The following is a 680,827-nucleotide window of genomic DNA, read 5'->3' as shown; positions in this document are numbered from 1 at the left end:
TCCATTCTCAAAATTCGCGGGCAAACAAGCAAAGGAATGTTTGAACTTTTTGTAACTCTCGCTTTATCATTGATGCTGTTTCGTCAACATCACCGGTTGAGATTACACTTCCACCACAATACCATGAACCTGAACTAATTCTTTAGCAATTTAAATTTCTTTGAAGATTGTTTGAGAGTTTTAACAAACATGGCGGCGGCATAAATATTTGAGTGCACTTGTCATACAACGTCATTGATGCCAATGTTTTATCAACTCACTTTTTATCTTCATCGGTTAAATCAAAAATATTTGTTGATTTTGAAACCTTATTTTTAGAAATGTTTTATTCTCTTCTCTCAAAATGAATTTTTGCATCACTATTAATTGTTGGTAAAAATAAAACTAAGTAAATTGGAATACAATTAAACTTAAAAACCAAAAATTTGTTTTGGCAGATAAAACTATTCTTCATTAATTCTTTTCAAAACATTTAATAATTGTGTTATGAAGTTCCGCGTACTTTCCTAATTTACCATTTTCTCTTGGTTGATAAACACGATTAGTTAAAACACGACAAATAAATTACGTTCAGGATCAGCCCAAATAGAAGTGCCTGTAAAGCCTGTGTGACCAAAGGAATTTGAAGAAAAAGTAAAACTCTGATGATGAGCCAGTTTCAGATTTAGTATCCCAAACCAATTGCTCCTGAGCTTTCATTAGAATACTTTTTTGTAAAATACTCAACTGTGCTCTGCTGAATAAACTGTTTGTTACCCAACTTCTCTTTATTCATTAATACATCCATTAGTTTTGCAATATCATTAGCAGTTGAAAAATAACATCCCGTGGCCTGCTACTCCATTTAACATAGCCGAAGTTTCATCGTGAACTTCGCCCTGTAAAGTTTTCATTCTCCAATAATTAATTCATTTCGGTTGGCGCAGAATTTTTTACAGAATCAATTGGATTGTAAAATGTCGAGTTCATACTAAGCGGAATAAATATTTCATCTTTACAAAAAACATCTAAAGTTTTTTTCGGTTACTTTTTCAATAATTTTCCAAGTGTTATGATTCCTAAATCAGAATAAACTGTTTTTCTCCGAAGTTTTATATTCTTAACTCAGAGGAATAAATTTCCTTTAAAATCCTTCATTTGGAGTTAAATCTCTTTCGTAAAATTTTTCCACGCTGTTAATCCTGAATTATGAATCAGCAAATTTCCTATTGTTATATTTTCTTTTCCGTTAACGCCAAACTCAGGAATGTATTTTACAACCTTATCAATGAGCGAAACAGTTTCTATCACAACAAGGCATTGCCGCAGTTGCAGTGGCAACTACTTTTGAAAGCGAGGCTAAATCGTAAATTGTATTCTGCTGTAACCATTGGTGAAGTTTTTCATAAGTAAAATTTCCGAAAGGTTTTCATAAATAATCTTCCCATCTTTGTAAACTAATACAACTGCACTTCGGGAAAAGCTTTATCATCAATAGCTTTATTGATTACAGAGTCAACACCTTTAAATTAATATCGTTTTTTGTGGAAAATAGCTACTATTAGCCATTAATATTATCAAAATAATATTTTGTGGTAAACGTTTCATAAAATATTCCTAATGGTAAAAAGGCTGTTAAATTTAATTAAAAAGATTCACCGAAAAATCCAATGATTCCCTTGTTAAGCAAATTACTATATTTCGCATAAGAAAGAACAAGGTTTAGTATGAGTGAATTAGAAGAATATTTTTCACAATATCGAAAAACATCATCGGAATTTAAACATCATTTGAAACACCATTTGGCGCTAAAAAATTACACTTATGCCGATTGGGATTGCAAGCGGAAGATTGTATAAGCCTATTGAAGAAAAACTTTGCAAGACTTTTGGCCCACTTGTTGGCAACACACATTCTGGAGGCAAGTGTAACGGGCACAACAATGACTTTTGCATATCATGAAGCTCTTAAGTAAAATTATTAAAGAGCACGTTAATGCGTGACAAAGATGATATAATAATTGGAAGTTGGTTCCGGAATGACTACTGTTATTTGCAAATTCCAAAGGCTGCTTGGATTAAAAATTCCTGAACAACTAGGCGCGGATTATTTAAAACTTCCTGCAGAATTAAAAAGCCCGTTGTATCTATAACTTCATATGGAGCATCATTCAAATCAAACAAACATGGTTGGAGTACGATTGCGGATGTAATTGTAATCAATCCCAACGAAGCCGGTTTAGTTGATTTTAATGATTTTAAGAAAAAGTTAGATAAGTATAAAAACAGAATCTTAAAAATTGCGGCATTTACTTATCATTCAAACGTAACAGGAATAGAGCCTGGATTATTATCAACTGTCAAAAATGATTCATCAGTACGGTGGTTAATTCTTTTTATAGATTTTCATTGTTCTGCACCGTACGTTAAAATAGATATGCAATCCTTCTGATGTTGAAGCTAAACTTGATGCAGTTTATTTTTCACCTCATAAATTTTTAGGCGGACTGGGAACCTGAGCTCCAGTTTTTGATTCCAAACTTTATAAAAATAAAGTCCCTTGATTTACCTGGTGGCGGCACAGTTGATTGGACAAATCCCTGGGGACAACATAAATTTGTAGCAAACATAGAAGCCCGTGAAGACGGTGGGACCCTGCATTTCTTCAAACTATTAAAGCAGCACTTTGCATAAAGTTAAAAGAAAAATGGGTGTTGGATAAAATTAGAGCTAGGGAGGAAGAGTTCTGTAAAAGCTGTATTTAAAAGATTTAAAAAATTCCAACACTCCACATACTTGCTGAAAATATTGAACACAGACTTGGCGCAATTTCTTTATGTGGAAAATATCCACTACAACTTAATTGTAAAATTATTGAACGATCGTTTTGGTGTACAAGTTAGAGGCGGTTGTTCGTGCGCTGGAACCTATGGGCATTATTTACTTCACGTTGATCCAAATCATTCTAAAGTTATTACTGCCGATAAAATTGATCACGGTGATCTTTCCAGAAGCCCGAAAGGTAAGAATGTCGATTCATCCAACAAATGACTGATAAAGAACTAGATATTTTTTTTAGATGGTATGAAACAAATTGTTCATAATGCGGATGATTGGAGTAAAGATTATTTTATGATAAATCAAAGAATGAATATTTTCACAATCCATCAAACGGGTTAGAATTAGAAAGAATTAAAAGTTGGTTTAGTATTCAGCCATAAAAGGAAGCTTTACTTGATTGACTTTAATTAAAAAAATGTTAAACTATCAATGGAAACATTCTGCAAATAGTGCTTTAACTAAACAAATACTCGTTACCCAAAAAATAAAAGTGGAAGGACGGTGTATTATGTTAACAATAGGTTCTTACGAAAAATGTAAGCAATACATTAAGCCATTCCTCAGATTCTGAACTTAAAAAGAAATCTTTCCTTAGACATAATATCTCGCCAGACAGGTTCTGGCTCATACGAAGTTTCTGAAAAACTAATTAGTAGTTTTACAGCCAAGAACAAAGGATTCAGATAATCCATGGACGTATTTTTAATAAAGAACTGCTGAATAAAGTAATTGAAGAATTTCAACTACCAAAAGTTTTTGCCAACTATATTACCGTTGAAGACAAATACAGTCATATTTCTGATGCGGTAAATGAATTACTTGGTGTTAAACCTTCAGAATGGACGATCATTCATAAAACAATAGAAATAATTTTGCAACTTGCAAAATTTGGAAAGACAATAATAGTTGGTAGGGTAGTGCAATTATAATATCAAAATTCGCTGAACTGTTTTTTACATAAGATTGGTTGCTCCACTTGAACAACGGTTAAAACACGTTCAGGAAGTTTTTAATTATTCTAAGCCAAACGCGATGGAATATATTAAAAGAGAAAGAGATGAGAATAGAAAAAGTATTTTAAAGTCACATTTTTCCGTGAACCTGATGATGCCACAATTTATCATTTAGTATCATCAAGCAGTATGTTAAGTTATTTAGAGTGTTGCAGATGTAATTGCGCAAGCTGTGATCAAAAATATTCAGAAAGTTTTAATTAATTTCTAATTTTATTTGTAACTCTAAAATTTATTTTATGAATGGAGATAAAGCTGATAACAAATTCTTCTGGCTTTTCATACTGCAAAAAATGTCCGCAATCATTTAATAGTAAAAGTTTGTTGTCTTTATTTGTGATGATCCAATTAAAGCAATTTCCTCTGTCGTTGTTTGATGTATTGATTTACTTGGAATAAAGCAAATCATTTTTCCAAATAATACTAATGTGGGAATATTAATTTTATTTAAACGATCAAAAACAGGAGCATTTAATAATCCAAATACGAATTTGACACTACAGAACAGTGATTAAAAATTCTCATCATCTTTAATTGCTATTCTGTCTGAAATCATTTCTTCTGCTTCTCTACTGGCATCTAAAAAATTCATTTGATAATTTAATCTTTACCTGATTATCTGAAGTTTTGAATAACAAAATCTCAGGTGAAATGATCTTCTTTAATAATTCGATTTCATCACTATTAAAAGTTTCAAAAATCTCCGCCGGTGCAAACTACAGAATAAGCCTTTAATTTCCTTATCTTGGAAACGAAATAACATATGAAGCAAGCGATTTGCCCACCCATAGAATGACCGACAAGAGAAACATTTTTTAATCGGAGTTTTGAAATGAATTCTTTAAGCATTTCTGTGTAAAACTAATCCTTACCGGAATGAACTTGTTTACTCGATTTTCCATACCCAGGCAAATCCAAAGCAATACATCTGAAATGTTTTTTTAATTCAGAATATTTCTATCCCCACGCTTTAAATAACTACCGAGTCCGTGAATAAAAAGTAGAATATTTTCAGAATTACCTTCATCGATATAGGCGATTTCGTAATCTTTACTTTTATAAATTTTTCAGAGTAAGGATATTTGATTTGGATAGAATACAAAATTCATATCTGTAAGTATGCTTCCTTAATTCAAAGGTAGCTATCTGCAAATGTAAACTATTTCGTAGAAAATCTAAAACTGTCTTTGTTAAATTCATCAGGTTTTTCGATTTGTAACTATGACCTGCTTCATCTAACTCAACAAGTTTAACGTCTTTGATATCTTCAGCACCTTTTCAAAAACATCAGATGTAAAAACCGGGATTTAAATATGGATTAGGAATCAATCCATCATACTTTCCATAAATCACCAATGTTGGAGTCTTGATTAAACTAAGTTTATCGAATGTTGGTTCATCTAGCATTCCATTTTACACAACGTACAACGGGGGCAGAACTCATCAAAATCCGGGATGCTTTTCTTATTCGAACTCTTTCCTCTACCATCCACTCCCATTTGTCACCTCCCAACTGTAGAAACTTATTGATAAATTTTCTAATTCCTTTATTGGTTGTGATTTACACCTTAATTGCTCAATACTTCTTAACCAATCACTTTCGCCTCTCTGGAATTCTTCATTAACCCAGAGGTGATGCAAGAATTAATTTATCAGTAAAGTTGGATATTTTCTCGCAAGTTTAATTCCAATTTGCCCACCCATAGAATGACCAACATAAACAACATTTTTAAGTTTTAACTCATCAATGATTTTAATTTGATCTATAGAATGACATTTGAATAAGAATAATCTCCCTTTTCTGATTTTCCGTAACCTGGAAGATCTCCCAATTACTCTATAGTATTATGCAAGTTCAGGAATGTTATATCTCCAAAATCCTGCATTACTGCAAGTCCATGAACAAGTATAATAGTTTTACTCCATTGCCTTGATCGATGTAAGATATTTAGGATTATTTAATACAGTTTTTTATTTGATAACCGTAATCAATATCAGAAAACTCTAACGCTGGTTTATCCCAACAAGATATCCACCCGAGCATCCTACTAATAAAAGCATACTGAACATACTGATTGGATGCAAAGATTTTTTCATATACGCCTCCTCTTAAAAAACATTATCCAGCTAAGTTGCAAAACGCCACATCGATGTCTTTAGGGCGAGAATTTGAGTAAGTGTCTGAAGGTGCATTAAAAAATCACCAAGCGCACAGTAAATAGCACTAACACCAAGTGTTAAGAAAACTTTCTCGATGTATTTAAATTCAACATTAACCTCAGTACCTTATATGAATCACCACCCCCAGGGGTTACGGTTTGATAAAGCTGAGGCTATACCCAGTTTACCACGAATTTATTTTGGAATAAAGTTCTTATATAAATTTAAGAAAGCAGCTGTAACTCCAAGACCCATGTTAGAAATATCATGAACAACAGAATAATATCTATTAACAACTTGGGCATCAGGGAAAAGTATTAGCGCTCTATGAGAACTATATATATTTCCAACAGGTGAACCATATACATTTCCAGTTATTACACTTGTTATTTTCCCGTCGCTACACCGTCTATCATCTCCTGAGGGTGTATAAAAGCTTCGAGTGAAATTTTGTCGTTTGCAGTCTGTCCATACTTATAACTTGCACTAAAATTGGCGGTTACACCAAAACATCCGCAGCTTTATTAATTGATGTACCTACCGTATCAATTATACCAACATTAGCTATAACGAACGCATCAGCCCAAATTCTTCCGGCAAGAAAATCTCTGTTATAAGCAGCTCTGCCGCCAATCCATCCAAGATCAGCCTGATATTTTTGATTAGTTCCGGCAAATCTAATTTAGTAGCCCCATTATAATCTGCCAGTGCTTGTTAATCCCTGGCCAAGCACTGAAATACCGCCCGCATTTTTACCCCCTATCCCAAACGTACCATAAGCTGCCACCAACTTCTAACAAAGGCTGTACTCTTGATTCAACATCAAACATCCACAGAGTCACATCATCGTCTTTGCTTATTTCATTTTCCCACAATTGGAAATAACTAAATCTACTTTTTGTAACCGGCGATAGATCGTAAAACAAACTTGCACCAACTGCTTGAGTGCCCCAGAAGGAAAGTTTACATCCGCTGGTTTGCGCAGTTTGAAGTGTGTTTAACATTAGGATCACGAACGTTATCAAACAAACGCTGCATCCTTAAAACAACATTCCAATCAGAATTTTCAGGTCTTAAATCCACATTTGCAAGTAATGTTTGCAAGTTTACCTGGCCACCATTAATTGCACCGCCACGATTGTTTCCTACACCATAAGCCTGATCGCCCCAGGTATAATCAATCTTAAATAATCCCCTGAATGTAGCAAAACCATCTAATATAGAAGGTTTGTAAACAAAGTAAGGAACAAATCTTTGTTCTGCATAAACGGATGTTTGAGGAATTGTGTTGGTAGAATTTTGACCGAATAATCTTCCAATTACTTGTCCCTGCAAAATATCATTTGTGGGAGTAACATTTGAACCTGTTGCTCTTGTAAAGGAGTAGCCTATAAATTGAAATTCTTTTGGTGCAGGATCTTTTAGTCTATTATCATCCTGAGCAAAAAGACTTCCGATCAATAGAAATAACACAAACTGAAATAGTAAAATGTTTTCATTGGTTAACCTCCAATGATTAATAGTCATAAAAAAGACGGCGGAATAGTCCGCCGTCAGGTAAAAATTTTATTGATAAATAAATGTTTGGATCCACATTATTCTAATGGTGAACCATTGTACTTTGTACTTCCAAATCCCTCTGATGCTGTTGGAGCTGAAAATCCTGCTATAGCCGGATTGGTCTGGATTACTTCATATTTAAGATCATTCGTTGTAACACGGTAAATTCCTGTTGATGTTACAGAGGTAGGAACTGTTTGATTTAAAGTAATATTTCTTATTGAAGTATTTGAATTAGCAGTTGTAGAATATGTACCAGGTATGTAACGGTAGCGTTACTGCTGTCAGTTGCCACTACAGTATAAGTATTATTTGCATTAAATGTGGCAGTTATGTTTTTAGTCTTCAAAGTTAACTTGAGACCAAGAGCGACATTATTACCATCTGATAACCAGTTTCCTAATAATAGCTCAATAGTTGGATTAGTTGGTTCAAATCCCTGAATATAAGTCGCTCCTAATGGCGTGCCTAAATATTTGGTGCTTCCAAATCCTTCTGAAGCAACTGGGGCCGTAAAGCCTGTGATTGCGGGAGTAGTTTGGATAACCTCATACTTCATCATTCCCTTGGAATCAACTTGATAAATTCCTGTGATGTAACAGAAGTTGGAACTGTTTGATTTAAAGTAATTGAGCGAATAGTTGTCCCGGTATTTTCCGATACAGAATATGATCCTGAATAAGTTACTTGAGCACCAGTGCTATCTGTTGCTATGACAGTATATGTATTATTAAATTAAAAGTGGCTGTAATTTTTACGTCTTTAAAAAGTGTAACCAATCCAGGGGCAACACCAGCACCTTCTGATATCCAGGTATTAACAATTACATCATCAGCAGGTGGTGTAACGATAGGATTGTCTTCACTTTTACTGCAACCAAAGTATAAAAACGTTAGGCTAGCAAACAGGAATAAAACTAGTAAGTTTTTCATAAGAACTCCTTTTTTATTGAATTTAATTATTATTTAATGAATCTAAGTGTCTTTGAATTAATTTCTTTTTATCAATTTTTCCCGCTTCGGTTTTAGGAAGCTCATCAATAAACTCTATATGTTTTGGAATTTTATACTTTGCAAGATTTCCTTGCAGTATTCTAATATTTCATTTTGTGAAGCAGTACAATTTTCTTTTAGAACAACATAAGCTTTACCTACTTCACCCCATTTTTGATCTTCAACACCAATAACTGCAACTTCTTTTATTTTATCATTTGTATATAGATAGGGATTCAATCTCAGCCGGAAAAACATTTTCACCCCCGCTTATGTACATATTCTTTTTACGATCAACTACATAGAAATAATTTTCTGCGTCACGTTTTACTAAATCACCTGTATGAAACCAGCCATCTGTTATCGACTTATTTGTCTCTTTTTCATTTTTCCAGTAGCCCGGCGTAACAACTGGAGATTTTAACCATAGCTCGCCAACTTCGTTTTTAGTACATTCACCTCCATCTTCTTTTACAATTTTTGTCTCGATATAGAAATTTGGAAACCCGATTGATCCTTTTTTTCTAATTGCATCATCCTGATGAAGAGAAAAACAATTCGGGCCGACTTCTGTTAAACCAAAACCCTGTCTTATATAAATACCTTTTTTTATGCCATATGTTGATTAGTGGGATTGGCATTGGGGCTCCACCAACAATTGCATATCTAACTTTAGACAAATCAACTTTTTTAAAGTAAGGTGAATCAGACATCATTTGTAACATTGTTGGAACACCAAAGAGCAATGTTGTTTTTTCTTGTTCCATCAATTGTAAAATCAAATCAGCATCAAATTGTGTTAACAATGTATGCGATGCGCCGTGATGAAGAAAGGGGGTAAATAATACATTCCAACCGCCTGTGTGAAAAAAAGGTGCAAAACTCTGTGTGTGATCACTTGAGTGAAGATCAAGTCGTAATCCTGTATTGATGGAATTCCAGAATAACATTTTATGTGTTATAATAACACCTTTTGAAAGACCCGTTGTTCCAGCAGTGTAAAGAATCATCACTGAATCATTTTCAGTTAATATTTCTTTTGAGACAAAATCTGACTTAACATTATTTTCTAATAAAAATCTTGTGATTTCATTTAAAGAATGGACGACATTTATTTTTTTAAGTGAAGAAAGTTTCGGTATGTGATCTATAAACTCTTCATCGTAAAAAAATAATTTTGGTTTCATCGTTAATTAAAGAATCAAGTTCACGAGGTATCAATCTAAAATTTAATGGAACGAGCAATGCACCAATTTTAATGCAAGCTAGAAATAGAATTGCTATGCTCAGATTTATTCTTAGAATAAATTGCAATGCGATCACCCTTTTTAATTTTTGTATTGATCAAGTAAATATTCTGCTAATGCATTTGTTCTTAAGTTGAAATCAAGAAAATTCCATTGAACATCCCGTTGATGTTCACGAAGGAACATTTTATTTGGTGTGTACTTTGCCCAATTAGCAAGCCAGTCAATTTGAAAATTATTCATCAGTTTTTCTCCTGGTAAAGAAATAAACTAATCCTCCAACAAGTAGTGATGCAGAAATTGCCATTGCAGCAGAGACACCAGGATTTTGTCCCGTTGCAATGCTAAACGGAACCTTAATGTTTCCATAGAAAAAACTAAAATGAACAACAATTGCAACTAATGAGGCTGTAATAACTGCAGCCTTTGAAGTGTCTTTTAAAAACATCCCAAATAAAATTGGAACAAACGCCGCTGAGAAATAAGCGTATACACCATTCTGTGCAAAGATGCCAACACTTAAATTAGGATTAACTAATTGATCATATGAAAGAAATATTGAGATAATAGCAATAAATATAATTACAATTCTGTTTGTTAAAATAGTTGCGGCGGAGTTCTTCCTGTCATCATTTGGAAAATATTTTCCAAATAACGGTTTTATGATGTCAGCCGTAATGGAAGTTGAAACAGATTGAATCAGTCCTTCCAGAGTTGATATACCTGCAGAGATTAATCCCATCACAACTATTAAACCAATGTAAACAGGAAATTCTCTAACCACATAAGCCGATACAATACCGTCTAATTTTAATGGTGCTCCATTAATTATTAAATCCGGAAAATCAATCCTTGCATAAAGTCCCACAATCACAACCAGAAAGAATAGCATTTGTGTAATTATTCCTGTTGTTAAATATCTATTTACATCCTTATCAGTTTTTAATAGAAGTGATTTAGTAATTATATGAGGCTGACAAACAATTGCAACTCCAATTACAATTTGAGCGAAAATTATTTCGAAATAATCCCGAAATAAAAAACTACTTTCATTTGTAATTTGAACAAGTTTGGGATCAATGCTTGCAAGCTTATCTAAAAAACCATAGATGCCATTTGAAAAATGGTGATAACCTGACCCAAGCAATATAAACGCAACAATAATCATAATTACTGCTTGTACTGTGTTAGTGTACACCATTGAGTTCGCGCCACCAAACATCATGTAACCAAAGATGAAAACAACTAATCCTATTAGAATAGAAAGTTCACTTACATTTAAAGTTTTGGATAAAACTTTTGTTAATCCAACACATATCAAAACAATAAAAGTGATTAATAGAAGTGTAAGAAATGCAAAGAATAAGGAATAGCCTCTGCTCTTATATCTTGTTCCCATCCACTGAGCCATAGTTAGAGCTTTTACGCTACTGCCTATGTTTACGGAATCCTTTAGTAAGTAAAACCAATGATACCATTGCTGCAATAGGCATAACAATTGCGTAAGAAATAACTCCGCTAATTCCATAAAATGCAATGAACCCTGGATTTATTATAAATGTAGCAGCGCTCGTCATCGAAGCTGCCAAAGCTAGGCCTACAGCAATCGGGGAGAATGCAACATTGCCAACCGCATAATCACTTATGTTTTTTATTTTTAAGTGCACCGCGAATTACAAAAAATAAAATCACTGCGCTGTAAGCGATTACGAGAATCCAACCAGCAAATACAAGTTCTTTTTGAAGCGATATCCATAACTTATTATTTATTACATTTTAAAAATTGATAAAGCAAATACTAATCCGCCACCGGAACCAATGAACAAAACTAAATCTCCTTTTTTAATCAATCCTTTTTTATTAGCATCATCAAAAGCCATAGGTATGCAAGCAGAGCCAGTATACGCATACTTTTCCATAATAGTATGGCCTTTTTTCCTTTCAACTTCAAGATTATCAAGAGTTTCCCAAATAGAATTAATATTTATCTGAGTGATGAAGTAATGATCTATATCATCTGGTTTTATTTTTAGTTCATTACAGGCTTCTTTAATCATTCGTGTCCATGTAATTGGATTAGTTTCTTTCGGGAATTTTTTGACAAACTTTAGTAAATGATCTTTATTCTCTAAAACTTTTTGTGTGACAGGCTGATGTGTACCACCGGCGTAAATACCCATCCAATCACAATATTGTCCTTCAGTATAAAGTTTACTTGTAAGAAATCCTTCCTTTCCATTTTCAATTGATGTAAGTAGAACTCCTGCAGCTCCATCAGCGAAAAGAGTTACTGTTTTTTTATCCTGCAGATTTAAATATTTACTCATCGCATAAGCACCAATAACCAAAACTTTGTTATACTTTTTGTCCGATATAATATATTTTGAAGCTATATCAAGCGTGGTTACAAATCCAGCACAAGCGGTATTTACATCGAACGTTCCAGATTTAATAGCTCTAATCGATATTGTACAACAGAAGCAGTTGAAGGTGAAATATACTCAGGAGTATCCGTTGCAATAATAATTAAATCAAGTTCATCTGCTTTTATTTTTGCATTATCTAAAATTATTTTCGCGGCTTCAACACACAAATCAGCGGTAGATTGATTATCATTGCACCATCTTCGTTCCTTTATTGTAAGATTTTCACGAAGCCAGGTATCTACATCTTCACCCAGTAATTCATTAAAGAAAGAGTTTGGTAATACTCTGTCAGGCACATACATTCCGGATGAAACTATTTGAGCATTTCTTATCATAAAACCAATCCACCATCAACACTTAACACCGTACCGGTAATATATTTTGCTTCATCGCTTACTAAAAATAAATATGCATTCGCAATGTCCTCCGGATTACCAAGTTTACCAAGTGGAGTTTTTTCTTTCAACATATCAATAACTTTTTCAGGAACAGTCTCAACCATTTCTGTTGCTATAAATCCCGGTGCAACGGCGTTAACATTAATTCCTTTTCTGCCAAGCTCGCGAGCCCAAACTTTTGTCATCCCAATTATTCCTGATTTTGTTGCCACATAATTTGTCTGTCCAAAATTACCATATAAACCAACAACGGATGAAGTGTTAACAATTTTACCTGATTTATTTTCAACCATAATTGGTGCTACAGCCTTTGTACAATTAAAAACGCCGGTTAAGTTTACATCAATTACTTGCTTCCATTGGTCCGGAGTCATTTTAAAAGGGAAGCGTCACGGGTTATTCCCGCATTGTTAATTAGGATATCAATCTTTTATGTTTTGAAACTATTTCGTTTACCGCCGTGGTGACAGAATCCAAACTTGTAACATCAACTTTTTGGAATTCAATATTTTCACTTATTTCTTTTAATTCATTTATTGTGGAAAAAGCTTTTATTTCATTTACGTCCCAAATGATTATGATTGCACCTTCTTGGGCAAAACTTTTAACGGTAGCTTTCCCAATACCCTGAGCACCGCCGGTAATAATAGCAACTTTATTTTCTAATCTTTTCATTTTACTTTCCTTAGTTTTTAACGTTTGAAAATTTTCAAACGATGAATCTAAATATTTTTATTTCTACTTGTATATTTTTTTTTCTTTCTTTTGCCCATGCAGTAAGAAAGTTATTGTAATGCGTTTCCATTAGTAAATAAAACTTTCCATCTCTTCCATTCTTTTATCAACAGGAAGCAGGGAATTATTTTTGGCAGTTTTTACTTTCTCTTTTAACTGTTTGGCTATTCTTGTGTTGTTTTTGATCAACTCTAAATTATTTCTAAATGCATGTTCAAAGACTTCCGGTTCAACTTCGTAAAAATCTTTTCTGTTGTTACTTGGCATCCAAACTTTGCGGATTAGATGTTTATCTCTTAATCTTCTAACGATCTGGCTAATAGGTCCTTTGCTTCGTCCAAGTTGTTTTGTTATTTCATCAAGTGATAGTGGTTCAGGCGAGAAGAGCAGGAGAGCGATTATATGCCCCATTAGTTTACTTAAACCAAATGCTTTGTAAGCTTCACCGAAACGTTGGATAAGTTCTTTTTGATCTTTTCTTCAGTTGTCATTTAGATTTTAACTTTTGAAATATTTCAAACGTTAAAAACTTAAACCGAATTTTATTTAAAGTCAAGGAGTATTTTCTAATTAAGGAGATTTGAATAAAGTAAAATTAAAGCGTGGATTTTAATTTTGTTAATCCAGTTTTGCTTACAGGCAATTCTTTACCATTCTTTAAGACCAAGCGGTAAGATTCTGTATCGGTTTGTTCAAGATGTTGCAGAAAATCTAAATTAATAATGTATGATCTATGAATTCTTACAAATTGATTTTCATTAAGATGATTTTCAAAATATTTCATTGTCTTTTGTTTTAAAAATCTACCTTTTTCGGAATTTATCAAAACATAATCATCCTGTGCTTCAATCCATTTTACTTCTTCAACTGGAATAATAGTGATCTTTCCAGCATCTTTAATCACTACGCGTTCTAAAAACTCAATCTTTTCATCACGCTGTTTAATAATATTTTGGATTGCGGAATTTTGTTGAAATCTATCACCAAGTTGAGCGATTGCCTTTTGCAATGCACTTGTAAATCTCTCTTCCGAAAATGGTTTTAAGAGATAATCAACAGCGCTAACCTCAAAAGCTTTTATCGCAAAATGATCGTATGCAGTTGTAAAAATAATTATAGGTGGATCTTCAAGAAGTTCTAGCATTTCAAATCCGTTTAATTTCGGCATTTGAATATCAAGAAAAATAAGATCAGGTTTTAGCTCGTTAATTTTTTTTATAGCATCAAATCCGTTTGAGCACTCATCAAGAATCTCAACATCATCCCTGTTAGCTAAATAATTTTTGGTAATTTGTCTAGCAAGTGATTCATCATCAACGATAATTATCTTTATTTTATTTACCATAGTCCTAAACTAATTCTTTTTGTAAAGGTATATAGATATTCACTGTAAATTTACCATTCTCTTTTTTAATTTCCATAAGATTATCCTGTTGATAAATTAATGATAATCTTTCTTTAATATTCTTCAATCCAACACCAGCACCCTTTTTGTGGGATTCACCTTCAAAGTTATTGCAAAGTGTAATCTTTAAAAAATCATCTTGCTTTGTACAAGTTAGTTTAATTGTAACCGTATCAAGTGTTTCATAAACAGCGTGTTTAATGGCGTTTTCAAAAGCGGCTGCAGAATCATGCTGGGTATCTCTGTTTTACCGCATTCTTCCTGTAGTTCTTCAACGTAAATAAACTTATCATCAAATCTTATCTTTTCAATATCAAGATACAATTTAATATTTTTTAATTCTTCGTTAAGTGAGTTCTTTTGTCGATCATTGTTGGCAAGTGTGTATCGTAAAAAATCCGCGAGCTTAATTATCATTTGCTTTGCTTTTTTGGATCAATCTCAGTTAAAGCGCTAATTGAATTTAAACTATTAAAAATAAAGTGTGGATTGATCTGAAATTTTAATGACCGCAATTCTGCTTCGGTAACAAGATTTTTTAATTCAGTTTCTTTTAAAACTCTTTCTTGAAATCCAGAATAATAAATTACAATGTAATAAAATGCAGTTAATAGAAAATAATAAAGAATTCCAATAATAAATCTTGATTTAATTGTCTTTACAAAAAAATCGCCAAACATTTCTGTATCGTTAATTATACTTATGGTAGCAAAATATCCTAATGCAAGCCACACGATAGAAATAAGTAATCCACCACCAAAGTGGGTAAGTATAACTTTTGTTATTTGATTGTGTTCGATGGAAAGATAAACAGAAGAATACCAAAAGCTTAAACCTAGTGCTGCAATTAAAAGATTGAAGACAACTGCATCCACAACTGAGATAGTAAAAGTAATTTTGCCTTCAAACGTAATAAGATTTACATACAGAACTGCAATTGCTATAACAAACAACAAGTATAGTAGAATGCTTTTAGGATTTTTTAATATCGGGTTAATAGACATAATTGAAAATTACAAATATGTTTTCAATTCGCCGCCACCAAATACAACTAATCCTTTGACAATTAATGTTCTGCTCGTATCAACAATACGGCTTGGATCTTTTATACTTTTATTTGAAAAACCACCAAAGATCGAAGTTACATTCATAATAACATTCCAATCTGGAGGAACAACGATTGTAGTACCGCCAAAAACTGCAAGAATGTCAATTGAGCTTGTACCTTCAGCAAGTTTAGAACCCTTTAGGATTATTTCCGATCCGCCAAAAACCGCCGTAATATTACCACCGCGAAAACTATCCGAAGTAACTATTTTTGTTCCGCCTCCAAAGATTGCAACATCATCAATAACATCCTTTGTAATTTGCCCAAGTTCATTAGTCTCTTCAGACTTCTTTCTTTGGTTTAGAATTATATAACTACCAATTGCAATTAAAAATATTGCAAGTACAACTGATCCATCATAATCTATTGTAGGAAAAATTCTGGGAAGAATAAAAACAAATCCAAGCCCTGCAAGAATTCCGCCTAACATTTTTCTTGAAGTATTTAGCGTCAGATACATTCCGATCACGATAAAAAAGAAAGGCCAGGAAAAGATTACTCTGCCAAAATTAAAATTAAAAATGTCTAAAGAATTAAGAAAAAATAATCCACCTAATCCAATTAGTATGCTGCCTAGCAATACTCTTTTATCAACCGAGTTTTTATTTTCTTCCATTTTTCTACTCCTTAAAAAGATATACCGTTTTCTGGCGGAAAAGTAATACAAAGTTAACAATGCGGAAAGTAAAAATCGGCGAATTGATAATATTTATCGGTAAACGGCTATTATTAGCTTATTGATGATATAGTCCTAAATTTAATTGGTTAATGGATTAAGTGATTTCTAATTATAATAAAGAGAATTAGTAATAAAATACTTTTATTTTTCTGTTAAAATTATTAAAAATCTTATCCCAAAAGATCAACGAGAAAAATATTTTTTCATTAATTGTTGTGCTTTCTGGTTTCCTAAATCAGCGGCAATTTGAAAATCCACAATAGCCCCATCAATATTATCAATGGTTATTTCAGTTAAACCTAGATAATAATAACTATCTGCATAACTTTTATTAATTTTTATGGATTTTTGATAATCCTTTATTGCTCTATCGAATAGTTCTAATCCGTGATAAGCTCTTCCTCTGTAACAATAATATTCATAATTAAGCGGATCATCTTCTATTAAAATATTAAAGCATTTTATTGCCTGATTATATATTTCACAATCAAGATTCCTTATCCCAAGTTCATAAACTTCAGAAAGTGAAAGATCTTCTAATCTTGGTGGAGTGTCTATTATCGGGCCTAGAGGTGGATCAAATATTGGACGTTCAGGACCTGGATAATCAATAGTAGGATTTGGATTCCAGACTTCTACAATTTCTACGATAACGGGTTCCGGTGGTGGATAACATTGCGGTAGATTTTCTTTTTTCTCTTATCGGTTGTTCAATTGGCTGGCGCTTTTGTTCTGGATTACGGATTGGATTTTGAACTGGATTTCGATCATCTAGTCTATCAATTCTATCACCTGGTGGAGTTCTTTCATTACCTGGATTACGTTGAGCAATAGATTTAAAACTTATTATTAAGCTAATGGCAAGTAATATCAATAAGGTTTTCATGACTCTCTCTCCTGATATAATTAAAAATATGGGACCCATAATTATGCCAAAGAGTTAATAAAAAAGGGACTATCACAAAAGTACTATTCTGTTCGTTACGGCAAATTATTTTAGATTCTTAAAGCTCAATTTTGTAAAAATATATATGTTCTTGAAGCTATTTCAGATCTACATAATAATACTGTAAAAACAGTCGATTATTGTTTTTATATTATTACATTATCAGAGTACCAAATCATACCTTCAATTATTATTTAATATTGAGTATTTTAACGTCAAATAAAATCAAAATTAAATTTTTATAAACTTAAGAGAGTGAGAAATAATGGGATCCAAAATAATCTGGACAAAAATTGATGAAGCACCAGCTTTAGCAACTTACTGTTTACTTCCTATCGTAAAATCATTTGCCAAAGGAACAGGAATCGATATTGAATTAAAAGATATTTCTCTTGCGGGCAGAATTATTGCAAATTTTCCTGATAATCTAACTGATGAACAAAAAATTCCTGATTTTCTATATGAATTGGGTGAAGTTGCAAAAACTCCTGACGCAAACATTATAAAGCTTCCCAACATCAGCGCATCAATTCCACAGCTCCAATCGGCTATAAAAGAATTGCAGGATAAGGGATATAAAATTCCAGATTATCCCGAAGAACCAAAAAATGATGAAGAGAAAAAGTTAAAAGAAAGATTTGCAAAGGTTCTTGGCTCTGCTGTAAATCCGGTTTTAAGAGAGGGAAATTCTGATCGAAGAGCCGCAACATCGGTTAAAAAGTTTGCACAGAAACATCCTCACAAAATGATGAAACCCTGGCCGGAATCAGGATCAAAATCTCGTGTTGCGTTTATGTCTGAAAAAGATTTTTATGGTAATGAAAAATCACTAACACTAAATGCGGATGACGTTGTTAAAATTGAATATGTTGATACAAAAGGAGCCGTTACTGTTCTAAAAGAAAAACTAAATCTGCTTAAAGGTGAAGTGATCGACTCTACAGTTATGAATGTTAAAGAGTTGAGAAAATTCTATGCAGAACAAATAGAAGAAGCAAAAAAAGATAACGTACTTCTGTCGTTACATCTTAAAGCAACAATGATGAAAATTTCTGATCCAATAATGTTTGGACATGCTGTATCGATTTACTTTAAAGATGCTCTTGATAAACATTCTGACGCGCTTAGAGAGATCGGTGCTAATGTTAACAATGGTCTTATGAATGTACTTGAAAAATTAAAAAAACTTCCGGAAGCTAAAAGAACAGAAATAGAAGCTGATATAAATAAAGTATATGAATATCAGCCCCAGCTTGCAATGGTTGATTCAAGAATAGGAAAAACGAATCTGCATGTTCCAAATGATGTAATAGTTGATGCATCAATGCCAAATGTTGTACGTGATGGCGGCAGAATGTGGAATCGGAAGGATGAATTGCAAGACTGTATTGCTATGATTCCGGACCGTTCTTATGCAACGATTTACAATGAAATTATGGAAGATGCTAAGGTGAATGGTCAGTTCAATCCAGCAACAATGGGTGCGGTATCAAATGTTGGTTTGATGGCCCAGAAGGCAGAGGAATATGGCTCACACGATAAAACTTTTGAAGCAAAAGGAAATGGAATTGTTCGTGTTGTAAATTCTAATGGTACAACTCTACTGGATCAGAAAGTTGAATTAGGTGATATTTTTAGAATGTGCCAGGCTAAAGATGAGCCGATTAAAGATTGGATAAAACTGGCTGTAAAAAGAGCAAAAGCTTCTTCTTCTCCGGCAATTTTTTGGCTTGATAAAAACAGGGCGCACGATCGAGAAATAATAGCAAAGATTAATAAGTATCTGCCGGAACACGATACAAATGGACTTGAAATTAAAATCCTTAAACCGGTTGATGCAATGAAATATACTCTTGAAAGAGTAAGGAGAGGATTGAATACGATTTCGGTAACTGGTAATGTACTTCGTGATTATCTGACTGATTTATTCCCGATACTTGAGTTGGGCACAAGTGCAAGAATGCTTTCAATCGTTCCGTTATTAAATGGTGGCGGATTATTTGAAACGGGAGCGGGTGGTTCGGCACCAAAACATGTTGAACAGTTTTTAAAAGAAAATCATTTAAGATGGGATTCACTGGGTGAATATTGCGCACTTGTTCCTTCTTTAGAAATGATTGCTGATAAAACAGGAAATGCAAAGGCTGCACTTTTAGCGGAAACACTTGATGTTGCAATCGGAAAATATTTAGAGAACTCTCGTTACCCATCCAGAAAAGCCGGAGAGATTGATAACCGTGGAAGCTCATTCTATCTTGCATTTTATTGGGCAGAAGCATTAGCAGAACAAAATAAAGATGCTGAACTCAAAACTCGATTTGCTAAGATGGAAAAGGAAATCAAAACAAACGAAGAATCAATTGTAAAAGATTTGATTTCTGTACAAGGAAAACCTGTAGATGTTGGCGGATATTATTTCCCGGATGATAAGAAAGCTTCTGCAGCTATGCGCCCAAGCTTAACCTTTAATAAAATTGTTGATGAGATATAGTTTTAAATCATGATCATTAACACTGGTTTTATTAAAAAACGGTTAGAGATAATTTCTATATCCGTTTTTATTTTTAACTACTAATTAAATAAACTTTAGTTTAAAAAATATTTTACTTGTGATGACTGCAATAATTTATAAATTTATTTTAAGTATAAAATGAACTATAAAATAAATGATGATATTTTTACAGCTTTCCCAAAATTAGAAACTGAACGATTGTTTCTTACTGAATTTATGCTAAGTGATTCTGAGGAACTTTTTAAGATGCGTTCAGATAAAAAAATTTTAAAATATCTTGATAGGGAACCGCATAAATCAATCGAAGAATCAGAATTAATGATTTCTGAAATGATCAAAACATATAAGAATAAAGATGGTATCAACTGGATAATTAAAAAAAAAGACTCACTAAATGTTATTGGTTATATTGGTTATTGGAGGATGAGAAAAGGAGATGTGCGAGCAGAGATTGGATATGCAATGAAACCTGAATATTGGGGCAATGGCTTTATGAACGAAGCATTGGCTAAAGTAATTGATTTCGGGTTTAAGGTATTTTGTTTGCACAGCATTGAGGCTAATGTTAATCCTGCTAACTTAAGTTCAATAAAACTTCTTGAGAAATTCGGTTTTAAACGTGAAGCATTTTTTCACGAAGACTATTTTTTTAATGGAAAATTTTTTGATAGTGCAATTTATTGTTTATTAGAAGCCGATATTAATTAAAACAATTGTCCTTAGACATTTATTGTTAATAGGAGATTAAATCCTCGTTACATTTTGATTAAAAATATTTTGCACAACAAATAATTAAGATTAATTTTACTCTGGTTTCGAAAACGTTTTTTCAACATACGAAGGGTAATTCTGTGTTAAAATTAAAAACCAATCTCATCTTAATCTTCATTATTACCTTTTTATTTTCATCCTGCAAAGATGAAATAACCAATCAGTATTTATTAGAAACAGAAGGTGGCTCAGCACCTGATGTAAACGTAATATTTTCAAATTATTCATTGAATACTGTTCATTCGTATCATATGGATACCACAGCTTATCCTCAATACAATTATTCAATTGATTTAAATTTGAAGTTAGATAAACCCGATAACCGAAGCCAAATTAATAAATTGATTGTTGTAAATGAAGTAGGTTTTGGCTGGGAATATTTTGGTGATGAACTCGAAAGTTTTTACTCAGATACACTTGGAGGTTATGCGCTAAAAAATTTAGTTTATTATTCAGATGGGCAATACCCTCCACCCCAAACTACTTCCACTTATTACAGGGTTAAATTATTTTCCAAAACAAATAAAGCCTCTGAGGATTATGAATTATTTTTGATTCCCAACTTTATTAGTGCCGGATCAATTTCACATAATTGGTACACTCAAAGTACCTATCAGTTAAATTTTAATTATTCATCAAACTTTATATCAGGAGATGGTGAAGTGTTCTGGCTTAATTCGCAAAAGCAAATTATAAGTACAACTAATTTTACATATAATGATTTTGTTAGTGGATATTATTTGCGTTTAAATAACGTACCTCAAGAAGCTTATTATTTTTATTTTACCTATCAATGCACAAGAAATAATGTTAAAGTTTCATTAAAGTCTGCTCTTATGCAAATCGAGGGCAGATTCCCAGATAATATTCAGATACTGAACGAGTACATTTACGATTTTGATATTGTTAAGTATGTACCAGAAATTCAAAAAATACTTATTGTAGATGATTCATATAATTATTTAAATATAATTGATTATAGCACTTTCGATTTGACTTCTAAGATTACTTTTGCAAGTAGCCCCATCTCGGTTGTTTATTCCAATTATGACAACAAAATTTATGTTGGCTGTAAAAATGGTAAGTTATATTCTGTTGAAGTTACAGGGACAACTCCGAGTTTTGTACGTAATCTGGGAGGTGATTACATCTATGGATTGATAGCGATTGATAAATACATAGCTGCAAGTTGTTCAAATGGATATTTGAGAATTTTAAATCTTGAAACAAACACATTAGTTTCTGAAAACAGTTTTTATTACAATACTTCAAGAGACATGATTTTCAATAAAACAAATAATGTATTGTATGGATCTAACGGTAGTTATTTATTTAGGGTTGGTTTTAATCCAGTTACAGGTTTACTTTCAAATCCTAAATCAATATACTTCGGCGGTAGTTCAGGTTATACAACATTGCTTCTTTATCCTGATGACACAAAAATAGTTACCGGCTCTGGCTATATTTATAATTGTTCCAGTAATCAGCTAAATGATCTAAGCAGTTCTTATAATCTGGGTCAAAGTTTTAATTCATGTGCTTTTTCAAGTGATAGTATTGGTATAATAACATTTTATCCGGGATATTCTTATTCATACAATCAAGCTTTAACTGTATTTCATAAGAATAGTTATAGTACGCTCGGATATTTAGAAGAATTTTGGGGCAGTCCACTGTATTTAATAGCCAATGGTGACGAAATAAAAGTTTTGTCAAAATATAGTGCTGGATATAGTTCCGGAATAGCAGCTGAGATACTTAATTATAGCGATCTTATTTCTGTTCAAAAAAAATCATCTAAAATTGTTAAAGACAAATATTATCTCCCTCATAAGTTAATCTTTTAGTTAAATGCTTGGGACAGCTGTTTAAAAGCTGTCCCAAAGTATTTATTGATTCTTTACTTTTACTAATATGTGCATTCCAATGAATGTCATTAATCACTTCAATTAGAACTTCATCAGACTATATTTAAACAAGAAAATTTCAATAATCAAAAAGGGAAAAAGTGATGCAAAAAAGAATTCTTGGCAAAAATGCGCTCGAAGTTTCAGCAATCGGGCTTGGTTGTATGGGTATGTCTGAGTTTTACGGTCAAACAAATGATGATGAATCGATAAAAACAATTCATCGCACATTAGAGCTTGGTATAAATTTTTTAGATACAGCTGATATGTACGGTGTTGGTAAAAATGAAACTCTTGTTGGCAAAGCAATTAAAGGTAAACGCGATCAGTTTGTTATCGCAACAAAGTTTGGAAATATGCGTGGTGCGGATGGAAGTTTTCTTGGTGTTAATGGCAAACCGGAATATGTAAAACAAGCTTGTGATAAAAGTTTGAAACTTTTAGATATTGATGTAATTGATCTTTACTATCAACATAGGGTTGATCCAAATGTTCCGATTGAAGATACTGTTGGAGCAATGGCTGATCTTGTTAAAGAAGGTAAAGTAAGATATCTAGGACTTTCGGAAGCCGCACCTTCAACAATACGACGAGCAAATAAGGTTCATCAAATTACTGCATTACAAACTGAATATTCTTTGTGGACGAGAGACCCTGAAAAGGAAATTTTGGATGTTTGTAAAGAATTAGATATTAGTTTTGTTGCATACTCACCTTTGGGAAGAGGATTTTTAACAGGACAATTTAAACCCGATCAGGAAATTCCTGCTGATGATTATCGAAGGGTAAATCCGAGGTTTGTTAAAGAAAACATAGAACATAATTACAAACTTGTTCAGCAGCTTGAGCAAATTGCAAAAGAAAAAAATTGTACTGTTGCACAACTCACACTTGCATGGCTTCTGCATCAATGGGATAAGACTATTCCGATTCCTGGTACAAAGCGAGTAAAGTATCTTGAAGAAAATGCTGCCGCTGTTGAAATTAAACTAACAGAAAATGAACTAAAGAAAATTAGTGATGCTGCACCTATTGGCTTTACAAAAGGCACGCGTTATGCTGAACAAGCTATGAAAGCGGTTAATAGGTAGTTAATAGTACTTACCTTGCGCAATTTATAATTAGGAACAAATTATTTGGAAAAGACTCAGGTTACTGAGTCTTTTTTATAGTGATTTAATCAGTTATTTAAATTTGAGTGTCAATCCTTATATCAGTAATTTTAACATCAATTATTCAACTCATATTTTACTCTAATGGATGAATTTAAAGACGAATATCAAAAAGAAGAACAGCAAGCTCAACTTCTAAACATTGATAAAGAAAATGATCCGGATTACGATCCCGATGATGATCTAACTTATGAAATTTCCCCCGTTGCTGCTGCATTTATTGGTTTAGCTGGTGGATTTTTTCTTTATCAAATTGTTGGTTCTTTGCTTACTTTTTTAATATTTGGCATGGATCTCGAATCCATACCGGTGCACAGTTTACGTCTGATGACAATGGCAGGGCAAATTCTTTTTATACTTTTACCTGCTTTGCTTTTTCAAAATGGATTTACTCGGATGTTGGAAAAATAATTCGTATCCGCATACCTGATTTGAAAGAGTTAGGAATTTTTACGATTGGAATTGTAATTTTAACTCCACTACTTCAGAGTTTTTTATACATCCAAAATTATTATATAGAAATCTGGGCAAAAATATTTCATTCATAAATGCCATAAAAAACTTTTTTGATGAAATGAATAAGATGGTTGAAAAAACTTATGGCAATTTGCTTACTGCAACTAATATTTTTGAGTTAATATTTGTAGTTATAGTTGTTGCTGTTGTGCCTGCATTATCAGAAGAAGCTCTATTCCGTGGATTTATCCAACGAAGTTTTGAATTAAAGTATAAAAAATATCTTGCAGCAATAATTACAGCTTTATTTTTTAGCGCGTATCATTTTAATCCTTACGGATTTATTCCGCTTTTTATTTTAGGTGCTTTTTTTGGATTTGCAGCCTACAAAAGCAAAACACTTTTAATACCTATGTTTTTACATTTTCTAAATAACTTTTCTGCTGTAATGTTATATCACATTATAGGTGATGAGGAAATAATTAAATCAGATCCGGCGGTAAATCCAAATGAACTTTCATCGTATGTTACAATGTTTTTGGGATTATCGGTTCTTTTTGTTGGTTTGATTATATTCATAAACAAATATTATACTTCTAAAGAATTAATTAAGGAGAATTGAAATGCCATTTTGCCCAAATTGTACTTACGAATATGTTGAGGGGATTAAAAAATGTCCCGATTGCGGTGCTTCATTAGTTGATGAACTAATAGATCATGATTGGGTAGTCGTTTATACATCCGATCAAGAGTACGATATACAAATGATGAAAGACGCTTTAGAAAGTGCGGATATTGAAACAAATGTGTTATCACAAAAGGATAGTAATTTTCCTGTAACTGGTGATCTAGCCGTTATAAAACTTTTAGTAAAAAGTGACGATGTAGACTCTGCACAAAAGTTTATTGAAGAAATAAAAAACACTAGTACAGAAGACGAGCAATAATGGCACTCGGGAATACTGCTGTTCGGATTTTAGTTTCTGTGATTGCTATTCCAGCACTTGTATTGTTCTCTTATTTTGGCGGAGTTTATTTCTTGAGCTTCGTGCTAATCATTGCAGGAATTTCTTTTTATGAATTTTCTGTTTTGGCAAAGCAAAAAGGTGCAAATGTAAATGTTAATCTTGGTTTGCTTGCAATAATATTTTTAGTGATAAATCAGTATAGATTTTTATTCAGCCAGTATAACTTTTTAATTTCATTTTTTATTGTACTTTTGATTTTTGAACTTTTTAGAAACAATGGATCAGCAATACAGAATATTGGCTCAACTTTGCTCGGTGTTTTTTATTTGGGATTATTTGGAACCACACTTATTGGGATAAGAGAATTTTACCCAAACATAAATGGATTATACGAACACGGCGGATATTTAATTATCTCAATTTTTGCAACTATTTGGATTTGCGACTCCGCAGCTTTTTTTGGCGGAACTGCACTTGGCAAACATAAATTGTTTCCACGTGTAAGTCCAAAGAAAAGCTGGGAAGGTGCAATTTTTGATTTGTATTTGCAATTCTTGCAATGATATTAGCAAAGAATTTAGTACTAGATTTTCTATCTCTTAAAAATGCAATTGTAATTGGATTTATTATCGGAACGTTTGGACAAATTGGTGATCTTGCTGAATCATTGTTAAAACGTGATGCAGGAGTTAAAGATTCATCACATTTAATTCCAGGGCACGGTGGAATCTTTGATCGTTTTGATTCGCTGTTGTTTTCATCACCAATTATTTATTTATACTTAACTTATTTAGCATGATGATTTTGGAAATGATTTTATGAGTGGCAAAGTTTCAGTAATTACTCTTGGTTGTTCAAAAAACACGGTTGATTCTGAAAGGCTAATGAAACAAATTCAGCTTAATAAAATTGATTTAACTGACGATCCAAACAAAGCTGAAACTGTAATTATTAATACTTGTGGATTTATCGAAGCAGCTAAAGAAGAATCTGTAAATACAATTCTTGAAGCCGTTGCAATGAAAAACAGCGGTAAGATTAAAAAAAGTTATTGTTGCCGGATGTTTATCAGAAAGATATAAAGAAGATTTAATAAAAGATATTCCCGAAGTTGATATCTATTTTGGAACAGAAAATTACGAAGGCATAATAAAAGAGCTTGGCGGTAATCTAAAAAAAGAACTAATCGGCGAACGTTTATTAACAACTCCATCGCACACAGCCTATTTAAAAATTTCCGAAGGCTGCGATCATCCTTGTTCATTTTGTGCAATTCCACTTATGCGCGGATTGCATAAATCAAAACCAATGGATGAGTTGATTAAAGAAGCAGAATTTCTCGCTACAAACAACGCAAAAGAATTGGTACTGATAGCGCAGGACACAACTGATTATGGAAAAGATATTTACGGTAAGAATAATATTTCTGAGCTATTACGAAAATTAAGTGAGATTAACGGAATCGAATGGATAAGATTAATGTATGCTTATCCATCAAAATTTCCTGATGATCTAATTGAAGAGATAAAATCAAATCCAAAAGTTTGCAAGTATGTTGATATTCCGTTGCAGCACATTTCTGATGATGTTTTAAAATCAATGCGAAGGGGAGTTACTGCAGAGCGTACAAGAAAATTGTTACACAAACTACGTGCAGAAATTCCGGAAATAACAATTAGAACTACATTTATAGTTGGATATCCAAACGAAAAAGAAACGGACTTTGAAGAACTTTGTGATTTTATAAAAGAAATAAAGTTTGATAGAGTTGGAACTTTTACCTTTAGCGTTGAAGAAAATACATCAAGTTATATTCTTGGTGATCCTGTTTCTGAAGAAGAAAAGGAAAGAAGAAAAAATGTTTTGATGGAAATTCAAAAGAAATATCACTGCAAAAAAATGAATCTTTTATAAATAAAAAACTAAAAGTATTAGTTGAAAGTGTTGAAGGGGATTTTTACATTGGCAGATCATATCGTGATGCACCTGAAGTTGATGGGGAGATTTTAATAGATAAAAAAAATAACAAAGTTAAAATCGGCAATTTTTATGATGTTGAGATATTTGATTACGATGAGTATGATTTGTTTGGTAATGTTTTGACAAAAGAAAGGAAAGAATAATGAGAACTTTTTTGTGCAGCCTTATCTGTTTATTTGCAACATTTAATTCTTTGGCTCAGGAAAACACAAATAATGAAGTTAAGAAAAAGATAAGTGATGCTGTTTATTTTCAAGACTTAGTCAACATACAATCAGATAAACCTGGGCTTTCTTCCGTTGATATTTATATTCAAGTGCCATATAAAAATGTGCAGTTTCTAAAGTCAAACCTAGGATTTACTGCAAAATATTCAATTACAGCTTCCGTATTTGATAGCTCTAAAAAAAAATTAATTGTTGAAAAAACCTGGAATGAAATAATTAATGTTATTGATTTTGGAATGACTACAACTAAAGAAAATTATAAATTAAGCAAAAGAACTTTCGATCTTTTACCAGGGACCTATTCAATACGAACAATGCTTTCGGATAAGGATTCTAGGCAAGAAGCTATTGGTGAAAATATTTTTACAGTTAAAGAATATGTTGGTGATATGACCTTAAGCGACATATTAATGATTTCAAAATCGGATAACGCAACAGGTAAAAATGAACTCATTCCGAATATAAGCCGTAATATCCCAAGCTCTAAAAACAGGGTTCAATTTTATTATGAAGTTTATGTTAAGGATTCTGTTGATACAAAGAAATCTTTTGAATATTCTGTTCTTAATTCAGAAAAGAATCTAATCCATAAAGAAGTTGAGGATAGGGATTTAAAACCCGGGATAAACAAAGTATTTTATTCTCTTTCAGAATTCTCTTTTGATCTTGGCGTGTATTCATTAAGTGTTTCAATGCTTGATGAAAACTCAAAAGCGATTCAGACAGTTAATAAAGCTTTTTATTCACACTGGAAAGGCTTACCGGTTGTTATCACCGATATAGATAAAGCAATTTCTCAAACGGTTTATATTGCCACTCCAGAAGAACTTGATAATATGCAAGATGCCGAAACCACATCAGAAAAAACAAAAAGATTTTTGGAGTATTGGAAGAAAAAAGACCCTTCGCCAAACAATGATGAAAATGAAATATTTGACGAGTACTTCCGTAGAATCGAATATGCTAATGAAAATTTTTCAAACTATACCGAAGGCTGGCGCTCAGACAGGGGAATGGTCTATACTATACTTGGAGCACCAAATAATATTGATAGACATCCATTTGAATATGATTCTAAACCTTATGAAGTTTGGGAATACTATGATATTAATAGAAGTTTTGTTTTTCTTGATCAAACAGGTTTTGGAGATTATAGATTAATGACACCATTAACCGGCGATTTGTACCGTTACAGATATTAATATTTTACTTATTTGTTTTTTTGATCATGATTCTAATAATAACTCTCAATCCACTTTTAGAACGAATATTTACTTACGAGCAAGTAAAGTTTGGAACCGTAAATAGAAACTCCTTCACAAAATTATTTGCAGGCGGCAAAGGATTAAACGTTAGTCGCCAATTAAAAAAGTTTGGAGTAAAATCTTATAATTATTTTTTTTCTGGTGGAACAAATGGAAAGCTTTATCGCGATTTATTGAAAAGCGATGGAATTGATTTTACATTTGTTTCTACAAAATCAGAAACAAGACACGCTGCTGTAGTGTTATCAGAAAAAGATAAAATTGTTTCATCTTTCTTTTCAGAGGATCCAAAAATTTCGCAAACCGAAGTTGATGAGTTCAAATCAAAATTAGATAAAATGATTCAGAACAGTGAAATTGTTATTTTTTCAGGTAGTTCACCATCGATTGAAACTGATTCAATATTCGCTTTTGGAATTGAATTAGCAAACAGGTATGATAAAGTTTCAATTTGTGATACTTACGGCAATCACTTGCAAGACTGTATTGATGCTTCTCCAACAATTATTCACAATAATTATTCTGAAATAGTTAACGCATTGTCTGTTAATTTTGATGATGAAAAATCAGTAATTGAATTTCTAAATAGTCTTTACAAAAAAAACATTAAGCGTGTTTATTTAACGAATGGGAGTAATAATTTTTACGCTTCTAATTTCAATTACATTTATAAAATTAAGCCTTTGCAAATTCAGGAAGTTGATGCAACCGGAAGCGGCGATAGTTTTGTTGCTGGAATTGTAAACAGCTGGATTAATTCTGATTTATTTGAGGAATCCTTAAAATTTTCAACAGCTACTGCAGGATTGAATGCCAAAACTTTTGATATTTCTTCCGTTAGCAAAGAAGATGTAATTTTATTTAAAGATAAAGTAGAAATTTTACCGGTTGGAAAAAAACAAAGACAATCGATGACTCGCCTCGCGAAATTTAGTTTAGTAATTTTATTTTTCTTTTCTTCATTAATATCGGCCCAAAAGCTCTCTTCATTTGATGTGAAAGGCAATATTAATTTTGATGATTCCGAATATCTAAAATGGTCAGAACTTCGCTTAACACAACCTATTTTCAATGGAATAATTGATTCCGTAAAATCTAAAATCGTAAGAAACATTTTATTACAAGGGTATTATTTTTTTTACATCAATAACGTCGAACTGATTGTTTCAGATGATTCTGTATTGTTTGAAATTATCTTGGATATAGATGAAGGCAATCCTGTAATTGTAAAAAATATTTATTTTGAAGGAAGTGATACCGCTGCGGATATACGTATGCTCAGTCAGTTTGATTATTTAAAAAGACAAATATTTAGTAAGCAGGCAATTGAATTAAGTATTGAACAAATATTAACCCAATTTGAAAATTCAGGTCATCCTTTTGCTAAAGTTAAAATCAGTTCGGTATATGTTTATAAAGATTCTTTGAATGACGAAAATTTTGCAGATATTTATCTTAATATAATAAGCGGTAATGTAAACAAGATAGATAAGGTTGATGTTCGCGGTAATACATCGACTAAGGATTATGTAATAATCCGAGAGCTTCGATTAGAATCGGGTGAGCCATATATACAAAATAGAATTGAAGAATTTCCAAATAGGTTAAATCGATTAAGGTTTTTTGATCCTGTAGCTGTTCCGCAGTTTTATATCAATTCTAAAAATGAAGGTATTTTACTTGTAGAAGTAAAAGAAAAAAGTACAAATAACTTTGATGGAATTATAGGTTACATTCCACCAGGCAAAAATGAAAACTCTGGTTACATTACAGGACTTGTAAATATCTCATTAAGAAATTTATTTGGAACTGGCAGGTCAGCAGCAATCAGATGGAATAAGTATAATCGTGATTCCCAAGAATTGGAATTAAAGTATCTGGAGCCATGGTTACTAGATTTTCCAGTAAATATAAATCTTGGACTTTATCAAAGGGCTCAGGATACAACTTATGTGCAGCGAAAATATGAAGGGACAGTTGAATATTTAGCAACAGAAAATATCTCGGCATCATTGATTCTGGCTGCTGAGACGGTTGTGCCAACAGTTAGAACTATTCCTGTTTTTACTATATATAACTCTTCATACATTACAACTGGTGCTAATATAAGAATTGATACACGAGACGATCCTTATTCACCTACAAAAGGCTTTTTATTTGTTAACGCTTATTCCTTTAGTAGAAAAACAATTAATGGTCCTGTTGAATATATCACACCAGCTTTACAAACCTCCGTCGATCTTCAAAGATTTTCATCTAGCTTTTACATTTTCTATGAATTATTTGCGAGACAAATTATTGCTGCTGGGGTAAACGTAAAAGAGCTACGCGGTTCAACTTTTGAAAATAGTGACTTATTTAGACTTGGCGGCACAAATTCTTTACGTGGATATAGAGAGGAACAGTTTATAGGAGCGAGAATATTTTGGTCTAACTTAGAATATCGCGCTTTGTTAACTAGACGTTCTTACGGATTTATATTTTTTGATACAGGTTACTATTTGCGTCCTGAAGATATTGAAAAAAATATCATTAAGTCAGAAGAGTTTCTTTATGGTTTTGGACTAGGTTTAAATCTTGAAACCGCATTGGGTGTTTTAAGAGTAAGTTATGCACTCGGTGAAGGTGATACTTTTAGCGATGGAAAAATCCATTTTGGAATATTAAATGAATTTTAATTAATGGAACTAATTATATTTAATAAAGGTTAAGTATTTATGATTAATCAAAAAGAATACACGAATGGCGAAATTTCAGTTATTTGGAAACCGAATGTTTGCATACATTCAGGTAATTGTGTTCGGGGTTTAGGGAAAGTATTTAATCCTAAAGATCGCCCATGGATTAAAATACATTCGGCAAATACAGATGAAATAATAAACACGGTAAATTCGTGTCCATCAGGTGCGTTAACATATATAAGGAATAATGAAATGACAGATAAACCGGAAGCAACAAAACCTGCAAATTCAAGCGAAGTAATAACTAACATTAAAATAATTTCAGGTGGACCGATAATGTTCGAAGGGTCGTGCACTATTGTAGATAAAGAAGGAAATGAGACGTTAAAAGAGGGTAAAATATTTCTTTGCCGCTGCGGTGGCTCAAATAATAAACCTTACTGCGATGGAACTCATAAAAAAGTTGAGTTTGATAAATAAATAAAATTAAGTTTCTCTTTAAGTGCTGCTTCGATTATTTTGAGGCAGCATTTTTTTATTTAAAGATGAACATTTCAAAACATATCCTTGCATACATAAAAATTACACGCCCGCTAAATGTTATAGTAACATTTTTTGTAGTTGTAGTTGCAATCTATATATCTCAAAAAGAAAATTTAGATTTATCGTTTATGGTTTTAGCCTCATTAGCTGCGGCTTTAACGGCTGGATCAGGAAATATAATTAATGATATTTACGATATTGAGTCAGATAAAATATCACATCCACGAAGAGTTTTGGTAGTGAGCTCAATTTCTAAAAAACAAGCATGGTATTATTATTTATTTATTAATTGTGCTTCAGTTTTTATTGCAGCAAGTTTATCCTCAGTTCTTTTAACTATTGTTTTTGTTGTTACATTATTACTCTTTATATATTCAGCTTATTTGAAACGAATGCCATTGATCGGAAATGTAACGATAGCATTGATTACAGGTTTAGCCTTTATTTACGGTGGATACGCTGCTGATAATCCAATTGCCGCAATCGTTCCAGCCGTATTTGCTTTTTTGATTAACCTAATAAGAGAAATAGTAAAAGATATTCAGGATATTGAAGGCGATTCAAAATTAAAATATAGAACTTTCCCAATCATATTTGGAATTGATAAATCAAATAGAATTATTTCTCTAATAATAGTTTTATTACTTGGAGCCACATTTTATCCCTTTTAACTCATTTATATAAAATAGAATACTTTTTAATTGTAATGATATTTGTAAATCCACTGCTTGTATTGTGTATAAAATTTTTATTTGATAAGAAAAAAGGAAATAAATATTCCATCATAAGCAGCATCTTAAAATTAAATATGTTGATCGGCTTAATTGCAATTTGGTTTGGCAGGTGAAAAATTTTGATAAAAAATATTTAGTTGGTGATATTAAATATCTCGCCGGAACGGATGAAGCAGGACGAGGTCCATTAGCCGGACCGGTAGTTGCAGCAGCTGTAATTCTTCCAAATGATTTTTATGATTACCGAATTAATGATTCAAAAAACTATCTGCAAATCTTAGAGATGAACTTTTTGATGTGATACGAAAAAACGCACTTGCTTATGCATATACTGAAATATCGCATAAGAAAATTGATAAAATAAATATACTCCAAGCATCTCTGCTTGCAATGAAAACATCTGTAAAAAAATTAAAGATTCAACCACACGTTATTCTTGTTGATGGAAATAAATCATTCAGTTATTATGCTGATGTAATCCCAATAGTTAAAGGTGATTCTAAATCTTTATCGATAGCATCAGCTTCAATCATCGCAAAAGTCATACGTGATAGAATAATGATGAAATATTCAAAAAAGTTTCCGCTTTATGGCTGGGAAACAAATAAAGGTTATCCAACTACTGAACATATTAAAACCGTTTTGAAATATGGCGCCTGTCCGTTGCACAGAAAGACTTTTCTTAAAAAGATATTTGAACACGCAAATCAAACTGAGTTATCTTTTATCGAAAGTGATAACTAATGAGTGAAAAAAACAAAAGAGATCTCGGAAAAGAAGGAGAGGATATAGCGGTAAAATATCTTACGGAAAAAGGTTTTATAATTATTGAACGAAATTATCACTACAGCACAAAAGGTGAAATTGATGTAATTGCCAATGACAAAAATCAATTAGTTTTTGTAGAGGTTAAATCCAGAATTAATCTTGAGTATGGTGAGCCTGAGTATGCTATCAATCCAAAAAAAATCAAACAAATAAAAAAAATGGCGGAGCTTTATCTTTTTGATAAAGAAATTGATGAGGCCGACTGCAGGTTTGATGTTGTTGCAATTTTGCTTGGTGATGGTTCAAACCCAGTTATTAATCACTATGAAAATGCTTTTATGTGAAAAAAATCTTGATTTAATTCACAACAATTAAATACACTCAAAAACTTTGCGAAAAATTTCTTAGTTTGAATCTACGATTAAAAAAATAATTCAAAATATATTCCCAAAATGAAAAATTCTAAAAACTTAAATGTTAAACCGGGCAAAATGGAATTGCGTTTAACAGAATTTTTCATAATGCTGGCAGGACTCTGGCAGTTTCAAATTCAATTCTTTAAACAAATTTTTATTCCACCTTACGAAATTGACCAAATCCGAAAACACATGGATGAGCTTGGAATTAAAACTCTTCCTATTGTTAGTGTAACCGGATTTATTATCGGGCTTGTTATTACCATGCAAATGCATCCTGTTATGGTGCGGTTTGGTGCTGAAGCTTTTTACCCGGCTCCGTGGGAATATCGATTGTTAGAGAATTGGGACCTGTAATTACAGCTTTAATTTTTGCCGGAAGAGTTAGCTCTGGTATTGGTGCAGAACTTGGATCAATGCGAGTGACCGAACAAATTGATGCTATGGAAGTATCGGGTGTTAATCCCTTTAAATATCTAGTTATCACAAGAATATTTGCTTGTACTTTTATTCTTCCAATATTAACTGTGTATGTTATTTTTGTAGCTTTTGTTGGATCATATATAGCCGTGGTGCTTGTCCAAAATATGAACTATGCCTATTTCGTTGATTCAGTTGTTGCATCTGTAGAATTTGGAGATGCAATTCCAGGAATTCTAAAAACTTTTGTATTTGGTTTTATTGTGGGAATCGTTGGAACTTACAAAGGTTACACAGCAACAAACGGAACTGAAGGTGTTGGTAAAGCTGCAACTACGGCCGTTGTTGTTTCTTCACTTATGATTTTAATTTTTGATATGGTACTTGTAAAAATAACTCTTTGGTTGTGGCCAACTATATGACAGATGTTGTTGAAATATTAAATGTTTCAAAAGCTTTTGGTGATCACGTTGTACTTAAAAATGTTTCACTTAAAGTTGAAGAAAACGAAAATTTTGTTGTCTTTGGACAGAGTGGTACAGGTAAAAGTGTTTTGTTAAAATGTATAGTAGGATTATTAGAACCTGATTCGGGTGAAATTTATATCAAAGGAACTAATGTTCTTAATTTAAATCAGAAAGAATTAAATAAGGTTCGTAAAAATATTGGATTTTTATTTCAAGGAGCCGCGTTGTACGATTCGATGAGCGTGCGGGAAAACTTAGAATTTCCATTGATCAGAAATTTTAATTTCACGCCAAAAGAACGTGAAGAAAAAATCAAAACAGTTTTAGAAAATGTTTCTTTGGAAGAAGCTATTGATAAAATGCCATCAGAACTTTCCGGCGGAATGAAAAAACGAATCGGGCTTGCACGTTCAATTATTGCAGAGCCAAAACTTATGTTATATGATGAGCCGACTACGGGACTAGATCCGATAACATCAAAAGAAATAAGTTCTTTAATATTAGAATTGCAAAAATCTTTGAAGATGACATCTATAGTTGTTACACACGATTTACTTTGCGCAGAAATAATTGCGGACAGAGCAATAGTATTAAATGAAGGTATTGTACAATACGAGGGTACAATACCAGAACTAACTTCTTCACGAGATCCATTTTTAAGAAATTTCTTTAGTCATGAAATTATTGAAGAGCAGAACAGGAGCACTAATGAATAATACACTTGCAAATGCTAAACTTGGAATTTTTATTTTTTTGGGAAGTACAATATTGGTTGTTATAATTTTCCTTCTCGGAAATAAGGATCAATTATTTGCCTCAACATATACTATCAAAGCAAATTTTAAAAATACAGAGGGATTAAGAAATGGGGCTTCAGTAAGATTTGGAGGAATTGATGTCGGCGCCGTTAAAAGCATCCAAATTGTTAGTGATACGAGTGTAAGCGTTGAGGTTACGATGCGGGTAAAAGAGGAAATAAAAAGTTTTATAAAAAAAGATTCGAGAGCGAGTATAGAAACCGAAGGTTTAGTAGGTAATAAAGTTGTTATGTTAACAATGGGTTCACCGAATGCAGAAGTAATTTTAGATGGAGGCAGAATACTTTCTAAAGAACCATTAAGTTTTGCAGATATTATAGAAGAAACACAAGGGATAATGGCTTACACAAAAGATATGACTAAAAATATGGCGGAAATTGTTTACAAAGTAAATAAAGGTGAGGGTACTATCGGTAAAATATTGAATGATGATAAACTTTATACGGCAGCAACTAACCTTACAAATACAGCTGATAAAAACTTAAACTCGATTTCGGATGATATGAAAGATGTTATCGCATTATTTGATAATCTTGGTAATGGGGTAAGGGATGTCGTTGGAAATATAAATTTAATTGTTACAAAGATTGATACAGTGTTAGAAGGTGTTTCTGAAGGTAAGGGGTTGCTCGGTTCTTTGGTTTCGGATAAAGGAAAAGAAGGAAAATCCTTAAATCAAATTTTGGATAATTTAGTTGTTGTAACTGAAGATGCAAAAACTTCGGCATCACGACTATCAGAAAATATGGAAGCCTTAAAGCATAACTGGTTATTTAAAAGTTATTTTGAAGAACGAGGTTATTGGGATAAAGATGAGTTTGAAAATCAAATAGACTCAAAAATTATTGAGTTGAATGATAAAATTAAATTGTTGGATGAAAAGATTTTAGAATTAAAATCAATTGAGAAAAAATAAATTTACGCTTATATCGTGGACGTCTAACTTACGTCCACAATTTGAACAATTGTTAAAATTACTTTCCTGAAATTTCAATTCAAAAAATGGCTAAAGAAAAAAAAATAATCGTAAAAGGTGCACGCGAGCATAATCTTAAAAACTTAAGTTTTGAGATTCCGCGTAATAAGCTTATTGTATTTACAGGAGTTAGCGGCAGTGGAAAATCATCTTTAGTGTTTGATACCATTTATGCCGAAGGACAGCGAAGATATGTTGAAAGTCTTTCTTCTTATGCACGGCAATTTCTTGAGCGAATGAATAAGCCTGATGTGGATTTAATTCAAGGGATTTCTCCTGCCGTTGCAATCGAACAAAAGACGGGCTCTCGTAACTCCCGTTCAACAGTAGGGACAACAACCGAAGTTTATGATTACTTGCGATTATTGTTTGCTCGAATCGGAAAAACGATTTGTTTTCAATGCAGTAAGGTTGTTACTAAAGCTACCACAGGAACCGTTGCAGATTGGCTTGAAGAGCAAAAAGATGCAACAAGGTTCTATCTCACATTTCCGCTTCACGATCACGAAGGGCATACTGTAAAAGAAGAAATTGAGTTGTTAAAAAAACGTGGATTTTTTAGAATCTATTTTAATAAGAAATTTTACGATCTGAACGAGACTGATGTAAAATTACCTAAAAGCAAAAAAGCAGTTCGAGTAGTTGTCGATAGATTTAAAGTGACCAAAGGTGAGGTACGAGAAAAACTTTCTGATTCTATTGAGGTGACATTTAAAGAAGGTGAAAACAGAATTGTTCTAATCAATGCTGATACCAATGAACAGCATGAGTTTAACAAATTTTACGAATGCTGCGGTGTTCGTTACGAAGAACCAGAACCAAGATTCTTTTCTTTCAATAATCCTTTCGGTGCTTGCCCGGTTTGCCAAGGATTTAGTAAAATAATTGGCGTGGATATGAATCTAGTTATCCCAAATCCAAATCTTACAATCGCTGATGGAGCAATCGCACCATATCATGGTGCAAAATATAGTTCATATCTTCGTGATCTTATCCAGAATGCACGAGATTATAAATTTCCGATACACGTTCCATACAAACAGCTTACAGAAGAGCAAATTTCCCTTGTAAAAAAAGGTTTTGGAAAGTACAAAGGACTTGATCACTTTTTTTCTGAACTGGAAAGAAAGACTTATAAGATTCAAGCTCGCGTAATGCTTAGCCGATATCGTGGTTACACAATATGTCCGGCATGCAAAGGATCACGATTAAGAAGGGAAGCGCTTCAAGTAAAAATTGATAACAAATCTATTCACGAAATTGTACAAATGCCAATAGAGCACTCTTTACAGTTTTTTGAAGTATTAAAATTATCTGAATATGATTACACTGTTGCAGAAAGAATCCTTAAAGAGATTATAAAGCGCTTAACTTTTCTAAACAATGTTGGAATTGGTTATTTAACATTGGATCGCTACAGCAACACTCTTTCTGGCGGAGAAACACAAAGAATAAATCTTGCAACTTCCCTCGGTTCTGCATTAGTTGGTACACTTTACGTTTTAGATGAACCAAGCATTGGCTTGCATCCCCGTGATAATGCGAAACTTATAAATATTTTAAAAAATCTTAGAGATATTGGTAACTCGGTTTTAGTCGTCGAACACGATGCAGATATGATGCGCGAAGCTGATCTTATTTTTGATATGGGACCAAAAGCAGGAATTGAAGGCGGAGAAATTGTTGCAATTGGGGATTATGACGAGATATTAAAAAATAAAGTTTCTTTAACAGGCAAGTATCTTTCTGGTGAGTTATCGATACCGATACCTGAAAAACGCAATGAAAGAAAAGGTAAATCTGTTAAAATTATAGGAGCAAAAGAAAACAACCTTAAAAATCTAACTCTAGAAATTCCTTTAAATAAATTTGTAGTTGTAACGGGCGTTAGCGGTTCCGGCAAAAGCACACTTATACACGATATATTTTATGCAGGACTTGCAAAGTATCTTGGAAATGCACCATCGTTCATTGGTAAGTACGATGATATAAAAGGTGGCGAGTATATTGATGATGTTGTGATCGTTGATCAATCTCCAATTGGTAAGTCTCCAAGATCAAATCCAATTAGTTACATAAAAGCTTTTGAGTTGATTCGAGATTTATTTGCATCAACTCATCAAGCAAGAGCTCGGGGATACAAGCCTGGTTTCTTCTCATTTAATGTTCCGGGCGGAAGATGCGAAACCTGCCAGGGCGATGGTTATATCAAAGTTGAAATGCAGTTTCTTGCTGATCTTTATCTTGAATGCGATGACTGTAACGGCACTCGATACAAAAAAGAAATTCGTGAGATAACTTACAAAGGAAAAAACCTTGTTGATGTTCTTGATATGACGGTCGATGAATCATTATTGTTTTTTGAGGGCAATGATAGAATTATAAGATTATTACAGGTTCTTGCTGATGTAGGATTGGGCTATATTAAACTTGGTCAGCCATCCAATACTTTATCAGGTGGAGAAGCACAGCGAATAAAACTTGCTTCATATCTTACTTCACAAAGAGACAGAAGACATTTACTTTTTATTTTTGATGAACCGACTACAGGATTGCATTTTCATGATATTTCAAAACTGCTGAAATGTTTTCAACTTCTGCTAGAAAGAAATAATTCCGTTGTGATAATCGAACACAATTTAGATGTTATAAAATGTGCTGATTATATTATCGATCTTGGTCCTGAAGCCGGAGATAAAGGCGGGGAAGTTGTGGCAACCGGAACTCCTGAAGAGATTGTAGAAAATCAGAATTCTTGGACAGGTAAATATTTAAAAGATTATCTAAACTGAAATCAATTATTTTTTATCTCGCTTTACAGTAGGTTTAAAATCAGAAGGTCTTCCTAACTTTTCTAATCCTAAAATTTCTCTTGCGCGATCTAATGAATCATCAATGTTGCCTAAAATATTTTGTTCCCCGATAACTTTCAAAAATCCAGATTGATCCAATGTTATTAGTGGTTGTGTGTGAACGCCTGATAAAACTAATTGTGTGCCTTTTTTTAGTGATTCATGATAAACTTCTTCAAGTGCATGAATTCCGGTTCCATCTATTGCAGGAACATTTCTCATTCTTATAATCAATACTTTTGGTGGACTTTCAATAAATCGCATTGCATCTCTAAATTTTGAAACTGCTCCAAAGAAAAACGGCCCATTTATTTCAAAGACTTCAACTTCATCCGGAACTTTTTTGAATTTTATTGCATTCAAATCTATTGATTCTTCATTATCGTCCGTTAACTCACGCGTAATGATCCCAACATTCGTAACCATTGCCATAGAACGCATAAATAGAAATACTGCTAACACCATTCCAACTTGTATTGCTATAGTTAAATCAAATACAACGGTTAATCCAAAAGTTGTTAGTAAAACCGCAATATCACTCTTGGGACTTTTAAATATCTCAACAAAAGATCGCCACTCACTCATATTGTATGCAACGATAATAAGTATGGCTGCAAGTGTTCCCATCGGAATTAGTTTGGCATACTGAGCAAAAAAAAGTGTTATTAGTAAAAGAACAATTGCATGTACAATTCCAGCAATTGGTGTTCTTCCGCCATTTTTAATATTTGTAGCTGTGCGCGCAATTGCGCCTGTTGCAGGAATTCCACCAAATAATGGAGTTACAATATTCGCAATACCTTGAGCAACCAATTCCATATTAGAACGATGTCTTCCGCCAATCATTCCATCTGCAACAACCGCCGAAAGTAAAGACTCAATAGCTGCAAGTATCGCAATTGTAGTTGCTGGTCCAATTAAATTTTTAATCGTTGCAAAATCTATATGTGGAAGAACAGGTGAAGGAATTGCAGATGGAAGGTCACCAAACTTTGATCCAATAGTTTCAACTGGAAAATGAAAAATTTGAACAAGTGCTGTTGTAACCAAAAGTGCAACTATAGATCCTGGAATTTTATGAGTGATTTTGGGAAAAATTAAAATAATAAATAGTGCAAGCGCTGCCGTTCCAAATGCGTAATAATTTATTGTTGAAAAGTTAAACGAGTATTCAATCCATTTATCAAAAAATTCCGAAGGAACTTTATCCATTGCTAATCCAAAAAAATCTTTAATCTGAGTAGAAAAAATTAGCAGAGCAATACCGCTTGTAAATCCAACGACAACAGGATGTGGAATAAATTTAATTACGGATCCAAATCTTGCTAGACCCATAATTACAAGAATTACTCCCGCCATAATTGTTGCAATGATAAGTCCATTCATTCCATATTGCTGAACAATTCCATAAACAATAACGATAAATGCGCCTGTTGGTCCTCCAATTTGTACACGACTGCCGCCAAGAAATGAAATAATAAATCCGGCTATTATTGCAGTGATTAATCCTTTTTCAGGTGTTACTCCAGAAGCAATACCAAAAGCAATTGCGAGAGGAAGTGCAACAATTCCTACAATTGTTCCTGCTGATAAGTCGGCAAAAAATTGTTTTGATGTGTAATCTTTTAAGGTGGTGAATAATTTAGGTTTTAACATTAAATACTGTTTAGTTTATCAAAAAAAGACGGCGCAAGATAATAATTATCAAAATCAATCACGTTATTACCCAAGCAATGATTATAGTGCTAAAAATTGTTTTATATCTTGTGATTGGAGGCATCATTTTTGAACATGCTATTTACTCCAAAATGAATATCTTTAAGACAAAAATAAATTATTAATGATGATCAGAAAATTACTTTTTATATTTATCGTTATTGCCCAGATTTCATATTCACAAAATTATGGAAGCTTACGGTTTACAAATTATGCAGATGACAGGGAAAGTGCATTCAGTTTAACTTTTGATGATGGTCTTCTAACTCAAATTGAAAATGTCCGACCAATATTAAATCAATATGGATTTAAAGGAACTTTTTATGTACTTCCTCCATATTTAACTGAATCATTACCAGGAATTTGGAGATATGGAACTTGGCCTGGTTTTCAAGCAATGGCAAGTGAAGGTCATGAAATTGGTTCACACACATTGAACCACGATACTTTAACTATTCTACCTTGGGGAGATATCTTAACCGAAGGTACATTATTGTATGAACTTAATAAGTCAAAAGATTCCATAGATCAAAGGATTCCTAATTCCAAGTGTATTTCATTAAACTACCCTTATACACTTCATAATTCTCTTGTTGATTCTGCTGCAAGTTTGTTTTATGAAAATGGCAGAACACTTGGACAAGTTCCAAACGATTCATCATTAACTAAAGAGCAGTGGTTTGGATTGAATGCGAAAGTTGTTGAATTTAGTTTACCTAGGAATTCTGTTGATGATGATCTTGATGAACTTTATACTTTTTTAGATTGGACTCAAAACTCAATTGATAACCATAAATGGGGAATGATCATCATTCACGATGTTGTTCCGTTTACTCAACTTCAAGAATTAATAAATGCGGGAATATATCAACCGGTTACAACTGAATGGTTAACCTCATTGTGTGATTTTCTATGGGCAAGATCATCAAATAAAGAAGTGTGGGTAGAAACAGTTGGAAACATTACCCGATATATTAAAGAAAGAGATAATTCCAATTATCAAATCATTTCTTCGTCGAGTGGCTTAATAGAAATTAATGTGGAAAATAATTTAGATAACCTAATTTATAACTATCCTTTAAGTGCATACATAAAAATTCCGGATAATTGGAATTTTGTTCGATCAGAACAAAACGGAATTGTAGACACATTAACAACAATGGTAACAGATTCCGGAACCGTCGTTCTTTCCAAAGTAATTCCAAATAATGGAAATTTAAAACTTAAGCCCGTTGCACCAACAGGAATTGAAACTGGAAGTAATAGCGTTTCAGAATTTCAATTATTTCAAAACTATCCCAACCCTTTCAATCCAAACACAAGTATTAAGTACACAATAAGCAGTGCACAATTTGTTTCTCTAAAAGTATTTGATGTATTGGGTAATGAGGTTGCAACTCTAGTTGATGAATTTAAACCAGCAGGAGTTTACAATGCACAATTTTCAATTTACAATTACCAATTAAGTTCAGGTTTTTATTTCTATCAATTAAAGGCAGGAGATTATTTAGAAACAAAAAAAATGATTCTATTAAAATAATTTTTTAGAATTCAAACTTTTGTGTGCGTTTTGTTCGGGGGAATCTGCTTTTTAAGCCCTCAACAGTCATTACTGCTGTTCCCAGCATCCAGTTATTGTACTTAACCACATATTGACCAAGAGGAATTTCAACATCCTTAATTTTCCAACCAGTTAAATAGTTTAATAACTCATCATCATTTTTTAAATGGTAAATAAATTTTGTGATTTGTTTGTCTAAAACCTGTGCTGCCTGAGAATTAAATGTTATCCTGTCTTTTTTATCGAGCGTTCCAAGTTTCAATCCAATCCTATTAAATAATCCTATATTTTCTTCATCCCAATCACTAACAACAAAGAAAATATCTTTGCCTCTGAAAATGTATTTGTAATTATCTAACACTTTCCTATCAACACCAAAATGCTCTGAAATATAATTTATGTATTCTTGAATTTCTTTATGATTACTTTTTACAATCCTGTTTTCTGTCTCTCTAAGATTTTCTTTTTCGGGTGATTCAGTAACATCGACCTTTCTCATCTTTACCAAAAAGAAACCATCAGAATCAATTTCCCAAGGCAGAATGCGTATAGCTTTTTTCAATTCAGGATTTAGTTGTTTTTCTCCATACTCTGTAAACGCTTGTCGGGAAGGGATAGGTAAATTTATTTCTAACAATTCCACAGGATACTTTTCTAAAATCTTATCAATTACTAATTCGTTTTCTTCAACAGATAAGGTGCAGGTTGAGTAAACAATTTCCGCTCCTACTCTTGCCATTTTTATTGCCGCAATAAGTAATCGCGTTTGCAGATGTTGCAACCTGTCAACATGATCCAACGACCACCAATTACTTACTTCACCTTTTTTCTGAATGATTCCAAGTCCGCTGCATGGTGCATCCACAAGTACTTTTGTAAAGTGATCATCATAAACTTTGCTGAGTACTTCACCTTTTGAATGAATTACTGAAGAATTGATGATATTCATTCGTTCAAGATTAAATACTAAAGACTTGATTCTTTCATTATCCACCTCATTAATTAAAAGCGCACCACGATTGTTCATCATCTCTGCAATCTGCGTGGATTTAGATCCAGGGGCACCGCAAAGATCCAGTACAACATCATCACTTGTTGGATTTAAGATTAGCGGCGGCATCATTGAGGAAAGAGACTGAATGTAGTAAAACCCCATTACGTGCTCAAATGTTTTACCTATCCTTTCATTTCCTTCAATTATTTTTAATACTTTTTCAAAATGATTAATCGGTAAAGATTTTATTTGATATTTTTCAAAAAGTATTTTGGATAAATCATCTCTTGAAATTTTCGATGTATTTACTCGTATGTACTGAGCGCTATCCAGTTCGATAAATTGTAAATACTTATCCGCAGCTTCTTTTCCGTAAAGTGATGAAAAGTAGTCGTATATTTTTTGCGATACTTCTGTTGCCAAAATTAATACCTGATAAGATTTAACTTTTGAAAGATCTCATTTGAAACAGCATGCATATTTTTTCCATCATGAAAATTCTTTTTATAATCTTTTTTTATTCGATTAAGAAGATCATCTAAATAATTATTGTAAGAATCTAAAATTGATTTGATTACAGATTTATCTTTCGGAATGTATGCTTTACCGTTTCTTTCTTTAGAACTGTAAACAATAAATTTAGCTTCATCATAGCTAGTAGCTTGATAAACAGATTCACCATCAGTTGTTATTATTTCGTAAGCACCAAAAAACTCCCGCCCAATAACCAGCGTTTTAATGGGAATGGAAATAATATCGAGCTGGAGTTCAATTATAAAATGGAGTGGAAATTCTTTAATCCCAGAGGAAAGAACGTTACTTACCCAATTTTCGATAAAGCTTTTTCGTTCAATTGCCGCCATTAGTAACAATGAAATTTTTAACGATGCTAGTCAGATCATCAATGTTTGAATATTTTTTTACTTGCAGTTTCGGATCACCACAACCAGCAACCATTGAAGAAATTTGAGGAGCTTGTTCTTGATAAACTGCGAGCACTGGAATTTTTTTACAAGCAACGCATAAGCAACTTCAAATCCCACACCCAAACTTGGACCGGAAACCTCTGCAATCAGTAGTTTACTGCCGTCAATCCATTTTATATCACGAGTATATATCTGTTTTGCGCTTAATGGAATAGACGAACTAAATTTAGTACTTACTTCAGAAAGAGCGGTATGTCCTGTGGATTCAACAATACGTACAATTTCAGAATAATTTTCCTGATAAGTTGTGTTTCCTCTTATTGGTCCTGCACAATAAATAATCATTTTACTGTTCTAAAATATTTTTATAATGTTGTTCGTACATAGGGACTACAATTGATTTATCAAAATTTTGTAATGTTCTACTCCGAGCATTTTGAGAAAATATCTCATACTTCTTTTCATTGGTTAAAAGATCTAAAGTGTACTTAGCCATTCTTTCTACATCACCAATTTCTGCAATAAACCCGCATTCATTATGTTTAACTAACTCAGGTAATCCGCCAACACTTGAACTAACAACAGGCAATCCGCATGACATTGCCTCAAGAGCAGCTAACCCAAAACTTTCGGATTGTGATGGTATCAAAAATACATCTGAAGAACTTAATATTTCAACTAAGCCATCCTGCTTGCCAAGAAATTTAACACTATCTGTAAGATTCAACTCTCTTGTTAATCTCTCACATTCAGATCTGTCAGGTCCATCACCAACAAGTAAAAGTTTTGATGGAACTTCTTTTTGAACGATATCAAATACACGGATAGCATCCGAAACTCTTTTTATCGGACGAAAATTAGATGTATGAACTAATATTTTTTCACCATTTGGAGCGATATGTTTTCTAAATGCACAATCATTTATTGAGACTTTTTTAAACAGATCTGTATCAACAAAATTTGGAATAACACTTATTTCTTTTTCGATCGAATAATTAGTTAGTGTTTTTTCTTTTAAAAATCTTGAAACAGCTGTAATGCCATCACTTTGTTCAATACTAAATTTTACAAGCGGAAGAAATGATGGTTCCAAACCAACTAAAGTTATATCAGTGCCGTGAAGTGTGGTTGTGATTTTAAGTTTTTTATTCTTAACAATTTGTTTTGCAAGATATGCTGATGTTGCATGTGGAATTGCATAATGAACGTGAAGTAAATCTAATTTTTCAAACTCGGCAACCTCAATCATCTTACTTGCAAGGGCTAAACTGTATAGTGGAAATTCAAACAAAGGATATGTGCTTGTTTCAACTTCGTGAAAAAATATATTCTCAATATATTTTGTAAGTCTGAATGGGAGGGCATAACTGATAAAGTGAACTTCATGACCACGTAAAGCTAATTCTTTACCTAATTCAGTTGCAATTACACCACTGCCGCCATATGTAGGATAACAAGTTATTCCGATTTTCATAATAATTATTTTGTCAGATTTGTTCTCAAATATATATCATTTTGATTGAATAATGAACTTTGTTTAACACATATTTAGTGGATTTGATTTAGATAGTATTAAAATCAATAGTAATTTTGAGTAACAAAAGTTTATAATGATGAAATTACTTGTTATTGGACATTCGGTTTTGGATTTTATCAGATTAGATAAAATGGAAAGTATAAGTGCAGGTGGAATATATTATTCTGTCTCGGCTTTAAATCGTTTAAAGAAAAATGAAGATGAAATTTTTCTCTGCTCCCAAATTGATGATGAGACTTACAGTTACTTTAAACCTGAATTTGAAAAAGTTAATTCAGGCTTTCTTCAAAAAACGGATAGAATTCCAAGAGTTCATCTTAATCTTGAAAAAGACAGAGAAAGACACGAGAAATATGAAAATATCACAAATAATCTAACGCTTAACTTTTCAGATCTAAATTTTTTTGATGGCATTTTAATTAATATGATTACCGGTTTTGATATAACTCTTGAACAGTTAAAACAATTAAGAGATAATTATTCTGGTTTGATTTATATTGATATTCATACACTTTCGCGCGGGATTGGTGATGATTATAAAAGAGAATTTAGAATAATTTATGATTTTGAAAATTGGGCAAAGTGTTTAGATGTAATTCAGGTTAACCAAAATGAATTATTTACTTTATCTAGCAAGAAAACAGAACTGGAAATTGTTGAAGAACTGTTTATTCTTGGTGTAAAAGTTATTTGTGTTACAAAGGGTGAACTTGGAGCAAAAGTTTTCTATTCTCGACAAAACGAAATTTCATCGTACTTTATAGCCGCTAAGAAAATTATTAATCCAAATATTATTGGGTGTGGCGATGTTTTTGGGGCATCTTTCTTTTATAGTTATATTAGAAATAATAATGCTATCAATTCATTAAAAAATGCTGTTGAGAGTGCTGAGCAATTTGTTGCAAATAAATTAATTAAATAAATATGTTTTCTATTGATCTTATAAAAAGAAGAATACTTGTAGCTGGCGCTAACGGTATGCTTGGGCAACGTGTAGTTGAGTTCTACTCTTCTCTAAACGATGTGGAACTACTATCTACTTCTGTGGAAGAAAAATCTGTATTTGAAGAGCTTGATTATTTGCAGTGCGATATTTCAAACCGAAACGACATTAAAAAAATAATAAAAGACTTCTGTCCTGATTTTATAATAAATGCAGCTGCATTTACAAATGTGGATTTAAGCGAAACCGAACGAGAACTCGCTTGGAAAATAAATGTAAAGGGCGTAGAACATCTTTCCGAATCAGCAAGAGTTTTAGATTCACATTTAATTCATATCTCAACAGACTATATTTTTGACGGGAAAAACGGACCCTATTTGGAAAATGATATTCCAAATCCGCTTGGGTATTATGCTCGAACAAAATTAGCAAGTGAGAATGTTTTAAAGTTAAGTGGCATTAAATACACCATTTTAAGAACAAATGTTTTATATGGCACTGCAAAGTTTAGTCGTCCTGATTTTGTTAAGTGGGTAGTAGATTCTTTACTTACAAAAAAACCGATCAAAATTGTGGACGACCAAATAAACAATCCAACTTTTATTGACGATCTGGTACAGGGAATTAATAAAATTGTTGAGTTGCAAAAGGAAGGAATTTATAATATCGGCGGCAGTCAGTTTTTGTCTCGTTTTGATTTTACACTTATGATTGCTGATTATTTTAACCTTGATAAATCTTTAATAAGTAAAATTAAAACAGAAGATTTAAACCAACCTGCACGTAGACCTCTGAAATCAGGATTAATAACAATTAAGGCACAAAGTGAACTTGGCTATTGGCCTCATACAATTATACAGGCTCTAGAACTTATGAGAACTGAATTAGGATTATGAAACTAAAATATTTTATCGTCTTAACTATTCTAATCAACACAACTTTTGCGCAAAACAAACTGCCTGAGTGGGCAAAAGGTGTTGTGTGGTATCAAATATTTCCAGAAAGATTTGCAAACAGTGATTTATCAAATGATCCTGAAGCAGAAAAAGTTTTTATCAACGATAAATCTATTCCAAAGGATTGGAAGGTTACAAACTGGACATCTAACTGGTTTGAACAAAGTGACTGGGAACAAAAACTCGGCGGACAAGTAAGAAATCATCTTACCGATAGAAGATATGGCGGTGATATTCAAGGGATTATTAACAGGCTGGATTATCTAAAAGATATGGGAGTTGGTGCAATTTATCTCAATCCAGTGTTTGAAGCAGTTTCAATGCACAAGTATGATGGTTCAAGCTATCATCATATCGATGTAAACTTTGGACCTGATCCGGTTGGTGATAAAAAATTAATGTGTTCAGAAATTCCAGAAAATCCTGCTACATGGAAATGGACAGAAGCTGACAAATTATTTTTAAAGTTGGTTGATGAAGTTCATGAACGCGGAATGAAAATAATCATTGACGGAGTTTTTAATCATACTGGAGTGCAGTTCTGGGCCTTTCAGGATATTGTTAATTATCAGGAACAATCAAAGTATAAAGATTGGTTTATAATTGATTCATTTGATGATCCCGTAACAGCAACAAATGAATTTGACTACAAAGGCTGGTGGGGTCATAAATCACTCCCAGAATTTAATCGTACAATAGATGATTTAGTAGAAGGACCGAAGCAATATATTTATCATTCAACTCAAAAATGGATGGATCCAAATGGTGATGGTAATCCATCTGATGGAATTGATGGTTGGCGACTAGATGTTGCTCGCGAAGTTCCAATCGGATTTTGGAAACAATGGAGTAAACTTGTTAAATCAATTAATAATCAATCTATAATTGTTGGTGAGTTGTGGGAATTGTCTGCCGATTTTGTTTCTTCAAATGGACCATTTGATGCTTTAATGAATTACGATTTTGCATTTGCGGTTAATGATTTTTTTGTTGCAGATAAAAACAAAATATCAGTAGATGAGTTTATTGAAAGATTAAAAAGATTGATGAAACTTATGACTCTGAAAATTTATTTGTACTTCAAAATCTTTTGTCCAGCCATAGATACGGAAAGACTTTCGAGTTTAATTCAAAATCCTGATCGTAAATATGAACACGATGCAAACGAAGATAATCCTAATTATAATCCGGGGAAACCAGGCAAAGAAGTTTATGAAAAACAGAAGCTAATTGCTGCATTTCAAATCCTTTACCGAGGTGCATCAATGATTTATTATGGCGATGAAGTTGGGATGTGGGGCGCCGATGATCCACACGACCGTAAGCCTATGATTTGGGATGATATGAAATATGAGAATGAAGTTATTGATGAAACATCTGGCTTTAAGAAAGGATTTGGTTCATACACTGTTGAGCAAAACAAAGATCTATTAAATTATTATAAAGATATTATTGCAATAAAAAACGAATGCAAAGAATTAAAACTTGGAACAATTAAATTTATTTTCTCTGATAACGATAAAAAAGCATTTGCATTTGAGAGTGTACTTGGTGATAAAAAAACAATTTGCATTTTTAATCTTGGCGACGATAAACTTTCAATCAAGTTTGATTTCCCATTGCGTGAATTATATAGTGCAAATTCTGTATTTGATAAGTACCACAGAAATATTTATAAAACTAATCAACTAATATTAATTGAAACCAAATCATTTGGTGTTTTTAAAGCAAACTGAATTATGCTAAATAAATACAACACATTTATATTTGATTTGGATGGCACTGTTTATCGTGGTGAAAATATTATTCCTAATGCTGATAAAACTATAAATTACCTCAAAAAGCTTGGGAAGAAGATTCTTTTTATTTCAAACAAAACGACGGGAACCATTAAAGATTATTACCTTTTCTTAAAAGGGTTTGGATTAAATATTGAAGAAACTGAAATATTAAACTCAACAATTGTGTTAAAAAACTATTTAATCAGTAATCATCCAAAAAAACAATTTTATGCTATTGGCGAACAAATATTTATTGATGAACTAGTTGATTCCGGTTTAAATTATTCTGCAAATCCTAAAGAAATACAAATACTAATTGTAACGCTTGATCGAACCTTAAATTATGATAAACTAGAAATTGCAGCAAAGGCCCTAGAAAATGGAGCCAGATTTTTGCAGCAAACATTGATGATACTTGTCCAGTTGATGGCGGCGAAGTTCTTGATGCAGGTTCAACAATTTCAGCACTAGAAAAAAGAACTCATAAAAATTAGAATTGCATTTTGGCAAACCTTCAGATTTTATGATTGAGGAAATCAAGTCAAGACTAAATGGGGATTTATTTAATTCAATTTTAATTGGTGATAGATTAGAAACTGATATTTTGATGGGTAATAAATTAGGAATTGATACGGCGTTAGTTTCCACCGGAGTGAAACTCTATGAAAATGGTAACTCAGATATCAAACCAACTTACTACTTAAATTCTGTTGCGGATGTATTAAAGCAGTAGTACCCACGGCAGGAATCGAACCTGCGACCTGCGGTTTAGGAAACCGTCGCTCTATCCCCTGAGCTACGTGGGCTAAAATAATTGCGGTGTAAAATTAAGGATGATGCGCCAAAGAATCATTATTGCATAGCAGAATTAAATAATAAAAAAGAGCTCAGAAGAGCTCTTTTTTTCTATTGTCCGATAATTTCAGCTTTGGTTAGTTGTATTAAGCTGAAGACGGATGTGCCCAGTTAATTTTTTAAAAATGAGACATATTTTTTATCTGTCCCTAAAATATGAGACTTTAGCCAATCTGACATAAATGCAGAAACCTGCATTGGTAATACTTTGCCAGCCATGTATTTTGCTTTCATATCCTTTACTTCAGCAACCAGTTTGTCGTGCACCGCTTTGTGATTTACAAAATCGGGATAAGCCTTTTCTTCATCAGATCTTCTTCAGAATTAAAATGTTGAACAGTGTAATTAACAAGAAAGTTTAAAGTTGATTCTGCTTTTTCTTTCCTTTACCATCTTTCATAGCATCATCTTAGTGTGTTTATTGCTTCAACAAGTTTTTTATGCTGAGTATCAACTATAAAAATACCTGTTTCATATTTTGCTGACCAGGTGAAGAGTGCCATTGTATCCCTTTCTAAAAGTAGTAAATAGTTTTTAACTAATTATCGAATAATATTTAAAACTATTTAGGACAGATAATTGAAAAATGGCATATATAATTGATTTTAAGTCTATAGTTTGGAGAGAATAATTTATTGAATAGTGAAATATCTACGTAGTAATCGAACCAAGTTAGGGAAATCGCTAGAAGTTGGAGTTACATTATTTCTTAGGTAAATATAAAAGATCTACCCAAGAATCGATTCATTTACTTTCATTTATTTTACTGCCAATTAGTTGGATTGGCAGAAGTTTAGAACCAAATGTTTTCTCAAAAAGGCAAATCCAAATGAAATTAACTAAAGTAAATCGACTTTAAAATCTAACCAAGGCAATATTGTATATTTTTTAAGTTATTAGATTTACTATAAGTTTGAAAAACTAATTTAATAAAGTAAAGAATTGATGTGGTAATAAATGTTTCAAAGAAAAATCACAGATGAAGAATTTTTAAATTCCTTTCAAGCATTTGGATTTGCTGCTCGTCCAGCGATCAGCTATTTACTTTCTGAAAAGTTAAGAGATGATTTAAGTATTAAAGCAGATGATGTTAAAGCAATTTTATTGCAAACATTAGAAAACTATTATTTTCAAACTGAAATTGTTCTTATGCTCATAGAAGCATTTCATCAGAAAAAACTAAATACTACGAAAGCTCTTGTTGCAATTTATCACAAAGTGTTTATTAAGGAAGGTGAGAATGGAAATTATTCAGAAGAATTGCTTCACAAAATTCAAGGTTGGAATAATCAAGAATTCATAGATTATATTGGGCTGAAAGACCCGGTAGAATTGATTAAAAATCTCCCAGGTGAAAAAATTAAAGAATTAGAAATGACATTTGAAAGTGTTGATAGAGCAATTGCTCAAGGTTATAATGAAATTTACAATCTGAAAAATTCGCTCGAATCGATTGTCTTAAACAGAATTGGAATGAAAGAAGGAATAAAAATCCCTTTTTTTAAAATGCTAAATAAGTTAAAACATGGTTATCAAGTAGTGGAAGATGAAACAGAAAACGTTTTTTCAATCCTCATAGACTTAAAAGAATTCACTTCCAAGAATTCAACTTTTGAGGTCATAGAAATTCCCATTAAAAAGGATATAGCTTATTTTTACACCGATCAGATAAAAAACATGGCAATGTCAACAAGACATCTTTTACATTTTTACATGCTGTCAAACAATAACTGATCTCGCCCATAGGAAAATGGGATGAATAACTTTAAAACCTCTCCTTAACCAGCTCCATAATTTTAATTCCCGCAACTGGAATTTTTGTACCAGGACCAAAGATTGCTGAAGCACCATGTTCATAAAGAAAATCATAATCCTGTGCAGGAATAACTCCACCGCAAATAACAATTATATCTTCTCTGCCAAGTTTCTTAAGCTCTTCAATAAGTTGTGGCAAAAGAGTTTTATGTCCTGCTGCAAGTGAGCTCATTCCAACAACGTGAACATCATTTTCAACCGCCTGCTGTGCAGTTTCTTCCGGAGTCTGGAATAAAGGACCAACATCCACATCAAATCCCATATCAGCATATGCTGTTGCTACAACCTTTGCACCTCGATCATGTCCATCCTGTCCCATTTTTGCAATCATTATTCTTGGGCGGCGACCTTCGTGCTTTGCAAATTCATCTGTCATCTTGCGAACCTGTTCAAACAGTTCGTCATCTTTAGCGTATTCGCTGCTGTAAACTCCTGATATTGTTCTTGTCACGGCTTTGTACCTTCCGCTTACTTTTTCGGTTGCTGATGAGATTTCTCCAAGTGTTGCCCGTGCTCTTGCAGCAACAATTGAAAGCTCAAGTAAATTACCTTCACCTGTTTCTGCACATTTTGTAAGTGCATCAAGTGCTTGTTTAACATCCTCATTCTTTCTGTTTTTCTTCACTTCATTCAAACGTTTTATTTGTGACAATCTAACTGCAGTATTGTCAACTTCTAAAATTTCAATTGGATCTTCTTTTTCTAATCGGTATTTATTTACCCCAACTATCGTTTCTCTGCCAGAATCGATTCTTGCTTGTCTTCGTGCTGATGCTTCTTCAATGCGCATCTTTGGAATTCCTGCTTCAATAGCTTTAGTCATTCCACCATAAGATTCAACTTCAAGAATATGTTCCCAACCTTTTTAAGTAGAGCGTCAGTTAGGGCTTCAACATAATAAGATCCACCCCAGGGATCGATAACTTTTGTAATGTAAGTTTCATCCTGCAAGTAAAGCTGAGTATTACGTGCAATTCGCGCAGAAAAATCAGTAGGCAATGCAATCGCCTCATCTAAAGAATTTGTATGAAGTGATTGTGTGTGTCCAAGTGCTGCAGCCATTGCTTCAATGCAGGTTCGCACAACATTGTTGAACGGATCCTGCTCGGATAAACTCCAACCGGAAGTTTGGGAGTGAGTTCTAAGCGACATTGATTTTGGATTTTTAGGATTAAACTGTTTAATCATCTTTGCCCATATCAATCTTGCGGCACGCATTTTAGCAACTTCCATAAAATAATTCATTCCCTGCGCCCAGAAGAAAGAAAGACGCGGTGCAAATTCATCTATGTCCATTCCAGCTTTAATTCCAGTGCGAACATATTCCAAACCATCTGCAAGCGTGTAAGCCATTTCAAGATCGGCTGTAGCACCTGCTTCCTGCATATGATATCCTGAAATTGAAATGCTGTTAAACTTAGGCATGTTCTTAGCGGTAAACTTGAAAATATCTGCAATGATTCGCATAGAAACTTCTGGCGGATATATATAAGTGTTACGAACCATATATTCTTTTAGAATATCGTTCTGAATCGTTCCGGTCAGTTGTTCATGTTTAACCCCTTGTTCTTCTGCTGCAACAATATAAAAAGCAAGAACAGGAAGAACAGCACCATTCATCGTCATTGATACAGACATTTTGTCGAGTGGAATCTGATCAAACAGAATTTTCATATCAGCAATAGAATCAATTGCAACTCCGGCTTTTCCAACATCGCCAATAACTCTTGGATGATCAGAATCATAACCTCGATGAGTTGCAAGATCAAATGCTACGGATAAACCCATTTGGCCGGCAGCAAGATTTCTTCTGTAAAAGGCATTACTTTCTTCGGCAGTCGAAAAACCTGCATATTGTCTTACTGTCCATGGGCGCTGAACATACATCGTTGAATATGGTCCTCGTAAAAATGGTGGAACTCCGGAAAGGTAATTAACGTGATCGAGATTTTGTATATCATCTTTTGTGTAAAGTGGTTTTACGGGTATTTTTTCCATCGTTTCCCAGATAAAATCTTCAACAGATTTCCCAGTTTCTGTTTTAAACTTTTCTTCCCACTCTTTTTTAGAAATATTTTTTGGAGATAAATTAAGTTCAATATTTTTAAAATCGGGTTTCATATTACATTGCTCCCATTCTTTTCAATAAGTTGGATATTATAGAATAAGCATCAGCACCCATATAAATAAAATTATCAATCCCGGATTTTTTATGTTCTTCAATCTGATCTTTTGGATATCCTGCAAGTATAACTGCTACATCTTTTGATTTTTCTTTTATTCCTTTTACAATTGGAGGTACAAGTTCTGGATATGTATCATCAGTTGAGCAAATAACAGCAGCCTGAGCTTTTGAATCAATTGCTGATTTTATTGCTTCGTCTGTTGAGTTAAAACCATTTGGATAGACTATTTCAAATCCGCCAACTTCAAAAAAAACACGAGAGAAATCTGCTCTGCCTTTAAATTGCTTTAGCGGGCCCATTGTTGCTAAAAAAATTTTAGGTTTACTGCCGGTTTTCTTTTTAAAATTCTCTGATGAGATTCTCAATTCTTCAAACATTTCTGATAAGCGAAATTGCCTTATAGGTTCAACTGTTATTCCTTTTTCAGCAGAAGCACGAATGGATTTAGAAATTTCACCTAGTGATGCGCCTTCAAGAAATGCATCAACTGCATAGTCAATTAATTCATAGGATTTTGAATCAGCAATTTTCTGTAATTTTGCAAGAATACTAGAATGTTTTTTATTATCACCCGTAATTCTATATTTCTGAATATACTCAACCCTCTTTTTGTAAACTGCATCAAAATCAGTTTGTTTAATATCGATCATATCTTCTTTTGGATTTGCATACATATTAGTCCCAACCAAAATTGATTTACGTTTTGCAAAATCTTTTTTCTTAGAATCGGCCACTTTAATGATTTCGTTTAGTGCGAAACCGGATTGTACAGCGTTCAACATTCCATCTTTTTCTTCAATTGTTTGGAATAATTTCCAGGCAGCTTGTGCAATATCAGCAGTTAGCTTCTCGATAAAAAATGATCCGCCTGCAGGATCAACTACCTGATCAAGATGAGATTCTTCTTTTAAAATAATTTGTGTGTTACGCGCAAGTCGTATTGAGAAATCATCGGGAACATTAAACGATTCGTCGTAAGCATTTGTTTGGAGCGAATCTACTCCACCGACAATTGCTGAGAACGCTTCTGTTGTGGTACGAAGTGAATTAACAAATGGATCGAAAAGTGTTTGGTTGAATTGAGCAGTTTTACCGTGAATGAAGATTTTTCTACATTCCTCTTTAACTCCATAAGATTCAAGAATTTTATTCCACAATATTCTTGCTGCTCGTAGTTTTGCAACTTCCATAAAATAGAATGAACCAATTCCAAAAGTGAACTTAATTCTTTTTGAAACATCATCTACTTTTAATCCACGGGAAATCATTTCATTCAAATACTCCACAGCAGTTGCAAAGGCAAAGGCAAGTTCTTGAACAGCATTCGAACCTGAGTTGTTATATATAAATCCGCTGATTCCAATTGTTTTAATCGGAGAATTGGATTTGATCATCAACTCGGTAGATAATTTGATTTCATCAAAAATCTGGCTTAATGAAATTGGCAAATCACCATTAACCAATAAATATTCATAAGGATCTGATATGATTGATCCTTTTATATTCATTAAACTTCTGCGTGTTTCATTAGCATAAGCAGTAAAAAGAAGAGTGATTGGAAGTGCAGAAAATCCACAGTTAATGTTTACTGGTTGACTTGTTAAATCAATATCCTTAAACAAAATTTGCATTTTTCTTACACCAGAAATTGATAACCCATCTTTACCTACTTCACCTGCTTTAGATTGATCGGCATCAATCCCGAGTTGAGTTGGATTATCTAATACTATATTTATTGAATTCAATCCACGTTGAAGATCAGATCGTAATACCTCATTCAATTCTTCGGGAAGAGCCTGGTTGTATTCTTGTGCGATTTCCCAACTTTTAAAGTTATATCCAGAAACATTACTGCCGCGGAGATAATTATCAAAGCCTGGAAAATTATTTATTTGTGGAAGATCTTTAATATCGGTTGAGGTGTAAAGTGGTTGAAGATTTATTTCTTCGTAAGTTTTTGTAATGAGTTTTTTATCAAATGATTCACCCTTCAAATCTCTTTCAACTTGCTGTTTCCATTCTTCGTAAGATGTAGTTGAAAAATCTTTTTCCAATTCGGGTTTATCACCGAGTTTTACTTCTTGAGCCATTGTAACTCCTAAATTCTAAAAATGTACAGACCAAAACTACTAAAAATCAGAGCGAAAGTGAGAATGAAAATTCAAAAAACCAAATACCAAATCACAAAAAAATGCAATTTGGTATTTAAAATTTATCTTTTCTTTAGGCTGGCGGGTTCCAGGTTTCGTGGATTAATTTTTGATCTTTCTGAAGACTGTTTTTTACTTCTGTAACTCTGAATACTGTTCGATTAAAAACTCCCCAGATGTTATCCATATATAGGCGCATCGCTTCAATGTCATTTTCACCAGGTTTTTGATGAATTGCTTCCAGCATATCTGAGTAAATCAAGTCAAGATATTTGATCTCAATATCAAAATTAATATCAGGTTTTGTATGTTCTTTCATTTTTGTTAAGTGTTTAGTTTTTAAAAAGTGTTTTTATGTAATTCTTCAATGGAACTTAATACTGATTTTATCTTTTCAATTTTGATTCTGGGGTATTCTTCTCCAGGTTTTAATTCTAAAGCCTTTTCATAAAATGATTTTGCCTCAGCATATTTTTTTTCATTTAACAGTTCATCAGCTTTTTTAATGCTTTCGTTATATGCCACAGTTTGATCGGTTATAATTGTTTTCATTTTTAGAGCATCGCCTGATTCTTCAACTATCATTTTCTTAAACTCTTCAGGGTATCCAATATTTTTAGGTTTAAAAAATTCTGTTTTTGATAATCCATCCATATACTTTACTATTAAATGCTCTCCAAACTGCTTCCAGGTTTTATAAGTGTTTTCAGCAGATGCAATTGAATAATTAGTTAAGTAATCAATTGCTTCACCTTTAGAATTTTTAAGAAGTGATAAAGCTGTTAATTCAATATTTTCCTGTTGCGCAAAATATTTTCCTTCAATTTCATTTTGTGTTTTCTTTACATCATCAATAACAATTGAATATCGCGGGTAAGAAAAATTTGCAACAAAATTAAAAACCCAGAATGCTGAATCCCAGGTAAACTGAGATAAAGAACCAACGCCTTTAGAATAATTATAAGGAGTTCTACTCATTGATGAATACATAGGAGTGTAAACTGTAAAGTAAGTGTCATCAACACCAAACCAAAAAACACCGCCAACTTCTCTAGGTAAATGTGCACGAGCTTGAGATACAAATGAAAATCCAGTTTGGGGTGTTGAAATTGGACGCTCATGAAAATATTCTTCACCAGTATATTGCCACGTTAATGGTCTCCATCTGTAAGGCATTTGATAAGGACCGGCAGCAATTCCTTTTGTCATGTCTAGTTCAGTTCCTTCATAATGATCACGCATTAAACCCATTACATCGTGAACAGATAATTTTTCATCTGGTTTAATATACAACGGCATTCTGTTTAAAGATTCGCCTTTGATGTATGAAATATATTTATCCATTGTTGAGTTGCACCTTCTAAATAAAGACCAAACTCTTGCATCGCAAAATCTTATCGCTCCAAAATCCAAAGGAGCGTAGGCATCAGAAAAATTAAATTCAGAATCTTTACCCAAGAAATAACCATTGTCTTTTGCAAAGGAAATCACATCGGGAGCATACAAACAATTTTCGGGATCATTTAAGGGGAAAGTTGTTATACGTGATTGATTAGCATGACCAGATATATATCCATCAGGAATTTTTACAGCTACCCAAACTGCTCCTTTATTACCTTCACCTTTCCCAATAAGTTCAAGAATCCAGGCCTCATTCGCATCCCCAATAGAAAATGACTCACCGCTGCTGTAATAACCAAATTCATTTACAAGATCAGTCATTATTTTTATTGCTTCACGTGCAGTTTTGCTGCGTTGTAAAGCGATGTAAATCATACTTCCATAATCTAGAATTCCATTTGGTGTGCCAAGTTCTTCTCTCCCACCGAAAGTAGTTTCACCAATAACAACTTGATGTTCATTCATATTTCCGATTACATTATAAGTAACAGAAGCTTGCGGAATTTTTCCAAGAAACTTTCCTGTGTCCCACTCATATATTTCCAACCAGGCGCCGTTTTGGTAAACCGCAGCAGGATAATGATAAAGCTCGCCGTATGCCTCGTACGAATCAGCTGTATATGAGATCATAACTGATCCATCAACACTTGCTCCTTTGGTTACAATAAAGTTAGTGCAGGCTTGTAAGTTTGTGGAAGTTAAGATGATTAGAAAGCCAATGATTAAAAGAGATATTATTCTCATCATTACAAATCCTTGTTAAAAAATCTTAAAAAACGTTGCCGAAAAGATAAGGAATTAGATTTGATTTGGGAACGAAAAATAAACTACAGAAATAATTTTTATTTTAATTTAGTTAATTAATTTTTAAATTTATTTTAAAATATTACATATAAACATCAATAGAATAATTAACTCTAATTTAGGAGTAATAATATGAGATTATCTATCATATCTTTATTGGCTTTCACTTTAATTATTAATCTTCCTGCTCAACAAACAGACAAATCAAAACCACGTTATGATATTTTTTCATTTAATAAAGAAGTCATTCTTCCAGGAACACCAGTACAAATATTTGATGCTGCAACCGGAGATATAAGTGGCTGGTGGGATCATTCATTTTCCGATAATCCTAAAAAGTTTTTTATTGAGGCAAAACCCGGCGGCGGATTCTGGGAAATATTTGATGATGAAGGAAACGGAGTTTTACACGCAACAGTGATTTATTCAAAGCGTCCGGAGATGATTCGTTTTGATGGGCCGCTTGGATTATCCGGAAGAGCAGTTCAGATTGTAACAACTTATGAATTCTCTGAGGTAGATCAAGATTCTACATTATTGAAAGTTTCTGTTCATGGCTCAGGTGAAATGGAAGAAGGAATGTCTGCAATTGTAGAAAATGTTTGGGAACATTTTATTTTTGAAAGATTTAAACCCTATATTGAATCGGGAAAGCATTTGAAATAGTGACTTCAAACTGTTTTTAATCTCAAATATTCTTTGCAATTTCACATCAACAAAATTTTATAATTATGAATTGTCCTGCTTGCAAAAATTCAATGATCATATTAGAACTTAATCAAGTTGAAATTGATTATTGTTCTGCTTGTAAAGGTATCTGGTTAGATAATGGTGAATTAGAATTAGTATTTTCTAATTCAGATCGAAAAGAAATTGCTGAATCATTTTTTGTTAAATATGATTTTGATGAAGAGAAAAGAAGGTGTCCTAACTGTAAAAAGAAAATGGAAAAAGTTGAATTTGAGAACACAGGTATAATAATCGATAAATGTACTAACAATCATGGACTTTGGTTTGATAGCGGTGAGCTCAAGTTGCTTTTAAAATCTGCCGAGGAAAAAAAACAACAAAATGATTGAGTTGTTGAAAGAAGTGTTTGGGGAATAAATTAAAAATTGATATTGAACTTTTATATCTAATCATACATTAACGGAGGCATTATGGCTTTCTTCATTATTTTTATTGCGATAATAGTTGTTATCGGATTTTACTTTGTTTCCATTTACAATTCATTAGTTGGATTAAGAAACCGTGTTAAAAATGCATGGTCACAAATAGATGTGCAGTTAAAGAGAAGACACGATCTTATTCCTAATTTGCTTGAAGCTGTAAAAGGTTACATGAAACACGAACGCGAGATAATGGAAAACATTACTAAATATCGAAGCCAGGCAATGGATGCCAGCAGTGTTGGCGATAAAGCTGTTGCTGAAGGAATGCTAAGCGGTGCTCTTGGTCAGCTTCGTGTTCAGGTTGAAAATTATCCAGACTTAAAAGCAAATCAAAACTTTCTTGCATTGCAGGAAGAGTTAACATCAACTGAAAATAAAATTTCTTTTGCTCGCCAGGCTTATAACGATCAGGTTTTATTTTATAATAATAAAATTCAGATGTTTCCTTCCAACGTAGTAGCTGGAATGTTCAGTTTTAAAGAAGAAGAATTTTTTGAAATTGAAGACAAAGCTGAAAAAGAAGTTCCTAAAGTTAGTTTTTCTTAATACAGGATATTTTTCTTTATGATGTGGGAACTGATAGCAGCTAATAAAAGAAAATCAATTTTTATTTTTATCGGGATGGGATTACTTCTCATCCTGATTGGTTTTACTTTTGGAAGTTTTTATGAACCTGAAAACGGTGGCTTTTTTGGTATCTTCTTTGCGTTAATTCTCTGGGTAATTCTTTCAATGGTAAGTTACTTTGCCGGGAGCAAAATTTTACTTACTGTAAGTGGAGCAAAAGAAGTTACTCAAGATGTACATCCGCAGTTGTACAATGTTGTAGAGGAAATGAGAATTGCAGCAAACCTGCCGCACCAACCAAAAATTTATATAATTGCCGATGCTGCCCCAAATGCTTTTGCAACAGGAATCAAACCAGAAAATTCCGCAATAGCTGTAACTGCCGGATTGTTAGGTACTTTAAATCGAGATGAATTACAAGGCGTCGTTGCTCATGAAATGTCTCACATACTAAATCGTGATGTTTTAGTGATGACATTTGCAGGAATGATGCTTGGTGCAATCACTCTAATGGCCGAGGTTTTTACTAGAAGTTTATGGTTTGGTGGAGGTTCTAGATATAAATCTAAATCATCAGATAAAGGCGGACAGGCACAAATTATTATTTTAGTGCTTGCAATTGTATTGGCTATTCTCGGTCCGATTATGGCGCAACTTCTTTACTTTGCAATATCACGTAAACGCGAATATCTGGCTGATGCTTCCGCAGTTAGATTAACAAGATATCCTGATGGATTAGCCTCAGCACTTGAAAAGATTTCCAGCTCCAATCTCGATTTGAAAACTGCTAACAAGGTAACTGCTCCCATGTACATCATCAATCCTTTAAAGAAAAAGGGAATGCAAATTTCAAATTTGTCAAGTACACACCCACCGATAACAGAAAGAATTAATATTTTACGTTCAATGACCCACGGTGTTAACTTTGCAAATTATCAAACTGCATTTAATCAAATTAAAGGAAGACAATCTAATGTGATTCCTCAATCCGGGTTAACTGATAATTCCAAAATTGGATTAAGGAGTACTGAACTTTCCCAGACTTCATTTGAAACTGATAAACAAGTTAAAAGAGAAGTTGGTGATTTAATGATGAAGTTAAATAATTTCTTTTTCATTAATTGTACTTGTGGAATAAAATTAAAAGTACCACCGGATTATAGAAACAATTCTATCACTTGTCCTAAGTGTGGAAGAATACACAGCATTTCTAATTAATTCTTTTTTATTATTTTCTTTCCTCTAACAATTGTTAAAAGTTAAGATTAAGTAATTATAAAGAATTACCAACTAACAATTACTTCTCTATCATAGAAAATTATTATTTGTTGTTGTCAGCCTTGAGAATGGTTAACAAATAACAAATATCATTTATAATACTTCTCCAACTGCAATTCTTGATAAATCAAATATTTTCTAACATTTACTTTCTATTCATTTTTTAATCAAAATGGTATGATTTTCTATTATCAATAGTACTTGCTAACAAACAAAGAATAAAAATAATCGGAAACTAATTGAAAGGAGGGGAATATGTCTGGGAAAAGTCGACGAGATTTCCTCAAATCTACCGCTTTAATAGGTGCGGGTGTTACTGGGCTTTCCGCGACAGCAAAAGCTAGTCCTAAAAATATTTTATCCGAAGATAGAATGGGAGTTTTAGTTGATACAACCGTTTGTGTTGGATGCAGAAATTGTGAATGGGCATGTAAAGGGGCACATGATCTACTTGCAGGAAACTTAGAATCCTACGAAGATCGCAAAATATTAGAAACCAAAAGAAGACCTGATCATACAGCTTTAACAGTTGTAAATGAGTATTCGCCAGGCAAAAATTCAAATCTCCCTATAGATGTCAAAGTTCAATGCATGCATTGTGATAATCCTGCGTGCGTTTCGGCTTGTATCGTAGGTGCATTTTCAAAACATGAAAATGGCTCAGTTACCTGGGATACAGATATGTGTATTGGTTGTCGCTACTGTATGGCAGCCTGCCCATTTCAAGTACCAGCTTTTGAATACGATAAAGCATTAAATCCAAAAATTATGAAATGTGATTTTTGTTTTGATAGGACAAAAGAAGGCAAACTGCCCGCCTGTGTTAGTATTTGTCCCGTTGAAGCTCTTACCTATGGAAGCAGAACTGAACTTGTTAAAATTGCGCGTGATAGAATAAAGAAAAATCCAGATAGATATGTTGATCATATTTTTGGAGAATATGAAGTTGGCGGCACATCCTGGATGTATTTAGCAAATAAAGATTTTGCAGAGCTTGATTTTCCAAATCTTGGTAAAAATCCTGCACCTGGTGTTTCAGAATCAATACAACACGGAATCTTTGCATACTTTGTTCCACCGGTTTCCTTATATGCTTTGCTTGGGGGAATCATGTGGATATCAAAACGACGCAAAGAGTTAGATGAGGAGGTAAAATAATGAGTCACGAAGTTGTAAATCCTGTACCTATTAAACATAAATATTTTACTCCCGGTGTTTTTGTTTTAATAATTATTGCATTAAATGGTTTAGTTTTTTTGATGGGGAGGTTCTTTTTTGGAATTGGTGCTGTTACAAATTTAAATAATCAATATCCATGGGGATTGTGGATTGGTGTTGATGTTGCAGCAGGCGTTGCACTTGCAGCAGGTGGATTTACAACAGCTGCACTTGGTCATATAATGCACAAAGATGAATATCATGCTATTGTACGCCCAGCATTATTAACAGCCATGCTCGGATATACTTTTGTTGCGATGGGAGTTTTTGTTGATATCGGAAGATGGTATTTTATCTGGCATCCGCTTGTAATGTGGAACGGCAACTCAGCACTATTTGAAGTTGGTATATGTGTAATGATTTATTTGACAGTACTTTATATCGAATTTCTTCCTGTAGTTACTGAAAGATTTATTGGTAAAGTTAATTTGCCAGGGTTTCTTTCAGGTCTGAACAAGATTATAGATAAAATCTTACGTTTACTTGATCGAGGTCTTTCAAAAACAATGTTTGTTTTTATTATTGCTGGTGTTGTACTTTCATCACTACATCAATCATCCCTTGGAACATTAATGGTTATTGCGGGACCAAAAATGCATCCATTGTGGCAAACGCCAGTGCTTCCATTATTGTTTTTATTATCTGCAATTGCTGTTGGATTTCCTATGGTGATTTTTGAATCATTGATTGCTTCTCGCTCACTAGGTTTAAAACCAGAAATGCATATTCTTTCTAAATTAGGTTCGATGATTGCGCCACTACTGGGGATTTATCTTGCAGCAAAAATAGGAGATATGTTTATCAGAAAAACCTTTGTATATCTTGGTGAATTTAATACCGCAAGCATAATGTTTACAATTGAAATGTTGTTTGGTGTTATAATACCATTAAGAATGTTTTTATCGACAAAAGTTTTAAAATCTCCACCTCTACTTCTTACAGCATCAGCTTTGGTTGTGTTTGGAGTTTTGTTAAACAGAATTAATAATTTTGTTGTTGCATATAATCCGCCTTATTCCACAGAATCATATTTCCCTTCATTCGGAGAAATATCTGTAACTGTTGGGTTTGTAGCAATGCTTGTTCTTTTATACCGCTTTATTGTTCTTAATTTTCCAGTTATCAGTTTACCGGGTAAACAAACTGCTGCTCAATCTAAATACACAATAAGAGGAGGTAAATAATGAAAAAAATATTTTCAATCCTCTTCGTTATAATTTTTGCATTCGCAATTAATGCACAGCAAAGTCCGGGCAAAGACCACTCAAAACTTAATATAAGTTGCAAAACCTGTCACACTTGTGAGGTTCCAACTAAAAATGAACCGTGTCTAGTTATTTGTCCTCGAGAAAAAATAACTACTGTTTATCAAAAGCCAGAACAAACCCCTGAATTATTTATAATAGATGAGTTAAGTGATAGATACAGTCCTGTATATTTTTCACATAAGATTCATGCTCAGATGTCTAGTCTAGGTGGTGGATGCGAAGGATGTCATCATCACAATACAACTGGACCAATTTTAAAGTGTAATAGCTGTCACGAACCCACAAGAAAGCGCGAAGATGTCAGCTTACCTGATTTGAAAGGTGCATATCACAGGCAGTGTATGGATTGTCATCGTGAATGGAGTCATGAAACTGGTTGTAATACTTGCCATACACCCAAAAAAGATTTAAAGAACGGAAAGCAACAGGAAAGTATCCAGAAGAAGTATGCTGGCAAAGAACATCCAATAGTTCTTGAACCAACTAAATTAGTGTATGAAACTAAATCTGATAAAGGGAAGTTTGTAACATTTTATCATGATGATCACACTAAAAAATTTGGATTAAGTTGTGCAACTTGTCATAAACAGGAAAGTTGTACAAAATGCCACGATGTTAATAAAACTGATAAGAATAAAAATCAAAAAGTTGTAACTAAAAAGACATTTGAAGAGCAGCATAAGAATTGTATTAGCTGCCATAGTAAGGTTGATAATTGTAACAACTGTCATGACCAAAAAGTAACTGAACAATTTAATCACGGCAATAAAACGGGTTGGGCGTTAAATAAGTTTCATATAAATCTAACTTGTACAAAATGTCATGGTTCAGCACTGCCGTACAAAAAATTAAATAATAAATGTGAAAGTTGTCATCAAACCTGGAATAGCGAAAACTTTAAACATACCGTTACCGGTTTGCAGCTTGATGAAACACACTCAGACTTTGGTTGTGAAGATTGTCATTTAGAAAATAATTTTTCTGTAAAACCATCTTGTGTTAATTGTCATGATGATTACACTTATCCAAAACAGAAACCTGGAAAGTTAGTTAAGTAGAAATGTATGTTTAAGAAAATTGGATTCCGTTTAATATTTGTTGTTGCGTTCACATCATTAGTGATAATAGGTGTGTTTGCTTACTTCAATGTTAGATCGCAAAGCAGCAATTTAATATCAGAAGTTGAACGGCATGCAAACCAACTTGGTGAAACTGTTATTGCAAGCACAAGATTTGATATGATGTTGAATCAAAGAGACAGAATCCAACAAACAATAAATTCTATTGGAAGCCTTCCGCAGATTCGTGATGTAAGGATCATTAATAAATTTGGAGAAATAATTTACTCTTCAGATTCGACCAAAATTAATAAAATGGTGGATAAACGAGCGGAAAGCTGCTACGCCTGCCATGCTGAAGATAAACCTCTAGAACAGATCTCCATTACTGAAAGAACAAGAATATTTAGAGTATTTCAGGATTCAAATCGTGTACTCGGAATTATTACACCAATTTATAATGAAAAATCCTGCTGGCTGTCTGATTGTCACGCACATCCAAAAGACCAAAAAGTTCTAGGAGTGCTTGATGTTTCAATTTCGCTTGAAGAAGTTGATAAGGCCATCTTAAGTAGTGAATGGAAAATTGTTTTCTTTTCAATAATTGCAATTTTGGGTGTTGGATTAGTAATAGCATTTTTTATTCGCAGATGGGTTTCAAATCCTGTTAATGATTTACTGAACGGCACACTGCAGGTAAGTCAGGGCAATCTTAATTACACAATTAAAGAATTGGCAGATGATGAAATAGGAAAACTTGGCACTTCTTTTAACAATATGACCAAAAAGTTAGCTGAAGCAAGGATGCAGCTTTTCCAATCAGATAAAATGGCTTCACTTGGAAGACTGGCGGCAGGTGTTGCCCACGAAATTAATAATCCGCTTACGGGTGTTTTAACTTACAGCAGCTTTTTATTAAAGAGAACAAAGGATAATCCTGAGTTTCAGGAAGATCTAAAGGTAATTGTAAGGGAAACTTTAAGAAGCAGAGAAATAGTAAAAAGTCTGTTGGATTTTGCAAGACAATCTGTTCCAAAGAAAAGCAACGCCGACATTAACGAAATAATTGATAAAGCAATTAGTGTTATTGATAGTCAGTTATCTTTAAACAAAGTTAAAATTGTAAATGAATCTGAAAACAATCTAACAACTCTTACTGTTGACGCTAACCAAATACAGCAGGTAATAATTAATCTTCTTGTAAACGCTTCGGACGCAATTGGAAAAGACGGCGGAGTTATAACAATACATACCAAACAACTTTCATTAGCGCCTGTTGGAATAGCGCAAATCAAAAAAGCAGCCTGCCCTAAAAGACATAGTTTAATTGATAATGATTTTAGAATTGATGGATTGCCTGCTTTAAAAGTAAAAGTAATATCCGGCAGCAAAGAAGGTATTATTCATCTTGATCCTATTTATGGGAAACATAGAAACAACTTTGATCCTGGTTTTAAAATTGAAAAAGATGCAAAATTTGTTTGTCCCGATTGTAATAATTCAATTGTAGAGCAGGGTAAACTTTGTCCAATTTGCGGATCACCTATCTTATCTTTTGAAATAAGTGGGCAAGGAATTTATGAAGTTTGTTCATCAGAAAATAGTAATTGGGAAAAATGGGATTATGTTGATTCATTAGGTCTTAAAGAATTTATCGAAATCAGAATTACAGATACAGGCTCCGGTATTGCGAAAGAAGACCTATCAAAAATATTTGAGCCTTTCTTTTCAACCAAAGGACAAAAGGGAACTGGACTTGGCTTGGCTGTAATATGGGGTATAATTGATAATCATAACGGAACGATAAATGTTGACAGTGAACTTGGCAAGGGAACTACGTTTATTATCAGGCTTCCGTTGTCTCAGCAAAGATGAAATTGAAAAATGAATAAAGTAAAAGACATATTAGTAATTGATGATGAACAAGTAATATTAGATGCGGTAATAAAAATTTGTTCACTTGAAAACTATATAGTTGATTCAGCAACAAATTTTAAAGATGCAATAGATAAAATTTCAAAAAACTATTATCCGATTATCCTTTGCGATATTATGATGCCTGATGGAAATGGGTTTCAGATTTTGGATGAACTGCACAATAAAAAAATTGATAGCACAATTATTATGACAACAGGTTATTCAACCGTTGAAAATGCAGTTAACTCACTTTACAATGGCGCCGTAGATTTTATTCCCAAGCCATTTACGGTAGATGAATTACTTAGTTCACTTTATCGTGCAAACAAATATCAAAAATTAAGAGACAGACAAAAAATCTTATCTTTGCAAAAAAATACTGATGAAATACTTTATGTTAATTGTCCTCCAAAATATTTCAGATTGGGCTATTCATCTTGGATGGTGCAAGAACGTGAAGGCTCAGTTTTAGTTGGAGTATGTGATTTATTTATTAAAACTTTTGAATCAGTTAGAGAAATAGAATTACAAAATGTTGATGATGAAATAGCACAAGGAATTTGCTGTGTATCTTTTACATCCATAAAAGACAGAGTTCATAAATTATTAGCCCCAGTTTCCGGTAGGATCGTAGAGGTTAATAATAATTTAGCAGTAAATCCAAGTCTTGTAGAAAAAGATCCTTTTTTTGAAGGATGGATTTATCGTGTTATACCGACAAATATTGATTATGAAGTTAAGCACTTGATTCCTTGCAGTTCGGATAGATTGTAGGATATTTTGAAAATTTATTATTGATAAAAATTATTTTATTATAGGAGAAATATTATGCCACTTTTCATATTAGCAATAGTCATTTTCATCATTGCGGATATTCTAATCCGAATGGTTGGAAAAAGAATGACTGAACAAAAACAAAAGAAAGAACGTGAAGTTGTTCTAACAGAAAGTCTTAAGCTTGATTTTACAAATGAAGCAAAAACCTTAAAACGCGCTGAGGTCCCAAATCCAAAAGCAAAAATCCTTTGTGTTGATGATGAGGAAGTAATACTTGGCAGTTTTAGAAAAATTTTAGTACTTGATGGTTATTCTGTTGATACTGTAGAAACCGGACAAGAAGCACTTGGCTTAATTCAAAAACATCATTATGATTTTTTATTCACAGATTTAAAGATGCCGCTTATGGATGGTGTTGAGGTAACAAAATCAGTAAAACATCTTCGCCCTGATATAGACGTAATAATAATTACCGGTTATGCTTCAGTTGAAACTGCTGTTGAAACGATGCGATACGGCGCAATGGATTATGTTCAAAAACCATTTACTGAGGATGAACTAATTGCATTTGTGCAGAAAGCATTAATCAAACGACAGGATAAAATTCAGAAGCAATTAAAGCCAAAAGTTCACATAACTCACGTTCCCACGTCTGATGATTTTACACAAGGTGAATTTGCAATTCCAGGTGGAGTTTTTATTGCTAAGAATCATACTTGGGTGAACATGAATCAAGCAGGAATGGCAAAAATTGGTATTGATGATTTTGCAAAAAAATTAATTGGTCGTGTTTATTCAGTAGAACTTCCAAACCTTGGAATGAATGTTAATGCAGGTCAGCCACTTTTTACAATCAAACAGGGAAACAGAAGTATCACATTTAATTCACCGGTTAGCGGAAAAGTATCACAGATAAACACAATTCTCAAAGATAATATAGACGCACTTGATGTAACACCTTATGAGAGAAATTGGGTTTGCGCTTTAGATGCCGAAAATTTAGATAATGAGATTAAAGAAATGCACATAGGTAAATCAGCTGTTGCATTTTTCCAGGAAGAAATCGGAAAGTTCAAAAATATTTTTACCGATATAATGAAATCTGAGAAGAAAAGTGATGAATACATTGAAGAAGGATTATTCATCGGACAGTTAGAAAAATTAAACGATGTAAATTGGAATAAAATTATTGCAGAGTTTTTTGTAAGATAAATTTACTCTCTAAAAAATCTCTCCCGTTTTAAAGGGAGAGATTTTAAGAGCTTTAAACTAATGTTTGTGATTCATCATCTGTTTATTCACTATTTCTTTTGCTTCCACTTTTATCATAATTTTTCCTGCTTGCTTAAAATACAGAACAACATCACCAACAAAACCTTTTTTAATATCTTGTTTTAGTTTCATCAACATTACGTGATGAGCTCCAGGTTTAAGTTCAAAATTTGATTTAGCAGGAACTACAATTAGCCCAACTTCTCTCATTCCCATCATATCATCACCAGCATCGTAAGTTTCGTGTATTTGAACAAGTCCTGCTGGTTCAAATTCAACTTTGTACAAAGTATCTGCTTTATCAGAATTATTTTCAATTTTAAAAAATAATCCAGTTGCCTGTCCCTCAGCACCAACGCGCATCCATGGATCAACAATATTGATATTATCTGTTGGATTTGAAAAGATTAAAAAAAGTGCAAATAGTAGATTCATATTATTCTCCTAAATATTTTATGTCTTCAAGTATCATATTAAAATCGGCTGTACTGCCTTTGTAATTAGCTCTTAATTTTCCCTCTTGATCGATCAATGAAATTCGATCAGTGTGAATAACATTATAATTCAGTTCACCATTCGTATCATATGATGAATCTGCTGGAATAGCTTTTATTCCAAATTTTAACATAACTTCTTTCGTGTTTTTATCATCACCCGAAAGCAAATACCAATTATCAAAAGTTATATCCCTTATCTCAGCAAACTTCTTTAAAACATTTGGTGTATCACGATGCGGATCAAATGAGATTACAACAAACTTAACTTTATCTTTTAATTCGGCAGGCAGTCTTTGTTCAACAAGCTGCATGTTATGTGTTGTCATCGGACAAATATCCGGGCAATGAGTATATACCATTGCAAGTGCAGTAATTTTATTGTTAATGATTTCTGGAAACCGAACTTGAACACTATCTTGATCTAAAAAAGTGTTTTGAGTTCTGGTCAAATCCTGATCAAGCGGAAAGTGCTCATAACAACCCGTAAATTGAGATTGAATAATCGTGATGCTAAGAACAATTAAAATATTTTTTATGGTTATTTTATTCATTGTAAAAAATTTTGATTTGTTTAATTTAACTTATCAAAAAATGATTCTGTAAAAAAGTTAAAAATTTTTTATATGATTGATTGAATTGATTTTTGGTAAAACGCAAAAGTTTAAATATGAATACTATTCCATCTAACTTTAATAGGTATGAGTCTGTTAAAATAATCTATCAAACTGTTTCATTATCAAAAAAAAGAAAATGGATATGCAATACTAAAGTTCCATTTAACAATTCTGTTGATGAAATATTTAATGAGATAAATTTTGATTTGGCCAATTCTGATTTATTGTTTGATGGTTGTTCATCAGAAAATAAAAATTATTTAAAGTTACTTGGTTACAAATCACTATCATTCGGTAAAGAAGCTATAATTGATTTGTCAAAAAATCCGTTTCAAAAAAAATCTTTGATGGAGCTTGTAAAGCGTGGCAGCAGGCATGGGTGTTTTGAAGAAGTATCTTATTCATATGGAAGCAGACAGCAGTTGCAGGCATTTATTGCGAAAACCTCTCACGGCTCCAAACCACAGCTCCAAAATCTTTTTGCATTAAGTTTTCAATCGCATCACAGGTTATTTGTTCTTAAAAATAATGAAGACTGGATTTGTGCTATAACACTATCTTATAAAGATAAAAAAATTATGCAAACCGAATTGATACTTCGCTGCGCTGATGCACCAATTGGAGTAATGGAAAAACTAATTTTTGAAATCTTTAATAAACTGAAAATGGAAGAATTTGATTATTGGTCACTTGGTGCAGTGCCGTTTGTTGATTTTGATTCAAAATTATTTTCACTCTCCTGGTTTATCAATTTTGTTGGAAGAAAAATTAAATTTGCATACAACTATAAAGGTTTGTTTAACTTTAAAAATAAATTTAATCCAATTTGGGAGCCCTATTATATCTGTTATAAAAACAGGTTAGGATTTATACAAATATTTCAGCTGGCACAAAAATCAAATCTTAATAAACTTATTCTTTATAATATTTTTTCAAAATTACACTTGAATTATGGAAAATGAATTAAAAAATCTTGGCGATATGCCCGCAGATGAATTTCGTAAAAATGGATACCAACTTGTTGATTGGATTGCAGACTATTTAATTGATATTGAAAAGTATCCACCTTTAGCACAAGTTAATCCGGGAGATATTTTAAAAAAAATTTCACAAGCACCGCCAACAAATGGAGAAGACATCGAAAATGTTTTGGCCGATGTTGATAAAATTTTAATGGCTGGAATAACCCACTGGAATCATCCAGGTTTTATGGCTTACTTTAATTCAACATCAAGTGGACCAGGAATTTTAGCTGAGCTATTAACCGCTGGATTGGGTGTAAATGGAATGTTGTGGAAAACTTCTCCTGCTTTTACTGAACTTGAAAAATCTATGATGAACTGGTTCAGACAAATGATGGGCTTACCGGAAAATTATTGGGGAATTATTTATGATACCGCATCAACAAGTTCTATGCATGCAATTGCTTCTGCTCGAGAGCAGCTTGATTTAGGATTTAGAGAGAAAGGAATGGCTGGGAGAAGTGATGTTCCTAAGTTAAGACTATATTGTTCAGAACATGCACATAATTCAATCGATAAAGGGGCATTAACTCTTGGGATTGGATTGGAAGGAATCAAAAAGATTTCTGTAAATGAAAAATTTGAGCTGATCCCACATAAACTTGAAGATGCAATCAAAGATGATCTAGCAAAAGGGTACAAACCATTTTGTATTGTAGCAACAGTTGGGACAACTTCAACCACAAGCATAGATCCCGTTGAAGAAATCGCAATCATTGCAGAGAAATATAATTTGTGGTTACACATTGATTCCGCTTATGCAGGTGTTACTGCAATGATTCCAGAAATGAAATGGATTACAAAAGGATGGGATCGTGCCGACTCATTAGTTATTAATCCACATAAATGGATGTTTACGCCAATGGATTTAAGTGTTTTCTTCACTCGTAAACCTGACATTTTAAAACGAGCTTTTAGTTTATCTGCAGAATATCTAAAAACCAATAAGGATAATGAAGTTGAAAATTTAATGGATTATGGAATTCAGCTTGGAAGAAGATTTCGATCTCTTAAGCTCTGGTTTATTATCAAATATTTTGGTGTTAATGGTTTAGCAGAAAGAATTAAATATCATATAAACCTTGCAAATGAATTAAAAAGCTGGATTGAAGCAGAAAAAGAATTTGAGTTAATGGCTCCAGTTCCATTTTCAACTGTTTGTTTTCGATATAATCCGAAAAATAAAAGTGAAAATGAATTAAATGTTTTGAATGAAAAGTTATTAGAAAAGATTAATCAATCCGGAAGACTATTTTTATCGCACACAAAACTAAACGGAAATTTTGTTATTAGATTAACTATCGGAAGTATAAGACATGAAAAAAGACATGTTAAAAACGCGTGGGAATTAATTAAAAGTGTTCTTAAAGAATTATAAACTAATCGTCCCTATGTAATAAATTTGAAAATTATTTCTATTCTTAACTAATTAATTAAAATATTGTTTTAATCCGCCAATAGAAACAATTGCCCACTATCAAACAAATACAAACTAAAAACGAACTTTTCATATTAAAAATAGTGTAAACTAACTATTTAATCAGTCGATTCTAAAAACTAATTTTCACCTAGAAATTGTTCCCAGGGGTTATTCTAATCCAGGTCCCTGGGGGAGACCTCAGACAAAATAGAATAATATTAAAAACGCCTCTGTGTGAGGCGTTTTTAGTTTTTAGGCTGTTGCTTTTTATTTTGAATATATTTTTTGAAATTCGCGTGCTTTTCTATTTTTCCAATTACCTTTGTGATAAGCATAACCAACCACCAACGGCATTGCAACCGTAGCTTCTGCATAAACCATTTGCTCAAAAGATGTTGAAACTTTACCCCATGAACTTGCTTCTTTTAATGTTGATCCAGACAGTGCGCCATCTCTTTCATCAGCAACTGTAATTTGAATTGCATACTTGTGCATTTCTGCATCTTCCTGCAGTAGGTCTGCGGCAACAACAATATCTTGTGTAAAGTTTTTAGGAACGCCACCGCCAATCATTAATAAGCCAGTGTCTTTGCTATGCAATTTAATTTTTGTCAATTCAAGAAAATCTTTTCCGGAATCACACGATACATGAATATCTGGATTTTTATGCTGATGCATTACAAATCCAAATCCTGCTGAGCAATCAGAAAAAGCAGGAACAAATATTGGAACATTTTTTTTGTAAGCAGCATAAACAACAGAGTCATCTACTTTTGGTCCGCCGTTTACTTCAAGATATTTACCAAATTCCCATAAAAATTCTCTTGATGAGTATGGACCAGGCTTCATACTATCAAAAATTGCAGCGGTTGTATCATCACAAACTCTAAGTTCATCTTCATCAATAAAAGTGTCATAAATTCTATCAATATGTAAATCTCTCATTTCATTATCATCAACCCATTTTGTGCCTTTGTAGTGTTTAAAACCAAGCGCTTCAAAAAAATCTTGATCAACCATAATTGCGCCGGTTGAAACAATTGCATCAACCATGTTATTCATAACCATATCATAAACAACTTTTTTTAATCCAGCGCTAAATAAGCTGCCGGCTAAAGTTAAAATTACAGCACAGTCTTTGTCTTTAATCATTGTGTCTAAAATGTTGGCTGCGCGATTTAAATCTCGTGCGGTAAATGCCATATCTTCCATCGCATCCACAAACGGAACAACGTTGTGTTCTTTAATATCGATATGTTTAACAACTTCTTTTAGATAATCTTTTTTTGTTGCCATTATTACTCCTTAATTGTTTTATTTTCTTTTTGTATTAGCTGCAAAAAAATATGATTTACTTTATCACTTTCCAATTGATTAGAAAAAGATTTTTGCAAATCTTAATATTCCTTGTTTCCATGGTACGCGATGCGAAACACCATCTTTATTAATAAATTCGTTTCTGTGAGCAACATACCATTTGTAGTTTCTGATAAGTGCATCTTTATTCGAAAACTTGGGTTTGTAACCAAGAATTTTTTCAGCTTTTTCTATCGATACAAATGAATCTTTTGAAGCTGTTTCGTAAACCCATTTATAAAGAGGAGAAAGTTTTAAGGCTTCTAAAAACTTTAAAGTATAAATGATGGGCTTTTCGGGTAGTCCAATTATCTTTTTACCAAATCCAGCATAATCTAATACAGCCTGATAATCTTCTCTCATTGTAGTAAATTCTTTTGCGCCGATATTAAAAGTATCATTTGCAATTTTTTCATCAAGAGTTGTTGTTAGATAAATTACTTCACATAAATCTTCTACATCCAAAAGCTGATAACGATTTTTTCCATTCCCAATCATTGGAAACCCTTTTGCATCTTGCGCCCAATCAAAGAGTAAATCAAATACACCAAGTCTTTCCGGTCCGATAAAAGATTTTGGGCGGAGAATTGGAACGCACATTCCTTTTTTTCTATACTTTAAACATTCTTCTTCAGCAAGAATTTTCGCTTTGCCGTATGGTCCAACTCCATCAAGTTTATCATTTTCTAAAAGCGGATGATGATCGGGAATACCATAAACAGCGGTTGATGAGATATGAATGAACCTTTTTATTTTATTTTCTTCAGCTGCTTCAAGTAAATTTTTTGTACCCTCAATATCAGTTGAATAAATATCTTCTGGTTTATAAAGCGGCAGCGCTGCCGCAGTGTGAAAAACTATATCTTGTCCTGCAACAGCTTCTTTAACTTTTTGTTTATCTCTTATATCGCCGGTAATAATTTTTATTTTATCATTCATATCCGGATAATCAAATTCAACAATATCCAAAGAAGTAATTTCGTGACCTCTGGAATGCAGATATCTAACTAAATTTATTCCTAAAAATCCTGCGCCGCCTGTAATTAGGTACTTCATTTTACTTGATAATTTATTAATAATATCTAATCAAAATTAGTAATTTTGATCTATGCTTCAAACTAATGAATATAGCGAAGATGAATAAGCAAGAAATAGAAATAGAAAATGAAAATTTAAATCAAAGTAAATTGTGGATAAGAAATTATTCACTTTCGATAGTTTTACATTTAGTTATCATAATTGTTTTGTTCTATCTCCTTAGCCTTCAATCGGATCCATCAAGAATAAACTCAAGTTTTTTTACGATTGATACAAAGGAATATGTTGAACAAAAATCTGAATCAATAAGATCTGAAGTTGAAAAAGATGAAACTAAAAAACCTATTTTATCTGAAGATCAGAAACAAGCAAAGGCAGAAGCTCTAAAAGCATTAAGTTTTTCTGACATTGTTGCAGACACAACAAACTTAGATCAAGTATATTCCGAATCAACTTTAAATGTCTCAATAAAATATCCCAAAGGCTGGACTTTTATAGATCAAAATAAAAAGAAAAAATTGGATGGAGTAACATTTTGGGCCAATGATGGTCAATATAATCCACCACCGTACATCCATCTTGAAGTTGTAGATAAAGATATGTTTATCGATAAAAGATATGCGTTTAAAATAGATTTAGAAAAATCTCAAGCCTATTATAACGATCCCGAGGAAATGCAAGGTTACATTACTCAAATATTCTATATCAGAACAGAAGAAGAAGAAGATTTTAGATTAAAACTGATGATGCGAGGAGAGCTTGAATTTAAAGCCTTTCAACCAAGATTCTTGGCAATTCTCAAATCCTTTAACTTTGGAGATTCTCTATTTTAATATTATTCATTGAATAACAAAGAAAAACGAAATTTTGCAACCAAACAGCATTAATAAACTTTATATTTCTTGACTTTTCATCATCTTAGATATATTTTTCCTCTCTTTATTTGAAACGATTTAAGGTTTTCGGAGGAAAATTACGTGAAACAGGAAAAATTAACAAAATCAGTAAAAACTGAAGACGCTAACCATAAGTGGTTTTTAGTTGATGCTGAAGGACAAGTATTGGGAAGACTAGCTTCCAAAATTGCCATGATCATCAGAGGTAAGAATAAACCAATTTTTACCACAAATACTGATACTGGTGATTTTGTTGTTGTGATTAATGCCGAGAAAGTTAAACTTACAGGAAAAAGAGAAAATCTGAAAGAGTATAAAAGACATTCTGGTTATCCCGGTGGTCAAACAACAACCTCATTTCATGAAATGATTGCTAAAAAACCAACATTTGTTGTTGAAAATGCTGTTAGAGGAATGTTACCAAAAACCAAACTCGGAAATCAGTTAATAAAAAAATTAAAAGTGTATGCAGGTACAAATCATCCGCACGCAGCACAGCAACCCGAAGCAATTAGTTTAATGGAGAAATGATGGCAGATAAAATTTTTATTGGTAGAAGAAAAACTGCAGTTGCCCGCGTAATATTAAGAAGCGGAAATGGAAAAATTACAGTTAATAATAAAGAATTTGAACACTTCTTCCCTCAATTATTAAGTCGCGAAGATATCTTATTACCATTTAAAGCCACAGATACTTTAGGCAAGTTTGATGTGCATGCAAATGTTAATGGTGGTGGAACAACTGGACAAGCGCAGTCTATAAGATTAGGAATTGCTAGAGCATTATTAGAAATGAATCCTGAATATAGAGTTCAGTTAAAAGTTGATGGATTGTTAACCAGAGATCCAAGAATGGTTGAGCGTAAAAAATACGGACAGCCAAAAGCTAGAAAAAGATTTCAATTTTCTAAGAGATAATTTTAGAGTTAAATATCAAGTTCAGAATTATTTTCTGAACTTGATTATATATAATAAACATACTCTCCGATTTGCCCCCTGTGTCCCATAATAAAAGGGATGGAAGGCAAAGTTGAAGAGGGTAGAAGAAAAACAGGAGTAATATGAAAAAAGTTGATCTAACTCAGCTTATCGAAGCTGGTGCACATTTCGGGCATCTAACACGCCGATGGAACCCAAAAATGAAATCCTACATCTTTATGGAAAAGAATGGGATTCATATCATTGATTTGAAAAAAACACAAGCCCATTTAACTGAATCTGCTGAAGAATTATCAAAGTTAGTTGCTGACGGAAAAAAAGTCCTTTTTGTCGGTACAAAAAAACAGGCTAAAAATGTTATTGAAACTGAAGCTAGAAGATGCGGACAAAATTGGGTTAGCGAAAGATGGCTTGGTGGTATGCTGACAAACTTTGCTACAATAAGAAAAAGTGTAAAAAGATTGAGCAATATTGAAAAACAAGAAACTGATGGAACTTTTGATAAAATTACCAAGAAAGAAAGATTATTTCTTACAAGAGAAAAAGACAAATTGAAAAAAGTTCTTGAAGGTGTTGAAACTATGGGTAAACTTCCGGGAGCTTTGTTTATTGTTGATATTAAAAAGGAAGACATTGCCGTTCAAGAAGCACATAGATTAAACATTCCTGTATTTGCTATTGTTGATACAAATTGTGATCCTGATGTAGTTGATTATTTAATTCCGGCAAACGATGATGCAGTTAAAACTGTTGAAATTATTACTCAGCATATGGCTGATGCAGTAATTGAAGGTGATGCAAAACTAAAAGAAAAGAAAGCTGAAGAAGTAGCTGAAAAAGAACGCGTGAAAAAAGAAAAAGAGACTGAAAGAAAAGAAGAAGCTAAAAAGAAATCTGAAGCAAAAGCAAAAAAAGATGCTGAAGATGAAGCTAAATCAAACGAAAAAACTGAAGAATAATATTCTGATAAAAAAATTTGAAAGGAAGTGAATTAACTATGGCTATTACGGCTGCACAAGTTAATGAGTTAAGACAAAAAACCGGTGCCGGTATGATGGACTGTAAGAAAGCTCTTACAGAGGCTAACGGTGATTTTGAAAAAGCTATTGAATTATTGAGAAAAAAAGGTGCCGCAATTGCTTCTAAAAGAGCTGATAAATCCGCTAATGAAGGTATTGTTGTTGCAAAGGTTTCTGATGATCATAAAAAAGCTGCAATGATTGAAGTAAATTGCGAAACCGACTTTGTAGCGAAGAGCGATGACTTCATCAAACTTGCAAATGAGATTGTTGAAGTAACTTTCAAATCTGATTTATCAAATGCTCAACAATTACTTGAATCCAATAAAAGTTTAAGTGAAAAAGTTGTTGATGTGATGGGAAAAGTTGGAGAAAAGATTGAAGTATCTCGTGTGTTAACGGAAAAAGCTGATAATGGTTTATTAGTAGATTATATTCACATGGGATCAAAACTTGGTGTGCTTGTTAAGTTTGATAATGTTACCGTTCACGCAGATGAGTTAGTTGAGATTGGTAAAAATATTGCTATGCAGATTGCTGCAATGAATCCTATTTGTGTTTACAGAGAAGAAGTTCCTACTGCAACAATCGAAAAAGAAATTGATATCTACAAAGAGTTAGCTCGTAAAGAAGGTAAACCGGAAAATATTCTTGAAAAAATTGCAACCGGTAAATTGAATAAATTCTATTCTGAAAATTGTTTATTTGAACAGACATATATTAAGGATAGTACTAGCTCAAAAACAGTTGGTAATTTAATTGAAGATTACAATAAGAAGAATGCTTCTGAGGCTAAGATAAGTTTGTTCAAGCGATTTCATCTCGGTGACGAGAATAAATAATTTATATTAAAAGGTCTTAAGTTTATTAAGACCTTTTTTTATATTTATCAGTAAAGAATCCAAAAGGTTGTAATGAATTCAGTAAAATTTAAAAGAGTGCTGTTAAAGTTAAGCGGCGAATCTTTAATGGGTGTTCAGGGATTTGGAATTTCTTCGGAGGTTTTAGATTTTTTTGCTGATGAAGTTAAGAAAGTTCACGATGTTGGTGTTGAACTTGGAATAGTAATTGGCGGCGGTAATATCTATCGTGGTTTAAGCGCAAGTACGCAGGGTATAGATCGTGCAACAGGCGACCAAATGGGGATGCTAGCTACTATGATAAATTCACTTGCATTGCAAAACGCTGTTGAAAAAAAAGGAATTAAGACCAGATTAATGAGTGCAATTAAAATGGAAGAAATCGCTGAGCCTTATATCAGAAGAAGAGCAATGCGGCATCTTGAAAAAGGAAGAGTTGTAATCTTAGGTGCTGGAACTGGCCATCCTTACTTTACTACCGATACAGCTGCATCATTAAGAGCTGTTGAAATTGGTGCTGATATTATTGTAAAAGGCACTCGGGTTGATGGAGTTTATAACGCTGATCCGGAAAAAAATGTAAACGCAGTCCGGTTTAAACAAATATCTTATAAGGACATTTTAAAAAATGATTTGCGTGTTATGGATCTTACAGCAGTAAGTTTATGCCAGGAAAATAATTTACCAATGATGGTGTTTAATATGGATGTACCTGGAAACTTATTAAAATTAGTGATGGGTGAACCAATTGGCACCTTTATCAATAACGAAGTTTCAAAATAAAATTTTTAACAATTATCAGTGAGGTGTTATGCACCATATAATAAAAGATGCGAATAATCGAATGGATAAAACTTTAGAAGCTCTTAGATCAGAGCTCTCAAAAGTTAGAACTGGCAAAGCAACTACCACTTTGCTCGATGGTGTTAAAGTTGACTATTATGGCAGTTTAACTCCCATAAATCAGGTAGGAAATGTTACTGTACTCGATCCTCATACTTTATCTATTACTCCGTGGGATAAAGCAATGGTTCAGATAATTGATAGAGCAATTCTAGAAGCAAACCTTGGTTTTAATCCAATTAGTGATGGTACAAATCTTAAAATACCAATTCCTGCATTAACAGAAGAGAGAAGAAAAGATTTTGTAAAACTTACTAAAAAATTTGGAGAAGATTCTAAGGTTGCGATCAGAAATGTTAGAAGAGATGCGAACGATCATCTAAAAAAAGAACAAAAAGATAAAAAGATGTCTGAAGATGAATTGAAAGATGCTGAAGATGAAGTGCAAAAATTAACAGATCATCACATAAAACTGATAGATGATATTTTGAAACACAAAGAAAAAGAAATAATGGAAGTCTAATTTTAAGCTTTTTTATCAGCCCAACTTAATATGAGTTGGGTTTTTTTTTATCTTTGAATCAATTATGCTTTATTAAATTTAGTATTTTTGTCCAGTGTAATAAAAAAAATAGTCAATAATGAATCCCGAACCAGAGGAAAATACTAATAGTGTAATGTCAGTTTTAAGCAGCCCTTTGCTTAGAAATGTTATATTTACTATTGGCGCTATGGCACTTTTTGTATCTGGTGTTATAGTTTATGGTGTAATTTTGAATTTGAGAGAGATTCCACTTTCTGATGCCATGGCTGAAAAAGGATTTAGAAAATTAGATAATGTTAATCTTTTAATTGACAGAAAAACTTTTACGTTAAGCCTTTATGAAGATACCGTATTTATAAAATCATACCGGGTAAACTTTGGAAGAAATTTAAGTGATAAGAAAAAATTAAGTAATGATGGCGCAACACCTATTGGAACTTATAAAATTTGTAATATTAGTGAGGATCAGACTTATTATAAATTTTTAAAACTAAATTATCCTAATTTAGAAGATGCTGCTGAAGCTTTACGCAAGTCGATTATTACACAAAAGCAATTTAATCAGCTTAAGTTTGAATTTTATTACGAAGAATGTATTAGTTCCAATTCTGTGCTTGGTGGAAATATTGGCATTCATGGTATTGGAAGATTAAATCCTATTTTTAAAAATCTTCCATTTGTTTATAATTGGACAGACGGCTCTATCGCAATAAGTAACGAATCTCTTGATGAATTATTATCAGTTATTAATACAGGAACACAAGTTGTTATTAAATAGATTATTAAAACACATTTTATTTGTTGTCCTTTTACTCGGAATGATTTCTTGTGCAGATAAAAAAGAAAAAATTCCTGTTCTGGATTTTGAAAACAAAGCGCAGCTTTTGGAAGTAGTGAAGAATCACTACAACAAAGATGCTCAAATTGTACTAAGTGGAATGTTTGATGAAACCGGAAAACGATTTATTGTTGCAGGGTGGGAAATAAACAACTCTGATGAATGGGGTATTATGCTAGCATTTTTAGAACAAAATGGAGACGAGTTTATTTCTAAATACGAAACTGAAGTTCTCGAGGGTTCCATTAAAGAAGGTTTGATTGATAAAATTAAATTCTCATCAATTGATTATGATCTAGTTTACTCTAATTCTCAAAGTTTCTTTATGGGCAGTGGCGGCGGAGAAGTTTTCTCTTACATAATTGATTTTGAAAATAAACAAGTTTACTATTCTCATCTTGTTGTAGAGTCCGAAACAGAAATCTCTTTATTCATTTCTGATAATACAAAGAATAAAGAATTAATAAACTTTTTTACTGTTACTTTTAAAAAAGATTATCCTGTATTAAAAATTGTTGAAGATGATATTGTAGTTGAATGATAAATGATTTTACACAAACCACTTCCATAATTAAATTGAATCATCAAATTCAAGATTTTCTAATTCTTTTACTTACAAATGTTTAAACGAGTATTAATTTTTTCTGTTTTTATAATCCTTTGCCTCTCAAAGATTTCACACTCGCAATCCTATTACGATTTTGAAGTTGCCTCGATAAATTTTAGTGGAAATAGTTTTTTTTCATCTTCAGATTTAATAGCAAATATTGAAAGTAAAGAAACCCCTATGTGGGTATGGGTCTTCCTAGATTCATTTACACCTTTTGGTGATGAGCCCGTTTATTTTGATTCTTCAAAAATTTCTGTGGACAAGCTTGCGATAATTGATTTATATCGCTCAAATGGTTTTTTTGATGCAAAGGTAACGCATGATATTGTTGTGGATTCTGCAGACAAATCCATTGAAATAAATTATTATATAACAGAAAATACATATTTGAACTATGGCGATATAAATTTATTCGGGTTGGAAAAACTTAGTGACTATGATTATGAAAGAATGATTAACGAATCTTACACACTTGATTCGACCAAAAGATTTTCAGAATCAGAAGTTCAAAATAATATCTCTTTAATCAGAAGATTTTTAGCAAATAACGGCTACGTTTTTGGGGAATATGATAGTACAATTGTAATGATGGATACAATCAGGCAAAAAACTGACCTAAGTATCTATTTTCATTCAGGCGATAGATACACGGTTGGTGAATCCGTAATTAATAAAAATGGCAAATCAAGCGAGCAGATAAGTAATAAACTTATATCCGAAATTGTGGATATAAATCCTGGAGAAACTTATGATCAATCTAAGATTGATAGAAGCGAATTACGATTATTAAAAACAGAACTCTTTAACTCTTTAGATATCAGCCCAATAATAGAAGATACTACAAATTTTTCAATACCCATTGAGATAAATGCTTCTATTGGATCTTTAAATGAACTTTCTCCTGAAATAAAAGCTGATAATGAATTCAGCAGTTTTAATTTAGGTTTGGGAATTGGGTACACAAGAAAAAACTTTTTGGGTGATGCTCGAAGACTTACTCTTTCAAGTTCGTTTAGATTAATTGATATGATAACTCTTGCTGGTGATTTATTTAAATCTGGAGCAAATGGAGATTCAACTTACCAAGGGGTAATAGATTTAAACTTAAAAATGGAACAACCATTTTTATTTGGAAGCCCAATACTAACCACAACAGATCTATATTTAAGATCAAAAACATTAAAAGGTTTTATTGAAAATTCTTATGGCGGTGCGCAGCGGTTTGATTTTGAAATGCCTAGACACACCTTTATTACTTTATTACGCCCATTCCTTAGTTTTGATGTTGCTTCAGTAGAGTTGGATTTACAATCGGACAACTCAAGTGATCAATATACTCTTTCTGTAAATAGTTTTACTCCTGGTGTTGGTGTTGAACTGGGTTCAACAAAAACTGACGATATTTTATTCCCATCAAGAGGGAGTTATTTTTTCTTTACTCCTGAACTCTTTAATTCTAAAACTGATTTAAATCTGGTACAAAAAGTAACTGACGGCACACTAGCTCTTCCTGACTCTTCAATTGGCGGCACAATTTATTTTTACAGATTGCAAGCAGGGATTTCTAATTATATTTCGCTAACTAATGATCGATCTTTTGTATTTGCATCTAAATTTCGAGTAGGATACGCTCAACCTATCACGGGTTCCGAAAATCCATCAATAACATCGGAGCAACTAATTCCGCCAAACAAAACTTTTTATGCCGGCGGCAGTAACTCTGTTAGAGGATGGAAATCAAGAGAACTAGTTCCAAAAGATTCAATTTATTATTTCGGTATAACGACTGAGACCAACTCTCTTAGAGGTGGTTCATTTTGGTTGGAAGGATCATTTGAAATACGCCAAAAACTGAATCAGTATTTTGGTTATGCCGTTTTTGCGGATTACGGAAATACCTGGAATGGCTGGAAAGATGCAAAAATATCTGAAATCGCGGTTGCTGTTGGTCTGGGTATTAGAGTCTACACCCCAATTGCCCCTTTTAGGTTAGATTTTGGAACTAAATTTTACAATCCAGATGACCAAAAATTGATTTTTGAGAAGAATTTTTGGCAAAGCATAACGATTCATTTTGGAATTGGAGAAGCATTCTAATTTTTGCTAAGAGCCTTTAATTCGCTATCTTTCTTACCCTTTTATAAAAGAATAATATGATTTTAAGCATGACAGGTTACGGCAAAGGTACTGCCTCAAATGGTAAATGGCAGGCTGATGTTGAAGTTAAAAGTATTAATAGCAGATATCTGGAAGTTTTTCTAAAATATCCTCCAATTCTTGCAAATAAAGAATATGAGTTAAGAGAATTAATTAAATCTAAAATTAGAAGAGGCAAGCTTAATGTAAGTATTCAAATCAAAAAAAATGGATTTGAAGATGAAGCTGTTTCTTTGGATGAATCAAGATTAAAAAATTACATTGCTCTTATCAAGAAAATAAAAAAATCTGCAAAAATTACAGATAAGATTAAATTAGACCATATTCTTATGAGTAGAGATATTTTTTCAGCTTCCGTTGATGATATCAGCGAAAAAGATTTTGAGGTTTTAAAAAAATCTATTCTGCTTTCTTTAGACTCTCTAATGAAAATGAAAAAAGATGAAGGAAGTGAATTAGAAAAAGATTTAAAAAAGCGTGTAAAGTCTATCGAAAAATACCTTGACCAGATTGAAAAAGATGCGCAGCCAAGCGTTGGTGAACATTTTGCAAAGTATAAAGAAAAAGTAAAAAATCTTCTAGAAGATAACTCAAACATCAATAATGATAGGCTTGAGACAGAATTAGCAATGATGGCTGAACGCGCGGATATTACAGAAGAATGTGTACGATTAAGAAGCCATATAAAATTTTTATTAAGCAGTATTGATAAGGAAGAAGATCCGGGAAGAAAATTAAATTTTCTTTGTCAGGAAATGAACAGAGAAGCAAATACAATTTCTGCAAAAACTCTTTCGACGGCAATTACACATAACTCTGTTCACATTAAAGAAGAGATTGAAAGAATACGAGAACAAATTCAGAACATAGAATAAGTTGGAGAAAAAAGGAAAGATAATAGCAGTATCATCGCCCAGCGGCGGCGGGAAAACTTCTGTTGTTAAACGCATTTTAAAGGATTTTCCGGATATTGTTTTTTCTGTTTCTGTTACAACTAGACCAAAAAGATCCAACGAAGTAAATGGAGTTGATTACTTTTTTGTTAGTGATGAAGAGTTTGAACGTAAAATTAAAAATGATGAGTTTATTGAATGGGAGCGATTTTACGATTACTATTACGGTACATTAAAAAGTTTTGTTGATGACAAGATTAACGATGGTAAATCTGTAATTTTTGAAGTTGATGTAAAAGGTGCTTTATCATTAAAAAAAATTTATCCTGAAAGTGTTTTAATTTTTATTGATCCGCCTTCTTATGAAGAACTTGTGGTAAGATTAAAAAACAGAAATACTGAAAGTGAATCTGATCTGCAAAAAAGAATTGATAGAGCAAAAATGGAGTTGAGCTTTAAGAACGAATTTGATTATATTTTTGTTAACGATGAACTGCATAAAGTATATAAAAACGTAAAGAAATTAATTAATGAAAAAATAAATAAGGAGTGATAATAGTGAACATTACACCAGTTGATTTAAGAGAAATAGATAAACGAACCGAGAACGTTTATGAGGCAATTTGTGTTGCATCATTAAGAGCAAGACAGGTTAACGATGAGAACAAGATTGAGTTTAACGCTATGTTAAACACAATACCTTCCAGTGGTTCTGATGATGAAGCTGAAGATGTTACGAACCCAGTTCAACTAAAGATGGCTATTGATTTTGAAAAGAAGCCAAAGCCACATCTTCAAGCCTTAAACGAACTACTTGATGGACAGACAAAGTATAAGTACAAAAAGTAATATTTTTAAACTATAGTTTTACAGAATGTCATCCTGAGCAAAGACCAAGGGTGACATTTCTTTTTATACTGTTTTGAACTTAATAAACAATCATTCAATTTTTTAGTCTTGCAATTTTAAAAATAAAAAATGAAATCATCACCAAAAAATAAAATTATAGAAGCACTAAAAGATCAGCAAGCAATTTTTGGTGATGAGTTATTTGAAGAAAAGAGTGTGCTTGCAAAAAATAAATCTAAAAATGAAACGACAAAAAAATCCACGGTAGTAAAAGAACCACGTGTTGGTCCAATCTCATCTGCAAGAATTTTGAATAGAAATTGGGAAAAAGCTGAAACACTTGATGAACTAAACAAGATGATTTGTAATTGCACAAATTGTATTTTGCATAAAGGTAGAAACAGTTTTGTGTTTGGTTCAGGTAATCCAAATGCTGATGTGGTTGTTATAGGGGAAGGACCTGGCGCGGAAGAAGATAAGCAGGGTTTACCTTTTGTTGGCAGAGCAGGAAAACTTTTAACGGATATTCTTAAAGCAATAAAATTTGAACGAGAAGAAGTATTTATTTGCAATATTGTAAAATGCCGGCCGCCAGATAACCGCACACCTTTACCTGATGAAATGGATACTTGTATTACTTACTTAAAAAAACAAATAGAGTTAATTCAACCAAAACTTATTTTGTGTTTAGGGTTAACAGCCGCCAAAGGATTGTTAAAGAAAAAAGAAAGTTTAACAAGTTTGCGCGGACAAGTTTTTGAGTATGAAGGAATTAAAACGATGGTTACATTCCATCCCGCAGCACTTTTACGCAATCCCAACTGGAAAAAAGATTGCTGGGTTGATGTACAAAAGTTTAGAAAACTCTACGACGAGATGGCAGCTTAATTTACCTTTCTTATAGTTTCCAATTGACTCGATAATAAAAACTATTTAGTTTTGCATCAGATAGAATATAATTTCAGGAGAGAATATTTTTTTGACTCATCTTATTTAATCAAAATATCGTTCAATTATTTTAGGGGCTCTTATGAAACATTTCCTTTTAATCCTTTGCAGCATTCCTTTGCTTTTCGGTTGTGCTACTTCCTATTCTCCAATAGCAAATCTTCAGTCAATTGGTGATGCGGAAACTAGTAACTCAGACATAATAGTAACCCTCGGAATTCAACCACTTGGAGATAATAGTAGATTTAAGGATAAGGCAGAAGAAAATAAAATCACAATTCTCAAACTAACATTAGAAAATATTTCTAGCCAGCCCATTTTAGTGGACTCCAAAAACATCTATTTAAAAGGATTTAAAGATGGGGAACCTGTATCTCAAATGCTACCTCACGATGTTGCTGATAGAATGTCATTAGCTACAGGAACTTATTGGTTATGGGGTTTGTTGTGGCTGGGATATTATGAAAATAATAATGGAGAGGTATCAAGTTCTTGGTTTCCAATTGGATTGCCGATTGGCGCTATTAATTTCTTTAGGGCGAGAGGAACAAATAGTAATTTTGAAGAAGAAATTACTAAAAATGCTTTTCCTAGCGGAGATATTTCCGTAGGTGAGATAAAAAGTGGGTTGTTGTTTTTTAATAGAGCAGGTGGGATAAAGTACAATTTAGTTGTTAATTATCAAGATGAGTTGGGGAATGAAAAAGAAATAATTATTCCGTATAAGTTGTAGCTTAAATTCTACATTTTTCTTCAAATGTTTTATATCAAAGTGTTAAAAATTTGGGCAAATGTTGGTTTGCCCAATCATATATTTTTCATTCGCACACATATGTGATCTTATTTAAAACCTTAGATAAAATTATTAATATAGAAAAAATTTTATTTCAGGAGAGAAAATTTTTTAGTTCATCTTAATTAATCATTTTTCTTTAACTTTTTTTTGCAGGAGCTTTTATGCGTCGCATTATTTCTCTATTCGCTTCTGTTCTTGTTATTCTTCTTCCCATCATCTTTTTTAATTCTTGTGCTACAATCTTTAAAGGCTCTCATGAAGATGTGGAATTTGCTTCTGAGCCTTCAGGTGCAAAAGTATATATCAATGGTGATTACATGGGTAAAACACCTTTGGAGCTGCCATTATTCTCAGATTTAAATTATGAAATAGAATTAAAAAAATCCGGGTATAAGACTAAAAGGACATTCATCACTAGCAAAGTAGGAGCGGGTTGGGTAATTCTGGATTTTGTTGGCGGCCTGATACCAATACTTATAGATGCTGCAACGGGAGATTGGTATGGACTAAGCCAGGATAATGTTAACGCAATTTTGGAAAAGCAGCAATATAACAATCATCCATTTTAAGGGCGAAGTTTAGCTTCGCCCTTTTTTATTCCTCTTGCAAAATCAATCTAACTTTTACACACTGCATTAATTCATTAATTAAACAATTGAACCTTATTTTACTTAAAGCTAATTTGCAGATACAATGAAAGCATATGTCTTCAATATTCTTTAAGGAGGATAAAATGAAAAAAATATTATCACTCATATTTTTAACTTTAATAGTTTATTTACCGGGCTGTACTGATGATAATTCTGTTAATCCGGGCTATTATAATACCCCAGTCATATCAAAAACAACAGATGCCCTGGCGTATTCTTTGGTTGCGGATACTTATACCTCAACTGCCGGATACAATTTAACTTTTACGTCTGATTCACTTGCATACTCACTAATTATTACTAATTATTTTTCAGGTAATGGTTCATTAAGGATAAAAGATTCAAGTGGGTCAATTCTATACGAAGAAACTTTACAGGGCAATCGGGTAAATTCATTCGTAGAAACAGCTCCGGGAATTCCGCAAAAATTTGAAATAGATTTTGATCATTTTACGGGTACATTAAATTTTGCTTTGGCAAAAAGTAACTCTAATTAACATAAAAATAATTATTAATTTGTACTCTACATTATGTTAATAAATTGAATAACAAAGTATAATATTTTATGAAAAAAACTTGCCAGATTTGCAGACGGGATAATTCAAAAATTGAACTTCTTTCTTCGGTTATTGTAAGACCTGCTGTTGCAGAATTAATAAAATCATCTTTTCCTAATTGGGATCCCGAAGGATTTATTTGCAGAGAAGATTTGCGAAAATTTAGAAGTGAATATCTTGTTAAAATTATGGAAGATGAAAAAGGTGAGCTGACAACTTTAGAAAAAGATGTTATTGAAAAAATGACCGATTACGAAACCATTTCCAGCGATATCGAAAAAGAATTTGAGTCTGATTTTACTTTTGGTGAAAGAGTTTCTGATAAAATTGCAACATTTGGTGGAAGCTGGAAGTTTATTTTTATTTTCGCTTCTGTACTTTTTGTTTGGATCGCTATAAATAGTTACTTCCTCCTTTCCCGTCCATTTGATCCGTTTCCATTCATATTATTAAATCTAATTTTATCTTGTATCGCGGCAATTCAGGCGCCTGTAATAATGATGAGCCAGAACAGACAGGAAGATAGAGATCGTAAACGTGCGGAAGCTGATTATAAAATAAATCTAAAATCCGAATTGGAATTAAGGCAGCTTCACCAAAAAGTTGATCATTTACTCATCCAGCAATGGGAAAGAATGGTAGAAATACAGGAAGTACAATTAGAAGTTTTAGAAGAGTTGAGAAAAAATCCCAAATAGTATTAATTTATTAGTATTATTAGATAAATAGAACTAACTGACGGAACTTAAGTGAAAAAACATCTATTACTTATACTTGCAATTTTTTTTGTGCAGTGTACAACAACAAGAATTTCTGAATTGTATCAGGTTTATGATAAAGTTAATTACATATATTGGTCCGATTCAAAAAAACTTTCCTGGCAGGATTTTGAAGGCCAACCATTAGGCTCATCCAGCAATTATGCTTCCGAAATACATATTTATAATCCAGCCACCATAGAAAAAGCAAATCTTTTTAGCTCCCCAAAACTAACATCAATATGTGTATTTGATAAAAAACATTCCTGGGTTAATAAAAAAATTGCCAACGATGATATGTTATTGTACAATCAAATAATATTTAACATATACGAACTTTATACTAGAATGCTGAGAAAAGAATTTAAGAATACAGATTTTAGTATAGATGATTACATTAAGGAATTTCACTTAATTGCTGAAAAAAACAATTCAAATTTATCAGATAGAGTAGAGAAGTTTCGATCGGAAAGTGATATGGGTCAGCATAAAAAGGCATTGGAAAGATGGAATAAAATAATTGATAATGAATTAGCCTCTTTAGTTGAATACAAAATGGATGAAAAGTAAAAGCAAGTAGAAGTGAAAATATTAAAGACATATTTGTATGCTCACTTAGCCCATTTAGATATTGCAAAACTTGCCGATGAAGAGATAGAAACAATATTAAAAGATGAAAATATTGTTGCCATAGATCCTATCTACGCTCACGCTGTTGGCGGAATAAAAATATTAGTTAATGATGATGATTATGCGAAGGCTTTAAAAGTACTCGATGCAAATGAGTTCAATTATTTGAAAAATGTATTCCCTGATGAAACAATTAGCGAACAGATTATATGCAAAAATTGTGGAAGTATTAATGTATTCCAAAAAGGTTCGTGGATTGTTGGAATATTCTTCTTGATTCTGGCATTCATTCCATTTACTACAAAAAAATCAAATTATATCTGTTTGAATTGTTCCTACAAATGGAAAGAATAGCTAAAATTTGAAATTTTTATTATTGATTTTTTTTTGCTTCTGAATCATTTCTTGTAATTAAAACTTATCTAAGTTACTTTTACATCCCGATTTCATCGGTATATTATTAAAATATGGCAAAAACAAGCAAAACATATAACGAAACAAAACAGATAATCCCTGCCAGCGTACAACCGCCATCAGCGCCCGAAATAGAAGCCGCAGTTCTTGGTGCAATGCTCATCGAAAAAGAAGCTGTGCCCAAAGCAATTGAAATGCTTACAAAGGAAAGCTTTTATCTTCATCAGCATCAAATGATTTTTGAAGCAATGATTTCTTTATTTGAATCAAATGAGCCGATTGATACAGTAACGCTTTACGAAGAGTTAAAAAAACGGAATCAAGTTGAAGAAGTTGGCGGCGCAGTTTACTTAAGTAAGTTATCGCAAAATATTTCTTCCGCTGCTAATGTTGAATTCCACGCAAAGATCATTATAGAAAAACAAATCTTACGCGGATTGATTTCCTCATCACACCAAATTGCCCAGGCTGCCTATGAAGGTAATCTTGATGCATTTGAAATTTTGGATGATGCAGAAAGAAAAATATTTGAAATAACAGAATCACATCTTCAAAGATCTTTTCAAGGAATGGATCGTGCGGTGCGTGATGCTCTTGAATATATTGAAGCAATACACTCGCAGAAAGATAGAAAGTTTTCAGTTCCAACAGGATTTTATGAACTTGACGAGCTTCTTGGTGGATTCCAGAAATCTGATTTGATAATTGTTGCTGCTAGGCCTTCTATGGGAAAAACTGCATTCGCATTAACACTTGCACGCAACGCTGCAATTGATCACGGTGTTCCGATTGGAATATTTAGTCTTGAAATGGCAACGATGCAATTAATTATCCGTATGCTTTGTGCAGAAGGAAGATTGAATGCACATCTTGTAAGAACAGGAAAATTACCAAGTGAGGAGGGTGTTAAGCTTAGTAAGAATGCACACAAATTAATTAATGCGCCATTGTATGTTGATGATTCTCCATCACAAACAGTTTTGGAAATTCGTGCTAAAGCAAGACGATTGAAAGCAGAAAAAAATATTGGAATGATAATAATAGATTATCTCCAGTTGATGCAAGGTCCGCCAAAAGCTGAAAGTCGCGAAAGAGAAATTTCACATATCTCACGATCACTAAAAGCATTAGCAAAGGAATTAAACATTCCTGTAATTGCACTTGCACAGCTTAATCGTGCTGTTGAAGCAAGAACAGATAAACGCCCGCAGCTTTCAGATTTGCGTGAATCCGGTTCTATTGAACAAGATGCGGATGTTGTGATATTTTTAAATCGTCCTGAGTATTATGGGATTGATAAAGATGAAAACGGTCAGTCTAACGAAGGCGTAGCGGAAATAATTATCGGTAAGCAGCGTAACGGTCCAACCGGCACAGTTAAACTGGCATTCATAAAAGATTATGCACGATTTGAAAATCTTGCACACGCAAGGCAGATTGAAGAATATTCTTCAACTCCTGTTAATGAAGATATTATTTAAGGTGAAAAGTAAAATGTCAAAAGTAAAATGTAAAATTTTAGAAAGTCATTTCGACCAAAGGGAGATATCTGCTGGTCAAATGATTATAACCATTTTTATAATCGCCCTTTTTCTTTCCCCATCAAATATCAAATCACAAGTCTTTTCAGAAAAAGATGTAAAAGTTTGCAATTCAAAATTTTTACTTGCTGTTGATAAATCTTTAAGCGATAAACCAATTAACGAAGTTGTAATTGAAATCGGAAAAAGTTTTTTAGAGACTGAATATGTTGCCCACACTCTTGAAAAAGAAGGCGATGAGAGGCTTGTTATAAATTTAACCGGTCTTGATTGTACAACATTTTTAGAAAACGCTTTAACCCTTTCAAGGTGTATTAAGAAAAACAAGACATCTTTTGAAGATTATCAAAATGAATTGACATTTGTTAGATATCGTGATGGAAAAATTGATAAATATCCTTCACGATTGCATTACTTTTCAGATTGGATTGTTAACAATCAACAAAAAGGAATTGTTAAAGACATAACAAAAGAAATTGGTGGAAAGAAAATTAATTTTGCTGTGGATTTTATGTCTCAAAATCCAAAATATTACAAACAGTTAAAAGAAAACCCTGAGTTTATTCCGATAGTTAAAAAACAAGAAGTAGAAATTAATTCTCGCCAATATTATTACATTCCACAAAATGAAATTGAAAAAGTTGAATTAGATATTCAAACGGGGGATTTAATTGCTTTAACAACAAGTGATAAAGGATTAGATATCGGACACGTTGGAATAGCAATTAAATTGGATGACGGAAGAATCTATTTTATGCACGCCCCATTGGTTGGAAGTAAGGTCCAGATTACTGAAAAACCATTAAGTGACTATGTAAAGAAAATTAAAAAGCATACGGGAATTATTGTTCTTAGAGTGTTAGAACCGTAAAATAATTTTATACTATCTCTAAAATCATTTCTTCAATACTTTTTTGTTTGATCCCGAAAGCTTGAAGTTTAACTGTATTTATAGAGACATCTTTTACTTTTGGTAAACTTGGAACGTCATCCATTTTAATTTTTACTAATAAATTTTTATCAAAGCTTGTTACTTCACATAATTTTTCGCCAAACTCATATCGCGAAACCCTTTCAATTCCACCAAAGTTTATTATTTCTGATTTAATATCTTTACTCACAAGTTCATTAATTATTCTTGCAGATTCTTTTAGTGAAATTGGCGTTCTAAATTGATCTGCAAAAAGTTTTACTCGCTTACCTTGTTTCAAATCCATAAACATTTGATGGAAATGATTTTTGGAATGATTTAATCCAAGCCCAAATAATAATGCTGTTCTAAGAATTAAATAGTTATCAAACGTTTCCTGAATTTTAATTTCACCCATTAATTTTGTTTCAGCATAAAGAGAAACTGGATTTAGTTTCGCATCTTCCTTCAACATCGATCCTCGATAACCTGCATAAACTAAATCAGTAGAGGTATAAATGAGTTTTGATCTAAACTTATCGCAGAGTTGTGCAATGTTTTCTGTTGCTCCCACATTAATATCATAAACATTTTTTGAAGAAATACTAATAGGTAAGATTGGATGAGAAATTGCTGCAGTGTGAATCACAACATCGGGTTGACACTTAGTAAAAATAGATTGGAGTTTTTTGTCATTAAGTAAATCTATTTTTTGCGATTTAAATTTTCCGCAGTTGCCCAAATTTAAATTGAATAAAGTTAAAATTTCGTGCTTTTGCGATAGTACAACATTTAAATATTGCCCAAGTAATCCACTTCCGCCTGTAATTAATATTTTCATTTTCTATTGATTGAATTTTACACTATAAAAGTTAAAGAACTATCTTATTTTAACATGCTAACTATATAACATTTTTGAAAATCATACTTACTTTGGTAAATTTATCAAGAAATAATGAAAGAATTATGAAATATTTTATAACCTTATTTTTAGCTGTCTTACTTAACATTAACATGTTTGGTCAAACAGCAAAATACTTTGATGCTCCTTTCGGCGGTGGCGGCGGATTTGTTGCAGGATGGCACATCCCAAATGTTGACCCACTTAATCTAAAATTAAAAGAAATTGGTATTCCTGAGCTTTCAAAAAGCGGAATCTTTTCGACAGGCGGCGGCGGTTTCATTTATATTGGATTTGTTAAAAATTTACGCATCGGTGGTATAGGCTTTGGCGGGTCAGCTTCATCTTCAGCAAAAATCGGAACGGATAATCTGGAAGCCATTTATTCAATCGGTGGCGGAGCGCTAACTGTTGAATATACTTTGCCCTTTATAAAAAATATTGGTGTTTCTGTTGGTGCAAGTATTGGTGCTGGTAGTATGTCTGTGGAATTGTATCGTAACGATGGAAGTTTTAGTTGGGGAAATATTTTTACTGAAATTAATACCGGAACAACTTCAAATATTTCAAGAAAAATTATTAACAATTATTGGATGTTCACTCCAACTTTAAATGCTGAATTTCCGGTTTACAGATTTGTTGCTTTACGGTTGGGCCTAGGATATCAGTTAACATTCGCTGATGATTGGCAAGCAGAAAATGGTCAATCAATAAATGGTGTTCCAACAGATTTAAAGTCTGATGGATTTTTTATTCAAGCAGGCATTTTTGCTGGATTTTTCTCGTTTTAATTATGAAAAATATATTAGTAACAGGCGGCGCAGGATTTATCGGTAGTAATTTTATCAATTACATTTTAAAATCAAGAGATGATTATTTTATTGTAAATCTTGATAAACTGACTTATGCAGGCAATCTTGAAAACTTAAAAGAAATTGAGTCAGATAAGAATTATACCTTTATTAAAGGAGATATAACAAACTCCGAGTTAGTTAATTACATTTTTGAAAAGTATAAAATAAAATATGTGATAAACTTTGCTGCGGAATCTCATGTAGATAGAAGTATTTCAGGATCGGAAATATTTTTCAGAACAAATGTAATAGGCACAAATGTTTTATTAGAAGCGGCACGAAGATTTGAAGTTGAAAGATTTTTACAAATCTCAACTGATGAAGTTTATGGCAGCTTAGGCTCAACAGGATTGTTCACAGAACACACTCCAATAACACCAAACAGCCCGTATTCAGCCAGTAAAGCTGCTTCGGATATGATGGTTCAGGCTTTTCATCATACTTATGGATTGCCAATTGTAATAACAAGGTGCTCAAATAATTATGGCCCGCTTCAGTTTCCTGAAAAACTTATTCCATTAATTATTTTGAATGCTTTGCAAAATAAAAAGCTTCCGGTATACGGTGATGGAATGAACGTGCGTGATTGGATTTATGTAATTGATCATAACAAAGCTGTAGAATTAGTTTTTGAAAATGGAAAACTCGGCGAAGTTTATAACATAGGCGCTAGTAACGAAATGCCTAACTTAGAAATCATAAAACTGATTTTGGAAAATCTAAAAAAAGGTGAGGAGTTAATTGAATTTGTTAAAGATAGACCTGGACATGATAAACGTTATGCAATCGATTCAACAAAAATTCAAACCGAGTTGGGATGGAAACCAGAATTTAAATTTGATTCTGCAATACAGCATACAATAGAATGGTATCTAAAAAATAAAAACTGGTGGGAACGCATTATCTCTGGTGAATATCAAAAATATTACAATCTTCAGTACACAAATAGAATCTAAAGGATAAGATGAAAAATCTATTTTTAGTTTGGTTATTAATTGCTTCAGTAGTTTGCTCGCAATCTTCTACAAAAGAACAACAAAGTTTATTAAATTTTTCAGGAATAAGCGTAACGATTGGTGGTAGCTTCCCCTTAACAGGCTCTTTCCCAGCTTTGATGACAGAGAGAGTTGATCAGTTTATCACAAGAATTTATAATGAAGCAGTTGCACGATCTACTGCAAATGCTCAAGACGAAGCCTTACTTGATAAGCTAAAAAAAGATTTAACTATGTATTCTTTAAGAGGAATAACTTTAAAAAGATCTTCTGGTGAAGAAATAGTGATTGATCTTGAAAAGTTTAGACTTTACGGCGATTTTAAAAATAATCCCTATCTCAAAAATGATGATATAATAATTTTCCCTCCATACGATATTGATAGAAACTTTTTTAGTATAAATGGCGCTGTGAACATACCGGGAAAATATTTTTATGTTGAAGGTGATAAACTAAGTGATGCGATACAACTAGCGCGTGGATTAAATCCCGCATATGAAAAATTGAATAATGCTGAGATAAAGAGACTTAGTTATGATGGACAAAAACAGGAAACGATAACAGTCAAACTAGATCAAGATGTGACAATTCAACGCGGTGACCAGATTATAATAATGGCTAATGAAACTCAGAAAAAAGATTTTTATATCTTGATTTTAGGAGAAGTGAATCAGCCAGGATATATCCCTATTACTAAAGACAACACTAAACTTGGTGAAGTGATTAATTTGGTTAAAGGTTTTACAAAAAATGCTTCATTAAAAAGATCTAGAATTTTTAGAGGTAATAGTATAACACCACTTCTTGAACGACAATATGGGATTAAAATTGGGGATGAATTATTGAATAATAATTCAGATCTGGTTGCAAGGATTGTAAATTATGAACAAGCAATGATGTTTAGAATGTCAAACTTGGTTGAAGAAGATAAATACTATTTTGAAGTTGAAAACCAGTATAGAGTACTAAATGAAGGAAGTGCGATAGATTTTACTCAGGTAGAAAATGAATCTTCTGAAATATATAACTTCACTTTAGAAAGTGGTGACGTTATTGTTGTTCCACCACTTACAAAGACAGTTTATGTTTTTGGACAAGTATCAAACCCTGGTCATGTAAAATATTCTGAAAACAAAGACTATCGCTATTATATTGATCAAGCTGGTGGGTTAGGTGAATATGCAGAAGAAGAAATCATGATTATTAAAGGAGATTCGAGAAATTGGGTAAGCGCAACTCTAAAAGTCCAAATAGAAGATGGAGATTTTATTTTTATTCCCAAACAGAGGATCAGATCTTTCCAATCAACAGTTGCAGAATGGGGTGGTTATTTTTCGATAGTTGGCAGTATTGCCACAGTTTTATTATTAATTGTACAATTAACGAAGTAAAAACTTGACATTTAAACACATAACCTACATATTAGCGGGCTACTTTTTAATAAATTATTGTTCTTGAAAATTATTTTTTAAGTTTTTCAGATAGAAGATTAAGTTTACTTGACTTTAGTTTGAAGAGACTTTAAATTTGTAGCCCTTCTTAAAGAAGGCTTTGTTCTTTGAAAGAGTGAGAAAATAAGCCAGTTAATTCCATAGTTTAACTTGCGTCTAACGCCAAGATTACAAAAAAATTAAACTCTACAACGGAGAGTTTGATCCTGGCTCAGGACGAACGCTGGCGGCGTGCTTAACACATGCAAGTCTACGAGAACGAGGTAGCAATATCTCTATTAAAGTGGCGCACGGGTGCGTAACACGTAAGCAATCTACCTTTGGGTCTGGAATAACTTCGAGAAATCGAGGCTAATACCGGATAATGCAGCGGCACCGCATGGTGATGTTGTTAAAGTTTAAGTAACGCCTATAGATGAGCTTGCGTCTGATTAGCTAGTTGGTAGGGTAAAGGCCTACCAAGGCAACGATCAGTAGCTGGTCTGAGAGGATGATCAGCCACACTGGAACTGAGACACGGTCCAGACTCCTACGGGAGGCAGCAGTGAGGAATATTGGGCAATGCCCGCAAGGGTGACCCAGCAACGCCGCGTGGAGGATGAAGGCCGTAAGGTTGTAAACTCCTGTTAGAGGAGAAGAACAGTACCGATTGGATCGGTATTTGACTGTACCCTCAGAGAAAGCCCCGGCTAACTACGTGCCAGCAGCCGCGGTAATACGTAGGGGGCAAGCGTTGTCCGGATTTACTGGGTGTAAAGGGCGCGCAGGCGGGATAGCAAGTCAGAGGTGAAATCCTACAGCTTAACTGTAGAACTGCCTTTGATACTGTTATTCTTGAGTTCGGGAGAGAGAGACGGAATTCCAGGTGTAGTGGTGAAATACGTAGATATCTGGAAGAACACCAGTTGCGAAGGCGGTCTCTTGGTCCGATACTGACGCTGAGGCGCGAAAGCGTGGGGAGCAAACAGGATTAGATACCCTGGTAGTCCACGCTGTAAACGATGAATACTAGGTGTTGGGTTTTTAACTCAGTGCCGCAGCTAACGCATTAAGTATTCCACCTGGGAAGTACGATCGCAAGGTTGAAACTCAAAGGAATTGACGGGGGCCCGCACAAGCAGTGGAGCATGTGGTTTAATTCGATGCAACGCGAAGAACCTTACCTAGGCTTGAAAGGCAAGTGACAGGGTATGAAAGTACCCCTCCAGCAATGGCACTTGTACAGGTGCTGCATGGCTGTCGTCAGCTCGTGCCGTGAGGTGTTGGGTTAAGTCCCGCAACGAGCGCAACCCCTACTATTAGTTGCCACCAGGTTATGCTGAGCACTCTAATAGGACTGCCTACGCAAGTAGTGAGGAAGGTGGGGATGACGTCAAGTCCGCATGGCCCTTACGCCTAGGGCTACACACGTGCTACAATGGATGTTACAATGGGTTGCTAAGCCGCAAGGTGGAGCCAATCCTCTAAAGGCATCCTCAGTTCGGATTGGAGTCTGAAACTCGACTCCATGAAGTTGGAATTGCTAGTAATCGTGGATCAGCACGCCACGGTGAATACGTTCCCGGGCCTTGTACACACCGCCCGTCAAGCCATGGAAGCCGGGGGTACCCAAAGCCAGTATTCTAACCGCAAGGAGGAATCTGTTTAAGGTAAAACCGGTGACTGGGGCTAAGTCGTAACAAGGTAGCCGTACCGGAAGGTGCGGCTGGATCACCTCCTTTCTAAGAGTAATCTTAAGCTATGAGATTGCTGGTTTCTCACTCTTTTAATTTTTGTTCTTTATATTCTGATGCCCAGGCCAAATTATCATTTTCATATTGGAAATGATTTTTTGTTGTCTAAAATATTTATTTGGGCCTGTAGCTCAGATGGTTAGAGCGCACGCCTGATAAGCGTGAGGTCAGTAGTTCAACTCTACTCAGGCCCACTTTTTGGGTTGTGTGCAAGTAGATACTAAACCTAATCCCAATTACCCTAAGAAGTTTTTGGGGCTATAGCTCAATTGGGAGAGCGCCGCCCTTGCAAGGCGGAGGTTATCGGTTCGATCCCGATTAGCTCCACATTTTTATTTTGTTCTTTGAAAATTTGAAAGAGTAAAAACAATGATTCTTTGAATCAACGTTTTACTGAGCCTGAAATTAAATGATAGATAATGTATTATTTTTAAGAGAATACAAATCTATCTGTGTATAAAAATTTTGGATAAGTTATTAAGGGCATATGGCGGATGCCTTGGTACGAGAAGCCGATGAAGGACGCGACTACCTGCGAAATGCTACGGATAGGTGGAAATAACCTAAGACCCGTAGATCTCCGAATGGGGCAACCCGTCTCGAGTAATGTTGAGATATCCACAACTGAATAAATAGGTTGTGTGAAGGCAACCCAGGGAACTGAAACATCTAAGTACCTGGTGGAAAAGAAAACAATAGTTATTTCCTTAGTAGTGGCGAGCGAAAAGGAAACAGTCTAAACCATTTAACGTGTTAAAGGAAGCAACCGTTGCGTTATTGGTGTTGTGGGAATTGATCTGACTGAATTGCTAATAAGTCGAAGAGTAAAAAAATATATTACTAGCTGAATGTTCTGGAAAGTTCAACCATAGAAGGTGATAGTCCTTTAAGCGAAAGTTTTATGTCTCTTTGGATCAGCCTCCCAAGTACCACGGAATAAGTGGAAGTCTGTGGGAATCTGCCAGAACCATCTGGTAAGACTAAATACTCTCTCGTAACCGATAGCGCATAGTACCGTGAGGGAAAGGTGAAAAGAACTCCTATTAGGAGAGTGAAATAGTACCTGAAACCATATGCTTACAAGCAGTTGGAGTCTTGATTTATCAGGATGACAGCGTGCCTTTTGGATAATGAGCCTACGAGTTACTCGTACGTTGCAAGGTTAAGTTTCTAAGAAACGCAGCCGAAGCGAAAGCAAGTCCTAACCGGGCGATTTAAGTAACGTGCGGTAGACGCGAAACCGTGTGATCTACCCTCGTCCAGGATGAAGTGAGGGTAAAACCTCATGGAGGTCCGAACCAGTATGGGTTGAAAACCGTTTGGATGAGGTGAGGGTAGGGGTGAAAGGCCAATCAAACTCGGAAATAGCTCGTATTCCCCGAAATAGCTTTAGGGCTAGCCTCGGATAAAAGTGTAACGGAGGTAGAGCACTGATTGGGCTAGGGCCGTCACAACGGTACCAAACCCAGACAAACTCCGAATTCCGTATACATGTTTTCCGGGAGTCAGGCCACGAGGGATAAGCTTCGTGGCCAAAAGGGAAACAACCCAAACCATCAACTAAGGCCCCCAAATGATAGTTAACAGAGAAAGGATGTTGAGTTGCTCAGACAACTAGGATGTTGGCTTAGAAGCAGCCATTCATTTAAAGAGTGCGTAATAGCTCACTAGTCAAGCGACTCGGCGTCGACAATACTCGGGACTTAAACTATCTGCCGAAGTTATGGATTGCTGATTTATCAGCAGTGGTAGGGGAACATTCTATGGGCACTGAAGGTGTGGTGTGAACCATGCTGGAGCGCATAGAAAAGCAAATGTAGGCATAAGTAACGATAAGATCGATGAAAAATCGATCCACCGAAAATCTAAGGTTTCCTGAGCAATGTTAGTCATCTCAGGGTTAGTCGATCCCTAAGCCGAGGCTGAAAGGCGTAGGTGATGGAAAACAGGTTAATATTCCTGTACCTGGTAAAAATCGTTTGACTGTAAGGAGGGACGCAGAAGTGAAGATCAGCCACCTGTTGGATTAGGTGGTCTAAGCAAGTAGGCTGAAAGTGTAGGCAAATCCGCACTTTCTTAAGGCTGAGATGCGAACGGGAGTCCTTTGGACATAAACTGATCGTAATCATACTGCCGAGAAAAGCTTCGTACAGAAGAGTTTTATCAGATCGTACCGCAAACCGACACAGGTAGATGGGATGAGTATTCTAAGGTGCTCGAGTGAGCCGTGGTTAAGGAACTCGGCAAATTAACCCCGTAACTTCGGGAAAAGGGGTGCCCCTAGTAAGTGAAATTAATTCTAATTTAGCTGAAAGGGGCCGCAGTGAAATGGCCCAAGCGACTGTTTAACAAAAACATATGTCTCTGCGAAGTCAATCAAGACGATGTATAGGGACTGACACCTGCCCGGTGCTGGAAGGTTAAGAGGAGTGGTTAGCCGCAAGGCGAAGCTATGAATCGAAGCCCCAGTAAACGGCGGCCGTAACTATAACGGTCCTAAGGTAGCGAAATTCCTTGTCGGGTAAGTTCCGACCTGCACGAATGGTGTAACGATTTGGGCACTGTCTCAACCACGGGCTCGGTGAAATTGTGGTACCGGTGAAGACGCCGGTTACCCGCATATGGACGGAAAGACCCCGTGCACCTTTACTGCACCCTAGCATTGGGTTCGGGTAAAGCATGTGTAGGATAGGTGGGAGGCTTTGAAGCCGGGGCGCTAGCTTCGGTGGAGCCAACGGTGAAATACCACCCTTGTTTTATTTGGATTCTAACCTCGGCCCTTGAATCAGGGTCAGGAACAGTGTTAGGCGGGTAGTTTGACTGGGGCGGTCGCCTCCTAAATTGTAACGGAGGCTCTCAATGGTTCCCTCAGCATGGTTGGTAATCATGCGTCGAGTGCCAAAGGATAAAAGGTACGCCGGGGATAACAGGCTGATCTTACCCAAGAGTTCATATCGACGGTAAGGTTTGGCACCTCGATGTCGGCTCATCGCATCCTGGGGCTGAAGAAGGTCCCAAGGGTTTGGCTGTTCGCCAATTAAAGCGGTACGTGAGCTGGGTTCAGAACGTCGTGAGACAGTTCGGTCCCTATCCTATGCGGGCGCAGGATACTTGAGAAGGGTCGCTTCTAGTACGAGAGGACCGAAGTGAACGTATCTCTAGTGCACCAATTGTCACGCCAGTGGCATAGTTGGGTAGCTATATACGGTTGTGATAAGCGCTGAAAGCATCTAAGCGCGAAGCACGCTTCAAGATTAGGTATCCCTTACGTAAGTAACTAAAGACTCCTCGAAGATGACGAGGTTGATAGGCTATAGGTGTAAGTGCAGCAATGTATTCAGCCAAGTAGTACTAATAGGTCGTGAGGCTTATCCATTTAAATTTTTAAATACAGATTTGATTTTCTCTTACAGGCTCGCTCTTTCATTTTTTCATTTTATTTTTTATGCTGATTATTGGTCAGCACAAAGTTTAAATTTTGGTGGTTTTAGCCTGGGTGTTACACCTCTTCCCATTCCGAACAGAGAAGTTAAGCCCCAGCACGCCGATGGTACTGCATGCGCAGGTGTGTGGGAGAGTAGGTCGCTGCCAAATTTTATTTAAAACCCCAGTCTACTGATTGGGGTTTTTTATTTTATAGCTGTACTTCTGCTGTAGTTATAGATTCATCATTTCTTTATAAAATTTACACTGCTTTCCCTTATATTTCCATATAAAATTTTCAAACTATTTTAAATCCTCTTGGAAGATTGATGAAAGAACCTGAAGTAACTTTTGAGCTTGCCTTGGAGCATGGTTTAATTAAAGACGAATGGGAAAAGATTTTAAAAATTCTCGGTCGCACTCCGACTTTTACAGAGCTTGGGGTTTTTTCTGTAATGTGGAGCGAGCATTGTAGTTATAAAAATTCCATTGCACAATTAAAAACTTTACCTCGAAGCGGCGGTAGATTGTTAGTTGCTGCTGGTGAGGAAAATGCAGGACTTATCGATATTGGAGATGATTTAGCCGTAGCATTTAAGATTGAAAGTCACAATCATCCATCTGCAGTTGAGCCATATCAAGGTGCAGCAACCGGTGTTGGCGGAATTATGCGTGATATCTTTACAATGGGTGCACGTCCAATAGCTTCATTAAACTCACTTCGCTTCGGTTCATTAAAAGATGCACGCACAAGATTTCTATTTGATGGTGTTGTTCGCGGAATTGGTGATTATGGAAATAGTTTTGGCGTTCCTACAGTTGGGGGAGAAGTTTATTTTGATGAATCGTATCAAGGTAATCCACTTGTTAATGCAATGGCAGTTGGAATCGTAAATAAAAAACACTTTGCATCTGCTACATCAAAAGGTGTTGGTAATCCGATTATGATTGTGGGTTCTTCTACGGGAAGAGATGGAATACACGGCGCTACTTTTGCATCTGAAGAAATTTCTGAAAAATCTGAAGCAAAACGTCCATCGGTTCAGGTTGGAGATCCATTCACAGAAAAACTTTTGCTGGAAGCGACTTTAGAAATTATAAAAAATGATTGGCTGATTGGAATTCAGGATATGGGTGCGGCGGGAATTTCATGTTCCACTAGTGAGATGAGTGCAAAAGGTGAATCAGGAATGAAAATAAACTTAGATAAAGTTCCTTTGCGCGAAAAGGGTATGACTGCTTATGAGATTATGTTGAGTGAAAGTCAGGAAAGGATGTTGTGCTGTGTTAAAAAAGGTTATGAAGATCGTGTAAAAGAAGTTTTTGAAAAATGGGATTTACATTGTGAAATTATTGGCGAAGTGACTGGCGATGGAATGCTTCACATTGATTATCAAGGTGAACGCAAAGCAACAATGCCACCTTTTGATTTAGTACTTGGCGGTGGTGCTCCTGTTTATGTTCGCGATCAAAAAGAACCCGAATACTTAAAAGAAGCAAGAAAGTTTGATTCAAAAACTTTACCTGAGCCAAAAGATTTAAAAGAAACTTTTCTAAAAGTATTTTCATCTCCGAACATTGTATCAAAACAATGGGTTTATCATCAATATGATTCGATGGTAAGGACTAACACAGTTGTTGGACCAGGTTGTGATGCTGCCGTTATTTTAGTAAAAGGAACAAACAAAGCATTGGCAATGAAAACAGATTGCAACTCACGTTATGTTTATTTAAATCCAAAAGAGGGAACTAAGATTGCGGTTGCGGAATCAGCAAGGAATATTGTTTGTTCAGGCGGCGTTCCGCTTGGCGTTACAAATTGTTTAAACTTTGGTAACCCGTATAAACCTGAAGTTTATTGGCAGTTTGCACAAGCTATTGCAGGAATGGGAGAAGCATGCAGACATTTTGATACGCCGGTTACAGGCGGCAATGTAAGCTTTTATAATGAATCTCCAGAAACGGTAGTTTATCCAACACCAACAATTGGAATGGTTGGATTAGTGGAAGATTTAAAACACATTACAACCTCGTATTTCAAAGACGAAGGAGATGCAATTTATTTATTAGGTGAGGACAAAGAAGAACTTGGCGGAAGCGAATATGCAAAAGTTATTCATAACAAAGTCGCTGGTGAGTCACCAACAATAAATCTTGATGAAGAAAAGAAATTACAAGACACTTTATTAAATCTTATCAGAAAAGGGTTAATAAAATCTGCACATGATATTTCCGAAGGTGGAATCATTTCCGCACTTGCTGAATGCTGCATAATCAACCAGGAAAAACAACTTGGTTGTGAAGTTGATATCCCAATAAAATCCAGAAAAGATTTTTCTTTATTCTCAGAATCTCAATCAAGAATAATTATCTCTGTTTCAAAAGATAAAATTCTTGAAACTGAACTTAAACTCACAGGTGTTAAATTTACAAAGCTTGGAACAGTTAGTGCCCAATCACTTAAATTAAAAAATCTTTTTGATGTTAGCGTAGCCGAACTATCCGGTATCTATTATAATACAATTCCCGGAATAATGGCTGGTGAAGAATAAGTTAAAAGAAATATATAAAAATTCTATTTTCTTTAAATACTTTAGAAAATTAAGATATTTATATCATCTTAGACCCCATTGGCAAAATACTGGTAAATTTCTCAAACATTACTTTGGTGGGCTTTATGTTAGAATGGATCAACATCATCTTTTTCTTTTTTCGGGCGGACTAGCATTCTCACTTTTCACTTGCATTATTCCTTTAATACTAATTGTGTTTTGGATACTTGGAAATTTTCTTAGCTCAGAAGAAATGGAATTACAAATTATAACTTTTATTAATACAGTTATTCCATATAGCGAGTATGCAGATTTTGTAAAGCAAATAATTTTCAGTCGTGTTGAAGAAGTAATTGAGTTTAAAAACGTTGCTGGCCTTCTCGGTTTTGCGGGATTGTTTTTTGCGGCCAGCGGATTTTTTAGCAGTATGCGAACAGTGTTGAATAAAATCAACGGAGTTGATATTGAAGTAAATATTTTTATCGGCAAACTAAGAGATTTTTTAGTGATACTCGTTGCAATACTACTTTTCTTTGCTTCAATTTTGGCGTTGCCTTTGTTAGAATTGTTTAAATCAATTGCAGATTCAACTCCCTACTTGCAATTCTTTAACCATCCTATTTTTCAGCAGTTGTTTACCATTCTGGTCTCGATTTTTATAATGTTAGTGCTCATGTATTTGTTCTATAGTTTTATTCCAACTTCTAAAATAAAACATCGTTCCGCATTAGTGGGCGCTTTGTGGGCTTCATTATTTTGGGTGGGAATGAAAGTTTTATTTGGATATTATCTTGCAAACTTTCAAACCTGGGGCAGAATATACGGTGCTTATGCGTTGGTGATTGTAATCGCCTTTTGGATTTATTATACAGCCGCAGTTTTTATTCTTGGAGCAGAAATTGGAAAACTTTTTGATGAAAGATTAAAAGAAAAGATAGCTATGAAAAAAGACAAATTATCTAATATACCTCCAATCAAATAAAAATCATCACATTGTATTCTTTGGAATTCTTTAAGAATAAATTCTTTGAACGAATTATAAATGCTTGACGATTATTAAGAGTTTATAAACATTAATTAACAAAGTTTTTAATCTGCTTTAAATTAAAACAGGGAAGTACTAATTTTAAGTAAATCAAATTCTCGAATTCAGACGAATGGCCTAAAATATATCTTACCTTAACACCTCATTACAAGAAAGGATTATCTATGGAGAATAATGAAGTACAAAAGCGTGTAAAAAAAGTAATAGCACATGTTCTAAAAGCTAATGAAGAAAACATATCTAATGAAGCCAATTTTATTTTTGATCTCGGAGCCGATTCACTTCAAAGTGTAGAATTAGTTGCTGCATTCGAAGAAGAATTTCAAATAGAAATGGAAGAGGATAAAGCTCTTGAAATTCAAACAGTAGCCGATGCAGTAAAATTCATCTCACAGTATCTTAATTAAATCTATTTCGGAGTAATGATGAGTATTGACTTTTCTGAAAAATCAAAAAATATCCATAGAATATTTTATCCTCAATCAATCGCAGTGCTTGGTGCAAATAATGTTAAAGGTACTGTTCCCTGCGATATTCTTGTAAACATTTTAAAAGCCGAATATAAAGGAGTTGTTTATCCTGTTAATCCGCGCGAAAAACATATTGCATCTATTAAAACTTATAAATATGTAATTGATATTGACGACCCGGTGGATATTGCGGTTATAGTTTACCCTAGTTCTGTAATGCATATGGCGCTCGAGCAATGTGGGCAAAAAGGAATAAAAGGAGCTATAATTATTTCTGCAGGATTTAAGGAAGTCGGTGGACAAGGAATTGAAAGGGAAGATCAGATTAAAGAAATCGGACGCAAGTATGGAATGTCTTTCATTGGACCAAATTGTCTTGGTGTAATCAATACAGATCCAATAGTTATGCTTGATGCTTCGTTTGCACGTAAAATGCCCGAAGAAGGCAATATCGCATTCATTTCACAAAGCGGCGCACTTTGTACAGCAGTTCTTGATTATGCAAAGGCAAAACATATTGGATTTTCGAAATTCGTCAGCATTGGAAATAAAGCTGATATAAGTGAGATTGATCTTTTATACTATCTAAAGGATGACCCCAAAACAAAAGTAATACTACTTTATTTGGAAGAAATAAGTGATGGACATGGTTTGATGAAAGCTGCCAAAACAGTAATTGAGGAAACCGGAAAACCGGTCTTGGCAATTAAATCAGGCAGAACTGCTGCAGGTGCATCTGCTGCTGCATCTCATACTGGTTCATTGGCCGGAAGCGATGAAATATGTGATGCTGCATTTAAACAAGCTGGAATTATTCGTTGTGATGATATTGAAGAGATGTTTAATAAAGCTATTGCGTTTACTTATCAACCGATGCCTAAAAGCAACAGGATTGCTATTGTTACTAATGCAGGCGGACCAGGCGTTCTTACGACTGATGCTGCTATTAGGAATGGACTTGAATTGCCGAAGTTTAAACCTGATACAACTGAAATTTTAAAAAAGAGTCTTCCCAAAACTGCTAATATTAATAATCCTGTAGATGTAATTGGGGATGCGCGGGCAGACAGGTATAATGTTGCTGTGTCAAGCGTTTTAAAAGATGAAAATGTTGATGGAGTATTTGTAATTCTAACGCCACAATCGATGACCGAAATTGATAGTATTGCAGAGGAGATCAGTCGTTTATCAAGTCAGTTTGAAAAACCGATATATACTTCGTTTATGGGAGAAGCTGATGTTGCATCAGGAATAGATATTCTTCAGCGCAATAAAATTCCTCATTATATATTACCAGAATCAATGCCGATTGCCTTTTCTACTATTTATAAATTCAAGAAAATGCTGGAAGAGAAACAAGAACTTCCAGAATCATTTAAAGATGTTGATGTAACAAAGGCACATTTAATTCTTAACAATGCCCTTAGCGAAGGAAAAAAATATCTTCCTGAGGAAGAAGCTGCTAGAGTTCTTGAAGCCTATAATTTTCCATTACTTAAAAGTGGTTTAGCCAAATCTGCAGTGGAGGCAGGAAAAATATCCAATAACCTTGGTTATCCAGTGGTAATGAAAATTATATCAGATGATATTGTTCATAAATTTGATGTTGGAGGAGTGATTCTTGACATAAAATCAAAAGAGGAAGCTGAAGAAGCTTATAATAAAATAATTGAGAATATAAAAAAGTTTAAACCCGAAGCGAAGATAAAAGGCGTATTTGTAAGACAGATGATCCCACGAGGCGAAGAAATTATATTAGGTTTAAAACGTGATTTGACATTTGGACCTGTGGTCATGTTTGGTCTCGGTGGGATTTTTGTTGAGATATATAAAGATGTGAGTTTTAGAATCGCTCCGCTTGATAAAAAATCCGTAGATAAATTGATTACGGAAACAAAAGCATCGGCGATTCTATCCGGTGCAAGAGGACGCACTTTGAGAGATATAAGTTCATTAAAAGAATGTATAATGCGGCTTTCTCAACTTGCTGTAGAATGTCCTCAGATTAAAGAACTTGATATCAATCCTTTAATAGTTCTTGAAGAAGGGAAAGGAAGTTTTGTAGCTGATACTAAAATTATGCTTTAACAATTTTATTTAAACAGGAGAGTAATATGAGAATTTTAATTTATGATAACTACCAGTCACTTAGTAAATGGGTTGCTCACTATATTGCAAAAAAAATTATTACAGCAAAACCGACGAAGGATAAACCTTACATTTTAGGACTCCCAACCGGTTCTTCTCCAATTGGAACTTATGCAGAGTTAGTTTCCCTTTGTAATGAAGGAAAAGTTTCTTTTCAAAATGTAGTTACATTTAATATGGATGAGTATGTTGATATATCTGAAGAACATCCAGAAAGTTATCATTATTTTATGTGGCAGCATTTATTCAGCCATATTGATATTCCCAAGGAGAACATAAATATCTTAAATGGTAATGCAAAAGATCTTGAGAAAGAATGTCATTTATACGAGGAAAAAATAAAATCCTATGGTGGAATAGATTTCTTTTTGGGTGGTATTGGCGCGGATGGTCATATTGCTTTCAATGAACCTGCCTCATCTCTATCATCAAGAACGCGTATTAAAACTCTCACTTACGATACACGGCTCGCAAATGCTCGCTTCTTTGAAAATCAAGTAAACAAAGTTCCTAAAACTGCACTTACAGTTGGAGTTGGAACAGTTATGGATGCAAGGGAAGTTTTAATAATTGTAAGCGGTTACAGTAAAGCACGTGCACTGAAAATGGCAGTAGAGGAAGGTGTAAATCATATGTGGACGGTTTCGATGATGCAGCTTCATCCCCATGGAATTATTGCATGCGACGAGGAATCAACTTTAGAATTAAAAGTTGGTACAGTAAAATATTTTAAAGAGATTGAAAGCCATACATTGAGTGAATTACCTATTGTGTAATTTATTTCTTAAATCTAAAGGGCCATAAAATGAATTACAGAAAATTAATCAACCTTGAAATTGATCATCTTATAGCTAATGGTTGTTCAGCAGCGGATTGGAATAAAATTAATGTGTCCGAAAAATTTCAAATTGATTTAATTCAGAATGTGAATTTTGGTGGTGAAATTTTTATAGGTAATAGTTGCAGAATTCAGAATATTAAAAATCTGGCAAATTACAGAATTGAAGATAACGTACTGCTTGAAAACATTGCATCTCTAACTGTTGAAAATGAAACAACTTTTGGTAACGGGATAAAGATTAGTGTAGTAAATGAGGGTGGGGGAAGAGAGTTGATGATTTATGATAAACTTACTTCCCAAATTGCCTATTTGATGGTCACTTGCCGACACAACTCAATTCTTATTGGAAAACTTGAAGAAATTATTAAACATTATTCTGATTCACGAAAGTCATTAATAGGAAGAGTTGGTCACGGATCTTCAATAAAACATTCAGGGATATTGGAAAATGTTTGGATTGGTGATTCTGCAAAAATAGAAGGTGTTACAAGTTTAACTGAGGGTACGGTCGCAAGTAGTAAAAGTGATCCAGTTTTTATCGGCAGTGGAGTGATAGCTAAACATTTTATTATTCAGTCTGGCTCATCCATTACGGATTCTGCCCTAATAGATAATTGTTTCATTGGACAAGGTGTTAAAATTGGGAAACAGTATTCGGTAGAAAACTCGGCATTCTTCAGCAACTGCGAAGGATTTCACGGAGAAGCTGTAAGCATTTTTGCAGGACCGTTTACCGTAACACATCATAAATCGTCATTATTAATTGCTGCGATGTTTTCATTTTACAATGCCGGTAGTGGATCAAATCAAAGTAATCATATGTATAAACTTGGTCCATTGCATCAAGGCATTTTAGAACGAGGATCAAAAACGGGTTCATTTTCTTATATGCTCTGGCCCTCAAGAGTCGGGGCATTTAGTGTTGTGATTGGGAAGCACTATTCAAATTTTGATGCGAGCGAGTTTCCTTTTTCATATATCAATGAAGAAGATGGAAAAAGTATGCTTACTCCAGCTATGAATTTATTTACGGTTGGAACAAGACGTGATAGCCAGAAATGGCCAACTCGTGATAAAAGAAAAGATCCAATTAAATTTGATATTCTTCATTTTGATCTTTTGAATCCATATATCATAGGAAAAATGATTGAAGGTTCGAAAAGAATGAAAGAGCTTCTTGAGAAAGCAAACAGGGAGCAGGAATTTGTTTCTTACAAAGGATTGCATATCAAACGATTACTTTTAAAAACTTGTACTAAATATTATGAAATGGCAATAAAGATTTTTCTTGGGCAAGAATTGATTAAAAGGATATCTAATGAAATAAATAGTACAAATGATCTTAATAAAATATTAGAGTATGATAGTGAATTGTTTAGTGAAAAATGGATTGATGCTTCTGGGATGCTAATTCCACAAACTGATTATGAATTATTAATTGATAAAGTAAAGACGGGAATTTTATTTTCTGTTGATTCACTTTCTGATGAGTTTTCTAGTTTATCGGAAAGATATTCTGAGTCATCCTGGGTTTGGTGCGCAAAACTTATTGAGCAAAGATTTAATACTAAAGTAAAAGAATTAACAAAAGAACAATTAATTCAAATGATTACTGATTGGCGCGATAATAGTGTGAAACTTAATAATATGATACTTAAGGACGCAGAGAAAGAATTCGACCAGCTAAGTAAAATCGGATTTGGAATTGATGGAGATGAGCAAGTTCAGGATACAGATTTCAAAAATGTGAGAGGTACATTTGAAGAAAATAAGTTTGTAGTTGATTTAAGAAAAGAGTCTGAGGAAATTTCAGGTAAAGCAAAAGAAATAATGAATTATTTAAAATAAGCTTAATTAATTCATTTGTTCAAAAGTATTTCGTTGCAGTGTGGATTAATCACTCCAAAATATATACATAGCAAAAAATCATTTGATAATTTTAGTTTAATGAACTATCTTTAATCAGACAATTTTATCTGATTAAATTATGACAGTATTTTTTTCAAAAAAGTGTGAATACGGACTTCAGGCTATTCTTTTTATGGCAGCTCAAGAAAGTGATTGTGTTTGTCCTGCAGAAGAAATTTCAAAGCGATTATCAATTCCGAAAGAATTCATTTCTAAAATTTTACAAAGTCTAACTGAAAGTGAAATTATAGAATCAAAAAAGGGAAAGTCCGGTGGTTTTAAACTTGCAAAACATCCATCAAAAATAAAGCTAATAGACATAGTTGGTGCAATCGATGGACTGGAAAGTTTTAATTCCTGTGTGCTTGGTTTTCCAAATTGTTCACCAGAAAATCCTTGTCCAGTTCATGATCAATGGGGTGAATTGAGAACTAAAGCTTATGATATGCTTAGCTCTGAAACTATAGATAAGTTCAAAGAAAAAACTCTAAACAAAATTAATAATATTTGAAATTGACCTAGATATTTTATGACAACATTAGCTGGAAAAAGAGAAAAGAAAAAAATAATTCGAAATGATGAAAAGGGGATACAGAAAACCAGATTTATTATACAATCACTTTTTGCATTATTGTGTATCTGGATTGGAGTAGAATTTTATTTATTCAACCAATACTTAGCAACTAACGGAACCGCAGCATTTCATTCCCGTCCACCTGGAGTTGATGGATTTCTCCCGATCAGTTCATTTATGAGTTTTTATCTTTTCTTAACTACTGGAGAAATTCATTCCGCACATCCAGCAGGACTATTTATTTTTCTTGCCATCGTTTTGATGTCTTTAACATTTGGAAAATCATTCTGTAGTTGGTTTTGTCCAATTGGTTTTATATCAGAATTAGTTGGGGATTTTGGAGAAAAATTTTTCAAACGAAGATTGAAACTTCCAAAGTGGTTGGATTATCCGCTAAGAAGTTTAAAGTACTTATTGCTGGGATTTCTTGTTTACTCAGTTGTTTTTTTAATGAGTAATCTTGCACTTAAAGCATTTCTTGATAGTCCGTATAATCAGGTATCAGATGTAAAGATGTATTATTTCTTTGCAAACATTTCACAAACAGCTTTAATAGTGATTGGAGTTTTATTTGTTTTATCTATAGTGATTAGAAATTTCTGGTGCAGGTTTCTTTGTCCTTACGGTGCCTTGCTGGGAATTTTTTCTTTGCTCAGTCCTAATAAGATTCAAAGAAATGCAAAGAGCTGTATCGATTGCGGACTTTGTAATAAAGCTTGCCCATCTTTTATAAAAGTTGATAAAGTAAAAACTGTTATTTCAGATGAATGTTCTACCTGCATGAATTGTGTAGATGTTTGTCCTGTTAAAGATACACTCGAACTTAAGTCAATTTTCATAGAAAAGAAAAAAATCAGTAAAAAGTATGTGGTAATTGGAGTTGTATCTATTTTTATGATTATTACTGGAATTGCGATTATAACTGGACACTGGCAAAATAATATTACAAAAGAAGAGTATTTAAATCATTACAAGTATATGAACAGCTATGGTCATCCAACTGGTGTGAAGGAATTTAAAAAGCTAAATGAAGAAGTTGGCGCTAATAGTAAATTAGAAGGGAATAAATAGTAGCTTTATGAAACGACATCCAGCCCTAATTCCTCTTTCACAAGATCATCATCAAGGTTTACTGTTAGCTCAATTAATCAAAAAAGATGCTCCTAATTATAACGGCTTACCAAAAGATCTTATTGGTAAAATGAATTATGCTCAAGAAGTTTATACTGATGATCTTGTGCAGCACTTTAAAGATGAAGAAGAATTAGTTTTTCCTTTTCTAAAGGGGAAAAACGAAGAAGTTGATAAATTAATTTCTGAAATTCTAAATGAACATATTCTTTTGAAACAAAAAATTTTAGCTTTAGATAAAAATTCTGATTTGATTAATCAATTGGATGAAATAGGAAACTTGCTTGAGGGCCATATTAGAAAAGAAGAAAGAATATTATTTGAAAAAGCTCAATTATTATTGAATGAAGAAGAGTTAAAGATGATTGAAAAGAAATTTGATGAGAATAGACCAAACAAATCTTGCAAAAATAAAACTGAGTAATCTCTTTATATGAAAAAAGTTATAGATAAAATCAAACCACCACCACAATGGCGTTTTGGAGTTTTATTTAGTATGGGAGTATTTGTCGGTTTATTTTTTTTAGTGCTTCATTTAGGTCGTGCTACATCTTATTTGTCTGATAAACCTGAAACTTGTGTTAATTGTCATGTTATGAATTCATACTATGCAACCTGGCAGAATGGAAGCCACGTTAGAGTTACCGTTTGTAATGATTGTCATGTACCGCAAGATAATTTTATTAAAAAATATTTTTTCAAGGCTTCTGATGGTTTAAGGCATTCGTATGTTTACACATTCCGATTAGAACCTCAGGTAATTAGAATTAAAGAAGCGGGCAGAAATGCCGTGCAGCAAAATTGTATTCGATGTCATTCAAATGTGATTCATCCTATTTCCTTACGTTCAATTAGCAATCAAAAAATACAGGAGGATGGTGATGGATATTGCTGGGATTGTCATAGAGAAGTTCCTCACGGAAGAGTAAATAGTTTATCTTCAGCTCCGTTTGCAAAAGTACCTGGTTTATCCAAGCTTATTCCTGATTGGATTGAAAATATTTTAGAACAAAAAAAAATTAGATATTAATAATATTATTAGGATTTACAATGAAACCTGTAAGTGAAGTTATAAAAAATAAACCTTGGTTAGGATGGCTGTTATTTTTGGGCACGGCCGTAGTTGTTTTTTTAGTTGGTCTGTTTGCCTCATCTATTATTGAGCGAAGAGGCGAATCTTCAACTCTACAAATGGTAACTCCTATTAAAGATTGGGAACCAAGAAATGAGGTATGGGGAGAAAATTATCCACGCGAGTTTGAAACTTATTTAAAAACTCTTGACACAACTTTTGCAAGTAAACATGGCGGCTCAGTTAATAGAGATTATCTTGAAGAATATCCTGAACTTGTGATTATGTGGGCAGGTTACGCTTTTTCAAAAGAGTATAATCAAGGCAGAGGTCATGGCCATGCAATTGAAGATATTAGAAATATTTTACGAACAGGTGATAATGAAAACAGTCCAATGCCGGCAACTTGCTGGACATGTAAAAGCACAGATGTTCCAAGAGTTATGAATGAAATTGGGGTATCAAACTTCTACAAAAAGAAATGGACAGATCTTGGGAGTGAAATTGTAAATCCGATTGGCTGCCAGGACTGCCATGATCCTAAAACAATGAACTTAAGAATTACTCGCCCTGCTTTAATAGAAGCATTTCAGCGACAGGGAAAAGATATAAGCAGTTTTAGCAGGCAGGAAATGCGTTCGCTTGTTTGTGCACAGTGCCACGTTGAATATTACTTTAAGGGTAAGGAAGAAAAATATTTAACATTCCCCTGGGATAGGGGATTCAGTGCTGATTCAATGGAAGCTTATTATGATGCAATGGATTTTTCTGATTGGACTAATGGATTAAGTAGAACACCTATGTTAAAAGCTCAGCATCCAGATTATGAATTGTTTAAAACAGGAATTCATGCTATTCGTGGAGTTTCCTGTTCTGATTGTCATATGCCTTATAAAACTGAAGGTGGAGTCAAATTCACAGATCATCACATCCAATCACCATTAAATAATGTTGCAAATACCTGTCAGGTCTGCCATAGAGAAGAAACAGCTCGATTGGTTCAGGATGTTTATGACAGGCAGGATAGAATTGAGGAGTTGAGAAGAATAGCTGAGAAATCTCTCGCTGCAGCGCATATCGAAGCAAAAGTTGCATGGGATAACGGTGCAACTGAAGAGCAAATGAAACCTATTTTATTATTGATTCGTCATGCTCAATGGAGATGGGATTGGGTTGCCGCCGCAAATGCGTTAGGTTTCCATTCGCCAGTTGAAGCAATGAGGGTTCTTGGTACGTCTATAGATAAAGGCGGGGAAGCCCGCAGATTACTTGCTGCATTATTTATAAAACTTGGTGTTAAGTATCCGATTGATATGCCTGATATATCTACGAAAGAAAAGGCACAAAAATATATTGGGTTGGATATGGAAAAATTAAACAAAGCTAAACAGGAATTTCTGAGAACCACGACAGTTAAATGGGATGAAGAAGCTAAAAAACGTCAGGGATTTTTATACGATTACAAAATAAAAAATTAGTTTTACATAATTATAATTTTTAATTAGGGTGCAGAAATGCACCTCCTTTTTTTTCAAAAGACACTCAGGCTATTAATTTTCAAAAGTTTACAAAGAAATTTATTTCATAACCAATAATTTACTTGCTAACTGCTAACCATTCTAGCATAAATTAAATTGAGTTTGAAATAAAAATATGATAAGTTATTATATAGTTTTCAACTTAAACAGAGGGAGATTTATGAAAAACTTTTTTTTGCTTATCGTCTTCATCGCATTATTCAACCAATCATTTGCTCAGGATTCTTGTAAAACAAAAGACATGGATTTGAAACACGGAATTCAATTTCAGGTTACCAATATTTTTAATCTCACAAATTTTAATGGATATACTTTTTCTTATCGATATCTGATTAATAATAATTCAGGATTAAGAGTTGGTTTGTTAACTAATTTTAGCAATCAGGATGAAGATATAACGAAAAAGGTTGATACTCTCACCAATAATCCACCAACATATTCTAAATTTTATAATTTTAAAATTTCTGTTCAGTATCTTCATAGTATCTTAAGATATAATGATTTTGATTTAATTATTGGTGGTGGGCCATTCGTTTCTTTATACAACAGTGAAGGATATGATGAATATTTGGGTTCATCTTACCTGAGAAAATATACCAGTAAAATTAAAACCACAGGTTTTGGAATAGACATAATTGCAGGTGTAGAGTACAGGCTGACAACTAACATCGTATTTTCTGCGGAGTATGGATTAACATTTTCAAAAGAATCTTCCGAATTGGTGAATGAATTAAGTGAGGAATCGGGAACTACTATTCGTAATTCCAGCCAAAACGGTACTGTGGATCGAACTTTTATTCGAGGTACAAACGTAAGTCTGGGTATAACTATATTCTTTTAAAAGTAAAAAGGAATAAATCACTTGTGTTTTTAATAAAAAAGTCTATTTTAGAAGTAGAATTAATCAATTATACATATTTAGCAATTGAAAAACTTAGTCAAATATATTTTTACATCAATAGTTGTTATTATTTTACTTTTTAGCAGTTTTGGGTTTGATGTTTATAAGCATATTTGCATAGCTCATAATTTTAGTGCTGTTTCTATTTTAGGAATTCCAGAATGTGAAAAAGATCACTCTAATTCTAATGTTGTGGACGATTGCTGCAAAACAGAAGTTGAAGAAATTGTCGAGTCCGAGTGCTGTCAGTCTGTACCTATTGAAGAATCAGATCCAGTTTCTATTTCTTCAATGGATGTTAAGTGCTGTTTTACTTCATATACAAGTATAGAATTAAATGAAAATTTATTTCCACCTCTTGAAGAAAAATTAGCATCAATTGAATTTATTTCTCTAATTGTTCCTCTTGATAAAATTGAAAATCAAAAATCTGAACAGTTATTTTTTATCAACAACGATCTTCCTCCGCCATTATTTGGCAAAAAATTTCTACAATCCGTTCATCAACTTAAGTTAGAAAGACCTATCTGTTAGTTCTTCTTCTAAGGTTGTCATTCCGATAACACAACCAGAGCAATCTATAAAATTTAACAGACTCTTTTGCTCAATTAATCGATCTGAATGACTTTATATTAAATAATTTCTAACAAATTGGTATAACAATGAAATTAATTATTTATTCTCTTTTTATTCTTCTTTTCTCCTTTGCGGGAATTGCACAGAATTTAAAGGGAATTGTTTATGAACTTGATGATAAAAATGAAAAGGTTCCTCTAATCGGGACAAATGTTTTTTGGGAAGGAACACAAATTGGCACAACAACAAATTTAGATGGTGTTTTTAATTTAATGAAAATTAAATCCGATCACCTGCATCTTATTATAAGCTATATTGGGTACAAACAGGATACTCTGGAAATTCCAATTGATCAAGACAGTATAGAAATAGTGTTAGCTGTAAACAGAGAACTCAAAGAAGTTGTAGTAACCGGCACATCACTTTCAAAATTTATTGATCAATTTGATGCAAAGAATACTGAGGTGATAACATCAAAAGAACTACTGAAGGCAGCTTGTTGTAATCTTTCAGAAAGTTTTACAACTAACGCATCTGTTGATGTGCAATTTCAGGATGCGGTGACAGGTGCAAAACAAATTCAATTACTGGGTTTACCAGGATTGTATAATCAAATGTTGTTTGAAAATATTCCAACTTTAAAAGGCATTGGTGGAACATTTGGGCTGGGTTATATCCCTGGTCCGTGGATGACTTCAATCAGTGTTTCCAAGGGTGCAGCTTCGGTTGTTAATGGATATGAATCTATTACAGGGCAAATAAATCTTGAGTACAAAAAACCTGATGATCTTGAGCGATATTATTTTAATGCTTTTCAAAGTTCACATTATAAAACTGAGTTTAACGCAAACGCAGCTACTCATTTAAATGAAAACTTAAGCACTATGATTCTTGCCCACGCTGATTTTAATCTAAAAACTATTGATGATAATAATGATTCATTCAGAGATCAGCCAAATGTTAAACAGTTTAATTTTATAAATAGATGGAAGTATCAATCATTTAAAGGATATGAATCTCAATTGGGTGTGCAGTTTTTAAATGAAGAACGCAGAGGCGGACAGGTTTCTGATTTTAGTTCAAATAATTCTACAACTCCATACAACATAAATATCGATACTAAAAGATATGAAGTGTTTGCAAAAAATGGTTACGTATTTGATGATGAAGCTTACTCAAGTATCGGATTAATTTTAAATGCTCAATGGCACGATCAAAATTCATTGTTGGGATTAAGACGATACAATGGAAACCAAAAATCTTTTTATGCTAATTTACTTTTTGAAACTAAAAGTGCTGATGATATTCATTCAGTTACTATGGGCGGAAGTTTTGCTTACGATAATTATAGAGAATCATTTGATGGATTAAATTATACTCGAAATGAATCTCGACCGGGAGTTTTTGCGGAATATACTTTTGCACCATCAAATATAGTTTCTATTGTTCCGGGAATCAGATTTGATTTCCACAATCTTTATGGAACTTTCTTTACTCCAAGATTGCACGTAAAATATAATATAGACGAGAACACAATTCTAAGAGCTTCTGCCGGAAAAGGATTTAGATCAGTAAATCTTTTTGCGGAAAATTTAAATTATCTGGCAAGTTCACGTGAGTTTATTATCGTTAATATTCCATCATACGAAGAAGCTTGGAATTATGGATTGAATCTTACGAGATATATTTCTATTAATGATCGTGAATTAAGAGTTACTGCAGAATTTTACAGAACTGATTTTCTAAAGCAAACTTTGGTTGATGTTGATTCTGATATTAGACAAGTAAGATTTTATGATTTAAATGGAAAATCTTATTCCAATAATTATCAGATCGAACTAGCTTATCAGCCAATTGATAGATTTGATGTTTCTGCTGCTTTCAGATACACTGATGTAAAATCAAATTACGGAAATGAACTTTTAATTAAACCGTTATCAAGTAAATACAAAGGTTTACTAACTTTATCATATGCAGCAAAAGAAAATAGTTGGGTGTTTGATTCATCGTTTTTATTAAATGGTGATGGAAGAATTCCAAGTACAAAGCAAAATCCTGTTCAGTATCAAAGACAAGAAACGTTTCCCGCTTACTTAATTGTAAATGCTCAGATAACAAAAAAGATTGATATTGTGGATTTATATCTTGGAGTAGAAAATTTAACTAACTATAAGCAATCAAATCCTATCATTGCATCAAATGACCCTTTTGGAAATTATTTTGATGCATCAATGATTTGGGGTCCTATAGATGGAGCTAAATTTTATTTTGGATTAAGATTAAGTGTTCTTTAAATAAAAAGGAGATAAAAAATGTTAAAACAATTCATGTTCGTTTTTGCAGTTGTATTTTGTGTTAGCTTAGTAAGTTTCGCACAAGAAAAAACAGAAAAAAAATTAAAAGATCCACATCAAAAAGTGGAAGTAGATAAAGTTCAAAAACTTGATGACAATAAAGAAATGGTTTCTAAAGATCCATGGAATAAAGTCTGTCCCGTAAAAGGAAATGAAGTTGAAGCAGATTCTCCAACAGTTGAGTACAATGGAAAAGTCTACGCATTCTGTTGCCCCGGTTGCGATACAAAATTTGCAAAGAATCCTGAAATTTATGCAAAGAATTTAAGTGAAGATGGAAAGAAGTTTGTTGGTAGGAAATAGGGCATTGCTTTAATTAACAAAAGTCATCCTTAGCGAAGTGGAAGGATGACTTTTCATTAATCATTCGTCACCCTTCAGCTGCGCTCAGTGTGAGACTTATAATTTTATTTTATTATCTTTTCCCGTCATAAACATATCTTAAAAATTCTTCGCGTACATGGTGATTTAAAAATTTACCGTGATAACTAGAGGAAATTGTTGAACTGTTAACATCCTGCACACCGCGTGAGGCAACACATAAATGATCAGCTTCTATTACTACAGCAACATCTTCAGTTTTAAGCATATCCTTCAATTCGTTAGCAATTTGAACAGTTAATCTTTCCTGCACTTGCGGACGTTTAGCGAAGTACTGGACGGTTCTATTTATCTTTGATAAGCCAACAACTTTACCGCTGGAAAAATATGCAACATGTGCTTTGCCAATTATCGGAACAAAGTGGTGTTCGCAGTAAGAGTAAACAGAAATATGTTTTTCAACCAACATTTCTGTGAATTTATATTTGTTATCAAATAATGTAACGCTTGGTTTATTTTTGGGATTTAATCCGCTGAAAGTTTCTTTAACGTACATCTTTGCAACTCTTTTTGGTGTGTCTTTCAAACTATCATCTGTCAAATCTAGTCCAAGAACTTCCATAATTTCTTTAAACTTTTTCTCAATTAACTCAATCTTTAATTCATCATCTATTTCAAAAGCATCACTACGAATTGGAGTCTCAATCGAACTTAAAAAATGATTGTTATCATCATTTTCAAATTCCGCTAATCTTACCGGACCTTCTTTCATGATTTTCCTTTTAATTATTACATCAATAAAAACTAAAAAGACAAACAAATGGTTCCATTCAGGCAAATTATTTTTGGGGTAAAATATTTCAGTAAAAACTCGATAATAAAGAAACGATTTTATGATTATAATCACGCACTAAATTTCAAAATTGAATTTTTGGTATGAATTGTTTATTTATGCAAAAAGTTCAAAAAGAGTAATGAAATAAAATGGTCGATAAAGATAAAATAGAATTAGCTGTTGAGTATTTTAATAAAGCCTATCAGCTTCATATGATTGGCAATATTAAAGAGGCGATTGATGCTTACAAAAAATCAATTGATTACTATCCTACGCCTAAAGCGCATACTTTTTTAGGATGGGCATTCAGTCTAAATGGCAAGTTTGAAGAGGCAATTGACGAATGTAAAATAGCAATCGATCTAGATCCAAATTTTGGAAATCCATACAATGATATTGGATCTTATCTTATAAACCTCGAACAATTTGATGAAGCAATATATTGGTTAGAAAAAGCTATTGAAGCACCGGATTATGAGCCGCGTCATTTTCCATATTACAATCTTGGGAGAATTTATGAAAAACGCGGCGATTGGTATTCGGCGCTTAATTCTTATGCAGAATCTTTGAAGCAAAATCCAAATTATGAGCTTGCAAAGAATGCTTTCGTTCGATTAACAGCAATGATGAACTAATTATTTTATACTTCATTTGCACTTCTCATTGTAAAACTATCATTCCATTGGTAAATTGCCTTTTAGATAAAACGTATTATTTGATAACCTTATTAATTCAATTCGAGTTTAAATGAAAGTAAGTGAACTATTAAAACCAGAATTTATTATTTCTGATTTACAGGGTGAATCAAAAGAAGAGATTATTAATGAGCTGATTGATCTGTTTAAAAATGATCCCCGTGTAGAAGATATTGAAAAAGTAAGATCCGCTGTACTTGATCGTGAAAAAGTTATGTCAACAGGAGTTGGAAAAGGATTTGCGATTCCACATGGCAAAACAAATGCTGTTAAGGAAATAATTGGTGCTTTTGGAAAAATTAAAGATGGAATTGATTATGATGCACTTGATGGTAATCCTGTTCGACTAATTTTTCTGCTTGTTGGCAAGGATAATTTGATAAGCACGCACATAAAATTATTAAGCAGAATCTCACGCTTGATGAATAAAGATGATTTTAGACATAGGCTACTGGAAGCCAATAATGCCGATGAAATTGTTAAGCTATTCGGTGAAGAAGAAGAACACTTTTTAGAATTATAGTTCCGTTGTCATCCTGAGCGAAGAGGAAGGATGAACTTTCCTATTAATTATTAAATCCATCACACTTCGACTTCGCTCAGTGTGACAAACATTTAAAACATCTATGATTAAAGCAATAACCGGAACAAAAGATATTTTACCTTCTGATATTGTAAAATGGCAATATCTTGAAAAGCTACTTAGGGATACATTTCAATTATTTAACTATAAAGAAATTCGCACTCCAATATTTGAAGAGACTGCATTGTTTGCTCGCGGAATCGGGGAAGAAACTGATATTGTTAGCAAAGAGATGTACACTTTTAAAGATAGAAGTGAGACAAGTATAACTTTACGTCCGGAAAATACTGCGGGAGTTGTAAGATCATTTGTCGAGCAATCGCTAGGTGCTCAGCAATCTTTAAATAAATTGTATTATATCGGTCCGATGTTCAGACAGGAAAGACCACAAGCTGGAAGACTTAGACAATTTCATCAGTTTGGCGCTGAAGCATTGGGAAGTACGTCACCGTTACTTGATGCTGAAATGATCCAGGTTGCATATCATATCTTAAAAAATCTTGGATTAAAAAATTTAATTGTAAAAATTAATTCGCTTGGAATTCCTGAAGTAAGAGAAAATTATAAAAATGTTTTGCGTGATTATTTAAAAGATAAAAAAGATAAGTTATCAGAAGAGAGCAGAAAAAGATTTGAGACGAACATTTTAAGAATATTCGACAGCAAGATTGAAGTTGATCAGCAGATTATGAAAGATGCACCTTTATTAATCGATTATCTTGACGAACAGAGTAAAAATGATTTTGATGTCGTAAAAAAATATCTTGCTAAAGTTGGAATTTTATTTGAAATTGATCCAGCACTTGTACGCGGATTAGATTATTACACAAAAACTACTTTCGAAATTGTTAGCGGAAGTGTTGGTTCGCAAAGTGCTTTATGCGGCGGCGGAAGATACGACCTACTAGTTGAAGAACTTGGCGGCAAAGCAACTCCCGGCGTGGGTTTTGCAGCAGGAATGGAAAGAATTCTTTTAGCTTGTGAAAATGAAAAAGCATTAAATTTACAAAATGACTCTATTGATGTTTATTTAATAAGAATTGATGCAGAACTTGATCTTGAAGTCGCAAACATCGCCTCAAACTTACGAAGAGAAAAATTTAGCTGTGATTACGATTATTTAAACAGAAGTGTTAAAGCGCAAATGCGAGAAGCAAATAAATTCAATGCAAAGTTCGTTGTTTTTGTTGGCGGTGATGAATACAAACGCGGCGAATTAAATGTTAAAAATCTTTCTAATGGTGAACAACAATTAATTAAAATTGATGACCTTGATAAACTAAAATCATTACTTAAAAGTTAATGGCTCTAAAAAAACCAAAAGAAGTTCCACAAATTCCCAAAGCACGGGAAAAGAATATAGACAAACTTAAAAAAGCTACTCCCGCAAAAAAGAAAACCGAAATTGAGTTTAACTGTAAAATTTATTTTCATAAAGATGGTGTAAAGGGAAAACAACAATACAGATTTAAGTTCGAAACATTAAAGATATTCTCATTTCTCAATTATAAAATCACTGCACAAGCTCGCAAAGAAAAAAAAGTAATTGATATTAGTTTACTTGGCTTAACTGCATTGAACGATTATATGGCAAAAGTTCAACCAGCAAATGTAGAAATTGATTTTGAAGATTTGTTTGGTGAGTTTACAATTAATATTATTAAACAGGACGGAAGTATTAACAGCGCAATTGTAGATTTTAATATTTTCAAAAAAGAGATTTTGATTATAAAAGAATTTCTTCCCGATAAAAAGAATAATAGTAAATTCTGCACTTTCGAAGTTGATAAAGATAAATTCACATACTCAAAGGAATACAGCAAGTGAGTCTGATAATTGGAAGAAAACCGGTTTTAGAAGCACTTAATTCTGATGAAGAAGTTTCGCAAGTTTTTATTTTATTCGGGCAGGAAGGCGGAATAATCGAAGCGATTCGAGTTTCTGCTAAGAAAAAAGGAATAAAAGTAAACCAGGTTCCGTTTGAAAAATTCAGACAGATAACACAAAGTAAAATCGCACAAGGTGTTGCGGCATCAAAATCCGAACAAAAATATTATGATCTTTACGAGATTATTAATGAATCAAAAAAAGCTGCCTACCCGCTTCTATTAATATTAGATTCGATACAGGATACACACAATGTTGGTGCAATTTTGCGCAGTGCGGACTGCAGCGGTGTTGACGGTATTATAATTACAAAAAACAATTCGGCTCCGATAAATGAAACAGTTGTTAAAACATCTGCTGGTGCAAGCGAACATGTTAAGATTACACTAATAAATAATCTTGCGCAAACAATCGATGAACTAAAGAAAAAGGGATTCTGGATTGTTGGCTCTTATCTTGAAGGTGCTAAAGATTACACTAAAGTTGATTATAAAATTCCTATTGCTGTAATTGTTGGAAATGAAGAAAAAGGAATTAGAAAACTTACTGCAGATAAATGTGATCATCTTGTCCGCATTCCGATGAAAGGGAAAATCCAATCACTTAATGTTTCTGTTGCAACTGGTGTACTCCTTTTCGAAATACTAAGACAAAGAAATATTTAGTCTGTTACTTCTTTCCTTTCTATTAAACCATTTCTTAAGTTTAAAAGACTCTTTTGGGAGGTTTTATGAGAAAGTTAGTTCAAGTTCTTTTAGTTATTAGTTTAATCACTTCCATATTTCCGCAACAATTTCATTCCTTAGATGGAATTGAAAGCCCTGATGCACAAACTATTTTATTATATAGATTTGGTTCTGATCAATATATATACAATCCTGTTTATAAGTTTAATGTTCAGAGCAGTTATGAAAAACAGATAATTGATGCGCATTCAATTATCTATCCCGTTGGTGCTGATATTAAATCAGTTGCAGATTTTGAGTTTTTCCCTGGTGATACTTCAAACTTTATAAATGTTGGGGATCTAATTTATGTTGATTATGGATCATATATTGCGAGAATTGATTCTTTAGTTTTTGGATTTTATCAGTCCTTTTTATAGAATTGATATTTCAAAGCAAAATCCATTAAAAGTCTTTGTCTTTGATGGTGGTGGAGAAATAAGAAGCTGGGATGGAGGTTACACTTTTCCATTAGATTCAATTCCTGCTGTTGTGAACTTTATCCCGATTGCATTAGCAGATTTTGATGATGAAGTAATGTTTGGATTTGATGAAAATAGTAATTTTTGCAGGAATGGAGAATTATCAGATACAGCACTAGTTATCTTTGATCAATATTCAAAGTTATTATACGATGTCAATCAGTTCCATGTTTATAGAGTTAACAAAACTTATGGCGGCTATTCGTTCAATGTTTCAAACAATAAGGGTAGTTTTTTTACATGGACAAAAACATTTTACAGCCAAAATAAAATCTATATTGCAATCGATTCAACACAATCGGGAGTTGTTTACTTAGCCGATGGAAGAAGAATTTATAAATCACTTAACAACGGATATACTTTTACAGAATACAAAGCATTACCAAGTAAATTAATTGGTATATACAAAAAACCAAACTCTGAGATTATTTATGCTGCCTCTAGAACAGAATATTTAAAATTACTGTTGATTCGATTATAATTATTAAATCACTTCCATTTTCTAGAGAAGAATTTGGATGGTATCCTTTTGCCAGTGGTAAACATTGGGCTTATGATCAATCTGGTATGAATACTGGGGAGGAGTCGATTATTAATTTGCGGGTACTAGCTATATGGAAATAGTTAAAGATACTTTGATAAATAATAAAAAGTATTTTGTTGTTAATGAAAATGATATCAATTACTGGTTTTTCCTTCTAAAATGTTTTTACGTGTGGACTCTTTAACCGGTTTTATTTATCGCTACTGGGAAGAACTAAATGGTGAATATATCTTTCATAACTTAAATGCCGAAGTTGGTGATGCAATTTTTCATCCAACTTATCCGGAAAACCCTTTTTATACTCTTGAAGAGGAGTACCCAACTAATTATTTAGGCATTGATACATATGAGAGAATGTATTCGGAAAATTTACCTTGTAGTTGTTTTCACACATTAGTAAAAGGATTTGGATTATCAAGAACCTATTTTAATGAATTTGGGGGAAGTGAGAGCATACTTAAAGGCTGTGTTATAAATGGTATTCTTTATGGCGACACCACAAATGTTGTGGATGTAGATCCTGATCCAAATCCAATTCCCACTAAAGATATACTTGAACAAAACTATCCAAACCCATTTAACCCAAGTACAAAAATCTATTTTAGCATTCCTAACAATGCTAATGTAAGTTTAAAGGTATATGACATACTTGGGACCGAGGTTGCAAAGCTGATTTTTAATGAACAAAAAGCTGCGGGCAGATATGAAGTAAAATTTGATGCCTCAAGACTGGCAAGCGGAACATATATTTATAAACTCCAAGCTGGAGATTTTATTCAAACAAAGAAAATGATGTTGCTGAAGTAATTTTTGATTACTATTAAAATAAACCCCTGCTAACTAAATCTGGCAGGGGAATGTAAACTAAAATTTAAGCAGACAAATGCCACAACCAGAAATAATATAACTGACAGAACCAGATCTATTTTTACTGCACTTAAATTTTTCTCATCGTATTTTCTTTTCGTATGGTTCATCACATTTCTGTTTATTAATTATTTATAGTTAAAACATTTTATTCAAATTTTAGTTCCAATAGCTCCTCCTTTATCGTTAATAGCGCGAATTTATTTTTATTAAAGGCCTGTAATAATATTTATTGGCAAATAAAAATTCGAGCCATGTAATACAATTACTATCCTAAAAAATCCGATTAATTTTTTACTATTTATTGGAACTTTTGTGGTTGTGCTTCTGTTAAGACCTATAATCAATAACCAATAAAAGGAGATCAAAAATGAAAAAATTCTTTCTTACCATGTTAATTCTAGCTGGTTTTATATCAGCAAATGCTCAAACAGCACGATTACAAGTTATTCACAATGCCGCAGATCCTGCTGCTAATCAAGTAGATGTTTATTTAAATGGTAACTTGGCGCTTGATAATTTTGAATTTAGGACGGCAACACCATTTATTGATGTTCCCGCTAATGAGACTATTAACATTGGTATTGCACCTCCGAATAGCACTTCGGCAGCTGATACAATTAAAAATTTTGAAGTTACTTTTAGTCCAAACAAAACATACATAGCTGTTGCAAATGGAGTTTTAGATCCAACTCAATTTGCTGCTAATCCTGATAACAAGCCTATTTCATTTACATTATTTGCAAAAGATGGAATTAGAGAACAAGGTCTTGCTAATTGGTTAGTGGATTTTGTTACCGTTCACGGCGCAACTGATGCCCCAACAGTTGATATCTGGGTTAAGAATCCTTCGAATTCCCCATCATTAAATGTAAGTAACGCAAATCTATCAAATTCTGAAGAAGAAATAGAAGTTGATGGCGCTGACTTCTGGGGAAAAAGAAAACTGATCAATAATTTAACTTATTCTGAGATTTATAAATACAAAAGTTTAAGAGCTAAAGAATATACTTTAGAAGTAACACCAGGCAATAATGGTAATGTTGTAGTTGCTTCTTTTGATGTTAATTTAAATGGTCTTGGTGGTAAATCTGCTGTAGTATTTGCTTCCGGATTTTTAGATCCTTCATCAAATCAAAATGGCGCGCCATTCGGATTATTTGCAGCTCTTCCTAATGGAACAGTAGTTGAATTCCCGCAAATACTTCCTACTGCAAAACTTCAGGTTATTCATAACGCTGCAGATCCTTTGGCAAATGAAGTCGATGTATATGTAAATGGAGATCTTTTATTAGACAACTTTGCTTTTAGAACTGCAACGCCCTTTGTAACAGTTCCTGCAGAAGTTACGTTAAATATTGGAATTGCACCTGCAAATAGTACATCTGTAAGTGATACGATAAAAAATATTCCAGTTGTTTTGCAAAATGGTAAAACATATGTAGCAGTTGCTAATGGAGTTGTAGGTTCAGGATTCTTACCAAACCCAGACGGAAGAAGTATAGCTTTTACACTTTTTGCAAAAGATGGAATAAAAGAATCTGGTAAGTATAATAACAAAGTTGATTTTGTTGTCTTACATGGCTCAACAGACGCCCCTGCTGTGGATGTGATAGCAAGAAATGTTGGTAAACTTGTTGAGGACGCTGCTTATGGCGACTTTACAGATTACATCAGAGTTCCAGCTTCATCATATTTATTGGATATTACACCTGCAAATGATAATAACACAATAGTTGCAACATTCGAAGCAAACCTGACTGGTCTTGGTGGCGGTGCTGCAGTTGTATTTGCATCCGGATTCCTGGATCCTTCTGGAAATCAAAATGGTGCTCCATTTGGATTGTTTGCTGCATTACCAACGGGAGATGTTATCGAGCTACCACCTTACACAGCTCCTACTACAGCAAGATTGCAGATAATTCATAATGCTGCTGATCCAATCGCAAGTGAAGTAGATGTTTATGTTAATGGAGGTTTGTTACTTGATAATTTTGCTTTCAGAACTGCTACTCCATATGTTGATGTTCCTGCAGGAGTTTCGCTAAATATCGGGGTTGCACCCGGTAATAGTACTTCCGCTGCTGATACTATTAAAAACTTTGCTGTTACTTTTGAAGGCGGCAAGACATATGTGGCTTTAGCTAATGGCGTGGTAAATCCAAGCGGATTTGCCCCAAATCCAAATGGAAGAGATATATCATTTACTCTATTTGCAAAAGCTGACGCGCGTGAAGAAGCTAACAGTAATAGTAAAGTAGATTTGTTTGCTGTTCACGGTTCAACCGATGCCCCTGCTGTAAATATCCGTTCTTTATTCGGTTTAAGTCTTTCTAATATATCTTATGGTGACGTTAGTAATTATGTAAGCCTTCCTGCTAGTAGAAACTGGGTAATAATTTATACAACAAATCCTTTTCAGTTAGTAGGTGTTTATAATGCAGACCTAAGAACTCTTGGTGGAAATTCTGCTGTAGTTTTTGCATCAGGATTTTTAAATCCTTCTGCAAATCAAAACGGTGAACCATTCGGAATATTTGTAGCTTTGGCAAATGGTGCTGTCGTTCAGCTTCCAAAAATACTTGGTAAAGAAGCTGATGATTATATGAATAAAATTTTGGGTGAGACAGGTGAGATTGCTGAAGTTAGTGAATATAACTTGGATCAAAATTATCCTAATCCTTTCAATCCAAGTACAAGAATTGCTTTCAGCATTCCTAATAATGCAAATGTAACCTTAAAAGTTTATGATATACTTGGGACTGAGGTTGCAGAGCTGATTTCAAATGAACAAAGAGCCGCAGGAAAATATGAAATAAACTTTGATGCTTCCAGACTGGCAAGCGGAACATATATTTATAAACTACAGGCTGGTGATTTTGTTCAAACAAAGAAAATGATTCTATTGAAATAATTTGATTAACATTCCTTAATAAAAACCCTGATACCTTTGTATCAGGGTTTTTTCTTTGCATTTAAAGTAGAAAATAAATATTGAGATCAATCAGTTTTTGCAGGGATTCTATTAAACGATCACAAATAAATATTTTATTTTGACGCTGATACTGATCCAAGAAGTTCTTCAAGTTTTTTTAGTAGATCCTCACCTCGTAAATTGGAGGCGATAATCTTCTGATCCTTGTCTAGCAAAACGTTGGCTGGAATTGAATTTATTGCATAGAGTTTACCAGCTTCATTACCCCAGCCTTTTAGATCCGAAACTTGAGTCCATGTTAATTTATCATCCTTAATAGCCTTTAGCCACTTATCGCGATTGGTATCAAATGAAACACCAAGTACATCAAATCCTTTTTTATTATATGTCTTCCAAGCTTTAACAACATTTGGATTTTCTGCTCGGCAAGGCCCGCACCATGCTGCCCAGAAATCAACTAACAATATTTTACCTTTTAGTGATGAGAGAGAAACAGGATTTCCAGTGGAGTCGTTCAGCGTAAAATCTGGAGCAATTTGACCAATTGCTGTTGCACGTAGTAACCCAATTCGTTTTTCGATATCCTGATAATATGTGGAAGCTTTTAATTTAGTGTCGATCACGCTTATTAACTTCTGTAATTCGGGCAAATCAAACCGCCAAGAATTGCGAGTTATTAGATAAGGTGAAACTGATGTATTGTTGTTCGATTTTATAAAAGAGACTAGTTGATCCTTTGTTTCCTTATCGAGGTCTTCACTGATTGAATCATTTTTTTTCATCGCTGCAGTATCGCCTATTTCTTTTGCAGCTTTCCACGCATTATAAACATCTTCCATTTTTTTCATTATGGTATCATTCATATCCACATATTTCTTATAAATATCTTGTGAAGATGATCCAATTACTTTCGAATTATCAATACTGTCCGGATAAAGCTGAACATTAATATCGGAATTCTCTACGAAAAGAGGAAAGGATATTTTTTTATCGTCCATTGTTAAATACCACATCTCTGGCATAACGACTGATCCGGTGAAATTAAATTTACCGTTAAGCACTTTTGTCGAGTCGAGTTTTTCCCAACCATCGATTCCGCGTTTTTGAAGAAAAATCATAACAGAATCTTTGCTGTCAATAGTTCCTGTTATTGTGAACTGCTCTTTTTTAACATTACAGGATGCTAACAAAAGTCCTACAAATAAGAAGAATATTATTTTTTTCATGCACTTGATCTTTCATTTTTTATTTAAATAAAAATAAGCTTTCTGATCTAGAAAAAGAATACTATTTAATGCTAAACTTCGAAATGATATCCTAAATTATAAAAAATTTCTTTAGCACAGGAAAAACTATCTGGATGAAAATGATAGGTAGGACTTTTTTAATATTTAGTAATTAAAACACCTCTTTCTTAAATTTTAGATGTGAAAATAAAATCTATAAAAATAAAATATCCCAAGATCCTCATTTCAATTTCTACAATCGCATTACTATATCTTTTACTATTAATTCCTGTAGAGAATAATTCGATAATTCCTGAAGGAAATAAAAAACCGTTTATCTGGAATCAGGATAGTGTGTGGAATAAATTAGAAAGGACATTCATAAACGCCGCTTCTGAAGGTTGTGATAAAATAGAACCTCATATCGATTCATTATTTTTGAGTTCTGAAAAAATTCTAAATGAAATATCCGATAAAGATTTAAAACCATCAGATGAAAAATTTGCAGCACTTGAAAACTATATTTTTCAATCAGCCCCGCTTATTCCCGTTTGCAATCAATATTTTCCTGCCTACGTAAATTTTTATTCTCAATTAAGAAAGGTTGTAAAAGAACAATCCAGAAACTGGGATATGAATTCTACTGATGCTAGAAATACACTTTATCGTTTGCTTTATGGAAACAGAACTGCAATTGAAGAAATAATACTTCAGTTACCAAGCGGAGAAGTAGCACCTTTAGTCAAAGGAATTGATGAACCATCGATTACTCCCTCAGCCGCAATACTAGGTGAGGAAGTTCACAGCGGAGATATTTTAGTTTCTCGTGGTGGCGCTCCTACATCAGCATTGATTGCAAGAGGGAATGATTATCCGGGAAATTTTTCGCACATAGCATTAGTTCATATCGATGAAAAAACAAAAGCGATTTCAATAATTGAATCGCATATTGAAAGAGGAGTCGTAATTTCATCATTAGAGGAATATCTTAAAGACATAAAGCTTAGAATTATGGTTCTAAGATTGAGATCCGATTTAATAAAAACAGATCCAATGCTTCCACACAAAGCCGCAGAATTTGCATTAATAGAGGCTAAGCAGAAACATATTCCTTATGATTTTGAAATGAATACTAACGAATCAGAAAAACAATTTTGCTCAGAAGTTGCATCATCATCATATAAGAAATTTGGAATAACGCTATGGACTGGTCTATCAAACATTTCAACTAAAGGTGCAAGAAACTGGCTAGCCGCATTCGGTGTTAAGTATTTTGAAACAGAGGAGCCTTCAGATCTTGAGTATGATCCGAAACTTTCTGTTGTCGCTGAATGGAGAGATCCGGAAACTCTATATAAAGATCATTTGGATAATGCAGTTACGGATGTAATGTTGGAAGAAGCTGATAGCGGTAAGGTTTTATCATATGATTGGTATCTTTTACCAGTCGGCAGAGTGACAAAACTTTATAGTATGATATTAAATCTATTTGGCTCAGTCGGCCCTGTGCCAGAAGGTATGAGTGCTGAGGCAACATTAAAAAATGTAGAGTATTCCGAAACTCACGATAAAATAAAACTGAAATTAATAGATCTTGCTAATAAATTTAAAAATGAAAACGGATATACTCCTCCTTACTGGAATTTGGTAAATTTAGCAAGACAAGCCAGGGATGAAATTAAAAATTTACAAGGCGCTTTATGAAAACATTATTTAAAACTTTTCTTTTACTCATTTTTGCTATAACAATATATTCTCAAAACTTTCCTGATAGTCAAACTGATGGAAAATATTATGAAGTAAACGGAGCAAAAATCTGGACAGTTAGTTTTGGTAATGGAGACCCGTTATTTTTTATTGCCGGTGGTCCGGGTAATGCACATAGTTACCTTAGAGCTTTTGATTCATTATCAACAACCAACACATTAGTTTATTTTGATGCTTTTGGGCGAGGCAAATCTGATACAGCAAGAAACGTAACTGAGTATACTCTAGAAAGAGACGTTGAAGATTTGGAAGGATTGCGCAAGTCTTTGGGCTTCACTAAAATCAATATTTTAGGGCATTCTTATGGCGGCGTGGTTGCACAGGCTTACGCAATTAAATATCCGGAAAATGTGTCGCATCTGATACTAGCAAATACATTTCATTCTTATTTAATGTGGCAGGAAAACTGTGATAATTCAAATCACGAAATAAAAACAAATTATCCTGAAGTGTGGGAAGAATTGATGAAAGTAAGAAAACAAGGTGCCGTATCAAGCGATCAGATTCATCAGGATATTTATGGTCGAGTACCATATGGATTTTTGTATGCTTATAATCCAGAAAATTTTAATAGAGTTGGAAGAAAACCGTATCCAAATTCCAACAACACAAAATTGTATTATCAAATGGTTGGACGAGATGGAGATTTTCTAGTTAGTAGTGATATCGGAACATTTGATTTTAGAAAACAATTAAAAAGTTTAAATATGCCAATCTTGATATATGCCGGCAGATATGATCGCGTAGCTGTTCCCTGGATGGAAGCTGAGTACAAAGATTATTGTCCACAAGCTAAGTTTGTAATGTTTGAAAAAAGCGGACATAATCCCCAGGTAGAAGAACCTGAAAAATTATTTAAAGTAATTAGAAAATTTTTGAATAAATAATTTAAGGAGCTTCGGCTCCTTTTTTATTTTTTGTTTGAATGTAAATTACTATCTGCTAAATTTACATCAGTAATTAATCCAATCTAGTAGATGAAAAATAAAATTGAACTCACAGCAGAAATTAAGTACAAACTGCTTTGGTCTGAAAGACAAATTTTGTGAAAGCAAAACTAACTTATTTTAAGAGCACCCCCATCAATTAAGGCCTGCCTGTCGCTAAGTAGAGTGGTAGGAGTTTGTTGTTAATTGATTAATATTGCCAAATTTTAATAATATTTTTCTTGACATTGAAGATCTAAAGAGTTTTATTTAATAAGAAATTATTCCAACTGTTGACCACTGGACCTTTTAGGGTAACTAGTTGTTGTAATCGTATCTTTATTCATATCTCTTACCCCCTTAGGCGCAGCGATAAACTAAATGCTGTGCAGAAATTTATTGTCTTCCAATAAACAACACAAAGTTAAAAATTAGAGGATGAGATTATTCCGCTGAAGTTTTTTGAACCAGAATTAACTCAATCCACTTAAAGATAGAACAATCTCTCTAAAAATATTAGAGAATATTTATCAACCAACTAAAAGGAGTGTTGTTATGAAAACAACAAAAATTTTCTTTGCTATAATAGCTTTTATGGGCCTTGTATTTCTCGGTTGTTCAGAAAAATCCCAACTGCCAAATGAGCCAGTAAGTTCACTGGAAAAAGTAACAACAACCGACTATAACGCCAATATTACAATCCTTGGCCTTGTTGATCCCGGTACAGAAAAAATTGTAGGACAAAACCTTATTGTAAAAGATAGGGTTGCGCTAACCAGGTTCGAAGCCGACAATTCTTTAGTAAAAGGAAACTTATTGATAACCATAAATTTCAGATTTAACCTCAATACGGGGGAAGGACCTACGCACGGTAAATGGTCAATGGTACCGGACGATTATCCTGATGGCTTGTGGGAAGGCAGCTTTACCGGTTTTAGAACTAAGACAGGCGAATCAGAATGGACAGAAAACGTTTCCATCGTTGGCAAAGGAGAAGGTGATGTTATAGATGGGATGAAAAATTTTGCTGACGGATTAATATATTCCGATGATATATATGAGCGAACAGGATTTTTTGGCGAGGGAAGCGGAATTATAAAATCAAAATAATGATAGTCTTTAGCTAATCTGTTGCGGCAAATCGGTATAAAGATTTTGCTGAACTGATGTTTTTCAGAATACTAATTAACCTCGTGTTATTTCGGGGCTATTTTTTGTTTGAATGTAAATTACTATCAGCTAAATTTACATCAGTAATTAATCCAATCTAGTAGATGAAAAATAAAATTGAATTAACAGCAGAAATAAAGTATAAGCTGCTTCGTAATATATCTAATAAAATTCGGGGCACGCTGGATCTTGATAAAATACTTAATCTGCTTTTAGATATGCTGGCAAATGTAATTGATTATGATGCAGCAGGAATTTTTATTCTTAGCGAAGATATTAATCATCCGGGCTATCATCAAACCAGACAAAAAATTGCAAGTATGGTTCAGCGTGGATTTGGAAACTTACCATTAGAATCTGATGGTATGCTTATGGAAGGTAAAGGAATAGTTGGGCAGACAATCAAAATGGGAAAAAGTATTATTCTTAATGATGTAACAAAAGATGAACGTTACATACCCGGAAGAAAAGAAACCAGATCTGAAATAACTTCTCCCATTTTACGTGATGGAAAAACCATCGGTGCACTTAATGTTGAAAGTGATAAACTTGCGGCCTTTGATCCTGCTGATATTGAAGTCTTAAACTTTTTTGCTGAAGCTTCTGCAATATCTATTGAAAAAGCTTTACTTCATTATCAGATAATTGAAAAGAAAAAAATAGAAGAACAGCTCCAACTAGCTAAAGATGTGCAGCTAAGTTTGCTACCGAATTCTGAACCCGAAATTGAGGGTTATCATTTTGCGAGTGTTTGTATTCCGGCTTATGAAATTGGAGGGGATTACTTTGATTATATAGTTCTAGATGAAAATAGATTGGCAATTGTAATCGCTGATGTTTCGGGCGATGGTGTTCCGGCTGCTTTAATTATGGCAGCGTTTCGTGCACTGCTTCGTTACAATGCAAAACTTTTTTCCGAGCCACGTGAAATAATGAAACTTATGAATGAGCAAGTTTCTGAGTTTATGCGTAAGCGGGATTTTATTTCAGTTTTTTATGGCATACTAAATCACAGAACTCATACTTTTACTTATTGCAATTGCGGTCATAATCCTGCACTACTGTGGGATAATGATACAACAACTTTATTAGAAGGCGGCGGTCCATCTTTAAATCTTTTAAAAGATGCTGAGTTCAAAAGTTCTGAGATTACTTTAAATAAAAATGATCAGATACTTTTATACACAGATGGAGTTGTTGAGGTTTTTAGTAAAGATAAAAATCAATTCGGATTAGATAGATTGATTGAAATCTTTGAAATAAATACTACTCAATCACCTCAAAAAATGGTTGACGAGATAATATCCGCTACAAAATATTTCAGTACTTCCGATATTTACAATGATGATTTTACACTTCTTTTGTTAAAAAGAAATTATTAATTATTGTTGATTTTTATCAATCTATCTCAAATTCTTATCCCAATCATAAAAAATTTTGTTAAGTTTAATAAGTAAATCAAAAGAATATTTGGAGAAATATAATGCATTCAAAAATTATCCCAGCAGTTAGAACAAATAACATTACATATGCAGTTAGAGATATTGTTATACTTGCAAATCAAGTTGCTAAAACTGGAAAAGAAATGTTATACTTAAATATCGGCGACCCAAATCTTTATGATTTTGTTCCACCAAAACATCTAGTTGATGCAACATATCAGGCGATGTTAAAAAATCTTAATGGGTACGCACCTTCATCAGGAATTAAAGATGCTGTTGATGCAATTGAAAGAGAAGCAGAAAGAAAAGGGATTACAAATGTTCATGATATTTTTGTAACCACTGGCGCAAGTGAAGCTATTGATATCTGTTTAACTGCTCTCGTAAACGACGGTGAAAATGTACTTACACCAACTCCAGGATATCCGCTTTACACAGCAATCTCAAGCAAACTTCAGATGATGGAAAATCCATATTATCTGGATGAATCAAACGGCTGGTTACCAGATATTGAAGACATAAAATCAAAAATAAATGATAAGACTAAAGCTATTGTGCTTATCAATCCAAATAATCCAACAGGTTCTCTTTACACAAAAGAAAATTTACAGCAAATTGTTGATGTAGCACTTGAGCATAATCTTATAATCTTTGCTGATGAAATTTATGACAAACTTTTGTTCGATGGAAAAAAACATATTTCAATTGCATCATTAAATAAAGATGTTTCCTGTATTACATTTGGCGGGTTATCTAAAAATTATATGGTCCCAGGTTTTAGAATCGGATGGGGCATTGTAAGTGGAAGAAAAGAAGTTCTTGCTGACTACATTGAAGCAATAAATAAAATATTGCGCGCAAGATTATCTGCAAATCATCCTGAGCAATATGGAATAAAACCTTCGCTTGAAGGAAATCAGGAACACCTTGTTGAAGCAATGGCAAAGCTTACCAAACGAAGAGATTTAACTGTTGAAATGTTAAATGCAATTCCGGGAATTTCTTGCGTAAAACCTGAAGGTGCATTTTATGCATTCCCAAAATTAGAAATGAAACAACCGGATGCGCATTTTGTCTCAGAGTTGATTAAAGAAACAGGAGTTGTAGTAGTGCCTGGCAGTGGATTTGGACAGGTTCCGGGTACTAAACATTTTAGAGTTGTGTTTTTACCAAATGAACAAATTCTTGAAAAAGCATATAAAGCAATCGGCGATTTCTTTGTCAAGTATCAAGAAAAGTATCCTGATTTGGTTGAAGTTTAATTTTAGGTTTTCGTTTTAGTCATTTCGAACGAAGAGAGAAATCTAATTTGTAAATTATCTAAGATTTCTCACCGACAAAAGTCGGGTTCGAAATGACTATTATATTTAACAATTCCTCTTTTTCCTTTCTTGATTGACTTAACCTCTTTATCTATATTTGAACCTCATTTAATTCATTATTAATAGATAGAAATTGTGGATAATTGTAAAGTAACGACGCTTTCAAATGGTGTAAAAGTTGTATCGGAATTCATTCCTTATTTAAAATCTTTTTCGCTTGGATTTTGGTTTAATATCGGGGCTCGCGATGAAAATTTACGCAATAATGGAATTTCACATTTCATCGAGCATATGCTTTTTAAGGGAACAAAAACTCGTACCGCAAAACAAATTTCTGATGAGATTGAATCTTATGGTGGTTACTTAAACGCTTTCACCTCCAAAGAACAAACTTGTTATTACGGCAGAGGATTATCTGAAAATTTCAAGAAAACTTTTGCTGTACTTTCTGATATGGTTCAAAATCCTGTTTTTAAAAATTTTCATATCAAAAAAGAAGCAGGTGTTGTAATTGATGAGTTAAAAGATATTGATGACAATCCAGAAGAATTAATATTTGATAAGTTTGAAGAATCAATTTTTAATGGACACAGCCTTAGTTATCCGATAATCGGGACGGAAAAAAATATTCTTTCCTACAACTCAAATATTCTGCATCAATTTCATAAAGCAAATTATAGATTAGACAATTTAATGATTGCAGTTTCAGGTGCAATCGAACACGATGAAGCTGTTAAGCTTGCTGAAAAATATTTTAAAGGGAAGCGAACAACATCTAACCAAAAAAGAAAAAACTTTGTTAAGCCCACAACAAGTGAAGTAATAATTGATAAAGAAATTCAACAGGTTCACACCATAATTGGAAGAACAACTTATGGATTTAATGATTCGCGTAGACATAAATTAAAAGTTCTTTCTACCTTACTTGGTGATGGAAGTTCATCAAGACTTTTTCAAGCTGTTAGAGAAAAACTTGGAATGACTTATCAAATAAATACTTTTTTAAATTCTTATTTAGATGTTTCGGGCTTTGGGGTTTATTTCTCAACAAATGAAAAACAAGCAGACAAGGTAAACGAAATTGTTCATCGTGAGTTTAAAAAGTTGAGAAACATTGAAGTAAAACCAAAAGAATTAAAAAGAGTTAAAGAGTACATCAAAGGCAACACGCTTATGAGCCTTGAAAGTACGACTAATAGAATGATAAGATTAGCAAATTCAATTTTGCATTACGGTAAAATTATTCCGATTGAAGAAATACTTGTTAAAATAGATTCGGTTAATGCTGAGGATTTATTAAAACTTTCTAAAGAAGTTTTGGATGAAAATACTTTAAGTAGAATTGTTATTTGTTCAAAAGATAATTTAATTAAAAAAGCAGCTTAAAAATTCAGAGTAGATTATGTCCAAATTTAATATTGATGGAAAAGAAATAGAGTTCAAACCAGGTCAAACCATCATTGAAGCAGCAAGAGATAATGGAATTGAAATACCCCATTTCTGCTGGCATCCTGAATTATCTGTTTCAGGTAATTGCAGAATGTGTTTGGTTGAAGTTGAAAAAATGCCAAAGCTTGTAATTGCTTGTTCAACTGTAGCCGCAGAAGGAATGGTTGTGCATATGGAATCAGATAAAGCGATTTCTGCACGTAATGCCGTAATGGAATTTTTTCTTATCAATCATCCACTTGATTGCCCAATTTGTGATGAAGCAGGCGAGTGCAAACTTCAAGATTATTCATATCAGCACAGCACAGGCGAAAGTAGATTTGTAGAAACAAAAAATCATAAAGATAAACGTGTGGAGCTGGGTCCACATGTAATGTTTGATGGAGACAGATGTATTTCTTGCTCTCGCTGTATTCGATTTTGTGATGAGATTGCAAAAGATCCCGAGCTTACATTTGTTCAGCGCGGTGATAGAGTTACAATTACAACTTCTCCCGGTGAACAGCTTGATAATCCTTATTCGATTAATGTTGTTGATATTTGTCCGGTTGGTGCATTAACAAATCGTGATTTTAGATTTAAAGCTCGCGTTTGGGATATGGCACATACAAACTCTATTTGTAATGGATGTGCACGCGGTTGCAACATTGAAGTTTGGACAAGAAATAATGAAATTCTAAGATTAGTTCCAAAGTATAATGAAGAAGTAAACAGCTATTGGATGTGCGACCACGGAAGATTAAACACATTTAAATTTGTAAACTCAGATGATAGAGTTGACGGTCCGCATATTAGAGTTGAAGGTAGCTTGATCAAAGTTGGCTGGGATGAAGCTTTTGCAAAAGCAGCATCACAATTAAAATCTTTTAGTAAAGATGAAGTTGCTGTACTTGGCTCAGCTTTTGCAACTGTTGAAGATAATTTTGTTGCTGCTAAGTTTGCTAAATCTATTGTTGGAACGGGACATTTAGATTTTGTACGTCATATTAATCCATCTTTTGGTGATGATATTTTAAGGAATAAAGATGTTACTCCAAATACTAAAGGAGCAGAATTAGCTGGTGTTTCACCGTCTAAAAATGGTTTTAATTTTAATGGGATTGTTAAAGCAATCCGAGAAGGAAAAATAAAAGCACTTTATATTATAGAAGACGATATTTTAAATGATAGTCCCGAACTTGAAAACGTGTTAGCAAAATTAGATTTATTAATAATTAATGCAACAAACTTTAATAAAACTGCTGCACTTGCTGATATTGTTTTCCCGGCGGCGACTTACGCAGAGAAAAATGGAACATTTGTAAACTTTACCGGAAGAGCACAGCGAATTCGTCCCGCCGTTGCAACACTTGATGTTGATCGTGCGTTGGAAGGAATGTCGCTTAGTCGTTTAGATAAGTTTGGAACTAAGTTTGATCGTTGGGCACAAGGCAAACATTTTGATGCGAGATCAAGCTGGAAAATATTAGTTGGATTAGCTTCAGCAATGGGACAAAAATTAAAATATAATATAGCTGAAGAAGTGTTTATGGATGCTACAAATTCGATTGAATCATTTAAAGGTTCAAATTACGATGAACTCGGCGAACTCGGTGTGCAATTAAAATCAGTAGATTCAAAATCTGCTGTAAAAATTTAGGTTATAAGGAATATAATTTTAATGGATGCAATCTTAAATTTTTTGTGGTCAGTCATTAGCTTTTACAATTTTTTATTAATACGAATTGTAATTGTACTTGTGATGATGTTAATGACAGCAGCTTATCTTGTTTACTTTGAGAGAAAAATAAGTGCATGGGCACAAAACCGATTAGGACCAAATCGAGTTGGCTGGCATGGGGCCCTACAATCTTTTGCAGATGTATTTAAACTTTTATTTAAAGAAGATATTGTTCCCGATGTAGCAAATAAAAAAATCCACACACTTGCTCCGATGATTGCTTTGTTTGTTGCCTTTACAACTTATGCGGTTATTCCAATCGGACCAGGAATAACAATTGCGGGTTATCAAATTCCAATGGTTATAGCAGATGTAAATATCGGAATACTCTATATATTAGCTTTAACATCTATTGGAGTTTATGCAATAACTTTTGCTGGGTGGTCATCCGGCAGCAAATATTCACTTCTCGGCGGCGTGCGTTCATCCGCACAAATGATTTCATATGAAATCTCAATGGGATTTTCAGTTGGTGGAGTAATTCTTTTAGCAGAATCTTTAAGACCGATGGCAATTGTTGAATCACAAGGAGGCTATATTCTAGGCTTTATTCCATTGTGGAACGCAATAATTCAGCCAATTGGATTTATTACTTTTCTTGTTTCAGCATTTGCAGAAACAAATAGATTACCATTTGATTTACCTGAAGCTGAGCCGGAGCTTGTTGGCGGCTATCACACTGAATATAGCAGTATGAAATTTGCAGCTTTCTTTTTAGCTGAATATGCAAATATGCTTGTTGCTAGCACTTTAATCGTAACTTTGTATTTAGGTGGATGGCAATTCCCTTACATTGAAACCTTAGGATTGCCCTCAGGTTTAGTCCTTGCTTTACAAGTTTCTGGATTTTTTGTAAAAGTCGGGGCGCTATTATTTTTCTTCATCTGGGTAAGATGGAGTATTCCAAGATTTAGATACGATCAACTTATGAATTTAGGTTGGAAGGTAATGTTCCCGCTCTCATTATTTAATATACTTTGGGTTGCTATTTTAATAATGATCTTTAAATTATAATTTAATATTGTTTGTCTGTGAATAAAGAAAATATTAATAGGAGTTTTGATGTCAGGTAATAAAATACCCGAAAAGAAAAGAATTAAGGATTTAACTTTTATGGAAAAGATTTACATTCCTGAAATTGTAAAAGGAATGTCGCTTACTCTAAGAACTATGTTCAAACCAAAGTTTACAATGGAATATCCGGAAGAAAAATTTATTCCACCACAGTCCTATCGAGGCAGACCTGTACTCGTACAAGAAAAAAATGGGGATGAAAGATGTGTTGCTTGCGGATTGTGTTCAAGAGTTTGCCCAGCTCTTGCAATAGAAGTTCAGGCTGCTGAAACTGAAAAAGAAAAGGAAAGATATCCCGAACGATTTGAAATTAATATGTTGCGCTGCATCTTCTGTGGATTTTGTGAAGAAGTTTGTCCCGAAGAAGCAATTGTTATGAGTAAAGATTATGAGTTAGCTTTTTCAAACAGACAAGATGCGATATATGGAAAAGATAAATTATTAATTCCTGTTGATCAATTGCAGGATAGAATCGATTTCTTAAGAAATTATAAGTAAGGGTTATTTAATACAATATTTATTTTATATATAAGAGTAGTTAAAACTTGGGGTAAAATTTGCTTGCCTCATTTTTCAAAATAAAATCCAAAAATATTCTGGATTAATTTATGTTATCCAAAACACTAACTAGCGCAACTTACGGAATAGATGCTTATTTAGTTGAAGTTGAAACACATGTAGAAAAGCAAATTCCCGGTTTTATAATAGTTGGCTTACCCGATAATGCTGTGAGAGAAAGTCGCGAAAGAGTTATTGCGGCAATCAAAAATTCCGATATAAAATTTCCTCTTAAAAAATTTACAATCAATCTCGCCCCTGCCGATATCAAAAAAGAAGGTAGTTCATTTGATCTTGCAATCGCAATAGGAATCCTTGCTGCTGAAGAATTAGTATCTGATAAATTTTTAAGTGATTCAGTATTTCTTGGTGAGTTATCATTAGATGGAACGTTGCGTCATATCAAAGGCACACTTCCTATTGCGGTTGAATCAAAGAAAAAGGGAATCAAAAGAATTATCCTACCCAAAGAATCTGCAAATGAAGCTTCTATTGTTGATGGAATTGATGTTTATGGATTTGAGAGTTTAACAGAAGTAATCGCTTTTTTGAATGAGGAATCATCACCAGAAAAAACAGTAACAGATAAAAACGATTTATTTTCATCAATCAATTCTTATTTTCACGATTTTTCTGATGTTAAAGGACAGGAAAATGTTAAGCGTGCTTTAGAAGTTGCCGCAGCAGGTGCTCATAACATTTTAATGATCGGACCTCCGGGTTCCGGTAAAACAATGCTTGCAAAAAGATTACCATCCATTCTTCCACCACTTACATTTGATGAAGCATTGGAGACTACAAAGATTCATTCCATTGCGGGAATATTACCTAAACATAAAGCAATTATTACAGAGCGTCCATTTCGCAGCCCACACCACACAGTTAGTGATGCTGCATTAGTTGGCGGGGGATCATTTCCAAAACCTGGAGAAGTATCTTTTGCGCATTTTGGAGTTTTATTTTTGGATGAACTCCCTGAGTTCAAAAAAAATGTGCTGGAAGTTTTAAGACAGCCTTTAGAAGATGCAAGAGTAACCGTTAGTCGTTCAAAACTATCGTTGGAGTTTCCTGCTAACTTTATGTTAGCCGCTGCAATGAACCCTTGTCCTTGCGGATTTTATACAGATCCAAATAAAGAGTGCACATGCGCACCTCCGCAGATTCAAAGATACATGGCAAAAATTTCGGGACCTTTGCTAGATAGAATTGATATACATATTGAGGTCCCAGCCGTTAAGTATAAAGAGTTATCATCCAAATCTGTTGGAGAAAAATCTGAGAATATTAGAACTCGTGTTATCGCTGCACGTGATGTACAGTTGCAAAGATTTAAAGATCACAAAAATATTTTTAACAATGGAGATATGGGCTCCAAAGAAGTTAGAACTTTTTGTAAACTTGATGAGCAGGGGGAAGAGTTATTGAAAATGGCAATGACAAAATTAGGACTTTCTGCAAGGGCTTATGATAGAATTTTAAAAGTTAGTAGAACAATTGCGGATCTTGAATCTTCAGAAAATATTTTACCACAGCACATCAGCGAAGCAATCCAATATCGCAGTCTTGATAGAGAACTTTGGAAACATTAAATAAATGAAATTCACTTAAAGAGAAAGCCTCTTTTTTAACAGAAAGAGCAGAATAAATTACGATCTAATAGTATTTTTATCCGCCGCATTTGGCCCCTTTTTTGACAAATTCTTACTTTATAGTATAAATATTTACCTTTTTATGGGTATAAAAATTGCTAATTATCAACTATTATCAAAAAAGGAAATTGCTATGAAAGGATTATTGTTCATTTCGCTAATAATTTTGTCGATTTTTTTAATGACGAATTTAAAGTCAGAACCTGGTTTCAATGGAACAACTGCTGGATGTGGTGGCTCAGGATGTCACACCTCTCAGACCGGAATTGTAACAGCAACTGTTCTAAGCAATAACCAAGTACAAATTTCAGTAAGTGGTACAACAAGTAAGGTTGGTGGGGAACTTGTTAATTCATCTGGTACAGTGGTGGCTGTTAATAATTCAACTTCAAGCAATCCGTTTATTTTGACTGCTCCTTCAGCAGGAACTTATACTGTTAACGCAGGATATAAAAACCCATCTAGAAATTGGGGTTCAACATCCGCAGTTATTACTGTAACGGGTGTTGATGAGGAATTAATAGGATTAAAACCAGAAGCCTTCACATTATATTCGAATTACCCAAACCCATTTAACCCAAGCACAAAAATAAGATATGCAATTCCACAATCAGCGTTTACAACTTTAAAAGTTTATTCAATTCTTGGGCAGGAAGTTGCTACTTTAATTAATGAAGAAAAAACTCCGGGAGTTTATGAAGTTAATTTTGATGGATTAAATCTTGCAAGTGGAACTTATATTTATAAGTTACAGGCTGGTGATTTTGTAGAAACGAAGAAAATGGTGTTACTAAAATAAAATTCAATTCTAAATGCTAAATTTTAAATTCAGGCGATTCTTAGAGTCGCCTTTTTTATGAAATAACTTCTGGCTAAAAATAAATTGCAATAAAAATTCTATTGAATGTAATTACATTCTTGTTATAATTGAAACACAGTTTTTGAATTTAACGAGGAATGTTCAGTATGAAGTTATTTCAATTTATCATTTTAATTCTATCAACATTAATACTTATGGATCAATCATTACTTGCACAGAATATCGATTGGGCGGATCTAAATAGATACAAGCAAGACAATTTAAGAATCAGATTACCCGACGTGGATGAAAACCGAGTTGTGTTTATGGGTAACTCAATCACTGAAGGTTGGAAAGAACTTAATTCCTATTTCTTTAATAGTAATGGGTACATCAATAGAGGAATAAGCGGGCAGACTACTCCACAAATGTTAGTTAGATTTAGACCAGATGTTGTAAATCTTAAACCAAAAGTTGTTGTAATTTTAGCTGGTACTAACGACATTGCCGGCAATACAGGCCCATCTACCTTAGGAATGATTGAAGATAATATTGAATCTATGGTTGAGATTGCACAAGTAAACAATATAAAAGTTATTCTTTGTTCAGTGCTTCCAGTATTTGATTATCCCTGGAAACCAGGGCTAAATCCAGCACAAAAAATAATTAATCTGAATAAGTGGATAAAAGAGTATGCTAATAAAAACAATATTTGTTACGTGGATTATTTTACTCCAATGGCTGATGAACAGAATGGATTTAAAAAAGAATACTCTGAGGATGGTGTTCATCCCAACTTAGCGGGTTACAATTTAATGCAGCCTCTTGTAGAAAAAGCTATACAAGAAGCATTGAAATAATCAGCAATCTATAAACACAGTATCTACTTTAGTATAACTACAATTGAGTAATTGTATTCATTCAATTAAGATTTTCGAATAAAATCTTCTGTCCTAATCACAATTTACTTTAGGAACAGCATCTTTTTTGATTCTTCGAACGTATCAGTTTTTAATCTGTAAAAATAAACTCCGCTTGGTAAGTTAGAAGCGTCCCAAGTCAATATATAAGTACCTGCGGTTTTATACTCATCAACCAAAGTTGCAACTGAATTACCAAGTACATCATAAACTTTAAGTGACACAAATTGACTATTTGGTAGTGCATATTGAATATTTGTAATTGGGTTAAATGGGTTAGGATAATTCTGCGAGAGAATATATTGTGCAGGTATGATGTTATGTTCATCATTTATACTTACTAGACCGTCAACTTTTTTAACCGCTCTTAAATCATCAAAATAAATTGCACCTGAGATTGAACTTTCAGTTGTTTTAGTTAATTGATAACTATCAATTCTAAAATATTGACCTGTTAGATTTCCATCGCCAATCCAAATGCCTACACTATTAGGATCATTTAATTTCCATTCAACCAATTTCCATCCGTACCAATCTATTGTTACCCATTTTGATACTTCGTGATCACCCCAAGCTGTACCGGTATATTCATCAATACAAAATCTAAAACGTGTGTTACTTCCATCACCATAAATATAACTTTGTAAAACGTAACTTGTATCAAAGTAAACAGCCTGTGGTGTGCCGCCATTTAAATATTCACGAATTAAAAAGTCACTTGCATTTTCATCCCATAAATATGTAAGCTTTGCAGATTTTTTTGGTGATGTAGCAGGTAGATATACTAAACTGGTAAATTCAAAATGAGTTCCGGAAGCTAAAATTCCTTTTGTTGATCCGCTGTAATCCGGCTGCTTCCAATCGCCCGGAGCTGTAAAATTATCTATCATTTTAATTTCACTATATGATAACCCGGAGGTTGTAAAATTAATTTGTGATTGTGTTCCACTAATATTTCCTAAAGTATCAGCAATATCTCCACTAAATGTTAGGTTAAAATTTGTACTGCGACTAAATAAATTAAGCGGCTGAATGCAAATTATACTTTTACCATCTTCAGCATTAGTATGTTGAAAACTAAAATTAACAGGTGAACTTTGATTCATTAGCATTATATCTGCAGCAGAAAGTGTTTGTGCATCAACCTCTTCATCAAATGCAAGGGTTAAAATTGATCCAATATCAATACTTGTATCGCTGTCTGAAGGGTAGTTGTATATTATTTGTGGACCAATTATGTCTTCCTCATTGGTTTGATAATTAAGAACAAAAGGATCACCTTCTATCCCATTCGAATCACCATCAAGTTTTCTTCCATTAATATCATTTACTGTAGAATCAATTAATAAAGTATATGCTGTCTGAAACTGATGTCCTTCAGTTACAATTGAGAGAGTTTTATTGTTTTCATTCCAGATTAAGTTGTTTATTTGAACCGCTGGAGTAATTGTTATCGCATTTGAAAAGGAATTTACATCCATAGTTTTTGAAAATTTAATAACAATATTATCTGAAATATTTAACACTCCATTTTGAAATGGAATTGTTGATACGACAGTTGGTGCAAACGAAGGAACTGGTTCCGTTACCACGATGTTTGAAATTTCAGATTCATTCCAAAACCTATTTAACGTGGTTGCAAAGTAAGTGTATGTTCCATTAAAATTTTGTAACCCAGTGTATGTATCTATAAAGTTGTAATTAGAATTTCCAAAATGGACATCAACAATCACATCGTCATTTACATCTAGAATGTTATCTTCTGATCTGTATATGGCAAACCATTGATTATGAATAATAGATGGATCGGGAGTTACTAAAATATCATATTGAAGAGAATCAATTTGATTCAATGTTATAAATTGTGCAGCAGGTTGTGATATAAAATTTATATCTCTTACTTTTACTTTTTTATTAAAAAAGGTAGAACCGGCTTCATCCCAATAATCATAACTAGCCCAAGTTCCGTAACTAAAAAACTGAAATCCATCAACCCATTGTTTATCTCGCATTCTATTGACAATTCCTGGATGATTCGACCAAACATTATTTTCATCTAACCTATAAGACCCCGGGCCACAAGTATAGAGCCTGCTTGCTTGTATGCCTTGCTGAATATTTGGTTCCCAGTCTGAAGATATAGCAATAAATAGATCATTACCTGTTAGCCAATGGTAATGCATAGGTGTTAACTGGTCAATGTATCCCTCGTTAAACCATAAAGCAGCATCTTGATATACAACATAATAACCGTTCCAGCCGTTAACACCACCTGATTTATAGTTACCTAATGCTGCGGGTGATAAACGAACCCAAGGCTTTACGGTTTGTATCGAATCGTGTAAAGTTTTTACAAATTCTGTGACCGACCATCTCCACCAATCTTCCCAGGTGCTAAAACCAGAAGGCACACCGGCACTGAAAGGATGCTCAACATCATATAAAAAACGATTGGTGCTCTGCGTGGAAGTCAATTTATTTATTGTTTTATCCGAAAATGATCCATCAAGCTTGATTTCCTGTTCAAGTTGTGATGGAGCATCAGTCATATCATCTGTATTGTATTCATTCCATCTAACATAATCCAGATGCAAACCATCGATATCATAATTTCTTACAATTTCCATTGCAACATTAATTGTATAATCTCTAACAGCTTGCAATCCCGGTGATGCTGCCATATATGATGTCATCGGGTTTCCGTTTTGATCTCTGCAAATCCACTCAGGGTGCTCAACCGGAATTGTTCCAGCATGAGTTGATGAGACGCTAAATGAGTTAAACCATGCATGTAATTCAAGACCTCTTTTGTGTGCTTCTTCAATTGCGTATTGCAATGGATCGAAACCGGGATATGTATATCCTGCGTAATACCCCCACGGTTCGTAAGATGATTGATAATATGCTGTTCCGCTTTGTCGTATTTGAAAAAGTACGGAAGTCATATTTGCTTTTTTATGATTATCTAATATCTCTCTTATACGAGCTTTGTTAACTTCAACAGAACTTCCCGAGGAAATGTATTCCCAGGTGATTACCCAAGTTGCTCTAAATTCTCTATTGTCTTGTTGAGCATTTAGAAAATAAGGGAAAATTAAAAAAAGGATCGCAAAAAATTTTAGGTGTAGTCTTTTGTTCATACGAATTCAGTTAGAATATTAATAATTATTTGTTACTTGCAATCAAATTATTAAAAAATGTCTGATCTTTAAAGGAATAAGTACAGATGATTAGATTTAATTTCATATTTAGATGTTTGCGGATTTTTTGTTCTAAAACACACTAATGATAAACACTAAGATTTACCAATAAAAAGTGCTATAAAAGGGTTTGCTTTTTCTTAAGACTTACCCCAATTATTCTTAAATTGCATATCAAAACATCTATATTTAATTTTTCAATAGTAATTACTAAAGGAGAAATTTACGTTCAATGTTAAATCTGATAAAAAAAATATTTGGTGATAAACACGAAAAAGACCTTAAAGTAATTTGGCCAATAGTTGATGAAATTAATGGTCATTATGAAACTATTAAGAATCTGACAAACGATGAATTAAAAAATAAAACACTAGAATTCAAAGAAAAGATACAATCTCATACCGAAGAAACAAGGAAGCAAATCACTGAACTCAAAACCCGTTTACAGTCTGATGAAGAATTTGATCGCAACGCTTCTTATGATGAACTTGATGTGCTTGAAGATAAATTAAATGATGAATATGAGGAAATTCTGGACGAGCTTTTACCGGAAGCGTATGCCGTTGTAAAAGCAACTTGCCAAAAATTGGTTGGTACAAGCTGGACCGTTGCGGGTAATAAACTTAATTGGGATATGGTTCCTTATGATGTTCAGTTGATTGGCGGAATCGTTCTTCATCAGGGTAAGATTGCTGAAATGGGTACAGGTGAAGGAAAAACTCTTGTTGCAACTTTGCCAATGTATCTTAATTCTTTAACGGGCAGAGGTGTTCATCTTGTAACTGTTAACGATTACCTTGCGAAACGTGATAGTGAATGGATGGGTGAAATTTTTAGATTTCATGGTTTAACAGTCGGTGTAATACTAAATACGATGGATTCAGCACAACGCCAACAGCAATATGCTTGCGATATCACATACGGAACAAACAACGAATTCGGTTTTGATTATTTGCGCGATAATATGTCTGTTGAGCTATCTCAGCAAGTACAGCGTAAACATAATTTTGCAATTGTTGATGAAGTAGATTCCGTTTTGATTGATGAAGCAAGAACGCCGCTTATTATTTCAGGACCGGTAGATAGGGATGATCATCAATTTAATGATATGAAACCGAAAGTTGAAAAATTATATAGACTTCAAAAGAATTTAGTTGCCTCTCTTGTGCAACAAGCGGAAGAACTTTTGAATGGTGAAAAAAATGAAACCGAAGCAGGGGTTTTATTATTCCGTGCACAGCGCGGTTTACCAAAGAGTAATAAACTTGCTAAAGTTTTTTCAGAGCCATCTGCTAAAAGATTAGTACAAAGTACCGAGATGGAATACCTTAGAGAAAAAGGTAAAAACATGCACATCATTGATGAAGAGCTTTATTTTGTCATCGATGAAAAAAGTAACCAGATTGATCTTACTGAAAAGGGAAGAGAAGAACTTGCAAAGGGTAGCGGTTTTGAAAAGGAATACTTTGTCTTGCCTGATCTTGGGTTTGAAATAAGTAAGTTTGAAAATGATGATAAAATGTCACTTGAAGAAAAAGTAAAAAGAAAAGATGTGCTTTATAAAAAGTATTCTGAGGCAAGCGATAGAATTCACACTCTCAATCAATTGTTAAAAGCTTATACTCTATTTGAAAAAGATGATGAATATGTTGTAACTGATGAAGGAAAGATTGCAATCGTTGATGAATTTACCGGTCGTGTTTTACCCGGCAGACGGTATAGTGATGGTTTACATCAGGCAATTGAGGCTAAAGAAAATGTAAAAGTAGAAAGAGATTCTCAAACTCTAGCAACAATTACTCTTCAGAATTATTTTAGAATGTACAACAAGCTTGCCGGTATGACCGGAACCGCTGAAACTGAAGAAGGGGAGTTTTTTGAAATCTATAAATTAGAAGTTGTGGTTATCCCAACTAACAGGCCTATTGCAAGAGATGACCAGGATGATGCAGTTTATAAAACCAAGCGCGAAAAGTACAACGCGATAATTGAGCAAATTGAAACTCTAAAAAAAGAAGGTCGACCTGTTCTTGTTGGTACAACTTCCGTCGAAGTTTCGGAAACATTAAGCAGAATGCTTAAACGTAAAGGTGTTCAACACAATGTTCTTAATGCAAAGCAGCATCAGCGTGAAGCAGAGGTTGTTCAGCACGCGGGCGAATTAAGTGCTGTTACAATAGCTACAAATATGGCTGGTAGAGGTACAGATATTAAATTAGGCGCAGGTGTTGTTGATAAAGGCGGTCTTTATATCCTTGGAACTGAAAGACATGAATCAAGACGAATTGATAGACAGTTGAGAGGTCGAGCAGGAAGACAGGGAGATCCTGGAACTTCTAAGTTTTATCTTTCACTTGAAGATGATCTGATGAGATTATTTGGAAGTGATAGAATTTCTTCTGTGATGGAGCGAATTGGAATTAAAGAGGGCGAAGTAATTCAGCATCCTATGATTAGTAAATCTGTTGAACGTGCTCAGAAAAAAGTTGAAGAAAATAACTTTGCTATAAGAAAAAGATTATTGGAATACGATAACACTATGAACTCTCAGCGTGAAGTTATCTATTCCAGAAGAGAAAAAGCTTTGCAGGGCGATAGATTAAAGAGCGAACTTCTTGATCTCATGGACGAAATGGTTAGCGAAATTGTTGATAAAAATTTTGAAGATGTAAACGTTTCTGCTATTAAAGAACAGATTCTTCAAAGTTTACTTGTGGATATTAAACTTGATTCTGAAGAATTTGAAAATCTTGGAATTGAGGGTGTTAAAAATCGAGTTGTAGTTGCAGCACAGGATTTTTATAAACGAAAAGAAGAAATGCTTGGCTCCGAATTGATGGCGAGATTAGAAAGATATGCTGTACTTAGCGTGCTTGATCATAAATGGAAAGAGCATCTTCGTGAAATGGATGATCTAAAAGAGGGTATAGGATTAAGAGCATATGGACAAAAAGATCCCTTAATCGAATACAAAGGTGAAGCATTTAAATTATTTGTTGAACTTTTAACTCAAATAAGAAATGAATCAGTTTCTTTTGCATTTAAATTCTTTCCACAAGCGGCAGAAGAAGTTCAGAGAAGAAGAACTGCGCCGATCAGGATGATGGAGAGTAAACAAAGTACAGAAAACATTGGATTATCAAATCGACCGCCACAAACTAATGCTGAAGGTAAAGTTCAGACGATCAGAGTTGAAGAAAAAATCGGGCGCAATGATCCTTGCCCTTGTGGAAGCGGTAAAAAATATAAACAATGTCATGGCAAATCATAACGGAGCCAGCTATGAAAAAAATTGAAGCAATTATTCGTCCCTTTAAACTTGATGAAGTTAAAGAAGCATTAGTGGAAGAGGGCATAAAAGGGTTAACAATTTCTGAAGTTAGAGGATACGGAAGACAAAAAGGACATACCGAAACTTACCGAGGTAGTGAATACCAGATTGAATTTATTCCTAAAATAAAAATTGAAATTGTTGTAGATGACACTTTGCTTGATAAAGTTATCGATGCAATACTTCGAACGGCGAAAACAGGGCAGGTTGGGGATGGGAAAATATTTATTTCCGACGTTAAGGATGTAATAAGGATTAGAACCGAAGAATCCGGCAGCCAGGCTTTGTAGAAAAAAAATGCCTTTTTCTTTTTCCTAAGGTTTAATAGCTTAAACTATGATTTTTAGAGACAAAACCAGTAAACTTGCAGCTACAATATTTCTTCTGCTTTTTCTAAGTGGATGCTCAGTGTGGGATAATTTTACCACCTACTTTAATCTTTATTTTAACACGGCATCTCTTTTTGAAGAGGCAGAGAACGAAATCCTCTCACAAAAACGTGATCTTTTTTCAAACGAACCTTTGGTATTGCCTGGTAATGCAAGAACTACATTAGTTAAAGTTGTTGAAAAAAGTTCGAAACTTTTACAGTTTTATTCATCTTCTGCTTATGTTGATGAAGCATTGATGATGCTTGGCAAATCGTTCTATTATCAAGGTAATTATCAAAAATCTAAAAGAAAATTTGAAGAACTTCTAGCTACTGATGTTGATGATGATGAAACGATAACAGAAACTACACTTTGGATTGCAAAAAATTCTTTTGAGTTAAGAGATATTTCCCAAGCCCTTAAAATTATAGAAGAAATGCGCACTAAATCTATTGAAGAAGGTTATGATGATTTAGTAAAGGATTCATACATTCAAGAAATTAAATATAGACTTAGAGAAAAAGATTATTCAAGAGCTATATCGCTTGCAAATGAATTTGCTGAGGTTTATGACAATGATGTAATGCGGGCCCAAATATACTTTGAGTTAGGAAATCTATATACAACTATTGGTGAAAACGAGAATGCAATTTTAGCATATGAAAAGGTTTTTGATTACTCACCTGATTTTGATTTAGAGATTAGTGCAACAATTAAATATGCAGATGCTTTACGCGATGGCGGGCAAATACAAAAAGCACTAGAAGTATTTGAAGATATTCGAAATCAAGACAAATATCTTAACTCTTATAATGAGATTGACCTTGAGATAGGAAAAACATTAGTTCAACTCGGTGAATTTAATAGAGCAATGGATCAATTTAGAATGGTGGACACAACATATAAAAACACTCCATTTGCTTCCGCTTCAAATTTTGAAATGGGTGAACTATACAGAACAAAGTTTTTAAATTATGATAGTGCCGGATATTATTTTTCGAAGTCGGCAATTTCAAATCCACCAAAAGAGTATGTTGACCGAGCAAAAAGTAATAATCAACTGTTTACTAAATACACCAAGTTACGCAGTGAAATCAACAGCCTCGATAAGCAGCTTTATTATTCGCAAAACCTGGAAATATTTGCAAAGGATTCTTCCGAATATCTGGCAGACTCATTAAAGATTCTAGAAGATTTTCTTGCTCAAAAAGAAATTGAAGATCTTTGGAAAGGTAGTTCGGTTGATACCTCAGCATCCATAATTGATTCTTCTTTTATTAAAGATTCCATTTTTGTAAAAGATAGTGTTGCAAAAGTGGATAGTCTAGTACTAATTGGTGAAGTTTCATCTTTTGATACAACCGGGTTGATGAGCAGGCTGCTCGAATTTACAAATCAAAAAAGAATTGCTGCTACGAATGAGCAAAAGAATAAGGAAATATTAAATTTACGAAATCAAGGTCAATTAAGACTTGATACTCTCAAATTCAAGGGAAATCCTCCAAAACGATTATCAATACCGATAGATTCGGCAAAAACAATAATTGCAAAAAATAATCTGGAACTGGGAAATCTTTTTTTAACAGAGTTTTATGTGCCTGATTCAGCTTATAACCTATATAATAAAAACCTGGAAGAATATTTTAACACAAGATATTATCCAAATACATTGTACGCCATGGGCAGCTATTATTTGACTGTTAATAAAAAGCAAAGAGCAGATAGTTTATTCCAGATTATTTATGATAATTATAAGGATAAGAGTATCGTTAACGCTGCAGCTAACAAATTAGAGTTACCTTTAATTGATTTTAATTATGACCCTGCAAAAGATTCTTATGCCTCTGCAGAAGATCTAATGCTTGCCGGTGATTATGGAAAATCTGTAAATCAATTTTTTAATATTTATACTAAATATCCAAAATCAATTTTTGCTCCACAAGCATTATACGCTTCTGCATATATTTTGGAAAATGATTTGTATCTGCTTGATTCGGCGGCTACTGTTTATGATACTTTAATCGCAAAATATCCAACTACCGTATATATTAAAAAGATTTCACAAAAAGTTTCAACCTACAAACAAGAAAAGGCAAGAATACAAAAAGCATTGCAAGACAGTTTGAACGCTTTGATTAGTGTTAAGCCAGATTCAACTTTAATGGTATCCGATAGTACTGATCTTGAGAATGAATATCTGGTAAATGCAGTTTTTAATGAAACAGGAAAAATTGAGGAAGGGGATGATAATTTAGTTTTAGCTAACCAAAATGAATTACTAAAACCAACAAATCAAAATATTACGCAAACTAAAAAGAAATTAGAACCACTTTGGGATCCGCGTAAACACTTTAATTGATTTTTCTCCGATAATTTTGTGCTAATATGCGATATAGAGAACTTTTAGATTTGATTGAAGAAGGGGAGAATATTCAGTGTGAGTTTAAGAGAAAATTTTCAACTCACGATAAAATTGCAAGGGAGATGATAGCATTTGCAAATACAAAAGGGGGTTGTGTTTTGTTTGGGGTTGATGATGATAAAAAAATTGTGGGTGTTGAAAGCGAAAAAGAAACAACAGAACTTGTAAAAGATGCCGCTTTAAATTACTGCGAACCACCGCTTGATTATTCAATTGAATACAGAGAAATTGACAGCAAAGAAATTGTAATTGTTAATATTCCGGAATCCAATAATAAACCACATCGTATTCAGGATTATCAATCAGATCTTGATATTACAACAGCTGTAGTTCCCATTCGTGTTAATGATAAAAGTGTTCAAGCAAGCAAAGAAATGATTAGAATTTTGCGTGCTCAATCAAATCGAACTGCATTAAAAAAATATGTTCTTGGCCCAACTGAAAAAACTGTTTTTGAATATCTTTCTAAAGTTGAAAGGATTAACGTTAAAGAATTAAGTAAACTTGTAAACATTTCGGAAAGAAGAGCCTCACGAACATTAGTTAAAATGGTGCGCGCAAATTTACTTATGATTCACACTAAAGATAATGGGGAAGAGTTTTTTACTGCTGCGATGTAAATTCTATCTATTCTGATCAAAAATTTTTCTCAATTCAAAAATCGCAACCCCATAAGCTACTGCAACGTTTAAAGATTGTTTAATTCCGTATTGTGGAATTTCAATTGAGTAATCACATAAATCTAAAACTTCTTGGGAAACGCCGGTTATTTCATTTCCTACAACAATGCAAATTGGAAAATTATTTTTGGTTAGGCTATAATATGGTTTGCTATTTTCAGTTAATTCCAACGCGCAGATTTTTATTCCTTCAGATTTGATTTTTTTTACAGCTTCAACTGCGTTTTTTGTGTATTCCCATTTTACGCTTTGCGTAGATCCGAGCGCAGTTTTGAGTACATCTTTATTCCCTTTATTTTCTTCATCGATTGGCGGATGAGGAGTATAGCCGCAAAGAATAAGTTTCTCAATCATTGCTCCATCAGAAGTCCTGAATATCGAGCCAACATTATAAGAGCTTCTGATTGAATTTAATAAAACATAAACCGGAAGTTTTTTTACAGTATGAATTTTATCAAGTGAACTTCTGTTTGCAGAAATTTCATCGTGGGTAAGCTTACGCATCTAATGATTGTTTTTGTTCGAACTTATAGGCTAACTGACCGCAAGCTGCGGCAATATCATCACCTTGAGTATATCTTACCATAACTATTATGTCATTATTTCTAAGCGTATTTACGAAATCATCCACACGAAACTTTTGAGATGGCTCTAATTCATTGGCTAGTCCGGTGGGGTTCATGTGCGCAATTGAATTGAATGGAATAACATTAATTTTACTTGGAATTGATTTGCACAATCTTGTAAGTGCTTTAAGATCATCATCTCTATCATTAATATCTTTTAACATAACATATTCAAATGTTATGCTGGTATCAGTCTGTTTTGCATAATATCTAACTGCCTCAAGATTTTCAGCCAGAGAATATTTTTTATTGATTGGCATTATTTTATTTCGGGTTTCCTCGAACATTGAATGAAGTGAAAATGCTAATTTTACTTTTAATCCGCTATCGGCTAGTTCAATAATTTTTGGTGCAATACCGGCAGTTGAAACAGTAATTCGTCTTAAACTAATATCTTTAGTTTTTCCTTCGGCAAATATTTGAAGGGTTTTGAGAGTATTTGCATAATTTAAAAGAGGTTCGCCCATACCCATATAAACGATATTAGAAATTTTATTTTTGCCATAATCGGCAGAAGCCATAAGAAATTGATCGATTATTTCGCCCGATGAAAGATTTCTTTTATAACCCATCAAACCGGTAGCACAAAATTGACAATCAAGCGGGCACCCAACTTGGGTAGAAATACATAGCGTTATTCTTTTAGGTTCTGGAATGATTACGGATTCAATAATAAGATCATCGTGGGTTTTAAATAAATATTTTCTTGTACCGCTTTTTTGAGATTGAGTTGCAGAAACTAATGTAAGAGTATTTAGCTCGCAGTAAAGGTTAAGTTTTTTTCTAAGATAGTTTGGGATAGTGGACATCTCATCAAAACTTGCAGCCATGTGCCCATAAATCCATTCAAATACTTGATCACCTCTAAATCTCTTTTCATCCGCGACAGTAAAGAAGTCTTTTAATTCTTTAAGGGTTAAACCCTTAAGCATGGTTTTGCTAACCGAATCCTCAGTTGTACTTTGTTCAATCATTTTTGCACACTAGAAATAAGATTTGTCAAAAAAAAAATTTAATCAGCGTATTAACAATCATCTCCCGATTGATACATAAGGATTATTGCTTTATTTTTGATATAAAATAAACCCTCAAATCCACAGGGTTAAAATTAACAGGTTTTTATCAAAATTAAAAAAGGATTAATGATGAATTTCGATTTAAACGAAGATCATTTAATGATACAAGAATCCGCAAGAGATTTTGCGGTAAATGAAATTGCTCCTTCTGCTGTAAAACGGGATATCGCTGCAGAGTTTCCTTATGATATTGTAAAGAAGATGGGAGAACTTGGATTTATGGGAATGATGGTTTCGCCTGATTACGGTGGTGCCGGATTAGATACATTAAGTTATGTTTTAGCTATGATTGAAATTTCAAAAGTGGATGCTAGTCTTGGTGTAATAATGTCGGTTAACAACTCATTAGTGTGTTATGGATTAGAAAAATATGGATCGGATTTTATTAAACAAAAATATCTGGTTCCACTTGCAAAAGGTGAAAAACTTGGTGCATTTGCTCTATCAGAACCAGAAGCCGGTAGTGATGCAACAAAGCAAAGAACTATGGCAGATAAAGACGGAGGTCATTTTTCTTTAAATGGAATTAAGAATTGGATAACAAATGGAACAACTGCCGACTATTATTTAGTTATGGCAACAACAAACAAAGAACTTGCACACAAGGGAATATCAACCTTTCTTGTTGAAAAAGGAGCTCCAGGTTTTGAGCATGGTGTTAAAGAAGATAAACTTGGAATCAGAAGCTCTGATACTTGTTCACTTACTTTCCAGAATTGCAGAGTTCCAAAAGAAAATATTGTGTGGGAAGAGGGCAAAGGATTTAACTTTGCAATGAATACACTTAACGGTGGTAGAATTGGTATTGCATCACAAGCGGTTGGAATTGCTGAAGCATCTTTAGACGCTGCTATTAAATACGCAAAAGAAAGGAAAGCTTTCGGACAGACCATTTCAAATTTTCAGGCAATTCAATTTATGCTTTCTGATATGGCTGTGAAAGTTGATGCAGCAAAAATGCTAACATTTAAAGCTGCGGCACTTAAAGATGCCGGTAAACCTTACTTTAAAGAGGCTGCCATGGCAAAACTTTATGCTTCAAAAATTTCTGTACAAAATGCACTTGATGCAATTCAAATTCATGGTGGCTACGGTTATGTGCGTGAGTATCTGGTGGAAAGATATTTACGTGATTCCAAAATCACAGAAATTTATGAAGGAACCTCGGAAATTCAAAAAGTAGTAATTGCAAGAGCTTTACTTGATGATAAATAAAAAATATTTCTTTCTGATAATATTTTTATTTCAATTCAGTTATTATGCTCAAACAGATTGGGTTAGATGGGAAAAATCTAACCCAGCCTATCAAATCAAAGATTATTATTTAGAACGTGATTATGATCTTTCAATCAATTCAATTTCAGATGTGATTGTAAAGCCTATTATAAATGCATACTGGTTTTTTATCTCTGATGTTGACGGTGCTAACTGTCCGTTCCAACCATCCTGTTCAAGTTTTCTTGTTCGCTCTATTAATGAAACAAATATGTTACAGGGTGTTGTCATGTTCTTTGACAGGTTTACACGAGATACAAATATTTTTGAAAGACACAAACATTATCCGATTTTTAAGAAAAATCATTTTTATGATCCAATAACACTTTACACTTTGGATAAAGAAAAAATTAAGATAATTCCTGCTAACACTTTTGTAAATGAATGATTAATAAATTATTTCTCTCAATTATAATTATTTCCATTCAAATCTTTTCTCAACAAATTGATTTTCAATCACCACAAAACATAAAACTATTTGCTGATTTTTTATTTTGTGAAAAAGATTATTTGCGATCGATTGATGAGTATGAAAAATATCTTAAATCCTTTGATGACGATTCTACTAATTTCAAAATTGCACTTGGATACTCATTAATAAATGATCAGACGAATGCTGTTAGAAAATTCAGTTTAATTAAAGCAACATCCGAATTTTATGAAGCTAGTAAAATCGAAAAACTTAAATCACTATTTCTGATAAATATTGATTCGATTTTTTATAAATCTGTAGACTTGATAATAAATTCAAGTTCAATCTATTCCAATAATGCTTATATGTTAAAAAACACTTCACTATTACTAGTCAGAGATGAACTTATTGAAAAGGAAAAATTCTTAATTCCATTTGCTGATCAAGAAAAAGAAACACTATCCAATTTCTATGATTTGAAAAAATATCCACCGTACAAAAGCGAAGTATTGGCTGGAATTCTTTCGGCAATTGTTCCTGGTGCAGGTAAAATATATACAGAAAACTATAGCGACGGAATAACAGCTTTCATCTTGACAGGTTTATTCTCGTATTTGGCTTATACCAATTTTGAACATGATCATACAACAAGAGCTTGGATATTTACTATGCTTGGAGCTGGATTTTATTCTGGAAATGTTTACGGCTCAATTGCCTCAGCACAAATATTTAACGCAAGAGTTAATTTTGAGTTTGATAAAGGAGTAAAATTGTTCTTACAGGAAAAAAATTATTTTGCACCAGCTTATGATTTCTGTAAATAATAAAATATTTCTGATTGTTATTGTCTTGATTTCAAATGCGCTTGCGCAAAGTTCATTACAGCAGCAATTTGAATATGCAAATGATTTATTCAATCAAGAAAAATATTTTGATGCAGTAACAGAATTAAAACGTTTGCAGTTCTTTGATAGTGAAAATCTATTCTCATTCAAGTCAAATCTATTAATTGGCAAATCTTACAAGGCAGGATCTAAATTTGATGAGGCTGCAAAGTTCTTTACTCTTGCTGAAATAAATGCAGCTAATGATGATGAATATTTCATTGCAAATATTCTAAGTGCAAGAACAAATATATTACGCCGAACATCTAAACAAGCGGATAGAATCCTTACTGATTTATTAATAGATCCAAAATTCATTTCTAAAGAGAATGAAATCAAATATTGGGTTGGATGGAATTGTATCTTTTCTGATCAATGGGAAGATGCTTATCAAATCTTTAGTGAAAATAATCTTGATACTACCCTTGCTAAATTATGCAAATCTGTTGATGAGGATTTTTACAATAAAAATTTTGCTAAATACAGTTCATACATTATTCCCGGTTTTGGACAGTTTTATACGGGAGAATATATAAGCGGTGCATTATCACTTGGTTGGAACATTCTATTTGGATACCTAACTATTAACTCATTTGTTGAGGATAGAGTATTTGATGGAGTTATGGTGGGAAATTTTTTGTGGTTGAGATTTTATTCCGGTAATACCCAAAATGCTGAAAAATTTGCGGTTCAGAAAAATCTGCTAATATCTAATAAAGCTTTAAAATATTTGGAATCAGATTTTGCAGGTGAGCGACCATAAATAAAACTAAAATTAATACAAGTTTTTTCTTTGATTAAATATTATATTTTAATTGCTAATTAATTGAATCAATTAGGCAGTAAATCTCCACTTATTATTAGTTTAGGAGGGTTCATGAAAAACAAAAGTATGATGATTGGTTGCGCCGTTGGAGGAGTAGTTCTTCTTGGTATTGCGCTTCTCGTTTCCTGGGGAATTAGTTCTTACAATAATATGGTTTCTCTAGATCAGTCAGTTATACAACAATGGGCTCAGGTGGAAAATCAATATCAGCGTCGTGCCGATCTTATTCCAAATCTTGTAAATACTGTTAAAGGTTATGCCGATTTTGAAAAAGATGTATTAACAAAAGTAACAGAAGCACGCGCAAAGGTTAGCCAATTCAACATTACACCAGAAGTTCTAAACGATCCGCAAGCGTTTGCTAAATTTCAATCCTTACAAGGTGAATTAAGTGGTGCACTTTCTCGCTTACTTGTTACCGTTGAAAATTATCCACAATTAAAAGCCAATGAAAATTTCTTACAGCTTCAAGCTCAGTTAGAAGGAACAGAGAACAGGATTTCAGTAGAGCGCAAAAAGTTTAATGAAGTTGTTCAGCAATACAATACTACAATTAAAAGATTTCCAGCATCAATGTTAGCAGGAATGTTTGGCTTTGGTGAAAAACAATATTTTAAAGCAATTCAAGGTGCCGATACTCCACCCAAAGTAGAATTCTAAAAATGAAATTATACTTTGCGATTATTTTAGTCTTTGCAACAGCTGCATTTGGGCAGCCGGAAATACCAAAGCTTACAATGTGGGCAACTGATTTAACAAATACACTTAGTCAATCTGAAATAAGTGTTTTGAATATCAGGTTAAAATCTTATGCAGATACTACTTCAAACCAAGTAATCCTATTAATGATCCCATCTCTCGAAGGCTATCCTATAGAAATGCTCGCAGAGGAAACGGCTACTAAAAATAAAATCGGTACAAAAAAAAATGATAATGGAATTTTACTTCTTATTGCAAAAGACGATAGGCAATTAAGAATTGAAGTTGGTTATGGATTAGAAGGCGCTGTTCCCGATGCGATTGCCAGTTCAATTATCAGAAATGTTATTAGACCCCAGTTTAGGAATGATGATTATTATTCTGGAATTAATGATGGAATTAATGCAATTATTGCTGCAATTGGGGGCGAGTATGTAGCTGATGAAAGTGATGAAGATTCCGGGTTTCCATTTATAATTTTTGTGATCATTTTGATTGTCATTTTTATATTCATTAGAGGTGGCGGTCCGTTTGTTCCTGGTGGAGTTTATAGAACCGGTACTAATTCAGGCGGCTGGTCAAGTGGCAGCAGTAGTTGGGGGGGAAGTAGTGGCGGTTTCAGTGGCGGAGGTGGTTCTTTTGGTGGTGGTGGCGCAAGCGGAAGCTGGTAATTTTAAACGAAAATCAACTTTTTTAACTTGTACCTTGAAGAATAGCCCGATATTTTATAAACTGCATACACGTTTATAAAATTATTTACTCATATTGATATTTATTTAAGGAGAAAAATTATGGCAATAAAGATAACGGAAGAATGTATCAACTGTGGTGCTTGTGAGCCTGAATGTCCTAATACAGCTATTTATGAAGGCGGTGTTGATTGGGAATTAGCAGGAACTCATTATGGTAGTGGTGATGCTGCCCCCTCAGGAGCTACAACCTTTTATTCTTCTGATTTTTTCTACATTGTTCCAGATAAATGTACAGAATGTAAAGGATTCCACGATGAACCACAGTGTGCGGCAGTTTGTCCTGTTGATTGCTGTGTTCCCGATCCAGAACATGTTGAGGACGTTGATACTTTGTTAAAACGAAAAGATTATTTGGATGGAATAGGGAGATAGATTTTTTGCGGGCGGAATCATTATTCCGCCCATCTGTTATAGACCCTTTTTCAGCTTACACATTTCTTTTTTAACTTTCCACTTACATTTCAATAAGATAACAATTATGCAAATTGGAAAATATAAATTAAAAACAATCCTTTCCGGATTTATCGGACTGGATGGCGGTGCAATGTTTGGGATTATTCCCAAACCGCTCTGGGAAAAAACAAATCCAGCTGATGAACAAAATCGGGTTACGCTAGCAACACGAAATTTGTTATTAGTAAGCGATGATAAAAAAATTTTAATTGATACAGGTATGGGAAATAAATGGGATGAAAAGTCAAAAAATATTTATCGTATTGATCCCAAACTTAGCCTTGAAAAAGTTCTTGAACTTAATGGAGTAAAACCCGAAGACATTACTGACGTTTTATTAACTCATCTTCATTTCGATCACACAGGCGGATCAACTAAAATTGAAAACGGAAAACTTCTTCCTTCTTTTCCGAATGCAAAATATCGTGTGCAAAAGAAAAATTTTGAATGGGCGATGAATCCTTCTGATCGTGATAGAGGAAGCTATATCAAAGATAATTTTGAACCTCTAGTTAAAGAGGGAGTTCTAAATCTTGTGGATGGCGAAATAGATTTTGATGATAATATTTCTTTCAGAATAATAAACGGTCATACATTCGCCCAACAAATGATAAAAATTTCTGATTCCTTAAACACGATTTTATATTGCGCAGATTTAATGCCTTTCGTTTCTCAAATTAGGATTCCATATGTGATGGGTTATGATTTACAGCCGATGATTACAGTACAGGAAAAGAAAAAATATTTGCAATTAGCTGCTGATGAAAACTGGCAATTGTATTTTGATCATGATCCTGAATTTGCTTTAGCAACAGTTAAACATTCAGAAAAAGGAATTGTTCAAGATAAAGTTTTTAAGGATTTTGAATAAATGGAAGATGGATATACAAGAGTTTGTACGGTTTCGGAGTTAACAGAAAATAAAGGTAAAAGATTTTTAGTTAATGATGTTGATATTGCCGTCTTTAATGTGAATGGAGAAGTATTTATCCTAAATAACAATTGTCCACATCAGCATACTTCAGTTATTTATGATGGATTTATTGAGAGTGATTGTGTTGTATGTCCTGCACATGGTTGGATGTTTAATTTAAAAACAGGAAAACAGCCTACGGGGGCAATAGGATTGGATTCTTATCCAGTTAAAATTATTAATGATGTTGTGTATGCAATTATCAAGGCAAAAGAATTAAAGTGGTAGAATTATATTTCAAAGGATAAAGTTGATAAAGATTACATCTTTTAAAAGATATTATCTTTAATTTTAAAATAATTTTCCTATGCCCAAACTAACAAACCAAATAGTTTCGGAAAAAGCAAAACAACTTGGATTTGATCTTGTTGGTTTTGCTAAAACTGATTTATTAGAAGATGAAACTGAAAAACTGCAACAATGGTTGGATAAAGGTTATCAAGCTGGCATGAATTACATGGAAAAGAATTTTCATAAAAGAAAAGATGTAAAGCAAATTCTTCCAAATGCCAAAAGTGTTATCTCATTAGCTCTAAATTATTACACACCAGAGCAACATTCACATAAAAAACATAAAGGCAAGGTTTCTCGATATGCCTGGGGAAAAGATTATCATCTTATCATCTGGCAAAAACTTGATGAACTTGAAGCAATGCTAAAAGAAATTGATCCTAAATTTGAATCACTTTCTTACGTAGACACCGGTCCAGTAATGGATAAAGCTTGGGCTGTTCGTGCCGGACTTGGTTGGATGGGAAAACACACGAATATTATTAATCCTGAAATTGGCAGTTGGTTTTTCATCTCAAACATTATTACAAACTACGAGTTTGATTATTCTGAAATCATTATTGATCATTGTGGTACTTGTATTGCTTGTATCGATGCCTGCCCAACGGATGCAATTGTTCAAGAATATGTGGTTGATGCGAACAAATGTATTTCATTTCAAACAATTGAGAACAAAGAAGAAATTGCCATTGAGTTGAAAGGAAAATTTGAAAACTGGATTTTTGGCTGTGATATTTGTCAGGATGTTTGTCCATGGAATCACAAATTTTCCATTGTTACTTCTACAAATGAATTTTATCCGCAGAACAAGGAACTGACTTCTGATGAAGTTATTATTATGGATAGTCAAACATTTAAGGAACGATTTGCAGAAAGCCCTATAAAAAGAACGAAGTTAAAAGGATTGCAACGCAACGCTAAGTTTTTATTTGATTGATATTAAATCCCTTCTTGAATCTTCACTAACTTATCTGAATCTTACAGTTACAAATAATAAAAATTTTGCTAAATATTTAGTGTTGGAGAAAAAATGGCTGAACAATTAGACCAAAAAATCATTTTAAAGTTTTAATTATAGGATCTGGTCCAGCTGGATTAACAGCAGCAATTTATACAGGTCGTGCAAATCTTAATCCAGTTATTTTTGAAGGAATGCAGCCAGGTGGACAATTAACAATTACTACTGAAGTTGAAAACTATCCGGGATTTGAACACGGAATTGATGGCCCGGAATTGATGGATGTTATGCGTAAACAAGCTCAACGTTTTGGTGCGCAATCATTTTATAAAGAAATAACAGAAGTTGATTTTTCAGAGCGTCCATTTAAAGTAAAATCTTATGATGAAAATTACACCGCCGATTCTATTATAATTTCTACTGGAGCTTCAGCAAAATTACTTGGATTGGAAAGTGAAAATAAATATATGGGTTACGGTGTTTCTGCCTGCGCTACTTGCGATGGATTTTTCTTTAAAGGACTAAAAGTTATTGTTGTTGGCGGTGGTGATACAGCAATGGAGGAAGCAAACTTTTTGACAAAATTTGCAAGCGAAGTTACAGTTATTCACAGAAGAGATGAATTTCGAGCTTCAAAAATTATGACTGAGCGGGCCCAAAAAAATCCTAAGATAAAATTCTTAACAAACAAAACAATTAAAGAAGTTATTGGTGTTGAAGAAAATGGCAGAAAAAGTATGACAGGCGTTATACTTCAAGATACAAAAGATGGTTCAACTACTGAATTTAAAGCTGATGGATTATTTATCGGAATAGGTCATCAGCCAAATACAAAGTTATTTAAAGAAGTATTGGATATGGATGAAACAGGCTATCTAAAAGTTAAACCTGGATCAACTTACACAAATATTGAAGGTGTTTTTGCTGCTGGTGATGTTGCAGATCATATTTACCGCCAGGCAGTTACTGCTGCCGGTACAGGTTGTATGGCAGCTTTAGATGCAGAGCGATGGTTGGAAGCTCAAGAATAAAATTAAAAAACTAAAACCCCTTCCAATACGGAAGGGGTTTTTAACATTATTTTTTTAGTTTCATCTTTTCGCTTATTACATTAGCTAAAACAAAACCAATTCCAGTTCCAACAAATAATGAAAACGGAATCCAATATTCTTTTGTGGTTGCATCCTGAAGCATCATTCCAAATCCTAATCCTATACCAAAGAAAATTGAAATCACGCCAATTTTTATTAACCAGAGTCCATCCCGTTTTTCTTCAAAGAATTTCTTAATTTCTTCTGTCGAAAGTCCTTTTTCTATCAGCATTTGTTTTTCTTTGGACTTCAAGAAAAAATAAACAATTAGTATTGCTCCAACTACAAGAGTCATAATAATTGGGATAAATACTGCAATTACTTCTTCACGCATTTTATTATCTCCTTATGTTTCTAATCCTTTTGACAAAAGAATTTTTTTAAGGTTACAGATTTTAATTATTTATTGTACAATACATTTGACTGAAATAATATTATCAAGGTTACAGATTGATTATCAAAATAAATCAGTCTAACTTTAACCGTCTGTAATTATTTGTAACCTTTGATACATTGAAATAGTCTATAATGAAAATGAAAAACCTTACAGATGTTGAAATCATTGAATCCGTTAAGAAAGGTAACGCTGCGGATTATTCTGTTCTTATTGATAGATATAAGAATAAAGCTTTTTCTATGCTTAAACGAATGTTAAAGAATGATTTTGATGCTGAAGAGGTTTTGATGGATTGTTTTTTAAAAGCTTATAATAATCTCAACACATTTAAGAATGAGTCAAAGTTTTCAACATGGTTTTATCGCATAGTTTATAATACAGCATTAACAAAGTTATCTTCTGCAAAAAGAAAAATTGAAACTGAAATGAGCTCTATTGATGATTTGCATTTTCTTAAAAGCGATTACAATGCAGACACTTTAGTGAATGAAGATATTTCTGTATTGATGAAGAAAATTGTAAATGAACTTCCACCCAAAAATGCGGCTGTTATTACTATGTTTTATTTAGAAGAAATGAAAACAGAGGAAATTAGTGAAGTTTTAGAAATCTCAGTTGCAAACGTAAAAGTTATTTTGCATCGCTCTCGTAATTTGTTACGAGAGATTTTAGAAAAAAAGGAATTTATTGCAGGAAGTTTTATGAAAAACATTAATGATGAGTTACTGAATAAATATTTAGATGATGAATTAAGTCGCGAAGAAAAAGATACCTTAAAAATCGCGATTGAAAACTCACCTGATTTAAAAAGAAAATATGCGGCATTACTTAAAACACATGATCTGTTAAAAAATATTGAAGTGAATTTGCCAAGTATAGATTTTACAAAAATGGTTATGAATAAAGTAAACAGAAGTACCACAAATGCAAAACAGCAGAAATATTTCTTGTTTGCTATATTATCTGTTTTTGTTGCGTTAGCTCTTTGCATTACAGGATATGTTTTATTTCAAATGCTATCTGCATCGAAGGTAAGTGAAACAAGTGAAATAGTTACAACTTATTCTAAAAGTATCGGAGATTATTTTTCATCTCTTTTTGGCAAAAAAATCTTACAATATTTGGATCATTACTTTCATTCGTTATGCTTGTATCTGGTTACTTCTTAATTGAATTTCAGAAACGATCGAAAAAAGATTTGGTCACTAAACACACTTTCCCTTTATCCTGATTCGTATTGCTAATATTCTTCCTAATAATACTATCTCATTTCGTATATTTACACATCATAAAAAGAAAAGATAAGAATGAACACAAAAGCCGGTTACGCTGCTATTATCGGATTGCCAAATGTTGGTAAATCAACTTTAATGAATGCTTTGCTTGGACAAAAAATTTCAATTACAACGTCAAAGCCCCAAACTACACGTAAAAGAATACTTGGAATATTATCCGAAGAAAATTATCAAGTAATATTTCTTGATACTCCAGGAATATTAAAACCTGCGTATCTTCTTCAAGAAAAAATGATGGATGATATTGATCTTTCTGTTAAAGATGCAGACGTTTTCGTAATCATTTATGATGTAAGTTCTGAGCAATCATTCAAAGGCGCGGAAGAGAATGAATACATCCAAAAAGTAATTAAAGAAAAAACAAATCCCAAAATTCTTGTGCTTAATAAGATTGATACAATCTCACAGGAACAAGCACTTACACTTATTGAAAGATTTGAAAAACTAAATTTGTTTAAATCGGTCATTCCAGTTTCTGCAAATCTAAAATTTAATCTTGAAAGATTACTAAACGATATAGTTGAGTGTTTACCAGAAGGTGCTAAGTTCTATCCTGATGACATTGTTTCTGAAGAAACAGAAAGATTTTTTGTAACTGAGATAATTCGTGAAAAACTTTTTGAGCTGTATGAGGATGAAGTCCCTTATAGCTGCGAAGTATTAATAGCTGAATTTACTGAGCGAGAACACTCAAAAGACTTTATTAGTGCAGAAATTGTGGTTGAAAGAGAATCCCAAAAACCAATTATTATTGGAAAAGGCGGTACAGCAATTAAAAAACTTGGTGAAAAATCCAGAAATGCTATCGAAGAATTTCTGGATCGAGAAGTTTATCTTGAGTTGCGTGTAAAAGTCAGAGAAAAGTGGCGTTCAAATTTAAATATGCTAAAGTCGTTTGGTTATGTTCGGGTAAAGGACAAAGAATGATCCAGATTAGGCTTGGATTTAAGATCAAGTTAGATATTTAAAATCAATTGAATCTTCTAAGATGAAAAAATATTCTGGAGAAATTGCTCTTCTTTTTAATACTTTAATTTGGGGTGGAACGTTTGCGTTAATTAAAAATGCCTTTACTGATATTTCTCCCTTATTATTCCTCGGTTTAAGATTTACTATAGCCGCATTTATTTTTTTCCCTTTTGTTTATTCACATTTAAAAAAAACTAATAAGCAAACTCTTATTGCCGGATCAATTCTTGGTTTTTTTTACTTTGCAGGATTTACAGCTCAGACCATAGGGTTAAATCTTACCACAGCAACAAAATCAGGATTTATTACAGGAACATTTGTCGTTTTTATCCCCATTCTTCAGTTGATCATTGAGAATCGAAAACCAAAATGGTTTAATCTTTTTAGTGTGTTTTTAGTTTTGATTGGATTAATAATGTTATCCAGCAAAGGCGAAAATGTGCTTGATTTTATTAAGCAGCTGGGTTCTGATTTTAATTTTGGTGACTTACTTACACTCTTATGCGCGATACTATTTGCTTTTCAAGTTGTTTATGTTGATGTGTTTACAAAAAAATATGATTATTTGCCAATGGTCTTTGTGCAATTACTCATTACCGGTTTAGGTGGATTTATTTTGTCATTTGCTTTTTCTATTACTTCTTTAGAAACAATTAGAATTAGCTTGAATGCTTCTGTCGTTACAGCAATTCTTTACACTGCAATATTTGCTTCGATAATTGCAACAGTTATACAACTAAAATTTCAAAAAACTGTTTCGCCGACAAAAGCTGGAATAATTTTCTCCATTGAACCAATATTTGCAGCTGTGTTTGCTTACTTTTTACTCAGTGAAAAAATTTCTAATTTTGGCTTAATTGGATGTGTGCTTATTTTCACCGGGTTAATTATTTCAGAAGCATTTTCAATCAAAGATGAGTGAAATTAAAAGAGCAAAAATAATTGTTAATGGATTAGTTCAGGGTGTTGGGTTTAGATATTTTGTGATGAAACATGCTGAAAATTTAAATCTAAAAGGCTATACACAAAATCTCTTTACGGGCGAAGTTTTAACTGAAGTTGAGGGAGAGCAATTTTTAATTCAGGAATTAGTTGAACAACTGAAAAATGGACCATCAAAATCTCACGTTGCAAATTGTTTTGTTGAGTGGTCCGAAATTAAAAATGAGTTTACAAAATTTGAGGTTAGATATTGAAATTAAATTTTAGAACCGGTTTTGGTTTTGATGTTCATGCCTTTGCTGAGGGTAGAAAATTAATTATTGGTGGAATAGAAATTCCATTTGACAAAGGATTAGAAGGTCATTCCGATGCAGATGTTTTGCTTCATGCAATTTGTGATGCAATGCTTGGCGCACTTGCACTTGGTGATATTGGAAAACACTTTCCAAACACCGATGAAAGATGGAAAGATGCAGATAGTTCAAAACTTTTAAAACACGTTAACGAGCTCATTCTAAACAAAGGATATGAATTAGGAAATCTTGATTGTGTCCTTGCGATGGAAAATCCAAAAATATTTCCTTACGTTGAACAAATAAGAAATCGTATTTCCCAGATCCTTAAAGTTGATATTGATCAAATATCTATAAAAGCCACCACAACAGAAAAACTTGGGTTTGTGGGTAGAACAGAAGGTGTAGTTTCCTTCGCAACTGTTTTATTACAGAAGAAAGATTAGGATGTTTGAAACAATTCTAGCCCAGATATCTAATATGTCCCCGTTCTGGATTTATCTTACAATATTTTTCTTTGCATATATAGAAAATTTATTTCCACCTTCTCCCAGTGATATGGTAGTTGTAATTGGTGGTTCATTAGTTGCAACGGGTTCATTACATTTTATTCCATTATTTCTATTTGCAACTTCTGGAAGTCTATTAGGTTTCCTAACAGCATTTATAATAGGCTGGCAGTTTGATAAAAGATTAATTCACTCAGGCAAATTAAAATTCATTACTGTTCAATCGTTTGAGAAAGTTGAAAATTCTTTTCGCAAATACGGATATTATCTAATTGTTGCTAATAGATTTTTACCTGGTACACGAGCCGTAATTTCATTTTTTGCTGGAATGAGTAGACTAAATGTTAATAAAACCTCCATACTCAGTTTAATCAGTTCGGCAGTTTGGAACGCAATTCTAATTTATTTAGGTATTGCTTTTGGAAAAAATATCGATTTGATAGACAGTTATCTTAAAACCTACAGCAATATAATTTTAGTTGTTACCTTAATTGTAGTGCTGTTTTTTGTGGTTCGATATTTCATCAAAAAAAGAAAAACACAAATTTGAAATTACCTTTTAAGAAACTAGAATTATCTTTAGAACAGAAAAAAGAAATAAGAAAAAACAAACTGCTATTAATTTTATCAGGAATTCTTTTTGGAATTTCATTTACACCATTCCCATTTCCCTTTACACTATTTATTTTTGTTGCATTCGTCCCTTACTTTTTTGTGATAACAAAAAAACAAATGTTACTAAAAGTTAATTCAGCATCCTACTTAACTTTTTTTGTAATGAGCTTAATCACCGTTTTTTGGGTTGGAAGCTGGCAGAAAGAATCTGATCCATTTTTAATGTTAAGCGGAACAGTATTAGTTTTCTTTTTACCTTGCGTTATGCTGATCAACTCAACTTTGTATTTCTTATCAAAAAAAGTTTTTAAAAAAGATTTATCTCTCTATTTCTTCCCATTCTTTTGGGTTACAGGTGAATATCTACTTACGCTTACAGATTTAAAATTTCCTTGGTTAACCATTGGGCATGGGCTTGCAAAGTTTACAGCATTTATTCAATTAGCAGATATTATTGGTGCGTTTGGATTATCCTTTGTTGTTTTGTGGATTAATATTTTTATATACAAGGGATTAAAATCTTTTAAGGAAAATTTAAAGGTTTGGCTGATAAATCTTTCAATCGCAGGATTGATTTTTATCCTTGTGCTCATTTACGGTTATGCTAGAATTTCAACTTTAAATAATAATGAGAAAAAAGTACGTGTAGGTATTATTCAGCCGAATCTTGATCCCTGGAATAAATGGGAGCTTGGTGGTTTAAATGAAATATTAAATAATAATCTGCAGCTTTCTCAAAAATGTGTTGATGAAGGAGCGCAAATAATTCTTTGGCCAGAAACAGCTTTACCTATTTATCTTTTATCAGGCACGTATCAATCCGAGCTTGATACCATTTATTCTTTCCTAAACAAAAACAATATTCCACTCTTAACAGGAATGCCGGATTATCGTATTTATGAAAAAGAAGCTCCACGTAATTCAAAGTACAGCGAGACGGGTAAGTATCATTATGCAACTTACAATTCAATTTTAATGTTGCAACCAAATACTTTTGAAATTCAGCGGTACGGAAAAATGCAATTAGTACCACTCGGTGAGCATACACCTTTTGTTGATCAGATTCCGTTCCTTGGTGATTTATTAAAGTGGGGTGTTGGTATTAGCGGATGGAATGTTGGACAGGACACAACCGTATTCAAATTTGTATCTAGCAATGATACAATAAAAATTGGCGGATTAGTTTGTTATGAATCCGTATTTCCAACTTTCCCAAATTATTTTGTAGATCGTGGCGCACAATTTTTAACTGTACTTACAAACGATAGTTGGTATGGAAAACTTAGCGGACCGTATCAACACAAAGAATTTGCAAACTTACGTGCTGTTGAAAACAGGAGAGCGGTTGTTCGTTGTGCCAATGGCGGTATTAGTTGTTTGATAAATAAATTCGGTGTTACAGAAGTTGAAACAGAAATGTTTACCAGAACGCATTTAGTTGTTGATGTTCCTTTAAATAATGAAAAAACATTTTACACTAAAAATCCACTAATCATTCCAATATTATCTTCCGCATTTTCATTGTGGATATTTGGGATTAACATTTTAATTTGGATGAAGAAAAAATTTAAATTATAGAATAATATATGATTGACCTAAGAAGCGACACAGTTACACGCCCATCTGATGCAATGCGTAAAGCAATGTATAATGCTGAAGTTGGTGACGATGTATTTAAAGAAGATCCATCCGTAAATAAGCTTGAAGAATATGCAGCCGAGCTTTTAGGAAAAGAAGCTGCTTTATATGTTCCAAGCGGAGTGATGGGAAACCAGATTTGTTTAAATGTTTTAACAAATCCCGGTGATGAAGTTATATGTGAGCGCGATGCGCACATTTTTAATTATGAGTCAGGTTCGCCGGCAGCATTAAGTGGAATACAATTATTTCCGATTGAGGGTAAACACGGAATTATTACTCCGGAACAAGTTGAACCAATCATTCGACCCACATCTGCATATTATATGCCGCGAACAAAAGTTATAGAAGTTGAAAACACTCACAATCGTGGTGGCGGAACAATCTGGCCGATCGAAAATATTGTTTCATTGAAAAATCTTGCTAAAAAATACAATCTCTTTTACCATCTTGATGGTGCAAGAATTTGGAATGCATCTGTTGCAACAGGAATTACTGCAAAAGAATATGCATCACATTTTGATTCGATTTCTTGCTGCCTTTCAAAAGCTCTTGGCGCACCGGTTGGTTCTATAATTGCGGGATCAAGGGATTTTATTAATGAAGCATTTCGGGTTCGTAAAGCCTGGGGCGGGGGAATGAGGCAAGTTGGAATTCTTGCTGCTGCCGGTTTGTATGCAATTCAAAATAATATTGAGCGATTAAAGGAAGATCACGAAAAAGCTAAATATCTAGCTGAACGAATTAATGCAAATCCAAATCTAGAGATAGATATGGAAGCAGTTCAGACAAATATTTTATTGTTTAATCCAAAAACCATTTCTGTTGATGAAGGATTGAAGCGTTGTAAAGGAAAAGGTCTACTTGTTTCAGTAGGTAAGATTGATTTGATTCGTGCTATTACACATTTGGATGTTTCATTTGATGATATAAAAAAGGCTGCACAAATAATCGATGAGGTTTTTAGTTAATGGATGTAAAAGATTTTACGCATAAAACTACAGTTAAAGTCCGATTCCACGAAGTTGATATGTTAGGTGTATGCAATAACGCAGTTTATATAAATTATTTTGAACATGCCAGGTTAGAATATGTTAAAGAAGCAGGATTGATGCCTGAAGGTGGAATATTTTCTGACGGTAAATTATTTTTTATGGTAAGAAATGAAATAAATTACCTTGGGCATTCATTTTATGATGATGAATTGGATGTTTATTCGAGAGTTTCTTATATAAAAAATTCATCTTTTGGTTACGATCATTTGATTATTAGAAAGAAATCTGGAGAAATTATTGTGGATGGAAAAGGTGTTGTTGTTTTTGTTGATCCTAAAACAAGAAAATCAACACCACTTACTGAAGAGTTTATTGAAAAGATTAAAAAGTCTGAACCAGAGGTACAGATTATTACATAAAGAAGTTATTGCGAACAAGTCTTCGAGTGAAGTAATCTTTAATTCAAAATAAAAATATTATTGTTCATCATTATTGGGAGGTTAAAATGCGCAAACTAATTTTTGATATTGAAACTTGTTCTTATCCTTTTGAATCTCTTTCCGAAAGCCAACGTGAATATCTGCTAAAGTATGCAGATAAAGAAATTGATCCCGCCAAAAAAGAGTCTATGCGCGATGAAGCAATTCGTTACACATCGCTTTATCCTTTTACTGCAAAATGTATCGCAATTGGAATGTATGATGTAGAAAAAGAAAAATCCTATGTTTACTACGAATCTGAAAAGCCTGAAGAATGGAATTCTGAAAATACCAATGTGCAATACAAAGGTTTACCTGAAAAAGAAATGCTCGAATCCTTCTGGCGGCTTGCACATTACATTGATCAGTTTGTGACATTTAACGGAAGAAATTTTGATATTCCGTTTTTAATGATGCGTTCCGCTATGCTGGGTGTAAAGGTGACAAAAAATTTAATGGGCTACCGATACGGTGACATTCACATCGATCTTCTTGAGCAATTTACATTTTACAGCACTACAAGAAAGTTTAATCTGGATTTTTACTGCAATGCATTTGGAATCGAATCTCCAAAAGCAAAAGACATTTCCGGAATGGAAGTAAAAACTCTTTATGAAGCCGGGCGGATAAAAGACATAGCTGTATATTGTTCTAAAGATATTTATGCAACTTATCAGTTGTTTAAGATTTGGGAAGAGTTTTTGAGGTAAAAATCCTAAAATAGAAAACTGAGACAAAGTGGACGCCACTAATTTTACATAATCCAACTTCTTCGTTCTCTCGTTTGAGAAGAAATTCTTTTCGATAGTTTCAAATCATAGAACTCAATTATTTTTTTTGATTAGTTTTGATTGAAAAAAGTCTTTTTAAATAGTTTATATTTGGCACGTAATTTCAAGCAATTATTGTCCGATTAAGAATTTAAACTGTTTTACTACTTCGTTTTATGGCAACTGAATTAAAAACAAAAAATCAAATTATCTGCTATCATTGTGGAGATATTTGTAAGGATGAATCCATTGCGATTGAAGAAAAGTATTTTTGCTGCTCTGGTTGTAAAACTGTTTATGAAATTCTAAATCAAGGTGAACTTTGTATTTACTACAATTTTCAAGAAAATCCCGGAATTTCACCTAAGAATTTTGAATCTAAAAGGTTTGATTACTTAGATGACACATTAACCATTACTAAACTTTTAGATTTTAGTGATGAGAAAATTTCTAAAATCACTTTCTTCATTCCTCAAATGCATTGCAGTTCCTGTATATGGCTATTGGAGAATCTTTTTAAATTAAACCCCGCAATTACAAGTTCTACAGTAAACTTTGTTCGTAAAGAATTAAGTGTAAAATATTTACATGAAAAAATCTCTTTGAAAGAAGTTGTTGTTTTAATTTCTTCAATTGGATATGAACCGCAGATAAACCTTGATACGGCCGAAAAGAAAATAGAAACTAAATCCAATAAAAGTCTTTATTATAAAGTTGGTGTTGCTGGATTTTGTTTTGGCAATATTATGATGTTCAGCTTTCCTGAATATTTTTCAATCACTACCGCTGATAGTTTATTAAAATCATTTTTTAATTATTTAAATCTTATTCTATCACTACCCGTCTTTTTCTATTCTGCTTCTGATTATTTCGTGTCAGCATACAAAGGCTTGCGTAAAAAAATAATTAATATAGATGTTCCATTATCGTTGGGAATATTGGTTTTATTTCTTCGCAGTGTTTACGAGTTGCTTATTCTTAATCAAGCTGGATATTTTGATTCATTAGCCGGATTGGTATTTTTTCTCCTAATCGGAAAAATATTGCAGGAGAAAACTTATGATGCAATGAATTTTGAACGCGATTACAAAGCATATTTCCCACTCTCAGTTATAATCAAACAAAACGAAATTGAAAAATCGATTCCTGTTGCAAATTTGATGGTTGGGAATAGAATCATAATCAGACAAAATGAAATTGTTCCTGCAGATGCAATTTTAATGAATGGCGATGGATTAATTGATTATAGTTTTGTTTCTGGTGAGTCACATCCAATTGATAAAGTTAGCGGAGAAATGATTTACGCAGGCGGAAGACAAAAATCCGGATTGATAGAGCTTGAAGTTATTAAAGAAGTATCGCAAAGTTATTTAACACAACTCTGGAATAATGATACCTTCAATAAAAAAACTGAAAGCGAGTTTACAAATTTTTCAAACACAGTTAGTAAATATTTTACAATAGTTATTTTAATAATAGCGTTTGTGGCTGCTGCGTTCTGGTTATCTGTAAGTTCATTTACTGCAATAAACGTTTTTACTTCTGTTTTGATAGTTGCTTGTCCATGCGCTCTTGCATTATCAACTCCATTTACTCTTGGCAACACAATGAGGATTTTTGGGCGTAATAAATTTTATCTTAAAAATGCTTCCGTTGTTGAGATGATGGCAAAAATTAATTCTATTGTGTTTGATAAAACCGGAACTATTACAGAATCAGGAAAATCAGATATTATTTATACTGGCAGAATTTTAAATACTACAGAATTAAAATGTATAAAATCCTTAGTGCGAAGTTCCACACATCCATTAAGTAAAAAAATCTTTGATTCAATTGATGGATCAGATTTTTTTCCTGTTACAAAATTTAATGAACCGATAGGAAAAGGAATTGAAGGAGTCGTGTACGGAAATATTATCAAAATTGGTTCTTCAGATTTTGTTAATCTAAAAATAATTGAGACTGAAGTTGATGTTATTAGAACCAGAGTTTATGTTTCAATTAATTCTGAAGTTGTTGGCAATTTTACAATTTCAAATTCATATCGAATGGGAATTGATAAAGTTGTAAAGAATCTATCTTCTGAATATCAGCTATCATTACTTTCGGGTGATAACAATGGAGAAAAAGACAATCTATTAAAAATATTTAAATCAGAATCACAGCTTCATTTTAAACAATCACCTGAAGACAAATTAAATTTTATCAAACAACTGCAATCGGATAAAAGCAAAGTATTAATGGTGGGTGATGGCTTAAATGATGCCGGTGCATTAAGTCAGAGTGATGTTGGTATTTCAGTAACTGATGATGTTAGTAATTTTACTCCTGCTTGCGACGCAATAATTGATTCGGGGCAATTAAAGAATATTTCAACATTTTTAAAATTTTCTAAAACCAGTTTAAAAATTATACATCTAAACTTTTTAATATCATTTTTTTATAATTTAGTCGGGCTAAGTTTTGCAATTAATGGAATGTTATCTCCTTTAATTGCTGCACTGCTAATGCCTGTAAGTTCAATTAGTGTTGTACTAGTTGCAACTTTAGCCACGAATTTTTTTGCTAAAAAAAGAGGTTTGTTATCTCTGTAATCGTTGTATTAATTGGATTTAGTTTGTTTGTGGCTGTAGGATTTTTAATCGCGTTTTTGTGGAGTGTAAAAAGTGGGCAGTACTCTGATACTTATACTCCATCCGTTCGTGTGCTTTTCGAAGATGAAAAATCAAAAAAAGAAAAAGAAATAGTAAAAGAAACAAAAATTAAAGAAGAGAACAAACTTGATAATTAACTTACAACTTCAAATAAAGGAGCCCCTATGCAGTTAGAGAAGTTCAGTTACGATAATAAAATCGTAAGAGACTTTACTATAGCATCATTGGTTTTCGGTGTTGTGGGTATGTTGGTTGGTGTGCTTATTGCAAGCCAGCTTTTTGCCCCTGATCTGAATTTCAGTATTCCGTTTTTAACATTCGGAAGACTTCGTCCCTTGCATACCAATGCTGTTATTTTTGCTTTTGTTGGAAATGCGATTTTTGCAGGCATTTATTATTCGCTTCCACGCCTACTTAAAACCCCAATGTTCAGCACGCTGTTAAGTAGAATCCATTTCTGGGGATGGCAACTAATAATTGTAGCCGCTGCAATTTCACTTCCGCTTGGTCTTACTTCCAGCAAAGAATATGCTGAACTTGAGTGGCCTATTGATATTGCTATAACTCTTATTTGGGTGGTGTTCGGTATCAATATGATAGGAACATTAATCAAGAGAAGAGAGAAACATATTTATGTTGCAATTTGGTTTTATCTTGCTACCTGGGTTACCGTTGCTGTTTTACATATCGTAAACTCTTTTGAAATTCCCGTAAGTTTATTTAAAAGTTATTCATTGTACGCCGGTGTGCAGGATGCTTTAGTTCAATGGTGGTATGGTCATAATGCAGTTGCATTCTTTTTAACAACCCCTTATCTCGGTTTGATGTATTACTACTTGCCCAAAGCCGCAAACAGACCAATTTATTCATACAAACTTTCAATCATACACTTTTGGGCGTTGATATTTTTATATATCTGGGCTGGCCCACATCATCTACTTTACTCAGCTTTACCTGATTGGGCACAATCATTAGGAACAGTTTTTTCAATTATGTTAATTGCTCCATCCTGGGGAGGTATGATAAACGGACTTTTAACTTTACGAGGTGCCTGGGATAGAGTTAGAGAAGATCCAATATTAAAATTTATGGTTGTTGCTGTAACAGCCTACGGTATGTCCACATTTGAAGGTCCAATGCTTTCACTAAAAAATGTAAACGCATTTGCTCACTTTACAGATTGGATTATAGCTCACGTACATATTGGTGCTCTTGGATGGAACGGATTTTTAACAGCAGGAATGTTTTATTGGTTGGTTCCAAAAATATTTAAAACGGAACTCTACTCTAAAAAGATGGCTAACGTACATTTCTGGATTGGAACTCTTGGAATGGTTTTCTATGCTTCAGCAATGTATTGGTCTGGTGTTGCTCAATCATTAATGTGGAAACAATTTAATGATATGGGAATGTTGCAATATCCTAACTTTTTGGAAACAACACTTCAAATAATCCCAATGTATATTATTAGAGCTTTTGGTGGTACATTGTATTTAGTTGGAATGTTAATGATGGTTTACAATCTTTCAAAAACAATGTTGCAAGGCAAATTAGTTGCAAATGAAGAAGCCGAAGCTACACCAATGCACAAAGAAGGAAAAGAAAAAATTTCACATCGCTGGTTGGAGGGTAAACCTATTTACTTTTTGTTGGCGTCTTTAGTGGTGATATTAATTGGCGGAATTGTGGAATTTGTTCCAACTTTTTTAGTCAAATCTAATATCCCTACAATTGCATCAGTAAAACCTTATACACCACTTGAGCTGCAGGGCAGGGATATTTACATAAGGGAGGCTTGCAATAGTTGTCATTCACAGCTAGTTCGTCCTTTCAGATCCGAAACTGAAAGATACGGCGAATATTCAAAAGCTGGTGAGTTTGTTTATGATCATCCATTTTTATGGGGATCAAAACGTACCGGACCTGATTTACACAGAGAAGGAGGAAAGTATCCAAACTTGTGGCATTATCTGCACATGGAAAATCCACGCTCAATGTCACCGAGCTCAATTATGCCGCCCTATCCTTGGCTGATAGAAAACCAACTTGATATTTCGTTAACATCTAAAAAGATTGATGTGATGAGAACACTCGGTGTACCGTATCCGGAAGGTTATGAAAATCAGGCTAACGATGATTTGATGAAACAAGCAGAAACCATTGCGCTTGATTTGCAAAAAAATGGTGTACCTGCTGAGCCGGATAAAGAAATAATTGCATTAATTGCTTATCTGCAGAGATTAGGCACTGATATAAAAGCAAATCCAGTTGTGGAAAATAAATAGGAATAAAGATGTATAAAGAAATACTACAATCAATAGAAGGAGTTTCGATTTATCCGATTGTTTCTTTGATTGTATTCGTTTTGTTTTTTGCTCTCATCCTTATTTGGATGTTTAAGGTAGATGAAAATTATATAAAGATAATGGAAAACCTTCCTCTTGAAAAAGAGGAAGAAAATAATTTTAACAATACAGGTGATTTATATGAGAAAAAAGTTTAATCATTTCACCGTTTTGCTTGCAGCACTTATTTTGTTTTTTACTTCACCAATTTTTGCTGCAGGTGAATCAGATTTTCCTCCTTCGTATTATGATATTGTTGCGATGTTTCTTATCTCAATTATCATAATTAGCTTTATCGCAATTGTATATTATGAAGGTAGAAAAGGTGTTGCTGAGGAAGAAGTAGTTTTACAAAAACAGCCTTCTGCTTTTGCAAAGTTTAGAAGATACATTACAAAAACAACTCCTGTTGAAACCGAACATGAGTTGCTATTAGACCATGACTATGATGGAATTCGTGAACTTGATAGTAAAATTCCACCATGGTTTTTATGGCTATTTTATTTAACAATAACATTTTCAATTATTTATATGCTTGATTACCATGTGTTTAATTCAAGTCCGCTTCAAGATGAAGAATATGCAATTCAAGTTAAACAGGCAGAAGTTGAACGTGCAGCATTAATGAATTCAGGAGCATTTTTAAATGAAGAATCAGTAACACTTCTTTCTGATCCGGCAGCAATTAATGAGGGTAAACAAATTTACACTACAAATTGTGTTGCTTGTCATGCTGCTGATGGCGGTGGATTGGTTGGTCCGAATTTTACTGATGATAATTGGATTCATGGTGGCGGAATAAAAAATGTATTTAAAACAATTAAATACGGTGTAACTGCAAAGGGTATGATAGCGTGGCAGAGTCAGCTAAATCCAAAACAAATGCAAGAAGTAGCCAGTTATGTTATTTCATTGCACGGAACAAAACCTGCAAATCCAAAACAACCCGAAGGACCAATTTGGACAGAATCTGATTCAACTACTGCTGCATCTAAATGATGTTATTGAAATAATATTGAGAGTGAAATGGAAACTAATGAAACTAAAATTGCTGAAGATAAACAAGAATATAGAAACCAACTTGCAACAGTAACTGATGATGGAAAAAGAAAATGGGTTTACCCGAAGAAACCTTCGGGTAAATTTTATAACGCTAGAACAATTCTTAGTTTTTTTCTTTTAACGTTTTTAATTATAGTTCCATTTATAAAGGTAAACGGTCATCAATTTCTATTGTTTGATTTTTTAAACAGAAATTTTATTCTGTTTGGCATTCCTTTCGGCCCTCACGATTTTCATCTCTTTGTTCTTGCAATGATTTCAATAATTGTTTTTATCATTTTGTTTACTGTAGTGTTTGGAAGAATATTCTGCGGATGGGCATGTCCACAAACAGTATTTTTGGAAATGGTTTTCCGCAAGATTGAATACTGGATTGAAGGAGATGCAAGGGATCAGCGTAAACTTGATGCTGAAGAATGGAATAGCAAAAAACTTTTTAAAAAAGGATTGAAGAATATTATTTTCTTCATAATTGCTTTTTTTATTGCGCATATCTTTTTATCGTACATAATTAGTGTTGATAAGGTTATTTTAATTATTACACAGCCACCAAGCGCACACTTGAGTGGATTTATTGCAATCATTGCTTTCTCACTTATTTTTTATTGGGTGTTTGCTTTTTTCCGAGAACAAGCCTGCACTATTGTTTGCCCTTATGGAAGATTGCAAGGCGTTCTGCTTGATCAGGACTCAATTGTAATAGCCTACGATCATAAACGCGGTGAGCCACGTGGTAAACTAAAAAAAGGTGAAGAAGCATCACCAAAAGGTGATTGCATTGATTGTCATTTATGTGTTGATGTTTGCCCAACCGGAATTGATATTAGAAATGGAATTCAATTAGAATGCGTTAACTGCACAGCTTGTATTGATGAGTGCGATGCAGTTATGGAAAAAATCAATCGCCCTAAGAAATTAATTAGGTATGATTCATTAAACGGAATTGAAAATAAAACAAAGTTCAGAATCACTCCAAGAATGATGCTCTATTCAATAATTCTTGTTGTGTTAGTTGGTGTTCTCGGTTATCTGCTTTCCGTAAGAACCGACTACTCTATAAATGTTTTAAGAACACCGGGCATGTTGTTTCAAGAACAGCCTAATGGAAAAATTAGTAATGTTTATGATTTAAATATTGTTAACAAAACCTTTAATGAAACTCCGGTTCTGATTAAACTCGAAAATCCTGCTGATGGTGAATTAAAATTAGTTGGAAAAAATATTGTATTAAAATCTCAAGAGATTGTTGAAACAAAATTTCTTGTATTGATGGATAAAAGTAAGCTAAGTAAAATGAATACTCCGATTGAAATAGGTATTTACGATGGAAATAAATTGATTAAAAAAGTTAAGACCTCATTTTTAGGACCGGTGGAAATAAATGAAAAAAAGTAAATTTAATTGGGGTACTGGAATTCTCATTACAATTATTGTTTTCATGACGATTACAATTGGCACAGTAATTTTCTTAATGAGTCAGGATGTTGATTTGGTTGCGAGTGATTATTACAATAAAGGAATTCATCATCAAGAGCAGATTGATAGGATAAACAGAACCAATATAATGGGTAATGAAGTTAGCATAAATCCTGAAAATGGTTTTATTAGATTAGTTTTGCCCAACTCATTTGCTAAAAAAAGTCTTATTGGTACAATTCAGTTTTATCGTCCATCAAATTCTAAAAAAGATTTTGCAGTAGCTCTATCTATTGATACAATTGCACAGCAATTAATTTCAACACAAAATATGGATAAAGGTTATTGGAAAGTTAAACTTAACTTTTCACATGAGGCAGCTGAGTATTATAAAGAAAGTTCTTTTGTAATTAATTAAGTGATTGTGGATGAATTTTCAATTGAATGAAAAAATATAATCATTTCGACCGAAGGGAGAAATCTCGTTCCTTTGGTGATTCAGATTTCTCAGTCTCCCAAAGGGATGTCTATGGCAGAAGACTCCTTCGAAATGACCTTTCAGTGTTTAATTTATTTCAATTGCATTCTATTTAATAAAAATGTCACCAGAAATTTTAACAGCATTCTTCGTCGGGTTATTCGGAAGCTTTCATTGTATTGGTATGTGCGGGCCAATTGCAATTGCACTTCCGATTCCAAATTCAGGTAATCTTTCTTTTGTTACTGGAAGATTATTGTACAATCTTGGCAGAGTTGTAACTTATTCTTTTCTTGGTGCAGTTTTTGGGTTACTTGGTTCACGACTTGTAATTTCTGGTTTTCAGCAAAGCATTTCTATCGTACTCGGGATTGCAATTGTAATCGCAGTATTAATCCCACCAAAGTATAAAGCAAAAATAACTCAACATAGACTTATTCAAAAAATAACTACACCATTAAAGTCCGGAATAAGTGATTTATTTAAACGCGGAACTTTTTCCGCTATGTTTTTAATTGGGATTCTAAATGGTTTTTTGCCATGCGGATTAGTTTACGTGGCTTTAGCAGGTGCAATTGCAAGTGGCGATGCAATTTCCGGTTCAGCAGTTATGATTTTATTCGGATTAGGAACTGTTCCAACAATGTTTGCAGCAACAATTTTTGGAAAATTTATTAATCTTAACATTAGAAGAAAAATTACTAAAGCTGTCCCTGTTTTTGCATTAGTGCTTGGATTACTTTTTATTGTGCGCGGAATGGGACTAGGAATTCCATACATCTCACCAAAAATCTCAGCACAAGTTGTTGATGAATCCAATTTGGATTGCCATTAGTTCCAATTTGTAAATTAAAAAGTTAAACCAATCCCTCAAAAATAATTCTTATATTTGACCATCACATTACAATCAAACTTTATGCGCAAGTGGAAAAAAATATTAATTGGCTTGTCTTTAACATTTTTTGTTACATTTATAATAGCTGGCTGGATATTTTACAATATGCTTTCATCATCTCTTCCTCAATATTCAGGAGAGATTTCTTCTTCCAAAGTAATTTCTGATATAGAAGTTTACCGTGATAGCTTTGCTGTTCCATATATTGTTGCGCAATCCGATGAAGATGCCGCTTTTGCTTTAGGTTTTTTGCACGCACAAGAGCGTTTGTTTACAATGGATCTTATTCGAAGAGCTGGTGAAGGAAGATTAAGTGAAATACTTGGCGAGAAAGCAATTCCGTTTGATAGAATGTTTCGGACAGTTGGAATAAAAAGAAACATTGCAAAAAATTTCAATAAATATGATCCAACTGTAATGAAAATTTTGCAAGCATATTCTGATGGAGTGAACGAATATCTTAAAGACCGTAAAGGTGATTTAGCTATAGAATTTGATGTGCTCGGTTATGAACCGGAACATTGGAAACCCATACACAGTTTGATAGTAATAAAAATGATGGCCTGGGAATTAAACATTAGCTGGTGGACTGATCTTTCTTTTGCAGAACTTATACAGAAACTTGGTAAAGAAAAAGTATTAGAAATATTACCCGATTATCCCGAAAATGCCCCAACAATTATTACAGATAACTTTAAATATCTTCCAGCTATTAATTCTACATTTGCAGAAACCGATAAAGCTTTCCGACAAATGATGGGCTGGACTGGAACACACATCGGTTCAAACAATTGGGTTGTTAATGCAAACAAATCTGTATCCGGTAAACCAATTATTGCAAACGATCCTCATCTCGCGTTTAATGCACCGGGCAAATGGTACGCTGCGGTTATTAAAAGTAAAGATTGGAATGCTGCAGGTGTTACTCTACCGGGAGTTCCTGGAGTTGTTATTGGCAAAGGAGAAAATATTTCCTGGGTGCTTACCAATGTTATGAATGATGATGCAGATTTTTATATAGAAAAACTTGATTCATCAAAGACTAAATATTTTATTGATGGACAGTGGCAAAATCTAAAAATCATTAAAGACACGATAAAGGTTAAAGATGGTAAAGATCAGGTAATTACGATTAAGGAATCCCATCGTGGTCCAATAATATCAAACATTCATCCATTTGCATTTATTTATAATAAAGATGATAAAAAAATTCCGCCAATTAGTATGCGATGGTCTGGTAATGATTTTAGCGATGAGATGTTAGCGTTTTATAAAATTAATAAAGCAAAAAACTGGAATGAGTTTCGTGAAGCTGTAAAATATTTTGGAATTCCCGGTCAAAATTTTGTTTATGCTGATAAACAAGGAAATATCGGTTACATAATGGGTGCAAGAATTCCGCTTCGTAACAGTAACAATCCGACTTTGGTTTTTGATGGAACAACTTCGGACAATGATTGGAAAGGATTTGTTTCTACACAGGAAATCCCAATTGTATTAAATCCTACAGAAAATTTTATAGCCTCTGCTAACAATAAAACATTAAAGAACTTTAAATATCATATTTCAAATCTTTGGGAACCTTCATCACGTATTGATAGAATAAGGGAATTATTAACTTTTAAAAAAAAGCACTCCGTTAATGATTTTAAGAAATATCAGATGGATCAAATCTCTCCTTATGCAAGAACTATCGTTCCGTATCTATTAAAAGCTTTTGAGGGAATAAAAGTAAAAGACAAAAATTTGCATACATCTCTTGAGCTGTTGGGTAAATGGGATTATGAATTGAATAAGTACAGCCAGATTCCAGCTATATATTCGGTGTATTTAAAATATTTGCTAAAAAATATTTATTATGATGAAATGGGTGATGATCTTTACAACCGTTTTGTATTTCTTGCAAATGTACCTTACAGAAGTTTGCTGCAGATTTTAGAAAAACCAAACTCAATTTGGTTTGATGATGTAAAAACTAATAAGCGGGAAACTCGCGAAGAAGTTATCAGAAAAAGTTTAGCTGATGCGTTAAATTATCTTGAAGAAAATTACGGAAAAGATTTAGTTAACTGGCAGTGGGGCAGAATGCACAAAGTAACATTTAAACATGCTTTTAGCGGTAATTTTTCTCCTTTAGATAAATATATAAATATTGGTCCTTTTGAACTTGGAGGTGATGGAACAACAATAAATAATACTGAATATCCTTTTACGGAAAGTATCGAAGAGTTCTCGATGTTTCGTCACGGTGAGTTTGATAATGTACTTGGCCCATCAATGAGGTTTATTTATGATTTTGCAAATCCGGATGAGTTTTATTTAATACTTACAACAGGGCAATCCGGAAATGTAATGAGTGATAATTATAAAGATCAGAATCCTCTTTGGCTAACAGGTAGATATATGAAAATTAGAACTGATGAAGAATCGATAAGGAAGAATAAGAACTTTTTGAAGATTATTCGAGAATAGTCGTTGCAAATTCTAGGCAAAAGTGTTTTTCCGGATAGCCACTAACTTCACGAATTATAACGAATTAAGAAAGAATTATTATATTAGAAATGTATTCCTAATAAATTGAGATTGTATGAGAGTAATTGAACATTTAGAAAACGCAAAAAAACCATTAATTAGTTTTGAGCTGATTCCACCTAAGCGCGGCGGCGATATTAAAGGTTTATTATCTGTACTTGATGATATTACAAAATATAATCCGCCATTTATTGATATAACCTCACATGCGGCAGAAGTTATTTACGAAGAAACTTCAACCGGAATTCAGAAAAAAGTAAAAAGGAAAAGACCCGGTACACTTGGTATTTGCGCACTTATTCAAAATAAATATAATATTGACGCTGTACCGCACGTTTTGACAAAAGGTTTTACAAGAGAGGAAACAGAAGATTTTTTAATTGAGTTAGATTATCTGCAAATACAAAATGTTCTTGCTATTCGAGGTGATGATTCAGGTTATGAAAAACCGATTCCGGAAGGTAAAAGTAAAAACAGATTTGCTTCTGAATTAGTTAGTCAGATTATGAATATGAATAGCGGAAAATATTTAGAAGATAGTTTACTTGATGCTCGTCCAACGGATTTTTGTGTGGGTGTTAGCGGTTATCCGGAAAAACATTTTGAAGCACCAAATCTAAAAACAGATATAAAATTTGTTAAAGAAAAAGTTGATGCCGGTGCTGATTATGTTGTTACCCAAATGTTCTATGACAATAAATATTATTTCAAATTTGTTGAGTCGTGTAATGAAATTGGAATTAAAGCCCCAATAATTCCCGGATTAAAAATTTTAACTTCACGAGCGCACTTAACTTCAGTTCCCAAAAATTTCTATATCAATATCCCGGATCAACTTGCTGATGAAGTAATGGCAGCTAAGCCTGAGCATGTTACTGATATTGGGATAGAGTGGGCAGCAAAACAGGTTGAAGAACTTTTAAATAGAAATGTTCCAAGTGTGCATTTTTATATTATGCAAAATTCTAAACCCATCCTAAAATTAATGGAACGCTTAAAGCTTTAATAAAATGGTTGAAAAATTATACAAAGGTAAAAAAATTAAATGGGGCGTTGCCGGCTGCGGAAGATTTGCCGAAAATTCAATTTTACCGGCAGTTAGAATGACACGAAAAAGTTCAGTCATTTCTCTGTACAGCAGAGATATAAACCGGGCAAAATCTCTTGGAGAAAAATTTGGGATCCAAGGCTCATTTAATAATTTTGATGAATTTTTGAAATCGGATATTGACGCTGTTTTTGTTGCCAGTTCCAATGTTCATCACTATGAACAGGTTATCAGAGCGGCTAAGGCGGGCAAAAATATTTTTTGTGAAAAACCCCTTGCAATAACTTCACAGCAAGCTGAAGAAATGGTAAATGTTTGTAAAGAAAACAATGTTTTATTAGCTGTTAATTATGTGCATCGTTTTCATCCACTTGTTATTAAAGCAAAAGAACTTATCGTTAATCAAAAACTTGGTAAGCTTGTTTCAATAGATGTTCACTTTAATATTGATTCTCCACCTGATAATAATTTTAGATTTAAAAAAGAATTAAGCGGTGGCGGTGCACTGCGTGACATTGGAACCCACATGATCGATTTGCTTAGATATTTTGGCGGTGAGATTGAAACAATTGATGGTGTTGTTGGGAATCTAATTTACCAAAGTGAAGTTGATGATTTTGCTTTAGGCATTGTTAAATTTGCTAAAAGTGGATATGGAACTTTTAATGTATCTTTTAATAATAAAAAAGCTTTTAACAGAGTTGAAATTCTTTGCCACAAAGGTGCAATTGCAATTGATAATCTTATTGGGAGAAAATTACTTGCTCCAAAACTTACAATTCTTTTGGAAGATGAAACCAGAAAAAGTTTTCGTAAACGTGGAAACAAAATGGGTTATGTGATAAAATCAGTGCAAAAATCTTTTCTAAAAAATGATACTCCTCATGCAACCGGTGAAGATGGATTAATTAATTTAAAGCTGATGGAAGAATTAGAATTAAAATGTCTTCAAAGAAAAAGTTAGTTGAAATTTGTCATAAGGTTTATGCAAAAGGTTTTGTTGCCGCTTATGATGGAAACCTTTCTTGTAGAACAGCTTCGGGTACAGTGCTAATTACTCGTTCCGGTATTTGCAAAGGTGATGTAAAAGAAAAAGATATTGTTGAAATTGATTTGGGTGGAAAAGTTTTATCTGGTAAACAAAAAATATCGACAGAACATAAGATCCATCTCTATTCTTATCAAAAAAGAAAAGAAATTAATGCAGTTGTGCATTGTCATCCAACATATGCAACTGCTTTTGCCTTGATTGGTGAAGGCTTGAATAAACATTACTTACCTGAAGTATTTTTAACTTTTGGAAAAATACCTTTATGTAAATATGCAACACCTTCAACGGATAGTGTTCCAAAAAGTTTAGAACCACATATTAATTATGTATGGGCAATGCTATTGGAAAATCACGGTGCAGTGACTCTTGGTAAAAGTTTAGATGATGCTTATTACAAGATGGAAAAACTTGAGCACGCGGCTAAAATATTTTTGTTGGCAAGATTAATAGGAAAACCAAAAGAACTTTCTAAAAAGAATATTAGTGCAATATTAAAAATTGCAAAATCCACTTACGGAATTTCTGTAGATAATAGAAATGTATAACGAAATTATTTAAATATGGAAAAAAAACATAAAGTACTTTTACTGCTCGGCGGCACATCACCTGAACGCGAAGTTTCAAAATCAACAGGTAAATCTGTATACCAGGCATTGTTAAATCTTGGTTATGATGTCATTCCTCTTGATCCTGCATATGGGATAAATCAGCCAATTAATGTGGAAGATTATTTTGCGGATTCAGATTACGCTGAAATATCGAATGAAAATTATCTTGATGCTGTTAATCTTATTTCTGCTGAACAAATAAGTGTTGCATTTCTTGCATTGCACGGAAAGTATGGCGAAGATGGAACGATACAGTCTTTATTGGAATTAAAAGGCCTTAAGTTTACTGGTTCTAAGGTTTTATCAAGCGCAATTGCAATGGATAAAATTATGTCAAAAATTCTTTTTGAAGAATATCAAGTTGCAACACCTAAGTGGTTTCACTTTAAAAAGGGTGAACACACTTCAGAAGAGGTAAGAAAAAAAATTGAAAATCAATTTGGATTTCCTGCTGTTATAAAACCTAATGATCAGGGGTCCACAGTTGGATTAACAATTTGTAAATCATCAGATCAGCTTGATGAAGCTATGCATAAGGCATTTGAATATTCAGACAGAATTCTGGTGGAAGAATATATTCCTGGAAAAGAATTAACTGTGGCGGTTATAGATGATGTTGCATTGCCGGTTCTTGAAATCAAACCAAAGCACGGAATTTATGATTACGAGTGTAAATATACTTCCGGAATGAGCGAATACATTGTGCCAGCGGACGTTACAGAAGAAGTTGCAAAATCACTTCAAGAAATAGCGGTACAAGCATGTAAATCACTACGATGCGAAGTTTATGCCAGAGTTGATTTTCGCTTAAGCCCTGATAATAAAGTTTATACTTTAGAAGTTAACACTTTACCTGGAATGACATCATTAAGTCTTGTTCCTAAAATGGCTAAAGCAGTTGGAATAAGTTTCGAACAACTTGTTGAAAAAATTATTGCTTTAAGTTTGAAATGAAATTTTTAGAAAATAAAAAAACACGTTTCTATATTATTTCGGCTGTAGTCATTATTGGAACTTTATATCTTGTATTTAATAGTAATGGCGTTGTTAAATATGCAAAGGTTAAAAGTGAGTTAGAAGATTTGAATGCGCGAATATCTCAACTGGAAGAAGAGAATAGATCACTTGAAGTTGAAATCGATTCATTAAAAAGAAGTGTTCCTGCCAAGATTGAAAAGATTGCTCGAGAAAACTATGATATGATTAGACCAAATGAAAAAAGATTGAGTTTAAGCCAGAAGAATGAGAATGAATGTCATTGCTAATCCCTAAAAGATGAATCAGTCTTGAAAGTTAGTTACCACTTAAATATTATTTAACTTTTTAATTCAATGATTGCTTCACCGAAGACTCCTCTCAATGAATAACAAATAACAAATAATGAATAGCAAAATTACAATTCCTACCACACCGCTCGCAGAAAGAATCCGCCCACAAACTATAATCAATTTTTTTGGACAGCAGCATTTACTCAGTTCAGGAAAACCAATTCGTTTGATGATTGAGAATGATACTCCCTCATCATTTATATTGTGGGGACCGCCTGGGACAGGTAAAACAACTATCGCAAGAATTATTGCAAATCAAACTAAAGCAGAATTTTTTCAAATAAATGCAGTTTCTAGCGGGGTGAAAGATATTCGTTCCATTATAGATATCGCAACTCGAAATAAAGATTTAAATAAGCGTACTATTCTTTTTATTGATGAGATTCATCGCTTTAATAAAGCTCAGCAGGATGCATTGTTAAGTTCGATTGAATCAGGTGTTTTAATTTTAATTGGTGCTACCACGGAGAACCCATCTTTTGAAGTTATTCCGGCTTTACGTTCTCGTGCAAGAGTTTTCGTGCTGGAAGAATTATCCAAACTTGATTTGATTGATATTTTAAAATCCGCAATTGAAAAAGATGGGTTTCTAAATCAACTAAACGTTAAAGTTATTGATGAAGATTTTCTAATTTATCTTTCCGGCGGTGATGCAAGGATAATGTTAACAATATTTGAAGCTGCTGTAATTCAGGAAATTGATAAAAATGAAATTGTTCTGTCAAAAGAAATATTTGAAAATATCGTACAAAGAAAAAATATATTGTATGATAAAGATGGAGAAGAACATTACAACGTAATATCGGCTTTTATAAAAAGTATTCGCGGCAGTGATCCAGATGCCGGACTTTACTGGTTAGCCAGAATGTTAGAAGGTGGTGAAGACCCGTTATTTATAGCAAGAAGATTAATTATTCTTGCTTCTGAAGATATTGGGAACGCTTCTCCAAACGCGCTTGTACTTGCGGAAGCTGCATTTAGTGCCATCCATAAAATTGGAATGCCGGAAGCACGAATAATTCTTGCACAGTGTGTCACTTATCTTGCTTCATCGCCAAAAAGTAATGCGTCTTATCTCGGAATTGAAAGTGCATTGGGTGAAGTTAGAAAAAATCCTTTAAGTAAGGTCCCAAATCATTTACGTAATGCACCTACTAAATTGATGAAGGAAATTGGATACGGAAATAATTATAAATACGCTCACGATTTTGAAAATCATTTTGTGGAAGAAAATTATTTACCCGATGATTTGAAGAACAAACAATTTTATTTCCCTTCAGAAAATGGACAGGAAAAAAAACTTAATGATTGGCTCAAGTTTTTGTGGAAGTCTAAAAAGAAATATAAATAATGTCCGAGAATCAACTTACTTGTAAAATCTGTAATGGCATTTCAAAAAATAAAATTCTTAAAGTACGAGAAATGTATTTTGGAACCCGAGAAGTTTTTGATTACTTGGAGTGTTCAAACTGCGGATGCCTTCAACTACTAAATCCACCAAAAAATTATTCCGCTCATTACCCACAAGATTATTTCACGTATCAGCAAAAACATGAAAGTAAGTTTAAAGCCTTGCTCAATCGTTTGCGTGATAGAGCTGCATTGGGAGAAAAAACTTTAATTGGAAGTATTATATACAAAAAATTTGGTGAACCTACCTATATAACTCGATTAAAGATAGCTGGTGTCGGGTTAAATGATTCAATTCTTGATGTTGGCTGCGGTAAAGGAATTCTTTTGCATAAAATGAAAGAATCCGGTTTTAATAAAGTAATTGGTCTCGATCCTTTCCTAGATGAAACAATCACATATAAGAACGGATTAAAAATTATAAAACAGAACTTTGATGAATTTGCGGGTAAGTTTGATTTTATAATGTTCAATCATTCATTTGAACATATGGAAAAACCTGATGAAGTGATGAAGCAATCCAACAAACTTTTGAATAAGGGAAAATATTTGTTGATAAGAATTCCGGTTGCCGATTCTTATGCTTTTAAAAAATATAGAGAAAATTGGTGTTCTCTAGATGCACCGCGACACTTATTTTTACATACAACAAAATCTATTCAGATTTTAGCTCAAACTTGCGGTTTCGAAGTAAAGAAAATTAATTATGATTCCCGAAGCTGGCAATTGTGGGGAAGTGAACAATATTCTAAAAATATTTCTTTGATGGATAAACGATCATACTATGTTAATCCCAAAAATTCAATCTTCACCAAAAAAGAGATTGTTGAGTTTGAAAAGAGAGTATTAGAATTTAACAAAAATGGAGAAGGTGATCAGGCGGAATTTTATTTGCAGAAAATAAACTAACTCACATCAACATAAACATCTTTCCGGGTAATTGTTTTACAATCCCTTTAAATTCTAACGAAAGTAAATTAACAAGACAGTCTGAAGTCGACAATTCAGTTTTCTCAGCGAGTATATCTATGTGTAAAGGTTCATTTAGTAGACAATTATAAATTTTCTCTTCAAAGATTGTTAAATCTTTTTGCTGCTTAGGAATGTTTTTGCCAAGAATAGGCTTAAGTTTCAATTCAAGTTCAATTAAAATATCTTCTGCACATTTTATTAACTCTGCCTCGCCTCTCTGAATCAGCATATTCGTTCCTTCGGATTGCTTAACTCCAAGATTACCCGGAATAGCGAACACCTCACGGTTTTGGTCAAGCGCCAATCTTGCGGTTTGCATTGCACCGCCGGTTATTGCAGTTTCGATTACTAAAGTACCTAATGTTAAACCGGAAATGATTCTGTTACGCTTCGGAAAATTTTCTGCATTTGGAATCGTACCAAGACTGAATTCCGAAATGATGACACCTTTTTCTTTAATCTCATTAAACAGCTTTTTATTTTCTGCTGGATAAATTATATCCAATCCAGAACCGATTATAGCAATTGTTCTTCCATTATTTTTTAATGCTGATGAATGGGCAACAGAATCAATACCTCTTGCAAGGCCGCTTACGATCGTAATATTTTGTTCAACTAAATCGGTAACAATTTTTTCAGTTTGGATTTTACCGTAGTTAGTAGGCATTCGCGTACCAACAACCGCAAGTGAATATTTATCTTTCTCATCAAATTCACCAATTACATAAAGCACCAAAGGCGGGTCATAAATCTTTTTTAGTAGTTGTGGAAAATCCTCATCCCATACAGTAATTATTCTACCTCCGAGCTTTTCTAAAGCCGTTAATTCTTTTTTAAGAAATTTTTGTATGGAATCCTTTTGTGACGAGATTTTTCTAATGCGTGATGCTAGTTCTTTGCTAATACCTTCGGTTTCGATTAAATCGGATGAAGATGCGGAAAGGATGTTTGATAATTTTTTAAATTGTGCAAGTAAATTTCTAATCTTAGCGGGACCAATTCTATCTACTGAAAGCAGAAGAAATAAATCGGTTAGTTGTTCAAAAGTTAGTTTGCCCAATTTTTAAATGTGAATTGAATTAAAAAAAATTATATGTTAAGCTGAAATTGTTTCAGCTTCTTTTATATTAAATAGATTCCGGAATAATTCGCCGCGGCGAACGGAATGATTCACAAAAAAATTAGTTTTCTGATCTTGTGTACTCTTCAGTTTGAGTGATTTCTTTCTTACGATATAAAATCGAAGCAGGCATCACAACTACAAAACCAAGAAAAAGTAAAATAGGCGATACAACAAGTGATGATGAACTATTCCATTCACCTAGACTCATAAAATAAAAACCAAATATTATAAGTAAGGCGCCTAATCCAAACAAAAGGTAATTTGTTTTTTCCCAATAAATATTAAAAGGAGAAGGAAGAGATTTTGCACTGGTTTTTACATTTTTCTTTTTGTCTTTACTGCCATAAATACTCCGGGTTTAAAATAAGAACCCGGTGACGGGGAATCACCGGGCCTGACTCATTCATATCAAAGGGCAGGGGAGAACCCTTTGAAAGAGTCGATTGAAAAATAATTTGATAAATGTTATTTGTCAAGTATTATGTGATATAAATTATTTACTTATTTGATATACTATTTTTCTAATAGTATCAAACTGTAAATACGGATATTCAGCTCTAATTGCATCAATTGCATCACCGGCACTTAATTTTCCGGATCTAAGCTGTTTAAATTTTTTCCTAATCTGATAATCTCTTACAGCTTTATCATCGATTAAGCCGTGAGAATCAAGTAAATCAAAAATATCATCACTGATAAGTTCGGATAATGGATTATCGATTTTTGCTTTTATTTCTCTCATCACGCGTTCCTCCTAATAAGTTAGTGATTGCAGTTACCTAAAAGTGACGTATCAAATCGTATAAAAACACTCCATTATTAGTTTATGTAATGATAACAAAAAACCGACCAGAGAAATTCCCTAAATCGGTACATTTACTACTCTGGTTAATTTTCCAACAATTAAATATTTAGACGCACGAAAATTAAAACAGTAGCAAATCGGTTATAAATTTTTTCCTTTGATTATTTCTGATGCAAATATTGACAGAAAATTACATAATGTCAAGTAATTTTTAGATTCTAAATAAATCGATACTTCTAAATAATGGAAAGCATTCGTTGTTATTCCTTTCGCCTTGGCGAATTATTTTGGAATCTAATAATTTGATACTGAAATAAATTCAGGATGACGTTATAGTTTTAGTTTTCAATAGTCTTTCAACAAGTAATCCGTTTTATCAACTATTTAATCTTAAAAAGATATTGTAAATTTGAGAAGAATTAATTCATCACTTACAGATTAATTTCAAAAATAAATATGAAAACAGCATTGATAACCGGAATTACAGGACAAGACGGAGCTTATTTAAGTAAGTATCTTTTAGAAAAAGATTATAAAGTAATTGGAATAACCAGAAACCTGCAATCCGGAAATTCAAATGGATTAAGTTTTCTTGGAGTTGAAAACGATGTTCAATTAGTTGAAGCAAACGTTTTTGATCTCTCCAATATTATCCGCTTATTAGAAAAATATAAACCTGATGAATTCTACAATCTTGCTGCACAAAGTTCTGTCGGATTATCATTCGAACAGCCGATCGGCACACTTGAGTATAACATTATCTCTGTAGCAAATATTTTAGAAGCTATTCGTATTGTTGATAAGAATATAAAAATCTATCAATCATCCAGCAGTGAAATGTATGGTAATGTTGCTAAGGATAAACTTCCGATTGATGAAGATTTTATTATTCATCCTGCAAGTCCTTATGCAATTTCTAAAGCTGCTGCACACTGGACTTGCGTAAACTACCGCGAAGCTTACAATTTATTTATCTCAAGCGGTATTTTATTTAATCACGAATCCGTACTTAGAAGACAAAATTTTGTTACAAAAAAAATTATTTCATCTGCAATTAAAATTAAAAAGAACCTTCTTGATGTTCTAAGGGTAGGCAATACATCCATACAAAGAGATTGGGGCTATGCACCTGAATACATAAAAGTAATGTGGAAGATGCTAAACGTACCCAAACCAAATGATTACATAATCTGCACAGGCGAAGCGCACACTTTACAAGAGTTTATTAATAAAGTTTTTGTAAAACTCGGACTTGATCCTGAGAAACTAGTAAAATTTGATAAAGCGCTTTACCGTCCTGTTGAGCTTGAAGTAATTTACGGCAATCCTAAAAAGGCAAAAAAAGAATTAGATTGGAATTACTCTCTATCATTTGATGAACTGATTGATAAACTAATTGAAGATGAAATGAAATACCAGGAATGGTGGATAAGCAGGAATAAATAATTGCTTGCTCACAAATGAAAAATGCTCTTATTGTCTTTACTCTCATTATAATTCGGTTATTTTAGAATTAGTTCTTTCTGTTAAATTATTTTTATTTTTCATAGGGGCTCTTTATGAAAAAGTTAGTTTTGGTCTCGGTTCTACTAATTCAGTTTTATACGACTTCGAATATCATCGCACAGACAAACGCACTTTATGATATATTCCCATTAGCTAAATGGAATAAATATACTTACAACTATTTGTTTACTGATTCAACTTACTATGTTGGTTCATTCGAATCTTTTCAGCAGGATTCTGGAAGAATAAATTATACTATAATTGATTCTGTAAACTTTGTAAGTAGAATTGAATGGACTGTTGAGCAAGAAATCGATTTAACTGAAAGAATCATCACTCCACTAATAGACTCAACATTTAAGATTAATAAGAAATTTTATTTTGTATTAACTGAATTATTGGAAAATGATCACCCATTATCTGCAAGCCCTCAATCTGGGGATTCTGTTGATACTTGGGGAAGAATTGGCATATGGGATTTTCCAGTTTATGCACCAAATAATACGACTATTATAATCAATAGATTTAATTCAAATATTCAATTTGAAATTTGTAATAATTTCTCAGACTTTTTGGATTCACTATGGTTTGACAGCGAAAGAGGTTTATATAAGCGAATTTTTAAAACTACATATTTAGGTAATCATCAAATTTATACACAAACTAAAATTAATTTTGAGGGAGCAATTGTTAGTAATGATGATAGAACATTTATTTATCCCAATAAATACTTATTAAACCAAAACTACCCAAACCCATTTAACCCAAGTACAAATATAAGTTGGCAAACGCCAGTTAGTTGTTGGCAAACATTAAAAGTTTATGATGTTTTAGGAAATGAAGTTGCAACTTTAGTAAATGAGTACAGACCAGCAGGAAGTTATGAAATAGAATTTAATCCAGCATCAAGTATCAAGAATCCAGCATCTGGGATATACTTCTATCGCTTGCAAGCTGGTGAGTATTTTGAAACTAAAAAAATGATTTTGTTGAAGTAATGGAGAGAAAATGAAAAAAGTAATTAGACTATTCTTGATAATTTTCTTAGACATAATATTATTTAATGAACATATTTATTGCCAGGTTGATACACTTTGGACCAACCAAAGTTATATCGGCACTTTAGATGGATATAGTTCTGTGAAACAAACACTAGACGGTGGTTACATAGTTACCGGCTATGAGTATTGGGTTGTTCCTTTCTTTGTCGATATAGATTGTATTTTGGTTAAGTTTAATGTGCAAGGTATGATTGAATGGAAGAAAATATTTCACAATTTAACCTTTGATGCGAAAGGATATTGTGTTCTGGAAACCTCCGATAGTAATTATTTTATTACCGGGTATAAATTTGATTATTCAAATATTGAAGGTTCTTATGATCTTCAATTGATTAAAACAAATGATATTGGCACTATCCTTTGGGATAAGTCTATAGGAGGTTCTTCATGGGATGTTGGATACCAGGCAAAAGAAATTCCTGAAGGAGGATTTGTTGTCATTGGTGAGACAAGATCATATGGTGTTTCAGAAAAAAATATTTTTCTTATTGAAACAGATAGTATGGGCGATACATTATGGACCCGAGCATTTGGCGGAGCAGGTGATGATATTGGTTGTTCGATTGAACTAGCAAATGATGGAGGATATGTTTTAGCTGGTCATTCTAATTCTTATGGTGCTGGACCAAACGATGTTTTGTTGATTAAAACAAATAGCAATGGAGATTCGTTGTGGGCAAAAGTTTATGGTTATTCAGGTACTGACTGCAAAGCATATTCGATTAATTCAACGAGTGATGGAGGTTATATTATTGCTGGTCAAATATATGCAAGCAGTACAGGTAACTCTAATGTGTTATTAATAAAGACTGATGAATTTGGAGATACATTATGGACAAAAAGTATTGGAACTCAACTGAATGAATATGCATATTCAGCGCAGCAAACTGTTGATGGAGGGTATATTATTTCAGGAACTAATGGTGATGTTCTACTTATAAAAACAAATGAATTGGGAGAAGTTCTTTGGACAAAAAGCTGGGGTGGTCAATGGGATGAAGCAGGATTTTCAGTTCAGCAAACAAGTGATAATGGTTATGTTATCGCAGGTCATCGAGATATAGCTAATATGGTGTCGGACGGCTGGCTGTTAAAAACCAAACCAGATATAACTGTCATTGAGGAAGAAAATTCAAGTTTACCTGAAAAATTTATACTTCAACAAAACTACCCAAACCCTTTTAACCCAAGTACAAAAATAAGTTGGCAGGCACCAGTAAGTGGTTGGCAAACTTTAAAAGTTTATGATGTTTTAGGAAATGAAGTTGCAATTTTAGTTGATGACTATAGAAATGCAGGAAGTTATGCAGTTGAATTTAATGCAAGCAACTTACCAAGTGGAGTTTATTTCTACCAACTAAAAGCTGGTTATTATGTAGAAACTAAAAAAATGATTTTGTTGAAGTAAAAATAAATGAGGAGAGATTGAAAATTAAACTAGCATTAGTAGTATTGTTTTTATTTGGCTTAGCCGGGTTTTATTTAAGTCTAAACTATTCTAGTAGTTTTAACAATTTTGTGTTTTCAAATATTATAAATCCATATGATCCGCTCGAAGTGCAAAATTCAATGCCAGATAAAAAAGAATCTCAAGCTAATGAAGGTTGGGAAGATCCACGAGGGTTGTTTCCCATTTTTGGATATAATTTGCCCAGTAAATCAAAGGATCTCACCTCATCTTTCAAAATAATTGAAAAAGGTGGAATAAATATTATTATTAATGGTAATATGGGCTGGATGCCGGATCCATATAAAGTTAAAGATGCATTTGAAAAATTGGGGTATTCAAAATTAAAGTGGCTTGCAATCATGGAGAATGAATGCAAGGACGATTTTATATATAGAAATTCAAATGATGACACAAATAGTAAAATAAAACAATACCTAAAAAATTTTAATCAGAATTATATTTATGGTTGGAATATTTGGGATGAGCCCGGTACAAATAGAGAACTTTGTGTTCCACTTAATTTAGTACCTAATGACGATTATGCTGATATAGATAGAATGGTAGAACAGATTAGAACAGATTCCTCGTTCAATAAAAAACTGGATTTTGTAAATCTTTTTCCAAATTATTGGGATGGCACTCCAACAGCTGAAGATTATGAAAAATATATCGATGCTTTTATCACCTCTCAGAAATTTAAACCCAGAGTTTTGTGTTTTGATAACTACCCTTTACTTAAAACTGAATTTGGTGGTTTCAGAAATAACTATTATTCCAATCTAGATATCATAAGAAAAAAATCTCTTGAGTATAATATTCCATTTTGGATGGTTGTTCTTTCAAGCGAGCACCTTAGTTATAAAAAGCCAACATTTGAGGAAATTAGTTTTCAGGTTTATTCTGCATTAGCATATGGTGCAAAAGGTATTGGTTACTATCAATACTCAAAAGTTATGAGGACCAGGGTTATCGATCCTGGATATTGGAAGAGAATATTGATAATCCGAATGTTGCAGATTCTCTTCACGGTCCTCTATTTGTTCCCATTCAAAAGCTAAACGAGAACATTCAAACAATTGGAAAAATTTTAACGCACCTTAAATCAGTTAAAGTTATTCACACCTCAGATTATCCCAACAAGCAAAAAGAAATTGCTCAATCTTTATTTAAGAACAATCTATCTAATAGTTTGATAAAACAAATTACAAATAATGAGGAATCGAACATCGATCCTAAATTATTAATTGGGGTTTTTGAAGAAATGAATAACACCGCGTCAGGAGGTAACTATTTGATGATAGTTAATAAAGATGTTGGAAAAGGTTCAAATATTACTGTTGCGTTGAATAGTCCATATAGAATATTTAAGTTTGATAAAGATAATGGTGAAAGTATTCTGATTGCGTCCAGTGATAAAATTAGTTTACAAATTTCACCTGGTTCAGGTGAACTGCTTTATATAAGGTAGATTTGTTTAGGGAAAAATATGAAAAACACTTCAAATTGGGCTGCACTTACTTTTCTATTTTTTATTATTAATTCATTCTTGGTGTTTTCTCAATCAGGCTGGATACAACAAGTAAGTGGTACAGTTCAAAATTTAACCTCAATATTCTTTATCGATTCAAATAAAGGATTTATTATTGGCAACGCTGGCACACTCCTTAAAACAACTGATGGTGGAACAACTTGGAATTCACAATCTATCGGGACAACAGTCAATCTAAAAACCATTTCATTTTTAGATTCTGTTAATGGATATATTTTTGGAGGAGGTAATACTTTCTATAAAACCGCAGATGGTGGAATTAGTTGGTTAAATTTAAGTGATAGTATAAAATATTCATTTGCTGCTATATCATTCCTTGATTTGCAAAATGGAATTGCAATTCAATCAACTAATAGTGATACAGCAAATATATATAAGACAACAGATGGAGGATTAAGCTGGAGTTATTTATCAAAAGTAGATAATAATGGATATTTCATCCGTTTACTGGATATCTATTATTTGGATGAAAATAATATAGTTGCTGTTGGATATGGACCAGTTTTGCAATTATCTACCAATCAACTGATGGAGGGATAACCTGGTTTTTTAGACTAAGTGGTGGAGGTTCAAGTAGTTAGTTATGGATATAACAAGATGCAATTTATTAATTCCAACTACCGGTTTCCTTTTAGCTAATGGAGGAATGACTTCGCAGTATAGGGCTTACATTTACAAGACTTTAAATGGTGGTACAAGTTGGGTAAACGTAAATTCAACGCTTCCTTTATGTAGGAGTATTTTCATGCTTGATGAAAATAATGGGTATGCTGTCGGAAATGATCAATTTTATCTGGGTAATGCAAAACCTGGAGCAATTTATAGGACGAATAGTGGAGGAAATTATTGGGTAAAACAAATTAGTAATACAACTAAAAAATTAAATGACCTTTATTTTTTAGATTTAAATAATGGAATAGTTATAGGGGATAGTGGAATAATTCTTAAAACAACAAATGGTGGTGAATCTAATTTTTTTCAAAACCTATATATCCCACAAAAATTCAACTGAATTGTTTTTGCCGATTCAATTTAAAATGGAGTAGTGTTCCAAATTTATTGCGTTACGAATTACAAGTTTCTAAAGACATATCCTTTTAATCATTAGTTTTAAGCTTGAAAAATTTAACCGACACTCTATACCTATAATGTTCTCTTAAGAATGCTACAAAGTATTATTGGAGAGTAAAAACAGTACTTTCTTCGGGATATGAAAATTGGTCTTTAGCTTGGAATTTTACAACAATTGATTATCAGTATAATTTATTATCTCCACCTAACAATTCAACTGCATTGTTATTACCGATTGAATTTAAATGGAGCAGTGTTCCAAATGTTTTACGTTACGAATTACAAGTTTCTACAAACTCATCCTTTAGTGGTTCCACACAGTCGTTTACAAATTTAACTGACACATCATACAAAGCTAATTCGCTTAATTATGCTACACAGTATTTTTGGAGAGTAAAAAGCATCCTTTCCTCAGGTTACGAAAATTGGTCGCCAGTTTGGAAATTTACTACAACTGATTATCCTGACATTTTATTAGCACCGGAAAACAATTCAATAAATATTCCTACCACTGTAAAACTTTTATGGAAAAGAGCTACTAATGCTATATCATATTTAGTTCAAGTTTCACTCGATTCAACTTTTACAGACTCGTCATTTAGCTATAATGTTGAAGATACTCTAAAGGTTTTGGAAAATCTAAAAAGCTACCGAAAGTATTTTTGGAAAGTACAACCAACATTGTCAGATGGCAATGAAGGTTGGTCCGAAATATGGTCATTCACAACGTTGCCGCTACCAATAACATTTAAATTATATCAGAACCATCCAAATCCGTTTAATCCTAATACAACAATTAGCTATCAATTACCAATTGCTTGTAATGTAAGATTAAAAATTTATGATATTTTAGGAAATGAAGTTGCAACACTAGTTAATGAAGAAAAACCTTCAGGAAGTTATAATGTAGAATTTACAACTAATAATTTAAGCTCAGGTATTTACTTTTATCGTCTACAGGCCGGTAATTTTATTGAAACTAAAAAGATGATATTATTAAAATGAGTACTCAGTAGTCTTAACTAAGTAATTAATTATTTAATATCTTAATAAATATTTAATAAGCTAGAAATATTATTATTTATAACAATAGGTCACTTTAAAAACGTCAAGATTAAAAAACTAAAAGTGAAATCTCTTTGAAAATTTTAAAAATTAGTATTGTTCAGCTTCCAAAAAAAAATTATGTTAGAGCTAAGTCTTTATATTCTATTTTGAGAATTGTTTAAGAGTTAATAAAATTTGTTATTAAAAAAGTTCAGAAAAATAATTCAGCAAAAAGAAAAAAAGACTGTATTAGAGAACTTTTTATCTCTCACCTTTTTACAAATTGCAACTTACCTGCTCCCACTAATAACTTTACCTTATTTAGTTCGTGTTCTTGGCCCAGAAAATTTGGATTGATTGCATTTGCCCTGGCATTTATAAGATATTTTATGCTTATAACGGATTTTGGGTTTAACCTATCAGCAACTAGAGAAATCTCAATTTATAGAGATGATATAAAAAAGGTTTCTAAGATTTTTTATTCAGTTTTTATTATTAAGGCTTTACTCGCAATTATATCTTTGTTAATAATTGTTTTTGTGGTCAATTACTTTGATAAATTTAGTTCTGATAAAATGGTGTATTATTTAACATCATTATCAATACTTGGATGGATCATGTTTCCCCAATGGTTTTTTCAAGGTATTGAAAATATGAAGTTTGTTACATTGTTTAATGTTTTATCAAAGCTTTTCTTTACAATTTCTGTTTTTATTTTTATAAAAACTCAAGACGACTATCTTATTTTGCCACTCCTAACTTCTTTAGGATTGATATTTTCGGGTGTGTTTTCATTAATTGTTTCTCTACGTTTTTTTAATCTTAAATTTGAATTGCCAGCTTTTTCTGAAATAAAGCATCAGTTTATTGAGGGTTGGCATGTTTTTGTTTCAAATATTTCAATTAATTTATATACAACAAGTAACAGTGTATTACTTGGTTTCTTAACTAATAATCAGGTAGTTGGGTATTATTCAGCTGCGGAGAGAATTTTTATTGCTTTTCAACAGTTGGGGATGCCGCTTTTCCAAGCACTCTTCCCATATTTTTCAAAACTCATAATTGATAACCGTGAAAAGCCATTAGCTTATTCAATAGGCTCTTTAAAATTACTCTGCTTGTTACATTATTTATTTCTTTATTTTTATCAATTTTTTCTTCTATAATAACCAAAATATTACTTGGGCCGGATTACAATAAGAGCATAATAATCTTGAGTTTACTTTCCTGGGTCATTTTGTCAAGCTGGGGTAATTACATTCTTGGTATTCAAGGATTGGTAAACTTTGGTTACAAAGAAGTTTTTGCTAAGATAGTTTTAATTTGCGGTTTACTCCACATAGTTATTCTATTTTTTGCTATCAACTTTTTTGGATACATTGCTGTTCCAATAGTATGGTTTTTAACAGAAAGCGTTATTTTTATTATAGAATATATATACTTAAGAAAACTTAAAATATTAATTTAATTATCATCATGTTGTTCAATCTAAAAAAAACGATCAAACTTGCATTTTTTAAAATAAAATGGAGAAATAAAAATAAAATTAATAGAACCTCAGCAGGTAGCTTATTCCCTATTAATAAAGTTGAGGTCGGAAAATTTACTTATGGCCCATTAAATATACATTACTGGGGTGCAGAGAATGAGTTTCTAAAGATTGGTGATTTTGTATCTATTGCTGAAGGTGTCCAATTCATTCTTGGTGGGAATCATGGGTATAAATCATTAACTACATTTCCATTCAAAGTGGTCTTCAAGCATGAGAAGTTTGAAGCGACCAGTAAGGGACCAATTAAAATTCACAATGATGTATGGATTGGGATGAGTGCTATAATATTATCAGGGGTTACCATTAATCAGGGGGCAATTATTGCCGCGGGAAGTGTGGTTACGAAAGATGTACCCCCTTATGCAATCGTTGCCGGTAATCCAGCAAATGTCATAAAATATAGATTTGAAGAAAATATTATAAAAAAATTATTGAATCTAGACCTTTCCAAAATAAATCAATCTTTCATTATAGAGAATCTGGCTATGTTATATGGAAATATCAATGAAGATTTGATTGATGGGTTGTTTTCAAAATTAAAATAAACGATTTAAATATCATCGTTCTGAAGGATGTGGGAAGTACAACTTTTGTAATTCAAATCGATTAAAATTATAGGGTAAACTCATCTTATTCAATAAAGCCTTCTGAGTATCAAGATTAAATGGAAAGACTATATTATATCCATAAACAGTAACAAGATTTAGTTCCCAGATTTCGCATTGCAAAAAGCATATTAGGGTATTTTAGATTTTTATCGACCTCAGTTTATTTTTGTATTATTTAATAATATGCAGTATCCAATTCTAAAGGCATTGTCATATCTTAACTAAAAATATTAACTTTGTACTATTCTAAATTAAAATCAAATTAATGGATTAAAGATGGCTAATAACCCAGCTGAAGTAAAATCTAAAAAAATCGAAGATTTATTAATAATTCTTGTCAAATATCGGAAAATTATTTTTATTAATGTTTTAATAATAACCATTGCTGCAGTAATAATTAGTTTGATGATTCCAAATAGATATACTGCTACAGCCTCCTTCATTTCACCAAAGAAAAAGGGTGGGCTTTTTGGTGATATAGCAGGATTTTCAAGCACAATTAAGGATCTATCAAAGACTTTGGGCGGAAGGTTGGGAACTGTTTCAGATGAGGCTTATAACTATCTCGTCATTCTTCAGAGTAGAACAGCATCAGAAAAGGTAATCAAAAAATTTAATTTACGCGAAATATATGAAATTGATAATGATAAACCATATGAAGATGTAATAAAGGCATTAGAAAATAATGTTAGTTTTAATATAGAAGACGAGGGTAATATCGTAGTCTCGGTAACTGACGAATTACCTAAAAGGGCTGCCGAAATGGCGAACTTTTATGTTCAAATTTTAAATGAAATTAGTCTAGAGCTAAATGTTACAGAATCACGTAATAATCGTGAATTTATAGAAAAAAGATTTTTGCAGGTTCAAAGTGATATTGTAATCCTTGAAGACAGCTTGAAAAATTTTAGTAAGAAGTATAACGTATTGGAAATGAAAGAGCAGATGAAGGCTGCAATAACTGTAGCAGCTGAAATACAAGCCAAAGCAGAGGTGGCAAAGATTGAAAGAGACTTATTGAAAATGAATTTTGGAGATGATAATCCACTCGTGTTGCAAGCGGATCTTAAAGTAAAAGAAATAAATAAAAGATTAAGTAGTATGAAATTTGGAGAAAATGAAAATTTAAGATCATCGTTAAACTTATTTATTCCTTTTGAAAATGTTCCTGAGACCGGTATTCTTTATATTAGATTAATGAGAGATTATGAAATTCAGAATAAATTATTAGAATTTATTTACCCAATTTATGAGCAAGCTAAAATTGAAGAACAGAAAAATCTGCCAGTGGTTTTAGTTGTTGATAAAGCCATTTCTCCAGAGAAAAAATCTTCTCCCAAACGTTCTTTAATTGTCTTTGGTGCTTTTTTAATTTCATTTTTCTTTTCGTTGGGTTATGTTCTTATTAAGGAATCTTACAAATCAATTCAATCTGATGATGTGAGATTTAGAAAAATTAGGGCAGAAATTATTGACCCGCTAAAATTTACTTTTAAATCAAAGAAATCTTCTTAGATAAAAGAATAATGCTTCTTTCTGAATTATATAAGCTGAGGTATTTGCTACTTTTAGAATTATCTCTTTTGATAGTTTTTGCTATGTTGGAACTGATCCCTTTTTTAGCTTTGTTTTCTATTATCCTCTTATTCCCATTAATATATTTAATTTTCAAATTACCAATAATCGCAGTTCACATATTAATTTTTTCAATATTAGTAGATGCGATCATACCATTTAAAGATATGTCTAGGGGTCCCACCTTATTCATTGAAGAAATATTTTTAGGTCTTTTCTTAGCCCTTTTTACAATTAAGTTTTTACTAAACTTAAATAACGATATCAAGATTCCATTAATAATCTTAATTTGGATACCTTTTTTGTCTGGACACTGCCTATTGGGTTATTTGTAGTACTTGAGAAACTAAGAATTTTGGTCTTCTGGAAAAACTACTTTGCAGGATTTTTTAGCCTAGTATTAGTGTACTATTTGATACAGAATAAAACTCAATTAAAATCATTAATTATAGGTGTAATTATTTGGGGCTTAATATTAGCACTCATTGAGTTTAATATTTTAATGCAGTTAGGCGGCTTTTCATCGGGTGTTGTTGGTCTTTACTTTAAGAAAAATTTGTTTTCAGTTAGTTGGGGCAGATCAAATTATTTAGCTTCATTCTTTGTTTTGATAATACCGCTTACACTTGGATATTTGTTTTATACCAAATCTAAAAACTTAAAAATATTTTTGGCTGTTGCTCTTGTTTTTATGTTTTTCGCAATTATTATTACATTATCAAGAGGTGGGCTTTTAGCTTTATTCCTTGCATTAAGCTTGTTATTCGTTCGCACGCTTAAAGCAAGATCATTAATCCCTTTCATTACAGTTTTAATAATTATTGTGACAATTATTCTTCTTAACCCTCTTACTTATGTCATCGCAGAAGGAATGTCCAGTCTTGAAACTGCCGGTTCTGTGTACTCACGATTAAATTTTTATAAGGATACTTGGAATGCCTTTCTAAATAATCCAATTGCTGGAGTAGGTTTTGGGAATTTGAGTTTTTATGCAAAATTTATTTTAGCAAAAGATGCTTCATCATCTGCTCATAATATAATATTAGGTATGCTAGGTGAAACAGGATTGGTTGGTGGAATTTTCTTTTTTTCAATATTAGTGGTAGTTATTATAAAAGTCTTTAAAGAATACCGAAGCGAAGAAGATCATTCACTAAAATTATTGCGATGGGCTTTTTTTTCTGCCATAGCAGGGGGTTATTTCCACTCATTAGTAGAGCCAAATTTTGAAGGATTCCAATTCTCAATAATATTTTGGGCAATTGTAGGCACATCTTTCAATCTTAATTTGCTTAAAACTAATAAGGATAATGAAGCAGAAAATTATAAGTATTCTTTAGAATGATTAATGTTAATAATATAAATAATAAAGTAGCTCATATTGAAAACTTATTAATCGTTCAAACAGGCAATACCCAAAAGAGATATTTAAGGAGTGTAAATCTTAAAATATGAATTTAGACAGAAATAATATTAATGCTGATTTTCATTCCTTAGTTTTTATAATAATTATAAACTGGAATGGGTATAACGATACGAATGAATGTATAAATTCTATTCTTAAAATAAGTTATCCTAACTATGAAATTTTATTGGTAGACAATGGATCAGATAAAAATGAATACGAAAAAGTTATCTCGCTAAAATCTAAGGCCACTTTAATAAGAAGTGAAAAAAACTTGGGATTTTCCGGTGGGAATAACCTAGGAATTAAGTATGCTCTTGACTGTGGGGCAGATTATTTACTTTTATTAAATAACGATACTATAGTTGAACCAAATTTTTTGAATCCCTTATTAAAAGTATTTGAAGAAGAGATTAATGTTGGAATTGTTGCGCCTCAGATTAATTATTTTAATGAGCCCAAAAAAATATGGAGTGCTGGAGGCAAAATTAGTTGAATTCGAGGTTCCGGATTTGCATACTCTGATAAATATGACAGTGGTTCAGTGAACAAAGATATATCTGTGAGTTTTGTTTCTGGATGTTGTATGTTAATAAAAAAAGAAGTATTTGAAAACATTGGATTTTTTGATGATAATTTTTCTTATATGTAGAAGATGTTGATTTATGTTATAGGACAGCTAATGCTGGTTATAAAATTATCTTTTCAAGTAAATGCAAAATCTATCATAAAGTAAGTAACTCATCTAGGGAAAATTTAACTCAATTGCCACTGTATTATGTTACAAGAAATCGGTTGTATTTTGCAAAGAAAAATTTCAAATATTTTTTTATAATAACTTTTTTTTATATCACAATATCTATGCTATTTAAGAGTTTTGTTTGGGCAATGCAAAGAAAATTTAGCAATATTCGAGTAGTAACTATGGCGTATTATGATTTTTTCAAAGGTAATATGGGTGGAACCAATCCAAAAATCTTTTTAAAGATGGAAACTTAAATGTTAAAGATTCTTTTAGTTACACAAGATGATCCTTTTTATGTATCAATATTTTTCAAAGAACTTTTTAAACATAGTCTAACTGAAAAATTTGAATTAGTTGGTGTAATCATTCAGCCACCACTTGGAAAGAAATCCATGAAAAAGCTGATTAAACAAATGTTTAATTTTTATGGTTTCTGGAATTTTTTAAGTCTAGGTATTAAATATGTTGTCTATAAGATATTTAATCTAGTTTCAGTTAAATTGTTTAGTGGTAATTTCCCCGGTTTTTTTTCGGTGAAGCATATATTATTGAAGAAAAAAATTAAAATCTTTGAATTAAAAAACATCAATAGTAAAGAATCGTTAGATTTTTTAAGATCGTTTAATTTAGATATAATTTTTTCAATTGCCGCAAGCCAGATATTTAAAGATGATGTGTTAAATCTTCCTGAACTAGGCTGTTTTAATATTCATACTTCGAGACTTCCTAAAAATAGAGGGATGATGCCAAATTTCTGGTCATTACTTAATTTTGAGAATGATCCGATAAGTGCTGTCACGATTCATAAAATGAATAAAGAATTAGATGATGGTGAAATTCTATTCCAACAACATTTTGATCTTGATCCGAAAGAATCTTTAGATTCATTAATAAGAAGAACTAAAAAGCTAAGTGTTAATGTATTTCTAGAGGCTATAAAAATATTAAAAAATGGTGAGGTTAATTTTTTAGTTAATGATTCTAGATATGCAACATATAATACATTTCCAACAAAAGATGATGTTAAAAGATTTCGAACAAAAGGTTATCGACTAAGATGAATACTTTTTTAAGTGTTGATGTTGAGGATTGGTTTCAAGTTGATAATCTAAAACAGGCTATTAGTAGGGACTCTTGGGATGGTAGGTTATCAAGAGTTGAAAAAAATGTCGATGTCATTCTTGAATTGTTGAATAAAAATAATTCGTTTGCAACATTTTTTATTCTTGGCTGGATAGCAGAAAGATTTCCTCAGCTTGTTAAAAAAATTCATAAACAAGGCCACGAAGTGGCCTGCCATGGGTATAACCACGAATTAGTTTATTCTTTATCTCCTAAGAAATTCCAGGAAGATGTATTTAAAACTAAAAGTATTTTAGAGAATATTATTGGGGAGCAAATAATTGGATATAGAGCACCGAACTTTTCAATAACTGATTGGGCAATCGATGTTTTAATTTCCTTGGGATTTAAATATGATTCAAGTCTGTTTTTAACTGTTGCCCATAATCGTTATGGAAAACTAAAAGACTATGATGTTTCAAAAAAACCAATATTTGAATTAAAGAATGGCTTGTACGAAGTGATGTTATCCAATATAAATTTCGCAGGTAATAAATTACCTTGGTCTGGTGGATTTTACTTTAGGTTTATACCTTACATAGTCTTTAAAAGTGGAATTAATAAAATCTTAAAAGACAAAGGAATATATATTTTTTACATTCATCCATGGGAATTTGATCCGGATCAACCCAGAGTTAAAGATATAAGTTTACAATATAAGTTTAGACATTACACAAATTTAAATAAGACAGAATCTAAGTTTACTAAATTGTTAAAAGATTATAGTTTTTTACCTATTAGAAATCTTGTATCAGAGGTAAAGTAATTATTTTTATCCAAATACTGTTTAATAAGATTTTACATTTAATTTGATTTAAGAATTTATGGTCGATAAATGGAACAAGAAATAAAATGAATATAGGAATTGATGCACGATTGTTAAGCACACCGATAAGAGGAATTGCGAGTTATTTAGCAAATCTTATCAAATTCCTTCCAGAATATGATTTAGTAAATAAGTACTATGTCTTTCAGTACGAAGATATACCTCAAGAAAATAATTTCTACACATATATTTCAATAAAAAAAAATCGCATTCCACGGCAATTATTTGAACACTACTGGATAAATTTTACTCTTCCAAAATTAATTCACATGTACAACATTGATATTTTCTTTACTCCTTACATCTTTGTTCCTTTGGTAAAACGTGACTGGAAAAACGTAATAGTAGTTGCAGATTCTCTGACGAAAGTATGTAAAGAATATTATACATTCCATTATAGAAAATATTTAGATTATTTTGTGCCACCTTCTATCCGCAGGAGTGACGCAGTTATAACTATCTCTAAATCAGCACTGAATGATATTATCAAATATTATCATATAAATGCTGAGAAGATTCAAGTATTGTATTTGTGGGGTGATGATAAATACAAACCTTTAAGTATTTCTGAAAACTTGCAGAATGATATCTTAAAAAAATTTAATTTACCAGAAAAATTTGTTTTGTTTGTTAGTGTTCTCGAAGAAAGGAAGAATATACAAGCAATTATTAGAGTATCTGATATTTTAGAACTTAGAGGAGTTGATTTAAAGTTTGTCCTTGTAGGGCGCGAAGGTTTTGGATTTAATAAAATAATTTCTGAATTAGAAAAAAGAAAAAATCGAATTATACATTTAAAAAATATTAATGATACAGAGTTAGTGTTATTATATAATCTTTCAACGATATTCTTTTTCCCTACGCATTATGAAGGGTTTGGTTTGCCACCACTTGAGGCTATGAAATGCGGTATCCCGGTGGTTACATCAAATAATTCTTCCTTACCCGAAGTGGTTGGTGAAGGCGGAATTATGGGTGAGGCTACCGATTATGAATTCTTTGCGAATTCTATTGAGAAATTACTTGAGGATAAAAAATATTATTCTTCGATGAAATCAAAAGCAATTGAACAAGCAAAAAAATTTACTCCTGAAAATCATTTGAATAGGTTGATCAGCACTTTTAATAGTTTACAACAGGAAAACAAAAATTTGTAATTTTTATATGAAAATTGTTCAAACAAATAAAGCATATTATCCCAAAGTTGGTGGAATTGAGACAACTATTAGAACACTTTCTGAAGGCTTTGTGAAAGATTACGGAGCCAATGTTGATGTTCTTGCTTGCAATCATACTCGTTATTTTAAAAAAATTGATAAAACAATAAATGGTGTTAATGTCAGTTATATGGCCACCCTTGGATTTTTTTCATCACTTCCAATAAGTCCGGGTTATTTTCAAGCTTTACTAAAACTTAAAGGTGATATACTCCATATTCATCAACCATTTCCATTGGCTGATCTTACTTTAGAATTTTTTCCGCAACTTAAAAAAAATTTTTCCAAGATTATAACATCTTGGCACTGCGATATAACTCGACAAAAATGGGCACTCCCAATTTACGGGAAATATATTCATAGATTTCTAAAAAGTGTAGATAAAATAACAGTAAGCAATCCAAACCTAGTTGAAAACTCAGATTTTCTTCCTTCTTATAAAGATAAATGTGTTGTTATTCCTCACGGCATTAATTTGGGATGGGCTAATTCGGGCGTCGAGATAAATTACTTTTCAGAAAACCCAACTCTAAATTATAACAACAAAATAATATTATTTGTTGGCAGATTAGTAATATATAAAGGGGTTGAGTATTTAATAGAAGCAATGCAATATGTGAGCAACGCTTCACTTATAATTATCGGTTCTGGTCCATTAGAAAAAAATCTATTGAACAGGATTTCAATACTTAAATTAAATTCAAGAATAAGTATAATTCCTGAAGTGGATGATAAAACATTACAGCATTATTATAAATCTTGTGATTTATTTGTTCTCCCATCTATTAACAAAACAGAAGCTTATGGTCTTGTGCAAATTGAAGCGATGGCGTGTGGAAAACCTGTTATATGTACAAATCTTGCAACCGGTACTACATTCATTAATCAACATAGGAAAACCGGTTTAGTTGTTCCTCCTAAAAATTCAAAAGCATTGGCAGATTCGATCAATAAACTAATTAGTGATAAAAGTCTTAGAGATTCATTGGGCTCTAATGCAAAAAACCGTGCTATCTCTGAATTTACTTCTGAAAAAATGGTAAAGAGGACTTATGATTTGTACTTAGAGTTATTAAAAGATTCATTATAAATTTATCTATCATGTCCAAATCCAAAGAGAAAATATTACTCCTTCTCACAGATTTTCTGATGATTAATGCTGCATGGTTTGTTTACAGCTATGTGCGTTTACAGACAGGATGGTTTGATTTACTTATTGCACCCGAATTTTTTGTTCCGATGTTTGTTACTTATTCCTACTGGCTTATAATTTTTACCTTTGTTGGAATGTACCGCACTTGGTTTGCATCTTCACGTTTTGATGAAATATCATCTCTTTTTAAAGCTACTTTTTTTGGAATATTTTTACTTTTCTTTTTAATCTTTCTTGATGATTATCTGCATAGTGTTTCAAATGCAACGCGAATATTAATTTTTATTTATTGGGGATTATTTTTGTTCTTTGTTGGCTCAGGAAGAATATTGATACGAAGTGTACAACGTAATCTTTTAATTAAGGGTATCGGACGAAGATGCGGATTAGTAATCGGTTATAATGATAAAGGTAGAGAAGTATTAAATTCAATTAATAATGCACCGGCACTGGGAATTGATATTGAAGCTTTTGTTGCGGTCAAAAATGAAAACATAGGCAAGGATTATAATGGAATTAAAGTTGAAGGCACTATGGATCAACTAGTCGCGATTATAGAAAAGTATAATGCAAAAGAAATTATCATAGCACTTGAAAAAGAAGATCACGATGTTCTGGTTGATGTAATTTCAAAAACGGAGGGCAAAAATCTTAGTTTAAAAATTGTTCCGGATCTTTATGAGATACTAAGTGGGCAGGCTCGTACCAGCCAGATCTACGGAATGCCGCTTATCGATATTATGCCGGAACTTATGCCCGAGTGGGAAAAAAAATTAAAGCGGATAATGGATATTTTTATTTCATTGTTGATTTTAATTTTTAGTTCGCCAATTTTAATGTTAACGGCAATTGCTATTAAGATTGATAGCAAAGGTCCAATTTTATTTAAGCAGGAAAGATTAGGACAAAATGGAAAACCATTTAATGTATTAAAATTTCGTTCAATGATTGTGGATGCTGAAAAGCATTCGGGTCCTGTTTGGTCGCAAAAAGATGATCCACGTATTACACGAATGGGTAAGTTTGTTCGCAGAGTAAGAATTGATGAAATTCCACAAATGATTAATGTACTAAAAGGCGAAATGAGTTTAGTTGGACCAAGACCTGAACGTGCTTTTTTTGTCGATAAACTTTCTAAAGAAATTCCGTATTATAAAAGACGATTAAAAGTTCGTCCCGGTGTAACAGGATGGGCACAAATAAAACATAAATATGATGAAACAATTGAAGATGTAAAAATTAAACTTCAGTACGATTTATTTTATATAGAAAATATTTCGATCAGGATGGATCTAAAAATTTTATTGCGTACAGTTTATGTTGTACTTTTTGGTAAAGGGCATTATGATTAGCGCAAAGAGCAAAGCGCTCAGAGCTTAGAGTTAATTTTAATTGTATGGAAAGAGAAAAATTAGAATTCTATTTGAGAGCAAAATTTAGATTTCAAGATTTAGAAGTTTGGAAATTGGCAATTGAAATTGCGGATGAGTTATTTGATATTGCTGATGAATTAGAGCAAAAACATTTATACCGATTTGCTGAACAATTGCGAGGTGCAGCTATGAGCATTTCTAACAACATTGCCGAAGGATCTGGTTCAGAGTGGAAGAAAGAATTTAAGAATTTTCTTAACATCGCTAGAAGATCAGCTTTTGAAACTGCAAATATTTTAATATTACTGAATCATAAAAAATTATTAAATATTGATAAGCTTGAAAAACTGTTAGACAAACTTGATAAAGAATGCAGAATGATAACCAATTTCAAAAAAACTTTATAAAAAATTGAATAATGCTATGCGCTCTCCGCTATGCTCTTTGCAAATAGAATGTTTTATTTTATAAAATTCAAAAAATAACCGGCATAAATGAATAATTATAAATCATTAGTCATCATCCCGACATACAATGAGCTGGAAAATTTACCAAAGCTTATTCCTCAAGTTTTATCTCAGGATGAAAGCATTAACATATTAATTGTTGATGATGGCTCTCCTGATGGAACTGGAAAGTTTGTTGAAGATGAAATGAAAAAGAATGATCGAATACATCTTCTTAAAAGAGAAAAGAAAATGGGATTGGGAACAGCTTACATTGCTGGTTTTAAATATGCTTTGCAAAATAATTACGATTTTATTTTTGAAATGGATGCTGACTTTTCTCACGATCCAAATGAACTGAAGAATTTTTTAATAGCAATACAAGAAAATGATCTTGTACTCGGCAGCAGATATATTAACGGTGTGCGTGTACTTAATTGGCCAATGGCTCGATTGCTGTTAAGTTTTTTTGCAAGCATCTATACACGAATTATAACTGGAATGCCCATAAAGGATGCAACCGGCGGATTTAAATGCTTCCGTAGAAAAGTCTTGGAATCAATTGACTTTAATCGAGTTAAATCAAATGGCTATTCTTTTCAAATTGAAATGACATTTAAAGCATATGCAAAAGGATTTAAAATTAAAGAAATTCCAATAGTTTTTATTGATCGTGTTAAAGGCAAATCTAAGATGTCTAAAAAAATAGTTCGCGAAGCGGTTACTATGGTTTGGAAACTTAGGCTGCAACAAATGTTCGGCAAATTGTAAGGATCAAATATTTGGATCTTTCAATAATCATAGTAAACTACAACGTTAAAGAATTCCTACAGAATTTAATTCACTCAATTGAAAAAGCATCTCTCAATCTTAAAAAAGAAATTATTATAGTTGATAACGCTTCTGATGACGGCAGTGTTGAATTTATAAAAGAAAAATTTCCGCATGTAAAATTAATTGCAAATCAAAAAAATCTTGGATTTGGAAAAGCAAATAATATTGGTTTGAAACATGCAGGTGGCAAATTCATACTGCTTATAAATCCCGATACGCTTGTTGCAGAAGATACTTTTGAAAAAATGATCAAGTTTTTTGAAAACAATTTAGAAGCAGGATTAGCCGGATGTAAAATATTAAATCCTGATGGTACATTGCAACTTGCTTGCAGAAGAAGCTTTCCCGGTCCATGGACATCCTTTACAAAAGTAACAGGACTCAGCTCTCTGTTTCCTAACAATAAAATATTTGCTCGTTACAATCTGACTTATCTTGATGAAAATAAAACTTACGAAGTTGACGCAATTTCTGGTTCTTTTATGATGATGAGAAAAGAAGTTTATGAAAAAGTTGGCGGATTTGATGAACAGTTTTTTATGTATGGCGAAGACTTAGACTTATGTTATCGAATTCAAAAAGCCGGATTTAAAGTTTACTACATTCATTCAACTCAAATAATTCATTATAAAGGTGAAAGCACTAAACGCAGCAGTTTAGACGAGACAAAAGTATTTTATAATGCAATGCATTTATTTGTTAAAAAACATCTATCAAGTTCTTTGCTTATCGGATTTATTTTAAGAAGTGCAATTGCAGTGCGCAGTGTGTTTGCGTTTTTGGGCGTAAGAAAATTATTAATACTTTCTGTAGTTCTCGATTTTATTTTCTTTGATGTTTGTTTGTTCGCCGCTGAAAAAATATATCATCAAATGAGCAACTGGAGCGGATTTCCTGTTTTCGCAATTCCGATTGTTTACACTGTACCGGCATTAATTCAAGTTTTTGTTTCGTTTGTAATTGGTAATTATAAAAAGGATAAACTCTCCATTACAAAAACTATTTTTTCAATATTAATTAGTTTACCCATTCTAACTTCATTAACATTTTTCTTTAAAAATTTTGCATTCAGTCGTGCGATTGTTCTTATTACTTACTCGTTTTTATTTATTGCACTTGGTTTATGGCGTATTATCTTTAAAATTATTTTTAAAGCAAGTTTAGTTGATGAAGACTTAAAACAGAAAAAAACTTTGATTGTAGGTTTAGATAACAGTGCAATTCAGATTGGGAAAAAAATACGAAAGAAAAAAACAGATAGAAGAACTGTAATTGGATTGATTGGATTTTCAAATAAAAACATTGGTAAAAAACTTGAATCGTTTGAAGTTATTGGTACCGATCAAAATATAAAACGCATTATTAAAGAGAATAACATTAATGAAGTAATATTTTCATCCGGCGATTTGTCATACAACAAGATGATGGAAATTGTTTCTCGGTGCCGTGATGAAAATGTTGACTTTAAAATCGCTGGAAACAATCTGGATTTTATAGTTGGCAAAACTGCTGTCACTATGTTAGATGATATGCCTGTTATTGATTTAAATTATAACATTTCACAGCCGCAATTAAGATTAATAAAAAAGCTGTTTGATTATTCAATCACAATACCATCTTTGTTTTTGATTTATCCTTTCATATTTTTCAAGAGTAAACTGGCAAATACGCACTCAGATTTTACAAAATTTATTTTAGGGTTTCCAGAAGTTGTAAGCGGTAAAGTTAGTCTTGTTGGTCCAAATAAATCCGTCTCAAATGAGGATAATATTTTAGGTAAAACAGGTTTAACCGGATATTGGTATATTGAAAATGATAATTCGGAAGAGTTAGAAAAACTAAATTTTTATTACGCAAAAAATCAAAACATTTGGCTTGATTTGGAAATACTTGCTAAATCATTCAACAAAATGTGGAGCAATAAGTAGAGATGGCAAAAACAATCTTAGATTTTGAAAAACCAATTTATGAGTTAGAATCTAAATTAGATGAAATGAAAAAATTCTCCGATAACCTAGATATCGAACACGATGTTGTTAGACTCGAAGAGAAAGTAAGACAGTTGAAAGAACAACTATATAAAGATCTAACAAGATGGCAGAGAGTTCAACTAGCTCGGCATCCTGATAGACCTTACACGCTCGATTACATTTATGCTATGTCTGATTCGTTTGTTGAGTTGCATGGCGATAGAGCTTTTAAAGATGATAAAGCAATTGTCGGTGGACTCGCATCAATCGGAAATCATAAAGTTGTGATCATGGGTCAGCAAAAGGGGAGAGATACAAAATCCAACGTTTACAGAAATTTTGGAATGATGAATCCTGAAGGTTACCGCAAAGCTTTACGCTTGATGAAACTTGCTGAAAAGTTTAATCATCCTGTTATAACTTTGATTGATACTCCAGGTGCTTTTCCTGGACTGGAAGCAGAGGAACGCGGACAAGCAGAAGCGATTGCCAGAAATTTATTTGAGATGAGTAAACTTAAAGTTCCAATTGTAGTTGTGATAATTGGTGAAGGTGCGAGCGGCGGAGCTTTAGGCATTGGCGTTGGTGATAGAATTTTAATGTTGGAAAATTGCTGGTACTCTGTTATCAGTCCTGAATCTTGTTCTTCTATTTTATGGCGAAGCTGGGAATACAAAGAACAAGCTGCCGAAGCTCTAAAATTAACTGCTCCGGATTTATTAGAGCAGGGAATAATTGATAGAATAATAAGCGAACCTTTTGGCGGCGCTCATAAAAATCATTCGGAAGCAGCTGACAATTTAAAGGCTGCTATTATTGAAGAACTTGATAATCTTATAAAAGTAAAACCTGAAAAGCTTGTTGATAACAGAATCGAAAAATTTGGTAAGATGGGTGTTTTTACTGAGTAATTTGATATTGGAATATACTTTTATTTTAAAATCCCGAATGGCTCGGGATTTTTTTATTTTAACCAAACTTAAATATTAAATTTTAATAAAATGCTAAAACATTACACGGAAATTAGAATAAGATATGCAGATACTGATCAAATGAGATTTGCATACAACGGAAAATATTTTGAATACTTTGAAGTTGGCCGAACTGAAATGATGCGGGAAGTTGGATTACCGTACAATGAAATTGAGCAAAATGGATTTTTTATGCCTGTTATAGAAACAAAAATTCATTTTCTATCTCCTGCTTATTATGATGAAGTTTTACTAATTGAAACTCGCGTTGAAAATTTACCAGCAAGTAAAGTCCACATTGATCATATTATTAAAGCTAAAGAAAGAGATGTTGTGATTTGCGAAGGTTATGTTGAGTTAGCTTTTCTTGATGCAAAAACAAACAGGCCAACTCGCGCTCCCAAAGTTTTTATTGATGCAGTAAAAAAATATTATGAGTAGCAGATGAACAAATCGATTATTAAAATTATTAACAACGCTTTAAAGGAAGATGTAAAAACCGGAGATATCACAACTAAAGCTACTATTTCTAAATCAAAAAGAGCTGTTGGCAATTTTCTTGTAAAGGATGTTGGAATTATTGCAGGATTGGAAATTGCAAAAGCAGTCTTTAAAACAGTAGATTCAAAAATAAAATTTGAAATAAAAATTAATGATGGTTCGAAAGTAAAAAATGGTGATATTGCAGCAATCGTTACTGGTAAAGCGCAATCATTATTAACCGCAGAGCGTACTGCACTAAACTTTTTGCAAAGAATGAGCGGCATTGCAACTCTTGCAAATATTTTTTCTGAAAATATAAAGCACACTAAAGCCAAAATAATTGATACACGAAAAACGGTTCCTGGTTTGCGTGAACTTGATAAACTAGCTGTTAAACTTGGCGGTTGTGCAAATCATCGAATTGGCTTGTACGATATGTTTTTAATTAAAGATAATCATATTGAACTTGCTGGGTCCATTACTAAAGCGGTTGAGGCTTGTGTTAAGTACAACAAAAAACATCGCACAAAATTTAAAATTGAAGTTGAAACAAAAGGTCTAAAAGAAGTTCATGAAGCACTTAAAACCAAAGCAAATATAATAATGCTTGACAATTTTGAAATTGAAGAGATGAAAAAAGCTGTTGCTTTGATAAATGGCAAATGTAAAGTTGAAGCATCAGGTGGAGTAAACTTAAATACAGTAAAATCAATTGCTGAAACCGGTGTCGATTTTATTTCGGTCGGTGCTTTAACACATAGTGTAAAAGCGTTGGATATTTCACTCGAGCTTACGATTTAAAATGCTGATGAAAGAAAAACTAAAAGAGCTTACCAAAGACACCGCTATTTACGGCATCAGTACGATGCTTGGCAGATTTCTTAATTTTTTGCTCGTTCCATTTTTCACTAATGTCTTTTTACCCTCTGAATACGGCACTGTAAACATTCTTTATGCCTACATAGCCATTTTTAATATAATTTTTCTATATGGGATGGATTCTGCATTCTTAAAGTTTGCCGCATTTAAAGATATTGGTGATGAAAAAGAAAATTTTTCAACTCCTTATATAAGTGTATTTTTAACATCAATCGTATTTATTTTACTAATACTACTGCTCAAACATCCCATTGCAATATTTCTAGATGTTGATGGTGGTAAATCTTATTTGATTATTCTCTCAGCATTAATTTTATTTTTTGATGCAAATGTTGTAATCCCATTTTTAAAATTAAGACTTGAACGAAAAGCTAAATTGTTTTCTCTATTAAAGGTTGGCAATATTTTTATAAATATTATTCTAAATGTTTATTTAATTTTAAAATTAAAATGGGGAATAGAAGCCATATTTGTGAGTAATTTGGCAGCCTCAGTATTAACCTTATTTTTTATTCTTCCTACTATCATAAAAAATTTCCGATTCAGTTTTCATAATGAATTGTTTAAAAGATTATTAAAGTTTGGATTACCTTATCTACCAGCAGGAATTGCGGTAATGCTTGTCCAGGTAATTGACGTTCCAATCCTTCAAAAACTTACAGACCTAAAAACAGTTGGAGTTTATAAAGCCAATTACAAATTGGGAATTTTTATGATGCTTTTTGTAAATATGTTTCAGTACGCCTGGCAGCCATTTTTTCTTAATAACGCAAAAGAAGAAAACGCAAAAGAATTATTTTCAAAGGTATTAACTTATTTTACAATTGTTGGAAGTACATTGCTAGTGTTTCTTTCGCTCTTTATTGACGATATAGTAAAAATAAATTTTGGTGGATTTTCTTTAATCGGTTCAGACTATTGGGGTGGATTGTACATAATTCCTGTTATACTTCTTGCTTATCTGTTTAATGGATTTTACGTCGTGTTTTCTGCAGGAATTTATATTGAAGAAAAAAGTATTTATGCTCCTATTGTTGCAGGATTTGGTGCAATTACAAATGTTGCTGCAAACTATTTATTGATCCCACACTTTAACATTATGGGTGCAGCGTTTGCAACGCTTTTTAGTTATGTTGTGATGGCTTCGGGTTATTATATCGTTACTCAAAAGTATTACAAAATAAATTATGATTATATAAAATTATCCAAAGTTATAATGGCAACATTTTTTATTGGTATAGTTTATTATCTATTAATGTATGGTGGATTTTTAAATATTTATTACAAAATAATTCTCGCAATCATTTTTGTATCTTATGTATTACTAAATGTGATTGAAAAAAATGAAATGAATTTTATTAAAACTAAACTGTTACGGAGATAAATGACTGACGCGATTAAAATTAAAGTGAAAAGATTAAGTGAAGACTTTTCAGATGTTGCACTTCCGTACTACGCAACACCCGGAAGTGCCGGAATGGATATACGAGCAACGCTAAAAGAAGATATAACTTTAGAACCAGGTAAAGTTGAATTGGTATCTACAAATATTTCTGTTGAAATTCCTTTAGGATATGAAATACAAGTAAGACCAAGAAGCGGTTTGGCTGCAAATCATAGTATTGGAATTCTAAACTCTCCCGGAACAATTGATTCTGATTACCGTGGTGAAGTGAAAATAATTTTAATGAATTTTGGAAAAGAAAATTTTAAAATTTCCAATGGTGATAGAATTGCGCAATTGATTGTTTCAAAAGTTTATAATGCAAAAATGGTTGAAGTGCAGGATTTAAATTCTTCTAGTCGTGGTAAAGGTGGATTTGGACATACTGGGAAGAAATAACGATTAATCTTTAAAGATTAAAAAATTTAAAGATTGTTATTTTATGCAAATATGATAATGATTTAGGTGTCAAGTGTTTTTATAAATAAATTTTATTTTTCTCACTTAGATTTTCATTTCTGATTTCCTTAACTTGGAAGTAATACTTACAAAAGAACTTTTCAATATATTTTAATGTTTTGATATACGATGTCTGATTTTATTCATCTTCACAATCACACTCACTACAGCTTACAAGACGGCGCCTGTACAGTTGATGGACTAATTAACGCTGCTAAAAAACATAATATGAAATCCGTTGCAATAACGGATCACGGTGTTATGTACGGTGCTGCGGAATTTTATAACAAAGCAAAAAAAGCCGGAATCAAACCAATCATTGGCATGGAGGCTTATATTGTTGTTGATGGAACCCGTTTCGATCGAGGCAAAACCGATGAAATATCCAGCAAGAAAAAATCAAAACATTATAATCATCTAATACTGCTTGCAAAAAATAAACAAGGTTATGATAATCTTTCACGTCTTTCAACTCTTGGACACACAGAAGGATTTTACTATAAACCTAGAATTGATCTTGAATTATTGGAACAGTATCGCGAGGGTTTAATCTGCACAACTGCTTGTGCTGGCGGAGTTGTATCAACGCATCTTGTAAATGGCAATTATGAAAAAGCCCGCACAGTTGCAAAAAGGTTTAAAGATATATTTGACGATGATTTTTATTTAGAAATTCAAGACCATGGAATGGAAGTTGACAAACCGATTCTTGAAGGAATGCCGAAGCTTTCTAAGGAACTTGGAATCAAACTCGTTGCAACAAACGATTGTCATTACATCGAGCCGGAACACGCAATCGCTCATAATATTCTTTTGCTCCTATCAGATAAAAATGGTGCAGATTATACTCATTTAAGATACGGCACTGATCAGGTTTATTTTAAATCTTCCGATGAGATGACAAAACTTTTTAAGAAGTATAAAGGATCGGTTGAGAATACTCTTGAGATTGATGAAAAGATAGATTTAAAACTTGATTTTGAAGGACATCACTTTCCAAACTTTCCAATTCCAAAAGAATCAAAAGCAAAAAATCTTGATCAGTACATGGAATTGCTTGCTAGGCAGGGATTAGAGAAAAAGTTTAAAACCATTACACCGGAAATAGAAGACCGATTTAACTTTGAAATCAAAACGATAAATGAAATGGGTTTTCCTGGTTACTTCTTGGTGGTTGCCGATTTTATAAATGCAGCTAAAGATCGAAACATCCCGGTTGGCCCCGGAAGAGGAAGTGCTGCAGGAAGTATAGTGGCTTATGCTTTAGGAATCACAAACGTTGATCCGTTAAAATATGATTTATTGTTTGAAAGATTTTTAAATCCAGCAAGAAGATCGATGCCCGATATCGATGTCGATTTTGCTGATGATCAGCGTGGTGATGTGATAGATTATGTACGTGAAAAATACGGCGCCGAGTGCGTTAGCCAGATAATTACTTTTAATAGATTATCATCCAAAGCAGTGTTGCGTGATGTTGCACGTGTTTTAAAAATTCCTATTCCTGTCGTAAATAAAATTACAAAATTTATTCCTTCAAAATTTGGTAAGGTTTATACAATTGATCAGGCATTGGCAGAAGTGCCGGATTTGAAGTGGGTAAAAGAATCAAACGAAACGGATATACAAAATCTCATAAAGTATGCAAAAGTTTTGGAAGGCATGAATCGTAATGCCTCTAAGCACGCTGCAGGCGTTGTAATTACTCCGGATGAAGTAAGCAAATACGTTCCACTTGCAAACGCAGTTTCTCAGCAGGATATTGTAACACAATATACGATGAAGGATATTGAAAACGCCGGATTGCTGAAGATGGATTTTCTTGGTTTGCGTACGCTTACTATAATTCGCGATGCAATTGATATGATTAAGAAAAATCATAAAGTAGAAATTGATATCGATAATGTTCCACTTGATGATGAAAAAACTTTTTCACTATTTGCAAAAGGGCAAACAACAGGTGTGTTTCAGTTTGAATCTGGACCAATGAGGGAATATTTAAAACAGCTTCATCCAACAAGTCTAAATGATCTTGCAGCAATGAACGCTTTGTATCGTCCTGGTCCAATGGAATTTATTGATGACTTTATTGATAGAAAGTTTGGAAGAAAAGAAGTTAAATATTCACATCCAATTCTTGAGCCTATTTTAAAGGAAACTTATGGAATTATTGTTTATCAGGAACAGGTAATTCAGCTTGCAAATAAAGTAGGCGGAATGAGTTTAGCTGATGCAGACTTGCTGCGCAGAGCGATGGGTAAAAAAGATCTTAAAGTAATGGAAGATCAAAAAGTAGTTTTTGTTGATGGCGCAATTAAAAATGGTGTGGATAAAAAAAATGCCTTAGATATTTTTGAAACTATTTTCAAGTTTGCAAACTATGGATTTAATAAAAGTCATGCAGTTGCATATAGTTTTATAGCATATCAAACAGCTTACCTGAAAGCTTACTATCCGGCAGAGTTTCTGGCAGCCAACTTAAAAAATGAATTTGAAAATACAGACAAAGTAACAAAGTTTCTTGATGATTGCCGCAAGCTGAAAATAGAAGTACTGCCTCCTGATGTTAATAATCCATCGTTACACTTTGAAGCTGAAAATGGAAAAATAAAATTTGGAATGTCTGCAATTAAAAATGTTGGAGTTCCCGCAGTTAAAGAAATTATAAATGCTAAAAATAATCTTGGCAGAGATTTTATAAGCATTTATGATTTTTGCGCCAATACTGATAACCGAATTGTATCCAAGCGGGCATTGGAAGGATTAGTTCTTGCAGGTGCATTTCATTCAATTACAAAAAATCGTGCGCAGTTATTTGAGGTTGTTGAAAGCGCTTTAGATTATTCGCACAAAATTCAAAACTCAAAAATGCTTTCAAGTGATTCATTGTTTGGTGAATCATCAGAGATTTTACTTAAAGAACCGGAATTGCCAAATGTAAAACCCTGGACTGAAAAAGAATTTCTTGCGCAAGAAAGAAAAGTAATTGGTTTTTATCTTACTGATCATCCATTACGTAGATATGAACTGGAATTTAATTCTTTTGCATCGATTCATCTTGGCGAAACGGAAGACTTGATTGAGAAAAGTGATGTACGTGTTTGCGGCGTTGTTACAGAACTAAAAACTAAATTTGATAAAGCCGGTAGAACAATGGCTTTCTTTAAACTTGATGATTTAACAGGAAGCTGTGAATGTTTAATGTTCTCCAAAGCTTATGAAGAATTTGGAAAATTTATTGAAGACGAAGAAGCAGTATTTGCAATTGGAAATTTAGAAAGCAGCGGTGATGCTGTAAAGATGCAGGTTAATAAAGTCATCCCTATGAAAAAAATTGCAAATGAACTTACAGAAAGTTTCAAGTTGCAAATTAGTAAGGAAAAAATAACATCGGAAAAACTAATTGAGTTGAAAGATATTTTAAAAAATCATGAAGGCGGCATTCCGGTTTTTATTAATCTTATGCAGAACAGCAATGATAAAGGAAAACTATTTGCTCTTCAGGAAATTCGTGTAAAGATATCCTCCGATCTTTTGAAATCATTAACTTCGCTTCTTGGTGAAGAATCTGTTATGCTAAAACCAAAATAAATTTCAAGAATTATTTGTTGTTTCACTTTATCCGATTTTGTATTATTGTTCCGCTATAAACATTAAACTTATAGGAAAAATATTTAAATGAAGCGTAACGAAAAACAAGAATTTTGGGCTTTGATTTTAGGTGCCTCTTCCGGTTTTGGAGAAGCAACAGCTTTAAAATTGGCAAATGACGGCTATAACATTCTTGGAGTTCACTTAGATAGACAGGCAACTATGCCTAATGTTGAACGAATTATTAATGAAATAAAATCTTCTGGTGTTGAAGTAAAATTTTTTAATGCTAATGCTGCAGATGAATTTAAAAGAAATGAAATAATCAATGAGATCAAATCTTTATTAGACGGACGGCCATTAGTCAGAATTATAATGCACTCGCTTGCATTTGGAACTTTAAAACCATTTGTGCCAAATGAAAATGAACAAGCTATTACAAAAGCTCAAATGGAAATGACTCTCGATGTAATGGCTCACTCACTTGTTTATTGGGTGCAAGATATTGTAGTAAACAATTTACTTTCTTCTAAAGCAAGAATTTTTGCAATGACAAGTTCTGGTAGCCATTCTGCAATTCCATTTTATGGAGCAGTATCAGCGGCAAAATCAGCCTTAGAATCACACGTAAGACAATTAGCAGTTGAATTAGGCAGTAAGTTTGGTGCCTCAGTTAATTCAATTATGGCTGGCGTTACGGATACACCTGCACTACGCAAAATCCCAGGTAACTTAAACATGATTGAAATAGCGCAAAGAAAAAATCCACACGGCAGATTAACTACTCCGGAAGATGTTGCAAAAATAATTTCACTTCTTTGTAAAGAAGGTGGTGAATGGATTTCAGGCGGATTAATTCATGCTGATGGCGGCGAAGATGTTGTTAATTATGTTGGACAAGGAAAAAAATCTTAATCGACTTATTAAATTTTATTTTTAAATCTTTTTAAGGGAGAATAATGAAACCTATAACTTTTACAGATGATAATTTTGAAGCAGAAGTATTGCAATCGGACAAACCGGTACTGGTAGATTTTTGGGCTGTTTGGTGCGGACCATGCAAAATGATCGCACCGTTTGTTGAGGAACTTGCGAGTGAATTAGAAGGAAAAGCAAAAGTTGGAAAACTTGATGTTGATAACAATCAAGAAAGTGCTATTAAATATGGGGTTAGAAGTATACCAACCGTATTGATATTTAAAGGCGGAAAAGTAGTCGATACAATAATTGGTGCCGTACCTAAAATTCAGCTCAAACAAAAATTGGAAGCTGCATTTTAGCATTGCCTAAAATTGAAAAAGATCTTTTTAAGATTAACCAATTATTTTTGATAAAGTAAAAAACAAGTGCTTTAGTGGTCCAAATCTTAGATATACGGAAAATAGAGTCTCTTGACATTATAAACAAAAAATATTAATTCATAACAGCAAATAAAAAAAGTTTAATTTCTTGACTAAAATGGCAAACTATGTTAATTTGATAAAGAAATTTGAGATAAATAAACAATTAACCTTTTTGATTCAATTAAATTAACTAACTAAAAACACTTAACACAAAAGGAGATCGTTATGATCAAAAAACTTTCTGTTTTGTTCTTGGCTATGGCTTTTTTAAGTACAGCCTTTGCACAAGAAATCGTTAGGCAAAAAGCCCCATTAAAAATTGATGACGGCACTACTGCTTATAGAAATTTCGTTCCATTAAGTAATAATTCACCACTGACTGCTGCAAATTATGTTGCAATAGATACAATGGCTAACTCTTTTGGGCCTGCAAGTAACACACTAAATCCGCTTGCTTATGACCCGACCTCAAATGTTTTAGCTGTTGTTCATAGAGGAAGAACTACATACGCAGTTGGCAGCGGCGAAATGTGGTGGAACTACTCCACCAATATGGGTTCTACTTGGACAAGAAGTACAACTTCCGTACAAAATGGTACTCTATCACAAAATTCAGGTAGATATCCAAGTATGACTATCGCTAATTATACAAATTCTACTAATATGGCAGATTTGTTAGGCGCTTTTAGCTGGCCAGAATTAGATCCAGTTTCAGCAACATTTGGGTGGGTTGGATATGGAGTTTCAGAAGGATTAATGGAATCAGCTTTTGCTGATATCGATCAGGGTCCTCCTGCTTACAGTTCAAATGTTCCTACCTTTAGTGATGACTCATGGATTTATTGGTATTCTGATAATTCAGTTGATAATTCATTAAGATTATGGAGAACACAAGATTATTCGGTTGTAGAAGTTATTGATCCTCCTACTTGGGGAACAACTAGATGGTCAAATGGTAACATCCTTTTAGGCGGAGTTGCACATAATGGTGTTGTGTATGCTGGCGCTATTGGTTCCTATACTGAAGAAATTGGTGCTGGTGGCTGGGAAATTGGATATTCAAAATCAACAGATCACGGTGCTACATGGAGTGATTGGTTTGTGCCTGATTGGAGAACAATTCCTGGCTTAACAAACTTTACCGAATTGTGGGACTGGAAATTAGGTGATGCATTTGTTAGTTATTCAGGTGATATTCAAGTTGATGCAAGTGGAAATGTTCACCTTGTTACAGGTCTAACAGATTCAGTTACATTACAAAATGCGATAGTTGAAATTTATGAAACAGCTCCAAACGTTTGGGCAGGTAAAGTTATTACAGCTGCTCACGATAAATCAAAATATGGTTACGAAGCTAATACACCAGGTCTTGGTCAAACAGGTCCTTCAATTATGATTGCAACAAATCAGGCTCGTGATTTCTTTGCAGTTCAGTACACAATTGGTTCTCCTGCAACTCAGGATTCGCTTTGCGATCTTTATGTTCAGACAAGAGCATTATCTGATGCAAATTGGTCAGGTGCAACAAATCTAACTGAAACAAACACAATGAATGAAGATGGATGTCATCTTGCACCATATATAGCAACATCAGGTGGAAGTGATTATATCTTCTCAATGTTCTGGTATGAATCAGGCAATACTACACCTATAATCAATCAAAGTAATCCTTCTGTTTTGTATATAGCTCCTTACGCTGTAAGAACAGCAGGCGGCGATATTCCTGTAACATTCCAGGTTGATATGGGCGTTCAGGCATTTGAAGGAAACTTTAATGTTAGTACAGGTAGTGTAGTTGTTCGTGGTGCTTTCCAGATGGCTGCAGGTGACACTGCAAACTGGCAAGGAAATATGTTCCAGTTATCAGACACAGATGGTGACACTATTTATACTGGCACATTTAATATCCCAGCAAGCTTTGCAGGAACTACTTATGAATTTAAATATGTTATTGCTCCTGATGGTTGGGAATCATTACCTAATAATAGAACATTTACATTAACTGCTCCAGCAACTGTAACCCCTGTTGTATGGTTTAGTGACGATAATACATACACTGTATTAAATGAAGTTACTAATACATTAAACTTTACTGCTGATATTTCTGACATTCTTGGTGTTGGTGTTGGCGGTGCATTTGATCCTGCTCAGGATTCATTGTTAGTAATGGGATTAGACTGGGATGGTTTAGGTAAAGATGTAGTTGGCGATAGAAAAATGGTTAACAATAGTCTTAATGCTGGTATTTATACTGCTACATTAACATTTACATCAAGCAGTGCTTCTCCAAATGGAGTAGGCGATTCAACAAAATGGAAATTTAGAGCTTTCCCTGAAACTAGATTTGCTAACACTGGCTGGGAAACCGGTGCAGATAGATGGCACTATTATGTAGCTGATGGATCTGTAGTTGATTTACCTACAATTGTACCAAATATTTATCCACTTTTTGGTCCAACCACTGTAGATGTTCCAATGGAATGGAATGTTGATATGACAAATGCGGTTAACAGATGGAATGGATTACCAATTTCACCTACAGATCTTCAGTTTGTTGGTATTAAAGGTGCTGCACCATTCCTAGGTTCTTGGGGTGGAAGCTGGACCGTAGCTGATACTGTTGGCGGTTCTACAAGTACTTTAAAAGTACTTACAAATGTTGGTGGAAACATTTGGAGATATAGTTACACCGTTCCTGTTGGTACAAATTCAGGTGCTTATGAATATAAATATGCAGCAGTATATCCAGGTGCAGATACAATTAACGGTGGTTCAACACCTCTTGATAATGAAGGTGGATTTGGACAAAATCACTTATTTATTCTATCAGATCAACCAGCTGGTATTACACTAAATAATGTATTTGGTAATTTTACCGGTGTTGAAGCTATTGAGAATTTAGTTCCGATGGCTTATGAATTAGGCCAGAATTATCCTAATCCATTCAACCCATCAACAACAATCAGATTCAGTGTTCCTGAAGCTGGTTTAGTTACTCTAAAAGTATACAATTTGTTGGGTGAAGAAGTTGCTACATTGTTAAACAATGAACAAGCAGCTGGTGTTTACGAAGCAAATTTTGATGCTTCAAGACTTTCAAGTGGTATTTACTTCTATACACTTGAAGCTAAAAACTTTACATCTACAAAGAAGATGGTATTGTTGAAGTAATTATGTTTCTTTAATTCCTAAAAGCGGGTGGCTTTCTGTAAAGACCTTTTACAGTCCATCCGCTTTTTTTTTATGTTATGATTTAATAACTGAGATGACAGATCAAATCTCTAAAAATTATTTTAGTGGAGAAGCGATGAAAAATTTGATTACAAAATTTTTATTTTTGTTTATATTATCACTTACTTTGGTTCCAATGCTTTTTGCACAAACCGGAGTTGGTAAATTAAGCGGTAAAATAGTTGATGCTGCAACCGGAGAAGCCTTAATCGGTGCAAACGTAATATTAGTTGGTACCTCAACAGGTGCAGCTACTGATATAGATGGAAATTATTTTATTCTTAATATCACGCCTGGCACATACGAGCTTAAAGCTTCTTATGTTGGATACGCTCCAAAGACAATAGAAAATGTTCGTGTTGTAGCAGGTATTACTTATGATCTTAATATCGAAATGACAACTGATTTTACTCTTGATGAAATTGTAGTTGTTGATCGAAAGTTTTTTGAAGAAAAAGCAACAAATACAGTTAAAGTTATAGATTCAGATCAGATATCAAGATTACCTGTACGCGGCGTAACAAATATTGCCTCACTTCAATCTGGTGTTGTTATACAAGAAGGCAGCGGCGGACAAGAAGGAAACGCTACAATTAACGTAAGAGGTGGTCGTGGTAGCGAAGTTCTTTATATCGTAGACGGAGTACCTCAGAACAACTTATACAACAGATCTTCAGTTGCTTCTGTAAGTAACGTTGCTATTGAACAAATTTCTTTTCAGGTTGGTGGATATGAGGCTAAATACGGACAGGCTCAATCTGGAATTATAAACGTTACAACAAAATCAGGACAACCAACATATACAATACTTTCTGATATTGTTTCATCATCATTTACTGATGATTATGGTTACAACCTATATGCTGGAACTATAAGTGGTCCAATCATTCCTGGAATTCCAGAACATACAATATTTTTATCTGCTGAAAGAGGATGGTTCCAGAATGCGGATCCAACCGCCTTGGATATTTCATTTCCTTCGATTAATGAAACATACACCGGTTATAAAAATAATGCAGCAAGTGTTTGGAGATTTTCCGGAAAAACTAATCATCGTATGGGCAATTTTTCTGTAAACCTAAGCGCGTTATATAATGATAGAACTGCAAAAGTTATAGATTATCGTTATCAGAAAAATAATTCCAGGTTTAATGGGGAATTCTTTGAGAGAAATATTTCTTTAAACTCAAGACTATCCCAAACTTTAAGTAATACAACATTTTGGAATCTTAATTTAGGGTACAAAATGTTTAATTTTGAAAGATATAATCCATTCTTAAAGGATAATCTTGAACTATATGGTAATGCTGAATACTGGGAAACGAATCTTGGTGTTTATTTAGCCGGTGATGGATTAAATCCAGCCAGACTTGGTGATGATGGACTACCTATAGTGAACTCACAAGGTGATAGAATCCAAATGTCTGTGGATGATAACGGTGTTTTTAGACCATATGGCTATACTGGCGGTGGATTATATCAACAAAGAGAAGATAATGCGTTCTTTATTGATTTTGACATAACTTCACAAATTGATAACCATCTACTTGAATTTGGAACTGGCTTTTCACAACATACAGTAAGAGGTTACGGTGTATTTGCAAATGGTTATGCTCAACAACCAAACACACTTACAGAAACAGAAAAATTTGAAGCACTGCAGCCATTTGTATACGGTTACGATGTTACAGGAAAGAACAAAACCACAACGGATGATCCAAATCAATTTTTAAGACCATATAAACCGGATATCGGCTATGCATATTTACAAGATAGATTTGAATTGAAAGATATTGTCTTAAACATCGGTTTAAGAATGGACTACTATAATTTGAAGTCATACATTCTTAAAAATCCCGCACTGCCGTATGCAGGTGGAACGGACCCTGAAAACTTCGATCCAGGAGATTTTCAAGTTAGAGACGCTGAAGTTGAACTTTCTCCAAGAATTGGAATTGGATTTCCAGTAACTTCCGGAACTGTATTTCATGCACAGTATGGGAGATTTATTCAATTACCAGAGTTAAACGATGTTTATTTTGGACCTTACAGCTATAACGATTATTTAGTAATGGCTCCTCAAAGTGGATTTAATGGATCCTTAAGAGCCGAAGAAACTATTCAATATGAAGTTGGTTTCAGACAATTATTAAGTGATAACTCAGCATTAAATATTACCGCATTCTATAAGAATATTAGAGATCTTGTGAATGTTCAAAATCACAAATTCAGAAGAGTAGAGGGCGGTGAATTAATTGACGCAATATATCCAGAGAACTCGGATTTTGGAACTACCAAAGGAATCGCACTATCTTTAGATATTACTCACTTAAGTTATTTTAGTGTTTCGGCTCAATACACATTTTCCATTGCTGAAGGAACCGGCTCATCAACTTCATCTAGTTCAACTTCAGTATTTAGAAATAATGATAATGCAGCCCCTAAAGTTATTGCTCCTTTGAGTTTTGATCAAAGACATACTGGCGTTTTTAATATAGATTTCTATGTACCTAAAGGTGAAATGGGCTGGTTGGAAATGTTCAACGTGAATATGTTGTTTTCATTCAGCAGCGGTCGTCCTTACACACCGATGGATCAATGGAATCTATTGGGTGACAATGGCATCCTTTCTCAGACCAAGGGATACATCAATTCTGCATTTGCACCAGGCTCTTTTAGAATTGATTTGAAGATGGAAAAAAGTTTTGCAATTGGCGATATTTTCATTTCACCATATTTATGGATTGAGAATCTTTTAGATGCTGACAACATCACCACAGTTTATAGATCAACAGGTAGCCCATATACCACTGGGTTCTTAACAACACAAAGTGGAATAGCTGCTTCAGAATTAAATGGTGAAGGATATGTCCAAGATTATAAGAGTCTGGAAAATAATCCAGGTAATTTTGGAATACCAAGATTAATTAAACTTGGCTTTAAATTGAACTTCTCAAACATAAGCTTATAATTATTCAGAATTTTTTAAAGTTGAGAGGACATTAAAAATGAATATTAAAAATAGTTTGTACCGATTACGTTTCCTTATAATCCTACTGGTAATTGCACCTTTATTTTTAGGATTTTTGGGCGATGATAAAAAAGGTACTAAACCCTATAGTTCACAAACGATATATAAAGTTGGTGCAGCCACTGATGAAGGCGGTAAAAAGGGTGATGCATACAGATTATACATCAATAATATAAACCTGCCAATGAATAGAAAGGGAGTTATTGCCGCTGTTAATATTCCTGATCCAGTTTCAACTGTGTCTGGTGCAGGTGGAAAATTTGGTGGGCATATATTCTTATTCTCCAGTGGCTTTTTTCTAAGTGGTTATTCAAACGGTACGCTGTTTGCCAATGCTGTTGCTTCCGCTTCATTAGTTGAAGATTATATCCCTGGATTATCTGGAACAACAGGCGATTCGAGAGCACAATTATATGTAGTAAAAGCAACTGATCCTGCATTTGGTACTTCTTGGCAGGATTGGAAAGATGCTGTTGATTTAGGAGCTGATTTCTATGATGGTGATGGTGATGGGTTGTACACTCCAGCTGATAAAAATGGAAATGCTCAGTGGGATCTTGATGAAGATAAACCTGATATTCTTGGTGACGAGACAGTATGGACTGTTTATTGGGATGGAGTTCCGGCTCCTCAAAGAAGATATAACAACGTACCACCTCTTGGTATTGAAGTAAGACAATCAGTATTTGCTTTTGCATCCGGTGGAGCAATTGGAAATTTAATCTTTGTCCGCTATAGATTTAAATATGTTGGTTTAAACGATCCGAATGAGCCAGCACAATTAGATAGCGTACTTTTTGGAGTTTGGGCGGATGTTGATTTAGGTACTGCCACAGATGACTTGGTAGGAAGTGATGTTGAGCGAAATTCAGGTTATACATACAATAATGGGCCAGATGGGGAATATGGATCTAATCCACCCTGTTACATGATTGACTTTTTCTCCGGTCCTTTGGATTATATTGCCGGAGAGACTTACGTTGATAACAATGGTAATAATACTTTTGACGACGGGATAGATACCCCTTTAGATACTGCTTATAGTTATAGGGGTCAAACTATTGGAATAAAAACATTTCCCGGAGCAAGGAATTTGCCGATCGCCTCTTTTATAGAATATATTAATGGAGATCCATCGTTAAACGATCCTGATAACCGTGAAGCTGCAAGAAATTATATGCTTGGTAAAACAAGACAGGGTGATGATATAGATCCGTGCTCATTCCCATACGGTGCAGTTGTTGGTGGTGTTAATTGTGCCACGGTTGATCCACGATTCTGGTATTCAGGCGATCCTGTTACCAATGTTGGCTGGATAAATACCACTCAAGCTGATTCAAGACAAATGACGAATACAGGACCTTTTACTTTATTTAAAAATGAGGAGAAAGAGATTGTTGTAGCATATGTTGTAGGTCAGGGAACGGATCCGAAAAATTCAATTACTGTAGCTAGAAAAATTGATGATGGTGCGCAAACTATTTTTAACCTAAACTTTTTAGCACCTTCTCCACCTCCAGCACCAGAGGTAACTGCTAATGCCAGTGAGGATTTTATTGAACTTACCTGGCCAACAGAAAAACAGTTTACTTATTCAAATAAAACAAGTTCTTGGGATGTTCAGTATGGTGGTTATAATGTTTATGCATTTCAGACGTTCAGTACATCTGAAACCGTTAATAATCAACCTAATGTAAAGTTAATTCAAAGATATCAAGTTGCTGATTCTGTCAATAACCTATATTACAAAGATGGCAACAATGGTGGAACATTCCTTCTATATGCTGCTGCACCCGGGGAAAATGTTCTGGATTCAAATATTTATAAAGACCCTACAACAGGCAGAATTAGATATAGAATTACTAAAGATCCATTTACTGATGGACCTCTTGTAAAAGGGAAGCCATATTATTTTGCGGTTACCTCCTATGGTGTTAATCACGACGCATTGGTTAATAAATCTGGAGGTGATCCCGGCAGATATGGTGATTATTATTTAACTGACCAAACTTTTGTTCAGGCAGTTGAAAATAACAAGAATATTCAGACCGTTTTAATGGGTGAAGATTTATATCTTCCACCAGTAGAACTAATAAATGCTAATAAAATATCAGGTGCTTCTAATGGAATTGTTACTTATGATATTGTAAGTCAACCTGATTTAAAAGACAATGAATATCAAGTAACATTCTTCAAAAATGAAGCAACAGTTGCCTATAATATGTTCTGGAAGTTAACTAATACAACTACTGGTGCGGTATTGGTTGATTCAGCTGACTATTATCTGTACAATCAACCAGATAATGTTACCGTTCCGCTAACCGAAGGGTTTATTACTAAAATTGAAAATCAAACTGCTACATTAGGAACACCAACATATTCACCATCTTCATCTGTTTGGTTTGATGATCTTACAGGTAACAATGCATTGGCCGATGCTAACGGTGTGTTTTACGTTGGAAAAGATATTCCTGATGGCACAGGTGTTTTTGGTTTTAGAAATAGACAATCAGATTATATTACAGCAGATAAATTAAGAAAAGTTGAATTGCGATTTGGAACAACAGGAAAAGCTTACCGATATCTTAATAATTATCTTGGAACCTCGAACTTACAGCGCGTAAATGCTTACTCTTATGCTGGGGCAGTAACTGCTGCTGATACCGTTGGTAAAGGAACTGTCGGCAATTGGAATACAGTGGATGACAGAGCCAACGGGTTTGTTGATGTACCATTTACAGCATGGGTAGTAGATGAAAAGTTCCCTGGTGATACAAGACAATTAACTGTTGGTTTTGTAGAAAGAAGAAATGTTGCAACTTATCCAAACGGTACTCCCGATGGAATTTGGGATCCAACAGATTCTCTAAATCTATCAGGTGAAATTATTATGATTTTTGATGCACCTTATGATCCAAATGGCGCACAAGTTGAATATACCGGTGGCGTGTTTAATACACCAGGTGGTCCGGTTACGGTTTGGTCTGATTTGCTTAGATCTACTGGCGGGCTTCAACCAATACCTGCTGATGCTATTGGGATTACTGAAGAACAAAAATCAATATTTTTATCTCCAATGTTTAACGCTATGTATGTTGTTGGATTGCAGAGAAGAGATGCCTCTTCTTTCTATTCAAACGGAGATAAATTGACATTACCATTGGATATTTATCCATACACTTCAGATGATGTCTATAAATTTAATGTTGTAAAAGATATACTTTCGGAAGATCAGGCAAGAGGATTATTTGAGAAGGTAAATGTGTTTCCAAATCCACTATATGGATACAATCCTTACACGGCTTATAATAATCTTGCAGCAGATGATCCGTTTGTAACATTTACAAATCTGCCTAATGAAGAAATAACGGTCAAAATATATTCATTATCAGGTCAATTGTTAAGAACACTTGTTAAAGATCCAAACTCAACTTCACCTTTCTTAAACTGGAATTTGCAAAATGAATCTGGTTTAAGGGTTGCATCCGGGTTATATCTAGCAATTGTTCAATCGCCTAAATACGGAGATAAAGTGTTAAAGTTTTCGATAATTATGCCACAGAAACAATTGCCCAGATTTTAATGATTGTATTTGGGCAGGATAAGGATTCCTGCCCACGTTTATAAATTTATAACATATGTGGAGTTTCGAAATGAAAAAAATATTACTAATAATTTTTGCTGTTTTATTAACAGTATCAATTTACCCCGGCGATAAATCGCGTAGAGGTACAACTGGTGCTGATCAGTTGCTGGTGCCGGTTGGTGCTCGAAGCATTTCTACAGCTGGAGCATTTGTTGCAATAGTTGATGGAGTTGAATCCATTTACTATAATCCTGCCGGACTAGATATCTCTCCAAAGTCAGAGGTGATGTTTAGTTATATGAACTATATAGCGGACATCAATATGTCCTATTTAGCTGTAGGAACAAATCTTGGTGATTTTGGTTCTGTAGGATTGAGCCTAAAGTCTTTTGATGTTGGAGATATTCCTATTACGACAAATGAACTACCTGATGGAACAGGCAGTACTTATTCCCCTACATTCTTAACGATTGGTTTGACTTATTCAAAAACTTTAACTGATCGTGTGTCAATAGGTACAAATGTTAAATTTATTAATGAAACTATAGGCAATACATCGGCAAATGGATTTGCTATTGATGCAGGTGTACAATATAAATTTAACGATAACCTCTCAATTGGTGCGACCATAAATAATATTGGTCCAAATATGTCTTATGCCGGTCAAGATTTAAGAGTTCAAACTGGTGTTCCAGGTTCTGTTATTGGTGCACCAAATGGAACATATGAAGTTGTTGCTGAACCTTTCCAAATACCAAGTTATTTTCAGTTGAGTCTTGCTTATCAAGAAAACTTTGATGATCAGAATAGAATTAAACTTGCAAGTACGTTTGTTGCAAACAATTCTTTGGACGATGCTTTTAATTTTGGATTGGAATACAGTTACATCAATACTCTTTTTATAAGAGGTGGTTATAATCTGTACACTGAAAATTCTGATGAGTCAATCTATGGATTTACAGCAGGTGCAGGTGTAAATTATGAAATTGGCTCCGGAATGGCTGTAACGTTTGATTATGCATATAGAGATGTTAAAGAGTTCCCAACATCCAATCATATTTTTACCGTTAAATTAGCTTTCCAATAGTGAATGTTTATTTTGTTTTTAAGCGTCTATTTTAATTAATAGGCGCTTTTTTATTTAATTATTAAGAAACACTACAATGAAAAAATTTATTTTTATACTACTCGCCTTTAGTTTTCCAATATTTTCTCAAACCAACTTTGATTTTGAATTTGATTTCGCTCAATTCGGGTACGATTCAGCATCAAATTATGTTGAATTTTACTACTCGTTCAATCAATCATCATTAACTGTTGGAACAGAAAACTCCACTAATATTATTGAAGGTATTCTAAAAATATTTATTAAAGATGATATAAGTGGTGATACAATAGTTTTCAATCAATGGAAGTTAAAGCACGATATTCTTGATACAACTGCTGCAAACAGCCAAGTTTTAGTTGGTACACTTGGATTTATTATTCCGCAGGGTAGTTTTTCTTGTGATGTAACAGGTTCAGATGTTAATGATACGGAAAAAATAAGAGTGATCCATGAAAATTTTAATGTGATTCCATTTTTAAAAAACTCACTAAGCTTTAGTGATATTCAATTGGCTTCAAAAATGATTCAAGGAAGTTCAAACACGAATTCAATTTTTTATAAAAACTCTTATGAGGTTATTCCTATCCCGAATGTAGTATTTGGAAAATCTCAGCCAGCTTTGTTTTTTTACACAGAGATTTATAATCTTCAGGATACATTGTTGAAAAGTGATTTAATAAGAATGAACCAATTGCTTTATAACAGCAAAGGTAAACTTATTAAAGACAAATCTAAGTATCTTTCAAGAAATTCAAATACTCGTGTTGAAGTTGGTTCTCTAATTCTAACATCGTATCCAACGGACACATATACTCTTGTTTTAGCTTTGATTGATAGCGTTGGAAATACAGGCATATCGACCGCTAAAAAGTTTTATATTTATAATCCGGATGTAATCGTAATGGATACGTTTGAGGTTTCAACTACGGCAGTTTTAAGCTCAACTTTTGGCTCGATGTCTGAAGAAGAACTGGATGATCTTTTTGATAAATCAAAATATCTCGCTTCTAAAAATGATATTGATAAGTTTAAGAAATTATCAAAGATTGATGGTAAAAGAGAATTTATGTTTGAATTTTGGAAAAATAGAGATGCAGAATCTGGATTAAATGAAAATGAGTATTTCAGAAATTATATGCAGCGGGTTAATATTTCTAACGAACGATATTCTTCTATGGGTAAAAAAGGCTGGAAGACCGATAGGGGAAGAATTTTTCTTCTTTACGGAGAACCAACTGAGATTGAAAGATATCCAAATCAGCTAGATACAAGACCATACGAAATATGGCAATACACTGATGTTGAAGGTGGAGTCTTTTTTATTTTTGCTGATATTACCGGATTTTCTGATTATACATTAATTAATTCTACTAAGCGTGGCGAATTACGAGATGATAATTGGCAAAGGCGTATAGTAATTAATTAGCATTTAAAATATTTAGCCCCTTAACCGGGGCTTTTTTGTGATCATTTTTTGATTAAAAAATCCTATCATTTCACTATTTTTACGCATCAATTTATTATATGATTTGAAAAATTATTTAGAATATATACTGTTTTTACTCCTAAGCTATCTATGCCGATTTCTTGGACTAAATTTATCTAGGAAATTTTCATCTTTAATTTCTTTCTTTTTCTTTTATCTTTTACCAATCAGAAAAGATGTTGTTTTTAATAATCTTAAAAATGCTTTTCCAGAAAAACCCCCTGGTCAAATTAATAAAATAGCTTATGGTAGTTATAAAAGTTTTGCTATCACGTTAGTTGAGATTCTATTTTTACCGTGGACTTCAGATGAGCAGATAAAAAAGGTTGTTAATTTTAATAACTTTCATTTGATTGATAAAAAAGAACAAGAAAAAAATGGGGTTATTTTATTATCAGGGCATTTTGGTAATTGGGAGTATTGTGCTATTTCAGTCGGTGCACAGTTAAATAAAAAATTATCTGTTATAGTAAAACCACAACGCAATCCTTTAGTTAATGATTGGATGAACCGTGCACGTACTAAATGGACGAATGAAGTTGTTCCACTGGGTGCTTCGATTAGAAATGTTTACACTGTGCTTATGAAAAAAGGTATTGTGGCTATGGTTGCTGATCAGCGCGGTCCAGAGGATAGTATTAAGCTAGAATTTTTTGGGCGCAAAACAGCGGTATATACCGGCCCAGCTGTATTATCTCTTAAGATGAATGTTCCAATTCTTTACGGCATTACGATACGCCAGCCGGATCTTTCATATCATTCAGAAATTGTTGAAATAGATAGAGAAAAATTGCCAGATGATTATGATGAAAAAGTAAAAGTCTTATCAGAAAGAATGTTAAAGTATTTGGAAGATGTTATAAGAAAGCATCCCGAACAATGGTTATGGATGCACAGAAGATGGAAACATTGATGAGTACTGAAAAAATATTATTTATACAGACGGCTTTTCCTGGTGATGCGATTCTTACATTGCCTGCGCTAAAAAAGGTCAAAGATTTTTTTCCTAATTGTTCAATTGATATCCTTTGTATCCCTGCAACTAAAGAGATCTTTACTGCTTCGCCTTTTGTGGATAATGCAATTGTGATCGATAAAAAAGGAGAGCAAAAATCATTAAGAAAAACTTACCAGTTTATTAAGCAGTTAAAGCAAAATAATTATAACAAAGTTTATTCATTCCACAGATCTTTACGAACAGCTTTTATAGTGCTTTTATTGGAAGTGAGAGAAACTTATGGTTTTGATAGTTCAATGTTGATGCATGTTTATAAGAATCTGGTTAAGTATGATAATTCCAAGCACGAAGTTCAAAGAAACCTGGATTTAGTTGGATATCATTATGATGAAGAAAATTGGAAAATAATTCCGGAGATTAGAACTGATGAACAATCAATTGAAAAAGTAAAATCTTTTATAAATGAATATCAATTAGAAAATGGTTTTATTGCGATAGCGCCCAACAGTGTTTGGAATACTAAAATATATCCAGCTGAATATTTTGAAGCAATTATACAACACTTTATAGATAAGAAAAATAAAGTGGTATTAATTGGTGGCGAAAATGATAAGTCGAGTAATGAAAAAATAGCTTCTAAATTTTCTAGTGAAATTATAAATTCTGCTGGTATTTTATCTATTATTGAAAGTATTGAACTACTTAAGCGAGCAAAACTTTTAATATCTAATGATAGTGCGCCGACTCATATGGGCATGTGTGCTGATATTAAAGTTCTAACAATTTATTGTTCAACAGTACCAAATTTTGGATTTTATCCATATAATAAAAAAAGTGCTTCAATCAGTTTTGATGATTTAAAGTGTAAACCTTGTGGAATTCATGGACATCATAATTGTCCTATAAAAAAATTTGACTGCGGTATGAAGCTTTTGCCGCAAGAAATAATTTGGAAAGCAGAGGAATTGTTAAATGACTGACAATAAAATGTCTTTAATGGTTAGCATTGATGAGAATTTTGAAGAGAGTATAAATATTGCGCGAGAACTTTTTCTTAACGGCTCCATTTTTATTTATCCGACCGATACCATTTATGGATTTGGTGGCAATCCTTTTAATAAAAAAGCAATAAAAAAAATTAGTGACGTTAAAGGAAAAACTAATTGGCGGCGATATATTTTTCTTATTTCGGATATTGAAATGTTAAAAAGCTACGCTGATGTAAGCTCAGAAAGATATTTAGATTTTTTGCTAGCAATATGGCCCAATCCTGTTTCCGTAATTCTTAAGTTAAATAGTAAATATCAGGAATTACTTCAATCAGAAACGGGAGCCTTTAGAATTCCAAATCACAGATTTTGTAGTAAATTAGTTAGCGAACTAAAAATGCCGTTAGTATCTACTAGTGTGAACAGAACAGGCAGTGAACCAATGAATGATCCGTCAATAATTATTCAAGAGTTTGCTAATGATGTTGAAGCGATATTTTATTCTGAAAAAAAATCATTTTTTGAAGCTTCTACTCTAATTGATTTAAGCAAAGATGAACCTATTTTAATTCGTGAGGGTAAAATTAAATTTGTGGAATTAATGAAAAAGCTAGATTAACTTATTAGACGAAGCAAGAATTTAAAATTGAAACTTAAAAAAATTAAAAGATTCTCAATTATAGTTGTACCGGAAGAAACATCCAGCGAACCACACACTATGAAAATATCATCATTAAAGTTGATGACTTATATTTCAATTTATAGTGTAGTAATATTTTTACTCGGTTTTTACATAATAAGCTTCACTCCACTTAGTGAAGTTCTTTTTCCTTACTCACTCAGATTAACAGATTCTGATAAAAAGAAAGTGGAAATACTAAACGATAAGGTAAATTTTCTAGCAAATGAAATAGAATCTTTAAAATCTGTAAATAAGAGATTAAAATTTGCAATAATGTTAGGTGATTCAACTTTATTAAAAGAACCTTTACAGATAAAAGATTCTACAACTAAAAAAAATCTTCTGGATGGAAATATCTTAAATGTTTTTAAGGATTTTATTTACCAGATTACAAAGAATCAAAATCAGGAAATGTATTTTATCACACCCGCTGAAGGCTTTCTTAGCAGATCTTTTAATCCTACAAAAGGGCACAATGGCAATGACTATTCTATGAAGGAAAATAGTCCTATCTTTGCATCATCTGGCGGTTATGTGGTGTTTGCAGATTATGTTACAAATTATGGATATACAATTATTATAAATCATCCTGAAAACTATATAACTAAATATCTACATTGTTCATCACTGTTAAAAAAAGATGGTGACTTTGTTAGGCAAGGTGAATTGATTGCTTTGAGTGGAAATTCAGGTACGGAATCAACAGGTCCGCATCTTCATTTTGAAATTTGGAAAGATGGAAAACCCATCGATCCTGAAAAAGTGTTAATTAAATTTTAGGAGCTATTTTGAAAACTAAATCAATCGGGAGTTCTATGGAAGAAGTAACAATTATTAGCAGTGGTGTTGTTATAGATGGTAAAGTTACAAGCAACGGTAATATTCGTGTTGATGGAGTAGTTAAAGGCGATATTACGACACAAGGTAACTTAACTGTTGGAGAACACGGCAGCATTCAGGGACAGTTAACAGGTGAAACAGTTTCAATTGGTGGCAAAGTTGATGGAACCGTTAACGCTAAGGAAAAATTGGTTCTTGAATCGAAATCCGTGTTAAAAGGTGATTTATTAACAAAGATTTTAGTTGTTGAAGCGGGTGCAATTTTCGAAGGCAAAAGCTCAATGGGCTCTCAATCTACATTTAAACCCGTTCCCAAAGGAGAATAAAATGGCGCAAAAACCGGAATTTGATTCCGGGATTGCAAAATCGTTTCGTGATGTAGCCCCATATCTTGGGTTGGGTCTTCAATTAGCTGTTACCGTTGTTGCGATGGTACTTTTAGGAAGTTGGCTTGATGATAAGTTTAATCTCAACTATGTCTTAACCTTAGTTTTTGGTTTGCTGGGAATTTCAATTGGGATGTTTAACTTAATAAAAACTGTTAACGACCTTGAACGAAAAAGCAAGCTGCGTGATGAAAATAAATAAGTTATTTATTATTCTTAGCTTAATTCCAATCGTATTTTTGTTGTTTATCATTCAGAATTATTTTCATCAAAAGGATAGTTCTAACCTTTTTTTTAGCCTTTTTTATGGATATTTATTCCCAACATTCAATTTCGTTCTTGGTGTTTTAGCAATCCATTTTGGATTTGAAAAAAGCGATAAATTATTCCTGATTATTGTCTTTGGAGGGCTTGTAGCCCGCTTATTCTTAATGTTGGGTCTAATCCTGATGGCTCTCAAATTCTTGTTTGTTAGCCTCAATTCTTTTATCTTTACTACCTTTATTTTCTATTTCTACTATCTCTTAGTAGAGATTTTTTTTCTAACTAAAAAAGAATTTGTTAATAAACTCTAATCAATGATTGACTCAACTTCTACAATAGTTGATACTTTGAACACAACTAAGTCAGAATCTGGCAGTGATTGGATTCTCCATCACGTAATGGATGGAAATTATCTTGATTTTTCGCCAATTGGTAAAATATATTTACCTCATTTTGAACTTTTTGGGTTAGATTTATCAATCACACGACATGTTCTATTTATGTGGGTTGGTGCTTTGATTCTTTTTATTGTGATGACAAGAGTTGCCAGAGCTTACAAATCCTCAATGGTTCCAAAAGGATTTACTAATTTTTGGGAATTATTTATAGTTTTTGTGCGTGATGAAATTGCAAGTCCTACAATCGGAAAAGGGTTTGAGAAATTCCTTCCATATTTGTTAACAGCATTTTTCTTTATTCTTTTTGGAAATTTTTTAGGATTAATTCCTTTTTCAGCAACGTTTACAAGTAATATTGCTGTTACTGCAACATTAGCGATTTTCACATTCTTGGTAATTCAAATTGGTGGAATTAGAAGTAATGGATTTTTTGGATACTGGAAAGGATTAATTCCACACGGTGTCCCTTTATTTTTATTGCCAATTATGGCTGTGGTAGAACTTTTAGGATTGCTAGCAAAACCATTTGCATTAGCTATTCGTCTTTTTGCAAATATGACTGCAGGGCACATTGTTATATATGCTCTTATCAGTTTGATTTTTGTAATGCAAAACGTTGCTTGGGCTGGTTTGGCAATCCCTATGGCTTTGTTTATTTACGGACTTGAAGTTTTAGTTGCTTTATTACAAGCATATATTTTTACAATGCTATCTTCCTTATTTATAGGTATGGCAGTTCATCAGGATCATTAAAAATAACTTATAATATAAATTATAATTAAAGGAGAACGTTAATGGATTATGCATATTTAGCTGCCGGATTAGGTGCTGGATTAACAATCTTTGGTGGTGCTTTGGGTATAGGCAAATTAGCTGCCGCTGCAATGGATGCTAGCGGAAGACAGCCAGAAGCTGCCGGTGCAATAAGAACCTCTATGATTATCGCAGCTGCGCTGATTGAAGGTATTTCTCTATTTGCATTAGTTATCTGCTTTATTTTAGCTGGTAAATAATTAATTAAGTGGAGTGAAGTTTTAATCGCTCCAATCTTTACAAATTAATTTTAACAATTAGATTATGATTGCAAATACATTATTTGCTTTTATTGCTTTAGTTGTATCTGAATCAGAAGGCGGCGGCGGTGGATTGCTTTCCGTTAATGGTGGTTTAGCAATTTGGACCATTATTACATTTGCCTTACTTCTGTTTCTTCTTACAAAATTTGCATGGAAGCCGATTCTTTCGGCTTTAAAGCAAAGAGAAGATGCTATAAAAGATTCACTTGAGCAAGCTGAAAAAGCTAAAGATGAGGCTAAACAGATTCTCGCACAAAATCAGAACAATTTGGCAAAAGCCGAAGAGGAATCAAAAAAGATTATTGAGCAGAGCAGAGTTTTTGCTGAGAATTTGAAAGAGCAGATGATAAAAGACAGCAAAGAACAGGCTCAAAAACTTATTAGTGATGCAACTTCTGAAATTGATAGAAAGAAAAATGCTGCGTTTGATGAATTAAAAAATCAGATCGCGGATATTGCTGTTAATGCTGCAGAAAAGATTTTAAAAGCTAATCTTGATGCTGAGAAGAATAAAAAACTTGTTGATAAATACATTAGTGATATATCTAAAAATTAAGTATGGCTCTATCAAAAGTTGCAAATAGATATGCTCAATCTTTTCTTGATACTTCTATCGAGAAAAATATTCTTACCAAAGTTGCTGAGGATTTTGAGTTAGTTTATAATTCTATCAGCAAAAGTGATGAATTACTTAGAGCTATTAAGAGCCCTATAATTAAGGCTGAAACCAAAAAATTATTTCTAGCTGAGATTTTTGGAATGTCGATAGGTAAAGATTCTATGAGCTTTTTGGATTTTACAATCGTAAAAGGTAGAGAAGATATATTACTTGAGATTTTAGAAAGATTTGAATCAATAAAAGATGAATATACCGGTTTCGTAAAAATTGATGTTACAACCGCATTTGATTTTACATCTGAACAAAAAATACAATTGCAGCAAAAGTTTGAATCTTATCTAAAAAAGAGAGCAAGATTAACATTTAAAGTTGATGGAAATATTATTGGTGGCTTTATAGCCAAAGTTGGCGATACTGTTTATAACGCTTCAATGGCTCATCAACTTGGGCTTTTGAAAAAAACATTTTTACAAAGCAGCGTTACATTAAATTAATTCAAAGGAATTTAATAAAGGAAATTACAAATGGCAGAAGTTAGACCTGATGAAATATCTGCAATATTAAGAAAACAACTTTCTGGTTTTGAAAGCGAAATTGATATTTATGATGTAGGAACCGTTTTGCAAGTAGGTGATGGTATTGCACGTGTTTATGGCCTATCACAAGTTATGGCAAGTGAATTAGTTGAATTTCCAAACGATGTATTTGGAATGGTATTAAATCTTGAAGAAGACAGCGTTGGCTGCGTACTTTTTGGTGATACAACTTTAGTTAAAGAAGGCGATACAGTTAAGAGAACAAAACGTGTTGCTTCTATGCCTGTTGGCGATGCAATGCTTGGTCGTGTTATCACTCCGCTTGGTGTTCCGATGGATGGTAAAGGTCCGATCAATACAACACAATTTTTACCGATTGAAAGAAAAGCACTTGGTGTTGTACAAAGACAACCAGTAAAGGAACCACTTCAGACGGGTATTATAGCCGTTGATGCAATGATTCCAATTGGTCGTGGACAAAGAGAATTAATTATTGGCGATAGACAAACAGGTAAAACTGCCGTTGCCATTGACGCAATTATTAGTCAGAAACATACTCATACCGAAGAAGCAAAAGCTTTAGGTATAAATCCGGTTTATTGTGTCTATGTGGCAATTGGGCAAAAAGAATCTACAGTAGCTCAGGTTGTAGCAAAACTTCAAGAAAATGGAGCTATGGAGTATACTACGGTTATTTGTGCTGGGGCTTCTGATCCTGCGCCATTGCAATTTATTGCTCCTTATTCAGGCGCAACTCTTGGTGAATTTTTTAGAGATAATGGAAAACATGCTCTTTGTATTTATGATGATCTTTCAAAACAAGCTCAGGCTTATAGAGAATTATCTTTGCTTTTAAGAAGACCTCCTGGACGTGAAGCTTATCCTGGTGACGTGTTTTATCTTCACTCAAGATTATTAGAAAGAGCATCTAAGCTTAGTGATGCTGAAGGAGGTGGAAGTTTAACAGCTTTACCAATTATTGAAACACAACAGGGTGACGTTTCTGCATATATCCCAACGAATGTAATTTCAATTACTGATGGACAAATTTATCTTGAATCAAATTTATTTAATGCTGGTGTAAGACCTGCTATTAACGTAGGTATTTCAGTTTCCAGAGTTGGTGGCAATGCTCAAATTAAAGCCATGAAAAAAGTTGCTGGTAGTTTGAAACTTGATCTTGCCTCGTACCGTGAGTTAGAAGCATTTGCAAAATTTGGTTCCGATCTTGATAAATCAACTCAAGCCACTTTAGCCAAGGGTGCACGATTAGTTGAATTATTAAAGCAAGGACAATACGCTCCGGTTCCTATTGAAAAACAAGTTGTTAGTCTATACTACGGCACAAAAGGTTTTATGGAAACAGTTCCAGTTAAAGATATCAAAAGATTTGAAAAAGAAGTTTTAGAGTTTGTCGAAGTTAAATACAAACAAATTTTTGATTCGATTAAAAAGGATAAAGACATTAGTAAAGAAACTGAAGAATTAATTAAAAAGGCCGGACAAGAATTTTTAGCTTCCTTTAAGTAGAGAAACTTTTATTCTATTAAATATTAATGGCAACTTTAAGAGATATTAAACTTCGCATAAAGGGTGTTAAAAGCACTCAACAGATAACTAAAGCAATGAAAATGGTTGCAACGGCAAAATTACGCCGAGCAACAGAATCTATTTTAAATGCTCGTCCTTATGCTAAAAAAATATCTGTTCTACTTTCACATCTTGCAAATGATGATGACAAATTTTCTAATCCATTATTTGCCGAAAGAGAAATAAAAAACGTTGCAATTGTTGTTGTAACAGCGGATCGTGGGCTGTGCGGAGCTTTTAATACTAACATAATAAAAGAAGCAACTAATTATGTTGAACAAGAAATAAATCAAAAAGGTCTAAACTATCAGCTCTATTGTCTCGGTAAAAAAGGTTCGGATTATTTTGGCAGAAGAAATTACAACATTGCTAAAACATACCCGGGGATATTTTCTCATTTAGATTATACCACCGCTCAAGGTTTGGTTGATGAATTAATTCCAAAATATTTTGATGGGAGTATTGATAAAGTAATAATTATTTTCAATGAGTTTAAATCTATAATTCAGCAGAAAATAGTTGTTGAACAGTTTTTACCTATCGTTTCTGGTGATGAAAAAGAAAATCACAAGCATGAAACTGTAAATTATATTTATGAGCCTGATCAAAAAACAATTTTTAGTTATTTGATCCCTAAACATCTAAAGGGACAAATGTGGAGAGTTTTATTGGAATCTAATGCGTCTGAATTTGCAGCTCGTATGACAGCAATGGATAATGCAACTACAAACGCTAAAGAGTTGATAAGAACTCTTAGCCTTACTTACAATAGTAAACGACAAGCCGCAATTACCACAGAGATACTTGAAATTGTATCCGGTGCAAATGCTTTGAATGAAAGTTAGTTAGATTAGTAATGTTGATTTTTTGAAATTATGTTTGAAGAATTATCTCTAAAATTAGAATCCGCACTTAAAAAAGTTACCGGACAGGGGCGCTTAACTGAAAATAATATTTCAGATACATTGCGTGAAATTAGAAGAATTCTTCTTGATGCTGATGTAAATTATAAAGTTGCAAAAGACTTTATTGAAAACGTAAAAGTTAAAGCTCTTGGCAAAGAAGTAATCACTTCAATTTCTCCAGGGCAATTAATTACAAAAATTATTTACGATGAATTAACTGAACTGCTTGGCGGTGGGCATCAGGAACTACAGATTAATCCATCTGGAATTACAACTATACTAGTTGTAGGATTGCAGGGTTCAGGTAAAACAACTTTTTGCGGCAAACTTGCAAAAAAATTAACTGAACAAAAAAGAAAAGTATTATTGGTTGCTGCTGATATTTACAGACCTGCAGCTATAGAACAATTAAGATTACTGGGGAAGCAAATTGATATTGAGGTTTTTTCGATTAAGGAGAAGGATGCAAGAAAAGTTGCAACTGATTCATTAATCTACGCAAAAGAAAAAAGCTATAATACAGTAATATTTGATACTGCTGGAAGGCTTCATGTTGATGAACAGATGATGCTGGAAGTATCAGATATTAAAAGTATTGTTAGTCCAAATGAAAGTTTGTTTGTTGTTGATTCGATGACCGGGCAGGATGCAGTAAATTCTGCAAAAGCATTTAATGACACCGTTGACTTTGATGGTATTGTTCTTACTAAATTGGATGGTGATTCAAGAGGCGGTGCAGCTCTTTCAATCAGATCAGTTGTTGGTAAACCGATTAAATTTATCAGCAATGGTGAGAAATTGGAAAATCTGGAAATATTTTATCCTGATCGTTTAGCTTCCAGAATTTTAGGTAAAGGTGATGTTATATCCCTTGTAGAGAAGGCTCAAGCATCGTTTGAGGACTTTGAAAGTGAAGAATTAGAAGAAAAACTAAGAAAAAATAAATTTGATTTTGATGATTTTCTTAAGCAAATTAAAGTCATCAAGAAAATGGGTTCTTTATCTTCCTTGTTAGGAATGATTCCCGGGCTTGGTTCTAAGATTAAAAATGCCCCGATTGATGATAATGCTTTAGTTAAAGTTGAAGCAATTATCAATTCAATGACAAAGCAAGAAAGAAGTACGCCGAAAGTTTTAAACGGCAATCGACGTAAAAGAATAGCAAGAGGTAGCGGCACATCAATACAAGATGTAAACCGTTTAGTTAAGCAGTTTAGTGAAATGCAAAGAATGATGAGTAGTTTTTCTAAAAAAGGATTACCAAATTCAATGCGTAATTTTAAATTTAATTGATAAAAGAGATAATATCCGGAGGATAATAATTTGGCTGTAAAGTTAAGATTGAGAAGAATGGGAAAGAAAAAACAACCCATTTACAAAGTTGTTGCTGCTGATGCACGCTCTCCAAGAGATGGAAAATTTCTTGAAGCTGTTGGTATCTACAACCCACTTACAAATCCACATAAAATAGATTTGAAAGAAGACAGAATAAATTACTGGTTAGATAATGGCGCGCAGCCAACTGATACAGTAAAAAGTTTGTTTAATCAAACAGGTATAAACCTTAAGAGAGACATTGCAAAACGCAAACTTCCAGCGGAGAAAGCCGAAGCACTGTTAAAGAATTGGCAAGCATCTAAGGAAGCTGCTTCACAGAAAAAATCTGTAAAGAAAAAGAAAAAAGCTGATACACAGGAAGCTAAAACAGAGCAGCCTGCTTAATTGTTTTTTGTTCTAAATTATGGAATGGAGGTACATCAGAAGTTACGGGTGCCGCTTCTGAATTAGACTCTTGATAAATTAAAAATTTATCAAGACTGTACATAACAACTTATTGACCCGGGTTCATTATAGGAGGCTTCTATTATGAAAGAGTTCATTGAGTATATCGCAAAACAACTTGTTGATAATCCTGACGGCGTTGTTGTTGAAGAAAAACTAACTGAAGAAAAAAAGGTAGTTTTATCTTTAAAAGTTCAAGCTGATGATATTGGTAAAGTGATTGGCAAGCAAGGCAAAACTGCACAAGCTATGCGAACACTTTTAACCGCTGTTTCAGCTAAAGAAGGCAAGAGAGCAATTCTTGAGATTGAAGATTAAAATAGTTCAAGTGTTTTAATTGAATGAGTTTTATCTTATAGCAAAGATTCTTTCTGCCGGTAAAGATGGATTTGTTAAAATTCAATTGGTTCCAGGATTAAAAATAAACACTGAACCAATTAAATTTTTATATCTGGATTTTTGGGAAAAGAAAAAAAAGTTAGAGCTTGAAGAGATATTAAGTATTAAAAACTCTTTTTTTTTAAAATTTAAAAACTTTGATGATGAAAGAGAAGTATCTCTTTTTATTGGCAGAAATGTTTTTGTTACTTCAGGTGATTTTGAAATAGTTAAAAATGATAGTGTCCTTAAATCTGATTTAATTGGGTGTGAATTATTTAAGGGACAGGATTTTTTAGGAACAGTGATTGATTACTTTGAAACTCCTGCAAACCCTGTGATTGAAATAATTTTGGGAAATGAAAAGAAAATTCTTATCCCATTTGTTCATTCTATTTTTGAAAAAATTGATCCTGAAAATAATATTTTGATATTAAATTCTGATTTTGGTTTTGATGATGATGAAGATTGATATTATTTCTGCGGTGCCGGATTTGCTCTCCAGTCCGGTTAATACAAGTATTCTAAAAAGGGCACAGGATAAAAAGAAAGTTAAAATTGAAATACATAATCTTAGAGATTATGCATTTAACAAGCACAAACAAATTGATGATAAGCCTTTTGGCGGTGGTGCTGGAATGGTGCTTAAACCCGAACCGTTCTTTGAATGTATTGAAAAATTAAAAGCTGAAAGCAATTTTGATCATATAATTTTTACTACACCAAAGGGAAAAATATTTGATCAGAAATATGCAAACAGATTATCTCTTGCAAATAATATTTTAATTATTGCAGGACATTACAAAGAAATTGATGACAGAGTTAGAGAAAATTTTGCAACCGATGAAATCTCTATTGGGAATTATGTTTTAACAGGCGGAGAGCTTCCGGCTCTTATCATTACTGATGCGATTGTAAGATTAATTCCCGGAGTACTCAATGATAGTGAATCGGCTCTTGATGACTCATTTCAAGATGGTGAAGTTGTGGAAGCACCCTATTATACCAGACCTGCTGAATATAAGGGAATGAAGGTACCAGAAGTATTACTTTCTGGAAATGACAAAGAAATTAAAAAATGGAAACAAGAACAATCTAAAATCTTAACTGAAAAGTGGAGAAATTTTAATAATTAGTGGAGTATGAAATGATCGATCTAAATAAAATAGCACCAGACCAGATAAAAACCGACATGCCTGTTTTTAATCCAGGCGATCACGTTCGTGTACAAGTACGAGTAGTTGAAGGTGATAAAGAAAGATTGCAGTCTTTTGAAGGCGATGTAATAAGTATTCGAGGTTCAGGATTAAACAAAACCTTTATGGTTAGAAAAATGTCCAGCGGTGTTGGTGTTGAAAGAATTTTCCCTTTTAACTCGCCAAAAATTGCAAAAGTAGAAGTGCTAAAGTTGGGCGACGTTAGAAGAGCAAAACTTTTCTACTTAAGAAATCTTTCGGGTAAGGCTGCAAGAATTAAAAGTAAAAAATCTTAAATCTAAATATTTTGGGAAGCCGCTAAATTCAGCGGCTTTTTTATTTTATGAAATCTAAAATTTTCCTTCCGCAAAATGTTTTTTCCCAGATATTCCTTTCTGAACTAAATCTTGAAGGAAGTGTTTCTATTGAGTTTCATCCTGCTGCTTTAATTGCTAAAAAATTATCGATGGATGAAAATTCAATCGGGCTAATCCCAATATTAGATTTACTTGCTTTTAAAGATTTATTTGTCTCTTCCAAAATTGGTATCTCATTCAACGCACTTCTTTCAAATTCATACATTCATTTTAAAGAAGGTCAGGAAAAATTAGAACAAATATTTCTTAAAGGCGATGTAACAACTAATGAAATAATTCTAAGTAAAATTTTGTTTAAAGAATTTTATGATGTTGATGTTACACCTACATTAGTCAAGGATGAATCGTCACACATTGATGCTAACACACTTGTTGTTGGTGATGAAAATTATATGAAAGAATTGTTTCTAAACGGATTAAGTTTTGCAGAAGAAATAATTGAACTGATTGATGCCCCTTATGTTAACTTTATTCTTGCTTCCACATCAGAATTAGTTCTTAAGGAATTTGCTGAGAAACATAGAGATGATTTACTAAATGGTCATACAGAAGAATACGCATCCATTCTAAAAGGATTTACACAAACCTCCCTGGATTTTATTTCAGTAAACATTCAGCATATAGTTTTTGATCTCGAAGATCAGGATCTTGAAGGAATAAAGACGTTAATGCAGTTGCCTTATTTTCACGGAATTCTTAAGGATATGATAGATATTAAATTTGTTTAGAAAAAGAATTGAATATTTATTTTATTAATATCATCTTTTTCGATTCAACATATTCTCCAACTTTTAATTGATAGAAATAAACACCACTCGGTAAAGAAGCATCACTAAAAATTATTTCATAATCACCTGCCGGTCTTAATTCATCAACTAGAGTTGCGATTTTATTTCCTATGATGTTATAGATAATCAAGGATTGATGACTTCTGATAGAAGAATTCCAACTAATTTTTGTAGTCGGATTAAACGGATTAGGATAATTCTGATAAAGTTTAAAGTTAATTGCAATTTCATTCCCATTGTCTATAGTCGAAGCCGAATTCCAGCCTGCAAGTTTTGCCCACAACCACCAAGCGGCATAAGCCTTTAAATTGCCATTTAATGCTTGTGTATGCGCTGGTGAGCAGTCATACCAATCAATATTTATAGTGTGAGAGTTCTGCCAATCAATTGCCCAATTTTTGTCTAAGCTTCCATTTCCATCGCTGTCATAATCACAATTATCAGTTGCATTCTTGTCAAGATAATAATTCCCATTCGGATCATAGGATTCTATATCATTAAAATCATATAAAATTTTTCTGTTTGTTAAGCAATAATTTCTTATCTGTTCATTTCTTTGATTGAGGTTCCCGTTAATTCCACTTCCATCTAAGTGCCCTGTCATATAAACAAACTTTACATTTGGAAAATCATTTTCTAATTCATTCATTAAACTCAAATATGTGTCAATATTTTCCTGAGTCGCACTGCTAACTTGACCACACCATGACCAAATTACTACATTTACATCAATGTTTGCAGAATTATTTAGATAGGTTCTAGTTGCAGATTCCCACGCTACAAAGTCTGGGCTGCCTAAATCTGATGCACCACTGAAGGCATAATCATCAATATCTAAAGCTCCGTTGGTTCCGCCTTCATTAAAAGCATATTGCGAACCTTTCCAATTTTCTAATCCATCCATTCCGGTTATTAACTGGCTACCGTGAGATGTGTGACCATATGCAATGTGTAATTTTACTTTTGCTGAATCAATCCAATTACTTGGAGTGAGTGATAATTTAGCTATAGTATGATTTGCGATTATTGATTCTTGTGAAAAAATGCTGAGTGAATTCGTTACAACCATTATTAAAGCTAAGTAAAATATCTTCTTCATTTATTGCCTCTTAATTCGTTTTATCTGCTTAAATAAAAAATCAAACAAAATGCCACAGGGATTCGGAATAAATTCATTTAGAAGATCGATAGGGAAGCTAATTTGGTTAATAATCAGTCACCAAACCTTCTGATTTGTTAAATGTAAATATTTAGCACGTATTTATTACTGATATGAAGGTGGAAATATATTAGCATTGTTGGCTGGAAGCGAGTACTATTTGATTCAATTTTTAATCGATGGCAGCTTACTTGTTTTTAGATAATCCCGGAATTGATTTCTTGTTGATATGACTTCATTATGATTTAGATCAGTGTGAATAAATATCAATCGATTATTTTTTAAGTCATTAATTTTTAATTGCGATTCTTCAGTACTGAAATATTGAATTTCCCAGGCATCCAAATCGTCTATCAAACTTTCAGTTTCATTTTTTGTCCCACCAGCATCTGTATAAATATTAATAAATCTTCCATCAAAATATTCTATCCAGTGAGCAAATTTTTCTGTTTGTCCGTAAAGTGCATCAAATAAAATAACATCAGAAATGTTTTTTGTGTAACCACCGCGCATTAAGCAAAATGAAATAACACGATAAGCCCCACTATGTCCCGCTAAAATAATACCGTCAATTTTGCTCGATTTCAATTTCCCTTTTTCTTCCAAATACTTTATAACATCATCAATTAAATTTTTCAAACCATCATTCTCCTCCAACTTACCTCCATAGGAATCCGGCGAATCTTTTGGTCCTTCGGGAAAAACAAAAATTGCATTTTTATTGCTTTCACAAAATTGTTCTATAAGATTAAATTGAACACAGGCACTATCAATATTATTATTCCATCCGTGGAAATAAACCACAATATTTGTTTTTTCTGTTGGATTAAATCCTTTAGGAATAAAAATCGCGACACTGCTATCACAATAATGCTCTTGTTCAGAATAAGTTTTATCATTATAAGTATGCCCGTTCATTCGGTTGAGATGTGGAAAAGGTGCAGATGAGAATTGGGGAATGAACATTTTTCCAAGATGTGCATATCTTTCTGTAAGCATTTGGGAAAGTGTAAATTTGGAAGAAGTTACAATAAAAATTAAAATAACAGTAATATACTTTATCATAAAATTCATCTATTATTAAAAAAAAAGAGCGATTCATAGAATCGCCCTCAACAACAAAACTAAATCTCTACGTGACTTGAACTAATTACATTAGTATTTTCACTTATCTTCTTAAGCATATCTGCGGTTGCAGCAGTCTGTAATTTCATTGTGCAGCAAGCAGCGATACCACCTTCAAAAATTATATTTTCAATCTCTTCAATGTTAATGTTGCCGCTTCGTATAATTTCAAGTACACTTGCTAGCACACCGGGTTTATCATAATGTTTAACAACAAGTTGATAATGAGCATCTGTAATCTTTGCTCTGTTAACCCAATGTTCAATCACTCCGCTATGAACAAATTTCTTAATAATATTTATTGTTTCTTCAGCAACAGCATCTTGTGCCTGCTCAGTAGAAGCACCAATATGATGTGTTACATAAACATTAGGATTGTTTTGGAGCTTGGATAAAACCTCACCGGATTTACCTTCAGGTTCACCTTTAAATACATCACATGCATAACGGATGTTTTTTTCTTTTATTGCTTCAAGCAAGTCATCTTCAACAACTACATCCTGTCGAGATGTGTTAATTAGATAGGCGCCATCTTTCATATACTCAAACATTTGCTTGTTGAATAAACCTTTCGTTTGTGGGGTAGAAGGCAAATGGATTGTAACTATATCACACAAAGGTAGAAGTTGATCCATTTCACTGAAATCTTTTATTTGCACGCCTTCAATTCTTGTGATATCTTTTCCATAAACATTCATTTCAAACGCAAGTGCACGTTTAGCTACCTCTTTTCCAATATTTCCAACTCCGATAAGGCCAAGCGTTTTCCCTTTTAATCCTTTACCCTTGGAATACTTGTCCTTATTCCAAACGTTTTTATTGAAATCAGAAACATTGTCAGGAATAAATCGATCGAGTGAAATCATCAATCCAAGAGCAAGTTCGGCTACTGCAACAGCATTCATACCTGGGCAATTTGTAACATAGATGCCTTTTTTATTCGCTGCAGCAATGTTGATATTGTTTACACCTGAGCCGGCACGAATAATTAAATTAAGTTTTTTTCCGCTGCTGATAGTTTCTTCGTTTACTATTGTTGAACGCACAACTACTATATCCACATCTTTTGCAGCTTCTGGAAGATCTTTTTCTCCAAGTTTTGCATTGTAGATTACTTCAAGATCAAGGTCTTTCATTTGCTGGATATATTTATCCGGAAATTTGTCAGCTACTAATACTTTGAGTTTCATAAATACCTCTTTGTTTATGGTTTACCTGGAAATGATTCAACGAATTTAACTTTTATATCTGGAAACGAATCAACTATTTTGATTTTAATATCAGGAAATGAATCTACTATCTGCCACTCTCCGCAATCATCCGGAAACGAGTTAACTATTTTTACTTTAAGATCAGGAAATGATTCCACTATTTGAACAGTTATATCTGGAAAAGATTCTACAAATTTTATTTTTCCATTGAGTGGAAAATCTTTAAAAGTACAAGTTTCAAAATTTATTTTGCTTTTATCTTGTGAGAAAGATGTGCTAGCAAAGGAAAAACACAAAAAAATAATTAGTGTCATTTCGGCCGAAGGGAGAAATTTGTTTCCGGAACAAGAAGTAAAGTTTCTTATTCGAAGACTCCATCGAAATGATTTACTAACAATTTTCATAATAGAATTTCGGACTTTAATATAATTGCAAATCTTCATCTTCGTTCTGAGTAACAAAAATTATTTTAACATTGGAATTTTCACATTCCATTTTTTTGCATTGTCAATTGCTTGTTGATAACCTGCATCTGCGTGTCGCATTATTCCCATTCCAGGATCATAAGTAAGAACTCTTTCTAGTCGTTCTTCCGCTTCTTTAGTTCCGTCTGCAACCACAACCATTCCGGCGTGGATTGATTTACCTATTCCAACCCCGCCGCCATGGTGAACGGAAACCCAGCTTGCACCTCCGATAGCATTTAGGAGCGCATTTAGGATTGGCCAATCAGCAATTGCATCACTTCCATCAATCATTCCTTCTGTTTCTCTGTTTGGTGATGCTACAGAACCGCAATCAAGATGGTCTCTTCCGATTACAATTGGTGCTTTAACTTTTCCATCAGCAACAAGTTTGTTAAAAATCTTTCCCATCTTTGCACGTTCACCATAACCGAGCCAGCAAATTCGTGCGGGTAATCCTTGAAAGTGAACTTTCTTTTGTGCCATATCAATCCAGTTGAGAAGTTGTTTGTTTTCCGGAAAGGCTTCTCGTATAGCTTGATCAGTAACATAAATATCATTTGGATCACCGCTAAGTGCGGCCCAACGAAATGGTCCTTTGCCATCACAGAAAAGGGGGCGAATGAATTCCGGAACAAATCCCGGAATATCAAAAGCATTTGCCAATCCGTTTTCCTTAGCTTCACCGCGAATATTATTTCCATAATCAAAAACTATTGACCCTCGTTTTTTAAATTCCAACATTGCTTCAACATGCTTAATAACGGTTTTGCGGGAAAGAGAAATATATTTTTCTGGATCGGATTTTCTTAATTCAACTGCATCTTCAAAACTCATTTCCATTGGAACATAACCATTTAACATGTCATGTGCAGATGTTTGATCTGTTACGATATCTGGAACAATTCCCCGCTTAATAATTTCGTGATGAACTTCTCCGGCGTTACCAATCAACCCAACAGAAAGCGCTTCTCCTTTTTGTTTTGCATCGAGAACAATATTCAGTGCTTCATCAAGGTTATCTGTAATTACATCTGTGTAACCAGTATCAATTCTTTTTTGGATTCTTGCTCGATCAACATCAACACCAAGAAATGCAGCGCCATTAAACGTTGCTGCAAGGGGTTGAGCGCCACCCATACCGCCTAATCCAGCAGTTAAAACAAATCTGTTTTTAAGTGAGCCACCAAAATATTTTTTTGCTGCTTCTGCAAAAGTTTCATAAGTGCCTTGTAGGATTCCTTGAGTTCCAATGTAAATCCAACTGCCAGCTGTCATTTGTCCGTACATCGTTAGACCAAGCTGTTCTAATCTGCGGAACTCATCCCACGTTGCCCAATCAGGAACAAGCATGGAGTTTGAAATTATTACTCGTGGCGCGTTTGTATGTGTTTTAAATATTCCAACAGGTTTGCCTGATTGAACTAAAAGAGTTTCATCATTTTCTAAACTTTGCAGTGATGTTATTATTGCTTCATATGCTTCCCAATTGCGAGCAGCTTTTCCACTTCCGCCGTAAACAATTAATTCATTTGGATTTTCAGCAACATCGGGATGCAGATTATTCATCAGCATTCGCATTGCGGCTTCCTGAATCCAGCCCTTACAAGAAATTTCTGTGCCTGTGGGTGCTATAATATTTTTTGTATCTGTCAACATTATTAATCCTTAAAATGCTTTTCCAATAAACTATCGTATTGTTTGAATAAAGATTTGTAAATCCATTTTTTTATAAACCAGCTTTTTTTCATTTCCTTTTTCATAAAGTCAGAGTTTTGTTTAAGCTGATGAGTCAATCTTATCTTTTCATCTTTTGTAAATTTAACTACGTCTTCGCCCTGATTTAATTTTTCTATAATGGAATTAAATGCTTTTTCTTCAGCAAAAAATCTGCTATCGCCGGATACTTGTTTTAAAGCTTGTTTACAAAAATTTGTTAATAATTTTTTTTCATTCTTATCGAATTCAAAATTGTAATTAGTGAATAGTTTTTTCATTTTCTCCTTTAGCGTTATTAAACGATAATATTTTTTCTCGTATTTTTTGATAACCTGGTTTAATTATGTTGTAAATGTATTGCAATCTTTCTTTATAAGGAATGAATGCAGACTTCATTGAGTTGATTGTGATCTTTTCAAAATCTTCAAAGTTTAGATTGAAATATTCAATTGCAGTTAAGAATTCTTTTGTCATTGTAGTGTCGCTCATTAGCCTATCATCAGTATTTATTGTAACGCGGAATTTTTCTTTGTACAAAATTCCAAACGGATGATTTTCTAACTTATCAACTGCACCTGTATGAAGATTACTTAGAAGACAAATCTCAAGCGGAATTCTTTTATCCAAAACATATTGAGCAAGTTCTCCAAACTTTACAACATTGCCGTTTGCATCAAGAACAATATCTTCCAATAATCTTGTTGCGTGTCCGATTCTATGTGCGCCGCACCATTGTATTGCCTGCCAGATAGATTCTTTACCAAATGCTTCACCTGCATGAATTGTAATATTGAAATTAGCTCTTTGTATATGTTGAAAAGCTTCGATATGTTTTTTAGGTGGATAGCCGCCCTCTTCACCTGCAAGATCAAATCCAACAACTCCATCATTTCTAAAATTTACAGCTAGTTCTGCTATATCAACTGTGTCTTTCATATTACGCATTCCGCAAAGTATCAAACCATAACCAACTCCAAAATCTTTTTTCCCGCGTTCTAATCCTGCAAGCACTGCATTAACGGAATCTTCGTAATATAAACCTTTCATTCTGTGATAAACGGGAGCGAATCTTGTTTCAACATAAACAACACCATCGTTATGCATGTCTTCCATCATTTCGTAGGAAATACGTTCCAATCCTTCTTTAGTTTGCATAACTGCAGTTGTGTGTTCAAAGCCTTGAAGATATTCTACAAGATTTCCTTTATTTGCACCGCGATGAAACCACTCGGCAAGTTCGCTAGCATTTTTTGTGGGAAGTTTATTGTAGTTAAGTTCTTCAGCAAGATCAATAATAGTTTGGGGTCTAAGTCCACCATCAAGATGGTCGTGTAAAAGTACTTTTGGGATAGTTTTGATAATTTGTTCGGTGGTCACAATAAACCTCTTTTTTGTTACCAAAAAATATCCTTTTAAGCAAGTAAAATCAATTTAAATTGGTGTTTTAACACCTAAGAAATGGCTATATATTTTAAAAAATGTTTGTATCTTTGAGCTATAAAATTAGAAGAGTATGAATAAAGGAATTAATTTTTTACTTATAATCGGAGAGAAAATGAGACAAACAAAATTGTTCGTAGTTGCATTACTTATGTTAAGTATGCTTTTTGTGGGATATCAATGCGGATCCACAGAAATTACAAGTGCTAAATTATACATTCAGCAGAAAAACTACGATAAAGCTCTAGAAGTTTTACAGAAAGAAGTAACAAAAAATCCTAAAAGTGATGAAGGATTTTATTTATTAGGATTTGTTCATGGCGAACAAGGAAATTTTATGGAAATGGTTGATAGTTATGATAAATCACTAGCCATCAGCAAGAACTTTGAAAAGGATATCAATACTTCCAGAAAGTATTTTTGGGCACAGGCTTTTAATCGCGGTGTTGGCTATTATCAGAGAGGCATAAAATCAGCTGATCCAGATAGTGCAAAAATTTATTATGATAAATCAATTTCAGATTTTAATTCCGCACTTAGAATCGAACCAGATTCTGCAGATACATATAAAAATCTTGCGTTTGTTTATTTAAGTAAAGGTGAGAATGAAGCTGCTGTTGCTCCGTTAAAACAATTAATAGATCGTGAAAAATCTATTGATGGATATAAGTTCTTAGGTGAAATTTATTATGTAAATGGAACTAATCTAAAAAATGAAGGAAAAGTTGAAGAAGCGAAAGTTGAGTTTAATAAAAGCATTGATGTTTTAGAAGAAGGATTAAAAATTTATCCTAATGATCCGGAAATGCTTGTTACTTTATCAACCTCTTATATTGGTGCAGAAAGAAGCACTGAAGCTATTGATAAGTATAAGAATCTTGTTGAGGCAAAACCTGAAGATAAAAACATCAGATATAATTATGGTGTTCTTTTATTAGGTGCAGATGATTTTGCCGGTGCTGAAACTCAGTTCAAAAAAGCTATTGAAATTGATGCAGCTTACGACAATGCTATTTACAATCTTGGTGTAACCTATTTAAAGTGGGGAACCTTCTTAAATAAAAAATCTGATGAAACAGGAGTAGTTTCGGATGAATATAAAGCAAAGTATCAATCAGCATTACCTTTTTTAGAAAAAGCTGTTCAGATGAAAGATGCTAATGCACAAACTTGGGAACTTTTAGGAAAAGTTTATTCTGTGCTTGGAATGAACGATGATGCTAAACACGCTTTTGATGAAGCAGATAAAATAAGATAAATAATTATGGATAATAAACAACCACAAGGGCAGCAGTTAAACATTGAGCTTGGTGAAAAAGAAGCTGAAGGAATTTATTCTAATCTTGCAATTATTTCACATTCACCAGCAGAATTTATAATTGATTTTACTCGAATTGTGCCCGGTATTCCTAAAGCGAAAGTTTACAGCAGAATAATTACAACTCCGCAGCATGCAAAAATGTTAATGAAAGCTTTGATAGATAACATTGATAAGTTTGAAGCAAAGTTTGGCGAGATTAAAATTGACAATGCACCAAATCAGATGTTCGGTTTTGTTCCGCCAAAAAGTACTGAAAAAGTAAACTAATTATACTGCTCCGATCTTAATTGAAAGCCGGCTATTTAGCCGGCTTTTTTTGTAATTATTACTTTAGATTAGTCAGATTTTCCGCAATCAAATCCTACTCCTTTCAAAAATTCATTTTTAATCAAAACATTAATTGGAATAATTGTTGTCCCAAGCTTAACGTTATTGGATTCAACTGGTGGAGAATGAATCTGTTTTAAAATATAAATGATTCATGAATATAAAACTTACATATAAGCCTGTTTATTTCTATAGAATTAGATTTTCATTTCAAAACCATTCTATTAATTACATTCCTTTCGTTCGTATCAACTCATTCAAAATTTCAAATCAAGCTAGAAAAACATGAAAAATTATTGTTACATTTCACTTATTACAATATTATACACCATTGCAACTTTTGCACAATATGGATCAGCCGGCGTTACAGATGCACGAAGTTTAGGGTTGGGCAAAACTTATACGGCAACCTCTGAAGGTGTTTTTTCAATAGGAATAAACCCTGCTAATTTAATTTTTTCTAAAAAAGGATCGATAGATTTTTCTACTGCATTGCCTTTTCCATCTGCTGGAATTAGAAGTGGTACAGATTTTTTATCCTATGATGATTTTAAATATTATTTTGGCGGAATTGGTGGCACGGAAAAAGTATTAAATGAAGATGATAAAATTCGTATTAATCGTTTATTTGAAAATGGCGGGCAGTTTTATACACATGCTGGTATTGCGCTCTTATCATTTAGTATAAATCCGGGTTCTGAAATTGGTACTTTTGCATTTTCTGTAGGTGATTATGGTGGTGGCAGATTTAATTTTCCGCAAGCAATAAAAGACCTTTCTTACAACGAAGGAAAAGTATATGATTTTAGTGATGCATCCATAGATGCATGGTGGGTAAGAAGCTATTCACTTTCGTATGCAAGACAATTGGAATTCTTGAGCGAGGGAATTTTTGAGAAATTTGGTTTTGGAATGTCATTTAAACTATACCATGGATTTGGATACCTGGCAACAAAAGAAATAACAACTAATTTAACCACGAATGCAAATGGAACAATTTCCGGATCAGCAAATCTTTTAGCTTATTCCGCGTTGTCTGATGATTTTGGAATCGCTTATGACTTTGAAAATATTGAAAGAAAACAAAATTTAGGTTTGTTTCCTTCTCCAGTTGGAAAAGGTTTTGGATTTGATTTTGGTTTTTCAGGGATGATAAATAATTCCTGGAAATTTGCAATTGCAATAACTGATATTGGACAAATAACATGGAATAAAAATGCTGCAAGATTTGTGTCAGAAGGTGATATTATAGTAACAGATATTAGTAACAAATCACAGCGTGATTCTGTGTTTGATAAAATTTTTGGAACAGGGGAAGCTATTGATATGTTTGTTACAAAACTTGCTACTGCATTAAGAATTGGTACAGCGTGGCAAGTTTCAAAGGATCATGAAAATGGTTTTCCCGGAAAGTTTATGGTTGCTTTTGATTACAATCAAGGGTTTAACAATTTACCCGGTAATTCAACTAAACCAAGAGTTTCTTTTGGATTTGAATGGCAGCCTTGGGCAGCTTTTCCTTTCTTAAGATCTGGTTTTGAATTTGGAGGTGCTGAATCGACTAATTGGTCATATGGAATGGGCTATGATTTTGGATTCCTTGAAATTCATCTTGCAACAAATGCAATGCAAAATATGTTATTCCCCAAATCATCAGATATGTTATCTGCAGCATTTAGTTCAAGATGGAAAATTAATTAATCAAAATAGAAAAGTAGAATTAAAAAAATTACTGTCTTGCTCGCCAAAGATTTATTGCAGCGGCAATCATAAATACAAAATTTGCTATCCACGCTGTGATAATAGGGTTTAGCAATCCGTTTTTTCCGAAAGCCTGACTGACCTTCATAAAGACTAAATACAAAAAAGTTACAAGAATATTCAATCCAACTTGCGATGCAATGCCGCCTTTTCTTTTGTTGGCAGATATTGGTAAGCCAAACAAAACCACAATTACACTTGTCATTGCAAAGGCAATTCTGGAATGATATTCAATTAATGTAGAAGTAGGGTCGTTACCCGCATTCTCTTGAGATTTTATAAGATTGCTTAGTTCAGATAAATTCATCTCGGATGGTCGTGTTTGCTTTTGCAACAAATCGGAAGGTGTAAAATTTAAGTTTGGTATAGGATACTCTGTAAAATATTCCGCATTTTGTTTTTTTCCGTAAAAATCTCTTTTAATTCCGTTGTTAGCAACCCAAACATGTTTTAAAGTATCATAGACCATGCTTACGGCATCAATTCTGGATTGCATTTGTTTGAGATCTTTTGCATTAAAATCCTGAATGCTAACTCTATTTGCTCTGTTGGAGTTATTATCAAAAAAAGAAATGCTTACAATTCTTTGTTTTGAATCCTGAAAATAAATGTTGCTGCCGGAAAAGTTCAAATTCTTTTTTAGATATTCTTGTTCGATATTTAATTTAGTTTTATTGGCCATCGGAACAACGTAGCCGCTAAAATAGATTGAGAAAAAACTTATAAAAAAAGTTGTGATAATAAATGGAAGCATAAATCTAAATAGACTAACACCACTTGCTTTTATTGCAGTTAGCTCACTTAAATTTGCAACCTTACCCGCAGTAAACAAAGCGGCAAATAGAACGGCAACCGGTGTAATCAATCGAATAATTTCCGGAGAGAAAACAATGTAGTAATGAATTATTTTAAACGCAGGTACACTTTGATCAATAAAATCATCAAGGTTTTCCATCGCATCAATTACAATAAAAATAACTGTAAATCCGAGCAGTCCAAAAAATAGCGTTTGCAAAAACTGCTTGATTAAATATTTATCAATTATTTTCATCTATCACAGCTGTATCTTTTTGTCTTAACTTTTTTGGAATTAATTTTTTAATAAAATTGAATGTAATAGTTTTAACTTCTTTATTTGTTTTAATAGTTAAGATAATTCCAACAATGCCTAAAACTATATTAGCTGCCCACATTCCAATAAATGGGGAGAAGAACCCGCGCTCGGATAATTTTTCTCCGCCAATTAAAAACGCCCAATAGATAAGAAAGAAAAACAAACTAATACCTGCTGCAACGCCAAATCCACCTTTACGAACCATTACACCTAAAGGCGCACCTATCAACATAAATATTATGCACGCTCCGGGTAAAGCATACTTCTTGTAAATTTCAACTTCATACTTTTCAAGTTCGCGTTTTGTCCACTCAACTCTGTTGAAATTGGAGTTAATAATATTTTTAACAGTTCTTACTTTATCAACAGCTCGCAAATAAACTAGTTCAGGATTATTACCCAAATTATTTTCAGTTTTAGGAAATGCTTCTGAACTGTCTAAGAATAAATGTCTTTGTACTTCTTTTTTAAACAAAGTGAAGTTTTCATTTAAAACTATTTTAATGCTGTCAGTAATAATTTGCATATCATATACACTAAGTTCTCTTTCACCGCGTGATGTTGGTCCGGATTGTTGAAACGAAAATTGATCACCATCCATTGTAATAATATGTTTTTCAAACTCAAGCTTTCTGTACATCGTGGTATTTTGAATATCGGATTCGTGAATTTCTCCGTGGTACAAATCCATAAGCAACTTAGATTGATCTTTTGAAAAAAATATTTTACCGCTATCAGCAGTAACAACATTTACCTTTGCGCCATTAGTGTAATCATAAATAGTGATTTGATATAACCAGTTGGAGTTTTGATCAATTGATCGAACTAAAATTGCGTAGTTGTTAACTTCCTGCGAAAAAAAACCAGGCTCAAGTGAAAGCGTAGGTTTTGTTCGAGAAATATCACTCATTAATATTTTTGCCTGATGATTAGCATCTGGTAGAACATCATTATTAAATTGGAAAAGGAGAATTGCAACAACGATGCTTGCTAGAAAAGGAGGAAACATCATTTTGTAAAGACTTATGCCGGATGCTTTCATTATTGTTACTTCATTGTTCTGGCTAAGATTACCAAACGCCATTAATGTTGCAACTAATGATGCCATCGGCACAACAAGCACAACCATCCAAGAAAGATTGTATGCAATTAATTTAGTAATAACCCAGCCATCCAACCCTTTGCCAACTAATCTATCAGCAAATTTCATCATAAACTGCAGGAGAAAAATGAACATTAACGTTACTAATGAAAACACGAATGGGATAAAATGAGCCTTAAGTATGTATCGGAATAAAATCATTAATCAAAGATAGTTAACACACAAAAGTTTAACAAGAAGCTTATTTTTAAGGCGTGATAATGAGATAATGCTTATATTTGTATTGCAAAAGTTATTAATTTCTAATATCTATTTTTAAAAATGTTTCGATCATTGTTATTAATTATTGTTTTTACCTGTGGGGTTAATTTACTTGCTCAAGATGAAAATATTTTATTGAGTACAGATCAAAATTTTCCAAAGTGGTTAAAAACTAATCATTCCAGAACTGACCAGACATCCGGAATTGCTTTTATAAAAAGCGAATGTGGTAAAAAATATTTTCTTACTGCTGATGATATCGGCTTTATAAATCTTTTAACACTTGAAAGCGATACAATATTTGACATAGAAAACGTTTCATTTATAGATAGCGCTGAAAATTATTTTTCTAATTTTCCTAAAAAAGATTTTGAAGAAATAACTTATGATAAAGGATCCGGTGAAGTTTATTTATCAGTTGAAGGTAATGGTGATAACTACAATGACTATGTAGGAATTTATAAATTAATATTCAATAACAATGATGTCCTTTCAAAACAAATCACATCAGTAATAAAAATGAGTTATACACCTGCAAGTTTATTTTATAAATACACAAATTGGAATATCGGTTATGAAGGATTTGCACTTGATGATAATTATTTTTATTTGGGGTTAGAAGGATTCTACTCTAACAATCAATTTGCAGATAGCACTTTCATTTTTATTGCTAACAAATCTGATTTGAGTATTTTTAAAGAAATCAGCACAAAAAGTTTAGGCATTTCTACAGTTTGTGGATTATATTCTGATGAAGATTATTCACTCTGGGGGATTGACAGAAACAATCGAACTATATTCCATATATTTTTTGATGATGAATTTAACATAAAAGATTTTTCTAAATATAAAGGAGTTACATTTATTCCTGGTTATCACAATCTAAATTATTTACCTTCCTACGAAAGCATCACAATGGGTGAGCAAAATAATATTTATATTGTTGATGATCCTTGGAAAGAAGTGTATGTTCCTAAGCAGGAGATTTTAAATAAACTTGATAACGAAACAATTAATAATTTTAAAACATACGTTCCAACAATTTTTAAATTTAAAGTAACATATCCATAAGGAGAAACAAATTGAAAGAAGTAATTAATTATATTGATAATAATAAGGGCAGATATATTGACGAACTGAAGGATTTTTTAAAAATACCTAGTATCAGCACACTACCTGAAAATAAACCTGATATGCAAAATGCAGCAAACTTTGTTGCAGATAAATTAAGAATTGCAGGCTTAAATAAAGTTGAAATAATTCAAACTGAAGGTCATCCTCTAATTTATGGTGAATGGCTTGGCGCACCGGGCAAGCCTACCGTTTTAATTTATGGTCATTATGATGTTCAGCCTGTTGATCCAATTGAACTTTGGTCATCACAACCCTTTGAACCAACTATTGTTGGGGATAACATTTTTGCCCGCGGCGCTACTGATGATAAAGGACAAATGTATATGCACATCAAAAGTGTTGAAGCATATTTTAAAACACATGGTAGTCTTCCGTTAAACGTAAAATTTTTAATTGAAGGTGAAGAAGAGATTGGAAGCGAAAATTTATCTGTATTTCTAAAAAATAATACGGAACTATTAAAATGTGATTCAGTATTAATTTCTGATACGGCTTTATTTGCTCCTGGTGTTCCTACAATTACATACGGCTTACGCGGGTTGTGCTATATGGAAATTGAAGTTACAGGACCATCGCGCGATCTTCATTCAGGTACTTTTGGTGGCGGTGTTCCCAATCCGATAAATGTTCTTACAAAAATGATTTCGCAATTAATTGATAAAGATGGCAAAATTAAAATTGATGGTTTTTATGATGATGTTTTAAAACTATCCAAAAAAGAAAGAGAAAATTTTAGAGTACTTAAATTTTCTGAAAAGCAATGGGGAAAAGAAATTGGATTAAAACATCTTACAGGCGAAAAAGGTTACACAACATTAGAACGCATTTGGGCAAGACCAACTTTAGATTGTAACGGCATTTGGGGCGGCTTTACCGGTGAAGGAGCAAAAACTGTAATTCCTTCTAAAGCATCTGCAAAAATCAGTATGCGTCTTGTCCCTCATCAGGATCCAAAAAAGATTGAAAAACTATTTGAGAAATACGTTAAAAAAATTGCACCAAAAGAAGTCAGTGTTAAAGTTAAAGGGTTACATGGTGGACATCCTGTAATTACTCTTTTAGAAGCTAAAGCTACAATTGCAGGAGCAAAGGCAATGCAATTAGCATTTGGCAAGAAAACTGTTTTTATGAGGGAAGGCGGATCGATTCCGATTGTTGTTGAATTTGCGAACAGGTTAAAAGCTTCACCGGTTATGATGGGATTGGGATTGAACACAGAAAACCTTCATTCACCAAACGAACATTTTAATCTTAATCATTTCCAGTTGGGAATAAAAAGTTCAGCTTACTTTTTGGATGAGTTTGCAAAATAGTTGTTTTATTCTAAGACTTGTCTAAATTTTTATAGCCTCAGAGTTGATTTTTATAAAATTCTGAGGTTTTTTTTGTAAAAATTTTGGGGCACAAATATTGCCTTAATTGCGCATCTATGTTACGAAAAATTAAATTATCAGCACTTATTTATCCAATTATACTTCTTATTCTGTTGTTACTCCTTAGCTGTGAGCATAAAACTGAAACAGAGGATAATAAAGTAAACTATAACGAGCAAGCCGCCTATAATCAAAATAAAGATGCCGAGATTCAAAGATATAACCTTGAGCTAAAAAAAAAAGAATCTAAGAATCGATTCCCTTGTGACACAATTGCATTAATTGAATACATCTTTGATAATTATCCTGCCGGAACTTACATACTTGAATTTGATAGAACTACAACTTATGATGTTCCCAAACCAGCATTAATTTATTTTACAGATCAAAACGGCAGTAAATTTATTTTTACCATGATTGCTACTTCGAGAGCCGGTGAAAGGCTTATTGAACCTGCAAATCTTGTCGGGTATGATCAAAGCTTTATTGATCTAGATAGTACAAAACTTGGTACTCCATTTTTATATCTCGTACTGTTTGAGTGCAGTGGTGATAAGCTTATCAAGCAATGGGAAGCGCCAATTCCATCTCACGGCGGATTTAACAGTATCTCACTTAAAAAATGGAATTTTAAAGGGATCTATTTTGTGGAAAGTAATTTTCACTACGCGCAAGGTATTGGGCATATAAATTATAATTATTTTCTAATTGATGACATCAGAAATTTTCCTCACTTGTTAATGACATATGAAGGCACAAGTCTTAAACGATCACTAGCAAATATTAACAATGATAAGTTTCCTGACTATTATGAGTATGTAATCTACAATCTAAAAGATAAAGTGTATTCAACAGACTCGGTAGCTTTTAATTGGAGCCAAAAAGACTCACTTTACATCAATACAAACAACAAAAAACAAACTCGCCGTTATTAATTTTTTCCTTATCTTTCCCAGGGAAATTTTTTCAATTTCTTATCCGAAAAACAATAGAAATACAATGGAGTAATAATGTTCGAGTTGACTAATACAAATTCAGATATGATATCTTTTTTTGTTTCACTTGGTGCGAAAACTGAGTTAATTAACAGCGTTACACATATAAAAAATTATACTACTCTCGATGAAGAAATATACAGTCTTCATAATGGTGTAGCACTAAAGTATATGAATACTTCATCAATTATTGAGTTAAAGGGTACAGATTCACTGGATTTTTTGCATAGAATATCAACTAACTCGATGCGAGATATTAAAAAAGAAGAAGTAAAGAAAACAATTTTCACTTCGGAAAAAGGAAGAATAATTGGTGTTACTACAGTTTTAAATTTTGAAAGCTACATTCTATTAATTACGGGTATTCATACTAAACAAAAAGTTATGAGCTGGATAAACAAATACATTATAGGTGATGATGTTCAGTTAAGCGATGCAAGCCATAGATTTAATTTGTTTCAATTAGTTGGACCTCAATCTGAATCGTTTTTGTCTTTGTTTGTGGGTGATGCTTTAAATACAGTTACAGATAACTCATTTAAAGTAGTAAGCGCAGATGGTATTCTCTTTTTTCTTGCAAGAATAAAAGATGAAAATGGATTGCAGAAGTTTTGGATTTTCGCTGAACAGGAAAACGGCAAAAAATTAATTGCTAATATGGTTAGTAATAAAGGGCCATTTGATTTCAATCTTATTGGCGAAGATGCCTATGATACATTCAATATCGAACAGGGAATCCCTTCTGATCCCAATGAGTTAAATGATATTTATAATCCGCACGAAGCAAGAATTATTGATCTTGTGGATTTTAAAAAAGGATGTTACATCGGGCAGGAAGTTATTGCAAGGTTAGAAACTTACGATAAAGTTCAAAAGCATTTAGTTGGATTGTGTTTCCCTGATACAATCGAAACTAATGAACAGTTTTCATTGTTGGATGATCAGAAGAATGAAGTTGGAGTTGTAACTTCAATTGCCTATTCTCCTAAATTTAAAAAGAATATTGCTCTTGGCTATATCAAAAAACCTTTAGCTGTGCAGGGAACAAAAGTTACTGCAAAAAATGAAACTAAAATTATGGAGGTAACGATACATGAGTTACCTTTTAAAAGATAAAATTAAATGAAAATCTACACAAAGACCGGAGATACAGGGGAAACAGGGTTATTCGGTGGCACGCGTGTACTAAAAAATGATTTAAGATTAAATGCATACGGCAGTATAGATGAATTAAATTCTTTTGTGGGACTAACAATTTTAGAAGTTAATTGTGTTGAAATAAAAAATGTTCTAATGGATTTACAAAATAAATTGTTTGTGTTAGGATCAGATCTGGCAACGCCTGAAACTGAAAAAAATGTAAAACTTAATATTACCCGTTTACCTGATTCATATATTCTGGATACAGAAAAAACTATTGATGATTTTGAAGCTAATTTAGATGAACTAAAAAATTTCATTCTTCCCGGCGGAAGTAAAGGATCTGCACTTCTGCACATTTGCCGTACAATTTCACGCCGTGCGGAAAGAGAAGTTGTGGCATTAAAAAATACCGAACATATCGGTGAAAACATTGTTATATTTTTAAACAGATTATCTGATCTGTTTTTTGTTCTTTCACGTTTTGAGAATAAGTACTTAAATATTCCAGATACAAAATGGATTCCGTAATTTAGTTTGCAATTTGCTTAATGCTTTCACTAACTAATTATCGGGGGTGAATTTTGGTTTCGACGGGATTAACGAGACTTAGAACTGCATATCGTGTTCCCCGAATACACGTAAATGAATTGGGAAAAAACAATAAATGGCGAATCTAATTACGCCCTTGCTGCTTAATTAATAGTTAACAGCCGTTCAACTTATCCTCTTGTATCGGGCTAGGATTGAACGACGTTTAGATACAATAGCCGACTCTGTCTCTTGCGCAGGAAAGGTGAAATAACAGCAAGTAGGCTTTAAGTGATCTTTGTCTGTTTGGCAGCTTAAAGTCAAAAATGAAACAGACTATGTATGTAGATGTTCTTTGGATCATAATTTCGGACGCGGGTTCGACTCCCGCCACCTCCACACTTTTTACTTATTCTCATTATATTATTTTTCTTTAATTCAGTACATAACTGAATTTGAGTATCACTTACCGATAAAATTATACCACTCATCATCCTGAAATTGATTTGCTTTTAATTATTACTTATGTTTTAATCAACAATTTAGATTAAAGCAGTGATTGACATTACAACTTATATAAATTCAATTGAAAACAATAATCTTATAAAAAAGATTTTTAATTCAATTAGACTGTTTGGTTTTGAAGGTTTTATTTGGATTTCGACTCTTCTCTATTTAGGATTTTTTGTTAATCCCAACGCAGTGCATTTTACAATTTGTCCGCTTTCAAATCTTGGATTTGAGCATTGCCCCGGTTGTGGGCTTGGAAATTCGATCGCTTTGATATTTAGAGGACAATTCAGTCAATCATTTGATAATCATTTTTTAGGTATTCCGGCTTTGCTAATAATCCTTCATAGAATTTATACAATTATGTTCTTTAATCTTAAAAAATCTAACAACAATAAATAAGGAGAGGCTATGCCAAATATTTTTCAATTATTACCAAGTCTTGAGGGCGAAGAGATGGCTTACGTCCAAAGTCTCATTAACGATATGACTGATGCACAAGCTCAGCAATTTGCAATGGCTTACAGCGCGCGCCGAAAAGATCCAACAACAATATTAATTTTAGCTCTTGTTGGATTTGTAGGATTTGCGGGCTTACATAGGTTTATGCTTAACCAAATTGGAATGGGAATATTGTATTTTTTAACAGGTGGATTATGTGTTATTGGAACAATTATCGATTTAGTTAATCATAGAAAACTTGCTTTTGAATATAATTCCACTGTTGCACAGCAAGTTGCATTGATGACAAAACAAATTACTTAAGTTAAATCCTTTTTCGTGACCTGCAGATTAATAAAATCTGCAGGAATATTACTTATCCCCCTAATTCCTTTCTGATAAATATCTGATATTTAACAATAATTTTTATTGAAAAGCATAAAGCATTAAACTAAATTAGAAGTTAAATGCAAAAGATTTTTTTTAAAAAGATGAGTGGCGCCGGCAACGATTTTGTTTTTATAGATAAAAATCAAAACTCCGGTTTATCATTAACTCCGGAAAAAATAAAAAATATTTGCAACCGTCGAAACGGTATTGGGGCAGATGGTCTGATTACGATTGAGGATCTTTCTAATTATAATTACAAAATGATGTATTACAATGCCGATGGTTCAACCGGAAGCTTGTGTGCTAATGGAGCTCGTTGTTCTATTTGGTTCGCAGAAAAAACATCACGATTAATAAACCGAACTGCAAAATTTATTTCGAACAGTGCTGAATATTCCGGTGAAGTCTTAAGTGAAGAATTAATAAAATTTAATCTTAATCCGCCTAAGCAGATTAAATATAATTTTAAGATAAAGGCATATGGGCAGATGATAAGTGCAAATTATGCTGATACAGGTTCACCGCATGTCGTAATTAAAATTTCTGATGTTTTAAAAGATCATTTGAATCCTAAATCATCTTTTAATAACATTATGGATTTTCCGGTTTTTAATCTTGGAAAAGAAATTAGATATAGCGGAGATTTTAAACCAAACGGCACTAATGTAAATTTTATTGATGTTAAGGATAAAGTAATTCATATCAGAACTTATGAGCGTGGTGTTGAAGATGAAACGCTAGCCTGTGGAACAGGTTCTGTTGCTGTAGCCTTAATTTGTTATATAACAGATAATCTAAAACCACCAATAACTTTAAATACCTTTGGCGGTGATCAGCTTATCGTTAATTTTGAAATTGAAAATCAAAAGGTAAAAAATCTTTCTTTAACCGGACCTGCAAAAATTATTTTTGAAGGTTCTATTGACCAGAAATTATTTATTTAATCATTGGAGTGCAAATGTCAAAAGTCCTATTCTCAATTCAGTATGAAATTATTCCTGAAAAACGAGATGAATATTTAAGAGTTGTTAAAGAACTTAAAAATCTTTTAAAAGCAGAAGGCCTGGAGTCTTATGTTGTTTACGAAGTTAAAGGGAAAACGGTTAGTTTTCAAGAGCTTTATACTTTTAGCAATATTGAAGCTTACGAAGCCTTTGATGATATGAATGATGAGAGAATTAATATTCTTGTCGATAAAATTAGTGGTATGTCGGTCGAAAAATCCACAAAATATAACACGCTTGTACAACTTGCAGATGAATAAAATTATTGGGTCTCCGTTGGGGGACCCATATTATTTTTCTCATCTAGCTTCACTTTTTGTAATATCTTTACACATTATTATTTTTTACTATGAATAAAAAACTTCACATTATTTATGTTGGCAGTTTCTTTTTAGTTGGAACAGTAGTTTTGATATTGTTAGCAATTAACGGTTATCAATATTATTTGCTTCCAATTGAGGAACGATTTTTTGACCCATCTCATGCAACTCTAAAACCAAGCGGAAACTGGGGACATGGATTTGGAATTATTGGAACATTAATGATGATTTTTGGTGTGGCCATTTATATGTTTCGCAAAAGGTCTCGTAAACTTTTTACTTTTGGGTACTTAAAGCATTGGTTAGAGTTCCATATTTTTTTATGCACTGTTGGACCAATTTTAGTCCTGTATCATACATCGTTTAAGTTTGGTGGCATTGTTTCAGTTAGTTTTTGGAGTATGGTTCTTGTGGTTCTTAGTGGTGTTGTAGGTAGATTTATATATATTCAAATTCCCCGAACCGTTCAGGGTAGAGAAATAGACATGAAAGATTTAGCATCAATGAGAGAAGATCTTGCAGAAAAATTGAAAGCGGAAATGATGTTCGATGTAAGATTGCTGAATGAGCTTAATTACTTAGCTTCAATAGATAGATATAATTCTTTAGGTTTTCGAGATATAATATTATTTGGTGCTAAAGATTTTTTTAGAATTAGGTCATTCTATTCCAGGCTAAATAAAAATTTAGCGATTTCAGGGTTTTCTAAAATCATAATAAAAGAAATAAAGAATAAGGCACAAGCAGAAATTATATTATCGAGAAGAATTGGACGATTGCGCACAATGCAAAATCTTTTTAAATACTGGCACATTGCTCATTTACCTTTTGCTATTGCAATGTTTGTTATTATGGTAGTTCATGTAATTGTAACCTTAACTTTTGGATATAAATGGATTTTTTAGGAGAAACAAAATGAAATTCAAACCGATATATTTATATGGATTATTAGCTGTAGTAATAGTTGTAATACTTTTTGTTGTTGCACAAACCGGCAGTGAAGAAAAAACAAAGGTAGATATTACTAATAAACAAATGCCCGCAGACGAGGTACATAAAAATCTTAATAAAGGTATGATGGACAATCCAAGCGGTTCAAATGTGTCTGAAGAAGTAAAACATAAAATTGAAGTAATGAAAAAAGATGTTGAAGCGAATCCAACAGACACTTTAAAGATGCGAGAGTATGCTGATTTTCTTGCAGCCGCACATCGCCCGGAAGAAGCATTAGTTTATTATCAAAAGATTTTGGATAAAGATAAAAATAGAAAAGATATTTACTTTGCAACAACTTTTGTTTATTACAATCAGGGTAACTTAGTAAAAGCCGAAGAACTCACACTTCAGATGCTAAAATTATTCCCGAACGATCCAATGGTTAATTATAATGTTGGTGCGATTGAAGCAACAAAAGGTAACAAAGAAAAAGCTCGCGAAATTTGGACAAAACTTATTAATGATTTCCCGTCTGATCAAACGGCAGAATTAGCTAAAAACTCTATAAAAAAGCTGTAAATTCTTTCATTTCACTTTGGATTTTAGGTATGATTATTGAATATTTGTTAATCATCAACTAATAGTAAATGTGAACTAATCAAATTTGGAGCAACTTCTAGAAAATATTTTTGCGTACATGTTAGTTTTTTTTCTGCTTGGTGGAATATTTTACTTCTATCATCAGAAAAATAAGCTTACTAATCTGCGTACTCAAAGTAAAACGAGTAAAGCTAAAGAGCACGGATTTCACGAACCCGTTTCTTTACATCCGGTTGTTGATTTAGACATTTGTATAGGCAGTGGTGCTTGCATAAAAGCTTGTCCTGAGCATGATATTTTAGGAATACACAACGGAAAAGCTCAAACGATAAATGCTTCCAGGTGCGTTGGACATGGTGCCTGTTTTCACGCTTGTCCTGTTGAAGCAATAACTCTCTGCATAGGAACAGAAAAAAGAGGAGTTGAATTACCGCACATTTCTCAGGAGTTTGAAACCAATATTCCGGGAATATTTGTAGCTGGCGAGCTTGGTGGAATGGGTTTGATAAAAAATGCAGTTGAGCAAGGCAAACAAGCTGTTGAGTATTTCCTTCAAAAATCTCTTCCAAAATCAAATGCTAAATATGATTTAATAATTGTAGGTGCTGGTCCAGCTGGTATTTCAGCTTCATTAACAGCAGCTAAAAACAATCTTAAGTTTATAACTTTAGAACAAGATTCTCTCGGTGGAACGGTTTTTAATTTTCCACGAGCTAAAATTGTTATGACCTCTCCAATGGATTTACCACTTTGGGGAAAAGTGAAACTTGTTGAAACAAGTAAATCTGAACTACTTGATCTATGGAAAAATGTTTTAAATAAAAATAAAATTACAATTAATGAACAAGAGAAAGTTTTAGAGATTGTAAAACAAGACAATTTGTTTATTGTAAAATCTAATAATGAACATTACACAAGTAGAGGAATAATTCTTGCAATAGGAAGACGTGGTTCGCCCAGAAAACTTGGTGTGGTAGGCGAGGAAAAAGAAAAAGTTTTTTATAGATTGATTGAACCGGAATTAATTCACGATAAACATATTTTAGTTGTTGGAGGAGGAGATTCTGCAGTTGAATCTGCAATGCTGCTTGCCGATGAAAGAAATCGAGTTACACTCTCGTATCGCAGTGAATCATTTTCAAGATTAAAACCAAAAAATCTTGAGCGAATAAATGATTACATCAAAAAGAAAAAAATAAAAACACTATTCGATTCAAATGTTAAAGAAATAACAGATGATAGTGTGATATTTACTTTCACTAATTCTGCCGAAGAATTAAATATTAAAAATGATTTTGTTTACATCTTTGCAGGTGGAATTTTACCGACCAGTTTTCTTGAAGGAATTGGAATTAAAATCACTAAAAAATTTGGCGATGCAATTTTAAAACACTAGTAAATTATTGAAATACTTTTTATTAACATTATTTTTTTCCGCTCAAATTCTTGCGCAAATCTCTCCGGGCGATCTTACCAAAGCACATGCTGATTTGGAAGGGATTAGCAATTGTACAAAATGCCACGAAATTGGAAATAAAGTTACAAACTCAAAATGTTTGGATTGTCATAAGGAAGTTAAAAATCTTGTAAATGCAAATCGTGGTTACCACGCAAGCTCTGAAGTAAAAAATAAGGAATGTGCATCTTGCCATAACGAACATCACGGAAGAACCTTCAGAATTATTAATTTTAATCCGGATGATTTCGATCATAACAAAACAGGATTTAAGTTAACCGGCGCACACGCAAAAAAAGATTGCAAAGATTGTCATCAATCCAAATTTATTTCTGATAGCAAGTTTAAAAAGAAAAGTAAAACTCAATTAGGTTTAGATCAAAAATGTGTTAGTTGCCACGAAGATTTTCACCAGGAAACTTTGGGAACTGATTGTGCAAGTTGTCATTCCACAGAAAAGTTTAAACCTGCTGAAAGTTTTGATCACAATAAAGCAAAATTTAAGTTAGCCGGTGCTCACGAAAAAGTAGAATGTGCAAAATGTCATCCCACAGAAAAAAAGAATGGAAAGGATTTTGTAAAACTAAAAGGCTTAAGTTTTGGCAACTGCTCTTCCTGCCACACAGATGTTCACAACGGTGCGTTTGGTGCTGATTGTAAATCATGTCATTCGGTAAATGGATTTAATATAATAAATCAAAACTCATTTGATCACAATAAAACAAAATTTCCGTTAATTGGAAAACATCAAAAAGTAAAATGTAACGATTGTCATAAAGGTACAAACAAGAACAAACCTTTATTTGCAAAATGTACTGATTGTCATTCAGATTATCACCAAGGTGATTTTACATCAAAGGGCTTGATAAAAGATTGTAAAACTTGTCACTCAGAATCCGGATTTTCACCGGCAAACTTTTTCATTGAAGATCACAACAAAACAAAATTTATTATTGATGGGAGCCATTTAGCTGTGGCTTGCAGAAAATGTCATTATAAAGAGGAGCAATGGAAATTTAAAAAAATTGGTTTTAAGTGTCAGGATTGTCATAAAAATGTTCACGGAAATGAGATTAGTGAGAAATATTTGCCGGAAAATAAGTGCGAGTCCTGTCATCAAACGGCAAATTGGAGCACTATTACTTTCGATCATAATAGCACGAAATTTGCGTTACTTGGTAAACATCAATCAATTACTTGTGGCAATTGTCATTACCGTGAAGTAAATGGCGAAAAATCTTATAAGTTTTTGTCTTTGACCCTTGATTGCGAACAGTGTCATAAAGATATTCATTTCGGACAATTTAGATTTGATAACATTACTGATTGCTCACGCTGCCACGCATATAGTAATTGGAAGGCAGAAAAGTTTGATCACTCAAAAGCTAAGTTTAAAAATGATGGTGCACATCAAAAATTAGAATGTTCTAAATGTCATAAAACAATAACTGATAATGTAACTCCATTTGTGATGTATAAAATAAAAGAGTATAAATGCGCAGACTGTCATTCCAAATAATATTTTTTCTGCTAAGTATAAATGTCTTTGCACAATCACCGCACGGCGATGATTTCGATGTAGACTGTTCAAATTGCCATGTTTCAGATAATTGGAAAGTCAATATTTCAAAAGTAACTTTCGATCATTCAACCACAAAATTTAGTTTAGTTGGTCAGCATCAAAATGTTGATTGTAAATCATGTCACACCTCGCTTATTTTCTCATCCGCTGCAACAGATTGTTTTTCATGCCATAAAGATATTCATCAAGGCACTGTTGGATTTGATTGTGCAAGCTGTCACACACCAACAACCTGGATAATTAAAGATATTATTGGGTTGCATCAGAACGGTAGATTTCAATTGCTTGGCGCACACCAACTGGTGGACTGTGCACAATGTCACTCAGATTACGCTGAGCTGAAATTTAATGTTTTAAATGTTGATTGTTATGCGTGTCATTCACAAGATTATAATTCTGCCCAATCGCCAAATCACATAGCAGCAAAATTTTCAACAGATTGCCAGGAATGCCATAATGTTAATTCGTTAACCTGGAACACCACAAATGTAAATCATAGTTTCTTTCCTTTAACTGGCGGACATGCATTGCCAAGTTGTTTCTCTTGTCATCAACAAAATACTTTTTCTGGATTATCGCAGGATTGTTATTCTTGTCATCAACAAACTTACAATAGCACTACAAATCCAAATCATATTTCTTCTGGATTGCCAACCACCTGTGAGGTTTGCCATAATATTAACGGATGGAAACCTGCAAGTTTTAATCACAACATTACACAATTTCCATTAACAGGTAAACATATTCCGGTTGATTGTGCAGATTGCCATACTTCTGGTTACACGGGCACTCCTACAAATTGTTACGCATGTCATCAACAAGATTATCAATCAACAAACGACCCGAATCACGTTGTATCACAATTTCCAACTGATTGCAGTTTATGTCACACAACTGCAGGTTGGGATAATGCTACGATTGATCATAACTTAACACAGTTTCCTTTAACCGGAAGCCACATATCGGTAGATTGTGCAAGTTGTCATACGAGCGGATACACAGGCACTCCTACAAATTGTTACTCTTGTCATCAGCAGGATTATCAAACCGCGACTGATCCAAATCATGTTACTTCACAGTTTCCAACAGACTGTAGTTTATGCCATACAACAACAGGTTGGGATAATGCAACATTCGATCACAATCAAAGTAGTTTTCCTTTAACTGGAAGTCATATTCAGGTAGCTTGTGCAACTTGCCATACGAGTGGATACACGGGGACTCCAACCGATTGTTACTCTTGTCATCAACAAGATTTTAATGGTACAACAGATCCAAATCACTTAGCACAAAATTATCCCCACGATTGTACACTTTGCCACAATACAACAAATTGGAATGACGCAAATTTTGATCATAATATTACACAGTTTCCTTTAACCGGAAGTCATATTCAAGTAGCTTGTGCAACCTGCCATACTAGCGGATACACAGGAACACCAACGGATTGTTATTCGTGTCATCAACAGAATTTTAATAATACAACAGATCCAAATCACGTGGCTCAAAACTATCCACACGATTGTACACTTTGTCACAATACAACAAATTGGAGCGATGCAAACTTTGATCACAATTTGACACAATTTCCATTAACCGGAAGCCACGTACAAGTAGCTTGTGCAACTTGCCATACGAGCGGGTACACAGGCACACCAACGGATTGTTACTCTTGTCATCAACAGAATTTTAATAATACAACAGATCCAAATCACGTGGCTCAAAACTATCCACACGATTGTATGCTTTGCCATAATACAACAAATTGGAACGATGCAAACTTTGATCACAATTTGACACAATTTCCGTTAACCGGAAGCCACGTTCAAGTGGCTTGTGCAAGTTGTCATGCTTCGGGATATACAGGTACACCAACGGATTGTAACACATGTCATCAAACAAATTATAACAATACTACAAATCCAAATCATCAGGCGGCAGGATTTCCTGTAACTTGTGTTGATTGCCATTCCACTACAGCTTGGAGTCCTGCAACTTTCGATCATGATACACAGTATTTTCCAATCTATTCCGGTAAACATAATGGCGAATGGAACCAATGTTCAGATTGCCATACAATACCAAATAATTTTTCTACTTTTTCTTGCATTGATTGTCATGAGCATAACAGAAACGATACGGATGATCATCATCAAGGTGTTCAGGGTTATGTGTATAATAGTGCCGATTGTTTTGCATGTCATCCAACGGGACGAAAAGAAGGAGCATTTAATCATGCAACTTCAAATTTTGTTTTAGTTGGTGTGCATTTAACCTCTGATTGTATTCAATGTCATGAAAACGGATATGCAAACACTTCTACGCTTTGTTCTGATTGCCATATTGCTGCATACAATAGTGCTGCAAATCCAAATCATCAATCATTGAGTTTATCTACAGATTGCGCTGCTTGTCACACACCTACGGTTAATTGGCAGCCTGCATTGTTTCCACAACACAATCAAGTGTTCCAATTGATTGGCAGACATTTAGAAATTGCGAATGATTGCGCAAGTTGTCATTACGGCAACTACACAACAACTCCAAATCAATGCGTTGGTTGTCATCAATCTGCGTTTAATAATGCAGTTAATCCAAATCATTCTGCAGCGGGTATTCCTACAAGCTGCCAGGATTGTCACGGGTCATCAGCGTGGATTCCATCGAGTTTTAATCATGCTACAACAGGATTTGAATTAATTGGTTCGCATCAACCATTGCAATGTTCATCTTGTCATTTGGGAACAGTTACAGGTTTAGATAATCAGTGCGTTTCTTGTCACCAAGCGCAATATAACACAGCACCAAATCATATTGGGCAATCATATCCCACAAATTGTGAGCTTTGCCATAATTCTGTTGCATGGAATCAAACAAGTTTTGATCATCAAAATACGAACTTCCCATTAACTGGTGCGCATATAACAACAACTTGTCAGGATTGTCATTCAACAGGATATACAGGAACTCCAACGGAATGTTATTCTTGTCATCAATCGGATTATGAAAATACTAATGACCCTAACCATGTAACTCAGAATTATCCACACGATTGTACATTGTGTCATAATACTTCAGATTGGGGTGAAGCAAATTTTAATCATAGTACTACTCAATTTCCACTAACTGGAGCCCATATTCAGGTTAGCTGCGAGAATTGCCATGCAAATGGATATACAGGAACTCCAACAGATTGTTACTCTTGTCATCAGAATAATTATATGAGTACCACGGATCCTCCTCATGATTTGTTGAATTTCTCAAATGATTGTTTAACCTGTCATACCACAAATGGATGGACTCCGGCAACATTTGATCACAATTTCTATAGACTTAGAAATCAGCATGCTACGATGGATTGTAGTGAATGTCATTCAGAAACTAATTATCAGCCTCAATGTCTAAGTTGTCATATGGATGATTTTCTTGATGGGCATAATGTTGGTCATAGAACAGATTGCTGGAACTGTCATGGAACGAATAATTTTGATCTGGGATTAATTTTGCCACACTTGCAAGAGCATAAAGTTGATTAAACTCTTATACATAATAAGTGCAATTTTTCTGTTTACAAACATCATAAAAGCGCAGGAACAAACTAAAGAAGGTAAAGTTGGATACACCTCTTCTCAATTGGTTTATGTAAACTTTGATAATACAGATGGAATAAGTGAAGGTGATACCTTATTTATTAAATCTAAAAACAAGCAATCTCCAGCCCTCGTTGTTAAATATCTTTCATCTTCTTCGGCAGCCTGTGAAAAATTGAATAATGAAGATTTTAAATCCGGTTTAATTCTTTATGCTTTTATAAAAAAATTGGAGCAAAATGGTGATCCAAAAATTCCGATTGTTTTAGATACAAATCTAACTATTGTACAACCACTAGAAAAAATAAAGCAACCTGAGAATAATTCTAATTCTGTAAATACTACAAAATATAATGGAAGATATTCCTTACAATCATATTCTAATTTCAATAACATTGATAAGCGAGGTGAATATCAACGCTGGAGACACTCACTTAGATTTAGTTTGCAAAATATAGGCGGATCCGGCTTATCACTTTCTACTTATTCTATTTTCTCTTACAGAGCAGACCAGTGGAAAACAGTTTCATCAAGTTTAGGAAAAGCATTTAAAGTTTACGATTTAAATTTGAATTATCGATTTGATGAATCAACACAACTTTGGTTTGGCAGATATTTAAACAGAAAAATTTCTAACATCAGCATTGTGGATGGATTGCAATTTGAAAAAGCATTTGCTTTTTTAACTTTTGGATTAGTTGCTGGCTCCCGCCCAAATTTTACAGACTTTGGATTAAACACAAAATTATTGGAATATGGCGTATATCTTTCCAGATATGATACTCTAGGCAGTGGAATGATGGAAAACACCTTTTCAGTTTTTGAACAAACAAACAATTCTAAAACCGATAGACGATTTGCATATTTACAGCATAATAATACAATCATAACTAACATTAATCTTTTCGCTTCAGCAGAGGTCGATCTATATAAGCGGGAGTTGGGAATTGGTAAAAGTGATTTTAGTTTAACATCACTTTTTCTTTCTGCAAGATATGCACCTGTTAGAGAGTTTTCACTAAGTCTTTCCTATGATGCTAGAAAAAATGTTTACTACTACGAAACATTTAAATCTCTTTCAGATAGTGTTTTAGAAAATGAAACAAGACAAGGTTTTAGAGCAAGAACTATTATTAGACCATTGAATAACCTTATTATAGGCTTGCAATATGGTTATCGTTATAACAAAACTGATGTTAAGGCAAGCAAAAATTATGGCGGCAATATTTCTTACACGATGTTACCGTTAATTGAATCTTCTTTAGGATTTAACTTTAATAAACTTAATAGTAATTATGTTGATGGTCTTGTATATTCAATTAATCTTCAAAAATCGATTTCATCTATTCGTTCAGATTTTTCAATAGGCTTTAGAAAAACAGATTATACATTCCCAAATAACACACCAAAGTTTGAGGAGAAAGCGATTCTTTTTGATTTTTCCACAAGTGTGTTTAATCCATTTTCATTCTCATTTAGTTATGAAGGTGTTTTTGAATCAACACGAAGTTATGGAAGAATTCTTTTTGATCTAACAACAAGATTTTAAATTCTAACCTATAAATCTTCCTTTCCAAATAAACTAATTATATCTATTTTTGTCTCAAACATGAGATAAGGAATATGTACGAATACGTTGGCGCAGCACACATGCATTCAACTTTTTCAGATGGAACCGGCGAGGTTACTGATATAGCTAAATTTGCTGATGAAGTTGGATTGGATTTTATTTTACTTACCGATCACAACACCTTGCGTGCATTGCAAGAAGGTTTTGAAAAGTGGTATGGGAACGCTTTGTTACTTGTTGGCTGCGAAATAAATGATAAAGAAAATAAAAATCATTACTTAGCTTTTGGAATTAAAGAAGCTTTTACAACTCGAACTCCAGCAAAAAAATATGTTGCAAAAGTAAAAGAACTTGGAGGTATAGGATTTTTAGCCCACCCTCACGAAAAGCGACAACATAAAGAGCATCCCGCTTATCCCTGGACAGAATGGGACACAGAAGATTTTACTGGTATTGAAATCTGGAATCACATGTCTGAATGGGTTGAAAATCTTACAGAAGAAAATAAGTACAGATCTTTTTTGCATCCATTAAGAACTATCATTGCGCCACCTGATGAAACCTTAAAAGTTTGGGATGAATTAAATCAAAAAAGAAAAGTTGTTGGTATTGGCGGCATAGATGCGCACGCACATAAATATAATCTCGTCGGATTTTTGGAGGTTGAAATTTTTCCCTATAAAGTTTTATTTAAATCAATTCGTACTCACATTCTAGTAGATGAACCTATCAAAATAGGGAAGAGCGCAAAAGATATTGAGAAAGCAAAGTGGCAGGTTTATAATGCCTTAAGAGAGGGAAGATGCTTTGTTGCAAACGATTACGTTGCGGAATCGAAAGGGTTTAGATTTTATGCGGAGGCAAATCATACCAAATATCAAATGGGTAATACGATTCCTGATCATAAAAATATAACATTAAAAGTTTTGTTACCCGGAATAAATGCAGAAATAAGACTTATTCGTAACGGACAAGTTATAGAAACAAATAGTGGAATCGATGCTGAATTTATTGTAAATAAAAAAGGCGTTTACAGAATAGAAGTTTATTTTGAAAATCGTGCATGGATTTACTCAAATCATATTAGAGTAAATGTATAAGATATTTTGCAATTAAGCTTTAAGTCTTTATAAATCCTGTTTTAAAAGTGGCTAGAATTTTAGCTTTATCACATTCCAATTTATCTTTGAATCTTTTTATTTTAAGTTGAATCATACGGACAACAAAAAATAAAAGGATTATATAAATGTTAAATACAAATCTAACCCACGCTTCTTCAGAAAAAGAACATTCAGAACTAGTTAACAATAACGAAAACGTAATGATATGCTGCGGTAGAATGGGCCCAATGTGTATTCCCGTTTACGAAGTTATGGAAGAACTTGAAGATGAATATAAAAATGTAAAGTTTGTTGATATGGAATTTGATTCACCAGACGCAAAAGTTATTAGAAATTTACCTGAGTGCAGAAGTTTTCAAGGATTACCATTTGTTGTTTATTACAAAAATGGAAAAGTAGCAAAGGCAACAAGCAGCATTCAATCAAGAGAGCAAATAACCTCAGTTCTTGATGAACATTTTGGTAAATAAATTTTCGTATTAAGCATTCCCATCTGACCAAGATGGGAATTTTTTTAAGTATATATCAAAGAAAAAATTATGGAAAATCATTTTGATGTTATTGTTATTGGCGCTGGTGCCGCCGGTTTAACTTCTGGAATTTATCTATCACGTGCAAAAGTTAAAACCCTAATTCTAAATGAAGGGGCAGTAGGCGGGCAAATGGTTCTTACGCACGAAATTGCAAATTACCCCGGAGTTGAAAATATAAGTGGTTACGGACTTGCAAGAATTATGAAATCGCAGGCGCAAAAATTTGGCTGCGTTATTAAATCCAACTTAAAAATTACATCGTTAGAATTAAATAGTGATGTCAAAAAAGTTGTTGTTAATGATAAAGATATTTACAGCTCTGATGCGATTATAATTTCCACTGGTGGTAAATCCAGAATGATAGGTGCCTTGAATGAAGCTAAATTTAAAGGTAAAGGAATTTCTTACTGTGCAACTTGCGATGGCGATTTTTTTCAGGACAAAGAAATAATTGTAGTGGGTGGTGGTAACTCTGCTTTGGAAGAAGCAGTTTCACTAACTAAGTATGCATCTAAAGTTAAAGTAATTCATCAGTTTGATCATTTTCAGGCACTTGAACATTATGTTGATGAAGCTAAGAAAAATGAAAAGATAAATTTTATAATGGAATCCAAAATTGTTGAGTTTATTGGTGATGAAAAACTTGAATCAGTTAAGATTCAAAATCAATCTACTCAAGAAATTTCTGAAATTAAGATTGACGGTGTTTTTATTTTTATCGGGTATGTACCCAACACCGAATCGCTTGAAGGATTGATTGAATTGAATCAATGGAAAGAAATTGTTGTTGATAAGGATTTGAAAACTAATGTTACTGGAGTTTACGCAGCAGGCGATTCAATTCAGAAAAAATATCGCCAAGTTACAACAGCAGTTGCGGATGGAACGATTGCTGCTCTAAGTGCCGCGGATTATATTAGCAACTTGAAAAAAGAGTTAAGAGAACAGGAACTTATTCATTGATCAAAATTAATAATGACACAAAATAAAAATCATTGGTATGATGGATGGTTTTATGATAAGATAATTGCTCCAAATCAGGATAGAATGTTTGGTGAAATTAAGAATCTCATCGAGCCAAATTCAACAGTAGTAGATGTCGGATGCGGAACCGGCAGGTTTTCTTTTTCAATTGCGGATAAAGTTAATAAAGTTGTTGGTATTGATTTATCAAGCAAAAATATTTTAACGGCAACTAGAACACTTCAAAAAAATCCGAGCAATAAAATATCCTTTCTACATACAAACCTTGCAAATTTAATTTCACAAAATCATCACTATGATTATGCGGTAATGACTTATGTTATTCACGAAGTTAATCCTTCTGAGAGAATTAAATTGTTAAATGAAATGGCACTGATTGCAGATGAAATAGTTATTGGAGACTATCTAGTTCCCAGAAACAAAGGCTTTTGGAGTTTGTTAAATGAAGTTGTTGAATATGCCGCAGGGAAAGAACACTATACAAATTTTAAACATTTTGTTGCAAATAACGGGCTTTACGGATTATCACAACAAGCAGGATTAAAGATTGTTTCTGAAATAAAAAATAAACCATCAACAAGTCAATTATTAGTTTTGGCAAAATAGAAACAACATAGTAATTAAATGTAAATTTTATTGTCCAAATCCATCGGATTATAATTTTAGATTAGGCCTATTTCTTTATTACTATATCATACTTGCCCAGCAAACCAGAAATTCCCAGGATAGAAAACTTTGCTTTTGCTATTTTATTTTTTTCGGGATCAATTGAATAGTTGTAAGCAGTACTAAAATCACATTTAGATAAATTAGAACTATCAAAAAGCGCTTTGTTTAAATCACATTCAGAAAATTCCGAGTTAGTTAAATCTGTATTCCCAAAATCAACTTCCACCATTTCACATTTATAGAATTTAGTTTTATGAAGTTTCATTCCAAAGAATGAGGACAAAGTTAACCGGCAATTTATAAACTCGGCTGAAAATAATAATTGACTGCAAGAGTTAAATTGTAATCCGGACAAGTTGCTATTAACAAAATAAACATCACGAAAAACAGATGCAGAAATATTACTATTGGTTAAATCACAATTATTAAACTCACAATTGAGAAATACACATTCGTTCAATCGACCGTTTGAAAAAACACAATTCAAAAATTTACAATTCTCGTATTCACCAACTATAAATTTGATTTTGTTAAAATTGATGTTTGTATATTCTTTATCAGTATAATATCCTAACCGTCGCATTTATTTAGCCTAACAAAATTTCTAATTCAACCTCTCGGTTGTAATATACTTACCTCATCTTTTTAATAAATAAATATAATGAATTTTTTTTAGATGAAAATGAAAACTTTAAGTACAAAAAAATATTTTAAACCTTGAATAAAATTTGGGATATAAACTTTTCAGGTTTTAGATTAAGGGTTGTATATAACCAAAATTATTTATTCACTTAGGGAGGGAAACTATATTAAATAAAGGAATCTTTAATGAAAAGATCTTACAAGCAAAACCTTTCAAAACTCATACAAAATCTTAACAAATTAAAAGCTCAATCGTTGGAACGTGGAAGGCGGATCCCACAGGATATGGTAATTGCAGAAGCACGTTTAAAAGACTATCTAAAAGTCTTAAGCTGGCTTAGAGAAAAGGGATATCGAGTAAACATTGGTGGGGAAGTTGAAGAAATCAAAGATGGAGCTTAATTTCCGCAAAAATATAACTTTAACCATAAAACATCATTTAATTGATTTTAGAAATCTTTGGAAGATTGGACACTTTAGTGTTAAATTTGCTCCAGTTTTTTTTACGAATCAGAACAGGAATAAAGAATGTTAACCAAACAGAAGAAGCTTTCAAGAAAAGAAATTAAAGAAGATAAACTTGTTGAATATTACTACAAATCGATTTCTTTTTTTGAAGAAAATAAAAGTAAGATTTTTACTTATTTAGGTGCTCTTGCAGTCGTAGTATTTGCTGTGATTTTTTATATGAATTATAGAAGCGGACTAAATGAAGAGGCTGCAGGGCATTTATCAAAAGTTATGGAAATGTATGACGGTGGAGATTATCTTGGTGCTATCGAAGGTAAAAAAGATGTTAAGGTACTTGGTTTAAAAGATATTGTTGCTCAGTACGGTAGCACAGAAAATGGTGAAACAGCAAAAATTTATCTTGCCAACAGCTATGCAAATCTTGGTAAACCTGATGAAGCTTTTAAATACTATGATGATTACAGTGGTAATATAAATATTTATCAAGCCGCAGCTTTAGCAGGGCAAGCTGGATATCATTCTTCAAAAAATGAATTTGAAAAAGCAGCTGATCTTTATATGAAAGCCTCTAAAGTTTCAAAAACCGATGTGATGAATGCTGATTATATTTATCAGGCTGCGGTAAATTATTTTGAAGCAGGTGAAAAAGAGCCAGCTAAAAATCTTCTTCAAACTATTAAAGACGATTATAAAACAGCAGCAGTTTACTCACTAGTTGATAAATATCTATCTCAGCTAAATTAGGGGATTTTGATAGATTTTAAGTTAAAACCGTGAAGAAATTCACGGTTTTTTGTCATAAATCGTTAAAAACCTTTTCTTGACATTACAGACTTCTATCTCTATTTTTTTCAAGTCAATTATTAACAATTAAGTTAGAGTGTTATGGCAGATACTTCAGATTTCAGAAACGGTCTTATAATTCGATATAAAAATGATCCTTTTGTAATTACAGAATTCCAGCACGTTAAACCGGGCAAAGGCGGAGCTTTTGTTCGAAGTACACTAAAGAATCTTAAAACCGGTAAGGTTTTGGACAATACTTTTAGAAGTGGTGAATCAATTGAAATTATCCGAGTTGAAAGAAAAAAATACCAATATCTTTATCGCGAAGCAGATTTTCTCGTTTTAATGGATAACGATACTTACGAACAAATCAATGTTCCTGTTCCACTTTTTGGTGATTCAGTTGGATATCTTAAAGGAAGCGAAGAAATAGAAATTTTATTTAATGGTGATGATATAATAACAGTTGAACCTCCCATTTTTGTCTATCAAAAAGTTGCAGAAACAGAGCCTGGTTTTCGCGGCAACACAGCAACAAATGCGTTCAAACCAGCCAAGTTAGAATCAGGAGCAACTGTAAACGTTCCGTTATTTATAAATGTCGATGATCTTTTAAAGGTTGATACACGCACTGGGGAATACGTTGAACGAGTAAAATCCTAAATAAAGGGAAATAGCATGGACTTAAATATCATAAAAAAACTCATCAAAATTCTTGAAGCAAGCGAAGTTACCGATCTTGAATTTGAAGAAAACGGTACGCGGATAAAGCTTGCAAAAAAGGTTAGAGTTTCGCAGGCTGTTTCATATTCACAGACAGCAGTTCCTTTAGTTTCGCAGACTTCTGTTTCAGTTGCAAAAACTGATGAGAAAAAATCTGCTGACGAAAATACTGGATTGCATGAAATAAAATCCCCAATTGTTGGAACATTTTATAGAGCACCTGCCCCAGATGCTGATTCATATGTTCAAGTGGGTGATGATGTTTCACCGGGAACTGTTTTGTGTATTGTTGAAGCGATGAAATTAATGAATGAAATAGAGTCTGACGTTAGCGGTAAAATTGTTAAAATATTAGTGGAAAGCGGAAAACCGGTTGAGTATAATCAGCCATTGTTCTTGATACAGCAGAATTAATCAATAAAAATTGAGATATTGTGTTTAATAAAATTTTAATAGCAAATCGCGGTGAAATTGCTTTACGAATTATCAGAACCTGTAAAGAACTTGGTATAAAAACAGTTGCAGTTTATTCTGAAGCTGATCGCGAATCATTGCACGTTACTTTTGCTGATGAAGCAGTTTGTATCGGACCCGCCTTAGGAAAAGAAAGTTATCTAAAAATTCCGTCTATTATTTCTGCAGCTCAAATTACTGGTGCAGATGCTATTCATCCCGGATATGGATTTCTTGCAGAGAATGCTGATTTTTCTGAGATATGCAAAGAATCCAGTATCACTTTTATCGGTCCTTCACCGGAGATGATAAGAGCAATGGGCGATAAAGCATTTGCAAAGGACACTATGAAAAAAAGTGGTGTTCCTGTAATTCCCGGTAGTGATGGTATTGTAACTGATGTAAATGCAGCAATAAAAATTGCACACGAAGTTGGATTTCCGGTAATTGTCAAAGCATCTGCAGGCGGCGGTGGAAAAGGCATGCGTATTGTTTGGGAAGAAAAAGATTTTGAAAAAGCTTTTCAAACTGCTCAAACAGAGGCTGAAGCTGCATTTAGTAATTCTGATGTCTATGTTGAAAAGTATTTAGAAAATCCGCGCCATGTTGAGATTCAGGTTATGGGTGATAGTTTTGGAAATGCTTATCACTATGGTGAACGTGATTGCTCAGTTCAAAGACGACATCAGAAATTAATTGAAGAATCTCCATCACCGGCACTAGATGAAGTTTTAAGAGCCAAAATGGGTGATGTTGCAGTGCTCGCTGCAAAATCAGTTAATTATCTTGGTGCGGGTACAATTGAATTCTTGTTGGATAAGCACAAGAATTTTTATTTTATGGAAATGAATACTAGAATTCAGGTTGAACATCCTGTTACTGAAACTGTTTATCATACTGATCTGATCAGGCAACAGATATTGGTAGCAACAGGACAAAAAGCTGATATACCGCCACAAAAACCTTTTGGACACAGCATTGAATTTCGAATTAACGCTGAAGATCCTGAACATAATTTTAGACCGTCTCCCGGAAAAATCACATCACTTAATTTTCCTGGTGGATTTGGAGTTAGAGTTGATTCGCACATTTATCAATCCTACTCTATACCTCAACATTATGATTCTTTAGTAGCCAAATTGATTGTTTGGGGTAGAACACGTGAACGCGCAATTGCTAGAGGAAAACGTGCGCTTGGCGAATTTGTGATTGAAGGAATTAAAACAACAATTCCATTCCATCTAAAAGTTCTTGAAGATCCCCGTTTTATTAGCGGTAATTTTGATACTGGTTTTCTTGATAAGTTTAATGCAGATAATTAATTCTAAAAACGGATAAATTTTAAGAGGATAAAATGAGTACTCCAGATAATTTAAAATACACAAAAGAGCACGAATGGGTTCTTGTAGAAGGCAATATAGGCACAATCGGCGTTACCGAATATGCGCAGGGAGAATTAGGTGATGTTGTTTTTGTGGATATTGATCCGGCTCTAAGCGACGTTAAAAAAGGTGATTCAATCGGCACAATTGAAGCAGTAAAAACTGTAAGTGATATTTTTGCTCCTTATACTGGTAAAGTTGTTGAGATAAACGAAGCATTAAAAGATAGCCCGGAAGTTGTAAACTCAGATCCTTACGGAAAAGGATGGATGATTAAAGTTGAAATTAGCGATGCAGCGGAACTTGATGATTTACTTGATGCCTCTGATTATCAGGCTTTAATAGGTCAATAATAAATTTCTTTGAAAACTTTAAAACAAAATTCGGGCAGTCCGAATTTTGTTTTTTTATTTTAAACGTTAGTTTAGTTTAGTTTATGAAGCATACAGAAAAAATCTTAATAATAGATTTTGGTTCTCAGTTTACTCAGCTTATTACCCGTAGAGTAAGAGAAGCAAATGTTTACTCAGAAATTCACTCCCACAATTTTACAATTGATGAAATTAAGGAATTTAATCCAATCGGAATAATCTTATCTGGTGGTCCAATGAGCGTTTACGATACAGATGCGCCGGATATTGATAAGAGGATTCTTAATCTTAATATTCCAGTACTCGGCATTTGTTATGGACTTCAACTAATAAGCAAAAAACTTGGCGGAAAAGTTGAACCTGCGAAAGATAGAGAATACGGTCGAGCCATCTTAAATGTAGTTGAATCATCACCTTTGCTTAAAGAAGTAAGTAATGAATCAAAAGTCTGGATGAGCCATGGTGATTATTTAACAGAACTTCCAACAGGTTTTAAAATAATTGCAAAATCAGATCACTCACCAATTGCTGCAGTAGCTAACGAAGCAGAAAAAATTTATGGAGTTCAGTTTCATCCTGAAGTTGTTCACACTGTTGAAGGAAAAAAAATAATCCATAATTTTTTGTTTGATGTTTGTAAATGTACTGGAAGCTGGAATTCTCATAATTTTATTGAAAATAGTATAGCTGAAATAAAAGAAAAAGTTGGTAACTCTAAAGTTATTTGTGCATTAAGTGGCGGCGTTGATTCAACAGTAGCTGCTGTACTTGTTAAACAAGCTATTGGTGATAATTTAATTTGCATTCACATTGATACAGGTTTGATGCGAAAGAATGAGAGCTATGAAATTGGAAAAGTCTTTAATGAAAAACTGAATTTAAACCACATCCATATAGATGCTTCAGAAAAATTTATAAGTAAATTAAATGGTATTTCAGATCCAGAACAAAAAAGAAGAATTATTGGCAACACTTTTATTGAAGTGTTTGAAGAAGAAGCTAAAAAAATAAACGGTGCTGCGTTTCTGGTTCAAGGAACATTATATCCAGATGTTATTGAATCAGTTTCTGTAAAAGGTGCTTCAGTTACAATTAAAACTCATCATAATGTTGGCGGATTACCGGAAAAGATGAATCTTAAATTAATTGAACCTTTTCGTGCATTATTTAAAGATGAAGTAAGAAATGTTGGCAGGGAATTAAATATTCCTGAAGAATTTATTGAAAGACATCCATTTCCAGGTCCTGGTTTAGCAGTTAGAATTCTAGGTTCTGTTGATCAGGAAAAACTTGATATTTTAAAAGAAGCAGATGATATATACATTAGTGCAATTAAAAATGCTGGAATATACAATGAGATCTGGCAGGCGTTTGCCGTGCTTTTACCTGTGCAATCTGTTGGAGTAATGGGTGACAGTAGAACTTATGAATTTGTTCTAGCATTGCGTGCGGTTACTTCTGTTGATGGAATGACAGCAGATTGGTATAATTTTGAACATAATTTTTTGTCTGATGTTTCAAATGAAATTATTAATAAAGTTCGTGGTGTTAACAGAGTTGTTTACGATATTAGTTCTAAACCACCCGCAACAATCGAATGGGAATAAGTGGACGAAGATAGAATAAAATTTAAAGTTAAACTTGCCTCTGCTTTTATTTCTGAAGGAAAGAATCTTCATGCTTCTCAGATTTATAAAAAACTGATTGAAGAAACTGAGCGAGAAGAATTTTATTTTCAACTTGCAGAACTTTATGAAGATATGGGATTTGTGGAGGCCGGCAAAAATATCCTAGCTGAGTTAATGAATGTTAAAGAATCCACAAATGAAGTTGCCTTGTACTTCGGTCAATATCTCCTCAGAAATTCAAAATGGATCGAATCTATAGAAGTGCTTAATAATATTTCAGAATCAACTCCGGCAGCTTTATTCTTAATAGCTTATTCTTATATGATGCTTAACGAATTTGAACTTGCAAAAGAATATTTTGCAAGATTTATTTCTTCAGATGAAAAAAACGATTTAAAGCAGGAAGCAAATTTATATCTTGCAAAAATAGAATATGAGTTACGGAATTATAATTCCGCATTAAATTATGCCACAAACGCACAGTATCTTTATGCAGATTTTTGGGAATTAAATTTGATACTTGCAAAGGTGTATTATAGTCTTGATATGTTTACACACGCCGTTAATCCTATTCAAAAAGCACTTAAACTAAATCCGAAAGATGCATCTGTACAGGAATTTGCTGGAAAGATTTATTATTATTTAGAAGATTTTAAAAAGGCAGAAAGGTTTTTTTCTGAGTTTATAGAATTAAGTTCTGATGTTTCTGCAGAAATTTATACATTATTGGCAAAATCTTTTGTTAAGCAAAGAAAAATTGATGAAGCACATCTATTCTTTGAACTTGCATTACAGATTGATCCTGCGTATCAACCAGCAATTGTAGGAAAAGTTGATCTTAATAAATAAAAAACTATTATGAAAAAATTACTCTTCATTCTCCTCTTAACCGGTTCGGTTTTATTGCCACAAAATATTTCTGTTGATAATAATAAAGATTTTCAAAAGGCTCTTGGTTTTTATAATTCTAAAAAATATGATGATGCAATAAGTCTTTTTAAGAAGATTGAAACCCGAACAGTAAATAACACAAAAAATACTGCATCATCTTTTTTTGTTTCGAAAATTTTAGTTGAACAAAAAAAATACTCGGAAGCTGTAAAATCTATAAATACTTTTTTAACAGAATATCCGCAAAGCAAGTATGCTGATGAGGTTAAAAATCTTCTGATAAAAACCTATGTTGATAAATCTGATTATATAAGTGCATTCGAAGCCGCTTTAAAATTTATAGAAGCATCAAATTCAATAGTCTTTAAAAATGAGACAAAGCTTTTTGCAGAAAAGATAGCTTTAACTAATCTAAGTAGTAAGAAAGTTGAAAAACAGATAGATAAACATTCTTCGTTAAAATCTTTTCTATTACTTATAACTGGTAAGATTTTGTTAGCTGAAGGTGATAATTCTGAGGCAATCAATATTTTAAGTGAGATAATATCAAATCACACAGATTCTGATGAGTATGTTGAGGCACTTAATCTAAAGAAATCAGATAATATAACACAGACGAAAATTGAATATCCTGTTGTAGGTATTTTGCTTTCATTAACTGATATCAATGGAAGAGAAATAGAATCAGCTAAAGAAATTTTAGAAGGCATAAAATATGCTTTCCATGAGTATAACTCGGATCATAGTGAAAAAGTTGGAATTATAGTTACTGACATCCAAAGAGATAAAACTAAAGTATCTGATATCGCAAATAATTTTGTTGCAAATAATGATGTTCGATCCATCCTTGGTCCAATATTTAGTGATGATGTTAGAAATGCTCTAAATGCAATTGACGGAACAAATATCTGCTTAGTTTCTCCAACAGCTACTGATGATGATCTAGTTTCGCTGAGTGAAAATTTTTATCAAGCTAATCCATCATTAACCGCACGTGGAAAAATATTTGCGCAATATTTGTATTTTGTTGAAAATAAAAGAAGGTTAGCTATTCTTAATTCTATTGATGGATATTCACCACTGCTTGCTGCTAGTTTTGCTCAGGAATTTGAACGATTGGGTGGTAAAATTGTTGCTAAAGAAACATATAAAAGTAAGAGTTTTTCCTTGTCCGAGCAGATGACTAGAATATCGTCAATTGCAAAATCGATTGAAGGACTCTATGCTCCAATATCTGATGGAAGTGATGCTAATGCTATTCTATCCCAAATGGTGCAAAGTGGATTAAATATAGAAATTTATGGAAATCAAGATTGGTTTCTTGGAAAGGGTTTTGAATCATCATCTGAACTAAGTAATAAATTAACTTTTGATTCAGATTACTTTATTGATTTTAATGATGCCTCATTTAAACAATTTTCAAGTTCATTTAAGAGAACAACCGGAATGGAAATAAACCGAAATATTCTTTATGGTTATGACACTGCAAAATATTTATTAACTGTTATGAGAAATATTGACCCTACAAGAAAAAATATTAAGTATAAAATTGAATCAGGTATAAATGTAACAGGGTTCCATAATAATATTTCATTTGATTATGATCGAACAAATAAATTTATAAATGTTGTTCGGTTTAATGATGGCGTATTTGAGTTAGTTGATAAATTTCGGGCTGGTAAGCAGTAGAAAGGGGGAGAAATGTCTAAAGTAAAAGATCTTCCGATTGATGACCGACCTCGTGAAAAATTGTTATTACGAGGACCACAAAGTTTGACAGATGCTGAATTGATAGCAATTTTATTGCGAACGGGAACCAAAGGGAAATCAGTTATTTCAATGGCGCAAGAAATAATTGCAAAAGAAAACAATCTTGCTCAACTAGCATCTAAATCATCTGCAGACCTTAAAAAAACTTCCGGAATTGGAGGAGATAAGGCTGCAACCTTGTTAGCGGCTTTTGAAATTAGCAGAAGAATATTATCACAGACAAAATGGTTTTCTCAGAAAAAAATAACTTCTCCTGCTGATATTGCAGAAATATTTATTCCATTGCTTAGAGATGAATTGAAAGAGCAGTTTATTGTTGTGTGTCTTAGCTCTGCAAATAAAATTATTAAGTATGAAAGAATTTCTCAAGGAAATCTTAACTCAAGTGTAGTTCATCAGCGGGAAATTTTTAGGACAGCAATTGAAAATAATTCGGCAAGTATAATTCTTATTCATAATCATCCTAGTGAGAATCCAGACCCAAGTAACGAAGATATCTCAATAACCAAAAAAATTGTTGAAGCCGGTAAGATAATGGACATCCCTATTTTTGATCATATAATAATTGCAGGAAGTTCTTATACAAGTTTTGTGGAGAGACGGCTTATTTAAATTTATTTGAAAGGAGTGAGTTTTATTCACCCTAAAGATGTAGCCCGTTTTTCATCCCTTTGCCTGATTGAATTACATTCTTTGTCTTGATAACTTAGTTTAGAAGTTAGTACATAAAAAGGATGCAGAATGTCATTCTGAATTGTTTTAAGCGACTTTCCTGACATAAAAAAATAACATAAATGTTAAATACAAGTTTCCTTTATGCTTTTTTTTGTATAAATTGTACTTGTTCGAAACGTATTTTTATCGAAAATAAACTATTTTTCAAATATTTAATCACTAACCAATATATATTCGGAGGTATCGAATGAACATAACTAAATCATTGAGAACTGCCGTTCTCTTCGGTGGTATAGCACTTACTACTGCCTTCTTTAGCGGATGCGGCGGATTGAGTGATGCTCAAATTAAAGAATTGAGCGATCTTAAGAGTGAAGTATCTTCTCTGGAATCTGAAGCAAACTCATTAAGAGACGAAAGAGCTAAACTAGAAGCTCAGATGGAAGAGACAAACAGAAAATTGGCTGAATGCGAAAAGCAGAAAGAAGAAGCAAAAGCTAACCTAGAAAAACTACCTAAGTAGTAAATTAATTAATGATTATTAAAAATATTCAGAGGAAATAAATAATGAATCTTAAACTAAAATTATTAGGCATAGTTTCCCTGCTTTTCTTATTTACTGCTGTAAATTTTGCGCAGGAGATGACTACAGAGCAATGGGAATCTGAAATGGCTACTTACAAGAATAAGAAAGCAGCTTTAGAAACTGAAATCAATGCTCTTAAAAGTGATATTGATAATCTAAAAGCGATGAATCTTCAGGATCCTGAAGAATGTATCGACGAGTTATATCAAATCGTTGGTGCTACACGTAATGATGTTAACAACTATAGAAAAGCTGTTAATGAATTAGACGGTAAGATCAAAAGAAAAGAAGGACCAAAAGCTGACAGACAAACTGATCTTAACACTCTTAAAATGAATAAGATTTCTGCATTGCCAGAATTTTACAACAAAGTTCATAACCAAATGCAAAGAGATCTTGACAATTGGGTTGAGGCTCCAACAGATATAAATTATTCTGTTAAAAAAGGTGATTGTCTTTGGAATATCGCTAAGAAAAAAGAACATTATGGTAATGGCTTTGCTTGGCCAGTAATTTATAAGGCTAACAGAGATCAGATTAAGAATCCAGATTTGATTTTCCCAAATCAAACTTTCAAGATTCCTAATCTTACAGAAGAAGAAAAATCAAAATATGAAAAACTAAGAGTAAATTATAAACCAGCTCCGGTTCAATAATTGATTTTTGGTTTTCTTAAATCTTTTTTAAGCCCTTATCTTTATTGATGAGGGCTTTTTATATTTAACCGAGTGTATGACAACAGCAGAAAAAAAAATAACGCTAAATGGAATTGATATGCTTGCATTATTAGGCGTTAATGATACAAATCTTCAAATACTTGAAGATAGATTTAGCTCCACCATTAGTGTGCGCGGCGATGTCGTAAACATTAAAGGATTTCTTGAAGAAGTTGAGCTTGTTGAAAGAGTTATTAAGGAAATGTCTTATGTGCTTAATACAAGTGGTAGATTAAACAGAAATGATGTTGAGACGATTCTAAATCTAACTGTTGAAGGCAAAGAAATTATTAATGAAGAAGAATTTGATTCGATAGTTCTGTATACCAAAAACGATGTTGTAAAAGCTAAAACTTCTGGACAAAAAAAATATTTTCAAGTTGCTAATGCTAATGATATTTGTTTTGCTATTGGACCTGCTGGAACCGGGAAAACGTATCTTGCCGTAGCACTTGCCGTTTCAGCCCTTAAAAGAGGAATCGTAAAACGAATTGTGCTTGCCCGACCTGCTGTAGAAGCGGGGGAAAGTCTTGGATTTTTACCGGGCGATTTTCAAGAAAAGATCGATCCATACTTGCGTCCTTTGTATGATGCTCTTGATGATATGATGCCTTCTGAAAAACTAAAAGGTTATATAGAAAAAAGCATTGTTGAAATTGTACCATTAGCCTATATGCGCGGTAGAACATTGAATAATGCGTTCGTTATACTTGATGAAGCACAAAACGCTACAGACGTTCAGATGAAAATGTTTCTTACACGTCTTGGTGCAAATTCTAAGGCAATCATCACTGGTGATATAACTCAAATTGATTTGCCTTCAAAAACAAAAAGCGGACTGATTCAAGCTAAGGAAATTTTAAACGGAATTACTGGTGTTGGTTTCGTTTACTTTGATAGGGAAGATGTGGTAAGGCATAAGCTGGTAAAAGACATTATTGATGCCTATGATAAATTCAATGGCAATGAGAATAATAATGGAAAAAATTAATCAAAGCCATTTAATTTTTTACTTTCATTCCAATATTTATCCATCTCTTCAAGATTTGATTCATTAATCGCTTTGCCGGTTTCTTTTACTTTTTGCTGGACGTAATTAAATCTTTTTATAAATTTTTCATTGGTTCGGCGTAGTGCATCTTCAGGATTGATACCCAAGAATCGTGCATAATTAACCATTGCAAAAAAAACATCGCCGACTTCTTTTTCTAATTTGATATCTAAATCATCGGCAACTTTATCTGTTGGAGTCTGTAATTTAATCTTTTCAATTTCATGCATTTCTTCAATTTCTTCAATAACTTTTTTCCAAACATCTTCTTTCTTTTCCCAATCAAAACCAACCTTAGCTGCTTTTTCTTGCAATCGATGGGCGCGTTGCAAAGCCGGCAAATTGAATGGGACTCCATCAAGTACTGATTCTCTACCTTCGCTTAATTTTATTTCTTCCCAGTTTTTCTTTACTTCTTTGGAATCCATTACTTTAACTTCACCAAATACATGTGGATGCCTTCTTATTAATTTTTCCTGGATTGAATCAATAACATCATCTATTGTAAAGTGCTTTTCCTCTTCAGCAATTTGAGTATGGAATATTACATGAAGTAAAAGGTCACCCAATTCTTTTTTTAATTCATCAAAGTTATTATTATCAATTGCTTCAACAACTTCGTAAGCTTCTTCAATTGTATTTGCTTTAATTGAATCATTAGTTTGTTCTCTATCCCAAGGGCATTCTTGTCTTAATCGTTTAACTATCGATACAAATTCCGTAAATTTACTGCCAGTCATTAAAGTTCCTTTATAAAATATTTATTCGGCACAAATTTAAAGAAAAAATACATACACATTTGGAGTTATTATGATAGAAGAAAAAATTAGACAACTTGGTTTTGAAGTTCCTGAAGTTGCAAAACCTTTGGCTGCATACATACCAGCAAAGCAAGTCGGCAATCTTATAATGACTTCAGGCCAAGTGCCTTTAGTAAAAGGTATTATAAATTATGCTGGCAAAGTTGGCAAAGATTTAACAGAAGAAGAAGGACAGAAAGCTGCAGAAATTTGTGCATTAAATTGTCTTGCTGCAATAAAAGGGGTGATCGGTAATCTTGACAAGATTATTGAAGTTGTAAAGCTAACTGTTTTTGTTGCAAGTGCAGAAAACTTTACGTCTCAGCCAAAAGTTGCAAATGGTGCTTCAGAATTGATTGGAAAAATATTTGGTGATGCAGGAAAGCATGTTCGCAGTGCTGTTGGTGTTACAGCACTTCCACTTAACGCATCAGTTGAAATTGAAATGATTGTAAGAATAGATTAATTAAAAATCAATCTTATGTAGATTGCAGCCAATTTGAAATTAATTTTGTGCCATGCGGAGTTAGTATTGATTCTGGATGAAACTGAATTCCTTCGACTGAAAAAGTTTTATGACGGATTCCCATAATTATTCCATCATTGGTATACGCGGTAATTTCAATTTCATTTGATAAAGATTCTTTTTCAACAATAAGAGAGTGGTAACGCATTACATCAGTGTTTTGAGGAATATCTTTAAATAACTTTTTATTATCGTGTAAAATTTTAGAAGTTTTTCCGTGAGCAGGCTTATCAGCTTTTATAACTTTACCGCCAAAAACTAAAGCTATAGCTTGATGTCCAAGACAAACTCCAAGTATTGGAATTCTTTCACCAAATTCTTTAATTATTTCTAAAGAAATTTTAGAATCTTCTGGTTTCTTAGGTCCAGGTGAAATTAATATTTTATCCGGATTTCCTTTTAATATTTCTTTCAAAGATAATTCATCATTTCTTTTTACAATAACCTTGCAATTAAGCGCACCAAGTTGCTGAACAAGGTTAAAAGTAAAGGAATCATAATTATCCACTACTAATATTTTCATAGAATCAAAATAAATAAAAAATATTGATTGAAATAATCAGAATTAATGAGGAAATTAGCATAGTTGATCGTCTAAAGTATTGTTAGTTTCATTGACATTAACCCGATATTTCTATAAAATCGTTTAGAAAAATTTAAGAAAATTATGAAAAAGTATTTATTTGTATTTGTTGTGCTAATATCCATTTCCATCAATGCCCAGTTTAAAGATCCAGTATTTGAAACCGATAGGCCAAAAGATGGAATAATGAACAATTCATCTAATTCATTATTTGGATTTATTAATCCTGATAATTTTAGTATGCATCATTCTTTCGGATTATCTTACTCAACTTTTGCGGGGCAGGGAATGAGTTTGGCAACTTACACAAATAGTATGATGTATAAATTTTCAGACAAAATGAACTTACAGTTGGATGCAAGTTTTGTTACAAGTCCTTACAGTTCATTAGGCAAAGAATTTCAAAATTCGATTCAAGGAATTTATGTAAGTAAAGCCGCTTTCAATTTTCGTCCTTGGGATGATGTATCTATTTCTATTCAATACAGAAACATACCAAATTACTTCTATGATCCATTTAACAGGTATAATGGATTTTATGGTAATTCATTTAACGATGGATTTTTCGGCTCAGGTTATAATTCCTTTAGGTACTAATCGCAGGAATTATTTTGCAGGAAAAAGAGAATAAAGATAAAAGCATTTCAATAAATTCAGGCTCAGAAAAAAATACAAACCTTTTCTTTATAATTGCATCAGCAATCCTAACTTTGTTTGCAGTTTTCTTATTATACTCAGTTTTGGATAAAACAGGGCTAATTGCTTCAAAAGATAACCAAAATACAAAACCGCAGAATGTTCAACAGTTAATTCAAGTTGAAGTCTTAAACGGCTGCGGTGTAACGGGAGTTGGAGATGGCTTAACAAATATTCTTAGAGCCAAGGGCATTGATGTTGTTAAGACGGGTAATTATAGATCATTTGATATCGATAATACGTTTATAATTGATCGACTAGGAAAAACTGAAACTGCAAACCGAGTTGCAGATTCTTTAAATCTTGATAAGAGGTTTATTATTACTGAAAAAAATGCAAGCTATTTCTTAGATCTTACTATTGTAATTGGAAAAGACTATAAAAATTATTTTCAAAAAAGCGGGAGCTAATATTGGATTCAAAATTATTTGCTGAAAAAATTGCTGATCTTATTTTTAATAAAAAAGGCTATGATGTTAAAATTCTAGATTTACGCCACGTTGCTACATTTTCTGATTTTTTTGTTATTTGTTCTGCCGATTCAGATACGCAGGTTAAGGCAATCGCTGATGAAGTTGATAAAAGTTTAAGGGATGAAGGAATTAAATGTTGGCATAAAGAAGGTTACACTGCACTTACCTGGATTCTTCTTGATTATGTTGACGTGGTTGTTCATGTATTTAAGAAAGATGCACGCGAGTTTTATAACATTGAAAAACTCTGGGGTGATGCCCCGACTGTTGAAGTTGTTGATCCTGCTTTAAGAAAAAAAACTGTTAAGCCAAAGGCTAAAATAACAGCTAAATCAGCAACAAAGACACCTAAAAAAAAGACTACAAAATAATTTATCATTTAATATAAGTTAGTTTCATTTGAAAGAATATCTCTACTCCGCATTTAAAGAGGCTGAAAACAAAATCCCTCAACTGAAAGAAATCCCAATCTCATTTGATATTCCAAAATTAATAGAACATGGTGATTTGTCTAGCAACGTAGCGATGCTGCTTACCAAAACCCTTAAAAAAAATCCAAGAGCAATAGCCCAAGAGATTATTGATTCATTGGATATTGAAGAATCTATCATTGCAAAAACAGAAATTGCGGGACCAGGGTTTATTAATTTTTTCTTCACGCCAGCTTATGTTTCTAAAATTATTCGGGAAATTCTTGATAAAAAAGAAAATTTTGGAAAATCGACTAAGTACAAAGGTAAAAGGGCTAATGTTGAGTTTGTTTCTGCCAACCCTACAGGACCTTTAACTGTTGGGCACGGAAGAAATGCGGTAGTAGGCGATACCGTTGCAAATCTGCTTGAGTGGGTTGGTTATGATGTTGATAGAGAATATTATTTTAACAATGCTGGTAGGCAAATGCGGGTATTGGGTGATTCAGTAAAATTACGTTACCTTGAAGCATTAGGTAATAAAGTTAATTTTCCTGAAGATTACTATCAAGGAGATTACATTAAAGATATTGCTATGCAATTGTTTATTAAGCATGGTAATAGATTATCTGATGATGATCCTGAATCCATATTTAAAGATACTGCGGAGCAGGAAATCTTTTTTGATATTAAGAAATCTTTAACAAATCTTGGAATAAATCATAAAATATTTTTTAATGAAAATACTTTGTATGAAGACGGAAAGATTAATAAACTTTTAAGAACATTTAAAGAAAAAAATCTTTCTTACGAAAAGGATAATGCTGTTTGGTTAAAACTTTCTGAACTTGGACAAGCAGAAGATAAAGTAATTGTTAAAAATACTGGTGAGCCAACCTATCGTCTGCCTGATATTGCATACCATGCTGTTAAACTTGATCGTGGTTATGATTTATTGGTTGATCTTTTTGGGTCAGACCACAATGCAACATATCCAGATGTAATGGCAGGGTTAAATGCGATAGGTTATGACGCTTCAAAAATAAAAGTTTTAATTCATCAGTTTGTTACGATTATGGATGGCGGAGAAGTCGTAAAAATGTCCACAAGAAAAGCTAACTATATAACGTTGGATGAATTGAATGAAGAAGTTGGAAAAGACGTTGTTAGATACTTCTTTAATATGCGTAATGTAAATTCCCACATGATTTTTGATCTAGCGGTTGCTAAAAAACAATCTGATGAAAACCCGGTTTTCTATCTCCAGTATGCTCATGCACGTATAAGTTCAATTCTTAGAAGGGTAAAAGAAGAACATCTTGAAGTCTCGACTGGTAATTTAGATTTGCTAATACATGAAGATGAACAAGCGTTACTAAAAGTGCTTCACAATTTTAAAGAAGAAGTTTTTAACAGTGCAGAGAATTTAGAAACACATAAACTTTGTACATATTTGTACGATTTAGCAGGTGCTTACCACAAATTTAACCGGTCTTGTAGAATATTAGGGAGTGAAAGAAATCTGGCTGAAGCAAGATTAGCATTAGCATATGCAGCGATGATTGTTATAAAAAATGGATTAAGTATTCTTGGAGTTTCTGCACCTGAACAAATGTAAATCAATCAGCAATTGCAATTGATGCAGCATAAATTTTATTTGCGCCAGCTTCCAAAAGAATTCTGCCGCACTCAGAAATCGTTGCCCCCGTAGTAATTACATCATCTAACAATAAAATAGATTTTCCCACGACAGTATTTTTCTTATTTATTTTAAATGCGTTTGAAATATTTTCTTCGCGTTCATTTAGATTCATTTTTGTTTGGGATTCTGTGTACTTGATTCTTTTTACAATTTGATCTGATACTTTTGTAATGAGTATTTGGTTTACACCTTTTGCAATATAATAGGCTTGATTGTATCCGCGCTCTGCTTTTTTTAATTGATGCAATGGAATTGGAATAACTAATTCAATCTTTAAATCAGGTTTTGAAGTTTTGATTGCGTAGGCCAAAACTTTACCAAGAAAAATTCCAACTCGAAATTTCTTCTGATATTTTAATGAATGAATTGCGTGCTGAAGTTCTTTGTCTTTTTCAAAAACAAATGGTGCATAAAAATCAGAGATGATATTTTTGCCCGCAAATTTTCTATTAAACTCACGCTGTAATCTATCTTGGGTGGATCTTTGAATTTTAGCGAAGCAATCACTACACATTGTGTCTTGATCTAAGCCAAGTTTATTTCTACAGGAACAACAAAATCTTGGAAGTACAAAATCAACCAAGCTATTTGAAAAATATTTTGTTGCCCCCAAAAAACTCATAGCATTCCTGCTCGTTTGCGGATAAACCATTCAGTAGCAAAAAGCAGAATAACAATTATCAACAACCATTCATCAGACCAAAGTCTTATTTCTGAAGTTAATAACTTTTCTTTTGAAGCATTTGCATTTAGTGTACTAAGTGTATTTAAAAGTTCGGTAAATTTATTTGGACTAAAATATTTGCCGTTTGTTTGAGTAGCTAATAAATTTAAAAATTCAAAGTTCATTCTATTATCAATCATCTCAATATCTATCTCACCAACATTAAACGATCCTTTATCTTCACCTAAATACTTCCCATTAATTGAGGCACTTCCGGTAAAATAATAATCTCCATTAATTTCAGGTGAAAATTTTTGCTCATATAATCCACCGCCAATGGAGGATAGGTTTATAGATGTTTTAAAATCTTTGCTGTTGATTTGTAGTTTTACTTCAGCATCATTTACAGGATTAAAAGATTCATCGTAAACTTGTGCAGAAAATTCAACAATTTCACCGGATGAATAAATTTTCTTTGAAGTTTTTATTCTAACTTTTTTCTGATCATCAGGGGCATTTAACCATCGAGCTGAGCTTAAAACGAAATTATCAAACAGATTCAAGCTCTTTGAGGCAGTTTGTAATTTCCATTTCCAAATATCTTTTCCAATGATAGAAAATGATCTCTTCGAACCCAAGTTTCTGCTTACAATTAATGGATTGTTTCTAGGTTGATTATTTACCCGAACTTTAGACAGTAGCTTACTTTCTGGATTGAGAGAAATTGATATAATAGGTTGAGGAATTGGGGGCAGATTATTCCAGTCATTTACGGAGTTATTCTGTAAAACCGGATTGCTTAACTCATCAAGTTGCACATCTGGCTGAACTTGTAAATAATTTTTATCCATCATTTGAATAGAAAATGGCAGAAGACTACGAATGCGGTTCAACTTACTTAGATCAACTTCTCCTGAAAGCAAAAGAAAAAAAGGGGTGTTCTTATTTTCTAATTTATTCTTTAATTGTGTAACAAAATTATCGCTTGTTAGTCTTGTTGGAAATTCAATAAGATAAATTATATCCGCACTATCAAGTTTGGATTGAGGATTTTGTTCAAGAAAATTGCCTGCGACGATTTGAGTTAACGTATTAACTTGAAGATTTTCATCAGTATTAAGAGAATTTTTTATAAAGGTTAAATCAGCGGATGGACTTCCAGCAATGAGTAAAATGTTAATTTTATTACTTAAAACATTTATGTAAAAAACTTTTTTATTATTTAGATATGTTGACTCACCATCCTGATTACTCATTTTGAGTGTTAGTTTTTTTTCTCCGCTTTGCTTAGGTGTGTAATCAAGAGAGATTGAATTAACACCACTTGCGTCTAAAATTATATTCTTTTGTTGGTGCAATTGTGAATTTTCATAAAGTGAAACCTGTGATGTTTTGCCTGAAAAACCTTTATTCAAAATAGTTGCAAGAATTGTTGTGGGAGTTTCTGCATATATAAATTCATTATTAATTACATTTTTAACCTCAACATCATTCTTTCTTGCACTATCACCAATACCTACAGTGAAAACTGGTATCCCAAGTTTTTCGGCACTATAAATAGGAGTTGAACCTTCTGTTATGACTCCATCTGATATAATTGTAATAGAAGAAATATTGTTTTCAGTTTGATTAATGTTCGAGAAGATTTTTGAGAAATCAGAAGCTGTTTCTGAAAAATCTAGCTTAGATAAACTATCTGAAACAACTTGCTTCACAGATGATCCAAACGAGTAAAATTGTTTAGTGCCGTTTAATGAATATGAATTTGTTTGATCCATTAAACTTTTTATTTCTTCAATTCGATTTGTGCCATCCTTTATTCTAATTGATTTGCTGTTATCAAAAAAGAATAGATTTAATGGATTTAAAATATTTTTCTTTGTAAGTGTTAACACAGGTTCAAAGAAAATAAATAGTAAGAGTGCTAAAGCTAAAGAACGCAGTAACGTTAAAATTGCTCTTTTTAATTTTGAGACAGGCGGAAGTGTGAATCTGTAAATGTAAAAAGAATAAGCAGATAACAATATCAATGCGATAAAAAAGTAGACGGAATTAAATGAAAAACTTAAATCTATTTTTTCAAATCCAAACATTAAAAATTCAGCTTTCCTTTAATTACTGTAATTGCGTTTCCCGAAATAGTTAATTCATTTTTATTTGAATTAAAATTCACATCTACTCTTCCTTTTCTACCTAAAACATCTCCCTGTTCTATTGTCATCGGTGTATCATTTACATAATTATTTATTAAACCGAGTTTAATCAACACAAGCAATAATGGGCCGCAAGCTGAACCTGTGACTGGATCTTCATCGATTCCGTGATAAGGTGCAAAAAATCTTAAATGTGCCGAAGAATTATCTTCTATTGTTTCAGTTGTAAAAACTGCTATATCAAAAAACTCTTTTTTATTTTCGCTCAACTCCGTTAACAATTTAAAATCAGGTTTGATATGAAAAAGTGAATTTAAAGTATTAACAAAAATGAAAAGATAACCGTTATCAAGCAGAATAAAAGGTAAATCGGAAACATCAACTCTATTAATTCCAAGTGCATTTAAAATCTCTTCTTTGCAACCATCAAATTCAGTTAATTGCGGAGTCGGTATTTGCATAAAATACTTACCCTTTTCAACTGAACAATTAATTATTCCGGAAAGAGTTTCAAAAGTTACCTTTTGTTTATCAGAAAGAAGTCCTTTTTTTAAGAGATAATGAAGTGAAGCGATTGTGGCGTGTCCACACAAAGCAACCTCTTTGGTTGGTGTAAACCATTGAAGTTTATAATCCGCAATACTTGATTTGCTAATAAAAGCAGTTTCAGAAAGATTCATTTCTTTAGCAATCATCTGCTTTTCATTTTCAGAAAGATTGTTTGACAAAGTTACCCCGGCCGGATTACCCAGGAATGCTTTCTTAGTAAAAGCATCTATTTGAAAAATCTCAATCTCTTTTGCCATTAAGCAGATTCTCAATTTTCCATTCTTTCATTTTATCAAAAGTTTGATAATCAGAAAGATCAAAATGAATAGGTGATACAGAAACATAATTATTTTTTATGGCGGCTTGATCCAAATCTATTGATTTATCAACATCCATTAAATTTCCGGTAAGCCAATAATAATTTCTGCCATATGGGTCAATTCGCATTTCGTAAATATCATCCCACTTAGATTTTCCCTGCTTTGTTACTAACATACCCTTGATTTCTTTTTCCGGTAAGTTTGGAACGTTAACATTTAACATTGTTCCAATTGGTAAGCCGCGCTTGTAAACTTCTTCTGATAGAACTTTTGCAACATTAGACGCAAAAGAAAAATCTAAAACCTGATGACTAGCCACAGAAATTGCTATTGAAGGGACATCCATTATTGCCGCTTCACGTGCAGCGGAAACTGTTCCCGAATAAATTATATTTATTGCAGTGTTTGATCCATGATTGATTCCCGATACTACCAAATCAGGGGGAGAAGGCATTAAATTACGCATACCAATTTTTACACAATCAGCAGGAGTTCCATCAATTGCGTAACCAAAAAATTTACCATTTTTTTGATATTCAAAAACTCTCAATGGTGTTTGCATTGTTATTGCGTGACCAACCGCGCTTTGTTCTTTATGCGGTGCAACAACGGTTACATCTGCAATAGACTTCAAAGATTCTACTAAAGCAAAAATTCCTGCTGAATCAATTCCGTCATCATTTGATACTAAAATTTTCAATTAAAGGCTCCCTAATAATTTGTTTAACGAATAAAAATTTGTAGAATCTATTTATTTAGATTTCTGATCCTTGATAAACTCTGCGATCAATTTATGTCCATCCTCAGAAAAATGAATTCCATCTCCCCAAAGATAATATTTATTAGAGGTTTTAATATGATCTTTGAAAGCAAAAGCACAGTCGATTAATTCAACATCAATAGAATCCAAATTGGCTTTTATTAATTTTTGAGGTTCAAAGAATGCAGGTTTACCGAGATTTCTTATTTGATATTCATACGGAAGAAGTATAATTGAGATTGGAATATTTTTTGTCTGACATTTTAAGATTACCTCTCTCAGATCTTTCATAGCTGATATGAAAAAAGGATTGTCGCTTACATAAAATTGATTGTCATACTGGTAGTATGCTTTAGGCCTGTCGCTGAAAAGATTCTTAATAAAAATGTATGCTTTGGAATTTCTACTTAATTGATAGACTATATCAAATAAAAAATCTCCCGCTGAAAATGCTGGTGCATTTTTATCAGGGTAGTTGGAATAGATATCATTCAATGTCCAATATATCTGAACCGCATTAATTCTTAAGCCTGTCATATTATTGGATAAGAAAAAATCAGAAATAGTATAATAGTCTTCTGAAGAATATCCCATTAATGAAGGATTTAAATAATCAATTGTGTCTGATTCTGAATTTAAAATTCCTGTAAAAGTCGAATCATTACCTACACCAAGCCCCATTGTAACCGAATCCCCAAGAATCAATATTTTTCTTGAATCTTTCGAGACGCTCCTTTTATAATTCCAGCATCTAAACTTATTAGTCAACTTGAAAGCACCATTAGAAAAACCACTAGCATTCGGTTTCAAACCAGGTGAATTAGCATATACTGAATCAGTGTAGAGTGATGTAGAAGTTCCTGCTAGTTTAATTTCTGGAATTAAAATTCTTATACACAATTCTAAAAACAGAAAAAGTAGAGTAATAACAATTATATTAAAAAACAGAACCTTAAAATACTTGAATATTTGAAGCCGCATAAAACCTGTTCAAAAATAATAATTTATTAAACCTTATTCGAAATTAATTGATTGTACTAACACATCCCAATTATTTTAATGTAATTGATAACTTATCTTTCTGTAAATTTGTTTGTAATAAATGTACATACTTAAACCACACATATTTGAAAAATATCCGGAAATTATTTTTGGGTTTAGCACAAAAATTTCATCCGATTGTAAAGCGCCGTACTACTTTAATCTATCTTACTCTGTCGGAGATGATAAGGATACAGTTGATAAAAACAGAGGAGATTTTTTTAAATCGTTGGGACTATCTGTTGACAATGTTGGTTATCAAAGACAAATCCATTCCGATATTATTCAGGTTATTGGATGTGGCGGCGACAATGGCGCAAGTGATGCGTTAATTACTGATAAAAAAAATCTTGGAATTGCAATCGCCGTTGCAGACTGTACTCCAATATTTATTTATGATAAAAAGAATAAAGTGATTGCAGCGGTTCATTCCGGTTGGAAGGGTACAGAACAAAAAATATTATTAAAAACTCTCCTTAAACTTCACGATGAATTCAAATCTAATCCGGAAAATATGATTTGCTACATAGGTCCATCAATCTCAAAAGCAAATTATGAAGTTGGAAGTGAAGTTGCAGAATTGTTTGATAAGTCTTTTTCAAAACCAAACGGCAAAAAGTTTTTATTAGATGTTAGCGGAATTAATTATAATATTTTAAAGAATTTTGGTATACCAGAAAATCAAATACAAAAATCAAAGCTGTGTACTTTTGAATATGAAAATTTGCTGCATTCATATCGTAGAGATGGAAATCTTTCAGGAAGATCAATTGGAGTAATTGCAATTAAAGAATGAGATCAACACCACTTAAAATAATATTAGTTTATGTTTTGCTCTGCTTGATTTGGGGATCAACGTGGCTTGCGATAAAAGCAAGTTTGGAATCATTGACTCCATTTATCTCACTTGGTTCACGATTTACGTTTGCTTCGCTTTTCATTGTAATTTTAATGAAATTACGTGGAATCTCATTGCAGAAGGATAAAGAATCAATACGTCTTTATTTGTTGATGGGATTTATGTCATTTATAATTCCATTTGGTCTAGTTTATTGGGCAGAGCAATTTGTACCGTCAGGTTTAGCTTCTGTATTGTTTGCAGTTTATCCATTTTTTGTTGCTTTATTTTCTTTTTATCGGATGCCAGCAGAGACGATTGGTAAACTAAAAATATTTGGAATGAGTTTAGGATTTTTTGGAATCATTGTGATTTTTTCGGATTCATTTACGGCTGATTTTTCAAATCTGTTTCTGGGAATGATTGCTGTTGTGTTGAGCGGAATAATACAAGCTTGGATTGCTGTTACGCTAAAAAAATCCGGAAAGCATTTAAACCCACTTTCTATGAATTTTATTCCAATGCTGATTGCTGGATTTTCCGGTTTGCTTTTCGGGTTTTTAACTGAAGATTTATCAAAAATAAAAATTGATGATACAGCAATAATTTCTGTTCTTTATCTTGCATTCTTCGGTAGTGTAGTTACCTTTACTTCTTTTTACTGGTTGATGAAAAAAATAAATGTTGTTCTGCTTTCACTGATTGCTTTTATTACGCCCATTGTTGCACTTTTACTTGGTTGGATATTTTACAAAGAAGTTTTAACAACCGAGCACATAATTGGCAGCATTTTAGTTTTGATTGGATTATTATTTGCAAATCTTCAACCATTCATCTCCAAAAAACAGTTAAAATATAAGACAAACAATTAATTATTTAATGTTTAATTTTAAATAGAAAAAATAGGTTAGTTTGATGCAAAATATTATCAGAATAAAGCGCGCAACTTTTTACGGTTATCATGGCGTTATGAGCGAAGAGCAAAGTGTTGGTGGTAAGTTTGAAGCCGATGTTGACATCTATACAAACTTTATTGATGCTGCAAAAAAGGATTCGTTGAATCAGACAATCGATTACCATAAAGTTTATAAAGTATTGTATCATCTTGCACTTGAGCAAAAGTATTATTTGATTGAAGCTGTTGCAAATAAAATTGCTGATGAACTATTAATAAATTTTCTCGAAATCGAAAAAATTGCTGTTAGAGTTAGAAAAAATAATCCACCTTTAGGTGGAGTTGTAGATTGTGTTGAAGTTGAGATTATTAAAGAAAGAAAAGATATTTAAGAATTGAATAAGCAAGCATTTAATATCGCATTCATAGGTATTGGATCAAATGTTGGAAACAAAGCAAACAATATTAAATCAGCAATAAGATTAATAAATGTAATAGTGGAATCTAAGGTAGAAAAGGTTTCATCAATTTATAAAACGCTTCCGTTAGGAGACATTGAACAGGAAAATTATTTTAATGCCGTAGTAAAAATATCAACTAAATTAAATCCACACGAGTTATTTGCGGAATTAAAAAACATAGAACAAAAGCTCGGAAGAATAAAACGAGAAAAATGGGGCCCACGCGAAATTGATTTGGATATTTTATTCTATAATGATTTAATTATTTCCGATGAAATTATTACTTTACCACATAAAGGTATAATTTATAGGGATTTTGTACTAATTCCCTTATTTGAAATTGAACCCGATAAAGTTCATCCTGTTTTTAATAAAAAAATAGTTGATTTTGTTACAGATCTAAAGACAAAAAATATTATTAATAAAATAACTGAACCATTAACTACGGAAGAAAAATATCTTGGCATCGAATGAAGATATAAAGTTTATTGCAGTTGAAGGAGTAATTGGTGCTGGTAAAACTGCTCTTGCTAAAAAATTAAAAGCAAGATTAGAATCAAAATTGATTCTTGAGCAATTTGAGGCAAATCCATTTTTAGAAAATTTTTATAACGATAGAAAAAGATTTGCATTCCAAACTCAAATGTTTTTTCTGATTAACCGATTTAAGCAGCAGGAAGAACTAAATCAGGAAGATCTATTTACCAATTTTATTGTTTGTGACTACATCTTTGATAAAGATAAAATATTTGCATATTTAAATCTTTCCGCAGAGGAACTCAAGTTGTATGAAAATCTTTTTCCACTGCTATCTAGAAATTTAAGAAAGCCGGATTTAGTAATATATCTTCAATCCAGCCTTGATAGACTTATGTTTAATATTAAAAAACGCAGCAGATCAATAGAACGAAATCTTACTAGAAGTTATATTGAAGAATTAAGTAATGCCTATAATCATTTTTTCTTTAGATATAATTCTACTCCTCTTCTGATAGTTAATTCTACCGATATTGATTTTGTTAATAACGATGAAGACTTTGATGAATTATTCAGACAGATATTTAGAGAAGATCGTGGTGTATTTGAATACTTTAAACCTGAGAGTAAAAGTTTAAGTTAGAACTATGTTAAGGTTTATTTTATACTTCCTTTTGTTTATAATCTTATTTCGTACTGTTAGATCAGTTCTTGGTTATTTTTTTAAAAGTAGTACTGGTTCAACAACAAAAAATGAAGCACAAAAGAAAAAATCTAAATTTGAAAATGTTGAAGAAGCCAATTATATTGATATTAAACCTGAAGACGAAAAAAAGAATTAATTTATAATGGCTGGTAATTCATTCCAATCTAAGCTTCTGTACTCAATCCTACAAAAAATATTTGCAATAAAAGAAAATACTGACAAAAACCTTGGTGAAGTAAAAAGAATTCTAGTAATACGACAGCATAATCAGCTTGGCGATATGCTAGCAGGAATTTCTTTGTTTAGAGCACTAAAAGAAAAATATCCAAACTCGCATGTTACTCTCTTATCAAGTATCCAAAATTACCAGGGTGTTGTTAAAAGCAAATTTATTGATGAGTTGATCGTGTTTGATAAATCAAAACTTTTTAATCCAATTAATTTTATAGCTTTTCTAAAAAAAATTAGAAAACAATTTGATGTTGCGATTGTACCTGTAACGGTATCAATTTCTTTTACAAGTAATTTAGTTGCTCGCCTATCAAATAGTAAAATTAGAATCGGACCAAATTCGCTTGATGGAAGACCAAATAACAGTGCTTTCTTTTTTGATAGAAGAGTTAGTATAGATTGGCGAAAATTTCCTGATTCAAATGTTTCTGAACATATATTGGAAATTGTAAAACCATTTGGAATCGATACTAACAATTTAAATCCTGAAATTTATTTTGATAATTCTGATTTAAAAGAAGCTAGGCACTTTGTGTATGATATTGTAAAAGATTCTGAATCATTAATAATAGGCATACATGTGGGCGCAGGTAAGCCGGCTAACAGATGGTCACTTAAAAATTATTTAGAACTAATTGATAAGTTAAACAAAGAATACAGTTGTACATTTTATCTTACCGGATCTGATGCAGATAAAGATGAACTGGAATTTATTAACTTAAATACAAATAGTAAACTATATATGTTTGTTAATAAACAAATTCCTCTAGTTGCGGCTTTAATTTCAATATCAGATTTGTTTATAACTAATGATACAGGAATTATGCACGTTGCGGGTTCTACATCAACTCCGCAAATATCTTTGTTTGGACCAACCAATCCATTTAATTGGGCACCTTGCGGTAAAAATAAAATATTTCTGCGTAAATCAGATTTGATAGATGATGTTGAAGTAGAAGATGTATTTAATGTCTGTAAAGTTATCTTGAAAAAATAAAAATGATTATTCCTCCTAAAAGATTTGCTGCTATTGATATCGGAACTAACTCTTTTCATTTGATTATATCTGAATTAAATGATAGGGGAGAGTTAAAACTGTTGGACAAAGAAAGAGTGTTTTTAAGATTAGGGTCCGAGCTTGGTAAGGATCTTAGCCTTATCTCCGAGAAAGAAACCGATAAAGCCATCTCAGTTTTAAAAATTTTTTCAAGTCTCATTAAAAATTATAAAGCAAATGTAAGAGCGGTATCTACAAGTGCTGTAAGAGAAGCAAAAAATAAAGTTGAGTTTATTAAGACAATGTTTGATCAAACTGGAATAGAAATTGAAACTATCGAGGGAACAGATGAAGCAAATCTTATTTTTCTTGGGATGAAGAATGCTCTACCCATTGCCAATAAATCAGTTTTGGGAATTGATATTGGCGGAGGCAGTACAGAATTTATATACGGAGTAAATGGCTCTCCTATTTTTGCCGAGAGTGTAAAAGTTGGAGCGGTTAGATTGTCAAAAAAATTCTTTCCTGATTTTGTTATTACAGAATCAGCTATAACAGAGTGCAGTGAATATGTTGAGTGGCAAATAAGATCAAACCCTAAGATTAAAACGGATTTAGATTTTGATTTTGCGATCGGTTCATCGGGCACTGTTGATACAATTTGTTTGATAAAACAATCTAAAAATAAATCAAAGATCAAACCTAGATTAAATGGATATTCATTCGATAAATCAGAGTTTAATGAAATCTATTCATTTGTAATGGGTTTGAAAAAACCATCCGAAAGAATGAGCGTTCCTGGTATTGAAACTAAGCGTGCAGATATCATTCCCGCAGGTTTAATCATCTTAAAAAAAGCTTTTGAACTTTTTAATATAAAAAAAATACTTCTTTCAGAATATGCATTACGTGAAGGGGTTGTTTTTGATATGATTAACAAGGATAAATAGATGATTTACACTTTGTTTTAGCCACTATAGACAAATCTTTTTTAATACTAACTACCTAAGTATATTTGCACACTAATTATTAAGAGAATATGAATAACCTTCGAAATTTTTGCATTATTGCGCACATTGATCACGGTAAATCAACTATTGCCGATTGTTTACTTGAAACTACCGGCGTTGTATCTGCTCGAGAAGCTAAAGATCAAATTTTAGATGATCTTGAGCTGGAACGTGAACGCGGCATAACTATAAAATCCCACGCAATTCAAATGCACTATCGTGCAAAAGATAAACAGGAATATGTTTTAAATTTAATTGATACTCCTGGTCACGTTGATTTTACTTACGAAGTTTCACGATCACTTGCAGCCTGCGAAGGAGCAATTTTAGTTGTTGATGCTGCCCAAGGAGTTGAAGCTCAAACAATTAGCAATCTATATCTTGCCACTGATGCGGGATTAGAAATAATTCCGGTTATTAATAAAATTGATTTGCCAAGCGCTGAGATTGATAAAGTATCACACCAGATAATAGATTTAATTGGCTGCAACAAGGAAGATATAATTTTAGTCAGTGCAAAATCTAAAATCGGTATTGTTGAGTTGCTGGAAACTGTGATAGAAAGAATTCCACCTCCAAAGGGTGATCCAAATGCAGCCTTACAGGCTTTGATATTTGATTCGGTGTTTGATGCTTACCGCGGAGCGATTGCTTACGTTAGAATATTTCAAGGTACTTTAAAGACGAATGAAAAAATAAAATTCTTTAAGGTTCATAAAGAATCTGAAGCTGAAGAAATTGGAACTTTAGGATTAAAAAAAATTAAATCAAATGAACTATCTGCTGGTGATGTTGGATACTTGATTGCAGGTTTTAAAGATGTTCGCGATACTAAGGTAGGTGATACAATAACGCACGTTAGAAATGGTGCTATCGAACCGCTACCTGGTTACAAAGATGTAAAACCAATGGTTTACAGCGGGTTATATCCAACTGATTCTGATGATTTTGAAGATTTAAGAGACGCATTAGAGAAATTTTGCTTGAATGATTCTGCATTGATTTATCAACCTGAAACTTCTGCTGCTCTTGGTTTTGGATTTAGATGCGGATTTCTTGGTCTGCTTCATATGGAAATTGTTCAGGAAAGACTTTTGAGGGAACATGGTCAATCAATTATCACCACACTTCCAAACGTGGAATACGTAGTTTATACTAAAAAAGGTGAGAAGATTATTGTAGATAATCCAGCTGAAATGCCGCATGTTGGTAATATTGATCGAGTTGAAGAACCCTATATGAAGGCTCAAATTGTTACGCCGAGTGAATACGTTGGTAACATTATGAAAATTGCGATGGATAAACGAGGTACGTACATAAACACAACTTATTTAGATCCAACTCGTGCTGATCTTCAATTTGAATTTCCGCTTGCGGAAATAATTTTTGATTTTTACGATAAATTAAAATCATCAACTCGCGGCTATGCCTCCTTTGATTATGAATATATTGGCTATCGCGAATCTGATTTAGTCAAGCTGGATATACTATTAAATAGTGAGCCTGTGGATGCATTATCAATGATTGTACACAGAAGTAAATCTTTTGAGTGGGGAAGAAAAGTAAGTTCAAAACTTAAGGATTTAATTCCTCGACAGATGTTTGAAATAAATATTCAAGCGGCTATCGGTACAAAAGTAATTTCAAAATCGGTGGTAAAGGCATTAAGAAAAAATGTCCTTGCAAAATGTTACGGTGGCGATATTTCCCGAAAGAGAAAACTTTTGGAAAAGCAAAAAGAAGGTAAAAAACGTATGAAACAAGTTGGTAACGTTGAGATTCCTCAGGAAGCATTTTTAGCGGTATTACAAATAGATGAATAATATATAATAATCTAGAACTTTGTAAATGAAACGTTTATTAAAGATTCTTGTTTTAGTTTTAATTCTTGCGTTAGTTTTAAAAACATTTATAATAGATGCTTTTAAAATTCCAACCGGTTCTATGAAAAACACTTTATTGGTGGGTGATTTTTTACTAGTTAATAAAGCTGCCTACGCAATAGCTACACCACATCAGGTTCCTTTCACCGGTAATCGTTTGGCGAGAACAGAATTAATTTCCACTGGAAAACCAAAGTTTAATGAAGTCATAGCATTTGAAATTCCAGCTAATTATTATGATCCGGCTGATAGTGATTACTCTGTTTTGATTAAAAGGATTATTGGTTTGCCCGGCGACACAATAGAAATTAAAGACCAGATATTATACATCAATCATAAAATCTACCGCAATCCATCTTACATAAAATTAAATCTTGAAGAAAATCCAATAGAAAATGTTAACAAAAATCTTTTTCCTTATAACAATAAGTGGTCACTTGAAAACTACGGCCCGATTATTATTCCTAAAAAAGGAATGGAAGTAGACCTTGATCCCAAAAGCATATTACTATGGCAGAATGCTATCAATACAGATTATGGAAAAAAAGTTGTTAGTGTTGAAGGGACGGTTATTAATATTAATAATCAGCCAACCCGGGAATATGTATTTGCAAAAGATTATTATTTTGTATTAGGCGATAACCGAAAGAACAGCATAGACAGCCGCTATTTTGGATACATTCCAGAGGAATGGATAATTGGAAAAGCATTTATGATTTATTGGTCTCAAATGCCTGTTCAATCATCAGGTATATCTGATTATTTTGGTTCTATTAGATTTAGTCGATTGATGCAATCGATAGATTAAATATTTAGTTGGATAAATTTATAAGCTTGATATTGTTCCCTCGTTTTGTAGTTTTACGCAAAAAAAGATGCAATGAAGTACATACTAATACTTATTATAATATTATCAACTCAAGTTTTTACACAGCAGAAATACTTTATTTATTTTAACGATAAAGGAGCGGACAATCCCAAATCATTAAATAAAAATAGTGTTGCATATAGTCAAGCTTTACAGGATCTTTCACCCAAAGCTGTTGAACGAAGAATAAAAAATATGGGTGAAGATATTATTACCTACGACGATCTTCCAATAAACAAAAATTATATTGATGATATTGAAATTTATGGTGTTCACATAATTCGAAAACTTAATTGGTTTAATTCTGTTTCCGCATATTTAACATCCGGACAAATTGAATCTTTAAAATCACTCCCATTTGTAAAATCAATCGAACCAGTAAAAAAAATCTATTTTCAGAATGAAGTTTTTAATAATCCTGTACAGCAGTTATATAAAACATTAGATACAAATTATAGTTATGGTTCATCACTCAAACAGATGCAATTATCTGATGTCCCAAGCGTTCATTCAAAAAATATAAATGGTAAAAATGTTTTAATTGGAATTCTAGATTCCGGATTTGATTGGCAAAGGCATAATTCTTTAAAAGATAGAAATGTAATTGCAGAATATGATTTTATTTTTGATGATTCAGTTACCGCAAATCAATCCAGTGATATTACCGGTCAAGATAGTCATGGCACTTATGTGTTTTCAATTCTTGCTGGATTTGTAGATAGTATTTTAATTGGTCCAGCATTTAATTCATCGTTCATACTTGCAAAGACTGAAGATATACGGAGCGAAACCCACATTGAAGAAGATAATTATGCAGCAGCTTTAATTTGGATGGAATCCTTTGGTGTTGATATTACAACTAGCTCACTTGGATATAATACATTTGACTTAGGATATTCATATTCATACAATGATATGAATGGCAAAACTACCATTGTAACTAAAGCAGTTGAGTTAGCATTTGAACGAGGCGTTTCTACATTTGCTTCTGCAGGTAATGAAGGAAATGTTCCCTGGAAATACATTATTGCACCTGCTGATGGTTTCAACGTCATATCTGTCGGAGCAGTTGATGAATTTGGTAGTTTGGCGATTTTTAGCAGTCGTGGTCCAACATCCGATGGGAGGATAAAACCGGAAGTTGTTGCACATGGTGTTGATACTTATGGCGCGGTGTCTGGTACAAATAATGGTTACAAATTTGCTCGTGGAACTTCGGCAGCTGCTCCAATTGCCAGTGGTATTGGCGCTTTACTTTTATCTACACATCCACATTTAAAGAATACACAGATGAGAAATATTATTCTTGAGACTTCTTCAAATTCAATAAATCCAAATAATAATATTGGTTACGGAATTATATCTGCAAAGAATGCAATAGAATTTCCTAATCTTGAATTCAGAAATAATGGATTTATAATCCACAAAATAATCCTGGAAAATAATATAGACACTAATTCAGTAAGCGTAGTTTTTAAAATTGCTGATGATCTTTATCAACCATACCAAATGACTAAATCAGGAGATTATAATTTTACTTATTCTCTTCCCATAAGAAATATTGGCGACCATGTTGAATTTAATTTTATCTATACGGATAGTCTGAACATTAGTCATATATTTCCCCAATCCGGAAACTTCAAATTTAATTATGGCTCTAATATTATTTCGCTAAATTTAGATGTTCAAAGTTCATTAACTAATTCTGAAGTAAGCGATTTTTATCCTAACCCATTTATGCCTGCGGCAAATAAAACTACTAAGATAGATTTTGTATCACCGGGAAAAGAAATTTATAAAGTAATCTTAATTGATGGTTCAGGACAACAGGTAAAAGCAGTATCAGATATAACAGTACCCGGTATAAATTCGTTTAATTGGAACGGTTATTCTGATCGTGGTTACCTTTGTGCAAGCGGAGTTTATTATGCTTTAATTCAGGTTGGTAGCCAACATTTTGGAAAAAAACTTATCTTGCTTAAGTAGAAATTAAATTATTTAGAGAAATCAAATGACAAAAATATTATATCCTGCACAAAAAAAATATTTAGATACTTTTCGAAAGAAAGAAGATAAACTGATACACGAAATGGAAGAGTATGCAGAAGTGCATCGCGTACCAATTTTAGATTGGCATTCAATCGAGTTTATCGAAAAACTTATTTCAACTAATAAACCTGATAGAGTTTTAGAAATTGGTACGGCAATCGCATACTCCACTATTAGAATTGCACGATGTTTAACTAAAAATTCTACTATCCACACAATTGAAAAAAGTGTTGATAACATTAAAATTGCTTTAGAGAATATTGAAAAATCTGGTTTAACAAAAAAAATAAAATTAATTCAAGGTGATGCTCTAAGTATCATGCCGCAAATGAATAAAAAATATGATTTTATTTTTCTGGATGCCGATAAGGAAGACTATAAAAAACTATTTGATCTTTCGATGCTTTTTTTACGGAAAGAAGGAGTAATTGTAATTGACAACCTGCTATGGCACGGTTACGCCGCATCCACTAGTGTTCCTGAGAAGTATAAGAATTCAACAAAGCACATCAGAGATTTTAATAAATTATTTATCTTACAAAAAAATCTTGATTCAATGATTATTCCAATTGGTGACGGTTTAGGATTTGGTATAAAAAAATAGATATGAATAGTCTGCATCCAAATTTTCTGAATGAAGTCGAAAAATATTCGAATCAATTATTAAAGAAAAAGAAGATCTTATTGTAATCATAGATGTTTGTAACAATAATGGAATGATTGAGAATTTTGAAAAATTTTCTTTTACCGGAAAGTATGTGAACGGATTATTAAAAATTTTAAGGAATAGTGCAAAAATTCCTGAAGTTGAAAATGTAGATCACATCAAAAAAGATTTGTCTGAAAATATGGAGAAAGTAACTTCTTTATTAAAAGAAATTACTTTCAAAATGGATGATAAGAATAAAATGTTTATTGAAGAGAGTTACTTAAAGTTAAACCAAAATTCATTTCAAAACATCCAACTGCTTGTTGAAGATTTAGATATTATAAAAAAATATCTAAACAATCTTAAAAGAAATTAAAGTAACTCTATCTTTATTCCCACGAAGATAAGAATCTATTTTATATTATTCGTTTGAGATTCCCGTTTTCACGGGAATTACATTTCAAAGCGCTTTTTTAGACAACCCAATTACTTAACAATTTAAGTTTTAGCAATCCACTTTTCTAAAGCAGTTAACAAATGCGTCATCGCAGTAATTAACGGTTGATGTTGCTCAATTTCAATATCCTCAAGAATTTCTTTGTGAATTTCTATGTAAGCTTTGTTTAGTTGCTGAACAAGAAGCTGGCCTTTACGAGATAACGAAACACGCATGTTTCTTCTGTCATTAGGATCAATTTCTCTTAAGATATATTCTTTTTGAACTAGTCCATCAATGATTCTGGTTAATCTGCTAGGACTAAGATTCATTCTCTCAGCAATTGCTTTATTATTTATGCTCTCATCGGAACCAAATAATCTTAAGCATCTGAACTCTGCTTGAGTTAAGCTATGCACTTCTGCCAAACGAATTTCTTTTTCCTGGCAGTTTGCTAACAAACTAAAAGTTAAGTTTGCCAACATTTCAGCATTGTGATTTAATTCCATGGTAATTCCGGTTTAGTTTTTGATGAATTATTGTCTGTGACAAATATCGCCAATAAAAATTATTAAATCAAGTACAGATTTGAAAATTTTAAAAATATTTTATATCCGGATATAACTTAATCAAGATTTGCCCATTAGTAAGATTTGATAATTCAGCATTTATTTTATCAAAATCAGCGGGCTTAATCCAACAATTAAATTTTACATTGCTGGAATATTCGGAGTCGGCAATGATTGCAGAATAATGATTAATGATACGATGAACGTGACTTATAAAGTTAAACTCTACATCAATCACCAACCTCTGAAAAAGAGTTTGATCTTTAATTTCTGATATGTTCAAAACCTCAATAGATGCGTTGTAGTAAGCTTTTCCTAAAGGTCCAACACCAAGCTTGGTTCCGCCAAAATAACGCACTACAACTGCTAAAACATCGGTTAAATTAAAATGCTGAATTGCATTTAGGATTCTGATTCCAGCAGTTCCATTTGGTTCCCCATCATCAGAATATTTTTCCTCGCCATTTCTAAGTTTGTATGCATAACAATGATGTGTTGCATTATAATATTTTTTTCGGACCTCTCTTAAAAGATTTAGTGCAGATTCCTCATTATCAACAGGATAAACTATTGCTAAAAATTCCGAAGCTTTTTCTTTGAAGGAAATTGCTTGAAAATCTTTTATCGTTTTTATTTGTTCAGGTAACATATGCGTGCGAATGAATAATCCATGCTAAAATTATTTGTTTATCAATATCACTATTCCTAAAATAACTGTTTGAAAATTTAATTCTAATTTTTAAGATTTGACGGACATTGGAAAAAGAAACAATAATTATTAAAGGTGCACGTGAGCACAATCTAAAAAACATTGATGTAGAAATTCCACGCGAATCATTTACTGTGATAACAGGATTATCCGGCTCAGGAAAATCTTCACTCGCGTTTGATACCATTTATGCAGAAGGTCAGCGAAGATACATCGAATCACTTTCTGCTTACGCACGCCAGTTTTTGGATATGCTTGAAAAACCGGAAGTTGATTTGATTGAAGGATTAAGTCCGGCAATTTCGATCGAACAAAAATCAACTTCAGGAAATCCCCGTTCTACAGTTGGAACAGTTACAGAGATTTATGATTACTTAAGATTGCTTTACGCACGAATCGGAGTTCCGCATTGTTACAACTGTGGCAAACCGGTAACCAAACAAACTTCAGCACAGATTATTGATACAATAATTCAAAATCAATCCGGCAAAAAAGTAAACGTACTTGCTCCTATGATACGTGGAAGAAAAGGACATTACCGCGAACTATTTGAAGAAATTATTTCAGATGGATTTTTAAAAGTTCGTGTTGATGGTGAATATCATGAAATTGAAAAAGGGTTTCATGTTGATCGTTACAAAATCCACAACATAGAAATTGCAATTGATAAAGTGAATGCGAGTGAAAGATCGCGTGGCAGATTAACTGAATCCGTTGATGTTGCTCTTAATTATGGAAATGGAATTGTAATTATTGATGAAGATGGGAGTGATAAAATTTACAGTCGTCATCTAGCTTGTTTAGATTGTGGAATTTCTTATCGTGAACTTGCACCAAATTCATTTTCATTCAATTCACCTTATGGCTCCTGTAGCGATTGTGAGGGACTTGGGGAAATAAAACAGCTTGATCTTAATTTGATTATTCCCGACTGGAACAAATCAATAAATGAAGAGGGCATTGCCGCACTTGGCAAACCAAGATCAATCTGGTTCTTCAACCAGTTGGAAGGTGTTGGGCATAAATTTGGATTTGATTTTGACACTCCTCTTAAAAATCTAACAGAAGAACAAAAGGATTTATTACTTAATGGTAGTCCTGAAAAAATTTCCTTCACTTACAATTACGGTAAAGGAAAACCTGTAACTTATCTTCATAGATTTGCTGGTGTGATGAGTTATCTGAAAAACTATTATTCAACTACAACATCAAACCAGATAAGGGAATGGGTTGAAGCTTACATGAATTCCGCAACTTGCCAAACTTGCGGAGGTGGTAGATTAAAGAAAGAGTCTTTGTCAGTTAAGTTTCAGGAAAAAAATATAAGTGAAGTTACCAAGCTTTCAATCAATCGTGCAGCGGAATTTTTTGGTGATCTAAAATTAAAAGGTAGGGATGCAATTATTGCAAAACCTATTTTAAAAGAAATAACTGAAAGATTGCACTTTTTATTAAATGTTGGATTGGATTATCTAACTCTTGATAGATCAGCAAGAACTTTATCCGGCGGCGAATCACAAAGAATTCGATTAGCAACGCAAATAGGTTCTCAACTCGCTGGTGTGCTTTACGTTTTGGATGAACCATCAATCGGATTACATCAAAGTGATAATATTAAACTAATAAATTCATTAAAGAATTTACGCGATCTGGGAAATACTGTTATAGTTGTTGAACACGATAGGGAAACGATCGAAAGTTCGGACTATATGATTGATCTTGGCCCCGCAGCAGGTATACACGGTGGTGAAGTTTGCATAGCTGGTGTAACTTCGGAATTAACAAAATCCAAAAACGGATACGACTCGTTAACTCTTTCTTATCTAAATGATAAAAAGCGAATTGAAATTCCTGAAAAACATCGAGAGGGAATAGGTAAATCCTTAATGCTAAAAGGCGCTAGTGGTAACAATCTAAAAAATATTGATCTAAAAATTCCGCTGGGAACATTTACATTAATTACAGGAGTTAGTGGTTCAGGAAAATCTACAATTGTTAATGATACACTTGTAAAAATATTGATGAGAGAGATTTATAAGTCAAAAGTTGTTCCGCTGCCTTTCAAATCAGTTGAAGGATTGGAACACATTGATAAAGTGATAGAGATTGATCAATCACCAATTGGCAGAACGCCAAGATCAAATCCGGCAACATACACAGGATTGTTTACGCACATTCGTGATTTATTTGCACAGTTACCCGAATCTAAAATGCGAGGCTATGCAACCGGAAGATTTAGTTTTAATGTAGAAGGCGGAAGATGTGAAGAGTGCGGCGGTGATGGATTGAAAAAAATTGAAATGAATTTTTTACCCGATGTTTATGTCCTTTGTGATGTTTGTCAGGGAAAAAGATATAACCGGGAAACATTACAGGTACTTTATAAAACTAAATCAATTTCTGATGTTCTTGAAATGCGTGTTGATGAAGCATTAGATTTTTTTGAAGATCTTCCTAGAATAAACAGGAAAATAAAAGCTATACACGATGTTGGCCTGGGTTACATAAAACTTGGTCAGCAGGCAACAACACTTTCTGGTGGAGAAGCCCAGCGTGTTAAACTTGCAACAGAGTTAAGCAAAGTTAGCACCGGCAAAACTATGTATATACTTGATGAACCTACAACGGGTTTGCATTTTGAAGATGTTCGGGTTCTGTTAAATGTTCTTAACAAACTTGTTGATAAAGGGAATACAGTTGTTGTTGTTGAACACAATCTTGATGTTATTAAAACCGCCGATTGGATTATAGATCTTGGTCCGGGTGGGGGAGAATTTGGTGGAAAGATAATTGCAGAAGGAACTCCCGAGCAGATTATAAAAAATAAAAAAAGTGTAACAGGAAAGTATCTTGTTAAGGAATTGAAGAAATCTCGTTAGTTATTGCGTGCAATGTGAGTGGATCTGTTGTTTAATCGAGATTGCTTCCTCAATGGCTTTCCTCAAACGTACTCAAATTCAATCCGTTGTTGTCGGATCCCACGAAACTCTGAAGCCCTCATCTAAGTTATCTAATATTTTCATATCAGCTGCATCTAATTCAAAATCAAACACATTTGCATTTTCAATTATGCGCTCTTTACGTGCGGATTTTGGTATTACAACCAATTCGTGCTCAATTGCCCATCTAATTAAAACCTGGGCAACAGTTTTGCTATGCTTTTTAGCAATTGGTAAAACTTTTGGGTCATCCAATTTTTTCATTCTTGTAAGAGGAGAATAAGCTTCAAGAATAATTTTATTTTTATTGCAAACATCAAGCAAATCTTTTTGATAATTGTATGGACTGAATTCAACCTGGTTAATAACCGGGATGGTGTTTGCATAAGAAAACAATTCTTCAAGATGATTGATCATATAATTACTAACACCAATAGATTTGCAATACCCTGATTCGTAAATTTTTTCCAATGCTTTCCAGCTATCTTTCCTTTTTCCTTTAACAGGCCAGTGAATTAAATACAAATCAATGTAACCGGTGTTTAATGTTTTCAAACTTTTATCAAAAGCTTTCAATGCAGTATCATATCCGTGATCATCATTCCATAATTTTGTTGTAATAAATAATTCTTCTCTTTTTATATCTGAATTTCTTACAGCTTCGCCGACTTCCTTTTCATTACCATAAATTCTTGCAGTATCAATGTGTCTGTAACCTGATTCTAAAGCCCAAGATACTGCACCAACACATTCGGTTCCTGATTTTGTGAGATAAACACCTAATCCAAATTGCGGAATCTCAACTCCGTTATTCATTTTCATTTTGTAATTGATATCTGTTGTCATATTTCCTCTATTTTTTTTAGCCTGTGTGGAAAGTATAAATATTAGGGTGATGAAATAACTTGTTTATTAAAATAATATAAGTCTATTATTGTACAACAATTTATATTTCTTGGGTAATAATATGAAAAAATTTTTAGTTTTTTCAACCTTAGCAATTATTTTCAATGGATGTTTAAGATCATACTACCCGGTTGCTTATCAAAGTAGTGCCCCAGCCACTGCAATTCAAGTAAAAAACTCTGCACATAACTATTCCAATTATATTAATGCAAATGCTACAATTGGGAAAGGTGAATATGATCAGGAAAAATTTAATTTAATTAAACTGAGTTATGTTGTGGCAAAAACCGGTGATCATTACAATTTTAATTTGGAAGGTTTTGGGCAAGGTGGAACTTACAATGTTGTTGGAGTAGGTGAACTTTATGATGGCAATAAATCATTCTATGGATTGGGTGGTGATGTGAGTGCATTTTTAAATTTTAAAATTAATAATCTTAAGCTAGGAGCTGGAGGAATCATTGGGATAGGCGTAGAGCAAGGCGAATATTATGATTTCAGGAAATCGGCTACAAAAGATGAGGTAATTGATGGACAGGACAATTATGTGGTAGGTATGGCAAATGTTTTTCCTTTTATAAGTTATCAATTTTCAGAATCAACAATTCTTTCAACTCAGCTAAACGTTGGACTGCCGAATGGATTTTCACCAATAATTCAACTGAATAACGAACATTTTACCCTTTGGTTGAATTGGACACCGCAAAAACTAACTACAGATATTGTTACAACTCAAAGAATTACTATAGGGTTGATGATTGGTATAGGCGGATCAGATATAATGTTCTGATCATATAGTGGAAATTCGGAATAAGATATTTTAAAAAATATTTAAGAGTTTTAGTGCCATAATTAAAATTGCAATAATCAAAACAAACTTAATAAGTTTTTCACCTTTCTTGACTGAAAGTTTTGCGCCCCACCATCCGCCAAATACATTTCCTGCGGCTAATGTTAAACCATAGTACCAATTAATATTGTCTGTAATTATAAAAACTAGTAGCGCAGGAATTGTAAAAACAAAAACAACAAAAACCTTGTGCATGTTAACACGAATTAAATCAAGTTTCATCAAGTATTGAAAAGAAGCCATCAACAAAAAACCAACGCCAACCTGAATAAATGCTCCATAAAATCCAACTATTAACATTGAAAGAACAATTTTCCAATCTATTTTAAAATCTATATTTGTTTTATCTGTTTTCTTTTTGGGTAGCAGCATTGTGATGATAATCAATATCATTACCACACCAAGAATTTTTTCAAATAGCTCATTCCCAATTTTCACGGCTATAATTGCTCCCGCAATAGCACCTGGCAAAGTTAGAGCAGAAAGGATTAAACTATTCTTAAATTCATAAAATCTTTCCTGCTTGAAAGATTGAACTGCTGATATATTCTGAAAAAGAATTGCAACTCGATTTGTTCCATTTGCAACGGTGGGGTCTAAACCTAAAAAAATTAAAGCTGGCAAAGTAAGTGAAGAACCACCACCTGCATTTACGTTAATAAATGCAGCAACCGCACCTACTGCAAATAAAATTAGTATTCCAACTAAATCCGGCAAACCATTCCTGTAAATTTCTTTTTAACTATAACAAAAATAAACTATTTTATTTATGAAAAGAATTTGAAGTATTAATTTCTTAAGATAACAAGACTTAAAATTAGGAGACAAACTAATAGTCCTGTTTTTCTTGTCATTCCCGGGTAAACGGGAATCCAAAACTCATTAAATGTAGTAGATTTCCACCCCTGCCTACCGCAAGCAGGTTCGTGGGAATGACAATCCAGAAAATATTTAAGGTGTCTTATGATTATCAAAAAAATTACATTTCTACCTGTTATAATATTCTCATTATTAATAACACACTGCACTCAATCCCAACAAGCTTATGTAAAAGATAATTACGATAAAAAAGAATATATGATTGAAATGCGTGATGGCATTAAACTTTTTACTGCGGTCTATTCTCCTAAAGACAAATCAAGAGAATATCCAATAGTCTTAACTCGTACACCATATTCCTGTTCCCCTTATGGTGAGGATAAGTATGCAGGTTTTTTAGGTGCATCTAAAGAATTTGCTCAAGAGGGCTTTATTTTTGTTCTGCAGGATGTGCGAGGCAGATATATGTCCGAAGGTGAATTTGATAATATGCGTGCTTTCAATCCAAATAAAAAAAGTAAAAAGGATGTAGATGAGAGCAGCGATACATATGATACTATTGAATGGTTGATTAATAATATTGATAACAATAATAAAAAAGTTGGAATGTGGGGCAATTCATATCCGGGTTTTTATACAATTATGGGAACAATTGATGCACATCCAAATTTAGTTTGTGCCTCTCCTCAAGCACCAATTTCAGATTGGTTTGTTGGTGATGATATGCACCACAATGGCGCTTTTTCTGTGCTGATGTCATTTAACTTTTTTAAACAATTTGGAAAACCAAGACCTGAACCAGTTGAAAGTTATCCTCCTGCACCAGTGTATGATTCCCCGGATGCATATAATTTTTTCTTAGACCATACACCTATAAAAAAATTGAATGAAGAGATTTTAAAAAATGAAATTCCGTTTTGGGATACATTGTCAAAACACGGTAATTATGATTATTACTGGAAATCTAGAAGCAACTTACAGTATTTAAAAAATATTAAACCAGCTTTGCTTTTAGTTGGCGGATTTTATGATGCTGAAGATATGTACGGACCTTTACATATTTACAAAGCAATTGAGCAAAACGATAAACCGAATAACACAAGAATTATTATGGGTCCTTGGACACACGGCTCATGGATATTTGCCAAAGGTGATTCTCTTGGTGATTTTTATTTTGGTGGTAACACAGCTGATTATTATAGAAACGAAATTTTACTTCCTTTCTTTAAATATTATTTAAAGAGCGAAGGTGACTTAAAATTAAATGATGCCTACGTTTTTGATACTGGAAAAAATAAGTGGAGCAATTATCTTACCTGGCCGCCATCAAATTCTAACCAAATGAATTATTATTTTCAACCAAATGAAAAATTAAATCTACAGACACCAATGAGTGACGACTCATTTTCACAATATCTAAGTGACCCATTTAATCCAGTGCCGTACACGGCAACATTCCAGGATTCAAAAAACTTTTATAATCGCGTTCATTTAATTGAGGATCAAAGATATGTTTCAACCCGTCCTGATGTATTAACATTCGAATCTGAAGTACTAAATAGTGATATTACAATTGCAGGACCAATTATAGCTGACTTATTTGTATCAACCACTGGCACTGATGCAGATTTAGTTGTTAAAGTAATTGATGTTTATCCTGATGGCGAAATTGATCCTGATCCAAATCCTAATAAAGTTGAAATGGGCGGATATGAAAGACTAGTTAGAACCGAAATATTTAGAGGGAAGTTCAGAAGTAGTTACGAAAATCCAGAACCATTTAAACCAAATAAAGTTACTGAAGTTAAGATAAATTTGAATGATGCTTTTCATACATTTAAAGTCGCACATAAAATTATGATTCAGGTTTCTTCATCATATTTTCCATTCTTTGATGTAAACCCGAATACCTTTTGTGATATTTACCATGCGGATGCGGACAAATTTGTAAAAGCAAATATTAAAATTTATCATTCAAAAGATTATCCTTCTTCAGTTAAGTTTTTAATTTTGAAATAATAAAAGGAGTTATAAAAAATGAATCAGTTACGCAATCTTATTGTTTTAATAGTTCTGCTAATTTCAACTTCACTCTTTCCTCAATCAGTTTTTGGTGATGAACCGTTGGCTCATACTTTTTCAATTGTTGCACGTGATGCTGAAACCGGTGAAATGGGTGTTGCTGTTCAATCACATTGGTTTTCGGTTGGATCAATCGTTGCGTGGGGTGAAGCTGGAGTTGGTGTTGTTGCTACTCAATCGTTTGTAAATCCATCATTTGGTCAACGTGGATTGGAACTTCTTAAAAAAGGAATGACAGCGCAAGAAGTTGTTGATCTTTTAATCTCAACTGATGAGGGAAGAGATGTGAGACAGCTTGCAATTGTTGATTCAAAGGGAAATTCAGCAGGTTACACTGGCTCAAAATGTATTTCAGAAGCAGGAAATATAGCTGGAGATAATTATTCTGTACAAGCAAATATGATGCTGAACAGTACAGTTTGGGGTGCAATGTCAAAAGCATTTGAAAATTCAAAAGGACCACTTGCCGAAAGATTAATTTCTGCGTTAGAGGCTGCCCAAAATGAAGGTGGAGATATTCGTGGTAAACAATCAGCCTGCTTGCTTGTTGTCAAAGGAAAAGCAACTGGAAATCTTTGGGAGGACAGATTAATTGATTTACGAGTTGAAGATAATCCAAACCCAATTAGTGAACTTAAAAGACTATTAAATGTTCATCGCGCTTATGATCATATGAATGCAGGTGATCTTGCTGTAGAAAAGAATGATATGAATCTTGCGATGGATGAATATAATGCTGCTATGAAAATGTTTCCGGAAAATCTTGAAATGAAATATTGGACTGCAGTTAGTTTAGCTAACACAGGTGAAGTTGAAAAATCACTTCCAATGTTTAAAGAAATATTTGCCCTTGATGCAAACTGGATGGAACTTACTAAAAGATTAGTACCTGTTGGATTACTAACAGTTGAAAAAGCGATTTTGAGCAAAATATTAGAGCAGTAAATACTGATTAGTTATATTATCATCAATATTTGCCGTTTGTCAATAAAATCTATTTTAGAACGAAGTACTGCTTATTTTGTACAATCATTAATCCATTATTAGAGGCACATTATGTACAAATTTCACAAACTTGTTGTAATATTTATTGCGCTTTTTTCATTTCTTGTTCCAATATCTGCACAACAAAATTTAACTCTTCCACAGGCAAGTCAGCAAGCAATTGTATCTCAACGAGTCGGGCTTACTGATATTACCGTAAATTATCATCGTCCTGCAGTTAATGGTAGAGAAGTTTGGGGCGGACTTGTTCCTTTTGATCAAGTATGGCGTGCTGGTGCAAATGAAAACACTACGATTTCATTTTCAACAGAGGTTACGGTTGAAAATAATAAAATACCTGCCGGAATTTATGGACTGCACATAATCCCAACAAAAAATTCCTGGACAATAATATTTAATAAAGATAATGCAGCTTGGGGCAGCTTCTTTTACAACCAGGCAAATGATGTTGTAAGGTTTACAGTTAATCCAGTTCACAATGATTTTCAGGAATGGCTTTCTTATTCTTTTGATCAGCTTAGTGCAAACTCAACTACTTTAAATCTAAAATGGGAAAAACTTTTGATCCCAATTAGTATTGAAATTGATATTAATAAAACTGTTATCGCAAACATGGAAAAGGAGCTTACAAGCCTTCCCGGATTTTTCTGGCAGGGATGGAATCAGATTGCAACATATAATCTTACGAACAACTTTGATTTGGAGAAAGGTTTACAGCGAGTTGATAAATCAATTGGCATTAATAAAAATCTTACAAACTTGATGACTAAATCTCTAATCCTTGAGAGTTTGGGAAAATCGCAAGAAGCTGAAAAAATAAAGAAAGAAGCTTTTGCGTTACCCGGTATAGACGAAGCACAAATAAATGCACTTGGATATCAGCTATTGGGCATTGGGAAAACAGAAGATGCACTTAAAGTATTTGAAAAAAATACCGTCGATCATCCTGATTCATGGAATTCATGGGATAGTTTTGCTGAAGGTTTATTAAATATGGGTGACAAAGAAAAAGCTAAAAAGTTATATGAAAAAGCACTCAGTATGGCTCCTGATAATCAAAAAGATAGAATTAAAGGGATAATCTCGAATATCAAATAGCCAATAAAAGATAGTCTGTCAAGCTGAACTTGTTTCAACTTATTTAAATCATTATGGTTTAAAAAGAAGATCCCGAAACAAGTTCAGAATGACGTTCTGCGACAACCTCTCTTTTTCGTTAATCAAATGATTTTCTTAATACAATTTTTAATTTTATTTTTACGCATCATTGAACTACTAAAATTATTACTTGCAAAACACAAAAGAATTATTTCGCAAACTTATAATTCCTTTAACATTTCCCTTATTGTTATGGGTTATTTATTTGGTTACTTATTTATTAGATATTCCTGCATACAAACTCGGAATACTTCCAAGAAATATTAGTGGCCTTGTAGGAATATTCACTTCACCATTGATTCACGGCGGTTTTTCACATCTGATTTCTAATTCGGCACCATTAATTTTTATGGGACTCGGAATATTTTATTTCTATCCCAAAGTAGCTTACAAAGTTTTTACTATTATTTATTTGGGGACAGGAATATTAGTTTGGATTTTTGCACGCGAAGTATATCACATAGGTGCAAGTGGAATTATTTATGGATTTGTTTCGTTCTTATTTTTCAGCGGTATTTTTAGAAAAGATAATCGCTCTATTGCTTTAGCTCTTGTTGTTATTTTTTTGTACGGTGGATTGATCTGGGGTGTTCTTCCAGTTGAGAAAGGTGTTTCATGGGAATCACATCTATCCGGTGCAATTGTTGGAATAATAGCATCATTTATTTTTAGAAAAGTTGATCCTCCTAAGAAGTATGATTGGGAAGAGGAAGAATCTGGAATTCCTGCAAATAAGTTAGAAGTATCTTATGATGCTGATAAAAATGATTTTTAAAGGCAAAAAATCATTGTGATTAAGTCTTCGAACGAAGCAACCTGAATATTGGAATTATCACAATATCAAAGATTGCTTCACCCACTAAAGTGGTATTCGCAATGAAAATTGGTAAAGCAAACAAAAACCCCTAAAGCTTGTGGCTATTTAATATCAAAAAAAGATCTTAATAGGAAATAAAATGAAAAAAACTACAACTGAAACTCGTGCCTATCGTACAGAGATGAACGATAAAATATTAAATTCTGGTTTTAGAGATTTTAATAAATTCTTTGCACTCGATAATAAAGCATACATTGATGGAGCGCTCAGCGCAAAGACAAAAGAGTTATTAGGACTTTCTTCATCAATGGTTTTACGTTGTAACGATTGTATTTTTTATCATATCGATCGCGCAATACAAGAAGGCGCAACTCGCGAAGAGCTGATGGAAACATTTAATGTTGCATTGATTGTGGGCGGCTCAATTGTTATCCCGCATTTAAGATATGCTTTTGAAATAATGGACAATATTTTTGATGAAAAAGGGAAAGCTGAATAATGATTATTGTACCTAAAAATATTGTTACTTTAGATGGTAAAGATAGAATTCTAAAAAATCATTTTGTAGAAATTAAAAATGGAAGAATTGTTCGTATTGCAAAAAATAATGAGCAGCTTTTCAAAAAAAATATAAAATTAGTCCATCGATTTGAGAATTTAACTTTGATTCCCGGATTTGTGCAGACACACATTCATCTTTGTCAAACTTTATTTCGTGGATTAGCAGATGATCTTGAATTATTAGATTGGCTGCAATTAAAAATATTTCCTTTTGAAAATGCGCATAATAAGAATTCGCTTTTAGCTTCAACCAGATTAGGAATTAATGAGTTGTTATTGGGTGGAACTACAACTTTGCTTGATATGGGAACTCTGCGTCATCAAGAAGTGATCTTTGATGAGTTGCAAAACTCGGGTATGCGGGCAATTGCGGGCAAATGTTTGATTGATGAGAACGATTTATTTCCACAATTTAAATCATCAACAAAATCCGAACTTGAAGAGATTTATCAATTAGCAAAAACATATCATAACACTTCAAACGGAAAAGTAAAATACGGATTTGCACCTAGATTTGTTTTGTCGTGCACAGAAAAACTTCTTAAAGATTCCTTTGACATGAAAAAAGATTTTGAGGGAAGTTTATATCACACCCACTCATCTGAGAATAAAAATGAAATTGCTGAAGTTAAACGAAGACACAAAAAAGAAAATATTGAGTACTTTAATTCAATTGGAGTAATTGATGATCACTCGGTAATTGCTCACTGCATCCATGTTAATGATAAAGAAACTGAGCTGCTGAAAAAAAATAATGTTAGAGTGTCTCATTGCCCTTCTTCAAACTTAAAGCTTGGTTCAGGAATTGCAAATATTCCAAAGTATCTAAAAAAAGGAATCTCAGTTTCACTCGGTGCAGACGGAGCACCATGCAATAACAATCTTGGCATTTTTAATGAAATGAGATTGGCAGCATTGATTCAGAAGCCGATTCACGGTTCAACTGTTATGGATGCAAAAACTGTTTTTAAACTTGCAACTATCGAAGGGGCAAGAGCATTACATCTTCAAAATGAAATAGGAAGCCTTGAAGTTGGAAAGAAAGCCGATTTAGTTTTACTGGATTTAAATTCAAACACACATTCAATGTCTGAAAGTAATGAAGTAATTTATTCTGATCTAGTTTATTCATCTTCCAACGATTCAGTTCATTCAGTGATGGTTGAAGGTGAATGGAAAGTGTTGAATAAAAAATCTCTTGTATATGATAAGACAGAATTAAGTCAAAAATCTAAAGAAGAATTAAAAAAACTACTAAAGAGAGCGAATAAATAATGAAGCAAATTCTTCTCGCCACTACAAATAAAGGCAAGCTTAGAGACGTAAAAGAAATATTAAAAGATATTGATGTAGAAATTTTATCCTTTCTGAACTTTAAAGAATACCCTAATGTTGAAGAAACAGGAGCAACGTTTTTAGATAATGCTGAACTAAAAGTAAAAGCTGCCTTTGAAAAATATGGTATTCCAAGTATTGGTGATGATTCCGGTTTAGAGACTTTTCAATTAAACGGTGAGCCAGGAATTTATTCTGCAAGATACGCGGGTGAAGATGCGGACGATGAGAAAAATAATCAAAAACTTATTGCAAAACTATTTGCATATCCAGAGCCGCATGCTGGAAGATTTGTTTGTGCTGCAGTTTATTACGATGGAAAAGAATCTAAGTCAGCAGTTGGAGAAATAAGAGGAAACATTATAAAAAATCCAAGAGGTAAGAATGGATTTGGTTATGACCCTTTATTTATTCCAACCGGATACGATAATACAATGGCAGAACTTTCTCACGTGGAGAAAAATAAAATTAGTCACCGTTTGAACGCATTTAAACAATTAAAAAAGTTTTTGGAATAAATGAAAAAGAATTTATTATTTCTATTATTTGCAATAATATTATTATTAACAGCTTGCAAAGAATCTACAACCGAGCCTGGGATTGTAAGTATAAATGATCAGTACTATAAAATACAAAATGGTGCTTCATTAGTTTATGATCTTGAAATTAAAGATAGTACCGGGTTTACAGTTAATGGAAATCGCATTACAAATTTTAATGATAGTACAATTCTTGAAGGTACAACTTATTACATCCAAAGAGATTCTTTTCAAACATTTCTTCCGTTTGATACACTAACAAACTTTTCTACTTTATTTGTTCGTAAAAGTAACACTGGCGTTTTTTCTTATACGGATACAACAGGATTTACAGGGTTTATTCCCGATACCTTAAGACAATATTTAAGTGTTGATAAAGAATCAAGAATATTGTTTTATCCATTAACGATAAATCAAACATTTCCTGTTTATACTTTAACATTAAGCGTTTTAATTGTTGGGATTAATGTTATTGATATCGATGCGATTGTTGAATCGCAGGAGACAATAAACACAACCGTAAACAATTTGCCTGCACAGTTTAATACATTTAAAATTAAATATTCATTTGTAGTAAGAACAAGTTCTACAGGTCCTGAATCTGTTTACGTTGCTTATGGCTGGGTGGTTAAAGATTTAGGTTTTGTAAAATGGGATGGCGATGCTGAAGTGTTTAATTTTCTTTTAAATGAAAATATTTTTCCGCCCGAAACAAATGTGAAGATGGATTTAAATCAGTATAACATTCCATAATTACTTTGTTGCGATTACAACCTGTACAGTTTTAAAAGTAAAATTATATTTCTTGATTTCCCTAAACCCTGAATTTTTGAGAAGGGAAATCAAGTTTATTTTTTTATCAAATTCTTCAACAGAATCCGGAAGGTAAGTATAAGCTGCTTTATCACCGGAAATAATTCCACCTAAACAAGGTAAAATAATTTTAAAATAAAATCTGTAAATGCTTTTTACAATTTTGTTTGATGGCATTCTGAACTCTACTACAGTGGCTTTGCCATTTGGTTTTAATATTCTGTAGAAAGAATTAAATCCTTCCTGAATATCATAAAAATTTCTAACCCCGAATGCTACAGTAATGTTTGTAACGGATTCATCTTTAAATGGAATTTTTTCAGCAACCATTTGTACAAGCTTTCCATCAATCCATTCAGATTTTTTATCAAACAAGCTCAGCATATTATAAGAAAAATCTGCACCGTAAATATATTGAACACCCATTTTCTTCGCTTGAATTGCAACATCACCAGTACCACAAGCAACATCTAACAAAACTGAATTTGAATCTAAACCTGTAAGTTTTAAAGCTTTTTTTCTCCAGTAAAAATCCAAACCAAAGCTTAAAAAATGATTAAGAAAATCATATTTACCAGCAATGTTGTCAAACATTTTTTTTACTTGTGTTTTCTTCTCATTCATATCTACTAATGCTTTTCATATTCAAATATTTCTTTGCCAATTTTTTTGCGCCACCAGTTAAAAAAGATTTTTCCACTCCACATTGAAAAAATTGCAAACACTAATCCACCTACTAAATCAATAACATAATGATACCACAAATAAACAGTTGAAAAGATTAGTAAAGTTCCAATTGGTATAAAAAAATATCTACTTCTGCTTCTCAGTCTTACTGATAGATACATCACAATTAATGTTATCATTGTGTGCCCGCTCGGAAAAACATCTCGCTGAACAACCTCTGCAGGATTCAATGTTCCAAACGGAATTCCTTCACCGGTGTTTGTCATTTCTCGTAAATAATTTGTCAAATAAAGGCCAGGAAGAGATTGATTAATTGTGCTAAAATCGTGCAAGGTAAATCTTGGACCAATTCCCGGTAAAGAAAAATATCCTAAATAGGAAAGAAAAAATCCATAGATAACAGAGAACAATGCAAAGTCTAAAGCAATGTATCTATCTTTATTTAAAAGCGATAATCCCAGAATAATAGGGAGCAGATAAAACATCCCATATATTATTTGCAAAATTTCTGTAATTACCGGATGTGAGAATTGATGTAAAAACTGCGTAGGATTTGTACCAAACATCCATTTATCAAGCACTATAAACCAACTGTCATAATCATAAAGTCGAATTGGTTTTACCATAAAATATAATTGTCTGAAAGTAAGCAAAATTATTGGTGCGATATACCAGTAATGAATAATGCGCCAAACTTTTTGATCTGAGATTGCTTCAAGATATGAAATTACAAAAGCGATTGTTATCACAACAAGATTTATTAAAATCCAATTTAATGAATTATCAATTCTGTTGTAAAAAAGTATGTGAAGAGTAATTAAAAAAAAAGAAAAGCCGATAACAACTATATCAAATGCTTTTAATTTTATTATTAACGATTTTATTTTAGACATTAAATAGTATTAAATGAAACAATCGGTTTTATTTATTGATAATAAACTCAGTGAGTTTAATAAAGTCATCAATTGTAAGTTGTTCTGCGCGTAACGAAAGATCGATACCACACTCGCTAAAATCTACACCGGCAAATATACCATTGCTCAACGAATTTTTTAGTGTTTTTCTGCGATTTCCGAAAGAAGATTTTACAATTGATTTGAACATTGAATTAAATTCAGAATTATTTCGAATATTATTAAAATGTATGTGAACAACAGCAGAATGAACGTTTGGTTTTGGGTAGAAAACATTTGGTGATACTTTAAATGCCAATTTTGTCTTTCCAAAAAATTCCAATAGAACGGAAAGAATTCCATAATCCTTTGAACCAATTTTTGTTGTCATTCTTTTTGCAACTTCATATTGAACCATAAAAACGGCGTCTTCAATAATTGTGTTATTCTCAAATAGTTTAAATAAAATCGGTGATGTGATATTATATGGAATATTTCCAACCACTCTAATTTTATTCTTGGAAGAAGAAATAAAATTATTCAAATCTAATTGTAAAAAATCTTGTTGGATAAGATTAAGATTTGTAAAACGATTTTGTAAATCTTCAATTACTCTTTTATCAATTTCAATTGCAGTAAAATTCGCTTTACTCTCCGCCAAATATTGAGTTAGAGCTCCTTGTCCGGGACCAATTTCGATAATCAAATCATTTTCTTTCGGGTCAATTTCAGAAACTATCTTTTTAATTATATTCTGATCTTGCAGAAAATTCTGGCCGAATCTTTTTAGTGGTAAAACTTTATTCATAATTGTTATAAAAATCTTTGTCAAGATAGCAAATTTCAGATGTAAAAATTCGATTTGATTTGTATAAGAAAAAAATATCTTATACTTTTCTTAAGTAAACTTTCCAAATAAAAATCCAAGGAGATAACAAATGCAAGAGAAATTTATTGTTAGTGTGGATATGGGCGGAACTAAAATTCTTGCATCTGTTTTAAATTCTAAAAAGGGAATTATTGCTCGACAAAAAAGACCAACCAATTTTAGTAGTGGAACCAAAATTTATGTTAAAGATATTGCTGAACTTGTAAAAAAGGTTGTTACAATTTCTAAATTGAGCAAACAGAATATTGTTGCCGTTTGTCTTGGCGTGCCGGGTTCAGTTAATCCAAAAACAGGAGTTATCGGAATTGCCCCAAATCTTGGTATTAAAAATTATAAGATGAAAGCTGAACTTGAAAAACTTATTCCATACAAAGTACTTCTAGAAAATGATGTTAACCTGGGAGCACTTGGCATAAAAAATATCGGAGTAGGTAAAGATGCAACAAATATGCTGGCTGTTTTTGTGGGAACTGGAATTGGAGGCGGTGTTGTAATTAATAAAAAAATCTATAGAGGTTTTAATTTTGTAGCTGGTGAAATAGGGCATATGCTTGTTGAGAAAGATGGTCCAAAATGTGGATGTGGAAAAAAGGGATGCTTTGAAGCTCTTGCGAGCAGAACCGCCATTGTAAGTAACATTATATATGATGTAAAAAAATTGAAAAAGAAAAGTGTACTTGCAGATCTTATTAATTCTAATCAAAGAATTAAAAGCGGGGCCTTAAAAAATGCCATTGATAAAAAAGATAAAGTGGTTATCAGTAGAATTACTGAAGCATGTGCTGTAATTGGATCGGTTCTTGCAAGCGTTTGTAACTTAATGAACTTTGATAAAATTGTTCTTGGCGGCGGTGTTATAGAAGCGCTCGGCGATTTTATGCTTCCAATTATTAAACAAAATTTTCAGGACCATGTTTTTGATGCTGCTGCAAAAGGCGTTAAAATTGTTGCCTCAAAGCTTGGGGATGATGCAGCAATTTATGGCGGCTTGGCTTTAACTGAAGAGTTTTTGAATATAAAGGTTTAGTAAAGTGTATCTGTGCTTAGTACGGACTACTTGTTTATACAAATTGTGATTTAATATCTATTAGTTGTTCGTTAAGTGCTTCCCACTTTTTAAGTGTACTCTCAAGATCCATCTTAGCTTTGTTAAATTTATTAGTCGCTTCTTTTGCAAGAACGCCATCGTTATAAATATTTGGATCAGCTAATTTTTCTTCCAATTCTCTAATTTCTTTTTCATAAGAAGTTATCTTCTCTTCATGGCGTAAAATCTCTTTGGATAAATCTTTTGTGGCTTTATGTTTCTGTTGTCTTAGTTCGGCTTCAATTCTTTTTTGTTCTTTACGATTGATATTATCATTCTTTTCCTTTTTTATAGTTGTCGTTACATCTCTTTCAAGTGATGATAAATCTCTTTTTGAAAGGAAGTAATCAATACCACCTAAATATGTTTTTAGATTTCCCTTCCTGATATCAATCACTTTTGTAGCGAGTGGTCTTAAGAAATCTACATCGTGCGAAACAAGAATAAGCGTTCCTTTAAAATCCATTAGTGCTTTTTGCAAAATGAGTTTTGATGCGTAATCCAAGTGGTTTGTTGGCTCATCAAGTATTATTAAATTGGCTTTTGTTAGCAAGATTTTACACAGTGCAATTCTACTTTTTTCTCCGCCTGAAAGCACTCCAACTTTTTTAAATACATCATCACCAGAAAACAGAAACGAACCAAGTAAAGAACGAAGTTGCCCAACTGTTTTATCTTCAGCAATACCATCAACGGTTTCAATAATGTCTAAAGATGGATTAAGATTATCAGCAACATCCTGTGCATAGTAAGAAACAATTGTATTATGTCCTAAAATTCTTTCTCCGGAATTATAATCTATAACGCCTGCAATAATTTTTGCAAGTGTTGATTTTCCTGCTCCGTTTGGTCCAACAAAAGCGATCTTTTCACCCTTTTCAATCTCAAAATCAATTCCACTAAAAACTTTTTTATCCCCATAGGCCTTTTTAATTGAAATAAGTTTTATTGGTGTTCTTCCGCTTTGTGGTGGTTCAGGAAATCTGATGTTGATTTCACTCTTATCTTCAGGCAGTTCAATCAGTTCAACCTTATCAAGCTGCTTTATTCGGCTCTGTACCTGCCGCGATTTAGTCGCTTTGTATCGAAACCGCTCAATAAACTTTTGTGTTTCTTTTAACTTTTTTTGCTGCTGTTCAAATTGATGCACAGTTAATTCGTCTCTTTCAATTTTATACTGTATGTAAGAATCATAGTCGCCTTTAAAAGTATAAAACTTCCCAAGAAAAATCTCCAATGTTCGATTCGTGACCTGATTTATAAAATCTTTATCGTGTGATACAATTAACAATCCGCCTTTGTAAGCCTTGAGAAAATCTATCAGCCATTCAAGGGAATCAATATCAAGATGGTTTGTGGGTTCATCTAAAAGTAAAATATCATTTTGTGAGATAAGAATTTTAGCAAGCGCTATACGCATCTGCCATCCGCCAGAAAACTGATCTGTTAATCGAGTAAAATCTTCTTCTTCAAACCCAAGTCCAATTAAAATTTTTTCAACTTTAGATTCCGCTGAATATGAATCCAATCCATCCAGCTTATGATGAACTTCGCCAAGCTGATGAGCAAGATCCATTTGTTCATCTTCAGTGAGATTTGAATTTGAGAGCGCTTCCGATATAGACTTTTCTTTATTTTGAAGTTCAATAATATCTGTTAGCGCTGAAGATGCTTCTTCTAAGAGAGTTTTACCGATGTGAGTTACGTGATCTTGAGGAAGATATCCGATTGCGATACGTTTTTGTTTTAGCACATTTCCTGATTCCGGCTGAAGTGAGCCAGAAATGATTTTTAGGATGGAAGATTTGCCAGTTCCATTTGCACCGACCAATGATATTTTATCACCAGAAGAAATTTTATAATTAATATCTTTAAAAAGATATTTACCACCGAATTGTAAAGAAACATTTACTAGATCTATCATAAATAACTATTCTCTCAGCACGGCGATTTTACCGGTTTCAACGCTATTACCTTCTTGATCAAATGCGATAATTATGTAAATACCGCTGCTAACTAAATTACCATCTTCATCTCGTCCATTCCAAAATGCAGTGCGTCCGCCAGGCGAAGAAAACTCACGAACTAATTTTCCAGAAACCGTAACTATTTTAATATCGCTATTTCTTATCAATCCATCAATTGTAACTAAATTACTTCCATCTTTAATAACAATTGGGTTTGGATAAATATTCAGTCCATTAAAACTTTCAACAGGTAGTATGGATGGAGTATCAAATGATGTTAATCCACTCGCAGTTCCCACATAAACTCTACCAGTCGATTCATCAATAGCAAGACTCTCAATTTGATCCGAAAGTAAAGCACTGTTATTTGTATTAATTGTAGTAATTAATTGTGTGCCATCAGTGCTTAACAAAAACAAACCTTGATTTGAACCAATCCATTTTTGATTTAATGGATCAACAGCAAGTGCGTTAACAGTTTGTGACCTGATAGAAAAAGATGTTGTAATATTAAACTGTGGGTTTGAAGATGAAACCACAGAACTTAGATTAGAAATGATATTTACTCCTACACTTGTTCCAACCCAAAGATCACCTCTGCGATCAATATCTAAACTAAAGATTGCATTGCTTGATAATTTTGGCGTTGCTATAAATCCGTAAACATCATCGTTAGGATCATCGTAGGTTCCCTTTTCATTGTAGTAGAAAAGTCCATTACTTCCATCCCCGGACATTGAGTACCATTTGGTTCCGTATTGATCTATAACCAAATTATGAACTTCACTAAATCCAACATGCTGTTCTAATGGATTTCTGAAGGAATACCATAGGCTATCCGGGGTTAATAGATACAACGATTTTTTGTCTGCTGCATCTAAGTTTATTATCCACAAGTTATTTTTTGAATCTACTGCGAAACCTGTAATTACAACGAAATTCAAATCATCTGTTATGCCAACCATTGGAGTATTGCCTGAATGATACCTGGTAATATTTTCGTTTTTTATTTTTACAAATCCTTTTCCCCAATTACCCGCATAAATAGAATTATCAGGTGCAGCAAAAATTGAATAGTATGCGTTTGTAAATAAATCTGGATAATTCTGAGTGTTATAATTCTCCCATGTTGATTTATCAAATTTATAAATGCCTACACCTGTAACATCTTTTCCGCTTGCAGACCATAAATTTCCATCACTATCAACAGTCATATTAGGGAATTGATTTGCCGCAGGGCCATTTGGAAATTTGAAACTATTATTCACAAAGATTCCAGAATTTGTCGCAACTGTTAAGCCAGTGTTTTGATCATAACCTAATTTAGTAACCACTGAACCAGTTGACCACAATTCCAATAGAGATGTCCCATCGTAACTAAAAACCTTATCAGTACCAGAAGTATCGAGGATGTAAAGTGTATTGCCAATTGATAAAAGATCAATAATTTTGTTGCCGGCTAAACTTAAATAGGGTTGCCATGCATTTCCATCAAAGGAAAATAACCCCGTGTTTGTGCCAGCAAGTAGAGTGTTGTTATAAAATCTGATTACATTTGTTGGGCCAGCAGGAAGGCCATTTGTTTGATTATAAACGTTCCATGATTCCGGTGCAGATAGATTTGTTGCCCCAACTTTCTGTATTACAACACCAGCCTCTGTAGAAGCATAGATTAAATTAGAGTATAAGACATTATTAACTTTAATGTTAGATGTGAATGTTCCGAACTTAAAGTAGGTATCGTAAAAGATATAATTTTTAGAATCAATTAAAGTAATTCCAAAATCGGTTGCAACATATATTGAATCACCAGAAATGGAAATGTTATTTATTTTCTTTGTTGTTTTGTCTGAATTAAAGATATCAAGAATTGAATGAAATGAATTTGTCTGAGGGTCGAACACATCTATGAGACCATTTGCACTTCCAAACCAAACTTTATTGTAGGTATCAATGGCAATTGCCGTAGGTTCTGTCCCATTTAATCCAGCAGACTTGCTATAAGTTTTGAAGGTGTTATCAGAACTATTAAAAAAATATGCACCACCTTTAGCTGCAGCCCAAATACCATTTGATGTTGCGGCGATATCATTAGCTGATTTCAAATCAACATAATTTTGCCAGTTGGATTGTTGCTGTGGAAATAATGTGATTGAAAAAAATAATACAATACTGAGAGATATGATATTTTTCATTTGAAATCCTAAATAATTAATAGCTGTAAATATTATATCGATATCTTCTCAATTGTTGGGATAAAAATAGAATAAATTATTTATAATAAAAGTAGCAAAATTAGCCTATATCAATTTAAACAAATCTGCCATCTCGAGTGCAGTTAGAGCTGAATCCCATCCTTTATTACCTGCTTTTGTTCCTGATCTTTCTATAGCTTGTTCAATTGTGTCTGTGGTTAATACGCCAAAAATTACCGGTAAAGAGTATTTTAAAGACACTTGTGAAATTCCATTGCTGGCGGCTGAGGCTACAAAATCAAAATGTGGAGTAGCGCCTTTGATAATTACACCCAAACAGATTATTGCATCATATTTTTTTTTGGAAGCTAATCTATCAGCAGCTGCAGGTATTTCAAACGCTCCGGGTACTTTTATAATATCAATACCGTTTTCATTTACACCATGTTTTATTAAACAATCGCTTGCTGATTTGAGTAAACTCTCACCGATAAATTCATTAAACCGACTAAAGATAATTGCAAACTTTTTTCCATTACCTATTAGTTTTCCTTCAATCACTTTTGTCATTATGCTGTATTCCTTAATATTTGCTTTCTCATTGCTTCTATTTTAGAAAATGAAACTGAGTATTTGCCCAGATTAGTATAATCATTTCGTTCACCACCATGAAAATCGGATCCGCCGCTCTCAAGTAAAAAGTATTCATTCACAATTCCTCGGTAATGTTTTACTTGATGTGGTAAGTGAGAAGGATGAACTACTTCAATTCCATCTAATCCGGCTTCAATTAATTCAACCATTATTACATCAGGCAAGTGTCCCGGATGAGCAATAAAAGATAAACCGCCTGCATCGTTGATGATCTTAAAAGCGCTTCTTGGGGAAACGTGTACTTTTCGTTCATAAGCAGGGCATCCATTTCCAATATACTTACTGAAAGCCTCAAAATAATTTGAAACCAATCCTCTCTTTACTAAAACTTTAGCGATGTGAGGTCTTCCGACGGCTGAATTACGTGCAAGTTCCATCACTTCATCTAATTCAATAATTAGTCCCAATTCTTTAAGTTTTTCGATTATTGTGATAGCCCTCTTAATTCTTTCCGCTCTAAAAAATTTCAGATATTGTTCCAACTCTTTATTTAAAGGATTAAAGAAATAGGCAAGTAAATGAACTTCACGATCTCTAATATCAGAGCTTATTTCTAAACCAGGAATGACCTCAACACCATATTTTTTGCCAGCCTCAACAGCTTCAACAATTCCATCAACAGTATCGTGATCAGTAATTGAGATAATTTCAATTCCGGATTCTTTAGCTTTTATGATTAGTTCTTCAGGGGAATGCTGTCCATCCGAAAAATAAGTGTGTGTATGTAGATCAATTTTCCCATCCATAAATCAATTAAACATTTCTTTAAATTTTTCATAATCAGTTATTCTAAGTTTAGATCCATCTAACTCGACTAAACCTTTTTTTGCAAATGAATGCAAAGTACGAGAAATAGTTTCTCTGGAAGTTCCAGCCATATTAGCTAATTCCTGCTGGAAAGGTAAATGATCAATTTCAACAATTCCCTGGCGGATTTTTCCAACATCATCAGCAAGCTGAAGCAGTACAGTTGCTACTTTTCCTTCAGCATCTTTTAAGGATAGTGCTTTAATCTTCATTGTTGCACTTCTTAATCTTTTAGTTAGTTCTGTTAACAACGCAACAGAGACATCAGGAAATTTAGAGAGTAGATCTAAAAACTCAGTTCTTTGAATTATAAATAGTTTTGAGTCTTCAACAGCCGTTACCGTTGCAGATCTTGCCATACCATCAAGAAGTGACATCTCACCAAAGAAATCCGATTCAATTAAAATTGCAAGGATAACTTCTTTTTCATCGTTGCTTGATCGTGAAATTTTAACTTTTCCTTCAGTAATAACAAATAAAGCAGACCCTGTATCTTCCTCAGAAAGTATTACCGTGTTCTTTTTGTAGGATTGAACCACTCCTGATTTTGCAATTTTTTGTAATGTTTCGGAATCCAGATCAGAAAAAATGGGCACGTTCGCAAGGAACTCTGTATTGTTTAACAAAATATTACCTCTCTTTTAAAATAAAATCATCAAAAAATACCCTCATAGTGTCTCAAAGTCAACTTTGTTCATATTATAACTTTAAACTTTAATTAACAAATTAACCGTAAACCCTTGTTTGATGTTTATTATGAGGGTTTTTAATTGTTTTTTATAACTCAAGTATCTATTTTAAGCGTCTTAATTTTTCAAAGTTAATTAATACGGAGATATACATATTATGGCTATGATGGCCAAAATGAGGAGTTTAGCTCCTGCTTTTATCCTAACAGTTGGCGGTTTATTCGTACTGTTTATGGTAATTTCTGATTCTAATGTTTTAGAAGCACTCGGCGGCGGTAGAACTAATAATATCGGTGTCGTTAATGGTGAAAATATCACTTACCAAGAATTTCAAACTGCTTTAGATCAGCAAATCGAAAATCAAAAAAGACAAACTGGTAAAGATCTTGAAGAAGCTCAAATTGATCAGATTAGAGAGCAAGTTTGGGACGCGGTTGTTACTCAAAAATTATTTGCTCAGTTAATTAAAAAGTACGGAATAACAGTTCCTGATCAGGAAATTAAGGATATAATTTTAGGTAATAATCCACCAGATTTTCTGAAACAGAATTTTATTGATTCACTTGGCAATTTTAACAAGCAACTTTATGATCAAGCAATCTTTGATCCGCAAAATAAAGCTGCATTAGTGCAGGCAGAAGAGTTGGTAAGGCAATCAAGATTAACCCAAAAACTTCAGAGTATGATCTTAGCTTCTGTTACTGTGGGTGAAGATGAAGTTAAAAGGAAATTTAACGAACAGAATATGAAAATAGAGGCTGATTATACTTTAGTTGATATCAACCTTGTTAAAGATGCCGATGTTAAAGTAACTGATGAAGATTTAAAAGCTTATTATGATAAAAACATAAACAACTATAAAGTTCCTCCGCAGAGAAAACTAAAATTTGTAATGTTTTCAAATGTTGCTTCTGCAGAAGATTCACAAATGGTTTTTAATAATTTAGTTAATGTTAAAAAAACTTTGGCTAGTGATACATTGGGTTTTACACAACTTGTTGGCATCTATTCCGAATTCCCATATTCAAAAGACACTGTTTCTGTTTCTACCTTAACCGGAGAAGTTGTTAGTGCATTTAAAAATGCCTCTGTTGGTGATGTGGTTGGACCTTTTGCAACGCCACAAGGATATTCACTTTTTAGATATAATGGATCAGTGCCGACTGGTGAAGTATATGTTAAAGCTTCACATATTTTAATCAATCAATTTGGAAGTGAAGAAAAGAATTTAGAAGAAGCAAATAAACTTTATAACCAATTGGTTGCCGGTGCAAATTTTTCCGCTCTTGCAAAAGAGTTTTCTAAAGATCCCGGAAGTGCAGTAAAAGGAGGAGATTTAGGATATTTTGGTAAAGGAATGATGGTTAAAGAGTTTGAAGACGCATCGTTTAGTGGAAAAGTTGGAGAAGTTCAGAAACCTGTAAAAACTAATTATGGTTATCACATAATAAAGGTAACTGATAGATCAGACAGAAAATATATTGTTGAAAAAATTATAAATCAGGTTAAGCAATCCGCATCAAGCAGGGATAGAAATTTTACTGCGGCTGGTGATTTTGCTTTTCTTGCAAAGAAAAATGATTTTGAGTCTGAAGCAAAATTGGGAAACTATAATGTTCAAGAAACCCCATTGTTCCCTGAACAATCTGGTTCTGTTCCTTCAATTGGTGCAAATAAAAGATTAGTTAAATTTTCATTTGAAAATTCATTAAACACAGTTAGTGATCCTTTCAAAGTACCATCCGGTTATGTGGTGGTTAAGATTACTGAAGTAGATAACGAAAAATTTAGACCTTTTGAAGAATTAAAAGAACAACTAAAACCTGCAGTTATCAGAGAAAAGAAATTTGAAAAGATAAAAACCATTGCTGATAATCTTTACAAAAAAATAAATGGAGACTTAAGTAAAGCTTATTCCATCGATACAAATTTTACTGTAAAACAAACAGGAAGTTTTACACCTCAAGGTGCAATTCCAAATATTGGTAGAGATAATTCGTTCCTTAACACTGCAATGAATTCAGAATTAAATAAAGTTGCTGAACCGGTTAAAGGATTGAGAGGATATTATCTTATAAAAGTTACGAATAGAACGCCATTTGATCAGGCTCTTTATTCCTCACAAAATACAACATTACGCAGTACAATGCTGCAAGAAAAAAGAAGCCGGTTTTTAAATCAATGGGTAACTGAAATAAAAGAAACCGCTGACATAGTAGATAATAGATATATGTTTTTCGGTCAGTAATTTTATTCCAATTTTGATAACCCCCAATTACTCCGTAATAATGTAATTGGGGGTTTTCTTTTTTATACAATTCAGTTTTTCTCAATCAATTTCTTAAATTACTCACACAAATTTATTTCCTGATTAAAATGAATAAAAAAATAGTTTATCTAACCGGTTTTATGGCTTCAGGTAAAAGTACCATTGGGCCAATTCTTGCCAACACGCTTGGATGGAATTTTTTTGATCTGGATAAATTAGTAGAGAAAAAGACAGGAAAGTCAATTAAAAAAATTTTTGAAAATGAAGGAGAAGAGTATTTTAGAAACTTAGAAACAGAAATTCTTAGAAAAACAACTGAGTTGGAAAATTATATCATTGCTTTAGGTGGCGGAACAATTGCGAGTGACATAAATCTTAAGATAATTAAATCATCTGGATACTTAATATATCTGGAATCATCACTTGAAGAAACTTATAAAAGATTAAGATTTAAACGTGATAGGCCTGCTTTGCTTTTTGATGGGGACGAGGAACCAAACAAGGTTGAATTTTTAGAAAAAATAAATTCGCTCCTTCAAAATCGGATAAAATATTATAATCAGGCTGATGTTAAAATAAATACCGATAATTGCATGGTCGGAAGTACTGTTGACAAAATATCCCACATAATAAAAAAAGATTTTTATGGCAAAAACGATAAAAGTTAAATTGTCCAATAATAGTTATCCTGTACTTATTGGTAATGATTCTTTGGATAAAGTAATTGAAGTGATAAATAAATCACCAATTTCAAAGTGTTTGCTGATTATCGATAAGAATGTTTTAAAACATCATTCAATGCTTATCCGAAAAACTTTTGCCTTGATGAACAGTAAAGTTTTTAATTGTTCTTTCACAGCTAATGAAAAAAATAAAAGCTTACATCAAGTAGAAAATATATATAAACATTTAAATGTAAATTCCTTTGATAGAAATTCAATTATTGTTGCTATTGGGGGAGGAATTACTGGTGATGTTGCTGGTTATGCTGCAAGTACATACATGCGTGGAATTAAATTTATTCAAATTCCAACGACTTTGCTTTCAATGGTTGACAGCTCGATTGGTGGTAAAACAGGTGTTAATTTTAATCAAAAAAAAAACCTGATTGGTACTTTTTATCAACCTGAAATTGTAGCAATCTATCCGGAGTTCCTTAAAACTCTTCCCAAAAGAGAATTACTTTCCGGTGCAGGCGAAATATTTAAATACTCTTTTTTGGCAGATGATAAAAATTATAAATCATTAAAAAAAAGTTTACAAAAATTATTTTTGAATCAAGCATTCAATATTGAAAAATGCATTTTGGATTGCTTGAATATCAAAGCAAATGTGGTGGAAAATGATGAGACGGAAAAAACTGGATTACGTAAAATTTTAAATTTGGGACACACTTTTGCCCATGCTTTTGAGGTAGCGTCAAATTATAAATTAAAACATGGCGAGGCTGTTATTGGTGGAATTTATTGTGCTTTATTTCTTTCCGAAAGTGTAGGATATTTATCCACAGAAAAGTTGAAAAAAACTATTGATAATTTTTCGTTCATTAAACCAACAAAGAAATTACTGCCACTTAATTCTGATTTAATCATTAAATCTATGAGCAATGATAAAAAGAGTTTGTTTGGCAAAATCAATTTTGTTTTAATAGAAGATGTTGGCAAAATTGTCGTTGATGTGGTAACAGCAAAATCATTTGTTACTGAATCAATCGGACAAATGAAAGCGTTAATCTGAATTCAATTCCGCTTTAAAAGAGGAAAACTGTCAGGTTTTGAGGGCGAAACCTGACAGTTTGTGTGTCATTTTTGGAGGGATGCTATGCTTAAACTATTTCGGATAATACTTAGCAAGTTCAATGCCACGTGGATTTAGACTAAAAAGACAACATTGACATCATTTTTGACGGTAAAAAATGCGGTTTTGTAATAATTACATTCGGTAATTTTTAATAGGAATGGAGAATATTGTGCAAACGGATATTATTAGTAATCATGTCGATTTTAAGGCTGAGATTTTGAAGCTTAAAGAAAAGTTGAATGCTGTGATTCTTGCTCACTATTATCAAGAATCTGAAATACAAGATATTGCTGATTTTGTTGGGGATAGTTTAGAGTTAGCAAAGAAAGCAAAATCGACTAATGCGGATGTTATTGTTTTTGCAGGTGTTCATTTTATGGCTGAAACTGCAAAGATATTAAACCCTGAAAAATTAGTTTTATTACCAGATTTAGATGCAGGTTGTTCACTTGCGGAAGGTTGTCCGGCCGATGAATTTGGAGCCTTCAGAAAAAAACATCCCAATCATATTGCAATCACATATATTAATTGTTCCGCTGATGTTAAAGTTTTGAGTGATATAATTTGTACATCAAGCAGTGCAGAAAAAATTATTAATCAAATACCAAAAGATCAAAAAATACTTTTTTCACCCGATAGAAATCTTGGTAAATATCTTATCAAAAAAACAGGAAGGGAAATGCTTTTGTGGGATGGAAGCTGCATTGTTCACGAAACATTTAGTGAAAGAAAGATTTTAGATCTAAAAGTAAAATATCCAAAGGCAAAACTGATTTCACATCCTGAATGTGAAGAACCTATTTTAATGCACTCAGACTTTATTGGATCAACAAGTAAGTTATTAAATTTTGTGCAAGAAGATTCTGCAACTCAATTTATAGTTGCAACTGAAACGGGTATTATTCATCAGATGAAAAAAGCGGCGCCATTCAAGGAGTATATCCCAGCACCGCCGGAAGATGATAATTGTTCTTGTAATGATTGCCCGCACATGAAGCTTAATACTTTAGAAAAATTGTATTTGTGTATGAAGAACGGGTTTCCGGAAATTAAAATGGATGAAGAGATAAGAAAGAAAGCTTTATTTCCAATAGAAAAAATGTTAGCAATGAGCTAACATTTTTTTAATAAAATTTTAAATGTTGTCCCTTCATTTGGATCAGAATTTTTAACAAAAATTTTGCCGCCATGGTAACCTTCAATAATTCTTTTTGAAAGACTTAACCCCAAACCCCAGCCACGTTTTTTTGTACTGTAACCTGGTCTAAAGACATCTTTACGTCTTCGTAAATCAATACCTTTACCATTATCGGAAACTTCTATCTCAATATTTTTTTTACTTTCAACTATATCAATATTGATCTTTCCATTTTTACTCTCGATAGCATCCAGCGCGTTTTTAATTAAGTTTTCTAAAACCCATTCAAATAATTCGCCGTTCATTTGAGCGCAACAGGTTTGATTTCCGCTTACTGTAAGATCAACAGTTTTTCCGGTTTGCGGAAGTCTTCGGTTAAAATATTCAGTTACTTTTTTTACTTCTTCAAAAACGATTTGATTTTTTATTTCCGGTTTTGCGCCAATTTTTGAAAATCGATAAGTAATCTTGCTAAGTTTGTCGACATCACTTGAGATTTCTTCAGTGATATCGAGAATTGCATCTGGTTTTTGATAATTGATTTTCATCATTTCAATCCAACCCATCAAACTGGATATTGGAGTACCAAATTGATGCGCAGTTTCTTTAGCCATTCCTACCCAAATATTACTCTGCTCACTTCTTTTAATCTGGCTAAAACCAATGTATCCAATTATAATAAATAGTGCTGCGATGATAATTTGTAAATATGGATAAAATTTTAGCTGCTTGATTAGCTCTGAGTCTCCATAGTGAATCCGTGATAAAATAATCGTATCTGCATAAGTAACATTTATTGGTTGATGGATTTCATCCATTTCTTTAACCAGATTTTGTAGATATGATTTTTTTTGTTCTTTATTATATGTGGAATCAAACTTAACATTCTTAATATCTAAACTGTTTTCAGGGTTTATAGAATTTGTACTATCTGTTAGTATAATTGGGAAATCGATTGGTTTAATAATATTATCAAACAGAAAAGTCAAATCCACATCGGCTGAAGTTGAATTTGCAAGATATTCAATACCTTTAGCATAAAGCTCAACAATATTACGTTCACGTTCTTGAAGTTTATTAACTAAACTTTGAGTGTAGTATAAAGTTCCGCCCGCAATTGCAAGAGCAAAAAGAAGTAGAATAATTTTAAAATTAACTGAAGCTGGACCACCGGACATTTTCATACTTTATTCATTCAAATGTTTTTGTTGTGGTAAAGATTAAATAATCAGAAAGTAAAATCCAGCGTAAAATAAATCTCTCGTAAGTTATTCCACGTAAAAAGTTTGTTTACGTTTTGGGCCAACAGAAACGATATCGATTTTAATTCCGGATTCTCTTGATATAAAATCTAAATAATCTTTTGTCTTTCCAGGTAGATCATCATAATTCTCGCAAGAAGTAATGTCAACATTCCAACCATCAAGTGTTTCATAAATAGGTTTAACAAGGTTTAAATGATCAACATTTGTTGGAAAAGTTTTAAGCTTTTTACCATTTAATTCGTAACCAACGCACACTTTTATTTTTTCAAATCCACTTAAAACATCTAACTTGGTTAATGCAACGGAAGTTATTCCGTTAATCATTTTTGAGTATGCAACTAAGAAGGCATCATACCAACCGCAGCGTCTTGGTCTTCCTGTAGTTGCGCCGAACTCAGCGCCAATCTTTCTAAGTTTTTCACCTTCTTCATCAAGTAGCTCAGTTGGAAAAGGACCATTGCCAACTCTAGTTGTATAGGCTTTTACAATTCCAATTACACTTTCAATTCTTGTAGGCGGAATTCCACTGCCTGTACAAGCGCCACCGGAAGTTGGACTGCTTGAAGTAACATAAGGATATGTTCCGTGATCAATATCCAAAAAAGTACCTTGCGCACCTTCAAGTAAAACTGATTTACCTTCATCCATTGCACGATTTAAATAAGCGGGTGCATCTTTAATGTATTTATCAATTGTAAGATCAAACTCAAGATATTCTTTTACAATCGCATCTACATCTAATCCTTCGTGACTATGAATTTTTTGAAGGATCTCGTTTTTTTCTTTTAGGTTTTCGCGAATCTTTTTTTCTAGTTCAGTCCTGTTTAATAGATCAACAATTCTAATGCCTTTTCTTGCATATTTATCAATGTAACAAGGTCCAATTCCTCTACCTGTAGTACCAATTTTATTGTTACCGCTTTCGTTAATAGAATCCAGAAGTTTGTGATAAGGCATTATTAGATGAGCATTATGACTAATAAATAATCTGCCATCAACATCAATATTGTTTTGTTTTAATAGTTCGATCTCTTCGAGAAGTGCAGTAGGATCGATAACAACACCGTTTCCAATTACGCAAATAACATTTTCTCTTAAAATTCCTGATGGGATAAGATGAAGTATATATTTCTTATCGCCAATTTCTACAGTATGACCTGCATTTGCGCCGCCTTGATATCGAACAACTACTTCAAATTCTTTGCTAATAAGATCAACAATCTTACCTTTACCTTCATCACCCCACTGAGAACCAACTAGAACGGTTGCGCCCATCTGATCATCCTGATTTTTATTTTTATAAATTAAACAAAATAAAAACTCCGCATTAAAGTAATACGGAGTTTAATAAATACTAGAAAAAACTAGATATCAACCAAAGCTTTTTACAGCCTCGTCAACAGTTTCAAAAGATTCAAAAATTGTAATAAGCTTGGTTATAATTAATAAGCTTTCAATTTTTTCTGTTACGTGTGCAAGAATTAATCTTCCGTTCTCTCTTTTCATTGTGGTTAAACCACTTATGAGCATTCCGAGTCCGGAACTATTCATAAATTTAACTGCGGAAAGATCAACAATAACATTTTTCTTTCCTTCATCGATAAGTTTGTGCAAAAGTTCGTTAAATTCTTTAGTATCTTCGCCGCCCATAACATTGCCTTTTAGCTCTACAATAACGGCGTTATACTTCTCTAATAGTTTTGTTTTCATTAAAAATCTCCAAAAATTTCTTGGTCAATTTAAGTAAGCTTATGTATTCATGCAAGCATGATTTCCCAAGATTATTTATGTCTTTTTACCGGTTATCAATTTTAGTATTTGAAAAAACATAATAATAATTATTTTAGGAACTAAATTTATAGAATGACGTCTAAACTATGGATTACGAACAAAAAGAGAATATGCAACAACCAAAAATTCTAAGCCTTGATGACGATTTTTCACTAATTAAGCAGTTTATCGACGGCGAGGAAGTGGTTTTTAGTGAATTGGTAAAACGGCACAAAGATAAAGTCCGAAATATCATTTATTTGACTTTATCTAATACTGATAGCGTTGATGATATTGCACAGGAAGTTTTTATTACTGTTTATCGACATCTAAAGAATTTTAGGTTTGAATCACAGTTTACAACATGGCTTTATAGAATTACTATAAATAAATGTAAAGATCATTTAAGAAAAAAGAATATTAGAAGCATATTTTTGCCTTTAAGGGATGATGAACCAGTTTTTGATTCGATAAACGAAGACACTGATATAAAACATATTGTTGGTAACGCAATTGCAACTTTACCTGATAAACTGAGAGTTCCATTAGTGTTAAAAGATCTTGAAGGATTTAGTTATCAGGAAATTGCTGATACGATGGAGTGTGAAATTGGAACTGTAAAATCAAGAATATTTAGAGCTAGAGAAGCGTTAAAAAAAATATTAAAACCTCTTGAAAAAGAGTTGATGCTATGAAAAAGAATAATACAGATATAGAGTTACTTTCGGCTTATGTGGATGGTGAACTATCCCAGCAAGAAAAAAAATATATTGAAGAAAAGATTAAATCTTCGTTAGAATTACAAAAAGAATTAGCTGATTTAAAAAAACTTAAAGAACTAACCAGCAATTCGATTGATAGAATTTCAGAATCACCGTTTTTTGAAACAAGATTATTTGCAAGTCTGAATGCAAAAAATTCTGCACGATTCAATTTTAAAAAATGGGTACCAATCTCAGCACTGACTTTAGTTACACTGGCTCTTATGACTGTGTTAAAGTTTAATCCAACTCTAATTGATGATCTTGTCAAACAACAAAAATCAAATCTTGTAGGATTTTATAAAGAAAATTTGCAACCGCTACTTTATGCTGCCGATCTAACTAATGAAGACATATTTAATTTTGCTGTTTATCAAGAACTTCCGTTAGATAACACTAATAATCAAATTCTAAGACTTGGCAATGATGCGAAGGGTACAGAGTTTTTTGAAATTAAAAAGGCTAGTGAAGTAATTAGAGAAAATAATTTACAAAAATTTGTAGGTGCTTTAAATTTTGATAAGGATGAGATTAAAAAAATCGATTCGATTATTGGTTCATATTCAGATCAGATATCTGCTCTGGTTTTAGTTAATGATAAGAATGCTGTTGCAATCAATCCAAATATCTGGAATACAAGAAAATTAATACTTGCTGATATTCTTGCTTTTGCGGAAAAGCATGCCTCATCTGATTTTAATAAAATGATTCCTAAACAAGTAATGGAAATCGATAATCACTCTATTTCACAGTGGGTTAATGAAGCTAAATCGCTACAGGATGACCAATATATATTCTGTACTTCTGATTCAATCTTTAAAGAGGATTTTGTTTTTGATATGACTGAGTATAAAAACGATTTGAAAAAGATGACAGAGGAAATGGCAGAACTGAATAAACAAAAAACTGTTTTACGCGAATATCATTTTAGAATAGATTCAAATATTAATAAACAAAAAAAGAATTCTAATTGGGAAAATCAATTTTCTATTATGATTGATTCCAATCTGATTAAAGTAAGCTTACAAAATACTGTTATGGATTTTCCTGAAATTAATCTACCAAATTTTGATAGTATTGCAATAGTTTTTCACGAAGCAACACAAAATTTTAACACTGTTCGCCCACCTTCACCGCCAATGACCGTAGGAAGCAGGAATTATAATTACGACTACAAATCTGTAACACCTAAGAAAAAAGGAAGAACAGACGTTGACCTTGATTCTTTAATGCACATTAAGAATCTTGAGAATAATAAAAATCGTATAGAACAGAATGAACGAATTAATAAAGAGGCAAGCGATAACAGTATTCAATTTTTTAAAAAGGACAGTTTAATTCTTATGCAGAATAAAGAATTAAAAAAAGAAATGGATAAGCTAAGAAAAGAACTTCAAAAGTTTAGAGAAGATTTTAAGGATCCACAGACTGATAAAAAAGATACAATTAATAAAGACATCTCAAATGATGTTCATATAATTGAAATTTAATTCACTTTTACGTTTAATCGATTAAAATTAAACACCGCCAATCCATTTATTTTGCCGCACTTCAAACCATATCCCTTTCATAATTCTTTTCTTTAAATGTAGATTAATTTGATATATTTTTAAGGAGCCAAGCAATACATTTAATATAAATCGGAATATCTTGAACCTTAACAGCCTTAAAATAAATCTTAATCTTATTATTTGGATTATCTCCTCGCTGGTTGTTTCTGCTTTTATTTATCGCTTACTTTTTTTTAGTAGTAACTCAACCCTCTTTTTTATTGTAAATGATTTTATAGTTTTTCTGCTTTTAGTAGTTCTAATTTTATTTCTGATTAAATCTCTCGGTAAAAAAAATCCTCATCCATCAGCACTTGTTTTAAATATTGGAATTATTAGTGCTTTTGTTTTTCTGGTGATGATGTTTGCTGAAAATCTTTTAAATATTCAAATCAAAAACATCAGTTCAAATCTTGTGCACAAAGGAATTTTAGAGAATCTTTTACATACTTTTTATGGTTTAATGTATTTAGGAATTGCAGGTTACTTTTTTGCAGCATACAAAGAATTGTATTTTTATAAACAGCAAAACAGAAAAAGTACATATTTCACTATAATGTCTGTGTTTATTGCTTTATCTGCTCTTTCAAATTTGTTTTTTAACGCAGAAGAGTATCAGTTTATATATAACACATTTTTTATAATTTCGATAATTCTGATAGTCTTTAATTCGATAAAAATTTCCTGGATTGCATTCATATCCAAAAAAGAAAAAATTTCTTTGCTTATTCTATCAATCATAATTTCTGCACTATTTATTTTAAATCTCATTAATAATGGTAAAGCGGATTTTAACGGAACAGTTTTGATGACTTTTTCACCTGCCATTTATCAATTATTTAACCTTGTGCTTATATATGGGGCGGTTTATTTTCTTGTTTTATTTTTTACCACATTGTTTCATATACCAACCGCAGAAGCTTATGACAGAAAAGCAAATGAAGTCTCATCACTACAGTTCTTTAGCAAACTAATTACACAGGTTTTGGATATTGAAGAACTTGCAGAAACTATTACGGATATTACAACTAAAGTTAGCAGTGCGGATGCAGCCTGGATTATTGTAAATGAAAATGGGGACAACAAAATACTTTCAAACAAAAATATTGCACTCGTTGATGCGGATTTGATAAACCAATATTTACTTAAGAGCGGAATTTGTGAAAAAATTACTGAAACCAAAATATGCACGCTGCAGAAGTTTGAAAACAAATCACAACTTTCTGAAAAATTTAGCAGTCTGGCTATTTCACCACTAAGGGCTTACAATGAAGTTAAAGGATATCTTATTGCTGCCAGAAAAAATGAGCTCATCTTTTACGAAGAAGATAAAACTGCAATAAATACATTTTCTGATTACGCCTCAATTGCGATAGAAAATTCCTTGTTGCTGGAACAATCAATTGAAAAAGAAAGACTTGAAAAAGAATTAGATGTTGCAAGAGAAATTCAGAAAAAAATCTTGCCTTCTAAAGATCCAAAATTTGAAAACCTGTCTGTGTCTTCTGTTTTCATTCCGGCATTTGAAGTTGGCGGAGACTACTACGATTATTTTGAAATAGCAAAAAATAAATTTGCTTTTATAATTGCTGATGTATCGGGCAAAGGGATTTCCGCTGCATTTATTATGGCAGAAGTTAAAGGAATATTTAGTTCGTTGTCGCGTATGCTTGAAAGTCCAAAAGAGATTTTAATCAAAGCGAATGAAATATTACAGCAAACGCTTAATAAGAAAAATTTTGTAAGTGCTTTGTATGGAATTATTGATTTTGATAAAGAGATTATTCGATTTTCACGAGCGGGTCATTGTCCGGCAATATTAGTTAGGGATAATTCTGTTGAAATGTTTAAACCTTCCGGAATTGGTTTGGGGCTTACAAATAATATTTTATTCAGTAATCATTTAGAAGAAATTAAAATAGATTTTAAAGAAAACGATACAATAGTTTTTTACACCGATGGAATTACAGAAGCTAAAAATAAAGAGTTTGAAGATTTTGGAGAGCAGAGATTTTCAGAAATTTTGATTGAACATTCAAATAAATCTGTTAACCAAATTGCTAACGAAGTTATAAAAGATGTTACATTATTTTCAAGAAACCACTCACAATATGACGATATAACTTTAGTTATATTTAAGTGGCATAAAAAAAATAACATAGATGGAGTTAAAGAATGGCAGAGTTCAACACCTCAATTAAAGAACAAGGTGCTGTAAGTATAATAAATCTTAAAGGATATCTTGATGCACATACTGCACCAATCCTTGAAAACAACTTTGTAGAGTTGATAGATAAAAAATGTTTCCAGATAGTGGTTGACTTCAAAGAACTTGCATACATCAGCAGTGCGGGCTTAGGTGTATTTATGGCTTACATTGAAAAGATACGAGAGAGCAATGGTGATATAAAACTATCTGGAATGAACGATAAAGTTTATAACATTTTTGATCTGCTTGGTTTTCCTTTGCTTTACGAAATATTTAAATCAGAAACGGAAGCTGTACAAAAATTTACAGAGAAATAATAAAGTGAAGACAAAAAAACTTAGAGTAAAAAGCAAGACTGAAAATCTTTCACTAATCAGAGATTTTGTTAGTACATCTGCATCTAATGCAGGTGTATCAGCTGATTTTGTGGAAAATATCATACTTGCTGTGGATGAAGCCTGCACGAATATTATTAAGCATGCTTATAAGTCTTCTCCTGATGGAGAATTGATTATCAAAACAAAATCTACACTTTCTCGTTTTATAATCAGTATTACTGATTTTGGAAATACTTTTGAACCTGAGACTATTCCTGAACCTGATTTACAAAAATACTATCGTCAAAAAAGAGTTGGCGGATTGGGGATGTACTTGATGAAAACGCTTATGGATGATGTTAAGTACGTTTCAATCCCCGGAAAATATAATGAAGTATTGCTATCAAAAAATATAAAAATGGCGAAAACAAATGCCGGATAATGAAAGTCTAAAGGTAAAAAGAAATCTTACTGCACTTGTTGAGTTTAGCAGAGTAATTAACTCCAGTCTTGATCTAAGTTTTATATTAAATAATGTGTTGTTAACCTGTCTTGGAAAATTTTTAGCTACAAAAGGACTTATTGTATTAAATATTAACGGAAAATTAATTCATAAAGCTTCTAAAGGAATTTCTGAAGAAGGAGTAGCACAGTTTCCTGATCTTGACGCTACAGAGGAATGTATCAAAAGTGAAAACTTAGAAAAATATTTAGTTGATAATAATTTGCTTGCAGTTGAAAAAATTAGTTCATCAAATGGATGTGTTGGAATTGTTTGTTTGGGAGAAAAACTTAATAAACAATTGTATTCAAAAGATGATATGGATTTTTTAAAAACAATTCTGAACATATCTGCATCAGCAATTCAAAATTCTATGATTGTTGATGAGCTTAAACTTGTCAACCGTGAACTTGATTCCAAAATTCAAAGATTAAGTTCGTTGTTTGAACTTAGTAAAGAGTTTGGTTTGTTTTCTGAATCTACAAAAGTAACTCGCTTATTAATATTTGCACTTATCGGACAATTTCTTGTCCAGAAATATGTTCTTTTGCGGTTTGAAGGAAATGATATTGAAGTTATAGAACCAAAAATTCCTGTTGAAGAACTATTAAATAATATCAGAAAAATTGATTACTACAAGATTAGCAGTTCTTTAAATAAGGAGCAGGTTGCGTTACTTTTTCCGCCGTTATTTCAAATGGGAATTGAAGTTATCGTGCCAATGCAGATTCAGGGTAAAACAAAAGGGCTAATTATTCTTGGAAGAAGAATTAATAATGTTGATTACACCGATGCGGATATCGAATTTATTTTTTCAGTTGGAAGTCTTGCAATTATATCGATGGAAAACAGACGATTATTTATTCAGGCATTAGAAAAGCAAAAACTAGAAGAAGAATTAGATCTTGCTCGTGATATACAAAGAAATCTTTTACCACAGAAAATTCCTTATTTCAAAAACTTTGAATTAGCAGCTATTAATATTTCGTCAAAACAAGTTGGCGGTGATTATTATGATATAATCCAACTTGATGACGATGATTGCTGTATTGCAATTGCTGATGTTTCGGGAAAAGGAGTTCCTGCCTCATTATTGATGGCTAATATGCAAGCCTTTTTACAAGTAATATGCAGACAGAATACTCCTCTGGATGATGCAACAGGATTAATAAATGATCTTATATCCAGTAATACTTCAGATGGGAGATTTATAACTTTCTTTTGGGGATTATTAAATGATGTAACTAAAACGTTTAATTATGTAAATGCAGGCCACAATCCACCTTTGCTAATTCGGAATGGAACAATAACAAAACTTGAAATTGGCGGAATGATATTAGGTGTGATGAAGACAATGATGCCTTATAAATCAGAATTAATTCAACTTCAAAAAGATGATGTACTTGTTTTATTTACAGATGGAATTTCTGAAGCTATGAACAAAAAGAGTGAAGAATTTTCTGATGAAGCGTTAGAAAAATTGTCTTTAGAAATGGCTGGTGCTTCTGCTGATACGATTCTCAAAGGAATACAAAGTGAAGTGCAAAAATTTACTAGTGGTGCACATCAATCCGATGATATAACGTTAATGGTTGTTAAGGTTAAATAAGCAGCGAATAGAATAGTTAATTTATAGCGATGAACAGATTTAAGAGAATATATTTAAAATACAGATTGAACTTTGTTTCTGGTTTAACATTGCTGCTTGCCTTTGTTGCAGTACTGTCTATCTACTTTTCTCTGGAAGTTAGACTTCAATCCAATGATGAATGTTTGTGGAATCCCCAAAAAGTATCTAAAGATTCTGTTGAAATATTTTTTTCTAAGGTAAAAGAAAATGGAGTTTCGTGGAACGCAGGAATAAGAAACGGTGACCAACTTTTGGAAATTGATGACGTTAAACTTAGTGGAACTCTTCAAGCTCAAGAAATACTTAATAAATTTAAGTCTGGTGAACTGGCTGATTATGTTGTTAAAAAACCAACAGGAGAAATACTTAGAACACAGGTTTTTGTAAAAAAACTTGTTCAATTTGGTTCACTTGCTCAAAGTATAAGTGCTTTATTATATCTGATAATAGGCTTTATTGTATTTACTGCTAAGCCGGATGGACTTGCACAGAGGCTGTTTTATTTGATCGGTGTATTTACAGTATTGGCTGCAGCAATTGTTTTATTTCCGCTTGATGATCTGTTCTTTATGAAGTTTATTATCGAAAAACCTAAAACTGCATTAATAGCCGGCAGTGTCGTTATCTTCAGTCAGGTATTCGTTCAGTTTTTAGTTCTATACTTTGTTTGGTCTTTCCCTATGCAATTTAAATTTGCTTCCAAAAAAAGTGTAAAGATTGCTTTAATTGCTGCCTCAATTATATTAAGCCTAACCGGTATCATACTTGCAAGCTCCTTGTACTGGACAAATTTTAAAAGTTTAAGCTTATTTAGATCATGGCAGCTATTTATAAGAATAACATTTTTAATAATATATATTGCTTCTTGGTTCTCTCTATTAATTCAGTACAAACGAGAAAAAAATCCAATCAAGAAAAAACCAATTCTACTTTTTATTATTGCCTTTACATTTGGAAGCCTGATTCAATTATATGTTAGTACTATTGCACCGGCAATTTCTGATACTGTGTTTAATTCCCCAGAATATTATATGCCGATTATACTTGTAGTTTTTGTTCCAATAATATTTGCATATGCAATCTTTAAGTATCATCTACTTGATGTAAGCATTGTAGTTAGAAACACGATTATTTACGGTACCGCAATGGCTACGATTGCAGGTATTTATTTTGTGGTAATATATTTATTGGGGCAGGGAATAAGCAGAGTTATTGGAGCAGAGAATCAAGGGCTTATTGCTGGAATTTTCTTTTTAATTTTTGCTTTTATATTTCAATCAACAAAAGATAGGTTTCAAGGTTTTCTTACTAGAAAATTTTATCCCGAACAATTTGCATATCAAAAGGTGTTAATTCAATTCAGCAACGATGTTTCCACTGTTGTTGGGACTGATAGAATTTTGGATTTAACAACTAGTACTTTTATCGATGCTTTAAAGATTAATAAATTTGGAATTTTAATTAGAGATTATGACGAAGATGTCTTGACATTAGCCCGTGGGGTAGGCTTTGCGAATCAAAGTTGTCATATAGAAAAATCTAATCTTATAACTGTCTTTAGAACAAAATCATTAGTTTCAAATTATCCGGTCATTGAACAGCAGGACTTTGAGAGTGTTTTCCCAGGTAAAGCAGAAAGGTTAATTGAAGAAGGTATTTATTCAATTATTCCTATGATTGTAAAATCTAAGGTTATCGGTGCATTATTATTTGGATTAAAATATTCGGGTTCTAAATTTGGTGGTAAAGACTTAGAGCTTTTAACGGCAGCCGCAAATCAATTAGCAATATCATTAGAGAATGCAAGATTATATAAGACAGAACTTGAAAAAATAAAAATTGAAAGAGATCTTGATCTTGCAAAAAAAATACAACAGGGGCTTTTGCCAAAACATATTCCTTATATAAATGGATTAGATATTAGTGGGGAGATGATTCCTGCAATGCAAGTCGGCGGAGATTATTATGATTTGATCCCGCTTTCCGAAACAAAAATATTCGTAGCAGTTGCGGATGTTTCCGGCAAAGGATTATCAGCTTCTTTATATATGACAAAGCTGCAAACGATGATTCAATTAGCATCACAATCAAGCAGCAGCCCAAAAGAAATATTGATTGAAATAAATAAACGATTATATCAATCAATGGAACGAAGCTGGTTTATTACAATGACGCTTGCACTTTTTGATACCGAAAATAATACTATTAAATTTTGCAGAGCTGGACATATGCCGCTAATTACTGCTAACAACGGCACAGTTGAATCAATAAAAACAGAAGGCATTGGATTGGGTTTGGAAAAAGGCGAAGTGTTTGAAAGAACCTTGCAGGAAGTTGAACTTAAAACAAAATCAAACCAAATATTTGCTTTTTTTTCAGATGGAATAACTGAAGCAATGAATGAAAATGATGAATTATTTGGAGAAGATAAATTAAACGAAATATTAAAAGGCAAATCACACAATCGTTCCACAGAAGTTATGGATAAAGTCTGGAGCGAAGTACAACTCTTTAGAGGCTCCACCCCGGTTAATGATGATATGACAATGGTCATTGTGAAAGTTAAATAGAAAATTGAAATGGATTGTTAATTTGTTGTTCGCTTCCTTAGCTCCACTCATTGCCAAACTAAGAATGAAGAGTGAAAGACTATTTTACCTTGTTAGTTTATCCTATTATTGGTATAAAATCAAATGTGGTTATAGCTTTTCTACACCTGGCACAAACCCACTTGAAACACCCCTTGGCTTAATTGTACGTTATTATACTAATCTGTATTTTAATCGTAAGTCATTAACATAAGGTCTGAATAATAACAGGAAGGATAATTGCAATGGGCGACAAAGGCGGCAAAAAGGATAAGAACAAGGATCAAAAACAAAAGAAAAGTAAAGAAGAACAAAAGACAAAAGCACAGGTAGCCAAGCAACCCAAAAAAAAACAATAGTTGGCGGAAAGATTCTTATACTTTCCAAATAATAGCCGGGGACAGTATATTCCCTGGAAACGCTATCCTACTTTCAACTTTCTTGTGATTTGATAGTTCTATAACCCTTGATTGCTAAACATCCTTATGCTAAGAGTTAGTTACAATTATAAATCGGAATGAATTAACATAATTTTCCCAAATGTTATTCATCCTCCTCCAGCCAACTTATAGCTTTTTCAACTGTATTAAAATATTTAAAATTACTCCACTTAACATTTGAATCTGCCTTTTCGAAAAAATGACTATCATTCTTACCACTTGAGATTACAATCGCTATCTTATCGCTAATAGTAAATCCGAACTTTTCTAAAGCGTCTCCGTCGGTGTGTATCTTGTATATTCCCGCTTCAGGTAAAGTTTTAGAATGATTAATTAAATACTTTTTGCAATTGTAATCCCGTGCAAGTTTTATTGCATCTGCTGAGTATTGTTGAACAATTTTAAAGTTTACTCTTCCTTGAATCCTTAAGTGGACTATTTTTTTTTGTTCCTCGTAATCAATTGTGTAGCTCATTACAAACCTCATCTAATTTATTATTTAATCACGTCGCGATTATCTTAATCATAAATGCTAGATATAACATAACCTTATTGCAGAAGGCATCAAACTATAATTAGCAAGTAAAAGGTCGTTTTAAATATTTGGCGTATTATCTCAAATGAAAGTTGGCAGTCTTTAAAATTAGTGTACCAATTAATATTTCTCATTCTATTCTTAAATATTCTTAAAAAATAGGCATATTTATTGCTTAAAAATGTTGAGTCATTTTATCATAACACCTTAACCTTTATTTTTAATCGATATATAATAATTGTAATAATTAACATTTGTTAAAGAATATTTTGATTTTCATACAAAATACCGGTCATTATCCTAAAAGTATCTTTTCAAATCAATAAAAAAACTTAGAGTATTACCGTATTCTTGTTGCCCACATTCAATTATAATTTCCAGATAATTAAACTTTTTTATGCATTGTATCTCATCTACAGGTTAATATGTTTGCCATTAACAATAATGGTGATGATATGAAAAAGATAATATTTGTTTGTGTAATGATTTTGTTGATTTTTTTAGCTTGCTCAGAAGATGAAAATGATGTTATGAGTAACGGAATAATCACAGGCGTTGATTCATGGGAATATCTTTGCTGTGGTGGGTATTTCATTGATATCAATAGTTCCACTTATCGTTTTAGATTACTACCAGCAGGAAGCAATATAATAAGAGAAAATCCTATCTTTCCAATTTACGTTAAACTTGACTGGGCGATTGAAGATTCTCTTTGCTTAGGAGATGAAGTTAGAGTTTTTAAAATCCAATTGAGGTAAGTATATCCAATCTGGGAGCCATTCTTTTTTTTAAAAAATTAAAACAAAAAAGCCGATGAATTTCTCCACCGGCTTTAATTTTTCTAAAATATTTTGTGTTTAAGAAAACTGAACTTTTTTCTTTGTTCTTTCTGCATACTCAAGTACGAATGCACTTGCCACAAAGATTGATGAATATGTACCAATGATGATACCGAAGAAAAGAGTAAATGCAAATGCTCTTAATACATCTCCGCCTAATAGCATAAGAATAAGTACAGTTATTAATGTAGTAAAAGCAGTAATAATTGTTCTGCTCATTGTTTGATTAATACTTTTATTAATCACCTCCATCAACGGCAAGGTTTTATGAATTTTCATATTCTCTCTAACACGATCAAACACAATTACTGTGTCATTGATTGAGTAACCTACAAGTGTAAGAAAAGCGGCAACAACTGATAAATCAATATCTAAATTTAAACCAGGAATAACACCGTATAAAGCCGAATATAATCCAAGGGTTATTAATACATCGTGAAAGAGTGCAGCAACAGCACCGATAGCAAAAACAAATTTAAATCTAAATCCTAAGTAAATAAGAATAACTACTAATGATAAAAATACAGCAATAACGGCATCTCTTTTTAACTCATCACCTATTTTGGGGCCGACTCGATCTTCTTTAACTACATTAAAAGAATTACCTTTGATTTTTTCTCTAAGGTTTTCTTTAATCCAATCTGCTATACCAACACTTACATCAATTTGTTTGTTATCCGGTTCTTCAGAAACTTTGGCAGACTGAAATCCTACCTCAAAAAGTTTTTCTGAAATTAAGTTTGTTGTTTCCGCATTGGGAAAAGAATATGTAATTGAAGTAGCTGTTTTTTCAACAATGTTAAAGCCAACGTTTGGTATAATTTTCTTAATTTCATCCTCAATGCCTTTGACAACATTTGGATAAACATTTTCAGGCAGTTGCTGAAGTTCTGTTCTAATTAGGGCCCCGGTTTCGCCACCAAATGTTCTAACTTCAACATTCCCAAGACCAATATTTTCAATATCTTTTCTTACTTCCGCTATATCAATTTGTTTTTCAAACTGAAGAACAATTTCGGATCCGCCCTTAAAATCAATACCAAAGCTTAATCCTTTAAAGATTACACTTAATAATCCTATTAAAAATAAAGTAAGAGAAAATATATAGAAAAATTTTCTCTTCCCTAAAAAATCAACATTTAAATTATGAAATACTCGCATTTATAAATTAACTCCTAAATAAAAATTTTAACCTACGCTGATTTTAACGCCTCTGGAAACGAGGATATCTAATACAAGTCTTGAAATAACAAGAGCACCAAATAAAGAAGCTGCGATACCGATCATTAATGTTAGCGCAAAACCTTGAACAGGACCGGTACCGAACTGATAGAGAATGATACCAGTAAAAAACGTAGTAATGTTTGAATCGATAATAGCTGAATAGGCTCTTGAAAAACCGCTATCGATTGATGCTTTCATCGTTTTACCGGTTGCCATTTCTTCTCTTATTCTTTCAAAGATAAGAACATTGGCATCCACGGCCATACCAATTGTAAGAACGATACCAGCAATGCCAGGTAGTGTTAATGTAGCACTAAACCCAGCCAGGATACCAAGTATAAAAAGAATTACAAGTACAAGGGTAAGCGCTGCTACTGTACCAGCCTGTCTGTAATAGAATATCATAAATAGACCAACCGCAATGTAACCTATCATTGCAGAACTAAATCCACTTGATATAGAATCCTGACCCAATGAGGGACCAACAATTCTTTCTTCAATAGCATCAACAGGAGCAGGAAGTGCGCCGGCTTTAAGAACAATCTCAAGCAGTTTAGCTTCTTCCATACTTTCTGAACCTTCGATCTGCGAACGTCCACCGGGGATTTTGCCTTTTACATTGGGTGCAGTAAAAACAACACCATCAAGCATAATCGCAATTCGTTTCCCAATATTTGCGCCAGTTATCCTTGCCCAATCAGTAGCACCTTCAGAGTTCATAGTCATATTAACAATAGGCGAAGATGTATTTGGATCTATATTTGCATTCGCATCAGTAACAACGCCACCGGTTAATTCCGGTGTCTTGTTTACCATATACATTTGAAAAATAGTTTTTCCATCCTGTGTAGTAAATGGCTTTGAATGGAAAACAAATTCTACATTATCCGGAATTACTTTTTGAACTTCGGGTAAGCTTAACCAATACTCAATTTTATTTCTATCATCCTTATTTACATATGCATCAGCATTCGGACTTTGTGGATTTAATACTGCTACCGAAAAGAAAGGATGTTGAATTTTAAATTCTTCTTCGGTTAATTGTTTTGTTGTATCAGTTGCTGCAGTAGTATCATTGCTCTTTTTAGTTGTATCCAAAGCAGCTATTTCACTACCTAGAGAATCTTTTACACCTGATTGATTTCTTTTTGCAAGAACATCATCAATTCTTTGCATAATAGGAAAAGTAAGTTCGGCATCTTTAACTAATCTAAACTCAAGTAAAGCTGTACCCTGCAAAAGCTGTTTTGCTTCTTCTTCCTTTGCAACGCCCGGTAACTCAACAATAACTCTTCTGCTGCCCTGTCTGGATATGGAAGGTTCAGAAACGCCGTATTGATCAACTCTGTTTCTGATAATTTCCATCGCGCGATTAACTGCATCTTCTGCTGATTTTTTTAATTCATCCATTATTTCAGCATCATCTTGTCTGATAGTACCGTAGTATCGGCTCAATCTAACATTTCGATCTTTAAATTTTCTGCCTATAATATCAACAACAGATTCATCAGTTTTTAATGCTTCTGCTTGAGCTTCGGCTAATACTTTTTTGAAAACATCATCCGGATTATTAGCGATTTTTTCTAATAATTTTCCGGTGTTAACTTCTAACACAACACGCATACCACCTTGAAGATCCAAGCCAAGTTTAACTCTCTTTTTTCTTGCCTCAAGTATTGAAGGATCAGCTATTTTAATGCTGTCTTCAACAAGAGTAACCAACTTTTCAACCTGATCTTTTGATAGCTCCGGATTAAGTTTTCGAACCTTTTCCCTTGTGGAATTAAGAGTTGCCGTTAATGCTTTGTTGTTTTGATAATCCTGAAAAGTAGGATATAGCAGATATGCACTTAGAGCGATAAATGCTAGAATGAGAATGATCTTAAATCTGTATTCTTTCATGCTTTAATAATTTTTAGTAAATAAAAGGGTCTTTAAAAAAATAGCTGTCAAACTTACGGGTAAAGGCTAAGAAAGTCAATAAAAATTAAGTATTTAGAATGAATCCCATTGTTAAATAATACTGATTTACCCGAAAAATAAACTTTTTCAAAGTAAGGTAAGCCGTGTTTACGGATTTGCTATCTTGAATTATTTTTATGTTGGGGATTCGGCGACAAATAGTTTAATGGGTGTGATTTCTTTATAAAAATCTTAATGACAATTTGCTCATAAACAGAAATTTATAAATATAAAGTTCGACCAAATTGTTGAATTCTTCGACGAAATGGAATACTAGCTTGTCGATTCTTCTTTTAAAAACCCTCAATAATGCACTAAAGAAAACTATTCTCTTATAAAAATTTCTGGCTTGAAAATTTATGATGTAAGACCGAATAATTTGTTTATTCAATTAGAATGCAAAATTGTTTCTGAATATTCAACGTTGCATTTCAAACATAAAACTAAAAACTGAGATTACTTTTAGGAATATTAGATGAAAAAGATTGCAGTAATTTTTGGGACCAGGCCAGACACAATTAAAATGGCTCCAATAATTAAAGAGTTGGAACAACAAACTGAACACTTCGAAATAATAACTATTGCAACAGCTCAACATCGTCAAATGCTTGATCAGGTTTTGGATGTATTTAATATAAAACCTGATTATGATTTAAACATAATGAAGCCTTCGCAAACACTTGCCACGATTACAAAAAACACTATTGAAGAACTTGATTTAATTTTTGAAAAGGAAAAACCTGACTTGGTTTTAGTGCAAGGAGATACGACAACGACGTTTGTTGGAAGTTTAGCAGCATTTTATAGACAAATACCTGTTGGACACATTGAGGCGGGTTTAAGAACAAATGATAAAAACAATCCTTTTCCGGAAGAGATAAACCGAAGATTGACAAGCACAATAACCGATCTTCATTTTGCACCAACACATACGGCTAAAGAAGCACTAATTACAGAAAATGTTAATTCTGAAAATATTTTTGTTACGGGAAATACTGTTATTGATGCATTAAGTTATTCGGTTAAAAAAGATTATATCTTTTCGTCAGATTCCTTAAATCAGATCATTGACCAAGAGAAAAAAATCATACTTGTAACTATGCATCGCCGAGAAAATTTGGGTGAGCCAATGAAAAGCGCGTGCAATGCGATAAAAAAGCTTGCTCTATGCTACAAAGAATATAATTTCATATTTCCTATACATCTTAATCCTAAAGTTCAAGAAGTTGTTCATTCAATTTTAGATAACATCTCAAATATTTTTTTAATAAGCCCGCTGGATTATCTGGATTTTGTAAATCTGATGTCTAAGTCATATTTAATTTTAACAGACTCTGGTGGCGTTCAAGAAGAAGGTCCTCATTTTGGAATTCCTATACTTGTTTTAAGAGAAGTTACAGAAAGACCTGAAGCAGTAGAATACGGTACAGTTAAACTTGTTGGATTAGATGAGCACACTATTTTTACTACTGCCGATAACTTACTTAATAATGAGGACGAATATATTAAAATGGCTTCTGCTGTAAACCCATATGGAGATGGTTTGTCATCAAAACGAACAATACAGATAATTAAGAATTATTTCCAGATTTCTAACATTCCAGTTGTTGAATTTGATCCGCTGGCGATAAAAGAAAACTCAAATCATATCTTGCTAACAGAGAATTTGGAATATGAAAATAATTTCTAAAATATATTTTTTAATACTTCTTATTTCATTTTTATCACTCCAAATTTTTGGAGAAAATAATTATAAGCAAAAAGGAGTGTTAGTTGTTGTGCAAGGGACTTCTGAATTAACCAACTTAGCTATGGGGGATGGAAGACAATTGGCTCAACTGCTCGGACATTTTAACACAATAACGGACGTAATAGGAGTTGATGAATATAAATCATCTTCGATAAATAACTATGATTATATTTTTTATATAGGATTCTATCTAAATAATTCGGTTCCTATTACTTTTCTAAATGATATTGTAAAAACAAATAAACCAACTACCTGGATTAATACCGGATTCATCGAATTTTCCAACAAAATTAATACATTAGATTTATTTGGGTTTAAAGTAACAAAACTTGACACAGCCAGTATGTTTGATTTAGTAAAATCAAACAATAAATCCTTTACTAAAGGTGAAGGAAATATTAATATGATCGAAATATCTGACTACAATAAAGTTGAAATCATTGCAACTGCTATATCATCAAAAAAGAAACATGAAGTTCCATACATAGTTAAATCTAATAATTTGGTTTACATTGCAGACTCGCCATTTGCTTATGCAAATTCTACAGACCGCTATTTACTGTTTGCCGATTATCTTCACGAAATTTTAAATGAACAACACGAAGAATCTCATACGGCGATTGTAAGAATTGAAGATGTTACACCATTAGATGACCCGGATAAAATAAGAGATATTACTGACTACTTATCTGAAAGAGGCATCCCATTTTTAATTGGTGTTGTGCCATTTTATGTTGATCCAATAGAAGGAATCCGTATTAGTCTTTCTGAGAAACCAGATATGGCAGATGCATTGCGCTATGCTGAAATAAATGGTGGAACTATTGTAATGCACGGTATAACTCATCAATACAAAGATGTAACCGCATCTGATTTTGAATTCTGGGATGCAAATCTTAACCTCCCAATTCAAGATGAAAAGGCTAACTTAATTAGTAGAAAAATTGAAATGGGGCTAAGTGAATATTCTAAAAATGGTCTTCATCCATTATTATGGGAAACACCGCACTATACTGCTTCAAATATTTTTTATGAAACTATTTCTAATTATTTCAGTTCTGCAATTGAACAAAGACTATCAATTGAAAATCCTGATTACTGTCAGTTTTTTCCTTATATAATTTATAAGGATTTGTATGGTCAAAAAATTTACCCCGAAAATTTAGGTTATATCCCTCTTAATCTTGATCCCAAAGAAGTAAAAAAATCTGTAGTTGAAATCTTAAGTGGAGCAAAAGCAAATTTAAATGTTCGTGATGGTTTTGCTTCATTTTTCTTTCATTCTTTTCTTGATATCGATATCCTAAAAGAACTAATCGATGAAATTGAGAAAATGGGCTACACATTTTTAAATCTAAAAGATGAAATCAATTCAGTTAAATCTAAAAAGCAAATACTACTTTCCGGCACTCAGAATTATTCCTTAATAGTTGATGATCAATATGTAACTGAGACTTATTTTGATCAGGATGGTAAGATAAAAGAGAAAAAAATTGCCGATAAAAGAACTATTGGTACTATCTCAAAAAAAATAAATTTAAAACCAGGTGAATATTATAATGCAGAGCTAACCGAGTTTTTAAAAAGTGAGCCAGGTTTTTTAGAAAACTTATTTCAAAACGTAAGTAATAAATATGATGAGATTTTTGATATAAACGAGAATTGGAATGAGCCTCGTGTTGTGATATTATGGAATCACTTTGCAAAAGGTGCAGCATACAATGATCAAGCATCTTTAGCTTCAGTATTTCAGAGTGTTAACTTAATTGTTGACACAATATTTTCTAATCAACATATTGATTTGGGCAACTACAATTTATTAATTGTTCCGTACACAGCTGTAGAATCACTTAAACCAACCGATTATAATATTATAACCAACTTTGTAAAAAGCGGTGGAAATGTAATTACTGACACTAAAAACTATTTATCTGAAGAACTTGGAATCAAGTACACATCTACACAAATAAAGGTTGTAGGTATTCGAGATAATAATTTTCACGAAGAAAAAATTGTTTGGAGTGATCAAGAACTAGTTAACAAATTTGAAACAAATGATGTTGAAGAAGTATTCTGTTTTGATCAGGCTACAGAATTTCCTATGGTTATTGGTAAAAAATATGGTGATGGAAAAGTTATTTACATTAGTTCTAAATTTGATCCCCATTCACAGCTTGGATACAGTCACTATCCATACTTACTGGAATATGTAAGACAATATTTTCATCTAAAGCCAACAATCAAAAAAAATAATTTAGAAGTTTATTTTGATCCCGGTTTTAGATCAAAGATCAGTATAGAAAAATTGGTTAAGCAGTGGGTAAAACAGGGAATTAGAATTATACATGCCGCAGGCTGGCATCAATATCCAAAATATACTTACGATTATAAAACCTTAATCAAGCTTGCACACGCAAATGGTATTCTGGTTTATGCATGGTTAGAGCCGCCTCAAGTAAGTCAAAAATTCTGGGCTGATCATCCTGAGTGGAGAGAGAAGAATTATTTAGGAGAAGATGTTAGACCATCATGGCGATATCCAGTAGCCCTTACGGATGCCCAATGTGTAAATAATATGAAAAATGAATTTGTAAAGTTTCTTGAAAACTATGATTGGGATGGAGTCAATCTTGCTGAGTTATATTTTGAAGCAGGATTAGGATTTGAAAGTCCTACCTTATTTACTCCAATGCATTCTTCTGCTCAAAAAGAAGTAAAGGAAAAATATGGTATCGATCTTCCTAAAATATTTGATACGACTTCAAAATATTATTGGGAAAACAATTCACAAGTAAGAAAAAGTGTAATTGATTATAGAGTTAAAAAGCTTAATCAAGTTTACGAAATACTTTTAAATTCATTTCAAGAGATAGCAAATCGCAAAAAGGGATTTCAGATTATTGTAACAGCAATGGATAGTTATGGCTCACCTGAACTTCGTGAATATATTGCTGATGACATGGATAATATTTTAAAGTTGCAAAAGAAGTACAATTTTATACTTCAGGTTGAAGATCCTCAGCATCTATGGTCAACAAATCCAAACAGATATTTTGATATTGGAAAACTATATTTAGAAAAGATTAGTGATAAAAGTAAGTTGATGCTGGATCTAAACATTTTGAAATTCAGAAATGAGAATGATATAATACAATTTCCAACATTAACACAAACAGGAACTGAAAGCTTTCATATGGTTAGATCAGCTTCTTTAGGGGCACCAAGACTAACTATTTATTCGGAATCGAGCGTTAATCCACAAGACCTTTATTACATGCCTTATGCTTTAGCAAGTGAAGTTAAATATAAAGTTGTTAAGGATGGAATTGAATATTATTCTCCAACTTCTTTCACTTTAGAGTTACCGAAAAGGGTTACAAGTATTAGTCTTAATAATAATACAATTTCGCCAGGTAGAAATAATTCATTTATAATACCAGCTGGAATCAATCTTGTTAAATTCAACACTAGCGATGACCAATTTAATCCAACAGAACTACAGACAAAGATACTTTCTTTCAGTGGGAATCTGCTTTCGATCAAATATGGTTATCAAGATTTATTATTTACTTATGAATCTGATACACGAACAATTATTTCGCTAAATCGAGTGCCAACAGAAGTAACCGTTGATGGCAAGAATTACAAATTCAAAATAATGGAAGGTGAAGATTGCTTCAGCATTTTCTTACCTGTTGGAACACACAACGTTGATTTGACTGTTGGTGATGCATTTTCAAAAGGTGTAAACCTTACAAGCTTCTGGTCTTCAACAAGCATAGCACTTTTCGGAACATTTTCTATTGTGCTGCTTTTAATAATGTATTTATCAGTAAAATATTTAAACCATAAGTATAGACTGCAAGAGATTAAACAATGACAAATTTAGAATTAGATCTTAGCGTAATATTTCTAATAACAGTAATACTTATCTGGTTTATGATTGCGTACCAATTTGTGCTTTCAGTTTTTGGATACATCAATTATATAAAATCATTTAAAGAAAAAAGATTTGTTGACGAAAATCATTTTAATTTGCCAACTTGTTCTATTTTAATCCCCGCCCACAATGAAGAAAAAGTAATTGGACGAACTATAGAATCAATGCTGCAACTGGATTATCCAAAAGAAAAACTAAAAATAATTGTTATAAATGATGGCTCAGTAGATTTAACAAAACAAATAATTAATCAATTCATTCAGAACGATGATAGAGTTGTTTTGTTTGATGTTCCAAAGGGTTTGGGTGGAAAAGGTAAATCAAGAGCACTTAACCTTGCGTTGGAAATTGTTGAATCAGAAATAATTGCAATTTATGATGCTGATAATACACCGGATAAAAATGCACTCAAATATTTGGCAGCTCAGCTTATATTAAATAAAGGACTTGGCGCAGTACTTGGCAAATTCAGAACTATTAATAAAAATGAAAACTTACTTACAAAGTTTATAAACATTGAGACATTAAGTTTCCAATCAATGCTTCAGGCGGGTAGATGGCAAATCCATAACATCGCAACGTTACCCGGAACTAATTTTGTAATGTGGACAAGCTTAATAAGAAAACTTAACGGCTGGGATGAAGAAGCACTTACTGAAGATTCTGAATTAAGTATAAGAATTTATCAGGAAGGATATAAAATTAAATATATACCTTACTCAGTAACCTATGAACAAGAACCACAGGAATGGAAAGTTTGGATTAAGCAGCGACTAAGATGGGTTAGAGGAAACCATTACGTGATTTCAAAGTTCTTTAAACAGATACCCCACTTTAAAAATAAGCGTCTTGCTTTTGATTTACTTTACAATCTTGCACTATACTATATCTTTTTCTTTGCAATTCTAATATCAGATTTTCTTTTTATAATCAGTGCAATGGATTTAGTTAGTATGTCTTTACCCGGCCCATATACAATTGTTTGGGTTATGGCATTTGTACTTTTCATATTCGAGATAATTGTATCTATTTCTTATGATGAAGAAGATAGTTTTGGAAAAATTTGGCTTATAGTGTTGATGTATTTCAGTTATTGCCAGCTTTGGATTTATTTGGTTATAAAATCTTTTTACATCGAGTACATAAAAAAAGAAAAACATGTATGGGATAAAACAGTAAGATTTGATTTAGCACCTGAGAAGAAAACAAAATGAAAATTAGAATAATAATATTATCACTTATTGTTTTATTTACTGTAAATAGTTTTGCACAACTATCTTTGTATAGTTCTGCTAGCTATGGTTATTATCAAAATCCACTTTATAATTATCAAGAACTTGATGACCAATTAAAACAAACTTATACAGAATTTAACTACTCGAAAGAATTTGATCGTTCCAAACTAAGCTTAAGTTACGTTAGTGGATTGGTTATATTTAACAGGTTTGAAGATAGAAATTATTATGAGCATAATTTAACGTCCACATATGCAATTGATTTCAAAGAAGAAAATCTTGAAAATGATTATAGTAAAGATGTATCAAATCTATCAATTAGTCCGCTGCTAACATTTTCTCTTAAAGTTGGTGGAAGACACGATAAAGAAATATTCCAAGACTTCAATAATTTTGGAACCAGTGCTTTAACTGCATACAAATTTTTAATTTCAGATGATTATTTTCTTGAATTTTCCAATACATTCGGTTATAGAGATTATTCCAACATTACTGTACTATCTAATATTACTGATATTGTAAATCTTCAGATAGGAAATAAACCTACCAGCACGTTTAACTATGGTCTTAATCTTTCAAGTGGTTTTAAATACTATACGGAATCAATCTACGATACAAGTAAATTTGAAGTTGCTAGAAGTTTTACTACCAAGTATACAGGTAAAGGAAAAACCGGTGCCAAAATTACAGTACCATCGGACAAAGGTATTCTGATTTCTCCTATGGCAAATGGTACAGCCCAATTTGTCGCTGATATTTTTATGCGCACTACTTTGGGGCAGACTTCTCTTCAAGCAAATTTATTGTATAGATATAATCCAAACACTTTAGTTAGATACCTTGCCCAATATGCGAACACAACTTTTCTTACTGAAGATATCTATAATGATTATTTCAGTTATGAAGGATATGAGATTAAATCTCAAATTACTCAAAAATTATTTTATGATATTGAATTAAAACTTGATTTGTCATTTCAACAAAAACTGTTTGGTGCGCCAGCTTTAGATTTGATTGGAAACAAAACTGCAGATCAGCGAGTTGATTTGCGAACGTTTAGTGAGCTGTATATTTCTCGATACTTTAACTTATCAGATAACGTTGGAATGGGGGTTGCACTAAGTTCAGGTTTTGTCCGTAATCAATCAAATGATGCTTACAATGATTTTTCAGCCTACTACATTTCTTTATCCATTGGTTTTGGCTTTTATACGGAGTTTTAAATGTTTCAAAAAATTATACTTTTTATTTTTTCACTTTGCACACTTACGATTGCAAGCGATTGGAATTGGCAATATCCAAAACCTCAGGGAAATAATCTGTGGGCAATAGAATTTTACAATGAACACTATGGGTATGCAGTTGGCGAATGGGGAACAATTTTATTTTCCTCAGATCATGGATTAACATGGGAAATACAATACGAAGCGGTTACAGACAATTTACGCGATATTGCTTTAGCGGATTCGGTTACTGCCTGGATTGTTGGGGATAATGGTATGATTTTAAAAACTACTAACAATGGATTTCATTGGATTGAACAAAATAGCGGGATACAGAATGGTTTGAATGCAGTTTGTTTTGTGGACAAAAATAATGGTTGGGCTGTTGGTGATAATAAAAGAATTATCAGAACAAGTGATGGTGGAACTAATTGGATAATTCAAGTAGTGCCACTATTGCCAAATAACATAAGCTTTAACGGTGTTCATTTTAATAGTTTAACAGAAGGTTGGATCGTTGGATCTGCAGGATATATACTTCATACAATTAACGGAGGAACAGATTGGATTGTTCAAAAGAATACCGGGGCAACATTACAGCAAATAAGGTTTATTAATTCTACTACCGGATTTGCTGTTGGTATAAATGGATCGATATTTAAAACAACAAACTCTGGTACAAATTGGAACTCTATCATATCTAACACAACTCTTGGTTTAAATGATATTCTTTTTTCTACAACATCGGACTTTTGGCTAGTAGGTGATAACGGATTAATACTCAAGTCCTCAAATTCTGGTGCCTCATGGTCCTCTGAAAATTTAGATACTTATGCTTCAATACATCATATCTCAGAATTTTCTGGAATAAAATTTATTGCCGGTGAATATGGTCTATTAGCAAAAAAGAATAACTCAGATCCCTGGGATTTTTGGAATAAAGGTATGAACATTAGTATTAACTGGGTAACATTTTCCGAAGATGTAAATGGATTTGGAGTTGGACAGTATGGAAGAATTATAAAAACAATTGATGGCGGAATAACTTGGAATGATATTCACAATGGAATTACAGGTGATTCGTTTTACGGTGCAGATATGTCTGATCAAAATAACTTATGGCTTGTTGGAGATCTTGGAGTTCTTTTACATACTTCTAATGGCGGTACTAACTGGATTCAACAAACAACTAATACAACTAACACCTTATTAAGTATTTGTTTTGTTGATGGAAATAATGGTTGGGCTGTTGGTGATTTGGGTGAATTAATTCACACAATCAATGGCGGCATAACTTGGGTTAAACAAATATCCGGCACAACTAAATTACTTTTTGGTGTAACTTTTATAGATCTAAATAATGGCTGGATAACTGGTGAAGATGGACTTGTACTAAGAACAACAAATGGTGGTGTTTCCTGGATTCAACAAAATAGTTCAACTACTAATGCACTTTTCTATCCACACTTTATTAATCTGAATATTGGTTATTGTGCCGGCTCCTTTGGTATAATAATTAAGACTACAAATGGTGGAACAACCTGGTTTACTCAAACAAGCGGCACTCCAAATAATATTTATCTTATTAAAGCCATATCAGAAAATTCTATTTGGGCAATTGGGGATACAGGTCTTGTACTTCATAGTTCAAATGGCGGATTAAGCTGGCAAAGTGAGTTTGCAAAAACAGGTTATGATCTATTTGGATTAGAAGTTTTTGATGATACCACAGCATGGATCTGTGGTGATAATGGAACTGTACTTGCAACAGGAAATCCCGGAAATGTCACAAGCATCAATGAACACGGATTTAATTATCTTGATTCACCTAAAGAATTTGAAGTGTTTCAGAATTATCCAAATCCATTTAATCCTACAACAAAAATTCGTTGGTATTCTGCATTGAGTGGTTGGCAAACATTAAAAGTGTATGATATCCTTGGAAATGAAATTGCAATATTAGTAAATGAATATCGTAATGCAGGCAAATACGAAATTGATTTTAATGCTAGCAGCTTACCAAGCGGAGTGTATTTGTACAGAATACAAGCAGGCAATTTTATAGTAACAAAGAAGATGATATTACTCAAGTAACGTGAGTGCTAAATGTTTAATTAAATTTAAATCGTTTAGAAGATATTATTCCTAAAAATAAAAGAGTCTTTTTATATTACTTCTATTACACTTTTAACTAATCTTGCAAAAATGTTTTTAACTTTGTCTGCTGTTTCAGTTACTTCGGAATGTGATAATTTTTGATTTGATATTCCTGCAGCAAAATTTGTGATGCAGGAAATTGCGGATGTTTTCATTCCCAAATATGATGCATAAACTGCTTCGTGAACTGTAGACATTCCAACAGCATCGGCACGAAACTTATCAAAATATTTAATCTCAGCCGGCGTTTCGTAAGTCGGCCCCTTTGTGTACCAGTAAACGCCTTCTTTAAGATTTATTTTTTCTTTTTCTGCTGCGGATTTTATCAGATTATTAAAATCATTATCTGGTAGATTTAAAGAATTATTTTTTCCTGATTGATTTGTTAACCCAATTAAATCAGTTAATTCCTTTTTGAGTAATATTCCGTTTAAAGATGTTGCTAACATCAAATCGCCGGGCACAAAATTTTTATTTATTCCACCAGCTGCATTTGTTAACAAAAGATGTTTTGCACCAAGTTTGTGTGATATAAAAACAGGAAGTATGCACTCATTAATATTATATCCTTCGTAAAAATGGATTCTACCTTGGAACAAAATTATTTTTTTGTTTAGATATTCTGTAAAATGAATTTTCCCTTTGTGTCCTGCTACTGTTGATGCAGGATAATCTGGAATATCAGAAGTAGAAATTGATTTGTGTATTTGCAATTGCTCTGCAAAATCTCCAAGTCCACTGCCAAGAATTATTGATATTTCAGGATCGAAAGGAGTTTCAGTCTTTAGAAAATCTAATAATTTTTTGTATTTAAAAGATAAATCAATCATCAGAATGAAAAGAATAATCCGGCTAGAGTCGCAGTCAATAAAGTTGTAAGCACACCGCCAATAACCGCTTTAATTCCAAGTGCTGCAATATCTGATTTTCTATTTGGTGCAAGCGGCCCAAGTCCGCCTATTTGAATAGCGATAGACGAAAAGTTTGCAAATCCGCACAGCGCATAAGTTGCCATAAGTATAGATTTTTCATTTACCAGTTTTCCTGTTTCTACAAGCGTTCCCATATCGGAATAAGCAACAAATTCATTTAAAACTATTTTAGTACCTAGTAAACTTCCAAAAGTAAGTGAATCCTGCCAAGGGACACCAATTCCGTATGCAACAAATTGCAAAACCATTCCAATTATTAATTGAAAACTTAAAGGTTGACCAAATTTTGAAATCAAATAAGAATTAAATCCAGCTAAATCTCCCAAACCGTTTAACAAATAATTAATCAAAGCAATAAACGCGATAAACGCAATTAACATCGCACCAACATTTAACGCTAACTGCAAACCATCACTTGCACCATTTGCTGCTGCCTCAATTACATTGCCTGAATTTTTTTCAATGGAAACTTTTACAGTTCCTTTTGTTTCAGAATTGGAGGTTTCCGGGATTAAAATTTTTCCTATCATCATTGCACCTGGTGCTGCCATAAAACTAGCACCAAGCAGTTGTGTTGCAAACATTTGCTGTGCTGTAAATAAATCAACACCATGGGAAGCGGCATACGAACTACCCAGAATTTGAATGTACGCTGCCATAACTCCACCCGCAATAGTAGCCATTCCACCAATCATAATTGTTAGCAATTCACTTTGCGTCATCCCCTTAATGAAAGGTTTTATCATCAATGGTGCTTCTGTTTGTCCTACAAAAATATTTGCTGTGCAGGATAAAGATTCAGCGCCGCTTGTGCCCATAACCTTTGCCATAACCCACGCCATTGCCTGAACAACTTTTTGCATTACACCTAAGTAATAAAGTACAGACATCAAACTTGCGAAGAAAATTATGGTTGGCAGAACTTGAAATGCAAAGAAGAATCCGAGATTGCCCTCATTACCCGGAGCGAGGGCGAGATTTCCGAAAACAAATTTTGCACCTTCTGTTGTAAAGTTTAATATCAAAACAAAAACGTAGCTGAGCGAATTAAAAAAATCTTTTGCCCAGCCAAGCGGAAAAAAGAATGATCGCAGAGAATCACCGCGAAGAATTAGAATTGCAAAAAATATTTGTAAAGCGAAACCTGAGATAACTAATCGCCAATTGATTTTCTTTTTATTGTTGGATATTACAAATGCAAATCCAATTAATAATGCTAACCCAAATATTCCGCGGATAAATGATTCAAAATTCATTAATTGCTTTCTTCAGTTGGAATATAATGGCATTTACGGCAGCGTGCTTCGTACAAATCTGCTGCACCAACAATCACTCGTTCTGATGAAGCAGTTTTACGCTGAGTCCTATCAGCCGGATTTCCACATTCAACACATATTGCTAATGATTTTGTAATGTATTCTGAAACTGAAAGCAACTGCGGCAACGGTTCAAATGGAATACCGCGATAATCCATATCCAAACCCGCAACTATAACCCGCTTGCCGTCATCCGCAAGTTTATTGCAAACATTAATTATATCGTTTGAAAAAAATTGTGCTTCATCAATTCCAACAACTTGTGCATCTTCAACTAAATCCAAAATTTCTTTTACATCTTTAATCAAAATGGATGGAAGAGATTGTTCGCTGTGGGAAACGATTGAATTGTTTGAATATCTTGTATCTATTATGGGTTTGAAGATTACAATTTTTTGTTTTGCAATTTTTGCTCTGCGTAATCTGCGGATTAGCTCCTCAGTTTTGCCGCTGAACATACAGCCTGTAATTACTTCAATCCAGCCGGAATCTTTTGGTACTGCATGTGGTTTTGGTTCCATAATTATTTGTTTAAATCCTTATCCCCAAAAGCGTGTGGTAATAATTCTGAAGTTTTAAAAATTTTGTATTCTTCTTTTTCGTTTGTGCAGATAATATCAATCTCGCCGCAATGATCAAAAATTATTTGTCTGCATGCACCGCACGGAGTAATATAATCAGATGAATCACTTGCAATAGCAATTGCTTTAAATTTTCTCTCACCTTCGGAAATGGCTTTAAAGATGGCTGTACGCTCCGCACAAATAGTTAAACTAAATGTGCTGTTTTCCACATTACAGCCAGTAAAAATTTTATCATCTTCAGTTAAAAGTGCGGCACCAACATGGAAATTGGAATAGGGAGGAAGCGCATTTGCTTTTGCTTCCACTGCATTGTGTGCTAATGTTTTGTAATTCATATTTTTATTTGGAAAAATATTCTTTAAATGTTTTTAATCAAATTTATTATTTCCTGCTTACTAACATATAAAAAGTAGGAGTAAAATATTTATTTATAATCCCAAATCTATCATTTGAAATAGTATTTAAAAGTATATCCAATTTTACAAATTTGCAGAAGCTAATTAATTTTAGATGAAAATTACTCCAGACAATTCCATTGTTTCCGTTAAATAATTCCTTAACTGAAAAATTTGTTTGCAGCGAAAATTCAAAATCATTACTGAATATTTTTTCCAAATCATTTAAAGATAAAAGCTGTGCAATATCACTACGATTATAATCAGCTTTGCGAAAGTATTTCAGAAAATATTTTTTTATTGATTCACGTCTTAACAAAGATACAAACGGTAACCCAAAATGTGGATCGCTAAAAATATTAAAGATTGAAAGTTTATTTGGAGAACTTAAATAAATAGTCCCATTGCTTTTTAAAACTCTTTTAACTTCCGAGTAAAAATCCTTTACATCTAACAAGTGCTCAATCACATCTTGGATGATAATTAAATCAAAAGACTGATTGGTAAAAGGTAGAATTAATGCACTGCCATTTACTAATTTTAGGTCCGTCATTTCGAATGAGTCTTCGACTGAGAAATCTTTCTCTCTTAAATGTACAGATTTATCAGTCGGGTATGAACCCTTCTTCGAAATGAGATTGTAGCGCTGACGTTGCAACCTTACTAAACTTAGATCTAAACTAACAACAAAATTATTTTTTGACAAAACTTTTGCTGTACCGCCTTCACCGGAGCCTAAATCCAAAACAGTTAAATCTTTAGTATTTAACATTTGATTGACAACCGATTGAACAAATTTCCCACGTTCGATTGATAGCTGTCTTGCGCGCTGCCATCGCTTGAAGTTTGGATGAGATTTATCAAGCCAGGCTAGTTTTTGGGTTTTCACTTCCACTCAGTTTTACCGGAAAGTGAGTTAAAGAAATTAACAACAATAAAAACTTCAAAAAGTATTTGCAGATAAATTATTTCATGAAAATTAAAATGGTGTCCCAGTTTTTTTTGATATTTAATCACAACAAAAAAATCATAAATAAGTTTAACCGCAAATGGCATTGCTAATATTGGTGATATTAAAAATAACCACACTGATAAAAGTGAAACCAAATTTATTAAATGCCAAAATCCCAAAAACATTTTTTGTTTTGCTAGATAGTAAAACGAGGTTTGTAAATGTCTTTTTTTCTGTTTGAAATAATTAGCAAAAATTATTGGAGCTGCAGAAAAAACAAAAGCATCTGGTTCTATAATTGTTCCGATTAACATTTTATTTTTTACGGCTTCGCGCAAAAGCAAATCATCATCTCCGGAAATTGTTTCAGTAGTGTTCGAATATCCGCCAATTCTATTAAATGATGTTTTCCTAAACGCAAAACTTCTTGCAGCGGCTGAATACGGAATGTTTAATCCCACTGCCGCTATAGTTAAATATGTGTTTCTTAAATTTTCAAACGCAGATATTTTTTCAACCAAAGTTTTACCAGATTCAATTGGAGCAACGCTAAAAACAAAATCAAATCCTTCATCCAATTTTCCTGCAATAGCATTTAACCAATATGCTTTGGGCACACAATCAGCATCTGTAATAGCTATAAAATTATTTTGTGCAGCTTCAATTCCGATTGCAAGAGCACCTTTTTTGCCTAAGATAGTTTTATTGTTTGCAGTTATCAATTTAAAATGAATTTTATCTTTTATTTTAGATTGAATCAATTCTGTGGTTTTATCAGTTGAACTATCATCAACAATTATTATTTCTAAATTCTCTTTTGGATAATTTAATTGTTCAATTGAATCAATAAGAGAATTAATATTTGTTTCTTCATTTTTTGCGGCGATAACAAGCGACAATTTTGGCTTGGTAGTTGTCGTATATTTTCGGCTTAACTGATGATTAAAACCTTTGTATACAGTTACTGCCGTAAGCAGAAACAGAATTATTATAAAATATGTCACGGATATCATTTTAAAAACACAATATTATTTATTTTGAAAAAAATATAAATTATTTTCAGTTAGATATAGTAAATTAAATTATTTTCATATAAGTTAAGCCGAAATAATACTAATCTTTTTACATTTTGAACTTTGCGGAATATTCTAAGTGTGATTGCTCGTCTTAATAATCACACAGATTAATCTTCGAAAACTATTTATTTAAAAATTACTTTATGAATTATTGTATGTTTATCAATTCAGCTAATTTAATTTCCTCAACAACTAATCACATTCAAATAACCAAAATGGAGACACTATGAAAAGAGCTCTTCTTTTAATGCTCGTTACGACTGTTGTTTTTGGCATTCTTTCATCATCAACAAATGCACAAAGTAATGTTGATAATGAATTGAAATGGTCAAGAATCCAAGCAGATAAAAATGCCGTATCACCAGTTCAATCAGATTACAATTATATTCAGGGACCACCTGTCTTTCAAAAATATGATTTTGGTGAAACTGATGTTTTAGTAATGCCTAACTATAGAATTTTGCCGGCAACGAATACTACTCAATCAGAGTTATCAATTGATATTCATCCATCAAATCCGAATATATTATTCGCAAGTGCTAATGCAACTAACTGGCCATTTTCAACAATTTGGGGTACTGGTGTATATTGGACTACAGATGCCGGTGCTAACTGGGGTGGAGCAAATAACCCTCAGCCATTATTTGGGTCAACTAATTATGGTGACCCTTCATCAGCAATTGGACCAAATGGATATTTTTATGAAGGCTATATTACTTTAGCTGGTGGAATGGGTGTGGCTACATCAACAAATAATGGTGCAACTTGGACATCATCAGTTGTTTCCGCGTTATCGAGCGATGACAAAAATCATTTAATGGTTGATAAACAAGTTACCAGTCCTTATGTAAATAGAGTTTATAATACATGGACAGATTTTAACGGCGGCGCAAATAACAATCAGGTTGTTGTTAAATCTTCAACTGATTTTGGGGCTACATGGGGCACACTCATTAATTTGAGTGCTTCGTTAAATCCTGGAAGTCACGGTCAAGGATGTAATGTTCAAACAGGACCAAATGGTGAAGTTTATGTTGTATTTGCTGTTTATGATAACTTTCCAAGTGGTGAAGACGCAATTGGTTTTGCAAAATCTACTGATGGCGGAGCTACATGGACTAAATCCAGAATTTATGGAGCTATGACTCCTAACGGAAACTTTAACTTTGGAATTAGAGGAAATCTAAAACCAACTTCAATCAGAGTCTCATCTTTCCCGTCTATGTCAGTTGACCGTTCAGGTGGCCTAAACAATGGTAATATATATATTGTATGGCCGCAAATAAATGTTGCGCCTGCTGGTACTGATCCTGATATTGTTTGTTTAACATCTACTGATAACGGCGCAACATGGAATGGTCCTGTTAGAGTTAATGACGATGCTCTTAACAATGGCAAAGAACAGTATTATCCATGGTGTACTGTTGATCAATCATCAGGTCAGTTAAATGTTGTATGGTATGATAATAGAAATACAACTAGTGATAGTACCGGTGTTTTTATGGGTAGGTCTGTTGATGGTGGCTTAACTTTTGAGAACTTTCAGGTTAGTGATCAAAACTTTAGACCAAAACCAATTTCCGGTTTAGCAACAGGTTATCAAGGTGATTACATTGGTATAGTTGCTGCAAATAACAAAGCCTATCCTTTCTGGATGGATGATAGAACCGGTAATTATCAAGCTTGGATAACTGAAGTTACATTTGGTCCTTCAATTGATCACACTCCGCTTACAAATACAGAAAATTTAACAGGTCCTTATGTTGTAAACGCAGTTATATCATCAGTAAATCCTTTAGTTGCCGGAAGTATAAAATTATACTGGGGCAGAGGTGTTGGTGCCTTAACTGATAGTGTTGTTATGACAAACACTGGTGGCAATAATTATACGGCAAATATTCCGGGTAACGGGGCAAATGCAGTTTATAATTATTATTTAGCTGCTGAAGATAACCAGGGATTCCGTTCTACATTACCTGGCGGCGCACCGACTAATTACTTTACATTTAGCGCTGCTACAGATGTAATTCCACCTGTAATTACGCATACGGCCATAGGAAATACAGCACAATTAAGATGGCCTATAGATGTAACTGCTGATGTTTCTGATAACATAGGTGTTGCATCTGTTGAATGTGAATTTAAACTTAACGGTGGAGCAGTGGTTACATTCCCAATGCCATTAATAAGCGGCAGCACGTATACAGGAACATTTACGGGTTCTGCTGCAATAAATGATGTTGTCGAATATAGAATTAAAGCCACAGATAACTCATCACAAAGTAATGTTGCATATAGTCCGGCTTCCGGATTCAATTCATTTACAATTATTGATGTTTTAGGATTAGTTCTAGTTGTAGATGATAATGTAACTTTGGATAATAGAATTTCACCTGATAAAGGCGGCGAAGTTGATGAATCTATACCTTTGGGTGCTTCAGCAACATTGTTTAATACTACGCTTACAGCTTTAGGTTATTTAGTTGAAGAGGTTACCTGGGCTTCATTAAATACTGCAAATCTTAATAATTATGATCTTGTAATTCTTGCCGCAGGAGATAATTCATCAACAATGTTTAACGATGCCGCAAAGAGAACAGCTATAACTAACTGGACTTTAGCCGGTGGTAAAACAATAGTTGAAGGTGGTGAAGTTGGATACATTTATAGAAAATCAACATCTGATCTTGATCCATTATTTAGACAGAATGTATTAAATGATAGTGCATGGATTAGTGATAGATCATCCAATAATCTAGTATTGGTAACACCAACACACCCAATTTTTACAACTCCTAATACAATTACTGGCCCTCTTACAGTTAACAACGGCAGTACATCATTTGGTGCTAGAGATGAAATGACCTTATTAAATAAAGCCGGCGTAACTAGAATAGCAAATTGGTCTGGTACGACAGTTCAAGCAAATGCTTCACTTATTGTTCATAATCCAAACAATGACACTGTTGTTTGCAGAAATATTTTCTTTACCTTTGCAATTTCTCTTTTAGCAGATCAAAATGTTGCTGCTGATCTGATCGAAAATGCTGTTGGATATTTATTTAGAGATATAGTTCCTGTTGAACTTACATCATTTACAGCTAATGTTAGTGGTAACAGTGTAAACTTAAGCTGGAATACAGCTACTGAATTAAATAATAATGGTTTTGAAATCCAGAGAAAATCAGCAAACAATCAATTTGTAAAAGTTGGTTATATTGCAGGATTTGGAACTACAACTGAACCAAAAGCATATTCATTTACCGATTCTAAAATTGCTGTTGGTAATTATTCCTACAGATTAAAGCAAATTGATTATGATGGTACTTATGCATATTCAGACGAAGTAAATGTTGATGTATCTGGACCAGCTCAATACAGCTTGGAACAAAACTATCCGAACCCATTTAATCCAAGTACATTAATAAAGTACTCGGTAGCACAGGATGGATTTGTAAATGTATCAATATTCAATTTACTAGGCGAAAAAGTTGCAACACTTGTAAATAGTAATATGAAAGCAGGAAGTTATGAACTTAACTTTAATGCTTCACAATTATCAAGTGGAGTTTACTTCTATTCAATAGAAGCAGGCAACTTTAAAGCAGTAAAGAAAATGATGCTAATGAAGTGATTTATCACTTCATTAGTAATCCCTATGGGAATGTTGATGAAGTAATTCTTGTCACCCTGAACTTGTTTCAGGGTAGCATTTAACTTAAAGATCCCGAAATAAATTCGGGATGACAGAATAAAGGCGAGTCATATGGCTCGCCTTTTTTATTAACTGTCCGATAAGTTTATTCTAGTCACTATTTATACAATCAATTATATTTTATAAATTTATATAAACAAAAAAAGGGAACAGGATGAATAGAATATTTGAAATAATTTTTTTATTGGTGACTATTACTATATTCAATTCAATTGTCATTGCTCAGACAGTTGAGCAAAAAAAATGGTTGTTTGATTTTTCTAATAAGTCTACTGAAGAATGGTTACAAAAACGAGCCGAGGCAGAGTCATTGGCTGCCATTTATAATATGCCTGTGCTAAAAATATTAAGTGATGGTACAATTATCGAATTGCAAAGATTCGAAAATGGTTTACCTGTTTATGATATGACAGATAACTTATCTGCCGCTGCTACCATTTCCACAAGATATGTTTGGCCTAATGGATTGGGTGGTTTCTCATTGACTGGGGAAGGACAGATATTAGGATTATGGGAAGCTGGAGGCACACCTCTTTTTACACATCAGGAGTATTACGGAAGAGTAACGCAGATGGATGCTGGGGGCAGCACTTCTGAACACGCATCGCACGTTGCTGGTACAATGATTGCGACTGGTATTAACCCAAATGCTAAAGGAATGGCATTTCTTGGAACAATTAATTCTTATACCTCCAGCAATGATCTTGGTGAAATCTCTACTGCATCTGCAAATGGTTTAAAAGTTTCAAGTCATTCCTATGGAAGTATAGAAGGCTGGCGAGATGATTATTTTGGCGATGGAAGATGGGCTTGGTTCGGAGATCCGACAATAAGCGAAAATGAAGATTATTCTTTTGGTTTGTATTCGTCAACTTCCAGCGCTTGGGATCAGTTTTTATATAGTGCTCCTAATATTCTTGTATGTAAAAGTGCAGGAAATGATAGGGGAGATGGACCAGGTCCAAATACTGAGCATTGGGTTTTTAATGGTGGATGGGTTTTATCGACCGTAACCAGGGAAAGAGATGGTGGCACAGAGGGTTATGATTGTGTTAACGACCCGAGGGGCATAGCAAAAAATACATTTACAATTGGAGCTGTGAATGATGTTCCAAACGGATACAAATCTCCTTCGGATGTAATTATGAGCTCATTCAGTAACTGGGGTCCACTCGATGATGGAAGGATAAAACCTGATGTGGTTGCAAATGGCGTAGGGCTTACTTCAGCTACTAATACGTCTCCAACCTCGTATGCAACTTTAAGTGGAACATCGATGTCAACTCCAAATGTCTCTGGCTCTGTAGCCCTTTTACTGCAACAGCAGTTGGATCTATACGGTATTAGTAACCCATTTCGTTCTTCAACAATGAAGGCTTTGTTAATTCACACTGCCGATGAGACTGGATCAGCGCTAGGTCCTGATTATATTTTTGGCTGGGGACTGATGAACACATATAAAGCTGCTCAGTTAATGATGCTTGATTACGAAATAGGTGTTAATAATCTTATTAAAGAAGTTAATTTAACTCAAGGAAATTTTTCTGAATTTCAGGTTCAATCAAACGGAACTGAACCTTTAAAAGTTACAATATGCTGGATTGATCCGGCTGGAACACCGCCTCCAGTTTCATTAAATCCACCTAACATAATGCTCGTTAACGATCTTGATTTAAGAGTTACCGATCCAGCTTCTACAGAGCATCAACCATGGATTTTAGATCAATCAAACCCATCTGCGGCTGCAACAAATGGAGATAATATCAGGGATAACATTGAGCAAGTTTATATTGAATCACCGACTGCAGGTACTTATACGATTAAGATCAATCATAAGGGAACACTAAGTGGTGGTTCACAAAATTTTTCAGTTATAGTTAGCGGCAATGTTGTTCCTGTTCCTGCAACAATTACTTTAATTGAACCAATTAACTCAGCTCAGGAGATTTTTCCAGGAGAGGTTTTATTTAAATGGAATCGTGCATCAAGAAGTATGTTGTATCAATTGCAAATTTCTAATGATTCAACATTTGCAACAACTATCTTTGATACATTGTTAAATGGTATTTACACCACTCTATATGATTTACCATCACAATCAACTGTATATTGGAGAGTGCGTGCTTCAAATGGCGGTGGTTATGGAGATTGGTCTTCAACTAATTACTTTACCACAACAGTGGCTTTGCCTTTAACGCCAGAATTATTGAGTCCTGAAGATAATGCAGTACATCAGGGACACAACTTAGATTTTGAATGGTCATCTTCTCAGTGGGCATCATCTTATAGAATTCAAATTGCAACTAATCAATTATTCACAAACTTAGTTGTTAATGATTCAACACTTACATCAAATTCTTATCAAGCAAATGGATTGGCGGAAGGAAAGAAATTATACTGGAAGGTGAATGCAAAAAATACATCTGGCACCAGTGCTTTTTCAAGTAGAAGAATTTTAACAACAAGATTATTTACACCACATACATTAACGGCAATTGCGGATGTAAACAATCATGTTGTCTTAAACTGGATTGATAGCTCGTCTATTGAAACTAAGTATTATGTGTTGAGGCGACAATCAACCGGAAGTTATTTTAGTATTGATTCTCTTGGCTCAAATCAAACGACGTACACAGATACTTCAGCACAATTGGGCGAATCATACTCCTATGCAGTTTATTGTGCAAATTCTATTGCACAATCTGATACAAGTAATGAAACTATATTAATCACCGTTAATGTTGAAAATGAAAATGAGTTGATTCCGATTGAGTATTCGTTGGAACAAAACTATCCGAACCCATTCAACCCAAGTACTTTAATAAAGTACTCGGTGGCACAGGATGGATTTGTAAATGTATCAATATTCAATTTACTAGGAGAAAAAGTTGCAACACTTGTTAACAGTAATATGAAAGCTGGAAGTTATGAACTTAACTTTAATGCTTCACATTTATCAAGTGGTGTTTACTTCTACTCAATAGAAGCAGGCGACTTTAAATCTGTTCGTAAGATGATGTTGATGAAATAGTTCTTGATACCCTGAATTAGCTTCAGGGTCTGACTTATGAGATTCCGAATCAAGTTCGGAATGACAAAATTAAAGCGAGCCATTTGGCTCGCTTTTTTTATATTAATTCATTACGTTTCGAATAGCATTTTATAAGGGGCTTATTATGGAACGTAAAATTTTATTTATTTGCTTTCTTATTCAGAGTGTTATCCTGCCACAAAATAATTTTATCAGACAAATCACAACTGGTGATTTTGATGCGAGGAATCCATTTATCTACAAAGATGAGTTTGGATCATATCCACCTATATTTTTTGAAATGCACAAGAACGGTCCCTCAAATATTTACCAGGTTAGTTATAATTCAGATGAACAGAATTTTAGTGATACTGTTGCGCTAACATTTGGTAATCATATGGATATCAATCCATCCTTTGAAAGAAATGTTGGGCTTATTTTTCAAACTGATAGAAGTAGCAATTGGGACATTGCCGTTTTACCGGACAGTAATAGTACCTGGGGTGAATTGAGGTATATAGCAAATACACCCGCAAATGAAGAACTACCTCAGATAATACAGTCCATGTATGGATTTCAAGATTCGATAAATATTCTATACAAGAGAGAGGATGAAATAGTTTTTACTACTTATGGAACCCAATACAATAATGAAAAAGTTTTATTTAGAAATAATTCTAATTTTTATTACTCAGATTTTGCCGGAACTATGATTGAATATTGGGGTGTGCAGGATGGTGTGTATGCATTTGCCGTTAAAATTGACACGGCAAAATTAAAAAGTATTGTTAGTAGGTTTAAACCTGCTGGAAGTGATTGGCAGGAAGAAGTATCATTGTTAGATGCATGCGATTGTTCTAATCTTTCCTCCCAGGTTTTAGGCTATTCCTTTTGGAACATTACTTATGAAGATACGCTGGATGGACAAAGAAAAATTTTTGGAATAGATAATTGGGCTGTACCTCCATTTATTTATGAAATTCCCATACAGCACGAGGGAAACCTTTCTTCATTTGATTTATATGCATTATTGATTGTAGGTAAAAATGAGAATCAAAAAATCTTTGATCCTGAATTGTATTTCCCGCATACATATCTTGTAAAAAACAATGAAACAACAAAAGTGCGTTTTGATTTGTATGATTATGGATGGTGGGGCTTGGATAGTCTTCACCAAGTTTCAATTACAAACTCACAGCTTGCAGTTGGTCCGATCGGTGCGGATAATAGTGGAATAGTTGTTTATACAGTTTGGGAAGACAGCATTGATGGCCACATCCAATTGTTTGGGGTACCAACTCATTTGCAATATGGTGCTGTAAAAGATGATTCTTACGCAAACAATTTTGTATTGTATCAAAACTATCCCAATCCATTTAATCCGTCTACAAAAATTGAATACAAATTATTTCAAGCCTCAGATGTAAAGTTCAATGTTTTTAATTTACTTGGTGAAAAAGTTTTTGAACTAAATTATGGCTATCAAACAGCAGGTAATTATAAGATAGATTTTAATGCTAAAAATTTACCAAGTGGAGTTTATGTTTATTCTATTTATACTAGCCAGAATAGACTAAGCAGGAAAATGTTGCTGATGAAATAAGTAAAACTAAAGACTTTAAACGAAATGGCGAGCATTATAACTTACTTTTTTAAGATTGTCATCACAATCGAAGTGAAGTGATCTGTAAAATAATTTAATAGATTGCTTCGTTCGAGGACCTGTCTGCCGACAGGCAGGCTCACTCGCAATGACGGGTGTGTATTAATAATCCTCTTCCAGCAGCCAGCCTTCTGCTAAATCTGGAGTAATTTCTGAAATGAATCGTGATGGTTTTGAGAGTGTCATCCCAGCTTCACGATCGTAAAGGTTCATTGGATAAGTAACAAACAAATTATTTTTAGCACGTGTAGAGGCAACGTACATCAATCTTCTTTCTTCTTCTAGGGTTTCTAAACTTTCAATCGATCTTGCAGAAGGGAAGTAACCTTCAACAGTGTGAATAATAAAAACAGAATGCCACTCCAAACCTTTTGCAGAATGAATGGTGGAAAGAGTTACATATTCTTCTTCTTTGTCTGTTGCGTTAATATCAACAACACTTTCAATAATCGGTTCAATAGCCATATCGGAAAGTAAGGAATCAACCGAAGTATAATTCTCAACAATATTCTGAAATATTTCTAAATCTTTTTTTCGTTTATTCCAATCATCATAGTTTGCTTTGAATAAATCCCAATAGTAATCATAAACTTTTTGCACCATTTCTGATGGAACTAGTTTCTTTTTCTGAAGTTCGTATAAGAGATAGAACAATCTACCAAGATTGCGATGTTTAAATCCAGGCTGCTGGTCGGGTTCAGCTTTAATTGTAATTCTTGCAGTTGCCAGTTCATCCAATATTCTTTGAGCAGTTTTAGGTCCAATGCCTTCGTGCAAAAGTAAAACTCTATACCAGCTTATAACATCCTTTGGATTTACAACAATTCTTAAAAAAGCCATTACATCTTTAACGTGTGCGGTTTCAACAAATTTCATTCCGCCAAATTTTTGAAAAGGCACATTTGCTTTTGCTAGCTCAAGTTCCAGATCAAATGAAAAGAAAGAAGAACGAAACAGCACAGCAATATCTTTTAAGGGAACGCCTTCTTCTCTTAAATCAAGAATTTTTTCGACAATAAATTTTGATTGAAGATTTTCTGTGGACGCAGCAACAATGTTCGGAAGCTGTCCACTTCCTCGTCTCGAGTAAAGATCTTTTTTATATTTTTCAATTGCCGCTTCGTTAATACGATTTGCAAAGTCTAAAATAGACTGAACACTCCTATAATTTTCTTCAAGCTTAATAATTTTTACATCATCAAAAAGTTTTGGGAACTGCATGATGTTATGGAAATCAGCACCGCGGAAAGAATAAATTGACTGAGAATCATCACCAACCACCAATACGTTTTTACTATACTGTGCTAGTCCTTTTACAATTTCAGATTGCAAATAATTCGTATCCTGATATTCATCAACCATTACAAATTTAATTTCTGAAAGAAGAGATTTTACCGCAGGACCGCCTTTATGGAGAAACTCACGTAAGTAAACAAGCAGATCATCATAATCAAGAAGATTGTTTCGGCGTTTATACTCTGTAAATATTTTTTGAATCTCCAAGATTTTATCTAACAAAGGAATAAAATGCGGATAATCGTTTTCAATTATCTCCTCAACTTTTCTTCCAGTGTTTACACTTAAACTAAAAACTTTGTTGAGAGTTTGTTTGTTGGGAAATCTTTTTTCTTTTGTGATGAATCCATCCTGTGAGCGAATAAGATTTATCACATCAGCACTATCACCCTGATCAAGAATCGTGAAGGACGAATCAAGTCCGATTACTTTTGCATATTTTCTAAGAGTAAGATTTGCAAACGAATGAAATGTGCCGCCACGAATTTTTGAGCATCTATCATCAAGCAGCATTGATGAGCGTTTCATCATTTCATTAGCAGCCTTACGCGTAAAAGTTAAAAGTAGAATCGAGTTTGGATCATAACCAAGTTCAATTAATCTTGCAACACGAAAGACTAACGTACGAGTTTTACCAGTTCCTGCACCTGCAATTATAAGATAACAACCATTTACCGCAGAAGCGGCTTCAAATTGTGATGCATTTAATTCTTCGCGGTAATTAATTGTAAAACGGGCTTCGTCCGTTTGTTGAACCAAGCCCGTTTGATTAAGTCTTTTTAAAGTATATTTTTTCTGATTCATCTACGCAGTGCTTTTGGCTTTCCTAAAATTTCTGAAAAAAGTATATACTCTCTAACAGTTCTTGGATTTTTCAATTTACGATTAAACTCAGTTATAGCAGCTTTTCGAATTCTAGAGCTGGCTAAAACACTTTCAAACTCTTTTGCACCTTCTTCAATTTTTGAATCAACTTTGGATACCTGCTTTGTAGCAGGAATATATTTGTATGATGTGTTTCTATCGTAAGTTTTTCTTGAGCCAACAGGTTTTTGATCCTGCACACTTCGCTGCATTCGTTTATCAACAATAAGATCAAGATCCATATCTTTTATTTCACTCGAACTATATATATCTGATGATTCAACTTGTTTAGGTTTTGGCTGATCAGGAATCTTTAAATTACCTTTAAACATATTTTCAAGTTCACGCAGTATATCATATTCCTCATTCTTCTTAACCGCAACATCAGAGTTCAGACTAGTACTTTTTTGTTGATAAGAAATCGAATCAGTTTCCCGTTCTCTAGGCAAAGGATTTTGCTTCGTCGGCCCTTTCTTTTTAAAGAAAGAGCTTAAGAAGCTAAAAATCAATATGCCGTAAATCAGATATTGAAATAAATCATCCATCGGTTTTTTTCTTTTCTTCCGGTTGTGATATTGATGTTCTCATATCCGTATCAGCTTGAATGTTTTTAAGATTATAATAATCCATTACACCAAGATTACCTTTTCTAAATGCATCAGCAATTGCTCTAGGAACCTCTGCTTCTGCTTCAACAACTTTTGCTTTCATCTTTGAAACTTCTGCTATGTTCTCCTGCTCAGTTGCAACTGCGGCAGCTCGTCTTTCTTCAGCTTTTGCTCTTGCAACTTTAAGATCCGCTTCTGCCTGATCAGTCTGTAAAATCGCACCAATGTTTTGACCAATATCAACATCGGCAATATCTATTGAGAGTATTTCAAATGCAGTTCCACTATCTAATCCTTTTGCTAAAACGGATTTTGAAATCTTATCAGGATTTTCCAGCACTTCTTTGTGAGACTGACTGGAACCGATAGTGGACACTATACCTTCACCAACTCTTGCCAGAATAGTTGCTTCTCCGGCGCCACCCACTAATCTTTCAATATTAGCTCGAACAGTAACTCTTGCGATAGCCTTTAATTGAATACCATCTTTTGCAACCGCAGCAACCAATGGTGTTTCAATTACTTTTGGCACTACAGACATTTTAACTGCCTCAAGTACATCTCTACCTGCAAGATCAATTGCGGTAGCACGTTCAAAAGTCAAACCAAGATTTGCTTTGTCAGCAGAAATTAATGCATTTATTACCTTAGTTACATTTCCCCCCGCCAGATAATGTGCTTCAAGTTTTGCTTGATCAATAGTTAATCCTGCTTTTGTAGCTGTAATCATGCTTCTAACGATTAATACCGGCGGTACTTTTCTTAATCTCATTCCGACTAAGTCTCTAACTATTTTTACTTTTACTCCGGAGAAGTAAGCAGTAATAAATAAGCCAAGCGGAACGAAATAAAGAAAGAGAATTAAGAATAATGCAACCGCAATTATAATTACGATTGACAATCCTGTTAATGCTTCCATTTATACTCCATAAGTTATTTTGAAATATTACTTTAAATTAATAAACTGCTAAACAGATATCTGCCATTTAATGTGCCCGTATGACCAATAGTAAGATTTTATGACAGGTATATTATCGATATTGCAGAATAATTTTTCTTTCTGAAGCCAAATTATGGAAAATTTTAACCAAATGTACTGGCATTTGAATTGCGCCTATTAAATAGCTAAACTTCAAAAAATGAATATATTCGAATCATTCATTATACGCTGGCTTGATATGGGTCTTTAGTTATTGTTATATTTCAATTGTGAAACGAATTTAGAGAAGAATTTGTTTCATTATTAATCAAATTAAGGAGTAATATGGACGGAAATTTCTCAGATAGATTGCAGGATGTAATTAGACTTAGTAGAGAAGAAGCTCTTAGACTTGGACATGATTATATTGGAACCGAACATCTATTGCTTGGAATCATTCGTGAAGGACAAGGAGTTGCTGTAAGAATTTTAAGAAATCTTGATAGCGATTTAGTAAAACTTAAAAAAGCTATTGAAGATACAGTTAGAACTTCCGGCGGAACTTTAACAATTGGAAATATCCCACTTACAAAACAAGCGGAAAAAGTTCTAAAGATTACACAAATCGAATCTAAAATTTATAAAGCTGATGTTATTGGAACGGAACATCTACTTCTCTCATTACTTAGAGATGAAGATAATATTGCTACGCAAATTTTACATCAGTTTAATGTTACTTATGATTCAGCACGATCAGAACTTAATTCAATGCTGAGCGCTAAAAACCCCAAAGATCCTGGACAAAAAGTTCCTCTATCAATGGATAAAAAAAATGATAAAACCAAAACCCCTGTGTTGGATAACTTTGGTCGTGATCTTACAAAACTAGGGATGGAAGATAAGCTTGATCCGGTTGTTGGAAGAGAAAAAGAAATTGAACGCGTTGCACAAATTCTAAGCAGAAGAAAAAAGAATAATCCTGTTTTAATTGGTGAACCGGGTGTTGGTAAAACTGCAATTGCTGAAGGTTTAGCACTTCGTATCATCCAGAAAAAAGTACCAAGAACTTTGCAGGATAAACGAGTTGTTACGTTAGATCTTGCAGGACTTGTTGCAGGAACAAAATATCGCGGTCAGTTTGAAGAGAGAATGAAAGCTTTGATGAATGAACTTGAAAAAGCTGAAGATGTAATTCTTTTTATAGATGAACTTCATACAATTGTTGGTGCGGGCGGCGCAAGCGGTTCACTTGACGCTTCAAATATGTTTAAACCAGCTTTAGCTCGAGGCGATATTCAATGTATTGGTGCTACAACTTTAGATGAATACAGAAAATTTATCGAGACAGATGGAGCGCTTGATAGAAGATTCCAAAAAGTAATGGTTGATCCTCCAACGTATGATGAAACAATTCAAATACTTGAGAACATTAAATTTAAATATGAAGAGCATCATCGCGTTCGTTACTCTTCAGATGCAATTCAAACAGCAGTTAAATTGAGTAATCGATACATAACAGATCGTCATCTTCCAGATAAAGCCATCGATGTAATTGATGAAGCAGGTTCAAGAGTTCATATGGGCAACTTTGAAGTTCCACAAGATATTCTTGATCTTGAAGAAGAGATTGAAGGTGTAAAAAAAGATAAAGCGCGCGTTGTTAAAATGCAGGATTATGAGGAAGCCGCACGCTTGCGTGATAAGGAAAGAAACCTTCTTTCTGATCTTGATACTGCAAAACGAGAATGGGATACGAAAACAAAAGACATCGTGCACGATGTAAGTGAAGATGATATTGCTACTGTTGTTGCAATGATGACAGGAATTCCTGTTAATCGTATCGCTCAAACAGAATCTGAAAAATTGTTAAAAATGGCTGATGCGCTAACTAAATCGATTGTTGGCCAGGATGAAGCAGTTCAGAAACTTACAAAAGCAATTCGCAGAACTCGTGCTGGATTAAAAAGTCCAAATCGTCCTATTGGTAGTTTTATTTTCTTGGGTCCAACCGGTGTTGGTAAAACGGAATTGTGTAAAGTGCTTGCAAGGTATTTATTTGATAGCGAAGATGCGCTTGTACGAATTGATATGAGCGAGTATATGGAAAAGTTTTCTGTATCAAGATTAGTTGGAGCGCCTCCAGGATATGTAGGATATGAAGAAGGCGGACAGTTGACTGAAAAAGTTAGACGTAAACCTTATTCTGTTGTTTTGTTCGATGAAATTGAAAAAGCACACCCGGATATATTTAGTTTGCTGCTTCAGGTACTTGATGATGGTACTTTAACCGATTCTCTTGGAAGAAAAGTTGATTTCAAAAATACAATTATAATTATGACATCTAACGTTGGAACCAAGGACATAAAAAATATCAGTAAGTTCGGGTTTGGCGGAGATGACAAAGCTGATAAATATTCTAGTTTGAAAGATACAGTTGAAGAAGCGATGAAGAGATTATTTAATCCTGAATTCTTAAACAGAATTGATGATACAATTGTATTCAGAAATCTTGATAAAGAAGACATCTATAAGATTATAGATATAGAAATAAAAGATTTACTTACAAACATCAAAGAAAATAAATTAACCCTGCAGCTTGATGAAAGTGCAAAAGAATTTTTAGTTAACAAAGGATTTGATGAAAAATTTGGTGCTCGTCCATTACGCAGAGCATTACAAAAATATGTTGAAGATCCGTTAGCTGAAGAAATATTGCGTGGTTCATTTAAAGAAGGTACAACAATTATAGCCAAGCACGTAGAAAATACTGAAGACTTAGTTTACTTTGATGAATCATTAGAGCATCCCGATCCAAATGTGCAGCCGGAAAAAACTGATTTGGGTGAAAACTGATATTTTTTTTTCTAATTACAATTTAAGCGCATTCTTTAGGATGCGCTTTTTTTTGTTTATTTTTACACACAATAATTAAAAAACTAAGCAGCCAATGAGTAAATTAAATCAGGTTCAAATAAGGGATAATCTTACAAGATTTTCAGGCTGGCATTTTGAGAATGAATCTATCACAAAGCAATTCCAGTTTAAGGACTTTATTGAAGCTTTATCATTTGTAAATGCTGTAGGTTTGGAATCTGAAAAGATAGATCATCATCCTGATATTTTAATGTTTGCATGGAATAAAGTTAAAATAACAATATCAACACATAGTGCAAGCGGTGTAACAGAAAAAGATTTTGCGCTTGCACAAAAAATAGAGGAACGAAAAAAATGAGCTCGCGTTTAGATGAACTTTTAGATAAGTACGATGAAAATCCTTTGGACCCGGATATTATTTACAGCATCGTCAAAGAATATTTAAAAACTAATATGGATGATCAAGCCGAAGAATTTCTAAAAGATCTTTTGAAAAAAGATCCTAAATATGTTCAGGCTTACATTACTTTCGGAAACCTAAAAGAAAATAACAACGAAATTGAGGATGCCGAATATTATTATCGCACCGGATTAAAAATCGCCAAAGAGTTAAGTGACACTAAAGCAGTAAGAGTTTTGGAGGATTATCTTGATGAACTTGAATAATGAAGATGTTATCAAAATATTTAAAAGTACCGAAGCACTGTTGGAAGGACATTTCTTGCTGACGTCAGGCAGACACAGTAACCAATATTTTCAGTGTGCAAAAGTCTTGCAGTATCCAGATTATACTTCGCAAATTTGTTCCTTGATTGCAAATCATTTTAAGGATTTTGAAATTGATACTGTAATTGCACCTGCTATGGGCGGAATGATTGTTGGATACGAAATAGCGCGTCAATTAAACAAACGATCAATCTTTACCGAAAGAGAAAATAAAGAGATGACACTGCGCCGTGGATTTTCATTATCCAAGGGTGAAAAAGTTTTAGTGTGTGAAGATGTTGTTACAACAGGTGGGTCAGTTTTTGAAGTGATAGAAATAGTTAAAAAATATGATGCTGAAATAGTTGGAATCGGAAGTATTGTTGATCGCAGTAACGGCAAAATTGATTTTGGTTTTGATTTTTTTCCTTCTCTGAGATTAAACGCAGTTTCATATCCTCCTGAAGATTGTGCGATTTGCAAAGAGGGAAAATTAGAATTAGTTAAACCTGGCTCAAGAAAAGTTTTTTAATCACTTTCAATAGAACCAAATGAAAAAATATTTATTATTATTTACACTCATACCTTTAATATCATTTCCACAAATAAATTTTGATCAATACTTCGCAGATAAAACTTTAAGATTGGATTATTATCATACAGGAAATGCAACGGAAGATTCTTATTCTATAGATGAATTGATAGAAGAACCCTATTGGGGTGGATCAAAAACCAATCTGCTTGATAAGTTTGATTACGGCAAGTATAAGTTTGTTGTAAAAGATTTTGTTTCAGGAAGAGAAATTTATTCACATACTTATGCTACTTTGTTTAGCGAGTGGCAGACAACCGATGAAGCAAAGCAAACAACAAAAAGCTTTAGTGAAACAATTGTTTTTCCATATCCTAAAAACAATGTTATGGTAGAATTCTATTCAAGAGATAAAAAAAATATTCTGCATAAAAAGTTCGAATATGTAATTAATCCAAATAGCTATTTTGTTAAAACAGAACGCACACTTGAGTACCCGAATTTTAAAGTCGTAAATAATATCGATTCTGATCAGGCAGTGGATATAGTTATTATTCCGGATGGCTATACTTTGGATGAAATGAATAAATTTATAAAAGATTGTGAAAAATTTGCAGGGTTTCTTTTTAACGCATCACCTTACAAAGAAAATAAAAATAAATTTAACATTTGGGGAATTGAAGCTCCATCAAAAGAAAGTGGTACTGATATTCCGGCAGAAAATGTCTGGAAAAACACTATTGTAAATTCTAGATTTTATACATTCGATCTTGATCGATATTTGATGACAAATGATAATAAATCCTTACGCAACATTGCATCAAACGCTCCTTACGATCAAATTTTTATTTTAGTAAATACAACCAAATACGGTGGTGGTGCTATATATAATCATTATTCAGTTTGTGTAAGTGATAACAATTATAGTGAATATATTTTTACACACGAATTTGGGCATGGATTTGCAGGACTTGGAGACGAATATTACACATCAGATGTTGCTTATAATGAATTTTATCCACTCGATGTTGAACCGCTTGATCCAAATTTAACAACGCTTGTTAATTTTAAATCCAAGTGGGAAGACATGCTTGATAGCAAAACACCTGTTCCAACTCCGTCAACTAAAGCGTTTAACAGTACTGTCGGTGTATTTGAAGGCGGTGGTTATGTTGCTAAAGGTGTTTACAGACCTATGCAGGATTGTTCTATGAAATCAATTTCAGTTGATAATTTTTGTCCTGTTTGTAAGCGTGCAATAAAACGAATGATAGATTTTTACAGTGAATAACCAGAAAGAAAATTTTGAATCAAAAAAAATTACATAAAACTGTTGAAACAATAGCATCACAAAAATTTGTCTCTGATGAAGAGATGCTTACTACAGTAATTAATGAAATAGTACACGACCCGGCAATTGGATTTACAGGTGGCAGAATCTGGAAGTTGTATCCTGAGAAAGAAGGTTATAAACTGCTTTATCAAACCGGCAAAATGGAAAAGATCGAAAAGGATTTTATTATTCGGGCATTAGAATATCCGGTATTTGAGCAGCTTGCACAGTCTAGAACAATTCTTGGACATGAAACAATTGAAGCCTTGAGAAAAAAAGGTATCTTTAAATATTCTGCTTCTGGTGTTGGACATAAATCTAAATTACATGGGAAACCATTTTATCAATATGTTCTGGCTCTAAACTCTAAAAATATTGATGACGAGCTAAGAATTAATCTAAGCATTATTGCAACTGCATTAACATCGCAAATAAAGCAAAGAAAAATTTCTTTAAGTGCTAATCTCTTAAAAGCAGATATTGACAAAGCGAGACAACTGCAAAAAAGTATTTTACCTGAGCATGAATATAAATTTCATCATTTTGATATTTATGGTATTACTGATCCCGCAGAAATTGTTGGCGGAGATTTCTTTGATTATTTAGATATTGGTGATAACAACGATAGAATCGGAGTTACTATTGGTGATGCAGCAAGTAAAGGTGTTGCTGCTGCTGCCGAGGCAATGTATGTTTCCGGTGCCCTTAGAATGGCTACTACTTTTGAGATCAAAATTTCTTTAATCTTAAAGCGAATGAATGAACTTGTTAATAAGATTTTTGAGGATGATAAATTTACTTCTTTATTTTATGGTGAGCTTTCTACTTATAAGAATGGGTTATTTCTATACGCAAACGCCGGACATAATCCGCCAATGTTTTATAAAAGCGCAAAAAATAAAATAGAACTGCTTAATCCAACTGGACCTGTTTTAGGGCCCGCACCACAATCAAAATATTTTGTTGAAAACATTAATATTTATCTAAACGATATTCTGGTTTTATATTCTGATGGAGTTACCGAAGCGGCTAATTCAAAGTTTGCATTTTACGGCGAGCAACGATTGATGTCTATGATAAAAAAACTTAAGGATAAAACTCCTAAAGAGATAGCTCTTGGGATATTAGAAGATGTTATAAATTTTTCTACAAATGGATCTTACACTGATGATAAAACAATTGTGGTAATAAAAAGAACATCGTAAACCAAAAACAATCTTATTAATAGTATGCTAAAATCAATCAATCCGGCAAACGGTAAAGAGATTAAATCCTACAATGAAATGTCCAGTGAGGAATTATCGCAAATCATTTCGTCGGCTGATAATGCATTTACAAGTTGGAAAGAAACTTTATTTACCCATCGTTCAGAATTAATGAAGAATGTTGCAAAAGTTCTAAGGGAATACTCTGAAGAATATTCTGTGTTGATGACAATGGAAATGGGAAAGCCCATTACACAATCAAGAGCAGAAGTTGAAAAGTGCGCATGGGTTTGTGATTATTATGCCGAGAGTGCAGAACAATTTTTAGATGATGAAATAATCAAAACGGAAGCCACAAAAAGTTTTGTCTCTTTTCAACCACTTGGCGTGATACTAGCAGTTATGCCATGGAATTTTCCATTCTGGCAGGTATTTCGTTTTGCTGCCCCAAATTTAATGGCTGGCAATGCAGGATTATTAAAACATGCTTCAAATGTTTCCGGTTGCGCATTAGCAATAGAAGATGTTTTTAGAAAAGCAGGATTTCCTGAAAATCTTTTTCGAACTTTATTGGTAACTTCAAAAAATGTAAATGAAGTAATCTCAAATAAAAAAGTTAAGGCCGTAACACTAACAGGAAGTGTTCCTGCAGGAAAATCAGTTGCTTCACTATCGGGAAGTTTAATCAAAAAAACTGTTTTGGAATTAGGTGGAAGTGATCCATACATTATTCTTGAAGATGCTGATTTAGAGAAAGCTGCATTGTCTTGTGTAACGTCTCGTTTGATAAATGCTGGGCAAAGTTGTATTGCAGCTAAAAGATTTATTATTGTAGAAAGTATTTACGATGAATTTGAAAAGTTATATTTGGATTTGATGTCAAAGAAAAAAATGGGCGATCCTTTTGATGAGAAAAATGATTTAGGACCACAAGCAAGCATTCAGCTTAGAGATGAATTGCATGCTCAAGTTTTAAGAAGTATTGAGCAAGGTGCTGAGTTGGTTCTTGGCGGAACAATTCCTGATATGGAAGGGGCTTACTATTCACCAACAATATTAAAAAATGTCAAGCCGGGTATGGTTGCTTTTGAGGAAGAATTATTTGGCCCTGTAGCAGCATTAATAAAAGCAAAAGATGAAGATAACGCAATCAAGCTTGCTAATAAAAGCATTTTTGGTTTAGGCGCTGCAATTTTTACAAAAAGTTCCAACAGGGGAGAGCTAATTGCCAAAGAAAAGTTAAACGCGGGTTGCTGTTTTGTAAATGATTTTGTTAAATCTGATCCAAGATTACCATTTGGCGGAATAAAAGAATCAGGTTACGGAAGGGAACTTTCTCCATTCGGAATAAAGGAATTCGTAAACATCAAAACAGTGTATGTAAAATAATTATAAAATATTTTTTATAATTCTTGTAATGCCATCGAAATTATTGTAATCATCAAAAGTTGCAATCACTTCCAGATCTACTTCAACCTTCTCACCATTTATTTTAAAGTATACGCTACAACGGGAGTTTATTCGTATATTTCTTTGAAGTTCTTCTAATAAAATTTTTGTTTCATTTTCATGAAGTTCCATTGGAATAATAGATTTTATGCTCATTCTTCTTAAATCAAAAAGTGAGTACCCTAAAAAATGAATAAACTCAGAATTGGCGTCGATAATCTTTCCAGAAACATCTGTAAGAAACATTGGGTTAGTAATTTTTGGGAAAATACTTTTGTACTGATTAACAATCTTTCTCTGGTTTCTCCTATCAGACTCCAGGTCAGAAATTTTTTCTCTTAAATTAACAATCTCACTTAACAATTCTTTTTCCGTAATTACAACATCGTTATGTATGTAATGATTCATAACTTTCCCCTAAAAATGGGTTATTAAAATGGATTATAATAACTAACTAAGGCTTATTTGTAATTAAAGTAAATAGTTAGTTTACACTATTTTTAAAAAATTTAATGCGTTTTTAATCAAAAAAAAATAAATAGCGTGTAACTATTGCTAAAAGAGAATAGATTTAACTAACTCCAGCAGGTCCTTTTTCATAAAAGGTTTTGAAAGGTAATGTGTGCAGCCTATACTTAAAAATTCTTCCTTTTCGCCTGTCAAAGCAAATGCAGTTAAGGCAACGATTGGAGTGCTTTTGTATTTACTGAACTTTTTTATTCTTTGTGTGGTTTCGATTCCCGATAGACCTTTACCCAGATTAATATCCATAAAAATAAGTTTGTAAGATTTTGTCTTAACCAGTTTAATGGCCTTTTCTCCGGATTCAGCGGAATCAATATTGCAAATATTTTTAAGGAATAATCTTATTATATCTCGGCTAGCTTCATCATTATCAACTATTAAAATATTTGGTAAATCACTGTGTGAAAAATCTTTTTCGGGATTAGAATCTAATTGTTCAACCGAACCATTCAACTCATTTTTTAATTTAAACTGATGCAATGGGAACAACACTTCAAATGTTGATCCTTTTCCTAATTGACTATTTACTATTATTTTGCCAGACATTAATTCAATAAATCTTTTTGTGATGGTTAGCCCAAGTCCGGTGCCATCAAATTGTCTGCTTAGCCCTTCGCTAACTTGTCTAAATTCTTCAAATATATTTTTTAAATTTTCTTTTTTGATACCAATTCCGGTATCCATAACAGTTATAGATGCAAAATCTTTTTTATCTTTATTAATAATTTTCACTTCAATCGTTATGGTACCATTATGTGTATATTTAATAGCGTTACTAATTAGATTATTAAGAATCTGGAATAACAATTGTTCATCTACATAAGCATAAACATCTTTTTTTGATTTTTTTGCAAGAACTGATAAGCCTTTTTTAGCCCCGATTGACTTAAACAGTTTAAGGTTTTCATCCACAAAAATATTTAGATCTACTTCTGAGTATTTCAATTCAAGTTTATTTGCCTCAATTTTCGAAAGATCAAGTACAGAGTTGAGAGTTTCCATCAATCTTTTACCGCTTGATAAAATCATTTCTGCCATATCTGAAAATTGCGGTTTTTTAATTTCATCTCGTAAAATTTCGGCAAATCCTAAAATGCCTACCAATGGCGTTCTAAGTTCATGACTAATACTGGTAAAGAAATTACTTTTTAATCGGGAAGCCTGTTCTGCTTTTTCTTTAGCTACAATTAACTCTGATTCATTCTTTTTTAATTCTGTAATATCAAGGCTAACACCTGCAAGTGCAACTGGTTTTCCTGAATCATCCGTAATTAATGAAGTGGAAAGATGTATTGGAAATTCCTCTCCATTTTTTCTTTTGTTGATAAGCTCACCCGTCCATCCGCCGGCTAATGTTTCGGGATATATCTTTTTTACTACTGCAGGATCACTCTTTTCTGAACGGACAAATGTAATTGGTTTACCAACAAGTTCTGCTAACGAATAACCATAAACACGACTAAAAGATTTATTAATAAAAATAATTTTATCACGCATATTAGTAATACAAACACATTCTGATACACTTTTTAATGCATGAGCAAGAATAATTATTTTTTCATCCGCTAATTTTCTTTCTGTTATATCAGTTATAAATCCTTCAAGGCAAATAACCTCTCCCTTATCATTATAAATGGCACAACCCTTCTCCCAAACCCATTTTTCAAGTCCTTGCCAGGTGGTTATACGGTATAACATCGTAAACTGTTCGTGATTATTAATGGCATTTTGAACAGCTTCATACACAAGCAATTGGTCATCTTTATTGATTAAGTTAGCATAACTAACTACTTTATCTTTTATAAGTTCGTCTTTTCTATATCCGGTTAATTCGTAACAGCCATCACTTACGAATTCCATTGTCCAATTAATATTGTTAGCACACCTATAAGCCATTCCCGGCAAATTACTCATAAGTGTAGAGATTTCTCTTCTCTGCTCAGAAATTATTCGTTCAGAAATTTTTCTCTGTGAAATATCTCGGACAATTGCTTGTAGATAAATTTCACTTTGTAATTCAATTCGTTTTAAACTTACTTCTGCATCAAACTGGCTTCCATCCAATCTTTTATGTTTCCATTCAAAAAACTGTGGAGTTCCACTCAGTGCGTTGGTCAGTTTCTCTTGTGCCTTACTTTTAGATGAATGTCCATCGGGCTGAAATTCGGGTGAAAATAGATAGGGGTTTTTACCAATGATTTCATCTTTTGCAGCTTTAAACATTTCTTTGGTTTTATCATTACAATCAATAAATACATCTTCTTTCATTAAAAAGATTGCATCATTAGCAGATTCAAAAAGTGTTTTAAATTTTAATTCATTTTGTTTTAGGGAATTAAGAGCTTTTAGTTTTTCAGTTACATCTGTAAAAAAAATTGCAATAGTTTTTTCTGATAATTTCATTACAGAAAATTCATAAACACCTTTAAAGTGAGCATCTTCATAAAATAAATTTTGATTAAGTAGCGACTGCCCAGTATTAACAACTGAAATAAATTTCTCTATTAAGCTATCTTTTACAAGTCCTGGAAAGATTTCTTGAATTTTTTTTGATATTAAAGCATAAATATCTATTTGAAGAATGTTAACAGCGGATTGGTTAGTAGTAATTAGAATCAAATTATTATTCTCATCCAGTCTGTAAACAAGAACTCCCAACGGCGAGGCATCCAACATATTCTGCAAACTTTGAGCTAGGTTTTTGGCTTTAACCTCTGCATCTTTTTGAAAAGTGATATTATCAAATACAAAAAATATTTCCTTTGCCTTATTTTGTTCGTTTGACGTGTAAATAGTTTCTCTCACCCAAAACTCCTGCCCATTTTTACGAACCATTTTCATCTCGTGGGAAGATTGTTTTTTAGGATTTAACAGAGCAGACTGAATTTGTTTTTCAAGCTTTTTTGAATCTTGCGGGGTAAATAAATCAGAAATGTATGATCCTATTAATTCACCAACAGTGTAACCTAATTCACGTGCGCCATTTTCATTTACAGATGTGATTTGGTATTCATAATTAATAGTGATATGAATTAATGGATGATTTTCATAAAGAGAACGATATTTCTCATAATTAGCATTATGCATTTTTTAACTATTCGTTCTTTGATACTGAAAATATTTATATACGATTTTCATATGACTTAAAATAATCCTGTAAAGATAGAATTAAATTTCATTATAATCTTACGAGTTAAGATAAGAAGATTTTTTAATTGTTTAGAAGAAAGTTTTGATTAAAAACTTATGTGTTCTTAGCTAAATTGAACAGTCAAAATCATTTTCTAATTGTTATAATTTAGTTTGAGGGTTATCTTTACAATTCAAATTAACAACTCAAGATATCAGTTTTTGAAAAACTATAAACTAATTATACAGTATGATGGGACAAACTACGCTGGGTGGCAAATCCAAAAGAACTCCGAAACAGTCCAGCAAAAGATTACCGACGCAATTGAAGTTGTACTAAAAGAAAAAATTAACCTAATAGGTTCAGGAAGAACTGATTCAGGGGTGCATGCGTTAGGGCAAGTAGCAAATTTTAGAACGGAAACGGATATTGATATTTATCGATTTAAACATTCACTTAACTCGGTTTTACCATTAGATATTGTTGTTTCTTCAATGGATGAAGTTGACTTAGAATTTCACGCCAGATTTGATGCAAAAAAAAGAAAGTATTTGTATCTAATCTCACAAAACAGATCACCATTCTATAAGAATTATTCATATTTTTATCCGCGTAAAATTGATTTACAAAAATTAAATATACTTAGCAATCTCTTACTTGGTGAAAAAGATTTTACATCTTTCAGCAAAAAAAATGAAGATATTGAGAACAAAAATTGCTCAGTGTATAAAGCATTTTGGTGCAAAAAAAGTGAACTATTTTTGTTCACGATCCAAGCAAACAGGTATTTGCACGGAATGGTAAGAACAATTACCGGCACATTATTAAAGGCACAAGATCAAAATGATCCAGAAGCTTTTATTAACGGAATTTTTAAATCACAAAACCGGGAAGAAGCTTTTGAATCTGTTTCTGCTAAAGGATTATTTTTATATAAAGTGGAGTATTGAAAATGTTCAATCTAAATTCTAAAAAAATATTAATTACTGGTGGCTCAAAAGGGATTGGTGCAGCCTGCGTTAAGTATTTTTGTATGGCGGGTGCTGCAGTTGCGTTTACATACAACTCTAATCCCGGGCTAGCTGCCAGATTAGAAAAACGATTTTCAAAAATTTCTAAATGTAAAGCATACAAGGTTGATATTAGCAATGAAGATGAAATTAAAAGTACTGTTAATTCCGTTTTAAAAGATTTTGGAAGAATTGATGTTTTAGTTAATAATGCCGGTATTTGGAAAGAAGGCAAAATTACAAAGATGAAACTTTCTGAATGGGAAGAAACTATAAAAACAAATCTTACATCTACATTTTTATTTACACAAATCGTTAGCCGCTTTATGAAATTAAAAAGATATGGCAAGATTATTAATATATCATCAACTGCAGGTCAGCGTGGTGAAGCAAATTACTCGCACTATGCCGCTTCTAAAGGCGGAATGATATCTTTTACAAAATCACTTGCAGCTGAACTTGGTCCCTTTAATATAAATGTAAATAGTGTTGCTCCAGGCTGGGTTTTAACCGATATGTCTAAAAGTGTTTTATCAAATAAAAAAAATCTTGACGAAGAATTGAAAAAAATACCAATAGGTAGAATAGCCACTGCAGATGATATTGCAGGTCCAGTTATCTTTCTCGCCTCTGATTTATCAAGACACATAAATGGAGAAGTATTAAACGTTAACGGCGGCTCAGTTTTAGTTGGATAAAAAATTATTATGGAATTTTTAGCTAGCATACATCCCAAAGTTGTTCATTTTCCGATAGCATTTTTATTGTTGTATCCGATTATTGAATTACTTTTTATAATATCCGGTAAAGATTTTTTTTCTAAATTATCGGTTATTTTTTTAACAATCGGTGTGATTGGATCTTTGTTTGCAGTGCTTTCCGGTAATCAAGCATTTGAACTTGTAAAAAATTGGACGAATGAAGGCAAGGAAATTTTTAACAATCATCAAGCTTATGCAAATTTAACTGTTTGGTTTTATTCTATATTATTGGTCATAAAATACTTTCTATTCGTTAAGAAAAAACTTAATCGTATTTTAATAATAGTTATCTTTGTAATGTCTTTATTAGGAGGCTATTTTGTTTATCAAGCCGGTAATTACGGCGGCAAATTAGCTGAGCAGGTTATACTTAATTCAAGTTCACCGAATATAGATAATAACTAAATTATATTATCAAGTTTTAAAATGATTAAAGCAATTAAATATTTATTCATAGCCTCATTTATTCTTACTTCATCTAGTTATGCTGGAGAACCTCCATCAAGCAAAGCCACCGGATTTTTTGTTGCGTTTGGAGTTGGACCACGAATGCCTATTGGTGATTTTGCGAACACAACTGATATTGGTTATGGAGTGAATGTTGAATTTTCGTATACTGATAATGAATTTCTTCCGGTTTTCCTTTTTGCAAACATTGGATATGAACAATATCCTGGTTCACAGAATTATTTTCAAGAAACAGATTATTCAAATTTTCATACAAATGCTCTTCCGGTAAATGTTGGAATGCGATATTATTTTGCACCCCTTTTAGAGAATATTGTTTTACTTATGCCAATTGTTCAAGCTTCTGCAAATTATACATATTATCAAACATTAAATGAGTTTGATCAAAATTCCGGTAAAAACAATTTTCTTGATGACAAAAGTAAGTTTGGATTAAGCGTGGGCGCGGGTATTTCGATGTTTATGATGGAACTGTTAGCATCATATAATTATATGCCTTCTAATCAATTTATTTCTATTGATCTAAAAGTAAGAATACCCTTATATATAAATTTTTAAGAGATATAAATGAATTACAAAAATCTTGTACTAGATGTTAATGAACACATTGCTGTTCTAACTTTAAATCGTCCTGAAAAATTAAATGCTCTTAATCACGAAACTTTAACAGAACTGCAACAAGCTTTTGAGAAGTTAAGAACTGATGATAATATTTTTGTTGTGATCTTAACAGGAAGCGGTGAAAAAGCATTTATTGCGGGTGCTGATATCTCCGAAATTAATAAGCTAAATCTGCTGGATGGAAAAAAGTTTGCGGAATTTGGTCAGTCTGTTTTTTCAATGATTGAAAAATTTGATAAACCTGTAATAGCCGCAGTAAATGGATTTGCTCTCGGCGGTGGTTGTGAACTCGCACTTGCATGTCATATAAGATTGGCAAGTGAAAACGCAAAATTTGGTCAACCAGAAGTTAATCTTGGTATAATTCCGGGATACGGCGGCACACAAAGATTAACAAGACTGATAAATTCCGGTAGAGCAGCAGAAATGATTTTGACTGCAGATATGATTGATGCTTCTGAAGCATTACGAATGGGATTAGTAAACAAAGTTTATCCGCAAAGTGAATTACAAAGTAAAGCCTTTGAAATGGCTGCTAAGATTGCAAGCAAAGGACAGCAGGCAATTCGGTTTGCTCTCAAATCTATTAAAGTAGTTGATGAAGTATCATCACACGAAGGACAGAATATGGAGGCCGCTATGTTTGCACTCTGCTGTGGTACTGAAGATTTTAAAGAGGGAACGCAAGCTTTTTTAGAAAAAAGAAAACCAGTTTTTATACATAAATAAATTAGAATAAAATTTTTAATTGTTCAAAGTGGTGCATTAAACAGAATTATCAGCAGGCAACATTGAACTTAATCTTGAACTCAAATGACTAAATCATCCCTACCAAAAAATTTTGCTCTAATTCTGTTTGGAATTGTTGTACTCCTTCTTTTTAGCAACATCATTATTACGAAATATATTAATAAAGATGAGCAGCCTAATAATAGGAAAACACTTTCTGGAATTGAGATTGATAAATCATTTCATTCAGCGCTTATGAACTTTGGATTTTCTGACAATTGGATATTAAAAAAGAAATTAAAAAAAAATTCAGGGGATTCTCTATTCGCATCGTACTCAGTCAAATGCCCAAAAGATGTTCCAATCCATTTATTGCTTCTTGAATTAAAAAATATTTTTTGGGAAAATGACGTTTTACTTAATGCAGAAGAAATTGTAGCAGGTAAAAAGTCAATTCTAAAACTGTCGTCAGAAAATAAATTAAAACTTGCTGTTGAGTTTTTTTATGATGAAAACGTTATTCGTGAATTTGGAACTGTTTCATTTCTTGTCTCCGATTTGCCATTACAAGATGATAAATTGTTGAATAATTTTTTGAAAACACCCGAATTATTTTATTGTGCGTTAATTCCAAATTCTGATTCGAAGAAACATTTATCAGTTTTATCAAAAGCAGGAAAGCGTTTTGCCTTAATGTTGAATGATGACATAGATGAATTGGATTATAAGCTTGCAAGTAATTATTCTGATGACAGAATAGTAAGATCTATTAAAGAGATTGTAGGAACATTTTATTCTGCTGCTTTTTTTATAGTCGATGAAAAATCTGATTTGTATGCATCAAAAAAATATCCATATATAGAAGAACAGCTTAAAAAAAGGGGAATAAGGATTATTACAAAAGCTAAATTGGGAACTTTAAATTCTAACAGTATCAATATCGCTGATAATTTTCAAGATTTTATGTTATCTGTTCAAAAGAAAGATGAAAAAGTTTTATTAGTTAAAGCTGAGGAATTCATAACTATCTCAACACTAATTCCTGCATACAGAAAAATTGGCTACAAATTTATTTATCCGGGTGATATAATTATTAAGAGATGATTTCATAAAATAATTATATTACTTCCCCAAACAAGTTTACTTCTACAATCTCAATTTTCATTTCATTTAGATTATTAATCAATAAATTTTTATCACCCACAAGAACGATTGTAAGTTTATCATTTATTATAAAATCCTTAGCTGCTTTATCTACTTCTGTTTTTGAAACAGCATTTACGTTTTGAATATAGGTCTCAAAATAACTGTCCGGTAGATTATATAATATTTTTCCGGCAATGCCTGAAGCGATCTGCCGATAAGTCTCAAAGTTAAGCGGAAATTTTTTTGTGATAGAAGATTTTGCAAATTCAACTTCAACATCACCGACTCCATTACGAATATTATCCAATTCAAAAAGAATTTCTCTTACTGCATTAGCTGTGTTTTCAATTCCCACAGAAGTTGAAACTTCAAAAAAAGCTGTATCCTTAAAATATTGAAATCTAGACGTTGCTCCGTAAGTGTATCCGTTTCGTTCGCGCAGATTAAGATTTATTCTACTTGTAAACTGTCCTCCTAAAATTGTATTAAGTAAATATCTTTGAAAAAAATCTTTTTGATTCCTTTTTTCAGTTATGTGTCCAACGCGGATTTCGGTTTGAACAGATCCTTCTTTATGATACAAATATATTTTTTTGTCTGGATTATTTGATGTTGCAGAAAATGAAATATCTTTCTGAACATTTTGCCAGTTAGAAAAATATTTGTTAAGCAAACGCAAAAGATCATTTTGCGTTATATTTCCTACAACAATTAAAGCAGCATTTGAAGGGAAGAAATAATTTTGATAATAATTTTTAATTTCATCTACTGAAATTGAAGCTACAGTTTCTTCATATCCGGAAACAGGAAATGAGTAATTGTTTGATTTACCTAAAACAATCATATCAAAAATTTGATCAGCTAAATATTCAGGCTCATCTTTACTTTGAATTATTCTTGAAATTAGTTTCTTTTTTTCTCTCAAAAAATCATCATTATAAAAAGATGGTTTAAGTAAAACTTTACTGAATAATTCTATTGATCTTTCAAAGTTTTCTGAAATACTTTGCAGGCTTAGATTTATAAGATCATTATCAGTAGAAATATTGAAGCTTGAACCAAGCATATCAAATTCATCACTTAATTGTAATGCATTTAATCCATCTGCACCTTCATCCATAACAAGCGAGGTTAAGTATGCTAATCCATTTTTATTTTTAGGGTCATATTTGCTGCCAGCATTAAGCATTAGGTTTAATCTTACTATTGGAAGCTTATCTTTCTGGATGGATATTACTCGTAATCCATTGTCCAAGAAAAATTCTGTTGGCTGAGGAAGATTGAAACTAATTTCTAATTTTGATTCAGGCTTATTTTTTCTATCTAGCATTATAATTCTCTCTTGGGTGTGATACGAAGTTCTACAAATGGTTTTGTCAGATAATTTTTAACAGCAGTTTGTATTGAAAGTTTATCCACATTGTTGTAGCGTTCAAGATCGCGAGAAAAGGAATTTGGTTCATTCAAATAATAGTTATAATGATTAAGATAATCGGCAACAGTATCAAGATTTTGCATTGCAAACACAAACTGCGCTTTAATTCCGTTTTTAGATTTTTCCAGTTCGCTATCAGTAACATCTTTAGATGAAAATTTACTCACTTCATCCAAAATTATTTTTTTTAACTCATCAAGTTTAATCCCTGGTTGAGCGGTTGAAATGATCATAAACTGTCCGCCAAATTTTCCGGAATATTGAAAAGCTGTAACATCCTGTGCTATCTGTAAATCAAATACTAATTTTTTATAAAGACGAGAATTTTTGGAACCAGTTAAAATATCCGCTGCAACTTCTAAAGAGGAATCATCTTTCCCAAAAATTAAATCTGAATGCCAGGCGAGATAAATTCTATCAAGCTGAACATTATCTCTATGCTCAATTAAAATATTTTCTTCTAAAGTTACTTTATTTGATTCAGGTTTATGATTCGATTCAAATGGTTCAATTGTGCCAAAATATTTTTCTATAAGTTTTACTGCATTATCTTTTTCAAAATCTCCGGCAACTACAAGACAGGCGTTATTTGGAGCATAGTATTTCTTGAAAAAGTTTTTTACATCATCAAGTGTGTAACTTTCAATATCTATTAAGAATCCTATTGTTGACCAACTATATGGATGATTTTCCGGATATAAATTTGTGTTTATTAATTCCCAAGCTAATCCATAAGGCTGATTGTCATATCGTTCCAATCTTTCATTTTTTACAACATCTTTTTGATTATCCAGTTTTTCTTGAGTTAAAGCAGGTAAAAAATATCCCATTCTATCTGATTCAAGCCAGAGTGCAAGTTCTAAATAATTAGCAGGAAGTTTTTCATAATAGTTTGTTTTGTCTGTTGATGTTGAACCATTTAAAGTTCCACCAGCTTCTTGGATATAACGGAAGTGCATTTCTTTTGGAACATTTTCCGAACCTTGAAACATCATATGTTCAAATAAATGTGCTAAGCCGGTTTTACCCATTGTTTCATAAGCTGATCCGACTTTGTACCAAATGTTTACCGAAACAAGCGGCACTGATTTATCTTGATATAAAATATATTCAAGTCCGTTTGTTAGTTTTCCTTTTATGCAATCAAGATTTAGATGATTCAATTTTTTCTTTCTGCTAATTCAAGTGATTTTGTAACACTGTTCGCCGTCGCGGATTAGTCTGTGATATTTAGAATTTCCCAGTTTGCGGATTAAAGTCTGCTCTACGATAATTCACAATTATTTTAATAAAAACTCTATTCGTTCAAGCTTTCCATCAATATTAACGTTCGGAAAGATACAAAGTAATTTTGCTAGTAACGGGTAAATATCTATGTTATTAATTGTTCCAGTTGAAAATGCTTTTTTAAAATCAGGACCGATAGCATAAAATATTCCTTGCATGTCCATATTTGTTGGATCATATCCGTGATTACCAAGTGGAAATTTTTTTGAATACTTCTCAATATCTTGAGTATTAAACAAGCTGTAACCTAAATCTGCTAGAACAATAATTTCTGCTACAAGTGGATTATTTTTATAATGCAAATAATCAGGAAAGTCCTTTTTCCAATAAACTTTATAATTTTTTTCAGAGTCTTTTAACTTCTGATAAACAGCATTTTTTTGATCTTCCTCCGGATATATAAACATCATAGGTCCTTTGTCTGATATTTTAAATTTAAATTCTGAAAGCAGTTCGTCAATATTTATTACTCGTTCTGGACTTAGTTTAGTCATTCCATGATCTGAAACAATTATGATATTCGTGCTATCCAATAAATTTAATTTTTGCAATCCTAAAAACAGTTTCCCAATAAGACTATCCTCCATTGCAATTGCTTGATCGACTTCTTTGGAATTTGGTCCGTAATTATGTCCACAAGTATCTGTAGCATCAAAATAGAGCATAATAAGATGAGGTCGCTTCTCGTAAGGAAGCTGCAACCATTCCATTGCACCATTAATTCTCTGATCATACGGTGTTGTATAAATAAATTTTTTAGAATAATCCGGTCTTCTATAATCAACATTTGCTTCAGAACCAGGCCAAAAATAGCTAGCTGTCATTACGCCTTGTCTTTTTGCAGTTTCCCAGATACCTTCTCCTTTATACCACTTTGCATCATTTTTAGCAATGCTATCCCACAAAGTATATCTTTGATCTGTAAATAGGTTAGTAAAATCGTTCGCAATTATTCCGTGATTTTCCGGATGCATTCCTGTTACAATAGAATAATGGCTAGGAAAAGTCTTTGAAGGGAAACACGGTTGTAGTGATAATGCATGAACGCCATTTTTTAATATATAATCTAAATTAGGCGTTAATCCTCTATCAGAATAATCCCATCGAAAAGCATCCAAAGATACAAGTATAGTATAGTTTGTTTGTTGCCCAAAAAGCAATATGGAGTTAAGGAAAATTGTAAAGGCAAGAATTTTAATTGGGGATAACTTTTTCATATAATTTTCTTTTTTTTTCTTCAAAAATGATAAATTTCTTGGTAAAAAACTGTATTTAGCTTCAAAAATAAAATTTATATTAAAAGCAAGCATTAAATAGATATTAACAAAATATTAATTTTAAAAAAAATCCAAACTAAACTTGCATAAAAAATTGTTTACCCTGATATTTCTTGTACATTTTATTGATTCTTTGCTATGCAAAAAAAATTTACTATTAAACTTATCCTAAATGCACTATCCCTTAAATTATTTCAAGGAGAAAATATGATCAATCGTTATACATTGCTATCATTTTTCGTAGTGTTGCTTATAACATTTACTCTTATGCAAACTAATGCATTTGCACAAGGCGTTACCACAGCAGCTATGAATGGAATGGTAGTTGACTCGAAAGGCGACCCATTACCGGGTGCTAATATTATTGCTGTTCATACTCCATCAGGAACACAATATGGAACTACTTCACGTATAGATGGAAAATATAACCTTAACGGTCTTAGAACTGGTGGTCCTTATAAAGTTACTGTATCATTTGTAGGATACAGACCACAGATTTTTGAAGGTCAGATGCTTCAATTGGGACAAAATATAAAATTAGATTACACTTTATATGAAGAAGCACTTGAGCTTGGTGACATAACCGTAGTTGGTGAAAAGAATGCTATTCTTTCTAACAATAGAACCGGTGCTGAACAAAATGTTACTGCTAGAGATATTGAATTAGTTCCTTCAATTGGTAAAAACTTCGGTGATTTTGCTAAATTATCTCCACAAGCTAATGGGAACAGCAGTTCTATAGCGAGTAGAAACAATCGTTATAACAATATCCAGATTGATGGTACACAGTACAATGATTTATTTGGTCTCGGTGCAACAGGTGCTCCTGGTGGACAAGCAGGTACAACTCCTATTAGTATTGATGCTATACAGGAATTTCAAGTTATTGTTGCTCCTTATGATGTTAGATACGGCGGCTTTACTGGCGGTGGTGTTAATGCAATCACTAGAAGTGGTACTAACAAATGGTCCGGTTCAATTTTTGGATATGGAAGAAATCAGTCTTTAGTTGGGAAGGGTGCATTTATCACTGATGATCCTGCTACTACAACTGATGAACAAAAATATCCTGATTTTAAGGAGTATGCAGTTGGATTCAGACTTGGTGGTCCAATTGTTAAAGATAAACTATTCTTCTTTGCAAATGGTGAAATAACCAGAAAAGATCAACCATTAAGCAATATATCTTTAGTTACAGGTAAATCAACTGTCGATTCATTAGCCAGAAGATTTTCTGAAATTTTACTAAGCAAGGGCATGGATCCAGGTACTTACGGTGCCTCAACAGTTGAGCAGCCAAGTCAAAAATTCTTTTTCAGATTAGATCTTAACCAATCTGAAAATCATAAACTTACTTTAAGACATAATGTTGTTTCTGCATATAACGATATTTTAGCTAGCAGAAATTCTAATAACTCATTATCATTTAACACGTTTGCCTACAGAATTAGAAATATAACTAACTCTACTGTACTGCAAGTAAATAGTAATTTTGGTAATAATTTAACAAATGAATTAATTCTTGGCTTTACATCTATAAGAGATAGAAGATCTGGTATTACAGATAAAACTCCTGAAGTTAGAGTTACAAAAGAAGATGCAATTTTAATTGCAGGTCCTGATAGATTTTCATCGGCAAACGAACTTGACCAGGATGTTTTTGAGTTATCAGATAACTTTTCTGCATACCTTGGTAACCACGTTCTGACTGTTGGAACTCACAACGAGTTTTTCACTTTTAGAAATTTATTTGTTAGATCATTTTATGGATATTATGAATTTAATACCTTAACAGATCTTGCAAATAGTACCCCAAGTTATTATCAAAGACAATTTGCACAAGATCTAAGTGGTGGTAAACCATCAGCTAGATTTAGCGTAAATCAGCTTGGTTTTTATGTTCAGGATGAATGGACGGTTGCTCCTAAATTTAAATTAACTTTTGGTGTTAGAGCTGATATTCCATTTCTGCCAACAGAACCTGCATATAATGATTCAGTTGCAAAATACTTCCCTGGCTATTCAACTGGGGATGTCCCTAACGGAAACGTAATGTTTTCCCCAAGATTAGGCTTCAACTGGGATGTTATGGGTGATAGAACATTACAGGTTCGTGGTGGTGTTGGAGTATTTACCGGCAGACCAGCTTATGTTTGGATGTCAAACAATTATGGTAATTCAGGTAAACTTATTGCTGAAGTTAACCAGGCTACTGGTGGTAATGTTGGGTTTTCTGTTGATCCATACAATCAACCAGGTGTTGGTGATCCTGGAACAGGTGCTCCTAATTTAAGATCAGAAATTGATCTTGTTGACCCAAATTTCAAATGGCCTCAAATATTAAGAGCGAATTTAGGTGTTGATAAACAATTACCGTTGGATATGATTGGAACAGTTGAGTTTATGTATTCTAAAGCAATTAATGATTTGATTTATGAAAAATTAAACTTAGGACAAAATACAACAACTATTCCTGGTGAAAACAGAACAAGATACAGTGGTACACAATCGTATAATAACTTCTTCGATGTACTATTATTAAAGAATACAGATCAGGGATATCAATATAACTTTACTGTTCAACTGCAAAGAAATGTACCTCTTGGCTTATCTTTTAATACAGCTTATACATATGGTGTTTCTAAAGATGTTAATAGTGTATTGTCTTCACAGGCACAATCACAAATCAGATACAATCCTATATACAATAATCCAAATGATCCACCATTGACCACATCTAGTTTTGATCTTGGACATAGAGGATTCATCTCTGCATCATATACGCAAGAATTTTTTGCTAATTCACCAACAACAGTATCTGTATTTTACAATATTCAATCCGGTCGTCCGTTCTCATATACCGTTAACGGAGATTTGAATAATGATGGGCTAAATGGAAATGATCTTTTCTTTATCCCTGCTAGTGCTGACGATATATTGGTTGGTGCTGTTACAGGCGGCGTTTATGTAGAAAACGCAGGACAGAAAGCTGATTTAATGGCATTTATTGAGAATGATGAATACTTATCAGGAAACAAAGGTCAGATATCAGAAAGAAATGCTGCAAGAAATCCATGGAATGATGATCTTGATCTTCGCATTTCTCAATCATTAGGTATACAAGGAATTGGACGTTTTGAATTGTCTCTTGATATCATAAACGTTTTCAACCTGGTTAATAGCGAATGGGGATGGTTTCAAACAACTCCTCAAGATACTTATACTATCGTAACTTTAAATGGCACGGATCCAGCAACTGGCAAACCAGTTTATAGATTTAGTAAACCAGCCACTAATACAGCCTGGTCACCTTCAGATCTATTATCACGCTGGCAGATGCAATTAGGATTGAGATACTCATTCTAATAAGCATTCTTATTCTTACATTAAAAGGCGATCTTCGGATCGCCTTTTTTATTATTCCATTAATGTTTTCCGTGAAATCAAATTGTAAACTAGGAAAGATTTTTTAACCAAAAGAATTCAAAATAAAGCGTCATTAAGAACACAAAGAGCAAACTTAGTTGATACATAGACCTTTGTACATCCTTTGAGTTATTTGTGGTTAAAGTTTTCTTTTAAAATATTAAGACTAATGGTTAAGTATAAATAAAAAATCCAGTCTATAATAGAAACTGGATTTATAAAAATAAATTAATTGAAAATATTTTTTAGTGCAGTAATTTTAAAACTCTATCAGGTCTAATAGAGCCTAATAATTTAAACAATTCTGAAAATGGAATTTCTCTATCCCATGAAAATAAGGTAATAAACGCTTCGCCAACTACAGCATCGCGAGGGACCAAGCCCCAAAAACGGCTATCCAGACTATCATCTCTATTATCACCCATCATAAAGTAGTAATCTTTTTTAAACGTGTAGGATGAAACCGGAATTTTATCAACCACAACTGCATTGCCTTTAAGTTCGACAACTCTTTTACCGTTTTCTCTATCAATAATAGTTCGCCATTGTTCTACGTTATAAATGTTTAGTGGAATTGTCATCCCTTTTTTAGGTATAACTAGTGGGCCATAATTGTCTTCATTCCATTGCATTCCTTTAGGAAAAATTCTTGGTTCTGTATATCCTTCCGGAGCAGGTCTAAGATAACTGCCATACTGTCCGCGGTAATATTTAATAAATGGTGGTTTCCAAAATTCTTTTCCATTTACAAAAACTACTTTGTCTTTAATCACAATTGTGTCGCCCGGTGTTCCGATACATCTTTTAACATAGTTCACATTTTTTTCAGTTGGTTCAAGCTGATCTCGATCTCCTGGATATTCAAATACAACTATATCTTTTGCTTTAGGTTCTTTTAATGCCGGAAGAGTAAAGAATGGAAGCGCCACTTCTGTAAATGGAATATATCGAGGTGAACTTGATCCATATATAAACTTATTTACAAGAACAAAATCTCCAACAAGAATTGTGTCCTCCATAGATCCTGTCGGGATTCGAGTGTTTTGTATAATAAATGTTATAATAAATAAAGCGGCTATTCCTGCAAATCCTAACTGTTTAAAGAACTCTGCAATCTTACCGGCAATTGTAGTTGGTTTAGGCTTTTCTTTTTTCTTAAAAAAGTTTTTCAGTTTTTCCTGAAATGACAATTTGGTTTCTCCGTTTTTTGATTAAATCTTAAAATTAACTCTAAAAAATTTGCTACTGTCTTTCATGCCCTTGAAAACGAGAATCCTAAACTAATAAAAAAAATGGATTCCCACTTTCGTGGAAATGACAAACCTGCAACTCGGCAGATAAGTCCTGGCTAAGTTGATAATGCTTTTAGTAAAATCTCATTAACAATTTTTGGATTTGCTTTCCCTTTTGATTCTTTCATCACCTGTCCGACAAAAAATCCAAAAACTTTTTCTTTTCCAGCTTTGTATTCTTCAACTTGTGCTGGATTTGCAGTAATAATTTTTATTATGATCGATTTAATCTCAGAAGTATCAGAGATCTGAACAAGATTTTTTTCTTTTACTATTTGTTCGGGATCGGAATTACTTCCTATCATTACCGGGAAAATATCTTTAGCAATTTTACCGCTTATTGTTCCATCTTTTATAAGATTAATCAGCTTACCCAAATTTAACGGTGTTACAGTGAAATCCGAAATATCAATTTTCTTTTCATTAATAACTGCAAGAACTTCGCTTGTTACCCAATTACAAGCAGTTTTGTAATCATCAGTTACCGAAATAACATTTTCATAATATTCAGCAAGCGATTTTGTTTGGGTTAAAATTTCTGAATCATAAACAGAAAGTGAATAATCTGAAATAAATCTTTTTTGTTTTGCATCTGGTAATTCTGGTAAACTTTTTGCGATTTCGGATTTCCAATTCTCATCAACAATTACGGGCAGTAAATCGGGATCAGGAAAGTATCTATAATCGTGTGCTTCTTCTTTACTGCGCATAGGATGTGCTTCATTAGCATCAGCATTCCATAAAAGTGTTTGTTGAACAATTGTTTCACCATCTTCAATCATTTCAATCTGTCTTTTAACTTCAAACTCAATTGCGCGCTCAACGTTACGGAATGAGTTCATATTTTTAACTTCAGTTTTAACACCAAACTTTTCTTCACCTTTTAATCGCACTGAAATATTTGCATCGCATCTAAGTGAACCTTCTTCCATGTTTCCATCACAAATTCCGAGATACTGAACAATCTGTTTAATTTTACTTAAATATAAATATGCTTCTTCTGGTGTTCGAATATCTGGTTCACTAACTATTTCCATCAAAGGAACTCCGCATCTGTTCACATCAACCAAAGTTGCAGAGCTTTGATCGTGTATAGATTTTCCGGCATCTTCTTCTATATGGATTCTAGTTATTCCAATTTTTTTAGATTCAGAATCTTTAGGGTTAACTTCAATAAATCCGTTTTCACATATTGGTTCTTCGTACTGAGAAATTTGATAACCTTTTGGTAAATCCGGATAGAAATAATTTTTTCTTGCAAAGATAGACCGCTCATTGATTCGACAGTTTGTTGCTAAACCCATTAATGCTGTAAACTCAACAACCTTTTTATTCAAAACAGGTAAAACTCCCGGATGCCCAAGACATACAGGACAAGTATTACTGTTTGGATTATTGCCAAACTTAGTTGAACATCCGCAAAAAATTTTTGAGTTTGTTAAAAGTTGGGTGTGAACTTCTAAACCTATTACTGCTTCGTATTTTGTATTCATAAATTCATATTGTTTACGGGCGCAAATATATGGATGATGAACTTTATATAGAAAGATCAAAATTTTTCTATTATGATAAATGGATGAAAAGTTTGCCGTACGGTTTTATATTACTTTAGATATAATTATTTTCAACATCAATTATTCACCTATAGCTTTATGGAACGATTACAAAAAGTTGGATTTACACTTGGATTAGTTTCCTTCGTATTAATTTTGATTTTTTTTAATCCAACTCCGGAAAACCCAAACGTTGGAAAAGTTGCTGCAGTTGCAATTCTTATGGCAATTTGGTGGATTACCGAAGCTGTACCTTTAGCTGCAACATCATTAGTCCCGTTAGTATTCTTTCCAGTTTTTGGTGTGCTTTCCGGGTCGGATATCTCTGCCTCATACATAAACTCAGTCATCTTTTTGTTCATTGGCGGATTTATGCTTGCAATCGCAATGGAAAATTGGGGCTTACACAAACGAATAGCATTAAAAATCATTTCAATCTTTGGCGGAACAGCAAACTCAATTTTATTTGGATTTATGTTATCCGCCGCATTTCTTTCTATGTGGATATCAAACACAGCAACCGCTGTTATGATGTTACCTATAGCACTTGCCGTAATAACTAAAATAGAAAATGAATTTGGAAAAGAAGAAACTAAAAAGTTTTCAAAATCTATTCTACTTGGAATTGCATATTCGTGCTCTATCGGAGGAATTGCAACTTTGATTGGAACTCCACCAAACCTTGCTTTGTTGAGAATTCATAAAATTGCATTTCCAAATGCTCCAGAAATATCATTTGGAAATTGGATGCTGTTGGGTCTTCCAATCACAATAATTCTTTTAATAATTACCGTGCTATTTTTATCGAAAGTATTTTTTAAATCAAACAAAAAAATAAATATCAGTAAAGATTTTATTAGAAATGAATATAATTCACTTGGAAAATTTTCTTACTCCGAAAAAGTTATTGCAATAGTTTTTGGAATAACATCTTTACTCTGGATTTTTAGAACTGACTTAAATCTTGGATTTATAAAAATTACTGGTTGGTCCTCAGTATTTTCAACACCGGAATTTATTGATGATGGAACAATAGCAATAACAATGGCGTTTTTACTATTTCTTTTTCCGTCCAAAGATGAAAAACAAAAAACAATTCTTGGGGCAAATGTATTTGAGCAAATACCTTGGGGAATAATTTTATTGTTTGGCGGTGGATTTGCACTTGCAACTGCTTTTAGTTCAAGCGGGTTATCAGAATATATTGGGAATAATTTACGTGGATTATCAAACATCCCCACTTTTGTATTAATACTAATTATTTGTGTAATAATTAATTTTCTCACAGAGCTTACATCAAACACCGCAACAACTCAAATGATACTTCCAATTCTTGCTTCAGTTTCTGTTGCGATAGGATTAAATCCATTACTTTTAATGATAGCCGCAACACTTTCTGCATCTATGGCATTTATGATGCCTGTGGGAACTCCGCCAAATACAATTGTTTTTGCAAGTAAACGATTGAGAATCTCAGATATGGCAAAAACCGGATTTGTGCTTAACATTTTAAGCGTAATCATAATTTCGGTTTTCGTTTATTTTATTGGTACAATTTTGTTTGATTTACATACTTTTCCAAACTGGGCGAAGTAATTTGGATATAATATTTGCGAAGGATTTCTTTAGATAAACACAAAATGATCATAATTACCAACAATTTATTAATGCAATAGATTTTTACTTTTCTTATATTTGTTCCTGCCTAATACCCATTTTACAAAATCATTACAGAATGAATATTAAAAATACAATACTAATTTTCCTGATAGCTGTGGCCTCACATTTTGCCCAAACTGCATCTACTTATTTTCCATCTCTACAAGGGTACAAATGGAATTTTAAATCAGTTCCGCTCGATTCGCTCAATAATCCTATTGATTCTTTGGGATTTTATGGAATTGATTCTTTTGCCGTTGTAACGCCATATTTTGGAAAAACTGCTAATGTTGTTTTATCCAAAACGGGGACATTAGGTGTGATAAATTCAATTCCTTACTTAGATTCAATCTATTACAATTTTGAATCATCAAATGGATTTGAATATTTTGATCCAAGAACCTTTTCAAGCTTATTAGGAAATGTAGATACAACGCTGGGAATTAATTTTGTAACATTTTTTAATTCATTGGAAGGTTGGTATTCTTATTACCGGTTTGCTTCTGGTAACAATGTGGAATATCAGATATTTAAAAAAGATACTGCTATAACTGTAAATTCAATTTCTGCAACTATAAGATTTGAATTGATTGGAAAAAAATTGGCGGATGAATCTTTAACTACTGCAATTGGCACTTTTGATTGCAAAAAGTTTTTGTTGGAAGTTAGAATTAGTTATTTACTCTTGAATATTATACCTGTAAAGATGTTTGGTGTTGAAAATACAGTTTGGTTAGCACCAGACAATTGGAAAGTTAAAAGTTATATTCCAACAACAAATGTTGATTTATCATATTTGGGATTTCCAGCCTTTAAAATTCCTGGACTAGCATCAAACATTACAACATCAATTACAAGTTTGGAAGAAAATAATTCTAAAGTAGTAAAAGATTTTCAATTATATCAGAATTTTCCAAATCCATTTAATCCAAATACAAAAATTCATTATTTTATTCCAAATATCATTACAGCCGCAGGTAGAAATCTAAATGTTGTAATTAAAATTTATGATGTATTAGGAAATGAAATTAAAACTCTTGTTAACGAAGAAAAACCGGCGGGGAATTATGAATTTGATTTCATTGCATCGTATTTACCAAGCGGAGTTTATTTCTACCGATTGCAGGCAGGCCATTTTTCTCAAACAAAAAAAATGATATTACTTAAATGATAACTATTACCCGTTTTTTAAAAACTCAACTAATTAAATTATCCATTACATTTCTGGGGAAACTATGTTCAATAAAAGCCTAACCAATTTTTTTCATTCGCTAGAAAATCAATCAACCGAAATACCTACTCGTGATACTATTGATGAAAAGTATAAATGGAATTTGAAAGATATTTATATAAACGATGAAGAGTGGGAAAAAGATTTTAAGTGGGTAGAAAATAATATTTCTAACTACATTCAATTTGAAGGAACATTAAGTAAATCGGCAGAAAATCTTTTAGCATGCCTAAAATTTGATGATGAAGTAGGGATTAAATTAGAACGCTTGTATCTCTATTCGATGCTTTCAAAAGACAGCGATATGAGAATTTCAAAGTACCAGGGAATGGATGATAGAATAAAAACAATCTATTCTAAAGTGCTTGCTGCAAGTTCATACATCAAACCAGAGCTTCTCAAAATTGATGAAAAAGAATTGTTAGATTTACTTAGTTCAAATCCTGATTTAGAAATTTACCGTCATAGTTTTGATGATCTTTTCCGATTTAGAAAACATACATTGGATAAAGAGCAGGAAGAACTGCTTGCCATGGCTGGTGATGTAACACAGGTTTCTTACAATGCATACTCGCTGTTAACAAATGCGGATTTGAGATTTCCAGTAATTCCTGGAGAAAACGGAACCGAAATTGAGATGTCACACTCGAGGTTTTATTCTGCTTTGTATTCCAAAAACAGAGATTACCGCAAGCGAGCTTTTAAAGCTTACTTAAATCCTTTTATGGAAAATGTTAATTCATTAAGTGCGCTGTTTAACGGAAATCTAAAATCAAACATATTTTATGCACGAGCTCGAAAATATAACTCAGCGCAGGAAGCGGCTTTGGATAAAAATAATATTCCACTTTCCGTTTATACGAATCTTGTTGATACCGTAAATAATAATTTCCAACCAATGCACAGATGGTCCGCATTAAAGAAAAAACTTCTTGGCCTAGATGAACTGCACACTTACGATGCCTATGTTACTTTGTTCGATCAGAAACTTGAAAAAAAATACAACTATGATGAAGCCAAACAAATTGTTTTTGCTTCATTAAAAGTTATGGGTGAAGATTATCTTACCTCTCTTAAAAAAGCTTTTGATAATAGATGGATTGATGTTTACGAAACTAAAGCAAAACGTAGCGGCGCTTATTCATCAGGTTCAACATACGGTGTTCATCCTTATGTTTTATTAAATTGGACTGATTTATTGAATGATGTTTTTACACTTGCGCATGAAATGGGACATAACATGCATTCATATTATACAGGATTAAATCAACCATTTACTTATGCAAATTATTCAATCTTTCTTGCAGAGGTTGCATCAACTTTTAACGAAAGTCTTTTGCTTGAGCATTTAATTAATATTTCTGAATCAAAAGAAGAAAAACTTTTCTTGCTTGAAAAATATCTTAACAACATTACAACTACTGTATACAGACAAGTGATGTTCGCAGAGTTTGAAGCAACAACGCATTCTAAAGTTGAAAACGGCGAAGCATTAACTCCCGATGTATTATGTAATCTCTACAGAGATGTTTATCAAAAATATTGGGGACCGGAAATGATAATTGATACTGAGGAAACATATACTTGGGCACGTGTACCACATTTTTATTATAATTTTTATGTATATCAGTATGCAACCGGTTTTGCAGCATCGGAAGCACTTGCATTAAAAGTAAAGACGGAAGGTGAACCAGCAGTAAAAAAATATTTAGATTTTCTTAAAGCAGGGAGTTCGGATTATCCAATTAATATTTTAAAGAAAGCCGGTGTGGATATGAATTCGCAGGAACCAATTTTGGCAGTTACAAAAAAAATGAATCAACTAATTGATGAAATAGAAAACTTAATTTGAAAAAATATAGGATGTAAATGAAAGTCTATTCAAAAACAGAGTTAAATAATTACAATCAATCATTAACTTATGATGACATTAGTTTAATACCCACACAGGTTTCAAGAATTAAATCGCGAACCGAAGCATCAACCAACAGTTCTTTTCTTGGATTAAAATTAAATGTTCCTGTTATTTCAAGTCCAATGGATTCTGTAACCGGAATTGAAATGGCAAAAGAATTATCTAGTGCCGGAAGTCTTGGAATTGTAAATCGTTTTGACTCTTCACTTGATGCGGTATTAAATGCTAAAAATGGAAAGGGAATTAAAGCAGTATCTATTGCTCTAAACACTGATTTGAAAACGATTGAAAAAATTGCTACAAAAAAATACATTATTTGTATTGATACAGCTAATGCCAATAATAAAGAAGTTCTTAAAAAAACCGAACTGATTAAGAAAAAATTTGATGTTAAAATAATTGTTGGCAACATTGCACATGGTGGAACTTTAGATCAGCTTGAAAACGCTGGTGCAGATGCAGTTCGTGTTGGTATTGGAGGCGGAAGTGTTTGTACCACTTCTATTCAAACCGGAATTGGAATAGGTCAGGTTTCATCTTTACTTAATATTTATTTTGCAAGAAATCAAAAAAAGTTAAAAATAAAGATTATTGCTGATGGCGGTATTAAAAGCCCCGGCGATGTGGCAAAAGCAATTGCTCTTGGTGCGGATATAGTTATGCTTGGCAGAATGTTGTCTGGAACAAGAGAAACTCCCGGTGAAGTAATAAAATATAACGGGCAATTGTGGAAAAAGTATCGTGGCTCTGCTTCGTTTGGAGTAAAAATGCGCAATGAATTTATTGAAGGCGAAGAAACTATGGTTGCTTACAAAGGTGCGGTAAAAAATGTTATCGATGGAATTTCCGATGGTTTAAAAAGCTCTATGAGCTATATGAATTGTTTTAATCTAGAGGAACTTAGAAAAACAGAAGCATTTGCAATTCTTAGTAATAGTTCCTACTTAGAACGCTTACCAAGAATTTAAGACATATTTTAATTTTAAAAATTAAACCGGACTTGTTCCGGTTTTTTATAATTTAGCTTTTTTAAGTCTTAATGAGTTACTGATAACAGAAACAGAACTTAATGACATGGCAAGTGCTGCAAACATTGGATTTAATATTCCTAAAAACGCAAGTGGAATCCCAATCACATTATAAACAAATGCCCAAAACAGATTTTGTTTTATTACCGCAATAGTTTGTTTTGAAAGTTTTATTGATTTAACTACTCCATTCAAATCGCCTTTTAACAAAACAACTTCTGCACTCTCGATGGCAACATCGGTACCATTGCCAATTGCAATTCCAACATTACTTTGAACAAGCGCTGGCGCATCATTTATTCCATCGCCAACCATTATAACTTTTTTCCCTTCATCCTGTAAAGATTTTACTTTATTTGATTTGTTTTCCGGTAAAACACCAGCAGCATATTTTTCAATTCCGGTAACTGAAGCGATAAACTTGGTAACATTTTCATTATCTCCTGAAAGTAAAAAAGGTTCGATATTCATCTGCTTAATTTGATTTATAATTTCGAGAGAATTATGTTTTAATGAATCAACTACACTTAAAAATCCTTTAATCTTTCCATCAACTGCAAGAATAACTAGTGATGAATTTTTAATTGAATCATTTTTTAATTCTGTTTTTAAAACGCTCATATCGACTTTATATTCATTCATAAAAGATTCATTACCGGCTAAAACAACTTTATCTTCAATTCTAGCTTTTATTCCTTTCCCCGGTTTATTTTCAAAATCATTAAGTGATTGTACCGAGATATTTTTTTCTTTGGCAAATTCCATTATTGCTTTTGCAATCGGATGCTCAGATTTACTTTCCAACGATGTTAACAATGACAGAAAATCTGTTTCATTTATATCATTAACAAAAATATTTTGAACAGAAAGTATTCCTTCGGTAATTGTCCCGGTTTTATCAAAAATAATGGTATCTGAACGATGAAGTTCTTCCAGTGCTTCGCCATTTTTAAAAAGAATTCCATTTTGTGCAGCTTTTCCCATTCCAACAATCAAAGCAGTTGGTGTAGCTAAACCAAGTGCGCAAGGGCAGGCGATAATCAAAACGGCAACAAAATTCATAAGTGCAACACTTATATCATCCGGTTTAATAAATATCCAAACAATAAAAGTTAGAATCGCAATAAGCACAACTACAGGTACAAAAATAGCTGCAACTTTATCCGCAAGATTTTGGATTGGTGCTTTAGAACCTTGAGCCTCTTCAACTAATTTTATTATTTGACCCAGAACAGAATTTTTTCCAATCATGGTTATCTCAAACTCAAAATAGCCACTTATGTTAATTGTTCCGCCAGTAACTTTAGCCCCAATAAACTTTTCAACAGGTAAACTTTCTCCTGTAATCATTGCTTCGTTAACTGCCGAAGAACCGGAAGTAATAATACCATCAGCAGGAATTTTACTACCAGGTTTTATTACAATTATATCTCCAATTTTCAGGTCTTCTAATCTTTTCTCAATCTCTTTACTATTTTCTTTTACTATCGCAGTTTTTGGTTGTAGTTCAATCAATTTTTTTATTGCAGATCCAGTTTTAGATTTTGCTCTTGATTCTAACCATCTGCCCAAAAGAATAAGAGTAATAATAACCGCAGTAGTATCAAAGTAAACGTGGTAGTTGTGATTGACGTGTGAAAAAATTTCAGGGAATAGTGTAATTATCAAACTAAATAGATAAGCTGCTCCGGTTCCAATCGCCACCAAAGAGTTCATATCTGCAGTAAAGTGTTTTAGATTATTCCAAAATATTTTATAAAATCTTTTCCCAGAAATAAAAATTACTGGAGTTGTTAATATCAAAAGTAATTTATTAATTTGTCCAACAGTTAAAAAGTTGTTTAGAAAAAATCCTTCCCACATCATTCCCATATTTATTATTGCAATCGGAATTGTGAGCACGATTGCAAATATCAATTCGCTTCTCAACTCTTTTAGATGTGAATCAACATAATTATTTAATTCTTGTTTTGATGATTCATTTTTTTGCAAAGCAGATAAATCTAACTTGTAACCAATATCTTCAACAGTTTCAGCAATTTTGTTTAAATCCACAATTGCCGGATCAAAATCAAGCGTAACCTTTTCTGTAGCAAGATTTACAGTAACGTTACTAACGCCTTCAAACTTTTTAACCGTTTTTTCAACGCGTGCAACACAACTTGCACAGGTCATTCCATCAACTGGTAAGGATATTTTTTCTGTTTTAATCATTTTATAAAAAACAGATCATCCGACAACATGATAACCAGCTTCTTCAATCGCCGCTTTTATTACTTCTTCTTTTAATTTGTTTTCATCAAACTCAATTGAAGCTTCACCAATTTTAACCTCAAGATTCTGTGCGTCAAGTTTTTGTAATTCTTTTTTTACTGCCATCACACAGTGCTCGCAGGTCATTCCATCAATCAATATTATTTTTTTCATATTACACCAATTTTTTTGATAATTTTTGTTTTGGGAAATATAATAAACGATTTACGAAAAGATTAAACACTGATCACAAATCAGCAAAAATATAGAATAAGCTAAGATTTATGTTTGATAGTAAGTGTTTTAGGGAAATGGGATTTTTTTGAACGAAATTTTTCTGAATCAATTTTACCATCATTTTCGGGTATAAAAACTTCGAACCTCGGATTTTTTTTTATTTGATCTTTTGGCTTGTCTTGTTCGAGAATTGGGTTCTGTTTTTCAACAATTTTTGGTTGTATAATTTCATTTTTAAGATTAGTTGATACTTTCGGTAAATCATTTGCTTTGGATTTAGTTCTGTACCCTAAATAAGAAAACAAAAAAATAATCGCGCTGGCGACTATAAATAATAAAAGTGCTATTTGTACAATTTCAATAAGTTGCAATTTTTTCTCCGTTAAGCAAACTAATGTGCAATACACGTACCATCAAAAATAACTAAAAAATGATATAAATTGATTTTTAGTAATCAAATTCAGAGAATTCTATCCAAAATGAGATATTTGCTTTGACTAATATGGGCAGTGTATTTTTCTAATATATTATAAAATAAGCAGTTAGGTTGATTTTAGCACAAATCTTTGATAATTTTCCCCGCCAAAATAAAAAGAGATAATAAATTTAAGGTTTTACATGACGAAGGCTGATATTGTAGATAAAGTTGCAGCAGGAACAGGGCTAACAAAGCTTGAAACCGAAGCAATTATTGAAGGTTTTTTTTCTACCGTTATTGAAGCACTTAAAGATGGAAACGGAATTGAAATTCGTGGTTTTGGCAGTTATAAAGTAAAAAAGAAAAATGCTCGTAATGCACGCAATCCTAAAACTGGAGAAAAAGTTTTTGTGGATGAACATTATGTTCCTACATTTAAGTTTTCAAAAGAGTTTAAAGATATTGTAAATGCTGGAATGAGTGAAAAGAAGAAAGGTTAATTTTAAGTGCCTAAGTTTTGTAATGAGTGTGGATACAAGTTTGATAAAGAATATAAATTCTGTCCTGAATGTGGGACAAAAATTTCCGGATCAAAAAACCAAAAAACTAAAAATTCTGATAGAACGGTTTCTGTAAGTAATGGCGAGAAGATTTTAAATCCAAAAGTTGTATATGGAATTTTAGTTGGTGGATTTGCAGTAATACTAATAATACTTTTTACATCGGGTACCTTTGATTCGGCTCCTGTAATAAATACTCCGATAAATCAAAATCAAGAGCAGGGGAATGTATCCTCTGGTGTCAACTTAAATAATATACAGATGATAAATGATCTTGAGGCAAAGATAAAAGCGAACACTGAAGATTATAAAAGCTTACTTGAATTAGCACATCTAAAAAATGATTCTGGTTTATTTGAAGCTGCAATACAAAATTACAAAACGTATTTGGATAAAAATCCTGAAGACTCTGATGCAAGAGTTGATATGGGAGTTTGTTATTTTAACCTGAGAGATTTTACAAATGCTATAAAAGAAATGGAAACAGCTTTAAAGTATGTACCAAATCATCAGATAGCGCAGCTTAATCTAGGTGTTGTAAATCTTTCAGCAGGTAATATTGAAAAATCAAAAGAGTGGCTAAAAAAAGCCTACGATCTGAATCCAACCAGTGAAGTTGGAAAAAAAGCAGAACAGTTATTGAATAATCACTAGTAAATTTCTTAAAGGAGAAACAAACGATGCCTTGTGGTAAAAAAAGAAAACGCCATAAAATGTCTACACACAAAAGAAAAAAACGCTTACGTAAGAACAGACATAAAAAGAAAATAAGATAGTTCTATATCTTAACTTAATTTTAAAAGGCGAAGAGAACTATATCTTCGCCTTCTTCTTTGTAACGATGAATTTGTTTTTTGTAAGCCAACTTAGCTCAGCTGGTAGAGCAACTCATTCGTAATGAGTAGGTCGCCGGTTCGATTCCGGCAGTTGGCTCAAGAAACGCATTTTTTGTTTCCCACAATTCGTAAATTATTCATATTTCACTGAACGTTTTACTGAACGCTTTTTAGCACTACTTTAAGAACATTTGTTTTAAAAAAGTCTTCGCAGAACTGAAATGATACCAATTGCCACTACTACTTAACTTTTTCTTGTAATAAATTATTATAGATTATAGTGTTAAATTATCTATCAAGATTTGCTGCAAAAAGATAAACCAAAACCGGGATTCAATAAAATCTCCAATACATCTGTTAAAGTTAGAGTATTAGTAAACTTTCTTTTACTAAATTATACTTTAGAAAAACTTTTAATCGCTTCTTCTTTTTCCCAAAATTGTTTAAATATTTTATAAAGTCCTGTTCGTGCAAACATTAATTTAATACTGCTATTTGGTGTAATGACAAAAATATCTCCATCTTTTTGTCTAATTACTTTTACAGCTTTTACCATTACCCCAATAAACATTGAATCTGCATAAGCACAATCGCCAAAATCAACTACTATTTTGTTATGCTTTGTAAAGATAATTGACTGAAGAAGTTCTTCAAATTCTACAGCTTCTTGGGAGGTAACTTTCTGAATTTTGATAGTAATAACTGATATTCCATTTTTAATATCAACTAGAAAATGTTCGGAATCAAAAATTGAATTTTGTTTCATATGCTCGTACAAGTGATGAAAAAAACTTTTATTAATCTTAAGATAACTATTATTTGGAATAATTACTTGATGTAAGCTTCACGGAATTTGTTTGTTCCTAATATTCTTCCATTTAATTCATTCTCAATAAAACCAATTTTTGTATTCTTTTATCACTATTTAGTACCTTAGATTAATTGTTGTTGACAATTACAAAAATTAATTGCTTATTATATCTAAAGAATTAATAAGACATTCGCATTTGTAATCTTCCTGATAGTTCTTTAAAATAAATTTTAAAGTTGGGGCTGATATTTAGCTTTAAAAGGTGTAACATGAAAAAGATTATTTGTATCTGTCTTTTTTTCATCATCTCGGGCTGTTCGATTTTCCGACCCGAAGAATTAATTCTTATTCAACCCAAATTAGTTGAACAGGCTGATTTACCACCATTATGTCAACCTTTCTATACTAATAATCTTGAATTCTATTGTGAAATGGTTATTAGTTGCTGTGGAAAAGTTGAAAGAGCAAAACTTTTAACTAGCAGCGGCGATTCTGAATGGGACTCACTCGCTCAATTGTCTTTACTCAAATGGAGATACTCTCCTGCAGTTTATAACGAACATCCAATTAGGATTACTATAAGAAGAAAAGTAAAAGTTGTATTTGATGAACCTAAAATTTATTCACTTGCAGAAATCCAACTGCAAAATTCTATGCAGGCTGATTCCGTATACAATGCATTATTGAGTGGCAGTGATTTTGCATTGCTTGCACTTAATTGCTCAATAAGTGATTCTAAAATCCGGAAGGGAAATCTTGGTAATGTAAACATCAAACATTTTAGTAATGAGATAAGAACAGCATTGAATAATCTTGACGAAGGTGAGTTTACCGAACCTCTTACCTATGCTGATCATTATGTTATTTATAAAAGATTGAAGTTAAATAATTAGATAATACAATTATTAAATAGTATTCATTTATTAAATGTCATTCCCGTTTATGCGGGAATGACATTTCTATTTTTAGAAAATTAAACATCTACCTTCATTTTACTAACCTAGAACCCAGTAGGAATATCTACGTTGTCATTTGGTCTTTGATTGCGTTTGAAATTATTAAAATTGTAAGTAAACATTAATGTGAATACCGGGGCTTCCGGCATTATCAAAGCGTTACCACTAAAATTTGAACCGGCAGTTTTAATAGTAAAGTTTGAAGTATTAAATAAATTTCTCGCCTGTAAAGTCAAAGACATAGTCTTATCAAAGAAATCCTGACGTAATGATGCACTTATGAATGCAAATAAATCAGATTCTGATTGTGCATCAACAAACTTCATGGTGTTTACAGACATCTGCAATCTTGTATTTGCTGAAAAATTTACGGTTGTATTTAATCTTGCTGACCAATTAAAGAAATCTTTAACAACACTTTGACCATTAACTTTCCCATCTATATGATTCTGAAATAAATTTATTGATGGATCAAACTTGAATATTTGAGCAATTGAAAAACTCGATGAGATTTCTGCACCATAAACATCAGTGTTCCCATAATTATCAAATCTGATATTTAGCTTGCCTGTAGTATCCACAGAAAAAGCTTGAGTAAACGAATCTTTAGATTTTCTATAATAAGTCTGTGCTGAAACAAAAACACTTCCATACATTTTTTGATAGTTGAATTCAAATGCATCAATATATTCCGGTAAAAGTTGTGGGTTACCAGAAATTGTAATGTTTGGATCTGAATAAAATGCAAATGGATTTAAAAGATTTTCATTCGGTCTGTTAATTCTTTTACTATAACTTAATTGTAATTGATGATCATCAATATTTCTGGAAATATTAACAGAAGGGAAGTAGTCCATTTGATTGAATTCATAAGTTTGAGTTAGCGTTTTCTGATCAAGAAATCTATCCATATACTCGCCACGCAAACCGAGCATATAACTAAATCCTTCAATCTCCGAAGTAAAGGAAACAAATCCTGCATAAACATTATTTCTTAAATTAAAAGTGTTTGTAAGATTAGGGTCAATCAAATAATCGTTTATTGTTTCATCAAATATTCTATTTGTAAGATCAAAATTTCTGTAAGCTAGATTTGATTGAGCACCTGTTTCCAAAGAAGTATTTTCACCTAATTTATGTTTGTAGTTTAACTTTGCTCTGCCATCATTTCGTTTAGAATCATTTTTAAATATTGTATTGTTAAGTAAATCAGCTAATGAAGTAAAACTTTCATTCGAAAGATTTTCTATCGTCTTTTGCTCATTTACAAGCGAAACATAATTGTGTGTAAGTTCCAAATACAAATCATTTACATCAGGAGTAAACTTGTACTGATATGTTAATGTTGAGTTAACATAATTAACAGGAATATCCTGATTGTTTTGTATTCTTGAATACCTTGAATTACTAATCTGTTCGTTGGTTACTAAAGTATTTAGTGAAGTGAATATATCAACAACACCAATCCCGAATGATAAGCCTAATGAGTTTTGTTTGTCTGGTGTATAATCTGCACCCGCTCTAAATGAATATTGTCTTCTCTTGTTACGGATATTTACATCAGAACGATTGTAGGTATCCTGATTGTTAATTATAGAATTTCGTTTAATATCCTGCTCATTTGTAAAGATGTTATCACGGTAATCAAAACCCGAAGTCAAATTCCACCCATCAACATTATAGCTGAAAGAAAAATCACCGTTATATTTATCACCGGTGCCGCTGTTAAGATTTAGAATGCCACTCATAGACATATCTTTTTGCACCTTTAGATTAATGTTGATAATGCCTGCCGAGCCTTCAGCATCATATTTTGATGATGGATTAGTTATCAACTCAATGTTTTCAATACTGTTTGCGGAAATCTGTTTTAGAGCATCTGAACCCTGCAGTGGATAAGGTTTGCCATTTACCTGTATAGTAAAGTTAGAACTACCGCGCAAGTATACTGTACCATCAGGATCAACTCTTACCGAAGGTTGATTTTGTAAAACATCTATCGCAGTTCCACCCTGAGCATTTAAGTTTTGAGCCACGTTTATTACTTTTTTATCCAGGTGCAGTTCCTCGCTAACTTTTTCACCAATAACTTCAGCACCGCTTAACTCGTAAGCAGTTTTTGTTAATATTATCTTTCCCAGATCAAGTTGTGGCTGATTATTATTTAGTTTAATGCCGTTTTGATACTTTGTATTATATCCAACAAAACTGATCTTTAAATAATAATCTCCATCATTAACATTATTGATAGTAAAAGCACCATCTGCATTTGTAGAAACTCCGGTTATAAAAGTTGAATCGGAATTATTGTGTAAAGTTATATTTGCAGATGGCAGCGTCGCTGTAGTGGCGGAATCAATTACAATCCCTTTAATTGTTTTATCTGGTGTTGGTGTTAAGTTATGTGCATAAGCAGCAACGCTTAGCATTGCAACGATTATAACTATATAGTGCCTCATATTTATTCCTTTTATAAAAATGTTAATTTCTTTGTGTCAAAAATATTTTATTAAGGTTCGTTTATAAAGCAAATTTATGTAAGCGGTTGATTTGTTTTAGTGAACGGAATAAAACTTCAGTAAGCAATGTGCTCTTTATAGAAACTCGCTGGTATTAAATGTGTGACGCTTAATAATTATTTCATCACTCAGCAGGACCTTGCATATTTAAAAAAGTTACTGCAATTATTTGGAAATTGTTTAATTGTTTTACGATATTTGTACGGGTGATATGGGAAAATTAAAACTTTATAATCATACTTCACTTACTACTAACCAGGATTCAGACCGTTCTATTCCGTTATTCTTACAAGTATGTACACCAGGAAATCAAACATTATATAAGATTGAGAATAATTACATTATCAATAGTTGTAAATTATTAATTATAGGGTAAATGAAAGCAATTAATTTCTTTATTTATTGACGGCTAAATAAGAATCTATATATTTCAATAATATTTTCAGGTGGAGATATGAAAAAGTGTTATTTGATCATCCCATTCTTTTTACTAATAGTTTTTAACGGCTATTCACAAGATTTTGGTGAAGTTCCTGATGAACTTCTTAAGATGACAAGCTTACCTGAAGATCCAGAAGAAGATGCTGCAGTTATTTTTGATAAGATTACAATCAAAATATCTAAAGATTTTTATTTAATGACTGAAAGGCACGTAAGAATTAAAGTCTTTACAGAAGAGGGTAAAAAGCAAGCAAATATTGAATTAAGAATATGGCATAAAGATGTATTGGATGATATTGAAGCAATTTCAATATCACCCGATGGAACAGAGTATGAATTGGATGATGACAATATTTTTACTGAGAAGGGTGAATTGATTAATAAAGTTTCATTTCCAATCCCTGGTGTAGAAGCAGGTTCAGTGTTTGACTATATATATTCGATAAGATCTGAGTACATCTCTCATTTAGAGCCGTGGTCTTTTCAAACAGATATATATACAAAATATAGTGAAGTAAAGGTTTTTCTTCCCAAAGGATTTGCATATAAACGACTTAGTTCGAACTTAGAACTTTATGATTTTGAAGAACGCGTAGAAGAAGCATTCGACCCCGATAATATTAGACAAAAATTAGCAATTTTTACCTGGTTCTGTAAAGATTTACCCGGGATAAAAGACGAGCCATATACTGATAATGTTGAAGATAATTACGCTAAAATGCGATTTGTACTTGTGGCATATAAAAACGAATATGTGCATATTAAATTTGCGCAAACTTGGGATGATGTAGCTACACGAATTTATAAAATATATGAAGATCTAATGGATGATGATGAATGCGAAAGTATTGTAAAAGAAATTATTCAACCTGAAAGTATTAATCTTAAAAAAGCCAGATTGATTTATAATTATGTTTCTCAAAATATTAAAACCACGGAACATAAATCTTTGATTGGTGATTATTTTAAAGAACCCGCAGAAGTGTTAAAAGATAAATCCGGTAGTTCATCTGAAAAAAGTATGCTGTTAATTAATATGTTAAGGACAGCTGGGCTGGATGCAAAACCAGTATGGATTAGCACAAAAAAGAATGGGGAAGTATCGACAGAATTTTGCGATGGAAGTCAGTTTAACAGATTAATATGTTTGTTAAATGAAAATTCAAAAAATTACTTTTTATATCCAGTGTCTTCGCGAAGTCCGTTTGGTTGTCTAACACCAAGTACTGATGTACCGATCGGATTTTTAATTGAGGAAGAAAAAGGAACTATTATATCGATAACACCTGAACAGGTTGTTAGTGCAATTTTAATTAATACAAATGCAAGTATTAATGAAGATAAAACTTTAAAGGCGAATACGGTTATTCAATATTCCGGATACGCCGCATTAGATGAATATGATATTTTGCATGAAAAAGATCACGCGGACTATGTTAAAGATTTTCTCACCAAGCATTTTGCTGAAGCAAAATTGGATACATTCTTTTATGTGGATGTAGATTCTATCGCCAGACCCTTAACCTTAAATTTATCATTTAGCATCCCAAATTATATTGAGGAAAATGAAGACTTAGGATATTTTCCAGTACCATTTTTTTCTGCACTTGAAGAAAATCCCTTTATCAAACCTAAAAGATCTAGCCCCATTGATTTTGAATATGCTTTCAGCAAAACTGAATATTTAAAAATAGAATTACCTAAAGCTTATTCAGCATCCCAAATTCCAACTAAAAGAAAAAATTTAATTACCGATTTAGGGTTCAGTCAATCCTATGCAAAAGGCGATAATTATATTGAATGCACAAGAACTATTGGACTACGAAATAAGAGGTTATTAACCAGAGACTATAATAGGATAAAGTCATTTTACGATGAAGTAGTCAGTGCATCACGAGATCAAATAGTTATTAACAAGACGGTTACTCCTAATTAATATTACAAAAAAAATGTAATGGATAAAAAAATAATAATTTTAACAATATTTTTAATAACTTTTATAGTAGGTGGGTTGTGTTTTGCACAATCAACTCAGGAAGTAAATTTTGATTCACTAGTTCTAAAAGCCGAGGCTGTTATTTTAGAAGATATTACTGAAATTGAAATTCCTGATAATTACAGTGCCGAATATTCTGTAAGTAAAAAAATACTTATTAAAAATAGTAAAGCAGATGAGTTTTGCCAGTTGTTCATAAATGAATCTCATTTTAATGTTATCGAAGAACTTGAAGCTTCGTTAACTGACTTAAATGGTGATGTTATTAAAGAACTGGATTCTGACGAAATTAAAGAGCAGGAATACTCCGGTGACGCATTTTATTCGGGACATAATTATAAGTATTTTGAAATGCAGCATCATTCATATCCTTTTATTTTTCAATATCACTTTACCATTAAAATTAAGACATTATTATTTTGGCCTAATTGGTTTCCGCAAACAAGCATTCCAAGTTACTCCTCAATCTACAAATTAAAGATTAATTCGGATGTTAAATTTAGATTTTATGGGAAGGGGATTGAAATTGATCCGGTAGAAAAAGCAGATGATACATTTAAAGAATACACATGGAAATTAAGAAACATTCCCACTATTCTTGATGAAGATTATTTGTCTCCCGAAGATAGAATTCAGAAAGCAATATTTTTTGTACCACAAAATTTTAAAACTGACGCGTATGAGGGAAATGCAAATAGCTGGGAAGATTTTTCTAACTGGTATAAACAATTAAGCGCGGACAGATATGATTTATCCGATGAAGCTAAAAACGAAATTTTAGGATTAGTACAAAATATTACTGAGCCTAAAGAAAAAATTAGAATACTGTATAAATATCTTCAGAAAAAAAACAGATATGTTGCAATTGAAATGGGGTTAGCAGGTTGGCAGCCACAGTTTGCGGATCAAGTGTTCAAAAACAGATATGGTGATTGCAAAGATCTTTCAACATATATGGTTTCTATGTTGAATGTGGTTAATATAAAATCATATCCGGCACTTGCCCTAACAAGAAATAAAGGGGTTGTAGATTCGGAGCAACCGTCCAATCAATTTAATCATTGTATTGTTTGTGTACCTTTAGATAATGATACTTTATGGCTGGAATGCACTTCTACATATAATGATTTGGGAGATGTTCCATCAACTATTGAGGACATAAATGCTCTTGTTATTGGTGATCAAAAAGGAAGGCTGGTACGAACACCTCAAAAAAAGTCTGATCAAAATAAAATGGTTTCAGTTTTTAATGGGGCTATTGAAATTACGGGTGATTTAAAGTTTGATGCTAAAATTATAACTACCGGGAATCAAAAAAATTATGTAAAGAACAATCTGGCAAAGTTGAATAGTAAGGATGACAAATTATTTGTGATAAATATGTTAAGCGCAAACTATTCAAACTTAACCATTGAACAATTAGAATCTGATGAATCTAATAATGAAAAAAATAGTGATCTCAATTTGTCGCTAATTGGGGTTTATCATAGATTTTTATCTCAATTAAATGATAGAGTATTTATCAATCCAAGTATATTTAATAGAAAATCGGGTAAAGATTTACCAAAGGAAGAAATAACGAAAAGAAAATATCCGGTATATTTTGCTTATCCATATCAGGATGTAGATACTGTTATTATTAAAATTCCACTCGGTTATAACATGGAATCAAAACCAAAAAATAAGTCGATAGAAAGTAGCTTTGGCAGATATAGTACAGAATATGATTTATTGGATGGTAAACTTTTTTATGTTCGAAATTATGAACTAATACAAAACCATATTCCTTTATCTGCTTATGCAGAATTTTATGATTTTATAAAACAGGTTATTGAATTTGATAAAGCTAAGTTTGTACTTAAAAAAAATTAACCCCTCCTTAGTCCGCACTTGTTAAAGTCTGCTGTTAAGAGTGTTTGTCACTTCGACCGCAGGGAGAAGTCTTATAAATCAAATAGAAGGGGTGTGTAAGTTTAATACTTTAACGAATCTTTATACTCATTACTTTATTCTACTCAACCCAATACTCCTCAACATTGTAAGGGCAAATAATTTCTGGTTTACGTAGCAACGGATAAAAATCGTATTCTATTATAGAGTCATCAACATTAGATAAAAGAATTAAAAATGTTGGTCCAAACGTTGCGCTTTCAGCCCGGGAAACAGGTCTGCCATTGTTGTAACAATTAATTGTAGTAGGTCTGTACCACGCACCAACAATATTATAACCCTTTGCATAAAGCATATTAAGGAATACATCTATTTTATCTTCTTTAATTATTTTGCTGCTTTGTGGTCTGTACTCGTAGTAATAACCTTCATCAGGAAACCAGTCGTTATCAAATGTATCAATAACGGTGTAAGTAAAATTAACAATGCGATCTTTATCAATCTTTGTTTTCCTTACTGTATGCTTTGGCAAAACAACTTCGGTGTAACAGCTTTGCATTGTTAAGGCAAATGCAAGTAAAGCAAATAGTAATTTTATTTGAGAGTTAAGTTTCATACATTATTAAAAACAGTTGTCTACTCTTGATCAGCTTTTAATTTAAGCAGTAAATTTTCTGATATATTCATCTTATTACTTTTAAACCAATAATAGATTTCGTAGTATTCGATAAAACTATCACCTAAATACTTTTTACATACTCTTCTTTGATAGCGAACATCTTGCTGATCAAAAAAAGTTAAAAGTCCATCAAGCCTAACAACATCGTCCAGAATAGTAAATTCTTCAGAGTTATAACCATTATAAAAAATTATTGAATCATCGACTGATTTCATTGGATAAAAATAGACTTCATTAAACAGATCAATAATTTTATTAAGATCTTCATCATTTGCATTAACTAAAAGGTGATCGTTTATATAGTCAAGTATATTATCAGAATCTATTTCATCATAACCATCATATCTGTTATCAGTATTATAAATGTAAAAACTACTATAATATAGGTGTAAACGTGTATTAGTCATATCTTGTAATAGAAATGATTCAAGCGATTTTATTTTATTAATTATTCTTATTGTGTATTCAAGTTTATCAGTATGTAAAATGTCTTCGATTTCTTTCGTCCACTTTTGGTTATCTGCTGTATCATAAGGCATAATGAATGCTCTTTGATGATCAATTCTATTCTTTAGAATAAAATTTTTAGCTAATAGAGAATGATCCTGTTGCTTATCTTGAGGAAAAATAATTACACTTACTAATAAGCTGAGAGTTATAATTTGATTAACAAAATTAATTTTTAATTTCATAATTATAGAATATTTTGTTCAGTTTTTTTATCGAAATAGATTATAAACAAAGACAATTTAACCAGCAGTACACCAAGTATAAAATAAATTATCTGCATTACAAGTCCTGCACCGGTGGGTGAGCCAATAGCAAGTACTTCAACAAATTCAAAAAACATAATAATCAAACCGCACAAAGCAGAAAAAAGCAAAGCATATTTGTTTTTTCGTATCAACATAATGGAGGTAAACAATGCACTACCGCCAACAATAATCATAAGTGCAAGTCCGGGTATAATATAATCTTTAAATACGGAATCATTTAATTCTTCTATAGGTGGTGCGGCAATACCTGTAAGTAAACAGAACCCGCCAGGTATTGCTGTAAGAGCCAGAAATATATTAAGGATAATAAGGGTAGTGTAAAGAGTTTTTTCAGGTAATTGCATCAGCATCACAAAATGTTTATTGCAACTTAGTTTAATAGATTATTTTTTACAATTAACAGATAGCAAATAAAACAGTATTATTAAATGCTACTTTAGCACCCAATCAATGGCGGCTTCAAGAGTATAAAATGGTTTGGAATAGTAGCCTTCATCAATTGTTTCAACTAGTGCAGGTATTACAACATCTTTAGGGGTTTGAGTAATAATTGCAATTTTGCAATTTTTAAAAACCTCAAGATGGTTTCTATAGTACTCTGCAATTTTAGTATGCTCTTTAACTTTTATATCAAATGAAGCAGCTGTATAATCTAAAACAAAGCTTCGAGTTCCTTTAGGTATTAGGTTATTATTAATAGCATAATCCCAAGAGGAATGGATATCTTCAATTGTGATTGGTCCATAATAGTACTTAAACAAAATACCCGTTGAACTATCATACTGATACTTAAATTTATTTACCATTATAAATCTTTAATTGTTAAAAGAACTTTACCCAAAACTACAATAACTGTTTAATAATCTCAATAAGTTTAGCACTAGAAATTGATTATACACCTCTCTGTGTTTTATCCAACGTTCTTTTACCAAGCATAAGTAAAGAAATAATTATACCACCAGCAATAATATTAATAATTGCTGCTTCACTAATCGAATTGCCGAAAAGTACGTAACCCTTTAAGATGCTGTAAAAAATAAATACCGTAGTAAGTGCCATCCCTACTAGAATAAATTTTTCATTCTGTTCATAAACACCAATTGCAGTAATAATTGTAGCAGCACTTAAGAATATCAGAATGATGGTAAACAATACAAGTACAATAGAACTGATATTAATCCCGACCAAAATATCTGTATTGTTAATCAGATCAATTACACCGCCAATGCCACACACTATGCCTAATAAAAATATTAATGCGGATGCAACGCAAAGTAATTTACATCTATCTCTAAGCTTCATTTCGTTACTTTTATTTAATTATGAAATAGTTTTTTTTCTTATACCTTTATCCAGTCCCATTGCCCCAAACAGGACCGAATATTATCTATGCAAAGGTTTCCGGTTTGTTAGCCTCCAAACAAACCGGATTGTTATACTTTTACAAAGAAAAGTATAACTCAATAAAATCTTCCGGCGGATAAACGGGGAGGATAATCGCCGGATGTTGGATTAGTTATTCTACAGACCAGACCCTTCCCCCAGCAGGGTGTGGAATAATTTATAGCTCCTGCAAATCAGCAAGGTAGTCAAGGTCTGTATATTCATTATCAGTAAGAACAGTTTTACCATTTTTAGTAATCAGTGATACAATAGAACCTTTTTTCCATTCACCTGAGTTACTTTTAAGTATTGTATAAAAAGTTTTTCCATTGTACATAGCCTCAATAACTTCATCTCTGCTCCAAGTGGTACCCGCACCAATTTCCACTCCATTATCCTGATGTACTTTAAGGTAAGCAAACAGAATATTGTTTTTTTCATCTTCATACCTAATAGCAGAGATCAGATAATCAGCCCATTTACTCATTGTGTACCCTCGTAACTTGTTTTCAATTTCTAACAATTGTTAAGTCTTTCTAGTTTATTATTTAATGAGTTTTGTTTATCTGTAACCAAAAGTTTGCTGCCTTTTTTCATTGCTACCAAAATATTTGTTCTCATTCCTTTTTCTTCAATAAAGTAACTATGTAGGTTTTGTTCAATATCTTTTATTGCATCAAACTTAAATCTTGGTGATCAGGATTCTTTCTCATTACACAGCGAAAGTATGTCACCGTCGTAACCATTTCTGCTGTTAATTACTTTTCTTTCCGCCACTGTTTATCCTTAAATAAATTATCTAAAAGAACTATCTAATAGTAATACAGATTTGTGAATATTGGTTTAGTACATGTACTAACGATTTTTAATCAAAATCGAAGAAATTGTGAAAAATTAGTCTTTTAATGCGGGTGTAACGTTGTAAGTTAGCTTTGGGTTGTCTTCTCTGAAGATTGAAAAGAAAAGTGCAATAAGAATTTGGAATGCAAGATTAATGTAAAACAATATTATTCCTTTGTGATCACCATTCAGATAGATAATCAAACTTGCTACTGAAGTAGTCATATAAAATGCAAGTACAATATGGAATAAATTAACTAACTGTTTATGATGTAGTTCTATAAGAATTTTATATAGCACTCTAATAAGGATAAGTGTATGAATAATAAGAAGAATAATATCAAAATTAGAAATGGTTAAAAGAAGTATCGCAGTTAGAACAACAACAAAAATTTCAAGTGGTTTAATGTTAAAATCTTTTTTGCGATCGATGTTAACAGTATAAAATAAAATGGGCGCAACAATTACGGATATAATACCTGGATGAATATGAAAGATTTTTACTAATAGAATTGTTAAGGGATCTGATAAACCCAGGAATAAAAAAAAGTAAAATAAGTTACATTTATATTGCCTGAATATTGGGAATATCCAGGCAATTGTAGAAACATATAATACTATTATTGCAATACTCATTGATTATTCAGATTCACACAAAGGTGGACATTTAGCTCCCGTTTCCAGAGTGTTGTTTCCATAGGAAACAGAAAGAACTTCTCTTCTTTGTTCTACGCTTAATTCTTCTTCATCACCCATTTTCTTTTGTCTGAATTCAGAAATCAATCCTCTAACAAGTGAAACACTATAAACAGTAAACACATCGGTGTCTTTATACTCAGCTTTTTCGGGGTAAAGCAGATTTCGCTTGTTATCAAGGATGATAACACCTTTATTTATAATACCAAACATTATTGTCTTATCGGTTTTACCTAGAAGTACATCAATTTCTTGAAGTGGCACTTGTGCGGAATAAAGCACAGTCCCAAATAATTTATCAGCTTCTTGATTGGTAAAAACCTTTCCAATTTCCTTAGTTGGGCTGCATGACAGAAACAGCAGTAATAAAAAAGAAATAATTATTATGTGATATATTTTTTTCATAACAAACCTCGCATAAAATGTTGAAAATAATTTTTGCAAGTGAAACATAGAAAAAATACCTGGATAGTGGTTTAGTACATGTACTAACGATTTTGAGTTATTAGTCAAAATAGTTTCTCCTTTTTTAGTTCAAAGTGTTTAATTCCGCATTTAGCTAATTCAATCTGGGTTTTGATATCAAACTTTCTTAAAAGATTGGAACGATAATAATCAATTGTTTTTTTACTTAACTGCATTTTATCAGCAATTTCTTTACTTGTAGCACCATCAATTACCATTTGAAGTATCTGTTCTTCCCGAAAGTTGAGATCAACATTAAAATCTGAATCTTCTTCAGTTTTTTTCTCATAATCATATATTAATTGTTTAATTGTCTCATCGGACCATTTACTGCCAAAATATTGAAATCCATTATACACTTTTTCTATAGCTAAAAATAATTCCTCTTCCAGAATGTTTTTGTTAACTAAACCCATACCGCCGGATTTAATTACTTTGTAAACATACTCGCCTTCGTCATACATTGATAAGAATAGTGCCTTAGCTTTTGGATCTTTTTTGTGGATTTCCTGAACACTTTGGATACCCGTTAACCCGGGCATCGCAATATCAGTAAGAATAATATCCGGGCGGAAGTTAAAATATTTTTCTATCAACTCACTTCCGTTTTCAGCTTCAGCAACAATAGAAAATTCTTTGTTATCATCCAAAAGCCTTATCACACCTTGCCTGAACAGAGTGTGATCATCAGCTACTAATATTTTTATAACTCGATTTTTCATTTATGTTTATTGTTTCAATCGGAAAGGCAACAATAATTACAGTTCCGCTATTGTTTGTAGAATCTATCTGAAATGTACCATTTAATTTTTCAACGGTTTCCTGCATATTCATTACGCCAAGACCATCCGAAATATATTTATCATTTAAAAGTTTTTTTGGTTTAAATCCAATTCCATCATCAGAAATAAAAAGTACCAGTGTGCCATCATCCAGCAATAAATTAATTGTAAATGAAGTTGCCTTAGCATGTCTTATTATGTTGTTAAGTGATTCTTGAATAACTCTAAAAAGGCAAATTTCAATTTCTTTTGAAATAGTAATCGGAGTTTTAGGAAATTGAATCTGATATTTATAACCTGCTTCTCTTGCAACATTATTACACATTGATTTTACAACTGTTTCTAATCCCAATTCATCAATATTTAACGGTTTTAGGTTATGTGCAAGTTCTCTTACATCATTTAAAGTGGAATCAAGAATATTAATCGTTCTTAAATAATCTTGTTCATTAAGTCCGGCGCCAATAAACTTTTTGTAATTACCTATATTTAATTTTATAAGTAAAATATTCTGTGCTATTGAATCATGCAGAATTCTAGATAACCTGTTTCTTTCTTCCTCAATAACTTTTTGCAAATGTGCGGATGAATTTTTAAGTAAGTTTTGATAGTTGGTCATTTGTCTGTCATATTCTTTTTGCGCTGTTGTATCCCAAAAGTAAAGCTGCGCCATATCCAAAAAAGATATTCCTTTAAAATTTATATCATAATATCTTTCATTTAGTTCTAATGGAAGGATAAAAGATTGATCATTTAGAATAATACCAGTGATATCAATTTCAATTTTAGAAACCAAAGAATCCAATTTGCTTTTATTAACCTCAAGTAAGTGAAATCTTTCCTTAGCTGATTTGTTTAGGCTTGTAATTAAACCGGAAGAGTTGATTCGCATAATCGGGTTTGGATCAAGTTCAGAAAACATTTCAAGAATATTTTCAGTTGTGATTTCAAACTGTTGCTGATCCTTCTTGTGTTTCCTGATCATTGGGTTGTAAATGTAGCGGTAGGAGATATAAATAATAGCCGAAACAAGGATGAAAATTAAAATGGATATATAAACCGGGTTATAAAAACTCGGTAGTGATTTTATATATTCATTTATATCATCGGATTTTTGAAAAAGAAGTTGCAAGTATTTTATCCATACTTTAATTAATAATATAGTATGCTCTTAAAGAACCAGAACAATTTCTTGTAAAATAATAAGAAAATATTTACTCATCACTAAAAAAACTCAACTTTCTATTTGAGATTTAGAGTTGGACTTCCAAAATCCAAAATTTCAGTTTTTACCTTAACCTAAGCAAATATTTTTTTTGAAAATATTTTTACTGTTTTTCTTGACTTTCGTCAAATTTTTCTATTATTTTGGGTTGTAGTGGGGAAAAATGTGGAATTATCCCAAATAAGAGAGTGAATGTTTAGAGGTCAATTTACATATTCAATGGATTCTAAAGGTCGGATCGCTATTCCGGCTAAACTTAGAAAGCATATTTCTGCAGATACAAACGAAACGTTTGTGATGACGAGAGGTCTATCCAATTGCATCGATTTATATCCGCTGGATGAATGGCAGAAGATAGAAGAATCACTTTTAAATTTAAATACATTCCAACCTGATGATGCAAGATTTATAAGAATGTTTGTTCAGTTTGCTGCTGAAGATGTAATGGATGGCCAATCAAGAATTATGATCCCATCAACTCTCATTACTTATGCAAAAATTGAAAAAGAAGTTTTAATACTTGGTGCGTTAAAAAAAATAGAAGTCTGGAATCCAAAAGTTTATGAAGAATATTTATTACAATCTCCGCAAACTTATGAGGAGATTGCGGCTAAAGTAATGGCTTCTAAATGAGTGAGCATCATATTCCTGTGATGCTTAATGAAAGCTTGGATCTTTTAATTACTGATCGTTCCGGAATTTACTTTGATGCAACGCTGGGATTTGGCGGACACTCGAGTGAAATTATTAAAAGACTAAATAATGATGGTCGTCTTATAGCTGCTGATGTTGATACTAATGCTTTTGAGTTTTCAAGAAAAAAATTTGCTGATGAATCGGGAGTTAGTTTATACAACTTTAATTACTCTTTTATAGATGTGATTGCAAAGATAGAATCAATACAAAACTATGATGGTGTGCTTGCGGATTTAGGAGTATCATCATTTCAATTGGATAATCCGGAATCCGGTTTTACCTACCGTAGTGATGCATTGCTTGATTTACGAATGGATAAAACCAAAAAAGTTACTGCCGCCGATGTTATCAATACTTTTACGGAAGAAGATCTAGCAAATGTTTTTTATGAATATGGCGAAGAAAAGAATTCCAGAAAGATTTCCCGGACTATTGTCGAAAGACGTACCGGTAAAAGAATTGAAACAACCGGACAGTTAGTTTCAATAATTAATGAACTTGTTCCACTAAACTTTCAACGAAAAACATTATCAAGAATTTTTCAGGCGCTTAGAATTTATGTAAACGATGAATTAGGAAATCTGAAATTATTTTTAGAAAACTCACTTAAGGTTTTGAAAAAGGGCGGACGGATTGTTGTTATCTCTTATCATTCGCTAGAAGACAGAATAGTAAAAGATTTTTTTAAAGCTGAAACTATTGTAAGCCTTAGTCCAAAAGAAGATCCACTAGGATTAATTAAAAAAGATGCAAGGTTAGAACTGATTAATAGAAAACCACTTTTACCGAGTGATGATGAAATCAGAAATAACTATCGCGCGAGAAGTGCTAAACTAAGAGCTGCTGAACGATTATGAAGAAAAGTGCTAAACCAACAATTTTTTTGTTAATAACACTTCTGTTGATAATAACTGTATTTGCGCTTGCAAGTGTTGGGCTAAAACTTAAATATGAAAAAAACGTTTTGCAAAAAGATAAAGCAGAAAAAACCTATAAAACAGAAAGTCAAAGAAAAATAAAACTAACAGCAGAATATCAAACTGTAACTGCTGAAGAAAGAATTGTTGCAATTGCAGAAACAAGGCTTGGTTTGATTAGAAATGTTGAGTCAGCTTTTATTATAAAATATGATATCAACAAAGTTGAAGATCTAAACGAGATTTTAAAAGAAAAATATGAATAACTCACGCGCATTATTTGTAATACTATCAATCTTAATCTTTTTCATCGCATTGGTGATCAAGCTGGTTGATATTCAGATAGTGCGTTCAGAGGAATATTCTTATTATGCTCAAAGACAACAAACAGGCGTAGAAAAAATTGAAGCTGAACGTGGATTGATTTACGACCGCAATAATGTTTTGTTGGTTTATAATCGTGCAGATGTTTCTTTTTATGTTGATTTAAGAATGATCAAACAAAAACATAAAAACGAGATTGCGCAAATATTTGCTAAGAAGTTTAATAGAAGTAAAAACTATTATTTGAATCTTATGAAAGGTTCAAAGAAAACTATATGTCTCGAGAAGAAAACTTCATTAGAAATCGCAGCATCATTAAAGAATATTAAACGTTCAGGATTTTTTTATAAAGAGGAACCTTCAAGAGTTTTTCACTACAATAATCTTGCATCACACGTTCTTGGTTACTTAAATAATGATGATAAAGGCGTGATGGGTATTTCAGAATTTTATGAAGATGCATTAAATGGTGAAGATGGATCCAGAATTATACAAAAAAATGCTGTTGGTGAAACTGTTACAGTAGATGAAGAAGAGATAAACCCTGCTGTTTCAGGTGATGATTTTTATTTAACAATTGATAAAAGTTACCAGTTAATTCTTGAGGATGAATTAAGAAAAGGTGTGAGCGAATATGGCGCTGCTTCCGGTACCGGAATTATAATGAACCCAAACACCGGCGAAGTACTTGCACTTGCAAATATTGATGATTTTAATCCTAACGAATATTGGAAGTACAATGATTTTCAAAGAAGAAATCGTGCAATAACGGATACTTATGAACCCGGTTCAACTTTTAAATCTTTTACCATTGCTTCATTAATTGATCAGAAGTTATGCAGACTTAATGAAAGATTAAATCTTGAAAATGGAAAATATAAATTTCAAAACGTAAATATTAGGGATACTCATCCTTTTAAAAGTTTAGATGTTGTTGGAATACTTGAACAATCAAGTAACATCGGTGTTGCAAAACTTGTCCAACGAATTGATGATGAAAAATATTTTAAATATTTGCGCGGATTTGGTTTTGGAAATTCCACTTCACTAACATTGCCTGGTGAAACTGCTGGGAAATTAAGAAAACCAAATGAATGGTCTAAAGTCTCTAAAGCATATCTTTCATTTGGATACGAAATTTCTGTAACCCCTTTACAAATGTTAGCTGGATATTGTGCATTAATTAATGGCGGAGTTTTATACGAACCACAATTGCTTCAACGTCAAATTTCAAAAAATGGAGACTTAGTTCATGAGTTTGATCCTATTGAAATAAGAAGAGTTATATCATCTGAAACTTCTAATGTTATGCGCGATTTATTGGGTGGGGTTGTAAAAAATGGGACAGGTAAAAAAGCGTTTTCAGAGTTTATTTCAGTTGGCGGAAAAACCGGGACATCACAAACTTTAGTTAATGGAAAATATTCCAAACAACATTACAATTCTTCTTTCATTGGATTTTTTCCGGTTGAAAATCCGCAAGTGGTTTGCTTGATACTGTTAAATGCACCAGATCAAGGCAGATATGGTGGATTGGTTGCGGCTCCAATATTTAAAAGTCTTACTGAAAGAATTGTCCAAACTGATATTGAAAAATTTCAACAATATTTTAATCCTGATTTAATGCACAATCTAAAATTTGCTGATGATCATTCTCAAACAAAAACTGAAATAAAACCAATTAGTGTTAAAGAGGTAAAATTATCATCTAATAATAAAATGCCTGATCTTGTAAACTGCCATGTTAAAGACGCCATTTATGCACTAACAAAACTTGGTGTTAAGTATAAAATTAAAGGAACAGGAATTATAACTTCCCAAAGTATTGCTCCAGGTAAAAAGTTAAATGGAAATGAAGTATGCTTGATTGAATGCTCCGAGTATACTGTTAAAGGAGCTTCTTTATAAATGGAAATGACGCAGCTTTTAAATAGTGTTAATGCTATTCAAGTAACTGGAGAAGTTCAAAGAAAAGATGTTGCGGATATAGTTTATGATTCAAGAAAAGTTCTGAAGAATTCTGTGTTTGTTGCGATAAAAGGATACAAAACTGACGGTCATAAGTTCTTGCAGGATGCCATCAATAAAGGTGCAGTTGCTGTTGTTGTGGAAGATCCAAACTCAATTCCTGACGAATTTGTCGCTCATGCCCAAATCGCAAAAATTGTTGTAAAAGACTGCAGAAAAGCATTGGCAGAATTATCAAAAGGGTTTTACAAAGATCCAACAAGTAAATTTAAACTTATTGGAATTACAGGGACAAATGGAAAAACTACATCAACATTTATTTTAAAAAATATTTTGCAGAATGTTGGATATAAAACTGGATTAATTGGAACAATTGCAAATTATATAGGTGACGTAAAAGTCGATTCAAAGCTTACAACACCGGAATCTAATGATTTGAACAAAATGTTTTTAGATATGATTCAAGAAGGTTGCACGCACACCGTGATGGAAGTTTCATCACATTCATTAGTCTTAAACAGAGTTTACGGATTAGATTTTTCAGCAGCAATATTCTCTAATATTACTTCCGATCATTTGGATTTTCATAACAGTTTTGAAGAGTACTTAAAAGCAAAGAAAATTTTGTTTGATGGATTAAATCAAAAATCTTTTGCAATAATTAATTCTGATGATATACATTCAAAAGAGATAACTAAAGATTGCAAAGGCAAAGCAGTCACTTATGGTGTTGCTGAAAATTCACATTATCAAATTAAAAATATCGTTTATGATTTAAATGGGACTGATTTTACAATCACAAATAACAAAGTTGATTATAAAATTCATACTTCATTAATCGGAACATTTAACGCATATAATGCAACTTCAGCATTTGCAACTGCAAATAGTATTGGGATTGATGCTGATAAGATAATTAGCGGAATAAAATCATCACCACAAGTTCCGGGAAGATTTGAAGTTTTAGGTAATGGAAAGAAAAAGGTTATCGTTGATTATTCACATACAGCTGATAGTTTAGAAAAAGCATTACAAGCTGTTAGAGAAATAGTAAATGATAAAAATCAGGTAGTTACAGTATTTGGATGCGGCGGCGATAGAGATAAAACGAAACGTCCTATTATGGGTAAAGTCGCAAGTGAATTAAGTGATAGAGTTTTTGTTACCTCTGATAATCCAAGAACAGAAAACCCTTTTGAGATTATTGAAGATATCAAAAAAGGAATTGCTAAAAATAATTATGAAGTCGAAGAGAATAGGGAAGCGGCAATCGCAGAAGCTATAAAAACTTCTAATGAGAATGCTGTCATTCTGATTGCAGGAAAAGGACACGAGAGTTATCAAGAGATAAATGGCGTTAGAAATCATTTTTCAGATCGTGAAATTGCATTAAAGTATTTAGCTTAATGAAAAAAATACATTTAAACATAGAAGATATTTTTAATATCCCGACAGCAGTGATTTATAATCCTGATATGTTTAAATCTATTTATCATGTTTCAATTAATTCAAGAGATATTAAAAAACACACCTTGTTTATTGCAATAAAAGGCGAACGATTTGACGCGCACGATTTTATTGATGAGGTTGTAAAAAGAGGTGCAGTAGCGATCATTATAAATGAGAAGAATTTTAAAAAGATTAGTGATTTAGAAATTCCTGTAATAACTGTTAAAGATACCGTTGTTGCATTAGGCGATGTTGCAAAATTGTGGCGTTCAAAACTTAAAGCAAAAATAATTGGAATAACCGGAAGTGCTGGTAAGACAACAACAAAAGAAATTCTTGCAGCATTGCTTTCTGAAAAATTTAAAGTGAACAAAACAGTTGCAAACAATAATAATCATATTGGTGTGCCGTTAACGATTTTAAGTACAAATGAAAAGCATCAAGTATTAGTTGCTGAACTCGGAACAAATCATTTTGGAGAGATTCCTTACACAACAGCAATTACTAATCCGGATTTAGCTTTGATAACAAACATTGGTGATTCACATTTAGAATATTTGAAAAATCGTAAAGGTGTGTTTAAAGAAAAATCTGCGTTATTAAAAGCAACATTAAATAATGGTGGAAAAGTTTTTATAAATAATGATGATAAGATTTTAAACGAATTTGGAAAGACTGTAAAAAATAAAATCACATTTGCCTTGAATGAAAAAGCAGATTATAAATCAAGTATTAAAGGTTATGATAAGTTAGCGCGACCGCAGATTGAAATAAAAAGTAAAAAAAGTGATTCTGTTATAACTCTACCAATTAGTGGTGACAAAAATGTTTTAAACTTTACTGCTGCTTTTGCAATTGCATCTGAGTTGGGATTAACAAATTCACAAATTCAAAAAGCTTTAAAGAAAATAAAATCTTATAACAAAAGATTAGAAATTAAAAATTATAAAAAGTTTGCTCTTATTAATGATACTTACAACGCTAATCCAGATTCGATGAAAGCATCGCTTGAAATTTTGAATAAGATTGAATCAAGAAGAAAGAAAATTGCTGTTCTTGGAGATATGTTTGAACTCGGCCCTGAATCAAAAGCAAAACATTTAGAGTTAGCAAGCTTCATCGATAAAATTAAAGTTGATGAAGTATATGCTATTGGTAAAATGATGAAGTTAATGAATCAAAAGTTAAATCATAAAACAATAGTACATCAGCACTTTAATGATAGAGAATCATTAACAAACTTTTTAAAAACATTAGATATTAATAATTCTGCAATCCTTGTTAAAGGCTCACGCGGAATGAAAATGGAAGAGTTTGTTTCGATTCTTGAAACAAGAAAAAAATAATGCTTTACTATTTATTTGAATACATAAATAAAACTTTCAATCCACCAGGATTTGATATTTTTAGATTCTTAACATTCCGTTCTGCACTAGCAGCAATAACAGGATTGTTCCTGGCATTCTATCTCGGTCCAAAAATTATTAAGCGTTTGCAAGCACATCAAATTGGTGAAGCAAAAAAAGCTGATGGTCCCAAGTTTCATTGGTCAAAAGCAGGCACACCAACAATGGGTGGAATGATAATAATATTTTCTGTTGTTATTCCTGTATTGCTTTGGGCTGATTTAAAAAGCACATACATAATATTAATTCTTGTTGGTACAATTTGGTTAAGTCTAGTCGGATTTTTAGACGACTATTTGAAAGTAATAAAAAAATATCCAAACGGATTGATTGGTAGATATAAAATTTTAGGACAGGTTACGATTGGACTAATAGTTGGTTGTGCAGTTTACTTTTTACCTGAATTTAAAGATGTAAACACTTTAACAACAGTTCCATTTTTAAAAAATGTAAATTTAGATTTCTCAATTTTCTACATACCGCTGGTTGTGTTTATCATAACAGCAACATCAAATGCGGTAAACTTAACTGATGGATTAGATGGATTAGCAACTGGTGTAATAGTGATAGTTATGATTGCGCTTGCTTTACTATCATACTTTAGTGGCAATACAATCTTTGCAAATTATTTAAATATAATCCATCTGCCAGGAGCAGGAGAATTAACTGTTTTTATTGCAGCATTAATAGGTGCCGGTTTAGGATTTCTCTGGTTCAATTCATATCCCGCACAAGTGTTTATGGGTGATACGGGCTCACTTGCTTTGGGTGGTGCGTTTGGAATAATAGCAGTGCTAATCAAGAAAGAATTATTTATTCCAATTCTTGGCGGAATATTTTTTATGGAAACTTTATCTGTAATTGTTCAAAGGCTTTACTTCAAATACACTAAGAAAAAATTTGGTGAAGGCAAAAGGGTTTTTAAGATGGCACCAATTCATCATCATTTTGAAATGGTTGGATGGGCAGAACCCAAAATTGTTGTGCGTGCTTATATTATCGCAATCATACTTGCTATTGTAACTTTAGTTTCATTTAAAATTAGATAAGATGTTAGACATTAATAACAAAAAAATATCGATAATTGGTGCCGCAAGAAGCGGGCTTGGTGCTGCAAAGCTTGCAAAAAAGCTTGGTGCGATTCCATTTGTTAGTGATGCAGGATGTGAAGAAAAATTAAAAACTTCAACTCAAGTTTTACAAAAAGAAAAAATAGATTTTGAAATTGGTAAACACACAGAAAAAGTTTTTGATTGTAATTTGATGGTTGTAAGCCCCGGTGTTCCGTCAGATGCTGAAGTTATTAAAAATGCAAAAGCTAAAAATGTTAAAACAATAAGTGAAGTTGAATTTGCTTCCTCATTTTGTAATGCAAATGTTATTGGGATTACAGGGACTAATGGTAAAACCACAACAACTAGTCTGTGCGGTTATCTTTTCAATGAATGTGGAAAGAAAACTTATACGGCTGGTAATATTGGCTTAGCATTTTCTGAAATATCTGCTGGAGCGAAAGAAAATGAATTTGTGGCACTTGAGATATCGAGCTTTCAGTTAGATTTAATTGACAAATTCAAACCCAAAGTTGCAATGATATTGAACATTACTCCGGATCACCTAAACAGATATGAAAACAGTATTGAAAAATATGCACAATCAAAGCTGAGAATATTTGAGAACCAAGATGGGAATGATTTTCTAATTTTAAGTAAGGATAGTGATTTATTAAATCAGAATTTCAAAAATGCTAAAAGTAAAATTTTCTTTTTTTCAACAACAAAAAAAGTTACTAACGGATGTTTTTTAGAAAATAATGAAGTAAAATATGTTAAAAATGATGTATTGGAATTTACTTGTAATGTTTCCGATATATTTATTAGGGGCGAGCATAACGTTCAGAATGCAATGGCTGTGATAATTGTGGCAAAGATTTTTAATCTTCATAATGAAAAAATTCTTGAGGCATTAAGATCATTTAAAGGAGTTGAACACAGGATTGAACTAGTAAGGGAAATTGATGGGGTGAAATTTATTAATGATTCTAAAGCCACAAACATTGATTCTGTAATTGTTGCTTTGAAAAGTTTTGATGATCCAATTATCCTAATACTTGGCGGACAAGACAAAGGTAATGATTACTCGGTGATTGAAGATTTAGTAAAAGAAAAAGTTAAGAAGATTTATGCAATCGGTTCATCAGCAGAAAAAGTTTTTAATTACTTTCATTCTAAAGTAAAAACTGAGATTAAAAAAGATTTTGACGAAGTGATAAACTCAGTTATTAGTGAAGCTCGAGAGGGTGATGTTGTTTTGCTTTCACCAGCTTGTGCAAGTTTTGATATGTTTGATAATTACGAACATCGCGGAAAAGTATTTAAAGAAATAGTAAACGGTAAATGAAAAAATTAGCAATCACAGTTTTCTTTGCCTCATTTAGTTTAATCTTAATCGGATTGATAGTAGTGATGAGCGCAAGCAACACCTATAGCGCTGCAAAGTTTGATAGCGCTTTTCACTTATTCAACTCGCATCTTTCAAGAGTTGTTGCCGGTTTATTTATGATGGCAATATTTAGTTTTATTCCTTATGAATGGTATAAGAAAATTAGTAAACCTGCCATTCTTAGTACGGTTTTACTTTTGATTATAACATTGATATTTGCTCCTCAAGTAAAGGGAGCAGGCAGATGGTTAAACCTTGGGTTTATAACTATTCAACCTGCAGATATAGCAAGATTACTTCTAATAGTTCACCTTTCTTATTTATTAGAAAAAAAGAGAGATGATATTTTAGATTTTAAAAATGGATTTATGTATTTGTTCATTTGGGTTATGATGATTGCCGGATTAATATTTATTCAACCAAATGTCAGTACTGCTGCATTAATTGTTGTAATTTCTCTAACTATGCTATATGTAGGCGGAGCAAGGCTCAAACATATTTTTGTTTCGTCATTCAGTTTGATAATTGCTGCAAGTTCTTTTGCAATGATTCTACCTCACTCAAGAAAAAGAATTATAGGATTTATAAATTCTTTTGGAGATGGCGGAACAATTAATCATCAACTTAAACAAGGAATGCTAAGTCTCGGCAGCGGTGGAATATTCGGAGTTGGAATTGGAAATAGCAGGCAAAGTAATTTGTTTTTACCGGAATCTTATGGTGATTTTATTTTTGCTATTCTTGGTGAAGAAACTGGATTTATTGGCGTTATTGTAGTTCTTCTTTTCTATGTTGTTCTTTTTGTTGCAGGAATTCTTATCGCGAAAAGAGCAAAGGATAAGTTTGGACAAATGCTTGCGTTCGGAATTTCATTTTCAATTATTATCTATGCATTTGTAAATGCTGCAGTTGCTACTGGATTATTTCCAACAACAGGGCTTGCTCTGCCGTTTATTAGTTACGGTGGGACGTCAATTATTTTTCTTAGCGCTTCAGTTGGGATACTAATGAACGTAGCAATTTATAATCATCAAACTGAAAAGGATAAAGAAAAACAAAAGCAAAGTGAGATTGAATCCTTAAAGAAAAATGAATTAGCATTTCAGGATTTTAAGTGATGAAGAGACAGAACAATCCATATCGATTTCTTTTTGCCGGCGGCGGAACAGGCGGACATTTGTATCCAGCAATTGCAGTTGCAGATGAGATTAAGAGATTAAAACCTGAAGCTGAAATAATCTTTGTGGGTACAAAATCTAAAATTGAAGGAAGAGTAATTCCAAAACTTGGTTATGGATTTAAATCAATCTGGATAAAAGGATTTGCTAGAAAGTTTAATCTTGAAAATTTATTGTTCCCGGTAAAACTATTTGTATCGCTTGTGCAATCGTTATTTATTTCTTTCAGATTTAAACCTCGAGTTGCGATAGGTTCAGGCGGTTATGTTGCGGGTCCTGCAGTATGGGGAGCATCTGTGTTGGGAGCAAAAGTAATTTTAATGGAATCCAATAGTTATCCAGGTTTAACTACTCGGTTGTTAGAGCGTTATGCTGATGAAGTGAACATTTCATTTGAAGATTCAAAAAAATATTTGAGAAGACCTGATAAAATAAAATTGACAGGTAACCCTGTTAGAAGTGAACTTGGTTCATCTACTAAAGAAGAAGCAAAAAAATCTTTTGGTCTTGATGAAGGCAAGTTTACTGTTCTTGTACTTGGAGGAAGTTTAGGAGCAGCATCAATTAATAAAGCCGTTGCCGATTGTGTTGAGGAGTTAGAAAAAAAATCTTTACAAATCGTCTGGCAAACTGGAAAAAATTATTATCATAGCTATAAAAACATTAATTTAGACTCCGTGAAAATTCTGGATTTTGTTGAAGACATGAACAAAGCTTACTCAGCTTGTGATTTGCTTGTTGCGAGGGCTGGTGCAACTACCATTGCTGAGCTAACTGTTCTAGGAATTCCTTCAATATTAATTCCGTCGCCCCACGTCGCGGAGAATCATCAATATTTTAATGCTAAATCGCTTGCAGATAAAAATGCTGCAATCTTGATTAAGGATTCTGACGTGAATTCGGTTTTGAAGGAAAAAATATTTGAATTAGTTCAGAACAAAATTTTATTAAAAAGTTTGAGCGAAAACGCTAAAAGTATCTCAAGACCTGAAGCGGCAAATGTAATAGCCAAGAGCGCAATTAATTTTGCTTTAGCAACATGACAGACGAACAATTAAAATATAAAAGTAAATTCAAGTATAATATGTCGTTTTATTATCAGTCAACAATTATATACTTCGTTGCATTTGCAATTTACTTGTTGATTAGAGGAGAGTTTGTTGAAAGTTCTTATACACTAATTACACACGATCCAATAATTTACTTGCTTGCCTTTATTGTTGTTGTTTCTGTAATTGCATTGTTGTTCAATCTTTATAGAAACAGATATATCGAATTTAATAATGAGGGTTTAGTATTTAGTGATAGGTTTGGTTCCAAGCTTATTCACAAAAATGAAATTAAAGCGATTAAGCTCGGTAAAGATAGAAGATATGGAAAATCTAATCCCTTAAAATTGGTTAGAATAAAAATTAATTCCAGAATAAGACCGTTTGTAGTTAGACCGAATGATTATGAAAATGAAAATGAGTTACTCAAAAAATTTCATCAACTTAAACTTGAAGTAGAAAAAGTATAGATGTTCAAGAATATTAAAAAAGTTCACTTTGTTGGTATTGGCGGAATAGGAATGAGCGGAATAGCAGAGATTCTTTTGAGTCAGGGCTTTATTGTTTCTGGTTCTGATAAATCCAAAAGTGAAGTTACGGATAGACTTGAAAGCATCGGAATAAAAGTATATGAAGGTCATTCTCCGGAAAATTTAAAAGATGCTGATGTTCTCGTTTATTCTTCTGCAGTTCAGATTGATAACCCAGAAGTTAAAGCAGCTATTGATCGAAAGATTCCTATAATAAAAAGATCTGAAATGCTTGCTGAAACAATGCGGATGAAATATGGGATCGGAATTTCTGGCACGCATGGTAAAACTACAACAACATCAATGGTTGGATTAACTTTAACTGAAGGTGGAATTGACCCTACAATTATTGTTGGTGGAAAGCTTAGCGGTTTAGGCGGAACAAACGCAAGACTTGGGAGTGGAGAATTTATTGTTGTAGAAGCAGATGAATTTGATAGAACGTTTTTAAAACTTACTCCAACTATTGCAGCTATCACAACATTAGAAAGCGAACATCTTGACACGTACAAAGACTTGGATGATATAAAATCCGCCTTCATTGAGTTTGCAAATAAAGTACCTTTCTATGGTTTTGTTACATTGTGTTTAGATGAACCGGCATTGCAGGATATAATGCCGCACATCAACAAAAAAATTATTACATATGGATTGAATGCTCAGGCCGATGTTAGAGCTATGGATATTACTCATAATGGATTTACTAGCACTTACAAAGTTAAATATTTTGGTAAAGAGCTAGGTGAGATCACTTTAAAAATTCCTGGTACACATAATATCAACAACTCACTTGTTGCTATTGTAATTGGAACGGAACTCGGAATAGATTTTAAAATTATAAAATCAGCATTAGAAACTTTCTCTGGTGTTTACAGAAGATTTGAAGTTAAATACAATAAGGAAATTTTGGTTATAGATGATTACGCACATCATCCAACTGAAGCGGCAGCTACTTTAAAAGGGATTAGAGATGGTTGGAATAGAAGATTAATTGTTGTTTTTCAACCACATCTTTATTCGCGTACTAAAGATTTTTATCAGGAGTTTGGCAGAGCCTTTCTTAATTCTGATGTTTTTATTTGTACTGATGTATATCCTGCAAGGGAATTGCCAATTGAAGGCATAACCGGGGAATTAATTGCATCGACAACAAAAAAGTTTGGACATAAAAATGTTCATTATGTTGCTAATAAAAATGAAGTGCCTTCTTTACTGGATGAAATTAAAAAAGATGGAGATATTGTTGTAACAATGGGTGCGGGAGATATCTGGAAATATGGTGAGCAGTTTGTAGAGATGTTAAATAAAAATTAATGAAAAATGATTTTGGAAAAATATTTGGCATTATTCTTTTATCTGTAATTGTACTTTCAATTTTATACTTGTCTCTTTTTACATATAACAAAAAGGGAAAAGAGGAAATTAAAATGATAAATATTTACGGTAATCATTTGTTAAATAAAAAAATCTATTTGCGATTTGCTGATATAGATCAATCATCTGTTTATGATGATTTAACTCTTAACATGATTAAAAAAAGAATTGAAGAGCATCCATATATTGCTAAAGCCGAAGTAAAATCTGATGGACTCGGAAATGTTGATGTGAGGATCAAAGAAAAGGATATTTATGCTGTGTTGTTGAGCAGAACAGAGCCATACTTTTTAACAAATGATTTTGAACTACTAAAGATTCAAGAATATACAACATACTCGGATATTCCGGTAATAAGCAATTTTAGAATAACAGATAAACTTTCACCTGCTACAATTTATAAAACGGAAGATGTTGTTGAAGCATTTAGAATTATAGATGCAGCTAAAATTACAGATATTGAATTATCAAAAAAACTATCAGAGATAAATCTTAAAAATGGTGGCGATGTTGTGTTAACCTTTTCAGGAGTTAATTATCCTGTTGTTTTTGGAAGAGGTAATGAATCTAAAAAAATGATTTACCTTAGTTTAGTTTGGGAAAGAATAAACAATTTAAAAGCAAGTTATCAAAATACTGAATACATAGATTTAAGATTTACAAATGAAGCATACATCGGAAGCAAAGAAAACACAGGCTTGATTTAATGAAAAAAGAAATTTTAGTTGGATTAGATTTAGGAACAACAAAAGTTTGTGCTGTAATTGCTGAAAAGATTCCAGAACAAAACAAGATTGATATACTTGGGTTTGGTGTTGCTCCTTCCGAAGGATTGCATAAAGGATTAGTTGCAAATATTGGTAAAACTGCTGAAGCAATTAAATCGGCAATGTCTATTGCCTCCAACAGAGCTGGCTTTGAAGTTACAACAGTTAATGTTGGTGTTGCCGGTGAACATATTACAAGTATCAGACATAGAAATTATGTGACAATAAATCGTGATGAAAAAGAAATCACTAAAGATGATCTTGATCGATTAGAAGCTGATGTTCGTACAATCAGAATTCCAAGTGATAGACAAATTCTTCATATAATTCCGGAAGAATTTTCAATTGATCATCAAAGTGGAATTGAAAATCCAATTGGAATGTCTGGTTCAAGATTAGAAGCAAGTAATCATGTTGTGCTTGCCTCAATACCAGCAATGGAAAATATTAGAAAATCTGTTGAACGTGCAGGTTATCAAGTTCAGGATTATATCTTGCAGCCAATCGCATCAAGTGCATCTGTATTGGAAGAAAGTGAAAAAGATTTAGGAGTTGCTTTAATAGATATTGGTGGTGGTACAACAGATATAGCTATCTATCATAAAAAAGCTATTAAGCACACAAGAGTAATTGGAGTTGCAGGAAATCAAGTTACAAATGATATTCGCGAATCTCTTGGTGTTATGACAGATGAAGCCGAAAGACTCAAAAAAGAATACGGTTATGCAAGTGAGAATGCAATTATTAAAGATGAAGATATTTTGATTAAAGGTGTTGGCGCAAGAGGGAATACAAAAATTCCAGTGAGTCTGCTTACACAAATCATAAGTTTAAGAATGAAAGAACTGTTTACACTTGTTGATAATGAATTACGAACCGCCGGTTTCAAATCCAAAATAAAAGCTGGAATTGTGCTTACAGGCGGCGGATCATTACTAAACGGCGTTACAGAATTAGCAGAAGAAGTTTTTGGTTTACCGACCAGAATCGGTGTTCCGCAAGAGTTGGGTGCAGGATTATCAAATGAAATTGAAAGTCCTGAGTTTGCAACTGTTGCAGGATTAATTAAGGGAATACCGGGCGGCAAGTCAAGTGAGTATCAGGTTTTAATTAAAAAACAAAAAGAAAAATCTGAAAATCAAATTGGCAAGCTTATTAAAAAAGTGCAAGATTTTTTCAACGAATTATAAATCATTATAGGAGGACCTATGTCGCGATTTGCAACCATCGATAAAGAAAAACCGATGTCAGCAGTTTTAAAAGTTGTTGGTGTTGGCGGTGGAGGCTGTAATGCCATCGAAAGTATGATTGCTCGCGGGTTAAGCGGTGTTGAGTACATTGCCGTTAATACGGATTCACAAGTGCTACGGAGCAGTACTGCAACACATAAAGTTCAGTGTGGCAGTGCAATTACACGCGGCTTAGGTGCCGGAGCTGACCCTAACATTGGAAGAAAATCTGCCGAAGAAGATCGCGATCAGATTGCTGAGGTTCTTTCCGGAAGTGATATGGTTTTTATTACTGCCGGTATGGGCGGTGGAACTGGAACGGGTGCGGCTCCTGTTATTGCCTCGATTGCAAAAAGCATAGGCGCTTTGGTTGTTGGTATCGTTACCAAACCTTTCCGATGGGAAGGTAAAACAAGAATGATGAATGCTGAAAAAGGTATAATGGAATTGCGTCAGCACGTTGATAGCTTAATTGTTATTCCAAATGAAAGATTACTTAACATTTTAGATAAAGCCACAAACGCTTTTGCTGCTTTTGATAAACCGAATGAAGTTCTTTATGAAGCAACCCGTGGCATAGCAGATATCATCACAATTGAAGGATTGATCAACGTTGATTTTGCTGATGTCCGTGCTGTAATGAATTCCAGTGGTGAAGCTTTGATGGGATGTGGAATTTCCAGCGGTGAAAATCGCGCAATTGAAGCAGCCCAAAAAGCTATTTCAAGTCCGCTACTTGAAGGTGTAAATATTAAAGGTGCAAAGAGTGTACTTGTTAATGTTACAGGATCAAGCAGTATGACAATGCAGGAAATTAACGAGGGCAACAATATAATATTTGAAGCCGCTGGTGAAGAAGCCAACGTTATTTTTGGTGTTGTTAAAAAAGACGAAATGAATGATTACATATCTTACACTGTCATTGCAACGGGATTTGATAGTGCAAGAGGAAACAATTATAGCAGTAAAACTATAGCTGCTAAAAAACAAACACCTACTTTATCAGACAATATACGTGGTGGATTTAGTCTGTTTGGGCCCGAAAATGTTGATTCAAACGATCTTGATGTTCCAACAATTTTGAGGGTAAACAGCCCAAAAGCCTCGATTGAAGATGATGAGGAAAAAAACACTCCAAGTGGTTTTGCTGTTGAAAATTCCAGGTATTCCTGGGCAAAAGAAAGAAACGAGAAAAAGGATGATTCTAACGATGATGATAGTTCATCATTCTTAAGAATGATTATGGATTAAGTTATTAAAGTGTAATTAAATATTTTTTCAATCAATAAATTCAGAGAGGATTTATGAGTGATCTTCATTCAAATTCCGAGTGTGAGAATATTCTCTCTGCGGATGGGATTGAAAAAAATCTGCTCATCAATAAGGAACATTCCGAACAGTTAGATCGAATAATCAAATCAAAAGGTAAACTTGTTGTTTACCTTTCCATCATCTATGGTTTAATAATAGCAGCAGGTTTGGTTTATCTTTTTATACGCTAATTATTTTTTTCATTCATCAATCAACCTTGATTCAATCATAACATTTTCATCATAATCTTGAACAACAATAACTCGATTTGGTCGGCAGCAAATCCGGCAATCTTCTATAAAATCCTGCTTGCCCTCAATAGTTAAATCAACCCATACAGAATTTTCTACGCCGCAGTACTGACAAACCCAGTTTAAAGTATCATCTGTTTGCATTTTATCCTCGCTTAGAAAATTTACAACTGTAATAAGGCATTTAAATTGTTTAAAATCAATCCTTTTACGGTATTGCTTTTGAATTTTAAATATTTTATATAGTGGGCAAATGTTCACTATTTTTATGTATGGTAATGGAAATTGAAGAACTAATATATCAAATACCAAAAGAGTGGCGAGACAATACAAAAATGTTTTCGCTTTATCCGCCGATACCTAAAAACACAGCCGCTGTTAAGTTTGATATTTATGATTTTGAAATGCTCTTTAATGATGAGGCCACGAATAACCTTATCCGTACAGGGCAAACGATAGGCTGTTTTTATATTGAATCCCCGGGGATGCGCTCGCTTCTTCGCAAACTTGATGTTCACGATTTTGAAATGCTTACTGCGGCAAGTTCAATAATTCGTCCCGGTGTTGCAGAAAGCGGAATGATGCAGGAATTTATTGCGCGCCACAAAGATCCAACAAGAAGAAAATATCTTGTTCCAGAAATGGAAGATGTTCTTGGCGAAACTTACGGGGTAATGATTTACCAGGAAGATGTTATAAAAGTTGCGCATCACGTTGCAGGCTTAACTTTGGAAGAAGCTGATTTGCTTCGCCGTGCAATGAGCGGCAAAATGCGTTCGCACTCAGCAATGCAAAAGATAGTTGATAAATATTTTTTATCATGCAGGGATAAGGGACTTACGGATACACAAGCCAAAGAATTGTGGCGGCAAATAGAATCGTTTGCAGGATATTCGTTTTGCAAAGCTCACAGCGCTTCGTTTGCGCTGCTTTCTTATCAGGTTGCTTTTCTTAAATCGCATTATCCTGCGGAGTTTATGGCAAGCGTTTTAAGCAATGGCGGCGGGTTTTATTCCGCTGCGGTTTATGTGTGGGAATGTAAGCGGCTAGGATTAAAAATGCTTCTTCCCTCCATAAATAAGAGTAATTACGAGTACACTGGAAAGAAAGATGAAATACAAATTGGATTGATGGTAATTAAAAATCTTTCTTACAATAGCTGCCAAAAAATTTTAGATGAAAGAAAAAAAGATGGTGAGTATCATTCGCTGGCAGATTTTCTTATCCGTACAAAGCTTGCATTTGAAGAAATATCAATTCTAATAAAATGCGGATCGATGGGATGTTTTAGAAAAACAAGACCGGAACTCTTGCGTTTGCTGGATATTTACATCCACAAAAGAAAAATTCTTAATGAAAGTTATAACGATCTATTTCTACACGAAACTTTTGTGATGGAAGATGAAGTAAAAACAAACATCAATTTTAGTGTTGAAGAAATTTGCAAAACAGAATATGAATCTTTTGGATATATGGTTACAAGGCATCCGCTCTTTTTTTATAGCCGTTTTAGGGAACATAAATCAATCGTTAAAGCAAAAGATTTAAATAAACATCGTGGTAAAAATGTAAGATTAATTGGATGGTATATGACATCTAAACGGATAAAAACACGTAAAGGGGATATAATGAAATTTCTTTCGCTTGAAGATAGAACGGGAACATTCGAAGCGGTTATCTTTCCGCGCGAGTACGAAAAGTTTGCCGAACAAACTATGTCTATGGGTCCTTATATTATTGATGGCAAAGTTGATGAAAACGATCCAACAAATATTGTTGTAAGTAAACTTAGCATTTTGTCAGTTGAATCTGTAAAAGTTGCAGACCAAAAAGATAGTGTGGATAATAAATATTTTGGCGATGTAGAAAAGATAAGTGAAGAAGATTTTAGGCTACTGGAAGGAATTGATAAAGAAAAGTTAAGATTGGCTTATGCGAGTTAAGAATAGTCTATAAATTGCGATTATAAACAATTTCTAATCAGACTTAAATGCCGAAATATTAAAAACCTATTACAGATCTAAAAATAATTTGAAACGAAGCGGGTTTAAACTTTACTTTAAAAATTAATACCGTTAAGTTTGGTTCAAATAAAATTAACCTTTAACTCTATCCAGTGAGATGGAAAAGGATGAACAAAATGAAAATTAAAAAAATAAGGTAACCTCTGAGGATAGTTAATCCAAAGAGGCTTTTTTGTATATGGATGTAAAATCAAAAATAATAGACGCTGAAGGATTTGACCGAATCCTTACAAGAATGGCTCACGAAATTCTTGAGAAAAATAAAGGTTCACACAATCTTGTGATAATGGGAATGCGAACACGCGGCGAATTTTTAGGTAAACGAATTGCCGAAAAGATTAAACAGATCGATAATGCTGAAATACCATTCGGAGTTCTTGATGTAACCCTTTATCGTGATGATTTTAGAACTCGATTGAAACAGCCAGAGGTTTCTGTTTCAAATATCACATTTGATATAAATGAAAAAGATATAATTCTAGTTGATGACGTATTGTTTACCGGAAGAACAGTTCGTTCAGCATTGAATGCAATTATGGACATGGGACGACCAAGTTCAATTCAACTATGCATTCTTATCGATAGAGGACATCGTGAATTACCAATCCGCGCAGATTATGTTGGAAAAAATATTCCAACGTCGCACAATGAAGAAATAAAAGTTAAAATTAAAGAACACGATGGTGAAGATGCCATCTATATTATAGAATCAGAAAAGAAATAAAGAATATGTCATTATCAAGCAGGCATTTGTTAGGACTTAAAGATGTTCCCAAAGAAGATATCCAATTAATTTTAGATACCGCAACAACTTTTAGGGAAATTCTTGAGAGACCGATTAAAAAAGTTCCAACTCTGCAAGGAAAAACAGTTGTAAATCTTTTTTATGAAAGTTCAACACGAACCAGAATTTCTTTTGAGCTGGCAGAAAAAAGACTTTCTGCAGATTCAGTAAACTTTGCAGTTTCTGGAAGCAGTGTTAGTAAAGGTGAGACACTAAAGGATACTGTAAGAAATATTGAAGCGATGAAGGTTGATATGATTGTTGTTCGTCATGCGGCAGCAGGCGTACCTTTAATGCTTACAAAAATTTCAGATTCCAATATTATAAATGCGGGTGATGGAATTCACGAGCATCCAACGCAAGGATTGCTTGATATGTATTCAATTCGTGAGAAACTTGGAAGACTTGAAGGATTAAAAGTTTGTATTGTTGGAGATGTTGCGCACAGCCGTGTTGCTCTTTCAAATATTTATGGATTAAAAACTATGGGTGCAAAAGTTTCTGTTTGCGGTCCTTCAACTATGATTCCCAAATATCTTGATGAACTCGGTGTAGATGTAATTCATAACATCGATGAAGCAATACAAGAAAATGATGTACTTAATATTTTAAGAATTCAACTTGAACGAAAAGCACGTGAATATTTTCCATCAATAAGAGAATACTCTCAGTATTTTGGAATCGATAAAGAACGATTAGAAAAAAATGGAAAAGATATTTTGATACTTCACCCCGGGCCTATAAACAGGGGAGTTGAGATATCTTCTGAAGTTGCTGATGGCAACTCACAAATAATTTTGCAGCAAGTTACAAATGGAGTTGCAGTTAGAATGGCAGTTCTTTATTTACTTGGAACACTTAATTAGAAAATAAGAAAGTTTGAAAATGAAAGTTATATTAAAGAATGTAAATATTTTAAATCCTCATCAAAAGGTTAACGAAAAAAATGTTAACATTTTAATTGAAGATGGAAAATTCAAGAATATAGGAAAGCTTACAGAGTCAGAAATTAAAGATGCAAAAGTATTTGATTTGGATGGAAAGTACATCGTACCAGGATTTTTTGATATGCATGTGCATTTGCGCGAACCAGGAAGAGAAGATGAAGAGACTGTTGTTACTGGCTGCAACAGCGCTGCAAGTGGTGGCTTTACGGGAATTGCTTGTATGCCAAATACTGATCCGGCAATTGATTCTGCTGAAGTTGTAACTCTGATAAAAAAACAATCTGCTAAACATCTGGTGGATGTTTATCCTGTTGGTGCCGCAACTGTTGGGAGAAAAGGCGAAGTACTTTCTCCAATGGCTGAATTAAAAGATGCCGGTGTAGTAGGATTTTCTGATGATGGAATTGCAATTAAAACTGCATCGATTCTAAAAAGATCTTTAGAATATGCAAAGATGTTTGATCTTCCGATTATTGAACATTGTGAAGATGAATCGCTTGCAGGTGGAGCAATGAATGAAAGTATTAATTCAACATTACTCGGTCTTCCACCAATTCCATCCGTGGCAGAAGATTTAATAGTTATGCGTGATATTTTAATGGCTGAATACACTGATGCAAAAATTCACATTGCCCATATAAGCAGTAAAAAATCTGTTGAGATGGTACGTGAAGCTAAGAAAAAAGGTATTAAAGTAACAGCGGAAGTTGCTCCTCATCATTTTACATTAACTGATGATGCTGTTAAAACATATGATCCAAATGTTAAAATGAATCCACCACTTAGAACTAAAGCTGACGTTGATGAAATAATAAAAGGATTAAAAGATGGAACTATCGATTGTATTGCATCTGATCATGCACCACATTCAATTGAAGAAAAAGAGATGGAATTTGAGTATGCTCCAAACGGAATTATTGGATTAGAAACTCAAATTGGTTTAGCATTCACAGAACTTTATCACAAAAAAGTTTTAACATTAGAAAATATGGTTGAAAAATTATCCATCAATCCAAGAAAAATATTGAACCTTCCGGTACTAGAAATTAAAGAAGGTGAAATTGTCAATCTTACTATTTTAGATATTAATGCTGTTTGGACTGTGGATAAGAAGAAATTTAAATCTAAATCATCGAACACGCCTTTTGATAAAAGATTACTTACTGGAAAAGCAGTTGGAGTTATAAATAAAAGGCAAATGTTTTTTGATGGAAGTTTTTTAAATATTTAGACACCTCTTCCTTTAATTAAACTATACTCCAATCGATGTTCAATTAAATGGACATTATCAGCATTAAATCTTTGTTTTATAGTAAAAAAAGAAGTTATTTGTTGGCATTTTATTTGGCTCATCTAACCAGAAAAAGAATTAACTGTAAAGGTGAACGAAATGAAAAAGTTATCAATCTTCGCAATACTTATCATCTCAACTCTAATATTGAGTTCTTGCGACGTAAATGAATCTTATTACAATGATTACACAGCGCCAGATCCACCAACAAATATTCAAGTACTTAACGGTGATGGCAGAGTAGATATTTATTGGAATAGAAACAGAGAAAGCGATGTTGCTGGATACAATGTGTATTTTAATTACACTTACGAAGGTAAATATGAATTGATAGGTTCAACTTCGGGAACTTACTTTGCGGATATGGAAGCGGTAAACGGAAATAAATATTATTATGCAGTTGCTGCTTACGATTACAACGGAAACGAAAGTGAACTTAGTTATGATGTAATCTATTCTACTCCAAGACCTGAAGGTTTTAATCAGTCCATATTTGATTATATACGATTCCCTAATAATGCTGGATACACATTTACAACTTATTCAACAGTTGCCTATGATGCTGAAGATGTTGATTTCTTCTTTGAATTATATCAAGGTACTGGATACATAAGAGTTTATGATGATACTGATATTCAGGATATGGGGGTAACTACTGATATTTATGATATACCTTATGCTCCTTTAAATGGCTGGAACCCAAACAAAGAAGAAATTGCAATAGTTGGACACACATATGTTATTTGGACATGGGATAATCATTTTGCAAAGATTAGAGTTAAAAATATTACTGCCGATAGAGTTGTTTTTGATTGGACTTTTCAATTGGTTGAAGGTGAACCACAATTAAAACCAGTTGTTAAAGGAAGCGGCGATCGCAAGTTAAATAAATTACAATTGGCGAGATAATTAAGATTTTATTACTTTTGTCGTGGACTTGTATTTGAAAACTGCAAATGCGGGTTCACGACTAATCTTATTAATATGAACAAATATATTTACATAATTTTAATTCTTTTATCATCCGCAGTTTCGTTTGCCCAGAATTCAAATCTTACAAGAAAAACTGAATCAAATAAAAACAGCGTGCAAGATGAGTTAATCTTTAAGAACATTGAATCTGGAATTAAAGATGCTGATGTTAAAAGGATTTCTAATTATTTCGGGCAGCAAACTTATTTTAGTTTTTCAAACGGAATAAACGGTTATTACAGTAACAATCAAGCTTTTTATGTTTTGGAAGATTTTTTTAATCTTTATAAGGTAACTGCATTTAAGTTTGATTACATAAAAACAGATAAAAATAATGGACATGCGACTGGTAATTATAGTTATGATAACAGAGGGCAAAGAGGCACGGCAAAGGTTTATATTTCATTAAAAAAAATCGGCACTAATTGGATTATTACTCAATTTACAATTAACTAATGTTTAAAAAGATAACTGAAAAGTTTAAAGGCGATAGAAAATATTTCTCTATCGTCTTTTTTATTTTAATTTTACTTGCTGTTTCCGGTATAATTACTGAATCCTTTTTAAACACGACCAAAGAAAATTGGGATTCAATTTTAACTGATAAAATATCAGAATTACAAAAATCCATAACCGCTGATTTTGATGATAAGCAGAACAACATTGTTGATAAAATAAATTTAATTCGTCAGGATCTTCGAAAATCACTTACACCAGAAAATGAATCTTATAAAGAAATTGTAAGGCTAATTAATGATAAAGAATTTGATAATTATTCGATAGAAATTTTTGCACCAAATGGAAAGTTGATTGCGTGGAATCAGATAATTGCAATTGAACAGGATGAATTATTTCCATTAAGTTTTCCATTGGGTGAAACTTATTTCCTATCTAAAGATCTAGTTAACTACTTATCAATCATTGATACAACACATCTTGAATCGGATATATTTTATATTTCAATTTCAACCTCAATTGAAGAAAAATTTAAACTTAATAATCAATTTTCGAGAAATATCAATTTTACAAGTGAACTTAACTCAAGATTTCAAAATGATATAGAAATTGATTACTCGCCGTATGCTGAAAAATCTAGAGATGGAAGGAAATATTCTTTTGAATTATTAAACACCAAACAAATCAAAATAGGTGTAGTAACTTTTGTTAAGCCGTTGTTAAACGGTACTGTATCCAAAACAAAAGAAACTTCTACAAAAATTCAATCTCTGCTTGTAGTGCTTGCAATTTTATTTGTTGGATTTGGATTGAAAAATGATTTTGGAAAACTCAGTTCACATTTGTTTAGGTTTATTCTTTTAATTATTTATTTAGCCGCACTTAGAGCAATAATTTTTGTTGTGGGTTTTCCATCAAATTTTATTAGCGGCCCATTATCAGATCCATCTTATTTTTCATCTGCATTTGGATGGGGAATTGTAAAATCGCCGATTGAATTTTTTACAACTATTCTGTTTATCGTACTTGTGGCAGTACAAATATTCAGATATACACGAAATTATCTACACTCATCGAAAAAAATTAAATACAAATATGCAGGTTATGTTGGTGCGATAGGATTATCTATAATTATTTTTCTAATCCTAAGAGGCTTAAGCGCTGCAATCAGAAGTATAATTTTTGACTCAACAATAAGGTATTTTAAAGAGCCAAATATTCTTCCGGATTTACCTTCTTTTGCAATGAATTTTAACATGCTACTTCTTGCATTTGCTTCTGTGCTAGCAATAATGGGTGCAATAAATCTGATTTTTAAGTTTATAGATTTTGAAGTAAAATCCTCCAACAAGAGCAAAATATTTATTATCATCACAGTTATTACATTAATATTAGGAACATCATTTTATTTTAGCAAAGATGCATTAATACCTCTTGTTATGCTTCTAGTTTTTGTGCTGCTTTTATTTTTTCTTTTCTATCAGATTACATTTAAGAATAAAAATTCTATCTACAATTATTTATTTATTCTGCTCATTGGATCAATTATATCTATCGCCCTTCTTAATTACTTTAACACAAAGTTGGAAAGAGAATCTCTTAAAACCACAGCTTTTGAGATTAACAGAGCGGATTCAAATCTTCTTTCATTTATGCTGGATGAAACATTACGGGATATTAAAAACAATAACGATATTTTTAGAATATTTGGTGATCGTTATGCAAATTATGATGCACTTGCTTTTAAAATTTGGGCGAACAGTGCAATGCAGCGTGAATCATTAAACTCTGGAATTAGATTTTATGATAAAAATAAAAATATTTTGGGTGAGTATTATGTTGGATTAAATCCCGATAAAAAAGTGTTTGATTATTTAAGTAAACCGAACGAAATAAATATTGTTGAATTAGAAAGCGATAAAGGAAAGTCTGATAAATATTATACAGGTATTATTAAAATAGAAGAAAGGGGAATAACCAAAGGTTACGTTTCTGTATTTGTTAGCTTTGATATTAAATCGATTGGCGCCGCTAGTTTCCCAGATTTTATTGAGTCAAATTTATCTATTCTTAATCGTGTAATTGATGTTAAGCAACTTAAAATATTTCAATTTAATGGTTCAATACTAACTGAAGTTTATGGTGATATTTATCCCTCACGTGATCAAATAAAACAAATCCTGCAAACAAAAGTTGATAGTTTATATAACGAAGCCTGGCTAAAAATTAGATTTGATTCTGAAACTTATGAAACTTATTTACTAAGAATCCCAAATGACCTTTCAATTTTTACCACAACAGTTTCTGTGGAAGAAAAAGCTTTTTCTTGGAATCTATTCAACTTCTTTAAAATATTCATCATCCATTCTTTGTTTATTGTTTTTGCATTTATAATAATCGTGTTAAGTAGACTTGGAAAACTTACTCAAAGTTTTAAATCAAAACTGCTTTTTGCTTTCTTAGTCATTTCGATCATTCCTGTTGTTGTTTTGGCATTGTACAATTCAAAAATTGTAAGTGAGCGCGCAAAAGAAGGAATATTAAATGAACTTAGCCAGAGAGCAAACTATATTGAAAAACATCTGACAAGTCAGATTGATAAAAATAAAAAACGTGATATCGTCGTGGCATCTGAAAATGCTACACAGGAGTTAGGAATATCATTTGCCCTTTATGATTTAACAGACCAAATCTATAATTCAACAGATATCTACAACCGTATTGGATTGTTCGACCGAAAATTAAATCCGCAGGCGTACTATCATTTAAATTATTTGCGATACCAGGAATATGTTGCCGCCGAAAAAGTTGGAGGATATAAGTATGATTCCTATTATAGAATTATTAAGGTAAACAATAAGGATTACATACTTTCTGTTAATGATGCGTTCAACAAAATTAAAATAGTTTTTTCAACAACTGAGATTAATGTAATAATTTTTGGTATTTATTCTTTTGCAGTAATTATTATCATTATAATCAGTACATTTTTTGCGAATCAAATCTCACAACCAATTCAGCAATTAACGGTTGCTACAGATGCTGTTAGTAAAGGTGATCTTAATGTTAAGATTGATCATAGAGAACGAGGAGAAATTAAAGATCTTTTAGATGGATTTAATCAGATGACTTCCGAGTTGAAAAAAAATCAAACAGAACTTGCAGAAATGGAAAGAGAAGCAGCTTGGAAGGAAATGGCGAAGCAAGTCGCTCACGAAATTAAAAATCCTCTCACACCGATGAAGTTGGCACTACAGCAACTAATAATCTCTTATAAAGATAAAAGTAAAGATTTTGACAAATTGTTTGATAAGGTCTCTAATACGGTATTAAATCAGATTGATAATCTAAATCAAATTGCATCGGAGTTTTCCAGATTTGCTAAAATGCCAAGTCTTAAAATTGAAACGATCGATATGCTTGCAGTTTTAAATGATACGGTTAACATGTTCATCCACGAAAAAACATCAATCAAAATTATTACGGAGCTAAACAAAGCATTTATAGATGCTGATTTAAGTCAACTAAGAAGAATGTTCATCAACCTGATTAGAAATGCATTGCAAGCCAACGCAACATTAATAACTATAGAATTGAATTCGGTTGCAACAAATTACATTGCAATTTTAACTGATAACGGCAACGGGATAATAGATTCTGAAAAAGAAAAAATATTTGATGAACATTTTACAACCAAAAAACAAGGAATGGGTCTGGGATTAAGTCTTGCTAAAAGATTTATGACAAGTATTAATGGTGAAATCAAATTAAGATCCAGCGTACCTCAAAAAACAGTTTTTGAAATTATTTTTCCTGCTAAAGATACTTTTAATAAAATTATAAATGAGTAAACTAACTCCACATCAGGAGCTTGCGTTATCCACTAGCGGGCATATGGCTTTAACAGCTAATGCCGGCTCAGGTAAAACATTTGTACTAGCCAGAAAATATCTTGAAGCACTAACCAAAGATCAGTATGAAATTTCAAGTGTAGCTGCTATTACTTTTACTGAAAAAGCAGCAAGTGAGCTCTATCTAAAGGTTTCAATCCTGATTGATGAAAAGATAAATGAAAGCACCAGCTTAAATGAAAAAAAGCAACTTGAAAAAATTAGGCGACAATTAGTTTCAGCAAACATTTCAACTATTCATTCTTTTTGTATAAGTGTTTTACATGAATATCCTGTTGAAGTAGATCTTGACGCACGATTTATTCCCATTGATGAAAAATTATCTGAAGAACTTATAGAACTTTCTGTTGAAGAAATGATTCGAGATTCATTTGAAGATAAACTAGTAAGTGAAGAACTTAAATATTTAATCAGAATCTTTTCATCAAAAATTAAACTGCAGAACCAAATTGTAAAACTGATTAAGAATCGCAAGAATATATTTTTAGTTAAAAGTAGAATTTATAAGTTAGATGAAAAAAGTATTTCGGAATTCTTCTTTACAGAATTCTCTAATAATTTTATCATTATCTGGAATAAACTAAAAAATGATTTTTTTCTAAATATTAGTTTAATCAATTCTACAGTTCAAGAATTAGATCCCAAAAACACAAATGCAGTTGAAGTAATTTCGAAACTTGAAAGATTAAAAACAGAAACTGATCTTACACAAATATTAAAAATACTAAGCGAAATAAAATCATTATGCTTTACAGAAAAATGTACAATCCGTAAACGCGGGTATTTAAAGAATGAGATAGCCGAATCATTAAATCACGAAGTTGTGCTTGCAGAAGATTTAATGAAAACGCTTAACGAGTTTCAACTCCCGGAAAATCATTCAGAAATAGAGCTTGAATTAGCCCGCTTTGGTAAAACGCTTATAACATTTTTTGATTTTGCGTTAAATATTTATGAAGAGAAGAAAAAAAATGAAGGATTTATCGATTATGAAGATATTTTGCTCTACACAAAAAAACTCTTAGAAAACGATAAAGTACAGAAATCAATTTCTGAAAAATATAAGTTTATAATGGTTGATGAATTTCAGGATACGAATGAAATTCAATACCAAATATTTCTACCAATTTTAGATTACCTAAAAGGTGGTAAGCTGTTTATTGTTGGTGATGAGAAACAAAGTATTTACAAATTTAGGGATGCAGAAATTGAGATATTTAATCTTACCCGAAGCGATATTAAAAAATCTGTTGGTAAAAAAAATCTTTTAAGTTTGCCGGATAGTTTTAGAATGACTCCGGCAATTTGCACTTTTTGCAACTATGTTTTTAGAAATTTGTTTAGTAATCCTGATGAAAGTATAGGCGAAGTGCCTGCAACTGATTTAGTTTGTGCCCGTATTGATGATAAAGCCGGACACGTAGAGTTTTTAGTTTCAAGGGAGGCTGATGAAACAACAACGGATTCAGAAGCGGAATTAGTAGCAAAGAAAATATTACTCTTACTCTCAAATAAGAATTATTCATTTAAAGATATTTCGATCCTTGTAAGAAAAAGAAAATACTTTGCTGATCTTGAAAAAGTTTTTATAAAATACGAAATACCTTTTGCGATAGTTGGTGGAAGGGGATTTTATCAAAGACAATCCATTACTGATGTTATTAACTACTTATCCTTTCTTGCGGATGAAAATAATAGCGCTGCTCTTATTGGATTATTGCGATCTCCATTTTTTAATGTTTCTGATTCCAAACTTTTTGAAATATCATTAAACAAAGGCAGGAGTTTTTGGAGAAAAATTAATTTAGTAAAAGATATGGGGGAAATAGTAAATATCTGCAAATTACTGAATGAAAACATTTCGATGAGCAGTTCAGTTAGTCTGCCGGATTTAATTTACAAAATAATTACGGACAGAAATTTCATTTCAATTCTATCATCACGTAATGACAGCGATCAGGAGATTGCGAACCTTAATAAACTAATTAGCATTGCAAGGAACTTTAATGCAGTTGGTTTTAGAAATTTATATGACTTTTTAGCATTTATAAAGGATTCTATTTCTAATTTAGCGGATGAACCGCAAGCAGCTATTACTTCAAACGCAAATGCTGTGCAGATGATGACAATTCATCAATCGAAAGGATTGGAATTTCCGGTAGTGTTTTTGTACAAAACAGATGAAGCCGGAATTTCAAATACAATAAAATCCGGAGATGTTAAAGTTGATAAGAATTTTGGATTACTAACAAAACTTCCTATAAATCAAAATTATTTTGAGGATTATCTTGCCGCTCCAATAGCTTTGATGCATAATTATTTTGAGGAAAAGAAAAACAATGCAGAGCTTAAAAGATTATTGTATGTTGCTGTAACTCGTGCTAAAGATGAACTATATATTACATCCGCTTTTAAAAAGGATGCCGGATTTAAAAAAGATTCTTTCATCAACTTATTAGCAGCCGGATTGAAAAATAAATTTGAGAATGAGAAGATAAATATTACTGATCAATTAGAAATGCTGCTATTAGAAAATGATAAATTTGTAAATAGAAAAGAGCAAATAAAAGTTAAAATTCCGATTACGACTAACATTGAAATAGAAAATATTAAAATTGAAAAAGAGACTAAGAAATTTGATAAATCTGAGTTAAATATAACTTCACTGTATTCACAAGAAAAAGGAGAAATAATATCAGCATCTAAAGTTTCTATATATAGCCAATGTCCATTAAAATATCTGCTTACCTATGATTACGGTTTTGGTAAGTTAAATTCTGATTATATGAATTTTAAGTTTGCAGATAAACAGAAAAATCAAAAATACTTTACAAATGATGACACAGAAAATGAATTTGAAAGTGATGATGAAAGATTTGAATCAGTTGAAAGTGAAATTAAAGATTATGATACTGCTTTATACGGAAGACTTTTTCATAAAGCGATGGAAAAATCTATCAATCCAAAAGAAATAACTGAATTTATAGATGAAGAATTTATATCTAATAAAATAATTGAAAAATTATCTGAGACGTTAATCGAGAGATTGGAGAGTGATTTAACATCTTTTCAAAAATCCAAAATATTTTCGTTGATTACGGGATCGAATAATTATAAGAATGAATTTGAAATTTATGCAGCAGATCAGGACTATTTTCTGCACGGTGTAATTGATAAAATAATCTTTACTGATAATAAAGTATTGATTTTGGACTATAAAACCGATGATATCAAAAGGAATGAAATCAAAAAACACTCAGAATATTATTTAATGCAATTGAAATTTTATTTATATATTGCAAGCAAGTTATTTACTAAGTTTGACACTTTTGAGGGCAGTTTGGTTTTTATAAAACATCCCGACGAGCTTGTTACCATTAACTATGATAAACAGGAAATGCAGCAGCTTGAAAATGAGATTTCAAACATTGTCAAATCAATTAGAAATAAGAATTCTGAAAAGAACTTGAAACACTGTAAGGTTTGTTCGTTTTCAGGATTATCGAATAAATGTATTATCTATTAAGGGGAACAAAAAAGATAAATTATGAAAAAGCAAATAACACAAATAAGAGACATCGCTGAAATTGAAAAGCAAATAGTACAAGCATCATCAGGTATTCTTTGCATACAGCTTGCAAATGAAAAGCTAATGCAGATGGCCTGTAATTTTGTTTACCTTGATAAAAATATTTATACATATTTAGACAGCAGTGATGAAAATACTGAACTCGTAAAATATGGATCAGCGGGTACTTTTTCTGTTTCATCCAGCGATAAGTTATCAGACAAATCAAAAGAGTTTACCTACAGATTATCTTCCATTACCATAAATGGTGAGATAAAAGATGTTGATGATAGTAAACTCAAGGATCAGATAGCTGAATTGTATCGTCTTAAATACTCACCGGCTTTCAAAGTCGATGAATATGAAGTACTAGAAAATCTTAGGCCTGTAATTTTGGATACGAACGAAATCAAAGCACTGATCGAAGAAGGAATTTAACCTCATTTTCTAATTTATTCTTCTACCAACACGGAGAATTGCCTTGCTAAATTATGTTTGGATCTCACTAATCTTCCTTGGACTTGCATCTGCACTTTTCATTGATATTTCCGACATCACACAAAATACGTACAATAATGATGTTCCATTAATAGTTACAGTTAAAACTTCAACGCCCAAAGCGGGCGGGGGATTTGATTGTGCGGTAGAAGTATCAAAGACAAGTTACAATAAATTTTTTTCTGCAAATGAATCCGAAAATATTGTTGTAAAAGGTGTTGGCTCTTTTTCGGATGATAAAAAAGCAATACAGCTGTATCTTAAAACAGATACTTACTCGCCTGAATTTATTAAAAGAATTGCAAAAGCATCCGGTAAAGATGATGATATTTTGGCTCAGGCAAAGATTGATTCAAAGCAGGATAGTGTTACATATTTATCAAAAGTTTATTTTGAAAAAATTAGTTTCCTTTCGATGAAACGCGTAACTAATGATGCGATTGGCATTGCAGGAACTGCAGTTGAAATAGCACTTGGCTTAATTGGAATTATGGCAATGTGGCTCGGTGTTATGAAAGTTGCTGAGCAAGCCGGACTTATAAAAATTATTGCAAACTGGTTAACACCTATCACTAAAAGATTATTCCCGGAAGTTCCGCCAGATCACCCGGCTGTTGGCGCGATGGTTATGAATATTTCTGCAAATATGCTTGGGCTTGGCAATGCCGCAACTCCGTTCGGATTAAAAGCGATGGAAGAATTAGATAGCTTAAATCCAAACAAAGGCACTGCAACAAATTCAATGGTTACATTTTTAGCAATTAACACTGCTGGAATGACAATTATTCCTGCAACGGCAATTGCAATTCGTGCTGCTGCCGGCAGTGCTGATCCAACTATAATAATTGCCACATCTTTATTTGGATCCACATGTGCAACTATAGTTGGTTTATCTGTAGCAAAATTATTTGAAAGATTTCCCATCGAAAAAAATGGATTTGGAAGCTGGTTTAAAAGTAATCTTAAATTCTTAATTACGGTTTTATCCTTAATTACAATTTTGATTTTGACATTTACAACCGGTTTATCATCTGCAATTGGTTCCGCATTTAATTTTTTACCGCCGACATTCTTCAAAGATTTAGTACAGATTATCTCAACTATTGCAATCCCATTTTTCATTTTTGTTTTTGTTGGGTATGGTGTAATTAAAAAAGTAAAAGTATATGAGCAATTTGTAGAAGGTGCTAAAGAAGGATTTAATATTGCGATAAGAATTATTCCGTATTTAGTTGCAATGCTTGTTGCGATTGCAATATTTAGAGCAGGCGGAGCGATGGATAATTGGTTAATTCCAATTTTACGGATTGTAACAGATCCACTTGGAATGCCTGCAGAAGCGCTTCCAATGGCGCTGATGCGTCCACTTTCCGGCAGCGGTTCATTAGGTGTGATGGCTGATATTATCGCTGTACACGGTCCTGATTCGTTTATCGGGATTTTAGTTTCAACATTTTTTGGTAGCTCTGAAACCACATTTTATGTTTTAGCAGTTTACTTTGGCGCTGTAAATATTAAAAACACACGCCATGCTTTAGCCGCAGGATTGGCAGCAGATGTTGCAGGAATGCTTGGTGCTCTATTTATTGTTAAGCTTCTGTTTGGGTGATTTATGTGCAGCTACAATCAAATGTGCATTTTTTAAAATAAGTATTCAGTGCAGGATAAGTAATAGCTGGTGTTCATTTAAAAGACCCAAATCCTGCATAAATTTGAAGCAAGGGCATTTCTTTATTTTTAATCTTTAATACAATAAATTGTTTGTGAGCGAATGATAGGGAGCAATCTGGTTCGTAAACTTCTTTTTTTAAAACAATTGATAAAAAATGATTTTTTATCACACTAAACAAAAATATTTTATAATAAATAAAACGACAAAAATTGTATTCTAAGAAGTTGAGGAACAAGGCTCCTATTATTTCTCAATGATGAAATAGTATCTATAAATGTTATTAAAAGTAATAAAGATCCTTAATCCGATTATTTATTATTCTGGGAAATAGTTTCAAGTTTTTAACTTTTAATAGTTGGCATTATTTTAGATGATGTAAACAAATTGAATATATGTTATGCCTTAAGGCTTTTACAGTTGGCTTTTTTTATTAATCTAGCTGGGGATTTTATGCATTATGAAATGGTATCACTTAAATTTTTCTAATTCCGATCTTGTGGCTAACAAAGATGAAAAATTTGTTAATCAATTTGTTAAGCTTCTCCATACTTCCCACCATCCAAACAACTTAGCATTGTATAGTCTTAAGTTTCAAACGGATGCAGGGCTTGTATATTACACATCCGCACCGGATGACCTTGCGTATAAGTTAAAGGAGCTTTTAGCACATTACAATTCACACGAAGTATCAAGACCAAATCTAAAAGTACTAACAATTCAATTAGGGAAGAGCGGGATATTAGAAGAAACGAAATTATCCAATTAGTATTAATAATTATTATTAAATATTTGTAACAATTAATAAAATATATCAACAGGGAGAGAATAATTGAAAACTATTAAGACAATGTATGAAGAAAGATTTATATGTCACGATGACTTTAAACGAGAAGTAGTTAGAGATTTAGTAGTGCATAAATTGAATTTTACAAGGGCTACATTTAAAGAAGCGCAGCAGTTCAGGGATATTGTAATAGAAGATATTTCATCGAAAAATCTAAAAATAATAATTGATTTAAGTGAATGTGATTATATAGACTCAACATTTTTAGGTGCGTTGGTAATAGTCCTAAAAAAGATAGCTGAAGTGGGCGGAGAGATTAAGTACGTAAAACCTACAGCTAGTGCATTAGCTTTGATAAAATTAACCGGACTTTACAGTGTCTTTAATCTGTATCATAGTGCACAGGATGCAATTGATAGTTTTGAATATCCAACAATAGAGAGTCTTTAGATAAGCAAAAAAATAATTTTAGTTTAGAGACAGATGAAAATATATTATCATAAAAAGGCCCGCAGCTTCGGTTGCAGGGTTACTTATTTTAAAGTGGAAGGCTAGGGAGGGGATAACAATACCCACAATAGAGGAAGCATCTGCTGGTAGCAAATAGATTAACAGGTTTCCTTTTGTAGGCTTGTCTTAAAAATTTTATTAAACCTTAATCGCAAATTAGCTTCAGGAGCCAATTAACAACCAAAAGTAGGGTGAGAATTATTTCAGCCCACAAAATAATAACTTTACCAAACATCACCTCCGCCATCTTGGGGGATAGACCATTCTATATGGGAACCATATAGTATCATTTGGTTTTTTAATCTTATACTCATCAATTGTTCTTCTTACTTCATCTAAATGTTTACTGTCCTTCAAATAGATATGTAATACTCTTGATTTTTGCCTTGTCCCTTCTTGAAAAACATAAGTCTTTAATTCAGTACCAGCATCATAAGATTTTTTTTCTATTACTTCCTAAACTCCGATGAGTTCAATATTATCTATATTATTTCTGTCTGTGATTTTTTCATTTAGCTTGAATGTTTCGCTCCCACCTTTAGATAATTCATCATAGGATTTATTTATTAAAACTTCCTTAATAAAATATAGAACTACATCGCCCTTAACATCTTTTATAGGTGGAAAAATTATGAATGCAATCCAAGATAATAGCATATATAAGCTGAATAGAAAGATTATCAGGGCGATTGAAAATTCTAAAAAATTTAGCCGTGAAATAGTGCATTGTAAAATTTGACTTATCAAAGGAAAAACTTCTGAAGTCCGAGTTATATTTACTACTTGATTTAACATAATAGTGTTTCAAAGAATTTATTATACTCTAATAATAATATAGCAAGAAAACTAAGTTGTCATAAAATTGTCAAAGAATGATAAAAATTAGCAACTAATAAAAACCCCATACCAACTTTAATTGATAGGGGCTTTATAAAAAGATTAAAGATTGTTTTTACTTCAGCAAAATCATTTTCTTTGATTCAACAAAATCACCACTAATTATTTGATAAAAATAATTTTCATCTGTCACCATTTTGCCAGGGGTTTGCTTTCAATCTTACTAAACTTAACTAAGAAATAATTTTATTTACTTGTCTTTAGTTTTTCCAATTTCCCTTTGGTTTCAGGATTGTCTCTTAATGTTAGGGCTTTCTCAAGATATTCAATTGCTTTTTCTTTATTACTAACTGCAGAATAGTAATCACCCAATTCAATTCCATCAATAGAAGTAAATTAAATCAAACTGCAAGTGGAATTCCCTACAACAAAGTTTTAGCTCCAATTACTTCACTTCTAAAATCCTGAATCCACTGATTGTGCATAAATAAAGCTTCCGATTTATCTGTTAATGCTAACTTGGCAGGATTATAAAACAATCCCGTAAGATCGTTTGAAAGCACTGTTCCGGCATCGCACATTGCGATGTTGCGTGCACCAAATCCATATTTAAGAAATGATAATCCTGTATTTCCAGCCGATTGTGAAAAAACTACTGTGCTGGAGATGATAATTATTAAAAATATTTTTTTTCATTGTATAAATTAATTATTGTTCGATGGTGACATTGGTTAGTTGTTGTTTTAAAAGTTAATATTCAAACTAATAATATGTCTATCGCTTGGAGAATATTGTTCAATCATAAAAGCATAATCAACTCCTATAATATAATCACCAAAAGATGTTGCATAGGAAAATCCGAGAGATGGTTTCAATCCTGCATCTGTGTTACTTACATTAAATTGATCAATTCCGCCGCGTAAAAACAAATTTTCAAAAATATTGTACTCTGCACCAAACCTGAGAATATTTGTACCGGCATTACTGTTTTCAAACTCAATAGCTGTAAGCAGTTTTATTTCTGGATTATAATAACTTATACCAACTTTTTTAAGTAATGGAAATTTATCGGTAGTAGTTAATCCCTTTTTTTCGTAGATAGGAGCTGAATCCCAATCATATTTACTGTTAATATCAGATAGCATAAGCGATACATTCCAGTTATCGTTAACCTTATAAAGTGCACCAATATCCAAACCCAAAGCACTTGAGGTAATCTCTTCATACAATTTATAGTAGTAAAATTTTACGGCTATACCAAGAGATAGTTTTTTTGAAAAACGATTTGAAAAACTTAAGAAAACTTGATTTTCAGATGTAGAAAGTTCTCCTGTCTGTAATCCATTATTATCACGTCCATCAATTCCACTTACACCAGAATTAATTATTCCGAAACTGATTCCGGCAGTGCTGGCTGGTTTTCTATCTGCAGAGGTATCTTTGGAAGAGTAAAAATCAAACTTGCGTGTAAAGCTTAAAAAGTTTAACGATCTATCGAGTGATAATATTGAATATCCAATTTGAGCTGAATTATTTTCCTGAAATGGTGACAGCGCAGGGTTGTAATATGAAACGAGATTTCCAGATGTAACCGCTGACATTGCATTACCCATCCCAATACCTCTTGCACCAAATCCCATCCTGCTAAATGCGCCTGCTTTAGAATTGATATCTGTAAATTTAGGCTGAGTGAAACTATTTACTGAAAGTAAAATAATTACAACGATTATAAGTTTAACAGCATTTCTCATTGCAGCACCAAAATCTTTCCGTAAACACCATCATTATCTCCGATATCAACCCGATAAAAGTAAACACCGTTAGGTACATAATTTCCGTTCTCATCTTTACCATCCCAGAAATCTGGAGGACCATCAACACCTCTATTACGCGGAGCATTTTGAACAACAGTTCTGACATAGTTAAAACCAAAATCGAATACGCGAATTGTAACATTTAAATCATTTCCATCAGTGCTATATTTTATTTTAAGCATCTCCTGTCGGGGATTAAATGGATTTGGATAACAATAAGTTTCATTAATGGATGCGATTGACTGAGACGCAAAAAATATTTTCCAGGTTCCTTGCCACATTGATCCAGATATTTCATCTAATCTAGCTAAACCATCGACTGACCCTAACCATATATAACTACTATTTGATCCAGCAGAATAAAACTGATTCGTTGGTAAACTAATCTTCGTATTTACATCTGCATTTTCATCAACAATAGCAGTTGGTAAATACCAAGTATTTCCATTATCAGAGGTTCGAAACATTCCATTATCAGTTGCAACCATAGCCTCATTATTATTAAAACCAAAATTATGTGCTTCTTCCCCTCTTAGAAATGTTGTCCAGGAAAAGCCTCCATCAGTGGTTGAACTTACACCATAAAATTCTGATTCACCATTTGCTTTCCAGGTAGATGCCCAGAGTGTATTCGTGATTTGATTAAATGCTAATGAAGTTATAAAATTTCCACTAATTGGTAATTGTTGATTTTGTGCATTAAATTTTTTCCAGCTTATTCCACCATCAGTTGATTTATTAATTCCATTGGCAGTTCCAACATATAATGTACTATCGTTTGTAGAGATTACAGAAAAAGCTCTGTGATTATAATTTCCTTCTGAACACAAATTTCCTTCAACCGGTGATAAGCAAAAACTTAAGGTATCATTTGGTGAAATTGAGTTTAAATAATCAGGTGGTAAAATTACTCTTTTCCAGGTTTGTCCGTTATCTGTGCTTTTCCTTAGTCCGCCAGCATAAGTCGTAATCCAGATTGTGTTTGGAGTAAATGCAATATCATAAACTAAGTTTTGAATCGTTACCGTAACAGGCAATGCTCTAATTTGATTAATACCATATTGTTCAACTGTATCTGTCTCAGCATCTAAAGGCTGTGGTATACTTGTCCAGCTTGCGCCGTTATTAGTTGTATATTTTAATCCGGTTCCTGCTGGAAGCGACTGCCCGCCCGTAACTTCTGTGGATTTAGCGCCGGCGCACCACAAAACTCTGTTGTTGAAGTCATATGCAAGTGCGGAATTATTATCAGTTCCAAAATCAGTTTGTCCGTAAAAATTTGTCCAGTTTGTTCCGCCATCAACAGATAAACTTACACCACGACTTGTGCCGAGCCAAACTGTATCGCCAATTGTAATAATATCTGTGATTGAATTGCTTAATGGATTTTGCGAAACGATTTTGTCTAATGATTTTTCATCTGTCTGCATCCAATATGTTTCAGGTGAAAGCTGAGCAGAAATCCTGCTTGAGGCTAAAATAATTGTAAGAGTAAGAATTAAATATTTTGTCATTGTATAAGTAAAGAATGATTAATGATGTTGCTTAGTTTTCCACCATGATCTTTCGCCTGGAATTCCAATCTATATGTGCCTTTTGCATTTGATGAGGTTATTTGAATTATAAGAGAATAAATTCCATCCCCGGAAGTCTGATCTCCATGTGATGCCAATCCATCATCAAACAGAACATTTTGAGCACCGCTTGTTGTTCCATTTGGTCTATATACTACAAAATATACTTTATCAATATCGGATAATCCATTCTCATCGAACACATTTATTGAAGTGAGGATTATAGTGGTGTCAGTTACAATTGCTGTGTCTGGGTCAACAATATCATCAGAAATTATCGGTGCGATATTGGTTTGTCCATTATCAAACTTAAATGTTCCTAATGCAACTTGATTTGTTGAGTTTGATTTATCAGTTACAAAATATTTGATGTTATAAATTCCGTTTGGGTAAGATTCGCTGAGCGGAAGTTTATTTGCAAAAGATCCATCGTTTGCAACATCATCTCCGTTTGCAATTTTACCATTATCTAAAAGTGAGAAAGGTGAAGTATTAAGTTTGGAATTATCTGAAGCATATACATCACAATAAACACTTTGAATAGTAGAGGCAGAATTGAATACAATTCTTATTGTAATTAAGGAATCCACCTGATCATATTGAATAGAATCTGATGGGGAGACAAGTTTCACTTGGTAATCAGGGATGTAATTTTCAATCACTGTATCATAGTCTTTTTCACACCTAATAAAGATGAAAACAAGTATGAGACTAATTGCGATAATTTTAAAGTTTTTAATTTTCATATAACTCTTAATAACTAAACTTCAACGAAGTAAAAATAAAACCATTTCAGCCAATTACATTAAGTATAGGCGGTGATGGTGAAAACGATATCACAAAAATTAAGAAACTTACATATCCTGAGAACATTTTTTTTCGATCCAAAGGCAAAATATCTGTTACAGGTGGATGTTTTAACTTTACCACAAAATATAAAATGAATGCCCAAAATAATCAGCCGCTCCAGCCAACTTCGAATTTCGTGATATTATTCGACAGTAAAATAAATTGATGGAATTTCATAGTTGTCACAAAATTGTCAAAAATTATTTTATTGCTAGCAAGTAATCTCTACTAACTTCAATTAGCAGGGGAGAAACAAAAAGTTACTTAAGCAAAACCACCTGCTCAATTTTTATGTTCAAGTTTGTATTTGCTATAAGCATTAGCCATTTCGTTAGCTGCCTTATCGAATGGTATATGTCCGACACCAGTTCCAAGACCAGGACAATAAACCTTCTTAATTTTATCAGAATTTTGATGGGTTATTTTTAATATTGCACTCATTGCAAAATAAGCATTAGATGCGGGTACTACTTCAGGCATTCTCATTGTTGGAGAAACAATAAGAAATGGAATCTTAGGATGATTAGTCTCTACAATTATACTTGAACCGACTGGTAACATTGCATCAGTAAGTTGATCAATTGTATTTTTCACTTTTCTCTCTAAATCCCATCCAAAATAATTTGAATAGACTAAATCAATTCCACCATCCATATGGCCGAAACTATTTGCAGGGGAGACAAAAGCAAATTCAGCGACATCTAAAATATTACCATAATGTACTTTTACTTCAGGAAAATTGGAAAAAGCATTTTCCAATTCTTTTACAAGACTATAATTATTATCGACTAAATATAATTCCATTATCAGAGCAAATTTATTCTATCTATCCTTCTATTTTTTTGATATTCGTTTAAGTGAAAATTTTGCCAACTCTAGACTGCCTTTACTTACATCTGGAGAAAAAATAAGTTCTCCTAAAAGTTGTATAGCTTGATCTTTCTTTCCCTGCATATCTAATATAGAAGCCTTATTTAAAATTAACATTCCTTTTGTCTCTGGATCTGGATTCTTTGAAAGACCCTGTTCAATTGCGTAAAGTCTCTCAGACGAATCTTCAAGAAGGTGTGCTAGTTCCTTCCAGGCAGGCGCATAGTCTGGTACCCTCTCTACTATTATTCTTGCTATTTTTATTTTTTCGTCCCTTGATTCTGCCCATTCAATGTTTAAATAGTATAAATATAATCCTTTAGGAAAAATTCCTGAACGCTCACCTTCTAATGAGTATAAAGCTGCTTTTACAGTCCAAAATCCTTTTGGTTTTAACTGATTAGTTTTTTGATAATATAAATAGGCGTTATCAAAATCCTCCATTAGCAAATAGGTGTATGCTAAATCATATATTGGATATGCCCATTCGGGTTCAATCCTTATAGCCTCATTAAGTTTTAGAATTGCACGCTCATATTTGCCAGCAGCTCCAAGTTCTCTGCCTTCTTGATGCAGTTGATTTGCTCTGAGGTCGATAGGTCTATCACCCAAAATCTCATATCGCACTTCTCCAGTCACATTTTCAAGATCTGCTGTGCTGATTGTATTTCCGTTTTTATCTTTAAAAATAATATTATTCATAGTGTTTGATTTATTTGAATCTGTTTGACAGGATAGTGCTGTTAAGAAAACTAAAAAGTATGAGACTCGTAATAATTTCATTTATATGTTTTGATTGATTTTTCTTAAATCTAATATCTAATGACCAGCTGTTAAAACATAATAATAATTGATATTCAAAAATAAGGAAAGAGATAGCCAATAAATTATTGTTAACTGTCAATTAATATTCTAAAAATGAAGTTGAACATTCATAAAATAAAATCTAATTTTTGACTGCATTGATGTAAACATTATGCTAAACTATTCTTAATACTTCTTATTAACGACAGCGCGAACTTTCATTATGGCTGGGTTCTGGATCTCATAGTATTGTTACATTAATTATTTGAGGATCTTATGGGTGCTCATCATTATAAGCTTGAAGTGGTACCACGAAGATTTATAGAACAGTTTTCAAACCCTATCCCGATGGAAATTGTTTATGAAGGGCTGCAACCTTGGCTAGATGAAAAACCTGATGAAAAACTTCTTGACTCTTTAAGAATATTACTACCCAATGATAAGTCTTGGGGTGTTGAAGAATATGTATCGGCTAATGATTGGGGTTCTGATATACGTATATGGAAAGAGGACGAAATAATTGAGAATATTGTGTTCAGATATTCTGAAATAGATGATTGGAATCTTATGATTTCATTTTTAAATATTGTAAAGGAATTAGATTATGTAGTTATTCACGGGGGTTACGTAATTGAACCAGATGAGAAAGAAATTAGAAATGACTTTAGAAATTCAGCAGCTGGCCAATTTAAAAACGACCCAGAATCAGCTATTATACGAGCAGCAAAAGGAGCGAAAGAGTTTTTTACATATTGGGAGAAGGGAAAATATAATGATCAATTTAGAGAATCTGGTTCGAAATATAATAAGGAAGAGACGGTAGCGTTTTTAGCTCTTAATAAAGGAGAAGAGATAGATTGGCAATATAGTATTGGTTTTGACTGCGCATATGATATCCTCTATATACCAGAAACTATTTTTGAGGAAATTTTAAAAAAGGCAAAAAAGCTTAACCTTAATAATTTTAAAAATTTCAAATTATATAATGATAAAAGATTTTCTGGAGATATTTTATTTACACTATTATCTGAAATTGGTAAAATAAAAGATTCCGTTGAGGATCAAGATGTTATAAAAGCTATAGAATTGATAGTTGAGAAAATTGAGAAATGTATTTCTTCAACTGAATTAGAATTAGCATTTGTAGGCTATTGAAGTGAACGAAATATTTTACGACCATAAAATATCTAAGTTGAACGATGATTTAGAATGCACATATGAAAATATGTATGAAGAATACATATACGGGAATATCTATGAGCATAGAGTTTACAGTGACTGGTCCACAATTGTTGCAGCACCAAATAAAAATCAGATACAATTTATTTTGGACATTGCAAAAGAGTGGCCAGGTCCATTCTTAATTTTATATGTACTTATTGCATCGAGATGTGGACGTGAGGAGGGACGATACCAGTCAGCTAATACAATGAGTTACGAAGAGCTAGAATCATTTTTAGATAATCATAAAGAGTATTTTGAAAGAGATGGCCGTCACCATTTGTGGGTAATTGATATAACACATAATAATAGAATCATATACGACAATCACAATATAATTTATATTTATGGAGATGATAAAAAAATAATCAAATATTGTGAACACAAAGGATTGGCAAAAAATGAAATTTTAATTCCTGCACCACATACCCATAATTTCAATGAACAATATGATAAAGAAGAAAACAATGTTTTTAATAATTATGAGTGGATACAATTTCCATTAGAAGAAGACGATGATCCATAAAGTAATTAATATTTTTCAATAATCGCTATCCATATTTCCAAGCTAAAGGAGAATGTTATCCTAATTATTTATAAATTATAACCGCATTGATGTTTATATTATGCTATTCTATATACTCCTTATTAACTCCAGTGGGGGATTTCAATTATGGTTAAGTGCGGGATCTTTTTAGTTCACAATTGTAGATAACAATTTCACTTTGAAGCAGTTTAGACAAAATGCGGTTAGTTAATGCAACGGTTAGGTTTGGCGCGTTATTACCGATTACAATGAGAAAGCTTTGTTTCTTAATTGATATTAGAATATAAAAGGGTTTATATGAATAAATTAAAAATAATTTATAAATATATTTTTTCTTTTTTTAAAAAGGACTGGCAAATTTCAGATTACCCACTTCAAATGAAAATACAAAAAGATGTACCAGAAGAAAGCAAATACTATTATAGTATACTAAACTGGTTTGCAGTTATAGGATTGGGGCCAAGTGAAGAAAAAGCATTCGAACATTTAAATACTAATTTCAACAATATTGTTGAAATGCAAGGTTTCAAGCCTAGACCAGGAAAGTATCAACCAATCAAAATTGCTGCAACCGACATAGTATCCGATCATTACGAATTATTAGAGCATTTTATAATAAATGTTTTGGGTTTTGCAAAAGGTGATCCAGTTTTTATTAGTGATAGATCGTCTTTAAGGGATTTCTCGGAAGATGAAGAAGATTATATAAAGTATTTGGAGAAAATTGAGTTTACTTACAATCTTAAACTTGAAATAATTGAGAACTATAAGATTTCCGATTTACTGTTAAAAATAAATAAAGATTGGGAAGGCAAGCATCATTTAGAGAACTAGATGAAAGAAAAGTATAGTCAATTCATAGAAAGACTCATTAAAGATGCATTAAATGAAAATTAACGTATATCTCAATACCAACTTACAAAGGATAAGGACAGCCTTTCATTTTAGTTCGGCGGATTTTAGATTTTTGAAATTGTGTTTTATTTATAGTTTTTGTTCGATGTGTTCGTTTTCCCCTAGGGATCCCTTTGGGATAATTAATTAACTTACCTTTTACTCGGCTCTCTTGTTCTGGGCGGCGGGTTAGGCGCAATGCCGTTAGGCAAATTTGAAAGAAATATTAGATGGATATTTTAGATAGTGAAATTTTTCGTAATGACTATGAAAAGATGAAGTCAATTTCGCTCAATCCTATTAATCATACCGCAGCAAATGCTTACGAACATTCAGAATTGGTACAAAAAAGAGTGATTGAACTTGCAGAGCAGAATGATTGCACTTCAGAAGAAAAAGAAATCCTCTCAAACTTGGCAAGAGTCCACGATATAGGCAAAATTAGCGGTACAGCCAATCCTGCAAAATCTGTTGAGATGTTAACTCGATATGGCATCGTTGATGATAAATTCGTTAGTCTCGTCAAATATCACGACACAAATTTGCCTTGGTTTATTGCTACTCAGAAAGGCCAGGCTCCATCAGATAAAGCCTGGCGCAAATTGACTTCTACAATTAATATAAAATTGCTCTGTATTTTTATGATCGCTGATCGTATTGATTGCCCGGGCAGTTGGAAGGCTAATGAAGCATTAATTTGGTTTCTAAAAGAAACTATCAAAAAGCAATGGTTGAATGAACCATTAATTGTTGATGATGAATTTATTGAAGAGATCTAATAATACGAGTGTGGAAATCATTAAATATTATTTCATAAGAAAGTTCAGAAGCCTAACATCTTTCATAAGTACAAGGTCCCGGACGAGACGGGGCAGGCAAGAGGATATAAAAATATTGTTCATAACATTGTTACGGATTGTCCTAAAAGTTGTTAACAGTTTTAATTAAGAGGAAAATGCAAAAGCGGTTATGTTCTAAACTATTTCCCTGTTCAGGGCTGCGCCTTAGCCGCAAAGCCGTTATACCATTTTAATAATAGACGCTAAGAAATGAAGATAAAAATTAAATTATTCTTATTTGGAATCGCTGCGATAGTTTTTGGAACTATTATTTATTTATTTCTATGGGGCAAGCTATTCCCTTATTCACCAATATTTATAGGCTTCGATAAACACGAATTAGCAAATACAATTATATATGTACAAGATGGTGTATATTTTGATGATTTCGCTAAGATTGATACACTAACAAAATATGTTGAGCAATTTCACGAACTTAAATTTAAAAGTAAACCCAAATTATTCTTATTTAAAGACGATAAAAGTTATAGACAACGTTCATTATCAAATGCTAGATTTTGTGCTTTTTATAATGGCAATATAGTTATTTCACCCTGGGCAGTTAAAGAGGCAGACATAGGCAAAATATCTTTGAATATTTATTTAAGACATGAGTTGTCTCATTCATTATTATTCCAAAACAAAGGAATTCTTAGTGCATATAAATATCCAAAATGGCTACTGGAGGGAATTGCTGTTTACAGCACAAATCAAATGGGCACTTCTTTTTATCCAACAAAGGCAGAAACATATTCTTTAATTAAAAATGGGAATTTTATGCCGCCAGAATATTTTGGAACTGACAAAGAAAATAAAATTAAACTTGATATGGAATATCCACAAGCATTTATTTATTCTGAATTTGGGTGTATTGTTGATTATTTGATTTCCAATTATGGGAAGCAGAAATTTATTTTATATATGAAGGCCTTTCTGGAAGAAAACGATAATGATGTAATATTCAAAAGAATTTATAAGATTAGTTTTGAAAAAGTGATATCCAATTTCAAATTATCAGTTAATAAATATTCAGAAAATGTTATAACGAGAGCCTCAACGCCGTTAGATGTATAAAAATTAATTTCTCAACAAATGAAATTTAAAGAATTATACCAGAAACTTAAGGATACTGGCATCTGCTAAGATAGATACTATTTACACGATCTTTACTGTTCAACTGAAGATGATGATAAAATAGTTTATTATTTTCCTGCACAATGTTGTGATCAATTTAGTATACTTTACGATATGAATGGAAATGTTCTTGATGCACCAGATGGCGGAATTACTGGCGGCAGCGATGGAAAAATTACAGATTTCTTTAAAAAAGGTACTTATGAAAAATTAATATGGAAAGATCCTCGTGAGCAGCCTTCATTGTATCCAAACTAAATCAAATATATCTTGCAAACAATTATCGTAGTTTTGTAAAACATTATTTAACATTGTTGATATTAATAACATTATGAATAATCCTAAATATATATATGATGTTGTCTTCGCATTTTCAAAAAAGGATGAACATTTAGCAGACCAAATAAATAATTTGTTATATGATTCTTTGAACACTTTTTTATTTTCAAAAAAGCTAGAAGAAATTGCTCGCCCAAATCGTGAATTAAAAATTATGGAAACGGTTGGGAAGGAATCAAAGATTGTCGTTGTTCTGTTTAACAAAAAATGGGGAAATAGTCCCTGGACTAAAATTGAGGAGCAAGCCATAAGAAAACGAGCAGGTAAAGAGGGGTATAATTTTTTACTTTTTATACCATTAGATCATCCGCCTACGGCTCCCAAATATGTCCCCAAGGATCAAATTTGGGAAGGGCTTGGCGACTCAGGAATAAAGGGTGCGGCCGCAGTTATTAAAGAGCGAGTTAGATTATTTGAACATAAAACAAGTGAAAAATTACCAAGTACTGTGGCTTCCGATGAGCATAAAAATTTAGATGTTGATTCTGAAAAATTAATAATTCTAGATGCTGTTAATTCTCTTGATATTTCTATGCTTGAATTAACTGATTTGTTTCATGAACTTAAAATTTTTAAAACAAAAATTGAAAAAGACAAAGAGGGTATCTCTATAAATTATCGCTTAATACATAAAACTTGCACTCTTCATTGTGGAAAATATTCTATCAAGTTTCATATGCAATCTGCTAACAATAAAACTCATAAAGAGTCGAAGCTTTACTACGAGCTACTAAAGCAAGATAACAAAGCACACGAACCAAGCATATTGGCTGTAGAGGCATACCATTTTGAGGTAAAAAAACCTGGTGAATATGGTTGGATGAGGGATGTTGGTAGTACTTCATATATTTCATCAAAAGAATTGGCAGAAAAATCTATAAAGTTACTATTAAAAAACGCTCATAGTGAAAAGTAAATCTTAATGCGAATATTTATAACAAGAGAAATTCCATCATCCGGAATCGATCTTTTAAAGAAAAATGGATTTGAAGTTTCTGTGTACAATAAGGATAATCCTATTCCGCCAAAGGAATTTTTAAAAGAAATTAAAGATTGCGATGGTATGATTTCTTTATTATCAGATAAGATAGATAAAGAAGTAATTGATCAAATGAAGAAGTGCAAAGTAATAGCAAACTATGCTGTTGGTTTTAATAATATTGATGTTGAATACGCAAAAAACAAATCCATTGTTGTTACAAATACGCCAGATGTTTTAACAGATTCAACTGCAGATATTGCGATGGCATTAGTTTTAGCATGTGCAAGAAAGTTACCTGAATCTGAAAAATTTGTACGAAGAGGAAAATTTGTTGGATGGAAACCAAAACTTTTTTTAGGAATGGAGTTACGAAATAAGTATTTCGGAATTCTTGGGGCGGGAAGAATAGGAACTGCAGTAGCAAAACGTGCATATTCATTTGGGTGTAAAATTATATATTATTCAAATTCTCAAAATGAATATCTTGAGACAAAATTAAACGCAAAAAAAGTATCGCTCCAATCAATTCTAAAAAAATCTGATATTGTTTCACTCCACTTGCCATTGAATAATAAAACCAAAAATTTAATTAGTTCACAAAATCTAAAATTGTTAAAACCATCGGCAATTTTAATCAATACCGCAAGAGGTGAAATTCTTGATGAAACATATCTTATAACAATGTTAAAACAGAAAAAGCTTGCAGCTGCAGGATTTGATGTTTATGATGGTGAACCAAATATCAAAAAAGATTTTTATACTCTTGATAATGTAATTCTTCTACCTCATATTGGCAGTGCAACAACGGAAGCAAGGAATAAAATGTCTTTGCTTGCCGCAAAAAATGTAATTGCAGTTTTATCAGGTAAAAGGGCAATAACTCCAATTTAAATCAATAACAATTCATTGCTAATCTTGCATACCATTGGTAATTTTGAAACAAAAAAAAGAGAAAATTAAATGAGATTTGGAATACCAAAAGAAACTCTTTATGAAGAAAAAAGGGTTGCATTAGCTCCGGCAGGAGTAGATGCTTTAGTAAGAGCCGGTCACACTGTTTATATCCAAAGTGGAGCAGGTGAGGGAAGTCATTTTAGTGACGATGAATATCGTAACACTGGTGCACAAATTGTTTATTCCGCTGAAGAAGCTTTTGCAAGGGCAGAAGTTGTTGTTAAAGTTGCTCCTTTGTCGGAATCGGAAGCTGATATGCTCCAGGAAAATCAAACTTTATTTTCATTTCTCCATCTTGCAATAGGCAAAAAAAATATTATCGAACAATTATTAAAGAAAAAAATTACTGCAATCGGTTATGAATTGATTGAAGAAGAAGAACGACTTCCCGTATTACATTCAATGAGTGAAATTGCTGGTCAGCTTTCTATTCAAGTTGCTGAAAGATATTTGGAGAGTTTTACCGTAGGCGGTAGAGGAATACTTTTAGGTGGAATAACCGGTGTTGCTCCTGCAGCTGTTGTAATACTCGGCGCTGGTGTAGTAGGCGTTACAGCCGCGCGTGCTGCCCTTGGGCGTGGCGCTCAAGTTATAGTTATCGATAAAGATTTAAATCGATTGCGTTCAATTGATATGCACTTCAGAAAAAAGGTTACAACGGTTATGGCTAATCCTTACACAATATCTCGTGGCGTTAAATTTGCCGATGTGCTAATTGGCGCGGTACTAATTAAAGGTGAGAAAGCTCCAAATCTTGTAACTGAAGCAATGGTTAAAGAAATGAAAAAAGGATCTGTAATTGTTGATGTTTCAATCGATCAAGGTGGATGTATTGAAACCAGCCATATTACCACGCAATCTGATCCGGTTTATCTAATGCACGATGTTATTCATTACTGCGTTCCAAATATGCCGGCAATCGTTTCGCGCACTGCAAGTTATGGTTTAAATAATGCTTCACTTGGTTACATTCAGGATATCGCAGAAAATGGATTATCAAATGCATTACTTGGTGATCCGGGTTTATCTAAAGGTGTATGTACTTATAATGGTTATTGTTGTAATGAGTCCATCGCACATACTTTTAATTTTGAGTATAGAAGACTTCATATTTTTTCAAGCAATTAAAAAAATATATATAAATTTGAAAATGAATTGAATTTTAGAAATGAGAATTTGAAATGACATCAACAGAAGAAATAGCGACAAAAAATCATATACCAACTAATTTACTGCGCATTTACAACCAAAAATTAGTTAGTTCTGATGAGGCTGTTAAGCAAATTAAATCCGGCCACAACGTAATTATTCAGCCTGGGTGCGCTGTTCCATCTGAATTAATTAGAGCTATGGTAAGACGAAAAGACGAATTAGAAAACGTTACTATATATCATATTTTGATAGTGGGCGAGCTGCCATACTTACAGCCTGGAATGGAAAAACATTTTAAACATAAGGCTTTTTTTATTGGCGCAAATGCACGAAAAGCAATAAGCGAAGGACGAGCAGAATTTATACCAATATTTTTATCTGAACTACCACTGCTTTTTAAACTCGGAAGAATAAATACAGATGTTGCTCTTCTAAATGTTTCACCACCTGATGAACATGGTTTTTGTAGTTATGGTGTAGATGTTGGAACTATTAAAACACCTGCAGAAAAATCTAAAATAATTATCGCTCAGGTTAATAAACATATGCCAAGAGCTTTGGGTGATTGTTTTATCCACATTAATAAAATTAATTATATAGTTGAGCATGATGAGGAACTTAAAGAGCTTCCTCAAGTTGATCCTGATACAACACCTGAAGTTTTAGCAGTATTTGATAAGATAGGAAGAAATGTAGCAGATCTTATCGAAGATGGATCAACATTACAAATGGGCATCGGAGCAATTCCGGATTCGGTGATGAAATATTTATTTGATAAAAAAGATTTAGGTATTCACACTGAAATGTTTTCAGATGGAATGATTGACCTTGTTGAAGCGGGAGTAATTAATGGTGAAAAGAAAACTCTACATCCGGGAAAAATAATTGCTGGATTTGTTCTTGGAACAAAACGTGTTTATGATTTTATAGATAACAATCCAGTTTGCGAATTCCACCCACAAGAATATGTAAATGATCCGTTTATAATTGCTAAGAATAATAAAATGGTAGCAATTAATTCGGCGTTAGAAGTTGATCTAACGGGGCAGGTTTGTGCAGATTCCATTGGCACAAAGTTGTATTCCGGTATTGGTGGGCAAGTAGATTTTATTCGCGGCGCATCTAAATCCGAAGGTGGTAAACCGATTATTGCATTACCAGCAACCACAAAAAATGACACTATATCTCGCATAGTACCAACATTAAAACCTGGGGCTGGAGTTGTAACATCAAGAGGTGATGTTGATTATGTAGTTACTGAATATGGAGCAGTTGATTTGTGGGGAAAGACTATTCAGGAACGTGCTAAGGCTTTAATCTCTATTGCACATCCAAAATTTAGAGACGAGTTGACAAAATATGCAAAAGAAACTTTTTACATTTAGGTTTTAATGGTTGCAGTTATTGGAGATATACATGGTTGTTATTTTACATTAAAGAATTTAGTTGAAAAAATAAAGACTAAGTATCCGAACATCTCAATTTACTGCGTTGGCGATCTTGTTGATAGGGGGAATTATAGTTTTGAAGTGATTGAGTTTATCAAGGCTCAAAATATTTATTGCGTAATTGGTAATCACGATTATATGTTTTACTCCAACATGCGTGATCCATTTAGCGTAATGGCTAAATCCTGGAACTATAATGGGGCTGAAACCACTCTTGAATCTTACAAAGATAAACTTAACGAAATGGATGAGCATCTTGATTTGATTATAAGTTTTCCGCTTTTCTACAATCTTGATGATTGTTTCATTTCACATGCCGGAATTTCAAAAACACTTGAGAATAAATTACCTAAAAATATTTTGTCTGATGATGAAAAACTTAAAGATGTCTTAAACGGTGATTTGTTCAATCAGAATAGCATAATCTGGACGCGCGGTGATCTGCTTAATATCGGCAAATTGCAAATTGTTGGACATACACATCGCAAGGATATATTATTTGATGAAAAGGCAAATTCACTTTATATAGATACCACTTCTTATGGAAATAATAAATTAACTGCGGCTATTGTAGATCAAAATAAATTAGTTGAAATTATTTCTGAGAAATCTTGTAGTGAAGATGTTAATCGAAATTGGATCCAGTTTTAACCTTCAATAATCTCTCTAATTATTATCCTTCCGGTAAAAATTCCATCGAGAGTTTATCCATTTTACTTCTTAGTGTTGTGCGCGGAATTTTTAAAATCTTTGCGGCTCCGGTAACATTGTTCCCGGATTTTTCTAAAGCCCAATTAATTATTTCTTTTTCTTTTGATAAAATATATTTATCAAATCCAGCATAGCTTGTAAAAGAATCTGAAACTGTTTCTTGATTTCCTATATTATTTAGAAGTGGATCAAGAACAGTTGTATTTAAAAATTGATTTGGTGAAAGCGCAATGATTCGTTCAGTCATATTTTCAAGTTCTCTTACATTACCGGGCCAATCGTATTTATTAAGTATTTCATAAATGTTCTCATCTAAAAATGGGATCTTATCTTCTGCCCCATGTTTTTTTAAGAAATGAATTAGAAGCTCTGGAATATCTTCTTTTCGCTCTCGCAGAGATGGAAGCACAATTGGAATAATATTTAATCTATAGTACAAATCATCTCGAAATTTTTTTTGCTGAACACGTTCTTTCAAATCAATTTTTGTGGCACAAATAATTCTTACATCAACAGGAATATTTTCTGTACTGCCAACACGCGATATTTCTTTTTCTTGCAGCACTCGTAAAAGTTTTACTTGCATTGGCAATGCAAGATCGTCAATATCATCAAGCAGTAAAGTACTGCCATTTGCTCTTTCAAAATAACCTATGTGTCGTTTAACTGCACCTGTAAATGCTCCTTTTTCGTGTCCAAACAATTCACTTTCAATGAGTGTCTCCGGAATCACAGCACAGTTAATCGCAATAAACTCTTTATCCTTTCGAAAAGAAAGATTATGGATTGTTCTTGCACAAAGTTCTTTGCCTGTTCCGCTTTCACCTTGAATTAAAACCGTATAATCGTGCGGCGCAATCATTTTGATCATATCAAGAAAAGTTTTCACTCTGGCTGATGAGCCGATTATAGTTTTCTTTTCAAAAAGCTCTAATCTGCTTTTTAACTTTTCATTTTCAGAAAGAACTTTACCTAGATGTTCTATATGTTTTAGAATGCTTAAAAGTTGCTCGGGTGAAAAAGGTTTTAATAAATAATCATAAGCCCCAAGTTTTAATGATTCAATTGCAGTTTCAACAGTTGCATAAGCTGTAATAATAATTACAATAGTTTTTGGATCTATTTCTTTTGCGAATTTTAAAATATCCAAACCATTTGTACCGGGTAACCGTAGATCAGTTATAACTACGTCATAATTGATATTCTTTAATGAACTAAGTGCTTCGGTTCCATCTCCAAAACTGCTTACATCATAACTTTCTTTTTTGAGAATATCAGTTAAAGTTTTTCTTGTAATCTTCTCGTCTTCAACTAACATTATTTTCATACTTAACCTCTGTTGGTAGGATTACAGTAAAAGTTGTTTCTTTGTTTGGTACAGAGCTGACTGTTATTTGTCCGTTATGATTTTCAACAATTCCAAGACTAACCCAAAGACCTAAACCTGTTCCTTCGCCAGGATCTTTAGTTGTGTAGAAAGGATCAAATATTTTATCCAATTCTTTTTCATCTAAACCAATTCCATTATCACTGATAGAAAAGAAAATGTGTTTCTCGTCTTTCATGCCGGATACAACGGTTATTTTGCCTTTCTCAGTAGTTGCATCATAAGAATTAATCAAAATATTCATAATTACTTCCTGAATAAGCTGATTATCCGCACTGATCGATGGAATATCTTCCATCAAATTCATATTAACAACAGTTTGTTTCTGCTTTAATTTATATTCAAGAAGTTTGTATACATTAAATATCATTTCATTAATGTTTAGAGAGTCAGTTATCTGAGTTTGCTGTTGTGCAAATCCTAAAAGTTTCTTAACTACATTTTCTATGTACTTCATCCCTTCATTTATAAGGGATAAATATTCTGTGGTTTGTTCTATATTATTAGGTTCTTTTTGAATAGAATACAAACAGTTCTTAATTCCGTTTAAAGGGTTATTTATTTCGTGGGCAACACCGGACGCAAGTCTTCCAATTGATGCTAATTTTTCTGATTGAAAAACTTGTTTTTGTGCTGTAGCTAGTTGTTGTTTAGAAAGTTTTAGTCTTTTTAATAAATCATCAAAACGATTGATAAGAAATCCAATTTCATCTTTACTACCTGTCAGTGCTATCTCTTCAATAGATTTGAAATCAATTTTATCAATTTGATTGACTAAGCTATTCAGTTTAAATGTTACTTTATCAATCAGAAAATACAACACAGTCAGCGTTACAATTGAGAGAAGAATTGTTAACGAAAGAAGAATGAAGAAAATACTATTTATCTCGCCCCTGATAGGTTCGGCATCAAACCCAATTTTTACAACACCCCATTTCTTTTTTGCAATTTTTAATGGAGCGTATGCATCAATCAGCCAGCCATAATCATTAGATTTATAAATTATACTTTTATATTTGTTTGATTTTAAGTTGTCATCAGTTTTATCATTCGAAAAAGATGTTAGTCCGTTTCTATCTTTTCCTGCGACGATTTCATCATTGTTATCATAAATTTCTATGTATATAATACTTGTAACCCTCTGCATATAATTATCGATATAAGTTTCAAGCAAATCATCTTTTAACAACTCACGCTGTTCTGCGTAAATAAGTGCATCAAGAGCCGGAACAGTAAAAGCATCAACAACAGATTGTGCGTTGTTAACTTCTTTCTCAATTAATATCGTTCTCCATTGAAACAGAATTGCTAAAGAAATAAGCATCATAATTAGCAGAATAACTGAACCGGTTACAAAAAGAATGCGTGTCTTTAAACTGTGCTGGATGGGAATCATTTTTGTTTCCCCGAATACTTTCTAATCAAATCATAATCACTATCTTTAGCCTCTACAAAGCCAAAAGTAAATTCATTATCCCACGATTTAACAAGCTCTTTATATTTTGTTTCCTTTAAATTGATTTTTAATAAAAGAGATTTTATTGTATTGATTATATCAGTATCATAATCTTTTGCAGCAACAATAGGTGAGCCCGGAACAGGCTCAGAGAATCCAATTATTTTTATTCCTCTATCGTTATACTCTCTTATTACCCGGTCCTTAACAACACCCGCATCAAAACTTCCGCTTAATACTTGATAAATTACATTTTGATGATAAGCAAAATTCTTAATTTCTTTAATATCTTTTTCAAGGAGATTGTATTTCAACAATTCATATTTGATTAACCAATTTCCAGAGAATGATTCTTCGGATGGCAAGGCAATACGTTTAGCTTTTAAATCTTTTATAGAATTTATTTTGTCACTGCTTTTTACAAACACAACGGATTTAAAAAATGGTTTAAAATCCTCATTTAAAGGTTTTAAAATTGGTATGATTCCATAACGCTCATGCACATTTATATACAGCAGTGTTCCAAAAAATGCAACAGCAACATCACCGTTTATTAATTGATTTACAGTTTCTGTGTAAGAAGTGCTGAGTTTTAGTTCAAAGTGATACTTTTCATTTTGATTTAAGTAATCAATTATCGGTTGATATCCTTTAAAGATTATATTTGGCGGGTAGCGAGAAATAACTCCGATGTAAACAATTTGTTTTTGTTTATCTGATGAAGAAATCGATTCTTGTTTTTCAACAGGAATTTTTGTTGAAATATCAACAGCAGATTTATAAAAAAGAAAAGTTGCAGCTGATCCAACCACAATAAAAACTAAAAGCGAGAGTAAGAATTCTTTTTTGAACATAAATGAAGTACGATCTATATACTTTTTTACAATCGTCTTCAAATTTCAGTCCTAATAAACATTCCAAATTCCTTTTTTATTATAATGTAAATCTAATTATAACGACGAATAATCGCCACACTGACGACGAAATCCTGACGTTAATAGATAAATTTAGATTTAATGGAATGATAATTCTTTGGATTTTAGCAATTTATTAAGCTTTTTGTATCCTTCAATTGTAATTTCACAGGGCATTATCCTTGCTAAAAAATTGAAACTATTTCAAACAAAGGAGTTCAAATGGAAAATATCATACCTCGCTGGGAATGGCGCACATTTACAAGCAATCTTGGAAAAGCAGAAGAAAACATAAAAAAGCATCCTGAGGGAAAAACTCGTGAAAGTGATGAAGTTTACATTCTTTCAGAAGTTAGTATGGATAATACAAAAGTGCGCGATGATTTGATGGATATAAAAACTTTACAGCAGGTTAATGAAGATAGATTAGAACAATGGCTTCCGATTATGAAAGGAACTTTTCCGCTTCCGGTTTCTGAAATTGAAAAAGTATTTAAATGCTTTAAAGTTACCGTCCCAAAATTTGAAAGAGATGAATACACTTTTGAACAATATCTTAAAGAAGTTATTGCCCCATCCAAACTATTAAAAGCTGTAAATGTACATAAGAAAAGAACAGGTTATACAATCAATAATACAATTGTAGAAATTGCTGAAGTAACAGTTGATGGCAAAGTTATTAAAACTGCTGCGGTCGAAATGGAGGATCCGGCTTTAGTAATTAAAACTGTTAGAGAACTTGAATTAGATACTTTCCCAAATATTAATTACTTGCGCGGATTAAAAAACTTAGTTGGAATGAAATAAGGAATAAAATTATGGCAAATGAAATTGAGCGTAAATTTTTAGTTAAAGGTGAGTTTAAAAATCTTGCAAGCAAAGAAACCAGAATTGTGCAAGGTTATCTTTCATCAGTCCCGGAACGGACAGTTCGAGTTCGGATAAAAGGCGATAAAGGTTTTATAACGATAAAAGGAATTGGAAGTGCATCTGGCGCTACCAGATATGAATGGGAAAAAGAAATTCCAACTAATGAAGTTGAAGAATTGTTAAAGATTTGTGAAGCTGGTGTAATTGATAAAACACGTTATTTAGTTAAAGTTGGTAATCACACTTTTGAAGTAGATGAATTTTATGGTGAGAATAAAGGACTTGTTGTTGCTGAGATTGAGTTGGTTTCAGAATCAGAGGCATTTGAAAAGCCGACTTGGTTAGGCGATGAAGTAACTGGCAACACCAAATATTATAATTCTATGCTTATGAAAAATCCATTTACAAAATGGTAAGTGAGCAAAATTATTAAATAGTATTTTATAATTAATAGAAGTTGGTATGACAAAATTTGATCCACTTGATATGAATAATTATCGTATCGAGAAACTCCCAAAGCGTGATAAATCAAAATTTGAAAAGTGGCTGGCTATTGTTGGACCCATTTTAGCAATGGCCGCATTTATTTTGTTTGCGTTTATAATAAAACTTCCATTTCTTGAAACTATAAATTCATCAAATTTGGTTTCGGAATCCGCAAAAAAAGTTTTTGATAAAATTGGTTCAGCAGCATTTATAAGAAATAACGAATTTATGCTTGCAATCTTTGTAGCCTCAATTATACTTTGGATGACAGAGGCTATTCCAAATTATTTAACTTCTCTGTTGTTGATTATAAGTCTTGTTTTAACCGGAGTCTTATCTGAAAAAGTAGCTTACGCTCAACTTGGTCATCCGGTAATGTGGTTAAACATTATGTCATTTGTTCTTGCAAGCATGTTAGTTGTAACAGGTCTTGCAAAACGTTTTGCACTTTGGTTAATAGTTAAGTTTGGAAAAAATGCCAGCACAATATTTATCAGCTTTCTGATTATCAATCTTGTACTCTCGGCATTTATATCTGCAACAACTGCAAAAGCTGCAATACTGCTTCCGATATTTATGGTTATAGCTGCAATTTACGGTGCTAAAACCGGGGAGAAGAGAAATAATTTTGGACGAAGTATTGTATTGCAAAATCTTTTATACATTAATCTTGGTGCCGGTGCTTTTGTTACAGGTTCAGGAGCAAATTTGCTTGCAGCTGCTATTATTGGTGGCGCAATTGGTGGTAACATCTTCTTTTCAGATTGGATGATGGCGATGTTTCCTGTTATGGTTTCCTTAATGTTTATCGGTTATCTTTTGGCTTTGAAGGTTTTCTTTCCATTGCCATCTGAAGAACGTTTACCGCAAATTGAAGGTGGTATGGACAGACTAAAAGAAGAATATGAGAAACTTGGGTCTATTACTTTTTTAGAAATTAAATCCGCGATTATTTTTATTGCAATACTTGCTATGTGGGCAACTGATAGCATTCACGGAATTAGTGCCACAGCTGTTGCTTTCGTTGGTGCAATAGTTGCACTGCTGCCTAAAATTGGAATTGTAAAATGGAATGATGTTGATATTCCCTGGCATCTTATGTTATTTTCTGCAGGTGCTTATACATTAGGCGCGGGTTTAGATGAAACAGATCTTCCTTCAATTTCTGTAAATGCTTTTTTTGATCATTTAGGGATTGGAGATCACACCAGTTTTTGGATTTTGTATCTGTTATTAACTGGAGTTATGATTTTTAGCGCATTAATTTTTCAATCAAAAACAATGCGTGCAATGATATTTATTCCCATTGCAATTGGTGTTGCAAACAGATTTGGATTTGATATTGTTAGTCTTGCTTTACCTGTTGCTTTTATGATTGAACACGTTTACGTTTTGCCGTTTAATAGTAAACCAGCGGCATTACTTTATGAAACTGATCAGTACAGTTTAACAGATACTTTTAAATATGGTTTTACTATGATGGTTGTTTCCTGGTTGCTGATTATTGCAGCAGGAGAAACATGGTTTAGATTTTTAGGGATCACTCCACACGGTGTGTTTGGAATATTTTAATGTAAGTAAAGGATTATAGTCATGTTTTTAAAAAAAACAAGAAAACTTGAAACTCAAATTGATGAGTATCTTGATTTAGTGATAACTGGTGGACTTATTTTTAAGTTAGGAATAAGGTGCTACTTGGATAATCAAATAGAGGCTTTTGAAGGACACTTAAAAGATTTAAGAAAGATTGAAGATTCAGCCGATGATTTGCGCAGAAATATTGAAATCAAACTTTATTCACGCACATTAATTCCAGAGGCAAGAGGGGATGTTCTTGGATTGCTGGAAAGCTGCGATAAAGTATTGAACATTACAGAAGAAACGCTCTTAGAGTTTTCAGTTGAAATCCCGAATCTTTTACCTGAGCTTAAAAATGATTTCAATGATATTGCTGAAAGTTCTATTGCGTGTCTTGAAAATACTGTTAGCGGTATTAGGGCATACTTTAAAAATGTTGATGCAGTTAGAGATTATGTAACCAAAGTACAGTTCTATAAAAAGGAAACTAATAAAATTGCAGAAAGAATAAAGCGAACAGTTTTTAGAACTGATCATGATCTAAGCTTTAAAATTCATATTCGCTATTTCACTTTTCACATTGAACGAATTGCAGAAGAGTCTGAAGATGTTTGTGATAGGCTTTCTATTGCTATTATTAAGAGGTTAGAATAGAATTGGATATTTCAGTTTGGTTTTTTATTAGCAGTGGTTTATTCCTTGGATGGTCGCTCGGCGCAAACCATGCGGTAAATGTATTTGGAACTGCCGTGGTTTCCAAAATGGTAAAGTTCAGAACTGCTGCAATTATCTCCGGAATTTTTGTAATACTTGGTTCAGTTATAAGTGGGGCGGGTACAACAAAAACATTAACGGATTTAGGCTCGATCAATGCAATTGCTGGCAGTTTTTCTGTTGCATTAGCGGTTGGGATTTCAGTTACATTAATGACTAGAGCTAAATTACCAGTTTCAACCTCACAAGCTGTAATTGGTGGTATTATTGGCTGGAATATTTTTACGGGTTCGCCAACTGATTATACTTCTTTAACTAAAATATTATTTAGTTGGGTGGCTTCACCGGTTATAGCAGCAATATTCGGGTTTTTAATTTTTAAGCTGATGAAAAAAACAGTTTTAAAATGGAAAATACATCTTCTTAGATTAGATAATTATACAAGAATTGGATTGATTGTTGTTGGTGCATTAGCATCGTATTCTTTAGGTGCAAATAATATTGCAAATGTAATGGGAATGTTTGTATCAGCTCCGCTATTTAAAGACATGCACATTGGAAACATAATAACTATATCAAGTGTGCATCAGTTGTTTTTATTGGGTGGTATAGCGATTGCAATAGGAATATTTACTTACGGCAATAATGTAATGGAAACGGTCGGAACTGATTTATATAAAATTTCACCAATCACTGGTTTTGTGGTTGTTCTTGCCGAATTTATTGTTCTATTTCTTTTCACATCTCAGACTCTTGAGGCATTTTTATTAAAAAATAATTTGCCCTCGTTTCCCTTAGTTCCACTTTCTACAACACAAGCTTTTATAGGTGCAGTAATTGGTGTTGGTATTGCCAAAGATCCATCATCAATCAATTTTAAAGTATTAGGTAAAATTGCAATTGGTTGGGGAGTTGCACCACTAACTGCTGGTTTGATCACCTTTATATCATTGTTCTTTATACAGAATGTTTTTGAACAAAAAATCATTCATCCTGTTCCATATGAAATTACAACATCCGTAATATCTAAATTGAATGCTGAAAGAATTGAAACGAAGCAGATAAATGATCTGTTAGGCCAAAGATTCTTGAATAATAAAAACTTTTTAAACGAACTTAAATACAGATTCGATTACGATAGTAAACAGATATACTCAATATTTAATTACGCGCTCATCGATAGTTTTAAAATTGATTCATCGTTAGTTAATACGTTGCCAGAGAAATATGATTTTACTGAAACTGAAAAAAATCAGTTGAAAAAACTTCATGGCAAATCATTTAATCATAAAATAGATTTTGAAGACGCAGTTTATTCTAATTTACCCATGTGGAGTTTATCTGCCGATAAACTAAAAGATAAAGCAATATTAGAAAAGAAAATTATAATTGAAGAACTATTTAGAGTTTCAATAAAAAATAAAAGTTCAAGTAAATAATATTAAAATCAAACTTAATAGGAGATAATATGAATAACAGAAAAAACTTTATAATTGTTGTTTTGATCTCTGTGTTTTCAATTCTTGGAGTGAATGAATTGAAGGCTCAGGTACCTGGTGGCGATCAAAAAGTTCCGCTTGGCGCAGAGATGCGCAATGGTAAACTTGTTTTTGAATCTGAAGATGGAAATTTTCGCTGGTGGTTTGATTCAAGAATCCAATTTGATGGTGCAATTTATTTTGAAAATAAAAACGCCATGAGTAATGGAGTTCATTTACGAAGAGCAACCTTTGCACTTAAGGCATTACTTTATCGGGACTGGCAAGCAGAAGTAGATATTGATTTTGCAGAAGCTGTTTCAACAAAATCGCAAGTTGAATTAAGAGATATGTGGATAAAATATACTTTCCCAAAATTTAATCTTTCTCTACAAGCCGGTAACTTTAAAGAACCATTTGGTATGGAACGATTAAACAGTTCAAGATTATTGACTTTCTTAGAGCGCTCTGCAATTTCTAATGCAATTCCTTTGGGCAGAAGAGTTGGAGTTTCCGTAAGATACTGGACTGATTATGCCCAGGTTACAGCCGCAATTATGGGACACGAAACAAGTACACGAGTAGATAAAGGGCAGCGGGATGAAGGTTTCTCAACTAACTTACGTGTTTCTGTTGCACCAATAAATAATTTTGGTGAGAATTTACATTTTGGTTTAGCAGGGTCGTATAAGATTCCTGATGTTACATCAGAATTAAGGGCAAACACAATTGAAATTAGTGCCCGCACAGAAAGTTATGTCGCAAATCCAAAGTTATTACACACAGGCGACATTGCTGATGTTAACTACTACAATCGTTACGGTGCTGAGTTAATGTATATAAACGGTCCTTTTTATCTACAATCAGAATTTATGGGAACAAGTATTTATAGATGGTATGGCAAACCAACTGTAAACTTAAAAGGTGGATATGTAATGGCTTCCTGGATGATTACCGGTGAGAATCGATACTATTATGTTGATGAAGGTGAAGTTGGTCCAATAGAAGCTCCTAAAAATTCTTGTGGTGCTTTCGAATTAGCAGCACGTTACAGTGTTACTAATCTCAATGATCTTGATACTGATATTCATGGTGGTCAATCAAACCAAATTATGCTTGGTTTAAATTATTATCCAAATTCAAATATTAAACTTCAGTTCAACTATTCTATAGTTAATGTTGATGAATTTGCCACAAGAAAAGGAAATTTACTTGGTGGTGATGATCACTCATTTGTTCAAATGCGTATTCAAGCATCATTATAAAAAGGAGATTAAAATGAAAAGAATATTTTTATTGTCATTATTTATTTTTTCTGGATTATTCCTCTCTTGTTCAAGAGAAGAACCATTTGTAGCACCACCACCACCGCCTGAAGTGGTTACTGTTAAAATAAATGAGATTTATTCACGCGGAACTGTAGGAAATGAAGATTGGGTAGAAATATTTAACCCTTCAACTTCTGCAATGGATATAAGTGGATATAAAATTTTTGACAGCGGTGGAGAAAGTGGAGCTAAACCAAAAAAGGAATTTCCTGCAGGTACAATTATTCCTGCTGGTGGATTTTTTGTAATTGTAGTTGATGATACATTAGATTCTGGATTTGGTTTATCATCATCAGGTGAAAAAGTTTGGTTGGAAGATGCAGCAAATAGTTTGATTGATAGCATTACATTTCCTGCGATGGGTGTGGATACAACTTATGGCAGAAACCCAAACGGATCTGCAAATTGGGCAATTCTAACGCCGCCAACAAAAGGATCATCAAATGGTAGCGGTGGTGGTGCAACACTTCCTCTAGTAATGAATGAAGTATTTTCACGTGGTGTTGATCCTAATTTTGATTGGGTAGAAATTTATAATCCAAATTCTATTCAAGTGGATTTAACAGGATACAAAATATATGATGGTGGTGGAAATCAAGGTACAAAACCAAAAATGGAATTTCCAGCAAGTACATTTATTCCTTCGAATGGTTATTACGTTATAGTTGTTGATATTCAAGATCCAGCAGGTTTTGGTATTGGCAGCGGCGGCGATGAACTGTGGTTTGAAAATTCAAGCGGGACAGTGATTGATAACCAAGTCATTCCTGCAATGCCAGTAGAAACTACCTCTTACTGTAGATTTCCCGATGGCACTGCAAACTGGCTCATTTCAAATACGATAACTAAAAATGCACCCAATCAACAGTAGTAATTAAATATATTATGAAGAGAATCAAAAATATTTTTTTGATTCTCTTCTATTTGAGAAGGATTCATGTTTAACAAAAAATTAAAGATACTTTATCTGTTAACTTTTCTTTTAACATCTGTTTTAGGATGTGGAAGAAATAATCCTGAAACTATAACGAACCCGGTTGTTATCGATAAAATATTTCCGTTAAGTGAGTATCTGCTTACTGTTCCTGAACCTTCTGGTATCGCATACAATGCGGTTAAAAATTCTTTTATGGTTGTTTCTGATGGAAGACCTGACATTTATGAAATCAATTTTACAGGAATTACTTTAAATACTATTCCTGCCTCTGGTTCAGATATGGAGGGGATAACATTATCAAATAATTGTGATACAATTTATGTCGTTGAAGAAAAGAAAAAATTAGTAACCTCATTTAATTTAAGTGGAACTAAATTAGCATCATTCTCTGCCGATGTTGCCACTAGTGATAATAGTGCACTCGAAGGAATAACCATAAAAAAAACGTCTAATCAGTTGTTTGTAATTAACGAAAAAGATCCAAGAATGATGCTTGGATTTAATGGCAGTTCAGAAATTTGGCGAAAAACAATTGATTACACGTTGGACATTTCCGATATTTACTTTGAAGATTCTACAAATTGTTTTTGGATAATTAGTGATGAATCACAAAAAATTATTAAACTTTCCTCCACAGGTGATTTACTAAAAGAGTGGGAAATTCCATTTACTAAGGGGGAAGGAATTACAATCGTAGATGATAAAATTTATGTTGTAAATGATTTAGACGGAAAATTATATGTATTTCAAAAGCCCAATTAGTTAATTGATCAAATTGATAAATTTATTTTATTTATTTAGGAGTTCTTATGAAAAAAAAATATTTACTTTTATTTGTTCCTTTATTTGCTTTCGTTTTAATGCAAACCAGTTTTGCACAGTCACCTGTCATTAATGAATTATATTCAAGAGGTATTGCGACAGAACCAGATTGGATTGAAATTTTCAATCCAACATCAGCGTCAATCGATATTACAGGTTATAAGATTTACGATAGCGGCGGAAATGCGGGAACAAAACCTAAGAAAGAATTTCCAGCAGGTTCAATTATTCCTGCAAATGGATTTTTAGCGATTACTGTTGATGATACTGCAGCAAGCGGATTCGGATTATCAAGTAGTGGAGAAAAAGTCTGGTTTGAAAATGCTGGTGGTACCTTAATAGATAGTGTAGATTTGATAGCAGTAACAGATACAGCGGCTTCCTATGGAAGATTACCTGATGGAAGTGCGAACTGGCAGTTATTGGTTCCAAGAACACGCGGATTTTCTAACAGTCCTGTAACTTCTACAGTAATGATGAATGAATTATTCTCAAGAGGAATTGCAACAGAACCAGATTGGATTGAAATTTACAATCCCGCAACTTCCTCTGTTGATATTGCTGGATATAAAATTTATGACAGTGGTGGAAATACAGGAACTAAACCTAAGAAGGAATTTCCAGCAGGGTCAGTTATTCCCGCAAATGGATTTTTAGTAATTACTGTTGATGATACTGCAGCAAGTGGTTTTGGATTATCAAGCGGTGGAGAAAAAGTCTGGTTTGAAAATGCAACTGGAGCAATAATAGATAGCGTTGATTTAGTCGCTATTACAGACACTGCTGCCTCCTTTGGAAGATATCCTGATGGTAGTGCAAATTGGCAAATACTAATTCCAAGAACCCGTGGAACTGCAAACATGTTGACTGATGTTGAAGATGAAATTCAACAAATTTCAGAATTTAGATTAAATCAAAATTATCCAAATCCATTTAATCCATCAACAACAATAAGTTTTACAATACCAACTACAAGTAATGTATCACTTAAAGTGTTTAATATTCTTGGGAAAGAAGTTGCAACACTTGTAAATGAGACTAAAAGTGCCGGGAATTATTCAATTAAGTTTAATGCGAGTGGTTTAAGTAGTGGTATTTATTTCTATAAACTTACCACAGATAATTTTACAGCAACAAAGAAATTTACTTTAATGAAGTAGTAGAGTTATTTAATAAAATGTGATTAAGAGTTCATTTCGCTTTGTGGAATGAACTCTTTTTTATTAATAATCTTTTGTAAAAGATTTTAAGCCAGATTTTATCGAAACGCTTGAAACTAAGATCATAATTACAAAAAGTATGATATTAGTAGTAAGCAAATTCCAGGCAGATATGCTAATTCCGTGTGCTTGTGCAAAAAAATAATTTGAAACAGGTATAAAAAGTATTGCAATAATTAGAACTAAATAAAGTAGTGTAAACAAAAAGGTAAGGGATGCACCTTGTGACGATGCTAATCTTATAGCATTTTTTTCTTTATAGTTCGCAAAAATTCCACCCATCCCAAAATTTAAACTAACCAAAGTTATTGTTGTTAATGCGGCATTTATTTGGGCGATAATCGATAACATTACGGGGAATTGGTAGTTTGAAAAGAAACTGATTAACTGTCCAACAAAAAATATTAATAAAAAATATACTGCAAGTCTTTTAAGGAGCAGATCGTTAAAATTTATCGGTGCACTTCTGATCTTCCACAATGCTTCTCCCTCAAGACTAATTAATGGAAATACAAATCTTAGAGATAAAGAGGCTACTAGGAAAACATTAAACAATGATACGATCAAATACACAATTGTTTTTAAATATTCATTGTAAGCTTTTAGTATAATTATATCGATTCCTGAGATGCTTGAAATAAAAATCGTGATCAGAAAAATCATTACTAGAAGATGAAGCCACTGACTTGGTTCTCTGAAGAATAACAAGAATTCACGCTTTACAATAGATTCATCAAATCCATTTAAAAATGATTTTTTATGAAATCCGAAAAACTGATTTTTGTTCTTATTCTTGTTTTTTAATTCAGCATTTACCTGAAGTGAAGTTAACCAGGTTTCATAATACCATTTCTTTGCAAGAAAAAGAGCAAGACCAAAGACAAAAAATGATAAAACCAGATTAGCATAAATAAATGGTATTGCTCTGTCAATTTTACTTTCCGAAATCCAATAAAGCGATTCTGCAACCCAATAATTTGGTAAAAATTTTACTATACCGCTTTCTAAAAAACCAAAGTACTGATCAATATTTGGGTAGTAATCAAAAACTCTTTCAACAAGTTTTATTGGATTGCTGATAAAGTAAAATAAAATTACACTACCTGAATAAATTAGTCCAATAAAGGTTAAAACTCTTTTTAAGCCCCATTTTCCTGACAACTTTAACAAAATCAATAGAACAATTGCTCCCAAAGAACCGGCTGTAAACATAAATGGTAAAACTAAAAAGAGCAGGCTTAATGGATAGAACCAGAAGCTTAAATTAAAATAAAATCCGTATCCAAGTAATACTGCAGCTATTATAAGCAGCAGAGTAGTTGAGCTGTAAAAAAAATTGTCTAAAAATTTTATTAAAAATAATTTTGTAAATGAAATTGGTTTTGTAATTAAGTGAAAAACTTCTTTTGATTTATACAAGGTTGAAAATGAAACAACCATGTTCCCAACATTTATAGTAATAAAGAAAATGAACAGAACAACAAGAATAAACCGATGAAGCAGGAATGAACCGATTCTAACAGTTACAAGTAAATATTCAATAGTGTTATATGTCATAACAAAGCAGCCATAAGCAAAAATAGAATACACTATTCCTGAACCGATACTTTTTATGAATGCAGAAAAATTAAAAGGGGAGTTTACTTTAAGGAAAATTAGAATTTTATAGTAAAGTATGTGAACTACTTCTCTCATTACTTAGTTATATGGAGAAATAGTGATTCTAAGTTGTGATGATCGGACCCTTTTATTGTTTCAAGTACTGATGTGTCATCAGAAAAAATCATATTACCATCTTTAATTATTCCAATTTTTGTACAAATTTCTTCCGCAACATTTAAACTATGAGTAGACATAAATACCGCTGCACCATTTTTTGCTTTTTCTTTTAAAACGTTTTTAACAATTAAAGCGCTTTGCGGATCAAGCCCAACCATTGGTTCATCTACAACTAATAATTTTGGATTGTGGAGGAGGGCAGAAGCTATTGTTATTCTTTGCTTCATTCCCTGGGAATATTCTTCTGTCCTTTTATCAACCCAATCACCGATTTCTAATTGCTCAATTATCTCAGCAATAATTTTTTTTAATTTATTTTTTTCGATTGAGTATAGTCCACCGCTAAAAAATAAAAACTCGCGCCCTGTTAGTTTTTCATAAATAAATGGTTGATCTGGAATATATCCAATTAAAGATTTTGCTTTGATGGGTTCTTTATAAATATCAAAACCATCAATAAGTATGCTTCCTGAAGTTGCGTTGTATAACCCGGAAATCATTTTAATGGTAGTTGTTTTTCCGGCTCCATTTTGTCCAAGGAATCCAAAGAAATCACCCTTTTTAACATGAAGATTCAAATTGTTTACTGCAGTAAACGAACCAAATTTTTTAGTAACGTTATTAATTTGAAGCATTGTCTTAAGTAATAATTAATAAAATCGAGCCACAAGAAATATAAAGCAGATAATGCTCAATATTAAATTCCTGAAGAACGCAGTTCTGTAAGATCATCAAATGTTATCATCATCAAATCGCTCTCATTAATATCTGTAGTGGATAAAATTCTATTTTCCTGAAATGAAATTGCTTTAAAGATTATTTCCTTTATCGTTCTTGAATTATAAAAATTCTTACGAGTTTCTTTTTTTAGCTCAACTATTAATTCCAGCATTTGCTGCCATGCACCTTCATCAAGCTGGTAATTATTTTTTTGACAAATATTTAACGCAATTTCCAACAAATGTCTTGTTGTGTAAGGTTCAAAATTAAATACGTTTGGAAATTGATTTCCTAAAACTGGAAAGTTATTAATTAGTGTTTCAATTTCTTCCTTATTCCCAGAAAAAATTGCTACTACATCATCACTTATCAAATAGAGTTTTTTCAAAAAGTATTGCAACAATGAGTCACTAAAATCATTTGTGCATTGCAATGCGGCTGAAACATCATTTACAAGTATGACGTTACCTAACAATTTCTTGAATAATTCATCAATCATTAAGTAAGCATCGATTTTATTTAAGCCATAAAACGTCGAACCATCTATTTCAACTAATTGCCCTTTGCTTAAACGTTCTAATTCCCGCAAACTTTTTGCAAAGAGTCGTGCGACGGTTGTAGTGCCAGAGCCTTGTTCAGCAATGAAAAATGAATTTAAGTTTTTATGTATTGAAGCGATTGATCTTTCTTTTTTTAGTCTATCAACTTTAAGTGATGCGATTATTTTGTTAAAAGTTATTTTAACGTCATCAAGCCCAACAAGCTGATTAATTTCGTTTAAATATTTATCAACTCTTTTTTCTAAAGTATCTTTATCAGTTCTATTTCCTAAAATCGCAATTGCTGTTTGTATATCATCTTGTGTTAAAGTATTTAAAGTGTAAAAATCTTTTTCACCTTCATCTAGCAATTGATAGCGTTTACTTAATTCTATTTTGGATTGATTAAAAAGATTTCTAACAAATCTTGCATTACCAAAAGCTTTGTCATTTTGACCATTAATATTTTTAAGTTTTTCAGTTAATGATAATTCAGTTTCTTCCGAAATTGAATATTTTTCTTTGTTTGCAAAAATTTTAAAAATTTCTGTTAGCTCATTTACTGAATAATCCTCAAATGTAAAGTAATGGGTAAATCTGGATTTCAATCCTGGATTTGATTCCAAAAAATTCTGCATTAAATCAGGATAACCAGCAGCAATAACAAAAAACTTATTATTATAATCTTCCATCCGTTTAAGAATTATATCAATAGCTTCTTGCCCAAAATCTTGGCTACTGTAATCTCTTTTCAAGGAGTATGCTTCATCAATAAACAGAATTCCACCCAAAGCCTGATTAATCACTTTGTCAGTTTTCTGAGCAGTTTCGCCAATGTATTCACCAATCAATTGTGATCTATCAACTTCAACAACATGACCATTTTCTAAGATTCCGATGGATTTAAAAAATTTTCCTAGTAATCGAGCAATTGATGTTTTTCCCGTTCCAGGATTACCTAAGAAAATACAGTTAGCCGAAATACTCTCATCGGTTTCAACGCCCTGTTTTTTCCGTTCGTTAACAAAATCTAAATATGTAATAAAATCTTTTAAGGATTGTTTAACACTTTTTAATCCGATGTAATTATCAAACTCTTCAAATAAAGAGGGAAGAGAAACATTACCAGTTAATGTTTGGTTAAGATGCTCAATTTTTTTGGGTTGTTGTGTAATCAGTTTATTTGAGTTTTCGCAACCAATACTTACTTCATTTGTAAAATCAATTATCTCCGCATCACCAATCTGAAAAACTTGTTTGAGTATTAAATTATTATCGAGTAAAACTTCAACCCTTCCTTCTCCTTGCTTCCAAAAACCTGGTAAAGGTGTTCCCCAACTCTGAACAAACTCCACAAGCTCCCAATCTTTTTTCAATTCCAGATTAAAATTGTTTCTTCCAACTTCTTCATCCTCCAAATACCAAATTGTTAAACCATTCAAAACTGATCTGTTTATATTTAGAACAGGATTTTTGATTGTTATTTCCGCTGCGATATAACTTGTACGAGTTTGATCAAACTGCAAAAGATAGGTGCGTTTTTGTGATTGTAGACTTTCCTCAAGATTAAACATCTTTACTGAAAGTATTTCAAATTTACTTGGATTTAGGAAGTAATTTCCACTTCCCGGATTCATCTGATTTGAATTTCCTTTTAAGATATCTGAAGATTTTACTCCCCTTGCGAGTATTTCTTTAGATTTCAAATCATTCGGAATATTTGATTTCATTTAATTACTACTAAAATGAATGATAAAAACCATTTTAGAGGAATTATTCAAATACCTTGCCACCAAATTATGTTGGATTTAAAACAAAAAAGGCGAGGGAAAACCTCGCCTTGTAAAAATAACAGAATTAAATTTTAGTACATTCCGTCCATACCACCCATTCCTCCAGGAGGCATAGCTGGCATATTTGGTTCTCTCTCTTTCTTCTCGAATACTACCGCTTCAGTTGTAATTAATAAAGAAGATACTGAGGCAGCATTTTCAAGAGCTGTTCTTGTAACCTTAGTTGGGTCGATTACACCAGCTTTAATCAAGTTCTCATACTTTTCAGTAGCTGCGTTAAATCCAAAATCATCTTTACCTTCTTTAACTTTCCAAAGAACAACTGAACCTTCAATTCCCGCATTTTCAACAATTTGTTTTAATGGTTCTTCAAGCGCTTTCTGTACAATTTTAATTCCGGTTGTCTGATCAGGATTTTCGCCCTTTAGTTTATCAAGAACATTTGAGGCTCTAACTAAAGCAACTCCACCACCTGCAACAATTCCTTCTTCAACTGCAGCTCGCGTTGCATGTAAAGCGTCTTCAACTCTTGCTTTCTTTTCTTTCATTTCGATTTCTGTAGAAGCACCAATTTTTAGAACTGCTACTCCACCTGAAAGTTTTGCAAGTCTTTCCTGTAATTTTTCTTTATCGTAATCAGATGTTGATTTATCGATCTGAGCCTTAATTTCATTAATTCTCTTTTTGATGTTTTCAGTTTTACCGGAACCTTCAACAATTGTAGTGTTATCTTTATCGATTACAACTTTTTTAGCTCTACCTAAATATTCTAAGGTAGCGTTTTCAAGTTTGTAACCTTGTTCTTCAGAAATTACGGTACCACTTGTAAGTACAGCAATATCTTCCAACATAGCTTTTCTTCTATCACCAAATCCAGGTGCTTTAACTGCAGCAACTTTTAGAGTTCCGCGAATTTTATTTACTACTAACGTTGCTAGAGCTTCGCCTTCAAGATCTTCAGCAATTATTACCATTGCTTTACCTTGTTGTGCAACTTTTTCAAGCACTGGAAGTAGATCTTTCATAGCTGAGATCTTCTTGTCGTGAATAAGGATGTATGGATCTTCCAAAACTGTTTCCATAGATTCTGTATCTGTTACGAAGTAAGGAGAAATGTAACCACGATCGAATTGCATACCTTCTACAACATCTAAAACTGTTTCAGCAGATTTGCTTTCTTCAACAGTAATAACTCCATCTTTACCAACTTTTTCCATAGCATCTGCAATAAGATCACCAATTGATTTATCATTATTAGCTGAAATCGATCCAACCTGAGCTATTTCATTTCTTCCTTCAACTTCTTTGCTAACAGATTTTAAGTACTCAATAACTTTAGTAACTGCTAAATCAATTCCACGTTTCAAATCCATAGGATTAGCACCGGCAGTTACGTTTTTTAAACCTTCACGATAAATCGCTTGTGCAAGAACAGTTGCTGTCGTTGTTCCATCACCAGCGACATCACTCGTTTTAGATGCAACTTCGCGAACCATTTGAGCACCCATATTTTCAATCGGGTCATCAAGTTCAATTTCTTTTGCAACAGAAACACCATCTTTAGTAACAGTTGGTGCACCGAATTTTTTTTCTAAAATTACGTTACGTCCTTTTGGACCTAAAGTAACTTTAACTGCATTTGCTAATTTGTCCACACCAGCTTTTAAGCCAGTGCGAGCATCTGCATCATATACAATTAGTTTAGCCATAATTTATTTCCTCTAATTTTTGTTATTATTTACTTACTTAAAATTCCGAAGATATCGCTTTCGCGCATTATCAAATATTCTTCACCCTTAATGCTAACTTCAGTTCCACTGTATTTACCATAAAGAACCTTATCGCCAACTTTTACTTCCATTTTGATAGCTTTACCATCGTCAGCAATTTTTCCTGGGCCAACTGCAACAACGGTCCCTTCAACTGGTTTCTCCTTAACAGTATCAGGAAGAATAATACCGCCTGCAGTCTTTTCTTCAGCAGCAGCTGGTTGTACAACAACTCTATCACCGAGTGGTTTTAATTTGATTTCGCTCATTTTTCGCTCCTTTTATTTAATAAATTTAATTTGATTAGCACTCTTAAAAGACGAGTGCTAATATAGGCAGGATTAAAAATTTTGTCAAGATTTTACATTTTGGTGTGATTTAAAATGCTTAATTTTGGGATAAAATAATAAGCTTTTGTGATTTGATTAAGAATAACCTAAAAACGGAATTAAAGAACCTAATTTGTGTAGTTAAAACACTTGATAAAAAAGTTATAACAATTTTTCTATCAGTTGCTATTCTACAAACAATATCATTCTATTTTACCTCTCGAAGATTTTTTAGAGCAAATCTTTTTGAGAGTTTTCAGAATTATTCCGATCCGTATCTGATAGAATACATTTATTGGTTTGTGGGTGATTTCTTTACTTTCTTTGTTCTCGGAGTTTTAATAATCAAGTTTGGGTTTAGGGAAAAGCTAAAAGATTTTGGATTACAGTTTGGCGATGTGAAAACAGGGTTATTATTCTCTATTATTTTTTTATTTGTAATGATCACTCTTGTTTGGTTTGTCTCTTCTACTCCAGAGTTTGCAGAAAAGTATCCTCATCTAACAGGTGCAAAATCTAATTGGAATATTTTGCTGATTTATGAAGCGGGAATGCTTCTTTACATGTTTGCTTGGGAATTTATTTGGCGTGGGTTTATGTTATTTGGATTGGAAAAAAAGTTTGGGTATTACTCAGTGTTAATCCAAATGATTCCTTTTGTAATTTTGCATAACGGTAAACCTTTTTTAGAAACCTTTGGAGCTATCTTTGGTGGGATTGCGCTTGGCATTCTTGCTTTAAGAACCCGTTCGTTTTATTATTGTGTAATAATTCATATTGGTGTAATGTTTTCGATCGATATAATTTCTTCTTTGCGCTTTAGAGCTAATGATTACGGTATAGGAATTGCGTCACTTATAAATATTATCAGGCAAATATTTTAGGATTATAAAATGAAACTATCATTAAATATAGATCACATAGCAACTCTTAGAAATGCACGTGCAGAAATTCAACCAGATCCTGTAACTGCCGCATTAATTGCTGAGCAAGCTGGGATAGATGGAATTGTTGTTCACTTACGTGAAGATAGAAGACATATAAATGAAAGAGATGTAAGATTGTTGCGCGAGCTCATCACAACAAAACTTGATCTTGAAATGGCTGCGACTGAGGAAATAATTAAAATTGCATGCGATGTTGGTCCTGAACTAGCAACATTAGTTCCTGAAAAAAGGCAAGAACTAACTACTGAAGGTGGAATAAACGTAATTGATAATATTTCTTTAATGAAAGAAACAATTCAAGAGTTGCACAAATATGATATCGAAGTTTCAATATTTATCGAACCAGATTTAAAACAGATTGATGCCGCTGCTGAAATCGAGAGTGATTTTATAGAAATTCATACTGGAGTTTTTGCAAATGCAAAATCAGAAGAAGAACAATTCGATGAATTGGAAATAATCAGAACTGCAGTTAAACACGCAAAAAAATTAGGTTTGGGAGTAAATGCGGGCCATGGTTTAGATTATCATAACATAAAAATATTTAGAGAGTTAAGCGATATTGATGAAGTAAGTATCGGGCATTCAATTATTGCCCGCGCTGTTTTTGTAGGAATTAAACAAGCAGTTCAAGAAATGTTTGAGCTGATTAGAAAAGGCTAATGGCAATCGTCTTTACAGGAACAAGATAGTTTTTCGCTTTTAGATTTTTTAATGGCTTCTTTTCCTTCTTTAAAAGCAAAGTACGCAACTCCAAGCGAGCCTGCGATATCCAAATATCCTATCTTTAAAATCTCATAACTTAAACTTGAAGCCAATAATATAAATGACAGGTAAAAACAAGTTTTTGTGCAGTTAGCATCAGCAATTATCGCATCGGAGTTTAATTTATTTCCTACTTTTAATTTATAATAGATAAGTGCATACATTGTGATTATTGAAATTATGGAAATAACAATTCCAACAGTAGTAGTTTCTGGTTTTATATTGTTTTTAATTAATAATATTGAAGCAACTACAAGTCCCGCTGCAAGAATATAAAAACTATAGCCTGTTACTTTTAAAGCTGTTCGTTCAAAATTGTCCCTTCGTTCAACCGGATTTCGTTTCATTCTAATAATCAAATGAAAAATTCCAATTCCGGAAATCACTTCAACAAAGCTGTCTAATCCAAATCCAAATAAGGCAAGAGTTTCATCATCCAAACCAAATATAATAGAAACAACACCTTCTGCAATATTATAGAATATGGTTATTAAGCTTAGAACAATCACGAATGTTAATAGTTTTTTAAAATCAGAAGAATAACTTTGTAATTCTGGTTTTGGATTTGAGATAATCATTTCTTTTGCTGATTGTTCATAGTTTATTTTAACAAAATATTTTTCAGTGGTAACAATAAAATTGTGATTTTCACACTGTTTATCTACTAAAACTCTTGACTAATAGAAAATTCTGGTTTAAGTTTGGAATGTCGCTAGCAGAAGGTTAACCCCCAGACCTTTTGTTAGGACGCACCCGGTGGCTTCGGTTACCGGGTTTTTTATTTTAAAGTTCAGATGTCATTAATCACTTAATAATTTCTTAATTATCTTTTTTCAAAAGATAGTAATATTTTTCTCACAGTATTTCCGCTTTTTAAGTAATGATAACAATCGGAGTTTGATGTGCAATACAATCTAATAAAAAAATCAGAGTTTGATAAAGTAAAATCGAACGAGGACAACTGGGCAACAAAAATGGAGTTGTTTGCAGATATGTGCAGATACAACACACTTGTTGCAGTCAAAAAAGCAGGCTCAGGACATCTTGGCTCCAGTTTAAGTGCCATGGATATTACAACTTATCTATACTTAAACGAAATGAATGTTTTTGAAGTTGGATTTGATTCACCTGATCGTGACATTTATTTCTCTTCAAAAGGTCATGATGTTCCTGGATTGTACTCGATATTTTATGCGCTTGGAATTATTCCCGAACAGAAATTATTAATGTTAAGAAGATTACACGGTCTTGATGGTCATCCGGAAGTTAGACAAAATGGAATTGAAGCAAGTACCGGCTCACTTGGTATGGGAATATCTAAAGGAAAAGGTTTTGCATGGGCAAAAAACTATCTGAAGAATAAAGGACACGTTTACGTTCTTACAGGAGATGGTGAATTTCAGGAAGGACAAATTTATGAATCACTGCAGGCAACGGCGCACCAAAAAGTAAGTAACATTACAGCAATTATGGATCACAATAAATATCAAACTGATATGCTTGTGGCTGATGTAAATAATATTGAAGATGTTGAAAAAAAAGTTGAATCATTTGGATGGTATGTTGTTAGAATTAATGGGCACGATTACAATGTTCTTAAAAAAACTTTTGATAATCTTAAAAAAGTTACAGATAAGCCTAAGATGATAATCGCCGATACAATTAAAGGGAGGGGAGTATCATTTATGGAAAAGCCTCTGACAGAAACTTTTGAAGGAAAGACACTTTACAAATGGCACTCTGGTGCTCCAGATGATGAAAGCTACATTAAAGGTTTAGCTGAATTAGCAGAAAGGATTTATAAGCTTTCCAGTGATTTGGGAATTGGAAAAATAGAAATCCCAATAAATGAAGCGGAAGGTAAATTTGTTACAAAATCTGACAAAGAATTCGTTACAGAAGCTTATGGAGAAGCCCTAGTGGAGATTGCAAAGACAAATAAAAAATTAGTGTTATTGGATGGAGATCTTTCTGCTGATTGTAAACTCCGTAATTTTGAAAAAACTTATCCTGATAGATTTATTGAAAATGGAATTGCTGAACAAGATATGGTTTCTATGGCTGGTGGATTAGCAAGAATGGGTTTGGTCCCAGTTGTAAATACCTTTGCGAGTTTTCTTGCAGCTCGTGCTAATGAACAGATTTACAATAATGCAGGAGAAAAAACTAAAGTAATTTATACTTGTCATTTTTCAGGAATGATTCCTGCAGGGCCGGGGAAATCACATCAAAGTGTTAGAGACATTTCGCTATTTGGTGCATTGCCAAATATTACAATCATACAACCCTGCAATGGTGAAGAGACGAAATGGGCAACAGAATATTGCGTTAATCAGGCTGATGAAAATTGTATGTTAAGATTGGTGATTGGTCCATCACCTGAAAAAATTGAGCTTCCAAATGATTATAAATTTAAAGTTGGACACGGAACAGAATTAACTAAAGGAAAAGATGCAATTCTATTTAGTTATGGTCCAGTCATGCTGCACGAAGCTCTTAGTGCTTCTGATTATCTTAAAAAAATTGGCTTTGGTTTAAAAGTAATTAATATGCCATGGTTAAATAAGATTGATAAAGATTGGTTGAAAATAATTGTTGCAGATCAGAAAAAGATATATGTGCTTGAAGATCATTCTGCAATTGGGGGACTTGGTGATAGGTTGATAAATGCTTTAGTGGAAATTGGTGAAATTACTGGAAAAGAATTTATAAACCTTGGATTAAAAGAATATCCAGAATGTGGTACTCCACTGGAAGTTTTAGAATTTCACAAGCTTGATGGAAAATCTTTAGCACAAAGAATTTCTGGTGAGAAAGATATTGAAACTTCTGATTCAGTTAAACAAAAGTATACAGCTGATGCACCGCAGTAAAATAGAATTGTCATTGCCATCCCAACGAATCTAGTCGGGAGAAGCAATCTTTAGTATAAACAGATCACTTCGTTTCACTCGTGATGACGTTATTTATAAGATTCTTCAATTGAAACTCGTGTCGAATTGGATGCACTACTGCGTGTTCTAACATAGCATCTATGCAATAATCAACTCCCCAATTAGATTTGTAAACTTTATCTTCAAATAATTCAGGTTCAACATTTGCGAGGGGCAATTTCCATCTTTCAAATAAATGAGTTAGTTGTTCTACAGCTTTTTGTTCTATTATTTCTGCTGGTGGAGTTTCATAAATTTGCGGATCATTCAATTCTAATTTATCACACATCCAGATCATATAACCTCTTGCTGAGCGTAGAAGATGATAGAGTAGTGTATCTAATGATTTGTAAAATGGATCATCAGTAACTGGAAGTTTTACATTTAGTTTTTTTGCTTCCTTCCAGGTTGCATAAAATGATCGCAAATGTATTTCGTGTAACGCTACAAGTGCTTTTGCTCCGCCGTATTTATATGAAATATCAATCATACAATTAAACCTTAACTTTAATTACAATTTTTTTTACATATGAACTTTCATTTACTTTAATTCCCGGTAAATGAACATCGGTGGGGAAAAAGATAGCAAACATTCCTTCATTTACTTGTGTGAAAGATTTATCTCCGCTGAAGAATGTTATATCGTTTTGTTCGTTGTATTCATCAATAACTTTTTGGTTTTCTAATGGAGCGTAGCCCATTAACTCGCTGCCTTTTGCTACAAACTGAACATCGATATATTTTTTGTGTGCTTCAAGTTTTCCTTCGTTTTCATCTTTTGTAGTGTATTCATTAACTAAAGCAAAGACATTGTCTCCTTCAATTTCGTATTTGCCTAATTCCATTTTAATAAAATCAGTTTCTTTTAGATAGGTAAAAGCTTTGCTTATTCTTTCACCAAGTCCGGAATAAAGATTTGAGTTTGAGAGTTTATCGATTATCATTTTAAATTAGTTTTTTTAGTGAATGATTTTGAAAGGAAAGGGGGGTCATTTATGAAATGACACCCCTAATAAAATATTACTTTATAATTTTCTTATCTCTTAGTACAGTTTCAACAGTTATAGCACCGATTTCCTGCAAATCATATTTTACGCGTGTGCTTGGTTTTTTAATGTTGATATATCTACTAAGATCAATCGGAGTTCCGATTACAACTGCATCACATTTTGTGTTATTGATTGTTGTCTCAAGATCTTTTAATTGTGCTGCTCCATATCCCATAGCTGGAAGCAATACACCGATATTAGGATACTTTTTAAATGTATCTGTAATTGACTTAACAGTAAAAGGTCTAGGATCAACGATTTCTTTTGCTCCAAGTTTTTGAGCAGCTACAACACCAGCTCCGTATTTCATTTCACCATGTGTAAGGGTTGGACCATCTTCAACAACAAGTACACATTTTCCCCTAATTAATTCAGGATGTTCTACGGTAACAGGTGAAGCCCCATCGATAACAGTTGCGGTTGGATTTACTTTTCTAATGTTCTCTCTAACAATATTAATTCCTTCGTTGTCAGCTGAATCAATTTTATTAATTACAACTGCATCAGCCATTCTTAAGGAAGTGTTTCCTGGATAATAATTCATTTCGTGTCCCGGTCTGTGTGGATCAACAACTGTAAATGTTACATCAGCTTTGTAGAATGAGAAATCATTATTGCCGCCATCCCATAAAATCACATCAGCTTCTTTTTCAGCTTCACGTAAAATTGCTTCGTAATCTACACCAGCGTAAATAACTCCGCCTCTAGCCACGTGTGGTTCGTACTCTTCAATTTCTTCTATTGTGCATTTATGTTTTTTAAGATCAGCATAAGTTGCAAAGCGTTGTACTTTTTGTTTTACAAGATCACCATAAGGCATTGGATGACGAATTGCTACAACTTTTTTTCCTGCTTTTGTTAATGCCTCAACAATTTTACGAGACGTTTGAGATTTACCACATCCTGTTCTAACTGCTAAAACTGCAATCACAGGTTTTGTACTTTTAACTTCAGTCTCTGCTGCGCCAAGTAAACGGAATGAAACCCCAGCAGCATTAACTATTGAAGCTTTTGTCATTACATATTCAAACGGAACATCAGAATAAGCAAAAACAACTTCTTCAACTTTTAATTTTTTAATTAATGGAACTAGTTCTTTCTCTTCATAAATTTTTATTCCATTTGGATAAAGTTTGCCGGCAAGTTCTTTTGGATAAGTTCTGCCATCAATGTTTGGGATTTGTGTTGCGGTGAATGCAACAACATTGTAGTCGTTGTTGTCTCTAAAGTAAACGTTAAAATTGTGGAAATCGCGTCCAGCAGCGCCCATTATCAACACGTTCTTACGAGCCATAGAAATACTCTCCTTTGTGCTTTTAGATTTTGTTGTTGTATAAAAAGTTTTTGATTCATTTTTTATAGTATTATTTAAAATTTCTGCTACAAATCTAAGGGTTTTTTCCTTGATTTTCCTTGAAAATCGTATCAAATTGTCAATTGATAGTTGGAATTTGCAGTTTTGAATTTGAAAAGTGCGTTTAAGTTAAATAGGGCAAGAAAATTGAAAAGGGTATGAAAAAAATATTTTTTTAAAAGCCCCTTCCTTTAGGGAAGGGGTTGTTGATAGGCTTATTTTAACAATATCAACTTTAAGTTTTTGGATTGTTGATTTGATTGAATTCTTACAAAATAAATTCCAGAGCTTACATTATTTCCGAAACTATTTTTACCATTCCAAACTAATTCATATTTCCCTGCAGATTTATATTCATCCAATAAACTTATAATCTCATTCCCAAGTAAATCAAAAATCTTTAAAGTTTGCCAACTGCCTATTGGAGACTGCCAACTGATTTTTGTACTAGGATTAAATGGATTTGGATATGCGCTCAAACTAAATTCAGTTGGAATTAATTCTTCATCATCAACAGAAGTAAAACTATTCGGAATGCCCGGTGTCGGAAATAATGTTGACCAATTATTTGTGCCATCAGGAAATCTTCCAAAGGAAATATCTGTTGTTTGAGGACCAAATGAAAGTGAATCGATTATCGTAATGCCATCAGTATCAACTAAAGCTATAAATTCACCGCCCGCACTAAGTTTAAAGTTTGTGTGTATGCCTTGTTGTTCTTGTTGTTCATCGCACCAAATTAATAAAAACTGATTTGGATTTAATATAAGATTTGGCTGAGTGAATTGATATTTAGTCAAATTATCTTTTTTGTCTGTTAAAAATTTTCCTGTTAAGGATATTGTATTTACGGTTGGATTATAAAGCTCAATCCAATCATCAAACTCTCCATTTGGATCAGCGATTGTAGTTGAATTATCCGCCATAAATTCATTTACAACAATTGCATCGGTTACAATTTGTGGAGTTTTAATTTCAATTGCATTTTTTCTTGGATAAAATTGTGACTGATTTTGTACGTCCTTTACATAAACAAAAAACTTTCCTGTTATACCTGCCCCAAGCGGAGGAATAACACCAATCCAACGATCCGTCTCTTCAACAATTTTTGTATTTGATATTGGAGAAAAACTCATTGGATAAATTTGAGTATTTGATGAGCCTACCTCTTGATAATATATTGAAACTTCATTCAACCCATTGTTATCAAATGCTGAAGCATAAACATAAATGGAATCGCTTGCACCCGGATTTTTAGGTTCGAAATCAATTTTATATACGATAGGTTTTGCCGTTTGATAAGAAAGTTGTGGTGATAATGATGCATTTCTAAGATTTACAAATTCTTTTAATCCGTATTTAACATGTTGATTGTTATAACCTGACTCTGAGTAAGAGTTATTAAAATCATCCATAGTAAAACCATAATCTTTTGTACGAAATGTATCTAAATTTGCAGAGTTAGTAATCATTTGCTTTAACCCGTCAATTTTGTTACTCCAAAGCGGTAATGAATATAAGTTTGAACTAAAAAATTCTAAAAAGTGCGTGTAAAGATTTCTGTATTGCGGTATTTGCATAAATCTTTCTGCAAGCGGTCGATTACCTCCAACCACTTTTGGATAGTTGTATGGATTAGCATTCGTCCAGTTGATCCCAAACCAATCAATACCAAATGTGTTGTCATAATCATAAGGAATCAGGTGGAAAATATCATTTGTTGGATCGTGATATAAATAGTAGTTATTCATTAGAGACCAATAATCATCCCACTCCCCAAAAAGAATATTCATTGAAAAATATTTTAAAACTTCTGGAACCACTATTACAGATTCGACTGAATCTTCGAGTGATGCGAGGGGAGTATTGTTAAGTATGGTTATTAATCGCACTAACTTTGAAAAATCTGCATTCTCTTCATTTGTCTTTAATTCATAAGCCGGTCTTCCATTATCGTTAAGATTTTTATAGATATTCGGATCACTTCCAAGATAATTTAAATCTGCAGGATAAAGACATTTCCACAAATTGCCAGTATCATCAGCAAAATTTTTATATAAAAATTCATCATCAATATGCTCAACAGAAATATACAAACCATAATATTGTCCATTGATATAAACTTCTACGTGATTAGATCTGCTGGCAGTTACTCCTATTGTTTTGTAATGATCAAAGCATAATTTGCTGCGGATAATTGATGGATCATTATGTTCTCCATTTAAATTAAGCTTATCAGCACCATAAAACTCTCTGCCGGGAAAAAATGTATTAAATGAAACTTTAAAAGATTTCTTTTGTGCATTACGAGAAGTGTTTCCTCGTAGTCTGAACCCAATTGAATCAACTGTTTCGTTAATGTATGCATTTTGAAAATGAAATGATGCTACAAACTCAGAATCACTTTGTACGTTTTGATAAAGCCAAACAATGGCTGCGGGATCGATTGTTATATCAACTCTGGCAACCTGTGAGTCATCATAAAGTTTCCAGCTCTCATCCTGCTGTGAAAAAGAATTGACTGAGAACAGAAGTGAGAAAACAATTATTAAAGAAAAAAATCTTGTAAACAAATGCATTTTAAATCCGATGTTTATATTCAAAAATTACGTTCTTAAGTTCTTTAAAAGATTACTAAATTGCTACCACAAAATAAATTTAGTGCTAAAATTAGCGAGGACAAAATGAAAATATTCTTTTTAAGTTTTATACTGGCTTTTACAACATTTGCTCAAACCAAAATCAATTTTGATGATTACTTCGTTGATGAAACTCTGCGTATAGATTATTTTCATATAGGGGATGCAAAAAATGAAATAATAACAATCGATAAATTATACCAATATGGAAGTTGGGCTGGAAGCTTGAATAATTTGATTGATAATTTTAATAACGGCAAATATTATTTGAAGATATACGATTACAATTCTGGTAATTTAATTTATTCAAAAGGATTTGATACTTTTTTTGGTGAGTATGCTTCGGGTGATGATGGTATTAATGGAATTCAAAAGAGTTTTCACGAAACAGCAATTATTCCGGTTCCTAAAAACAAGATTGCCTTTGTATTGGAAAAGAGAAATGATAAAAATGAGTTAGATGAATTTTTCAGAACATTAATTGATCCGCAAAGTATTTATGTTATTAAAGATAGAATCAAAGATGAATCAGTAGATATTTTTAAACCTGTTAATAATGGTGATCCTCATACGAAAGTTGATATTGTAATTTTAGCGGAAGGATATACTAAATCTGAAAAAGAAAAATTTCATAAAGATTTGAATAAGTTTGTTGAATATTTCTTTGAACAGGAACCGTACAAATCACAAAAAAATAATTTTAATATATATGGTGTATTCAAACCGTCAGAAGAGAGTGGAACAGATCTGCCCGGCGCAGATATTTTTGTTAACACAGTTCTTAACACAACTTTTTGGTCTCTTGGTTCAGAAAGATATTTAATGACTGAGGACAATAAAACTATGCGTGATTTGGCCTCTTTTGTTACTTATGATGCAATTTATATTCAGGTTAATCACGCACGTTATGGCGGCGGCGGAATATATAATCAATATTGTACTTACACTACAGATAACCAATTCGCAAAATATTTATTCACACATGAGTTTGGCCATTCATTTACAGGATTAGCGGACGAATACTATACTTCAGATGTTGCTTATAATGATTTCTTCAAACCAACTGTTGAACCAGTAGAACCAAACATTACCGCATTGCTCGATCCAAAAAATGTTAAATGGAAAAAATATTTAACTTCAGGAATCGAAATCCCAACTCCCTGGGAAAAAGAAGAATTTGATAAATTTAGTTATGAGTGGCTTAAAGAAAGAAACAGATTAAATAGTTGGGTATCTGAATTAAAAAGAAATCGTGTACCCGAGAATGAAATTAAGGCTGCTGAAGAAGAATATGCAATGAAAGATAAAAAGCAATCAGAAAAAGTTGATAAATATTTAATGAGCAGCAAATACTGGAATATGGTTGGTGTATTTGAAGGCGGCGGCTATCAGCCTAAAGGGATTTACAGACCGATGCTAGACTGCATTATGTTTTCAAAGGGAGATAAACCATTCTGTAAAGTTTGTGAAGAGGCGATTAAAGAAGTGATTGGAAGTTATACTAAGTAATTATTTTTAGCGTCTTTGCCACTTTACGTTTTTATTTTGCAAAGTTACAGAGACGCAAACTTTATTTAAGATGATCAATCATTGAAGAAATAAATCTTGCATCGGTACCGCAGCAGCCTCCCAGAATTTTAAGATTGTATTTTTTATTTAAATCCGCCATTCCGCTTGCCCAGTTTGCCGTTGAATCTGCATCAAGTTCTTCCAGCGTGTCGAGTTCCTCTGGACTTTTACTAGAGGCATTAGCTTGAATACCATATAATCTTTTCTTCAAAATATCGTTTTCATCGTTGAGATTAAGAAATGATTTATGAAGCACATCCGGATGAATACAATTTGTTAAATAAAATAATGGTGGAGAGGAAACTGAATCATCAATAATTCTTATTGCATCTGTTAATAAAGATCCGTCAAGTAATTTGCCGTTATCTCGAATAACAAAACTTATCACATAATCTTTCTTGGTATCACTCATTGCTTTTGCAATACCTTTTGCTTCATTTATTTCGGGAAGGGTGGAAGCTAAAAGAAAATCAACCCCGGCATCTGCAAGAATCTGCATTTGTTCTTTATGAAATTCATAAGCATCAGATTCACTTAACGCTTCTTCAGGTTTGTAAGCATCACCTTTGCAGCCCGTTAATCCTCCGATATAAATCTTATCAGAAAAATTTTCATAAGATTTTCTAATTTTATCTACAAAAATAAAAGCATCAGTATTGATTGTATTCATATCAATATTAGCTTTACTAGTTCTTTCCTTATTTGCTCGCCAGGTAGGAGTTAACAACATAATGGGAAAGTTTGCTGATAATGCGATATCAATATATTCACGGTATAACTTTTCTAATAAAACTTTTCCTGATTCATCATAAATCATAAGTGCATTAGATAAAATTTCATCTAACGGATATTTGAACTCACGTTTTAATCGTTCGATTATTGAACCCTCAGTTATGATGTGAGGATAGAAATTAATGGCTTCTTTAAATGTCATTTCAACAAAATCATTTTTTTAGATTGAACAAATTCACCCACCTTAAGCTGATAGTAATAAATGCCACTTGAAAGTTTAGAAGCATCAAACTCAGTCTCATAATTTCCGGCGGGTTTAAATTCATTAACTATTAATGCAACTTCATTTCCCAAAACATCAAAAACTTTTAATGTTTGCCAGCTGTCAATTGGAGACTGCCAACTAATTTTTGTTGATGGATTAAACGGGTTAGGATAATTCTGTTCTAAAGAAAATTTTGCTGGTGGAAGAATTTCAACTTCAATTATGTTTGAGTATTCAAACGTACCATCAAAATCTATTTGCTTTAATCTGTATTGATACTTTCCAGCAGAAAGATTTTCATCTTTGTATGAATATGTTTGCGGTTCTGTTGTGGTTCCGTGTCCATTAACAAAACTAATACTCTTCCATTCCTCGCTTCTTTCGTTTTTCGTCTCTCGTCTTTCGATTTGAAATCCTGAATTATTAGTTTCAGTTGCAGTTGTCCAATTTAAAGTAACATCATTATCAATAACAGACGAAGAGAAGGAGAGAAGTTCTACTGGAACAATTGCAGGAACATAAGCAGTTGCTTCATTGCTCCAAGTGGATCGCCAACTGCCTCCAGGCCCTTCACGAACCTGTATTCGATAAGTATATATGCTATCCAATTGGACGGTAGAATCTTCCAAATAAAGTACATTTGGTCCGACCCAAGCAATTTGATAGTAATCTGTGGAACTATTTGGAAGTCCATTTTTTCTTTGAATAACATATCCCCAGCTTGGGTTAATCGTGCTTCCAGGACTCCAGCTTAAAAATACTTTTTGTGATTCACTATCAGAATTGGCACAGATTTGTGCTGGAGGTGAAGGAGTTGAGAGAGGAGAGATTAATAAAAAATTATCTATGTACCAATATCCTGCGGAATTAGGAATTGTATCTATGCAGAACAAAGCTAATTTTACATAATTTTCATTAGGAACCATTACAAATGCTTGATTGGCGGAAACATCCTCGGTTATATCTTGCTGCCATATTGGTAGCCAGGTTAATCCTTCATCAAGGGAGTAAGCTAAACCAATAGTGTATTGTCCCGATTGCCAGTCCAAACTATAGTTTAAATCGATAGCATTAATGGAAGAACTCAAATCAAAAAAACTATTAAGAATTAAATATGAAGTATCACTAACGAGAGTTGAATTATAGAAACTCAATTCAGGCGCTTGAACACCAGCAAAATTTGTATTTGAAATATTCCAAACGGCACCTTGCATTTGTAAAATTGTATAGTTGGATAAATCTCCATAAAAATAATCTTCCCAGTAGCTGAAAAATGATCCCTGTGAAATAAAGTACCAAACCGGTCCAGCTGTTTGTCCAAATGAATTATATTCAACAACACGCCAATAATATTTTGTATGTACATCAATTACTCCTAAAACTTCTAACGAAAGTGAACTGAATACCTTTGAGGAATCTATTCCACTTAGTGCTTTTACAGAAGGGTCAAGATTTATTACTAGATTTGAATCTTGGCTAATATAGACGTCATTGTATATAAGATTTGTGGGATTTTGCCAATATAAAATATGTGCCCATTGACCATTGTAATAAGATATATGTCTTGCACCATTAGCAGTCATTGGATTAAATGGTGGATCGGGAACTTGTGCAGATAGTTGCATTGATATTAAAACTGAAAAAAGTATCACTAACTTTTTCATAACTCAACTCCCTGATGAAAAGTGTACTTCAAATCAAAGAAATTAATCTTTCAGTTACAAGTGTTTGGTAGATTTTATTTAATTTTGTTTAGTGATTAACAAATAATTATAAAAACTGAGTACAGTCATTTCGAGAGAGTGCGCGACCGAGAAATCCTTCACCATTTTTTTTGAAAATTTTATCACATCGCCTGTCTGCCGGCAAAGGCAGGTTCGAAATGACAAAGCAAATTGTTGATTAAAACTTTTAGAACTAAAAATTATGAAAACAAAACTTGACATAGCAAAAAACTGGCTGCCGCGTTACACGGGAACTGCAATTGATGAATTTGGAGATTATATGCTTTTGACTAATTTCCAAAACTACGTTGATAAGTTCGCAAATAAATTTAATTGTGATGTTAGAGGAGTAGGCAGAACCATGCAAACTGCAACTAATTCGCAAGGACTTTCAATTATAAACTTTGGAATGGGTTCCGCTAACGCTGCAACTATAATGGATTTACTTGTTGCTCGTACCAAAAGGTGTTTTGTTTCTTGGCAAATGCGGCGGATTAAAACGTTCAACAGAAATAGGGCATTTTATCCTTCCAACTGCTGCTATAAGAGGTGAGGGAACAAGCGATGACTACAAACCAAAAGAAGTTCCAGCGCTTCCATCATTTAAACTTCATAAATTTGTTTCAGATAAAATTATCAATCGTGGATTAGAATATCGTACAGGAGTTGTCTATACAACCAACAGAAGAGTTTGGGAATGGGATGAAGATTTTAAACAATATCTTAAAAAACTTTCTACAATTGCTATTGATATGGAAACAGCTACTTTGTTTATCGTTGGCTTGGTTAATGAAATACCTAGAGGTGCATTATTATTAGTTTCAGATATCCCGATGATTCCGGAAGGTGTAAAGACTGAGGAATCAGATAAAATTGTTACCGAGCAATTTGCAGATATGCACCTTGAAATTGGAATTGAAGCTATGACAGAACTTGGTGATAAAGGCGAGCCGATTAAGCACTTTACTTACTAAAAACTTTTTTATGATCAATTCTTAAAAACATTTGTGCAAAAGTAAACCAGCACAAACCCAAAGACCATCCTGCAATTACTTCTGTAACAGTATGGCCTGACCCTATAAACCTACTTATTCCAACAAGTGCAATGATCAAAGAAGCTGAAATATATAAGTACTTATTAACATCATAACTTTTCTTTTTTGAACTTAAATACTTAGCCATTGCAAGGTACATTACAGTTGCAATAAAAGTATGTCCACTCGGAAAGTTTGATAAAGTTTCTGTAAGAATCGTATTAAAATTAATTTCTGCAAGGGTTGATGTTATTGATTTTGTTACCAAGATTAAGACAATTCCAAGTCCAACAGTAAAGAGATAATTTTTTGCTTCTGTTTTTCCTCGACTCAACTTCAAGTAAAAATACATAAACGTAGAAAAAATGAGAACAAGTTCTCGACTTCCAAGGGATGAAATGTCGTTGATCATTCCAACAAACCAAGGTGGACCAAACGAATGTGACCATTTATTTGTATAACCTAAGGCATTGTAAAGGGCTTTTCTGACAAATTCAGAACCCCCATCAAATAAACCAAAACAGCTTAACAAATAGATTATGAAACTTGATACAAAAATAGTTATTAGATTTTTATTTGATTTAAAAAACATTGTTCTTTTTATGTCGGATTTGAAGCACTAATATAAAGAATTGAACTGTCTTGTTGATTTATAAACTTTGAATGTTTTGTCTCTGTGTGATACAAATTGTCAATAGAATCAACTGTTGTTTCGGTAATAACTATTTTTTTGCATCAATTTATTTTTCTACGTTAGATCAAACTTAAGTTAGAATTGCTAAGAAAACTTGCTATTCACAAAAATAATCTTATTTTGTAAAATTAAAGGCTTATAATGAGCGGCTTTTTAAGGTTATAGTTGATGAATCAATATAAATCTGCGTTTTGCTTGTCGTTCAACTCACAAAAAAATTATAAAGGTACTTGATGGCTAAAGACGAAAAAAATGGATTGTACATTCAACTTTATAGTGTACACGGGCTGATCCGAGGTCACAATCTTGAGCTTGGACATGATGCTGATACAGGGGGGCAAACTAAGTATGTCTTTGAACTTGCAAATATATTAAGCACATATCCGGAAGTAGAAAAAGTTGAACTTGTAACCAGGTGGATTGATGATAAAAAGCTGTCAAAAGATTATTCCATCCCGATGGAAAAAGTTAATGACAAATTTGATATTGTCAGAATAAGAGCAGGTGGTGGAAAATATATTCGTAAAGAATTATTGTGGAATCATCTTGAAGAGTTTATAGATAAAAGCATTAAATATTTAAAAGCAAGAAAAAGATTGCCTGATTTTATCCATAGTCATTATGCAGATGCAGGATATGTTTGCAGTGAACTAACAAAATTTTTTGGAATCCCTTTTGTTCATACCTCTCACTCAATAGGGAAAGATAAACTTCAAAAACTGCTTGACGATGGTCTACCGCAGGAGCAGGTTGAAAAAAGATATAAAATGAGTCAACGCATCCAGAGTGAAGAAGAAATATTTTACTTTGCTGATATGATTGTAACCAGTACAAGTCAGGAAATCGAAAATCATATCAAAAATTACCAAAATGCTGCGGAATCAAAATTTAAAGTAATTCCACCTGGAGTAAATCTCGAAAAATTCTTTCCATACAATGAGATTGGACAATTTGACGAGCAAACTGCTTCATTAATTAAACATATCAATCAGGAATACACCAAGTTTTTTGTTGATTTGAATAAACCAATTATACTTTCTTTGTGCCGACCTGACCGGAGAAAAAATATTTCCGGCTTAATAACCGCTTATGGAGAGGATAAAGAAATTCAGAAGAAGGCAAACCTCGCAATTTATGCTGGTATCAGAGATGATATTGCAACAATGGAAGAAAACGAGCGTGAAGTTCTTACGGAAATATTATTGCTTATAGATAAATACAATCTTTATGGAAAAATGGCTATTCCTAAAAGGCACGATACAAATATTGAAGTTCCAGAACTTTATAGACTGGCTGCAAGAACGGGAGGTGTGTTTGTAAATGCTTCTCTATCTGAAACTTTTGGATTGACGTTAATCGAATCCGCCGCAAGTGGTTTGCCCGTGGTTAGTACAAAAGATGGCGGGCCAAGAGATATAATTGCTAATTGTAAAAGCGGGATTACAGTTGATGTATCAGAACATAAAAATATTTCGATCGCTCTTAATCGGATTTTAGATAATAAAAAACTCTGGAAAGAATATTCTGAAAATGGAATTAATAATGTTAAAAAGTTTTATTCGTGGAAAGCTCATACGGAAAAATATTTATTTGAAGTCGATAAAATTCTAAAAACACACTCTAAGGTTCAGAATACATTTGCAGAAACCGGAAGAAAATTGCTTGATATGGAAAAATTAATTGTTACAGATATAGATTATACTTTGATTGGAGATGATCTTGCTTTGAATGATTTTAAGAAAACAATTAAGAATATGTCACCTAAAATTGGATTTGGTGTTGCAACTGGTAGAGCTATCGAATCAGCAGTAGAAATAATAAAGAAAAATAATATTTCCGTACCAGACTTTTTTATTACTTCCGTGGGATCAGAAATTTATTACAACTATAAGGATGAATTAATTTATTCAAAAGGCTGGGATGCTCATATATCACATCAATGGCAGAAGGAAAAAATTGTTGAACTCCTTACAAAGTTTAGTTTTCTGAAGTACCAGGAAAAACAAAATCAGAGAAAATTTAAAATAAGTTATTATACCAATGACAATAAAAAAAATCTAAATAAGGTAAGAGAGCTTCTACTCAGAAATAAAATTAAATGTAATCTAATTTTTAGTCACGGACAATTTCTTGACATACTGCCGTACAGAGCCTCAAAAGGAAAAGCTATAAGATATCTTGCCTATAGATGGAATATACCTTTTGAAAAAATTCTTGTTGCAGGTGATTCAGGCAATGACATGGAGATGCTTAAAGGTGATTTGCTTGGAGTTGTTGTGGCAAATTATAGTCCAGAATTAGAAGCGTTGAAAGGATCACGAAGAATATATTTTTCAGATAAAAGATTTGCAGCAGGAATATCGGACGGAATAAATCATTATAATTTTATGAATCAGGAAAGGAACAGAGATGCAATATAAATCCGTAATAGAGTTGATTAAAGATAATAAAACAGATTTTTTCAGCTATCTAAATAAGGTGGTTTCGGCACCGGAGAAACTATGCGTAAAAGGTAATCATATAAAATTTCTAGAAGCTTTTAAGAAAAATGGAAAGAGCAACAATTATGAAATAATTTCAATAATAATTAAGCAGATTTCAGAATCTGTTACACTTGGTAATGTTGTTTATATAGAAATCCGTGAAGTTATTGGTCGCTCGAATCATTACTTCTTTAATGTTGAAGAATATATTTACGAAAAAATATCTTCTAAAGATTATTTAATAGCAAAGGAAAAATTTGTTAAACCAGATTTGGACAACAATCAACTTACTATAAACTTCGAAACATTTTACAGAAAATTTCCGAGCGTAAGTGATCATAAAAGTATTGGAAAAGGTTTTGAATATCTAAACAGATATTTATCAAGCAAAATGTTTACAGAACCTGAAAACCTTAGAAAAGCATTGTTTGATTTTCTATTTGTGCATAAATATAAAACACAGCAATTAATTCTAAATGATAGAATTAGCAGCCACGATGAACTTATACGCAGAATTGATCAAGCTTTGACTTTTCTAAAAGATAAAAAAGAAAGCGAACCATATTCAAAATTTAAAAACCAATTACAGGAAATTGGTTTTGAACCAGGGCTGGGAAATACTGCAGGACTAATTATGGAAACTCTTGAACAATTAAGAGAATTAATGCAGGCACCAGATCATGAATTGTTAAAAGGTTTTCTATCAAAAATCCCTATGATATTTAATATCGTTGCCGTTTCCCCTCACGGATATTTTGGACAGCAGGGAGTCCTTGGAAAACCAGATACGGGTGGACAGGTAGTTTACATTTTGGATCAGGTTAAAGCTTTGGAGCAGGAAGTTATGAATTCCATTAAGAGCTCAGGTGTAAATGCAAATCCTAAAATATTAATTCTTACTAGATTAATTCCTAATGCAGAAGGCACGACCTGTAATAAAAGACTTGAAAAAGTTTTTGATACAAAGAACACATACATTTTAAGAGTTCCTTTTAGAGATGGAAATAAAAAAGTAACTGATAACTGGATTTCACGTTTTGAAATGTGGCCATATTTGGAAGACTTTGCCGAGGATTCATATCGTGAACTTCTTGCTGAGTTTGGTGAAAGACCAGATTTGGTTATTGGAAATTATTCTGATGGAAACATGGTTGCCACTTTACTTTCAAGAAAATTCAAAGTCACGCAGTGCAACATTGCTCACGCTCTTGAAAAATGTAAATATTTGTTCAGCGGGTTATATTGGGATAAGATGGATGACGATTATCATTTCTCGGTTCAATTTACTGCTGATCTAATTGCAATGAATTCGGCTAATTTTATTCTTACATCTTCATACCAGGAAATTGCAGGGACCGATGATGTAATCGGTCAATATGAATCTTACTTAAATTTTTCAATGCCGGGGTTATATCGGGTTACAGGTGGAATAAATTTGTTTCATCCAAAGTTTAACATTGTATCGCCAGGCGTTAATAAAAAAATATTTTTCCCATACACTGAAAAAGAGTCACGATTTACAGGAATACAAAAAGAACTTAATGCACTTTTATTTGAAAACATTAATGATCCGGAAACGATTGGTAAACTCGAACATCCTGAAAGAACTCCCATTTTTACTATGGGCAGGCTAGATAAGATAAAAAATATAACTGCTCTGGTTAAATGGTTTGGTGAAAATTCAAAAATTAATGAACAAGCAAATCTAATTTTAATTGCAGGAAAGATTAATGCGGATGATTCAACTGACATTGAAGAAAAAGCTCAGATAAACGTAATGCATAACTTGATTGAGAAGTATAAGCTCCACAACAAAATAAGATGGATTGGGAAACTTTTACGCAAAGATAAATCCGGTGAAGTTTATAGAGTGGTTGCAGATAGAAAAGGAATTTTTGTTCAGTGCGGATTATTTGAAGGATTCGGATTAACTGTTATCGAGTCAATGCGTTCCGGGCTTCCAACTTTTGCAACACTCTATGGAGGTCCCTTGGAAATAATTCAGAATAAAAAATCAGGATTCTTAATCGATCCGATTGAAGAAAAAGAAAGTCAGAAAATCATTTTATCATTTTTGGAACAGTGCAAAAAAAATCCAAAATATTGGAATGAAATTTCTGAAAACGGAATTAAGCGAGTGGATACAACATACAATTGGGAACTTCACGCTAGCAAGCTTCTCTCACTAGCAAAAATATATGGGTTTTGGAACTATACTTCTAACATCGAAATGAGTGAAATGAATGCTTACTTAGATGTTTTGTATCATACACTATACAAACCGAGAGCAAATAAGATAAGAGAAATTCATAATGCACGGTGATCTTAAAAACTATTTGTAGAACTATTGCCGAATTATTTAAAAAGTCATTGCAAGGAACGAAGCAATCTCAAACGCTAATTAAATTAACAGATTGCTTCACTCTAGTTCGCCGCGGCGAATCGTTCACAATGATTATTATAGCAGTTTTATGTAACCTGCGAAAAGGTTCCTTACTTTTCCTCATTTACTTTGTTTACAAAGAGAGTTTGAGTTGGATATGCAAATTCAATTCCTTCTCTTTCAAACGCTTCATAGATGGTAAAATTTATTGATTGCTGAATATCCATGTATTTATTATAGTCTGAGCCATTAACATAATACACAAATTCAAAGTTTAAACTAAAATCACCGTAGTTGGCAAAATGTCCGCGATCAAAATTTGCATCTTCCTGTTTTTCAATTATATCCTTAACAATTTTAGGAATTAATTTTAATTTTTCAAAAGAAGTTTGATAGATCACTCCAAGTTTAAAAACTACTCTTCGTCTTTCCATCTTTTTATAATTATGAACGCGCGAATTAGTTAAATCTGTATTTGAAAAAACAATTTGCTCACCACTAAGAGCACGTATTCTTGTTGTCTTTATTCCGGTATACTCCACAACTCCTACTTTGTCGCCAACAATTATAAAATCTCCAATCTTAAATGGTTTATCAAAAAATATAACAAAGTAACTAAAAAGATCACCAAGAACTGCTTGAGCAGCCAATGCAATAGCTATTCCACCAATTCCAAGTCCGGCAACGACAGCTGTTATTTTTATACCTAGATTGTCTAAAAGAAAAACCAATGCGATAGCCCAGATTGTAAGGTTAACAATTCCGCGAATTCCTTTAATCTGTTTTTCCCTTTCATCTGAATCATCAGCTTTTTTAAAGTAAGACTGTAGTGATAAATTGATTGAGGATACAATTGTTTTTACAACAAGAAAAGTAATCACAATAGTTACAGCGATATTAATTCCTTTTTCAAAATTGGGCGAGAGTATTAAAGATTTAATTGAAACATAAAATACTCCTAAGTAAAAAACCGGAACTAGAGATTTTTCAATTGCTCTGACTAGTAAATCATCAATAGAAGTACTGGTTGAATCAGCCCATTTTTTTAGTCGACTTAAAATATATTTCTTGAATATAAAAACAATTACAATCCCGCCGATAAAAATACCAAGCGCGATTAGATATTTTAAAACTGTGTTTTCAAAAATTGTATAGTTTAATAGTTCTTGCATTTTGATAACTCATTTCATTTTTTATTGTGATAAAGTAACATAATAAGAATTATTTATATAGAAACAACTCACTGTGAATTAAATCACTAAAGTTATTTATTGATAATTAAATTCTTCTTCTAAAACCTTCACCCATTACTTCGTGTACATTGCTAACAGTTACAAAAGCTTTCGGATCAACTTTTTTTATTATGCTTAACAGTTTTGATAACTCTTTAAGTGTTACTACTGTTGTTAATACCTCGCGGTCTATGTTTCTGTAAAGTCCGCGTGCTTTTAACGCCGTTGCCCCTCGGCTTAAATCATCCATTATTGCTTTCGCGATTTCATCATTCTTATCCGAAATGATGTTCACAGAACGCGCGTAATCAAATCCATCAATAATAACATCAACCAAACGGCTGGAAATAAAGAGTAGGAACAATGAGTAAAAGGTAAGTGTAACCGCAGAACGATCACCTGCAATTCCTTTAAACTCAATTATAATACCCGCAATTATAATTACAAAGAAATCAGTGATCATAATTGCCATACCGGGTTTTGTTCCAAAACGTTTTTGCATTATTGCTGCAACAATATCAGAACCACCGGTAGTTGCTTTAAATTTAAAAATGATTCCCAAACCTATTCCTAAAAGTGCAGCTCCTATCAGGATTAAAAACATAAAATCATTTTGTTGTAGATTTTTTATTGTAGGTGTGTCTTGTAATCGAATAAAATCAAATCCTGGAATATCACCTCTAAAAAAATCTATAAAGAATGAATTAAGTGTGAATCCAAAAAAAGTTCTAATACCAAAGTCTTTTCCAAATTCTTTTACTCCCCAAATGTAGAGAGGAATATTTAACACCCAAATCATCAAACCTACAGGCAATCCAGTTAGATAGTGAATACTCATTGAAAGACCACTTACTCCACCGGGAACAACTTTAGCATCAACTAGAAAAATTCCAATCCCGATTGCCATAATTGCGGCACCAAATGCAATTGCAAAATATTCAAAAACAATATTTAATTTTTTATTTTTTTCAATCATCTAATTCTCATCGGATATAAATTTTATTTTAACATTCAAAGTTAACGATTGCTTCTCAATTGAAGAAAAAACTGAAAGATTGTGTTTATTTAATGTAAAAACAGTTTAAATTAGTACAACAAAAAACTTCAAGGTTATTATGAAAAATTCTGTCCTACTATTTATTACATTCATATGTCTATCTACATTTTCATTCTCACAGTATCTAAATGTTCGTGTTGATGGACCAGGTGCTTCGCAACCGGAAGAAGTATCAATCGCGATCAATCCAACAAATCCAAATTACATTTCTGCCGGTGCAAATATAGATCACTTTTTTAGATCAACTGATGCAGGATTAACCTGGACAACAGATTTTTTATCATCTTCAGCCTACGGCGTTTGGGGTGATCCTTGTATTGTTTATGATGAACTTGGATATTTATACTTTGGACATTTATCAAATCCACCAATCTCAGGGTACTGGATTGACCGAATCGTTGTTCAGAGATCTACGAACAATGGTTTAACCTGGAACGATGGTGCTGGCATTGGATATCTCAATCCAAAAAATCAGGATAAAGAATGGCTTGGTGTTGATATGCACAGCCAACTTTATAAAGGAAATATTTATACAACATGGACAGAGTTTGATAATTATGGAAGCAGCAGTCCTGCTGATTCATCGCGTATAAGATTTTCACGTTCGACTGATAAGGGACTAACATGGAGTACAGCGTTAACTGTTAGCGATAAAAGCGGCGATTGTATTGATGAAGATAACACAGATGAAGGTGCGGTACCGTGCGTGGGTCCCAATGGTGAAGTTTATACAAGTTGGGCAGGTCCACTAGGTTTGATGTTTGATAAATCCACAAATGGTGGAAACACTTGGGGAACAGATGTTTTTGTTGCTTCAATTCCAGGCGGCTGGGATTATGCAGTTCCGGGGATTTATAGAGCAAATGGTTTACCCATTACAGCTTGTGATACAAGCCAATCACCGTTTAGAGGTAATATTTATATTAATTGGTCGGATCAAAGAAATGGAACTGGCAATACTGATATCTTTCTTTCAAAATCTACTGATGGCGGAAATACTTGGAGTGCAGTAAAAAAAGTTAATGATGATAATACCACAAGGCATCAATTTTTTACGTGGATGACGATTGACCAGACAACAGGGATTCTATATTTTGTTTTTTATGATAGAAGAAATACTTCAAACAATCTTACTGATGTTTACATGGCTCGCTCAACTGATGGAGGTGAAACTTTTGCAAATTTTAAAGTAAGTGAGTCATCATTCAATCCGAACTCAAATGTATTTTTTGGTGATTACACAAATATCACAGCTTTCAATAAAATGGTCTATCCAATTTGGATGAGATTGGATGCAAGTTCATTATCGGTTTGGACAGCAATTGTAAATGATTCATCTGCAACTATACCTGTTGAATTAAATAGTTTTACTGCTAATATTAGGGATAGTAAAGTCAACTTAACTTGGCAAACTGCCAGTGAATTAAATAATAGGGGATTCGAAATTCAAAGATTTAAGGATTCAGAAATTGAAAAATTAAAAAATTGGAGAACGATTGGTTTTACAAAGGGTAACGGAACTACAACAGAAATAAATAATTATAATTTTGTTGATGAACCAATTGAATCAGGACATTATGTTTATAGGTTGAAACAAATAGATTATAGCGGCACGTTCGAATATTCAACTGAAGTAGAAGTTAACTTTATTTATGCGAATGATTTTAAACTTTCACAAAATTATCCAAACCCTTTTAACCCAAGTACAACGATTGAATATCAAATTCCACAATCCTCTTTTGTAACAATAAAAGTTTATGACGTAATCGGATCAGAAATTATAACTTTAGTTAATGAAGAAAAATCTGCAGGGATACACGAAGTTAATTTTGAACCTAAAAATTTAACAAGTGGTTTATACCTTTATAAAATCTCTGCTGGTGGTTTTGAACAAACAAGAAAGATGCTATTGCTGAAGTAAAACGTAACAAAATCACTTCCTATTAAATAAGCCGTCAGAAATGACGGTTTTTTTATTAAATATGAAAATTAAATCTTTCATTTATCCCAACTCTGATAAAACCACTATTTTTTGCGCTTAATAAAGGTTTTTACCATCGGTACGATAATTGTTAAATAGCAACTTTTAGTAATTAACAAAAAGGTGAGAAAATGAAAGTTACATTTACACTCGTTACAGTTCTGTTAGTAATAATTATGGTATCTTTAATGCAGTCAGAGCCTGGCTTTAATGGAACTACTGCAGGTTGTGGCGGTGGCGGCTGCCATACTTCACAATCAGGTATCGTTTCAGCAGCTGTTTTAACTGGTAATCAAGTAAGTATTACAGTTACTGGTGCAAGCGGTAATGTTGGAGGTGAACTAGTTAACTCAAGCGGTACTGTAGTTGCCGTTATAAATACAACCAGCAGCAATCCTTTTACTCTAACTGCACCATCTGCTGGTAGTTATACTGTTAATGCTGGTTTTAAAAACCCTAGTCGCCAGTGGGGAACAACTTCAGTTAATATTGTTTCTGCTCCACCTGCACCATCATTATTAAATTCTAATCCAATTAGCAACTCACAAATTAATATTAGCTGGACGGATAACTCAAGTAATGAAGATGGATTTAAGATTGAAAGAAAAACTACAACTGGTGGAACTTACTCTGAAATTGCTCAAGTCGGCGCAAATGTAAACACTTATAATAATACTGGTTTAGCAGGTGGAACGCAATATTGTTATCGTGTTCGATCCTATAATGGTGTAGGAAACTCTGCCTACAGTAATGAATCTTGTAACAATACTTTACCTGATGCTCCGAGTGCACCATTAAGTCTTGTTGCTAACACAATTCAAAATCCTTTATCTGTAGAACTTATGTGGACGGATAATTCGAATAATGAAGATGGATTTATAATAGAAAAAGAAACTGCTACTGATGCTTTTGTTGTGATTGACAGTGTTGTTGCAAATGTTTCTATGTACACAGATTTAAGTGTTACATTTTTAACTTATAATTATAGAGTTAAAGCCTATAATGTTACGGGATCTTCAGCTTATAGCAATGTTGCACAAGTTTCTGTTCCAGTTGAATTAACAAGTTTTACAGCAAATCTAAATTCAGGTAAAGTTAATTTAATTTGGCAAACAGCCACGGAAACCAATAACTCCGGATTTAATATCGAAAGAAAAAATATTGAGTCCTCAAAATGGAATTCCATTGGTTTTGTAAATGGAAAGGGAACTACAACAGAACAACAAAATTATTCTTTTGTTGATGAGAATGTTTCAGCAGGTAAATATTTATACAGATTAAAGCAAATTGATTTTAATGGAATGTTTGAATACTCAAATGAAATTGAAGTTGTAGTAAATGCGCCGGATAACTTTTCTTTAAATCAAAATTATCCAAATCCATTTAACCCAAGCACTACAATTGAATTCCAACTTCCAAAAGAATCATTTGTAACATTAAAAGTTTACAATATTCTTGGAAAAGAAGTTGCATCACTGGTTAACGAACAAAAACCGGCTGGTGTTCATAAAGTTAATTTTGATGCTTCAGAGATGCCGAGTGGAATGTATATTTACAAAATCTCCACCGGAAGTTTTGAACAAACAAGAAAAATGTTGTTTCTTAAGTAACCCTCAATCATCAATTTTAAATTAAGGCGATTCAGATGAATCGCCTTTTTTATTTTATTCAGAATCGACTTCCGCAATATCTAAAATATTTTTGGATACTTCGGGCTCACCAGCATAAAAACTCTTATCAACTTTCTTTGTGTAGCTCCAGCGATGAAGCCAGCTTATTCCGCCTCTACCTGTAAACGTATCTTCAGATAAATATGCAGAATCGGTTAAAGTTTCCTTCAAAGTAATAAAACTATAATTTCTTTTCATCAATGCTTCCGCTAATTCATCAAAGTAATCTGCGTTTATCATATTAGCGTGGATAAGCAAAATTTGTTTTATTTCTCTTCCAAATAATTTTACTGATTGATTTTCAAAGTAAACAGTTTTATCGATCATATAACTAACATACTCGGAGCCAATCTGTTCCATCAATTCAAAATCATTTTTGTTGTAGGCATTTTCATAAGCGCGTGCATATATCCATTCACCGTTATCAATAGTAACAGGTGCAATAGTGTAGTTGTGTTCTTTAAGAAAATCTTCTAAAGCTTTTTTCTTTTCTAAAGAAATTCCAGTGTGTAAGAAAGGATGTCTAAAGTATTCAAGTTTTTTATTCTTTTGCGATAATAACTCTTTTGTGATTCTTTCCCCTTTAATAATATCTTCAAAAAAATCTTTTTGATCTATAATATGATAATCCGGATGTGAAAAAGTATGATTACCAAGTTCAAGATCAGCATCAACCCAAAGTTGCAATGCTTTTATTCTTGAAGAATCTAAAACGTTATTAACATAAATTTTGTATTCGTTTACAAATCCAATTGCTGGGATATTATACTTTTTAATTATGCCAAGAAGTTTTTCTGTTTGTTCAATCCATTGATTTCCATCTTCAAGATATTTTGTATTCATCGGAAGGTCATCAAAAGTAACTGCTATGTAGCGTTTGGTATTCGTTGGTTGTGAAAGAATTGCAATTGTAAACAGTGCAATTAAAAATAAAATTTGAAAATATCTGGTCATTTTTTCCTTTAAAAATATTTTCTGCAAAGATATGAAAAGATATTTAAGGAAAAATATAAATATCAGGATGCAAAATTGTATCCTGATATTAATGATAAATTATCTTCCAGCAAGATGATCTAATCTTTTTGTTTTTTGAACAAGATCTACAAATTCTTCTCTGTATCCGAAATTATCTTCACCAAGATTTGATTCAGCGAGTTCTCGAACATAATCAAGATTAGAATTCCCTTTATTTTCAGAATCACTAAGAATCATCCCAAACATTGCAACGGCTGCCGAAAAGTTAAAATTCTTACTCGGATATTTTCTTAACGCAGAAAGAGGAACAGCTTGAGAAATCAATTTACTTGTTTCTCCATTCGGTTCTTTATATCGGAATTTTACAGTTAAAAGTTCATCTGTAGTTCTTGCTGATTCTTTAAGTTCAACAACCTGGTATTTTAATTGTAGTTCGCTTATTTCATCAATATCATCCTGCAACTCAATTTCATAAAGTGCCGTAACTGTGTGCCCGGCTCCGATTTCTCCACCATCTTTTTTATCGTTATCAAAGTCTTCATCATTCATTAATCGGTTTTCATATCCAACTAATCTATATTGTTTAACTTTGGCAGGATTAAACTCAACTTGAATTTTTGAATCCTTTGCTATCGTAAAAAGTGTGGCTCCAAGTTCATTTACAAAAACTTTTTTAGCTTCCATAAAATTATCAATGTAAGCATATTGACCATCGCCGTCATCAGCAAGTTTTTCTAATCTGGAATCTTTTAAATTCTCTCCACCAAAACCCAAAACGGTAAGAAATATTCCTTTTTGTTTTTTATCCTGAATAAATTTTACAAGTTCAGTTGTATTAGAAATTCCGACATTAAAATCTCCATCAGTTGCAAGAATAACTCTGTTATTTCCATCGCTCATAAAATTTACTTCAGCCATTTTGTAAGCTAACTGAATTCCTGCCCCTCCAGCAGTTGAACCACCTGCGTAAAGGTTATCAATTGCATTAAGAATTTTTTCTCTATCATATCCAAAAGTTGGTTCAAGAACCAGCCCGGTTGAAGAGGCATAAACTACAATTGTAACTTTGTCATCGTTACGCAATTGTTTTGTTAAAAGTTTAAATGCTCTTTTAAGTAATGGAAGTTTATTTTCAGGCTGCATAGAACCTGAAACATCAATCAGAAAAACAAGGTTGCTTGGTCCAGATTGATCTCTTGATATTTCTTTTCCTTTAATTCCAATATGCACAAGATAGTTTTCTTTATTCCATGGGCAGTTGGAAAGTTCAGTGTAAATCTTTACAGGTTCATCTTTGGGTGCAGGATAATCGTAATCAAAATAATTAATAAATTCCTCAACACGCACGGCATCTTTAGGTGGCAGTTGCCCTGAATTTATAAATCGTCTAACATTTGTGTACGAAGCTGCATCAACATCTATTGCAAAAGTTGAAAGCGGAGTTTTAAATGAATTATTAAAAACATTTTCATCAACTTCTGCATATTCTTCATTAGAAGTATTTATTGGATTTATTTTGCTGTAACGAGACTCATATACACCAGCTTGAACTTGAACTTCTTCAATATAATATCCAACTTCATCAACTCTTCCTCCGCGGATATTGATACTACGGTCATTCACTACAACTCCTGATTGAAGTGACATAATATTATTAGTCCCTTTTACCGGCAGTTTATTAATCATTTCTGAATCTACAACCTTAACAGTGTTAGTTGCTTTTTGTTCAAAATATTTTTGATCTACTACGACGATTTCAGAAAGTGTGAAATCTGTTTCAAGCTCAAAGTCTAACTCGACAACTTGAAAGTTTTTAATTGTAACATCTTTTTTTTCAAACGGAGCATACCCAACATAAGTTACTTTTATGGTATACGTTCCGGCAGGAATATTTTTGATTTCGTAAAAACCGTCAATATCCGTAGCTGCGCCCCAGGAATGATTTAACACAATAATGTTAGCACCAATTAGAGCTTCGTTTGATGCTTTGTCTGTAACTTTTCCTTTCAATGTTCCGTTTGCAAACAAGGGAACTGATAGTAAAAGTATTGCAAAAAATTTTGTAAAGAATAACATAAGTACCTCCCTTGATGGTTGATTGGGTTTCACCAGCTATTCTAATTTTTTGCAAAATTGTTTTCAAACTACTTTTTGAGTGTTTTAGGGTAGTAATTTGGTAGGTATACAGATTAGATATTTTATGTAATTAGACTTTTACCAATGTACAGAGCAATGTTTTAATGAGTACTTAAATTAAGTTATGTAATTCTTGAATCAAGTTTTTCAGTTATTTTTAATTCTTATTGAATCCATTTGAGGTGGATTAGTTTTAATTTTGCCCAAATAGTTTCCGAAATAAAATTCTTTAATTGGAATGATAGGGGATTCTGTTGGTACTTTAAAAGTGCAAGCCGTTTTAAATTTAGCAATATACCTTGGATGCGAAATAATTACATTTGGATCTCCATTTTCAAGTTCAAAGTTAAGTTCACTTTCGAAAGCAACTATTTTTACATTATCAATTTCAATTGTTTTATAACCAATGTAAGAAACTCGTAAAAGATATGTCCCCGGCGAAATATTCTTAATCTCATAATTGCCATCAATATCCGATGCTGCCCCAAGATTAGTGCCTATGACAAGTACATTTGCTCCAATCAAAGGCTCGCCATATTCTTTATCAACGACTTTGCCTTTTAAGGTTCCCGTTTGAGCAATTATGTTTGTAGTAATTGAAATGAAAAAGAATAACCAAATAATAACTTTCATAAAATCTCCCAATAATCTATACAACAATAATTCTAATTGAATGTATATTCAACACATAAATTTATAGTTTATTGTATCTAAAATTTTATAAATAATTGATTTAATGAATCTCAAACAAAAATTAGATTATCACTATAACGCTTTTGATAGAACCAAACTCGAACCGGATCCACTTCAGTTTCTTTATATGTTTAAAGATGAAAGAGATATTGAAGTTGTTGGATTGATTACTTCTATCTTTGCATACGGAAATGTTAAACAGATTGAAAACACTTTAAAAAAGTTCATTTTAATATTTAATGGTAAACCATATTTATTTATAAAAAACTTTTCTGTTGAAAATGATTTAAAGAAATTAGCTGGGATGAAACATCGTTTTTATACTGAAGATGATATAATTAAATTGTTCCTAATCCTCAGCAAAGAGATTAAAAAGTACAAATCAATCAAGCAAATATTTTTACAAGGTTACAATATTTCTGATGACAATGTAAAAAATGCGATATCAAATTTCTCAAATCATTATCTAAAATCATTTGAACAATCTTTTGGAAAGATAAGTAATGGTTTAAAATTTATGTTTCCTTTACCGGAAAAGGGTAGCGCTTGCAAGCGAATTAATTTATACTTACGCTGGATGGTTAGAAATGATCAGCTTGATTTTGGGCTGTGGAACGAAATTCCTACAAGTAAACTTATTATACCAGTAGATACGCATGTTGCAAGAATTAGCAAATCATTAAAGCTTACAAAAAGTAGGATAGCAAATTGGAAAATGGCTGAAGAAATCACACAAAACCTAAAAAAGTTTGATGCTGTTGATCCAATAAAATATGATTTTGCTATCTGCCATATTGGAATAAGAAAATTAAAGTTTTAAGTTTAATACCATATAAAGTTTGAAAGTTTATAAATGAATAAAATATCAGAAGATAGTTTTCCATTTAAATATTTACTGTATTTCTTCGCTGTTACGTTCGCTATATCTATTGCGGGTTATTTAATTTATAATGATAGAAAAAATGCGATAGAAGATGAACTTTACCGGCACGTGGGAACAATTAAAGAAATAAAACTATCACAAATAAGTAAGGAACAGCTTCAAAGAAAAAAAGCTATTACTTCTATGCTATTACTGCCGGAGGTAAAAAATGATGTTAAAACATTATTTACTAAAAAAATGTCCCCCCTACTTTATTCTAACATTAATAAATGGGCAAATGAAATAAAAAATGATTTTGAATTTGTAAGCTTAAACATCTTTAATAAAAATGCTGATCTACTTTTTTCAACAGATAGTTCAAAAAGTATTTATGACCATTATTTAAAGCACGAACTTGTTGTGCTATTGCAAAAAGATTCATCTGCACTTTCAAATCTATATTTAGCAGAAAATAAAAAACTATTACAAGCAATCATTACTCCAATAAAAAATGGGAGTGTAATTGTTGGATATTTGTGGACTGAAGTTTCATTTTTCGAATATCTTCATCCCATAATTTCTTACACAAAACAAGAAACTGAAGATGTTGAATATATCTTGCTAAAAAAGCAAAGTGATTTGGGATTTATTTTAAGGGATATAAAAGAGAATGATGAGTTTAAAATCCGTACGATTCCGATAAGTAAAGAGGATAAAACTGAACTTGAATCATTTATTAAAGGCAAGGATTTTTTTAAAGATGCAAAGTTTAAAGGATCAAAAATATTCGCTTCCGTAAATGAAATTCCCGGTACAGATTGGATTTTATTAGCAAATATAAATCAGGAAAAAGTTGCTGAATCCACAAAGAATGCAGCAATGCTAATTACTATCATTTCTTTTTTATTGATTGTGCTTTCTGCAAGCATTACTTATGCAATCTGGAAACGCAGCCGTTTGCATTTTTTAACAAGAACTTTTACACTCCGCAAAGAAAAAGACGCTCTAACGGAGCGATATACTTCTCTAACTAAGTATGCAAATGATATGATACTTAGTATCGATAAGAATGGAAAAATACTTGAAGCAAATCAAAAAGCATTTAATACTTACGGTTACACAAAAGATGAATTGCTTAAAATGGATTTGCTTGATTTGAGTTACGACAGAAAAAAAGATATTGAAGTTATTTTTGCTTCTATTAATAATCCTGAAGGAATTTTATTTGAAACAAATCATAAAAGAAAAAATGGAACGATTATTCCTGTTGAAATTAGTGCCAAATTAATTAAGCAGGGTGATGAGGAAATTCTTTTAGCGATAGTAAGAGATAATACCGAAAGAAAAAAACTTGAGCTTGATTTAATACTTGCAAAAGATAAAGCAGAAGAAATGGATAGACTTAAAACAACATTTCTATCTAATATGAGTCACGAACTTAACACACCAATGAGCGGCATAATAGGATTTTCAGAATTACTGCTTTCTGAAATGGATAATAAAAATCATCGAGAGATGGCAAAGATAATCCACAAGAGCGGTAAAAGATTAAACGAAACCCTTAATTCAATTCTTGATCTGTCAAAAATTCAATCACAAAAACTTGATCTCAGGTTAAGTAACATTGAACTTTTAACGATGATGCAGGAATGTAAATATGCCTTTTCGGATGCTGTAAATAAAAAAGGTTTGCGTTTTAGTATAACTTCAGATCAAGAAAAAGTATTTATTAATACCGATCAAAATATTCTTCACAAAATTTTATGTAACATTGTTGATAACGCAATTAAATATACAAACGAAGGCGAAGTTCGAATCAACTTAAATGAAACCGAAGAAAATATAATTATAAAGATAACCGATACAGGTATTGGAATCCCAAAAGAAAATCTTGATCAGATTTTTGAACCTTTTCGACAGGGAAGCGAAGGACTCAACAGAAAATTTGAAGGTATGGGGCTTGGATTAACGATTACTAAAAAATATGTAGAAATACTTGGTGGGGCATTAAAAATACAGAGTGAACCAGGCATTGGAACCACAATTGAATTAGTATTTCGCAAGAAATAGAAAATTAACGATTAAGTAATTATTAAAATTTATCTATTAAAAAGTTAAAATAGTGTTGAGAATGATAGGCTTTCCTGCTTAACTTTAGCCCACTATTTTTAGAGAAAATGTGGCTCTAACCACAATTTTAATTGCTCAGTAATAGGAGAAAAAAAATGGCAGAGCAAAAACCATTTGTTCCCTTTGTCTCACCTGAAACCAATATGGCGGAATTTACTGTACGTGCACTCCTTATCGGATTAGTGCTTGCCGTTGTACTTGGTGCCGCTAATGCTTACTTAGGATTAAAAGCCGGAATGACTATCGCTGCAACCTATCCGGCGGCGGTAATTGGTATGGCTTTAATCAAATTAATGAAAGGTTCAATATTAGAAGAAAATTTTACCAGAACTGTTGGTTCGATTGGCGAATCAATTGCCGCTGGAGCTATCTTCACATTGCCGGCATTTTTTATTGCTGGAATTTGGGATCCTTTCTTTACACCAGGTAATTATATGATATCAGCTGCAATTATGGTTGCCGGTGGTATTCTTGGAATTATGTTTGTAGCATTGCTTAGAAAAGTAATGGTTGAAGATGTTGATTTACCTTTCCCAGAATCAGTTGCAGCCGCAGAAATTCACAAAGCCGGAAGACACGGTGGCGGCGGATCTAAATTTTTATTTTCTGCAATGGGAATAGGTGCTCTCATCCAATCACTTGGTCAATTCAAATTATTTGCTACATCGTGGGATAAATTAATTTCCCTCGGAAAGGGAAACATTTTATTTAAATCTCCTGATGTCAGTCCTGCTTACATGGGCGTTGGATATATTATTGGTCCACGGTTGGCAGCACTTAACTTTTCAGGAGGTGTGCTTGCATGGGGTTTGTTAACACCTATAATTGCATACTTTAAATTTTACAATCAAGATTTACCAGCAGATTTTAATTGGGCTGATACTATGGTTCAGGTTTGGAAAAGTTATGTTAGACCAATTGCAATTGGTGGAATGTTGGTTGGTGCAGGATTTACTCTTTGGAAAATGAGAAAAAGTCTTGCTACCGGTATTGCCCGCTCTGTTGGAGATGTTAAAAAAGCTGCAAGCGGTGAACATGTTGAAATCAGAACAGAAAAAGATATTAATTTTAAATGGATTATGATTGGAATTTTAGGAACAGCGGTTGCTACATTTTTCATTTACAATTATTTCGCCCAAAATGTTTTAGCTGCACTAGTTGCAACAGTTGTTATGATAATAGCCGGATTTTTCTTTGCGGCTGTTTCAGGATATCTTGTTGGAATTATCGGTTCAAGTAATAATCCAATCAGTGGATTAACTCTTTCAACCTTAGTAGTTGCTGCAATTTTAATGGTTGCACTTGGTATGAAAGGAACCCAAGGTGTTGCTGCTGTACTTGGCGTTGCAGCTGTTGTTTGTGTTGCTGCTGCGGTTGCCGGTGAGATGTTACAGGATTTGAAAGCCGGACATATTCTTGGTGGTACACCATGGAAAATGCAGGTTGGTGATATTATAGGTGTTGTAGTTTCTGCTGCTATTATGTTCATTCCTCTTTTAATATTGCACGAAGGTGATATTAAAATGGGCGGAACTGGTTTTGGCGGTGATGCTTTACCTGCACCACAAGCGAGTTTGATGGCAATTCTTTCAAAAGGAATTGTTGCCGGTGATATGGAATGGATTTTAATCTTTACAGGTATGCTAATGGGCGTTGGTTTTATTTTGATGAATGTTAAAAGTCCTATGCTTGTTAGCGTTGGTATGTATTTACCACTCGGAACAACTTTTGCAATTTTTGTTGGCGGATTGATAAAAGGAATTGTAGAAAGAGTTAACGAGAAAAAGAAATTTAATGATGCTCAAAAATCGAGGGTTGAAAATAATGGTGTTCTAATTGCCGCCGGATTGATAGCCGGTGAAGCATTAATTGGTTTACTGTTTGCGGGACTTGCTTTCTTCGAAGTATCGGTTCCTGCAATATTCACAGAACCATCATTCTTAGTAAGTCTTGTGGTTATTGGGTTTATTGGTTGGTTGCTTGTAAGGATTCCGGTTAAAAATGCCGGTAAACCAGATGATCCTGCACCTCCACAAGTATCTATGTAATAAACTATTATTGGAGCGTTTATTTATAAACGCTCCTTCTTTTTTTATGCCGCTTACATTTAATGAACGAAAAAAAATATTAAAGAGTGCTAACACTCTTGATCTTACTCCAATTAGAATTTATTCTGAAGTAAAGGATAATGATGATTTGGTAACCGTTATCATTCCAAAGTTTAAGAATAAGGTTGTCGTAAAATTAATCTCACCAAAACTTAAGAGTGATCACTTTAGAGTTAAGCTTGATAAATTTGGTTCAGCAGTATGGCTAAAGATAAATGGCAAAGATAGAGTCGATCAAATAATTAAAGATGTTAAGAAAAATTTTGGTGATGAAATTGAAGAAGAAACTGAAAGAATCACAAAATATATTTCACAATTATACACTCAAGGATTTATAACATTTAAAGAACTAAACTAAAGGAGTCTGTTATGGGAAAAGTATTAGGTCATTTAAAACCAGAGTTGGTTTGGTATCACTTCGAGGAAATCTGTAAATATCCTCGTCCATCCAAAAAAGAAGAAAAAATTGCGGAGTACGTTGTTTCTGTTGGAAAAAGATTGGGCCTTCAAACTGAAAAAGATAAGTTTGGAAATATTGTTATTCGTAAACCTGCCACACCAGGAAAAGAAAATCTTAAAACTGTGGTTTTGCAAGGGCACATTGATATGGTTTGCGAAAAAAATAGAGGTGTTGAACACGATTTTGATAATGATCCGATTTATCCATACATAGATGGTGATTGGGTAAAAGCAAAAGGTACAACTCTTGGTGCTGATAATGGAATTGGAGTTGCCAGTGCTCTTGCAATCTTAGAAGCAAATGATGTTGAACACGGACCGCTTGAATGTTTATTTACCCTTGATGAAGAAACCGGTTTAACAGGTGCATCGAGTTTGAAGAAGAACTGGTTAAAAGGTGATATACTTATCAATATGGATTCAGAAGACCTCGGTACTATTTTTATAGGATGCTCCGGCGGAAAAAATACTGCCGCAACACTTAAAGCTAAACTTGAAAAATCACCTAGAAATTATTCTGCTTTTGAATTAAAAGTAGCTGGATTAAAAGGTGGACATTCAGGTCTTGAAATTCATGTTGGAAGAGGAAATGCAGTAAAAATTCTTAATCGTGCAATTTGGAATTACTCTCAAGAAAATGCTATTCGCTTGGCAGAAATAAACGGTGGTAACAAACATAATGCAATTCCACGTGAAGCATTTGCAATCGTACTTGTTCCAAAGAATGATGATAAAAAATTCAAAAAATTTGTTGCAAAGTACAATGAAACTGTAAAAGCTGAATATTTAACCGTTGATGCAGGTTTAGTTGTTTCAGCAGAAAAACATGTTGTACCGGAAAAAGTTATGGATGAAAAAACACAGAAGCGTTTGGTTAACGCTCTGTACGCAATTCCACATGGTGTAATTAAAATGTCAAATGATATTCCTGGTTTGGTAGAGACATCAACAAACTTAGCGGTAGTAGAAACAGTTGGGAAAAATATTAATATTGTAACAAGTCAACGAAGTCCAATTGCATCACAAAATGTTGATATTACAAGTATGACAACAGCTGTATTAAAACTTGCTGGGGCAGATGTAAGTTATGGTGATGGATATCCGGGCTGGGCACCAGATATTAATTCTGATATTTTAAAAGTATTTAAATCTACTTTCACAAAAATGTACGGTAAAGAGCCTGAAGTAACTGCAATTCATGCAGGACTTGAGTGCGGAATCATAAAAGAAAAATATCCTGATATGGATATGATCTCATTTGGCCCAACGATGCGCGATGTTCACTCACCTGATGAGAAGTTACAAATATCAACCGTACCGGAGTTTTATAATCAATTAAAAACTGTATTAAAAAATATTCCGGCTAAATAGTTTAGTAATAATCATTAAAATTAAAGCAGATACGACTTTAGAAGTATCTGCTTTTTTTATATTATTGTCTGTAGTAATGATAAATCTATTATTTGTTTTTGTCGTACTGAGCCTGTCGAAGTATGACATCATTTTATTATAATTCTCACGTTTCGACAAGCTCAGCGTGATAAAGAAAAAGTGAAAATTAAATGGATGAAATTTCTTTAAAACCCCAGCCATCATCATTTTTAAGATGGAGTGCTCTTCTTCTCATAAGTTTAGCAATGATGGGTAATTATTATATTTATGATAGTATTAGTCCGCTTGCAGATTTATTAAAAACACAACTTGGTTTTTCGGATTCAAACATCGGATTGTTAAATGCAATTTATTCTTTTCCCAATATAATTATGGTTTTAATTGGGGGATTACTGATAGATAGAATCGGTACTAAATCATCTGTTTTGATATTTACCGCACTAATAACAATTGGGTCTATCGTTACAGCACTTACCGGAAATATATGGATAATGTCTGCAGGAAGATTAATTTTTGGTCTTGGTGCTGAATCTATGATTGTAGCAATTACTACCATTATTGCACGCTGGTTTAAAGGTAAAGAATTATCGTTTGCGTTTGGATTAAATCTTACTGTTGCAAGACTTGGATCATTTCTTGCGCTTAATTCTCCAAGTTGGGGAAAAAGTTTATATGAATATTGGCAATCACCACTTTGGATAACTGTTGCAGGGGGTGTTTTTGCACTAGTATGCGTTGGCGTTTATTTTTTCCTAGATATATATGCTAGTAAAAATTATGATCTTCCAAAGGAAGGCGAACAAGATGCGATATTACTTTCTGATATATTAAGAATAAAAGAAAGAACTAGATGGTTTCTCTTTGCTGGAATAGCCTCTGTTTTTATAATTCTTACAATTACATTCCCGGATAACTGGGCAATTTATTTAATCGCTTTGATTGTCGCCATGCTAGTCCTTTTTCTTAAAGCAAAATCCTTCTCCACATCTTTCTGGTATATCACAGCTTTGTGTGTAACTTTTTATTCGGCAATGTTTCCATTTCAAACTTTTGCGATCAAATTTTTTCAGGAGGCTCATGGTACAACAAGAGAAGTTGGTGGAAATCTTTCAAGTATTTTAACTCTTGCAGCTATGGTTTTTACACCATTGTTTGGATTACTTGCAGATAAAATAGGTAAACGATCTTTGCTGATGATGTTCGGATCACTTTTAATAATTCCAGTTTATCTTATGATGGCTTATCAATTTGGAAAGCCGACTGTAATGAATGAAAGTGATTTTATTCATCTTACAATAAAGTTTTTTGATATTGATGCAGCGATACCAATTTATTTAATCTTACCTATGGCAATGATGGGAATTGCTTTCTCACTAGTTCCTGCCGTCATGTGGCCTTCTGTAGCCATAATTGTTGATTCCTCAAAACTTGGTACTGCTTACGGATTGATGACAATGATTCAGAACATCGGTTTATTTGGATTTAATTTATTAATTGGTTTTACAAATGATTATTCGGGTGCAAGTGCAACAAATCCAGGAGGTTATACACCTGGAATGTGGATATTTTCCACACTCGGATTTTTAGGATTGCTTTTCGCATTCTTGTTAAGAAAATCTGAAACAGGACCAAACGCGCACGGACTTGAAAAAGGTATGACAAAATAATTTTTTAATTAATTTCGGCAGGGATGAAATCAACTTATCAATTCGGAGAGAATATGAAAATTGTTTCTACAGTTCTTTTTGTATTATTTATTTTCTTTGGCTCTTCATCCTATGCACAAGGTTCAGCTTGTTGCGGTTTGGATTATATGGCTGGATATCTTTTGCAATCGGGTGTCAGCGGTGGATATGGTGCACAGCAATTTTCCGCTACTGGTTTTAATGATTATATAAAAGTCTATAACGATAATCGACCTGCACTTACTAAAAAGATGGACGATTTTGGATTCTCATATGGCTGGAAAGCCGGTGCGAATATTATCCAGGTGGAAGATGATAATATGTTATATGGATTAAATATTTTTTATCAGCAAACTAAAGAATTACACGAAGCTACAGCCACTTTAACAAATAATATCCATGCAAAAAGAGAATTCGATTTAACATTGATATCATATGGAATAGGGCTCTCATTTTCGTATGTACTTAGCAACAGCTTCGATTTCAAAATTGCTGATGTAAAAGTGAACTGGAACAAAGCCAAACTAATTAATAAATATACTGAAGGTACCAATCCAACTACTGAAGAAATCTTAAGGAATCCCGATACAACTATTGGTGGACAAATAAGTACAGGTTTAGTTTATTATCCATTCCCACCATATATTTCTCTTGAAGTAAATGCCGGATACTCGTACTTTCAAATAAATGAAATGCAATTTGAATCATCGGCACAATTCCTTGCGTCAAATGAAAACAGCGGTGAGAAAATGGAAAATTTTATTGATGGCGGTGGATTTTTTGCATTTGCGCAATTGAATATAGCGATACCAATTTTTCAATAAGATAATAATTGAATAGACTATCTTATAAAATATTATTTTTGTTTTTGATATTCACTTATCAAATTTTACCACAAGCTTTTGGGTTTGGATGTTTAGGATTTATTGGTGGATTTGGAGGCTACAGTTATCAACAATATAAGCCCGATGGTCTTAATAGTTATGTGGCTAATTTTAATTTAAATAATTCCGAATATCTTGAAAATAAAATGAGTGATTTTGGCAAAGCTAGTGGATATAGAGTCGGAGTGAATGTTTTTCGAGCAAAGTTTACTGGATTACTTATTACTGCTAAAGGTTACTATCAACAATTACAAGAAGGCCACGCAGCAATTGATTATCAAACTGGTTTTGCTAAGAATACCAATTTTGATTTGAAGCTTAAAAGCTGGGGGATAGGTGTTGATCTAGGTATTCCGATTACGGATTTTCTTAATTGGAAAATTATAGATGGAAGTTTACTTATTAATAGTGCAAGATTTACTGAAACTATTAACTCTCAAGAAGGTACTTCAGTTAAAAAATTTGATAATGAAAAAACAGAATTTGGTTACTCCGTTGGTTCAGGTTTTATTTTTGAGATATTAAAAGATTATATAAGCTTGGAAGGTGTAGCAAGCTATTCGGTAATCACAATTGATAAAATGAAAAATGAAGACGGCAGTATTTTGATTAACAATCCTAATAAAAATCTAAATTCAGAAAAGTTTATCAATACTGGTGGATTTAGCGCAGTACTTCAATTGAATTTAGGATTTCCACTTTAATAAGAGGAGAGAAAGTGAAAAAACTTACAAAACTTGATTCAGCTTCTGCAATTGCTGTACGCGATTGTATGGGTGCAAAAAAAGGCGAGAAAATTCTTGTAATTACTGATGAGCTAAAGAGGGAAATAGGTTTAGCGCTGCACGAAAATGCTATTAGATTAGGATATGAATCACTGCTAGTTGAAATGAAATCAGGAAAAATAAATGGTGAAGAACCATCTGATGTTGTAGCTGATTTAATGCAAAAGTTTGATGTAGTTTTTTGTCCCACAGCAAAATCATTAACTCATACAAATGCCAGAAGAAGTGCTTCAGCTAAGGGCGTGCGCATTGCAACTTTTCCGGGAATCACAAAAGATGTTATGATTCGTGGAATGAACGCCGACTACAAGGCTATTTCAAAAAGAACGGTTAAACTTGCAAATCTTTTAGAAACTGGTAAGGAAATTCGTATAACAGCTCCTGCAGGAACGGATATTACTTTTAAGATAGCAGGAAGAAAAGCCTATGCAAGTAAAGGGTTATTCCATGCAAAAGGTGAAAGCGGAAATTTACCGACAGGAGAAGCATTTTTAGCCCCTGTTGAAGGAACCTCAAACGGAGTCTTTGTAGTTGACGGTTCTATGGCTGGTTTGGGTTTAATCAAAAACGCCAACATAAAAATTGAAGTTGAAAAAGGTTTTGCAACAAAAATATCCGGTGGAATTCTTGCAAGTAAGCTAAAAACAATGCTTGATAAAGTTGGTAAAGATGCTCGTAACATTGCGGAATTTGGAATCGGTACAAATGATTCTGCAAAACTTAGCGGAATTTTACTTGAAGATGAAAAAGTTATGGGAACCATTCACATTGCTCTTGGAAATAATGTTTCTATGGGTGGAAGTGTTAATGTTCCAATTCACTTAGATGGCGTTATTAAAAGGCCAACAGTCTGGATGGATTCAAATATGATAATGAAAGATGGAAAACTTTTAGTAAAATGATAAATGTTCAAAGTTAAAGGCTCAATGAATTTTTTTTTCAATATCTTTTTTCTTTGAAGATTGAACATTTAGCATTTAAGAACTCTATTTCCAATAAAAATTGCTTTATTTATCTTTACAACAACTAAAAAAATTTTAAGGAATACGGATAGATGTCAATATTGCCAATAACGGTTTGTGGTGATAAAATACTTAGAAAAAAAGCCGCCAAAGTTTTAAAAGTCGATGATAAAATCATCAAGCTAATTGATGATATGTTTGAAACCATGCATAATGCAAATGGAATTGGTCTTGCAGCAAATCAAGTTGGGGCCAATAGACGGATTTTTGTTATAGATATTTCTAAAGTCGAAGATTATGAAGATGTTAAGCCGCTTGCATTAATTAATCCAAAGATTATTGAAAAATCTAAAGAAACAGTAAGCTATGAGGAAGGCTGTTTAAGTATTCCGGATCAGCGTGAAGATGTTATTCGTCCACAAAGAATAACAATTGAATTTCAGGATAAAGACTTAAACACCCACACCATTGAAGCAGATGATTTACTCGCACGAGTAATGCAGCACGAATATGACCATTTACTTGGCATTTTATTTACAGATCTTGTTGATGAAGAAACAAAAAAACGACTCAAGAAACCATTAAACAAAATCAAAAAAAGAAAAATTGAAGTTGATTATCCAATTAGCCAATCAGAAGAATACCGCATAATGTAAATGTAAAGGTGAGTGATGAAAATAGTTTTTATGGGTACTCCGGATTTTTCAATTCCTTCCTTAAAAGTCCTGCTTGAAAATAACCATGAAATTTTAGCGGTTGTAACCACTCCTGATAAAGAACGTGGAAGGGGACAAAAAATTACTTTTACAGCTGTTAAACAATTTGCGATTGATAATAAAATTTCTGTTTATCAACCGGATAAATTAAAAGGTAATCTAGAGTTTGTAGAACAAATGAGAATCTTAAATCCAGATTTATTTGTAGTTGTTGCTTTCAGAATTCTGCCAAAAGAAGTTTTTGAAGTTCCGAAATATGGTTCATTTAATCTGCATGGTTCTTATTTGCCCAAATACCGTGGCGCTGCACCAATCCAATGGGCATTAATAAATGGAGATGAAGAAACAGGTTTAACCACATTTAGACTTGCAGAAAAAGTTGATACTGGAAATATATATTTACAGGAAAAAGTAAAGATAAATCCAGATGATAATTTTGAAACTCTGCACGATAGAATGAGTTTACTTGGAGCTGAACTAGTATTTAAAACAGTAAATCTGATTGAAAGCGGCAATGTTGAATTGTATCAGCAGGATGATTCACTTGCTTCACCTTCCCCAAAAATTACAAAAGAAATTTGTTCAATTGATTGGACTAAAACCGCCGAAGAAATACACAATCTTGTCAGAGGCTTGTCTCCGCATCCTGTGGCATTTTTTAATTACAACAACAAAGTAATTAAGATTTATAAAACAGAAATCGTTCATGATTTAAAACTAAAGCCATTTGAGTTTCATCAAACAAAAACGGAATTGATAATTGGCTGTGGAAAAGATGCTTTACGAATTTTGGAAATCCAGCAGGAGGGGAAGAAGCGAATGAACATTGAAGAATTTTTGAGAGGTTTCAAGTTTTAGTTATAGTTTTCTAGAATCACTTTAATCTCATAAACTCATTCGGTTATTAAGTGCTTTTGAATATTAATAATTATTTCGCCAAGGTTCCTGATTTTCCTTCTCCACTAATTGCTTCTTAAACTCTTCTCGATAAGGAACCCAAATTTTCACCAATTTTTGCCAACAGGCCTTTGGATCAAACCCCCCCCCTTCTTTTTAATTCCCTTTTCTTTTTCACCTTTCAAAACTTCCCTTTTTTCCATAAATCATCGAAATTTTAAAAGATAATAATAAGTGTTATTAGTCCAACTAATATTAAACTCTTTAGTGTCATACATATCACTAGTTACAATAATCCTCTTTCATCATTCAAATCATTTCTTTAAAATAGTACCATCTAATCCAAACTAAGAGCGAATAATTGAAATATAAAAACAACATTCTCGACCAGATAGGTAATACTCCTTTAATTAAGCTTAACAGAATTAATAAAGGATTAAAACCACAGATATTTGCAAAGTTAGAATCTGCAAATCCAGGCGGCAGTGTTAAGGACCGTATTGGCTATGCAATGGTTTTGGATGCAGAAAAATGTGGCGAGTTAAAACCTGGGGGAACTATAATCGAAGCAACGAGCGGAAACACAGGAATTGGACTTGCACTTTCCGCAGCTGTTAAAGGTTATAAATCAATTTTTGTTGTAACGGATAAAGTAAGCGATGAAAAAATTAATTATTTAAAAGCACTAGGTTCAGAGGTTATAGTTGTCTCCAATTCAGTTGATCCTGATCATCCGGAATATTATGTGAATGTTGCAAAGCGTTTAAACAAAGAAATTCCAAATTCATTTTTTGCTTATCAATATTCTAATCCATCAAATCCGGAAATACATTATCATACAACCGGACCGGAAATATGGGATCAGACAGATGGAAAGATTACACATTTTATTTCCAGCATCGGTACAGGCGGAACGATAAGCGGGACGGGCAGATATTTGAAAGAAAAAAGTCCAAATATAAAAGTTATTGCTGCAGATCCACTCGGTTCGATCTTTAAACATTATAAAGAAAAAGGTGAGTTAATTAAAGGAACGCCTTATCTTGTTGAAGGAATTGGACAGGATTGTTTGCCTGCAAATGTTCACTTTCAGTACATTGATAAAATTATAAACATAAGTGATAAAGAATCGTTTTCAGCAGCACGCAGATTAACAAAAGAAGAAGGAATTTTTTGCGGCGGAAGTACAGGTACAATTGTTCACGTTGCATTAGAAGTTGCAAAAGAATGTAATGAAAATGATGTGATAGTTTTTATTGTTTGTGATACAGGTGAAAGGTATTTATCTAAAGTCCACAACGCGGAATGGTTGAAGCAAAACAGAATGCTTGAGCCTGAAGTTAGAACCTTGCGTGATTTATCAGATATTAAAAAGCAAAAAGGTGTAGAAGAAATTGTATCGATTAAAGATACTGATTTTGTAAAGGATGTATTAAACTTGATAAGTAAAACTGGTTATTCACAAATTCCTGTAATGGAGGGAAGGCAATCCATCGGGTGCATCAGAGAAAATGTTTTATTGACAAAGTTAGTTGATAATCCATTAGTTTATAATGCAACAATCAAAGAAGTAATGGAAGAATCACTTCCAATTCTTGAAGCAAAAACAGAACTAGAAGAAGTAAAAAAATATTTAAGAAATAATTCTGCGATTCTTGTAAGTGATTTTGGTTTAATAACCGATATCATTACAAGATACGATTTGATAAATTTACAACAATAATTATGTTGCAGGAACAATTCGACATTTGTTCTCTGCAACAATATGATAGATTTCTGATGTCATCCTGAGCTAGTCGAAGGATGACCAATAAACTAATGAAAGATTATTTTGTTTATATCGTTAGATGTTCAGATGGTAGTTATTATACTGGTGTAACTTCAAATTTAGAAAAACGAATAGCGGAACATAATTCTGGTTTGATTAAAGGATATACCTCTAAAAGATTACCTTTAGAATTAGTTTATTCGAATAGATTTAATAATGTTAGTGATGCTATTCGCTCTGAGAAACAGATTAAAGGATGGCGCAGAGATAAAAAAGAAGCACTAGTTTAGCAAAACTTTGAAGCATTGGTAAAACTATCTAAAACAAGAAAGAAATAATAACAGTCACACTTCGACAGGCTCAGTGTGACATTTTAAAAAATATTTTTCAGTATAAACTAAATGAATACTGATGATCAAATTAAATTAAGGTAAAAAACCATGGGCTTTTCAACAGATGCAATTCACTCAGGACAAATTCCTGATCCAACAACTGGTGCTGTTATAACTCCGATTTATCAAACATCAACTTATGCACAGCATGAGCTTGGTAAAAGTACAGGCTATGAATATGCAAGAACTCATAACTTAACAAGACAAGCTCTTGAAAAAAATATTGCAACACTCGAAAAAGGGAAGTATGGAATTGCCTTTGCATCAGGTTTAGCCGCCACTCACGCTATCATGAGTTTAGTTAAAGCGGGGGATCATATAGTTATATCAAACAATGTTTACGGCGGTACTTACAGACTTTATGAATTAAATATGAAAAACTACGGAATTGATTTTTCCTGGGTTGATACTTCTGATTCGAAAAATATCGAGACGGCTATTCGTCCCAATACAAAAATGATTTATGTTGAAACTCCAACTAATCCAATGTTGAACTTAACAGATTTAAAAGGTGTTGCAAAAATTGCAAGGAAAAATAAATTAATTACCGTTTGTGATAACACTTTTATGAGTCCGTATTTTCAAAATCCTTTAACATTTGGTATTGATATCGTACTTCACAGCACCACAAAATATTTAAATGGGCACAGCGATATAATTGGAGGAATACTAGTTACAAATGATGACAAGATTCACGAAAGAATTCGTTACATACAAAATGCTGCTGGCGGAGTTCCATCTCCATTTGATTGCTGGCTTGTGCTTCGATCAACAAAGACATTGGCAGTTAGAATGAAACAACACGAAATTAATGCAAATGCTTTCGCAAAATTCTTAAGCAAATCCGGTTACGCTAAAAAAGTAATTTATCCAGGATTAAAAAATCACCCACAGCATGAATTAGCCAAGAAGCAGATGAGGGGATTTGGCGGAATGGTTTCTGCAGATTTTGGCGATATAAAAACTGCAAAAAAAGTTTTAAACAATGTTAAGATTTTTACACTCGCAGAAAGTTTAGGTGGAGTTGAAAGTTTAATTTCGCATCCTGCATCAATGACTCACGCAGCAGTTCCGAAAGAAGAAAGAGATAAAATGGGATTAACAGAAAGCCTGGTTCGTTTTTCAGTTGGGATAGAGGATCTAGAAGATTTAATAGCCGATGTTGAACAAGCTTTGAAATAAAATTAATTTAACTATCCGATTAATCTTCTATGATAATTTATTTGTCCAAGATGGTAATTAAAATGAGCTAATAAGTGTAACAGCATAAAATCTGTTTTAACTATTTTGCTGTGCTTTTGTTGAGGATAATCCTTATCAAAATCTTCTGTGGATAAACTTTCTAAAACATGTTTAACAATTTCAATAGCATTATCAATATAGTTTATTAAGACTTTTGCGGATATATTTTTTGTTGTGAATTCATTTTCGCGATCTCTTACGTAACCAGTCTTGCCGAGTACAGCTCCAATAAAATGGTTGAGGTTACCAAGTAAGTGTAAACATAAATTACCTGCTGAATTGTTAATTTCTTTTTGCGCGATCCATAAAGTGGTTTCATCTTTGTATAAACTGATCTCATCCTTCAACTTATTAAGATCTCTCTCAAAAATTTCTAAGAGTGATTCTTTTAACATTTTTTAACACCTCCTTTAATATGGTAAAGTTTTATGATTAACTGCATCTTCAACTTGCAAAATTTCTGTAACAATATAATTACTATTGCCGCGCCAGGGAACTGCATTTAAATATTCTTTATAACGAAGTTCAACAAATTTACCGCTGTATCTTTCGAGCACTTGCGCAACCTGGTCATCCAAAATGCTAAAATCAAATTCATTACTTTGCATCTGATTTGGATTTGGTGTTTTAAATCCTTCCTGGATAATTCTTCCTTCCCAAGTTTTGAAGACGTAACCTTTCTTGACGACAAAATTTAAGTTGCCGGCTTTTACGCCTTCACCAAAAACAAAATAGTATCGCCACCAGAAAAGAAGAGCAAGAATTATAATTAAAACTGGTAAACCAATCTTTAAAATTTTTTTCATTTAACATTAACCTAAATTATTTTTTATCACTTTTAGAATCATCTTTTTTGTTCTCATCACCTTTAAGATAAGAAGGTAAGTTTAAACCTGCCATATTAAACAGATCATTTAACGGAGGTACTGATTTCATTAATCCAGAAACAAAATTTGCAGTGGTTGTGTTGCCATTATTTTCTGTTCCAATCCCAGAATCCCAAACAGTAATTTTATCAATTTTAAGATTCTTAATTGCTTCTACTTGAGTTTTAACTAATTCAGGTAATTTTTCAAGTAATAGCAATTGGAAAGCATTTGTAGAATCACCACCAGCAGCTTTTACTACTTGGCCATAGCCATCAGCCTGCTTGGTTAGAATTTCGAATAAACCTTTAGCTTCTGCTTCCATCTTTACAAAAATTGCATCTGCCTCTCCTTTAGCTTTCAATCTAATTTTCTCTGCTTCTGCTTGGGCTTCTATTATGGCTCGCTGTTTAGCAATTTCTGCTGGTATTATAACGTTAGCAACCTGTGTAGATCTTTCTCTTTCAGATCTTGCGGTTTCAGCTTTTTGTTCAGCGACATAAGATTCTTGCAAAGCCATTGCCTGTTGTACTTTTTCGGATGAGATTGCAAGTTTAAGCGCTTCTGCTTCTCTCTGTCTTCTTGCTGATTCAGAATTTGCAATTTCAACTTTTGATTCATTTTCCCCTTTAACTGCAATAGCATTAGCTTCTGCGGTTTTAACCCTTGTCTCTTTATCAGCTTCTGCTTTTCCAATCGATTCATCTTTACCCGCAACAGCAATGCTTACTTCTCTATCTTTTTGAGTGTTAGCAATTTTAACATCCCTATCTCTGTGTGTTTCAGCAATTTGTGTATCTCGCTCTCTATCAGCAGCGGCTTTACCGGTTTCACCAATTTTTTCTTGTTCAGCTACACTTATTTTTGCTTCGTTTATTGCTTTTGCTGCAGCTTCTTTTCCTAACGCTTCAATGTAACCTGATTCATCTTTAATATCAGTTACGTTTACATTTATAAGTTTTAAACCGATTTTCTTTAACTCGGTATCTACGTTTTTAGAAATCGCTTCAAGGAATTTATCACGATCAGAATTTATTTCTTCAATCGTCATTGTTGCAATTACCAAACGTAATTGTCCGAACAAAATATCTTTTGATAACTCTTGTATTTGATCAGGTTTTAATCCCAACAATCTTTCTGCCGCATTTCCCATAGTATCAGGTTCAGTTGATATTGCAATCGTGAATCGGCAGGGAACATCAACACGAATATTTTGTCGACTTAGAGCATTTGTAAGATTAGCTTCAATGGATATAGGTTTTAAATCAAGGTAAGCATAATCCTGTACAACCGGCCAGATAAATGCACCGCCGCCATGAATACATTTAGCTGAAGTTCCTCCAGTTTTACCATATACAACAAGTATTTTATCAGAGGGACATCTTTTATACCTTGATACAAGTGCCGAGATAGTAACAAAAACAACTATTACTGCTACAACGATAAGAATTAATGGATTTATCATTTTACTACTTCTAAGAATGATTTTATAAAAATGAGTTGATTATAATTTTTCTACAACTAATAAATTATTGTTTTCAATCCGTACAATTTTAACAATAGTTCCTGAAGAAATTTTTTCACCTTCAGTTACTGCATCAATTTCATGTACAGATCCATCAACGCTAATTTGAACTTTACCCTTACCCTTTTTCTCACCTGGAATATTTATATAAACTTCTGCGGTTTTATTAATCGATTTATTTATGTTAAAAGTATTATCCTCCGCAAGCCTCATCAATTGTTTTATTATTAGAAAGAATAATAAAACAAAAAGACTTCCAACAGCTATTGCAGCAATAAATAGAAATACTTTGTTGGAGATAGTTTCAAAGAATGCAATTCCGGACCAGCTGAAGCCTAATAAAAAATTTATTAAATTTCTGAAAGAGAATAACTGGAATGGAGCATCACCGCTATCAAGATTACTATCAAAATCCGCTTGAATTCCTTCAGAGGAATCCATTCCGGTAAACGTCATTACACTTTGAATTAAAAAAATAATGCTAGTTGGGATAGCTATAAACCAAAAGGTTTTTAAGAGGGGATTCAAGGATTCTAAAAATTCCATATTAACCCATCAATTAAATAAAACAACAAATTTGATTATTTACATATACAACTTTAGAATTTATTATTACAAAATCTATACTAGCACAAGAAATATTTTAAGTTTATATAAATCAAATCCTTTTACTAACTTTGTTTCAACTTTAACAATAATTTATAATCGATGAAAAAATTGTTTTTATTATTAGCACTACTAATTTTTATTTCGCCTTTAATTTTGTCACAAGAAGAGTTTGAAACTGAAATTGATTCTAGTGGAATAGAAGTTTATTTGATTGATGCTTATGTAAAGCAGGAACCGCCATACATTTTTATCTTATCATTCTATACCAGCGAAGTATGTTTAAGTAATGTAATTATTGATGGACAATATGAATACCTTGTTTCCAGTGGATTGAATGAAGCTCACTCAGCTAAAATAGATATTAGCTCCTTAAAATTCTCAGATAAAAATGTAAACTTTGTAATTGAAGCAATCGATTCAATGGGTAATAAAAATATTTCAGAAGAGTTTGAATTTGATTTACCTTTTGAGCCAATGGTTAGTGAAGGTTCAAGTATTTGGACGTTGTGTTTATTTGCAGGTTCTGTTTTTGTTTTGCCTATGCCGGGATATACCATCAATGACGGAAATCATTATTATAGCCTCACAAAAGAAATTCCAATTATTTCCTTCAGAGCAAAAAAAGGTAATTATCCATCAAGCTATCTTTCATTTGAATATACTTTCATATTTGATGCTGAGAATAAAAATTTTACTCGACTCGGATACAAAAAAATATTTCCAATCGACTATATAGAATATATTTCTACAGGAGTTTCAGCATACACAAATTTTTCCGGTCAAAATGGATTTGCGCCTGAAGTTTCTTTAGGATGGTTTACCTTGCTGGATACATTTACATTTTACACACGTTACCGCTATAACTTTAAACCCGGTGATTCAAACTCAAACTTTCACGAAATAAATTTAGGACTTTATACCCGCTTCTTCTCTCTTTATTTATAACGCATTGATTTAAGTCAAATGGAATGTTTTACCACTTTCTTATGTTTACATAAGAAACAAAATAAATCTATGAAATTATTCGCGTTAACAATTTTTATACTAATTAACTTTACTCTATCTGCTCAAACAGGAAGTTTGTCTGGAAAAGTGACTGATAAAAACGGTGCTTTGCCGTCTGTAAATGTATTTATCCTGAACACAAATCTTGGTGCGGGTGCCGATGAAAACGGTAATTACAAAATAACAGGTATTCCTGCAGGTGAACACGAAGTAAGATTTAGTGCAATCGGCCATCTAACAAAAGTTGTTGATGTAATAATTCATACAAATAAAACGACTGAACTTAATGTAACATTAAGTGAGGCTGTAATTGAAATAGAATCTGTTCAAGTAACGGGAATGAAAGTTCAACAGCAAAATGACACACGAACGAGTGTAATCGATCTAAATCCTAGAAACGCAAAAATATTGCCAGGCGCTGCGGAAGATGTGTTACGCACACTTCAATCATTGCCCGGAGTTTTAGCTCCGAATGATTTTTCATCACAGCTTGTTGTGCGTGGCAGTGGGCCCGATCAGAACTTAATAATTATGGATGATGTGGAAGTGTTTAATCCATACAGACTTTATGGTGTTGTAAGTATGTTTAATCCGGATGCCGTTTCTGATGTAAATTTAATGTCCGGTGGATTTCCTGCAAAGTATGGTGATAGATTATCCGCGGTTTTAGATGTAACAAATCGTGAGGGGGATAATACAAAATATCTTAAAGGAAATATCAATACTTCAATTGTTGATGCAAATATTGTGCTTGAAGGAAAAAACCCTTTTAATATTAAAGGAAGTTGGTTAGTTAACTCACGCAGAACTTATTATGATCTTATTATTGAACCATTTGTAAAAAGCGCAGGCTTGGTTGATGATAATACATCGTTTCCAAACTTTTATGATTTTCAAACCAAACTTGTCTTCGGTCCCTTTAATGGTCACAAAATTTTAATTAACGGAATTTTATCTCGTGACGGTGTTGATGTTGTAAGTGGTAAAGAACGCAACACTCCAGATAGCATTGGTGTTTACAACATTTCAAGAAATGATATTGTTTCAGCGGCATGGCATTTTGCTCCAACAAAAAATTACTTAAACAAACTCATAGTTTCTTGGTACAAAAATAACGGTACAACTGATTTCAATTCAGAAATTCTAGATCCATCTTTAAACAGAGATGATTTTAAAGAAGCTATTCCCGATACGTTAAAGCCTTATTTATTGGGTTTTAAGTTCAATGGTGATTTTGATTATCGTAAAGTTACTATTGATGATAAGTTTACTTTTTTGTGGAATGAAAATGTTTTTGAAGCAGGTGCCGGTGTGGATTTTATGAAGACCACAATGGATTTCACTTTTGATCTTGATCCAAACTTAAAAGCTATCTTTGCAGCTAATCCACAGTTTCGTGCGGCGCTAAGTGATTTAAAGGATATAAAGATTTACAATCGTTACAGAGCATATGCACAAAATAATTTTAAAGTATCAGAAAAACTTTTTATTAATCCAGGTTTAAGATTTGATTTTTACAATTTACTAGGTAAAGGTTACATAGCACCAAGACTTTCTTTTTCCTATGCTATAGATGAAATTACAACTTTGCGAGGTGTATGGGGTATTTATTATCAATCACCCGGCTACGAGAAACTTCGTGATCAAAATGTACTTTTCGATCTGGCTGATGTTTACACAAAACCACTCGACGCAGAAAAGGCGATTCATTATGTTATCGGAATTGAAAGATGGTTAACTAATGAGTGGAGTTTGCGCTTTGAGTCTTACTATAAAGATTTTAGCGATTTAATTGTGCAAAAAAAAGTTAATGGGACAGAATTTGTAACTGAAATTATACCCGGCAGAAATCCACTCTATCCTTCTAGCTGGACAAGACCTGTTCCAATTGGTGGTGATTCACTTACTCAAATTCCAATTAACAATTCTTACGGTGAGGCTTATGGATTTGAATTTTTCTTATCTAAAAGAAATGTTATGAACAACAGCAAATTAAGCGGTTGGATTTCTTACGCACTCGCTTATGCAAACCGATTTGAAGATGGAATAAAATTACCTTTCCGCTTTGATCAGACACATACTGTTAACATTGTTTTAAATTATGATTTTAATACCTGGTTTAATGTTGGAGTACGTTGGCAATTTGGTTCGGGATTTCCGTATAGTGAACCTGTTGGTATTAAACCACGAATAATTTTGCAAGATCAAAATGGTGATGGAGTTCCCGAAACTCCCGTAATTGCAACCCGAAAAAGTTTTAATGATCCAAATGGTGAAGGTGAAGTAGTGTATGATGTTGATTTTGGAGATAAGAAATTAAATGCCCGCAAACCTGCATATCATAGGCTTGATTTAAGATTTAATTTTATCACTGATTTTTGGAATATTGATTGGGTGTTTTACCTTGATGTTATAAATGTTTACAATAGAAAAAATGTTGTTAACTACGATTATTTTATTACGAAAGATTTAACACTTGGGAGGGAACAAAATAATATGTTTCCAATTCTGCCAACCTTTGGTGTAAGTGTTAAATTTTAGCTGAATTTATTTGTAAATTTCTCCACAAAATTATTAAGAATTTATCTGTGCAGGAATGAAAAAATCAATTTTACTATGGATTATCGCATTTATCCTTACGGTTTTAACCGCAGCTTATCAACGAATGACAGGACCAACCTATCCACTTTCCGGTGAAGCGAACCTTAATGGTAAGACAATAAAGTATTCGTTAGATAGAAGTCACGGTGGTGCAAAAGATCATCAAATAAAAATCAAAACTGATGATGAAAATATTAGGGGAGTTATGGATTGGAAACGATATAAAACAAATGATGATTGGAGTTCCGTTGAGATGATTTTTAAAAATGGATTTCTCTCAAGTAATCTTCCGCATCAACCGCCAGCAGGTAAATTGATGTACCGAATTACTTTGGAAAAAGATTCCAATAAAGTTTTACTTAACAATCATCAACCAGTTGTTATCAGATTTAAAGGTGATGTTCCAATTTTTGTAATAATCCCACACGTTATATTAATTTTTATGGCAATGTTATTTTCAACAAGAACAGGACTTGAATTTTTTAACAAAGAACCTAAATATAAAAAATTGGTTTATTGGACTTTCGGATTATTGATTCTTGGCGGAATGATCTTTGGTCCAATCATGCAGAAATATGCTTTTGGGGAATTCTGGACAGGTGTTCCATTCGGAATTGATTTAACAGATAATAAAACTTTAATTGCTGTAATCGGATGGATAATCGCTTTAGTCGCAATGAAAAAATCTGTTAATCCAAAACGCTGGATAATTTTTGCATCAATTTTAATGTTTATAGTTTATCTTATCCCACACAGCGTTCTCGGTTCTGAACTAGACTATAATGAAATAGAAAATCAAAAAAATAAAATTGAAAATACTCTTGAATGATTTTATAAATGCGTGAGGCAATAGAACAAATATATTCTGTAAGTGATATTACTAAATCGATTAAGTTTATTCTTGAATCAACTTTTGAAAAAATTAGTATCGAAGGAGAAATCTCTAACTTCAAAGCACACGGCTCTGGTCATTGGTATTTTAATCTAAAAGATGAAGGCGCTGTAATTAATTGTACGATGTGGAAAGGGGTAAACAATTACGTTTTCTTTACTCCCGAAGATGGAATGAAAATAGTTGTTACAGGGCGCATTACGGTTTATCCTCCACGCGGCAGCTACCAAATTGATGTGCGTTCGATGAAACCTTCCGGAGTAGGTGAACTTCAAGCAGCTTTTGAACGACTAAAGAAAAAACTTTTTGAAGAAGGTTTGTTTGATGAAGAAAACAAAAAACAAATCCCAACATTTCCAAAAAAAATTGCCCTAGTAACTGCTTCTGATGGTGCTGCTGTAAAAGATATGATTTCAGTTGCTGAACGAAGATTTCCTTTGTTACAGTTATTAATTGTGCCTACAAAAGTTCAGGGCGCAGGCGCTGCAAAAAATATTGCTGAAAGTATTCACAAATTGAATTCTTTCAGCGATATTGATGTTATTATTGTCGCACGTGGTGGAGGATCTATTGAAGATCTTTGGGCTTTTAATGAAGAGATTGTTGCAAGAGCTATTTATAAATCCAAAATTCCTATTATAAGCGGAGTTGGGCACGAAGTTGATTTTACTATTGCAGATTTTGTTTCTGATTTACGAGCTCCAACGCCTTCCGTTGCAATGGAATTAGCAACACCTGATATTGAGGAAATAAAAAGTTTTATAAAAGATTCATATTCATTAAGTTGTGATATAATTGAGCGAACTTTAGCAAATTATAGATCTGAAATTGAAGATCAGATTTCTTCTTACGCTTTCAGATATCCTTTAGAAAAGATTCGTAAATATTCTCAAATGGTTGATATGAATTCCTATAAAATGGTTAAGGAAATTGAAAGAAGAATTTTAACATTATCAAATAGAATAAAACTGATTTCAAAATCAATAGAAGCTAATGATATTGAAAAGACTTTAAAAAAAGGGTTTGCACTTATCAAACAAAATTCAAAATTTATAGCACGTAAGTTTAGTTTTAAAACAGGTGAGCCTTCAATTATAAAATTCTATGATGGAGAGATTGAGATAAAATGAGTAAGAAAAAATCATCTAATAATTTTGAAGATAAATTAGCGCGCCTTGAAGAAATTACAACTGCTTTAGAAAATAGTCAAAACGGGTTGGAAGACTCAATACAGCTTTTTGAAGAAGGTGTAAAGTTATCCAAAGAATGTTTAACTGTTTTGGAAAAAGCTGAACTAAAAGTTACAGTTTTAAAAAAAGATCTAAATGAAATTAATAATTTAGAAGAAGATTAAACTTTGATTTAAAATGGAGACGATTAATGTCTGAAGTTGAAAAATATCCTGTCCTTTCCAAAGTAAATTATCCGTCGGATATTAAACAGATGGATATTACGGAGTTAAAAGGACTTTGTAAGGATATTCGTGAATATCTTGTTGATACTATTTCTGAAATTGGCGGACACTTTGGCGGCGGTTTAGGAACAGTGGAACTAACTGTAGCAATCCACAAAGTTTTTAATACACCTTACGATCTGGTTGTTTGGGACACCGGCCATCAAGCATATCCACATAAAATTTTAACCGGAAGAAAAGAAGCTTTAAAAAAGATTAGAAGATTAAACGGTATCAGCGGGTTTCTTAAACGAAGTGAGAGCGAGTATGATTCTTTTGGTGCTGGTCATGCAACCACTTCTATCTCTGCTGCGCTTGGCATGGCTGCTGCTCGTGATCTTAACAATGAACCGAATCGAAAAGTCATCGCAATAATCGGCGATGGTGCAATGACGGGAGGTATGGCTTACGAAGCCATGAATAATTCAGGAGTTTTAAAATCTGATATAATTGTGGTTTTAAATGATAATAACATGTCAATAGCTCCCAATGTTTGGCAGATTTCTAATTACTTTACGGAAATGATTTCACATCCTGAATACAATAAATTTAAAGGACAGGTTTGGGATCTTACAGGAAAGCTTGATCACTTTGGCGATAGATTAAGAAGAATTGCAGCACGCCTTGAAAGTGGAATAAAAGCAGTTGTAACTCCGGGAATGTTATTTGAAGCATTAGGTTTTAGATATTTTGGACCGGTTAACGGACACAATATGCACCAGCTTGTAAAAATATTTGAGCAGATAAAAGAATTAAAAGGGCCAATTTTAATTCATGCTATTACGGAAAAAGGAAAAGGTTACAAGCCTGCTGAAGGACATAGTCAACGACTTCACGCTTCAACTCCATTTGATAAATTGACGGGTGAAGCTATTAAAAAATCGGGAGGGCCAGCATCCTACACAAAAATATTTGGCGAGGCTTTAGTTGAGATTGTGAAAAACAATCCTAAAGTAATCGGTATAACTGGTGCAATGCCGGATGGTACTGGTTTAGATTATCTGCAAAAAGCATGTCCTAAAAATTATTTTGATGTTGGAATTGCAGAAGAACACGGTATTACATTTGCGGCAGGTATGGCTACCCAAGGAATCATTCCGGTTGTTGCAATTTATTCTACATTCTTGCAACGCGGGTTTGATCAGATAATTCATGATATTGCATTACAAAAGTTGCACGTTGTTTTTGTTATGGATAGAGCCGGATTGGTCGGAGCAGATGGCCCAACTCATCACGGAGTTTTTGATATTTCATATCTTCGTATGATTCCGGGAATGGTGATCATGGCTCCTAAAGATGAAGCTGAATTGCGGGATATGCTTTTTACTGCGGTTGAATATAAAAACGGTCCGATTGCATTAAGATATCCAAGAGGCTCAGTACTCGGAGTAGAAATAAAAGAAGATTTTAGAAAACTTGAAATCGGTAAAGCAGAGAAACTAGTTGATGGAGGTGATGTTGCTTTGCTTGCACTTGGTTCGATGGTTGACTATTCAATAAAAGCTGCCACTAAACTTAAACAGCAGGGAATTAGCTGTGAAGTAATTAATATGCGATTTGCAAAACCAATTGATACTGAAATGTTAGATATAGTTGCAGAAAAGTTTAAAAAAATAATTACGCTGGAAGAGAATAATTTGCCTGGCGGTTTTGGCAGTGCTGTTGCTGAATATTTCATTTCAAAAAATTATAAAAATGATTTACAATTTATCGGAATACCAGATAAATTTGTTGATCATGGTACACAAGAAGAATTACATAAAATTCTCGAAATCGATCCGGATGGAATTGTTGAAAGAGTTAAAGAATTCACTCACTTAAAAAAGATTAATAATGAGGTTTCTGTCTAATGGAGAAAGTTAAAATTGGAGTTATCGGATTAGGTGGCGTGGCTCAGTTAGTACATCTTCCAAATCTTACCAAAGTTTCAAATGCTGAACTGACCGCGGTTGCTGAAGTAAATAAAAATAGACTCCTTACAATTTCTGATAAATTTAATGTTAAACAGAGATTTACAAACTACAATGATATGCTTGAGAAAAGTGATATTGAGGCTGTAATCATTGCGACCCCAACAAGCACACACACAGACATTGCTATCGATTGTCTTAATGCTGGCAAAGATGTTCTGGTTGAAAAGCCACTTGCAAGAACTTACACTGAAGCAAAAAAAATAGTTGATGCTGCAAAAAAGAATAAAAGAAAATTAATGGTGGGTATGAATCTTCGATACAGGCCAGACACAATGCTGCTGCGAAGTTTTATTAACACAAAAGAAATTGGTGATCCTTTTTATATTAAATGTGGATGGATACGAAAACAAAGCAGCAGCGAAAAGTGGTTTACAAAAAAAGAAGAATCCGGCGGCGGTGTTATAATTGATTTAGGAATCCATATATTAGATTTAGCTTTATGGTTGCTTGATTATCCGAAGATCACTTCAGTAAGTTCACAAAATTTTTATCATTACACAAAAAGTGTAGAAGATACGTCAATCAGTTGTGTAAAATGTGATAACTCTGCTGTTATAAATATGGAAGTAAGCTGGTCGCTTCCAGTTGAAAAAGATCATTTTTTTCTAGATGTGTATGGAACAAAAGGCAGTTTTTCATCAAATCCTTTCAAATTATATAAGAAGGTTGAAAATGATTACATTAATTTAACACCAACTCAGGTGGATAATCCTACTGTATTATTTAAAAAGTCTTATCTTAACGAACTAAAAAGTTTTATTGGTGCAATAAAAGGTTTGAATCCCGTTTTTTCTCCCGGAGAAGAAGCGATGCAGCGAATGAAAATAATTGAAGCAATGTATCTTTCCGCTGAAAAAAAGCAGGAAATAAAAATATAGAGAAATGAAAAAAATTCTTTTAGTTGATGACGAACCGGATATAGTTGAGTTTCTAAAGTATAATCTTGAGCAGCAAAATTTTGAAGTAATTGTTGGACATAACGGTGAAGAGGCATTACAAAAACTTTCTGAAAAACCGGATCTTATAGTTCTTGATATTATGATGCCCAAACTTGATGGGTTTGAAACTTGCAAACGCATCAGACAAAATAAAGAATTTGAAAATGTACCAATCGTGTTTCTAACCGCTAAAGCAGGTGAGATTGATGAGATTAAAGGATTAGAATTAGGCGCAAGTGATTACATTCAGAAACCAATTTCACCAAATAAATTAATTGCTCGCGTAAAATCAAATTTTAGAAAAGCAGAAGGCTTCATTTCAAAAAAATCTGAGCCGATACAAATCAAATATGGCCCAATCAATATCAACAAAGAAACTTATGAAGTTTTTATTGATGCCGAAAAAAAAGTATTTCCAAGAAAAGAATTTGAAGTGCTTTATTTTCTGATAAACAATCCTGGACGAGTTTTTGGCAGAGAAATATTATTAAAAGAAGTGTGGGGTGCGGATGTTTATGTTGTTGATAGAACTGTTGATGTACATATTAGAAAAATAAGAGAAAAATTGGGCAATCACGCCGACCTAATTGAAACAGTTAAAGGTGTAGGATACAGATTAAAAAGTGTGGAATGAAATTAAATCCAATATCTCTTCTGCGTTAGTTTATTTTAGAGAATTTATACTCTTTCTCATACTTGTTATTATAATCATCTTTTTGCTGATCGAAAAACTCTCACTGAGTATACCATTAATTTTAATATTGTTAGTAGTTGGAATTATAATTCTCAATCTAATTGGAAGAAGAAGAATTAAAGAAATTGATGATATCAAGAATATTATTTCGGCAATCAGACAGAGTAAATTTCAATCTTCAGAGGAAATTGTTTTATCAAGACAACTTTCCGGACTTGAAAATGAAATTAAGGAGATGTTTGAAAAAGCTAAAAGCGATATTGAATATTTGGAACGATTGCAGAGAATGCGAAGTCAGTTTCTTGCAAATGTATCACACGAATTACGTACACCTATTTTTTCTATCCAAGGATATCTAGAAACACTTTTAAATGGTGCGATGGATGATCCAAAAGTCAACAAACATTTTTTACAAAAAGCTGATCAGCATACTGTTAATCTTAGCAATTTGTTAAATGACCTCATCGATATTTCTATGATTGAATCCGGTGAGATGCGAATGAGTTTTAGATATTTTGATATAAACTTATTTATTAAAAATATTCTTGCTGAATTCTCTCTACTAGCGGAAGAAAAAAACATTAATCTGATTTTCAATCCACCAATAGAAGCCTTGCAGGTTTTTGGCGATAAGGAAAAACTTAAACAGGTTTTTGTTAATCTTTTACAGAATGCAATAAAATATACTGATGAAGGAAGCGTAGAGATTTTGCTTGATGAGGAAAAAAAACTTGTAAATATCTCAATTAAAGATACAGGAATCGGTATACCTGAAGAAGATTTAACCAGAGTTTTTGAGCGATTTTATCGTGTTGATAAAGCAAGATCCAGAGCCGTTGGCGGTACTGGATTGGGTCTGGCAATCGTAAAACACATCATAGAGGCTCATAATTCAAAGATTATTGTACAAAGTAAACTTAGTGAAGGCAGTATTTTTTCATTTAAACTTAAGAAATGAGTTAATCTGTATAAAAAATAATATGCCAAAAAGTTTGACATAAATCCTTTGTTTTATTAGATTTACGCGCTCAAATTAGAATTTATGAGGAAAAAATGTTTGCAGTTGTTGATATTTTAGGACAGCAGTTTAAAGTATCCGAAAATACAAAATATTACGTACCACGTTTGAATCAGGAACCGGAATCAGAAATTACTTTCGATCAGGTTTTATTATTAAGCGATGGTAAAGAAACAAAAGTCGGTAGCCCGGTTATTAAAGGTGCAAAAGTTACTGCAAAAGTTCTTTCGCATTTAAAAGATGATAAAGTTATAGTCTTCAAAAAGAAAAGAAGAAAAGGCTATAGAAAACAAAACGGACACAGACAGCAGTTAACAAGAATTGAAGTTACCCAGATAGGATAAAAGGAGATTTAATAATGGCACATAAAAAAGGTCAAGGTTCATCACGTAACGGTAGAGATAGTAATGCGCAGCGTCTTGGTGTTAAAAGATTTGGCGGTGAAAATGTTCTTGCCGGTAACATTATTGTAAGACAAAGAGGAACAAAGTTTCATCCGGGAACAAACGTAAAAATTGGAAGTGATGATACTCTTTTTGCAGTTGCTGATGGAATTGTAAAATTTGAAACAAAACGTGGCGATAGACAGTTTGTTAGTGTTTACCCAGTTAATTAATTTTTATTAAACTTAGATATTAAAAAACCCGATCCATGCTTGGATCGGGTTTTATGTTTTAAATAATATAAAAAAGGCGATTCAAAAGAATCGCCTTATAGAATAAAAATTAATTTTAGAACCCTAATCTTTCCATATCTGCAACGAGTTCTTTTACTGCTTTTGTTGAATTATCTAATAAAGCTTTTTCTTCTGCATTAAGATCGAATTCAATAATTTTTTCAACGCCGTTTTCTCCAAGCACAGCAGGAACACCAACGTAATAACCATCAATACCAAATTGCCCATTTAACAATGCGCAAACAGGCAGCACGCGTTTTTCATCATATATAATTGCTTCTGCCATTGCAATTGCTGATGAAGCAGGGGAATAAAATGCTGAACCAGTTTTTAATAATTTAACAACTTCACCGCCGGCAGCTTTTGTTCTTTCAACCATTGCTTTCATTACTTCAGCCGCTTTAGTTTTATCATCGTATTTTTTCTCAAGCAATTCCATTACAGGTATTCCATTTACGTTTGCATATCTTACAATAGGAACCATAGTATCACCGTGACCGCCAAGAACCATTGCGTTAACATCTTTTACAGAAACGCCAAGTTCCCACGCTATAAAAGAAGAAAATCTTGACGAATCTAAGACTCCGGCTTGACCCATTACTTTATTGGCTGGGAATCCGGTAATCTTTTTGAAAAGAGTAACCATTGCATCCAATGGATTGGAGATAATAATTACAATAGAATTAGGTGCAAACTTCTTAACATTCTCTGCAACTGTCTGCATAATCTTTGCATTAGTAACAAGTAAATCATCACGGCTCATCCCGGGTTTACGTGGCAAGCCTGCTGTAATGATTACAAGATCAGAACCTTCAATATCTTTGTAATCGTTTGTACCTTTTACAGATGAATCAAATCCATCTACTCGAGATGCCTCTGCGATATCAAGTGTTTTACCCTGAGGCAAATCTTCAACTATATCAAAAAGAACAACATCACCAAGTTGTCTTAATGCGATAAGCTGAGCAAGAACTCCGCCAATTTGTCCACCACCGATTAGCGCAATTTTTTTACGTGCCATAATTAGCTCCTTTATAAAATTGTGAATATCATCTGTATAAAAATAGATAAGACGCTAAGTAGATGCAAAAAAAATAAAAGCGGGGAATTGGTTTATTGGGGTGATTATGAAAATAAATTCTAAATCTCGTACAGTTACTTTTTAAGCTTCAGAATTGTCTCAGTTCCTTCAGGTGTTTGATTGTAGCTTAATCCATCCATATAAACACGCATTAAATATAATCCACGTCCGGAATCTTTGAGTAAATTTTCAGGATCGGTTGGATCAGGAATGATAGAAGGATCAAAGCCTTTACCTTCGTCTTTAATAATTATTGTAATATCATTGCCATCAACAAAAACAGAAATGCGAACCATTTTAAGTTTATTGTTTTTGTTACCATGAATGATAGCGTTTGTAGTGGCTTCAGTTACGGCTAAAAGCAATCCATTAATTTTTTCCTGATCTAAACCTAACTCTACAGAAAAAAAATTTACAAATTCTTCTACAGTTATAAGATTATTAGGAGTACTCTCAATTTCTAAATAATATCTTGGTTCTGTCAATTTGGTTAATTTATTATTAATTAAGTGGTGTGAATATATTGGTTTCGGTTAAAATTTCCAATTAACTTGCATTAACAAACTTGCTTGTTGTTTTTCAGGATTATTTGTATTTGTAATGAACTCATAATAACCTTTTAATATTACATTTAGATTTTTCCAGGCAACTACATCAATTAAGGCAATTGGTCCTAAGCTTAGGTATTCGGTGGATAGAGTTTTAATATTTTTCTCAAACGAATAAGTATTTAATAAAAACAATCTTAATCCAACTGAAAAAAGCGTTCGTTGATAATTTAAGATAAATCGCGGTTCAATATAAATCTCTTCTAAAAATCTTGTTGGTCTGGCTGTAAAATTATCCCACTTAAAATCCCCAATCTCAGAAAGCTTTATATATCCATATGTAAATAGCGAAACAGCTTTCGTTAATTGTATTGAAGTAGAATCGATAGCAGTAAATTGCCGAAATGCATAGCTTTGATAATTAGTTGTGATATCTTCAAAATCATAAACAGTATAATTTGCAGAGACTTCAAAACTGTTGAAAGATTTTATAACGCTTCCCATATATTCGCCACCTGTACGTAACCTAATAATTCTGTTTTGATTATTGTTAGAACTTCGGCTTGCAAACAAGTAAACAGTATGTCCAAATGTGGCTTCGGCATTTATAAATCCTGTGAAATAAGAAGTAAAAAATTTTGAATATCTAAATCTGACTATTGAAAGCAACTCATCTCTGTCATCATCATTTGAGATACTTTTTGTATCATAAATTAATTTGCTTTGATATAGACTAAAAGTAAAAAGATCGGTTTGGGATATTTTATAGTTGCCAAGCAGCGAGAGTGTTGCGCGGCTGGAATTATTATTTTTCTGCTCTTCAAGTTCTGATTTTACTTCATAAATAGTTTCCGGAAAACCATCAAATCTATTTACAATGTGTTTTTCATCCCTTTCGTAAAAGTTAAATCTAATTATTCCATCAAACGATCTGGACGAGTACCGTGTAACAGCATCAATTTCCAGTTTTAACTCATCAATTTTTGTATCGTATAAAACATTGTTTAATAGTTCTGCAGTTTTATAACGATTTTCACGCTCAATATTTCTCCAACTTATTCCACCAGAAAGATCGAGCGAAAAAATTTCAAGAAAATTGTCATAAGAAAGTCTATCAAATATTTGGTAAGCCGTTTCTATTCTGCTTTGGATGTTGTTGTTGATATTATACTTTAAAGAAGTAAGAGAATCAGCTTCAAAATAAAAATCCTTCCTATTTTGTGAAAAAGATGTTTTAATTGAATTGGAAATATTTCTTTCAAAAATATTATCCACAGACAAGGCATAGTATCGTATCAGATTTCTACGCGGAATTATATCCTCATTTCTAAAACGAAATTCAGAATTAATTTCTAGATCAGAAAAGGCAAGATTATCCAAACTGCCCTCAATCCCATATAAGTTTCCATTATCAGTTATCCCAATTTGTCTATTGCTAGAATAGCCCACAAAAGGAGTTAATCTGATATTTTTATCTGGTTTCAGTTCGCTAAAAACTGCAGCTAAATTTACAGCAGATTCATTTATCCCTAATGAACGATTATCTGACAAAAGTGAACTACTGCCAGTTACTCCAAACGAAATATCGTTATTAAATAAATATTTTGAAGTAAGATTAAAATGCTGCTCGTCTCTGGTATTTTTTGTTTCATTGCGAATAAAAGTAGAACCAAAATTTTCATTGAGATGAATAATTATTTTATCAAAATTACTATACAATTGTAATTGAGTGTTTAGGTGAAATGTATTTAATTGTTTATCGAATGAAGTATTGAATAAATTAAATGTTGGTAATCTTCCTGAAAATTCAAGGCTATCGACGCGTGTTTGAGTGTGAGAAATTGGGTTTACAAAAAGAATAATTAATGCAATTAGAAAAAAGATGAGTAAACGACTTTTATTAGATTTTATTTTAACAAGTTTCAAAAATTATTCATTCACTTTTGTTCAGAATTCTTTGGCAATTATAATGTTTATGACAACAATAAACCACTTAAGTTTTTGGTAGATTTTTTGATCCGTTAGCTTGAAATTCTGTAAAAGAGAACGGGAGTTTAAATTGACAATCAGCAACTTTTTGGATAACTTTCATAACAATTTTTAGATAAAAAAGATGATTGAAACCTACATACCAGTATTAATTGTTCTTGCAATCGGAGTTGTTTTCGCGTTTGCAACGGTTATGTCTTCTGTAATATTTGGTCCGCAACGACCAAACAAAGAAAAAAATTCCACGTACGAAAGCGGAATGAAGCCGGTTGGCACAACCCACGAAAGAATCTCACTAAAATATTACCTAGTGGCAATGCTTTTTATAGTTTTTGATTTGGAAGTGATATTTGTCTATCCGTGGGCTGTTCAATTTAAAAGATTATTTAGTGAATTTGGAATTTCTGTCTTCTATTCTATGTTAATATTTTTAATCGTGCTTGAGCTTGGTTATTTGTATGTTTATAAAAAAGGTGGTTTCAAATGGGATTAGAAGCAAAATTAAATAGCGATGGTTTTTTAGTAACTCAGCTTGATGCGGTAGTCGCTTGGGCCAGAAAGAATTCTGTTTATCCAATGCCAATGGGAATTTCCTGCTGTGCAATTGAAATGATGGCTTCCGCTGATCCAAAATATGATATTGCAAGATTTGGTTCCGAAGTTATGCGTTTTACTCCACGCCAATGTGATCTAATGATTGTTGCCGGAACTGTAACCTACAAAATGTCTCACGTAGTTAAGAAAATTTATGATCAAATGCCTGACCCTAAATGGGTGATTGCAATGGGTGCTTGTACATCAACAGGTGGAATGTATCGTTCATATTCCGTTGTACAGGGAATAGACCAGTTTTTGCCGGTTGATGTTTATGTTGCAGGCTGTCCTCCTCGTCCGGATAATCTTTTAAACGCTTTAATTCAGATTCAAAATAAAATTGGAAGAACGCGTGCAAGAGATTTTCAAAATTTAAAATTACCAGAATTGAATGTAATCCAGAATAATTGATTATGGAATTAAAAGAATTAATCTCACAAAAGTTAAATGATAATTTTGTTGATGCTGAGCTTGAATTTTCAGAATTCAGGTATGAACTTTCTGTTAAGCTCAACAAAAAATTTATCAATCCAGTCTGTAAATTTCTAAAAGAAGATCCCGAATTAGAATTTTTACTTTGTGAAGATATAACCGCTGTAGATTGGGCAAAAAGAAAAAACAGATTTACTGTTGTTTATCATATCTTTTCTATAAAAAATAGTTTTCGCTTAGTTCTTAAAGCAGATGTAGATGAAAATGATTGCAATATTGATACAGTTTCTTCAGTTTGGAAAACATCCAACTGGCAGGAGCGAGAAGTATTTGATATGTACGGAATTAAATTTAATGCTCATCCAGATTTACGCAGAATTTACATGCCGGAAGAATTTGAATATCATCCACTTAGAAAAGATTTTCCATTATTAGGCATTCCGGGTTCACTACCATTACCAAAGAAATAAAAATTTATGGATAGATTAACAAAAGACGACGTTCATCCTAAAATTCTTCAAAGATTATTAGAGGATACTGACGTAACGATTGAGGATGCTCTTGAAAATGAGATGATCCTAAATATGGGTCCTCAACATCCTGCAACCCATGGTGTGTTAAGATTATTATTAAGACTTGATGGTGAAACAGTTATTGGTTGTGTTCCCGATGTTGGATATTTACATCGTGGATACGAAAAGATGGCTGAGAACATGAGTTATTTTGAATTCATTCCTCATACTGATCGCCTTGATTATATTTCGCCAACTGCAAATAACGTTGCGTGGGTTCTTGCAGTAGAAAAGTTAGCTGGAATTGAAGTCCCTGTTCGTGCACAATACATCAGAATGATTATTGCTGAACTTGCAAGAATCGCATCACACCTTGTTGCAATTGGTTCTTTTGCGATGGATGTTGGCGCATTAACTGTTTTTCTTTGGACATTGCGCGAACGTGAAAAGATAATGGATATTTGGGATATTTTGTGCGGCGCAAGATTTACAAACAGTTATACTCGTATTGGCGGTGTGGCAAATGATGCTCAGCCTGAAGCATTAGCATTAGTTGAAAAGTTTATTGATGAGATTGATGCAAATCTTTCTGAGTGTGAAAGTTTACTAAATACAAACAGAATTTTTATTGAACGACTTGATGGCGTTGGAGTTATATCTAAAGAAGATGCCTTAAGTTATGGTTTCACTGGCCCAAATTTAAGAGCAAGTGGAGTTGGGTTTGATTTAAGAAGAGCTACTCCATATTTACAATACGATAAAGTTGATTTTAGAATTCCAACTTTTACAGAAGGTGATTCATTAGCCCGTTATTTTGTGCGTGCTGATGAAGTTAGAGAAAGTGCAAAGATTGTAAAGCAATGTTTGCAATTAATGCCTAAAGGTGAAATTAAAGCGAATCTTCCTAAATCTGTTCTTCCACAAAAAGTAGAAGTATATTCAAAAATGGAAGAACTTATTCACGATTTTATGATTGTAAATTTTGGTATCAATCCGCCGGTGGGAGAAGTTTATCATGCTATCGAAGGATCAAAAGGCGAACTTGGTTTTTATATCGTAAGTAAAGGCGAAGGGCATCCATGGAAATGTAAAATCCGCTCGCCCTCGTTTATTCACATTCAATCTTTACCACATTTAGTTAAAGGTCATATGGTATCTGATGTTGTTGCAATTATTGGAAGTATCGATCCGATAATGGGAGAGGCAGATAAATAATGAGTAACAGCGAATTCAAATTTTCACCAGAAAACATCGAACGAATAAATAAAGAGATAGCAAAATATCCAGAAAAAAAACCTGCAGTTATGGCAACGCTCTATATTGCGCAGGAACAAAATGGATATATCTCAAATGAAGTAATCAAAGAAGTTGCTACGATTTTGGAAATGACTTCCGAAGATGTGCTTGGTGTTGTAACTTTTTATACGATGTACTTTCAAAAACCTATGGGCAAACATCACATTCAGGTTTGCACAAATGTTTCTTGCATGCTTCGCGGAGGTTATGAGATTTGGAATCAAGTAAAGGAAAAACTTGGCCTGGATAATATGGGTGTATCGGCAGACCAAAAATTTTCTCTTGAAGAAGTTGAATGTATGGGAAGTTGCGGGACAGCGCCTATGATAGCTGTTAATGAAGATTATTATGAAAATCTTACTAAAGAAAAAGTAGAAGAAATTATCAATTCCTTAAAGTAGTCTGATTAAATGGAAAAAATTGTTTTACCTGATATAGAAAATATTCACATTCTTGATGTGTATATTGAGAATGGCGGATTTAGTGCTGCTAAAAAAGCCTTTGCACAAACTTCTGATGAAGTAATTGATCAAGTAAAAAAATCTGGTTTACGTGGTAGAGGCGGTGCTGCATTCTCTGCTGGATTGAAGTGGAGCTTTATGCCAAAGACTACCGATAAACCAAAATATCTTTGTATAAACGGCGATGAATCAGAACCAGGCTCTTTTAAAGACAGACAAATTTTTGAATATAATCCACATCAACTTATTGAAGGAATTCTGATAACTGCATACGCAATTGGTGCTAAAGTTGCATACATCTACATTCGTGGCGAATACCACAAATGGGTAAAGCTTATGCAAAAAGCATTAGATGATGCTTATGCTGCTGGTTATGTTGGTGAAGCTATGAAAGAAAAATTTGGTACGGATTTCTTTTGTAACATTTATGTTCATAAAGGTGCTGGCGCTTATATCTGCGGCGAGGAATCTTCTTTGATGAATTCTCTAGAAGGTAAGCGCGGTTATCCAAGGGTCAAACCTCCATTTCCTGCACAAAATGGTTTATGGGGATGTCCAACCACAATTAACAATGTTGAAACCATTACTAACATTCCTCCTATAATTTCTAAAGGTTGGGATTGGTTTTCAAAAATTGGTGAACCAAAACATCCGGGAACAATTTTATTTGGTGTTAGCGGTCATGTTAACAAACCAGGAGTTTATGAATTACCTTCCGGTACTTTGCTTACAGATATTATTTATAATTATGCTGGCGGTGTTCCAGGCAATAAAGATATTCTATGTGTAATTCCCGGCGGGTCTTCAATGCCTCCATTACGCGGTGACCAACTCGAAGGCGTAAAAATGGATGCAGAATCTCTTAAAGCTGCAGGCTCTGCGATCGGAACTGGCGGTATTATGGTTATGGATGAAGATACTGATCTTGTAAAAGTTTTAGCTCGCATTTCTCATTTTTATCATCACGAAAGTTGCGGACAATGTACCCCTTGTAGAGAGGGAACAGGTTGGCTTGAAAAAATCCTTAAAAGAATCCTTGCTGGAAATGGTTCTGTAAGTGATATTGACTTATTAATTACTGTTGCAAACCAGATTGAAGGAAACACAATTTGTGCTCTTGGTGAAGCTGCTGCCTGGCCAGTAAGATTTATGGTAACAAGATTCAGAGATTATTTTGAAGCAAGAGTGAGTAAAGAAGTTAATCTAAAAGTTGCAAACAAAGTTCATTCAATGAGGCATACAGAATTTCCTTTGGCTGAAGTAAAAAATTAAATAAACAAGTTTATGGTTGATTTTTTAGCCGAAATTGTACTTGTGTTCGTTGGTTATAATGTTGGATATTTTTCTTTAAAATTCTTTTCAGGTGGAAAGTATCCTAAAGAATATATGAAAGATGGAGGGGATTTAAAGATTGAGATATTTGGAATATTTATATTATTAATTTTGCTAGGTGTAGTCACATATATTTTTGTATAATTAAAAAATCCTCTCAAATTTGAGAGGATTAATTTTAATATTAGCTGATACTTATGCACTAGCGGGTGCAGCAGCTCTTGTTCCAAGCTCATTATCAAGCATATACAAACCACTTTTATTATCACCAATCATTTCGATCTTTTGGATTATTTCTTCCACATTTGCTTCTTCTTCCACTTGTTCAGTAACAAACCATTGTAGGAAAGTATTTGTTGAATAGTCTTTTTCTATCATTGCAACATCCACAAGTTTATTAATTAATCCTGAAATTTTTTGCTCATGCTTTAAAGTATCGGAGAATACTTCAGATATCGATTTCCACTCGACTTTTGGATCAGCGATCTGTGTTAATGTAACTTTACCACCTTTTTGTAAAATAAAATTAAAAAATTTCATTCCATGCAATTGTTCTTCTGCGGATTGAAGTCTCATCCAGTTTGCAAATCCTTTTAAGTTCTTAGCTTCAAAATATGCTGCCATTGAAAGATATAAATATGAAGAATAGAATTCTTCGTTTAGATGTGTGTTTAAAGCTTTTTGCATTTTAGCTGATATCATAATAACCTCTATATTTTATTCTGTTTAATTTTATAACTCAAATATAGTTTATTTAGTTCAAAAACTCTCCCTAACTGAATTATTTTGTTCTAAAAACTGTGTTAAAGTGCACATAATTAACATAAAATTGAATTGATAATAAAACACCCTTTGAGTAATTTTGTCAGGGCTTATTATAAAGATTAAATTCATTTAAAGGAGTTATAAAAATGGCAGTTAAAGTAGCTATTAACGGGTTTGGAAGAATTGGAAGACTCGTCTTACGTGCAATGGCAGATAAAAAAGTTTTAGGCAAAGAGGTGGATATAGTTGCTCTTGTTGATGTAACTAATGACGCCAAATATTTTGCATACCAACTTAAATATGATTCTGTTCACGGTATTTTTAACGGGGAAATCACATCAAAGAAAAGTAAGGCTGATTTAGAGCATGATGATGTTCTTGTTATTGATGGCGAAGAAACAAAATGTATTATCGCTTCAAAAGATCCTTCACAATTACCATGGAAAGAACTTGGTGTTGAATATGTAATCGAATCAACAGGACTTTTTACTGATTCTGAAAAAGCAAAAGGGCACATTGCTGCTGGTGCAAAAAAGGTAATCATTTCAGCTCCGGGAAAAGGCGATGTTAAAACAGTTGTTATGGGCGTTAATGATAATGAATTAAAACCAGAACACACAATAATTTCTAACGCTTCTTGTACCACAAACTGTTTGGCACCTGTTGTTCACGTTTTATTGAAAGAGGGAATTGGAGTTGAAGTTGGAATTATGACTACAATCCATTCATATACAGCAACACAAAAAACTGTTGATGGTCCATCTAAAAAAGATTGGAGAGGCGGAAGAGCTGCTGCAGTTAATATTATTCCATCAAGCACAGGCGCAGCAAAAGCTGTTGGCGAAGTTTTGCCTTCTGTAAAAGGTAAACTAACAGGAATGTCATTCCGTGTACCAACTGCAAATGTTTCTGTTGTAGATTTAACATTTAGAGCAGCAAAAGATACCTCAATAAAAGAAATTGATGGCTTGCTTAAAAAAGCGTCAGAAACTTATTTGAAAGATATTCTTGGCTATTGTGATGAAGAACTTGTTTCAACAGATTTTAATCATGATGAACGCTCATCTATTTATGATTCATTAGCCACATTACAAAACAATTTTAAAGATGAAAAAAGATTCTTTAAAGTTGTTAGCTGGTATGATAATGAATGGGGTTATTCTAACAGATGTGTTGATTTATTAATAAAATTAATAAAAATGTAATTGATCACTTTAAGGCGATCTTTTTTGGATCGCCTTTTTAATATTAATTAAAATAATTATTTCAGGGAAGAAAAATGAATAAGCTATCAATTGATAAAGTAGAACTTAAAGGTAGACGCGTTTTAGTTCGTGTTGATTTTAATGTTCCACTAGATGAAAATTTAAATATTACTGATGATAACAGAATAACGGAATCACTACCAACAATAAAGAAAATTATTGCTGAGGGCGGTAAAGCCATTTTAATGAGTCATCTTGGAAGACCAAAAGGTGGACCAAATCCTAAATACAGTTTAAAACCAACTGCAAAACGATTAAGTGAACTACTGGGTAAAGAAGTTAAACTTGCGCCTGATTGTATAGGAGCAGAAACAAAAGCGATGGTTGATGCAATGAATAATGGCGATATTTTAATTCTCGAAAATGTTCGCTTTCATCCTGAAGAAGAAAAAAATGATCCAACATTTGCAAAACAATTAGCCGAGCTTGGTGATGTTTATATTAATGATGCATTCGGTAGCGCACACCGAGCACATGCATCAACTGAAGGTATAACAAAGTTTATAAAAATTTCTGCTGCTGGATATTTAATGCAGAAAGAACTTGATTATCTTGGTGGAGCAATTACAAATCCTAACCGTCCATATACAGCAATTTTAGGCGGAGCAAAAATTTCTGGTAAGATAGATGTTATAAATAATCTGCTTACTAAAGTTGATACATTAATTGTTGGCGGTGGAATGGCTTACACTTTCTACAAAGCAGAAGGTAAAGAAATAGGAACTTCATTACTTGAGGCAGAAAAAATAGATCTTGCAAAAGAAGTTTTAGAGAATGCAAAAAAATCAGGAATTAAATTCATGCTGCCTGTTGATGTAGTAGTTGCAAGTGAATTTAATAATGATTCACCATTATCAGTTGTAAGTGTAGATGCGATGCCATCCGATAAAATGGGATTGGATATTGGACCTGAAACAATAAAGTTATTTTCTGATGAATTGAGAAATGCAAAAACAATAGTTTGGAACGGACCAATGGGTGTTTTTGAAATGGATAATTTCGCAACTGGTACAAACGCAATTGCCCAAGTTTTAGCTGATGTTACAGCTAAAGGTGCAATTACTATTATCGGCGGTGGCGATTCTGCTGCGGCCATCACAAAAGCAGGATTAAAAGATAAAGTTTCACATGTATCAACCGGTGGCGGTGCTTCGTTAGAATTTTTAGAAGGCAAAGCATTACCCGGTGTTGTCGCATTAAATGATTTAAAATAAATTAAGGATTAGTTTGAGTAATTATTATCAACCAAGAGGTTTTGGTGGAAGATTTTTTTCATTTCCGCCAGTCATTAAAAATTTACTTATCATAAATGGAATAATTTTTTTCGCTCAACTATTATTTGATAATATTACCTTCGATGGATTTCCGGGTTGGTATGTTGTAAACAAATGGTTTGCTCTAAATCCTATTTCAGGAAACGATTTCAATGGACAACCTTTTAATTTCCAGATTTGGCAATTAATTACTTACCAGTTTATGCATGGAGGCTTTTCACACATATTTTTTAATATGTTTGGTTTATGGATGTTTGGGGCAAGCATTGAAGAAATATTTGGTTCAAAAAAGTTTTTATTCTTCTACCTTTTAGCTGGTGTTAGTGCTGGTTTACTGCATTTGTTTGTTTCACCATTGTTGGGTGGGGCACAAGCAGTAACAATTGGGGCTTCAGGTGCGGTTTACGGAGTTTTAATTGCTTATGCTTTATTCTTCCCTGATAATTTAATCTTCTTATACTTTTTAATTCCTGTTAAGGCAAAGTATTTAATAGGTTTTTTAATAGTGTTTGAATTTTTAGCCATAGATAGTGCGTCAAGCGGTGTTGCGCATCTCGCACATCTTGGTGGTGCTTTGTTTGCATTTTTATATATAATGTTTGATAAGAATAGCTATGTTTCACTAAAAAATGTTTTTAAAAAATCTTATTTCTATAAATCAAGTTCAAATAATGATTTCTTTAAAAATCCATTTAGCAATACTTCACAAAGTAAAAGTGATGTTGAAGATGCAAAATTTTATGATTTAAATAGGAAAGATGATATTGAAGTTACACAAGCTGAAATTGATAAAATATTAGATAAGATAAGTCAGTCGGGTTATCAAAATCTAACTGATAGAGAAAAACAAATTTTATTTCAAGCAAGTAAGAAAATGAAATGAAATACGGTTCGATAATTTTTATATTTTTCCTTTTAATCATTTCTACTGTTTTACAATCCTGTAAAAAATCATCACCGATTGATGAGAAAAAGTTTATAAAGATTTATGTTGATATGATTTTTATGCAGGATACTTCTTCTTTAGCGCAGACTATAATTAAACAAAAAGTATTAGAAAAATTTACAGTAAATGAAAAAGATTATGATGCCACAATTAGTTACTACAATAATGATCCTGAAAAGTGGCAGAAATTTTTTGATAGCACAATAGTTTATATCGAAAGTTTGAAACCAAAACCAACTAAAAAGACTGATGTGAAATCTTTGCCAAAGCGATCCTTATTTGAGGATAAGAAAGATCTTTAGGCAGTACTTCTTTTAATTCTTTTAACCCCGTAATTCCTTTCCTATATTTTTCAGTTATCAAATTTAGCTTGTCTGTTGTAATTATTGATGAAATATTTGTCTCCGGTAAATAACTGATGATGGTTTCTATCTGCATTGATATTACTGCTTCATTTAGCTTTCTTAACTTTGCAATTTCTTGAAGTGAATATTTTTTCTGCAACAGATTATGAGTCTCAATAATGTTTTGTGGAATTATAATCGCAGCCATTCCTTTTTTATCCACGTTAACACTTCCAAATGAATTTATTACTTCGAGAAAATCGTTTCCAACTTTATTAAACATTCTTTCATTAAAACCTGGGATACTAAATAACTCCGATTTAGTCTTTGGTTTTTGATGTGATATTTTTGCTAATAAATCATCGGGACAAATTATGTTTGGAGACTGTAAGAATTTTTTAGATGCTTTTTCACGCACCTTGCGCAATCTATGGTACATCTCAATATTTTTATCGAAATCACTTTTCAAACTACCAATCTGTTCAACAACAGGCACTTGCTTTTCATCATCCCGCACAATATAATAAAGTTTATTGCTTACAGCCGATTTCTCCTGAATTTTATTTTCACTTATCAAAATTCTAATTGCATAAGAAATATCTTCTTTTTTGTACTGAGTCAATGAATTAAAATGCTGATAATTTTTGTGTTCGATGTTTTTACTTTTTCCAAGTAGAATATCTGCAATTTGGTTTTCGCTTAGCTCAGCTAAATCTTCATTTAAAAGATCTTCAATATTTTCTTTAATATACTTTATAGAGTCATCTGCAATTCCATTTTGTTTAAGGCAATTGTCACATTTACCACATTTGTAATCGCTTGCATCTTCACCAAAATATTTTATGATATAACTAAACCTACAATTGTTTGTGTAAACAAAATCCACCATTTTATCTAGCTTCTGTTTAGAACTTATATAGAGCTCGTTAATTAGCTTATAATTAAGTTTTAATTCCTCTGTTCTTACTCGAGGTTTAATCAATGAGATTGATTCTTTACCATCTGCTTTTGAAAATTCAATAATTCCAAGGAACTCTAGATTAATTAGTGTTTCAGTTGTTTCTTGTTTTGTTAATCCCGTTTCTGATTTCAAATTATCTAATTTAAGAGCAGTTAGATTATGAAAAATCCCTTTACCATAATTTCTTATTAGATAAAATAACACATCACGCATAAGTTCATTTGATGTACTTTTAATAAAGCTTTTTAGTCTAGTTTCTGTAAAAAGAATTTTTATCTTATCAACGGACTTGTAGGCAGAGTTGATACTAATGTAACTAGCATTCTCTAAATAGTTTAATGCAGAATTTAAGATTGCTGCAGAAATATCTTGTTTAGTATGAAGTTTTATATATCCAAGATTAATCTGCAATTGTTTATCGGATTTCATCCCAATTGCTATTTGTGCTGAATCGCAAATTGCATTATATATGCTTTTTATAAGCTCTTTTGTTGGATAGGAATTAGAAATAAAATACTCGTGAATGTGAATATCAGAGTCCTCAAAAAGAAGAAAAGTATGAGAGTTTTTACCATCCCTGCCTGCGCGGCCAATTTCCTGATAAAAATTCTCGATCGATCCGGTAGTATTAAAATGAATTACTAATCGAATATCTTTTTTATCAATTCCCATTCCGAATGCATTTGTAGCGATAATAATTGGTAGTCTATCCTCAATAAAATCTTCCTGTATTTTTTTTCTTACGATAGTATTGAGACCAGCATGATAGTATTCACATTCTATTTTATTGTGTTTCAAATATTCGGAAAGTTCTTCAGCTTTTTTGCGTGATGAAGTATATATAATGGCGGGCGATTTAAACTGATGAACGAGTTCTAAACATCTTTCTTTTTTTCGTTTTGTAATTTCAACATTCACAAAAAGATTATCACGTTCAAAACCTTTAATGATGACTTTTGCATTTTTCATCCCAAGTTGTTTGACAATATCTTTTACAACTTCAGGGGTAGCGGTTGCAGTAAATGCAGATATTTTTTTAATTCCTGTAAACTCAATAAAATCTTTTAACTTTGTATAACTTGGACGGAAATTGTGGCCCCATTCACTTATACAATGTGCTTCATCAATAAAAAGGAATTCGGGGTTTAGATTTTTTAATCTTGCAGCAAACTCAGGGCTTTCAAGACGTTCTGGCGCTACATAAACAATTTTTAATTTACCAAAGTGAATTTCTTGTAGAACCTTTTCAGTCTCATTAAAACTTTGAGTGCTATTAATAAATGCTGCTATCTCAGTTGATTTATTTAAAGCATCAACTTGGTCCTTCATCAAAGCGATTAATGGTGAAATTACTATTGAATAGTTATCATTTATTAATGCGGGAATCTGAAAACAAATTGATTTTCCAGCGCCTGTTGGTAGTACCGCAAGCACATTGTTACCATGAACAATTTCATCAATTATTTCTTGTTGTCCCGGTCTAAATTCTTTATGACCAAAATATTTAGATAAAGCAGCTAAAGTGGTCATTTACTTCTTTTTATTTGAGTAAGTAACAAGCGGTGTAATTTTTATTTTTGATAGTAATATTTACATAAATACTTTATTAAAATACTAAAAAAGATTTATTCATTCTGTCCTTTGTTGGAATGATTTCTGTTGTATATTTAATCATCAAAAAAAGAGGTAATTATGACAAAGCTCTACACTCAATTGTTAATATTATGCAGTTTGGCATTTTCAATTTTCGTTCCGGCACAGCAGCTGTACACAGATATATTAAAGCCACAAAGTGTTTTTACTCAAGCACCAGATGAAATAAAAGCACGCAAATCATTTATGCGTCAATGGTGGTTTTATGAACAGCGTTCGTTCCCGGGTGATAACATTCCGGTTAATGCATACCAAAATGCTTATGAACAAAAATTATTATTAAGGCAAACTAATGAGCAATTAGCGTCAGCTGATAACAGTTTTGATATTCCAACTTTTAATTGGGTAAGCCTTGGTCCCACACCGGGAGCTTATTTTAACTATGGAAACATTTCAAGTAGAATTGTAACTGGAGCATTTGATCCAACAAATCCAAATATAATTTATGTAGGACCTGCGAACGGAGGCGTCTGGAAATCAACCGATGCTGGAATTACATGGGTTCCGTTAACCGATCAGGAAGCCTCCTTATCTATGGGTGCAATCGAAATTGATCCAACAAACACAAATATTATTTATGCAGGGACAGGAGAAGCTACGTACAGCGGTGCATCGTATTATGGAAGAGGATTACTAAAATCCACAGATGCAGGAAGCACTTGGGCAAATATTACAACAGGATTGCCAAGCTCAACATATTTTTCAAGATTGAAGATAAGACCAAACAACAACACCCAACTTCTTGCAGCACTTGGCAATAGTGGCTTATATCGAAGCACAAACTCGGGTACAAACTGGACACAGATTTTAAGCGGAAGAATTGATGATGTGGTTTTCACTCCATCAGGTGATACAGCTTTTGCAGTTGGAGGCAGCAGTGGATTGCGAAGATCGGTTGATGGTGGAGCAACTTTTTCTGCTTTTGGAACAGGATTAGCAACAGGTACAAGAACACATTTTGATTTGTGTCTCTCAAACACTGCTTATATGTATGCCGCAGTTTATAGCAGTACAGTAAATCTTTATAAATCCACAAACAATGGTGCTAGCTGGACTCAACTTACAACCACTTCTGGATTTCAATCCCAAGGCGGTCAGGCTTGGTATGATTTGTATTTAAGAGTTAATCCAAAAAACCCAAACAAAGTTTATGTTGGCACGATCGATGTTTACAGATCAACTGATGGAACAAATTTTACTAATATAACTAATGGTTACTCAGGCGGAAGTGTACATGTAGATCAGCATTATTTATTTTTCCACCCAACTGATGAAAACACTTTTTTTGTGTGTAATGATGGTGGAATTTATAGATCAACAAATAATGGAGATGCATTTACAAACTATAATCAAAACTTAACACTCACACAATTTTATAGAATAGCTGCAAGCCCGTTCACACCAAGCAGAATACTTGGCGGAACTCAGGATAACGGTACACAGCAAACTTATTCAACTTTAAATTGGGCAGCCGCATTTGGGGGTGATGGAGGTGAAGTTTGTTTCAATCCATTCAACTCTAATTTTATCCTTGGAGAATCACAAAATGGTGGATTAGTGCGTACTGCTAATGGCGGTTCAAGTTGGCAGAATGCAACAACTGGAATTAATACGGGCGAAAGTGTAGCATGGGTAGCCCCGATACTCGCCCATCCAAGCACATCAGGAACCTTTTATGTAGCACGTCAAAGTGTATATCGATCAACAGATAATGGTGGAAGCTGGACAGCTATTTCGGGTAGTGTAAATGGCAGCAGCGCGGTAAGAGAGATGGCGATCAGTAAGTCCAATCCATCAATAATGTTCGCCACATCAAGCAGCCAGGTATTCAAATCAACGGATGCAGGTGCTACGTGGACAAATGTAACATCTGGTTTACCAAACAAAACAATAACATCAGTATCGGTTTATCCAACAGATCCTAACCTAGTTTTCTTAACATTCTCAGGATTTGGCACAAACAAAGTTTATAAATCAACAAATGGCGGCAGCACGTGGGTATCTATAAGTGGTAATTTACCAGATTCCCCAGCTAATGATCTGTTTGTTTACACAGGAAACATTGGTAATCCAAATACATTTTTTGTAGCAACAGATATTGGAATATTCTTAACAGAAAATGATGGAACAAATTGGTTCGAAATAAGTACGGGAATGCCTAACACAGTTGTTATGCATTTAGATTATTCACCTGGGAATCAGATGCTGAGAGCCGGCACGCACGGCAGAGGAGTTTATGAAGCATTTGTAGATTTTACTATTCCTGTTGAGTTAATATCATTTACAGGAAATCAGGAAGACAAAAAGATAGTTCTTAACTGGAAAACGGCAACAGAAACAAACAACAGTCATTTTGAAGTAGAGAGAAAATTTAAGAATCAGGAATGGGAAAAGATAGACATAGTAGCAGGAGCAGGAACAATAACAGAGTACAGAAACTACTATTATGAAGATGACTTTACATTTTTACCGTATAATGGAACAGTACTTTATAGATTGAAACAAGTAGATTATAATGGAGACTTTGAATACTCAAATGTAATAGCAGTAGAGGCAGAATTTATACCAACAGAAATATCAATATCACAGAATTATCCAAATCCATTTAACCCTGTAACAACAGTAAAATACTGGTTAAATGTAGAGGCGAATGTAAGAATAGGAATATATAATTCTTTAGGTCAATCAATTGGAGAAATAGTTAATGAAATGCAGAGTGCTGGAAATTACTCAGTAAAATGGGATGGGACAGACTATGCATCAGGAATATACTTTTATTCATTTGAGGTAATAGATCAAAACAAGAGTATGATATATAAAGAAATGAAGAAGTTGATATTGCTAAAATAGCGTAATAGAAACTAATATCGGGGCTGTTAAAAGTCTGATTGAAAAAGATTAAAGAATTAATTCTTTGATAATCAATCACCTTTGGACAGCCCCTTTTTTATTGTTAATTTTGACTATGAAAAATTGATTTACTTAAGTATTTAGATGAAGAAACTAGGGAAAAGAATTTTATCCGATCAAATGCAGTTTTATTTTATCTTTACTTTAAATAATGATAAGTTTAAAACTACTGAATCTCACCAAAAATATTTTAAATTAGCTCAACAAAGATTGGTTAAGATTTATCATCGTCTTATTTATTAAATCAAAATTGATAATATAATTATTAGGAGAATTTAAGTAAGGAATTTTATGCAGGAAGAAAAATTAAGATTAGAAGATTTATTGGAATCATCTAATTCAACTAATGACGACGACAGAATTAATAATGTTGCTATTATTGGCGCAGGAATTATGGGACAAGGGATTGCGCAAACTGTTGCTGCAATGGGGCTTGAGGTAACAATTGTGGAGATAGGTGAAGATAAATTGGAATATGCAAAAGCGCAACTTACAGAATCAATTGATAGAGAAATAAAAAGATGGGCAATGACAAAGTCTGATAAGAAAGCAATCTTTAGCAGAATTAAATGGTCAACTGATGTAAATTCTGTAAAAGACTGTGAGATAATAATTGAAGCAGTTCAGGAAGATTTTGATTTAAAAGTAAGTGTATTTAAACAGCTTGATAAAATTGCAAACCCTGATACTATTTTTGTCTCAAACACTTCAACATTAAGCTTAACAAATATTTCAGAGTCTATTTCCAGACCAAGCAAAGTTATTGGCATGCACTTTTTAAATCCCGTTCCAAAGATTCCGATGGTTGAATTAGTAAAAAGTCTCCACACCTCCAATGAAACTGTTTTAAAGGTTAAAGAGTTTGCATCTCGCATTGGTAAAACACCTGTTGAGGTTTATGAATATCCCGGATTTATAACAACACGTGCAATTGTTCCTCTGATCAATGAAGCCATGCATATCCTTTTAGAAGGGATTGCCTCTGCTAAGGATATTGATACTGCTTTAAAACTTGGATATAATTTTCAGTACGGTCCACTTGAAATGGCTGATTCTATGGGATTAGACGAAGTATTGACTTGGATGGAAACTTTATGGAAAACTCTCGGTGAACCAAGATATCGACCAAATCCTATGTTAAGAAAACTTGTTCGTGAAAGAAAACTTGGTAAAAAAACAGGAGAGGGTATTTTTAAATATGACGAACATGGAAATAAACTTAATTAATGTAAGTGGGGAATCTCTAATAAATTGGAAAATATATTATGAAAGTATTAGTCCTAAATAGTGGAAGTTCATCAATTAAATATCAATTCTTTGATACTGAAAAAAAGATTGCCTTAGCAAAAGGATTGGTTGATAGAATTGGAATGGCGGGCGCCGTTTTATCTCATCAAAGATATGATGGCAACAATATAAAAATTGCTGGTGAAATTCTTGATCACCAAATTGCGGTTGAATATGTTCTTGGCGTAATGCTAAGTAAAAATCATGGGGTGATAGATGATAAAAAAGATATTGAAGCTGTGGGACATAGAGTTGTACATGGCGGTGAAACTTTTTCCGGTTCAGTTTTTATTAATGATGAAGTTGTAAAGGTCTTACAGGATAATATTGAACTAGCACCATTACATAATCCGCCTAACATAAAAGGTATTCAAGCTTGCCAAAGAATTCTACCCGACGTACCACAATGTGGTGTTTTTGATACTGCGTTTCATTCTCACATGCCGCCAAAATCTTATTTGTATGGTATTCCATATGAATTGTACAAAAAATATAAAATAAGACGTTACGGTTTTCATGGCACATCGCATCTTTATGTTTCTCAACGTGCAGCGACTTTATTAAATAATGACATAAAAGATCTTAAAATCATCACAGCACATCTTGGTAACGGTTGCAGTATGGCTGCTGTTAAAAATGGACAATCTGTGGATACTTCAATGGGATTTACTCCACTTGAAGGTCTTTTAATGGGTACACGCAGCGGCGATCTTGATCCATCTTTAATATTATATATTATGGCAAAAGAAGGATTAACTGTTGGTGAAGCTAACACTTTACTTAACAAACATAGTGGTTTAATAGGTATTAGTGGTGAAAGCAGCGATATGCGTGAGATACTAACTGCCGTTAAAGATAATCAACAAAGGTCTAAATGGGCTTTTGAGATTTTTTGTTACAGGATAAAAAAATATGTTGGTGCCTATGCTGCAGCAATGGGCGGTCTTGATGCACTTGTATTTACAGGTGGAATTGGTGAAAACTCAAAAGAGATACGCGAAGAAGTTTGTAAAGAAATGGAATTTTTGGGCATTAATTTGGATGAATTAAAAAATCAAAATAATGATGAAATCATCTCAAAAGAAAATTCTAAAGTTTCTGTTATGCGTATTCCAACTAATGAAGAATTGGTAATTGCGCTTGATACCGAAAAAATAGTTTCTGGAATGCAAAAATAATTTTGATTAACTATTCCACAGGTTGATTTATGGATCTTGGAATCAAAGGTAAAGTAGCTATAGTTACTGCTTCCAGCACCGGAATTGGAAAAGCGGTTGCTGAGGGATTAGCTGAAGAAGGATGTAAACTTGCGATTTGTGCTCGCTCAAAAGAAATATTAATTGAAACTTCTCGGGATATAAAAAATAAATTTAACACCGAGCCTTTTTGGGGTGTGTGCGATTTAAATCAAAAAAAGGATATTGAAAATTTTTACGATGCTGTAAAAAATCATTTTGGTAAAATTGATATTCTGGTTAATAATTGCGGTGGACCTGTTCCAGGATTTTTTAGAGATCTTTCAGAGGAAGATTGGGATAACGCTTTTAAGCAAGTTCTGTTAAGCGTCATTAGATTTTCAAATCTTGTTATTCCGAATATGATCGAGCAGGAGTGGGGTAGAATCATTAACATTACTTCTGTTGCCGTAAAACAACCTGTGCAAAATTTAATGCTTTCAAATTCTCTGCGTGCTGCTGTAACCGGATTTGCAAAATCACTAAGCAACGAATTTGGAAATAAAAATATTACTGTAAACAATGTTGCCCCTGGTTTTACATTAACCCACAGACTATATGAACTTGCTGTTAATCGTGCTAAAACATCAGGCAAATCCCACGAAGAAATATTGGTTGAAATGGCAAAAGATGTTCCGCTAAATCGATTAGGTAGTCCAGAAGAAATTGCCGCAATGGTTGTTTTTCTAGCATCACAAAAAGCAAGCTATATTACAGGTACAACGATTCAGGTTGATGGAGGATCAACAAAAGCTATATTTTAGTTTTAGATATTAAATTAAAACTTATTCCTTATTATAAAAGCCTGTCTTAGGACAGAGAAACTATGAAACAGCAAATAGAATTGGCTATTACACCGGATGAAATTAATATTCCGGAAATCCTTTCTACAAAAGCCTCGCAAGAAATTAAAATTGATTTAGAAAAAATCTCCGCAGTAATTCCTTTAAAAAAATCGATCGATGCCCGGAGTAGACATATTGTATTTAGAATTTTGGTTGATGTTTATATTGATGAAAATCCGGAAGTAAAAAAAACAATTACCTACAATCCAGTTTTAGATTCAAAAAAAACAATTATTGTTGGATTTGGTCCTGCTGGAATGTTTGCAGCGCTAAAATTAATTGAACTTGGAATCAAACCAATAATTGTTGAACGGGGAAAAGATGTGCAAGACCGTCGAAGGGATATCAGAGCTATTCAACAAGATCACATCGTGAATCCTGATTCTAATTATTGTTTTGGCGAAGGTGGGGCTGGCGCTTACAGCGATGGCAAACTTTATACTCGAGCTACAAAGCGCGGAGACATAAAAAAAATTATCGATGTTTTAATCCAACATGGTGCTGACCCTGAAATTGCTATTGATACCCATCCGCATATTGGTTCTAACAGACTTCCTAAAATAGTAGCTGCAATCAGACAAACTATTTTAGATAATGGTGGTGAAATTCACTTCAATGCGAAAGTTGAAGATCTTATTTTAATTGACCGAAATATTATTGGTGTAAGGTTAAATTCGTCGCAAGAAATACTAGGAGATGCAGTTATTCTCGCAACGGGTCATTCAGCACGCGATATTTATTATTTATTAAATAAGAAAAAAATACGAATTGATCCGAAACCATTTGCCATGGGCGTACGAATCGAACATCCTCAAGCTTTAGTTAATGAAATGCGTTATCATACTAAAGAAAAACATCCAAATCTTCCTTCTGCTGGCTATACGCTTGTTACTGAGGTTGAAGATAGAGGAGTTTATTCATTCTGTATGTGTCCGGGCGGAATAATAGTTCCTGCTGCAACCGCGCCAGGGGAAATAGTTGTAAATGGAATGTCACTATCCAAACGCAATTCACCTTTTGCAAATTCTGGCTTTGTTGTAGAAGTAACAAATCAGGAATGGATGAAGTATGAACGCCATCAACCTTTTGCTGCTTTGATGTTGCAGGAAGAACTTGAACAGAAAGCATTTGAACTTGCAAATCAAACTCAAAGCGCACCAGCACAACGTGTAACAGATTTTGTTGCTGAAAAGGTTTCTTCATCGTTACCAAAATGTTCTTATATCCCGGGATTGACATCAGCAGCATTGCATAAAGAATTGCCTCCATTTATTGCATTAAGATTGCGTAAAGCGCTTTTTAATTTTGATAGAAAGATGCACGGCTACTATACTGAAGACGCAGTATTAGTTGGTGTTGAAACCAGAACAAGTTCTCCAATCAGAATTCCACGCGACAGGGAAACTTTAATGCATCCGGAAATTAATGGACTTTTCCCTTGTGGCGAAGGTGCTGGTTACGCAGGGGGAATACTTTCAGCAGCAGTTGATGGTGAGAACTGTGCGGTAGGTGTTAATGTTTACCTGTAAGATTATTATACTTAAAAAAGTTGAATTATTTTTGTGATAATTTAATTGTCTCCAAGTCCGACTATTCAAACTATTCAAACTATTCGAGAGGTAGAAAGATAACTTAACGACTCAGCATTTTAAGTTGATTATTTATTATATTTCACCTCAAATCAATGTTATTCTGTTCAACATTTAACCTCTGATAAAACATTATGATTACATATTATTTTCACATTACAAAAGACTCACGAATTAAATACTCTATTGAAGAAAATCTCTTCTCGTTAAATGGGAATCTTGTCATTTCAGATTTTAGCACGGCCAGGTTGTTATCAGAAAAAATAAATTCTGTTAGAAGAAATGAGGGCAAATTTGAATTGCAGGTAACTGCGGGTCAAATAAACGCACTCGGTTTGCTTCACGAAATTTTCCATCTTTTAATTCGTAAATATGAAGAAGGCAATAACAAAAATGTATTTAAAGACAGTATTGAATATTTAAAGAATAATATTACTGAAGATGAATTGGATAAAACGCTTCTAAAATTTGTAGAACAATTTCCACCCCTTAGTGTATATCAAAACAAAGTAAAACCAAACGAATTTCTTAAAGGTAAAACAGAAAATAAAGATAACCGTGAGATTTTGCTTGAAGAACTTATCATTTTAAATCTTGAAAACATTAATCCAGCAACACATCAATTAAAGGAACTTTACACAGATGAAAATCTTGCTAATGAAACAAAGTATAAAGAAATAATTGAACAGACAGAATTATTTTTTGAAAGCGAACCAAAGATTGGCGGATTTAATTTAATCTCATTCCTGCGTAAACCAATAATACAAAGTCCATATAATTTAGAAGAGCAGCTTGATTTTATTCGCTCAAATTGGAATGTCTTTATTGATGAATTAATATTAAATAAAATACTTTCTGGTAAAGATCTAATTCACGAAGATTATAAATTATTTGTTAAACATGGTGGAGGCGAAAAAGGAACACCACCTGTTCCTACTTACGAATTTGATCATAAATATTTTGAATCATTAAAATTGAAACTAACTGAGGGTAAAAAATTATCGCCTGAGGAATTTGAATATTATCAACTTGAAGTAAATAAATTTACGGTTGATATTGATTGGATGCCTAGGGTAGTTATGATTGCTAAGAATGCTTTTGTTTGGATGCATCAACTAACTCGCAAATATGGAAAAGAAATAAAAAGGTTAGATGAGATTCCTGATGCAGAACTTGATACTTTGGCTAAATGGAATTTTACGGCACTATGGTTAATCGGGATTTGGGAACGCAGTTCAGCATCACAAAAAATAAAACAAATGATGGGTAATCCTGAAGCGGCATCTTCTGCTTATTCTTTATATGATTATGTGATTGCAAATGAACTTGGCGGCGAGGCAGCTTTTGAAAATCTAAAAACCCGTGCATGGCATCGAGGAATAAGGTTATCAAGCGATATGGTTCCTAATCATACTGGAATTTATTCTAAATGGGTAATAGAAAAGCCGGAGTATTTTATTCAGAATAAAGTACCTCCATATCCAAATTATAAATTCACAGGACCAAATCTTTCTGATGATGAACGTGTGGAAGTAAGAATTGAAGACCAGTATTATTCAAGATCAGATGCCGCTGTTGTGTTTGAAAGATTGGATAAATATACAGGCGATCGCACTTACATTTATCATGGCAATGATGGTACAAATATGCCGTGGAATGATACTGCACAGTTGGATTTGATGAAAGCTGAAGTGCGCGAATCACTTATTCAAACGATTATGCACGTCGCTCGTAAAACACCAATCATTCGTTTTGATGCCGCGATGACACTTGCAAAAAAACATTTTCAGCGATTATGGTTTCCCATTCCAGGTTCCGGCGGAGCAATTCCTTCGCGAGCTGATTATGCGATGACACGTTCACAGTTTGATTCAATTATGCCGGAAGAATTTTGGCGTGAAGTTGTAGATAGAATAAATGCTGAGATGCCAAACACGCTTTTACTTGCAGAGGCTTTTTGGTTGATGGAAGGGTATTTTGTTAGATCGCTTGGGATGCATCGCGTTTACAACAGTGCATTTATGCATATGTTTATGAAAGAAGAAAATGAAAAGTATAAACTGCTTATTAAAAACACTCTAGCGTTTAATCCGGAAATTTTAAAACGATATGTAAATTTTATGAGTAATCCGGATGAGGAAACTGCAATAAATCAATTTGGTAAAGGCGATAAATATTTTGGCGTTGCCACAATGCTAATCACTTTACCAGGTTTGCCAATGTTTGCGCACGGTCAGATAGATGGACTATCTGAAAAATATGGAATGGAATATAAACGAGCTTATTATACTGAGTTTACTGATGATAACCTTGTTATTAGACACGAAAAAGAAATCTTTCCGCTAACAAAGAAAAGATATTTGTTTAGTCAGGTTGAGCATTTTGAACTTTACGATTTTATTGATTCAACTGGTAACTGTAACGAAGATGTATTTGCTTTTACTAACAGAAGTGGAAATGAAGTATCACTTGTTGTTTATAACAACTCATACAGCGAAGCACAGGGATCGATAAATGCAAGCTGTGAGAGAGTTTATGGTGAAGAGGGTAGAACCAGCACAACAACAATTGATAAAACATTAGGAATAAATACGAGTTTTGGATTCTATTATATCTATAAAGATTATGTTCAACAACTTGAATTCATTGAGTCAGGCAGCCAATTAAGTTCTGCTGGATTTTCATTTCATTTAATGGGCTATCAAAGAAAAGTATTATTAGATTTTAAAGAAGTTTTTGATGTTGATGGTAAATATAAAATTCTTTGTGAACAATTAAATGGCAGAGGTGTTGATTCCATAGAACGAGCTTTAAGTGAGATGAATCTTGCTCCATTTCATAATTCTTTAATTCATCTTTTTACTTCAATAAAGTTCAGCAGACTATTGCTCTCAATAGAATCAGATGGTAATGATAATATTGAGATCCCAAGGTTTGATGATGAAATATTTAGAATATTTAAAGATCTAAATAAAATCGCAAAATTAAATTTGACTTCGCAAGAAATATTAAATAAAATAGAAAAGGATTTTAGTTCAATTAAATCTTTTAATAAGCTATTTTATGAAATTTCTTCATCAAAACGTGCAGCAAAATGGATTAGTGAAGTTACGATATTTCTATTTTCTGAGAGTGAAATAGACAGGAAGAAGGAATTATCTTTTCTATTGTTTAATAAAATATTATTTGGCATATTAAATTCTGTTGAGAGCATAAATACCCGTATTAAAATATTTGATGACCTTCTTCTCTGGAAACCTGTGCTTGAAATATTTGGTTTTTTAAGATTTGAAGATCCGGGCAAGAGTTATGAATTATTTAAAACACTTTTTGGTAGTAAAATATATTCTACTGAAAAGAGTGTTCAAGCTCGTCAAGTCAATAATTCCAAAAATAAAGTTGTAGAAGATAACACGGAAATAATAAATATATACTTCCAAACTCTTCTCGATTATGAGCTTTTTAATTCATTTATTCAGGTTAATGATTACAAGGAAATAAAATATTTCAATAAAGAAAAGATTGAGGAATATGTAAGATGGAATTTTATTCTATCAGTTATCAATCAATTTGAAGAAAGTTCAAATCAAACAGAAGTTTCTAAAAAGGCATTTTCAGAATCACTTAAGAATTCTTATGCAAGATATGTTGAAGTTCTTGAGAGAATATCTAAAAGTGAGTATAAAGTTGTAAAACTAATTGAAGTATCTGAAACTAAATCCATAAAAAAATCTGGTACAAAAAAGAGAACAGTGGTAAAAAAGATAAAGCCGAAAAAGAAAACTGAGGGCAAAACAAAAACGAAGGAAGTAATTAAAAAGAAAGATTCTGTAACTAAAACAAAGAAGAAATTATCGAAGACAAAAAAAACAAAAACCAAAAAGAAGGCAAAACCATGATAAGAAAAATGAAAACAATAATATTGTTGTTAATACTATTTCAACTTACGGCACTTCCACAATTTAGTTTTGAAGTTGCATTCCCAAATTTAAGCTTTTCCAGCGCACTTGATCTTAAAAACGCTGGCGATGGAACAGATAGATTGTTTGTAGTTGAAAGAAGTGGGATAATTAAAGTTTTTCCAAATCAAACAAATGTTTCAACCACAAAAACTTTTTTAAATATCACTGATCGTGTAACGGCGGGTGGTGAAACTGGTTTACTTGGTTTAGCTTTCCATCCCGATTATGAAACTAATGGGTATTTCTATGTTAACTATACTGCTCCTAATCCATTGCACACAATAATTTCAAGATTTCAAGTTTCCGCAGCAAATCCGGATTCGGCAGATAAAAATTCGGAATTAATTTTACTTACTTATGATCAGCCGTATTCAAATCATAATGGTGGGTGTGTAGCTTTTGGAAACGATGGTTATTTATACATTTCAGCGGGTGATGGTGGATCAGGCGGTGATCCGCTAGGTAATGGACAGAGTATAACAACTTTGCTTGGGAAAATTATTCGTATAGATGTAAATAATCCTCAACCACCATTAAACTATGGAATTCCTGCAGGCAACCCTTTTATGGATAGTACAAATGTGAATATTCGCAAAGAGATATATGCGTGGGGATTACGAAACACTTGGCGTTTCAGTATTGATCCAGTGACTGGTTGGTTATGGGCTGGCGATGTTGGACAAGACGCTTGGGAGGAAGTTGATATAATTCAAACTGGGAAAAATTACGGCTGGCGGTGTTATGAAGGAACTCATCCATATAATTTAAGCGGATGTAATGGGACTTATGAACAACCGATCTGGGAATATCCTCACTCTGAAGGATTTTCTATAACCGGAGGGTATGTTTATCGGGGACAAAATGTTCCGGAGTTGTATGGGAAATATGTTTATGGTGATTACGGAACAGCTAAAGTCTGGTCACTTGAGTATGATGGAGTTAATCCTGTAGTAAATTCGCAAATTACAACCGCAGCCGGTTCTATTACATCATTTGGAGTTGATGAAAATAATGAGTTGTACCTGATTTCGTTTAATGGAAAGATTTATACATTTACTCCTACTGTTGTACCAGTGGAACTAATTTCTTTTAGTGCTACAGTAGTTAATGGCAAAATTAAGCTTGATTGGAACACAGCTACCGAGACAAATAACGCTGGATTTAAGATTGAAAGAAGTCGGGATGGTGTAAATTATGAAGAAATATTTTTTATTGGAGGTAGTGGAACAAGTACAAACCGAAATGTATATAGTTATACAGATGAATCAGTCAGTTCTGGTGTTTACTACTATCGTCTAAAGCAAATAAATTATGATGGTTCATTTGAATACTTAAATGTTGTTGCTGTTGATTTGGGAATACCTGTTAGATTTTTACTTGAACAAAATTATCCTAATCCATTTAACCCGAAAACCTCAATAAATTTTCAACTTCCAAATGAAGGTTTGGTGACATTAAAAATTTATGATTTACTTGGAAATGAAGTTTCAACATTATTAGAAGATCAAAAACCTGCAGGTAGTTATACAGTTGATTTTAATGCTAAACAACTTACAAGTGGAATTTATTTTTACAAGCTAATATCAGGTTCTTTTAGCTCCACAAAAAAGATGATATTAATGAAATAGATATTAATGGTATCTGAATAATTAAATATCAAATTCGATAGAAATTAATTATTAAAACCTGCGATTCTTAGATGCGGGTTTTATTTGCTTCCATATTGTGCAAATAAAAAAGCTCCAAGACCAATTATCTCAGAGCTTTTGTGTGTGTGAACAATTTTAGGTTTTGCTGACATTAATTTGATTTTATAAAATTTGCAAAAATTGTACTTGATCTGATGGCTTTATAATTGAATAATTTCTATCTTTACAATTATCGGGATTTGTGACCAATTGTTTAGAATGGGAATGAATTGTTTAGTCTAAAAACAAAACCCCGGCGCATAAACACCGGGGAACTTGCCTTGACGGAAGGCTTGGGGAATAACCTTAACCGTCAAATGCTCGCTTAATTAAATTACCCCATTATCATAACTAACTATTTCAATTACATTATCGTAAAATATATTGATTTGTTTAGTGATAGATTTATAATGAATATTTGATATTTAATAATAGTGAGTCCAATAATGGGGAGGGAATTAGAGAATGTTTTAAAACCAGTTTACACAACAAACTATTACTTTAAAAACTTCCTCTTTTATAAAAACTAAACTATTTTTTCTAAAGGAAGCTGGAAGAGACGAATTTTATCATCATCTCGTTCAACTATCTCATTTAGCTCATTAATTTTGATGATAAGTTTTTCCAGTAATTTTTCTTCCTGAAAAGCTATCATGCGAACATGGTTAAACCCAGGAAAAGGACGATTCCCTAAATGAGCATCAGTTTTATGTCCTTTACCTTTAACATCTTCCCACTGAGTATAAAAATCAATTCCCAGTTCATTTAATCCTGCTGAAATACGATCATCAAGAATATCGCGGTATGCTATGAATGCTAATTTCATTTTTAGATCTTATTCTTTTTGTTTTTGGAAAAATAGTTACTAACATCATCAAGTATAGAATAAACAACAGGAACGATAAATAATGTTAACAATGTGGACGTTATTAAACCGCCAATTACTGCTTGTCCCATTGGAGCACGGAATTCAGCACCTTCACCAAGAGCAAGTGCAACTGGAACCATTCCAAATATCATTGCAAAAGTAGTCATCAAAATGGGGCGTAATCTTGTTGGTCCTGCTTTAACTAAAGCATCAAATCTGGACATTCCACGCTCACGTAAAACGTTTGTGTAATCAACAAGCAAAATTCCATTTTTAGTAACTAATCCCATCAACATTATTATACCGATCATAGACATGACTGAAAGAGCGCTACCAAAAATTAACAACGATAGAACGGCGCCAATTATAGACATAGGCAATGCAAGCATAATTGAAAACGGGTGTATAAAGCTATCAAACTGTGCAGCGAGCACAATGTAAACAAAAACAATAGCTAAAAGCAATGTGAGAAGCATATTCCCAAATGATTCTTCTTGCGTTTGTCCTTGACCAATTACATTAATTGAATAGCCGGATTTTAATTCTAAGTTAGAAGTTTCTTTTAGAATATCACCTAAAACCACACCTAAAAATCTACCATCAAGGTTTGCATCAACTCTTATTTCTTTCTGTCTTGCGTATCTATTTATTTTGGCAGGACCAACATCCTGTGTGATAGTGGCAATATCAGTTATGGGGATAAGAAAATCTTGGTTCCCAATTTTTTTATTGCTTTTCACTGTAATCAGAGAAAGATCATTAATGTTTTTACGATCATCTTTTTTTAATCTTACTCTTACATCAATCTGCTCATCACCTTCTTTAAACTGAGTAGCAACAGCGCCATCAACCATTGCTCTAACAGTTGAGGCAATCAAGAATGGATTAACAGCTAGATCCGATGCTTTTTCTCTATCTATATTAATTCTTATTTCTGGTTTTGATAATTCAAGACTGTTGTCAACATCAACAGCACCAGGAGTTTGCTTAACAATTGCTTCAACCTTTTCAGCAATTTTTTGTAATTCTGCAATGCTTTCTCCACGTATACTTAGAGTTACTGGTTTTTCGTTACCACCGGGTCCGCCTTGAACACGTGCACTAAATTTAGCACCAGGAATAAACTTAATTTTATTTCTTATTTCAGAAATAAGCTGCTTATCAGATTTATTTCTTTCGTTAGTGTGAACAAGTTTAACAAGTATTGTTGCTTTTGTTACAGGATCGTTTCCAGAACCGATTGTAGTTAAGACAGTAGTAACTTCAGGATTATTTCTAATAACATCTTCAACTTTTTCGCAAATATAACTTGTTTGTTCAAGTGAGCTTCCTGGAGAAGACTCAACAATCAGATTAAATTGGCTCTGATCACTTTCGGGAAAGAATTGAGAACCAAGCATTCCCATTAACATAAAGCTTAAAATAAAAATTGCAATTGCGCCAAATACAATTGTTTTTCGGTGTGATAAAGACCATCGTAAAGATTTTTCATATTTACTGTTAAGTTTATTAAACCATTGATTAAATCTGTACAAAAATCGCTGTAAAATATTTTCTTTCCCAGTATGTTCTTCATCCTCTCTATGTAGCCACTTTGATGATAACATAGGTGTTAATGTAAATGCTACAAAAAGAGATACAAGAACTGCTGCCGAAATCGTTATACCAAATTCATAAAAAAATCTTCCAACGATGCCAGGCATAAAAGCTACAGGAACAAATACAGCTACGATTGTAAAGGTTGTTGCCATTACAGCAAGACCAATTTCTTCGCTAGCTGATTTAGCTGCTTCCATTGGGGTTTCGCCTTGAGACATATGACGATAAATATTTTCAATTACCACTATCGCATCATCAATTAACAACCCAACCGCAAGAGACAAAGCCAGTAAGGACATCATATTTAGTGTAAAACCAAGTGCAAACATAAATATAAAACTTGCAATGATAGATGCAGGAAGTGCTAAGCCGCTTATAACTGTAGCTCTAAAGTTTGCAAGGAAAAGATATATAACTATAACAGCTAATAGTCCACCATAAAGAATATCAAATAATACATCATCTATTGAAGTCTCAATAAATATACTATTATCAAGTGCAACATTAATTGCTAAACCTGCTGGAATATCTTTTTGGATGTTTGCTATTTGTTTGTTAACATTATGTGCAACTTGAACTGTGTTGCTACCGGATTGCTTGATAATATTTAACCCTACCGCAATTTTACCATTAACTCTTGTTAAACTTTTTTTCTCAACTACACCATCTTCAACTGTAGCGATATCTGACAAGTAAACAGGTCTACCCATTGGAGTAGCAACAATTACTTTATTAAAATCTTCAACGCTTTTGTATTTTCCCATTGTTCTTACAAGAAGCTGGCTTTTCCCTTCAGTAACGTTACCGCCTGGAATTTCAACATTCTGCCCGCCCACATTCATTATAACATCTTGGATAGAAATATTGTACGCTCTTAATCGAGCAACATCAACTTCAATCTGAACTTCTCTTTCAGATCCACCAACAAGATTGACAGAACCAACACCTGGAATATTTTCTAATCTTTTTTTAATTACATCTTTTGTATAAGTAGTAATATCTTTATCAGACATATTTCCGGAAACAGTTAAAGACATAATTGGTAGACTTGCAGGATCATATCGTTGAATAACAGGGTCTTCAATTTCCGTTGGCAGGTTAGCTTTTATGGCAGCTATTTTTTCACGTACGTCCTGTGCAGCATCCTTACCGTTTATCTCAAGTTTAAAAGCGATTACAACTATTGATACATTTTCCTGTGATGTTGATTGGATAAAGTCAACACCTTCAACAGGATTAACAGCATCTTCAATAATCTTTGTTACATCTGTTTCGATCTGTTCCGGACCTGCTCCTGGGAGCACAGTTGTAATTACAACAAAAGGAATATCAACATCAGGGTATAAATCCACGCTTAACTTGTAGTAAGAAAAAAGTCCGAGCACAATCAATGACATAATCATCATAGTTGCAAAAACAGGGCGTCTTATGGAGACATCAGCTAATTTCATTTTTTAATCCGAATTTCTTTCAAAAATAAATTTTAAATTATTTATTCATAACCATTACAACTGTACCATCCTTAAGATTGTTCATGCCTACGGTAACAATTCTATCTCCGGTTTTTAATCCAGAAATAACCTCAATAAATTTACCATCACTAATACCTGTTGTAATACTTTTAAAGTAAGCTTTATCTTCATTTATCAAATAAATACCATCGCTGTTATTTTCTTTTACAATGGCATTAAAGGGTACTACCAGTGAATTATTTTTTGTTTTCATCTTTACATTAACTCTGCAAAACATTCCTGGCTTAAACCATCTGTCTTGAGTGTTGGAAAATAACGCCTGCATTTCAAATGTTCTTGATTGAATATTTGCAGACTTTGAAAGTTGATTGATTTTTCCAGCTTGAATGACATCTGGATTCATTTCAGAATATATTTGTACCAATTGTCCAACGTAAAAACTTGGCACATCACTTTCACCCACATTAAACTTAGCTTTCATTCTTCCAATGTTTGCAATAGTAGCCATTGGCATTTGAGGATTCGCAAGATCACCGATGTTAACATTGATGGAAGTTACAACGCCGGAAATTGGGGAAGTAATTTCAACCGTACTTCTTGCAGCATCAAAATTTGCTTTGGCTACTTCATATAGTGTTTGAACACCATCAAATGTTTGTTGTGATATAGCACCTTCTTTTAAAAGATTTTGCATCCTTTCGTAGTTTTTTTGTGCATTTAAATAAGCAGCTTGAGCTTGATAAAATTGAGATGATGCACCGCCTTTATCTAATTCAAATAAAACATTTCCAGCCTTAACATATTCACCAACTTTTACATTTACCTTCATTATTCGTTCAGGTATTTTTGCTATAATGTTTGCTTGATCTTCACCTTCTAAAGTACCGGAAAAAGTTTTGGATATTGTAATCTCTTTAATCCCAATTAATTGAGCTTCAACGGATACTGTATCTACATAAGTAGTTTTATCAATCGAGGTTGTATCTTCTGGCTTTTCTCCGCAAGCTTGAATTACAATTAATGAAAAAAATATAATTGCAATTGAAAGTAGCTTGATAGGGTTATTAATAATCTGATTCATGTTAAAGTGATTCTCCTGTTTACAAAAATAATTTATACTCTATTTTTAATTTTCTATTCTGCCAAAGCTAGTAAAATAATCCGGATTGGTTCTTCCAAGTATTTGTTCAAGTTCATATTTGGTTACTAAATATGAATACAAAGATTGAATACGATTCAAGCGTGCTTGCTTTAGCGAAAGATCAGTGTTTTGCAACTCGATTTGACTACCAACACCCTCTTTATATCTTACTTTTGCTATTTGGTAAGATCTTTCAGCCACCTCAACATTTCTATTTTGAACATCAATTATGGATTGAACAGTTTTTAAATCTTGAATTTTAGTTTTTACATTTAATAATGTATAGTCTTTGAGTTGTTTAAACTGTTCTTCTGTTTGTTGATAATTAATTGTTGATTGTTGAACGGCATTTTTTGTTCTATTGCCTTTCCAAAGATTCATAGAAAAACTTATACCAACTGTAGCTGAGGAGTAGTTGTTAAAATTCCAATTATCAGATGAACCAGCATAAGCATATTGACCAAATGCGGCAATGTTCGGCCAATAGTCAGAAATATCAAGTTCAACAAAAGCTTCATCAACTTGTTTTTTCAATTCTAAGGTTCTTAATTCATAATTTGATGCAAGTGCTTCATCAAATAATCCATCCTCATTAGAAATATCATAAGGCTGGTATAAAAAATCACCTTGAACATCGATAGCTTCAAGTTGTTCGATACCAAGAACTAATTTTAATCCATCTTTTGCAGTCTTTAAATTATTTTCCATGTTTAGTACTATCGGCCGAATATTTTCAACCATAACTTCTGCTTGAAGTAAATCAAATTCAGAGACCATTCCTTCTTGATAAAAAGCCTTTACATCCTTTAGATTTATCTGGGCATTTTCAAAACTAGCCTTGGTAATTTCTAATGATGATTTTAAAAGTAGTACTCCATAAAATGTTTTCTGAACTGATAAAACGGTTTTTGAAACAGTGCGATTTAAATCCGCCTTTGCTAAATCATAATAAATCTGTGATGCCCCAATTCCTTTAAACACTGCAGAACTAAACAGCGTTTGTGAAAGGGTTAAACTTGTTGAGTAATTATTAGTTTGAGCGAATGACTGTAATACATTTTGCATTGGTTTAAATTTATTCTCATCTCTTGGAAGAACATTTTCATCAAACAGAATTGAGTAGGTTGCATTTTGCAGCAAAGTGCCGAAATCGGGGAACGAAGTTTTTGGTTTCTGCAAAAAATGTGAAAAGTTGCCTGAAAGATCCAAGCTTGGTAATGCATATCCAAAAGCTTCATCCACAGCGGTACCGGCTTTTTTAACATTCATAACGGAGATTGTAATGTCTCTGTTGTTGCTAAGAGCTGTGTTAATTGCTTCATCCAAAGTATAAACTTTAGATTGTGCCGATAAAGAGAGCTGAACTATAAAAACAATTATTATTGATTTGACTATGCTAAAAGGGACTGACTTTTTTTGTTGTGTCATTTAATTCTCTAAATATTTGAACGTAGAAATAAATCTTTAACGAACCATTTATTATTACTTTTTTATATTGAACCTCTGAGGGTTATGATGATCGCTCAAAAAGGTTTTGATTTTTGATTGTCAAATCTAAAGAACAATCACTTAAAAATTATTCCGAATATCACTTTAAATAACCACTGTGATAAAAATCAATGATTGTGGATTAGCAAGGGATATCTGTTCAATGATGATTTCCCATTCCATCTACTGATATGGGTAGTAGCGAATATCAAAATTTACGCTCACCAAAATTTTTAATTTTTTCAAATTAACTAACCAAAACATTTGTTCAATTTGCTTAAGTTTGCAACAGAAAAACCGGAAAAATTATGAACTCAATTTCAAAACAAGAACTTCAATCAATTGTAGGCGCACCAAATTATTTTGATTCCAAAGAAGATAAATTAGTTTATTCATACGATGGCACCCCTGTTTATCAGCAACTTCCTGAGGCCGTATTATTTCCGCAAGATGAAGAACAAATTTCTCAAATATTAAAACTCGCAAATCTGGAAAAATTTAATGTCGTTCCTCGTGGTTCAGGAACAGGGTTAAGCGGCGGTTCGATTCCTGTTGAAAATTCTGTTGTCATTGTACTAACCAGATGGAATAAAATTCTTGAAGTTGATGCGGATAATCTCACGGCTTGGGTTCAACCCGGAGTTGTAACTGGCGCACTACAAAAAGAAGTTGAAAAGATCGGATTGTTTTATCCACCTGATCCGGGAAGTTTAAACGTGTGTACAATTGGCGGTAACGTTGCAAACAATGCAGGTGGATTACGCGGACTTAAATACGGTGTTACAAAAAATTATGTACTTGGTATTGAAATGGTTCTTCCAAACGGTGAACTTCTAAAAACCGGCGGAAAGAATATGAAAGATGTTGCAGGATATAATCTTCGTGATTTTATTATTGGTAGTGAAGGCACAATTGGCATAGTTACAAAAGTTTTACTAAAATTAATTCCTAAGCCATCTCAAGCCATTACTCTTTTAATTTATTTTGATAAACTTGTTGATGCAGGTAAAACCGTTTCAGATATTATTGCTTCACACATAGTTCCTTCTATGATGGAATTTTTAGATAACACGACAATAAATTGTGTTGAAGACTATACACATATTGGTTTACCAAGAAAAAGTGAGGCGATTTTATTAATTGAAGTTGATGGAAGAGGTTCGGAAGTTCAGGAAGATGCTGAGCTGATAAGAAAGATTTCTGTAAAGAATAATGCATCAGCACTTAAAGGTGCAGCTAATGAAGCTGAATCAAATGTTTTAAAGACAGCTAGACGCAGTGCTTTTAGTGCACTTGCAAGGCGAATGCCCACTACAATTTTAGAAGATGCTACTGTTCCCAGGAGTGAACTGCCTGTAATGATTGAAAGAGTTGCTAAAGCTGCAAAGATGTTTGATGTTATGATTGGAAATTTTGGTCATGCTGGTGATGGAAATCTTCATCCAACTTGTTTAACTGATGAACGAGATTCTAAAGCGCTTGAGAGAGTTCATCGAGCTTTTGATTTTATTTTTAATGAAGCTATAAAACTCGGCGGAACAATTACCGGTGAACATGGGACTGGTTTAGCAAAAAAGCATTTTCTTGAGCAAGTTGCTGGACCTGCAGGAGTTGATATGATGAAGAAAATAAAATTAGCTATTGATCACAATAACATTTTAAATCCTGGCAAAATATTTACAATCTCACCAAAGTGTGAAGGACATATGCCGACAAAACGCGAACAGATAAAAGATTTTCATGTCTAAAGAAATAGAGTACAAAGAATTATTAAAAATTCTTCCGCACGATGATATACTCCAACAATGCATTCATTGTGGAATGTGCCTTGCAACTTGTCCAACATATGATATCACGAAATTAGAGCGTTCATCTCCACGAGGTAGAATTAAGATGATAAAATCCGTAGCACGTGGTGAAATGGAAATGAGCAGAATCTTTGCTGATGAAATGAATTTTTGTTTGGATTGTCAGGCCTGTGAGACTGCTTGTCCTGCAGGAGTTAAATATGGCAGTATGGTTGAAACGGCACGTGTTGTTATTGATAACACAGAATATGTTTCAAAGTTTGGTGTTGAAATAAAAAGATTTGCTTTAAGAAAAATTGTTGCATCAAGAAATGGATTAAAGTTTGTTTCCAGATTGTTATGGCTCTATCAAAAAATTGGATTGCAAAAACTTGTTCGATTAAGCAGGATATTAAAATTCTTTTCTAAAAATCTTTCGGAGATAGAAACTCTTTCTCCTGTTATTTCAGATAAGTTTTCTGATACACAAATAAAAGAAATAGAATTACCAAATGGAGAAGTAAAATATAAAACAGCTTTTCATTTTGGCTGCTTGATGAATACAATGTTTGCAGATATTAATATTGATACGATTGATGTGCTTATAGAATGCGGTTGTAAAATTATAACTCCACAAGATCAGGTTTGCTGCGGTTCGCTTATGGGACATAATGGTGATATGGAATTCGCCTTAAAGCTTGCCAGAAAAAATATTGATGCTTTTGATAAACATGATTACGATTATTTGATTTCAAACTCTGCTGGTTGCGGAGCATTTATGAAAGATTATGCCCACTTACTTAAAGATGATCCGGATTATGCAGAAAAAGCAAAACGATTTTCATCTAAAGTAAAAGATGTGATGGAATTCTTCTCAGAAAAGAAACCTGAATTGAAATATGATCTTGAAAATAAGTCTGAGCTGGGTTCTATTACTTATCATGACGCCTGTCATTTAATTCATGCGCAAAAAGTATCAACTCAACCAAGAGAAGTAATAAAATCTTTACCTGGAGTTAGTTATACAGAACTTGAAGAAGCAAGTTGGTGTTGCGGCAGTGCTGGGATTTATAATGTTGTTAGATATGATGATGCTGTGAAGCAGCTTGAAAGAAAAATACATAACATTAAAAACACAAAAGCAAAAATTGTGTTAACAGGAAATCCCGGCTGCATGGGACAAATAAAACATGGTACCCAAAAGTTTAATGTTGATGTTGAAGTACTGCATCCGATTACTTTGATTAATCGAATGCTAAAAACGAATAAGGATAATAATTAATGATTGTCATTACTTCGAAAGCAGGAATCCAATGATTAGATTCTGCATCAAGTGAGGAATGGCAATAAATTTAAGTCCTGGGAATTGTCATTTCGAACGAAGAGAGAAATCTTTCTCTAAAATGTAGACGATTTCTCAGTCTAAGACTCCTTCGAAATGACTTTTAAGATCATTCGATAATTCTCTCATCCCAAATTAAATGATCAAAGGTTTCTCTGCTTCTAATAACTGAATATTTATCACCATCAGCCAAGATTTCTGCAGGACGGCGACGTGCATTATAGTTTGAGCTCATTACCATTCCATAAGCTCCTGCAGACATTACAGCAAGCATTTCTCCTGATTTTGATTGTGTAATTTCTCTATCACGAGCAAAGTAATCTCCGGATTCACAGATGGGACCAACAATATCTGCAATCATTTCATTTCTATTCTCATATTTTTGAACGGGCTGAATGTGATGATAAGCCTGATATATTGAAGGGCGAAGTAGATCGTTCATAGCTGCATCTATTATGATAAAATTTTTATTCCCGTTTCTTTTATTGTAAAGAACTTCTGTGACTAGAATTCCTCCGTTAGCAGTGAGAAATCTTCCGGGTTCAAAAATGATTTCACAATCAAGTTTTTTGAAATGTGGAATTGTTCGTTCGGCAAAATCACTAATTGAAAAGGTTTTTTCGTTATTGTAGCTTACTCCAATTCCTCCACCAACATCAAAGTGCTTTAATTTTAATCCATCTTTTAGAATTTCAAAATAAAGATCTGAAAGTTTCTGTACAGCTTCAACAAATGGATCGATTGAAGTAATTTGGGAACCAATATGCATATCAATTCCCGTGAATTGAATATGCGAAAAATCATTTCTTCTTTTATAAATAGATAAAGCTGTCTTGGAATCGACGCCGAATTTATTACTTGACAATCCCGTTGAGATGTAGGGATGAGTTTTTGCATCCACATCTGGGTTAACTCGAATTGCAACTCGTGCTATTTTATCCATTTCACTTGCAATTTTGTTTATCAACTCAATTTCTTCTTCTGATTCGGCTTTAATCATCAATACATCTTTTTCTAAACCAAGCTTAATTTCATTTTTTGTTTTACCAACGCTTGTAAGTATAACTTTTGAGGGTTCGACTCCTGTTTTAAGTGCACGAAATAATTCACCTTCAGAATTTGCATCTACTCCGCTGCCGAGTTTTACAAAAGTGTTGATCACACTCAAATTAAAATTAGCTTTCATCGCATAGAAAATTTTGTGATTTATTCCACTGAAAGCGTCTTCAAATTCTTTGTACTGTTTGACAAAATGATTTTTGCTGTAAATGTAAAGGGGAGTTTCAAACTCTTTAGCTAAATCATTTACACTTATTTCTTCAACATAAAGTTGATTGTTTTTATAGTTGATATGTTCGTTTTCGAAGTAATTCATATTTCGTTTTGATTGAGTCATGCTAAACTTGTTTCAGCATCTGATGATTAAAATTATTTAGATCTCGAAACAAATCCGGGATGACATAGGTTATTTATATAAATAATACTTTTTAGAAAGTTTTCTAAAATTTTCGACATCTTTATTAAGATAGGGAAGAATATCTTCAACTTTTAAGTTTTGCATAAATAACTCCCTTATTTTGCTTGTTCCTAAAACCTTATCAAACATATCAAAACGTCCTTCGTTTTCAGAAATAATATTTCTACCATAAAGTTCATTTACAGCTTGAGCAAAATAAAATTGAATTGGCATCAAATTTATATTTGTATAATCTGTAATATAAATTTCAACACCATGAAGCATTTTATCCTGCCCAAATCCATAATAAGGTTTGTAAGTTATTGGTCTAAATAATACTCCTTCAAGATTGTACGAATTCATTTTAGTAGAAAGCTCCTCACCATTTATCCATTCAGTTGCAAATGTTTGGAAAGGCGACGTGTATCCAACTCCGATTGAAAGGACGCCGCGTAACTCCCCAAATATTCCTGATGATGGATAATAAAATGGTGAATGTTTATGTGGAATATGTGGAGAAGTTAAAACCCAGGGCAAACCCGTTTTTTCAAAATACATATCACGAGCCCAGCCTTCCATTGGTACCACCTGCAATTTACATTTTACTTTATTTTCTAAAAGTCCTTCTTCATTTAGCAACATTGCAAGTTCACCAACTGTCAGTCCATGCACATAAGGAATTGCAAACTGACTCACAAAAGAATAGTATCCATCTTCAACAACATTTCCTTCAATTCTATTTCCGCCAAGAGGATTTGGACGATCTAAAATTACGATTTCTGTATTGTATTCAGCTGCCGCTTCCATTATTAAACCCATTGTGCTGATATATGTATACGAGCGGCTGCCTATATCCTGAATGTCAAACACCAATACATCAATATCTTTTATCATATCTGCATTTGGTTTTCTGGTGCTGCCGTAAAGTGAGTAAACAGGAAGTTGAGTCGCATCATCTATATAATAATCAACATGTTCGCCAGCCGAGTAATTTCCACGAACACCGTGTTCTGGCCCATATAAGGCGGTTAGATTTACTTCTTTTGCGTCAAATAAAATATCAATTGTTGATTTTAATTTACTATCCACTCCAGTTGGGTTTGTAACGAGACCAACTCTTTTACCTTTTAGTATATCAAAATTTCTATCACGCAAAACTTCTATTCCAGTTTTAATTTTAGAATCAGTTCCAATTTTATCTTGGTTTAGCTCTGCTTCAACCATTTTGAGAAATGAACCATCAGCAAGATATTTATACAAATCTTCTCCAGGACAAACTGTTTGATTTGAATAATCTTTATGTCCCTTAATATCTTTTAGTTCAACGTGATATTTTTGTTTAAGAAATGCTACAAGTTTGGCTAACGATTTTAGTTGAACTTCTTTTATAGTTTGGACTTCATAATTACCAACTACGCAAATTAAGGCATGACCGGTTACATCATAATCAGTATTTGTATCTCCGGGCAAATTTATTGGACGTGCTTCATAAATATTGCCCTTAAGATCGATCATAAAATGGTAGGGAATATCAATCCATTTTTTTTCTGATCTGCTCCAGCTTTGTAGATTGCGAAGATATTGTATCATATCTTTGTTCTCTGCAAATTCTTCTCCACCATGATGGATTGTGATTTTCTTTATTGAATGCTGCAGCGGAGCATTTTTGAGTTCTTGCCATCCCCAATCGGCTCTTGAAATCACCTTTAAATCATTTGGATATTCTAATTCGGAAATGTTTATCAATTGTGAACTTGACGAACAGCCCCAAAGTGTAGCAATTATTAACAATAGAGAAGTAGAAAATAAATTTTTCATTTTGATTCCTTTTCTAAATTAGAATAGGTGTAAACTTTGTATTTATCTGGTCACCGTTATTTAATCCCATGCAGGAAGTATGTGTTTTATTTCTTTCATCAGATGCATCAAAGGTAACACCATCTTTAATATAGATAATCGTCATCGCTTCACGCATCTCATTTGTTTGATTATTGCCAGCACCATGAAATGTTAAGCCCGAATGAAAAGTTGCATCTCCTGCTTTAAGTGGAACAAATATTTTTTCTTTATCAGTTAAAATATTTGGCTGATGAGGATTCTTAAAAATATCAACGTATTCTTTAAGTTCTGGATCATTTGTGTTCGGATAAAAATATAAACATCCTTTTTCAACGGGAACATCTGTTAGAGCAAGCCACATTGTAATTGAAAACTGCGGTTCATTGATGGGCCAATAACTACAGTCCTGATGAGCATCGGTTATTCTTCCACCTGGTTCTTTAAACAATGCCTGATCATGCCAGAGTCTAACGTGGTCAACTTTCATTAAATCTCTTGCAATCCCGGCAATTCTTTTAGCGAATACAAAATTTTTAACTGCAGGAAAATCCCAACATAAAAATCCGCACTGCAGCAATGACTGCTCGTATTGTGATTTATCTTTTAGGTCTCTTTCATCTTTACCTTTTCTTAAAAGCACAGATGACTGAATTATCTTTCGTGCTTCTGGTAAAAAATCATTTCCGATTACATTTTCAATTTTTACAAAACCAAAATTGTTGTAATTTTCTACTATTTCATCATTTATATACAATGATGAGTCCAAAAATTTTCTAAGTGAAGAACTTATCTCGGAGCTGAGTATTTGTTCAGCATTTTCTAAAGAAAGTTCATTGAATCTTATCATAAGAATTTAGTTTATATATAAGTTTGATAATAATTACCATGCAATTTACACCAATAGAATTCTTACTTCAATCGATTTTTGTTTTATCTGCATTATAAAATCAATATTTTAGAAACAGATTTTATAAGTTATTCAATTAAACTTGTTTAAATTTGTACAGAATATTTATTCTAAACTTTAAAAATCCGCATAATTATTTCTTACAACAATTAAAGTTGGCTTATGGAACATTATGGATTCTGGTCTTTATTACCTCCCGTACTTGCAATCATATTTGCAATCAAAACCCGTCAGGTATTTGTTTCACTATTATTTGGTATATGGCTTGGCTGGATTATACTTAGTGACGGAAATTTTTTAACCGGTACAATTGCAACTATTCAAGCACTTGTTGATGTATTTGCCGATGCAAGCAATACAAGGACTATAATGTTCAGTTGTCTTGTTGGTGCATTAATTGCATTTATTCAAAGGTCAGGCGGGGTAGCAGGATTCGTTAACCTTATAAATCGGTTTTTAATTTATTTAGAAAATAAAAATATTGGTGAAAGCCGTAAAATGGTTCAACTTTTGGCCTGGGCAACAGGTACTGCGATATTTGTTGAATCAAGTATAAACACTTTAACAGTTGGAACAGTTTTCAGACCCATATTTGATAGATTAAAAATTCCGCGCGAAAAACTCGCATACATTGGCGATTCAATTTCAGCACCAACTTGTATTTTAATCCCATTGAATGCTTGGGGAGCTTATATAATGGGATTAATTGCTGCACAAGGATTTAGTAATCCTTTAACGATTTTAATTTATGCTTTCCCATTTAATTTTTATCCAATGCTTGCGATGGGAATGGTTCTTTTTATAATACTTTCAGGAAAAGATTTTGGTCCGATGAAAAAAGCAGAAGAGCGGGCAATTAAAGAAGGAAAAGTAATTCGTGATGGAGCAGTGCCATTAATTTCCGCTGATGTAGTTTCAATTGAAAAGAAAGAAAATGTAAAGGAAAGAGCTATTAATATGATTATTCCTATCGCTGTGATGGTAGGTATGATGCCCTTAATGCTTCTCTTTACAGGATGGGGACTAGTAGAAAATATTTCATCATATCCTTGGTATGAACAAATGTTTTTTGCGATTGGAAAGGGGTCAGGTTCAACTTCAGTTCTTTATTCAGTATTAACGGCAATAATTGTTGGTGGAATTCTGTACACTTCACAAAAAATATTTACGTTTGCGGAAACAGTTGAATTAATCTTTAAAGGTATTAGCGGATTAATCCCATTAGCTCTTTTAATGATGCTGGCTTTTGCTATTGGTACGGTTTGTCGAGAGCTAGGGACAGGTATTTATACGGCAGAATTATCAAAGCAGTGGCTCTCTCCGAATTTTGTACCTGTAATCATTTTTCTTGTTGCTTGTTTTATAGCATTTTCAACTGGTACCTCATGGGGAACTTTTGCAATTATGTTAGCAATTGGAATTCCTATGGCACAAACACTGAATGCAAATTTATATTTAACAGTTGCTGCGGCTCTTGGTGGTGGAGTTTTTGGTGATCATTGTTCGCCGATATCTGACACTACTATTATTTCATCTATGGCTTCAGCAAGCGATCATATTGATCATGTTAAAACGCAGTTGCCTTACGCATTAACTGCAGGCGCAATCGCTGCTGTCATGTATTTAATTCTCGGGCTAATTATGCATTAAGTAGTAATGATAGATTTATAATACAATCAAAAAACTTTATCTTATAACACAGTTTAAAAATAATTTATTAGGAAAATATTGTGAAGTATTTAATCGGAATGGACGGCGGGGGAACAAAAACCAAGTGTATCCTAACCGATATAAATTTAAAGCCGGTTTATGAAACAATCGGTGGACCTTCAAATTTCTTGGTTATAGGAACTGAAAAGGTTTCTGAAACAATTCTTAATCTTTTAAATGATTTTACTGTTTCTCAAAAAATTTCATTAAAAGATGTTGAAGCTATTGTTCTTGGTACAACTGGCGGTGGTAGAAGTAATGATGCCGCAACTTTAGAAAAACAGATACTCAAAGATGCAGCACGAAATTCGATTACAATAAATAAACTACATATTGAAAGCGACGCTCGTATTGCCCTTGAAGGTTCATTTTCCGGAAAAGCAGGAAGCATCCTAATTGCAGGTACAGGTTCGATTATGTTTGGAAAAGATGATGCAGGAGAAGTCCATCGTGTTGGTGGATTTGGAAGATACATTGGTGATGAAGGCAGTGGTTATAGAATTGGGAGAAAAGGTTTAAACGCCGTTGCAAGATTTCTGGATGGCAGAGCTAAATCGACTAAAATTGGTGATCTTCTTGAACAGGAATTTTCAATTTCTGACTCAGAACAACTAATTACAGAAGTATATAGAAATAATTTTAACATTCCTGCTGTTGCTCCTATTGTTTTTGAAGCCGCGGAAAGCGGTGATGTAACGGCACAAAGAATTCTTGAAGATGAAGCTGATGAACTTCTTCTTCACATCTCAGCTATGAAAATAAAATTAAATGTAGAACTATTAAAAGTTTCGTTAATTGGCAGTATTCTTACAACACCAAATTATTTTTCATATCTATTTAACGAAAAAGTTGTAAGACGTTTTGGAGATGTAAAAATTATGGAAGCTGAACATTCACCAGAGTTTGGTGCTGCGTTAATGGCAAAACAATTATAAACCGAACGTCATCGTGAAGGAATCCGAATAGGATGACTGAAGCAATCTCTAGTTCAACAGATTGCCTCGCTCGAAGACTCGTTCACAATGACAAGAAAATTAATTAGGAGTTTTATGTCAGATCAAAAAGTAACTAGCAGAAATCCTTGGGCTTGGATTCCAACACTATATTTTACACAAGGTATTCCTTATGTAATGGTAATGTCTGTTTCGGTAATGATGTATAAGAATCTTGGGGTATCTAATACGGATATTGCTTTTTTTACAAGTCTGCTGTACTTCCCATGGTTTTTAAAATTTGCATGGGGACCATTCGTTGATATGTTCAAAACTAAAAGATTCTGGACAGTTACAATGCAGTTTATTGTTGCAGTTGGTCTGTTCGGAATTGCTTTAAGTCTGCATACTTCAATTTACTGGCAATTAACTTTAATTGTATTTGCACTAATGGCATTTGCTTCTGCTACGCACGATATCGCAGCTGATGGTTTTTATATGTTAAGTTTAGATCAATCCAAGCAGGCTGCTTTTGTCGGTGTGAGATCAACCTTTTATCGAATCGCAACAATTGTTGGTTCAGGAGTTCTTGTTGTAATTGCCGGACAATTAGCTCCAAGTATGGGATTTAAAGGCGCATGGTCTGTAGTATTTATAATTAGTGCTGTAATGTTTCTGTTATTTTTTCTATATCATAAAATTATTCTTCCTTATCCTCAAGATGATCAGGGAACGTTAAAAGGTAAAAAATTAAGTGGCTCTCAAGTCTTATTGTTAGGTGGAGGCTTTGTTCTCTTTGCATTGGTTGTTTATTTAGCTTTTTCAGTGCTCGGATTTTTGCTATCATTATTTGGGGTTGGCTCACCCTGGAATACAATTGCTACAACAATTCTCTTAGTAGTTATTCTTGTAATTCTGTTTAGAACATTTGTTGCTACCTTTGTAGAGAAGTTTGAAAAATCAGATAATAAAAATGAAACGTTGCTTCCATTCATAGAATTTCTTAAAGCGTTTGTAATTTTTATGCAGAAAAAAGATATCTGGAACATTCTTGGATTTCTTCTCTTCTTTAGATTTGCAGAAGCTCAGCTTGTTAAACTTGTTCAGCCATTTTTACTTGATCCGATAAATAAAGGCGGACTTGGTTTAACGACTTCAGAAGTTGGAATTGTTTATGGAACGATTGGGATAATTGCATTAACAGCAGGTGGTTTAATAGGTGGGTATGTTATCTCTAGACAAGGATTAAAATGGTGGTTGTGGCCGATGGTTATAATAATGCACACACCGGATCTTGCCTTTGTTTATCTCTCACATTATCAACCTACAAATTTTGTTTTAATTAATTTGGCTGTTGCTGCAGAGCAATTCGGTTATGGATTTGGTTTTACTGCTTACATGATGTTTATGATTATGGTTTCTCAAGGAGAACATAAGACTGCGCATTATGCTATTTGTACTGGAATAATGGCTCTAGGGATGATGCTACCAGGAATGTTTTCGGGTGCATTGCAAGAAATGATCGGTTATCCAAGATTTTTTGAATGGGTTCTTATATCAACAATTCCCGGATTTATTGTTGCAGGTTTAGTTAAGATTGATCCTGATTTTGGGAAGAAAAAAGAAGAGCCGGCTAAGACTTAAAAAGAAATTTATTTTTTATGATTTATTTTTCTAGTCAAGGGAGAAAAGAAAATGAAATATTTTATCTACTCAGTTATTTTATTCATAGGAGTGATCTCAATTAATATGATCTCTCAAACAATAAATAATGATAATCCATTCTTTAAAGAATACACAACTCCATTTCAAACACCACCTTTTGATCAAATAAAATTAGAACATTATCTGCCGGCATTTGAAGAAGGAATAAAGATTAAACGAGCAGAGTTGGATGTAATTATTAATAATTCTGAGAAACCTACTTTTGAAAATACAATTGCTGCCATAGAAAAAAGTGGTAAGCTATTAACTAAAGTATCTCGTGTCTTTTTTAATATCAGCGGTTCGAATGGGAATGATGAAACTCAGAAGATAGCCGAAACTATCACACCAGAACTTTCCAAACTCAACAATGATATTTATTTAAATGAAAAGTTGTTTCAGAAAATAAAGATAATTAATGATGAAAAAGACAAACTCAATCTTACCAATGAACAATTGAAAGTGCTGGACAATTATTATACTGACTTTGTTCGTAATGGAATCGGACTTGACGAAGACAAGAAAACCAGACTAAAAAAAATTAATGAAGAACTTAGCATGTTAAGCCTAAAGTTTGGTGATAATCTTCGCAAAGAAACTAATGCAATTGGATTAGTAATTGATAATAAGAATGACTTAATCGGACTTCCTGATGCAGCAATTCAAGGTGCTTCGGAACTTGCAAAACAAAACGGTTTGGAAGGGAAGTGGGCATTCAATCTGCAGAGACCAAGCTTTACTCCATTTTTACAATACTCTGAGAAAAGAGAATTGCGAGAAAAACTTTATAAGGCATATTTAACTCGCGGAAATAACAACAATGAATTTGATAATAAAGAAATTATAAAGAAAATTATTGCTCTGCGTAATGAAAAAGTAAATCTGCTTGGTTATAAAACTTATGCGGATTTTAAGCTAGAAAAGAATATGGCTAAGACTCCTGAAACAGTTAATAAGTTTTTAGCAGATTTATGGAAGCCTGCGTTAGAACAATCCAAAGAAGAAGTTGCTGAAATGCAAAAGCTAATTGATGCAGAAGGTGGCAACTTTAAATTAGCTGGCTGGGATTGGTGGTATTATTCAGAAAAAGTTAAAAAAGAAAAATATGCACTCGATGAAGAAATGCTTCGCCCATATTTCCAGATGGAAAATGTTCGCAAAGGTGCGTTTGATGTTGCGAGTAAATTATTCGGAATTCAGTTTGTAAAACGAAATGATATTTCTGTTTACCAACCTGATGTTGAAGTTTATGAAGTTAAAGAAAATGATGGAACACACATTGGAATTCTTTACACTGATTATTATCCAAGAAATGGTAAACGTGCCGGCGCCTGGATGAGTTATTTCCGTGGTCAATCAAATATTGATGACGAATTTATATCTCCGCTTGTCGTAAATGTTGGAAATTTTTCAAAACCAACTGAAGGCAAACCTGCACTTCTTAGTTTTGATGAAGTTAATACTTTGTTCCATGAGTTTGGTCACGGATTAAATGGATTGTTTGGTAAGTCTGTATATCCCGGTGCAAAAAGGTCACCAGTTGATTTTGTAGAACTTCCTTCGCAGATAATGGAAAATTGGGCATCTCATCCGGATGTTTTAAAAATGTATGCTAAACATTATCAGACAGGTGAACCAATTCCTGATGAACTGATACAAAAGATTATCAACTCTCAGTACTTTAATAAAGGATTTGAAACTGTTGAATACTTAGCCGCCTCAATCCTTGATATGAGTTGGCATATGTTGAATGATGTTTCAAATATTGATGTAATAAAATTTGAAGAAATGAGTTTAAATAAAGTTGGATTAATTCCTGAAGTTGCTTCACGATATCAAAGTACGAACTTCAATCATATTTTTGGTGGTGATGGATATTCTGCCGGTTATTATGGTTATATGTGGTCGGGAGTTTTAGATAGCGATGCTTTCGGTGCATTCTTGGAAAATGGTTTGTTTGATAAAACCACAGCAGAAAGTTTTAGAAGAAACATCTTAGAAAAAAGTGGGAGTGATGATCCTATGAATCTTTATGTAAAATTCAGAGGACGTGAACCAAAACCTGATGCTCTAATTCAAAGGTTGGGATTTAATAATTAATCTTATTTGGGATCAGACAATTTAGAGATGACATCTTTTTATTAATGATGTCATCTCTGATTAATAATATTATCAAAGCAGAATCATTTTCTTTGTTTGAACATACTCACCCACTCTTATCTGATAATAGTAAACTCCACTTGAAAGAGCATTTGCATTAAATTCCACTTCATAACTTCCCTTAGGTTTGTATTAGTTATCTAATCTGCAAACATTTATAAAAATTGTTCTCCAAAATTCTTTCAATCCCATTCTTACCAACAGAAGTTAAAATTCTTTTAGCACGAATGAATCCACTTTTTCTGTAATCGCTGTAATAAGGTTTTTCAGGATTGAAGCTATTTATTTTAACTCTTCCGGCTGCATGAATGAAATCTCCATCGCCAATATATATTGCAACGTGAGTAATTCTTTCTTTCCTGTTTTCATCCGCTTTACGTCCGAAGAAAAGTAAATCACCGGCTTGTAAATTTTTCCATCCATTTTCTGTGTTTATTAATTCGCCAGTATTTACTTGTTGGGAAGCATCACGTTGGAGAATAATTCCGTTTAAGAAGTAAACAGTCTTTGTAAAACCGCTGCAATCCATTCCCTTTGTAGATGTACCGCCCCATAAATATGGAATACCCATAAATCGATACGCAGTTTTTAAAATTGTTTCTCCAGTTGGATTAAGTGAACTATACCAATTATTAAATAATTTTGCTTCATCTTTTTTTATGTAAGCAACTCTGCCATCCGGATAACTAACGAAGTAGAAATTAGATTCTTCACCCATAATCTTTAATAAGTTACCTGCAACAAGATCAGAAACAGTTTGGGAATTCATATCAGCATCTGAAAACGAAAAACCATATTCCTTTGTGTATATAATCTTTGGTGATGATTTCCATTCACTCAATTGATCTTGAGTCATAAACGTGAATCCATCATCATCCAGCCACGCTATGTAATTATCAGGAGTTTGTACTAGGTAATATCCATCTTCACCTTTCTTTAGAATCTTAATTGGAGTTCCTAAAATACATTGTGTTGCCAGTTCGGCAGGGTGATCAGGTTTAGAACGGATATTTGCCACAGAAAGATTGATTACGCCAAATTTCTTTTCACCTAGCTTTTCCGATGGTAATAACTCAATTTGTTTTTCAAATTTAATATCGGCGTCATCCATCAGCTTTATAAATTCAAACTCCGCTTGATCAATATTTGTTTCGCCTTTAATAATAATTTTATTTTCAGACTCAGTTGCCTCTAAATTGAAAACTGCAGTTCGCTTATCAGGTGCATATTTTTCTTTTACAGTTTGAATAATTGAATTTACTTTTTCCATTTTATTAATTTCTTGTGAATAGTTGTGAACTGATAAAAAAATTACTACAAAAAAGATGAGCAATAGTTTCATTGATAATCCTGACTAAAGATGAATGAAAACATTTTCCCAAATATAAAAAAGGCATCCTTAAAAGGATGCCTTAAGTACAAAATTATTTTGGATTATCTTAAAAGAATCATTTTTTTAGTTTGATTAAAATTATTCGTTTTTAGAGTATAGAAATACACTCCACTTGAAAGACTGCTTCCATCGAAATTATAATTGTAATTACCCTGGGACAATTCTCTATTTACAACTGTTGTTACTTCTATTCCGAGAATATTATATACCTTCAACTCAACATAAGAGAGTTCAGGTAAACTGAATGAAATTATTGTTGCTGGATTAAATGGATTGGGGTAGTTTTGATGTAAACTATAGTTATTTGGCAAATATAATAAAGTATTAACAGATGTTAATGGCTCCAGTTTTATATCTCCATAAAATAGAGTATCAGGGCCATAAGGTTGAGAGGCTCTATTACCAGCCACAGCAACTATCTGTTTGGTTCGACTAATAAAATAATCCTGTCTTGTATCTGTTCTTACCATAAGCCCGCCAAAATAATTTTTCAAATTATCTGGAATCTCGATAGGGTCTGTCCAATTTAAACCATCATAGCTAAAGGTAACATGTAACTTTGTAATTATATTTTTAGTCCATAAATACATTGTCAATATTTTCTGACTAGTACAATGCAGGGTGAAGTAATTTAATGTATCTGTTGCTGGGAGATTTATATTTGCATTTTGCGGTGTTCCCAAATTTTTTGATACTCTTAATTCTGGCAAGTTTGACGAATTATTATAGAAATAAACAACGTAGGAATTATAATCGGGATCTAAAACAGCATCATATCTGTTCCAGGCAACTGCAATATTGTCTGACAATTGAACAGGGGATCCCCATCCTGATCCATTATTCAAAAGATAAAAAAGCTTTGGACCATCTGATTTATTTCGAGCTGCTATCAAGCAAAGTTTTCCGGAACTATCAGCAAGAATTATATATTTATCATAAATACCTCTATCGATTCCGGCATCTGTAAATTCTACAATTGTAGAGCGTGGGCTCCATGTATCACTGGAAGAATACCGAACCCATTCCCAAGCTTCTCCACCTTGAAGATTCCAACCGTATCTGTTTGCAAAAAGATGGACATCGTTATTCGAATCAACATAAATGTTTTCTATAATAGGTCCATAGTTGCCTGAACTGTGTAATTCTACTTGTTCTACCGCCCAGGAACCGGTTTTATTATTTATACAATAGAGGTCATAATAAAATTCTTGACCAAAATTTATACCTGTAGGATTTGAATAGTTATATAAAGAATGGGCAGTTAAGCCGATGAATACTTTTCCATTAAGATCTAAGGCTAAACTTGCATTACGAATATCCCCCTCGTGTCCGGTTATAATTTGTTCTTTCTGCCACGTTTGTCCATCGTCTGTGGATTTGAAATAATACAATTCATAGTTATCTACATAAGCCACATGCAAGATCCCATCAACATCTTCAATAAAAGAATTTATTGCCCAGTGACTAAAACTTGTAAAGTAACCTGTATAAAAAGTTTCACCTACATCAATATCTGCGGTGTTGTATTCTATACTATCCGGTAAAGATTGAGATTGGACATCAATGCAGAACAAAGAAATTAATAATAAAATTATTAATTGTGCAGAAGTAAATTTTCTTCTCATCTTGTTTCTCCTCTGTATGTGATTTTAATTATTGAAAGTAGAATTGGGGTTTTTGGCTCAAAAAACATACCCTTTTTGATAAAGGGAAAGAAAAGGATAGAGAAATTATTAGCAATAGGGGAAATCAGTTTTTCACCTAAAAGAATATTGAAGTTTTGTTTGAATATTAGCTATTTAAACTTACAATATCTTTTTAAAACAGCCTTACACTAATGTTAATTATTGATAATCGAAAAATAAAATTAATAACTTCCGCAGTATCTTTTTGATATACATGTTTCAATACTGACAGAAAAAATTGTAAGTTTTTAGAATTACCATATGAGTTTGTATTCAGAAAATCACTTCGACTCAATATATTTGACTTCCATATGATAATCCCATTTATCAAAATAAAGATTACCACCACGCCACTCCAATTCACCGCGCTGAAAATCAACTGTTTCACTTCTTGGAAATACTTTTGCTGGGAACAACGGTTTAGAGTAATCATCATTTACAATTAAATGATATGCATCAATGCTTCCAAGAAAGAAATATTTTTCATCCTCTTGTTCTGATTCAACTAATCCAAATGATTGATCTGCAGGAACCCAGCCATATCCCTCAAAATAAACCTCGCACCAATCATGCAGATTTACTTCTCCGGGATGTAGCATCCACCCGCTTTGCCATTTTGCAGGAATGCCATTATATCTGCATAAAGTCATAAATAGTAAAGTTTTAATTCCGCAATCACCATGTTTGTTTGTTAAACAATAATCAGAAATATTTTCTATCGTAGAATATTCTCTTGCACCTGCCCAGGGAATGTTATTAGAAATCCACGTAAATATTTTTTTTGAAATCAAGTAAGGATTTTTTTCATCACCAACAATTTCTTTTGAAAGATCTTTGATCTTATCAGTAAAGATTATGTGCGGGGCATTTTCTCTAGTATGATTTTTATAGAGTCCGGATTCTTTATTATAGGGTTTAATTAGTTCGGGCAAAATTGAATTTACTTCATTGTAGTTTGTTACTTCAAGCACTATATTAAAAATTGTTGGTTGATCTTTTATTGCTGGTCTTTGCATAAACAAAGTTCTCTGAGGATTGTCATTACTTGCAATAACATATTCATCATTATTAACTGCTAACAATTTTATATCAACTTGTCTTTGATGACCTTCACGAGGGAAGGGAAGCCAGCATTTAATAATTTCACCATCGGGGACTGCATTTGCATCAACTGTAACTGTGTAGTTTAAATTAAATGTTACAGGTTTAACTAAACTTTCTTGTCCGTTTGCTGATTCATCCAAAACTTTCGGAATGTAGTCTTCCAGAAAAGCATCAAGCGGATCTTTCTGAAATCCATCAACTAGTTCTTTTTGATTTTTTGCTTCTTTGTTTATTCTAAAGAGATTTGATGCAGCGCGAGAGAAATACCATTTCTTACCATCAATAATTTTAAACTCAAGCGAACCATCTTTTTCCCATTTCTCTAAATCATTTTCCTGAGCATCCGGATAGTATTTATTTACAATTTTTAAAACATCTTCAGCAGTCTTATTAAAATCTTTACTGATTCTATCCAATCTTTCTTTCTCAAACTGAAGTTCAAAAATTTCTTCAGAGCTAATTTGATTTGATTTTAATTTTTCATCAATCAATTTAGATGCTTTCTTAAATTCACCCGATTGGACAAGTAGATTTACATCATTAAAATTGGTTTGAGCAGTGATTATAGTTGTAAGCATAATAAATAAGATAATTAATTTCATAAACAATCCTTTCGAATGAAAAGTCATCCTGAATTTGTTTCAGTATTTTAACTGAACTAAAAAAAATTAGCAATAAGTTTTGAATGACACTACAAAAATAGCAAAGCTTTTCTCTTTATTCACCAAACTTTACTTATTTTTGTTTAACAAATTTAAACTTCTAATGGAAATATTATGAAATCTTCCGAACGATTACTTTCGCTTGATGTATTCAGGGGCATAACAATAATGGGAATGATACTTGTTAATAATCCCGGAACATGGAGCGCAATTTATCCACCACTTGAGCATGCAAAATGGAATGGATGCACTCCAACAGATTTAATCTTTCCATTTTTTCTTTTTATAGTCGGTGTTGCTATATCATATTCTCTAAGCAAAAGAAAAGCTCAGGGTGGGGATATGAAAAGTCTTTATCTAAATATTTTTAGAAGGACATTTATACTTTTTGGTTTAGGATTAATTTTATCAAGCTTTCCATTCGGATTGTTATTCGGACATCAATTTTCTTTTGGTACACTTCGTATTCCCGGTGTGTTGCAAAGAATTGCAATTGTTTATATGATTTCATCAATTCTTTTTCTTGCCACAAATACAAAATTCCAATACTGGTTTACAGGAACTATCTTAGTTGTGTATGCAATGTTGATGAGTTTTATTCCTGTTCCCGGCATTGGCCACGCTAATTTTGAACCGACTACAAACCTCTCAGCATGGTTAGATCAATTAATTCTTGGAAGTCATATTTGGTCAGGCAGTAAGTTTTGGGATCCGGAAGGAATTTTATCAACTCTTCCGGCAATCGGTTCTGCTATGCTTGGAATCTTTACAGGAAATTGGTTAAGAAGTGATAAAGATCAAACGACAAAAACTGTTTGGCTTTTTGTTTGGGGTTCAATTTTAATGGTTGCCGGCTGGATTTGGGATGGCTGGTTTCCAATCAACAAAAACCTCTGGACAAGTTCTTATGTACTTTACACTGCAGGATTAGCATTAAATTTTCTAGCATTTTGTTATTGGTTTATCGATGTAAAAAAAATTACCTGGTGGATAAAACCATTTCAAGTTTATGGAATGAATGCAATTACAGTTTTCTTTCTTTCCGGAATTGTTGGAAGAATAATGTATATGGTTAAATGGGAAAATGCTGAAGGAACAGTAATTACAATAAAAGATTATTTATTTCAAACATTTTTTCTATCGTGGATGCAGCCAATAAATGCATCTTTAGCATGGGCTGTAATGTACATTTTAGTTTGGCTCGGACTGATGTGGATTTTATATGCAAAGAAAATATTTATAAAGGTTTAAATAAATGAAACAAATAATATTAATTTTTTTATATGCAACAATGATGTTCTCACAGCAAAAGCCGCCTAATACTGTAAAGTATGTTGATCTTAAAAAATATGTTGGTTTGTGGTATGAGATTGCAAAAATTCCGAACAGTTTTCAGGATCAATGCATTAAAGGTACAACTGCAAAATATGCGTTAAATGAAGATGGGGAAATTTCTGTTAAAAACTCTTGTATTGATGAAGACGGCGAAATAGATGAGGCTAAAGGAGTTGTTCGGATTGTTGATAAAAAAACAAATGCAAAACTTGAAGTCAGCTTTGTCAGTTTTCTTGGCTGGAGACCATTTTGGGGAGACTATTGGATAATTGGACTCGATGAAAACTATCAATGGGCAATTGTTGGAACTCCAAATAGAAAGTATGGCTGGGTTCTTAGCAGAACCCCAAAATTAGAAAATGAAACGATGGATAAAATATTTCAAATTTTAAAAGACCAAGGTTATAATAAAAAAGATTTTGTGATATCCCCTCAATAATTATTATTAAAAAAAAATTAAAGTCACCTAACAGTTTGTTTCAATGTGTTTCATTTGAAACAAACTGATCCCTAATTATTTCTTCATAATTAAAATCGTTTTCTTACTATTGATAAGAACAATGAACAATATGTTCCATATTTGTTAAAGAAAATGCTTGTTATACACAAAAATTAGTGGCACAAAGGTTGAACGACCCAAAGCACTATTAAATTTAATGTAAACAAGGAAAATGAGATGAAAAAGCTTCTTTTACTTTTAATTATTCCACTTTTTTCACTTTTCATTGGCTGTTCTGATGATAAAGATGAATCTCAGCCGACTGATCCAACAAACAAAAGCGTTGCATCTTGCGAAGGATGCCATACAAATTATGCTCACTTAAAGGAAGTTTATACACCCGATCCTCCACATTCCGGTGGCGGTGGATGCGGTGGAGAAACACCTGTTATTGAACCTTATGATAGGGTTTTTATGGGTGGAACCGGATATGAGGATTTTAAAAGTGATGTTCACGGAAAAATTCCTTGTACAGCATGCCATAACGGAGTTGATAAAACTGCAGATAAAACAGTTGCACACTCCGGTGATTTTATGAAAAAACCGACCAGTGATGCTATTAATAAATGCGGAAGTTGTCATGCTGATATCGCAAGTAAATCTGTAAATAATATTCATCAAGGTTGGGGACAAAAAAGTATGGTTTGCTTACGCGCTGGTGTAGGCAATGTGCCAAACGGGTTTGATGCGCTTAGCCAGGCTATGAAAGATGGATATAATGTTAATTGCGGTAAATGCCATGCAACTTGTGGTGATTGCCATGTTAATCGTCCGATAGCAGGCGGCGGTGGATTATATAAATCACATAGTTTCTTTAAATCCCCAAATATGGTTGATCATTGTACAACTTGTCACGTAAGCCGCGGTGGACACGCTTATTTTGGTGTAGGGGCAGGAACTGTTCCCGATGTTCATCTAACAGGTGCAGGATATACTTGTATGAATTGTCACAATAAACACGAAATTCATGGTGATGGAAATTTATATGATCAACGATATAAATACCCTGAATTACCGAAATGTACAAACTGTCATACAAATATTAATAATTCAAATCCTTTCCATACAAAACATATTTCTACATTTAGTTGTAATACTTGCCACTCACAGGATTATAACAATTGCGGAAGCTGCCATATTGGTAGCGAAGAGGGTGCAAGAATTCATTCTTATCAAGGATATAAGATAGGTATGAATCCTATTAAGGATACAAAATCACAATTTAATTTTGCGTTGCTAAGACAATCATTAATGGCGCCGGATAGCTGGCAGGATTATGGTATTCCAAATCTTGTGAACTTTGATGTAAGACCTACTTACAAATACACGACACCACACAATATTATCAAAATAACTACTCGTACAGGTTATAAAGATACTAATGGAAATTGGGTAGCATACACAAACTGTGCTGAAGGTTGCCACATTAAAAAGAATCCTGATGGAACTTTTACAAACAAAGAACTTTACTTGTTTGATTCTGATTGTTTGCCCTGGGAAAAACCAGCAAACACAGGAATTGTAGTTGATGGAAAGCTGCCGGCAAGCTGGCAAGCAAATTAGGAAATAATAAACAATACACTTAAACAAAACTTAAGGAGATCTAGAAAATGAAAGACAGAAAACTTTTTAATCTGCTGTATTTATTAATTGCAGCATCAATAATGTTTTTTAATGTTGGATGTAGTAAAGATGAAGATCCAGTTACCCCACCAGTTACCATTAATGAGAGTGATGTACTTGTACAATATTTAGAAGCAAATGGTGATTTTATCAATACATCTGCACCTGCAATGATTACAGCTACAGATGTTAATGCATTATTAAATGATCCTACCGTAGCTATACTTGATATTAGAAGTGCAACAGATTATGCAACTGGACATATTCAAGGTGCGGTTAATGTTACTATTGCTGATATACTTAATTACTATAGAACAAATAATTTAGCGGCAAAAACAAAAGTTGTTGTAACTTGCTACACAGGTCAGTCTGCTGGATTTGCAGTAGCAGTATTAAGATTAGCAGGATATTCAAATGTATATGATCTTAAATGGGGAATGTGCAGTTGGGCTTATCCAGATAGATGGAATAATACAAAAACAAATGGTCAAAACAATCCAATCACTATTCAAACTACTGCAAATGTAAAAAACGGTGCTGGTAATCTACCAACTTTAACTACTGGAAAAACCACAGGAGATGAGATTTTAAAAAGCAGATTGAACCCTACTTGCAACTGAAGGTTTTGGGCCTGCAAGTATTGATAGGACCGCTCTATATGCTAACAGATCAAATTATTATATAGTAAATTACTGGAGTGAGGCAGATTACACTATTGGACACATTGAAGGTGCAATTCAGTATACTCCTAAAGTAGCATTTAAACTTGCCAATGATCTAAAAACATTGCCTACAGATAAAATAATTGTTGTTTATTGTTATACTGGTCAAACTTCATCATTTATGGCTACATATTTAAGAGCTTTAGGTTATGATGCAAAGTCTTTGTCTTATGGAGCTAACAACTTATTCTATGATACTATGCCTGGTACAAAATGGGTTGATACAGAATGTAAAAACTTCCCAGTTGTTCAATAATTTTTTATTTATTTTAATATGCCTGAGGAGTTATTTATCTTCAGGCATATTTATTAAAAAGTGATTGAAGTTATTATGAGTGAAATGCTTGCAAATCAATATTTTATGGTAAGAAGATTTTTAGATGCAGAAACTGCATTTGAAAATGTTCTAGCTAATGATCCGTCAAACAGGTTGGCAAGAAAGAAGATGATAATTTGTTTAGTGCATAACAGAAAAATTAAAAAAGCTCTGGATTTGTTTTATAAAGTCATAAGCGAAGACATAACTATAATTACAAGCACAAACATTAGCGATGACGATTGTCCGTGTCCTGAAATCATCTCCAAATTTGAAAGTATAAGCGAACCAGAATTATCATTCCAATCCAAGTTAGAAATACTTGGTATGCTTTGGCTTTACTGCGATTACTATAAATCAATTCAGCAATTTGAAAAACTAAAAGAATTTAATCCGAAAGAACCGATCTACTCCAACATCCTAAAAGTTTATAAAGATTTCGTGATTTCAAAAATCAGTTAGCACTATTAGTTTATAAAAATTACCGCTCCAGGTCCCAACGGCAACTCCAATAAAAACCAAACTATAAAGAGCACAATCCAAATAATAAAAAAAGTAATTGTATAAGGGATCATTGTTGCAATCAAAGTTCCAATTCCAGTTTTCGGGTCATACTTACCTACAAATGCAATTATTAAGGCAAAGTAAGACATCATTGGTGAAATTATATTTGTTGTACTATCTCCAACTCTGTAAGCTGCCTGCACAACTTCCGGCGAGTAACCAAGCAACATGAACATTGGAATAAAAACCGGAGCCATTACAGCCCATTTAGCCGATGCACTTCCTATAAATAAATTTATAATTGCAGAAATTATTATAAATGCAATCAAAAGCGGAATAGGACCTAGTCCGGAAGATTTTAAAAGATTTGCACCTTCAACTGCTACAATCATTCCAAGATTTGTCCAATTAAAAAATGCAACAAACTGTGCGGCAAAAAAAACAAGAACAATGTAAGAGCCTAAAGTCTCCATCGATTTATTCATCCCTTTAATAACATCGTTATCGCTTTTAATTGTTTTCGCACCGATTCCATAAGCAATTCCTGATATTACTCCTCCAAAAAATATAAACGAAACAATGCCGCTTAAGAAAGGTGATTTAAGAATGCTGAACGTTTTTGGATCTCTCAAAAATCCGTTTTCAGGAATTATACCCAAAGCAATAATTATACTAAAAACTAAAACAGCAATCCCTGCATACCACAAACCTTTTTTCTCATCTTTGGATAATGGTTTTATCTCATCAGCTTTTTCTGATCCTTGATAAGTACCCAAACGAGGAATGACTATTTTTTCTGTAACCCAGGTACCTGCTGCCGCAATAAAAAATGTTGAAACAAACATAAAGTAATAATTTGCTGCTGCGTTTACTTCATATGCTGGATTTATAATATGTGCCGCTTCTTGTGTAAGCCCAGCAAGTAATGGATCAATTGTTCCAAGAAGAAGATTTGCACTATAACCACCAGAAACTCCCGCAAAAGCTGCTGCTAATCCAGCGATTGGATGTCTTCCTACAGCAAGAAATATTATTGCAGAAAGGGGAACAAGCAAAACATATCCAATTTCACTTGCTGTGTTCGATAGAATTCCTGCAAATACAATTACAAATGTTAAAAGATTTTTTGGAGCTTTTATTACAAGCAATCGTAAAACTGTGCCAATTAAACCGCTGTGTTCTGCAACCGCAATTCCTAGCAGTGAAACAAGCACCGTTCCCAATGGAGCAAAATTTGTAAAGTTAGTTATTAGATTCAAAATAATCCTATGCAGTCCATCAACAGAAATTAAACTCACGGGCTTAATCTCAAGTCCGGTACCCGGATGAATAACTGAAAAATTAAACAAACTAACTACCCACGAAAGCACAATTACACCAAAAGCAAATAATGCAAAAAGCGTTGTTGGATTTGGAAGTTTATTTCCTACATTTTCGATTATTTTTAAAAATTTTTCTACCACTTTATTGGATTTGGCAGTGTCTGTTGTCATATTTTTTCCTTGGATTATTTTAGAATGGTAACAAACAAATCTGATGATTTATTCCAATATATAAAAAATATTTTTATATATATTTTACAATCGCAAATGTTTTGTCAGACAGGTAACTCTTGTTAGTTCTAGTGAGATAATATTTGAGTAATTAATTTTCCAACACAAAGATTGGAAAGAAAACCGGTTAAGCACGTAATGTGGGAAAAAAATTATTCCGAAGATTTGATTAATTTTACCTTTCCATCAAAATCAGTTGTGATTATTTGATGATTGTTAATTGGAGTAACTGTGTTTACAAATCCATTAGAAATCTTGTGCTGCCAAATTATTTTACCAGATTCGGAATCGAGAGAGTAAATCATCCCATTTTTTGTTGGATAAAAAATTACACCATCTTTTTCTACAATTTGAGCAGAGCTTATATCATAACCGAATCCACAATTTGTAACCCACAATGGTTCTTTTAATTTTTCTGAAACTGGGAGAGCAAGAATAGAATCATTCATCGTACGTATAAAAAGTTTTTCTCCATCTTCAGATAACCCAACAGTTTCTCTAACTTTATATTTTGCAGTTCTCCAAAGCTGATTACCGGTTTCAATATTAATTGCAGTTAATTTTCTATCCGGTGCAGCAAAAAATACAATTCCATCTGATGCAACTGACCAGCAAGCAGCAGGGGAGTAAAATGTTCCGTTGCGATCACTTTTCCATTTCCAGATAAGCTTGCCTGTTTCAGCATCAAGACAATAAAAATGTTCATCCCAAGCACCAAATAAAATCTTATCATCGTAAAAAGCCGGTTTAGTTTCTATAAATCCGTTTAGACTTTTAAACTCCCAAATTAATTTTCCGGATTCTAAATCGATGGCTCTAAATATTTTATCACTTCCGCCAATGTAAACAACATCATCTTCAATGGTCGGGCTACCGAGAACTGCGGCGTTTGTTTTGTATTTCCAAATCAAGGTCCCATTTTTTGCATTCAAACAATAGATTGAACTATCCGCACTTCCAAAAACAACATAATTACATTTAACTGCTGATGTTGAGTAAATATCATTTTGCGATTTGAATTTCCAGTTGACAGAACCGTTTAACAAACTTAATGAGTAAAAATATCCTGAAGCATCGCCAATAAAAACGGAATTATTTTTTATAACAGCAGAAGAGCCAATCGTATAACCAGAATTAAATTCCCAAACAGTTTTTACGTTAGGATATTTTTCGTTTATAGAATAATCCGGACGAGATTGTTCAGTAATTAGTGCCTCATAGTTTCTTTGTTGCAATTTTAATGAATGCCAAAGTGTTGTTGATATGTTTGGAGTTCGCTCAGAAAAATAAATCGAATCGTTTTTAATTTCTGCAATTGTGTATCCGCCGATTTTTTCGTTTGCTCTTAGGTTTGATCTGCCCATTATCCCTTTAATTGATTCGAAATCATAAATTTTGTTTCTGTGTCCATGTCCAAATAGCGCAACTTGAGTGTTTATATTTTTTAAACGATCTAACATTTCATACCAATTATCAATCTCTTCATTAAGAGGATAGTGAGTAATAAAAATTATTGGTTGGTTTGAATTGGGTAAAGAAACGATCAATGAATCAAACCAGCGTAAATCTTCCGGCGCCCAATGTCCGTCAGCCATACGCATTCGGGGTCCTTGATGCAATCCGATGAAAAGAAATTTGTTAAACTCAAATGTAAAACGATCTTTACCCCAAAGCCTAATAAAATCAGTACTTCCTGACTCCGACCATTTTGTATCGTGGTTGCCGGGAATTATGTAGTAAGGTTTTTCAAGATTATCAAGAATCAGTTTTGCGAGTGATAATTCTTCTAAAGTTCCGGTTGCTGTTATATCTCCCGAAATGATTGTAAAAGAAATGTCATTTAAAGAATTAATATCATCAACACTTCTTTGTAAATCTTCTCCTGCAGTTGGATATCCAACGTGAATATCCGTTAACCATGCAAATTTTAACTCGGATTGGGAATATCCTATCGAAGTTAATACTATTATAATAAATGCTGATAATATTTTTTTCATAACTAGTGTCGTTTATTTAGGAGTAAAATAAATAAAAAAAAACCCCTTCAACCACAGAAGGGGTAATAATTAAGTATTGTATTATTTTATCAAAACCATCTTTTTACTTTGCTTAAAATTATTCGTAATGAGGGTATAGAAATATATTCCACTTGATACTTCACTTGCATTAAAACTAACAGAATAGTTTCCAGCAGCAAGATTATCATTAACTAATGTTGCAACTTCTTTACCGAGTATGTCAGTAACGATAAGTTTTACATTAGAAGTTTGCGGAACACTAAACTTAATTTGTGTACTTGGGTTAAATGGATTTGGATAATTTTGTTCTAACACAAATTCAGTAGGTGTTATCCCACTCACTGCTTCAACTTCAGTCGGACTGAAGGCTGCAGTCCTTAAATCATCAAAATAATAAGTGCCTGTGTTTGGATTTCCTGCAGAATATGTCAATTGGAAACTATCAAATTTTAAAGGTGGTTCAAATGTATTGTTTCCAATCCAGTTGCCAGTTTCCCCTAGTGATAAATCCCAGGTAACCAGTTTCCATCCTATCCAATCAATATCATACCATGGGCTAACTTCAAAATTACCAGGTGCGGTTTCTCTAACAGCAAATCTAAATCTGTTGTTTGAGCCATCACCAAAAAGAAAAACCTGCAATAAAGTAGTTGGCTGAAATGTAGGAGTGGAAGGAGAAAAATATTCTCTTATTAACCAATCGGATGCAGAGGTATCCCAGCCGTAATCCAATTGTAAAGATTTTGCACTGCCTGTGTTTGCATTTAATACTGCTGTTGAAGATTGGATAGAATTTAAAAATGGTAACACACCAATTGTGCTGCCTGAAACCGTTGGTTGCCACCAATTTCCTGTACCATTTTCATAACTATCTATAATTTGTTCTGAGAAATAATTCGAATTGCCTGTTGTAAATTCCACATTGTAATCTGTAGTAGTTGGATTACCAAAAATATCTTCAATACCAGCTTGAACTTTTATTGTATAGGCTTCATTTTCAACCAATGGTGTTGTTACAAAAAAGTTTAATACACCTTTTCCATTAACAACATAATATCTTAAAATTCCGTTTGCATTTGTTTGAGTAGAATTTCTTACAACTTTAAATCTGCTTGAGATAGTTGATGTTTTTAATGCTTCACTGAATGATACATTAATAACAGGCCTGTACTCAATATTAGCTGAACCCGGTGTTGGATATACATCCGCAACCTCAGGTGCCGTAATATCTGCAACTTTTGTTTTAATAGTTAATGTAAATGGATCACCGCCAACTCCGTTGCTGTCACCATCAAAGATATGTCCAAATTTTCCTTCGGCATTACCACCGATTGTAATATCGTATTGGGAATCAAAGTTAAAATTACTCGAGTTGATAGTTAAAGTTTGATCTGAGTTGCTCCATGCTGTTGTATACGACACTGCAGGAGTTATTGTAAGATTTGCTTCAACAGAAGTTTTATTCATCTGTCTTGTAAAGTTTAATACAACATTTTCCACTCCGGGGTACAAACTATCATTTTGTGCTGGAACAGTTGAAGCAATCCTTGGTGGAATATTTGAATATAGGTTTACATCTTTAAAAGTAAAAAATGTATCAGCCATTGTTATATCAACACTAAAAGGATCATAACCAGGTGCTGTTACTTGTAAAGTGTGCGTGCCTGGGGCAACTCCTTCAAAATAATAAAATCCATTTCTTAATAGATTAGGATCAGTCGAGTATTGATAAAAAAGTGATTCGTAAGTATCGGTTGTATCTACCTGACCAGCTAAAGAAACTAAAGCTCCATTGACGGCTAAACCAGACTCGAAATCAGTTATTATTCCTGCTGCTGTTCCTACATAAGGTCGTGGAATATTGTGGTAACTGAGTATAGTCCAGAACATTGTTTTAGCTTCTAATCTTTTCCAATTTTCATTCATATTTAATTGGTTTTGTTTTGGATTTGTGTGAAATCCGGCTTCGCTTAATTCTGATGCCATATTTGAGAGCCTGTTAACGGAAAGATAGGGAGTTGAGCCAGCAACTTGATAGAAATCTCTATCGCCCATTGCGCCACGAGTTGTGGTTCTCATTCCAGCGGTTAGCAAACCGATCATGATTTGAGACATTTTTTTACCACCATAAGGAGTTTTTTCAGGTCCGCCAATTCCAAGTTGCCCCCACATAATTAAAGTGCTGTTGGCAGAGCTACCCATTGTTGCTGCATCACTATGTATTGAATGGTAATGATCTGCTCCTAAACTATTAGCCTGTGTAGTTCTATCACTTAAGCCAACTACCTGTTGATCATCAGTTCTACAAATGTAAACTGTATCAATGTCAGTCCAATCTAAAAGCATTTGTCTTAAGTTCAATCCAACTCTAAGATTTTTTTTAGCTTCAGAGTATCCATAAATTCCAACGTTTTCATTCTGACTATGACCGGGATCTAAATAAATATTCCATCCTGCAAGACCTGTAACTTGCTGTGCAAATCCAACGGTTGAGAATGTAGAGGGAAAAACAATTAAGAATCCAGTAAATAAAATTTTTGTTAATATATTTTTTTTCATATTTAATTTCTCCATTACTCAATATTCATTAAATAAATTGAACCATCTTCCACTACATTAAACACAATAGCTTTATTGTCTGGCGTAAAGCAGGGATTCATTTCAATTTTATCGTTAGTATTAGTTAGATTAATTTTTTGTGTACCATCGGCATTGACTGAAAAAATATCTGAAGCGGTAAAGTTGTATCCATCATCCTTTGTGATTTCAAATACTATTTTTTTGCTATCAGATGACCATTGTGGTGCATTTCCGATCCCCAAATCGATCAGGTTGGTGCCATCTAAACTGATTACGAACATATTTCCACCAACAACTTTAAAAACCATTTTTGAGTAATCTGGTGAAGTTGAAAGGCTGATATATTGTGCATCTTTAATTGGTTCAAAAATTCGCTCTGAATTATCATTTAGATTTTTTACAATTAGCTTGTTGTTTTTTTCAAATACAACTAGACTGTTTTGATTAAAATTATTTTTGGATTTATCCGTGACAAAAATTTCATCATTTGTTTTTTCTGGTAAAAAGATTTTTGTATCGCCATCAGCCCATTGCGGTAAATAAGGCATTATAGTTTTGTAATTGGTAAGTTGTTTCGATTCATTTGTTGAGATATCAAAAACTTTTATTGCATTGTATCTTTTTTGGTTTTCATACTTTGCTACGCGTGTTAAAATTGATTTTGAATCAGAAGACCATTTAAATGCAAATCCTGCAGCCATTTCATCAGTTAACTGAATAGATTTTTTTGTTTGAAGATTATAAACCCAGATACCTAGATAATTATTTTTTGTGAAAGCAATATTTTTGCCGTCAGGAGAAAATACGGGATTTAAAACCGCATCTTCCATTGTTCCGCGTATAATCAGCTGGTAGTCATTTTGTGCAGAAATTAAAATCGAAAAGAAAAACAATAACGAAAAGAATAGTTTTTTCATCACTAAAAACCTGTAATATAAATTATAAATAAAGAGCAATGTTTCATGCTTATTTTCTATCGTTAAAATAAAAAAAAAATAACTTACAATCAGTCTATTTTCTTATTTATTGAAGTTATATTTTTGTCATACTTCAAATCAAACGGAATTAATGAATATGAAAAACTTAATAACAATTTTTCTGCAGCAGGGCAATCCAAAAGAAAACGAAAAAACTATAAAACGATTTAGTGAATCACCATTGGTAAAAGAAATTATTTTGATTTCGGGTGATGAAAAATTTTCATCTTTTGAAAGCGCTAAAGTTATTTTTTGCAAAAACTTTAACAGCAGTGATTCAGTTAATTTGATTGCAAAGTATTCATCAACAGATTATATATTAGTCATTCAAGGCGAGAAGGCTGTTAAACCAGGACAGTTTTGTTTGGATAGATTTTATCAGGTTGCGGAGAACACTGGAGCAGCTTTGGTTTATTCGGATTTTTTAGAAGAAGAAAATGGAAAGCCTATCACACATCCTGTCATTGATTATCAAGAAGGAAGTTTGCGTGATGATTTTGATTTTGGCAATTTGTTATTTGTTAGAACTGAATATCTAAAAAACATTTCGCTTAAAGATAACGGTAGTCTAAATTTTGCAGGTTTTTATAATCTAAGATTAAAACTTTCCCAGTATGCCCCTTTAATAAGAATTCCAGAAAATCTATACACAATTGAAAGTGCTGAGGAAATTGGCACAGAGGATAAACATTTTAGTTATGTTGATCCCAAAAACAGGGAAGTACAGATTGAAATGGAGAAGGTAGTTACACAGCATTTAATGGATATTGGTGCGTATGTTCATCCACCATTTAAAGAAATTGATTTATCAAGCACAAAAGATTTTGAACTTGAAGCATCGGTGATAATACCTGTTAGAAATCGTGTTAAGACTATTGGCGATGCAATTGAATCAGTACTTAAACAACAAGCAAATTTTAAGTTCAACTTGATTGTAATAGACAATCATTCAACAGATGGCACCACTGAAACCATTTCATCATTCGCAAAAAAAGATGAAAGAATTATCCATTATATTCCGGAAAGAAAAGATCTTGGAATTGGTGGTTGCTGGAATGCCGGTGTTCATCATCAAAAATGTGGAAGGTTTGCGATTCAATTAGACAGCGATGATATTTATAAAGATGAAAATACAATACAGACAGTGGTTGATTTATTCCATACTGAAAAGTGTGCAATGGTAATTGGATCATATCAGATAACTGATTTTGATCTTAAAGAATTACCGCCGGGTTTGATTGAGCATAAAGAATGGACCAATGATAATGGACCAAATAACGCGCTAAGAATAAATGGACTTGGAGCACCTCGCGCTTTTTATACTCCTTTGTTACGTGAGATAAAAATACCCAATGTGAGTTATGGAGAAGATTATTCTGTCGGATTAGCAATTAGCAGACAATATAAAATAGGAAGAATATATCATTCAGTTTATATGTGCAGAAGATGGGAAGGAAACTCTGATGCGCAGTTAGATATTATAAGAATGAATGCAAACAATGTTTATAAAGATAGAGTTCGTACTTTTGAGCTTTTAGCACGTAAAAAGTTAAATTCTGAACTTGAATGAATATAACAAAAGACCATTAACAGTCAAACTATAATAACAATTGACTTTAGAAACTAATTTATTTACTTTTTGTACGAAAATTTAATCAATTTTAATTTTGTTCTGATTAATAATTGTCTGAGAAAAAAGAATGCTTAGGTATTCTTTATCAGAACTACTCCCCAAAGCTTAGAGACTAAAATTAGGAGTAATGTCATATGAGAAGATTGCTACTGATTAGCATACTCGCACTAAATATTTTTTCAATACATTCCTTAGCACAAGTAGGTAAAATTACTGGCAGTGTTAAAGATGCCTCGACTGGTGAGGCCTTAATAGGTGCCAATGTGTTAATAGAAGGTACCACAATTGGTGCTGCCACAGATATTGACGGATATTTTGTAATTCTTAGTGTTTCCCCACAAACGTACAACTTAAAAGCATCAATGGTTGGATATGCACCAAGTACATATAAAGATGTACGCGTAAGTATTGATCAAACCACGGAGGTAAATTTTAATCTTTCATCGAACACATTTCAGACTGAAGAAGTTGTGGTGATAGCTACTACGCCAATAGTTCAAAAAGACGTTTCTTCAAGTCGTGTAAACTTAAATGTGGAAGAAATTGAAAATCTGCCTGTATCAAGTATTTCTGGAGTAATAGGTTTACAAGCCGGCGTTAGAAGCGGATTGGAAATAAGAGGTGGATCAGCGAATCAAACTGCTTTTTTAGTAAATGGTGTTACTCTTAGAGATGAAAGAGATAACTCTCCATTTACCGGTATTAGCTACTCTGCAATTGATGAAGTCCAAATTCAAACAGGTGGTTTTAATGCAGAGTATGGAAATGTTAGATCAGGATTGATAAATGTGGTTACTAAAGAAGGATCAAGAGATAAATATTCTTTCAGTTTAATAAGTCGCTACAAAGGTGCTTCTCAAAAGCATTTTGGAATGTCACCACACGATCCAAATTCATATTGGATTCGTCCATTTGTTGATGGGCAGGTTGCATGGTTTGGAACAGAAGCTCTTGACCCTAATACTGGTTTACCGGTTTGGGATACATATACTCGAAATCAGTTTCCTCAATTTGACGGGTGGATAGCTGTCGCTGAAAAAACTTTACTAGATGATGATCCCACAAACGATCTTACTCCTGAACAAGCTCAAAAGATATTTTTGTGGCAACATAGAAGAGTTACAGATATACAAAATCCAGATTATGAAATTGATGCTAGTTTTGGTGGCCCTGTTCCATTTGCACAGTCATTAGGAAATTTAAGATTTTTCCTTTCATACAGGCAAAGTGAAAGTATGTATGTTGTTCCTTTATCTACAGATGGAGTAAATGATAAGGTAGGACAATTAAAAGTTACCTCTGATCTTGGTGAAGGTAAAAAACTCATGGTTCAAGGTTTAATCAGCAAGGTAAATGGAACCAACGATAATAATGCTGGAGTTGCCGGAATTTTCAGATCTCCCGAAAGCATCGGAGCTGTGATGAACCGAGTAAGTTATATTGATGCTAGAATATTTGCTCCTGACTATTGGGCACCAAGTACAATTGATTATTTATCTTTTGGTGGTAAGTTTACTAATGTAATTAACCCTTCAACTTTGTATGAAGTTACTTTAAGTTCGTTTACATCCGAATACAGTACAAATCCAGGCAGGATCAGAGATACATCAAAAATATATAATGTTGGTGGAATTTTACTAGATGAGGCACCATTTGGATTTGCTGATTATCCTTCAACAGGAATAAATGGATTAAGGATGGGCGTTGGTTTCAGTAACTCTCGTGATAGTAGTGCAATCACCGTTTATTCCGCAAAAGTTGATTTTCAAAGTCAGCTAGATAATATTAACCAATTCAAGGCTGGAGTTGAACTAAATTATACCGATAATAGAGTTAATTATGGATCAGTTGACAAATTCCTACCAAGCGGTCGTTCCAGATCAACGTGGAGCAATTTCCCGATTCGTGGTGCATTATATGCTCAAGACAAACTAGAATTTGAAGGTATGGTTGCCAATGTTGGTGTTAGATTAGATTATTCTGACCCTCAAGGTGACTGGTATGAATATGACCCATATAATAAAGCGTTTGCTTCAGAAAATTCACTTGGCCTCGATACTTTGCTCACAAAAATATCAGTGGATAAGCAACTAGATATTAGTCCAAGAGTTGGAATTTCTTTTCCCATTAGTGTTGATAGTAAACTTTATTTTAATTACGGACATTTTAGACAAATGCCCACACCAGAAAATTTATTCTTGTTAAGAAGATTTTCTGATAATAATGCTGTAACTAGAATTGCAAATCCTAATAATCCTTTACCTAAAACCGTTGCTTACGAATTAGGATACGAGCAAAATTTGTTTGATGAATTTTTATTGAGAGTTGCGGGTTATTACAAAGACGTTTCATTGCAATCCAGATTAGTTACTTACATTAGTAGAGATAATAAAGTAAGCTATTCTAGAACAGAGCCAAATAATTATCAGGATGTTAGAGGATTTGAATTAACTCTTTCAAAAAATAGGGGTGACTGGGTTCAGGGGTTTATAAATTATACTTATGATGTTAGAAGTGCTGGAAATTTTGGATTTGGAATTTATTATGAAAGTGCTTCATTGCAAAGAAATTATGAGACTACTACTACATCCGTTTATCAAGAAAAACCTATCCCACGTCCATTTGCAAATGCAAACATAGACCTTTTTACACCCAGTGATTTCGGACCTCAAGCAGGAAGTCTTTCTTTATTAGGTGATTGGAGAGCAAGTTTTGTTGCTTCCTGGACTTCAGGTTATTTCTTCTCTTGGGCTGGCGGCGGAAGTGTTCCCGGAATTGAAAATAATGTTCAGTGGAATGATTTCTGGAATGTGGATTTGCGCATTAGTAAAACATTTAGACTTATGGGCGTAAATCTTCAAATTTTTGCAGATATTAATAACTTATTTAACTACAAATATATGACCACTTATGGTTTTGTTGATAATAATGACTACCTGGCTTATATGAAATCTTTACATCTACCAGCCGAACAGTTTGATCAGCGATTCGGATATACAAATATTCCTGGCAGCGATATACCTGGTGATTATAGAACTGGTCCATATATCCCATGGGATGATAACGCATCACAAAGTCAAAAAGATGAATGGACAAAAAATAAATCATATATAGATATGCCTAATCAGGAGTTCTTTGCATTCTTAAACCCAAGGGATATTTATTGGGGATTAAAATTATCTATAGATTTTTAATTTGATATTAGAGGAATAAATGAAACACAATTATTTAAGAATCAACTTTATAAATTTATCAGTCCTTCTGATTCTTGTCGGTTTTTCTTCTACAGTATATCCTCAATATGCTATTAAGTGGATGTCGGCAGGTTCCTTACACAATTGGTATTCCGAAATCGGATGCGAAATAGAAGAAGGATTTGTAAAAGAACAGCAGTACGGCTTACAATGGCCTGCAATAAATTCACGGCAGGATATTCAAGCAGCAAAGGGGCTTTGGATAGGTGTAACTAACTTTAATGATCCTAACGATCCTCAAAGCCCTTACCCAAATAAAGTTGTGCATGTTGGACCAAGAGTTACCGGTGCTGGGGAGTTTTTTCCGATTAATTTTAAGATGTACAGCAAATTTGATCCGCCGCAAGTATTTGTTGATAATGATTTGTCATTAGATAAATCTGTTGATAATGATTTTGTTGATCCTACTATAACGGCAGATCGAATGATCGTTAATACCGTAAATACTCAAGTTGGTATTACAATGACCAGAAGGATATCTCAATTCAGTCAGGAGTATCATGATAATTATATCTTATCAGAATACACCTTTAAGAATACTGGAAATACTGATGCTGATGCGGATATTGAATTACCAACAAATACTTTAACAGGTGTATATTTCTATTTTCAATATAGGCTTGCTGTTTGTGCAAATGTTAGATATGCAATTGCTAATTCAACAGGTTGGGGAATAAATACTATGAATGACGCACGCGGCGATGGAGTAAAAGTTGATCCGGATAATCCGGATAATTTAAGATTTCAGTATATGTGGCATGGTAAACTTCCCACCTTTACAAGTTATGATAACATTGGTGGTCCATTATGGAGTTCTGCTCTATATGTCGAACCAGGCGATACTGTTGGACGTCTTGGTGCTCCGCAATTTGCAGGAATTCTTACTTTACACGCAGACGTTTCAGCAACCAATCAGAATGATGATCCGTTACAGCCATCTACAACTTCTTGGGAAGATTCTGATGACCCGTTAAATTCAAACAATGATGCTTTCAATAAAGTTAAAATGACAAGTGAATATAGTTGGATGACACGAGGGCATAAATCACCGCGTCATGCAAATGTAATTGAGCCAACTGATTATCCGGGATTCATTTCTCCAACAGGAAATCCGGCATTAACTACTTCTGGTGGATTCTCTTTTACAAATGGTTATGGACCTTATACTTTGGCTCCTGGGGATAGTATAAATATCGTTTTTGCAGAGGGTGTTGCTGGTATAAGTCGTGAACTTGCCACACAAACGGGTATCAAATATAAGAAGGGTGAAATAACTAAAGAACAAAAAAATACTGTTGTTTTCCAAAGCCGCGATTCACTTTTTCAAACATTTAAAAGAGCTAATGCAAATTATCAATCAGGATATAATATTCCCCGACCTCCTGCACCTCCCAAAATCTTTAATGTTAATGGTGGCGGTGATAAAATTGCGCTTAGCTGGGAATTTGATGGCTCTGCTTCAGACCTTGAAGGATTTGAAATTTACAGAGCAACAGGAAAATATGACAGCGCATACACTTTAATACATACTGCTGCTCCTAACGACAGAAGCTTTGATGATGTTACTCCAATTCGTGGTCTTTCTTACTATTATTATATTGTATCTGTTGGAACAGAGGCATCGAACACCGGTGTTGGATTAACACCTTCGGGTAAATTAAGAAGCAGCCGATACTATACTCAAACTTATAACCCTGCTGTTCTTAAAAGACAAGCAGGAACTAATATGGATGATATTCGCGTTGTTCCAAATCCTTACAATATTTCTGCAGCAACTGATCTGGGATTTGGTGAATTAGCCCAGAACAGGCTTTATTTCTTTAATATCCCGGGTAGATGCGATATAAAAATTTATACTGAGTTGGGAGAATTAATAAAAACTATCGAACACACTGACGGCAGTGGTGATCAGGCTTGGGATTCATTAACATCTTCGGGACAGGTTGTTGTTAGTGGAATTTACATCGCAGTTATCGACAATAAAGATACAGGCGAAAAAAAGATCGTAAAATTTGTAATCATTAGATAACGGAAACAAAAATTTTATGAAAACAAAAATGAAAAATATACAAAAAAGTTTTGCTCTGATTATCTTGATGATTCTTGTACAGAGCCAATTAACATTTTCCCAACAGCAAAAATTAGCTCAGACAGGTATGAAGTTTCTTAATGTTTCGTTAGATGCCAGAGCTAGTGCTTTTGGAGACGCCATAACTTCAGTTGAAACAAATAACTCCAGTGCTATGTTCTATAATCCAGCTTCTATGGCTCGGTTTGATGGAATTGCTGATATAACATTTGGATCAACCCAGTTTATTGCAGACATTAATTATTACAATGCGGCAGTTGCCTTTGCTCCATTTGATGGTGACTATGGAGTATTAGGTTTTAGTTTTGTCTCGGTAGATTACGGACTATTTTTAGAAACAATTCGAGCTAATAATGAGCAGGGGTTTTTGGATATTGGCACCTTTAGTCCAACCGCAATATCTTTTGGTATTGGTTATGCAAAAGCTCTTTCTGAAAAATTTTCTATCGGCGCAAATGTTAAATATGTAAGACAATCATTAGGCGAAAGCGTAGTTGGGGATTTAACAACTTATTCTGGTACTGGTTCTTACAAAGATGCAACTACTCAAGAAAACAAACTTGGCGTTGTGGCTTTTGATTTTGGAATTTTATACAAGACGGGTTTCCAAAATTTAAATCTTGGAATGAGTGTTAGAAATTTTGCTCGCGAAGTAAAATATAGAAAAGAAGGCTTTCAGTTACCATTAATATTTCAGATAGGGGCATCGTATAATGTTGCTGATGTACTGGAATTAGATAAAAAAGAACACTCAATTTTAGTAACAGTTGATGCAAATCATCCGAGAGATTTTCCTGAACAGTTTATTATTGGTGCTGAATATACATTTATGGATTTGATTTCTTTTAGAGCCGGATATTCTACACCAAATGATGAAAGAGAATTCAGTTATGGTATTGGATTGAAAGAACAAAATGGTAAAGACCTTGATATTTCTATAGATTATTCTTACACACCATTTGGAGTCTTTAACGATGTTCATAGAATTTCATTAAACTTTGCTTATTAATTTTATTGACTTAATCCTAAATTAAGTTTGGAAAAAAAATGAAAAAAATAATTTATAAAACGTTTATTAGTCTATTTCTACTGTCAATTGTTTTCATCAATGGATGTGCGGATGATCCTACAGCGAGTCTAGATGGATATCCTTCTGCAAATCTGCCCTCGCCAGTTCTTTCAACTCTTGAACCTTCAGCACAGGCATTAGCAGGCATAACGGAAATAACAATTACCGGAACTAATTTTTCTGCCGATGCAAGAAACAATCTGGTGTATTTTAATGGTGTACCCGGTACAATTTTAAGTGCTACGCCAACCGAACTTACAGTTAAAGTTCCAAATGTTGTTGCAGATACAGTAATGGTTAAAATTGCTGTAGTTGGTGCTCAGGATTTTAGTAATCAATTTCAATATAAAATGGTTGCCGCTTGGGAAGAATATTATACATCTTTTGATCCAATTGCTGATAAAGCTTATGCTTTTGTTTTTAACAATGCTGGTGATATGCTTGTATCCATTGAAAATGCGGGAATTAAGAAAATTAATCCTCAAAAAGTTTTGTCAGATTATATTCCTAAAGGTAATGCTCAATTTTGGAATTGCTTAAAATTTGGACCAAACAATGAATTATACGGCAGTCGAACTATTAATGCAATTTGGAAATTAGCAGAAGCAATTGCACCTGCATCTCCCTGGGTTGCTCTTCCGGCAGGAGTTTTTGCTAAAGATGTTGAATTTGATCAATTAAGTAATATGTGGGTTGTTGGTGCGGCTAATAAAATTTTAAGAATAGATCAAAATAAAGTTGTTACTACTTATACGGTTACTGGCACATATAAATCAGCAAGAGTATTCAACAATTCTTTGTATGTTGCGGGTAACAACGGAACCACAGAAGGAGTCTGGAAAATACCAATTCTATCAAATAGCGATTTGGATGTTGCTAATCAAGAATTATATTTTGACTTATTGCAATCTTATACTGGTATAACAGCAATTGCAATTACTTTTGCTGCTGATGGTGACTTGATAATTGGTACTGATCAGGATCCAGATCCTTTAATTGTTGTTCATCCGGATAAAAGCTCAGAAGTATTGTATCCTGGTGTTATTAAGGCGGGCAAGGTTTTATTTTTGAATTGGACTTCTACCAGTAACAGTTTATATTTTACTAGGGATCTTAAAAAAGATACAGCTGGTAAAATTGTCTTTTCGCAGACTGTGATACGAGTAGAAATGCAGAAACCTGGAGCACCTTATTTTGGTAATTAATAAATAATTTAATTAGTATATAGTATAAAAATTAAGCTAACTTTAACTAAATAATCTTTCTAATAAAAAAGGAGTTCGATATGAAGAAAATGTTTACACTAATTACTATAATGGTATTAGTAATTTTTAGTACCAGTTACTCGCAATGGGTTAATATGGGTGGTTTTCCTAGTGCAACCTTTGCAGGGAACAACCCTGGCGGACACGCTGTTGCAGTAGATCCAGATGGAAAAATTTGGTTGGGAAATTATTATAACGTAACTGGTGATACAATTTTTAACGGTACAAGCTGGGTTGCAACAAGAGCCATCCACGTTTATAATCCTGATGGCAGTGAAGTTTCATTTTCCCCAATATTAACTATAACTGTTAATGGTGTAACTGATTCTTTAATTGGTTTTACTAATCGTGGTATGAGAACTGCAGCGGATGGTAATATTCTTGTTACAACTGGTAACCGTATTCATAAAATTAATTATCTAACAGGCCAAGGAATGGCTACAGTGATTCCGGACCCGGTAAACTCTGGTACTGCGCCTGCTGTAGATGGCTTTGGAAATGTTTATACAGCAACGGTTGTTCCTGGCAATCCAATTAAAATCTATTCGCCTGATTTAAGCCTTTACTTGGGTAATGTTGTAGATGCTTCAGTAGGATATTCCAGATCTTTTGAAGTTTCTGCTGATGGTAATACTGTTTATTGGGCAGGTTACGATAAAAATAAGGTTAAGGTTTATTCCAGACCAGATGAATTCTCACCTTATGAATTAACAGATTCTGTTTTGTTTGGATTTCAATGTGAATCAATGACATGGTCTAATGATAGATCACTTCTTTGGGCTTCCTGTGGTTCAGATGTTGGTGGATTACCTAATCAAGATCCTGATCATGTTACTTCTTGGACAGTTGGTACCTGGTATGCTTGGAATCCTGTTACAAATACAATCGTAGATAGCATTAAGACAGTTTATAATGCTGTTCCAAATGAAGATTTAAGACCACGTGGATTGGATTTTAGCCCTAACGGTCAAATTGCTTATGTAGCTTATTTTGGCGCAGGAATGCCTTGCTTCCAGAAATTTGAAAATCCAACTGCAGTTGATGAAGAAGGGCAAACAGTTGTTAATGGTTATGCTTTATCACAAAACTATCCAAACCCATTTAACCCAACAACTAAAATTAGTTTTGAGTTACCATTGAGTGGTTACACTACATTAAAAGTTTATGATATGCTTGGTAATGAAGTTGCAACTTTAGTTCAGAGTGAATTGGCATCAGGTTCTCATTCTGTTAATTTTGATGCTGCTAATTTTGCTTCAGGAACTTATGTATATCAATTAAATATTAATGGAACAAGAATTACCAATAAGATGGTTCTACTTAAATAATGTACAATTAACAATGTAAAATGCATAATTAAGGCACGAGAAATCGTGCCTTTTTTATTTTTAAATGATTTTATGTATTCAGTTTACCTTAACCAAAAACTTGGTTAATTTTGCAATAGTTATTAATCACAAAAATATTTTTGCCTTATGAAAAATCTTACCATTTTGTTTTTGACTATTCTTATTTCATCATCGATATTTTCACAATCAGTGCCTCCTAAAAGAGAGATGAGAGGTGCATGGATTGCTACAGTTGCAAATATCGATTGGCCTAACAGCACAGTTCCTGAAACTCAAAGGCAACAGTTAATAACTATACTTAATGGGTTAAAAAATATTAATGTTAATGCAATAATGTTTCAAATCAGACCAGAATGTGATGCTTTATATCAATCAAGTATTGAACCATGGTCAAAATGGCTTACAGGAAATCAGGGAATTGCTCCTAGTCCGTTTTATGACCCTCTTCAATTTGCAGTTGATGAAGCGCATAAAAGGGGAATGGAATTACACGCCTGGTTTAATCCATACAGAGCAGAAAGATCCGTTGGTAATTATCCTCTTGCGCCAAGTCATGTTATTAATCAGCATCCGGATTGGATTCTTCAGGTTGGGACAGTTAAATTTTTAAACCCCGGTTTGCAGGAGGTAAGAGATTATGTAACATCTGTATTTTTGGATGTTGCTAGACGATATGATGTAGATGGAATTCACATCGACGATTATTTTTATGTGGAAGGCATTACGAATCAAGATGCAGCGACATTTGCCACTTATCCAAGAGGCTTCACAAACCTTGGTGATTGGCGTAGAGATAATGTAAATATTTTAATCAAAGAAATTAATGACAGTTTAATGGCAGTTAAACCCTGGATTAAATGGGGTGTTAGTCCACGCGGTATTTGGAGAAATGGTGTGCCTCCTGGGATAGTTGGCAATGATAATTATAGTACAATATACTGTGATGCTATGGCTTGGCTTCAAGCAAAATCGATAGATTATATTAATCCACAACTTTATTGGGCTTTTGGTGGCGGACAGGATTATGCTAAACTTATGCCTTGGTGGGCTGATTCTGCTGGCGTAAATGGCAGGCACATGTATGTTGGGCATGCTGTATATAGAATTAACAATCCATTTAATGCTACTGAAGTTCCAAGACAAATTAGATTAAACAGAACTGATAACGATTGCCAGGGAAGTGTTCTTTATAATACTACTTCAACTTTAGCTAATCCCTTAGGATTTTATGATAGCCTTAAAAATGATTTGTATCGTTATCCTGCATTAATACCTGTAATGAATTGGAAAGATGTTGTGCCACCGAATCCACCACAGAATTTAAGATTTGAAAGATTAGCAAATGGGCAGGGTGGTTTGTTGTGGGATCTGCCGCAAATTGCTAGCGATGGTGATAGTGCAAAAAGATACGTGGTGTACCGATTTAATTCGTCAAACATCCAACCAAGTGATTTAGAAAATTCAGCTAACATTTTTAATGTTGAAGGATCCCGTGAAAGTATTCCCGGTGAGCCTCCATCACCGACAGGGCCTTATTATTTTGTAGTTACATCACTAGATAGAAACTATAATGAGAGTTTGATGAGTAATGTATTGCAAGTAAATCCTCCACCTGCGCCTCTCTTAGCTGTGCCTTTCAATAATACTGTGAATATTGAAGATACGGTAACAGTTGTGTGGAATTACCCTGCACTTGCATCATCCTATAGATTGCAAATTGCCACAGATCCCACATTTGCTTCAGGTGTTTTCTTAGATCAAAATGGTATAACAGATACCTTTAAAGTTATTACTGGTTTAGAAGGCCAGCAACTTTATTATTGGAGAGTTAGTTCAACTAATGCAGGGGGAACTAGTAGTTATTCTAATTCTTTTAATTTTACAACTGGATTTCCTTCAACACCTTTACTTGCTTATCCTTTAAATAATACTGGCTATATTCCGGTTGATACAACCCTTTATTGGTTTCCTAGCCAAGCAGCGGTTTCTTATGATTTAATTTTAGCACGAAGTGCAGATTTTGCGGCCAACACAATTGTAGTTGATACTTTAGAAGTTTCTGATACTAGCTTTGTTGTTACCGGATTGCAAGTTAATACATTTCATTTTTGGAAAGTTAGGGCAAATAATGTATATGGAAAAAGTAATTGGTCCGGTGTCTGGAGATTTAAAACGGTTAATCCTTTAGGTGTTGATGATGAAAGATTAGTCCCAATTGAATATGCTTTAGATCAAAATTATCCTAATCCATTTAATCCAACAACTAATTTTAGATTTAAAATTTCTTCCGCTGGTATGACAACGCTAAAAATTTATAATCTACTCGGTCAAGAAGTAGCAGTAGTACTGGATGAATATCTAAGCCCTGGCAGCTTCGATGTTCGATTTGACGCTTCAGGGTTAGCAAGTGGAATTTATTTATACAGAATTAGGGTAAATGATTTTTCCGCCTCAAAGAAAATGATTTTGATGAAATAGATGTTTATTAATTGCTCATTCTAACCCCTTCCCAAAAGGAAGGGGCTTTTTTATTTATAAAATCAGTTGGCCCTTAAAATTTCTATTTAATTAATTATGTAAATTATTAAAACAGAATTGAAGTTTTGATATGAAAATTTTTACAATAACAATCTTACTTTTTTCCTCAATCTTTTTTATCAAATGTTCATCAGTGGAAGATATTTCTTTGAAGGATGAATTTAATATCAGGTCAGAATCATTTAAGCAGGATATTGATTCCTTGAAACAAATATTAAACCTACCTGCCAGCACTAAAATTGAAGATATTAAAATTGACACTTCTGCAAAGACTATTACAGTTTATTTTAATAAAAATCTTGCTGTTATTCCTCTAAGGACAGAAAATGTTAATAGAATTTATGAAGCAGTTAAAAAATATTATGGTTCTTCATTTGAAATGTATAATTATCAAATTTCTTGTATTGGTTATCCAATAGAAAGTTTAATCCCGAGTTTCTACCAAAAAGACAAAATAAAGATTGATTCATCAAAGTTTTCCCAAAAAGGACTAGATAGAACTCCAGTTGTTCAGAATGCTAGTAAAAATTTAAAAGCTACTAATGGATTATTTGGAAATAATATTTTGTTATGGAACAGTCATGGCTGGTACTACAATAATAAGGAAAAACGATGGATGTGGCAGCGTGCCAGGTTATTTCAAACTGTTGAAGATTTAGGACCAACAGCTTTTACAATCCCATACTTAATTCCAATGCTTGAAAATGCCGGTGCAAATGTTTTTGTTCCTCGCGAAAGAGATATACAATTAAGTGAAGTGATTGTAGATAATGATTTTCCAAATAAAGAATCTTACCAGGAAAAAATAGTTTCTGAAAAAGGTTATTGGAAAACATCTTTACAAAAAGGTTTTGCATTAAAAAACAAAACAATAAAAGAAGATGAAAACCCTTTTGATCAGGGAACAAGCAGATATACAAAATCAATGATTAATCCATTGGCAAGCGCAAGCTGGTTACCAGAAATTCCGCAAACAGGTAAGTATGCAGTTTATATTTCATATTCTGCCTCAGATAGCAATGTTACTGATGCACACTATAAAATTGTTCACAGCGGTGGTGAAACAGAATTTCTTGTTAATCAAACCATAGGCGGCGGAACGTGGATTTATCTAGGAACTTTTAAGTTTGATAAAGGTAATAAAAAATTACAGGGTGTTGTGTTAACAAATCAAAGTAAGGATGAAAACAAGATTGTTTCCGCAGATGCTGTAAGATTTGGTGGTGGAATGGGAATTGTTGAACGTGAGGGCATTACAAGCGGAAGACCAAAATTTGTTGAAGGCTCAAGATATTGGCTGCAATATGCTGGTATGCCGGATACGCTTACTTATAATCTTAATAAAAATTCAGACGATTATAAAGATGATTATCAATCTCGCGCTGAATATGGAAATTATTTGTACGGCGCTCCATTTGGACCAAATAGAAGTCGTAATGAAAAAGGGTTAGGAATACCTCTGGATATTTCTTTAGCTTTTCATACGGATGCTGGAATTACACGGAATGATACTGCAATTGGTACATTGATGATTTATAGTATTCCAGATTTGGATTCACTGACTGTTTTTCCTGATGGAGTTTCTCGCTTGGTAAACAGAGATTTATCCGACTTAGTAATGACGCAATTAGTTGAGGATATAAGATTAAAATATGATTCCACCTGGACGCGAAGACAATTAATGAACGCTATGTACAGTGAAGCAGCAAGACCAAATTTTCCGGCAATTTTACTTGAACTGCTTTCTCATCAGAATTATTATGAAATGAAATTTCAGCTTGATCCTCGATTTAGATTTGATGTTTCAAGATCAATATATAAAGGAATGTTAAAGTTTTTGTCGGTTCAAAATGGGTTTGAATATATTGTACAGCCGTTGCCTCCAACAAACTTTTCTGTTCAGCTAATATCGAATGGAGAAGTAGAATTAAGCTGGAAATCACAAATTGATTCAACTGAACAAACAGCAATTACAGATAAATACATGCTTTACACAAAGCTGAACGATGGCGGATTTGGTAATGGTAAAATTGTTGAAACAAATAAAATAAAATTAGGTGATTTAAAACCTGGTGTTATTTACAGCTACAAAGTAACTGCGATTAATAATGGTGGAGAAAGTTTTCCCTCTGAAATTCTTTCTGTTTGTTGGATGAAGAACTCCCCAGAACCAATTCTTGTTGTAAATGGATTTGATCGTATTTCTGCACCGGCAACATTCGATTCGCCAACTTTTTCTGGTTTTATAAATTTTGAGGATGAAGGTGTTCCAGATAACTATGAGCTTGGTTTTACGGGGACGCAATTTAATTTTGATCCAAATTCTAAATGGCTCACAGATGATAACCCCGGACACGGTGCTAGTCATTCTAATTATGAGTCAAAAATTATAGCTGGCAATACATTCGATTTTAGTTATATTCATGGAAAAGCTATTAAAGAAAATGGATTTTCATTTTGTTCTGTAAGTGATGAATCAGTTATGAATGGAAATGTTGATCTTTCAAAATATAAAATGGTGGATTTTATATTTGGAGAAGAGAAAAAAACTTCTTCACCAAAGTATAAGGACAAAATTGATTTTGAAATTTTTCCAGTAAGCCTAAGAGAAAAGATTACTTCTTATTTAAACGGTGGCGGAAAAATATTTTTAAGTGGCGCTTACATAGGAACTGATTTGTACGCAGATCCTGATAGCAGTGGAATTAGATTTGCTAATGAAATTTTAAAACTAAAACTTAAAACCGGACATGCTGTTAAAGAAGGAAAGTTATTTTCTGTAAATAATAATTTCTATCCACTAAAAACTTATTTTGATTTTAACACTTCTTTTACAGATTCTATATACAAAGTGGAAGCACCGGATGAGCTTGGTGAAATTAACGGTAGTGAGGTTTTATTACGTTATTCTGAAAATAACTTTAGTGCTGCAATTGGCTATACAGAAAAATATGGCGTGGTTGGTTTTGGATTTCCTTTTGAAACAATTCTCGGCGAGAAGAATAGAAACGCCGTTATGAAATCTGTCTTAAATTATTTGGGAATTAAATAAAAGTATTTTTGTCATTCCCACGTATCTTTCTTAGATAGGAGTGGGAATCCATTTATTTTGAAGTCGTAGATATCCCGCCTTCACGGAAATGACATAAATAGCCTAACTCTTCAATCCTATTCCAGGATAATCTGTTAATGTAACTCTTCCATCAATAACTTTTATTCCGTCGTAGGGATCATTCTTTATTAATAATGCGCCATCAAGGTCAGCCCAATCAACCATTGGTGAAAGTTGAGCGGCAGCAGAAATTGCACAACTTGTTTCAGTCATACATCCAATCATTACTTTCATATCCAACGAACGGGCTAAGTTTAACATTTTATTAGCTTCGCGCATTCCTGTACACTTCATTAACTTAATATTTATACCGGAATAAACTCCGTGTGCTTTTATTACATCAGGAATTCTCTGAATCGATTCATCACCAATTATTGGAAGAGGCGAGTTTTGTGTTAGCCACGCGATATCATCTATTTGTTCTTTGGGCATCGGCTGTTCAATAAATTCAATGTTTCTTTCGTTCAACCAATTTATCATATCCAATGCAAAATGTTTATCCTTCCAACCTTGATTAACATCAACAGTAAGCGGAACATTTGTAACTGATCGAATTGTTTCAATCATCTCCTTATCATTTTCTCTTCCGAGTTTAACTTTTAATACTTTAAATTGTTCAGCTTCTTTCACTTTTTGCCTGACAACTTCCGGAGTATCAATCCCGATTGTAAAAGTTGTAAATGGAGTTGTTGTTTTATCATAACCCCATATTTTGTACCAGGTTTGATTCATTAATTTTCCAACAAGATCATGCAGCGCTATATCTACAGAGGCTTTGGCTGCGGTATTTTTCTCTGCAATAGAATCAACGTAATCTAAAATCTTTTCCATTTCAAATGGATCATTAAATTGGCCTAAATCTACTTTTGATAAAAAAGCAGTTGCGGTTTCTTGTGATTCCCCAAGATATGGCGGCATGGAAGCTTCGCCATAACCTTTAATTCCTTCGTACTCAATTTCCGTAAGCATAACCGGAGTGGTAGTTCTGGAATTAACAGCAACAGTAAAAACATGTATTAACTCAAGTGTATATGGTCTAAAAGTGAGTTTCATTTTTGAGCCTTTACTTTTTATAATATTTTTTGCAAAAGTAGAAACTGGAATCGATGCTGCTACAGATCCGGCTGCTATTATTCCTGTAGTTTTAAAAAAATCTTTTCTTGTTTGTTTCATAGATTTATTTCTGTTTAATAATTCTCAGTTAATTTTCTTAGTTCAGATGAAAGAGCATAAAATTCAGTTTGAGTAAGTTCTTTAAGATAAACCATTCCGTAAGCTGCTTGTACTCTTGGATGATTGTGCTTTAAGAAAAAATCTTTACCTAAACATAATCTTATGGTCTGATATTGTTCAACCTGAATACGTTGTGCAAGACGTGAAAATGGCCCATCGTATTCCCAGCTTGGAAAACTTGCTGCACGTTGTGATCCATAACTGTTTAAGAAAGTATTTTCCATTATCGCCATTGAGTTTAGGCTGACAGGAATAAAAATATTTGCTTCAGCAGGGTGGAAGCGATACCAAACATTTCGATATCCCCAAACTTTTATGTTGTTGATTCCTGTTTCTTTTTCATAAAGCTTTAATGCTTCGGCAGTTGCTTGTAAAACTTTATAGTGCGTATCAGGTCCGCTTCCTTCAGGATCCAAAGCAACAGTAACAATTGTTGGTTTAATTTTCTTGAGTAAATTTAAAATAGGAATTACATCTCTATCCATTTCTGGGTTTTCTGTAAAAATATCACCCTGGTAAAATCCAAGGCGCATATGCGAAACGGAACTTGTGTTAAATCCAAAAAACGCCCAAACGAGTTCTTCTTCCCATTCCCGCATCATTCCTTTTAATTTTTGTACATGGGGAATGTCTTTTTTACCGGGATATTGGGTTTGAAAATAATTGATTAATTCATCAACCCTATCTTCAAGATAGGTAATGTTATCCTCTTCATAAATTTCAACCATGTTTCTTAGCAATCTACGGGAAACAGCTTCTTTACGGATTGTTCTACTGTGCTCAGCTAAACCATCAAGATATAAATGAATATCACGATCTTTTCCTTCTTTAAATTCCGGATCAAAATAACGCTGAGTAAAACGTGAAGTAAAATCAGGATGTCCCAAATAAAATTTCAAATCTTCGAGTAATCCAAGCATATAAGAATTTGTAACTGCGGTGAATCCGCTTGTCATCGTTACAAAGTGATGATGATTACTTGAATCTCTAACTAAATGATTTATATATGGTAAATATCCAAGCGGAATATCATCGTGATGCGGCCCTGTATGAAGTACAGTTTGATTTGAGACCGGTAACATTCCACGATCAAATCTTTCAATGATCGAACCATGAATTTCAGTTCCAATTTCTAACGGGGTTTTATTTGTCCTGTCCAAAATAAGTTTTGTAATCTGATTAGAGTTGTAATCTTCAACTGTTAGATCAATCAAAGATTTATTTTTTTCTAAGCAAAGATTTACAACCGCTCTTTCAATCGAAGCTCTTGAAATTTCTTCTTCCTTTATAACATCATCATATCTTCTTTGAAGCAATCTAAAAGCAGCGCCGTTTGTTAAATAAAATCTAGCGTTGGGTAATCTTTGCAATACTGTTGCTGGATATTTATTGGTTATTGCTGTTTGAATCGAATCTCTAACAATATTTCCCTTCGCTTCTCCTGCGGCAATTATGATTGCAGTCGCGTCTTCATTGTAAGTTATGGTATCAAGCCCGATGGTAATTACCAATCTCTTCTTAGCAACTTCAATACCGTCAAGATCACTTGCTGCTGCAGCCTGTGTTTCATAGTTGGTTTGTATTAATCTTGTAGTTGAATAATGATCGCTGCCCATAACATTAAAACCAATATGCCCATCCGGTCCAATTCCGCCAAGGAAAAATCCTATACCACCCATTTCTCTAATTTTCTTTTCGTAATCTGTACAAAATTGATCGACAAGTTCTATTGTTTGCTTTTGATACCTCTCTTGAGTTGTTGATGCCCAGCGTGTACGCAATGTTAAATCGATTACTTCATCAGGAAAAATTTCTGAAAGAGATAAATTATTTGATGTTGGTATTTCATTAATATTCATCAACAAAGCTTTTTTTATATCTAATCCCCAATTACTGAAATAATACTTTTGAATGTAATAATAAAAGCTATTATGCTGATGAGAATCAATTGGATAAAATTCATCAATCTGAACAAATCGAAGTTTAGAAATATCTGGTTTATTTCCGGAATCAAGATCAACCTTTTTTAATGCACTAACAACATCATCCTTGTCCCAATTTTTTAAAAAATACGCAACCCATTTTATAAAATGCTCAGGAGTTTTACCTGTTGGTAAGGAAACAACTCCATTTGTATTTTGCTGTATCCATTCTATAAATCTTAAAGCTGTCATTTTCCCCAGTTCAGGAAAATTTGCAACCTGGATTACAGGAATTTTTTCAGCTGGTTTGTAAATTAATTGTTTTTGTGATTGTTCGAGGTAATACTGTTCAACTTTAGATATCATTTTAAATTATCTTATATAAGTGGCTAAATATTATTGGATTTACTAGTCAAATATACTGAAGCTGATATTGTATTTAAAGAATCAGCTATCACAAAACAAAATATTATTAATACTTTGTGTAAATTTGTATCAATAATTTTAACTAGTAATTCAAAAATAAATCAAGATATAATTATGAGCTCATCTCAAGACTCCAAAACTCTTTTCGAAGAGATAAGCAAACTTCCCACAGAACAGCGCAACCCACGCTCTATGGAAATTGACGCAAAATCAACTGCTGAAATTATAAAAATTATTAATGATGAAGATAAATTAGTTCCTTATGCAGTTGAACAAGAATTGCCTTACATAGAGCAAGCTGTCGATATAATTGTTAAAGCTCTTAAAAATGGCGGAAGACTTTTATACTTTGGTGCTGGTACAAGCGGAAGATTAGGTGTTGTTGATGCTTCTGAATGCCCGCCAACCTTTGGAACGCCTTATGGAATGATTGAAGGTTATATCGCCGGTGGAAAAGAAGCAATGTTCCGTGCGCAGGAAGGTGCCGAGGACAAAGAAGAAAACGGTGCAATAGAAGTTATGGAGGCTAATGTTACCGCAAAAGATGTTGTTTGTGGAATTGCCGCTAGCCGTAGAACTCCATACGTAATTGGGGCAGTAAAAAAAGCAAAAGAACTAGGTGCTAAAACACTTTACGTTACTACAAACCCGAGAAAAGATTTTGATATTGAAGAAGTTGATGTTGCAATTTGTCCTTACGTTGGACCCGAAGTAGTAATGGGCTCTACAAGAATGAAAAGTGGAACTGCGCAAAAATTAGTTTTAAATATGCTTACAACTGCTGCTATGATAAGACTTGGTAAAGTTTATGAAAACATGATGATTGATTTGCAGATGACAAATAAAAAACTTGTCGAAAGATCAAAAAAAATTGTGATGACTATTACAGGACTTAGTTATGATGAGGCTACTATTGCTCTTGATAACGCAAAAGGACATGTTAAGACAGCACTTGTAATGATTAAAGCAAACGTAACTTTTGATGAGGCAACTAAACGTTTAGAAGCGGCTGATGGCTTTGTACGAAAAGCGATCGTAAAATAAAATTGTAATTAAAAAAATAAAAATATAATTGCATAAACAGCTACAAATCAGTAATTTTATGCAAGTTTAGTCGAAAAAAATTAACATTTAACTAATAATTACTAACTAACATCTTAGGAGATCTCAATGAACCGATTTCTTACATTATTAACAGTTCTATTATTATTATCACTTACATACATACAAGCTCAAACATTTCCTCGCACTGCTGAAATAACTGATCCTTCAATGCTCGAAAGAGGTTTTGGAGCAATTGTAGCAGGAGTTGATTTTGATGGCGATGGATTACCGGAAATTTATGCTTGCAATACAAATATGATTGATGACCCTTATGAGGTAATACCAAGACTTTACAAGTTTGAATGGAATACAACAACATCTACTTGGGATTCTGTTTGGGCAACTGTTGCTCCGGTAGAACTTCAAAATACTTGGCCTGCGTTAACGTATGGCGATTTAGATAAAGATAACAAAATGGAATTATATTGGGGTCCAGTCAACAACATTGGGACTGATTTAAATCCAGCAAGAGTATTGGTTTATGAATATCCTGGTGATGGAAGTGACGGTATGGGTGTCTCTGATGGTTTTGGTGGATTCGAACCAAATGCAAAAACTTCTTTGGTTTCGACCCCCAGTTTCAATTTAAGACCAGTAAAATTTGTTGTTGCTGATCCTGACAATGATGGTACTGATGAATTAATCTTTGTAGATAGAGCTGCAACCTGGCATATTGGAATAATATCGGTTGACGATATTCCTGATAATGGTGGTGGCTTTGAAACCTGGACAACGGAGTTTTCAGGAGAAGGTATACCTGAATTAGCTGGGACTCCATACGACTTAGTCGTTGTAGATAATATTATTGCAGTAATTAATAGTGATGGTACTACTGCGCTTTTGAAATATGAAGGAGGAAATTGGGTTACTACGCCAATCCAGAGTGGTGTTATGGAAAATAATTCTTCATTCAAAGGATCTGTTCAAGTCAAATTTTCGGATAACAGTACTGGAGTATATGTTGGCAGTTGGTTAAGTGGTAAAGTTTATTTAGTTGATAAAGCTCAGGGAGCTGATACATTGGTTTCATATGAGGTTGCAGATTTTTCATCTTATGCAGTAAGATTAAATGGCGCTGGCGCTGGCGATTTAGATAATGATGGAAATCCGGATATGGTATTTGGGGCACGATATATGGCCGGAAATACGGTTAAAGTTCCAATTTTTAGATTAGAATATCAGGGTGGAGACAAAACACTTCCTTCTAGTTATACCTCCTCTATAATTGATTCTGCATATTGGGATAATAACGGTGATATGGACGTTATTGTTGTTGCTAATCTTGATGGAGATGCTGCGGATGAAGTTTTATATACTCAAGGATATTCCAGAGGCAACCCAACGGATGCTCCTATGCCAATTATTCTTCTTGATTTACAAACAACCCCAGTTTCTGTTGAACAAGAAACTGATGTAGTTCCAACTCAATTTTATGTTGATCAGAATTATCCAAACCCATTCAATCCATCAACTCAAATTAAGTTTGGAATTACTGAAGCAGCCAATATTGATTTAAGAATTTATGATGCTCTCGGAAGAGAAGTTGCAGTTCTTATCAGTAATCAATTTATGGGTGCTGGTTCTTACAATGTTAAATTTGATGCATCAAATCTTGCAAGCGGAACTTACGTTTACCGTATGACTGCAGGCGCAAACACAGTTTCTAGAAAGATGCAGTTACTTAAATAGTTATACTTATGTTGTTAAGGGTTATCCGAATACCGTCTTACTTTTCAGTTTTTGCTGATAGATTGTTATTCTGATAACCCTTTTATTTTATGCGTTTTATTTCAGTCTTTTAACAGACCCAAAACAGGCAGTACAAAACTCGAATTCTTTACATTAAATTTTGCCACAAGAGGTCACGATGAAAAAATTTTTACTTTCTTTTATTTCTTTCCTTTTTTTATTTATTCTATTTATTCAAACACAATTGTATGCTGGTGTAACAGGTAAGATTGCCGGAAAAGTTACTGATACTCAAACTGGCGAAGAACTTATCGGCATAAATGTTTTGATTGAAGGAACCACAACAGGCGCTGCCACTGGAATTGATGGGACATATATAATCAATAACATTGAACCTGGTGTGTATACTTTGATTTTCAGCGGTGTTGGTTACCAGAAAAAAGTTGTTACTAATATTAGAGTAGCAAGCGATTTCACGACAACAATAGATATACAGCTTTCAACTGAAGCTATTGGACTTGAAACCATTATTGTTGAAGCAACAAGACCAATGGTTAGAAAAGATCTCACGTCTTCTCAAACTTCAATAGATGATTCCCAGATCAGATCTTTACCTGTAGAAAGCATAAGCCAGTTACTTTCGTTACAGGCTGGTATCACAAAGGGCTCAAGTGGAGAACTTCACATTCGTGGCGGAAGATCTACAGAAATTGCTTACAATGTAAACGGTGTTTCCGCTATTAACCCATTCGATTTTGGAAGAACAGTACAAATTTCCACAAACGCGGTTCAGGAGTTATCTGTTGTTAGCGGTACTTTTAATGCTGAGTATGGAAATGCGTTAAGCGGTGTGGTTAATACAATCACAAAAGAAGGTGGTTCTAAATACACTGCTACTTTATCATACTACACGGGCGATTATATCAGTTCTTCTACTAATATTTTTTATAATATCGATGATATTGATCCAGTTAACAATCAGGTTGTTGAGGGAACATTTGGCGGTCCGATTCCACTGCTGGAAGATAATTTTACTTTCTTTTTTTCGGGCCGATACAATAATGATAAAGGTTATTTGTATGGAATAAGACAGCATACGGTATTTGATTCACTATCGAGAGACCCAATACAAGCAAATGTTTTAAACATTGCGCAAACTGGGGACAATTCAATTGTATCGATGAATCCAAGTAAAGATTTAAACACCACGGCAAAGTTTACTTACAAACCAATTCCAACAATAAAAATTAATTATGATCTTGTTTATTCAAACTCCGATTATAAAACATATGCACACGATTATAAATATAATCCCGATGCAAATTATAACAGGATGGATTGGGGATTGATAAATTCATTAGAATATAGACACGCTGTAAGTAACAGTACTTTCTTTTCGTTAAAAGGTTCTTATAGTATTTATGATTTTAAAAGATATTTATATCCATTACTTGATGCTTTGGGAAATGAAGTTTCATTTAATCCTGGTAAAAGCTTAAACGGTTTACATGCTGATCCTCGATATCAACCAGATGATAAAAATACATCATATAGCCCTTATACTTTTGTTTCCGGCGGAACTCAGTCTGAACATTTTTATCAGCGCTCCTACACTTCGGAAGTTAAGTTTGATATTACAAGTCAGGTTACAAATCAGCACGAAGTTAAGTTTGGATTAAAAAGTAAGTGGGATACTATGGATTTTGTTTTCTTTGATGTTTTAAGGAACCGAAGCAAATATTTAACTCCAATAATTCCTGACCCGGAATCTCAAATCGCTTCTATAGATATTTATACTCGTTCACCAAATCAATTCTCAGGATATTTGCAGGATAAAATGGAATTTACGAGTATGATCTTAAACGCCGGTTTAAGAGTAGATTATTTTAACGCAAATACGCTCTATGCTCCAGATCCATTAAAACCTACTAAAAATCTTACTGATGCCGAAGCAAAAATTACATTTAGTCCGAGACTTGGTATTTCTTTTCCAATCACGGATGAAGGAATAATACATTTTTCTTACGGTCATTTTTATCAATTACCGCCCTTTAGATTTTTATATACAAACCCCAATTTTGAAGATATAGATGCCGAACCAATATATGGTAATGCCAATCTTAACCCTGAAAAAACAGTTACTTATGAATTGGGGTTACAACAGCAATTGACCGAGACAGTAGCTTTTAATGTTACAGGGTTCTACAAAGATGTTCGTGATTTACTAGCACAACAGCAAATTAGAATCAGTAGCAACTCAATTTATCAAAAATATGTAAATAAAGATTATGGAAATATAAAAGGCATAACATTTTCATTTACAAAAAGAAAAATGCAGGATGATCTTTTTGGCGCTTCTATTGATTACACATTTCAGGTTGCAGAAGGTAATGAAACAGGGGCGGATGCCTTCTTTATTGATCTACAGTCCGGAAGACAAAGTGAAAAAACTCCTGTTCCGTTAGATTGGGATCAATCGCACACACTTAACGGCGTTGTTACATTTGGTGGCGATAGAGATTGGACTGTTACACTTGTTACTTCACTTGGAACCGGTCTTCCATATTCACCAGAGCTTACCGAACAGCAGATTTATCTACGAACCAATAGCGGAAGGAAACCACTTCAAACAAATGTTGATTTATTAATTGATAAATCTTTTATGATTGAAAGTACAACGTTAACTATATTTCTAAAAGTGTTTAACCTGTTCGATACGAAGAACGAACGATTTGTTTATGATGATACGGGAAGAGCAACTTATTCGTTAGAACAGACCAAAGGTGGGCCAGAGGCGACAAATGAAATATCTCAAATTTATCCGGAAATTAAATCTGCAACCGAATACTTTAACCGACCAAACTACTATTCAGCACCAAGAGAAGTTAGACTTGGTCTTACAATAGAGTATTAATGAAATTTATGGAGTAAAAATATGTTGAAAATAAAAATAAAATATTTTATTGCAGTTCTTTTGATCTCTCCTTTTCTGCTTATTACAATTAATGCGCAGCCCGAAGATGTAATACAGAGAAGACAAGTTGAACATCAAGCGGTAAAAGATTTCTTAAATATTAAACTTTTAAATGCACCTAAAAACAGTAATAGTAATACCAGTACGTTAAAATATTCTCTCTTAAATTATCTTCACAAAACCAAAGGGGAAGATGATAGAAAATCTTTTTTTATGAATGGTAACAATGTCGCTGTTGAGATTGAAAACTATGGTGGCATTGCCCCCGGTTATGGAAGTATTAGAAATATTACTAATCTAATTTGGAGAGATGCGCCGTATATCTTTCAATTTTGTCCTATCGTTGGCGCATCAGTATTAGATACTGCAGGAGAAAGAGTTCATATCATAACAGATGGTATGAATGATTGGGATTATGAAGGCTTAAGAGAAATTGATCCAGGCACAGGATTAAAATGGCAATGGCAGCCGCTTCCTGGATATGCAGATCCTAACCAGCCTTACATTGCATCAAATCCAACTTTTGACACTGATCGTGATGGAAAGCCTGATAGCTGGCCTAGAGATTGGTATAATGAAACGTTGGGTGAATATGTTTGGCCCGGATATTTAGTACAGGGAGAAAATAATGCTGATCTTGAAGCCTTTTTTGCAATGGATGATAGAGATAATAAAGAATTTGGTTACTATCCATATACTAATGATCACTCGAAACAAGGTCTGGGAGTTCAAGTAGATGGAAGAGCTTTCCAGTGGAGCAATGCGTTAGCAGCAAATACAATATTCTTTGTATGGTCAATTACAAATGTGAGTGATACACCGTTAGATACAGTTGTTTTTGGGATTTATGGTGACCCAGATATAGGTTATGATGGACTTGGAGGTAATGAGCCTGCTGATGATAACGGGCTCTTTATTTCGCCTTATGATAGTGTAATTAACGGACAAAATATCCCTTTGTATGCGAGAAATATGGTTTATTTTTTTGATGGAGATGGAATTGGCGATAATGGCAAAGTGCTAGGATATTTAGGCTGTAAGTTTCTAGAATCACCGGGTAATCCTAATGATGGAATTGATAACGATGGAGATGGTTTTATTGACGAAAGACAGGATAATGCAATCGATGAAGATGGTGATTGGGACTTTGAAATTGACGATGTTGGAAAAGATGGAATTGCTGGGACAGCCGATGAAGGGGAAGGAGATGGAATTCCTACATTGGGAAACCGATTGGCTGATGGAAGACCTGATCCTTTGCAGCCTGGTGAGCCCAATTTTGGCTATACAGATTTGGATGAATCCGATCAAGTAGGTTTGACAAGTTTCCATAGCACTAAATGGAGAGATACAAGGATAGCTGAAGATGAAAATATATGGAATGCAACAGAACCCGGTAAATTTACTGAGATAACAAATAACGAAGATATTGTATTTATATTTGGTTCCGGATATATATCACTTGCACCTGGTGAAACAAAAAGAATATCTATGGCATTTCTTTTTGGAGAAGATCGTGATGATCTTTTAATAACTGCAGAAACAGTACAAAATATATATAACAAGAATTATAAATTTTTCAGACCTCCTGATCTCCCTAAAGTATCCGCAGTTCCAGACGATAAAAAAGTTACTTTATATTGGGACTCGAATGCAGAAAATAGTATTGACCCGATTACCGGAAAAGATTTTGAAGGTTATGCTATCTACAGAAGTACCAGACCAGATTTTGCTGATCAACAAAACATTACCGATGGAAAAGGATCTAAATATTTATATGAGCCGCTTAAGGATATTAATGGCTCCGAAGCTAAGTGGGATCTAATTAATGATTGGAGAGGGTTTCATCCAGTTCCTTATAATGGAAGGGGAATTAGTTATTATCTTGGAGATAACTCTGGGCTAGTTCATACTTTCGTGGACTCAAACCAAGTTAGAAATGGTCAAACATACTACTATGCTGTTGTTGCATATGACCATGGGGATTCAGTTGATTATCCCGTATCAGAAACTACAAAAAAAGTATCCTTAGACCCGATAACTAATCAAGTTACGTTATCAAATAATACGGTAAGTGTAATCCCTGGCCCAAGAGCAAGTGGCTACGAGACCCCCAAAATAAATTCCACTGATATTTTACATCTAAATGGAAGTGGTAATGGAACTTTAAATTTTGTCATTTTAAGTGACACTGAATTAAAGGATGAATTATATACTATCACATTTAAAGATACTGTATTTCTTCAAGACACAACCTTTATAGGAAAAAATTACTCTGTTATTGGTGAAAAAGCATACTCCGAATCCTTCTATCTGTATGGCACTAAATTTTCTAGCCTTTCAAAGGGTAACATAATTAATGATGCGTTATTACAAGTTAAAGATGCTATAGGAAATATATATCAACTTGATGTTGACTTTGAGTTGAACTTTGAAAAGGGTACAATTAAAAGAACAGCAAACAGTTCAATGCTTGAAGGAACAGAGTATTATATCACATTTAAAAGTTATGCAATTTTTCAGAGCACGGCATTAGATGATGAAGATTTTAATCCTGTTTTTGATGGAATACTTTTGAAGGTAAAAGACAACCCGATATTCCAGTTAGACAATGCAAAAACTAAATGGTCAAATTCCAATATTTATGTCCCCTATACCATTGATTTGGCTTCAATTGGTGCCGCATCAAGAAAGAAATTATATCCTGGTGATTATATCCTTACATTTGTTGATGAAGAAATTTACACAGCAAAAAAAATAGTATCTGGTCAAATGATTGAGATTCCTGTTAACTATAAAGTAGATGAAATATCAACAGGAGTAGATATTCCAATAGTAACTCTATTGAATGAAAAAGCAAAAAATGATTCAGCATATACAAGAGGTGATGAAATCATTTTCTTTCAGCCTGGTGCTGTAGGAATCTTAACAGATACATTAACTTGGGGCGTAACGCTTGCAAAGGTCAGTCAAACTGATTCTTTAATCCCTGGTAGTGGTTATAATTTACTTATCTATACAAAGAGACCATTCAAAAATTCAGATATATTCACACTGCAAACGAAAGCTGGATTTATTGATACACGCTTAGCCTCTTCAAGTCTTGATAACATTTATGTTGTACCAAATCCATACGTTGGAGCAAACGAAATTGAACCTGCTAATAAATTATCTGGACAAAATCGCGGTGAGCGAAGAATCTATTTCGAAAATCTCCCGATGAAATGTTCAATAAGAATCTTTACTCTAAGTGGCGAACTTGTTACCACACTGGAACATGATTCAGGTGCAGAAAATGGAAGAGAATTCTGGAATCTTTTAAACAACGACGGTTTTAGTGTTGCTTATGGTGTTTACCTTGCGCACATAGATGCACCGGGCGTTGGTGAAAAGTTAATTAAGTTTGCTTTAATTAAGTAAGGAAATGCAGGAGATTATTATGAAAAAAATATTTTATATAGCGAGCATTTCATTTGCATTAATTTTTGCAATCAATATGAGTGCTCAAACAACTAAAACAGGAACCACCGCAACGCAGGTTCTTAAATTTAATGTTGGTCCAAGAGCTATTGGAATGGGCGGTGCATTTACCGCTGTTTCAGACGACATTACTGCTTTATATTGGAATCCTGGCGGAACGGCAAACATAGTTTCTAATGAAGCATTTTTTAATCATACTTCTTTATATGCTGATATTAGACATGATTTTGCTGCTTATGCTACTAATCTTTCTGGATTGGGAACTGTTGGTGCGTTTGTATCAGTTCTTTCAATGGATGAAATGCAAGTGCGAACAATTGAAAATCCTGAAGGCACCGGCGAGTTTTTTGATTATTCCACTTTGGTACTTGGATTAAACTACTCACGATTCCTTACAGAAAATTTTTCAATTGGATTTAATGTAAAGTACATTAGTGAAAACTTATGGCACATGAATGCAACGGGACTTGCTGTTGACATCGGAACTCTTTATAAAATTCCGGTATTAAATGAGTTAAGAATTGCGGCAAGTATTTCTAACTTCGGAACTAAGATGCAGCTCTCCGGAAGAGATGCTACGGTAATATTTCCTTCCGGTTCAAGCGGTAGCAATTTAATCAATTCTAACATTGAGTTAGATAAGTTTGATCTTCCTTTACTTTTTAGATTTGGATTATCTGCAGATGTAATTAAAGAGGGTACATCAAGATTGACTGCAGCAGTTGATGCAATTCATCCAAATGATCATACAGAATATCTTAACACAGGTGTAGAATACGCTTGGAATGAAATTATTCATCTTAGAGCTGGTTATAATTCTTTATTTGAGAAAGATACTGAAAAAGGACTAACACTCGGATTTGGATTGTATTATAGAATTGTTGATCTGATAAAAGTAAAGCTTGACTATGCTTATCAAGATTTCGGAAGGTTAGAAGAAGTACATTATTTTTCTGTCGGAATTAATTTCTAAAAGCATGTTTAAGTGTCTACTTTTTATACTAGTTACTATTACTACCTTTTCAATGGCGCAGGTCTTTCGAATAGATAGACCTGTGCCTGATAATATCCAAACTAATGGCTCCTATCTTTACGGTGAGGGAAGTATTTCGAATCCCGGAAATGCTCATAATGGAACGGATATTCTTGTTCGTTGGGACACAGTTTATTCTGCAACAGATGGTATTGTAAGTTTTGTGGGATACAATCCGACAGATACAGGGCAATTTGGTGGGTACGAGCCAAATGGTGCTGGTAATTATATTTTTGTCAAATCTTCTTGGAATAACTCGGATTATTATTTTCTTTATGGTCATCTTACACGCCCCTACACGTTTGTTGGGCAAACTGTAATCAAAGGACAACCGATTGCGTTGTCTGGAAATACGGGTTACTCCACAGGTGCTCACTTACATTTTGAAATTAGGAAGGGAACACAAAGCAGCGGCATTAGAAATAAGAGAAATGCCGAACTTTGGTGTGGCATTACAGGAATGGGAGCGATCTATGGAAAAGTTCCAAATGCACCGGATGAAACACGCGTGAATATTACTCCCGATCCTAAACCACGACCACCTTATACAACTTATGGATATTCACTGACGTATTTATTTGCAGATACAAAAATTGGTTCGGATGATATCTACCAAGAAAATTATGCCATTGGTGATGTTAAACCCGGAACATACACAATAACTGCACCTACAATGAACTACACAAGAACTGTTACGGTTGTTGCTGGACAAGTTGTAAATGCAGATCCACCAACGGGAATTGCGGAGAATGTTACTGAGGTAAACGAATATAACCTTGCACAAAATTTTCCAAATCCATTTAATCCCTCTACAGCAATAAGATTTGAAATACCACAAAGCAGTTATGTGCAATTAAAGATTTATGATTTACTTGGAAGCGAAGTTGCAACGTTAGTTGATGAAATACGAGGAAAGGGAATTTATCACGAATTATTTTTTGCTGATAATTTGGCTTCTGGAATATATGTCTATTCTCTGAGCGTTACGTCCACCGATGGTTTGAATGTTTTTAGGGACAATAAAAAAATGACGTTGGTTAAATAATTATTAGTTACCACAAACCTGTTCAAAAACTCTTTTAAAATTTCCACCTAAAAATTTTGCGACTTCTAATTCAGTGTATCCATGTTGTAATAATGCTAAAGTTAAATCCGGAAATTTACTTGTGTCTTCCAATCCCAAAACTACATTTGTTCCAATGCCATCAAAATCTGAACCTATAGCAACGTTATCAGTAGATCCAAGTAATTGTACTATATGATCAATATGCAGAATAACATCACTTATTGATGCAGTTGAAGTATTACTTAGAAACGGTGGATAAAATACAATCCCGATTACTCCGCCGGAATTTGCGATATCCTGTATCTGCCAGTCGTATAAATTTCTTGTATGATTTCTTATTGCACGCGCACCTGAATGAGTAGCGACTATTGGATTTGAAGTTTCTTGAAGAATATCCTGAATAGTTTTAATCCCTGTATGAGAAACATCTATGATAACACCAAGAGAATCTAACTTTCTTATAACCTGTCTGCCAAAAGTATTTAAACCTTGAGTTAGAGTGCGACTATCAGCCGCTGCAATTGCCCAGCTTACACTATTATTCCAAGTAATGGTTAAATATCTCATTCCGGCATTATAAAGAGTATCAAGCTTTGCCAAACTTTCTTCAATGTGATGACCACCTTCAACACCAATTACAGCAGCTATTTTATTTTGAGTATTTAGATTCAGCGCTTCTTGCATTGTGGATGCTTGGGCAATTGTTGCCGGATTTGCTTCAAGTTCGGAATAAAATAAATCCCGCATTACAAGTGCTTGCTGAAAATAGTTGGTATAAGCTGTTGGACTAACCCAAATAGAAAAGAACTGAACATCAACACCACCAAGTTGCAATCTTGGAATATCAGTGTGATTGTATGTGTGTAATGTTGAAAGATGATACGTTGGATCATCAATCATAACTTCAAGAACATCATTGTGTAAATCAATTAATGTGTATTTATTGTGGATCGTTTGAAGCTGAGATGTAAAAATTTCTCCACCAACGATTGTAGCAATAGTTGTATCGGCTGCATAAGAAAATTTTGTAACAACAATTTCAACATTAATTGATTCTAAACTTTTTGCAGAATTATAGTTGTTTGAAATTCCAGATCTGATTTCCCCAAGTCCTATTCCGTTTCCACCATCAAGCTGAATCATTTTATTTGTGATGGATTGATTTCCAAAAGCGACAGTATAAAAATAAACTCCTGCACTTCCTTTGCTAAACCAATCAACGACGTAACTCCCTTTTGACAGAAACAAATTTCTAATATCTACCAATTCTCCTAGAATATTATGAACCATAATAGATACATTATCATCAATCGGAATTAAAAATCCAATTTTCGTGGAAGGGTTAAATGGATTTGGAAAATTTTGACTTACTTCTAAGCTTGTTGGCAGAAAATTGTTTTCATTCTCGACCGCAGTTAAAATATTATATTGCCAATTCCCAATAGCATCAGAAAAGACAGAATCAACCGAACCGTTAGATAAATTTTTTATTTGAATTTTTGCGTCTTGAATAGGGGAGTTTGTTAAAATGTTCTTAACATTACCTGAAAATGAAACAGATTGTGCAAACTGTGATGCAGAGCAGAATGAAATTAAAATAAGGATAATAATTAATTTCATAATTTATCTTCTTCTACCACCAAAGCCCAATACACCAAGTATACCACGACTAATTTCTCTAACTAAAGTTCTTCCAACTTGTTTTGAGAGTGGACTGCTAATCACTTTTTCCATTGTGCTCTTTTCTTGTCGGGTACTTTTTCTGGTTGTAGTAGTTCGTGGTTGAGGATCATAATTTCTATTCTGAGTTTCAGGAACTTTTAGATCAAATTCTCTTGCAGCATCTAATTTTTTATTAAGGATTTCATAAGCACTTTCTCTGTCAACTGCTTGGTTATATTTGCCAACTAATTTTGAGGAATTAATATTGGCAGTAAGTTCATCTTCATTTAAAATATCCATTCTTGATCTTGGTGCACATAGCAAAGTTGCAGCTAATGGAGTTGGAACTCCTTTTTCATTTAACGCACTAATTGCCGCTTCACCAATTCCAAGTGAAGTGAGCAATTCATCTGTTTTATAATATACTGATATAGGATAATTTTCTGAAGTAAGTTTAATCATTTTTCTATCTTGCGCAGTAAAAGCACGCAATGCATGTTGTATTTTTAGTCCAAGCTGACTAAGCACTGCTTGAGGCACATCTGTTGGATTTTGAGTGCAGAAATATATTCCCACACCTTTAGACCTTATAAGTTTTATTATGGTTTCAATCTGATCTAATAAAGCTTTACTTGCTTCATTAAAAATAAGATGTGCTTCATCTATTACGATAACTAATTTTGGTTCAGCTTTATCCCCAAGCTCTGGAAATGTGGAATAAATTTCCGCTAGCATAGATAACATAAAAGTAGAAAATAATTTTGGTCGATCCTGCAAATCAGTTAACCGTAAAACAGAAATTATTCCATTCCCATTCTCATCAATCCGAAGAAGATCTTCAACTTCAAATGATTTTTCACCAAAAAATACATCAGCACCTTGCTGTTCAAGTTCAACAACTTTTCTTAAAATTGTTCCGATTGAAGTTGGAGAGATTGCACCATAATCTTTTTCAATCTCTTTTTTGCCTTCAGCCGAGGCAAATTGT

581 protein-coding genes, 4 tRNA genes, 3 rRNA genes, 1 other RNA gene and 13 pseudogenes (1 of these 602 only partly in view) are annotated in these 680,827 nt (G+C 33.0%); 436 read left to right on the top strand and 166 right to left on the bottom strand.

Annotation, left to right across the window (positions count from 1 at the left end; all coding sequences use genetic code 11):
- Positions 1–453: 453 nt before the first annotated feature.
- Together IPJ23_09745 and IPJ23_09740 are read right to left on the bottom strand one after the other, a co-directional pair.
- A pseudogene (locus tag IPJ23_09745) lies at positions 454–671 on the bottom strand (serine hydrolase).
- A 472-nt stretch (positions 672–1,143) separates the two neighbouring features.
- The gene (locus IPJ23_09740) at positions 1,144–1,290 is read right to left on the bottom strand and encodes a serine hydrolase (GenBank protein MBK7630959.1); all 147 of its coding nucleotides are present in this window, start codon (positions 1,288–1,290) and stop codon (positions 1,144–1,146) included.
- A gap of 416 nt (positions 1,291–1,706) precedes the next feature.
- On the opposite strand from IPJ23_09740, the pseudogene IPJ23_09735 reads away from it, so the two are divergent.
- Positions 1,707–3,199 (top strand): annotated as a pseudogene (locus IPJ23_09735) (aminotransferase class V-fold PLP-dependent enzyme).
- A gap of 2,277 nt (positions 3,200–5,476) precedes the next feature.
- Here the strand turns inward: IPJ23_09735 and IPJ23_09730 are convergent.
- From IPJ23_09730 to IPJ23_09720, 3 genes are all read right to left on the bottom strand, one after another.
- Positions 5,477–5,665 (bottom strand): alpha/beta fold hydrolase, encoded by a 189-nt coding sequence (locus tag IPJ23_09730; protein MBK7630958.1) that lies wholly within the window; start codon positions 5,663–5,665, stop codon positions 5,477–5,479.
- Positions 5,666–6,744: 1,079 nt separating this feature from the next.
- Positions 6,745–6,996: a hypothetical protein gene (locus IPJ23_09725; protein MBK7630957.1), complete on the bottom strand. Its 252-nt coding sequence runs from the start codon at positions 6,994–6,996 to the stop codon at positions 6,745–6,747.
- Entirely contained in the window at positions 6,956–7,519 is a 564-nt protein-coding gene (locus tag IPJ23_09720; GenBank protein MBK7630956.1) for a hypothetical protein, read from the bottom strand. Before IPJ23_09720 ends, IPJ23_09725 begins: the two co-directional genes overlap by 41 nt.
- On the opposite strand from IPJ23_09720, the gene IPJ23_09715 reads away from it, so the two are divergent.
- Complete coding sequence (locus tag IPJ23_09715) at positions 7,505–7,717, top strand: hypothetical protein (protein MBK7630955.1); 213 nt, start codon at positions 7,505–7,507, stop codon at positions 7,715–7,717. The genes IPJ23_09720 and IPJ23_09715 overlap by 15 nt on opposite strands.
- Before the next feature lie 52 nt (positions 7,718–7,769).
- Here IPJ23_09715 and IPJ23_09710 read toward each other — a convergent pair whose 3' ends face one another.
- The 14 genes and pseudogenes from IPJ23_09710 to IPJ23_09645 all read right to left on the bottom strand — a co-directional run bounded on the left by IPJ23_09710 (position 7,770) and on the right by IPJ23_09645 (position 17,428).
- On the bottom strand, positions 7,770–8,114 hold the full coding sequence (locus IPJ23_09710; GenBank protein ID MBK7630954.1) for a hypothetical protein: 345 nt from the start codon (positions 8,112–8,114) through the stop codon (positions 7,770–7,772).
- 148 nt (positions 8,115–8,262) lie between these two features.
- Positions 8,263–8,484 (bottom strand): hypothetical protein, encoded by a 222-nt coding sequence (locus tag IPJ23_09705; GenBank protein MBK7630953.1) that lies wholly within the window; start codon positions 8,482–8,484, stop codon positions 8,263–8,265.
- A gap of 22 nt (positions 8,485–8,506) precedes the next feature.
- A pseudogene (locus tag IPJ23_09700) lies at positions 8,507–10,034 on the bottom strand (AMP-binding protein).
- A pseudogene (locus tag IPJ23_09695) lies at positions 10,027–11,543 on the bottom strand (sodium:solute symporter). Before IPJ23_09695 ends, IPJ23_09700 begins: the two co-directional pseudogenes overlap by 8 nt.
- A gap of 17 nt (positions 11,544–11,560) precedes the next feature.
- Positions 11,561–12,552, bottom strand: a pseudogene (locus IPJ23_09690) (ketoacyl-ACP synthase III).
- Positions 12,549–13,290, bottom strand: a pseudogene (gene fabG, locus IPJ23_09685) (3-oxoacyl-ACP reductase FabG). Before fabG ends, IPJ23_09690 begins: the two co-directional pseudogenes overlap by 4 nt.
- A gap of 34 nt (positions 13,291–13,324) precedes the next feature.
- A pseudogene (locus tag IPJ23_09680) lies at positions 13,325–13,809 on the bottom strand (MarR family transcriptional regulator).
- 136 nt (positions 13,810–13,945) lie between these two features.
- A complete protein-coding gene (locus IPJ23_09675) occupies positions 13,946–14,695 on the bottom strand; it encodes a LytTR family transcriptional regulator DNA-binding domain-containing protein (protein MBK7630952.1) in 750 nt (249 codons plus the stop codon).
- Positions 14,696–14,699: 4 nt separating this feature from the next.
- A complete protein-coding gene (locus IPJ23_09670; protein ID MBK7630951.1) occupies positions 14,700–14,957 on the bottom strand; it encodes a GHKL domain-containing protein in 258 nt (85 codons plus the stop codon).
- The gene (locus IPJ23_09665) at positions 14,909–15,172 is read right to left on the bottom strand and encodes a histidine kinase (protein MBK7630950.1); all 264 of its coding nucleotides are present in this window, start codon (positions 15,170–15,172) and stop codon (positions 14,909–14,911) included. The genes IPJ23_09670 and IPJ23_09665 overlap by 49 nt, the downstream gene beginning before the upstream one ends.
- Positions 15,169–15,759 (bottom strand): histidine kinase, encoded by a 591-nt coding sequence (locus IPJ23_09660; GenBank protein ID MBK7630949.1) that lies wholly within the window; start codon positions 15,757–15,759, stop codon positions 15,169–15,171. Before IPJ23_09660 ends, IPJ23_09665 begins: the two co-directional genes overlap by 4 nt.
- Before the next feature lie 9 nt (positions 15,760–15,768).
- Entirely contained in the window at positions 15,769–16,479 is a 711-nt protein-coding gene (locus IPJ23_09655; GenBank protein ID MBK7630948.1) for a hypothetical protein, read from the bottom strand.
- A gap of 246 nt (positions 16,480–16,725) precedes the next feature.
- The gene (locus IPJ23_09650; GenBank protein ID MBK7630947.1) at positions 16,726–17,193 is read right to left on the bottom strand and encodes a tetratricopeptide repeat protein; all 468 of its coding nucleotides are present in this window, start codon (positions 17,191–17,193) and stop codon (positions 16,726–16,728) included.
- Positions 17,150–17,428 (bottom strand): hypothetical protein, encoded by a 279-nt coding sequence (locus tag IPJ23_09645; GenBank protein ID MBK7630946.1) that lies wholly within the window; start codon positions 17,426–17,428, stop codon positions 17,150–17,152. The genes IPJ23_09650 and IPJ23_09645 overlap by 44 nt, the downstream gene beginning before the upstream one ends.
- A 325-nt stretch (positions 17,429–17,753) precedes the next feature.
- On the opposite strand from IPJ23_09645, the gene IPJ23_09640 reads away from it, so the two are divergent.
- From IPJ23_09640 to uvrA (IPJ23_09550), 19 genes and pseudogenes are all read left to right on the top strand, one after another.
- The gene (locus IPJ23_09640; protein MBK7630945.1) at positions 17,754–19,979 is read left to right on the top strand and encodes an NADP-dependent isocitrate dehydrogenase; all 2,226 of its coding nucleotides are present in this window, start codon (positions 17,754–17,756) and stop codon (positions 19,977–19,979) included.
- Positions 19,980–20,138: 159 nt separating this feature from the next.
- On the top strand, positions 20,139–20,708 hold the full coding sequence (locus IPJ23_09635; GenBank protein MBK7630944.1) for a GNAT family N-acetyltransferase: 570 nt from the start codon (positions 20,139–20,141) through the stop codon (positions 20,706–20,708).
- Between the two features lie 143 nt (positions 20,709–20,851).
- Positions 20,852–22,618, top strand: coding sequence for a hypothetical protein (locus tag IPJ23_09630; GenBank protein ID MBK7630943.1), 1,767 nt, complete (start codon positions 20,852–20,854; stop codon positions 22,616–22,618).
- Positions 22,619–22,782: 164 nt separating this feature from the next.
- Positions 22,783–23,769, top strand: coding sequence for an aldo/keto reductase (locus IPJ23_09625; protein MBK7630942.1), 987 nt, complete (start codon positions 22,783–22,785; stop codon positions 23,767–23,769).
- Positions 23,770–23,934: 165 nt separating this feature from the next.
- Positions 23,935–24,261 (top strand): hypothetical protein, encoded by a 327-nt coding sequence (locus tag IPJ23_09620; GenBank protein MBK7630941.1) that lies wholly within the window; start codon positions 23,935–23,937, stop codon positions 24,259–24,261.
- 163 nt (positions 24,262–24,424) lie between these two features.
- Positions 24,425–24,928: a CPBP family intramembrane metalloprotease gene (locus IPJ23_09615; protein MBK7630940.1), complete on the top strand. Its 504-nt coding sequence runs from the start codon at positions 24,425–24,427 to the stop codon at positions 24,926–24,928.
- Position 24,929: 1 nt separating this feature from the next.
- Positions 24,930–25,253, top strand: coding sequence for a DUF2007 domain-containing protein (locus IPJ23_09610; protein ID MBK7630939.1), 324 nt, complete (start codon positions 24,930–24,932; stop codon positions 25,251–25,253).
- Positions 25,253–26,073, top strand: a pseudogene (locus IPJ23_09605) (phosphatidate cytidylyltransferase). The gene IPJ23_09610 and the pseudogene IPJ23_09605 overlap by 1 nt, the downstream one beginning before the upstream one ends.
- 85 nt (positions 26,074–26,158) lie before the next feature.
- A pseudogene (rimO, locus tag IPJ23_09600) lies at positions 26,159–27,397 on the top strand (30S ribosomal protein S12 methylthiotransferase RimO).
- Positions 27,397–28,683: a GWxTD domain-containing protein gene (locus IPJ23_09595; GenBank protein MBK7630938.1), complete on the top strand. Its 1,287-nt coding sequence runs from the start codon at positions 27,397–27,399 to the stop codon at positions 28,681–28,683. The pseudogene rimO and the gene IPJ23_09595 overlap by 1 nt, the downstream one beginning before the upstream one ends.
- Positions 28,684–28,709: 26 nt before the next feature.
- Positions 28,710–31,424: a BamA/TamA family outer membrane protein gene (locus tag IPJ23_09590; protein MBK7630937.1), complete on the top strand. Its 2,715-nt coding sequence runs from the start codon at positions 28,710–28,712 to the stop codon at positions 31,422–31,424.
- 39 nt (positions 31,425–31,463) lie between these two features.
- Positions 31,464–31,907 carry a (4Fe-4S)-binding protein gene (locus IPJ23_09585; GenBank protein ID MBK7630936.1) on the top strand — a complete coding sequence of 148 codons (444 nt, stop codon included), beginning with the start codon at positions 31,464–31,466 and terminating at the stop codon, positions 31,905–31,907.
- 65 nt (positions 31,908–31,972) lie between these two features.
- Complete coding sequence (locus tag IPJ23_09580; protein MBK7630935.1) at positions 31,973–32,641, top strand: geranylgeranylglycerol-phosphate geranylgeranyltransferase; 669 nt, start codon at positions 31,973–31,975, stop codon at positions 32,639–32,641.
- Positions 32,642–32,813: 172 nt separating this feature from the next.
- Positions 32,814–33,448 (top strand): annotated as a pseudogene (locus IPJ23_09575) (ribonuclease HII).
- The gene (locus IPJ23_09570; GenBank protein MBK7630934.1) at positions 33,448–33,816 is read left to right on the top strand and encodes a YraN family protein; all 369 of its coding nucleotides are present in this window, start codon (positions 33,448–33,450) and stop codon (positions 33,814–33,816) included. The pseudogene IPJ23_09575 and the gene IPJ23_09570 overlap by 1 nt, the downstream one beginning before the upstream one ends.
- Before the next feature lie 147 nt (positions 33,817–33,963).
- A pseudogene (locus IPJ23_09565) lies at positions 33,964–34,730 on the top strand (ABC transporter permease).
- Positions 34,727–35,491, top strand: a complete 765-nt coding sequence (locus IPJ23_09560; GenBank protein MBK7630933.1) for an ABC transporter ATP-binding protein — start codon at positions 34,727–34,729, stop codon at positions 35,489–35,491. The pseudogene IPJ23_09565 and the gene IPJ23_09560 overlap by 4 nt, the downstream one beginning before the upstream one ends.
- A complete protein-coding gene (locus IPJ23_09555) occupies positions 35,484–36,509 on the top strand; it encodes an MCE family protein (protein MBK7630932.1) in 1,026 nt (341 codons plus the stop codon). The genes IPJ23_09560 and IPJ23_09555 overlap by 8 nt, the downstream gene beginning before the upstream one ends.
- Positions 36,510–36,595: 86 nt before the next feature.
- Positions 36,596–39,361: an excinuclease ABC subunit UvrA gene (gene uvrA / locus IPJ23_09550; GenBank protein ID MBK7630931.1), complete on the top strand. Its 2,766-nt coding sequence runs from the start codon at positions 36,596–36,598 to the stop codon at positions 39,359–39,361.
- 6 nt (positions 39,362–39,367) lie between these two features.
- On the opposite strand, the gene sulP is transcribed toward uvrA (IPJ23_09550), so the two are convergent.
- A complete protein-coding gene (sulP, locus tag IPJ23_09545; protein ID MBK7630930.1) occupies positions 39,368–41,077 on the bottom strand; it encodes a sulfate permease in 1,710 nt (569 codons plus the stop codon).
- A gap of 187 nt (positions 41,078–41,264) precedes the next feature.
- Between sulP and IPJ23_09540 the strand changes: the two genes are divergently transcribed.
- Positions 41,265–42,677: a polysaccharide deacetylase family protein gene (locus tag IPJ23_09540; GenBank protein ID MBK7630929.1), complete on the top strand. Its 1,413-nt coding sequence runs from the start codon at positions 41,265–41,267 to the stop codon at positions 42,675–42,677.
- Between the two features lie 4 nt (positions 42,678–42,681).
- Here IPJ23_09540 and IPJ23_09535 read toward each other — a convergent pair whose 3' ends face one another.
- The 4 genes from IPJ23_09535 to bshA are packed head-to-tail and all read right to left on the bottom strand — an operon-like array spanning position 42,682 to position 46,092.
- Entirely contained in the window at positions 42,682–44,115 is a 1,434-nt protein-coding gene (locus tag IPJ23_09535; GenBank protein MBK7630928.1) for an RsmB/NOP family class I SAM-dependent RNA methyltransferase, read from the bottom strand.
- 2 nt (positions 44,116–44,117) lie between these two features.
- Positions 44,118–44,555: a hypothetical protein gene (locus IPJ23_09530; GenBank protein ID MBK7630927.1), complete on the bottom strand. Its 438-nt coding sequence runs from the start codon at positions 44,553–44,555 to the stop codon at positions 44,118–44,120.
- A 57-nt stretch (positions 44,556–44,612) separates the two neighbouring features.
- Positions 44,613–44,963 (bottom strand): nucleoside 2-deoxyribosyltransferase, encoded by a 351-nt coding sequence (locus IPJ23_09525; GenBank protein MBK7630926.1) that lies wholly within the window; start codon positions 44,961–44,963, stop codon positions 44,613–44,615.
- A 1-nt stretch (position 44,964) separates the two neighbouring features.
- Positions 44,965–46,092: an N-acetyl-alpha-D-glucosaminyl L-malate synthase BshA gene (bshA, locus tag IPJ23_09520; GenBank protein ID MBK7630925.1), complete on the bottom strand. Its 1,128-nt coding sequence runs from the start codon at positions 46,090–46,092 to the stop codon at positions 44,965–44,967.
- 139 nt (positions 46,093–46,231) lie between these two features.
- Here bshA and IPJ23_09515 point away from each other — a divergent pair, with 139 nt between their 5' ends.
- Genes IPJ23_09515 through IPJ23_09495 form a run of 5 tightly spaced genes read left to right on the top strand, consistent with a single transcriptional unit; the run spans position 46,232 to position 50,568 of the window.
- A complete protein-coding gene (locus IPJ23_09515; GenBank protein MBK7630924.1) occupies positions 46,232–47,077 on the top strand; it encodes a carbohydrate kinase family protein in 846 nt (281 codons plus the stop codon).
- A 2-nt stretch (positions 47,078–47,079) separates the two neighbouring features.
- Positions 47,080–47,994: a dTDP-4-dehydrorhamnose reductase gene (rfbD, locus tag IPJ23_09510; GenBank protein MBK7630923.1), complete on the top strand. Its 915-nt coding sequence runs from the start codon at positions 47,080–47,082 to the stop codon at positions 47,992–47,994.
- Positions 47,991–49,790 (top strand): glycoside hydrolase family 13 protein, encoded by a 1,800-nt coding sequence (locus IPJ23_09505; GenBank protein MBK7630922.1) that lies wholly within the window; start codon positions 47,991–47,993, stop codon positions 49,788–49,790. The genes rfbD and IPJ23_09505 overlap by 4 nt, the downstream gene beginning before the upstream one ends.
- A 3-nt stretch (positions 49,791–49,793) precedes the next feature.
- Entirely contained in the window at positions 49,794–50,306 is a 513-nt protein-coding gene (locus tag IPJ23_09500; protein MBK7630921.1) for a hypothetical protein, read from the top strand.
- A gap of 52 nt (positions 50,307–50,358) precedes the next feature.
- Positions 50,359–50,568 carry an HAD hydrolase-like protein gene (locus IPJ23_09495; protein ID MBK7630920.1) on the top strand — a complete coding sequence of 70 codons (210 nt, stop codon included), beginning with the start codon at positions 50,359–50,361 and terminating at the stop codon, positions 50,566–50,568.
- Here IPJ23_09495 and IPJ23_09490 read toward each other — a convergent pair.
- Positions 50,569–50,641, bottom strand: a tRNA-Arg gene (locus tag IPJ23_09490).
- A gap of 1,006 nt (positions 50,642–51,647) precedes the next feature.
- Here IPJ23_09490 and IPJ23_09485 point away from each other — a divergent pair.
- Entirely contained in the window at positions 51,648–52,424 is a 777-nt protein-coding gene (locus IPJ23_09485) for a hypothetical protein (protein ID MBK7630919.1), read from the top strand.
- A 31-nt stretch (positions 52,425–52,455) separates the two neighbouring features.
- On the opposite strand, the pseudogene scpA reads toward IPJ23_09485, so the two are convergent.
- The 4 genes and pseudogenes from scpA to IPJ23_09465 all read right to left on the bottom strand — a co-directional run bounded on the left by scpA (position 52,456) and on the right by IPJ23_09465 (position 58,989).
- Positions 52,456–54,626 (bottom strand): annotated as a pseudogene (gene scpA / locus IPJ23_09480) (methylmalonyl-CoA mutase).
- A 1-nt stretch (position 54,627) separates the two neighbouring features.
- The gene (locus IPJ23_09475; GenBank protein ID MBK7630918.1) at positions 54,628–56,781 is read right to left on the bottom strand and encodes an acyl-CoA mutase large subunit family protein; all 2,154 of its coding nucleotides are present in this window, start codon (positions 56,779–56,781) and stop codon (positions 54,628–54,630) included.
- 133 nt (positions 56,782–56,914) lie between these two features.
- Positions 56,915–57,160 carry a hypothetical protein gene (locus tag IPJ23_09470; protein ID MBK7630917.1) on the bottom strand — a complete coding sequence of 82 codons (246 nt, stop codon included), beginning with the start codon at positions 57,158–57,160 and terminating at the stop codon, positions 56,915–56,917.
- A gap of 20 nt (positions 57,161–57,180) precedes the next feature.
- Positions 57,181–58,989, bottom strand: coding sequence for a C69 family dipeptidase (locus IPJ23_09465; GenBank protein ID MBK7630916.1), 1,809 nt, complete (start codon positions 58,987–58,989; stop codon positions 57,181–57,183).
- Between the two features lie 189 nt (positions 58,990–59,178).
- Between IPJ23_09465 and IPJ23_09460 the strand changes: the two genes are divergently transcribed.
- The 10 genes from IPJ23_09460 (at position 59,179) to IPJ23_09415 (ending at position 69,513) form a co-directional block, all read left to right on the top strand.
- A complete protein-coding gene (locus IPJ23_09460; protein ID MBK7630915.1) occupies positions 59,179–59,712 on the top strand; it encodes an SRPBCC domain-containing protein in 534 nt (177 codons plus the stop codon).
- Positions 59,713–59,804: 92 nt separating this feature from the next.
- Positions 59,805–60,125, top strand: a complete 321-nt coding sequence (locus tag IPJ23_09455; protein MBK7630914.1) for a zf-TFIIB domain-containing protein — start codon at positions 59,805–59,807, stop codon at positions 60,123–60,125.
- Positions 60,126–60,206: 81 nt separating this feature from the next.
- The gene (locus IPJ23_09450; GenBank protein ID MBK7630913.1) at positions 60,207–60,764 is read left to right on the top strand and encodes a LemA family protein; all 558 of its coding nucleotides are present in this window, start codon (positions 60,207–60,209) and stop codon (positions 60,762–60,764) included.
- 21 nt (positions 60,765–60,785) lie between these two features.
- On the top strand, positions 60,786–62,003 hold the full coding sequence (locus IPJ23_09445; GenBank protein MBK7630912.1) for a M48 family metallopeptidase: 1,218 nt from the start codon (positions 60,786–60,788) through the stop codon (positions 62,001–62,003).
- A gap of 315 nt (positions 62,004–62,318) precedes the next feature.
- The gene (locus IPJ23_09440; GenBank protein ID MBK7630911.1) at positions 62,319–63,221 is read left to right on the top strand and encodes a 4Fe-4S dicluster domain-containing protein; all 903 of its coding nucleotides are present in this window, start codon (positions 62,319–62,321) and stop codon (positions 63,219–63,221) included.
- Positions 63,221–64,465 carry a Ni/Fe-hydrogenase cytochrome b subunit gene (gene hybB, locus IPJ23_09435; GenBank protein ID MBK7630910.1) on the top strand — a complete coding sequence of 415 codons (1,245 nt, stop codon included), beginning with the start codon at positions 63,221–63,223 and terminating at the stop codon, positions 64,463–64,465. Before IPJ23_09440 ends, hybB begins: the two co-directional genes overlap by 1 nt.
- The gene (locus IPJ23_09430; protein ID MBK7630909.1) at positions 64,465–65,607 is read left to right on the top strand and encodes a hypothetical protein; all 1,143 of its coding nucleotides are present in this window, start codon (positions 64,465–64,467) and stop codon (positions 65,605–65,607) included. The genes hybB and IPJ23_09430 overlap by 1 nt, the downstream gene beginning before the upstream one ends.
- A gap of 6 nt (positions 65,608–65,613) precedes the next feature.
- Positions 65,614–67,482 carry a HAMP domain-containing protein gene (locus tag IPJ23_09425; protein ID MBK7630908.1) on the top strand — a complete coding sequence of 623 codons (1,869 nt, stop codon included), beginning with the start codon at positions 65,614–65,616 and terminating at the stop codon, positions 67,480–67,482.
- Between the two features lie 9 nt (positions 67,483–67,491).
- Positions 67,492–68,298, top strand: a complete 807-nt coding sequence (locus IPJ23_09420) for a response regulator (GenBank protein MBK7630907.1) — start codon at positions 67,492–67,494, stop codon at positions 68,296–68,298.
- A 54-nt stretch (positions 68,299–68,352) separates the two neighbouring features.
- Positions 68,353–69,513: a response regulator gene (locus tag IPJ23_09415; GenBank protein ID MBK7630906.1), complete on the top strand. Its 1,161-nt coding sequence runs from the start codon at positions 68,353–68,355 to the stop codon at positions 69,511–69,513.
- A 57-nt stretch (positions 69,514–69,570) separates the two neighbouring features.
- On the opposite strand, the gene IPJ23_09410 is transcribed toward IPJ23_09415, so the two are convergent.
- Together IPJ23_09410 and IPJ23_09405 are read right to left on the bottom strand one after the other, a co-directional pair.
- Positions 69,571–70,008 carry a copper chaperone PCu(A)C gene (locus tag IPJ23_09410; protein ID MBK7630905.1) on the bottom strand — a complete coding sequence of 146 codons (438 nt, stop codon included), beginning with the start codon at positions 70,006–70,008 and terminating at the stop codon, positions 69,571–69,573.
- A 1-nt stretch (position 70,009) separates the two neighbouring features.
- Positions 70,010–70,621 carry an SCO family protein gene (locus IPJ23_09405; GenBank protein MBK7630904.1) on the bottom strand — a complete coding sequence of 204 codons (612 nt, stop codon included), beginning with the start codon at positions 70,619–70,621 and terminating at the stop codon, positions 70,010–70,012.
- A gap of 116 nt (positions 70,622–70,737) precedes the next feature.
- Here IPJ23_09405 and IPJ23_09400 point away from each other — a divergent pair, with 116 nt between their 5' ends.
- Positions 70,738–71,646: a DUF2156 domain-containing protein gene (locus IPJ23_09400; protein MBK7630903.1), complete on the top strand. Its 909-nt coding sequence runs from the start codon at positions 70,738–70,740 to the stop codon at positions 71,644–71,646.
- On the top strand, positions 71,636–73,084 hold the full coding sequence (locus tag IPJ23_09395; GenBank protein ID MBK7630902.1) for an amino acid decarboxylase: 1,449 nt from the start codon (positions 71,636–71,638) through the stop codon (positions 73,082–73,084). The genes IPJ23_09400 and IPJ23_09395 overlap by 11 nt, the downstream gene beginning before the upstream one ends.
- A gap of 309 nt (positions 73,085–73,393) precedes the next feature.
- Here the strand turns inward: IPJ23_09395 and IPJ23_09390 are convergent, their stop codons facing one another.
- Together IPJ23_09390 and IPJ23_09385 are read right to left on the bottom strand one after the other, a co-directional pair.
- The gene (locus IPJ23_09390; protein MBK7630901.1) at positions 73,394–74,422 is read right to left on the bottom strand and encodes a deoxyhypusine synthase; all 1,029 of its coding nucleotides are present in this window, start codon (positions 74,420–74,422) and stop codon (positions 73,394–73,396) included.
- A 78-nt stretch (positions 74,423–74,500) separates the two neighbouring features.
- On the bottom strand, positions 74,501–75,538 hold the full coding sequence (locus tag IPJ23_09385) for an NAD(P)-dependent oxidoreductase (GenBank protein ID MBK7630900.1): 1,038 nt from the start codon (positions 75,536–75,538) through the stop codon (positions 74,501–74,503).
- Between the two features lie 80 nt (positions 75,539–75,618).
- Between IPJ23_09385 and IPJ23_09380 the strand changes: the two genes are divergently transcribed.
- The 22 genes from IPJ23_09380 to IPJ23_09275 all read left to right on the top strand — a co-directional run bounded on the left by IPJ23_09380 (position 75,619) and on the right by IPJ23_09275 (position 93,132).
- Entirely contained in the window at positions 75,619–76,353 is a 735-nt protein-coding gene (locus IPJ23_09380; GenBank protein ID MBK7630899.1) for a hypothetical protein, read from the top strand.
- Between the two features lie 144 nt (positions 76,354–76,497).
- Positions 76,498–76,947, top strand: coding sequence for a 50S ribosomal protein L13 (gene rplM / locus IPJ23_09375; protein MBK7630898.1), 450 nt, complete (start codon positions 76,498–76,500; stop codon positions 76,945–76,947).
- A complete protein-coding gene (gene rpsI, locus IPJ23_09370) occupies positions 76,947–77,333 on the top strand; it encodes a 30S ribosomal protein S9 (protein ID MBK7630897.1) in 387 nt (128 codons plus the stop codon). Before rplM ends, rpsI begins: the two co-directional genes overlap by 1 nt.
- 143 nt (positions 77,334–77,476) lie before the next feature.
- Entirely contained in the window at positions 77,477–78,313 is an 837-nt protein-coding gene (gene rpsB, locus IPJ23_09365; protein MBK7630896.1) for a 30S ribosomal protein S2, read from the top strand.
- 38 nt (positions 78,314–78,351) lie between these two features.
- Positions 78,352–79,215 (top strand): elongation factor Ts, encoded by an 864-nt coding sequence (locus IPJ23_09360; GenBank protein MBK7630895.1) that lies wholly within the window; start codon positions 78,352–78,354, stop codon positions 79,213–79,215.
- A 72-nt stretch (positions 79,216–79,287) separates the two neighbouring features.
- Positions 79,288–80,016, top strand: coding sequence for a UMP kinase (locus IPJ23_09355; protein MBK7630894.1), 729 nt, complete (start codon positions 79,288–79,290; stop codon positions 80,014–80,016).
- A 28-nt stretch (positions 80,017–80,044) separates the two neighbouring features.
- Positions 80,045–80,599 carry a ribosome recycling factor gene (gene frr / locus IPJ23_09350; protein ID MBK7630893.1) on the top strand — a complete coding sequence of 185 codons (555 nt, stop codon included), beginning with the start codon at positions 80,045–80,047 and terminating at the stop codon, positions 80,597–80,599.
- Positions 80,600–80,753: 154 nt separating this feature from the next.
- A complete protein-coding gene (locus tag IPJ23_09345; GenBank protein ID MBK7630892.1) occupies positions 80,754–81,398 on the top strand; it encodes a L,D-transpeptidase in 645 nt (214 codons plus the stop codon).
- Positions 81,385–81,999: a hypothetical protein gene (locus IPJ23_09340; protein MBK7630891.1), complete on the top strand. Its 615-nt coding sequence runs from the start codon at positions 81,385–81,387 to the stop codon at positions 81,997–81,999. Before IPJ23_09345 ends, IPJ23_09340 begins: the two co-directional genes overlap by 14 nt.
- Positions 82,000–82,077: 78 nt before the next feature.
- Complete coding sequence (locus IPJ23_09335) at positions 82,078–84,165, top strand: BamA/TamA family outer membrane protein (GenBank protein MBK7630890.1); 2,088 nt, start codon at positions 82,078–82,080, stop codon at positions 84,163–84,165.
- A gap of 56 nt (positions 84,166–84,221) precedes the next feature.
- Positions 84,222–85,100: a YicC family protein gene (locus IPJ23_09330; protein ID MBK7630889.1), complete on the top strand. Its 879-nt coding sequence runs from the start codon at positions 84,222–84,224 to the stop codon at positions 85,098–85,100.
- 1 nt (position 85,101) lies between these two features.
- A complete protein-coding gene (gene gmk, locus IPJ23_09325; protein MBK7630888.1) occupies positions 85,102–85,671 on the top strand; it encodes a guanylate kinase in 570 nt (189 codons plus the stop codon).
- Positions 85,672–85,676: 5 nt separating this feature from the next.
- Positions 85,677–85,967 (top strand): DNA-directed RNA polymerase subunit omega, encoded by a 291-nt coding sequence (locus IPJ23_09320; GenBank protein ID MBK7630887.1) that lies wholly within the window; start codon positions 85,677–85,679, stop codon positions 85,965–85,967.
- A gap of 129 nt (positions 85,968–86,096) precedes the next feature.
- On the top strand, positions 86,097–86,855 hold the full coding sequence (locus IPJ23_09315) for a uracil-DNA glycosylase (protein MBK7630886.1): 759 nt from the start codon (positions 86,097–86,099) through the stop codon (positions 86,853–86,855).
- 142 nt (positions 86,856–86,997) lie between these two features.
- Positions 86,998–87,648, top strand: a complete 651-nt coding sequence (locus tag IPJ23_09310) for a hypothetical protein (protein MBK7630885.1) — start codon at positions 86,998–87,000, stop codon at positions 87,646–87,648.
- Positions 87,649–87,872: 224 nt separating this feature from the next.
- Complete coding sequence (locus IPJ23_09305; GenBank protein MBK7630884.1) at positions 87,873–88,280, top strand: PEGA domain-containing protein; 408 nt, start codon at positions 87,873–87,875, stop codon at positions 88,278–88,280.
- 164 nt (positions 88,281–88,444) lie between these two features.
- Complete coding sequence (locus IPJ23_09300) at positions 88,445–88,858, top strand: hypothetical protein (GenBank protein ID MBK7630883.1); 414 nt, start codon at positions 88,445–88,447, stop codon at positions 88,856–88,858.
- A 68-nt stretch (positions 88,859–88,926) separates the two neighbouring features.
- Entirely contained in the window at positions 88,927–89,616 is a 690-nt protein-coding gene (locus IPJ23_09295) for a DUF1003 domain-containing protein (GenBank protein ID MBK7630882.1), read from the top strand.
- Between the two features lie 51 nt (positions 89,617–89,667).
- Positions 89,668–90,246 carry a hypothetical protein gene (locus IPJ23_09290; GenBank protein ID MBK7630881.1) on the top strand — a complete coding sequence of 193 codons (579 nt, stop codon included), beginning with the start codon at positions 89,668–89,670 and terminating at the stop codon, positions 90,244–90,246.
- Positions 90,247–90,258: 12 nt separating this feature from the next.
- Positions 90,259–90,660, top strand: coding sequence for a DUF2007 domain-containing protein (locus tag IPJ23_09285; GenBank protein MBK7630880.1), 402 nt, complete (start codon positions 90,259–90,261; stop codon positions 90,658–90,660).
- Between the two features lie 113 nt (positions 90,661–90,773).
- The gene (dnaB, locus tag IPJ23_09280; GenBank protein ID MBK7630879.1) at positions 90,774–92,201 is read left to right on the top strand and encodes a replicative DNA helicase; all 1,428 of its coding nucleotides are present in this window, start codon (positions 90,774–90,776) and stop codon (positions 92,199–92,201) included.
- A gap of 79 nt (positions 92,202–92,280) precedes the next feature.
- A complete protein-coding gene (locus IPJ23_09275) occupies positions 92,281–93,132 on the top strand; it encodes a DUF1460 domain-containing protein (protein ID MBK7630878.1) in 852 nt (283 codons plus the stop codon).
- A 7-nt stretch (positions 93,133–93,139) separates the two neighbouring features.
- Here IPJ23_09275 and IPJ23_09270 read toward each other — a convergent pair whose 3' ends face one another.
- Positions 93,140–94,012, bottom strand: a complete 873-nt coding sequence (locus IPJ23_09270) for an NAD(P)-dependent oxidoreductase (protein MBK7630877.1) — start codon at positions 94,010–94,012, stop codon at positions 93,140–93,142.
- Positions 94,013–94,137: 125 nt separating this feature from the next.
- On the opposite strand from IPJ23_09270, the gene IPJ23_09265 reads away from it, so the two are divergent.
- The 23 genes from IPJ23_09265 (at position 94,138) to IPJ23_09155 (ending at position 119,941) form a co-directional block, all read left to right on the top strand.
- Positions 94,138–94,863 (top strand): hypothetical protein, encoded by a 726-nt coding sequence (locus IPJ23_09265; GenBank protein ID MBK7630876.1) that lies wholly within the window; start codon positions 94,138–94,140, stop codon positions 94,861–94,863.
- A 2-nt stretch (positions 94,864–94,865) separates the two neighbouring features.
- Complete coding sequence (rfbB, locus tag IPJ23_09260; GenBank protein MBK7630875.1) at positions 94,866–95,882, top strand: dTDP-glucose 4,6-dehydratase; 1,017 nt, start codon at positions 94,866–94,868, stop codon at positions 95,880–95,882.
- 8 nt (positions 95,883–95,890) lie between these two features.
- Positions 95,891–97,312 carry an SLBB domain-containing protein gene (locus IPJ23_09255; protein MBK7630874.1) on the top strand — a complete coding sequence of 474 codons (1,422 nt, stop codon included), beginning with the start codon at positions 95,891–95,893 and terminating at the stop codon, positions 97,310–97,312.
- 248 nt (positions 97,313–97,560) lie between these two features.
- Positions 97,561–99,093, top strand: a 16S ribosomal RNA gene (locus IPJ23_09250).
- Positions 99,094–99,225: 132 nt separating this feature from the next.
- Positions 99,226–99,299 (top strand) — tRNA-Ile (locus IPJ23_09245).
- A 60-nt stretch (positions 99,300–99,359) separates the two neighbouring features.
- Positions 99,360–99,432, top strand: a tRNA-Ala gene (locus IPJ23_09240).
- Between the two features lie 140 nt (positions 99,433–99,572).
- Positions 99,573–102,481: ribosomal RNA gene (locus IPJ23_09235) — 23S ribosomal RNA — on the top strand.
- A gap of 101 nt (positions 102,482–102,582) precedes the next feature.
- A 5S ribosomal RNA gene (rrf, locus tag IPJ23_09230) occupies positions 102,583–102,699 on the top strand.
- Together the 16S, 23S and 5S rRNA genes with 2 tRNA genes alongside form the textbook arrangement of a ribosomal RNA operon.
- A gap of 158 nt (positions 102,700–102,857) precedes the next feature.
- On the top strand, positions 102,858–105,080 hold the full coding sequence (gene purL / locus IPJ23_09225) for a phosphoribosylformylglycinamidine synthase subunit PurL (GenBank protein MBK7630873.1): 2,223 nt from the start codon (positions 102,858–102,860) through the stop codon (positions 105,078–105,080).
- On the top strand, positions 105,070–106,062 hold the full coding sequence (locus IPJ23_09220) for a YihY/virulence factor BrkB family protein (protein MBK7630872.1): 993 nt from the start codon (positions 105,070–105,072) through the stop codon (positions 106,060–106,062). Before purL ends, IPJ23_09220 begins: the two co-directional genes overlap by 11 nt.
- Positions 106,063–106,289: 227 nt before the next feature.
- Positions 106,290–106,532, top strand: a complete 243-nt coding sequence (gene acpP, locus IPJ23_09215) for an acyl carrier protein (protein MBK7630871.1) — start codon at positions 106,290–106,292, stop codon at positions 106,530–106,532.
- An 18-nt stretch (positions 106,533–106,550) separates the two neighbouring features.
- On the top strand, positions 106,551–108,683 hold the full coding sequence (locus IPJ23_09210; protein MBK7630870.1) for an acetate--CoA ligase family protein: 2,133 nt from the start codon (positions 106,551–106,553) through the stop codon (positions 108,681–108,683).
- Between the two features lie 26 nt (positions 108,684–108,709).
- Complete coding sequence (locus IPJ23_09205) at positions 108,710–109,519, top strand: glucosamine-6-phosphate deaminase (protein ID MBK7630869.1); 810 nt, start codon at positions 108,710–108,712, stop codon at positions 109,517–109,519.
- A 29-nt stretch (positions 109,520–109,548) separates the two neighbouring features.
- Entirely contained in the window at positions 109,549–111,432 is a 1,884-nt protein-coding gene (locus IPJ23_09200; protein MBK7630868.1) for a DUF4954 family protein, read from the top strand.
- Positions 111,433–111,571: 139 nt separating this feature from the next.
- Positions 111,572–112,003 (top strand): Rrf2 family transcriptional regulator, encoded by a 432-nt coding sequence (locus tag IPJ23_09195; protein ID MBK7630867.1) that lies wholly within the window; start codon positions 111,572–111,574, stop codon positions 112,001–112,003.
- 18 nt (positions 112,004–112,021) lie between these two features.
- Entirely contained in the window at positions 112,022–113,137 is a 1,116-nt protein-coding gene (locus IPJ23_09190; protein MBK7630866.1) for a 4Fe-4S binding protein, read from the top strand.
- 7 nt (positions 113,138–113,144) lie between these two features.
- Positions 113,145–113,621, top strand: coding sequence for a hemerythrin domain-containing protein (locus IPJ23_09185; protein MBK7630865.1), 477 nt, complete (start codon positions 113,145–113,147; stop codon positions 113,619–113,621).
- A 9-nt stretch (positions 113,622–113,630) separates the two neighbouring features.
- On the top strand, positions 113,631–114,227 hold the full coding sequence (nrfH, locus tag IPJ23_09180; protein ID MBK7630864.1) for a cytochrome c nitrite reductase small subunit: 597 nt from the start codon (positions 113,631–113,633) through the stop codon (positions 114,225–114,227).
- Between the two features lie 20 nt (positions 114,228–114,247).
- Positions 114,248–115,747 carry an ammonia-forming cytochrome c nitrite reductase gene (gene nrfA, locus IPJ23_09175; protein MBK7630863.1) on the top strand — a complete coding sequence of 500 codons (1,500 nt, stop codon included), beginning with the start codon at positions 114,248–114,250 and terminating at the stop codon, positions 115,745–115,747.
- Between the two features lie 220 nt (positions 115,748–115,967).
- The gene (locus tag IPJ23_09170; protein MBK7630862.1) at positions 115,968–116,648 is read left to right on the top strand and encodes an outer membrane beta-barrel protein; all 681 of its coding nucleotides are present in this window, start codon (positions 115,968–115,970) and stop codon (positions 116,646–116,648) included.
- Between the two features lie 84 nt (positions 116,649–116,732).
- Complete coding sequence (locus IPJ23_09165) at positions 116,733–117,242, top strand: hypothetical protein (protein ID MBK7630861.1); 510 nt, start codon at positions 116,733–116,735, stop codon at positions 117,240–117,242.
- 128 nt (positions 117,243–117,370) lie between these two features.
- Complete coding sequence (locus IPJ23_09160) at positions 117,371–119,578, top strand: TonB-dependent receptor (protein MBK7630860.1); 2,208 nt, start codon at positions 117,371–117,373, stop codon at positions 119,576–119,578.
- Between the two features lie 165 nt (positions 119,579–119,743).
- Positions 119,744–119,941 carry a YHS domain-containing protein gene (locus IPJ23_09155; protein ID MBK7630859.1) on the top strand — a complete coding sequence of 66 codons (198 nt, stop codon included), beginning with the start codon at positions 119,744–119,746 and terminating at the stop codon, positions 119,939–119,941.
- Between the two features lie 112 nt (positions 119,942–120,053).
- On the opposite strand, the gene folE is transcribed toward IPJ23_09155, so the two are convergent.
- A complete protein-coding gene (gene folE / locus IPJ23_09150) occupies positions 120,054–120,731 on the bottom strand; it encodes a GTP cyclohydrolase I FolE (GenBank protein MBK7630858.1) in 678 nt (225 codons plus the stop codon).
- Between the two features lie 212 nt (positions 120,732–120,943).
- Here folE and IPJ23_09145 point away from each other — a divergent pair, with 212 nt between their 5' ends.
- The 9 genes from IPJ23_09145 to IPJ23_09105 all read left to right on the top strand — a co-directional run bounded on the left by IPJ23_09145 (position 120,944) and on the right by IPJ23_09105 (position 129,491).
- Positions 120,944–121,429, top strand: coding sequence for a tetratricopeptide repeat protein (locus IPJ23_09145; GenBank protein MBK7630857.1), 486 nt, complete (start codon positions 120,944–120,946; stop codon positions 121,427–121,429).
- A 112-nt stretch (positions 121,430–121,541) separates the two neighbouring features.
- On the top strand, positions 121,542–122,012 hold the full coding sequence (locus tag IPJ23_09140) for a PTS sugar transporter subunit IIA (protein ID MBK7630856.1): 471 nt from the start codon (positions 121,542–121,544) through the stop codon (positions 122,010–122,012).
- Between the two features lie 103 nt (positions 122,013–122,115).
- A complete protein-coding gene (locus tag IPJ23_09135) occupies positions 122,116–123,375 on the top strand; it encodes a histidine--tRNA ligase (protein ID MBK7630855.1) in 1,260 nt (419 codons plus the stop codon).
- Entirely contained in the window at positions 123,375–123,899 is a 525-nt protein-coding gene (locus IPJ23_09130; protein ID MBK7630854.1) for a hypothetical protein, read from the top strand. Before IPJ23_09135 ends, IPJ23_09130 begins: the two co-directional genes overlap by 1 nt.
- A complete protein-coding gene (rlmB, locus tag IPJ23_09125) occupies positions 123,896–124,624 on the top strand; it encodes a 23S rRNA (guanosine(2251)-2'-O)-methyltransferase RlmB (GenBank protein ID MBK7630853.1) in 729 nt (242 codons plus the stop codon). The genes IPJ23_09130 and rlmB overlap by 4 nt, the downstream gene beginning before the upstream one ends.
- A 65-nt stretch (positions 124,625–124,689) precedes the next feature.
- Positions 124,690–125,064 carry a hypothetical protein gene (locus tag IPJ23_09120; GenBank protein ID MBK7630852.1) on the top strand — a complete coding sequence of 125 codons (375 nt, stop codon included), beginning with the start codon at positions 124,690–124,692 and terminating at the stop codon, positions 125,062–125,064.
- Positions 125,039–125,647 carry a hypothetical protein gene (locus IPJ23_09115; GenBank protein MBK7630851.1) on the top strand — a complete coding sequence of 203 codons (609 nt, stop codon included), beginning with the start codon at positions 125,039–125,041 and terminating at the stop codon, positions 125,645–125,647. Before IPJ23_09120 ends, IPJ23_09115 begins: the two co-directional genes overlap by 26 nt.
- A gap of 417 nt (positions 125,648–126,064) precedes the next feature.
- Positions 126,065–126,517 carry a T9SS type A sorting domain-containing protein gene (locus IPJ23_09110; protein MBK7630850.1) on the top strand — a complete coding sequence of 151 codons (453 nt, stop codon included), beginning with the start codon at positions 126,065–126,067 and terminating at the stop codon, positions 126,515–126,517.
- Positions 126,518–126,947: 430 nt separating this feature from the next.
- Entirely contained in the window at positions 126,948–129,491 is a 2,544-nt protein-coding gene (locus IPJ23_09105) for a DUF4397 domain-containing protein (GenBank protein MBK7630849.1), read from the top strand.
- A 134-nt stretch (positions 129,492–129,625) separates the two neighbouring features.
- Here the strand turns inward: IPJ23_09105 and IPJ23_09100 are convergent, their stop codons facing one another.
- Positions 129,626–130,738, bottom strand: coding sequence for an AhpC/TSA family protein (locus tag IPJ23_09100; protein MBK7630848.1), 1,113 nt, complete (start codon positions 130,736–130,738; stop codon positions 129,626–129,628).
- A 201-nt stretch (positions 130,739–130,939) separates the two neighbouring features.
- On the opposite strand from IPJ23_09100, the gene IPJ23_09095 reads away from it, so the two are divergent.
- The 12 genes from IPJ23_09095 (at position 130,940) to IPJ23_09040 (ending at position 145,474) form a co-directional block, all read left to right on the top strand.
- Positions 130,940–132,442: a hypothetical protein gene (locus tag IPJ23_09095; GenBank protein ID MBK7630847.1), complete on the top strand. Its 1,503-nt coding sequence runs from the start codon at positions 130,940–130,942 to the stop codon at positions 132,440–132,442.
- A complete protein-coding gene (locus IPJ23_09090) occupies positions 132,439–133,392 on the top strand; it encodes an alpha/beta fold hydrolase (GenBank protein ID MBK7630846.1) in 954 nt (317 codons plus the stop codon). The genes IPJ23_09095 and IPJ23_09090 overlap by 4 nt, the downstream gene beginning before the upstream one ends.
- A 594-nt stretch (positions 133,393–133,986) precedes the next feature.
- On the top strand, positions 133,987–134,541 hold the full coding sequence (locus IPJ23_09085) for a hypothetical protein (protein ID MBK7630845.1): 555 nt from the start codon (positions 133,987–133,989) through the stop codon (positions 134,539–134,541).
- Positions 134,542–134,705: 164 nt separating this feature from the next.
- The gene (locus IPJ23_09080) at positions 134,706–135,983 is read left to right on the top strand and encodes a SpoIIE family protein phosphatase (GenBank protein ID MBK7630844.1); all 1,278 of its coding nucleotides are present in this window, start codon (positions 134,706–134,708) and stop codon (positions 135,981–135,983) included.
- Positions 135,984–136,084: 101 nt separating this feature from the next.
- Positions 136,085–137,305, top strand: coding sequence for an aminotransferase class I/II-fold pyridoxal phosphate-dependent enzyme (locus IPJ23_09075; protein MBK7630843.1), 1,221 nt, complete (start codon positions 136,085–136,087; stop codon positions 137,303–137,305).
- A gap of 195 nt (positions 137,306–137,500) precedes the next feature.
- Positions 137,501–138,751, top strand: coding sequence for an insulinase family protein (locus IPJ23_09070; GenBank protein MBK7630842.1), 1,251 nt, complete (start codon positions 137,501–137,503; stop codon positions 138,749–138,751).
- Between the two features lie 16 nt (positions 138,752–138,767).
- Entirely contained in the window at positions 138,768–140,453 is a 1,686-nt protein-coding gene (locus IPJ23_09065; GenBank protein ID MBK7630841.1) for a molybdopterin-dependent oxidoreductase, read from the top strand.
- 21 nt (positions 140,454–140,474) lie between these two features.
- Positions 140,475–141,548, top strand: coding sequence for an NADH-quinone oxidoreductase subunit NuoH (gene nuoH / locus IPJ23_09060; protein ID MBK7630840.1), 1,074 nt, complete (start codon positions 140,475–140,477; stop codon positions 141,546–141,548).
- A gap of 48 nt (positions 141,549–141,596) precedes the next feature.
- Entirely contained in the window at positions 141,597–142,106 is a 510-nt protein-coding gene (gene nuoI / locus IPJ23_09055; protein ID MBK7630839.1) for an NADH-quinone oxidoreductase subunit NuoI, read from the top strand.
- A 110-nt stretch (positions 142,107–142,216) separates the two neighbouring features.
- Entirely contained in the window at positions 142,217–143,755 is a 1,539-nt protein-coding gene (locus tag IPJ23_09050) for a YifB family Mg chelatase-like AAA ATPase (protein ID MBK7630838.1), read from the top strand.
- 241 nt (positions 143,756–143,996) lie between these two features.
- A complete protein-coding gene (locus IPJ23_09045; protein ID MBK7630837.1) occupies positions 143,997–144,614 on the top strand; it encodes a T9SS type A sorting domain-containing protein in 618 nt (205 codons plus the stop codon).
- Between the two features lie 158 nt (positions 144,615–144,772).
- Positions 144,773–145,474, top strand: coding sequence for an SGNH/GDSL hydrolase family protein (locus IPJ23_09040; GenBank protein MBK7630836.1), 702 nt, complete (start codon positions 144,773–144,775; stop codon positions 145,472–145,474).
- A 104-nt stretch (positions 145,475–145,578) separates the two neighbouring features.
- Here IPJ23_09040 and IPJ23_09035 read toward each other — a convergent pair whose 3' ends face one another.
- Positions 145,579–148,674 carry a family 10 glycosylhydrolase gene (locus IPJ23_09035; protein MBK7630835.1) on the bottom strand — a complete coding sequence of 1,032 codons (3,096 nt, stop codon included), beginning with the start codon at positions 148,672–148,674 and terminating at the stop codon, positions 145,579–145,581.
- A gap of 292 nt (positions 148,675–148,966) precedes the next feature.
- On the opposite strand from IPJ23_09035, the gene secA reads away from it, so the two are divergent.
- From secA to IPJ23_09015, 4 genes are read left to right on the top strand one after another with little or no spacing between them, the layout of a single operon-like run.
- The gene (gene secA, locus IPJ23_09030; protein MBK7630834.1) at positions 148,967–152,005 is read left to right on the top strand and encodes a preprotein translocase subunit SecA; all 3,039 of its coding nucleotides are present in this window, start codon (positions 148,967–148,969) and stop codon (positions 152,003–152,005) included.
- Positions 152,006–152,016: 11 nt separating this feature from the next.
- The gene (locus IPJ23_09025; GenBank protein MBK7630833.1) at positions 152,017–152,355 is read left to right on the top strand and encodes a P-II family nitrogen regulator; all 339 of its coding nucleotides are present in this window, start codon (positions 152,017–152,019) and stop codon (positions 152,353–152,355) included.
- Positions 152,356–152,401: 46 nt separating this feature from the next.
- The gene (locus IPJ23_09020) at positions 152,402–154,795 is read left to right on the top strand and encodes a tetratricopeptide repeat protein (GenBank protein ID MBK7630832.1); all 2,394 of its coding nucleotides are present in this window, start codon (positions 152,402–152,404) and stop codon (positions 154,793–154,795) included.
- 26 nt (positions 154,796–154,821) lie between these two features.
- Positions 154,822–155,478 carry an ATP-binding protein gene (locus IPJ23_09015; protein MBK7630831.1) on the top strand — a complete coding sequence of 219 codons (657 nt, stop codon included), beginning with the start codon at positions 154,822–154,824 and terminating at the stop codon, positions 155,476–155,478.
- 3 nt (positions 155,479–155,481) lie between these two features.
- Here the strand turns inward: IPJ23_09015 and IPJ23_09010 are convergent, their stop codons facing one another.
- Positions 155,482–156,042 (bottom strand): RNA methyltransferase, encoded by a 561-nt coding sequence (locus IPJ23_09010; protein MBK7630830.1) that lies wholly within the window; start codon positions 156,040–156,042, stop codon positions 155,482–155,484.
- Complete coding sequence (gene rlmN, locus IPJ23_09005; protein ID MBK7630829.1) at positions 156,035–157,096, bottom strand: 23S rRNA (adenine(2503)-C(2))-methyltransferase RlmN; 1,062 nt, start codon at positions 157,094–157,096, stop codon at positions 156,035–156,037. Before rlmN ends, IPJ23_09010 begins: the two co-directional genes overlap by 8 nt.
- 213 nt (positions 157,097–157,309) lie before the next feature.
- Here rlmN and IPJ23_09000 point away from each other — a divergent pair, with 213 nt between their 5' ends.
- The 11 genes from IPJ23_09000 to trxB all read left to right on the top strand — a co-directional run bounded on the left by IPJ23_09000 (position 157,310) and on the right by trxB (position 165,794).
- Positions 157,310–158,455 carry an acyl-CoA dehydrogenase gene (locus tag IPJ23_09000; GenBank protein MBK7630828.1) on the top strand — a complete coding sequence of 382 codons (1,146 nt, stop codon included), beginning with the start codon at positions 157,310–157,312 and terminating at the stop codon, positions 158,453–158,455.
- Complete coding sequence (gene yidD, locus IPJ23_08995) at positions 158,445–158,903, top strand: membrane protein insertion efficiency factor YidD (protein ID MBK7630827.1); 459 nt, start codon at positions 158,445–158,447, stop codon at positions 158,901–158,903. Before IPJ23_09000 ends, yidD begins: the two co-directional genes overlap by 11 nt.
- Positions 158,900–159,751: a hypothetical protein gene (locus IPJ23_08990; protein ID MBK7630826.1), complete on the top strand. Its 852-nt coding sequence runs from the start codon at positions 158,900–158,902 to the stop codon at positions 159,749–159,751. The genes yidD and IPJ23_08990 overlap by 4 nt, the downstream gene beginning before the upstream one ends.
- On the top strand, positions 159,723–160,574 hold the full coding sequence (locus IPJ23_08985; GenBank protein ID MBK7630825.1) for a hypothetical protein: 852 nt from the start codon (positions 159,723–159,725) through the stop codon (positions 160,572–160,574). The genes IPJ23_08990 and IPJ23_08985 overlap by 29 nt, the downstream gene beginning before the upstream one ends.
- Before the next feature lie 114 nt (positions 160,575–160,688).
- Positions 160,689–161,297, top strand: coding sequence for a LemA family protein (locus IPJ23_08980; protein ID MBK7630824.1), 609 nt, complete (start codon positions 160,689–160,691; stop codon positions 161,295–161,297).
- 2 nt (positions 161,298–161,299) lie between these two features.
- Positions 161,300–162,007, top strand: a complete 708-nt coding sequence (locus IPJ23_08975) for a TPM domain-containing protein (protein ID MBK7630823.1) — start codon at positions 161,300–161,302, stop codon at positions 162,005–162,007.
- A gap of 120 nt (positions 162,008–162,127) precedes the next feature.
- Positions 162,128–162,460 carry a 4Fe-4S dicluster domain-containing protein gene (locus IPJ23_08970; protein ID MBK7630822.1) on the top strand — a complete coding sequence of 111 codons (333 nt, stop codon included), beginning with the start codon at positions 162,128–162,130 and terminating at the stop codon, positions 162,458–162,460.
- Between the two features lie 106 nt (positions 162,461–162,566).
- Positions 162,567–163,412, top strand: a complete 846-nt coding sequence (locus IPJ23_08965; GenBank protein MBK7630821.1) for an MBL fold metallo-hydrolase — start codon at positions 162,567–162,569, stop codon at positions 163,410–163,412.
- Positions 163,413–163,742, top strand: a complete 330-nt coding sequence (locus IPJ23_08960; GenBank protein MBK7630820.1) for a nitrite reductase (NAD(P)H) small subunit — start codon at positions 163,413–163,415, stop codon at positions 163,740–163,742.
- Positions 163,743–163,821: 79 nt separating this feature from the next.
- Entirely contained in the window at positions 163,822–164,742 is a 921-nt protein-coding gene (gene queG, locus IPJ23_08955; GenBank protein ID MBK7630819.1) for a tRNA epoxyqueuosine(34) reductase QueG, read from the top strand.
- Positions 164,743–164,846: 104 nt separating this feature from the next.
- On the top strand, positions 164,847–165,794 hold the full coding sequence (trxB, locus tag IPJ23_08950) for a thioredoxin-disulfide reductase (GenBank protein MBK7630818.1): 948 nt from the start codon (positions 164,847–164,849) through the stop codon (positions 165,792–165,794).
- A 46-nt stretch (positions 165,795–165,840) separates the two neighbouring features.
- Here trxB and IPJ23_08945 read toward each other — a convergent pair whose 3' ends face one another.
- Positions 165,841–166,188 carry a hypothetical protein gene (locus tag IPJ23_08945; GenBank protein ID MBK7630817.1) on the bottom strand — a complete coding sequence of 116 codons (348 nt, stop codon included), beginning with the start codon at positions 166,186–166,188 and terminating at the stop codon, positions 165,841–165,843.
- Between the two features lie 200 nt (positions 166,189–166,388).
- Here IPJ23_08945 and IPJ23_08940 point away from each other — a divergent pair, with 200 nt between their 5' ends.
- The 26 genes from IPJ23_08940 to IPJ23_08815 all read left to right on the top strand — a co-directional run bounded on the left by IPJ23_08940 (position 166,389) and on the right by IPJ23_08815 (position 192,492).
- Entirely contained in the window at positions 166,389–167,420 is a 1,032-nt protein-coding gene (locus IPJ23_08940) for a sigma-70 family RNA polymerase sigma factor (protein MBK7630816.1), read from the top strand.
- Between the two features lie 138 nt (positions 167,421–167,558).
- The gene (gene era, locus IPJ23_08935) at positions 167,559–168,473 is read left to right on the top strand and encodes a GTPase Era (GenBank protein ID MBK7630815.1); all 915 of its coding nucleotides are present in this window, start codon (positions 167,559–167,561) and stop codon (positions 168,471–168,473) included.
- Between the two features lie 61 nt (positions 168,474–168,534).
- Positions 168,535–169,437, top strand: coding sequence for a DMT family transporter (locus tag IPJ23_08930; GenBank protein MBK7630814.1), 903 nt, complete (start codon positions 168,535–168,537; stop codon positions 169,435–169,437).
- Positions 169,430–169,711, top strand: coding sequence for an acylphosphatase (locus IPJ23_08925; GenBank protein ID MBK7630813.1), 282 nt, complete (start codon positions 169,430–169,432; stop codon positions 169,709–169,711). Before IPJ23_08930 ends, IPJ23_08925 begins: the two co-directional genes overlap by 8 nt.
- Complete coding sequence (locus tag IPJ23_08920) at positions 169,708–170,196, top strand: 2-C-methyl-D-erythritol 2,4-cyclodiphosphate synthase (GenBank protein MBK7630812.1); 489 nt, start codon at positions 169,708–169,710, stop codon at positions 170,194–170,196. The genes IPJ23_08925 and IPJ23_08920 overlap by 4 nt, the downstream gene beginning before the upstream one ends.
- 1 nt (position 170,197) lies before the next feature.
- A complete protein-coding gene (locus IPJ23_08915) occupies positions 170,198–170,809 on the top strand; it encodes a DedA family protein (GenBank protein ID MBK7630811.1) in 612 nt (203 codons plus the stop codon).
- Complete coding sequence (lnt, locus tag IPJ23_08910) at positions 170,806–172,452, top strand: apolipoprotein N-acyltransferase (GenBank protein MBK7630810.1); 1,647 nt, start codon at positions 170,806–170,808, stop codon at positions 172,450–172,452. Before IPJ23_08915 ends, lnt begins: the two co-directional genes overlap by 4 nt.
- Positions 172,453–172,460: 8 nt before the next feature.
- A complete protein-coding gene (locus IPJ23_08905; GenBank protein MBK7630809.1) occupies positions 172,461–173,483 on the top strand; it encodes an aminotransferase class I/II-fold pyridoxal phosphate-dependent enzyme in 1,023 nt (340 codons plus the stop codon).
- Positions 173,483–173,926, top strand: coding sequence for an acyl-CoA thioesterase (locus IPJ23_08900; protein ID MBK7630808.1), 444 nt, complete (start codon positions 173,483–173,485; stop codon positions 173,924–173,926). Before IPJ23_08905 ends, IPJ23_08900 begins: the two co-directional genes overlap by 1 nt.
- Before the next feature lie 86 nt (positions 173,927–174,012).
- On the top strand, positions 174,013–174,696 hold the full coding sequence (locus IPJ23_08895) for a ribonuclease H-like domain-containing protein (GenBank protein ID MBK7630807.1): 684 nt from the start codon (positions 174,013–174,015) through the stop codon (positions 174,694–174,696).
- Positions 174,697–174,932: 236 nt separating this feature from the next.
- Complete coding sequence (locus IPJ23_08890) at positions 174,933–177,350, top strand: heavy metal translocating P-type ATPase metal-binding domain-containing protein (GenBank protein MBK7630806.1); 2,418 nt, start codon at positions 174,933–174,935, stop codon at positions 177,348–177,350.
- Positions 177,341–177,547: a cbb3-type cytochrome oxidase assembly protein CcoS gene (ccoS, locus tag IPJ23_08885; GenBank protein MBK7630805.1), complete on the top strand. Its 207-nt coding sequence runs from the start codon at positions 177,341–177,343 to the stop codon at positions 177,545–177,547. Before IPJ23_08890 ends, ccoS begins: the two co-directional genes overlap by 10 nt.
- A 27-nt stretch (positions 177,548–177,574) precedes the next feature.
- Positions 177,575–179,695: a cytochrome-c oxidase, cbb3-type subunit I gene (gene ccoN / locus IPJ23_08880; protein MBK7630804.1), complete on the top strand. Its 2,121-nt coding sequence runs from the start codon at positions 177,575–177,577 to the stop codon at positions 179,693–179,695.
- An 8-nt stretch (positions 179,696–179,703) separates the two neighbouring features.
- Entirely contained in the window at positions 179,704–179,913 is a 210-nt protein-coding gene (locus IPJ23_08875) for a cbb3-type cytochrome c oxidase subunit 3 (protein MBK7630803.1), read from the top strand.
- Complete coding sequence (locus IPJ23_08870; protein MBK7630802.1) at positions 179,897–180,754, top strand: c-type cytochrome; 858 nt, start codon at positions 179,897–179,899, stop codon at positions 180,752–180,754. Before IPJ23_08875 ends, IPJ23_08870 begins: the two co-directional genes overlap by 17 nt.
- Before the next feature lie 27 nt (positions 180,755–180,781).
- The gene (gene ccoG, locus IPJ23_08865) at positions 180,782–182,212 is read left to right on the top strand and encodes a cytochrome c oxidase accessory protein CcoG (protein MBK7630801.1); all 1,431 of its coding nucleotides are present in this window, start codon (positions 180,782–180,784) and stop codon (positions 182,210–182,212) included.
- Positions 182,199–182,651, top strand: a complete 453-nt coding sequence (locus IPJ23_08860) for a FixH family protein (GenBank protein MBK7630800.1) — start codon at positions 182,199–182,201, stop codon at positions 182,649–182,651. Before ccoG ends, IPJ23_08860 begins: the two co-directional genes overlap by 14 nt.
- Positions 182,652–182,832: 181 nt before the next feature.
- Positions 182,833–183,546: a sulfite exporter TauE/SafE family protein gene (locus IPJ23_08855; GenBank protein MBK7630799.1), complete on the top strand. Its 714-nt coding sequence runs from the start codon at positions 182,833–182,835 to the stop codon at positions 183,544–183,546.
- A gap of 81 nt (positions 183,547–183,627) precedes the next feature.
- Complete coding sequence (locus IPJ23_08850) at positions 183,628–186,078, top strand: penicillin acylase family protein (GenBank protein ID MBK7630798.1); 2,451 nt, start codon at positions 183,628–183,630, stop codon at positions 186,076–186,078.
- A gap of 115 nt (positions 186,079–186,193) precedes the next feature.
- A complete protein-coding gene (locus IPJ23_08845; GenBank protein ID MBK7630797.1) occupies positions 186,194–187,144 on the top strand; it encodes a methylenetetrahydrofolate reductase in 951 nt (316 codons plus the stop codon).
- 4 nt (positions 187,145–187,148) lie between these two features.
- Positions 187,149–188,150, top strand: a complete 1,002-nt coding sequence (locus IPJ23_08840; GenBank protein MBK7630796.1) for a Gfo/Idh/MocA family oxidoreductase — start codon at positions 187,149–187,151, stop codon at positions 188,148–188,150.
- Positions 188,129–188,782: a class II aldolase/adducin family protein gene (locus IPJ23_08835; protein ID MBK7630795.1), complete on the top strand. Its 654-nt coding sequence runs from the start codon at positions 188,129–188,131 to the stop codon at positions 188,780–188,782. The genes IPJ23_08840 and IPJ23_08835 overlap by 22 nt, the downstream gene beginning before the upstream one ends.
- A 15-nt stretch (positions 188,783–188,797) precedes the next feature.
- On the top strand, positions 188,798–189,799 hold the full coding sequence (locus IPJ23_08830) for a D-alanine--D-alanine ligase (protein ID MBK7630794.1): 1,002 nt from the start codon (positions 188,798–188,800) through the stop codon (positions 189,797–189,799).
- Entirely contained in the window at positions 189,796–190,110 is a 315-nt protein-coding gene (locus IPJ23_08825; protein ID MBK7630793.1) for a septum formation initiator family protein, read from the top strand. Before IPJ23_08830 ends, IPJ23_08825 begins: the two co-directional genes overlap by 4 nt.
- Before the next feature lie 115 nt (positions 190,111–190,225).
- Positions 190,226–191,524, top strand: a complete 1,299-nt coding sequence (locus IPJ23_08820) for a replication-associated recombination protein A (protein MBK7630792.1) — start codon at positions 190,226–190,228, stop codon at positions 191,522–191,524.
- Positions 191,524–192,492, top strand: a complete 969-nt coding sequence (locus IPJ23_08815) for a class I SAM-dependent methyltransferase (protein MBK7630791.1) — start codon at positions 191,524–191,526, stop codon at positions 192,490–192,492. The genes IPJ23_08820 and IPJ23_08815 overlap by 1 nt, the downstream gene beginning before the upstream one ends.
- Before the next feature lies 1 nt (position 192,493).
- On the opposite strand, the gene dprA is transcribed toward IPJ23_08815, so the two are convergent.
- The 3 genes from dprA to IPJ23_08800 all read right to left on the bottom strand — a co-directional run bounded on the left by dprA (position 192,494) and on the right by IPJ23_08800 (position 194,420).
- Complete coding sequence (gene dprA / locus IPJ23_08810; protein ID MBK7630790.1) at positions 192,494–193,615, bottom strand: DNA-protecting protein DprA; 1,122 nt, start codon at positions 193,613–193,615, stop codon at positions 192,494–192,496.
- A gap of 121 nt (positions 193,616–193,736) precedes the next feature.
- Complete coding sequence (locus tag IPJ23_08805; protein ID MBK7630789.1) at positions 193,737–194,027, bottom strand: hypothetical protein; 291 nt, start codon at positions 194,025–194,027, stop codon at positions 193,737–193,739.
- Between the two features lie 144 nt (positions 194,028–194,171).
- Positions 194,172–194,420, bottom strand: coding sequence for a hypothetical protein (locus IPJ23_08800; GenBank protein MBK7630788.1), 249 nt, complete (start codon positions 194,418–194,420; stop codon positions 194,172–194,174).
- Positions 194,421–194,939: 519 nt separating this feature from the next.
- Here IPJ23_08800 and IPJ23_08795 point away from each other — a divergent pair.
- From IPJ23_08795 to IPJ23_08530, 54 genes are all read left to right on the top strand, one after another.
- Positions 194,940–195,929, top strand: coding sequence for a GDP-mannose 4,6-dehydratase (locus IPJ23_08795; GenBank protein ID MBK7630787.1), 990 nt, complete (start codon positions 194,940–194,942; stop codon positions 195,927–195,929).
- A gap of 113 nt (positions 195,930–196,042) precedes the next feature.
- The gene (locus IPJ23_08790) at positions 196,043–196,987 is read left to right on the top strand and encodes a T9SS type A sorting domain-containing protein (GenBank protein MBK7630786.1); all 945 of its coding nucleotides are present in this window, start codon (positions 196,043–196,045) and stop codon (positions 196,985–196,987) included.
- A 10-nt stretch (positions 196,988–196,997) separates the two neighbouring features.
- Entirely contained in the window at positions 196,998–198,458 is a 1,461-nt protein-coding gene (locus IPJ23_08785) for a T9SS type A sorting domain-containing protein (GenBank protein MBK7630785.1), read from the top strand.
- 17 nt (positions 198,459–198,475) lie between these two features.
- Positions 198,476–199,558 (top strand): hypothetical protein, encoded by a 1,083-nt coding sequence (locus tag IPJ23_08780; GenBank protein ID MBK7630784.1) that lies wholly within the window; start codon positions 198,476–198,478, stop codon positions 199,556–199,558.
- Positions 199,483–199,968, top strand: coding sequence for a hypothetical protein (locus IPJ23_08775; GenBank protein ID MBK7630783.1), 486 nt, complete (start codon positions 199,483–199,485; stop codon positions 199,966–199,968). Before IPJ23_08780 ends, IPJ23_08775 begins: the two co-directional genes overlap by 76 nt.
- An 18-nt stretch (positions 199,969–199,986) precedes the next feature.
- Positions 199,987–200,589, top strand: coding sequence for a hypothetical protein (locus IPJ23_08770; protein MBK7630782.1), 603 nt, complete (start codon positions 199,987–199,989; stop codon positions 200,587–200,589).
- Between the two features lie 43 nt (positions 200,590–200,632).
- Positions 200,633–201,061: a hypothetical protein gene (locus IPJ23_08765; GenBank protein MBK7630781.1), complete on the top strand. Its 429-nt coding sequence runs from the start codon at positions 200,633–200,635 to the stop codon at positions 201,059–201,061.
- Positions 201,062–201,522: 461 nt separating this feature from the next.
- Positions 201,523–202,125 carry a T9SS type A sorting domain-containing protein gene (locus IPJ23_08760; protein ID MBK7630780.1) on the top strand — a complete coding sequence of 201 codons (603 nt, stop codon included), beginning with the start codon at positions 201,523–201,525 and terminating at the stop codon, positions 202,123–202,125.
- Between the two features lie 395 nt (positions 202,126–202,520).
- Positions 202,521–203,333 (top strand): oligosaccharide flippase family protein, encoded by an 813-nt coding sequence (locus IPJ23_08755; protein ID MBK7630779.1) that lies wholly within the window; start codon positions 202,521–202,523, stop codon positions 203,331–203,333.
- Between the two features lie 47 nt (positions 203,334–203,380).
- On the top strand, positions 203,381–203,635 hold the full coding sequence (locus tag IPJ23_08750) for a hypothetical protein (protein MBK7630778.1): 255 nt from the start codon (positions 203,381–203,383) through the stop codon (positions 203,633–203,635).
- 8 nt (positions 203,636–203,643) lie between these two features.
- Entirely contained in the window at positions 203,644–204,264 is a 621-nt protein-coding gene (locus IPJ23_08745; protein ID MBK7630777.1) for a CatB-related O-acetyltransferase, read from the top strand.
- 339 nt (positions 204,265–204,603) lie between these two features.
- Positions 204,604–205,842, top strand: coding sequence for a hypothetical protein (locus tag IPJ23_08740; GenBank protein ID MBK7630776.1), 1,239 nt, complete (start codon positions 204,604–204,606; stop codon positions 205,840–205,842).
- 349 nt (positions 205,843–206,191) lie between these two features.
- Complete coding sequence (locus IPJ23_08735) at positions 206,192–207,247, top strand: O-antigen ligase family protein (protein MBK7630775.1); 1,056 nt, start codon at positions 206,192–206,194, stop codon at positions 207,245–207,247.
- Between the two features lie 106 nt (positions 207,248–207,353).
- A complete protein-coding gene (locus tag IPJ23_08730; protein ID MBK7630774.1) occupies positions 207,354–207,803 on the top strand; it encodes a glycosyltransferase family 2 protein in 450 nt (149 codons plus the stop codon).
- Between the two features lie 503 nt (positions 207,804–208,306).
- The gene (locus tag IPJ23_08725; protein MBK7630773.1) at positions 208,307–209,113 is read left to right on the top strand and encodes a formyl transferase; all 807 of its coding nucleotides are present in this window, start codon (positions 208,307–208,309) and stop codon (positions 209,111–209,113) included.
- Entirely contained in the window at positions 209,110–209,940 is an 831-nt protein-coding gene (locus IPJ23_08720) for a DUF3473 domain-containing protein (GenBank protein ID MBK7630772.1), read from the top strand. The genes IPJ23_08725 and IPJ23_08720 overlap by 4 nt, the downstream gene beginning before the upstream one ends.
- 86 nt (positions 209,941–210,026) lie before the next feature.
- Positions 210,027–211,157 carry a glycosyltransferase family 4 protein gene (locus tag IPJ23_08715; protein ID MBK7630771.1) on the top strand — a complete coding sequence of 377 codons (1,131 nt, stop codon included), beginning with the start codon at positions 210,027–210,029 and terminating at the stop codon, positions 211,155–211,157.
- Between the two features lie 7 nt (positions 211,158–211,164).
- Positions 211,165–212,307: a glycosyltransferase gene (locus tag IPJ23_08710; GenBank protein ID MBK7630770.1), complete on the top strand. Its 1,143-nt coding sequence runs from the start codon at positions 211,165–211,167 to the stop codon at positions 212,305–212,307.
- 59 nt (positions 212,308–212,366) lie between these two features.
- On the top strand, positions 212,367–213,722 hold the full coding sequence (locus IPJ23_08705) for a sugar transferase (GenBank protein ID MBK7630769.1): 1,356 nt from the start codon (positions 212,367–212,369) through the stop codon (positions 213,720–213,722).
- Between the two features lie 44 nt (positions 213,723–213,766).
- On the top strand, positions 213,767–214,150 hold the full coding sequence (locus tag IPJ23_08700) for a four helix bundle protein (GenBank protein ID MBK7630768.1): 384 nt from the start codon (positions 213,767–213,769) through the stop codon (positions 214,148–214,150).
- An 87-nt stretch (positions 214,151–214,237) separates the two neighbouring features.
- Entirely contained in the window at positions 214,238–214,960 is a 723-nt protein-coding gene (locus IPJ23_08695) for a polyprenol monophosphomannose synthase (GenBank protein ID MBK7630767.1), read from the top strand.
- 11 nt (positions 214,961–214,971) lie between these two features.
- Positions 214,972–216,951, top strand: a complete 1,980-nt coding sequence (locus IPJ23_08690) for a glycosyltransferase (GenBank protein ID MBK7630766.1) — start codon at positions 214,972–214,974, stop codon at positions 216,949–216,951.
- Positions 216,952–216,953: 2 nt separating this feature from the next.
- Positions 216,954–217,904, top strand: coding sequence for an acetyl-CoA carboxylase carboxyltransferase subunit alpha (locus tag IPJ23_08685; protein MBK7630765.1), 951 nt, complete (start codon positions 216,954–216,956; stop codon positions 217,902–217,904).
- A gap of 90 nt (positions 217,905–217,994) precedes the next feature.
- The gene (locus IPJ23_08680; protein ID MBK7630764.1) at positions 217,995–218,405 is read left to right on the top strand and encodes an acyl-CoA thioesterase; all 411 of its coding nucleotides are present in this window, start codon (positions 217,995–217,997) and stop codon (positions 218,403–218,405) included.
- Positions 218,406–218,408: 3 nt separating this feature from the next.
- Complete coding sequence (nadC, locus tag IPJ23_08675; GenBank protein ID MBK7630763.1) at positions 218,409–219,248, top strand: carboxylating nicotinate-nucleotide diphosphorylase; 840 nt, start codon at positions 218,409–218,411, stop codon at positions 219,246–219,248.
- 7 nt (positions 219,249–219,255) lie between these two features.
- On the top strand, positions 219,256–220,710 hold the full coding sequence (locus IPJ23_08670) for an oligosaccharide flippase family protein (GenBank protein MBK7630762.1): 1,455 nt from the start codon (positions 219,256–219,258) through the stop codon (positions 220,708–220,710).
- Positions 220,711–221,169, top strand: coding sequence for a dUTP diphosphatase (gene dut, locus IPJ23_08665; protein ID MBK7630761.1), 459 nt, complete (start codon positions 220,711–220,713; stop codon positions 221,167–221,169).
- A gap of 189 nt (positions 221,170–221,358) precedes the next feature.
- Positions 221,359–224,820 carry a DNA polymerase III subunit alpha gene (dnaE, locus tag IPJ23_08660; protein ID MBK7630760.1) on the top strand — a complete coding sequence of 1,154 codons (3,462 nt, stop codon included), beginning with the start codon at positions 221,359–221,361 and terminating at the stop codon, positions 224,818–224,820.
- Between the two features lie 87 nt (positions 224,821–224,907).
- Positions 224,908–225,735 (top strand): SDR family oxidoreductase, encoded by an 828-nt coding sequence (locus tag IPJ23_08655; protein ID MBK7630759.1) that lies wholly within the window; start codon positions 224,908–224,910, stop codon positions 225,733–225,735.
- 44 nt (positions 225,736–225,779) lie between these two features.
- Positions 225,780–226,100 carry a thioredoxin gene (gene trxA / locus IPJ23_08650; GenBank protein ID MBK7630758.1) on the top strand — a complete coding sequence of 107 codons (321 nt, stop codon included), beginning with the start codon at positions 225,780–225,782 and terminating at the stop codon, positions 226,098–226,100.
- A 2,970-nt stretch (positions 226,101–229,070) separates the two neighbouring features.
- On the top strand, positions 229,071–229,334 hold the full coding sequence (locus IPJ23_08645; protein MBK7630757.1) for a T9SS type A sorting domain-containing protein: 264 nt from the start codon (positions 229,071–229,073) through the stop codon (positions 229,332–229,334).
- Positions 229,335–229,428: 94 nt separating this feature from the next.
- Entirely contained in the window at positions 229,429–232,365 is a 2,937-nt protein-coding gene (locus IPJ23_08640) for a carboxypeptidase-like regulatory domain-containing protein (protein MBK7630756.1), read from the top strand.
- Between the two features lie 37 nt (positions 232,366–232,402).
- Positions 232,403–236,008, top strand: a complete 3,606-nt coding sequence (locus IPJ23_08635; GenBank protein ID MBK7630755.1) for a T9SS type A sorting domain-containing protein — start codon at positions 232,403–232,405, stop codon at positions 236,006–236,008.
- Between the two features lie 70 nt (positions 236,009–236,078).
- Positions 236,079–237,098, top strand: coding sequence for a PorV/PorQ family protein (locus IPJ23_08630; protein MBK7630754.1), 1,020 nt, complete (start codon positions 236,079–236,081; stop codon positions 237,096–237,098).
- A gap of 76 nt (positions 237,099–237,174) precedes the next feature.
- Positions 237,175–238,545: a GWxTD domain-containing protein gene (locus IPJ23_08625; GenBank protein MBK7630753.1), complete on the top strand. Its 1,371-nt coding sequence runs from the start codon at positions 237,175–237,177 to the stop codon at positions 238,543–238,545.
- Between the two features lie 103 nt (positions 238,546–238,648).
- A complete protein-coding gene (locus tag IPJ23_08620; protein ID MBK7630752.1) occupies positions 238,649–239,518 on the top strand; it encodes a lysophospholipid acyltransferase family protein in 870 nt (289 codons plus the stop codon).
- Positions 239,518–240,543, top strand: a complete 1,026-nt coding sequence (locus IPJ23_08615; GenBank protein MBK7630751.1) for a glycosyltransferase family 9 protein — start codon at positions 239,518–239,520, stop codon at positions 240,541–240,543. The genes IPJ23_08620 and IPJ23_08615 overlap by 1 nt, the downstream gene beginning before the upstream one ends.
- On the top strand, positions 240,536–241,171 hold the full coding sequence (locus tag IPJ23_08610) for a threonylcarbamoyl-AMP synthase (protein MBK7630750.1): 636 nt from the start codon (positions 240,536–240,538) through the stop codon (positions 241,169–241,171). Before IPJ23_08615 ends, IPJ23_08610 begins: the two co-directional genes overlap by 8 nt.
- A gap of 27 nt (positions 241,172–241,198) precedes the next feature.
- Positions 241,199–242,014, top strand: coding sequence for a M23 family metallopeptidase (locus IPJ23_08605; protein ID MBK7630749.1), 816 nt, complete (start codon positions 241,199–241,201; stop codon positions 242,012–242,014).
- An 8-nt stretch (positions 242,015–242,022) separates the two neighbouring features.
- Positions 242,023–242,400 (top strand): polymer-forming cytoskeletal protein, encoded by a 378-nt coding sequence (locus IPJ23_08600; GenBank protein MBK7630748.1) that lies wholly within the window; start codon positions 242,023–242,025, stop codon positions 242,398–242,400.
- A gap of 1 nt (position 242,401) precedes the next feature.
- Positions 242,402–242,662: an AtpZ/AtpI family protein gene (locus tag IPJ23_08595; protein ID MBK7630747.1), complete on the top strand. Its 261-nt coding sequence runs from the start codon at positions 242,402–242,404 to the stop codon at positions 242,660–242,662.
- 379 nt (positions 242,663–243,041) lie between these two features.
- A complete protein-coding gene (gene atpB / locus IPJ23_08590; GenBank protein MBK7630746.1) occupies positions 243,042–243,875 on the top strand; it encodes a F0F1 ATP synthase subunit A in 834 nt (277 codons plus the stop codon).
- Between the two features lie 41 nt (positions 243,876–243,916).
- Positions 243,917–244,135, top strand: a complete 219-nt coding sequence (locus IPJ23_08585; GenBank protein ID MBK7630745.1) for an ATP synthase F0 subunit C — start codon at positions 243,917–243,919, stop codon at positions 244,133–244,135.
- 64 nt (positions 244,136–244,199) lie between these two features.
- A complete protein-coding gene (gene atpF, locus IPJ23_08580; GenBank protein MBK7630744.1) occupies positions 244,200–244,754 on the top strand; it encodes a F0F1 ATP synthase subunit B in 555 nt (184 codons plus the stop codon).
- Between the two features lie 2 nt (positions 244,755–244,756).
- Positions 244,757–245,311: an ATP synthase F1 subunit delta gene (atpH, locus tag IPJ23_08575; GenBank protein MBK7630743.1), complete on the top strand. Its 555-nt coding sequence runs from the start codon at positions 244,757–244,759 to the stop codon at positions 245,309–245,311.
- A gap of 30 nt (positions 245,312–245,341) precedes the next feature.
- Complete coding sequence (locus tag IPJ23_08570; protein MBK7630742.1) at positions 245,342–246,883, top strand: F0F1 ATP synthase subunit alpha; 1,542 nt, start codon at positions 245,342–245,344, stop codon at positions 246,881–246,883.
- A 26-nt stretch (positions 246,884–246,909) separates the two neighbouring features.
- Positions 246,910–247,788: an ATP synthase F1 subunit gamma gene (gene atpG, locus IPJ23_08565; GenBank protein MBK7630741.1), complete on the top strand. Its 879-nt coding sequence runs from the start codon at positions 246,910–246,912 to the stop codon at positions 247,786–247,788.
- Positions 247,789–247,818: 30 nt separating this feature from the next.
- On the top strand, positions 247,819–249,141 hold the full coding sequence (gene ffh, locus IPJ23_08560; protein ID MBK7630740.1) for a signal recognition particle protein: 1,323 nt from the start codon (positions 247,819–247,821) through the stop codon (positions 249,139–249,141).
- A gap of 30 nt (positions 249,142–249,171) precedes the next feature.
- The gene (gene rpsP / locus IPJ23_08555) at positions 249,172–249,570 is read left to right on the top strand and encodes a 30S ribosomal protein S16 (protein MBK7630739.1); all 399 of its coding nucleotides are present in this window, start codon (positions 249,172–249,174) and stop codon (positions 249,568–249,570) included.
- Between the two features lie 144 nt (positions 249,571–249,714).
- Positions 249,715–249,948: a KH domain-containing protein gene (locus IPJ23_08550; protein MBK7630738.1), complete on the top strand. Its 234-nt coding sequence runs from the start codon at positions 249,715–249,717 to the stop codon at positions 249,946–249,948.
- A 19-nt stretch (positions 249,949–249,967) separates the two neighbouring features.
- The gene (gene rimM, locus IPJ23_08545; GenBank protein MBK7630737.1) at positions 249,968–250,480 is read left to right on the top strand and encodes a 16S rRNA processing protein RimM; all 513 of its coding nucleotides are present in this window, start codon (positions 249,968–249,970) and stop codon (positions 250,478–250,480) included.
- Positions 250,470–251,144: a tRNA (guanosine(37)-N1)-methyltransferase TrmD gene (gene trmD / locus IPJ23_08540; protein ID MBK7630736.1), complete on the top strand. Its 675-nt coding sequence runs from the start codon at positions 250,470–250,472 to the stop codon at positions 251,142–251,144. Before rimM ends, trmD begins: the two co-directional genes overlap by 11 nt.
- Positions 251,145–251,155: 11 nt before the next feature.
- The gene (gene rplS, locus IPJ23_08535; GenBank protein MBK7630735.1) at positions 251,156–251,500 is read left to right on the top strand and encodes a 50S ribosomal protein L19; all 345 of its coding nucleotides are present in this window, start codon (positions 251,156–251,158) and stop codon (positions 251,498–251,500) included.
- 47 nt (positions 251,501–251,547) lie between these two features.
- On the top strand, positions 251,548–252,309 hold the full coding sequence (locus tag IPJ23_08530) for a hypothetical protein (GenBank protein ID MBK7630734.1): 762 nt from the start codon (positions 251,548–251,550) through the stop codon (positions 252,307–252,309).
- A 16-nt stretch (positions 252,310–252,325) separates the two neighbouring features.
- On the opposite strand, the gene IPJ23_08525 is transcribed toward IPJ23_08530, so the two are convergent.
- From IPJ23_08525 to IPJ23_08495, 7 genes are all read right to left on the bottom strand, one after another.
- A complete protein-coding gene (locus tag IPJ23_08525) occupies positions 252,326–253,468 on the bottom strand; it encodes a T9SS type A sorting domain-containing protein (GenBank protein MBK7630733.1) in 1,143 nt (380 codons plus the stop codon).
- A 225-nt stretch (positions 253,469–253,693) separates the two neighbouring features.
- Positions 253,694–254,593, bottom strand: coding sequence for a hypothetical protein (locus IPJ23_08520; GenBank protein ID MBK7630732.1), 900 nt, complete (start codon positions 254,591–254,593; stop codon positions 253,694–253,696).
- A 59-nt stretch (positions 254,594–254,652) separates the two neighbouring features.
- Positions 254,653–255,843, bottom strand: coding sequence for a phosphoglycerate dehydrogenase (locus IPJ23_08515; protein ID MBK7630731.1), 1,191 nt, complete (start codon positions 255,841–255,843; stop codon positions 254,653–254,655).
- Positions 255,844–255,857: 14 nt separating this feature from the next.
- Entirely contained in the window at positions 255,858–256,160 is a 303-nt protein-coding gene (locus tag IPJ23_08510) for a hypothetical protein (GenBank protein ID MBK7630730.1), read from the bottom strand.
- Positions 256,161–256,328: 168 nt separating this feature from the next.
- On the bottom strand, positions 256,329–257,987 hold the full coding sequence (gene hutU, locus IPJ23_08505; GenBank protein MBK7630729.1) for a urocanate hydratase: 1,659 nt from the start codon (positions 257,985–257,987) through the stop codon (positions 256,329–256,331).
- Positions 257,988–257,989: 2 nt separating this feature from the next.
- Positions 257,990–258,325: a hypothetical protein gene (locus tag IPJ23_08500; protein MBK7630728.1), complete on the bottom strand. Its 336-nt coding sequence runs from the start codon at positions 258,323–258,325 to the stop codon at positions 257,990–257,992.
- Positions 258,306–259,424 carry an adenosine deaminase gene (locus tag IPJ23_08495; protein ID MBK7630727.1) on the bottom strand — a complete coding sequence of 373 codons (1,119 nt, stop codon included), beginning with the start codon at positions 259,422–259,424 and terminating at the stop codon, positions 258,306–258,308. The genes IPJ23_08500 and IPJ23_08495 overlap by 20 nt, the downstream gene beginning before the upstream one ends.
- Positions 259,425–259,602: 178 nt before the next feature.
- Between IPJ23_08495 and IPJ23_08490 the strand changes: the two genes are divergently transcribed.
- The 3 genes from IPJ23_08490 to IPJ23_08480 all read left to right on the top strand — a co-directional run bounded on the left by IPJ23_08490 (position 259,603) and on the right by IPJ23_08480 (position 262,836).
- Entirely contained in the window at positions 259,603–260,745 is a 1,143-nt protein-coding gene (locus IPJ23_08490) for a tetratricopeptide repeat protein (GenBank protein MBK7630726.1), read from the top strand.
- Positions 260,746–260,751: 6 nt separating this feature from the next.
- Positions 260,752–261,075: a DUF3467 domain-containing protein gene (locus IPJ23_08485; GenBank protein MBK7630725.1), complete on the top strand. Its 324-nt coding sequence runs from the start codon at positions 260,752–260,754 to the stop codon at positions 261,073–261,075.
- 345 nt (positions 261,076–261,420) lie between these two features.
- Entirely contained in the window at positions 261,421–262,836 is a 1,416-nt protein-coding gene (locus IPJ23_08480) for a hypothetical protein (GenBank protein ID MBK7630724.1), read from the top strand.
- Positions 262,837–262,864: 28 nt separating this feature from the next.
- On the opposite strand, the gene IPJ23_08475 is transcribed toward IPJ23_08480, so the two are convergent.
- Together IPJ23_08475 and IPJ23_08470 are read right to left on the bottom strand one after the other, a co-directional pair.
- Positions 262,865–263,947, bottom strand: coding sequence for an LptF/LptG family permease (locus tag IPJ23_08475; protein ID MBK7630723.1), 1,083 nt, complete (start codon positions 263,945–263,947; stop codon positions 262,865–262,867).
- On the bottom strand, positions 263,934–265,313 hold the full coding sequence (locus tag IPJ23_08470; protein ID MBK7630722.1) for an LptF/LptG family permease: 1,380 nt from the start codon (positions 265,311–265,313) through the stop codon (positions 263,934–263,936). Before IPJ23_08470 ends, IPJ23_08475 begins: the two co-directional genes overlap by 14 nt.
- A 120-nt stretch (positions 265,314–265,433) precedes the next feature.
- On the opposite strand from IPJ23_08470, the gene IPJ23_08465 reads away from it, so the two are divergent.
- The 20 genes from IPJ23_08465 (at position 265,434) to IPJ23_08370 (ending at position 286,189) form a co-directional block, all read left to right on the top strand.
- Complete coding sequence (locus IPJ23_08465; GenBank protein ID MBK7630721.1) at positions 265,434–266,444, top strand: hypothetical protein; 1,011 nt, start codon at positions 265,434–265,436, stop codon at positions 266,442–266,444.
- A gap of 11 nt (positions 266,445–266,455) precedes the next feature.
- On the top strand, positions 266,456–267,820 hold the full coding sequence (locus tag IPJ23_08460) for a dipeptidase (GenBank protein ID MBK7630720.1): 1,365 nt from the start codon (positions 266,456–266,458) through the stop codon (positions 267,818–267,820).
- Between the two features lie 116 nt (positions 267,821–267,936).
- Positions 267,937–268,815, top strand: coding sequence for a hypothetical protein (locus tag IPJ23_08455; protein ID MBK7630719.1), 879 nt, complete (start codon positions 267,937–267,939; stop codon positions 268,813–268,815).
- A gap of 75 nt (positions 268,816–268,890) precedes the next feature.
- Positions 268,891–269,991, top strand: a complete 1,101-nt coding sequence (locus IPJ23_08450) for an aminomethyl transferase family protein (protein ID MBK7630718.1) — start codon at positions 268,891–268,893, stop codon at positions 269,989–269,991.
- Positions 269,992–269,997: 6 nt separating this feature from the next.
- The gene (locus IPJ23_08445; protein ID MBK7630717.1) at positions 269,998–270,546 is read left to right on the top strand and encodes a cob(I)yrinic acid a,c-diamide adenosyltransferase; all 549 of its coding nucleotides are present in this window, start codon (positions 269,998–270,000) and stop codon (positions 270,544–270,546) included.
- 42 nt (positions 270,547–270,588) lie between these two features.
- Positions 270,589–270,948: a transfer-messenger RNA gene (gene ssrA, locus IPJ23_08440) on the top strand.
- Positions 270,949–271,170: 222 nt separating this feature from the next.
- Positions 271,171–271,458, top strand: a complete 288-nt coding sequence (locus tag IPJ23_08435; protein ID MBK7630716.1) for a DUF2752 domain-containing protein — start codon at positions 271,171–271,173, stop codon at positions 271,456–271,458.
- Positions 271,459–271,467: 9 nt separating this feature from the next.
- A complete protein-coding gene (locus tag IPJ23_08430) occupies positions 271,468–271,821 on the top strand; it encodes a TM2 domain-containing protein (GenBank protein MBK7630715.1) in 354 nt (117 codons plus the stop codon).
- 143 nt (positions 271,822–271,964) lie between these two features.
- A complete protein-coding gene (locus IPJ23_08425; protein MBK7630714.1) occupies positions 271,965–272,831 on the top strand; it encodes a diaminopimelate epimerase in 867 nt (288 codons plus the stop codon).
- 14 nt (positions 272,832–272,845) lie between these two features.
- Positions 272,846–273,151, top strand: coding sequence for a hypothetical protein (locus IPJ23_08420; protein ID MBK7630713.1), 306 nt, complete (start codon positions 272,846–272,848; stop codon positions 273,149–273,151).
- 89 nt (positions 273,152–273,240) lie between these two features.
- Positions 273,241–274,116, top strand: coding sequence for a hypothetical protein (locus IPJ23_08415; protein ID MBK7630712.1), 876 nt, complete (start codon positions 273,241–273,243; stop codon positions 274,114–274,116).
- Between the two features lie 10 nt (positions 274,117–274,126).
- A complete protein-coding gene (locus IPJ23_08410; GenBank protein ID MBK7630711.1) occupies positions 274,127–274,726 on the top strand; it encodes a tetratricopeptide repeat protein in 600 nt (199 codons plus the stop codon).
- Between the two features lie 85 nt (positions 274,727–274,811).
- Complete coding sequence (locus tag IPJ23_08405; protein ID MBK7630710.1) at positions 274,812–276,143, top strand: NAD(P)-binding domain-containing protein; 1,332 nt, start codon at positions 274,812–274,814, stop codon at positions 276,141–276,143.
- A 7-nt stretch (positions 276,144–276,150) separates the two neighbouring features.
- Positions 276,151–277,722 carry a cytochrome c3 family protein gene (locus IPJ23_08400; GenBank protein ID MBK7630709.1) on the top strand — a complete coding sequence of 524 codons (1,572 nt, stop codon included), beginning with the start codon at positions 276,151–276,153 and terminating at the stop codon, positions 277,720–277,722.
- On the top strand, positions 277,698–281,321 hold the full coding sequence (locus tag IPJ23_08395) for a hypothetical protein (GenBank protein MBK7630708.1): 3,624 nt from the start codon (positions 277,698–277,700) through the stop codon (positions 281,319–281,321). Before IPJ23_08400 ends, IPJ23_08395 begins: the two co-directional genes overlap by 25 nt.
- Positions 281,314–282,924 (top strand): hypothetical protein, encoded by a 1,611-nt coding sequence (locus tag IPJ23_08390; protein MBK7630707.1) that lies wholly within the window; start codon positions 281,314–281,316, stop codon positions 282,922–282,924. The genes IPJ23_08395 and IPJ23_08390 overlap by 8 nt, the downstream gene beginning before the upstream one ends.
- Before the next feature lie 74 nt (positions 282,925–282,998).
- A complete protein-coding gene (locus IPJ23_08385) occupies positions 282,999–284,045 on the top strand; it encodes a CehA/McbA family metallohydrolase (protein MBK7630706.1) in 1,047 nt (348 codons plus the stop codon).
- Between the two features lie 146 nt (positions 284,046–284,191).
- Complete coding sequence (locus IPJ23_08380) at positions 284,192–284,536, top strand: thioredoxin family protein (GenBank protein ID MBK7630705.1); 345 nt, start codon at positions 284,192–284,194, stop codon at positions 284,534–284,536.
- Positions 284,537–284,605: 69 nt separating this feature from the next.
- On the top strand, positions 284,606–285,562 hold the full coding sequence (locus IPJ23_08375; GenBank protein ID MBK7630704.1) for an FAD-dependent oxidoreductase: 957 nt from the start codon (positions 284,606–284,608) through the stop codon (positions 285,560–285,562).
- A gap of 12 nt (positions 285,563–285,574) precedes the next feature.
- Entirely contained in the window at positions 285,575–286,189 is a 615-nt protein-coding gene (locus IPJ23_08370) for a class I SAM-dependent methyltransferase (protein MBK7630703.1), read from the top strand.
- Between the two features lie 67 nt (positions 286,190–286,256).
- Here the strand turns inward: IPJ23_08370 and IPJ23_08365 are convergent, their stop codons facing one another.
- Positions 286,257–286,835 (bottom strand): pentapeptide repeat-containing protein, encoded by a 579-nt coding sequence (locus tag IPJ23_08365; protein ID MBK7630702.1) that lies wholly within the window; start codon positions 286,833–286,835, stop codon positions 286,257–286,259.
- Between the two features lie 245 nt (positions 286,836–287,080).
- Between IPJ23_08365 and IPJ23_08360 the strand changes: the two genes are divergently transcribed.
- The 13 genes from IPJ23_08360 to IPJ23_08300 all read left to right on the top strand — a co-directional run bounded on the left by IPJ23_08360 (position 287,081) and on the right by IPJ23_08300 (position 298,337).
- Complete coding sequence (locus IPJ23_08360; GenBank protein ID MBK7630701.1) at positions 287,081–287,296, top strand: hypothetical protein; 216 nt, start codon at positions 287,081–287,083, stop codon at positions 287,294–287,296.
- Between the two features lie 126 nt (positions 287,297–287,422).
- A complete protein-coding gene (locus tag IPJ23_08355) occupies positions 287,423–288,109 on the top strand; it encodes a hypothetical protein (protein MBK7630700.1) in 687 nt (228 codons plus the stop codon).
- Between the two features lie 141 nt (positions 288,110–288,250).
- Positions 288,251–288,814 (top strand): elongation factor P, encoded by a 564-nt coding sequence (gene efp / locus IPJ23_08350; protein ID MBK7630699.1) that lies wholly within the window; start codon positions 288,251–288,253, stop codon positions 288,812–288,814.
- A 15-nt stretch (positions 288,815–288,829) separates the two neighbouring features.
- Complete coding sequence (gene accB / locus IPJ23_08345; protein MBK7630698.1) at positions 288,830–289,288, top strand: acetyl-CoA carboxylase biotin carboxyl carrier protein; 459 nt, start codon at positions 288,830–288,832, stop codon at positions 289,286–289,288.
- 20 nt (positions 289,289–289,308) lie between these two features.
- On the top strand, positions 289,309–290,649 hold the full coding sequence (gene accC, locus IPJ23_08340) for an acetyl-CoA carboxylase biotin carboxylase subunit (GenBank protein ID MBK7630697.1): 1,341 nt from the start codon (positions 289,309–289,311) through the stop codon (positions 290,647–290,649).
- A 32-nt stretch (positions 290,650–290,681) separates the two neighbouring features.
- Entirely contained in the window at positions 290,682–291,062 is a 381-nt protein-coding gene (gene gcvH, locus IPJ23_08335) for a glycine cleavage system protein GcvH (GenBank protein ID MBK7630696.1), read from the top strand.
- A gap of 83 nt (positions 291,063–291,145) precedes the next feature.
- Positions 291,146–292,687: a glutamine-hydrolyzing GMP synthase gene (gene guaA, locus IPJ23_08330; protein ID MBK7630695.1), complete on the top strand. Its 1,542-nt coding sequence runs from the start codon at positions 291,146–291,148 to the stop codon at positions 292,685–292,687.
- On the top strand, positions 292,688–293,557 hold the full coding sequence (locus IPJ23_08325) for a hypothetical protein (GenBank protein MBK7630694.1): 870 nt from the start codon (positions 292,688–292,690) through the stop codon (positions 293,555–293,557).
- Between the two features lie 9 nt (positions 293,558–293,566).
- Positions 293,567–295,288, top strand: coding sequence for an ABC transporter substrate-binding protein (locus IPJ23_08320; GenBank protein ID MBK7630693.1), 1,722 nt, complete (start codon positions 293,567–293,569; stop codon positions 295,286–295,288).
- A gap of 12 nt (positions 295,289–295,300) precedes the next feature.
- Positions 295,301–295,981, top strand: coding sequence for a DNA repair protein RadC (gene radC, locus IPJ23_08315; protein ID MBK7630692.1), 681 nt, complete (start codon positions 295,301–295,303; stop codon positions 295,979–295,981).
- Between the two features lie 310 nt (positions 295,982–296,291).
- Complete coding sequence (locus IPJ23_08310; protein MBK7630691.1) at positions 296,292–296,567, top strand: hypothetical protein; 276 nt, start codon at positions 296,292–296,294, stop codon at positions 296,565–296,567.
- A 44-nt stretch (positions 296,568–296,611) separates the two neighbouring features.
- Positions 296,612–297,286 (top strand): LysM peptidoglycan-binding domain-containing protein, encoded by a 675-nt coding sequence (locus tag IPJ23_08305; GenBank protein MBK7630690.1) that lies wholly within the window; start codon positions 296,612–296,614, stop codon positions 297,284–297,286.
- Positions 297,287–297,362: 76 nt separating this feature from the next.
- Positions 297,363–298,337 (top strand): PhoH family protein, encoded by a 975-nt coding sequence (locus tag IPJ23_08300; GenBank protein ID MBK7630689.1) that lies wholly within the window; start codon positions 297,363–297,365, stop codon positions 298,335–298,337.
- Here IPJ23_08300 and mazG read toward each other — a convergent pair.
- The gene (mazG, locus tag IPJ23_08295; GenBank protein ID MBK7630688.1) at positions 298,334–299,137 is read right to left on the bottom strand and encodes a nucleoside triphosphate pyrophosphohydrolase; all 804 of its coding nucleotides are present in this window, start codon (positions 299,135–299,137) and stop codon (positions 298,334–298,336) included. The two genes, IPJ23_08300 and mazG, sit on opposite strands and share 4 nt — an antisense overlap.
- Before the next feature lie 70 nt (positions 299,138–299,207).
- Here mazG and IPJ23_08290 point away from each other — a divergent pair, with 70 nt between their 5' ends.
- A complete protein-coding gene (locus IPJ23_08290) occupies positions 299,208–299,663 on the top strand; it encodes a RidA family protein (protein MBK7630687.1) in 456 nt (151 codons plus the stop codon).
- Positions 299,664–299,676: 13 nt separating this feature from the next.
- Here IPJ23_08290 and IPJ23_08285 read toward each other — a convergent pair whose 3' ends face one another.
- Positions 299,677–300,246: an aminodeoxychorismate/anthranilate synthase component II gene (locus tag IPJ23_08285; GenBank protein MBK7630686.1), complete on the bottom strand. Its 570-nt coding sequence runs from the start codon at positions 300,244–300,246 to the stop codon at positions 299,677–299,679.
- A 144-nt stretch (positions 300,247–300,390) separates the two neighbouring features.
- On the opposite strand from IPJ23_08285, the gene IPJ23_08280 reads away from it, so the two are divergent.
- Genes IPJ23_08280 through IPJ23_08265 form a run of 4 tightly spaced genes read left to right on the top strand, consistent with a single transcriptional unit; the run spans position 300,391 to position 303,503 of the window.
- The gene (locus IPJ23_08280) at positions 300,391–300,903 is read left to right on the top strand and encodes a hypothetical protein (GenBank protein MBK7630685.1); all 513 of its coding nucleotides are present in this window, start codon (positions 300,391–300,393) and stop codon (positions 300,901–300,903) included.
- 14 nt (positions 300,904–300,917) lie between these two features.
- Positions 300,918–301,412 (top strand): LytR C-terminal domain-containing protein, encoded by a 495-nt coding sequence (locus IPJ23_08275; GenBank protein ID MBK7630684.1) that lies wholly within the window; start codon positions 300,918–300,920, stop codon positions 301,410–301,412.
- A gap of 2 nt (positions 301,413–301,414) precedes the next feature.
- Positions 301,415–301,846: a ribosome silencing factor gene (rsfS, locus tag IPJ23_08270; GenBank protein MBK7630683.1), complete on the top strand. Its 432-nt coding sequence runs from the start codon at positions 301,415–301,417 to the stop codon at positions 301,844–301,846.
- A gap of 28 nt (positions 301,847–301,874) precedes the next feature.
- Entirely contained in the window at positions 301,875–303,503 is a 1,629-nt protein-coding gene (locus IPJ23_08265) for an arginine--tRNA ligase (GenBank protein MBK7630682.1), read from the top strand.
- Between the two features lies 1 nt (position 303,504).
- Here IPJ23_08265 and IPJ23_08260 read toward each other — a convergent pair whose 3' ends face one another.
- From IPJ23_08260 to IPJ23_08240, 5 genes are read right to left on the bottom strand one after another with little or no spacing between them, the layout of a single operon-like run.
- Positions 303,505–304,209 (bottom strand): ComF family protein, encoded by a 705-nt coding sequence (locus IPJ23_08260; GenBank protein ID MBK7630681.1) that lies wholly within the window; start codon positions 304,207–304,209, stop codon positions 303,505–303,507.
- Positions 304,206–306,344 carry a hypothetical protein gene (locus IPJ23_08255; protein MBK7630680.1) on the bottom strand — a complete coding sequence of 713 codons (2,139 nt, stop codon included), beginning with the start codon at positions 306,342–306,344 and terminating at the stop codon, positions 304,206–304,208. The genes IPJ23_08260 and IPJ23_08255 overlap by 4 nt, the downstream gene beginning before the upstream one ends.
- On the bottom strand, positions 306,344–307,210 hold the full coding sequence (locus IPJ23_08250; protein MBK7630679.1) for a PhzF family phenazine biosynthesis protein: 867 nt from the start codon (positions 307,208–307,210) through the stop codon (positions 306,344–306,346). The genes IPJ23_08255 and IPJ23_08250 overlap by 1 nt, the downstream gene beginning before the upstream one ends.
- Positions 307,194–307,973, bottom strand: a complete 780-nt coding sequence (gene surE, locus IPJ23_08245; protein ID MBK7630678.1) for a 5'/3'-nucleotidase SurE — start codon at positions 307,971–307,973, stop codon at positions 307,194–307,196. Before surE ends, IPJ23_08250 begins: the two co-directional genes overlap by 17 nt.
- Positions 307,974–308,024: 51 nt before the next feature.
- Positions 308,025–309,014 carry an SGNH/GDSL hydrolase family protein gene (locus IPJ23_08240; GenBank protein ID MBK7630677.1) on the bottom strand — a complete coding sequence of 330 codons (990 nt, stop codon included), beginning with the start codon at positions 309,012–309,014 and terminating at the stop codon, positions 308,025–308,027.
- 121 nt (positions 309,015–309,135) lie between these two features.
- Between IPJ23_08240 and pgeF the strand changes: the two genes are divergently transcribed.
- From pgeF to IPJ23_08175, 13 genes are all read left to right on the top strand, one after another.
- Positions 309,136–309,870: a peptidoglycan editing factor PgeF gene (gene pgeF / locus IPJ23_08235; protein MBK7630676.1), complete on the top strand. Its 735-nt coding sequence runs from the start codon at positions 309,136–309,138 to the stop codon at positions 309,868–309,870.
- Complete coding sequence (locus tag IPJ23_08230) at positions 309,867–310,784, top strand: EamA family transporter (GenBank protein MBK7630675.1); 918 nt, start codon at positions 309,867–309,869, stop codon at positions 310,782–310,784. Before pgeF ends, IPJ23_08230 begins: the two co-directional genes overlap by 4 nt.
- Before the next feature lie 43 nt (positions 310,785–310,827).
- Complete coding sequence (folB, locus tag IPJ23_08225; GenBank protein ID MBK7630674.1) at positions 310,828–311,199, top strand: dihydroneopterin aldolase; 372 nt, start codon at positions 310,828–310,830, stop codon at positions 311,197–311,199.
- Positions 311,200–311,202: 3 nt separating this feature from the next.
- The gene (folK, locus tag IPJ23_08220; protein MBK7630673.1) at positions 311,203–311,742 is read left to right on the top strand and encodes a 2-amino-4-hydroxy-6-hydroxymethyldihydropteridine diphosphokinase; all 540 of its coding nucleotides are present in this window, start codon (positions 311,203–311,205) and stop codon (positions 311,740–311,742) included.
- Complete coding sequence (locus IPJ23_08215; GenBank protein MBK7630672.1) at positions 311,729–312,388, top strand: deoxynucleoside kinase; 660 nt, start codon at positions 311,729–311,731, stop codon at positions 312,386–312,388. The genes folK and IPJ23_08215 overlap by 14 nt, the downstream gene beginning before the upstream one ends.
- A gap of 4 nt (positions 312,389–312,392) precedes the next feature.
- Positions 312,393–312,587, top strand: coding sequence for a hypothetical protein (locus IPJ23_08210; GenBank protein MBK7630671.1), 195 nt, complete (start codon positions 312,393–312,395; stop codon positions 312,585–312,587).
- Between the two features lie 6 nt (positions 312,588–312,593).
- Positions 312,594–313,679: a glycosyltransferase family 9 protein gene (locus IPJ23_08205; GenBank protein MBK7630670.1), complete on the top strand. Its 1,086-nt coding sequence runs from the start codon at positions 312,594–312,596 to the stop codon at positions 313,677–313,679.
- Between the two features lie 2 nt (positions 313,680–313,681).
- Entirely contained in the window at positions 313,682–314,629 is a 948-nt protein-coding gene (locus IPJ23_08200) for a hypothetical protein (protein ID MBK7630669.1), read from the top strand.
- Between the two features lie 89 nt (positions 314,630–314,718).
- Entirely contained in the window at positions 314,719–316,512 is a 1,794-nt protein-coding gene (gene lepA / locus IPJ23_08195; protein MBK7630668.1) for an elongation factor 4, read from the top strand.
- Positions 316,513–316,537: 25 nt separating this feature from the next.
- Positions 316,538–317,380, top strand: a complete 843-nt coding sequence (lepB, locus tag IPJ23_08190) for a signal peptidase I (GenBank protein MBK7630667.1) — start codon at positions 316,538–316,540, stop codon at positions 317,378–317,380.
- A 72-nt stretch (positions 317,381–317,452) separates the two neighbouring features.
- Positions 317,453–319,426, top strand: a complete 1,974-nt coding sequence (locus IPJ23_08185; protein MBK7630666.1) for a S8 family peptidase — start codon at positions 317,453–317,455, stop codon at positions 319,424–319,426.
- A 25-nt stretch (positions 319,427–319,451) separates the two neighbouring features.
- Positions 319,452–320,093 (top strand): O-methyltransferase, encoded by a 642-nt coding sequence (locus tag IPJ23_08180; GenBank protein MBK7630665.1) that lies wholly within the window; start codon positions 319,452–319,454, stop codon positions 320,091–320,093.
- Between the two features lie 112 nt (positions 320,094–320,205).
- Positions 320,206–320,514: a hypothetical protein gene (locus IPJ23_08175; protein MBK7630664.1), complete on the top strand. Its 309-nt coding sequence runs from the start codon at positions 320,206–320,208 to the stop codon at positions 320,512–320,514.
- Between the two features lie 122 nt (positions 320,515–320,636).
- Here IPJ23_08175 and IPJ23_08170 read toward each other — a convergent pair whose 3' ends face one another.
- Positions 320,637–321,083 (bottom strand): MarR family transcriptional regulator, encoded by a 447-nt coding sequence (locus tag IPJ23_08170; protein ID MBK7630663.1) that lies wholly within the window; start codon positions 321,081–321,083, stop codon positions 320,637–320,639.
- Positions 321,084–321,171: 88 nt separating this feature from the next.
- Positions 321,172–321,792 carry a YigZ family protein gene (locus IPJ23_08165; GenBank protein ID MBK7630662.1) on the bottom strand — a complete coding sequence of 207 codons (621 nt, stop codon included), beginning with the start codon at positions 321,790–321,792 and terminating at the stop codon, positions 321,172–321,174.
- A gap of 107 nt (positions 321,793–321,899) precedes the next feature.
- On the opposite strand from IPJ23_08165, the gene uvrA (IPJ23_08160) reads away from it, so the two are divergent.
- Positions 321,900–324,731, top strand: a complete 2,832-nt coding sequence (gene uvrA, locus IPJ23_08160) for an excinuclease ABC subunit UvrA (protein ID MBK7630661.1) — start codon at positions 321,900–321,902, stop codon at positions 324,729–324,731.
- A gap of 78 nt (positions 324,732–324,809) precedes the next feature.
- On the opposite strand, the gene IPJ23_08155 is transcribed toward uvrA (IPJ23_08160), so the two are convergent.
- Positions 324,810–325,637 (bottom strand): aldo/keto reductase, encoded by an 828-nt coding sequence (locus IPJ23_08155; protein ID MBK7630660.1) that lies wholly within the window; start codon positions 325,635–325,637, stop codon positions 324,810–324,812.
- Positions 325,638–325,758: 121 nt separating this feature from the next.
- On the opposite strand from IPJ23_08155, the gene IPJ23_08150 reads away from it, so the two are divergent.
- Entirely contained in the window at positions 325,759–326,487 is a 729-nt protein-coding gene (locus IPJ23_08150) for a hypothetical protein (GenBank protein MBK7630659.1), read from the top strand.
- Positions 326,488–326,517: 30 nt separating this feature from the next.
- On the opposite strand, the gene IPJ23_08145 is transcribed toward IPJ23_08150, so the two are convergent.
- The gene (locus IPJ23_08145; protein MBK7630658.1) at positions 326,518–327,264 is read right to left on the bottom strand and encodes a sulfite exporter TauE/SafE family protein; all 747 of its coding nucleotides are present in this window, start codon (positions 327,262–327,264) and stop codon (positions 326,518–326,520) included.
- A gap of 246 nt (positions 327,265–327,510) precedes the next feature.
- Here IPJ23_08145 and IPJ23_08140 point away from each other — a divergent pair, with 246 nt between their 5' ends.
- From IPJ23_08140 to IPJ23_08105, 8 genes are all read left to right on the top strand, one after another.
- On the top strand, positions 327,511–329,385 hold the full coding sequence (locus tag IPJ23_08140) for a CocE/NonD family hydrolase (protein ID MBK7630657.1): 1,875 nt from the start codon (positions 327,511–327,513) through the stop codon (positions 329,383–329,385).
- An 18-nt stretch (positions 329,386–329,403) separates the two neighbouring features.
- The gene (locus IPJ23_08135) at positions 329,404–330,393 is read left to right on the top strand and encodes a DUF1028 domain-containing protein (GenBank protein ID MBK7630656.1); all 990 of its coding nucleotides are present in this window, start codon (positions 329,404–329,406) and stop codon (positions 330,391–330,393) included.
- Positions 330,394–330,504: 111 nt separating this feature from the next.
- On the top strand, positions 330,505–331,551 hold the full coding sequence (locus IPJ23_08130) for a DUF2911 domain-containing protein (protein ID MBK7630655.1): 1,047 nt from the start codon (positions 330,505–330,507) through the stop codon (positions 331,549–331,551).
- Between the two features lie 190 nt (positions 331,552–331,741).
- The gene (locus IPJ23_08125) at positions 331,742–332,386 is read left to right on the top strand and encodes a rhomboid family intramembrane serine protease (GenBank protein MBK7630654.1); all 645 of its coding nucleotides are present in this window, start codon (positions 331,742–331,744) and stop codon (positions 332,384–332,386) included.
- Between the two features lie 181 nt (positions 332,387–332,567).
- Entirely contained in the window at positions 332,568–332,927 is a 360-nt protein-coding gene (locus IPJ23_08120; protein ID MBK7630653.1) for a carboxymuconolactone decarboxylase family protein, read from the top strand.
- Positions 332,927–334,264 carry an amidohydrolase family protein gene (locus tag IPJ23_08115; protein ID MBK7630652.1) on the top strand — a complete coding sequence of 446 codons (1,338 nt, stop codon included), beginning with the start codon at positions 332,927–332,929 and terminating at the stop codon, positions 334,262–334,264. Before IPJ23_08120 ends, IPJ23_08115 begins: the two co-directional genes overlap by 1 nt.
- The gene (gene rdgB / locus IPJ23_08110) at positions 334,264–334,842 is read left to right on the top strand and encodes an RdgB/HAM1 family non-canonical purine NTP pyrophosphatase (GenBank protein MBK7630651.1); all 579 of its coding nucleotides are present in this window, start codon (positions 334,264–334,266) and stop codon (positions 334,840–334,842) included. The genes IPJ23_08115 and rdgB overlap by 1 nt, the downstream gene beginning before the upstream one ends.
- Positions 334,843–335,616: a hypothetical protein gene (locus tag IPJ23_08105; GenBank protein MBK7630650.1), complete on the top strand. Its 774-nt coding sequence runs from the start codon at positions 334,843–334,845 to the stop codon at positions 335,614–335,616. It begins immediately after the preceding gene.
- Here the strand turns inward: IPJ23_08105 and ubiE are convergent, their stop codons facing one another.
- The 3 genes from ubiE to rsmA are packed head-to-tail and all read right to left on the bottom strand — an operon-like array spanning position 335,617 to position 338,064.
- Positions 335,617–336,300 (bottom strand): bifunctional demethylmenaquinone methyltransferase/2-methoxy-6-polyprenyl-1,4-benzoquinol methylase UbiE, encoded by a 684-nt coding sequence (ubiE, locus tag IPJ23_08100; GenBank protein ID MBK7630649.1) that lies wholly within the window; start codon positions 336,298–336,300, stop codon positions 335,617–335,619.
- Positions 336,301–336,305: 5 nt separating this feature from the next.
- Positions 336,306–337,256 carry a phosphatase PAP2 family protein gene (locus IPJ23_08095; protein ID MBK7630648.1) on the bottom strand — a complete coding sequence of 317 codons (951 nt, stop codon included), beginning with the start codon at positions 337,254–337,256 and terminating at the stop codon, positions 336,306–336,308.
- 28 nt (positions 337,257–337,284) lie between these two features.
- On the bottom strand, positions 337,285–338,064 hold the full coding sequence (gene rsmA, locus IPJ23_08090; GenBank protein MBK7630647.1) for a 16S rRNA (adenine(1518)-N(6)/adenine(1519)-N(6))-dimethyltransferase RsmA: 780 nt from the start codon (positions 338,062–338,064) through the stop codon (positions 337,285–337,287).
- Positions 338,065–338,194: 130 nt separating this feature from the next.
- Between rsmA and IPJ23_08085 the strand changes: the two genes are divergently transcribed.
- Positions 338,195–339,172, top strand: a complete 978-nt coding sequence (locus IPJ23_08085; protein ID MBK7630646.1) for an ROK family protein — start codon at positions 338,195–338,197, stop codon at positions 339,170–339,172.
- A gap of 34 nt (positions 339,173–339,206) precedes the next feature.
- Here the strand turns inward: IPJ23_08085 and IPJ23_08080 are convergent, their stop codons facing one another.
- The 5 genes from IPJ23_08080 to IPJ23_08060 all read right to left on the bottom strand — a co-directional run bounded on the left by IPJ23_08080 (position 339,207) and on the right by IPJ23_08060 (position 345,484).
- Positions 339,207–341,156 carry an ABC-F family ATP-binding cassette domain-containing protein gene (locus IPJ23_08080; protein MBK7630645.1) on the bottom strand — a complete coding sequence of 650 codons (1,950 nt, stop codon included), beginning with the start codon at positions 341,154–341,156 and terminating at the stop codon, positions 339,207–339,209.
- 6 nt (positions 341,157–341,162) lie between these two features.
- On the bottom strand, positions 341,163–343,394 hold the full coding sequence (locus IPJ23_08075) for a hypothetical protein (GenBank protein ID MBK7630644.1): 2,232 nt from the start codon (positions 343,392–343,394) through the stop codon (positions 341,163–341,165).
- A gap of 105 nt (positions 343,395–343,499) precedes the next feature.
- Positions 343,500–343,964: a 6,7-dimethyl-8-ribityllumazine synthase gene (locus IPJ23_08070; GenBank protein MBK7630643.1), complete on the bottom strand. Its 465-nt coding sequence runs from the start codon at positions 343,962–343,964 to the stop codon at positions 343,500–343,502.
- Positions 343,964–344,794: a PHP domain-containing protein gene (locus IPJ23_08065; GenBank protein ID MBK7630642.1), complete on the bottom strand. Its 831-nt coding sequence runs from the start codon at positions 344,792–344,794 to the stop codon at positions 343,964–343,966. Before IPJ23_08065 ends, IPJ23_08070 begins: the two co-directional genes overlap by 1 nt.
- Before the next feature lie 3 nt (positions 344,795–344,797).
- The gene (locus IPJ23_08060) at positions 344,798–345,484 is read right to left on the bottom strand and encodes a Crp/Fnr family transcriptional regulator (GenBank protein ID MBK7630641.1); all 687 of its coding nucleotides are present in this window, start codon (positions 345,482–345,484) and stop codon (positions 344,798–344,800) included.
- Between the two features lie 217 nt (positions 345,485–345,701).
- Here IPJ23_08060 and IPJ23_08055 point away from each other — a divergent pair, with 217 nt between their 5' ends.
- From IPJ23_08055 to nadA, 4 genes are all read left to right on the top strand, one after another.
- On the top strand, positions 345,702–347,792 hold the full coding sequence (locus tag IPJ23_08055; protein MBK7630640.1) for a peptidylprolyl isomerase: 2,091 nt from the start codon (positions 345,702–345,704) through the stop codon (positions 347,790–347,792).
- A 128-nt stretch (positions 347,793–347,920) separates the two neighbouring features.
- Positions 347,921–348,481: a shikimate kinase gene (locus IPJ23_08050; protein ID MBK7630639.1), complete on the top strand. Its 561-nt coding sequence runs from the start codon at positions 347,921–347,923 to the stop codon at positions 348,479–348,481.
- Positions 348,459–349,550: a 3-dehydroquinate synthase gene (gene aroB, locus IPJ23_08045; protein MBK7630638.1), complete on the top strand. Its 1,092-nt coding sequence runs from the start codon at positions 348,459–348,461 to the stop codon at positions 349,548–349,550. The genes IPJ23_08050 and aroB overlap by 23 nt, the downstream gene beginning before the upstream one ends.
- A 220-nt stretch (positions 349,551–349,770) precedes the next feature.
- Entirely contained in the window at positions 349,771–350,730 is a 960-nt protein-coding gene (nadA, locus tag IPJ23_08040) for a quinolinate synthase NadA (protein MBK7630637.1), read from the top strand.
- Here the strand turns inward: nadA and IPJ23_08035 are convergent.
- The 3 genes from IPJ23_08035 to IPJ23_08025 all read right to left on the bottom strand — a co-directional run bounded on the left by IPJ23_08035 (position 350,727) and on the right by IPJ23_08025 (position 353,726).
- Positions 350,727–351,935 (bottom strand): HAMP domain-containing histidine kinase, encoded by a 1,209-nt coding sequence (locus IPJ23_08035; GenBank protein ID MBK7630636.1) that lies wholly within the window; start codon positions 351,933–351,935, stop codon positions 350,727–350,729. The genes nadA and IPJ23_08035 overlap by 4 nt on opposite strands.
- Positions 351,936–352,019: 84 nt before the next feature.
- A complete protein-coding gene (locus tag IPJ23_08030; GenBank protein MBK7630635.1) occupies positions 352,020–353,291 on the bottom strand; it encodes an adenylosuccinate synthase in 1,272 nt (423 codons plus the stop codon).
- A gap of 96 nt (positions 353,292–353,387) precedes the next feature.
- Complete coding sequence (locus IPJ23_08025) at positions 353,388–353,726, bottom strand: STAS domain-containing protein (GenBank protein MBK7630634.1); 339 nt, start codon at positions 353,724–353,726, stop codon at positions 353,388–353,390.
- Between the two features lie 167 nt (positions 353,727–353,893).
- Between IPJ23_08025 and IPJ23_08020 the strand changes: the two genes are divergently transcribed.
- The 7 genes from IPJ23_08020 (at position 353,894) to IPJ23_07990 (ending at position 363,325) form a co-directional block, all read left to right on the top strand.
- Complete coding sequence (locus IPJ23_08020) at positions 353,894–354,481, top strand: sigma-70 family RNA polymerase sigma factor (protein ID MBK7630633.1); 588 nt, start codon at positions 353,894–353,896, stop codon at positions 354,479–354,481.
- The gene (locus IPJ23_08015; protein ID MBK7630632.1) at positions 354,478–356,037 is read left to right on the top strand and encodes a hypothetical protein; all 1,560 of its coding nucleotides are present in this window, start codon (positions 354,478–354,480) and stop codon (positions 356,035–356,037) included. Before IPJ23_08020 ends, IPJ23_08015 begins: the two co-directional genes overlap by 4 nt.
- A gap of 160 nt (positions 356,038–356,197) precedes the next feature.
- A complete protein-coding gene (locus IPJ23_08010; GenBank protein ID MBK7630631.1) occupies positions 356,198–358,315 on the top strand; it encodes a SpoIIE family protein phosphatase in 2,118 nt (705 codons plus the stop codon).
- The gene (locus IPJ23_08005) at positions 358,273–358,623 is read left to right on the top strand and encodes an STAS domain-containing protein (GenBank protein MBK7630630.1); all 351 of its coding nucleotides are present in this window, start codon (positions 358,273–358,275) and stop codon (positions 358,621–358,623) included. Before IPJ23_08010 ends, IPJ23_08005 begins: the two co-directional genes overlap by 43 nt.
- Before the next feature lie 4 nt (positions 358,624–358,627).
- Entirely contained in the window at positions 358,628–359,065 is a 438-nt protein-coding gene (locus tag IPJ23_08000; GenBank protein ID MBK7630629.1) for an ATP-binding protein, read from the top strand.
- Entirely contained in the window at positions 359,055–360,734 is a 1,680-nt protein-coding gene (locus IPJ23_07995) for a PP2C family protein-serine/threonine phosphatase (protein MBK7630628.1), read from the top strand. The genes IPJ23_08000 and IPJ23_07995 overlap by 11 nt, the downstream gene beginning before the upstream one ends.
- A gap of 29 nt (positions 360,735–360,763) precedes the next feature.
- Positions 360,764–363,325, top strand: coding sequence for a SpoIIE family protein phosphatase (locus IPJ23_07990; GenBank protein ID MBK7630627.1), 2,562 nt, complete (start codon positions 360,764–360,766; stop codon positions 363,323–363,325).
- Positions 363,326–363,886: 561 nt separating this feature from the next.
- Here IPJ23_07990 and IPJ23_07985 read toward each other — a convergent pair.
- The gene (locus IPJ23_07985; GenBank protein MBK7630626.1) at positions 363,887–364,258 is read right to left on the bottom strand and encodes a hypothetical protein; all 372 of its coding nucleotides are present in this window, start codon (positions 364,256–364,258) and stop codon (positions 363,887–363,889) included.
- 515 nt (positions 364,259–364,773) lie between these two features.
- On the opposite strand from IPJ23_07985, the gene IPJ23_07980 reads away from it, so the two are divergent.
- The gene (locus IPJ23_07980; protein ID MBK7630625.1) at positions 364,774–365,076 is read left to right on the top strand and encodes a hypothetical protein; all 303 of its coding nucleotides are present in this window, start codon (positions 364,774–364,776) and stop codon (positions 365,074–365,076) included.
- Positions 365,077–365,175: 99 nt separating this feature from the next.
- Here IPJ23_07980 and secF read toward each other — a convergent pair whose 3' ends face one another.
- Positions 365,176–366,318 carry a protein translocase subunit SecF gene (gene secF, locus IPJ23_07975; GenBank protein ID MBK7630624.1) on the bottom strand — a complete coding sequence of 381 codons (1,143 nt, stop codon included), beginning with the start codon at positions 366,316–366,318 and terminating at the stop codon, positions 365,176–365,178.
- 27 nt (positions 366,319–366,345) lie between these two features.
- Positions 366,346–368,283: a protein translocase subunit SecD gene (gene secD, locus IPJ23_07970; GenBank protein MBK7630623.1), complete on the bottom strand. Its 1,938-nt coding sequence runs from the start codon at positions 368,281–368,283 to the stop codon at positions 366,346–366,348.
- A 535-nt stretch (positions 368,284–368,818) separates the two neighbouring features.
- On the opposite strand from secD, the gene wecB reads away from it, so the two are divergent.
- From wecB to IPJ23_07945, 5 genes are read left to right on the top strand one after another with little or no spacing between them, the layout of a single operon-like run.
- Positions 368,819–370,033 carry a UDP-N-acetylglucosamine 2-epimerase (non-hydrolyzing) gene (gene wecB / locus IPJ23_07965; protein MBK7630622.1) on the top strand — a complete coding sequence of 405 codons (1,215 nt, stop codon included), beginning with the start codon at positions 368,819–368,821 and terminating at the stop codon, positions 370,031–370,033.
- On the top strand, positions 370,017–373,973 hold the full coding sequence (locus IPJ23_07960; protein ID MBK7630621.1) for a DUF2334 domain-containing protein: 3,957 nt from the start codon (positions 370,017–370,019) through the stop codon (positions 373,971–373,973). Before wecB ends, IPJ23_07960 begins: the two co-directional genes overlap by 17 nt.
- A complete protein-coding gene (locus tag IPJ23_07955) occupies positions 373,970–375,247 on the top strand; it encodes a glycosyltransferase family 2 protein (protein ID MBK7630620.1) in 1,278 nt (425 codons plus the stop codon). Before IPJ23_07960 ends, IPJ23_07955 begins: the two co-directional genes overlap by 4 nt.
- Positions 375,244–376,491 carry a hypothetical protein gene (locus IPJ23_07950; protein MBK7630619.1) on the top strand — a complete coding sequence of 416 codons (1,248 nt, stop codon included), beginning with the start codon at positions 375,244–375,246 and terminating at the stop codon, positions 376,489–376,491. Before IPJ23_07955 ends, IPJ23_07950 begins: the two co-directional genes overlap by 4 nt.
- Positions 376,492–378,585, top strand: coding sequence for a T9SS type A sorting domain-containing protein (locus IPJ23_07945; protein ID MBK7630618.1), 2,094 nt, complete (start codon positions 376,492–376,494; stop codon positions 378,583–378,585).
- A 71-nt stretch (positions 378,586–378,656) separates the two neighbouring features.
- Here the strand turns inward: IPJ23_07945 and IPJ23_07940 are convergent, their stop codons facing one another.
- From IPJ23_07940 to IPJ23_07915, 6 genes are read right to left on the bottom strand one after another with little or no spacing between them, the layout of a single operon-like run.
- Entirely contained in the window at positions 378,657–379,478 is an 822-nt protein-coding gene (locus IPJ23_07940; GenBank protein ID MBK7630617.1) for a purine-nucleoside phosphorylase, read from the bottom strand.
- A complete protein-coding gene (locus IPJ23_07935; protein ID MBK7630616.1) occupies positions 379,478–380,836 on the bottom strand; it encodes a NupC/NupG family nucleoside CNT transporter in 1,359 nt (452 codons plus the stop codon). The genes IPJ23_07940 and IPJ23_07935 overlap by 1 nt, the downstream gene beginning before the upstream one ends.
- Positions 380,836–381,417 (bottom strand): thymidine kinase, encoded by a 582-nt coding sequence (locus IPJ23_07930; GenBank protein MBK7630615.1) that lies wholly within the window; start codon positions 381,415–381,417, stop codon positions 380,836–380,838. The genes IPJ23_07935 and IPJ23_07930 overlap by 1 nt, the downstream gene beginning before the upstream one ends.
- A 2-nt stretch (positions 381,418–381,419) precedes the next feature.
- On the bottom strand, positions 381,420–381,815 hold the full coding sequence (gene cdd, locus IPJ23_07925) for a cytidine deaminase (protein MBK7630614.1): 396 nt from the start codon (positions 381,813–381,815) through the stop codon (positions 381,420–381,422).
- A 46-nt stretch (positions 381,816–381,861) separates the two neighbouring features.
- Complete coding sequence (locus IPJ23_07920; protein ID MBK7630613.1) at positions 381,862–382,764, bottom strand: class I SAM-dependent methyltransferase; 903 nt, start codon at positions 382,762–382,764, stop codon at positions 381,862–381,864.
- On the bottom strand, positions 382,761–383,840 hold the full coding sequence (locus IPJ23_07915) for a glycosyltransferase (protein MBK7630612.1): 1,080 nt from the start codon (positions 383,838–383,840) through the stop codon (positions 382,761–382,763). The genes IPJ23_07920 and IPJ23_07915 overlap by 4 nt, the downstream gene beginning before the upstream one ends.
- A 289-nt stretch (positions 383,841–384,129) precedes the next feature.
- Between IPJ23_07915 and IPJ23_07910 the strand changes: the two genes are divergently transcribed.
- The 3 genes from IPJ23_07910 to IPJ23_07900 all read left to right on the top strand — a co-directional run bounded on the left by IPJ23_07910 (position 384,130) and on the right by IPJ23_07900 (position 392,252).
- Positions 384,130–387,537: a T9SS type A sorting domain-containing protein gene (locus IPJ23_07910; GenBank protein MBK7630611.1), complete on the top strand. Its 3,408-nt coding sequence runs from the start codon at positions 384,130–384,132 to the stop codon at positions 387,535–387,537.
- Positions 387,538–387,772: 235 nt separating this feature from the next.
- Complete coding sequence (locus IPJ23_07905) at positions 387,773–390,649, top strand: S8 family serine peptidase (protein ID MBK7630610.1); 2,877 nt, start codon at positions 387,773–387,775, stop codon at positions 390,647–390,649.
- A gap of 145 nt (positions 390,650–390,794) precedes the next feature.
- Positions 390,795–392,252, top strand: coding sequence for a T9SS type A sorting domain-containing protein (locus IPJ23_07900; protein MBK7630609.1), 1,458 nt, complete (start codon positions 390,795–390,797; stop codon positions 392,250–392,252).
- A gap of 162 nt (positions 392,253–392,414) precedes the next feature.
- Here IPJ23_07900 and IPJ23_07895 read toward each other — a convergent pair whose 3' ends face one another.
- Genes IPJ23_07895 through floA form a run of 3 tightly spaced genes read right to left on the bottom strand, consistent with a single transcriptional unit; the run spans position 392,415 to position 395,999 of the window.
- Entirely contained in the window at positions 392,415–394,412 is a 1,998-nt protein-coding gene (locus tag IPJ23_07895) for an ATP-dependent helicase (GenBank protein ID MBK7630608.1), read from the bottom strand.
- On the bottom strand, positions 394,409–395,017 hold the full coding sequence (locus IPJ23_07890) for a hypothetical protein (protein ID MBK7630607.1): 609 nt from the start codon (positions 395,015–395,017) through the stop codon (positions 394,409–394,411). Before IPJ23_07890 ends, IPJ23_07895 begins: the two co-directional genes overlap by 4 nt.
- Positions 395,010–395,999 carry a flotillin-like protein FloA gene (gene floA, locus IPJ23_07885; protein ID MBK7630606.1) on the bottom strand — a complete coding sequence of 330 codons (990 nt, stop codon included), beginning with the start codon at positions 395,997–395,999 and terminating at the stop codon, positions 395,010–395,012. The genes IPJ23_07890 and floA overlap by 8 nt, the downstream gene beginning before the upstream one ends.
- 345 nt (positions 396,000–396,344) lie before the next feature.
- Between floA and IPJ23_07880 the strand changes: the two genes are divergently transcribed.
- From IPJ23_07880 to IPJ23_07850, 7 genes are all read left to right on the top strand, one after another.
- Entirely contained in the window at positions 396,345–398,852 is a 2,508-nt protein-coding gene (locus IPJ23_07880) for an ATP-dependent Clp protease ATP-binding subunit (GenBank protein ID MBK7630605.1), read from the top strand.
- Between the two features lie 94 nt (positions 398,853–398,946).
- Entirely contained in the window at positions 398,947–399,231 is a 285-nt protein-coding gene (locus IPJ23_07875) for a 4a-hydroxytetrahydrobiopterin dehydratase (GenBank protein ID MBK7630604.1), read from the top strand.
- A complete protein-coding gene (locus IPJ23_07870; GenBank protein ID MBK7630603.1) occupies positions 399,228–399,539 on the top strand; it encodes a hypothetical protein in 312 nt (103 codons plus the stop codon). The genes IPJ23_07875 and IPJ23_07870 overlap by 4 nt, the downstream gene beginning before the upstream one ends.
- Entirely contained in the window at positions 399,532–400,110 is a 579-nt protein-coding gene (locus IPJ23_07865) for an orotate phosphoribosyltransferase (GenBank protein ID MBK7630602.1), read from the top strand. The genes IPJ23_07870 and IPJ23_07865 overlap by 8 nt, the downstream gene beginning before the upstream one ends.
- A gap of 19 nt (positions 400,111–400,129) precedes the next feature.
- On the top strand, positions 400,130–401,401 hold the full coding sequence (locus IPJ23_07860; protein ID MBK7630601.1) for a peptidase M64: 1,272 nt from the start codon (positions 400,130–400,132) through the stop codon (positions 401,399–401,401).
- 14 nt (positions 401,402–401,415) lie between these two features.
- Complete coding sequence (locus tag IPJ23_07855; GenBank protein MBK7630600.1) at positions 401,416–402,648, top strand: SpoIIE family protein phosphatase; 1,233 nt, start codon at positions 401,416–401,418, stop codon at positions 402,646–402,648.
- Between the two features lie 24 nt (positions 402,649–402,672).
- On the top strand, positions 402,673–404,037 hold the full coding sequence (locus IPJ23_07850; GenBank protein ID MBK7630599.1) for an NAD-dependent succinate-semialdehyde dehydrogenase: 1,365 nt from the start codon (positions 402,673–402,675) through the stop codon (positions 404,035–404,037).
- On the opposite strand, the gene IPJ23_07845 is transcribed toward IPJ23_07850, so the two are convergent.
- Together IPJ23_07845 and IPJ23_07840 are read right to left on the bottom strand one after the other, a co-directional pair.
- Positions 404,038–404,505, bottom strand: a complete 468-nt coding sequence (locus IPJ23_07845) for a PAS domain-containing protein (protein MBK7630598.1) — start codon at positions 404,503–404,505, stop codon at positions 404,038–404,040.
- Positions 404,506–404,652: 147 nt separating this feature from the next.
- Positions 404,653–407,709, bottom strand: coding sequence for a PAS domain S-box protein (locus IPJ23_07840; GenBank protein ID MBK7630597.1), 3,057 nt, complete (start codon positions 407,707–407,709; stop codon positions 404,653–404,655).
- Between the two features lie 264 nt (positions 407,710–407,973).
- Here IPJ23_07840 and truA point away from each other — a divergent pair, with 264 nt between their 5' ends.
- The 6 genes from truA (at position 407,974) to IPJ23_07810 (ending at position 412,445) form a co-directional block, all read left to right on the top strand.
- The gene (truA, locus tag IPJ23_07835) at positions 407,974–408,702 is read left to right on the top strand and encodes a tRNA pseudouridine(38-40) synthase TruA (protein ID MBK7630596.1); all 729 of its coding nucleotides are present in this window, start codon (positions 407,974–407,976) and stop codon (positions 408,700–408,702) included.
- A gap of 2 nt (positions 408,703–408,704) precedes the next feature.
- Positions 408,705–409,460: a 3-oxoacyl-ACP reductase FabG gene (locus tag IPJ23_07830; protein ID MBK7630595.1), complete on the top strand. Its 756-nt coding sequence runs from the start codon at positions 408,705–408,707 to the stop codon at positions 409,458–409,460.
- A 9-nt stretch (positions 409,461–409,469) separates the two neighbouring features.
- On the top strand, positions 409,470–409,928 hold the full coding sequence (locus IPJ23_07825) for a hypothetical protein (GenBank protein ID MBK7630594.1): 459 nt from the start codon (positions 409,470–409,472) through the stop codon (positions 409,926–409,928).
- Between the two features lie 21 nt (positions 409,929–409,949).
- On the top strand, positions 409,950–410,549 hold the full coding sequence (locus IPJ23_07820; GenBank protein ID MBK7630593.1) for a hypothetical protein: 600 nt from the start codon (positions 409,950–409,952) through the stop codon (positions 410,547–410,549).
- A gap of 9 nt (positions 410,550–410,558) precedes the next feature.
- Positions 410,559–411,341, top strand: coding sequence for an enoyl-CoA hydratase/isomerase family protein (locus IPJ23_07815; GenBank protein MBK7630592.1), 783 nt, complete (start codon positions 410,559–410,561; stop codon positions 411,339–411,341).
- Between the two features lie 84 nt (positions 411,342–411,425).
- Complete coding sequence (locus IPJ23_07810; protein MBK7630591.1) at positions 411,426–412,445, top strand: hypothetical protein; 1,020 nt, start codon at positions 411,426–411,428, stop codon at positions 412,443–412,445.
- A gap of 13 nt (positions 412,446–412,458) precedes the next feature.
- Here IPJ23_07810 and IPJ23_07805 read toward each other — a convergent pair whose 3' ends face one another.
- The 3 genes from IPJ23_07805 to IPJ23_07795 form a co-directional block, all read right to left on the bottom strand.
- Positions 412,459–413,817, bottom strand: coding sequence for an insulinase family protein (locus tag IPJ23_07805; protein MBK7630590.1), 1,359 nt, complete (start codon positions 413,815–413,817; stop codon positions 412,459–412,461).
- Positions 413,817–415,085, bottom strand: a complete 1,269-nt coding sequence (locus IPJ23_07800) for an insulinase family protein (protein ID MBK7630589.1) — start codon at positions 415,083–415,085, stop codon at positions 413,817–413,819. Before IPJ23_07800 ends, IPJ23_07805 begins: the two co-directional genes overlap by 1 nt.
- Before the next feature lie 117 nt (positions 415,086–415,202).
- The gene (locus IPJ23_07795) at positions 415,203–416,426 is read right to left on the bottom strand and encodes an alkaline phosphatase family protein (protein MBK7630588.1); all 1,224 of its coding nucleotides are present in this window, start codon (positions 416,424–416,426) and stop codon (positions 415,203–415,205) included.
- A gap of 267 nt (positions 416,427–416,693) precedes the next feature.
- Between IPJ23_07795 and IPJ23_07790 the strand changes: the two genes are divergently transcribed.
- A complete protein-coding gene (locus tag IPJ23_07790) occupies positions 416,694–419,852 on the top strand; it encodes a TonB-dependent receptor (protein MBK7630587.1) in 3,159 nt (1,052 codons plus the stop codon).
- 305 nt (positions 419,853–420,157) lie between these two features.
- On the opposite strand, the gene lepB (IPJ23_07785) is transcribed toward IPJ23_07790, so the two are convergent.
- Both lepB (IPJ23_07785) and gatB read right to left on the bottom strand, forming a co-directional pair.
- Entirely contained in the window at positions 420,158–421,102 is a 945-nt protein-coding gene (gene lepB / locus IPJ23_07785) for a signal peptidase I (GenBank protein ID MBK7630586.1), read from the bottom strand.
- A gap of 158 nt (positions 421,103–421,260) precedes the next feature.
- On the bottom strand, positions 421,261–422,697 hold the full coding sequence (gene gatB / locus IPJ23_07780) for an Asp-tRNA(Asn)/Glu-tRNA(Gln) amidotransferase subunit GatB (protein ID MBK7630585.1): 1,437 nt from the start codon (positions 422,695–422,697) through the stop codon (positions 421,261–421,263).
- Positions 422,698–422,856: 159 nt separating this feature from the next.
- Between gatB and IPJ23_07775 the strand changes: the two genes are divergently transcribed.
- From IPJ23_07775 to IPJ23_07760, 4 genes are all read left to right on the top strand, one after another.
- The gene (locus tag IPJ23_07775) at positions 422,857–424,353 is read left to right on the top strand and encodes an SLC13/DASS family transporter (protein ID MBK7630584.1); all 1,497 of its coding nucleotides are present in this window, start codon (positions 422,857–422,859) and stop codon (positions 424,351–424,353) included.
- 769 nt (positions 424,354–425,122) lie between these two features.
- Entirely contained in the window at positions 425,123–425,587 is a 465-nt protein-coding gene (locus IPJ23_07770; protein ID MBK7630583.1) for a T9SS type A sorting domain-containing protein, read from the top strand.
- A 64-nt stretch (positions 425,588–425,651) separates the two neighbouring features.
- Entirely contained in the window at positions 425,652–427,499 is a 1,848-nt protein-coding gene (pepF, locus tag IPJ23_07765; protein MBK7630582.1) for an oligoendopeptidase F, read from the top strand.
- 17 nt (positions 427,500–427,516) lie between these two features.
- On the top strand, positions 427,517–428,530 hold the full coding sequence (locus IPJ23_07760; protein MBK7630581.1) for a guanosine monophosphate reductase: 1,014 nt from the start codon (positions 427,517–427,519) through the stop codon (positions 428,528–428,530).
- Positions 428,531–428,575: 45 nt separating this feature from the next.
- Here the strand turns inward: IPJ23_07760 and IPJ23_07755 are convergent, their stop codons facing one another.
- The 3 genes from IPJ23_07755 to IPJ23_07745 all read right to left on the bottom strand — a co-directional run bounded on the left by IPJ23_07755 (position 428,576) and on the right by IPJ23_07745 (position 431,451).
- On the bottom strand, positions 428,576–430,804 hold the full coding sequence (locus IPJ23_07755) for a copper-translocating P-type ATPase (GenBank protein MBK7630580.1): 2,229 nt from the start codon (positions 430,802–430,804) through the stop codon (positions 428,576–428,578).
- Between the two features lie 15 nt (positions 430,805–430,819).
- A complete protein-coding gene (locus IPJ23_07750) occupies positions 430,820–431,017 on the bottom strand; it encodes a heavy-metal-associated domain-containing protein (protein MBK7630579.1) in 198 nt (65 codons plus the stop codon).
- Positions 431,018–431,118: 101 nt separating this feature from the next.
- Entirely contained in the window at positions 431,119–431,451 is a 333-nt protein-coding gene (locus tag IPJ23_07745; protein MBK7630578.1) for a hypothetical protein, read from the bottom strand.
- A 247-nt stretch (positions 431,452–431,698) separates the two neighbouring features.
- Here IPJ23_07745 and IPJ23_07740 point away from each other — a divergent pair, with 247 nt between their 5' ends.
- From IPJ23_07740 to IPJ23_07730, 3 genes are all read left to right on the top strand, one after another.
- Positions 431,699–431,998: an integration host factor subunit beta gene (locus IPJ23_07740; GenBank protein MBK7630577.1), complete on the top strand. Its 300-nt coding sequence runs from the start codon at positions 431,699–431,701 to the stop codon at positions 431,996–431,998.
- 6 nt (positions 431,999–432,004) lie between these two features.
- Positions 432,005–432,712 carry a tetratricopeptide repeat protein gene (locus IPJ23_07735; GenBank protein ID MBK7630576.1) on the top strand — a complete coding sequence of 236 codons (708 nt, stop codon included), beginning with the start codon at positions 432,005–432,007 and terminating at the stop codon, positions 432,710–432,712.
- Positions 432,713–432,918: 206 nt separating this feature from the next.
- A tRNA-Thr gene (locus IPJ23_07730) sits at positions 432,919–432,991 on the top strand.
- A gap of 297 nt (positions 432,992–433,288) precedes the next feature.
- Here the strand turns inward: IPJ23_07730 and IPJ23_07725 are convergent.
- Positions 433,289–433,660 (bottom strand): STAS domain-containing protein, encoded by a 372-nt coding sequence (locus IPJ23_07725; protein MBK7630575.1) that lies wholly within the window; start codon positions 433,658–433,660, stop codon positions 433,289–433,291.
- A 314-nt stretch (positions 433,661–433,974) separates the two neighbouring features.
- Between IPJ23_07725 and IPJ23_07720 the strand changes: the two genes are divergently transcribed.
- Positions 433,975–434,598, top strand: a complete 624-nt coding sequence (locus IPJ23_07720; protein MBK7630574.1) for a peptidylprolyl isomerase — start codon at positions 433,975–433,977, stop codon at positions 434,596–434,598.
- Between the two features lie 107 nt (positions 434,599–434,705).
- On the opposite strand, the gene IPJ23_07715 is transcribed toward IPJ23_07720, so the two are convergent.
- Positions 434,706–437,120 carry a TonB-dependent receptor gene (locus IPJ23_07715; GenBank protein ID MBK7630573.1) on the bottom strand — a complete coding sequence of 805 codons (2,415 nt, stop codon included), beginning with the start codon at positions 437,118–437,120 and terminating at the stop codon, positions 434,706–434,708.
- Between the two features lie 514 nt (positions 437,121–437,634).
- Here IPJ23_07715 and IPJ23_07710 point away from each other — a divergent pair.
- Together IPJ23_07710 and IPJ23_07705 are read left to right on the top strand one after the other, a co-directional pair.
- Positions 437,635–439,557, top strand: coding sequence for a DUF3857 domain-containing protein (locus IPJ23_07710; protein MBK7630572.1), 1,923 nt, complete (start codon positions 437,635–437,637; stop codon positions 439,555–439,557).
- Between the two features lie 18 nt (positions 439,558–439,575).
- Positions 439,576–441,489: a DUF3857 domain-containing protein gene (locus tag IPJ23_07705; protein MBK7630571.1), complete on the top strand. Its 1,914-nt coding sequence runs from the start codon at positions 439,576–439,578 to the stop codon at positions 441,487–441,489.
- Between the two features lie 139 nt (positions 441,490–441,628).
- Here IPJ23_07705 and IPJ23_07700 read toward each other — a convergent pair whose 3' ends face one another.
- From IPJ23_07700 to IPJ23_07655, 10 genes are all read right to left on the bottom strand, one after another.
- Complete coding sequence (locus IPJ23_07700; protein MBK7630570.1) at positions 441,629–442,123, bottom strand: hypothetical protein; 495 nt, start codon at positions 442,121–442,123, stop codon at positions 441,629–441,631.
- Positions 442,124–442,143: 20 nt separating this feature from the next.
- Complete coding sequence (locus IPJ23_07695) at positions 442,144–442,878, bottom strand: hypothetical protein (protein ID MBK7630569.1); 735 nt, start codon at positions 442,876–442,878, stop codon at positions 442,144–442,146.
- 2 nt (positions 442,879–442,880) lie between these two features.
- Positions 442,881–443,306: a hypothetical protein gene (locus IPJ23_07690; GenBank protein MBK7630568.1), complete on the bottom strand. Its 426-nt coding sequence runs from the start codon at positions 443,304–443,306 to the stop codon at positions 442,881–442,883.
- 87 nt (positions 443,307–443,393) lie between these two features.
- Positions 443,394–443,768, bottom strand: coding sequence for a hypothetical protein (locus IPJ23_07685; protein ID MBK7630567.1), 375 nt, complete (start codon positions 443,766–443,768; stop codon positions 443,394–443,396).
- Between the two features lie 85 nt (positions 443,769–443,853).
- The gene (locus tag IPJ23_07680; protein ID MBK7630566.1) at positions 443,854–444,264 is read right to left on the bottom strand and encodes a hypothetical protein; all 411 of its coding nucleotides are present in this window, start codon (positions 444,262–444,264) and stop codon (positions 443,854–443,856) included.
- Positions 444,265–444,523: 259 nt separating this feature from the next.
- Positions 444,524–444,832, bottom strand: a complete 309-nt coding sequence (locus tag IPJ23_07675) for a DUF3892 domain-containing protein (protein ID MBK7630565.1) — start codon at positions 444,830–444,832, stop codon at positions 444,524–444,526.
- Between the two features lie 407 nt (positions 444,833–445,239).
- The gene (locus IPJ23_07670) at positions 445,240–445,821 is read right to left on the bottom strand and encodes a hypothetical protein (GenBank protein MBK7630564.1); all 582 of its coding nucleotides are present in this window, start codon (positions 445,819–445,821) and stop codon (positions 445,240–445,242) included.
- Between the two features lie 3 nt (positions 445,822–445,824).
- Positions 445,825–446,286 (bottom strand): hypothetical protein, encoded by a 462-nt coding sequence (locus IPJ23_07665; GenBank protein ID MBK7630563.1) that lies wholly within the window; start codon positions 446,284–446,286, stop codon positions 445,825–445,827.
- A 104-nt stretch (positions 446,287–446,390) separates the two neighbouring features.
- The gene (locus tag IPJ23_07660; protein ID MBK7630562.1) at positions 446,391–447,068 is read right to left on the bottom strand and encodes a response regulator transcription factor; all 678 of its coding nucleotides are present in this window, start codon (positions 447,066–447,068) and stop codon (positions 446,391–446,393) included.
- Positions 447,034–448,260, bottom strand: a complete 1,227-nt coding sequence (locus IPJ23_07655; GenBank protein ID MBK7630561.1) for a sensor histidine kinase — start codon at positions 448,258–448,260, stop codon at positions 447,034–447,036. Before IPJ23_07655 ends, IPJ23_07660 begins: the two co-directional genes overlap by 35 nt.
- Before the next feature lie 285 nt (positions 448,261–448,545).
- Between IPJ23_07655 and mraZ the strand changes: the two genes are divergently transcribed.
- Genes mraZ through IPJ23_07575 form a run of 16 tightly spaced genes read left to right on the top strand, consistent with a single transcriptional unit; the run spans position 448,546 to position 465,184 of the window.
- Positions 448,546–448,986, top strand: coding sequence for a division/cell wall cluster transcriptional repressor MraZ (gene mraZ, locus IPJ23_07650; GenBank protein ID MBK7630560.1), 441 nt, complete (start codon positions 448,546–448,548; stop codon positions 448,984–448,986).
- Entirely contained in the window at positions 448,983–449,906 is a 924-nt protein-coding gene (gene rsmH, locus IPJ23_07645) for a 16S rRNA (cytosine(1402)-N(4))-methyltransferase RsmH (protein ID MBK7630559.1), read from the top strand. Before mraZ ends, rsmH begins: the two co-directional genes overlap by 4 nt.
- Positions 449,903–450,232, top strand: coding sequence for a hypothetical protein (locus IPJ23_07640; protein ID MBK7630558.1), 330 nt, complete (start codon positions 449,903–449,905; stop codon positions 450,230–450,232). The genes rsmH and IPJ23_07640 overlap by 4 nt, the downstream gene beginning before the upstream one ends.
- On the top strand, positions 450,225–452,198 hold the full coding sequence (locus IPJ23_07635) for a transpeptidase family protein (protein MBK7630557.1): 1,974 nt from the start codon (positions 450,225–450,227) through the stop codon (positions 452,196–452,198). Before IPJ23_07640 ends, IPJ23_07635 begins: the two co-directional genes overlap by 8 nt.
- The gene (locus tag IPJ23_07630; protein MBK7630556.1) at positions 452,199–453,665 is read left to right on the top strand and encodes a UDP-N-acetylmuramoyl-L-alanyl-D-glutamate--2,6-diaminopimelate ligase; all 1,467 of its coding nucleotides are present in this window, start codon (positions 452,199–452,201) and stop codon (positions 453,663–453,665) included.
- Positions 453,665–455,053, top strand: a complete 1,389-nt coding sequence (gene murF / locus IPJ23_07625) for a UDP-N-acetylmuramoyl-tripeptide--D-alanyl-D-alanine ligase (protein ID MBK7630555.1) — start codon at positions 453,665–453,667, stop codon at positions 455,051–455,053. The genes IPJ23_07630 and murF overlap by 1 nt, the downstream gene beginning before the upstream one ends.
- Positions 455,053–456,162, top strand: a complete 1,110-nt coding sequence (locus IPJ23_07620) for a phospho-N-acetylmuramoyl-pentapeptide-transferase (protein ID MBK7630554.1) — start codon at positions 455,053–455,055, stop codon at positions 456,160–456,162. The genes murF and IPJ23_07620 overlap by 1 nt, the downstream gene beginning before the upstream one ends.
- 1 nt (position 456,163) lies before the next feature.
- A complete protein-coding gene (gene murD, locus IPJ23_07615; protein ID MBK7630553.1) occupies positions 456,164–457,513 on the top strand; it encodes a UDP-N-acetylmuramoyl-L-alanine--D-glutamate ligase in 1,350 nt (449 codons plus the stop codon).
- Complete coding sequence (locus IPJ23_07610) at positions 457,510–458,673, top strand: cell division protein FtsW (GenBank protein ID MBK7630552.1); 1,164 nt, start codon at positions 457,510–457,512, stop codon at positions 458,671–458,673. The genes murD and IPJ23_07610 overlap by 4 nt, the downstream gene beginning before the upstream one ends.
- Positions 458,673–459,776 carry an undecaprenyldiphospho-muramoylpentapeptide beta-N-acetylglucosaminyltransferase gene (gene murG, locus IPJ23_07605; GenBank protein MBK7630551.1) on the top strand — a complete coding sequence of 368 codons (1,104 nt, stop codon included), beginning with the start codon at positions 458,673–458,675 and terminating at the stop codon, positions 459,774–459,776. The genes IPJ23_07610 and murG overlap by 1 nt, the downstream gene beginning before the upstream one ends.
- The gene (locus IPJ23_07600; GenBank protein MBK7630550.1) at positions 459,773–460,252 is read left to right on the top strand and encodes a hypothetical protein; all 480 of its coding nucleotides are present in this window, start codon (positions 459,773–459,775) and stop codon (positions 460,250–460,252) included. The genes murG and IPJ23_07600 overlap by 4 nt, the downstream gene beginning before the upstream one ends.
- A complete protein-coding gene (locus tag IPJ23_07595) occupies positions 460,253–461,626 on the top strand; it encodes a UDP-N-acetylmuramate--L-alanine ligase (GenBank protein MBK7630549.1) in 1,374 nt (457 codons plus the stop codon).
- The gene (locus IPJ23_07590; GenBank protein ID MBK7630548.1) at positions 461,626–462,393 is read left to right on the top strand and encodes a cell division protein FtsQ/DivIB; all 768 of its coding nucleotides are present in this window, start codon (positions 461,626–461,628) and stop codon (positions 462,391–462,393) included. Before IPJ23_07595 ends, IPJ23_07590 begins: the two co-directional genes overlap by 1 nt.
- Positions 462,393–463,643 carry a cell division protein FtsA gene (gene ftsA / locus IPJ23_07585; GenBank protein ID MBK7630547.1) on the top strand — a complete coding sequence of 417 codons (1,251 nt, stop codon included), beginning with the start codon at positions 462,393–462,395 and terminating at the stop codon, positions 463,641–463,643. The genes IPJ23_07590 and ftsA overlap by 1 nt, the downstream gene beginning before the upstream one ends.
- 18 nt (positions 463,644–463,661) lie before the next feature.
- Entirely contained in the window at positions 463,662–464,933 is a 1,272-nt protein-coding gene (ftsZ, locus tag IPJ23_07580; protein MBK7630546.1) for a cell division protein FtsZ, read from the top strand.
- Positions 464,934–464,986: 53 nt separating this feature from the next.
- Positions 464,987–465,184, top strand: a complete 198-nt coding sequence (locus IPJ23_07575) for a hypothetical protein (protein MBK7630545.1) — start codon at positions 464,987–464,989, stop codon at positions 465,182–465,184.
- 9 nt (positions 465,185–465,193) lie between these two features.
- On the opposite strand, the gene IPJ23_07570 is transcribed toward IPJ23_07575, so the two are convergent.
- A complete protein-coding gene (locus IPJ23_07570; protein ID MBK7630544.1) occupies positions 465,194–465,388 on the bottom strand; it encodes a CPXCG motif-containing cysteine-rich protein in 195 nt (64 codons plus the stop codon).
- A gap of 134 nt (positions 465,389–465,522) precedes the next feature.
- Here IPJ23_07570 and IPJ23_07565 point away from each other — a divergent pair, with 134 nt between their 5' ends.
- From IPJ23_07565 to IPJ23_07510, 12 genes are all read left to right on the top strand, one after another.
- Complete coding sequence (locus IPJ23_07565; GenBank protein ID MBK7630543.1) at positions 465,523–467,187, top strand: hypothetical protein; 1,665 nt, start codon at positions 465,523–465,525, stop codon at positions 467,185–467,187.
- Positions 467,188–467,446: 259 nt separating this feature from the next.
- A complete protein-coding gene (gene pyrR / locus IPJ23_07560) occupies positions 467,447–467,992 on the top strand; it encodes a bifunctional pyr operon transcriptional regulator/uracil phosphoribosyltransferase PyrR (protein ID MBK7630542.1) in 546 nt (181 codons plus the stop codon).
- Positions 467,993–467,997: 5 nt separating this feature from the next.
- Entirely contained in the window at positions 467,998–468,918 is a 921-nt protein-coding gene (locus IPJ23_07555; protein MBK7630541.1) for an aspartate carbamoyltransferase catalytic subunit, read from the top strand.
- A 19-nt stretch (positions 468,919–468,937) separates the two neighbouring features.
- Positions 468,938–470,230, top strand: a complete 1,293-nt coding sequence (locus tag IPJ23_07550) for a dihydroorotase (GenBank protein ID MBK7630540.1) — start codon at positions 468,938–468,940, stop codon at positions 470,228–470,230.
- A 159-nt stretch (positions 470,231–470,389) separates the two neighbouring features.
- Positions 470,390–471,199: a hypothetical protein gene (locus tag IPJ23_07545; GenBank protein MBK7630539.1), complete on the top strand. Its 810-nt coding sequence runs from the start codon at positions 470,390–470,392 to the stop codon at positions 471,197–471,199.
- Between the two features lie 75 nt (positions 471,200–471,274).
- Positions 471,275–471,718 (top strand): DUF4783 domain-containing protein, encoded by a 444-nt coding sequence (locus IPJ23_07540; GenBank protein ID MBK7630538.1) that lies wholly within the window; start codon positions 471,275–471,277, stop codon positions 471,716–471,718.
- On the top strand, positions 471,718–475,569 hold the full coding sequence (locus IPJ23_07535; GenBank protein MBK7630537.1) for a HAMP domain-containing protein: 3,852 nt from the start codon (positions 471,718–471,720) through the stop codon (positions 475,567–475,569). Before IPJ23_07540 ends, IPJ23_07535 begins: the two co-directional genes overlap by 1 nt.
- On the top strand, positions 475,562–479,155 hold the full coding sequence (locus tag IPJ23_07530; GenBank protein MBK7630536.1) for a UvrD-helicase domain-containing protein: 3,594 nt from the start codon (positions 475,562–475,564) through the stop codon (positions 479,153–479,155). Before IPJ23_07535 ends, IPJ23_07530 begins: the two co-directional genes overlap by 8 nt.
- A gap of 21 nt (positions 479,156–479,176) precedes the next feature.
- A complete protein-coding gene (locus tag IPJ23_07525) occupies positions 479,177–479,635 on the top strand; it encodes a hypothetical protein (GenBank protein ID MBK7630535.1) in 459 nt (152 codons plus the stop codon).
- Positions 479,636–480,110: 475 nt separating this feature from the next.
- Entirely contained in the window at positions 480,111–481,304 is a 1,194-nt protein-coding gene (locus tag IPJ23_07520; protein MBK7630534.1) for a spore maturation protein, read from the top strand.
- A 520-nt stretch (positions 481,305–481,824) separates the two neighbouring features.
- Entirely contained in the window at positions 481,825–482,133 is a 309-nt protein-coding gene (locus IPJ23_07515) for a hypothetical protein (GenBank protein ID MBK7630533.1), read from the top strand.
- Positions 482,134–482,196: 63 nt separating this feature from the next.
- Complete coding sequence (locus IPJ23_07510) at positions 482,197–482,601, top strand: STAS domain-containing protein (GenBank protein ID MBK7630532.1); 405 nt, start codon at positions 482,197–482,199, stop codon at positions 482,599–482,601.
- Positions 482,602–483,117: 516 nt separating this feature from the next.
- Here the strand turns inward: IPJ23_07510 and IPJ23_07505 are convergent.
- The 7 genes from IPJ23_07505 to IPJ23_07475 all read right to left on the bottom strand — a co-directional run bounded on the left by IPJ23_07505 (position 483,118) and on the right by IPJ23_07475 (position 489,217).
- Complete coding sequence (locus IPJ23_07505) at positions 483,118–483,318, bottom strand: hypothetical protein (GenBank protein ID MBK7630531.1); 201 nt, start codon at positions 483,316–483,318, stop codon at positions 483,118–483,120.
- Positions 483,319–483,920: 602 nt separating this feature from the next.
- Positions 483,921–484,079, bottom strand: coding sequence for a hypothetical protein (locus tag IPJ23_07500; protein ID MBK7630530.1), 159 nt, complete (start codon positions 484,077–484,079; stop codon positions 483,921–483,923).
- A gap of 162 nt (positions 484,080–484,241) precedes the next feature.
- Positions 484,242–485,249, bottom strand: coding sequence for a hypothetical protein (locus IPJ23_07495; GenBank protein ID MBK7630529.1), 1,008 nt, complete (start codon positions 485,247–485,249; stop codon positions 484,242–484,244).
- Positions 485,246–486,826: a hypothetical protein gene (locus IPJ23_07490; protein MBK7630528.1), complete on the bottom strand. Its 1,581-nt coding sequence runs from the start codon at positions 486,824–486,826 to the stop codon at positions 485,246–485,248. Before IPJ23_07490 ends, IPJ23_07495 begins: the two co-directional genes overlap by 4 nt.
- Positions 486,823–487,632, bottom strand: coding sequence for a hypothetical protein (locus tag IPJ23_07485; GenBank protein ID MBK7630527.1), 810 nt, complete (start codon positions 487,630–487,632; stop codon positions 486,823–486,825). The genes IPJ23_07490 and IPJ23_07485 overlap by 4 nt, the downstream gene beginning before the upstream one ends.
- A gap of 385 nt (positions 487,633–488,017) precedes the next feature.
- Positions 488,018–488,539, bottom strand: a complete 522-nt coding sequence (locus tag IPJ23_07480; GenBank protein ID MBK7630526.1) for a macro domain-containing protein — start codon at positions 488,537–488,539, stop codon at positions 488,018–488,020.
- A 30-nt stretch (positions 488,540–488,569) separates the two neighbouring features.
- Positions 488,570–489,217 (bottom strand): hypothetical protein, encoded by a 648-nt coding sequence (locus tag IPJ23_07475; GenBank protein MBK7630525.1) that lies wholly within the window; start codon positions 489,215–489,217, stop codon positions 488,570–488,572.
- Between the two features lie 468 nt (positions 489,218–489,685).
- Here IPJ23_07475 and IPJ23_07470 point away from each other — a divergent pair, with 468 nt between their 5' ends.
- The 11 genes from IPJ23_07470 (at position 489,686) to IPJ23_07420 (ending at position 499,570) form a co-directional block, all read left to right on the top strand.
- Entirely contained in the window at positions 489,686–490,564 is an 879-nt protein-coding gene (locus tag IPJ23_07470) for a hypothetical protein (protein ID MBK7630524.1), read from the top strand.
- A 1-nt stretch (position 490,565) separates the two neighbouring features.
- Positions 490,566–491,156, top strand: a complete 591-nt coding sequence (locus IPJ23_07465) for a hypothetical protein (protein MBK7630523.1) — start codon at positions 490,566–490,568, stop codon at positions 491,154–491,156.
- 318 nt (positions 491,157–491,474) lie between these two features.
- The gene (locus IPJ23_07460) at positions 491,475–492,011 is read left to right on the top strand and encodes a hypothetical protein (GenBank protein ID MBK7630522.1); all 537 of its coding nucleotides are present in this window, start codon (positions 491,475–491,477) and stop codon (positions 492,009–492,011) included.
- 290 nt (positions 492,012–492,301) lie between these two features.
- On the top strand, positions 492,302–492,850 hold the full coding sequence (locus tag IPJ23_07455) for an HD domain-containing protein (GenBank protein MBK7630521.1): 549 nt from the start codon (positions 492,302–492,304) through the stop codon (positions 492,848–492,850).
- 270 nt (positions 492,851–493,120) lie between these two features.
- Complete coding sequence (locus IPJ23_07450) at positions 493,121–493,984, top strand: hypothetical protein (protein MBK7630520.1); 864 nt, start codon at positions 493,121–493,123, stop codon at positions 493,982–493,984.
- Positions 493,985–494,158: 174 nt separating this feature from the next.
- Positions 494,159–494,302 (top strand): hypothetical protein, encoded by a 144-nt coding sequence (locus IPJ23_07445; protein ID MBK7630519.1) that lies wholly within the window; start codon positions 494,159–494,161, stop codon positions 494,300–494,302.
- A gap of 73 nt (positions 494,303–494,375) precedes the next feature.
- Complete coding sequence (locus IPJ23_07440) at positions 494,376–495,299, top strand: hypothetical protein (GenBank protein MBK7630518.1); 924 nt, start codon at positions 494,376–494,378, stop codon at positions 495,297–495,299.
- A 6-nt stretch (positions 495,300–495,305) separates the two neighbouring features.
- Entirely contained in the window at positions 495,306–496,256 is a 951-nt protein-coding gene (locus tag IPJ23_07435) for a D-glycerate dehydrogenase (GenBank protein ID MBK7630517.1), read from the top strand.
- A 69-nt stretch (positions 496,257–496,325) separates the two neighbouring features.
- Positions 496,326–497,447: an alanine dehydrogenase gene (gene ald / locus IPJ23_07430; protein MBK7630516.1), complete on the top strand. Its 1,122-nt coding sequence runs from the start codon at positions 496,326–496,328 to the stop codon at positions 497,445–497,447.
- A 53-nt stretch (positions 497,448–497,500) separates the two neighbouring features.
- The gene (locus IPJ23_07425; GenBank protein ID MBK7630515.1) at positions 497,501–498,856 is read left to right on the top strand and encodes an acetyl-CoA hydrolase/transferase family protein; all 1,356 of its coding nucleotides are present in this window, start codon (positions 497,501–497,503) and stop codon (positions 498,854–498,856) included.
- 6 nt (positions 498,857–498,862) lie between these two features.
- A complete protein-coding gene (locus IPJ23_07420) occupies positions 498,863–499,570 on the top strand; it encodes a serine/threonine protein phosphatase (protein MBK7630514.1) in 708 nt (235 codons plus the stop codon).
- A 22-nt stretch (positions 499,571–499,592) separates the two neighbouring features.
- On the opposite strand, the gene IPJ23_07415 is transcribed toward IPJ23_07420, so the two are convergent.
- From IPJ23_07415 to IPJ23_07405, 3 genes are read right to left on the bottom strand one after another with little or no spacing between them, the layout of a single operon-like run.
- Entirely contained in the window at positions 499,593–500,957 is a 1,365-nt protein-coding gene (locus IPJ23_07415) for a sigma-54-dependent Fis family transcriptional regulator (GenBank protein MBK7630513.1), read from the bottom strand.
- A complete protein-coding gene (locus tag IPJ23_07410) occupies positions 500,938–502,413 on the bottom strand; it encodes an ATP-binding protein (protein MBK7630512.1) in 1,476 nt (491 codons plus the stop codon). The genes IPJ23_07415 and IPJ23_07410 overlap by 20 nt, the downstream gene beginning before the upstream one ends.
- Positions 502,410–503,369 (bottom strand): PhnD/SsuA/transferrin family substrate-binding protein, encoded by a 960-nt coding sequence (locus tag IPJ23_07405; protein MBK7630511.1) that lies wholly within the window; start codon positions 503,367–503,369, stop codon positions 502,410–502,412. Before IPJ23_07405 ends, IPJ23_07410 begins: the two co-directional genes overlap by 4 nt.
- A 240-nt stretch (positions 503,370–503,609) precedes the next feature.
- Here IPJ23_07405 and IPJ23_07400 point away from each other — a divergent pair, with 240 nt between their 5' ends.
- The 9 genes from IPJ23_07400 to IPJ23_07360 all read left to right on the top strand — a co-directional run bounded on the left by IPJ23_07400 (position 503,610) and on the right by IPJ23_07360 (position 512,760).
- Positions 503,610–504,194 carry a hypothetical protein gene (locus tag IPJ23_07400; protein MBK7630510.1) on the top strand — a complete coding sequence of 195 codons (585 nt, stop codon included), beginning with the start codon at positions 503,610–503,612 and terminating at the stop codon, positions 504,192–504,194.
- 11 nt (positions 504,195–504,205) lie between these two features.
- Positions 504,206–504,673 carry a CYTH domain-containing protein gene (locus IPJ23_07395; GenBank protein MBK7630509.1) on the top strand — a complete coding sequence of 156 codons (468 nt, stop codon included), beginning with the start codon at positions 504,206–504,208 and terminating at the stop codon, positions 504,671–504,673.
- A 46-nt stretch (positions 504,674–504,719) separates the two neighbouring features.
- On the top strand, positions 504,720–506,315 hold the full coding sequence (locus tag IPJ23_07390; GenBank protein MBK7630508.1) for a DASS family sodium-coupled anion symporter: 1,596 nt from the start codon (positions 504,720–504,722) through the stop codon (positions 506,313–506,315).
- A gap of 21 nt (positions 506,316–506,336) precedes the next feature.
- Positions 506,337–506,975: a DUF47 family protein gene (locus tag IPJ23_07385; protein ID MBK7630507.1), complete on the top strand. Its 639-nt coding sequence runs from the start codon at positions 506,337–506,339 to the stop codon at positions 506,973–506,975.
- A gap of 2 nt (positions 506,976–506,977) precedes the next feature.
- Complete coding sequence (locus IPJ23_07380; GenBank protein MBK7630506.1) at positions 506,978–508,474, top strand: inorganic phosphate transporter; 1,497 nt, start codon at positions 506,978–506,980, stop codon at positions 508,472–508,474.
- A gap of 29 nt (positions 508,475–508,503) precedes the next feature.
- Positions 508,504–509,778, top strand: a complete 1,275-nt coding sequence (locus tag IPJ23_07375) for a hypothetical protein (protein MBK7630505.1) — start codon at positions 508,504–508,506, stop codon at positions 509,776–509,778.
- 13 nt (positions 509,779–509,791) lie between these two features.
- Positions 509,792–510,712: a lamin tail domain-containing protein gene (locus IPJ23_07370; GenBank protein ID MBK7630504.1), complete on the top strand. Its 921-nt coding sequence runs from the start codon at positions 509,792–509,794 to the stop codon at positions 510,710–510,712.
- Positions 510,713–510,778: 66 nt separating this feature from the next.
- On the top strand, positions 510,779–511,540 hold the full coding sequence (locus IPJ23_07365; protein MBK7630503.1) for an SdiA-regulated domain-containing protein: 762 nt from the start codon (positions 510,779–510,781) through the stop codon (positions 511,538–511,540).
- A gap of 47 nt (positions 511,541–511,587) precedes the next feature.
- Positions 511,588–512,760 carry a lamin tail domain-containing protein gene (locus IPJ23_07360; protein ID MBK7630502.1) on the top strand — a complete coding sequence of 391 codons (1,173 nt, stop codon included), beginning with the start codon at positions 511,588–511,590 and terminating at the stop codon, positions 512,758–512,760.
- A gap of 63 nt (positions 512,761–512,823) precedes the next feature.
- On the opposite strand, the gene IPJ23_07355 is transcribed toward IPJ23_07360, so the two are convergent.
- The 5 genes from IPJ23_07355 to groES all read right to left on the bottom strand — a co-directional run bounded on the left by IPJ23_07355 (position 512,824) and on the right by groES (position 519,680).
- Positions 512,824–514,515 (bottom strand): hypothetical protein, encoded by a 1,692-nt coding sequence (locus IPJ23_07355; GenBank protein ID MBK7630501.1) that lies wholly within the window; start codon positions 514,513–514,515, stop codon positions 512,824–512,826.
- Positions 514,515–515,234: an ABC transporter ATP-binding protein gene (locus IPJ23_07350; GenBank protein ID MBK7630500.1), complete on the bottom strand. Its 720-nt coding sequence runs from the start codon at positions 515,232–515,234 to the stop codon at positions 514,515–514,517. Before IPJ23_07350 ends, IPJ23_07355 begins: the two co-directional genes overlap by 1 nt.
- Before the next feature lie 62 nt (positions 515,235–515,296).
- Positions 515,297–517,588, bottom strand: a complete 2,292-nt coding sequence (locus IPJ23_07345; GenBank protein MBK7630499.1) for an AAA family ATPase — start codon at positions 517,586–517,588, stop codon at positions 515,297–515,299.
- 134 nt (positions 517,589–517,722) lie between these two features.
- Positions 517,723–519,363, bottom strand: coding sequence for a chaperonin GroEL (gene groL, locus IPJ23_07340; GenBank protein MBK7630498.1), 1,641 nt, complete (start codon positions 519,361–519,363; stop codon positions 517,723–517,725).
- Positions 519,364–519,389: 26 nt separating this feature from the next.
- Positions 519,390–519,680, bottom strand: a complete 291-nt coding sequence (gene groES, locus IPJ23_07335) for a co-chaperone GroES (GenBank protein MBK7630497.1) — start codon at positions 519,678–519,680, stop codon at positions 519,390–519,392.
- Positions 519,681–519,841: 161 nt separating this feature from the next.
- On the opposite strand from groES, the gene IPJ23_07330 reads away from it, so the two are divergent.
- Together IPJ23_07330 and IPJ23_07325 are read left to right on the top strand one after the other, a co-directional pair.
- Positions 519,842–520,633, top strand: a complete 792-nt coding sequence (locus IPJ23_07330; GenBank protein MBK7630496.1) for a CPBP family intramembrane metalloprotease — start codon at positions 519,842–519,844, stop codon at positions 520,631–520,633.
- Between the two features lie 9 nt (positions 520,634–520,642).
- On the top strand, positions 520,643–521,359 hold the full coding sequence (locus tag IPJ23_07325) for a pyridoxine 5'-phosphate synthase (GenBank protein MBK7630495.1): 717 nt from the start codon (positions 520,643–520,645) through the stop codon (positions 521,357–521,359).
- Here the strand turns inward: IPJ23_07325 and IPJ23_07320 are convergent.
- Positions 521,356–522,039 carry a cation transporter gene (locus IPJ23_07320; protein ID MBK7630494.1) on the bottom strand — a complete coding sequence of 228 codons (684 nt, stop codon included), beginning with the start codon at positions 522,037–522,039 and terminating at the stop codon, positions 521,356–521,358. The two genes, IPJ23_07325 and IPJ23_07320, sit on opposite strands and share 4 nt — an antisense overlap.
- 324 nt (positions 522,040–522,363) lie before the next feature.
- Here IPJ23_07320 and IPJ23_07315 point away from each other — a divergent pair, with 324 nt between their 5' ends.
- Positions 522,364–524,334, top strand: coding sequence for a 1-deoxy-D-xylulose-5-phosphate synthase (locus IPJ23_07315; GenBank protein MBK7630493.1), 1,971 nt, complete (start codon positions 522,364–522,366; stop codon positions 524,332–524,334).
- A 64-nt stretch (positions 524,335–524,398) separates the two neighbouring features.
- Here the strand turns inward: IPJ23_07315 and IPJ23_07310 are convergent, their stop codons facing one another.
- The 4 genes from IPJ23_07310 to IPJ23_07295 form a co-directional block, all read right to left on the bottom strand.
- Complete coding sequence (locus IPJ23_07310; GenBank protein ID MBK7630492.1) at positions 524,399–524,884, bottom strand: hypothetical protein; 486 nt, start codon at positions 524,882–524,884, stop codon at positions 524,399–524,401.
- A gap of 4 nt (positions 524,885–524,888) precedes the next feature.
- Positions 524,889–525,338 carry a YhcH/YjgK/YiaL family protein gene (locus IPJ23_07305; GenBank protein ID MBK7630491.1) on the bottom strand — a complete coding sequence of 150 codons (450 nt, stop codon included), beginning with the start codon at positions 525,336–525,338 and terminating at the stop codon, positions 524,889–524,891.
- 76 nt (positions 525,339–525,414) lie between these two features.
- Complete coding sequence (locus IPJ23_07300) at positions 525,415–526,737, bottom strand: GTPase (GenBank protein MBK7630490.1); 1,323 nt, start codon at positions 526,735–526,737, stop codon at positions 525,415–525,417.
- A 275-nt stretch (positions 526,738–527,012) separates the two neighbouring features.
- Positions 527,013–529,376 (bottom strand): CotH kinase family protein, encoded by a 2,364-nt coding sequence (locus IPJ23_07295; protein MBK7630489.1) that lies wholly within the window; start codon positions 529,374–529,376, stop codon positions 527,013–527,015.
- 105 nt (positions 529,377–529,481) lie between these two features.
- On the opposite strand from IPJ23_07295, the gene IPJ23_07290 reads away from it, so the two are divergent.
- Complete coding sequence (locus tag IPJ23_07290) at positions 529,482–530,945, top strand: peptidase M64 (GenBank protein MBK7630488.1); 1,464 nt, start codon at positions 529,482–529,484, stop codon at positions 530,943–530,945.
- A gap of 61 nt (positions 530,946–531,006) precedes the next feature.
- Here IPJ23_07290 and IPJ23_07285 read toward each other — a convergent pair whose 3' ends face one another.
- Positions 531,007–531,939, bottom strand: coding sequence for a homocysteine S-methyltransferase family protein (locus tag IPJ23_07285; GenBank protein ID MBK7630487.1), 933 nt, complete (start codon positions 531,937–531,939; stop codon positions 531,007–531,009).
- Entirely contained in the window at positions 531,936–532,928 is a 993-nt protein-coding gene (locus IPJ23_07280; GenBank protein MBK7630486.1) for a T9SS type A sorting domain-containing protein, read from the bottom strand. The genes IPJ23_07285 and IPJ23_07280 overlap by 4 nt, the downstream gene beginning before the upstream one ends.
- A gap of 1,000 nt (positions 532,929–533,928) precedes the next feature.
- On the opposite strand from IPJ23_07280, the pseudogene IPJ23_07275 reads away from it, so the two are divergent.
- A pseudogene (locus tag IPJ23_07275) lies at positions 533,929–534,700 on the top strand (AMP nucleosidase).
- Here IPJ23_07275 and IPJ23_07270 read toward each other — a convergent pair.
- Positions 534,690–535,352 (bottom strand): phosphatase PAP2 family protein, encoded by a 663-nt coding sequence (locus tag IPJ23_07270; protein MBK7630485.1) that lies wholly within the window; start codon positions 535,350–535,352, stop codon positions 534,690–534,692. The pseudogene IPJ23_07275 and the gene IPJ23_07270 overlap by 11 nt on opposite strands.
- Before the next feature lie 335 nt (positions 535,353–535,687).
- On the opposite strand from IPJ23_07270, the gene IPJ23_07265 reads away from it, so the two are divergent.
- Positions 535,688–537,874: an HAD-IIB family hydrolase gene (locus IPJ23_07265; protein ID MBK7630484.1), complete on the top strand. Its 2,187-nt coding sequence runs from the start codon at positions 535,688–535,690 to the stop codon at positions 537,872–537,874.
- Complete coding sequence (locus IPJ23_07260; GenBank protein MBK7630483.1) at positions 537,864–540,260, top strand: sucrose synthase; 2,397 nt, start codon at positions 537,864–537,866, stop codon at positions 540,258–540,260. Before IPJ23_07265 ends, IPJ23_07260 begins: the two co-directional genes overlap by 11 nt.
- Before the next feature lie 170 nt (positions 540,261–540,430).
- Here the strand turns inward: IPJ23_07260 and IPJ23_07255 are convergent, their stop codons facing one another.
- A complete protein-coding gene (locus IPJ23_07255; GenBank protein MBK7630482.1) occupies positions 540,431–541,492 on the bottom strand; it encodes a mechanosensitive ion channel family protein in 1,062 nt (353 codons plus the stop codon).
- 106 nt (positions 541,493–541,598) lie between these two features.
- Positions 541,599–542,528 (bottom strand): YitT family protein, encoded by a 930-nt coding sequence (locus IPJ23_07250; protein ID MBK7630481.1) that lies wholly within the window; start codon positions 542,526–542,528, stop codon positions 541,599–541,601.
- Between the two features lie 139 nt (positions 542,529–542,667).
- Between IPJ23_07250 and IPJ23_07245 the strand changes: the two genes are divergently transcribed.
- Positions 542,668–544,530, top strand: coding sequence for a T9SS type A sorting domain-containing protein (locus IPJ23_07245; protein MBK7630480.1), 1,863 nt, complete (start codon positions 542,668–542,670; stop codon positions 544,528–544,530).
- Between the two features lie 191 nt (positions 544,531–544,721).
- Positions 544,722–546,200: a T9SS type A sorting domain-containing protein gene (locus tag IPJ23_07240; GenBank protein MBK7630479.1), complete on the top strand. Its 1,479-nt coding sequence runs from the start codon at positions 544,722–544,724 to the stop codon at positions 546,198–546,200.
- Between the two features lie 54 nt (positions 546,201–546,254).
- Here the strand turns inward: IPJ23_07240 and IPJ23_07235 are convergent, their stop codons facing one another.
- The 3 genes from IPJ23_07235 to IPJ23_07225 all read right to left on the bottom strand — a co-directional run bounded on the left by IPJ23_07235 (position 546,255) and on the right by IPJ23_07225 (position 550,004).
- Positions 546,255–547,214 (bottom strand): polysaccharide deacetylase family protein, encoded by a 960-nt coding sequence (locus tag IPJ23_07235; GenBank protein MBK7630478.1) that lies wholly within the window; start codon positions 547,212–547,214, stop codon positions 546,255–546,257.
- Between the two features lie 99 nt (positions 547,215–547,313).
- Positions 547,314–549,311 carry a von Willebrand factor type A domain-containing protein gene (locus IPJ23_07230; GenBank protein ID MBK7630477.1) on the bottom strand — a complete coding sequence of 666 codons (1,998 nt, stop codon included), beginning with the start codon at positions 549,309–549,311 and terminating at the stop codon, positions 547,314–547,316.
- A gap of 207 nt (positions 549,312–549,518) precedes the next feature.
- A complete protein-coding gene (locus IPJ23_07225) occupies positions 549,519–550,004 on the bottom strand; it encodes a carboxypeptidase-like regulatory domain-containing protein (GenBank protein MBK7630476.1) in 486 nt (161 codons plus the stop codon).
- A 103-nt stretch (positions 550,005–550,107) separates the two neighbouring features.
- Here IPJ23_07225 and IPJ23_07220 point away from each other — a divergent pair, with 103 nt between their 5' ends.
- From IPJ23_07220 to IPJ23_07155, 14 genes are all read left to right on the top strand, one after another.
- Positions 550,108–550,884: a TIGR02757 family protein gene (locus tag IPJ23_07220; protein MBK7630475.1), complete on the top strand. Its 777-nt coding sequence runs from the start codon at positions 550,108–550,110 to the stop codon at positions 550,882–550,884.
- Between the two features lie 33 nt (positions 550,885–550,917).
- The gene (locus IPJ23_07215; GenBank protein ID MBK7630474.1) at positions 550,918–552,996 is read left to right on the top strand and encodes a PAS domain-containing sensor histidine kinase; all 2,079 of its coding nucleotides are present in this window, start codon (positions 550,918–550,920) and stop codon (positions 552,994–552,996) included.
- Positions 552,997–553,151: 155 nt separating this feature from the next.
- Positions 553,152–555,104 (top strand): oligopeptide transporter, OPT family, encoded by a 1,953-nt coding sequence (locus tag IPJ23_07210; protein ID MBK7630473.1) that lies wholly within the window; start codon positions 553,152–553,154, stop codon positions 555,102–555,104.
- Between the two features lie 10 nt (positions 555,105–555,114).
- Positions 555,115–555,522, top strand: a complete 408-nt coding sequence (locus tag IPJ23_07205; protein MBK7630472.1) for a PqqD family peptide modification chaperone — start codon at positions 555,115–555,117, stop codon at positions 555,520–555,522.
- Between the two features lie 11 nt (positions 555,523–555,533).
- Positions 555,534–556,994, top strand: a complete 1,461-nt coding sequence (locus IPJ23_07200; protein MBK7630471.1) for an aminoacyl-histidine dipeptidase — start codon at positions 555,534–555,536, stop codon at positions 556,992–556,994.
- Positions 556,995–557,185: 191 nt separating this feature from the next.
- Complete coding sequence (locus tag IPJ23_07195) at positions 557,186–558,682, top strand: MFS transporter (GenBank protein ID MBK7630470.1); 1,497 nt, start codon at positions 557,186–557,188, stop codon at positions 558,680–558,682.
- A 53-nt stretch (positions 558,683–558,735) separates the two neighbouring features.
- Positions 558,736–559,524, top strand: a complete 789-nt coding sequence (locus IPJ23_07190) for a hypothetical protein (protein MBK7630469.1) — start codon at positions 558,736–558,738, stop codon at positions 559,522–559,524.
- A gap of 8 nt (positions 559,525–559,532) precedes the next feature.
- Positions 559,533–560,288, top strand: a complete 756-nt coding sequence (locus IPJ23_07185) for a hypothetical protein (GenBank protein MBK7630468.1) — start codon at positions 559,533–559,535, stop codon at positions 560,286–560,288.
- A gap of 68 nt (positions 560,289–560,356) precedes the next feature.
- Entirely contained in the window at positions 560,357–561,271 is a 915-nt protein-coding gene (locus IPJ23_07180) for an aminopeptidase (GenBank protein ID MBK7630467.1), read from the top strand.
- Positions 561,272–561,423: 152 nt separating this feature from the next.
- Entirely contained in the window at positions 561,424–561,987 is a 564-nt protein-coding gene (gene def / locus IPJ23_07175) for a peptide deformylase (protein ID MBK7630466.1), read from the top strand.
- A gap of 15 nt (positions 561,988–562,002) precedes the next feature.
- Complete coding sequence (locus IPJ23_07170) at positions 562,003–562,905, top strand: methionyl-tRNA formyltransferase (GenBank protein ID MBK7630465.1); 903 nt, start codon at positions 562,003–562,005, stop codon at positions 562,903–562,905.
- A gap of 400 nt (positions 562,906–563,305) precedes the next feature.
- Positions 563,306–564,667, top strand: coding sequence for a pyridoxal-phosphate dependent enzyme (locus IPJ23_07165; GenBank protein MBK7630464.1), 1,362 nt, complete (start codon positions 563,306–563,308; stop codon positions 564,665–564,667).
- Between the two features lie 95 nt (positions 564,668–564,762).
- Positions 564,763–565,002: a GIY-YIG nuclease family protein gene (locus tag IPJ23_07160; protein ID MBK7630463.1), complete on the top strand. Its 240-nt coding sequence runs from the start codon at positions 564,763–564,765 to the stop codon at positions 565,000–565,002.
- A 150-nt stretch (positions 565,003–565,152) separates the two neighbouring features.
- Entirely contained in the window at positions 565,153–566,286 is a 1,134-nt protein-coding gene (locus IPJ23_07155) for a PLP-dependent transferase (protein MBK7630462.1), read from the top strand.
- 11 nt (positions 566,287–566,297) lie between these two features.
- Here IPJ23_07155 and IPJ23_07150 read toward each other — a convergent pair whose 3' ends face one another.
- The 4 genes from IPJ23_07150 to IPJ23_07135 are packed head-to-tail and all read right to left on the bottom strand — an operon-like array spanning position 566,298 to position 569,283.
- Positions 566,298–566,741, bottom strand: coding sequence for a DUF1572 family protein (locus IPJ23_07150; GenBank protein MBK7630461.1), 444 nt, complete (start codon positions 566,739–566,741; stop codon positions 566,298–566,300).
- Between the two features lie 15 nt (positions 566,742–566,756).
- Positions 566,757–567,152 carry a hypothetical protein gene (locus IPJ23_07145; GenBank protein ID MBK7630460.1) on the bottom strand — a complete coding sequence of 132 codons (396 nt, stop codon included), beginning with the start codon at positions 567,150–567,152 and terminating at the stop codon, positions 566,757–566,759.
- Positions 567,153–567,168: 16 nt separating this feature from the next.
- Entirely contained in the window at positions 567,169–568,677 is a 1,509-nt protein-coding gene (locus IPJ23_07140; GenBank protein MBK7630459.1) for a flotillin family protein, read from the bottom strand.
- A gap of 39 nt (positions 568,678–568,716) precedes the next feature.
- The gene (locus tag IPJ23_07135; GenBank protein MBK7630458.1) at positions 568,717–569,283 is read right to left on the bottom strand and encodes an NfeD family protein; all 567 of its coding nucleotides are present in this window, start codon (positions 569,281–569,283) and stop codon (positions 568,717–568,719) included.
- Between the two features lie 162 nt (positions 569,284–569,445).
- Between IPJ23_07135 and IPJ23_07130 the strand changes: the two genes are divergently transcribed.
- The 11 genes from IPJ23_07130 to rpmA all read left to right on the top strand — a co-directional run bounded on the left by IPJ23_07130 (position 569,446) and on the right by rpmA (position 580,536).
- Entirely contained in the window at positions 569,446–570,291 is an 846-nt protein-coding gene (locus IPJ23_07130; GenBank protein ID MBK7630457.1) for a hypothetical protein, read from the top strand.
- Between the two features lie 69 nt (positions 570,292–570,360).
- Entirely contained in the window at positions 570,361–572,892 is a 2,532-nt protein-coding gene (locus IPJ23_07125) for a TonB-dependent receptor (GenBank protein MBK7630456.1), read from the top strand.
- 55 nt (positions 572,893–572,947) lie between these two features.
- On the top strand, positions 572,948–573,781 hold the full coding sequence (locus IPJ23_07120; protein ID MBK7630455.1) for a hypothetical protein: 834 nt from the start codon (positions 572,948–572,950) through the stop codon (positions 573,779–573,781).
- Positions 573,782–573,789: 8 nt separating this feature from the next.
- Positions 573,790–574,974 (top strand): exodeoxyribonuclease VII large subunit, encoded by a 1,185-nt coding sequence (locus tag IPJ23_07115; GenBank protein MBK7630454.1) that lies wholly within the window; start codon positions 573,790–573,792, stop codon positions 574,972–574,974.
- Positions 574,971–575,198 (top strand): exodeoxyribonuclease VII small subunit, encoded by a 228-nt coding sequence (gene xseB, locus IPJ23_07110; protein MBK7630453.1) that lies wholly within the window; start codon positions 574,971–574,973, stop codon positions 575,196–575,198. The genes IPJ23_07115 and xseB overlap by 4 nt, the downstream gene beginning before the upstream one ends.
- Before the next feature lie 26 nt (positions 575,199–575,224).
- On the top strand, positions 575,225–577,147 hold the full coding sequence (locus IPJ23_07105) for a 1-deoxy-D-xylulose-5-phosphate synthase (protein ID MBK7630452.1): 1,923 nt from the start codon (positions 575,225–575,227) through the stop codon (positions 577,145–577,147).
- Positions 577,147–578,148 (top strand): Gfo/Idh/MocA family oxidoreductase, encoded by a 1,002-nt coding sequence (locus IPJ23_07100; GenBank protein MBK7630451.1) that lies wholly within the window; start codon positions 577,147–577,149, stop codon positions 578,146–578,148. The genes IPJ23_07105 and IPJ23_07100 overlap by 1 nt, the downstream gene beginning before the upstream one ends.
- Before the next feature lie 4 nt (positions 578,149–578,152).
- Complete coding sequence (locus tag IPJ23_07095; GenBank protein ID MBK7630450.1) at positions 578,153–578,842, top strand: response regulator transcription factor; 690 nt, start codon at positions 578,153–578,155, stop codon at positions 578,840–578,842.
- Positions 578,832–579,860, top strand: a complete 1,029-nt coding sequence (locus IPJ23_07090) for an ATP-binding protein (GenBank protein MBK7630449.1) — start codon at positions 578,832–578,834, stop codon at positions 579,858–579,860. Before IPJ23_07095 ends, IPJ23_07090 begins: the two co-directional genes overlap by 11 nt.
- Before the next feature lie 95 nt (positions 579,861–579,955).
- The gene (gene rplU / locus IPJ23_07085) at positions 579,956–580,264 is read left to right on the top strand and encodes a 50S ribosomal protein L21 (GenBank protein ID MBK7630448.1); all 309 of its coding nucleotides are present in this window, start codon (positions 579,956–579,958) and stop codon (positions 580,262–580,264) included.
- A 14-nt stretch (positions 580,265–580,278) separates the two neighbouring features.
- On the top strand, positions 580,279–580,536 hold the full coding sequence (gene rpmA / locus IPJ23_07080) for a 50S ribosomal protein L27 (protein ID MBK7630447.1): 258 nt from the start codon (positions 580,279–580,281) through the stop codon (positions 580,534–580,536).
- Positions 580,537–580,651: 115 nt separating this feature from the next.
- On the opposite strand, the gene mdh is transcribed toward rpmA, so the two are convergent.
- The 3 genes from mdh to IPJ23_07065 form a co-directional block, all read right to left on the bottom strand.
- Positions 580,652–581,617, bottom strand: coding sequence for a malate dehydrogenase (gene mdh, locus IPJ23_07075; protein MBK7630446.1), 966 nt, complete (start codon positions 581,615–581,617; stop codon positions 580,652–580,654).
- A 134-nt stretch (positions 581,618–581,751) separates the two neighbouring features.
- Complete coding sequence (locus IPJ23_07070; GenBank protein ID MBK7630445.1) at positions 581,752–582,162, bottom strand: ATP-binding protein; 411 nt, start codon at positions 582,160–582,162, stop codon at positions 581,752–581,754.
- 48 nt (positions 582,163–582,210) lie between these two features.
- Positions 582,211–584,151 (bottom strand): hypothetical protein, encoded by a 1,941-nt coding sequence (locus IPJ23_07065; GenBank protein MBK7630444.1) that lies wholly within the window; start codon positions 584,149–584,151, stop codon positions 582,211–582,213.
- 187 nt (positions 584,152–584,338) lie between these two features.
- On the opposite strand from IPJ23_07065, the gene ndhC reads away from it, so the two are divergent.
- The 7 genes from ndhC to IPJ23_07030 are packed head-to-tail and all read left to right on the top strand — an operon-like array spanning position 584,339 to position 588,985.
- Complete coding sequence (ndhC, locus tag IPJ23_07060) at positions 584,339–584,707, top strand: NADH-quinone oxidoreductase subunit A (GenBank protein ID MBK7630443.1); 369 nt, start codon at positions 584,339–584,341, stop codon at positions 584,705–584,707.
- Positions 584,698–585,219, top strand: coding sequence for an NADH-quinone oxidoreductase subunit NuoB (gene nuoB / locus IPJ23_07055; protein MBK7630442.1), 522 nt, complete (start codon positions 584,698–584,700; stop codon positions 585,217–585,219). Before ndhC ends, nuoB begins: the two co-directional genes overlap by 10 nt.
- Positions 585,220–585,221: 2 nt before the next feature.
- Entirely contained in the window at positions 585,222–585,710 is a 489-nt protein-coding gene (locus IPJ23_07050; protein MBK7630441.1) for an NADH-quinone oxidoreductase subunit C, read from the top strand.
- Between the two features lie 6 nt (positions 585,711–585,716).
- Entirely contained in the window at positions 585,717–586,967 is a 1,251-nt protein-coding gene (gene nuoD, locus IPJ23_07045) for an NADH dehydrogenase (quinone) subunit D (GenBank protein MBK7630440.1), read from the top strand.
- Positions 586,967–587,449: an NADH-quinone oxidoreductase subunit NuoE gene (gene nuoE / locus IPJ23_07040; GenBank protein MBK7630439.1), complete on the top strand. Its 483-nt coding sequence runs from the start codon at positions 586,967–586,969 to the stop codon at positions 587,447–587,449. Before nuoD ends, nuoE begins: the two co-directional genes overlap by 1 nt.
- Positions 587,450–587,458: 9 nt before the next feature.
- Positions 587,459–588,781, top strand: a complete 1,323-nt coding sequence (nuoF, locus tag IPJ23_07035) for an NADH-quinone oxidoreductase subunit NuoF (protein ID MBK7630438.1) — start codon at positions 587,459–587,461, stop codon at positions 588,779–588,781.
- Positions 588,782–588,793: 12 nt separating this feature from the next.
- A complete protein-coding gene (locus IPJ23_07030) occupies positions 588,794–588,985 on the top strand; it encodes a hypothetical protein (protein ID MBK7630437.1) in 192 nt (63 codons plus the stop codon).
- A gap of 51 nt (positions 588,986–589,036) precedes the next feature.
- Here IPJ23_07030 and IPJ23_07025 read toward each other — a convergent pair whose 3' ends face one another.
- Positions 589,037–589,543: a ferritin gene (locus tag IPJ23_07025; GenBank protein ID MBK7630436.1), complete on the bottom strand. Its 507-nt coding sequence runs from the start codon at positions 589,541–589,543 to the stop codon at positions 589,037–589,039.
- 209 nt (positions 589,544–589,752) lie between these two features.
- On the opposite strand from IPJ23_07025, the gene gap reads away from it, so the two are divergent.
- The 4 genes from gap to IPJ23_07005 all read left to right on the top strand — a co-directional run bounded on the left by gap (position 589,753) and on the right by IPJ23_07005 (position 593,393).
- Positions 589,753–590,811, top strand: coding sequence for a type I glyceraldehyde-3-phosphate dehydrogenase (gap, locus tag IPJ23_07020; protein MBK7630435.1), 1,059 nt, complete (start codon positions 589,753–589,755; stop codon positions 590,809–590,811).
- Between the two features lie 74 nt (positions 590,812–590,885).
- Positions 590,886–592,085: a phosphoglycerate kinase gene (locus IPJ23_07015; GenBank protein MBK7630434.1), complete on the top strand. Its 1,200-nt coding sequence runs from the start codon at positions 590,886–590,888 to the stop codon at positions 592,083–592,085.
- A 7-nt stretch (positions 592,086–592,092) separates the two neighbouring features.
- On the top strand, positions 592,093–593,028 hold the full coding sequence (locus tag IPJ23_07010) for a rhomboid family intramembrane serine protease (protein ID MBK7630433.1): 936 nt from the start codon (positions 592,093–592,095) through the stop codon (positions 593,026–593,028).
- Positions 593,025–593,393, top strand: coding sequence for a DUF4296 domain-containing protein (locus IPJ23_07005; protein MBK7630432.1), 369 nt, complete (start codon positions 593,025–593,027; stop codon positions 593,391–593,393). Before IPJ23_07010 ends, IPJ23_07005 begins: the two co-directional genes overlap by 4 nt.
- On the opposite strand, the gene IPJ23_07000 is transcribed toward IPJ23_07005, so the two are convergent.
- Positions 593,329–595,926, bottom strand: coding sequence for a RecQ family ATP-dependent DNA helicase (locus IPJ23_07000; GenBank protein MBK7630431.1), 2,598 nt, complete (start codon positions 595,924–595,926; stop codon positions 593,329–593,331). The two genes, IPJ23_07005 and IPJ23_07000, sit on opposite strands and share 65 nt — an antisense overlap.
- Positions 595,927–596,088: 162 nt before the next feature.
- Between IPJ23_07000 and IPJ23_06995 the strand changes: the two genes are divergently transcribed.
- From IPJ23_06995 to IPJ23_06965, 7 genes are all read left to right on the top strand, one after another.
- Entirely contained in the window at positions 596,089–598,899 is a 2,811-nt protein-coding gene (locus IPJ23_06995; protein ID MBK7630430.1) for a hypothetical protein, read from the top strand.
- A 351-nt stretch (positions 598,900–599,250) separates the two neighbouring features.
- On the top strand, positions 599,251–600,186 hold the full coding sequence (locus IPJ23_06990; protein MBK7630429.1) for an NAD(P)-binding domain-containing protein: 936 nt from the start codon (positions 599,251–599,253) through the stop codon (positions 600,184–600,186).
- A gap of 38 nt (positions 600,187–600,224) precedes the next feature.
- Positions 600,225–601,424 (top strand): acetate kinase, encoded by a 1,200-nt coding sequence (locus IPJ23_06985; protein ID MBK7630428.1) that lies wholly within the window; start codon positions 600,225–600,227, stop codon positions 601,422–601,424.
- A gap of 29 nt (positions 601,425–601,453) precedes the next feature.
- Positions 601,454–602,245, top strand: coding sequence for an SDR family oxidoreductase (locus IPJ23_06980; GenBank protein ID MBK7630427.1), 792 nt, complete (start codon positions 601,454–601,456; stop codon positions 602,243–602,245).
- A gap of 62 nt (positions 602,246–602,307) precedes the next feature.
- Positions 602,308–603,855 carry an FAD-binding protein gene (locus IPJ23_06975; protein ID MBK7630426.1) on the top strand — a complete coding sequence of 516 codons (1,548 nt, stop codon included), beginning with the start codon at positions 602,308–602,310 and terminating at the stop codon, positions 603,853–603,855.
- Positions 603,856–604,049: 194 nt separating this feature from the next.
- A complete protein-coding gene (locus IPJ23_06970) occupies positions 604,050–607,814 on the top strand; it encodes an alpha-amylase (protein MBK7630425.1) in 3,765 nt (1,254 codons plus the stop codon).
- Positions 607,811–609,505: a PQQ-dependent sugar dehydrogenase gene (locus tag IPJ23_06965; protein MBK7630424.1), complete on the top strand. Its 1,695-nt coding sequence runs from the start codon at positions 607,811–607,813 to the stop codon at positions 609,503–609,505. The genes IPJ23_06970 and IPJ23_06965 overlap by 4 nt, the downstream gene beginning before the upstream one ends.
- A gap of 586 nt (positions 609,506–610,091) precedes the next feature.
- Here the strand turns inward: IPJ23_06965 and IPJ23_06960 are convergent.
- From IPJ23_06960 to IPJ23_06945, 4 genes are read right to left on the bottom strand one after another with little or no spacing between them, the layout of a single operon-like run.
- Positions 610,092–610,391, bottom strand: a complete 300-nt coding sequence (locus IPJ23_06960; protein ID MBK7630423.1) for a hypothetical protein — start codon at positions 610,389–610,391, stop codon at positions 610,092–610,094.
- 2 nt (positions 610,392–610,393) lie between these two features.
- A complete protein-coding gene (locus IPJ23_06955) occupies positions 610,394–613,483 on the bottom strand; it encodes an efflux RND transporter permease subunit (protein ID MBK7630422.1) in 3,090 nt (1,029 codons plus the stop codon).
- Positions 613,484–613,520: 37 nt separating this feature from the next.
- Positions 613,521–614,585, bottom strand: a complete 1,065-nt coding sequence (locus IPJ23_06950; GenBank protein ID MBK7630421.1) for an efflux RND transporter periplasmic adaptor subunit — start codon at positions 614,583–614,585, stop codon at positions 613,521–613,523.
- Between the two features lie 45 nt (positions 614,586–614,630).
- A complete protein-coding gene (locus IPJ23_06945) occupies positions 614,631–616,073 on the bottom strand; it encodes a TolC family protein (protein ID MBK7630420.1) in 1,443 nt (480 codons plus the stop codon).
- Positions 616,074–616,441: 368 nt separating this feature from the next.
- Here IPJ23_06945 and IPJ23_06940 point away from each other — a divergent pair, with 368 nt between their 5' ends.
- Both IPJ23_06940 and IPJ23_06935 read left to right on the top strand, forming a co-directional pair.
- Positions 616,442–617,881, top strand: a complete 1,440-nt coding sequence (locus tag IPJ23_06940; protein MBK7630419.1) for an FAD-binding protein — start codon at positions 616,442–616,444, stop codon at positions 617,879–617,881.
- On the top strand, positions 617,874–619,202 hold the full coding sequence (locus IPJ23_06935) for a (Fe-S)-binding protein (protein ID MBK7630418.1): 1,329 nt from the start codon (positions 617,874–617,876) through the stop codon (positions 619,200–619,202). Before IPJ23_06940 ends, IPJ23_06935 begins: the two co-directional genes overlap by 8 nt.
- 169 nt (positions 619,203–619,371) lie before the next feature.
- On the opposite strand, the gene lysA is transcribed toward IPJ23_06935, so the two are convergent.
- The 3 genes from lysA to IPJ23_06920 form a co-directional block, all read right to left on the bottom strand.
- The gene (gene lysA / locus IPJ23_06930; protein MBK7630417.1) at positions 619,372–620,637 is read right to left on the bottom strand and encodes a diaminopimelate decarboxylase; all 1,266 of its coding nucleotides are present in this window, start codon (positions 620,635–620,637) and stop codon (positions 619,372–619,374) included.
- Between the two features lie 90 nt (positions 620,638–620,727).
- Complete coding sequence (locus IPJ23_06925; protein ID MBK7630416.1) at positions 620,728–622,536, bottom strand: DUF1343 domain-containing protein; 1,809 nt, start codon at positions 622,534–622,536, stop codon at positions 620,728–620,730.
- Positions 622,537–622,549: 13 nt separating this feature from the next.
- Complete coding sequence (locus IPJ23_06920; GenBank protein ID MBK7630415.1) at positions 622,550–623,404, bottom strand: phytanoyl-CoA dioxygenase family protein; 855 nt, start codon at positions 623,402–623,404, stop codon at positions 622,550–622,552.
- Between the two features lie 222 nt (positions 623,405–623,626).
- Between IPJ23_06920 and IPJ23_06915 the strand changes: the two genes are divergently transcribed.
- The 4 genes from IPJ23_06915 to IPJ23_06900 all read left to right on the top strand — a co-directional run bounded on the left by IPJ23_06915 (position 623,627) and on the right by IPJ23_06900 (position 629,910).
- Entirely contained in the window at positions 623,627–625,114 is a 1,488-nt protein-coding gene (locus IPJ23_06915) for a sodium:solute symporter (GenBank protein MBK7630414.1), read from the top strand.
- 80 nt (positions 625,115–625,194) lie between these two features.
- Positions 625,195–626,109 (top strand): hypothetical protein, encoded by a 915-nt coding sequence (locus IPJ23_06910; protein MBK7630413.1) that lies wholly within the window; start codon positions 625,195–625,197, stop codon positions 626,107–626,109.
- 114 nt (positions 626,110–626,223) lie between these two features.
- Positions 626,224–627,750: an MFS transporter gene (locus IPJ23_06905; GenBank protein ID MBK7630412.1), complete on the top strand. Its 1,527-nt coding sequence runs from the start codon at positions 626,224–626,226 to the stop codon at positions 627,748–627,750.
- Between the two features lie 51 nt (positions 627,751–627,801).
- A complete protein-coding gene (locus IPJ23_06900; protein MBK7630411.1) occupies positions 627,802–629,910 on the top strand; it encodes a M3 family metallopeptidase in 2,109 nt (702 codons plus the stop codon).
- Between the two features lie 72 nt (positions 629,911–629,982).
- On the opposite strand, the gene IPJ23_06895 is transcribed toward IPJ23_06900, so the two are convergent.
- The 4 genes from IPJ23_06895 to IPJ23_06880 all read right to left on the bottom strand — a co-directional run bounded on the left by IPJ23_06895 (position 629,983) and on the right by IPJ23_06880 (position 634,730).
- Complete coding sequence (locus IPJ23_06895) at positions 629,983–630,078, bottom strand: T9SS type A sorting domain-containing protein (protein MBK7630410.1); 96 nt, start codon at positions 630,076–630,078, stop codon at positions 629,983–629,985.
- Positions 630,079–630,106: 28 nt separating this feature from the next.
- Complete coding sequence (locus IPJ23_06890) at positions 630,107–631,312, bottom strand: C40 family peptidase (protein MBK7630409.1); 1,206 nt, start codon at positions 631,310–631,312, stop codon at positions 630,107–630,109.
- A gap of 92 nt (positions 631,313–631,404) precedes the next feature.
- Positions 631,405–632,988: a T9SS type A sorting domain-containing protein gene (locus IPJ23_06885; GenBank protein ID MBK7630408.1), complete on the bottom strand. Its 1,584-nt coding sequence runs from the start codon at positions 632,986–632,988 to the stop codon at positions 631,405–631,407.
- A gap of 341 nt (positions 632,989–633,329) precedes the next feature.
- Positions 633,330–634,730, bottom strand: a complete 1,401-nt coding sequence (locus IPJ23_06880; protein ID MBK7630407.1) for a transglutaminase domain-containing protein — start codon at positions 634,728–634,730, stop codon at positions 633,330–633,332.
- 198 nt (positions 634,731–634,928) lie between these two features.
- Between IPJ23_06880 and IPJ23_06875 the strand changes: the two genes are divergently transcribed.
- The 6 genes from IPJ23_06875 (at position 634,929) to IPJ23_06850 (ending at position 639,771) form a co-directional block, all read left to right on the top strand.
- Complete coding sequence (locus tag IPJ23_06875; protein MBK7630406.1) at positions 634,929–636,065, top strand: DUF5009 domain-containing protein; 1,137 nt, start codon at positions 634,929–634,931, stop codon at positions 636,063–636,065.
- A gap of 4 nt (positions 636,066–636,069) precedes the next feature.
- The gene (locus IPJ23_06870) at positions 636,070–636,588 is read left to right on the top strand and encodes a lipocalin family protein (GenBank protein MBK7630405.1); all 519 of its coding nucleotides are present in this window, start codon (positions 636,070–636,072) and stop codon (positions 636,586–636,588) included.
- A gap of 237 nt (positions 636,589–636,825) precedes the next feature.
- The gene (locus IPJ23_06865; protein MBK7630404.1) at positions 636,826–638,211 is read left to right on the top strand and encodes a hypothetical protein; all 1,386 of its coding nucleotides are present in this window, start codon (positions 636,826–636,828) and stop codon (positions 638,209–638,211) included.
- 47 nt (positions 638,212–638,258) lie between these two features.
- On the top strand, positions 638,259–638,891 hold the full coding sequence (locus IPJ23_06860) for a rhodanese-like domain-containing protein (GenBank protein MBK7630403.1): 633 nt from the start codon (positions 638,259–638,261) through the stop codon (positions 638,889–638,891).
- 19 nt (positions 638,892–638,910) lie between these two features.
- Positions 638,911–639,249: a rhodanese-like domain-containing protein gene (locus IPJ23_06855; protein MBK7630402.1), complete on the top strand. Its 339-nt coding sequence runs from the start codon at positions 638,911–638,913 to the stop codon at positions 639,247–639,249.
- A 60-nt stretch (positions 639,250–639,309) separates the two neighbouring features.
- Complete coding sequence (locus tag IPJ23_06850) at positions 639,310–639,771, top strand: hypothetical protein (protein MBK7630401.1); 462 nt, start codon at positions 639,310–639,312, stop codon at positions 639,769–639,771.
- Positions 639,772–639,776: 5 nt separating this feature from the next.
- Here IPJ23_06850 and IPJ23_06845 read toward each other — a convergent pair whose 3' ends face one another.
- The 4 genes from IPJ23_06845 to IPJ23_06830 all read right to left on the bottom strand — a co-directional run bounded on the left by IPJ23_06845 (position 639,777) and on the right by IPJ23_06830 (position 646,881).
- Positions 639,777–641,306 carry an AbgT family transporter gene (locus tag IPJ23_06845; GenBank protein MBK7630400.1) on the bottom strand — a complete coding sequence of 510 codons (1,530 nt, stop codon included), beginning with the start codon at positions 641,304–641,306 and terminating at the stop codon, positions 639,777–639,779.
- Positions 641,307–641,518: 212 nt separating this feature from the next.
- Complete coding sequence (locus IPJ23_06840; protein MBK7630399.1) at positions 641,519–643,363, bottom strand: PQQ-binding-like beta-propeller repeat protein; 1,845 nt, start codon at positions 643,361–643,363, stop codon at positions 641,519–641,521.
- Between the two features lie 81 nt (positions 643,364–643,444).
- Complete coding sequence (locus tag IPJ23_06835) at positions 643,445–645,943, bottom strand: Ig-like domain-containing protein (protein ID MBK7630398.1); 2,499 nt, start codon at positions 645,941–645,943, stop codon at positions 643,445–643,447.
- Positions 645,944–645,957: 14 nt separating this feature from the next.
- Positions 645,958–646,881 (bottom strand): PD40 domain-containing protein, encoded by a 924-nt coding sequence (locus tag IPJ23_06830; GenBank protein MBK7630397.1) that lies wholly within the window; start codon positions 646,879–646,881, stop codon positions 645,958–645,960.
- A 157-nt stretch (positions 646,882–647,038) separates the two neighbouring features.
- Here IPJ23_06830 and IPJ23_06825 point away from each other — a divergent pair, with 157 nt between their 5' ends.
- The 8 genes from IPJ23_06825 (at position 647,039) to IPJ23_06790 (ending at position 663,190) form a co-directional block, all read left to right on the top strand.
- Complete coding sequence (locus IPJ23_06825; GenBank protein ID MBK7630396.1) at positions 647,039–648,511, top strand: glycosyltransferase family 2 protein; 1,473 nt, start codon at positions 647,039–647,041, stop codon at positions 648,509–648,511.
- Positions 648,512–648,708: 197 nt separating this feature from the next.
- Positions 648,709–651,768 carry a TonB-dependent receptor gene (locus IPJ23_06820; protein MBK7630395.1) on the top strand — a complete coding sequence of 1,020 codons (3,060 nt, stop codon included), beginning with the start codon at positions 648,709–648,711 and terminating at the stop codon, positions 651,766–651,768.
- Between the two features lie 19 nt (positions 651,769–651,787).
- Positions 651,788–653,857, top strand: a complete 2,070-nt coding sequence (locus tag IPJ23_06815; GenBank protein ID MBK7630394.1) for a hypothetical protein — start codon at positions 651,788–651,790, stop codon at positions 653,855–653,857.
- Between the two features lie 37 nt (positions 653,858–653,894).
- Positions 653,895–654,926, top strand: coding sequence for a PorV/PorQ family protein (locus IPJ23_06810; GenBank protein MBK7630393.1), 1,032 nt, complete (start codon positions 653,895–653,897; stop codon positions 654,924–654,926).
- A 38-nt stretch (positions 654,927–654,964) separates the two neighbouring features.
- Positions 654,965–656,191: an IPT/TIG domain-containing protein gene (locus tag IPJ23_06805; protein ID MBK7630392.1), complete on the top strand. Its 1,227-nt coding sequence runs from the start codon at positions 654,965–654,967 to the stop codon at positions 656,189–656,191.
- 80 nt (positions 656,192–656,271) lie between these two features.
- Positions 656,272–657,579: a T9SS type A sorting domain-containing protein gene (locus IPJ23_06800; protein ID MBK7630391.1), complete on the top strand. Its 1,308-nt coding sequence runs from the start codon at positions 656,272–656,274 to the stop codon at positions 657,577–657,579.
- A gap of 147 nt (positions 657,580–657,726) precedes the next feature.
- Positions 657,727–660,078: a family 10 glycosylhydrolase gene (locus IPJ23_06795; protein ID MBK7630390.1), complete on the top strand. Its 2,352-nt coding sequence runs from the start codon at positions 657,727–657,729 to the stop codon at positions 660,076–660,078.
- Between the two features lie 130 nt (positions 660,079–660,208).
- Complete coding sequence (locus tag IPJ23_06790) at positions 660,209–663,190, top strand: fibronectin type III domain-containing protein (protein ID MBK7630389.1); 2,982 nt, start codon at positions 660,209–660,211, stop codon at positions 663,188–663,190.
- Between the two features lie 102 nt (positions 663,191–663,292).
- On the opposite strand, the gene IPJ23_06785 is transcribed toward IPJ23_06790, so the two are convergent.
- Both IPJ23_06785 and IPJ23_06780 read right to left on the bottom strand, forming a co-directional pair.
- Positions 663,293–664,423: a dipeptide epimerase gene (locus tag IPJ23_06785; protein MBK7630388.1), complete on the bottom strand. Its 1,131-nt coding sequence runs from the start codon at positions 664,421–664,423 to the stop codon at positions 663,293–663,295.
- Positions 664,424–664,437: 14 nt separating this feature from the next.
- Positions 664,438–666,771: a PIG-L family deacetylase gene (locus IPJ23_06780; GenBank protein MBK7630387.1), complete on the bottom strand. Its 2,334-nt coding sequence runs from the start codon at positions 666,769–666,771 to the stop codon at positions 664,438–664,440.
- A 174-nt stretch (positions 666,772–666,945) separates the two neighbouring features.
- Between IPJ23_06780 and murQ the strand changes: the two genes are divergently transcribed.
- The 6 genes from murQ to IPJ23_06750 all read left to right on the top strand — a co-directional run bounded on the left by murQ (position 666,946) and on the right by IPJ23_06750 (position 678,156).
- Entirely contained in the window at positions 666,946–667,875 is a 930-nt protein-coding gene (gene murQ / locus IPJ23_06775) for an N-acetylmuramic acid 6-phosphate etherase (GenBank protein MBK7630386.1), read from the top strand.
- Between the two features lie 126 nt (positions 667,876–668,001).
- On the top strand, positions 668,002–669,624 hold the full coding sequence (locus IPJ23_06770; protein MBK7630385.1) for a T9SS type A sorting domain-containing protein: 1,623 nt from the start codon (positions 668,002–668,004) through the stop codon (positions 669,622–669,624).
- A 178-nt stretch (positions 669,625–669,802) separates the two neighbouring features.
- The gene (locus IPJ23_06765; GenBank protein MBK7630384.1) at positions 669,803–672,538 is read left to right on the top strand and encodes a TonB-dependent receptor; all 2,736 of its coding nucleotides are present in this window, start codon (positions 669,803–669,805) and stop codon (positions 672,536–672,538) included.
- A 21-nt stretch (positions 672,539–672,559) separates the two neighbouring features.
- Positions 672,560–676,018, top strand: a complete 3,459-nt coding sequence (locus IPJ23_06760; GenBank protein ID MBK7630383.1) for a hypothetical protein — start codon at positions 672,560–672,562, stop codon at positions 676,016–676,018.
- A gap of 19 nt (positions 676,019–676,037) precedes the next feature.
- Complete coding sequence (locus IPJ23_06755; protein MBK7630382.1) at positions 676,038–677,051, top strand: PorV/PorQ family protein; 1,014 nt, start codon at positions 676,038–676,040, stop codon at positions 677,049–677,051.
- 4 nt (positions 677,052–677,055) lie between these two features.
- Positions 677,056–678,156 carry a M23 family metallopeptidase gene (locus IPJ23_06750; protein ID MBK7630381.1) on the top strand — a complete coding sequence of 367 codons (1,101 nt, stop codon included), beginning with the start codon at positions 677,056–677,058 and terminating at the stop codon, positions 678,154–678,156.
- A 3-nt stretch (positions 678,157–678,159) separates the two neighbouring features.
- On the opposite strand, the gene IPJ23_06745 is transcribed toward IPJ23_06750, so the two are convergent.
- Entirely contained in the window at positions 678,160–679,797 is a 1,638-nt protein-coding gene (locus IPJ23_06745) for a membrane dipeptidase (GenBank protein MBK7630380.1), read from the bottom strand.
- A 3-nt stretch (positions 679,798–679,800) separates the two neighbouring features.
- On the bottom strand, positions 679,801–680,827 hold the 3' portion of the coding sequence (locus tag IPJ23_06740; GenBank protein MBK7630379.1) for a DUF853 family protein. It continues 542 nt past the right edge of the window; the window shows 1,027 of its 1,569 coding nt (coding positions 543–1,569); its start codon lies off the right edge, out of view — the gene reads right to left on this strand; the stop codon is at positions 679,801–679,803.

The organism is Ignavibacteriales bacterium, assembly GCA_016709765.1.
GTDB lineage: Bacteria > Bacteroidota > Ignavibacteria > Ignavibacteriales > Ignavibacteriaceae > IGN3.
Note: the sequence above shows the minus strand (reverse complement) of the source record. Positions and strands in the feature narration are given on the sequence as shown.

Bases quoted from the DNA above. Each gene is read 5' to 3' on its own strand.
- rplU (MBK7630448.1), top strand. From the start codon at position 579,956: ATGTTTGCAGTTGTTGATATTTTAGGACAGCAGTTTAAAGTATCCGAA.
- IPJ23_09415 (MBK7630906.1), top strand. From the start codon at position 68,353: ATGCCACTTTTCATATTAGCAATAGTCATTTTCATCATTGCGGATATT.
- IPJ23_07770 (MBK7630583.1), top strand. From the start codon at position 425,123: ATGTTTGGTGTTGAAAATACAGTTTGGTTAGCACCAGACAATTGGAAA.
- purL (MBK7630873.1), top strand. From the start codon at position 102,858: ATGAAAGAACCTGAAGTAACTTTTGAGCTTGCCTTGGAGCATGGTTTA.
- IPJ23_09590 (MBK7630937.1), top strand. From the start codon at position 28,710: ATGATTCTAATAATAACTCTCAATCCACTTTTAGAACGAATATTTACT.
- IPJ23_07240 (MBK7630479.1), top strand. From the start codon at position 544,722: ATGAAAGTTACATTTACACTCGTTACAGTTCTGTTAGTAATAATTATG.
- IPJ23_08975 (MBK7630823.1), top strand. From the start codon at position 161,300: ATGAAATTATACTTTGCGATTATTTTAGTCTTTGCAACAGCTGCATTT.
- IPJ23_08260 (MBK7630681.1), bottom strand. From the start codon at position 304,209: ATGAGTTTTTTGGGGGCAACAAAATATTTTTCAAATAGCTTGGTTGAT.
- IPJ23_06845 (MBK7630400.1), bottom strand. From the start codon at position 641,306: ATGACAACAGACACTGCCAAATCCAATAAAGTGGTAGAAAAATTTTTA.
- IPJ23_07250 (MBK7630481.1), bottom strand. From the start codon at position 542,528: ATGATTGAAAAAAATAAAAAATTAAATATTGTTTTTGAATATTTTGCA.
- IPJ23_06915 (MBK7630414.1), top strand. From the start codon at position 623,627: ATGGAACATTATGGATTCTGGTCTTTATTACCTCCCGTACTTGCAATC.
- IPJ23_08180 (MBK7630665.1), top strand. From the start codon at position 319,452: ATGACAAAAATATTATATCCTGCACAAAAAAAATATTTAGATACTTTT.
- nuoH (MBK7630840.1), top strand. From the start codon at position 140,475: ATGGATGCAATCTTAAATTTTTTGTGGTCAGTCATTAGCTTTTACAAT.
- IPJ23_07460 (MBK7630522.1), top strand. From the start codon at position 491,475: ATGAATAAATTAAAAATAATTTATAAATATATTTTTTCTTTTTTTAAA.
- IPJ23_07355 (MBK7630501.1), bottom strand. From the start codon at position 514,515: ATGAGAGAAGTAGTTCACATACTTTACTATAAAATTCTAATTTTCCTT.
- IPJ23_08080 (MBK7630645.1), bottom strand. From the start codon at position 341,156: ATGATAGATCTAGTAAATGTTTCTTTACAATTCGGTGGTAAATATCTT.
- rpmA (MBK7630447.1), top strand. From the start codon at position 580,279: ATGGCACATAAAAAAGGTCAAGGTTCATCACGTAACGGTAGAGATAGT.
- IPJ23_07015 (MBK7630434.1), top strand. From the start codon at position 590,886: ATGAATAAGCTATCAATTGATAAAGTAGAACTTAAAGGTAGACGCGTT.
- nuoD (MBK7630440.1), top strand. From the start codon at position 585,717: ATGGATAGATTAACAAAAGACGACGTTCATCCTAAAATTCTTCAAAGA.
- IPJ23_07325 (MBK7630495.1), top strand. From the start codon at position 520,643: ATGAAACTATCATTAAATATAGATCACATAGCAACTCTTAGAAATGCA.
- IPJ23_08850 (MBK7630798.1), top strand. From the start codon at position 183,628: ATGCGCAAGTGGAAAAAAATATTAATTGGCTTGTCTTTAACATTTTTT.
- IPJ23_07455 (MBK7630521.1), top strand. From the start codon at position 492,302: ATGGATATTTTAGATAGTGAAATTTTTCGTAATGACTATGAAAAGATG.
- IPJ23_09450 (MBK7630913.1), top strand. From the start codon at position 60,207: ATGGCTTTCTTCATTATTTTTATTGCGATAATAGTTGTTATCGGATTT.
- rsmH (MBK7630559.1), top strand. From the start codon at position 448,983: ATGAGTGAGCATCATATTCCTGTGATGCTTAATGAAAGCTTGGATCTT.
- IPJ23_09460 (MBK7630915.1), top strand. From the start codon at position 59,179: ATGAGATTATCTATCATATCTTTATTGGCTTTCACTTTAATTATTAAT.
- IPJ23_07930 (MBK7630615.1), bottom strand. From the start codon at position 381,417: ATGGAACCAAAACCACATGCAGTACCAAAAGATTCCGGCTGGATTGAA.
- IPJ23_09000 (MBK7630828.1), top strand. From the start codon at position 157,310: ATGAATTTCGATTTAAACGAAGATCATTTAATGATACAAGAATCCGCA.
- IPJ23_07675 (MBK7630565.1), bottom strand. From the start codon at position 444,832: ATGAGTAAATGGGCTGATTATCTGATCTCTGCTATTAGGTATGAAGAT.
- IPJ23_08595 (MBK7630747.1), top strand. From the start codon at position 242,402: ATGGCGCAAAAACCGGAATTTGATTCCGGGATTGCAAAATCGTTTCGT.
- IPJ23_07480 (MBK7630526.1), bottom strand. From the start codon at position 488,539: ATGGAATTATATTTAGTCGATAATAATTATAGTCTTGTAAAAGAATTG.
- dnaE (MBK7630760.1), top strand. From the start codon at position 221,359: ATGTCTGATTTTATTCATCTTCACAATCACACTCACTACAGCTTACAA.
- IPJ23_09405 (MBK7630904.1), bottom strand. From the start codon at position 70,621: ATGAATAAAATAACCATAAAAAATATTTTAATTGTTCTTAGCATCACG.
- IPJ23_08815 (MBK7630791.1), top strand. From the start codon at position 191,524: ATGTCCGAGAATCAACTTACTTGTAAAATCTGTAATGGCATTTCAAAA.
- IPJ23_07385 (MBK7630507.1), top strand. From the start codon at position 506,337: ATGTTTTTAAAAAAAACAAGAAAACTTGAAACTCAAATTGATGAGTAT.
- IPJ23_08870 (MBK7630802.1), top strand. From the start codon at position 179,897: ATGAGAAAAAAGTTTAATCATTTCACCGTTTTGCTTGCAGCACTTATT.
- IPJ23_09425 (MBK7630908.1), top strand. From the start codon at position 65,614: ATGTTTAAGAAAATTGGATTCCGTTTAATATTTGTTGTTGCGTTCACA.
- dnaB (MBK7630879.1), top strand. From the start codon at position 90,774: ATGGCAAAAACAAGCAAAACATATAACGAAACAAAACAGATAATCCCT.
- IPJ23_07725 (MBK7630575.1), bottom strand. From the start codon at position 433,660: ATGAAACAAAATTCAATTTTTGATTCCGAACATTTTCTAGTTGATATT.
- IPJ23_07660 (MBK7630562.1), bottom strand. From the start codon at position 447,068: ATGAAAAATCGAGTTATAAAAATATTAGTAGCTGATGATCACACTCTG.
- IPJ23_07160 (MBK7630463.1), top strand. From the start codon at position 564,763: ATGAAAGATTATTTTGTTTATATCGTTAGATGTTCAGATGGTAGTTAT.
- IPJ23_08055 (MBK7630640.1), top strand. From the start codon at position 345,702: ATGGCTATGATGGCCAAAATGAGGAGTTTAGCTCCTGCTTTTATCCTA.
- sulP (MBK7630930.1), bottom strand. From the start codon at position 41,077: ATGTTAAAACCTAAATTATTCACCACCTTAAAAGATTACACATCAAAA.
- gcvH (MBK7630696.1), top strand. From the start codon at position 290,682: ATGAGTACTCCAGATAATTTAAAATACACAAAAGAGCACGAATGGGTT.
- IPJ23_08475 (MBK7630723.1), bottom strand. From the start codon at position 263,947: ATGAAAATAATTGATAAATATTTAATCAAGCAGTTTTTGCAAACGCTA.
- IPJ23_08150 (MBK7630659.1), top strand. From the start codon at position 325,759: ATGAAAAAATTTTTAGTTTTTTCAACCTTAGCAATTATTTTCAATGGA.
- IPJ23_08740 (MBK7630776.1), top strand. From the start codon at position 204,604: ATGGCTAATAACCCAGCTGAAGTAAAATCTAAAAAAATCGAAGATTTA.
- IPJ23_07630 (MBK7630556.1), top strand. From the start codon at position 452,199: ATGGAAATGACGCAGCTTTTAAATAGTGTTAATGCTATTCAAGTAACT.
- pgeF (MBK7630676.1), top strand. From the start codon at position 309,136: ATGTACATACTTAAACCACACATATTTGAAAAATATCCGGAAATTATT.
- IPJ23_07790 (MBK7630587.1), top strand. From the start codon at position 416,694: ATGATCAATCGTTATACATTGCTATCATTTTTCGTAGTGTTGCTTATA.
- IPJ23_08845 (MBK7630797.1), top strand. From the start codon at position 186,194: ATGAGAGTAATTGAACATTTAGAAAACGCAAAAAAACCATTAATTAGT.
- IPJ23_07695 (MBK7630569.1), bottom strand. From the start codon at position 442,878: ATGAAATTAAAAATTAATTTTGTTAATCAAATTATAACTCTCAGCTTA.
- IPJ23_07740 (MBK7630577.1), top strand. From the start codon at position 431,699: ATGACGAAGGCTGATATTGTAGATAAAGTTGCAGCAGGAACAGGGCTA.
- IPJ23_09050 (MBK7630838.1), top strand. From the start codon at position 142,217: ATGTTATCCAAAACACTAACTAGCGCAACTTACGGAATAGATGCTTAT.
- IPJ23_06990 (MBK7630429.1), top strand. From the start codon at position 599,251: ATGCAGGAAGAAAAATTAAGATTAGAAGATTTATTGGAATCATCTAAT.
- IPJ23_08105 (MBK7630650.1), top strand. From the start codon at position 334,843: ATGAAAAAGAATTTATTATTTCTATTATTTGCAATAATATTATTATTA.
- lepB (MBK7630667.1), top strand. From the start codon at position 316,538: ATGAAACGTTTATTAAAGATTCTTGTTTTAGTTTTAATTCTTGCGTTA.
- IPJ23_08795 (MBK7630787.1), top strand. From the start codon at position 194,940: ATGAAAACAGCATTGATAACCGGAATTACAGGACAAGACGGAGCTTAT.
- IPJ23_08300 (MBK7630689.1), top strand. From the start codon at position 297,363: ATGACAACAGCAGAAAAAAAAATAACGCTAAATGGAATTGATATGCTT.
- IPJ23_07880 (MBK7630605.1), top strand. From the start codon at position 396,345: ATGGACGGAAATTTCTCAGATAGATTGCAGGATGTAATTAGACTTAGT.
- IPJ23_07910 (MBK7630611.1), top strand. From the start codon at position 384,130: ATGAAAAGAGCTCTTCTTTTAATGCTCGTTACGACTGTTGTTTTTGGC.
- IPJ23_08230 (MBK7630675.1), top strand. From the start codon at position 309,867: ATGAGATCAACACCACTTAAAATAATATTAGTTTATGTTTTGCTCTGC.
- IPJ23_08990 (MBK7630826.1), top strand. From the start codon at position 158,900: ATGATTAATAAATTATTTCTCTCAATTATAATTATTTCCATTCAAATC.
- IPJ23_07445 (MBK7630519.1), top strand. From the start codon at position 494,159: ATGAATGGAAATGTTCTTGATGCACCAGATGGCGGAATTACTGGCGGC.
- IPJ23_06840 (MBK7630399.1), bottom strand. From the start codon at position 643,363: ATGAAAAAAATATTATCAGCATTTATTATAATAGTATTAACTTCGATA.
- IPJ23_07755 (MBK7630580.1), bottom strand. From the start codon at position 430,804: ATGATTAAAACAGAAAAAATATCCTTACCAGTTGATGGAATGACCTGT.
- atpH (MBK7630743.1), top strand. From the start codon at position 244,757: ATGGCTCTATCAAAAGTTGCAAATAGATATGCTCAATCTTTTCTTGAT.
- IPJ23_08370 (MBK7630703.1), top strand. From the start codon at position 285,575: ATGACACAAAATAAAAATCATTGGTATGATGGATGGTTTTATGATAAG.
- IPJ23_07200 (MBK7630471.1), top strand. From the start codon at position 555,534: ATGGGAAAAGTATTAGGTCATTTAAAACCAGAGTTGGTTTGGTATCAC.
- IPJ23_07495 (MBK7630529.1), bottom strand. From the start codon at position 485,249: ATGAGAAATGCTGTTAAACTTATAATCGTTGTAATTATTTTACTTTCA.
- IPJ23_07350 (MBK7630500.1), bottom strand. From the start codon at position 515,234: ATGCTTCAAATTAATAACGTTACTAAAAAATTTGGTTCGTTTACTGCA.
- IPJ23_09675 (MBK7630952.1), bottom strand. From the start codon at position 14,695: ATGGTAAATAAAATAAAGATAATTATCGTTGATGATGAATCACTTGCT.
- IPJ23_09295 (MBK7630882.1), top strand. From the start codon at position 88,927: ATGAAAAAAACTTGCCAGATTTGCAGACGGGATAATTCAAAAATTGAA.
- IPJ23_07285 (MBK7630487.1), bottom strand. From the start codon at position 531,939: ATGACATTTAAAGAAGCCATTAATTTCTATCCTCACATCATAACTGAG.
- IPJ23_09635 (MBK7630944.1), top strand. From the start codon at position 20,139: ATGAACTATAAAATAAATGATGATATTTTTACAGCTTTCCCAAAATTA.
- IPJ23_09500 (MBK7630921.1), top strand. From the start codon at position 49,794: ATGCTAAATAAATACAACACATTTATATTTGATTTGGATGGCACTGTT.
- IPJ23_08130 (MBK7630655.1), top strand. From the start codon at position 330,505: ATGTACAAATTTCACAAACTTGTTGTAATATTTATTGCGCTTTTTTCA.
- mdh (MBK7630446.1), bottom strand. From the start codon at position 581,617: ATGGCACGTAAAAAAATTGCGCTAATCGGTGGTGGACAAATTGGCGGA.
- IPJ23_09185 (MBK7630865.1), top strand. From the start codon at position 113,145: ATGAAACGACATCCAGCCCTAATTCCTCTTTCACAAGATCATCATCAA.
- IPJ23_07220 (MBK7630475.1), top strand. From the start codon at position 550,108: ATGAATCTCAAACAAAAATTAGATTATCACTATAACGCTTTTGATAGA.
- IPJ23_07225 (MBK7630476.1), bottom strand. From the start codon at position 550,004: ATGAAAGTTATTATTTGGTTATTCTTTTTCATTTCAATTACTACAAAC.
- IPJ23_07515 (MBK7630533.1), top strand. From the start codon at position 481,825: ATGAAATGGTATCACTTAAATTTTTCTAATTCCGATCTTGTGGCTAAC.
- IPJ23_06965 (MBK7630424.1), top strand. From the start codon at position 607,811: ATGATAAGAAAAATGAAAACAATAATATTGTTGTTAATACTATTTCAA.
- IPJ23_07000 (MBK7630431.1), bottom strand. From the start codon at position 595,926: ATGACCACTTTAGCTGCTTTATCTAAATATTTTGGTCATAAAGAATTT.
- IPJ23_08310 (MBK7630691.1), top strand. From the start codon at position 296,292: ATGAACATAACTAAATCATTGAGAACTGCCGTTCTCTTCGGTGGTATA.
- IPJ23_07935 (MBK7630616.1), bottom strand. From the start codon at position 380,836: ATGAATTTTGAATCATTTATCCGCGGAATATTTGGGTTAGCATTATTA.
- IPJ23_08640 (MBK7630756.1), top strand. From the start codon at position 229,429: ATGACAGATCAAATCTCTAAAAATTATTTTAGTGGAGAAGCGATGAAA.
- IPJ23_08170 (MBK7630663.1), bottom strand. From the start codon at position 321,083: ATGGAATTAAATCACAATGCTGAAATGTTGGCAAACTTAACTTTTAGT.
- IPJ23_07410 (MBK7630512.1), bottom strand. From the start codon at position 502,413: ATGATTCCCATCCAGCACAGTTTAAAGACACGCATTCTTTTTGTAACC.
- IPJ23_06880 (MBK7630407.1), bottom strand. From the start codon at position 634,730: ATGCTTACAACTATAATCACTGCTCAAACCAATTTTAATGATGTAAAT.
- IPJ23_08855 (MBK7630799.1), top strand. From the start codon at position 182,833: ATGTCACCAGAAATTTTAACAGCATTCTTCGTCGGGTTATTCGGAAGC.
- IPJ23_09495 (MBK7630920.1), top strand. From the start codon at position 50,359: ATGATTGAGGAAATCAAGTCAAGACTAAATGGGGATTTATTTAATTCA.
- IPJ23_07530 (MBK7630536.1), top strand. From the start codon at position 475,562: ATGAGTAAACTAACTCCACATCAGGAGCTTGCGTTATCCACTAGCGGG.
- IPJ23_09110 (MBK7630850.1), top strand. From the start codon at position 126,065: ATGTATTCGGAAAATTTACCTTGTAGTTGTTTTCACACATTAGTAAAA.
- IPJ23_07450 (MBK7630520.1), top strand. From the start codon at position 493,121: ATGAAGATAAAAATTAAATTATTCTTATTTGGAATCGCTGCGATAGTT.
- IPJ23_08355 (MBK7630700.1), top strand. From the start codon at position 287,423: ATGTTAACCAAACAGAAGAAGCTTTCAAGAAAAGAAATTAAAGAAGAT.
- IPJ23_08725 (MBK7630773.1), top strand. From the start codon at position 208,307: ATGTTAAAGATTCTTTTAGTTACACAAGATGATCCTTTTTATGTATCA.
- IPJ23_09315 (MBK7630886.1), top strand. From the start codon at position 86,097: ATGAAATCATCACCAAAAAATAAAATTATAGAAGCACTAAAAGATCAG.
- IPJ23_07295 (MBK7630489.1), bottom strand. From the start codon at position 529,376: ATGCATTTGTTTACAAGATTTTTTTCTTTAATAATTGTTTTCTCACTT.
- IPJ23_09585 (MBK7630936.1), top strand. From the start codon at position 31,464: ATGATTAATCAAAAAGAATACACGAATGGCGAAATTTCAGTTATTTGG.
- rdgB (MBK7630651.1), top strand. From the start codon at position 334,264: ATGAAGCAAATTCTTCTCGCCACTACAAATAAAGGCAAGCTTAGAGAC.
- IPJ23_08820 (MBK7630792.1), top strand. From the start codon at position 190,226: ATGAATAGCAAAATTACAATTCCTACCACACCGCTCGCAGAAAGAATC.
- IPJ23_07245 (MBK7630480.1), top strand. From the start codon at position 542,668: ATGAAAAATTCTGTCCTACTATTTATTACATTCATATGTCTATCTACA.
- IPJ23_08945 (MBK7630817.1), bottom strand. From the start codon at position 166,188: ATGCGTGAAGAAGTAATTGCAGTATTTATCCCAATTATTATGACTCTT.
- IPJ23_08715 (MBK7630771.1), top strand. From the start codon at position 210,027: ATGAATATAGGAATTGATGCACGATTGTTAAGCACACCGATAAGAGGA.
- IPJ23_09305 (MBK7630884.1), top strand. From the start codon at position 87,873: ATGCGTCGCATTATTTCTCTATTCGCTTCTGTTCTTGTTATTCTTCTT.
- IPJ23_08890 (MBK7630806.1), top strand. From the start codon at position 174,933: ATGGCAACTGAATTAAAAACAAAAAATCAAATTATCTGCTATCATTGT.
- secD (MBK7630623.1), bottom strand. From the start codon at position 368,283: ATGAAAGAATACAGATTTAAGATCATTCTCATTCTAGCATTTATCGCT.
- IPJ23_06905 (MBK7630412.1), top strand. From the start codon at position 626,224: ATGTCAGATCAAAAAGTAACTAGCAGAAATCCTTGGGCTTGGATTCCA.
- IPJ23_09015 (MBK7630831.1), top strand. From the start codon at position 154,822: ATGCGATATAGAGAACTTTTAGATTTGATTGAAGAAGGGGAGAATATT.
- IPJ23_07305 (MBK7630491.1), bottom strand. From the start codon at position 525,338: ATGATAATCGATAAACTCTCAAACTCAAATCTTTATTCCGGACTTGGT.
- IPJ23_09210 (MBK7630870.1), top strand. From the start codon at position 106,551: ATGAGTATTGACTTTTCTGAAAAATCAAAAAATATCCATAGAATATTT.
- ccoG (MBK7630801.1), top strand. From the start codon at position 180,782: ATGGAAACTAATGAAACTAAAATTGCTGAAGATAAACAAGAATATAGA.
- bshA (MBK7630925.1), bottom strand. From the start codon at position 46,092: ATGAAAATCGGAATAACTTGTTATCCTACATATGGCGGCAGTGGTGTA.
- IPJ23_07840 (MBK7630597.1), bottom strand. From the start codon at position 407,709: ATGCATAATGCTAATTATGAGAAATATCGTTCTCTTTATGAAAATCAT.
- IPJ23_08930 (MBK7630814.1), top strand. From the start codon at position 168,535: ATGAAAAAATATTCTGGAGAAATTGCTCTTCTTTTTAATACTTTAATT.
- IPJ23_07570 (MBK7630544.1), bottom strand. From the start codon at position 465,388: ATGCAAACAGATGATACTTTAAACTGGGTTTGTCAGTACTGCGGCGTA.
- IPJ23_09140 (MBK7630856.1), top strand. From the start codon at position 121,542: ATGAAAGTAAGTGAACTATTAAAACCAGAATTTATTATTTCTGATTTA.
- IPJ23_08720 (MBK7630772.1), top strand. From the start codon at position 209,110: ATGAATACTTTTTTAAGTGTTGATGTTGAGGATTGGTTTCAAGTTGAT.
- IPJ23_09105 (MBK7630849.1), top strand. From the start codon at position 126,948: ATGAAAAAATTCTTTCTTACCATGTTAATTCTAGCTGGTTTTATATCA.
- murG (MBK7630551.1), top strand. From the start codon at position 458,673: ATGAAGAGACAGAACAATCCATATCGATTTCTTTTTGCCGGCGGCGGA.
- IPJ23_07870 (MBK7630603.1), top strand. From the start codon at position 399,228: ATGAGCTCGCGTTTAGATGAACTTTTAGATAAGTACGATGAAAATCCT.
- IPJ23_06795 (MBK7630390.1), top strand. From the start codon at position 657,727: ATGAAAAATCTTACCATTTTGTTTTTGACTATTCTTATTTCATCATCG.
- IPJ23_07280 (MBK7630486.1), bottom strand. From the start codon at position 532,928: ATGGTTCCTAATGAAAATTATGTAAAATTAGCTTTGTTCTGCATAGAT.
- IPJ23_08455 (MBK7630719.1), top strand. From the start codon at position 267,937: ATGTTACGAAAAATTAAATTATCAGCACTTATTTATCCAATTATACTT.
- nuoB (MBK7630442.1), top strand. From the start codon at position 584,698: ATGGGATTAGAAGCAAAATTAAATAGCGATGGTTTTTTAGTAACTCAG.
- IPJ23_07190 (MBK7630469.1), top strand. From the start codon at position 558,736: ATGAAAATTGTTTCTACAGTTCTTTTTGTATTATTTATTTTCTTTGGC.
- IPJ23_07155 (MBK7630462.1), top strand. From the start codon at position 565,153: ATGGGCTTTTCAACAGATGCAATTCACTCAGGACAAATTCCTGATCCA.
- IPJ23_09640 (MBK7630945.1), top strand. From the start codon at position 17,754: ATGGGATCCAAAATAATCTGGACAAAAATTGATGAAGCACCAGCTTTA.
- IPJ23_09085 (MBK7630845.1), top strand. From the start codon at position 133,987: ATGAAAACAACAAAAATTTTCTTTGCTATAATAGCTTTTATGGGCCTT.
- IPJ23_08385 (MBK7630706.1), top strand. From the start codon at position 282,999: ATGTACGAATACGTTGGCGCAGCACACATGCATTCAACTTTTTCAGAT.
- IPJ23_07300 (MBK7630490.1), bottom strand. From the start codon at position 526,737: ATGGCTCGTAAGAACGTGTTGATAATGGGCGCTGCTGGACGCGATTTC.
- IPJ23_09625 (MBK7630942.1), top strand. From the start codon at position 22,783: ATGCAAAAAAGAATTCTTGGCAAAAATGCGCTCGAAGTTTCAGCAATC.
- IPJ23_09515 (MBK7630924.1), top strand. From the start codon at position 46,232: ATGAAATTACTTGTTATTGGACATTCGGTTTTGGATTTTATCAGATTA.
- IPJ23_08765 (MBK7630781.1), top strand. From the start codon at position 200,633: ATGGATATAACAAGATGCAATTTATTAATTCCAACTACCGGTTTCCTT.
- IPJ23_06805 (MBK7630392.1), top strand. From the start codon at position 654,965: ATGAAAAAAATAATTTATAAAACGTTTATTAGTCTATTTCTACTGTCA.
- IPJ23_09360 (MBK7630895.1), top strand. From the start codon at position 78,352: ATGGCTATTACGGCTGCACAAGTTAATGAGTTAAGACAAAAAACCGGT.
- def (MBK7630466.1), top strand. From the start codon at position 561,424: ATGTCAATATTGCCAATAACGGTTTGTGGTGATAAAATACTTAGAAAA.
- IPJ23_07150 (MBK7630461.1), bottom strand. From the start codon at position 566,741: ATGTTAAAAGAATCACTCTTAGAAATTTTTGAGAGAGATCTTAATAAG.
- IPJ23_07505 (MBK7630531.1), bottom strand. From the start codon at position 483,318: ATGCTATTATCTTGGATTGCATTCATAATTTTTCCACCTATAAAAGAT.
- atpF (MBK7630744.1), top strand. From the start codon at position 244,200: ATGATTGCAAATACATTATTTGCTTTTATTGCTTTAGTTGTATCTGAA.
- nadC (MBK7630763.1), top strand. From the start codon at position 218,409: ATGAACAAATCGATTATTAAAATTATTAACAACGCTTTAAAGGAAGAT.
- IPJ23_07680 (MBK7630566.1), bottom strand. From the start codon at position 444,264: ATGAAGCTTAGAGATAGATGTAAATTACTTTGCGTTGCATCCGCATTA.
- IPJ23_07310 (MBK7630492.1), bottom strand. From the start codon at position 524,884: ATGATTGATATTTCATATAAATACGGCGGAGCAAAAGCACTTGTAGCG.
- era (MBK7630815.1), top strand. From the start codon at position 167,559: ATGAACACAAAAGCCGGTTACGCTGCTATTATCGGATTGCCAAATGTT.
- IPJ23_08915 (MBK7630811.1), top strand. From the start codon at position 170,198: ATGTTTGAAACAATTCTAGCCCAGATATCTAATATGTCCCCGTTCTGG.
- IPJ23_06790 (MBK7630389.1), top strand. From the start codon at position 660,209: ATGAAAATTTTTACAATAACAATCTTACTTTTTTCCTCAATCTTTTTT.
- ubiE (MBK7630649.1), bottom strand. From the start codon at position 336,300: ATGAATGAGAAGAAAACACAAGTAAAAAAAATGTTTGACAACATTGCT.
- IPJ23_06890 (MBK7630409.1), bottom strand. From the start codon at position 631,312: ATGAAACTATTGCTCATCTTTTTTGTAGTAATTTTTTTATCAGTTCAC.
- IPJ23_07980 (MBK7630625.1), top strand. From the start codon at position 364,774: ATGAAAAAGATAATATTTGTTTGTGTAATGATTTTGTTGATTTTTTTA.
- IPJ23_08610 (MBK7630750.1), top strand. From the start codon at position 240,536: ATGACTGACAATAAAATGTCTTTAATGGTTAGCATTGATGAGAATTTT.
- IPJ23_07810 (MBK7630591.1), top strand. From the start codon at position 411,426: ATGACTAAATCATCCCTACCAAAAAATTTTGCTCTAATTCTGTTTGGA.
- IPJ23_07005 (MBK7630432.1), top strand. From the start codon at position 593,025: ATGAAATACGGTTCGATAATTTTTATATTTTTCCTTTTAATCATTTCT.
- IPJ23_09485 (MBK7630919.1), top strand. From the start codon at position 51,648: ATGTTTCAAAGAAAAATCACAGATGAAGAATTTTTAAATTCCTTTCAA.
- IPJ23_06970 (MBK7630425.1), top strand. From the start codon at position 604,050: ATGATTACATATTATTTTCACATTACAAAAGACTCACGAATTAAATAC.
- IPJ23_08680 (MBK7630764.1), top strand. From the start codon at position 217,995: ATGCTAAAACATTACACGGAAATTAGAATAAGATATGCAGATACTGAT.
- IPJ23_09620 (MBK7630941.1), top strand. From the start codon at position 23,935: ATGGATGAATTTAAAGACGAATATCAAAAAGAAGAACAGCAAGCTCAA.
- IPJ23_07130 (MBK7630457.1), top strand. From the start codon at position 569,446: ATGAAAAAATTGTTTTTATTATTAGCACTACTAATTTTTATTTCGCCT.
- IPJ23_08480 (MBK7630724.1), top strand. From the start codon at position 261,421: ATGAAAAATTATTGTTACATTTCACTTATTACAATATTATACACCATT.
- IPJ23_07535 (MBK7630537.1), top strand. From the start codon at position 471,718: ATGTTTAAAAAGATAACTGAAAAGTTTAAAGGCGATAGAAAATATTTC.
- IPJ23_09200 (MBK7630868.1), top strand. From the start codon at position 109,549: ATGAATTACAGAAAATTAATCAACCTTGAAATTGATCATCTTATAGCT.
- IPJ23_07860 (MBK7630601.1), top strand. From the start codon at position 400,130: ATGAAAAAATATTTATTATTATTTACACTCATACCTTTAATATCATTT.
- ndhC (MBK7630443.1), top strand. From the start codon at position 584,339: ATGATTGAAACCTACATACCAGTATTAATTGTTCTTGCAATCGGAGTT.
- IPJ23_06925 (MBK7630416.1), bottom strand. From the start codon at position 622,536: ATGAAAAATTTATTTTCTACTTCTCTATTGTTAATAATTGCTACACTT.
- IPJ23_07395 (MBK7630509.1), top strand. From the start codon at position 504,206: ATGGCAAATGAAATTGAGCGTAAATTTTTAGTTAAAGGTGAGTTTAAA.
- IPJ23_09010 (MBK7630830.1), bottom strand. From the start codon at position 156,042: ATGCGTAAGCTTACCCACGATGAAATTTCTGCAAACAGAAGTTCACTT.
- IPJ23_07635 (MBK7630557.1), top strand. From the start codon at position 450,225: ATGAATAACTCACGCGCATTATTTGTAATACTATCAATCTTAATCTTT.
- IPJ23_08305 (MBK7630690.1), top strand. From the start codon at position 296,612: ATGAATCTTAAACTAAAATTATTAGGCATAGTTTCCCTGCTTTTCTTA.
- IPJ23_09610 (MBK7630939.1), top strand. From the start codon at position 24,930: ATGCCATTTTGCCCAAATTGTACTTACGAATATGTTGAGGGGATTAAA.
- IPJ23_08185 (MBK7630666.1), top strand. From the start codon at position 317,453: ATGAAGTACATACTAATACTTATTATAATATTATCAACTCAAGTTTTT.
- IPJ23_07850 (MBK7630599.1), top strand. From the start codon at position 402,673: ATGCTAAAATCAATCAATCCGGCAAACGGTAAAGAGATTAAATCCTAC.
- IPJ23_09025 (MBK7630833.1), top strand. From the start codon at position 152,017: ATGAAAAAAATTGAAGCAATTATTCGTCCCTTTAAACTTGATGAAGTT.
- IPJ23_08940 (MBK7630816.1), top strand. From the start codon at position 166,389: ATGAAAAACCTTACAGATGTTGAAATCATTGAATCCGTTAAGAAAGGT.
- IPJ23_06900 (MBK7630411.1), top strand. From the start codon at position 627,802: ATGAAATATTTTATCTACTCAGTTATTTTATTCATAGGAGTGATCTCA.
- IPJ23_09455 (MBK7630914.1), top strand. From the start codon at position 59,805: ATGATCATATTAGAACTTAATCAAGTTGAAATTGATTATTGTTCTGCT.
- IPJ23_06765 (MBK7630384.1), top strand. From the start codon at position 669,803: ATGAAAAAATTTTTACTTTCTTTTATTTCTTTCCTTTTTTTATTTATT.
- rfbB (MBK7630875.1), top strand. From the start codon at position 94,866: ATGAAAAATATATTAGTAACAGGCGGCGCAGGATTTATCGGTAGTAAT.
- IPJ23_08925 (MBK7630813.1), top strand. From the start codon at position 169,430: ATGAGTGAAATTAAAAGAGCAAAAATAATTGTTAATGGATTAGTTCAG.
- IPJ23_06820 (MBK7630395.1), top strand. From the start codon at position 648,709: ATGAGAAGATTGCTACTGATTAGCATACTCGCACTAAATATTTTTTCA.
- nadA (MBK7630637.1), top strand. From the start codon at position 349,771: ATGGAGAATATTGTGCAAACGGATATTATTAGTAATCATGTCGATTTT.
- IPJ23_06770 (MBK7630385.1), top strand. From the start codon at position 668,002: ATGAACCGATTTCTTACATTATTAACAGTTCTATTATTATTATCACTT.
- IPJ23_06780 (MBK7630387.1), bottom strand. From the start codon at position 666,771: ATGATATCTAAAGTTGAACAGTATTACCTCGAACAATCACAAAAACAA.
- IPJ23_09470 (MBK7630917.1), bottom strand. From the start codon at position 57,160: ATGAAAGAACATACAAAACCTGATATTAATTTTGATATTGAGATCAAA.
- IPJ23_06885 (MBK7630408.1), bottom strand. From the start codon at position 632,988: ATGAGAAGAAAATTTACTTCTGCACAATTAATAATTTTATTATTAATT.
- hybB (MBK7630910.1), top strand. From the start codon at position 63,221: ATGAGTCACGAAGTTGTAAATCCTGTACCTATTAAACATAAATATTTT.
- IPJ23_07545 (MBK7630539.1), top strand. From the start codon at position 470,390: ATGAAAAAGTTATCAATCTTCGCAATACTTATCATCTCAACTCTAATA.
- IPJ23_08655 (MBK7630759.1), top strand. From the start codon at position 224,908: ATGAAGCGTAACGAAAAACAAGAATTTTGGGCTTTGATTTTAGGTGCC.
- IPJ23_06815 (MBK7630394.1), top strand. From the start codon at position 651,788: ATGAAACACAATTATTTAAGAATCAACTTTATAAATTTATCAGTCCTT.
- IPJ23_08375 (MBK7630704.1), top strand. From the start codon at position 284,606: ATGGAAAATCATTTTGATGTTATTGTTATTGGCGCTGGTGCCGCCGGT.
- IPJ23_09130 (MBK7630854.1), top strand. From the start codon at position 123,375: ATGGCTCTAAAAAAACCAAAAGAAGTTCCACAAATTCCCAAAGCACGG.
- IPJ23_09270 (MBK7630877.1), bottom strand. From the start codon at position 94,012: ATGAAAATATTAATTACAGGCGGAAGTGGATTACTTGGGCAATATTTA.
- IPJ23_06785 (MBK7630388.1), bottom strand. From the start codon at position 664,423: ATGAAACAAACAAGAAAAGATTTTTTTAAAACTACAGGAATAATAGCA.
- IPJ23_09645 (MBK7630946.1), bottom strand. From the start codon at position 17,428: ATGAAAACCTTATTGATATTACTTGCCATTAGCTTAATAATAAGTTTT.
- IPJ23_07590 (MBK7630548.1), top strand. From the start codon at position 461,626: ATGAAAAATGATTTTGGAAAAATATTTGGCATTATTCTTTTATCTGTA.
- IPJ23_08630 (MBK7630754.1), top strand. From the start codon at position 236,079: ATGAAAAAAATATTACTAATAATTTTTGCTGTTTTATTAACAGTATCA.
- IPJ23_07985 (MBK7630626.1), bottom strand. From the start codon at position 364,258: ATGAGCTACACAATTGATTACGAGGAACAAAAAAAAATAGTCCACTTA.
- IPJ23_08730 (MBK7630774.1), top strand. From the start codon at position 207,354: ATGAATTTAGACAGAAATAATATTAATGCTGATTTTCATTCCTTAGTT.
- IPJ23_08625 (MBK7630753.1), top strand. From the start codon at position 237,175: ATGAAAAAATTTATTTTTATACTACTCGCCTTTAGTTTTCCAATATTT.
- IPJ23_08895 (MBK7630807.1), top strand. From the start codon at position 174,013: ATGCGCAAACTAATTTTTGATATTGAAACTTGTTCTTATCCTTTTGAA.
- murF (MBK7630555.1), top strand. From the start codon at position 453,665: ATGAAAAAAATACATTTAAACATAGAAGATATTTTTAATATCCCGACA.
- IPJ23_09380 (MBK7630899.1), top strand. From the start codon at position 75,619: ATGAATAAGCAAGAAATAGAAATAGAAAATGAAAATTTAAATCAAAGT.
- IPJ23_08585 (MBK7630745.1), top strand. From the start codon at position 243,917: ATGGATTATGCATATTTAGCTGCCGGATTAGGTGCTGGATTAACAATC.
- IPJ23_06960 (MBK7630423.1), bottom strand. From the start codon at position 610,391: ATGAAATTAGCATTCATAGCATACCGCGATATTCTTGATGATCGTATT.
- IPJ23_08470 (MBK7630722.1), bottom strand. From the start codon at position 265,313: ATGATTTTATTCCGATACATACTTAAGGCTCATTTTATCCCATTCGTG.
- IPJ23_08645 (MBK7630757.1), top strand. From the start codon at position 229,071: ATGGCTTATGAATTAGGCCAGAATTATCCTAATCCATTCAACCCATCA.
- IPJ23_09420 (MBK7630907.1), top strand. From the start codon at position 67,492: ATGAATAAAGTAAAAGACATATTAGTAATTGATGATGAACAAGTAATA.
- IPJ23_08530 (MBK7630734.1), top strand. From the start codon at position 251,548: ATGAAATCTAAAATTTTCCTTCCGCAAAATGTTTTTTCCCAGATATTC.
- IPJ23_07400 (MBK7630510.1), top strand. From the start codon at position 503,610: ATGGAAAATATCATACCTCGCTGGGAATGGCGCACATTTACAAGCAAT.
- IPJ23_09170 (MBK7630862.1), top strand. From the start codon at position 115,968: ATGAAAAACTTTTTTTTGCTTATCGTCTTCATCGCATTATTCAACCAA.
- cdd (MBK7630614.1), bottom strand. From the start codon at position 381,815: ATGAATTACAAAACATTAGCACACAATGCAGTGGAAGCAAAAGCAAAT.
- IPJ23_07685 (MBK7630567.1), bottom strand. From the start codon at position 443,768: ATGGTAAATAAATTTAAGTATCAGTATGATAGTTCAACGGGTATTTTG.
- IPJ23_07805 (MBK7630590.1), bottom strand. From the start codon at position 413,817: ATGCTAGATAGAAAAAATAAGCCTGAATCAAAATTAGAAATTAGTTTC.
- IPJ23_07940 (MBK7630617.1), bottom strand. From the start codon at position 379,478: ATGATTGATTTATCTTTTAAATACAAAAAATTATTAGATTTTCTAAAG.
- pyrR (MBK7630542.1), top strand. From the start codon at position 467,447: ATGGATGTAAAATCAAAAATAATAGACGCTGAAGGATTTGACCGAATC.
- IPJ23_06875 (MBK7630406.1), top strand. From the start codon at position 634,929: ATGAAATCTTCCGAACGATTACTTTCGCTTGATGTATTCAGGGGCATA.
- IPJ23_07095 (MBK7630450.1), top strand. From the start codon at position 578,153: ATGAAAAAAATTCTTTTAGTTGATGACGAACCGGATATAGTTGAGTTT.
- IPJ23_06995 (MBK7630430.1), top strand. From the start codon at position 596,089: ATGACAAAGCTCTACACTCAATTGTTAATATTATGCAGTTTGGCATTT.
- IPJ23_08770 (MBK7630782.1), top strand. From the start codon at position 199,987: ATGAAAAACACTTCAAATTGGGCTGCACTTACTTTTCTATTTTTTATT.
- nuoE (MBK7630439.1), top strand. From the start codon at position 586,967: ATGAGTAACAGCGAATTCAAATTTTCACCAGAAAACATCGAACGAATA.
- dut (MBK7630761.1), top strand. From the start codon at position 220,711: ATGACTGACGCGATTAAAATTAAAGTGAAAAGATTAAGTGAAGACTTT.
- IPJ23_07360 (MBK7630502.1), top strand. From the start codon at position 511,588: ATGAAAAAAAAATATTTACTTTTATTTGTTCCTTTATTTGCTTTCGTT.
- mraZ (MBK7630560.1), top strand. From the start codon at position 448,546: ATGTTTAGAGGTCAATTTACATATTCAATGGATTCTAAAGGTCGGATC.
- IPJ23_07795 (MBK7630588.1), bottom strand. From the start codon at position 416,426: ATGAAAAAGTTATCCCCAATTAAAATTCTTGCCTTTACAATTTTCCTT.
- IPJ23_09725 (MBK7630957.1), bottom strand. From the start codon at position 6,996: ATGTTAAACACACTTCAAACTGCGCAAACCAGCGGATGTAAACTTTCC.
- IPJ23_08960 (MBK7630820.1), top strand. From the start codon at position 163,413: ATGGAAGATGGATATACAAGAGTTTGTACGGTTTCGGAGTTAACAGAA.
- IPJ23_09430 (MBK7630909.1), top strand. From the start codon at position 64,465: ATGAAAAAAATATTTTCAATCCTCTTCGTTATAATTTTTGCATTCGCA.
- IPJ23_09275 (MBK7630878.1), top strand. From the start codon at position 92,281: ATGATTATAACCATTTTTATAATCGCCCTTTTTCTTTCCCCATCAAAT.
- ftsA (MBK7630547.1), top strand. From the start codon at position 462,393: ATGAAAAAAGAAATTTTAGTTGGATTAGATTTAGGAACAACAAAAGTT.
- IPJ23_08320 (MBK7630693.1), top strand. From the start codon at position 293,567: ATGAAAAAATTACTCTTCATTCTCCTCTTAACCGGTTCGGTTTTATTG.
- queG (MBK7630819.1), top strand. From the start codon at position 163,822: ATGCCCAAACTAACAAACCAAATAGTTTCGGAAAAAGCAAAACAACTT.
- IPJ23_09065 (MBK7630841.1), top strand. From the start codon at position 138,768: ATGTCCAAATTTAATATTGATGGAAAAGAAATAGAGTTCAAACCAGGT.
- IPJ23_07710 (MBK7630572.1), top strand. From the start codon at position 437,635: ATGAAAAAGTGTTATTTGATCATCCCATTCTTTTTACTAATAGTTTTT.
- IPJ23_08980 (MBK7630824.1), top strand. From the start codon at position 160,689: ATGAAAAACAAAAGTATGATGATTGGTTGCGCCGTTGGAGGAGTAGTT.
- IPJ23_07995 (MBK7630628.1), top strand. From the start codon at position 359,055: ATGCCGGATAATGAAAGTCTAAAGGTAAAAAGAAATCTTACTGCACTT.
- IPJ23_06830 (MBK7630397.1), bottom strand. From the start codon at position 646,881: ATGAAAAAACTATTCTTTTCGTTATTGTTTTTCTTTTCGATTTTAATT.
- IPJ23_08520 (MBK7630732.1), bottom strand. From the start codon at position 254,593: ATGATAAAGTATATTACTGTTATTTTAATTTTTATTGTAACTTCTTCC.
- IPJ23_07665 (MBK7630563.1), bottom strand. From the start codon at position 446,286: ATGAAAAAAATATATCACATAATAATTATTTCTTTTTTATTACTGCTG.
- IPJ23_08825 (MBK7630793.1), top strand. From the start codon at position 189,796: ATGAAATTTTTAGAAAATAAAAAAACACGTTTCTATATTATTTCGGCT.
- murD (MBK7630553.1), top strand. From the start codon at position 456,164: ATGTTAGACATTAATAACAAAAAAATATCGATAATTGGTGCCGCAAGA.
- secF (MBK7630624.1), bottom strand. From the start codon at position 366,318: ATGCGAGTATTTCATAATTTAAATGTTGATTTTTTAGGGAAGAGAAAA.
- IPJ23_08615 (MBK7630751.1), top strand. From the start codon at position 239,518: ATGAGTACTGAAAAAATATTATTTATACAGACGGCTTTTCCTGGTGAT.
- IPJ23_08500 (MBK7630728.1), bottom strand. From the start codon at position 258,325: ATGAAAAAACTATTCACTAATTACAATTTTGAATTCGATAAGAATGAA.
- IPJ23_07595 (MBK7630549.1), top strand. From the start codon at position 460,253: ATGTTCAAGAATATTAAAAAAGTTCACTTTGTTGGTATTGGCGGAATA.
- IPJ23_07145 (MBK7630460.1), bottom strand. From the start codon at position 567,152: ATGAAAAAAATTTTAAAGATTGGTTTACCAGTTTTAATTATAATTCTT.
- IPJ23_09595 (MBK7630938.1), top strand. From the start codon at position 27,397: ATGAGAACTTTTTTGTGCAGCCTTATCTGTTTATTTGCAACATTTAAT.
- IPJ23_07815 (MBK7630592.1), top strand. From the start codon at position 410,559: ATGAATTACAAAAATCTTGTACTAGATGTTAATGAACACATTGCTGTT.
- IPJ23_09570 (MBK7630934.1), top strand. From the start codon at position 33,448: ATGAGTGAAAAAAACAAAAGAGATCTCGGAAAAGAAGGAGAGGATATA.
- IPJ23_07230 (MBK7630477.1), bottom strand. From the start codon at position 549,311: ATGTTATTCTTTACAAAATTTTTTGCAATACTTTTACTATCAGTTCCC.
- IPJ23_09100 (MBK7630848.1), bottom strand. From the start codon at position 130,738: ATGAAAAAAATAATATTCTTCTTATTTGTAGGACTTTTGTTAGCATCC.
- pepF (MBK7630582.1), top strand. From the start codon at position 425,652: ATGTTCAATAAAAGCCTAACCAATTTTTTTCATTCGCTAGAAAATCAA.
- IPJ23_09560 (MBK7630933.1), top strand. From the start codon at position 34,727: ATGACAGATGTTGTTGAAATATTAAATGTTTCAAAAGCTTTTGGTGAT.
- IPJ23_07140 (MBK7630459.1), bottom strand. From the start codon at position 568,677: ATGATAAATCCATTAATTCTTATCGTTGTAGCAGTAATAGTTGTTTTT.
- IPJ23_08685 (MBK7630765.1), top strand. From the start codon at position 216,954: ATGGCAAAAACAATCTTAGATTTTGAAAAACCAATTTATGAGTTAGAA.
- ffh (MBK7630740.1), top strand. From the start codon at position 247,819: ATGTTTGAAGAATTATCTCTAAAATTAGAATCCGCACTTAAAAAAGTT.
- IPJ23_09080 (MBK7630844.1), top strand. From the start codon at position 134,706: ATGAAAAATAAAATTGAATTAACAGCAGAAATAAAGTATAAGCTGCTT.
- trxA (MBK7630758.1), top strand. From the start codon at position 225,780: ATGAAACCTATAACTTTTACAGATGATAATTTTGAAGCAGAAGTATTG.
- gatB (MBK7630585.1), bottom strand. From the start codon at position 422,697: ATGAATACAAAATACGAAGCAGTAATAGGTTTAGAAGTTCACACCCAA.
- IPJ23_09330 (MBK7630889.1), top strand. From the start codon at position 84,222: ATGATTTTAAGCATGACAGGTTACGGCAAAGGTACTGCCTCAAATGGT.
- IPJ23_08175 (MBK7630664.1), top strand. From the start codon at position 320,206: ATGATTGAGAATTTTGAAAAATTTTCTTTTACCGGAAAGTATGTGAAC.
- IPJ23_09385 (MBK7630900.1), bottom strand. From the start codon at position 75,538: ATGAAGTACCTAATTACAGGCGGCGCAGGATTTTTAGGAATAAATTTA.
- IPJ23_09540 (MBK7630929.1), top strand. From the start codon at position 41,265: ATGATCAGAAAATTACTTTTTATATTTATCGTTATTGCCCAGATTTCA.
- IPJ23_09445 (MBK7630912.1), top strand. From the start codon at position 60,786: ATGTGGGAACTGATAGCAGCTAATAAAAGAAAATCAATTTTTATTTTT.
- IPJ23_07390 (MBK7630508.1), top strand. From the start codon at position 504,720: ATGACAAAATTTGATCCACTTGATATGAATAATTATCGTATCGAGAAA.
- IPJ23_07670 (MBK7630564.1), bottom strand. From the start codon at position 445,821: ATGAGTATTGCAATAATAGTATTATATGTTTCTACAATTGCCTGGATA.
- IPJ23_07500 (MBK7630530.1), bottom strand. From the start codon at position 484,079: ATGTGCGATGCCGGAACAGTGCTTTCAAACGATCTTACGGGATTGTTT.
- IPJ23_09525 (MBK7630926.1), bottom strand. From the start codon at position 44,963: ATGATTATTTATTGTGCAGGACCAATAAGAGGAAACACAACTTATCAG.
- IPJ23_09160 (MBK7630860.1), top strand. From the start codon at position 117,371: ATGAAATTAATTATTTATTCTCTTTTTATTCTTCTTTTCTCCTTTGCG.
- IPJ23_06975 (MBK7630426.1), top strand. From the start codon at position 602,308: ATGAAACAGCAAATAGAATTGGCTATTACACCGGATGAAATTAATATT.
- IPJ23_09390 (MBK7630901.1), bottom strand. From the start codon at position 74,422: ATGGCAACAAAAAAAGATTATCTAAAAGAAGTTGTTAAACATATCGAT.
- IPJ23_07260 (MBK7630483.1), top strand. From the start codon at position 537,864: ATGCAATATAAATCCGTAATAGAGTTGATTAAAGATAATAAAACAGAT.
- IPJ23_08830 (MBK7630794.1), top strand. From the start codon at position 188,798: ATGGAAAAAAAACATAAAGTACTTTTACTGCTCGGCGGCACATCACCT.
- IPJ23_07550 (MBK7630540.1), top strand. From the start codon at position 468,938: ATGAAAGTTATATTAAAGAATGTAAATATTTTAAATCCTCATCAAAAG.
- secA (MBK7630834.1), top strand. From the start codon at position 148,967: ATGTTAAATCTGATAAAAAAAATATTTGGTGATAAACACGAAAAAGAC.
- IPJ23_07120 (MBK7630455.1), top strand. From the start codon at position 572,948: ATGAAAAAATCAATTTTACTATGGATTATCGCATTTATCCTTACGGTT.
- IPJ23_09265 (MBK7630876.1), top strand. From the start codon at position 94,138: ATGAAATATTTTATAACCTTATTTTTAGCTGTCTTACTTAACATTAAC.
- murQ (MBK7630386.1), top strand. From the start codon at position 666,946: ATGAGCTCATCTCAAGACTCCAAAACTCTTTTCGAAGAGATAAGCAAA.
- IPJ23_08255 (MBK7630680.1), bottom strand. From the start codon at position 306,344: ATGTTTGGATTTGAAAAAATAGATTTAAGTTTTTCATTTAATTCCGTC.
- gap (MBK7630435.1), top strand. From the start codon at position 589,753: ATGGCAGTTAAAGTAGCTATTAACGGGTTTGGAAGAATTGGAAGACTC.
- IPJ23_06940 (MBK7630419.1), top strand. From the start codon at position 616,442: ATGAACTCAATTTCAAAACAAGAACTTCAATCAATTGTAGGCGCACCA.
- IPJ23_07180 (MBK7630467.1), top strand. From the start codon at position 560,357: ATGGGTGCAAAAAAAGGCGAGAAAATTCTTGTAATTACTGATGAGCTA.
- IPJ23_08515 (MBK7630731.1), bottom strand. From the start codon at position 255,843: ATGAAACTCAAAGTATTAGTAGCTGACAAATTTCCGGATAAATATATC.
- IPJ23_07030 (MBK7630437.1), top strand. From the start codon at position 588,794: ATGGTTGATTTTTTAGCCGAAATTGTACTTGTGTTCGTTGGTTATAAT.
- IPJ23_07345 (MBK7630499.1), bottom strand. From the start codon at position 517,588: ATGAAATCAAATATTCCGAATGATTTGAAATCTAAAGAAATACTCGCA.
- IPJ23_07575 (MBK7630545.1), top strand. From the start codon at position 464,987: ATGAGTGATCTTCATTCAAATTCCGAGTGTGAGAATATTCTCTCTGCG.
- IPJ23_06860 (MBK7630403.1), top strand. From the start codon at position 638,259: ATGAAAGACAGAAAACTTTTTAATCTGCTGTATTTATTAATTGCAGCA.
- IPJ23_08240 (MBK7630677.1), bottom strand. From the start codon at position 309,014: ATGCGGCTTCAAATATTCAAGTATTTTAAGGTTCTGTTTTTTAATATA.
- IPJ23_07700 (MBK7630570.1), bottom strand. From the start codon at position 442,123: ATGAAACTTAACTCTCAAATAAAATTACTATTTGCTTTACTTGCATTT.
- IPJ23_08875 (MBK7630803.1), top strand. From the start codon at position 179,704: ATGTATAAAGAAATACTACAATCAATAGAAGGAGTTTCGATTTATCCG.
- IPJ23_08210 (MBK7630671.1), top strand. From the start codon at position 312,393: ATGTTAAGGTTTATTTTATACTTCCTTTTGTTTATAATCTTATTTCGT.
- IPJ23_09035 (MBK7630835.1), bottom strand. From the start codon at position 148,674: ATGAACAAAAGACTACACCTAAAATTTTTTGCGATCCTTTTTTTAATT.
- IPJ23_09090 (MBK7630846.1), top strand. From the start codon at position 132,439: ATGAAAACATTATTTAAAACTTTTCTTTTACTCATTTTTGCTATAACA.
- rpsB (MBK7630896.1), top strand. From the start codon at position 77,477: ATGAAAAAAGTTGATCTAACTCAGCTTATCGAAGCTGGTGCACATTTC.
- IPJ23_09310 (MBK7630885.1), top strand. From the start codon at position 86,998: ATGAAACATTTCCTTTTAATCCTTTGCAGCATTCCTTTGCTTTTCGGT.
- IPJ23_08415 (MBK7630712.1), top strand. From the start codon at position 273,241: ATGAATAAAAAACTTCACATTATTTATGTTGGCAGTTTCTTTTTAGTT.
- IPJ23_09465 (MBK7630916.1), bottom strand. From the start codon at position 58,989: ATGATGAGAATAATATCTCTTTTAATCATTGGCTTTCTAATCATCTTA.
- xseB (MBK7630453.1), top strand. From the start codon at position 574,971: ATGAGTAAGAAAAAATCATCTAATAATTTTGAAGATAAATTAGCGCGC.
- IPJ23_08970 (MBK7630822.1), top strand. From the start codon at position 162,128: ATGGCAATAAAGATAACGGAAGAATGTATCAACTGTGGTGCTTGTGAG.
- IPJ23_09075 (MBK7630843.1), top strand. From the start codon at position 136,085: ATGCATTCAAAAATTATCCCAGCAGTTAGAACAAATAACATTACATAT.
- IPJ23_07915 (MBK7630612.1), bottom strand. From the start codon at position 383,840: ATGATATCCGTGACATATTTTATAATAATTCTGTTTCTGCTTACGGCA.
- IPJ23_09720 (MBK7630956.1), bottom strand. From the start codon at position 7,519: ATGACTATTAATCATTGGAGGTTAACCAATGAAAACATTTTACTATTT.
- IPJ23_07950 (MBK7630619.1), top strand. From the start codon at position 375,244: ATGAAAATTAGAATAATAATATTATCACTTATTGTTTTATTTACTGTA.
- frr (MBK7630893.1), top strand. From the start codon at position 80,045: ATGCACCATATAATAAAAGATGCGAATAATCGAATGGATAAAACTTTA.
- IPJ23_08860 (MBK7630800.1), top strand. From the start codon at position 182,199: ATGAAAAAAAGTAAATTTAATTGGGGTACTGGAATTCTCATTACAATT.
- hutU (MBK7630729.1), bottom strand. From the start codon at position 257,987: ATGTTGACAGATACAAAAAATATTATAGCACCCACAGGCACAGAAATT.
- IPJ23_07125 (MBK7630456.1), top strand. From the start codon at position 570,361: ATGAAATTATTCGCGTTAACAATTTTTATACTAATTAACTTTACTCTA.
- IPJ23_06955 (MBK7630422.1), bottom strand. From the start codon at position 613,483: ATGAAATTAGCTGATGTCTCCATAAGACGCCCTGTTTTTGCAACTATG.
- IPJ23_07895 (MBK7630608.1), bottom strand. From the start codon at position 394,412: ATGAATCAGAAAAAATATACTTTAAAAAGACTTAATCAAACGGGCTTG.
- IPJ23_07715 (MBK7630573.1), bottom strand. From the start codon at position 437,120: ATGAGGCACTATATAGTTATAATCGTTGCAATGCTAAGCGTTGCTGCT.
- IPJ23_08205 (MBK7630670.1), top strand. From the start codon at position 312,594: ATGGCTGGTAATTCATTCCAATCTAAGCTTCTGTACTCAATCCTACAA.
- IPJ23_08140 (MBK7630657.1), top strand. From the start codon at position 327,511: ATGATTATCAAAAAAATTACATTTCTACCTGTTATAATATTCTCATTA.
- IPJ23_09155 (MBK7630859.1), top strand. From the start codon at position 119,744: ATGGTTTCTAAAGATCCATGGAATAAAGTCTGTCCCGTAAAAGGAAAT.
- nuoI (MBK7630839.1), top strand. From the start codon at position 141,597: ATGTCAGGTAATAAAATACCCGAAAAGAAAAGAATTAAGGATTTAACT.
- IPJ23_06985 (MBK7630428.1), top strand. From the start codon at position 600,225: ATGAAAGTATTAGTCCTAAATAGTGGAAGTTCATCAATTAAATATCAA.
- uvrA (MBK7630931.1), top strand. From the start codon at position 36,596: ATGGCTAAAGAAAAAAAAATAATCGTAAAAGGTGCACGCGAGCATAAT.
- IPJ23_06980 (MBK7630427.1), top strand. From the start codon at position 601,454: ATGGATCTTGGAATCAAAGGTAAAGTAGCTATAGTTACTGCTTCCAGC.
- IPJ23_07520 (MBK7630534.1), top strand. From the start codon at position 480,111: ATGAAACGCGTAACTAATGATGCGATTGGCATTGCAGGAACTGCAGTT.
- IPJ23_07905 (MBK7630610.1), top strand. From the start codon at position 387,773: ATGAATAGAATATTTGAAATAATTTTTTTATTGGTGACTATTACTATA.
- IPJ23_08075 (MBK7630644.1), bottom strand. From the start codon at position 343,394: ATGAAAAATATCATATCTCTCAGTATTGTATTATTTTTTTCAATCACA.
- IPJ23_08365 (MBK7630702.1), bottom strand. From the start codon at position 286,835: ATGCGACGGTTAGGATATTATACTGATAAAGAATATACAAACATCAAT.
- IPJ23_07600 (MBK7630550.1), top strand. From the start codon at position 459,773: ATGACAGACGAACAATTAAAATATAAAAGTAAATTCAAGTATAATATG.
- IPJ23_08570 (MBK7630742.1), top strand. From the start codon at position 245,342: ATGGCAGAAGTTAGACCTGATGAAATATCTGCAATATTAAGAAAACAA.
- IPJ23_08710 (MBK7630770.1), top strand. From the start codon at position 211,165: ATGAAAATTGTTCAAACAAATAAAGCATATTATCCCAAAGTTGGTGGA.
- IPJ23_08095 (MBK7630648.1), bottom strand. From the start codon at position 337,256: ATGTCTAAAATAAAATCGTTAATAATAAAATTAAAAGCATTTGATATA.
- IPJ23_07555 (MBK7630541.1), top strand. From the start codon at position 467,998: ATGTCATTATCAAGCAGGCATTTGTTAGGACTTAAAGATGTTCCCAAA.
- IPJ23_07420 (MBK7630514.1), top strand. From the start codon at position 498,863: ATGGTTGCAGTTATTGGAGATATACATGGTTGTTATTTTACATTAAAG.
- IPJ23_08115 (MBK7630652.1), top strand. From the start codon at position 332,927: ATGATTATTGTACCTAAAAATATTGTTACTTTAGATGGTAAAGATAGA.
- IPJ23_07425 (MBK7630515.1), top strand. From the start codon at position 497,501: ATGACATCAACAGAAGAAATAGCGACAAAAAATCATATACCAACTAAT.
- floA (MBK7630606.1), bottom strand. From the start codon at position 395,999: ATGGAAGCATTAACAGGATTGTCAATCGTAATTATAATTGCGGTTGCA.
- nuoF (MBK7630438.1), top strand. From the start codon at position 587,459: ATGGAAAAAATTGTTTTACCTGATATAGAAAATATTCACATTCTTGAT.
- acpP (MBK7630871.1), top strand. From the start codon at position 106,290: ATGGAGAATAATGAAGTACAAAAGCGTGTAAAAAAAGTAATAGCACAT.
- IPJ23_07690 (MBK7630568.1), bottom strand. From the start codon at position 443,306: ATGCAATTACCTGAAAAAACTCTTTACACTACCCTTATTATCCTTAAT.
- lepA (MBK7630668.1), top strand. From the start codon at position 314,719: ATGAATAACCTTCGAAATTTTTGCATTATTGCGCACATTGATCACGGT.
- IPJ23_08165 (MBK7630662.1), bottom strand. From the start codon at position 321,792: ATGTTACCTGAACAAATAAAAACGATAAAAGATTTTCAAGCAATTTCC.
- IPJ23_08695 (MBK7630767.1), top strand. From the start codon at position 214,238: ATGAATAATTATAAATCATTAGTCATCATCCCGACATACAATGAGCTG.
- IPJ23_07875 (MBK7630604.1), top strand. From the start codon at position 398,947: ATGAGTAAATTAAATCAGGTTCAAATAAGGGATAATCTTACAAGATTT.
- mazG (MBK7630688.1), bottom strand. From the start codon at position 299,137: ATGACTGGCAGTAAATTTACGGAATTTGTATCGATAGTTAAACGATTA.
- IPJ23_07720 (MBK7630574.1), top strand. From the start codon at position 433,975: ATGAAAAAGATTATTTGTATCTGTCTTTTTTTCATCATCTCGGGCTGT.
- IPJ23_07610 (MBK7630552.1), top strand. From the start codon at position 457,510: ATGAAAAAATTAGCAATCACAGTTTTCTTTGCCTCATTTAGTTTAATC.
- IPJ23_07415 (MBK7630513.1), bottom strand. From the start codon at position 500,957: ATGAAAATAATGTTAGTTGAAGACGAGAAGATTACAAGAAAAACTTTA.
- IPJ23_08410 (MBK7630711.1), top strand. From the start codon at position 274,127: ATGAAATTCAAACCGATATATTTATATGGATTATTAGCTGTAGTAATA.
- IPJ23_06935 (MBK7630418.1), top strand. From the start codon at position 617,874: ATGTCTAAAGAAATAGAGTACAAAGAATTATTAAAAATTCTTCCGCAC.
- IPJ23_06755 (MBK7630382.1), top strand. From the start codon at position 676,038: ATGAAAAAAATATTTTATATAGCGAGCATTTCATTTGCATTAATTTTT.
- IPJ23_08445 (MBK7630717.1), top strand. From the start codon at position 269,998: ATGAAAATCTACACAAAGACCGGAGATACAGGGGAAACAGGGTTATTC.
- IPJ23_07955 (MBK7630620.1), top strand. From the start codon at position 373,970: ATGACAAATTTAGAATTAGATCTTAGCGTAATATTTCTAATAACAGTA.
- IPJ23_07945 (MBK7630618.1), top strand. From the start codon at position 376,492: ATGTTTCAAAAAATTATACTTTTTATTTTTTCACTTTGCACACTTACG.
- ald (MBK7630516.1), top strand. From the start codon at position 496,326: ATGAGATTTGGAATACCAAAAGAAACTCTTTATGAAGAAAAAAGGGTT.
- IPJ23_07525 (MBK7630535.1), top strand. From the start codon at position 479,177: ATGAAAAAGCAAATAACACAAATAAGAGACATCGCTGAAATTGAAAAG.
- IPJ23_08550 (MBK7630738.1), top strand. From the start codon at position 249,715: ATGAAAGAGTTCATTGAGTATATCGCAAAACAACTTGTTGATAATCCT.
- IPJ23_07195 (MBK7630470.1), top strand. From the start codon at position 557,186: ATGGATGAAATTTCTTTAAAACCCCAGCCATCATCATTTTTAAGATGG.
- IPJ23_08395 (MBK7630708.1), top strand. From the start codon at position 277,698: ATGCGCAGACTGTCATTCCAAATAATATTTTTTCTGCTAAGTATAAAT.
- IPJ23_09335 (MBK7630890.1), top strand. From the start codon at position 82,078: ATGTTTAAACGAGTATTAATTTTTTCTGTTTTTATAATCCTTTGCCTC.
- IPJ23_09040 (MBK7630836.1), top strand. From the start codon at position 144,773: ATGTTCAGTATGAAGTTATTTCAATTTATCATTTTAATTCTATCAACA.
- IPJ23_08070 (MBK7630643.1), bottom strand. From the start codon at position 343,964: ATGACAAAAGTGATTGAAGGAAAACTAATAGGTAATGGAAAAAAGTTT.
- IPJ23_09255 (MBK7630874.1), top strand. From the start codon at position 95,891: ATGAAAAATCTATTTTTAGTTTGGTTATTAATTGCTTCAGTAGTTTGC.
- IPJ23_07820 (MBK7630593.1), top strand. From the start codon at position 409,950: ATGATTAAAGCAATTAAATATTTATTCATAGCCTCATTTATTCTTACT.
- IPJ23_09410 (MBK7630905.1), bottom strand. From the start codon at position 70,008: ATGAATCTACTATTTGCACTTTTTTTAATCTTTTCAAATCCAACAGAT.
- IPJ23_09615 (MBK7630940.1), top strand. From the start codon at position 24,425: ATGAATAAGATGGTTGAAAAAACTTATGGCAATTTGCTTACTGCAACT.
- aroB (MBK7630638.1), top strand. From the start codon at position 348,459: ATGGCAAAAACGATAAAAGTTAAATTGTCCAATAATAGTTATCCTGTA.
- trmD (MBK7630736.1), top strand. From the start codon at position 250,470: ATGAAGATTGATATTATTTCTGCGGTGCCGGATTTGCTCTCCAGTCCG.
- IPJ23_07375 (MBK7630505.1), top strand. From the start codon at position 508,504: ATGAATAACAGAAAAAACTTTATAATTGTTGTTTTGATCTCTGTGTTT.
- rlmN (MBK7630829.1), bottom strand. From the start codon at position 157,096: ATGCTTAAGGGTTTAACCCTTAAAGAATTAAAAGACTTCTTTACTGTC.
- IPJ23_08705 (MBK7630769.1), top strand. From the start codon at position 212,367: ATGATTAATGCTGCATGGTTTGTTTACAGCTATGTGCGTTTACAGACA.
- IPJ23_07900 (MBK7630609.1), top strand. From the start codon at position 390,795: ATGGAACGTAAAATTTTATTTATTTGCTTTCTTATTCAGAGTGTTATC.
- IPJ23_07750 (MBK7630579.1), bottom strand. From the start codon at position 431,017: ATGAAAAAAATAATATTGATTGATGGAATGACCTGCGAGCACTGTGTG.
- IPJ23_08025 (MBK7630634.1), bottom strand. From the start codon at position 353,726: ATGAAAACAAAACTATTAGAGAAGTATAACGCCGTTATTGTAGAGCTA.
- IPJ23_06945 (MBK7630420.1), bottom strand. From the start codon at position 616,073: ATGACACAACAAAAAAAGTCAGTCCCTTTTAGCATAGTCAAATCAATA.
- IPJ23_07540 (MBK7630538.1), top strand. From the start codon at position 471,275: ATGAACAAATATATTTACATAATTTTAATTCTTTTATCATCCGCAGTT.
- IPJ23_06835 (MBK7630398.1), bottom strand. From the start codon at position 645,943: ATGAAAAAAAATATATTAACAAAAATTTTATTTACTGGATTCTTAATT.
- IPJ23_09120 (MBK7630852.1), top strand. From the start codon at position 124,690: ATGAGAAAGTTAGTTCAAGTTCTTTTAGTTATTAGTTTAATCACTTCC.
- IPJ23_08085 (MBK7630646.1), top strand. From the start codon at position 338,195: ATGCAAGAGAAATTTATTGTTAGTGTGGATATGGGCGGAACTAAAATT.
- IPJ23_09710 (MBK7630954.1), bottom strand. From the start codon at position 8,114: ATGATGAAGTATGAGGTTATCCAAACTACTCCCGCAATCACAGGCTTT.
- IPJ23_09190 (MBK7630866.1), top strand. From the start codon at position 112,022: ATGACAACATTAGCTGGAAAAAGAGAAAAGAAAAAAATAATTCGAAAT.
- IPJ23_06800 (MBK7630391.1), top strand. From the start codon at position 656,272: ATGAAGAAAATGTTTACACTAATTACTATAATGGTATTAGTAATTTTT.
- IPJ23_08280 (MBK7630685.1), top strand. From the start codon at position 300,391: ATGAAAAAGTATTTATTTGTATTTGTTGTGCTAATATCCATTTCCATC.
- ftsZ (MBK7630546.1), top strand. From the start codon at position 463,662: ATGTCGCGATTTGCAACCATCGATAAAGAAAAACCGATGTCAGCAGTT.
- accB (MBK7630698.1), top strand. From the start codon at position 288,830: ATGGACTTAAATATCATAAAAAAACTCATCAAAATTCTTGAAGCAAGC.
- IPJ23_06870 (MBK7630405.1), top strand. From the start codon at position 636,070: ATGAAACAAATAATATTAATTTTTTTATATGCAACAATGATGTTCTCA.
- wecB (MBK7630622.1), top strand. From the start codon at position 368,819: ATGAAAAAGATTGCAGTAATTTTTGGGACCAGGCCAGACACAATTAAA.
- IPJ23_08905 (MBK7630809.1), top strand. From the start codon at position 172,461: ATGATTGACCTAAGAAGCGACACAGTTACACGCCCATCTGATGCAATG.
- IPJ23_09555 (MBK7630932.1), top strand. From the start codon at position 35,484: ATGAATAATACACTTGCAAATGCTAAACTTGGAATTTTTATTTTTTTG.
- IPJ23_07235 (MBK7630478.1), bottom strand. From the start codon at position 547,214: ATGACCAGATATTTTCAAATTTTATTTTTAATTGCACTGTTTACAATT.
- IPJ23_09580 (MBK7630935.1), top strand. From the start codon at position 31,973: ATGAACATTTCAAAACATATCCTTGCATACATAAAAATTACACGCCCG.
- atpG (MBK7630741.1), top strand. From the start codon at position 246,910: ATGGCAACTTTAAGAGATATTAAACTTCGCATAAAGGGTGTTAAAAGC.
- IPJ23_07485 (MBK7630527.1), bottom strand. From the start codon at position 487,632: ATGAAAATTAAAAACTTTAAAATTATCGCAATTAGTCTCATACTTGTT.
- folE (MBK7630858.1), bottom strand. From the start codon at position 120,731: ATGAAAGAAGGTCCGGTAAGATTAGCGGAATTTGAAAATGATGATAAC.
- rfbD (MBK7630923.1), top strand. From the start codon at position 47,080: ATGTTTTCTATTGATCTTATAAAAAGAAGAATACTTGTAGCTGGCGCT.
- IPJ23_07440 (MBK7630518.1), top strand. From the start codon at position 494,376: ATGAATAATCCTAAATATATATATGATGTTGTCTTCGCATTTTCAAAA.
- yidD (MBK7630827.1), top strand. From the start codon at position 158,445: ATGATAAATAAAAAATATTTCTTTCTGATAATATTTTTATTTCAATTC.
- IPJ23_09300 (MBK7630883.1), top strand. From the start codon at position 88,445: ATGAAAAAAATATTATCACTCATATTTTTAACTTTAATAGTTTATTTA.
- IPJ23_07760 (MBK7630581.1), top strand. From the start codon at position 427,517: ATGAAAGTCTATTCAAAAACAGAGTTAAATAATTACAATCAATCATTA.
- IPJ23_08135 (MBK7630656.1), top strand. From the start codon at position 329,404: ATGAATCAGTTACGCAATCTTATTGTTTTAATAGTTCTGCTAATTTCA.
- IPJ23_09345 (MBK7630892.1), top strand. From the start codon at position 80,754: ATGTCAGTTTTAAGCAGCCCTTTGCTTAGAAATGTTATATTTACTATT.
- IPJ23_09355 (MBK7630894.1), top strand. From the start codon at position 79,288: ATGAATTCAGTAAAATTTAAAAGAGTGCTGTTAAAGTTAAGCGGCGAA.
- IPJ23_08965 (MBK7630821.1), top strand. From the start codon at position 162,567: ATGCAAATTGGAAAATATAAATTAAAAACAATCCTTTCCGGATTTATC.
- IPJ23_07100 (MBK7630451.1), top strand. From the start codon at position 577,147: ATGGAGAAAGTTAAAATTGGAGTTATCGGATTAGGTGGCGTGGCTCAG.
- IPJ23_08840 (MBK7630796.1), top strand. From the start codon at position 187,149: ATGGTTGAAAAATTATACAAAGGTAAAAAAATTAAATGGGGCGTTGCC.
- rpsI (MBK7630897.1), top strand. From the start codon at position 76,947: ATGGCAGATAAAATTTTTATTGGTAGAAGAAAAACTGCAGTTGCCCGC.
- IPJ23_08450 (MBK7630718.1), top strand. From the start codon at position 268,891: ATGTTCGAGTTGACTAATACAAATTCAGATATGATATCTTTTTTTGTT.
- IPJ23_08050 (MBK7630639.1), top strand. From the start codon at position 347,921: ATGAATAAAAAAATAGTTTATCTAACCGGTTTTATGGCTTCAGGTAAA.
- IPJ23_08035 (MBK7630636.1), bottom strand. From the start codon at position 351,935: ATGAAAATGTCCGGTGGTCCAGCTTCAGTTAATTTTAAAATTATTCTA.
- IPJ23_08700 (MBK7630768.1), top strand. From the start codon at position 213,767: ATGGAAAGAGAAAAATTAGAATTCTATTTGAGAGCAAAATTTAGATTT.
- IPJ23_06750 (MBK7630381.1), top strand. From the start codon at position 677,056: ATGTTTAAGTGTCTACTTTTTATACTAGTTACTATTACTACCTTTTCA.
- IPJ23_09395 (MBK7630902.1), top strand. From the start codon at position 71,636: ATGGAAAATGAATTAAAAAATCTTGGCGATATGCCCGCAGATGAATTT.
- IPJ23_09195 (MBK7630867.1), top strand. From the start codon at position 111,572: ATGACAGTATTTTTTTCAAAAAAGTGTGAATACGGACTTCAGGCTATT.
- IPJ23_09440 (MBK7630911.1), top strand. From the start codon at position 62,319: ATGTCTGGGAAAAGTCGACGAGATTTCCTCAAATCTACCGCTTTAATA.
- IPJ23_06920 (MBK7630415.1), bottom strand. From the start codon at position 623,404: ATGATAAGATTCAATGAACTTTCTTTAGAAAATGCTGAACAAATACTC.
- IPJ23_08380 (MBK7630705.1), top strand. From the start codon at position 284,192: ATGTTAAATACAAATCTAACCCACGCTTCTTCAGAAAAAGAACATTCA.
- IPJ23_08785 (MBK7630785.1), top strand. From the start codon at position 196,998: ATGAAAAAAGTAATTAGACTATTCTTGATAATTTTCTTAGACATAATA.
- IPJ23_06745 (MBK7630380.1), bottom strand. From the start codon at position 679,797: ATGAAATTAATTATTATCCTTATTTTAATTTCATTCTGCTCTGCATCA.
- IPJ23_06825 (MBK7630396.1), top strand. From the start codon at position 647,039: ATGAAAAACTTAATAACAATTTTTCTGCAGCAGGGCAATCCAAAAGAA.
- IPJ23_08835 (MBK7630795.1), top strand. From the start codon at position 188,129: ATGTCTTCAAAGAAAAAGTTAGTTGAAATTTGTCATAAGGTTTATGCA.
- IPJ23_08290 (MBK7630687.1), top strand. From the start codon at position 299,208: ATGATAGAAGAAAAAATTAGACAACTTGGTTTTGAAGTTCCTGAAGTT.
- IPJ23_07640 (MBK7630558.1), top strand. From the start codon at position 449,903: ATGAAGAAAAGTGCTAAACCAACAATTTTTTTGTTAATAACACTTCTG.
- IPJ23_09530 (MBK7630927.1), bottom strand. From the start codon at position 44,555: ATGGCGGCAATTGAACGAAAAAGCTTTATCGAAAATTGGGTAAGTAAC.
- IPJ23_07365 (MBK7630503.1), top strand. From the start codon at position 510,779: ATGTTTAACAAAAAATTAAAGATACTTTATCTGTTAACTTTTCTTTTA.
- ccoN (MBK7630804.1), top strand. From the start codon at position 177,575: ATGCAGTTAGAGAAGTTCAGTTACGATAATAAAATCGTAAGAGACTTT.
- IPJ23_07210 (MBK7630473.1), top strand. From the start codon at position 553,152: ATGGCAGAGCAAAAACCATTTGTTCCCTTTGTCTCACCTGAAACCAAT.
- IPJ23_09705 (MBK7630953.1), bottom strand. From the start codon at position 8,484: ATGAAAAACTTACTAGTTTTATTCCTGTTTGCTAGCCTAACGTTTTTA.
- efp (MBK7630699.1), top strand. From the start codon at position 288,251: ATGGCAGATACTTCAGATTTCAGAAACGGTCTTATAATTCGATATAAA.
- IPJ23_08465 (MBK7630721.1), top strand. From the start codon at position 265,434: ATGTTTCGATCATTGTTATTAATTATTGTTTTTACCTGTGGGGTTAAT.
- IPJ23_06950 (MBK7630421.1), bottom strand. From the start codon at position 614,585: ATGAATCAGATTATTAATAACCCTATCAAGCTACTTTCAATTGCAATT.
- lysA (MBK7630417.1), bottom strand. From the start codon at position 620,637: ATGAATTACTTCGAAAACGAACATATCAACTATAAAAACAATCAACTT.
- IPJ23_07960 (MBK7630621.1), top strand. From the start codon at position 370,017: ATGAAAATAATTTCTAAAATATATTTTTTAATACTTCTTATTTCATTT.
- IPJ23_07890 (MBK7630607.1), bottom strand. From the start codon at position 395,017: ATGGATGATTTATTTCAATATCTGATTTACGGCATATTGATTTTTAGC.
- IPJ23_09020 (MBK7630832.1), top strand. From the start codon at position 152,402: ATGATTTTTAGAGACAAAACCAGTAAACTTGCAGCTACAATATTTCTT.
- IPJ23_07370 (MBK7630504.1), top strand. From the start codon at position 509,792: ATGAAAAGAATATTTTTATTGTCATTATTTATTTTTTCTGGATTATTC.
- IPJ23_08155 (MBK7630660.1), bottom strand. From the start codon at position 325,637: ATGACAACAGATATCAATTACAAAATGAAAATGAATAACGGAGTTGAG.
- IPJ23_08525 (MBK7630733.1), bottom strand. From the start codon at position 253,468: ATGAAGAAGATATTTTACTTAGCTTTAATAATGGTTGTAACGAATTCA.
- folB (MBK7630674.1), top strand. From the start codon at position 310,828: ATGCAAAATATTATCAGAATAAAGCGCGCAACTTTTTACGGTTATCAT.
- IPJ23_07825 (MBK7630594.1), top strand. From the start codon at position 409,470: ATGGAATTTTTAGCTAGCATACATCCCAAAGTTGTTCATTTTCCGATA.
- IPJ23_08120 (MBK7630653.1), top strand. From the start codon at position 332,568: ATGAAAAAAACTACAACTGAAACTCGTGCCTATCGTACAGAGATGAAC.
- IPJ23_07170 (MBK7630465.1), top strand. From the start codon at position 562,003: ATGAAAATAGTTTTTATGGGTACTCCGGATTTTTCAATTCCTTCCTTA.
- IPJ23_08015 (MBK7630632.1), top strand. From the start codon at position 354,478: ATGAAAAAGAATAATACAGATATAGAGTTACTTTCGGCTTATGTGGAT.
- IPJ23_09475 (MBK7630918.1), bottom strand. From the start codon at position 56,781: ATGGCTCAAGAAGTAAAACTCGGTGATAAACCCGAATTGGAAAAAGAT.
- IPJ23_09505 (MBK7630922.1), top strand. From the start codon at position 47,991: ATGAAACTAAAATATTTTATCGTCTTAACTATTCTAATCAACACAACT.
- IPJ23_07115 (MBK7630454.1), top strand. From the start codon at position 573,790: ATGCGTGAGGCAATAGAACAAATATATTCTGTAAGTGATATTACTAAA.
- nrfA (MBK7630863.1), top strand. From the start codon at position 114,248: ATGAAACCTGTAAGTGAAGTTATAAAAAATAAACCTTGGTTAGGATGG.
- IPJ23_09135 (MBK7630855.1), top strand. From the start codon at position 122,116: ATGATTAAAGCAATAACCGGAACAAAAGATATTTTACCTTCTGATATT.
- IPJ23_08420 (MBK7630713.1), top strand. From the start codon at position 272,846: ATGTCAAAAGTCCTATTCTCAATTCAGTATGAAATTATTCCTGAAAAA.
- IPJ23_07025 (MBK7630436.1), bottom strand. From the start codon at position 589,543: ATGATATCAGCTAAAATGCAAAAAGCTTTAAACACACATCTAAACGAA.
- IPJ23_07490 (MBK7630528.1), bottom strand. From the start codon at position 486,826: ATGACAAAATATTTAATTCTTACTCTTACAATTATTTTAGCCTCAAGC.
- IPJ23_07290 (MBK7630488.1), top strand. From the start codon at position 529,482: ATGAAAATATTCTTTTTAAGTTTTATACTGGCTTTTACAACATTTGCT.
- IPJ23_08020 (MBK7630633.1), top strand. From the start codon at position 353,894: ATGGATTACGAACAAAAAGAGAATATGCAACAACCAAAAATTCTAAGC.
- IPJ23_07215 (MBK7630474.1), top strand. From the start codon at position 550,918: ATGAATAAAATATCAGAAGATAGTTTTCCATTTAAATATTTACTGTAT.
- IPJ23_07565 (MBK7630543.1), top strand. From the start codon at position 465,523: ATGGAAATTGAAGAACTAATATATCAAATACCAAAAGAGTGGCGAGAC.
- IPJ23_07845 (MBK7630598.1), bottom strand. From the start codon at position 404,505: ATGAATCATTACATACATAACGATGTTGTAATTACGGAAAAAGAATTG.
- IPJ23_08005 (MBK7630630.1), top strand. From the start codon at position 358,273: ATGGCAGAGTTCAACACCTCAATTAAAGAACAAGGTGCTGTAAGTATA.
- IPJ23_09715 (MBK7630955.1), top strand. From the start codon at position 7,505: ATGATTAATAGTCATAAAAAAGACGGCGGAATAGTCCGCCGTCAGGTA.
- IPJ23_08030 (MBK7630635.1), bottom strand. From the start codon at position 353,291: ATGGGCGCAACCGTTCTAGTTGGTTCTCAGTGGGGTGATGAAGGTAAA.
- IPJ23_08900 (MBK7630808.1), top strand. From the start codon at position 173,483: ATGGATGTAAAAGATTTTACGCATAAAACTACAGTTAAAGTCCGATTC.
- IPJ23_07050 (MBK7630441.1), top strand. From the start codon at position 585,222: ATGGAATTAAAAGAATTAATCTCACAAAAGTTAAATGATAATTTTGTT.
- IPJ23_07470 (MBK7630524.1), top strand. From the start codon at position 489,686: ATGGGTGCTCATCATTATAAGCTTGAAGTGGTACCACGAAGATTTATA.
- IPJ23_08670 (MBK7630762.1), top strand. From the start codon at position 219,256: ATGAAAGAAAAACTAAAAGAGCTTACCAAAGACACCGCTATTTACGGC.
- IPJ23_08635 (MBK7630755.1), top strand. From the start codon at position 232,403: ATGAATATTAAAAATAGTTTGTACCGATTACGTTTCCTTATAATCCTA.
- IPJ23_06865 (MBK7630404.1), top strand. From the start codon at position 636,826: ATGAAAAAGCTTCTTTTACTTTTAATTATTCCACTTTTTTCACTTTTC.
- IPJ23_07775 (MBK7630584.1), top strand. From the start codon at position 422,857: ATGGAACGATTACAAAAAGTTGGATTTACACTTGGATTAGTTTCCTTC.
- IPJ23_09660 (MBK7630949.1), bottom strand. From the start codon at position 15,759: ATGTCTATTAACCCGATATTAAAAAATCCTAAAAGCATTCTACTATAC.
- IPJ23_08285 (MBK7630686.1), bottom strand. From the start codon at position 300,246: ATGAAAATATTAGTAGTGGATAATTATGATTCCTTTACTTTTAACCTT.
- IPJ23_07320 (MBK7630494.1), bottom strand. From the start codon at position 522,039: ATGATTATCTCAAATCCAAAACCAGAATTACAAAGTTATTCTTCTGAT.
- IPJ23_08800 (MBK7630788.1), bottom strand. From the start codon at position 194,420: ATGAGAGAAATAAAAGCAAAAATCGATAATCCATTATCCGAACTTATC.
- IPJ23_09145 (MBK7630857.1), top strand. From the start codon at position 120,944: ATGGTCGATAAAGATAAAATAGAATTAGCTGTTGAGTATTTTAATAAA.
- IPJ23_07135 (MBK7630458.1), bottom strand. From the start codon at position 569,283: ATGGAATTTTTAGAATCCTTGAATCCCCTCTTAAAAACCTTTTGGTTT.
- IPJ23_07705 (MBK7630571.1), top strand. From the start codon at position 439,576: ATGGATAAAAAAATAATAATTTTAACAATATTTTTAATAACTTTTATA.
- IPJ23_08250 (MBK7630679.1), bottom strand. From the start codon at position 307,210: ATGGCAAAAGAGATTGAGATTTTTCAAATAGATGCTTTTACTAAGAAA.
- IPJ23_09655 (MBK7630948.1), bottom strand. From the start codon at position 16,479: ATGGAAGAAAATAAAAACTCGGTTGATAAAAGAGTATTGCTAGGCAGC.
- IPJ23_08790 (MBK7630786.1), top strand. From the start codon at position 196,043: ATGAAAAAGTTAGTTTTGGTCTCGGTTCTACTAATTCAGTTTTATACG.
- guaA (MBK7630695.1), top strand. From the start codon at position 291,146: ATGAAGCATACAGAAAAAATCTTAATAATAGATTTTGGTTCTCAGTTT.
- IPJ23_07830 (MBK7630595.1), top strand. From the start codon at position 408,705: ATGTTCAATCTAAATTCTAAAAAAATATTAATTACTGGTGGCTCAAAA.
- IPJ23_08745 (MBK7630777.1), top strand. From the start codon at position 203,644: ATGTTGTTCAATCTAAAAAAAACGATCAAACTTGCATTTTTTAAAATA.
- IPJ23_07255 (MBK7630482.1), bottom strand. From the start codon at position 541,492: ATGCAAGAACTATTAAACTATACAATTTTTGAAAACACAGTTTTAAAA.
- IPJ23_09665 (MBK7630950.1), bottom strand. From the start codon at position 15,172: ATGATAATTAAGCTCGCGGATTTTTTACGATACACACTTGCCAACAAT.
- IPJ23_07270 (MBK7630485.1), bottom strand. From the start codon at position 535,352: ATGTTTTTTAAATCAAATAAAAATCTAATAACTATTTTTGTATCAAGT.
- rplS (MBK7630735.1), top strand. From the start codon at position 251,156: ATGATCGATCTAAATAAAATAGCACCAGACCAGATAAAAACCGACATG.
- IPJ23_08360 (MBK7630701.1), top strand. From the start codon at position 287,081: ATGAAAAGATCTTACAAGCAAAACCTTTCAAAACTCATACAAAATCTT.
- IPJ23_09400 (MBK7630903.1), top strand. From the start codon at position 70,738: ATGAATACTATTCCATCTAACTTTAATAGGTATGAGTCTGTTAAAATA.
- IPJ23_07620 (MBK7630554.1), top strand. From the start codon at position 455,053: ATGCTTTACTATTTATTTGAATACATAAATAAAACTTTCAATCCACCA.
- IPJ23_07435 (MBK7630517.1), top strand. From the start codon at position 495,306: ATGCGAATATTTATAACAAGAGAAATTCCATCATCCGGAATCGATCTT.
- IPJ23_08200 (MBK7630669.1), top strand. From the start codon at position 313,682: ATGATTATTCCTCCTAAAAGATTTGCTGCTATTGATATCGGAACTAAC.
- IPJ23_06760 (MBK7630383.1), top strand. From the start codon at position 672,560: ATGTTGAAAATAAAAATAAAATATTTTATTGCAGTTCTTTTGATCTCT.
- IPJ23_07990 (MBK7630627.1), top strand. From the start codon at position 360,764: ATGAACAGATTTAAGAGAATATATTTAAAATACAGATTGAACTTTGTT.
- IPJ23_08485 (MBK7630725.1), top strand. From the start codon at position 260,752: ATGGATAATAAACAACCACAAGGGCAGCAGTTAAACATTGAGCTTGGT.
- nrfH (MBK7630864.1), top strand. From the start codon at position 113,631: ATGAAAAAAGTTATAGATAAAATCAAACCACCACCACAATGGCGTTTT.
- IPJ23_09205 (MBK7630869.1), top strand. From the start codon at position 108,710: ATGAGAATTTTAATTTATGATAACTACCAGTCACTTAGTAAATGGGTT.
- IPJ23_09045 (MBK7630837.1), top strand. From the start codon at position 143,997: ATGACGAATTTAAAGTCAGAACCTGGTTTCAATGGAACAACTGCTGGA.
- IPJ23_08490 (MBK7630726.1), top strand. From the start codon at position 259,603: ATGAGACAAACAAAATTGTTCGTAGTTGCATTACTTATGTTAAGTATG.
- rsmA (MBK7630647.1), bottom strand. From the start codon at position 338,064: ATGAATAAAGTTTTACCACTAAAAAGATTCGGCCAGAATTTTCTGCAA.
- radC (MBK7630692.1), top strand. From the start codon at position 295,301: ATGTCTAAAGTAAAAGATCTTCCGATTGATGACCGACCTCGTGAAAAA.
- IPJ23_07105 (MBK7630452.1), top strand. From the start codon at position 575,225: ATGTCTGAAGTTGAAAAATATCCTGTCCTTTCCAAAGTAAATTATCCG.
- IPJ23_07265 (MBK7630484.1), top strand. From the start codon at position 535,688: ATGGCTAAAGACGAAAAAAATGGATTGTACATTCAACTTTATAGTGTA.
- IPJ23_08425 (MBK7630714.1), top strand. From the start codon at position 271,965: ATGCAAAAGATTTTTTTTAAAAAGATGAGTGGCGCCGGCAACGATTTT.
- IPJ23_08430 (MBK7630715.1), top strand. From the start codon at position 271,468: ATGCCAAATATTTTTCAATTATTACCAAGTCTTGAGGGCGAAGAGATG.
- IPJ23_08065 (MBK7630642.1), bottom strand. From the start codon at position 344,794: ATGGATGGGAAAATTGATCTACATACACACACTTATTTTTCGGATGGA.